General features: G+C 31.0%; 773 protein-coding genes, 92 tRNA genes, 53 rRNA genes, 2 other RNA genes, 3 pseudogenes, 8 riboswitches and 7 other annotated features (2 of these 938 only partly in view). Of the genes and pseudogenes, 513 read left to right on the top strand and 410 right to left on the bottom strand.

Annotation, left to right across the window (positions count from 1 at the left end):
* The 12 genes from NWE74_RS13545 to NWE74_RS13490 form a co-directional block, all read right to left on the bottom strand.
* Positions 1-542, bottom strand: partial view of a CdaR family transcriptional regulator gene (locus tag NWE74_RS13545; RefSeq protein ID WP_258243526.1) — the 5' end (the start) only. The gene continues 553 nt to the left of window position 1, outside the view; 542 of the gene's 1,095 nt are visible here — the first part of the coding sequence; its start codon is at positions 540-542; the stop codon falls past the left edge of the window.
* A gap of 97 nt (positions 543-639) precedes the next feature.
* Complete coding sequence (gene eno, locus NWE74_RS13540) at positions 640-1,932, bottom strand: phosphopyruvate hydratase (RefSeq protein WP_092727106.1); 1,293 nt, start codon at positions 1,930-1,932, stop codon at positions 640-642.
* A gap of 221 nt (positions 1,933-2,153) precedes the next feature.
* Positions 2,154-3,683 carry a 2,3-bisphosphoglycerate-independent phosphoglycerate mutase gene (gene gpmI / locus NWE74_RS13535; protein WP_258243525.1) on the bottom strand — a complete coding sequence of 510 codons (1,530 nt, stop codon included), beginning with the start codon at positions 3,681-3,683 and terminating at the stop codon, positions 2,154-2,156.
* An 11-nt stretch (positions 3,684-3,694) separates the two neighbouring features.
* Positions 3,695-4,438 (bottom strand): triose-phosphate isomerase, encoded by a 744-nt coding sequence (gene tpiA, locus NWE74_RS13530; RefSeq protein ID WP_258243524.1) that lies wholly within the window; start codon positions 4,436-4,438, stop codon positions 3,695-3,697.
* A gap of 178 nt (positions 4,439-4,616) precedes the next feature.
* Entirely contained in the window at positions 4,617-5,816 is a 1,200-nt protein-coding gene (locus NWE74_RS13525) for a phosphoglycerate kinase (RefSeq protein ID WP_258243523.1), read from the bottom strand.
* Positions 5,817-5,996: 180 nt separating this feature from the next.
* Positions 5,997-7,004, bottom strand: coding sequence for a type I glyceraldehyde-3-phosphate dehydrogenase (gap, locus tag NWE74_RS13520; protein ID WP_092727102.1), 1,008 nt, complete (start codon positions 7,002-7,004; stop codon positions 5,997-5,999).
* A gap of 62 nt (positions 7,005-7,066) precedes the next feature.
* Positions 7,067-8,089 carry a sugar-binding transcriptional regulator gene (locus NWE74_RS13515; protein WP_258243522.1) on the bottom strand — a complete coding sequence of 341 codons (1,023 nt, stop codon included), beginning with the start codon at positions 8,087-8,089 and terminating at the stop codon, positions 7,067-7,069.
* Positions 8,090-8,231: 142 nt separating this feature from the next.
* Complete coding sequence (gene rpoN / locus NWE74_RS13510; RefSeq protein ID WP_258243521.1) at positions 8,232-9,578, bottom strand: RNA polymerase factor sigma-54; 1,347 nt, start codon at positions 9,576-9,578, stop codon at positions 8,232-8,234.
* A 166-nt stretch (positions 9,579-9,744) separates the two neighbouring features.
* Positions 9,745-10,620 carry an Hsp33 family molecular chaperone HslO gene (hslO, locus tag NWE74_RS13505; RefSeq protein ID WP_258243520.1) on the bottom strand — a complete coding sequence of 292 codons (876 nt, stop codon included), beginning with the start codon at positions 10,618-10,620 and terminating at the stop codon, positions 9,745-9,747.
* 23 nt (positions 10,621-10,643) lie between these two features.
* On the bottom strand, positions 10,644-11,390 hold the full coding sequence (locus tag NWE74_RS13500) for a class I SAM-dependent DNA methyltransferase (protein ID WP_258243519.1): 747 nt from the start codon (positions 11,388-11,390) through the stop codon (positions 10,644-10,646).
* Positions 11,377-11,631, bottom strand: coding sequence for an alpha/beta-type small acid-soluble spore protein (locus tag NWE74_RS13495; protein WP_258243518.1), 255 nt, complete (start codon positions 11,629-11,631; stop codon positions 11,377-11,379). The genes NWE74_RS13500 and NWE74_RS13495 overlap by 14 nt, the downstream gene beginning before the upstream one ends.
* A gap of 97 nt (positions 11,632-11,728) precedes the next feature.
* Positions 11,729-12,847, bottom strand: a complete 1,119-nt coding sequence (locus tag NWE74_RS13490; protein WP_258243517.1) for an amidohydrolase — start codon at positions 12,845-12,847, stop codon at positions 11,729-11,731.
* Between the two features lie 461 nt (positions 12,848-13,308).
* Here NWE74_RS13490 and NWE74_RS13485 point away from each other — a divergent pair, with 461 nt between their 5' ends.
* The 4 genes from NWE74_RS13485 (at position 13,309) to dapD (ending at position 16,835) form a co-directional block, all read left to right on the top strand.
* Entirely contained in the window at positions 13,309-14,307 is a 999-nt protein-coding gene (locus NWE74_RS13485) for an aspartate-semialdehyde dehydrogenase (protein ID WP_258243516.1), read from the top strand.
* Between the two features lie 149 nt (positions 14,308-14,456).
* Entirely contained in the window at positions 14,457-15,350 is an 894-nt protein-coding gene (dapA, locus tag NWE74_RS13480; protein ID WP_092727094.1) for a 4-hydroxy-tetrahydrodipicolinate synthase, read from the top strand.
* Positions 15,344-16,090 carry a 4-hydroxy-tetrahydrodipicolinate reductase gene (gene dapB, locus NWE74_RS13475; RefSeq protein ID WP_258243515.1) on the top strand — a complete coding sequence of 249 codons (747 nt, stop codon included), beginning with the start codon at positions 15,344-15,346 and terminating at the stop codon, positions 16,088-16,090. Before dapA ends, dapB begins: the two co-directional genes overlap by 7 nt.
* 31 nt (positions 16,091-16,121) lie before the next feature.
* Entirely contained in the window at positions 16,122-16,835 is a 714-nt protein-coding gene (gene dapD, locus NWE74_RS13470; RefSeq protein WP_330666435.1) for a 2,3,4,5-tetrahydropyridine-2,6-dicarboxylate N-acetyltransferase, read from the top strand.
* A 62-nt stretch (positions 16,836-16,897) separates the two neighbouring features.
* On the opposite strand, the gene NWE74_RS13465 is transcribed toward dapD, so the two are convergent.
* The 9 genes from NWE74_RS13465 to NWE74_RS13425 form a co-directional block, all read right to left on the bottom strand.
* Positions 16,898-17,500 (bottom strand): DUF4397 domain-containing protein, encoded by a 603-nt coding sequence (locus tag NWE74_RS13465; protein WP_258243513.1) that lies wholly within the window; start codon positions 17,498-17,500, stop codon positions 16,898-16,900.
* Between the two features lie 92 nt (positions 17,501-17,592).
* The gene (locus NWE74_RS13460) at positions 17,593-17,997 is read right to left on the bottom strand and encodes a VOC family protein (protein ID WP_258243512.1); all 405 of its coding nucleotides are present in this window, start codon (positions 17,995-17,997) and stop codon (positions 17,593-17,595) included.
* Positions 17,998-18,200: 203 nt separating this feature from the next.
* Positions 18,201-18,740, bottom strand: coding sequence for a hypoxanthine phosphoribosyltransferase (gene hpt / locus NWE74_RS13455; RefSeq protein ID WP_092727089.1), 540 nt, complete (start codon positions 18,738-18,740; stop codon positions 18,201-18,203).
* Positions 18,741-18,809: 69 nt separating this feature from the next.
* Positions 18,810-20,117 carry a serine dehydratase subunit alpha family protein gene (locus NWE74_RS13450; RefSeq protein WP_258243511.1) on the bottom strand — a complete coding sequence of 436 codons (1,308 nt, stop codon included), beginning with the start codon at positions 20,115-20,117 and terminating at the stop codon, positions 18,810-18,812.
* Between the two features lie 272 nt (positions 20,118-20,389).
* Positions 20,390-22,159 carry a sigma 54-interacting transcriptional regulator gene (locus NWE74_RS13445; RefSeq protein ID WP_330666378.1) on the bottom strand — a complete coding sequence of 590 codons (1,770 nt, stop codon included), beginning with the start codon at positions 22,157-22,159 and terminating at the stop codon, positions 20,390-20,392.
* A gap of 5 nt (positions 22,160-22,164) precedes the next feature.
* Positions 22,165-22,302, bottom strand: a complete 138-nt coding sequence (locus NWE74_RS13440) for a hypothetical protein (protein ID WP_258243509.1) — start codon at positions 22,300-22,302, stop codon at positions 22,165-22,167.
* Positions 22,303-22,437: 135 nt separating this feature from the next.
* Positions 22,438-23,007 (bottom strand): class I SAM-dependent methyltransferase, encoded by a 570-nt coding sequence (locus NWE74_RS13435; protein ID WP_258243508.1) that lies wholly within the window; start codon positions 23,005-23,007, stop codon positions 22,438-22,440.
* Between the two features lie 110 nt (positions 23,008-23,117).
* Positions 23,118-23,753 carry a single-stranded DNA-binding protein gene (locus NWE74_RS13430; protein WP_258243507.1) on the bottom strand — a complete coding sequence of 212 codons (636 nt, stop codon included), beginning with the start codon at positions 23,751-23,753 and terminating at the stop codon, positions 23,118-23,120.
* Between the two features lie 187 nt (positions 23,754-23,940).
* Positions 23,941-24,702 (bottom strand): polysaccharide deacetylase family protein, encoded by a 762-nt coding sequence (locus NWE74_RS13425; protein ID WP_258243506.1) that lies wholly within the window; start codon positions 24,700-24,702, stop codon positions 23,941-23,943.
* Positions 24,703-24,789: 87 nt separating this feature from the next.
* Here NWE74_RS13425 and NWE74_RS13420 point away from each other — a divergent pair, with 87 nt between their 5' ends.
* The 3 genes from NWE74_RS13420 (at position 24,790) to NWE74_RS13410 (ending at position 26,024) form a co-directional block, all read left to right on the top strand.
* Entirely contained in the window at positions 24,790-24,999 is a 210-nt protein-coding gene (locus tag NWE74_RS13420; RefSeq protein ID WP_258243505.1) for a hypothetical protein, read from the top strand.
* A 136-nt stretch (positions 25,000-25,135) separates the two neighbouring features.
* Entirely contained in the window at positions 25,136-25,333 is a 198-nt protein-coding gene (locus NWE74_RS13415) for an alpha/beta-type small acid-soluble spore protein (RefSeq protein ID WP_092726898.1), read from the top strand.
* 154 nt (positions 25,334-25,487) lie between these two features.
* Positions 25,488-26,024, top strand: coding sequence for a DUF4364 family protein (locus NWE74_RS13410; protein WP_092726896.1), 537 nt, complete (start codon positions 25,488-25,490; stop codon positions 26,022-26,024).
* A 2-nt stretch (positions 26,025-26,026) separates the two neighbouring features.
* Here NWE74_RS13410 and NWE74_RS13405 read toward each other — a convergent pair whose 3' ends face one another.
* Positions 26,027-26,893: a YncE family protein gene (locus NWE74_RS13405; RefSeq protein WP_258243504.1), complete on the bottom strand. Its 867-nt coding sequence runs from the start codon at positions 26,891-26,893 to the stop codon at positions 26,027-26,029.
* A gap of 145 nt (positions 26,894-27,038) precedes the next feature.
* Between NWE74_RS13405 and NWE74_RS13400 the strand changes: the two genes are divergently transcribed.
* Positions 27,039-27,284, top strand: a complete 246-nt coding sequence (locus NWE74_RS13400; protein ID WP_258243503.1) for a TIGR03905 family TSCPD domain-containing protein — start codon at positions 27,039-27,041, stop codon at positions 27,282-27,284.
* A 132-nt stretch (positions 27,285-27,416) separates the two neighbouring features.
* Here the strand turns inward: NWE74_RS13400 and NWE74_RS13395 are convergent, their stop codons facing one another.
* From NWE74_RS13395 to NWE74_RS13385, 3 genes are all read right to left on the bottom strand, one after another.
* Positions 27,417-28,712 carry a bifunctional folylpolyglutamate synthase/dihydrofolate synthase gene (locus NWE74_RS13395; RefSeq protein WP_258243502.1) on the bottom strand — a complete coding sequence of 432 codons (1,296 nt, stop codon included), beginning with the start codon at positions 28,710-28,712 and terminating at the stop codon, positions 27,417-27,419.
* 270 nt (positions 28,713-28,982) lie between these two features.
* Positions 28,983-29,735, bottom strand: a complete 753-nt coding sequence (locus tag NWE74_RS13390; RefSeq protein WP_258243501.1) for a GNAT family N-acetyltransferase — start codon at positions 29,733-29,735, stop codon at positions 28,983-28,985.
* 121 nt (positions 29,736-29,856) lie between these two features.
* A complete protein-coding gene (locus tag NWE74_RS13385; RefSeq protein WP_092726889.1) occupies positions 29,857-30,480 on the bottom strand; it encodes a PH domain-containing protein in 624 nt (207 codons plus the stop codon).
* 244 nt (positions 30,481-30,724) lie between these two features.
* On the opposite strand from NWE74_RS13385, the gene NWE74_RS13380 reads away from it, so the two are divergent.
* A complete protein-coding gene (locus NWE74_RS13380) occupies positions 30,725-31,264 on the top strand; it encodes a hypothetical protein (RefSeq protein ID WP_258243500.1) in 540 nt (179 codons plus the stop codon).
* A gap of 110 nt (positions 31,265-31,374) precedes the next feature.
* Here the strand turns inward: NWE74_RS13380 and NWE74_RS13375 are convergent, their stop codons facing one another.
* From NWE74_RS13375 to NWE74_RS13300, 16 genes are all read right to left on the bottom strand, one after another.
* Complete coding sequence (locus NWE74_RS13375) at positions 31,375-34,038, bottom strand: valine--tRNA ligase (protein ID WP_258243499.1); 2,664 nt, start codon at positions 34,036-34,038, stop codon at positions 31,375-31,377.
* A gap of 104 nt (positions 34,039-34,142) precedes the next feature.
* Positions 34,143-34,458, bottom strand: a binding site (T-box leader).
* 91 nt (positions 34,459-34,549) lie between these two features.
* On the bottom strand, positions 34,550-35,362 hold the full coding sequence (locus NWE74_RS13370) for a polysaccharide deacetylase family protein (RefSeq protein ID WP_258243498.1): 813 nt from the start codon (positions 35,360-35,362) through the stop codon (positions 34,550-34,552).
* Between the two features lie 29 nt (positions 35,363-35,391).
* Entirely contained in the window at positions 35,392-36,780 is a 1,389-nt protein-coding gene (locus NWE74_RS13365) for a [Fe-Fe] hydrogenase large subunit C-terminal domain-containing protein (RefSeq protein ID WP_258243497.1), read from the bottom strand.
* Positions 36,781-36,857: 77 nt separating this feature from the next.
* Complete coding sequence (locus NWE74_RS13360; protein WP_258243496.1) at positions 36,858-37,730, bottom strand: FUSC family protein; 873 nt, start codon at positions 37,728-37,730, stop codon at positions 36,858-36,860.
* Positions 37,731-37,928: 198 nt separating this feature from the next.
* Positions 37,929-39,281 carry an NADP-specific glutamate dehydrogenase gene (gene gdhA / locus NWE74_RS13355; RefSeq protein ID WP_258243495.1) on the bottom strand — a complete coding sequence of 451 codons (1,353 nt, stop codon included), beginning with the start codon at positions 39,279-39,281 and terminating at the stop codon, positions 37,929-37,931.
* Positions 39,282-39,590: 309 nt separating this feature from the next.
* Positions 39,591-39,830: a hypothetical protein gene (locus NWE74_RS13350; RefSeq protein ID WP_258243494.1), complete on the bottom strand. Its 240-nt coding sequence runs from the start codon at positions 39,828-39,830 to the stop codon at positions 39,591-39,593.
* A 114-nt stretch (positions 39,831-39,944) separates the two neighbouring features.
* A complete protein-coding gene (gene phoU, locus NWE74_RS13345) occupies positions 39,945-40,598 on the bottom strand; it encodes a phosphate signaling complex protein PhoU (RefSeq protein ID WP_258243493.1) in 654 nt (217 codons plus the stop codon).
* A gap of 88 nt (positions 40,599-40,686) precedes the next feature.
* Entirely contained in the window at positions 40,687-41,445 is a 759-nt protein-coding gene (gene pstB / locus NWE74_RS13340; protein ID WP_258243492.1) for a phosphate ABC transporter ATP-binding protein PstB, read from the bottom strand.
* Between the two features lie 20 nt (positions 41,446-41,465).
* The gene (gene pstA, locus NWE74_RS13335) at positions 41,466-42,290 is read right to left on the bottom strand and encodes a phosphate ABC transporter permease PstA (RefSeq protein WP_258243491.1); all 825 of its coding nucleotides are present in this window, start codon (positions 42,288-42,290) and stop codon (positions 41,466-41,468) included.
* A gap of 1 nt (position 42,291) precedes the next feature.
* A complete protein-coding gene (gene pstC, locus NWE74_RS13330) occupies positions 42,292-43,212 on the bottom strand; it encodes a phosphate ABC transporter permease subunit PstC (protein ID WP_258243490.1) in 921 nt (306 codons plus the stop codon).
* A gap of 295 nt (positions 43,213-43,507) precedes the next feature.
* On the bottom strand, positions 43,508-44,335 hold the full coding sequence (locus NWE74_RS13325) for a phosphate ABC transporter substrate-binding protein (RefSeq protein WP_258243489.1): 828 nt from the start codon (positions 44,333-44,335) through the stop codon (positions 43,508-43,510).
* A gap of 298 nt (positions 44,336-44,633) precedes the next feature.
* On the bottom strand, positions 44,634-46,424 hold the full coding sequence (pepF, locus tag NWE74_RS13320) for an oligoendopeptidase F (protein WP_258243488.1): 1,791 nt from the start codon (positions 46,422-46,424) through the stop codon (positions 44,634-44,636).
* Positions 46,425-46,521: 97 nt separating this feature from the next.
* Positions 46,522-47,367 carry a DegV family protein gene (locus tag NWE74_RS13315; protein WP_258243487.1) on the bottom strand — a complete coding sequence of 282 codons (846 nt, stop codon included), beginning with the start codon at positions 47,365-47,367 and terminating at the stop codon, positions 46,522-46,524.
* Between the two features lie 47 nt (positions 47,368-47,414).
* Positions 47,415-48,038: an MgtC/SapB family protein gene (locus tag NWE74_RS13310; protein WP_258244461.1), complete on the bottom strand. Its 624-nt coding sequence runs from the start codon at positions 48,036-48,038 to the stop codon at positions 47,415-47,417.
* A gap of 155 nt (positions 48,039-48,193) precedes the next feature.
* The gene (locus tag NWE74_RS13305) at positions 48,194-49,036 is read right to left on the bottom strand and encodes a mechanosensitive ion channel family protein (RefSeq protein WP_258243486.1); all 843 of its coding nucleotides are present in this window, start codon (positions 49,034-49,036) and stop codon (positions 48,194-48,196) included.
* Positions 49,037-49,164: 128 nt separating this feature from the next.
* Positions 49,165-49,329: an aspartyl-phosphate phosphatase Spo0E family protein gene (locus NWE74_RS13300; RefSeq protein WP_258243485.1), complete on the bottom strand. Its 165-nt coding sequence runs from the start codon at positions 49,327-49,329 to the stop codon at positions 49,165-49,167.
* A gap of 214 nt (positions 49,330-49,543) precedes the next feature.
* On the opposite strand from NWE74_RS13300, the gene NWE74_RS13295 reads away from it, so the two are divergent.
* Together NWE74_RS13295 and feoB are read left to right on the top strand one after the other, a co-directional pair.
* Positions 49,544-49,762, top strand: a complete 219-nt coding sequence (locus tag NWE74_RS13295) for a FeoA family protein (protein WP_092726861.1) — start codon at positions 49,544-49,546, stop codon at positions 49,760-49,762.
* 13 nt (positions 49,763-49,775) lie between these two features.
* Positions 49,776-51,707 (top strand): ferrous iron transport protein B, encoded by a 1,932-nt coding sequence (feoB, locus tag NWE74_RS13290; RefSeq protein ID WP_258243484.1) that lies wholly within the window; start codon positions 49,776-49,778, stop codon positions 51,705-51,707.
* A 124-nt stretch (positions 51,708-51,831) separates the two neighbouring features.
* Here feoB and htrA read toward each other — a convergent pair whose 3' ends face one another.
* The 13 genes from htrA to lon form a co-directional block, all read right to left on the bottom strand.
* Positions 51,832-52,905, bottom strand: a complete 1,074-nt coding sequence (gene htrA, locus NWE74_RS13285) for a serine protease HtrA (protein ID WP_330666377.1) — start codon at positions 52,903-52,905, stop codon at positions 51,832-51,834.
* A gap of 266 nt (positions 52,906-53,171) precedes the next feature.
* On the bottom strand, positions 53,172-54,518 hold the full coding sequence (locus tag NWE74_RS13280) for a glucose-6-phosphate isomerase (protein ID WP_258243483.1): 1,347 nt from the start codon (positions 54,516-54,518) through the stop codon (positions 53,172-53,174).
* Positions 54,519-54,760: 242 nt separating this feature from the next.
* Positions 54,761-56,389: a Na/Pi cotransporter family protein gene (locus NWE74_RS13275; RefSeq protein ID WP_258243482.1), complete on the bottom strand. Its 1,629-nt coding sequence runs from the start codon at positions 56,387-56,389 to the stop codon at positions 54,761-54,763.
* Positions 56,390-56,539: 150 nt separating this feature from the next.
* Positions 56,540-58,135: an NAD(P)/FAD-dependent oxidoreductase gene (locus tag NWE74_RS13270; protein WP_258243481.1), complete on the bottom strand. Its 1,596-nt coding sequence runs from the start codon at positions 58,133-58,135 to the stop codon at positions 56,540-56,542.
* Positions 58,136-58,302: 167 nt separating this feature from the next.
* On the bottom strand, positions 58,303-58,680 hold the full coding sequence (locus NWE74_RS13265) for a hypothetical protein (protein ID WP_258243480.1): 378 nt from the start codon (positions 58,678-58,680) through the stop codon (positions 58,303-58,305).
* A gap of 230 nt (positions 58,681-58,910) precedes the next feature.
* Entirely contained in the window at positions 58,911-59,963 is a 1,053-nt protein-coding gene (locus NWE74_RS13260) for a YecA family protein (protein WP_258243479.1), read from the bottom strand.
* Between the two features lie 363 nt (positions 59,964-60,326).
* Complete coding sequence (locus NWE74_RS13255) at positions 60,327-60,737, bottom strand: type II secretion system protein (protein ID WP_258243478.1); 411 nt, start codon at positions 60,735-60,737, stop codon at positions 60,327-60,329.
* Positions 60,738-60,751: 14 nt separating this feature from the next.
* Complete coding sequence (locus NWE74_RS13250; RefSeq protein ID WP_258243477.1) at positions 60,752-61,858, bottom strand: type II secretion system F family protein; 1,107 nt, start codon at positions 61,856-61,858, stop codon at positions 60,752-60,754.
* A gap of 3 nt (positions 61,859-61,861) precedes the next feature.
* Positions 61,862-63,178: a GspE/PulE family protein gene (locus NWE74_RS13245; RefSeq protein ID WP_258243476.1), complete on the bottom strand. Its 1,317-nt coding sequence runs from the start codon at positions 63,176-63,178 to the stop codon at positions 61,862-61,864.
* Positions 63,171-63,851, bottom strand: a complete 681-nt coding sequence (locus tag NWE74_RS13240; protein WP_258243475.1) for a DUF881 domain-containing protein — start codon at positions 63,849-63,851, stop codon at positions 63,171-63,173. The genes NWE74_RS13245 and NWE74_RS13240 overlap by 8 nt, the downstream gene beginning before the upstream one ends.
* 196 nt (positions 63,852-64,047) lie before the next feature.
* On the bottom strand, positions 64,048-65,121 hold the full coding sequence (locus NWE74_RS13235; RefSeq protein ID WP_258243474.1) for a PRK06851 family protein: 1,074 nt from the start codon (positions 65,119-65,121) through the stop codon (positions 64,048-64,050).
* A gap of 279 nt (positions 65,122-65,400) precedes the next feature.
* Complete coding sequence (gene yihA, locus NWE74_RS13230) at positions 65,401-66,012, bottom strand: ribosome biogenesis GTP-binding protein YihA/YsxC (RefSeq protein WP_258243473.1); 612 nt, start codon at positions 66,010-66,012, stop codon at positions 65,401-65,403.
* Positions 66,012-68,363: an endopeptidase La gene (lon, locus tag NWE74_RS13225; protein WP_258243472.1), complete on the bottom strand. Its 2,352-nt coding sequence runs from the start codon at positions 68,361-68,363 to the stop codon at positions 66,012-66,014. The genes yihA and lon overlap by 1 nt, the downstream gene beginning before the upstream one ends.
* Before the next feature lie 282 nt (positions 68,364-68,645).
* On the opposite strand from lon, the gene NWE74_RS13220 reads away from it, so the two are divergent.
* Both NWE74_RS13220 and NWE74_RS13215 read left to right on the top strand, forming a co-directional pair.
* Positions 68,646-69,158 carry a chromate transporter gene (locus NWE74_RS13220; RefSeq protein ID WP_258243471.1) on the top strand — a complete coding sequence of 171 codons (513 nt, stop codon included), beginning with the start codon at positions 68,646-68,648 and terminating at the stop codon, positions 69,156-69,158.
* Positions 69,146-69,670, top strand: a complete 525-nt coding sequence (locus NWE74_RS13215) for a chromate transporter (protein ID WP_258243470.1) — start codon at positions 69,146-69,148, stop codon at positions 69,668-69,670. Before NWE74_RS13220 ends, NWE74_RS13215 begins: the two co-directional genes overlap by 13 nt.
* A 110-nt stretch (positions 69,671-69,780) precedes the next feature.
* On the opposite strand, the gene clpX is transcribed toward NWE74_RS13215, so the two are convergent.
* The 26 genes from clpX to NWE74_RS13085 form a co-directional block, all read right to left on the bottom strand.
* The gene (gene clpX / locus NWE74_RS13210) at positions 69,781-71,028 is read right to left on the bottom strand and encodes an ATP-dependent Clp protease ATP-binding subunit ClpX (RefSeq protein ID WP_309137284.1); all 1,248 of its coding nucleotides are present in this window, start codon (positions 71,026-71,028) and stop codon (positions 69,781-69,783) included.
* 18 nt (positions 71,029-71,046) lie between these two features.
* Positions 71,047-71,631 carry an ATP-dependent Clp endopeptidase proteolytic subunit ClpP gene (gene clpP / locus NWE74_RS13205; protein WP_258243469.1) on the bottom strand — a complete coding sequence of 195 codons (585 nt, stop codon included), beginning with the start codon at positions 71,629-71,631 and terminating at the stop codon, positions 71,047-71,049.
* A 76-nt stretch (positions 71,632-71,707) separates the two neighbouring features.
* Positions 71,708-72,994: a trigger factor gene (tig, locus tag NWE74_RS13200; RefSeq protein WP_258243468.1), complete on the bottom strand. Its 1,287-nt coding sequence runs from the start codon at positions 72,992-72,994 to the stop codon at positions 71,708-71,710.
* 158 nt (positions 72,995-73,152) lie between these two features.
* Positions 73,153-73,623 (bottom strand): metallophosphoesterase family protein, encoded by a 471-nt coding sequence (locus NWE74_RS13195; RefSeq protein ID WP_258243467.1) that lies wholly within the window; start codon positions 73,621-73,623, stop codon positions 73,153-73,155.
* On the bottom strand, positions 73,623-74,972 hold the full coding sequence (gene rph, locus NWE74_RS13190; protein WP_258243466.1) for a ribonuclease PH: 1,350 nt from the start codon (positions 74,970-74,972) through the stop codon (positions 73,623-73,625). Before rph ends, NWE74_RS13195 begins: the two co-directional genes overlap by 1 nt.
* Before the next feature lie 193 nt (positions 74,973-75,165).
* The gene (ligA, locus tag NWE74_RS13185) at positions 75,166-77,184 is read right to left on the bottom strand and encodes an NAD-dependent DNA ligase LigA (protein ID WP_258243465.1); all 2,019 of its coding nucleotides are present in this window, start codon (positions 77,182-77,184) and stop codon (positions 75,166-75,168) included.
* A 233-nt stretch (positions 77,185-77,417) separates the two neighbouring features.
* Positions 77,418-78,353: a phosphoglycerate dehydrogenase gene (locus NWE74_RS13180; RefSeq protein ID WP_258243464.1), complete on the bottom strand. Its 936-nt coding sequence runs from the start codon at positions 78,351-78,353 to the stop codon at positions 77,418-77,420.
* A 199-nt stretch (positions 78,354-78,552) separates the two neighbouring features.
* Positions 78,553-79,227: a Crp/Fnr family transcriptional regulator gene (locus NWE74_RS13175; protein ID WP_258243463.1), complete on the bottom strand. Its 675-nt coding sequence runs from the start codon at positions 79,225-79,227 to the stop codon at positions 78,553-78,555.
* Between the two features lie 134 nt (positions 79,228-79,361).
* Complete coding sequence (hpdA, locus tag NWE74_RS13170) at positions 79,362-80,300, bottom strand: 4-hydroxyphenylacetate decarboxylase activase (protein WP_258243462.1); 939 nt, start codon at positions 80,298-80,300, stop codon at positions 79,362-79,364.
* A 12-nt stretch (positions 80,301-80,312) separates the two neighbouring features.
* Entirely contained in the window at positions 80,313-80,570 is a 258-nt protein-coding gene (gene hpdC / locus NWE74_RS13165; RefSeq protein ID WP_258243461.1) for a 4-hydroxyphenylacetate decarboxylase small subunit, read from the bottom strand.
* 4 nt (positions 80,571-80,574) lie between these two features.
* On the bottom strand, positions 80,575-83,286 hold the full coding sequence (gene hpdB / locus NWE74_RS13160) for a 4-hydroxyphenylacetate decarboxylase large subunit (RefSeq protein ID WP_258243460.1): 2,712 nt from the start codon (positions 83,284-83,286) through the stop codon (positions 80,575-80,577).
* A gap of 160 nt (positions 83,287-83,446) precedes the next feature.
* Positions 83,447-84,805, bottom strand: a complete 1,359-nt coding sequence (rlmD, locus tag NWE74_RS13155; RefSeq protein ID WP_258243459.1) for a 23S rRNA (uracil(1939)-C(5))-methyltransferase RlmD — start codon at positions 84,803-84,805, stop codon at positions 83,447-83,449.
* A gap of 77 nt (positions 84,806-84,882) precedes the next feature.
* The gene (locus NWE74_RS13150) at positions 84,883-85,575 is read right to left on the bottom strand and encodes a hypothetical protein (RefSeq protein ID WP_258243458.1); all 693 of its coding nucleotides are present in this window, start codon (positions 85,573-85,575) and stop codon (positions 84,883-84,885) included.
* Positions 85,576-85,834: 259 nt separating this feature from the next.
* Positions 85,835-87,400 carry a sodium-dependent transporter gene (locus NWE74_RS13145; RefSeq protein WP_258243457.1) on the bottom strand — a complete coding sequence of 522 codons (1,566 nt, stop codon included), beginning with the start codon at positions 87,398-87,400 and terminating at the stop codon, positions 85,835-85,837.
* A 269-nt stretch (positions 87,401-87,669) separates the two neighbouring features.
* A complete protein-coding gene (gene pyk, locus NWE74_RS13140) occupies positions 87,670-89,430 on the bottom strand; it encodes a pyruvate kinase (RefSeq protein WP_258243456.1) in 1,761 nt (586 codons plus the stop codon).
* A gap of 20 nt (positions 89,431-89,450) precedes the next feature.
* Positions 89,451-90,410, bottom strand: coding sequence for a 6-phosphofructokinase (pfkA, locus tag NWE74_RS13135; protein ID WP_258243455.1), 960 nt, complete (start codon positions 90,408-90,410; stop codon positions 89,451-89,453).
* 206 nt (positions 90,411-90,616) lie between these two features.
* A complete protein-coding gene (locus tag NWE74_RS13130) occupies positions 90,617-94,153 on the bottom strand; it encodes a DNA polymerase III subunit alpha (protein WP_258243454.1) in 3,537 nt (1,178 codons plus the stop codon).
* A gap of 133 nt (positions 94,154-94,286) precedes the next feature.
* Entirely contained in the window at positions 94,287-96,311 is a 2,025-nt protein-coding gene (locus NWE74_RS13125) for an ABC transporter permease (RefSeq protein WP_258243453.1), read from the bottom strand.
* The gene (locus NWE74_RS13120) at positions 96,301-97,068 is read right to left on the bottom strand and encodes an ABC transporter ATP-binding protein (protein WP_258243452.1); all 768 of its coding nucleotides are present in this window, start codon (positions 97,066-97,068) and stop codon (positions 96,301-96,303) included. Before NWE74_RS13120 ends, NWE74_RS13125 begins: the two co-directional genes overlap by 11 nt.
* 242 nt (positions 97,069-97,310) lie before the next feature.
* Complete coding sequence (whiA, locus tag NWE74_RS13115) at positions 97,311-98,252, bottom strand: DNA-binding protein WhiA (protein WP_258243451.1); 942 nt, start codon at positions 98,250-98,252, stop codon at positions 97,311-97,313.
* Between the two features lie 16 nt (positions 98,253-98,268).
* Positions 98,269-98,694: an NUDIX hydrolase gene (locus tag NWE74_RS13110; protein ID WP_092726808.1), complete on the bottom strand. Its 426-nt coding sequence runs from the start codon at positions 98,692-98,694 to the stop codon at positions 98,269-98,271.
* Positions 98,695-98,759: 65 nt separating this feature from the next.
* Positions 98,760-99,872, bottom strand: a complete 1,113-nt coding sequence (locus NWE74_RS13105) for a gluconeogenesis factor YvcK family protein (RefSeq protein WP_258243450.1) — start codon at positions 99,870-99,872, stop codon at positions 98,760-98,762.
* Between the two features lie 13 nt (positions 99,873-99,885).
* Complete coding sequence (gene rapZ, locus NWE74_RS13100; RefSeq protein ID WP_258243449.1) at positions 99,886-100,743, bottom strand: RNase adapter RapZ; 858 nt, start codon at positions 100,741-100,743, stop codon at positions 99,886-99,888.
* Between the two features lie 17 nt (positions 100,744-100,760).
* The gene (locus tag NWE74_RS13095; protein ID WP_258243448.1) at positions 100,761-101,474 is read right to left on the bottom strand and encodes a PHP domain-containing protein; all 714 of its coding nucleotides are present in this window, start codon (positions 101,472-101,474) and stop codon (positions 100,761-100,763) included.
* A gap of 2 nt (positions 101,475-101,476) precedes the next feature.
* Positions 101,477-102,391 carry a UDP-N-acetylmuramate dehydrogenase gene (gene murB, locus NWE74_RS13090; RefSeq protein WP_258243447.1) on the bottom strand — a complete coding sequence of 305 codons (915 nt, stop codon included), beginning with the start codon at positions 102,389-102,391 and terminating at the stop codon, positions 101,477-101,479.
* A 172-nt stretch (positions 102,392-102,563) separates the two neighbouring features.
* Positions 102,564-103,352, bottom strand: a complete 789-nt coding sequence (locus NWE74_RS13085; RefSeq protein WP_258243446.1) for a formate/nitrite transporter family protein — start codon at positions 103,350-103,352, stop codon at positions 102,564-102,566.
* A gap of 311 nt (positions 103,353-103,663) precedes the next feature.
* Between NWE74_RS13085 and NWE74_RS13080 the strand changes: the two genes are divergently transcribed.
* The gene (locus NWE74_RS13080; protein ID WP_258243445.1) at positions 103,664-104,536 is read left to right on the top strand and encodes a formate/nitrite transporter family protein; all 873 of its coding nucleotides are present in this window, start codon (positions 103,664-103,666) and stop codon (positions 104,534-104,536) included.
* Between the two features lie 178 nt (positions 104,537-104,714).
* Positions 104,715-106,208 carry a cardiolipin synthase gene (gene cls, locus NWE74_RS13075; RefSeq protein WP_258243444.1) on the top strand — a complete coding sequence of 498 codons (1,494 nt, stop codon included), beginning with the start codon at positions 104,715-104,717 and terminating at the stop codon, positions 106,206-106,208.
* A gap of 56 nt (positions 106,209-106,264) precedes the next feature.
* Here cls (NWE74_RS13075) and NWE74_RS13070 read toward each other — a convergent pair whose 3' ends face one another.
* From NWE74_RS13070 to mobA, 6 genes are all read right to left on the bottom strand, one after another.
* The gene (locus tag NWE74_RS13070) at positions 106,265-106,789 is read right to left on the bottom strand and encodes a 4Fe-4S dicluster domain-containing protein (protein WP_258243443.1); all 525 of its coding nucleotides are present in this window, start codon (positions 106,787-106,789) and stop codon (positions 106,265-106,267) included.
* Between the two features lie 2 nt (positions 106,790-106,791).
* Complete coding sequence (locus NWE74_RS13065) at positions 106,792-108,168, bottom strand: [FeFe] hydrogenase, group A (RefSeq protein WP_258243442.1); 1,377 nt, start codon at positions 108,166-108,168, stop codon at positions 106,792-106,794.
* A 22-nt stretch (positions 108,169-108,190) separates the two neighbouring features.
* Entirely contained in the window at positions 108,191-108,742 is a 552-nt protein-coding gene (locus NWE74_RS13060; protein ID WP_258243441.1) for a 4Fe-4S dicluster domain-containing protein, read from the bottom strand.
* Positions 108,743-108,783: 41 nt separating this feature from the next.
* A complete protein-coding gene (gene fdhD, locus NWE74_RS13055; RefSeq protein ID WP_258243440.1) occupies positions 108,784-110,112 on the bottom strand; it encodes a formate dehydrogenase accessory sulfurtransferase FdhD in 1,329 nt (442 codons plus the stop codon).
* A gap of 44 nt (positions 110,113-110,156) precedes the next feature.
* The gene (fdhF, locus tag NWE74_RS13050) at positions 110,157-112,301 is read right to left on the bottom strand and encodes a formate dehydrogenase subunit alpha (RefSeq protein WP_258243439.1); all 2,145 of its coding nucleotides are present in this window, start codon (positions 112,299-112,301) and stop codon (positions 110,157-110,159) included.
* Positions 112,302-112,536: 235 nt separating this feature from the next.
* The gene (mobA, locus tag NWE74_RS13045) at positions 112,537-113,166 is read right to left on the bottom strand and encodes a molybdenum cofactor guanylyltransferase (protein ID WP_258243438.1); all 630 of its coding nucleotides are present in this window, start codon (positions 113,164-113,166) and stop codon (positions 112,537-112,539) included.
* Between the two features lie 402 nt (positions 113,167-113,568).
* On the opposite strand from mobA, the gene NWE74_RS13040 reads away from it, so the two are divergent.
* Genes NWE74_RS13040 through NWE74_RS13030 form a run of 3 tightly spaced genes read left to right on the top strand, consistent with a single transcriptional unit; the run spans position 113,569 to position 117,773 of the window.
* Entirely contained in the window at positions 113,569-114,066 is a 498-nt protein-coding gene (locus NWE74_RS13040; RefSeq protein ID WP_258243437.1) for an NAD(P)H-dependent oxidoreductase subunit E, read from the top strand.
* A gap of 12 nt (positions 114,067-114,078) precedes the next feature.
* The gene (locus NWE74_RS13035; RefSeq protein ID WP_258243436.1) at positions 114,079-115,959 is read left to right on the top strand and encodes an NADH-quinone oxidoreductase subunit NuoF; all 1,881 of its coding nucleotides are present in this window, start codon (positions 114,079-114,081) and stop codon (positions 115,957-115,959) included.
* 20 nt (positions 115,960-115,979) lie between these two features.
* Positions 115,980-117,773, top strand: coding sequence for an NADH-dependent [FeFe] hydrogenase, group A6 (locus NWE74_RS13030; protein WP_258243435.1), 1,794 nt, complete (start codon positions 115,980-115,982; stop codon positions 117,771-117,773).
* Between the two features lie 69 nt (positions 117,774-117,842).
* On the opposite strand, the gene hprK is transcribed toward NWE74_RS13030, so the two are convergent.
* The 4 genes from hprK to NWE74_RS13010 form a co-directional block, all read right to left on the bottom strand.
* Positions 117,843-118,778 carry an HPr(Ser) kinase/phosphatase gene (gene hprK / locus NWE74_RS13025; protein ID WP_092727124.1) on the bottom strand — a complete coding sequence of 312 codons (936 nt, stop codon included), beginning with the start codon at positions 118,776-118,778 and terminating at the stop codon, positions 117,843-117,845.
* Between the two features lie 7 nt (positions 118,779-118,785).
* Positions 118,786-120,597 (bottom strand): excinuclease ABC subunit UvrC, encoded by a 1,812-nt coding sequence (uvrC, locus tag NWE74_RS13020; protein WP_258243434.1) that lies wholly within the window; start codon positions 120,595-120,597, stop codon positions 118,786-118,788.
* Positions 120,598-120,705: 108 nt separating this feature from the next.
* Positions 120,706-122,343: an ABC transporter substrate-binding protein gene (locus NWE74_RS13015; protein ID WP_258243433.1), complete on the bottom strand. Its 1,638-nt coding sequence runs from the start codon at positions 122,341-122,343 to the stop codon at positions 120,706-120,708.
* Positions 122,344-122,515: 172 nt separating this feature from the next.
* Complete coding sequence (locus tag NWE74_RS13010; protein ID WP_258243432.1) at positions 122,516-124,168, bottom strand: ABC transporter substrate-binding protein; 1,653 nt, start codon at positions 124,166-124,168, stop codon at positions 122,516-122,518.
* Positions 124,169-124,383: 215 nt separating this feature from the next.
* On the opposite strand from NWE74_RS13010, the gene NWE74_RS13005 reads away from it, so the two are divergent.
* From NWE74_RS13005 to NWE74_RS12985, 5 genes are read left to right on the top strand one after another with little or no spacing between them, the layout of a single operon-like run.
* Positions 124,384-124,746, top strand: coding sequence for a DUF3899 domain-containing protein (locus NWE74_RS13005; protein WP_258243431.1), 363 nt, complete (start codon positions 124,384-124,386; stop codon positions 124,744-124,746).
* A gap of 40 nt (positions 124,747-124,786) precedes the next feature.
* A complete protein-coding gene (locus tag NWE74_RS13000; RefSeq protein WP_258243430.1) occupies positions 124,787-125,728 on the top strand; it encodes an ABC transporter permease in 942 nt (313 codons plus the stop codon).
* Between the two features lies 1 nt (position 125,729).
* Positions 125,730-126,761, top strand: a complete 1,032-nt coding sequence (gene opp3C / locus NWE74_RS12995; protein WP_258243429.1) for an oligopeptide ABC transporter permease — start codon at positions 125,730-125,732, stop codon at positions 126,759-126,761.
* Between the two features lie 21 nt (positions 126,762-126,782).
* Entirely contained in the window at positions 126,783-127,808 is a 1,026-nt protein-coding gene (locus tag NWE74_RS12990) for an ABC transporter ATP-binding protein (protein ID WP_258243428.1), read from the top strand.
* Positions 127,801-128,754, top strand: a complete 954-nt coding sequence (locus NWE74_RS12985; RefSeq protein ID WP_258243427.1) for an ABC transporter ATP-binding protein — start codon at positions 127,801-127,803, stop codon at positions 128,752-128,754. Before NWE74_RS12990 ends, NWE74_RS12985 begins: the two co-directional genes overlap by 8 nt.
* Before the next feature lie 93 nt (positions 128,755-128,847).
* On the opposite strand, the gene NWE74_RS12980 is transcribed toward NWE74_RS12985, so the two are convergent.
* The 13 genes from NWE74_RS12980 to NWE74_RS12920 form a co-directional block, all read right to left on the bottom strand.
* Positions 128,848-130,377 (bottom strand): YfcC family protein, encoded by a 1,530-nt coding sequence (locus tag NWE74_RS12980; RefSeq protein WP_258243426.1) that lies wholly within the window; start codon positions 130,375-130,377, stop codon positions 128,848-128,850.
* Positions 130,378-130,476: 99 nt separating this feature from the next.
* Positions 130,477-133,302 carry an excinuclease ABC subunit UvrA gene (uvrA, locus tag NWE74_RS12975; RefSeq protein WP_258243425.1) on the bottom strand — a complete coding sequence of 942 codons (2,826 nt, stop codon included), beginning with the start codon at positions 133,300-133,302 and terminating at the stop codon, positions 130,477-130,479.
* Positions 133,303-135,273 (bottom strand): excinuclease ABC subunit UvrB, encoded by a 1,971-nt coding sequence (gene uvrB / locus NWE74_RS12970; protein WP_258243424.1) that lies wholly within the window; start codon positions 135,271-135,273, stop codon positions 133,303-133,305.
* Positions 135,274-135,668: 395 nt separating this feature from the next.
* Positions 135,669-135,785, bottom strand: a 5S ribosomal RNA gene (rrf, locus tag NWE74_RS12965).
* A 129-nt stretch (positions 135,786-135,914) separates the two neighbouring features.
* A 23S ribosomal RNA gene (locus tag NWE74_RS12960) occupies positions 135,915-138,816 on the bottom strand.
* A gap of 239 nt (positions 138,817-139,055) precedes the next feature.
* A 16S ribosomal RNA gene (locus tag NWE74_RS12955) occupies positions 139,056-140,558 on the bottom strand.
* A 589-nt stretch (positions 140,559-141,147) separates the two neighbouring features.
* Positions 141,148-141,264: ribosomal RNA gene (rrf, locus tag NWE74_RS12950) — 5S ribosomal RNA — on the bottom strand.
* A 129-nt stretch (positions 141,265-141,393) separates the two neighbouring features.
* A 23S ribosomal RNA gene (locus tag NWE74_RS12945) occupies positions 141,394-144,295 on the bottom strand.
* A 239-nt stretch (positions 144,296-144,534) separates the two neighbouring features.
* Positions 144,535-146,037 (bottom strand): 16S ribosomal RNA (locus NWE74_RS12940).
* A gap of 533 nt (positions 146,038-146,570) precedes the next feature.
* Positions 146,571-146,852, bottom strand: a complete 282-nt coding sequence (locus NWE74_RS12935) for a hypothetical protein (protein WP_258243423.1) — start codon at positions 146,850-146,852, stop codon at positions 146,571-146,573.
* A 218-nt stretch (positions 146,853-147,070) separates the two neighbouring features.
* A 5S ribosomal RNA gene (rrf, locus tag NWE74_RS12930) occupies positions 147,071-147,187 on the bottom strand.
* 127 nt (positions 147,188-147,314) lie between these two features.
* Positions 147,315-150,216 (bottom strand): 23S ribosomal RNA (locus NWE74_RS12925).
* A gap of 239 nt (positions 150,217-150,455) precedes the next feature.
* Positions 150,456-151,958, bottom strand: a 16S ribosomal RNA gene (locus NWE74_RS12920).
* 415 nt (positions 151,959-152,373) lie between these two features.
* On the opposite strand from NWE74_RS12920, the gene NWE74_RS12915 reads away from it, so the two are divergent.
* Positions 152,374-152,565: a hypothetical protein gene (locus NWE74_RS12915; RefSeq protein WP_258243422.1), complete on the top strand. Its 192-nt coding sequence runs from the start codon at positions 152,374-152,376 to the stop codon at positions 152,563-152,565.
* A 95-nt stretch (positions 152,566-152,660) separates the two neighbouring features.
* Here NWE74_RS12915 and NWE74_RS12910 read toward each other — a convergent pair whose 3' ends face one another.
* The gene (locus NWE74_RS12910) at positions 152,661-152,786 is read right to left on the bottom strand and encodes a hypothetical protein (RefSeq protein ID WP_258243421.1); all 126 of its coding nucleotides are present in this window, start codon (positions 152,784-152,786) and stop codon (positions 152,661-152,663) included.
* 222 nt (positions 152,787-153,008) lie between these two features.
* On the opposite strand from NWE74_RS12910, the gene NWE74_RS12905 reads away from it, so the two are divergent.
* Positions 153,009-153,878, top strand: a complete 870-nt coding sequence (locus NWE74_RS12905; RefSeq protein ID WP_258243420.1) for an aldose 1-epimerase family protein — start codon at positions 153,009-153,011, stop codon at positions 153,876-153,878.
* A 53-nt stretch (positions 153,879-153,931) separates the two neighbouring features.
* On the opposite strand, the gene NWE74_RS12900 is transcribed toward NWE74_RS12905, so the two are convergent.
* The gene (locus tag NWE74_RS12900) at positions 153,932-155,083 is read right to left on the bottom strand and encodes a S41 family peptidase (RefSeq protein WP_258243419.1); all 1,152 of its coding nucleotides are present in this window, start codon (positions 155,081-155,083) and stop codon (positions 153,932-153,934) included.
* Positions 155,084-155,241: 158 nt separating this feature from the next.
* Between NWE74_RS12900 and NWE74_RS12895 the strand changes: the two genes are divergently transcribed.
* Positions 155,242-155,814, top strand: a complete 573-nt coding sequence (locus NWE74_RS12895; protein ID WP_258243418.1) for a 5-formyltetrahydrofolate cyclo-ligase — start codon at positions 155,242-155,244, stop codon at positions 155,812-155,814.
* A gap of 108 nt (positions 155,815-155,922) precedes the next feature.
* Here NWE74_RS12895 and NWE74_RS12890 read toward each other — a convergent pair whose 3' ends face one another.
* The 54 genes and pseudogenes from NWE74_RS12890 to NWE74_RS12630 form a co-directional block, all read right to left on the bottom strand.
* A complete protein-coding gene (locus NWE74_RS12890) occupies positions 155,923-158,328 on the bottom strand; it encodes a Lon protease family protein (protein WP_258243417.1) in 2,406 nt (801 codons plus the stop codon).
* Positions 158,329-158,558: 230 nt separating this feature from the next.
* Entirely contained in the window at positions 158,559-158,987 is a 429-nt protein-coding gene (locus NWE74_RS12885; RefSeq protein ID WP_258243416.1) for a hypothetical protein, read from the bottom strand.
* A gap of 135 nt (positions 158,988-159,122) precedes the next feature.
* The gene (locus NWE74_RS12880; RefSeq protein WP_258243415.1) at positions 159,123-160,058 is read right to left on the bottom strand and encodes a transketolase family protein; all 936 of its coding nucleotides are present in this window, start codon (positions 160,056-160,058) and stop codon (positions 159,123-159,125) included.
* Positions 160,051-160,878, bottom strand: coding sequence for a transketolase (locus NWE74_RS12875; protein WP_258243414.1), 828 nt, complete (start codon positions 160,876-160,878; stop codon positions 160,051-160,053). The genes NWE74_RS12880 and NWE74_RS12875 overlap by 8 nt, the downstream gene beginning before the upstream one ends.
* Before the next feature lie 514 nt (positions 160,879-161,392).
* Positions 161,393-161,755 (bottom strand): type II toxin-antitoxin system PemK/MazF family toxin, encoded by a 363-nt coding sequence (locus NWE74_RS12870; RefSeq protein WP_258243413.1) that lies wholly within the window; start codon positions 161,753-161,755, stop codon positions 161,393-161,395.
* A complete protein-coding gene (locus NWE74_RS12865; protein WP_092727681.1) occupies positions 161,745-162,029 on the bottom strand; it encodes a ribbon-helix-helix protein, CopG family in 285 nt (94 codons plus the stop codon). The genes NWE74_RS12870 and NWE74_RS12865 overlap by 11 nt, the downstream gene beginning before the upstream one ends.
* A 31-nt stretch (positions 162,030-162,060) precedes the next feature.
* On the bottom strand, positions 162,061-163,221 hold the full coding sequence (gene alr, locus NWE74_RS12860; protein ID WP_258243412.1) for an alanine racemase: 1,161 nt from the start codon (positions 163,219-163,221) through the stop codon (positions 162,061-162,063).
* A 14-nt stretch (positions 163,222-163,235) separates the two neighbouring features.
* The gene (gene gerS / locus NWE74_RS12855; RefSeq protein ID WP_258243411.1) at positions 163,236-163,826 is read right to left on the bottom strand and encodes a germination lipoprotein GerS; all 591 of its coding nucleotides are present in this window, start codon (positions 163,824-163,826) and stop codon (positions 163,236-163,238) included.
* Between the two features lie 20 nt (positions 163,827-163,846).
* Positions 163,847-164,308, bottom strand: a complete 462-nt coding sequence (locus NWE74_RS12850) for a CBS domain-containing protein (protein ID WP_258243410.1) — start codon at positions 164,306-164,308, stop codon at positions 163,847-163,849.
* A 4-nt stretch (positions 164,309-164,312) separates the two neighbouring features.
* Positions 164,313-164,693 (bottom strand): holo-ACP synthase, encoded by a 381-nt coding sequence (acpS, locus tag NWE74_RS12845; RefSeq protein ID WP_258243409.1) that lies wholly within the window; start codon positions 164,691-164,693, stop codon positions 164,313-164,315.
* 254 nt (positions 164,694-164,947) lie between these two features.
* Positions 164,948-165,208 (bottom strand): ATP synthase F1 subunit epsilon, encoded by a 261-nt coding sequence (atpC, locus tag NWE74_RS12840; protein ID WP_092727676.1) that lies wholly within the window; start codon positions 165,206-165,208, stop codon positions 164,948-164,950.
* A 2-nt stretch (positions 165,209-165,210) separates the two neighbouring features.
* Positions 165,211-166,605, bottom strand: coding sequence for a F0F1 ATP synthase subunit beta (atpD, locus tag NWE74_RS12835; RefSeq protein ID WP_092727675.1), 1,395 nt, complete (start codon positions 166,603-166,605; stop codon positions 165,211-165,213).
* Positions 166,606-166,620: 15 nt separating this feature from the next.
* On the bottom strand, positions 166,621-167,484 hold the full coding sequence (atpG, locus tag NWE74_RS12830) for an ATP synthase F1 subunit gamma (protein ID WP_258243408.1): 864 nt from the start codon (positions 167,482-167,484) through the stop codon (positions 166,621-166,623).
* A 27-nt stretch (positions 167,485-167,511) separates the two neighbouring features.
* Positions 167,512-169,014: a F0F1 ATP synthase subunit alpha gene (atpA, locus tag NWE74_RS12825; RefSeq protein WP_258243407.1), complete on the bottom strand. Its 1,503-nt coding sequence runs from the start codon at positions 169,012-169,014 to the stop codon at positions 167,512-167,514.
* Between the two features lie 15 nt (positions 169,015-169,029).
* Positions 169,030-169,572 carry a F0F1 ATP synthase subunit delta gene (locus NWE74_RS12820; RefSeq protein ID WP_258243406.1) on the bottom strand — a complete coding sequence of 181 codons (543 nt, stop codon included), beginning with the start codon at positions 169,570-169,572 and terminating at the stop codon, positions 169,030-169,032.
* Positions 169,569-170,069, bottom strand: a complete 501-nt coding sequence (gene atpF, locus NWE74_RS12815; protein WP_258243405.1) for a F0F1 ATP synthase subunit B — start codon at positions 170,067-170,069, stop codon at positions 169,569-169,571. The genes NWE74_RS12820 and atpF overlap by 4 nt, the downstream gene beginning before the upstream one ends.
* An 84-nt stretch (positions 170,070-170,153) precedes the next feature.
* Positions 170,154-170,408, bottom strand: coding sequence for an ATP synthase F0 subunit C (atpE, locus tag NWE74_RS12810; RefSeq protein WP_258243404.1), 255 nt, complete (start codon positions 170,406-170,408; stop codon positions 170,154-170,156).
* 54 nt (positions 170,409-170,462) lie between these two features.
* On the bottom strand, positions 170,463-171,164 hold the full coding sequence (gene atpB / locus NWE74_RS12805) for a F0F1 ATP synthase subunit A (protein ID WP_258243403.1): 702 nt from the start codon (positions 171,162-171,164) through the stop codon (positions 170,463-170,465).
* Positions 171,165-171,166: 2 nt separating this feature from the next.
* The gene (locus NWE74_RS12800; RefSeq protein WP_258243402.1) at positions 171,167-171,556 is read right to left on the bottom strand and encodes an ATP synthase subunit I; all 390 of its coding nucleotides are present in this window, start codon (positions 171,554-171,556) and stop codon (positions 171,167-171,169) included.
* Positions 171,557-171,560: 4 nt separating this feature from the next.
* On the bottom strand, positions 171,561-171,788 hold the full coding sequence (locus NWE74_RS12795) for an AtpZ/AtpI family protein (protein ID WP_258243401.1): 228 nt from the start codon (positions 171,786-171,788) through the stop codon (positions 171,561-171,563).
* Between the two features lie 449 nt (positions 171,789-172,237).
* On the bottom strand, positions 172,238-172,867 hold the full coding sequence (upp, locus tag NWE74_RS12790) for a uracil phosphoribosyltransferase (protein WP_258243400.1): 630 nt from the start codon (positions 172,865-172,867) through the stop codon (positions 172,238-172,240).
* A 13-nt stretch (positions 172,868-172,880) separates the two neighbouring features.
* Positions 172,881-173,333, bottom strand: a complete 453-nt coding sequence (gene rpiB, locus NWE74_RS12785; protein ID WP_258243399.1) for a ribose 5-phosphate isomerase B — start codon at positions 173,331-173,333, stop codon at positions 172,881-172,883.
* Positions 173,334-173,390: 57 nt separating this feature from the next.
* Positions 173,391-174,431: an L-threonylcarbamoyladenylate synthase gene (locus NWE74_RS12780; RefSeq protein WP_258243398.1), complete on the bottom strand. Its 1,041-nt coding sequence runs from the start codon at positions 174,429-174,431 to the stop codon at positions 173,391-173,393.
* A 27-nt stretch (positions 174,432-174,458) separates the two neighbouring features.
* Positions 174,459-175,139 (bottom strand): ZIP family metal transporter, encoded by a 681-nt coding sequence (locus NWE74_RS12775; protein WP_258243397.1) that lies wholly within the window; start codon positions 175,137-175,139, stop codon positions 174,459-174,461.
* Between the two features lie 214 nt (positions 175,140-175,353).
* Positions 175,354-176,418, bottom strand: a complete 1,065-nt coding sequence (prfA, locus tag NWE74_RS12770) for a peptide chain release factor 1 (protein WP_258243396.1) — start codon at positions 176,416-176,418, stop codon at positions 175,354-175,356.
* Between the two features lie 43 nt (positions 176,419-176,461).
* Positions 176,462-177,313 (bottom strand): peptide chain release factor N(5)-glutamine methyltransferase, encoded by an 852-nt coding sequence (prmC, locus tag NWE74_RS12765; protein WP_258243395.1) that lies wholly within the window; start codon positions 177,311-177,313, stop codon positions 176,462-176,464.
* 10 nt (positions 177,314-177,323) lie between these two features.
* Positions 177,324-178,223: a DUF1385 domain-containing protein gene (locus NWE74_RS12760; protein ID WP_258243394.1), complete on the bottom strand. Its 900-nt coding sequence runs from the start codon at positions 178,221-178,223 to the stop codon at positions 177,324-177,326.
* Positions 178,224-178,322: 99 nt separating this feature from the next.
* Positions 178,323-178,907 (bottom strand): thymidine kinase, encoded by a 585-nt coding sequence (locus NWE74_RS12755; protein WP_258243393.1) that lies wholly within the window; start codon positions 178,905-178,907, stop codon positions 178,323-178,325.
* 166 nt (positions 178,908-179,073) lie between these two features.
* Positions 179,074-179,274, bottom strand: coding sequence for a 50S ribosomal protein L31 (gene rpmE, locus NWE74_RS12750; RefSeq protein ID WP_092727659.1), 201 nt, complete (start codon positions 179,272-179,274; stop codon positions 179,074-179,076).
* Between the two features lie 117 nt (positions 179,275-179,391).
* The gene (gene rho, locus NWE74_RS12745; RefSeq protein WP_330666373.1) at positions 179,392-181,008 is read right to left on the bottom strand and encodes a transcription termination factor Rho; all 1,617 of its coding nucleotides are present in this window, start codon (positions 181,006-181,008) and stop codon (positions 179,392-179,394) included.
* Positions 181,009-181,418: 410 nt separating this feature from the next.
* Positions 181,419-182,420 (bottom strand): class II fructose-bisphosphatase, encoded by a 1,002-nt coding sequence (gene glpX / locus NWE74_RS12740; protein ID WP_258243391.1) that lies wholly within the window; start codon positions 182,418-182,420, stop codon positions 181,419-181,421.
* A gap of 403 nt (positions 182,421-182,823) precedes the next feature.
* Entirely contained in the window at positions 182,824-183,720 is an 897-nt protein-coding gene (gene galU / locus NWE74_RS12735; protein ID WP_258243390.1) for a UTP--glucose-1-phosphate uridylyltransferase GalU, read from the bottom strand.
* Positions 183,721-183,833: 113 nt separating this feature from the next.
* On the bottom strand, positions 183,834-185,744 hold the full coding sequence (gene pepF / locus NWE74_RS12730; RefSeq protein WP_258243389.1) for an oligoendopeptidase F: 1,911 nt from the start codon (positions 185,742-185,744) through the stop codon (positions 183,834-183,836).
* A gap of 477 nt (positions 185,745-186,221) precedes the next feature.
* Positions 186,222-188,591 (bottom strand): stage II sporulation protein E, encoded by a 2,370-nt coding sequence (spoIIE, locus tag NWE74_RS12725; protein ID WP_258243388.1) that lies wholly within the window; start codon positions 188,589-188,591, stop codon positions 186,222-186,224.
* Between the two features lie 87 nt (positions 188,592-188,678).
* Positions 188,679-189,599 (bottom strand): Ppx/GppA family phosphatase, encoded by a 921-nt coding sequence (locus NWE74_RS12720; protein ID WP_258243387.1) that lies wholly within the window; start codon positions 189,597-189,599, stop codon positions 188,679-188,681.
* A gap of 78 nt (positions 189,600-189,677) precedes the next feature.
* Positions 189,678-189,959, bottom strand: a complete 282-nt coding sequence (locus NWE74_RS12715; protein WP_258243386.1) for an FtsB family cell division protein — start codon at positions 189,957-189,959, stop codon at positions 189,678-189,680.
* 6 nt (positions 189,960-189,965) lie between these two features.
* Complete coding sequence (yabQ, locus tag NWE74_RS12710) at positions 189,966-190,460, bottom strand: spore cortex biosynthesis protein YabQ (RefSeq protein WP_258243385.1); 495 nt, start codon at positions 190,458-190,460, stop codon at positions 189,966-189,968.
* Complete coding sequence (locus NWE74_RS12705) at positions 190,461-190,715, bottom strand: YabP/YqfC family sporulation protein (protein WP_258243384.1); 255 nt, start codon at positions 190,713-190,715, stop codon at positions 190,461-190,463.
* A 60-nt stretch (positions 190,716-190,775) separates the two neighbouring features.
* Positions 190,776-191,018, bottom strand: a complete 243-nt coding sequence (locus NWE74_RS12700; protein WP_092727650.1) for an RNA-binding S4 domain-containing protein — start codon at positions 191,016-191,018, stop codon at positions 190,776-190,778.
* Between the two features lie 77 nt (positions 191,019-191,095).
* A complete protein-coding gene (locus NWE74_RS12695; RefSeq protein WP_092727649.1) occupies positions 191,096-191,374 on the bottom strand; it encodes an HU family DNA-binding protein in 279 nt (92 codons plus the stop codon).
* Positions 191,375-191,439: 65 nt separating this feature from the next.
* Complete coding sequence (gene mazG / locus NWE74_RS12690; protein ID WP_258243383.1) at positions 191,440-192,897, bottom strand: nucleoside triphosphate pyrophosphohydrolase; 1,458 nt, start codon at positions 192,895-192,897, stop codon at positions 191,440-191,442.
* A gap of 116 nt (positions 192,898-193,013) precedes the next feature.
* Positions 193,014-194,624, bottom strand: coding sequence for a putative polysaccharide biosynthesis protein (locus NWE74_RS12685; RefSeq protein ID WP_258243382.1), 1,611 nt, complete (start codon positions 194,622-194,624; stop codon positions 193,014-193,016).
* A 121-nt stretch (positions 194,625-194,745) separates the two neighbouring features.
* Entirely contained in the window at positions 194,746-195,285 is a 540-nt protein-coding gene (locus tag NWE74_RS12680) for a stage V sporulation T C-terminal domain-containing protein (RefSeq protein ID WP_258243381.1), read from the bottom strand.
* Positions 195,286-195,475: 190 nt separating this feature from the next.
* Positions 195,476-196,483 carry a peptidylprolyl isomerase gene (locus NWE74_RS12675; RefSeq protein WP_258243380.1) on the bottom strand — a complete coding sequence of 336 codons (1,008 nt, stop codon included), beginning with the start codon at positions 196,481-196,483 and terminating at the stop codon, positions 195,476-195,478.
* A gap of 24 nt (positions 196,484-196,507) precedes the next feature.
* Complete coding sequence (mfd, locus tag NWE74_RS12670) at positions 196,508-199,894, bottom strand: transcription-repair coupling factor (RefSeq protein WP_258243379.1); 3,387 nt, start codon at positions 199,892-199,894, stop codon at positions 196,508-196,510.
* 17 nt (positions 199,895-199,911) lie between these two features.
* Positions 199,912-200,472: an aminoacyl-tRNA hydrolase gene (pth, locus tag NWE74_RS12665; RefSeq protein WP_092727643.1), complete on the bottom strand. Its 561-nt coding sequence runs from the start codon at positions 200,470-200,472 to the stop codon at positions 199,912-199,914.
* Between the two features lie 13 nt (positions 200,473-200,485).
* Positions 200,486-201,115 (bottom strand): prepilin peptidase, encoded by a 630-nt coding sequence (locus tag NWE74_RS12660; protein ID WP_258243378.1) that lies wholly within the window; start codon positions 201,113-201,115, stop codon positions 200,486-200,488.
* Between the two features lie 104 nt (positions 201,116-201,219).
* Positions 201,220-201,996, bottom strand: a complete 777-nt coding sequence (locus tag NWE74_RS12655) for a prepilin peptidase (protein WP_258243377.1) — start codon at positions 201,994-201,996, stop codon at positions 201,220-201,222.
* A gap of 37 nt (positions 201,997-202,033) precedes the next feature.
* Positions 202,034-202,981: a hypothetical protein gene (locus NWE74_RS12650; protein WP_258243376.1), complete on the bottom strand. Its 948-nt coding sequence runs from the start codon at positions 202,979-202,981 to the stop codon at positions 202,034-202,036.
* A 75-nt stretch (positions 202,982-203,056) separates the two neighbouring features.
* A pseudogene (locus NWE74_RS19315) lies at positions 203,057-203,137 on the bottom strand (type II secretion system protein); the annotation flags it as partial.
* Between the two features lie 14 nt (positions 203,138-203,151).
* A complete protein-coding gene (locus tag NWE74_RS12645) occupies positions 203,152-204,216 on the bottom strand; it encodes a type IV pilus twitching motility protein PilT (RefSeq protein WP_258243375.1) in 1,065 nt (354 codons plus the stop codon).
* 22 nt (positions 204,217-204,238) lie between these two features.
* Positions 204,239-204,598: a hypothetical protein gene (locus tag NWE74_RS12640; protein WP_258243374.1), complete on the bottom strand. Its 360-nt coding sequence runs from the start codon at positions 204,596-204,598 to the stop codon at positions 204,239-204,241.
* Between the two features lie 5 nt (positions 204,599-204,603).
* Complete coding sequence (locus NWE74_RS12635; RefSeq protein ID WP_258243373.1) at positions 204,604-205,530, bottom strand: type II secretion system protein; 927 nt, start codon at positions 205,528-205,530, stop codon at positions 204,604-204,606.
* 16 nt (positions 205,531-205,546) lie between these two features.
* On the bottom strand, positions 205,547-205,801 hold the full coding sequence (locus NWE74_RS12630; RefSeq protein WP_258243372.1) for a hypothetical protein: 255 nt from the start codon (positions 205,799-205,801) through the stop codon (positions 205,547-205,549).
* Between the two features lie 174 nt (positions 205,802-205,975).
* Here NWE74_RS12630 and NWE74_RS12625 point away from each other — a divergent pair, with 174 nt between their 5' ends.
* The 5 genes from NWE74_RS12625 (at position 205,976) to NWE74_RS12610 (ending at position 208,035) form a co-directional block, all read left to right on the top strand.
* On the top strand, positions 205,976-206,284 hold the full coding sequence (locus tag NWE74_RS12625; protein WP_258243371.1) for a transposase: 309 nt from the start codon (positions 205,976-205,978) through the stop codon (positions 206,282-206,284).
* A 32-nt stretch (positions 206,285-206,316) separates the two neighbouring features.
* Positions 206,317-206,598 carry an IS3 family transposase gene (locus tag NWE74_RS19310; protein WP_420330187.1) on the top strand — a complete coding sequence of 94 codons (282 nt, stop codon included), beginning with the start codon at positions 206,317-206,319 and terminating at the stop codon, positions 206,596-206,598.
* A gap of 106 nt (positions 206,599-206,704) precedes the next feature.
* Positions 206,705-207,013: an IS630 transposase-related protein gene (locus NWE74_RS12620; protein ID WP_309137310.1), complete on the top strand. Its 309-nt coding sequence runs from the start codon at positions 206,705-206,707 to the stop codon at positions 207,011-207,013.
* Between the two features lie 15 nt (positions 207,014-207,028).
* Complete coding sequence (locus NWE74_RS12615; RefSeq protein ID WP_309137309.1) at positions 207,029-207,556, top strand: transposase; 528 nt, start codon at positions 207,029-207,031, stop codon at positions 207,554-207,556.
* Positions 207,550-208,035, top strand: coding sequence for an IS3 family transposase (locus NWE74_RS12610; protein ID WP_309137308.1), 486 nt, complete (start codon positions 207,550-207,552; stop codon positions 208,033-208,035). The genes NWE74_RS12615 and NWE74_RS12610 overlap by 7 nt, the downstream gene beginning before the upstream one ends.
* An 817-nt stretch (positions 208,036-208,852) precedes the next feature.
* Here the strand turns inward: NWE74_RS12610 and NWE74_RS12605 are convergent.
* The 5 genes from NWE74_RS12605 to purR all read right to left on the bottom strand — a co-directional run bounded on the left by NWE74_RS12605 (position 208,853) and on the right by purR (position 213,524).
* Positions 208,853-209,116 (bottom strand): hypothetical protein, encoded by a 264-nt coding sequence (locus NWE74_RS12605; RefSeq protein WP_258243370.1) that lies wholly within the window; start codon positions 209,114-209,116, stop codon positions 208,853-208,855.
* 490 nt (positions 209,117-209,606) lie between these two features.
* Complete coding sequence (locus tag NWE74_RS12600) at positions 209,607-210,557, bottom strand: ribose-phosphate diphosphokinase (protein ID WP_258243369.1); 951 nt, start codon at positions 210,555-210,557, stop codon at positions 209,607-209,609.
* Between the two features lie 87 nt (positions 210,558-210,644).
* Positions 210,645-212,018, bottom strand: a complete 1,374-nt coding sequence (gene glmU, locus NWE74_RS12595) for a bifunctional UDP-N-acetylglucosamine diphosphorylase/glucosamine-1-phosphate N-acetyltransferase GlmU (protein ID WP_258243368.1) — start codon at positions 212,016-212,018, stop codon at positions 210,645-210,647.
* A gap of 220 nt (positions 212,019-212,238) precedes the next feature.
* Complete coding sequence (gene spoVG, locus NWE74_RS12590) at positions 212,239-212,517, bottom strand: septation regulator SpoVG (RefSeq protein WP_092727630.1); 279 nt, start codon at positions 212,515-212,517, stop codon at positions 212,239-212,241.
* 113 nt (positions 212,518-212,630) lie between these two features.
* Positions 212,631-213,524: a pur operon repressor gene (purR, locus tag NWE74_RS12585; protein ID WP_258243366.1), complete on the bottom strand. Its 894-nt coding sequence runs from the start codon at positions 213,522-213,524 to the stop codon at positions 212,631-212,633.
* Between the two features lie 222 nt (positions 213,525-213,746).
* On the opposite strand from purR, the gene murC reads away from it, so the two are divergent.
* Positions 213,747-215,102, top strand: a complete 1,356-nt coding sequence (murC, locus tag NWE74_RS12580; protein WP_258243365.1) for a UDP-N-acetylmuramate--L-alanine ligase — start codon at positions 213,747-213,749, stop codon at positions 215,100-215,102.
* Between the two features lie 59 nt (positions 215,103-215,161).
* Here murC and NWE74_RS12575 read toward each other — a convergent pair whose 3' ends face one another.
* The 12 genes from NWE74_RS12575 to NWE74_RS12520 all read right to left on the bottom strand — a co-directional run bounded on the left by NWE74_RS12575 (position 215,162) and on the right by NWE74_RS12520 (position 227,551).
* The gene (locus NWE74_RS12575; RefSeq protein ID WP_258243364.1) at positions 215,162-215,971 is read right to left on the bottom strand and encodes a hypothetical protein; all 810 of its coding nucleotides are present in this window, start codon (positions 215,969-215,971) and stop codon (positions 215,162-215,164) included.
* Positions 215,972-216,043: 72 nt separating this feature from the next.
* On the bottom strand, positions 216,044-216,940 hold the full coding sequence (locus tag NWE74_RS12570) for a cation diffusion facilitator family transporter (protein WP_258243363.1): 897 nt from the start codon (positions 216,938-216,940) through the stop codon (positions 216,044-216,046).
* Positions 216,941-217,175: 235 nt separating this feature from the next.
* The gene (locus tag NWE74_RS12565) at positions 217,176-218,291 is read right to left on the bottom strand and encodes a M20/M25/M40 family metallo-hydrolase (RefSeq protein WP_258243362.1); all 1,116 of its coding nucleotides are present in this window, start codon (positions 218,289-218,291) and stop codon (positions 217,176-217,178) included.
* A 96-nt stretch (positions 218,292-218,387) separates the two neighbouring features.
* Positions 218,388-219,605, bottom strand: a complete 1,218-nt coding sequence (locus NWE74_RS12560; protein ID WP_258243361.1) for a hypothetical protein — start codon at positions 219,603-219,605, stop codon at positions 218,388-218,390.
* A 66-nt stretch (positions 219,606-219,671) separates the two neighbouring features.
* On the bottom strand, positions 219,672-220,541 hold the full coding sequence (gene rsmA / locus NWE74_RS12555) for a 16S rRNA (adenine(1518)-N(6)/adenine(1519)-N(6))-dimethyltransferase RsmA (RefSeq protein WP_258243360.1): 870 nt from the start codon (positions 220,539-220,541) through the stop codon (positions 219,672-219,674).
* Positions 220,542-220,619: 78 nt separating this feature from the next.
* Positions 220,620-221,150: a ribonuclease M5 gene (gene rnmV / locus NWE74_RS12550; RefSeq protein WP_258243359.1), complete on the bottom strand. Its 531-nt coding sequence runs from the start codon at positions 221,148-221,150 to the stop codon at positions 220,620-220,622.
* A gap of 158 nt (positions 221,151-221,308) precedes the next feature.
* On the bottom strand, positions 221,309-221,983 hold the full coding sequence (locus NWE74_RS12545; protein WP_258243358.1) for a G5 domain-containing protein: 675 nt from the start codon (positions 221,981-221,983) through the stop codon (positions 221,309-221,311).
* Positions 221,984-222,070: 87 nt separating this feature from the next.
* A complete protein-coding gene (locus NWE74_RS12540) occupies positions 222,071-222,859 on the bottom strand; it encodes an EAL domain-containing protein (RefSeq protein ID WP_258243357.1) in 789 nt (262 codons plus the stop codon).
* Positions 222,860-222,988: 129 nt separating this feature from the next.
* A riboswitch (cyclic di-GMP riboswitch) is annotated at positions 222,989-223,072 on the bottom strand.
* Positions 223,073-223,241: 169 nt separating this feature from the next.
* Positions 223,242-224,012 (bottom strand): TatD family hydrolase, encoded by a 771-nt coding sequence (locus NWE74_RS12535; protein ID WP_258243356.1) that lies wholly within the window; start codon positions 224,010-224,012, stop codon positions 223,242-223,244.
* A 19-nt stretch (positions 224,013-224,031) separates the two neighbouring features.
* Positions 224,032-225,999 carry a methionine--tRNA ligase gene (metG, locus tag NWE74_RS12530; RefSeq protein WP_258244456.1) on the bottom strand — a complete coding sequence of 656 codons (1,968 nt, stop codon included), beginning with the start codon at positions 225,997-225,999 and terminating at the stop codon, positions 224,032-224,034.
* 35 nt (positions 226,000-226,034) lie between these two features.
* Positions 226,035-226,315, bottom strand: a binding site (T-box leader).
* A 133-nt stretch (positions 226,316-226,448) separates the two neighbouring features.
* The gene (locus NWE74_RS12525) at positions 226,449-226,970 is read right to left on the bottom strand and encodes a spore maturation protein (protein WP_258243355.1); all 522 of its coding nucleotides are present in this window, start codon (positions 226,968-226,970) and stop codon (positions 226,449-226,451) included.
* Positions 226,970-227,551, bottom strand: a complete 582-nt coding sequence (locus tag NWE74_RS12520) for a nucleoside recognition domain-containing protein (protein WP_258243354.1) — start codon at positions 227,549-227,551, stop codon at positions 226,970-226,972. Before NWE74_RS12520 ends, NWE74_RS12525 begins: the two co-directional genes overlap by 1 nt.
* A gap of 169 nt (positions 227,552-227,720) precedes the next feature.
* Between NWE74_RS12520 and NWE74_RS12515 the strand changes: the two genes are divergently transcribed.
* Both NWE74_RS12515 and NWE74_RS12510 read left to right on the top strand, forming a co-directional pair.
* A complete protein-coding gene (locus NWE74_RS12515; protein ID WP_258243353.1) occupies positions 227,721-229,154 on the top strand; it encodes a nicotinate phosphoribosyltransferase in 1,434 nt (477 codons plus the stop codon).
* 29 nt (positions 229,155-229,183) lie between these two features.
* Entirely contained in the window at positions 229,184-229,612 is a 429-nt protein-coding gene (locus NWE74_RS12510) for an Lrp/AsnC family transcriptional regulator (RefSeq protein ID WP_092727615.1), read from the top strand.
* A 122-nt stretch (positions 229,613-229,734) separates the two neighbouring features.
* Here the strand turns inward: NWE74_RS12510 and NWE74_RS12505 are convergent, their stop codons facing one another.
* The 19 genes from NWE74_RS12505 to NWE74_RS12415 all read right to left on the bottom strand — a co-directional run bounded on the left by NWE74_RS12505 (position 229,735) and on the right by NWE74_RS12415 (position 250,503).
* Entirely contained in the window at positions 229,735-230,433 is a 699-nt protein-coding gene (locus NWE74_RS12505; RefSeq protein ID WP_258243352.1) for an HD domain-containing protein, read from the bottom strand.
* A gap of 28 nt (positions 230,434-230,461) precedes the next feature.
* Complete coding sequence (gene rsmI / locus NWE74_RS12500) at positions 230,462-231,295, bottom strand: 16S rRNA (cytidine(1402)-2'-O)-methyltransferase (protein WP_258243351.1); 834 nt, start codon at positions 231,293-231,295, stop codon at positions 230,462-230,464.
* Positions 231,296-231,297: 2 nt separating this feature from the next.
* Complete coding sequence (locus NWE74_RS12495) at positions 231,298-232,047, bottom strand: tRNA1(Val) (adenine(37)-N6)-methyltransferase (RefSeq protein ID WP_258243350.1); 750 nt, start codon at positions 232,045-232,047, stop codon at positions 231,298-231,300.
* Positions 232,048-232,255: 208 nt separating this feature from the next.
* Entirely contained in the window at positions 232,256-233,143 is an 888-nt protein-coding gene (locus NWE74_RS12490; protein ID WP_258243349.1) for a PSP1 domain-containing protein, read from the bottom strand.
* On the bottom strand, positions 233,140-234,075 hold the full coding sequence (locus tag NWE74_RS12485) for an ATP-binding protein (protein ID WP_258243348.1): 936 nt from the start codon (positions 234,073-234,075) through the stop codon (positions 233,140-233,142). The genes NWE74_RS12490 and NWE74_RS12485 overlap by 4 nt, the downstream gene beginning before the upstream one ends.
* A 2-nt stretch (positions 234,076-234,077) precedes the next feature.
* The gene (locus tag NWE74_RS12480; RefSeq protein ID WP_258243347.1) at positions 234,078-234,767 is read right to left on the bottom strand and encodes a dTMP kinase; all 690 of its coding nucleotides are present in this window, start codon (positions 234,765-234,767) and stop codon (positions 234,078-234,080) included.
* 72 nt (positions 234,768-234,839) lie between these two features.
* The gene (locus NWE74_RS12475; RefSeq protein WP_258243346.1) at positions 234,840-236,252 is read right to left on the bottom strand and encodes an aminotransferase class I/II-fold pyridoxal phosphate-dependent enzyme; all 1,413 of its coding nucleotides are present in this window, start codon (positions 236,250-236,252) and stop codon (positions 234,840-234,842) included.
* Between the two features lie 129 nt (positions 236,253-236,381).
* Positions 236,382-236,579, bottom strand: a complete 198-nt coding sequence (locus tag NWE74_RS12470) for a DUF378 domain-containing protein (protein ID WP_258243345.1) — start codon at positions 236,577-236,579, stop codon at positions 236,382-236,384.
* Between the two features lie 300 nt (positions 236,580-236,879).
* A 5S ribosomal RNA gene (gene rrf / locus NWE74_RS12465) occupies positions 236,880-236,996 on the bottom strand.
* A 63-nt stretch (positions 236,997-237,059) separates the two neighbouring features.
* A 23S ribosomal RNA gene (locus tag NWE74_RS12460) occupies positions 237,060-239,961 on the bottom strand.
* 173 nt (positions 239,962-240,134) lie between these two features.
* Positions 240,135-240,210, bottom strand: a tRNA-Ala gene (locus NWE74_RS12455).
* 56 nt (positions 240,211-240,266) lie between these two features.
* A 16S ribosomal RNA gene (locus NWE74_RS12450) occupies positions 240,267-241,769 on the bottom strand.
* 132 nt (positions 241,770-241,901) lie between these two features.
* A tRNA-Ile gene (locus NWE74_RS12445) sits at positions 241,902-241,978 on the bottom strand.
* A 10-nt stretch (positions 241,979-241,988) separates the two neighbouring features.
* Positions 241,989-242,077, bottom strand: a tRNA-Leu gene (locus NWE74_RS12440).
* 5 nt (positions 242,078-242,082) lie between these two features.
* Positions 242,083-242,199: ribosomal RNA gene (rrf, locus tag NWE74_RS12435) — 5S ribosomal RNA — on the bottom strand.
* 128 nt (positions 242,200-242,327) lie between these two features.
* Positions 242,328-245,229, bottom strand: a 23S ribosomal RNA gene (locus NWE74_RS12430).
* 239 nt (positions 245,230-245,468) lie between these two features.
* A 16S ribosomal RNA gene (locus tag NWE74_RS12425) occupies positions 245,469-246,971 on the bottom strand.
* A gap of 618 nt (positions 246,972-247,589) precedes the next feature.
* Positions 247,590-248,129, bottom strand: coding sequence for an anaerobic ribonucleoside-triphosphate reductase activating protein (gene nrdG, locus NWE74_RS12420; RefSeq protein WP_258243344.1), 540 nt, complete (start codon positions 248,127-248,129; stop codon positions 247,590-247,592).
* A 22-nt stretch (positions 248,130-248,151) separates the two neighbouring features.
* Positions 248,152-250,503 (bottom strand): anaerobic ribonucleoside triphosphate reductase, encoded by a 2,352-nt coding sequence (locus NWE74_RS12415; RefSeq protein WP_258243343.1) that lies wholly within the window; start codon positions 250,501-250,503, stop codon positions 248,152-248,154.
* 560 nt (positions 250,504-251,063) lie between these two features.
* Here NWE74_RS12415 and NWE74_RS12410 point away from each other — a divergent pair.
* Positions 251,064-252,245 carry a pyridoxal phosphate-dependent aminotransferase gene (locus tag NWE74_RS12410; protein WP_258243342.1) on the top strand — a complete coding sequence of 394 codons (1,182 nt, stop codon included), beginning with the start codon at positions 251,064-251,066 and terminating at the stop codon, positions 252,243-252,245.
* A gap of 75 nt (positions 252,246-252,320) precedes the next feature.
* On the opposite strand, the gene rrf (NWE74_RS12405) is transcribed toward NWE74_RS12410, so the two are convergent.
* From rrf (NWE74_RS12405) to NWE74_RS11765, 129 genes are all read right to left on the bottom strand, one after another.
* Positions 252,321-252,437 (bottom strand): 5S ribosomal RNA (gene rrf, locus NWE74_RS12405).
* A 127-nt stretch (positions 252,438-252,564) separates the two neighbouring features.
* A 23S ribosomal RNA gene (locus NWE74_RS12400) occupies positions 252,565-255,466 on the bottom strand.
* A gap of 235 nt (positions 255,467-255,701) precedes the next feature.
* A tRNA-Ala gene (locus tag NWE74_RS12395) sits at positions 255,702-255,777 on the bottom strand.
* A 111-nt stretch (positions 255,778-255,888) separates the two neighbouring features.
* Positions 255,889-257,391: ribosomal RNA gene (locus NWE74_RS12390) — 16S ribosomal RNA — on the bottom strand.
* Positions 257,392-257,660: 269 nt separating this feature from the next.
* Positions 257,661-258,392: an N-acetylmuramoyl-L-alanine amidase CwlD gene (cwlD, locus tag NWE74_RS12385; RefSeq protein WP_258243341.1), complete on the bottom strand. Its 732-nt coding sequence runs from the start codon at positions 258,390-258,392 to the stop codon at positions 257,661-257,663.
* Between the two features lie 71 nt (positions 258,393-258,463).
* Positions 258,464-258,856, bottom strand: coding sequence for a 30S ribosomal protein S9 (rpsI, locus tag NWE74_RS12380; RefSeq protein WP_258243340.1), 393 nt, complete (start codon positions 258,854-258,856; stop codon positions 258,464-258,466).
* 27 nt (positions 258,857-258,883) lie between these two features.
* Positions 258,884-259,315 carry a 50S ribosomal protein L13 gene (gene rplM / locus NWE74_RS12375; protein ID WP_092727832.1) on the bottom strand — a complete coding sequence of 144 codons (432 nt, stop codon included), beginning with the start codon at positions 259,313-259,315 and terminating at the stop codon, positions 258,884-258,886.
* A 119-nt stretch (positions 259,316-259,434) separates the two neighbouring features.
* A complete protein-coding gene (gene truA / locus NWE74_RS12370) occupies positions 259,435-260,166 on the bottom strand; it encodes a tRNA pseudouridine(38-40) synthase TruA (protein ID WP_258243339.1) in 732 nt (243 codons plus the stop codon).
* Between the two features lie 11 nt (positions 260,167-260,177).
* On the bottom strand, positions 260,178-260,975 hold the full coding sequence (locus tag NWE74_RS12365) for an energy-coupling factor transporter transmembrane component T family protein (RefSeq protein ID WP_258243338.1): 798 nt from the start codon (positions 260,973-260,975) through the stop codon (positions 260,178-260,180).
* Positions 260,969-261,835: an energy-coupling factor transporter ATPase gene (locus NWE74_RS12360; RefSeq protein WP_258243337.1), complete on the bottom strand. Its 867-nt coding sequence runs from the start codon at positions 261,833-261,835 to the stop codon at positions 260,969-260,971. The genes NWE74_RS12365 and NWE74_RS12360 overlap by 7 nt, the downstream gene beginning before the upstream one ends.
* Positions 261,823-262,656 (bottom strand): energy-coupling factor transporter ATPase, encoded by an 834-nt coding sequence (locus NWE74_RS12355; protein WP_258243336.1) that lies wholly within the window; start codon positions 262,654-262,656, stop codon positions 261,823-261,825. The genes NWE74_RS12360 and NWE74_RS12355 overlap by 13 nt, the downstream gene beginning before the upstream one ends.
* Positions 262,657-262,947: 291 nt before the next feature.
* Positions 262,948-263,289, bottom strand: a complete 342-nt coding sequence (gene rplQ / locus NWE74_RS12350; RefSeq protein WP_092727837.1) for a 50S ribosomal protein L17 — start codon at positions 263,287-263,289, stop codon at positions 262,948-262,950.
* 20 nt (positions 263,290-263,309) lie between these two features.
* Positions 263,310-264,257, bottom strand: a complete 948-nt coding sequence (locus tag NWE74_RS12345; protein ID WP_092727838.1) for a DNA-directed RNA polymerase subunit alpha — start codon at positions 264,255-264,257, stop codon at positions 263,310-263,312.
* Positions 264,258-264,333: 76 nt separating this feature from the next.
* Positions 264,334-264,957: a 30S ribosomal protein S4 gene (gene rpsD / locus NWE74_RS12340; RefSeq protein ID WP_092727839.1), complete on the bottom strand. Its 624-nt coding sequence runs from the start codon at positions 264,955-264,957 to the stop codon at positions 264,334-264,336.
* 33 nt (positions 264,958-264,990) lie between these two features.
* Positions 264,991-265,389: a 30S ribosomal protein S11 gene (rpsK, locus tag NWE74_RS12335; RefSeq protein WP_092727840.1), complete on the bottom strand. Its 399-nt coding sequence runs from the start codon at positions 265,387-265,389 to the stop codon at positions 264,991-264,993.
* A gap of 29 nt (positions 265,390-265,418) precedes the next feature.
* On the bottom strand, positions 265,419-265,790 hold the full coding sequence (gene rpsM / locus NWE74_RS12330; RefSeq protein WP_092727841.1) for a 30S ribosomal protein S13: 372 nt from the start codon (positions 265,788-265,790) through the stop codon (positions 265,419-265,421).
* 151 nt (positions 265,791-265,941) lie between these two features.
* Complete coding sequence (rpmJ, locus tag NWE74_RS12325; protein ID WP_002509257.1) at positions 265,942-266,055, bottom strand: 50S ribosomal protein L36; 114 nt, start codon at positions 266,053-266,055, stop codon at positions 265,942-265,944.
* Positions 266,056-266,089: 34 nt separating this feature from the next.
* Positions 266,090-266,308 (bottom strand): translation initiation factor IF-1, encoded by a 219-nt coding sequence (gene infA / locus NWE74_RS12320; protein WP_092727842.1) that lies wholly within the window; start codon positions 266,306-266,308, stop codon positions 266,090-266,092.
* A 229-nt stretch (positions 266,309-266,537) separates the two neighbouring features.
* A complete protein-coding gene (gene map, locus NWE74_RS12315) occupies positions 266,538-267,284 on the bottom strand; it encodes a type I methionyl aminopeptidase (RefSeq protein WP_092727843.1) in 747 nt (248 codons plus the stop codon).
* Positions 267,284-267,934 (bottom strand): adenylate kinase, encoded by a 651-nt coding sequence (locus NWE74_RS12310; protein ID WP_092727844.1) that lies wholly within the window; start codon positions 267,932-267,934, stop codon positions 267,284-267,286. The genes map and NWE74_RS12310 overlap by 1 nt, the downstream gene beginning before the upstream one ends.
* 15 nt (positions 267,935-267,949) lie before the next feature.
* Positions 267,950-269,218 carry a preprotein translocase subunit SecY gene (gene secY, locus NWE74_RS12305; protein WP_258243334.1) on the bottom strand — a complete coding sequence of 423 codons (1,269 nt, stop codon included), beginning with the start codon at positions 269,216-269,218 and terminating at the stop codon, positions 267,950-267,952.
* 44 nt (positions 269,219-269,262) lie between these two features.
* Positions 269,263-269,706, bottom strand: a complete 444-nt coding sequence (gene rplO / locus NWE74_RS12300) for a 50S ribosomal protein L15 (RefSeq protein ID WP_258243333.1) — start codon at positions 269,704-269,706, stop codon at positions 269,263-269,265.
* Between the two features lie 35 nt (positions 269,707-269,741).
* Positions 269,742-269,927 (bottom strand): 50S ribosomal protein L30, encoded by a 186-nt coding sequence (rpmD, locus tag NWE74_RS12295; protein ID WP_092727847.1) that lies wholly within the window; start codon positions 269,925-269,927, stop codon positions 269,742-269,744.
* A 14-nt stretch (positions 269,928-269,941) separates the two neighbouring features.
* A complete protein-coding gene (rpsE, locus tag NWE74_RS12290; protein WP_258243332.1) occupies positions 269,942-270,451 on the bottom strand; it encodes a 30S ribosomal protein S5 in 510 nt (169 codons plus the stop codon).
* Between the two features lie 26 nt (positions 270,452-270,477).
* Positions 270,478-270,846, bottom strand: a complete 369-nt coding sequence (gene rplR / locus NWE74_RS12285) for a 50S ribosomal protein L18 (protein WP_258243331.1) — start codon at positions 270,844-270,846, stop codon at positions 270,478-270,480.
* A 38-nt stretch (positions 270,847-270,884) separates the two neighbouring features.
* Positions 270,885-271,427 (bottom strand): 50S ribosomal protein L6, encoded by a 543-nt coding sequence (gene rplF / locus NWE74_RS12280; RefSeq protein ID WP_258243330.1) that lies wholly within the window; start codon positions 271,425-271,427, stop codon positions 270,885-270,887.
* A gap of 32 nt (positions 271,428-271,459) precedes the next feature.
* Positions 271,460-271,858, bottom strand: coding sequence for a 30S ribosomal protein S8 (gene rpsH, locus NWE74_RS12275; protein ID WP_258243329.1), 399 nt, complete (start codon positions 271,856-271,858; stop codon positions 271,460-271,462).
* Positions 271,859-271,890: 32 nt separating this feature from the next.
* Positions 271,891-272,076: a type Z 30S ribosomal protein S14 gene (locus NWE74_RS12270; RefSeq protein ID WP_021127555.1), complete on the bottom strand. Its 186-nt coding sequence runs from the start codon at positions 272,074-272,076 to the stop codon at positions 271,891-271,893.
* A 47-nt stretch (positions 272,077-272,123) separates the two neighbouring features.
* Positions 272,124-272,666: a 50S ribosomal protein L5 gene (rplE, locus tag NWE74_RS12265; protein ID WP_092727852.1), complete on the bottom strand. Its 543-nt coding sequence runs from the start codon at positions 272,664-272,666 to the stop codon at positions 272,124-272,126.
* 25 nt (positions 272,667-272,691) lie between these two features.
* Complete coding sequence (rplX, locus tag NWE74_RS12260; protein ID WP_092727862.1) at positions 272,692-272,997, bottom strand: 50S ribosomal protein L24; 306 nt, start codon at positions 272,995-272,997, stop codon at positions 272,692-272,694.
* A 23-nt stretch (positions 272,998-273,020) separates the two neighbouring features.
* Positions 273,021-273,389 carry a 50S ribosomal protein L14 gene (gene rplN / locus NWE74_RS12255; RefSeq protein WP_092727853.1) on the bottom strand — a complete coding sequence of 123 codons (369 nt, stop codon included), beginning with the start codon at positions 273,387-273,389 and terminating at the stop codon, positions 273,021-273,023.
* 26 nt (positions 273,390-273,415) lie between these two features.
* Positions 273,416-273,670, bottom strand: a complete 255-nt coding sequence (rpsQ, locus tag NWE74_RS12250; protein ID WP_042278258.1) for a 30S ribosomal protein S17 — start codon at positions 273,668-273,670, stop codon at positions 273,416-273,418.
* A gap of 24 nt (positions 273,671-273,694) precedes the next feature.
* Entirely contained in the window at positions 273,695-273,898 is a 204-nt protein-coding gene (rpmC, locus tag NWE74_RS12245; RefSeq protein ID WP_042278256.1) for a 50S ribosomal protein L29, read from the bottom strand.
* Position 273,899: 1 nt separating this feature from the next.
* Positions 273,900-274,331, bottom strand: a complete 432-nt coding sequence (gene rplP / locus NWE74_RS12240) for a 50S ribosomal protein L16 (protein WP_258243328.1) — start codon at positions 274,329-274,331, stop codon at positions 273,900-273,902.
* A 33-nt stretch (positions 274,332-274,364) separates the two neighbouring features.
* Positions 274,365-275,201 carry a 30S ribosomal protein S3 gene (gene rpsC, locus NWE74_RS12235; protein ID WP_258243327.1) on the bottom strand — a complete coding sequence of 279 codons (837 nt, stop codon included), beginning with the start codon at positions 275,199-275,201 and terminating at the stop codon, positions 274,365-274,367.
* 22 nt (positions 275,202-275,223) lie between these two features.
* Entirely contained in the window at positions 275,224-275,559 is a 336-nt protein-coding gene (gene rplV, locus NWE74_RS12230; RefSeq protein ID WP_092727856.1) for a 50S ribosomal protein L22, read from the bottom strand.
* A gap of 31 nt (positions 275,560-275,590) precedes the next feature.
* Complete coding sequence (gene rpsS / locus NWE74_RS12225; protein ID WP_092727857.1) at positions 275,591-275,872, bottom strand: 30S ribosomal protein S19; 282 nt, start codon at positions 275,870-275,872, stop codon at positions 275,591-275,593.
* A gap of 35 nt (positions 275,873-275,907) precedes the next feature.
* Positions 275,908-276,738: a 50S ribosomal protein L2 gene (rplB, locus tag NWE74_RS12220; RefSeq protein ID WP_092727858.1), complete on the bottom strand. Its 831-nt coding sequence runs from the start codon at positions 276,736-276,738 to the stop codon at positions 275,908-275,910.
* A gap of 30 nt (positions 276,739-276,768) precedes the next feature.
* On the bottom strand, positions 276,769-277,059 hold the full coding sequence (rplW, locus tag NWE74_RS12215) for a 50S ribosomal protein L23 (RefSeq protein ID WP_092727863.1): 291 nt from the start codon (positions 277,057-277,059) through the stop codon (positions 276,769-276,771).
* Positions 277,060-277,061: 2 nt separating this feature from the next.
* Entirely contained in the window at positions 277,062-277,685 is a 624-nt protein-coding gene (rplD, locus tag NWE74_RS12210) for a 50S ribosomal protein L4 (RefSeq protein WP_092727859.1), read from the bottom strand.
* Positions 277,686-277,713: 28 nt separating this feature from the next.
* Complete coding sequence (gene rplC / locus NWE74_RS12205) at positions 277,714-278,343, bottom strand: 50S ribosomal protein L3 (RefSeq protein WP_258243326.1); 630 nt, start codon at positions 278,341-278,343, stop codon at positions 277,714-277,716.
* A 93-nt stretch (positions 278,344-278,436) separates the two neighbouring features.
* Complete coding sequence (gene rpsJ / locus NWE74_RS12200) at positions 278,437-278,748, bottom strand: 30S ribosomal protein S10 (RefSeq protein WP_092727861.1); 312 nt, start codon at positions 278,746-278,748, stop codon at positions 278,437-278,439.
* A 410-nt stretch (positions 278,749-279,158) separates the two neighbouring features.
* Entirely contained in the window at positions 279,159-280,352 is a 1,194-nt protein-coding gene (gene tuf, locus NWE74_RS12195) for an elongation factor Tu (protein WP_258243318.1), read from the bottom strand.
* Positions 280,353-280,435: 83 nt separating this feature from the next.
* Positions 280,436-282,502 (bottom strand): elongation factor G, encoded by a 2,067-nt coding sequence (gene fusA / locus NWE74_RS12190; protein WP_258243325.1) that lies wholly within the window; start codon positions 282,500-282,502, stop codon positions 280,436-280,438.
* Between the two features lie 56 nt (positions 282,503-282,558).
* Positions 282,559-283,029, bottom strand: coding sequence for a 30S ribosomal protein S7 (gene rpsG, locus NWE74_RS12185; RefSeq protein ID WP_092727865.1), 471 nt, complete (start codon positions 283,027-283,029; stop codon positions 282,559-282,561).
* A gap of 126 nt (positions 283,030-283,155) precedes the next feature.
* Complete coding sequence (gene rpsL, locus NWE74_RS12180) at positions 283,156-283,578, bottom strand: 30S ribosomal protein S12 (protein WP_092727866.1); 423 nt, start codon at positions 283,576-283,578, stop codon at positions 283,156-283,158.
* Positions 283,579-283,889: 311 nt separating this feature from the next.
* A complete protein-coding gene (rpoC, locus tag NWE74_RS12175; RefSeq protein ID WP_258243324.1) occupies positions 283,890-287,378 on the bottom strand; it encodes a DNA-directed RNA polymerase subunit beta' in 3,489 nt (1,162 codons plus the stop codon).
* A 43-nt stretch (positions 287,379-287,421) separates the two neighbouring features.
* Complete coding sequence (gene rpoB, locus NWE74_RS12170; protein WP_258243323.1) at positions 287,422-291,144, bottom strand: DNA-directed RNA polymerase subunit beta; 3,723 nt, start codon at positions 291,142-291,144, stop codon at positions 287,422-287,424.
* A gap of 387 nt (positions 291,145-291,531) precedes the next feature.
* Positions 291,532-291,894, bottom strand: a complete 363-nt coding sequence (rplL, locus tag NWE74_RS12165) for a 50S ribosomal protein L7/L12 (RefSeq protein ID WP_092727869.1) — start codon at positions 291,892-291,894, stop codon at positions 291,532-291,534.
* 80 nt (positions 291,895-291,974) lie between these two features.
* Positions 291,975-292,478, bottom strand: coding sequence for a 50S ribosomal protein L10 (rplJ, locus tag NWE74_RS12160; RefSeq protein WP_258243322.1), 504 nt, complete (start codon positions 292,476-292,478; stop codon positions 291,975-291,977).
* A 45-nt stretch (positions 292,479-292,523) separates the two neighbouring features.
* Positions 292,524-292,653: a sequence feature (ribosomal protein L10 leader region), on the bottom strand.
* 52 nt (positions 292,654-292,705) lie between these two features.
* Positions 292,706-293,404 (bottom strand): 50S ribosomal protein L1, encoded by a 699-nt coding sequence (rplA, locus tag NWE74_RS12155; protein ID WP_258243321.1) that lies wholly within the window; start codon positions 293,402-293,404, stop codon positions 292,706-292,708.
* 79 nt (positions 293,405-293,483) lie between these two features.
* Positions 293,484-293,909: a 50S ribosomal protein L11 gene (gene rplK, locus NWE74_RS12150; RefSeq protein WP_026899723.1), complete on the bottom strand. Its 426-nt coding sequence runs from the start codon at positions 293,907-293,909 to the stop codon at positions 293,484-293,486.
* Between the two features lie 45 nt (positions 293,910-293,954).
* Complete coding sequence (nusG, locus tag NWE74_RS12145) at positions 293,955-294,497, bottom strand: transcription termination/antitermination protein NusG (RefSeq protein ID WP_258243320.1); 543 nt, start codon at positions 294,495-294,497, stop codon at positions 293,955-293,957.
* Between the two features lie 19 nt (positions 294,498-294,516).
* On the bottom strand, positions 294,517-294,738 hold the full coding sequence (gene secE, locus NWE74_RS12140) for a preprotein translocase subunit SecE (RefSeq protein WP_092727873.1): 222 nt from the start codon (positions 294,736-294,738) through the stop codon (positions 294,517-294,519).
* Positions 294,739-294,765: 27 nt separating this feature from the next.
* Positions 294,766-294,915: a 50S ribosomal protein L33 gene (rpmG, locus tag NWE74_RS12135; RefSeq protein WP_003421192.1), complete on the bottom strand. Its 150-nt coding sequence runs from the start codon at positions 294,913-294,915 to the stop codon at positions 294,766-294,768.
* Between the two features lie 210 nt (positions 294,916-295,125).
* A complete protein-coding gene (gene tuf, locus NWE74_RS12130; protein ID WP_258243318.1) occupies positions 295,126-296,319 on the bottom strand; it encodes an elongation factor Tu in 1,194 nt (397 codons plus the stop codon).
* A 70-nt stretch (positions 296,320-296,389) separates the two neighbouring features.
* The gene (gene sigH, locus NWE74_RS12125) at positions 296,390-297,037 is read right to left on the bottom strand and encodes an RNA polymerase sporulation sigma factor SigH (RefSeq protein ID WP_258243317.1); all 648 of its coding nucleotides are present in this window, start codon (positions 297,035-297,037) and stop codon (positions 296,390-296,392) included.
* A 59-nt stretch (positions 297,038-297,096) separates the two neighbouring features.
* A complete protein-coding gene (locus NWE74_RS12120; RefSeq protein WP_258243316.1) occupies positions 297,097-297,624 on the bottom strand; it encodes an NYN domain-containing protein in 528 nt (175 codons plus the stop codon).
* Positions 297,625-297,628: 4 nt separating this feature from the next.
* The gene (gene rlmB, locus NWE74_RS12115; RefSeq protein ID WP_258243315.1) at positions 297,629-298,363 is read right to left on the bottom strand and encodes a 23S rRNA (guanosine(2251)-2'-O)-methyltransferase RlmB; all 735 of its coding nucleotides are present in this window, start codon (positions 298,361-298,363) and stop codon (positions 297,629-297,631) included.
* Positions 298,364-298,375: 12 nt separating this feature from the next.
* Entirely contained in the window at positions 298,376-299,134 is a 759-nt protein-coding gene (thyX, locus tag NWE74_RS12110) for an FAD-dependent thymidylate synthase (protein ID WP_258243314.1), read from the bottom strand.
* Positions 299,135-299,377: 243 nt separating this feature from the next.
* Positions 299,378-299,773, bottom strand: a complete 396-nt coding sequence (locus NWE74_RS12105; protein WP_258243313.1) for a Mini-ribonuclease 3 — start codon at positions 299,771-299,773, stop codon at positions 299,378-299,380.
* A gap of 2 nt (positions 299,774-299,775) precedes the next feature.
* Positions 299,776-301,173 carry a cysteine--tRNA ligase gene (cysS, locus tag NWE74_RS12100; RefSeq protein WP_258243312.1) on the bottom strand — a complete coding sequence of 466 codons (1,398 nt, stop codon included), beginning with the start codon at positions 301,171-301,173 and terminating at the stop codon, positions 299,776-299,778.
* Positions 301,174-301,312: 139 nt separating this feature from the next.
* Positions 301,313-301,465, bottom strand: coding sequence for a hypothetical protein (locus NWE74_RS12095; RefSeq protein WP_258243311.1), 153 nt, complete (start codon positions 301,463-301,465; stop codon positions 301,313-301,315).
* Positions 301,466-301,776: 311 nt separating this feature from the next.
* Positions 301,777-303,258, bottom strand: a complete 1,482-nt coding sequence (gene gltX / locus NWE74_RS12090) for a glutamate--tRNA ligase (RefSeq protein WP_258243310.1) — start codon at positions 303,256-303,258, stop codon at positions 301,777-301,779.
* 228 nt (positions 303,259-303,486) lie between these two features.
* Entirely contained in the window at positions 303,487-305,202 is a 1,716-nt protein-coding gene (locus NWE74_RS12085) for a proline--tRNA ligase (RefSeq protein WP_258243309.1), read from the bottom strand.
* An 87-nt stretch (positions 305,203-305,289) separates the two neighbouring features.
* Positions 305,290-305,495 (bottom strand) — a binding site (T-box leader).
* 91 nt (positions 305,496-305,586) lie between these two features.
* Complete coding sequence (gene ispF, locus NWE74_RS12080) at positions 305,587-306,066, bottom strand: 2-C-methyl-D-erythritol 2,4-cyclodiphosphate synthase (RefSeq protein WP_258243308.1); 480 nt, start codon at positions 306,064-306,066, stop codon at positions 305,587-305,589.
* Between the two features lie 10 nt (positions 306,067-306,076).
* Entirely contained in the window at positions 306,077-306,763 is a 687-nt protein-coding gene (ispD, locus tag NWE74_RS12075; protein WP_258243307.1) for a 2-C-methyl-D-erythritol 4-phosphate cytidylyltransferase, read from the bottom strand.
* Between the two features lie 188 nt (positions 306,764-306,951).
* Complete coding sequence (locus NWE74_RS12070) at positions 306,952-308,031, bottom strand: PIN/TRAM domain-containing protein (RefSeq protein WP_258243306.1); 1,080 nt, start codon at positions 308,029-308,031, stop codon at positions 306,952-306,954.
* An 86-nt stretch (positions 308,032-308,117) separates the two neighbouring features.
* On the bottom strand, positions 308,118-309,188 hold the full coding sequence (disA, locus tag NWE74_RS12065) for a DNA integrity scanning diadenylate cyclase DisA (protein ID WP_258243305.1): 1,071 nt from the start codon (positions 309,186-309,188) through the stop codon (positions 308,118-308,120).
* Positions 309,189-309,190: 2 nt separating this feature from the next.
* Positions 309,191-310,564: a DNA repair protein RadA gene (gene radA / locus NWE74_RS12060; protein ID WP_258243304.1), complete on the bottom strand. Its 1,374-nt coding sequence runs from the start codon at positions 310,562-310,564 to the stop codon at positions 309,191-309,193.
* 171 nt (positions 310,565-310,735) lie between these two features.
* Complete coding sequence (locus NWE74_RS12055) at positions 310,736-313,195, bottom strand: ATP-dependent Clp protease ATP-binding subunit (protein ID WP_258243303.1); 2,460 nt, start codon at positions 313,193-313,195, stop codon at positions 310,736-310,738.
* Positions 313,196-313,402: 207 nt separating this feature from the next.
* Positions 313,403-315,334, bottom strand: a complete 1,932-nt coding sequence (locus tag NWE74_RS12050) for an elongation factor G (protein ID WP_258243302.1) — start codon at positions 315,332-315,334, stop codon at positions 313,403-313,405.
* A 657-nt stretch (positions 315,335-315,991) separates the two neighbouring features.
* On the bottom strand, positions 315,992-319,426 hold the full coding sequence (locus NWE74_RS12045; RefSeq protein ID WP_258243301.1) for a pyruvate carboxylase: 3,435 nt from the start codon (positions 319,424-319,426) through the stop codon (positions 315,992-315,994).
* 381 nt (positions 319,427-319,807) lie between these two features.
* Positions 319,808-319,924, bottom strand: a 5S ribosomal RNA gene (gene rrf / locus NWE74_RS12040).
* Between the two features lie 129 nt (positions 319,925-320,053).
* Positions 320,054-322,955: ribosomal RNA gene (locus NWE74_RS12035) — 23S ribosomal RNA — on the bottom strand.
* 239 nt (positions 322,956-323,194) lie between these two features.
* A 16S ribosomal RNA gene (locus NWE74_RS12030) occupies positions 323,195-324,697 on the bottom strand.
* 589 nt (positions 324,698-325,286) lie between these two features.
* Positions 325,287-325,403 (bottom strand): 5S ribosomal RNA (rrf, locus tag NWE74_RS12025).
* 129 nt (positions 325,404-325,532) lie between these two features.
* Positions 325,533-328,434: ribosomal RNA gene (locus NWE74_RS12020) — 23S ribosomal RNA — on the bottom strand.
* A gap of 239 nt (positions 328,435-328,673) precedes the next feature.
* Positions 328,674-330,176: ribosomal RNA gene (locus NWE74_RS12015) — 16S ribosomal RNA — on the bottom strand.
* A gap of 420 nt (positions 330,177-330,596) precedes the next feature.
* Entirely contained in the window at positions 330,597-331,010 is a 414-nt protein-coding gene (locus NWE74_RS12010; protein ID WP_092727902.1) for a hypothetical protein, read from the bottom strand.
* A gap of 17 nt (positions 331,011-331,027) precedes the next feature.
* A complete protein-coding gene (locus NWE74_RS12005; protein ID WP_258243300.1) occupies positions 331,028-331,282 on the bottom strand; it encodes a YaaL family protein in 255 nt (84 codons plus the stop codon).
* A gap of 174 nt (positions 331,283-331,456) precedes the next feature.
* Positions 331,457-331,532, bottom strand: a tRNA-Val gene (locus NWE74_RS12000).
* Between the two features lie 20 nt (positions 331,533-331,552).
* A tRNA-Arg gene (locus NWE74_RS11995) sits at positions 331,553-331,629 on the bottom strand.
* A gap of 8 nt (positions 331,630-331,637) precedes the next feature.
* A tRNA-Cys gene (locus NWE74_RS11990) sits at positions 331,638-331,711 on the bottom strand.
* Between the two features lie 21 nt (positions 331,712-331,732).
* A tRNA-Lys gene (locus NWE74_RS11985) sits at positions 331,733-331,808 on the bottom strand.
* 6 nt (positions 331,809-331,814) lie between these two features.
* Positions 331,815-331,891 (bottom strand) — tRNA-His (locus tag NWE74_RS11980).
* A 12-nt stretch (positions 331,892-331,903) separates the two neighbouring features.
* Positions 331,904-331,980: transfer RNA gene (locus tag NWE74_RS11975), tRNA-Pro, on the bottom strand.
* A 16-nt stretch (positions 331,981-331,996) separates the two neighbouring features.
* Positions 331,997-332,073: transfer RNA gene (locus NWE74_RS11970), tRNA-Ile, on the bottom strand.
* A gap of 9 nt (positions 332,074-332,082) precedes the next feature.
* Positions 332,083-332,159, bottom strand: a tRNA-Met gene (locus NWE74_RS11965).
* A gap of 9 nt (positions 332,160-332,168) precedes the next feature.
* Positions 332,169-332,244 (bottom strand) — tRNA-Phe (locus NWE74_RS11960).
* A 3-nt stretch (positions 332,245-332,247) separates the two neighbouring features.
* Positions 332,248-332,336, bottom strand: a tRNA-Ser gene (locus NWE74_RS11955).
* A gap of 5 nt (positions 332,337-332,341) precedes the next feature.
* Positions 332,342-332,417 (bottom strand) — tRNA-Lys (locus tag NWE74_RS11950).
* Between the two features lie 5 nt (positions 332,418-332,422).
* Positions 332,423-332,498: transfer RNA gene (locus NWE74_RS11945), tRNA-Gln, on the bottom strand.
* Between the two features lie 9 nt (positions 332,499-332,507).
* Positions 332,508-332,584 (bottom strand) — tRNA-Arg (locus NWE74_RS11940).
* 16 nt (positions 332,585-332,600) lie between these two features.
* Positions 332,601-332,685, bottom strand: a tRNA-Leu gene (locus tag NWE74_RS11935).
* 12 nt (positions 332,686-332,697) lie between these two features.
* Positions 332,698-332,782 (bottom strand) — tRNA-Tyr (locus NWE74_RS11930).
* Positions 332,783-332,787: 5 nt separating this feature from the next.
* Positions 332,788-332,862, bottom strand: a tRNA-Thr gene (locus NWE74_RS11925).
* Between the two features lie 4 nt (positions 332,863-332,866).
* A tRNA-Asn gene (locus NWE74_RS11920) sits at positions 332,867-332,942 on the bottom strand.
* A 16-nt stretch (positions 332,943-332,958) separates the two neighbouring features.
* Positions 332,959-333,035, bottom strand: a tRNA-Asp gene (locus tag NWE74_RS11915).
* A gap of 7 nt (positions 333,036-333,042) precedes the next feature.
* Positions 333,043-333,118: transfer RNA gene (locus NWE74_RS11910), tRNA-Val, on the bottom strand.
* Between the two features lie 12 nt (positions 333,119-333,130).
* Positions 333,131-333,204, bottom strand: a tRNA-Gly gene (locus NWE74_RS11905).
* Between the two features lie 9 nt (positions 333,205-333,213).
* Positions 333,214-333,288, bottom strand: a tRNA-Glu gene (locus tag NWE74_RS11900).
* Positions 333,289-333,294: 6 nt separating this feature from the next.
* Positions 333,295-333,370 (bottom strand) — tRNA-Met (locus NWE74_RS11895).
* Positions 333,371-333,380: 10 nt separating this feature from the next.
* Positions 333,381-333,469 (bottom strand) — tRNA-Leu (locus NWE74_RS11890).
* Positions 333,470-333,481: 12 nt separating this feature from the next.
* A tRNA-Cys gene (locus NWE74_RS11885) sits at positions 333,482-333,555 on the bottom strand.
* Between the two features lie 9 nt (positions 333,556-333,564).
* Positions 333,565-333,641 (bottom strand) — tRNA-His (locus NWE74_RS11880).
* Between the two features lie 12 nt (positions 333,642-333,653).
* Positions 333,654-333,730, bottom strand: a tRNA-Pro gene (locus tag NWE74_RS11875).
* A gap of 16 nt (positions 333,731-333,746) precedes the next feature.
* Positions 333,747-333,823, bottom strand: a tRNA-Ile gene (locus tag NWE74_RS11870).
* Between the two features lie 9 nt (positions 333,824-333,832).
* Positions 333,833-333,909, bottom strand: a tRNA-Met gene (locus tag NWE74_RS11865).
* A 9-nt stretch (positions 333,910-333,918) separates the two neighbouring features.
* Positions 333,919-333,994: transfer RNA gene (locus tag NWE74_RS11860), tRNA-Phe, on the bottom strand.
* Positions 333,995-333,997: 3 nt separating this feature from the next.
* A tRNA-Ser gene (locus NWE74_RS11855) sits at positions 333,998-334,086 on the bottom strand.
* 5 nt (positions 334,087-334,091) lie between these two features.
* Positions 334,092-334,167 (bottom strand) — tRNA-Lys (locus NWE74_RS11850).
* Between the two features lie 5 nt (positions 334,168-334,172).
* Positions 334,173-334,248, bottom strand: a tRNA-Gln gene (locus tag NWE74_RS11845).
* Positions 334,249-334,257: 9 nt separating this feature from the next.
* A tRNA-Arg gene (locus NWE74_RS11840) sits at positions 334,258-334,334 on the bottom strand.
* Between the two features lie 14 nt (positions 334,335-334,348).
* A tRNA-Gly gene (locus NWE74_RS11835) sits at positions 334,349-334,423 on the bottom strand.
* A gap of 15 nt (positions 334,424-334,438) precedes the next feature.
* Positions 334,439-334,523, bottom strand: a tRNA-Leu gene (locus NWE74_RS11830).
* Between the two features lie 12 nt (positions 334,524-334,535).
* Positions 334,536-334,620 (bottom strand) — tRNA-Tyr (locus tag NWE74_RS11825).
* A gap of 5 nt (positions 334,621-334,625) precedes the next feature.
* A tRNA-Thr gene (locus tag NWE74_RS11820) sits at positions 334,626-334,700 on the bottom strand.
* Between the two features lie 4 nt (positions 334,701-334,704).
* Positions 334,705-334,780, bottom strand: a tRNA-Asn gene (locus tag NWE74_RS11815).
* Positions 334,781-334,796: 16 nt separating this feature from the next.
* A tRNA-Asp gene (locus NWE74_RS11810) sits at positions 334,797-334,873 on the bottom strand.
* A gap of 7 nt (positions 334,874-334,880) precedes the next feature.
* A tRNA-Val gene (locus NWE74_RS11805) sits at positions 334,881-334,956 on the bottom strand.
* 12 nt (positions 334,957-334,968) lie between these two features.
* Positions 334,969-335,042: transfer RNA gene (locus NWE74_RS11800), tRNA-Gly, on the bottom strand.
* Between the two features lie 9 nt (positions 335,043-335,051).
* Positions 335,052-335,126 (bottom strand) — tRNA-Glu (locus NWE74_RS11795).
* Between the two features lie 6 nt (positions 335,127-335,132).
* Positions 335,133-335,208: transfer RNA gene (locus tag NWE74_RS11790), tRNA-Met, on the bottom strand.
* A gap of 10 nt (positions 335,209-335,218) precedes the next feature.
* Positions 335,219-335,307: transfer RNA gene (locus NWE74_RS11785), tRNA-Leu, on the bottom strand.
* 5 nt (positions 335,308-335,312) lie between these two features.
* A 5S ribosomal RNA gene (gene rrf / locus NWE74_RS11780) occupies positions 335,313-335,429 on the bottom strand.
* A 133-nt stretch (positions 335,430-335,562) separates the two neighbouring features.
* Positions 335,563-338,464, bottom strand: a 23S ribosomal RNA gene (locus tag NWE74_RS11775).
* Positions 338,465-338,703: 239 nt separating this feature from the next.
* Positions 338,704-340,206, bottom strand: a 16S ribosomal RNA gene (locus tag NWE74_RS11770).
* A 424-nt stretch (positions 340,207-340,630) separates the two neighbouring features.
* On the bottom strand, positions 340,631-340,861 hold the full coding sequence (locus NWE74_RS11765) for a glutaredoxin family protein (RefSeq protein ID WP_258243299.1): 231 nt from the start codon (positions 340,859-340,861) through the stop codon (positions 340,631-340,633).
* 185 nt (positions 340,862-341,046) lie between these two features.
* Here NWE74_RS11765 and NWE74_RS11760 point away from each other — a divergent pair, with 185 nt between their 5' ends.
* Positions 341,047-342,258, top strand: a complete 1,212-nt coding sequence (locus NWE74_RS11760; RefSeq protein ID WP_258243298.1) for an MGDG synthase family glycosyltransferase — start codon at positions 341,047-341,049, stop codon at positions 342,256-342,258.
* 100 nt (positions 342,259-342,358) lie between these two features.
* Here NWE74_RS11760 and NWE74_RS11755 read toward each other — a convergent pair whose 3' ends face one another.
* The 28 genes from NWE74_RS11755 to dnaA form a co-directional block, all read right to left on the bottom strand.
* Entirely contained in the window at positions 342,359-342,583 is a 225-nt protein-coding gene (locus tag NWE74_RS11755) for a hypothetical protein (RefSeq protein ID WP_092727879.1), read from the bottom strand.
* 142 nt (positions 342,584-342,725) lie between these two features.
* Complete coding sequence (gene recR, locus NWE74_RS11750) at positions 342,726-343,325, bottom strand: recombination mediator RecR (RefSeq protein WP_258243297.1); 600 nt, start codon at positions 343,323-343,325, stop codon at positions 342,726-342,728.
* Positions 343,326-343,336: 11 nt separating this feature from the next.
* Positions 343,337-343,681: a YbaB/EbfC family nucleoid-associated protein gene (locus NWE74_RS11745; RefSeq protein ID WP_258243296.1), complete on the bottom strand. Its 345-nt coding sequence runs from the start codon at positions 343,679-343,681 to the stop codon at positions 343,337-343,339.
* A gap of 62 nt (positions 343,682-343,743) precedes the next feature.
* A complete protein-coding gene (dnaX, locus tag NWE74_RS11740; RefSeq protein WP_258243295.1) occupies positions 343,744-345,390 on the bottom strand; it encodes a DNA polymerase III subunit gamma/tau in 1,647 nt (548 codons plus the stop codon).
* Between the two features lie 157 nt (positions 345,391-345,547).
* An RNA gene (gene ffs / locus NWE74_RS11735) (signal recognition particle sRNA large type) lies at positions 345,548-345,812 on the bottom strand.
* A 34-nt stretch (positions 345,813-345,846) separates the two neighbouring features.
* Positions 345,847-345,938 (bottom strand) — tRNA-Ser (locus NWE74_RS11730).
* Between the two features lie 3 nt (positions 345,939-345,941).
* Positions 345,942-346,394 carry a nucleoside deaminase gene (locus NWE74_RS11725; protein ID WP_258243294.1) on the bottom strand — a complete coding sequence of 151 codons (453 nt, stop codon included), beginning with the start codon at positions 346,392-346,394 and terminating at the stop codon, positions 345,942-345,944.
* 279 nt (positions 346,395-346,673) lie between these two features.
* A complete protein-coding gene (serS, locus tag NWE74_RS11720; protein WP_258243293.1) occupies positions 346,674-347,957 on the bottom strand; it encodes a serine--tRNA ligase in 1,284 nt (427 codons plus the stop codon).
* Between the two features lie 221 nt (positions 347,958-348,178).
* Positions 348,179-348,386: a binding site (T-box leader), on the bottom strand.
* A 384-nt stretch (positions 348,387-348,770) separates the two neighbouring features.
* A 5S ribosomal RNA gene (rrf, locus tag NWE74_RS11715) occupies positions 348,771-348,887 on the bottom strand.
* Positions 348,888-348,948: 61 nt separating this feature from the next.
* Positions 348,949-351,850 (bottom strand): 23S ribosomal RNA (locus NWE74_RS11710).
* A 235-nt stretch (positions 351,851-352,085) separates the two neighbouring features.
* Positions 352,086-352,161: transfer RNA gene (locus tag NWE74_RS11705), tRNA-Ala, on the bottom strand.
* Positions 352,162-352,272: 111 nt separating this feature from the next.
* Positions 352,273-353,775 (bottom strand): 16S ribosomal RNA (locus NWE74_RS11700).
* Positions 353,776-353,907: 132 nt separating this feature from the next.
* Positions 353,908-353,984: transfer RNA gene (locus NWE74_RS11695), tRNA-Ile, on the bottom strand.
* A gap of 10 nt (positions 353,985-353,994) precedes the next feature.
* A tRNA-Leu gene (locus NWE74_RS11690) sits at positions 353,995-354,083 on the bottom strand.
* Positions 354,084-354,088: 5 nt separating this feature from the next.
* Positions 354,089-354,205 (bottom strand): 5S ribosomal RNA (gene rrf, locus NWE74_RS11685).
* A 133-nt stretch (positions 354,206-354,338) separates the two neighbouring features.
* Positions 354,339-357,240: ribosomal RNA gene (locus tag NWE74_RS11680) — 23S ribosomal RNA — on the bottom strand.
* A 239-nt stretch (positions 357,241-357,479) separates the two neighbouring features.
* Positions 357,480-358,982: ribosomal RNA gene (locus NWE74_RS11675) — 16S ribosomal RNA — on the bottom strand.
* Positions 358,983-359,250: 268 nt separating this feature from the next.
* Positions 359,251-360,027 carry a SigB/SigF/SigG family RNA polymerase sigma factor gene (locus tag NWE74_RS11670; protein WP_258243292.1) on the bottom strand — a complete coding sequence of 259 codons (777 nt, stop codon included), beginning with the start codon at positions 360,025-360,027 and terminating at the stop codon, positions 359,251-359,253.
* A complete protein-coding gene (locus NWE74_RS11665) occupies positions 360,027-360,434 on the bottom strand; it encodes an ATP-binding protein (protein WP_258243291.1) in 408 nt (135 codons plus the stop codon). Before NWE74_RS11665 ends, NWE74_RS11670 begins: the two co-directional genes overlap by 1 nt.
* 3 nt (positions 360,435-360,437) lie before the next feature.
* Positions 360,438-360,755, bottom strand: coding sequence for an STAS domain-containing protein (locus NWE74_RS11660; RefSeq protein ID WP_258243290.1), 318 nt, complete (start codon positions 360,753-360,755; stop codon positions 360,438-360,440).
* 25 nt (positions 360,756-360,780) lie between these two features.
* Positions 360,781-361,038 carry a DUF948 domain-containing protein gene (locus tag NWE74_RS11655; protein ID WP_258243289.1) on the bottom strand — a complete coding sequence of 86 codons (258 nt, stop codon included), beginning with the start codon at positions 361,036-361,038 and terminating at the stop codon, positions 360,781-360,783.
* Positions 361,038-361,322, bottom strand: a complete 285-nt coding sequence (locus tag NWE74_RS11650; protein ID WP_258243288.1) for a YtxH domain-containing protein — start codon at positions 361,320-361,322, stop codon at positions 361,038-361,040. The genes NWE74_RS11655 and NWE74_RS11650 overlap by 1 nt, the downstream gene beginning before the upstream one ends.
* A gap of 60 nt (positions 361,323-361,382) precedes the next feature.
* On the bottom strand, positions 361,383-363,809 hold the full coding sequence (gene gyrA / locus NWE74_RS11645; protein ID WP_258243287.1) for a DNA gyrase subunit A: 2,427 nt from the start codon (positions 363,807-363,809) through the stop codon (positions 361,383-361,385).
* Between the two features lie 18 nt (positions 363,810-363,827).
* A complete protein-coding gene (gyrB, locus tag NWE74_RS11640; protein ID WP_258243286.1) occupies positions 363,828-365,729 on the bottom strand; it encodes a DNA topoisomerase (ATP-hydrolyzing) subunit B in 1,902 nt (633 codons plus the stop codon).
* Positions 365,730-366,845 carry a DNA replication/repair protein RecF gene (recF, locus tag NWE74_RS11635; protein ID WP_258243285.1) on the bottom strand — a complete coding sequence of 372 codons (1,116 nt, stop codon included), beginning with the start codon at positions 366,843-366,845 and terminating at the stop codon, positions 365,730-365,732. It abuts the gene before it with no gap.
* Positions 366,846-366,860: 15 nt separating this feature from the next.
* Positions 366,861-367,067: a S4 domain-containing protein YaaA gene (gene yaaA / locus NWE74_RS11630; protein ID WP_092727761.1), complete on the bottom strand. Its 207-nt coding sequence runs from the start codon at positions 367,065-367,067 to the stop codon at positions 366,861-366,863.
* 158 nt (positions 367,068-367,225) lie between these two features.
* Positions 367,226-368,332: a DNA polymerase III subunit beta gene (dnaN, locus tag NWE74_RS11625; RefSeq protein WP_258243284.1), complete on the bottom strand. Its 1,107-nt coding sequence runs from the start codon at positions 368,330-368,332 to the stop codon at positions 367,226-367,228.
* A 241-nt stretch (positions 368,333-368,573) separates the two neighbouring features.
* Positions 368,574-369,893: a chromosomal replication initiator protein DnaA gene (gene dnaA / locus NWE74_RS11620; protein ID WP_309137283.1), complete on the bottom strand. Its 1,320-nt coding sequence runs from the start codon at positions 369,891-369,893 to the stop codon at positions 368,574-368,576.
* A gap of 670 nt (positions 369,894-370,563) precedes the next feature.
* On the opposite strand from dnaA, the gene rpmH reads away from it, so the two are divergent.
* The 33 genes from rpmH (at position 370,564) to NWE74_RS11455 (ending at position 394,761) form a co-directional block, all read left to right on the top strand.
* A complete protein-coding gene (gene rpmH, locus NWE74_RS11615) occupies positions 370,564-370,698 on the top strand; it encodes a 50S ribosomal protein L34 (RefSeq protein ID WP_042277507.1) in 135 nt (44 codons plus the stop codon).
* 79 nt (positions 370,699-370,777) lie between these two features.
* Positions 370,778-371,131: a ribonuclease P protein component gene (gene rnpA / locus NWE74_RS11610; RefSeq protein ID WP_258243283.1), complete on the top strand. Its 354-nt coding sequence runs from the start codon at positions 370,778-370,780 to the stop codon at positions 371,129-371,131.
* Between the two features lie 55 nt (positions 371,132-371,186).
* Positions 371,187-371,408, top strand: coding sequence for a membrane protein insertion efficiency factor YidD (yidD, locus tag NWE74_RS11605; RefSeq protein WP_207645443.1), 222 nt, complete (start codon positions 371,187-371,189; stop codon positions 371,406-371,408).
* A 29-nt stretch (positions 371,409-371,437) separates the two neighbouring features.
* On the top strand, positions 371,438-372,139 hold the full coding sequence (locus NWE74_RS11600) for a YidC/Oxa1 family membrane protein insertase (RefSeq protein ID WP_092727766.1): 702 nt from the start codon (positions 371,438-371,440) through the stop codon (positions 372,137-372,139).
* Positions 372,111-372,746, top strand: coding sequence for an RNA-binding cell elongation regulator Jag/EloR (jag, locus tag NWE74_RS11595; protein ID WP_258243282.1), 636 nt, complete (start codon positions 372,111-372,113; stop codon positions 372,744-372,746). Before NWE74_RS11600 ends, jag begins: the two co-directional genes overlap by 29 nt.
* A 125-nt stretch (positions 372,747-372,871) precedes the next feature.
* On the top strand, positions 372,872-374,251 hold the full coding sequence (mnmE, locus tag NWE74_RS11590; protein ID WP_258243281.1) for a tRNA uridine-5-carboxymethylaminomethyl(34) synthesis GTPase MnmE: 1,380 nt from the start codon (positions 372,872-372,874) through the stop codon (positions 374,249-374,251).
* Between the two features lie 54 nt (positions 374,252-374,305).
* Complete coding sequence (gene mnmG / locus NWE74_RS11585) at positions 374,306-376,201, top strand: tRNA uridine-5-carboxymethylaminomethyl(34) synthesis enzyme MnmG (protein ID WP_309137282.1); 1,896 nt, start codon at positions 374,306-374,308, stop codon at positions 376,199-376,201.
* Entirely contained in the window at positions 376,194-376,913 is a 720-nt protein-coding gene (rsmG, locus tag NWE74_RS11580; protein WP_258243280.1) for a 16S rRNA (guanine(527)-N(7))-methyltransferase RsmG, read from the top strand. Before mnmG ends, rsmG begins: the two co-directional genes overlap by 8 nt.
* Before the next feature lie 189 nt (positions 376,914-377,102).
* On the top strand, positions 377,103-377,888 hold the full coding sequence (gene noc / locus NWE74_RS11575; RefSeq protein ID WP_258243279.1) for a nucleoid occlusion protein: 786 nt from the start codon (positions 377,103-377,105) through the stop codon (positions 377,886-377,888).
* Positions 377,889-377,942: 54 nt separating this feature from the next.
* On the top strand, positions 377,943-378,716 hold the full coding sequence (locus tag NWE74_RS11570; protein WP_258243278.1) for a ParA family protein: 774 nt from the start codon (positions 377,943-377,945) through the stop codon (positions 378,714-378,716).
* Position 378,717: 1 nt separating this feature from the next.
* Entirely contained in the window at positions 378,718-379,605 is an 888-nt protein-coding gene (locus NWE74_RS11565; protein ID WP_258243277.1) for a ParB/RepB/Spo0J family partition protein, read from the top strand.
* A 14-nt stretch (positions 379,606-379,619) separates the two neighbouring features.
* Entirely contained in the window at positions 379,620-380,762 is a 1,143-nt protein-coding gene (locus tag NWE74_RS11560) for an aminotransferase class V-fold PLP-dependent enzyme (protein ID WP_258243276.1), read from the top strand.
* Positions 380,763-381,007: 245 nt separating this feature from the next.
* The gene (locus tag NWE74_RS11555; protein ID WP_258243275.1) at positions 381,008-382,303 is read left to right on the top strand and encodes a helix-turn-helix domain-containing protein; all 1,296 of its coding nucleotides are present in this window, start codon (positions 381,008-381,010) and stop codon (positions 382,301-382,303) included.
* A 160-nt stretch (positions 382,304-382,463) separates the two neighbouring features.
* Positions 382,464-383,054, top strand: coding sequence for a sulfurtransferase-like selenium metabolism protein YedF (gene yedF, locus NWE74_RS11550; protein ID WP_258243274.1), 591 nt, complete (start codon positions 382,464-382,466; stop codon positions 383,052-383,054).
* A 99-nt stretch (positions 383,055-383,153) separates the two neighbouring features.
* The gene (locus NWE74_RS11545) at positions 383,154-383,417 is read left to right on the top strand and encodes a DUF3343 domain-containing protein (protein ID WP_258243273.1); all 264 of its coding nucleotides are present in this window, start codon (positions 383,154-383,156) and stop codon (positions 383,415-383,417) included.
* Between the two features lie 13 nt (positions 383,418-383,430).
* On the top strand, positions 383,431-383,619 hold the full coding sequence (locus NWE74_RS11540) for a DUF951 domain-containing protein (protein ID WP_258243272.1): 189 nt from the start codon (positions 383,431-383,433) through the stop codon (positions 383,617-383,619).
* 98 nt (positions 383,620-383,717) lie between these two features.
* Positions 383,718-384,923, top strand: a complete 1,206-nt coding sequence (locus NWE74_RS11535) for a PLP-dependent aminotransferase family protein (protein WP_092727778.1) — start codon at positions 383,718-383,720, stop codon at positions 384,921-384,923.
* Positions 384,924-385,233: 310 nt separating this feature from the next.
* Positions 385,234-385,512 (top strand): 30S ribosomal protein S6, encoded by a 279-nt coding sequence (gene rpsF, locus NWE74_RS11530; protein ID WP_092727779.1) that lies wholly within the window; start codon positions 385,234-385,236, stop codon positions 385,510-385,512.
* 33 nt (positions 385,513-385,545) lie between these two features.
* On the top strand, positions 385,546-385,992 hold the full coding sequence (locus NWE74_RS11525) for a single-stranded DNA-binding protein (protein WP_258243271.1): 447 nt from the start codon (positions 385,546-385,548) through the stop codon (positions 385,990-385,992).
* A gap of 18 nt (positions 385,993-386,010) precedes the next feature.
* Positions 386,011-386,238, top strand: coding sequence for a 30S ribosomal protein S18 (gene rpsR / locus NWE74_RS11520; protein ID WP_071118875.1), 228 nt, complete (start codon positions 386,011-386,013; stop codon positions 386,236-386,238).
* Between the two features lie 96 nt (positions 386,239-386,334).
* Positions 386,335-386,655, top strand: coding sequence for a MazG-like family protein (locus tag NWE74_RS11515; protein WP_258243270.1), 321 nt, complete (start codon positions 386,335-386,337; stop codon positions 386,653-386,655).
* A gap of 7 nt (positions 386,656-386,662) precedes the next feature.
* Positions 386,663-387,619: a YybS family protein gene (locus NWE74_RS11510; protein WP_258243269.1), complete on the top strand. Its 957-nt coding sequence runs from the start codon at positions 386,663-386,665 to the stop codon at positions 387,617-387,619.
* Between the two features lie 11 nt (positions 387,620-387,630).
* Positions 387,631-389,625, top strand: a complete 1,995-nt coding sequence (locus NWE74_RS11505) for a DHH family phosphoesterase (protein WP_258243268.1) — start codon at positions 387,631-387,633, stop codon at positions 389,623-389,625.
* 1 nt (position 389,626) lies between these two features.
* Complete coding sequence (rplI, locus tag NWE74_RS11500; protein WP_258243267.1) at positions 389,627-390,076, top strand: 50S ribosomal protein L9; 450 nt, start codon at positions 389,627-389,629, stop codon at positions 390,074-390,076.
* Between the two features lie 23 nt (positions 390,077-390,099).
* On the top strand, positions 390,100-391,428 hold the full coding sequence (dnaB, locus tag NWE74_RS11495; protein WP_258243266.1) for a replicative DNA helicase: 1,329 nt from the start codon (positions 390,100-390,102) through the stop codon (positions 391,426-391,428).
* Positions 391,429-391,641: 213 nt separating this feature from the next.
* On the top strand, positions 391,642-391,947 hold the full coding sequence (locus NWE74_RS11490) for a hypothetical protein (protein ID WP_258243265.1): 306 nt from the start codon (positions 391,642-391,644) through the stop codon (positions 391,945-391,947).
* A 78-nt stretch (positions 391,948-392,025) separates the two neighbouring features.
* On the top strand, positions 392,026-393,315 hold the full coding sequence (locus NWE74_RS11485; RefSeq protein ID WP_258243264.1) for an adenylosuccinate synthase: 1,290 nt from the start codon (positions 392,026-392,028) through the stop codon (positions 393,313-393,315).
* Between the two features lie 284 nt (positions 393,316-393,599).
* Positions 393,600-393,675: transfer RNA gene (locus tag NWE74_RS11480), tRNA-Lys, on the top strand.
* A 5-nt stretch (positions 393,676-393,680) separates the two neighbouring features.
* A tRNA-Glu gene (locus NWE74_RS11475) sits at positions 393,681-393,755 on the top strand.
* A gap of 7 nt (positions 393,756-393,762) precedes the next feature.
* Positions 393,763-393,838, top strand: a tRNA-Val gene (locus tag NWE74_RS11470).
* Between the two features lie 13 nt (positions 393,839-393,851).
* A tRNA-Asp gene (locus tag NWE74_RS11465) sits at positions 393,852-393,928 on the top strand.
* A gap of 18 nt (positions 393,929-393,946) precedes the next feature.
* Positions 393,947-394,021: transfer RNA gene (locus tag NWE74_RS11460), tRNA-Thr, on the top strand.
* Between the two features lie 95 nt (positions 394,022-394,116).
* Positions 394,117-394,761, top strand: a complete 645-nt coding sequence (locus NWE74_RS11455; protein WP_258243263.1) for a pentapeptide repeat-containing protein — start codon at positions 394,117-394,119, stop codon at positions 394,759-394,761.
* A 149-nt stretch (positions 394,762-394,910) separates the two neighbouring features.
* Here the strand turns inward: NWE74_RS11455 and NWE74_RS11450 are convergent, their stop codons facing one another.
* Both NWE74_RS11450 and NWE74_RS11445 read right to left on the bottom strand, forming a co-directional pair.
* Positions 394,911-395,903: an ATP-binding protein gene (locus tag NWE74_RS11450; protein WP_258243262.1), complete on the bottom strand. Its 993-nt coding sequence runs from the start codon at positions 395,901-395,903 to the stop codon at positions 394,911-394,913.
* 9 nt (positions 395,904-395,912) lie between these two features.
* On the bottom strand, positions 395,913-396,971 hold the full coding sequence (locus NWE74_RS11445; RefSeq protein ID WP_258243261.1) for a DnaD domain protein: 1,059 nt from the start codon (positions 396,969-396,971) through the stop codon (positions 395,913-395,915).
* Positions 396,972-397,120: 149 nt separating this feature from the next.
* Between NWE74_RS11445 and NWE74_RS11440 the strand changes: the two genes are divergently transcribed.
* The 4 genes from NWE74_RS11440 to NWE74_RS11425 all read left to right on the top strand — a co-directional run bounded on the left by NWE74_RS11440 (position 397,121) and on the right by NWE74_RS11425 (position 401,371).
* A complete protein-coding gene (locus NWE74_RS11440; protein WP_258243260.1) occupies positions 397,121-398,590 on the top strand; it encodes a M1 family metallopeptidase in 1,470 nt (489 codons plus the stop codon).
* Between the two features lie 88 nt (positions 398,591-398,678).
* Positions 398,679-399,473, top strand: coding sequence for an MBL fold metallo-hydrolase (locus tag NWE74_RS11435; RefSeq protein WP_258243259.1), 795 nt, complete (start codon positions 398,679-398,681; stop codon positions 399,471-399,473).
* A 34-nt stretch (positions 399,474-399,507) separates the two neighbouring features.
* On the top strand, positions 399,508-399,987 hold the full coding sequence (gene rlmH, locus NWE74_RS11430; RefSeq protein ID WP_092727488.1) for a 23S rRNA (pseudouridine(1915)-N(3))-methyltransferase RlmH: 480 nt from the start codon (positions 399,508-399,510) through the stop codon (positions 399,985-399,987).
* Positions 399,988-400,111: 124 nt separating this feature from the next.
* Positions 400,112-401,371, top strand: coding sequence for a DNA cytosine methyltransferase (locus NWE74_RS11425; protein WP_258243258.1), 1,260 nt, complete (start codon positions 400,112-400,114; stop codon positions 401,369-401,371).
* A 24-nt stretch (positions 401,372-401,395) separates the two neighbouring features.
* On the opposite strand, the gene NWE74_RS11420 is transcribed toward NWE74_RS11425, so the two are convergent.
* Positions 401,396-402,043 carry an HNH endonuclease gene (locus tag NWE74_RS11420; RefSeq protein WP_258243257.1) on the bottom strand — a complete coding sequence of 216 codons (648 nt, stop codon included), beginning with the start codon at positions 402,041-402,043 and terminating at the stop codon, positions 401,396-401,398.
* Positions 402,044-402,598: 555 nt separating this feature from the next.
* Between NWE74_RS11420 and NWE74_RS11415 the strand changes: the two genes are divergently transcribed.
* The 9 genes from NWE74_RS11415 to NWE74_RS11375 all read left to right on the top strand — a co-directional run bounded on the left by NWE74_RS11415 (position 402,599) and on the right by NWE74_RS11375 (position 411,008).
* Positions 402,599-402,799, top strand: a complete 201-nt coding sequence (locus NWE74_RS11415) for a hypothetical protein (RefSeq protein WP_258243256.1) — start codon at positions 402,599-402,601, stop codon at positions 402,797-402,799.
* A 54-nt stretch (positions 402,800-402,853) separates the two neighbouring features.
* Positions 402,854-403,096 (top strand): hypothetical protein, encoded by a 243-nt coding sequence (locus tag NWE74_RS11410; protein ID WP_258243255.1) that lies wholly within the window; start codon positions 402,854-402,856, stop codon positions 403,094-403,096.
* A gap of 28 nt (positions 403,097-403,124) precedes the next feature.
* A complete protein-coding gene (locus NWE74_RS11405; RefSeq protein ID WP_258243254.1) occupies positions 403,125-403,607 on the top strand; it encodes a hypothetical protein in 483 nt (160 codons plus the stop codon).
* A 276-nt stretch (positions 403,608-403,883) separates the two neighbouring features.
* On the top strand, positions 403,884-405,029 hold the full coding sequence (locus tag NWE74_RS11400; protein ID WP_258243253.1) for a 5-bromo-4-chloroindolyl phosphate hydrolysis family protein: 1,146 nt from the start codon (positions 403,884-403,886) through the stop codon (positions 405,027-405,029).
* Positions 405,030-405,055: 26 nt separating this feature from the next.
* Complete coding sequence (locus NWE74_RS11395; RefSeq protein WP_258243252.1) at positions 405,056-406,204, top strand: toxic anion resistance protein; 1,149 nt, start codon at positions 405,056-405,058, stop codon at positions 406,202-406,204.
* A 568-nt stretch (positions 406,205-406,772) separates the two neighbouring features.
* Positions 406,773-408,311, top strand: a complete 1,539-nt coding sequence (locus NWE74_RS11390; RefSeq protein WP_258243251.1) for a M4 family metallopeptidase — start codon at positions 406,773-406,775, stop codon at positions 408,309-408,311.
* A gap of 267 nt (positions 408,312-408,578) precedes the next feature.
* Positions 408,579-409,202 (top strand): hypothetical protein, encoded by a 624-nt coding sequence (locus NWE74_RS11385; RefSeq protein WP_258243250.1) that lies wholly within the window; start codon positions 408,579-408,581, stop codon positions 409,200-409,202.
* A 70-nt stretch (positions 409,203-409,272) separates the two neighbouring features.
* Positions 409,273-409,824, top strand: coding sequence for a tetratricopeptide repeat protein (locus NWE74_RS11380; RefSeq protein WP_258243249.1), 552 nt, complete (start codon positions 409,273-409,275; stop codon positions 409,822-409,824).
* A 128-nt stretch (positions 409,825-409,952) separates the two neighbouring features.
* Positions 409,953-411,008: an ABC transporter substrate-binding protein gene (locus NWE74_RS11375; RefSeq protein ID WP_258243248.1), complete on the top strand. Its 1,056-nt coding sequence runs from the start codon at positions 409,953-409,955 to the stop codon at positions 411,006-411,008.
* Between the two features lie 47 nt (positions 411,009-411,055).
* On the opposite strand, the gene NWE74_RS11370 is transcribed toward NWE74_RS11375, so the two are convergent.
* Positions 411,056-411,685, bottom strand: a complete 630-nt coding sequence (locus NWE74_RS11370; RefSeq protein ID WP_258243247.1) for a GNAT family N-acetyltransferase — start codon at positions 411,683-411,685, stop codon at positions 411,056-411,058.
* A gap of 130 nt (positions 411,686-411,815) precedes the next feature.
* Between NWE74_RS11370 and NWE74_RS11365 the strand changes: the two genes are divergently transcribed.
* Entirely contained in the window at positions 411,816-412,634 is an 819-nt protein-coding gene (locus NWE74_RS11365; protein ID WP_258243246.1) for a MerR family transcriptional regulator, read from the top strand.
* A 26-nt stretch (positions 412,635-412,660) separates the two neighbouring features.
* The gene (locus tag NWE74_RS11360) at positions 412,661-413,428 is read left to right on the top strand and encodes a hypothetical protein (RefSeq protein ID WP_258243245.1); all 768 of its coding nucleotides are present in this window, start codon (positions 412,661-412,663) and stop codon (positions 413,426-413,428) included.
* Positions 413,429-413,566: 138 nt separating this feature from the next.
* Here the strand turns inward: NWE74_RS11360 and NWE74_RS11355 are convergent, their stop codons facing one another.
* Positions 413,567-414,178, bottom strand: coding sequence for an acetate uptake transporter (locus NWE74_RS11355; protein ID WP_092727469.1), 612 nt, complete (start codon positions 414,176-414,178; stop codon positions 413,567-413,569).
* A gap of 945 nt (positions 414,179-415,123) precedes the next feature.
* Between NWE74_RS11355 and megL the strand changes: the two genes are divergently transcribed.
* From megL to NWE74_RS11335, 4 genes are all read left to right on the top strand, one after another.
* Entirely contained in the window at positions 415,124-416,317 is a 1,194-nt protein-coding gene (megL, locus tag NWE74_RS11350) for a methionine gamma-lyase (protein WP_258243244.1), read from the top strand.
* A gap of 104 nt (positions 416,318-416,421) precedes the next feature.
* Positions 416,422-417,759 carry a Na+/H+ antiporter NhaC family protein gene (locus NWE74_RS11345; protein WP_258243243.1) on the top strand — a complete coding sequence of 446 codons (1,338 nt, stop codon included), beginning with the start codon at positions 416,422-416,424 and terminating at the stop codon, positions 417,757-417,759.
* A gap of 243 nt (positions 417,760-418,002) precedes the next feature.
* On the top strand, positions 418,003-418,788 hold the full coding sequence (locus tag NWE74_RS11340; RefSeq protein WP_258243242.1) for a C40 family peptidase: 786 nt from the start codon (positions 418,003-418,005) through the stop codon (positions 418,786-418,788).
* 201 nt (positions 418,789-418,989) lie between these two features.
* Complete coding sequence (locus NWE74_RS11335; protein ID WP_258243241.1) at positions 418,990-419,334, top strand: zinc ribbon domain-containing protein YjdM; 345 nt, start codon at positions 418,990-418,992, stop codon at positions 419,332-419,334.
* A gap of 64 nt (positions 419,335-419,398) precedes the next feature.
* Here NWE74_RS11335 and NWE74_RS11330 read toward each other — a convergent pair whose 3' ends face one another.
* Both NWE74_RS11330 and NWE74_RS11325 read right to left on the bottom strand, forming a co-directional pair.
* Positions 419,399-420,373, bottom strand: a complete 975-nt coding sequence (locus NWE74_RS11330; protein WP_258243240.1) for an L-threonine 3-dehydrogenase — start codon at positions 420,371-420,373, stop codon at positions 419,399-419,401.
* A 30-nt stretch (positions 420,374-420,403) separates the two neighbouring features.
* Positions 420,404-421,612 carry a glycine C-acetyltransferase gene (locus NWE74_RS11325; RefSeq protein WP_258243239.1) on the bottom strand — a complete coding sequence of 403 codons (1,209 nt, stop codon included), beginning with the start codon at positions 421,610-421,612 and terminating at the stop codon, positions 420,404-420,406.
* Between the two features lie 184 nt (positions 421,613-421,796).
* Between NWE74_RS11325 and NWE74_RS11320 the strand changes: the two genes are divergently transcribed.
* The 11 genes from NWE74_RS11320 (at position 421,797) to NWE74_RS11270 (ending at position 434,561) form a co-directional block, all read left to right on the top strand.
* Complete coding sequence (locus tag NWE74_RS11320; protein ID WP_258243238.1) at positions 421,797-422,447, top strand: YitT family protein; 651 nt, start codon at positions 421,797-421,799, stop codon at positions 422,445-422,447.
* 426 nt (positions 422,448-422,873) lie between these two features.
* On the top strand, positions 422,874-424,061 hold the full coding sequence (locus NWE74_RS11315) for a MerR family transcriptional regulator (RefSeq protein WP_258243237.1): 1,188 nt from the start codon (positions 422,874-422,876) through the stop codon (positions 424,059-424,061).
* A gap of 337 nt (positions 424,062-424,398) precedes the next feature.
* Positions 424,399-425,658 (top strand): arginine deiminase, encoded by a 1,260-nt coding sequence (gene arcA / locus NWE74_RS11310; protein WP_330666364.1) that lies wholly within the window; start codon positions 424,399-424,401, stop codon positions 425,656-425,658.
* A 183-nt stretch (positions 425,659-425,841) separates the two neighbouring features.
* Positions 425,842-426,837: an ornithine carbamoyltransferase gene (gene argF / locus NWE74_RS11305; protein ID WP_258243236.1), complete on the top strand. Its 996-nt coding sequence runs from the start codon at positions 425,842-425,844 to the stop codon at positions 426,835-426,837.
* A 213-nt stretch (positions 426,838-427,050) separates the two neighbouring features.
* Entirely contained in the window at positions 427,051-428,007 is a 957-nt protein-coding gene (gene arcC, locus NWE74_RS11300) for a carbamate kinase (RefSeq protein WP_330666363.1), read from the top strand.
* Between the two features lie 191 nt (positions 428,008-428,198).
* A complete protein-coding gene (locus NWE74_RS11295; RefSeq protein WP_258243235.1) occupies positions 428,199-429,734 on the top strand; it encodes a YfcC family protein in 1,536 nt (511 codons plus the stop codon).
* A 129-nt stretch (positions 429,735-429,863) separates the two neighbouring features.
* A complete protein-coding gene (locus NWE74_RS11290; protein ID WP_258243234.1) occupies positions 429,864-430,271 on the top strand; it encodes a hypothetical protein in 408 nt (135 codons plus the stop codon).
* 146 nt (positions 430,272-430,417) lie between these two features.
* Positions 430,418-431,902, top strand: coding sequence for a phytoene desaturase family protein (locus tag NWE74_RS11285; RefSeq protein ID WP_258243233.1), 1,485 nt, complete (start codon positions 430,418-430,420; stop codon positions 431,900-431,902).
* 111 nt (positions 431,903-432,013) lie between these two features.
* Positions 432,014-432,952, top strand: coding sequence for an NAD-dependent epimerase/dehydratase family protein (locus NWE74_RS11280; RefSeq protein WP_258243232.1), 939 nt, complete (start codon positions 432,014-432,016; stop codon positions 432,950-432,952).
* 246 nt (positions 432,953-433,198) lie between these two features.
* The gene (locus NWE74_RS11275; protein ID WP_258243231.1) at positions 433,199-433,723 is read left to right on the top strand and encodes an RNA polymerase sigma factor; all 525 of its coding nucleotides are present in this window, start codon (positions 433,199-433,201) and stop codon (positions 433,721-433,723) included.
* A complete protein-coding gene (locus tag NWE74_RS11270; protein WP_258243230.1) occupies positions 433,713-434,561 on the top strand; it encodes an anti-sigma-V factor rsiV in 849 nt (282 codons plus the stop codon). The genes NWE74_RS11275 and NWE74_RS11270 overlap by 11 nt, the downstream gene beginning before the upstream one ends.
* A gap of 80 nt (positions 434,562-434,641) precedes the next feature.
* On the opposite strand, the gene NWE74_RS11265 is transcribed toward NWE74_RS11270, so the two are convergent.
* Positions 434,642-435,367: a tRNA 2-thiocytidine biosynthesis TtcA family protein gene (locus tag NWE74_RS11265; RefSeq protein ID WP_330666361.1), complete on the bottom strand. Its 726-nt coding sequence runs from the start codon at positions 435,365-435,367 to the stop codon at positions 434,642-434,644.
* A 279-nt stretch (positions 435,368-435,646) separates the two neighbouring features.
* Here NWE74_RS11265 and NWE74_RS11260 point away from each other — a divergent pair, with 279 nt between their 5' ends.
* From NWE74_RS11260 to NWE74_RS11245, 4 genes are all read left to right on the top strand, one after another.
* Complete coding sequence (locus NWE74_RS11260) at positions 435,647-436,099, top strand: S-ribosylhomocysteine lyase (RefSeq protein WP_258243229.1); 453 nt, start codon at positions 435,647-435,649, stop codon at positions 436,097-436,099.
* On the top strand, positions 436,092-436,823 hold the full coding sequence (locus NWE74_RS11255) for a vitamin B12 dependent-methionine synthase activation domain-containing protein (protein ID WP_258243228.1): 732 nt from the start codon (positions 436,092-436,094) through the stop codon (positions 436,821-436,823). The genes NWE74_RS11260 and NWE74_RS11255 overlap by 8 nt, the downstream gene beginning before the upstream one ends.
* The gene (locus tag NWE74_RS11250) at positions 436,795-439,185 is read left to right on the top strand and encodes a homocysteine S-methyltransferase family protein (protein WP_258243227.1); all 2,391 of its coding nucleotides are present in this window, start codon (positions 436,795-436,797) and stop codon (positions 439,183-439,185) included. The genes NWE74_RS11255 and NWE74_RS11250 overlap by 29 nt, the downstream gene beginning before the upstream one ends.
* A gap of 202 nt (positions 439,186-439,387) precedes the next feature.
* Positions 439,388-440,347 (top strand): carbohydrate kinase family protein, encoded by a 960-nt coding sequence (locus tag NWE74_RS11245; protein WP_258243226.1) that lies wholly within the window; start codon positions 439,388-439,390, stop codon positions 440,345-440,347.
* 484 nt (positions 440,348-440,831) lie between these two features.
* On the opposite strand, the gene NWE74_RS11240 is transcribed toward NWE74_RS11245, so the two are convergent.
* Positions 440,832-442,061 (bottom strand): aminopeptidase, encoded by a 1,230-nt coding sequence (locus NWE74_RS11240; protein WP_258243225.1) that lies wholly within the window; start codon positions 442,059-442,061, stop codon positions 440,832-440,834.
* Positions 442,062-442,481: 420 nt separating this feature from the next.
* On the opposite strand from NWE74_RS11240, the gene NWE74_RS11235 reads away from it, so the two are divergent.
* The 4 genes from NWE74_RS11235 to carB all read left to right on the top strand — a co-directional run bounded on the left by NWE74_RS11235 (position 442,482) and on the right by carB (position 448,807).
* Positions 442,482-443,330 carry a nitroreductase family protein gene (locus tag NWE74_RS11235; protein WP_258243224.1) on the top strand — a complete coding sequence of 283 codons (849 nt, stop codon included), beginning with the start codon at positions 442,482-442,484 and terminating at the stop codon, positions 443,328-443,330.
* Positions 443,331-443,790: 460 nt separating this feature from the next.
* Complete coding sequence (gene pyrF, locus NWE74_RS11230) at positions 443,791-444,507, top strand: orotidine-5'-phosphate decarboxylase (protein ID WP_258243223.1); 717 nt, start codon at positions 443,791-443,793, stop codon at positions 444,505-444,507.
* A 12-nt stretch (positions 444,508-444,519) separates the two neighbouring features.
* Positions 444,520-445,566 carry a glutamine-hydrolyzing carbamoyl-phosphate synthase small subunit gene (gene carA / locus NWE74_RS11225; protein WP_258243222.1) on the top strand — a complete coding sequence of 349 codons (1,047 nt, stop codon included), beginning with the start codon at positions 444,520-444,522 and terminating at the stop codon, positions 445,564-445,566.
* Positions 445,567-445,600: 34 nt separating this feature from the next.
* A complete protein-coding gene (gene carB / locus NWE74_RS11220; protein ID WP_258243221.1) occupies positions 445,601-448,807 on the top strand; it encodes a carbamoyl-phosphate synthase large subunit in 3,207 nt (1,068 codons plus the stop codon).
* 69 nt (positions 448,808-448,876) lie between these two features.
* Here the strand turns inward: carB and NWE74_RS11215 are convergent, their stop codons facing one another.
* Entirely contained in the window at positions 448,877-449,617 is a 741-nt protein-coding gene (locus tag NWE74_RS11215; RefSeq protein WP_258243220.1) for an RsiV family protein, read from the bottom strand.
* Between the two features lie 203 nt (positions 449,618-449,820).
* Between NWE74_RS11215 and NWE74_RS11210 the strand changes: the two genes are divergently transcribed.
* The 5 genes from NWE74_RS11210 (at position 449,821) to NWE74_RS11190 (ending at position 452,977) form a co-directional block, all read left to right on the top strand.
* Entirely contained in the window at positions 449,821-450,693 is an 873-nt protein-coding gene (locus NWE74_RS11210) for a class I SAM-dependent methyltransferase (protein ID WP_258243219.1), read from the top strand.
* Positions 450,693-451,358, top strand: coding sequence for an RluA family pseudouridine synthase (locus tag NWE74_RS11205; protein WP_258243218.1), 666 nt, complete (start codon positions 450,693-450,695; stop codon positions 451,356-451,358). Before NWE74_RS11210 ends, NWE74_RS11205 begins: the two co-directional genes overlap by 1 nt.
* Before the next feature lie 140 nt (positions 451,359-451,498).
* Positions 451,499-452,206 carry a UPF0489 family protein gene (locus tag NWE74_RS11200; protein WP_258243217.1) on the top strand — a complete coding sequence of 236 codons (708 nt, stop codon included), beginning with the start codon at positions 451,499-451,501 and terminating at the stop codon, positions 452,204-452,206.
* A 102-nt stretch (positions 452,207-452,308) separates the two neighbouring features.
* Positions 452,309-452,806, top strand: coding sequence for an SEC-C metal-binding domain-containing protein (locus NWE74_RS11195; protein WP_258243216.1), 498 nt, complete (start codon positions 452,309-452,311; stop codon positions 452,804-452,806).
* Between the two features lie 9 nt (positions 452,807-452,815).
* On the top strand, positions 452,816-452,977 hold the full coding sequence (locus NWE74_RS11190) for a hypothetical protein (protein ID WP_092727437.1): 162 nt from the start codon (positions 452,816-452,818) through the stop codon (positions 452,975-452,977).
* A 652-nt stretch (positions 452,978-453,629) separates the two neighbouring features.
* On the opposite strand, the gene NWE74_RS11185 is transcribed toward NWE74_RS11190, so the two are convergent.
* Together NWE74_RS11185 and NWE74_RS11180 are read right to left on the bottom strand one after the other, a co-directional pair.
* Positions 453,630-454,550, bottom strand: a complete 921-nt coding sequence (locus NWE74_RS11185) for a pseudouridine-5'-phosphate glycosidase (protein WP_258243215.1) — start codon at positions 454,548-454,550, stop codon at positions 453,630-453,632.
* Positions 454,544-455,638, bottom strand: a complete 1,095-nt coding sequence (locus tag NWE74_RS11180) for a PfkB family carbohydrate kinase (RefSeq protein WP_258243214.1) — start codon at positions 455,636-455,638, stop codon at positions 454,544-454,546. Before NWE74_RS11180 ends, NWE74_RS11185 begins: the two co-directional genes overlap by 7 nt.
* 169 nt (positions 455,639-455,807) lie before the next feature.
* Between NWE74_RS11180 and yabG the strand changes: the two genes are divergently transcribed.
* From yabG to fabZ, 79 genes are all read left to right on the top strand, one after another.
* On the top strand, positions 455,808-456,668 hold the full coding sequence (gene yabG / locus NWE74_RS11175; protein WP_258243213.1) for a sporulation peptidase YabG: 861 nt from the start codon (positions 455,808-455,810) through the stop codon (positions 456,666-456,668).
* A gap of 148 nt (positions 456,669-456,816) precedes the next feature.
* Complete coding sequence (locus tag NWE74_RS11170; protein ID WP_092727433.1) at positions 456,817-457,083, top strand: Veg family protein; 267 nt, start codon at positions 456,817-456,819, stop codon at positions 457,081-457,083.
* A gap of 95 nt (positions 457,084-457,178) precedes the next feature.
* On the top strand, positions 457,179-458,729 hold the full coding sequence (locus NWE74_RS11165; protein WP_258243212.1) for a DUF3794 and LysM peptidoglycan-binding domain-containing protein: 1,551 nt from the start codon (positions 457,179-457,181) through the stop codon (positions 458,727-458,729).
* A gap of 113 nt (positions 458,730-458,842) precedes the next feature.
* Positions 458,843-459,724 carry a 4-(cytidine 5'-diphospho)-2-C-methyl-D-erythritol kinase gene (gene ispE, locus NWE74_RS11160; RefSeq protein WP_258243211.1) on the top strand — a complete coding sequence of 294 codons (882 nt, stop codon included), beginning with the start codon at positions 458,843-458,845 and terminating at the stop codon, positions 459,722-459,724.
* Entirely contained in the window at positions 459,717-460,397 is a 681-nt protein-coding gene (locus tag NWE74_RS11155) for a GntR family transcriptional regulator (RefSeq protein ID WP_258243210.1), read from the top strand. The genes ispE and NWE74_RS11155 overlap by 8 nt, the downstream gene beginning before the upstream one ends.
* Before the next feature lie 166 nt (positions 460,398-460,563).
* Positions 460,564-461,214, top strand: a complete 651-nt coding sequence (spoIIR, locus tag NWE74_RS11150; RefSeq protein WP_258243209.1) for a stage II sporulation protein R — start codon at positions 460,564-460,566, stop codon at positions 461,212-461,214.
* A 22-nt stretch (positions 461,215-461,236) separates the two neighbouring features.
* On the top strand, positions 461,237-461,758 hold the full coding sequence (locus tag NWE74_RS11145) for a cell wall hydrolase (protein WP_258243208.1): 522 nt from the start codon (positions 461,237-461,239) through the stop codon (positions 461,756-461,758).
* Positions 461,759-461,904: 146 nt separating this feature from the next.
* Positions 461,905-462,972, top strand: coding sequence for a D-alanine--D-alanine ligase (locus NWE74_RS11140; RefSeq protein WP_258243207.1), 1,068 nt, complete (start codon positions 461,905-461,907; stop codon positions 462,970-462,972).
* Positions 462,973-462,986: 14 nt separating this feature from the next.
* Positions 462,987-463,796 carry a glutamate racemase gene (gene murI / locus NWE74_RS11135; protein WP_258243206.1) on the top strand — a complete coding sequence of 270 codons (810 nt, stop codon included), beginning with the start codon at positions 462,987-462,989 and terminating at the stop codon, positions 463,794-463,796.
* 129 nt (positions 463,797-463,925) lie between these two features.
* Positions 463,926-464,342 (top strand): DUF1934 domain-containing protein, encoded by a 417-nt coding sequence (locus NWE74_RS11130; protein WP_258243205.1) that lies wholly within the window; start codon positions 463,926-463,928, stop codon positions 464,340-464,342.
* Positions 464,343-464,548: 206 nt separating this feature from the next.
* On the top strand, positions 464,549-465,934 hold the full coding sequence (gene tilS / locus NWE74_RS11125; protein ID WP_258243204.1) for a tRNA lysidine(34) synthetase TilS: 1,386 nt from the start codon (positions 464,549-464,551) through the stop codon (positions 465,932-465,934).
* Between the two features lie 31 nt (positions 465,935-465,965).
* On the top strand, positions 465,966-467,942 hold the full coding sequence (gene ftsH / locus NWE74_RS11120; protein WP_258243203.1) for an ATP-dependent zinc metalloprotease FtsH: 1,977 nt from the start codon (positions 465,966-465,968) through the stop codon (positions 467,940-467,942).
* 158 nt (positions 467,943-468,100) lie between these two features.
* Positions 468,101-469,771 (top strand): acyl-CoA mutase large subunit family protein, encoded by a 1,671-nt coding sequence (locus NWE74_RS11115; RefSeq protein WP_258243202.1) that lies wholly within the window; start codon positions 468,101-468,103, stop codon positions 469,769-469,771.
* Between the two features lie 14 nt (positions 469,772-469,785).
* Positions 469,786-470,187 (top strand): cobalamin B12-binding domain-containing protein, encoded by a 402-nt coding sequence (locus NWE74_RS11110; protein WP_258243201.1) that lies wholly within the window; start codon positions 469,786-469,788, stop codon positions 470,185-470,187.
* A 9-nt stretch (positions 470,188-470,196) separates the two neighbouring features.
* Entirely contained in the window at positions 470,197-471,132 is a 936-nt protein-coding gene (meaB, locus tag NWE74_RS11105; RefSeq protein WP_258243200.1) for a methylmalonyl Co-A mutase-associated GTPase MeaB, read from the top strand.
* 19 nt (positions 471,133-471,151) lie between these two features.
* Positions 471,152-471,559 carry a methylmalonyl-CoA epimerase gene (gene mce, locus NWE74_RS11100; RefSeq protein WP_258243199.1) on the top strand — a complete coding sequence of 136 codons (408 nt, stop codon included), beginning with the start codon at positions 471,152-471,154 and terminating at the stop codon, positions 471,557-471,559.
* Between the two features lie 154 nt (positions 471,560-471,713).
* Positions 471,714-472,691 (top strand): biotin--[acetyl-CoA-carboxylase] ligase, encoded by a 978-nt coding sequence (locus NWE74_RS11095; protein WP_258243198.1) that lies wholly within the window; start codon positions 471,714-471,716, stop codon positions 472,689-472,691.
* On the top strand, positions 472,684-473,643 hold the full coding sequence (locus NWE74_RS11090) for a P1 family peptidase (RefSeq protein WP_258243197.1): 960 nt from the start codon (positions 472,684-472,686) through the stop codon (positions 473,641-473,643). Before NWE74_RS11095 ends, NWE74_RS11090 begins: the two co-directional genes overlap by 8 nt.
* A 164-nt stretch (positions 473,644-473,807) precedes the next feature.
* Entirely contained in the window at positions 473,808-474,446 is a 639-nt protein-coding gene (locus tag NWE74_RS11085; RefSeq protein ID WP_330666358.1) for an ECF transporter S component, read from the top strand.
* Positions 474,447-474,463: 17 nt separating this feature from the next.
* On the top strand, positions 474,464-475,234 hold the full coding sequence (locus NWE74_RS11080) for a type III pantothenate kinase (RefSeq protein WP_092727416.1): 771 nt from the start codon (positions 474,464-474,466) through the stop codon (positions 475,232-475,234).
* A gap of 102 nt (positions 475,235-475,336) precedes the next feature.
* Positions 475,337-476,311, top strand: coding sequence for a tRNA dihydrouridine synthase DusB (dusB, locus tag NWE74_RS11075; protein WP_258244450.1), 975 nt, complete (start codon positions 475,337-475,339; stop codon positions 476,309-476,311).
* A 102-nt stretch (positions 476,312-476,413) separates the two neighbouring features.
* Entirely contained in the window at positions 476,414-476,893 is a 480-nt protein-coding gene (gene greA, locus NWE74_RS11070; protein WP_258243196.1) for a transcription elongation factor GreA, read from the top strand.
* 24 nt (positions 476,894-476,917) lie between these two features.
* On the top strand, positions 476,918-478,438 hold the full coding sequence (gene lysS / locus NWE74_RS11065; RefSeq protein WP_092727414.1) for a lysine--tRNA ligase: 1,521 nt from the start codon (positions 476,918-476,920) through the stop codon (positions 478,436-478,438).
* Positions 478,439-478,743: 305 nt separating this feature from the next.
* A complete protein-coding gene (locus NWE74_RS11060) occupies positions 478,744-478,929 on the top strand; it encodes a hypothetical protein (RefSeq protein WP_258243195.1) in 186 nt (61 codons plus the stop codon).
* Positions 478,930-479,173: 244 nt separating this feature from the next.
* Positions 479,174-480,676, top strand: a 16S ribosomal RNA gene (locus tag NWE74_RS11055).
* A 111-nt stretch (positions 480,677-480,787) separates the two neighbouring features.
* Positions 480,788-480,863 (top strand) — tRNA-Ala (locus NWE74_RS11050).
* 181 nt (positions 480,864-481,044) lie between these two features.
* Positions 481,045-483,946 (top strand): 23S ribosomal RNA (locus tag NWE74_RS11045).
* Between the two features lie 125 nt (positions 483,947-484,071).
* Positions 484,072-484,188: ribosomal RNA gene (gene rrf / locus NWE74_RS11040) — 5S ribosomal RNA — on the top strand.
* Between the two features lie 3 nt (positions 484,189-484,191).
* A tRNA-Glu gene (locus tag NWE74_RS11035) sits at positions 484,192-484,266 on the top strand.
* A 7-nt stretch (positions 484,267-484,273) separates the two neighbouring features.
* Positions 484,274-484,349, top strand: a tRNA-Val gene (locus NWE74_RS11030).
* A gap of 6 nt (positions 484,350-484,355) precedes the next feature.
* Positions 484,356-484,432: transfer RNA gene (locus NWE74_RS11025), tRNA-Asp, on the top strand.
* A gap of 15 nt (positions 484,433-484,447) precedes the next feature.
* Positions 484,448-484,523: transfer RNA gene (locus NWE74_RS11020), tRNA-Asn, on the top strand.
* 4 nt (positions 484,524-484,527) lie between these two features.
* Positions 484,528-484,602 (top strand) — tRNA-Thr (locus NWE74_RS11015).
* 5 nt (positions 484,603-484,607) lie between these two features.
* Positions 484,608-484,692, top strand: a tRNA-Tyr gene (locus NWE74_RS11010).
* Positions 484,693-484,704: 12 nt separating this feature from the next.
* A tRNA-Leu gene (locus tag NWE74_RS11005) sits at positions 484,705-484,789 on the top strand.
* 16 nt (positions 484,790-484,805) lie between these two features.
* Positions 484,806-484,882 (top strand) — tRNA-Arg (locus NWE74_RS11000).
* A 9-nt stretch (positions 484,883-484,891) separates the two neighbouring features.
* Positions 484,892-484,967: transfer RNA gene (locus tag NWE74_RS10995), tRNA-Gln, on the top strand.
* Positions 484,968-484,972: 5 nt separating this feature from the next.
* Positions 484,973-485,048, top strand: a tRNA-Lys gene (locus NWE74_RS10990).
* Positions 485,049-485,053: 5 nt separating this feature from the next.
* Positions 485,054-485,142, top strand: a tRNA-Ser gene (locus NWE74_RS10985).
* A 14-nt stretch (positions 485,143-485,156) separates the two neighbouring features.
* Positions 485,157-485,248 (top strand) — tRNA-Ser (locus NWE74_RS10980).
* Positions 485,249-485,258: 10 nt separating this feature from the next.
* A tRNA-Pro gene (locus NWE74_RS10975) sits at positions 485,259-485,335 on the top strand.
* A 6-nt stretch (positions 485,336-485,341) separates the two neighbouring features.
* Positions 485,342-485,418: transfer RNA gene (locus NWE74_RS10970), tRNA-Ile, on the top strand.
* Positions 485,419-485,428: 10 nt separating this feature from the next.
* Positions 485,429-485,504 (top strand) — tRNA-Trp (locus tag NWE74_RS10965).
* Positions 485,505-485,542: 38 nt separating this feature from the next.
* Positions 485,543-485,619 (top strand) — tRNA-Pro (locus tag NWE74_RS10960).
* Between the two features lie 8 nt (positions 485,620-485,627).
* Positions 485,628-485,704, top strand: a tRNA-Ile gene (locus NWE74_RS10955).
* Positions 485,705-485,713: 9 nt separating this feature from the next.
* Positions 485,714-485,789 (top strand) — tRNA-Phe (locus NWE74_RS10950).
* 7 nt (positions 485,790-485,796) lie between these two features.
* Positions 485,797-485,873: transfer RNA gene (locus tag NWE74_RS10945), tRNA-Met, on the top strand.
* Positions 485,874-485,997: 124 nt separating this feature from the next.
* Positions 485,998-487,500: ribosomal RNA gene (locus NWE74_RS10940) — 16S ribosomal RNA — on the top strand.
* A 111-nt stretch (positions 487,501-487,611) separates the two neighbouring features.
* A tRNA-Ala gene (locus NWE74_RS10935) sits at positions 487,612-487,687 on the top strand.
* 181 nt (positions 487,688-487,868) lie between these two features.
* Positions 487,869-490,770 (top strand): 23S ribosomal RNA (locus tag NWE74_RS10930).
* Between the two features lie 128 nt (positions 490,771-490,898).
* A 5S ribosomal RNA gene (gene rrf, locus NWE74_RS10925) occupies positions 490,899-491,015 on the top strand.
* Between the two features lie 5 nt (positions 491,016-491,020).
* Positions 491,021-491,109, top strand: a tRNA-Leu gene (locus NWE74_RS10920).
* Positions 491,110-491,119: 10 nt separating this feature from the next.
* Positions 491,120-491,195: transfer RNA gene (locus NWE74_RS10915), tRNA-Met, on the top strand.
* A 5-nt stretch (positions 491,196-491,200) separates the two neighbouring features.
* Positions 491,201-491,275: transfer RNA gene (locus tag NWE74_RS10910), tRNA-Glu, on the top strand.
* Between the two features lie 9 nt (positions 491,276-491,284).
* Positions 491,285-491,358 (top strand) — tRNA-Gly (locus tag NWE74_RS10905).
* Positions 491,359-491,370: 12 nt separating this feature from the next.
* Positions 491,371-491,446, top strand: a tRNA-Val gene (locus NWE74_RS10900).
* A 7-nt stretch (positions 491,447-491,453) separates the two neighbouring features.
* Positions 491,454-491,530: transfer RNA gene (locus NWE74_RS10895), tRNA-Asp, on the top strand.
* A gap of 16 nt (positions 491,531-491,546) precedes the next feature.
* Positions 491,547-491,622 (top strand) — tRNA-Asn (locus NWE74_RS10890).
* Between the two features lie 8 nt (positions 491,623-491,630).
* Positions 491,631-491,705, top strand: a tRNA-Gly gene (locus tag NWE74_RS10885).
* 11 nt (positions 491,706-491,716) lie between these two features.
* A tRNA-Arg gene (locus NWE74_RS10880) sits at positions 491,717-491,793 on the top strand.
* Between the two features lie 181 nt (positions 491,794-491,974).
* Complete coding sequence (gene cdaA / locus NWE74_RS10875; RefSeq protein ID WP_258243194.1) at positions 491,975-492,817, top strand: diadenylate cyclase CdaA; 843 nt, start codon at positions 491,975-491,977, stop codon at positions 492,815-492,817.
* Positions 492,814-493,998, top strand: coding sequence for a YbbR-like domain-containing protein (locus tag NWE74_RS10870; RefSeq protein WP_258243193.1), 1,185 nt, complete (start codon positions 492,814-492,816; stop codon positions 493,996-493,998). Before cdaA ends, NWE74_RS10870 begins: the two co-directional genes overlap by 4 nt.
* 441 nt (positions 493,999-494,439) lie before the next feature.
* Positions 494,440-495,342, top strand: a complete 903-nt coding sequence (gene ptb / locus NWE74_RS10865; RefSeq protein ID WP_258243192.1) for a phosphate butyryltransferase — start codon at positions 494,440-494,442, stop codon at positions 495,340-495,342.
* A 21-nt stretch (positions 495,343-495,363) separates the two neighbouring features.
* Positions 495,364-496,458, top strand: coding sequence for a butyrate kinase (gene buk, locus NWE74_RS10860; RefSeq protein ID WP_258243191.1), 1,095 nt, complete (start codon positions 495,364-495,366; stop codon positions 496,456-496,458).
* Between the two features lie 65 nt (positions 496,459-496,523).
* Positions 496,524-497,201 (top strand): ATP-binding protein, encoded by a 678-nt coding sequence (locus tag NWE74_RS10855; protein ID WP_258243190.1) that lies wholly within the window; start codon positions 496,524-496,526, stop codon positions 497,199-497,201.
* Positions 497,202-497,245: 44 nt separating this feature from the next.
* The gene (locus NWE74_RS10850; RefSeq protein WP_258243189.1) at positions 497,246-497,461 is read left to right on the top strand and encodes a 4Fe-4S binding protein; all 216 of its coding nucleotides are present in this window, start codon (positions 497,246-497,248) and stop codon (positions 497,459-497,461) included.
* A 23-nt stretch (positions 497,462-497,484) separates the two neighbouring features.
* The gene (locus NWE74_RS10845) at positions 497,485-498,561 is read left to right on the top strand and encodes a 3-methyl-2-oxobutanoate dehydrogenase subunit VorB (RefSeq protein ID WP_258243188.1); all 1,077 of its coding nucleotides are present in this window, start codon (positions 497,485-497,487) and stop codon (positions 498,559-498,561) included.
* A complete protein-coding gene (locus NWE74_RS10840) occupies positions 498,561-499,316 on the top strand; it encodes a thiamine pyrophosphate-dependent enzyme (protein WP_092727234.1) in 756 nt (251 codons plus the stop codon). The genes NWE74_RS10845 and NWE74_RS10840 overlap by 1 nt, the downstream gene beginning before the upstream one ends.
* Before the next feature lies 1 nt (position 499,317).
* A complete protein-coding gene (locus tag NWE74_RS10835; protein ID WP_258243187.1) occupies positions 499,318-499,860 on the top strand; it encodes a 2-oxoacid:acceptor oxidoreductase family protein in 543 nt (180 codons plus the stop codon).
* Between the two features lie 205 nt (positions 499,861-500,065).
* The gene (gene glmM / locus NWE74_RS10830) at positions 500,066-501,412 is read left to right on the top strand and encodes a phosphoglucosamine mutase (protein WP_258243186.1); all 1,347 of its coding nucleotides are present in this window, start codon (positions 500,066-500,068) and stop codon (positions 501,410-501,412) included.
* A 263-nt stretch (positions 501,413-501,675) separates the two neighbouring features.
* Positions 501,676-503,505: a glutamine--fructose-6-phosphate transaminase (isomerizing) gene (gene glmS, locus NWE74_RS10825; protein WP_258243185.1), complete on the top strand. Its 1,830-nt coding sequence runs from the start codon at positions 501,676-501,678 to the stop codon at positions 503,503-503,505.
* Positions 503,506-503,709: 204 nt separating this feature from the next.
* Complete coding sequence (locus tag NWE74_RS10820) at positions 503,710-504,582, top strand: 4Fe-4S binding protein (protein ID WP_258243184.1); 873 nt, start codon at positions 503,710-503,712, stop codon at positions 504,580-504,582.
* Positions 504,583-504,673: 91 nt separating this feature from the next.
* Positions 504,674-505,411, top strand: coding sequence for a YwmB family TATA-box binding protein (locus tag NWE74_RS10815; RefSeq protein WP_258243183.1), 738 nt, complete (start codon positions 504,674-504,676; stop codon positions 505,409-505,411).
* A gap of 22 nt (positions 505,412-505,433) precedes the next feature.
* Entirely contained in the window at positions 505,434-506,690 is a 1,257-nt protein-coding gene (gene murA / locus NWE74_RS10810; protein WP_258243182.1) for a UDP-N-acetylglucosamine 1-carboxyvinyltransferase, read from the top strand.
* Between the two features lie 79 nt (positions 506,691-506,769).
* Positions 506,770-507,807, top strand: a complete 1,038-nt coding sequence (gene spoIID / locus NWE74_RS10805; RefSeq protein ID WP_258243181.1) for a stage II sporulation protein D — start codon at positions 506,770-506,772, stop codon at positions 507,805-507,807.
* A 294-nt stretch (positions 507,808-508,101) separates the two neighbouring features.
* Positions 508,102-508,785: a peptidoglycan DD-metalloendopeptidase family protein gene (locus NWE74_RS10800; RefSeq protein ID WP_258243180.1), complete on the top strand. Its 684-nt coding sequence runs from the start codon at positions 508,102-508,104 to the stop codon at positions 508,783-508,785.
* 96 nt (positions 508,786-508,881) lie between these two features.
* Positions 508,882-509,148: a sporulation transcriptional regulator SpoIIID gene (gene spoIIID, locus NWE74_RS10795; RefSeq protein ID WP_026899919.1), complete on the top strand. Its 267-nt coding sequence runs from the start codon at positions 508,882-508,884 to the stop codon at positions 509,146-509,148.
* Positions 509,149-509,275: 127 nt separating this feature from the next.
* Positions 509,276-510,295, top strand: a complete 1,020-nt coding sequence (gene mreB / locus NWE74_RS10790; RefSeq protein ID WP_258243179.1) for a rod shape-determining protein MreB — start codon at positions 509,276-509,278, stop codon at positions 510,293-510,295.
* Between the two features lie 15 nt (positions 510,296-510,310).
* Positions 510,311-510,739, top strand: a complete 429-nt coding sequence (fabZ, locus tag NWE74_RS10785) for a 3-hydroxyacyl-ACP dehydratase FabZ (RefSeq protein ID WP_258243178.1) — start codon at positions 510,311-510,313, stop codon at positions 510,737-510,739.
* A 158-nt stretch (positions 510,740-510,897) separates the two neighbouring features.
* Here the strand turns inward: fabZ and yyaC are convergent, their stop codons facing one another.
* The gene (gene yyaC, locus NWE74_RS10780; RefSeq protein ID WP_258243177.1) at positions 510,898-511,407 is read right to left on the bottom strand and encodes a spore protease YyaC; all 510 of its coding nucleotides are present in this window, start codon (positions 511,405-511,407) and stop codon (positions 510,898-510,900) included.
* A 294-nt stretch (positions 511,408-511,701) separates the two neighbouring features.
* A riboswitch (SAM riboswitch) is annotated at positions 511,702-511,809 on the top strand.
* A 214-nt stretch (positions 511,810-512,023) separates the two neighbouring features.
* On the opposite strand from yyaC, the gene metK reads away from it, so the two are divergent.
* The 10 genes from metK to NWE74_RS10730 all read left to right on the top strand — a co-directional run bounded on the left by metK (position 512,024) and on the right by NWE74_RS10730 (position 527,561).
* Positions 512,024-513,217, top strand: a complete 1,194-nt coding sequence (gene metK / locus NWE74_RS10775) for a methionine adenosyltransferase (RefSeq protein WP_258243176.1) — start codon at positions 512,024-512,026, stop codon at positions 513,215-513,217.
* A 151-nt stretch (positions 513,218-513,368) separates the two neighbouring features.
* Positions 513,369-515,591, top strand: coding sequence for an ATP-dependent RecD-like DNA helicase (locus tag NWE74_RS10770; RefSeq protein WP_258243174.1), 2,223 nt, complete (start codon positions 513,369-513,371; stop codon positions 515,589-515,591).
* A 2-nt stretch (positions 515,592-515,593) separates the two neighbouring features.
* Positions 515,594-516,370 carry a ComF family protein gene (locus NWE74_RS10765; RefSeq protein WP_258243173.1) on the top strand — a complete coding sequence of 259 codons (777 nt, stop codon included), beginning with the start codon at positions 515,594-515,596 and terminating at the stop codon, positions 516,368-516,370.
* Between the two features lie 350 nt (positions 516,371-516,720).
* Positions 516,721-516,816, top strand: a riboswitch (TPP riboswitch).
* 110 nt (positions 516,817-516,926) lie between these two features.
* Positions 516,927-518,225 carry a phosphomethylpyrimidine synthase ThiC gene (gene thiC / locus NWE74_RS10760; protein ID WP_258243172.1) on the top strand — a complete coding sequence of 433 codons (1,299 nt, stop codon included), beginning with the start codon at positions 516,927-516,929 and terminating at the stop codon, positions 518,223-518,225.
* A gap of 381 nt (positions 518,226-518,606) precedes the next feature.
* On the top strand, positions 518,607-519,158 hold the full coding sequence (gene hpf, locus NWE74_RS10755; RefSeq protein WP_258243171.1) for a ribosome hibernation-promoting factor, HPF/YfiA family: 552 nt from the start codon (positions 518,607-518,609) through the stop codon (positions 519,156-519,158).
* Positions 519,159-519,347: 189 nt separating this feature from the next.
* On the top strand, positions 519,348-522,020 hold the full coding sequence (gene secA, locus NWE74_RS10750; protein ID WP_258243170.1) for a preprotein translocase subunit SecA: 2,673 nt from the start codon (positions 519,348-519,350) through the stop codon (positions 522,018-522,020).
* Between the two features lie 15 nt (positions 522,021-522,035).
* Positions 522,036-523,149, top strand: a protein-coding gene (gene prfB, locus NWE74_RS10745) for a peptide chain release factor 2 (RefSeq protein ID WP_258243169.1) whose coding sequence is annotated in 2 segments (ribosomal slippage) — positions 522,036-522,098 and positions 522,100-523,149 — 1,113 coding nt in all. Because the reading frame shifts where the segments join, the coding sequence is not laid out codon by codon here.
* A 100-nt stretch (positions 523,150-523,249) separates the two neighbouring features.
* Positions 523,250-525,391, top strand: a complete 2,142-nt coding sequence (locus tag NWE74_RS10740; protein WP_258243168.1) for a Tex family protein — start codon at positions 523,250-523,252, stop codon at positions 525,389-525,391.
* 22 nt (positions 525,392-525,413) lie between these two features.
* Positions 525,414-526,571, top strand: coding sequence for an amidohydrolase (locus tag NWE74_RS10735; protein WP_258243167.1), 1,158 nt, complete (start codon positions 525,414-525,416; stop codon positions 526,569-526,571).
* A 128-nt stretch (positions 526,572-526,699) separates the two neighbouring features.
* Positions 526,700-526,818, top strand: a riboswitch (FMN riboswitch).
* A gap of 128 nt (positions 526,819-526,946) precedes the next feature.
* A complete protein-coding gene (locus NWE74_RS10730; RefSeq protein WP_258243166.1) occupies positions 526,947-527,561 on the top strand; it encodes an ECF transporter S component in 615 nt (204 codons plus the stop codon).
* A gap of 568 nt (positions 527,562-528,129) precedes the next feature.
* On the opposite strand, the gene NWE74_RS10725 is transcribed toward NWE74_RS10730, so the two are convergent.
* Positions 528,130-528,903, bottom strand: coding sequence for a CAP domain-containing protein (locus tag NWE74_RS10725; RefSeq protein WP_258243165.1), 774 nt, complete (start codon positions 528,901-528,903; stop codon positions 528,130-528,132).
* A gap of 699 nt (positions 528,904-529,602) precedes the next feature.
* On the opposite strand from NWE74_RS10725, the gene tsaE reads away from it, so the two are divergent.
* Genes tsaE through tsaD form a run of 4 tightly spaced genes read left to right on the top strand, consistent with a single transcriptional unit; the run spans position 529,603 to position 532,235 of the window.
* Entirely contained in the window at positions 529,603-530,055 is a 453-nt protein-coding gene (gene tsaE, locus NWE74_RS10720; RefSeq protein WP_258243164.1) for a tRNA (adenosine(37)-N6)-threonylcarbamoyltransferase complex ATPase subunit type 1 TsaE, read from the top strand.
* Entirely contained in the window at positions 530,055-530,771 is a 717-nt protein-coding gene (gene tsaB, locus NWE74_RS10715) for a tRNA (adenosine(37)-N6)-threonylcarbamoyltransferase complex dimerization subunit type 1 TsaB (protein WP_258243163.1), read from the top strand. The genes tsaE and tsaB overlap by 1 nt, the downstream gene beginning before the upstream one ends.
* The gene (gene rimI, locus NWE74_RS10710) at positions 530,761-531,219 is read left to right on the top strand and encodes a ribosomal protein S18-alanine N-acetyltransferase (RefSeq protein ID WP_258243162.1); all 459 of its coding nucleotides are present in this window, start codon (positions 530,761-530,763) and stop codon (positions 531,217-531,219) included. Before tsaB ends, rimI begins: the two co-directional genes overlap by 11 nt.
* Positions 531,219-532,235: a tRNA (adenosine(37)-N6)-threonylcarbamoyltransferase complex transferase subunit TsaD gene (gene tsaD / locus NWE74_RS10705; protein WP_258243161.1), complete on the top strand. Its 1,017-nt coding sequence runs from the start codon at positions 531,219-531,221 to the stop codon at positions 532,233-532,235. The genes rimI and tsaD overlap by 1 nt, the downstream gene beginning before the upstream one ends.
* 76 nt (positions 532,236-532,311) lie before the next feature.
* Here the strand turns inward: tsaD and NWE74_RS10700 are convergent, their stop codons facing one another.
* Positions 532,312-533,688, bottom strand: coding sequence for an MATE family efflux transporter (locus NWE74_RS10700; RefSeq protein ID WP_258243160.1), 1,377 nt, complete (start codon positions 533,686-533,688; stop codon positions 532,312-532,314).
* A gap of 392 nt (positions 533,689-534,080) precedes the next feature.
* Here NWE74_RS10700 and NWE74_RS10695 point away from each other — a divergent pair, with 392 nt between their 5' ends.
* From NWE74_RS10695 to NWE74_RS10685, 3 genes are read left to right on the top strand one after another with little or no spacing between them, the layout of a single operon-like run.
* On the top strand, positions 534,081-535,052 hold the full coding sequence (locus NWE74_RS10695; RefSeq protein WP_258243159.1) for a S8 family serine peptidase: 972 nt from the start codon (positions 534,081-534,083) through the stop codon (positions 535,050-535,052).
* Positions 535,053-535,054: 2 nt separating this feature from the next.
* Positions 535,055-535,903 (top strand): hypothetical protein, encoded by an 849-nt coding sequence (locus NWE74_RS10690; protein ID WP_258243158.1) that lies wholly within the window; start codon positions 535,055-535,057, stop codon positions 535,901-535,903.
* A 16-nt stretch (positions 535,904-535,919) separates the two neighbouring features.
* A complete protein-coding gene (locus NWE74_RS10685; protein ID WP_258243157.1) occupies positions 535,920-536,570 on the top strand; it encodes a hypothetical protein in 651 nt (216 codons plus the stop codon).
* 130 nt (positions 536,571-536,700) lie between these two features.
* On the opposite strand, the gene NWE74_RS10680 is transcribed toward NWE74_RS10685, so the two are convergent.
* Positions 536,701-538,614 (bottom strand): ABC-F family ATP-binding cassette domain-containing protein, encoded by a 1,914-nt coding sequence (locus NWE74_RS10680; RefSeq protein WP_258243156.1) that lies wholly within the window; start codon positions 538,612-538,614, stop codon positions 536,701-536,703.
* Positions 538,615-538,743: 129 nt separating this feature from the next.
* On the opposite strand from NWE74_RS10680, the gene NWE74_RS10675 reads away from it, so the two are divergent.
* Positions 538,744-539,379, top strand: a complete 636-nt coding sequence (locus tag NWE74_RS10675; protein ID WP_170139201.1) for a redox-sensing transcriptional repressor Rex — start codon at positions 538,744-538,746, stop codon at positions 539,377-539,379.
* A 162-nt stretch (positions 539,380-539,541) separates the two neighbouring features.
* Here NWE74_RS10675 and NWE74_RS10670 read toward each other — a convergent pair whose 3' ends face one another.
* Positions 539,542-539,712, bottom strand: a complete 171-nt coding sequence (locus NWE74_RS10670; RefSeq protein ID WP_258243155.1) for a DUF362 domain-containing protein — start codon at positions 539,710-539,712, stop codon at positions 539,542-539,544.
* A gap of 447 nt (positions 539,713-540,159) precedes the next feature.
* Between NWE74_RS10670 and cooS (NWE74_RS10665) the strand changes: the two genes are divergently transcribed.
* From cooS (NWE74_RS10665) to pyrE, 10 genes are all read left to right on the top strand, one after another.
* Positions 540,160-542,061: an anaerobic carbon-monoxide dehydrogenase catalytic subunit gene (gene cooS, locus NWE74_RS10665; RefSeq protein ID WP_258243154.1), complete on the top strand. Its 1,902-nt coding sequence runs from the start codon at positions 540,160-540,162 to the stop codon at positions 542,059-542,061.
* Positions 542,054-542,509, top strand: coding sequence for a 4Fe-4S dicluster domain-containing protein (locus tag NWE74_RS10660; RefSeq protein WP_258243153.1), 456 nt, complete (start codon positions 542,054-542,056; stop codon positions 542,507-542,509). Before cooS (NWE74_RS10665) ends, NWE74_RS10660 begins: the two co-directional genes overlap by 8 nt.
* A complete protein-coding gene (locus tag NWE74_RS10655; RefSeq protein WP_258243152.1) occupies positions 542,499-543,767 on the top strand; it encodes an NAD(P)/FAD-dependent oxidoreductase in 1,269 nt (422 codons plus the stop codon). The genes NWE74_RS10660 and NWE74_RS10655 overlap by 11 nt, the downstream gene beginning before the upstream one ends.
* 72 nt (positions 543,768-543,839) lie before the next feature.
* Positions 543,840-544,658, top strand: coding sequence for an ATP-binding protein (locus tag NWE74_RS10650; RefSeq protein WP_258243151.1), 819 nt, complete (start codon positions 543,840-543,842; stop codon positions 544,656-544,658).
* 129 nt (positions 544,659-544,787) lie between these two features.
* Entirely contained in the window at positions 544,788-545,609 is an 822-nt protein-coding gene (locus tag NWE74_RS10645; RefSeq protein ID WP_258243150.1) for an Mrp/NBP35 family ATP-binding protein, read from the top strand.
* 243 nt (positions 545,610-545,852) lie between these two features.
* On the top strand, positions 545,853-546,299 hold the full coding sequence (locus NWE74_RS10640; RefSeq protein ID WP_258243149.1) for a DUF134 domain-containing protein: 447 nt from the start codon (positions 545,853-545,855) through the stop codon (positions 546,297-546,299).
* Between the two features lie 226 nt (positions 546,300-546,525).
* On the top strand, positions 546,526-547,491 hold the full coding sequence (gene pyrB, locus NWE74_RS10635; protein WP_258243148.1) for an aspartate carbamoyltransferase: 966 nt from the start codon (positions 546,526-546,528) through the stop codon (positions 547,489-547,491).
* Positions 547,492-547,533: 42 nt separating this feature from the next.
* Positions 547,534-548,226, top strand: a complete 693-nt coding sequence (locus NWE74_RS10630) for a dihydroorotate dehydrogenase electron transfer subunit (RefSeq protein ID WP_258243147.1) — start codon at positions 547,534-547,536, stop codon at positions 548,224-548,226.
* Positions 548,219-549,121 carry a dihydroorotate dehydrogenase gene (locus NWE74_RS10625; protein WP_258243146.1) on the top strand — a complete coding sequence of 301 codons (903 nt, stop codon included), beginning with the start codon at positions 548,219-548,221 and terminating at the stop codon, positions 549,119-549,121. The genes NWE74_RS10630 and NWE74_RS10625 overlap by 8 nt, the downstream gene beginning before the upstream one ends.
* Before the next feature lie 74 nt (positions 549,122-549,195).
* The gene (gene pyrE / locus NWE74_RS10620) at positions 549,196-549,780 is read left to right on the top strand and encodes an orotate phosphoribosyltransferase (RefSeq protein WP_258243145.1); all 585 of its coding nucleotides are present in this window, start codon (positions 549,196-549,198) and stop codon (positions 549,778-549,780) included.
* 109 nt (positions 549,781-549,889) lie between these two features.
* Here pyrE and codA read toward each other — a convergent pair whose 3' ends face one another.
* Positions 549,890-551,152: a cytosine deaminase gene (gene codA / locus NWE74_RS10615; protein ID WP_258243144.1), complete on the bottom strand. Its 1,263-nt coding sequence runs from the start codon at positions 551,150-551,152 to the stop codon at positions 549,890-549,892.
* Positions 551,153-551,430: 278 nt separating this feature from the next.
* Between codA and NWE74_RS10610 the strand changes: the two genes are divergently transcribed.
* Positions 551,431-552,186: a creatininase gene (locus NWE74_RS10610; RefSeq protein ID WP_258243143.1), complete on the top strand. Its 756-nt coding sequence runs from the start codon at positions 551,431-551,433 to the stop codon at positions 552,184-552,186.
* Between the two features lie 28 nt (positions 552,187-552,214).
* Positions 552,215-553,132: a DMT family transporter gene (locus NWE74_RS10605; protein WP_258243142.1), complete on the top strand. Its 918-nt coding sequence runs from the start codon at positions 552,215-552,217 to the stop codon at positions 553,130-553,132.
* Positions 553,133-553,151: 19 nt separating this feature from the next.
* Here NWE74_RS10605 and NWE74_RS10600 read toward each other — a convergent pair whose 3' ends face one another.
* Both NWE74_RS10600 and NWE74_RS10595 read right to left on the bottom strand, forming a co-directional pair.
* Positions 553,152-554,363, bottom strand: coding sequence for a PucR family transcriptional regulator (locus NWE74_RS10600; protein ID WP_258243141.1), 1,212 nt, complete (start codon positions 554,361-554,363; stop codon positions 553,152-553,154).
* 184 nt (positions 554,364-554,547) lie between these two features.
* Entirely contained in the window at positions 554,548-555,444 is an 897-nt protein-coding gene (locus NWE74_RS10595; RefSeq protein WP_258243140.1) for a LysR substrate-binding domain-containing protein, read from the bottom strand.
* Between the two features lie 161 nt (positions 555,445-555,605).
* Here NWE74_RS10595 and NWE74_RS10590 point away from each other — a divergent pair, with 161 nt between their 5' ends.
* Positions 555,606-556,649, top strand: a complete 1,044-nt coding sequence (locus NWE74_RS10590; RefSeq protein WP_258243139.1) for a YeiH family protein — start codon at positions 555,606-555,608, stop codon at positions 556,647-556,649.
* 39 nt (positions 556,650-556,688) lie between these two features.
* On the opposite strand, the gene NWE74_RS10585 is transcribed toward NWE74_RS10590, so the two are convergent.
* The 4 genes from NWE74_RS10585 to NWE74_RS10570 all read right to left on the bottom strand — a co-directional run bounded on the left by NWE74_RS10585 (position 556,689) and on the right by NWE74_RS10570 (position 560,357).
* Entirely contained in the window at positions 556,689-558,008 is a 1,320-nt protein-coding gene (locus NWE74_RS10585; protein WP_258243138.1) for a sensor histidine kinase, read from the bottom strand.
* On the bottom strand, positions 558,002-558,715 hold the full coding sequence (locus NWE74_RS10580; RefSeq protein ID WP_258243137.1) for a LytR/AlgR family response regulator transcription factor: 714 nt from the start codon (positions 558,713-558,715) through the stop codon (positions 558,002-558,004). The genes NWE74_RS10585 and NWE74_RS10580 overlap by 7 nt, the downstream gene beginning before the upstream one ends.
* Before the next feature lie 333 nt (positions 558,716-559,048).
* Positions 559,049-559,702: a deoxynucleoside kinase gene (locus tag NWE74_RS10575; protein WP_258243136.1), complete on the bottom strand. Its 654-nt coding sequence runs from the start codon at positions 559,700-559,702 to the stop codon at positions 559,049-559,051.
* 1 nt (position 559,703) lies between these two features.
* Positions 559,704-560,357 (bottom strand): deoxynucleoside kinase, encoded by a 654-nt coding sequence (locus tag NWE74_RS10570; protein WP_258243135.1) that lies wholly within the window; start codon positions 560,355-560,357, stop codon positions 559,704-559,706.
* Between the two features lie 182 nt (positions 560,358-560,539).
* On the opposite strand from NWE74_RS10570, the gene NWE74_RS10565 reads away from it, so the two are divergent.
* The 23 genes and pseudogenes from NWE74_RS10565 (at position 560,540) to NWE74_RS10455 (ending at position 588,426) form a co-directional block, all read left to right on the top strand.
* Positions 560,540-561,415, top strand: coding sequence for a DNA-3-methyladenine glycosylase family protein (locus NWE74_RS10565; protein WP_258243134.1), 876 nt, complete (start codon positions 560,540-560,542; stop codon positions 561,413-561,415).
* A gap of 26 nt (positions 561,416-561,441) precedes the next feature.
* Positions 561,442-562,932: a cardiolipin synthase gene (cls, locus tag NWE74_RS10560; protein ID WP_258243133.1), complete on the top strand. Its 1,491-nt coding sequence runs from the start codon at positions 561,442-561,444 to the stop codon at positions 562,930-562,932.
* A 140-nt stretch (positions 562,933-563,072) separates the two neighbouring features.
* Positions 563,073-563,357 (top strand): co-chaperone GroES, encoded by a 285-nt coding sequence (locus NWE74_RS10555; protein ID WP_092727282.1) that lies wholly within the window; start codon positions 563,073-563,075, stop codon positions 563,355-563,357.
* 20 nt (positions 563,358-563,377) lie between these two features.
* On the top strand, positions 563,378-565,003 hold the full coding sequence (gene groL / locus NWE74_RS10550; protein ID WP_258243132.1) for a chaperonin GroEL: 1,626 nt from the start codon (positions 563,378-563,380) through the stop codon (positions 565,001-565,003).
* Positions 565,004-565,221: 218 nt separating this feature from the next.
* Positions 565,222-565,965 (top strand): nickel pincer cofactor biosynthesis protein LarB, encoded by a 744-nt coding sequence (larB, locus tag NWE74_RS10545; RefSeq protein ID WP_258243131.1) that lies wholly within the window; start codon positions 565,222-565,224, stop codon positions 565,963-565,965.
* 151 nt (positions 565,966-566,116) lie between these two features.
* Positions 566,117-567,300: pseudogene (larC, locus tag NWE74_RS19305) on the top strand (nickel pincer cofactor biosynthesis protein LarC).
* 46 nt (positions 567,301-567,346) lie between these two features.
* A riboswitch (purine riboswitch) is annotated at positions 567,347-567,448 on the top strand.
* Positions 567,449-567,676: 228 nt separating this feature from the next.
* Positions 567,677-569,140: an IMP dehydrogenase gene (gene guaB, locus NWE74_RS10535; protein ID WP_258243130.1), complete on the top strand. Its 1,464-nt coding sequence runs from the start codon at positions 567,677-567,679 to the stop codon at positions 569,138-569,140.
* Between the two features lie 2 nt (positions 569,141-569,142).
* Complete coding sequence (gene guaA, locus NWE74_RS10530; RefSeq protein ID WP_258243129.1) at positions 569,143-570,675, top strand: glutamine-hydrolyzing GMP synthase; 1,533 nt, start codon at positions 569,143-569,145, stop codon at positions 570,673-570,675.
* Positions 570,676-570,792: 117 nt separating this feature from the next.
* Entirely contained in the window at positions 570,793-572,127 is a 1,335-nt protein-coding gene (locus NWE74_RS10525; protein ID WP_258243128.1) for an NCS2 family permease, read from the top strand.
* A gap of 97 nt (positions 572,128-572,224) precedes the next feature.
* Positions 572,225-573,256 carry a BMP family lipoprotein gene (locus NWE74_RS10520; RefSeq protein WP_258243127.1) on the top strand — a complete coding sequence of 344 codons (1,032 nt, stop codon included), beginning with the start codon at positions 572,225-572,227 and terminating at the stop codon, positions 573,254-573,256.
* A gap of 369 nt (positions 573,257-573,625) precedes the next feature.
* The gene (locus NWE74_RS10515) at positions 573,626-574,957 is read left to right on the top strand and encodes an NCS2 family permease (protein WP_258243126.1); all 1,332 of its coding nucleotides are present in this window, start codon (positions 573,626-573,628) and stop codon (positions 574,955-574,957) included.
* Positions 574,958-575,155: 198 nt separating this feature from the next.
* On the top strand, positions 575,156-575,878 hold the full coding sequence (locus NWE74_RS10510) for a LytR/AlgR family response regulator transcription factor (RefSeq protein ID WP_258243125.1): 723 nt from the start codon (positions 575,156-575,158) through the stop codon (positions 575,876-575,878).
* 138 nt (positions 575,879-576,016) lie between these two features.
* Positions 576,017-576,331 carry a thioredoxin gene (gene trxA / locus NWE74_RS10505; protein WP_258243124.1) on the top strand — a complete coding sequence of 105 codons (315 nt, stop codon included), beginning with the start codon at positions 576,017-576,019 and terminating at the stop codon, positions 576,329-576,331.
* A gap of 297 nt (positions 576,332-576,628) precedes the next feature.
* Positions 576,629-577,102: a 5-(carboxyamino)imidazole ribonucleotide mutase gene (gene purE, locus NWE74_RS10500; RefSeq protein WP_258243123.1), complete on the top strand. Its 474-nt coding sequence runs from the start codon at positions 576,629-576,631 to the stop codon at positions 577,100-577,102.
* 33 nt (positions 577,103-577,135) lie between these two features.
* Positions 577,136-577,831, top strand: a complete 696-nt coding sequence (gene purC, locus NWE74_RS10495) for a phosphoribosylaminoimidazolesuccinocarboxamide synthase (protein ID WP_258243122.1) — start codon at positions 577,136-577,138, stop codon at positions 577,829-577,831.
* 11 nt (positions 577,832-577,842) lie between these two features.
* On the top strand, positions 577,843-579,210 hold the full coding sequence (purF, locus tag NWE74_RS10490; protein WP_258243121.1) for an amidophosphoribosyltransferase: 1,368 nt from the start codon (positions 577,843-577,845) through the stop codon (positions 579,208-579,210).
* Positions 579,204-580,274, top strand: a complete 1,071-nt coding sequence (gene purM, locus NWE74_RS10485; protein ID WP_258243120.1) for a phosphoribosylformylglycinamidine cyclo-ligase — start codon at positions 579,204-579,206, stop codon at positions 580,272-580,274. Before purF ends, purM begins: the two co-directional genes overlap by 7 nt.
* Positions 580,268-580,861, top strand: a complete 594-nt coding sequence (gene purN, locus NWE74_RS10480) for a phosphoribosylglycinamide formyltransferase (RefSeq protein WP_258243119.1) — start codon at positions 580,268-580,270, stop codon at positions 580,859-580,861. Before purM ends, purN begins: the two co-directional genes overlap by 7 nt.
* Complete coding sequence (gene purH / locus NWE74_RS10475; RefSeq protein WP_258243118.1) at positions 580,854-582,386, top strand: bifunctional phosphoribosylaminoimidazolecarboxamide formyltransferase/IMP cyclohydrolase; 1,533 nt, start codon at positions 580,854-580,856, stop codon at positions 582,384-582,386. The genes purN and purH overlap by 8 nt, the downstream gene beginning before the upstream one ends.
* Before the next feature lie 10 nt (positions 582,387-582,396).
* Positions 582,397-583,653, top strand: a complete 1,257-nt coding sequence (gene purD, locus NWE74_RS10470; RefSeq protein WP_258243117.1) for a phosphoribosylamine--glycine ligase — start codon at positions 582,397-582,399, stop codon at positions 583,651-583,653.
* Between the two features lie 175 nt (positions 583,654-583,828).
* Positions 583,829-587,644, top strand: coding sequence for a phosphoribosylformylglycinamidine synthase (locus NWE74_RS10465; RefSeq protein ID WP_258243116.1), 3,816 nt, complete (start codon positions 583,829-583,831; stop codon positions 587,642-587,644).
* A gap of 160 nt (positions 587,645-587,804) precedes the next feature.
* On the top strand, positions 587,805-588,005 hold the full coding sequence (locus NWE74_RS10460; RefSeq protein ID WP_092727301.1) for a helix-turn-helix transcriptional regulator: 201 nt from the start codon (positions 587,805-587,807) through the stop codon (positions 588,003-588,005).
* Between the two features lies 1 nt (position 588,006).
* Complete coding sequence (locus NWE74_RS10455; RefSeq protein WP_258243115.1) at positions 588,007-588,426, top strand: hypothetical protein; 420 nt, start codon at positions 588,007-588,009, stop codon at positions 588,424-588,426.
* Between the two features lie 59 nt (positions 588,427-588,485).
* Here the strand turns inward: NWE74_RS10455 and NWE74_RS10450 are convergent, their stop codons facing one another.
* Both NWE74_RS10450 and NWE74_RS10445 read right to left on the bottom strand, forming a co-directional pair.
* Positions 588,486-588,683 carry a hypothetical protein gene (locus tag NWE74_RS10450; protein ID WP_258243114.1) on the bottom strand — a complete coding sequence of 66 codons (198 nt, stop codon included), beginning with the start codon at positions 588,681-588,683 and terminating at the stop codon, positions 588,486-588,488.
* A gap of 148 nt (positions 588,684-588,831) precedes the next feature.
* Positions 588,832-589,152, bottom strand: a complete 321-nt coding sequence (locus NWE74_RS10445; protein ID WP_258243113.1) for a hypothetical protein — start codon at positions 589,150-589,152, stop codon at positions 588,832-588,834.
* 490 nt (positions 589,153-589,642) lie between these two features.
* Here NWE74_RS10445 and NWE74_RS10440 point away from each other — a divergent pair, with 490 nt between their 5' ends.
* On the top strand, positions 589,643-590,353 hold the full coding sequence (locus tag NWE74_RS10440; RefSeq protein WP_258243112.1) for a LytR/AlgR family response regulator transcription factor: 711 nt from the start codon (positions 589,643-589,645) through the stop codon (positions 590,351-590,353).
* 299 nt (positions 590,354-590,652) lie between these two features.
* Here NWE74_RS10440 and NWE74_RS10435 read toward each other — a convergent pair whose 3' ends face one another.
* Positions 590,653-590,826, bottom strand: coding sequence for a hypothetical protein (locus NWE74_RS10435; protein ID WP_258243111.1), 174 nt, complete (start codon positions 590,824-590,826; stop codon positions 590,653-590,655).
* Complete coding sequence (locus tag NWE74_RS19300; RefSeq protein ID WP_420330184.1) at positions 590,823-590,912, bottom strand: bacteriocin; 90 nt, start codon at positions 590,910-590,912, stop codon at positions 590,823-590,825. The genes NWE74_RS10435 and NWE74_RS19300 overlap by 4 nt, the downstream gene beginning before the upstream one ends.
* Before the next feature lie 300 nt (positions 590,913-591,212).
* On the opposite strand from NWE74_RS19300, the gene NWE74_RS10430 reads away from it, so the two are divergent.
* The 9 genes from NWE74_RS10430 to NWE74_RS10390 all read left to right on the top strand — a co-directional run bounded on the left by NWE74_RS10430 (position 591,213) and on the right by NWE74_RS10390 (position 601,431).
* Positions 591,213-591,476: a hypothetical protein gene (locus NWE74_RS10430; protein WP_258243110.1), complete on the top strand. Its 264-nt coding sequence runs from the start codon at positions 591,213-591,215 to the stop codon at positions 591,474-591,476.
* A gap of 11 nt (positions 591,477-591,487) precedes the next feature.
* Positions 591,488-592,264 carry a CPBP family intramembrane glutamic endopeptidase gene (locus tag NWE74_RS10425; protein WP_258243109.1) on the top strand — a complete coding sequence of 259 codons (777 nt, stop codon included), beginning with the start codon at positions 591,488-591,490 and terminating at the stop codon, positions 592,262-592,264.
* A gap of 187 nt (positions 592,265-592,451) precedes the next feature.
* A complete protein-coding gene (gene htpG / locus NWE74_RS10420) occupies positions 592,452-594,356 on the top strand; it encodes a molecular chaperone HtpG (protein WP_258243108.1) in 1,905 nt (634 codons plus the stop codon).
* 201 nt (positions 594,357-594,557) lie between these two features.
* Positions 594,558-595,316 (top strand): MerR family transcriptional regulator, encoded by a 759-nt coding sequence (locus tag NWE74_RS10415; protein ID WP_258243107.1) that lies wholly within the window; start codon positions 594,558-594,560, stop codon positions 595,314-595,316.
* A 171-nt stretch (positions 595,317-595,487) separates the two neighbouring features.
* Positions 595,488-596,213 (top strand): conjugal transfer protein TraX, encoded by a 726-nt coding sequence (locus NWE74_RS10410; protein ID WP_258243106.1) that lies wholly within the window; start codon positions 595,488-595,490, stop codon positions 596,211-596,213.
* Between the two features lie 150 nt (positions 596,214-596,363).
* Complete coding sequence (locus tag NWE74_RS10405; RefSeq protein ID WP_258243105.1) at positions 596,364-597,056, top strand: response regulator transcription factor; 693 nt, start codon at positions 596,364-596,366, stop codon at positions 597,054-597,056.
* A complete protein-coding gene (locus NWE74_RS10400; RefSeq protein ID WP_258243104.1) occupies positions 597,053-598,294 on the top strand; it encodes a sensor histidine kinase in 1,242 nt (413 codons plus the stop codon). The genes NWE74_RS10405 and NWE74_RS10400 overlap by 4 nt, the downstream gene beginning before the upstream one ends.
* Before the next feature lie 76 nt (positions 598,295-598,370).
* Entirely contained in the window at positions 598,371-599,054 is a 684-nt protein-coding gene (locus NWE74_RS10395; protein ID WP_258243103.1) for an ABC transporter ATP-binding protein, read from the top strand.
* Entirely contained in the window at positions 599,047-601,431 is a 2,385-nt protein-coding gene (locus tag NWE74_RS10390) for an ABC transporter permease (RefSeq protein WP_258243102.1), read from the top strand. Before NWE74_RS10395 ends, NWE74_RS10390 begins: the two co-directional genes overlap by 8 nt.
* A 93-nt stretch (positions 601,432-601,524) precedes the next feature.
* On the opposite strand, the gene NWE74_RS10385 is transcribed toward NWE74_RS10390, so the two are convergent.
* Positions 601,525-601,800 (bottom strand): hypothetical protein, encoded by a 276-nt coding sequence (locus NWE74_RS10385; protein ID WP_258243101.1) that lies wholly within the window; start codon positions 601,798-601,800, stop codon positions 601,525-601,527.
* A gap of 216 nt (positions 601,801-602,016) precedes the next feature.
* Between NWE74_RS10385 and splB the strand changes: the two genes are divergently transcribed.
* The 10 genes from splB (at position 602,017) to NWE74_RS10335 (ending at position 610,276) form a co-directional block, all read left to right on the top strand.
* A complete protein-coding gene (gene splB, locus NWE74_RS10380; RefSeq protein WP_258243100.1) occupies positions 602,017-603,042 on the top strand; it encodes a spore photoproduct lyase in 1,026 nt (341 codons plus the stop codon).
* Between the two features lie 150 nt (positions 603,043-603,192).
* Positions 603,193-604,266, top strand: a complete 1,074-nt coding sequence (locus NWE74_RS10375) for a DUF362 domain-containing protein (protein ID WP_258243098.1) — start codon at positions 603,193-603,195, stop codon at positions 604,264-604,266.
* 64 nt (positions 604,267-604,330) lie between these two features.
* Positions 604,331-604,594 carry a hypothetical protein gene (locus tag NWE74_RS10370; RefSeq protein WP_092727316.1) on the top strand — a complete coding sequence of 88 codons (264 nt, stop codon included), beginning with the start codon at positions 604,331-604,333 and terminating at the stop codon, positions 604,592-604,594.
* 156 nt (positions 604,595-604,750) lie between these two features.
* Positions 604,751-605,704 carry a biotin synthase BioB gene (bioB, locus tag NWE74_RS10365; protein WP_330666351.1) on the top strand — a complete coding sequence of 318 codons (954 nt, stop codon included), beginning with the start codon at positions 604,751-604,753 and terminating at the stop codon, positions 605,702-605,704.
* A gap of 18 nt (positions 605,705-605,722) precedes the next feature.
* A complete protein-coding gene (gene bioD / locus NWE74_RS10360) occupies positions 605,723-606,427 on the top strand; it encodes a dethiobiotin synthase (protein WP_258243097.1) in 705 nt (234 codons plus the stop codon).
* Between the two features lie 12 nt (positions 606,428-606,439).
* Entirely contained in the window at positions 606,440-607,804 is a 1,365-nt protein-coding gene (gene bioA, locus NWE74_RS10355; protein ID WP_330666350.1) for an adenosylmethionine--8-amino-7-oxononanoate transaminase, read from the top strand.
* 176 nt (positions 607,805-607,980) lie between these two features.
* Positions 607,981-608,463: a metallophosphoesterase family protein gene (locus NWE74_RS10350; RefSeq protein WP_258243096.1), complete on the top strand. Its 483-nt coding sequence runs from the start codon at positions 607,981-607,983 to the stop codon at positions 608,461-608,463.
* Positions 608,464-608,502: 39 nt separating this feature from the next.
* Positions 608,503-609,342, top strand: a complete 840-nt coding sequence (locus NWE74_RS10345; RefSeq protein WP_258243095.1) for a DUF5685 family protein — start codon at positions 608,503-608,505, stop codon at positions 609,340-609,342.
* Positions 609,332-609,775, top strand: coding sequence for a hypothetical protein (locus NWE74_RS10340; RefSeq protein WP_258243094.1), 444 nt, complete (start codon positions 609,332-609,334; stop codon positions 609,773-609,775). Before NWE74_RS10345 ends, NWE74_RS10340 begins: the two co-directional genes overlap by 11 nt.
* A gap of 9 nt (positions 609,776-609,784) precedes the next feature.
* Complete coding sequence (locus NWE74_RS10335) at positions 609,785-610,276, top strand: hypothetical protein (RefSeq protein WP_258243093.1); 492 nt, start codon at positions 609,785-609,787, stop codon at positions 610,274-610,276.
* Between the two features lie 53 nt (positions 610,277-610,329).
* Here NWE74_RS10335 and NWE74_RS10330 read toward each other — a convergent pair whose 3' ends face one another.
* A complete protein-coding gene (locus NWE74_RS10330) occupies positions 610,330-611,118 on the bottom strand; it encodes a hypothetical protein (protein WP_258243092.1) in 789 nt (262 codons plus the stop codon).
* Between the two features lie 74 nt (positions 611,119-611,192).
* Positions 611,193-611,921: an HAD family hydrolase gene (locus NWE74_RS10325; RefSeq protein WP_258243091.1), complete on the bottom strand. Its 729-nt coding sequence runs from the start codon at positions 611,919-611,921 to the stop codon at positions 611,193-611,195.
* 254 nt (positions 611,922-612,175) lie between these two features.
* On the opposite strand from NWE74_RS10325, the gene NWE74_RS10320 reads away from it, so the two are divergent.
* A complete protein-coding gene (locus tag NWE74_RS10320; protein ID WP_258243090.1) occupies positions 612,176-613,267 on the top strand; it encodes a hypothetical protein in 1,092 nt (363 codons plus the stop codon).
* A 129-nt stretch (positions 613,268-613,396) separates the two neighbouring features.
* Here the strand turns inward: NWE74_RS10320 and NWE74_RS10315 are convergent, their stop codons facing one another.
* On the bottom strand, positions 613,397-613,891 hold the full coding sequence (locus NWE74_RS10315) for a hypothetical protein (protein ID WP_258243089.1): 495 nt from the start codon (positions 613,889-613,891) through the stop codon (positions 613,397-613,399).
* A 232-nt stretch (positions 613,892-614,123) separates the two neighbouring features.
* On the opposite strand from NWE74_RS10315, the gene NWE74_RS10310 reads away from it, so the two are divergent.
* Positions 614,124-614,492: an ArsR/SmtB family transcription factor gene (locus NWE74_RS10310; RefSeq protein WP_258243088.1), complete on the top strand. Its 369-nt coding sequence runs from the start codon at positions 614,124-614,126 to the stop codon at positions 614,490-614,492.
* 13 nt (positions 614,493-614,505) lie between these two features.
* A complete protein-coding gene (locus NWE74_RS10305) occupies positions 614,506-616,875 on the top strand; it encodes a heavy metal translocating P-type ATPase (protein WP_258243087.1) in 2,370 nt (789 codons plus the stop codon).
* Positions 616,876-616,937: 62 nt separating this feature from the next.
* Here NWE74_RS10305 and trhA read toward each other — a convergent pair whose 3' ends face one another.
* Positions 616,938-617,588 carry a PAQR family membrane homeostasis protein TrhA gene (trhA, locus tag NWE74_RS10300; protein ID WP_258243086.1) on the bottom strand — a complete coding sequence of 217 codons (651 nt, stop codon included), beginning with the start codon at positions 617,586-617,588 and terminating at the stop codon, positions 616,938-616,940.
* Between the two features lie 571 nt (positions 617,589-618,159).
* Here trhA and NWE74_RS10295 point away from each other — a divergent pair.
* From NWE74_RS10295 to NWE74_RS10010, 58 genes are all read left to right on the top strand, one after another.
* Positions 618,160-619,662 (top strand): 16S ribosomal RNA (locus NWE74_RS10295).
* A gap of 239 nt (positions 619,663-619,901) precedes the next feature.
* A 23S ribosomal RNA gene (locus NWE74_RS10290) occupies positions 619,902-622,803 on the top strand.
* A 122-nt stretch (positions 622,804-622,925) separates the two neighbouring features.
* Positions 622,926-622,999: transfer RNA gene (locus NWE74_RS10285), tRNA-Gly, on the top strand.
* Between the two features lie 11 nt (positions 623,000-623,010).
* A 5S ribosomal RNA gene (rrf, locus tag NWE74_RS10280) occupies positions 623,011-623,127 on the top strand.
* Positions 623,128-623,364: 237 nt separating this feature from the next.
* The gene (gene hemA, locus NWE74_RS10275; RefSeq protein ID WP_258243085.1) at positions 623,365-624,600 is read left to right on the top strand and encodes a glutamyl-tRNA reductase; all 1,236 of its coding nucleotides are present in this window, start codon (positions 623,365-623,367) and stop codon (positions 624,598-624,600) included.
* Positions 624,601-624,621: 21 nt separating this feature from the next.
* Positions 624,622-625,917, top strand: a complete 1,296-nt coding sequence (hemL, locus tag NWE74_RS10270; RefSeq protein ID WP_258243084.1) for a glutamate-1-semialdehyde 2,1-aminomutase — start codon at positions 624,622-624,624, stop codon at positions 625,915-625,917.
* 219 nt (positions 625,918-626,136) lie between these two features.
* On the top strand, positions 626,137-627,180 hold the full coding sequence (gene cobT, locus NWE74_RS10265) for a nicotinate-nucleotide--dimethylbenzimidazole phosphoribosyltransferase (protein WP_258243083.1): 1,044 nt from the start codon (positions 626,137-626,139) through the stop codon (positions 627,178-627,180).
* A 26-nt stretch (positions 627,181-627,206) separates the two neighbouring features.
* On the top strand, positions 627,207-627,767 hold the full coding sequence (cobU, locus tag NWE74_RS10260) for a bifunctional adenosylcobinamide kinase/adenosylcobinamide-phosphate guanylyltransferase (RefSeq protein ID WP_258243082.1): 561 nt from the start codon (positions 627,207-627,209) through the stop codon (positions 627,765-627,767).
* A 3-nt stretch (positions 627,768-627,770) separates the two neighbouring features.
* A complete protein-coding gene (gene cobS / locus NWE74_RS10255; protein ID WP_258243081.1) occupies positions 627,771-628,535 on the top strand; it encodes an adenosylcobinamide-GDP ribazoletransferase in 765 nt (254 codons plus the stop codon).
* Positions 628,536-628,553: 18 nt separating this feature from the next.
* Complete coding sequence (locus tag NWE74_RS10250) at positions 628,554-629,162, top strand: histidine phosphatase family protein (protein ID WP_258243080.1); 609 nt, start codon at positions 628,554-628,556, stop codon at positions 629,160-629,162.
* A 4-nt stretch (positions 629,163-629,166) separates the two neighbouring features.
* Positions 629,167-629,351: riboswitch (cobalamin riboswitch) on the top strand.
* A 116-nt stretch (positions 629,352-629,467) separates the two neighbouring features.
* On the top strand, positions 629,468-631,009 hold the full coding sequence (locus NWE74_RS10245) for a cobyric acid synthase (RefSeq protein ID WP_258243079.1): 1,542 nt from the start codon (positions 629,468-629,470) through the stop codon (positions 631,007-631,009).
* A 22-nt stretch (positions 631,010-631,031) separates the two neighbouring features.
* Complete coding sequence (locus tag NWE74_RS10240) at positions 631,032-632,420, top strand: cobyrinate a,c-diamide synthase (protein ID WP_258243078.1); 1,389 nt, start codon at positions 631,032-631,034, stop codon at positions 632,418-632,420.
* 1 nt (position 632,421) lies between these two features.
* Entirely contained in the window at positions 632,422-633,366 is a 945-nt protein-coding gene (cbiB, locus tag NWE74_RS10235) for an adenosylcobinamide-phosphate synthase CbiB (protein ID WP_258243077.1), read from the top strand.
* Between the two features lie 130 nt (positions 633,367-633,496).
* On the top strand, positions 633,497-634,567 hold the full coding sequence (locus NWE74_RS10230; protein ID WP_258243076.1) for a pyridoxal phosphate-dependent aminotransferase: 1,071 nt from the start codon (positions 633,497-633,499) through the stop codon (positions 634,565-634,567).
* A 1-nt stretch (position 634,568) separates the two neighbouring features.
* Positions 634,569-635,468, top strand: a complete 900-nt coding sequence (locus NWE74_RS10225; RefSeq protein WP_258243075.1) for a cobalamin biosynthesis protein — start codon at positions 634,569-634,571, stop codon at positions 635,466-635,468.
* Entirely contained in the window at positions 635,444-636,076 is a 633-nt protein-coding gene (locus tag NWE74_RS10220) for a cobalt-precorrin-8 methylmutase (protein ID WP_258243074.1), read from the top strand. The genes NWE74_RS10225 and NWE74_RS10220 overlap by 25 nt, the downstream gene beginning before the upstream one ends.
* Positions 636,077-636,084: 8 nt before the next feature.
* Positions 636,085-637,233: a cobalt-precorrin-5B (C(1))-methyltransferase CbiD gene (gene cbiD, locus NWE74_RS10215; protein WP_258243073.1), complete on the top strand. Its 1,149-nt coding sequence runs from the start codon at positions 636,085-636,087 to the stop codon at positions 637,231-637,233.
* Complete coding sequence (locus NWE74_RS10210; RefSeq protein WP_258243072.1) at positions 637,230-637,838, top strand: cobalt-precorrin-7 (C(5))-methyltransferase; 609 nt, start codon at positions 637,230-637,232, stop codon at positions 637,836-637,838. The genes cbiD and NWE74_RS10210 overlap by 4 nt, the downstream gene beginning before the upstream one ends.
* A 26-nt stretch (positions 637,839-637,864) precedes the next feature.
* Positions 637,865-638,425 carry a decarboxylating cobalt-precorrin-6B (C(15))-methyltransferase gene (locus NWE74_RS10205; protein ID WP_258243071.1) on the top strand — a complete coding sequence of 187 codons (561 nt, stop codon included), beginning with the start codon at positions 637,865-637,867 and terminating at the stop codon, positions 638,423-638,425.
* A 1-nt stretch (position 638,426) separates the two neighbouring features.
* A complete protein-coding gene (locus NWE74_RS10200) occupies positions 638,427-639,182 on the top strand; it encodes a cobalt-precorrin-4 methyltransferase (RefSeq protein ID WP_258243070.1) in 756 nt (251 codons plus the stop codon).
* A complete protein-coding gene (gene cbiG, locus NWE74_RS10195; RefSeq protein ID WP_258243069.1) occupies positions 639,166-640,263 on the top strand; it encodes a cobalt-precorrin 5A hydrolase in 1,098 nt (365 codons plus the stop codon). The genes NWE74_RS10200 and cbiG overlap by 17 nt, the downstream gene beginning before the upstream one ends.
* Positions 640,260-640,985: a precorrin-3B C(17)-methyltransferase gene (gene cobJ / locus NWE74_RS10190; RefSeq protein WP_258243068.1), complete on the top strand. Its 726-nt coding sequence runs from the start codon at positions 640,260-640,262 to the stop codon at positions 640,983-640,985. Before cbiG ends, cobJ begins: the two co-directional genes overlap by 4 nt.
* Positions 640,982-641,731, top strand: a complete 750-nt coding sequence (locus tag NWE74_RS10185; RefSeq protein ID WP_258243067.1) for a cobalt-precorrin-6A reductase — start codon at positions 640,982-640,984, stop codon at positions 641,729-641,731. The genes cobJ and NWE74_RS10185 overlap by 4 nt, the downstream gene beginning before the upstream one ends.
* Positions 641,732-641,755: 24 nt before the next feature.
* Positions 641,756-642,556 (top strand): sirohydrochlorin cobaltochelatase, encoded by an 801-nt coding sequence (locus tag NWE74_RS10180; protein WP_258243066.1) that lies wholly within the window; start codon positions 641,756-641,758, stop codon positions 642,554-642,556.
* Positions 642,557-642,577: 21 nt separating this feature from the next.
* Positions 642,578-643,297, top strand: coding sequence for a cobalt-factor II C(20)-methyltransferase (locus tag NWE74_RS10175; RefSeq protein WP_258243065.1), 720 nt, complete (start codon positions 642,578-642,580; stop codon positions 643,295-643,297).
* A 30-nt stretch (positions 643,298-643,327) separates the two neighbouring features.
* Positions 643,328-644,233, top strand: coding sequence for a hydroxymethylbilane synthase (gene hemC, locus NWE74_RS10170; protein ID WP_258243064.1), 906 nt, complete (start codon positions 643,328-643,330; stop codon positions 644,231-644,233).
* Entirely contained in the window at positions 644,223-645,728 is a 1,506-nt protein-coding gene (gene cobA, locus NWE74_RS10165) for a uroporphyrinogen-III C-methyltransferase (protein ID WP_258243063.1), read from the top strand. Before hemC ends, cobA begins: the two co-directional genes overlap by 11 nt.
* Before the next feature lie 124 nt (positions 645,729-645,852).
* Complete coding sequence (gene hemB, locus NWE74_RS10160; protein WP_258243062.1) at positions 645,853-646,827, top strand: porphobilinogen synthase; 975 nt, start codon at positions 645,853-645,855, stop codon at positions 646,825-646,827.
* 136 nt (positions 646,828-646,963) lie between these two features.
* Positions 646,964-647,560 carry a precorrin-2 dehydrogenase/sirohydrochlorin ferrochelatase family protein gene (locus NWE74_RS10155; protein ID WP_258243061.1) on the top strand — a complete coding sequence of 199 codons (597 nt, stop codon included), beginning with the start codon at positions 646,964-646,966 and terminating at the stop codon, positions 647,558-647,560.
* A 273-nt stretch (positions 647,561-647,833) separates the two neighbouring features.
* A 16S ribosomal RNA gene (locus NWE74_RS10150) occupies positions 647,834-649,336 on the top strand.
* 239 nt (positions 649,337-649,575) lie between these two features.
* Positions 649,576-652,477 (top strand): 23S ribosomal RNA (locus NWE74_RS10145).
* A gap of 55 nt (positions 652,478-652,532) precedes the next feature.
* Positions 652,533-652,606, top strand: a tRNA-Gly gene (locus NWE74_RS10140).
* A gap of 11 nt (positions 652,607-652,617) precedes the next feature.
* Positions 652,618-652,734: ribosomal RNA gene (rrf, locus tag NWE74_RS10135) — 5S ribosomal RNA — on the top strand.
* Positions 652,735-652,857: 123 nt separating this feature from the next.
* Positions 652,858-653,538, top strand: coding sequence for a response regulator transcription factor (locus NWE74_RS10130; RefSeq protein ID WP_258243060.1), 681 nt, complete (start codon positions 652,858-652,860; stop codon positions 653,536-653,538).
* 87 nt (positions 653,539-653,625) lie between these two features.
* Positions 653,626-654,549 carry an ATP-binding cassette domain-containing protein gene (locus NWE74_RS10125; protein ID WP_258243059.1) on the top strand — a complete coding sequence of 308 codons (924 nt, stop codon included), beginning with the start codon at positions 653,626-653,628 and terminating at the stop codon, positions 654,547-654,549.
* Positions 654,542-655,345, top strand: coding sequence for an ABC transporter permease (locus NWE74_RS10120; protein WP_258243058.1), 804 nt, complete (start codon positions 654,542-654,544; stop codon positions 655,343-655,345). The genes NWE74_RS10125 and NWE74_RS10120 overlap by 8 nt, the downstream gene beginning before the upstream one ends.
* A 9-nt stretch (positions 655,346-655,354) precedes the next feature.
* A complete protein-coding gene (locus tag NWE74_RS10115; RefSeq protein WP_258243057.1) occupies positions 655,355-656,272 on the top strand; it encodes a sensor histidine kinase in 918 nt (305 codons plus the stop codon).
* 514 nt (positions 656,273-656,786) lie between these two features.
* Positions 656,787-658,289, top strand: a 16S ribosomal RNA gene (locus NWE74_RS10110).
* 239 nt (positions 658,290-658,528) lie between these two features.
* Positions 658,529-661,430: ribosomal RNA gene (locus NWE74_RS10105) — 23S ribosomal RNA — on the top strand.
* A gap of 56 nt (positions 661,431-661,486) precedes the next feature.
* Positions 661,487-661,560, top strand: a tRNA-Gly gene (locus NWE74_RS10100).
* Positions 661,561-661,571: 11 nt separating this feature from the next.
* A 5S ribosomal RNA gene (gene rrf, locus NWE74_RS10095) occupies positions 661,572-661,688 on the top strand.
* A 114-nt stretch (positions 661,689-661,802) separates the two neighbouring features.
* On the top strand, positions 661,803-662,930 hold the full coding sequence (locus NWE74_RS10090) for an aminopeptidase (RefSeq protein WP_258243056.1): 1,128 nt from the start codon (positions 661,803-661,805) through the stop codon (positions 662,928-662,930).
* 470 nt (positions 662,931-663,400) lie between these two features.
* A 16S ribosomal RNA gene (locus tag NWE74_RS10085) occupies positions 663,401-664,903 on the top strand.
* A gap of 239 nt (positions 664,904-665,142) precedes the next feature.
* A 23S ribosomal RNA gene (locus NWE74_RS10080) occupies positions 665,143-668,044 on the top strand.
* A 62-nt stretch (positions 668,045-668,106) separates the two neighbouring features.
* A 5S ribosomal RNA gene (gene rrf, locus NWE74_RS10075) occupies positions 668,107-668,223 on the top strand.
* Between the two features lie 125 nt (positions 668,224-668,348).
* Positions 668,349-669,302: an AAA family ATPase gene (locus NWE74_RS10070; protein WP_258243055.1), complete on the top strand. Its 954-nt coding sequence runs from the start codon at positions 668,349-668,351 to the stop codon at positions 669,300-669,302.
* Between the two features lie 71 nt (positions 669,303-669,373).
* The gene (locus tag NWE74_RS10065; protein ID WP_258243054.1) at positions 669,374-671,149 is read left to right on the top strand and encodes a cobaltochelatase CobT-related protein; all 1,776 of its coding nucleotides are present in this window, start codon (positions 669,374-669,376) and stop codon (positions 671,147-671,149) included.
* A 134-nt stretch (positions 671,150-671,283) separates the two neighbouring features.
* Positions 671,284-671,468: riboswitch (cobalamin riboswitch) on the top strand.
* 109 nt (positions 671,469-671,577) lie between these two features.
* Positions 671,578-672,276, top strand: coding sequence for a cobalt ECF transporter T component CbiQ (gene cbiQ / locus NWE74_RS10060; protein ID WP_258243053.1), 699 nt, complete (start codon positions 671,578-671,580; stop codon positions 672,274-672,276).
* Positions 672,269-673,087 carry an energy-coupling factor ABC transporter ATP-binding protein gene (locus NWE74_RS10055; protein WP_258243052.1) on the top strand — a complete coding sequence of 273 codons (819 nt, stop codon included), beginning with the start codon at positions 672,269-672,271 and terminating at the stop codon, positions 673,085-673,087. Before cbiQ ends, NWE74_RS10055 begins: the two co-directional genes overlap by 8 nt.
* A gap of 315 nt (positions 673,088-673,402) precedes the next feature.
* Positions 673,403-675,637: a DUF3553 domain-containing protein gene (locus NWE74_RS10050; protein WP_258243051.1), complete on the top strand. Its 2,235-nt coding sequence runs from the start codon at positions 673,403-673,405 to the stop codon at positions 675,635-675,637.
* Positions 675,638-675,747: 110 nt separating this feature from the next.
* The gene (locus tag NWE74_RS10045) at positions 675,748-677,046 is read left to right on the top strand and encodes a M18 family aminopeptidase (RefSeq protein WP_258243050.1); all 1,299 of its coding nucleotides are present in this window, start codon (positions 675,748-675,750) and stop codon (positions 677,044-677,046) included.
* 18 nt (positions 677,047-677,064) lie between these two features.
* Positions 677,065-677,823 (top strand): patatin-like phospholipase family protein, encoded by a 759-nt coding sequence (locus NWE74_RS10040; RefSeq protein WP_258243049.1) that lies wholly within the window; start codon positions 677,065-677,067, stop codon positions 677,821-677,823.
* Positions 677,824-677,972: 149 nt separating this feature from the next.
* A complete protein-coding gene (locus NWE74_RS10035; RefSeq protein ID WP_092726475.1) occupies positions 677,973-678,563 on the top strand; it encodes an AAA family ATPase in 591 nt (196 codons plus the stop codon).
* Between the two features lie 218 nt (positions 678,564-678,781).
* On the top strand, positions 678,782-679,495 hold the full coding sequence (locus NWE74_RS10030) for a LytR/AlgR family response regulator transcription factor (RefSeq protein ID WP_258243048.1): 714 nt from the start codon (positions 678,782-678,784) through the stop codon (positions 679,493-679,495).
* Positions 679,489-680,847: a sensor histidine kinase gene (locus tag NWE74_RS10025; RefSeq protein WP_258243047.1), complete on the top strand. Its 1,359-nt coding sequence runs from the start codon at positions 679,489-679,491 to the stop codon at positions 680,845-680,847. Before NWE74_RS10030 ends, NWE74_RS10025 begins: the two co-directional genes overlap by 7 nt.
* Positions 680,848-681,076: 229 nt before the next feature.
* Entirely contained in the window at positions 681,077-683,605 is a 2,529-nt protein-coding gene (locus NWE74_RS10020; protein ID WP_258243046.1) for an ABC transporter permease, read from the top strand.
* A gap of 72 nt (positions 683,606-683,677) precedes the next feature.
* On the top strand, positions 683,678-684,358 hold the full coding sequence (locus NWE74_RS10015) for an ABC transporter ATP-binding protein (protein WP_258243045.1): 681 nt from the start codon (positions 683,678-683,680) through the stop codon (positions 684,356-684,358).
* Positions 684,359-684,531: 173 nt separating this feature from the next.
* Positions 684,532-685,056 carry a peptidylprolyl isomerase gene (locus NWE74_RS10010; protein ID WP_258243044.1) on the top strand — a complete coding sequence of 175 codons (525 nt, stop codon included), beginning with the start codon at positions 684,532-684,534 and terminating at the stop codon, positions 685,054-685,056.
* 273 nt (positions 685,057-685,329) lie between these two features.
* Here the strand turns inward: NWE74_RS10010 and NWE74_RS10005 are convergent, their stop codons facing one another.
* Positions 685,330-686,925, bottom strand: a complete 1,596-nt coding sequence (locus tag NWE74_RS10005; protein WP_258243043.1) for a putative manganese-dependent inorganic diphosphatase — start codon at positions 686,923-686,925, stop codon at positions 685,330-685,332.
* A gap of 172 nt (positions 686,926-687,097) precedes the next feature.
* On the opposite strand from NWE74_RS10005, the gene NWE74_RS10000 reads away from it, so the two are divergent.
* Together NWE74_RS10000 and adhE are read left to right on the top strand one after the other, a co-directional pair.
* The gene (locus NWE74_RS10000) at positions 687,098-687,694 is read left to right on the top strand and encodes a DUF4230 domain-containing protein (RefSeq protein WP_258243042.1); all 597 of its coding nucleotides are present in this window, start codon (positions 687,098-687,100) and stop codon (positions 687,692-687,694) included.
* 438 nt (positions 687,695-688,132) lie between these two features.
* Entirely contained in the window at positions 688,133-690,778 is a 2,646-nt protein-coding gene (gene adhE / locus NWE74_RS09995; protein WP_258243041.1) for a bifunctional acetaldehyde-CoA/alcohol dehydrogenase, read from the top strand.
* A 150-nt stretch (positions 690,779-690,928) separates the two neighbouring features.
* Here adhE and NWE74_RS09990 read toward each other — a convergent pair whose 3' ends face one another.
* Both NWE74_RS09990 and NWE74_RS09985 read right to left on the bottom strand, forming a co-directional pair.
* A complete protein-coding gene (locus tag NWE74_RS09990) occupies positions 690,929-691,264 on the bottom strand; it encodes a hypothetical protein (RefSeq protein ID WP_258243040.1) in 336 nt (111 codons plus the stop codon).
* A 361-nt stretch (positions 691,265-691,625) separates the two neighbouring features.
* Positions 691,626-691,877 carry a hypothetical protein gene (locus tag NWE74_RS09985; RefSeq protein ID WP_258243039.1) on the bottom strand — a complete coding sequence of 84 codons (252 nt, stop codon included), beginning with the start codon at positions 691,875-691,877 and terminating at the stop codon, positions 691,626-691,628.
* An 86-nt stretch (positions 691,878-691,963) separates the two neighbouring features.
* On the opposite strand from NWE74_RS09985, the gene NWE74_RS09980 reads away from it, so the two are divergent.
* The 7 genes from NWE74_RS09980 (at position 691,964) to NWE74_RS09950 (ending at position 697,436) form a co-directional block, all read left to right on the top strand.
* Positions 691,964-692,692: a YkgJ family cysteine cluster protein gene (locus tag NWE74_RS09980; RefSeq protein WP_258243038.1), complete on the top strand. Its 729-nt coding sequence runs from the start codon at positions 691,964-691,966 to the stop codon at positions 692,690-692,692.
* Positions 692,693-692,705: 13 nt separating this feature from the next.
* The gene (locus tag NWE74_RS09975) at positions 692,706-693,620 is read left to right on the top strand and encodes an MBL fold metallo-hydrolase (protein ID WP_258243037.1); all 915 of its coding nucleotides are present in this window, start codon (positions 692,706-692,708) and stop codon (positions 693,618-693,620) included.
* A 50-nt stretch (positions 693,621-693,670) separates the two neighbouring features.
* Complete coding sequence (locus tag NWE74_RS09970; RefSeq protein ID WP_258243036.1) at positions 693,671-694,471, top strand: GTP pyrophosphokinase; 801 nt, start codon at positions 693,671-693,673, stop codon at positions 694,469-694,471.
* A 96-nt stretch (positions 694,472-694,567) separates the two neighbouring features.
* On the top strand, positions 694,568-695,260 hold the full coding sequence (locus tag NWE74_RS09965) for a metallophosphoesterase (RefSeq protein ID WP_258243035.1): 693 nt from the start codon (positions 694,568-694,570) through the stop codon (positions 695,258-695,260).
* A gap of 96 nt (positions 695,261-695,356) precedes the next feature.
* Positions 695,357-696,205: a hypothetical protein gene (locus NWE74_RS09960; RefSeq protein WP_258243034.1), complete on the top strand. Its 849-nt coding sequence runs from the start codon at positions 695,357-695,359 to the stop codon at positions 696,203-696,205.
* Between the two features lie 155 nt (positions 696,206-696,360).
* Positions 696,361-696,921 carry a 5' nucleotidase, NT5C type gene (locus NWE74_RS09955; protein WP_258243033.1) on the top strand — a complete coding sequence of 187 codons (561 nt, stop codon included), beginning with the start codon at positions 696,361-696,363 and terminating at the stop codon, positions 696,919-696,921.
* A 29-nt stretch (positions 696,922-696,950) separates the two neighbouring features.
* Positions 696,951-697,436, top strand: a complete 486-nt coding sequence (locus NWE74_RS09950; protein ID WP_258243032.1) for a hypothetical protein — start codon at positions 696,951-696,953, stop codon at positions 697,434-697,436.
* 114 nt (positions 697,437-697,550) lie between these two features.
* Here NWE74_RS09950 and fba read toward each other — a convergent pair whose 3' ends face one another.
* Complete coding sequence (gene fba, locus NWE74_RS09945; RefSeq protein WP_092726494.1) at positions 697,551-698,414, bottom strand: class II fructose-1,6-bisphosphate aldolase; 864 nt, start codon at positions 698,412-698,414, stop codon at positions 697,551-697,553.
* 296 nt (positions 698,415-698,710) lie between these two features.
* On the opposite strand from fba, the gene NWE74_RS09940 reads away from it, so the two are divergent.
* The 4 genes from NWE74_RS09940 to NWE74_RS09925 all read left to right on the top strand — a co-directional run bounded on the left by NWE74_RS09940 (position 698,711) and on the right by NWE74_RS09925 (position 702,834).
* The gene (locus tag NWE74_RS09940) at positions 698,711-699,040 is read left to right on the top strand and encodes a DUF1904 domain-containing protein (RefSeq protein WP_258243031.1); all 330 of its coding nucleotides are present in this window, start codon (positions 698,711-698,713) and stop codon (positions 699,038-699,040) included.
* Complete coding sequence (locus NWE74_RS09935; RefSeq protein ID WP_258243030.1) at positions 699,040-699,762, top strand: pseudouridine synthase; 723 nt, start codon at positions 699,040-699,042, stop codon at positions 699,760-699,762. Before NWE74_RS09940 ends, NWE74_RS09935 begins: the two co-directional genes overlap by 1 nt.
* A gap of 27 nt (positions 699,763-699,789) precedes the next feature.
* Positions 699,790-701,148 carry a 23S rRNA (uracil(1939)-C(5))-methyltransferase RlmD gene (gene rlmD / locus NWE74_RS09930; protein ID WP_258243029.1) on the top strand — a complete coding sequence of 453 codons (1,359 nt, stop codon included), beginning with the start codon at positions 699,790-699,792 and terminating at the stop codon, positions 701,146-701,148.
* Positions 701,149-701,463: 315 nt separating this feature from the next.
* The gene (locus NWE74_RS09925; RefSeq protein WP_258243028.1) at positions 701,464-702,834 is read left to right on the top strand and encodes a PdaC/SigV domain-containing protein; all 1,371 of its coding nucleotides are present in this window, start codon (positions 701,464-701,466) and stop codon (positions 702,832-702,834) included.
* A gap of 35 nt (positions 702,835-702,869) precedes the next feature.
* Here NWE74_RS09925 and sleC read toward each other — a convergent pair whose 3' ends face one another.
* Entirely contained in the window at positions 702,870-704,141 is a 1,272-nt protein-coding gene (gene sleC, locus NWE74_RS09920; RefSeq protein ID WP_258243027.1) for a spore cortex-lytic germination protein SleC, read from the bottom strand.
* 123 nt (positions 704,142-704,264) lie between these two features.
* Here sleC and NWE74_RS09915 point away from each other — a divergent pair, with 123 nt between their 5' ends.
* The 10 genes from NWE74_RS09915 to NWE74_RS09870 all read left to right on the top strand — a co-directional run bounded on the left by NWE74_RS09915 (position 704,265) and on the right by NWE74_RS09870 (position 713,955).
* Positions 704,265-704,990, top strand: coding sequence for a PrsW family intramembrane metalloprotease (locus NWE74_RS09915; protein ID WP_258243026.1), 726 nt, complete (start codon positions 704,265-704,267; stop codon positions 704,988-704,990).
* Positions 704,987-706,285, top strand: a complete 1,299-nt coding sequence (locus NWE74_RS09910) for an RsmF rRNA methyltransferase first C-terminal domain-containing protein (RefSeq protein WP_258243025.1) — start codon at positions 704,987-704,989, stop codon at positions 706,283-706,285. Before NWE74_RS09915 ends, NWE74_RS09910 begins: the two co-directional genes overlap by 4 nt.
* Before the next feature lie 195 nt (positions 706,286-706,480).
* Positions 706,481-707,281: a hypothetical protein gene (locus NWE74_RS09905; protein ID WP_258243024.1), complete on the top strand. Its 801-nt coding sequence runs from the start codon at positions 706,481-706,483 to the stop codon at positions 707,279-707,281.
* A 35-nt stretch (positions 707,282-707,316) separates the two neighbouring features.
* Positions 707,317-707,850 (top strand): signal peptidase I, encoded by a 534-nt coding sequence (lepB, locus tag NWE74_RS09900; RefSeq protein WP_258243023.1) that lies wholly within the window; start codon positions 707,317-707,319, stop codon positions 707,848-707,850.
* 9 nt (positions 707,851-707,859) lie between these two features.
* Complete coding sequence (locus NWE74_RS09895; protein ID WP_258243022.1) at positions 707,860-708,621, top strand: sugar phosphate isomerase/epimerase family protein; 762 nt, start codon at positions 707,860-707,862, stop codon at positions 708,619-708,621.
* A gap of 40 nt (positions 708,622-708,661) precedes the next feature.
* Positions 708,662-710,329 (top strand): nucleoside kinase, encoded by a 1,668-nt coding sequence (locus tag NWE74_RS09890; protein WP_258243021.1) that lies wholly within the window; start codon positions 708,662-708,664, stop codon positions 710,327-710,329.
* A 96-nt stretch (positions 710,330-710,425) separates the two neighbouring features.
* Complete coding sequence (gene glsA, locus NWE74_RS09885; protein WP_258243020.1) at positions 710,426-711,343, top strand: glutaminase A; 918 nt, start codon at positions 710,426-710,428, stop codon at positions 711,341-711,343.
* Between the two features lie 83 nt (positions 711,344-711,426).
* Complete coding sequence (locus NWE74_RS09880) at positions 711,427-711,993, top strand: ArsR/SmtB family transcription factor (RefSeq protein WP_258243019.1); 567 nt, start codon at positions 711,427-711,429, stop codon at positions 711,991-711,993.
* Positions 711,994-712,089: 96 nt separating this feature from the next.
* A complete protein-coding gene (locus NWE74_RS09875) occupies positions 712,090-712,926 on the top strand; it encodes a deoxyribonuclease IV (RefSeq protein ID WP_258243018.1) in 837 nt (278 codons plus the stop codon).
* A 33-nt stretch (positions 712,927-712,959) separates the two neighbouring features.
* A complete protein-coding gene (locus NWE74_RS09870) occupies positions 712,960-713,955 on the top strand; it encodes an aldo/keto reductase (RefSeq protein ID WP_258243017.1) in 996 nt (331 codons plus the stop codon).
* Between the two features lie 141 nt (positions 713,956-714,096).
* On the opposite strand, the gene NWE74_RS09865 is transcribed toward NWE74_RS09870, so the two are convergent.
* Positions 714,097-714,501: a RusA family crossover junction endodeoxyribonuclease gene (locus NWE74_RS09865; RefSeq protein ID WP_258243016.1), complete on the bottom strand. Its 405-nt coding sequence runs from the start codon at positions 714,499-714,501 to the stop codon at positions 714,097-714,099.
* A 64-nt stretch (positions 714,502-714,565) separates the two neighbouring features.
* Here NWE74_RS09865 and queG point away from each other — a divergent pair, with 64 nt between their 5' ends.
* The 13 genes from queG to thrS all read left to right on the top strand — a co-directional run bounded on the left by queG (position 714,566) and on the right by thrS (position 731,159).
* Positions 714,566-715,471, top strand: coding sequence for a tRNA epoxyqueuosine(34) reductase QueG (gene queG, locus NWE74_RS09860; RefSeq protein ID WP_258243015.1), 906 nt, complete (start codon positions 714,566-714,568; stop codon positions 715,469-715,471).
* A 126-nt stretch (positions 715,472-715,597) separates the two neighbouring features.
* Entirely contained in the window at positions 715,598-717,868 is a 2,271-nt protein-coding gene (locus NWE74_RS09855) for a Lon protease family protein (RefSeq protein ID WP_258243014.1), read from the top strand.
* A gap of 228 nt (positions 717,869-718,096) precedes the next feature.
* Complete coding sequence (gene nth / locus NWE74_RS09850; protein WP_258243013.1) at positions 718,097-718,726, top strand: endonuclease III; 630 nt, start codon at positions 718,097-718,099, stop codon at positions 718,724-718,726.
* A 1-nt stretch (position 718,727) separates the two neighbouring features.
* A complete protein-coding gene (locus NWE74_RS09845; protein ID WP_258243012.1) occupies positions 718,728-720,086 on the top strand; it encodes a VanW family protein in 1,359 nt (452 codons plus the stop codon).
* Positions 720,087-720,293: 207 nt separating this feature from the next.
* Positions 720,294-720,764, top strand: a complete 471-nt coding sequence (gene trmL, locus NWE74_RS09840) for a tRNA (uridine(34)/cytosine(34)/5-carboxymethylaminomethyluridine(34)-2'-O)-methyltransferase TrmL (protein ID WP_258243011.1) — start codon at positions 720,294-720,296, stop codon at positions 720,762-720,764.
* A gap of 40 nt (positions 720,765-720,804) precedes the next feature.
* Positions 720,805-721,653, top strand: a complete 849-nt coding sequence (locus NWE74_RS09835) for a DegV family protein (RefSeq protein WP_258243010.1) — start codon at positions 720,805-720,807, stop codon at positions 721,651-721,653.
* Between the two features lie 321 nt (positions 721,654-721,974).
* The gene (locus tag NWE74_RS09830) at positions 721,975-723,027 is read left to right on the top strand and encodes a BMP family lipoprotein (protein ID WP_258243009.1); all 1,053 of its coding nucleotides are present in this window, start codon (positions 721,975-721,977) and stop codon (positions 723,025-723,027) included.
* Positions 723,028-723,413: 386 nt separating this feature from the next.
* Positions 723,414-724,973, top strand: a complete 1,560-nt coding sequence (locus NWE74_RS09825; protein WP_258243008.1) for an ABC transporter ATP-binding protein — start codon at positions 723,414-723,416, stop codon at positions 724,971-724,973.
* 1 nt (position 724,974) lies between these two features.
* A complete protein-coding gene (locus tag NWE74_RS09820) occupies positions 724,975-726,069 on the top strand; it encodes an ABC transporter permease (protein WP_258243007.1) in 1,095 nt (364 codons plus the stop codon).
* The gene (locus NWE74_RS09815; RefSeq protein ID WP_258243006.1) at positions 726,069-727,004 is read left to right on the top strand and encodes an ABC transporter permease; all 936 of its coding nucleotides are present in this window, start codon (positions 726,069-726,071) and stop codon (positions 727,002-727,004) included. Before NWE74_RS09820 ends, NWE74_RS09815 begins: the two co-directional genes overlap by 1 nt.
* A 310-nt stretch (positions 727,005-727,314) precedes the next feature.
* The gene (locus tag NWE74_RS09810) at positions 727,315-728,115 is read left to right on the top strand and encodes a putative sporulation protein YtxC (RefSeq protein WP_258243005.1); all 801 of its coding nucleotides are present in this window, start codon (positions 727,315-727,317) and stop codon (positions 728,113-728,115) included.
* A gap of 94 nt (positions 728,116-728,209) precedes the next feature.
* Complete coding sequence (locus tag NWE74_RS09805) at positions 728,210-728,812, top strand: DUF445 domain-containing protein (RefSeq protein ID WP_258243004.1); 603 nt, start codon at positions 728,210-728,212, stop codon at positions 728,810-728,812.
* Between the two features lie 66 nt (positions 728,813-728,878).
* Positions 728,879-729,103, top strand: a binding site (T-box leader).
* 136 nt (positions 729,104-729,239) lie between these two features.
* Complete coding sequence (gene thrS, locus NWE74_RS09800; RefSeq protein WP_258243003.1) at positions 729,240-731,159, top strand: threonine--tRNA ligase; 1,920 nt, start codon at positions 729,240-729,242, stop codon at positions 731,157-731,159.
* Between the two features lie 134 nt (positions 731,160-731,293).
* Here the strand turns inward: thrS and NWE74_RS09795 are convergent, their stop codons facing one another.
* Entirely contained in the window at positions 731,294-732,697 is a 1,404-nt protein-coding gene (locus NWE74_RS09795; RefSeq protein ID WP_258243002.1) for an ATP-dependent metallopeptidase FtsH/Yme1/Tma family protein, read from the bottom strand.
* Positions 732,698-733,135: 438 nt separating this feature from the next.
* Between NWE74_RS09795 and infC the strand changes: the two genes are divergently transcribed.
* The 19 genes from infC to NWE74_RS09700 all read left to right on the top strand — a co-directional run bounded on the left by infC (position 733,136) and on the right by NWE74_RS09700 (position 752,742).
* Positions 733,136-733,645, top strand: coding sequence for a translation initiation factor IF-3 (infC, locus tag NWE74_RS09790; RefSeq protein ID WP_258244447.1), 510 nt, complete (start codon positions 733,136-733,138; stop codon positions 733,643-733,645).
* 27 nt (positions 733,646-733,672) lie between these two features.
* On the top strand, positions 733,673-733,867 hold the full coding sequence (gene rpmI / locus NWE74_RS09785; RefSeq protein WP_092726551.1) for a 50S ribosomal protein L35: 195 nt from the start codon (positions 733,673-733,675) through the stop codon (positions 733,865-733,867).
* A 53-nt stretch (positions 733,868-733,920) separates the two neighbouring features.
* On the top strand, positions 733,921-734,277 hold the full coding sequence (gene rplT, locus NWE74_RS09780; protein ID WP_258243001.1) for a 50S ribosomal protein L20: 357 nt from the start codon (positions 733,921-733,923) through the stop codon (positions 734,275-734,277).
* A gap of 355 nt (positions 734,278-734,632) precedes the next feature.
* Complete coding sequence (locus NWE74_RS09775; RefSeq protein WP_258243000.1) at positions 734,633-736,009, top strand: TrkH family potassium uptake protein; 1,377 nt, start codon at positions 734,633-734,635, stop codon at positions 736,007-736,009.
* A gap of 61 nt (positions 736,010-736,070) precedes the next feature.
* Positions 736,071-736,742, top strand: a complete 672-nt coding sequence (locus NWE74_RS09770) for a potassium channel family protein (protein ID WP_258242999.1) — start codon at positions 736,071-736,073, stop codon at positions 736,740-736,742.
* 2 nt (positions 736,743-736,744) lie between these two features.
* Positions 736,745-737,542, top strand: coding sequence for a TrmH family RNA methyltransferase (locus NWE74_RS09765; RefSeq protein WP_258242998.1), 798 nt, complete (start codon positions 736,745-736,747; stop codon positions 737,540-737,542).
* A gap of 52 nt (positions 737,543-737,594) precedes the next feature.
* Positions 737,595-737,826 (top strand) — a binding site (T-box leader).
* 49 nt (positions 737,827-737,875) lie between these two features.
* Complete coding sequence (pheS, locus tag NWE74_RS09760) at positions 737,876-738,895, top strand: phenylalanine--tRNA ligase subunit alpha (protein ID WP_258242997.1); 1,020 nt, start codon at positions 737,876-737,878, stop codon at positions 738,893-738,895.
* Between the two features lie 16 nt (positions 738,896-738,911).
* Positions 738,912-741,296: a phenylalanine--tRNA ligase subunit beta gene (pheT, locus tag NWE74_RS09755; RefSeq protein WP_258242996.1), complete on the top strand. Its 2,385-nt coding sequence runs from the start codon at positions 738,912-738,914 to the stop codon at positions 741,294-741,296.
* A gap of 30 nt (positions 741,297-741,326) precedes the next feature.
* Entirely contained in the window at positions 741,327-741,926 is a 600-nt protein-coding gene (zapA, locus tag NWE74_RS09750) for a cell division protein ZapA (protein ID WP_258242995.1), read from the top strand.
* Between the two features lie 94 nt (positions 741,927-742,020).
* Entirely contained in the window at positions 742,021-744,432 is a 2,412-nt protein-coding gene (locus NWE74_RS09745) for a DUF3656 domain-containing U32 family peptidase (RefSeq protein ID WP_258242994.1), read from the top strand.
* Positions 744,433-744,465: 33 nt separating this feature from the next.
* On the top strand, positions 744,466-745,038 hold the full coding sequence (locus NWE74_RS09740; RefSeq protein ID WP_258242993.1) for an HD domain-containing protein: 573 nt from the start codon (positions 744,466-744,468) through the stop codon (positions 745,036-745,038).
* Between the two features lie 225 nt (positions 745,039-745,263).
* Positions 745,264-746,397, top strand: coding sequence for an XRE family transcriptional regulator (locus tag NWE74_RS09735; protein WP_258242992.1), 1,134 nt, complete (start codon positions 745,264-745,266; stop codon positions 746,395-746,397).
* Between the two features lie 184 nt (positions 746,398-746,581).
* Complete coding sequence (locus NWE74_RS09730) at positions 746,582-747,298, top strand: LytR/AlgR family response regulator transcription factor (protein WP_258242991.1); 717 nt, start codon at positions 746,582-746,584, stop codon at positions 747,296-747,298.
* On the top strand, positions 747,299-748,609 hold the full coding sequence (locus NWE74_RS09725) for a sensor histidine kinase (protein WP_258242990.1): 1,311 nt from the start codon (positions 747,299-747,301) through the stop codon (positions 748,607-748,609).
* Positions 748,610-748,623: 14 nt separating this feature from the next.
* Entirely contained in the window at positions 748,624-749,412 is a 789-nt protein-coding gene (locus NWE74_RS09720; RefSeq protein ID WP_258242989.1) for a YhfC family intramembrane metalloprotease, read from the top strand.
* Positions 749,413-749,453: 41 nt separating this feature from the next.
* Complete coding sequence (locus tag NWE74_RS09715; RefSeq protein WP_258242988.1) at positions 749,454-749,861, top strand: DUF3887 domain-containing protein; 408 nt, start codon at positions 749,454-749,456, stop codon at positions 749,859-749,861.
* Between the two features lie 91 nt (positions 749,862-749,952).
* Entirely contained in the window at positions 749,953-750,825 is an 873-nt protein-coding gene (locus NWE74_RS09710) for a GNAT family N-acetyltransferase (RefSeq protein ID WP_258242987.1), read from the top strand.
* A 154-nt stretch (positions 750,826-750,979) separates the two neighbouring features.
* A complete protein-coding gene (locus tag NWE74_RS09705; protein WP_258242986.1) occupies positions 750,980-751,501 on the top strand; it encodes a sigma-70 family RNA polymerase sigma factor in 522 nt (173 codons plus the stop codon).
* Between the two features lie 14 nt (positions 751,502-751,515).
* Entirely contained in the window at positions 751,516-752,742 is a 1,227-nt protein-coding gene (locus NWE74_RS09700) for a DUF4179 domain-containing protein (protein ID WP_258242985.1), read from the top strand.
* Between the two features lie 78 nt (positions 752,743-752,820).
* Here NWE74_RS09700 and NWE74_RS09695 read toward each other — a convergent pair whose 3' ends face one another.
* On the bottom strand, positions 752,821-754,272 hold the full coding sequence (locus NWE74_RS09695) for an aminoacyl-histidine dipeptidase (protein ID WP_258242984.1): 1,452 nt from the start codon (positions 754,270-754,272) through the stop codon (positions 752,821-752,823).
* A 281-nt stretch (positions 754,273-754,553) separates the two neighbouring features.
* Between NWE74_RS09695 and NWE74_RS09690 the strand changes: the two genes are divergently transcribed.
* From NWE74_RS09690 to NWE74_RS09675, 4 genes are all read left to right on the top strand, one after another.
* Positions 754,554-756,932 carry an endonuclease MutS2 gene (locus NWE74_RS09690; protein ID WP_258242983.1) on the top strand — a complete coding sequence of 793 codons (2,379 nt, stop codon included), beginning with the start codon at positions 754,554-754,556 and terminating at the stop codon, positions 756,930-756,932.
* Between the two features lie 130 nt (positions 756,933-757,062).
* Entirely contained in the window at positions 757,063-757,506 is a 444-nt protein-coding gene (locus NWE74_RS09685; RefSeq protein WP_258242982.1) for a DUF523 domain-containing protein, read from the top strand.
* Between the two features lie 93 nt (positions 757,507-757,599).
* Positions 757,600-759,300 carry an arginine--tRNA ligase gene (argS, locus tag NWE74_RS09680; protein ID WP_258242981.1) on the top strand — a complete coding sequence of 567 codons (1,701 nt, stop codon included), beginning with the start codon at positions 757,600-757,602 and terminating at the stop codon, positions 759,298-759,300.
* Positions 759,301-759,531: 231 nt separating this feature from the next.
* A complete protein-coding gene (locus NWE74_RS09675; RefSeq protein ID WP_258242980.1) occupies positions 759,532-760,458 on the top strand; it encodes a hypothetical protein in 927 nt (308 codons plus the stop codon).
* A 4-nt stretch (positions 760,459-760,462) separates the two neighbouring features.
* On the opposite strand, the gene NWE74_RS09670 is transcribed toward NWE74_RS09675, so the two are convergent.
* Positions 760,463-760,663: a hypothetical protein gene (locus tag NWE74_RS09670; protein WP_092726586.1), complete on the bottom strand. Its 201-nt coding sequence runs from the start codon at positions 760,661-760,663 to the stop codon at positions 760,463-760,465.
* A 167-nt stretch (positions 760,664-760,830) separates the two neighbouring features.
* Here NWE74_RS09670 and NWE74_RS09665 point away from each other — a divergent pair, with 167 nt between their 5' ends.
* The 34 genes from NWE74_RS09665 (at position 760,831) to NWE74_RS09500 (ending at position 797,810) form a co-directional block, all read left to right on the top strand.
* A complete protein-coding gene (locus NWE74_RS09665) occupies positions 760,831-762,585 on the top strand; it encodes a B12-binding domain-containing radical SAM protein (protein ID WP_258242979.1) in 1,755 nt (584 codons plus the stop codon).
* Positions 762,586-762,598: 13 nt separating this feature from the next.
* The gene (locus tag NWE74_RS09660; protein ID WP_258242978.1) at positions 762,599-763,741 is read left to right on the top strand and encodes a tetratricopeptide repeat protein; all 1,143 of its coding nucleotides are present in this window, start codon (positions 762,599-762,601) and stop codon (positions 763,739-763,741) included.
* A 106-nt stretch (positions 763,742-763,847) separates the two neighbouring features.
* A complete protein-coding gene (locus NWE74_RS09655; protein WP_258242977.1) occupies positions 763,848-764,759 on the top strand; it encodes a bifunctional enoyl-CoA hydratase/phosphate acetyltransferase in 912 nt (303 codons plus the stop codon).
* A 380-nt stretch (positions 764,760-765,139) separates the two neighbouring features.
* Positions 765,140-767,059 carry an anaerobic carbon-monoxide dehydrogenase catalytic subunit gene (gene cooS, locus NWE74_RS09650; protein ID WP_258242976.1) on the top strand — a complete coding sequence of 640 codons (1,920 nt, stop codon included), beginning with the start codon at positions 765,140-765,142 and terminating at the stop codon, positions 767,057-767,059.
* 226 nt (positions 767,060-767,285) lie between these two features.
* A complete protein-coding gene (locus NWE74_RS09645; protein WP_258242975.1) occupies positions 767,286-768,065 on the top strand; it encodes a carbon monoxide dehydrogenase accessory protein CooC in 780 nt (259 codons plus the stop codon).
* A gap of 148 nt (positions 768,066-768,213) precedes the next feature.
* On the top strand, positions 768,214-769,890 hold the full coding sequence (locus NWE74_RS09640; RefSeq protein ID WP_258242974.1) for a formate--tetrahydrofolate ligase: 1,677 nt from the start codon (positions 768,214-768,216) through the stop codon (positions 769,888-769,890).
* Positions 769,891-769,982: 92 nt separating this feature from the next.
* Entirely contained in the window at positions 769,983-770,615 is a 633-nt protein-coding gene (locus NWE74_RS09635) for a cyclodeaminase/cyclohydrolase family protein (protein ID WP_258242973.1), read from the top strand.
* Positions 770,616-770,716: 101 nt separating this feature from the next.
* Entirely contained in the window at positions 770,717-771,589 is an 873-nt protein-coding gene (locus NWE74_RS09630) for a bifunctional 5,10-methylenetetrahydrofolate dehydrogenase/5,10-methenyltetrahydrofolate cyclohydrolase (RefSeq protein ID WP_258242972.1), read from the top strand.
* 27 nt (positions 771,590-771,616) lie between these two features.
* The gene (locus tag NWE74_RS09625; RefSeq protein WP_092726602.1) at positions 771,617-772,294 is read left to right on the top strand and encodes a methylenetetrahydrofolate reductase C-terminal domain-containing protein; all 678 of its coding nucleotides are present in this window, start codon (positions 771,617-771,619) and stop codon (positions 772,292-772,294) included.
* Positions 772,295-772,325: 31 nt separating this feature from the next.
* Complete coding sequence (locus tag NWE74_RS09620) at positions 772,326-773,207, top strand: methylenetetrahydrofolate reductase (RefSeq protein WP_092726604.1); 882 nt, start codon at positions 772,326-772,328, stop codon at positions 773,205-773,207.
* A 115-nt stretch (positions 773,208-773,322) separates the two neighbouring features.
* Positions 773,323-774,720, top strand: a complete 1,398-nt coding sequence (lpdA, locus tag NWE74_RS09615; RefSeq protein WP_258242971.1) for a dihydrolipoyl dehydrogenase — start codon at positions 773,323-773,325, stop codon at positions 774,718-774,720.
* A 62-nt stretch (positions 774,721-774,782) separates the two neighbouring features.
* Positions 774,783-775,553: a carbon monoxide dehydrogenase accessory protein CooC gene (locus NWE74_RS09610; protein WP_258242970.1), complete on the top strand. Its 771-nt coding sequence runs from the start codon at positions 774,783-774,785 to the stop codon at positions 775,551-775,553.
* A 19-nt stretch (positions 775,554-775,572) separates the two neighbouring features.
* Complete coding sequence (gene acsD / locus NWE74_RS09605) at positions 775,573-776,517, top strand: acetyl-CoA decarbonylase/synthase complex subunit delta (RefSeq protein WP_258242969.1); 945 nt, start codon at positions 775,573-775,575, stop codon at positions 776,515-776,517.
* A gap of 30 nt (positions 776,518-776,547) precedes the next feature.
* Positions 776,548-777,924: an acetyl-CoA decarbonylase/synthase complex subunit gamma gene (gene acsC, locus NWE74_RS09600; protein ID WP_258242968.1), complete on the top strand. Its 1,377-nt coding sequence runs from the start codon at positions 776,548-776,550 to the stop codon at positions 777,922-777,924.
* Between the two features lie 50 nt (positions 777,925-777,974).
* Positions 777,975-778,787 carry a carbon monoxide dehydrogenase/acetyl-CoA synthase methytransferase subunit gene (gene acsE, locus NWE74_RS09595; RefSeq protein ID WP_092726614.1) on the top strand — a complete coding sequence of 271 codons (813 nt, stop codon included), beginning with the start codon at positions 777,975-777,977 and terminating at the stop codon, positions 778,785-778,787.
* A gap of 97 nt (positions 778,788-778,884) precedes the next feature.
* On the top strand, positions 778,885-781,011 hold the full coding sequence (acsB, locus tag NWE74_RS09590; RefSeq protein ID WP_258242967.1) for an acetyl-CoA decarbonylase/synthase complex subunit alpha/beta: 2,127 nt from the start codon (positions 778,885-778,887) through the stop codon (positions 781,009-781,011).
* Positions 781,012-781,041: 30 nt separating this feature from the next.
* Positions 781,042-781,416, top strand: a complete 375-nt coding sequence (gene gcvH, locus NWE74_RS09585) for a glycine cleavage system protein GcvH (protein WP_258242966.1) — start codon at positions 781,042-781,044, stop codon at positions 781,414-781,416.
* 221 nt (positions 781,417-781,637) lie between these two features.
* Entirely contained in the window at positions 781,638-783,566 is a 1,929-nt protein-coding gene (acsV, locus tag NWE74_RS09580; RefSeq protein WP_258242965.1) for a corrinoid activation/regeneration protein AcsV, read from the top strand.
* A 3-nt stretch (positions 783,567-783,569) separates the two neighbouring features.
* The gene (locus NWE74_RS09575; RefSeq protein ID WP_258242964.1) at positions 783,570-784,436 is read left to right on the top strand and encodes a radical SAM protein; all 867 of its coding nucleotides are present in this window, start codon (positions 783,570-783,572) and stop codon (positions 784,434-784,436) included.
* On the top strand, positions 784,433-785,377 hold the full coding sequence (locus tag NWE74_RS09570; protein WP_258242963.1) for a radical SAM protein: 945 nt from the start codon (positions 784,433-784,435) through the stop codon (positions 785,375-785,377). The genes NWE74_RS09575 and NWE74_RS09570 overlap by 4 nt, the downstream gene beginning before the upstream one ends.
* Before the next feature lie 281 nt (positions 785,378-785,658).
* Complete coding sequence (locus tag NWE74_RS09565; protein WP_092726623.1) at positions 785,659-785,844, top strand: CooT family nickel-binding protein; 186 nt, start codon at positions 785,659-785,661, stop codon at positions 785,842-785,844.
* Positions 785,845-785,912: 68 nt separating this feature from the next.
* Positions 785,913-786,329: a DUF3842 family protein gene (locus NWE74_RS09560; RefSeq protein WP_258242962.1), complete on the top strand. Its 417-nt coding sequence runs from the start codon at positions 785,913-785,915 to the stop codon at positions 786,327-786,329.
* A 15-nt stretch (positions 786,330-786,344) separates the two neighbouring features.
* Positions 786,345-786,653, top strand: a complete 309-nt coding sequence (locus NWE74_RS09555) for a zinc transporter (protein WP_258242961.1) — start codon at positions 786,345-786,347, stop codon at positions 786,651-786,653.
* A 679-nt stretch (positions 786,654-787,332) separates the two neighbouring features.
* Positions 787,333-787,602 carry a hypothetical protein gene (locus tag NWE74_RS09550; RefSeq protein ID WP_258242960.1) on the top strand — a complete coding sequence of 90 codons (270 nt, stop codon included), beginning with the start codon at positions 787,333-787,335 and terminating at the stop codon, positions 787,600-787,602.
* A gap of 167 nt (positions 787,603-787,769) precedes the next feature.
* Entirely contained in the window at positions 787,770-788,798 is a 1,029-nt protein-coding gene (locus tag NWE74_RS09545; RefSeq protein ID WP_258242959.1) for an ABC transporter substrate-binding protein, read from the top strand.
* Positions 788,798-789,874, top strand: a complete 1,077-nt coding sequence (locus NWE74_RS09540; protein ID WP_258242958.1) for a FecCD family ABC transporter permease — start codon at positions 788,798-788,800, stop codon at positions 789,872-789,874. Before NWE74_RS09545 ends, NWE74_RS09540 begins: the two co-directional genes overlap by 1 nt.
* Positions 789,874-790,737, top strand: coding sequence for an ABC transporter ATP-binding protein (locus tag NWE74_RS09535; protein WP_258242957.1), 864 nt, complete (start codon positions 789,874-789,876; stop codon positions 790,735-790,737). The genes NWE74_RS09540 and NWE74_RS09535 overlap by 1 nt, the downstream gene beginning before the upstream one ends.
* Before the next feature lie 201 nt (positions 790,738-790,938).
* A complete protein-coding gene (locus NWE74_RS09530; RefSeq protein WP_258242956.1) occupies positions 790,939-791,682 on the top strand; it encodes an energy-coupling factor ABC transporter permease in 744 nt (247 codons plus the stop codon).
* On the top strand, positions 791,654-791,965 hold the full coding sequence (locus NWE74_RS09525) for an energy-coupling factor ABC transporter substrate-binding protein (RefSeq protein ID WP_258242955.1): 312 nt from the start codon (positions 791,654-791,656) through the stop codon (positions 791,963-791,965). Before NWE74_RS09530 ends, NWE74_RS09525 begins: the two co-directional genes overlap by 29 nt.
* A gap of 37 nt (positions 791,966-792,002) precedes the next feature.
* Positions 792,003-792,185: riboswitch (cobalamin riboswitch) on the top strand.
* 230 nt (positions 792,186-792,415) lie between these two features.
* Positions 792,416-793,105: a response regulator transcription factor gene (locus NWE74_RS09520; protein WP_258242954.1), complete on the top strand. Its 690-nt coding sequence runs from the start codon at positions 792,416-792,418 to the stop codon at positions 793,103-793,105.
* The gene (locus NWE74_RS09515) at positions 793,105-794,529 is read left to right on the top strand and encodes a sensor histidine kinase (RefSeq protein ID WP_258242953.1); all 1,425 of its coding nucleotides are present in this window, start codon (positions 793,105-793,107) and stop codon (positions 794,527-794,529) included. Before NWE74_RS09520 ends, NWE74_RS09515 begins: the two co-directional genes overlap by 1 nt.
* 391 nt (positions 794,530-794,920) lie before the next feature.
* Positions 794,921-795,931, top strand: coding sequence for an ABC transporter substrate-binding protein (locus NWE74_RS09510; RefSeq protein WP_258242952.1), 1,011 nt, complete (start codon positions 794,921-794,923; stop codon positions 795,929-795,931).
* A 156-nt stretch (positions 795,932-796,087) separates the two neighbouring features.
* A tRNA-Ser gene (locus NWE74_RS09505) sits at positions 796,088-796,180 on the top strand.
* Between the two features lie 61 nt (positions 796,181-796,241).
* Positions 796,242-797,810, top strand: a complete 1,569-nt coding sequence (locus tag NWE74_RS09500; protein WP_420330183.1) for a chloride channel protein — start codon at positions 796,242-796,244, stop codon at positions 797,808-797,810.
* Positions 797,811-797,883: 73 nt separating this feature from the next.
* Here the strand turns inward: NWE74_RS09500 and NWE74_RS09495 are convergent, their stop codons facing one another.
* Positions 797,884-798,561, bottom strand: coding sequence for a DUF975 family protein (locus NWE74_RS09495; protein WP_258242950.1), 678 nt, complete (start codon positions 798,559-798,561; stop codon positions 797,884-797,886).
* Between the two features lie 457 nt (positions 798,562-799,018).
* On the opposite strand from NWE74_RS09495, the gene NWE74_RS09490 reads away from it, so the two are divergent.
* Positions 799,019-801,061, top strand: a complete 2,043-nt coding sequence (locus NWE74_RS09490; RefSeq protein ID WP_258242949.1) for an ATP-dependent helicase — start codon at positions 799,019-799,021, stop codon at positions 801,059-801,061.
* A 108-nt stretch (positions 801,062-801,169) separates the two neighbouring features.
* On the opposite strand, the gene NWE74_RS09485 is transcribed toward NWE74_RS09490, so the two are convergent.
* On the bottom strand, positions 801,170-802,165 hold the full coding sequence (locus NWE74_RS09485) for an asparaginase (RefSeq protein WP_258242948.1): 996 nt from the start codon (positions 802,163-802,165) through the stop codon (positions 801,170-801,172).
* Between the two features lie 978 nt (positions 802,166-803,143).
* Here NWE74_RS09485 and NWE74_RS09480 point away from each other — a divergent pair.
* Complete coding sequence (locus tag NWE74_RS09480) at positions 803,144-804,295, top strand: cysteine desulfurase family protein (protein ID WP_258242947.1); 1,152 nt, start codon at positions 803,144-803,146, stop codon at positions 804,293-804,295.
* Positions 804,296-804,342: 47 nt separating this feature from the next.
* Positions 804,343-805,515: a tRNA uracil 4-sulfurtransferase ThiI gene (gene thiI / locus NWE74_RS09475; RefSeq protein WP_258242946.1), complete on the top strand. Its 1,173-nt coding sequence runs from the start codon at positions 804,343-804,345 to the stop codon at positions 805,513-805,515.
* Between the two features lie 93 nt (positions 805,516-805,608).
* Here thiI and pflA read toward each other — a convergent pair whose 3' ends face one another.
* Both pflA and pflB read right to left on the bottom strand, forming a co-directional pair.
* A complete protein-coding gene (gene pflA, locus NWE74_RS09470) occupies positions 805,609-806,343 on the bottom strand; it encodes a pyruvate formate-lyase-activating protein (RefSeq protein WP_258242945.1) in 735 nt (244 codons plus the stop codon).
* 365 nt (positions 806,344-806,708) lie between these two features.
* A complete protein-coding gene (gene pflB / locus NWE74_RS09465; RefSeq protein ID WP_258242944.1) occupies positions 806,709-808,940 on the bottom strand; it encodes a formate C-acetyltransferase in 2,232 nt (743 codons plus the stop codon).
* A gap of 319 nt (positions 808,941-809,259) precedes the next feature.
* On the opposite strand from pflB, the gene NWE74_RS09460 reads away from it, so the two are divergent.
* The 11 genes and pseudogenes from NWE74_RS09460 (at position 809,260) to spoVAE (ending at position 818,791) form a co-directional block, all read left to right on the top strand.
* Positions 809,260-810,219 carry a calcium/sodium antiporter gene (locus NWE74_RS09460; protein ID WP_258242943.1) on the top strand — a complete coding sequence of 320 codons (960 nt, stop codon included), beginning with the start codon at positions 809,260-809,262 and terminating at the stop codon, positions 810,217-810,219.
* Between the two features lie 130 nt (positions 810,220-810,349).
* Positions 810,350-811,981 carry a DEAD/DEAH box helicase gene (locus NWE74_RS09455; RefSeq protein ID WP_258242942.1) on the top strand — a complete coding sequence of 544 codons (1,632 nt, stop codon included), beginning with the start codon at positions 810,350-810,352 and terminating at the stop codon, positions 811,979-811,981.
* Positions 811,982-812,188: 207 nt separating this feature from the next.
* Positions 812,189-814,162, top strand: a pseudogene (locus NWE74_RS09450) (molybdopterin-dependent oxidoreductase).
* A 97-nt stretch (positions 814,163-814,259) separates the two neighbouring features.
* Positions 814,260-814,595, top strand: a complete 336-nt coding sequence (gene spoIIAA / locus NWE74_RS09445; RefSeq protein ID WP_092726658.1) for an anti-sigma F factor antagonist — start codon at positions 814,260-814,262, stop codon at positions 814,593-814,595.
* Between the two features lie 13 nt (positions 814,596-814,608).
* On the top strand, positions 814,609-815,043 hold the full coding sequence (spoIIAB, locus tag NWE74_RS09440) for an anti-sigma F factor (RefSeq protein ID WP_092726660.1): 435 nt from the start codon (positions 814,609-814,611) through the stop codon (positions 815,041-815,043).
* A gap of 26 nt (positions 815,044-815,069) precedes the next feature.
* The gene (gene sigF / locus NWE74_RS09435; RefSeq protein WP_092726662.1) at positions 815,070-815,834 is read left to right on the top strand and encodes an RNA polymerase sporulation sigma factor SigF; all 765 of its coding nucleotides are present in this window, start codon (positions 815,070-815,072) and stop codon (positions 815,832-815,834) included.
* Between the two features lie 100 nt (positions 815,835-815,934).
* Positions 815,935-816,519 carry a stage V sporulation protein AA gene (locus tag NWE74_RS09430; protein ID WP_258242941.1) on the top strand — a complete coding sequence of 195 codons (585 nt, stop codon included), beginning with the start codon at positions 815,935-815,937 and terminating at the stop codon, positions 816,517-816,519.
* A gap of 11 nt (positions 816,520-816,530) precedes the next feature.
* A complete protein-coding gene (locus tag NWE74_RS09425) occupies positions 816,531-816,947 on the top strand; it encodes a stage V sporulation protein AB (protein ID WP_258242940.1) in 417 nt (138 codons plus the stop codon).
* 2 nt (positions 816,948-816,949) lie between these two features.
* Positions 816,950-817,393, top strand: coding sequence for a stage V sporulation protein AC (gene spoVAC / locus NWE74_RS09420; RefSeq protein ID WP_258242939.1), 444 nt, complete (start codon positions 816,950-816,952; stop codon positions 817,391-817,393).
* Between the two features lie 12 nt (positions 817,394-817,405).
* The gene (gene spoVAD, locus NWE74_RS09415; protein ID WP_258242938.1) at positions 817,406-818,422 is read left to right on the top strand and encodes a stage V sporulation protein AD; all 1,017 of its coding nucleotides are present in this window, start codon (positions 817,406-817,408) and stop codon (positions 818,420-818,422) included.
* A gap of 6 nt (positions 818,423-818,428) precedes the next feature.
* Positions 818,429-818,791, top strand: a complete 363-nt coding sequence (gene spoVAE / locus NWE74_RS09410; RefSeq protein ID WP_258242937.1) for a stage V sporulation protein AE — start codon at positions 818,429-818,431, stop codon at positions 818,789-818,791.
* 79 nt (positions 818,792-818,870) lie between these two features.
* Here spoVAE and NWE74_RS09405 read toward each other — a convergent pair whose 3' ends face one another.
* A complete protein-coding gene (locus NWE74_RS09405; RefSeq protein ID WP_258242936.1) occupies positions 818,871-821,609 on the bottom strand; it encodes a transglycosylase domain-containing protein in 2,739 nt (912 codons plus the stop codon).
* A gap of 315 nt (positions 821,610-821,924) precedes the next feature.
* Here NWE74_RS09405 and yunB point away from each other — a divergent pair, with 315 nt between their 5' ends.
* A complete protein-coding gene (gene yunB / locus NWE74_RS09400) occupies positions 821,925-822,629 on the top strand; it encodes a sporulation protein YunB (RefSeq protein ID WP_258242935.1) in 705 nt (234 codons plus the stop codon).
* An 87-nt stretch (positions 822,630-822,716) separates the two neighbouring features.
* Here the strand turns inward: yunB and NWE74_RS09395 are convergent, their stop codons facing one another.
* Complete coding sequence (locus tag NWE74_RS09395) at positions 822,717-823,706, bottom strand: SpoIVB peptidase S55 domain-containing protein (protein WP_258242934.1); 990 nt, start codon at positions 823,704-823,706, stop codon at positions 822,717-822,719.
* 306 nt (positions 823,707-824,012) lie between these two features.
* A complete protein-coding gene (locus NWE74_RS09390; RefSeq protein WP_258242933.1) occupies positions 824,013-824,384 on the bottom strand; it encodes a hypothetical protein in 372 nt (123 codons plus the stop codon).
* Positions 824,385-824,651: 267 nt separating this feature from the next.
* On the opposite strand from NWE74_RS09390, the gene NWE74_RS09385 reads away from it, so the two are divergent.
* From NWE74_RS09385 to NWE74_RS09370, 4 genes are all read left to right on the top strand, one after another.
* Positions 824,652-825,443, top strand: coding sequence for an N-acetylmuramoyl-L-alanine amidase (locus tag NWE74_RS09385; protein WP_258242932.1), 792 nt, complete (start codon positions 824,652-824,654; stop codon positions 825,441-825,443).
* Between the two features lie 9 nt (positions 825,444-825,452).
* Positions 825,453-826,160: a zinc dependent phospholipase C family protein gene (locus tag NWE74_RS09380; protein WP_258242931.1), complete on the top strand. Its 708-nt coding sequence runs from the start codon at positions 825,453-825,455 to the stop codon at positions 826,158-826,160.
* A gap of 269 nt (positions 826,161-826,429) precedes the next feature.
* Positions 826,430-827,980 (top strand): ABC-F family ATP-binding cassette domain-containing protein, encoded by a 1,551-nt coding sequence (locus NWE74_RS09375; protein WP_258242930.1) that lies wholly within the window; start codon positions 826,430-826,432, stop codon positions 827,978-827,980.
* A 186-nt stretch (positions 827,981-828,166) separates the two neighbouring features.
* On the top strand, positions 828,167-828,802 hold the full coding sequence (locus NWE74_RS09370) for a TIGR01906 family membrane protein (protein ID WP_258242929.1): 636 nt from the start codon (positions 828,167-828,169) through the stop codon (positions 828,800-828,802).
* 64 nt (positions 828,803-828,866) lie between these two features.
* Here NWE74_RS09370 and NWE74_RS09365 read toward each other — a convergent pair whose 3' ends face one another.
* Positions 828,867-829,130 carry a cysteine-rich small domain-containing protein gene (locus NWE74_RS09365; protein WP_258242928.1) on the bottom strand — a complete coding sequence of 88 codons (264 nt, stop codon included), beginning with the start codon at positions 829,128-829,130 and terminating at the stop codon, positions 828,867-828,869.
* 135 nt (positions 829,131-829,265) lie between these two features.
* On the opposite strand from NWE74_RS09365, the gene hflX reads away from it, so the two are divergent.
* From hflX to NWE74_RS09345, 4 genes are all read left to right on the top strand, one after another.
* Positions 829,266-830,549 (top strand): GTPase HflX, encoded by a 1,284-nt coding sequence (gene hflX, locus NWE74_RS09360; protein ID WP_258242927.1) that lies wholly within the window; start codon positions 829,266-829,268, stop codon positions 830,547-830,549.
* An 8-nt stretch (positions 830,550-830,557) separates the two neighbouring features.
* On the top strand, positions 830,558-831,223 hold the full coding sequence (locus NWE74_RS09355; protein ID WP_258242926.1) for a HEAT repeat domain-containing protein: 666 nt from the start codon (positions 830,558-830,560) through the stop codon (positions 831,221-831,223).
* 117 nt (positions 831,224-831,340) lie between these two features.
* Positions 831,341-831,778 carry an NUDIX hydrolase gene (locus NWE74_RS09350; RefSeq protein WP_258242925.1) on the top strand — a complete coding sequence of 146 codons (438 nt, stop codon included), beginning with the start codon at positions 831,341-831,343 and terminating at the stop codon, positions 831,776-831,778.
* A 185-nt stretch (positions 831,779-831,963) separates the two neighbouring features.
* A complete protein-coding gene (locus NWE74_RS09345; protein ID WP_258242924.1) occupies positions 831,964-832,608 on the top strand; it encodes a YigZ family protein in 645 nt (214 codons plus the stop codon).
* 179 nt (positions 832,609-832,787) lie between these two features.
* Here the strand turns inward: NWE74_RS09345 and NWE74_RS09340 are convergent, their stop codons facing one another.
* Positions 832,788-833,165: a sulfite exporter TauE/SafE family protein gene (locus NWE74_RS09340; protein ID WP_258242923.1), complete on the bottom strand. Its 378-nt coding sequence runs from the start codon at positions 833,163-833,165 to the stop codon at positions 832,788-832,790.
* On the bottom strand, positions 833,165-833,533 hold the full coding sequence (locus tag NWE74_RS09335; protein WP_258242922.1) for a sulfite exporter TauE/SafE family protein: 369 nt from the start codon (positions 833,531-833,533) through the stop codon (positions 833,165-833,167). Before NWE74_RS09335 ends, NWE74_RS09340 begins: the two co-directional genes overlap by 1 nt.
* Before the next feature lie 227 nt (positions 833,534-833,760).
* Between NWE74_RS09335 and nadE the strand changes: the two genes are divergently transcribed.
* The 3 genes from nadE to NWE74_RS09320 all read left to right on the top strand — a co-directional run bounded on the left by nadE (position 833,761) and on the right by NWE74_RS09320 (position 836,651).
* The gene (nadE, locus tag NWE74_RS09330; RefSeq protein WP_258242921.1) at positions 833,761-834,516 is read left to right on the top strand and encodes an NAD(+) synthase; all 756 of its coding nucleotides are present in this window, start codon (positions 833,761-833,763) and stop codon (positions 834,514-834,516) included.
* Positions 834,517-834,656: 140 nt separating this feature from the next.
* Positions 834,657-835,379 (top strand): YebC/PmpR family DNA-binding transcriptional regulator, encoded by a 723-nt coding sequence (locus NWE74_RS09325; RefSeq protein WP_092726701.1) that lies wholly within the window; start codon positions 834,657-834,659, stop codon positions 835,377-835,379.
* Between the two features lie 81 nt (positions 835,380-835,460).
* Positions 835,461-836,651 carry a ComEC/Rec2 family competence protein gene (locus NWE74_RS09320; protein WP_258242920.1) on the top strand — a complete coding sequence of 397 codons (1,191 nt, stop codon included), beginning with the start codon at positions 835,461-835,463 and terminating at the stop codon, positions 836,649-836,651.
* An 85-nt stretch (positions 836,652-836,736) separates the two neighbouring features.
* On the opposite strand, the gene NWE74_RS09315 is transcribed toward NWE74_RS09320, so the two are convergent.
* Both NWE74_RS09315 and NWE74_RS09310 read right to left on the bottom strand, forming a co-directional pair.
* A complete protein-coding gene (locus NWE74_RS09315) occupies positions 836,737-837,060 on the bottom strand; it encodes a DUF1540 domain-containing protein (RefSeq protein WP_258242919.1) in 324 nt (107 codons plus the stop codon).
* Between the two features lie 182 nt (positions 837,061-837,242).
* Positions 837,243-837,563: a hypothetical protein gene (locus NWE74_RS09310; protein WP_258242918.1), complete on the bottom strand. Its 321-nt coding sequence runs from the start codon at positions 837,561-837,563 to the stop codon at positions 837,243-837,245.
* A gap of 157 nt (positions 837,564-837,720) precedes the next feature.
* Between NWE74_RS09310 and NWE74_RS09305 the strand changes: the two genes are divergently transcribed.
* The 23 genes from NWE74_RS09305 (at position 837,721) to NWE74_RS09195 (ending at position 862,266) form a co-directional block, all read left to right on the top strand.
* On the top strand, positions 837,721-838,344 hold the full coding sequence (locus NWE74_RS09305) for a hypothetical protein (RefSeq protein ID WP_258242917.1): 624 nt from the start codon (positions 837,721-837,723) through the stop codon (positions 838,342-838,344).
* A gap of 120 nt (positions 838,345-838,464) precedes the next feature.
* Positions 838,465-838,974 (top strand): crossover junction endodeoxyribonuclease RuvC, encoded by a 510-nt coding sequence (ruvC, locus tag NWE74_RS09300; protein WP_092726707.1) that lies wholly within the window; start codon positions 838,465-838,467, stop codon positions 838,972-838,974.
* The gene (gene ruvA, locus NWE74_RS09295) at positions 838,967-839,569 is read left to right on the top strand and encodes a Holliday junction branch migration protein RuvA (RefSeq protein ID WP_258242916.1); all 603 of its coding nucleotides are present in this window, start codon (positions 838,967-838,969) and stop codon (positions 839,567-839,569) included. Before ruvC ends, ruvA begins: the two co-directional genes overlap by 8 nt.
* Before the next feature lie 35 nt (positions 839,570-839,604).
* Positions 839,605-840,621 carry a Holliday junction branch migration DNA helicase RuvB gene (gene ruvB, locus NWE74_RS09290; RefSeq protein ID WP_258242915.1) on the top strand — a complete coding sequence of 339 codons (1,017 nt, stop codon included), beginning with the start codon at positions 839,605-839,607 and terminating at the stop codon, positions 840,619-840,621.
* A gap of 150 nt (positions 840,622-840,771) precedes the next feature.
* Positions 840,772-841,797 carry a tRNA preQ1(34) S-adenosylmethionine ribosyltransferase-isomerase QueA gene (queA, locus tag NWE74_RS09285; protein ID WP_258242914.1) on the top strand — a complete coding sequence of 342 codons (1,026 nt, stop codon included), beginning with the start codon at positions 840,772-840,774 and terminating at the stop codon, positions 841,795-841,797.
* Between the two features lie 9 nt (positions 841,798-841,806).
* Positions 841,807-842,313 carry a phosphate-starvation-inducible PsiE family protein gene (locus NWE74_RS09280; protein ID WP_258242913.1) on the top strand — a complete coding sequence of 169 codons (507 nt, stop codon included), beginning with the start codon at positions 841,807-841,809 and terminating at the stop codon, positions 842,311-842,313.
* A gap of 17 nt (positions 842,314-842,330) precedes the next feature.
* Complete coding sequence (gene tgt / locus NWE74_RS09275; RefSeq protein WP_092726713.1) at positions 842,331-843,452, top strand: tRNA guanosine(34) transglycosylase Tgt; 1,122 nt, start codon at positions 842,331-842,333, stop codon at positions 843,450-843,452.
* A 219-nt stretch (positions 843,453-843,671) separates the two neighbouring features.
* Complete coding sequence (yajC, locus tag NWE74_RS09270; protein ID WP_258242912.1) at positions 843,672-843,959, top strand: preprotein translocase subunit YajC; 288 nt, start codon at positions 843,672-843,674, stop codon at positions 843,957-843,959.
* Between the two features lie 58 nt (positions 843,960-844,017).
* Positions 844,018-844,380 carry a TIGR04086 family membrane protein gene (locus NWE74_RS09265; RefSeq protein ID WP_092726716.1) on the top strand — a complete coding sequence of 121 codons (363 nt, stop codon included), beginning with the start codon at positions 844,018-844,020 and terminating at the stop codon, positions 844,378-844,380.
* Between the two features lie 65 nt (positions 844,381-844,445).
* A complete protein-coding gene (scfA, locus tag NWE74_RS09260; protein WP_092726719.1) occupies positions 844,446-844,589 on the top strand; it encodes a six-cysteine ranthipeptide SCIFF in 144 nt (47 codons plus the stop codon).
* 236 nt (positions 844,590-844,825) lie between these two features.
* Positions 844,826-845,197, top strand: coding sequence for a hypothetical protein (locus tag NWE74_RS09255; protein WP_258242911.1), 372 nt, complete (start codon positions 844,826-844,828; stop codon positions 845,195-845,197).
* Between the two features lie 149 nt (positions 845,198-845,346).
* Positions 845,347-846,720 carry a thioether cross-link-forming SCIFF peptide maturase gene (scfB, locus tag NWE74_RS09250; RefSeq protein ID WP_258242910.1) on the top strand — a complete coding sequence of 458 codons (1,374 nt, stop codon included), beginning with the start codon at positions 845,347-845,349 and terminating at the stop codon, positions 846,718-846,720.
* Position 846,721: 1 nt separating this feature from the next.
* Positions 846,722-847,222 carry a gamma carbonic anhydrase family protein gene (locus NWE74_RS09245; protein WP_092726725.1) on the top strand — a complete coding sequence of 167 codons (501 nt, stop codon included), beginning with the start codon at positions 846,722-846,724 and terminating at the stop codon, positions 847,220-847,222.
* 96 nt (positions 847,223-847,318) lie between these two features.
* Complete coding sequence (locus NWE74_RS09240) at positions 847,319-848,983, top strand: ABC1 kinase family protein (RefSeq protein WP_258242909.1); 1,665 nt, start codon at positions 847,319-847,321, stop codon at positions 848,981-848,983.
* Positions 848,984-848,985: 2 nt separating this feature from the next.
* Complete coding sequence (gene recJ / locus NWE74_RS09235; protein ID WP_330666345.1) at positions 848,986-851,505, top strand: single-stranded-DNA-specific exonuclease RecJ; 2,520 nt, start codon at positions 848,986-848,988, stop codon at positions 851,503-851,505.
* A 14-nt stretch (positions 851,506-851,519) separates the two neighbouring features.
* Positions 851,520-852,032: an adenine phosphoribosyltransferase gene (locus NWE74_RS09230; RefSeq protein ID WP_258242908.1), complete on the top strand. Its 513-nt coding sequence runs from the start codon at positions 851,520-851,522 to the stop codon at positions 852,030-852,032.
* 111 nt (positions 852,033-852,143) lie between these two features.
* A complete protein-coding gene (locus tag NWE74_RS09225; RefSeq protein WP_258242907.1) occupies positions 852,144-854,357 on the top strand; it encodes a RelA/SpoT family protein in 2,214 nt (737 codons plus the stop codon).
* Positions 854,358-854,367: 10 nt separating this feature from the next.
* Positions 854,368-854,817, top strand: a complete 450-nt coding sequence (dtd, locus tag NWE74_RS09220) for a D-aminoacyl-tRNA deacylase (RefSeq protein WP_258242906.1) — start codon at positions 854,368-854,370, stop codon at positions 854,815-854,817.
* A gap of 12 nt (positions 854,818-854,829) precedes the next feature.
* Complete coding sequence (locus tag NWE74_RS09215; RefSeq protein WP_258242905.1) at positions 854,830-855,459, top strand: MBL fold metallo-hydrolase; 630 nt, start codon at positions 854,830-854,832, stop codon at positions 855,457-855,459.
* A gap of 61 nt (positions 855,460-855,520) precedes the next feature.
* Entirely contained in the window at positions 855,521-856,993 is a 1,473-nt protein-coding gene (gene hemZ, locus NWE74_RS09210) for a coproporphyrinogen dehydrogenase HemZ (protein WP_258242904.1), read from the top strand.
* Positions 856,983-858,245, top strand: a complete 1,263-nt coding sequence (gene hisS / locus NWE74_RS09205; protein ID WP_258242903.1) for a histidine--tRNA ligase — start codon at positions 856,983-856,985, stop codon at positions 858,243-858,245. Before hemZ ends, hisS begins: the two co-directional genes overlap by 11 nt.
* Positions 858,246-858,459: 214 nt before the next feature.
* Positions 858,460-860,250: an aspartate--tRNA ligase gene (gene aspS, locus NWE74_RS09200; protein ID WP_258242902.1), complete on the top strand. Its 1,791-nt coding sequence runs from the start codon at positions 858,460-858,462 to the stop codon at positions 860,248-860,250.
* A 222-nt stretch (positions 860,251-860,472) separates the two neighbouring features.
* Positions 860,473-862,266 carry an HIRAN domain-containing protein gene (locus NWE74_RS09195; RefSeq protein ID WP_258242901.1) on the top strand — a complete coding sequence of 598 codons (1,794 nt, stop codon included), beginning with the start codon at positions 860,473-860,475 and terminating at the stop codon, positions 862,264-862,266.
* Positions 862,267-862,361: 95 nt separating this feature from the next.
* On the opposite strand, the gene NWE74_RS09190 is transcribed toward NWE74_RS09195, so the two are convergent.
* Positions 862,362-862,607, bottom strand: coding sequence for an alpha/beta-type small acid-soluble spore protein (locus NWE74_RS09190; RefSeq protein WP_258242900.1), 246 nt, complete (start codon positions 862,605-862,607; stop codon positions 862,362-862,364).
* Positions 862,608-862,814: 207 nt separating this feature from the next.
* Here NWE74_RS09190 and NWE74_RS09185 point away from each other — a divergent pair, with 207 nt between their 5' ends.
* Both NWE74_RS09185 and NWE74_RS09180 read left to right on the top strand, forming a co-directional pair.
* Positions 862,815-863,108 carry a metal-sensitive transcriptional regulator gene (locus NWE74_RS09185; RefSeq protein ID WP_258242899.1) on the top strand — a complete coding sequence of 98 codons (294 nt, stop codon included), beginning with the start codon at positions 862,815-862,817 and terminating at the stop codon, positions 863,106-863,108.
* Between the two features lie 137 nt (positions 863,109-863,245).
* Positions 863,246-863,698: a SoxR reducing system RseC family protein gene (locus tag NWE74_RS09180; RefSeq protein ID WP_258242898.1), complete on the top strand. Its 453-nt coding sequence runs from the start codon at positions 863,246-863,248 to the stop codon at positions 863,696-863,698.
* Positions 863,699-863,862: 164 nt separating this feature from the next.
* Here NWE74_RS09180 and NWE74_RS09175 read toward each other — a convergent pair whose 3' ends face one another.
* Positions 863,863-864,324: a threonine/serine exporter family protein gene (locus NWE74_RS09175; RefSeq protein WP_258242897.1), complete on the bottom strand. Its 462-nt coding sequence runs from the start codon at positions 864,322-864,324 to the stop codon at positions 863,863-863,865.
* Positions 864,324-865,112 (bottom strand): threonine/serine exporter family protein, encoded by a 789-nt coding sequence (locus NWE74_RS09170; RefSeq protein ID WP_258242896.1) that lies wholly within the window; start codon positions 865,110-865,112, stop codon positions 864,324-864,326. Before NWE74_RS09170 ends, NWE74_RS09175 begins: the two co-directional genes overlap by 1 nt.
* A 437-nt stretch (positions 865,113-865,549) precedes the next feature.
* On the opposite strand from NWE74_RS09170, the gene glyA reads away from it, so the two are divergent.
* The 24 genes from glyA to NWE74_RS09050 all read left to right on the top strand — a co-directional run bounded on the left by glyA (position 865,550) and on the right by NWE74_RS09050 (position 897,894).
* Positions 865,550-866,794: a serine hydroxymethyltransferase gene (gene glyA, locus NWE74_RS09165; RefSeq protein WP_258242895.1), complete on the top strand. Its 1,245-nt coding sequence runs from the start codon at positions 865,550-865,552 to the stop codon at positions 866,792-866,794.
* 238 nt (positions 866,795-867,032) lie between these two features.
* Positions 867,033-868,403 (top strand): hypothetical protein, encoded by a 1,371-nt coding sequence (locus NWE74_RS09160; protein WP_258242894.1) that lies wholly within the window; start codon positions 867,033-867,035, stop codon positions 868,401-868,403.
* 324 nt (positions 868,404-868,727) lie between these two features.
* Positions 868,728-870,230: ribosomal RNA gene (locus NWE74_RS09155) — 16S ribosomal RNA — on the top strand.
* A 56-nt stretch (positions 870,231-870,286) separates the two neighbouring features.
* Positions 870,287-870,362: transfer RNA gene (locus NWE74_RS09150), tRNA-Ala, on the top strand.
* Positions 870,363-870,481: 119 nt separating this feature from the next.
* Positions 870,482-873,383 (top strand): 23S ribosomal RNA (locus NWE74_RS09145).
* A gap of 366 nt (positions 873,384-873,749) precedes the next feature.
* Entirely contained in the window at positions 873,750-874,952 is a 1,203-nt protein-coding gene (locus NWE74_RS09140) for a zinc dependent phospholipase C family protein (protein ID WP_258242893.1), read from the top strand.
* Positions 874,953-875,221: 269 nt separating this feature from the next.
* On the top strand, positions 875,222-876,730 hold the full coding sequence (locus NWE74_RS09135; RefSeq protein ID WP_258242892.1) for a glucosaminidase domain-containing protein: 1,509 nt from the start codon (positions 875,222-875,224) through the stop codon (positions 876,728-876,730).
* 98 nt (positions 876,731-876,828) lie between these two features.
* Positions 876,829-877,170: RNase P RNA component class A (rnpB, locus tag NWE74_RS09130), an RNA gene on the top strand.
* Positions 877,171-877,324: 154 nt separating this feature from the next.
* Positions 877,325-879,073, top strand: coding sequence for an N-acetylmuramoyl-L-alanine amidase (locus tag NWE74_RS09125; RefSeq protein ID WP_258242891.1), 1,749 nt, complete (start codon positions 877,325-877,327; stop codon positions 879,071-879,073).
* Between the two features lie 142 nt (positions 879,074-879,215).
* Entirely contained in the window at positions 879,216-881,708 is a 2,493-nt protein-coding gene (locus NWE74_RS09120; protein ID WP_258242890.1) for a bifunctional 2',3'-cyclic-nucleotide 2'-phosphodiesterase/3'-nucleotidase, read from the top strand.
* 160 nt (positions 881,709-881,868) lie between these two features.
* Complete coding sequence (locus NWE74_RS09115; RefSeq protein WP_258242889.1) at positions 881,869-882,336, top strand: hypothetical protein; 468 nt, start codon at positions 881,869-881,871, stop codon at positions 882,334-882,336.
* Positions 882,337-882,348: 12 nt separating this feature from the next.
* Positions 882,349-883,923 (top strand): O-antigen ligase family protein, encoded by a 1,575-nt coding sequence (locus NWE74_RS09110; protein WP_258242888.1) that lies wholly within the window; start codon positions 882,349-882,351, stop codon positions 883,921-883,923.
* Between the two features lie 183 nt (positions 883,924-884,106).
* Complete coding sequence (locus tag NWE74_RS09105) at positions 884,107-885,051, top strand: glycosyltransferase family 2 protein (RefSeq protein WP_258242887.1); 945 nt, start codon at positions 884,107-884,109, stop codon at positions 885,049-885,051.
* Between the two features lie 32 nt (positions 885,052-885,083).
* Positions 885,084-885,953 (top strand): glucose-1-phosphate thymidylyltransferase RfbA, encoded by an 870-nt coding sequence (gene rfbA, locus NWE74_RS09100; protein ID WP_258242886.1) that lies wholly within the window; start codon positions 885,084-885,086, stop codon positions 885,951-885,953.
* Positions 885,954-886,004: 51 nt separating this feature from the next.
* The gene (gene rfbC, locus NWE74_RS09095) at positions 886,005-886,571 is read left to right on the top strand and encodes a dTDP-4-dehydrorhamnose 3,5-epimerase (RefSeq protein ID WP_258242885.1); all 567 of its coding nucleotides are present in this window, start codon (positions 886,005-886,007) and stop codon (positions 886,569-886,571) included.
* A gap of 86 nt (positions 886,572-886,657) precedes the next feature.
* The gene (rfbB, locus tag NWE74_RS09090; protein ID WP_258242884.1) at positions 886,658-887,680 is read left to right on the top strand and encodes a dTDP-glucose 4,6-dehydratase; all 1,023 of its coding nucleotides are present in this window, start codon (positions 886,658-886,660) and stop codon (positions 887,678-887,680) included.
* Between the two features lie 77 nt (positions 887,681-887,757).
* Positions 887,758-888,546, top strand: coding sequence for an ABC transporter permease (locus NWE74_RS09085; RefSeq protein WP_258242883.1), 789 nt, complete (start codon positions 887,758-887,760; stop codon positions 888,544-888,546).
* Between the two features lie 12 nt (positions 888,547-888,558).
* Positions 888,559-889,821: an ABC transporter ATP-binding protein gene (locus tag NWE74_RS09080; RefSeq protein ID WP_258242882.1), complete on the top strand. Its 1,263-nt coding sequence runs from the start codon at positions 888,559-888,561 to the stop codon at positions 889,819-889,821.
* Positions 889,822-889,834: 13 nt separating this feature from the next.
* Positions 889,835-890,761 carry a class I SAM-dependent methyltransferase gene (locus NWE74_RS09075; protein WP_258242881.1) on the top strand — a complete coding sequence of 309 codons (927 nt, stop codon included), beginning with the start codon at positions 889,835-889,837 and terminating at the stop codon, positions 890,759-890,761.
* The gene (locus NWE74_RS09070; protein WP_258242880.1) at positions 890,761-892,131 is read left to right on the top strand and encodes a hypothetical protein; all 1,371 of its coding nucleotides are present in this window, start codon (positions 890,761-890,763) and stop codon (positions 892,129-892,131) included. The genes NWE74_RS09075 and NWE74_RS09070 overlap by 1 nt, the downstream gene beginning before the upstream one ends.
* Before the next feature lie 32 nt (positions 892,132-892,163).
* Positions 892,164-894,650, top strand: coding sequence for a glycoside hydrolase family 99-like domain-containing protein (locus NWE74_RS09065; protein WP_258242879.1), 2,487 nt, complete (start codon positions 892,164-892,166; stop codon positions 894,648-894,650).
* Positions 894,651-894,787: 137 nt separating this feature from the next.
* Positions 894,788-895,015, top strand: a complete 228-nt coding sequence (locus NWE74_RS09060) for a UDP-N-acetylglucosamine 2-epimerase (protein WP_258242878.1) — start codon at positions 894,788-894,790, stop codon at positions 895,013-895,015.
* A gap of 412 nt (positions 895,016-895,427) precedes the next feature.
* A complete protein-coding gene (locus tag NWE74_RS09055) occupies positions 895,428-896,918 on the top strand; it encodes a glycosyltransferase family 39 protein (RefSeq protein WP_258242877.1) in 1,491 nt (496 codons plus the stop codon).
* Positions 896,919-896,943: 25 nt separating this feature from the next.
* Positions 896,944-897,894, top strand: coding sequence for a glycosyltransferase family 2 protein (locus NWE74_RS09050; protein ID WP_258242876.1), 951 nt, complete (start codon positions 896,944-896,946; stop codon positions 897,892-897,894).
* 197 nt (positions 897,895-898,091) lie between these two features.
* On the opposite strand, the gene NWE74_RS09045 is transcribed toward NWE74_RS09050, so the two are convergent.
* Entirely contained in the window at positions 898,092-898,505 is a 414-nt protein-coding gene (locus tag NWE74_RS09045; RefSeq protein WP_258242875.1) for a GtrA family protein, read from the bottom strand.
* Positions 898,506-898,803: 298 nt separating this feature from the next.
* On the opposite strand from NWE74_RS09045, the gene NWE74_RS09040 reads away from it, so the two are divergent.
* From NWE74_RS09040 to NWE74_RS08945, 19 genes are all read left to right on the top strand, one after another.
* Positions 898,804-899,727: a DUF368 domain-containing protein gene (locus NWE74_RS09040; protein WP_258242874.1), complete on the top strand. Its 924-nt coding sequence runs from the start codon at positions 898,804-898,806 to the stop codon at positions 899,725-899,727.
* 25 nt (positions 899,728-899,752) lie between these two features.
* On the top strand, positions 899,753-900,718 hold the full coding sequence (locus NWE74_RS09035; RefSeq protein WP_258242873.1) for a glycosyltransferase family 2 protein: 966 nt from the start codon (positions 899,753-899,755) through the stop codon (positions 900,716-900,718).
* 135 nt (positions 900,719-900,853) lie between these two features.
* Positions 900,854-901,693, top strand: a complete 840-nt coding sequence (rfbD, locus tag NWE74_RS09030; protein WP_258242872.1) for a dTDP-4-dehydrorhamnose reductase — start codon at positions 900,854-900,856, stop codon at positions 901,691-901,693.
* Between the two features lie 104 nt (positions 901,694-901,797).
* Complete coding sequence (locus NWE74_RS09025) at positions 901,798-903,192, top strand: undecaprenyl-phosphate glucose phosphotransferase (RefSeq protein ID WP_258242871.1); 1,395 nt, start codon at positions 901,798-901,800, stop codon at positions 903,190-903,192.
* Positions 903,193-903,347: 155 nt separating this feature from the next.
* Positions 903,348-903,920 carry a nucleotide exchange factor GrpE gene (gene grpE / locus NWE74_RS09020; protein ID WP_258242870.1) on the top strand — a complete coding sequence of 191 codons (573 nt, stop codon included), beginning with the start codon at positions 903,348-903,350 and terminating at the stop codon, positions 903,918-903,920.
* Between the two features lie 21 nt (positions 903,921-903,941).
* The gene (locus NWE74_RS09015) at positions 903,942-904,595 is read left to right on the top strand and encodes a tetratricopeptide repeat protein (RefSeq protein WP_258242869.1); all 654 of its coding nucleotides are present in this window, start codon (positions 903,942-903,944) and stop codon (positions 904,593-904,595) included.
* 137 nt (positions 904,596-904,732) lie between these two features.
* Positions 904,733-905,644: a UTP--glucose-1-phosphate uridylyltransferase GalU gene (gene galU / locus NWE74_RS09010; protein ID WP_258242868.1), complete on the top strand. Its 912-nt coding sequence runs from the start codon at positions 904,733-904,735 to the stop codon at positions 905,642-905,644.
* A gap of 118 nt (positions 905,645-905,762) precedes the next feature.
* A complete protein-coding gene (locus tag NWE74_RS09005; protein WP_258242867.1) occupies positions 905,763-907,472 on the top strand; it encodes an N-acetylmuramoyl-L-alanine amidase in 1,710 nt (569 codons plus the stop codon).
* A 122-nt stretch (positions 907,473-907,594) separates the two neighbouring features.
* Positions 907,595-909,262, top strand: coding sequence for a family 10 glycosylhydrolase (locus tag NWE74_RS09000; protein ID WP_258242866.1), 1,668 nt, complete (start codon positions 907,595-907,597; stop codon positions 909,260-909,262).
* A gap of 124 nt (positions 909,263-909,386) precedes the next feature.
* Positions 909,387-909,986 (top strand): hypothetical protein, encoded by a 600-nt coding sequence (locus NWE74_RS08995; protein ID WP_258242865.1) that lies wholly within the window; start codon positions 909,387-909,389, stop codon positions 909,984-909,986.
* Positions 909,987-909,996: 10 nt separating this feature from the next.
* On the top strand, positions 909,997-911,097 hold the full coding sequence (locus NWE74_RS08990; protein ID WP_258242864.1) for an S-layer homology domain-containing protein: 1,101 nt from the start codon (positions 909,997-909,999) through the stop codon (positions 911,095-911,097).
* A gap of 107 nt (positions 911,098-911,204) precedes the next feature.
* Positions 911,205-912,101 carry an S-layer homology domain-containing protein gene (locus NWE74_RS19120; protein ID WP_309137281.1) on the top strand — a complete coding sequence of 299 codons (897 nt, stop codon included), beginning with the start codon at positions 911,205-911,207 and terminating at the stop codon, positions 912,099-912,101.
* A 90-nt stretch (positions 912,102-912,191) separates the two neighbouring features.
* Entirely contained in the window at positions 912,192-913,043 is an 852-nt protein-coding gene (locus NWE74_RS08975) for an N-acetylmuramoyl-L-alanine amidase (protein ID WP_258242863.1), read from the top strand.
* 181 nt (positions 913,044-913,224) lie between these two features.
* Positions 913,225-914,412: an S-layer homology domain-containing protein gene (locus NWE74_RS08970; RefSeq protein ID WP_258242862.1), complete on the top strand. Its 1,188-nt coding sequence runs from the start codon at positions 913,225-913,227 to the stop codon at positions 914,410-914,412.
* A 144-nt stretch (positions 914,413-914,556) separates the two neighbouring features.
* Positions 914,557-916,899, top strand: a complete 2,343-nt coding sequence (secA, locus tag NWE74_RS08965) for a preprotein translocase subunit SecA (protein WP_258242861.1) — start codon at positions 914,557-914,559, stop codon at positions 916,897-916,899.
* A gap of 421 nt (positions 916,900-917,320) precedes the next feature.
* Positions 917,321-918,817: an S-layer homology domain-containing protein gene (locus NWE74_RS08960; RefSeq protein WP_258242860.1), complete on the top strand. Its 1,497-nt coding sequence runs from the start codon at positions 917,321-917,323 to the stop codon at positions 918,815-918,817.
* 504 nt (positions 918,818-919,321) lie between these two features.
* Positions 919,322-919,972 carry a sugar transferase gene (locus NWE74_RS08955; RefSeq protein WP_309137280.1) on the top strand — a complete coding sequence of 217 codons (651 nt, stop codon included), beginning with the start codon at positions 919,322-919,324 and terminating at the stop codon, positions 919,970-919,972.
* A gap of 80 nt (positions 919,973-920,052) precedes the next feature.
* Entirely contained in the window at positions 920,053-920,784 is a 732-nt protein-coding gene (locus NWE74_RS08950) for a WecB/TagA/CpsF family glycosyltransferase (RefSeq protein WP_258242859.1), read from the top strand.
* Positions 920,784-922,746, top strand: partial view of a DUF5693 family protein gene (locus NWE74_RS08945; RefSeq protein WP_258242858.1) — the 5' portion only. Its footprint extends 29 nt past the window's final position; 1,963 of the gene's 1,992 nt are visible here — the first part of the coding sequence; it begins with the start codon at positions 920,784-920,786; its stop codon lies off the right edge, out of view. The genes NWE74_RS08950 and NWE74_RS08945 overlap by 1 nt, the downstream gene beginning before the upstream one ends.

Here is a 922,746-nt window from a genome sequence, read left to right as displayed (position 1 = left end):
ATTTCTAAATCTGACGTACTATGAGTTTTATTAATTTTCATTATTACAATTGCGAATTTTTGATTCATAGATATTTTAAATTCTTGTAATATATTTTCTATCTCTTCTTTATCTTCTACATTATCATATATAAGAGACTTTACAACATAGTTTATTCTTTGTTTATCAGCCTCATGTTTGTAGTTTAATTGTTGTTCTTTTATAAAAATTTCAGTAATTTTGGTAACTAAAAAACCAAACTTGCTTATTTCACTTGGTTCTCCAGTTATTCCTATTGCACCTACTGCACTTTCATTTATTCTTATAGGATAATTTATTCCTTTTTTGCTGCCCTTATACTCGTCATTGTCTTCAACAGTTATATTTTTTAAATTTTTTATAGCTTTGTATCCTGCTTGATGAAAAGTATTTAATCGTTTTTTGTCTGTACTTCCTATTATTATTCCATTTATGTCTATAAAGTTTATGTCTTTGTCCACTACTTCTTTTACAGCATTTACTATCTCTTGAGCTAAATTTAAACTAATTTTATTAACTGCCATAAAGTTATCCCTCTTAGATATTATTTTTTATAAACATAAAGGGTCTTAGATTTCTCCAAGACCCTTTCATTTATATTAATTTAAGTTAAAACTTAAATTATTTTTTTAAGTTGTAGAAAGAATTTAATCCACAGTATCTAGAAGATTCTCCAACTATTTCTTCTATTCTTAATAATTGGTTGTATTTAGCAACTCTATCAGTTCTTGATGGAGCACCAGTTTTTATTTGTCCAGCATTTACAGCTACAGCTAAGTCAGCTATAGTAGTATCTTCTGTTTCTCCTGATCTATGAGATATAACTGCAGTGTATCCAGCTCTCTTAGCCATTTCTATAGCATCTAAAGTTTCAGTTATAGTTCCTATTTGGTTAACTTTAACTAATATAGAGTTTGCTACACCAGCATCTATTCCTCTTTCTAATCTTTCAGTGTTAGTTACGAATAAGTCATCTCCAACTAATTGTAATTTGTTTCCTAATCTTTCAGTTAATAACTTCCATCCATCCCAATCTTCTTCGTCTAATCCATCTTCTATTGTTATTATAGGGAAGTTGTTAGCCCAATCTTCGTATAAATCAACCATTTCAGCAGCAGTTAATTCTTTTCCTTCTCCAGCTAAAACGTATTTTTTAGTTTCTTTGTTGTACATTTCTGTAGCAGCAACGTCAAGACCTAATCTTACGTCATCTCCTGGCTTATATCCAGCTTTTTCTATAGCTTCAACTATTAATTCTAAAGCAGCTCTGTTTGATGATAAGTTTGGAGCGAATCCACCTTCGTCACCTACACCACAAGCTAATCCGTTAGCAGCTAATACGTTCTTTAAAGAGTGGAATACTTCTGCACCCATTCTTAAAGCTTCTTTGAATGACTTAGCTCCTACTGGTAATATCATGAATTCTTGAACGTCAACGTTGTTATCAGCATGCTCTCCACCGTTTATTATGTTCATCATTGGAACTGGTAATTGCTTAGCATTAACTCCACCTATGTATTGGAATAATGGTAAACCAACTTCTTCAGAAGCAGCTCTAGCTACAGCCATAGAAACCCCTAATATAGCGTTAGCTCCTAATTTACCTTTGTTTGGTGTTCCGTCTAATTCTATCATAACTGCATCTATTCCTGGTTGGTCAGTAGCGTCCATACCTTCTAATTCAGCAGCTATTATTTCATTTACGTTAGCAACAGCTTTTTCAACACCTTTTCCTAGGTATCTTGATTTATCACCATCTCTTAATTCAACAGCTTCGAAAGCTCCTGTAGAAGCTCCTGATGGAACTATAGCTCTTCCAGTTACTCCACTTTCTAATACTACCTCAACCTCAACAGTTGGATTACCTCTTGAATCTAATACTTCTCTAGCATATACTAATTCGATTACTGACATATCTTTATCTCCTCTCGACTTTTAGTAGGTGATTTTATCAACCTAAATTTTTTTAATAATTTTAATACTGTTTAAAATTTCGTCTTATTATATAAAATATAAAAAGCTTTGATGGGTAAATTATAATTTTATATAACTTTTTAAATTTTTTAGTATTTTATAATTTAAGGAACTTTTTAAAATTCCATGTGTTATGCGTTAAATTGAATTTTATAATTAATTTATTTTATTATTAAAGATTCTCCAGTCATTTCTTCTGGTTTCTCTAAGTTCATCATATCTAATACTGTTGGTGCTATATCGCTTAATCTTCCGCCTTCTCTTAGCTTCATAGATTTAGCTTCTTCACCTACCACTATAAATGGTACTGGGTTTGTTGAGTGTGCTGTTATAGTTGTTTTCGTTTCTGGATCTTGCATAAGTTCTGCATTCCCATGGTCAGCTGTTATTAATGCACATCCTCCTTTAGAAACTATTTTATCAACTATTTTTCCTACACATGTATCAACAGTTTCAACAGCTGTTATTGCTGCTTCTACAACTCCTGTATGTCCTACCATATCAGGGTTAGCATAGTTTAAAACTATGAAATCATATTTATCTTCATCTATTTTAGCAAGTACTTTTTCAGTTAATTCATCAGCACTCATCTCTGGTTGTAAATCATAAGTTGCAACTTTTGGAGATGGAACTAATAATCTATCTTCACCTTCATTTGGTTCTTCTACTCCACCGTTGAAGAAGAATGTAACGTGAGCATATTTTTCAGTTTCTGCTGTTCTAAGTTGAGTCTTATTATTTTTTGCTAGGTATTCTCCTAGTGTGTTTTCAAGGCTTTGAGGTTTGAACGCTACATTAACATTCTTTATTGTTATATCATATGTAGTTAAACATACGAAGAATGTTTTTACGTTAGGTCTTTCAAATCCAGCAAAATCAGTGTCAACTATTGCTCTAGTTATTTCTCTGGCTCTATCTGGTCTAAAGTTACCAAATACGATAGAATCTCCTTCTTTTATTGTTCCTACTGGTTGATTATTTTCAACTATAACTGTTGGAACAACAAATTCGTCATTCTTATCATCTGCATAAGATTTTTCTATAGATTCTTTTGCTGAAGTTGCTGTATTTCCTTCACCTTTAACCATTGCATTATATGCAAGTTCAACTCTTTCCCATCTCTTATCTCTATCCATAGCATAGTATCTACCTGAAACTGAAGCAAATTTACCTACTCCAAGTTCTTTCATGTAATCTTCTACATTTGCTATAAATTCTAAAGCACTTCTTGGAGCAACGTCTCTTCCATCTGTGAAAGCATGAACGAATACATTTTTAACTCCATTTTCTTTAGCCATTTTTAAGATACCTTTTAAGTGGTCTATATGAGAGTGAACTCCTCCATCAGATAATAATCCCATTAAATGAAGAGAATGATCTTTAGCGTTATTCATAGCTTGTAATAATACTTCATTCTTGAAGAAATCACCATCATTTATTGATTTACTAACTCTAGTTAAATCTTGATATACTATTCTTCCTGCCCCGATGTTTGTGTGTCCTACTTCTGAGTTACCCATTTGTCCATCTGGAAGACCTACATCTAAACCACTAGCGTTTATTAAAGTATGAGGGTTGTTTTCAACTATTTTATCTAAATTAGGAGTTTTGGCATTTAAAACAGCATTTCCTTCAACTATTTTACTTTCTCCAAAACCATCCATGATTATTAATGCGATTGGTTTTTTCATATTTGATCTCCTTAGTAATTAACAAGTTGTGTATAATCACTAGCAGCTAAACTAGCTCCACCAACTAAAGCTCCATCTATGTCGCTTTGTCCCATTATTTCTGCTACGTTTGCAGGCTTAACACTTCCACCGTATTGAATTCTAACTTCGTTAGCTAATTCACCGTAAAGTCCAGCTACAACTTCTCTTATGTATTTTATTACATCGTTAGCATCTTCACTTGTTGCAGTTTTTCCAGTTCCTATAGCCCATATTGGCTCATAAGCTATTACAACTTTAGCTAAATCTTCTTTAGCTACGTTTTCTAAAGCTTTTTCTACTTGAACTTTACATACTGCTTTAGTTTCTCCTGCTTCTCTTTGCTCTAAAGTTTCTCCACAACATAATATTGGATCTATTCCAACTTCTAGTGCTTTTAAAACTTTTTTATTGCAAGTTTCATCTGTTTCATTGAAGTATTGTCTTCTTTCAGAATGTCCTATTACTACATAGTCCATATCTATTTCTTTAAGCATTAATGGAGATACTTCACCAGTGAATGCTCCGTTTTCTTCGTAGTGCATGTTTTGAGCACCTATCTTTATGTTAGTCCCCTTAGTTGCTTCTTTTAAATCTTTTAATAATGTGAAAGGTGCACATATTACAGCTTCTACATTATCATTATTTACTTTATCTTTAACTTCATTCACAAATTCTAAAGCTTCTGCTATAGTTTTGTGCATTTTCCAGTTTCCTGCTATTATAGGTTTTCTCATTTTAATTATTCCTCCCACTTGGTATTAAATCTTTGAGAAATCTGAGTTTTTCAGATTTCTCAGGATTTAATTTTAAATTTATAAGGATGTTTTATTTTCATAAAACTAAAACTGTGGACAATTTTATATATATAAATGTTTGACATGTTTAATTAATGTCTCACGATAATATTCAAATTTATTTGTTATCTAAAGCTACTATTCCTGGTAATTCTTTACCTTCTAAGAATTCTAATGATGCTCCACCACCAGTTGATACGTGAGTCATTTTATCTCCGAATCCTAATTGGTTAACAGCTGCAGCTGAGTCTCCACCACCTATTACAGTAGTAGCATCAGTTAATGCTGCCATAGCTTTAGCAACAGCTAATGTACCTTGGTTGAAGTTTTCAAATTCGAATACTCCCATTGGTCCATTCCATACTATTGTTTTTGATTCATTTACTGTTTTTACGTATAATTCGATAGTCTTAGGTCCTATATCTAGTCCCATATGTCCTGCTGGTATGTTAGCATCTTCAGTTATAACTGCAGCTACATCAGCAAATTTATCAGCAACAGCGTTATCTATTGGTAATAATAAGTTAACACCTTTAGCTTTTGCTTTATCCATCATTTCTTTAGCGTATTCTACTTTATCTTCTTCAACTAATGAAGTTCCTATTTCATATCCTTGTGCTTTTAGGAATGTATAAGCCATTCCTCCACCTATTATTAGGTTGTCTACTTTTTCTAATAACTGCTCTATAACAGCTATTTTATCCGATACTTTTGCTCCCCCTAATATTGCAGTAAAAGGTCTTACTGGAGTTGCTACTGCTTCTCCTAAGAACTTTAATTCTTTTTGTATTAAGTATCCACAAACTCTTTCTTCTAAGAATTCACCAGCACCTACTGTAGAACAATGTGCTCTATGTGCAGTACCGAAAGCATCATTTACAAATATTTCAGCTAATGAAGCTAATTCTTTAGAGAAGTTTTCCTCATTTTTAGTTTCTTCTTTTCTGTATCTAGTGTTTTGTAGTAATACTACATCACCATTTTCCATTTTTTCTACTGCTACTCTTGCATTTTCCCCTACAACGTTATCATCAGCAGCAAACACTACCTCTTTGTCTAACATTTGTGATAATCTAGCAGCAACTGGTGCTAAAGATAGCTCTGGCTTAGCTTCTCCTTTTGGCTTTCCTAAGTGAGAACATAATATAACTTTTGCGCCTTTTTCTATTAAGTATTTTATAGTTGGTAAAGCTCCGTTTAATCTGTTTTCATCTGTTATAACACCATCTTTTAGTGGAACATTGAAATCACATCTTACTAAAACTTTTTTTCCGCATACGTTTATATCTTCTATTGTTTTTTTGTTAAGCATTGACATATTTATTATCTCTCCTTTTAAAAATAAAGCTAACCCATTGTTAATTCTATCAACTCTTCATAACACCGAATTTAGCATATCACGTTTCTTTTTTAGTTTATAATTTATGTTTACCCTTTAGTTGTTTTAAAAAAGTCCTAAGCCTATAGTTTTAACTACAAGCTTGGACTTTATATGAAATTACTTAGCTAATCCAGCAAAGTATCCTAATGTTCTTATTAATTGAGCAGTGTAAGACATTTCGTTATCGTACCAAGAAACAACTTTAACTAATTGCTCTCCGTTTACTTCCATAACTTTTGTTTGAGTTGCATCAAATAATGATCCGAAATCTATTCCTATTATATCAGTAGATACTAATTGCTCTTCAGTGTATCCAAATGATTCATTAGATGCAGCTTTCATAGCAGCATTTATTTCTTCTACAGTAGTTTTCTTTGCTAATGTACAAACTAATTCAGTTAATGAACCAGTTATAACTGGAACTCTTTGAGCTCCTCCGTCTAATTTACCTTTTAATTCAGGTATAACTAAACCTATAGCTTTTGCAGCTCCTGTAGTGTTAGGAACTATACTTGCAGCAGCAGCTCTACCTCTTCTTAAGTCACCTTTTGCATGAGGTCCATCTAATGTATTTTGATCATTAGTGTAAGCATGTATAGTAGTCATGAATCCTTTTTGTAATTCAAATTTATCATTTAATACTTTAGCCATTGGTGCTAAACAGTTAGTTGTACAAGAAGCTCCTGATATAACTGTTTCAGAACCATCTAATATATCATGGTTTACGTTGAATACTACTGTTTTTAAATCTCCTGTAGCAGGTGCTGATATAACAACTTTCTTAGCTCCAGCTTCTAAGTGAAGTCCAGCCTTCTCTTGAGAAGTGAAGAATCCTGTACATTCTAATACTATGTCTACCCCTAATTCAGCCCATGGTAAGTCAGCTGGGTTTCTTTCAGCAGTAACTTTTATTTCTTGTCCGTTAACAACGAAAGCTCCGTCTTTAACTTCTATTTCACCATTGAATCTACCTTGAGCAGAGTCATACTTGAATAAGTGAGCTAATGTTTTAGCATCTGTTAAGTCGTTTATTGCAACTACTTCAAACTTATCAGTTTGCTCCATTAATTTTCTTAAAGCTAATCTACCTATTCTTCCAAATCCATTTATCGCAACTTTAACCATCTTGCTACCTCCCTAAATGTAATTAAATATATTCTGACTAGCACTGCTAGTTATAAACTTTATTATACTAATTCTAATATTCTATTAGCGCTTTCCTCATCGGTTATAAGCACTATGTTTTTATTAATCTTTGTCATCGCTATTAAAGCATCTGCTTTTTTTGTTCCTGCAAATATGGCAATGTTTTCTTTTACATTTTTAAATGTGTCTAAGTGAATACCTACTGTATTTAACTTACAAACTATTTCACCATTTTCATTGAAGTAATGTCCAAAGGCTTCACCTATTGCGCCTTTTTTAACTATCTCTTCAACTTTTTCTTCAGGAAGTCTTCTTCTAGTAGCCATCTCAGCTGCTATCCCTATCCCAAAAACTAACACATCAGTTTTTTCAATCATGTCTAATGTACTTTTTATTTGAGGTTCTTGAGTAAGTGTTTTCATTGCTGCTGTACCTAACTCATCAGGTATATGTAACAACTTATAATTTGAGCTAAGCTTTTTGCTTGTTGTTGCTACTACATTATTTGACTGAATTTCCACATCTTTACCCATACTTCCTCTAGCAGGAACTATTGTAGCGTTTTCATATTTCTTTTCAGTCTTTATAGCATTTGAAAATTCTAACATTGTACTTCCACCAGTTATAGAAACTATATCTCCATCCTTTAGGATGCTTAAGAAGTACTCTGATCCAAGTCTAGCTACATCTTTTATTAAGCTTGGATTATTATCATAGCTACCTGGTACTAGTAAAACTTTTTTGATTCCTAGCTTTTCTTTTACCTTTTCTTGTAGTGTCGATAATCCCATGATGTCATTCATCATATCTTTAAGTTCGTCTAAAAGCTCTAATCCTTCTTGAGTCATGGTCATTCCCGATACTGCTACGTCTATAAGACTTTGTTCTTTTAGGAATTCAGTTTCTGACCTTACTACTCTTTCGCTAATTCCTAGAACATTTGATAATGTTCTTCTACCTATCGGCTCGCTTAAAGATATTTGTCTTAGAATAGAGTATCTTCTTTCCATAACCTCTATAACTTGTGGAATTAACTTTTGCTGTATTTTTAATAAGTTTTTCATATTGTAACTCCTTATTAGTCATTCACCTAAGGGACTTTTTTCGTCCCTTGAGTTTATTTTAGTCCCACAAGATAATTTTATTTTAAATGAAATGGAAAGATATTTCAATACTTTTTATAATATTTTTATGTTTTTTTATTTTCTAGTACTCTTTTCTCTTATTCGACGATAAAATTCCTAATTCTTCTCTATATTTTGCAACCGTTCTCCTTGCGACATTAATTCCTTCTTGTTTCAGCAATTTAGATATTTTTTCATCACTTAATGGTTTATTTTTATTTTCGTTCTTTATTTTATCCTGTATTAATTTTTTTATGCTAGTACTAGAAATCCCGTCATAATCTTCACTTTCTAATGAACTACTAAAGAAATATTTAAATTCAAACATACCAAAAGGAGTTAGCATATATTTTCCATTTACACCTCTACTAATTGTCGATTCATGGAAGTCCAATTTTTGAGCTATATCTTTCATTCTCATTGGCTTTAAATATCTTATTCCATATTTAAAGAATTCCTCTTGTAATTTAACAATTTCTTGAGCTATTTTTAATATAGTGTTAGCTCTACTATCCATATTTTTTATTAATTCTGTTGCTGAATTTAATTTTTGTTTTATAAATTCCTTTGCACTCTCATCTGATTGTGCACTTTTTAATATTTCCTTATAAAAATTATTTATTTTTATTTTACAACTGTCACTTTTATTATTATATACTATAAATTCATCATCTATCTTCTCTACAATTACATCAGGCTGTACATAAACACTTTTTTCAGCATTACAGCTTAATCCAGGTTTTGGATCCAATGTTTTTATTATGCTAATTAAGTTAACACATTCTTGCAATTGAATTTTATATTTCTTACTTATTTCTTTATATTTATTATTAGCTATAAGTTGTAAATCATTTGCAATAATTTCTTCTAATATCTCATTTTGAATGCCTAAATTATTCATTTGAATTTTTAAACATTCTGATAAATTTCTCGCACCTACTCCGCTAGGTTCAAGTTGTTGTATATTTAATAAGCATGTTTCAAATAAAGTTTCATCTATATTCAACTTTTTTAGAATCTCTTTTTCTTCGCATCTAAAATAACCATCTTCATCTAAACTATCTATTATATATTTACAAATTTCCATTTCCTTATTATCTAATTTATATAAACTTATTTGAAAGTGTAAATTTTCATATATATTTGATGAATACTTAATCATATTTTCTAAATTTATATCATTATCTGAGTTATAATTTATTTCATTTTTATCAAATCTATTAGACTTTTCAATATGTTTTATATATTCTTCCCAGTTTATATCACTTGTTTTTTCTACTTCTATTAATGGATTTTCTTCTGCTTGTTTTTTTATTTCTTCTTCTATTTCTAATTTATTCATATTAAGTATCGATAGCGATTGTTTTAATGCAGTTGTCATTACTAGTTTTTGAGATTGTGTCAGCTCTAAACTGTTATTAAAATTCATAATACTCACCTCATTATTTAAATATAAGCTTTTTAATTTCCCCATATATTCAATAAAATTAAAATAACTTAAATAACAACTTGCTAAATATAGTTACTTTAACTTAAGAAAACCCTTTTGTACAAATATATTCTATCATATATTTTGCACAAAAGGGTTTTATAGGTTACATCTCGTTTAAGATTTCTCTAAGTTCTTCTTCTGTATACTTATATTTAGAGCTGCAGAACTGACATCCGATTTCAGCTTCTTGTTGTTCATCTATTATAGCTTGTAATTCATACTTACCTATAGCTATTAAAACTTTCTTTACTCTTTCTTTTGAACATTCACATTCAAATCCTACTTCTATCTTGTCTAATATTCTAGGATTTAGCCCATCTAGAACTATACTTAATATCTCTTCTGGTGTTTTTCCTTCACTCATCATAGTAGTTATAGATGGTAATTTAGATATATTTTGTTCTAATTGAGATATAGTTTCTTCTGTTGCATCTGGCATTAATTGTACTATAAGACCACCAGCATGTTCTACATGTAACCCTGTAGTAAGTACACCTAATGCAACTATTGATGGAGTTTGCTCTGATAGTGCAAAATAGTGAGTTAAATCTTCTGCTATTTCTCCACTTACTATAGGATACGCTCCATTGTAAGGTTCTCTAAGACCTAAATCTTTAGTTACCTTTACAACACCATTTGTACCTACAGCTGCTGCAACGTTTAATTTACCATTTTCATAGTCAGGAACTTCTACGTATGGATTTTCAACATATCCTTTAACTATTCCTTTTGAATTTGAAGTAGCAAGTATAGAACCTATCGGTCCTCCACCTTTTATGATAACAGTGATCTTATCACCTTCATTTTTCATCATTAAACCCATCATAGATGTAGCTGTTATAGTTCTACCTAGAGCTGCTGTTGCAACCTTTGTAGTATCATGTAATCTTCTAGCTTCTTCTACCATATTAGTCGTAGTTGCGACGAAGGCTCTAACTTGTCCATCGCCAGCAGTTGCTCTTATTACGTAATCTTTCATACATATTCCTCCGCCTTATATATTTATTTTTTACATACAAAGAATATTCTTTCACTATCTTTTTTAGGTTTTTCAAATTTAAAGTCGCCATAGACTTTTATATCTGTAAATCCTGAGATTTGTAAGCTTTCTATTATTTCATCTTCAGTATATGCTCTTTGTTGATGAACTTCTTCAAACTTATCAAATTTTCCATTTGCATCTTTAACAAAGAATGCTAATTCCATTTCTATTAAGTTTTGCTCATCATCAAAATAATTTTGCCATAAATAAGATATATCTTCTCTATTTTCACCATGCATGTTGTTTCCAAGTATAGTAGCTAATTTATAATGTGAACTTATATCAAATATAAATAATCCACCATCTTTTAATAACTCATGAGACTTTGCAAACACATTTTCTAAATCGTCATCATAAGTTATATAGTTAAACCCATCACATGCACATAATATACAGTCTAAATTTGTAACATCAAAATCTAACTCAGCTATATCTTGTTGAAGTAATACTAACTCAACACCTTCTTTTTCAGCTTTTTCTCTAGCCACATTAAGCATTTGATCTGATATATCAATACCTGCTATATCATAATTTTTCTTAGTTAAAGGTATTGTTAAGTTACCTGTTCCACAAGCTAGTTCTAATATATTTTGTACTTTAACATTTTCTTTTTCAATTATTTCTTCTATATATTTAATCCATCCATTATAATCAACATCATTCATAAGTTCATCATAAATGAATGCAAAATCGCTATACTGCTCCATCGTCCTTTTTTGTTTCCTCCATCATCTTTTTCTGTTGTTTTTTTCGTGATGTAAGTATCCCACCAATCCTTCCAGCTTCTTTAGCTGTAAGTCCAGCCCATCCTTGTTCTGTTACCTTGTCTAACAGCCCAAGTTCTGATGCTATCTCATATTTCATTATATCATTATCTGTCAATATTTTCTTTTTTGTACTTTTTGCTTTACTTTTTTTACCTGGTTTATTTAAAAGATCATTATTCATAAAAAACACCCCTTTACATATTTGTATTTTTGTCATATGTATAAAATTTATACAAATATTTAGTGAATATAGTATTAGGAGTATAACTATATGGATTCTAGTCTATTGAGCCTTTATATTTTAATAAGTTAATATATGTCTCTATCCCATTTATAAGAACTTTCTCATCAAAATTAAAGTTTATATTATGGAGACTATCAACATATCCTTGTTTTTCATCTCTACAACCTAGCATAAAAAATAGTCCAGGCACTTTTTGCTGATAATATGAAAAATCCTCAGATATCATCAATGGATTTAGTTCAATAATATTTTCTTTTCCAATTGCTTCTATGAATTCATTAGTTAAATCTTTATCATTATTAACTGCTGGATAATCATCCCTTATCTCAACATTTACCTTGCAATTATAAGAAATCTCTATTCCCGCACATATTTCTCTTACTCTTTTTTTCATATACTCATAAGTGTGTGGATTAAATGTTCTTATAGTACCTTGAAGATTTACATTTTCAGCTATTATATTTCTTCTAACTCCCCCATCTATTTTTCCAATACTAAGTACAGCATTATCAATAGGACTTACATTCCTGGACACAATTGTTTGTAAATTATTTACTAAATTAGCAGCTATAATAATCCCGTCTATTCCATTTTGAGGCATTGCACCATGTCCACTTTTAGCTATTATATCTATATCAAAATCACCTATTTGAGCCATAAAATACCCTGATTTTAATCCTATGTATCCACTTTTAATCTCTGGGTACATATGTAATCCATAAACTTCATCTACTTTATACTCATCAAATACACCTAATTTTAATAATTCTTCTGCTCCCCCTGGTCCTTCTTCTGCTGGTTGAAATATAAACACGATATTATCATTTAAACTTTCCTTATGTCTATGTAAAAACTCCATAAGTCCTAACAAAATACTAGTATGTCCATCATGTCCACACAAATGCTTAACTCCTTGATCAGTTGGAAGACCGTCTATGTCTGCTCTAAATGCTATAGTCCTTTTACCTATTTTTCCTTTTAATATTCCAACTGTTCCCGTTCCTAAACATTTTTTATATGATATATCTAAACTATCTAAATAATTTCTTATATATTCTGATGTCTTAAATTCTTCTCTTCCCTTTTCTGCTATACAATTTAAAGTTTTTCTATGGTTATATACCGTTGACTTTAGTTCACTTTCTATCCCCATTAGCCCACACTCCCCTAAATTTTATATTTGATATAAAATTCTATGCGTAAGATTCTATAAATTGCGTCTTTTTTATATTATATATTTTCTCGTTATTATTATCTGTCGATTATTGAAAAACGAATTATTATATAAGATTATAAAATCTAAAGGTTTATTATTTATAAATCAAGAATAAAACAATATAAGAAGCTCTAATAAAACATGTCATTTCTAGTAAATTAGCTTTCATATTGTTAATAATGTCACATATATCATTTTCACATTTTCTGCATGTTTCTAATATACATGAATATATATTATTGATATCGTGTATTTCACTTCATATTTATTATAGTCTAATCTTTTTAATATGAAATCATTACCTTTATCAATGTGTAATTTCATTTTTATATTTTAAATATAAGACTTGCTTTATTTAGCATTTGGCTTATAAATATTACATTTTTGGGGGGATTTTTATGAAAAAAATAAACGTAGCTTTAATTGGTGCTACTGGCATGGTAGGAAGAACATTTTTAAAAATACTAGAAGAAAGACAATTCCCTATAGCTAACTTTTTCCCATTTGCTTCACCTGAAGACGCAGGTACTGTTATTACATTTAATGGTAAAAACTACTACGTTGAAGCTTTAAGTGAAAATGTTTTTAACAGAGATATACAAATAGCTTTATTCTGTGCAGGTGGAGATGTAAGTGCTAAATATGCTCCTATAGCTGCATCTAAAGGTGTTGTAGTTGTTGACAATTCTAGTCATTTCAGAATGGATCCCGATGTTCCATTAGTAGTTCCTGAGGTTAATCCTGAAGCTGTAAAAAATCATAAAGGTATAATAGCTAATCCTAATTGCTCAACTATACAGGCTATGGTTCCATTAAAACCTCTTCATGATAAATATAAATTAAAAAGAGTAATTTACTCAACTTATCAAGCTGTTTCTGGATCTGGAGTTAAGGGTGTGAAAGATTTAGAAGAGGGTGTGCATGGTAAACAAAATAACTTCTACCCTCATCCAATCGCTTACAACTGCTTACCTCATATAGATGATTTTACTGAGAATGGATATACAAAAGAAGAACTAAAAATGATTAACGAAACTATGAAAATATTTAACGATTATAATATAAAAGTTACTGCTACTACAGTAAGGGTACCTGTTAGAAATTGCCATAGTGAATCTATAAATGTTGAATTTGAAAAACCTTTTGAATTACAAGAATTAGTGACTGAATTAAAAAATACTAAAGGTGTAGTTGTAGTTGATAATCCTAACAATAATGAATATCCTACTGCTATAGATTGTGATGGAAAAGATGAAACATTTGTTGGAAGAATAAGAAGAGACTTTAGTATAGAAAATGGAATTAATATGTGGGTTGTAGCTGATAACATAAGAAAAGGTGCTGCTACTAACGCTGTTCAAATAGCTGAATTATTATTAACTTATAATTTAGTGTAAATGTTTTCATTGGCTATTTAATAGTATTCTGCTTCGTGATATCATAAGTATATTACTTACTATTATATGGTTTTAAATATTATTATTTATTACAATATAAAACTTTAAATGCCTTTATAGGCAAATATATATAAAAAGGGGATTTTAATATGATATTTAAAGGTTCTGCAGTTGCTTTAGTTACACCATTTACTGAAACTGGAGTTGATTTTGAAACATTAGGGAAATTAGTAGAATTTCATATAGAAAATAAAACTGATGCTTTACTTGTTTGTGGTACTACAGGAGAATCCACAACAATGAGTGATGATGAGCAATTGACTGTTATAAAATATGTTGTCGATAAAGTTAATAAAAGAATACCTGTTATAGCTGGTACTGGTTCAAACAATACTATGCACTCTGTTCATTTAAGTCAAAAAGCTGAAAAATTAGGTGCAGATGGTTTATTAGTTATAACACCTTATTACAATAAGGCTAATCAAAATGGCCTTAAAAAACACTTTGAAACAATAGCTAAAAGTGTTAATTTACCAATAATTCTTTATAACGTTCCAGGAAGAACTTCTATGAATATCAAGCCAAGTATGGTGGCTGAATTAGCTAAAATAGATAATATAGTTGCTGTTAAAGAAGCTAGTGGAGATATAGCTCAAGTTGCTGAAATAGCTAGATTAGTACCTAAAGATTTTGCTATCTATTCAGGAAATGATGATTCTATATTACCATTATTATCTGTAGGTGGTCATGGTGTTATATCAGTTCTTGCTAATATATGTCCTAAAGAAACTCATGATTTAGTTCAAAAATTCTTTGATGGAGATATAGAAGGTTCTAGAGAACTACAACTTGGTATGAAGCCATTAATAGATGCTTTATTTATTGAGGTAAATCCAATTCCAGTAAAAACTGCTATGAATTTATTAGGATTTGAAGTTGGAAATCTTAGACTTCCACTTGCTGAAATGGATCCTAAAAATTTAGAAGTATTAAAACAAGAATTAGTTAATAGAGGTTTAAATTTAGCGGAGGGATTATGTTAAAAGTTATTATAAATGGATGCCTTGGTAAAATGGGGAAAGTATTAACTAAGTGCGTTCAAGATGATGATAAATTAGATTTAGTTTGCGGAGTTTCTCAACATCCTAATGAAAATTCTTTATTTAAAATTTATCCTAAAATGAATGATGTAGTTGAAAAAGCTGATGTTATAATAGATTTTTCTCATCATTCTACTTTAGATGATGTATTATCATTTGCTACTAAGACTAAAACTCCATTAGTAATTGCAACTACTGGATATAATGAAGGTGAGCTAAACAAAATAAAGGAAGCTTCTAATATCATTCCTATATTCCACTCTTCTAACATGTCTTTAGGAGTTAATGTTTTATTAAGACTAGTTAAAGAAGCTACTAAGATGTTGGCTGATTTCGATATTGAAGTTATAGAAAAACATCATAACAAAAAAGTTGATGCCCCAAGTGGTACAGCAGTTATGATTGCAAATGCAGTTAAGGAAGTATTACCAAAAGTTGAATATAATTACGGTAGATATGGACGCGAAGCTAAGAGAACTGAAAATGAAGTAGGTATACATGCAATAAGAGGCGGAACTATTGTAGGTGAACACAATGTAATCTATGCTGGTCATGATGAAGTTGTAGAACTAAAGCATATAGCTCAGTCTAAAGATATATTTGCTAAAGGTTCTATTTCAGCTGCTAAATACTTAGTTAACCAAAGTGCGGGTTATTACAACATGGATAATATGTTAGGTTAATTTTAAGTCTATAGAAGGAGGATATCAAATGATAAATTTGAATGATGCTTATGAAATTGCTAAATATATAAAAGAATCTAAGAAGGTTACACCGGTAAAAGTTTATATAAACGGACACTTCTTAAACTTTAAAAAAAATAAGGGTTTTAAAGTTTTTGGTTCTAACGGGTCTTATATTTTAATAGGCGATTATGAAACAATAATGAAATTTTTAGAAGACAAAAAAAACCATATTGATGAAATTCATATTGAATATGATAGAAGAAACTCGGCAATTCCTCTTTATGATTATTTAAACGAACATGCTCGTATTGAACCAGGCGCTATAATAAGGGATATGGTTAGTATCGGAAATAATGCGGTTGTGATGATGGGTGCGGTTGTAAATATAGGTGCGGTCATTGGGGAAAATTCAATGATAGATATGAATGCAGTCATTGGTGCTAGAGGTATAATCGGAAATAATGTACATCTTGGTGCTGGTGCTGTTGTAGCAGGTGTATTAGAGCCACCATCTGCTACTCCAGTAACAATAGAAGATGATGTTATGGTAGGAGCTAATGCAGTGATTTTAGAGGGTGTTCGTATCGGTAAAGGTGCGGTTGTTGCTGCAGGTGCAATTGTTACTCGTGATGTAGATCCAGGATGTGTAGTTGCTGGATCTCCTGCTAAGGTTATAAAATTAAAAGATGAGAAAACTTGTGATAAAACTAAACTTATGGATGGCTTAAGAGACTTAGATTAATAAAAGCTCTAAGATAAGGTATTAAATACCTTATCCTAGAGCTTTTTATTATTTATTTTAAGTTATATTAAAAATGTTGCCCCATCTAATGTTTGTATAATATCTACATTAGGTACTTTACCTATTGCATAAAATGTGTAAATTTTATTTGGATTAAGATTTACTTTGTTAGTTAAAGCTATAGTATTATTTTTGGCTACCTCTATATCCATCTTATACTCTTTTGGATCTAATTCTTCATATTCAGTATAATCCATATAGTTTATATCCAAAAATATTTTTTCATTATCCATTAATATATTTACACTAGGTGCATCTGGCACTAAATGAACAAATTTAAATTTAGAAGTATTTCCAGTAGGCACTCCCATTTCTTCTTTAATTGGTAGCAAATCTGCACTTCCATTATTAGTTATAATAGGCATTGTTATCAATTCATTATTTTTAACGTCTACTGTTTTTTCAGCTATCGGTTTATCCTTTGTATCTTTAAGATAAACACTAAATATATGGCTTCCTTCTGGAACGTATATATATGGAGTGAATTGAGCAAATCTTATATTATTATAAAAAGGAAATCCATTTATATATACATCTACTTCATCCCCATCTGGTATAGCATGTAAAATTCTAACCAAAGAATATTTTTCTTCGAAATTTCTCATTTTATATCCCCCCAAGCATAGTAATCTATACTTTTATAGTATTAATTAACCTATACTTTTGTCACTTATTTCAATTAATTATGGGATTTTATCTATATATCCGTATCTCTAATTTCTATTTCCGTTCCCTCTGGTGCTTTTATCTTAAACAAACTCTCACCTTCTACTTTATATACTATTTCACCATTTTTCACTTTAAACTCATTATATCCTAAATCTATTATTCGTTGATATTCCTCCTCAACATTGTCTACTAAAAATCCCATATGCACAGGTCCTGCATTTAAAGAGCTCCACTTATTAAAGTTATCCCCAACTTTTGGTGTTTGTAACTCTATCATAAAATTATCTAACTTCAACCAAGTATTATACTCTCTAGTATGAAAGTCTGGTATCTCGCTAACTATTTCAAATCCTAATATTCTTGTGTAAAAATCTAATGATTCTTGATATTTTTCAGTCTGTATACATATGTGATGCATCATTTTTATCCCCATCTCTTATCCTCCTGTAACTGTTTTTATTTAGAAGTTATCCACTTTTCAACGTTTTATTCCGTTAATATGTGCATAACACAAAAATAGCTATCTCAAAATATATTACTACAATAATATAGCTTGATTCAGTATATAAGTTCAACTTATTCCTAAATCAAGCCACAGTTTGTTTATAACTTTTTATTTTGATATAGCTTTATTTATTATCTATCTTCGTTTGTAACATTAAATACGTAAGGTATATTTCTATAATAATCTCCGAAGTTTAATCCGTATCCTACAACAAATTTGTCTTCTATTTCAAATCCACAGTAATCTGGAACTAATTCAACTTTTCTTCTACTTGGCTTATCTAGTAATACACAACATTTTATACTAGATGGATTTTTAGATTTTAAATGACTCATAACATGGCTCATTGTAAGTGCTGTATCTGTTATATCATCAACTATTAAAACATCGTATCCTTCTAAGCTTGAATTTATATCTGATACTACTTTAACATTACCAGTACTTTGTTCTCCGTGTCCATAGCTTGAAGTAGTCATAAATTCAATTTTAACTGGAACAGTTATATTTCTTACTAAATCTGCACAGAATATAAAACTTCCTTTTAATAAAGATACTACTAAAAGATTTTTCCCTGCATAATCTTTAGATATTTCTGATCCAAGTTCCTTTAATCTAGTTGCTATTTGTTCTTCTGAACATAAAACTTCCCATTTTTTAGTTTCTATATCCATAGTTAATCCTCCACTATATATAATGATACTTTCCATTTTATCGAAGATTATCTCCTTTTGCAAGGAGAATTAATTAACCTTATTCATATCATCCATTACATTTATTATAACCTCATCTGTAACAGACATTCCTTTATCACTTACTCTACCTAAATTTTGTATACTTTGCTCAACTCTAGCTCCAACTATACCGTTCATTGGTGGTACAAAACACTCATGCTTAGCTATTATTGCACTTTGTACTGCTGCTGATGCTGCTGATGCTAATTTTAGTGCACAACCAGCTTTAGCTCCATCACATATCATACCACTTAAGTTTGCTACCATGTTTTCTATAGCACCTTCTATTTGTTTTATATCTCCACTCATTAACCAAGATATACCAGCTGTTGCTCCTGTTGATGCTGCAACTCCACATCCACATACTGCTGATAATCTTCCTGTAAAGTTTTTAACGTAAGCTGTTACTAAGTGAGATATAGCTAAAGATTTAGCTAATTTTTCATCTGATTGAGGGAACTTTTTGTTATATGCAACTATTGGAAGTATTGCTGTTATACCGTGATTTCCACTACCATTTGAACTCATAACTGGCATTTTAACTCCTGCCATTCTAGCATCTGATGCAGCTGCTGTTATCATCATAGCTTGGTTCATTAAGTCATCACCAAGTAATCCTTCTTCCATAGATTGTTTTATTCCATACCCAACACCTATACCTATTTTTCCACTTAATCCGTAGTTAGCTATTTCTTCATTCATAGTTATTCCTTCTAATAAGAATTCTATGTCTTTTAATTCTAATGCTTCTACATTTTCAACTAATTCTTTTATAGTTACTGTATCCATTATATTTTCTTCTTTTGCTACTGTAGCTGCTACTTCTTCATGTTGTGGCTCTTCATTTAATAAAACTTTTCCGTTTTCTTCTAAATAAACAAAGTTATCGTGTTTGGCTCTTATTGCTACTTTAGATGTTCTTGTAGCTCCTTCTAATTTTACTTCTATATAAACTTTTTCTTTTGTATCTGCTGGTGATATAGATATTGGATTATTATCCATATATTCTTCTGCTTTTTTAACTTCTTCCTCTGTTAATGTTTCTAATACTCTAAGACCATTTTCAGAATGACCACCTATAAATCCTAGTGCTACTGAAATTTTTAACCCTAATCTATCAGTTCCCGGTATTCCAACACACATACCATTTTTATATACATTAGGACTAACTAATACACTGTGCTTTACTATTTCTTCACCTAATAATTCTTTAGCCTTAGCACACGCTAGTGCAACTGCTACTGGTTCTGTACATCCTAATGCTGGTTTAACCTCAGCTTTTAATATATCAACTAATTTTGCTCTTATATCCATCATAATAAATTCCTCCAATTAAATTAAGTATTATGCTTTATTATATAAGCAATTTTTGTGCCAAAAATTTTATTCTAAAAAATTTTTTAAAATAAATTAATATTTATATAAATTTTATTAGGAACTTACATGTTTTTAAATAAATTTTATACTTATTATTTTATATTTATATAAAATAATACATAATTTATTTTTATAAATAGTTTCTTTTTATGATTACGTTTTCATATTCATTCTCAAAATAAAACAAAAAAATCTCAAAATGAGATTTAGTCTCATTTTGAGATTATATTATACTTTTCTAATTTCCTATATAAAGTTGCCCTTGATATTCCAAGTGATTTTGCTACTAATTCCTTATCTTTTTTATAGTTTTTATATTTATTTAGTGCTTTTAATATTTCTCGTTTTTCTAATTCTTCTAAAGTTCTTATATTATCATCATTTACTACAACATCTTCTGATTCAATATTATTGACTCTATTAGGTATTACATTTCTAGTTATTTTTGGAGTAGATGACATGTTTACACTATACTCTATTACATTTTGTAGTTCCCTTATGTTGCCTGGCCATGCATAGCGTTCCATAAGTTCTATTACATCTGAATCTATACCTACAACATCCTTATTTAACTTTCTAGCGTACTCTACTATCATAAACTCTATTAGTAATGGTATATCACCTATACGCTCTTTTAAACTTGGTAATTTTATCGGTATAACATTTAATCTATAATATAGGTCTTCTCTGAATGTTCCTTTTTTAACCATATCTTCTAAATCTTTGTTTGTTGCCGCAATTACTCTTACATCTATAAGCTTATTTGAATTTGCTCCTATTTTATTTAACTCTTTTTCTTGCAATACTCTTAATAGCTTTGCCTGTAAATGAAGACTCATATCACCTATTTCATCTAAAAATATAGTCCCCTTATGAGCTAACTCAAACTTTCCTAGTTTTCCACCCTTTTTAGCACCTGTAAATGCGCCTTCTTCATATCCAAATAACTCACTTTCTAGTAAATTATCTGGTATAGCTGCACAGTTTACTGCTACAAATGGATGATCACATCTAGGACTATGATTATGTATAGCTCTTGCAAATAGTTCTTTTCCTGTTCCACTTTCTCCTGTTATAAGTACTGTGGATGTAGATTTAGATGCCATTAAAGCTTCTTTTTTAGTATTATTTATTACTTCACTGTTTCCTATTATATTGTCTAAAGTTATTTTGTAGTCTTTGTTTATTTTATTATAATTTTTTATTGCATCTTTTTTATCTATAAAATCTATTACATATCCTTTTAACTCATTGTTTAATATTATTTTACTTATATTATAGATTCCCTTTAATTCATATCTATCTATTTTGTAATGAAAACTACATGATTTATTGTTTTTAAAATTATCTATCGTAGGCGTATTTATAAATTTAAGTATCTTAAATATATTTTTATACTTTATATTATTACCTAAGTTAAATATTTCTTTAAATTTAGAATTATACTTATCTATTTTTCCATTTACATCTATCGATACAATAGCTTTATCAATACTATCTAAAAGTGTTTCTAATTTTTTCTTTTCTAGTTCAACTTCATATGATTTTATTTGAGCTTTTATCTTGCTTGATATTAAGTCAGCCATTTTTCTTAAAAAATTCATTAAACTATCTTTATTATCTTTTATTAAACTTGCTTGCTTATCTGTAAAAGCTATTAATCCTATAACACCGTATGCTTCATTGTCTGATATTATAGGGCAGCATACTTCAGCAAACTCCTTGCAGCTACCTTTATTGTAACATTCCTTGCATATTTCATCACAACTAGGATCATCTATTATTATTTCTATTCTTTCTGTTAAAGACTTATTGAATGCTGAGTATCCATTTACCTTTTTACCGATTTTATCTAGGTATGTTCCAGTACCTGCAACTCTTATTAGTTCTTGATTAACTATAGTTACATCTACGCCTAAAACAGCTTCTATAGCCTCTGCTATATTTTGAATATCTTCTTTTATATCTTGTAAATTACTCATTCCTATCATTCCTTAATCTTTTTTAAATTAAGTATTTCTTTTATTTCTTTTAATGTCACATATATTTTGTTTAATGTAAACTGAATAGACATTAATATTACAAATAACATTACTATTATAATTAATCCATAATTTAAATCCATATGTATATCCACTCCTCTTTTTATAAGTATTCTTTAGTTAGTATAATTAATTATATTTTTCGCCCTATTATTAATAATGGATAATATAAAAGACTAGGATAATCCTAGTCTTTATTATATATTATATTACATTATTTATTTTCTTTTTCCTATATAAATGTATCTCTCATTCTCAACTTCTTTTAAATTTCCTTCAAAGTTTAATTTAGAAAATAGACTTACTATTTCTTGAGGATATCGATAATTTATATTTTCTCCACAAAGCCTATGCTTTAAGTTTTTTAATTTTACCTTTATATTCTTTAGGTTTAAATCTTCTAGTACTAATTCACCATTACATTTTAAAACTCTGTTAATTTCTTTTGAAGCTCGTTTGTAGTCATTAGTGTTATTAAAATGATCTAGTATTATTACCTTATCAAAGTATTTATCTTCAAAAGGTAAAAATTCTAATGATCCTTTAACAACATTACAGTTACAATTGTGTATTAAAGAATAACATACATCTTCATAACAGTTATCTTCTAATATCGTAACGTAAACACCTAACATCCTCAATCTTTTTCCTAAGTTGCCTATATTTCCAACAAGTAATATATTGTTTCCTATATCATACTTGATACTATCTAAAAAACATGTTACATCATCAGAAGTATCTGTCAAATCAGCATTAGGTTCATAATCATGATATAATACGCTTTTCACAGTGTTCCCCCTCTTTGTTTTATACATTTATAAATAACATCATAGAATAGATTATAATCAATAAGGGGCAACTATTCAATATATAAATTTCGTGGTTTTTCTAGGAAATCTTATTCATTGTTGTTTTCACTAGTTTTTTTTATTTTTGAAATTGAAACTTCATATGCAACCTTCTTTAATACGTCTCCGTCTTCTGTCTTTTTTTCGTACTCTCTACTCTGAACTCTACCCCACATTTGTATTCTATCTCCAACTTTAAGAGACTTAGCAAATTTAGCATTTCTTCCCCAAACTATAGATGGAATATAATCAGACTTATTATAAGGTCTATTTATAGCTACTAATAAATCGGTTATTTCCCTTCCTAACGGTGTTTTTCTGTATATAGGTTCTTTACATATAAAGCCATCAAGGAAAATGTTATTTGGATCCTTATTATCTTCTTCTGATAATTTTATTTCTCTAACAAATACAGTAAGTACTAATCTATTTTTATTATTAATATTCTTATTATAAGATCTTAATTGACCAACTATTCTAACAGATTTATTGTTTTCAAAATCAATTTCTTCTAGTAACCTTTCTGATATAGTTATTGGTAGTACATCATTAGAGTTACTTAATCTATTTATTCTTATCTTTGTGTTATAGAATTTTTCCCCAAATATCTCATGGCTAAATTCTAATTCTCCATCTAATTCTCCTCTTAGGTTTACTACATTAGTATCATCCTTAACAGTAATCATTTCTTTATCCCCCCACAATTGTTAATTCTTATGTTTTATCTTTCTTATATAATAAATATATTTATATCGGACAATTTTTATTACAATTTCTTCACTTGTATTGAATTTTATTTAATATTTTTTATAGTTTAAGTTAAATTTTTAAACAAAGTTAACATTTTTTAAAGTAATTTTTTTATATGTACTTTTATTTAGATTTTTGAACTCCATTACTATCTATTGTAAAATTTTCTTTATAAAGAATTTCTGAAACAGGGACTATTTCATAACCTTCTTTTTTTAGATTAGTTATTATAGAGTCTAAATATGTAGCACTATTATTTATGTTTGCATGAAATAAAACTATAGAACCTGGTTGTGAATTTTTTACAACTCTTTCTATAACATGATTAGGACCTAATTGTTTCCAATCCATAGAATCTACATCCCATTTAACTACTTGATAACCTAAAGATTTGCATACATCCAATGTTTTTGTATCTATATCCCCAAATGGAGGTCTAAATAAAGTAGTTTTTTCACCTGTTATATTTGAAATTTTCTCTGATGTTAATTCTATTTCTTGTACCACTGCATCTTCTGATAATTGTTTAGTATTAGCATGAGTATTAGAATGATTTCCTATTTCATGTCCTTCTTTATGTATTTTTTCAACTAAATTTTTATTATCATCTACCCAACTTCCAACTAAAAAGAATGTTGACCTTACTCCATGTTTTTCTAATACTTTAAGAATGTCATCTATATTATCAGTTCCCCAGGCTACGTCAAAACTCAATGATATTTTTTTTTCATCTGTATCCACTTTATATATTGGCATGTTTACATTTCCTTGTTTATAGCATATATATCTTATCCCATAAACTAATCCAAATATTAATGATAATGTTAATATCAAAAAAAATGCGCTAGATAATAAAGATCTTGTTTTCTTAAATCTAGTATTCATATTGCACCTCCTTTTCATATATATGTCCTATATTTAAAACTTATTTTTTTTTATTTCAAAAAATTACTATTAAAATAAATTTATTAATTGGGCAAATTAGAATTAATACTAATAAAAGGTGGTGGATATATGTTAAATCAAAAAAATTCATCTAATAACCATATAAATGGTAGTCAGGTTTTTACAACTAGATTGCCATTAAAACCAGAACACGAACACTATCTTAGAGAGTCTCACAAGCTTGAAAATGGTATAAGAAAAGACAAAAAAACTAAGATGAACAGAAAATTCACTTAGAATAAAAATTTTTTTCAAATTACGTATATAACATTTAGTTTTGGGACATATTAGTATTAACAACACATACACAAAACAGTTTAAACAAAATTAAACAAGTGTTGTTAGACATCAAAATATCAGGAGGTAATTTACTATGTCAAGCAAAAAAGCAGTTCCAGCAGCTAAAGCTGCACTAAACCAAATGAAATTAGAAATAGCTAATGAAGTAGGTATAGCTAACTACGATAGCGTAGATAAAGGAAACTTAACAGCTAGACAAAACGGTTATGTTGGTGGTTATATGACTAAGAAATTAGTTGAAATGGCTGAACAACAAATGGCTGGTAAGTAAATAGTAAATTCTGACATCTAGGAAAAAGGCTACCAAATTGGTAGCCTTTTTTTCTTGAATTTTATCCAAATATAATATTAAATAAATTGTGCTTTTATTTTTATATATTTTGGTTTAATATATTATATAGAAATAGTTTACGGAGGATGATATTATGTTTGAAAACTCATCTGAAGAATTAGCTTCTCATAAGCTTTTAATTTTATATGTATTAAATAAAATTAATATGGATTTAACTAATTCTCAAATAACTCAAGTTGTATTAGAAACAGAAATAATGAATTATTTTTCACTTCAACAGTTTTTATCACAACTTATGGAATCTAAGTTTTTAGCTACATATAAAGAATCTGATAGAGAATACTACTCTCTTACTCAAAAGGGTCTTGAAATTTTAGAATATTTTCTAACAAGAATTCCAGAAAATGTAACTAAAAAAATAGATGAGTATATACTTAATAATAAAGAAAGTTTATTATCAGATACTCAAGTAAAATCAAGTTTTGTTAAACAGAGTGATCATGAATTTATTGTTAATTTAAGAGTTATAGAAAATCAATCTAATTTAATAGATTTAAACTTAAATGTTTCTTCGGAGAAACAGGCTAAGCTAATTTGTAATAATTGGAAAAAAAATGCTTCATACATGTATGCTGAAGTAATAGATTTACTTATACGCGATAGCCATTAGGCCTACACACATAAAATTGTTGTAGGCTCTTTTCCTACTTTAATCTCTTTTACTAGCTCATCATTACTTGTATCATAGATTTTTATTGCATTTTTTTGAGTGTCTGATACTATTAATAGTTTTTCGTCTTTTGTTATTTCCAATCCCTGAGGATTTCCATCTATATTTATAGAACCTAAAAGTTCACCCGTATCATAATCTAATATGCTAATGTTTTTGTAACCCAAATCTGCAACATACACTTTATTATCTTTGTAATTAAAACATATTTGAACTGGCAATAAAAATCCTTCTAGCACCTTTATTATTTTCATTTTAGATTCATCTAATATTACGATTTTTCCGTCCAATGTAGATGTATATATTTCACTTTTCTTACAATCAATTTTTATATGCCAAGCCTTAAAGTCTATTTCTTTTTTTCTATCAATACATTTGCTTAAAGTATCTATACATATAATTGAATTTACACATGGTACATATAACTTATTTTCTATATTATTAAAATCAAATCCATGAGGCATTTCATCTACACCAATTATTCCAACTGGATTTAGAGTCTCTTGGTCTAATATATAAATACTGTTTGAATCCTCATTAGATATAAATAATTCCCCATTACACAATGATATTTGACTTAGATTGCCACCTATTGATATATTTTCTACTATTTCATTCGAATTTAGATCTAATATATATAAAATGCCATTACTAGAACTTGGTATATACATTAAATTTTTCTCTTCATCAACGCAGATATGATGTGGATAGATATCCTCCTCTAAATAAATTTCTTTTTCAATTTCAAATTTAGGATAACTTAATATGCTTATGCTCTTTGATAGGTAATTAGAAATATATACTTTCAAATAATAACCTCCCCTCTTTATATACATACTACAATAATATATTATTAATGGCTCTTCATTATGACTATGTTTTCATACTTGAAATATTATGTAGATATTGGTATTATTAGGGTAATAAAACTATTTTAATTAGGAGTTCATAATTATGAAAATTACTTTTAAACCAAGTGGGGTTTGTTGTAAAGAGATGATGTTTGAAATCGACGATAATAACGTTATCACTGATGTTGAATTCGTTGGTGGATGTCCAGGAAATTTAATAGGACTTAGACAGTTAGTTATAGGACAAAACGCACTTGAAGTTGCTGACAAATTAGCTAACATACCTTGTGGAGGTAAGACTACTTCTTGCCCAGATCAATTATCTAAAGCTATACGTCAATCTTTATAACAGCTATCATATTTTAAAATGTTTAATAGCTTTTGTTAATATCACACATATAAATAGTAATTCTGAACAGAATTATTATTTATAAAAAAAGGTGGCATATTGCCACCTTTTTTGTATACAATAAACTTTACATTAATTTAATACTAACATTTTATTTACTAAAGTTCTCACCGTCCCTATCATATATAAAGAACCTGCACTTATTACTATTTCATCCTCAGATGAATTTTTTAATGTATATTCTACAGCTTCTTCTATACTAGGTTTTGAAACTATATTGTCTACATATTTTGAAATTTTATCTTTTAATTTTTCACTATCTATTGCTCTTGGATTATCTGGTGTAGTAGTTATAACTTTATTAAAATATGGCATAAGTATTTCTAATACTCCATTTATATCTTTATCTTCTAACATACCGATTAGAAGAGTTGCTTTCTTTCCATTAAAGTTTTTGTCTATAGCTTTAGCAAGCGATCTAGCTCCATCTTCATTATGAGCTCCATCTATTATAAATATAGGTTTCTCCATTATCTTTTCTATTCTACCTGGCCATTTTGTATTTATAAGACCTTTTCTAATATTTTCTTCTGTTATATTTAATCCTTTTTTTTCTTTTAAGAATTCTATAGCACTTAATGCTAAAATAGAATTATTTATTTGATGGTCTCCTATAAGTTTTATTTCTAAATCATCATATTTTTTACCCATTATGCTACAATCATATACTTGTGAGTATATATCTGATTGCTTTATACTTATATCGTCGAATTTAACTTCTATATACTTTGCATTTTTCTCTTTGCATATATCTTTTATAACATCTTTTGCTTCATCACTTTGATCATAAACTATTGCTGTTCCATTTTCTTTTATTATTCCACCTTTTTCATAGGCTATTTTTGCTACTGTATCTCCAAGTATACCGACATGGTCTAAGCTTATTGATGTTATTACGCTAATATCTGATGTTTTTATAATATTAGTTGCATCATATCTTCCACCTAAACCAACTTCAAGTGCTACAAAATCAACACCTTGCTCGCAATAATAATAAAATGCCATAGCTGTAACTATCTCAAATTCCGTCGGGTATATATCTCCTTGCTCTATTTTCTCTTTTATTAATGTAACTATCCTTGCTACATCTTCTTCAAGTATATTGTCTCCATTTATTCTTATTCTTTCTGTAAAAGTTTCTAAAAATGGAGATGTATATAATCCTACTTTATATCCTGATTCTTTTAATATGCTAGTTATAAATGAACAAGTTGAGCCTTTACCATTAGTTCCTGCCACATGTATTACATTTAACTTATCTTGTGGATTTCCCAAAAGCTCTAGTAAATTTCTCATATTATCTAAGCCTAATCTAATTCCAAATTTGTGTGATTCATTAATATAATTTAATGATTCTTGGTAGTTCATCCCACTTCCCCCTTAGTCAGTTTCTCTTTTATGTGTTTATATGTAAAAGTTGTCCTATTTCCAACATTTTAGGACAACTTTATCTACTTTTTATTATAGTATATTTTGACTTTAATAAAAACTAAATTAAACTCTTATTTAGTATAAATATTAAAAATCCATATAGTAAATATATTTACTATATGGATTTTTTTAAACTAATTTAATTATTGGGTTTTATATTTTTATTGATTTTATTCTCCTATCAACATAGTCCAAATTCCAATTTCTTTAAATCCCTATTTTATTATATATTTTACCAGCTTTGGGATTATCATAAAATAAGCATAAACTTTTACCTTCACTTAATAAATCATTACAAAGTTTTGAAAGACATTTGCTCATATAACCTTTCTCCCTATAACCAAATCTAGTTGCAACACCTACTACCATAGCTGATTTACTATTTTCAGCAGTCGTCTGAGCAATACAAATTATTTCATTCTTATCTTTTTCTATATAATAAGCTCTACCACTTTTATCTTCTATCCTATCTCTTATAATATTTTCATTATGCTCAGATGTATCAAATTCTTCTATTGTATTTAATATATCGCATATCCTTTTTGCGTCTTTTCCTATAGCTAACTTTACACTCTCATCATATTTTATTAAATTTTCTTTATCTCTAAGTTCACAAAAATATGTATCTCTTGATTTTTGATTTTTTAAAATACCATCAAATTTATATAGCAAATCTTTTTTTCCAGATATTAATTTTTTGCCATTGTACGATTTTATAATTTCTTTGAATTCGTCTAAATTTTCATTATCATCTTCATAATATGGTATAAAATTATTTAAATATCTAAGCAAAACACCTTTCAGATTTCCTTTATCATCAAAATTACCCCAGACATCTTGAAAATCTTTATCAAATCCAAATTGTTCTATATCTCCTATAAGAAATAAATTTATACTTGGCTGTTTACCTACATAAGATAACACTAATTCTCTATCTTTTTCACTCAGTTTTTGTATCATAAAATTCTCCCTTTTAAATTATTTAAGGTATATATATTCACTTAAATTAAATATTATCCTTTAAAAAATTTATTAAAATATATAAAAGCTAACTCATAAATTATGAGTTAGCTTTTATATACTAATTATTTATATATTTTTCAAATACCTCAGTGAAATCTTTATTACTATATTTTTTTCTTAATGCTTCCATCCAATCTAAATTAAAGTTAGTTAAATCATGTACTATATTTGTTACATTTCCTTCAATTACACATCTTGATAAAGCTTCATTTGCCATTTTTAAGCCATTAGTTCCATCTTCTATTGATATATAATTTTTTCCTTGAAGTTTTCCTATTTCAACTAAAGCTTTATATAAATCCTTTAATTGCTCTAATTGATTTTTATCTACATCAATACTAAATGCTTGATTTCCGAAATTAAATTTTATTTCTATATCTAAGTCTACAGTTCCAGCTGTCTCTAAAGTTACTGAATGAACTTTTTCATAATAAAATTCATGTCTTTCTACTGTTCTTTTTTTACTAACTGCACTTGCTCCATCTACATGTAAAAGCCCTCTATTAGTAAACACATACTCGTCAGATTTAGACTTTATTACAAAAAATATTTTTTCTCCATCTTCATGCATTATATAATCATCACCATCAACTTTATCAAAGTCTTTAGGTTCAATTATCTTTCCAATATCTGATAATCCTAATGTGTCTGCTGCTATTTTTCCAAATAAATTCCCTGCCATTTTACCCTCCAAATTTTCATTTATTTTTATTCATATTATACCACTAATGACTATAAATATATTTAATTATTATGCTATTTATACTGTTAAATAATTTAATTAAAATAAAGTGTTAAGATTACTAATTTATTATTATTTTAATAATTTTTAATATAAAAACATTATAATCTTGTATACAATTTTTGAAAAAAAGATTATAATGTAGTTAGAATTCTAAACATAATAATTACAGGGGGAATTGAATATGAAAAAAGCTTGCATTATGATTCCAATAATATCAATATTGACATTAAGCGGTTGTTCAAAACTTGATGATTCACATATGACAGAAGTTAAAAGCGCCGAAGATTCTGCTAAATCAGAAGAAGCAACTGATAGTTCTACGTCTGATTTAGATATAGGTAAAGAAGTTAGAAATAAACTTGACCAATTAAACTTAGAACTAGAATCAGATAATCTAGAAAATAATTCAGCAGGTTCAAGTAAGTCCAATATAAATATTCCAGACTTAAGTGATACATCTTATAAGTTAAATAAAGTAAATGATAAATTAAATTCTGTTGAAAATAACAAAAACCAGTTAACATCCAAAATAAATGATGTTAACCATCAAATATCTAATGCTCAGTCTAGTATAGATGATGTTAAGAGCAAAGCTGATAAATCTAGCAAAGAATTAAATAATACTTTAAATAAAAGTAATCAAAAGCTAAATGATTTATTAGATAAAAGCAATAAGATAAAAGATATTATTTCAAATAAGTTAAATTCTATCTCTAATTAGAATATAAACTTTATTAAATTTGATATTTAATACTTTTTTGTTTTTTAATTTTAGATATTTATTAAAGAAAATAAAGAAAGAGTGTCTTAAAAATAAGACACTCTTTTTTGTTATTTCATTTTAGCTTCTATGTTAGCTATTCTTTCTACAACAGAGTTCATCATTTCTTCAAACTTTTCTTTCTTAGCTTTTTCTTCATTTACTAAGCTTTCTGGAGCTTTAGCTAAGAATCCTTGGTTTGAAAGTTTTCCGTTAACTCTCTTTATTTCGCCTTCTAATTTAGCTTTTTCTTTGTTTAATCTATCTAATTCTTTAGTGAAGTCAACTAATTCATCAAGTGGTATGAATATCTTAACACCTTCTATAACAACACTTACTGCATCTTCAGGTATATTAGTTTCATCTTCAACTATTTCAACTACTGATGCAGATGCTAATGTTACAAAATAATCTTTACCTGATTCCATAGCTTCTTTCTTTTCAGCTGTTGGAACTATTATAACCTTAGCTTTCTTTGATGGTGGTACATTCATTTCTGCTCTTACATTTCTTATGTTTCTTATACCATCCATTGTTAAGTTCATCATTTCTTCTTCTTTAGCCATATTATCAGATTCATTGTAGTGAGGGAACTCAGCTACTACTATACTTCCTTCTACTGTTGGAAGGTGAGTATATATTTCTTCTGTTATAAACGGCATATATGGATGAAGAAGTTTTAATATCTTTTCTAATACATATGTTAATGTATATAGAGCTGTTTGTTTAGCTTCTTTATCTTCAGAATATAATCTTGGCTTAACTATTTCTATATACCAGTCACAGTACTCTGACCATGCAAAGTCATATATCTTTTGAGCTGCTATACCTAAATCAAACTTATTCATGTTCTCAGTAACTTCTTTAATAACGTTGTTTGCTCTTGATATTATCCATTTATCAGCTAATGTCATATTAGCTTCTAGAGATTCTCTAGTTACACCTTCCATTATTTCTTCATCTATATTCATGAATACAAATCTTGATGCATTCCATAATTTATTAGCGAAGTTTCTTGATGCTTCTACTCTTTCCATGTAGAATCTCATGTCATTTCCTGGGGAATTTCCAGTTGCTAACATGAATCTTAGAGCATCTGCTCCATATTGGTCTATTACTTCTAATGGATCTATTCCGTTTCCTAGAGATTTACTCATTTTTCTACCTTCAGAGTCTCTAACTAGTCCATGTATTAATACATGTTCAAATGGAGTTTCACCCATACAGAACATTCCTGCAAATGCCATTCTAACTACCCAGAAGAATATTATATCGTATCCAGTTACAAGTACACTTGTTGGATAGTAGTAGTTTAATTCCTCTGTATTGTTTGGCCATCCTAAAGTTGAGAAAGGCCATAATGCAGAAGAGAACCATGTATCTAGAACATCTTCATCTTGCTTGAAGTTAGTGCATCCACATTTACATTGCTTTGGCATTTCTTTAGCAACAACTACTTCACCACATTCTTGGCAGTAGTAAGCTGGTATTTGGTGACCCCACCATAATTGTCTTGATATACACCAGTCTCTTATATTTTCTAACCATTGAGTATATGTTTTATCAAATTTATCAGGAACGAATTCTAAATCTTTCTTCTTTAATATATCTAAAGCAGGCTTAGCAAGCTCGTCCATTTTAACGAACCATTGATCAGAAAGTCTTGGCTCAACTACAGTTTTACATCTATAACAAGAACCTACATTATGATTGTGGTCTTTTATTGCTATCATGTATCCTGCTTCATCTAAATCAGCTATAAGTTGCTTTCTGCACTCATATCTGTCCATACCTTCGTATTTACCAGCTAACTTATTCATAGTTCCATCTTCGTTCATTACATTTATCTTTTCAAGATTATGTCTTTGACCTACTTCAAAATCATTAGGGTCATGAGCTGGAGTCATTTTAACTGCACCAGTACCAAACTCTAAATCAACATAATCGTCAGCAACTATTATTAAATCTCTTCCTATCATAGGAAGTATAGCATGCTTACCTACTAAATGCTTGTATCTTTCATCTTCTGGATTTACAGCTATACCTGTATCTCCTAACATTGTTTCTGGTCTAGTTGTAGCTATTTCTAAGAATTCATCACTACCTTTTATTGGATATTTTATGTGATAGAATTTACCATCATGCTCTTCGTGTTCAACTTCAGCATCTGATAAAGTAGTCTTACAATCAGGACACCAGTTTATTATTCTGTTTCCTCTGTATATCTGACCTTTTTCATATAGTTTCACAAAGAACTCAGTAACAGCTTCGTTACATCCTTCATCCATTGTGAATCTTTCTCTATCCCAGTCACAAGAATCTCCTAACTGTTTCATTTGGTCTACTATCTTTCTACCAAATTCATTTCTCCAGTCCATAGCTCTGTTTAGGAATTCTTCTCTTCCTATTTCATACTTAGTTTTTCCTTCTTGTTCTTTTATTCTTTCAACAACTTTAACTTCTGTTGCTATAGATGCATGGTCAGTTCCTGGTTGCCATAAAGCTTCATAACCGTCCATTCTCTTCCATCTTATAAGTATATCTTGTAATGTATGGTCAAGTGCATGTCCCATATGTAATTGCCCTGTTATATTTGGCGGTGGAAGCATTATTGTAAATGGCTTCTTATTTGGGTTTGGCTTAGACTTGAATAATCCATCTTCAACCCACTTTGAGTATAATCTAGATTCAAAATCTTTAGGATTATACGTTTTTGGTAAATTAGTATTTTCCATTGTGTTTCCTCCTTATTTATAATTAATATAATTATTTGCTTATTTATCCATATCTATTGATGCAATATAATTTACTTAAGCATAAAAAAAGCTCTTCATCCTATAATAAGGACGAAAAGCTCGCGTTACCACCTTAATTCCACAAACTATGCTATGCTTAATTTTAACAATAATATAACACTCGTATTTACGCTGTCACATCCATCGTTCAAGTTCACATATTTAAAAATAATTAAACTTAGTTTCATAGTTATGGCTCTCAATAGATTTTAACGATTCACACCGTCTAAGCTTACTGTTAGTTCAGCTTAGAAACTCCGAAGCTACCTTCTACAAATCTATTCCAAGAAGACCTTTCAGCCTATGAGTCTTCATCTCTTTTAGTAGTATTTATATACTCCTCTTCATCACAGTTTTTATTTTCATTTATTATTTAATTATATCCAATTACTAATATTATTGTCAATTACTTATAATAATATATACCTGATTTTAAGTTTTATATATATTTTTATAAGTTTTTATCCCAATAATTATGAGGTTGTGTGTCTTCTGTTATTGGCATTATTTCATAGCCTCTGTCTTTTAACACTTTTATCATACTATCTAAAGCTTTTACAGTTTGTTCCTTTTCATGCATTAGTACTACTAAGTTTGGATTATCTCGTCCATAATATAGTACATTACTTACTATGATATCAGTAGTAGCTCTCCAGTCTTGAGTATCTAAATTCCAATCCCACATTTTATATCCATTTTCTTTCAATAATTCATGAGATGCATCTGGCATATAAGGTTTACTTCCATAAGGAAGTCTTATTAATTTTGATATTTCCCCTGTTATACTATAAAAAGTATTTTCACATGTTTCAAATTCTTTTAATGTATTTTGAGGAGTTTTATATAATTGTTTTATATCATGTGACACACTATGAAATCCTGCACTATGTCCATCTTCCTGTATTCTTTCTACTTCATCTTTATGAAGTTTCATATTACCATCAATCATAAAGAAAGTTGCTTTAACATCATTTTTTTCTAGTATATCTAAGATTTCATTTGTATACTTTGATGGTCCATCATCTATAGTTATATATGCTATTTTTCCCGTTCTTGGTATTGGACCTTTTTGCTCTGGTGTTATTGATTTTTTAATAATCTCTGTAAGTGTATTATCTCTTATTAAACTTGCCACTTCATTGTTCTCTGTATAATTACTAGTTTCTTTGACATTTCCCTTAAAATAATTAAAACCTATTACTGAACCAATTATTGCTATACATATAATAGACACAATAATAGATATATTAGATTTGTACTTCATCCCCCTAATCTCCCTCTCATATAATAACTTTAATTATTATCTGTGATATTTCTACTAAATATTTTTAGTACTTGTTCTTCTTCTTTTTCTCCTAACGATTCAATTCTTTTTATCCCCATCATAGTTAAAAACTGAATTACATTTAAATTTTCAAACGGTGTTTCCATTTGAGTTTCTTTACAATAATACTCTACATGCTTTGTCCCTTTTTCAACTGTTAAGATTCTTTTTGGGCCACCAACGCATCCTCCTACACATCCCATACCTTCTATAAAAGTAGCATTTATTTCATTATTGCTTAATTTCTCTAGTCCCTCTTTGCATTCTTTTGTACCTTGGAATGAGTGACTTATAAATTTTATAGCTTCATTGATCCTCTTAGATGACATTTTTATAGCTTCACTAACACCTCCACTTTTAGCGTACACACGTCCTGCAAAGGAAGCTTCTACTCTACTTTCATCTTCTTGGTCTGCTAAATTAACATTTAATGAATTAAATATTTCTTCTACTTCTTTAAAAGTTAAAACAAAGTCTATCGCTCCCTTTAGTTCATCTATAACTGCTTCTTTTTTCTTTGCCATACAAGGTCCTATAAATACTACTTTTGCAATTGGATTTAATAATTTTATAGCTCTTCCACAGGCTATCATAGGAGATACCGATGGTGAAACATTTGGTAATACATTTTTAAAATTATTTTCAATCATACCTACCCATACAGGGCAACAACAGCTAGTTATAAAGTACCCTTCGGGATTATCTTTCATATGTTCACAATATTCATAAGCTTCTTTAGCAGTTAATATATCCGCCGCCAAAGCAACTTCTATCATATCTTCAAATCCTAATAATTTTAAAGCTGTTCTTAATTTTCCAGGAGTTACTTCATCTCCAAACTGGCCTACAAAAGCAGGAGCGACTATCGCATATACCGGACATTTTTCATCTTTTAATAGGTTTATCATTGGTATAAATTGTATCTTGTCCGATATCGCACCTATGTTGCACTTTGACACACAATCACCACATGAACTACAAGTGTTGTTCACATTACAATTAATATGCTTTTCTTTTACAAAACATTCCTCTTCTTTATTAGTTCTATCGCAATATTTACATGCTTCAGAAATTATAGATATTATTGGTTGAGTAACCTCATTCAAATTCATAGCTTCATACGCTAAATCTTTTAATGTTATATCGTATTCTTCTGATACATCTAGTCCCATTGTTATTCTCATTAAGTTTGTAATAGTCTCTTTATCAAATTTTTCGTATATATATTCTCCGATAACCTTTTGAGGAATATTCTCTATCTCTTCTAAATTATCTTCCCATACTAACCTTATCAATTCATTAAATAACCTCATCTTATAATCATATAAAATCTTTGTATTTAAGTTAATTGATTCCATAAAAAAATGCCTCCTTATATTACTTATATAGGTAATATTTACAGAGACATTGTTTTTTATTTATATTTTATTGATTATTAATTAGATTTATTTATTTTATGAAGTAATTTTATTTCATCTATAATTTTGCTTAGATGATAATTAAAAACAGGACTTTTGCTTTCATGTAAATCCCATTTTATATCTTCTAATTTATGTAATTCTTTTATTTTCTCATAGTTTTCTTGACTTAAGTATAGCTTTTTCTCTAATAACTCTATAGATTGCATATGAAAATATATTTCTCTACTAATACATAGAGCCTCTCCTAGTTTTTCTATATCTACATCGTTTCTACTATAATTTAATTCATCAACTAGTTTAGAGTATATACTTTCTACTTTTTTAATTTCTTTTTCTAATTTTTTGATTTCAAAGGTTGCTTTATTTACTATTTTAGATTCAATAAATTCAACTGTTAACTTTTCAATTTGCTTAAATTCATTTATAGTGCTATCTAAATAGTCTGGCCTAGCTATAATATAATTTATTAACACACCTACTACTACACCTATAGATGTATCTAGCACTCTGTGAAAAGAGTACTGAGCTGGATTTGAGTCTATTATTCCTAAATGTATAGATAAAAATGTTACACATGCTACTACTATTGATTTATTCAACTTAAATAAATTACATACATAAATAGTTGCCATAACTCCTATCCCACATAATATAGGATTTCCTGGATCGATTAAAACGATTAAATATCCTATTATTCCGCCTAAAATTGTCCCCTTTACTCTATTTACACCTGCTTTCATAGATCCTTTTACGGTATCTTGCATAGATATTATACATGCCGTCGCTGAATAAAAAGGACTTTCAACTAAAAGCCCACCCAGAATTACACATAACATAACTGCTAAACCTGTTTTTGTGGTCCTCATTCCCATCTTTTGCAATTTCAAAATCTTACCTCCTGGTCGTAGAAATATTTAATTTTTTATGACCTTTTTAGATATTTTATACTACTTTAATATTATCTATATAAATGTATTATTTGTCGATAGTATTTAATCATATTTATATATAAATTACTACAACGCAAAAAGGAGACTATCTTTTCAGATAGTCCCCGACTATATATAAACTTTTTAGTGAGTTTATTATATTATTCCTTGGCTAAGCATTGCGTCTGCAACTTTTAAGAATCCTGCTATATTAGCACCTACTACGTAGTTTCCTGCATGACCATATTCTTCAGCAGCATTTTTAGATGCTTCGAATATATTTTTCATTATAACTTTTAATTTATCTTCAACTTCTTCAAATGTCCAAGATAATCTCATACTATTTTGAGACATTTCTAGAGCTGAAGTTGCAACTCCACCTGCATTTGCAGCTTTAGCTGGAGCTACTAATAATCCTTTTTCTAAGAAGTATTCTACAGCTTCATTAGTACAAGGCATGTTAGCACCTTCACCTATAACTTTAGTTCCATTTTCAACTAATATCTTAGCTGAATCTATATTTATATCATTTTGAGTAGCACATGGCATAGCTATATCACATTTAACAGTCCATATTCCTTTTTGACCTTCAACGTATTGAGCTCCTTCTTTTCTGTTAACATACTCTTTGATTCTTTTTCTTTCAACTTCTTTTATTTGTTTAACTATCTCTAAATCAATACCATTTTCATCTACTATGTATCCAGCAGAGTCACACATAGCTATAACTTTAGCACCATGCTCCATAGCTTTTTGAGCCGCATATATTGCAACATTTCCTGATCCAGATATAACTACTCTCTTACCTTCAAATGAATCTTTATGGTAATTTAACATTTCATTTACAAAGTATACAACTCCAAATCCTGTAGCTTCTTTTCTAGCTAAAGAACCACCGTAAGTTAATCCTTTACCAGTTAAAACTCCAGCATCATAAGAGTCTCTTATTCTCTTATATTGACCAAATAAGAATCCTATTTCTCTAGCACCAACACCTATATCTCCTGCAGGTACGTCTATGTTAGGCCCTATATGTCTATATAATTCTGTCATGAAACTTTGGCAGAATTTCATTATTTCATTATCTGATTTTCCTTTAGGATCGAAGTCAGATCCACCTTTACCTCCACCTATTGGTAAACCAGTTAAAGAGTTTTTGAATATTTGTTCAAATCCTAAGAATTTTATTATTCCTAAGTTAACAGATGGATGGAATCTAAGTCCTCCTTTGTATGGTCCTATAGCACTATTGAATTGTACTCTGAAACCTCTGTTAACATGTACATTTCCATTATCATCTACCCATGGTACTCTAAACATTATTTGTCTTTCAGGTTCAACTATTCTTTCTAATATACTTGCATTTATATATTCTGGGTGCTTTACTAAAACACCTTCTAAAGAATGTAAAACTTCTTCGATTGTTTGATGGAATTCAGCTTCACCTTTATTTCTTACTTTAACATCTTCTATAACCTTTTCAATTACTTGCTTTACATTATTTTCCATATTAATAGCCCCCCTTTTAACTTTAGAAAAACCTTTTCTCTTACATAGTAGTATTTTGTTGTCCTATTTTCAATATCTTTTTTGTAAAAATTTTCTTACTTATTTTAATTAATAAAATTACACTTTAGTATTAATATAATTATATTTTTTTATTATATTGCATTATTTTTTAAGGTTTAATTAATATAGAATTTTCTGACTTTTAAAGCTGTTTGACAATATTTTTCTATATTTTTTTACTTATATATAAATATATTTTTTAAAAAGAAAAAGACTATTAAATTAATATTTTTAATAGTCTTTTTCTTTTTAAAATATTTTAACTTCTCTTAGCATGTTTATATAATTGTTAGCTATCCAGTACTTATCTATATCAATATCTATTGCATCATATATATCACATACTCTGCAGTATAATTTTTCTATATATTTTGAATCAGAAGCTTTCTCTGGAAATATCTCACATATGTAATCTTGTAAATCTCTATTTTCTTTTTCGCCTTCCATTAATACCTCTAATAAATTTCTATAATTCTTTTGTTTACTCATTATCCTTCCCCCTCATTACTTTTTTATATTTAGATTATGGAAAGATAATAAGTTTTTTAAACATATTTTTTTAATTTATTTTCTAATTACAAAAAAGAAAGGTAAAATATAATTTTACCCAATCTCTACCATATCGCCTTTTATAGCGTATATTAACTTTTCACATACATTAGTTATATGATCCCCTATTCTTTCTAGGTATCTACCTACAAATAATAATCTAACACCTTGATTTACTGTAGCTGGATTTTGATTCATAATTTCTAAGCAATCTACATGAATTTGAACATATAGATCATCAATTCTATCATCTTGAGCTGCTATTTTATAGCATAGCTCTTCGTCTTCATTTTCTAACGCTAATTTAACTTGAGACAGCATATCCTTGCATTCTTTTGCCATTTTAGGAATGTCTATTAGTGCTTTTATATATGGTTCTTCTCCTATTTTAAGAGTCTCTAAAGCTATGTTTACAGCATAATCTCCTATACGTTCTAGTTCTATAGCTATATTACCTAGCGCATATACATATCTTAAATCTTTTGCCATAGGCTGTTTTAAAGCAATTAATTCAATACTTCTATCCCTTATATATTCTCTTAAAGTATCAATTTCATCATCTTCTTCTATAACTTTTTTAGACCCTTCTAAATCTTTTCTTACCATGCAGTCTACAGCTTTATCAACAGCATTTTCACATCTTTCAATCATAGTAAGAGTGTATTGCTTAAGTGTGTTTATACTTAATTCTAAACTTGTATTAACCATAAAAAAAATCCCTTCTTTTAATATTATCTAATATTTAATTCACTATAACGTGATTCTTTAAGCAACGGATGTTACCGAAGCGACTTTTTTATCCAAATCTTCCTGTTATATAATCTTCTGTACGCTTATCTTCTGGGTTAGTGAACATTGTTTTCGTATCTCTAAACTCTATTACTTCACCATTTAAGAAGAATGCAGTATCATCAGATACACGTGCTGCTTGTTGCATATTGTGTGTAACTATAACTATTGTATAATCATCTTTTAGCTCTTCTATCAATTCTTCTACTTTTAAAGTTGATATTGGGTCTAGAGCTGAAGTAGGCTCATCCATAAGTATTACTTCTGGCTTCATAGCTATTGCTCTAGCTATACAGATACGTTGTTGTTGACCTCCTGATAGTCCTAAAGCTGATGACTTTAATCTATCTTTAACTTCATCCCATATAGCTGCTCCTTTTAAACTTTCCTCAACTATTTTGTCTAAAGTTTTTTTGTCTCTTATGCCATGAGTACGAGGTCCATAAGCTACATTATCATATATGCTCATTGGGAATGGATTTGGCTTTTGGAATACCATCCCTACTTTAGTTCTCAGCTTTATTACATCACTGCTATTGTATATATCTTCTTCGTCTACTTCTATTTTTCCTTTTATAGTTACATTTTCTATTAAGTCGTTCATTCTATTTAATGATCTTAAAAATGTTGATTTACCACATCCTGAAGGACCTATTAGAGCTGTTACTTTTTTTTCTTTTATATTCATATTTATGTTTTTTAAAGCTTGTTTCGTTCCATAAAATAAATCTAAATTCTCTATATTTAACTTAGTGTTGTTTTCCATATCTACACCTCTTGATATTATTAGTAATTTGCTTTGTTTAATTTCTTAGCTACTACTTTAGCTATTGTATTTAAAATTAACACTAATATTATTAGTACAACTCCGATACTTGCTGCTCCTTGTATATCACCTTTTTCTTTAGTTAAAAGGTATGCATGTACTGTAAGTGTTCTAGCACTATCAAATATAGTCCCAGGCATTTGAGCTACCGTTCCTGCTGTTAATAATATTGCTGCTGATTCTCCTATAACACGACCAACTGATAATATAATTCCTGATAATATACCTGGTATTGCACTTGGTAATATTACTTTATAAAGTGTTTGGAATTTAGTTGATCCTAAAGCTAAAGATGCTTCTCTATAACTTTGTGGTACTGTTTTTAGAGCTTCTTCTGTAGTTCTGATTATTACTGGTAATATTATTATTGCTACTGTAAGAGATCCAGATAGTATTGAATACTTCATCCCTAAAGTAACTACAAAGAAGATCCCTCCGAATAAACCATATATTATTGAAGGTATACCTGCTAAACTTTCTGTAGCAAATCTAATTGCTGTTACTAATTTTCCTTTTTTAGCATATTCTTGTAAGTATATTGCTGATAAAATTCCTATTGGAGTAGCCACTGCTATTGAAAGTAATACTGTATATACTGTAGTTACTATCATTGGCAATATTCCTCCATCTCCTGATGCTGAATAATTGCTAAATAAGAAGGTTGGATTTATTCCACTGATTCCTTGCATAAATATATATCCTACTATTACAACAAGTGTAATAACTGTAAATCCTGCCGATAAATAAACTGCTGACTTTAAAATATTTTCTTTTAACTTTCTCATTTTAATCTACCGCCTTATTTGAAAGTTTGTTTAATACTATATTTAATATTAATATAAATGTGAATAATACAACTCCTGTTGCAAATAACATTTCTTGATGAGTTCCGAATGCATATCCCATCTCTAAAGCTATATTAGTAGTAAGTGGTCTTACACTATCCATTAAAGATGACGGCATTACTGGAGAGTTACCTGCTACAAGTATTACTGCCATTGTTTCTCCTAAAGCTCTTCCTACTCCTAAAACAACCGCAGCTAATATACCAGATTTAGCAGCTGGTAGAACAACTTTAAATATAGTTTCTATATGTGATGCTCCTAATGCTAATGAACCTTCTTTATAAGCTTGAGGTACTGCTCTTATTGCTGTTTCTGATACTGATATTACTGTTGGTAACATCATTACTGCTAAAACTATTATTACCGCAAATAAACTTTGACCTTTTGGTAAATTAAATATATTTTGTATACCAGGAACTATTATTGCTAATCCAAATACCCCATATAATACTGATGGTATTCCTGCTAATAGTTCTACTGCTGGTGATATAATCTTTGCTAATCTTTTAGGTGCTACTTCTGCAATAAATACTGCTGTTAGTATTCCTACTGGAACACCAATTACTAAGGCCCCTATTGTAGCTAATATTGATGCTGCTACCATAGATGAGATTCCAAACTTATCTGCACTTGGTACCCAATCAGCTCCTGTTAAAAATTCAGTAAATGAATATCCTTTAAATAAAAATGGTGTTAGGCCTTTGTAGAATACAAATCCTATTATTAAAAGTAAACTTACAACAGCGATTAATGCACTTATTAAAAACACATTTTTTGCTACCTTTTCTGCTAAGTACTTTCCTTCGTTGCCATTCTTATTGTCTCTTTTACTTACATTTACCACGCGAGACTTTGCTAACATAAAACATCCTCCTCAAAATATCCTTCACTTATTATAATTAAAATAATTTTTCTCTGCTTTATTAGGCATTGACTCCTACAAGTTTATAATAAAGGTCCAAAGTTAAATCCATATTAGATTTAAGTTAAACTAGCGTAAAATTCAGACAATTTTTTTAACACAAATTTTACTTTATTTTTATTATTTTTTTATTTTTTTAACATTTTAACTTTTAATTAATATAAGGAAAACTTTATTAATTTTCCTTTACAAAACAAAAGACACACCTTTTGGTGTATCTTTTTCATGAGGATATCTATTTTATGCTTATAAAGCCTTTACCTTCCATTATTTTCTGACCTTCGTCACTTAATATGAAATCTACTAATTTTTTTCCTTGTTCTGTCATTGAATCTTCTTTATTAACTAATATAAATGGTCTTGCTATTGCATATGCATTTGATTTTACATTTTCTGGAGTCAATTCTACGCCCCCAACTTTTAACATATTTACAGTATCATCAACGTATCCATATGATATATAACCTATTGCATTTTCATTACCTTCTACTGTAGTTTTTATATTTCCTGATCCATCACTTATTTGAGCTTCTTTAGTTAATGCTTCTGACTCAAATCCTACTTTTTCTTGGAAACCATCTCTAGTTCCTGATCCATCTTCTCTTGATAAAACTACTATTGGAGCATCTTTTCCTCCAACATCTTTCCAGTTAGTAATTTTACCTGTATATATATTTTTTATTTGGTCTATTGTTAAGTCTTTTACAGTATTATTTTTATGTGTTACTAAAGCTATACCATCTAAAGCTATTTCTGTTTCTTTTAAACCAGCATTTTTTTCTTCATCCTTTAAATCTCTAGATGCCATACCTATTTGAGATGTTCCTTCAATAGTATTTTTTATACCTGCTGATGAACCAACTTGTTGTATTTCAACTGTAATACCTTGATTATCTGCTTGATATTTTTCTGCTATAGATTCCATTACAGGTCCTACTGATGTTGATCCTGACACAGTTACTTTTGATCCATCATCACTTGATGAGCTTGATCCACACCCTACTGCTAAACTTCCTACTAATACTGTACTTGCTAATAATACCGCTATTTTTTTCTTAAACATTGGTTTACCCCCACTCACATATTTTATATTCAAATTATTTTAATGTGTTTTCCTCTTTACAACTTAATGATACTGTTATTATGTTAAGTGAATATTATAAGTACGTTAAGTAGATGTAAATTGTGTTAAGAATGTGTAAAAATATAGATTATTCAAAATTATTTCTCAATTATACCTAATTTAATTTAGCCTTTAGCTATTTTCAATTTATTTTTTATAGATAGAAAAATTTTTATATATAAAAAGAGCTATCTTAGCTTTTAATGCATATTCGCTACGATAACTCTTTTTTACTTAATTATTTATTATATTCTTCTTCTAATTGATCAACTAATTCACCAAATATCTTTAATGCATCATCTATAGATTCTTTCTTTTGCATATCTACTCCGGCTTTCTTTAATTGAACCAATGGATATTCTGATCCACCACTTTTTAAGAATGATATATATCTATCAACTGCATTTTCTCCTTCTTCTAATATCTGTTGGCTTAATGCACTTGCAGCAGAAAATCCTGTTGCATATTTATAAACATAGAAATTTGAATAGAAATGAGGTATTCTTGCCCATTCTAATTCAATTTGTTGGTCTATAATAGACGATTTTCCATAATACTTTTCATTTAACTTATAATATATTTCATTAAATTCTTGAGCTGTTAATGGTTCTCCAGCTTCTACTCTTTCATGAGTTAGTTTTTCAAACTCACCAAACATAGTCTGTCTGTATACAGTAGTTCTAAATTGTTCTATATAATAATTTAATAAATAAATTCTTTCTTCTTTAGAATTTGATTTTTCTAATAAATAATTTATTAAAAGAAGTTCATTTAATGTAGAAGCAACTTCTGCAACAAATATTTTATAACTTGAGTATAGGTATTCTTGATTATGCTTTGAGTAATAGCTATGCATAGAATGCCCTAATTCATGTATCAATGTAAATAAAGAATTTAGGTCATCATTATAATTCATTAGTATATATGGTTCAGAATCATAACTTCCCCAAGAATAAGCTCCACCTTGTTTTCCTTCATTCTCATAAACATCTATCCATCTTTCATCAAATGCTCTTTTTATTAAACCTAAATATTCTTCACCTAAAGGTTTTAAAGCTTCTAATATAATTTCTTTAGCTTCCTCATACGTAATCTTCATATCAAACTTATCAGTTAATGGAACGTATAAATCATACATATGTATTTTTTCTAATCCTAAAAGCTTTTTCTTTAATTCAATATATTTATTTAATGCATCTAAGTTTTCGTCTACAGCTGATATTAAATTATTATAAACATCTACACTTATATCATCTTGGAATAATGATGCTTGTAATGCAGACTCATAATTTCTTGTCTTAGCATAAAATATTTCTGATTTTATTCCACCGTATAAAGTTGATGCAAATGTATTTTTATACTGACCATAAACTGAATACATAGCATCAAAAGCATCTTTTCTAACTTTTTGATTTTTACTTTTTAAAAATACAGAATAGTTAGAGTGAGTTAACTTAACTTTATTACCTTCTTCATCTTCTATTTCAGGGAATTCTAAATCTGCAAATGATAACATATCATATACATTTTCAGGTACTCCAGATAAATCAGAAACTGCAGCTAAAATTTCTTCTTCTCTTTCTGTTAATGTATGTGGTTTTTCTCTTAATATTTCATTTATGTGTTTCTCATAGAACGCTAATTTATCATGAGTTAAATACTCTTTTAACTTAGTATCATCTATAGCTATAAGCTCAGGAACTATGTATGATGTTGCCATAGATAGCTCTGTTGATAACATATCAGTTTTAGTAGCTATAGATTGATTTTCATTTATTCTTGTATCTTCATGTTGTTTCATATGAGTGTATACATATAGATTTTGAAGTATTCTTGATGCATCTTCTGATACTTTTAAAGCTTCGTATAGGTTTTCCCACTTCTCACTAAGTTTACCTTTATACTCCTTAGCTTTTTCTATAAGATCTTTTACTTTTTTAATATCTTTTTCTATAGCATCTTTACTAGCATACATTTTTTCTATTTGCCATTTAAACTTATCTTCTATTTTACTTCTGTCTACTCCCATAATTTACTCTCCTTTAATAAAATTTTAAAGTTATTATATTTTCATTTATTCAACTATATATTATATCCAATATAACCTAATAAAATGTAATTCTATATTATAAAACTGAAACTAGTATTGCTCCTTCTGATGTGAACGTTCCCATTATAGGGCCTATACTAGCTATTAATATTTCTTTAAAGTTAGAGCCTTCACTTATTATTTGTTTTATTTTTTCTGCTTTTTCAGGGCAATTTGCATGACCTATTACTACAGTTCTAGTTTCAACATGAGTTAAATGATTTTTAACATACTCAAGCGCTTTCTTTAAACTATTACTTCCACCTCTAGCTTTATCTATCGGCTTAACTAGACCATCTTCTATTCTTATTATTACTTTGAAATTTAATGCATTTATTAACTTACCTGCAACTGCATTAACTCTTCCACCTTTTATAGCATTTTCCAATGTATCTAATGCTCCAAAGAATATCATTTCTTGTTTGAACTTTTCTATTTCTTCTAGTATTTCATCCATAGTTTTTCCGTTCTCTATTAGCTCATTACATTTTAATATCATCAAAGCAACACCTATTGACCCACTTTGGCTGTCTATAACTTCGATTCTTTTATGTGGATTTTCTTCTAAATACATATTTTTAGCTAATACAGCGTTACTATATGTACTAGATAACTTAGATGTTAGTGTGAATACTAAAACTTCCTCTTCCTCGCAGTTATAAAGTTCTAAAAATCTATCTGGAGAAGGACTTGACGTTTTAGGTAATTCCTTACGCCCTCTCATTTTATTGTAGAAAGTTTCATCATCTATTTCTAAACCTCCGATAAATGACTCATCTCCGAATGCAACATTTATCCCTACTATACCTGGATTTACTCTATCTATTACTTCCTGTGGAAAATCACACGAACCGTCTGTTATTATTTTTATCCTTTTTTTCAATTCATACACCTCAGCTTTAATTTAGTTATACTCTATTTTATATTATTTTAATGTAAATAATCTACACTTATTACGTTTTTTGACATATTTAATTCTTTAACTAACTCTTCCATTATTATTCTTCTATCATAAACTATAAAAAAGCTTAGTTTCCAACAGTTATCACCGTCATTTTCTATATCTATATTTTTCACATCTATCTGAGACTTTTCAAATTTTCCATAAAGTACAGATATCATATTTATATTGTTTACTGTTACACTAAATATAGTCTGCTTTTTTCTAAATAAAATCTTATCTATATTTTTTAATATATATAAAGTTATCATTACAAATAACCATGCAGATATACTTAGGACATAATATCCATATCCAACTGTTATTCCTATACACGCTGTTGCCCATATACCTGCCGCAGTAGTTAATCCTCTTATTCCATTAGACGTTTTTAATATTGCTCCTGCACCTAAAAATCCTATGCCAGATAAAACTTGCGCTGTTAATCTTCCTGGATCTATATTGGCATACGAGCTATAATCATGAAATAGCGCTAATGATGTTAAAGCAGTAATACAAGATCCTACAGAAACTAATATATGTGTTCTAAAACCAGCAAATTGATGAGATTTTTCTCTTTCTAATCCTGTTAATCCACCTACTACTAATGCTATTAATAATCTTATTATTATTTCTTTATTACTTACAGCTATAATTTTAATCGCCCCCTATATTCTCTTTTCATTTACCCCCAAAAGAAAATTTCATTATAAACTTTATTTATTTAAATATAAAACATATACTTCATTGTATTATAAAAGAGCTAAATTTATAGCTCTTCAATGTTTTTTTCATGATGTAATATATTTATATGTGTAGGATAAGCAATATGTACATCGTTCTTTTTAAACACTAATAAAATTTGTAATTTAGTTTCTCTCAATGCAGAGAAATACTTATATGACTGTACAACGCCTGTCATAGTGTACTTTGCTCCTACAGGATTATCTTCAATATCTGTAACTCCATAGACTTTAAAAGACTTCTTTTTATCTCCTGATGAAGGACTTATTGTATAATCCTTATACTTTTCATTCATTATATCACACACTTCTTCTAATGAATTCATAACTTTCATAGGATCTTCTTCATAACATACTCTAACGTGTACTACTACTCTCATTTTATTTTTACTATAATTTCTTATACTTGTTATGCTTCCATTTGATACTGTAATTCTTCTTAAGTCCCAATCTCTTAGTCCAAGACTTCTTAAGCCTATTTCCTCGACTGTTCCTCTGAACTCTTCATTTATTACAACAAAGTCTCCTACTTGTAATTGTTTTTCAAATAATATAAAAAATCCATTAAATATATCTTTTAATATACTCTGTGCTGCAACACCTGCTATAAGCCCTACTATACTAGCACCGGTTACTAAAGTTCCAAATTTAGTAGCATCTATTATTTCAAATTCTCTAAGTACTAATATAAGACTTAGTACAAAAATAATATAATATGTTATAGAAGATAATACACTGCATAATGTATTTTCATATCTTTCATCAAACTTAGTTATCTTAAATAATTTCTTTAAAAGATAATGAATTGTTTTTAGCGCTATATATGAACATACAAAAATTAAAATAGATTTTATAATTTTAGCTATCATAATAAATATCATCCTCAACTTCAAATTTACAATAAACTCTTCTAGTTATTTAATATTCTCAGTTTTTTGGTAATATATTCATTATAAAATTTTATAAATTTATATACAAAAAAACCCACTTTTGTGGGCTATTTACTACTTAAACTCATATATTTATTTATTAACAAGTCTATCTTATTACTTGAATCAACAAGTTCTTCTTTAAATATTTCCGGATACTCTATGTAGGTGTTGATTTCGTCTCTTAATACTTCTATCTCTTTTTTTAATGCTTCTATTTCACTATTCGCCACACTGATCACCACTATATACAAATTTGTCTATTTCTAGCTATATAATATCAAATTTAAGCTGTTTTTGTCAACACAAGTACATTACAAAATGTGTCAATAAATGATTAAATTGTTTTTATCTGGATATCTATATAAATAGTAGCTATTAGTTGACAATTATAATCATTATTGATATAATTTTATTGATAATGAATTTCATTAGGAGGTATTAATGATGACTGTTTACGATTTAAGAGTTGGTCAAAAGGGTACTATTAATAATATAAACGGAAATGAAAAATTAGCAAAAAGATTACTTGCTTTAGGATGTATAGATAATACTGAAATAGAAGTTAGAAAAGTTGCTCCATTTGGTGATCCAATTGTTGTAAGATTTAGAGGTTTCGACCTTGCTATTAGAAAATCTGACGCTAAGAACATTTCTTTAAAGTAAAGGAGTGGAAAATATGATTAATGTAGCATTATTAGGTAACCCAAATGTTGGTAAAACTACTGTTTTTAACCTTCTTACAGGTTCTAATCAATATGTAGGAAACTGGCCTGGTGTTACTATAGATAAAAAAGAAGGATTTTTAGGTGAAGATATAAAGATTATAGATTTACCTGGTATATACGCAATGGATACTTTCTCAAACGAAGAAAAAGTATCAAAAAACTTTTTAGAAAATGGAGATGTAGATGTAATAGTTAATGTTGTGGATGCATCTAATCTATCTAGAAATCTTTATTTAACAACACAACTAATGCAATTTAATAAGCCAATAGTATTACTACTTAATATGCTTGATGTTGCAGATGCTAAAGGTATAAAAATTGACTATGATAAATTAGCACAGGAACTTAATGTAACAGTAATTCCAATAATAGCTAAAAAGAAAAGTGGTACTGATCAAATTTCAAACTCTATAAAATCAGCTTCAAATAGTAATTTTTCTTATACTACTAACTGGGGCTCAGAGGTTGAAACTTATCAAAAAATCGAGTCTATATTAAGTAAATGTAGTGTTTCTTCTTCAAAGAAGAAAACCTCTATAAGTGATAAGCTTGACAATATAATATTAAATCCTATATTAGCTTACCCTATATTTATAGCAGCTCTTATGTTATTATTTAAATTTACATTCGATTGGGTAGGTGGACCTTTACAAGAAGGCCTAGCTGGATTAATTAATGTATATGTTGCTAAACCATTGGGTGATATACTAGTAAATTCTAGCCCTTGGTTTAAATCACTTATACTAGACGGTATAGTTGGTGGTGTTGGTGGTACTTTACCATTCTTCCCTCTAATATTTACTTTATTCTTAGGATTATCATTCTTAGAAGATAGTGGTTATATGTCTAGAACAGCATTCTTAATGGATAACATAATGAGAAAAGTTGGTTTATCTGGTAAAGCTTTCATACCTATGGTAATGGGTCTTGGATGTTCTTCTCCAGCTATAATGGCAACTAGAACTCTTGAAAGTGAAAAAGATAGAAGAATAACTGCACTTATTGCACCTCTTATGACATGTAGTGCTAGGTTACCAATATATGCATTATTCGCAGGTATATTTTTCCCTGATACTGCAGCAATAGTTACTACTTCTCTTTATTTAGTTAGTATAGTAGTAGCAATACTAGTTGCATTAGTGTTAAACAAAACAACTTTTAAAACTGAAGTTGAACCATTTATACTAGAACTTCCAGAGTATAAGTTGCCTACTATAAGCGCAATCTTAAAAAATACTTGGAATAAATCAAAAGGATTCTTATCAAGAGTTGTAACTGTAATGTTCGCAATGTCTGTTGTGATATGGGTTCTTTCATCATTTAACTTCAACGGATTTACAAAAGATTTAAATAATAGCTTTTTAGCATACGCTGGAAAACTTGTAGCTCCGATATTTGCACCACTAGGATTTGGTGATTGGAGAGCTTCAGTTTCTATATTAACTGGACTTGGTGCTAAAGAAATAGTGGTTAATACTATGTATGTTCTTTACGGAAACTTAAATGAGGTTCTTCCTACAGTATTTACAGGAGTTACTGCTTATGGATTCTTAGTATTCTCTGCATTATATACTCCATGTATAGCTGCTCTTGCTACTATGAAAAAAGAGTATGGAAATAAGATGATGTTTATATCTCTTGGATATCAATTTGCTCTTGCATGGGTAGCAGCATTTATAGTTAAAATTATAGGAGGTGCTATATTTATGCAAGGATCATCAAGCTCTATAGTAGAACTGCTTATCGGTGGTTCAATTATACTAGTATCTATAATCGTTGTATTAAGAAAATTAAATTCAAAACAATCTTCACCTGGATGTAGTGGTTGTTCAGGATGTGCTAGCCAAGGAAATTGTTCTGTAGAGGTTAAGCAAGAAGTATAATAGAACTTTTTAGGAGTAATTCTTTATAGAATTGCTCCTTTTTTAATGTAAAGTTTAATTTTTTATATTTCATAAAATAAAAGACAGTAGTATTAATACTACTGTCTTTTATTTATTATATTTTTTAGAATTTAACATCCATTTTAATTTCTTTTCCACCTCTATTTACTACTATAGGAGCTTTATCTCCTGTTGAGAGTTTATATAGTGATTTATTTAAATCTGACATTGTTGATATTTTTGTATCTGCTAATTTAACAATAACATCTCCTGTTTGTATTCCAGCTTTTTGAGCAGGTGAATTAGATATAACTTCAGCTACATAAACACCTTCTTCTGCTTCTATATTCATACCTGTTGAAGCTTCAAACTTATAAACTTCAGTTCCACTTATTCCTAATGTAGGTTTTTCAAATTTACCTGTTTTTATAATTTGTTCCACTATTGGTTTAGCCGTATTTATAGGTATTGCAAATCCTAAACCTTCTGCTTGAGATGCTTTTGCTGTATTTACACCTATCACTTGACCTTTTTCATTTAATAAAGGCCCTCCACTATTACCAGGATTTATACTAGCATCTGTTTGCATTAAACCTGTCATGTTAGACTTCTCTGTTTGTATAGTTCTGTCTAATCCACTTATTATACCTTGAGTTACACTTTTTTGGAATTCAAGACCTAATGGATTTCCTATTGCGATTGCAATATCACCTGTTCTTACATTATCACTATCCCCTAATTCAGCTGGAGTTAATCCTTTTTTGTCAACTTTTACCATTGCTAAATCAAGTTGAGGATCATTCCATAAAACTTTACCTGTTGTATTTGATCCATCATTAAATAATACATTAACATCTACTGCTTTTCCATCAGATACAACATGTGAATTTGTAAGTATATATCCATTTGCATCTACTATAACACCTGTACCTACACCTTGAGATTGCGTTGGTATAGCAAATATATTGTTAGTATCTATGGTTGTTGTAGTTATACCAACTACTGATGGCATAGCCTTATCAGTTACTGCATGATATATATTTTTACTTTTTCCATCATCATTTATAACTATCTCTTTAGAATTTGATTCTGATTTTCCCATACTATTTTTCATTAAAACAACAGTTAATAAACTACTTAACATACCTGTTATTATACAGACTATAACGATTAGTCCTATTCCTCTTTTACTTGACACAAATATCCCTCCTAATTAATTTCTAAAAATAAATAATCATCCTTATTATGTATTTTTAGCAAAATTAATATTTTAATAACATTTATTTTAATTTTATCTAAAAAATTTATATGATAATTAAATATTTTTTTATATTTACTTTATACTTTTTATAAAAGTATTGTTATTTAAAAATAAAAGAAACCACCACTAAGATAATTTTATCTTAATGATGATTTCATTATATTACTGTATTCTTAATTTAACCTTAACTAACTTAATTAAGATTAAAGTCTTTTTTCTAATTCTTCTTTTTCTTTTTCAAATCCTGGTTTACCTAAAAGTGCAAACATGTTTTTCTTATAAGCTTCAACACCTGGTTGGTCAAATGGGTTAACGCCTAATAAATATCCACTTACTGCACAAGCTTTTTCAAAGAAGTAAACAAGGTATCCAAAGTTATATTCATCTAATTGAGGTATGTTTACTATTAAATTTGGAACTTGTCCATCTGTATGAGCAAGTAAAGTTCCTTGGAAAGCTTTATTATTTACAAAGTCTACAGTTTTTCCTGCTAAGTAGTTTAATCCATCTAAATCTACTTCAGCTTCATCTATAGCTACATTTTTCTTAGAGTTTTCTACATTAAGAACAGTTTCAAATAATATTCTCTTTCCTTCTTGTATATATTGACCCATTGAATGTAAATCTGTTGAGAAGTCTACTGCTGCTGGGAATATACCTTTGTTGTCTTTCCCTTCACTCTCTCCATATAATTGCTTCCACCATTCAGATACATAGTGTAATTGCGGTTCATAGTTTACTAACAATTCAACATCTTTACCTTTTCTGTGTAAAACATTTCTTACTACAGCATATTGGTAACTGTGGTTAGTTTTTAAATCAGATGTTTTAAATTCTTCACAAGCATCTGAAGCACCTTTCATCATAGCATCTATATCAAGGTTAGCACATGCTATTGGTAATAATCCAACTGGCGTTAATACAGAGAAACGTCCACCTACATCATCAGGTATTACAAATGTTTCATAACCTTCTTCATCAGCTAATTTCTTTAAAGCCCCTTTAGCTGAATCTGTTGTCGCATATATTCTCTTGCTTGCTTCTTCTTTTCCATATTTTTTTTCTAAGAAGTCCTTGAATATTCTAAAAGCTATTGCAGGTTCTGTTGTAGTTCCTGACTTCGATATAACATTTATAGATACATCTTTATTTTTGATTACATCTAGTAAGTCCATCATGTATGTTGAACTTATATTGTTACCAACATAATATATTTCTGGAGCTTTTCTTTCGTCTTTAGATAAATTATTTCTAAAAGAATGACTTACCATTTCTATAGCAGCTCTTGCTCCTAAATACGATCCACCTATTCCTATTACTAATAAAACATCTGAATCCGATTTGATTTTTTCTGCAGCTTTCTTTATTCTTGCGAACTCCTCTTTATCATAGTTGTTAGGAAGATCAACCCACCCTAAAAAGTCATTTCCTAAACCAGTCTTTTCATGAACCATATTGTGAGCAGCGTCAACAAACGATTGCATACAGTCTATCTCATTTTGACTGAAGAATCCTAAAGCTTTACTATAATCAAATTTTATATTTCCCATAAACTTACCTCTTTCCTTTATGTAATATAATGAAATTATATCATAAAAAATATTATAGATTAACAAAAAAATAACAATTTTTTTAATTTATATAATTATTTATAAAATAATAATATTGCTATATTTTAAATTTATATTTTATTAAATTTTTTTATTATCTAATAAATAATTTATATATTCTTATTTTAATATTATTTACAAAATTTAAAATAAAAAAGTTGCCTTTTTAAGGCAACTTTTTATTAGTTATTTGTTACTCTATCTGCAATAACTTGTTGTGCTATATTTACTGCATGATCTGATATTCTTTCTAAGTTAGATAATATATCTAAGTAAATAACTCCATTATCTATACTACATAAACTATTGTTTAGTCTATGCATATGATTAGCTCTACATGACTTTTCCATTATATCTACTTGTTCTTCCATTTTTATAACCTTGCATGCTAAATCAACATTAGATGTTCTCATAGCTTCTAAAGCATATGTATATGCAGATATAACTTTATTGTACATATCTTTTAATTCAACCATTCCTAATTCAGAGAATGATACATCTGAATCTATAGCAAGTTGAGCTAACTCTGCTATGTTTTCTGAATGATCTCCTATTCTTTCAATATCATTTACTGTATTAAATAATACATCAACAGTTTCTCTTGAATTTTCATCTAAAGATGCTTTAGATAATTTCAATAAATAATTTAATATTAGTTTTTGTAAATTATTTAACATTAACTCTCTCTTAAATGATCTTTCAATTTTCTCAGGTGATTTTTCGATTAAACCTTCCATAGCTGAGTTTAAGCTTTCTTTTGCTTTTTCACCCATTCTTAAAGTTTCTTTTATTATATTAACTAATGCTATTGAAGGAGTTTCTATCATTCTATCATCTATATATTTAACTGTTCTTACTTCATCTTCATCTTCATCTGTTTCTTTATCTGGAACTAACTTTATAGCAATCTTTATTATTAATTTAGTAAATGGTAATAAAGCTACTACTGATACTATGTTGAATAATGTATGTGTATTTGCTAATTGTCTAGCTACATTTCCTGGATCCATAGCTACAACTATATGTTGAACTGGCTTGCTAAGGAATATTAAGAATATAATTGTTCCTAATACATTAAATACTAAATGCATCATTGCTGCCCTTCTAGCATTTTTATTAGCTCCGACACTTGATATTAATGATGTTACACATGTACCTATATTTTGACCGTATAGTATTGGTAATGCAGCTTCTAAAGGTATTAATCCTTTTGCTGCTAAAGCTACTAACATCCCCATTGAGGCACTTGAACTTTGTACTATTGCTGTTATACCAAAACCTAGTAAAAGCCCTAATAAAGGATACTTACCAAATGTAAGTAATAAGTCTGTAAATCCTTTGTATCCTGCTAAAGGTTCTACTGCTGCTTTCATAAAGTCCATACCTGTAAATAATATACCAAAACCTATAAGTATTTCAGCTAAATTCTTTTGCTTTGGTTTATTAGAGAATAAATATAGTATTATACCTATTCCTAGAGCTACTGGAGCCATTCCTGTTAAGTCTAAAGATACTAATTGTGCCGTTATAGTAGTACCTATATTTGCACCCATTATAACTCCTACAGCTTGAGGCAGTGACATGATTCCCGCATTTACAAACCCAACTACCATAACAGTTGTTGCACTAGAACTTTGAATTACAGCTGTAACTAATGCACCTACTAAAACTCCCATTATAATGTTACTAGTAAGTAATTCAATTATTTTCTTTAATTTGGCCCCGGCTGACTTTTGAAGTCCGTCTCCCATAAGATTCATTCCATATAAGAAAAGTCCTAGGCCTCCCATAAGATTTACTATAATTTCCAAAACCATTTCCTCCTAAAGATAATCCTCATTTCGGTATAAATAAATACACCCCTTGTATTTTATCAAATCCTAAGGGGTGTTATGTTAAAATTATGTTAAATATTATAGAATTATTAATAATTTGTTAAAATCATGTAAAATTTTGTAGTTTTATATGTTAGAATATTTCATTATTATTTTTTCTGCACACTTGATTCCATCAACAGCTGCAGTAACTATTCCACCTGCATATCCAGCACCTTCTCCACATGGATAAAGATTTTTCGTATTAGATGATTCTAATGTTTCTTCGTCTCTAACTATTCTTATAGGTGCTGAAGATCTAGTTTCTACACCTGTTAATACTGCATCATGCATTGCAAACCCTTGTAGTTTATTATCCAAAGATACTAAGGCTTCTTTCATAGTAGTAGTTACAAATTCAGGAAGACATTCTCTCAAGTCGATAAATTCTATTCCAGGTTTATATGATGATTCTACACTACCTAAACTTGTTGTTACCTTACCATTTAAGAAATCACCTACAAGTTGAGCTGGAGCATTATAATTCTTTCCGCCTAATTCATATGCTAACTTTTCATACTTTTCTTGGAAGTATACTCCTGCTAGTGGATCTTCACTTCCAAAATCTTCAGGCAATACATTAACTAAAAACGCACTATTAGCGTTTGCTTTATCTCTTGCATGCTCACTCATACCATTAGTTACTACTTCAAATTCATTCGATGCTGAAGCTATTACACTACCTCCTGGACACATGCAGAATGTGTATGCAGTTCTAGCATTAGAAGTATGTTCTATTAATCTGTAGTCAGCTGAGCCTAACCTAGGGTGATTATAAAATTCTTTGTACTGAGATTTGTTTATTAATTCTTGAGGATGCTCTATTCTTGCCCCTATAGCAAAAGGTTTTTGAATTATTCTTACTCCTCTTTTATGTAGCATTTTATAAGTATCCCTTGCACTATGACCTATAGCTAAAATAACCACTTCTGATTCTATGGTTTCTGTTTCATTTATAACTACACCTTTTATTTCTTGATTTTCAACTATAACATCTGTAACTTTAGAGTCGAATCTAACTTCTCCTCCAAGTCTTATTATTTCATTTCTAATATTTTTAACTACACCTTTTAAGATATCCGTACCAACATGTGGCTTGTGAGAGTAAAGTATTTCATCTGGTGAACCAAAATTAACTAATTCCTCTAATACTTTTCTACATCTTATATCTTTTATTCTTGTAGTAAGTTTTCCATCTGAGAATGTACCAGCTCCCCCCTCTCCAAATTGTACATTTGAGTTATTTTTAAACTTTCTATTATTCCAAAATTCATTTATATCCTTTGTTCTATTATCAACATCAAGACCTCTTTCTAATAAAAGTGGATTATATCCTTTCTGAGCTAATAATAATGCTGCAAATAAACCTGCTGGTCCGCTACCAATTATAACTGGTCTAGTATTCAGCTTTTTAGCTCCTACTTCTACACCTATATATGTAGCCTGCTTAACTTTTACAACATCTTTTACTTTAGATTTTAAAATTTTATCTTCATTATTAACTTGGGCATCTACCGTATACACAAAGTCTATTTTCCCTCTCCTTCTAGCGTCTATAGACTCTTTATATATATTGTATTTTATAAGATCTTTTTCTTTAATTTTTAATTTTTTTATTACAAGACCTTTAAGTGAAGAAATATCTTCATCTATTCCTAATTTTAAGTTAGATATTCTTATCATAAATTTTTGCTCCTCTTTTGTTTTTTACAATGTACATATAAATTATATATCTATATATATTTTTTTATGTATTATAGTTTGCTTGTATGTAAAAAAGCTAGGGTATCAAGCCTAGCTTTATATAAACATCATATCTATATTTTCTATTCCTACTAAATCGAGCTTTATTAGTCCTTCTTTGTTATAAGACCTCTTATAACTTTCATATTGTTAAATACTTTTTCTAAGAAGTTTTCAGCTTCTTCATTATCTAAAAGAGCTATTTCTAATTGTTCATCATCGTTAATACCTTTAGATTTACAGTATTGTTTAGCAACTTTTATTAACTCATTCTTTGCATCTATAGATAAATCAAATTCTTTATAATCTATTATTATGTATTGTTTAGTTTTTTGAGTTTGTCCTTCATTGTATCCTATTTCTATATGATAAATAACAGCATAAAGGTTATTTGAATTTTCTTCTCCTTTGTATACAGGTACTGCAGGATTAGATTTTATAATGTTTGTTGATACTGCTATTGCATTTCCTAAACTAAGACTCATAACTATACCTCTTTCTATACATTTTATATATTTACTATTTTATACATTATTCGCATATATTAAAACCTTTTTTTATAAATTATATAAAATTTAAATTTTATATAGTTAATTTTTAAATTTACACAAAATTTTAGGAACTATATATTAATATAATTCCTAAAATAATTAAACATATTTATAATATTTCTATTTCCATAAAATGAAAATTCATAAAAATATTTTAATAAATCCTATGATACTTTAAGATCTTTGTATCTCTTACCTAAAGTACTTGGACTTATTTCATATTTTTTAGATATTTGAGCTTGTGTTATGTTCTCTCCAGCAACTTTTTTGATGTGGTATTCAACTGCAGCTGCCCATCCGTTTTCAGAACCTTTAACTTCTCCGTTAGCTTCCTTGTATTCATTCCAGAATGCTATACAAGCATCTATGTGTTCTTTTTCAACATTTTGTCTAAGAACTCCACACACTTTACATTCATCTTCTATAACTTCATCTTGCGTCACAGCTACTTCTTGAGCTGCTTGATTCGTTTTAGATTCTTTTTGTTGTTTTAAATATTCTGCTATACTTGGATCTAATAGTTGTTGCATATACTTATATAGTATATGAGTATGATGTATTAAGAAAGTTTTCATGTCTTTATATAAGTCTTCATATTGTCCGAATAAATGTTTTATATCATTGCATATAACATCTTTAACTGCATCAGATATGCTTATAGTTACGTCTATTAGTATACTTACATCATCAACTGTAACTATTCTAGCTATCATACTGCTTCCTACTTTAAAGTCTTTTAATAAGTTTACGTCTTCTGTGCAAACTTCTTTGTCCGTTAAGCAATCTTTTAATAATACTTTATCGTCTTTAACTTCAGTTACTTCGTATATTCCTACGTATGATTCGAATAAGTTTCTTAATATTTCTACATCTCTTGTAGTTAAGTTATCTCTGTTATTTTCATAGAACTCAACAGTCATAACTTTCTTATTCTCCATTATATGATCTTGTATAAAATACGTATTGAAGAATCTTTCAAACTTTTCGTTAGTTGCTTCATCTTCTACTATATAAAACATTTCTTTAGCTTTTTCATACTCGTCTTGGTATTTATCTTGCTTAGCAAATTGCTGTATTTTAGTATATAATTCCGAATATTGCTTTTGAGAAAGACTTACCTTTCTACTAGCTCTTTCAGATACAACATCTTTATTTAAACAACATTTTTTATATTTTTTGCCACTTCCACAAGGGCATAACTCGTTTCTCCCTAACAATGTGACTGTCACTCCTTCGTTTTTAAATTAAAGTACAATTTGTTATTATACCATTTTTTCCTCAAGTATTCTATAATTATGCTATTATTTTATATTTTTTTGTATACTGTAAACTTTTGGTATAACAATTAATTGCATTATTTATAAATTTTCTATAAGTTTAACCTATATTCCTTTAAGTTTTACTAATTAAGTTTATACTAAATATCTTAATATTTATCATTAAAATCTATTAATTTATTCGTTATTTCATGCTTTTTTATTATGTGACCATATACGCCACTATAAAGCTTCTAATATCGACTTTAATTTATGTTTTATTTTTCGGTTGTTAGAGTTATTTTTTTAAATTATTTAACTTATTTATTCATTTGTATTTTCTTTATAATCCTTCGGATAAAATACTTTAGTCCCTGCTTTAACAACAACTGTATCATCTTCTATATTTATTACGAATTGGCCTTTTTCACTTTGTGGACTTGGTTCTTTCGTTAAATACTTTTTTTCTACCAAATCTTTAAGCGATATCTGTGAAAGTTCTTGGTTTATTCCATCTACTTCTACACCATCCTGGATAGCTAAATTTGCTGCAGTAGCTATGCTTGAAGCTGCTACATAATCAGCTTTTTCTTTTGCATTTCTTTGAACTTGTCCAAATTTCATAAATCCTAAACTCGTTAATATACCTAATATTGTTATTACAAGAACCATTTCAACTAATGTATATCCTGGTTTCTTTTTCTTCTTTAAATTTTCTTTAATACTTTTATTCATTAAAATTATCTCCTTTATTGTATTGCAGTTATTGAATCAAACATAGGTAAAACCATAGCAACCATAAATATACATACAAAAATTCCTAGTATAATCATTATTAATGGTTCTATCCATTTCATCATCTTATCTAACATAGTATCTAATTCATTATCATAAAATTTTTCACTGGTACTTAGGCAATCATCTAATCTACCACTTTCCTCTCCTATATTTATCATTGATATAAACATATCCGGAAATATGTTTGAAGCATTTAAAGAATATGCGACTTGATTACCATTTTGTATATACTCTATAGATGTACTCATCTTTTCATAAATATAATTACTATTTATGACTCTAGAAGATATATCTATTGCCTCTACAATTTGTACTCCACTTTTTATCAAAAGTCCTAAGGATTTACAAAATCTTGTTGTAATAATTATTTTAGTTATTTTATTAATTACTGGAAGTTTAAATTTGAGATTGTCCAATTTTACTTTAGAACTTATTTTTGATATATAATATAAGGTGGGTATCATTGCTAAAGTAAAAAAAATTATATAAATATATTTTGTTCTTATAAATTTAGATGTATTCACTAGTACTTTCGTTATCAATGGAGGTTCTATTCCATTACCTTCAAATAGCATTTCATAATTTGGTATTACAAATACCATTATAATTATGAACGATAAAAAAGCTAATGTAGATACTATTATTGGATATATGGATGCATTTCTTATTTTAGCTTTCATTTTATATTCTTTATCATAATATTGAGCTAAATTTCTCATAGCTACATCTAATTTACCACTTGCTTCACCTGCTTTTAGCATACTTATAAAGAAATTTGAAAATGAGTTGGTGTTTGTGAATGAATCTGTTATTGAGCTGCCTTGTTTTATATATTTGGACACTTCTTCTAGTTTCAAGGAAATTTTCTTATTTGATTGTTTTTTTAATATATCTAAAATTTTTAATATTTCACATCCAGACTCTAATAATATAGACATTTGTCTGCATAAAATACTTAACTCTTTATCCTTTATTTTATTATCTTTTTTTAGTATAAATTTCTTAGAATTTTTTAAATTATTTTTCATTTCTATTATATTCTCAGAGTAACTTTGCATATATTAATCTCCTACTAATATCAAATTCTCTGCTATAGAACACTCTTCTATAGTTGTTATTTTATCTTTTATTAATCTCTTAGCACTTTCCTCAAATGTAATCATATTATTAGTTTGAGCTAATCTTTTTATTTCTTTATATCCATTCATTTGTTTGATTGATTCTCTTATACTATCATCTATTTCTAGTATTTCATAAATAGCTGTTCTACCTATATACCCATCATTGCAATTTTCACACCCTACTGCAACTTTACTTATTATTCCATTATCTTTTACAATCTCTTCACTACATTTTGAACACACTTTTTTAACTAATCTTTGTGAAATTACTCCTATAAGAGATTCACTTATTAAATACGGTGGAATTTGCATATCTATAAGTCTTGATATCGATGAGATAGCGTCATTTGTATGTAGTGTACTTATTACTAAATGACCTGTAGATGCTGCCCTAATTGCCATCTTTGCAGTTTCTAAGTCCCTAATTTCTCCTAACATTATAATATCTGGATCTTGCCTTAGAATAGACCTTAACCCAGACTCAAAGCTAATACCATTTTTTCTACTTACAGGAGTTTGATTTATACCTTCCATTTTATACTCAACAGGTTCTTCTATCGTCATTATATTTTTATTTTTATATCTCAATTCATTTAATAACGAGTATACCGTTGTAGTTTTGCCACTTCCTGTAGCACCTGTTATTAATACTATTCCTATATTTTTATTCATCATATTATTAATTTTTTCTACTGCATCTGTAGAAAATCCTAACTCCTCTTTTTTCTTTAGAAATGAATTTCTATTTAATATTCTAAGTACAATTTTTTCTCCATACACAGTAGGCATACTAGATGCTCTGATATCAATTTCATTATTGTTTAAAACCACATCCACTCTACCATCTTGCGGAATTCTCTTTTCTGTTATATCCATAGACATCTCTAATTTTATAATAGATGATAAATATGGATATATATTTATAGGAAATTCTTTTATTTTTTTTAGCTCTCCATCTATTCTAAATCTTATAATAATCATCTTTTCAAATGGTTCTATATGAATATCACTAGCCTTTTGTAAAACTGCTTTTTCTAGAATATCTTTAAATATATTTCTTGCATAGCCTTCATCTAGTGTTTGATCTTCTGAATAAGTTTTTATTTGTATATTTTCATCAGATTCTTTTTCTTTATTTAATATTTCTACACTATTGTTTGTAACTTCATCTTTATTTCTATGTAATTTATATTTGACTCCCAACTTAATAGGAATTGCACTTTTTAAAATATTTTCTTTACTAATAATTTCAATCACCCTTTATATACTCTAATTTATTCGGAACATTCATCTTTTTCATCAATATATTTTCATCTACTTTAAAGTCTACTTTTATAGGATAACTACTTTTTATGCTTTTTATATAATCACTATCTTTTTCTATATATTTATTTAATTTTTCTAAGTTTCCAATAACCTTTATTTCATAAGGCTGTACAATAGGTACAGAATTTATATTTATATGACTACCAGCTAAAACTATTTCCGAGTATTGATTTAATCTTTGATCATTTATAGAAATAAATTCACCTCCATTTATTTTAATCTCATTTACTAGATTTATTAATATTTTATTGTAATCAATTAAATTTGCTATATTACCTACATCTGCACTTATTGCATCTATTTTTATTGCTATACCTTTGTCTTTAATATCTGTATAAGTTAAATATTTTTTGAGATTACCTATTTCTTTTACAGACTTTTCATCAGCAAATTTATTTTTTAATTCATTTAATTCGTCTTCTACATTGTCTTTTTCTTTTTCTAAATTTTTTATGTCTTTATTCATTACTTTAGTTTCTTTTCTTAGTAGCTTAATTTTACTTATGTATTCGTTATTATTAACTTCATTATCCTTTAGAACTATACCAATGAATGCTCCTGACACGATGCTCATTAGTATTATCAACATATATTTATTTTTCATACTTCTATACTCCTATAAAACGATTTGTAATAATAAATATCATAGTTATTTTAGTCTTGTTTTTGTTAAATATCTATAAATTATTTTTATATAGTATATATTTATAGATATTTTTGTTTTTAAATTAAAAGGAGTATACTTTATATCTTAAGCATACTCCTTCTTAATTTAATAATTTTTATATAAATATTATTAGTTATTTTTCATATTTTAATATTCTATTAACTATATCTTTTCTTAGTGCTTCTATTTCATCAAATCTCATATTAGGAACGTAATGAGCCTCTATAACATCATGTTTAGCTTTTGCTTTTTTAAGATTAGAAATTCCATAGTTTATTAATTCATCAAATACCTTTTTATCAAAATTTATTTCTTCTTCATATTTAGCTAATTTATATTGATCTAGATACTTATCTAAATCGATAGTATTTGTTCCCTCAAATAATTTACTTGTAGTTATTCCTATATTTAAGTCTTTTATAATTATAGTTTCTAATTTATCTTTTATTAGAGGATAATGATATACTTCTACTTCCATTCCTTTTTTTATAGCTTTATCGCATACTCTTTTTAAGAATGTTGTTTTTCCAGTTCCGATATTTCCACTTAGATGGTATACCTTAGATACTTCACTTAAAATACTATCTGCGTAATCTACATGCCCAATTGGAGTTATTGCTGTTCCGAATAAGTTTCTCTCTTTTTGATATATACCTGTGCTACTTGCATTTTTAAACAATTCATATATAAAGTGCTCTGTTAATAAATTTACCTGACCAAAATCCATGCAATCTTTATACTTTTCTTCTATATCATAATAAATCGGCTCTGCTGATTTTAAATATTTATATGCTCTTCTAAACGAGCTGCTTATATCTTTTCCACACTCTACTATTTCTACTTTATTTTTTTCTAGATTTTCTAGGTTCCAATATTCACCTAGATTAACTATCTCATCTATAGCTCCCGGATCTTTAGGATCTACAATATGTGGCGCTGTTCCATCTAATAACACAACACCTAATTCTTTTATTAATACTGCATCTAATGAACTTGGATCTGATGGACAATAATGTAATTCTATATCATATCCTTTTTCTAAAAATTCATTAGCTATTTTTTTCATTAAAGATGATTTCCCTACTCCCGGGCCTCCTTTTAAGCAAAATATTCTATTTACATTTTTTGTTATGATGTTATCAAAAAAGTTAAATGATCCATTTGCTGTATTTGCTCCTGGAAATAATTTTCTAGATTTTCCTTCCATGAATAAAGCCCCCTTTAATATTTATCTTCTATCTTATTAAAATATTAATAAAGTCTTTATTTTGTTACTCATCATGTAGATAATTTATTTATCTTTGTATTTTATTTTAACTATCCTTAAAATCACCTTAGAACGTTTTATTATTTTTATATGATATTTAATACTAAAAACACTCTGATTTATTTTTATAGAGGTTTTAAATCCATATTTTTAATATATAAGCCTTATTTATAATCATTTATTACAATAAAAATAGAGTAACTTACGTTACTCTATTTTTTAGTCAACTGTTATTTCATATCCATGTTCGTTGTATTGTTGGATTATTTCATCCCAAATTTCTTCAACTCCAGTTTTCTTTAGAGAAGATATTGGTAATATTTTTTCATCTTTTTCTAGTTGTAATTTTTTCCTTATTATGCTCATATGCTTTTGATATTGACCTCTAGATATTTTATCTGCTTTAGTAGCTATTACTACACAATTATATCCAAAGTGTTTTATCCATTGATACATCATTACATCATCATTAGTAGGTTCATGTCTTATATCTACAAGTAATAATATAGCACATAGCTCATTTCTATCTTGTAGATACCTTTCCATTATAGTTCCCCATTTTTCTTTTTCAGACTTTGCAACTTTTGCATAACCATATCCTGGTAAATCAACAAAGAAAAACTCTTGATTTATAAGATAGAAGTTTATTGTTCTAGTCTTTCCTGGTGTCTGACTTGTTCTTGCAAAGTTTCTTCTGTTTAATAATGTATTTACTGTTGATGATTTCCCAACATTTGATCTACCAACTAAAGCTATTTCTGGTATACCTTCATCAGGATATTGCGATTTATTTATCGCACTCATCGTTATTTCTGCATTTCTTATTTTCATTATTTTTCACCATTCCTTAATAATGCGTGCTCTAATACTTGATCCATATGCTCTACAAGTACAAATTCCATTTTTTCTTTTACATTTTCCGGTATTTCTTCTAAATCAGCTTCACATTCTTTTGGAAGTAATACTTTGGTTATACCAGCTCTATGAGCAGCTAGTAATTTTTCTTTGACTCCACCTACAGCTAATACTCTACCTCTTAAAGTTATTTCACCTGTCATTGCTACATTATTTAATACTGGTATATTAGTTAATGCTGAAATAACAGCTAAAGCCATAGTTATACCAGCTGATGGACCATCTTTTGGAACTGCACCTTCAGGTATGTGAATGTGTATATCATTAGTTTTATAAAATTCCGGATCTATATTAAATCTATCAGCTATTGATCTTATGTATGATATACCTGCTTGTGCAGATTCTTTCATAACATCTCCTAGCTTACCTGTTAACACTATCTGACCTTTTCCTTTAAGGGCATTAACCTCTACCGTTAATGTCTCTCCTCCTACTGAAGTCCACGCTAGTCCAGTTACAACACCTACTTCTGGCTTAGCTCCTGCCAATTGATGTCTATATCTATTTTTTCCTAAATAATCATCTAGGTCTTTTTTAGTCACTATAATTTCTTCTAATGATTGATCTTCAACATACTTTTTAGCAACTTTTCTACATATTTTTCCTATTGTTCTTTCTAGGCTTCTTACTCCTGCTTCTCTAGTATAAGAGTTTATTATATCTCTTATAGTTTCATCATCCATTTTTATAAAGTCAGGTTTTAAAGCATGTTCCTTTATTTGCTTTGGAAGTAAGTATTTTTTAGCTATATTTAATTTTTCTTCTTCTATATAACCAGATACTTCTATTACTTCCATTCTATCTAATAAAGGTCTTGGTATAGTACTTAAACTGTTAGCAGTTGTTACAAAAAGTATTTTAGATAAATCAAATGGCATTTCTATATAGTGATCCACGAAATCCTTGTTTTGTTCTGGATCTAGTACCTCTAGCATAGCTGAAGAAGGATCACCTTTATAATCTGCAGACATTTTGTCTATCTCATCTAGTAAGAATACTGGATTTTTAGTTTTTGCTTCTTTTAATCCATTTACTATTCTTCCTGGAATAGCTCCTACATATGTTCTTCTATGTCCTCTTATTTCAGCTTCATCTCTAACTCCACCTAAAGATATTCTTACAAACTTTCTACCTAAAGAGTTTGCTATTGATTTAGCTATTGATGTTTTACCAACACCTGGAGGTCCTACTAAACATATTATTGGTCCTTTTAATGATTTTGATAACTGTCTTATTGCTAAATATTCTAAAATTCTTTCTTTAACTTTCTCAAGACCGTAATGCTCATCATCTAATATTTGTTTAGCTTTTTCTAAATCTAATTTATCTCTTGTTTCATTATTCCAAGGTAAAGAGAATACATTATCTAAGTATGTTCTACTTACTGATAAATCAGGTGACATTGGAGAAACTTTTGAGAATTTATCTATTTCTTTAGCGATTTTTTCTTTAGTTTCTTTTGGAGCTTTGATCTTTTTAAGCTTTAATCTATACTCTTCAACTTCTGAATTTATATCTTCGTCTTCTCCTAATTCCTTTTGAATAGCTTTTAATTGTTCTCTAAGATAGTATTCTTTTTGAACTTTATTCATTTGTTTCTTAACTCTTAAAGTTATTTTCTTTTCTATCTTTAATATGTCTATTTCTTCTAAAAGAATTGTATAAACTAACTCTAATCTCTTTTTAACATCAAATTCTTCTAGAACTTGTTGTTTTTGTTCAGGCTTTAGATATATGTTAGCTGCTATAGTATCTATAAAACGGTCTACATCATCTATCTCTCCTAATGATATAAGTATCTCTGGAGAAACCCTATTTCCAATATTTATGTACTCTTCAAATGCATCAAATACATTTCTAACAAAAGCTTCAACTTCTATATCTTCATCTGCATTTTCTTCATCAAATACTATTTCTTCGATTTTTGCACTGAAATATCCATCTTCTAGCTTTATTTCTGTCGCCTTACCTCTAGAAATACCTTCCACTAATACACGTACAGTATCCCCTGGTAATTTTATCATCTGTTTAACTTTACAGATTGTCCCAACATGATAAAAATCATCTTCTGTAGGTTCATCTACCTCTGCAGCTTTTTGAGATGTTAAAAACACTAAGTCTTCTTCCGAGGCCATTGCTTCTTCTAATGCTCTTAATGATACTTCTCTGCCTACATCAAAATTTAATATCATATATGGGAATATCGCTAATCCTCTAAGTGGAATTAACGGTAATTCATGTTCTACTCTAGTATAATTCTGTTCCACTAATATCACTCCTTAAAGTGCTAGATTTTATTGCTTTATATATTATATATTTACGAAAGTTAATTTTCAACATTAATACCAACTTATTAATATAATTTAGTATTATTTTACAACACATATTAAATTAAATTATATTCTAATTTTCAATTATTGATATAATTCCCATCTATTTAGTTTAAAACTCATACTTTTTCAGTTTTTATTGAAAATATTATTGTTATGTTATAATGATTACATATAACATAATAACATATAAATATTAAACTCTGGAGGTCTTATTAAATGTTAAAATTATTTTTAACCTTTGTAAAGATTGGTACCTTTACGTTCGGAGGCGGATATGCGATGGTCCCTCTTATTGAGGATGAACTTGTACATAAACAAAATCTCCTTACGCAAGAAGAATTTATAGATTATTTATCTATAGCCCAAAGCTTCCCTGGCGTTTTAGCTGTAAATATTTCAGTGTTACTAGGATATAAACTTTATAAAATTCCAGGTATTATAGTATGTACACTAGGTTCTATACTTTCAGCCTTTGTAATAGTTCTAGCTTTTTCTTATTTTTATTTTAGCAATGGTTCTTCAAAATTTCTCGATGGTTTCTTTAAAGGGGTTAGCCCAGTTGTAATAGCACTTTTATTTTACTCATTCACTAACCTACTTAGTAAGCTTAATAAAACTAAAAAGAATATCCTATTACTTATTATATCATTTATAGCAATAGGCATATTTAACATAAGTCCAATTTACTTAATAATAGGAGGAGGTATCTATAGCTTATGTTTAAAATAATGTTACTTTTCCTCATATTCCTAAAAATTGGTGCATTTAGCTTTGGTGGCGGATATGCTATGTTACCATTTATTCAACAAGAATTTATACATAAGTACAACTTTATTTCTAGTCAAGAATTCTTAGATTTACTAGCTTTATCTCAATCAACACCAGGGCCTATTGCTATCAACTGTGCTACTTTTATCGGATATAAAGTTGGTAATATAGTAGGATCTATATCTGCAACTTTAGGGGTTATAATTTTTTCAGTTGTTTGTTTAGCTATAATCTCTAGATTATTTGATAAATTTAAAGATAACTATAAAATAGAAAATTTACTAGTTGTATTAAGGCCAATTACATTAGGATTCATTTTGGCAGCTGCTTTTTCATCTACTTTAGATGTTTCTTGGGACTTATATTCAATAATATCATTTATATCTTCTTTTTATCTTTTATACACAAAAAAAATTGGTTCAATCTCCGCAGTTTTTATATACGGAATTATTGGGATGATACTATTTAGGTAAATTAATTTTTTCTCAATAATTAAATTTAAAAAAGAAGCCTACAAGACTTCATAATTATAAAAATTCTAATTTTGAGGAATTTAAAAAGGAGCTTATAAGCTCCTTTTTATTTATGCACTTTCTTCTTGATCTTTAAGTACTATAACTGGTTGAGCTCCTCCGTCTACCGCTTCTTTTGTCACTATAACTTTTTTAACGTCATCTCTAGAAGGAACTTCAAACATACTTTCCATCATAACATTTTCAACTATACTTCTTAGACCTCTTGCCCCTGTATTTCTCTCTATAGCCTTTTTAGCTATAGCACGAAGAGCATCATCTTCAAATTCTAGTTCTACTTCGTCTAACTCTAGTAATTTTTTATATTGTTTTACTAAAGCATTTTTAGGTTCTTGTAATATTCTCATTAAAGCATCTTCATCTAATAATTCTAAAGTTGCTACAACAGGAATTCTACCTATAAATTCTGGTATTATACCAAATTTAAGTAAATCTTCTGGAAGTACTTGAGCATATACTTTACCTAAGTCCATTTCTTTTTTACTTTCTATTTTAGCTCCAAATCCTAGTGTTTTTTCTCCACCACGTTTTTGGATTATCTTTTCTATTCCATCGAAAGCTCCTCCTAATATAAATAATATATTAGTAGTATCTATCTTTAAGAATTCTTGATGTGGGTGTTTTCTTCCACCTTGTGGCGGAACATTAGCAGTAGTTCCTTCTAATATTTTTAGAAGTGCTTGCTGTACACCTTCACCACTAACATCTCTAGTTATAGATGGATTTTCAGATTTTCTAGCTATCTTATCTATCTCATCTATATAAATTATTCCTCTTTCAGCTTTTTCTATATCAAAATCAGCTGCTTGTATAAGCTTTAAAAGAATGTTTTCAACATCTTCTCCAACATAACCAGCTTCTGTTAATGATGTAGCATCTGCCATTGCAAAAGGAACATTTAAAGTTTTTGCTAAAGTTTGAGCTAGTAATGTTTTACCCGAACCTGTAGGCCCTAATAAAAGTATATTACTCTTTTGAATCTCAATTTCTTTAGTGTTAACTTTTTTGCTGTAGATTCTCTTATAATGATTGTAAACAGCTACAGATAAAGCTTTTTTAGCCTTTTCTTGACCTATTACATAATCATTTAATATCTCCATCATTTCCTTTGGTTTTGGTAATGATGTAGTATCCTCTTCTATAGTTTCATCTACTTCTTCTTGTATAATTTCATCGCAAAGTTCAACACACTCATCGCATATATACACATTTGGTCCTGCAATTAATCGTCTTACCTGCTCTTGATTTTTACCGCAGAATGAACATTTTAACTGTCTTTTTTCTTCGTATTTTGACATATTAACACCTCTTCCTATCTACGGTCTTGTTGTGATTACTTCGTCTATTAAGCCATATTCTTTAGCTTCATTTGCACTCATGAAGTTATCACGTTCAGTGTCCATTTGAATTTTTTCTAATGGCTGACCAGTTCTCTCTGATAGTATTTGATTTAATGTTTCTTTCATTTTTATTATTCTTTTTGCATGTATTTCTATGTCTGTCGCTTGCCCTCTAGTTCCACCTAATGGTTGATGTATCATTATTTCACTATTTGGTAAAGCAAATCTCTTTCCTTTTGCTCCTGCTGATAATAAAAATGCACCCATAGATGCTGCCATACCTATACATATAGTAGATACGTCTGGTTTTATGTACTGCATAGTGTCATATATGGCCATACCAGCCGTTATACTTCCACCTGGTGAATTTATATATAAATGTATATCCTTATCTGGATCATCGGCCTCTAAGAATAATAACTGTGCTACTATAAGACCAGCAGTAGCGTCATTTACTTCATCTCCTAGAAATATTATTCTATCCTTTAATAATCTAGAATATATATCGTACGATCTTTCTCCTCTTCCTGTTTGTTCAACAACTACAGGTACTAATGCCATGGATCATACCCCCTCTTATAACTTCTATTTTATATATATATAATTTACAGTAGCCTAGTTAGGCTACTGTAAAAAATTAAGCTATTGTTGCGTTTTCAAGTAATAAGTCTATAGTTTTTCTTATTTTAACTTGACCTTTTATATCTTCAACATCTGTTTCTCTTAAAGAAGCTTTTAATTTTTCAACTTCCATGTTGTACATAGCTGACATTTTTTCTAATTCAGCTTCTACATCTGCATCTGTAGCTTCTACTTTTTCTGCATCAGCTATAGCTTCTAATACTAAAGATGACTTAACTAATTTAGCTGCATCTTCTTTTCTTTCATTTCTTAATTCTTCTATGCTTCTTCCAGTCATTTGTAGTAACTGTTGTAAGTTTAATCCTTGGTATTGTAATTGGTAGTTAAGTTCCATTAACATATTATCTATTTGATGTTGTATCATAGCTTCTGGAACTTCTACTTCTGTATTTGCAGCAACTTTTTCAACTAAAGTGTTTCTCATTGTAGCTTCTGAAGCATTCTTAGCTTCTTCTTCTAATTTAGCTCTTACGTCTGCTCTTAATTCAGCTAATGTATCAAATTCACTAGCATCTTTAGCGAATTCATCATCTAATGCTGGTAATTCTTTAACTTTTACATCATTTACTTTAACTTTGAATACAACTGGCTTTCCAGCTAAGTTTTCAGCATGATATTCTTCTGGGAAAGTAACATTAACTTCTACTTCTTCTCCAGCTTTTTTACCAACTAATTGCTCTTCAAATCCTGGTATGAAAGTGTTTGATCCTATAGCTAAGCTGTAGTTATCACCTTTTCCACCTTCGAAAGCTACACCGTTTTCGAATCCTTCGAAATCTATAACAGCTGTATCTCCGTTTTCTATAGCTTTATCTTCTACGCTTACTAATCTAGCGTTCTTATTTACCATTTCTTCTAAGCTGAATTTAACTTCTTCTTCTGTTACAGTATTATCAACTTTAGCTATTTCTATACCTTTGTAAGCCCCTAACTCGAATTCTGGTTTAACTTCTACGTTAACAACCATTACTAATCCGTTGTCTTTGCTTATTTCTTCAACATCTAAATCTGGTCTATCTATTGGATCTATATTTAATTCCTTTATAGCTTCTGGATATACTTCTGGGAATAATATTTCTATAGCATCATTGTAGAATACACCTTTTCCGTATTGAGTTTCTATAACAACCTTTGGTGCTTTACCTTTTCTAAATCCTTGTATATTGTACTTACCCTTAGTTTTGTTGTATGCTTTTGTTACTGCTGCTTCAAATTTATTGTTATCTACAGTTATTTTTAAAGTCACTTTGCTGCCTTCTTTTTTTATTAATTCTGCTTTCATTGACTTAATCCTCCTATATAGTTATGTAATAATTTTGTATATGGAATTATAATCCATTATACTTATAGTTAACTCTTTAATTATAGCACATAAGTTTTTTTATTTACAAGTGTTCCCTTCATTATGCAACTTAGTGGAATCACACTTATTCACCTATATTATAATCTTATTTCTTTTACATTGATTTGACTCTGTTTTATGTCCATTATTATGAAGCTTTTATATGTTACTCTTCTTGGTAAAGATAAACTCCCAGGATTTAAGTATAATATACTATCCTTTTCTATATTTAGAGGAATATGCGTATGACCAAAAATTACTATATCTGCATTTACTGTTTTAGCTTTTTGTTCAATTTCATCTATGCCATACTTTACTCCATATTTATCTCCATGACATAAAAATATTGTTTTATCTTCTACTTCAAATATTAATTCATCCTCTACATTGTCAAAATCACAATTTCCTCTTACAGCCATTATACCTACATTAGTTTCACTATGTATGTACTTTGAATCTGAGAAATTATCTCCAGCATGAATTATTAAATCACACTCTTTTAGATATGGTATAGATTTGTCGATGAATTTCTTCATCATGTGAGTATCACTAACTACTCCTATTTTCATTATCTCACTACCCTTTTGCTAAACTCACTTTTCATTAATTTTAAAGCATTTGCTCTATGACTTATACTATTTTTTATTGTTGCAGGCATTTCAGCAAATGTTTTATTATATCCATTTACTATAAATAATGAATCATATCCAAATCCATTTTTACCTTTTTCTTCAAATCCTATAGAACCTTCACAAGTACCTCTAACTACAAATTCTTTTCCATCTGGTAAAACTACAGCTATTGCAGATACAAATCTTGCTGTTCTTTGACTTGCTGGAATATTAACTAATGCTTTAACTAACTTTTGTCTATTTTCTTCATCTGTAGCATTTTCTCCTGCATATCTAGCTGAATAAACTCCTGGTTTTTTTCCTATAGCATCAACTTCTAGACCTGAATCATCTGATATAGCTATTTTATTAGTTAATTTTGCTATAGTTCTAGCTTTTATTAATGCATTGTGCTCGAATGTTTTTCCATCTTCAACAATTTCAATTCCACCTAAATCTACATCTTTTAATGAATATATAGTATAATCAAAATCTTCTAATATAGAACCTATTTCTTCTAATTTATGAGCATTATTAGTAGCTATAACTACTTCATCCCCATATTCCATACCTAATATATCATCTGCTATTTTTCCTAATGCAGCCCTTTGAGCTTTTATTAATTCTTTATTCCCCTTTTCACCAAGTTCTAACAGTGCATTTAAATCAGATCTTGAGAACGGACGCTCTTCACCTGTTCCTTGAACTTCAACAAACTCGCCTTTATCTGTCATTATTATGTTCATATCAACTTGTGCATTCGAATCTTCTTCATAGCATAAATCAAGAACATGCTCTTGATTTACTATACCAACACTTATAGCTGATACAAAGTTTCTAACTGGCATTTCTTTTATAGCTTTAGACTTATGTAACTTATCTAGCGCATCTACTACAGCAACAAATGCACCTGTTATTGAAGCAGTTCTAGTTCCTCCATCGGCTTGAATTACATCACAGTCTACCCAAATAGTTCTTTCCCCTATTTTATTTAAATCTATAACAGATCTAATAGCTCTTCCTATTAATCTTTGTATCTCTTGAGTTCTTCCATCTACTTTACCTCTTGATGATTCTCTTACTTTTCTTTGATGAGTAGATCTAGGAAGCATAGAATACTCTGCATTTATCCATCCAGTTCCTGTATGTCTTAAAAAAGGTGGTACTTTTTCTTCTATAGATGCAGTACATATAACTTTAGTTTCTCCCATTTCTATCAATACAGAACCTTCTGCGTATCTAGTATAATTTCTTGTTATTTTTATATTTCTTATCTGATCGTTACTTCTATTATCAATTCTAGCCATTACTAATACCTCGCTTAAGTATGTTATGTTGATTTTTCATTCGTTCAACTTTATTCATATATTACTAATATTAACATATATTACAAGTTATTTTCCACTATTAACAATATCTATATACTCGTCAATAACTTTAAAATAACATTAATTTTTATCTATTATCTTAAATATCCTTTTTTAATATCAGCATATTACTTTATAAATTACTCTTTACCTCTTCTATTGTTTCTAGTTTAACCAATTCAATAAATTGACTTTCATCAATAACTTTAATTCCTAGTTCATTAGCTTTAGTTAACTTCGATCCTGCCTCTTCACCTGCTAATACAAATGTAGTTGATTTACTTACACTGCTAGTTGCTTTTCCACCCCTAGATTCTATAATTTCTTTAGCATCATTTCTTTTTAATGTTGGTAGTGTGCCGGTCAATACAATCTTCATTCCTTCAAATATTTGAGGAGTGTCATTATTTGTATCATCTTCTGCACTCATATTTACGCCTGCTTTTTTTAACTTATCTATTACATTAAGATTTTTTTCTTCTTTAAAGAATTCTATAACACTTCTTGCCATAATTTCTCCAAATTCTTCTAAGTTTACTAAATCTTCAATAGATGCCTTTAGAATTGAATCCACGCTATCAAAGTTTTTAGCTAAAATTTTAGCTCCCTTAACTCCTACAAATTTTATACCTAATCCATTTATTAATCTCCATAAATCACTTTCTTTAGATTTTTTAATTGATTTAACTAGGTTATTTGCAGATTTATCTCCCATTCTTTCTAGATTAACTACATCTTCTTTTTTTATACTATATAAATCTGCAACATCTTCTATTATTTTTTCATTTAATAGTAATGTTATTATTGATTCACCTAATCCATCTATATTCATTGCATCTCTTGACACAAAGTGTATTATCCCTCTTCTTATTTGAGCTGGACAAGACATATTTATACATTTCACAGCAGACTCACCTTCAAGTCTTACTGTAGGTTCAGAGCATACAGGGCATTTTTTAGGCATTTCAAATGCTAATTCGTCACCAGTTCTCTCTTCTTTTATTACTTCAACAACTTGAGGAATTATATCTCCTGCTTTTTGAACTAATACAATATCATTTATCTTTATATCTTTTTCTCTTATGTAATCCTCATTATGTAATGTTGCTCTACTTACACTAGTCCCTGCCAATCTAACCGGTTCTAGTACAGCTGTAGGAGTTATCGTACCAGTTCTACCTACTTCAACTATTATATCTATTATTTTTGTTTTCTTTTGTTCTGCTGGAAACTTATATGCAATAGCCCATCTTGGACTCTTTGCAGTATATCCCATAGCTTCCCTTTGTTTTAAATTATTTACTTTTATAACCATTCCATCTATTTCAAAATCTAAATTACCTCTATTTTGTGTCCAATATTCTATATAATCGATTACTTCTTCAATTTTATTACATACTTTATAGTTAGGACTTACCTTAAATCCTTGAGACTTTAAAAATTCTAACGATTCACTATGGCTTTTAAACTCTAAATTTTCACCATGTTCAAGATTGAATATAAATATATCTAAAGGTCTTTTTGCTGTTAACTTAGAATCTAATTGTCTTAGTGATCCTGCTGCTAAATTTCTTGGGTTCGCAAATAATTGAAGACCTGCTTCTTCCTGCTGATCATTTATTTTATTGAAGTTTTCTTTACATATGTAAACTTCTCCTCTTACTACTATCTCCTTATCTTCTTCTATTCTTAGAGGAATTGTCTTAACTGTCATTAAATTTTTCGATATATCTTCTCCTACAACCCCATCTCCTCTAGTAGCTCCTTTTTCAAAAACTCCATCATTATATGTAAGTCCTACCGAAAGTCCATCTATCTTAAATTCAACCACATATTCAACATCATCATTTACCATATCTCTAACTCTCTTATCAAAATCTCTCAGATCTTGACCCGAGTATGCATTTGATAAGCTTAGCATAGGTATTTTATGTACTATTTGTTCAAATTTATCTAAAGGTTTCCCTCCAACTCTGTTTGTAGGAGAGTCAATCCTCTTTAATTCTGGATTTTCCTCTTCTATTTTTATTAATTCTTTAATTAAATTATCGTATTCAAAATCTGATATTTCAGGTTCATCCTGATTATAGTATTTTTCATTATGATAGTTTATTAAATCTATAAGTTCATTCATTCTATTTTCTATACTCATGCTATTATCACCTCATATGCTTATTTACACTTTTAGTATTGCCATTTTCTAACTTTTAATATATTTTAGTATATCATTTTAGTATTATCCTTGTGAAATTTTTTATTAAGCTTCTATTAATAAGGCCAACCTTGTTAAAACTATTTCACTTGCGCTATTTTATGGTATCTATCATAATTTTCTTAAGCATAAAAAAGTTACTCTATTAATAGAGCAACTTTTATTATTTTAGTCTAATATCCTTTATAAATATCCATAATATTATTTAAAGGTTTATTATTTATGTAATTTTTAAGATTGTTATATATCATATTAAAGTTTCTATCATTATTTTTATCTGATACCCATGAATTATGAGGTGTTATAGTTATACTTTCAAACTTCCATAGTTCATTATCTTCACTTAATGGTTCCTCTTGAAATACATCTAGCGCTACCCCTCTAAATTTATCCATATACTTTATTAAGTCATTCTCATTTACGATGTTTCCTCTTCCTACATTTATAAATACAGATTTATCTTTCATAACGCTAAACTTATCTTTATTTATTATTCCAATAGTATCTTTTGTGGCTGGAATTGTACATATAACTGCATCACAATTTGTAAATACTTCATTCATATCATTTGTTGCAAAACACCTATCAAAATATTTTTTATCAGTTCCTTTTGTATTCACGCCCCATAATTCAACACCAAAAGCTTTTAACCTCTTAGCAGCTTCTGTAGCTATTGTGCCTGTACCTATAAAACCAATTCGTCTACCATATATTTCTGTCATATCAAAGTTCATTTTCCACTTTTTATCCTGTTGTTGCTTGTAGAAAATTTTACTATTTTTATATATTTGCAAAATGTACATTACTATCCATTCGCTTATAGGAATACTATATCCACCTTTATTATTTGCTATTATTATATTTCTGCCATTTATCTTTTCTTTAGGTATCTGATCTACGCCAACACTAGATGTTTGGATATACTTTAGATTATGCAGTTTTGATATATCTAAAGTGCTAAATGGATTATATGTTACTAATACATCAATAGCATTAATATCTTTATCATTTATTACATTTTTTTCATTAGCGTATATTAAATCGTATCCTAAGTCTCTAATTTTTTGAAATTTTTCTTCCCCATAATTTATAGTAAATAAAACCTTCACTATAATCCCTCCCATGTATTATTTTGTTATATTATAAGTATTTTATGTAAAAATAAAAAGTCCTTCAATTTTGAAGGACTTAATCTATTTAAAAATAAATGTATAAAAAGACTATGAGGTTAAAACTATGAGGTGTAATATACATTTATTTATAATTATTTTGACCAAATTAAATTAATATATTCTCATATATTTTACTTTACAGTTCAAACTTTAATTTTTTTTCATCTTTTCTAGTGTACTCTTTAACATATTTAGAAATACTCATTAAAGCATCTTTGTCTTTAATAATAAAAGTATTTTCTTTTTTTTCTATGTATTTTTTATCTACAAATTTATTTATTGTATTGTATAAATTTTTTCTGCTTGTTGATAGTAAATGGCACAATCTATATATGCTTTTAAACTTAAATATATCATCCTTTGAATTTTCTAATATATAATGAGCAAACAACTCTTCAAATCTAAATAAATCTTTCATTATTAATTTTTTATACATGTTATACATTCTTTTGCTAGTTTTAAAAAAGAATATATTTAAAAATTCAGGATTATTTTGAAGTATCTTAAATGTTGAATCATTTATTTTAGCTAAAGTTACAGAGTTTTCTGCAATAATATCACAAAATAAACTCTGATCATAAAGATCACTAATTTTTCCTACAAACTCATCTTCCGGAACTATATCAACTAAGAAACTTTTTCCATACTTAGTCATACATTCAACTTTAACAATCCCTTCTAATATAAAAAACACTCCGTCTACACTTTCTATCCCACTAGATATATATTGACCTTTTTTATATTTATAAATTTCAATTTCATCCATATGTTTTTTTATACTGTTATATATGACTGTATCCTCTAATCTCATGTTAATATACCCTTTCCCCTCTATAGTTATAACTAAAAAACTCTACTCCTTAATTTTATAAAATAAAAACTAGCAATTCAATAATTAGAATTGCTAGTTTTTATTTTATATTTTTTATTTGTATAATTATTTAACTAAAACATAGTTTCATGACCTATATAACATGCTATTTCATTATCTAAAAATTTATCTTGTATATCTTCTAATTTACTTAAATCTACATCACCTTTACCATTATAATCATAAGCTTCGCCTAATTGATTCCATTTACTTTCTCCAAGTCTATGAAAAGGTAATAAGTTTATCTCATATAAATCATTTACTTTCATAAATTCAATAATTTTACTTACATTGTCATCATCATCATTGAATCCACCAATAACAGGAATTCTAATAACTAATCGACCATTCCAATTACATTTTCTCAATAATTTAATATTTTGGTGAATTAAATCATTGTATACACCTGTTTGACTTTTATGTTTTTCTCTATCCATATGTTTTAGATCTATAAAAGCAAAATCTATACAATCCATAATATTTAAGAAAATATCATTTGATACATATGCACTAGTTTCAATAGCGGTGTGTATATTTAATTTTTTGCATTCTTTAAGTATATTAATTAAATATTCATGATGAAGCAATGGTTCTCCACCACTAAATGTAACGCCACCTTTACTTCTCCAGTTATTAGAGTCCCTTTTTATTATTTGCATTAATTCTTCTACAGAATATTCCTTTGAACATATTTTTAATGCATTGTTATAACATGATTTAGCACATTCAAATGTTGTACAAATTTTACAAATATCCCAATTTAAAATTGGCTTATTTGAATCATCAAAAGTTAAACCGCTCTGCTTACATTTATCCTTACAGGCAGTGCATCCTTTATCATATTTACAAGATAATTCACTAAACATTATATGAGATTTTATTTTCCAACTTTCTGGATTAGCACACCATCTACATTGTAAGGGGCATCCATTAAAAAATACTGTTGTTCTACAGCCTGGTCCATCATGAACAGAAAAGCTTTGTATATCAAATATATTACCTTTTAAATTCATCTAGATTCTCCTTTATTTAAATCTATGTCCTTTACATGTTACTGCATTTAAACTTTCAAAAGTCCAATCTTCTTTTTCAAGACCTGTGCAAATTCCTATGCCTTTTTCATCTGGATTTTCAAAGTTTATACAATTTTTACATTTTGGCATTAATGCTAAATCTGAGCATGTTTCTGAGTCTATATTTATAAGTTGTTTTGTTATTCTGCATATTCCCTTTGTAGCATCTATTGTAGAAAAGTTTAAGCAATCATTATGTTTTAATTTCATTATTTTACACCCCTTCATATTCAGTTCTAGCTATAACTTCATCTTGTATTGGTTTGCCTAACTCACACCAATATTGAGTAAATCCAGCTACCCTAACCATAAGATCTCTATAATCATCTGGTGTTTTTTGAGCTGTTTTTAATACTTTTGAATCTACTACATTATATTGAATATGGAATCCACCTTTTCTTAAATACGAACGTGTAAGATCTAATAATTTCTTACTTCCTTGATCTCCTTTAACTGATGCAGGATGTAATTTCAAGTTCATTTGAGAATTTTGAACTTGTGCTTGATCCCAGCAAGTTGCTGATTCAAATAAAGCATATGTTCCATTTTTATCCGTTCCTGGATATGCTGATAATGATCCATCTGAGTAAGTAGTTCCACTCAATCTACCATCTGCAGTAGCTAGAGTAGCTGCACCTTGAGGTCCATGAGTAGATACCGATATTTGACAAGGATACATTTTTTTACCATATAAAGACTCTGCTTTTTCACATGCTTTTAATAACCATTCTTGGTAACCTTTCAAAATTTTATCTGCATAATAGTCGTTATTTCCATACTTCGGAGAATCTAAACAAGCTTTATAAATCTCATCATATTTTCCTCCATTTTCTAGCTTAACTTGATCCGCTAAAGAATAATTTCCTATTTCTAGAGCATTTTTAAATCCAAAATTATTTAAAATAGCTTCTTTTAATTCATCTAAACTATATAATTTTTTATCATATACTAAGTTTTTTATAGACGCTAAAGAATTAATCATAGTTACAGTTCCACAAGTTTCTACATTTAGCGTTGCATTATATCTATATCCCATATTTCCTATGTGCTGTCCTTTATCCAAACAATCAGGTTTTAAGAAAGAGTTTATAACTGACATATTTTGTTTTCTCCAAACATCTAATTCTATGTTGTTTGCCTTTTCTAAAACATTTATTATATGTTCATAATAGCTTGTAAATACTTCCCATAGCTCTTCATATGTTTCTAAATTTTTATTATGAGGCTTTAAAATTTGAGCTCCTGTTCTATAATCTTTTCCATTCATTAAAACAAGTTCTAGCACCTTAGGGTTTGCTATAAAATGAATTCCAGAACCTGCTGACTGGCCAGCTCCTCCAGCTATCCAATATTTTTTTTCATTCAATGTAAGTTCTTTCCAGCATCCTGGTGATGTTTCTAGGCATCCTCCTAATGCAACTGCTCTAGCTTCTTCTATTGTCATACCTTCATCTACAAATTGCTTCATCATAAAGTTTATTGAATTTACATTGTTTACCCATGCAGGATATCCTGTACCTGTCTTTGTACATTCAGCTGCCTTTAATAAGAAATCTTCTGGTAATTTTTCATCATATAATACAGTCAGAGTTGGCTGAGGCGTTTTACAACTCATCCCAGACTCTAATAATAGCATTTCTAGTTCATTAGCCCCTGATTGACCATCTTTTGTTAATCCACCTATACTTAAAGTATTGAATGTATTTCCTGATAAAACCCCACCATTTACACCTGCAGATGCGAAACAGTCTATACATGTTATCTTAATTCTATATAGCTCTAATAACTCTAAAGCTTCTTCCCTTGAAAGAATCCCTTTTTCTTTATCTTGTTCATACCAAGGGTATAAAATTTGCCCGAATCTACCTATAGACATGCCTGATATAGCATCCTCATTTACAGATGCTATATGAACAGTATATGAAAGTTGAAGTGCTTCTCTAAATGTACGAGGTTGATAATGAGCTATCCATTCTAATATATCTACAATTTCTAAGTATTCATTTTTTACATTTTCATTAGGCTCTACTTCTGCTAGATATTTCGCATGCTTAGCATAGTTTAATATCCATGTCTGTATACCCTCTATAACATGAATTACAGCTTCATAGAAATATAATCTATCCATTCCTATTAATCCATCACCATTTGCATTACCTGCAACTGTTGATCTACATTCTTTCGCCATATTTATAAGTTCATCAAATCCATATTGTAATGGATAGTAATAATTTATTATTTCTCTTCCTTGAGGAAGTGTATATCCCGAATCAAACATAGAAACTAAACTACTCATTATCTTTTCTTTAGTTTCAAATTCTAGCATCATTTTTTCATATCTAAACCCTACATCTTCTACAGATTTGCCTACCCATTCATTTGCTACTTTTAAAAGTGCTGGTATCTCTTCTTGTCTCATACCAAATTTACCAGCTATAGAAACTACATTTCCAAAACTTTTTGTTACATTTCCGCCTCCGCTTCCAAATTGAGTTAATTCATCAGCTGTACTACTAGCTATTTTCTCTGCTTCTTTAGATATTTCATCCCCTTGAGATATAAAGAAACTTTCACTTAGCCATGGCATAGGGAATGCTCCTCTATAATTCATAGTTTTTTGCATAACTAATTTTTCTCCAGGAACTATATTAGGTGTTAAGTGGGAAAATGCCTCTTTTAGTGCTTTTGCCCTCCTTACTACAGTTATTTCTCCATCAAATTCCTTCCATGCTCTATTGTACCAGTATGGAAATTCTATATCTGCTGTTGATAATGTATTATAAAATATATCTCTTAATGCTTTTGCTCTTGGCATTGGTTCTTTTTCTAGTTCTTCATGACTTGATTTCTGATTAGAGTATTGATCTGTGTTTATTCCTCTTTTGGATAAAATATCTTTTATTTTATCTTCTTTTAATTTGTCCATTAACGTCCCCCCTATATGTAAATATATAAATACTGTATTATACATTTAGACTAATAAGGTAGTGTAAAGTATACACATTTTTAAATAATGTTGATTATAAGCACAAAAAAAGTACCTTTAATAAATTAATATTAAAGATACTTTTTATATAAGCCTACATTTACTTTTTTATTAACTTTGCAACACTTTCAACGTGCATTGTATGAGGGAACATATCTACTGGCTGTATTTCTACGCACTTGTATCCTCTTTCATCCAAATATGCTAAATCTCTAGCTAATGTTGATGGATTACAAGAAACATAAACGACCTTATCAGGAGACATAGATACTATAGTATCTAAAACCTTCTCGTCACATCCTTTTCTAGGAGGGTCTACTACTACTACATTAGCAGTTTTTCCTTCACCGTACATTTTAGGAACAACCTCTTCAGCCTTACCTACATAGAATTCAACATTATCTAAATTATTTATTTGTGCATTTATTTTAGCATCTTTTATAGCATCGGCTACAATCTCTATACCATATACTTTTTTAGCTTTTTGAGCTAGGAATAAAGATATAGTACCTATACCACAATATATATCAAATACAGTATCATTCTCTTGTAAATCTGCATACTCTAAAGCTTTATTATATAAAACTTCTGTTTGTATAGGATTAACTTGGAAGAATGAAAGTGGTGATATTTCAAATACTAAATCACCTATATAATCATTTATTTTTCCTTCACCATATACTACTCTATTTTCTTTACCTAATATTACATTAGTTTTCTCTCTGTTTTCATTTACAACTAATGTTTTAAATCCTGGAACATTATCTTTTAAAACAGATGCTAGCTCACTTAAGTATGGTAATTTTTTACCATTAGCTACTAATACAACCATAACTTCTTTAGTTGTAAATCCTATTTTTGTTACTAAATGTCTTAAAACTCCTGTATGAGTCTTTTCATCATAAACACTCACATTATATGCATTTATATAAGTCTTTATAATTTTAACTATTTTATCATTTATATCGTGTTGTATAACACACTTATCCATAGGTATTATATCGTGACTTTTTTTCTTGTAAAATCCTATAATAGGTGTATTTCCTGATTTTTGTATAGGGAATTGAGCTTTGTTTCTATATCTTAGAGGTTTATCCATTCCTAGTGTTTCATGTATAATAACATCCTCTAATTTTCCGATTCTACTGATAACTTGTTTAACTTCATTAGTTTTTATATCAAGTTGTTTTTGATATTCTAGTTCTTGTATTTGACATCCTCCACAATCTTTAAGATTGTCGCTACAAACTCTATTTATTCTGAAAGGTGATTTTTCTATTATTTCTACAATATCCCCAACAGCATAATTTTTTTTAGACTTATTTATCTTAACTTTTACTTTGTCCTCTATTAATCCGCCCTCTACGAAGACTGTAAAGCCATTGTGTTTTCCTATTCCTACTCCACCTTGACCTATATCAACTATATCTACAATATACTCTTCATTTTTTGATAACATTAAGGTATCCTCCGTCCATGTATTTTAAGAAACTCCAAGATTTAATTTTACCAAAAAAATAGAGGCTTATAAAGCCCCTATATGAATAAATCTCTACTTTTATATCCTCTATACAGTTGTAAGCAAGCAAATATTAATAACATTATCCCAAATATTGGTCCTATATACACTAATTTCTCTGCCAAACTTTGAGCTACGCCACTATCTACTATAGCTTTTACAGCCCCTAAATAATCTGATTTTGCATTAAGACCATATCTTATCCATGTAAAAGATGTCATAAGTGCAACAGGCACTACACTCATAGTCATATAAAATCCCGTTATTGATCTTTTTTTTACTCCTTTTAATCCTATATATATTGGTAAGAAGAATAATACCGGTAATATAAATCCATAAAATTGTGGTGATAATGCTAAAAATAACATTGAACTAAATAAAAAACTAGTTATATACTTTCTTAAATAAGTAGTTTTTCCTTCAAAATCATATAATGATGCTTTTAAGTATCTTATATAAACTTCTATACTCGTTTCTAATTTGTTCTTGTCTTTAGATGCTTTTACTTCTTTTACTAGCTCTACACCTTTCCCATTTAATTGGTTATATTGAGTTTTAAATTTATCAGAAATTTCAATTTCAGTATATTTATTTAGTAGTTTGTCTAATTGTAATCTATATTTTTGTTTTTTATTTTCTTTTAAACTTTTATTCTTTTCTATTTCAGTATTTAATTGTTTTATTGTAGTTATTACTAAGTTTGTATTCATTTTATCCCTCCCTTTAATTATATAATACTATATCTCCCTTTACTTGTCAGAAAATTCATTCATTTTTTTGTATTATATTTAGTCAAAAACCCTACTTTAAAAGTAGGGTTTTATATTTTTTATTTCTCATCTTTTACAATTTTTTTCATGGATATACCTATACATACAAATATTGTTGCCCAAATTACACCCATAAATCCCCATGCTGCACTAGTCATAAACTTTACCCTCCTATTCTTTATGGAGTTTCTTTGTTTTATTATGCTTTACTTACTTCATTATTTTCTATCTCATCTTTATACTTAGTTTTAATTGATTTATATGATTGAATAAATCCTATTATCAATACTCCAAACACAACTATTCTACCTAAATTAACCCAAACTGCAAATTCTGGTATTTCAGCTACATAACTAGGTACAATTTTAAAGTTACCAGCTATCCAATAATCTCTTGTAAAGAATACTAAGAATGTTATTATTGTAATTGGTGTTAAGAATTGATGGAATAATCTAAAGAACCACTTAGGAACTTTCCATAATCCTCCTCTGTTCATTTCTTCTAAAGCACTATCTTTTACACACCATCCTATTACTACAATTTCTATTAACCCTAGAACTATTAATAAATAGTTACCTATCCAGTTATCAACTTCTGTAAAGTATATCAAGTTAGCACTTTGAGTTAAAATTGACTCTAACGCTATAGGTAAACCAACTATTAAGTATCCTACGAATACTATCCAAGCACCTTTCTTTCTATCTATTCCTGCATCTTCTTCTAGCAATGCAACTAGATAATTATACATAGCTATGGCAGATGTTACTCCTGCAAAGAATAATAACAAGAACCATAAAGCTCCAAATATTCCACCACCTGTCATAGTGCTAAATACATTAGGCAATGCCATAAATGCTAATCCTATACTTCCTTTTATACCTTCTGGCCCTAAGAATGCATAGGCAATAGGTATAACTGCTGTTCCACCTAATATAACTTCAGCAAACTCATTTAATGACACTGTTGCTACTGAAGCTGTTACTATATCTTCATCTGGTTGTAAGTAAGAAGCATAGTTTTGTATTATCCCCATCCCTAAAGATAATGTAAAGAATATTTGTCCAGCTGCAGCTATTGCAGATTGCCATGATAATTGACTAAAATCTGGATTCCATATATAGTTAAGCCCTGCTAGTGAGCTCCAATCAGGATTCACAGGAGAACCTAATGTTAATGATCTTATTCCTAATATGATACCAAATACGTATAACACAGGCATCATTACTTTAGCCCATGATTCTATACCTTTTTGTATCCCTTTCATTACTGCAAATGCTAAACAAAGTAATGCTATAACCCAGAATATTAGATTTTTAGGATCCTGAATATAACTTGCGAAGAATCCGCCCGGATCTCCTTTATATCCACCTGTTAGAGAATTAAATGCAAATCCTAAAGACCATCCAATGATATGATTATAATAAGAGTTAACTAATATAGTAACTCCAAATGCTATCATCCCACATAAAGAACCAACTATAATTGCTTTTTTAGGTTTCATTGCTTGTTTTGCTTGTAAATACATCATAGGCCCTAATGTACCATGGCCATGTTTACCGCCATAACGCCCTATACTCCATTCAACTAACATTACAGGTAAACCTATAACTATTAGTGCGAAGAAGTATGGTATCATAAATGCTCCTCCACCATTTGAAGCTGCTACATACGGGAACCTCCAGAAATTCCCTAGTCCAACGGCATTTCCTGCCATCGCTAATATTAGACCAATCTTTGAGCCCCAGTTTTCTCTACTTTCAGCCATTAGTCTATATCCCCCCTTTTTAAGTATAAAAATTTGATTCGCTTAATTAACTGTATTAGCAAATCAATTTAAAAGATAATTTCCTGATTATCCGATTTAACTGAATTTTCTGAATAATCAAGTTATAAAATAACCACTAAGATTTCATCATCATAAGATTTCATCCTTAGTGGTTATTTTACTAGCTTAAAAATATAGTAACACTTTACTTAATAATTTTCAAGCGATTATCATTAAATTTTCAGAAAATTTTAATTTTTCATTTTTTATTATAAAACTCTACTTGATCCTCTATATATTACACCTCTTGATGCATCTACGGTTACAACTTCTCCATCTTTAACTGTTTCAAGTATTTTACTAGCTGATACTACAACTGGCTTATCTAAATTTAAACCAACTATAGCAGCATGAGAAGTCATTCCACCATCTTCAGTTACTATCGCTCCAGCTTTTTCTATATAAGGGTTCATATCTATATCAGTCATAGTTGTAACTAATATATCTCCTTCATTGAAATCAGCACAGCTTTCACCACTCTTGATTATACGAACTTTACCTTCTGCAGTTTTAGTTCCAACACCTATACCTTGAGCTATTTCTTCACTTATAACATGAACTTTTATTAAGTTAGTAGTTCCGCTTACTCCAACTGGTACTCCTGCTGTTATAACTACTAATTCACCATTATTTATGAAGTTAGCACTTTTAGCAGCTTCTATAGAATTTTCTATAACTTCATCTGTATTTTTAGAACTCGATGACTTAACTGTGTAAACTCCCCAAGTAAGTCCTAATTGTCTCATAGCTTTTTCATTAGTAGTAGTAGCTATTATTGGACATTGTGGTCTAAACTTAGATACCATTCTTGCAGTATGTCCTGAAGAAGTTGAAGTTATTATAGCTGATGCATTTAAATCTATAGCTGTTGTACAAGTAGCATGACTTATAGCATCTGTAACTGTTGTGTTATTACTAGCGTTTTTCTTTAATAAGTTGTCATAATCTAAAGTTTCTTCAGTTCTTTTAGCTATAGATGCCATAGTTTTTACAGCTTCTACTGGATATTTACCTGCAGCAGTTTCTCCAGATAACATTATAGCATCTGTTCCATCATATATAGCATTCGCAACATCTGTTACTTCCGCTCTTGTTGGTCTTGGGTTTCTTATCATAGAATCAAGCATTTGAGTAGCAGTTATTACTGGTTTAGCTAATTCATTACATTTTCTTATCATCATTTTTTGAACTACTGGTATATCTTCTGTTGGTATTTCAACCCCTAAGTCCCCTCTAGCAACCATTATACCATCAGAAACTTTTAATATTTCATCTAAGTTGTCTACACCTTCTTGGTTTTCTATCTTAGATATTATTTGTATATCTGTAGCATTATTTCTCTCTAATATTTCTCTTATAGCTAATACATCTGATGCTTTTCTTACAAATGAAGCTGCTATAAAGTCAACATCTTGACTTATACCAAACTCTATATCACTTATATCTTTATCAGTTATAGCTGGTAGGTTTATACTAACATTCGGTACGTTTACTCCCTTATGATTTTTAACTATACCAGAGTTTTCAACTATACAAACTATATCGTCTCCATTTACTTCTTTAACTCTTAATCCAACTAATCCATCATCTATTAATATTACATTCCCTGGGTTAACGTCTTCTGCAAGACCTTTGTAACTTACTGTACATATTTCTTTAGTTCCTACAACATCTTTCATTGTTATAGTAAATGTTTGCCCTTCTTCTAATAATACTTCTGGATCAGCAAAGTTCCCTGTTCTTATTTCTGGTCCTTTAGTATCTAATAAAAGAGCTACTGGCTTTCCTAATTTTTCTCTAACCTTTTTAGCCATATCTAATCTTCCCTTATGCTCTTCATGTGATCCATGAGAGAAGTTAAATCTACACACGTTTAATCCATTTTCCACTAACTGTGTTAAAACTTCTTCTTTCTCTGATGCTGGTCCTAATGTACAAACTATTTTTGTTCTTTTCATATCCTTTAACATATATATATATTCCTCCTATATTATATAGATAGTATTTTTACCATTTCATAAGTATCTTTATCAAAGTCTCTTGTCATTGATAAAGCTTCATTTATATCCATATCAATTATCTTATTGTCTTTAATACCTACTACTCTTGCAGCTTTTCCATCTAATAAAAGTTCAACTGCTCTAACACCCATTCTACTTGCTAATATTCTGTCGAATGCTGTTGGGCTTCCACCTCTTTGAACGTGTCCTAATATAGTCACTCTTAGGTCAGCGCCTGTCTCTTTAACGATTTCCTTACCTAAGTCTTGAGCATTTCCTACTCCCTCTGCTAAGACTATAATGCTATGTCTTTTACCTCTTTTTTGAGTTGTTTTTAATTTAGTACATACATCTTCGACTTTAAACTCAATCTCTGGAACTATTATAGTTTCAGCTCCTCCTGCAAGACCTGCATATAAAGCTAAGTCTCCACAGTGTCTTCCCATAACCTCGATTATGTTAACCCTTTCATGAGAAGAAGAAGTATCTCTTATTTTACCTATTGCATCGATTATTGTATTCATTGTTGTATCAAAACCTATAGTATAATCAGTGTACGCTAAGTCATTATCTATAGTACCTGGAATACCTATAGCTGGAAAACCTAATTGACTAAGTTTTAATGCTCCATTGAAAGATCCATCTCCACCTATTACGACTAAGCAGTCAATACCAAATCTCTTTAGTACCTCTACTCCTATCGCTCTACCTTCTTCTGTTTTGAATTCTTCACATCTAGAAGACTTTAGTACAGTTCCGCCTCTATGTATAATATCACCAACAGACGATAAGTTCATTTCTTGTATATCTTCTTCTATTAAACCTTTGTATCCTCTGTTAATTCCGTATACTTTACATCCATAGTATATTGCAGATCTTACAACAGCTCTTATCGCTGCGTTCATTCCTGGAGCATCTCCCCCACTTGTCAATATCCCTATAGTTTTCATAGTGCTACCTCCTAGTTATACATTTAAATATATCAGGACATTTTATGTCCCTATATTGTTTTTTCATCCCATCAAAGTTAAAAAAATTAGAACTATTAAAATATTCATTTTCTGATATTATACCACAAGATGAACCATTTTTTTCATAATATTATTATATTATAAATTTTTTATTTTAATATCCTAATTTTTTTAATTTTATTATGCTATTTTTTTAATTTTATGCTTTCTTTTGGTAATACATGTTCTAATTCTAATAGTAAGTCATTTGAAATGCTTATATTAACACCATTCCACTTATATAACTGCTTCGTTTCTTGAGCATATAAAAATATATTTTCACTTCCAGGATATTTATTGCATATTTTACCAATATCATTCATTATCTCTTTATTACTGAAACTATCTATTTTTAAATATAAGCCTAGCTTAGACTCTACTTTAGCTGGTGAACTTTCCCTTTTATTATGGTTATATCTATTTTCTTCAAATCTTGATTTATCACTTATATCTTTTATTTCTCTAGCTATAAGTTTTGCATTTTCATCTTCTTTTATACTTAAAGTTCCTTTTATATATACTATATCATCTTCATTCAATATTTGATTATATTTTTGCAATAACTGTGGGAATATTATAACTTCTATAGCTCCATATAAATCTTCTAATTCTATGAATGCCATTAAATCATTTCTTTTAGTTGTTTTTATAGTTTTATTTGTTATCATACCACCCATTATAACTTCTCTTTCATCAAGAGCTAAATAACTTTGTGTATCCTCTTTTAAAGCATTTAATTTCCCATTATCTATTGATGTGTTTCTTTGAATCTCTTCTTCAAATTCAGCTAAAGGATGTCCGCTAACATACATACCTAATACTTCTTTTTCTAGGTTTAACCTTTCTCTTTCTTCATATTCATTTATTTTTGGAATTATACTTATATCATGAAGTTTATTATTTTCTTCTTGAGTAGAGAACGCTTCAAATAAAGATATTTGGCCTTGTATATTTTTCTTTCTATCCATAGCAATGCTATCTAATAGATTTTCATATCCTGCCATTAAGCTTGCACGATTTTCACTTATTTCATCAAATGCTCCACATTTAATTAAACTTTCTATTACTCTCTTATTCGTATCTTTAGAATCTAGCCTTTTTGCTAAATCACCAAAGTCTTTGAAGTTTCCATTTAATTCTCTTTCGTTAATTATATTGTTTATAATATTCACACCAACATTTTTAACTGCGGCTAATCCAAATCTTATATTATTGCCTTCAACTGAGAATTTAGAGAAACTTTTATTTATATCTGGCTTTAAAACTTGAATTCCTAAAGAATTACATTCTCTTGTATATTCAACAACTTTATCTGTATTTCCCATTACACTTGTTATTAAAGCTGCCATAAATTCTACTGGATAATATGCCTTTAAATATGCCGTCTGATAAGATAAAACACCATATGCCGCTGCATGAGACTTATTAAATGCATACTTTGCAAAGTCTATCATATCATCAAATATTTTATCTGCTATATCTTCTGGTACGCCATTTCTTATGCAACCTGAAATTTCAACATTTCCATTTTCATCCTCTTTACCATAAATAAAGTATCGTCTTTCTTCTTCCATTACATCCATTTTTTTCTTACCCATGGCTCTTCTAACTAAGTCACTACGTCCATAAGTATATCCTCCAAGCTCTCTAACAACTTGCATTACCTGTTCTTGGTATACTAAACATCCATAAGTAACTTCCATTATAGGTTTTAATTTTTCATGTAAATACTTTACATGATGAGGATTATTCTTATTTTCTATATACGTTGGTATAGAATCCATAGGACCTGGTCTGTATAGAGAAATTCCAGCCACTATATCTTCAAAATTATCCGGTCTTAATTGTTTCATGAAAGTTCTCATACCAGCACTTTCTAACTGGAATACTCCAAGTGTATTTCCTGATGATAATAGTTCATAAACTTTATGATCATCGTAATCCATTCTTGAAAAATCTATTTTTCTTCCATAATTTCTTTCTATTAACTCAAGAGCATCCCTTATTACTGTAAGCGTCCTTAAACCAAGGAAGTCCATCTTTAAAAGCCCTAGCTCTTCTAAGGTTGTCATCGTAAATTGAGTAGTTATTGCATCTTGATGTTTATACAATGGTACATATTCATCTACAGGATTTTTAGATATAACAACACCAGCAGCATGAGTTGATGCATGTCTTAGCATACCCTCTATTTGCTTAGATATATCTATAATTTCTTTTGTTTCCCTATCCTGTTCATATAAAGCTCTTAAATTTGGATTTGTTTCTAAAGCTTTATCTATTGTCATCCCTAATGCAAAAGGTATCTCTTTTGCTATTTTATCGACTTTATTATATGGAGTATCTAAAACTCTACCAACATCTCTTATTGCAGCTTTAGCACCCATTGTTCCAAATGTAATTATTTGTGCAACATGATCTTCTCCATATTTTCTTTTTACATAATCTATAACTTCTTCTCTTCTTTCATAACAAAAGTCTATATCTATATCGGGCATAGATACACGCTCTGGATTTAAAAATCTTTCAAATAGTAGTGAGTATTTAATTGGATCTATATCTGTTATCTTAAGTGTATATGCAACTATAGAACCCGCAGCACTACCTCTACCAGGGCCTACCATTATATTATTTTCTTTAGAGAAGTTTATAAAATCCCATGTAATAAGAAAATATTCAACGTAACCCATTCTTTCTATTACATCAAGTTCATAATTAAGCCTATCTATAACCTCTTTATTTGGAGTCCCATATCTTTCTTCTAGCCCTTTAAAGCATAGCTCCCTTAAATAGGTATCAGGTGTGTATCCACCTGGTACATCATATTGAGGAAGATGTATTGTATTAAAATCAAACTCAACATTACATTGCTCAGCTATTTTTACAGTGTTTTCTATAGCTTCAGGTGCATATGGAAATAACTCTTCCATTTCTTCTCTTGATTTAAGATAAAATTCATCACTTCCAAATCTCATACGGTTTGGGTCATTAACAGTTTTTCCCATTTGTATGCACATAAGTACATCATGTATTTTAGAATCTTCTCTATTTACATAATGAATATCATTGGTTGCTACTAATGGTATTCCTATCTCCTTTGATAACTTAACTAATCCAGAATTTACTTCCCTTTGTTCTGGTATATTGTGATCTTGTATTTCTAAATAAAAGTTATCTTTACCAAATATTTTTTGATATTGTAATGCTAACTTTTTAGCTTTTTCATAGTTTCTATCCATAAGAGCTCGTGATACGTCTCCTGCTAAACATGCTGATAATGCTATAATCCCTTCGCTATGTTGTTCAAGCTCTTGCATATCTACTCTAGGTTTATAATAAAATCCTTCAATATATGATGTAGATACCATTTTTATTAGATTTTTATATCCGTTCATATTTTTAGCTAATAAAACTAGATGTCCTTGGTTTTTATCATAGTTAGGATCTTTATCTTTTAATGTTCTTGGTGCTGTATAAACTTCACACCCTATAATCGGCTTTATTCCTTCTTTTTTTGCTGTTTTATAAAAATCTATTACTCCAAACATGCATCCATGATCTGTTATAGCAATAGATGACATATTTAATTCTTTTGCTCTAGCCACAAGTTTCTTAACCCTTGAAAATCCGTCAAGTAAACTGTATTCGGTGTGAACATGAAGATGTGCGAAATCTTTGCTCACTAAACCACCTCCCGTCTTATCTTTTAATATTACCACAAAAACATATCATAAAACAAAATTCATACTTCTTATTTTAATCAAAATTAAAAATACTCAAAATCAGTTATATACTCTTGAGTATTTATATATATCTTTAATCTGAGTTTTTTACTATATTTTTATATCCTGTATAAGTGGAATAAAAATAACCTAAATAAACTAATATAAATATTAAGGCTGTAGCTATTGAGGATATTCCTATATTTGGTTTTCCAAACATTTTTATAAACTCAGTTATAACATATATTGCAACTACAGAATGTATAAAGGCTAAGCCTAATGGTAATGTAAAATATATAAGAGTTTGAATAAATATAGTTCTATTTATCATACTATCGGTTGCCCCTATACGTTTTAATGACTTATATCTATCTATACTGTCACTAGCCTCTGATAACTGTTGTAATGATAGTACTGCCATACTAGATATTAAAAATACTATTCCTAAGTAAATTCCTACAAATAATATAACAGTTGTCATTCCTTTATTTTCTAAATAAGCTTGCTTTTTTGTAGTTCCTAATATAAATCCATATTTAGAGTTTCCTTTTCCGTCTAAAAATGATTTAAATAATTTTGAATATTTTTCTTCTAACTTTTCTCTTGATGCCTCACTGTAATTAATATTTATGCTAGAAAAAGTATAATCTTCAAGTTCTATGCTTTTTAATAAACTATCATTTATTATTAGTGTAATCTTATTTGTATTCATTCCCGATGTGTCTAAAGCATCCGTTATTACTTTACTATTTTTTACTGTACAATTTATATTATTAATGCTTAATTTTTTATTGTATTCTAATATATTATTTAATATATCAATTACTTCATTATTGTTTGAAATTATTAATGCTTCGTTTTTATTTAGATCTATACTATCTTTCCCATCTAACTTCCTAATTTTATTATAATCAGATATTGTTATTATACTTAATCCATGAGTATCTATTGAATTTAATCGTATAGTATGCTTTTCTTTTAGATTTCCTTTAAATAGATCTCTCATTTCAACCTTGGAGTTATAAACTGTATATTCGATATATTCTTCATTTTCATCAAAATCACACCCTAGTTTTTTCATAGTTTGAGAAATACTTTTTATTTCATCACTTTCAAAAACATTCATCTTAGCGCTAGCATCAAAAGGCGTATTATTTTCTAATCCTTTTTCTAAAGCATTTTTAAAACTAATACCAGTTGATAACATGCCTATAGTTAAAAAAAGCATTAAGCATATAACTGACATAGATATAAAGTTTGTATTAATCTTATTGCTTAGTTGTTTTAATATAAATATATTTAAATTTTTGAAATATATAGATTTATTTCTTTTGATTATATTTAATCCAAATCCAGCTAATCCAAAAAATATTAAAAATGTACCTAGTACTCCTAATATTATCGATTTTATAAACAGTAAATTACCTGCATCTAGTCCAGATTTTATAACAAATATATATGCCATGATTATAAATATTGTAGCTATTATAAATGCTATTATATATACTAGATGATTTTTTAGTTTAATACTTTCATTCTTTCGTGATGCAGTTAACATATCTATAATTTTATATCTTGAAATTATAAAAGTATTAAATATTATTACAAGTACAAATATTATACTAAAATATAATACTGTCTTTAATATGGCGCTAAATGAAATTGTAAATATATATTCATTCATTGATATATCAAATAATTGAGAAGTTAAAAGCGATAATCCTTGAGAAAAAATTATTCCTAATACAATACCACTCAAAAGAGAAATCAATCCTACAAAAAATGTTTCTAATACTAATATTTTAGATATTTTTTTAGTTCCCATTCCTAAAGACATATATATGCCAAATTCTTTTTTACGTTTTTTTATTAAAAAATTATTAGCATATAATATAAGAGACCCTAGTACAAAACTTACAAACAAAGATATTATGCCAATTATTGTTATAACGGTATCCATTAACCCTAAATCACTTTTTCCGATTTCTATTATAGCTTTTTGTGACTCTATGGAATTGAAACTATAAAATATACAAACAGATAGAGTCAATGTTAAAAAATATATTGTATAGTCTTTAAAACTTTTTTTAACATTGTTTAAAGCTATTTTAGAATACATTGTTATCGTCACCTCCTAATAATGTAACCACATCCATTATTCTATTAAAAAATTCTTTTCTACTATCATTACCTTTTATTAGCTCATTGAAAATATTCCCATCTTTTATAAACAAAATTCTACTTGCATAACTTGCCGTAAAAGCATCATGTGTAACCATAAGTATCGTTGCTTTTAAATCTATATTTAATTTTTCAAATCGATCTAACAACATTCTAGAAGATCTAGAATCTAACGCTCCTGTAGGTTCATCCGCCAATATTAAAGATGGATTTTTAATTATAGCTCTTGATGCTGCTACTCTTTGTTTTTGTCCTCCTGATATTTGATATGGATATTTATTAAGTACTTCATAAATTCCTAATATATTAACTACTTCCTTGATTTTTTCATCCATATCATATACATCATCTCCCTTTATAGTTAAAGCTAGTGCTATATTTTCATAACAAGTCAATGTCTCTAATAAGTTAAAATCTTGAAATATAAACCCTAATTCATTTTGCCTAAATTCATCTAATTCTCTAGATTTCAATTTAGTTATGTCTAAATCATTTATTATTATTTTTCCTGACGATACATTGTCTATTGTGGATATACAATTAAGGAGAGTAGTTTTTCCACTTCCGGAAGGCCCCATTATACCCACAAATTCCCCTTCGTCCACTCTAAAACTTATATCATCAATAGCTTTAGTTATATTTTCTTTATTCCCATAGTATTTTTCTATGTTTTCTACTTTTAGTATATTTCTCATACTTACCCTCCTTATGTTAACTTTTTTATCATTTAATTTCATAAGTATATTTTATATTTCTTATTTATAATAAACATTACACAAACTCTTATTTAAGATTACACTTTTGTAAGATAACTAGTGTCCATTAAAACTATATAATAAGTTTTTCTCACTATTTAGATAAATATAAACTTATTACATACAAAAAAGAGTTATACTTTAATATAACTCCTTCTGTTAAAAAACATATATATTTTCTATTAATTTCTTAATTTATTAGCAATTTCTTCTATTTTTCTTAGCCTATGATTTACTCCAGATTTTCCAATAGGTGGTTCTAACATTTCACCTAACTCTTTTAGCGACAGATCCTCATATTCTACTCTAAGGCTAGCTATTTCCTGTAAGTTTTCAGGTAAGCTATGTATACCTATTATTTCCTGTATAAATTTTATATTTTCCACCTGTCTAACAGCTGCATTTACAGTTTTTGACAGGTTTGCTGTTTCACAATTTACGATACGGTTAACATTATTTCTCATAGCTTTTACTATCTTAGTACTTTGTAAACTTAACAAAGCATTATGAGCACCTATTATGCTTAATAAATCTGATATTTGTTCACTTTCTTTTAAATATACAACGTAATTATTTTTTCTAGCTACTATTTTACAATTAAATCCAATAGAATTAATTAATTCTTTCAAAGACTCAGCGAAATCTTCATTATTTGTCACAAATTCCATGTGATAGTTTTTGCCTGGATCACTTATTGATCCTCCACCTAAAAATGCACCTCTTATAAATGCCCTTTTACATTCATCATGCACTATAAGATTTGTTGGAACTTTATTTAAAGTGTAAAACCCGTCTCCTGGTGCTAATATTCCTAGTTCTTTTATAAGCTTTTCTGCTCCCATTTCACTTGTTACCATTAAAACATAACTATTATTTCTTTTTAACATTTGGTTTTTATTAACTGAAATAGTTGTATTTATACCAAAATTTTGTTTTAATAGCTTAAATATCTTACGAGCTATTGAATTTAATTCTGTCGTGATCTTTAAATTTAATTTTTTATAACCTACAATTTGTATACTTCCTGCTAATCTTACTAAAGCTGCTAATTCTGTTATATTGCAGCAAGGGTTATCTGATGTAATCCTCGCTAGTTCATTTTTTGTTTCAGCCGAAAAAGACATGTGCATCACCTATAAACTAGTTCTTTTTTAATCTTTTTTTTATTTCTTGTAGAGCTACCTTTATTATTTCTTTCTCGTCATCATACCTGGCTAAGTCTACAACTCTGTCTAAATGTATAAACTTTGCATCAATAAATCCTTCCTCTTTTTGAGGCACCGTATCCATACTTCTAGCCTGCATAAGATACCAGAAAACAGTCTTATGAACTGCTCTATTTTCATCCCAGTTTTCTTTAAAGGTATAATGAATTTCACCCAAATATTTTAATATATCCGCTTTTACTCCTGTTTCTTCTAGCACTTCTCTTAGTGCTGCTTCTTGCCTATTTTCTCCTTCTTCTACCTTTCCTTTTGGTAAAACCCAATCTCCATTGAATTTTCTAAGCAAAAGTATAGCATTGCCAAACAGTACTACACCACCGGCACTAACCTCTTCTCTCATAGATGTTCACTCCTTAAAACTAACATAATAATAAGGATTTCTACATAAACCTTTAAAATCCTTTTTTACTTGCCTGTGTCATTTTTATGACGTAGTGCCAAATCAACAACTACACTCGATATATGATTTGCATCATGCCTAATATAGTTATTTTTTATTTCTATCAAATTCTCTTCTATAGCTTTTACCCCCATACTTTTTAAACATTCCTTTTGATCTTTATCTAATAATACTTGTGTAGCACCATCATTTTGATATATTTCAAATATATCTTTAGGTAATACTTCATTATTAGCAATCACATAATCAAGTATGTTTTCTTTAGTATGCTTTACTATAGAGTTTACATGATCTAATACATTATAATTATCTGTTTCTCCTGGCTGAGTCATTATGTTAGATATATATACTTTAGGAGCCTTAGATTTCTTTATTGCGTCTACTACTCCTTCTACCAATAAATTTGGTATTATACTTGTATATAAACTTCCTGGCCCTATAATAATTATATCAGCATTTGCAATAGAATTGATTACTTCATCCAAAGGTTTTACGTCTACTGGATCTAAGTATACCCTTTCTATAGTACTTTGTTGACTTTTTACTTCTTTAGGTATAATAGATTCTCCCTTAACCTTATTTCCATTTTTAAGTTGAGCAATTAGCTTTATATCTTCTAATGTTACAGGTAAAACTCTACCTGTTATAGCAAATATTTCACTCATTTTATATACAGCAACTTCAAAATTGCCATATAAACCATTCATGGCTGCTAAAAATAGATTTCCAAAACTTTGACCTTTTAAAGCACCTTCTGTAAATCTATATTTCATTACCTCATCCATAGTAGGTTCTATATTTGCAAGAGCTAATAGACAGTTTCTTATATCTCCTGGTGGTAACATTCCTAAGTCTTCTCTTAAAACACCAGATCCTCCTCCATCATCTGCAACTGTAACTATCGCTGTAATGTTTTGTGTATAGTGCTTTAATCCTCTTAGGAAAACTGATTGACCTGTTCCTCCTCCAATCACAACCACATTAGGCCCTAAGTCATCTTCATGCCTCATCCCATTAAATAAGCGTGATTTTTGTTTTATTACTTTTCTATATAAGAATAGAGATATTATCAGCGCAATCCATCCTGTTACCCCTATTACTATAAATACACTTGTCATTTTGTCCTCCATATTATCTCAACATAGAGTCTCTATGCTTTTTAATCACTCTATATCCTTTATTAATTAACTCATCATATATAAGATTTGATATAGTCACGGATCTATGTCTTCCTCCTGTACACCCTATACCTATTACTAAATGTTGCTTTCCTTCTTCGATATACTGAGGAACTAAGAACTGTATCATATCATTTAGCTTACTGAAAAATTCTTCACTTATGTTTGAATTCATTACATAATCCCTAACCTCTTGATCATCACCTGTTTTAGGTCTTAATTCTTCTAGATAATATGGATTTGGTAAAAATCTAACATCAAATACTAAATCACAGTCTGCTGGTATTCCATGCTTAAACCCGAATGATACTACTGATATAGTTAATTTATTATTTTCTTCACCTACACAATATATTTTTCTTATTTCATCCTTTAAATCTTTAGGCTTCATATTAGTTGTATCAATTATACAATCTGATATTTCTTTTAATGGCTCCATTATCGTTCTTTCCATTTTTATACCTTCAGGTATTTGCACATTTCTTGATAACGGATGATTTCTTCTTGTCATCTTATATCTTTTTAATAAAACATCATCTGAACAATCTAAGTATAACATTTCATACTTATAATTTTCTTTTTTTAAGTAATTTAAACTTTCATGAAGAGCTTCAAAGAATTTTCTTCCTCTTATATCTATCCCAAGCGCTACTTTATCAATGCTTGAGTTTGGTTGATAGCAAAGTTCTGCAAACTTAGTTATTAGTGCAGGGGGCAAATTGTCTACACAATAAAAGCCCATATCCTCTAAAGCTCTCATTGTTTCACTTTTTCCTGATCCTGAAAGACCTGTAACTATTACAAATTTCATATATACTCCCCCTTAATTTATAATTTAATATTTTCTACTAATGATAAATCTAGGTTAGCTTCTCTTATGTTTTTCATTGCTAACTCAAAGTTTCCTACATTTTCTGGTCTATGTGCATCTGAGCCTATAATAAATTTATTTCCTATATGTTTAATTTGCTTTAGCTGGCTTGCATTTAAGTAACTATGGCTACTATTTATTTCTAATCTAGTATCTGTATCCTTGGCTACTTTTGCAATTTCTTCAATATATACCTCACCTTTATCTCCTGGATGAGTGATTATAAATATATCATTATTTTTCATAGCATTTATTATAGCTTTAGTATTATACTCTTTTGATTTTTCATTCTTTAACACATAATTATTACAATGGTTAAGCATACTTTTTAAAGATGTTGGCGTTGATCCAAAATGATAACCAGCCATTACATAATCTAGTAGCCTAGAAACTTCATCATTTATATCTATATTACCACTTTCATCTAATATATTGCACTCCATACCTAAAAGTATATCTATATTAGAATATTTGAGATTTAATTTATCGACTTCTTCTCTCATCTTATATATATCTTTAATTTTAACTCCATAAGTTAGATGTTTATAACTATGATCAGATATACCTATTGTCTTTATTCCTTTAGATATGGCTTCTTTTACGTTATCTTCTATTGTTCCTTTGCCATGACTATACACTGTATGTGTATGATAATCCGCTAGTATTTGCATTGTTAATCCTCTCCAAGTATTTTAACTTCTTCCTCAAGCATTATTCCAAATTTTGCATTTACTGTGCTTTTTACTACATACATTAACTCTAGTAAATCTTTAGCTTTTGCATTTCCTAAGTTAACAACAAATCCACAATGCTTTTCAGATACTTGAGCACCTCTTAATGTTAATCCTCTTAGTCCACTATCTTCTATTAGCTTTCCTGCGAAATGACCCTCTGGTCTTTTGAATGTACTTCCTGCACTCGGTAAACTTAATGGTTGTTTAGTAACCCTTCTTTGTGTAAAGTCCATCATTGTAGCTTTTATTTCTTCATAATTTCCTTTTTCTAACTCTACCTCTGCTGATAGTACTATATAATCTGTTTTTGAAAGTATACTTCTTCTATACCCAAACTGCATCTCTTCATTTGTAAACTCAAATATATTTCCATCAGTGTCCATTAATTTTACTGATCTAACTATATCCTTCATTTCTCCACCATAAGCACCGGCATTCATCGCTAAAGCTCCACCAAGTGTTCCAGGTATACCAGCTGCAAACTCGAATCCTTTTAATTCTTCTCTAAGAACAGCTTTACCAACTACTGAAAGTAATGCACCTGCTTGAATTTTAACTTTATTCCCTTCTATTTCAAAATGATTGAAATTGTTAGATATTTCTATTACTACACCTCTTATTCCACCATCTTTTATTAGTAAATTTGACCCATTTCCTATAATTAAATATGGAACGTTTTCTTTTTTTATTAACTTAATTATATCACTTAATTGTTTTTCAGTTGTTGGTTTAACTAATATATCTGCAGGACCACCTACTCTAAACGATACATGTTTTTTCATAGGTTCATCTATCTTTATGTTTTCCTCATCTACTATATTTAATAAACATTTATATATATATTCCTTATTCATATATTTCCTCCTAGTTTATACTATTTATTCATTATTTATCTATATTAACTATATTATTAATTTCATCTATTTATATATAATAATGTATTAAAAAAAAAATAACAATATAAAAAGCCTTTAATATAAATTAAAAAAGCGTTGATATAACTATATCAACGCTTGAATTTTCTCTTTAATTTGTACTAGTTGCTTTTTGCTTTTTTAAATAACAATTATGATACATATAAGGAACAATTATCCCCCCGCCTACAATATTTCCCAATGTAACAACCGCTAAATTAGTTATTAACTGGGCCATTGTTACTTTAGCACCTAACATCATTCCCATTGGAATAAAAAACATATTTGCAACGCTATGCTCAAATCCACATAAAACAAATAGCATTATTGGGAACCAGCAAGCAAATATTTTTGAAATTATATCTTGTGCACCTGTAGCCATCCAAACAGATAAAACAACTATCATATTACATAGTATTGCTCTTAAAAACATTTGTGTAATTGTAAGATTTACTTTAGCTTCTGCTACACCTATAGCTTTAGTAGCAGCATCACCTGTTAACGTTGCTGAATAAAATATTACTAGAACTAATAATAATGAACCTATAAAATTTGCTATGTACACGAGTCCCCAGTTTCTAAATACTTTACCCATTGTTATTTTCTTTTCCATAACAGCTAAAGTCATTAAGTTATTTCCAGTAAATAGTTCTGCTCCACAGATTACTACTAGCATAAGTCCAACTGGGAAAATCATTGCACCTGCAAATCTTGCAAGTCCTGCATCAATTCCTCCAAGTGTTTGAGTTACTAATATGTTTCCTAATCCTCCTAAGCCTATAAAAATACCTGCAAGAATTCCTAATAAGATACAATTTTTAGCTGAGAAATCAGCTCTTTTTGTATTTACATTTACTATGGCACTTGCAATTTCCCCGGGTGTTAACATTCTTTTGTCCATAATTCCACCCCCAAATTTATTTATAGATAAGCTTGCAAAAATATTATAACACCGTTTTCCTATATTTTGGTTAAAAATCCAGTTGTATACATTAAACCTTTTTAAGATTTTATGCTATATTTAGTTTATTAATTTTAAAAAATTTGTATTTTTTTATAAAAACTATTTAACATAAGTTTAGCTGTTTATTGTATACAAACTTAGTTTTTTATTGTATAATTATCTCTGTTGTAGTTTTCGACAAAAATATTCATATAATGAATTTATATGAATTATGATATTATATTTTATATTTTAAGGAGGACTTTTATATGTCAGATAAAAAGATGCTTATGCCTGCTGAAGTTGCTGAATACACTGTTAAAGCTGGTATAAAAAAAGCTAATACACCTACAAAGCAAGTTTTAGCTTCTGCTTTCTTAGCTGGTGCTTATATAGCATTCGGTGCTTTAGGATCAATAGCTGCTGCTTATAATTTATTAGCTAATCCTGCTACTTACGGGTTAGGAAAAATGGTTGCTGGACTTATGTTCCCTGCTGGACTTATGTTTGTTTTAGTAGCTGGTGCGGACTTATTTACAGGTAATATACTTGTTACTTTAGCTGCTTTAAAGAAAAAGGTTACTTGGGGTCAAACTTTTAAAAACTGGGCTCTAGTTTGGATTGGTAACTTAGTTGGTGCAGTACTTGTTGCTTACCTTGTAAGTTTATCAGGTGTATTTGATTGGAGTAATGGATTATACGGTGGTGTTGTAGTTAAAACTGCTGTTGGTAAACTTGGATATACATGGGTTGCTGCTATAGCATCTGGTATATTATGTAACTGGATAGTTTGTGCTACTGTTTGGATGACATACGCTGCTAAAGATGTAGCTGGAAAATTATTAGCTGGATTCTTTGGTATATTCTTATTCGTATGTGCTGGATTTGAGCATAGTGTTGCAAATATGGGATACTTATTCGCTGGATTCTTCAGTAAATCTAACCCAGCATTTTTAGATGCTGCTCATAAGACTGCTGCTGATGCTGCTGTTATAAACTTACCAAATATATTTGTAAATAACTTAATACCTGTTACTATAGGTAATATATTAGGTGGAGCGGTATTTGTTGCTGGTGTTTACTACTTCATATTCCTTAACAATAAGGAAGAAAGTTCAGCTCAAGAAAAAAAAGCTGCTTAATTTATAAATAAAACTTAAATAGTTATTTCAAAAGGATGAATTATGACAATATTTCATCCTTTTTTATTTTATATTTTTGTGTAAAATAATATTTATTTAATTTGTTTCTTGACTATTTATCGCGTTTAAATTAATATTAATGTATTTATTGTATATTAATAAACAAGGAGGTCATACATTGATAGACTTATCTTTTTTTAAAGGTTCTGGCTATGAAATACTTGGTACAGCTGTGTACCTAATTAACTTTTTAGTTATTTTGAATCTTATTTTTAGAGAGAAACGTAGTATTGAAACAACGGTTGCTTGGATACTTATTTTAAGTACTATCCCAGCTGTAGGATTTATTTTATACTTTAGTTTTGGAAGAGGAATTTCTAAGGACAATATGTTTAAAATAAAAGAGGCTGAAGATAAAATAATAAAAAATAACATTTTAGATACTCATGTTAAGCTAGAATCTGCTAATGAATTTGAACCAAATGTAGCTAATCATAGAGATATGATTTATGCATTAGCTAATTCAAATAACGCTCATTTTACTGATAATAATACAATTGATATTTATCCTGAATCTAGTGAGTTTTTTGATTCCTTATTAGATGAGCTAAAAAAAGCTAAAAAATATATAAACATACAATTTTATATCTTTAAAGATGATGAAATAGGAAATAAAATTCTAGATATTCTTTTGGATAAAGTTAAAGAAGGTGTCGAAGTAAGACTTTTATATGATGCAGTAGGCAGTAGACTATTTTCTGATAAGGCTATTCTTAAATTAAAAAAGAATGGTGTAAAAGTGGGAGCATTTTTCCCTTCATTTATGAAAATTGTTAACTTTAACTTAAACTATAGAAATCATCGTAAAATAGTAGTTATAGATGGAAATGTAGGTTTTGTAGGTGGTAACAATGTTGGGGACGAATATTTAGGTAAAGATTCTAAATTCGGTAATTGGAGAGATACACATCTTAGACTCACAGGTGACTGTGTAAGAGATTTAAATATACGATTTATATTAGATTGGAGATATACTACTAAAGAGAATTTAGAGTTAGATAAGTATTTTAATGATGATTGTTGTATAACTATGCAAGCTTCATCTTCTACTTCTAATAATGTTGGTGTTCAAATAGTTTCTAGTGGTCCTGATATTACTGAATTAGATGAAATAAAATATGGATATATTAAAATGATTCAAGGTGCTAAAAAATATGTATATATACAAAGCCCTTACTTCATTCTAGATAGAACTCTTACAGATACTTTAAAAATAGCTTGTTTATCTGGTGTTGATGTAAGAATAATGATACCTTCTAAACCAGATCATCCTTTTGTTTATTGGGCATCTTGCTCATACGCTGGAGAACTGCTTAAGTTTGGAGCTAAAGTGTATACTTATGATCAAGGATCTTTCTTACATGCTAAAACAGTAGTCATGGATGATGCTATATGCTCTATAGGTACAGCTAATATGGATATAAGAAGTTTTGAGCTTAACTTCGAAGTTAATGCTTTTATGTATTCTTCTGAGGTTGCTAAAAAACAAAGATTAATATTCGAAAATGATATATTAAATTCTAAAGAAATGACTTTAGATTTATATAACTCAAGACCTACTAATATAAGGATGAAAGAATCTATTTCTAGACTTTTATCCCCTGTATTATAATAAGATATCCTTTCACTTATATATATTTAAAGTATATAGTGAAAGGATATTTTTTGTTATAAATTACTTAAATTCGTTATTGAAGCTTTTCTTTTATTTTTTATATTTTCTTCTAAATTTTCTACTATTTTAAAAGCTTGAGTTGGACATACCCTTTGGCACGCAGGACCATCTGGTGATGAAATACATAAATCACACTTATTAGCTACCATTTTTTCTACACAATACAGTTTTTCTTTATCAAAATTTTCTATTACTGCAAAATCTATAGCACCTATAGGGCATGCTAACATACATGTTTTACATCCTACACACTTCTCTTCATCTATTTTAATCACATTATTTGATTTGCTTATAGCATTATTAGGGCATACATTTAAACATGGAGCATCTTCACAATGTCTACACTGTATAGGGGCACTTACTTTATTAGTCTTTATTACTTCAAGCTTAGGGTTAAAATTTATATCATCTGGATTTTGATGAAATATATTTTCTTTAGAATGTTCTACAACACATGCTACTGTACAAGTTCTACATCCTATACATTTGTTAGGATCTGCTATTACAAAATAGTTCATATTTATTTAATCAACTCCTTCTTTATACAATATTTAGTATGTAAAAGGTCATGTGATTTTTCGCCTAATGGCTCTCCTAAATATTCATTATACATCTTTTGAATTTCTAAATTCTCATGTGATTTTCTTGTTGGTAAGCTTTCATCGTGACTATAAGTTGACTTAATTCTATTTTCATATGCTGCTAATCTATACTCTTCTAGCAATACTTTAGGCTGACCCCCGCCACTTACACATCCTACTGGACAAGTCATTACCTCTATGAAATCTAAATTTAGATTTCCAGCTTTTAATTTCTCAAGTACTGGGATTACATTTTTAAGCCCTGTTACAACTCCTACTTTTAAATTAAGATCTCCTACTTTTATTTGTTTTTCTCTAAAGCCCTCAGTTCCTCTAACTTCTACTACATCTACACTTGGTATACTTTTTTTAGTGATAAGCTCATATCCTGTTCTTATGGCAGCCTCCATAACACCACCTGTTACACCAAATATAGTACCAGCTCCACTATATTCACCTAAAGGTGATTCAAATTTCGCTTCTTTTAGATTTTTAAAGTCTACATCCATATCCTTTATTAGATAAGCTAACTCTCTAGTTGTTAAAACTATATCTACATCTTTGTACCCACTAGAATTCATTTCTTCTCTATCACATTCAAATTTTTTACAAGTGCAAGGCATAATAGATATACTACATATATTTGATGGATCTATATTATTAATTTTTGCTCCATAAGTTTTAAATACTACCCCTGCCATTTGTTGTGGAGATTTACATGAAGATAAATGATTTGTTAATTCTGGATAGTTATCTTCCATAAATTTAACCCACGCAGGACAGCATGATGTAAACATTGGTAAGTTCTCTTTGTCTGTTACCCTTTTTATTAACTCTGTACCTTCTTCCATTATAGTTAAATCTGCTGCAAAGTTTGTATCATAAACTCTATCAAATTTTAATGCTTTTAATGCAGATGCCATTTTTTCTGGTGTTAATTCTCCCAAATCATATCCAAAATCTTCACTAAGTGCCACTCTTACAGCTGGAGCACATTGGACTATAGTAAAAATATTTGGATCTTGTAGTGCTTTTTTAACCTTATCTACATCACATTTATTGTATGCTGCAAACATAGGCTCTTTTATAATTGCTGGAATTTTTCTTTCACTTCTTTTATTATCCACAAATTCAATACTTTCATCTATTATAGATGCATACGACTTGCATACTTGTACACACTGTCCACATATTATACACTTATCAACATTTATTTGTTGTGGTTTTCCCTGAGCTCCTTCAATTGCATCCACAGGACAGACTTTAATACATTCTCTACATCCTGTGCACAAATCTTTATCTATATCAACTATCATAAACGCTCCCCCTTAACTTATTTTATTTATTCGCCATTAGTAAACTTGCTGCTGCTTTTCTATTTTTAGCTTTTTTATCATCCATAGGTGTAACTAGTTTTAGGGCTTGTTGTGGACATGCGTTTACACAAGCTATTTTTTCTTTGTCCTTACATAAATCACACTTATATGCTACTTTATTGCTTTCTTTTAATGCTGTTTGCTCAACCTCTTCTCCGTCTTTATATTGAGGCAGTAAATCTATCGCTCCAAAAGGACATGCAACTAAACATGTCTTACATCCGATGCACTTTTCTTCATTAACCATCATGACATTATTATCTTTTTTAATTGCATTTACAGGACATGTATTTAAGCAAGGAGCATGCTCACATTGTCTACATTGTATTGGCATATAAAACTTTTCATCTTTAACTAAATACAGCCTAGGTATTACCGGTGTTTCTACTGTTCCAACTGTATACCCAATGTTATTCTCTTCGTTGTGAGTTGCAAAACATGCAAGTTCACAAGATCTACATCCTGTGCACTTATTTGGGTCTGCTATTACAAATGAACCTATTTGATTTTTCATATTCCCCTATTTCCCTTCTTAAAAGTATTTAATACTTCTCTTTAAACTTTAATTAATACTCTCTGAGGATTTGTATAAATATTCATTCTTTCTCCTCTTACAAAGCCTATAAGAGTTATATTTAATTTATTTGCTAGTTCTATTGATAAGTTCGTAGGTGCTGATTTTGATATGATTACAGGTATTTGCATTTGAGCTGCCTTAAGCATCATTTCTAATGAAATTCTGCCACTTACTAAAATAATTTTATCTTTCAAGTTAATACCTTCTAATATACAATGTCCTATAGCTTTATCCATTGCATTATGTCGTGCTACATCTTCACAAGTTATTACAGCCTTGTTTTGATTAAATATAGAAACACTATGTACTCCTCCGGTATCTTTAAATAATTTAGATGAATTTAAATTTTTATCCATTATTTCATATATAGTCTCTATCTCTATATTAACATTGCCATTTGATACCTTTTCACATTCTATATAGTTTAATGAATTTAAAAATATCATTTCTTTATTTAAATTTTCATGTTCTTCATTAGATATTTCTACATTTACTATTGATTCTAACTCATTGATTTCTATCTTTTTAATATTATTTTTATTTTTTATATAACCTTTAGTTGCTAAAAAGCCGACTATTAGCGGTTTTATATCTCTTGGTGTACATAAAAACGTGCTATGATAGTTTTTATTTAATATAAGGCTAAGTGGGTATTCTCCTATTATATCTTCTTCTATATGCTTTAAATTTTCTTTTTCTATTTTAATAATTGACTTCTTATATAAATCCTCATATTTATAATGAGTTAAAATATTTTTCTGATTTTCTTTTTGTAATTGTTGATTTTTAAATATAAAAGATTCTATAAATGATACTATTTTTTCTATATTATTTAAATCTAAATTTAATATACCTTCAACATTTTCATCTGTTGCTAGAGCAAGAAAAGTTCCTTTTTTAAACTTTTCATCATTGAATAAAAATTTATTATCTACTGATTTTCTATGTACTTCAATCTTAGGAAAATTATTGTTTTTGAAACCTTCTGTAAAAATAATATCAACATCATTAAATAATTTAACAATATTATCTATTCTTTCTTCTTTATTTAACAATTTCATTAATGCTATTTTTTCCTTTGATGCTAGTACAACTTCTTGTGCTCCAGCTTGTGTAAATTTATAGCTATCCTTTCCCTTTTTATCTACTTCAAATTTATGAGCATCATGCTTTAATGCACCTACTCTATAGCCTTTTTCTTTAAATTTTTTTATTAATGATTCTACCAGAGTTGTTTTTCCCATTCCTGATTTAGTAGATACTATTGATATAATGATCTTATCTGATGTTGGATATATATTTTTCATTTGTCTTATACCTTTCTAGTAGTTTCTATGTCATTTTCAATAATTTAAGCATTTTCAATAAGCATTTGTTTTCTTATTTTTATATACTCATCTTTAATAAATTGTTCTGCTTTATCTTGATCTTCTATCTTTTCAACTTTTATTGCACAATACTTATATTCCGGTGTTTTAGATATTGGATCTAAATTAGCTATTGTTAGTTCATTACATGCACCTATCCACCACTGATATGTCATATATGTAGCACCTTTATTAACTCTATCTGTCACTAATGCTCTAGTTACTACACTTCCTCTTCTTGAACTTACCCTTATAAGTTCTCCATCTTCAATACCTAAATTAGTTGCATCTTCTTCATTTATTTGAAGATACCCTGGTTCATCCTCTAGCTTAGCAAGAGCTCTACAGTTACCTGTCATAGTTCTTACAGAATAATGCCCTACTTCTCTTACCGTACATAAACTAAACGGATATTCATCATCCTCAACTTCCATAGGTGGTCTCCATTCTGTTGCAAATAAATTCGCTTTTCCACTTGGAGTTGAGAACACTTCACCTTCATATAAATACTTGGTTCCTTTATCATGTTCACCTTCATCCCTACAAGGCCATTGAACACTTCCTTGAGCTTCCATTTTTTCATATGTAGCTCCTTTAAAACTTGGGCATAAATTTCTCATTTCATCCCAAATTTCTTTAGTATTTTTATACTTCATCGAATATCCCATTGCTGTTGATATGTCACAGATTATCTGCCAATCTGTTTTAACATCACCTTTTGGTTCTACAGCTTTTCTCATTAACTGGAATCCTCTATCTGCACAAGTATAAACCCCATCATGTTCTCCCCATGAAGTAGCTGGTAAAACTACATCTGCATGAAGTGCTGTTTTATTCATAAATATATCTTGTACAATTACAAATTCTAACTCATCTAGAGTTTCCCTTACCTCTGCTGCATCTGGGTCACTTTGGACTGGATCTTCTCCAAAAATATAGTATGCTTTAAGTTTATGTTCCTTAAGTACTAGATGTGGAACCTGAGTTAAACTATAACCATTATTCGGAGATAATTTCACTCCCCAAGCATTTTCGAATTTTTCTCTTACCTTATCGTCTACTACATTTTGATAACCTGGATATACATTAGGAAGAACTCCCATATCACAAGCTCCCTGTACATTGTTTTGTCCACGAACTGGACCTATACCAACACTTTCTCTACCAAAATTACCCGTAAGAAGTGCAAGTGATGCTAATCCCTTAACAACATCTACAGCTTGGCCAAATTGAGTTACACCCATTCCATAAAGAATCATAGCATTTTTAGCCTTTGCATATTCTCTCATAGCTTTTCTAATTAAATTTGCTGGAACTTTTGTTATTTTTTCAGCATATTCAGGTGTATATTTTTTTACAATTTCTTTATATTCTTCAAATCCTACTGTATTTTGTTCAACAAATCTTTTATCATACAACTCTTCTTCTATTAATACATGTCCAAATGCATTAACTAAAATCATATTAGTTCCACCTTTTATAGGTAAATGTAAATCTGATATTCTTGCTGACTCTGTAATTCTAGGATCTGTTACTATAATTTTTGCTCCTTTTTCTTTTGCTCTTACTATTCTTCTTGCAACTATTGGATGTGAGTCTGCTCCATTATATCCAAATACAAAAAGCAAATCACTATTTTCTATTTCTGGTATAGAGTTTGACATTGCTCCATTACCTAACGAGTAAGCCAGACCGGCTACTGATGGTGCATGTCAAACACGTGCGCAATGGTCAACGTTATTTGTACCAATTGCAGCTCTCATAAATTTTTGCATTATATAGTTTGCTTCATTTCCTGGACCTCTTGCTGAACCTGTTCCCATTATGGCATCTGGTCCATATTTTTCTTTTATTTCACTCAATCTAGATGCTGTATAGCTTATTGCTTCATCCCACTCTACTTCTTCTAATTGTCCTTTTTTTCTTATCATAGGCTTTTTTAATCTAGAAGTTAAAATTTTAGGATCATTTAAAAAGTCCCATCCATAGTGTCCCTTTAGACACAAATTACCTTCATTAGTTCTTCCATTTGCGGGTTCTGCTCTTACTATTTTATTATTTTCTACTACTAAATATAGTTGACAACCAGCACCACAGTAAGGACAAACTGTTAACACTTTATTCTCCATTGACAATCCTCCCCCTCAAGTTTTTTGAGTAAATTTATTTTAAATACTTCTTGTCTATAGATGAAAAATAAATTTGTCGTTAATATAGAAGTAATCTAAAATCGCACTAAGTATTTGATTATTTTTTACAATGCTTGTCTTAAATCGACCTTATAAAAAGCCATATAAATTAATTTATATTCAATAAAAGTACTTTAAATCCCTTTAATGTTTCAGAATCTAACTATCTTTTTATTTAATATAATGTATGATTTTTCTCTATATATTTTTTTAGGTCTTCTTGAGTATTTAAGTTTATATAGATATCTTCATTAAATCCATTTTGCTTAAATTCTTCATCGTATATAACATTAGCTTTTATGTCTTGTAAATTTAAGAAGCTTTTAATTGATTTAGATTTTTCATTATAAATATATGTATATAAGTTATCTTTTAATGAATTCTTATAAAATCCATGAAAGAATTGAGTCTTACCTTTTATATTTGATATATATACACTATATTCTCTTTCTGTATTTAAGTCTTCTACTATTTTATTTTTCAGATAATTTATATAATAATCATCTATATTTGGCATGTCACAAGCTACTATATAAGAGTACTGACTTTTACTTGTGCTTAATCCCGCCAATATCCCCCCTAAAGGTCCTACATTTTTTATATCATCACAAATAATTGTATATTTACCATTTTCGTACATATCGGGTTTATTTGTTACTATTATTATCTCTTTAAAGTGTTTTTCTAGATTTTTTATAACTTTATACATTAAGCGTTCGTTATCTATAACTAGAAATTGTTTATCAAATTTCATCCTTAAACTTCTTCCTCCAGCTAGAATTATAGCTGTATTAAAAATATCCATATATATCATCCTAACTTTTTAATTTTAAGATTGCTTTTTATATTGTAAATAAAGTAATATTAAATTAGCTATCTTACGTAAATTATAATATATATTTATTGTGTTGAAATATGTTATATTTGTATAATATAATTTTATAAATAAATTTTAATATATGACTGTAATTGTGTATGACCTTAGCAAAACTTATCAAATATAACCCATTAAATATTTTGAATATTTAAATATTTTATACCATTCATAATATTTTATATATTATAATATATTTAAATACATCCTAATAATTTGATTAAATTCAGGTATTATATATCTCTATTATTTATTCATACCATTACCTATCTTTAATAATTCGTTACATTTTTTTAATCCAATTAATAAATTTAAAACCAAAGGGGGATTTTTATGTGTGATTTCATTTCATGCAATAAGAAATTATTTGAGCAATTAGATAGCTTCATTGATGCTCTTCCATCTAAAAAAGGTACTTTGATTCAAGTACTACATCATGCACAAGGTATCTTTGGATATCTACCTAAAGAAGTACAACTTTATATAGCTAAGGCTTTAGACATATCTCCTTCTAAAGTTTATGGTGTTGTAAGTTTTTATTCTTATTTTACAACGGAGCCAAGAGGAGATTATAAAATTAGTGTTTGCTTAGGTACTGTATGTTTCGTTAAAGGGGCAGATAAAATACTAGCTGAATTTGAAAAACAACTTGGTATTAAAGCAGGAGAAACTACTAGTGATCTTAAATTCTCTCTTGAGGGATTAAGATGTGTTGGTGCATGCGGACTTGCTCCAGTAGTTGTAGTAAATGGAAAGGTTTATGGACAGGTTAAGCCAGAGCAAGTTACAGAAATACTAGACCACTATAAAGATTTAGAATTAAATTGCTAAGGGGGATGTAGAATGAGTAAGATAAAATCATTTGATGAGTTAAAAAATTTAGTGTCTGAGTTAAAACCTGCTCTTGATATGAGAGAAAATCATACTAAAGAAAATCTTACTAAGAGAGAGATACTTGTTTGTGGAGGTACAGGATGTACTTCTGCAGACAGTATAAAAATAATAGAAAATCTTAGATCTGAAATTAAAAATGTAGGATTAGAAAATAGTGCCGAAGTTCATCTAACTGGTTGCTTTGGTTTCTGTGCTAAAGGTCCAATAGTTAAGGTATTCCCTGATAATGTTTTTTATGTTCAAGTAACGCCTAATGATGCTAAAGAGATTGTTAATGAGCACTTAGTTAATCATAAAGTTGTTGAGAGATTGTTATTTGAAGAACCATCTCTTGATCATAAAAAAGTTGAAAAGCATGATGATATGTCTTTTTATAAAAAACAATCTCGTGTTGCTTTAAGAAATTGCGGACATATAAACCCCGAAAATGTTAATGAATACATAGGATGCGATGGATATATAGCTTTAGGTAAATGTATTAATGAATTAACTCCAGATGAAGTTATAGCTGAGGTTAAAGCTTCAGGGCTTAGAGGTAGAGGTGGAGCTGGTTTCCCTACAGGTATAAAATGGGAGTCTACTGCTCAAACATCTCCTGGTAAAAAATATGTTGTCTGTAATGCTGATGAAGGTGACCCAGGTGCTTTCATGGATAGATCTATACTTGAAGGTGATCCTCATAGTGTATTAGAGGCTATGGCTATATGTGGTTATTCTATAGGAGCTGATACAGGATATATTTATATAAGAGCTGAATATCCCTTAGCTATTGAAAGATTAAAAACTGCTATAGCTCAAGCTGAAGAAGCTGGGGTTTTAGGTGAAAATATATTAGGAAGTAATTTTAATTTTAATATAGAACTAAAATACGGTGCAGGAGCTTTTGTTTGCGGTGAAGGTACTGCTTTAATAAACTCTATTGAAGGTAAACGTGGAGAGCCAAGAATGAAGACTTACAGTTCTTCTAAACGTGGTCTTTGGGATAAACCTACCTGCTTAAATAATGTTGAAACATTCGCTAATATACCTGCGATAATCAATAAAGGAGCTTCTTGGTTTACTGAATATGGCACTCAAGATTCTTCTGGAACTAAAGTATTTGCTCTTGGAGGAAAAATAAACAATGTTGGTCTTGTTGAAGTACCGATGGGTACTACTTTAAGAGAAATAGTTTATGAAATAGGTGGCGGTATACCTGACGGAAGAAGTTTCAAAGCTGTTCAAACTGGAGGTCCCTCTGGTGGATGTATAGCTTCAAACAATCTAGATACTCCTATTGATTTTAAATCTTTAAGTTCTATAGGTTCTATGATGGGTTCTGGAGGTATGCTTGTTCTAGATGATTCTGATTGTATGGTTGATATCTGTAAGTTTTTCTTAGAATTTACGGTTGAAGAATCTTGCGGTAAATGTACACCTTGCCGTATAGGTAATAAAAGGTTACTAGAAATGTTAGAAAAAATAACTGAAGGAAAAGGAACTGAACAAGATTTAGTTGATTTAAAAGAACTAGCAACTACAATAAAAAATACTTCTCTATGCGGACTTGGAAAATGTGCTCCTAACCCTGTTTTAAGTACTTTAAATAATTTCTATGATGAGTATTTAGCTCATGTTGTAGATAAAAAATGTCCTGCTGGTAAATGTCAATCTTTATTAGACTACGTAATAACAGATACCTGTAAGGGATGTACTAAGTGTACTAAAGTTTGTCCTGCTGGTTGCATAACTGGTAAAGTTAAAGAAAAACATGAAATAGATACTACTAAGTGCTTAAAATGTGGTGCTTGTATGGATAGCTGTAAATTCAATGCTATCATCAAACAATAATTTATTTTGGGGGGATATTAATGAGTTTAGTTAACTTAACTATAAATAGTAAACCTGTATCAGTACCAAAAGGTACTACTATACTAGAAGCCGCTAAACAAGTAAATGTTAAAATACCTAATCTTTGTCATTTAAATATGAATGAAATAAACATGGTTAACCAATGTGCATCTTGTCGTGTATGTATGGTTAGTGCCGGTAGAGGATTAGTGCCTGCTTGTGGAACTCTTGTTAAAGAAGGTATGAACGTTCAAACAAATACTAAAGAAGCTTTAAGGGCTCGTAAAAATGTTGTTCAATTATTATTATCAGATCATCCTCAAGATTGTTTATCTTGCGATAAAAATGGAAATTGTGAATTACAAGCTATAGCTGCCGATTTAGGTATTAGGGAAATAAAATTCAAAGGAGAAAAATCATGCGCTCCTAAAGATACATCATCTAAGTCTATAGTTAAAGATCACGATAAATGTATATTATGTAGAAGATGTGAAACTATGTGTAATGAAGTTCAAACTGTTGGAGTTTTATCTGGTATAAACCGTGGATTTAATACTGAAGTTGGTACATTCTTTAATGCTAGTTTGTGTGATACAGAATGTACTTACTGTGGCCAATGTGTAGCAGTTTGTCCTACAGGTGCTTTAACTGAAGTAAATAATATTCCTGTAGTTTGGAATGCTTTAGACCAAAATGAAAAAACAGTTGTAGTTCAAGTCGCTCCAGCTGTAAGAGTTGCTATTGGTGAAGAATTTGGTTTAGAACCAGGAGCTATATCTACAGGTAAAATGGTAGCTGCATTAAGAGCTTTAGGATTTAAATATGTATTTGATACAAACTTTGCAGCTGACTTGACTATATTAGAAGAAGCTTCTGAATTTTTACACAGACTTAAAGATGGAGAAAACCTTCCAATACTAACTAGCTGCTGTCCAGCTTGGATAAATTTTGTAGAAGGTAACTATCCTCAGTTATTAAATTTACCATCTAGCTGTAAATCTCCACAGGAAATGTTTGGTGCCGTGGCTAAGAACTATTTTGGATCTAAAGTTATAAATGTTGAATCTAAAGATATGTATGTTGTATCAGTAATGCCTTGTGTTGCTAAAAAATATGAATGCTCTAGAACTGAATTAGGTCAAGAAAATGTACTTGATGTAGATATATCTATAACTACTAGAGAACTTGCTAAAATGATAAAAGAAGCAGGTATAGATTTATTAAATCTTGAAGATGAATCTTTTGATAGTCCTTTAGGAGAATCAACAGGTGCTGCTGATATATTTGGTGCAACAGGCGGAGTTTTAGAAGCTGCTCTTCGTACTGCATATGAATGGGTAACTGATAAAGAATTATATGATGTTAACTTTACTCAAGTAAGAGGCCTAGAGGGCATAAAAGAAGCTAGCATAGATATAGATGGAACTATAGTTAATATATGCATAGCTAGTAGCTTAGGTAACGCTAGAAAAGTTATGGATGAAGTTGCTAATGGAAACTCTAAGTATCATATAATTGAAATAATGGCCTGTCCTGGTGGATGTGTTGCTGGTGGTGGTCAACCATATCATCACGGTGATTATGATATAGTTAAGAAAAGAGCTGCAGGACTATACGATATAGATGGAAGTAAAGAACTTCGTAAATCTCATAAAAATCCTGCAATAGTTGCTTTATATAATGAATTCTTAGGTGAACCTTATAGTGAAGCTGCTCATAAATATCTACACACTCATTACTTTGACAAGAGTATTGTTTATGAAGATGCATGTAATGAATGTACATGTTCAAAAGAAGCAGATGCTACTATATAATTAACTTATTTTGATAAATTTAAAGGATTAACTTAAATATATATTTAGGTTAATCCTTTATTATTTTTATTATTTATTTTTTGTATCTATTAAATTAGATAACTTTTTTGTAAATTCTTGAGCTGCATCATAACCCATTCCTTTTTGTCTGAAGTTCATAGCTGCAACTTCTATTACCATAGCTGTGTTTCTTCCAGGCTTAACTGGTACTACTAGTTTTTCGATATTGATATCTAATATTTCTTCATACTCTTTATCTAAACCTAATCTATCGTAATATTTATCTTCATCCCAAGATTCTAAATGTACTACTAAGTCTATTGTTTTTGTATTTTTAACTGCCCCTACTCCATATAAACTTCTAACATCTATTATACCTATACCTCTTATTTCTAAGAAATGTCTAAGTAATTCTGGAGACTGTCCTAAAAGCATACTTTCATCTAATTTTCTTATTTCAACAGCATCATCAGCTACTAATCTATGTCCTCTTTGAACTAATTCTAAAGCTGTCTCAGATTTTCCTATACTACTTTCTCCTTTTATAAGAACACCTATACCATATACATCCACTAAAACCCCATGTAGCGTTGTGTGAGGAGCCAATCTATCATCTAAATAATTAGATAATCTGTTTATAAATCTAGTCGTATTTCTTTTTGTAGTCAAAATAGGTCTTTCATACTTTTTAGCATACTTAATAACATCGGGTCTTACTTCTAAGTCCCTAGTTACTATCATTGCTGGAATTTCATGAGCAAAGAATTTATCTAAAACGTCACTTCTAGTTTCTTCATCTATATAACTAAAATAATTATATTCTGCTTTTCCTACTATCTGTATTCTATCATAAGGAAAATGTTCAAAATAACCAGCATATTGAAGACCTGGTCTGTTTATATCTTGAGAATATACATAAAAATCTTTACCTTCAGGCATATATAATGGGTATAGATCTAAATCTTTTATCATATCTCTGATTGAAACTTTATCAATTGAATTCATGTTATATTTATCCCTTTCTGAAAAAATCATACACACTTTCACAAGAAGCTTTATTCATCCCCTCTACTTCTAGTAGTTCTTCAAAAGTAGCTTTTTTTATAGCTTCAATATCTTTAAAGTGATGTAATAGCGCTTTTTTTCTTTTTTCTCCTATTCCTTGTATATCATCTAATACTGATTTTGTCAAAGATTTATTTCTTAAACTTCTGTGGTATGTTATTGCATAATTATGAACTTCTCCTTGAATGCTTGCGACAAATCTATACAAATTAGATGTTTTATCTAACTCTATCTCCTTTTCCTGGGAAATAAGTCCTTTTGTTCTATGTTTATCGTCCTTATACATTCCCCACAGAGGAATTTCTACACCATTTGCTTGTAATACTTTTTTTACAGCACTAACTTGTCCTTTTCCACCATCTAAAAGAATTAAATCTGGAAAATTGCCGTATTTTAATCTTCTCTCTACGATTTCCGCCATAGAATCATAATCATTGGGCCCTATAACAGTTTTAATTTTATATCTTCTATATTCTTTTTTATCTTTTTTTCCATCCGTAAATACAACCATCGATCCAATAGAATCCACTCCCTGTATATTTGATATATCAAATGATTCTATTCTTTTTGGTGCCCCTTCTAAGTTTAAAATTTCTTTTAATTCATCTAATGCTCCAATACTTTTTTCATACTTTCTTTTATTCAAATCTGAAAATTTTTCTAGGTATTCTATTGCATTTTTTCTTACCATTTCAACTAGGCTTTTTTTCTCTCCCTTTTGCGGTACTCTAATAGTTACCTTTTGACCTTTTTTAGCTGATAGCCATTCCTCTAAAACAAAGCTATCTTCTATTTCATCTTCTATTATTAGTTCTTTAGGTATATATTCTTGCTCCATATAAAACTGCTTTACAAATGAACCTAATATAGATGCTCTTGAACTTTCCATTACTCCTTCTAATATGAAATGTTCTCGTCCTACTATCTTTCCATTTCTTATAAAGAAAACTTGTACACATGCCTCGTCATGAGCCCTAGCCATAGCTATAATATCTTGATTTAAATCTGATGTAGTAGCATCAATCTTTTGTTTTTGCATCATTTCTTCTAGGCTTCTAATTTTATCTCTATACATAGCAGCATCTTCAAAATTAAAGTCTCTAGCACATTTATTCATTTTTTCTTTTAGAAGTTCTATGAGCTTCTCCTCTTTGCCCGATAAAAATAATATAATCTCTTCTACCATTTTATTATATTCATCTTTATTAACATTTCCAGTACAAGGTCCCACACATTTTTTTATATGCATATTTAAGCACGGCCTCATATTGTTTTTAATAGCTCTATCTATATCTATATTACAAGTCCTAATAGGATAAGTATTTCTTATAATTTCCAGGGTATCATTTACTGCTGATGTATTTGTATAAGGTCCAAAGTATTTTGCCTTATCTTTTGACACTCTCCTCACTTTTAACACACGTGGAAAGTCCTCATTTATTGTTACTTTTATATAAGGATATGTTTTATCATCTCTTAATAAAACATTATATTTAGGTCTATATTGTTTTATTAAATTACACTCTAATATTAAAGCTTCTAGCTCTGAATCTGTTATTATATATTCAAAACTTTTTATATGTTTTACCATAGAAACAACTTTAGATGAATGATTTTTAGATGACTGGAAATACTGTCTTACTCTATTTTTTAATGATATTGCTTTTCCCACGTATATAACTTGTCCATTTTTATCCTTCATTAAATAAACTCCAGGCTGAGCTGGCAGTTGCTTTAAATGTTCTTGTATATCAAACAAATTTTCACCTCCGAATTAATGATTATAATTTAATTATACCCCAAAACCAAAAAAACGAATAACCAACATAGTTTATATGTGCCGGCTATTCGCTTTATATTTTAATACTTACTTATGGTTTAATCCATTTATTTGTAGCATAAAAGTAGTTGCTGTTTCTCTTGTTTTAAGTTCTTTACTATCTTTATATTTGTCTACAAAATCTGAGCTTAATACTGCTCTATCTATTTGACCATCTTCATATAAGTTAACTTCTGCACCTGTATCCTTAACTACTTTTGTATTTATTTTTTCTAATTTAACATTAGATGCATTCCAGTAAGTAGGATTTTTTGACATTATATATTGATCTTCCATTTTCCAGCTTGTTAATGTAAATGGTCCATTATAAAGTTGATATTCTGCTCCTGTTCCATATTTTTCTCCACACTTCTCAACAAAGTCTTGTTTTTGTGGGAAGAATACTTGGAATGATGTTAATTGTGGGAAATATGGTACCGGTCTAACTAGTTTAACTTCTAGTGTATAGTCATCTAATGCTTTTACTCCTATACCTTCTAATCCTTTATCTGCAACTTCTGTTGCTCCTTTTATATCATTCATTATATAAGCATACTCAGATGCTGTTTCAGGTGTTAAAGTTCTCTTCCAAGAATATTCAAAGTCATTAGCAGTTACTGGAGTTTTATCTGACCATATCGAATTTTTTCTTAAATGGAAAGTCCAAGTTAATCCATCTTCTGAAACTTCCCATTTTTCGGCTACCCCAGGTTGAGCTTTCCCATCAGCATCTACTCTTATTAATCCTTCCATTGTAGTATTCATAACTTGGAATGACTGTTGATCTGTTGATTTACTAATATCCATAGAAGGTATATCTGCTGTAGTTGATAAGTTTAAAACTTTTTTTGGTTTATTTACATCTGCATATGTGTATGTGTAGTCTGCTCCCCAAGTATTATTAACTATCCCTGATACATAATCTTTTTCTAAGTAAGCTGAAGATTTTTGATATATTGGAGCTAAGTATGCATCTTCTAACATCATTTTTTCAGCTTCTGCATATTTCTTATATCCCTCTGCTATTGGAAGTTTTTTAGCTTCTTCTATTAATTTATTATATTCTTTATTATCATATCCTACTTGCTTTGAAAATTGATTTCCAGTTTCCATTGTAGATAAGAAAGTTAAAGGATCTGGATAATCAGCCCCCCATCCTGAAAATGATATATCAAATTTACCTTTAGTCTCTCTATCTAGCTTTTGTTTAAATGGTAAATTAGTAACCTTTACTGTTAACCCTTCTAAATCTGATAGCTCTGATTGAATAAATTCTCCAGTTCTTTTACCTAAATCATGATCGTATGTTATAATTTCCATTTCTGTTGTATCAAATCCAACTTCTTTCTTAGCTTTATCCCAAGCATCTTTAGCCCTTTCTTCATTATATGAATACCCCATTCCCTCTGTAAGATCTGCGTAATCTTTTCCATTATCTAATGCTAGTTTTAAAGGAGTAAACCTATCCATTGGATTTGATCCATTATTTAATATTACATCACAATAAGATTGTTTATCTATTGACATAGCTATTGCTGCTCTAGCATTTTCATTTTCTAGCACTTGTGCTGAAGTAGCTGTTTTAGATCCTGAACTTGTATTTCCAGATCCACTACATCCCACAAGCAAACTCGAGCCAATTAGTACTATAGTCGTCATTACTGTTAATTTTCTTTTTAAAAACATATTTATTATCCCCCTATAAATGTATTGTTTATTATACATATGACTTTTTAGTACATTTATGCATGTACTCATCTATATTTATTAATTTATATATAAAAAGCACATAGCCTGTATAGAATTGTCTATTAGTGGCTATGCGCATATTAAGTTATCTAACTATTATTTTATTATTTTATTTTTTAGTTCCTTTTCCACCATTTATTTGTAACATAAATGTAGAAGCAGATTCTCTTGTTTTAAAGTCTTTACTGTCTTTATATTTATCAACATAATCAGAAGTTAAAGCGGCTCTATCTATTTGACCATCATTATATAGATTAACCTCTGCTCCTGTTTCTTTGACTACTTTTGTATTTATTTTATTTAATTTAACATTTGCTGCATCCCAATAATTAGGGTTTTTATCCATACTAAATTGGTCTTCCATCTTCCAACTTGTTAATGTAAATGGTCCATTATATAGTTGATATTCTGCTTTTGTTCCATATTTTTCTCCACATTTTTCAACAAATGCTTGGCTTTGTGGATAGAATACTTGGAATGACATTAATTGTGGGAAATATGGTACTGGTCTGTTTAATTTAACTTCTAAAGTATAGTCATCTAATGCTTTTACCCCTACTCCATCTACACCTTTATCAGCAGCGTCTGTTGCCCCTACTATATCGTCCATTATATATGCATATTCAGATGCTGTTTCTGGATTTAAAGTTCTCTTCCAAGAATATTCAAAATCTTTAGCAGTTACTGGAGTTCCATCTGACCATGTTGAATTTTTTCTTAAATTAAAAGTCCAAGTTAACCCATCTTCTGATGCTTGCCATTTTTCTGCTACACCTGGTTTAACATTACCTTTTTCATCTATTCTTGTTAAACCTTCCATTGTACTATTTACAGTTTGGAATGATTGTTGATCAGTTGCTTTACTTATATCTAATGTAGGTATATCTGCTGATACAGCTAAGTTTAAAACTTTCTCAGGTTTATTTACATCAGCATATGTGTAAGTAAAATCTGCTCCCCAAGTATTATTTACTATTCCAGATACATAATCCTTTTCTAAATAAGAAGCTCCTTTTTGGAATAATGGAGCTAAATATGCATCATCTAACATTATTTTTTCTGCTTCAGCGTATTTCTTATAACCCTCTGCTGTTGGAAGTTTTTTAGCTTCAGCCATTAATTTATTAAACTCCTCATTAGCATATCCTACTTGATTAGCATATTGACCACCTTTTTGCATTGTTGATAAGAATGTTAATGGGTCTGGATAATCTGCTCCCCATCCTGTGAAAGAAAAATCAAAATCTCCTTTAGTTTCTCTTGCTAATTTTTGTTTAAATGGTAAATTAGTAACTTTTACTGTTAAGCCTTCTAAATCTGATAATTCACCCTGAACAAATTCACCTGTTCTTTTACCTGAGTCATGGTCAAATGTTAAAAATTCTAACTCAACTGTATCAAATCCAACTTCTTCTTTAGCTTTAGCCCATGCTTCTTTTGCAGCTTCTTCGTTATAATCATATCCTGCATCTTTAAGAAGATCTGTATAATCTTTACCTTCATTCATAGCTAGCTTTTTAGGTGTGTATGTATTTGAAGGTATAGACCCATTATTTAATATAACATCACATAAAGCTTGCTTATCTATAGCCATTGCTAGAGCAGTTCTTGCATTTTTATTTGCTAACACTTCTTCGGCAGTAGCAGCTCCGCCTCCGCCACTTGATCCTGTGCCACCACCTGAACTACTACATCCAGCTAGTAAACTTGAACTTAATAATGCTACTGTTGCCATTACTGTTATTTTTCTTTTTAAAAACATAATACTCACCCTCCCATTTTTTCTTTCTAAACAAATAAACTCATATATTTAAAATTTATTGTATAGCATTTTTGATTAAAAGTCATTTATTTTTTTTAATTTTTTGATTTTTATCTAAATAAAAAAAATTTTATAAATTTTTTTATTTTAACTTGAAATTACTTTAATATGACATTACAATTAGACTAATAAATATTTTCGAAGGCGGTGACATTATGAAACATTTTTTAACCTTACTTGCATTTGATGGGATAATTAGTACAATTTACGCCATTTTTAGCGATTTTAGTAAATATTCTTTTTTAAATTGCGCTTTTATTATAGGCATGATTTACTTTTTATTTGGTTTAATGTGTTTTGTATGGGAAAAAGGATTTTTCAACATCACCATATTCGCATTCAATAAGCTGGGACAGCAGCTACAAAAGAAAAGGGGAGTATTGTGTGATGATGCCGATATTACAATAGATGATTTTATAAATAGAGAAAATAATTTTTTCCTTACATATAATTTACTTTTCTCTGGTTTATTAATTTCGGCTATATCTATTGGCATAAGTTTTATTTCTATATCATAGATATAAAAAACTATTTTATTATTAAAAGGGGGGATTAGCGGTGTTTCGCTATGTAATGAAACGTATTATGTACATGTTTATAACACTTTTTGTTGTTATATCTGTTACTTTTTTCTTGGTAAGACTTCTTCCAGGAACTCCATTCAATGATCAAAAATTAAATGCACAACAAATTGAACAATTAGAAGCGCAATATGGACTAGATAAGCCCGTACCTGTTCAATATATAAAATACTTAACTGGTGTTTTCCAAGGTAAATTAGGTACATCTTTTAAAAATGCTAATCAAAAAGTTGAAGATATTATAAAAATACGTATAGGTCCATCTGCTATGCTTGGTGCTCAATCTTTAGTATTCGGTACTATTGTAGGTTTAGCCCTAGGAATAGTTGCTGCACTTAATCGTAATACCATCTGGGACTATCTATGTACGATTTTATCAGTTGTCGGAGTATCTGTTCCATCCTTCGTATTTGCAGCCACACTACAGCTATATATAGCAAGTAAAATGAGTCTCTTACCTATAACGTGGGGTGTTCCTTTAGGATCTGATTTTAGGTATGTGTGGACAGTATTACCGTCTTTAGCTTTATCATTCTTTACTATATCAAATGTTGCCCGTTTTACTAGAACTGAGCTAGTAGAAGTTTTAAACTCAGACTACATAGTAACTGCAAAAGCAAAAGGTTTAAGCAAGGCCACTGTTATATTAAAACATGCTCTTAGAAATGCCTTAATACCTGTTATAACTGTTTTAGGACCTCTGGCAGCTGGATTACTTACAGGTTCATTAGTTGTTGAAAAAGTCTTCGCAGTCCCTGGTATTGGTGATTTGCTAGTTAACGCTATAAATACTAATGATTTATTTGTAATATCTGGTGTAGCTATACTTTATAGTGCATTCTATATAGTAGTTATATTAATAGTAGATATTCTTTATGGCGTAATAGACCCTAGAATACGTTTAGCAGGAGGTAATTAAGATGGTTGATAAAGTGATGATTGATGGTCAAGAAGTTCAATTAACTCCTGATTTATTTAAACCTGCACTTGCAGAAACTGGAGATAATGAAGCTATTTCTAGACCTAGTTTAACTTTCTGGCAAGATGCTAGAAAAAGATTATTTAAAAATCCAGGCGCTGTTGCTGGCTTAATAATTTTAACTTGTATAGTTCTAATGGCAATATTTGCTCCTATGTTCTCTAAATTTGATTATAAAACTCAAAACATAAGACACACTAAAGTTCCACCAAATATGCCTATCGTATCTTCTCTAGGTATCATGGATGGTAAAAACTCTAATGGTGTTGATGTTTACAAAGAAAAAAATATCCAAGAAAAGTACTTGTTCGGTACAGATTCTTTAGGACGTGATATCTGGACTCGTACATGGACTGGTGCAAGAGTTTCTTTATTTATAGCTGTATTAGCAGCTGTGTTTGATTTACTAATTGGTGTTACTTACGGTGGTATCTCTGGATACTATGGTGGAAAAGTTGACCTTATCATGCAGCGTATAATAGAAATCATAACTGGTATTCCTCAGCTTGTTATAGTTACTCTATTTATAATGGTATTTGATCCAGGTATACTTTCTATATCTCTGGCGATGGCTGTATCTGGATGGACTGGTATGGCGAGGGTTGTTCGTTCTCATGTATTAAGACTTAAAAATCAAGAGTTTGTTTTAGCTTCTAAAACTTTAGGTTCTTCTGATTTTAGACTTATACTTAAACATCTTTTCCCTAACGTTATTGGTCAAATAGTTGTAATGATTATGTTCTCATTACCAAGTGCTATATTCTACGAAGCTTTCTTAAGTTTCATAGGTTTAGGTCTACAACCACCTCAAGCATCACTAGGGGTATTAATAAATGAAGGTTATCAAGCATTACAAAACTATCCATACATGATGCTTATACCATCTACTGTTGTTTGTTTATTAATATTCAGCCTTAACTTATTAGCAGATGGTTTAAGAGATGCTGTTGACCCAAAAATGCGTAATCAATAATTAGTAAGGGAGATGAATTAATTGGAAAAATTACTAGAAGTAAAAAATCTATGTGTTAACTTCGGTACTTACGGCGGGGAGGTTCAAGCTGTTAGGGGAGTTACATTTGATCTACATAAAGGAGAAACTCTAGCTATAGTTGGTGAATCAGGTTCTGGTAAATCTGTTGCCTGTAAAACTATAATGAGGATATTATCTGCTAATGGATTTATAAAAGATGGGGAAATTTTATTTGAAAATAGAGATTTAACAAAACTTAGTGAAAGGGAAATGGAGAAAGTTAGAGGTAAAGATATAGCTATGATATTCCAGGATCCAATGACTTCTCTAAACCCTACAATGACTATTGGTAAACAAATTATGGAACCAATTATAAAACATCAAGGACTTAGTAAAGAAGAAGCAAAGATAAAGGCTATAGAACTTATAAATTTAGTCGGTATATCTGAACCAGAAAAAAGATTTAAGCAGTATCCTCACCAATTTTCTGGAGGTATGAGACAACGTATCGTAATAGCAATATCATTAGCCTGTAATCCAAAGATATTGATTGCAGACGAACCTACTACTGCTCTTGATGTTACTATACAAGCTCAAATACTAGAGCTTATAAAAGACTTACAAGCTCGTACTGGTGTAGCCGTTATATTTATAACTCATGACCTTGGAGTTGTTGCTAATATGGCTGATAGGGTTGCTGTTATGTATGCTGGTAAAATTATAGAATACGGAACTTCAGATGATATATTCTATAATCCTCAACATCCATATACTTGGGGTCTTTTAGGTTCTATGCCTACTTTAGATATAGGAGATAATGATTTATACAACATACCAGGTACTCCTCCGGATTTAATGAATCCACCTAAAGGGGATGCATTCGCTCTTCGTAGTGAATTTGCTATCAAGTTAGACCATTTAGCAGAGCCTCCAATGTTTAAAGTAAGTGATACTCACTATGCTGCCACTTGGCTATTACACCCATTGGCCAATAAAGTTGAAAGACCTTTAAACATCGAAAGAAAGAAGGTGAATGCAGATGAGTAAAAAAATATTACTTGAAGTAAAAAATTTAAAACAACATTTTAAAGTTAATAGAAATACAACTGTAAAGGCTGTTGATGATGTATCTTTTCATATATATGAAGGTGAAACTTTTGGATTAGTTGGTGAATCTGGATCTGGTAAGTCTACCACTGGAAGAGCTATTATTCGTCTTTATGATCCTACTGCTGGAGAAGTTATATTTGACGGAAAAAATATATCTGCTAAAAAATTAAGTAGATCAGATAGACATCATGTTAATAAAAACATGCAAATGATATTCCAAGATCCAATGGCTTGTCTAAATCCTCGTATGACTGTAGCAGATATAATAGCAGAAGGTCTAGATATACATGGGTTATGTAAAAATAAAGAAGAAAGAACTAAAAAGGTTTATGAACTATTAAAAACTGTTGGTCTTAATGAACAACATGCAAGTAGATATCCTCATGAATTCTCTGGAGGGCAAAGACAACGTATAGGAATAGCTCGTGCATTAGCTATAGAGCCAAAGTTTATAATTGCTGATGAGCCTATATCTGCACTTGATGTATCTATTCAAGCTCAAGTTGTTAATCTCCTTAGAAAATTACAAAAGGAAAATGGTCTTACTTATTTATTTATAGCCCACGACCTTTCAATGGTAAAATATATAAGTGATAGAATAGGTGTTATGCATAGAGGTAAATTAGTTGAATTAACTACTGCTGATGAACTTTATGAAAATCCTCTACATCCTTATACAAAATCATTATTATCAGCTATACCACTTCCTGATCCAGACTATGAAAAAGGAAGAACGCGTATAAAATATGATCCTAACATGCATGACTACACTACTGAAAGTCCTGAATGGGTAGAAATAAGACCTGGCCATTTCATATATGCATCTAAAACTGAGCTAGTTCAATATGAAAAAGAACTTTCAGCAAAAGAATCTAATGCATAAATCAATTTATACAAAATAAATATTCTTTTCCTTTGAATATATATTATATGAAAATAAAAAATAGGTAGATTAGCATCTACCTATTTTTTGTATTTATATAATTACTCCTACTCCTAAAACTACTATAGAAATTATAGAAATTATTACTATCAAAGGGGTAACAAATTTCAGCCATTTATCATAAGTTACATTTACCATCGCCAAAGATGCAAGTATTAATCCTGTAGGTGTTATAAATCCTATAAGCCCTTGTCCAAATTGATAAGCACTTACTATAATATCTCTATTTACTCCAACAACATCTGCAAGAGGTGCCATTATAGGCATTGATAGCACTGCTAATCCAGAAGATGAAGAAATAAAGAATCCCAGAACTATATAAACTAAGAACATTACTGTAGAGAAAATAACTCCACTCATACTTGATACTAAGTTGCTTAAACTATTTAAAATAGTATCACTTATCATACCACCATCCATTATTATTGTAACACCACGAGCTATACCTATTATTAATGCAACACCTAATAACTCACCAGCCCCTGATACAAATTCTGAAACAAATTCTTCTTCCTTAAGTCCTGATATGAATGCTAATATAAATGTTACAAATAGGAATAGAGCTGTCATTTCTTTAAACCACCATCCCAATTCTTTAACACCATATACCATAACTACAAATGAAACCGCAAATATTATTAACATAAGTTTTCTTCCCCATGTAAATTCCGGTATTTCACCTTCATTATGAGCTTTTAAAAATTGATTTTCTAAATCTTGCTTTTGTGAGTAAATTAAAGATTGAGTTGGGTCTTTTTTAACCTTTTCAGCATATCTAACAGTATATACAACACAAACAATAAGACCTGCAACCAACATAAATAGTCTTATAGCCATACCACTTGTAAAGTCTATACCTGCTGTATTTGATGCTATAACTGTTGAAAACGGATTTACTGTTGATGCCATTGTACCCATACATGATCCTAGATATATAGCGGCTATAGCAACTAATGCATCATACCCAGCTGCTAAGAATATCGGAACAACAATTGGATAAAATGCTATAGTCTCTTCTGCCAATCCAAAAGTTGTACCTCCTATCCCTATAAGAACTGTTATTATAACTATTAACCAAGCTTCTCTACCTTTTAAGCTTCTTGATAGCGCACTTATTCCTGCTGTAAATGATCCTGTTTTGTTTATTACACCAACTATTCCACCTATTACCAATACAAATGCTATAATATCTATAGAATCATATAGGCCTTGAACTGGTGCATTTAAAAATGTAATTACTGCTTTGAATACATTAGTTTTTTCTTTTTCTAATTGTTGATAAGTACCTGGAATTGCAACAGGCTTACTTATAGATCCATCTGTGAACTTACTTAAATTAATTTTTACCCCAAGTTCATCAAGTGTTTGCTGTGTTGCTTCTTTTTCAGTAATTTCACCTGTCGCTGACTCCACCGAAAATACATTGGTCTCAGCATTATAGAGTAATTTAGCATACTTTCCTGAAGGTATAATATAGGTAAGACCTAAAACCAATAGCATAACTATAAGTGTTACAGTATACGCTGTTGGAAATGAAAACTTAAATTTCTTTTTTGATGACATTCAATCATCCCCTTTTATAAAATTTTTTTAGATACCTTACCTATTCTTCAATACTTGAGATAATCCTTCATATAAATTTATTTTTCTTTGTTTTTTGACTTAATTAAAGTATTTTTTTAAAAACATTCCAGTATAAGATCCTTCTACTTTTGAAACTTCTTCAGGTGTACCTGTAGCAACAATTTTACCACCTTTATCTCCACCTTCTGGTCCTAAATCAATTATATAGTCACAAGTTTTTATAACATCTAAATTATGCTCTATAACTACTATACTATTACCTGTATCCGCTAATCTTTGTAATACTTGAATTAATTTATCTACATCTGCTATATGAAGACCAGTTGTAGGCTCATCAAGTATATATAAAGTTTTTCCTGTAGGTCTTTTGCTTAATTCAGTAGCTAATTTTATTCTTTGTGCCTCTCCTCCTGATAATTGAGTAGATGGTTGCCCTAATTTTATATAAGAAAGTCCTACATCCATTAATGTTTCAAGCTTTCTTCTTATATTCGGTATATTTTCAAAGAAGTTAAGAGCTTCTTCTACATTCATATCCAGAACATCAGCTATAGTTTTATCCTTATATTTAACCTGTAATGTTTCTCTGTTATATCTCTCACCTTTACATACTTCACATGGTACGTATACATCTGGTAAGAAATGCATTTCTATTTTAATAATACCATCCCCCTTACAAGCCTCACATCTACCACCTTTTACGTTAAAACTAAATCTTCCTTTTTGATACCCTCTAGCTTTAGCTTCATTAGTAGATGCAAATAAATCTCTTATCATATCAAACACACCTGTATAAGTAGCTGGGTTTGATCGAGGAGTTCTTCCTATAGGGCTTTGATCTATATTTATTACTTTATCTATATTTTCTACCCCTTTAATTTCCTTATGTTTACCTGGTCTTTCTCTTAATCTATTTACCTTACTTGCTATACCTTTGTATAATATATCATTTATTAATGTACTTTTCCCTGAACCAGATACTCCTGTTATACAAGTAAATTTACCTAATGGGAATTTAACATTTATATTTTTTAAGTTATTTTCATTAGCTTTAACTATTTCAATATATTGTCCATTACCTTCTCTAGTTTCCTTTGGTATTTGAATTTGTTTTTTACCACTTAAATACTGACCTGTTATAGAGTTTGGATTTTCTAGTATTTCTTCAAGCGTACCCTGAGCTACAATTTCTCCACCGTGAACACCTGCACCTGGTCCAATATCAATAATATAATCTGCTTCTTTCATAGTATCTTCATCATGTTCTACTACTATCAAGGTGTTACCTATATTTGTTAAATGTCTTAAAGTACCGATTAATCTATCGTTATCTCTTTGATGAAGACCTATACTTGGTTCGTCAAGGACATATAAAACTCCAACTAAAGCTGATCCTATTTGAGTTGCAAGTCTTATACGCTGAGCTTCTCCTCCTGACAAAGTACCTGCTTTCCTAGATAAATTAAGATAATCTAACCCTACATCTCTTAAGAAAGATGCTCTGCCTTTTATTTCTTTTAAGATTTCATGCGCTATAAACTTTTGTTTTTCACTTAAGTTTATATTTTCTATATAACTTATTAGTTCATTAACTGAAAAGTCAGTTACATCCATTATATTTTTGTTATCAACTAGTACAGATAGTACTTCTTTTCTTAGCCTTGCTCCCTTACATTTAGGGCAAGGTTTATCTGCCATAAATTCTTCTATTTTGTCTCTAGAATACTCCGAGTTAGTTTCTCTATATCTTCTCTCTAAATTTACTATTACACCTTCAAATGGAGCTTTGTATAATCTATTCCCGCCATATTTAGATTCATATACAAATTCAACCATTACATTATCATGTCCATATAATAGCTCATTTACAAATTCCTCAGGTAAATCTTTAAATGGTGTAGATAAATCTACATTAAACTTTTCAGCTAAACTTTTTACCATTTTGCTATAATATGTATCATCATTAGTTCCAACAGATCCCCACGCTACTATAGCACCTTGTTTTATAGATAATTCACTATTTGGAACAACTAAATCTGGGTCAACTTCTTTGCTTTCACCTAATCCATTACAACTATCACAAGCTCCAAATGGACTATTAAATGAAAACATTCTTGGAGATAGTTCCTCTATACCAATACCATGTTCTGGACATGCAAATTTAGTTGAGTATAATATCTCATCTCCATCTATTATTTGTGCTATAACTAAACCGTCAGATAATTTAACAGCTGTTTCTATAGAATCAGCTAATCTTGCTTCTATTCCATCTTTAATTATAATTCTATCTACCACAACCTCAATATTATGTTTTTGGTTTTTATTTAAATCTATATCATCTGTTACCTCATAATTTTCTCCATCTACTCTAATTCTTACAAATCCTTCTTTTTTAATGTTTTCTATAACTTTTTTATGTGTACCCTTTTGGCCTCTAACAACAGGAGATAAAATTTGTAACTTTGTTCGTTCTTCAAACGCCATCATTTTATCTACAATCTCCTGTATAGTCATTTGACTTATTAATTTACTGCATGTAGGACAATGAACTTCTCCTACTCTTGCAAATAATAACCTTAAATAATCATAAATTTCAGTAACTGTACCAACTGTAGAACGTGGATTTTTAGATGTTGTTTTTTGGTCTATTGAAATAGCAGGTGATAAACCTTCTATATATTCTACGTTTGGTTTTTCCATTTGGCCTAAGAATTGTCTTGCATATGCAGATAAACTTTCTACATATCGTCTTTGGCCTTCAGCATAAATAGTATCAAATGCTAAAGAAGATTTACCCGATCCAGATAAGCCTGTAAATACAATAAACTTATCTCTAGGTATTTCTAGATCCACATTTTTTAAATTATGCTCTTTAGCTCCTTTTATTATAATTTTATTTTCCATTTATATATTAATCCTTTCCTCAAGTTGCTTAATTTTATCTCTAAGCTCTGATGCCCTTTCAAATTGTAGATTTTGTGCAGCTTCCATCATTTCAGCTTGTAGAATCTCAATATTTTCTTTTATTTCATCTATATTATCAGTTTCTTTTATTCCATATGTAGCCTCTTCATCTGCTACTTTAGTAGCTTCTATAGCATTTCTTATACCCTTTTTAATGGTAGTAGGTATAATTGAATGTTCTTCATTATAAATCATCTGAATTTCTCTTCTTCTTTTAGTCTCTTCTATCGCACTTTCCATAGATCTAGTCACTTTATCTGCATACATTATAACCCTACCTTCTGAGTTTCTAGCTGCACGACCTATAGTTTGTATTAATGAAGTTTCGGAACGAAGGAAACCTTCTTTATCTGCGTCTAATATAGCTACTAAAGAAACCTCTGGTATATCTAATCCTTCTCTAAGTAAGTTTATACCTACTAATACATCAAATTTACCAAGCCTTAAATCTCTTATTATTTCTACTCTCTCTAATGTATCTATATCTGAGTGTAAGTACTTAACCTTTATTCCAATCTCTTTTAGGTAATTAGTCAAATCCTCACTCATCTTTTTAGTCAATGTTGTTATTAATACTCTTTCATTTTTTTCTATAATCTTATTAATCTCTACAACTAAATTATCAATTTGATTGTTTATAGGTCTAACTTCAATTATAGGATCTAGTAATCCAGTTGGTCTTATAATTTGTTCTGCTACGGTTGTTGAATGTTGAATTTCATAAGGACCTGGAGTTGCTGTAACAAATAATATTTGATTTATATTAGATTCAAACTCTTCAAAGTTTAAAGGTCTATTATCATAAGCTGACGGAAGTCTAAATCCATTATCTATAAGAGATGATTTTCTTGACCTATCTCCAGCATACATACCTCTTACTTGTGGTACTGTAACATGCGATTCATCAACTATTATTAGATAATCATCTGGGAAGAAATCCATTAATGTATATGGCTTTTCTCCAGGCTTTCTACCCGTTATATGTCTTGAATAGTTTTCTATTCCTTGGCAAAATCCTATTTCTCTTAACATCTCAATATCATATCTAGTTCTTTGATCTATTCTTTGCGCTTCTATTAACTTATCATTTTCTTTAAAATAATTTATTCTTTCTTCTACTTCTTTTTCTATTTCAATAATCGCTTTTTCTACTCTTTCTGGAGTTGTGACATAGTGAGATGCAGGAAATATAACTATATGATTTCTTACCCCTACAATTTTTCCTGTAACATAATCAATTTCTGTTATTCTATCTATTTCATCTCCAAAAAATTCTATACGGATTGCTTTTTCATCATTGCTAGCAGGGAATATTTCTAAAATATCTCCTCTAACTCTAAAAGTACCTCTTGTAAAATTAATATCATTTCTTTCATATTGGATTTCTATTAATTTCTTTATAACTTCATCCCTATCTTTTTCCATTCCAGGCCTTAGAGATACCATAAGTTTTTTATAGTCTTCAGGATCTCCTAAACCGTAGATACATGAAACAGAGGATATTATAATAACATCATCTCTTTCTAATATAGATGCTGTTGCCGAGTGTCTTAATTTATCAATTTCATCATTTATGCTAGCATCTTTTTCTATGTATGTGTCACTATGTGCTACATATGCTTCAGGTTGATAGTAATCATAGTAACTAACAAAATATTCTACTGCATTATCTGGAAAAAATTCTTTAAACTCACTATATAGTTGAGCTGCTAAAGTTTTATTATGAGCAAGTATTAATGTAGGTTTTTTAGTCTCCTGTATAATATTTGCCATTGTAAAAGTTTTACCTGATCCTGTAACCCCTAAAAGTGTAGAATACTTTTCATCATTATTTATAGCTGTAACAATGGATTTTATAGCTTCAGGTTGATCACCTGTAGGCTTAAAATCTGATTTTAAATTAAAATCCATCAATCTCACTCCTTTTTTACGAACATAGGTTCTTAATAAATATAATTATATCACATAAATTATAAATTTATTTCTAATTTGTTTATTTTTGATATTTTACCCAATATAGGTCAATTTCAACCTATATAAAATTAATGTTTTAAACAATAAAATAAAGACCTCTATGGGGGATAGAGGCCTTTTAAAATGGGGGAGATTGAGTAATTTATTTATTAAGTTTTACATTATAATTATGTCCATATATTAACTTTATATACATTTGTTTTTATTTTTTATAAAATTTTTTATAAATAAAAATCCTAGGAAAATTTCCTAGGATTAAATAGTACATAATATTTATATAAATGAAAAAATCATTTATAATCTATAATTTATTTTATAAATAAAAAAAGATTACGTGGCTACGTCTTACTCTCCCAGGAGGTCGCCCTCCAAGTACCATCAGCGCTAAAGAGCTTAACTTCTGTGTTCGGAATGGGAACAGGTGTATCCTCTTTGCTATAATAACCACATAATCTTTATTTTTTAGAGTTAATACTCTGAAAACTGTATATCATTTAGAGATGAAAATTCATTTCATTCATGTCGCCAACGATATTCCTTCGCTCTCGCTTCAGTCATATCCGTTGCTCAAACATTTATTGGTCAAGTCCTCGACCTATTAGTATCGATAAGCTAAATACATTACTGCACTTACACCTTCGACCTATCAACCAGGTAGTCTTCCTGGGGTCTTACCCTTACGGTGGGAAATCTTATCTTGAAGTTGGCTTCGCGCTTAGATGCTTTCAGCGCTTATCCATTCCGTACATAGCTACCCAGCCATGCCCTTGGCAGAACAACTGGTACACCAGAGGTACGTCCATCCCGGTCCTCTCGTACTAAGGACAGGTCTCCTCAAATTTCCTACGCCTGCGACGGATAGGGACCGAACTGTCTCACGACGTTCTGAACCCAGCTCGCGTACCACTTTAATGGGCGAACAGCCCAACCCTTGGGACCTACTACAGCCCCAGGATGTGATGAGCCGACATCGAGGTGCCAAACCTCCCCGTCGATGTGGACTCTTGGGGGAGATAAGCCTGTTATCCCCAGGGTAGCTTTTATCCGTTGAGCGATGGCCCTTCCATGCGGTACCACCGGATCACTAAGTCCGACTTTCGTCCTTGCTCGACCTGTATGTCTTGCAATCAAGCTTCCTTTTGCCTTTGCACTCTTCGCACGATTTCCGACCGTGCTGAGGAAACCTTTGAGCGCCTCCGTTACTTTTTAGGAGGCGACCGCCCCAGTCAAACTGCCCACCTGACGGTGTCCCAAGACCTGATTCAAGGCCTATGGTTAGGATCCCAGTACTACAAGGGTGGTATCCCAAGGATGACTCCACACAAACTGGCGTTCATGCTTCATAGTCTCCCACCTATCCTGTACATGTAGTACCAAGACCCAACGTCAAGCTACAGTAAAGCTCCATGGGGTCTTTCCGTCCTGTCGCAGGTACCCGGCATCTTCACCGGGATTACAATTTCACCGAGTCTATTGTTGAGACAGTGCCCAAATCGTTACGCCTTTCGTGCGGGTCGGAACTTACCCGACAAGGAATTTCGCTACCTTAGGACCGTTATAGTTACGGCCGCCGTTTACTGGGGCTTAAGTTCACTGCTTCGGATTGCTCCTGACAGATCCCCTTAACCTTCCAGCACCGGGCAGGCGTCAGCTCCTATACATCGTCTTGCGACTTAGCAGAAACCTGTGTTTTTGGTAAACAGTCGCTTGGGCCTATTCTCTGCGGCCATCCAAAGGATGGCACCCCTTCTCCCTAAGTTACGGGGTCATTTTGCCGAGTTCCTTAACAATAGTTCTCTCGCTGGCCTTAGGATACTCTCCTCACCCACCTGTGTCGGTTTACGGTACGGGCGCCTTTAAACTCGATAGAGACTTTTCTCGACAGTGTGAAATCAGCTACTTCGCTACTAAATTTCGCTCCCCATCGTACCCCAGCATTATCTAGACGGATTTGCCTATCTAGACTGCCTCAGTACTTAGCCACACATAACCAACAGTGTGGTTAGCTTATCCTACTGTGTCATCCCATTTCTCAAACGCTTATTGGCGGTACAGGAATATCAACCTGTTGTCCATCACCTACGCCTTTCGGCCTCGGCTTAGGTCCCGACTAACCCAGGGCGGACGAACCTTCCCCTGGAAACCTTGGGTTTACGGCCCGTGGGATTCTCACCCACGTCTCGCTACTCATGCCAACATTCTCACTCGTATACTGTCCACATGTCCTTACGGTCATGCTTCAGCCTGCATACGAAGCTCCCCTACCCATCATAATGATGCCGTAGCTTCGGTAGTACGTTTTAGCCCCGGAAATTTTCGGCGCAGGATCACTCGACCAGTGAGCTATTACGCACTCTTTAAATGAGTGGCTGCTTCTAAGCCAACATCCTGGTTGTCTGTGCAATCCCACATCCTTTACCACTTAACGTACATTTAGGGACCTTAGCTGACGATCTGGGCTGTTGCCCTCTTGACTATGAATCTTATCACCCACAGTCTGACTCCCAAGTAAAAGAAAACGGCATTCGGAGTTTGATAGTCTTCGGTAAGTGCAATACCCCCTAGGACATTCAGTGCTCTACCTCCGTTTCTCTACGCTTGAGGCTAGCCCTAAAGCTATTTCGGGGAGAACCAGCTATCTCCGGGCTCGATTGGAATTTCACCGCTATCCACAAGTCATCCCCGAGCTTTTCAACGCTCGTGGGTTCGGTCCTCCACGAAATTTTACTTTCGCTTCAACCTGCTCATGGATAGGTCGCCCGGTTTCGGGTCTACGTCAAGTAACTTAGGTCGCCCATTTAAGACTCGCTTTCGCTACGGCTCCACACCTGAAGTGCTTAACCTTGCTACTTAACGTAACTCGTTGGCCCGTTCTACAAAAAGTACGCGGTCACACAAGAAATGTGCTCCCACAGCTTGTAAGTGCAGGGTTTCAGGTTCTATTTCACTCCCCTCCCGGGGTTCTTTTCACCTTTCCCTCACGGTACTATGCGCTATCGGTCACTAGGTAGTATTTAGGCTTGGAGGATGGTCCCTCCTGCTTCCCACAGGGTTTCACGTGTCCCGTGGTACTCTGGATCATGCTAGTAGCTTTCTCGTTTCAATTACAGGGCTATTACCTTCTATGGCGGAGCTTTCCAACTCTCTTCATTTACGATAGTGCATCCATGTTGCATGTCCGCAACCCCAATGAAGAAAACTTCATTGGTTTGGCCTTATCCGCGTTCGCTCGCCGCTACTTACGGAATCGAATTTCTTTCTTTTCCTCCAGGTACTTAGATGTTTCAGTTCCCCGGGTTCCCCTCATTAAGCTATGTATTCACTTAACAATACTTAGACATTACTCTAAGTGAGTTTCCTCATTCGGAAATCTTCGGATCAAAGTTTACGTGCAACTCCCCGAAGCTTATCGCAGCTTATCGCGTCCTTCATCGGCTCCTAGTGCCAAGGCATCCGCCCTGCACCCTTAATAACTTGACCAGTTATTAAAAGTTATCGCTACTGAACAAACTTCGTATTCACTCAGTTTATTCCAGTGCTTAAAGTTTGTAATTTTAAAGACTTTTCTTGTCGATGATATTTTTAGAAGTTATCTTCTTCATATATAAAATGATGTCATATCACTAAATGTTATACAGTTTTCAAAGTACTAAAGTACAATTAAGTACTAATTTTGAGGAATGAACCCTCAAAATTAAACAGTAGGTAATTCTCCTTAGAAAGGAGGTGATCCAGCCGCACCTTCCGATACGGCTACCTTGTTACGACTTCACCCCAGTTATTGGCTTCACCTTCGACGGACGCTTCCAAAAGGTTAGCTATCCGGCTTCGGGCGCCTCCAACTCCCGTGGTGTGACGGGCGGTGTGTACAAGACCCGGGAACGCATTCACCGCAGCATTCTGATCTGCGATTACTAGTAACTCCAGCTTCATGTAGGCGAGTTTCAGCCTACAATCCGAACTGAGAATGGCTTTAAGGGATTAGCTCCGCCTCACGACTTGGCCGCCCTCTGTACCACCCATTGTAGCACGTGTGTAGCCCTAAGCATAAGGGGCATGATGATTTGACGTCATCCCCACCTTCCTCCAGGTTATCCCTGGCAGTCCCTCTAGAGTGCCCAACTTAATGCTGGCAACTAAAGGCAAGGGTTGCGCTCGTTGCGGGACTTAACCCAACATCTCACGACACGAGCTGACGACAACCATGCACCACCTGTCACTTCTGTCCCCGAAGGGAAATCTCCGATTAGGGAGAGGTCAAAAGGATGTCAAGCTTAGGTAAGGTTCTTCGCGTTGCTTCGAATTAAACCACATGCTCCGCTACTTGTGCGGGTCCCCGTCAATTCCTTTGAGTTTCACTCTTGCGAGCGTACTTCCCAGGCGGAGTACTTAATGCGTTAGCTGCGCCACCGAGGGGGGTAACCCCCGACAGCTAGTACTCATCGTTTACGGCGTGGACTACCAGGGTATCTAATCCTGTTTGCTCCCCACGCTTTCGTGCCTCAGTGTCAGTTACAGTCCAGAGAGCCGCCTTCGCAACTGGTATTCCTCCTAATATCTACGCATTTCACCGCTACACTAGGAATTCTACTCTCCTCTCCTGCACTCAAGTCTCTTAGTTTCAAAAGCTTACTACGGTTGAGCCGTAGCCTTTCACTTCTGACTTAAGAAACCACCTACGCACCCTTTACGCCCAGTAATTCCGGATAACGCTAGCCCCCTACGTATTACCGCGGCTGCTGGCACGTAGTTAGCCGGGGCTTCCTCCTCAAGTACCGTCATTATCTTCCTTGAGGACAGAGCTTTACGACCCGAAGGCCTTCATCGCTCACGCGGCGTTGCTGCATCAGGCTTTCGCCCATTGTGCAATATTCCCCACTGCTGCCTCCCGTAGGAGTTTGGACCGTGTCTCAGTTCCAATGTGGCCGATCACCCTCTCAGGTCGGCTACTGATCGTCGCCTTGGTAAGCCGTTACCTTACCAACTAGCTAATCAGACGCGGGTCCATCCTGTACCGCCGGAGCTTTGATACTTCTACCATGCGATAAAAGTATGTTATCCCGTATTAGCATACCTTTCGGTATGTTATCCGTGTGTACAGGGCAGGTTACCCACGCGTTACTCACCCGTCCGCCGCTCTCTTCCGAAGAAGATCGCTCGACTTGCATGTGTTAGGCACGCCGCCAGCGTTCATCCTGAGCCAGGATCAAACTCTCAAATAAAAGTTGTCCATCGCTCAGCTAATCATTATCTGAATATCTGGCTTGGTTGTTTGTGTTTAATTCTATAAAGAATTATTTTGTTTCTATAAATTAACCTACTGTTTAATTTTCAAAGTTCATTTTTTCAACTTCCTTAGTTTAACAAATATTTCATTATTTGTCAACTACTTTTTCAAGTTGTTTTTTCTTGTTTACCCTTTTCTTAAGGACAAGTATAACTATACCATCTTAAAATAATATCGTCAATACTTTTTCTTATTTTTTTTTAGTATTTTAATAAATAAATTTATTTTTTTAAAGTATATAAACAGCTTTTTTATAGTTATTAACATTATATACAAGCTGTATGTACGCTATATACTCATTTCATTTTTTCTATACATATTTTATTATATTTATTTAATTTAATATTTTATTTATTAAAAATTAGATTTTTTGTTAGTTTAATAGAATTTTTTACATATCACATCTGCTCTATTTGATTAATTTTTATCTTCATTATTATTAATTACCTTATATAAAAAATTTAAACACATAAAAAAAGCCAGGATAAATTATCCAAGCTTAAATTTAGACATAAAAAAAGATTACGTGGCTACGTCTTACTCTCCCAGGAGGTCGCCCTCCAAGTACCATCAGCGCTAAAGAGCTTAACTTCTGTGTTCGGAATGGGAACAGGTGTATCCTCTTTGCTATAATAACCACATAATCTTTATTTTTTAGAGTTAATACTCTGAAAACTGTATATCATTTAGAGATGAAAATTCATTTCATTCATGTCGCCAACGATATTCCTTCGCTCTCGCTTCAGTCATATCCGTTGCTCAAACATTTATTGGTCAAGTCCTCGACCTATTAGTATCGATAAGCTAAATACATTACTGCACTTACACCTTCGACCTATCAACCAGGTAGTCTTCCTGGGGTCTTACCCTTACGGTGGGAAATCTTATCTTGAAGTTGGCTTCGCGCTTAGATGCTTTCAGCGCTTATCCATTCCGTACATAGCTACCCAGCCATGCCCTTGGCAGAACAACTGGTACACCAGAGGTACGTCCATCCCGGTCCTCTCGTACTAAGGACAGGTCTCCTCAAATTTCCTACGCCTGCGACGGATAGGGACCGAACTGTCTCACGACGTTCTGAACCCAGCTCGCGTACCACTTTAATGGGCGAACAGCCCAACCCTTGGGACCTACTACAGCCCCAGGATGTGATGAGCCGACATCGAGGTGCCAAACCTCCCCGTCGATGTGGACTCTTGGGGGAGATAAGCCTGTTATCCCCAGGGTAGCTTTTATCCGTTGAGCGATGGCCCTTCCATGCGGTACCACCGGATCACTAAGTCCGACTTTCGTCCTTGCTCGACCTGTATGTCTTGCAATCAAGCTTCCTTTTGCCTTTGCACTCTTCGCACGATTTCCGACCGTGCTGAGGAAACCTTTGAGCGCCTCCGTTACTTTTTAGGAGGCGACCGCCCCAGTCAAACTGCCCACCTGACGGTGTCCCAAGACCTGATTCAAGGCCTATGGTTAGGATCCCAGTACTACAAGGGTGGTATCCCAAGGATGACTCCACACAAACTGGCGTTCATGCTTCATAGTCTCCCACCTATCCTGTACATGTAGTACCAAGACCCAACGTCAAGCTACAGTAAAGCTCCATGGGGTCTTTCCGTCCTGTCGCAGGTACCCGGCATCTTCACCGGGATTACAATTTCACCGAGTCTATTGTTGAGACAGTGCCCAAATCGTTACGCCTTTCGTGCGGGTCGGAACTTACCCGACAAGGAATTTCGCTACCTTAGGACCGTTATAGTTACGGCCGCCGTTTACTGGGGCTTAAGTTCACTGCTTCGGATTGCTCCTGACAGATCCCCTTAACCTTCCAGCACCGGGCAGGCGTCAGCTCCTATACATCGTCTTGCGACTTAGCAGAAACCTGTGTTTTTGGTAAACAGTCGCTTGGGCCTATTCTCTGCGGCCATCCAAAGGATGGCACCCCTTCTCCCTAAGTTACGGGGTCATTTTGCCGAGTTCCTTAACAATAGTTCTCTCGCTGGCCTTAGGATACTCTCCTCACCCACCTGTGTCGGTTTACGGTACGGGCGCCTTTAAACTCGATAGAGACTTTTCTCGACAGTGTGAAATCAGCTACTTCGCTACTAAATTTCGCTCCCCATCGTACCCCAGCATTATCTAGACGGATTTGCCTATCTAGACTGCCTCAGTACTTAGCCACACATAACCAACAGTGTGGTTAGCTTATCCTACTGTGTCATCCCATTTCTCAAACGCTTATTGGCGGTACAGGAATATCAACCTGTTGTCCATCACCTACGCCTTTCGGCCTCGGCTTAGGTCCCGACTAACCCAGGGCGGACGAACCTTCCCCTGGAAACCTTGGGTTTACGGCCCGTGGGATTCTCACCCACGTCTCGCTACTCATGCCAACATTCTCACTCGTATACTGTCCACATGTCCTTACGGTCATGCTTCAGCCTGCATACGAAGCTCCCCTACCCATCATAATGATGCCGTAGCTTCGGTAGTACGTTTTAGCCCCGGAAATTTTCGGCGCAGGATCACTCGACCAGTGAGCTATTACGCACTCTTTAAATGAGTGGCTGCTTCTAAGCCAACATCCTGGTTGTCTGTGCAATCCCACATCCTTTACCACTTAACGTACATTTAGGGACCTTAGCTGACGATCTGGGCTGTTGCCCTCTTGACTATGAATCTTATCACCCACAGTCTGACTCCCAAGTAAAAGAAAACGGCATTCGGAGTTTGATAGTCTTCGGTAAGTGCAATACCCCCTAGGACATTCAGTGCTCTACCTCCGTTTCTCTACGCTTGAGGCTAGCCCTAAAGCTATTTCGGGGAGAACCAGCTATCTCCGGGCTCGATTGGAATTTCACCGCTATCCACAAGTCATCCCCGAGCTTTTCAACGCTCGTGGGTTCGGTCCTCCACGAAATTTTACTTTCGCTTCAACCTGCTCATGGATAGGTCGCCCGGTTTCGGGTCTACGTCAAGTAACTTAGGTCGCCCATTTAAGACTCGCTTTCGCTACGGCTCCACACCTGAAGTGCTTAACCTTGCTACTTAACGTAACTCGTTGGCCCGTTCTACAAAAAGTACGCGGTCACACAAGAAATGTGCTCCCACAGCTTGTAAGTGCAGGGTTTCAGGTTCTATTTCACTCCCCTCCCGGGGTTCTTTTCACCTTTCCCTCACGGTACTATGCGCTATCGGTCACTAGGTAGTATTTAGGCTTGGAGGATGGTCCCTCCTGCTTCCCACAGGGTTTCACGTGTCCCGTGGTACTCTGGATCATGCTAGTAGCTTTCTCGTTTCAATTACAGGGCTATTACCTTCTATGGCGGAGCTTTCCAACTCTCTTCATTTACGATAGTGCATCCATGTTGCATGTCCGCAACCCCAATGAAGAAAACTTCATTGGTTTGGCCTTATCCGCGTTCGCTCGCCGCTACTTACGGAATCGAATTTCTTTCTTTTCCTCCAGGTACTTAGATGTTTCAGTTCCCCGGGTTCCCCTCATTAAGCTATGTATTCACTTAACAATACTTAGACATTACTCTAAGTGAGTTTCCTCATTCGGAAATCTTCGGATCAAAGTTTACGTGCAACTCCCCGAAGCTTATCGCAGCTTATCGCGTCCTTCATCGGCTCCTAGTGCCAAGGCATCCGCCCTGCACCCTTAATAACTTGACCAGTTATTAAAAGTTATCGCTACTGAACAAACTTCGTATTCACTCAGTTTATTCCAGTGCTTAAAGTTTGTAATTTTAAAGACTTTTCTTGTCGATGATATTTTTAGAAGTTATCTTCTTCATATATAAAATGATGTCATATCACTAAATGTTATACAGTTTTCAAAGTACTAAAGTACAATTAAGTACTAATTTTGAGGAATGAACCCTCAAAATTAAACAGTAGGTAATTCTCCTTAGAAAGGAGGTGATCCAGCCGCACCTTCCGATACGGCTACCTTGTTACGACTTCACCCCAGTTATTGGCTTCACCTTCGACGGACGCTTCCAAAAGGTTAGCTATCCGGCTTCGGGCGCCTCCAACTCCCGTGGTGTGACGGGCGGTGTGTACAAGACCCGGGAACGCATTCACCGCAGCATTCTGATCTGCGATTACTAGTAACTCCAGCTTCATGTAGGCGAGTTTCAGCCTACAATCCGAACTGAGAATGGCTTTAAGGGATTAGCTCCGCCTCACGACTTGGCCGCCCTCTGTACCACCCATTGTAGCACGTGTGTAGCCCTAAGCATAAGGGGCATGATGATTTGACGTCATCCCCACCTTCCTCCAGGTTATCCCTGGCAGTCCCTCTAGAGTGCCCAACTTAATGCTGGCAACTAAAGGCAAGGGTTGCGCTCGTTGCGGGACTTAACCCAACATCTCACGACACGAGCTGACGACAACCATGCACCACCTGTCACTTCTGTCCCCGAAGGGAAATCTCCGATTAGGGAGAGGTCAAAAGGATGTCAAGCTTAGGTAAGGTTCTTCGCGTTGCTTCGAATTAAACCACATGCTCCGCTACTTGTGCGGGTCCCCGTCAATTCCTTTGAGTTTCACTCTTGCGAGCGTACTTCCCAGGCGGAGTACTTAATGCGTTAGCTGCGCCACCGAGGGGGGTAACCCCCGACAGCTAGTACTCATCGTTTACGGCGTGGACTACCAGGGTATCTAATCCTGTTTGCTCCCCACGCTTTCGTGCCTCAGTGTCAGTTACAGTCCAGAGAGCCGCCTTCGCAACTGGTATTCCTCCTAATATCTACGCATTTCACCGCTACACTAGGAATTCTACTCTCCTCTCCTGCACTCAAGTCTCTTAGTTTCAAAAGCTTACTACGGTTGAGCCGTAGCCTTTCACTTCTGACTTAAGAAACCACCTACGCACCCTTTACGCCCAGTAATTCCGGATAACGCTAGCCCCCTACGTATTACCGCGGCTGCTGGCACGTAGTTAGCCGGGGCTTCCTCCTCAAGTACCGTCATTATCTTCCTTGAGGACAGAGCTTTACGACCCGAAGGCCTTCATCGCTCACGCGGCGTTGCTGCATCAGGCTTTCGCCCATTGTGCAATATTCCCCACTGCTGCCTCCCGTAGGAGTTTGGACCGTGTCTCAGTTCCAATGTGGCCGATCACCCTCTCAGGTCGGCTACTGATCGTCGCCTTGGTAAGCCGTTACCTTACCAACTAGCTAATCAGACGCGGGTCCATCCTGTACCGCCGGAGCTTTGATACTTCTACCATGCGATAAAAGTATGTTATCCCGTATTAGCATACCTTTCGGTATGTTATCCGTGTGTACAGGGCAGGTTACCCACGCGTTACTCACCCGTCCGCCGCTCTCTTCCGAAGAAGATCGCTCGACTTGCATGTGTTAGGCACGCCGCCAGCGTTCATCCTGAGCCAGGATCAAACTCTCAAATAAAAGTTGTCCATCGCTCAGCTAATCATTATCTGAATATCTGGCTTGGTTGTTTGTGTTTAATTCTATAAAGAATTATATTTGTTTCTATAAATTAACCTACTGTTTAATTTTCAAAGTTCATTTTTTCAACTTCCTTAGTTTAACAAATATTTCATTATTTGTCAACTACTTTTTCAAGTTATTTTTTCTTGTTTGCCCTTTTCTTAAGGACAAGTATAACTATACTATCTTAAAATAATATCGTCAATACTTTTTCTTATTTTTTTTAGTATTTTAATAAATAAATTTATTTTTTTAAAGTATATAAACAGCTTTTTTATAGTTATTAACATTATATACAAGCTGTATGTATGCTATATACTCATTTCGCTTTTTCTATCCACATTTTATTATATTTCTTTAATTTCATATATTATTATAAAAAATTAAAGAAGTTATCTTAAATTCTAAGATAACTTCTTTCAAATTATTATAATAATTTAATATTTTGTTTATTAAAAATAAAAAAATAAATTACTATTTAACTAAAACATTTACATTAGTCTTCCTCTATTCGAGTAACCTTTATGTTCATTGTTATTATAATCTAAGTTAGCTATAACTCTTATAGAATTTCTACCTTTATTATACTTTATTTGTATATTATCAAAACATCCATCATCTGCATTGCTTCTTAAATAGTTTCTAACTAAATCCTCTCCTGATTTTATATCTACATCATTATAGATGTCAAAATAAGCAGGAGCAGCTACTTCTAAAGTTAATTTATACTTACCATCTTCTATTTTGTTTCTCATTTCATTCATATTATCCATTATTTGGCCTCCTAAATAACTATTACTTATCATTTAGGTTTTCCATATTGTATTTTTTTATAATAATTTTATTAATTCATATCTAATACATTAAATTTATAATAAATATCTATTTCAATTTGATGATTCTCTAATTGATTACCTTATATAAAAAATTTAAACACATAAAAAAGCCAGGATAAATTATCCTAGCTTAAATTTAAACATAAAAAAAGATTACGTGGCTACGTCTTACTCTCCCAGGAGGTCGCCCCCCAAGTACCATCAGCGCTAAAGAGCTTAACTTCTGTGTTCGGAATGGGAACAGGTGTATCCTCTTTGCTATAATAACCACATAATCTTCATTTTAGAGTTAATACTCTGAAAACTGTATATCATTTAGAGATGAAAATTCATTTCATTCATGTCGCCAACGATATTCCTTCGCTCTCGCTTCAGTCATATCCGTTGCTCAAACATTTATTGGTCAAGTCCTCGACCTATTAGTATCGATAAGCTAAATACATTACTGCACTTACACCTTCGACCTATCAACCAGGTAGTCTTCCTGGGGTCTTACCCTTACGGTGGGAAATCTTATCTTGAAGTTGGCTTCGCGCTTAGATGCTTTCAGCGCTTATCCATTCCGTACATAGCTACCCAGCCATGCCCTTGGCAGAACAACTGGTACACCAGAGGTACGTCCATCCCGGTCCTCTCGTACTAAGGACAGGTCTCCTCAAATTTCCTACGCCTGCGACGGATAGGGACCGAACTGTCTCACGACGTTCTGAACCCAGCTCGCGTACCACTTTAATGGGCGAACAGCCCAACCCTTGGGACCTACTACAGCCCCAGGATGTGATGAGCCGACATCGAGGTGCCAAACCTCCCCGTCGATGTGGACTCTTGGGGGAGATAAGCCTGTTATCCCCAGGGTAGCTTTTATCCGTTGAGCGATGGCCCTTCCATGCGGTACCACCGGATCACTAAGTCCGACTTTCGTCCTTGCTCGACCTGTATGTCTTGCAATCAAGCTTCCTTTTGCCTTTGCACTCTTCGCACGATTTCCGACCGTGCTGAGGAAACCTTTGAGCGCCTCCGTTACTTTTTAGGAGGCGACCGCCCCAGTCAAACTGCCCACCTGACGGTGTCCCAAGACCTGATTCAAGGCCTATGGTTAGGATCCCAGTACTACAAGGGTGGTATCCCAAGGATGACTCCACACAAACTGGCGTTCATGCTTCATAGTCTCCCACCTATCCTGTACATGTAGTACCAAGACCCAACGTCAAGCTACAGTAAAGCTCCATGGGGTCTTTCCGTCCTGTCGCAGGTACCCGGCATCTTCACCGGGATTACAATTTCACCGAGTCTATTGTTGAGACAGTGCCCAAATCGTTACGCCTTTCGTGCGGGTCGGAACTTACCCGACAAGGAATTTCGCTACCTTAGGACCGTTATAGTTACGGCCGCCGTTTACTGGGGCTTAAGTTCACTGCTTCGGATTGCTCCTGACAGATCCCCTTAACCTTCCAGCACCGGGCAGGCGTCAGCTCCTATACATCGTCTTGCGACTTAGCAGAAACCTGTGTTTTTGGTAAACAGTCGCTTGGGCCTATTCTCTGCGGCCATCCAAAGGATGGCACCCCTTCTCCCTAAGTTACGGGGTCATTTTGCCGAGTTCCTTAACAATAGTTCTCTCGCTGGCCTTAGGATACTCTCCTCACCCACCTGTGTCGGTTTACGGTACGGGCGCCTTTAAACTCGATAGAGACTTTTCTCGACAGTGTGAAATCAGCTACTTCGCTACTAAATTTCGCTCCCCATCGTACCCCAGCATTATCTAGACGGATTTGCCTATCTAGACTGCCTCAGTACTTAGCCACACATAACCAACAGTGTGGTTAGCTTATCCTACTGTGTCATCCCATTTCTCAAACGCTTATTGGCGGTACAGGAATATCAACCTGTTGTCCATCACCTACGCCTTTCGGCCTCGGCTTAGGTCCCGACTAACCCAGGGCGGACGAACCTTCCCCTGGAAACCTTGGGTTTACGGCCCGTGGGATTCTCACCCACGTCTCGCTACTCATGCCAACATTCTCACTCGTATACTGTCCACATGTCCTTACGGTCATGCTTCAGCCTGCATACGAAGCTCCCCTACCCATCATAATGATGCCGTAGCTTCGGTAGTACGTTTTAGCCCCGGAAATTTTCGGCGCAGGATCACTCGACCAGTGAGCTATTACGCACTCTTTAAATGAGTGGCTGCTTCTAAGCCAACATCCTGGTTGTCTGTGCAATCCCACATCCTTTACCACTTAACGTACATTTAGGGACCTTAGCTGACGATCTGGGCTGTTGCCCTCTTGACTATGAATCTTATCACCCACAGTCTGACTCCCAAGTAAAAGAAAACGGCATTCGGAGTTTGATAGTCTTCGGTAAGTGCAATACCCCCTAGGACATTCAGTGCTCTACCTCCGTTTCTCTACGCTTGAGGCTAGCCCTAAAGCTATTTCGGGGAGAACCAGCTATCTCCGGGCTCGATTGGAATTTCACCGCTATCCACAAGTCATCCCCGAGCTTTTCAACGCTCGTGGGTTCGGTCCTCCACGAAATTTTACTTTCGCTTCAACCTGCTCATGGATAGGTCGCCCGGTTTCGGGTCTACGTCAAGTAACTTAGGTCGCCCATTTAAGACTCGCTTTCGCTACGGCTCCACACCTGAAGTGCTTAACCTTGCTACTTAACGTAACTCGTTGGCCCGTTCTACAAAAAGTACGCGGTCACACAAGAAATGTGCTCCCACAGCTTGTAAGTGCAGGGTTTCAGGTTCTATTTCACTCCCCTCCCGGGGTTCTTTTCACCTTTCCCTCACGGTACTATGCGCTATCGGTCACTAGGTAGTATTTAGGCTTGGAGGATGGTCCCTCCTGCTTCCCACAGGGTTTCACGTGTCCCGTGGTACTCTGGATCATGCTAGTAGCTTTCTCGTTTCAATTACAGGGCTATTACCTTCTATGGCGGAGCTTTCCAACTCTCTTCATTTACGATAGTGCATCCATGTTGCATGTCCGCAACCCCAATGAAGAAAACTTCATTGGTTTGGCCTTATCCGCGTTCGCTCGCCGCTACTTACGGAATCGAATTTCTTTCTTTTCCTCCAGGTACTTAGATGTTTCAGTTCCCCGGGTTCCCCTCATTAAGCTATGTATTCACTTAACAATACTTAGACATTACTCTAAGTGAGTTTCCTCATTCGGAAATCTTCGGATCAAAGTTTACGTGCAACTCCCCGAAGCTTATCGCAGCTTATCGCGTCCTTCATCGGCTCCTAGTGCCAAGGCATCCGCCCTGCACCCTTAATAACTTGACCAGTTATTAAAAGTTATCGCTACTGAACAAACTTCGTATTCACTCAGTTTATTCCAGTGCTTAAAGTTTGTAATTTTAAAGACTTTTCTTGTCGATGATATTTTTAGAAGTTATCTTCTTCATATATAAAATGATGTCATATCACTAAATGTTATACAGTTTTCAAAGTACTAAAGTACAATTAAGTACTAATTTTGAGGAATGAACCCTCAAAATTAAACAGTAGGTAATTCTCCTTAGAAAGGAGGTGATCCAGCCGCACCTTCCGATACGGCTACCTTGTTACGACTTCACCCCAGTTATTGGCTTCACCTTCGACGGACGCTTCCAAAAGGTTAGCTATCCGGCTTCGGGCGCCTCCAACTCCCGTGGTGTGACGGGCGGTGTGTACAAGACCCGGGAACGCATTCACCGCAGCATTCTGATCTGCGATTACTAGTAACTCCAGCTTCATGTAGGCGAGTTTCAGCCTACAATCCGAACTGAGAATGGCTTTAAGGGATTAGCTCCGCCTCACGACTTGGCCGCCCTCTGTACCACCCATTGTAGCACGTGTGTAGCCCTAAGCATAAGGGGCATGATGATTTGACGTCATCCCCACCTTCCTCCAGGTTATCCCTGGCAGTCCCTCTAGAGTGCCCAACTTAATGCTGGCAACTAAAGGCAAGGGTTGCGCTCGTTGCGGGACTTAACCCAACATCTCACGACACGAGCTGACGACAACCATGCACCACCTGTCACTTCTGTCCCCGAAGGGAAATCTCCGATTAGGGAGAGGTCAAAAGGATGTCAAGCTTAGGTAAGGTTCTTCGCGTTGCTTCGAATTAAACCACATGCTCCGCTACTTGTGCGGGTCCCCGTCAATTCCTTTGAGTTTCACTCTTGCGAGCGTACTTCCCAGGCGGAGTACTTAATGCGTTAGCTGCGCCACCGAGGGGGGTAACCCCCGACAGCTAGTACTCATCGTTTACGGCGTGGACTACCAGGGTATCTAATCCTGTTTGCTCCCCACGCTTTCGTGCCTCAGTGTCAGTTACAGTCCAGAGAGCCGCCTTCGCAACTGGTATTCCTCCTAATATCTACGCATTTCACCGCTACACTAGGAATTCTACTCTCCTCTCCTGCACTCAAGTCTCTTAGTTTCAAAAGCTTACTACGGTTGAGCCGTAGCCTTTCACTTCTGACTTAAGAAACCACCTACGCACCCTTTACGCCCAGTAATTCCGGATAACGCTAGCCCCCTACGTATTACCGCGGCTGCTGGCACGTAGTTAGCCGGGGCTTCCTCCTCAAGTACCGTCATTATCTTCCTTGAGGACAGAGCTTTACGACCCGAAGGCCTTCATCGCTCACGCGGCGTTGCTGCATCAGGCTTTCGCCCATTGTGCAATATTCCCCACTGCTGCCTCCCGTAGGAGTTTGGACCGTGTCTCAGTTCCAATGTGGCCGATCACCCTCTCAGGTCGGCTACTGATCGTCGCCTTGGTAAGCCGTTACCTTACCAACTAGCTAATCAGACGCGGGTCCATCCTGTACCGCCGGAGCTTTGATACTTCTACCATGCGATAAAAGTATGTTATCCCGTATTAGCATACCTTTCGGTATGTTATCCGTGTGTACAGGGCAGGTTACCCACGCGTTACTCACCCGTCCGCCGCTCTCTTCCGAAGAAGATCGCTCGACTTGCATGTGTTAGGCACGCCGCCAGCGTTCATCCTGAGCCAGGATCAAACTCTCAAATAAAAGTTGTCCATTGCTCAGCTAATCATTATCTGAATATCTGGCTTGGTTTGTGTTTAATTCTATAAAGAATTATATTTATTTCTATAAATTAACCTACTGTTTAATTTTCAAAGTTCATTTTTTCAACTTCTCGAGTTTAACAAATCATTTTTAACTTGTCAACACTTTTTTATAAAGTTGTTTGCATTTGTGTTTGTCCGTTTCTTAAGGACAAGTAATACTATATCATCTCAATATATTATCGTCAATACTTTTTTTAAATTTATTTTATTTTTTATTTAAATATCATTTTATGTAGAATATTAATTATAAAATTCCACAATATAATATAAAGGTTTATTGCCTTATTAGTACTATTTGCAAATTAAAATTTTATGAAAGGAGACGCTATATATAATGTATAGCAGACAATATCATGAGTAACTTCAATAAGCTTAAAGATTTATATGAAGATGGGTATAGATGTATCTATCATGATTGTGTTGATAGCAACTATACTATATACTTAAAAAACTTTGATTCTGAAAACTCAGAAGTAGTCGAATTAAGTGACTCAGAAGAGTTTAATCAGTTTCAAAATTATATGAATGATTTAAAAATGTCTTAGCTCCTTAATATCAACTTAAGTATTTAGAAGTAATTTAATTTGTATTTGAGTACATTTCCTCTTCAAACCACAAAATAGAGAGTTATAAAAACTCTCTATTTTGTGGTTACAGCCTTTTTTATTAAACTTAAAAGCTCTTCTCTATTAACTTCTAATTGTAATTGTCTTTTATTTTCCTTATATTCTTGAAAGTTAACAACTTTACTTCTAGGTTTTTTCATTTTAATCACTTCCTATTTAACATTATTAACTTATGTATAATAATTCTATACACTTTCTCTATATCCTTCTATTTATAATACAAAATTTCTTAAATAAATCCATTTTTTAAGATAAATTCCTTTTTTTTATTCCACAATTCAACATTTAAATTTAGCATTAAATTTTATTACATGTATTATTTTATTGTATAATATATTTAAAATAAATATAGGGGTGATTATATGAATATATTAGAAAATGAAAATTTAATAGTAGAATCTAAAAATTTTGGTGCCGAAATTACTAGAATTTTTTCTAAAAAAGCTAATAAAGAGATATTATGGAATGGTGATTCTAAGTTTTGGGGTAGACATTCACCGATACTATTTCCTCTTGTAGGAAGACTTAAAGATAATGAAACTCTTATAGAAAATGATTTATATCACATGTCTCAACATGGTTTTGCTAGAGATATGTTTTTTGATATATTAAATTCAACTCAGGATTCTATTACTTATAAGTTGAGTTCCAATAAAGATTCTAAAAAACTTTATCCTTATAGCTTTGAGCTTTTAATAAAATACACTCTAAAGAATGCTTCTTTAGAAGTCGAATGGACAGTAATTAATGCTGATGATAAAAGTATCTTCTTCTCTATAGGCGCTCATCCTGCGTTTAACCTTAATTTCAATGAATGTAACAGTATTTCTGACTATGTTATTGAATTTAAACATAGGGACAACGTCAGTAAAATTTCATTAGATGGACCGTATTCTAGCAAAGTTAACGATATAGGTAATATTAATAATTTGTCTTTAAATAATGAGTTATTTATAAACGATGCATTAATTTACACTAATATAGATGAAATATCGTTAAAATCTAGCAAAAGTAATGAATGTGTCACTGTTAAATTTAAAGACTTTCCTCTTGTAGGTATTTGGACACCTTATTATAAAGATACAAAAACAACTGCTCCATTTATTTGTATTGAACCTTGGTACGGGCTTGCAGATAATATAAATTCTAATAAAGAATTCAAAAACAAAGAATTCATTAATATATTAAATCCTAAAGAAAAGTTTTGTACAATATATTCTATAGAGATATAACTTATATAAAAAACAGGCTACGTAATATATACTAAGCCTGTTTTTTATATCCTTTATTTCATTTGCTCTTTAACCCATTTTGTAGCTGCATCTAATTGCTTTTCTGGATTTTTTTCTTCAATATTAGGTTTAATTCCTTTTTCATTTATATAGTCACCACTTGGAGTAAAGTATTGAGCTGTTGTTAATTTATATCCTGTTCCATCTTTTAATTCTCTTACAGTTTGAACTAATCCTTTTCCAAATGTAGTTGTTCCAACTGATACCCCAGCTTTATTGTCAACTATAGCTCCTGTAAGTATTTCTGATGCAGATGCACTATTTTCATTAGTTAATATAGCTATAGGAAGGCCTAATTTTTCTTTATCTGATTTTAAATACTCAGTATTTCCTTTGTTATCTTTTGTATAAACTATAGTTCCTTCTCCTATTAATTCATCTGCTATTTTCTGACATATGTCTAATAGTCCCCCACCATTGTCTCTTACATCTAAAATTAAACCTTTCATATTTTCAGATTTTAATTTATCTAATGCTGTTTTAAATTCTTTATATGTATTTTCACTAAAAGAAGTTATTTGTATATAACCTATACTATCATCTAACATCTTACCACTTATACTTTTTGATACAATTTCTTCTCTTTTAACTTTTACATTAAACTCTTTTCCATCTCTAATTAAAGTTAATTCTACAGATGTTCCCTCTTTACCTTTAATCATAGTAATAGCTTCATCTGAGTGTTTAGCTGATACAGTTTTTCCATCAACCTTTAAAATTTTATCTCCTGCTTTTATACCACTTTTCTCTGCTGGTGATCCTTCTATAGGAGATATTACTGTTAGATATCCGTCATCAGAAGATGGGCTTATAAATACCCCTATTCCTACAAATGATCCACTTGTTTGTTCCTTAAGCCTGTTAAATTCTTCTTCCGTATAGAATTGAGAGTATGGATCATCTAGACCCGAGAACATACCTTTTATTGCTCCTGTGACTAATTTATCATCAGCTGGTTTTTTATAAAAGTCTTCTTTTACAGCTCCTTCTAAACCAATCATCTTATTATACTTTTTATACCCTTCATACATCTCTTTAGATATTACAACTCTATCCCCAAGTGCTATTTGAAGTGTAGATGTAAATAAAGCTGTTACTATCACAAGAACTATCCCATATATTATAGCTTTTTTCTTTGAAATCATTACGTTGCATCTCCTTTATCTAATCTATTATATATTATATGACTAGCTATCCTTTTTATTACCATTTACCATTTATGTTGATTTCTCTCAATCTTATATACTAAAATTTATAGTGGATATCATATCCATATTATACCATAGTAAAAGGGGTAGATTTTATGAAAAAAGAATTTAGAAAAAAAGTTATAGCTGATAGAAGGAATAAAGATATAGAATTTATAAATAAAAATTCATCTATAATTACAGAAAAGCTATTATCATTAGAATGTATAAATAAAGCTAATAATATTATGCTCTATTTAGATTTTAACAATGAGGTAAAAACAGATGATTTAATTATAAAATTGATATCACTTAGAAAAATTGTTTCTTCTCCTATTACATTAAAAGATGAAAGAAAATTAATTCCAACTCAAATTACGGACTTACATAATGGAATAAAAATCGGTGCTTATGGTATTAGAGAACCCAAAAATGATCCTAGCCTTGAAGTAGATGTCAGTGATATAGATATTGTAATAGTCCCAGCAGTTGCCTACGATAAAAAATGTTACAGATTAGGTTATGGAGGTGGGTATTATGACAGATTTTTAAGTAGACTAAAAAAAGATGCTATAACTATTGGTATAGCTTTTGATTTACAAGTATTTGATTCAGTACCTAAAGAAGATCATGATGCTCAACTAGACTATATAATTACAGAAACTCAAATATTAACACCTAATAAGTAAATATCATATATATTAATTTAAAATAACTATCTGTATTTAGTTATAATTTACTAAGTACAGATAGTTAAGCTTTGGTTTAAAGTACTTAATTTCAAATATAGGAGATTTTTATTGTTTCTTTTTATCGTCTTTTTCTTCCTCTTCCTTATCTATTTTTCTATATTTTTCTAAAGTCTCATTAACTGTATTATCTATTTCTTCTATAGTTTTTCCAGTTAAAATTTCTAGTCCTTCTTCTATATTGCTAATTGCATATATATTAAATTTACCTTCTTTTACAGCTTCAACTATTTCATCCTTTAAAAGAAGATTTTTAACATTTTGTATAGGCATCATAATTCCTTGCTTTCCAGTGAATCCCTTTATCTTACACACATCAAAGAATCCCTCTATTTTTTGATTTATTCCACCTATAGGTTGAATTTCACCCTTCTGACTTACAGATCCAGTTACTGCTATATACTGTTTTATCGGTATATCAGATATACTCGAAATTATTGAATAAAGTTCAGTACTTGAAGCACTATCTCCATCAACACCATTATAATTTTGCTCAAATGTTATTGATGTGGTTATAGATAAAGGTTTCTCTTTTCCATATCTTGCTCCTAAATATCCACTAAGAATCAATACTCCTTTATCATGTATACTCCCACTTTGCTTTATTTCTCTCTCTATATTTATAACGCCACTTCTACCTTTATATGTTGATGCAGTTATTTTAGATGGTTTCCCAAAAGAATATTCCCCGGTTCCCATAACTGCTAGACCGTTTATCTGACCAACTTTTTCTCCGTCTATGTCTATCAGTAATGTGCCATCCTCAAACATTTCATTTAGTTTTTCTTCATACTTATTACTTCTATAAATTTTTAAGTCAATAGCTTTTTGAACATCTTCTTTCGTTATATATTCATTTTCATCAGAACTTACAGCTTGAGCTTCATATATTATATCTACTATTTTGTTAAACTTAGCTGTAAGTTTATCTTTATTATCACTTAATCTAGTACTATATTCTATTAATCTTTCAACAGCTGATTTATCAAAGTGCTTTAACTTTTCTTCATTACATTTATTTGCTACTAATTGCAATGTTTTATATATAGTTTCTTTATTTTTGTCTATTTCTATGTCAAAATCAGACATTATTTTAAATAAGTTTCTAAAATCTTCTTCATATGCATACAAAAGACTATAATAATATCCATCTCCAACTAATATAACCTTAACATCTAATTCTATAGGTTCTGGCTTAAGAGTTGATGTAACTAAATACCCTAACTGCTTATTTAAAGACTCTATAGCAATTCTATTTGTCTTTAAGCTCCTTTTTAAACAATCCCATGAAAATGGATTTGACAATAAATCCTTAGTATTTATAATTAAATAACCTCCATTTGCCTTGTGCAAGGCTCCTGGTTTTATTTCCATAAAACTTGTAGTTAAAGCTCCTATTTCATTTTTATAATCTATTGATCCTGTTAAGTTATAGTATGTAGGATTATTCTCTATAATTATTTTACAATCATTACATTCACTATTATCTATGAATAAATTAACTTTGTACTTATTAAATAATTTTTCATCATTTTTATGCGGCATTATACCAAGCAATGCCATAGGATTTTGTTGATTTTCATCTCCTGTAGACTTAAATTTAGAGATATTATCTACTATATCATTGCAAATTTCATTTATATAACTTTCAGCTTTTTTATCCTTCCCATATTTATTTAATAAGTATTGACCATAAAAACCTACTAAGCTTCTCCCTACATTTTTATCTAACTCTGATGTTTTATTTTTATATACATCTTCACATGATTTAATCTTATCTATATAATCTTTACTTTCTTGATTTAACTTAATGCCATCTTCTCTTAACTTATTTACATCAATTGCTGTTAACTTGCCTAATTCATCTTCTTGCATTAAGGTCCCGTCTTCTTTGATAGGTATACTCATTAGTCCTCTTTCAGTAACTTGAAATTTAAAACCTTTAGGTTTAGCAAATTCATTTAATTCTTCAATTATTTTTTGCACATTAGATTCTAATTCACTCATTAGTAATCTGCTATGGTATTCATACTCTTTTGAATTAAATATTTTTGGTATCTCATCTTTTAACTTTTCTATTATATCTTCAATATCTCTTTTAAATATTTTACCTTGACCAGCATCAAAACATAATGCCGTTGGTTCATTCGAATTTTTAAAATTATTTACATACACCCAATCTTTAATGTTTTTATTCGGATTTTCTTTGGCATGATTTTTTATTAAAGCATGTGTATAACTTGTTCTTCCAACACCACTTGTACCTGCTACATATATGTTATATCCTTTTTGCTTCATTTTTAACCCAAATTTAATTGCTTGAACAGCTCTATCCTGTCCAATTATATCTTTTGTAGGAGATATATCCTTTGTTGTATTGAACTCAATATCATCTAAAACATTTTTAGGTTTTAAATCCTCTATTTTTACTTTATATTTATCTATGTTCAACAATTATTCACCTCTTCAACATCATTTTAGGTTTTATTTTTCCCTACTTTCTGGTAAATAATTAGTAAATATAAAATAAATTATTTTTTTATTTTTATATAATAGCTTTTTACAAGTTTTGACGTACCATCATTTTATTAATCATAAAAAAGCTATCTCATTATATATATCAATTTGATTCGTATTCAAACAATATATAATGTGAGATAGCTTTGTTTTCTATGTATTTATAATTAATTTTCTTCTTTTACTGCATTTAATTCAATTCTATCTGGTAAGTCAGTAAGATTAGTTTCTACAACTATGTATGGATAAGATTCTTCTTTATCTTTGTATGTAACCTTAACTCTCATTACATTTTTATCATCATCTTTTATCATTTCTATTTTGTCCATTTTTATACCGTGTTCATTATCATTACCCCTAGTTACGATTACATATATCTTTTTATCTAGCTTTACAGCCAAAGCTCTTTCTTGGTCAGTATATTTATCCATCATATCTAGTATTTTTTCAGGTATAGCTTCTCTTTGAACCATTGTGTAGTCTACAGGCTTAGATTTGTCCATAAATATATTAGGTATAGCTATAAACCCTCCAATTATAAGAGCAAGCACTAGTATACCATATACTACACCTTTAATATTAAACTTTACATTCATAGTTTCACCCCCATATATTTTAAATATATGAAAGTTATACAAACCTTAGAAGGAATTTTTATTTATGATTTTTATAAAAATTATAAATTATACAAAAAAGCACCTTAAGTTATAACTTAAGATGCTTAAAATTAACTATTTTTTTGATATTGTTTCTTTAACAGCAACAACTATATCCTGAGCTGTTAATCCATGTTTTTTTAATAATTCAGCAGGTGTTCCAGATTCTCCAAATACATCTTTAACTCCTACTTTTTTAACTATAACCGGGCATTCTTCAGATACAACTTCACTTACTGCAGATCCTAATCCACCGATTATACTATGTTCTTCAGCAGTTATAATTGCACCTGTTTCTTTTGATGCAGTTACTATTAATTCTCTATCTATAGGCTTTATAGTAGACATATTTATAACTCTAACATTTATACCTTCTGATTTTAATGCTTCATAAGCTTCTACAGCTTCATTTACCATTATACCACAAGCTATTATTGTAGCATCATTACCTTCTCTAACTACTACACCTTTTCCTATTTCAAATTTATAATTTTCATCAAATAATGTAGGCACTGCACTTCTTCCTAAACGAACATACATAGGCCCATAAGTTTTAGCAGCTGCAAATATCATTTGCTCAGCTTCTACACCATCTGCTGGTACTAAAACTGTCATATTTGGTATAGATCTCATTATAGCCATATCTTCTATACTTTCATGAGATGCACCATCTTCTCCTACTGTAAGGCCCGCATGAGTAGCACATACCTTAACATTTAACTTAGGATAACAAACAGAGTTTCTTATTATTTCGAAAGCTCTACCTGTAGCAAACATAGCAAAACTACTTGCAAAAGGAATTTTACCTGCAGTTGCAAGACCACAAGCTGCTCCTATTAAGTTTTGCTCAGCTATACCCATATTAAAAAATCTTTCTGGGAAGGCTTTATAAAAATCATTTGTTTTTGTAGATTTTGATAAATCTGCATCTAGTACGACAACTTGATCATTGACTTGTCCTAATTTAACTAATGCTTTTCCATATGCCTCTCTAGTTGCTATTTTACTCATTGTCTGCACCCCCTAATTCAGCTAAAGCTTTTTCTAAATCACTATCACTTGGAGCTGTTCCATGCCATCCAGCTTCATTTTCCATGAATGATACACCTTTACCTTTTATAGTTTTTGCAACTATCATTGTTGGTTTTCCTACAGTTTCTTTCGCCATATCTAAAGCTGCAAATATTTGATCAAAGTCGTGACCATCTATTTCTATTACGTTCCATCCGAAAGCTTTAAATTTGTCTACTATAGGACCTATGTTCATTACTTTTTCTACATCTCCATCTATTTGAAGACCATTGTAGTCTAAAAATGCAACCATATTGTCAAGCTTGTAATGAGCAGCACTCATAGCAGCTTCCCAAACTATACCTTCTTGAACTTCACCATCTCCAAGTAAAGTATATACTCTCCATGGTGCGTTATCTAGTTTAGACGCCATAGCCATACCACAAGCTACAGAAAAACCTTGTCCTAAAGATCCAGTTGACATTTCAACCCCAGGAGTTCCCTTCATATCTGGGTGTCCTTGTAACATTCTATTTATTTTTCTAAGACCCTTTAACTCATCTTTAGCAAAGTATCCTTTTTGAGCTAAAGTTGCGTATAACACTGGTGCTGCATGACCTTTTGATAAAACAAATCTATCTCTATCTTCCATTTTGCAGTTATTAGGATCTATATTCATTTCATCAAAGTAAAGCGCTGTTAATATCTCAACAGCTGATAATGACCCTCCTGGATGTCCAGACTTTGATCCATGTATCATAGAGACTATATCTTTTCTGATAATACGTGTGATCTCATTTAATCCTTTATGGTCTCTCATGTAATTACCTCCCTGTGTTTGTAAAGTAAAAATTACTTTTATGTAATGTATTTTTCCAATCTCATATTATTATATCACTTTTATAGGTTTTTTTTACTTTATTTTTAAAATAAAGTAATTTATGTATACTTTTTTCTATTTTTAGCTTAATTATATATATTATTTATATTTTATTACACACTATATATTTAAAATGTTTATCCTTAACTTATTAATTTTACATTTATTTTTTACTTGTATATCATTTTTATTATACTCTTCTATTTATCAATTTAAGTATGTTTATTCTAATTATTTAACAGATTAAATAGTATCTGCTAGCTTTAATTTATTTTAAATAAAAAATTCGCTTCACTCTTAGCGCCAACAACTTCGTTCGTTGCTCAACAATATATTTTTACGCTATTCACAATATCTGATATTGCTAAGTTACAGTAATTATCTAAAGCTTTTGAAGTATCATAATTTAATTAAACGTAAAAAAATTATTGATATTAATTAATATCAATAATTTTTACAATACAAATAGCCCTAAACTAATTTGAAGACTACTATCAACTTTTACCATCATATTCTTATCTAGACAACCTATTTTTTCTCTTAGCCTTTTTTTGTCTATAGTTCTTATTTGTTCTAAGAGAATAACAGAATCTTTATTAAGCCCATATTCATTAGCGCTAATCTCTATATGAGTTGGCAATTTTGCTTTATTAATTTGAGATGTTATAGCGGCTATTATTACAGTTGGACTGTATTTATTACCTATATCATTTTGAATTATCAAGACAGGTCTTACCCCTCCTTGCTCTGATCCTACTACAGGGCTTAAATCCGCATAATATAAGTCTCCTCGCCTTATATCTAAATTAATACTCACCTTGAGCTATCTTCCCTTCGACGTTATCATCGGAAGATACTTCATTTGTCATGCCTAATTCAGCTAATGATAGGTTAATTTGACCCATTTCTTTATAACCTTTAATCATAGACTCTTTTATGTCTATTTTTTTCTTTTGGGTTATATAGAATTGAAAAGCAGCTTTTGCAAAATCTTCTCTATTGCTATTCTCCATCTGAACAATATGATCTACTTCAGACGCAAGAGAATCCGGTAAAGTAAATATGATTTTCTCCTTACTTTTATTGTGCACAAAATCGCCTCCCGGGGGTATACTATCAATTTTATTTTATCAAATAACTATCTACTTGTAAAATTGCATTTCTTTCCATATAAACTCGGTCAACTCTTCTTGATATCATACATAACACTTCATAATTTATAGTTCCTAAATCATTGGCTATATCTTCAGCATTTCTACTGTCTTCTCCAAATACTATTACCTGGTCTCCTATATTTATTTCTATGTCTTTATCAATTTTAACCATGCACTGATCCATACATATTCTACCTACTACATCAAAATAATGCCCATTTATAGATACCTTAGGATCTTGTTGCATCCTTGTAAACCCATCAGCGTATCCAATAGGTATAGTTACTATTCTTTCTTTATTGCTACTTTTATACTTTAATCCATAACTTATACCAACATTTGGACTAACTTCTTTGATATGGGCAACAGTTGTCTTCAATGTCATAACTGGTTTTAATTGAAGTCTCTTTTTTAGCACATCATTAGAAGGGTAGTGCCCATATAAAACAATACCACATCTAACCATATCATATTTCAACTCAGGTAAATCCATCGTTGCTGCACTATTTGATACATGCTTTATCGGTATATTAACTCCATATTGCTCAAGTTTATCAACTACAAAATTAAATCTTTGCACTTGAATATTGGTAAAATTCTTATCTAATTCATCAGCTGTAGCAAAATGAGTATATATACCTTCTAGATTTATGCATTCTAAATCATTAATTACTTTTATATCCTTTATTGAGTCTTCCGTCGGTTGGAATCCTATTCTTGTCATTCCAGTATCTATCTTAATATGAACAAAAACGTTCTCTTTTATTCGTTTAGCTATATTATTTAATTTTTCAGCCATTTCTAATGAATATATAGTTATAATTACATTATTCCTTATAGCTAACTCTAAACTCTGTTCTGGAATATATCCTAAACATAAAATAGGAAGTGTTATATTGTTCTCTCTCAGCTCTATAGCTTCTTCAAGCCTAGCAACTGCAAAGTGACTTATATTTTCATTTTCTAGCAATTTTGCAATTTCTACGGCTCCATGACCATATGCATTAGCTTTTAATACAGCACAAACCTTAGTATCTTCATTTAATAACCTTTTTACATTTTTAATATTATACTTTATGTTATCTAGATTTATCTCCGCCCATGTAGGAGCTGTTATTTTATGTTGCATGTCTTTTGTCCCCCTTATTTTTTGTACTCAAAATTTTTATAATTAACAATAAATCTTGATTTTCCTTGTTTGTCTAGTATCTCCATCTTTTCAGGGTTTTTATTTTCAGTATTTACATATAATACTTGCTTATTAAAGTATTCATCTTCTCCTGGTATGTAAGTTTCTAATATTAAATGTTCTTTAGATAATTTTATATCAATCTCTTCATTTTGTAATGAGTTTTTTATAAAATCTCCAATAAACATATATTGATTATTCTTACCTACATTAGGTAATTGAATTAAATCATTTATATCTGGATTTTTTACTAATATTTTATCTTGTTTATATTCTATTGTTTTTCCCTTAAGATGCTTAGGTGATACTACTTCTAATTTATAATTATCCGGCTTATTATATGTATGAATAAATGTATAATTTTGTGCACTTTTATTTCCGATTACTTCTACGTCTGCACTACATTTATATGACTTCATAGCCGAAATTCTCTTTTGAAATTCGGTGTATACTTCTTCTTTTGTGGACTCTCTTTTTTGACAACCTATAAAAACACTAAGGATGCCTACTATTACTATTGTAAGTATCGCCCACTTTTTTTTCACAAAAATCCCCCTAATTAATTTTATTCATTATACATAGATCTTATTATATCGTATCTGCATATAATTCCCTTTAATTTATTATTATTATCTACTACAGGTACTCTATTTACAGATTTTTTTATCATAACATTAGCAACATCATCAAAAGTATCATTTTCATGAACTGTTATTATCTCTGTAGACATTAAATCTTCTACTTTATATGCTGCTATCCTCTTCATGTCTTCTTCCATTTGCTTAAAGTCATTTAAAAAAATTAATCCTTGAAGTAAATTTAAAACTTGTGGTGCCTCTACATACTTTTCTTTTTTCATGATATCTGTCTCTGATATTATACCTACTACTTCTCTATCTTCGCTTATTACAGGCATACCTCCTATCTTTTCTTTTATTAGCAATTGTGCTACATCTGCTATACTATCAGATTTATTTGCGACTATAACATCCATTGTCATTATGTCCTTAGCTGTTTTATTTTTCATTTTATCACTCCTTAATTATAGTTATAGCATTTGCTACAGCATAGTCTTTGCAATGAGATATAGAAACTTTTATTTCTAAAACATTATAATCTATGCAAACTTGTTTTAAATTATTATAAGTTTTAACTATTGGTTTTCCTATATCATTTCTTAGCACTTCAATATCACTAAAATTAAATTCTCTTATACCCGTTCCTATTGACTTACTAATCGCCTCTTTTGCTGCAAAGTTACCTGCTATACTTTCTATTTTCATTCCTCTTGATTCAAAATATTTCATTTCTTCTCTCGTAAATATCTTTTCTAAAAACCTAGGATTTCTTTCAATTGCATTTTTTATCCTGTCTATTTCTATTATGTCTATGCCTATATCAAGTATGTTCATAATGCATCTCCAAAATTACTTATATTATATTTTATTACTATTAGATTTTTATATTCAATTAGTTATACTTTTTTAATATTAAATTTGTCTTTTTTTATTAATTTCCTCTTTTTTAGTATACGTTTTATATTAATTTCTTTAAAGTACCACTGTATTATAAGTTTCAACAACAAGTGGTTGTTATTTTTTGTATTTTTTAATTTATTATATAAAAAAAAGGCTAGATTGACATCTAGCCTTTTTTAAAAATTTATTTATATCCAGTCAGCAGATTCAGTTACTATAACTGTCTTTTCTTTATCTACATTCATGAATCCTCCAGAGATTTTAGCATCTTTGAATTTTCCATCTTGCTTTATACGTAAAGTTCCAGTTGCTAGTCCTGTTACTAAAGGTCTGTGGTTTTTAAGTATACCTCTATCACCTTCAGTAGTTCTAACTATTATCATCTCAGCGTTTCCGTTGTAGAAAGTTTTATCAGGAGTGACAATTTCAAGTGCAAATTCGCTTGCCATTATTATCTACTCTCCTTTGCTTTCTCTATTACATGGTCTATATTTCCTGCAAATAAGAATGCTGATTCAGGTAAGTTATCATGCTTTCCTTCTAATATTTCTTTGAAACTTCTTATAGTTTCTTTTAATGGTACATATTTACCAGGGAATCCTGTAAATTGCTCACCAACGAAGAAAGGTTGAGATAAGAATCTTTGTATCTTTCTAGCACGAGCAACTATTAATTTATCTTCATCAGATAATTCATCCATACCAAGTATAGCTATTATATCTTGAAGTTCGTTATATCTTTGTAATATAGTTTGAACTCCTCTAGCTACTTCGTAATGTTCTTTACCAACTATATTAGGGTCTAGAACTCTTGAACTAGATTCTAATGGATCAACCGCTGGGAATATCCCCAGAGAAGCTATTTGTCTAGATAAAACTGTCTTAGCATCTAAGTGATTGAATGTTGTAGCTGGTGCTGGGTCAGTTAAGTCATCGGCAGGAACGTATACAGCCTGAACAGATGTTATAGACCCACTCTTAGTAGATGTTATTCTTTCTTGTAATTTACCCATCTCTGTAGCTAATGTTGGTTGGTATCCAACTGCTGATGGAGTACGTCCAAGAAGCGCTGAAACCTCAGATCCAGCTTGAGTGAATCTGAATATGTTATCAACGAATAATAACACGTCTTGGTTTTCTTTATCTCTGAAATACTCAGCCATTGTAAGTCCTGTTAACGCAACTCTCATTCTCGCTCCAGGTGGCTCATTCATTTGTCCGAATACTAGTGCAGTCTTTTTAATAACTCCAGACTCACTCATTTCTTCGTAAAGGTCATTACCTTCTCTAGTTCTTTCTCCAACACCTGCGAATACTGATATACCACCATGTTGAGAAGCTATATTGTTTATAAGCTCTTGTATAAGAACTGTCTTTCCAACTCCAGCTCCACCGAATAGACCTATCTTACCACCTTTTAAGTATGGTGCAAGTAAGTCAACTACTTTTATACCAGTTTCTAGTATTTCAGCAGTTGGTTGTAACTCTTCGAAACTTGGTGCTGGTCTATGTATTGGTAATTGAGGAGCATCTGCTGGTGCAGTCTTTCCATCAACTGGTTGACCTAATACATTGAATATTCTTCCTAATGTTGCATCTCCAACAGGAACACTTATTGGAGCTCCTGTATCAACAACATCCATACCTCTAACAAGTCCATCCGTTGAACTCATTGATATACATCTAACAGTGTCATCACCAACGTGTTGTGAAACTTCCACTACTATATCTTTATCTCCATGCTTTATCACTAATGCATTTAATAGATTAGGTAAGCTTTTTTCACTATTAAACTTAACGTCTAATACTGGTCCTATGACCTGAACTATTTTACCTATGTTTGCCATGTCCTAACCTCCTTATTATTGAGCTGAAGAAGCCCCCGCAACTATCTCAGATATCTCTTGAGTAACTGCTGCTTGTCTAGCTCTATTGTAAACTAATTCTAATTTAGATATCATTTCATTAGCATTATCTGTAGCCGATTCCATCGCCGTTCTTCTTGCAGCTTGCTCAGATGCGTACGATTCTGCTATTGCTCCATATACACTTCCTGAAACATACTTAGGTAATACATATCCAAGTACTGCATCAGCTGAAGGTAAATATTGAACTGCAGATTTGCCTTTTTTAACTTCTTTATTATTATCATTGTTTTCTATAGTAAGCGGTAATAATTTAACTACTTTCGCTTCTTGAGTTAAAGCCGATACGAATTGCGTATAAACAAGATTTACCTCATCAACTTCTCCATTTCTATAAGCTTCCATTGCTACTTGAGCAACTCTATTAGCATCTTCATAAGTAGCTTCTTCTACAGTAGGTATAAAATCAACTAATTCATATCCTCTTTTTGATAATGAATCTTTAGCTCTTTTACCTACAGAAATTACTTTTGCGTCCTTAGAGTTTTCATGTGCAACAACTGCCTTTAAAATATTAGAGTTGTAACCTCCAGCTAGACCTCTATCACCAGCTATTACTATATAACATGCTTTATTTACTTTTCTTTCTTTAAGAAAAACATTCTTACTATTACCCGTATTTTTAGCTATATCTTGAACAGTGTTGTATAAAGTATTAAAGTATGGCTTTGAACTTTCAGCTCTTTCTTTAGCTTTTCTAAATTTAGAAGATGAAACTAATTCCATAGCTTTAGTTATTTGCTTAGTACTTTCAACACTCTTAATACGAGTTTTAATTTCCTTCATTCCAGCTCCTGCCAATTGGGTTACCTCCTTTTTTAAAAAGGATTACGCTTCTATAACAAATTTTTTCTTAAATTCATTTATAGCGTTAGTTAATTCTTGAGTGAAATCTCCATTTTCAAGAATTTTCTTTCCTATTTCTGGATAATTTGTATTAACAAATTCATATAATTCTTTTTCGAATCTAGCTATATTATTAACAGGTATTTCTGCTAATAAATCATTTGTAACTGCGTGTATCATCATAACTTGATTTTCAACAGCTAATGGTTGATGTTCACCTTGCTTTAATACTTCAACTATTCTTTCCCCTTGTGCAAGTCTCTTCTTAGTATCTTCGTCTAAGTCAGATCCAAACTGAGCGAATGCAGCAAGTTCTTTATATTGAGAGTAAAGAAGCTTTAATGGTCCAGCAACTTTTTTCATTGATTTTATTTGAGCAGATCCTCCAACCCTTGATACTGATATACCAGGATCAACTGCTGGTCTTATACCTGCATAGAATAATTCAGGTGTTAAGTATATTTGCCCATCTGTTATAGATATAACGTTAGTTGGTATATACGCAGAAACGTCTCCACCTTGAGTTTCTATTATAGGTAATGCAGTTATAGAACCTCCACCTAAATCGTCAGATAGCTTAGCAGCTCTTTCTAATAATCTAGAGTGTAAGTAGAATACGTCTCCAGGATAAGCTTCACGTCCTGGTGGTCTCTTAAGTAATAATGACATTTCTCTGTATGCAACTGCATGCTTAGTTAAATCATCATATACTATTAATACGTGCTTTCCATCGAACATGAACTCTTCACCCATCGCAACCCCAGCATATGGCGCTAAGAATTGAAGTGGTGCAGATTCAGAAGCTGTAGCAGATACTACTATAGTATAATCCATAGCTCCATGCTTTTCGAAAGTATTAACTAATTGAGCTACTGTAGAACGTTTTTGTCCTATAGCAACATATATACATATAACATCTTTACCTTTTTGGTTAAGTATAGTATCTATACATATAGATGTTTTACCAGTTTGTCTATCACCTATTACAAGCTCTCTTTGCCCTTTACCTATTGGTATCATGGCATCTATAGCTTTTATACCTGTTTCAAGTGGTTGATGAACAGATTTTCTAGCTATTATTCCTGTAGCTTCAGATTCAACTGGTCTTCTCTTATCTGCATTTATAGGTCCTTTTCCATCTATAGGTTGACCTAATGCATTTACAACTCTTCCTATTAAAGCGTCACCAACAGGAACAGAAACTACGTTTCCAGTTCTCTTAACTATGTCACCTTCTTTTATTCCTTGGTCATTACCAAGCATAACTGCCCCAACCATGTCTTCTTCAAGGTTAAGAGCCATTCCATAAACTTCACCAGGGAATTCTAAAAGTTCTCCAGCCATAGCATTTTCTAGTCCGTAAACACTTGCTATCCCATCTCCAACTTTTAAAACACTACCTGTATCAGTTAACTCAACTTTATTTTCATAATTCTTTATTTGCTCTTTTATTATAGCACTTATTTCTTCAGGTCTTAAATTCATGGGTTCACCGCCATTCTAAGATATTACTTGAGATAATTGGTTTTTCATATTCGATAAACGAGTCTTAACTGTACCATCAATCTCTTCATTTCCAAGTCTAACTAGAACTCCTCCTAATATAGACTCATCAACTTTATTTTCTAAAGTAACATTTTTATTGTATTTACTTGAAAGTTTCTCTTCAAGTTTCTTTAATTCATCTTGACTCATAGCAACCGCAGTTATTGCGATACCTTCTATGATGTTATTCTTTTCATTTAATAATTCTTTATAAGATTTTTTAACAGCATTTATAGCTGACATTCTATCTTTATCTATCATTATCTTTAAGAAATTGTTTAGGTTAGCACTTACATTCGCTCCAAAAACTTTTTCTAGTATTTGCTTTTTTTCTGCCTTTCCAACAAGTGGAGATTTAAAAGCACCATCTAACTCTTTGCTAGATTGTAATGCTTCTACTACTGCATTTAATTCGTCATATAATTTAGTAGTTGAATTTGATTCTTCTCCTACTTGAAATAGGGCTTCAGCATATCTTCCTGCGATTACATTTATCATTTAGCCTCGCCTACCTCTTTTATAAAGTTATTTATTAACTCTTCATGCTTAGACTTATCTATATCTTTCTCAATAACCTTAGATGCAGCTAGTAACGCTATGTCTGATATATCATTTTTGATTTCATTCATAACCTTTTGTCTTTCTTGTTCTACATCTTTGCTAGCTTTTTCTTTTAAGCTTTGAGCTTCTTGTTTTGCAGTAGATATTATTTCTGATTCTTTTTGCTCTGCTCTTAAAGTAGCTTGTTTTATTATTTCTTGCCCTTCATTCTTAGCAGAGTTAACTTTTTCTTCGTATTCTTTCTTTAGAGATAAACCTTCGCTCTTAGCCTTTTCGCCTTCTGCTAAATTTTCTCTGATATCTTTTTCTCTAGATTCTATTACACCTAATACAGGTTTAAATAAAAGTTTCTTTAATAGTAAAAATACTAAGAAAGTATTTATAAGTTGGAAAGCTAGTTCCCATGATATACCTATTAGTGGCTTAAATTCCATGTGTTATCCTCCTTTCTACCAATCACAATCCATAATTAGGAGATGGTAAAACCATCTCCTAATTATAACATTTTCCTACTATTCTTATAAAAACTTCATTAATGGATTAGCAAATAAAAGGATTATTGCTATAACAAGACCATATATCGCAGAAGATTCTGCAACTGCAGCCCCAAGTAACATAGTTTTTATTATATCTCCTTGTGCTTCTGGTTGATTACCAACTGCTTCTGCACCTTTACCTGCTGCGAATCCTTGTCCGATTCCTGCACCTATACCTGTCGCAACTGCAAGACCTGCTCCTATAGCTGAACCTGCTAATACTAAAGCTGTTTCCATAATTAATTCCTCCTTAAATTTTTAAAATATTTTTTAGTTTTTTTAATTGTAATTTTACTCTGTAGCATTACCTACAAATACCATCGTTAACATTATGAATATGAACGATTGTAATAATCCGGCGAATATATCAAAGTATAAATGTAATGGCACCGGTATTATTAATTGAGCAAAAGGTATTGAGATTCCTGGCATTAATGTTGATAAATAAGCTAGGAAATCATACAATAATTTCATTATAACCGCTCCACCTAATATGTTACCGAATGGACGGAAACTTAGTGAAACTGGCTTAGCCAATTCTCCAATTAAGTTAAGTGGTAGTAATAATGGGTTTGGTTCTAATAAACCTTTGAAGTATCCAAATCCATTAAATTTAACACCTGCATAGTAAATCATAAAGAATGTTATTAGTGCCCATGCTAGTGTCGTATCTAAATCCGTAGTTGGAGATCTAAATCCTAATAATCCTATTAGGTTAGAACATGCAAAGAATAAAAATAAACTTCCTATGTATGGAATCATATTTGGCATTCTTTTAACTGCTTTTTCTCCCATAGTATCTGTTACTAAATTTGATATCATACCTACAACAAATTCTAGCATTATTTGAACTTTGCTAGTAGGAACTTTCTTTAAATTTCTAGTTAGTAAGAAAGATACTAAGGCTAAAGCCGCTATTATTATCCAACTAGTTACTACTGTTTCACTTATCTTGAAGTTGTTAAAAAATATAACCCATTTTGCTTGGCTCATACTTACGCCTCCTTTCTTTTTAGTTTGTCTATTAATAGTGCTTTTGCTAATATCACAAACTTAGGACTTAATAACCCTATTGCCACCCCTATCACATGTAAATAAGGGGCTTTTACAGAGACAAATATAACCACTCCCGTTATAAGCATTCTCAACATATATTGTGATGTTGAATATATCTGAGCCTTAGAAGCAGGCATAGTTACCGATTTGTTTATCGTTATAGCCAGCAATCTAAAATTAAGTATTGCTATCATAGTCCCAAATAATAAACCTAAAAGCATAGATTTACTAAAAGTTGATGTTATCAATAATAATACCATCACTATCAAGTCATAGACTATAACTCCTTTTGTTACGTAGTTTACTTCTTCTCGTAGTTTTGTATGCATGGTATCACTTCCTTTTTGTATACACTACTAAAGTTTTATAAACGGCCATAAACGCACCACCAATACCTAATACTAAAAATATAAGCATAAAGATTGGATCAGTGTTAAACTTCGAGTCTAAAAATTTTCCTATAAAGGTACAACCTAATATAGATATTAATATCATTAGCCCTATTTGACTAATTAATGATAGCATATTGGCTATTTCCATATACATTTTTCTTTTACTCATTAATAGTATACCTCGCATAAAATAATATATATTATTTTATTATAATGTTATTCCTACTACTTATGTATTTTAATCAATTCTCAATAAAATATATATTACCACTTTTTATAAATTTTTTAAAGAAATTTCAAATATTTTTTTAATAAATTTGAATTTTATTGATTAAATTTGAATTTCAAGTTGAATTAAATCGTTTTTCTTCAAAAATTTGTCTTAAATTGTATTAAGTTTTCAAAATTTATCGTTTTTTCGCTACTATTCTGTTAATTTAATAGCCTTCTAGATTATAAGTTTACATCTATTTTTTTCTTTGTTCGCTTATTTATGCATCTATTTTACAATTTAGACTTACATGAATCAATACTAAATTCTGTTATTTTTTTAACATTTTTGCAAATAATTTAAAAAGGAATCTGCACAAAGTACAGACCCCTTATATATTAAATTAGTTATTTTGTTCCGTATAATCTATCTCCAGCATCTCCTAACCCTGGAACTATATATCCATGATCATTTAACTTCTCATCGACTGCTGCAACATAGATATCTACGTCTGGATGGCATTTTTGAACTTCTGCTATCCCTTCTGGAGCTGCTACTAAGTTTACTAACTTTATAGAAGTTGCTCCTCTCTTCTTAAGAACGTCTATTGCAGCAACTGCAGACCCTCCTGTAGCTAACATTGGATCTACTACTATCATTTCTCTTTCTTCTATATCTTGTGGAAGCTTACAGTAGTATTCTACCGGTTGTAAAGTTTCCGGATCTCTGTATAAACCAACATGTCCAACTTTAGCTGCTGGAGTTAAGCTTACTAGTCCATCTACCATTCCAAGTCCAGCTCTTAATATAGGTACTATTCCTAATTTTTTACCTGCTATAACTTTAGAATTTGTTTTAACTACTGGTGTTTCTATTTCTACCTCTTCTAATTGTAAGTTTCTAGTAATTTCATATCCCATTAACATACTTATTTCTGTTAAAAGTTCTCTGAAATCCTTTGAACCAGTGTTTTTGTCTCTCATTAATGTTAACTTATGTTGTATTAATGGATGATCTGTTATTATTACTTTACTCATTTTTATTTTCCTCCTACTTGCTGTGCTTCTTTTCTATTTCTTTTATCATATCAACTCTTCTAGAGTGTCTATCGCCTTCAAATTCTGTATTTATCCAAGCCTCAACTATTTCTAATGCTAATCCTCTTCCTAGAACTCTTTCGCCTAAAGAAAGCATATTAGCATCATTATGTGCCTTAGACATTTTAGCTGAGAATACATCTGATACTACTGCGCATCTTATTCCTGGAACTTTATTAGCTGCTAGTGATATTCCTATTCCTGTCCCACAGCAAAGTATACCGTAGTCTACTTCTTTTCTTACTACTGCATTTGCAACTACTTCTCCATATACAGGATAATCAACTGATTCTAAAGAATTATCAGGTCCAAAATCAACACACTCAATTCCTTTCCCTTCTAAATATCTTACTATTTCTTTCTTTAGATTATATCCTCCATGGTCACTTCCTAATCCTATTTTCATATGTGTAGCCTCCATATTCTATTATAATATATTTTTCCCTAGATTTACTAGTGGATATTAAGCTTTTATAATTTTATATCCTGCTGATTTTAGTAGTCTATTCATAATAGCTTGACCTATACCAGCAATTTCAAATTCTTCTGAGTATATTATATCAACATTTAACTTGTCCATTTCTCTTAACACGTTAAATAAGTTACTTGCTACTTCATCTAATGTACTTCCTAAAGATATAACTTCACCATTATATTTATATTTATTTTTTTCTAAACACATAACACCTGTCTTTAACCCATTTTCATTGTTAATTAATATTAGTTCATTTACTTTATTGAATACATCCTCTTCACTTCCAGATACTATAAATACATCTGCATCTGGAGAATAATGTGTATATTTCATGCCAGGCGCTTTTGCCTTTTTGTTATCTTCTTTTTTTGCTAAAGATGGATCTAATTCAACCTTTCCAAGTACAGATTCTAAATCTTCCTTAGTAATGCTCCCCGGTCTTAATATCATAGGTGTCTCTGATGTTAAATCTAATACAGTAGACTCTAATCCAAAATTGCTATCTCCACCTAAAACTATTCCACTTACTCTGCCTTCCATTTCATCTTTTACATGCTGAGCCTTTGTAGGAGAAGGTCTTCCTGATATATTAGCTGATGGTGCTGCTATAGGAACGCCTGATTGTTTGATTATTTCTTTTGCTATTTTATGAGAAGGCATTCTTATAGCCACTGTATCAAGTCCACCGCTTGTTGTTTTAGGTACTATATCTTTTTTATTTAATATGATAGTTATTGGTCCTGGCCAAAATCTATCCATTACTATTTTAGCATTATCATTAACATCTTTAGCTAATTCGTGTACTTGTTCTTTTTCATGTATATGTACTATTAATGGATTATCACTAGGTCTTCCTTTAGCTTCATATATTTTTTTTACTGCATCTTCATCTAATGCATTTGCACCTAATCCATACACTGTTTCAGTTGGAAATATAACAGTTTTTCCTTCACTTAACAATTTAGCATGTTTTTTAAGTTCTTCTAAATCTATATTATCTTTATCAATACTACTTATCATAGTTTTCATCTTATGTATACCTACTTTCATTTTAGTTTAGATACAATTTACAATAACTGTTCCTACTAAAAAACCAATAATACAATATAAACTTCTTGATTTAGGGAATATTTCTTCTAAAACAACATACATCATCGTACCTGCCGCTGTTGCTAGAAATATTCCTATTAAAGAATTAAACGCCGCACCAAAATATGCTCCTAAAAAACTTCCTATTCCCATAGGTATACCTGCAATCACTGTAAACAAAATAACTTTAGATATTTTCATTTTAGAACCTACTAAGCTTAGTGCCATAGCTAATCCTTCTGGAATATTATGTATTCCTATAACTATAGCTAACGTTAACCCTAAAGCCTCTGTAGACATAAATGAAGACCCTATAGCAAGCCCTTCTGGCAAATTATGAAGTAAAATACTTATAAATATAAGATATCCCGATTTCATTTCTTTTGATACATCCATTTTAGTTTTTATGTACATAGTTAAAAGTACTCCTACAAATGTAAATATTACAGTGTACGATACTCCCATCATGTCCATAGATTCTTTCATTAAGTCAAATACTACCACAGCAAGCATTATGCCTCCTGAAAGCCCCATAAAAAAGTCTAAATATCTATCTACATTTTTTTTAAATAAAGCTGATATAATACCTCCAGCTCCTGTTCCTATAACACCTGCCAATAATCCTATTAGTGTTATTTTTATTATCATAACTCCCCCTCCTTACAACTACATATATAACAATTATATACATAGGTCGTCCGTAAAATGCCCTCTGAAGTAATTATGAATTTATATAATTTTTTACTTACTGTAATTTTGTTGATATATCAAAACTTGATATACTTATCGACAGTCATGATTTAATCATATTTTTCCTTGTACGTAAAAAATCATATGGAAAAATCCCTATATTAATAGGGATTTATATTGCTGACATTTTCTCAGTTTGATCAACAGTGATTAACGCATCTAGCATTTCATCTATATCTCCATCTAAGAATGAATCTAACTTATAAAGTGTTAAGTTTATTCTATGATCACTTACTCTACCTTGTGGGAAGTTATAAGTTCTTATTCTCTCAGATCTATCTCCTGTACCAACCTGACTTTTCCTCTCTGCTGCTATATCTTTATTTTGCTCAGCTATAGCCTTATCATTAAGTCTAGCTACTAATATTTTAAGTGCCTGTTCTTTATTTTTTAATTGTGATTTACCATCTTGGCAAGACACTACTTCTCCTGTTGGTATGTGAGTTACCCTTACCGCAGAGTCAGTAGTATTAACACTTTGTCCACCGTTTCCTGAAGAACGGAATACATCTATTCTTAAATCATTTGGATTTATGTTTACTTCTACAACATCTATTTCAGGTAATACTGCAACTGTTGCTGTAGATGTATGTATTCTTCCTCCTGATTCAGTTGAAGGTATTCTTTGAACTCTATGAACTCCTGATTCATATTTTAATCTAGAGTAAGCACCTTTACCTTTTATTAAGAAAGATACTTCTTTATATCCACCAACACCAGTATCACTAGCACTTAGTAATTCCATTTTCCATCTTCTTCTTTCAGCGTATCTAGAATACATTCTGAATAAATCACCTGCGAATAAAGCTGCTTCATCACCACCAGCTCCACCTCTAATTTCAACTATAACGTTCTTTTCATCATTAGGGTCCTTAGGTAATAATAATATTTTTAATTCTGCCTCTAACGGTTCTACCATATCTTCCATTTCCGATAATTCCATCTTAGCTAATTCTCTTAATTCTTCATCAGATTCTTCTTGTAAAATTTCTTTTGAATCTTTTATACTATTTAATACATTTGTGTACTCTCTGTACTTCATTACGATTGGCTCTAAATCAGCATGTTCTTTCATGTACTTTTGCCAAGTCTTTTGATCATTTATTATTTCTGGATCACTTATCTTTTCAGTTAAATCTCTATATTTATCCTCTAATACTTCTAATTTTTTTAGCATACTTTTCACCTCGTTTATTGTAGCATATCAATTTTTCATTATATCATAGTTTGAATCCTATAACAACTCTATCAATTCCTTGTATATCCTTCTTTGTATATATTTTAGTATATCCATTATTACTCATTATCTTAGATACATCTTCAGCTTGATCATGACCAACTTCATAAGCTAATATACCGTTAGATTTTAAATATAGTTTTGATTGTTCAGTTATATCTCTATAGAAATCTAGTCCATCCTCTCCACCTTCTAATGCATTATATGGCTCATAATCTTTTACTTGTGTGTGTAGTGTTTCTATATCTTTTTTAGGTATATAAGGAGGATTTGAAACTATTACATCAAATTTTATATCTTTATCTTTAATTGCACTAAATAGATCTGACTTCATAAATATTGTATTATCTTCTACTCCATTATTTATGGCATTTTTCTTTCCAACTTCTAACGGAATATCTGATATATCAAACGATGTAACTTTTGAATTTTTTATATACTTAGCTAAACTTACCGTTATTGCACCTGACCCAGTTCCTATATCTAATATTTCAATATTATCTTTACCATTACAAAGATCAATAACTTCTTCTACTAATGGTTCTGTATCTGGTCTAGGTATAAGTACGCCTTCCTTTACAAAAAAGTCCAATCCCATAAACTCTCTGTTCTCTACTATATAAGCTACTGGTCTACCATTTATTCTATAATTTATCATTTCTAAAAATAAATCATATTGGTCTTTAGTTAATTCTTTACTTAAATTTATATGTATGTAAATTCTATCTACATTTCCAAGAGCTTTTTGAAGTAAAATCTCAACGTCTAGTCTTGGAGTATCACTTATTTCTATAAGTTGCTCTGAATATTTGATAATTATATCTCTGATTGTCATATTTTCTCCTTTATTTTTCATCTATTACAGCTTTAAGGGCAGCTATTGCTACTTCTATTTGTTTATCATCCGGCTCTTTTGTAGTAAATTTTTGTAACATCATACCAGGATATGCGACAATTTTAGTAAGCTTATTATTATATTTCCCAAGAAATCTTATTATTTCGTAAGAAATTCCTGCAACTACTGGTATACATATTATTCTCATAACCACTCTTAATATTGGATTAGGCCATCCAAAGAAAGAAAAAAGTATTATTGATGTAAACATTACTATAAATAAAAAGTTAGTCCCACATCTTGGATGAAATCTTGTAAATTTTCTAGTGTTTTCTACAGTAAGTTCTTCTCCACTTTCATAGCAATGTATACTCTTATGCTCTGCACCATGATATTGAAATACTCTTTCAATATCTTTACTTTTAGATATTAAAACTATGTATGCAAATAATATAGCTATTCTTACTATTCCTTCTACAATGTTTAATAAGAAGTCATTCGCTATTAACTTTGAAAATACCCCTCCTACTGCCGTAGGAAGTAATATAAATAAACCTACTGATAATAAAAATGCGAATATCATAGATATAGCTATCATTATATCATTTGCTTTATCCTTAAATATTTTACTTATAAATCTATCAAAAGCATCTTCTTCTGTTTCATCTAAGAAAAATTCAGATGAAAAATTCAAACTTTTTATTCCTTCTATCATTGTTTCTATTAAAACAAAAGATCCTCTTATAAAAGGAATTTTATCTATATTCTTCTCATTTATCCAACTTTTTATTTTATTTTTTCTAACTACTATTTCACCATTACTTTTCCTAACTGCAACAGCTCTTTTATTTTTAGACTGCATCATAACACCTTCTATTACAGCCTGACCCCCGACAGCTTGTTTTTTCATTAATTCACCTCTTATTATTAGACTTTTATTCTTCATATTTTATTATATACAAAAATACCCTTTAAAGTAAAACTTTAAAGGGCTATTATTAAATTCTAATTATTTTTTATCTCTATAAACAACATGGCATTTTCTGCATCTAGCTTCATAACTTTCCACAGCACCTACTTGTATTATAGGATCATCATATCTTGCAGGCTCTCCATTTATTAATCTTTGAGATCTCGTAGCAGGTTGACCGCATACAGAACATATAGCTTGTATTTTATCTACGAATTCTGCAACAGCTAATAATTTTGGCGTCGGTCCAAAAGGTTCACCTTTAAAATCCATATCTAATCCAGCAGCAATAACTCTAATACCTTTATCTGCTAAATTTACAGCTATATTTATAATTTCCTCATCAAAGAATTGTACTTCATCTATACCTACAACTTGTGTTTTTTCATCTATATAATTATATATTTCATTAGCATTATTTATAGGTATTGCTCCTACACTATCACCACTATGAGAAACAACATCTTCTTTGCTATATCTATCATCTATTTTAGGTTTAAATACAACAATATTTTGTTTAGCTATTTCAGCTCTTTTTATTCTTCTTATAAGTTCCTCACTTTTACCACTATACATAGGACCGATTACAACTTCTATATATCCATGATTTACTGGTCTATACATAATTAGTACCCCCTACTACTTTAATTTCTTAATTTATGTCAATTTAATTAATATCACATCTATTTAATTTATTTGAAAAGTATATCTTTCATAACTTTCTATGTTAAATATTCAGTATTTAACAAATAAAATAGGAGTTGGCTCCCCAACTCCATATTTATAAAAATTAGTCCATTTTGAATCTCTTCTTGAACTTGTCTATTCTTCCACCAGCTTCTATATTCTTTTGCTTTCCAGTATAGAAAGGATGGCACTCAGAACATATTTCTATTTTTATCTCGTCCTTAACAGAACCAGCTTTGAATGTGTTCCCACAAGCACAACGTACTTCTACAGCTTCGTATTTTGGTTGTATATCTTTTTGCATTCTAGTCACCTCTTCTCTTGATTTTATAAATTAAATATATTAATTTTTCGTTTTGCATTATCAACTACACCATTATAACATAAGTTTTTTATGGGTTCAAGCAGTTTTTGTATTAGTTTAAAGTCCTTTTATGGATTTTATAAACTCGTCATTATTTTTTGTTCTCTTCAATAATTCGATAACTTTATCAGTCACTTCCATAACAGAATTATTACTCATTTCTCTTCTTAATTTCCAAAGAGCAGTTTTCTCTTGATCAGTAAGTAATAAGTCTTCTCTTCTAGTACCTGATTTATATATATCAACAGCAGGGAATATTCTTTTTTCTGCTAGTTTTCTATCTAAGTTAAGTTCCATATTTCCAGTACCTTTAAACTCTTCGAAAATTACATCATCCATTCTTGATCCAGTTTCAACTAGAGCTGTAGCTAAGATAGTTAAAGAACCACCTTGTCTTATATTTCTAGCTGCACCAAAGAATTTCTTAGGTCCATGTAAAGCTCCTGGGTCTAAACCACCAGACAGAGTTCTTCCTGTTGGTGAAATAGTTAAATTATATGCTCTAGCAAGTCTCGTTATACTATCTAATAGTATGACTACATCCTTACCATGTTCAACTAATCTTTGCGCTCTATTTAAAACCATCTCTGCTACTTTTACATGATGACTTGATACTTGATCAAATGTAGAGTATATTACATCTCCATCAATTGATTCTCTCATATCTGTAACTTCCTCTGGTCTTTCATCTATCAGAAGCACTATCAACTCAACATCAGGATGATTTTTTGATATACTATTTGCAACATTCTTTAGTAAACTTGTCTTACCTGCCTTTGGAGGCGCTACTATCAATCCTCTTTGACCTTTACCAATAGGAGATATTAAGTCTATTAACCTTGTAGCTATGTCATTTTGACTTCTTTCAAGTGTTAATCTTTCCTCTGGATATATTGGTGTTAACAATTCGAATGATCTTCTTTGAATTGCAGTTTCTGGATTTTCATCATTTATTTTTTGTACATATAAAAGAGCTCTAAACTTCTCTCCAGTCTTTGGATGTCTAGTTATACCTTTAACCTTATCACCAGTTTTCATATTAAACCTTCTTATTTGGGAAGGGGATACATAAACATCATCTTCTGTTGATAAGTAATTTGACCCTCTTAAAAATCCAAATCCATCTGGTAATATTTCAAGAACTCCCATAACTTCATCATCTTTTGAAGTATTAAATTCATCTACTATTTTAGACTCGTCCACTACCTTAGGACTATAACTATTTTTATAGTTATTGTTTCTTGTATTTCCATTTTCTATACTACTAGCTCTATTTTCGTTTTTTTGGTATCTATTTTCATTATTACGTGAATATTTATTATCCGAAGTATAAGAATTATGTTCATTATTGTTATTTAGTTCTTTTTTTTCATAAGGCTTAACATAAGTTCTATTTTCTTGTCTATTATCAAAGTTTCTTTGTTCTCTGTTTCTATTGTTATATGAATTGTTTATCTTTTCTTCTTTAACATCTTCTTTTTTCTCTTCTTGTTCTTTTTTATTTATCTCTTGTTTTGGCGTACTTTTTTTATTTAAATTTTCAGTAATCACTTCTATTAATTCATTTTTTTTGTACTTACTTATAGACTTTATTCCTAATTCTTTAGCTATATCTTTTAATTGAGTTAGCGTTTTACCACTCAATTCATCCAATGTTATATCATCTAAACTCAAAAGAATCCTCCTCATCTCTATCTCATTATATAATTTCCATTTATTTTTTAAGGGAATTAAAGGTGTGAAAAAGAAAAGTTTTACTTTACAATTAACTCTAATAATATCATCTTAGTATATTAAGGTCAATAAATAAAAATCAAAACCAATTATACGTTAATTTTATTTCGGGTATTATATATATTGTACAATTTTTAAATTTCTTAAACACTTAGTTATATATTTTTATTTTTTTCGATTTTTATTTTTTATAAGTGTTGATATGACTTAATTTTTAAAGCATTACCACTACAATAACTATTCAAAATAAAAAAGATTTATGCCCAAATATTTTTACATATTTAGGGCTAAACCTTTATGTCCTTAACAAGAATTTAACTTTTAAAACACACTTATCGCTCTCTATTTTATTATTCCATATTGTATTTTTTCATTAATTCAACTAGTATATCATTTTTATCTAGATTATGTATTGCATCAACAAATCTTATAGTCCCTGTTTTTGCTCTCATTACTACAGACTGTGTTTTAGCCTTATCACTACCTATTTGTATTACTCCCTTTAATAAATCTCCTTCTGTGATTCCTGTGGCAGCAAAGAATAACTCGTCTCCTTTTGCTAAATCCTCTATTTCTAATGTTTTTTCAATATCTTTATCTGAGAATCCCATCTCATGACATCTTATTCTTTCTTGTTCACTCAGAGGATAAATTTGTGCTTGCATATCTCCGCCCATGCATTTTATTGCAGCAGCAGTTATTACGCCCTCTGGTCCTCCACCAATTCCCATAAGCATATCTATACCTGTCTCTTCGAAACATGTTGCAATAGCTGCAGCAACATCTCCATCTCCGAACATTTTTATTCTAGCCCCTAATTTTCTAGCCGCTTGAACTATATCATCGTGTCTTTCTCTATCTTGAACAATTATAGTCATTTGAGTTGTCTTTTTACCTAAAGCTTGAGCTACATTTTTTATATTTTCTTCATGAGTTTTATTTAAATCTATACTACCTTTAGCTTTAGGTCCAACAATTATTTTCTTCATATAGGTATCAGGTGCATTTAACAAACTACCTTTAGCACCCATAGCTATTACAGATATTGCATTAGGAAGACCTTTTGCTATTAAAGTTGTTCCATCTAATGGATCTACAGCTATATCTACCTCCATACTATTTGGTGTTTTCATTCCTACCTTTTCACCTATATATAGCATTGGAGCTTCATCTAACTCACCTTCACCTATAACTACTTCACCACTTATTTTTACCGATTCAAAAGCCTTTCTCATAGCCTCAACAGCTGCTCCATCTGCTCCGTTTTTATCACCTTTTCCCATAAACTTAGATGAAACTAATGCTGCTGCTTCTGTTACTCTAACAAGTTCTAATGCTAAATTTCTATCCATAAATATTCCCTCTCCTCAACGAATTATATTCTTAGTTTATAAAAATCGATCTATTATAATTAAAAATCTATTATAAACATCATATATGTTCATTATTAATCACTTTTAATTATATTTACTGTTTAAAATTATACATTATATTTGTTAATTAGTAAACATGTATATACTTTAAGTTATTTAGTGTATCATATTTATTTTTTCAAATAAAAAAAGTATGAATATTTTATAAAATTTCATACTTCCTTAATCAATCTTTATTTAAATTTTTTATTGCATCATCGCTGCAAATAATCCAAATAATGTCGTCATACTTGTCGCCACAAGAACTACTACTATAGACACAGCTATAATTTTATTTTTTTTCTTTTGTTTTTCTTTTTTAGACATTAAGTTCACCCCTATATTATTTATTTTCATCTATACTTTCATATCTATCACAAACTTGCTTTAGATAATTCAGAAAATCACCTTTAATATCAGCTCTCTTAAGTGCATAATCTACTGTAGCTTCTAAAAAACCTAGTTTATCACCTACATCATATCTTCTGCCTTCAAAATTATATGCATACATAGCTTCTTTTTTGGATAATAGCTTTAAGGCATCTGTTAATTGAACTTCTCCACCTTTACCTTGGGGTAAATTTTCTAATATATCAAATATTTCAGGTGTTATTATATATCTACCTAATATAGCTATATTAGATGGAGCATTAATCGATTCTGGTTTTTCTACTAAATCTTTAACTTTATAAACTCTATCCTCTATATACTTAGCTGATATTATACCATATTTATTGGTATCTTTTATATCTACTTTTTGAACTCCTAATATCGTAGTCCTATATTCATCATAAGCATCCATAAGTTGCTTTAAACAAGGAATATTATTATCAACTATATCATCTCCAAGCATTACTGCAAAGGGTTCATCCCCTATAAAATGTCTCGCACAATATATAGCATCTCCGAGACCTTTAGGCTCTTTTTGCCTTATATAATGTATATTTATCATATTTGATATTTTTTGAACGATTTTCAGTAATTCCTTTTTTCCTTTTTGCTGTAATTCTAATTCTAACTCTACTGATTTATCAAAATGGTCCTCTATTGATTTTTTATTTCTACCAGTTATTATTAATATTTCTTCTATTCCAGATTCTACAGCTTCTTCTATTATATACTGCAATGTAGGTTTGTCTACTATAGGTAACATTTCCTTTGGCTGAGCTTTTGTGGCTGGTAAAAATCTCGTACCTAAGCCAGCTGCTGGTATTACAGCTTTTTTCACTTTACTTTGCATAATAAACCCTCCATATTTATGCTAAAATTTAAATTTACAATTTTAATATGTAAAAAAGTCCTATTAAAAATAGGACTTTTAATATAACTTTAAATTAAATCTTTAAATGTTATTTATTTTGATAAAGTTTTTTCTAATTCTTTTACCAAAGAATCGAATTTTTTTATAGTATCTTCTATAGGTTTAGTAGTAGTTAAATCTACACCGGCTTCTTTCAGTAACTTAGTTGGATAATCTGAACTTCCTTGTTTAAGGAAATTTATATATGCATCAGAGCCATTTGATAATATATACTGTGCAAAGCTAACACCCGCACTACATCCAGTTGCATATTTATAAACATAAAAACTATTATAAAAATGTGGTATTCTTGACCAACCAACTTTTGCTAACTGGTCAAGTTCATAATCTTTTCCATAATATTTTTTCAAAAGTTGACCCCATACATCATCTAATACTAACGAGTTTACACTCTCTCCTTTTTCAACCATTTCATGTATGTTTTTTTCAAACTCAGCATACATAGTTTGTAAATATAATGTATTTTTAATTAAATCTAAGTACTGAGTTATATAGTATGCTTTTTCTTTAGGATTAGAAGCATTTTTTATAAGTACTTCATATAATAAAGCTTCATTTGTCGTTGAGGCCACTTCATGTGTGAATATAGAAGGATTCGAATTAAAATAATTCTGATTTTTTGAACTCATATATTCATATGCAGCATGCCCCAATTCATGAGCTAATGTAGATACTGAGTTTAAGGTATTATTATAGTTTGTCAGTACATACGGATGATTATCATAAACTGATAAGCAATATGCTCCGCTTACTTTATTATCATTAGAATACACATCTACCCATCTTTCATTAAAAGCTTTATAAAGTATATCTCCATATTCTTTTCCAAGCGGAGACAATGCTGAGTATATTATTCCTTGGGCTTTTTCATAAGTAATATCATTATCTACAGGTGGTACAAGTGGGACAAACATGTCATAATAATATAACTTATCCAAATTTAAAACTTGCTTTCTTAAGCTAATATATTTATGAAGGCTAGATGTATTTTTACTAACGGTTTCTATTAATTTATCATAAACTTTCTCATTTATATCATCTGATTGAAGATACATTTCCAAAGATGATTTATAACCTCTTTCCTTTGAATAAAAAGCATTTTTCTTAACCTGACCTACTAACAATCCTCCCAATGTATTTATATTATCATTATAAGCTATAAACTCTCCTTGATATGCAGATTTTCTTTCTGATCTATCTGTTGATTCTAAAGCACTCGCATATTCTGCTGGATTTAAATTTGTTTTTTTATCCATATTTCTAAATAACTCATATACTTGACCTGGTAAAGATGCTATTGGAGACACATTAGCTAATAAATCTTCTGATTTATCATCTAAATAATATTTTTTAGATCTTCTAATATTATCTAAATACATGCCATATTTTCTATTAATTTTATTGTTTGATATAATTTTTTTGTACTCTTTATCTGATAATTTTAAAACTTCAAGCTCTAAATCTGAACAAATAGATACATATTCTCTATAAGTTTTATCCAATGTATCATTCATATTTAAATACTTATATGAGTTTTTATTTGTATCTTGTCTTAATTTAACATATGCACAAAGTTTATTCATTCTTATGTCTAGATTCTCTTTAATATCTAATGCAAATGCTAAGTGAGTTTTTGATTTAGTGACTTTACCAATATAGTTTTTTAACTCTTTATTGTCTTTACGAAAATCTTTTAGTTCTTTGTTCCATTCCTCATCACTTTTATATAGCGCATTTACATTCCATGATGTTTGTACATATTTTTTTTTAGGTTTTTCTTTAGTTTCTTCTGAAGGTTGAATTTTTTCTTCATTATTTTCTTTTTCTATAATTACTTTATCTGTTTCTAAAATATTTTGACTATATATCTTATCATTATCAGCCATGCTAAAAATAATAGATATACTCAAACAAATAACTATTTTACCTAAATTTTTCCCCATAAAAAGCCATCCTTTCAATAAAGTCTACTTATAATTAGGATGGCTTTTTTACACCATATTATTCAACTATTACCATAGTATTTTATTTTGAAATATCAATTTATCCACATAGTTATCAACATATTCACAGTTAAATTTCCGACAAATATTTAGTTTTTTCAGTATTTATACGGGTTTTTATTTTTTTTATTTTTTGATATTTTAACATCTTATTAACATAAATTAATCACTTATCAACAATTTTTATAACTTTATCAACTATTTTCATAGAAAATCCTACTTTAATAATGTTTATATAAACATTAAATATTTTTTAAGTATATTGTTTTATTTTGTCGAACTTTGGAATTTCAATATTTTTAGCATGTATGTCTTCATTATAAAAGTTATCCACATATTATTGACATTTTATGTTGATATTGTTGATATCTTGATTTTATTCTATTTTATGCTATCAATATGATATTGTGAAATAATCTAAGCTGAACATACTTTGCTTACTAATACGGTCATATCATCTTCAACAGATCCATTTTGTATTTCTAATGCTCTATCTAATATTAAGTTTGCTATTTCTTTAGGATTCGTAGTATCAATTGATTTTAGGAAGTATATCAACCAATTATCTCCCATATTATTATTTTTGCCCGCATCTAATATTCCATCAGATACCATAATTATATAATCACCTTTGTTGACCTTAACAGCTTTTCTATCTAATTTTATGTCAGATAATATTCCCACTGGTAAAGATGAAGAAGATACTAAGTCCACATCATCATCATCTCTTTTTATATATGTTGAACATGCTCCCATTTTTATGGTTTCTAGCATACCTTTTTTTAGATCAATAATTCCCAAATCCAAAGTTGAAAACATTTCATCTGATGACTTTAATAGCAACATATTATTGATAGTATTTATAATTATTTCATCATCTATTTTTGCATCCATCATTTTCTCTAATATATCTATAGTTATTGAAGATTCTTCATAGGCCTTTGTACCTTTACCCATGCCATCACTAATTGCAACCATATACTTACTATCATTAATATCCATATGCGTATAATTATCACCACAAAGTATGTGACCATCTTTTGACATAGAAGCTACATCTGTTATTATTTTAAAATTTTGACTTTTACTAAGTGTTGCTTTACATTTCCCACCTAATGATCTGCATCCTGTCTTTTGAACAGATATATCCTCTCCCATAAAATCAGACAATACTTTTAGAATCTTATCTTCACACATACATCCACTGTTGCAAGTTTTCTTCTCTATCTTAATTTCAAAATCATCATTATCTTTAGTTATATAATTTACTTTATCTACCGTTATATTATTTCTTTCTAAGTAGTCTTGGATTTCATTTTCCTTTTCTAGGTCTAAAATGACATTAGTTTCTAAATCTTGTGATAGGTCTTCTATTGCTTTTGACATGCTTCTTATTTGATTTGCAATCAATCTTCTGCTCTCTGAAAATTTAAGATTCCAATTATAATCTAATGCAAATAACTTATAGTAATAATTAGATACCTTTACAACTGATTCTGGCTTTATACATTCTTTTATAAATTCTTCTGATATATGATTGCACGTTATTTCTCCATTTTCTTCTAACTTCTCTAGTATCTCATTCATTAATGTATATGTATGATTGAATTTTAAATCCCAACATCTTCGCCTCATACTGCATTCTTTACATTGATCGTTGTGTATCATATCTATAATACTCGCTATATCTCTCTGATCTACTACTTTCTCTCGTTCTCTTATTTGATCAAATGTATCTGCTAAACTATTATAAGCTTTATTCATATTCATAAGTCTACTATTTGCCATATTCTTACTTCTATTTATATAATCATATACAACTTCATTCGTTGTAATATTAGTTTTTATTATCTTTTCTATTCTATTGAAAAATTTCTCTGGTAAAACTATAACTATTAAAGAAGCTATTAGTATATCCCTTAATTGACTTAAACTTGATCCGACTCCAGAATTATATGTATACAACATCATCCAGCTTAATATATATCCTAATATACAAAAATATTTATTAATTTTATTAAATGCTCCACTTATTAAACCAGCAAATGAAAAAATTCCCATGTATATTCCTGATGTTATATTATTTATAATAAATGCAATCCCTACTATTACTCCAGATGTTGCTCCCATAGATGCACCACCTAAAATTGAAGCTATTAATATAAGCATTGTAGATAATACAATCCTTATAGATACTCCCATTATGGCTAATTCACCTATACCCATAATACTGAATGTAACTAATAGACTTATAGATATAGCCTCTTCAACATTTACAGCAATTCTATTGTTTGTGTTAACTATCATACCTATACCATATGAAAAAATATACACACCTATAAACATAATAGAACTTTCCATAATTGCAACAACTATATCATATAAGTATTTATTAGATAATAAAGCTTGTCCAATAGAAATAGGTAATAATACAAATGCACCTATAAGTGCAATCTTCCATACTGAATTTATTTGTTTTATGGTTTTATTTATAACCATAAATATAATTAGGCAGAGTGAATACTTTAGTATATAAGACATACTATTTGCTGATAACAATATACCTAATAGCGTAGATATAAAAACAGGTATTTTATATCGATCTATTTTAGATACATATAAAAAGAATGCTATACCTAATGGAGCTATAGACCCGATTAACATAGACCTACTTAATAAAAATCCCATTGCCATAAACATTGCCGTATTAAAATCAATATATTTACTTATTTTTATATGGTTTAAATTAAAACTTCTACTTTTTATACTAACTGCACTTTTCTCCATAAAAATCCCCCTCTTTTGTTTATAAAGAAATTGTAACAAAGAGGAGGTATTTTTTTTGTCATATTCAGTTTCTAGATTGGCAAAATATTAAGACATTTTTTTTGATTTTTGACACGTTAAGCCTTCCAAATTATCGTATTCACTTACTATTATTTCATTTAATTCTAGTTTTTCCATTATTATATTCAAAATTGCTACACCAGCCGTTATAATATCCGCTCGTTTCGGCTGTAGCCCTTTTAATGTTTTTTTATCACTTAATGTCATCTTTTTTAAATTTTGTAGAATTTTTTCTATTTCTTTTTTGCATATTTTACTATTGTGTATTTTTTCCATTGAATAAATTTCTAAATCTTGATTCATTGCAGATAAAGAAGTTATTGTTCCCCCAATACCCACTAAGTTTTTTATTCCCTTTTCTTTAATATATTCAAGAGTTTTATCTATCTCATTCTCTATAAACATATACATATCATTAAATTCTAAATCATCTACAGGATCAATTTTTAAAAATTTTTCAGTCATTCTTAAAGCTCCAACATTTTCACTCTTAGCAAATTTTATTCCTTCTCTATCTCCTATAATAAACTCTGTAGAACCTCCTCCTATATCAATAACTAAGATATCATTATTTCCTTCTAATCCCTCTAGAACACCTTTAAATCCAAGATTCGATTCTTCTTCTCCACTTATTATATCTATACTAATACCTGTCTCATTTTTAGCTAACTGAACAAATTCATCTCCATTTTTACTATCTCTAAGAGCTGATGTTCCCATACTGTAAACATATTCACAGTTTTCATCATTACATAACTTAGCAAACTCTTTTAAAGCATCTATATTACGGTTTATAGCCTCCTGACTTATATATCCTTCTTTATCTACACCTTGTCCTATTCTAGTTGTATTGACAAATTTTTTTCTATTTTCTATCTTTCCATTTTTATATTCTCCAATAAGTAATCTCATTGAATTGGTTCCTATGTCAATTGTTCCTATTTTCATAAACTCACTCCTATTTTTATATTCTGTGTTAATTATATATTATAATTACATATATACAAAAAAAGGTAACTTTTTAGGTTACCTTTTTTTTATATCTACATATATTATTTCCCCTGGCTTAACCATGTTTAAACGATTTCGTGCTGATATTTCTAAGTCATGAGAACTTTCTTCTTTTTCTAATTTTGCTATCTCTGCCTTAGTATGCTCTATTTGCTTATTTATACTTGCTATCTCTTTTTTATATTCCTTAACCTTTGTTACTTGAAATAAAACTCCTGTACCTAAACTACACACTACAAATACTAAAAACATTCCTAAAACAGCAGCTTGACTAAAAAATTTTTTTCTTATGTTCATCCCCATCTACACCCTTTTTTTTATTTTTAATTTACCGTTAGATTTCCTCTTCATAAATCTACCAGTTGCTAATATCATATTCGGTATATAAAATATGATATCAAATAAAAAGTGTATTGAGTAGGCTATAATGTAATACAAATTTTCTGAAATACTGACTATGTACTGTATTGTTTTTTTGATTAAATTTGTTATTAAATAAATAATTTTATTGATTATTGCTAAAACAAATTTACTTATGGTGTTGTAATATAAGATAAAACCAATAAATAAAGCCACAAAATGATAATATCTTAGCTCAAAAGATTCAACAGCGTTTACTGTTATAAAAACTACAAGAGTGGTAGTAATCCAAAATATAGCATCTAAAACAATTGAGCAGTACCTCATTATTTTAAAGTTGTTCTTAGATGCTCTATAAAAGTCAAACAGTACTCCTATAATTATTCCACCATATATAGTTGTAAAAAAGTACGCAAAGTCTTCTGTAAATGGCATCATTTACTTAAATACCTTCTTAAAGAAACTTTCTTGTGGCTTTCTTTCTTTAGAGTAAACGATAGAATTAATAGTACCATCTATACTTATGATATTTTCATCTAGGCTCAATTTACTCATATCTAAGCCTTCACCTTCTATTGCCATTTCTCCTACGCAAGTTCTTACTTCTACTTTCTTATCACTAAAAGAATAGATATGTTCTACTCCAGAAACAACTAGACTAGATCTATCTTTCAAAGTTACGTTATGTTCCATAGTATCCCCCCAGTAAATTTTCATTTATACTACTATAAATATACTGAGGAACTTTCAATTTTATTCTATTATCTCATACATTTCTTTAGCATCATTTTTTAGTACATGCTCTTTTATTTCAACTACTTTACATTTTAGCACTTTTTCACCAAATGTTATTTCTAATATATCTCCAATATTAACTTCTGAAGAAGACTTAGCCATCTTCCCATTTATAGTTACTATCCCCTTATCACAAGCCTCTTTAGCTACTGTTCTTCTCTTTATGATTCTTGATACTTTTAAAAATTTGTCTAATCTCATTTGATATTCCTCCTGAAAATTAATCTTTATATAGAAAAAGTGTGGTATATAATCCCACACTTTTGTCATTTGTATAATTATCCGTTTATTATATCTTTAAGACCTTTTCCAGCCTTGAATACTGGAGCTTTAGAAGCTGGTATTTCTATAACTTCTTCTGGGTTTCTTGGGTTTCTACCTTGTCTAGCAGCTCTTTCTCTAGTTTCAAAAGTTCCAAATCCAACTAATTGAACTTTTTCTCCTTCAACTAATGCTTCCTCTACTGACTTCATGAAAGCGTTTAAAGCAGCTTCTGCTTCCTTCTTTGTTAATTCACTTTTTTCTGCCATTCTTGATACTAATTCAGCTTTGTTCACGATACTTACCTCCTAAAAATGTTTATAAAATAGAATTTTATTTCTTTTAAATTCTAGTTTTTTACTTAATTGATTTTATTGGATTTTGCTTCATTCCATAACTTGTCCTGTTCTTCAAGTGTCATATCCTCAAGTTTTTTATTTGAGTTCATAGCACTTTGCTCCATAAATTCAAATCTATTTATGAATTTTTGACTAGTACAGTTTAAAGCTTCTTCTGGATCAATTTTTAAGAATCTAGCTAAATTCACTATAGAAAACAGTAAATCTCCTAGTTCTTCCTTTATGTATTTTATATTTCCTACTTCACATTCGTCAAGTAATTCTTTATATTCTTCTTCAATTTTTTTTATTACATCATCTATTTTATCCCAGTCAAATCCAATAAGTGAAGCCTTATGTTGAATTTTTTCTGCCTTTATTAAGGCAGGTAAATGAGCCGGTATTCTCTTAAGACCTTCTGTTATGTTCGTTTCACCTTTTTCTTCTTGTTTTAACTCTTCCCATGTTTTTTCAAAATTTTTAATATCTATATCTTCATCGTTAAAAACATGAGGATGTCTATGTATAAGTTTTGTACATATTCCATTAACAACTTCTTTTAAGTCAAAGAAACCTTCTTCTTGACCTATTTGACAGTGGAATATTACCTGTAAAAGGATATCTCCAAGCTCTTCTATCATTTCATCTATATCATCATTATCTATAGCCTGGCAAAGCTCGTATGACTCCTCTATTAGATATTTTTTAAGTGATTCATGTGTTTGTTTCTTATCCCAATCACATCCAGATGGACTTCTTAATGTACTCATTATTTTTTCTAGCTCATGTACAGTATTATACATTCTTTTAGAACTTTTTGGTATATATAAACTACTTAAATAATCAAATTTATTTTCTAACCTATCAAGTTCATGTAATAAAACATATTTCTTACTCTCTAAATTTTTAACACCTGCACCATTTACTATACATACTTCTTGATCATAATCATAATATTCCATTAACTTTAACTTTATATTAGATGCAATGAAAGAATCATAAATCTGTGTTATTATCATACTAGTATTAATATCTATATATGCATTTTCTATTTCAAAAGCATCTACTAATTTAAATCCATCTGAAGGATCAATAGCCAAATAATTAAACATAGCATCTACAAAGCTCATAGAGGCTATTGTTTCAACTTCTATGCCCTTTTCTTTTGCTATTGACTCTATTATACTTACAGTCCTTTCTGCAACCCTTGGATGCCCTGGAACTGCATATACTAAATCACCCTCTTTAGATAAGTCTATAATGAATTCAGAAATTTTTCCATATACATCTTCAAAATTTTCTTCTTTATCATAAAAATAATCTAAGGAAGTGTATTTTATAGTTTCTTTAAGCTTGTCCACAGTAGGATGTTTTTCTGTTCTTAAAAATATTCTTGAACTTGATTGTAGTGCTTCTAATGCACCTTGACTAATAAGAGAATAGTCTCCAGGCCCAAGTCCTACAATTTTTATCTTGCCCATAATGTCACTCCTCTTAGTTTTTTTCAAATTTAGTAAATTTTATACATATTTTAATACAAATAAAGGAAATTTAATTATTTATAAGTATTTCCTTTATTTGTATATATATTCTTATATTACCTCATCAGGTTGAATTTTTTAAGTATTTTATAAATTTTATCACCTTTTGGTATCGTTAAAAGTTCTTCTTTACTTATTCCACCTATTAATATAATTACTATACCATATATAGCTGCTCCTATGCCAATCGAAACTACTGTAGATATTTTACTTCCTATTATTTCCAATAGAAATCCGTAGCTTAGTTTAACAACTACAAACATAGTCAAAACAGTTATCAGAGGTCTTAATACAAATTCTTTTATTGAGAATTTAACCTTCATAGATTTTTTTATGTAACGTAATTCTATTAATACCGCAATAAAATATGCTGAAACAGTTCCTAGTGCGGAACCAAATACATTTATTTCAAGCACAGCTGTTAATGTATAACTTATTATCACTTTAAATAACATGCCTACAACTAGAGCTATTACAGGAATCATTGGTTTTCCCATACCCTGTAATATACCATTCATAGTTTGCATTAGACCTAAAAATACAACACATGGAGTAAGAACTAGTAGTAGATTTCCAACCATTTCAGGTTGTTTTGGATATAAAAGTTGCATTATAGGTATTGCAAGAGCTGCTATACCAAATGCAGCCGGTAAAACCATCAATAGTGTTACCTTTATAGCGCTTTCTGTATCTTTTCTAGCTTTCACTTTATTTCCTATAGCATAAGATTCCGATATTGATGGTACTAGGCTCATACTCATAGCTATTGTTATAACCGATGGTAAATTTATTATAGCCATAGCAAATCCAGTTAATTGTCCAAACATAGCATTAGCTTCTTTCAAGCTATAGCCTGCTACTATAAGCCTTTTTATAACGATTACATTATCTACCATATTTACTAATGGCATCACAGATGCTCCTATTGTTATAGGTATCGCTACCACAAGTATTTTCTTTAAAATTTTACCTACTGATTCATCCTTAAAATGATGACTTGATTTTATCTCTAATTTTCGTTTTTTACCATCTCTTATGTACGCTAATATCAAATATGTAATAGATGCTATCGCACCTACAGTTGCTCCTGTTATAGCCCCTGCTGCCCCTAATTTAGGCCCTCTAGCAGCCATTAAATAATATGCCAACCATAGACCTAATGCAACTCTAAAGAACTGTTCTGCAATTTGAGAAATAGCTATCTTAGTCATTTCTTTTCTACCTTGGAAATAGCCTCTGTAAGAAGACATTATTGGTACAAATAAAAGAGCTGGCGAAATTGCAATCATTGCATAATATGCTCCTGGGTTTCCCATTATATTATTCACTATATAATTCGCCCCAAAGAAAAATATGCAAAATGCAATAAGCCCCGTCATAAAAAGCACTGTGTATGAAACTTTAAATATTTTTTGAGCACCTTTATAATCTCCTATTGCTGATCTCTCGGAAACTAATTTAGCTAATGCAGTTGGAAAACCTGCTGTTGCTAATGTTAAAAATAGCGTATAAACAGGGTATGCTGCTTGATAATACCCCATACCATCTTCCCCTATCATATTACCTAGAGGAATTCTAAAAAAGCCCCCTATTATTTTAACAATTATCCCCGCTAGTCCAAGTATAAAAGCGCCTCTTAAAAAAGAGTCTTTATTCTTGTTCCCCATAACATAACCTCCATTTTTTATATAACAAGCTTTAATATATCATATATTCAACAATGTATTCAATATATTACTACAACTTTAAAAGACCCTAAAAACATAGGGTCTTTTAAAAATTAATTTGTTATTGAACTTGTTTTCCTAAGAAATTAGCTGCAATTTTTAGAATTTTTTCTTCTGCCTCAGATATTCCCTCTGACTCCTTAGATACTAATACTATAGATCCTATACAATCTCCTGAAGAACTAACTATAGGCATTATTATTTGCTTTGCATATTCCATAGAGTCATCTTTATGTAAAGGTAGTATTTTATTATCTTTAGCATATTTAACTTCCCTATTTTCTATTAATTGCTCAAGTTCATCACTTATACTTTTTTCTTTGTAATCTTTCTTAGGTAATTTAGAAACAGCTATTATAGAGTCTAGATCCGTTACAACTATTCCATATCCTAAAGTTTCACCTAAAGTTTCTGTATATTCTTGTGAGAATTCATTTAATTCACCAATTGGCGAATATTTTTTAAGAATTACTTCACCATCTTTAGCAGTGAATATTTCTAAAGGATCTCCTTCTCTAATTCTTAAAGTTTTTCTTATTTCTTTTGGAATAACAACTCTTCCTAAATCATCTATTCTTCTAACGATTCCTGTCGCTCTCATATATAATTTATCCCTCCATTAGTAACTTTAGGCTTATTTTTACCAATGTTAAGAAAAATATACAAAAAAAGCTATGTATTATTACATAGCTTTTCAAATATTGTAAATTAAACTATTTCAGACTTCAATAATCTTACAATTTACCCATATGTAAGTTATTTTTCTCTATTTTATACTATTAATTTTTTAATTAAAATTTAATTTTTTTAATTACATCTTCATTTTTTTCTACTTTAGCTTCTTTTGCAAGAGTTTCTATTTTTTTATTAAATTTTTCTGTTAATAAAGTTGTTTTTATTGTATCTTTTACATCTTCAAATGGAGTTTGTTCATTTACTTTATCTGTTAATTTTATTATATGATATCCAAACTGAGATTCCACTATATCAGATATTTCCCCTACTTTTAAAGAAAATGCAGCTTTTTCAAATTCTGGAACCATTTTTCCTTTTCCAAAATATCCTAAATCTCCACCTTGACTTCCTGAACCTGGGTCATCAGAATTTTCTTTAGCTAAAGCTGCAAATTCTTCTCCTGATTTAGCCTTTTTAAGTAAATCTTCTGCTTTTTTCTTAGCTTCTTTTTTCTTTTCTTCTGATAAAGGCTTCCCATCTTTATCTGTAGTTGATATTAATATATGTGATGCCTTCACTTCATCTTTATAGTATTCTTTTTTATGATCATTATAATATTTTTTTAACTCTTCATCTGATATTTTAGTTGTCTTATCAAAGTTTTCTTTGTATTTTTTTATAGTTAGATCTTGTTCTTGTTGTTGTTTTAAGTATTCATCGTTTATACCCAATTTTTCTAAGTTCTTTTTATATTCTTCATCTTTATCTATACTCTTCTTTAACTCTTTGAAAGCTTTATTAACTTCTTCTTTTGAAGGTGCTATTTTTTGTTTTTTAGCATCTTCACATACTACTTCTACATTTACCATTTGCTTAAGTATATCATTTTTAAATGTATCTTTATATTTTACTCCTTTTTCTATTTCCGTTTCCCATATTGATGCTCCATACATACCTTCTGCTGATTGTTTATATAAAGCTAATGTTTTCTCATAATTTCCTACTGTTATTTCTTTTCCATTTACTGTAGCTACTATATCATTAGTTTTAGCACCACTTGAACAAGCAGTCATTGTTACGCATAATACTAAAGATACTGCTACTGACATTAGTTTTTTTAACATCTAAACACCCTCTCTTATTTTAAATTATTTTACACTACACATTTTTTGTAAAAGTTCTTCTAATTCTACTACTATATTATAACCTATTTTTTCCTTTGTTTTATATCTTGTTGTAGGAACTAATAATATTTCATCTTTTATCTGTCTTACCTTTTCAATTTTAAGCTTCTTACATAAAGTCTTAATATAAGCTATTCTAAGTAAACACTGAACTGCTTTTGGTATATCTGAAAATCTATCTTCTAATTCTTCTTGTATTTCATGCATATCTTCCTTTGATTCTATAGATGCAATTTTTTTATACATTTCTATTTTAATTAGCTCATCACTTATATAACTATCTGGTATGTATGCATTTACACCTAAGTCTATCTCTACATCTACTTCCTCATGAACAACTTCACCCTTAACTTTTTTAATAGCCTCATTTAACATCTTTACATATAGATCATAACCTATTATAGCCATATGACCATGTTGCTGAGATCCAAGTATATTACCTGCTCCTCTTATTTCCAAGTCTCTCATGGCTATTTTAAATCCTGATCCAAACTCAGTAAATTCTCTTATTGCTTTTAATCTTTTTTCAGCTATTTCACTAAGAACTTTGTCTTTTTCATACATTAAGTATGCATAGCCTTGTCTAGAACTTCTCCCCACCCTACCTCTTAACTGGTAAAGCTGTGCAAGTCCCATCTTATCTGCATCATATATAATCATAGTGTTTGCATTAGAAATATCCATACCTGTTTCTACTATTGTTGTACAAACTAAAACATCAAATTCCTTATTTAAAAATCCTAGTATTATATTTTCAAGAGCTTTAGATGTCATTCTACCGTGCGCTACCGCAACTCTTGCATCTGGCACCAGCCTTTGTATCATGCTTGCCATTTCTTCAATATGTTCAACTCTATTATAAATAAAGAATACCTGTCCACCTCTACCAAGCTCTCTTTCTATTTCATCCTGTATTACACTTTCCTTAGCCTCTGTAACATAAGTTATTACAGGATGTCTTTCTTGTGGTGGTTCTTCTATAACACTCATATCTCTTATTCCACTCAAAGACATGTGTAGTGTTCTAGGAATAGGTGTTGCTGATAAAGTCAGAACATCTACTGTTGACTTAATTTTCTTTAATGCTTCTTTATGTCTAACTCCAAATCTTTGCTCTTCATCTATAACTACTAATCCTAAATTAGGTAGGTTTATATCTTTAGATACTATTCTATGGGTACCAATTAATACATCTACTAATCCTTTTTTAGCATCTTCTATAATTTGTTTTTGTTGTTTAGGAGTTTTAAATCTACTTAGTACCTCAACTCTTATAGGATAATTTTCAAATCTTTCTTTAAATGTATTGTAATGCTGCTGAGCTAGTATTGTTGTTGGAACTAGTACTGCAACTTGTTTTTGATCCATACAAGCCTTGAAAACAGCTCTTATAGCTACTTCTGTTTTTCCATATCCAACATCTCCACATACAAGCCTATCCATTACTTTATTAGACTGCATGTCTTTCTTTGTGTCCTCTATAGCTTTTAATTGGTCATCTGTTTCTTGGTGTGGGAATAATGACTCAAATTCTGATTGCCAAGTTGTATCTTTACTAAACTTATAACCCTTAACTTTTTCACGCTTAGCATAAAGTTCTATTAAATCTTTTGTCATATCTTCTATTTCTTTTTTAACTTTAGCTTTAGCTTTTGTCCATTCATTTGTTCCAAGTTTGTTTAATTTTACTTTATCTTCTTCAACACCTATATACTTTTGTACTTTATCCATTTGATCAATAGGTACATATAGGTTATCTCCGCCTTGATAAACTATTTTCATATAGTCTTTCTTTATAGCATTTACTGTAATTTGCTCAATTCCTGTGTATCTACCTACACCACTATTTTCATGAACAACATAATCACCTACATTTAAATCTAAAAATGACTCTATTTTTTTGCCTTTTTTAGATTTTTTAGTCTTAGAGCTAGACCCTCTTTTATGAACTCCTATCATTTCATTATCTGTTATAACAGCAAATTTAATTGATTTATACTCAAATCCACTGCTTATACTTGCTGGTATAACTATTATTTGAGATGATTTTATTTCCACATTTCTGCTCTTAGATATAGTTGTTTCTAGTCCTAAATCTAATAATTCAGAATTTAATTTCTTAGCTCTTTCTAATGTATTTGTAGCTAAAATAATTTTATATCCATTGTATTTTAATCTATTTAACTCTTCTACTAAAACATCTATTTTTGCATTAAATGTAGGAATTTCTCTAGCCTCAAAGTTTACAACTGAGTTTACGTTAAAGTCATTTATCGGCTTTGGAATTAATGTATTTAAAATTAATTTTTTATTATTTATAATAAATTCTAAATCACTATAATGATATAACAAGTTACCTTGACTCTTTAATGCTAAACCTCTTTCGAGATTTAACTTATAATTATCTTTAAATTCATTTATATAATTTTCACATCTTTCTTTTACTCTGCTTATGTCATTTACAAATACAATAGCGTTGTCTTTAAGATATGTGAATAAACTTTTATTTTCATATGTATAAACATAATCAATATAATTTTCAATCCCTTCAAAATATGTTTTGCTTGATATATTATCAATGTTTCTAAAAACATCTTCATTAGTATATTTAGTTGTATCTTTTTTTATTCTTTCTACGGCTTTATCAATTTTATCAGGATATATAAATTCTCTCGACGGAGTTATTGAAAATTTCTTCATTTTCTCTATAGATTTTTGCGTGAAAACATCAAAAGTTCGTATAGAATCTATTTCATCATCAAATAATTCCATACGAATCGGATCTGTGTATTCTAGTGAAAATATATCTATAATTCCCCCTCTAATACTAAACTGACCAAAACCTTCTATTTTGGAAACCCTTTCATAGCCAAGTGAAACTAATTTTTCACTTAAATCATCAAGGTTAACTATATCCCCTATCTTATACGTAAATATATTTTCTAATAATATATCTTTAGGGATATATTTTTTTAATATAGCTTCTACAGAAGTTATTAAAACCATATCTTCACCTTTAGCTAACTTTAATAAAACTTTTAATTTTTTAGCTTCTTCATTTCTATCCTTTGCATCTAAGCTATAAAAGTAGATATCTTGGTGACCTAAATACTCTACTTTATCTTTCATATAAAAACTTAAATCATCATATACCTTTTTTGCTTCTAAATCACTACTTGCTACTATGACAGTTTGTCTAGATAAGTCTTTGAATATAGAATAGGCTATATGTGGTTTTTGCACTGGTAAAAGGCCATTAACTAGTAATGAGCCTCTATTATTTTTTATGCAATTTATAACATCTTTATATTCTTTTGAATTCTGCAAAGGGTAAACAAAAACATCATTCATATAAAATTCCCCTCTCACTATCCGTTGTATTTGTTCATAGATATATCGATATTTTCTCTTATAATGCAATCAACTGCACGATATGCTTTTTCTAAACCATTTTCTAAGTCTATGGATTCTTCTTTTCTAAATCTAGAAAGTACAAAATCAGCTAAGTCTTGTCCTGGCATTGGTTTAGATACACCTACCCTTACTCTTGGAAATTCTGTAGACCCTAAGCACTTAACTATAGATCTCATTCCATTGTGAGTTCCACCACTACCTTTTTTTCTTATTCTGATTTTTCCAACATCTAAGTCAATATCGTCGTATATTACTATTATATTGCTCAAATCAACTTTATAGTATTTATATATATCTATTAAAGTTTCTCCACTTAAATTCATATATGTTTGTGGTTTAACTAGTAAAACTTTTTCTGACCCTATTCTTCCTTCACCTATTAAGGCCTTATGTTTTATCTTCGTCACTGATATACCATATTCCTTTGCAAGAATATCTATTACATCAAAACCTACATTATGTCTAGTTTTATCATATTGTTTACCTGGATTACCTAACCCTACTACTACATACATTTTCCGTCCTCCTTTAATTGCCTATTATATCAAAATATATTTTTAATATATCATTATTGGTCATCATTATAATTATTGTTGATAATGATATAAATGGTGCAAATGGTATTTTTCTTATTTTATCACTTTTCATAAAAAGTATATATACACAATATATACTAGCTATAATATATGATAGTGATATTAAATACAGAGCATAATTATGTCCTAATGTAAAAGAACATAGGCCGTATAAGCCTATATCTCCTTGACCTAATCCATTAGTTATTTTTGATATTATATATGCTAAAACAAGCCCTATTATCATTGCAGATATATGGCTTGCTGAATTTAAATCTTTATTTAATGTTGAGATAAAAATTATACCTTGAATTATTATACCACTAAGTACTGTTATATCATATATATATGTTGTATGATAGTCTATTATTGAAATTATTACTATAAATGGTATTAATGTTAGATATTTTATAGATTCTATAGTAAATCCATATTTAAGATAGATTGAAATCATTGTTAATATAATTGTTATATAAATTATTAAAGTATTCTTTTTATTATTTTTTATTTCATCACATATTAAATAAATTTGATTATTTGAAATATATGATGCTATTATCGAAATAAGTAATATATAAATCATAATTAATTAGTAATAGCAGGGCTATTACAATTATTAACTTATAGCTTTTTTTAATACTATTTCATATACTAAAATAAAACCTTTCAATATTTAAAAAGGCTGATTTAAAACAGCCCCACATACCAATTTATTATATTAGTTCCACATAGAACAACAATTAATGCTCCGATAGAAATAAAGGGCCCATATGGAATCATCGAATTATATTCTTGTTTTTTTAATTTGCTATTTAATATAACAACTATTCCGTAGAGTGCTCCAATATATATGCTAAGCAATATCGTTAATACTCCGCCACTAATACCTAAAAACAAACCCGCCATAGCAAAAAGTTTTATATCTCCGCCTCCCATGACTTCTTTTTTTACTATAAACTCAATTAAGTTTATTAAAATTAGCATGCTTCCACCACAGATAACTGCTCCTATCAAACTATTTTTTATTCCTATTCCTTGTCCTAAAATATTAAATAAAGTAGCTACTATACTCCCAAATATAATTAACTCATCCGGAATTATATAATGGTCTATATCTATAAATGTTATTATAATTAACAATGATATAAATATTAAATAATATATAGTTTGAATATTATATTCATAGATATTGTAAACTAATAAAAATAATATTCCTGTTAAAAGTTCTATTAAAGCATATCTATATGAAATTTTTTCACCACAATATCTACATTTCCCTTTTAATATAATCCAGCTAAGTATCGGCATTAAGTCTAAAGGTCTCAGTCTTGTATCACATTTATAGCAGTGTGATGGAGGAGTTATTATTGATAATTTTTCTGGTATTCTAAATATACATACATTATAAAAACTCCCCAATATAGCTCCCATAATAAAAGATACTATCATAAAATATATTTCCATTCTAACCTCTCCACTTTCACTTATATTATATAAGTCTTTATTTATATATAAAATCAACAACTATTGTATTTTCTTTATCGATATTAGAAGGTTTGCTTATATATACATTTCCACTTATATTATATTGATTTTTATAAATATCTCTATATTCGTAAATTTTGTCACTATTTAAATTTTGACTTAAGCAGTTTGGAATTGAAAAACTCTGTATCTCTATCCCTTCACTTAGCGATATTCTTATTCCTATTATGTTCTTAATAATTTCATCATTGACTGATATAGTTAAATCTCCACCAGTGTGTAAACTTATATATCCACTATCAGTGTTTATGAAAATATTGAAATTTTCTTTATAGTCTCCATGATTTCTTCTATTAGATTTTGACTCCATTTTTTCATCTAATATGTTACATTCTATTTGCTTGCTCCATTCAAATTCACCTGAATTTTGAGTCTCATGTTTCTTAGTATATTTAAAAATCAAATCACCTCTTAGCGGTATTTCTTCAGGTTCTTCTGGATGTATAATTATTTCTTCAGATTTAATATATCTAGATGTAACATTAAATATATGATTAACATTTTCATCATATTTACCATTATATTGCATGCTAACTTCATAAGAATTTTCCCCCTTTATTATAAGAGGTGGTAAATTTGTGCTTTTTAATATTCTATTGTCTATAAAATCAATTTTTACACCTTTAGAATCCATTCTATTTATGCTATATTTATATTTTTCATCTTTAAAATCTATATTAGTAATATATTTAGATATTACTGTATCTTCCTTTTTATCAGACCTTATTGTATATATATATTCCATTGATTTATTTGTCTGAGATAAACTCATAAATTTAATATATTCACCATCTAATTTATCTAAATTTGATTTGTTATTATTATTTTTAACTGTTATTAAATCTAATTCAATAGATGTTGATTGTTCAATATCTCTAGTTAAATAGTTATTCATATCATTCATTGTTAATTGGCCTTGATTTATATTACCTTGATTCTTTATAGATATAATAGACTTATCGATTATTTTATATCCTACAAAAACTACTATAGTTAATATTGATAATGAAACTAGAAGTTCTAGTAGTGTAAAGCCATTATTTTTCTTATATTCACATATACTCCTCCATAAACTTAATAATTCATACCATCAACTAATCTAGATGTATATTCATAATCAGAGCATCTGCTTAAAACACTGTCTCTAGAAATTCTTCCTTGTCTATATAAATTAACAAGCTCTTGATCCATAGATTGCATTCCTAACTTAGAGCTAGTCTGAATTATATTTTGTATTTGGTAAGTTTTATTTTCTCTTATTAAATTTCTTATAGCTGGTGTTGCTATCATAACTTCTAAAGCTGCTACTCTATTTATGCCATCTATTGTTTGTATTAGTTGTTGAGAAATAACTCCTTCACAAACAGTAGATAACTGAGTTCTAATTTGTTGTTGCTGTTCTGCTGAAAATATATCAACAATTCTATCTATTGTTTTTGCTGATCCTACTGTATGTAGTGTCGAAAAAACTAAATGTCCTGTTTCCGCAGCTGTAAGTGCTATTGATACAGTCTCTGGATCACGCATTTCTCCAACTAAGATAACATCTGGATCTTGTCTAAGTGTTGCCCTTAATGCTGCATGAAAGCTTTCTGTATCACTCCCGACTTCTCTTTGATTAACAATACCCTTTTTATGATTATGTACATATTCTATAGGATCTTCTAATGTTATTATATGCCTTTCTTGCGTTGAGTTTATTATATCTATTAAGCTAGCTAAAGTAGTACTCTTACCACTACCCGTTGGTCCTGTTACTAGAATTAATCCTTTATGTTTTTCTGCAAATGTAGCAATAATATCTGGCAATCCCAATGCTTTAAACGAAGGAATTTGCGACGTTATTGTTCTTATTGCAATAGCATATTTACCTCTTTGCTTATATGCATTCACTCTAAATCGGTCTCCACTTGGTAATGATACTGATAAATCTACCTCACCTTTATTTTCTAATATTTTTAATTTTTTCTGACCAGTTATTTCCCTGGCCATAATTTCTGTATCTTGCTCTGTTAAACTGGTTTCTCTTAGCTTTACAAAGCTCCCTTTTATCCTCGCTATAGGAGGGCTATCAACTGTTATATGTAAATCAGATGCTCCTAATTCTACTGCTATTTCTAATAAATTAAATATATTCATGTTTTACTCCTTCTTTATAATCCTATTTGATAAAATTCAAATTACTGTCTTTATCATAATAATTTGAGTTATATATAGATGCCTTCAATTCTAATAAGTTTAATGTTAACTCCTCTAAATCCTCTAAATCATCTAAAATGATTTTTTTATCTTCATTTATGTTCTTTTTATAATCTGTATTTAGTATTTTAGGTGTTACTTCTTCCCTTATATGTTTTTCTATATCGTATACATGGTGATTTATTATTTTATCTATATAGGCATTTATTATATTGTTTATATACTTCCTTTTTTCGATACTATCACGTTGACCCTGTAAAATTAAAATCTCTCCATTTATTTCAACTAGATATTTTATTAAACAAAACTTTATTTGTATCAAATAATTTAATGATTATATTCACTAGGTAAACCATATATCCATAAATCATTATGAAGTTTTTGTATATTTAAAGTATAATTCTGTATAAATATATTATGAGTATTCAACCAGTTTAATCTATGAGATTCATTTAATTCTTCATCCATTTTTTTATTTAATGTTTCTAATGTGTATTTACTAGCTTTAATATAATACTTTCCTTCGTATAATAAATCAAAATATTTATTTTCATTTGTTTGAATTATGTTTTTTTCAGTTTCTCTTATTATTTTTTCAACTTGAAACATCATACTAAGTATATCTATTTTCTCTTCCTTAGACATATCTATAAGAGTTTTATTTCCTATAATTTTATCAATTGATATTAAGTTACTTAATGTCTTATCAGGTAATTGAGAAAATACATTAAACGCTTTGCTTAAACAATAATTCAAGTAATTTTCGCCTTGTACATCATTGCCTTCATCTTCTTCACGAATAGAACCTTTATTACTTAAAATCTTTGTTTTAATAACTGTATGTCTCTTACTAAAATAATTATCCTTAAGGCTTACTCCTATTTCAATTTCAAATAAATACAAGTCTTTACCTGCATTAGTTTTTTTTAGATTTACATCAACTTTATAAGTCTGATTTTCAATATTTTTTTCATAGTTAACCCTTTTAAAATATATTTTACCAATATCTTTTATGTAAATATCTTTATCTTGTATCTTTAACTTATCGCTTTCACCTAATGATTTTATCTGGATACGTAAATCTTCTATTTGGCTCTGTGCTATATTAATGACTTTTATATCTCTATCATTTTTTATATCTATCCTTTTAGTACTATTTATAACTCTAAAAAATGCAAAAATTAAAAAACTTATAATAGCTAAAGATACTAATAGCTCTAGCAACGTAACCCCTTTATTATCTTTTTTAACCAATTGCTCACCTTCAATACTAATTAAATTTATTCCATTTATTTATATCGTATGTAATATTATAGTTTTTAGATTGATTTAATCCTCGTATTTGTACTGTAATTTCTGATTCTATCTTATATTTATCATCATACTTAAACTCTTTTCCATTACTATCTATATTTTCACTTTCCTTGACTATAGCTAAGTCAAAGTTCAAATTAGAATTTTCTTTTACAATTACATAATTATCACATTGATCTATTTTGTCACTTTCTTTAACTACTGTGTTCACATATACTAAGTCGTCTTTATTATATTTAATTTTGTATCCTATTTTTTCAGTTTTATTATTGAACTGCTCCCTGTCAAGTAGACAGTGGAAATAATAAAAAATTGGACTTACACCCTTCTAGTAGACGTGTAGATTAGTCGAGTTAGTTAATACTAATACTAGGAGGGATTTTTTATGCCAAGAAAAAAATATACTAAAGAATTTAAAATACAAGTTGTTAAACAAGTTATTGAGGAAGGTAAAAAAATAACAGAAATAGCTAAAGAATTAGAACTACCTAGAGATATGGTCTATAGATGGATAACTGAATATGAAGCCAATGGTGATGAAGCCTTTTCTGGTCATGGAAATGCTCGTATAAATAGTGAATTTGAGATTAAAAAATTAAAAAATCAAATTGAATCTATACAAAAGGAATGTGAAATTCTAAAAAAGTATTCTACCTTTCTCAAGGAACAAAACAGCAAAAGTTTCAATTTATAAAAGAAAACTCCTCAAACTATAATATTATAACTATGTGTAAAGTATTAAAGGTATCACGCGCTGGGTATTATAAATATCTTGCACATACTCCGAGTAAACGAGAAATTGAAAATAAGGCATTAAAAGAATGTATACAAGATATACACAGTCAATTCAGACAATGTTATGGATATCGTAGAGTAAAATGCGAACTAGATGCAAGAGGTATCATCGTTAACCATAAAAGGGTTTATAGGTTAATGAAGGAATGTAATCTATCTGGAAAACACCATAGAAAAAACATGGAAACTATAAGAAAGTTAAAGAAGAGTTAATCAAAGCTAATCTTCTTATGCAAAACTTTTCTGCTGATGAACTTGGGTTAGTGATATATAGTAGCCGTACTTTAAATAAAATGTATATAAGAAGTTCAAAAAGTTAATCATTAACAATATAAGATACGATATAAATTATAAAATGAGAGCCGTAGAATACCAAATTGAAGGACATACATATAAAGAAACTTGCAAAGTTTTTAAAATATCAGAAACAACACTAACAAGATGGATAAAAAAAGCAAAGGAGAATAATTTAGAGAATAAAATACCTGAAAGAAAACCAAAAAAAATTTATCCAGAAAAGCTAGTTAAATATATAAATGAAAATCCAGATGCATATTTAGTAGAAATTGCAGAAGAATTTAATTGCACAGAAGGTGCAGTAAGAAAAGCATTAAAGAAATTTAAATAACTCGAAAAAAAGACAATTTCATATAAAGAGCAACGCAAAGAAAAGGTAGAACAGTATTTAAATGAAATAAAAGATATACCAAAAGATGATATAGTATATATTGATGAGACAGATATACAAGGATATATTTACAGAGAATACGCAAGAGCACCAAGAGGTGTAAAGGTATATGATAAAATACTAGGTAAGAAGTACAAAAGAACAAATATAGTAGCATATAAATGTGGAGATAAAATTGTATCTCCTCTAGTTTATGATGTAACAATGGATAGCCACTTTTTTGAAGCGTGGTTTAAAGATATGTTTTTAAAAGCTATTGAAGAAAATAAAGTTATTGTTATGGATAATGCATCTTTTCATAGTAAAAAAGTATTATATGAATTATGTAGTAATGCTAATAAAAATTTAAAACTACTTTTCTTGCCACCATATTCTCCTGAATTAAATCCGATAGAAAAATATTGGGCTGTTCTAAAAAGAAAAATCAAAAAAATTAATAAAAATGATGAAGGCTTTATAGAGAGAATTTACAAACTATTCTAAGTACGATTACTATAACATATATTCCAACAAGTGAAGGCTTTTTATATTTAATGGCTTATATGGATGTATATAGTCGTAAAATTGTTGTCTGGTCTATGGATAAAAATATGAGAGAACAATTAGTAATAGATGCATTAGAATCAGCTATATGGAGAGAAAATCCTAAAGCAGATCTTATAGTTCATACTGCTAGAGGATCTCAATTTATTAGAAAAAGGTATCAAAGTCAAATTGATAAATATGGTATTGTTGCAAGTATGAGTAAACCTGGTAACCCTTATGATAATGCAATTATGGAATCCTTTAATAAGTCCTTAAAAACAGAAATGTTTGATAATAAAAATACATATCGTACTAGAGAAGATGCTAAAAAAGCTATATTTGAATACATTGAGTTATTTTATAATAGAAAAAGAAGACATTCTGCACTTGGATATGTATCTCCTATAGAATTTGAAAATTTAAACCCGACTAAGTAGACTATTTATAGTGTCTACCAAATCGGGTTAAGTCCAACAGTTTTATTATTTTAACTGTCTACTATAAAGGGAGCATATCACCCTTTGAACTTAACTCTTTATTAAAAAAATCCAAATTAAAAATATCCTTAATGTCCATATATAATATACTTTGTTTTTCTTTTTGATCTTTATTCTTATTCATTTGTAATTACACCATCCTTTACATTTGCAGTAATACTAAAATCATAAGAAATTTTCTTACCATTTTGTACATCACTTTTTTATTCTGATACTCCTGATAATTTTATATTTTCAAAGTAAGGTAGTTCTTTAAGTTTATATACAAATTGACCTACATGAGAAGGTGCATCTGCTTTTTCTGTTCTTTTTTAAAATTAGGTGGTTTTTCATATAAAGGCTGATTTTTGGCTTCCTTTTCATTTCATTTAATTTTTTCTATATTTTCTTTTATTTTTCACTATCATCCATATGCATATAGACGTTACATAACGTCACATATGAATATAGTTGCATTAGATATTTTTTCTCATTATCTATATGTTCTGATGTTTTCAAAGCTTCATATACTAAATTTTCTGATATTTAATAAGCCCTCATATCTATAAATGATACACTTAAGTCTATTAATGCTTTTGTTATTGAATACATATCTTGTTTTTATTCATACAAATATATAGTATCTAAAAAACATTTAATACCTTTATCTTTTTCTCCTGCTAAATAGTATATTGATTCTATTTTTCTTGTTAATTCAAATCTATTTTCAGTATTACTTCTATCTAAGAGCTCCTCTGTGTTTTTAATTATTAATTTATTACCATCTTTTTCCCGTATACTTGCATAAACTCAACCACGCTAGTGTATGACCTCTATCATCATTTTTTAAATCAATATTCACTAATTCTTTCTCTAAATATGTTTTTGACTTTTCATAATCATCATCTATAAATTTTTTAGATAATCTATTATATAAGTAATATTTTATAAATTCATTTCTACTTGCACCTATTTGCTCTGTTGCTAAATCAAAGTATATTTCTGCTTTATTATTCCCTTTTTCATTTTCATAAAATCCCAATATAAAATACTCTTCTGACTGTTTGTTGATTTTTTTATTAAAGCTTCTAGGCTAATTACTTTTAGATTGAATTTTCCTTTATCATATTTATATAATGAATAGTAATTCTTTATATTGTAAATTTCTTGCTTAATATTATAGTCGTAACCAAATTTCCATGACATTATCCCTATTAACAACACAATAACCACATACTTTATATTTTTTTCATACTATCTATAACCCATTTTTAATTTCTACACCTTCTCTTTATTCTATTTTTTGAGCATAAAAAAAGTTTAATTCTAATTATCAGAATTAAACCCTTGTTTACTTATATTTAAACATTATTTCATAGTTTTACACTCAATTTACATATTAAACTATATCTTTATTTATACCAAGAAGTATTTATTTTAATTTTTAATAATTAATGTTACATATGAAACAATTTTATAACTTATGAATTAAAAAATGCACATTATATAAAATAATGTGCATTTTACTTTAATTAGAATAATTTACTAACTGATTCGTTAGCAAAAATTTTCTTTATCGCATCTCCAAATAAAGGAGCAACTGTTTTTACTTGAATCTTATCTATTTTCTTTTCTTCTGGAAGTTGTATAGTATCAAGTACTATTAACTCATCTATAGCAGAACCTTCTATTCTTTCTATAGCAGGACCTGATAATACACCATGAGTACAACAAGCATACACATCTTTAGCACCAAATTCTTTAAGTGCATTAGCTGCATTAACTATAGTACCAGCTGTATCTATCATATCGTCTAATAATATAACATTCTTACCTTTGACATCACCTATTATGTTCATTACTTCACATACGTTAGCCTTAGGTCTTCTTTTGTCTATTATAGCTATTGGAACATCTCCGTCTAATCCATTAGCAAATTTTCTAGATCTTGTAACACTTCCTAAATCAGGAGATACTACTACTAAGTCTTCTATCTTCTTAGTGTTGAAGTAATCTGCTAATATATTTCCACCTTGTAAGTGATCTAGTGGTATATCGAAGTATCCTTGAATCTGAGCAGCATGTAAATCCATTGTTAACACTCTATCTGCTCCAGCAGCTGTAATTAAGTTTGCAACTAATTTAGCTGTGATTGGATCTCTTGCCTTAGCTTTTCTATCTTGTCTTGCATATCCGTAGTAAGGAATAACTGCTGTTACCCTTCCTGCTGATGCTCTTCTTAATGCATCTATCATTATTAATAATTCCATTAAATTATCATTTACTGGACTATTAGTTGATTGAACAACGAAAACATCACAACCTCTTACTGTTTCAGTTATGTTTACGCTTATTTCCCCGTCACTAAAAGTTCCAACTTCACAATCTGCCACTGGTACTCCTATGTGATCAGCTATCTTTTGAGCTAATTCTTTTGATGAATTTCCTGCAAGTATTTTGATTTCGCTTCCGCTAGTGTTCATTTTTATCCTCCCGAAAATTTTAAAACATTGGTTATATTTATTAAAAATTCAAAGCTATATGCTTGAAAATAATAAGCTTATTCGTTGCTACTTTTTATTTTTTTGATCTTTTTTCTCTACCCAACCTTCTTTGATGACCTGTCTTTGTCTAGCTATTGCTAATGCTGATTTTGGAACATCATCTGTTATAGTTGAACCTGTAGCTACATATCCTTTTTCCTCTACCGTTACCGGCGCAACTAAATTAGAATTTGAGCCTATGAATGCTCCATCCTTAACTACAGATTTAAATTTATTTTTACCATCGTAGTTTACAAATACTACTCCACATCCTATATTAACATTTTTACCAACATGTGCATCTCCAATATATGAAAGATGTGATGCTTTTGAGTTATCCTCTATTGTAGCATTTTTAACTTCTACGAAGTCTCCTATCTTAACATTGTTTCCTATGTCACTTTTTGGTCTTAAATACGCATATGGACCAACTGTTGTATTTTCGCCTACTTTACTATCTATTATAGTTGAGTTTACCACTTCTGTATAATCACCAATTTGTGAATTTGTTATACATGAGTTCATTCCTATTGTACAACTTGATCCTATGTTTGTTCTTCCTTTAAGCATTGCCCCTGGATATACTATAGTATCATTTCCTATTTCAACATCAGATTCTATATATGTTGAATTTACATCTATTATAGTAACTCCATTTACCATATGAGATTCATTTATTCTTCTTCTCATGATTTCTTCTGCTCGTGAAAGTTCTACTCTTGAGTTTACTCCCATTAGTTCTTCTATTGTTGAACCATTGTAAGCACCTACTTTTTGAGCTTTATCTCTCATTATTTTTATAGTGTCTGTTAAGTAGTATTCTCCTTGAGCATTATTATTATCTAATAAATCTAAAGATTCTCTTAAACTCTTCCCATTGAAACAGTAAATTCCTGAGTTTATTTCTTTAGCTTTCTTTTCTTCTTCATTAGCATCTTTTTGCTCTACTATTTTAAGTAAATCTTTATTCTCATCTCTTATTATTCTTCCGTATCCTGTTGGGTTATCAACTTCTGTTGTAAGTACAGTTGCTTGGTATCCATGATTTATATGATAGTCAAATAATCTTTTTAAAGTTTCTTCTTTAACTAAAGGTGTGTCTCCGCATAATACTACGATTGTATCTTCATCATTTATATATTCTTTAGCCATTATAACAGCATGACCTGTTCCTAATTGTTCAGTTTGCATTGCTATCATAGTGCCTTCAGGCAATCTTTCTTTTACTGCATCACTTTCATGACCTAATATTGTTACTATGTCGCTAACTCCTGATTTTTTACATACATCTATTACATGGTTAACCATTTCTTTTCCACATACTTGATGTATTACTTTTGGAAATTTAGACTTCATTCTTGTTCCCTTACCTGCAGCAAGGATTACAGCTTTAAAGTTCATGTCCCCACTCCTATCTTCGTGTTTCTGTGTTATTTTTCTGTTATTATTTCCTCTATATCTATATTATGTAAATTTTCTTATTTGTATACAATGTCTTTGCCATCACTAATTAATATAGCACTTTTTTACAAAAAAGTATACATTATTACAAAAATTTTAACCACAAAAAAGAGCCGAATAGTTCGACTCTTGCAATTTGTCATCTTAATTTATATAATAATTATTCAGCTGCAACTTCTAATTGAGCTACTGCTTCATGATATGCTTTTAAAACTGCATCTTCTAATACTTGTCTCATTTCCGCGTTTATCGGATGAGCTATATCTCTAAAATTACCTTCCCCAACTTTTCTGCTTGGCATAGCTATGAATAGTCCATTGTGACCTTCTATAACCTTTATATCATGTACAACAAATAGGTTGTCGAATGTTAATGAAACTATACATTTCATCTTTCCTTCATCAGTTATTTTTCTTACTCTTACGTCAGTTATCTTCATACCTTTTATATCCCCCTTTTAAGTTTTGACAAATTAATATATTTAATATTAGACTGTTTTTTTATATAATTCTATGAATGTTTTGAATATCCTTTTTTATTTTCAAAAATTTATTATTTTTTGTAGGATTCCTCTTCTTCTTCTTCATCTAATATGTTGTCAATTTCAGATACCCCTTCTAAATCCTCATTTTTATATTCATCTTTAAATGTTTTTAAGTTAGGTTCAACTGTTACAGTATTTCCATTTACATCTAATTGAATTAAAGATATATAATCTTTTACCATCTTTTCTTCTGGCTCCATAGTTGATATGAATACTCCTGTTCCTATAACTTCTGCCCCAAATTCAGTCATAAGATCCATCATACCTCTTATAGTCCCTCCACCTCTCATAAAGTCATCTATTAGTATAACTTTACTATTAGGTTTTAATGCTTTTCTTGGTAGACTCATACTTTCTACCTTTGAATTTCCATTCACATATGTCATGCTAAGAGTCGGACCTTCTGATACTTTAATATCTTTTCTTATTATAACCAATGGTAGATTCATGGCTTTTGCTGTCATTAATGCCATTGGAATTCCCTTAGTTTCCATAGTAACTACATAGTCTGCTTCTGCATAATCTATATTTGATGCAAATATTTTACCTATTTTAGCTGCTATACTTGGATCGTATATTAAATCTATTAAATATAAAAAACCACCTGATAATATTCTTGATGTATCACTGATTTTTTCACATAATTCCATTAAAAATTCTTCATTTTCTGCCTTAGATGTTTTAGGTATATATTTAACTCCACCTGCAGCTCCTGATATTGTTATTACTTTTCCCAATTCTAATTTTTCAAAAACGTTTTTAACAACTATTAAATCTTCACTTATTGTAGACTTTGCTGCATTAAATTGGTTTGTAAAGTAACTTAGTGTAAATATTTTATTTGGATTATCAGATAGTATTTTTACTATAGCTCCAATTCTCTCCGTTCTTTTGAATTTCATTGAATTTCCCTCCTACAAGTGTAGTATTTATCCGCTAAACTAAATAATGCATAACTATCTGTATTATGATATAATATTGGTTATGTTTTAATTAGTTTTTTAATATATTATATATATAGTTTAGTATATGTATATTTAACATAAAATATTGAACATTGTACTATTATACCACAAACATAGTTCATATTGTAGGACTTAATTAAAAAGAAAGGTGGTTTTCTTATGAATATACATTTCATTGGAATTGGCGGTATAAGCATGAGTGCTTTAGCTGAAATATGCCTTAATAAAGGTTATAAAGTATCTGGTTCAGATGCGAATGAATCGTATTTACTAGATAAACTTAGATCTCAAGGAGCTAATATATTCTTAGGTCATAAAAAAGAGCATATATCTGACAATGTAGATATGGTTGTATATACTGCAGCTGTACATGATGATAATGAAGAGCTTGTTGCTGCTAAAGAAAAAAATAAACTTACGATGAATAGAGCGGCTTTTTTAGGCCAAATAATGAGAGAGTATAAAAACTCTATTGCAGTATCTGGAACTCACGGAAAAACATCGACAACATCTATGTTATCTACTATATTCCAGTATGCAGATTTAGACCCAACTATCTTAGTTGGAGGAAACTTAAGTACTATAGGCGGTAATGTTAAAATAGGTAATTCTGATCACTTCATAACAGAAGCTTGTGAATACGTTGATAGCTTCTTAAACTTTAATCCTAAAATTTCTATAGTATTAAATATAGAAGAAGATCATTTAGATTACTTCTCAGGATTAGATGAAATAAAAGCGTCTTTCAATAAATTTGGAAAATTACTTCCAAAGGATGGACATTTTATAATTAATGGTGATGATGAAAACACTGATGATATTTTACATGATGTAAAAGCTAGTATCGTAAAATATGGAAGAAATACTAATAATGATGCAGTAATTAAAAATATAGATTTTAATGAAAATGGTTATGGTATATTTGAATTAGAATTTAAAGGTGAAAACTTAGGAGTATTTGAGCTTTCAGTTCCTGGACTTCACAATATATATAATGCAACTGCAGCTATACTTACTGCATATGTATCTTCAATTGACTTAGAACTAATAAGAGATAATATAAAATCTTATAGTGGAGTTGGTAGAAGATTCGAGGTAAAAGGAAATTACAACGATGCTTTAGTTGTTGATGATTATGCTCATCATCCAACTGAACTAAAGGCTACTTTATCTGCGGCTAAAAAGATGAAGAAAGCTAATTTATGGTGTATATTCCAACCTCATACTTATACTAGAACTAAATCTCTTTTAAATGAGTTTTCTGAAGCATTCTATTCTGCTGATAAAGTTATAATAACTGATATATATGCAGCTAGAGAAAATGATCCTGGGGATATTCATTCAAAAGACTTAGTTGAAAAATTATATCAAAATCATGTAGATGTATGTTATATAAGCAAGTTTGAAGATATCGTAGATTATCTTCGTGATAACATAAAACCTAATGATTTAGTTATAACAGCTGGTGCTGGTCCAATATATAAAGTTGCCGAAGATTTAGTAAGTAAAAAATAAATTTTAAAATAAAATAAAAAAGAGTGTAAGTAATTAATTTAAACTACTTACACTCTTTTTTATTTTTTACTAGATTCAAGTTCAAAAATATCTTTTAATAAATATTCATATAAACCTGTGTGAACCTCATAATAAGCTTGTGCTTTTTCTTTACCTGATCCAGCAGTAATTTTTACATAATCCTTACCCATAGTTTCTATAGTAGTATCATAGTACTCTCCATGGATTGATATTTTAAAATTATACTTACTTCTTTCTTTACTTTTTTCTGGTTGAACTTTACCTACAATTCTTTTCGATCCCATCTTATAAGAAAGGTCATCAAACTTCCACTTGTGAACTTTTTTAACTTCATTGTTATAACTTATTTCTACAGTTTTCCAACTTTTATATTGTTTTACAAAGTCAAATGATAAATATATACTTTCACCTAATAATTTTTCAAATTCACTTTTAGTTTCAACAGGAACTTTGTAATATTCTTCTTTACTTACTGTATAAACTCTAAAATAATTTAAATCTGTAGAAAATCTTACACCATCATCAGAATGACCACTATATATAGGGTTGTACGATTCAGGTTTTCTAATTTTAGAAAACTCACTAAATAATACCTTAACTTTCTCCCAGTATTCAGATTCTACTCTTACACTCTCTCTATCTTGATGTGATAGATATATTTTTTCTTTTGTACTTATTTGGTTTATTAATGGTCTAGTATCCTCTTCTTGATTTTCTGATTCAACTGGATCTGCTTTTGTAACTTCCATATTACTTGCAAAATTAAATGCTACAAAATATATTATAAAAAACAATACTAATCCAATTATGAAAAGCATACTTTTTTTAATTTTCCTTTTCTTAGCCATTAAATTTCCCCCCTTTAGCTATATAATTATAGAATAATTATATTACTTTTCTCAGGATTTTGTAAGATGTAATTATTTAATACACATATTTCCTGGGCAATGGTTACATGGTTCAACATGTACAGTTATACCTTTTACAAATTCCATATCATTAATTATATGCTTTTCTAACATATGAGCAATATCATGACCATCCCTAACTGTCAAATTACCATCTACACAAATAGTTAAGTCTACGTATGCCATTGCGCCATGTTTCCTTGTTTTCATTTCACCTAAATTTAAAACTCCTTTAGTTTCATTCGCTATTTGCTTAATTTGTTGAGTTTGTTCATCATCTACTGATAAGTCCATAAGCTCATTTACTGAATTTTTAAGTATATCTACTCCCACTTTAGCTACAAATAATGCTACTGCTACAGATGCAAGTGGATCCAATGCCTTAAATCCTAGCATCGATCCACCTATTCCTATAAATGCTGCTATTGACGATAATGAATCCGATCTGTGATGCCAAGCATCTGCCTTTAATGCTGGTGAATTTATTTTTTTAGCTACCTTAATTGTTATTCTATACTGATACTCTTTTATCAATACAGAAATTACAGAAACTATTAATGGTAAAATTGTAGGGACTTGAAGTTTGTCTAAATTAAATAAAGATTTAACTGCTTCAAATCCTATTGTTAATGATACAAATATAAGTAGTAATGATAGTACAAATGATACCAAAGTTTCAGCTTTTTCATGTCCATAGTTATGCTCTTTATCATGAGGTGTAGATGATATATAATTTCCTATTAATACTCCGACTGAACTTATTATATCTGATGCAGAATGTAATCCATCTGCAATCATCGCACTAGATTTACCTAATACTCCTGCAACTATCTTAATAAATGTTAAAATAATATTCCATATTATTGATTGTATTGTTACTTTGTTAGCTTCATCATATCTTGTCTCCAATTTAATATCCTCCATTATTGTAAATTAAATTTTAATTTTTATATTAGATTTATGTTTTTCTAATATTTTATTCACTTTTAAACTTATATCCATTGTTTGATAATTTAACCAAAAAACTAATTTCATCTGGTAATGGATACATTTTACTCTTAATACCGATTATCAATCCTTATGAACGTGAAAAATCACCTAGCAACCGCTAGGTGATTTTTTATTATACAATATTTATATAATATTATGCTTCTTTTATTAATTCTGAAACCATTATTGCAGAGTTAACTAAATCTTCTATAGCTATATATTCTTCTAATGTATGAGCATTTTTCATACCTATACCTAAGTTAACTGCTTTGATTCCATTTTTATTTAATATGTTTGTGTCACTTCCTCCTCCTGTAGAAGCTGTATATCCTTCTATTTTCATGTTAGAGAAAGCTTTTTTAGCAAGTGCAACTATTTCATCACTTTCTTCTACAGTGAAAGGTGCATATGCTCTGTTAGTTTCTATTTCTATTTTAGCTCCAAATTCTTCAGCAGCTTTTTTGAATGTTTCTACCATATGATTAGTTTGAGCATCTAGTTTTTCTTCGCTTAAACTTCTTGCTTCTGCTACTACTTCTAATTCTGGCATAACTATATTAGTTGCTATACCACCTTTAACTATACCTACGTTAGCAGTAGTTTCTTCATCTATTCTTAATAACTTCATATTTTCTATTGCTCTAGAAGCTACCATTATTGAACTTATTCCATTTTCAGGTTCAAGTCCTGCATGAGCTGGTTTTCCTGTTATTTTAACATTTATAACATCTTGAGCAGGTGCTTGAATTATTATTTCTCCTGGAGACCCACCACTATCTAATACGAATGCATATTCAGCATTTAGTTTAGAATAATCTAAGTACTTAGCTCCGAATAATCCGCCTTCTTCCCATATTGAGAATACAACTTGTATGTCAGGATGCTTAACATCATTTTCTTTAAGAGTTCTTAATGCTTCTAGTATAGCTGCTATACCAGCTTTATCATCAGAACCTAATACTGTAGTTCCATCACTCTTTATTATACCTTTAGCTTCATCTATTATAGGCTTTATTCCTACACCTGGGCTAACTGTATCCATGTGTGAACTGAATAATAATTTTTTACCTTCTCTATTTCCTTTTAATGTTGCTATAACATTACCAGTTTCTCCGCCAGCTTTTACACCTGCTTCATCTATAACTACTTCACAACCGATTTCCTCAAGCTTTTTAACTAAAACTTTTGCTACTTCCCCCTCATGTGAAGATGGACTATCTATTTGTACTAATTCTAAAAATTCATCTATAAGTCTTTGCTTATTTATCATGACATTGCCTCCCTAAATAACATAATAATATCTATATACTTATATATTTTAGAGCATTGTCATTACATTAGCAATACCAAAGGTAATTTATTCTAGTTATTTTGTTATTCTTCTAGTTCTAGAGTCTATAAAACATAGCCAATATCCTAAACTGTCATTTCTTGTATCACATGGTTGATAAGTAGTAAATCCAGTATGACCTTTATCTGGTTGTTCATTTTTATGTCCTGGAACTGCATATATATAATGTTTTCTCTTATTATATTCATCATATTGAACTCCAAATAAATAATGTCTATATTTATAAGATTGCATTACAGCATCACTATACATAGTGTAATTTAATGAATTTACATAACCAAGATAAGGCATTGTGTATCCACATAATGTAGTTGGGCTTATTTCTATTTTCCACCATCTTGTATCATCTACATCTCTTGTAACAAAAGGTTTAACTTCATTAAAATATTTTAGGCCTTTTTTTATTTGTCTTGGCATTAATAATACTCCAGCTGTTTTTAAATTTGTCTTACTTTCTTGTGATGTATTTGTATATTTATTTTGTGGATCATAATTAAGTTTCTTCTGTTTATTTAAAGCTGTATTTTTTCTAGGTGGTTGTTTTTGTTTTGGTTGTTGAGCATTAGTATGATTTTGTTGAGATATATTACGCTCTATAGTTTCTTCTACATTATCATACTCTTCATATTCTTCTTCGCATTCTTCATCACATTCATACTCTACTTCATCATCACTGATTTCAATGTATTCATCATCTTCTTCATATTCATCTTCTATTTCTTCATATTCACTATCATCATCTATCTCTATATATTCTATTTCTTCATACTCTTGTATGTCATCAGCATCGTCTATTTCTATATATTCTATTTCTTCATATTCTTCATACTCATCTTCTTCGTATTCATCCTCACCTGTAAATAGTATTTCTTCATAGTTTTCTATTTTACTGCCTTTAAATCCTATTAGTGGAACAGATTTTTCATATAACAATGCTATACCTTTTATTTCTACATCATCTCTGTCTAAATTTAAAACGAATTCCCCTTTTCCTTGTTCACTTAAAACAACTTTACCTAGGTCTAAAGTTTCGTAATCACTTTGTATTGCAACAACTCTATAACCATCTTTTACACATTTAAGATTTTCTACATATAGTGATACTATTGACTTTTCATCATTTATTTCTACCTTAGCAAATGCCTTAGGTAAAATGCGTTCTTTATATCTAAAATTAGTGTCTTTAGCTTCAAGGATTATATAATCCCTCTTGAATTTTCTCTTAGAAGCCATCTCTCTTCCCCCCTTAACATAATCTCTCTAGATAGTATATGTTTATATATATAAAAAAAGTACCTTCTATTTTGAAGGTACCTTTGCATTTACTCTATTTGAAAGGGTAGCAAACTCTTCTATAGTAAGAGTTTCTCCTCTTCTCTTTTCATCTATATTAGCATCTGCTAATACTTCTTTTATTTGATCTTTAGTTAAAAATCCTAAACCACTTAGTGCATTAAGTAATGTTTTTCTTCTTTGTCCAAATGCTGCTTTAACTGTTTTAAAGAATATTTCTTCACTGTCAACAGGATACTTTCTTTCAGTCCTTACATGAAGTCCTATAACTGTTGAGTCTACATTTGGTTGTGGTATAAACATATGTCTTGGAGCTTTTGCAACTATTTCAGTGTCACAATAATACTGAACGGCTACGGATAATGCTCCATAATCCTTTGTTCCTGGGCCAGCATTCATTCTATCTGCTACTTCTTTTTGTACCATAACTACTATATCAGTTACTGGTATATCTTCTTCTAAAAATTTCATAACTATTGGTGTTGTTATATAATATGGAAGGTTAGCTACTAATTTTACTGGCCCTCCACTTAACTTTTCTTTAATTAACTCTTGTACATCTACTTTTAATATATCTTGATTTACTACTTCTATATTATCAAATTCATCTAAAGTTTCTTTTAATATAGGTATTAGAGTTCTATCTATTTCTATAGCAACAACTTTATCAGCTACTTTACCCATTTCACGAGTTAAAGTACCAATTCCAGGCCCAACCTCTATTATGTTGTCTCCTTCTGAAAGTCTTGCTCCATCTAATATTCTATCAATTACATTATCATCAATTAAAAAGTTTTGTCCTAAAGACTTTGAAAATTTAAATCCGTGCTTTTCAACAACACCTTTGGTTGCTCTATGTGATGAAAGTCTATCCATATATGTTCTCCTATTCTTATTTTGTAATTAATTAAAGTAATAAAATTAAACTTACTACTATATTAAATAATCAATGGCTTAAATTGTATCTAAAGCTTGTTCAAATTCTTCTCTAGTTACACCATAATTATTTAATCTATTTAAAAATTGTTTTGCATTTCCATATCCTATGCCAAGTATTTTACCTAATTCATCCCTTCTTATAGATGCATCTTCATTACCTATAAGCCCATTTCTAATTAAATCTACTTGCTTAAATTCTTCTCTTTTTTCCGCACTTTCAGTTCTTACTTTTTCAAGAGCTGCTATTATACTCTTTGGAGTAGCATTTTCGATTCCTATATCTCCATCTTTTTTAGCTTCTTCTCTTGGTAAAAATGCATGCTTACATCCTGGTACTTCTGCCGCTATTTTTTTTCTTATTTTTTCACCTGCAAAATCAGGATCTGTAAATATTATTACGCCTCTTCTTTTTTGTGCTGATTTTATACGTTCCATAACACCTTTTGGAAATCCAAATCCACCGGTAGTTATAAGTTCTGCATCAAGAGCCCTTTTTACAGCAGTAACATCATCTTTTCCTTCTACAACTATTATTTCTTTTATCATTATTGCGTCACCTTTTTATATATTATTAATCTCGTATCTTAACTTACATCTTTATATTTTACGTTTTTTACGTAATTTTATCAAGAAAAATAAAAGCTATAGTACAATTATGCACTATAGCTTTTATTTTAATAATAAATATTTTTTATTTTATATTTTTAAACAGTGCTTGTTTTTAAAGATCCCTTCTTAACTATCTCATTTTGAGGTTTTTCTAATACTTTTTCTGCTACTTTAGTTTTTGAGACTATATTTCCATTCTTAGATAATATTTTATAAGATATCTCTATCTTTCCTTTTTTACCATATATTTTCGTTTTTGTCTTTCCTTCTAGTAATGCATTATCTTCTACTATCTTTATTTTAAATGGAATTTCTTTGACTTCTTTCTTTATGCTTTCGCTAACCCTTATTATTTCTATAGTATCTTCTGAATTTATTTTTTGATTTAAATCTTTATTTAATATATCTTTATCTTTAACCCCTATATTACATTCTTCTAATACTTCTGCTACAGTTGTTTTATTAGTTTCATGTTCTAATACTCTTTTTCCATCTTTTATTTTTATAGGAAACTGAGTTACTATTTCTATATCCATGTTATTAGTTAGTTTTGTATTTAAATTAGGTTCTATCCTACTACCTTCTGGTACCTTTATCTTTTTATTAACTAAAAATGATTCTACAGTATTTGAAACAGTATCATATTTTACAGTTTGTCCATCTAAAGTTAATGATATCTCTTTGTTTATTCCAGAGTATGTTCCTAATACTATCGTACCTGCTGTTAACATAAGTAGTATAGGACCTTTGAATGTATTTTTAACACCCATAAGTAAACCTCTCCCCCTCTTTAGTAAATAAAAGTTTATAAGCTTTTCTATAAACTATATTCATAATATCAAGGAGTTATTACAACATTATTCATTTGCCATCAAATTTAAATATTCTTCAAATGAAATAGGATGAGAATATAAAAAACCTTGCGCATAATCAATCTCAAGCATTTTAGCTAATTTATGATTTTCAATCGTTTCAATACCTTCTATAACTACCTTACACTCTAAGCTTTTTGCCATATCTACAATACTCTTTAATACTTTTATCTTTCTTTCTTTATCTGTTGTGTCTGTCGGTAAAAATTCTTTAGGAATCTTTATTTCATTAAATTTCATATTACACAATCTATAGTAAGATGAATATCCTGTACCAAAGTCATCTATGGATATGCTAAAACCTATATTATTAAGATTATTTATCGTATCAGTTATAAGATCATATGATTCTATGTCACTAGTTTCTACTACCTCAAAAGTTATATTTTTAGGATTTATATTATATCTTTTAGTTATATCGATAATTTCTTTATCTATATTTTTTATTTTTAATGTATTTGTTGATATATTTATAGAATATGTATTGCTATCACCATTTATAGTACTAATATCTTCATATACCTCTTCTAATACATAAATATCAAATTGATACTCCATTTCTAGTTCTTTTATAATTTTTATAAATTCAATAGGTGATATAAATCCATATTTTTTATGTTCCCATCTGCTTAAAACTTCCCATGAAATTACGTGCTTATTTTCTAGATTTATCTTTGGTTGATACACTAGTGTAAATCCAGCTTCTTTAATATTTTTACTTTTGAGTATATTTTTCTTTAATTCAAGGTGCTTATTATACTGATTTTCGTTCATACATCCTCCAAGTACAATTAAAGTAGGTTTTTAAGTTCAATAATAATTTAATTGATTCCTTAAATGCCTTTTTTAAATTCAATTAAAGTTAAACCTTATTTGTATCTAAAAAAGGCTAAAAACATCTTAAATATTTTTAGCCGGTTGTACCAATTGCTCAATATAATCTAGGTACCCATATACAGATTATATCTCTATGCTTCTATTTATATATTAACCAGTATACACCATGATTGTCTATTTATTTTATATATATTTTTTACATTTAATTATAGATTTTTTTACACTTTAATTATTAGTTCTACTAAATTAGATTTTTTGTGCATAATAATTTACTTAAATGTAAAAAAGCACTAGTTTTTAACTAGTGCTTTTTTATTAATTATTTTATATTAAATAATCTTTTTGCATTTTCTTTTGTAGCTTCACATATTTTCTCATAAGAAATTCCTTTTTCTTGAGCTATTCTATCTGCTACAAATTGAACTAATGATGGATCATTTCTCTTTCCTCTATGTGGTTCTGGTGCCATATATGGAGAATCCGTTTCTATTAATAAGTACTCTAACGGTATTTCTTTAGCTACTTCTCTTGTTTTTTTATTATTCTTAAAAGTAACTGTCCCTGGAATAGAAATATAACATCCCATCTTTACATACTCTTTAGCTAATTCTACATTTCCACTATAGCAATGAAGTACACATCCTATTTCAGGAGATTTAGTATTTTTTATTATCTCAAAAGTATCTCCATGTGCATCTCTATCATGTATTATTATAGGTAATTTTAGTTCATTAGCTAATTCTATTTGCTTTTTAAACCATTCTCTTTGAATTCCCCTAGGAGAGTTATCATAGTAATAATCTAATCCAATTTCACCTATTGCTACTACTTTTTCATTTTCAGTAGCAAGCTTTCTAAGAATATCTATAGCTGTATTATCTAGCTCTCCTACATCATGTGGATGTACTCCAACTGCTGCGTATATAAAGTCATATTTATTTGCTAATTCTACACTAGTTATAGAGCTTTCTATATCTGCACCTGGATTCAGAACTAAATCTACTTGCTTATCTTTTAAAGAATTTATTAATTCTTCTCTATCTTCATCAAATCTTGCATCATTTAAATGTGCGTGTGAGTCAAATAACATTTTTTACACTCCTAACTGATTAACGAACTTCGCATCCATCCTTAGCACCTGTTGCTACAGGAACAACTAAATCGTCTCCATCATTTCCAGCTGCTAGTATCATACCTTGAGATTCTACACCTCTTAATTTAACTGGCTTTAAATTGCATACTACTACTACATCTTTTCCAACCATATCTTCTGGCTTGTACCACTTAGCTATTCCTGATACTATTTGTCTAGTTTCTGGTCCGATTTTTATTTGAGATACTAATAATCTATCTGCTTTTGGATGTTTTTCACAACTTATAACTTTACCAACTCTTAATTCAACTTTATCTAATTCATCTATAGTTATATTTTCTTTATGCTCTATAGGTTCTTCTTTTGCTTCTTCCTTCTTTTCTGAGAATAGCTCGTTTAGCTCTTCTACTTCTTTCTCTATATCTAATCTTGGGAATAAAGATTCTCCTTTATGAACTTTTGTGTCTTCTCCTATAAGCCCAAATGTTTTAACACTTTCCCAAGTCATCATATTTTCATCTGTTACTCCTAATTGAGTATATATCTTCTTAGCAGTAGCATTCATTATTGGGTTTATAAGTGTAGCTACTATTCTTATAGATTCACATAAGTTATATAATACTGTATCTAAAGTATCTTTTTGAGATTCATCTTTAGCTAAAGCCCAAGGCATAGTTTCATCTATATATTTATTAGTTCTTCTTATTAATTTCCAAGCACTCTCTAATGCTTCATTAAATTGAAGTTTATTCATTTCATTTTCAAAGTTTTCTACTGAAAGCTTAGCAACTAATTTTAAATCTGCATCAAATTCAGTAGTTGCTTTAGGCATTGGTATTATCCCACCATTATATTTTTCTACCATTGCTACCGTTCTGCTTACTAAGTTTCCTAAATCATTAGCAAGATCTGAGTTAAGTCTTGTTACAAAGTTTCTATGAGTATAGTTTCCATCTTGACCAAATGCAAATTCTCTTAATAAGAAGTATTTTAGAGCATCCACGCCATATCTTTCTATCATTTGTTCTGGATATACTATATTACCTTTTGATTTACTCATCTTATCATTATCAAATAATATCCATCCATGTCCGTATACTTGTGTAGGTACTTCTTCACCTAATGCCATAAGTATCGCTGGCCATATTATAGTATGGAATCTCATTATTTCTTTACCTACTATATGAACATTTGCTGGCCAGAATTTTTTATATTCGCTATCATTTTCACTCATGTATCCAAGAGCTGTTATATAGTTACATAAAGCATCTACCCAAACATATATTACATGTTTTTCGTCGAATGGAACTTTTATACCCCAATCAAAAGTAGTTCTAGTTACACATAAATCTTCTAATCCTTTATCTAAGAAGTTAGCAACCATTTCATTTTTTCTAGATACTGGGAAACAGAAGTTAGGGTCTGCAAATAATTCTCTTAATCTATTTTCATACTTAGATAATTTAAAGAAGTACGCTTCTTCCTTAGCATCATATGTTTCTCTTCCGCAGTCTGGGCATTTATTTCCTTCTAATAATTGAGATTCCGTCCAGAAACTTTCACATGGAGTACAGTATTTTCCTTCATATGCACCTTTGTAGATATCACCTTGCTCATATAATTTAGTAAATATTTTTTGTATTATAACCTTATGTCTGTCTTGTGTTGTTCTTATGAAATCATCATATGATATATCCATAGTATTCCATAATTTTTGTATATCTGCTATCATTCCATCTAAGTACTCTATCTCTGTCATACCTTTCTCTCTAGCAGTTTTTTGTATTTTTTCTCCGTGTTCATCTGTTCCTGTTAAGAACTTTACATCATATCCACAGAAACGTTTAAATCTTGCTATTGCATCTGCTGCAACTGTTGTATAAGTATGACCTATGTGAAGATTACCACTTGGGTAATATATAGGTGTTGTTACATAAAAACTTGGCTTTGTCATATTATTTTGCCTCCTACTATATCGATTTATTTTTATTTAAACTAAAAAACTCGCCTCCTATAAAACATAGGGGCGAGATTAATCACGGTACCACCCTAATTTATCTAGACAAATATATATTATAATTTTAAAATGTTCTACAATAAACATTTTAAAATGGATATATGCTAGATATCTTAGTAGACTATAACGAGTCTAATCGTTTTATCTTAAAAATAGTAATAATACTATTATTCGGATAAAAAGCTCTGAGGCCATCTTCAATAGTTCATTTTACGCTAGTTTTCACCTAACCCAGCTCTCTGTAGAAAAAATCATTATTTACTCTTCTCTTCTTCGCTTCTATATGTTTCTATATTTTACTAAATTAATATATTTTATACATATTATTATAACTCATTTTTTGTTACTATTTAATACTAATTATATAAAAATTTATAAAATAGTATATATTCTCTTATTTTATTACTATTTAATTACTATACAAACATTATGTAACATATAAATACTGATGCTATTACGCCTGCTATATGGCAAATCATAGCACAATGCAAAGTATGTCGTGTATTTTTTATTTTTAAACTTCCATAATATATTGCCATTGTATAAAATATTGTTTCTGAAGCACCAACTATCGTAGAACCCATTTTTTCTACTAGACTATCAACTCCTACCCTTTGAGCTAACTCTGTATACATACCAAGAGCCCCGCTTCCAGACAAAGGCTTGACTATAATCAATCCAATAAGTTCCTTTGGTATGCTCATTAAATTAGCTATAGGTTTGAATAAAAACTCTAACATCTCTATTCCTTTTCCTGTTTTAAAAATTCCTATAGCTAAAAATATTCCTATTATATATGGTGCTATAGACCAAGCCGATTTTAATCCGTCTATTGCTCCTTTTATAAAACTATCATATATATCTATTTTTTTATGTCTACCATAAACTATTATATACAAAATTATTAAAGGTACTAATATATTAGAAAACAATTCCATTATCTATACCTCCTTCTACTTTCAAGCATCTTACATGTAATTATAGCTACTATTGTTGATACTACTGTTGCAAATAATGTAGTCAATATAATTTCTGATGGATTTTGTGATCCTAAGTCCATTCTTACTTTTAGCATTGTAAATGGTATTAATTGTATAGAGGATATATTTATCACAAGAAACATTATCATATCATTTGACGCTGTATCTTTTTTGTGATTTAGTGTTTGAAGCTCATCCATCGCTTTTAATCCAAATGCTGTAGCACCATTACCTGCCCCTACCATATTTAAAGCTATATTCATAACCATATAAGACATTGCCTTGTGACCTGGAGGAATAGACGGAAATAATTTTCTCATTAGTGGATTAAGTTTTTGTCCAATTTTTTCAATCAACCCTGAATCTTTAGCTATATTCATTATCCCCATCCATAGAGCCATTACGCCGGCTAAGCTTATTGCAAACTCTACACCTCTTGATGCTTCTGTTAAAATAACTTTATTTAATTCTCCTAAATTATTAGAAAATATACTTCCTAATATTCCTATTGCAAGCATATAAAACCATATTTTTCCCATTCAATCTACACCTCCTAAATAATTTTATGCTTGCACTGTGATACTTTATACTTGAAAGTTGTACTATATTATGTTTTAGTATATATGTGGGGTTTTTTATACATATGGATTTACTATAAATTTATATAGTAAAAGTAAATTTTATAATTTTATATTAAGGAGAAATATAATGAGAAATTTAACGCTTCTTACTGATTTATATCAACTTACTATGTTAAATGGATATTTCGAAAAAAATATACATGAAGATATTGTTGTATTTGATATGTTTTTTAGAAAAAATGCATGCAACAGTGGATACACTATAGTTTGTGGAATTGAACAGTTTGTTGAATATATAAATAACATTCATTTTTCAGAGGAAGATTTAAAATATCTTAAAAGTTTGAACTTATTTTCTGATAATTTTTTAACGTTTTTGAAAGATTTTAAGTTTACCGGAGATATATATGCGGTGGAAGAAGGAACTATCATGTTCCCTAATGAACCTATACTTACTGTAAAGGCACCATTATACCAAGCTCAGCTTATTGAAACCGCTTTACTTACTATTGTTAATTTCCAATCACTGATAGCTACTAAAGCTTCTAGAGTTTGTTTTGCAGCCCAAGAGGATCCAGTATTTGAATTTGGATTAAGACGTGCTCAAGGTCCTGATGCAGGAACTTATGGGGCTAGAGCTGCTATGATAGGAGGATGTAGTGCAACTGCTAACGTACTAGCAGGAAAATTATTTGATATACCTGTGGTTGGTACACAAGCTCATAGTTGGATACAAAAATTTGATACTGAATTAGATGCATTTAAGGCCTATGCTGATATATATCCAGATAAGTGTTTACTATTAGTTGATACTTACAATGTATTAAATAGCGGTCTACCTAATGCTATTAAAGTTTTTAAAGATCTGAGAGAAAAAGGTCATAAACCTATGGGTATAAGACTAGACTCTGGAGACTTGCAATATTTATCTAAGAAATGTTCAAAAGAATTAAATAAAGAAGGATTTACAGATATTAGCATAACAGCTTCAAACGACCTTGATGAGTATGCCATAACTGCTCTAAAAGCTGAAGGGGCAACTATAAATTCATGGGGCGTTGGAACAAAGCTTATAACATCTTCTGATTCGCCATCTTTAGGCGGTGTCTATAAATTAGCCGCATCATTTAATAGTAATGATGAAATTGAACCTAAAATAAAACTATCAGAAGATCCTGAAAAAATAAATAATCCAGGCTATAAAAAAGTTGTTAGAATATATAATGAATATGGAAAATCTGAGGCAGATTTAATAATGTTGCATGATGAAGTTATTGATGATTCTAAGCCATTGACAATATTCCATCCATTATATACTTGGAAATCAAAAACATTTGAAAAATATACAATTAAACAGCTTCATAAACCTCTATTTATAAATGGAGTATGTAAACATAATAGTAAGCCTGTTATGCAAATAAGAGAATATGTGAAAAATGAATTAGATACTTTATGGGATGAATATAGAAGACTTTCAAATCCACAGACTTATAAAGTAGACTTATCTCATGAACTTTGGAGTTTGAAAACTACAATGATAGATTCTAAAAAATTCTTATAAATATTATCTTAATTAAGGGGGATTTAAAAATGGATATTACAGATCACAAAATTATAGAAATACTTCAAACTGATGGTAGAATTTCTATGAAAGATTTAGGAAAAATAGTTGGATTAACTTCTCCTGCTGTTTCTGAAAGAGTTAAAAGATTAGAAGAATCAGGTATTATAGAAGGTTATAAAGCTATAGTTAATCCTGATGCTTTAGGTAGAGTTATAAAAGCATTTATTCATATATCTTTACCTAGTAATAAATATGTTGATTTTATCGACGAGGCTCGTAGAGATCCTAGAATAGTTGAGTGCCATCATATAACTGGTGATGACTGTTCTGTGTTAAAAGTTATAGTTAAGGATATGTACGAACTTGAAAACGTTATAGATTCTATAAAGAAAATAGGATCAACTAAGACTTCTGTTATATTATCAACACCTATACAGGCAAAATCTATATTATAACTTTTAGATATTAAATGTATAGTTTCAATATAAATAAAATAGGTGTCACCAATAATAAAAATTATTGTAGACACCTATTTTATTTATTTAGATTTTTATATAAAATTATAACTACTAATTATTTATAGCATTTTATATCTATATAAATAATTAGTTAATATATATTCCATATATGATTTTATAACTCCCGAATCCTCATTAGGATTTAAAAGTTTTCTTGTCGATACTATATCACAATACCCTAATAATAATACTCCAATAACGTCATCTCCTAAAGTTTTAAAGATGTCAAATAAATTATCCTTACTCATATCATTTTTTTTGTAAAGTACTAATAATATCATATGATACCTAACATACTTAGCAAGTAAATTAATTGTCTGGTCATCAAACCCCAATGATTTACCCAAGTTAATAACAATCTCTTCTCCCACGATTTCATGTCCTTTAAAATGAGCTCTACCTGTATCATCAACTGTTTTGCTTTCAGGCTTACCTATATCATGTAAAAATACACCTAATTTTAATAATTGAAATTTTGTAATGCCTTCTTTTAATATTGTATTTAAATAAGCTTCGATTTCTCCAAATAAGTGACTAGAAAAAAAGTTATCTCTATTAATAGTTTGTTCTAGCTCTTTTAAGGCATTTAGGGAGTGTTCGTATGCATTAACTACATGATATTTACACTCTCCAACGTTCTTCATATCTCCAATTTGAGGTATAATTTCTTTTAATATTGAGTCTTTATCTAGCTCTATTAATTTATCATAGGTACTTTCACTGCATAAACTGTTTTTTAATATATTTTGTAGTTTCATATTTATAAGTCACCCCAGATTTTCTATTTTATAAATCTAATACTTGTTTATATACTACATCTTTTTTTATTTTTCTATCTTTACATACTGCTTTTATAGCATCTTTTTTGGTCATTCCTTCTTCTATTAAAGTTATTACATATTCTCGTTCATTAAGATCTTCATAACTATTTTTAATAGTTTTTTCGCCTTTAAATCCCTCGACAATTAATACAAATTCACCTTTAACTTCTTTTTCATTAAATATATTTATAGCAGTTTCTATATCTTCTCTTATTACTTCTTGGTATTTTTTTGTAAGTTCTCGATTTAAAGCTATTTTTCTATTTCCTAATATATTTAACATATCTTTTAATGTTTCTTTTAATCTATGAGGTGATTCATAAAAGATTATGGTTCTTGTTTCTTCTTTTACTTCTTCCAGCTGTTTTCTTCTAACCTTTTTATCTCTGTCTAAAAATCCTTCAAAGGCAAATTTACTTGTTTCTATACCTGAACCAACTAATGCTGTTATAGATGCTGTCGCTCCTGGTAATACTTCTATTTCTATATTGTTTTCTATAGCTTGTTTTATTATATCTTCTCCTGGGTCAGATATTCCTGGCATACCAGCATCACTTATTAGTGCTATGCTTTCACCATCTAATAATTTATCTATTAAGTACCCACCCTTAAAATCTTTATTGTGTTCATGATAACTTGTAAGAGGTTTTGAAATTTCAAAGTGATTTAAAAGCTTGATACTATGTCTTGTATCTTCTGCTGCAATTACATCTACTTCATTTAATATTCTCACCGTTCTATAAGTCATATCCTCTAAATTTCCTATAGGTGTAGGACATATATATAATTTTCCACTCATTATTATTCTCCTATATTTTCATTTGCATATATTTCTTTTATTTCATCTGTATAATTTCCATCTTCACCATAAACATATAATGGATCTAGTATCTTTAACTCTGGTCTTCCATCTTTAACAAATTCAACTAAAATTAAGTTTGGTGCTTTACCTGCTCTTGGATGTACAAATTGTATTTGCTTAGGCTCTAAGTTGTATTTTCTTCCTAACGTAGATATATCTACTAATCTGATAGGTCTATGTATCATGTAAAATTTACCTTTTGGCATTGTAAGTCTTGATGCAGCTCTTATAACATCTTCTAATGTACATTTAACCTCATGTCTTGAAATCATTTTTTTATCATTAGGATTTTTTATACCCCCTTCATGCATATATGGAGGATTTGAAGTTACCACATGATATCCATGTACTTCTAACTTTTTATCTATAGTTTTTATGTCTGCATTTATTATTTGAACTCTATCTTCTAAATTATTTAATTTTACAGAACGAGTAGCCATTTCATGTACTTCTTCTTGTATTTCTACTCCTACTACTTTCTTAGCTTCACTTTTTCCAGCTATTAATATTGGTATTATACCTGTTCCTGTCCCTAAATCAGCTACGTTAGCACCTCTCTTTACCTTAGCAAAATTAGCTAACAATACAGCATCTATACCAAAACAAAATCCAGTAGTATCCTGTATAAGCTTTAGCCCTTTTAACTGTAAATCATCTATTCTTTCTGTCTCTTTTAATTGTATATCCATTTAAATCTCCTTTACGAATATATTTTTATTGTCGTTATGTTTTTTATTTAAAATTTTTATTTTAATTTTTATTTCTCATATAATATTTTTATTATTATAATTCATTTTTTAATTAAAAGTAATAATAATTATTATAATTTACTTTTGTCTAATTTACACGTAAAAAGGTAGGAAAATTCCTACCCCCTTAATTTTTATTTACAACTTTTTAGTCTTCTAATTTTTTTAATTCTCTTAGAGTAGCTTCATCAAGCCCCTCTGCTCTTAAATTCATACATCCTCCACATTTTTTAGGTTCATGTAATATCTTTACCTCTTCCCTGTGGTATATTTTTATAGTTTTATCATTAAATTCAACTCTAACTTGTTCTAGTAATGGATTTATTTCTATTACTTTTCCTTTTCCTTCTTCAACTTTTACTATAGCTCCTACTACAGGCATTACATCTATTGCTTCTGCATATACGTCATGCTCATACTTTAAGCAGCAGAATAATCTTCCACATATCCCTGAGATTTTAGTAGGGTTAAGAGATAAACTTTGATCTTTAGCCATTTTTATTGATACTGGTTGGAAATCTCCTAGCCAAGATGAACAACATAAACTTCTTCCACATGGGCCTAATCCACCTATTGATTTAGCTTCATCCCTTACTCCAATTTGTCTTAATTCTATTCTAGTTTTAAATATAGCAGCTAAATCTTTTACTAATTCCCTAAAATCTATTCTTCCTTCCGCAGTAAAATAGAATATTAATTTATTTCTATCAAATGTATATTCACAATCTATTAAAAACATAGTTAAATCATGCTCTTTAATTTTCTTTTGGCATAATTCAAATGTTTCTTTTGCTTTTTCTTTATTTTCAAGATATGTCTTTGTATCTTCAGGTGCTGCTATTCTTATGATTGGTTTTAATGGTGACACTAATTCATTTTCATCTATTTCCTTTGGCCCAACAACTACTGTTCCATATTCTAATCCCCTAGCAGTTTCTACTACCACGTCTTGATTCTTTTCAACTTCTAAATTTACAGGATCAAAATAGTATATTTTACCTGCACTTTTAAATCTAACACCTACTATCTTTATCATTTAATCACCTCATATATATTCAAAGCCATCACTTGTATACTGATATTAAAGTTACAATTGCTTCGTATCTTTTTCTTTGTTTCTTCTATTATATCAATAATCTTAGATACTTGAGAATAACTAATTTTTTTACCCATATTTTGAACAAATGTTATTTTATCAGAATTAATTATCATACTTTTATCTACCTTTTCCTTTAAAATCATAATATCCCTAAAATAATTTATTATCATATCTAGTATACTTATTATTTCAGCCTTATATTTATCCATTTGGTTAGGTATTTCTAGTATTTCAACTATATTTCTATCAAGTATAGTTTGTATGTATGACTGTATATCATCCCTCATAACAGCAAACTCAGCTGATTCGGATAATTCTAAAGCCTTTTTTATACTTCCTCTTGAAAATGTTGCTAATAATTGTGATCTCTGTTCCTCTACCCCTGTTTTTATTAAGTATTTTTTTAAGTCTAATAACGATATTGGTAAAAACTTTATTATCTCACATCTAGATTTTATAGTATCTAATAAAGCATCTTTATTACTTGTAATCAAAATCATTATCGCATATTTTGGTGGTTCTTCTAATGTTTTTAATAATGCATTTTGAGCTTCTATAGTCATTTTTTCTGCATCATTAAAAACGTATATCTTATAATCTTTGTGTGGTTTTATAATTATATCAGTTTGTAGCTTTCTTATTTGAGCTATTTTTATACTATTTCCATCAGGATATATATTTATATAATCTTGGCTATTTTCTATATTCTCACTATTTAATAATATTTTAGATAACTCATCAGCTAACTTCTTTTTCCCTATTCCATCTATACCCTCAAACATATAGGCATGACTTAACTTATTCTGTTTTATAGAATTTGTTAAATATTTTTTAGCAAATTCTTGCCCTATTATATTTCTAAAATACATATTTACCTCTCCACAGATTTTATACTTTCTGTAACTATTTTATAAATATCTTCATGTATACTATCTATGCTTCTTAGCGAATTTTTTTCTACACATTCTATTTTGTTCCATTTATATTTATCTGCAATACCTAAAGAATTATTGTAAGATTTTTCTAAATAGTTTATATCACTTTCATGAATATCTTTTTTTGAATCTCCAGTAATTTTATTTTTTCTATTTTCCATAAGTTTTTTACTAAACTCTATTGGTACATCTAAAAATACAACACAATCTGGTTTTGGTATTTTATACATATTAAACTCATAGTCAGACAACCAGTCTAAATATTTATCTCTATCTTCTTTGTCCATCTTAGACGCTTGGTGCACCATATTAGACGTTGTATACCTATCAGCCAGTATTATTCCGCCTTGATTGTAGAATTCCTCCCATTCCGTTTTAAATGATGCATATCTATCTGCCGCAAAAAATGTAGATGCTACATATGGATCAACATCTGATGGATTTTTTCCAAAGTCACCTCTAAGATACATTTTTACTAGCGCAGATGATTCTGACTTATAATTTGGATATTCTACTTTTCTTACATTATACCCATCTTTTTTAAGTCTATCATATAATTTTTTAGTTTGAGTGGCTTTTCCACTTGCATCTGATCCACTTTCTATGATTATTAACTTTCCGCTCATATTTATATTCTAATTAAATGGAATAATTTATTTAAACTTCCATCTAATTATTTTCACCTCCGTATATTTCATCTAGTCTTTTACAATCTGTATAAATTCTAAGTTGGAATCTTTTATTCCACTAATATTCATTCCTTTTTTATTACACAATAAGATGTAATCGATTATTTCCTTTGATATTTTTTCTCCTGGAGAAAGTAAGCTTATCCCTGGAGGATATGGAATTATATACTCTCCACATACTTCTCCTATGCTATCATATATTTTAACATTTTTTTTATCCTTATAAAATGCTTCTCTAGGATTTAATACTTTTTCCGGTATAATCATTGGATATTCTATATGATTTATCATTTTATTTAAAGAATATCTTTCGCTAATATCATTTAATGCATCTATCATATTTTTAAAGTCTGATCTATCATTTCCAATGGTACATATTAATAATACTCCATAATAATTTGCTAGTTCCACCTGTATATTATATTTATCTCTTAAAATTGTATCTAAATTATAACCTGTAATACCTAGTTTTTTAGAAGATATAAATATCTTTGTTTTATCATATTCATTATATATATCTATTAATTTATTATCTTTTATTTTTTCTTCAAAATCTTTTATATTTATTAATAGATCGTTCATTAATTCTTCGCCTTTTGTTTCGTATATATCAACTGCTAAATCTAATGATGCCATAAGTAAATATGATGGACTAGAAGATTCTATAATTCTTAATATAGAGCATATTTTATTGCAATCTACCTTATCACCTTTAATATGTAACATAGATGATTGAGTAAATGAAGGTAAAGTCTTATGGGCACTTTGTATAACAATATCTGCACCTTGCTGTAATGCTGTTCTAGGTAGTTTAGTGCTTAAACCTAAATGCGAACCATGAGCTTCATCAACTATAACTACCATGCCTCTATTATGGGCATAATCACAAATAGTTTCTAAATCATATGTAATACCGTAATAAGTTGGATATGTAAGTAATATAGCTTTAGCATCTAAATTCTTATCAATAGTCTCTAAAACTTCTTTAATATCTACACCCTCTAAAATATTTGTTTCTTTATTAATTTTAGGTAATATATATGTAGGTTCTATATCTCCTAAAATACATGCATTTATAACTGATTGATGACAATCTCTATTTACTATAATTTTATCATTAGGTGAGCACACTCCCATTATAGCAGATTGTATTCCACAAGTACTTCCATTAACTAAATAATAAGTTTTATCGCTCTTAAAAACTTGTGCTGCCCTATCTTGAGATTCTTTTATTATCCCTTCTGGAGAATGAAGATTATCAGTCCCTGATATTTCAGTTGTATCCATCTTGTATATATTTTTTACTATATCTAAATATCCTAATTTTTCATAAACTTTTCCTAATTTATGACCTGGAACATGAAATGATATTAAATCTATATCTACTATCTCTTTTAATTGATTTATAATTTTAGTTTTCATTAACTATCTCCTTATTTTTATCATTATTTATATTTAATCACTTAATTATGATGATATCAATTTAATTAACAGTTTATTTAAATGTTACAGTTAAAAACCGTTGATATTTATCAACGGTCTTTAGCTCTTTTAAGAATTATTATTTATTAATTGTCCAAATGTAAGAGATAAATATAATCCTGCTATACCTACTGCAAAGTATATCATTCGGCTCCATACTTCATAGGTTCCACCAAAAATATTCCCTAGTAAATCAACTCCAAAAACACCTATTGCTCCCCAGTTAAGTGCTCCTATAATGACTAAAATCAACGCAATTTTTTTCACTATTCTCACTCCTCGGCAATTAGCTCCTTTTGTTTATTTAACTTACTAATATTTAGAAGAAAATACAATTTTTAAATTTTAAATACTATTTTATTAAAAATACTATTTAAATATAAGATTATATTTAATCTCTTATCATCATAAAAAATAATAAATTCTTATTTTTTAGTTTCTCCAATTATTATATTTTGATTATTTACTTTTTTATTTATCTATTAGTCTGTATAGTTTTTATTTTCAATAAAAAAAGTCACTAAGAATATTTTTTCTTAGCAACTTTTTCAAATATAAAAAAAGATTACGTGGCTACGTCTTACTCTCCCAGGGGGTCGCCCCCCAAGTACCATCAGCGCTAAAGAGCTTAACTTCTGTGTTCGGAATGGGAACAGGTGTATCCTCTTTGCTATAATAACCACATAATCTTTATTTTTTAGAGTTAATACTCTGAAAACTGTATATCATTTAGAATGAATCATTTTGTTGGTCAAGTCCTCGACCTATTAGTATCGATAAGCTAAATACATTACTGCACTTACACCTTCGACCTATCAACCAGGTAGTCTTCCTGGGGTCTTACCCTTACGGTGGGAAATCTTATCTTGAAGTTGGCTTCGCGCTTAGATGCTTTCAGCGCTTATCCATTCCGTACATAGCTACCCAGCCATGCCCTTGGCAGAACAACTGGTACACCAGAGGTACGTCCATCCCGGTCCTCTCGTACTAAGGACAGGTCTCCTCAAATTTCCTACGCCTGCGACGGATAGGGACCGAACTGTCTCACGACGTTCTGAACCCAGCTCGCGTACCACTTTAATGGGCGAACAGCCCAACCCTTGGGACCTACTACAGCCCCAGGATGTGATGAGCCGACATCGAGGTGCCAAACCTCCCCGTCGATGTGGACTCTTGGGGGAGATAAGCCTGTTATCCCCAGGGTAGCTTTTATCCGTTGAGCGATGGCCCTTCCATGCGGTACCACCGGATCACTAAGTCCGACTTTCGTCCTTGCTCGACCTGTATGTCTTGCAATCAAGCTTCCTTTTGCCTTTGCACTCTTCGCACGATTTCCGACCGTGCTGAGGAAACCTTTGAGCGCCTCCGTTACTTTTTAGGAGGCGACCGCCCCAGTCAAACTGCCCACCTGACGGTGTCCCAAGACCTGATTCAAGGCCTATGGTTAGGATCCCAGTACTACAAGGGTGGTATCCCAAGGATGACTCCACACAAACTGGCGTTCATGCTTCATAGTCTCCCACCTATCCTGTACATGTAGTACCAAGACCCAACGTCAAGCTACAGTAAAGCTCCATGGGGTCTTTCCGTCCTGTCGCAGGTACCCGGCATCTTCACCGGGATTACAATTTCACCGAGTCTATTGTTGAGACAGTGCCCAAATCGTTACGCCTTTCGTGCGGGTCGGAACTTACCCGACAAGGAATTTCGCTACCTTAGGACCGTTATAGTTACGGCCGCCGTTTACTGGGGCTTAAGTTCACTGCTTCGGATTGCTCCTGACAGATCCCCTTAACCTTCCAGCACCGGGCAGGCGTCAGCTCCTATACATCGTCTTGCGACTTAGCAGAAACCTGTGTTTTTGGTAAACAGTCGCTTGGGCCTATTCTCTGCGGCCATCCAAAGGATGGCACCCCTTCTCCCTAAGTTACGGGGTCATTTTGCCGAGTTCCTTAACAATAGTTCTCTCGCTGGCCTTAGGATACTCTCCTCACCCACCTGTGTCGGTTTACGGTACGGGCGCCTTTAAACTCGATAGAGACTTTTCTCGACAGTGTGAAATCAGCTACTTCGCTACTAAATTTCGCTCCCCATCGTACCCCAGCATTATCTAGACGGATTTGCCTATCTAGACTGCCTCAGTACTTAGCCACACATAACCAACAGTGTGGTTAGCTTATCCTACTGTGTCATCCCATTTCTCAAACGCTTATTGGCGGTACAGGAATATCAACCTGTTGTCCATCACCTACGCCTTTCGGCCTCGGCTTAGGTCCCGACTAACCCAGGGCGGACGAACCTTCCCCTGGAAACCTTGGGTTTACGGCCCGTGGGATTCTCACCCACGTCTCGCTACTCATGCCAACATTCTCACTCGTATACTGTCCACATGTCCTTACGGTCATGCTTCAGCCTGCATACGAAGCTCCCCTACCCATCATAATGATGCCGTAGCTTCGGTAGTACGTTTTAGCCCCGGAAATTTTCGGCGCAGGATCACTCGACCAGTGAGCTATTACGCACTCTTTAAATGAGTGGCTGCTTCTAAGCCAACATCCTGGTTGTCTGTGCAATCCCACATCCTTTACCACTTAACGTACATTTAGGGACCTTAGCTGACGATCTGGGCTGTTGCCCTCTTGACTATGAATCTTATCACCCACAGTCTGACTCCCAAGTAAAAGAAAACGGCATTCGGAGTTTGATAGTCTTCGGTAAGTGCAATACCCCCTAGGACATTCAGTGCTCTACCTCCGTTTCTCTACGCTTGAGGCTAGCCCTAAAGCTATTTCGGGGAGAACCAGCTATCTCCGGGCTCGATTGGAATTTCACCGCTATCCACAAGTCATCCCCGAGCTTTTCAACGCTCGTGGGTTCGGTCCTCCACGAAATTTTACTTTCGCTTCAACCTGCTCATGGATAGGTCGCCCGGTTTCGGGTCTACGTCAAGTAACTTAGGTCGCCCATTTAAGACTCGCTTTCGCTACGGCTCCACACCTGAAGTGCTTAACCTTGCTACTTAACGTAACTCGTTGGCCCGTTCTACAAAAAGTACGCGGTCACACAAGAAATGTGCTCCCACAGCTTGTAAGTGCAGGGTTTCAGGTTCTATTTCACTCCCCTCCCGGGGTTCTTTTCACCTTTCCCTCACGGTACTATGCGCTATCGGTCACTAGGTAGTATTTAGGCTTGGAGGATGGTCCCTCCTGCTTCCCACAGGGTTTCACGTGTCCCGTGGTACTCTGGATCATGCTAGTAGCTTTCTCGTTTCAATTACAGGGCTATTACCTTCTATGGCGGAGCTTTCCAACTCTCTTCATTTACGATAGTGCATCCATGTTGCATGTCCGCAACCCCAACGAAGAAAACTTCATTGGTTTGGCCTTATCCGCGTTCGCTCGCCGCTACTTACGGAATCGAATTTCTTTCTTTTCCTCCAGGTACTTAGATGTTTCAGTTCCCCGGGTTCCCCTCATTAAGCTATGTATTCACTTAACAATACTTAGACATTACTCTAAGTGAGTTTCCTCATTCGGAAATCTTCGGATCAAAGTTTACGTGCAACTCCCCGAAGCTTATCGCAGCTTATCGCGTCCTTCATCGGCTCCTAGTGCCAAGGCATCCGCCCTGCACCCTTAATAACTTGACCAGTTATTAAAAGTTATCGCTACTGAACAAACTTCGTATTCACTCAGTTTATTCCAGTGCTTAAAGTTTGTAATTTTAAAGACTTTTCTTGTCGATGATATTTTTAGAAGTTATCTTCTTCATATATAAAATGATGTCATATCACTAAATGTTATACAGTTTTCAAAGTACTAATGGTGGAGATGAGGAGGATCGAACTCCTGACCCCTTGCGTGCAAGGCAAGTGCTCTCCCAGCTGAGCTACACCCCCACATTATAGAGTTTTATAAAAACTCTCAAAATTAAACAGTAGGTAATTCTCCTTAGAAAGGAGGTGATCCAGCCGCACCTTCCGATACGGCTACCTTGTTACGACTTCACCCCAGTTATTGGCTTCACCTTCGACGGACGCTTCCAAAAGGTTAGCTATCCGGCTTCGGGCGCCTCCAACTCCCGTGGTGTGACGGGCGGTGTGTACAAGACCCGGGAACGCATTCACCGCAGCATTCTGATCTGCGATTACTAGTAACTCCAGCTTCATGTAGGCGAGTTTCAGCCTACAATCCGAACTGAGAATGGCTTTAAGGGATTAGCTCCGCCTCACGACTTGGCCGCCCTCTGTACCACCCATTGTAGCACGTGTGTAGCCCTAAGCATAAGGGGCATGATGATTTGACGTCATCCCCACCTTCCTCCAGGTTATCCCTGGCAGTCCCTCTAGAGTGCCCAACTTAATGCTGGCAACTAAAGGCAAGGGTTGCGCTCGTTGCGGGACTTAACCCAACATCTCACGACACGAGCTGACGACAACCATGCACCACCTGTCACTTCTGTCCCCGAAGGGAAATCTCCGATTAGGGAGAGGTCAAAAGGATGTCAAGCTTAGGTAAGGTTCTTCGCGTTGCTTCGAATTAAACCACATGCTCCGCTACTTGTGCGGGTCCCCGTCAATTCCTTTGAGTTTCACTCTTGCGAGCGTACTTCCCAGGCGGAGTACTTAATGCGTTAGCTGCGCCACCGAGGGGGGTAACCCCCGACAGCTAGTACTCATCGTTTACGGCGTGGACTACCAGGGTATCTAATCCTGTTTGCTCCCCACGCTTTCGTGCCTCAGTGTCAGTTACAGTCCAGAGAGCCGCCTTCGCAACTGGTATTCCTCCTAATATCTACGCATTTCACCGCTACACTAGGAATTCTACTCTCCTCTCCTGCACTCAAGTCTCTTAGTTTCAAAAGCTTACTACGGTTGAGCCGTAGCCTTTCACTTCTGACTTAAGAAACCACCTACGCACCCTTTACGCCCAGTAATTCCGGATAACGCTAGCCCCCTACGTATTACCGCGGCTGCTGGCACGTAGTTAGCCGGGGCTTCCTCCTCAAGTACCGTCATTATCTTCCTTGAGGACAGAGCTTTACGACCCGAAGGCCTTCATCGCTCACGCGGCGTTGCTGCATCAGGCTTTCGCCCATTGTGCAATATTCCCCACTGCTGCCTCCCGTAGGAGTTTGGACCGTGTCTCAGTTCCAATGTGGCCGATCACCCTCTCAGGTCGGCTACTGATCGTCGCCTTGGTAAGCCGTTACCTTACCAACTAGCTAATCAGACGCGGGTCCATCCTGTACCGCCGGAGCTTTGATACTTCTACCATGCGATAAAAGTATGTTATCCCGTATTAGCATACCTTTCGGTATGTTATCCGTGTGTACAGGGCAGGTTACCCACGCGTTACTCACCCGTCCGCCGCTCTCTTCCGAAGAAGATCGCTCGACTTGCATGTGTTAGGCACGCCGCCAGCGTTCATCCTGAGCCAGGATCAAACTCTCAAATAAAAGTTGTCCATTGCTCAGCTAATCATTATCTGAATATCTGGCTTGGTTGTTTGTGTTTAATTCTATAAAGAATTATGTTTGTTTCTATAAATTAACCTACTGTTTAATTTTCAAAGTTCTTAAGTATATATTTGGTGGACCATCAGGGACTCGAACCCCAGACCTACCGGTTATGAGCCGGGCGCTCTAACCAACTGAGCTAATGGTCCAAATATATAATGGTGCCGAAGACCGGAATCGAACCGGTACGAGAGGTAAGTCCCGCAGGATTTTAAGTCCTGTGCGTCTGCCAGTTCCGCCACTTCGGCACATCACGTGGCTACGTCTTACTCTCCCAGGGGGTCGCCCCCCAAGTACCATCAGCGCTAAAGAGCTTAACTTCTGTGTTCGGAATGGGAACAGGTGTATCCTCTTTGCTATAATAACCACATAATTTTAAGTTGTTGTCCCTTAGGACAAGTATTATATTAACATTTTCAATTTAAAATGTCAATGCTTTTTTCAAAGTTTTTTATTAATACTTTGAAAACTGTATATCATTTAGAATGAATCATTTTGTTGGTCAAGTCCTCGACCTATTAGTATCGATAAGCTAAATACATTACTGCACTTACACCTTCGACCTATCAACCAGGTAGTCTTCCTGGGGTCTTACCCTTACGGTGGGAAATCTTATCTTGAAGTTGGCTTCGCGCTTAGATGCTTTCAGCGCTTATCCATTCCGTACATAGCTACCCAGCCATGCCCTTGGCAGAACAACTGGTACACCAGAGGTACGTCCATCCCGGTCCTCTCGTACTAAGGACAGGTCTCCTCAAATTTCCTACGCCTGCGACGGATAGGGACCGAACTGTCTCACGACGTTCTGAACCCAGCTCGCGTACCACTTTAATGGGCGAACAGCCCAACCCTTGGGACCTACTACAGCCCCAGGATGTGATGAGCCGACATCGAGGTGCCAAACCTCCCCGTCGATGTGGACTCTTGGGGGAGATAAGCCTGTTATCCCCAGGGTAGCTTTTATCCGTTGAGCGATGGCCCTTCCATGCGGTACCACCGGATCACTAAGTCCGACTTTCGTCCTTGCTCGACCTGTATGTCTTGCAATCAAGCTTCCTTTTGCCTTTGCACTCTTCGCACGATTTCCGACCGTGCTGAGGAAACCTTTGAGCGCCTCCGTTACTTTTTAGGAGGCGACCGCCCCAGTCAAACTGCCCACCTGACGGTGTCCCAAGACCTGATTCAAGGCCTATGGTTAGGATCCCAGTACTACAAGGGTGGTATCCCAAGGATGACTCCACACAAACTGGCGTTCATGCTTCATAGTCTCCCACCTATCCTGTACATGTAGTACCAAGACCCAACGTCAAGCTACAGTAAAGCTCCATGGGGTCTTTCCGTCCTGTCGCAGGTACCCGGCATCTTCACCGGGATTACAATTTCACCGAGTCTATTGTTGAGACAGTGCCCAAATCGTTACGCCTTTCGTGCGGGTCGGAACTTACCCGACAAGGAATTTCGCTACCTTAGGACCGTTATAGTTACGGCCGCCGTTTACTGGGGCTTAAGTTCACTGCTTCGGATTGCTCCTGACAGATCCCCTTAACCTTCCAGCACCGGGCAGGCGTCAGCTCCTATACATCGTCTTGCGACTTAGCAGAAACCTGTGTTTTTGGTAAACAGTCGCTTGGGCCTATTCTCTGCGGCCATCCAAAGGATGGCACCCCTTCTCCCTAAGTTACGGGGTCATTTTGCCGAGTTCCTTAACAATAGTTCTCTCGCTGGCCTTAGGATACTCTCCTCACCCACCTGTGTCGGTTTACGGTACGGGCGCCTTTAAACTCGATAGAGACTTTTCTCGACAGTGTGAAATCAGCTACTTCGCTACTAAATTTCGCTCCCCATCGTACCCCAGCATTATCTAGACGGATTTGCCTATCTAGACTGCCTCAGTACTTAGCCACACATAACCAACAGTGTGGTTAGCTTATCCTACTGTGTCATCCCATTTCTCAAACGCTTATTGGCGGTACAGGAATATCAACCTGTTGTCCATCACCTACGCCTTTCGGCCTCGGCTTAGGTCCCGACTAACCCAGGGCGGACGAACCTTCCCCTGGAAACCTTGGGTTTACGGCCCGTGGGATTCTCACCCACGTCTCGCTACTCATGCCAACATTCTCACTCGTATACTGTCCACATGTCCTTACGGTCATGCTTCAGCCTGCATACGAAGCTCCCCTACCCATCATAATGATGCCGTAGCTTCGGTAGTACGTTTTAGCCCCGGAAATTTTCGGCGCAGGATCACTCGACCAGTGAGCTATTACGCACTCTTTAAATGAGTGGCTGCTTCTAAGCCAACATCCTGGTTGTCTGTGCAATCCCACATCCTTTACCACTTAACGTACATTTAGGGACCTTAGCTGACGATCTGGGCTGTTGCCCTCTTGACTATGAATCTTATCACCCACAGTCTGACTCCCAAGTAAAAGAAAACGGCATTCGGAGTTTGATAGTCTTCGGTAAGTGCAATACCCCCTAGGACATTCAGTGCTCTACCTCCGTTTCTCTACGCTTGAGGCTAGCCCTAAAGCTATTTCGGGGAGAACCAGCTATCTCCGGGCTCGATTGGAATTTCACCGCTATCCACAAGTCATCCCCGAGCTTTTCAACGCTCGTGGGTTCGGTCCTCCACGAAATTTTACTTTCGCTTCAACCTGCTCATGGATAGGTCGCCCGGTTTCGGGTCTACGTCAAGTAACTTAGGTCGCCCATTTAAGACTCGCTTTCGCTACGGCTCCACACCTGAAGTGCTTAACCTTGCTACTTAACGTAACTCGTTGGCCCGTTCTACAAAAAGTACGCGGTCACACAAGAAATGTGCTCCCACAGCTTGTAAGTGCAGGGTTTCAGGTTCTATTTCACTCCCCTCCCGGGGTTCTTTTCACCTTTCCCTCACGGTACTATGCGCTATCGGTCACTAGGTAGTATTTAGGCTTGGAGGATGGTCCCTCCTGCTTCCCACAGGGTTTCACGTGTCCCGTGGTACTCTGGATCATGCTAGTAGCTTTCTCGTTTCAATTACAGGGCTATTACCTTCTATGGCGGAGCTTTCCAACTCTCTTCATTTACGATAGTGCATCCATGTTGCATGTCCGCAACCCCAATGAAGAAAACTTCATTGGTTTGGCCTTATCCGCGTTCGCTCGCCGCTACTTACGGAATCGAATTTCTTTCTTTTCCTCCAGGTACTTAGATGTTTCAGTTCCCCGGGTTCCCCTCATTAAGCTATGTATTCACTTAACAATACTTAGACATTACTCTAAGTGAGTTTCCTCATTCGGAAATCTTCGGATCAAAGTTTACGTGCAACTCCCCGAAGCTTATCGCAGCTTATCGCGTCCTTCATCGGCTCCTAGTGCCAAGGCATCCGCCCTGCACCCTTAATAACTTGACCAGTTATTAAAAGTTATCGCTACTGAACAAACTTCGTATTCACTCAGTTTATTCCAGTGCTTAAAGTTTGTAATTTTAAAGACTTTTCTTGTCGATGATATTTTTAGAAGTTATCTTCTTCATATATAAAATGATGTCATATCACTAAATGTTATACAGTTTTCAAAGTACTAAAGTACAATTAAGTACTAATTTTGAGGAATGAACCCTCAAAATTAAACAGTAGGTAATTCTCCTTAGAAAGGAGGTGATCCAGCCGCACCTTCCGATACGGCTACCTTGTTACGACTTCACCCCAGTTATTGGCTTCACCTTCGACGGACGCTTCCAAAAGGTTAGCTATCCGGCTTCGGGCGCCTCCAACTCCCGTGGTGTGACGGGCGGTGTGTACAAGACCCGGGAACGCATTCACCGCAGCATTCTGATCTGCGATTACTAGTAACTCCAGCTTCATGTAGGCGAGTTTCAGCCTACAATCCGAACTGAGAATGGCTTTAAGGGATTAGCTCCGCCTCACGACTTGGCCGCCCTCTGTACCACCCATTGTAGCACGTGTGTAGCCCTAAGCATAAGGGGCATGATGATTTGACGTCATCCCCACCTTCCTCCAGGTTATCCCTGGCAGTCCCTCTAGAGTGCCCAACTTAATGCTGGCAACTAAAGGCAAGGGTTGCGCTCGTTGCGGGACTTAACCCAACATCTCACGACACGAGCTGACGACAACCATGCACCACCTGTCACTTCTGTCCCCGAAGGGAAATCTCCGATTAGGGAGAGGTCAAAAGGATGTCAAGCTTAGGTAAGGTTCTTCGCGTTGCTTCGAATTAAACCACATGCTCCGCTACTTGTGCGGGTCCCCGTCAATTCCTTTGAGTTTCACTCTTGCGAGCGTACTTCCCAGGCGGAGTACTTAATGCGTTAGCTGCGCCACCGAGGGGGGTAACCCCCGACAGCTAGTACTCATCGTTTACGGCGTGGACTACCAGGGTATCTAATCCTGTTTGCTCCCCACGCTTTCGTGCCTCAGTGTCAGTTACAGTCCAGAGAGCCGCCTTCGCAACTGGTATTCCTCCTAATATCTACGCATTTCACCGCTACACTAGGAATTCTACTCTCCTCTCCTGCACTCAAGTCTCTTAGTTTCAAAAGCTTACTACGGTTGAGCCGTAGCCTTTCACTTCTGACTTAAGAAACCACCTACGCACCCTTTACGCCCAGTAATTCCGGATAACGCTAGCCCCCTACGTATTACCGCGGCTGCTGGCACGTAGTTAGCCGGGGCTTCCTCCTCAAGTACCGTCATTATCTTCCTTGAGGACAGAGCTTTACGACCCGAAGGCCTTCATCGCTCACGCGGCGTTGCTGCATCAGGCTTTCGCCCATTGTGCAATATTCCCCACTGCTGCCTCCCGTAGGAGTTTGGACCGTGTCTCAGTTCCAATGTGGCCGATCACCCTCTCAGGTCGGCTACTGATCGTCGCCTTGGTAAGCCGTTACCTTACCAACTAGCTAATCAGACGCGGGTCCATCCTGTACCGCCGGAGCTTTGATACTTCTACCATGCGATAAAAGTATGTTATCCCGTATTAGCATACCTTTCGGTATGTTATCCGTGTGTACAGGGCAGGTTACCCACGCGTTACTCACCCGTCCGCCGCTCTCTTCCGAAGAAGATCGCTCGACTTGCATGTGTTAGGCACGCCGCCAGCGTTCATCCTGAGCCAGGATCAAACTCTCAAATAAAAGTTGTCCATTGCTCAGCTAATCATTATCTGAATATCTGGCTTGGTTGTTTGTGTTTAATTCTATAAAGAATTATGTTTGTTTCTATAAATTAACCTACTGTTTAATTTTCAAAGTTCATTTTTTCAACTTCTTAAGTCTAACAAAGTATTTTTACTTTGTCAACATTTTTCTACAAGTTGTTTTCCTTTTTCTTAAGGACAAGTAATACTATACCAACTTATTCTACTTTGGTCAATACTTTTTTTAAATTTTTTTGAGACAAATTTTAATTTATATTTTATTATTTTATCGTTATCCACATTATCAACAATTCTATATAATTGATTTAACTTATTTTTTATTTTTTTATCCACATTATTAACACTCTTATCAACATGTTTTGTTTATATTTCTACTTGTTATTTCTCTTTATTTTTCCTAAATTTATGATAATTTTTTATATCTTTATCTGATTAAAATATACATTTAGTCATAAATATACCCAAAACCAAAGATATTTAATCCTAAATATACTTAATTTTTACATAAAATATGAATTATAGCTTTAAATAACATTAATTATAATTCATTTCAAATAAAAAGCACTTTTGATTTAAACCAAAAGTGCTTTTTATTTTATTTAGCTTCACACAATTCATCTTGCATATATTCTTCAACTAACACTACTTTTTTCAGCTTCAGTGTTTTCTGAACATCTATAATTCTTTGATTAGAAGATCCTCTAAATTTAAGTATAAAATCTTTTTTACTTATCTCAAATTTACCGTCTACTAATATATCTATTTGTTTTAATAAATTTAAATTTTTAAATCTTTCAGGATTATTTTTATCTAATAATTGTTCTATTGTAAATCCAGTATAAGACCATACATCTAAGTTATTTTGTTTAGCTGCTCTAGCTATCTCTTCTAATGCTTCTGGTTGTAAAAATGGTTCTCCTCCAGATAGCGTAATACCTCTTTGTAATTTCAAGGTTTTTAGTTTATTTATTATATCCTGAGTATCTACCTCATATCCACCGCATAAATCATGCGTTTGAGGGTTGTGGCATTCTTTGCAATTATGAATACACCCTTGTGTCCAAACTACCATTCTTAGTCCTGGCCCATCTACAATACTATCAAATGTTGTAGAAGATGATATTCTTATTTTCATAACCATTTCCCCCCTATTTCATTTATCTATGTTTTACTCTATCACGAACTTCAGCTTGCTTAGCATTATTAAATCTGTCTACTGTTCCTACTAAGTATCCAGTTATTCTTCTTATTCTTTCAAATTTTATATCACTCTCATCTTCATTTCTTCCACATATAGGACATACATTGCCTTCTATAACTCCTGAGAATCCACATATAGGATCTCTATCTACTGGATGATTTACACTTCCGTATCCTATACCTTGCTCTTTCATAGCTTTTATTATAGTTTCAAAAGCCTCTAAGTTATCTGATGGATTACCATCTAACTCTATATATGTTATATGACCTGCATTAGTAAGCTCATGATATGGTGCCTCTATTCTTATCTTATCAAAAGCACTTATCTTATGGTATACAGGTATATGGAATGAGTTAGTGTAATATTCTTTGTCTGTTATTCCTTCTATCTCACCATATGCTTTTTTATCCATTCTTGTAAATCTGCCTGATAAACCTTCAGCTGGTGTCGCTATTACTGAGAAGTTTAAATTATATTGACCACTTGCTTGTTCCATTCTCTCTCTCATATGCGATATTATCTTTAATCCTAATTCTTGAGCTTCTTGACTTTCACCATGATGTTTGCCTATAAGCCCTATAAGACATTCAGCTAATCCTATAAATCCTACAGTTAATGTACCTTCCTTTATGACATCTTTTAAAGTATCTTCTGGACCTAGAGTTTCAGATCCTTTCCATACTCCTTGACCCATTAAGAATGGGAAGTTTTTCATCTTTTTATTACCTTGAACTTCCATTCTCTCTAATAATTGATCTATCACTAAGTCTATTTTTTCATCTAACTCTTCAAAGAATCCATCTAAATCAACAGCTTTGTTCTTTAAGAGACCATGTTTAATTCCTAATCTAGGTAAGTTTATAGTCGTAAAAGATAAGTTCCCTCTTCCGCTTACTATTTCTTCTCCACATACATTTCCAAGAACTCTCGTTCTGCATCCCATATATGTAGCTTCTGTTTCCGGCTTACCATCTACATAGTATTTAGCATTAAATGGAGCATCTAGGAAACTGAAATTTGGGAATAATCTTTTTGCAGAAACTCTACATGCTAGTTTGAATAGATCATAGTTTGGATCTTCTTGATTTAAACTTATTCCTTCTTTAACTTTAAATATTAATATTGGGAATATTGGAGTCTCTCCATTACCTAATCCCTTTTCTAAGGATAAAAGAAGATTTTTAGTCACCATTCTACCTTCTTCAGTTGTATCTGTTCCAAAATTCACACTAGAAAAAGGAACTTGAGCCCCTGCTCTTGAGTGCATTGTGTTTAGATTATGTATAAATGCCTCCATAGCCTGGTAAGTTCTTCTATCAGTTTCTTTATATGATTCTTCATATGCAAAGTTTTGTATATTCGTTATAAATTCATTATCTAGTTCAAATTTTTCAGCTAATACTTTAGCCTCTCTAGATAAATATTCTTTATTTTTTATTAGTCCTAATTTAATTTCCATATATTCTTCTAGTGAGTCTACTATAGACTTTATTTCTGCTTTAACATCTTTAGCTTTAAGTAATTTTATAGCCTTAGCTATATTGCTTATATAAAACTTCTTAAAAGTTTTATATACACCTTCAGCTAATCCATAATCAAAGAAAGGAATACTTTGTCCACCATGCTGATCATTTTGATTGCTTTGTATTGCTATAGCTGCTAAAGCTGCATAACTTATAATATCATTTGGTTCTCTTAAGAATCCATGACCTGTCGAGAATCCACCTTTAAATAGCTTAGCTATATCAATTTGGCAACAAGTCAATGTTCCCATATTTAAAAAATCCATATCATGTATATGTATATCTCCATTATCATGTGCAAATGAATGCTCTGGTTTTAATAAATGTGTTTTACAGAACTCTTTAGATACAGTACTTCCATATTGAAGCATTGTGCCCATTGCTGTATTTCCATTTATATTGGCATTTTCTCTTTTTATATCTGCATCATTTGCATCTTCAAAAGTTATTTCCTCTATAGCTTTCATCAATCTAGTCTTAGAGTTTCTTATTCTACTTCTTTCAGTTCTATAAATTATATATTCTTCACTAGTTTTTGCATGTCCAGTCTCTATAAGAATTTTAACAACTGAGTTTTGTACATCTTCTACACTTGGAATTGAATCATTAAACTTAGAATTTAATAACTTTATAACTTCTTGAGTTAATTCCTCTGAAAGCTTATAATCAGGTACCTTATGCTCTTTTTCTGCCACATTACTAGCAGCTAAGAATATTGCTCTTGTTACCCTATCCTCATTAAAAGGTATTATTCTTCCATCTCTTTTCTTAACAAAATTAATCATTTAAAAAACGCCCCCTATTACTATATATTGTATTTCATTTATATTCCAACCACTACATGTAGTGTATTAAGTTTAAAAAAATCCCCTTTAACTTTGTTAAAGGGACTGTCTAAATGTCACCTAACTAGATTACCAAATTTGTACATAATAGTCAAACAGACTCAAAACATTGCAAATACTATGTGGATAATTTGAACATAAGTATTTGTAATAGTTTTAAAACAAAAAATATTTTTGATATTTTTTATTAATTTTTATATTTTACGGTGTAAATATTGAGAATGACGACTATCATCTAAGAATTTGATGTGTGTAAAATTTATGGTCTCATTTATTAAATTATCCAATTTTTGATTAGTAATGTATATTATTTTATATCATATATATTCAATAATTATAGTAATTCGACTTAAATATTTAATATCCTTTATATACATTAAGCTAATATTTTTATTTCAAAATTTCATATATAATTTAGTAAATTATATACATTTTAAATGCTACAACTAATACAATTATATTATGTTTATTTATTTTTATGAAAAAAGGGAGGATTTTTTATGTTATCAAATAGATTGTCTGATATAACACCATCATATACAATATCAATAAGTTCCAAAATTAATGAACTAAAATCTTTAGGTATTAATATAATAGATTTAAGTATTGGGGAACCAGATTTCAATGTACCTAAAAAAGCTAAATTAAGCGGTATAAATTCATTAAATGAAAATTTAACTAAATATGATTTAGTTCCTGGCATGAAGATTTTAAGAGAAGAAATATGTAAAAAACTAATATTCGAAAATAATTTAGATTATTCCATAGATGAAATAGTAGTATCAAGTGGCGCTAAGCATAGTATTACTAATACCATTTTAGCTTTAACTAATCCTGGTGATGAAATTTTAATACCAACACCTTATTGGGTTAGCTATCCTCAAATTACAAAACTATTAAATTGCAAACCTATTTTTATTGAATCTAAAAAAGACAACAGATTTAAAATAAATTCTAATGATATCCTAAAAAATATGACAAATAAAACAAAATTACTTATCATAAATAATCCATCTAATCCTACCGGAAGTGTATATACTAAGAAAGAACTAAGTGAAATTGTAGAAATTTGTTATAAACATAACATATACATATTAGCCGATGAAATCTACGAAAAAATTTATTATAATAACGATTTTGTATCTATGGCTTCATTAAGCGAAAAGGCAAAATCTATTGTAATTACTATAAATGGGCTGTCTAAATCATGTGCAATGACGGGATTGCGTATAGGCTATACTGCATCAAATAAAACTATCGCTAAGGCAATAACCACAATTCAAGGTCACTTAGTCTCTCATCCTAGTTTAACATCACAATACATAGCTTATGAAGCTTTAAATAGTTGTTCTCATGATATAGATAATATGGTAAGTATTTATAAAAATAGACGTGATTTAATTTGTAAAGAATTAAATTCTATTAATAATATTGACTATATTTATCCAGATGGAGCATTTTATACTTTTATTTATATAGGTAGTTTAAAAAAACATATAAAATATGATACAAGTCTTTCTATAGCATTTTGTAATAAGCTTCTAGATGATCATCATGTAGCTGTTGTACCTGGTATAGCATTTGGAATAGATGATTACATACGAATCTCATTTGCTTGCAATGAAAATATTTTTTTAGAAGGTTTATCTAAAATAAAAAATTTTATAAATCAATTAGTCTAACTTAATACAACATAAAAAGACTTAATGTATTATCTACATTAAGTTTTTTTATGTTTTTTAAATATAAAAAAGATTACGCGGCTACGTCTTACTCTCCCAGGAGGTCGCCCCCCAAGTACCATCAGCGCTAAAGAGCTTAACTTCTGTGTTCGGAATGGGAACAGGTGTATCCTCTTTGCTATAATAACCACATAATCTTTATTTTAGAGTTAATACTCTGAAAACTGTATATCATTTAGAGATGAAAATTCATTTCATTCATGTCGCCAACGATATTCCTTCGCTCTCGCTTCAGTCATATCCGTTGCTCAAACATTTATTGGTCAAGTCCTCGACCTATTAGTATCGATAAGCTAAATACATTACTGCACTTACACCTTCGACCTATCAACCAGGTAGTCTTCCTGGGGTCTTACCCTTACGGTGGGAAATCTTATCTTGAAGTTGGCTTCGCGCTTAGATGCTTTCAGCGCTTATCCATTCCGTACATAGCTACCCAGCCATGCCCTTGGCAGAACAACTGGTACACCAGAGGTACGTCCATCCCGGTCCTCTCGTACTAAGGACAGGTCTCCTCAAATTTCCTACGCCTGCGACGGATAGGGACCGAACTGTCTCACGACGTTCTGAACCCAGCTCGCGTACCACTTTAATGGGCGAACAGCCCAACCCTTGGGACCTACTACAGCCCCAGGATGTGATGAGCCGACATCGAGGTGCCAAACCTCCCCGTCGATGTGGACTCTTGGGGGAGATAAGCCTGTTATCCCCAGGGTAGCTTTTATCCGTTGAGCGATGGCCCTTCCATGCGGTACCACCGGATCACTAAGTCCGACTTTCGTCCTTGCTCGACCTGTATGTCTTGCAATCAAGCTTCCTTTTGCCTTTGCACTCTTCGCACGATTTCCGACCGTGCTGAGGAAACCTTTGAGCGCCTCCGTTACTTTTTAGGAGGCGACCGCCCCAGTCAAACTGCCCACCTGACGGTGTCCCAAGACCTGATTCAAGGCCTATGGTTAGGATCCCAGTACTACAAGGGTGGTATCCCAAGGATGACTCCACACAAACTGGCGTTCATGCTTCATAGTCTCCCACCTATCCTGTACATGTAGTACCAAGACCCAACGTCAAGCTACAGTAAAGCTCCATGGGGTCTTTCCGTCCTGTCGCAGGTACCCGGCATCTTCACCGGGATTACAATTTCACCGAGTCTATTGTTGAGACAGTGCCCAAATCGTTACGCCTTTCGTGCGGGTCGGAACTTACCCGACAAGGAATTTCGCTACCTTAGGACCGTTATAGTTACGGCCGCCGTTTACTGGGGCTTAAGTTCACTGCTTCGGATTGCTCCTGACAGATCCCCTTAACCTTCCAGCACCGGGCAGGCGTCAGCTCCTATACATCGTCTTGCGACTTAGCAGAAACCTGTGTTTTTGGTAAACAGTCGCTTGGGCCTATTCTCTGCGGCCATCCAAAGGATGGCACCCCTTCTCCCTAAGTTACGGGGTCATTTTGCCGAGTTCCTTAACAATAGTTCTCTCGCTGGCCTTAGGATACTCTCCTCACCCACCTGTGTCGGTTTACGGTACGGGCGCCTTTAAACTCGATAGAGACTTTTCTCGACAGTGTGAAATCAGCTACTTCGCTACTAAATTTCGCTCCCCATCGTACCCCAGCATTATCTAGACGGATTTGCCTATCTAGACTGCCTCAGTACTTAGCCACACATAACCAACAGTGTGGTTAGCTTATCCTACTGTGTCATCCCATTTCTCAAACGCTTATTGGCGGTACAGGAATATCAACCTGTTGTCCATCACCTACGCCTTTCGGCCTCGGCTTAGGTCCCGACTAACCCAGGGCGGACGAACCTTCCCCTGGAAACCTTGGGTTTACGGCCCGTGGGATTCTCACCCACGTCTCGCTACTCATGCCAACATTCTCACTCGTATACTGTCCACATGTCCTTACGGTCATGCTTCAGCCTGCATACGAAGCTCCCCTACCCATCATAATGATGCCGTAGCTTCGGTAGTACGTTTTAGCCCCGGAAATTTTCGGCGCAGGATCACTCGACCAGTGAGCTATTACGCACTCTTTAAATGAGTGGCTGCTTCTAAGCCAACATCCTGGTTGTCTGTGCAATCCCACATCCTTTACCACTTAACGTACATTTAGGGACCTTAGCTGACGATCTGGGCTGTTGCCCTCTTGACTATGAATCTTATCACCCACAGTCTGACTCCCAAGTAAAAGAAAACGGCATTCGGAGTTTGATAGTCTTCGGTAAGTGCAATACCCCCTAGGACATTCAGTGCTCTACCTCCGTTTCTCTACGCTTGAGGCTAGCCCTAAAGCTATTTCGGGGAGAACCAGCTATCTCCGGGCTCGATTGGAATTTCACCGCTATCCACAAGTCATCCCCGAGCTTTTCAACGCTCGTGGGTTCGGTCCTCCACGAAATTTTACTTTCGCTTCAACCTGCTCATGGATAGGTCGCCCGGTTTCGGGTCTACGTCAAGTAACTTAGGTCGCCCATTTAAGACTCGCTTTCGCTACGGCTCCACACCTGAAGTGCTTAACCTTGCTACTTAACGTAACTCGTTGGCCCGTTCTACAAAAAGTACGCGGTCACACAAGAAATGTGCTCCCACAGCTTGTAAGTGCAGGGTTTCAGGTTCTATTTCACTCCCCTCCCGGGGTTCTTTTCACCTTTCCCTCACGGTACTATGCGCTATCGGTCACTAGGTAGTATTTAGGCTTGGAGGATGGTCCCTCCTGCTTCCCACAGGGTTTCACGTGTCCCGTGGTACTCTGGATCATGCTAGTAGCTTTCTCGTTTCAATTACAGGGCTATTACCTTCTATGGCGGAGCTTTCCAACTCTCTTCATTTACGATAGTGCATCCATGTTGCATGTCCGCAACCCCAACGAAGAAAACTTCATTGGTTTGGCCTTATCCGCGTTCGCTCGCCGCTACTTACGGAATCGAATTTCTTTCTTTTCCTCCAGGTACTTAGATGTTTCAGTTCCCCGGGTTCCCCTCATTAAGCTATGTATTCACTTAACAATACTTAGACATTACTCTAAGTGAGTTTCCTCATTCGGAAATCTTCGGATCAAAGTTTACGTGCAACTCCCCGAAGCTTATCGCAGCTTATCGCGTCCTTCATCGGCTCCTAGTGCCAAGGCATCCGCCCTGCACCCTTAATAACTTGACCAGTTATTAAAAGTTATCGCTACTGAACAAACTTCGTATTCACTCAGTTTATTCCAGTGCTTAAAGTTTGTAATTTTAAAGACTTTTCTTGTCGATGATATTTTTAAAAGTTATCTTCTTCATATATAAAATGATGTCATATCACTAAATGTTATACAGTTTTCAAAGTACTAAAGTACATCGCCAACGAATAATTTTCGCATACGCTCAACTTATTCCGTTGCTTAAAGTACTAATGGTGGAGATGAGGAGGATCGAACTCCTGACCCCTTGCGTGCAAGGCAAGTGCTCTCCCAGCTGAGCTACACCCCCATACTATTTTTCGACAGTAGATATTTTACTATCTAAGTCATTTTTTGTCAATAAGAATTTTTATTTTTTTATAAAAACTCTCAAAATTAAACAGTAGGCAATTCTCCTTAGAAAGGAGGTGATCCAGCCGCACCTTCCGATACGGCTACCTTGTTACGACTTCACCCCAGTTATTGGCTTCACCTTCGACGGACGCTTCCAAAAGGTTAGCTATCCGGCTTCGGGCGCCTCCAACTCCCGTGGTGTGACGGGCGGTGTGTACAAGACCCGGGAACGCATTCACCGCAGCATTCTGATCTGCGATTACTAGTAACTCCAGCTTCATGTAGGCGAGTTTCAGCCTACAATCCGAACTGAGAATGGCTTTAAGGGATTAGCTCCGCCTCACGACTTGGCCGCCCTCTGTACCACCCATTGTAGCACGTGTGTAGCCCTAAGCATAAGGGGCATGATGATTTGACGTCATCCCCACCTTCCTCCAGGTTATCCCTGGCAGTCCCTCTAGAGTGCCCAACTTAATGCTGGCAACTAAAGGCAAGGGTTGCGCTCGTTGCGGGACTTAACCCAACATCTCACGACACGAGCTGACGACAACCATGCACCACCTGTCACTTCTGTCCCCGAAGGGAAATCTCCGATTAGGGAGAGGTCAAAAGGATGTCAAGCTTAGGTAAGGTTCTTCGCGTTGCTTCGAATTAAACCACATGCTCCGCTACTTGTGCGGGTCCCCGTCAATTCCTTTGAGTTTCACTCTTGCGAGCGTACTTCCCAGGCGGAGTACTTAATGCGTTAGCTGCGCCACCGAGGGGGGTAACCCCCGACAGCTAGTACTCATCGTTTACGGCGTGGACTACCAGGGTATCTAATCCTGTTTGCTCCCCACGCTTTCGTGCCTCAGTGTCAGTTACAGTCCAGAGAGCCGCCTTCGCAACTGGTATTCCTCCTAATATCTACGCATTTCACCGCTACACTAGGAATTCTACTCTCCTCTCCTGCACTCAAGTCTCTTAGTTTCAAAAGCTTACTACGGTTGAGCCGTAGCCTTTCACTTCTGACTTAAGAAACCACCTACGCACCCTTTACGCCCAGTAATTCCGGATAACGCTAGCCCCCTACGTATTACCGCGGCTGCTGGCACGTAGTTAGCCGGGGCTTCCTCCTCAAGTACCGTCATTATCTTCCTTGAGGACAGAGCTTTACGACCCGAAGGCCTTCATCGCTCACGCGGCGTTGCTGCATCAGGCTTTCGCCCATTGTGCAATATTCCCCACTGCTGCCTCCCGTAGGAGTTTGGACCGTGTCTCAGTTCCAATGTGGCCGATCACCCTCTCAGGTCGGCTACTGATCGTCGCCTTGGTAAGCCGTTACCTTACCAACTAGCTAATCAGACGCGGGTCCATCCTGTACCGCCGGAGCTTTGATACTTCTACCATGCGATAAAAGTATGTTATCCCGTATTAGCATACCTTTCGGTATGTTATCCGTGTGTACAGGGCAGGTTACCCACGCGTTACTCACCCGTCCGCCGCTCTCTTCCGAAGAAGATCGCTCGACTTGCATGTGTTAGGCACGCCGCCAGCGTTCATCCTGAGCCAGGATCAAACTCTCAAATAAAAGTTGTCCATTGCTCAGCTAATCATTATCTGAATATCTGGCTTGGTTGTTTGTGTTTAATTCTATAAAGAATTATGTTTGTTTCTATAAATTAACCTACTGTTTAATTTTCAAAGTTCTTATGCTCTCTTTTGAGAACTATTTAATAATAACACCTATTTTTTACTAAGTCAACATTTTTTTCTATTTTTATTTTTACTAATAAATTAAAAATAGGTTTTATCAGGAATATATTAAATATCCTGACATAACCTATTTTTCTCTTTTTTTTAATTATTATTCATATTTTCGCTAAAATATTTTTGTACTCCTACATATACAGACCACGCTATCTTCTCTTGATACTTCTCATCAGTTAATAGTTTAGCTTCTTTTTCATTAGATAAAAAACCACATTCTATTAATACTGAAGGTATTTTATTTTCTTTCAATAAGTATATATCATCTCTTGGCTTTATTTCTCTATTATTTGTTTTATCAACAACTCTCTTTAATTCTTGCTGTATGTATTTAGATAATTGAACCGAATCTTCTTTTCCTTTAGGATAAAAAGTTTGAGCACCATAATATTTAGAAGCACCATTTCCACTCAAGGCATTCATATGTATCGATACAAACATATCTGCGTTAGACTCATCTATTATTTTTTTTCTATTTTTAAGATTTTCATTATATTTTTGTCTTGTTGTCTTATTTCCATCTTCTTGATACAAACTACTATCATCTTCCCTTGTTAGTATTACGAGCGCTCCACTAGACTCTAACAGTTCCCTTAACTTTTGTGCGATAGCTAAATTTATATCTTTTTCTTTTATAGTCTTATCTTCATTTAAAGTTCCAGGGTCTATTCCACCATGACCGGCATCTATTATTATAGTTTTGTTAGTTACCGGCATGTACTCCATAACATCTTCCGATACATTTTTTATTTCAAATATTGATACCGCTACTAATATTAATGCTATAGACCCAAAAATTATATGTTTTATGTACTTTCTCACAATATCACCCTGTACATTTATATTAAAAAAGACTTTGGAATATTCCAAAGTCTTTGTACAAACATATAAAATTATCTCTTTGAGAATTGTGGAGCTCTTCTTGCTGCCTTTAATCCGTATTTCTTTCTTTCCTTCATTCTAGCATCTCTAGTTAAGAATCCTTCTTTCTTTAAGTCTCCTCTTAACTCAGCATCAGCCTTTAATAAAGCTCTAGATATACCATGTCTTATAGCTCCAGCTTGTCCAGTGAATCCTCCACCTTCAACCTTTACTATAACATCGTACTTAGTTTCGTTGTTAGTTAACACTAATGGTTGCTTAACATCTCTTATTAATGTTTCGTAGTTGAAGTATTCTTCAACATTTCTTCCATTTACTACTATATTTCCTTCACCTGCAACTAATCTTACTCTAGCAACAGAGTGCTTTCTTCTTCCAGTTCCGTAATATTGAACGTTAGCCATGATAACTCCTCCTTTCACCCGTAATTATTATTTAAAGTTTAAAACTTCTGGATTTTGAGCTGCATGATCATGGTTTGCTCCTGCGAATACTCTTAATCTAGTCATCATTCTGCTTCTTAATTTGTTCTTACATAACATACCGCTTACTGCATGAGAAACTACTTCCTCAGGCTTCTTAGCCATCATTTCTCTGTAAGTTATTTCTTTTAATCCACCTACATATCCTGTGTGGTATCTGTACATTTTTTGATCTAATTTCTTTCCTGTTAAAACTACCTTCTCTGCATTCACAACAACAACGAAATCTCCTCCGTCAACGTGTGGAGTGAAAGTAACCTTGTGCTTTCCTCTTAATACTGTCGCTATTTCAGTTGCTAAACGACCTAATGTTTTTCCTTCAGCATCAACGATGTACCATTTTCTTTGTACATCAGCTGGCTTAGCTATATAACTTTTCATAGTTGTCCCTCCTTAACTTATTTTCATATAAAAATTTTACCGTTTATGTCAAGTCCGGGGCAAGTGGACTTATTAACACACTCTAATTCATTTTAATACATGGCCCCTGGTGTGTCAAGCTAATAATCAACTTTTTTGAGAAATAATCCATGAGCTGGTGCAGTATGACCGCACATACCTCTTTCCTTCGAGTCAATTATATTTTTTAAGCTTTCTTTTATCCTTCCTCTGCCTATATCAACTAACGTCCCTACTATTATTCTTACCATATTATATAAAAATCCATTACCTTCTACTTCTAAAATTATTAAGTTATCTTGTTTTTGTAGTGTAATGTCATAAATAGTTCTAATAGTATCATTGACAGAAGAACCAGAGCTCATAAATCCTTTAAAATCATGTTCTCCAATTAAGCTTTTAGCTTCTTCACACATTTTTTCAAAATCTAAATCATATTTTACATGATATGATATATCTTTGTATATAGGATTTCTATAAGAATTATTATAAATTAAATACCTATATCTTTTTCGTTTAGCACTATACCTAGAATGAAATTCTTCATCTACTTCGATACAATCTATTATTGATATATCTTTAGGTAGTTTAGCATTTAATGCATTTGGAAGCTTTTGTGCTGGTATTGTTGATTCTAACTTAAAATTAGCAACCTGTCCTAATGCATGTACACCTGCATCAGTTCTACCAGAACCTGTTATTTTTATCTTCTCTTTAGTTATTTCATAAATAGCATTCTCAATTGTACCTTGTATACCTAAAGAATCGGGTTGTTTTTGCCATCCACAATAGTTCTTGCCATTGTATTGTATAGTAACTTTTAAATTTCTCATCATTTACCTCTTTATATAAATCTCGTAGCTATAATTATAACCAAATATATAGCCAGTATACTACTTGCTACATAGTCTATCTTACTAATTACAGCTTCTTTCATTTTAGTTCTATTGTACCCACCTCTATAGCATCTAGCTTCCATCGCCATAGCAAGCTCATCAGCTCTCCTAAATGCACTTACAAACAAAGGTACTAATAGTGGAACTAAATTCTTAGCTCTACTTATAAGATTTTTACTTTCAAAATCTGCACCTCTTGACATTTGAGCTTTCATTATTTTATCTGTTTCATCTAATAGAGTAGGTATAAATCTTAAAGCTATTGTCATCATCATAGCTAATTCGTGTACAGGTAGTCCTACTCTTCTCAAAGGGTTTAAAAGCCTCTCTATACCATCAGTAAGCTCTATTGGTGATGTAGTTAAAGTTAGTATAGATGTACCAACTACTAAAAATACTAATCTAACTGCCATAAATATAGCCTGTTCTATTCCCTGTCTAGTTATAGATAAAAAACCAAACGACCAAATAGGATCTCCTGGTAAAAAGAATATATTTATAACAAAAGTAAATAATATTATCCATCTAAGCGGCTTTATCCCCTTTATAATATACTTCATAGGTATATTAGATAACTTTACTACAGAAATTAGTGCTAATAAAACTACTGCATATGGCCAAAACTTATTTATTATGAATAATGAAATCATAAAAACAAAAGTGGCTATAAGTTTCACTCTAGCATCTAATTTATGAATAGCAGAGTTAGACGGATAATACTGTCCTATAGTAATATCTTTTAACATTTTTTTCTTCCTCTCATAATTCTTAATATTTCTTCTTTGGCTTCATCTATAGTTAATACATCTTCTTTTATATCAAATCCTCTATCTCTTAATTTCATAGTTAATTCTAGTACTTGAGGTATATCTAAGCCTATTTCTTTAAGTCTAGATGTATTAGAATTAAAAACGTCTCTAGGAGTGCCCATAAATTCTATTTTACCATGATTCATTACTATTAATGTTTTAGCCATCTTAGCCATATCATCCATACTATGAGAGGATAAAATTATAGTCATATTTTTTTCTTTATGAAGTTTTTTTATAAGATCAAATATTTCATCTCTTCCACCAGGATCTAAACCAGCAGTAGGTTCATCTAATATTAATACTTCTGGATTCATAGCTATAACTCCCGCTATGGCAACTCTTCTTTTTTGACCTCCTGATAATTCAAACGGAGATTTATCTTTAAATGCCTCATAATCTAATCCCACTGCTGCCATAGATGATTTAACCCTTAAGTTTATCTCTTCGGCCTCTAAGCCTAAATTAGAAGGTCCAAAGGCTATATCCTTTTCTATTGTTTCTTCAAACAACTGATATTCTGGATATTGAAATACAACTCCTACCCTTTTTCTTATATCTGTCAGGTTTAAAGTTGGATCAGTTATATCAAAATCATTTATATATATTTTTCCAACATGAGGTTTTAATATTCCATTAAGATGTTGTATTAAAGTAGACTTCCCAGATCCTGTATGACCTATTAGTCCTACGAAATCTCGATCCTTAATCTCAAATGAAATATCATCTAATGCTTTACTTGCAAAAGGCATACCTTCATTGTAAATATGAGTTAAATTCTTTACTATAATTGACATAATTTCATCACCATCTCATCTACAGTTAATATATCACTGCTTATATTTAGCCCTTCCTCTTTTAATAAACTTGACAGTTCTGTCATACAAGGAACATCTAATCCTATTTGCCTTAATAAATCTATCTTACTAAATACTTCTCTAGGTGTACCCTCAAGCAATTTTCTTCCTTTATCCATAACTATAACTCTATCAGCTTCCACTGCCTCTTCCATAAAGTGAGTTATATGAAGTGTCGTAATATTTTCTTCTTTGTTAAGTCTTTTTATAGTCTTCATTACTTCTTTTCTACCTGATGGATCTAGCATAGCTGTAGCTTCATCAAATATTATACATTTAGGCTTCATTGCAATAATACCCGCAATCGCAACCCTTTGCTTCTGTCCTCCAGATAATAAATGAGGTTGTCTATCTCTTAACTCATACATTCCTACACTTTTAAGAGATTCTTCTACCCTTTTTCTAATATCCTCAGGAGATATTCCTAGATTTTCTGGTCCAAAGGCTACATCTTCTTCAACAATAGTTGCAACTATTTGATTATCAGGATTTTGGAAAACCATTCCCGCTGTTTGCCTTATATCCCAAAGTTTGTCTTCCTCTCGAGTGTCTAATCCATCAATAAGAATATTACCTTCACTCGGAAGCAATATAGCATTTAAATTTTTAGATAACGTAGATTTACCTGAACCATTATGCCCTATTATAGCTACGAATTCGCCCTCTTTTACGTCTAGCGTTAAATTATCTATCGCTTTAAGCGAACTCTCTTCTGTGAGATACTCAAAAGAAACTCCATTAACCTTTATTATATCTTTCATTAATTTACTCCTTTAGTAAATAGTATAAAAACTATTTATACTTATTTTAGTTAATAACTAAGCTTCATATAATAGCTGTAAAAAATCATTTTAAATAGTATTATACCATAGTTTTTCATAAATTTCATAATTCGTTAGGATACAAATTACTATATAATTTTTACACATTTAAACATATATAAGTGTAAATTAATTTTAATTTTACATATAAGTAAAAGAACGCTTAATCATTTATATTTTATATTTAAACATAAAAAAAGGACTAAGCTATAAAGCTTAATCCTTATCATACTATACTAGTTCTATAAAAGCCATTTCAGCAGCGTCGCCTTTTCTTGGTCCTTTTTTGATTATTCTAGTATATCCACCGTTTCTCTCAGCATACTTTGGAGCTATTTCAGTGAATAAATTGTTTACTACAGTTTCATCCATAACATAAGCTAAAACTTGTCTTCTAGCATGAAGATCTCCTCTTTTACCAAGAGTTATCATCTTTTCTGCCATTCTCTTAGTTTCCTTCGCTCTAGTTACTGTAGTTTCTATTCTTCCGTTTCTTAGTAAATCAGTTACTAAGTTTCTTAACATAAGGTTTCTGTGAGCTGTTTCACGTCCTAATTTACGGTAAGTAGCCATACTATCCCTCCTTTTTGCTATTATTCTTCGCTTGGTTTAAGACCTAGTCCAAGTTCTTCTAACTTTTGGATAACCTCTTCTAGAGATTTCTTTCCTAAGTTTCTAACTTTCATCATATCGTCCTCAGATTTATTAGCTAATTCTTCAACTGTATTGATTCCCGCTCTCTTTAAACAGTTGTATGATCTAACTGATAAATCTAATTCTTCTATAGTCATTTCAAGAACTTTTTCTTTTTGATCTTCTTCTTTTTCTACCATTATCTCAACATTGCTTACATGCTCTGTTAAGTCTATGAATAGATTTAAATGTTCAACTAAAACTTTGGCTGCAAGAGATATTCCTTCTTGAGGATTTATACTTCCATTAGTCCAAACGTCTAGTACTAATTTGTCATAATCTGTTTTTTGACCTACTCTTGTATTTTCTACATGGTAGCTCACTTTTTCAACAGGAGTATATATTGAGTCTACAGGTAAAACACCTATAGGCATATGCTCTGTTTTGTTTTCTTCAGCAGAAACATAACCTCTACCTTTATCTACAAATATTTCCATATTAAACTTAGCATTTTCATCTAGCGTAGCTATCTTTAAATCCTTGCTTAATATTTCAACATCAGGAGGACATATTATGTCTGATCCCGTGATAGTGCATGGACCTTGAGCTTCTATTTTAAGTGTTCTACTTCCTTCACCATCTATAGTAGCTGAAAGTTCTTTTAATGCTAATATTATTTCTGTAACGTCTTCTTTTACACCTGGTACTGTAGAGAATTCATGAAGAACTCCATCTATTTTTATAGAGTTAACTGCAACACCTGGTAAAGAAGATAATAATATTCTTCTTAAAGCATTACCTATAGTTATGCCATAGCCTCTTTCTAGAGGCTCTATGACAAACTTTCCATATCTATAGTCTTCGCTAAGTTCGATTATATCTACTTTTGGTTTTTCTATTTCTATCATGGACAAAACCCTCCTTCAAATTTATTAATCCACTGAGGGTAAACAAAATCTTAAAATAAATTTTAAAATATGCTTATTACTTAGAGTAAAGCTCTATGATTAAGTGTTCTGCTATTTCAAGATCTATATCTTCTCTTGATGGATTAGCAACAACCTTAACTGTCATTTCTTCTACGTTAGCTTCTAACCATTTAGGAGCTATTCTTGTATTGTTTTCTACTAAAGCTTTGAATTTAGCAGATGATTTTGATCTTTCTTTTACTGTTATAACATCACCAGGCTTAACTGTTATAGAAGCTATATCAGCTTTGTGTCCGTTTAATAAGAAGTGACCGTGTCCTACTAATTGTCTAGCTTCTTTTCTAGATGAAGCTAATCCCATTCTGTAAACAACGTTGTCTAATCTTCTTTCTAATAGACTTAATAAGTTTTCCCCTGTTATACCAGCCATCTTTTCAGCACGCTCGTATAAGTTTCTGAATTGAGTTTCTAAAACTCCGTATATTCTCTTAACTTTTTGCTTTTCTCTTAATTGTAATCCATAGTTAGAAACTTTCTTTCTTCCTTGTCCATGTTGTCCTGGAGCATAGTTTCTCTTAACTATAGCACATTTATCAGTGTAACATCTGTCACCTTTAAGGAATAATTTCATTCCTTCTCTACGACATTGTCTGCATGATGCACCTGTGTATCTTGCCATGTCTTTGCACCTCCTAATTTACTAATTATATAATTATACTCTTCTTCTTTTTGGTGGTCTACATCCATTGTGAGGAATTGGAGTAACGTCTTTTATCATAGTTACTTCTAATCCTGTAGCTTGTAATGCTCTTATCGCAGCTTCTCTTCCTGAACCTGGTCCTTTTACGAATACTTCTACAGTTTTTAAACCGTGTTCCATTGCAGCCTTAGCAGCTGTTTCAGCAGCCATTTGAGATGCGAATGGAGTCGCTTTTCTTGATCCTTTGAATCCTAATTGTCCTGAAGATGCAGCAGATATAGCATTTCCATGAACATCAGTTAAAGTTATTATTGTATTGTTGAAAGTTGATTGTATATGTGCTTGTCCACGTTCTATGTTTTTACGTTCTTTTCTTCTAACACGTGTAACTTTCTTTTTTGGTTTAGCCATTGTTTTCCCTCCTATCTAATTATGATTTATTACTTCTTCTTCTTACGAGATACAGTTTTTCTAGGACCTTTTCTAGTTCTAGCGTTAGTCTTAGTTCTTTGTCCTCTTAGTGGAAGACCTTTAGCATGTCTCATACCTCTGTAACATTTTATATCTCTTAATCTCTTTATATTTAAAGCTATCTCTCTTCTTAAGTCACCTTCAACTAAGAAATCACTATCTATTATCTTTCTTAGGTCGTTAACTTGTTCTTCAGATAAGTCTTTTATTCTTACATCAGGATTTATCTCAGCTTTAGCTAATATTTCGTTAGCAGTTGCTTTACCTATACCATATATATAAGTTAAAGCTATTTCCGCTCTTTTTTCTCTAGGTAAATCTACCCCAGCTATTCTTGCCATTAATTCGCACCTCCTACACTTAGTTTTTAGTGTTAAAATCTTAATTAATATTCAATCCGAAATCAGATTTGTTTACGTATTTAATACGTTTCGTTAACATCACAATTTAATATTATACTATATATGTTAACAAATTGCTAGTAATAATTTATTATCCTTGCTTTTGCTTATGCTTTGGATTTTCACAGATAACCATTACTTTACCTTTTCTTTTTATTACTTTACATTTTTCACATATTGGTTTTACTGATGGTCTTACTTTCATTGTTAATCCCTCCTTAGACTAATATTAAAATAGTCTACTTCTTACGCCAAGTGATTCTTCCTCTTGTAAGATCATACGGAGAAAGTTCTACATTCACCTTATCACCTTCAAGAATTCTTATGAAGTTCATTCTTAGCTTTCCAGATAAGTGACATAATACTTCATGTCCATTTTCTAACTTTACTTTAAACATAGCATTAGGTAAGTTTTCAGTAACTGTACCTTCTAGTTCTATAACATCTTTTTTGGCCATTAATTAACCAAACCTCCATTTCAATAAGTTAAATCATTTGATCTAACTTAGTAAGTTGAGCTCTTAAAATATCTGTACATTTGTCAGATTCTATACTGTCCTTAATTTCATTATTAACAACATTATATCTTCATAAGTGCTTAACTTTTCTTAGTTTAGGTTTTTCAAGTGGTTTTTCAACTTGACCTTATACGTAATTATTTAATAGCACTTTTCACTTTTTCAAAGATTATAACGCTGATAATATCAGTGGTTCATCTTCAGTGATCGCTATTGTGTGCTCATAATGAGCTGATTTTTTGCCATCTATAGTGACAATGGTCCATCCATCAGCTAATGTTTTAACGTGATATTTACCAGCGTTAACCATAGGCTCTATAGCTAAAACCATTCCTTCTTGAAGTCTTGGTCCTTTGCCGGCTGGTCCATAGTTAGGTATTTGTGGATCTTCATGAAGTTCAGTTCCAACTCCATGACCTACTAAATCTCTAACTACTGAGAAACCATGTTTCTCAACGTGTGCTTGTATTGCATGTGAGATATCAGATAATCTATATCCTAGTTTAGCAAATTTTATGCCTTCATAGAAGCTTTCTCTAGTTACTTCTATTAATTTCCTATCTTCTTCAGATATTATTCCTACTCCATGAGTTCTCGCAGAGTCTGAATGATATCCTTTATAATAGGCTCCTACATCTAAACTTATAATGTCGCCTTCTTTTAAAATCTTCTTCCCAGGTATTCCATGAACTACTTCTTCATTAATAGAAGCGCATATCGAACCTGTGAATCCGCCATAACCTTTAAAAGATGGTATCGCATTATATTTTCTTATATTCTCTTCAGCTATTTTATCTAACTCTAAAGTAGATATTCCCGGAGTAACAGCTGCTTTTAGAATTTCATGAGTTTCTGCAACTATTTTACCTGCTTCTCTCATTAGTTCTAATTCTTTTTTTGATTTCAATGTAATCATTATTTTTCACTTCCTAGAGCATTTACTATATCTTCAAATACCTTATCTATTGATTGTTGACCATTTATGTTAGCTATTATACCTTGAGTACTATAATAATCAACTAATGGTTTTGTTTCATCAAGATAAACTTGTATTCTCTTAGATACAGTCTCTTCTGTATCGTCTGCTCTTTGGTATAACTCTCCTTGGCATACGTTACATACTCCTTCTACTTTAGGAGGATTAAACTCAACATGGTACGTTGCACCGCAAGATTTACATATTCTTCTTCCTACAGCTCTTCCAACTAATATACTCTTATCAACTTCGATATTAACTACCTTGTCTAAAGATATATTAACTTGGTTTAGAAACGCATCCAAGTGTTCAGCTTGAGCAACATTTCTTGGGAATCCGTCTAACATAAATCCATTCTTACAGTCATCTTGAGATACTCTGTCTGTAACTAAACCTACAGTTAACTCGTCTGGAACTAATAATCCTTGATCTATGTATTCCTTAGCTTTCTTTCCAAGCTCTGTTCCTTCTTTTATATTCTTTCTGAATATATCTCCTGTTGATATATGAGGTATGTTGTATTTTTCTACTATACCTGCAGCCTGTGTACCTTTACCAGCACCAGGAGGTCCAAGTAATATTATTCTCATATTATCATCTCCAAATTATTTTAAGAAACCTTGATAGCTTCTCATAACTAAATTTGATTCTAACTGTCTCTTAAGCTCTAAAGCTACTCCAACAACTATTAGTAATGAAGATCCAACTAATGTAATGTTAAGTTTCATAAAGAACATAACTATTGCTGAAACCATAACTATACCTGCTAAGAATAAAGCACCAGCTAGAGTCAATCTTGATAATATTCTATTTAAATAATCTATAGTAGGTTTTCCTGGTCTTATACCTGGTATAAATCCACCATTATTTTTCATATTATTTGCTATATCTTCTGTATTAAATGATACAGTCGTATAGAAATAAGAGAAGAATACTATCAACAGAACTTCAAGCGATCTATATATCCAAACTCCCGGAGATCCCATTGGATTTAAGTAAGTTTGAACAAACGTTTGAGCATCTGCACCCATGAACATTGCTATTGTTTGAGGGAATGCTAAAAGTGAACTAGCGAAAATTATAGGTATAACTCCCGATTGATTAACTTTCATTGGTATATGAGAACTTTGTCCTCCATACATTTTTCTTCCTACAACTCTTTTAGCGTATTGAACTGGGATTTTTCTAGTAGCTTCTTGTATATATGTAACTGCTGTTATTGTTAAAAGTATTACCACTACTAACAGTAAGGCTGCCCATATCGCTACTTTTCCTTCTTTTATTAAGTTAGCAGTCGATATAATATCTACTGGTATTCTTGAGATAATACCTATAAATATTATTATAGAACTTCCGTTACCAAGACCTTTCTCAGTAATTTTGTCCCCTATCCACATTAATAACATACTTGCTGATACTAATGTTAAAATAACTGTAACTATAAAAAATACACTATTCGATTTTAAAGCACCTCTTACAACCCCTAGCGTAATCGCTATGGCTTGAACAAATGCTAATGCTAGTGCTACGTACTTAGTGTACTTGTTGATTTTTTTCTTACCTTCTTCACCAGATTTTTGAAGTTCTTCCAAACTTTCAAAACCGACAGTCAGAAGTTGCATTATGATAGATGCTGTTATATACGGTCCTACTCCTAAAGCAAATAACGTGAAGTTACTAAAAGCTCCTCCAGTAAACATATTATATAGGGAAAGTAGACTATTGTCGCCTACCATCGCCCTTATATAATCTGTATTGACTCCAGGAACAGGTATCGTTGCACCTATCCTAAATACTACAATCATCATCAAAGTATATAATATTTTTCTTCTTACATCTTTAAGCTTCCAAGCTTGTTTTAATTTTGACAGCACGTTAAACCACCCCGCCTATAATGGCTAAGAGTTAGCAGATTAGATTAAACTAATTCTGCCTTTCCTCCAGCTTTTTCTATTTTTTCTTGAGCTGAAGCAGTAAACTTAGCAGCCTTAACTGTTACAGCTTTTTCTAAGTTTCCTTCGCCTAAGATCTTAACGCCGTCTTTTTCTATCTTGCTTATAACTCTAGCAGCTTTTAAAACTTCAGCAGTTATTTCTGTTCCGTTTTCAAATCTGTTTAAAGTCTCTACATTAACTTCTGTGTAAACCTTCTTGAATATGTTGTTGAATCCTCTCTTTGGAAGTCTTCTTGCAAGTGGCATTTGTCCACCTTCGAATCCAACTCTAACTCCACCACCTGAACGAGACCATTGTCCTTTTTGTCCACGTCCTGCAGTTTTACCTTGTCCAGTTGCAGTACCTCTACCTAATCTTCTCTTAGCTCTTACTGCACCTTTAGCAGGTTTTAACTCATGTAACTTCATGGATTGCACCTCCTCTTATTGCTCGTTTTTAAATATTACTCAGCTATTTCAGTAACTTCTACTAAATGCTTAACTTTATTTATCATCCCTCTTGTTTGGGCATTATCTTCTTTAACAACTACTTGTTCTCTTTTTCTTAATCCTAACGCTTCAACGTTCTTTTTTTGGTTAGGAGTAGTTCCTATTGTACTTCTAACTAATTTTATTTGTAATTTAGCCATTTTTCACTACCTCCTTACCCTAGTAAATCTTCAACTTTTTTACCTCTTAATTTAGCTATATCTTCAGCTGTCTTAAGAGAGTTAAGTCCTTCTATTGTAGCATTTACCATGTTTCTTGGGTTGTTAGTTCCTAATGATTTAGCTCTAACATCTGTTAATCCAGCTAACTCAAGTACGGCTCTAGCAGGTCCCCCAGCTATAACTCCTGTACCTTGCTTAGCAGGCATTATTAATATTTTTCCAGCTCCGAAGTGTCCGTGTACTTCGTGAGGAATTGTTGTACCAACCATTGGTACGTTTATAAGATTCTTTTTAGCATCTTCTACTGCTTTCTTTATAGCGTCTGGTACTTCCATTGCTTTACCAGTACCTATACCAACGTGTCCGTTTTCATCTCCAACAACTACTAACGCTGCAAATCTGAAGTTTCTACCACCTTTTACAACTTTAGTAACACGTCTTACTTCAACAACTTTTTCTTTTAAGTCAAGTTGTCTTGCGTCTATAAGTTTACGACGTAACATGTGCATTTCCCTCCTTTGTTTCTTAATTAGAATTTAAGTCCAGCTTCTCTAGCACCTTCAGCTAATTCTTGAACTCTACCGTGATATAAGTATCCACCTCTGTCGAATACAACTTCAGTGATTCCTTTTTCTACAGCTTTCTTAGCGATCATTTCTCCAACTTTTTTAGCTGCTTCTTTATTTCCTGTGTTGCTAACAGCACCTTTTATCTCTGCATCTAAAGAAGAAGCAGAAACAACAGTAACTCTGTTAGTGTCATCTATTATTTGAGCGTATATATTATTAGCACTTCTAAATACACATAATCTTGGTCTTTGAGTAGTTCCAGTTATCTTTCTTCTAACTCTCTTATGTCTTTGAAGTCTATTAGCATTTTTATCAGCTTTCTTTATCACAAGGCTCACTCCTTTCTAGCATTTAAGTTTGGTATTTATTACTTCTTACCAGTTTTACCTTCTTTACGTCTTACAACTTCACCAGCGTATCTTATACCTTTACCTTTGTATGGCTCTGGCTTTCTCCAGTCTCTTATCTTAGCAGCGTAGTTCCCTACTAATTGCTTATCGATACCTTTAACTACTAACTCAGTTTGGTTAGGAGATTCTACTGTTATACCTTCTGGATCTTCCATTTCTACTGGATGAGAGTATCCTAAGTTCATAACTAATTTCTTTCCTTGCTTTTGAGCTCTGTATCCAACACCAACTAATTCTAATTTCTTTTCGAATCCGTTAGTAACACCCACTACCATATTATCTATTAAAGTTCTAGTTAATCCGTGTAATGCTCTGTGTTGCTTGTTGTTTGTTGGTCTTTCAACAGTTATAGTATTTTCTTCTTGATTTATCTTCATTGCACCATCAAATTGCTTAGTTAAAGTTCCTTTAGGTCCTTTTACAGTAACTAAGTTTCCTTCAGCTATAGTAACTTCTACACCTGCTGGTACAGTTATTGGCTTAACACCTATTCTTGACATAGTCTCGCACCTCCTTACATTGTTCGTTTATATTACCAAACGTAGCAGATTACTTCTCCACCAACATTTTCTTTTCTTGCTTGCTTATCAGTTAATATTCCTTTTGAAGTAGATATTACTGATATACCTAATCCGTTTAATACCTTAGGTATTTCTTGCTTAGCAGCATAAACTCTCATACCAGGCTTAGATATTCTCTTTAATCCTGTTATAACTCTTTCTCCTGCTTGTCCGTACTTTAATTGTATTCTTATTATTCCTTGCTTTCCATCTTCTATAACATCGTAACCTCTAACGAAACCTTCTTCTAATAAGATTCTAGCTAATTCTTTCTTCATATTAGAGGCAGGAACGTCAACAGTTTCATGCTTAACTACATTAGCATTTCTTATACGAGTTAGCATATCTGCTATTGGATCTGTCATTGTCATATTGAAACCCTCCTTCCATTTTAAACAAGTTTTTACCAGCTTGCTTTTCTAACACCAGGTATTTGACCTTTATAAGCTAATTCTCTAAAGCATATACGGCATATACCAAATTTTCTTAAAACTGAATGTGGTCTACCACATATAGTACATCTAGTGTATTCTCTAGTAGCGTACTTTTGCTTCTTTTGTTGTTTTACAACCATTGCTTTTCTAGCCACTCGGAATCCCTCCTTTGTCTTAGCTTAGAAAATGACCTTTTCTAAGCTTACTTAGAAAACGGCATTCCTAATAATTTTAATAATTCACGTGCTTCTTCGTCAGTCTTTGCAGTCGTAACGAATATTATATCCATTCCTCTTACTTTGTCTACCTTATCGTATTCTATTTCAGGGAATATTAATTGTTCTTTAACACCTAAAGCGTAGTTTCCTCTACCATCGAAAGCGTTAGGATTAACTCCTCTGAAGTCTCTAACTCTTGGTAAAGATACAGATACTAACTTGTCCATGAAGTAGAACATTTTGTCAGCTCTTAATGTAGTTTTAGCACCTATTGGCATACCTTCTCTTAATTTGAAGTTCGCAACAGATTTTCTTGCTTTAGTTGTAACAGGCTTTTGTCCAGATATTATTTCCATCTCTTCAACAGCCTTTTCTAATCCTTTTGGATTTTCTCTAGCGTCACCTATACCCATGTTTATAACTATCTTTTCTAACTTAGGTATTTCCATAACGTTTTTGTATCCAAATTTCTCCATTAAAGCAGGAGCAACTTCTTTCATGTATTTTTCTTGTAATCTAGAAGCCATTTAAGGTCCCTCCTTTCAAGCTATATTATATTTCTTTTCCGCTCTTTACTGATACTCTAACTTTTTTACCATCTTTCATTTCAACTCTAACTCTTGTTCCTTTTCCTGTTTCAGGATCAAGTGGCATTACGTTAGATATGTGAATTGAAGCTTCTTTGTTTACTATTCCACCTTGTGGGTTCATAGCGTTTGGCTTTTGGTGTTTAGTTATTACGTTTACACCTTCAACTAATACTCTATTAGCCTTAGGGAAAACTTTTAAAACTGCACCTTTTTTACCTTTATCTTTACCTGCTATAACAACAACAGTATCACCTTTTTTAACACGCATCATGTCCTATTGCACCTCCTTAATTATAGTACTTCTGGAGCAAGAGAAACTATTTTCATGAAATCATTATCTCTTAACTCTCTAGCAACAGGCCCGAATATACGAGTTCCTACTGGAGTCTTGTCGTCTTTTATTATAACTGCAGCATTATCGTCGAACGCTATATAACTTCCGTCTTTACGTCTTACGCCTTGCTTAGTTCTTACTATAACAGCTTTAACAACTTTACCTTTTTTTACAACTCCACCAGGTGTTGCACTTTTAACAGTAGCAACTATTACGTCGCCTATGTTACCATATCTTCTTTTACTTCCGCCTAGTACACGTATACATAGTATTTCCTTAGCACCAGAGTTATCAGCAACTCTTAAACGTGTCTCTTGTTGTACCATATCGTAATCCCTCCTTTTCCAAAAAACTACTTAACTTTCTCAACAACTTCAACTAGTCTGAATCTCTTATCCTTTGATAAAGGTCTAGTTTCCATTATTTTAACTTTATCTCCGATGTTACATACGTTTTGTTCATCATGAGCCTTGAACTTCTTAGTTCTCTTTACTGGCTTATTGTATAATGGGTGACGTACGAAATCTTCAACTGCAACAACTATTGTTTTATCCATCTTGTCGCTTACAACACGGCCTATTCTAACTTTTCTTCTTCCTCTTTCCATGGTTAAAAAGCCTCCTTTCCCAAATTAAGCTCTAGTTTCGTTTAACTTTCTTTCAGCAAGGATAGTCTTAACTCTAGCTATATCCTTTTTAACGAATTTTATTCTAGCTGTATTTTCTAATTGACCAGTAGCTAATTGGAATCTTAAGCTAAATAATTCACTTTTGAAGTCATTTAACTTGTTCATTAGCTCTTCGCCTGTTAAATCTCTTAATTCTTTAGCTTGCATCCTATTCACCACCCTTTACTTCTAAATCTTCACGCTTCACAAATTTACATTTAACTGGTAATTTGTGCATCGCAAGTCTCATTGCTTCTCTAGCTTTATCTTCAGAAACACCTGCTAATTCGAACATAACTCTCCCTGGCTTAACTACCGCTACCCAGTATTCTGGAGATCCTTTACCAGCACCCATACGAGTTTCAGCTGGCTTTCTTGTTACCGGCTTATGAGGGAATATTTTTATCCAAACTTTTCCCCCTCTTTTTATAGATCTAGTCATAGCTATTCTGGCAGCTTCTATTTGATTAGAAGTTATCCAAGAGGCTTCTAAAGCAACTAAACCGAACTCACCATAAGTAACTGTGTTACCTTTTTGAGCTTTACCAGCCATGCTTCCTCTATGAACTCTACGACGCTTTACTCTCTTTGGCATTAACATGAGAATTTCCTCCTTCCTCGAACCTTATTAATATTAATTTCCTTTGTTTTCAGTTCTTTGAGGTCTTGATCCTTGAGGTCTTTGTCCTTGAGGTCTTGCTCCTCTGTTGTTAGTTCCTCTATTATCATTTCCTCTTCTATCGTTTCTTCTGTTATCTCTTCTATCGTTTCTCTTGTTATCTCTTCTATCGTTTCTTCTGTTGTCTCTTCTATCTTCTCTTGGGTTTACACCGTTTCTAGTTGGTAATACTTCACCGTTACATATCCAAACTTTTATACCAGTTTTCCCGTAAGTAGTGTTAGCTTCTGCGAAACCATAGTTTATATCAGATCTTAATGTTTGTAAAGGTACATTTCCTTCGCTGTATCCTTCAGTTCTAGCCATTTCTGCTCCACCTAATCTTCCTGATGCAGAAACTTTTATCCCTTTAACACCTGACTTCATAGCTCTTTGTATAGCTTGCTTCATAGCTCTTCTGAAAGCAACCCTTCTTTCTATAGCTAAAGCTATATTTTCTGCTACTAATTGAGCATCTTTATCTGGGTTTCTTACTTCAACTATGTTAACTATTACAGTCTTCTTAGTCATTTTTTCTAATTCAGCTTTTAAAGCATCTATTCCAGCACCAGCTCTCCCTATAACTACACCTGGCTTAGCAACGTGTAAATCTAGTTTCATCTTGTTTGCTGATCTTTCTATTTCTATTTTCGCAACTCCTGAAGAGTAAAGTCTATTCTTTAAGAATTTACGAACATTGTGGTCTTCTAATAATAAGTTTCCGAACTCTTTCTTATCACTTACGAACCATCTAGAGTCCCAATCTTTTATAACACCGACTCTCAGCCCGTGTGCATTAACTTTTTGACCCATTATTTTCCCTCCTATCTATAAATTATTTTCTTTCTTTTAGAACAACCTCTATATGAGAAGTTCTTTTTCTTATCATAGTTGCACGTCCCATAGCTCTAGGCATGAATCTCTTCATTGTTGGCCCTTGATTTGCAACAACTGATTCTATATATAAATTTTCAACATCCATTTCGTGGTTGTTTTCAGCGTTTGCTTTAGCAGATTTAACAACTTTAGCTATTATTGAAGCCGCTCCTCTTGGAGTGAACTTTAATATTGCTAATGCTTCATCAACATTCTTTCCTCTAACAAGGCTACAGATTTGTCCTGCTTTTCTTGGTGATACACGTACATATTTAGCAGTAGCTTTTGCTTCCATTTGCTATTCCTCCTTCCTTAGTCAGAAATTATTATTTTCTCTTATTAGATTTTTCATCGTCCTTGTGACCTTTGAAAGTTCTTGTAGGAACGAATTCACCTAACTTATGTCCAACCATGTCTTCTGTTATGAAAACAGGCACATGTCTTCTTCCATCATGAACAGCTATAGTATGTTCTACCATTTGAGGGAATATAGTTGAAGTTCTTGACCAAGTCTTTATAACTTCTTTATTTCCAGCAGCGTTCATTGCATCTATCTTCTTTAAAAGTCTCGCATGGACGAAAGGTCCTTTTTTAGTTGATCTTGACATTTAAATTCCTCCTTTCCGAGTGAAAAGTAAATCTATTACTTAGTTCTTCTTGATACTATTAACTTATCAGAAGCTTTGTTTTTCTTTCTAGTTTTGTATCCAAGAGCTGGTTTACCCCATGGAGTAACTGGTGAAGGTCTACCTATTGAAGTTCTACCTTCCCCACCACCGTGTGGATGGTCACAAGGGTTCATTACAGAACCTCTAACAGTAGGTCTTATACCCATATGTCTTTTTCTACCTGCTTTACCTATAACAACGTTACCGTGTTCTATGTTACCAACTTGTCCTATAGTAGCTTTACAGTCTATAGAAACGAATCTCATTTCTCCTGATGGTAATCTTAATAAAGCTTTCTTTCCTTCTTTAGCCATTAATTGAGCAGAAACTCCAGCAGATCTAACTAATTGAGCTCCTTTTCCTGGCTTTAATTCTATATTGTGTATTACTGTACCTACTGGCATATCCTTTAATGCTAATGCATTTCCTGGCTTTATGTCAGCTGTTGGTCCAGATAATATTGTATCTCCAACGTTCATTCCAACAGGAGCTAATATATATCTCTTTTCACCATCTGCATAGTGTAATAAAGCTATGTTAGCAGTTCTGTTTGGATCGTATTCAACAGTAGCAACCTTAGCAGGTACTCCGTCTTTATTTCTTTTGAAATCTATTATTCTATATTTTCTTCTGTTTCCTCCACCTCTGTGACGAACAGTTATTTTTCCGTGTGCATTTCTACCAGAGTTCTTCTTTAAAGAAACTAAAAGAGATCTTTCTGGTTGATTGCAAGTTATTTCATCAGAAACTAAAACTGTCATTTGTCTTAAGGCAGGAGAAGTTGGTTTAAACTTTTTTATAGCCATCTGTTTTCCCTCCTTCGTTTAGTAGGATAATTACATTCCTTGGAAGAATTCTATTTCTTTACTATCAGCAGTTAATTTAACCACTGCTTTCTTAAAGCTTGCAGTTCTTCCTTCATGTCTACCCATTCTCTTAACTTTTCCATCGTAGTTTAATGTGTTAACTTTTTCTACATTAACTCCGAATATAGCTTCTACAGCTTTTTTTATTTCAGTTTTGTTAGCATCTTTAGCCACAACGAAAGTATATTTCTTGCTAGCCATTTCTAACATACTTTGCTCAGTTACAACTGGCTTCTTTATTATATCATGTGGATTAGTCATCATTATGCGTACACCTCCTCCACTTTTTTAACAGCGTCTGTAGTTATTACGAATGAATCGTATTTTAATATATCATAAACGTTTATAGTGTTAACTGTAGCAGTTGCAACACCTTCTATGTTAGCAGCTGATTTTATTACGTTAGTATTGTTTTCAGCAGTTACTACTAAAGCTTTCTTTCCAGCGTTTATGTTCTTTAATATTTGAGCGAATTCTTTAGTCTTAGGAGCTTCCATTGTTAAAGCATCTAATACTATTATTTCTCCATTTTGTACTTTTGAAGATAAAGCACTCTTCATAGCTAATCTTCTTACCTTTTTAGGTAATGTGTAGCTGTAGTTTCTTGGCTTAGGTGCAAAAGCAACTCCTCCACCAACCCATTGTACAGCTCTTATAGAACCTTGTCTAGCTCTACCTGTTCCTTTTTGTTTCCAAGGTTTTCTTCCGCCACCTCTAACTTCTGCTCTAGTTTTAGCAGATTGAGTACCTTGTCTCTTGTTTGCTAATTGGTTTTTAACAACCTCATATAAAACATGTTCATTAACTTCTACGTTGAATATAGAATCTACTAATTCTATTTCTCCAACATTTTGTCCATTAATATTTAATACATTTAATTTTGGCATCGTGCTTCCTCCTTTCTTAGGTTAGTCATTATTTAGAAGACTTAACTGCTTCCTTTATAGTTACTACTGAACCTTTAGGTCCTGGTATAGCACCCTTAACTAATATAAGGTTCTTATCAGCGTCTACTTTAACAACTTCTAAGTTTTGAACTGTAACTTTAACGCTACCCATGTGTCCAGCTAATTTTTTGTTTTTGAAAACTCTACCAGGGAAAGAACAAGCTCCCATTGATCCTGGTCTTCTGTGGTATCTAGAACCGTGAGATTCAGGACCTCTAGATTGTCCATGTCTTTTTATTGGACCTTGGAATCCCTTACCTTTACTTGTTCCAGTTACATCTATTTTTTCACCTGCAGCGAATAAGTCAGCTTTTATTTCTTGTCCAACTGTGAATTCTTCTACAGAATCTACTCTAAATTCTTTTAAGTGTTTCTTTAATACGTTAGCAGCAGCTAAGTGACCTTTTTGAGGCTTGTTTAAAGATTTCTCTTTAGCATCTCCGAAACCTACTTGTACTGCAGTGTATCCGTCTTTCTCAACTGTTTTTATTTGAGTTACAACGTTTGGTCCTGCCTCAACAACTGTTACAGGTATTACTATACCTTCTTCAGTGAATATTTGAGTCATACCTAATTTTTTTCCTAATATTCCTTTCATATTAGCACCTCCTATAATTCTTACAGCGGATTATACATATTTATATAATCATTCTAAGATAGTTACCTTATAGGATCATATCTTAGGTTGCTATTATAACTTTATTTCTATATCAACACCAGCTGGTAAGTCTAATCTCATTAAAGAGTCAACTGTTTTAGGTGTTGGGTTAGCTATGTCTATTAATCTCTTGTGAGTTCTTATTTCAAATTGCTCTCTAGAGTCTTTATACTTATGCACAGCTCTTAATATAGTTACAACTTGCTTTTCTGTTGGTAATGGCACAGGTCCTGAAACTTGTGATCCAGCCTTTTTAGCAGTTTCAACTATTTTCCCAGCTGAAAAATCTAATAATTTGTGGTCATATGACTTTAATCTTATTCTTATTTTTTCATTGTTAGCCATTGTAATTTCCCTCCTTTATCGCACGTTTATCTTATATGTTACGCGCGACTTATGCCGATACACTGCTCCGGGTGTGTTGTAAATTTACATTCGACATTAGGTCGCTCCTAACTAAGATTTAGTTTTTTTACTTCGTATCTCTCAAGCACACTATTATATTTTATATCATTATTTACATTTTTTCAAGTTTTTTTTATAATTTTACAAAATTTATTTTTTTATGTAAAACTTAGTTCCAAACTCGACTTGTTTCTCTATCAAAGCACTAACTTAGTATATAAAATTTGAACGCAATTGTCAACGAAATATAGCTAGTATATTATTACTATTTAGTATTTTTTTTCATAATACAAAAAAAGAGGGGTTATCCCCCTCTTTTTATCTATTGATTAATCGTATATAATCGAAGATTATTCAACTATAGAAGCAACAACACCTGATGCTACTGTTCTTCCACCTTCTCTTATTGCGAATCTTAATCCTTCTTCAACGCATATTGAGTTTATTAACTCAACTTGCATAGTTACGTTATCTCCTGGCATTACCATTTCTATTCCATCTGGTAATTTACAAGCTCCTGTAACGTCAGTTGTTCTAAAGTAGAACTGTGGTCTGTATCCATCAAAGAATGGAGTATGTCTTCCACCCTCTTCTTTTTTAAGAACGTATACTTCTGCCATGAATTTTGTATGTGCTTTAACTGTTCCTGGCTTAGCTAATACTTGTCCTCTTTCGATTTCGTTTCTTTGTACCCCTCTTATTAATGCTCCTATATTATCTCCAGCTTGTGCTTGATCTAATAATTTTCTGAACATTTCTACTCCTGTTACTACCATTTTTCTTGGCTCTTCAGATAAACCTACTAATTCAACTTCATCTTGAACCTTTAATACTCCTCTTTCTACTCTACCTGTAGCAACTGTTCCTCTTCCTGTTATAGAGAATACGTCTTCTACTGGCATTAAGAAGTCTTTATCTACATCTCTTTCTGGAGCTGGTATATATTCATCTATTTGATTGAATAAATCTACTATCTTATCTCCCCACTCTGAAGCTGAATCTTGTAATGCCATTAAAGCAGATCCTCTTACTATTGGAGTATCATCTCCTGGGAATTCGTACTCATTTAATAAGTCTCTAACTTCCATTTCAACTAACTCTAATAATTCTTCATCGTCTACCATATCACATTTGTTTAAGAATACTACTATGTATGGTACACCAACTTGTCTTGATAATAATATATGCTCTCTAGTTTGAGGCATTGGTCCATCTGTTGCTGAACAAACTAATATAGCACCGTCCATTTGAGCAGCTCCTGTTATCATGTTCTTAACGTAGTCAGCATGTCCTGGGCAGTCAACGTGAGCATAATGTCTGTTTGGAGTTTCATATTCAACGTGAGCAGTAGAGATTGTGATCCCTCTTTCTCTTTCTTCTGGAGCTTTATCTATGTTAGCAAAGTCTACAGCTTCTCCTAATTGATATCTATCGAATAATGTTTTTGTTATTGCTGCTGTTAATGTAGTTTTACCGTGGTCAACGTGACCTATTGTTCCTATATTAACGTGTGGTTTATTTCTTTCAAATTTAGCTTTAGCCATTTTGAAATACCTCCCTATATATATTTATGTAAGACAGAGTATTTACTCCGTCTTACTTATTATACTATTTTATTTAAAAATTATTATTTTCCTTCAGCTATTTTCTTAGCAACTGAAGCTGGAACTTGCTCGTAGTGGTCGAATATCATTGTGTAAGTTGCACGACCTTGAGTAGATGATCTTAACTCAGTAGAGTATCCGAACATTTCTGAAAGTGGAACGAATGCATTTATAACTTGTGCACCAGATCTAGCTTCCATACCTTGTATTAAACCTCTCTTAGAGTTTAATCCACCCATAACGTCTCCCATGTAATCTTCAGGAGTAACAACTTCTACTTTGAAGTAAGGCTCTAACAGTACAGCATTTCCTTTTCTTAAAGCTTCTTTCATAGCCATTGAACCAGCCATTTTGAATGCCATTTCTGATGAATCGACTTCATGGTAAGAACCATCGTATAATTCAACAGCAACGTCAACAACTGGGAATCCAGCAACTACACCAGATGCCATAGCACCTTGTATACCTGCATCAGTTGGTCCAACATATTCTTTAGGTACAGATCCACCAACAGTTTTGTTTTCGAACTTGTAACCAGCACCTGGTTCTTGAGGGTTAACTCTGATCTTAACGTGACCGTATTGTCCTCTACCACCTGATTGCTTAGAATACTTGTATTCTATATCAACTGGTTGAGTTATAGTTTCTCTATAAGCAACTTGAGGAGCTCCAACGTTAGCTTCAACTTTGAATTCTCTTAATAATCTATCAACTATTATCTCTAAGTGTAATTCACCCATACCTGATATTATAGTTTGTCCTGTTTCTTCATCAGTTCTAACTCTGAAAGTTGGATCTTCTTCAACTAATTTTTGAAGAGCAACACCCATTTTTTCTTGAGCAGCTTTTGACTTAGGCTCTATAGCAACAGATATAACTGGCTCAGGGAATTCCATAGTTTCAAGTACGATTGGATGACCTGGATCACATAAAGTATCTCCAGTAGTAGTATCTTTTAATCCAACAGCTGCAGCTATGTCTCCTGCATATACTTCAGTTATTTCTTCTCTAGTATTAGCATGCATTTGTAGTATACGTCCTAATCTCTCTCTCTTATTCTTAGTAGCGTTTAGAACGTAAGATCCACTTGATATTACTCCAGAGTAAACTCTGAAGAATGCTAACTTCCCAACGAATGGGTCAGTCATTATTTTGAATGCTAAAGCTGAGAATGGTTCTTCATCAGATGAATGTCTTTCTGCTTCTTCACCATCTTCTAATATACCTTTTATAGAAGCTATATCAGTTGGAGCTGGTAAGTAATCAACAACACCATCTAATAATAACTGAACACCTTTGTTCTTGTAAGCAGAACCACAGAATACTGGGTTAAGTTCACATGCTATAGTAGCTTTTCTTAGAGCAGCCTTTATTTCTTCAACAGTGAATTCTTCACCTTCAAGATATTTCATCATTAACTCTTCATCAGTTTCAGCAACAGCTTCTACAAGCTTTTCTCTCCACTCTTGAGCTAATTCTTTCATATCTTCTGGTATATCTGTTTTTATTATTTCTACTCCTAAGTCGTCTTTGTATATGTGAGCACACATTTCTACAAGGTCAACTTCACCTTCTAACCAGTCTTCTTTACCTATTGGTAATTGAACTGGAACTGCATTAGCAGCTAATCTATCTTTCATCATAGCTACAACATTGTAGAAGTCTGCACCCATGATGTCCATTTTATTTACGAATGCCACTCTAGGTACTCCGTAGTTATCAGCTTGTCTCCATACGTTCTCAGATTGAGGTTCAACCCCACCTTTAGCACAGAATACTGCAACTGAACCGTCAAGAACTCTTAGAGATCTTTCAACCTCAACTGTGAAATCGACGTGTCCTGGTGTATCTATTATGTTTATTCTATGGTCTTTCCAAGCAGCAGTAGTAGCAGCAGAAGTTATTGTTATACCTCTCTCCTTCTCTTGCTCCATCCAGTCCATTTGAGAAGCTCCTTCGTGAGTTTCTCCTATTTTATGAGTTTGCCCTGTATAGAATAGGATTCTTTCTGTAGTAGTAGTTTTTCCTGCATCTATATGAGCCATGATTCCTATATTCCTAGTTCTTTCTAAAGGAAACTTTCTAGCCATGGTTCTCCTCCTTATGATATCCCTTTTTTATTAAAGGTATCTTTATATCCTACTAATTAGAATCTGTAATGAGCAAATGCTTTATTAGCTTCTGCCATTTTATGTGTATCTTCTTTCTTCTTAACTGAAGCTCCTGTATTGTTAGCAGCGTCCATTATCTCTTTAGATAACTTCTCAACCATACCTTTTTCTCCACGAGCTCTAGTGTAATTTACTAGCCATCTTAAACCTAAAGTTTGTCTTCTTTCAGGTCTAACTTCAACTGGTACTTGGTAGTTAGCTCCACCAACTCTTCTAGCTTTAACTTCTAATACAGGCATTATGTTTTCCATAGCTTTGTTGAATACTTCTAGAGCATCTTCACCTGTTTTTTCAGCTATTACAGCGAAAGCATCATAAACTATCGCTTGAGACTTTCCTTTTTTTCCATCTATCATTAAATTATTTATTAACTTAGTAACCACTTTACTTCCGTATAATGGATCTGCTAATACTTCTCTCTTTGGAACATTACCTTTTCTTGGCATTTTGCTTCCCTCCTTAATTATTAAATCTTAAATCATAGGTACTCGACATAATTTAAATGCCGTGATGCCATAAATATCTATATATATATTTAAAGCACCGCACATATAATCAATTGTTAGTTTTTACTATTTCTTTGCAGCTTTAGGTCTCTTAGCACCGTACTTAGATCTAGCTTGCATTCTCTTATCAACACCTGCTGTATCTAATGTACCTCTAAGTATGTGGTATCTAACCCCTGGAAGGTCTTTTACTCTTCCTCCTCTTATAAGAACAACACTATGCTCTTGTAAGTTATGGCCTTCACCTGGTATATAAGCAGAAACTTCTATTCCGTTTGTTAATCTAACTCTCGCAACTTTTCTTAAAGCTGAGTTAGGTTTCTTAGGAGTAACTGTTTTTACTGAAGTACAAACTCCTCTTTTTTGTGGAGCACTTGCATCAGTTATTTTCTTGTGTAAAGAATCATATCCTTTTTGTAATGCTGGAGCAGTAGATTTTTTTTCTATTGCTTGTCTTTTTTTACGAACTAATTGGTTAATCGTTGGCATGACATGCACCTCCTTTTTAAAAATTTCGATCTTGATGACCGCCAACTACATCAATATGATTATCATATTGAGTATACATAGTAACTTTCGTTACTTTACAATTAAATGTCTATTAACACACAATCAATGTGGTTTTAGCTCTTTGCAGTTTGGTGCCTGCTAGTTCTTAACTATTTATTAAAAGTCAATTTAAAAGCCACTAAGAACTATTAAGCTCTTAGTCGACTTTCAATTGCACACTTTTACATTTTATCACCAGAGATAATCTCTGTCAAGATTTCTTTATGTTATAAATAACTGTATTTATATAATTAATCTTCAACTGTTTCAACAGCTATGTTTTTATATCTCTTCATACCTGTTCCAGCTGGTATTAATTTACCTATTATAACATTTTCTTTTAGACCTATTAAGTGATCTTCCTTACCTTTTATAGCTGCTTCAGTTAAAACTCTTGTAGTTTCTTGGAATGATGCAGCAGATAAGAACGATTCTGTAGCAAGAGATGCCTTAGTTATACCAAGTAATGTTCTCTTAGCAACAGCTGGTCTTAGTCCTTGAGCTATAGCTTCTTCGTTGCACTTGTTGAATGTTAATACATCTTCATATCCACCTGGTAATAAATCTGTATCTCCTGGATCTTCAACCTTAACTTTAGATAGCATTTGTCTTACTATAACTTCTATATGCTTATCGTTAACGTCAACCCCTTGCATTCTATACACTCTTTGGACTTCTTTAACTATATATTCTTGAACTCCACCTATACCTTGTACTCTTACTATATCATGTGGATTTATAGAACCTTGAGTTAAAGGATCTCCGGCTACAACCATTTGACCTTGTTTTACTCTTATTCTAGATCCGTAAGGTATTGCATAAGTTTCACTTTCACCTGTTTCTGGTATTACTACAACTTCTTTTCTCTTACCAGTTTCGTCTATTTCAACTCTACCTGATATTTCAGTTATAACAGCTAAACCTTTTGGCTTTCTGGCTTCAAATAATTCCTCAACCCTAGGAAGACCTTGAGTTATATCTCCACCGGCTACCCCACCTGTATGGAAAGTACGCATTGTAAGCTGTGTACCCGGCTCACCGATTGACTGAGCAGCTATTATACCTACAGCTTCACCTATGTTAACTTCCTTACCTGTTGCAAGGTTTCTACCATAACACTTAGAACAAACTCCATGGTTTGTTTTACAGTTAAGAACTGTTCTTATTTCAACTTGTTCTATTCCTGCTTTTACTATTTGATCAGCTTCATCTTCTTGTATCATAGAATCAGCTTCAACTATAACTTCACCAGTTTGTGGATGCACTATAGCATCTATAGTATATCTACCAACTATTCTGTCATATATTTCTTCTATTACTTCATTTCCATCTTTTATAGCAGCTACTTCAGTTATATCTAAAGTTCCACAATCCACTTCTCTTACTATAACATCTTGACTGACATCAACAAGTCTTCTTGTTAAGTAACCTGAATCGGCAGTACGTAGTGCTGTATCAGCAAGACCCTTTCTAGCACCATGTGATGATGTGAAGTATTCCATTACTGATAAACCTTCACGGAAGTTAGATTTAACTGGAACTTCAACTGTTTTACCTGATGCATTGGCCATCAGACCACGCATACCAGCTAACTGTCTTATCTGGTTCTTAGAACCTCTGGCTCCAGAGTGAGCCATTATGAATATATTATTTAATCTATCAAGGTTTTCCATAAGAGCATCTGTAACTTTTTCAGTAGTTTCTGTCCAAGTTTCTATAACTCTTTCATATCTTTCTTCATTAGATATTAAACCTCTTCTATATGCTTTTTCATATTTATCAACTTTTTCTTCAGCAGCAGATATATAAGCTTTCTTAGCTTCTGGTATCTTCATATCAGCAACAGCAACTGTTATACCACCTCTTGTAGAATATTTAAATCCTAAAGATTTTATATGGTCTAGCATTACTGCAGTATCTGAATTACCATGTCTTCTGAAACACTTATCTATGATTTTACCTAAAGCTTTTTTGTCAACTAAGAAATCTATTTCTAATCCAAATTCATCTACATTTCTGTCAACAAATCCTAAGTTTTGTGGTATATTTTCATTAAATATAAATCTACCTACTGTACTTTCAACTAATGAACTTCTTCCATCTTCAAGCACTATTTTCATTTTTACTAATGAATGTAATTCAACAGCTTGATTTTGATAAGCAAGTAATAATTCATTATAATCTTTGAAGATTGTTCCAGTTCCTCTTTCTCCACCTTGAGCTTCTATTGTTAAGTAGTAACATCCTAAAACCATATCCTGAGAAGGAGTAGTTATTGGAGTACCATCTTTAGGAGCAAGTATATTGTTAACAGATAACATTAAGAATCTTGCTTCCGCTTGTGCTTCAACTGATAAAGGAACGTGTACTGCCATCTGGTCACCATCGAAGTCGGCATTGTACGCTGTACATACAAGTGGATGAAGCTTTATAGCTTTACCTTCAACTAAGATTGGTTCAAATGCTTGGATACCTAGTCTATGAAGAGTAGGCGCACGGTTAAGTAGTACTGGATGACTCTTTATAACGTCTTCTAATACATCCCAAACCTCTGGCTTAACTTTCTCTACTATAGATTTAGCACTCTTTATGTTGTGTGCATATCCTTCTTTAACTAATTTATCCATAACAAATGGCTTGAATAATTCAAGAGCCATTTTCTTTGGAAGACCACATTGATAGAATTTAAGTTCTGGTCCAACAACTATAACCGAACGTCCCGAGTAATCAACACGTTTACCAAGTAAGTTTTGACGGAAACGTCCTTGCTTACCTTTTAACATATCTGATAATGACTTAAGTGGTCTATTACCAGGTCCAGTTACAGGTCTACCTCTTCTACCATTGTCTATTAAAGCATCTACTGCTTCTTGAAGCATTCTTTTTTCATTTCTTACTATTATGTCAGGAGCTCCAAGTTCTAATAATCTCTTTAATCTGTTATTTCTGTTTATAACTCTTCTATATAAATCATTTAAATCAGAAGTTGCAAATCTTCCCCCATCTAATTGAACCATTGGTCTTAAATCTGGTGGTATTACTGGTATAGCCTCTAGTATCATCCATTCTGGCTTATTACCAGATTTTTTGAAAGCTTCTACCACTTCTAATCTTCTTATTGTTCTAACTCTTTTTTGTCCTGTGCTATCTTTTAAGTCAGCTCTTAAGTCTTTACTTTCTTGCTCTAAATCAATATTTTGTAATAATTGTTTTACAGCTTCAGCACCCATACCTACAGTGAAAGTATTGTATCCATACTTTTCAACAGCAGTTCTGTATTCTTTTTCTGTTAATAATTGCTTTGCATTTAATCCTGTTTCTCCTGGATTAATTACAACATATGAAGCAAAGTATAATATCTTCTCTAAAGATCTAGGAGACATATCAAGTAAAAGACCCATTCTACTTGGTATCCCTTTGAAGTACCAGATATGAGACATAGGAGCTGCTAGCTCTATATGTCCCATTCTTTCTCTTCTTACCTTAGCTTTCGTAACTTCTACTCCACATCTATCACAAACTACACCTTTATATCTTACTCTTCTATATTTACCACAGTGACACTCCCAATCTTTTTGAGGTCCAAATATTCTTTCACAGAATAGACCATCTTTTTCTGGCTTAAGTGTACGGTAGTTTATAGTTTCTGGCTTCTTTACTTCTCCTCTAGACCATTGTCTTATTTTTTCTGGAGAAGCCAATGCTATCTTTATCGACTCGAAATTGTTTAATTCAAACAAGGAGTTCTCTCCCTTCTATTTGATATTTGCTTTAATAAAAAATTTATACATCAAAGTCTTCCGTATCATCATAGTCTATTTCATCATAAACTACGTCTTCTTCGAAATCTACGTTTTCTATATCTTCTTCATCTTCATCTTCATCTTTTTCTTCTAAATCTTCATCAATTTCTTCTATTATATGGTTATCTTCTAACTCTTTAATGTTATCTATAACATCAAGTTCAAATTCACCTGTTGTATCATCTGCATCTAAAGATTCTCTAACATCTATCTCTTTATCTTCTTCAGTTAATACTTTTACATCTAAGCATAAACTTTGAAGTTCTTTTATAAGAACCTTGAATGATTCTGGTATTCCTGGTTCAGGTATATTTTCACCTTTAACTATTGCTTCGTACGCTCTAACACGTCCTACAACATCATCTGACTTAACAGTAAGTATTTCTTGAAGTATGTGAGCAGCTCCGTATGCTTCTAGAGCCCAAACCTCCATCTCTCCGAATCTTTGTCCACCAAATTGTGCTTTACCACCTAATGGTTGTTGAGTTACTAGAGAGTATGGTCCTGTACTTCTTGCATGTAACTTATCATCAACCAAGTGATGTAGTTTAAGCATGTACATGTATCCTACTGTTATTCTATTATCAAAAGTATCACCTGTTCTACCATCGTATAATGTTAATTTCCCATCTTCTGGGTATCCAGCCTTAGTTAACGCACTTCTTATATCTGCTTCTTTAGCTCCATCGAATACTGAAGTAGCAACATGCCATCCTAAAGTTTTAGCTGCAAGTCCTAAATGGACTTCTAGCACCTGTCCGATGTTCATACGAGATGGTATACCTTGCGGGTTAAGAACTATATCAAGAGGAGTTCCATCTTCCATAAACGGCATGTCTTCTTCAGGTAATATTCTAGATATAACCCCTTTGTTACCATGACGTCCGGCCATTTTATCTCCAACTGTTATTTTTCTCTTCTTAGCTATATAACATCTAACTAATTCATTAACTCCTGGAGATAAGTCATCTCCATTTTCTCTAGTGAATACTTTTACGTCAACTATTATACCAGATTCTCCATGAGGAACTTTTAATGAAGTATCTCTAACTTCTCTAGCTTTTTCTCCGAATATAGCACGAAGTAATCTTTCTTCAGCAGTAAGCTCAGTTTCTCCCTTTGGAGTTACCTTACCAACTAATATATCTCCTGAATCTACTTCAGCCCCTACTCTTATTATACCTCTGTCATCTAAGTTCTTTATAGCACTTTCTCCAACATTCGGTATATCTCTAGTTATTTCCTCTGGTCCTAACTTAGTATCTCTAGCTTCACATTCATATTCTTCTATATGGATTGTTGATAATCTATCTTCTTTAACTAATCTTTCGTTTATTAAGATAGCATCCTCATAGTTGTAACCTTCCCAAGTCATGAACGCTATGAAACAGTTTCTTCCTAAAGCTACTTCTCCAAGTTCAGTAGAAGGTCCATCTGCTATAACGTCACCTTGTTTTATTTGGTCACCTTTATTTATTATAGGAGTTTGATTTATACAAGTACCTTGGTTTGAACGTTTAAACTTAAGTAATTTGTATCTATCTCTATTTCCATCTTCTCTTTTTATGATTATTTCATCAGCTGTTACTCTATCAGCTATACCATCATTCTTAGCAACTACAACTGCTCCTGAATCTTTAGCAGCTCTGTACTCAACTCCAGTACCTATGATTGGTGCTTCTCTTCTAACTAGAGGCACGGCCTGACGTTGCATGTTTGATCCCATAAGTGCACGGTTGGCATCATCATTTTCTAAGAATGGTATCATAGCAGTCGCTATAGAAACAACTTGCTTTGGAGATATATCCATGAAGTCAACTTTATTAGTTGCTACCAATTCAACTAAACCATTTTTAGTTCTACATACAACTCTGTTATTAACAAAAGTTCCATCTTCTTCTAATGGTTCATTCGCTTGGGCTCTTATGAATAAATCTTCTTCATCAGCTGTTAAGTATTGAATTTCATTAGTAACTCTACCAGCTTCCTTGTCAACCTTTCTATAAGGAGACTCTATAAATCCAAACTCATTTATTTTAGCGTAAGTACTTAATGAGTTTATAAGACCGATGTTTGGTCCTTCTGGAGTTTCTATCGGACACATTCTACCATAGTGTGAATGATGAACATCACGCACTTCGAATCCAGCTCTTTCTCTTGAAAGTCCACCTGGTCCTAATGCTGATAATCTTCTCTTGTGTGTTAATTCAGATAATGGGTTAGTTTGATCCATGAACTGAGATAACTGAGAACTTCCGAAGAATTCCTTTATAGCTGCAGATACAGGTCTTATATTAACTAACGCTTGTGGCGTTATAGCTTCCATATCTTGAACAGTCATTCTTTCTTTTATAACTCTTTCCATTCTAGAAAGACCTATTCTCACTTGGTTTTGTAATAACTCACCAACTGATCTTATTCTTCTGTTACCTAAGTGATCTATGTCGTCTATATTTCCAATATTATGGAATATGTTGAATTCATAGTTTATAGATGCTATTATATCATCTAATAATATATGCTTTGGTATAAGCTCTTTTATTCTAGATTTTATAGCTTCTTTGATTTCTTCTTCATCACTATACTCTTCCATTATTTCTTTTAATGTTGGATAGTGAACTTTTTCTTTTATATTTAATTCGTCTATATCAAAGCTTATATGAGATTTAATATCTACGAAATTATTCCCTATAACTTTAACATTCTTTTCATCATCAACTAATAAATTAACTACGTTAATACCTGCATTTTGTATTTCTACAGCAGTTTCATAGCTTATTTTTTCACCAGCTTTAACAAATACTTCACCTGTTTCTTGGTTAACTATATCTTCAGCCGATACTTTATTCATTATTCTATAACATAAAGCAAGTTTCTTATTAAACTTATATCTACCTACTTTAGCTAAATCATATCTCTTTGGATCAAAGAATAATGCATTTAATAATGATGATGCACTCTCTACTGTTGGTGGTTCACCTGGTCTTAACTTTTTGTATATTTCTATAAGACCCTCTTCAACAGAAGTAGTATTGTCTTTTTCTAATGTTGCAGCTAATCTTTCGTCTTCTCCTAAAAGATCGATGATTTCTGCATCCGTTCCTATTCCTAATGCTCTTAATAAGACTGTAACTGGTTGTTTTCTAGTTCTATCAACTCTGACAGATATAACATCATTAGAATCTGTTTCATATTCTAACCAAGCACCTCTGTTAGGTATAACAGTAGATGATATTAATTTCTTACCTGTCTTATCTCTTTCTAGGGCATAGTAAACCCCAGGAGATCTAACTAATTGACTTACTATAACTCTCTCAGCACCATTAATAATGAAAGTTCCCTTTTCTGTCATTAATGGGAAGTCTCCCATGAAAACTTCTTGCTCTTTGATTTCTCCAGTTTCTTTGTTTATAAGTCTTACTTTAACTTTTAGAGGTGCACAATATGTAGCATCTCTATCTTTACATTCTTCTATATCATATTTAGGCTTATCCTCTAAAGAATAGTCAACAAACTCTAATATAAGATTCCCTGTGTAATCCTCTATTGGAGATATATCTTCAAATACTTCCTTTAGACCTTCTTCGATAAACCACTTATAAGAATCTACTTGTAATTCTATAAGATTTGGTACATCAGCTATTTCTTTTATCTTAGAAAAGCTCATTCTAGTTCTTTTACCTATCGTGACAGGATGTGGCATTCACTTTTCACCTCTCAATAATTAAAAATAAAACCATAGTTTATTCTAACGCATCTAATAATTTTATCATAATGTCAAGCATTTTTCAATATGTAACTTATATCATTTATTTTTATTTCATTTTAAGTACTTTACGCTGTAAAATATGCATTATTTATTATGCACAAAATACCAATCTTAAATTCTCTTTTTTTTACATATTTTTTTATTTTATTAAAATAAATGTTTTTTTCACATTAAAATTAATTTTTTCTGTGTGTTGTCTTTTCTGTATCAAGTATATATTTGTTTTTTAGCAAATATAAATTGTATTAATTATCGTTTTATATTATATAATTTTGCAAAATAAAAAAGATGCCCCATCGGGACATCTCTTAAAAAGAAAAACTACTTAACTTCTACTGAAGCTCCAGCAGCTTCTAACTTTTCTTTTATTTGCTCAGCTTCTTCTTTAGAAGCTCCTTCTTTAACTGTCTTAGGAGCGTTATCAACTACTTCTTTAGCTTCTTTTAATCCTAATCCTGTTATTTCTCTAACAGCTTTTATAACTCCAACTTTTGAAGATCCAGCGCTAGCTAATACTACGTCGAATTCTGTTTTTTCTTCAGCAGCTCCACCAGCAACTGCACCAGCCATCATAACTGGAGCTGAAGCAGATACACCGAATTTTTCTTCAGCAGCTTTAACTAATTCATTTAATTCTAAAACTTTCATGTTTTCTATAGCTTCTAATATTTGTTCTATTGTCATTTTAAGCACCTCCGCATTTTTTTCTTGTTTTTTAATAATATTAATGTAAAATTATTTTATAATTTTAACTAAATTGACAATTAAGCTTGTTGTTCTTCAGCTTTTTTAGCTATTGCATCTATTAAGTATGCAAAGTTTGATACTGGAGCTTTTAAGCTTCCAAGTAATTTAGCAAGAAGAACTTCTCTTGATGGTATGCTAGCTAACTCAGCTATTTGAGTTTCGTTGTAGAATTCACCTTCAACTACACCCATCTTTAATTGCATTTTTGGATGAGAATCCATAAATTCTTTTAATATTCTAGCTGGAGCAACAGGATCTTCGTATCCGAAAGCTATCGCATTAGTACCAACTAATAACTCGTCATTGAATTGTTCTATACCAACCTCTTTAGCAGCTAATCTAACTAAAGTGTTTTTGTATACCTTGTATTCAACACCAGCTTCTCTCATTTTCTTTCTTAATTCAGTTACCTCTTCAACTGTTAATCCTTTGTAGTCAACTACAACAGCAGCAGATGATTTTTGTAACTTTTCAACTATTTCAGCAACAACATGTGATTTAACTTCTATAGCTTTTCTCATTTCGATGTGCACCTCCTTCACCTAATAGGTTTAGTATTCGCCGCAATCTCATTTAAAAAAGCTTTTGAGTCAAAAGTAGACACCAAAAGCTTTAGTAATTTCAATTTATCTAAAACCTCGGCAGGATATTAAGCTTTTCAGCACCTACTGTCTACGGCAAATCTATTCTCTTTTATATCAACATATGTTATATTAACATTTTTGAATATCTATGTCAACAATTTTTATTATTCTGCTACTCTTGCTGGATTTATTTTGATTCCAGGTCCCATAGTAGAAGTAACTGCTACACTTCTTAAGTATTGTCCTTTAGCTGCAGCTGGCTTAGCCTTAACTATAGCATCCATTAATGCAGCAAAGTTTTCAGCTAACTTTTCTCCACCGAAAGATACTTTTCCAACTGGAACGTGTATTATGTTAGTTTTATCTAATCTGTATTCAACCTTACCAGCTTTTATTTCGTCTATAGCTTTAGCTACATCGAAAGTAACTGTTCCTGATTTAGGGTTTGGCATTAATCCTTTAGGTCCTAATACTCTACCTAATCTACCTACTACACCCATCATATCTGGAGTAGCAACTATAACGTCAAATTCAAACCAGTTTTCACCTTGTATTTTTTGAACTAATTCTTCAGCTCCTACAAAGTCAGCTCCAGCTTGCTCAGCTTCTGTAGCTTTTGCACCCTTAGCGAAAACTAAAACTCTCTTAGTTTTACCAGTTCCGTGAGGTAATACAACTGCTCCTCTAACTTGTTGATCAGCATGTCTTGAGTCAACACCTAATTTTATGTGAGCTTCTACTGTTTCATCAAATTTAGCAGTAGCAACTTCTGTTACTAATGATAATGCTTCTGTAGCATCATATAATTTAGTTCTATCAACTTTATTTAAAGCTTCTACGTATTTTTTTCCTTTTTTAGCCATTTTAAATGTCCTCCTTGTGGTATTATTCGGTTTTTTCAACCTCCCACTTCTATACAGAAGTGTCTAATTTAATTTTAAATTAGTCTTCTACAACTATTCCCATACTTCTTGCAGTACCAGCTATCATACTCATTGCAGTTTCAACTGATGCAGCGTTTAAGTCAGGCATTTTTAATTCTGCTATTTCTCTTATCTTAGCTGAAGATAAAGTAGCAACCTTCTTCTTGTTTGGTTCTCCTGATGCAGAATCTAAACCAGCAGCTTTCTTTAATAATACTGCAGCTGGTGGAGTTTTTGTTATGAATGAGAATGATCTATCTTGGTATACAGTTATAACAACTGGTATTATCATTCCAGCTTGATCTGCAGTCTTAGCATTGAATTCTTTTGTGAATCCCATTATGTTAACACCGTGTTGTCCTAATGCTGGTCCAACTGGTGGAGCTGGTGTAGCTTTCCCTGCAGGTATTTGTAATTTTATTTGACCTATAACTTTTTTAGCCATTTGCGGACCTCCTTGTATTCGTTTGTATATTAAATAATATAACGATTATATTTTTTCTATGCCATCTGCCTCTACGACAAATAGAGTTTTCTTACCAAATGCGTCTATACACACTTTTACTTCTTTAGTTTCCAGGTTTATTTCCTCAACTGTTCCTACTTGTCCACCAAATGGACCATTTGCAACTTCTACTGTATCTCCTATTTCTAGGTCGATATCACCAGCTGCTATTTTCGGTTCAGTTAATTCTATGCCCATAGCTATTACTTCATCTTCACTTAATGGAACTGGTTTTGACCCAGGACCTACGAATCCAGTAACACCTTTAGTATTTCTTACGACATACCAAGACTCATCAGTAATAACCATTTTAACTAAAACATAACCTGGGAATATCTTACGTTGTCTAGTTTTTTCTTTTCCAGTCTTAGTAGTTTCAACTACATCCTCAGTTGGCACAACCACTTGAGTAATGCAATCTTCCATACTTCTAGTCTTTACAGCTTTTTCTATAGTAGCTTTAACTTTATTTTCATGTCCTGAATAGGTATGAACAACATACCATCTTGCTTGTTGTAATTCTGACATATTATTTTCTCCTTTTTATCTATTTTAGTATCAGTCCTAGTGCACCAGATAATACACTATCTAAAACCCACACTAATATAGTAGATGAAATAACTACAGTTAAAACTACACCTGTGTTTTTCAGTAATTCTTGTCTTGTCGGCCACGAAACTCTTTTTAATTCTTGCTTTGTTTCTTTTACAAAAGAACCTAAACCGAATCTTTTTTTAGTTTTCACGCCTTGATTAACTTGGGCAGACATTCTATATTCACATCCTCTTATAAAAAACTATTTTGTTTCTTTATGAGTAGTATGCTTTTTGCAGAATCTACAATATTTTTGTAATTCTATTCTGTCTGGGTTGTTCTTTTTGTTCTTAGTAGTGTTGTAGTTTCTTTGCTTACACTCTGTACATGCTAAAGTTACTTTAACTCTCATCTGCTACACCTCCAACTTTATTTATACAATAATATATATTGTTAAATAACGCCTCAACTTTCGTTAAAGTGTTATTACCTTCCTGAATCATTACCTTGTATAAGTTATCACAAAATAATAGGCATGTCAATGTTTTTGTAGGTTTCAAGTTAAAAAAAGAGGAGTAAAACCCCTCTTTTTATCTATTGATTAATCGTATATAATTGAAGACTATTCAACTATAGAAGCAACAACTCCTGATGCTACTGTTCTTCCACCTTCTCTTATTGCGAATCTTAATCCTTCTTCAACGCATATTGAGTTTATTAACTCAACTTGCATAGTTACGTTATCTCCTGGCATTACCATTTCTATTCCATCTGGTAATTTACAAGCTCCTGTAACGTCAGTTGTTCTGAAGTAGAACTGTGGTCTGTATCCATCGAAGAATGGAGTATGTCTTCCACCCTCTTCTTTTTTAAGAACGTATACTTCTGCCATGAATTTTGTATGTGCTTTAACTGTTCCTGGCTTAGCTAATACTTGTCCTCTTTCGATTTCGTTTCTTTGTACCCCTCTTATTAATGCTCCTATATTATCTCCAGCTTGTGCTTGATCTAATAATTTTCTGAACATTTCTACTCCTGTTACTACCATTTTTCTTGGCTCTTCAGATAAACCTACTAATTCAACTTCATCTTGAACCTTTAATACTCCTCTTTCTACTCTACCTGTAGCAACTGTTCCTCTTCCTGTTATAGAGAATACGTCTTCTACTGGCATTAAGAAGTCTTTATCTACATCTCTTTCTGGAGCTGGTATATATTCATCTATTTGATTGAATAAATCTACTATCTTATCTCCCCACTCTGAAGCTGAATCTTGTAATGCCATTAAAGCAGATCCTCTTACTATTGGAGTATCATCTCCTGGGAATTCGTACTCATTTAATAAGTCTCTAACTTCCATTTCAACTAACTCTAATAATTCTTCATCGTCTACCATATCACATTTGTTTAAGAATACTACTATGTATGGTACACCAACTTGTCTTGATAATAATATATGCTCTCTAGTTTGAGGCATTGGTCCATCTGTTGCTGAACAAACTAATATAGCACCGTCCATTTGAGCAGCTCCTGTTATCATGTTCTTAACGTAGTCAGCATGTCCTGGGCAGTCAACGTGAGCGTAGTGTCTGTTTGGAGTTTCATATTCAACGTGAGCAGTAGAGATTGTGATCCCTCTTTCTCTTTCTTCTGGAGCTTTATCTATGTTAGCAAAGTCTACAGCTTCTCCTAATTGGTATCTATCGAATAATGTTTTTGTTATTGCTGCTGTTAATGTAGTTTTACCGTGGTCAACGTGACCTATTGTTCCTATATTAACGTGTGGTTTATTTCTTTCAAATTTAGCTTTAGCCATTTTGAAATACCTCCTGTTTTATGATATAAATTAATATGCTTATAATAAGCTTATGGTAAGTATTTTACTATTAATCATTCCTATTTTCAAGATGTTTTTCTAATTTTCTCTTAACCCTCTGAAGAGCATTATCTATTGATTTTACATCTCTTTCAAGCCTGTCCGCTATGTACTGATATGACTTGCCACTTAAGTATAGTCCTAACACCTCTTGTTCTAAGTCACTTAATAGTTCATTTATCTTAGATTCAATATGTTTAAGCTCTTCCTTGCTAATTATAAGCTCTTCTGGATCTGTCACCATACTTGTTGCTATTATGTCTAAGAGCGTTCTATCAGATTCTTCATCGTATATAGGTTTATTTAAAGACACATAAGAATTTAAAGGTATATGTTTTTGTCTAGTTGCAGTTTTAATTGCGGTTATTATTTGTCTAGTTATACATATCTCAGCAAAACATTTAAATGAGTTAGTCTTACTCCCATCAAAATCTCTTATTGCCTTATAAAGACCTATCATTCCTTCTTGAATTATATCTTCCTTATCAGCTCCTATTAAAAAATATGACTTTGCCTTAGCTTTAACAAAGTTTTTGTATTTTTTAATAATATATTCTAAAGCTATTTTATCCCCATTACTTGCTTTTAATACTATATTGTACTCATCTTGTTGACAATTATCTATCAACCCATATTCTTTTTCTTTAGCTACTAACATGTTATCCCCCCATAGAAACATTTTCATAGCTATATTATAGACTAATGAATCTAGCAGTTTCAATGCATTCTACGAATGTTCTCAAGTTTCGACAATGTTTCTTTGTCTAATCTATCTTCTAACCAGTTACGTTGTATCTTTTTTTGGTTACTGCTATTTTTTTCTTTCATACTTTTTTTTGCATGTTCTAAATCTAACTTAAGTTCTCTAGATGATATTCTAGCTGCCCCTTTACCTAATACTATTTGCTGTTCTGCATAGTCATTTGTAGCAACTTTAACATCATCATATTTTGATAATGAAGTTATAAATTTTTCTATATAACTATCTGCTGTTTGATGTTCCTTTGTATAAACAACTTGTATATATTTTCTATTTTCAACAGTCTCTTTGCTATTTTTAATATTATACGCATCAAATACTATTATTGCTTTTCTTCCTGTAAACTCCGCGTATTCTATAATCAAATCTATTAATTTCTCTCTAGCACCCTCTAAATCATTTTTTGCTATATGTTTCAAATCATCCCAGGCATTTATAATATTATAGCCATCAACGATTAAATAGCTTTTTATATTTCTTCTCATTAATTTATTTTACACCTGATCTTTGCTTAAATATTTCATAAAGAAGAATTCCACCTGCTACTGATGCATTTAATGAAGTTACATTACCTATCATAGGCATCTTAACAGTGAAGTCACAGTTTTGTTTTACTAATCTAGATATACCAAATCCTTCACTTCCTATTACTAATCCTAATGCTCCAGTAAGATTTTGTTCATAGAATACTTCTCCATCCATATCAGCTGCAGCTATCCATAAACCTTCTTCTTTTAACCTTTTGATAGTATTAACTATATTTGTAACTTTGCAAACTGGCACATATTCTATTGCTCCTGCTGATGCTTTTACTACAACCGGTGTTATATGAACAGATCTTCTCTTTGGTATAATTACACCATGAGCACCTACTGCATCTGCTGTTCTAACTATAGTCCCAAGATTATGAGGGTCTGTTATTTCATCTAGGATTATAAAGAATGGGTCTTCACCTTTTTCCTTTACACTTTGAATTAAATCTTCCAGTTCCCAGTATTTATGCTCACTTACTTGAGCTATTACACCTTGATGCGCATGACTTGTACTTATTTCATCTAATTTGTTTTTATCTACATATTGGATTATTAAGTTTTTTTCCTTAGCCATTCCGATTACTTTTTTTATAGATCCTTCTTTAGCAGAATTTGCTATCATTATCTTATCTATTTCTCTATTATTTTTTATTGCTTCTATTACAGGATTTCTACCTTCTATTATTGCCAATTCTTCCACCGCCTACAAATTCTTAAATTTCTCTCTTACCTTGATAATATTACCGCAAGCCATATTACCTTCTGGGCAAGGTCCTTGAATACAGTTAGGCCCAATATTTTCAAATAAAATTGGAGCTATCTGTCTTAATTGTCTTAACATTTCTATTGATAAGTCTCTTATTTCCCATTGAGCTCTTTCACAGCATCTATGATTTAAGAAATTATATAGAGTTCTTATATTCATAGTAAATACCATTTTAGTTTCACATGCATTTGGGAATACATATCTAGCATCTTCTATTGCTTTTTTTTCAGCTTGTCTTTTAGCTTCTTTCTCATTTTTTCCATTTTTTATTAAATTATTATAATGTTTTTCAAATAATATATCTACTAATTTGTCATATACTTCTTGATCTTTTTTCATAGAATCTATGAATAGTTCTCTTGCTTCTTCTATTTCATTTATTTCATGAGGAATTATATATTCAAATTGATCTAACTTAACATATCTTTGACTTTGTTGTGAATAGCTTGCTATACGATGTCTAACTATTTGGTGTGAACATGCTCTAGAAATTCCTTCTACTGCAAATGTAAATGATACATGTTCTAATGGAGATTCATGCCCTATGCTTACTAGCATATTTAAAAACTTATTTACACTTTCTTCTGTTAAATTTTTTTCTATTTCATCAACTCCAACAGCTGAATAACATAGTTTCGCAGCCATAGATATAACTTTCTCTGGCTCTGGTGTATGAGATAATATTTTTACTTTCATCCACTAACGGCCTCCCTTTTAATAATTTATAGATTATATTATACCTTATCTCGAATGTAAATTATATAAATTTTTCCTATATAAAATAGGTTTGTATAATTGTAAAATTTTAGATATTGATAATTAAAACATACTTTGTAATACTATTTAAATTACTATTAACTTTAATTTACATTCAATAATCATTAAATAAAAAAGAAGTGTCTAATATCATATTTTTATTGTATTAGACGCTTCTTTTTATTACATATTTTTTTCTATTATTTTAATACCTTCTTCAATTATATACTCTAATCGTTCTTTTTCTTTACCTAAATGTAAATAACCAATTAAAGCTTCAAATCCAGTTGCATGTTTATAATCTATTATATCTGCATTTTTAGGAGATGTATGAGACTTTTGATTTCTACCTCTCTTAAAAATTCTTAATTCTTCTTCTGTTAATTGTTCTTCTATTTCATGCATTATTGTTGCTTGAGCTTTTGCTTTTACATATTTGACTGCAGATTTATGAAGATCATTTACTTTTTTATTTATATTTTTTGTTATTAAATATTCTCTTACATAAGTTTCATATACAGTGTCTCCTATATATGCTAAAACTAAAGGAGATATCGTAATTAATTCTGTTCTTTTCATAATTATGCTCTTTTCCACTTAGTACCTTGTCTTGTATCTTCTAAGATTATACCTTTATCTAATAGTTGTTGTCTTATATCATCTGCTAGTTGGAAGTCTTTATTTTTCTTAGCATCAACTCTTTGTTGAATTAAATTTTCTATTTCTTCATCTACCATATCATCATTTGTTTTATTAACTACGTTTAATACACTAGTTAATTCATTAAATTCATTTAAGCACTTTTTAGCAAACTCTAATGATGATTTTTCATTAACATTTGAGTTTATAAACTTAGATAATTCAAATATTACACTTACTGCATCAGCAGTATTTAAATCATCTTCCATAGCATTTATAAATTTAGCTCTGTATGCATCTAACTCTGCCACTAATGATTGCTCTTGTGATGTCATTGCTGATTCTGATAAATTACTTAATGTAAATTCTAATTTTTCCTTAGCATTATATAGTCTTTCAAGTCCTGCTTTAGCTTGAGATAACATTTCATCACTAAAGTTAACTGGGTTTCTATAATGAGCTGATAACATAAAGAATCTAACTATTTCTAAATCATATTTTTCAGATATATCTCTTACTGTAAAGAAATTACCTTTTGATTTACTCATCTTTTCATTATTTATATTGATATACCCATTGTGTACCCAATAATTAGAGAATACTTTACCACTTCTTGCTTCACTTTGTGCTATTTCATTTTCATGATGTGGGAATGCTAAGTCTTGACCACCTGCATGTATATCTATAGTTTCACCTAAGTATCTATTAGACATTACTGAACATTCTATATGCCATCCTGGTCTTCCTTCTCCCCAAGGACTATCCCAACCTGGTTCTCCTTCTTTTTTAGACTTCCAAAGAACAAAATCCATAGGATGTCTCTTTTGGCTATTAACTTCTATTCTTGCTCCAGCTTCTAAATCATCTTGATTTTGTTTAGAAAGTTTTCCGTATCCTTCAAACTTTTTAGTATCAAAATATACATCTCCGTTTACTTCATATGCATATCCCTTATCCTCTAATTCCTTAACAAATGCTATGATTTGTTCTATATTATCTGTTACCCTAGGGTGAACATTCGCTCTTTTTATCCCTAGCCCATCTGCATCTACAAAATACTCATTTATATATTTGTTAGCAACTTCTTCTGGAGATATTTGTTCCTCATGACCTCTTTTAATTATCTTGTCATCTACATCTGTAAAGTTTTGTACGTATGTTACATCAAAACCTCTATATTCTAAATATCTTCTTAAAGTATCAAATATTATAAATGGTCTAGCGTTTCCTATATGTATATAGTTATATACCGTAGGACCACACACATACATTTTTACCTTTCCTTCTTCTATTGGAACAAACTCTTCTTTCGTTCTTGTTAATGTATTGTATAGTTTCACACTCATCACCTCACTGATTGTTATATCTTCCCATAAATGTTATATAGTATTATTATAATTTAAAATCCTGACAATTAATAGTATTACTATTATGTCCTATAGAATTTTAAATAATTTATATTTTGAAAATATTATTGGATTATTCTTCTAAAAATGAAACTTTACTAGAACTACAAATGTCGTAAGTCTCTTCAGTTATTATTTCATCATCTTTTAACTGTTCTAGTATATGTATATATTCATTGCAAAGTTCTTTTAATTCTTCTTTAATTTTATCCATACTACTATACATAATTACCCCCCTATAAAAAAATAAAACGCTATATATATTTAACAAAAAATTTTATAAACAATATTTTATGACGTTTTAATATATTACATTTATTAACTCAAATTCCTCCACCTAGCTATTCAAATGTTTTCATCAAAAAACTACATAAAAATTTTATTCATTAATTAATGCTAAAATTTAACATTTTTCACACTTCTATTTTTATATTCAATAAAATAATATTTTAGTTAAGTAAAGTAGTTCGATTCATTATGTTATTTTTTTACTTAATATTTTATAATTAAAAATCCACCTAATTGGTGGATTTTTAATTATAAAATATTATTTTTTACATATGAGATTCTAGCTAAACAATTTTCTTTTCCTAAAACTTCCATAGTTTTTGGTAAATCTGGTCCATGCATTTGGCCTGTTAATATTATTCTAGAACCCATAAATAAATTTTTACCTTTTATTCCATGTTCTTTTTGTATTTCTTTAAACATAGCTTTAACAAATGCTTCATCTACAACTTCAGCATTTTCAGTTTTAGTTTGTAATGCATCTATTAATGTAGGTATATGTTCTAAGTTTAAGAATTCTCTACATTCTTCAGTTTCTAACTTAACTTCATTTCCAAAGAATATATTAGCATGTTCAGTTATTTCTTTTACATATTGTAATTTTTCTTTAAGAACAGACACCATTCCCTTTAAGAAATCATACTTAGTTGTAGCTTCTTCTTCTGTTACAAATCCAGCCTCTACTAAGAAAGGTATTGCTAAATCTGTTAAGTACGCATCATCAGCATCCTTTATATAATGTTGGTTAACCCAATTTAATTTTTCAGTGTCAAATACTCCACCACTCTTAGATACTCTTTCTACAGAGAATGCTTTTTCTAATTCTTCCATAGAGAATATCTCTTGGTTATCTTCTGGAGACCATCCAACTAACGCAACGTAGTTTATTAATCCTTCTGGTAAGTATCCTTTTTTCTTGAAGTCTTCTACTGCAACATCCCCATGTCTTTTACTTAATTTTTTCTTTTCACTGTTAAGTATATTAGGTAAATGCACAAATGTTGGAGCTTCCCATCCAAATGCTTCATATAAGTAAACGTGTTTTGGAGTTGAAGAGACCCATTCTTCTCCTCTTATAACATGTGTTATTTTCATTAAGTGATCGTCAACTACAACTGCAAAGTGATAAGTTGGGAAACCATCAGTTTTTATTAATACTTGATCATCTAAATCATCAGTATTAAATTCAGTTTCTCCTCTAACTAAATCAGTAAACTTTATAACATGATTTTCTGGTAATCTTAATCTTATAACGTGAGGCTCACCAGCTGCTATTTTAGCTTCAACTTCTTCTTGAGTTAAGTCTCTACAGTGACCATCATATTTTGGAGTTTCTCCTGCTTCTTTTTGTTTTTCTCTTACTTCATCTAATCTTTCTTTAGTACAGAAACAGTAGTATGCTTGTCCATTATCTAATAACTGTTGTATATACTCTTTATATATTCCTAGTCTTTCAGATTGTATATATGGACCATATTCTCCTTTTTGAGTTATATTTCCATTTTCATCTAGTACAACACCTTCAGTGTGGTTAACTCCACCCCAAGCCATACCTGTAAGCATGTTTTCTATTGCACCTTCTACTAATCTTGTTTGATCTGTATCTTCAACTCTTAATATGTACTCTCCACCCATTTTTTTTGCAAATAAGTAGTTATATAAAGCTGTTCTTAAACTACCTATATGTACAAATCCAGTTGGACTTGGAGCAAATCTTACTCTTACGCTCATATTGCTACCTCCTATATTAATCATACGTATTTATAATATCAAATAAAATATATATTGTAATGTTATTTTATCCAATTGATATAAAAACACATCGATTTGCTTATATATTTATTAATTTTTTATGTGGATAAATTTAATTTTCAAATAATTAAAATAGTATACATATCCACATTTAAACTTAAAATGTTAATAAGTTAGTGGATTATATATACTATTTTAAATTTTATATTATCCTAACTTTACGTTATTTTTTTCAAATTCAGCTTTAATTCTAGATTCTATTTCATCTAAAGATATTAATTCTTTATCTGATTGGTCTCTTAATTTAAATTCAACTTTACCTTCAGTTATATCTTTACCTACAGTTATTCTCATTGGTATACCGATTAACTCACTATCTTTGAATTTAACCCCTGCTCTTTCATCTCTATCATCTAATAATACTTCTACACCCATAGATTGTAACTGTGCGTATAATTTTTCAGCAGCTTCCATTTGTTCTGCTTTCTTTATATTTACAGGTACAACTACTAAATGATATGGAGCTATTGATAATGGCCATATTATACCATTTTCATCATGATGTTGTTCTATAACAGCTGCTGCTGTTCTTTCTACACCTATTCCATAGCATCCCATTACTATTGGCTTAGACTTACCATCTTTATCTACGAAATTTGCACCCATAGATTCTGAGTACTTAGTTCCTAATTTAAATATATGACCAACTTCTACTCCTCTAGCTATTTCGAAGTGACTTCCACACTTAGTACACTTATCAGACTCAGTAACATTTCTGAAATCTCCAACTGCACCTTCGAAATCTCTTCCATAGTTAGCATTTTCTATGTGATATTCACTCTTATTAGCTCCAACAACTAAGTTTCTAGCATTAGCAACTTCATTGTCTATTAATACATAGTCTGCCTTTATATCAATAGGTCCTGCAAATCCAACTGTTGCACTTGTTACAGCCTCTACAGTTGCTTCATTTGCAAGTTCAAATTCTACTACTCCACCTATAGCATTTCCTACTTTAACTTCATTAACTTCTCTATCTCCTCTTACTACAACAGCTACAGTTTTTCCATCAGCAACATATACTAAAGTCTTTGCAAACTTATCTGCCGATAACTTAAAGAAGTTTTCTAATTCTTCTATAGTGTGCACTCCTGGAGTGTGTACTTCTTTTAATTCTTTCATTTCTTCTGTTGATGCCTCTGATGATTGAGCTACTGCTTTTTCCATATTAGCTGCATAATCACAATTACTACAGAATACTATTTCATCTTCTCCAACTTCCGATTTAACCATAAACTCAGCAGACACTGAACCACCTATTGCGCCTGTATCTGCTTGAACTGGACTATTATCTAAATCACATCTTGCAAATATATTTGTATATGCTTCAAACATATCTTGGTATGATTTATCTAATCCTTCTTGGTCTACGTCAAAACTATATGCATCTTTCATAGTGAAAGTTTTAGTTCTCATAACTCCAAATCTTGGTCTTCTTTCATCTCTATACTTAACTTGTATTTGATATAAGTTTAATGGAAGTTGCTTATAAGAAGTTATTTCTTGTCTTATTATATCTGTAAATACTTCTTCATGAGTTGGCCCAAGACAGAAATCTCTTTCATTTCTATCCTTTAATCTCATCATTTCTGCACCCATTACATCCCATCTACCAGACTCTTTCCATAATTCTGCTGGTATTAATCCAGAACATAATATTTCTTGGCAACCTTTTTTCTCTAATTCTTCTCTTATTATATTTTCTATTTTTTTGAAAACTCTTATTCCCATTGGCAGTTGGTTATATACTCCTGATGCCATTTTTCTTATCATACCTGCTCTTAGCATTAACTGATGACTTGTTATTTCTGCATCAGCTGGAACTTCTCTTAATGTTGGCATTAACATTTTTGACATTTTCATAATGATTTTCCTCCTAGATTTTATTTATAATTGCTTTAAATTCATTACTTTCTAAATAAAAAAAACCTTTCGTCTCTATACAAATTGTATAGAGACGAAAGGTTGAATTTCCGCGGTACCACTCTAATTAGCCTAAGGCTCTCTTTATAGGATATAACGGTCCTCACCGTAAAAGCTTTTTAACGCTTTTATGCTAGAAGACTGGTTCAAAGACTTTTTCTTAGAAACTTCCACCTATCGTTCCCTCTCTGTAAAGATATAATCTTTTACTATTTCTCCATTATAGCTTTAAGTTTTATTTATTTTAATATATACATTTTAACAAATAAGTTTACTGATTTTCGCTATTCATATTCTTATTCCATAATAATATATTATTTAATATTAATTGTCAACTTTAACTAATAAACAAATACTTTGTGATGCTATACCTTGCTTAGTACCTGTAAAACCTAGTCCTTCTTCTGTAGTAGCTTTTACATTTATATTTTCAATATCAGTATTTAAAGCTCTCGCAATATTAGTTCTCATATTTACTATATGTGGTGCCATTTTAGGGCTTTGTGCTATTATTGTACAATCTATATTTCCTATTACATATCCTTTTTCTCTTATTAAATTATAAACAAATTCTAATAATTTTATACTATCTGCACCTTTATATCTTTCATCTGTATCTGGGAAGTGCTTACCAATATCTCCTAATGCTAAAGCTCCTAGTATAGAGTCCATAACTGCATGTACTAAAACATCTGCATCCGAATGTCCTAATAATCCCGTTTCATGTGGAACATCTACACCCCCTATTATTAGTTTTCTACCTTCTACTAATTTATGTACGTCATATCCTAATCCTACTCTCATATTTATTCTCCTACCTATTTTGTATTTTTAAAATTTGCGTTCCTATATTTAAATCTTCTTGTGTTGTTATCTTAATATTATTATATGACCCTTCTATCATTTTTACTTTATAGCCTATGCGTTCAACTAACATAGCATCATCAGTTCCATAGAACTCTTCTTTAAATGCATCCTCATATGACTTTAATAATATACTATAATCAAATGTTTGTGGCGTTTGAACAGCCCATAATGTATTTCTATCCGGTGTTTGAGATATATTATTTTCATTATCAACTATTTTTATAGTGTCTTTTACTGGAACACCTACAACTACAGCTTTATACTCTTTAGCTTCGTCTATAGATTTGTCTATTATCTCATTAGATACAAATGGTCTTGCTCCATCATGTATTAGTACTACACTACATTTTTCATCTAGTAATTTTAATCCATTGTAAACAGAGTCTTGTCTTTCTCTTCCTCCAAATGCAATTTTAATTTTATCAAATTTATATTTCTGTATTATTTCTATATCAAAAAATTCTTTTTCTTCTTCTTTAATTACAACTACTATATCATCTATATTTTTATTGTTTCTAAATTGTTCTATTGTATAAGCTATTATTTCTTTCTCTTCAAGCTTTATAAATTGCTTATTTATTCCCATTTTCATTCTACTGCCTGTACCAGCAGCTACTATTATAACTCCATTCATATACTCACCTCTTATATATTAAATGTATACTATTCCATATTCAAATTAAATCATATTAATAAATTATTGTATATATATTTAATTGATTTTTGTGTTTATTATATTAATAATACTTATATGCTTTATATTCACCTACATTAAATTTATAATACTAAAAAAGCCTTCACAAATGTGAAGGCTTTTATCTATTAATTTTTTGGTTTACCAAATATCATTCTACCTGCTGGAGTTTGTAATACAGATGTAACTAATACTCTAATAGTTTCACCCATATGTTTTCTTCCTCCATCTACTACTATCATAGTACCGTCATCTAAATATGCGATACCTTGACTATGCTCTTTACCTTCTTTAACTACTTGCACTACCATTTCCTCCCCTGGTATTGCAACAGGTTTAACAGCATTAGCTAGTTCATTGATATTTAAAACTTCAACACCTTGAACTTGAGCTACTTTATTAAGGTTGTAATCATTAGTAACTACCTTACCATTTAATACTTTAGCTAATTTTAAAAGCTTCATATCAACTTCAGCTATATCATTAAAATCAGCCTTAGTTATTTCAACTTCTATTTGTAATTCTTCTTTTATTATGTTTAATATATCTAGCCCTCTTCTTCCTCTAACTCTTTTTAAATCATCTGAAGAATCTGCTATATGTCTTAATTCATCTAATACAAACTCAGGTATAACAAGTTTTCCCTCTATAAAACCTGTTTTGCATATATCTGCTATTCTACCATCTATAATTACACTAGTATCTAGTACTTTAGGTGGTATACTTTTAATTTCTTTTTTAGTTCCTTTGTCTTTTAGAGTTGCTAACTTTCCTAATTTATTTAAATTGAATAAATCATCTTTACTCTTAAGAGCTACTCTAATACCTAAATAACCCATAAACCCATATGTTAGGAATGATAAGAAACCGCCTATTATTGGCACTGAACTTATTAGCCCACTTACTAAGTATGCTATAACAAAACCAACTATAAGACCTATAGATCCTAATAATATATCTGTTTGAGGATATTTAGATATCTCTTTATCCATAATTTTCGCCAAATCTTTACATTTATTTATAACCCATGGCTCTATTGCATAGAATATAAGCCCTATTACTATCCCTACTGATACAGATGCTATTAATCCATATGCATCTGCTCCAAACTTAAGCATCGTAAATTCTTTCATTAATGTAGAATATGTAGTTACACCCAGTGTAAACCCCAGTATTCCAATTACAAATCTTGTTATTTTTTGAATCAATTCTTCACCCCCTGGCTATATACTTAATATTTTTTTATTATAATCCATAATACCCAAAATATTCAAGAACAAAGTAGTAAAACATGTTATATGTGTCTATCTAATAATACCAATTGTTTCATTTTTATAAGTCCATTTCTAATATATGTTGCTCTAATTTCACCTATACCTTCAACATCATCTAAATCTTCAATTGATGCATCTAATATTTCTTGGAAGCTATCAAAATAATTAACTAAATTTTCTATAATAGTTGATGGCAACCTATGTATTTTATTAAGAATCCTATACCCTCTAGGTCTTATAGCCATATCCATATTTTCCGAAAATCCGCTGTATCCTAATAATTTAGCCATATTAACTAAATCTATTAACTCTTCTGATGATAAGCTCTTTATCTTTCTTTTGAAGTCTTGAATATCCATATCCTGTCTACTATAATCTTTAAAAATTAACCTCTGGTCCACTTTCGTAGTTCCCATCAATTCTTCTAACTGCATTCTTACTAACGTACCTTCTTTTCCTAACTCTATTATATACTTTTCAATTATATTTGTAATTCTCATTACTAGTTCCATTTTTTGAAGTACAATTGCAACATCATAAATAGTTACTAAATCATTAAATTCTAAAGCATTTAAGTTTATTACTGCTTGGTCTAAGACCGATTTATATTTTTCTAACGTTTGTAGAGCTTGATTAGCTTTTGTAAATATTTTAGATATTTCTTCTAAAACATACTTCTGATCCCCTCTATATACAGTTATTATATTTCTCCTTTGAGAAATAGCTATTACAATAGCTCCTGTTTGCTTTGCTACTCTTTCAGCAGTCCTATGTCTTGTCCCTGTCTCTGTAGTAGGTATAGAATAATCAGGTATAAGTTGTGCATTTGCAAATAGGATTCTTTTAACATCTCCACTTATTACTATTGCTCCATCCATTTTTGCCAATTCATATAGAAATGCTGGTGAATACTCTGCATCTATACTGAATCCTCCATCAACTACCTTCATTATTTCTTCACTATTTGCAATAACTATTAGTCCACCAGTTTTAGCCTTTAGTACATTTTCTAAACCTTGCCTTAATGGACTTCCAGGAGATATCATCTTTAATGCATGTAAAACATTTTTGTTATTTAAGATATCTTCCATTATTATTTATTACCCCCTAGTACTATATTTATAGCTTGTCTTAAGTTATCAACTGGCCATATTTCTATTCCTTTTACATCTTTTACTACTTCATAATTGCTTCTCGGTATTATCATTTTCGTGAAGCCTAATTTTTTGCACTCTGCTATTCTTTTTTCTATATAACTTACAGCTCTAACTTCACCAGTTAAACCAACTTCGCCTGTAACTACTATCTTTTCATCTACGTTTATATTTCTAAAACTTGAAGCCACGGCTATGATTATACCTAAATCTATAGAAGGTTCATTAATTTTTATTCCACCTACTATATTTAAATATACATCTTGGTTTTGTATCTGAAGACCAACTCGTTTTTCAAGTACCGCTAATAGCATGGATACTCTATTATAATCTACACCTGTTGCAGTTCTCTTTGGAATACCAAAACTTGTAGGAGATACTAAAGCTTGTAATTCTAGAAGCATTGGTCTAGTTCCTTCTACTGTCGATATAATTACTGATCCTGCTACATCTTTTGGCTTTTCTGATATTAGTATTTTTGATGGATTCTCAAGCTCCACTAATCCTAAATCCCTCATTTCAAATACGCCTAATTCATTAGTTGACCCAAATCTATTTTTTACAGCTCTAACTAATCTATAGGTATTATATCTCTCTCCTTCAAAATATAACACTGTATCAACCATATGCTCTAGAAGCTTAGGTCCAGCTAAAGAACCCTCTTTTGTTACATGTCCAACTACAAAGGTTGATATACCCATTTTTTTCGAAATTTTCATAAATTTCGAAGTTCCTTCTTTAATTTGACTTACAGTACCTGGTGCTGATGATATTTCAGGACTATATACAGTTTGAATAGAATCTAATATTATTAATTGTGGATCTATGCTTTCTAATTGGGATTCTATAATACTTAAATTATTTTCTGCAAATATATATAAATTATCGGAATTAATTCCTAATCTTTGAGCCCTCATTTTTATTTGTGATTCAGATTCTTCTCCCGATATATAAAGTACCCTTTTTCCTGAATTTGCAACATTACTAGATACCTGTATTAATAATGTTGATTTTCCTATCCCAGGATCCCCTCCTACAAGAACTAAGGATCCCTTTACTACGCCTCCTCCAAGCACTCTATCTAGCTCATTTATACATGTTGAAAAGCGTTCTTCTTCTCTAGTTTGTATAGAATTTATACTTACAGGTTTTGAAGAAGATTTATCTATAATAAATATATCTTTTTTTAAGCCTTTTTGCTCTATTTCTTCTACAAAAGTATTCCATTTCGTACATTCAGGGCATTTACCAAGCCACTTTGATGTTTCATAACCACATTCTTGACATACGTATTTTGTTTTTATTTTCGCCATATTTAAATCACCTTTAATTTGTTTAGTCCTCTTTAATTCTAACACACCTAATATATATTATGTAAATTGATAAAATTTAATTTAAAATATTTTTTATAATATATTTTAAATTTAAAAATAATTTTTTACACTAAAATGAGGGGAGAATATCCCCCCTCTTATATATTACTACTATTTACATTTAAATACTATCTTATTATCCTCAGTTTCTGCTATAACTGTACTTCCCTTTTTAACCTCGCCTTTTAATATAGCTTCTGATAATTGATCTTCTAATTCCTTTTGAATTGCTCTTTTTAGGGGTCTAGCTCCATATTCTAAATCAAATCCAGATTCAGATATTAATTTTATTGCTTCTTCGCTCATTTGAAAATCTATTTCCATTGTTTTTAATCTCTGGATTAGATCCTTAGTCATTAATTTTACTATCTGAGCTATATGAGATTCAACTAAAGAGTGGAATACTATTATATCGTCTATTCTATTTAAAAATTCTGGCCTAAATCTCTTTTTAAGTTCTGCCATTATATTTTCTTTCATTTTTTCATAACTATCTTTCATCTTTGATCCATGATCTTTATTTGTAGAAAATCCTAAAACTTTTTCTTTATTTATCTTAGTTGCTCCAACATTAGATGTCATTATTACTATTGTATTCTTAAAATCTACTGTTCTGCCCTTAGAATCAGTTAATCTTCCATCATCTAGTATTTGTAATAATATATTAAATACATCTGAGTGTGCTTTTTCTATCTCATCAAATAATACAACAGAATAAGGACTTCTTCTAACTTTTTCTGTTAATTGTCCTCCTTCTTCATGACCGACATATCCAGGAGGTGATCCTATAAGTCTTGATACTGCATGTTTTTCCATATACTCAGACATATCAATTCTAATTATTTGATTTTCATCGCCAAATTGTACTTCAGCTAAAGCTTTTGATAATTCTGTTTTTCCAACTCCTGTTGGTCCTAGGAACAAGAATGAACCTATAGGTCTATTAGGATCTTTAAGACCTGCCCTTGACCTTCTGATAGCGCTAGAGATGGCTTTTACAGCTTGATCTTGACCTATTACTCTATGATGTAATATTTCTTCTAGGTTTAAAAGCCTTTCAGACTCTTCTTCTACTATTTTGTTAACAGGAATTCCAGTCCATAATTCAACTACTTCTGCTATAACATCAGCATTTACTTCATCAGTGTATTTAGACATTTCATTCCATTGTTGTTTTACTTCCTCTAACTGTTTCTTTAAATGATCTTGCTCATCTCTTATTTTCGCTGCTTTTTCAAAATCTTGAAATTTTACAGCTTCCTCTTTTTTCTTTGTTATACTTTTTATCTCTTCCTCTAATCCTTTTATCTCTATTTGGGGAGCTGACTTTCTTAATCTTACTCTTGATGCAGCTTCATCTATTAAATCTATCGCTTTATCAGGTAAAAATCTATCTGTTATATATCTAACTGATAAATTTACAGCTGCTTCTATTGCTTCATCTGCTATTCTAACTCTATGATGTTCTTCATATTTTTTTCTTAATCCGTGTAAAATTTTCACTGTATCTTCTTTAGTAGGCTCATTTATCATAACAGGCTGAAATCTTCTTTCTAAAGCTGGGTCTTTTTCTACATGTTTTCTATATTCATCTATAGTCGTAGCTCCTACAACTTGAATTTCACCTCTTGCTAATACAGGTTTTAATATATTCGAGGCATCGATTGTAGATTCGCCTGTAGCTCCTGCACCTATAATAGTGTGTAGTTCATCTATAAATAAAATTATATTTCCATGTTTTATTACTTCTTCTACTACTTGTTTTATTCTCTCTTCAAATTCACCCCTATATTTTGCTCCAGCTAGCATTGCACCCATGTCTAAAGTATATAATATTTTATTTCTTAAGTTTTCTGGTACATTTCCTTTTGAAATGTCAATAGCTAATCCCTCTGCTACAGATGTTTTTCCTACACCTGGATCTCCTATTAAAACTGGGTTATTTTTAGTTCTTCTACTTAGTATTTGTATTATTCTTTCTATTTCTTTTTCTCTACCTATAACCGGATCTATTTTATCTCGAGAGGCTTGCTGTGTAAGGTTTCTTCCATACTTATCTAATAATTTTGTAGAACCTTCTTTTTGCTTAGTTGAATTTGAACTTTTAATCTCACTCTCTTTGCTAGCTGTATATTCATCTAATCCCATCATATCAATTATCAGTTGAACTATTGTTCTTTCATCTATACCCTCAGCATTTAATATTTTAATACCTATTCCTTCACCTTCTTGAACTATAGCTAGCAAAATATGCTCAGTACCTATATAATTACTTTTTAATTTATTAGCGAACATTCCTGAAAGTTCTAATATTTGTTTACTTCTAGGACTTAAGGTGATATCTTCCTCTTTGGAATCAACCTTCCCTTCTATCGCTATTATTCTTTTCTCTATTAGTTCTTCAGTCATACCTAATTTTAATAAAACCTTAGCAGCTATTCCTTCTTTTTCTTTTATAAGTCCTAATAATATGTGTTCGCTTCCTACAACTTTATGACCTAAATTTTGTGCTGATTCTAAACTTAAATCTATTGCTCTTTTAGCTCTTTGAGTGAATCTATTAAAATACATTCATTCTCCTCCCTTCTTTCTTCCAAACTGTTTATAATAATTTTAAGTTATTCTATATTTTAAAATGTTTAGTTAATATATAATGTATATGCATTTTTTTATCTAAAGTTACACTTTCATTTATAACTTTCGTTCAACAAAAACTTTATAATAAATAAGGCTCTAGATTTAAAATATCCAGAGCCTTTATATTTAAATTAATTTATACTATCTATTATTTACACCTTCTATTATTTTTTGAGCTATTTGATTTGGAACTTCTTCGTATGATTCTAATTCCATTTCAAAATATCCTCTTCCTTGTGTCATTGCTCTTAAATCTATAGCATATTTGAATGTTTCTGCTTGTGGGGCGTGAGCGTATATAACTTGTTTTCCATTTTCATCAGGCTCCATTCCAAGTATTTTACCTCTTCTTTTGTTTATATCCCCCATAACATCTCCCATATAATTTTCAGGAACTGTTATTTTCAATTTCATAATAGGCTCTAATAAAACTGGTTGTGCTTCTTCCATTCCTTTTTTAAATGCTATATTGGCAGCTAACTTAAATGCCATTTCTGAAGAATCTACATCATGGTATGATCCATCATATAAAGTCGCTTTTATATTTATAACTGGAAAACCAGCTAATATACCTTTTGTCATAGAATCTTTCAAACCTTTTTCTACCGCTGGTACATATTGTCTAGGTACAGATCCTCCAAATAATTCTTCTGCAAATTCAAATTCATTTTTACTTTTTTCAAACTTTATTTTAACGTGACCATATTGTCCTCGACCACCTGATTGTTTTTTATGTTTACCTTGAACATCTGCACAACCTTTTATAGTCTCTCTATATGCAACCTTTAAGTCTTTTAATTCTACATCTACACCAAACTTTTCTTTCATTTTATTCTTAGCAGTATTTATGTGTAGTTCTCCTTGACCACCTACAAGAGCTTGCTTTGTTTCTGAATTCCTATACCAAACTATCGTAGGATCCTCTTCTACTACCTTATTTAAAGCAGATGCCACCTTATCTTCATCTCCTTTATTTTTAGGTACTACAGCATAGTATATTTGCGGCTTAGGTAGCCCTAAATCTTCTATCGCATCTCCATCTCTATCTAAAGATATAGTATCTCCTGTTTGAAGAGAACTTGTTTTAGTTAAAACAACTATATCACCACATTCAGCACAATCTACTTCTAAGAGCTCATTATTTTTCATTGTATATAAATTATATATTTTATCTTTTACAGACTTATTTAAATTAAATATTTCTATATCTTTCCTAATTTTACCTTGTGTAACTTTCAAATATGACATTTTACCTATAAATGGGTCAACCATAGTTTTGAATATTTGACCTTTAAAAATATTTTTTGAATCATTGTACCTAGGTTGTAAATACTTAGATACAGTTTCTAATATTTCACCAGTTCCTATATTATTTATTGTTGATCCACATATTACAGGTATTATATCTCCACGTTGCATACCTATAGTTATACCTTTTTGAATTTCTTCTGATGTTAATTCTTCACCACTGAAATACTTATCTAATATTTCATCATCTGTTTCTGCTATAAGTTCCATTAAAGCTTCTTTTACACTAATAGCTTCATCTTTAAATTCACCTTCTAAATCATCCATATTTTCAAATACATTATGTAGTTTGATAAATTGTTTATTTTTATATATTGGTATAATCATAGGAACTACTTTATTTCCATAGCTTTCCCTTAACATTGCTAATGTGTCTTTATATCTCGCTTTTTCGTTGTCTATCTTATTGATAAACATTATTTTAGGGATACTATTAGTCAATTCCAAAGATTTTTCTGTACCAACTTGAATATCAGTTGTAGCATCTATTACTATTATAGCTGCATCACTTGCCTTAAGAGATGATATAACATCTCCACTAAAATCAAAGTATCCTGGAGTATCTAATAAATTAAATTTATATCCGTTGTACTCTACTGGAGTTAACCCCATACTATATGTCATATTAACTTTGTCATTTATTTTAGGTATCTTATTTGTCAGATTTGATGTATAAGCTATTGCATCAATTAGATTTGTTTTTCCACACCCACTGTGACCTAGTATTGCTATGTTTCTTAACATATTACTCTCATAGACCTTCATATAAGCACCTACCTTTTAAAATTTATACAAAATTTAATGTTACATTGACTTACTTAAGTTAATCCTGTGATCAATACTTCTAATAAGACTGTAAACTTTTCTTTTGTAGTTGCAGGTGGTGATGTGATTTTACTGATATGCAATTCCCGCGATTAGCTTTTCATAAGTTTTTAAGGTTATATAATATTTAAAACCTAATATCTAAGCTTCTCGTGAATGTACTAATAATTATTTCTTGGGAAATAACTAATTAATTTAAGTCTTTAAATAATATTTGGTACAATTAATTATTCTCCATTTAATGGATTATTCCTCTCTTTATTATTCATTAAATATGGACTTTTTAATATAGAAGTTGTTTAATAAATATTTTATATTTATAAATATATATTCAATTTTTGTTATATGATTCCATTTATTATTTCTATATTATTTTATTTTTATATTTAATTAAATTATTACATATTTATTTGTATGATGTTTCTCGAGGAACATAAAATAAAAATATAATAACTAAAGTAGTAATTATATTTTAAATTTTTAAGTTGTAATTGAAATATTTCCATTTTGTTAATATATTATTCATAAAAAACTTCTATTTAAAATTTTTAGAAATATAAAACCCATAAATCTTTAGATTTATGGGTTTTATATTTTTTATTTTTTCATTCTAATTAATAACTGCTTATCTCCAACTAATTCATCTTGGCTAACTTTTATAGACTTAATTATGCCATCCGTTTTAGCAACAATTATAGTTTCCATTTTCATGGCTTCTATTATTATTAATGGTTGATTTTGTTTAACTTCATCATCTTCATTAACTAATATTTTAACTACTTTCCCAGGTATACTTGCTCCTATTTGTAGCGTGTCATTCATATCTGCTTTTACAATATCTTTTATATTTCCTGAATAATTATTATCCTTTATTTCTATTTCTCTTATCATCCCATTTAATTCAAACACTATAGTTCTATTCCCATTCTCTTTTACATCACCTATATCAATTAATTTTATAGTTAATACTTTTCCTTCTTCTATCTCTACTTCACACTCTTCACCTTTGTTTAGTCCATAGAAGTATACATGACTTTCTAGTTTAGAAATATCATTATATGCTTGAAGATGTTTTAAATAGTCTTCATACACTTTTGGATATAATGTATAACTTAATATATTTCTTATATTAGTATCCATATTAAATTTATCATCTAAATATTTTTTAACAGCATCAAAGTCTTCTTGTGGAATAAGAGTTCCCGGTCTCACATTTATAGGCGTTTCCCCTTTTAATACAACTCTTTGAATCTCTTTTGGTATTCCACCTTCTGGTTGACCTATCATTCCTTTACAATAATCTAATACTGAATCAGGGAAAGATAGTTTTTCGCCTTCTTCTATTATATTTTCTTTAGTAAGTTTATTTTTAGTCATAAATATAGCTAAATCTCCTACAACCTTAGAAGATGGTGTAACTTTTATAATATCACCAAGTATATCATTTGCTTCTTTATACATTTCCTTTACTTGATCAAATTTATTTCCTAAACCTAAGCTTTCAGCTTGTGGTTTTAAGTTTGTATATTGTCCTCCTGGTATCTCATATTTATAGATTTCAGCAGAAGGGTTACAAAGCCCACTTTCAAATTTAGAATACACTTTTCTCAAGTCTCTATAATAACTTCCAACTTCTTCATATCCGTGTAAATCTATATTTGTATCTCTATCTGTATTTCTAAGCGCTTCTATAATAGCATTTAAAGAAGGTTGGCTTGTAAGCCCTGCCATTGTTTCTAATGCACCATCTACTATATCTACACCTGCCTCTGATGCCATTAAGCACGTAGCTATACCATTTCCACTCGTGTCATGTGTATGAAGGTGTATCGGAGCTTTAACATTTTTCTTAAGCTCTTTGATTAGTGTATATGCTGCATATGGTTTTAACAATCCAGCCATATCTTTTATACATATTATATCTGAACCTAGACTTTCTAATTCTTGTGCCATTTTGACATAATACTCTAAGTTATACTTAGATTTACTTGGATCTAGGATATCACCTGTATAACACATAGTAGATTCTACTATTTTCCCAGTTTCTAGTGCAGCTGATATAGATGGTTTCATATTTTCAACCCAGTTTAATGAATCAAATATTCTAAATACGTCTATTCCTTTTTGAGCAGATTCTTTTATAAATTGCTCTATAACATTGTCTGGGTAGTTTTTATATCCGACACCATTAGATGCTCTAAATAACATTTGGAACATAATATTTGGTATAGACTCTCTTAGTTTTTGAAGTCTCAGCCAAGGAGATTCATTTAAAAATCTATAAGCAACATCATAAGTTGCGCCTCCCCACATTTCAAGTGAAAATAAATCTTTCATATACTGATTAGTAGGTTCTGCCACTTTTAATAAATCATAAGTTCTTAATCTAGTAGCAAGTAATGATTGATGCGCATCTCTCATAGTTGTATCTGTTAAAAGTAATTTTTTTTCATTTTTTATACTTTCTATATATTTCTCTTTTCCTAGTTTATTGAATAAGTCTCTACTTCCTTCTATATTTGTTCTAACTTTGTCTAACTTAGGTTTATACAAAGGATCAAACGTTGGTTTTTCTTCACATTTATTTTCATTTACTACTACATTACCTATAAATTGAAGTAACTTTGTTCCTCTATCTTTGCTTTCTCTTATTTCAAATAAGTTTGGGTTTTCATCAATAAATTTAGTACTACATTTTCCATCAACAAATATAGGATTATTTAAAACATTTACTAAAAATCCTATGTTTGTTTTAACACCTCTTACTCTAAATTCTTTAATAGATCTTATAGTCTTATTTATTGCTCCCTTAAATGTTCTATCCCAAGATATAGTTTTAACTAATAAACTATCATAATAAGGACTTATATTAGCCCCTGTAAAACCATTACCTCCATCTAGTCTTATACCAAATCCAGATCCTGTTCTATATACTTGGATTTTACCTGTATCAGGCATAAATTTATTTTTTGGATCTTCTGTTGTTATTCTACACTGTATTGAGTAACCTCTTATTTCTATATCATCTTGAGATTTAATGTTTATCTCTTCACTATCTAATCTATATCCTTGAGCTATTAATATTTGACTTTGAACTATATCCACACCTGTTACCATTTCTGTTACAGTATGCTCAACTTGAATTCTAGGATTCATTTCTATAAAATAGTATTCTCCATTTTCATCTACAAGAAATTCTAGCGTTCCAGCATTCACATATCCAACATGCTTTGCTAATCTTATTGCATCATTACATATACTTTCTCTTAACTTCTCATCCAAAGAAAAAGCTGGTGCATACTCAATTATTTTTTGATGTCTTCTTTGAACAGAGCAATCTCTTTCATGTAAATGTACGATATTTCCTTCTTTATCTCCTAAAATTTGTACTTCTATATGCTTAGGATTTGATATATATTTTTCTATAAATATAATATCTTCACCAAATGCCTTCTTAGATTCACTACGTGCAGTTTCAAATTCAATTTTTAAATCTGATTCGTTATATACGATTCGCATCCCTCTTCCGCCACCACCGTTAGAGGCTTTAATCATTATAGGATACCCTATTTCGCTAGCTATTTGTTTAGCTTCCTCAGCTGTTTTTATAGATTTATCTATACCAGGTATAGTTGATACTCCAACTTCTTTTGCGATTTGTTTAGAATTTATTTTATCTCCCATCATATTCATTATATCGGCTGACGGACCTATAAATACTATGCCATTTTCCTCACATTTACGAACAAATTCTGGATTTTCAGATAAAAATCCATACCCTGGATGTATGGCATCTACATTTTTTTGTTTAGCTAAATCGATTATACTATCTATATCTAAGTAAGCATCTATTGGACCTTTGTCTTCTCCTATCAGATAAGATTCATCTGCTTTTGTTCTAAATAATCCATATTTATCTTCTTTACTATATATACCAACACTCTTTATACCTAACTCAGAACATGCTCTAAATATCCTTATAGCAATTTCTCCTCTATTTGCAACTAGTACTTTGTTAAATTTTTTAAGCATAATCTCAATCTTCCCCCTTAATTCTTTTAATATTAAAGATTATAGACTAATTTACTTTAATTTCAAATACATTTAGTTAAGTTTCTTAATAAATAAGATAAATTTGTAAAAACAAATTAAAAAGAATATATATATTCAAAAATCACCTCACTTAAATTAAGGCGTTTTTCAGCTAATTAATTATTTTTTTATATAAAAATTATTTTTTATAATACATCTTAATGTTTTTAATATTATTTTCTATAAATTTTTCCACTTAATATCCTATGAATTATATAATAATATGATGACTATTTTTTTAAAATAAAAAGAGCTAATATCTTTTAGATACAGCTCTTTTCTGCTTACAAATTTTCTATTTTTTATAAAATAAAAAAGATTACGTGGCTACGTCTTACTCTCCCAGGAGGTCGCCCTCCAAGTACCATCAGCGCTAAAGAGCTTAACTTCTGTGTTCGGAATGGGAACAGGTGTATCCTCTTTGCTATAATAACCACATAATCTTTATTTTTTAGAGTTAATACTCTGAAAACTGTATATCATTTAGAGATGAAAATTCATTTCATTCATGTCGCCAACGATATTCCTTCGCTCTCGCTTCAGTCATATCCGTTGCTCAAACATTTATTGGTCAAGTCCTCGACCTATTAGTATCGATAAGCTAAATACATTACTGCACTTACACCTTCGACCTATCAACCAGGTAGTCTTCCTGGGGTCTTACCCTTACGGTGGGAAATCTTATCTTGAAGTTGGCTTCGCGCTTAGATGCTTTCAGCGCTTATCCATTCCGTACATAGCTACCCAGCCATGCCCTTGGCAGAACAACTGGTACACCAGAGGTACGTCCATCCCGGTCCTCTCGTACTAAGGACAGGTCTCCTCAAATTTCCTACGCCTGCGACGGATAGGGACCGAACTGTCTCACGACGTTCTGAACCCAGCTCGCGTACCACTTTAATGGGCGAACAGCCCAACCCTTGGGACCTACTACAGCCCCAGGATGTGATGAGCCGACATCGAGGTGCCAAACCTCCCCGTCGATGTGGACTCTTGGGGGAGATAAGCCTGTTATCCCCAGGGTAGCTTTTATCCGTTGAGCGATGGCCCTTCCATGCGGTACCACCGGATCACTAAGTCCGACTTTCGTCCTTGCTCGACCTGTATGTCTTGCAATCAAGCTTCCTTTTGCCTTTGCACTCTTCGCACGATTTCCGACCGTGCTGAGGAAACCTTTGAGCGCCTCCGTTACTTTTTAGGAGGCGACCGCCCCAGTCAAACTGCCCACCTGACGGTGTCCCAAGACCTGATTCAAGGCCTATGGTTAGGATCCCAGTACTACAAGGGTGGTATCCCAAGGATGACTCCACACAAACTGGCGTTCATGCTTCATAGTCTCCCACCTATCCTGTACATGTAGTACCAAGACCCAACGTCAAGCTACAGTAAAGCTCCATGGGGTCTTTCCGTCCTGTCGCAGGTACCCGGCATCTTCACCGGGATTACAATTTCACCGAGTCTATTGTTGAGACAGTGCCCAAATCGTTACGCCTTTCGTGCGGGTCGGAACTTACCCGACAAGGAATTTCGCTACCTTAGGACCGTTATAGTTACGGCCGCCGTTTACTGGGGCTTAAGTTCACTGCTTCGGATTGCTCCTGACAGATCCCCTTAACCTTCCAGCACCGGGCAGGCGTCAGCTCCTATACATCGTCTTGCGACTTAGCAGAAACCTGTGTTTTTGGTAAACAGTCGCTTGGGCCTATTCTCTGCGGCCATCCAAAGGATGGCACCCCTTCTCCCTAAGTTACGGGGTCATTTTGCCGAGTTCCTTAACAATAGTTCTCTCGCTGGCCTTAGGATACTCTCCTCACCCACCTGTGTCGGTTTACGGTACGGGCGCCTTTAAACTCGATAGAGACTTTTCTCGACAGTGTGAAATCAGCTACTTCGCTACTAAATTTCGCTCCCCATCGTACCCCAGCATTATCTAGACGGATTTGCCTATCTAGACTGCCTCAGTACTTAGCCACACATAACCAACAGTGTGGTTAGCTTATCCTACTGTGTCATCCCATTTCTCAAACGCTTATTGGCGGTACAGGAATATCAACCTGTTGTCCATCACCTACGCCTTTCGGCCTCGGCTTAGGTCCCGACTAACCCAGGGCGGACGAACCTTCCCCTGGAAACCTTGGGTTTACGGCCCGTGGGATTCTCACCCACGTCTCGCTACTCATGCCAACATTCTCACTCGTATACTGTCCACATGTCCTTACGGTCATGCTTCAGCCTGCATACGAAGCTCCCCTACCCATCATAATGATGCCGTAGCTTCGGTAGTACGTTTTAGCCCCGGAAATTTTCGGCGCAGGATCACTCGACCAGTGAGCTATTACGCACTCTTTAAATGAGTGGCTGCTTCTAAGCCAACATCCTGGTTGTCTGTGCAATCCCACATCCTTTACCACTTAACGTACATTTAGGGACCTTAGCTGACGATCTGGGCTGTTGCCCTCTTGACTATGAATCTTATCACCCACAGTCTGACTCCCAAGTAAAAGAAAACGGCATTCGGAGTTTGATAGTCTTCGGTAAGTGCAATACCCCCTAGGACATTCAGTGCTCTACCTCCGTTTCTCTACGCTTGAGGCTAGCCCTAAAGCTATTTCGGGGAGAACCAGCTATCTCCGGGCTCGATTGGAATTTCACCGCTATCCACAAGTCATCCCCGAGCTTTTCAACGCTCGTGGGTTCGGTCCTCCACGAAATTTTACTTTCGCTTCAACCTGCTCATGGATAGGTCGCCCGGTTTCGGGTCTACGTCAAGTAACTTAGGTCGCCCATTTAAGACTCGCTTTCGCTACGGCTCCACACCTGAAGTGCTTAACCTTGCTACTTAACGTAACTCGTTGGCCCGTTCTACAAAAAGTACGCGGTCACACAAGAAATGTGCTCCCACAGCTTGTAAGTGCAGGGTTTCAGGTTCTATTTCACTCCCCTCCCGGGGTTCTTTTCACCTTTCCCTCACGGTACTATGCGCTATCGGTCACTAGGTAGTATTTAGGCTTGGAGGATGGTCCCTCCTGCTTCCCACAGGGTTTCACGTGTCCCGTGGTACTCTGGATCATGCTAGTAGCTTTCTCGTTTCAATTACAGGGCTATTACCTTCTATGGCGGAGCTTTCCAACTCTCTTCATTTACGATAGTGCATCCATGTTGCATGTCCGCAACCCCAATGAAGAAAACTTCATTGGTTTGGCCTTATCCGCGTTCGCTCGCCGCTACTTACGGAATCGAATTTCTTTCTTTTCCTCCAGGTACTTAGATGTTTCAGTTCCCCGGGTTCCCCTCATTAAGCTATGTATTCACTTAACAATACTTAGACATTACTCTAAGTGAGTTTCCTCATTCGGAAATCTTCGGATCAAAGTTTACGTGCAACTCCCCGAAGCTTATCGCAGCTTATCGCGTCCTTCATCGGCTCCTAGTGCCAAGGCATCCGCCCTGCACCCTTAATAACTTGACCAGTTATTAAAAGTTATCGCTACTGAACAAACTTCGTATTCACTCAGTTTATTCCAGTGCTTAAAGTTTGTAATTTTAAAGACTTTTCTTGTCGATGATATTTTTAGAAGTTATCTTCTTCATATATAAAATGATGTCATATCACTAAATGTTATACAGTTTTCAAAGTACTAAAGTACAATTAAGTACTAATTTTGAGGAATGAACCCTCAAAATTAAACAGTAGGTAATTCTCCTTAGAAAGGAGGTGATCCAGCCGCACCTTCCGATACGGCTACCTTGTTACGACTTCACCCCAGTTATTGGCTTCACCTTCGACGGACGCTTCCAAAAGGTTAGCTATCCGGCTTCGGGCGCCTCCAACTCCCGTGGTGTGACGGGCGGTGTGTACAAGACCCGGGAACGCATTCACCGCAGCATTCTGATCTGCGATTACTAGTAACTCCAGCTTCATGTAGGCGAGTTTCAGCCTACAATCCGAACTGAGAATGGCTTTAAGGGATTAGCTCCGCCTCACGACTTGGCCGCCCTCTGTACCACCCATTGTAGCACGTGTGTAGCCCTAAGCATAAGGGGCATGATGATTTGACGTCATCCCCACCTTCCTCCAGGTTATCCCTGGCAGTCCCTCTAGAGTGCCCAACTTAATGCTGGCAACTAAAGGCAAGGGTTGCGCTCGTTGCGGGACTTAACCCAACATCTCACGACACGAGCTGACGACAACCATGCACCACCTGTCACTTCTGTCCCCGAAGGGAAATCTCCGATTAGGGAGAGGTCAAAAGGATGTCAAGCTTAGGTAAGGTTCTTCGCGTTGCTTCGAATTAAACCACATGCTCCGCTACTTGTGCGGGTCCCCGTCAATTCCTTTGAGTTTCACTCTTGCGAGCGTACTTCCCAGGCGGAGTACTTAATGCGTTAGCTGCGCCACCGAGGGGGGTAACCCCCGACAGCTAGTACTCATCGTTTACGGCGTGGACTACCAGGGTATCTAATCCTGTTTGCTCCCCACGCTTTCGTGCCTCAGTGTCAGTTACAGTCCAGAGAGCCGCCTTCGCAACTGGTATTCCTCCTAATATCTACGCATTTCACCGCTACACTAGGAATTCTACTCTCCTCTCCTGCACTCAAGTCTCTTAGTTTCAAAAGCTTACTACGGTTGAGCCGTAGCCTTTCACTTCTGACTTAAGAAACCACCTACGCACCCTTTACGCCCAGTAATTCCGGATAACGCTAGCCCCCTACGTATTACCGCGGCTGCTGGCACGTAGTTAGCCGGGGCTTCCTCCTCAAGTACCGTCATTATCTTCCTTGAGGACAGAGCTTTACGACCCGAAGGCCTTCATCGCTCACGCGGCGTTGCTGCATCAGGCTTTCGCCCATTGTGCAATATTCCCCACTGCTGCCTCCCGTAGGAGTTTGGACCGTGTCTCAGTTCCAATGTGGCCGATCACCCTCTCAGGTCGGCTACTGATCGTCGCCTTGGTAAGCCGTTACCTTACCAACTAGCTAATCAGACGCGGGTCCATCCTGTACCGCCGGAGCTTTGATACTTCTACCATGCGATAAAAGTATGTTATCCCGTATTAGCATACCTTTCGGTATGTTATCCGTGTGTACAGGGCAGGTTACCCACGCGTTACTCACCCGTCCGCCGCTCTCTTCCGAAGAAGATCGCTCGACTTGCATGTGTTAGGCACGCCGCCAGCGTTCATCCTGAGCCAGGATCAAACTCTCAAATAAAAGTTGTCCATCGCTCAGCTAATCATTATCTGAATATCTGGCTTGGTTGTTTGTGTTTAATTCTATAAAGAATTATTTTGTTTCTATAAATTAACCTACTGTTTAATTTTCAAAGTTCATTTTTTCAACTTCCTTAGTTTAACAAATATTTCATTATTTGTCAACTACTTTTTCAAGTTGTTTTTTCTTGTTTACCCTTTTCTTAAGGACAAGTATAACTATACCATCTTAAAATAATATCGTCAATACTTTTTCTTATTTTTTTTTAGTATTTTAATAAATAAATTTATTTTTTTAAAGTATATAAACAGCTTTTTTATAGTTATTAACATTATATACAAGCTGTATGTATGCTATATACTCATTTCATTTTTTCTATACATATTTTATTATATTTATTTAATTTAATATTTTATTTATTAAAAATTAGATTTTTTGTTAGTTTAATAGAATTTTTTACATATCACATCTGCTCTATTTGATTAATTTTTATCTTCATTATTATTAATTACCTTATATAAAAAATTTAAACACATAAAAAAAGCCAGGATAAATTATCCAAGCTTAAATTTAGACATAAAAAAAGATTACGTGGCTACGTCTTACTCTCCCAGGAGGTCGCCCTCCAAGTACCATCAGCGCTAAAGAGCTTAACTTCTGTGTTCGGAATGGGAACAGGTGTATCCTCTTTGCTATAATAACCACATAATCTTTATTTTTTAGAGTTAATACTCTGAAAACTGTATATCATTTAGAGATGAAAATTCATTTCATTCATGTCGCCAACGATATTCCTTCGCTCTCGCTTCAGTCATATCCGTTGCTCAAACATTTATTGGTCAAGTCCTCGACCTATTAGTATCGATAAGCTAAATACATTACTGCACTTACACCTTCGACCTATCAACCAGGTAGTCTTCCTGGGGTCTTACCCTTACGGTGGGAAATCTTATCTTGAAGTTGGCTTCGCGCTTAGATGCTTTCAGCGCTTATCCATTCCGTACATAGCTACCCAGCCATGCCCTTGGCAGAACAACTGGTACACCAGAGGTACGTCCATCCCGGTCCTCTCGTACTAAGGACAGGTCTCCTCAAATTTCCTACGCCTGCGACGGATAGGGACCGAACTGTCTCACGACGTTCTGAACCCAGCTCGCGTACCACTTTAATGGGCGAACAGCCCAACCCTTGGGACCTACTACAGCCCCAGGATGTGATGAGCCGACATCGAGGTGCCAAACCTCCCCGTCGATGTGGACTCTTGGGGGAGATAAGCCTGTTATCCCCAGGGTAGCTTTTATCCGTTGAGCGATGGCCCTTCCATGCGGTACCACCGGATCACTAAGTCCGACTTTCGTCCTTGCTCGACCTGTATGTCTTGCAATCAAGCTTCCTTTTGCCTTTGCACTCTTCGCACGATTTCCGACCGTGCTGAGGAAACCTTTGAGCGCCTCCGTTACTTTTTAGGAGGCGACCGCCCCAGTCAAACTGCCCACCTGACGGTGTCCCAAGACCTGATTCAAGGCCTATGGTTAGGATCCCAGTACTACAAGGGTGGTATCCCAAGGATGACTCCACACAAACTGGCGTTCATGCTTCATAGTCTCCCACCTATCCTGTACATGTAGTACCAAGACCCAACGTCAAGCTACAGTAAAGCTCCATGGGGTCTTTCCGTCCTGTCGCAGGTACCCGGCATCTTCACCGGGATTACAATTTCACCGAGTCTATTGTTGAGACAGTGCCCAAATCGTTACGCCTTTCGTGCGGGTCGGAACTTACCCGACAAGGAATTTCGCTACCTTAGGACCGTTATAGTTACGGCCGCCGTTTACTGGGGCTTAAGTTCACTGCTTCGGATTGCTCCTGACAGATCCCCTTAACCTTCCAGCACCGGGCAGGCGTCAGCTCCTATACATCGTCTTGCGACTTAGCAGAAACCTGTGTTTTTGGTAAACAGTCGCTTGGGCCTATTCTCTGCGGCCATCCAAAGGATGGCACCCCTTCTCCCTAAGTTACGGGGTCATTTTGCCGAGTTCCTTAACAATAGTTCTCTCGCTGGCCTTAGGATACTCTCCTCACCCACCTGTGTCGGTTTACGGTACGGGCGCCTTTAAACTCGATAGAGACTTTTCTCGACAGTGTGAAATCAGCTACTTCGCTACTAAATTTCGCTCCCCATCGTACCCCAGCATTATCTAGACGGATTTGCCTATCTAGACTGCCTCAGTACTTAGCCACACATAACCAACAGTGTGGTTAGCTTATCCTACTGTGTCATCCCATTTCTCAAACGCTTATTGGCGGTACAGGAATATCAACCTGTTGTCCATCACCTACGCCTTTCGGCCTCGGCTTAGGTCCCGACTAACCCAGGGCGGACGAACCTTCCCCTGGAAACCTTGGGTTTACGGCCCGTGGGATTCTCACCCACGTCTCGCTACTCATGCCAACATTCTCACTCGTATACTGTCCACATGTCCTTACGGTCATGCTTCAGCCTGCATACGAAGCTCCCCTACCCATCATAATGATGCCGTAGCTTCGGTAGTACGTTTTAGCCCCGGAAATTTTCGGCGCAGGATCACTCGACCAGTGAGCTATTACGCACTCTTTAAATGAGTGGCTGCTTCTAAGCCAACATCCTGGTTGTCTGTGCAATCCCACATCCTTTACCACTTAACGTACATTTAGGGACCTTAGCTGACGATCTGGGCTGTTGCCCTCTTGACTATGAATCTTATCACCCACAGTCTGACTCCCAAGTAAAAGAAAACGGCATTCGGAGTTTGATAGTCTTCGGTAAGTGCAATACCCCCTAGGACATTCAGTGCTCTACCTCCGTTTCTCTACGCTTGAGGCTAGCCCTAAAGCTATTTCGGGGAGAACCAGCTATCTCCGGGCTCGATTGGAATTTCACCGCTATCCACAAGTCATCCCCGAGCTTTTCAACGCTCGTGGGTTCGGTCCTCCACGAAATTTTACTTTCGCTTCAACCTGCTCATGGATAGGTCGCCCGGTTTCGGGTCTACGTCAAGTAACTTAGGTCGCCCATTTAAGACTCGCTTTCGCTACGGCTCCACACCTGAAGTGCTTAACCTTGCTACTTAACGTAACTCGTTGGCCCGTTCTACAAAAAGTACGCGGTCACACAAGAAATGTGCTCCCACAGCTTGTAAGTGCAGGGTTTCAGGTTCTATTTCACTCCCCTCCCGGGGTTCTTTTCACCTTTCCCTCACGGTACTATGCGCTATCGGTCACTAGGTAGTATTTAGGCTTGGAGGATGGTCCCTCCTGCTTCCCACAGGGTTTCACGTGTCCCGTGGTACTCTGGATCATGCTAGTAGCTTTCTCGTTTCAATTACAGGGCTATTACCTTCTATGGCGGAGCTTTCCAACTCTCTTCATTTACGATAGTGCATCCATGTTGCATGTCCGCAACCCCAACGAAGAAAACTTCATTGGTTTGGCCTTATCCGCGTTCGCTCGCCGCTACTTACGGAATCGAATTTCTTTCTTTTCCTCCAGGTACTTAGATGTTTCAGTTCCCCGGGTTCCCCTCATTAAGCTATGTATTCACTTAACAATACTTAGACATTACTCTAAGTGAGTTTCCTCATTCGGAAATCTTCGGATCAAAGTTTACGTGCAACTCCCCGAAGCTTATCGCAGCTTATCGCGTCCTTCATCGGCTCCTAGTGCCAAGGCATCCGCCCTGCACCCTTAATAACTTGACCAGTTATTAAAAGTTATCGCTACTGAACAAACTTCGTATTCACTCAGTTTATTCCAGTGCTTAAAGTTTGTAATTTTAAAGACTTTTCTTGTCGATGATATTTTTAGAAGTTATCTTCTTCATATATAAAATGATGTCATATCACTAAATGTTATACAGTTTTCAAAGTACTAAAGTACAATTAAGTACTAATTTTGAGGAATGAACCCTCAAAATTAAACAGTAGGTAATTCTCCTTAGAAAGGAGGTGATCCAGCCGCACCTTCCGATACGGCTACCTTGTTACGACTTCACCCCAGTTATTGGCTTCACCTTCGACGGACGCTTCCAAAAGGTTAGCTATCCGGCTTCGGGCGCCTCCAACTCCCGTGGTGTGACGGGCGGTGTGTACAAGACCCGGGAACGCATTCACCGCAGCATTCTGATCTGCGATTACTAGTAACTCCAGCTTCATGTAGGCGAGTTTCAGCCTACAATCCGAACTGAGAATGGCTTTAAGGGATTAGCTCCGCCTCACGACTTGGCCGCCCTCTGTACCACCCATTGTAGCACGTGTGTAGCCCTAAGCATAAGGGGCATGATGATTTGACGTCATCCCCACCTTCCTCCAGGTTATCCCTGGCAGTCCCTCTAGAGTGCCCAACTTAATGCTGGCAACTAAAGGCAAGGGTTGCGCTCGTTGCGGGACTTAACCCAACATCTCACGACACGAGCTGACGACAACCATGCACCACCTGTCACTTCTGTCCCCGAAGGGAAATCTCCGATTAGGGAGAGGTCAAAAGGATGTCAAGCTTAGGTAAGGTTCTTCGCGTTGCTTCGAATTAAACCACATGCTCCGCTACTTGTGCGGGTCCCCGTCAATTCCTTTGAGTTTCACTCTTGCGAGCGTACTTCCCAGGCGGAGTACTTAATGCGTTAGCTGCGCCACCGAGGGGGGTAACCCCCGACAGCTAGTACTCATCGTTTACGGCGTGGACTACCAGGGTATCTAATCCTGTTTGCTCCCCACGCTTTCGTGCCTCAGTGTCAGTTACAGTCCAGAGAGCCGCCTTCGCAACTGGTATTCCTCCTAATATCTACGCATTTCACCGCTACACTAGGAATTCTACTCTCCTCTCCTGCACTCAAGTCTCTTAGTTTCAAAAGCTTACTACGGTTGAGCCGTAGCCTTTCACTTCTGACTTAAGAAACCACCTACGCACCCTTTACGCCCAGTAATTCCGGATAACGCTAGCCCCCTACGTATTACCGCGGCTGCTGGCACGTAGTTAGCCGGGGCTTCCTCCTCAAGTACCGTCATTATCTTCCTTGAGGACAGAGCTTTACGACCCGAAGGCCTTCATCGCTCACGCGGCGTTGCTGCATCAGGCTTTCGCCCATTGTGCAATATTCCCCACTGCTGCCTCCCGTAGGAGTTTGGACCGTGTCTCAGTTCCAATGTGGCCGATCACCCTCTCAGGTCGGCTACTGATCGTCGCCTTGGTAAGCCGTTACCTTACCAACTAGCTAATCAGACGCGGGTCCATCCTGTACCGCCGGAGCTTTGATACTTCTACCATGCGATAAAAGTATGTTATCCCGTATTAGCATACCTTTCGGTATGTTATCCGTGTGTACAGGGCAGGTTACCCACGCGTTACTCACCCGTCCGCCGCTCTCTTCCGAAGAAGATCGCTCGACTTGCATGTGTTAGGCACGCCGCCAGCGTTCATCCTGAGCCAGGATCAAACTCTCAAATAAAAGTTGTCCATTGCTCAGCTAATCATTATCTGAATATCTGGCTTGGTTGTTTGTGTTTAATTCTATAAAGAATTATATTTGTTTCTATAAATTAACCTACTGTTTAATTTTCAAAGTTCATTTTCTAACAACTTCCTTAGTTTATCAAAGTTTTTTTACTTTGTTAACTTTTTCTTAAGTTATTTTTTCTTGTTTGCCCTTTTCTTAAGGACAAGTAATACTATATCATCTTTATAATATATCGTCAATACTTTTTTGTATATTTTTTTTATTTATTTAAAGAAATTATTGCATCTAGCTAAAATACTCACTTTAATCAACAATATTATATTATGTAAAATTGATTATTTTATTCATTTTTTCATTAATATAATCAATTTTACATAATTTTTAAATATAATCAATTTATATTATTTATTCCTAGTCTACTTGCGAAAGTAATCTCTTAGTTAAATCTGATACCTTAAGCTCACCTAGTTCACTATGAGCCATTGCTATAATAACCCTTATTCTATCTTCTGAGTTATCCCATTTATATGCTCTAGCATTCATTATTACCTCTTCTGGCATCAATTCTTCTAATTCCATTGCTAATTCATCAGATAAAGTCATATATTCATCAAATAAATCTTCACTTTCTAATTCTTCTATTTCATACTCTTCTTTTATTATTTGATTTAATTCATCTATACTTATACTTATTTGATATGCTAGTGCATCTTCTCTCTTTGTTCCTTTAGTCATATCTTTATCTACTTTAAAATTACTATTAGACTCTATCATATCTTTTATTTCACTACTATCTATTATTTCATTTCCGAAAACTATATACATACTATTCTCTCCTTAATCTATTTAGCCAATGCCTCTATTAATGACTCTTGTAAAGTTTTCTTTATCCCTTTATCTTTAGCCACCTTTATTAAATATCTATATCTGGATTTTTTCGCTTCTAGTTCATAGATAGCTACATCTACCAACTCTGGGTCACTTACAATTTGAAAAAAGTGTTCTGCAGTTTCTACATCTAGTTTAGCTCTATTTATTTCCTTTATAAGTTTTTGTTTATCTTTCTCTTTATTTATTATTTTATTTATTTTAGACATAATCATCCTCCCTAATAATTTTCATATTTATTAAGAATTTTGACATTTTCTAAAATCAATATACCATTTTATGTAAATTTAATAAATACTTTATTAAATAAATTTCATTATAAAAATATAAACTTATCAAATATTACATATAAAAAACCTCTAGTGAATATCACTAGAGGTTACTGGTGGGATTAACAGGGCTCGAACCTGTGACCCCCTGCTTGTAAGGCAGGTGCTCTCCCAGCTGAGCTATAATCCCGCATTTAGCATTTATTTGTATGGTGCGCCCAAAGGGACTCGAACCCCTAACCTTCTGATTCGTAGTCAGACACTCTATCCAGTTGAGCTATGGGCGCACATTTTATGGAGGCGACACCCAGATTCGAACTGGGGATCAAGGAGTTGCAGTCCACTGCCTTACCACTTGGCTATGTCGCCTTATTTTAAATTATAATAAAATGGTGATCCATCCGCGACTCGAACGCGGGACACCCTGATTAAAAGTCAGGTGCTCTACCGACTGAGCTAATGGATCACTTTATGGGGTGGATAATGAGAGTCGAACTCACGACCTCCAGAGCCACAATCTGGCGCTCTAACCAACTGAGCTATACCCACCATATTTTATATTGGTCGAGGTGAAGGGACTCGAACCCCCGGCCCCCTGGTCCCAAACCAGGTGCGCTACCAAACTGCGCTACACCTCGAACTTTTAAATTAACGTGGTGGACCATCAGGGACTCGAACCCCAGACCTACCGGTTATGAGCCGGGCGCTCTAACCAACTGAGCTAATGGTCCACATTAATTTGGTAGCGGTAACAGGAGTCGAACCTGTGACCTTTCGGGTATGAACCGAACGCTCTAGCCAACTAAGCTATACCGCCACATTTTATTGGTGCCCAGAAATGGAATCGAACCATCGACACAGGGATTTTCAGTCCCTTGCTCTACCGACTGAGCTATCTGGGCATTTGGCGGAGAGGGTGGGATTCGAACCCACGGTGCCGTTAAGCATCACTGGTTTTCAAGACCAGCTCCTTAAACCACTCGGACACCTCTCCGTAATTGGTGATCCATCCGCGACTCGAACGCGGGACACCCTGATTAAAAGTCAGGTGCTCTACCGACTGAGCTAATGGATCATATTTGGCAGGGAATGCAGGACTCGAACCTACGCATGTAGCAGTCAAAGTGCTATGCCTTACCGACTTGGCGAATTCCCTATGTAAATGTGGTGAGCGCACAGGGATTCGAACCCCGGACACACGCCTTAGAAGGGCGTTGCTCTATCCAGCTGAGCTATGCACCCACATTGTTTTATAAAGTGGTGCGGATGAAGGGAGTCGAACCCCCACGCCGTAAAGCGCCAGATCCTAAGTCTGGTGCGTCTGCCAATTCCGCCACATCCGCATTCTTTATTTTTGGTGGAGGATGGTGGATTCGAACCACCGAAAGCACTGCTAACAGATTTACAGTCTGCCCCCTTTGGCCGCTCGGGAAATCCTCCGTGTATGGAGCTAGTGATAGGAATCGAACCTACAACCTGCTGATTACAAGTCAGCTGCTCTACCGTTGAGCCACACTAGCATATTGGCGGGAATAACAGGACTCGAACCTGTGACCCATTGATTAACAGTCAATTGCTCTACCAACTGAGCCATATTCCCGCGTATTTAATTAAGTTGGCGACCTGGAAGGGACTCGAACCCTCGACCTCCAGCGTGACAGGCTGGCATTCTAACCAGCTGAACTACCAGGCCGCATATATGGTGGGACTAACAGGGCTCGAACCTGTGACCCCCTGCTTGTAAGGCAGGTGCTCTCCCAGCTGAGCTATAGTCCCATAAATTTAATCTGGAGCGGGTGAAGGGGATCGAACCCTCACAGCCGGCTTGGAAGGCCGGAACTCTACCATTGAGCTACACCCGCATATTTAATTGGTGACCCATAGGGGAATCGAACCCCTGTTACCGCCGTGAAAGGGCGGTGTCTTGACCGCTTGACCAATGGGCCATATAATGGTTGCGGAGGCAGGACTCGAACCTGCGACCTTTGGGTTATGAGCCCAACGAGCTGCCAACTGCTCCACCCCGCGATGGTGTTAATGGTGCCGAAGACCGGAATCGAACCGGTACGAGAGGTAAGTCCCGCAGGATTTTAAGTCCTGTGCGTCTGCCAGTTCCGCCACTTCGGCATTTAATTTTAGTGGAGGCGACACCCAGATTCGAACTGGGGATCAAGGAGTTGCAGTCCACTGCCTTACCACTTGGCTATGTCGCCTTATTTTAATGGGGTGGATAATGAGAGTCGAACTCACGACCTCCAGAGCCACAATCTGGCGCTCTAACCAACTGAGCTATACCCACCATATTTTATATTGGTCGAGGTGAAGGGACTCGAACCCCCGGCCCCCTGGTCCCAAACCAGGTGCGCTACCAAACTGCGCTACACCTCGAACTTTTAAATTAACGTGGTGGACCATCAGGGACTCGAACCCCAGACCTACCGGTTATGAGCCGGGCGCTCTAACCAACTGAGCTAATGGTCCACATTAATTTGGTAGCGGTAACAGGAGTCGAACCTGTGACCTTTCGGGTATGAACCGAACGCTCTAGCCAACTAAGCTATACCGCCACATTTTATTGGTGCCCAGAAATGGAATCGAACCATCGACACAGGGATTTTCAGTCCCTTGCTCTACCGACTGAGCTATCTGGGCATTTGGCGGAGAGGGTGGGATTCGAACCCACGGTGCCGTTAAGCATCACTGGTTTTCAAGACCAGCTCCTTAAACCACTCGGACACCTCTCCGTAATTGGTGATCCATCCGCGACTCGAACGCGGGACACCCTGATTAAAAGTCAGGTGCTCTACCGACTGAGCTAATGGATCATATTTGGCAGGGAATGCAGGACTCGAACCTACGCATGTAGCAGTCAAAGTGCTATGCCTTACCGACTTGGCGAATTCCCTATGTAAATGTGGTGAGCGCACAGGGATTCGAACCCCGGACACACGCCTTAGAAGGGCGTTGCTCTATCCAGCTGAGCTATGCACCCACATTGTTTTGTTTTGGAGCGGGAAACGAGATTCGAACTCGCGACTTCAACCTTGGCAAGGTTGCGCTCTACCACTGAACTATTCCCGCATCAGTGATATAAAGTGGTGCGGATGAAGGGAGTCGAACCCCCACGCCGTAAAGCGCCAGATCCTAAGTCTGGTGCGTCTGCCAATTCCGCCACATCCGCATTCTTTATTTTTGGTGGAGGATGGTGGATTCGAACCACCGAAAGCACTGCTAACAGATTTACAGTCTGCCCCCTTTGGCCGCTCGGGAAATCCTCCGTGTATGGAGCTAGTGATAGGAATCGAACCTACAACCTGCTGATTACAAGTCAGCTGCTCTACCGTTGAGCCACACTAGCATATTGGCGGGAATAACAGGACTCGAACCTGTGACCCATTGATTAACAGTCAATTGCTCTACCAACTGAGCCATATTCCCGCGTATTTAATTAAGTTGGCGACCTGGAAGGGACTCGAACCCTCGACCTCCAGCGTGACAGGCTGGCATTCTAACCAGCTGAACTACCAGGCCGCATATATGGTGGGACTAACAGGGCTCGAACCTGTGACCCCCTGCTTGTAAGGCAGGTGCTCTCCCAGCTGAGCTATAGTCCCATAAATTTAATCTGGAGCGGGTGAAGGGGATCGAACCCTCACAGCCGGCTTGGAAGGCCGGAACTCTACCATTGAGCTACACCCGCATATTTAATTGGTGACCCATAGGGGAATCGAACCCCTGTTACCGCCGTGAAAGGGCGGTGTCTTGACCGCTTGACCAATGGGCCATATAATGGTTGCGGAGGCAGGACTCGAACCTGCGACCTTTGGGTTATGAGCCCAACGAGCTGCCAACTGCTCCACCCCGCGATGGTGTTAATGGTGCCGAAGACCGGAATCGAACCGGTACGAGAGGTAAGTCCCGCAGGATTTTAAGTCCTGTGCGTCTGCCAGTTCCGCCACTTCGGCACATCACGTGGCTACGTCTTACTCTCCCAGGGGGTCGCCCCCCAAGTACCATCAGCGCTAAAGAGCTTAACTTCTGTGTTCGGAATGGGAACAGGTGTATCCTCTTTGCTATAATAACCACATAATTTTGTTTTATTTTGTCATCCCTTAGGACAAGTATTATATTAACATTTTATAATTAAAATGTCAACTACTTTTTTTAAAGTTTTTTATTAATACTTTGAAAACTGTATATCATTTAGAGTGAATCATTTATTGGTCAAGTCCTCGACCTATTAGTATCGATAAGCTAAATACATTACTGCACTTACACCTTCGACCTATCAACCAGGTAGTCTTCCTGGGGTCTTACCCTTACGGTGGGAAATCTTATCTTGAAGTTGGCTTCGCGCTTAGATGCTTTCAGCGCTTATCCATTCCGTACATAGCTACCCAGCCATGCCCTTGGCAGAACAACTGGTACACCAGAGGTACGTCCATCCCGGTCCTCTCGTACTAAGGACAGGTCTCCTCAAATTTCCTACGCCTGCGACGGATAGGGACCGAACTGTCTCACGACGTTCTGAACCCAGCTCGCGTACCACTTTAATGGGCGAACAGCCCAACCCTTGGGACCTACTACAGCCCCAGGATGTGATGAGCCGACATCGAGGTGCCAAACCTCCCCGTCGATGTGGACTCTTGGGGGAGATAAGCCTGTTATCCCCAGGGTAGCTTTTATCCGTTGAGCGATGGCCCTTCCATGCGGTACCACCGGATCACTAAGTCCGACTTTCGTCCTTGCTCGACCTGTATGTCTTGCAATCAAGCTTCCTTTTGCCTTTGCACTCTTCGCACGATTTCCGACCGTGCTGAGGAAACCTTTGAGCGCCTCCGTTACTTTTTAGGAGGCGACCGCCCCAGTCAAACTGCCCACCTGACGGTGTCCCAAGACCTGATTCAAGGCCTATGGTTAGGATCCCAGTACTACAAGGGTGGTATCCCAAGGATGACTCCACACAAACTGGCGTTCATGCTTCATAGTCTCCCACCTATCCTGTACATGTAGTACCAAGACCCAACGTCAAGCTACAGTAAAGCTCCATGGGGTCTTTCCGTCCTGTCGCAGGTACCCGGCATCTTCACCGGGATTACAATTTCACCGAGTCTATTGTTGAGACAGTGCCCAAATCGTTACGCCTTTCGTGCGGGTCGGAACTTACCCGACAAGGAATTTCGCTACCTTAGGACCGTTATAGTTACGGCCGCCGTTTACTGGGGCTTAAGTTCACTGCTTCGGATTGCTCCTGACAGATCCCCTTAACCTTCCAGCACCGGGCAGGCGTCAGCTCCTATACATCGTCTTGCGACTTAGCAGAAACCTGTGTTTTTGGTAAACAGTCGCTTGGGCCTATTCTCTGCGGCCATCCAAAGGATGGCACCCCTTCTCCCTAAGTTACGGGGTCATTTTGCCGAGTTCCTTAACAATAGTTCTCTCGCTGGCCTTAGGATACTCTCCTCACCCACCTGTGTCGGTTTACGGTACGGGCGCCTTTAAACTCGATAGAGACTTTTCTCGACAGTGTGAAATCAGCTACTTCGCTACTAAATTTCGCTCCCCATCGTACCCCAGCATTATCTAGACGGATTTGCCTATCTAGACTGCCTCAGTACTTAGCCACACATAACCAACAGTGTGGTTAGCTTATCCTACTGTGTCATCCCATTTCTCAAACGCTTATTGGCGGTACAGGAATATCAACCTGTTGTCCATCACCTACGCCTTTCGGCCTCGGCTTAGGTCCCGACTAACCCAGGGCGGACGAACCTTCCCCTGGAAACCTTGGGTTTACGGCCCGTGGGATTCTCACCCACGTCTCGCTACTCATGCCAACATTCTCACTCGTATACTGTCCACATGTCCTTACGGTCATGCTTCAGCCTGCATACGAAGCTCCCCTACCCATCATAATGATGCCGTAGCTTCGGTAGTACGTTTTAGCCCCGGAAATTTTCGGCGCAGGATCACTCGACCAGTGAGCTATTACGCACTCTTTAAATGAGTGGCTGCTTCTAAGCCAACATCCTGGTTGTCTGTGCAATCCCACATCCTTTACCACTTAACGTACATTTAGGGACCTTAGCTGACGATCTGGGCTGTTGCCCTCTTGACTATGAATCTTATCACCCACAGTCTGACTCCCAAGTAAAAGAAAACGGCATTCGGAGTTTGATAGTCTTCGGTAAGTGCAATACCCCCTAGGACATTCAGTGCTCTACCTCCGTTTCTCTACGCTTGAGGCTAGCCCTAAAGCTATTTCGGGGAGAACCAGCTATCTCCGGGCTCGATTGGAATTTCACCGCTATCCACAAGTCATCCCCGAGCTTTTCAACGCTCGTGGGTTCGGTCCTCCACGAAATTTTACTTTCGCTTCAACCTGCTCATGGATAGGTCGCCCGGTTTCGGGTCTACGTCAAGTAACTTAGGTCGCCCATTTAAGACTCGCTTTCGCTACGGCTCCACACCTGAAGTGCTTAACCTTGCTACTTAACGTAACTCGTTGGCCCGTTCTACAAAAAGTACGCGGTCACACAAGAAATGTGCTCCCACAGCTTGTAAGTGCAGGGTTTCAGGTTCTATTTCACTCCCCTCCCGGGGTTCTTTTCACCTTTCCCTCACGGTACTATGCGCTATCGGTCACTAGGTAGTATTTAGGCTTGGAGGATGGTCCCTCCTGCTTCCCACAGGGTTTCACGTGTCCCGTGGTACTCTGGATCATGCTAGTAGCTTTCTCGTTTCAATTACAGGGCTATTACCTTCTATGGCGGAGCTTTCCAACTCTCTTCATTTACGATAGTGCATCCATGTTGCATGTCCGCAACCCCAATGAAGAAAACTTCATTGGTTTGGCCTTATCCGCGTTCGCTCGCCGCTACTTACGGAATCGAATTTCTTTCTTTTCCTCCAGGTACTTAGATGTTTCAGTTCCCCGGGTTCCCCTCATTAAGCTATGTATTCACTTAACAATACTTAGACATTACTCTAAGTGAGTTTCCTCATTCGGAAATCTTCGGATCAAAGTTTACGTGCAACTCCCCGAAGCTTATCGCAGCTTATCGCGTCCTTCATCGGCTCCTAGTGCCAAGGCATCCGCCCTGCACCCTTAATAACTTGACCAGTTATTAAAAGTTATCGCTACTGAACAAACTTCGTATTCACTCAGTTTATTCCAGTGCTTAAAGTTTGTAATTTTAAAGACTTTTCTTGTCGATGATATTTTTAGAAGTTATCTTCTTCATATATAAAATGATGTCATATCACTAAATGTTATACAGTTTTCAAAGTACTAAAGTACAATTAAGTACTAATTTTGAGGAATGAACCCTCAAAATTAAACAGTAGGTAATTCTCCTTAGAAAGGAGGTGATCCAGCCGCACCTTCCGATACGGCTACCTTGTTACGACTTCACCCCAGTTATTGGCTTCACCTTCGACGGACGCTTCCAAAAGGTTAGCTATCCGGCTTCGGGCGCCTCCAACTCCCGTGGTGTGACGGGCGGTGTGTACAAGACCCGGGAACGCATTCACCGCAGCATTCTGATCTGCGATTACTAGTAACTCCAGCTTCATGTAGGCGAGTTTCAGCCTACAATCCGAACTGAGAATGGCTTTAAGGGATTAGCTCCGCCTCACGACTTGGCCGCCCTCTGTACCACCCATTGTAGCACGTGTGTAGCCCTAAGCATAAGGGGCATGATGATTTGACGTCATCCCCACCTTCCTCCAGGTTATCCCTGGCAGTCCCTCTAGAGTGCCCAACTTAATGCTGGCAACTAAAGGCAAGGGTTGCGCTCGTTGCGGGACTTAACCCAACATCTCACGACACGAGCTGACGACAACCATGCACCACCTGTCACTTCTGTCCCCGAAGGGAAATCTCCGATTAGGGAGAGGTCAAAAGGATGTCAAGCTTAGGTAAGGTTCTTCGCGTTGCTTCGAATTAAACCACATGCTCCGCTACTTGTGCGGGTCCCCGTCAATTCCTTTGAGTTTCACTCTTGCGAGCGTACTTCCCAGGCGGAGTACTTAATGCGTTAGCTGCGCCACCGAGGGGGGTAACCCCCGACAGCTAGTACTCATCGTTTACGGCGTGGACTACCAGGGTATCTAATCCTGTTTGCTCCCCACGCTTTCGTGCCTCAGTGTCAGTTACAGTCCAGAGAGCCGCCTTCGCAACTGGTATTCCTCCTAATATCTACGCATTTCACCGCTACACTAGGAATTCTACTCTCCTCTCCTGCACTCAAGTCTCTTAGTTTCAAAAGCTTACTACGGTTGAGCCGTAGCCTTTCACTTCTGACTTAAGAAACCACCTACGCACCCTTTACGCCCAGTAATTCCGGATAACGCTAGCCCCCTACGTATTACCGCGGCTGCTGGCACGTAGTTAGCCGGGGCTTCCTCCTCAAGTACCGTCATTATCTTCCTTGAGGACAGAGCTTTACGACCCGAAGGCCTTCATCGCTCACGCGGCGTTGCTGCATCAGGCTTTCGCCCATTGTGCAATATTCCCCACTGCTGCCTCCCGTAGGAGTTTGGACCGTGTCTCAGTTCCAATGTGGCCGATCACCCTCTCAGGTCGGCTACTGATCGTCGCCTTGGTAAGCCGTTACCTTACCAACTAGCTAATCAGACGCGGGTCCATCCTGTACCGCCGGAGCTTTGATACTTCTACCATGCGATAAAAGTATGTTATCCCGTATTAGCATACCTTTCGGTATGTTATCCGTGTGTACAGGGCAGGTTACCCACGCGTTACTCACCCGTCCGCCGCTCTCTTCCGAAGAAGATCGCTCGACTTGCATGTGTTAGGCACGCCGCCAGCGTTCATCCTGAGCCAGGATCAAACTCTCAAATAAAAGTTGTCCATTGCTCAGCTAATCATTATCTGAATATCTGGCTTGGTTGTTTGTGTTTAATTCTATAAAGAATTATGTTTGTTTCTATAAATTAACCTACTGTTTAATTTTCAAAGTTCATTTTCTAACAACTCCCTTAGTTTATCAAAGTTTCATAACTTTGTCAACTTTTTTTCTTAAGTTGTTTTCGTTTGTGTTTGTCCGTTTCTTAAGGACAAGTAATACTATATCACCTTAATAATATATCGTCAATACTTTTTTATAAGTTTTTTTATATATTTTTTCCAGATAAACATTATTTAAGTAATATGCTAGGTTCTAGCTTAGTCTATGTAATCTACTTATTTTTATTCATGTAAATTTTTTATAAAATTCAGATTAAAAATAATGAGAAATTTTCATATTCCTCATTATTTTTATATTATTATAAATTTAAAAGTGATTTTATCCTGTTTAAGTCAAACCCTAGTACATGTTGCCCGTCTATTATAGTTACGGGAATAGACATATACCCCATACCGATTAGCTCTTTCCTAGCTTCTGAATTTTTAGATATGTTATGTTCTATATACTCTATATTATTTAATTTTAAAAATTCTTTTGCTTTTATACACTGAATACAACTGTCACTTGTATATATTTCTATTTTAGACATTTCAATTTCTCCTTTATGATTATTACAATGCTTGTATTTTTTTTTATATTGTATTAGATTATTATTAACTCATTATTAGTATATAATTTATACTATATAACTTTTTAAGTTTATTGATTCTAATTAATAATACAAAAAAAAATATTATTATTCAATATAACTCTATATTTTAGGAGGATTTTATTATGAGTAAGAAGGTATTAATTATGTCGGCATCTACAGGTGGCGGTCATAATAGAGCAGCCAGAGCTATAAAAGAAGAATTAGAGCGAAAAACAATTGATGGAATGCCTGTTAAATGTGAAATAGTAGATAGTCTAAAACTAGTTAATACTACTATGGATAAAATAATTTCTCGCGGATATGAAAAATCAGCAATTTATACACCTAAGGCTTATGGTCGTGTTTATAGATTTTCTGAAACAAGTTTAGTTTCTAAAAATGAATTTAAAGGCAATCTACTTACATCTGTTATGGCTCAAAAATTCAAAAAACTTCTTAAAGATTCTCAACCAGATTTAATTATAGGTACGCACCCATTCCCTATGATAGCATTGAGTACTTTAAAAAAATCTAGCCATACATATAAAAATTCTACTAATTTAGGAGATACATTTATTAAACATAATTCTAGTGTTAATGTACCTCCGATGATTTCTGTATTAACAGACTATACAACACACTCTACATGGATTCAAAACGAAATAAACTATTATATAGTTGGACATGAGTATGTAAAAGAATTATTAGTATTTGAAGGTGTAGATAGTAACAAAGTAAAAACATTCGGTATTCCAGTTGAAAAATCTTTTTTATCTCATAGAGATAAAGAAACTGTTTTAAACGAGCTAGGTTTATCGTCTAATAAACTTACAGTGTTATTAATGGGCGGTAGTTTTGGTGCTGGTAATATTAAAGAAACTTTAGATGAATTATTAGACATTGATAGAGACTTCCAAATATTAGTTATAACTGGTAGAAACGAGAGTTTACGTGAAAAAATAGAGAAAAAGCTAGCATCTCATTCTCATGATAAAAATATCTGTGTATTAGGATACACAAACAAAATGAATGATATCTTAGCTTCTATTGATGTTCTTATAACAAAGCCAGGGGGTCTTACTACTACAGAAGCATTATTAAAAGATGTTCCTATGATAGTACCTTATTATATACCCGGCCAAGAGGAAGAAAATTTAGATTTTCTATCTAACTGCGGAGCTGCACTTAGAACTACAAAAAAATACACATTACCTGTTTTATTAAAAGTGCTAATTGATGACTCTACACGTTTAGACATGCTTAAGAAAAATATAAAATCTATCAGAAAGTTCAATTCATCTCAGAACATAGCAAATTTAGTAGTTGATATTCTTTCTCCTCAAAATAACTATTAACATTTATATTATTTAAATTTTAAAATGATTTAATCATAAAAGGAGCTTAACTCAATTGAGTATAGCTCCTATTTTATTAAATATAATTAAGTTAATTTTTTTAATACCTTGGCTCATAAAAATCTTCTTCATAATCATACTGATAATTTTTATAATTATTTCTAAATTCTGAGTTTCTAGACTTTGATGATTTTTTAGGCTTTTTTTTAATAAGTAAGCTCATATCGTCACTTTCACTAAACTTACTTTTATCTTTTGAACTTAAACTTTTTTGTCTTTTTTCCTTCATAGCCTTATGTTCTTCTAGATTCATAGTTGATTTCATATTGCACCCCTATTAAAATTTTTAAATGAATATACAACAAATTATACCCTAGGAAAAATTTTAGTTCAATAATTTTAATCCATTTTTTAACACAAAATTCTTCTATTAAACGACAAAAAAATCGAGGAAAATACCTCGATTTTTATATTTCTCTTCTTCCTTCTAGAGCTTTAGAAATAGTTACTTCATCTGCATACTCTAAGTCTCCACCTACTGGTAAACCATGAGCTATTCTAGTTACTTTTATTCCCATAGGATTTAAAAGTCTTGCTATGTACATAGCAGTGGCTTCCCCTTCTATAGTCGGGTTAGTAGCCATTATAATTTCTCTTACATCTTGAGTTCCTAATCTTTGAATTAATTCCTTTATTTTTATCATATCTGGACCAATACCATCCATAGGAGATATAACTCCATGTAAAACATGATATTGACCTTTAAACTCTCTAGTTCTTTCCATAGCAGCTACATCTCTAGGATCTTCTACTACACAAATAACTCCTGGATCTCTATTTTTATTTGAACACATGCTACAAGGATCTGTATCAGTTATATTGCAACATACTGAACAATATTTAATTTCCCTTTTAGCCTCTATGATTGCTTTAGATAAAGCTTCAACATCATTATCATTCATATTAATAACATGAAAAGCTAATCTTTGAGCAGTCTTTCTTCCTACTCCAGGAAGTTTTGAAAATTCTTCTATAAGTCTTGTTATTGGACCTGTATAAACTTGCATATTATCACCTACTAGAATAATCCTGGTATATTCATTCCTCCAGTTAATTTGCTCATTTGAGATGATTGCATATCATCAACACTTCTTAAAGCTTCGTTAACAGCACTTAATACTAAATCTTGTAACATTTCTATATCATCTGGGTCAACTACTTCCGGCTTTATGCTTATATCTACTACTTCTTTCTTACCATTTACCTTAACAGTAACTGCTCCTCCACCAACTGAAGCTTCTACTTCTTTAGTTTCTAATTCCTCTTGCATTTTTTGCATGTTTTCTTGCATCTTTTGAGCCTGCTTTAATATATTGTTCATATTTCCAGGCATCATTCCGCCTCCAAAACCTTTCTTAGCCATAATAAAAATCCTCCTTAAAACTTTATTAATTCTATTTTAATATTATATCATAATAGTATTTACTATTTATCTCCATTTTCTTCAATACTATCTTTTATTTCTAGTATTCCTTCTCCTACCAATTCTTTAAGAATCTCTTCACCTTTATCTACTTTATTATTTTTTATTTCTAAATCTATGCCTCTTACTTCTGACTCTAATATTACCTTTATATTAAAACTTCTATTTATAGTTTCTCTAATTACCTTTTCTATATAAGAGATAGTTTTTTCTTCACATAATTTTTTCTTCGCAAAACCATATACATCTTTATATATTAAATACAATACATTATTATGCACGTTAAAATTATGAACATCTCCCAATAATACAGATAATGGTACTTGTTTATCAGCTTTTATAGATTGTCTTATCTTGGCCCAAGATGCTTCTATTAATTTAACATCTTCACTTTTTACATCTTCATAGACTATTTCTTCTTCATAATCACTTTGATGATTTTCAGCTTCTCCACTATTATTGATAGTATTCTCTATTACCTTAGTATTAACCTTTATATTTCCACTTTCAATAGTTTTTTCTAAGTTTTCAATTCTTTTTATAAGTGCTTCTTTACTCTCATCAAACATAGGTTGAGCAATTTTCATCATAGTTATCTCTGCTAAAACTCTAGGATTAGATGAAGTTCTTATATCATCTTGGGTAGTTGATAATATGTTAAGTATTCTTATTAGGTCATTTACATCTACATTGTCTGATTGTAATTTTAATTGTTTTATTGTTTCCTCTGGCAAAGAAATAATTTCATCTAAATCTGTTGATACCTTACATACCATCAAATTTCTAAAATGATCTATTAAGTCATTTATTAAATTCCTTATATCTTTACCCCATATTACAAATTCATTTAATGATTGTAGTGATTGCTTTGTATCTTGGTCTATAATATACTGTGCCATTTCAAATAGCTGCTCTATATTTACAGTACCTAATAACTCTACAACATCTTTATATTCTATTTTATTATCTCCAAAAGATATACATTGATCTAAAATACTTAACGCATCTCTAAGCGCTCCTTGAGAGTTTCTAGATATTAAATTCAAAGCTTTTTCTTCTACTTCTATATCTTCTTCTCCACATATATTTTTCATTCTTTCAGTCATATCTGAAACAGTTACTCTTTTGAAATCAAATCTTTGGCATCTTGATAGTATTGTTGCTGGAATTTTATGTGGCTCTGTAGTTGCCAATATAAATATAACATATGATGGTGGCTCTTCTAACGTCTTTAATAAGGCATTAAATGCACCTTGTGATAACATATGTACCTCATCTATTATATACACTTTATACTTAGCTTTAGTTGGTGAGTATTTTACGCTTTCTCTAAGTTCTCTTATATCATCTACACTATTATTAGAAGCAGCATCTATTTCTACTACATCCATAATATTATCATTTAAAATAGCTCTACAAACTTCACACTCATTACAAGGCTCTTGATTTTCACTATTCGGACAGTTTACTGCTCTTGCAAAAATTTTAGCTGTAGATGTCTTACCTGTACCCCTCGTACCACAGAATAAGTATGCATGACCTATATTATCATTTTCAATTTGATTTTTTAAAGTTCTCGTTATATGATCTTGACCTACAACATCTTCAAAGTTTTGTGGTCTATATGCTCTATATAATGCTTTATGCATTCTTTATCTCTCCTTAATAAAAATCTCTTCTATGTATTCTTTTCCAAAATATTATAATATTATAATTATCAAAGCTTTATTTAACTATTATTAATCTTTATTTTAATATAAAAAAAATCTCTTAAATTAAGAGATTCATCTTTTATATATTTAAATGCTGTACACCATCTATTGACTTAATCTCATAGGCGTTACCTAAACAGTTAGCTCAACTTAGGCACCCCCGCGGCACACAGAAGTGATCACTTACCGCTGCTTCCTTCCGGATCTGACGGGGTTTATGAGCTTCCATTGCGCAGGACCTAAGCATCAACACCACTTATTTAGGGCAGCCCTACAAAAAATAAGCCTCTAGATGGAATTCAATCCTGCTAAAGCGGATTGCAGGTTACAGGGCACCGCTATCTCCCCATCTAGTACAGCAAAATTACAACCATATTTAATTTAAACATCCTCTGGCGGAGAGAGTGGGATTCGAACCCACGATACGCTTATGACGTATACTCACTTTCCAGGCGAGCGCCTTCGACCGACTCGACCACCTCTCCTTATTATCTTTTCCTTAAAGTCTTAAAAAATTCTTGTAATATATTAGAACATTCATCTTGTAAGACTCCGAAAGAAACTCTAACGTTATTGTTTTCGTAATAATCTACTTTAAATTCATGTTGCATTTCTGTATATGAATTTTTTATATGCTTAGTTCCTATTATAAGATTCTTTATTCTAGAATTAACAACAGCACCACTACACATTATGCATGGTTCCATAGTAACATATAAATCACAATCAATCAATCTCCATCCACCTAGATTTTGTGCTGCTTGTCTAATAGCTAAAATCTCAGCGTGTGCAGTACAGTCATTTAAAGTTTCAGTAAGATTATGACCTCGTCCTACTATTTCACCATCTTTAACTACAACCGCTCCAATTGGAGTTTCTTTTTTTTCATATGCTTTATATGCTTCTTTTAATGCTTCCTTCATATAGAATGATGTTTCCATACTGCCTCCTAGAACTTATAACACTTTTATATTATCATAATTTTTTTTATAATTCAACTTAAATTTTATATTACCTTATATATAATATCTACATTTTTGTTAATACTCAGTACTTATTATACTAAATAGTTAGTTAATTTTTTATATTACTTATTTTAATTTCAATAAATTTCCATATTAAATACATTAAAATAAAATATTTTATCAAAAATAAAAAAGTAGTTTATCTAGTTAAACTAGATAAACTACTTATCTAAATATAATTTATATTAGAATTTTTTATAATTCATTTTTCTTTATAACATCTACACCCATATATGGTCTTAATACCTCTGGAACTATTACTGATCCATCAGCTTGTTGGTAATTTTCTAATACTGCTGCTAAACTTCTTCCTACTGCTAATCCTGATCCATTTAATGTATGAACATATTCTGCTTTAGATTTTTTATCTCTCTTGAATCTTATACCAGCTCTTCTAGCTTGGAAGTCTTCGAAGTTTGAACAAGAAGATATTTCAACATATCTGTTGTAACTTGGCATCCATACTTCTAAGTCATATTTAAATGCTGCAGTGAATCCTAAATCTCCTGTACATATTCTTACTACTCTGTATGGTAATCCTAACATTTGTAACATTTTTTCAGCATCATTAGTTAATTTTTCTAATTCGTTGTAAGATTCTTCTGGTGCAACAAATTTAACTAATTCAACTTTATTGAATTGATGTTGTCTTACTAATCCTCTAGTATCTCTACCAGCAGATCCTGCTTCTGATCTGAAACATGGAGTATATGCACAGTATTTTACAGGTAATTGTTCTAAAGATAATATTTCATCTCTGTGTATGTTAGTTACAGGTACTTCTGCAGTTGGTACTAAGAAGTAATCTACACCTTCTATTTTAAACATATCTTCTTCGAATTTAGGTAATTGTCCTGTTCCTACAAAGCTTGTTCTATTAGCCATGAAAGGTGGTAATACTTCAGTATATCCATGTTGATCAACATGAGTATTTAAGAAGAAGTTTATTAAAGCTCTTTCAAGTCTAGCTCCTAATCCTTTGTATAAAGTAAATCTTGATCCAGTTATTTTACCAGCTGTTTCAAAATCTAGTATTCCTAATCCTGTTCCTAAATCCCAGTGAGCTTTCTCTTCGAATTCAAACTTTGGTATTTCTCCCCAAGTTCTTACCTCAACGTTGTCTTCATCTGTAGTTCCTTGTGGAACATCTGGATGAGGAACATTAGGTATTCTCATTAAGTTATATTCCATTTCACCTTCAACAGTTCTAACTTTTTCATCGATAGCCTTTATCTTATCAGATAATTCTTTTAACTCAGCTTTTGCAGCTTCTACATCTTTACCTTCTTTTATTAATTGAGGTATCTTTTTAGACTCAACATTTAGCTCATTTTTCATTACTTCAACTTCTTTAAGTAACTCTCTTCTCTTATCATCTAATTCTATAACGGCTTCTAGATTAAATTCTTTTTCTCCCCTTCTATCCATAGCTTTTTTTATATCTTCTAAGTTTTCTCTTATTCTTCTAACATCTAACATTATTTTTTCCTCCTGATTTTTTGTTTTTTTACTCTAATTTACCACTTTTGAGTTGTATAAAATTTATTAATTATTTATAAAAGTTGCGCCTACTGTTATAAATATTTTTATTAGTTTAAGTTACTTCAATAACGTTTTTTTCAATACATGTATTATAAAACTAAAATTATTTAATTGACTACAATAGTTGAAGGTAATAAAAAAAGACCCTCGTTCCCTATAAAAGGGACGAAAGTCTTGATCCGCGTTGCCACCCTAATTGATTATATATAAATATAATCCTCTCAGTCCTGTAACGTAGGTTTACGGTTAATCATTATCCGATTAACAGCTCCAGAATAGATTCAACAACCATTGTAATGAGTTCACACCAACCACTCACTCTCTGAATACAAAATGCTATTTACTAATTTCCTTCTCAGCTTTTCAACTAATTGTTTTATTTGATACTCATTATATTATATATGTTAACAACTTTCAATACTATTATTCAAATTTTTTTATTTATTTTTTATTTTATTGTTTGTGGATATATTATAATCCATCTATTTTTATAATATATTTATTTATAAAAAATACTATAATTATTTTTTTATTCATCAAAATACTATGAATTTTACTATTTTTTTTACTTATATTTTATATTTATCTACTTTTATAGACCATATTTTCATTTAAATTTATTCATATACTCCTAAATTTAATTATTTTAAATTTATTCTAAAATTACGTAGTGCTCTATCACAATCTATTTTGCCAATAAAAAAACATCCTAAATTTTTTAGGATGCTAAAACTACAATAAAAAAAGATTACGTGGCTACGTCTTACTCTCCCAGGGGGTCGCCCCCCAAGTACCATCAGCGCTAAAGAGCTTAACTTCTGTGTTCGGAATGGGAACAGGTGTATCCTCTTTGCTATAATAACCACATAATCTTTATTTTTAGAGTTAATACTCTGAAAACTGTATATCATTTAGAGTGAATCATTTATTGGTCAAGTCCTCGACCTATTAGTATCGATAAGCTAAATACATTACTGCACTTACACCTTCGACCTATCAACCAGGTAGTCTTCCTGGGGTCTTACCCTTACGGTGGGAAATCTTATCTTGAAGTTGGCTTCGCGCTTAGATGCTTTCAGCGCTTATCCATTCCGTACATAGCTACCCAGCCATGCCCTTGGCAGAACAACTGGTACACCAGAGGTACGTCCATCCCGGTCCTCTCGTACTAAGGACAGGTCTCCTCAAATTTCCTACGCCTGCGACGGATAGGGACCGAACTGTCTCACGACGTTCTGAACCCAGCTCGCGTACCACTTTAATGGGCGAACAGCCCAACCCTTGGGACCTACTACAGCCCCAGGATGTGATGAGCCGACATCGAGGTGCCAAACCTCCCCGTCGATGTGGACTCTTGGGGGAGATAAGCCTGTTATCCCCAGGGTAGCTTTTATCCGTTGAGCGATGGCCCTTCCATGCGGTACCACCGGATCACTAAGTCCGACTTTCGTCCTTGCTCGACCTGTATGTCTTGCAATCAAGCTTCCTTTTGCCTTTGCACTCTTCGCACGATTTCCGACCGTGCTGAGGAAACCTTTGAGCGCCTCCGTTACTTTTTAGGAGGCGACCGCCCCAGTCAAACTGCCCACCTGACGGTGTCCCAAGACCTGATTCAAGGCCTATGGTTAGGATCCCAGTACTACAAGGGTGGTATCCCAAGGATGACTCCACACAAACTGGCGTTCATGCTTCATAGTCTCCCACCTATCCTGTACATGTAGTACCAAGACCCAACGTCAAGCTACAGTAAAGCTCCATGGGGTCTTTCCGTCCTGTCGCAGGTACCCGGCATCTTCACCGGGATTACAATTTCACCGAGTCTATTGTTGAGACAGTGCCCAAATCGTTACGCCTTTCGTGCGGGTCGGAACTTACCCGACAAGGAATTTCGCTACCTTAGGACCGTTATAGTTACGGCCGCCGTTTACTGGGGCTTAAGTTCACTGCTTCGGATTGCTCCTGACAGATCCCCTTAACCTTCCAGCACCGGGCAGGCGTCAGCTCCTATACATCGTCTTGCGACTTAGCAGAAACCTGTGTTTTTGGTAAACAGTCGCTTGGGCCTATTCTCTGCGGCCATCCAAAGGATGGCACCCCTTCTCCCTAAGTTACGGGGTCATTTTGCCGAGTTCCTTAACAATAGTTCTCTCGCTGGCCTTAGGATACTCTCCTCACCCACCTGTGTCGGTTTACGGTACGGGCGCCTTTAAACTCGATAGAGACTTTTCTCGACAGTGTGAAATCAGCTACTTCGCTACTAAATTTCGCTCCCCATCGTACCCCAGCATTATCTAGACGGATTTGCCTATCTAGACTGCCTCAGTACTTAGCCACACATAACCAACAGTGTGGTTAGCTTATCCTACTGTGTCATCCCATTTCTCAAACGCTTATTGGCGGTACAGGAATATCAACCTGTTGTCCATCACCTACGCCTTTCGGCCTCGGCTTAGGTCCCGACTAACCCAGGGCGGACGAACCTTCCCCTGGAAACCTTGGGTTTACGGCCCGTGGGATTCTCACCCACGTCTCGCTACTCATGCCAACATTCTCACTCGTATACTGTCCACATGTCCTTACGGTCATGCTTCAGCCTGCATACGAAGCTCCCCTACCCATCATAATGATGCCGTAGCTTCGGTAGTACGTTTTAGCCCCGGAAATTTTCGGCGCAGGATCACTCGACCAGTGAGCTATTACGCACTCTTTAAATGAGTGGCTGCTTCTAAGCCAACATCCTGGTTGTCTGTGCAATCCCACATCCTTTACCACTTAACGTACATTTAGGGACCTTAGCTGACGATCTGGGCTGTTGCCCTCTTGACTATGAATCTTATCACCCACAGTCTGACTCCCAAGTAAAAGAAAACGGCATTCGGAGTTTGATAGTCTTCGGTAAGTGCAATACCCCCTAGGACATTCAGTGCTCTACCTCCGTTTCTCTACGCTTGAGGCTAGCCCTAAAGCTATTTCGGGGAGAACCAGCTATCTCCGGGCTCGATTGGAATTTCACCGCTATCCACAAGTCATCCCCGAGCTTTTCAACGCTCGTGGGTTCGGTCCTCCACGAAATTTTACTTTCGCTTCAACCTGCTCATGGATAGGTCGCCCGGTTTCGGGTCTACGTCAAGTAACTTAGGTCGCCCATTTAAGACTCGCTTTCGCTACGGCTCCACACCTGAAGTGCTTAACCTTGCTACTTAACGTAACTCGTTGGCCCGTTCTACAAAAAGTACGCGGTCACACAAGAAATGTGCTCCCACAGCTTGTAAGTGCAGGGTTTCAGGTTCTATTTCACTCCCCTCCCGGGGTTCTTTTCACCTTTCCCTCACGGTACTATGCGCTATCGGTCACTAGGTAGTATTTAGGCTTGGAGGATGGTCCCTCCTGCTTCCCACAGGGTTTCACGTGTCCCGTGGTACTCTGGATCATGCTAGTAGCTTTCTCGTTTCAATTACAGGGCTATTACCTTCTATGGCGGAGCTTTCCAACTCTCTTCATTTACGATAGTGCATCCATGTTGCATGTCCGCAACCCCAATGAAGAAAACTTCATTGGTTTGGCCTTATCCGCGTTCGCTCGCCGCTACTTACGGAATCGAATTTCTTTCTTTTCCTCCAGGTACTTAGATGTTTCAGTTCCCCGGGTTCCCCTCATTAAGCTATGTATTCACTTAACAATACTTAGACATTACTCTAAGTGAGTTTCCTCATTCGGAAATCTTCGGATCAAAGTTTACGTGCAACTCCCCGAAGCTTATCGCAGCTTATCGCGTCCTTCATCGGCTCCTAGTGCCAAGGCATCCGCCCTGCACCCTTAATAACTTGACCAGTTATTAAAAGTTATCGCTACTGAACAAACTTCGTATTCACTCAGTTTATTCCAGTGCTTAAAGTTTGTAATTTTAAAGACTTTTCTTGTCGATGATATTTTTAGAAGTTATCTTCTTCATATATAAAATGATGTCATATCACTAAATGTTATACAGTTTTCAAAGTACTAAAGTACATCGCCAACGAATAATTTTCGCATACGCTCAACTTATTCCGTTGCTTAAAGTACTAATGGTGGAGATGAGGAGGATCGAACTCCTGACCCCTTGCGTGCAAGGCAAGTGCTCTCCCAGCTGAGCTACACCCCCATACTATTTTTCGACAGTAGATATTTTACTATCTAAGTCATTTTTTGTCAATAAGAATTTTTATTTTTTTATAAAAACTCTCAAAATTAAACAGTAGGCAATTCTCCTTAGAAAGGAGGTGATCCAGCCGCACCTTCCGATACGGCTACCTTGTTACGACTTCACCCCAGTTATTGGCTTCACCTTCGACGGACGCTTCCAAAAGGTTAGCTATCCGGCTTCGGGCGCCTCCAACTCCCGTGGTGTGACGGGCGGTGTGTACAAGACCCGGGAACGCATTCACCGCAGCATTCTGATCTGCGATTACTAGTAACTCCAGCTTCATGTAGGCGAGTTTCAGCCTACAATCCGAACTGAGAATGGCTTTAAGGGATTAGCTCCGCCTCACGACTTGGCCGCCCTCTGTACCACCCATTGTAGCACGTGTGTAGCCCTAAGCATAAGGGGCATGATGATTTGACGTCATCCCCACCTTCCTCCAGGTTATCCCTGGCAGTCCCTCTAGAGTGCCCAACTTAATGCTGGCAACTAAAGGCAAGGGTTGCGCTCGTTGCGGGACTTAACCCAACATCTCACGACACGAGCTGACGACAACCATGCACCACCTGTCACTTCTGTCCCCGAAGGGAAATCTCCGATTAGGGAGAGGTCAAAAGGATGTCAAGCTTAGGTAAGGTTCTTCGCGTTGCTTCGAATTAAACCACATGCTCCGCTACTTGTGCGGGTCCCCGTCAATTCCTTTGAGTTTCACTCTTGCGAGCGTACTTCCCAGGCGGAGTACTTAATGCGTTAGCTGCGCCACCGAGGGGGGTAACCCCCGACAGCTAGTACTCATCGTTTACGGCGTGGACTACCAGGGTATCTAATCCTGTTTGCTCCCCACGCTTTCGTGCCTCAGTGTCAGTTACAGTCCAGAGAGCCGCCTTCGCAACTGGTATTCCTCCTAATATCTACGCATTTCACCGCTACACTAGGAATTCTACTCTCCTCTCCTGCACTCAAGTCTCTTAGTTTCAAAAGCTTACTACGGTTGAGCCGTAGCCTTTCACTTCTGACTTAAGAAACCACCTACGCACCCTTTACGCCCAGTAATTCCGGATAACGCTAGCCCCCTACGTATTACCGCGGCTGCTGGCACGTAGTTAGCCGGGGCTTCCTCCTCAAGTACCGTCATTATCTTCCTTGAGGACAGAGCTTTACGACCCGAAGGCCTTCATCGCTCACGCGGCGTTGCTGCATCAGGCTTTCGCCCATTGTGCAATATTCCCCACTGCTGCCTCCCGTAGGAGTTTGGACCGTGTCTCAGTTCCAATGTGGCCGATCACCCTCTCAGGTCGGCTACTGATCGTCGCCTTGGTAAGCCGTTACCTTACCAACTAGCTAATCAGACGCGGGTCCATCCTGTACCGCCGGAGCTTTGATACTTCTACCATGCGATAAAAGTATGTTATCCCGTATTAGCATACCTTTCGGTATGTTATCCGTGTGTACAGGGCAGGTTACCCACGCGTTACTCACCCGTCCGCCGCTCTCTTCCGAAGAAGATCGCTCGACTTGCATGTGTTAGGCACGCCGCCAGCGTTCATCCTGAGCCAGGATCAAACTCTCAAATAAAAGTTGTCCATTGCTCAGCTAATCATTATCTGAATATCTGGCTTGGTTGTTTGTGTTTAATTCTATAAAGAATTATGTTTGTTTCTATAAATTAACCTACTGTTTAATTTTCAAAGTTCTTAAGTATATATTTGGTGGACCATCAGGGACTCGAACCCCAGACCTACCGGTTATGAGCCGGGCGCTCTAACCAACTGAGCTAATGGTCCAAATATATAATGGTGCCGAAGACCGGAATCGAACCGGTACGAGAGGTAAGTCCCGCAGGATTTTAAGTCCTGTGCGTCTGCCAGTTCCGCCACTTCGGCACATCACGTGGCTACGTCTTACTCTCCCAGGGGGTCGCCCCCCAAGTACCATCAGCGCTAAAGAGCTTAACTTCTGTGTTCGGAATGGGAACAGGTGTATCCTCTTTGCTATAATAACCACATAATTTTGTTTTATTTTGTCATCCCTTAGGACAAGTATTATATTAACATTTTATAATTAAAATGTCAACTACTTTTTTTAAAGTTTTTTATTAATACTTTGAAAACTGTATATCATTTAGAGTGAATCATTTATTGGTCAAGTCCTCGACCTATTAGTATCGATAAGCTAAATACATTACTGCACTTACACCTTCGACCTATCAACCAGGTAGTCTTCCTGGGGTCTTACCCTTACGGTGGGAAATCTTATCTTGAAGTTGGCTTCGCGCTTAGATGCTTTCAGCGCTTATCCATTCCGTACATAGCTACCCAGCCATGCCCTTGGCAGAACAACTGGTACACCAGAGGTACGTCCATCCCGGTCCTCTCGTACTAAGGACAGGTCTCCTCAAATTTCCTACGCCTGCGACGGATAGGGACCGAACTGTCTCACGACGTTCTGAACCCAGCTCGCGTACCACTTTAATGGGCGAACAGCCCAACCCTTGGGACCTACTACAGCCCCAGGATGTGATGAGCCGACATCGAGGTGCCAAACCTCCCCGTCGATGTGGACTCTTGGGGGAGATAAGCCTGTTATCCCCAGGGTAGCTTTTATCCGTTGAGCGATGGCCCTTCCATGCGGTACCACCGGATCACTAAGTCCGACTTTCGTCCTTGCTCGACCTGTATGTCTTGCAATCAAGCTTCCTTTTGCCTTTGCACTCTTCGCACGATTTCCGACCGTGCTGAGGAAACCTTTGAGCGCCTCCGTTACTTTTTAGGAGGCGACCGCCCCAGTCAAACTGCCCACCTGACGGTGTCCCAAGACCTGATTCAAGGCCTATGGTTAGGATCCCAGTACTACAAGGGTGGTATCCCAAGGATGACTCCACACAAACTGGCGTTCATGCTTCATAGTCTCCCACCTATCCTGTACATGTAGTACCAAGACCCAACGTCAAGCTACAGTAAAGCTCCATGGGGTCTTTCCGTCCTGTCGCAGGTACCCGGCATCTTCACCGGGATTACAATTTCACCGAGTCTATTGTTGAGACAGTGCCCAAATCGTTACGCCTTTCGTGCGGGTCGGAACTTACCCGACAAGGAATTTCGCTACCTTAGGACCGTTATAGTTACGGCCGCCGTTTACTGGGGCTTAAGTTCACTGCTTCGGATTGCTCCTGACAGATCCCCTTAACCTTCCAGCACCGGGCAGGCGTCAGCTCCTATACATCGTCTTGCGACTTAGCAGAAACCTGTGTTTTTGGTAAACAGTCGCTTGGGCCTATTCTCTGCGGCCATCCAAAGGATGGCACCCCTTCTCCCTAAGTTACGGGGTCATTTTGCCGAGTTCCTTAACAATAGTTCTCTCGCTGGCCTTAGGATACTCTCCTCACCCACCTGTGTCGGTTTACGGTACGGGCGCCTTTAAACTCGATAGAGACTTTTCTCGACAGTGTGAAATCAGCTACTTCGCTACTAAATTTCGCTCCCCATCGTACCCCAGCATTATCTAGACGGATTTGCCTATCTAGACTGCCTCAGTACTTAGCCACACATAACCAACAGTGTGGTTAGCTTATCCTACTGTGTCATCCCATTTCTCAAACGCTTATTGGCGGTACAGGAATATCAACCTGTTGTCCATCACCTACGCCTTTCGGCCTCGGCTTAGGTCCCGACTAACCCAGGGCGGACGAACCTTCCCCTGGAAACCTTGGGTTTACGGCCCGTGGGATTCTCACCCACGTCTCGCTACTCATGCCAACATTCTCACTCGTATACTGTCCACATGTCCTTACGGTCATGCTTCAGCCTGCATACGAAGCTCCCCTACCCATCATAATGATGCCGTAGCTTCGGTAGTACGTTTTAGCCCCGGAAATTTTCGGCGCAGGATCACTCGACCAGTGAGCTATTACGCACTCTTTAAATGAGTGGCTGCTTCTAAGCCAACATCCTGGTTGTCTGTGCAATCCCACATCCTTTACCACTTAACGTACATTTAGGGACCTTAGCTGACGATCTGGGCTGTTGCCCTCTTGACTATGAATCTTATCACCCACAGTCTGACTCCCAAGTAAAAGAAAACGGCATTCGGAGTTTGATAGTCTTCGGTAAGTGCAATACCCCCTAGGACATTCAGTGCTCTACCTCCGTTTCTCTACGCTTGAGGCTAGCCCTAAAGCTATTTCGGGGAGAACCAGCTATCTCCGGGCTCGATTGGAATTTCACCGCTATCCACAAGTCATCCCCGAGCTTTTCAACGCTCGTGGGTTCGGTCCTCCACGAAATTTTACTTTCGCTTCAACCTGCTCATGGATAGGTCGCCCGGTTTCGGGTCTACGTCAAGTAACTTAGGTCGCCCATTTAAGACTCGCTTTCGCTACGGCTCCACACCTGAAGTGCTTAACCTTGCTACTTAACGTAACTCGTTGGCCCGTTCTACAAAAAGTACGCGGTCACACAAGAAATGTGCTCCCACAGCTTGTAAGTGCAGGGTTTCAGGTTCTATTTCACTCCCCTCCCGGGGTTCTTTTCACCTTTCCCTCACGGTACTATGCGCTATCGGTCACTAGGTAGTATTTAGGCTTGGAGGATGGTCCCTCCTGCTTCCCACAGGGTTTCACGTGTCCCGTGGTACTCTGGATCATGCTAGTAGCTTTCTCGTTTCAATTACAGGGCTATTACCTTCTATGGCGGAGCTTTCCAACTCTCTTCATTTACGATAGTGCATCCATGTTGCATGTCCGCAACCCCAATGAAGAAAACTTCATTGGTTTGGCCTTATCCGCGTTCGCTCGCCGCTACTTACGGAATCGAATTTCTTTCTTTTCCTCCAGGTACTTAGATGTTTCAGTTCCCCGGGTTCCCCTCATTAAGCTATGTATTCACTTAACAATACTTAGACATTACTCTAAGTGAGTTTCCTCATTCGGAAATCTTCGGATCAAAGTTTACGTGCAACTCCCCGAAGCTTATCGCAGCTTATCGCGTCCTTCATCGGCTCCTAGTGCCAAGGCATCCGCCCTGCACCCTTAATAACTTGACCAGTTATTAAAAGTTATCGCTACTGAACAAACTTCGTATTCACTCAGTTTATTCCAGTGCTTAAAGTTTGTAATTTTAAAGACTTTTCTTGTCGATGATATTTTTAGAAGTTATCTTCTTCATATATAAAATGATGTCATATCACTAAATGTTATACAGTTTTCAAAGTACTAAAGTACAATTAAGTACTAATTTTGAGGAATGAACCCTCAAAATTAAACAGTAGGTAATTCTCCTTAGAAAGGAGGTGATCCAGCCGCACCTTCCGATACGGCTACCTTGTTACGACTTCACCCCAGTTATTGGCTTCACCTTCGACGGACGCTTCCAAAAGGTTAGCTATCCGGCTTCGGGCGCCTCCAACTCCCGTGGTGTGACGGGCGGTGTGTACAAGACCCGGGAACGCATTCACCGCAGCATTCTGATCTGCGATTACTAGTAACTCCAGCTTCATGTAGGCGAGTTTCAGCCTACAATCCGAACTGAGAATGGCTTTAAGGGATTAGCTCCGCCTCACGACTTGGCCGCCCTCTGTACCACCCATTGTAGCACGTGTGTAGCCCTAAGCATAAGGGGCATGATGATTTGACGTCATCCCCACCTTCCTCCAGGTTATCCCTGGCAGTCCCTCTAGAGTGCCCAACTTAATGCTGGCAACTAAAGGCAAGGGTTGCGCTCGTTGCGGGACTTAACCCAACATCTCACGACACGAGCTGACGACAACCATGCACCACCTGTCACTTCTGTCCCCGAAGGGAAATCTCCGATTAGGGAGAGGTCAAAAGGATGTCAAGCTTAGGTAAGGTTCTTCGCGTTGCTTCGAATTAAACCACATGCTCCGCTACTTGTGCGGGTCCCCGTCAATTCCTTTGAGTTTCACTCTTGCGAGCGTACTTCCCAGGCGGAGTACTTAATGCGTTAGCTGCGCCACCGAGGGGGGTAACCCCCGACAGCTAGTACTCATCGTTTACGGCGTGGACTACCAGGGTATCTAATCCTGTTTGCTCCCCACGCTTTCGTGCCTCAGTGTCAGTTACAGTCCAGAGAGCCGCCTTCGCAACTGGTATTCCTCCTAATATCTACGCATTTCACCGCTACACTAGGAATTCTACTCTCCTCTCCTGCACTCAAGTCTCTTAGTTTCAAAAGCTTACTACGGTTGAGCCGTAGCCTTTCACTTCTGACTTAAGAAACCACCTACGCACCCTTTACGCCCAGTAATTCCGGATAACGCTAGCCCCCTACGTATTACCGCGGCTGCTGGCACGTAGTTAGCCGGGGCTTCCTCCTCAAGTACCGTCATTATCTTCCTTGAGGACAGAGCTTTACGACCCGAAGGCCTTCATCGCTCACGCGGCGTTGCTGCATCAGGCTTTCGCCCATTGTGCAATATTCCCCACTGCTGCCTCCCGTAGGAGTTTGGACCGTGTCTCAGTTCCAATGTGGCCGATCACCCTCTCAGGTCGGCTACTGATCGTCGCCTTGGTAAGCCGTTACCTTACCAACTAGCTAATCAGACGCGGGTCCATCCTGTACCGCCGGAGCTTTGATACTTCTACCATGCGATAAAAGTATGTTATCCCGTATTAGCATACCTTTCGGTATGTTATCCGTGTGTACAGGGCAGGTTACCCACGCGTTACTCACCCGTCCGCCGCTCTCTTCCGAAGAAGATCGCTCGACTTGCATGTGTTAGGCACGCCGCCAGCGTTCATCCTGAGCCAGGATCAAACTCTCAAATAAAAGTTGTCCATTGCTCAGCTAATCATTATCTGAATATCTGGCTTGGTTGTTTGTGTTTAATTCTATAAAGAATTATTTTGTTTCTATAAATTAACCTACTGTTTAATTTTCAAAGTTCATTTTCTAACAACTTCTTTAGTTTAACAAATCATTCAAATTTTGTCAACATTTTTCTACAAGTTATTTTTTATTTCTTTATCCCTTTTCTTAAGGACAAGTAATAATATACTATACAATTAACAGTAGGTCAATAGTTTTTATTAAATTTTTATAAGTTTTTTTCGTATTCTTTTCTTAGCTTCTCCACAATCTTTCTTTCTAGCCTTGAAACAGTCATTTGAGATATGTCCAATTCCTTTGCTATAGCCGATTGTGTTTTATCTAAGAAGAATCTATCTTTAAATATTTTAACTTCTAGTTCATTTAAATTTTCAATAAACTTATTTACAAAATCCATTTGCTCTATATTACCAAAGCTGCTTTCCTCTTTACCAATTTTGTCTATAAGTGTTATATCTTTATCTTCTGAATCATCATTATTAGATGAATCTAAAGAAATAGGTTGATAACCGTATGATGCTTCCATAGCCTCTAATACGTCTTCTTCTGTACATCCTATATAATTTGCAATGTCTTTTACTTTTGGGTGTTTTTTATTTTTTTGTTCTAATATAACTTTCGCTTCACTTATCTTTTTACTTAACTCTTGGATACGTCTTGGTACCCTAAGTGTCCATACCTTGTCTCTAAAGTATTTTTTTATTTCACCTATTATAGTAGGAGTTGCAAAACTAGAAAATTCATATCCTTTTTCTATATCGTATCTATCTATGGCATATATTAATGCTAACGAAGCTACCTGATATATATCATCAAACTCTACACCTTTATTTATATACTTCTTTGCTAGCAAGTTTACTAAATACAGATGCCTTTCTATAAGAATATCTCTGATATCTTTATTGTTCTTATCACTACTGTATAGTCTGAACAATTCCTTTGTATCTATATCTAGGTAATTAGTAGCATTAGCTACATTCTTCATTAATTATCAACTCCTAAATATTTAGTCATTTTTATTGTTGTCCCTTGATTTTCTATAGACTCAATAGAAACATCATCCATTAACGTTTGAATTATAAATAATCCTAGTCCATTTTCTTTTGGGTTATCTAAATCTGGTTGTGGAATATTTTCAGTATCATATCCCTCACCTCTATCAGATATATCTATAGTCAATCCATTTTCTAACATTGTATATGTTATAAAAAATATATCATCATTACTATGCTTTATAGCATTTGTACATGCTTCTGATACTGCTACCTTTATATCTTCTATATCATCTATTGAAAAACCTATTTTATTTGCTATACCTGAAGTTGTTAATCTTATAATTCCAACATATTCAGGATTTGAATTTATTTCCATTTTAATTGTTTCACAAGTCAAAGCCTATCCCTCCACTTTAAATATTTTATCTAGACCTGTTATAGTAAAAATCTTCCTAACATTACTCTTAGGGTTTAATATGTATATCTCTTTTTCTTCTATTTTTAATTTCTTAAGAACACCTATCATCACACCTAATCCTGTAGAATCTATGTAATCTAAGTTAGTAAGATTAATTTTCATATCTACTATTTCTTCCTCTGCTAACTTATGTAAGTGTTCTTTTAATTTATCTGCTGTAGAAACATCTAACTCTCCTTCTAAAGCAATATCCCAAAAATTATTTTGATTGTCTAACTTAGAATTTATATTTATTGACATTTATAAGCCTCCTCGTAGTATCCTTTTATCTTTTAAAAAACTTAAATACTTTAGTTATACTTGTAATTTTAGTTACAACATCTGTAATTTCTTCTGTATTTCTTGTAATAGATGCCATGTTTTCTATGGTTTCATGAATATGTCTTTCATTGTAATCTATTATTTTATAAGCTTTTTCTACTACTTTAGTAGTGCTATTTAATAATCTACCTATGTATATAGCTACAATTAATGCTGATGCACCTATTAAAACAGCCCCTATTTGCCATCCCACTGCATTCATTAATTGATATCTCCTTCATCTTCAAAAGTTCTGCTTATAACTATTTCATCTTCACATATATTTATATTGTCATCTATAAAATTGTCATCTATCATAGTATTTATTTTTTCTTTAACTCCATCAAATGTTTCTTGTAAAACTTCTTTTGGATTATCCTTTACTTCTTCTATCTTTTCCTTAGCATCTCTTCTTAATTCAGAACCTTTTTTTGGTGCAAAGAATAGACCTGCTATAAATCCTAAGAATGCTCCTAATAATAAGTATTTCCCTTTTCTGCTACTCATAATCTAAACTCCTTTCGTACTTTAGGTACTAAATTATGGAAAAAAGAATAGGATAAAATCCTATTCTTCTTCTATATTTATTTTAGCAATAGAAACAACATTAACTTCGTCGTTAGTTTTCATTAGCTTAACTCCGCTTGTTACTCTTCCAAATAATGATATTTCATTAACTCTTAGTCTTATAAGAACTCCATCTGAGTTTATTATCATCATTTCATCATCTTCATTTACCATTTCAGCTCCTACAAGCTCTCCTGTTTTTTCAGAGATGTTATAAGTTTTTATACCTTTACCGGCTCTAATTTGGATTCTATACTCGTCTATATCTGTTCTCTTACCAAATCCATTTTCACTTACTACTAATAAGTCTGTACCTTCATCGCATAAACTTACAGAAACTACTTTATCATCTTTAGCTAATGTTATACCTTTTACTCCCATTGCAGTTCTACCCATATGTCTTATATCATTTTCGTCAAACTTAATAGACATACCGCCTTTAGTTACTAGAAGTACTTCTTTCTCTCCATTTGTTAACTTAACGCCTATAAGTTCATCGTCTTCTCTTAGTCCTATAGCTATAAGCCCTGATTTATTTATATTTCTAAACTCTTCACGCTTAGTTTTCTTAACTATACCGTTTTTAGTTGCTAATAATAAATATTCATTCTCACGAGCTTCATCTATTGCTATTAGAGTTGCTATTTTTTCATTAGGCCCTAATTGAAGTAAGTTTACTATAGCTGTTCCCTTAGCTTGTCTCTTTCCTTCAGGTATTTCATAAGCATTTAATCTAAATACTCTACCTTTATTTGTAAAGAACAATAATCTACTATGAGTCGTTGTTGTTACAAGGTGTTTTACGAAATCTTCTTCTCTTGTTGTAAGAGCTGATATACCTCTTCCACCCCTATTTTGACTCTTATAAGTATCAGCTGGTACTCTCTTTATGTATCCAAAATGAGTAAGAGTTATAGCTATTTCTTCCTCTTCGATAAGATCTTTCACATCTATCTCGCCTTCAGCATGTCTTATTTCTGTTCTTCTTTCATCAGCATGATTTTCTTTTATTATTAACATTTCTTGTTTTATTACATTAAGAAGTAATCTTTCATTTGCTAATATTTCTTTTAATCTATTTATTTTCTTTATAAGCTCTTCATATTCAGCTTCTATCTTGTCTCTCTCTAATCCAGTAAGTCTTTGAAGTCTCATATCTAAGATTGCTTGAGCTTGAACTTCACTCAATCCAAACTTTTCTATAAGTCCTGCCTTAGCTTCTTGAGTAGTCTTAGATGCTCTTATTAAACTTATTACTGCATCTATATTATCTAAAGCTATTCTTAATCCTTCTAATATATGAGCTCTTGCTTCTGCTTTATTTAATTCAAACTTAGTTCTTCTAGTTACAACATCTTTTTGATGTTTTACATAGTAATATAACATTTGTTTAAGATTTAATACTCTTGGTTGTCCATCAACTAAACAAAGCATTATTATACTAAACGTATCTTCCATCTGAGAATGTTTATAAAGATTATTTAATACTATATTAGCATTAACATCTCTCTTAAGTTCTATAACAATTCTCATACCGTTTCTGTTACTCTCATCTCTTAGATCTGAGATTCCTTCAATTTTCTTATCTTTAACTAAATCAGCTATTTTTTCAACTAATCTAGCTTTGTTTACTTGATATGGTATCTCTGTAACAATTATTTGTTGTTTTCCTTTAGGAAGCTCTTCTATATATGCTCTTGCTCTAACTTTAACTTTACCTCTACCAGTTCTATATGCATTTGCTATATTTTCTTTCCCCATTATTATTGCAGATGTTGGGAAATCTGGTCCTGTTATATATTGCATTAAATCTTCTACTGTACAATCTTCATTATCAATTAAATGTATTGCCGCGTCTATAACTTCAGCTAAGTTATGAGGTGGTATACTAGTTGCCATCCCAACAGCTATACCATTAGATCCATTTACTAAAAGGTTTGGATATCTTGATGGTAGTACAGATGGCTCTTTTAATGATTCATCGAAGTTTGGTATAAAGTCTACTGTCTCTTTCTCTATATCTCTTAATAATTCAAGAGATAATTTACTCATTTTTGCTTCTGTATAACGCATTGCGGCTGGTGAGTCACCATCTACAGAACCAAAGTTACCGTGCCCATCAACTAAAAGTCCTCTAGTTGAGAAGTCTTGAGCCATTCTTACCATTGCAAAATAAACAGCTGTGTCTCCATGTGGGTGGTATTTCCCCAGAACGTCCCCAACTATACGGGCAGACTTTCTATAAGGTTTATCAGGAGTTAAATTTAATTCACTCATTGAATATAATATTCTTCTATGAACTGGTTTAAGACCGTCTCTAACATCAGGAAGAGCACGACCAGCTATAACGCTCATCGCATAATCCATATACGATTTTTTCATTTCATCCGCTATCTCTAAAGGGAGTATTCTATTATTTTCTTCCATTTATACTCATCCCCTTTCCTATATATCTAAGTTTTTAACGTATTTTGCATTTGTTTCAATAAATTCTTTTCTTGGGCCAACTTTATCTCCCATAAGCATCGAGAATACTTCATCTGCCATTGCAGCATCATCTATAGATACTTGTAATAATGTTCTTGTTTCTGGGTTCATTGTTGTATCCCATAACTGCTCAGCATTCATCTCTCCTAGCCCTTTGTATCTTTGAAGCTCTACACCTTGTCTTCCAATCTCTTCTAATAGATTTTCTAATTGCTTATCAGAGTAAACATAATGTTCTTTCTTTTGCTTCTTAACCTTGTATAAAGGTGGTTGTGCAACATACACATATCCATTTTCTATAAGAGGTCTCATATATCTGAAGAAGAATGTTAAAAGTAAAGTTCTTATATGTGCTCCATCGACATCGGCATCGGTCATTATTACTATTTTATGATATCTTGCTTTTTCTATATCAAAGTCATTACCTACTCCACATCCGTATGCAGTTATCATATTCTTTATTTCATCAGATGATAGTATTTTATCTAATCTAGATTTTTCAACATTAAGTATTTTACCTCTTAATGGTAATATTGCTTGTGAATGTCTATCTCTACCTTGTTTAGCTGAACCACCGGCAGAATCCCCTTCGACTAAGAATATTTCACTCTTAGCAGGATCTTTTTCAGCACAGTCAGCTAATTTCCCTGGTAATGATGTACTTTCTAATACACTCTTTCTTCTAGTTAATTCTCTTGCTCTCTTTGCTGCTTCTCTTGCTCTTTGAGCTCTAAGACCTTTATCAACTATGATTCTAGCTGTAGTTGGATTTTCTTCTAAGAATGATCCTAGCTCTTCTACTGTTACGCTATCAACCATCCCTCTCATTTCAGTGTTTCCTAGCTTGGTCTTTGTTTGACCTTCAAATTGAGGTTCAGGAAGCTTAACTGATACTACAGCCGTAAGTCCTTCTCTTATATCTTCCCCTATTAAGTTAGGGTCGCTTTCTTTTAATAACTTATTTCTTTTTGCGTATTCATTTATCGTTTTAGTTATCGCAGTTCTAAATCCAGCTAAGTGAGATCCACCTTCATGAGTATTTATGTTATTTGCGAAAGAATATATGTTCTCTGTATATCCATCAGTATATTGCATAGCTAGCTCAACTACACAATCTTTCACTTTTTTATCTATATAAACTATATCATCATGTATTCCAGTTCTAGATTTATTTAAATACTTAACATATTCAACTAATCCACCTGTGTAATGGAACTCTTTTATTTTTGGACTTTCATCTCTCTTGTCCTCAAATACAATTTTAATTCCTTTGTTTAAGAAAGCTAACTCTCTAAGCCTATGCTCTAAAGTTTCATATTTAAATTCAGTTTCTTCAAAAATTGTCTCATCAGGCATAAATTTTGTTACTGTTCCTGTATGAGTAGATTCTCCTACAATTTCAAGTTCAGTTACAGGTATTCCTTTTTCGTAAGTTTGTCTGTATATTTTACCATTTCTAGAAACCTCTGCTACCAACCACTTAGATAAAGCATTAACAACAGAAACCCCAACTCCGTGAAGACCTCCAGATACTTTGTATCCTCCTCCACCGAATTTTCCTCCTGCGTGAAGAACTGTTAAAACTGTTTCTAAAGTAGATTTTCCAGTTTGAGGATGGACTTCTACAGGTATACCTCTACCATTATCTTTTACTAAGATACTTCCATCTTCATTTATAGATATATATATTTCTGAACAGTATCCTTGTAGTGCCTCATCTATACTGTTGTCTACTACCTCATAAACTAAATGATGTAAACCTCTAGGTCCAGTTGAACCTATGTACATACCAGGTCTTTTTCTAACTGCTTCTAATCCTTCTAGGACTTGTATCTGACTTGCACCGTATTCTTGTTTCATCTAGTTCCCTCCATTCTCTATGTTTATAACACGTCCACTTTCTATATTGAAAATAGTCGTGTTACTTTTATCAAATATATTTTTATGTGCAATTTCAGCTGTTGTAATAAACATCTGAACTACATTTAAATTGTCTACCAAAAGCTTTTGTCTAGTTTCATCTAACTCACTAAAAACATCATCTAATATCAGTATTGGATATTCTCCAACCTCATTATTTATCAACTCTATTTCGGATAGTTTTAATGAAATTGAAGCTGTTCTCTGTTGACCTTGAGATCCATACAATCTCACATCTAATTCATTTATATAGATATTTAGGTCATCTTTATGCAATCCATATCTTGTAGTTCTAGTTTCGATATCATGTTCTCTATTAGACATTAGCTTCTCTATAAATTTGTTGTAAACTGTTGAAGTAGTATCTTCATCACATATATTTAATTGATTTTTATATGTAATTGATAATTCTTCAATTCCTCCAGTTAACTTTTCATGTAAATTTTTAGATATATTTGCGATTTTTTTTATAAAATCTCTTCTCAGTATATATATATAACTTCCATATTTAGCTAAGCTTTCATCATATACATCAAGCAATGCACTATCTACATTTTTACTCTTAAGAAGCTGATTTCTTTGAAATAAAATTTTATTATAATTAGTTAGATAATTATAGTATTTAGGCATAATTTGACTGATTTCTTTATCTATAAATGATCTTCGCTCTTTAGGACCTTCTTTGACTAGCCTTAAGTCTTCTGGCGAAAATATTACAACGTTTATATTTCCAAGCAATTCATAAATTTTTTGTATATGAATTTTATTTACTTTTATACCCTTTTTATTCTTTCCAATAGCTACTTCAATTAGACCATTTGTATGCTCTTTTGAAAAACTCCCTCCAACATAAAGATTCTCAGTTTCAAATTTTACAATCTCCTTATCTTTGTTAGTTCTAAATGATTTTCCAAAAGACAGCATATATATAGATTCTACTATATTCGTCTTTCCTTGGCCATTTTTTCCTACAAGAAGATTAACTTTTTTGTTGAATTCTAGATATAAATTGTCATAGTTCCTAAAATTAACTAATTGCAAACTATTTAGTCGCATAAAAGGCTCTCCTTTTTACACTACTTTTATTTTATTTCCTTCAACTTCTACGATATCTTGAGGTCTTAATTTTTTTCCTCTTCTAGTTTCAACTTCTCCATTAACCTTTACTAAACCTTCTAAAATTAAAAACTTAGCATGTCCTCCTGTAGAAGCTAAATCTGCTAACTTTAAAAATTGATCTAATTTTATGTATTCTGAATCTATAGTTATTTCAATCATTTTTATCCTCCTAATTTGATGGTTCTAGCTATATTTTAACTAATCACTAAAAATATATTATATCATAAACGCCTTATAATTACATGTATTAAAAGAAAAGAGAGTGCTTTAAGATGATTTAACAATCATTTTTTTGACACTCCCTTTGTCTATAATAATTATATATTTGATGATATTCTTACTGGAAGTAATAAGTATGTATACTTAACTCCATCCACTGGTTTTATTATGCAAGGATTTACGTTTGTCGTAAATTCTATAAATATTTCTTCACTATCGATATTCTTTAACCCCTCTAAGAAATATCTAGAGTTAAATGCGATGTCTAAGTAATCTCCTTCTAATTCTAAAGAAACTTCTTCATAAACATTTCCTTTGTCTGTATTAGAAGTTATAGCCATAGCATTATCTCTAATTGATAATTTAATTAAATTATTTTTTTCTGATTGAGAGAGTAAAGATGCTCTCTCTATACTGTTTAATAATTCTTTTGTATTTAACTTAACTCTTGAATTATGTTCTCTAGGTAATAATTTTTTATAATCTATGAATTCACCTTCTAAAAGTCTAGTTATTATTTTTGTATCATTAATTATAAATATTGCATTTTTTTCATCAAATCCAACTTTTACATCTTCTTCTGATGATAATAAACTATTTACGTCAGTTAATGCCTTTCCTGGTATTATAACTTTTGCATTATTTATCATATTTTCAACCTGGCAGCTTCTTACTGCAAGTCTATATCCATCTATTGCAACTAAACTTATATCTCCATCTACTATTTCTAAAAGTTCACCCATTAATACAGGTTTAGTTTGATCTTGAGATATAGCAAATACAGTTTGCTTTATCATATTTTTTAATAAATCTTGAGGAATATTATATAAGTCCTCTTTATTTACTTCTGGTAATTTAGGAAATTCTTTTGCTGAATCTCCTTTTATTTTAAATCTAGAATTTACACAATTTATATAAACATTATTTTCATCATCTGTTTCTATTTCTACAAATGAATCAGGTAATTTTCTAATAATATCCCCAAAAAGTCGAGCATTTACTACTATTTCTCCTTCTTGAATTACTTCTGCTTGTGTATAAGTTTCTATTCCTATTTCTAAATCATATCCAGTTAATGTTAATTTATCACCTTTTGCTGATAGTAAAATACCTTTTAAAAGCTCTAAAGTAGTTTTTCCATTAATAGCTTTTTGAGAAATACCTATCTTAGTAGCTAAAAGTTTTTGATTACAAATTATTTTCAATGTGGATAACCTCCTCGCGACATATATATAAAAAAATAATAAAAAATATTAGTAGTAATAGTAGTAGGTGTTGTTGATAATGTGAATAACTATCTCAAACGTAATAGAGTCAAAGATATCAACATGTTTATAAGTTGTTGATATCTTTGTTAGTTTAAAAAGAATAATTTGTTAATATTTTTTAGACAAAAAAATACACACATATCTATTAACACCATATCCACAGACAATTGTTTATAAATTATCCCTTTAAATCTGATATTATTTTGTCTATTTTCATTTTTATTTCTTCATTTGCTTGTATATCTTTAATTATCTTATCGTGGGCATGAATAACCGTTGTATGATCACGTCCTCCGAACTCTTCTCCTATTTTTGGTAAAGACAGGTCTGTAAGTTCACGAGATAAATACATAGCTATTTGTCTTGGATAAGCTATTGATCTAGTTCTTTTTTTAGAATTGAAATCTTCCATTTTTAAATCAAATACAGTTGCAACCTTTTCTTTTATACGATTTACAGTAATTTCCTCTGTTTTCGTAGTAGTTATTATATCTTTTAATGCCTCAGCAGCTAGTTCAAAAGATATGTTTCTATTAGTAAGAGAAGAATAAGCTATTACTCTAGTTAAAGCTCCTTCTAATTCTCTTATATTTGACTTGATATTTTTAGCTATATAAGTAGTAACCTCATTAGAAACTTCGATGTTTTCCATTTGAGCTTTTTTTCTAAGTATAGCTATTCTAGTTTCAAAGTCAGGTGCTTGTATATCAGTTATAAGTCCCATTTCAAATCTAGATCTTAATCTATCTTCTAGTGTTGGTATTTCCTTTGGTGGTCTATCACTAGAAATTATTATTTGCTTATTTGCTTCATGTAATGAATTAAAAGTATGGAAAAACTCTTCTTGAGTTCTTTCTTTTCCTGCTATAAATTGAATATCATCTATAAGTAAAATGTCTACGTTTCTATATTTATTTCTAAATTCTTCATTTCTATCGTCTTTTATCGAGTTTATAAGCTCGTTAGTAAATTTTTCTGAAGAAACATAAACAACCTTTGGATCTTTTTTTTGAGTCATTATATGATGACCGATGGCATGCATTAAGTGAGTTTTTCCTAATCCAACACCTCCATATAAGAAAAGAGGATTGTATGCTTTAGCTGGAGATTCGGCAACTGCAACACATGCAGCATGAGCAAATCTATTACTATTACCGATAACAAAAGTATCAAAAGTATATTTAGGATTTAAATTAGGATAACTGCTTTTGGACTTTGTTGGCTTATTTTCCTCATCCAAGCCTTCTACATCTTTTTCACTCAACACAAATTTTACTTTGTATTTTTTTAATGATAGCTGATTTACTGAGCTTTCAATTAGATTCAAGTATCTATCTTCTAAAATACTCTTAGTGAAATCATTAGGTACTAAAAGTATTAAATCACTCATGTATATTTTTAAAGGTACTATTTGCTTAAAAAAAGCATTAAAACTAGGCGGAGATAACTCGCCTTTGATTAATTGTAGTGTTTTGTCCCATAAAGAAACTATATCCATAATATAAACCTCCGAACAGAATAATTAACATTTTCCACAAAGTTATTAACAAAAAAGCAAAAAAAATATAAGTTTTTTTAATAATAACTATATTTATGGATAATCGTGTGGATAAAATACTAATAACACAAATTATTCTTAAAAAGTAAAAAGATATAAACAATATGTATATAAAGTTATAAATAGTATCAATATATAATAAATGTAGTTTATAACTAAAGTATTAGCTAAATACATATAAGTTATACACATTTATATCCACAGCTTGTGAATAACCTTAATAAGTTAATATTTCTTATTAACATTATCAACAAGTATATTAATAATATCAGAATAAATGGCAAACTTCAAGATTTTATACTTAATTTATCCACAATATTACATGGCTGTTGATAAATTAATACACAATAGTAAAATCAAGCATTTATATATAATCAAAAAATGACATGAAATGAGCTATGTTGATAACTAATAGGAAATAATATTTCTATTTAAATATATTTTGGTTAAATACATATAATATAAGGTAAGTAATTTTGTTATTTACCATGTCCAAAAACTCGTTGACAACAAATATAAAAGCATTTATAATTGTATGTGTTATGTTTACTTTGAGGGTAAAGTTATTATTTTTATAAACGGAAAAAAAATCTGAAAGGCGGTGTAATAAATGAAAAGAACTTATCAGCCAAAGAAAAGACAAAGAAAGAAAGAACATGGTTTCAGAAAGAGAATGAAGACGTCTAACGGAAGAAACGTGTTAAGAAGAAGAAGAGCTAAAGGAAGAAATAGATTAACTCATTAATAATTAAAAAGGCCGCTGTGAAAGTGGCCTTTTTGTGTAGAAACTATAATTTATAAGCTGTGTTTACGGAGGGTTTAAGATGGACTTTAATAAAACAAAAGGCTTGAAAAAAGACTCTGATTTTAGAAAAGTATACAAACACGGCAAATCTTTTGCAAATAAGCATTTAGTAATGTATATACTGGAAAATAAATCAGATATTAGTAGAGTAGGATTTTCTGTTTCTAAAAAAGTTGGAAAAGCTATTGTTAGGAACAAAGTAAGAAGAAGAATAAGAGAAGCTTACAGATTAAATATAGATGAAAACGTTAAAAATGGATATGATATAGTACTTATAGCTAGGGTATCTACCAAAAATGTAGAATATAAAGATATTGAAAAGTCTTTAAACCATTTAGCTAGAAAAGCCAATATTAAATTGCAAGAACAATAATAGTTTTAGCATGGAGGCCTTGATTTTGGAAAAAATAAATTTTATATTAAAGGAAATGAATAGATACTTGGCGAAATTATGTATTTGTTTAGTTAGATTCTATCAAAAATTTATATCTCCGTTAAAAGGACCTACCTGTAGATTTTATCCGACTTGTTCTCAATATTCAATAGAGGCCTTTAGGAAATATGGATTAATAAAAGGTATGTATTTAACGATAAGACGAGTATCCAAATGTCATCCCTTTCATCCGGGAGGCTATGATCCTCTAAAATAAAAGACAATATACTCTAGGAGGTATAAAAATTGAGCATTATAAGTAATTTATTAGGACAGGTGCTAAAAATAATAGTTGAATTTGTTCAGAACTATGGACTATCAATTATATTATTTACAATTTTTGTAAAGGTATTATTGTTACCTCTTACAATAAAACAAACGAAATCAACTAAGGCTATGCAAGATATACAGCCTAAGATGCAAGAAATACAACAAAAATATAAAGATAAACCAGAAAAGCAACAACAAGAAATAATGAATTTATATAAAGAGGCAAAAATAAATCCATTAGCAGGATGTTTACCACTATTAATACAGTTTCCTATATTAATAGGACTTTATAATGTATTAAGAGATCCTGTAGCGTGGGGAGTTTTCGCAGATAAAGCTGCTTTTGCTAATGCCGATATGGTATTTTTATGGGTACAGAATTTAACAAAGCCAGATTACATATTAGCTATAATATCAGGGGCAACGACATTTATAATGCAAATGTTAATGATGCCAAAAGACCAACAACAAGGATCTATGAAAATTATGACTTATGTAATGTCTGCAATGATGTTATATTGGGGGTTCATGTTCCCAGCAGGTCTTACATTATATTGGACTGTAGGTAACTTATTCTCTATAGCTCAACATTATTTAGTAATGAATCCTCTAAGAGCTAAGCTGGCTAATTCTAAGGAGGAAGTAATAAATGATAGCAAGCCTAGAAATAAGAAGTAAAACTCAAGATGAAGCTGTAAGTAAGGCTATAACAGAGTTAAAGGTAAGTTTAGAAGACTTAAATGTTGAAGTTTTAGAGCAACCTAAATCTGGATTTTTAGGATTTATAGGTGCAAAAGAAGGACTGTATAAATTTACAGTAATAGAAAAAGAGTTAAGTGAACTTGAAATAGCTCAGCAATTTGTTAAAGGTATACTAAAAAACTCTAAAATAGAAGCTGTAGTAAATGTTACTCAAGATAACAATTTAATTAAAGTAGACATAGAAGGTAAGGATGCAGCGTGTTTAATAGGTAGAAGAGGAGAAACATTAGACTCTATACAATTTTTAACTGGACTAGCACTTAATAAAATAAACAAAGATTCTCACATGAGAGTTCTTGTAGATATAGAAAATTACAGGTCTAAAAGAGAAGAATCTTTGATAAGATATGCAAATAAAGTAGCTAGAGAAGTTGCTAAGACGAAGAAAACAAAGAAATTAGACTATATGAATCCTTATGAAAGAAGAATAGTTCATTCTGCTCTTCAAAATGATAAATATGTAACTACATACAGCGAAGGAACTGATCCATACAGAAGATTAGTTATAGAATATAAAAGATAAAACATAACCTCCTATAGTAATAGGGGGTTTTATTTTTGTCAATTATTTTATATAATGATAAGATTAAGGAAACAATTAAAGTAACGAGAAAAAATTACGAAATTATATAATAAGAGGTGATAGATTTGTTTATAGATGATACTATAGCAGCAATAGCAACTGCACCAGGTGAAGGTGGTATAGGTATTATAAGAATTAGTGGTGAAAGATCACTATCAGTTGCAGAAGAAATATTTAGATCTATGTCGGGAAAATTAATAAAAGATTATAAAACAAGAACTTTAATATATGGAAATATTTTAGATGGGGATAAAGTAATAGATGAAGCTTTAGTTGCTTATATGAAAGGGCCAAACTCATATACAGCTGAAGATGTTATAGAAATAAATTGCCACGGTGGATTTATCTCTGTAAAAAAAATATTAGAACTTATATTGTCTAAGGATGTAAGGCTTGCAGAGCAAGGAGAGTTTACAAAAAGAGCATTCTTAAACGGAAGAATAGACCTATCTCAAGCTGAAGCCATAATAGATGTTATAAAAGCAAAAACAGATATGGCTCATGAAGTTGCTCAAAATCAATTAGAAGGATCTTTATCTAATAAAATAAAAGATTTAAGAATGAAGGTAACAGAAGTATTAGCTCATCTAGAAGTTGCAATAGACTTCTCGGAAGAAGATGTTGAAGAAATAACATATCAAACTTTAGAAGAAAAAGCTCATGAACTTAAAAATGAAATAAAGAAATTATATGATACAGCAGAGAGTGGTAAGATACTTAGAGACGGATTAAAAACAGTTATAGTAGGAAAGCCAAATGTTGGTAAGTCTTCGTTATTAAACTCTATATTAGGAGAAAATAGAGCTATAGTTACAGATATACCAGGAACAACAAGAGACGTTATAGAAGAGTTTGTGAATATAAAAGGAATACCTCTAAAAATAGTAGATACAGCAGGAATAAGAGAAACAGAAGATGTTGTTGAAAAAATAGGGGTAGAAAAATCTAAAGAATCATTTAACTCAGCAGATTTAGTAATTATGGTACTTGATTCATCAAGACAACTTTCTGATGAAGACTTAGAAATATTAGCAAACTTAGAAAACAAAAAGACTATAGTTTTATTAAATAAAACGGATTTAGAACAAAAAATAGAAGAAGATAAAATAAGACAATATGTCGATAATGATAGTATAATAAGAATATCAGCTTTAAAACATGAAGGAATTGAGCAAATTCATGATAAAATAGAATCAATGGTTTATAGAGGAAGTATAAAAAATACTTCAAGTTTAGTTATAACAAATTCTAGACATAAAGATGCATTACTAAAAGCATATGAATCTATAAATGATGCAATCAGTGCTATCGAGCAAAATCTACCATATGACTTCATAGAAGTTGATTTTAAAAACATATGGAACTATTTAGGATATATAAATGGAGATACTGTAAAAGAAGATTTACTAGATACTATATTTAGCAACTTCTGTATAGGTAAATAATAGAAAAATTATGTTTTTCGTGAAACATTAATGTTTAACAGAAAGGATATTAACATGATAAATTTCGAAGCAGGAAAATACGATGTAATAGTAGTTGGTGCTGGTCATGCGGGTTGTGAAGCTGCATTAGCAACAGCTAGAGTGGGACATAAAACATTAGTAGTTACTATGTCTCTAGATACTATTGCCTTAATGCCATGTAATCCATCAATAGGTGGTACTGGAAAAGGACAATTAGTTAAAGAAATAGATGCACTAGGTGGAGAGATGGGGGTAAATGCAGATAAGACACTTATACAAAGTAGAATGTTAAATACTGCAAAAGGACCAGCTGTCCATTCTTTAAGAGGTCAAGCAGACAAGTTCAGATATCATACGGAAATGAAAAGAACTTTAGAAAATGAACCTAACTTAGATATAGTTATGGATGAAGTAGTAGATGTACTACATGAAGGACAAGTTGTTACAGGAGTAGTAACTAAGTTAGGATGCAAATATGAAGCTAAAGCGGTAATACTAGCTACGGGAGTATACTTAAACTCAAGAGTATTTATAGGAGAAGCTACTTTAGATGAAGGTCCTAATGCATTAGGATATTCTAAACATTTAACAGATAAGTTAGTAGACCTAGGTTTAAATATGAGAAGATTCAAAACGGGTACTCCAGCAAGAATTCATAGAGACAGTATAGATTTCTCTGAAATGTCTATCCAAGAAGGGGATGAAAGAATAACTCCATTTTCATTCTTAACTGATAAGGTAGATATAGATCAAGAGCCTTGTTATTTAACAAGAACTAATTTAAAAACGCATGAAATAATAACTAGCAATTTAAGTAGAACTGCAATGTACAGTGGAGTAGCACAAAGTACAGGAGCAAGATATTGTCCATCAATAGAAGATAAGGTAGTTAGATTCAGTGATAAAGAATCACATCAAATTTTCATTGAACCAGAAGGATTAGATACTAAGGAAATGTATATTCAGGGTATATCAACAAGTTTACCATATGAAGTACAGTTACAAATGTATAAGAGTATAAAGGGACTTGAAAATGCTAAAATAATGAGACCGGCTTATGCAATAGAGTATGATTGTATAGACCCAACTCAGTTAAAAATAAACCTTGAAATAAAGGGTGTAGAAAACCTATTTAGTGCTGGGCAATTTAATGGAACTTCAGGATATGAAGAAGCAGCAGCTCAAGGTCTTATAGCAGGTATAAATGCAGCATGTAAAATAGAAGGTAAAGAGCCATTTGTACTTGATAGATCAGAAGCATATATAGGTGTTTTAATAGATGATTTAGTAACTAAAGGTACTAATGAGCCTTATAGAATGATGACTTCAAGATCAGAATATAGATTATATCTAAGACAAGATAATGCAGATATGAGACTTACTGAGAGAGGTTACGAAATAGGGTTAGTAAAAGAAGATAGATATCAAAGATATTTAAATAAGAAATCAGAAGTAGAAAAAGAATTAGAAAGATTAAAGACAGAAAGAGTTACGCCAAAAGAAGTAAATCATCTTTTAGAAGAGATAGGCGCATCTGAAATAAAAGTTGGATTATCTTTATATGAATTCTTAAAACGTCCAGAAGTTACATATAGCTTAATAGAAGCTATAGGAAAAGGTGCTGGAGAAGATGTATCAGAAGAAGTCAAAGAACAATGCGTTATAATGACAAAATATGAAGGATATATAGATAAGCAATTAAAGCAAATAGATCAATTTAAGAAACTTGAAAATAAGAAACTTCCAGATGAAATAGATTACTTATCTATAGAGGGATTAAGAATAGAAGCTAGACAAAAACTAGATGCTATAAGACCTGTATCTATAGGACAAGCATCTCGTATATCAGGGGTTTCTCCTGCAGATACATCAGTACTTCTTATCTACTTAGAACAAATGAGAAGAAGTAGAGGAGGACAAAATGACTAATAGAGATTTATTAAAAAAAGGTCTTGAAGATTTAGGAATAAAAGCTAACGACAGAATTTTGGACAATTTTAATATTTACAGGGAAATATTAGTCGATTGGAATCAAAAAATGAATCTTACTGGAATAGAAGATGAAAAAGAAGTGTTTATAAAACACTTTTTAGATTCTGTTTCATCGGTTGAAAATGGGTATATAAAAGATGGGATATCATTAATAGATGTTGGAACAGGAGCTGGTTTTCCTGGTTTACCATTAAAAATATGCTTAGAAAATATAAACTTAACTTTATTAGATTCATTAAATAAGAGGATAAATTTCTTACAAGAAGTAAGTAATAACTTAGGATTAGAAAATGTAGAATTTATACATGGTAGAGCTGAAGATTTTGGAAAATCAGAAGAGTATAGAGAACAATATGATGTAGCAACTGCCAGGGCAGTTGCTGGATTACCCATATTAATGGAATTTTGTGTACCATTTGTAAAAGTTGGCGGATATTTTGTATGTCTAAAAGGTCCTAATGCAAATTTAGAATTAGAAGAATCTAAAGCTGCTATGGAAGTTTTAGGATTAGAATTTGTAGAAAAAATAAATATAGAACTTCCTGAAACTGATTTAAAGCACAATATATTAGTATTTAAAAAAGTAAAAAATACGCCAGAAAAATATCCGAGAAAAGCAGGAAAACCTGCAAAAAGTCCTATAAAATAAAACTAATTAGTATAAGAAAGCTAAGATATATACTATAAAATAGCTAAAAATATACTAAAAATGAAATAAAATAGAAGGATTATGTGAGTATATGAAGAAATATTATACTCATGTGTATCTAATGTAGTATTAATTTGTAGGTAGTTAATGAAATTCAAATATATTTATATCTAATAAGAGAGGGATGTTATGGAAGATAAAAGAGTTATGGAGATACCTATAGAAAATATAGTTCCAAATCCATATCAACCAAGAAAAGTATTTTCACAATCAGCGCTAGAAGAATTAAGCAACTCTATAAAAGTTTATGGAATACTTCAACCTATAACTGTTAGAGTTAAAGATGATAAATATGAACTTATCGCAGGTGAAAGAAGATTTAGAGCTGCTAAATTAGCTCAACTTAAATCAGTTCCTGCGATTATAAATAATATGTCAGATGAATCTTCAGCAGTATTAGCATTGTTGGAAAATTTACAAAGAGAAGATTTAAACTTCATAGAAGAAGCTATGGGTTATGAAAATCTAATTAAAGAACATGAATTTACGCAGCAACAATTAGCTGAGAAATTAGGAAAAAATCAATCTACTATAGCTAATAAGCTTAGAATATTAAGATTACCAAATGAAATAAAAATAAAATTAGTAGAAAATGATTTAACTGAAAGACATGCTAGAGCACTTCTTAAGTTACCTAACGAAGAGCTAATGAAAGACGTTGTAGACAAAGTAATAAAAAATGAACTAACTGTAAAGAAAACTGAAAAGTTGATAAAAGACATTTTAGAAGAATTACAAGCCGCTCAAGAACCAGAGAAAAAACAAAATATAAAAGGTACCATGGGTATAAGAATTTATTTAAATACCATGAAGCAAGCCTTTGATGCAATAATAGGAACAGGAATTGAGGCAAAGTATAACGAGGTAGATAAAGGCGATTATATGGAAGTTGTTGTAAAGATTCCTAAAAAATAAAAGGTTACTGCTTCGCAGTAACCTTTTTTAAAAGAGACAAAAGGGGGAAGTCTTATGAGCAAAGTTATAGCTGTGTTCAATCAAAAAGGTGGAGTAGGGAAAACTACGACAAATGTAAATTTAAGTGCAAGCATAGGGAAAATAGGGAAGAAAGTATTAGTATTAGACTTAGATCCACAAGGAAATTCAACAAGTGGATATGGGATAGACAAAAATGAAGTAGAAAGTACTATTTATGAAGTAATGTTAGATGGGGTTGAAATAAAAGAAGCAATTTTAAAAACTGAATTTGAAAATATAGATGTAGTGGCATCAGCTACTGAATTATCTGGAGCAGAGATAGAGCTCACATCTATGGAAAATAGAGAGTTTATATTAAAGAATGCAATTGAAAGTGTAAGGCAAGAATATGACTATATATTTATAGATTGTCCTCCTTCACTAGGAATGCTTACTATAAACTGTCTTACAGCAGTAGACAGTGTATTGATACCAATACAATGTGAGTATTATGCATTAGAAGGTGTTAGTCAGCTTATGGAAACTATAAAGTTAGTTAAATCTAGACTTAATCCAAATATAGACATACAAGGAGTTGTATTAAGTATGTTTGATGGAAGAGCTAATTTATCAATACAGGTAGTAGAAGAAGTTAAGAAATATTTTAAAGGAAGTGTATATACAACCTTAATACCAAGAAATGTTAGATTAGCAGAAGCACCAAGTCATGGTAAACCAGCGCTTTATTATGATGCTAGATGTAAAGGTGCAGAGGCATATATGGAACTAGCTGAAGAGTTCATAGATTTAGAGGAGGATATAATATAATATGGAAAAAAAGTCACCTAAAAGAACAAATAGGTTAGGTAGAGGTCTTAGTGCATTGATACCTGACACTAAAGATGATATAGATAGTAAAGAAATCGTAAGACTAGATTTAAGTAAAGTATATCCAAATGATACTCAGCCAAGAAAAGTATTTGATGAAGAGAAGATACATGTACTGTGTGAATCTATAAAACACTACGGAGTATTACAACCTATAGTAGTTAAACCAGATGAAGATGGTAGATACATGATAATAGCTGGAGAAAGAAGATACAGAGCATCTAAGATGGCTAAGCAAAAAGATATACCAGCTGTTATAAAAGATATACCGATGAAAGATATAATGGAAATAGCGCTTATAGAGAACTTACAAAGAGAAGACTTAAATGCTATAGAAGAAGCATTAGCATATAGAAGCTTAATAGAACATTATGATGTAACTCAAGAAGAAATTTCTGAGGCAGTTGGAAAGAGTAGACCTCATATAACTAATACTTTAAGGTTATTAAATTTAGGTGAAAATGTAATAGTAATGGTAGAAAACGGTCAATTAACGGCAGGACATGGTAAAGCATTACTTAGAGTATCAGACTTAGAGAAACAATTAGAGTTAGCAAATAAAGTTAAAGAAGAAGAGTTATCAGTTAGAGAAACAGAAAGACTAGCTAAAAAAATAGTAGAAGAAAATAGTGATTTAACTAATAAAAAATCATCTTCAAAAGAGAAAGATATATTTATAGTAGATGTAGAAGAGAAGTTAACAAATGTATTTGGAACAAAAGTAAATATATCTAAAGGAAAGAAAAAAGGAAAAATTGAAATAGAATATTATAATGAAGATGATTTAAACAATATAGTATCGATGCTTTTAGAAGAAAATGAAGCATAGAGAGGACGCTTTATATGATTTACTTAGATAATGCTGCAACTACATATCCTAAACCTGAAAAAGTATATGACGCTGTACTAGATTGTATGAAAAACTATTGTGCAAACCCAGGAAGAGCTGGTCATAAATTAGCAATGAGAGCAGCTAGAGAAATATATGACGCAAGAGAAAATATAGCAAAGTTATTTAATATAGATAATCCTATGACTATAGTATTTACAAATAATGCTACAGATTCATTAAATTTAGCTATCAAAGGTGTAGTTAAAAAGGGTGACCATATTATAACTACAAGTATGGAACATAATTCAGTAATAAGACCTATAAAGTCTTTAGAAAAAGATGGCATAGAGAATACTATAGTTGAGTGTGATAAAGATGGATTTTTAAATCCAGAAGATATAAAGAATGCAATAAAGGAAAATACAAAGTTAATAGTTACTACACATGCATCAAATGTGGCAGGAACAATAGTGGATATAAAAGAAGTTGGAAAAATAGCTAAAGAAAAAAATGTATTATATTTAGTAGATGCATCTCAAACTGCAGGAGTTTATGATATAAACGTTAAGGATATTAATGTAGATATGATAGCTGCTCCAGGACATAAATGTTTATTAGGACCTCAGGGAACAGGAATACTTTATATAAGAGAAGATTTAAAGATAGATATATTAAAAGAAGGTGGTACAGGAAGTAGATCAGAAGATTTATTCCAACCAGATTTAACGCCGGATAAGTATGAATCAGGAACTCATAATACGCCTGGAATAGTAGGATTAAATGAAGGTGTAAAATTTATACTAGAAACAGGGGTAGACAGCATAAGGGCTCATGAAGAAGAACTATGTCAATACATGCTAGATAGACTTAATGAAGTACCAAACATAGTTATTTACGGTCCAAAAGATAGTAAAAAAAGAGCGGCAGTTATATCTATAAATATTCCTAAGATAGATTCTGGTGAAATAACATTTTTATTAGATAGCGAATATGATATAGCTACTAGGTCAGGAATACATTGTGCGCCTTTAGCTCACAAAACACTTGGAACTTTAGAACAAGGTGCCGTAAGATTTAGTTTAGGATACTTTAATACTAAAAATGACATAGATGAAGCTGTTAGAGCGTTAAAAGAAATCGAAAAAAACAACTAATTTTAATAAAACAAGATTTAAATTAACTGAAAATTTGAATCTTGTTTTATTTTTTTTATAAAATCATTTTAATTTTTAAAAAATATAAAAAAATATCTTTGAATGTATAAAAAAACATTCAAAAAATGTTAAAAAATAATCAAAGTTACAAGAATAGTTAAAATACTACAAAATATATAGTGTTTTTAATATAAATATAAGTTATAATCATATTATAAGAAAATGGTTTCAAGGGGGAAAGTGGCATGGATATTCTAAGTTTAGGAGAGAAAATCAAGAAGTTAAGGAAAGAAAAAAATATGACTTTAAAAGAATTAGCTGGTGATAGAATTACTGCTGCTCAAATAAGTCATATAGAAAGAGATAAATCTCATACAAGTTATGAGTTGTTAGATTATTTATCAGAAAAGTTGGATGTGAGTATAGATTATTTACTAGAAACCAAAGAAATGCAATCTAAAAAGATAACGGATAATTTAATATTGCAGAGTGAAATATATATTAAATCAAATGAATTAGATAGAGCAGAACAGTTAATAAATCAAGTTATACAAATATGTAAAGAGTATAAATTAATAGATAACTACGGTAAATGTAATTTTTTATTAGGAACTATAAATTTAAAGAGAGAAAACTATAATCTTGTAGTTAATAACTTTGAAAAAGCTTTATACTACTTTATAAAAAATAATGACAAAGAAAATATATTTAAGTGTTATCTGAACATAGGGAAGATTTACGTTAAAGAAGAATTTTACAAAGGTGCAATAAGCCATTTTGATTTTGCGGAAGAAGTTTTATCAGAAAGTCAAATCGAAGATTTAGACGTACACAAAGATTTATATAGTAATATGGCTTACTGTCATGTCAAACTAGGAGAGTCTGAAAAGTCTTTAGAATATATATCTAAAATAGAAGAAATCGATGGCACAAATAATATCCAAGAAGAAGTAGAAGTATTAGTTTTAAAAGCTAAAAATCTTTTAAATATAGGTAAGTATGATGATGCTAAAGAAAACTTTAAAAAGGCATTAGAGTTACTTGAAATAGAAGAAAATAAATCTGGCATTGCTAATGTATATATGACTATAAGTGAAATATACAAAGAGCTAGGAGATATAGATGGAGTGTTAGAATACTCTCATAAAGCTTACGATATAAAGAAAAATGATGATGATTCAACTGCTGCTAATAGCTTATATAAAATAATTGAAGCATATATAGAAAATGAGGATTATGACTCAGCTAAAAAATATTGCAAAATAGCTTTAGCAAGTTCTATAAAATCTAAAAATAGATTTAATGAATACCAAGCATTAAAGTTATATTCAAATATGCATAAAATTCAAAATGAAAATACATTAGCAATAGAATACCTAACAAAGTGTACAAAAATAATATCAGAGTTAGGCAATTCTGACATACTTGCTGGATTATACTTAGACTTAGGTCAATTATATTCAGATATATCTAAGGAAAAAGAGTTAGAATACTACCAAAAAGGTGTAGCTTTATATAAGCACTTAGAAATTATAAAATAAAACAATAAAGAGTTGTCTAAGATTAAAAAATTATATAATTGTAGGCAACTTTTTTATTACAATTAATCATATCTATATATATATAGAAACAATCTATAGCTGGTTAAAATGTAGATATGATAGAATTGAGTTGAATAAAGATAAAGAGAGGATGGGTAAATTGTTAATAGAAATAGATGCGAGAGGTTTAGCATGCCCTAAGCCAGTTATAAATACAAAAAAAGAACTAGATAAAATGGAAGATGGAACAGTAGTAGTAACAGTAGATAATTCAATAGCTAAAGAAAACATATTAAAACTAGCTAAATCATCAAATTGTGAAACTAAAATAATAAAAGAAGAAGAAAATTTAATAATAATAGAAGTTAAGAAGGGTGAAGGTACAGTAGTACAAGTAAAAGATGAAAGTGAATTAGAAAATAAATGTATATATATATCATCAGATAAAATGGGATCAGGAAATGATGAATTAGGAGAAGTCCTTATAAAAGGGTTTATATATACACTAACAGAATCAAAACCATACCCTAAGTACATAGTGTTTGTAAATTCTGGAGTTAAACTTACTGCACAAAATAAAGCAACTATAGAAAACTTAAAGATATTAGAAGAAGGTGGAGTAGAAATTTTATCTTGTGGTACTTGTTTAGACTACTATGGATTAAAAGATACATTAGAAGTGGGAACGGTTACTAATATGTATAATATAGTGGATATAATGAAAAATACATCACAAACTATAACTATATAGATAATAAAGTAAGGCTACATATTGACTATGTAGCCTTACTTTGATAAAAATTATATAAGTGAAAAATTAAAAATAAATAATTAGAAAGAGGAAATCGAAATGAATGAAATGTATATAGTATCATTTAACTCAACTCATCATGCAATAAGATCGGATAAATTGTTTGGAGAAAAGAATATAACATGTACTACATTACCAACACCTAGAGAGATAACAGCAAGTTGTGGTATATCGGTTAGGTTTTTAGAAAAGGATATAGAAAATGTAAAAGACATACTAAGTTCAAATAACATTGAATTTAAAGGTATATATAATATAAAAAAATTAGTAGATGGAAAAAAAGAAGTAAATCAAATAGGATAAGGAGTGATGTTATATGCCTATGAATCTTAATATAGGAGATATAGTTGAAATGAAAAAGCAACATGCATGTGGTTGCAAAGAATTTGAAATAACTAGAATAGGAATGGATATAAAAATAAGATGTACACAATGCTCTAGAATGATAATGTTAGACAGAGAAACATTAGAAAAAAGAGTAAAAAAAATAGTAACTTCTAAATAAAAAAAGAAAATTCAGAAAATTTAAAAGTTAGTATCGAAATCCCGAAAGGGGTTGCTATAATTAAAGTAGGGAAAACAATTTCAGGGGGTGCTTTAATTATGGCTATTAAATTTGCAAAGAGAATGGATAAGTTAAAGGGATCAGAAATACGTGAGCTTTTAAAACTTACAGAGAAACCAGAAGTTATATCTTTTGCGGGAGGCTTACCAGCTCCAGAGCTATTTCCAGTAGAAGAAATGAAAAAAATATCAACTTTAGTTTTAGAAGAAGCAGGAACAGCAGCTTTACAATACTCTACAACAGAAGGATTCCAACCTTTAAGAGAGCATATAGCTGATAGAATGAATAGTAAAAATAAAACGAATGTAAATAAAGATGATATATTAATAACTAATGGATCTCAACAAGGTTTAGACTTTGCAGGTAAAGTTTTCTTAGATGAAGGGGACGTAGTTTTATGTGAAAGCCCATCTTATTTAGGGGCATTAAATGCTTTCAAAGCATATTCTCCAAAATTCATAGAAATACCAACAGATAAGAATGGTATGATAATGGAAGAATTAGAGAAAGTATTAGCAACTACAGATAGAGTCAAAATGATATATGTAATACCTGATTTCCAAAACCCAACAGGAAGAACATGGCCACTTGAAAGACGTAAAAAATTCATGGAAATCATAGAAAAATATGAAATACCAGTTGTAGAAGATAATCCTTATGGAGAATTAAGATTTGAAGGTGAAAATTTACCATCTTTAAAATCAATGGATAAAAAAGGATTAATAATTTTCTTAGGAAGTTTTTCAAAAATATTCTGTCCAGGATATAGAATAGGCTGGACATGCGCATCTCATGAAATATTACAGAAATTTATATTCGTTAAGCAAGGAGCAGACCTACAAGCATCTACTATATCACAAAGAGAAGTAAGCAAATTTATGGATATATATGATTTAGACGCACACGTTGAAAAATTAAAAGAAGTATATAGTAGACGTAGAGATTTAATGTTAAAAACTATGAAAGAAGAATTACCAGAAGGATTAGAATATACTCATCCAGAAGGCGGATTATTTACTTGGGTAGAGTTACCAGGTGATTTAAATTCTAAAGTTATAATGGAAGATTGTGTTAAGAATAATGTTGCATATGTTCCAGGAGGATCTTTCTTCCCTAATGGAGGAAAAGAAAACTGCTTTAGATTAAACTACTCAACTGCAACAGACGATCAGATAGTTGAAGGTATAAAGAGATTAGGGGTAGTTTTAAGAAAGCATATGGAAGTAGAAACAACAGAAGCTTAATATTTATATAAATTATAATAAAAATTATATAGAAATAAATAAAAAGGGTGGTCGTAAGACCACCCTTTTTAGGGGAGATTGGGATGAAATATATTTAAGTTATGGGGGCTATATAACTATATTATTATCCATAAATAATGAATATATACGTATTAAGTTCAAAAAAATTTGTTATAATATAAAATGAGTCAAAAAATCAAATTGACATTTATAATTAGTAGTGATAAAATGTGATAAGTATGAGATTTGAATCTCATTTCTCTGCTCTACTTATGTAGAGCCGCTAAGTCCAAAGGGAGGTGAAATAATAATGAGAAATTATGAATTAGTTTTCGTAGTAAAGCCAAACGCTGATGAAGAAGCAAGAGAAGCTGTACTTAACAAAGTTAAGGAAGTTGTTGCTACTGAAGGTGAAGTTGTAAAGGTTGACGTATGGGGTACTAAGAAATTAGCTTATCCAATAGCTAAGTTCAATGAAGGTCACTACGTATTAGTTAACTTCAACGCTGGTGTTGACGTTCCTAAAGAAATAGACAGAAACTTAAAGATAAACGAAAACGTAATAAGACACATGATAGTTGTTGCTTAATAACTAGTTTTATTGCGAAAAGGCGGTGTTATTATGAACCATGTTGTTTTAGTGGGTAGATTAACGAGGGATCCTGAGTTAAGATACATCGCAGGAAGTGGAACTCCTGTTGCAAACTTTGCAATAGCTGTTGATAGAGAATTCAGTGGCAAGGATGGTAAAAGAGAAACTGACTTTATAGATATACAAGTTTGGGGTAAATCTGCAGAGAATTGCGCTAACTATATAGGTAAAGGAAGTTTAGTTGCTATACAAGGTTCTATAAGAATCGATAGCTACCAAACTCAAAACGGAGAAACTAGAAGAGCTACTAGAGTTAATGCTAACAGAGTACAATTCTTAGATACTAGAAATAAATCTGAAAGTTCATATAAAGGAAATCATCAAGGATTTGAACCGGATTTCAGTCCAAGTTTTGAGCCTCAAGGATTAGATCCTCAAGGATTCCAAGCTATAGATGATGACGATATACCATTCTAAAAAGGAGGGAAATTTACTATGATAAACAAGAAGAGACGTAAGAAAAAGAGAGTTTGTCAATTCTGTGCTTCTAAAGACGCTAGAATAGATTACAAAAACACTCAAAGATTACAAAAATACGTAACTGAAAGAGGTAAAATATTACCAAGAAGAATCTCTGGAACTTGTGCTAAGCACCAAAGAGAATTAACAGTTGCAATAAAAAGAGCTAGAAACATAGCACTTTTACCATATACATTAGACTAAGAAAAGGACGAGCCTTATGGCTCGTTTTTTTGTATATCTGGTTAAATATGTTATGATTTATGTTATAATGTTTATATATTAAGGAGGGGGGCAACTGTGAGATTAGATAAGAGTTCCGATGTAACAAGAAACGTTAAAATAATGGAATGGATGAAGACAGAGTTGTTAATTAGTGTAGGGGATTTGTTCAATCTTATTTTTAAGGGAGTAAAGCCTTTAGATGAGACACTACAAGACACTTTAGCAAATATAATAATGATAACATACCTGTTAGCAAAAAGATTGGGAATAAGTTTTACAGAAATAGATTATAAGGTGAAAGAAAAGTTAAAACTAGGAATAAATGAAGATCATAGCGTAGAAAGATGGTATGGTGAATTATCTGAATTAAAAAAACACATGGATAATAAGGAGTGAATCTAAGTTGAATAATAAAGTAAAACTATCTCAAGCATCTATGATAGTTACACTGGGGATATTACTAGCGCTGATGACAGCATATATACCTTTTTTAGGGATATTAGTATTAGTAATACCTGTTCCTTATGCAATCATAGGAACTTTAACGGATAATAAGTATTCAGTATTGGCTTTAATAGCAACATTTTTTATTCTTATGTTTACTACAAGTCCTGTATATGCGGTAAGTATAAGTATAGTAAATGCATTCCCTGGAATAGTTATAGGTAGAACTGCAAGGGTATATATAAATGGTGAAAGTAATAATAAATTTGAACCAATATATATGGGAATTATTGCAGTAGTGGTATCTATAATTATTTTCTATTTAGTTTCAAATTTTGTTTTTGGGACCAATATACTAGATAATTTTATAAAAATGATGAAAGAAGCTGTAAATTTTCAACCATCAATTTTAGAGAATGCAGGGCTTGGATTATCTGAAGGTATAAAAGTTGAAGATTTCCTAGATTTAGTTACTAATATGATTCCTGCAATGTTATTTTTACAAGGAATTGTATTAGCATTTGTTATTTATTATATGGAAGTTTTTATATTAAGAAGAACAAGACAATTAAAATTGCAAGCTCCTAAATTTGCAGATTTTTATTTACCAGGAAATGCTATTGTTACATCATTAATGTTGTATTTATTAGTTTTACTTATAGACATGATGGGAATAAAACTTCATACAGACTTAATAATGATGAACTTACAGCTGGTATTTAACTTCTTATTTATAATACAAGGAATAGCAGTAGCTGTATATTACGTAAAGAAATGGTTTAAACAAAATCAAATAAAAAATGTATTTATATCAGGATTGATATTATCTATATTTGGATTTATAGGAGTAACTTTTGTGGGTATGTTAGATAGTATAATTGACTTTAGAAAGGTAAGAAGTGATAAATCCATATAAGGAGGGTAGCAATGAGGAATAAACCGACCTTTAAAATGAATATGCCGGAAATAAATGTGTACATTCTTATTATAGGTTTAGCTAGTACAGCTTTACTTTTTTATAATATTTATGTAGGATGTGTATTCTTCTTTATTTTCCTATATATAGTATCTCATAACTGGAGGGTAACTAATATAAGGAGAAAAGAATGGACTAAATACATTCAAAATTTATCTCTAGACATAGATGAAACAACAAAAAAGGCTATAATGAATCTTCCTATACCTCTATGTATCCTTGAATTTGATGGCAGTATTTCTTGGTATAATAATAAATTTCATGAAATGACTGATTCATCAGAATTATTGGGTGTAAATATAGATGATATAGTGAAAAATTTAAATTTAAGAAAAGTTTTAAATGAAAATAAAGAAATGTACACAGAAATAACATATAAGGATAAAGAGTATACAATAGTCTATAATGTTATAAAAAATGATAAAGAAAAAAATGCTAAATACTTAATGATGCTATACTGGCTAGATAAAACAGAATATCTAAATCTAGAAAGAAGCTATAATGAAGAGAAAAATGCATTGATGTTAATACAAGTTGATGGATATGATGATGTACTAAAAAGTGCCACAGAGGAAAAGAGACCTTTAATAAATGTTGAAATAGAAAAGATTTTAACAGCTTTAGAACTTAACTCTAAAGGTGCTTTGAAAAGAACATCAAAGGATAAGTTCTTCCTTGTATTAAATAGAAAAGAACTTAAAAAATTAGAAAGTGAAAAATTCTCTATCTTAGATAAGGTAAGAGAAATTGATCATGGAAATACACTTCCTGTAACTATAAGTATGGGAATAGGTGTAGATGGAGATACAATAAATGAGAATATAAAGCTTGCATCAGGAGCACTAGACTTAGCTTTAGGTAGAGGTGGAGATCAAGCTGTTATAAAAACTAAAGATAAATTTGTTTTCTATGGTGGAAAATCTAAAGCGGTAGAAAAAACTACAAAGGTAAAATCAAGACTTATAGGCCATGCTCTAAGAGAAGTTATACTAGAAAGTGAACAAGTATACATAATGGGACATAAGTATCCAGATATGGATGCTATGGGATCTGCAGTAGGTATATATGATATATGTAAATCATGTAATAGACCGGCCAATATAGTATTAGACAGTTCAAATGATTCAATTGACGAATTTGTAAAAAGATTAAAAGCATCAGAATACTACAAGAACTTATTTATAGATCATGAAGATGCTATAAAAAACTGTACAAGAAATACCCTAGTTATCGTTGTGGATACACATAGGCCGAATTATACGGAGTGCCAAGAATTATTAGGTATATCTGATAAAATAGTAGTTATAGATCATCACAGAAGAGGTGTAGAGTTTATAAATGATACAGTTCTTTTATTCCATGAGATATATGTATCGTCTACATGTGAGATGGTAACTGAATTGGTTCAATACATGGAAAACAATGTTAAGATAAATAAACTAACAGCAGAAGGTCTTTTAGCAGGTATAAGTTTAGACACTAAGAATTTTGCATTTAAGACTGGAGTAAGAACTTTTGAAGCAGCATCATACCTAAAAAAGGTTGGAGCTGATACGATAGAGGTTAAGAAGCTGTTTAACTCAGATATTAAAGACTTTATAACTAAAGCTGAAATAATACAAAGCACTAAAATTATAAATGATAATATATGTTTAGCATACACAGAAACTGAAGCAGATAATATCAACATAGTAATAGCACAAGCTGCAGATGAGTTGTTAAATATAAAAGAAGTAGAGGCATCATTCGTTCTAGGTAGAAAAGATAATAAAGTATTTATAAGTGCAAGATCATTAGGAAAAATAAATGTACATGTACTTATGGAGAAGCTAGGCGGAGGAGGGCATATAGATATAGCAGGAGCCCAACTTAAAGATGTTTCAATAGAAACTGCATACTCAATGGTAAAAGATATTATATATGAATGTTTGAAGGAGGAAGAATAAGATGAAAGTTATATTATTAAAAGACGTTAAAGGAACTGGGAAAAAAGGCGAAGTTAAAGAAGTTAGTGATGGATACGCAAGAAACTTCCTATTAGCTAAAAAATTAGCAGTAGTAGCTGATAATACATCAATGAAAGAGTTAAACGAAAAAAATAAATCTCAAGAAATAAAAGCTCAAAAAGAATATGAAGCAGCAGTAGAGTTAGGTAAGCAAATGGAAGAATTAAATGTAGTTATATACTCTAAAGCTGGTGATGGTGGAAGATTATTTGGATCAATAACTTCAAAAGAAATAGCAGAGCAAATAAAAAAACAACACAGTATAGAAGTAGATAAAAGAAAGATATCTTTAGACGAACCAATAAGAGTATTAGGTTCAAGAATGGTAGATATAAAAATACATCAAAAAGTAACTACTAAAATGAGAGTAGATGTAAAAGAAAAACAATAAAGAGACACTAGAGGTGATAAATTATGGAGGATATGACAAGAATTCCTCCGCATAGTGTGGAATCAGAGCAGTCAATATTAGGATCGATATTACTTGATAAAGATGCGATGATAACTGTAAGTGAAACTATAAAACCAGATGATTTTTATAAAGAAGCTCACAAAATCATATATGAATGCATGATAGTATTAAGTAATAAGGGTGAACCTATAGACCTAATAACTTTAACTGAAGAGTTAAGAAAGCAAGGACATTTAGATGATGTTGGAGGAATAAGTTATATTACAAGCCTTTCAACTATCGTACCAACTACATCAAACGTAAAGTTTTATGCTGATATAGTAAAAGAGAAATCTGTCCTTAGAAAGCTTATAAAGGCTTCTAATGACATAATAAACTTAGGGTATGATGGAGCAACAAAAATCGAAGATGTATTAGATAAAGCAGAAAAGAAAATATTTGATATATCACAAGAAAAAGCAAGTGATGATTTTAAATCGATAAATTTAGTACTTATGGATACTTATGATATGATAGAGCATCTGTATAGCAGTAAAGCTGAAATAACAGGTATTACAACTGGATTTAAAGATTTAAATAAAAAGATAAATGGACTACAAAGAACAGACCTGATATTATTGGCAGCACGTCCTGCAATGGGAAAAACTGCATTTTCACTAAATCTTGTACAAAATGCTGCCTTAAAAGGTGATGCATCTGTAGCTGTATTTAGTCTAGAGATGTCTAAAGAGCAGTTAGTTCAGCGTATGTTATCATCACAAGCTAATGTTGAACTTAAAAAGTTAAAAACAGGTAAATTAGGAGAAAATGACTGGCCTAGAATAATTGATGCTATGGCCGTTTTATCAAATGCAAAGATATATATAGATGATACTCCTGGTATAAAGATATCAGAGCTAAGGTCTAAGTGTAGAAAGCTAAAGATCGAACAAGGTCTAGATTTGATACTTATAGATTACCTTCAACTTATGGAAGGTGAAGGTAATAATGAAAGTAGACAACAAGAAATTTCTAAAATATCGAGATCATTAAAAATAATAGCGAAAGAATTGAATTGTCCAGTTGTTGCACTTTCTCAGTTATCTCGTGCTCCTGAGCAAAGATCTGATCATAGACCAATGTTATCAGACTTAAGAGAATCTGGAGCCATAGAACAGGATGCAGATATAGTTATGTTTTTATATAGAGATGAGTATTATCATCCTGATTCTGAACGAAAAAATATTGGAGAAGTTATAATAGCAAAGAATAGACATGGAGAAACCGGAGCTGTAGAATTAGTATGGCTTGGAGAAGTTCAAAAATTTGCAGATAAATCAAGAGATATGTAGAAAAATATCCACATATATCCACAGAACGTACTTTTGGCTAAATCGAAATGTGTGGATACATGTATTAAAATATTTATAAGCATTGAAAAATGCATAAAAAATTATCCACACTATCCACAGATAGCCTGTTGATAAATGTGAATAAACGAAAAAAGCAAGCTATTAGCTTGCTTTTACTGTTTATAAATACAAATTTTTTTATGGGGGAAAAATGTGTTGAATATAAATGTATTATATATATATCCAAAAATAATGGAAATAAACAGAGAAATAAATTTATTTCGAATTGTTGATAATAATATAAAAGAGACTTTAGTTATTTATGGTGAAAAAGTTAAAAAAGATTTTAAGTTGCTGATGATAAATACTATGTCAGGAGAAATTAAAAATTTAGGTTTAGTTAACGAATTAGAAATAGAAAAATATATAACTAAAGTAAAGGCGAAAGAAAACGAATTTACTGCATTAAAAGATTTGAATGAAATAGAAAAATACATATTAAACCTATCGATAAATTAAAAAAGTTTGAAAATATATCGAATGTTTGATAAAATGTATTGGTAAAGTGTTCGAATATATACAATAGAGGTGAATTATATGAAAACAGTAGCAATTGTAGGATCTCAATGGGGAGACGAAGGAAAAGGTAAAGTTATAGATTACCTTGCTACACAAGCGGATGTAGTAGTAAGAGGACAAGGTGGAAACAATGCAGGACATACATTAGTTGTAGACGGAAAGAAGTTTGCACTACGTCTTATACCATCAGGAGTATTAAATCCTAAAACTATAAATGTAATAGGTAACGGTATAGTATTTGATCCAAAAGGATTTTTAGAAGAAATAGAGACTTTAAATAAAGAAAATATAGATACAACAAACATAAAAGTAAGTGATAGAGCGCACGTTGTGTTCCCATATCATAAAGAGTTAGATGCACTAGCAGAAGAAGCTAGAGGAGATAACAAAATAGGAACTACTAAAAAAGGTATAGGTCCTTGTTACATGGATAAAACTGAAAGATCAGGAATAAGAATATGTGACTTAATGGATAAAGAAATATTTGCTAAGAAATTAAAATTACAAATAGATGCTAAAAATAAATTAGTTCAAGGTGTATATGGAAAAGAAGCTATGTTTGATTTCGAAACTATATACAATGAATATTTAGGATATGCTGATCAAATAAGAAAGAATGTTGCCGATACTTCAGTTGTAGTATACGATGCGATAAAAGCAGGTAAAAAAGTACTATTTGAAGGTGCTCAAGGAACATTACTAGACTTAGACTTAGGAACTTACCCATACGTTACATCTTCTCATCCAACATCAGGAGGATTCTCTATAGGAGCAGGTGTTGGACCAAATATGATAAAAGATGTTGTTGGTATAGTTAAAGCTTATACTACAAGAGTTGGAGAAGGACCATTTGTTACTGAATTAGATAACGAAGTTGGAGAAAAGATAAGAGTTCAAGGTCGTGAGTTCGGAACAGTAACTGGAAGAGCTAGAAGATGTGGATGGTTTGATGCTGTAATAGTAAAATATGCAGCTAGAGTTAACGGAATAACAAGTATATCATTCATGTTATTAGACGTTTTAAGTGGATTTGATAAGGTAAGTATATGTACAGGATATAAGTTAGGAGATGAAGTAATAACTGATTTCCCAGCATCATTAGAAGATTTAGCTAAATGTGAACCTGTATATGAAGAGTTAGATGGATGGAATGAAGATTTAACTACTGTAGAAAAATACGAAGACCTTCCAGAAAATGCTAAGAAATATATAGCTAGAATAGAAGAGTTAGTTGGAGTTAACATAGATATGGTTTCAGTTGGACCAAATAGAGCTCAAACTATAATAAGAAGAAATATATTCGCTTAATATATAAATTTTTATAAAAAATGTAGTGGTATTTTATCACTACATTTTTTATTTTTTTATTTAAATTAATATAAAAAATTTAAAAAAATTTAAAAAAATAGTATAAAATATATTCAATAAAGTAAATTATTAAATATAAATATAAGTTATTTACAGGATTCTAGGCTATATTCATTAAACTGATAAAAAAAAATAAAAAAAATGTAGAAAAAGTGTTGACGAAATTATAAACCCATAATATAATAGTCTTTGTGAGTGAGAGAAACACCCACGAAAAAGAAGATGATCCATTAGCTCAGTCGGTAGAGCACCTGACTTTTAATCAGGGTGTCCCGCGTTCGAGTCGCGGATGGATCACCATTTTTGGCTCATTGGTCAAGCGGTCAAGACACCGCCCTTTCACGGCGGTAACAGGGGTTCGATTCCCCTATGAGTCACCAATATCCCGGGACTATAGCTCAGCTGGGAGAGCACCTGCCTTACAAGCAGGGGGTCACAGGTTCGAGCCCTGTTAGTCCCACCATTTATATAAATGCGGCCTGGTAGTTCAGCTGGTTAGAATGCCAGCCTGTCACGCTGGAGGTCGAGGGTTCGAGTCCCTTCCAGGTCGCCAATTTAATATATTTTTTATGCTAGTGTGGCTCAACGGTAGAGCAGCTGACTTGTAATCAGCAGGTTGTAGGTTCGATTCCTATCACTAGCTCCAATCAAAACTCTTAGTTTATCTAAGAGTTTTTTTTATTTTCAAATTATGTTATATTTAAAAAGTAAAAAAATTAATTAAGAACGGATGATGTAAACATGGCTAAAAAAATAAAAATTCAAAGCCCAAAAATTCCAAAAGAATTAGAAGTAACAAATGATATAATAGATAAAATTTGGGAAGAAGAGAAAATAGAAGATAAAATTATAGAAAATACGACAATACAATCAATTTCAGAAGTAAGAGTTAGGTTTAACACATGTGTATTTAAAAATGTAAATTTTGATGATTGTGATTTTAGAAAAATAGATATGATTGATGTAATATTTGATAATTGTAATTTATCTAATATTAATTTTGGAGATAGCGGAATATATAGAGTTGAATTTAGAAATTGTAAATTAACTGGTGCGAGATTTGATGATTCTATTTTAAAAAGTGTAGTTTTTAAAGAAACTAAAGGACTTTATTCTAATTTTTCATTTTCAAAGATAAAAGGTGTTAGTTTTATAGAATCTGATTTTCAAGGATCTGTATTTCAGGATGTAGAAAATGAAACTTTAACAATAGAGTCGACAAATTTTAATAGTGTTGTGTTTAGTGGAATTTCTTTAGATGGAGTTGATTTTTCAACATGTAGTATAGAAGGCGTAGAAGTTGGGTTAAAAGATCTTCATGGAGGGAAATTTACAGTAGCTCAGGCTTTAGAATTGAGTAAATTAATGGGGATAACTATCGTATAGATAAAAATTATATTATCCACAAGTAAATTTGTAAATTTTATAAAATTGAGCTGTGGATAAATAATTATATTGGTTACGTAGTTAACTATATGATATTTATTAACACTTTGGGTAAAAAATAAGTAGAAGAAAATAAAGGATTATTTCTTCTACTTATATCTTTCCCATCTTAAATCATTACCAACAAATTTAGTTATTCTAAATTTATCCAAAATCCTAGATAAAGTTCTTTGAGTATAAACTTTTCCAAGTTGGGCAGGTGTTAGGTTTGTTGAGATTATTATTTTTTTTCCAGCAACTAATCTAGTATTAACGATATTAAATATTTCACCACTTGTAAATGAATTATTAAGTTCAGTTCCTAAGTCATCTATAATAAGTAAATCACAGTCAAATAGATTTTTATAATTTTGATCAGCTAATTTATTATTAGGATCTTTTCTAAATTTATAATCCTCTATAATCTCTAGTATTCTAAATGAAGTCTGATAAATAACAACATAACCTCTATCTAGTAAATCCTTAGCTATGCAGTTACACATATAAGTTTTTCCTAAACCTGTAGAACCATAGAATAATAAATTCTCTTCATTATCTTTATCAAAATCAAGTACAAATTTCTCGCAAATAGAGAATATATCTAACATATTTTCTCTGGGTGACATTTTAGCACCTTCTGGTCTAACAGGTGAAAATATATCAAAATTAAAATTAGCAAAATTTTCGTTATTTAAAACCCTATCTAAGTTAGACATCCTGTACGCCTCATTGATAATTTCTTGTTTGAAGCATTTACATTTGTGACCATTTGTTAAAAAACCAGTATCTTTACAGTTATCACAAGAATATTTAATTTCTAGATAATCTGAAGGAACGCCATATTTAATAAGTAATTCATCTTTTTTAGATTTAAGTTCAGTTATCTTTTCTTTAGATTCATTAACTATTTTTTCTCTAGAATTAGGATCTAATAATACTGCTTTAGCAAGTTTTAATCCAATTTTAGATATTTCATCCTCAATATTTTGTATTTCAGGTATTCTTGCATATACTTCTTTTTTTCTATTTTCTAACTCAAGTTCATCGAGATCTCTTCTTTGTTCATATTTCATAAGTATATCTCTAATCTTGCCATCGTTCATTTAACTCACCTACCTAAACTTCTCTTTCTGACTTTTTTCTATTATTTCATCTAATTCCTCAGATGTATATTGTGTAAATGTCTCATTAAAATTATGGAACTTAGTTTTTTTATAAGTATCTCCATTTGTACTAGAATTAGATACATGTTTAGTAGATGTTTCTTTAGGTTTTTGAGATTCCTCAGAAATTTTTAAATCATCTAAATTCCTTATGTTCTTAGTGTTCCAGCTTTTTATAATACCATTTATATAAGAAACTGATGGATTTGAAACATTTTTAGACTTAGAGCAAGCCTCTAGTATAAGCTCAATATCCATATTAAATTTATCAAACCATTCATCTATTAATTGTTTTTCAGCTCTAGAAGGTTGTCTAGAGAAACCTAATTCATTAAATATAGTTTTATATAACATATAACGTTCACTTCTAACAGCAAAACTATCTTTAACTTCTTCTGGAGTATATAAATTAGCATCATACCAATTCCTAATGATACCTTCTATATATTTTACAGGCTTAGAAGAACCAGTTTTAGCTTTAACATGTTCATAAGCGCACATTATCATGTCACTACTCATATTGTATTTATTCATCATTTCTAAAATACTAAGCTTTTCTCCCTGGTCAAGATATCTTCCTACAGTTTGATTTATAGAATTAAACATTTTTCTAATATTTTCATTTTCTCCAACTTGAACAATACTGTCAGAGTTTGACTTAATAGATTTTGTATTAACTGAAATATTTTCTGTGTAGATTCTTTTTAAGTCTAAAAACTCTATAGAAAAATCAAAATCATCATAGCCTTCATTTTTATGCATTTTAACTATTTTTTTACCTTCCCAGAATTTCCAAGCAGATATTACATCAGAAAGAGGTACATTTAAATTTTTTGCAATAGAATTATTATCAAACTTAGGATTAAAACTGGAATCACAAGCACTTTTATATCCAAGAAGATAAACTTTTACGTATAACCCGTCCGCCATTGGCATAAATATATCTATAAAGATATTCGCAATAGAAGTTTCACCTAAGTCAATTTCATTAACTTCCTTATAAAACATTTAATCACCTCATTTTAAATTATATCATAATATCAAAAATTTAATTACATGCTACAATAGCCAAAGAAAATTATATCACAAAAACTTGGTACAAATTTATCTTGTAGAAAAAAATTCAAATTATTCATATTAAATAGGAGGGGGATAATTTGGTAATAAACTTCAACAAAAAAGTAAGAAAAATTCTATCGATAGTAGTGGCGTTGACCATATTGATAGGAGGGGGTATATACACCCAAAGAAGCAAAAAAGGTGTACAAACATTTAGTCCTAGTCAAGAAAAAGGCATAAATAGATACAGCATGGATGTAGTATTTGATGATGAAAGTAAACGATTAATGTGCAACCAAAATGTAGAGTATATAAACAATACTGAAAACACATTAGATAAAGTTTATTTCCACATATATCCGAATGCATTCTCCAAGAAAGAATATGCTCCTTTTGAAAAAGAAGAAATGAAACAAGCATATCCTAATGGGTTTAATGAAGGATATATAGATTTAAAAAATGTTTTAAATAATGATAAGAAATTAGAATATAAAATTGAAGGTGACAAGAATGATTTACTAGAGATAAAATTGGCCAAGCAACTAAAACCAGGGGAAAAAGTGTCTATAGACATGAAATACAATGTAAAAATTCCAAATTCAGAAGGTAGATTTGGATATGGAAAAAATACAGTAAATGTAACAAATTGGTTCCCTATAGCATGTGTAAATGATGATAGAGGATGGAATTTAAAAAGCTATGAAACAGTAGGGGATCCATTTTATAGTGATACAGGAGATTTTTATGTGAAAATATTAATACCTACAAAGTATAAGATGGGTTGCACAGGAAACGTAGTTAATGAGAAAAGAGATAGAGAAAAAGTTCTTTATGAGGTAGAGGCTAAAAAGGTTAGAGACTTCGCTTTTGTATTAAGTACTAAATTTGATATAAACAGAGATTCATACAAAGGAATATCTATAAATACATATAATTTAAATGGCAAAATGTCAGAGGATGCAACAAGTATAGCAAAAGATTCAATTAGAATATTTAGTGATTTATTTGGAAAATATCCATATGATACATATTCAGTAGTAGCTAGTGATTTCTTTATAGGTGGAATGGAATATCCAATGCTAGTTATGATAGATCAAAGCTTATATACACAAAAAGACAAATTTTTATTAGAATATGTAATAGCTCATGAAACAGCACATCAATGGTGGTATTCAGTTATAGGTAATGATGAAATAAGTGAGCCGTGGCTAGATGAGGCTCTAACTGAATATTCTACAGTTTTATATTTTGAAGAGAAGTATGGCAAAGACATATATGAAAAACTAATAAAAACAATGGAAATACAAACTAAGCACCATTTAAGTGAAAATATATTTAAGCCTACAACAAAATATAAAAACTCAATTGATTATAGCTTGAATGTGTATACTAAAGGGGCATTAGCTTTTGATGCAGTTAGAAAAGAAGTTGGAGATGATGTATTTTTCTCTACACTAAAAGAATATTTTAATAAATATCAATATCAAAATGTAAATGCAGCTAAGTTTGTAGAGTTATGGAATAGTAAGGGGATAGACATAGATAAAATAATAAGGGAATACAAGTAAATTTTAACTAGAGCATTAAATTTTTATTTAATGCTCTTATTTTTTGGTATAATATAATTTATGACTATGATAAAAACGAGGTGACCGAATGCTAAAATACTGTTCAATAGGAAGCGGAAGTAGTGGGAACTGTCATTATGTTGGATATAAAGATACATCGATATTAGTAGACGCAGGTCTTAGTGGTAAAAGAATAACAACAGGACTTAATGATATAGAAGCAGATATAGATAAAATAAAAGGGATATTTATAACGCATGAGCATTCAGACCATATAAAAGGTGCTGGAATAATATCTAGAAAATTTAATATACCTATATTTGCAAATGTAAAAACTTGGTGTGCAATGAAAGATAAATTAGGTGATATTAAAGACCATAACATGAAAGTTTTTGAAAATGATAAGACTTATTCTCTAGGAGATATAATAGTAAGACCATTTTCAATACCTCATGATGCGGCTGATGCAGTTGGATATAATTTTTATGCAGATAATGAAAAAATGTCTATAGCAACAGATATAGGTACAATAACAGAAAATTTAAAAAGACACTTGTATAAGTCAAAATTAGTTATACTAGAGTCAAATTATGATCCTAATATGCTTTTAATGGGATCTTATCCATATAGCTTAAAGAAAAGGGTAATGTCGGAAGAAGGGCATTTATCAAATGAGGATGCAGCTAACTTCTGTGTTGAGCTTATAAAAGAAGGAACGGAAAGAATATTATTAGCTCACTTAAGTAAAGAAAATAATTTTCCAGAGTTAGCATATGAAACATCAAAGGGAATACTAACTCAAAATGACATAATAGTTGGACAAGATGTTAAGCTAGATGTTTTATCTAGAGATGAAGTATCACATGTCTATAATATAAAATAGATAGATTTAACTGAACGGATTAAGGAGAAATAATATGAATATTACAGTAATAAGTGTAGGTAAATTAAAAGAAAAATATTTGAAATTAGGAATAGAAGAGTTTTCAAAGAGATTATCTAAGTATTGTAAATTAGATTTAATAGAATTAGATGATGAAAAATGTCCGGAAAATTTAAGCCCTAAGGATATGTTAATTGTTAAGGATAAAGAAGGTAAAAAAATTCTTGGGAAAATAAAAAATAATAGTTATGTAATAGCTCTTGCTATTGATGGTAAGAATCTATCTTCTGAAGAGTTAGCAGATACTATAAGCAAGTTAGCTGTTAGAGGTAACAGTCATATAACTTTCATAATCGGTGGGTCTTTAGGGCTTTCTGATGAGGTTTTAAGCAGAGCTGATTATAAGTTATCTTTCTCTAAAATGACTTTTCCTCATCAGTTGATGAGATTGATTCTTTTGGAACAAGTTTATAGAGCGTTTAGAATAAACAATAATGAACCGTATCATAAATAACAGAGCACGAATTTGTAATAATCATAATTTAAAACAGTAATTTAATGATGATATGACTTATTTTTGATAGATATTCCAGAAAAGGATATAATAGTGTGTATAGAGACTATCAAAGGAGAAAATAATGAACAACAGAAAAATATCCATACCAAGATATATTCAGATAAAAAAAAAGCAGAAGAAAAAAAACAAAAACACATCTATTTTAAATAGATTAAGAAGAAGTGCGAAAAATTTAAAATTAAAAAAGACTAATAAAAAATATATATATAAAACCATAGATTTATGTGCAGGTATAGGCGGAATAAGAAGAGGATTTGAATTAACAGGAAGGTGTGAAAATATTGCTTCTTGTGAAATAGATAAGTATGCATGTATAACATATGAGCATATATTTGGAGAAAATCCATTTGGAGATGTAACATCAGAAGAATTTAAGGCAAAACTTGAAAGTACAAATTATGATATCTTAGCGGCAGGATTTCCTTGTCAAGCATTTAGTAGAGCTGGCCAACAACAAGGTTTTTTAGATGAAGTTAGGGGAACTATATTCTTTGATATTGCAGATATATTGAAAAGAACAAGACCAAAAGCATTTCTATTAGAAAATGTAGATAACTTACTATCTCATAAAGGAGGCCAGACTTTTAAAACGATCTTAAAGGTACTGATAGATGATTTAGAATACGATGTAGTAGGTGCAACTAAAGATTTAGCTGGAAATATTTTATTTGATAGAAGTAGCTTTATTAGAAATTCAAGAAACTTTGGTATTCCTCAAAATAGGCCAAGAGTATACATTGTAGGATTTGATAAAAGAAGATACAATAAAAATATAGATAATATACCAGATAAGTCATTGCCAGAGAAAAGAGAAGTAAGTATATACCAAGACTTAAATGACCTGATAGAGTATAAGGCAGAAAAAAAATATTATTTAGCTCAGGGATACTTAGATACATTAAAGCAACATAAAGAAAATCATAGCAAAAAAGGGAATGGATTTGGGTATGAAGTAGTAAACAAGAAAGATAAAAAATATCTTTACTCAAATGCAATACTAGCTACAGGTGGGTCAGGCAAAGAAAGAAACCTAATATATGACTATCAAGATGATATAGGTGGTCAAATGTATGGTGCTAAAAAAACACCACTAAATCATGAAGGAATAAGGATGATGACACCACGTGAGTGGGGGAAACTTCAAGGTTTTATAAATTATGCATTTGTTGAAGATGGTATAGATAAGTTCTCATTTCCTAATGGAATAAGTGAAACTCAACAATATAAGCAATTTGGAAACTCAGTTACAATATCTACGATAGAAGAAATGGCTAAATATATAGTTAGAACACTAGATTACTTAGAAAAGAGAATAAGATAATATAATATCTTATTCTCTTTTGATTTATATAGAGTAGATATATCCACCCATAGGGAATTCAGAAGAAGGTTTAACCCATTGTATATTCATATTATTATCCTGACGAATTTTTCTAAGAGTTCTTTCCCAGTCTCTTAACCCACTTATCATTTGCAACTTTGTAGGTTCAATAACAATGTTAGGTCTCAGTTCAAAATATCTTTTCAATTTTTTAGAGCCACTTGACAATGTAGATATTTCTTTCATAATTTCAGATTCATCATCTGAAAAGAAATTCTTCTTACCTAGATTACACGTATTACATAGTGTCCATAGGTTATCTATTACTGTTTTTCCACCCATATCAACGGGAATTTTGTGGTCAATATGAAGTTTAATTCCATCTGCAATAGTATTACCGCATCTTTGACAAGTAGAGTTGTCTCTATGAAGAACTGCATATCTAAGCTTTTGATTTATAGGGTCACGTTTACGTCCACTATCTATAGGTATTTTGGATGTAAGTATATATCCTTTTGATGTAGTCTCTATTTGCCAACCATCATCAGAACGTAAAGACCTAATAGATCTCTGCCAGTCATGTACATTAGCAATAGCGCTTAACGAATCTCTATCTAATTCAATACCAACGTTTTCTAAAAAATAAGTTAGTAATCTTTTCTTTGCACTCATACTAACACCTCCTATATGAAATATTATAACATGATTGCAATAAGTGATATTAACAAAATAGACAAGATAATAAGGATAATTAATATGAAAAGAAAATACAAACAAATAATAATAGAGCAAAAACTTTAGAAAAAATAAACAAATGTATAAATTGATATCAGATAGGATATTAGGGAAAGAACTACTATTTACATAGATGATACAGAAGATAAAAATAGATACATAGTAGAAATACATTTTGAAGATTGTAACTACTATGAAATAGAGTTAACAGATGAAGATACAGTATATGAAATAGTTGAAAATCTTCTAAATAACCTAGTATTAGAAAGGTTTATGAATAAGCAAAATCCTGAAGTAAACTGGAATAATGTAAGATACTTTGGAAAAGAAGAAAGAGAAAATCGAAGTAAATAAAGCTATAAATAGATATTATAAAAATGAAGAATATTTATGCTAGATAGATGATTTCTATAGAAGCATAAAAATATTTGAAGAGATGTCGCAATAAAAGTAACATCTCTTTTTTAATACAAAAATAAAGGAGAGAGTAAAATGATTCTAAATCTATGGAATGAAAAAAGAGATATGTATTTGGTACAAGATTTACCAGAAGAAGTAAAAGAAGCGATAGTAACGAATCTACAAATACTAGAAGAAAACTATGGGTCAGAAAGATCAAATGAAAATTTAGGAGGATATGCAATAAATGATGACATAGAGAAATTAAAGTATATACCACAAGAGCTAAAATAGGATCTTTAACTAGCAGAAGGAGAGCCAATACCATTTGAAATAGTAAACGAAGTAATGCGAAGATTTCAAGAAGTATTCTTAGGAATGAGTACAAGTCAACAAAGGAAACAACTAATACATTTACTAGTTTCAAAGATAACAATAAATAAGGAAAGAGAAATAGATAGCATAGAAATACAAATAAATGATGATGTGATAACATACTTAATGAAGGATGGGTTGCTTAAAGAACAAGGTAACCCATCCTTTTTGCATTTGCTAGGAATGAATTGTGTAAATTTGAAAATAATTATATAATAAAGTAAATTATAAGGGGGGATAGATAATGAATAATTACATAGATGAATTACAGATAAAGGAGAAGTTAGGTATAGAAAATTGGAGGCAATTATCAAAGGAAAAGGTAGTTGAACTTATTCAAATGAGTCCTAATATAGATAAAGAAATATACTTAGGTATATTGGAAAATATACCTAATATAGTGGAGAATAATAAGGTAATAGTTGAAAGTATATCTGATATAATTTCGAGCAATAAGGAGATATCTAATAATAGCAATAATTTATATATGCACATGCTGGATACTTTAAAAGAAATTAGTAAAGATGCAGATGAAACAGAAATAAAAAAAGAAATAATAAATTTAATGAATGATATAAGACAAGATATAAAAGAAATCAATGATAAATCAATACAAGATGCTATAGAATTACAAAAAGATGCTATGAATAAATTGGGACTAGCACTAGTTGGAATGTTTGCAGTTTGTGGAGTTGGGTTTGTTATAAAAAAAGGATTAAGACTTTAAAAACTGTGCTCCGAAGAGTATGGTACGGAGAACAGTATCACAGGTAAGTAAGATTTAAGCCTTAGGCATTGACATAAATTGCCTAAGGCTGTTTTTATAATTAAAACTAATGTATCATAAGTGATAATGTATTCATAAAATATAGGTATTATATTCCTTATAAGTTAGCGGTTACAATTAGCTAAATTATAAGATATAATAAACTTAAAATATTAACATAATAGTATATATCTAGGTTTATGTTAATTATAATAAAAATAATCTGGAGGCAAGATAATGAATAAAAAGGATTTTTCTGATTTAGAAGATCAAATTATGTCTACAGTTAGCAATGCACTTAAAGCAATAGATTTTGCTAATTTGAAAAGGGATATTACCGATAAAACTGAGGATACCTTAAATCAATTTAAATCAAAGTTTAATGGATATAGTGAAAAATATATGATTTTAAATAGAAAATCTAAAAATGATGTATCAGCATATATCAGTAAAAGACCAGCTGGAAGTATATCAGGGATACTTTATATATTATTCGGAGTGATTGGAAGTTTAGTTTTTGGGTTTTCAGTGCTAACAACTCTAGTATTTAAGATGTTATTTAGTAGTGTTGTTATAATAAGCAGCAATATTATTTTGGCAATTGTATTTTTATTCTTTGCAGTAAGTTTAGGTTTATTGTTAAGGGGAATTACTTTAAGAAAAAGAGTAAAGCGTTTTAAAAAGTATGTAAGATTTATTGACAATAATAGTTATTTTTTAATTAGTGATTTAGCGAAATTTTCTAAAGAAAAAGAGAGTTTTGTTATTAAAGATTTAAATAAAATGATTAACTTAGGTATGTTTTTAGAAGGACATATAGATGAAGAAAAAACTTATTTTATGTTAAATAATGAAGTCTATAGTGACTATTTAAATTTAAAAAAACAACAAATAGCTAAAGAAATTAATAATGAAAAATCAAATGAAGAAATATATAATTCAGAAAAAGAAGAAAAAGAATCTATTATCAGAGTAGGAAGAAGTTATATTGAACAAATAAAACAAATAAGAAATGATCTTTATAAAGAAGAGATAGCTATAAAGTTAGATAAATTAGGAAATATTGCAAATCAAATACTTAGTCAGGTTGAAAAGAATCCTAAAAAGATACAAGAAGTTAATAAATTTATAAATCATTATCTTCCTATTACTATAAAATTAATTAATTCATACAAAGATATAAATAATCAATTAATTCAAGGCGAGAATATAGAAAATGCTAAAATAGAAATTGAAAAGAGTATTGATCTCATTAATACCGCTTTTGAAAATTTATTAGATGATTTATTTGAAGATGTTGTTTTAGATGTTTCTACAGATATTTCTGTTCTTAAAACATTATTTAAACAAGAGGGATTAGTAGAAGATGATTTTAAAAAGTAAGTTTTAAATAAAAGGGAGGTATTAAAATGAATGATGAATTCAAAGGAGAATCTATTGATATAAAACCAGAATTAACTTTTAAACCATTCCAAGAGGAAGTAGTTGATATAAAAGTAAAAGAAGAAAAAACAGAAGAAAAAATAATTAATGAAATTCAACTTACAGAAGAAGAACAAAAAATGGTTGATCAATTTGTAGATAAAATACAGATAAATAATTCAAATTCTATTTTACAATATGGAGCAGGTGCTCAAAAGAAAATTTCTGATTTTTCACAATCGGCATTGAATAATGTAAAAACTAAAGATTTAGGTGAAATTGGAGAAATACTATCTAGCGTAGTTCATGAATTAAAGAACTTTGAAGAATCTGAAGAGAAAAAAGGAATTTTAGGTATTTTTAAAAAAGGTAAAGATAAGATTTCGCAAATGAAAATAAAATATGAGGATGTAGATAATAATATAGGGAAAATGTGTAACATTCTTGAAGCACATCAAATACAGCTTTTAAAAGATATTGCTATGCTAGATAAGATGTATGAAATAAATAAGGCATATTTTAAAGAGCTTTATATGTATATATTAGCGGGGAAAAAGAAACTTCAAAAACTAGAAAAAGAAGAACTTCCTAAATTACAGGAAAAAGCAAAAAATAGTGGTAACCCTCAGGATGCTCAGGAATTAAATGATTTTGTTGCTCTTTGTAATCGATTTGAAAAGAAAATTCATGATTTAGAATTAACTAAAATGATTTCTTTACAAATGGCTCCTCAAATTCGTTTAATTCAAAATAATGATTCATTGATGTCTGAAAAAATACAATCTACGATTATAAATACTATTCCACTTTGGAAAAATCAAATGGTTTTATCACTTGGAGTTGCCCATGCGGCTAATGCTGCAAGAGTTCAAAGAGAAGTAACAGATATGACAAATGAACTTTTACGCAAAAATGCAGAAATATTAAAAACTTCAACTATAGAAACTGCAAAAGAGTCTGAAAGAGGAATTGTTGATATTGAAACACTTAGAGCTACGAATGAATCATTAATTTCAACTCTTGATGAAATACTTAATATACAAACAGAAGGACGTCAAAAACGTAGAGAAGCTGAAGCAGAATTAATAAATATTGAAAATCAATTAAAAAATAAACTTTTAGATTTTAAATATTAGTATGTATTTAAATTATATAAATAAACCAACAAAATAAGCATTTGATATAAACCGTATCACAAGTAAGTGATACGGTTTTTTATGTGATTTTTCATGATTAATTTATATAGACTAAATCTATTAAAAATACAGTATATATAGAAAAAAGTTAGTTTTCTAAAAATTTCCAAAAATATAGTTGACAATCTAACTATATACAGATACTATCATAGTTAAAGAATTAACATAATTATATTTAAAAGTAACAAAACCAATTTATATACATAATCAATTTTAATCTATGACAAATCTTTAAACCTCAATAATTTTTATCAAAATAAATATACGATTTTCAAATTATAATTTATTATTTGTAAAGCTGATATAATCAGTGTTTACGTTAAATATAAATGATTTTATTATGAAAGTATTTATCTGAAATTGCTAAGACACATAAAGAAGTTCAAAACAATCTTATGCTTGACTAATATTAGCGCCCTCTTAAACTTAATGTTATTTAAGTATAAGGTTGATATTTTTTACATAATTAATTAGTTAAAAAAATAACAAGAAAAGGGGATGGGTTTTAATGTTCAAAAGAAATTTAGCTATTTTAACAATAGCAGGGTTATCATGTGGGATTTTAGCACCAACAGCAAGTTATGCAGATAGTCAAACAAAAGAGGAGTTACCACAAGTATATAATGTTAAGGCAGACAAAGATTTAAATGATGTGCTTAAAAATATGCCTGATGATTATAAGGTAAAAGAGAATGCAGATCAATATGAATTAGTTAAAAAAGAAAAAGATGATTTAGGATTTACGCATTATACTTTAAAACCTAAAGCAGAGGGATATTTTGCAGAAGCCGCTGAAGTTAAAATACATACAGATAAGACAGGAAATGTTGTTTTTGTAAATGGAGATTTAGACCAGGGGAAATTGGAAGTTAAAAATGAAACTAAAATAGATCAAGATAAAGCTATTGAATTAGCTTTTAAATCAATAGAAAAATCACGTGATGAAGTTAAAAACCTATCAGGTAAAGATGCTGTACAGGATGCTAAAGTTGTTGTTGATGAAAAAATAAATAGAGCAGTTTATGCTTTAGACCTAGCGTACACTTTACCAGAGGCAGCGCACTGGATTATTAAAGTAGATGCAGAAAATGGTAATATAATTGAAAAGCAAAATGTATTAGAAGAAGCTTCACAAGTAACAGGTAGTGGTATAGGTTCAGATGGACAAGTTAAAAGTCCTCTAAAAATGACTGAAGATAACGGTAAGTATGTATTATTAGATACTACTCATAAAGGAAAGATAGGAACTATGGGATTTGAATCTTTCCAAGGTGATAACATAATTGGAAGCCTTATCTCAAATATAAAAAGCTTTTTTGATCAAGATAAATTTAAGGCAGCTGTAGATGCTCACTACTTTACAGATCAAGTTTATCAATACTATAAAGATGTTCATAATAGAGAAAGTTATGATGGAAAAGGATCAGATATAAATTCTTATGTACATGTTCCTGATCCAGAGACAGGAGGAAATTGGAGTAATGCAGCTTGGACTGGTGCAGAGATGATTTATGGAGATGGAGATCAGGTAACAGAAAATGCTTTTACAGCAGCTGATGATATTATTGCACATGAGATAACACATGGAGTTACATCATCATCAGCGGATTTAGTTTATAAGTACCAACCAGGAGCATTAAATGAATCTTTCTCAGATGTATTTGGATATTTTGTAGATAGTGATGATTGGACAATGGGAGAAGATTTATATAAAGTACCTAATAGTGCTATAAGAGATTTAAAAGATCCTAAAAAATATGATCAACCAGATCATATGAAAGACTATAAAAATTATAGTATAAAATATGATAATGGTGGAGTTCATATAAACAGTGGTATACCTAACAAAGCAGCATATAATACTATCACTAAATTAGGTAAAGAAAAATCAGAGCAAATTTATTATAGAGCTCTTACTAAATACTTAACAAGACAATCAAACTTTTCAGATGCTAGTCATGCTTTAATTCAATCAGCAAAAGATCTTTATGGCCAAAAAGACGCTGATGCTGTTAAAGCTGCGTGGAATGAAGTTGGTGTAAAATAATTTAATATACAAGTAATGTTATATAAAAAATATTTAAATCAAATTAATATAAATAGTACATGCATAAATGTGTAATCTATGAAAAGCCGTATCACAAATAAGTGATACGGCTTGTTGTTGTTTAATAGATTTATAAGTATGTGTTTTAACTATTGAGTCTTCAATAATGACTATTCAGGTAAATTTTATTGAACTTAATTCTTAAAAATGTAATACTATCTAAACGAGTTACAATGACTTATAAGATAAAATGGGGGAATATAAATTATGAGTAATTATAAAATTTTATCAGAAAAAATAAAACAAGCATTTGAAGGATTTTGTTTTTATGAAGAAATTGATTACTGTATTGATATAGATATAGAGTTAACTGACCAAAATAAATTAAAAAATAGGCATTTTGGAATAGATAGCTTTCCATCTAAAATGAAATTAAATTCACCATATAAAATATTAGATGTATTTTGGGATTTAGAAAAAAATAAAAAAAATTACTTAATGCAAGAAGATAAGTTCTTGAGAGCATTATTGCTTACGATGAATTGTAGTAATGATATAGTAATATCTTGCGGGTCTAGTTATGAGGATCATAAAAAATATTTTAAACAAGTATTAAAAAGAGATGAATTAAAGATGCTTGATAAAATAAAACATAATGTATTTGACTTGAATAGTATTGATATTGACTATAAAGTTATAGGGGCATTAGTCAAATTAGCATTAAGAGAACGAAATAATTTAGCTGTATACATGTTAGATTTAGAAATAGCATTTTATATAGATGGTTTATATAGTGATGTATATTTAGGTGAAAATGGTAATTTAGACATAGTAGAATATATTTGTAACGTAGAAGGTTTATACATTAGAGATAGATATATAGAAGAATAAGAAATATATTAATTAATATATAGAGGAGGCGAGTATTATTAATAGAAGTCAAAAATTAAAAATAAAATATATGTTAACTATAGTAGTTTGGATTTTTATTTGTACGTTGGTAATTATAACTTTATGTGAATATAATATTCCAATATTAATTCCTTTTATATTTATATTTTTATTAATTCCAGGAAGAGTTCAAGGATATTATTATAAAAATCAATTTAGAGGAAGAAAATTATTAGATAGAAAAAATTATAAAGAGAGTATTAAATATAATAAAATATTTTTAGAGGATATAAGGCAAAATACTTGGAAGAAGAAGTTAATACATCTTTCTGGAGCAGTTTACAGTAAGGATATAGAAGCAATGACTTTAAATAATTTAGGGTCAGCATATCTAGAGCTAGGAAATCTAAAGTCAGCAGAAACTTGCTTTCAGCAAGCAATAAAATTAGATTTATTATATCCAATACCATATTTTAACCTTAGTTTAGTAGAATGTATAAAAGGAAATATAGAACTAGCAGAAATATTTTATCAAAAATCAGTAGAATTAGGATTTAAGCAAACAACATTTGATAAATTAATTCAAAAAGGTCAGCAAATTTATGCAGAAATAGAAGGTTAAATTTTGATGATTACTAATTATATCAAGAATTGGGTTATTATAAAATATACGATGGCATAAATAAAATAGATTTCTAATGACTAATTTTGGGTATTAGAATAATCGAAAAAGCAGAAAGGAATTATAATATGAATAAAATATTAAAATTATTAAGTTTATCGATTTGTATATTAATGATAAGTGTATTTTTTGTAGGATGTGGTAAACAGTCTTCTGAAAAAATAAACTTTCTTAACTATGGAGAAAACATAGACGAGGAAACTTTAAAAGAATTTGAAAAGCAATACGGTATAAAAGTTAATGTTGAAACTTTTGATGATATGGAAACAATGTATCAAAAAATCAGTAAGGGCGGAGTAAAATATGATGTTATTTTAGTATCAGATGCTCTGATGCCTAGAATGATTGAAAAGAAGCTTGTTAGAACTTTGAATAAAGATAATATTCCTAATATATCTCAAATGGATGAAGAGTACTTAAACTTAGAAATAGATCCAGGGAATAAATACTCAGTTCCTTATATGTTTGGAACAGTAGGGCTTATTTATAATAAAGATGTAGTAAAAGAAAAAGTAGATAGCTGGGATATACTATGGGATGAAAAATATAAAGATAAGATATTTATGTTTGACACTTATAGAGATACGATGGGAGCGGCTTTAAAGAAATTAGGATATTCTTTAAATACAACTGATCCAAAGGAAATTGAAGAAGCCAAAAAATTATTGTTAAATCAAAGAAAATTAGTAAATCCAATTTATGGAGTTGATAATGGTACAACTATGATTCCAGCAGGTGAATCTGATATAAATATGATTTGGTCTGGGGAAGGATTAAATCTTCAAGATGAATATCCTAATTTAACTTATGTAGTACCAAAAGAAGGTGCAAACTTCTGGATTGATAGTTTATGCATACCTAATAATGCGGAAAATATTGAAGGTGCTGAGAAGTTTATAAATTTTGTAAGTGATAAAGAAAGTGCGTTAAGAATAGCTGATGAAATAGGATATACTACTCCAAATAAAGAAGCTAGAGAAGAACAACCAGAAAATGTAAAAAATAATCCAAATGCATATATGCCTAAAGAAATAATGGATAGATGCGAAATCTATACGGATTTCCCTATGGATGTTAAAAAAATATATGATGAGGCATGGACAGTTATAAAATCAAGCAACTAAGTAAAAGAGGAAAGGGGGAATAATACCTTCCCTCTTTATTTTTATAATTAAAATTTATATCCATATAAAAATACACTAAGGTTAGTCTTAAATGATTCAAAATAGATGTTTTTCTCATTAATACGTTTAAAGTTTTGGCTATCATAAAAACCATAATTACATCTAGTGTCAGTATATAGATATAAAGAATTTACATTTGTATTTTTCATATAGTTAAATAATTGAGATACTAAAGTTTTACCGACTCCAAGACCTCTAGATTCTTGTGAAACAATAAATAGTTGAATACAACCTTGAAAATCTTTTTCTTTTCCTGCGATTATTTCTTTATAAGTATCTTTAATCTTAGAAAATTCTTTTAAAGAGTGTTTATTTTTTCTACTAGATAGCATAAGTTTAGCTCCTGTAGTTAAGAAATTTAAGCTATTATGAAATTTTCTAATTTTATTTTTATCTTGATCTGACTTTCCTAGGATTATTCCTATAACTTTATCGTTTTTTACCGCTACTCTGCTATAAGTACTATCTAAAATACATCCTTCTAAATATATAGTTAAAACCAAGTCTAATAACTTTTCATCTTTAAGAAAATCACTGAAACCAAATGCATCACAAATAAGTTTTTTTATTTGCTCATAATCACTTTTAGCTAACTCTCTATACATTACTTTTTCCATATCTTAAATCACCTTTCTATATATATAAATTTTTAAATCATATTTTGTTTAAATATCTTATAATTATAGTAAGGTCTCCCCTAAAAGGAGAGTCAATAATAATTTATAAAATACTAAGGAAGTGGGTAGTATGAAAAGTTTATTTTCTATTGGTGAGGTTTCAAAAATAAAAGAAATTACTATAAAAGCTTTAAGATATTATCATAAAATGGGAATACTTATACCTAAATATATAGATGGAACAACAGGATATAGATACTATTCAATTGAACAATTTATTTATATAGATGTAATTAAGGGGTGCAGGGCTTTAGGAACTAGCATATCAGAACTGCAAGAAATCTTTAAAGAATGTGATACAGAAAAATTATTGGAATTTTTAGATATAAAGAAGAAAGAGGCTAAGGAAAATATAAAAAAAATGGAAGAGGTAATACAAAATATAGATAAATTAAATGATAGTGTTAAAAATTCTAGAGAGATTTTAAGTAATGGTGAAATAGAAATTAAATATTTTAAAGAACGGCATATAGTTGTAGCACCCTGTAAAGAGTCAGGATGCTTAAAAGAATTACTTTACTACTCTGATTTAGATAAGATAATTAAAGAAAAGGATATACAAATTAGAATAGAGAAGGGAATTATATATAATGTAAGTTCTTTAGAAGAAGTAAAGCCTGTATATGTTTTTAGTGAAATCAAAGAAGGTATAAATATAAATAATGAGGAGAATATAAAAATTTTACCTGGAGGTAACTACCTAACATTATCTTATAGTAAAGATAATGAAGATGAGAGAGTTTGGAAAATTATTGAATATGCAAAACGAAATAATCTAAAAGTAAACAGTTTTATAGAAATGGAGTTGTTTAATGACTTCTTCAATATTGATTCTTATAGTTGTCAAATTCAAATGCTTATTGAAAATAACCGCTATTTTAAAGAGTAAATTATAATATCATTAGAGAGGTATATATGAAAAAATTATTAGAAAATTATAAAGATGTTATTCAAAAATTACCCTTTAAAGATAAATATGAAAAAAATGACTTATTGACTGAAGACTTCCTAATTGATAAAAGTGATAATATAGAAATATATTATGCACCTCATAACGAGTACTTAAATTCAAAAGCAAAAATATTTATTATAGGTATTACACCAGGATTTCAACAAATGAGTACTGCCATATCTACTGCAAAAAAAGAATTAGACAAAGGTGAAGATATAGAAACTATTAAATACAAGTGTAAGGTTGCTGGTAGGTTTAGTGGAAGTCTAAGAAAAAACATAATTAGTATGTTGGATGAAATAAAGTTAAATGAAGCTATGAATGTAAAAAGCTGTATTGAGTTGTTTGAGGAAAAAGATTATCTATTACATACAGTATCGCTTATACCATATCCTGTTTTCGTAAAAAAACAAAACTATTCAGGACATACACCTAAGTTATTAAAAAGTGATTTTTTAATGAAATATATATATGAAGATTTTATACAAGAATTAAAAAGTATAGAAGATTTTAAGCATATATTATTAATACCATTAGGAAAAGCAGTTGAAGAAGTTCTAGATAAGCTAAGTGAAGAAAATATTATTAGCGAGAATCAAATACTTAAGGGATTTCCACATCCATCAGGAGCTAATGTAAATAGATTAGTTCAATTAGAACAAAATAAAGAAAGTTTAATTAATCAAATAAGAGACAAAATAAAGAAAGAAATTATATTTCAAGATAAATAGAATTTATTTTATAAAAAGAGCCGTATCAATTACAACTGATACGGCTCTTTTATGGTTTTTATATGAATTTTAAGTAAGTGTAAAAAATTTATAATCTATATTTATTAATATAATTTTAAATTTTTATATAATTAACAATTATTTTTTGAATATACCGAATGGCTTTCCAACTGGTAAAAATTCTCTACCAAAGTGAGTATTTAATACAGCAGCAGCAGAACCATAGAATGATGCTATTGCTATTAATAACTCAGAATATGCTGCAAGTTGATGAGTAGCATGTTCCATTACTCCAAATGTAGTTAATGTTAATCCTAAGAATAAAAAGTCTATAAGTACGAAAATTATAAATAATACCTTGTGAGTTTCCATTGCTCCTATAGTCATAAATAATGTAAATATTAAATATCCTAAGTAAGCGAAACCTAATTGTTTAGGATCAACAGCAGCTGCTAATTCAGGTCCAAATACTCCATTTTGTATTAACCATGTAAATCCAACTGCATACCAGAAGAATGCATATCCACCGAAAGCAGTAGCTCCGAATGTATTGTTATGTTTGAAATCATTTATAGATGCAAATAATTGAGCTGTAGCACCTAAAAATATAGCCCATGGTAAAACTAATGATACTCCTGAAGTTATTCCTAACTTTTGAGTTGAAGCAACTAATGTAATCATTGCTAAGCCGAAAAGTCCTAATGCTGAAGGATCAGCTGTTACAACTTTTACCTTTGTTTCATTTGTCATTGGTAATCCTCCTAAAAGTCTAAATCTTTTGATTGTGTAGTATCTTGTATACAAAATACTTATCTATGATATCATAATATTAATAACAAGTACATAAAAAAATATTAAATTTATAATTGAAATATCAAAATATTAAATTTTTAGTAAAAATTAAAATTTTAGACTAAAAATTTTAATATAAAATTATATAAATAATTGAAAATTAAAAAATAAGTTTCCTATTTTAATATAAATTTTTATACTAATTATTAAAAGTATAGGTAAAAATTTATAATTATATTCATTAAATGCAGTATTTACTATTCAGTATACAAAAAAAGATATAAGTCGAAATAATGTGAATTTACAAAAATTAACCAAATTAAAAATATTATTTTCATAGTTCTATAAAAATAAAGAATAAAAGATTTTTTACAAGAAAAAATTAAGTTAGAAATAGAACTTTTAATATATGTAAAGATTAAAAATCTAATTTTTGTAATTAGAATACAATTTTTATGTAAATACAAAAAAATGCAAGATGAAATGCTTGAAATTACAAAAGATTGTTATATTTTTAATTATCGTAAGTATTGTTTCTATAAGAAAAAAGTATATATATAATCTAGAAGAGTTGAATATAATGTATATACAAATGGGAAAAGGTTTTTTGAATTGTTTGACCATTCAGTATTGTCTCTCATTTACAATTATATTGATGTAATATTGCATCAGAAAAATATCAATTTTTTGAAAATTTACTTAGAAAAAAAACTTTCTTGGAAGAAGTTTACAAAATTAAAAAGCAATGATATAGTTATGGCATAGGCAGGAAAATGTTTTATAAATTGCAAAAACTAATTATTTCTTGTCGAAAATTAGAATGGAAAACGTTTTAAATAAAAACTTCTATTTCTAACTAATAATAATAAACAATAATAATATATTTTATAGGGGGACAAAACAATGGAAAACATTAAAGAAAAAAGATTTGCTACAAGAGCTATACATGGAGGTCATCATAGAGATCCATTATCAGGAGCTTTAACAACACCTATATATAAAACATCAACATTCGTATTTGATAGTGCTGAACAAGGGGGAAGAAGATTCGCACTTGAAGAAGGTGGATATATATACTCTAGATTAGGAAACCCAACTAATGCTCAATTAGAAGAAAAAGTAGCTATATTAGAAGGAGCAGAAGCTTGTGTATCTACAGCTTCAGGAATAGGTGCAATAACTTCAGCTTTATGGACTGCTTTAAAAGCAGGAGATCATGTAGTTGCAAGTAAAACATTATATGGATGCACATATGCAATGTTCAATCATGGTATGAGCAGATATGGAGTAGAAGTAACTTTCGTTGATGCTTCTAATTTAGATGAAGTTAAGGGTGCTATGAAAGCAAACACTAAAGTTGTTTACTTAGAAACTCCAGCTAACCCAGATTTAAAATTAATAGATATAAAAGCTGTATCTGAAATAGCTCATACAGTAGAAGGTTGTATAGTAATGGTAGATAATACTTTCTGTACTCCATATATACAAAGACCAATAGAACATGGTGCAGACGTAGTAGTTCATTCAGCTACTAAGTACTTAAACGGACATGGAGACGTTTTAGCTGGATTCGTTGCAGGTAAATTAGACTTCATAAACCAAGTTAGATTATTTGGTATAAAAGATATGACAGGTTCTGTATTAAGTTCATTTGATGCTTACTTAGTAATAAGAGGTATGAAAACTTTACAAGTAAGAATGGATAGACACTGCAAAAATGCTATGGAAGTTGCTAAATTCTTAGAAGGACATGCAAATGTAGAAAAAGTTAACTACCCAGGATTAGAAAGCTTCCCTCAATATGATTTAGCTAAGAGACAAATGGATCAACCAGGTGGTATGATAGCATTCGAAGTTAAAGGTGGATTAGAAGCTGGTAAGAAGTTACTTAACTCTTTAGAATTATGTACTCTTGCAGTAAGCTTAGGTGACTGTGAAACATTAATACAACATCCTGCTTCAATGACTCACTCTCCATACACTCCAGAAGAGAGAGCTGAAGCTGGAATATCTGAAGGATTAATAAGAATATCTGTTGGTTTAGAAGATGCAGAAGATATAATAGCTGACTTAAAGCAAGGATTAGATAGATTATAAGAAACATAAAATTTAATTAATACAATTAGTGCTGACAGAGAAGATATATCATACCTTCTCTGTTAGTTATACCTTAAATTAAGCATAAAAAGGGGATTAAACATATGCAAAATACAACTCAAAATGAAGTGAAAAAAGGTAGTGCAGTAGCGTTACTTCCTATAGGTGTCTTTTTAGTTTTATTCTTAGGAAGCGGACTTATAACAGGTGATTTTTATAAAATGCCAGCATTAACAGCATTCGTAATAGCTGCAGCAGTAGCATTTATGATAAATCCAAAGGAATCTCTTGATAAAAAGATGGAGATATTCTGTAAAGGTGCTGGAGATAGTAATATAGTAATAATGCTTGTAATATTCTTATTAGCAGGTGCATTTGGTAGTGTTGCTAAAGCGATGGGTGCAGTTGACTCAACAGTAAATTTAAGCTTAGCAGTTTTACCACCAAGTTTACTTATCCCAGGTTTATTCCTAGTGGTTTGTTTTATATCAACGTCTATGGGGACTTCAGTTGGAACAATTTCAGCTTTAACTCCAATAGCAATAGGTGTTTCTCAAAAAACAGGTATAGAATTAGAATTATTAGTTGCTTTAGTAGTTGGAGGTGCTATGGTTGGAGATAACTTATCTATGATATCTGATACAACAATAGCAGCGGCAAGTACTCAAGGATGTCAAATGAAAGATAAAGTAAAAATGAATTTCTTTGTTGTATTACCAGCAGCATTAATAAGTTTTATAATAATATCTGTAATGACAGCAGGAACAGCAGCTTCAGCTGATGCAGGTTCATATGAAATAATAAAAGTAGTACCTTATGTAGCAGTATTAGTCGGTGCCCTTGCAGGGGCAAACGTTTTTGTTCTTCTTGCAGGTGGTATTATATTTGCAGGAGCAATAGGTATATTTACAAGTTCTATGGATGTATGGCAATTTATAGGTGCTGTATCTGAAGGTATGGCAGGTATGCAAGAGTTATGTATATTAGTTCTAGTAGTTGGAGGAGTTATAGGATTAATAAAGCACAATGGTGGTATAGACTTTATATTAAACTTTATAACAAGCAAAATAAAGAGTCAAACAGGTGCAAAATTTGGTATAGCTTTATTAGCTAGTATAATAGATTTATGTACAGCTAATAATACAATAACTATAATAACGGCAGGACCATTAGCTAAAGACATTGGAGAAAAATATAACTTAGATCCTAGAAAAATAGCTAGTATGTTAGATATGTTCGCTTCATGCTGGCAAGGAATGATTCCTTATGGAGCACAAATATTAACAGCTGTAGGTATAGCAGGAGTTTCTTCTGTAGGAATAATAAAATACTTACACTATCCAATATTCTTACTTATATTTGCAATAATCTCAATTACTTTTGATTTTTCAGCATTAAAGAAGAAAAAAGGTAATGTGAAAGAAGAAAGTAAAATAAGCTAAATTTAATATATAAAAAATTGATTAGATTTTATAAAAATAGGTTACCTAGATGGTAACCTATTTTGTTTTTATTGGGTATATGTTACCATATACTTTGGTATAACAAATAAGGAATAGGTTATTGAGTCAATAATATTAAAGAATGAATCTAGATATCCGATTATAATTAATAGAGAAATTTTTATACTGGTTAAAATATAGAGTATATATAGTAATGAAAATAATAAAAGGGGAGTTAACAAAATGAGTGATGTTGGTCAAATTGTAGCAAATAGTCTTTTAAGTAATATAAATCGTACTAATTTAAGAAATGCAAATAACTCAAACTATGGTGATTCAAATGCAGCTTCTTTTGATAGAATGTTACAAAGTAGTTTAAATAATTTAATGGGTGGAAGTACTAATAGTGGTTGTTCATGCGGCGGAGGCAATAATGATTTAAGCCAATTATTAATGCTAACTACAATGGTAAGTGTTTTAAATAGTGTTAAAGCAGGTGTATCTCAAGGTAATGATAATAATAATGTAGGAAATACTGCTGACAGTACAAATAGCAGTAATACGAATGATACAAATAACACAAATACAGTGAATAATGGTAATACTATTAACAATACAAATACAGTAACTAATGTAAATAACTCATCAGCTACGTCTAGTGAGATGGATAAGGCGATGAAATTACTAGAAGACCAAATAGGTAAGCCGTATGTATGGGGAGCTAATGGACCAAATTCATTTGATTGTTCAGGTCTAGTTAGATATGTATATAAAAATGCATTAGGAAAAGATATACCAAGAGTTTCATATGATCAGAGTAAATTTGGCCAGGCAGTTGATAAAAAAGACCTTAAACCTGGAGACTTAGTATTCTTTGATACTATGAACAAGGATAGAGTAAGTCATGTTGGCATGTATATAGGAAATGATGAGTTTATACATGCATCAAACCCTAAAGATGGTGTAAAAAAATCTAAATTATCTTCATCATATTACCAAAATGCTTATATGGGTGCGAGAAGACCTTAATTTAATATATAAATTTTTATGTATAATATAATCCATTATTTTTTGGTTATAATAAATTATAATTAAGATTTAAAAAATAATATTTTTGCTATCAATTTATACAAAAAGGTCTAAATTTGTAAATAAGTAGATAATATGGTATTATATAATACTGAAAATATTTTAAATACCAATAATATTAAAAATAAAGGAAGTGAAAAAATGGAAAATTTACCAAATTGTCCAAAATGTAACTCGGAATATACTTATGAAGATGGAACACTTTTAGTTTGCCCAGAATGTGCACATGAGTGGACTTTAGAAGGCGGAAATGAAGAGGAAGCAACTGTTATAAAAGATGTAAACGGAAATGTATTAAATGATGGAGATGCTGTAACAGTAGTAAAAGACCTTAAAGTAAAAGGTAGTTCATCATCTATAAAAATAGGAACAAAAGTTAAGAGTATACGTTTAGTTCCTGATGCTGCTGATGGACATGATATAGAATGTAAAATAGACGGATTCGGAGCAATGAAATTAAAATCTAGCGTTGTAAAAAAAGCATAGTAAAATAATCATTGTATGATATTAAAAAGCAGTATATTTATATACTGCTTTTTTTATTTATAAATTATTTTAAATTTAATTTAGTATCTCCTATTCCTCTAGAACTAAGTTTATTTAACATATCTATAGTCATTTTACTTAAATCATATTTAAAGTTAAATCCCCACTCTTCAATAGCACAAGTAGGATCTATTGAATTAGGCCAAGATTCAGCAATAGACTGACGAATTGGATCTACATTATAGCTAAATTCAAAATTAGGTATATGTTTTTTTATTTCAGAGGATATTTCTTCAGGGGCAAAGTTCATAGCTGTTATATTAAATGCATTTCTATGAATTAATTTTGATCCATCAGCTTCAATTAAGTCTACTATAGCTTGCAGAGCATCAGGCATATACATCATATCCATTTGTGTTCCCTCAGCAATAAATGAACTGTATTTTTTATTTTTTAATGCTTCATAATATATATCAACAGCATAATCAGTAGTTCCGCCTCCAGGAGGTGTTACATATGAAATTAATCCAGGAAACCTTACACCTCTAGTATCAACACCAAATTTTTTATAATAATAATCGCATAAAAGTTCTCCTGAAACTTTAGTTATACCATACATAGTTCCAGGTCTTTGCATAGTATCTTGAGGAGTTAAATTTTTAGGTGAATTATCACCAAATGCTGCTATAGAGCTAGGAGTAAATAACTTTAAATTTTGTTCTCTACAAATTTCTAATACATTAGTTAATCCACTCATGTTAAGTTTCCATGTGTATTGAGGCTGTTGTTCGCCTACAGCAGAGAGTAATGAAGCTAAGTGGACTATTGTATCAACATTATGTTTTTTAGCTAATTTTGATAGTGTTTCAGCATCCATAACATTTAACTGTTCAAATATACCATTAGATACTATGTCGCTATTTTCTATCATACGTATATCTGTAGCTATAACATTATCTTTTCCGTATTCATTTCTAAGTTTAGAAGTTAATTCTGAACCTATTTGACCTAATGCACCTGTAATAAGAACTTTTTTCATAAAACTAGCCCCTCCTAAATTTAAATGAATTTATATTATATTCAATTCTTTTCCAACTTTTTCGTAGATATATAATGCTTGATCTAGCATTTCTTTGGTGTGAGCTGAGGTAGGCATATTTCTGACTCTTCCAGTTCCTTTTGGAACAGTTGGAAATACAATTGATTTGGCATAAACTCCTTCTTCAAGAAGTCTTTTACTGAATAGTTGAGTTTTAGATTCATCGCCTATTATACAAGGTGTTATAGGTGTTTCGCTTTTACCTATATCAAAGCCTAAAGATTTTAAACCTTTTTTTAAATAGTTGCCATTTTCCCATACTTTATTAACTAGATAGCTGCTTTCCATTAATATATTTATAGATTCTACACAAGCAGCAGCAGATCCTGGAGTTAAAGATGTTGAAAATAAGAACGGTCTTCCTCTAACTTTCAACCAATCTATTAAATCTTTAGAGCCGGCTACATATCCACCAACTACTCCGATAGCTTTTGATAAAGTTCCTATTTGAAAATCTATTTTTTCAGATAATCCAAAATGCTTGCAGGTTCCAGCTCCATTTCCCATTACACCAGATCCATGGGCATCATCAACATATGTTATTAAATCAAATTCATTAGCAATTTTTACAATTTCGGGAAGTTTAGCAACGTCGCCATCCATAGAAAATACGCCATCTGTAATGACCATTATTTTTTTATACTTGCCACTACCTACAGCTACTTTAGCTTGATTTTTTAAATCATCCATATCAGAATGTTTGTATCTTATTATTTTTGCACCAGATAGCCTACAGCCATCAATAATAGAGGCATGATTTAGTTCATCGGATAATATAGCATCATTTTTGTCCATTACAGCAGAAATTGCTCCCATATTACAATTAAACCCTGATTGAAATGCAATAGCTGATTCAGTGCCTTTAAACTTAGCAATAGTAGACTCTAATAAGTCATGAATATCTAAAGTTCCATTTATAGTTCTTACAGCACCAGCACCTACACCATATTTTTTTACCGCATTTATTTCAGCTAATTTTAAATTTTCGTTTGTAGCTAAGCCGAGGTAGTTATTAGAAGATAGATTTATAAGATTTTTATTATTGATGGTTATTATTGGACCATTGGGACTTTGAAGTGAATTAATTTGATTATAAAGGCCTTTTGATTTTAGCTCATTTAAATTATCTGCCAAGAACCTATTTAAAGAGCTATCTTTCTTTGGAATACTAGATTTCATAAAGATTCCTCCCTGTATAAAGAATGTTTAATTCATATAAATTTAATTTTATAAAATGTAAGAAATGGCAACTATTTTATTGATTAAATATATTTAAAATAGTATTATTATGATATATATGTATGTTTTAGGCTAATAAATAATTCTAAAATTAATAAATAAAAACAAGAAAAGGAATGAAAAAATGACAGAAAACAATTTAATAAAGTTAATCAAAGAGTACCTTATAATAACTATAGGTGTTATCATAGTTTCTTTTGGTGTGCAGTATTTCTATGCTCCAAATCAAATTGCTGGTGGAGGATTAAGTGGAATGGCGCTAGTAATAAGTCATTACGTACCTAGTTTATCAGTAGGGACTATAATATTTATAGGGAATATAATTTTATTTACTATATCATTTATATTAGTAGGTGGAGACTTTGGATTTAAGACTATATATGCAAGTTTTATGATGTCCGCAGTTATGGATTTTATGGAAAAAGTATTACATACTTATGCTATAACAGAGAATATGATATTAGCAGTAGTACTTGGAACTCTTATATGCGGAACAGGTTTAGCGATTACATTTGCTATAAATGCTTCAACAGGAGGAACTGATATATTAGCTAAAATAATAAATAAGTATTCTACAGTTAACATAGGTAAATGTTTATTATTAGTTGATTTGTTTGTTGTTGTATGCGGAGGATTAACTTTTGGACTAGATAAAGGGCTTTATTCATTAATGGCAGTTGTAATTAATGGATTATTAATAGATTCAATAATAGCTAAAATAGAAAAAAGAAGAGATAGTAAACAGGAAGAATTAAAACTTCAAAATGCTCAATAAATTTAGTTATAAAAAGATACTACTAATTTTTAATTAGTAGTATCTTTTTTTGTAACTATTTTTAATGGTATAATTAGAATATATATTTTAATACAAATTTTTTAAGTGAAATATGTAAAATTTTTTTAGTTTATATAGAAAAAGTAAATTTTGTATATATAAAAAAGGGGAGAAAAAGTATAAAATTTGCACAAAAAGATGAAAAAAAGAGAATGAATATAAATTATTGGAAATTTTGCATTGTTAAAAAAACATAAAAAAATAATTTAATAATAAAAAATTCTTAAAAAAATAAAGGTAAAAATATGACGTATTTGAACGAAACATAAATTTTTAAAAAATTTAAAAATAAAAAAATTTATATATTGCCTATTACGTAACGTAACCTTATAGAATTAAATTAGGCAATAACTTGGGGGAGATAAAATGAAAGAGCAACGCTTATATACAACAGGTGAATTTGCCAAAATGGCAGGTGTGACGATAAGAACTATTAGATACTATGATACTAAAGGAATCTTAAAGCCATCTCATCATAATGATTCAGGACATAGGCTATACTCAGATAAAGATTTCTTAAAGTTAAAAAAAATATTAGCTTTAAAATATCTGGGGCTATCATTAGACGAAGTTATGAGCACAGAGTTAAATTTTGAAAAAGATGATATGATGAATTCACTTAGATTACAGAAAAATATCATTAAAAATAAAATTAACCATATGAAAATAGTGCTAAGTGCCATAGAAACAGCAGAAATAAGTATGCAAAATGATAACGATTTAAACTGGGATAAAACAATAGATATAATAGAGATATTAGAAAGTGAAAAAGGGCTATTACAACAATATATAGATTCCTCTAACTTAAATGCCAGTGTTAAATTACAAGATAGATTTAGTTCTAATAAACATGGTTGGTATAACTGGGTTTTCAAGAATATAAATCTTAAAAAAAGAAGTAAAGTTTTAGAGATAGGGTGTGGGAATGGTGCTTTATGGGCCAAAAATATAGAGAATTTAAATGAAAAAACAAATGTAACCTTAACTGATGTTTGTGAAGAAATGATTAGTGATGCAAAAGCTAATCTAAAAGGATATCACAACAGGTTCAATTTTCAAATAGCAGACCCAAATGACATTCCATTTAAAGATGAGAGCTTTGATATAGTCATAGCTAATCATATATTGTTTTATATGAAAGACTTAGATGTAGTTCTTAATGAAATTCATAGAGTACTTAAACCAGGAGGACATTTTTACTGTTCTACAATAGATGGTAATCATATGAAGGAACTTGAAGAATTAATGCTAGGATTTAATAGTAATATAAAGATTTCAGAAGAAAGACTTTCTACAAAATTTGGTTTAAGCAATGGAGAAAGTATCTTAAATAAATATTTTAGTGACGTACACCAGTATCTATATGAAGATAAGTTAATAGTTAATGATACTAAAGGGATCCTAGAATATATATATTCAATACCAGGTAATATTTTAGAAGTAATTGAAAATAAGAAAAAAGAGTTTGAAGTATATATTGATAAAAATATACAACAAAACGGTGAATTTCATATAACAAATAGCCAAGGTTTATTTGAAAGTATAAAAAAGTAGCTAAATGATGTTATAAGAAATGTTTAATGAAGCTTTTAATAAATTTATAATTTGTGTTTGAAAATTAAAAATCATAGGTTAGAAAATTCTTATGATAACGTTTACAATGTTAAAAAATAAACAAAGAAGTGCGGTTTTTTATGAAAAAACCATGAAAAAAACATAATAATGCACTTTTTTAAAAAACATAGTCTTTTTTATTTAATTTATAGAAAAACGTTTTTTTCAAATAATAAAAAATAAATTTTTAAAAAAATATATTGATTTTTAGAAAAAAATGGTATAAGATTAAGTTGTCAACAAGTTAACACAGTAAAAAGACAGTTAACGAGTTAAAATGACAAAAAATTCAACAGATGGAGAGGGAATAACTATGGGAATAAAAGTTACAAGTGAAATAAAGCCACTTAAAAAAGTTCTACTTCATAGACCAGGTGCTGAAATAGAAAACTTAACACCTGAGTATCTTGAAAGATTATTATTTGATGATATTCCATTTTTAGAAGTAGCTCAACAAGAGCATGATGCATTTGCTGAGGTTCTAAGAGAAAATGGGGTTGAAGTTGTTTACTTACACGAATTAGCAGCTGAAGTTATAGCTGATGAAGAAATAAAGGAACAATTCTTAAACCAATTTATAGAAGAAGCTGGAATAACAAGTCCAGAACTTCATAAAAATGTTTATGAATTCTTAAAAAGAATAGATAACAACGATGAGTTAATAAGAAAAACTATGGCTGGTATAAACAAAAATGAATTACCTGCTTTAGCTAAGAAAAGTTTATCTGACTTAGCACAAGATGATTATCCATTCGTTGCTGATCCAATGCCAAACTTATACTTCACAAGAGATCCATTCGCAAGTATAGGTGAAGGGGTAAGTTTAAATAAAATGTACTCTGTAACAAGAAACAGAGAAACTATATATGCTGACTATATATTCAAGTATCATAAAGATTTCAAAGGAGAAGTTGAAAGATTCTACGATAGAAACTTTGAATATCATATAGAAGGTGGAGATATATTAAACCTTACTGAAAAAGCTTTAGCAATAGGTATATCTCAAAGAACAGAAGCTCCTGCTATAGAACATATAGCTAAGCAAATATTCTACAAGAGCAACAACAAAGAAATAGAAACTATATTAGCATTCAACATACCAAACAATAGAGCAATGATGCACTTAGATACAGTGTTCACTCAAATAGATGTTGATAAATTCACTATACATCCAGGAATACAAGGACCTTTACAAGTATTCGAAATAACTAAAGGTGATGTAGAAGGAGAATTAAACATAGTAGAAGTTAATGCTGAATTAGAAACTGTATTAGCTAAACACCTTGGAGTTGAAAAAGTTACATTAATCCAATGTGGTGGAGGAGATAAAGTTATAGCAGATAGAGAACAATGGAATGACGGTTCAAATACATTATGTATAAAACCAGGTGAAGTTGTTGTTTACTCTAGAAACTACATCACTAATAGATTATTAGAAGAAAATGGTATAAAAATACATGTAATACCATCAAGTGAATTATCAAGAGGACGTGGGGGCCCAAGATGTATGTCAATGCCTCTAGTTAGAGAAGTATAAGAAACAGATTAAATTTAATTAATAAATAGTTAATGTTTAATAACGCCTTATAAAACATATATATATAGATAAAAAAAACTTCTTTAAAGGTTCGAAACTAGAGCCTTTAAAGAAGCCAAAAATAGTAAACTTTTAAAATTTTAAAATATATTTTCATTATAACTTATTAGGAGGGTTTTTACAATGGCAGTTAATTTAAGAGGACGTTCATTTTTAAAATTATTAGATTTTTCAAGCGCAGAAATAAGATATTTATTAGATTTATCTAAAAACTTAAAAGACCTAAAAAGAGCTGGTGTAGTAAACAGAACTTTAGAAGGTAAAAACGTTGTTATATTATTCGAAAAAGATTCAACTAGAACTAGATGCTCATTCGAAGTTGGAGCTATGGACTTAGGAATGGGTGTTACATACCTAGGACCAACTGGTTCTCAAATGGGTAAAAAAGAATCTATAGCAGATACTGCTAGAGTTTTAGGAAGAATGTATGATGGTATAGAATACAGAGGATTCTCTCAAGAAATAGTTGAAGAATTAGCTGCAAATGCTGGAGTACCAGTATGGAACGGATTAACAGATGAATTCCATCCAACTCAAATGATAGCTGACTTATTAACTATAGAAGAAAAATTAGGAAGATTAAAAGGTGTAAACTTTGTTTACATGGGAGATGCTAGAAACAACATGGGTAACTCTTTAATGGTTGCTTGTGCTAAGATGGGATTAAACTTCACAGCTTGTGCTCCAAAAGAATTATTCCCAGCTGATGAATTAGTTGCTACTTGCAAAGAAATAGCTGCTGAAAACGGATGTACTATAACATTAACTGAAGATGTTATGGCTGGAACTAAGAATGCTGACGTTATATACACTGACGTTTGGGTATCTATGGGAGAACCTGCTGAAGTTTGGGAAGCTAGAATCAAGCAATTAATGCCATTCCAAGTTAATAAAGCTGTTATGGATAACGCTAATCCAGAAGCTATATTCATGCACTGCTTACCTGCATTCCATGACCTAAAAACTAAGGTAGGAGCAGAAATGGGTGAAAAATTCGGTATAACTGAAATGGAAGTTACTGATGAAGTATTTGAATCTAAGCAATCAGTTGTATTCGATGAAGCAGAAAACAGAATGCATACTATAAAAGCTATAATGGCTTCTACTATAGGACAATAATATTTAGTAGAAATTAAGTTAAGGAAACTACCACTATCAAGTGTGTAGACGCTCATTAAATTGATTAGTTAAACATTGAGATGGTGGTTTAATATAGGAAAAGTTGTATAAGAAAGTAAGTAACCCCCATTTTGTTATCGGAAAATATAGATGGGGGTTATACTTGTTTGATTTAAATCAATAAAAATAAACTTTAATTAAGGGAGAGAAATCATGAAGAGATTAGTTATAGCACTAGGGGGAAATGCACTAGGGAACAATCCGGAAGAACAATTAGAATTAGTTAAACATACAGCAAAAACAATAGTAGATTTATCAGAAGAAGGTTACAACGTAATAGTTGGACATGGAAATGGACCTCAAGTTGGTATGATAAACTTAGCAATGGATTTTGCAGCTAATAACGGAGCAAACACTCCAAGTATGCCATTTGCTGAATGTGGATCAATGAGTCAAGGATATATAGGATATCACTTACAACAATCTATAAAAAATGAATTAAATGCTAGAAAATTAAATAAAAATGTTGCATCTATAGTAACTCAAGTTGTAGTTGATGAAAATGATGATGCTTTCAAAAACTTAACGAAGCCAGTAGGGATGTTCTATACTAAAGAAGAAGCTGATAAAATAGCTGCTGAAAAAGGATTTACATTTGTAGAAGATGCTGGAAGAGGATATAGAAGAGTTGTTGCTTCTCCACAACCTCAAAAAATAGTTGAATTAGAAACAGTTAAGCAATTAGTTGATAATGGAAGTATAGTAATCACTGTTGGTGGTGGTGGTATACCAGTAATAGAAAAAGAAGATGGATCATTACACGGTGTAGCTGCTGTTATAGACAAAGACAAATCAAGTGCTAAATTAGCTAAAGACCTTGATGCTGAAATGTTAGTAATATTAACTGCAGTAGATAGAGTTTGCATAAACTTCAACAAACCAAACCAAGAAGCTTTAGCATCTATAAACTTAGATCAAGCAGCTAAATATATAGAAGAAGGACATTTTGCTCCAGGTTCTATGTTACCTAAAGTAGAAGCTTGTGTAGATTTCGTAGAATCTTCATCTAAAGGAAAAGCGTTAATAACTTCATTAGAAAAAGCTAAAGAAGCTTTACACGGAACTACAGGAACTATAATATGTAAAGAAGATGAAATATGCAACGCATAATAAAATAATAAATATGAAAGGAAATGTTATCTGATAGGATAATATTTCCTTTATTTGGATAAGATGGTATTATAAATTAAAATAGAAATTATAGAAAAATTTAATAAGTTTTGCATAGTAACGGGGATTTTTAATAGAGTGAGACTCTTTAAAAATAATAGACAAATTATAACCAAAGGGGGAGACAGGTAATGTCAAACGACAAAAAGAAAAAGTTTAAATTCCCATCTGCGTATACAGTATTGTTAGCAATAATGATAGCTATCGCACTAATAACTCAAGTTGTACCTGGTGTTAAGAAAGCTCAACTTTCAGATCTAGTTATGGCTCCAGTAACAGGTATGGTTGGGGTAAAAGATTTAGCTTTAGATGCAGAAATTCAAAAGTCTATGGAGGAAAATGGAGTAGAAGGTGCACTTAAAACAATTAATGATGCAGACGGTTCATACATGAGTGTATGGAACGAAGGGCAAGTTAAAGGTGCAATAGACGTTGCTTTATTCGTACTTATAATAGGTGGATTCCTAGGAGTTGTAACAAAAACAGGAGCTTTAGATGCAGGTGTTGGAGCACTTGTTAAGAAACTAAAAGGAAAAGAATTAATGCTTATACCAGTATTAATGTTTTTATTCTCTTTAGGTGGAACATCTTATGGTATGGCTGAAGAGTCTTTAGCATTTTACGCATTAATAACTGCAACTATGATGGCAGCAGGGTTTGATCCATTAGTAGGGGCTGCTACATTATTACTTGGTTGTGGTATCGGATGTTTAGGATCGACAGTAAACCCATTTGCAATAGGAGCTGCAGTATCAGCTGCTGGAGCTGCAGGGGTAACAATAAATCAAGGTACTACTATAGCAATAGGAGCTGCATTATGGTTAATACCTTTAATAATTTCAATAATATATGTTATGAAGTATGCTAAAAAAGTTTATGCAGATAAAAATGCTACAATATTATCTAAGGGTGAATTAGATGCAGCTCATGATGCATTTAGCAATGATTCAGAAGAGATATTAGAGCTAGATGGAAAGAGAAAATTTGTTTTAGTATTATTTGCACTATCTTTTGCAGTTATGATAATGAGTGTTATACCATGGAGTAACTTTGGAATAACTATATTTGAAAACACTACAGCATGGTTTAATGGTTCTCCATTAGGAGGATGGTGGTTCCCTGAATTAACAATATGGTTCTTCTTAATGTCTGTTTTAATAGGAATAGTTTACAGAATGTCAGAAGAAGATATAGTTGGTTCATTTATAAATGGATGTGCTGATATGGTTGGTGTTGCTTTAGTTGTTGGTATATCAAGAGGGGTATCTTTCATGATGGCAAACTCTGGTCTTGACTTATACATACTAGATAAAGCATCTGGAGTATTAAGTGGAGTATCTGGTATGTTATTTGCTAACATGGCTTATATAATATACATAGCATTATCATTCTTAATACCATCTACTTCAGGATTAGCATCAGTTTCTATGCCAATATTTGCACCATTAGCTCAAAAGTTAAATATTGCACCAGAAATAATAGTTTCTGCATTCTGTGCAGGTAGTGGTATAGTAAATTTAGTAACTCCAACATCAGGAGTTGTTATGGGTGGTCTTGCAATTGCAAAAATAGACTATGCTACATGGGTTAAGTTTGTAACTAAATTATTAGCTTTAATATTCGTAGCAACTATAGTTATATTAGCTGCAGGATCTATGCTGTTATAATTTTAAAATAAATATACCTTGTAAAATATTTATACTACAAAACCATAAGGCTTGCAAATAGCTTTGTGGTTTTGTTTTTATAAAAATAAATTCAATGATAAAGATTTATAGTAAGGATAGGTGAGTCATATGGGATTAGTCAGTTTCTTAAGTTGTTTTTATTTTGCGTTTACAGTATTACTTTTATTTAAAAAAAAATCTATGGGTAAGACCTATATTATCTTTGGAGTATTAACATATATTTTTGTTGTTGGATACTCGTCAATACCAAAGATACCACAGCAGATACAGGGAATTAGTATTTTTATAGTATTCTCTCTAATGGTATGCATATTTGGTTTAATGTTTGGAATTATGATGAAAGTATTTAATAAAAGTAATAAAACATCTGTTATAGCATCAATTGTTTCATCAAGTATATTAATATTAATACTATTTAATGTAAAAGGATGTTTAACTTACATGTATATACCAGTACTTTTATATATGCTGCAAAATAAGATAAATATAAATATAGATAAAACAGTATCTATATAAAAAATATATATGGATTTATAAAGGCCTCAAAGAATCTCATTAAGTGACATTTGTAGGTCTATTATTTTGAAAAAATAGTTCAAATAATAATAGATTTACTAGGAATACTAACATTAATAACGTTAGTTCTAAGGGAGTGTTATACTATGAGAAAAGTAATTGTAGTAGGCGGCGGAATTGGAGGTCTTTGTACTGCTGTTAGATTATTAAAACAAGGATATGAAGTTACAGTACTGGAAAAAGAGCCTAGAATAGGCGGGAAAGTAAATGCTAAATTTAAAAATGGAGCAAGATTTGATTTAACTGCATCTATATTGATGGCACCTCAAATTTATACAGAAATTTTTGAATATGCTGGTAAAGATTATAGAGATTATTTTGAACTACTAAAAATAGATCCTATATATGGTGTTAATTATGCTAGTGGAGAAAAATATAACTTTTATAGTGATTTAGGTAAAATGGTAGAAACTTTAGAAAGCATAGAATATAAATTACCTATAAGATATTTAAATTTTTTAACTAAATCTTTAGAAAAATATTTAGTTAGTAAAAAATATTTTTTAAATGAGCCTATGATTGATGCAACAGAAGTATCTAATAAAAAGATTATTAAAGAATTTATGAGTATATCTCCATTTAAAAGTAATAGTAAATATTTAAATAGCGTAATTAGAAATGAGCAAATAATAAATTATATGATATTTCAGTCTATGTATATAGGAGTAAATCCTTATAAAAATTCAAATATATACTCATTAATACCTGCAATATCTCATGTTTATGGTTTGTGGTATATAAAAGGAGGATTTTATAAATATATAGAATCTCTTGAAAAATTAATTTATGATTTAGGCGGTAGTATACAAACTAATACTACTGTTGAGAAAATAATGATAATTAATAATAAAGTTAAAGGAGTAATAAGTGAAAAAGGTGATTTTAAATGCGATATAGTTGTCTGTAATGCAGATTATCCATATGCTATTGATCAACTTTTAAAAAATCAAAAAAAATGCCTTAAGTTAAAGAAAGAAGATTATTCATGTTCTGTATTTATAATGTATTTAGGATTAAATAAAAAATATCATAATCTACAAGTACATAATATCTATATAGGTGAAGAATTTAAAGAAAATATACAGATGCCTTTTAAAGGAGAATTGCCACAACATCCATCATTATATTTATATTATCCAAGTAAGATAGATGACTCTGTATTAGGAAAATTTGAAAGTATATTAAATATTATGGTTAGGGTTCCGAATTTACAATATAAAAAAGTAAAATGGGATAAGAAGAACATAAATAAATTTAGAAATATAATATTAAAAGAAATTGAAAAAATAGATGGCTTAGAAGATTTAAAAGAAAATATATTATATGAATCATATTTAACACCAATGCAATTAAAGCATAAATTTAACTCTTATAATGGGACTGCATTTGGGATTAGCCATAAATTAAATTATACAACTTATTTTAGACCTCATTTAAAAGATGAGGATAATAAGGGATTATATTTTATAGGTTCGTCTACACATCCAGGAAATGGTATATCAGTAATAATAGAGGGAACAAAAATCTTAACAAAGCTTATACAAGATGATGTATATAAATATAAAATATGAAAAAATTGTATTAATTTATGGTAGATTTTTACGTTTAAATAAGTAATGTATATAGTTTGAAAATGTGCTAATATTGTATCGGAGGCTATTTTAGAAAGGGGAAATTTATATATGAAATCAATTTTAGTTATGGGTGGAAATGACTTCATAGGTTCTGCGTTAGCCGAATATTTAATAAAATGTGGATATAAAGTAGATATACTTACAAAAGGAAAAAAAGGTGTTAAATTAAAAACTTTAGGAAAACATTTTCTTTGTGATAGAGATGAAATATCTCAATTAAAAAAAATATTAAATAAAAAATCTTATGAATATATATATGATATGACTGCATATTCGAAGGATGATATAAAAAATTTAATAGAGTGTATCGACTTAAAATCCTTAAAAAAGTATGTTGTTTTATCATCAGGTGCTGTATATAAAGATAGTAGTAAACAGGCAAGAGAAGATAATGAAAAGGGAGAAAATAAAAACTGGGGAAAATATGGCCTTGATAAAAAAGAAGCAGAAGACTATATAATCAACAGTGATATACCATATATAATTATTAGGCCTACATATATTTATGGACCTAATAATAATCTTTATAGAGAAATTTATTTTTTTGAAAGAATATTACAAGAAAAGAAAATACCAGTTCCACATGGAAAGAATGTCATTACTCAATTTATATATATTGATGACTTAGTAAAAGTTTTAGAAAGTTTAACTCATAATGATAGAGTAAGAGAAGCCTACAATGTAACAAACCCCCAACTTATATCATGGAATGATTTAATACAAACATGTGGAGAAGTAGTAAAAAAATCTCCAGTAGTAAAATTAGTAGATATAAATAAGATTAATTTAGAGGAAAGACAATACTTCCCGTTTAGAAATATAGATTATAATTTAGATATAGATAAATTAATAGAACATGGGCTATATATACCAAATGTATTGTTAAAAGAAGGACTTAAAAAAACTTATAAATGGTATTTATCAACGAAACCAAAATTACAAGATAAAAAAATGAGTAAGGTAGATGATATTATAAAAATTAGTTAAAATAAATAGCGTAAATAAAAATGCTCATATATGTTGATATGGGTACAATAGTTATGAATAAAAGTATGGAAAATAATCCATACTTTTTTTACGTACAAAGAAATTATTATTACTTTATAACTTAAGTAAATTTATAAGTTTATTTATATAAATAAACTTATAAATAAAAAATAAAAAACTTTTGAAACTTTTAAAGGAATATAGTCCGTCTATATATATGTGATGAAAAGGAGGCCTTCGAAAAAGATGAATTTACTAAGCTTAGACAAAAAAAGAAAAGAAAACACTTTTAAAAATTACATCATAGAAAATCAAAGTATATTTTATAAAATAGCATACACTTATGTTAAAAATAATGAAGATGCCTTAGATATAGTACAAGAATCTATATGTAAAGGACTATCAAAGATAAAGACTCTTAAAGATGTAGAGTTAATAAAACCATGGTTTTATAAAATTTTAATAAATACAGCTATAGACTACATAAGAAAAAATAAAAAATACACTCAAGAAAAAGGAGACGTAGTTTCTGATAATTTCGTTGAGCATAATATAGATATAGAAATAGATATTCAGAAGGCCTTAGACAGTTTGTGCGAGGAAGACAAAACCTTAGTAATTCTTAGGTATTTTGAAGATATGAAAATATCAGATATAGCAACAATACTAGACAAAAATGAAAATACTGTAAAGACGAGACTTTATAGAGCTTTAAAGCTATTAAAAATTCAGATAAATAATGGATTAGAAGGAGACAATTATGAAAAATAAAAAACTAGAGCAATTAAAAAGTAACTATAATAATATAGAAATTCCTGAGAATTTAAATAATGTTGTTAATGAATCATTAAACAAGAAAAAGTCTTTGAATAAAAAGTGGTTAACAAGTGCAGCATCAATAGCTGTATTAGTAGGTGGAATTAATTTAAGTCCAGCATTTGCAAATACGTTAGAGCAAATACCTATAGTAGGAAACATAGTTAAAGTTGTAAGATTATCAAATTATAACTTAAACGAAAATGGGTTTGATGTATCGATAGATGTGTCTAAGGTAGAGGGATTAAAAAATAAAGAATTACAAGAAAATATAAATAAAGAAATGGAAGCTAATGCAAAACAATTATATCAAGATTATGTAAAAGAAATAGAACAATTAAAGAAAGATAATATACCAGGAAGAGAAATGGTTAAGTCATGGTCTGAAACTATGACAAATAATGATAAGATATTATCTCTAGTAGTATATGAGTTTCATGCACAAGGTTCATCTAATACAACAAGAAAATTCTATAATATCAATAAGCAAAATGAAACTGCTCTTACTCTTGAAAACATGTTTGCAGGAAAAGATTATATAAATATAATAAGTAAAAATATAAAAGAGCAAATGAAACAACAAATGAAAGAAGATTCTAATAAAGTCTACTGGTTAAATGATAAGGAAATTGGAGATGAAAACTTTAATAAGATAAGAAAAGATCAAGGTTTTTATATAAATGATAAAAATGAGTTAGTTATATGTTTTGATAAATATGAAGTAGCTCCAGGGGCTATGGGATTAGTAGAATTTACTATTCCAAACGATGTTTTAGCTCCTAACTTAGGATAAAGTAAAAATATAAATTTATCATAACAACAAAACTTTATAAATCCTTAAAATTATAAAAATAAGTGTCTAAATTTAGACACTTATTTAATTTTATTTTTATCCCAAATAAATAATTTTTCAGAATTATTTAAAGCTCCGAAAAGATTCTTCTTAACTCCAGGCATATCTTTATTCAGTTTAGCTAAAAGTTCTTTTACATCTTGTCTTTTTGTATGACCATTAGCTGGACAAGGATTTTCTATTACAGGATAGTTATATTCTTTTGTAGCTTTTTTAGTCATATATTCTTCAATATATACCATAGGTCTAATTATAGTTAAATCCTGCTTATCCATATGTGTTTTAGGTGAGAAGCAGTTAACTCTTCCTTCATAAAACATAGACATTAAAAATGTTTCTATAGCATCATCTTTATGATGGCCTAATGCTACTTTATTGCATCCTAATTTTTTAGCATTATCATTTAAAGCACCACGTCTTAAATTAGCGCATAAAGAACATGGATTTTTTTCTTTTCTAATATCAAAAACGATCTCTTTTATATTAGTTTGAATTTCATAAAATGGAACATCTAAATCTTCACATAACTCATAAAGTGGAGCATTATCAACGCCACCAGGATTTAAAGTTATAGCTATTAACTCGAATTTTTGAGGTGAGAACTTTCTATAATTGCTAAGAATATGAAGTAAAGTTAAACTATCTTTACCACCAGAAAGTCCTATAGCTATCTTATCATTTTCTTGTATCATATCAAAATCTTGTATAGCTTGACGAGCTTTGCTAAGAAGTTTTTGCATAGGCATAATTTTTTCCTCCAGAATGTTTAATTAAAAGCTTATTATATTATTTATATCCTAAGTATCGATATATAAATTATAAAAGAATTAAAATATTATAACAAATAAAATTTATACGGTTTTTCGTGAAACATATATTGTTTCATAAAACGCAGAATATAGACATGTTTTTCTGATTTTATAGTTTAAAATATATTAAGTAAATCAATATTAACGAATGCTTATGAATTAATTTTGAAGTATAATTATATCATATGAAAAAATAATTATCATGGAGGGAATAGAATGCAAAAAGTAGAAAGTTTTAAATTAGATCATACTAAAGTTAAAGCACCATATGTTAGAAAATGTTGTGTGTTAGATGGATTAAAAGGGGACAAGGTAAGCAAATTTGATTTAAGATTTTTACAACCAAATTCAGAAACTTTTGGAACAGCAGCTATGCATGGTTTAGAGCACTTATTAGCAACATATTTAAGAGATACTTTAGATGATATAATAGATTTATCTCCAATGGGATGTAGAACAGGGTTTTATTTAATACTGTGGGGAGATGTAGAGTCTTTAATAGTAAAAAAAGGATTAGAAGAAGCATTAAAAATGGTATTGAAATCTACAGAAATGCCAGCTGCAACAGCTGTAGAATGTGGCAATTATAAAGATTTATCATTATTTGGAGCAAAAGAGTATGCAAGAGAAGCTTTAGAAAAAGGATTTGCTCTTAATATATATGGTTAATAATATCATAAATAGCTATATAAATAGCTTAATTAATATAAATAAAGAAGAAGTTTTAAGATATTTAGAATATAAAGGTCAGTATATAGATAGAAATCTAAATGATTTAATAGATGAGTGTATCAAAATGACCAAGGAAAAGATAAACCCTCGATATTATTTGAGGGTTTATCCTATATTAAGAAATAATGATAATAAATCGATATTTTTTGAAGATTGTAGATTAAACTTTAAAAGTAATGACTTATATACATTATTACATGGATGTGAAGCATGTATTATTTTAGGAACAACTTTAGGAATAAATATAGAAAAAGAAATAAGAAAATATTCATATATAGACTTAACAAAAAGTATAGTTCTAGATGCATGTGCTACTACATCAATAGAAGAGCTATGTGATATTGTAGAAAAAGAGTTATCTGAAGAACTTAATAAAGAAGGAAAATATTTAACTATGAGGTATAGTCCTGGATACGGAGATTTATCTATAGAAAGTAATAAAGATATAATAGATACCTTAAATTTTAACAAAAACTTAGGTCTAACAATCACATCAAACAATATTATGATACCTAGAAAATCAGTAATTGCTATAATCGGAATAACTTCAGAAGATAAAACAAACAAAAAACATAAATGTATAATGTGTTCGAATTATACAAATTGTAAATATAGAAAAGGGGATGAAGAGAATGAATGTAAGGGAGTATATAAAGAATAATATATTAATATTTGATGGTGCTATGGGAACAATGCTGCAGCAAAAAGGGCTACAGATAGGAGAAAATCCTGAAATATTTGGTTTGAAAAATCCTGAAAAATTAATAGATATACATAAAGCATACTTGGAGGCTGGTTCTAATGTAGTTACAACAAATACTTTTGGAGCTAATGAGTTAAAGTTAGAAAAACTTGGATACACTGTAGAAGAAGTCGTAAATAATGCTGTAAAAGTAGCAAAGCTAGCAATAGAAAAAGTAGATAGATTAAAGCCTAGATATGTAGCGCTAGATATAGGACCTATTGGAGAAATGTTAGAACCTATGGGTACATTAAGTTTTGATGACGCATATGAAATATTTAAAAGACAAGCTATGCAGGGAGAAAAATCGGGAGCGGATCTTATAATAATAGAGACGATGATGGATTTATATGAGGCAAAAGCAGCTGTATTAGCAGCAAAAGAGAATACAAGTCTTCCTATATTTTGTACGATGACATTTGATGAAAATGGAAGAAGCTTTACAGGATGTTTGCCAGAAAGTATGATAGCTACAATAGAAGGATTAGGTGTAGATGCAATAGGTGTTAATTGTTCACTAGGACCGAAACAACTTTTACCAATAGTAAAAAAAATAGGCAGTTTAGCTACTATACCGGTGATAGTTCAAGCGAATGCAGGGCTTCCAAGTATAATAGATGGTCAAGCTATATATGATATAGATGAATCAGAATTTTTTGAAGGTGTAAAAAAATTTATTGAATATGGGGCTTCTATAATAGGGGGGTGTTGTGGGACTAATCCTAAATTTATAAATAAAATATCTCAAAATTTAAGCCAATTAAAAATAAATAAAAAAGTTAATGAAATTAAAAGTTTTGTATGCTCTCCATCTAAATGTATAGAAATAAAAGTACCTACTGTAATAGGAGAGCGATTAAATCCAACGGGTAGAGTACTTTTAAAAAAAGCACTTAAAGATGGATCATATGACTATATAATCAATTTAGCTATGGAACAAATAAATTCAGGAGCTGAAATATTAAATGTTAATGTAGGTTTGCCAGATATAGATGAAGCTACTATAATGCCTAAAATTTTAAAAGAAATTCAAGCTGTAATAGATACACCATTACAAGTTGATTCATCGGATATAAAAGCATTAGAAAATGGGCTTAGATATTATAATGGAAAAACTATAGTAAATTCAGTAAATGGAAAAGAAGAATCTTTACAAAAAATACTTCCTATAGCTAAAAAGTACGGTTCATGTATAGTAGGTTTAACTTTAGATGAGAATGGAATACCTAATACTGCTCAAGAAAGATTTGAAATAGCTAAAAAAATAGTAAATAGAGCAGTTGACCAAGGAATTAGAAAAGAAGATATCTTTATAGATTGCTTATCATTAACAGTTTCAGCACAGCAATTAGAAGCTATGGAAACGCTAAAATGTATAAGAATGGTTAAAGAAAGACTAGGTGTTAAAACTATATTAGGGGTATCTAATATATCATTTGGAGTTCCAAATAGGAAAGCTATAAATAATACATATTTAACACTTGCATTAGAATATGGTCTTGATTTACCTATAATAAACCCAAATGAAGATGGTACTATGGAAGTTATAAATTCATTTAAAGTATTAAAAAATATAGATAAACATTGCAAAAATTATATAGCTAAGTATAATGATATAAATATTATAGAAAATAAAATTAAAAATAATAATGAAAAAAGAGAATTGAGTTTAGAAGAAATAGTTGAAAGAGGATTAAAAGATGAAGCTAAAGAATCAACTTTAAAATTACTACAAACACATGATCAAGATTATATATTAAATGAAATTTTAATATCTACATTAGATAAAATAGGTAAAAAATATGAAGATGGAATTTTGTTTTTACCTCAATTAATACAGTCAGCTGAGACAGTTAAAACGTCATTAAATACAATAAAAGAAATTCTATCGAAGCAAAATAATAATGTGACATCAAAAGGAAAAATAATAGTAGCTACAGTAAAAGGAGATATCCATGATATAGGAAAAAATATAGTTAAAATAATGCTTGAGAATTATGGATATGAAGTTGTAGATTTAGGTAAAGATGTTCCGATTGAAGTTGTAGTACAAGAAGCAATTAAAAGAAATATAAAATTAATTGGTTTAAGTGCGTTGATGACAACTACAGTTACAAGTATGAAAGAAACTATAGAAGCTCTTAGAAAAGAAAATATAGATGTAAAAGTATTTGTAGGAGGAGCTGTTTTAACAGAAGAATATGCTAAAAATATAGGAGCAGATTACTATTCAAAAGATGCAAAATCTGCAGTAGATATAGCTAAAATAAATTTAAGTTAAAAACAATATTATTTTTTTGTAATATGTTAAAACTAATAAGAGTTATGATAAAAATAGGATTAAAACTAATGAAATATTTTACAAATTTAAACAAAATATCTGTAAAAATATGTATAAAAAACATTAAAATACAAAATATATAGAAAAAACTCATAAGAATGTGATAAAATAGGAAGGTGATTCTTAGGGAGGGTAAACGACGATGATTGAAAAAAGAGAGCCTTATTCATTAGTTTTCGGAGTATCAGTTTTTGATATATGTGGATTTACAGATAGAAATTACAGATGTAATGACTCAAATCCAGGTAAAGTAAAAACTTCTTTTGGAGGCGTTTGTAGAAATATAGCAGAGTGCATGGCTAGAGTAGGTGTAAATACTAAATTTATATCTATTTTAGGAGATGATGAAGCAGGAAATAGAATGGTTGAACATTCTAAAGTAATGAATTATGATATGAGTGAATCTTTAATCATAAGAGGTGGTCACACACCTACATATATGGCTATCTTAGATGAGCAGGGAGAGATGGTATCTGCTGTAGTTGACATGAAAATAATAGACATGTTTACAACAGAGTTTATAGACTCAAAAGCAGATATAATTAAAAACTCAGAATATATGATACTAGATTCAGATAGACCTGATATTGTAGAATATATAATAAAGACATTTAGTGAAGATACTAAATTTATATTAGACCCTGTATCGGCAGCTAAAGCCAAAACAGTAAAACATTTAATAAAATATTTCCATACTGTAAAGCCGAATAGATATGAAGCTGAAATAATGTGTGGATTCAAAATACACAATGATGAAGACTTAAGAAAAGCTGGAAAGTATTTTATAGACTTAGGTATAGAAAATGTGTTTATTACACTAGATGAAGATGGTATATACTATAATAATGGATCAGATGAAGGTAAGATAAAAGCTAATGATGTTAAAGTTGTTAATGTTACTGGAGCTGGAGATTCATTTGTGGCAGGAATAGCAAATGGATATATGAAATCTACGAATATAGTAGATACTGTAAAATATGCAATAGCAATGTCAACAATAACTATATCGACAGAGGAAACTATACATCCAGATATGTCACAAGATCTAGTTCAAAAATATGTTAATGAAATAGACTGGACAGAAGAAAAATATAGTAAATAAAAATTTACTATATTTAAAAAATTATATATAATTAAGTTATAGGTTAATCTACAAATTTTGAGATTAATTGATATAAAATTTATCGTCAACACTAAAAAGACTAATAGAAGCTTATTCTATTAGTTTTTTTATGTTTAAGGGCATTATAATACAAAAAAACTGTGAATAAGTTATGAGGTATAGTAATATCAACACCTTTGTGGAAGTAAAAATGATATTTTTGAGCGACGGACGAAGTCGTTGGCGGCATGAGCTAAGTGAATTTTTTATTAAAAAAATATAATAAATATTATATTTTAAGGTATATAAAATTTTAGATATGTGCATAATTAAAATATAGGAGATATTTACTCCCCCTAAAATAAATATCTCACAATCTCCCCCAAGGAGCATCTATAACGGAAATAGATGCTTCTTTTTTTATGTTCAAAAAAAAGAAATATATAAGATATATTCTTATATATTTCCCTTTTGTTATATTTAATTAAAATGCCCAGTTTCCATCTTTGAATATTTGGATTTTTTCTCCATCGTAAGTTTCTCCAATTATGTTCATATCATTAGAACCAATCATAAAGTCAACGTGAGTTAAACTTTCGTTTACTCCATGCTTATCAGATTCTCCTTCTTTGATTTGGTCTCCATCTTTAATACAAGTTTTATAAGCAGAACCTAAAGCAAAATGGCAAGATGCATTTTCATCATATAAAGTATTGAAGAATACTATATTAGTATCAGATATAGGTGACTTAAATGGAACCAATGCAACCTCTCCTAAATAGTGAGAACCTTCATCTGTATCTATAAGTTTACCTAACGTCTCAGCACCTTTTTCAGCGGTAAAATCAACTATTTTACCATCTTTGAAAGTTAAAGAGAAGTTGTCTATAACATTACCTCCATATACAAGGGGTTTTGTACTATAAACAACACCATTAACTTCATATTTATGAGGCATAGTAAAAACTTCTTCAGTTGGTATATTAGGATTAAAGTTTATACCATTAGGGTCTTCAGATGCACCGCTTAACCAAATATGACCTTCTGGTAATTCCATAGTTATATCTGTTTTAGCAGATTTAAATTTTAATGTTTTAAAATTCTTTTCATTTAAGAAATTCATTCTTAATTTTAAGTCTTCATTATGTTTTTTCCAAGCTTTAATAGGGTCTTGACCTTCAACTCTTGAACATTTGAATATAGCTTCCCATAATTTATCAATAGCTTCTGAAGTAGATACATTAGGGAATATCTTTTTAGCCCATGATTCTGTTGGTATAGATACTATACTCCATTTACATTTATCTGATAATGTATAAGATCTCCATTCCTTTAAAGCCATAGCTGAAGCTTTTTGGAAATTAGCAACTCTTTGAGGATCAACATCTTTTAATAAATCTGGATCCTGAGCATATATAGTTAAGAATGCTCCGCCTTCTTTAGCTATATCAACATATTGATCAGATGTCCATTTAGGGAATTCATTAAATGACTCCTCTGGAGCATTTAAATACTTTAATAAAGTACATTGTTCATCAGACCATTCTATATGTACGTGTTTTGCACCAACATTATAAGCATGAACTAAAACCTTTCTTACGAAAGGAGCACACTCTATAGGAGATCTTACAAGTAAAGTTTGTCCTGGTTGTATGTTTACACCTACTTTTACTGCAAGTTCAGCATATTTATCTAAATTTCTTTCAAAATCCATAAGGTTACCTCCAAAATTTTAAGGATATTTATTCTAATTATATTTTAGTACATAATGACACTAAACATACTAATAAAAATAAAAATATAGATAAATTTTCCATAAATTATAATCTTATTTTATTAGTAAATGAAACAAAATAGCAATGGAAAATTAGAAATTTAATAAAGAATTAAAAATTTAATATTATAAACGGCAGAAATAAAACTAATATTGGAAACAATAAAAATGATTAAACCTAAGATTATGTAATTTTAATATTAGATTGATTAGATATCTAAAAAAATATATAGTTTTTTTATATTAAAATAGTACAAAAAAACTCAAAAAAACTTATAATATAATATATAGTTTTTTTAGTGACAATAAAATATATTATAGTTTTTATATAGATAGATATAAAAATTTAGGAGGAAGTAGATGGAGTTATATGATGCTATTTTTTATAGAAGAACTATAAAAAATTATTCAAATAAAAATATAAGCGCACCTTTGATGGAAGAAGTTAAAAATATATGTAATGATATAACTTATCTAAACGAAGAGTTAAAAATAAAGGCTAATGTAATAGAAAGAGGTCATTTAATTCATTTCTTGATGGGAAAAAAGTGTAATATAAAAGCACCACATTATATAGTAGTAACATCTAATAAAGGTGAAGATTACTTGCAAAATATAGGTTTTGCAATGGAAAAAGTAGTCCTACATTTAACCACTTTAGGTTTGGGAACTAGTTGGTTAGAATGCGATATAAAAAAGGAAGATATAATAGATATTGAACGTGTTGAAAATTATGAGCTAGATTACGGAAGTTCTATTGATAAAAAAAATGAAGAACTAGAAGAAGAACAGCAAGAAAATATAAATCATAATGATGATGAACAGCCATGTATATTAATAGCGTTTGGATATCCTGAAAAACAAGAAGTCTTATTTAAATCTATAGATGGAAGAAAAGATCGTAAGCCTTTAAAGAAAATTTCTAAAAAAATGGATAGAAAATGGATTAAAGTATTAAATGCAGTTAGGGTATCTCCATCCGTTAAAAATATGCAACCATGGATGTTTTATAGTACCAAAACAGCTATAAATTTATACGAAGAAAAGCCTAAAAAAAACTTGGAAGATATGAGTAAAGTAAGTATGGGGATTGCACTAAGGCATTTTGATATGGCATGTGAAAAATATAATATACCAGTGGAATATATAAAATCAAATGCAAAGAAAAAACTTGGAAAGCAGTATTATATAAGTATAATAGAAAAATAAAAAAATATAAAAAAACTAGAAATAAATAAAAATATATAAATAATAATGAAAAGAATAGTTGACACATAAAAGAATAAGTGTAATAATTGTAAACAAGATGAAGCTTTAAATTATCCCAGAGAGGATATAAAGTGGATTTAAATTGAAAATAGAATTCCTTCAAACTAGTCCAGAGAGGCTAAAAAGGTTAAGTATTAATATGATTATTTAGACTTGAATTCATAACCTCTAGCTGGCAAAGTTAGAGGTTTTTTAATTGTTAAGTAAAAATTAAAAAAGTAAGTAAACTTTTAAAATATAAATAAAAATAAAATAATAAAGTCTTTTAAACTAGTCCAGAGAGGCTGGGAAAGATATCTCGTAGCTAATTAAACTAATATAGTTATGTATAGATAAAATCCTTATACTCTTTTTGGGTATAAGGATTTTTTTTAGGCTTTATTAAAAAGGAGAGTTCAATATGATAAATGGTAAAGAAAAATTAATAGTTGCAATTGATACTGCTGAATTTGATAAAGCAAAAAAATTAATAGACACATTAGAAGATAGTGTAGATATATTTAAAGTTGGTCTAGAGCAATATGTAGCTACTAGAGGAAAAACAGTAGATTATTTAAAAGAAAAGGGAAAAAAAATATTCTTAGATCTTAAATTCCATGACATCCCAAATACTATGGAAAGTGCTGTAAGGGCAGCTGTAAGAGATAATGTATGGTTAATGACTATACATGTATCTGATATGGAAGGTATGAGAAGATGTGCAATAGCTGCAAAGGAAGAAGCAGAAAAATTAAACATAGAAAAACCAATAATAGTAGGAGTAACAGTTTTAACTTCATTAAGTGATAAAGATTTACAAGATATAGGATGTAACATGAACACTGAAGAATTAGCTATAAAAAGAGCAAAGTTAGCTAAAGAAGCAGGAATAGATGGAATAGTTTGTTCAGCACAAGAAGTTCATAAAATAGTTGAAGCATGTGGAACAGACTTTGTAACAGTATGCCCAGGAATAAGACCAGCCTCATCTGAAGCAGGAGACCAAAAAAGAGTAGTAACTCCAAAGGATGCAATAAATAGAGGAGCGCACTATTTAGTAGTTGGAAGACCTATAACTAAAGCTGAAAATCCAAGTAAATCAGCAAAAAGCATAACAGAAGAAATAGAAAATGCTTAGGAGGTAAGGTTCATGAGAGGGAGATTAATATTACAAGACGGAACTATATTTGAAGGAAAGGCCTTTGGATATTTAAAAGACAACGTAGGGGAGGTAGTATTCAATACCTCTATGACTGGGTATGGAGAAGTATTAACAGATCCTTCATATTATGGTCAAATAGTTACAATGACTTACCCACTTATAGGAAACTATGGAATAAACCTAGAAGATGTAGAGTCAAAAGGTGTTCATGTAAAAGGATTTATAGTTAGAGAAAAAAGTGATACGCCAAACAACTTTAGATGTGAAATGGATTTAGACACATATTTAAAGCAAAATAAGATTATAGGATTAGAAGGCATAGATACAAGAGCATTAACCAAGATACTAAGAAATAATGGAACTATGAAAGGCATAATAACTTTAGAAGGAGCTTCAATAGAAGATGTTCAATCTAAGCTAGATGCATTTTCAAACACTTTAGCAGTAAAAACAGTAACTAGAAAAGAAGTTGAATATATAGCTGGAGAAGGAACTAAAGTAGCTGTTATGGATTTTGGAGTTAAGCAAAATATACTAAGATCATTTGCAGCTCGCGGATGTGATATAACAGTATTTCCAGCAACAACTAAGCCAGAAGAAATATTAGAGATAAATCCAGATTTAATATTCTTATCTAACGGACCTGGAGATCCAGAAGATTTAGAAGATGTTATAGAAAACATAAAAGAATTAGTTGGAAAAAAACCAATAGCAGGAATATGCTTAGGTCACCAACTTTTAGCATTAACGCTAGGTGGAAAAACAGCTAAACTAAAGTTTGGTCATAGGGGTGGAAATCATCCAGTAAAGGACTTAGAACAAAATAAAGTGTTTATAACATCTCAAAATCATGGGTACTACGTTTCTGAAATACCAGAGAATATGGTAGTAACTCATGTAAATTTAAATGATAACACTGTAGAGGGTATGAAACATACAGAGCTGCCAATATACAGTGTGCAATATCATCCAGAGGCTTGTCCAGGGCCAAAAGACAACGATTATATATTTGATAGATTCTTAGAATTAGTATAGATTGTGAATTTTGATTAGATAAGGAGATAAAATTATGCCTAAAATAGATAGTATAAAAAAGACATTAGTATTAGGATCAGGACCTATAATCATAGGGCAAGCAGCAGAATTTGATTATTCAGGAACACAAGCTTGCCAAGCTTTAAAAGAAGAAGGAATAGAAGTTGTATTAATAAATAGTAACCCAGCTACTATAATGACTGATAAAGAAGTAGCGGATAAAATATATATAGAACCATTAACCATTGAATTTATAGAAAAAATCATAGAAAAAGAAAGACCGGATAGTTTATTAGCAGGAATGGGTGGACAAACAGCTCTTAATTTAGCTGTTGAATTACATGATGCTAAAATATTAGAAAAGTATGGTGTAAAAATAATAGGTACATCTGTTGAATCTATAAAAAAAGGTGAAGATAGAGATACTTTCAGAGACGTTATGAAGCAAATAAACCAACCAGTAGTAGTAAGTGATATAGTAAATGACTTGGAAAGTGGACTTGATTTTGCAGAGAAAATTGGATATCCAGTTGTAGTTAGACCTGCTTATACACTAGGAGGAACTGGTGGTGGTATAGCTGAAACAGTTGAAGAACTTACAGAGATACTTACACAAGGATTACAATTAAGTCCAGTTAATCAAGTGTTGCTTGAAAAGAGTATAAAAGGTTGGAAGGAAATTGAATACGAAGTAATAAGAGATGGTAATGGAAACTGCATAACTGTATGTAATATGGAAAATATAGATCCTGTTGGAGTTCATACAGGAGATAGTATAGTTGTAGCACCTAGCCAAACTCTAAGTGATAAAGAATACCAAATGCTTAGAAAAGCATCAATAGATATAATAAATGCGATAGAAGTTGAGGGTGGGTGTAATGTACAGATAGCATTAAATCCTAATAGTTTAGAATATGCAATAATAGAGATAAACCCAAGGGTTTCTAGATCATCAGCTTTAGCATCAAAAGCTACTGGTTATCCAATAGCTAAAGTTGCAGCTAAAATAGCTTTAGGATATACATTAGATGAAATTGAAAATGCAGTAACAAAGAAAACTTATGCATGTTTTGAACCTACACTAGATTATGTAGTAGTAAAAATACCAAAGTGGCCATTTGATAAATTTAAGCAAGCTAACAGAAAGCTAGGTACTAAGATGATGGCAACTGGTGAAATAATGAGTATAGGAAGCAACTTTGAATCAGCTATGTTAAAGGGGATTAGATCTCTAGAAATAGGTAAATATTCATTAGTTCATGCTCAATCTGAAGAAAAAAGCTTAGAAGAATTAAAGGCAAGTGTAGTTGTACCAGATGATGAAAGATTATTCGATCTAGCTGAAATGATAAGAAGAGGTTATAAAGTAGGAATGATAGAACAGATCACTGGAGTAGACAAGTGGTTTATAAATAAATTTAAATGGATAGTAGAGCAAGAAGAGAAATTAAGAGGAATGAAAATAGAAGATTTAAATAAAGATTATCTTCTAGAATTAAAGAAAAAAGGATTCTCTGATAAAGGTATAGCAGATTTAATGAAAATAAGTCCTGAAAGATTATGTGAATTAAGAAAGCTATACAACATACAACCAGCATATAAAATGGTTGATACTTGTGGGGGAGAATTTGATGCATTATCTCCATACTACTATTCAACATATGAGCAGTATGACGAAGTTGAAGTAAGTGATAGAAAAAAAGTAATAGTTTTAGGTTCTGGTCCAATAAGAATAGGTCAAGGTATTGAATTTGATTACTGCTCAGTACACTGTGTAAAATCGTTAAGAAACATGGGAATCGAGACTATAATAGTTAATAATAATCCAGAAACAGTAAGTACAGATTTTGATACATCAGATAAATTATACTTTGAACCACTAACAGAAGAAGAAGTATTAAATATAATAGAAAAAGAAAATCCAGACGGAGTGATATTACAGTTTGGAGGTCAAACAGCTATAAAGTTAGCTAAGTTCTTAGATGAAAAGAAAATAAAAATATTAGGAACTGACTTTACAGATATAGATGCAGCAGAAGACAGAGAAAAATTTGAAGAATTATTAGAAAAACTAGATATAAATAGACCAAAAGGAAAGGCTATATGGTCAGTTGAGGAAGGAATTAAAGAAGCTGATAAGTTAGGATATCCAGTACTTGTTAGACCATCTTACGTACTTGGTGGTCAAGGTATGGAAATAAATTATGATGAAAATAAATTGGCTAGATATTTAGAAAGTGCATTCCAAAGGGATAAAAAAAATCCTGTACTTATAGATAAGTACTTAACGGGTAGAGAAATAGAAGTAGATGCTATATGTGACGGTAAAGATATATTAATACCAGGTATAATGGAACACTTAGAAAGAGCAGGAGTTCATTCTGGAGATAGTATAACAATGTATCCGAGTCAAAATATATCTGATGAAATAAAAGATAAGATATTAGATTATACTAAAAAAATAGCATTAGAGCTAAATGTTCTTGGAATGGTGAATATACAGTTTATAGAATTTAAAAATGAATTATATGTAATAGAAGTTAATCCAAGAGCAAGTAGAACAGTACCATATATAAGTAAGGTAAGTAATGTACCTATAATAGACTTAGCTACTAAATGTATGCTAGGCGATAAGTTAGAAGATTTAGGCTATGGAACAGGTGTATATAAAGAGCCTAAGTTAATATCAGTAAAGGTCCCAGTTTTCTCTATGTCAAAGCTTGCCAAAGTTGATGTAAGCTTAGGACCTGAAATGAAATCAACAGGAGAAGTTTTAGGGGTTGGAGAAACATTAGAAGAAGCACTATACAAAGGATTTTTAGCGGCAGGGAAGACTATGTCAGATAAAAAAGGTGTAGTACTTGCAACTATAAACAATTATGACAAAGAAGAATTTATAGAAATAGCTAAAGATATGAATGAAATAGGGTACACTTTCGTAGCAACTGAAGGAACGGCTAAAACATTAAGAGATAATGGAATAGAAGCAGATATAGTTAATAGGGTAGAAGAAGCAAGACCTAATATATTGGATGTTATAAGGAATAAACAAGTTGATATAGTAATAAATACTCCGACAAAAGGAAATGACTCTACCAGAGATGGATTTAAAATAAGAAGAACTGCCACAGAGTTCTCAACAGAAGTAATGACATCTCTAGATACATTAAAAGCTTTAGTTGAGGTAAAGAAAAAGAAAATATCAAATGATGGTTTAGAAGTGTATAATATAGCAAAATAATAAAAAAGGTGGATGAAATATTAAAATTTCATCCACCTTTTATTAGATGTATAATTTGATTTAAAAATATTATCTTCTAGTATGTCTGTTTTTTCTTCTTGTAGATACTACATTATCAGGGGAACAATAATATCGTGGATTTATATATTGTGAAAACTTTTCAAAGGAAATTTTAAACTTAGGAATTCCAAATTCTTCAGGTGCTATTTCATCTAATTCAAAGTAAATAACGATTCCATCATCTGTTAAGTAGAATGCTTGATCATCAGGTATTTCGATAGGTTCATCTTCATAATATAGAGATTTATCTTGATTAACTTTATAGTTTACGTAGTCACTTACAAGTTTTATATAGTCAACACCAGGTTTAAATATATCTTCTAAGTAAATTCTATTTCCTGTTAATAAATCAAAGTTATAGTTATTTATTTGATTATATATAGGTCCAAATTCTCCAGGAAATCCCATTAAATTTAATATATTACTTAAGATATGATTTTTATTGAATGTAACTGCATAGCTACTAACAACCCTATAATGTTTCTTTGGCAATGCGTTTTGTGATGCTGAACTATTAGCTTGTTTTTCTTCTTCAGCTAATCCGTTTTTAAAAGTGTACACATCTTCCTTTAGAGTAGAATTTAGGCCATTAAGTAAATTAGGATCTACGTTAAAGTAAGTATTTTTAAAATTATATAAAGTTGGATATTGTAAGTTATAAGAGAAAAACTCGTCTCTTCCCATATCCTCATTAAATCTTACATATAACAAATTATATAGACAACCATTATTTTTTTCAGAATTTCTCATTGAATGTACCCCCTAAAAAAATCATTACAATATAATATGCTAAACACATGAGGAATGTTAATGAAAATGGATTTAGAAAAAAGTAGCAAAACACTAGCTAAAATAATTGATAATAAGAATATAAAGTGAATAAAATACCGAAAATATAAAGTAATATTATGGTATAATACATAAATTGAGATTAAAAATTTAGGAGGACATGAATGTTAATATTAGCAGATAAATGGAAAGATTATGAACTTATAGATATGGGTAACGGAGAAAAATTAGAACGTTGGGGAGATATAGTTTTAAGAAGACCAGATCCTCAAGTTATGTGGCCGATACCAAATGAAAGTGGCTTATGGAAAAATCCTCATGGACACTACCACAGAAGTAATAGAGGTGGAGGACAATGGGAGCAAAAAAAGAAATATCCAGAAAAATGGACTATAAGCTATAAAGAATTAAAGTTTAATATAAGTCCTACAGGATTTAAGCATACAGGATTATTCCCAGAGCAAGCTGCTAACTGGGATTGGTCAATGGACATGATAAGAAAAGCAGGTAGACCTATAAAAGTACTTAATTTATTTGCATATACTGGTGGAGCTACAGTAGCGTGTGCAGCAGCAGGTGCAGAAGTATGTCACGTAGATGCATCTAAAGGAATGGTTACTTGGGCTAAAGAAAACTTAAATACATCAGGCCTTGGAGATAGAAAAGTAAGATTTATAGTAGATGATGTTGTTAAGTTTGTTGAAAGAGAAATAAGAAGAGGAAATAAATATGATGCTATAATAATGGATCCACCTTCTTATGGAAGAGGTCCAAAAGGTGAAGTATGGCAAATAGAAGAAAAATTATATGGATTAGTCGACTTATGTACAAAAGTATTATCAGATGACCCATTATTCTTCTTAATAAACTCGTATACAACTGGATTATCTCCAATAATACTTGAACATATATTAGATGCTACAGTAGCTAAAAAGGCTAGAGGCGGAAATATATATGCAGGGGAAATAGGAATACCTACATCTAGAGATGGAAAAGTTCTTCCTTGTGGTATATTTGGTAGATGGGAGTCTAAGTAATGATTAAGGTTTTGTATGAAGATAATCATTTGTTAGTAGTAGAAAAACCAGTAAATATATTATCACAAGGTGATGATACTAATGATAAGGATATGGTTAATCTTCTAAAACAATATGTAAAAGAAAAATATAATAAACCAGGAAATGTATATATAGGATTAGTTCATAGGCTAGATAGACCGGTAGGAGGTGCTATGGTATTTGCAAAAACATCAAAAGCAGCCTCTAGACTATCTGAACAAGTAAGAAATAAAACTTTCAAAAAAACATACAGAGCGGTTATACATGGAACAATGCCTAAAGAAAAAGATGTTTTAAAAGACTATCTTTATAAAAATAAAAAAAATAATATGGTTAGTGTAGTTAGAAAAGATCATAAAGAAGCTAAAAATGCTGAGTTAAGTTATGAAACTTTAGGTAAAAAAGAAGGTTTTAGTTTAGTAGAAATTGATTTGAAAACTGGAAGGTCTCATCAAATTAGAGTACAGTTTGCAAGCAGGAAGCACCCTTTATTTGGAGATCAAAGATATGGTCAGAATGTAAATAAAGTAGGCCAACAAATATCATTATGGTCTCATAAGATAGAAATAGAGCATCCTACTACTAAAGAAAAAATGGAGTTTATATGTGAACCACCACAAGAATATCCATGGAATTTATTTTAAGTAAAAACAAAAAAGAGATAAAGATTAATTAATCTTTATCTCTTTTTTTACGAAAACTAATTAAAAAATAAAAAATGACTAAACTATATAGTATAATAACCTAGATAAAAGAATCTAATTTTATTTGAAGAGGAGACAGTATGGAAAAGTATACAGGGTTTTACATTGAAAAACCTACTGGAAATAATATTTTTTCTTATGAAGAAAGAGAAAACAAAAAAATTTATGTCCCTAAGTTAATAGAAGCCGATTTGAGTGCTGTTGTAGTAGGAGATGAAATAGTATTCAATGAAATCGATGAAGATGTTGAGATAAAGGCTAAAGGGCTTAAAAATATAGTTAAATATAATATTAATAATAAAGATGTTTACATATTTGATAATCACAATCACGCATTTTACTTTTGGCTTAAAAGTTTAAGTAAAAAGAGTTTTAATAAAGGTTGTAAGTTAGTACACGTAGATCAACATAAGGATATGAGAGAACCTGAAAATTATGATGTAGATATTTTAAATATTGATGATGTATTTAGATATACTAATGAAGTTCTAAATGTAGGTAACTTTATAAAACCTGCTCTTAAGCATAATGTTTTTTCTGAAGTTATTATAATTGATAGTTCTTATGGATTTGATTTGGATATAGATGGGGAATATGTACTAGATATAGATTTAGATATATTCTCAAAAGATATGGACTATATAGCATATGAAACTAAGATTTCAAAAATAAAAGATCTTATAAAAAATACTAAGGTAATAACTATAGCAAGTAGCCCATTTTTTATAGACCAAGAGTATGCTATAAAAGTGTTAAAAGAATTATTTAATTATGATATAATAGAGTAGTTATATTAGAAATTATGGTATAATATAAAGTTGAAAACTATAAAACTAAAAAAATTTATACTATAAAGATTATAAAAAACAAAATTTTAGGAGGACAAAGGTATGAGTTTATACACTGAATGGAGAAACTTAAGTGATAACCACGAAAGCCAAGAATCAGAAATAAAGTTCTGGGAAGATTATTTAAAAGTTGAAGCTGGTATATACAACGAACTTTTAAACAAAAAGCAAGAAATTATAGAAGGAAAAGTTAGCGATTTAGCAGCTAGCTATAACGCATCTGTTGAATACTTCATGGGATTCATAGATGGAATAAGTGAAAGTTTAAAAGAGGAGATAACTTTAGAAACTATAGAAGCTGACAGTACTATAAAGTTAGACATAGATTGGGAAAAATTATACTACAACATGGTAGCTGTAGAAGCTCACTGGTTATACAACTTACAAGGATGGGCTGAAATATTACCAGAAGCTAAGAGAAAAGAATTACAAAAATCTTACAAAACTTCTAAGACAGTAGTTAAAGAAGATAGAGTTGGAAGAAATGATGCTTGCCCATGTGGAAGTGGAAAAAAATATAAGAAGTGTTGTGGAAAGTAAGGTAAATTTATGTTTATTCTAAGATTCATGAACGAAGAAGATGATTTATCAGTTAAGGAATTTACTAACTTAAGTGAGGTAAAAAGCTATATAGCTGAAAACAATCTAGAAAGAACATGGCATCAAATAGAAGAAGTTAAAAAAGTTATACCGAACTTAAAAGAAGACTAATATGAAGGATATTATGATAGAAATTATTTATCATAGTATCTTTTTTTTATAATAAAAAATCTTAATCACTTTTTATTATATAAATTATTAATTTAAATAATATCAATTCATTAATATATTAACACTTAAAATCTGAAATTAAATAAAAAATAAAATTAAAATAATGTAATTATTTTAGAATATTATAGTTAAAAATAATTTTGTTGTAAAAAAGTTTTTTTATATAAAGTTTATTTTATAATATAGACAATAATATAAAATTATAGTACATTGTATACATAGACAACAAGAAATGACACAAAGTGATAAAAACACTAGGATCAGACATAATAACAAAGCAATTAAAAGAAATAGACATAAAAGGAGGAGTTTATTTAATGCTCCTCCAAAGAATAACCTTAATATAAAAATACTAACCCCCTGAATTAGTATTTAGAAAATCCAAACCCCTTTAAAGACTGTATCGGAAGCAGTCTTTTTTTGTATTATAAATAATTAGCATAAATAAAAATTCCCGATAGGCTTAATCTACGATGTTGTCGCTACACTTCGTGTAGCTAAAGGCCATGTTTGTTTATTAAAAAATAGCTATTATATTTAATTAAATATAATAGCTATTTTGCTGAATTTTAAATTAAGAATAAACTTAATATTATTTATTTATATCAGCTAAGTCTTTAGCTATTTGAGCAGCTATCTTAGCATTGTTATATACTAATTCTATGTTAGACTCTAAACTTTTACCAGCAGTTATAGTCTTAACTTTATCTAATAAGAAAGGAGTAACTTTTTTACCTGCTATATTATTTTCTTCAGCTTCTTTTAAAGCAGTTTCTATAGCATTAGTTATAGTATTGTAGTCCATTTCAAATTCATTTGGGATTGGGTTACCTATAACCATCCCACCTTTTAAATTCAAGTCCCATTTAGCTTTTAAAGCAGTAGCTACTTCCATAGAAGAATCAACTCTGTAGTCAACACCGAATCCACTTCTTCTAGTATAGAATGCAGGGAATTCATCTGTACCAAATCCTATTACTGGTACTCCGTTAGTTTCTAAGTATTCTAATGTTAAACCTATATCTAATATAGATTTAGCACCAGCACATATAACAGCAACATCTGTATTAGCTAATTCTTGTAAATCAGCAGATATATCAAATGTTTCTTGTGCGCCTCTGTGAACACCACCTATACCACCTGTAGCAAACACTTTAACACCAGCTAAGTCAGCTAATATCATTGTAGTAGCAACAGTAGTAGCTCCATTTAATTTTTTAGATATTATGAAAGGTAAATCTCTTCTACTAGCTTTAACAACATCTTTACTCGTTCCTAAGAACTCTATTTCTTCTTCAGTAAGACCAACTTTTAAAACTCCATCTATTATAGCAATTGTAGCTGGAATTGCACCATTTTCTCTTATTATTTTACTAACATTTTTAGCCATCTCTACATTTTTTGGATAAGGCATTCCATGAGATATTATAGTTGACTCTAATGCAACTACAGGTTCTCCTGCTTCTATAGCTTTTTTAACTTCTGGATGTACTTGTAAATATTTTTCTAACATAAAATCATCTCCTTAAGAATTTTTTCAATATTTTCAACTGACATATTAGGATTAATTGTATTTTCATGAGACAATGCTATAAGTGAAGCTGCAACAGCAAAATTAGTTGCATATTTAATATCAAAATTATTTAAATGACCATAAACAAGAGCTGCTGTAAATGCATCCCCTGCACCTGTAGCATTAATAATATCAATTTTTACTCCATCAATTTTAAAACTAGTTTCTTGCGTAGCGCAGAATACTCCATCTTTCCCAAGAGTTATAAATAATTTTTCAACACCTTGGCTTAATAATTTTTCAGCGCATAAATTTAAGTCATCAATACTATCAATTTTTATTCCAGATAGTGATTCAGCCTCATACTTATTTAATTTTATAGTATTAAATTTACCAATGATGTCTTTTAATTTCATACATTTAGCTGTCGATACTGCATCAACAAATATTGGTATATGTGAATATGTAGAAGTTATATATTCTATAACCTCTTTAGATAAGTTAGTATCTAGCACAATTGCTAAAGAATCATTTATAAATTGATGCTTAGAACTAATATATTCAACATCTATTTTTTCTAATAAATCCATATGAGATATTGCTAACTGCATATCATTAGAATTATTAAGTATAGAAACATATATTGATGTAGGTATTTCATTAGATACATAACAATCATCAGTATCCATTCCATAGCTTTTACACTCTGATAACAATTGATTTCCATATAAATCATTTCCAACAGCAGATATAAGCTTTGTACCTATTCCTAATCGGCACATATTATCAGCTATGTTTCTCCCAACACCACCTAAAGATATATCAACCTTACCAGGATTTGAGTCAAACATTACAAGAGCATTATTAGGTATACCTTGTATATCTATATTAGATCCGCCTATAACTGTTACATAATTACTCTTATTTAAAATGTATCCTTTGCCCTTTATATATCCTTTTTTCATAAGATTAGTTATATGTACTGCAATGGAAGAACGAGCTATGCATAATCTATCGGCTAATTCTTGTTGAGAAATCATAGGATTTTCTTTTAAAATATCTAAAATTTCTTTTTCTCTCTCAGTCATATTTACCACCTGAAATAAATATTTGTTTATATAAATAAACATTTGTTTACAAATATATTAACATTAACTTAGTAATTTTTCAACAAAAAAATGTTTTATATTCTTAAGGAACAAAAAAAACTATAAAACATACTATAAATTAAGATAAAACTTATTAGGGAGGACAGCCATGAAGATAGGAGACGTAGTAGCAAGAAAATCGTATAATAAGGACATTGTTTTTAGAATAGTTGGATTTAGTATAGATGAAAATAATGAAAAAATAGCAATATTAAAAGGGATCGCATTTAGAATAATTGCAGACGCATACTTAGATGATTTAGAAGTGGTAAAACTTCCGGATATTAGAGAGGTATTATTAGACAAAGGTGTAGAGAATTTATTAAGCCAATCTATGAGGAAGGCAAAAGAAAGACAAAAAAAGATGAATAGAGGAGTTCCTAAATTACAAGCAAATACTAATATTTACGGGATGCCAGGAAAAGTATTACAAATAGATGGCGATAAAGAATATTTAAAAATATGTTTAGATGTATATACAGAGTTAGGTATTCCGGCGGTGGGAGTAGCTATTCCAGAGGCAAATCAATATAAAGAAGTACGAGCATTATTAGAAAAACACAACCCGGATATACTTGTTATAACAGGTCATGATGCAATGACTTCAAGAAAGGGAAGTATAACAGACTTAAATAATTATAAAAATTCAATGAATTTTATAAAAACTGTAAAGCAAGCACGTAAATGGCAACCAAATTTGGATAATTTAGTTATATTTGCAGGTGCATGCCAATCCAATTATGAGCAAATAATAAAGGCAGGAGCAAATTATGCGAGTTCACCAGGTAGAATAATGATTCATGCCTTAGATCCAGTTTTTGTAGTTGAAAAAATTGCTTGCTCAAGAATAGACACAATAGTTCCTATAGAGGAAGTTATAGAACAGACAGTTACTGGAATTAAAGGGGTAGGAGGATCTGAAACTAGAGGGAAATTTAGATGGGCAATGCCTAAATCAATGTTGTATTAATTAAGGATGGCTATATTATACAGTATATCTTAAAAAATACTATTGACTTTTGGATGAAAAATATATAAAATAATTAGTTTAAACGTTTGACAAAAGTGTTAAAATATGATATTATGTAAACATACAAACGTTTAAAGAAGGTGATATTATGGCCACTGTTCAAACTTTAGATAATATAAGGGTAAGTTTGGAAAGGTACTTAGGTAAGAAGATATTACTTAAGGCTAACAAGGGAAGAAAGCAGATAGTTACCAAAAAAGGAATTCTAGAGAAAGTTTATCCAAGCGTGTTTGTTGTAAAGTTAGATGATGAAGGTAATGGATACACAAGAGTATCTTATAGTTATTCTGATTTGTTAACATCTAATGTAAAGTTGCAAGTATTTAAAGATCAAAATAAATTACACGTCAGTTAAAATTATGCCTATTAAAAATAGGTGTAATTTTTTTTTTGTTTCCTAAATATAAATATAGTGTGATAGTTTTATTTAATACAGGGGGGACAAATAATATGGAATTAATTAAAGATGTAATTAAGGTCGATAATAGAATAGACTTTGGAAAGTTTCAAACATTTATAGAGACTGAGGCTGTTGTGCCAGACAAAAAGTCAGATGTATATGATATAGTAAAAACTGAAGGGTACATATCTATTAAGAAAATAGAAGTTGCAGATGGAAAATTAGTATGTAGGGGAAGTTTCAACTATAATGTTATATACATAACTGATGATAAAAACACTGTTTCAAGTGTAGATGGGAAAATAGATATAAATGAAGTTATAGAGAAAGATAATATAGTTCAAGATATGGAGTATATGTTATATCCAGAAGTTGAACATGTTGATTGCACTATAATGAATGAAAGAAAGATAAGAGTAGGAGCTCTTATGAATATAAGAGGTAGTTTATTTGATAAACAAAAATTAGATATAGTTAAAGATGTTTCTCAAGTTGAAGGAATTCAAAAACATAGAAAAGAAATTAGTTATCAAGACATAATAGGAATAGAGAAATCTGAAAGTGTTATAAGAGATACAATAACTATAAATACTGAAGAAATTCAATCAATAATAAGTTTAAATCCATATGCAAGAATAAAAGAAAGTAGAGTAGCTGACAATAAAGTTATAATAGGTGGAGTATTAGAGGTTAATCCTCTAGCTTGCACATATGATGGAGAATTAGTTGAACTAGATAGAATAGGTATAGATTTTACTCAATTCATAGAAGTTCCAGGGGCTTGTGATGGAATGTCTGAAGAATCATTATTATCTATGGGTGATTTTAATTATATATTTAAACAAAATGGAGAGAGCAATACTGGATTATTAGAAATTGATTGTACAGTAGGGTGCAAAGTTAAAGTTAGTGATGAGGTAACAAGAGAAGTGCTTCAAGATGCATATTCTCCACAAAAAATAATAAAATTTGATCATAGATCAATAGAGGTTAATAAAACATTAAGTAATGAATCAGAAACATTTGTAGTGAGAGATAGTATAAAAAATGCTAATGATGATATACAAATAAAAGATGTAGTTAGTGTTTGCCAAACAATATCTATAGAAAACTCTTATGTAGAAGGTGATAAGAGTGTTATACAAGGTATAATAAAGGTAGACATATTATATGTTCCAGTAGAAGGCTTAAGAATAGTTTATAAATTAAGTGAAGAAATACCATTTGAGCATGAAACAACAATAGATAATTTAACAGATACTTGCAAAGTATTTAGTACAGCTGCAATAGAAAAGGTAGATGTAGATTTAAATAGAGATGAGATAGACTTAAGTGTAAAAGTTAAGAGATACACAGAAGCTGTAGATAAAAAACCAGAAAGTTTTATAATAAAAGGTGATGATTTAGGGGTTTATGATTTATCTAAAGCTCCAAGTATAATAGTTTATATATGTAAAGAAGGAGATAACCTTTGGAATATAGCTAAAAAATACAACACTACAGAAAATGAGATAGCAGAGATAAATGAGCTAAGATTAGATGAACCATTAAAACAAGGAAAATGCTTAATATTAGAAAAGAAAGTTGTTTTAGTAGATTAATAATTTAAAAATAAAATAAAATAATAGGGGATTATAATCCCCTATTATTTTATTTTTTGTAGTATAATGTTAATTAGTTAGAAATGCATTATACTATATACAAGGAGGCTACAATGAATTCTATAGAGTTAAAAAGTAGAGCAAAAATAAATTTATCAATAGATGTGTTAGGAAAAAGAGAAGATGGATATCATTTAGTCGAAATGATAATGCAGACAATAGATTTGTATGACATCATAAAAATGATTGAACTAGAAACTGAAGATATAGTTATAAAAAGCAATAGTTCAGATATACCTTTAGATGACAATAATATAGTTTATAAGGCTGTTAATTTATTAAAAAATAAATTTAATATAAAAAAGGGTGTTGAAATATTTATAGAAAAAAATATACCTGTGGCAGCAGGAATGGCTGGTGGAAGCTCTAATGCAGCAGCTGTTTTGGTTGGTCTTAATAAGATATGGGGATTAAATTTATCAGAAATAGAGTTACAAGAGATAGGATTAAAATTAGGAGCAGATGTTCCATACTGCATAGCTGGTAAAACAGCTTTAGCAGAGGGTATAGGAGAAAAGTTAACATATATAAAAGGACTTTCTGAAGATGCTAATATACTAATATGTAAACCTAATTTATTTGTATCTACTAAACAAGTCTATGAGGGGTTAGATTTAAAAAATATTCAAGAAAGACCGGATAATAAATTTCTAATAAAATCTCTGGAAGAGGGAGATATAAAATCTGTAGCAGAAAATATGGTTAATGTTCTTGAAACTGTAACAAGCAAATATCATCAAGAAATAAAAGAAATTGAGGCAGTAATGTTAGAGTGCAATGCTTTAGGATCTATGATGAGTGGAAGTGGTCCTACTGTATTTGGGTTATATGAAAATAAAGAAGATGCCTTAAAGGGAAAAGAAAAGCTATTACAAAAATACTCTCAAGTATATGTAGTAAATAGCAGTGAAAAAGGAGTTGAGATTAGTGGATAATTTAACTAAATTAAATTTAGATGATTATAAGCCATTAAGGGATGTAGTATTTGAAAATTTAAGAGAAGCAATTTTAGAAGGCAAATTAAAACCAGGTCAAAGACTGATGGAGGTTCAATTAGCAGAGCAATTAGGTGTTAGTAGAACGCCGGTTAGAGAAGCTATAAGAAAATTAGAACTTGAAGGTTTAGTTATAATGCTTCCAAGAAAAGGTGCATATGTTGCTAATATGTCATTAAAGGATATATTAGATGTATTAGAAATAAGAGCTAGTCTAGAAGGCTTAGCAGCGTCTTTAGCAGCAGAGAGAATAAGTGAAGATGATCTTAAAAGATTAGAACTTATAGCTAAAGATTTTGAAAAAAGTGCAGATTCTGCTGATGTAGAAGAACTATTAAGAAAAGACGTTGAATTCCATGAATGTATATTCAAAGCAACAAATAACAAAAAATTACATCAATTAATAAACTCATTATGGGAGCAGGTATATAGATTTAGAGTAACTTATATATCAGATTATGATTCGTCAGTGAGTATAATTTGCGAGCATAAATCTATATTAGACGCGATTAAAAAAGGTGACACTGAGATGGCTAAAAAGTATGCAACAGAGCATATAGAAAAGGCTGAGCAGTTTATGATAGAAAAAGCTATGAATAATAAAGATATTTAAGAAGAAGGGGAACCTTCTTTTTTATTTTGTTCATAAATATAGATGAATCCATATAGTAGTTTATTGAAATTTTTAATAATAAATTGCTTAATATATATTTTAGATTTGTATAAATAATTTGAAAGTGGACATACTCAAAATAGAAATAGTTTGAGGGGGAAAAATTATGAATAAGATAAAAATAAGATTAATTATATTAATATCAACTTTAATAGGGATAATATCATTAATGACAGTAACAATAAGTGGGGAAGCAAAAAAAATTGATTTAGCAGTAGGAGATTATAGAGATAAATTAATTAGGTTTCATGTTATAGCTAATAGTGACTTAGATGAAGATCAAGCATTAAAGCTTAAAGTTAGGGATGCAGTTATAGAGTATTTAGAGCCTAAATTAGCTAAATCAAAAAGTATACAACAAAGTGAAAAAATAATAAAAAATGAATATAAAGAGTTAGAGAAAATAAGTAAAAATATTATTGAAGAAAATGGATATACTTATGAAGTAAAGGTTGGAATTGAATATAGTAAATTTCCAACAAAGCAATACTCTAGTGTAATACTTCCAGCAGGTGAATATAAAGCGCTAAAAATAGTTATAGGTAAAGGACAGGGTAAAAATTGGTGGTGTGTTATGTTTCCTCCTTTATGTTTTGTAGATAAACAAAATGGTGTGATTGATAAGGAGACAGATGCTAAATTAAAATCAGTTTTAACAAAAGAGGAATATGAATTAATTACACAAAAAACTGATAAGGAAATGAATAAAGTAAAAGTTAAATTTAAAGTAGTAGAAATTCTACAGTCAATATTATAAATCAAAAGGAGTGAATTTAACTATGGAGAGGTGCTATAAATTTATAGTATCACTATTAGTTTTAACTTATCTATTAGTACCAATTAATCAAGTCTTGGCTATGGATATACAACAAAATACAGATGATCAAGGCGTGCCAGCAGTGCAAGCTAATTCAACAAAACAACAAAAAAGAGAAGTTATAAGTATAACTAGTGATGAACTATTACTACTATCAAAGCTTGTAGCTGGCGAAGCTAGAGGCGAAAGCTATGAAGGTCAGGTCGCTGTAGCTGCTGTAGTGATAAATAGAGTAAAAGATTCAAGATTTCCGGATAGTATAAGAGATGTTATATATCAGCAAAATGCATTTTCAGTAGTAAATGATGGATCTATAAATATGCAACCTACGGATAGCGCATATAAGGCAGCTCAAGAAGCTTTATATGGTAATGATCCAACTAATAATGCAATTTATTTTTGGAACCCAGATATAGCTACATGCCAATGGATAAGAACTTTAAATCCATATATGAGAATAGGTAACCATGTATTTGCGAAATAAAAAATTAGTATGTTTAAAATTTAGTAAAGGAGCTTTTTGCTCCTTTATTTTTTTTTGAAAATAAACTATAATAATCACTTAGATAACAAAATGCATATAATAGTGGATAATTAATAAATATAAAATGCAGGAAGGTGAGCAAAATTATGAAAAAACTTAATGTAGCCTTAATATTTGGTGGAAAATCAGGAGAGCACGAAGTTTCGTTATCATCAACAGCTTCGATATATAAACATATAGATAAAAATAAATATAACGTATTTACAATAGGTATAACAAAAGATGGAAGATGGATGTACTATGAAGGTAGTGAAGAAAACATAAAAGATGGAGAATGGGTAAATTTAGCTAATAAAAATGTTGAAATTAACTTAGTTCCTGTAGGAAATAGAGAAGTAGGACTTGTGTTTGAAGATGGAAGAGTCGAAAAAATAGATGTTTTATTCCCAGTATTACATGGTCCATATGGGGAAGATGGAACAATACAAGGTTTATTTGAAATAAGTCAGATACCGTATGTAGGTTGTGGGGTTTTAGCTTCTAGTGTAGGTATGGATAAGCTTGTTTGTAAAAAAGTATTTTCTCAAATCGGACTACCACAAGTTGATTACACTTATACAACAAAGTGGTCATTTAACAAAGATAAAGATAAAGAATTAAATAATATAGAATCAAAATTAAAATATCCTGTATTTGTAAAACCCGCTAACCTAGGTTCAAGTGTAGGTATATCGAAGGCATGTAATAGAGAAGAGTTATTAAAAGGTATAAATGAAGCATTACAATTTGACTCGAGAGTAGTATTAGAGCAAGGTGTAAATGCAAGAGAAATAGAAGTTGCAGTACTTGGTAATGACGAGGTTAAGGCATCTATAGCAGGTGAAATAAAGCCGGCTAAAGATTTTTATGATTATGAAGATAAATATATAAATGGAGCTTCTACTTATGACATACCTGCAAGCATAAGTGATGAAGACATGGAAAGTATAAGAAAAATGGCTATAGAAGCATTTAAGGGAATTGACGGGAAGGGACTTTCAAGAGTAGATTTCTTTAAAGATAAAGATACTGGAGAAATATTTATAAATGAAATAAATACTTTACCAGGATTCACTAATATAAGTATGTATCCTAAGATGTGGGAAGCTACAGGATTAGAATACTCTAATCTTATAGACAGACTTATAGATTTAGCGATAGACGCTAAGAAGTAAAGAAGGTGTTTAAAATGAGTGACAGACCGATTGGTGTTTTTGACTCTGGTCTAGGTGGACTGACAGTACTAAAAGAAATAACAAAAATATTACCTAATGAAAATGTGGTCTATTTTGGAGATACAGCTAGAGTGCCTTATGGACCAAGATCAAAAGAAACTGTAATGAAATATACTTTTCAAGCTATAAACTTTTTAATGTCTAAGAATGTAAAGGCTATAGTAATAGCTTGTAACACAGCTACAGCTAGATGTTTGAAAGAAGCAAATGAAAAATATGATATACCTATAATAGGTGTTATAGAAGCAGGAGCTAGAACTGCTGCTTATTCTACTAAAAATAAGATAGTAGGTGTTATCGGAACAGAAGGTACAGTTCGTTCAAAGGCGTATAACACAGAAATAGGTAAATTAGATAAAGACATAAAAATAATTGATAGAGCATGTAATTTATTTGTCCCAATAGTAGAAGAAGGTTGGTCAAATAGTGAAATAGCAACTTTAACAGCTAAAAAATATTTACAAGATTTAATAGATCAAGGCATTGATTCTTTAGTATTAGGTTGTACTCATTATCCTTTATTAAAGAGAACTATTGGTGAAGTTGTCGGTGAAGAAATAAAATTAGTAAATCCAGCAAAAGAAACAGCGAAGGATTTAAAAAAGATATTAGAGGATGGGAATTTAGTACGTTTGGCAGAAAATGATAAGCCATCTTATGAGTATTATGTATCAGATATACCTGAAAGATTTGCAAATATAGCAGAAGAATTCTTAAAAAGAGAAATTCAAGGTGTTAAGAATGTAGAGATACAAAAATATTAAGATTAAAATAAATATGGAGGAGTATCTCAATGTGATTTTTAATCACTAGAGGGGTACTCCTTTTTGCCAAATCACAAGAAGTTTTAAAAATCTTGTAAAATAGAGTATACTTATTAGGAGGCAAATAATATGAATGCTAATTTAGCAATAACTACTAGACAGTATGATGAAAATGGAAGAATTGATACTATAAAGTTAAATACAAAAGCAGAGGCATACAATAAAAATAAAGATATATATGTAGTTTATAAAGAAGAGGAAGATGGAAATAAAGTAACAACAACAATAAAAATATCTGATAGCGAAGTTAGTATAAAGAAATTTGGTACAACTAATTCTAATATGGTATTTAAAAAAAATGAAAAAACAGAAACTAGATATAGAACACCACAGGGATTATTTATAATAGAAATAGATACAAAAGAATTAAAAATAGATAAAAAAGAAGAAAATTGCATAAAATTAAATATAGATTACGATATTAAAATTATGGATTTATTTAAAGGCAGAAATAAAATAGAAGTTTTAGTGGAAATAAAAGAATAATGTTGTAATACAAAAAACAATGTAGAAATAGCTAATTATATAAATTTTATAAAGGTAGTTAAAGTACTACCTTTTATTTAATTTATTTGGTATTATAATAATTATACTAAACTTTGTATCTTTTAAAAAAAGTTACAAGGGTTTATGGTTTTTTTATAGAAACTATACATAAAAGTTAATAAAAACTAGATGTAAGAGGTATATATATGATTTTTGAAAAAGTACTAGGTACTATAAATAAATATAATTTGATAGAAGATGGAGACAAAATAGTATTAGGACTTTCTGGAGGGCCAGATTCAGTTTGTTTATTACATATACTGTATAGACTTAAAGAAAAAATGAACATCGAAGTATATGCAGCACATCTAAACCATCAAATAAGAGGATTAGAAGCACAAAAAGATGCATTATACATATCACAAATCTGCGAAGATTTAGGGATTACATCTTTTGTTAAAGCTATAAATGTTCCTGAGTATTGTAAAGAACAAGGTGTATCTTTAGAGGAGGGTGCAAGAACTCTTAGATACGAAATGTTTGAAGAAATAAAACAAAAGACTAAATCAAATAAGATTGCTATAGGTCATAATCGTAATGACCAAGCGGAAACTGTTTTGATGAGGATTATGAGAGGAACTGGTCTTCAAGGCTTAAGAGGAATAGAGTATATAAGAGATAATGAGATAATAAGACCTATTTTGGATATAGAGAGAAGCGAGATAGAAGCATATTGCGAAAAGTATGAGCTAAATCCTAGAATAGATAAAACTAATTTAGAGAGTATATACACTAGAAATAAAATAAGGTTAGAATTAATACCTTATATGAAGGATAATTTTAATCCAAATGTAATAGAATCTATAGTAAGAATGACTAACAGTTTAAAAAATGATAGTGATTATATAGATTTACAAGCAAAGAAGAATTTTAAAGAAGTATCTACTCTTAAAGAAGATTCAGTAGAAATAAGTTTACCTAAATATGTTAATCTACATAATGCTATAAAAGTTAGAGTATTAAGAAGTGCAATAAAACATATACTTGGAGACACTAATTTCGTAGATCAAAAACATATAGAAGATATTATTGAGCTAGAGTGTGAAAGCAAATTAAATAAGATGTTAAATCTTCCAAGAGGAATTTTTGCATATAGAAGAAAAAATATCATAATATTAACTACAAAAGAAATAGTTAGTGAAGAGATAGATTTTTGCTATAATATACCTAGCAATGGATTTATCAAAATAAAAGAGTTAAACTTAGTTTTAGAAACCCAAAAAATGAGTATAGATAGATATAAAAGTATAAAACTAGATAAAACATCTAAAGGGTTTGATTTTGATAAAGTAAAAGGGGGTATCGTTGTAAGAAGTAGAAAGCAAGGTGATAAGATAAAACTTGCTGGAGGAAGTAAAAAAGTTAAAGACTTATTTATAGATTTGAAAATCCCGAGAGAAGACAGATGCAAAGTTCCTGTAATAACAGATGATGAAGGCATACTGTGTGTAGGTGATTATAAAACTAGTGAAAATTATAAAATTGATTCAGAAACAAAAGAAGTCTTAAAGATTAGCTTTAAGAAACTTTAGAATAAAACAATGTATGAAAGGAGGGCTTCTTTTGAATAAATTTTTCAAGGGAATCGGTTTCTACCTACTAATTTTTATAATCATAGTAGGAATAGTGCAGTTCTCAGGTAAGCCAACAGAGAAAATACAACAATTTGAGTTTTCAAAAATGTATAGAGAGTTATCAGAAGGAAATATATCTAAGTTATATTTCATAAATGACACTGCAGTAGAGGGAACTATAAAAGACACAAATACTAAATTTAGATCATATGTACCAAAAGAAGTAATGGGAGATAAATTTGCTAATGAGGTACTACAACAAGTAAAAGAAGGAAAAGTAACATCATTAGGTGGAGAGCCTAAACCTTCTGCACCATGGTTTGTAGAAATGTTACCGACATTACTATTAATATTCTTTATGGTAATTCTTTGGTTCGTATTTATGAATCAGTCTCAAGGTGGAGGCGGAAAAGTAATGAACTTTGGTAAATCAAAAGCTAAAGTACATAAAGATGATGAAAAAACTAGAGTTACATTTAAAGATGTAGCTGGATTAAATGAAGAAAAAGAAGATTTACAGGAAGTCGTCGACTTCTTAAAAAATCCTAAAAAATATATTGATTTAGGTGCGAGAATACCTAAAGGTATACTTATGGTAGGTCCTCCAGGTACAGGTAAAACATATTTATCAAGAGCTGTTGCAGGTGAAGCCGGAGTACCATTTTTCAGTATAAGTGGTTCTGATTTCGTTGAAATGTTTGTTGGGGTAGGGGCATCTAGAGTTAGAGATTTATTTGAACAAGCCAAAAAGAATGCACCTGCTATAATATTTATAGACGAGATAGATGCAGTTGGTAGAAAAAGAGGAGCTGGTCTTGGTGGAGGACACGATGAAAGAGAGCAAACTCTTAATCAATTATTAGTTGAAATGGATGGATTTGGAGTAAACCAAGGTATAATAATAATGGCTGCTACAAATAGACCTGATATACTTGACCCAGCGTTACTTAGACCAGGTAGATTTGACAGACAGGTTGTTGTTGGGGCACCAGATGTTAAAGGTAGAGAAGCAATATTCAAAGTTCATTCTAAGAACAAGCCATTAGCAGATGATGTTAATGTTGAAGTCTTAGCAAGAAGAACTCCTGGATTTACTCCTGCTGATATAGAAAACTTAATGAATGAAGCTGCTATATTAACAGCAAGAAAAAGAGAAAAGAAAATACAAATGGAAACTATAGAAGAGGCTATTACAAAGGTTATAGCTGGTGTTGCTAAGAAGTCTAGAGTTATAAGTGAACCAGAAAGAAGACTTACTGCTTACCATGAAGCAGGTCATGCGGTTTGTGCTCATGTACTTGAACATGTTAGTCCTGTTCATCAGGTTACTATAGTACCAAGAGGTAGAGCTGGTGGATTCACTATGCAATTACCTGTAGAAGATAAATTCTATGCTACTAAAAATGAAATGAAAGAAAATATAATAGTATTACTTGGTGGTAGAGTTGCTGAGGAATTAGTTTTAGATGACATATCTACAGGAGCATCTAACGACTTAGAGAGAGTATCTTCTACTGCTAGAGCTATGGTTACTAAGTATGGTATGAGTTCTAAGCTTGGTCCAATGACATTTGGAGATAGCAATGATGAAGTATTCTTAGGAAATAGCTTTGGAAGTAAACAAAACTATTCTGAAGAAGTTGCTTCTGAAATAGATAGGGAAATAAGTGCACTTGTAGATGCTTCGTATAAGAAGACTAAAAAATTATTACAAGATAATATGGATAGATTAGAGTATGTAGCTCAAGCGTTACTAGTTCATGAAACTTTAGACGCTAGTCAATTCTTACAAGCATTTAATAAAGAATTATCTTTAAAAGTAGAAGAAGATAACAAAGAAACATCTGCATTAACAGCAGAAGAGAATTCTTCTGAAGAGGTTAAAGTTGATTTAGATTTAGCTAAGAAAGAAGTTATAGTAAATCAAGTAGATGAAACTAAACAAGATAATGATGAAAATAAATAGATAAAAAAGTAGAACCTAAAATTAGGTTCTATTTTTTTTACGCTAAATACAAAAAAATAGTAATATTTATAAAGAAAATCGCTATGTATTAAATATAACGAGTAATTAAATTTATATTAGCTCTAAATTTATTATTAGGTAAATGGAGAGGAGAAAAAATGAATACACAACAAGAAATTATTAAAAATTCTTTAGAGAAGTGGGAAGAAACAAAAGTCAAAAAAACATTAAACAGATTTCCAGAAAGAAAGGAACAGTTTATATTAGACACAGATGAAGAGGTCAAAAGATTGTACACGCCGTTAGATGCAAATGTAGATTATGATCAAGAACTTGGATATCCAGGTCAATACCCTTTTACTAGAGGTGTACAACCTACTATGTATAGAGGTAAATTGTGGACAATGAGAATGTATGCAGGATTTGCAACAGCAGAGGAATCAAATGAAAGATATAAATATTTAATAGAACAAGGATCTAAAGGTTTATCTGTTGCATTTGATTTACCTACACAGTTAGGCTATGACTCTGATGAAAATATATGTAAAGGAGAAGTAGGTAAAGTAGGCGTTGCTATAGATTCTTTAGGTGATATGGAAGTGTTATTTAAGGATATACCTTTAGATAAAGTATCTACATCAATGACTATAAATGCTCCTTCTTCTGTACTTTTAGCAATGTATATAGCTGTAGCTAAAAAGCAGGGAGTTTCAGTAGACAAGTTAAGAGGTACAATTCAAAATGATATATTAAAAGAATATGTTGCTAGAGGAACTTATATATTCCCAGTGCAACCATCAATGAGGTTAACTACAGATATATTTGAGTATTGCTCAAAAGAATTACCTAATTGGAACACTATAAGTATATCTGGATATCATATAAGGGAAGCAGGGGCTAATGCAATCCAAGAAGTTGCATTTACATTAGCGAATGGTATTGCATACGTAAATGCTGCAATTAATGCAGGGCTAGATGTAGATGATTTTGCACCTAGATTGTCATTCTTCTTTGCTTCACACAATAATTTGTTAGAGGAAGTAAGTAAATTTAGAGCTGCAAGAAGATTATGGGCAAAAATAATGAAAGAAAGATTTAATGCTACTAATCCTAAATCATGTATGCTGAAATTCCATACTCAAACAGCAGGTTCAACATTAACTGCTCAGCAGCCAGATAATAATATCATGAGAGTTACTATGCAGGCTTTAGCGGCTGTTTTAGGTGGGACACAATCATTACATACTAATTCTAGAGATGAAGCTCTATCATTACCTACAGAAGACTCTGTAACGATAGCTCTAAGAACTCAACAAATAATAGGTGAAGAAAGTGGCGTGTGTGAAACAATAGATCCTCTAGCAGGCTCTTATTATGTTGAAAGTTTAACTGATCAAATAGAAAAAGAAGCTATGAAGATTATTGAAAATATAGATTCTATGGGTGGATCACCAAAAGCTATAGAAAATGGATATATACAAGAAGTAATTATGAAGAGTGCTTATAAATATCAACAAAAAATAGAAAATAAAGAAAAAATAATTGTAGGTGTTAACAAATATACATCACAAGAACAAGAAATAAAAGGGCTTCTTAAAGTAGATGAAGTAGCAGAAAAAACACAAATATCAAAATTAAGTAAATTTAAACAATCTAGAGACAATGAAAAAACAACTGCTGCTTTAGAAAGATTAAGAAATGCATGTAATACAACTGATAACATGATGCCATATATAATTGAGGCAGTAGAGTCATATGCTACATTAGGAGAAATATGCAAAGTTATGAGAGAAGAGTTTGGAGAATATGTTCAAGGTGATGTATTTTAGGGGGGAATAAAATAATGAGACCTATAAGAGTATTAGTAGCAAAACCAGGTTTAGATGGACATGACAGAGGGGCTAAAGTAATTGCAAGGGCATTAAGGGATGCTGGAATGGAAGTAATATATTCAGGATTAAGACAGACACCTGAAAATATAGTTCAAATTGCTATACAAGAAGATGTTGATGTAGTTGCTATGAGTATATTATCTGGAGCACATAATCACTTATTACCTGCTGTAGTAGATTTAATGAAAAAAGAAGAGGTATATGATGATATATTAGTATTGGCAGGTGGAATAATACCTGAAGAAGATATACCTAACTTAATAGAAAAAGGTATATCAGTAGTATTCACTCCTGGTACAACAACAGAAGAGACAATACAATTTATAAGAAATAATTTGAAAAGAAGTCTATAATTTTAATTCATGGATAAATTAATAAAAAATTTACTTCAGGGTAGTAAAAAAGATTGTGCCAGGGCAATAAGTATAGTAGAAAATAGAAGTAATGGATATGAAAAATTGTTAAAAGAAATTTTACCGTATACAGGTAATTCATATATAGTTGGTATAACGGGACCTCCTGGTGTAGGAAAATCTACATTTACAAAAGAAATTGTTAAAGAAATGCTTAAAGATGGGTATAGCATTGGTATCATAGCTATTGACCCAACAAGCCATTTTACTAAAGGCGCTATACTAGGAGATAGAATAAGAATGACAGAATTAACTTCTAATAATAAAGTATTTATTAGATCTATGGGGTCTAGAGGTAGTTTAGGTGGAACTACGAACTCTATATTATCTGTAATAAAGGTATTAGAAGCTTATGGATGTGATTATATATTTATAGAAACAGTAGGTGTAGGTCAATCAGAAATAGATATAGTTAATATATCTGACACAGTAGCCATAGTTTTAATGCCAGGTATGGGAGATGATATACAGGCTATTAAAGCAGGTATAATGGAAATTGCAGATATATTTGTAATAAATAAAGCAGACAAAGACGGTGTATCTAAAACTAAAACAGAAATAGAGAATATGTTAAGCTTTAAAAATGATTGGGAATTTAGGCCTAAAGTTAGTTTAGCTGTATCAAATAAGGGTGAAGGAATAAATGAAGCTATAGACAATATAAAATCTCATAAATTATTTTTAGAAAATACAAATAAGCTTATAAATAAAAAAGCGATGAGAGATTATAAAGAAATGGATGATTTTGTTCATATAAAATTAGAAGAAATGTTAAATAAAGTATATAAACAAATTAACATACAAGAAAAAATACAACAAACAGAAGATTCAACGTTAGATATATATACTATGGCTGAAGATATTATACAATCATTAAAAAAGTAAAAATAATGGGAGAATTATTATGAATATAAAAAGAGTTGATCATATAGGTATAGCTGTACCTAATTTAGAGGATGCTATAAAATTTTATGAAGATATATTAGGTATTAAATGTGAAGGAAAGGAAACTGTAGTTGAACAAAAAGTTAATGTAGCATTTTTACCGGTAGGGGATACAGAAATAGAATTGCTAGAGGGAACAGATGAAAATAGTGCAATTTATAAATATATTCAAAAAAACTCTGGAAGAGGAGGCATACAACATATAGCATTAAATGTGGGAAGCATAGAAAGTGCTATCCAAGAATTTAAAGATAAAGGCTATATAATGCTAGATAACACATTTAGATACGGGGCAGGAGGAGCTAAAATAGCATTCTGTCACCCTAAGGGAACATATGGAACATTAATTGAATTAACTGAGAGATAAAATTAAACCTCACTATATTTTAAATAGATTAAATATAGTGAGGTTTTTTATTTAGTAAATCTAAGGAAATATTTTGAAATTTAGCTATAAAATAATTATTGTTAAGGTATAATTACTTATTAGATGTACAAATTACATTAGATAGAGGTGTAATATGAGAGATAAAATAATTGAAACTATATTAAATAATCAAGATGAATTTATTTCAGGAGAGGAATTATCCAAGCAATTAGGTATATCTAGAGCTGCAGTATGGAAACACATAAAAGTTTTAAAAGAACAAGGTTATAATATTGAATCTGTTAATAAAAAAGGATATAGACTAGTAAAAAAACCTGATGACCTATTAACATATAATAATATTTGTCATGAGCTAGATACTAATTTTATGGGAAGAAAAATAGAACATTTTGATACTATCGGTTCTACAAATGATTATGCTAAAAGTATAGCTAGTGAATCTTTGGATGGAACTATTATAATAAGTGAAGAGCAAACTAAAGGAAAAGGAAGATTAGGTAGACAGTGGCATTCAAAATCATCAGAAGGTATATGGATGAGTGCTATACTAAAACCTAACATATCACCGTACAAAGCACCATTTATAACATTAATAGCTGGTGCAAGTATAGTTAGTGCATTAAACAAGTTAGGCGTAAGTAGTCAAATAAAATGGCCTAATGATATAATTATAAACAATAAAAAAGTAGCAGGAATATTAACTGAATTATCAGCTGAAATTGAAAGAATAAATTATATTGTGTTGGGGATTGGTATAAATGTAAAAACTATGGAGTTTTCCCAGGAAATATCGGAAATTGCCACATCTTTATATAAAGAAAATTATCGAATATCTAGAGTTGATATAGTTAGAAGTATAATAATGGAATTTGAAAGACTATACTTAGATTATATAAATAAAGGTTTGAAAGAAAGTACCTTAGAAATTTGCAGAAAATATTCAGCTATAATAGGTAAGGAAATATATATACTCCAAGGTGATTCAAAAGAATTAGTTAGATGTATTGATATAAACGATCAAGGAAATTTAGTTATAAAAGATAACTTGGATAAAACAAGAGAAATAATGTCAGGAGAAGTTTCTATAAGGGGTGTTAAAGGTTATGTATAATAACATATTAGACGTAAAAGGCCTAAAAGTAGGGCAAGTAGAAGATTTAGATGGTCTTACAGGTTGTACAGTTGTAATTTGTGAAGAAGGTGCTGTATGTGGAGTAGATGTAAGGGGTGCTGCACCAGGTACTAGAGAAACTGACTTGTTAGATCCTATAAATATGATTCAAAAAGTGCATGCAGTTGTATTATCTGGAGGATCTGCATTTGGCTTAGAATCTACTTGTGGTGTCAGCAAGTACTTAGAGGAAAAAAATATAGGATTTGATGTAGGGGTAACAAAGGTACCTATAGTAGTAGGAGCAGTTTTATTTGATTTAGTAGTTGGAGATCCAAAATGTAGACCTAATATAGAGATGGGTTATAAAGCATGTGAATTAGCGAATAATACAGAACTAAAACAAGGTAATTATGGAGCAGGTTGCGGTGCTACGGTAGGTAAAATAAGAGGGCCTCAATATGCTATGAAGGGTGGTATAGGGAGCTACTCAGTTAAATTACCTAATGGACTCGTGGTTTCTGCTCTTATAGCAGTTAATGCTTTAGGAGATGTATATGAAAATGGAAAAATAATAGCTGGTGTATTAGATGATTCTAAAACTAAAGTATTAAATACATATGAAATTATGAAAAATGGTGTTACTAAAGGTGGCTTTAATATAGACAATACTACTATAGGGATAGTAGCTACTAATGCTAAACTTACTAAAGCTGAGTGTAAAAAAGTTTCTCAAGTAGCTCATAATGGATATGCAAAAACTATATTTCCTATACATACACCACACGATGGTGACACTATATTTACTATGGCAACAGGTGAAATTGAGACAGATATGACTTTATTAAGCTCTATAGCTACAGAAGTTGTAGAGAAGAGTGTAATAAATGCTATAAAAAATGCTAATTCTGTAAAAAATATACCTGCATATAAAGATATAATCTGTGAATAAGAATTGTTGACAATGTCATTTGCTATTGATAAAATTGTTTTTGTTATAGCAGGCAACTACTGTAAATTTAGTGGCTGACTTTAACAAGAAAAATCAAAGTAATTCAAAATTCTAAATTAAAAGTCCGGCATCTTTTATGAGCTGGAACGGAGGTGTATCTTTTTATGATGAATTCAAAATCATCAAAAGTTGAGGCATCAAATATGACGATGGTTCAACCACAAGCTAGAAAAAAACTAAATGTAAGAAGGATGACAGTAATAGCAGTATTATCTTCTATTTCTATTATGTTATCTATGGTACCTGGGATAGGGTATATTCCTATAGGACCTACTAATGCAACTATAATGCATATTCCTGTAATAATAGGGGCTATAGTTGAGGGGCCTGTAGTTGGAATGGCAGTTGGTTTTATATTTGGGTTAACGAGTATGCTTAGAGCATTAACAATGCCTACTATAACTTCGTTTGCATTTATAAACCCATTAGTGTCTATAATTCCGAGAGTATTAATAGGTATTGTGGCCTATTATGTTTATCAATTAGTTGTAAAATTAACTAAGAGTGTATGTTTATCTGGATGGTTATCTGGATTAATAGGTTCCTTAGTTAATACAATAGGTGTCTTAGGAATGATATACATATTGTATGGAGAAAGATATGCAAAAGCTCTAGGAGAGAGTGCTTCTGCAGCTAAGACCCTTATATTAACAATAGCAACTACAAATGGAATTCCAGAAGCGGTTGTTGGAGGATTTCTTGTATCTGCTGTTGCAGTTGTACTCAAGAAAAGGAAAAAATAGAAGGAAGGTTAAAATATATGCTTTTAGTATTTGACGTTGGAAATACCAATATGGTGTTAGGTATATATAAAAATAATGAGTTAATAAAATATTGGAGAATAAACACTGATAAGGATAAGACATCAGACGAGTATGGTATACTTATAAATAATTTATTCCAATACGAGAATATAGATATGAAAGCTATAGATGATGTTATAATATCTTCTGTAGTTCCGAATGTAATGCATTCACTAGAAAACTTCTGTATAAAATATTGTAATAAGCAACCTAAAGTTGTTGGACCTGGAATTAAAACAGGACTTAATATAAAATATGATAATCCAAAACAAGTTGGAGCAGACAGGATAGTAAATGCTGTTGCGGGAATAGAAAAGTATGGTTATCCATTAATTATAGTTGATTTTGGAACAGCTACTACATTCTGTGCAATATCAGATAAAGGAGAATATCTAGGAGGAACTATAGCTCCGGGTATAAAAATATCTAGTGAAGCTTTATTCCAAAGAGCATCTAAACTTCCTAGGGTTGAACTGGCAAAGCCAGGTTCAACGGTGTGTAAAAGTACAGTGTCAGCTATGCAAGCTGGTATAATATATGGATATGTTGGTTTAGTTGATAAAATAATAGATATGATGAAAAAAGAACTAAACTATGATGATATAAAAGTAATTGCTACTGGTGGGTTATCTACGTTGATAGCATCAGAAACAGACAGCATAGATAGTGTAGATAGATTCTTAACGTTAGAGGGATTGAAATTAATACACGATAAAAATAGAGAATAGCAGTAAGGGAATTGGGTTATATACCCAGTTCCTTTTTTGTGATAATAGGTAAACTTATGGATATATATAATAAAAATCAACATTATTAGGAGGACACAAATGATAAAAATAGGTAATCTTGAATTAGAAAATAAAGTTTTTTTATCACCTATGGCGGGTGTTACAGACCTTCCTTTTAGGCTTATATGTAAAGAACAAAACTGTGGTATGCTTTACACTGAAATGATAAATGCTAAAGCATTATGCTATGATGATGAAAATACTAAAAAAATGCTAAAAATAGAAGAAGCAGAACATCCTGTCGCAGTTCAAATATTTGGTTCTGATCCGGAATTTATGGGAAGAGCTGCTGAAATAATGAATGAATATCCAAATGAAATATTAGATATAAATATGGGATGTCCAGCTCCTAAGGTTATAAAAAATGGAGATGGATCAGCTTTAATGAAAAATCCTAAACTAGCAGAGGAAGTTTTAAAAGTGGTTGTTAAAAATTCTAAAAAACCTGTAACTTTAAAGATAAGAAAAGGATGGGATGACAATAGTATAAATGCTGTTGAAATTGCAAAAATAGCAGAAGCTAGTGGTATAAGTGCACTAGCTATACACGGTAGAACTAGAGAACAATATTACTCAGGAAAAGCAGACTGGAATATAATTGCAGAAATAAAGAATAATATAGGTATACCAGTTATAGGAAATGGAGATGTTTTTAGTGTAGAGGATGCTAGAAATATGTTAGACAAAACTAATTGTGATGCTATAATGATAGGTAGAGGTGCGCAAGGAAATCCTTGGATATTTAAGAGAATTAATCATTATATGCAAACAGGAGAAATATTATCGGAGCCTGCATTAGAAGAGAAAATAAATACAGCTATAAAACATTTAAATCTTGCAGTTAAAGAACATGGAGAATATATAGCTGTAAGAGAAATGAGAAAACATATAGCATGGTATTTAAAAGGTCTTAGAAATTCAGCAAGAATAAGAGATGAAATTAATAAGATAGAAAGTCATCAAGAAGTTGTAAATAGGCTTAATGAGTACATGCAAGACTGCTTGACATTAGAATAATAGTAACTTATAATATAGCGCATAAATTAAAACAAGGTATATAAAAATTTAAAATAAAATTGGGAGAAATCCCAAATACATAGTGAAGGAGTTGTAGGGGTTATGGAAGATAAGAAAGAAATACTGTTAACTCAAGAAGGATACGATAAATTAGAGGAAGAGGTAGAACTTCTAAAAACTGTAAGAAGAAGAGAAGTAGCTGACAGAATAAAAGTAGCTATATCTTTCGGAGATATATCTGAAAACTCTGAGTATGATGAAGCTAAGAATGAGCAAGCTCAAGTAGAAGAGAGAATAATGAAGCTAGAAAATATGATAAGAAGAGCTGTTATCATAGATGAAAGCAAAATAGACAGTAATGTAGTTACAATAGGATCTATCGTTAAAGTAAATGATGTCGAATTCGATGAAGAAGTTGAATATACAATAGTAGGTTCAGCAGAAGCAGATCCATATGAAGGAAGAATATCAAATGAATCTCCAGTAGGAAAAGCTCTTTTAGGAAGAACTATAGGAGATGTTGTAGAAGTACAAGTACCAGATGGAGTAGCACAATTTAAGATATTAGAAATAAGAAGATAATTATTATAATTGGGAGGAAAGAAAATGAATAATGATCAACAAAATGTTAGCAATGATCAATTACAAGAAGACCTTAGTGAAGTTCTTCAAGTAAGAAGAGACAAATTAGCTAAATTACAAGAAATGGGAAGAGATCCTTTTAAAGTTAGTAGATATGATAGAACTAGTAATTCTATGGAAATAAAAGACGATTTCGAAAACTTCGAAGGAAAAATAGTTAAAATAGCAGGACGTATAATGAGCAAAAGAATCCAAGGAAAAGCTGGATTCATCGATATACAAGATCAAGAAGGTAGAATACAATGCTACGTTAGATTAGATAGAATAGGTGAAGAAGAATACGCTGTATTCTCTACATATGATATAGGGGATATAATAGGTGTTGAAGGTGAAGTATTCAAAACTAAAAAAGAAGAGATATCTGTAAAAGCTAATGAAGTTGTATTATTATCCAAATCTCTTCAAATATTACCAGAAAAATATCATGGATTAAAAGATCAAGATTTAAGATATAGACAAAGATATGTTGACTTAATAGTTAACCCAGAAGTAAAAGATGCATTTATGACTAGAACAAAAGCATTAAAAGCTTTAAGATCTTACTTAGATGAAAGAGGATTCTTAGAAGTTGAAACACCAATATTAAACACTATAGCTGGTGGAGCTAATGCTAGACCATTCATGACTCACCACAATACATTAGATATACCTATGTATATGAGAATAGCTAATGAATTATACTTAAAGAGACTTATAGTAGGTGGATTTGATAAAGTATATGAAATGGGAAGAATGTTCAGAAATGAAGGTATGTCTATAAAGCATAACCCTGAATACACTGCTATAGAATTATACCAAGCTTATGCAGATTATACAGATATGATGGAAATAACAGAAAATGTTGTTGCTCATATGGCTGAAGCTGCAACAGGAAGCATGAAAATAAATTACCAAGGAACTGAAATAGACTTTACTCCTCCATGGAGAAGAATGACAATGGAAGACTGTGTAAAAGAATACACAGGTGTAGATTTCTCTACTATAAATACAGATGAAGAAGCTTTAGCTGTTGCTAAGGAAAAAGGAATAGAGTTAACTCCTGGAATGAGAAGAGGAGAGGTTATAAATGCATTCTTCGAAGAATTCGGAGAAGATAAATTAATTCAACCTACTTTTATAACACATCATCCAGTTGAAGTATCACCGCTTGCTAAAAGAAATGTAGAGGATCCAAGAAGAACTGATAGATTCGAAGCTTTTGCAAATAAATGGGAGCTAGCTAATGCGTTCTCTGAACTTAATGACCCAATAGATCAAAAAGGAAGATTCATGGATCAATTAAGAAAGAAAGAGCTAGGAGACGATGAAGCTTGTGATATGGACGAAGATTTCATAAATGCTTTAGAAGTAGGTCTACCTCCTACAGGTGGTTTAGGAATAGGTATAGATAGAGTTATGATGTTATTAACTAATGCTCCATCTATAAGAGACGTTATATTATTCCCAACAATGAAACCATTAGGAAAAAATTCAGACGAAGAATAATAAATGAAAAGATATCTCTGCTAAAGAGATATCTTTTTTTTATGTATAAAATAATAAAAAACGAAGAAAATAAGTAGGGAAAATTTTATTATAGCTAGTATACGATAAAAACAGTTACCAAATAAAACAAAGATTTTAACAGTAAACTTTAAAAATTACTAAAGAAAACTAGAAGTGTAATAGGATTACTGATAAAAAACATAATAAAAAAAAGTAAATTGCAGATATATAGAATAATTTTTATAAAGGAAACTATCATTAAAATAAAGAAAGGTATATAAAAATATAAATTGGGGGTATGTAATATGTCGCAAGTTATTAATTGGATTTGTTTGATCAGTATTACTTTTCTTATAATGGACATAATGGTATTTTTTTGTAAAGATGTTATGTGTATAATGAAGTCTTCTACCAAGAAAAAACGTACAAATGTTGCTAAAACTAATGTTAAGGTTAATGAGTATGTTTATGAAACTAAGATAGCAAAATAAAATTTATAAAAAAATAAAAAAAGTTTAAAAAAACTATTGACGATTTAAAAATGAGATGGTATAGTTATACTTGTCCTTAAGAAAAGGGCAAAAATAAAGAAAAAACTCGCAAGAGTTAATGATAAGAACTTTGAAAATTAAACAGTAGGTTAATTTATAGAAACAAACATAATTCTTTATAGAATTAAACACAAACAACCAAGCCAGATATTCAGATGATGATTAGCTGAGCAATGGACAACTTTTATTTGAGAGTTTGATCCTGGCTCAGGATGAACGCTGGCGGCGTGCCTAACACATGCAAGTCGAGCGATCTTCTTCGGAAGAGAGCGGCGGACGGGTGAGTAACGCGTGGGTAACCTGCCCTGTACACACGGATAACATACCGAAAGGTATGCTAATACGGGATAACATACTTTTATCGCATGGTAGAAGTATCAAAGCTCCGGCGGTACAGGATGGACCCGCGTCTGATTAGCTAGTTGGTAAGGTAACGGCTTACCAAGGCGACGATCAGTAGCCGACCTGAGAGGGTGATCGGCCACATTGGAACTGAGACACGGTCCAAACTCCTACGGGAGGCAGCAGTGGGGAATATTGCACAATGGGCGAAAGCCTGATGCAGCAACGCCGCGTGAGCGATGAAGGCCTTCGGGTCGTAAAGCTCTGTCCTCAAGGAAGATAATGACGGTACTTGAGGAGGAAGCCCCGGCTAACTACGTGCCAGCAGCCGCGGTAATACGTAGGGGGCTAGCGTTATCCGGAATTACTGGGCGTAAAGGGTGCGTAGGTGGTTTCTTAAGTCAGAAGTGAAAGGCTACGGCTCAACCGTAGTAAGCTTTTGAAACTAAGAGACTTGAGTGCAGGAGAGGAGAGTAGAATTCCTAGTGTAGCGGTGAAATGCGTAGATATTAGGAGGAATACCAGTTGCGAAGGCGGCTCTCTGGACTGTAACTGACACTGAGGCACGAAAGCGTGGGGAGCAAACAGGATTAGATACCCTGGTAGTCCACGCCGTAAACGATGAGTACTAGCTGTCGGGGGTTACCCCCCTCGGTGGCGCAGCTAACGCATTAAGTACTCCGCCTGGGAAGTACGCTCGCAAGAGTGAAACTCAAAGGAATTGACGGGGACCCGCACAAGTAGCGGAGCATGTGGTTTAATTCGAAGCAACGCGAAGAACCTTACCTAAGCTTGACATCCTTTTGACCTCTCCCTAATCGGAGATTTCCCTTCGGGGACAGAAGTGACAGGTGGTGCATGGTTGTCGTCAGCTCGTGTCGTGAGATGTTGGGTTAAGTCCCGCAACGAGCGCAACCCTTGCCTTTAGTTGCCAGCATTAAGTTGGGCACTCTAGAGGGACTGCCAGGGATAACCTGGAGGAAGGTGGGGATGACGTCAAATCATCATGCCCCTTATGCTTAGGGCTACACACGTGCTACAATGGGTGGTACAGAGGGCGGCCAAGTCGTGAGGCGGAGCTAATCCCTTAAAGCCATTCTCAGTTCGGATTGTAGGCTGAAACTCGCCTACATGAAGCTGGAGTTACTAGTAATCGCAGATCAGAATGCTGCGGTGAATGCGTTCCCGGGTCTTGTACACACCGCCCGTCACACCACGGGAGTTGGAGGCGCCCGAAGCCGGATAGCTAACCTTTTGGAAGCGTCCGTCGAAGGTGAAGCCAATAACTGGGGTGAAGTCGTAACAAGGTAGCCGTATCGGAAGGTGCGGCTGGATCACCTCCTTTCTAAGGAGAATTGCCTACTGTTTAATTTTGAGAGTTTTTATAAAAAAATAAAAATTCTTATTGACAAAAAATGACTTAGATAGTAAAATATCTACTGTCGAAAAATAGTATGGGGGTGTAGCTCAGCTGGGAGAGCACTTGCCTTGCACGCAAGGGGTCAGGAGTTCGATCCTCCTCATCTCCACCATTAGTACTTTAAGCAACGGAATAAGTTGAGCGTATGCGAAAATTATTCGTTGGCGATGTACTTTAGTACTTTGAAAACTGTATAACATTTAGTGATATGACATCATTTTATATATGAAGAAGATAACTTTTAAAAATATCATCGACAAGAAAAGTCTTTAAAATTACAAATTTTAATAACTGGTCAAGTTATTAAGGGTGCAGGGCGGATGCCTTGGCACTAGGAGCCGATGAAGGACGCGATAAGCTGCGATAAGCTTCGGGGAGTTGCACGTAAACTTTGATCCGAAGATTTCCGAATGAGGAAACTCACTTAGAGTAATGTCTAAGTATTGTTAAGTGAATACATAGCTTAATGAGGGGAACCCGGGGAACTGAAACATCTAAGTACCTGGAGGAAAAGAAAGAAATTCGATTCCGTAAGTAGCGGCGAGCGAACGCGGATAAGGCCAAACCAATGAAGTTTTCTTCGTTGGGGTTGCGGACATGCAACATGGATGCACTATCGTAAATGAAGAGAGTTGGAAAGCTCCGCCATAGAAGGTAATAGCCCTGTAATTGAAACGAGAAAGCTACTAGCATGATCCAGAGTACCACGGGACACGTGAAACCCTGTGGGAAGCAGGAGGGACCATCCTCCAAGCCTAAATACTACCTAGTGACCGATAGCGCATAGTACCGTGAGGGAAAGGTGAAAAGAACCCCGGGAGGGGAGTGAAATAGAACCTGAAACCCTGCACTTACAAGCTGTGGGAGCACATTTCTTGTGTGACCGCGTACTTTTTGTAGAACGGGCCAACGAGTTACGTTAAGTAGCAAGGTTAAGCACTTCAGGTGTGGAGCCGTAGCGAAAGCGAGTCTTAAATGGGCGACCTAAGTTACTTGACGTAGACCCGAAACCGGGCGACCTATCCATGAGCAGGTTGAAGCGAAAGTAAAATTTCGTGGAGGACCGAACCCACGAGCGTTGAAAAGCTCGGGGATGACTTGTGGATAGCGGTGAAATTCCAATCGAGCCCGGAGATAGCTGGTTCTCCCCGAAATAGCTTTAGGGCTAGCCTCAAGCGTAGAGAAACGGAGGTAGAGCACTGAATGTCCTAGGGGGTATTGCACTTACCGAAGACTATCAAACTCCGAATGCCGTTTTCTTTTACTTGGGAGTCAGACTGTGGGTGATAAGATTCATAGTCAAGAGGGCAACAGCCCAGATCGTCAGCTAAGGTCCCTAAATGTACGTTAAGTGGTAAAGGATGTGGGATTGCACAGACAACCAGGATGTTGGCTTAGAAGCAGCCACTCATTTAAAGAGTGCGTAATAGCTCACTGGTCGAGTGATCCTGCGCCGAAAATTTCCGGGGCTAAAACGTACTACCGAAGCTACGGCATCATTATGATGGGTAGGGGAGCTTCGTATGCAGGCTGAAGCATGACCGTAAGGACATGTGGACAGTATACGAGTGAGAATGTTGGCATGAGTAGCGAGACGTGGGTGAGAATCCCACGGGCCGTAAACCCAAGGTTTCCAGGGGAAGGTTCGTCCGCCCTGGGTTAGTCGGGACCTAAGCCGAGGCCGAAAGGCGTAGGTGATGGACAACAGGTTGATATTCCTGTACCGCCAATAAGCGTTTGAGAAATGGGATGACACAGTAGGATAAGCTAACCACACTGTTGGTTATGTGTGGCTAAGTACTGAGGCAGTCTAGATAGGCAAATCCGTCTAGATAATGCTGGGGTACGATGGGGAGCGAAATTTAGTAGCGAAGTAGCTGATTTCACACTGTCGAGAAAAGTCTCTATCGAGTTTAAAGGCGCCCGTACCGTAAACCGACACAGGTGGGTGAGGAGAGTATCCTAAGGCCAGCGAGAGAACTATTGTTAAGGAACTCGGCAAAATGACCCCGTAACTTAGGGAGAAGGGGTGCCATCCTTTGGATGGCCGCAGAGAATAGGCCCAAGCGACTGTTTACCAAAAACACAGGTTTCTGCTAAGTCGCAAGACGATGTATAGGAGCTGACGCCTGCCCGGTGCTGGAAGGTTAAGGGGATCTGTCAGGAGCAATCCGAAGCAGTGAACTTAAGCCCCAGTAAACGGCGGCCGTAACTATAACGGTCCTAAGGTAGCGAAATTCCTTGTCGGGTAAGTTCCGACCCGCACGAAAGGCGTAACGATTTGGGCACTGTCTCAACAATAGACTCGGTGAAATTGTAATCCCGGTGAAGATGCCGGGTACCTGCGACAGGACGGAAAGACCCCATGGAGCTTTACTGTAGCTTGACGTTGGGTCTTGGTACTACATGTACAGGATAGGTGGGAGACTATGAAGCATGAACGCCAGTTTGTGTGGAGTCATCCTTGGGATACCACCCTTGTAGTACTGGGATCCTAACCATAGGCCTTGAATCAGGTCTTGGGACACCGTCAGGTGGGCAGTTTGACTGGGGCGGTCGCCTCCTAAAAAGTAACGGAGGCGCTCAAAGGTTTCCTCAGCACGGTCGGAAATCGTGCGAAGAGTGCAAAGGCAAAAGGAAGCTTGATTGCAAGACATACAGGTCGAGCAAGGACGAAAGTCGGACTTAGTGATCCGGTGGTACCGCATGGAAGGGCCATCGCTCAACGGATAAAAGCTACCCTGGGGATAACAGGCTTATCTCCCCCAAGAGTCCACATCGACGGGGAGGTTTGGCACCTCGATGTCGGCTCATCACATCCTGGGGCTGTAGTAGGTCCCAAGGGTTGGGCTGTTCGCCCATTAAAGTGGTACGCGAGCTGGGTTCAGAACGTCGTGAGACAGTTCGGTCCCTATCCGTCGCAGGCGTAGGAAATTTGAGGAGACCTGTCCTTAGTACGAGAGGACCGGGATGGACGTACCTCTGGTGTACCAGTTGTTCTGCCAAGGGCATGGCTGGGTAGCTATGTACGGAATGGATAAGCGCTGAAAGCATCTAAGCGCGAAGCCAACTTCAAGATAAGATTTCCCACCGTAAGGGTAAGACCCCAGGAAGACTACCTGGTTGATAGGTCGAAGGTGTAAGTGCAGTAATGTATTTAGCTTATCGATACTAATAGGTCGAGGACTTGACCAATAAATGATTCAATCTAAATGATATACAGTTTTCAGAGTATTAACTCTAAAAAATAAAAAAATATATTGACAGAAAAAGAAAAAAATGTTAATATAATACTTGTCCGAAAGAGGACAAAAACACAATGTGGTTATTATAGCAAAGAGGATACACCTGTTCCCATTCCGAACACAGAAGTTAAGCTCTTTAGCGCTGATAGTACTTGGGGGGCGACCCCTTGGGAGAGTAAGACGTAGCCGCGTTGAGGCCCATTGGTCAAGCGGTCAAGACACCGCCCTTTCACGGCGGTAACAGGGGTTCGATTCCCCTATGGGTCACCAATATCCCGGGACTATAGCTCAGCTGGGAGAGCACCTGCCTTACAAGCAGGGGGTCACAGGTTCGAGCCCTGTTAGTCCCACCAATACGCGGCCTGGTAGTTCAGCTGGTTAGAATGCCAGCCTGTCACGCTGGAGGTCGAGGGTTCGAGTCCCTTCCAGGTCGCCAATTAAATTAATACGCGGGAATATGGCTCAGTTGGTAGAGCAATTGACTGTTAATCAATGGGTCACAGGTTCGAGTCCTGTTATTCCCGCCAATATGCTAGTGTGGCTCAACGGTAGAGCAGCTGACTTGTAATCAGCAGGTTGTAGGTTCGATTCCTATCACTAGCTCCAAATGTGGAGGATTTCCCGAGCGGCCAAAGGGGGCAGACTGTAAATCTGTTAGCATTGCTTTCGGTGGTTCGAATCCACCATCCTCCACCAAAAATAAAGAATGCGGATGTGGCGGAATTGGCAGACGCACCAGACTTAGGATCTGGCGCTTTACGGCGTGGGGGTTCGACTCCCTTCATCCGCACCACTTTATAAAACAATGTGGGTGCATAGCTCAGCTGGATAGAGCAACGCCCTTCTAAGGCGTGTGTCCGGGGTTCGAATCCCTGTGCGCTCACCACATTTACATAGGGAATTCGCCAAGTCGGTAAGGCATAGCACTTTGACTGCTACATGCGTAGGTTCGAGTCCTGCATTCCCTGCCAAATATGATCCATTAGCTCAGTCGGTAGAGCACCTGACTTTTAATCAGGGTGTCCCGCGTTCGAGTCGCGGATGGATCACCAATTACGGAGAGGTGTCCGAGTGGTTTAAGGAGCTGGTCTTGAAAACCAGTGATGCTTAACGGCACCGTGGGTTCGAATCCCACCCTCTCCGCCATTACTTAAATATTCGGAGAAGTACTCAAGTGGCTCAAGAGGATCCCCTGCTAAGGGATTAGGCTGGGTAAACCGGTGCGAGGGTTCGAATCCCTCCTTCTCCGCCAGTTAAAGTGTCGAGGTGTAGCGCAGTTTGGTAGCGCACCTGGTTTGGGACCAGGGGGCCGGGGGTTCGAGTCCCTTCACCTCGACCAAGAGATGGACCATTAGCTCAGTTGGTTAGAGCGCCCGGCTCATAACCGGTAGGTCTGGGGTTCGAGTCCCTGATGGTCCACCAAAAATTTTATAGGGGTGTAGCTCAGTTGGTAGAGCGTCGGTCTCCAAAACCGTGCGCCGGGGGTTCGAGTCCCTCCACCCCTGCCACTTTTTTATAAAATTCAAATTAGAAGAAATAATTATTTCGAGGTGTAGCGCAGTTTGGTAGCGCACCTGGTTTGGGACCAGGGGGCCGGGGGTTCGAGTCCCTTCACCTCGACCAAGTAATTAGGGCCTATAGCTCAGGTGGTTAGAGCGCACGCCTGATAAGCGTGAGGTCGCTGGTTCGAGTCCAGCTAGGCCCACCAAAAGTATTTGCCCAGATAGCTCAGTCGGTAGAGCAAGGGACTGAAAATCCCTGTGTCGATGGTTCGATTCCATTTCTGGGCACCATTTATGTGGCGGTATAGCTTAGTTGGCTAGAGCGTTCGGTTCATACCCGAAAGGTCACAGGTTCGACTCCTGTTACCGCTACCATATAAGAACTTTGAAAATTAAACAGTAGGTTAATTTATAGAAACAAACATAATTCTTTATAGAATTAAACACAAACAACCAAGCCAGATATTCAGATAATGATTAGCTGAGCAATGGACAACTTTTATTTGAGAGTTTGATCCTGGCTCAGGATGAACGCTGGCGGCGTGCCTAACACATGCAAGTCGAGCGATCTTCTTCGGAAGAGAGCGGCGGACGGGTGAGTAACGCGTGGGTAACCTGCCCTGTACACACGGATAACATACCGAAAGGTATGCTAATACGGGATAACATACTTTTATCGCATGGTAGAAGTATCAAAGCTCCGGCGGTACAGGATGGACCCGCGTCTGATTAGCTAGTTGGTAAGGTAACGGCTTACCAAGGCGACGATCAGTAGCCGACCTGAGAGGGTGATCGGCCACATTGGAACTGAGACACGGTCCAAACTCCTACGGGAGGCAGCAGTGGGGAATATTGCACAATGGGCGAAAGCCTGATGCAGCAACGCCGCGTGAGCGATGAAGGCCTTCGGGTCGTAAAGCTCTGTCCTCAAGGAAGATAATGACGGTACTTGAGGAGGAAGCCCCGGCTAACTACGTGCCAGCAGCCGCGGTAATACGTAGGGGGCTAGCGTTATCCGGAATTACTGGGCGTAAAGGGTGCGTAGGTGGTTTCTTAAGTCAGAAGTGAAAGGCTACGGCTCAACCGTAGTAAGCTTTTGAAACTAAGAGACTTGAGTGCAGGAGAGGAGAGTAGAATTCCTAGTGTAGCGGTGAAATGCGTAGATATTAGGAGGAATACCAGTTGCGAAGGCGGCTCTCTGGACTGTAACTGACACTGAGGCACGAAAGCGTGGGGAGCAAACAGGATTAGATACCCTGGTAGTCCACGCCGTAAACGATGAGTACTAGCTGTCGGGGGTTACCCCCCTCGGTGGCGCAGCTAACGCATTAAGTACTCCGCCTGGGAAGTACGCTCGCAAGAGTGAAACTCAAAGGAATTGACGGGGACCCGCACAAGTAGCGGAGCATGTGGTTTAATTCGAAGCAACGCGAAGAACCTTACCTAAGCTTGACATCCTTTTGACCTCTCCCTAATCGGAGATTTCCCTTCGGGGACAGAAGTGACAGGTGGTGCATGGTTGTCGTCAGCTCGTGTCGTGAGATGTTGGGTTAAGTCCCGCAACGAGCGCAACCCTTGCCTTTAGTTGCCAGCATTAAGTTGGGCACTCTAGAGGGACTGCCAGGGATAACCTGGAGGAAGGTGGGGATGACGTCAAATCATCATGCCCCTTATGCTTAGGGCTACACACGTGCTACAATGGGTGGTACAGAGGGCGGCCAAGTCGTGAGGCGGAGCTAATCCCTTAAAGCCATTCTCAGTTCGGATTGTAGGCTGAAACTCGCCTACATGAAGCTGGAGTTACTAGTAATCGCAGATCAGAATGCTGCGGTGAATGCGTTCCCGGGTCTTGTACACACCGCCCGTCACACCACGGGAGTTGGAGGCGCCCGAAGCCGGATAGCTAACCTTTTGGAAGCGTCCGTCGAAGGTGAAGCCAATAACTGGGGTGAAGTCGTAACAAGGTAGCCGTATCGGAAGGTGCGGCTGGATCACCTCCTTTCTAAGGAGAATTGCCTACTGTTTAATTTTGAGAGTTTTTATAAAAAAATAAAAATTCTTATTGACAAAAAATGACTTAGATAGTAAAATATCTACTGTCGAAAAATAGTATGGGGGTGTAGCTCAGCTGGGAGAGCACTTGCCTTGCACGCAAGGGGTCAGGAGTTCGATCCTCCTCATCTCCACCATTAGTACTTTAAGCAACGGAATAAGTTGAGCGTATGCGAAAATTATTCGTTGGCGATGTACTTTAGTACTTTGAAAACTGTATAACATTTAGTGATATGACATCATTTTATATATGAAGAAGATAACTTTTAAAAATATCATCGACAAGAAAAGTCTTTAAAATTACAAATTTTAATAACTGGTCAAGTTATTAAGGGTGCAGGGCGGATGCCTTGGCACTAGGAGCCGATGAAGGACGCGATAAGCTGCGATAAGCTTCGGGGAGTTGCACGTAAACTTTGATCCGAAGATTTCCGAATGAGGAAACTCACTTAGAGTAATGTCTAAGTATTGTTAAGTGAATACATAGCTTAATGAGGGGAACCCGGGGAACTGAAACATCTAAGTACCTGGAGGAAAAGAAAGAAATTCGATTCCGTAAGTAGCGGCGAGCGAACGCGGATAAGGCCAAACCAATGAAGTTTTCTTCGTTGGGGTTGCGGACATGCAACATGGATGCACTATCGTAAATGAAGAGAGTTGGAAAGCTCCGCCATAGAAGGTAATAGCCCTGTAATTGAAACGAGAAAGCTACTAGCATGATCCAGAGTACCACGGGACACGTGAAACCCTGTGGGAAGCAGGAGGGACCATCCTCCAAGCCTAAATACTACCTAGTGACCGATAGCGCATAGTACCGTGAGGGAAAGGTGAAAAGAACCCCGGGAGGGGAGTGAAATAGAACCTGAAACCCTGCACTTACAAGCTGTGGGAGCACATTTCTTGTGTGACCGCGTACTTTTTGTAGAACGGGCCAACGAGTTACGTTAAGTAGCAAGGTTAAGCACTTCAGGTGTGGAGCCGTAGCGAAAGCGAGTCTTAAATGGGCGACCTAAGTTACTTGACGTAGACCCGAAACCGGGCGACCTATCCATGAGCAGGTTGAAGCGAAAGTAAAATTTCGTGGAGGACCGAACCCACGAGCGTTGAAAAGCTCGGGGATGACTTGTGGATAGCGGTGAAATTCCAATCGAGCCCGGAGATAGCTGGTTCTCCCCGAAATAGCTTTAGGGCTAGCCTCAAGCGTAGAGAAACGGAGGTAGAGCACTGAATGTCCTAGGGGGTATTGCACTTACCGAAGACTATCAAACTCCGAATGCCGTTTTCTTTTACTTGGGAGTCAGACTGTGGGTGATAAGATTCATAGTCAAGAGGGCAACAGCCCAGATCGTCAGCTAAGGTCCCTAAATGTACGTTAAGTGGTAAAGGATGTGGGATTGCACAGACAACCAGGATGTTGGCTTAGAAGCAGCCACTCATTTAAAGAGTGCGTAATAGCTCACTGGTCGAGTGATCCTGCGCCGAAAATTTCCGGGGCTAAAACGTACTACCGAAGCTACGGCATCATTATGATGGGTAGGGGAGCTTCGTATGCAGGCTGAAGCATGACCGTAAGGACATGTGGACAGTATACGAGTGAGAATGTTGGCATGAGTAGCGAGACGTGGGTGAGAATCCCACGGGCCGTAAACCCAAGGTTTCCAGGGGAAGGTTCGTCCGCCCTGGGTTAGTCGGGACCTAAGCCGAGGCCGAAAGGCGTAGGTGATGGACAACAGGTTGATATTCCTGTACCGCCAATAAGCGTTTGAGAAATGGGATGACACAGTAGGATAAGCTAACCACACTGTTGGTTATGTGTGGCTAAGTACTGAGGCAGTCTAGATAGGCAAATCCGTCTAGATAATGCTGGGGTACGATGGGGAGCGAAATTTAGTAGCGAAGTAGCTGATTTCACACTGTCGAGAAAAGTCTCTATCGAGTTTAAAGGCGCCCGTACCGTAAACCGACACAGGTGGGTGAGGAGAGTATCCTAAGGCCAGCGAGAGAACTATTGTTAAGGAACTCGGCAAAATGACCCCGTAACTTAGGGAGAAGGGGTGCCATCCTTTGGATGGCCGCAGAGAATAGGCCCAAGCGACTGTTTACCAAAAACACAGGTTTCTGCTAAGTCGCAAGACGATGTATAGGAGCTGACGCCTGCCCGGTGCTGGAAGGTTAAGGGGATCTGTCAGGAGCAATCCGAAGCAGTGAACTTAAGCCCCAGTAAACGGCGGCCGTAACTATAACGGTCCTAAGGTAGCGAAATTCCTTGTCGGGTAAGTTCCGACCCGCACGAAAGGCGTAACGATTTGGGCACTGTCTCAACAATAGACTCGGTGAAATTGTAATCCCGGTGAAGATGCCGGGTACCTGCGACAGGACGGAAAGACCCCATGGAGCTTTACTGTAGCTTGACGTTGGGTCTTGGTACTACATGTACAGGATAGGTGGGAGACTATGAAGCATGAACGCCAGTTTGTGTGGAGTCATCCTTGGGATACCACCCTTGTAGTACTGGGATCCTAACCATAGGCCTTGAATCAGGTCTTGGGACACCGTCAGGTGGGCAGTTTGACTGGGGCGGTCGCCTCCTAAAAAGTAACGGAGGCGCTCAAAGGTTTCCTCAGCACGGTCGGAAATCGTGCGAAGAGTGCAAAGGCAAAAGGAAGCTTGATTGCAAGACATACAGGTCGAGCAAGGACGAAAGTCGGACTTAGTGATCCGGTGGTACCGCATGGAAGGGCCATCGCTCAACGGATAAAAGCTACCCTGGGGATAACAGGCTTATCTCCCCCAAGAGTCCACATCGACGGGGAGGTTTGGCACCTCGATGTCGGCTCATCACATCCTGGGGCTGTAGTAGGTCCCAAGGGTTGGGCTGTTCGCCCATTAAAGTGGTACGCGAGCTGGGTTCAGAACGTCGTGAGACAGTTCGGTCCCTATCCGTCGCAGGCGTAGGAAATTTGAGGAGACCTGTCCTTAGTACGAGAGGACCGGGATGGACGTACCTCTGGTGTACCAGTTGTTCTGCCAAGGGCATGGCTGGGTAGCTATGTACGGAATGGATAAGCGCTGAAAGCATCTAAGCGCGAAGCCAACTTCAAGATAAGATTTCCCACCGTAAGGGTAAGACCCCAGGAAGACTACCTGGTTGATAGGTCGAAGGTGTAAGTGCAGTAATGTATTTAGCTTATCGATACTAATAGGTCGAGGACTTGACCAACAAAATGATTCATTCTAAATGATATACAGTTTTCAAAGTATTAATAAAAAACTTTGAAAAAAGCATTGACATTTTAAATTGAAAATGTTAATATAATACTTGTCCTAAGGGACAACAACTTAAAATTATGTGGTTATTATAGCAAAGAGGATACACCTGTTCCCATTCCGAACACAGAAGTTAAGCTCTTTAGCGCTGATGGTACTTGGGGGGCGACCCCCTGGGAGAGTAAGACGTAGCCACGTAATGTGCCGAAGTGGCGGAACTGGCAGACGCACAGGACTTAAAATCCTGCGGGACTTACCTCTCGTACCGGTTCGATTCCGGTCTTCGGCACCATTAACACCATCGCGGGGTGGAGCAGTTGGCAGCTCGTTGGGCTCATAACCCAAAGGTCGCAGGTTCGAGTCCTGCCTCCGCAACCATTTATGGCCCATTGGTCAAGCGGTCAAGACACCGCCCTTTCACGGCGGTAACAGGGGTTCGATTCCCCTATGGGTCACCAATTAAATATGCGGGTGTAGCTCAATGGTAGAGTTCCGGCCTTCCAAGCCGGCTGTGAGGGTTCGATCCCCTTCACCCGCTCCAGATTAAATTTATGGGACTATAGCTCAGCTGGGAGAGCACCTGCCTTACAAGCAGGGGGTCACAGGTTCGAGCCCTGTTAGTCCCACCATATATGCGGCCTGGTAGTTCAGCTGGTTAGAATGCCAGCCTGTCACGCTGGAGGTCGAGGGTTCGAGTCCCTTCCAGGTCGCCAACTTAATTAAATATGCGGGAATATGGCTCAGTTGGTAGAGCAATTGACTGTTAATCAATGGGTCACAGGTTCGAGTCCTGTTATTCCCGCCATTGTATCTGCGGGAATAGTTCAGTGGTAGAGCGCAACCTTGCCAAGGTTGAAGTCGCGAGTTCGAATCTCGTTTCCCGCTCCATAATAAAATATGGGTGCATAGCTCAGCTGGATAGAGCAACGCCCTTCTAAGGCGTGTGTCCGGGGTTCGAATCCCTGTGCGCTCACCAATAAAGAAAGTTTCACTTTAGTGAAACTTTTTTTTTATAGATATAAATAACATTAACTCTATAGACTAAACTATTAACTAATTGTAAATAATTTGTATATAGTTAGATTTATATAGTATAATACATAGTGTAAAAGATTAAAATGTTTATTTAGGAAGTTTTCAAACAGGAGGATAAAACTGTGTTGGATATAAATTCTTTTTTCAGTGGTTTTGTGGATATAATTTCAAGAATAACTATAAATGATGTAGTTGATATATCCATAGTAGCATATATTTTTTATAAAATATTTATGTTTATAAAAGATACGAGAGCAGAACAAGTTTTAAAGGGGATATTATTCTTGTTAGTAGCAACTCAATTAAGCGAAACATTTAAATTACATACTCTTTATTGGATATTAGTTAAGAGTTTAGAAATTGGTGTTTTAGCAGCTGTAATAATATTTCAACCAGAACTTAGAGCAGGTCTAGAGCATATAGGGAGAGCCAAATTTAATTTTTTTGGGAAAAATGGACCGAGTGTTTCAGAAGATTCACTTAATAATACAATAGAAGAGATAGTAGAAGCATTATATTCTTTATCAAGACAGAAGATTGGTGCACTTATTATAATGGAAAGACAAACTAAAATAGGTGAAATAATAAATACTGGTACAAGCATAGATGGACAAGTATCTAGACAATTATTAATTAATATATTTATTCCAAATACTCCGTTGCATGATGGTGCAGTAGTAGTTAGAGATTCTCAAGTAAAAGCAGCAGCATGCTTTTTACCATTGACAGAAAGTAAGGATTTAAGTAAAGATTTAGGTACAAGGCATAGGGCAGCAATAGGTGTTAGTGAGGTTTCGGATTGTATATCGCTTATAGTTTCAGAAGAAACTGGAGATGTATCTATAGCTAAAGCAGGGAAGCTATACAGAAATATTTCTAAAGATAGAATGACAAATATACTAAGAAGCAATTTGAAATCAAAATCAGAAGAGAAAAGCTTTTTTAAAGGTGGTATATTCAGATGATAGAGAAATTTAAAACTAATACAAAAATAAAATTAATATCCCTGTTGAGTGCATTAGTGTTATGGTTATATGTTATGGCAGTAGTTGACCCAGAAGAGACAAAACTATTTGAAGGGATGCCAGTAACTATAAGTAACATGGATGAACTAAGAGATAAAGATCTTGTAATTTATCCTAAAATGGATCTTACTACAGATATATCTGTATCTGGTAAACTATCTAAACTACAAAAGGTTAATAAAGATAACATACATATTTATGGTCAAATAAATAATCCTATGGAGGGAAGTAATGATATTTATCTAAGAGCTAATACTCCAGGACAAGTAACTCATGAGATTAGAAATAATATTCTTATAGTTAATCTAGAAAAAATAGTAAGTGAGCAAAAACCGATTGATATACAAGCAGAAGGTAAACATAAGTTAAATGTAGCTAGAGCAACTGTTGATAAAGGTATAGATAGTATAGGAGTTTCAGGTCCTAGAAGCCAAGTTAAATTGGTAGATAAAATTGTTGGAGTAGTTGATGTAGGGTCAAACACAAATGACTTTACTGCTCAAATAAGACTATTTCCAGTAGACAAGGATGGAAATGAAGTAAAAGATGTTGAACTAGAAAAATCATCAGTAACAGTAAATGTAGAATTGTTAAAAGAAAAAACTGTACCTATACAAATTAAATTCACACAAGATAGTAATCCAGATATAAAACTAAAAGATTATACATTGAGTCAAGAAAATATAGTTATAAAAGGTAAAAAAGATGATGTAGATAAAATTGAGTATATAGAAACAGAGCCATTGAATATAAATGATATTGCTAATAGCACATCAAAGGATTTTGGATTAAATATACCTGATGGAATAAGTACAGATACAAAATATATAACTATTAAACTCAAAACAGTAAAAACAATTAAAGAATCCTTTGTTTATACAAAGCCTGAAATTCAAATAAGAAATAAAACAGAAAATACTAATATATCTAATATAGAGATACCAGATAATATAAATGTAAATATAGAGTACTTAGAAAATATCGGTACTATAATAAAAGAAGATATAGTCTTATATATAGATATGTCACAAGATATTAGTGAAAATCAAAAATATGATATAAAGTATGAAACAAAGTCTGATATAAAAAATGTGGTTATAGCTCCAGATAAAACACTATAATTTTATAAAATAAACTAAAATAAGGTGCAATGAAAATTATCATTTAAGGTAAAAAAAATGATGTTTTTGTTGCATCTTATTTATTTTAGTAATACTATAAAAGTGAAGAGACATTATAAGGCAATAATCTGAAAAATTAAAAAACTTAAAATAGACTAGGAAAACGTTGCTAAAAAATGTATAATTTAAATATAAAAAACAACTTAAATTAAAAAAGTTAATAAATATTAAAATTTTTTATGCATACAGTATTCAAAATAATCATCATTTAGTCATACATCACAGGTTATATAATATATTTTAAATAGTAAATTTTTTTGCTAAATATAAAATATAGAGTTGATATTTATAGCAAAGTATAAATAGCTTAAAAGGGGTCAAGCTATTTAACTAGATAAGTAAAGTGAGATTTTCACTAGATATAAAAAGAGGTGGGAGTAGATGAGAAACTTTGAAGAAGTAGTAAAGTTTGCAAGAGAAAGAGGTCCTAAAACTATATCCGTAGCATGTTGTCATGATAAAGAAGTTTTAATGGCTGTAGAAATGGCAAGAAAAGAGAAGATAGCTAATGCTATTTTGATAGGCGATATAGAAAAGACAAGAGAGATAGCAAGTAGCATAAATATAGATTTAGATAACTATGAATTAATAGACATAAAAGACTTATCAGAAGCATCTCTAAAAGCAGTTGAATTGGTATCACAAGGTAAATCAGATATGGTTATGAAAGGGTTAGTAGATACATCAATAATCCTAAAAGCTGTATTAAATAAAGAAGTAGGTTTAAGAACTGGAAATGTTTTAAGCCATGTTGCAGTATTTGATGTTGAAGGATATGATAGATTATTCTTTATAACAGATGCAGCTATGAACTTATCTCCAGATGTGAATATTAAAAAACAAATTATAGAAAATGCATGCACAGTAGCACATTCATTAGATATAGACACTCCAAAAGTAGCTGCATTATGTGCTAAAGAAAAAGTAAATCCTAAAATGCAAGATACAATAGATGCAAAAGAATTAGAAGAAATGTGTGAAAGAGGCGAAATCAAAGGATGCATAGTTGGTGGACCATTCGCACTAGACAATGCTGTATCATTAGAAGCTGCAAATCATAAAGGCATAAATCATCCAGTAGCAGGCAAAGCAGATATATTATTAGCTCCAGACATAGAAGCTGGAAATATATTATATAAATCTTTAGTATTTTTCTCAAAATCAAAAAATGCAGGTGTTATAGTAGGGGCTAAAGCACCAATTATATTAACTTCAAGGGCTGACAACGAAGAAACTAAGTTAAATTCAATAGCTTTAGGCGTATTAATGGCAGCTAAAGCTTAATATATTAGGGGGTATAGCCACATGAATAATGTATTTAAAATACTGACAATAAATCCAGGATCAACGTCAACTAAGATAGCTGTATTTGACAATGAAGATTTAGTATTTGAAAAAACTTTAAGACATTCTTCAGAAGAAATAGGCCAATATGAAAAAATATCAGATCAATTTGAATTTAGAAAAACAGTAATAGAAGAAGCTTTAGCGGAAGGTGGAGTGAAAACTTCAGACTTAGATGCTGTAGTAGGTAGAGGTGGACTTTTAAAGCCTATAAAAGGTGGAACTTATTCAGTAAATGAAGCTATGATAGAGGATTTAAAGGTTGGGGTGCTAGGTGAACATGCATCAAATTTAGGTGGAATTATAGCTAAACAAATAGGTGATGAAGTTAATATACCATCATACATAGTAGATCCAGTTGTTGTAGATGAAATGAACGATGTAGCAAGGGTATCAGGTATACCAGAAATAGATAGAAAGAGTATATTCCATGCTCTTAATCAGAAAGCTACAGCAAGAAGAGCAGCAAAAGAATTAGAAAAAGAATATAGTGAATGTAACTTTATAGTAGCTCATATGGGTGGAGGAATATCTGTAGGGGCTCATGAAAAAGGTAGAGTTATAGATGTAGCTAATGCACTTGATGGTGAAGGACCATTTTCTCCAGAGAGAAGTGGTGGTTTACCAGTAGGTGATTTAGTAAAAATGTGCTTTAGTGGAAAATATACTTTAGATCAAATTAAAAAGAGAATTAAAGGTAATGGTGGTCTAGTAGGATATTTAAACACTAATGATGGTAGAGAAGTTGAAGAAAGAATATCTAAAGGCGATGAAAAAGCTAAACTAGTTTATGAAGCTATGGCCTATCAAGTAAGTAAGGAAATAGGGGCATGTGCATCAGTTCTTAAAGGCAATGTAGATTTAGTGCTTTTAACTGGTGGAATTGCTTACTCTAAATTATTTACAAACATGATAGAAGATAGAGTTAAGTATATATCTGAAGTTAAAATTTATCCTGGTGAAGATGAAATGATAGCATTAGCACAAGGAGGGCTAAGAGTTTTAACTAAAGAAGAGGAACCACAAGTTTATGGATTGGCTATAGAGTGTATGTAATATTAAAAATACTATACTAACAAATAACATATATAAATGATTATATGACTTAATGGGTGAGATGAATGATAATTAATGATAAAAGAATAAGAATCATAATAGGACATTATGGAAGTGGAAAAAGTGAATTTGCAATTAACTATGTAACTAAGTTAAGAAAAGAAGTAAAAGGAAAAGTTGCTTTAGCAGACTTAGATGTAGTGAATGTTTATTTTAGAACTAGAGAGAAAAAAGACTTATTAAAATCTTTAGATATACTTCCAATAGATAGTTCAATAGATGCACCAACTTTAGATTTACCCGCAGTATCAGCTCAAGTAGCAACTCCAATGAATGATGAATCTTATGACTATGTTATAGATGTTGGAGGAGATAATGTAGGTGCTAGAGTGGTAGGAAGATTTAATCATTTAATAAAAGAAAATGATTATGATATGTTTTGTGTAGTAAATGCAAATAGAGAGCAAACTCAGACTGCTGACAAGGTCATTGATCATATAAGAGCAATAGAAAAGTCTTCAGGTTTAAAAGTAACAGGACTTATAAACAATACCCATCTTATCAGATCTACTACTGTAGAAGATGTATTAAGAGGGCAAAAACTAGTACAGGAAGTATCAAAATTATGTAATATACCAGTTAAGTATGTTGCATGTTTAGAAAATCTTGTACCTGAATTACCTAAAGACTTAGAAGGGGAGATATTCCCAATACAGCTTTATATGAGAGAAGCTTGGATGTAATTTGAGCTCAAATATATAGAAAGATTTTAAGGGGGCATAGGAAAATGGCTAAAGGAACAGTATCTTTTAATCAAGACCTTTGTAAAGGTTGTGGATTATGTGTAGAAGCATGTCCAGTGAAAATTGTAGCAATGGACAATACTCATATCAATAAGAAGGGCTACAATCCAGCAACAGTTGTTGATATGGATAAGTGTATAGGATGTACAAACTGTGCTACTATGTGTCCAGACTCTGTTATAACAGTAGAGAGAGACTAATTAAAAATTAAGGGGGAATTTTAATGGCTAAGATACTTATGAAAGGTAACGAAGCATTTGGAAAGGCAGCTATAGAAGCTGGATGTAAATATTTCTTCGGTTACCCAATAACACCACAAAATGAATTACCAGAATATATGTCTAGAGAATTACCTAACGTTGGAGGAGTATTTGTTCAAGCAGAATCAGAAGTTTCTGCTATAAACATGATATATGGAGGAGCAGGTGCAGGAGCTAGAGTTATGACTTCTTCATCTTCTCCAGGAATAGCATTAAAGCAAGAAGGGATAACATATGCTGCAGGTGCAGAACTTCCTTGTGTTGTAGTAAACGTAATGAGAGGTGGTCCAGGATTAGGTGGAATACAACCTTCTCAAGCTGACTACTTTATGTCTACAAGAGGAGGAGGAAACGGAGATTATAGAACTCCAGTTTATGCTCCAGCTACTGTTCAAGAAGCAGTTGATATGATAATGGAAGCTTTCAATGTAGCAGATTACTATAGAACACCAGTTATGGTAGTTGCTGATGGTATGATAGGACAAATGATGGAACCAGTAGAATTTAAGGCTCCTAAGAAAAGAGACTTAGCACCTAAAGACTGGGCTACAGTAGGAACTAAAGGACAAAGAAAACCTAATGTAATCAACTCATTATACTTACAACCAGATGAGTTAGAAAAACATTGTATAAAATTAGAAGCTAAGTATAAAGAAATAGAAAAGAACGAAGTAGACTATGAAATGTATAAAACTGAAGATGCAGAACTAGTATTCGTAGCTTACGGAACTACTGCAAGAATAGTAAAAAATGCTATAGATATATTAAGAGGAGAAGGTATAAAAGCTGGTCTTATAAGACCTAAAACTTTATGGCCATTCCCATTCGAAGCATTTAACCAAATACCAGAAGCTAAAAACTTATTAACAGTTGAAATGAGTATGGGGCAAATGGTAGAAGACGTAAGATTAGCTGTTGAAGGTAGAGTGCCAGTACACTTCTATGGAAGAGCTGGAGGAATGATACCTGATCCAGAAGGTATAGCTAACAAAGCTAGAGAAGTAGTAGAAAGTCAATTAGCTGTAGGAGGTGCTAGATAATGTCAGTTGTATTTAAGAAAACTAACGGTTTAACAGAAGCTCAAACACATTACTGTCCAGGATGTACTCATGGTATAATTCATAGATTAGTAGGAGAAGTATTAGAAGAATTAGATGTGTTAGGAGATACTATAGGTGTTGCTCCAGTTGGATGTTCAGTTTTAGCTTATAACTATTTTAACTGTGATATGCAAGAAGCATCTCATGGTAGAGCACCAGCAGCTGCTACAGGAATAAAGAGAGTTCATCCTGATAAGACTGTATTTACATACCAAGGGGATGGAGACTTAGCTTCAATAGGTACAGCTGAAATAGTTCATGCTGCAGCTAGAGGAGAAAAATTCACTACTATATTCGTAAATAATGCTATCTACGGAATGACTGGAGGGCAAATGGCTCCAACTACATTAGTTGGGCAAAAAGCTACTACAGCTCCTAGAGGTAGAGAAATAGATAAACAAGGTTTCCCAATAAGAATGAGCGAAATGTTATCTACATTACCAGGTGCAGTATTCGTAGAGAGAGTTTCTGTAGATACTCCTGCTAATGTTAGAAAAGCTAAAAAAGCAATAAAGAAAGCTTTCCAAGTTCAACAAGCTGGATTAGGATTTGGTATAGTTGAAGTATTATCTACTTGTCCAACTAACTGGGGATTAGCTCCAAATGATGCTTTACAATGGTTAAGAGATAATATGATGCCATATTATCCTATAGGAAATGTAAAAGATGTTGATCTTAATGGGGAGGTGAAGTAATATGTCTACAGCTAGAGTAATATGTGCCGGATTCGGTGGTCAAGGTGTTATGTCTATGGGACAATTACTTACTTATGCAGGAATGCTAGAATGTAAGGAAGTTTCTTGGTTACCATCATATGGACCAGAAATGCGTGGAGGTACAGCTAACTGTGCAGTAACTGTATCTGATAAGCCAGTAGGTTCACCACTTATAACAGGAGATGCTACTTGTGCTATAGTTATGAACTTACCATCTTTAGATAAGTTTGAAAGAGAAGTTAAGCCAGGTGGAAAAATATTAGTAAACAGCTCTCTTATACACAAAAAGGTTGAAAGAGATGATGTTGAAGTTCATTATATACCTGCGAATGATTTAGCTTTAGAATTAGGAAATCCTAGAGTTGCAAATATGATAATGTTAGGTGCTTATTTACAAACAGAATCAACAGTAGAAATGGATTCAGTTTTAGAAGCTTTCAAAAAAGTTTTTGGACCAAGTAAAGAAAAGTTTGTTCCATTAAATAAAGAAGCTTTACAAAAAGGAGCACAAGCTATAAAATAATATTAAATTTTTATAAAAATTTACAAAAAAAGGACAATAGAATTATTTCTATTGTCCTTTTTAGTTATATATATTAAAATGTCTTTATGGATATGTTAATATTTAAAAGAGTTTTATGAAATAAAGTAGAGAATTAAGGACACTTATATGTATATAATAACATATTATAATTTGATAAGCTTTTCTTCATGAAAGGAGATTTTTAATGAGAAAATATTTTGGAACTGATGGAGTAAGAGGCATAGCTAATACAGAGCTTACTTGCGATTTAGCATATAAATTAGGTAGAGCAGGCGGATTTGTTTTAGCTCAAGGGAAAGAAAAAGTCAAAGTAGTAGTAGGTAAAGATACGAGAATATCTGGAGATATGCTAGAAGCTGCGTTAACGGCAGGGCTTATGTCTGTTGGATGTGATGTTATAACTGTTGGAGTAGTTCCAACACCTGCAGTAGCATATCTAACAAAAAAATATGAAGCAGACTGTGGAGTTGTTATATCAGCATCTCATAATCCAGTAGAATATAATGGTATAAAATTCTTCAATAGCGAAGGTTATAAATTACCTGATGAAGTTGAGTTAAATATAGAAGACTATATCGATAATATAGAAAAGGTAGATTATCATCCAGTAGGAGAAAAAGTTGGAAGAAAAATACACATGCATGATGCACAAAGAGAATATATAGATTACTTAAAGTCTATAATAAATGTAGATTTTAAAGGATTAAAAGTAGTCTTAGATTGTGCAAATGGAGCATCATATAAAGTTGCGCCAATAGTATTTGATGAATTAGGTGCAAGTGTAATTACTATAAATAGTGAGCCAGATGGTAATAATATAAATGATAAGTGTGGGTCTACACATCCGCAAAAACTACAAGAAGCTGTTCTGGCGCACAAAGCTGATTTAGGTCTTGCATATGATGGTGATGCAGATAGATTAATTGCTGTCGATGAAAATGGAAACATTGTTGACGGAGACCATATAATGATATTAAGTGCTATACATTTAAATAAGAAAAAAGAGTTAGCACAAGATACATTAGTAGTTACAGTAATGAGTAATATAGGACTTACTATAGCAGCAAAAGAGCACGGTATAAAGCTAGCTACAACTGCTGTAGGAGATAGATATGTATTAGAAGAAATGAAAGATAAAGGATACAACTTAGGTGGAGAACAATCAGGCCACATGATATTCTTAGATTACAATACAACAGGTGATGGTGTTTTAAGTTCACTAGTACTTTCAAGAATAGTATTAGAAGAAAATAAAAAATTATCAAATCTTGCTGCAGTAATGACTCAATACCCACAAGTATTAGTTAATGCTAGAATAAAAAATGAAAATAAGAATAGATACATGGAGTATCCAGAAATAAAGAATGAAATTGAAAGAATAGAAAGCTTATTAGATGGATGTGGAAGGGTATTAATAAGACCATCAGGCACAGAACCATTAGTAAGAGTTATGCTAGAGGGTAAAGAGGAAGGTCAAATAAAAGAATTAGCAACTAATTTAGCTAATCTTATACAAGAAAAACTATCGTAATTTAAAAGTGGATACTAAAAATAATATTAGTATTCACTTATAAGCGCCAGAACTTAGTAATTATGTAAGATAATTAAAGAAAGAGTACTGAGTTGACGAGGTCAGAGTTTATCGAATTATCGGCGGATGCTCTGCGGTGTATTTACCATCGTTAGAACTTGCTTAAAACATAGAAGTAATTCTGTGGACAAAGGGAAGTTTATGTAAATATGACCTAACTCTAAAAATATATAAAATAATAATATTTTTAGGAGGAATTAAATATGTGTGGAATAGTTGGATATTTAGGACATAGACAAGCAACAGAAGTTTTAGTAGAAGGACTTTCAAAATTAGAATACAGAGGATATGACTCTGCTGGTGTTGCAGTTAACATTGGAAATGAATTAGAAATAAGAAAGTTTAAAGGAAGATTAGCAATATTAGCTGAAGATTTAGAAAAAAATCCTATAAATGGTGGATTAGGTATAGGGCATACTAGATGGGCAACTCATGGAGAACCATCTGATGTTAATTCACATCCTCATTTTAACATGGATAGAACAATAGCTGTTGTTCACAATGGTATAATAGAAAACTACATGGAATTAAAAGAAGAACTACAAGCTGAAGGTGTTGTATTTTTATCTCAAACAGATACAGAAGTAGTTGCTCATTTAGTAGATAAATACTATGAAGGAAACTTATTAGATGCTGTATATAAAGCTACTGAAAGATTAAGAGGAGCATATGCATTAGGTGTTGTATGCAAGGATAACAATAATGAGTTAGTTGCTGTAAGAAAAGATAGTCCATTAGTTGTTGGTTTAGGTGAGGGTGAAAACTTTATAGCATCAGATATACCGGCAATATTAAAATATACTAGAAATGTATACTTCTTAGAAAACGGAGAATTTGTTCACATGGTAGGAGACAAATTAACTGTATTAAATGAAAATAGAGAAGTTGTTTCAAAAGAAGTAACAGAAATAACTTGGGATGTTGAAGCTGCATCTAAAGGTGGATATGAGCATTTCATGTTAAAGGAAATATATGAGCAACCAAATGGTGTTAAGGAAACATTAATAAGAAGATTAAATGACAATGGAGAAATCCAATTAGATGATATAAAAATGACTAAGGAAGACTTAGAAAAAATAAATAAAGTATATATAGTAGCATGTGGTACTGCATATCATGCAGGCCTTGTAGGCAAATTTGCTATAGAAAAATTTGCTAAGATACCAGTAATAACTGATATAGCGTCAGAATTCAGATACAGAGATCCATTTGTAGATGAAAATACTTTATTAATACTAGTAAGCCAATCAGGAGAAACAGCAGATACTTTAGCATCTTTAAGATATGCTAAAGAAAGAGGAGCTAGAATATTATCTGTAACTAACGTTGTAGGTTCTTCAATAGCTAGAGAGTCTGATGATGTATTCTATACATGGGCAGGACCAGAAATATCAGTTGCATCAACTAAGGCTTATACAACTCAATTAGTATCATTCTACATGATAGCTTTAGACTTTGCTATAAAGAAAGGTACTATAACTAGAGAATTCTACAACGACATGATAGAAAAATTAAAAGAAATGCCTGAAAAAGTAGAAAAAGCTCTAGAACAAGAAACTTATATAAAAGAAGATGTTGCTAAGACTTTAAAAGAAGCAAGTAGCTCATTCTATTTAGGTAGAGGATTAGACTATAACTTAGCTATGGAAGGTGCTTTAAAGATAAAAGAAATCTCTTATATACATGCAGAAGCATTTGCTGCTGGAGAATTAAAGCATGGAACAATAGCATTAATAGAAAAAGGAACTCCAGTAATAGCAATAGCTACTCAAGAAGAGCTATTTGAAAAAATGGTATCTAACATGGAAGAAGTTAAAGCTAGAGGAGCATATGTTATAGCTGTTGCTCAAGAGAAGAATAAAGAGGTAGAAAAAGCTGCTGATAAGGTAATATATATACCAAATGTAGATGATATATTATCAAGTATATTAACAGTTTTACCACTTCAATTATTATCTTACTATGTTGCAGTTGAAAGAGGTTGTGATGTAGATAAGCCAAGAAACTTAGCTAAATCAGTAACAGTTGAATAATAAATATAGAAATTATAGCCATGTATTTTTAATGCATGGCTTATTTGAATTATAAATATTAAGAATAAATTGCTATTTAATCATTAAAAAAAGTAATGATATTCATAAAAATATACAATATATAGAATTCGCAAATTTGATAGATGCTTATTATTAATTATGATAACCTATAAATATATACATATATTGGAAAAGGGTGAGGATATGATGATAAGCAAACAAGAAATAGCAAATTTAAAATCAGAAGGGATATTAGCTCAAAAGCAAAAAGGATACTTTTCAATTAGAATTTTAAGCAGAGCAGGGAATTTTACAGCAGAACAACTAACAGAACTAGCTAGATTGTCACAAAAATATGGCAAAGGATACTTAGGTGTTACAACTAGATTGGCAGTAGAAATACCTTGGATAAAGTATGAGGATATTGATAATATAAAAATGGATTTAAAAGATGCTAATTTAGCTCATGGGGGAACTGGAAAAAAAGTTAGACCACTAGTTGCATGCAAAGGAACTGTATGTCAGCATGGAATTTATGATACTCAAGATTTATGTGGGAAGTTACATGATAAATATTTTGCATATGATTTACCAGCAAAAACTAAAATAACATTAGTTGGCTGTCCAAACAATTGTGCGAAAGCGAACACAAATGATATAGGAATAGTTGGTCAAGTTTATGTAGAGTTCGATGAAGACAAATGTAAAAATTGTGGTCTATGTACTAAGTCATGTAGACAAAAATCTGTAAAGCTTGTTGATAAAAAGCTAGTTTGGAATAAAGATGAATGTGTAAACTGTGGAAAATGTGCACAAGTTTGTCCGTTCGGTGCAATGGAAGTGAAAGAAAAGGGTATGGCCATATATCTTGGAGGAAGAATGGGTAGAGGATATAGATTTGGTGACAGATTAACCAATTTATATCAAGAATCTGAAATCGTAGAAATAGTTCAAGATATATTAGAAACTTATAAAGATTTAGCCAATCCTGAAGAAAGAATCTGCAAGGTTATAGATAGATTAGGTATAGAAAAATTTGAAAAAGAACTATTAAGTAAAAAAAATCATAATATATAAAATTTAATACTACTGTAATATAGAGTATATCCTTCTTAAATTTGTCAATAATTCAGTTATGAATACGATATAATTTAAGGGGGACTTTTTTATGAAAACATTCAAGATAATAATAAGTTTTATAGTACTTATGTTAATGGGAATGCTAATATCTTATGCAGATATAAAATCTAATAATGAATATTACAAATTAATAGAAACTTTCAATAATACACATGCTGATTTTAAGTTTTATAATATAAAAGCAAATGCAGTCATAGATTATAATATATCTAAAACTCAAATGAGGGATATTTGTATAGAAATCGTCAACAATTTAGGCTTAGAAGAAAGTAATATTAAGTGGGAAGAAAGTAAAAACAAACAGGAAAATCAAATCTATGCACAGATAAAATCTGACGAAAGAAATGTTTCCATAATTTGCATTAAGAAAAATGAAAAAGAGTCTTATGTAATAGTTGACATATTGGAGAATAAAGTATATAAAAGTATAGTGGACATTTATACGATTCTTGAGGAGACTTTAAAGAAGCATACACCTCAGGTTGATATAAATACATGTATATCAGGAGAGTACACAAAAAAGTTACAAATAAATAAATATGATGATATTTTAGAAAAAATATTATATAATATGAATGCTGAAGAAATAGATAGAATTGAGGAAGAGAATTTTGTCTCAATAACAGCGTATAGCAAGATTTTAAGCGAAAATTATTTAGAATATTTAGGAAATAAGATTAATTTGAATATAGGAATGAGGTATAGCGAAGATGAAGATAAAACTCTTATATATATCGCTACGCCAATCATAAAATTAGATTATTAATTAACGAGGAGAGATTAGTAAGATGCCAAAGATATTAGTAAAAAAGAGTAATCCACTTAAAGGTAGTGTTAAAATAGATGGAGCAAAAAATGCAGTATTACCAATAATAGCAGCAACTTTATTAGCAAATGGAAAATCAACATTAAGAGGAGTTCCTAACTTAAGAGATGTACACGTTATATCAGATTTATTAAGACATGTAGGAGCAGAAGTAGAGTATAAAGATAATACGTTAACAGTAGATGCCAGTAATATAACTACTTGCGAAGCACCATATGAATTAGTTAGAAAGATGAGAGCATCTTTCTTAGTAATGGGTCCATTACTTGCAAGATTTAAACATACTAAGATATCTATGCCAGGAGGATGTGCTATAGGAACAAGACCTATAGATTTACATTTAAAAGGATTTAAATACTTAGGTGCTACAGTAGAAATGGATCATGGATTTGTAGAAGCTACAACTAAGAAATTAACAGGAGCTAAATTATATTTAGATTTCCCATCAGTTGGAGCAACTGAAAATATAATGATGGCAGCTGCACTTGCAGAAGGAACGACTATAATAGAGAATGCAGCAGAAGAGCCAGAGATAGTAGATTTAGCTAATTTCTTAAATGAAATGGGAGCTAATATAAAAGGTGCAGGAACGAACACTATAAAAATACAAGGTGTTAAGGAATTAAGAGGTGCAGAGCATAATGTAATACCTGATAGAATAGAAGCAGCTACTTATATGGTTGCAGCAGCTATGACAAAAGGTGATATAGTTATAGAAAATGTAATAATGGATCATTTAAAGCCAGTAGTAGCTAAGTTAAAAGAAGCTGGTTGTGAAATAATAGAAATGGAAAATGATTCAGTAAGAGTCATAGGACCAGAAGTATTAAAGCCAATTGATATAAAAACTTTACCACATCCAGGATTCCCTACGGATGTTCAAGCTCAGTTTATGGCTATGCTTACAGTATCGAATGGATCGGGAGTAGTTACAGAAACTGTATTTGAAAATAGATTTATGCATGTTGCTGAGTTCAATAGAATGGGAGCTAACATAAAAATAGAAGGCAAGAGTGCTGTAGTTAATGGTGTAAACAAGCTACATGGAGCTAAGGTAAATGCAACAGATTTAAGAGCAGGGGCTGCACTTATATTATGTGGTCTTATAGCTGAAGGAGAAACTCAAATAGGAGAAATATACCACATACAAAGAGGTTATGTTGATATAGATAAGAAGATAACTGCATTAGGTGGAAATATAAAGATAGTAGAAGATTAATAACAAAAATACTAGTCTAAAACAACAGGGTTGTTCATATACTTTAAGGACAAAGATTTAAACTAAGGAGGAAAAGTATATGAAGAACCCTTTAGCTGTTTTAGTAACAATAGTTGCATGCTCTATAAGTATACCAATATTAATAAGTGTAGTATCTTATGATGATATAGAAGCAACACCTAAGGTAAATTCAAAACCTATTGTGGAAACAATAAAGAGAAAGACAAAACAAATAGTAAATTACGAAACGGTAGATAAAAAATCACCAGTAATAAATGTTTATAATCATAATATAGGTAAAGTTCAACAAATGGATATAGAGGAATATTTATGTGGTGTATTAGCAGGAGAAATGTCAGCAGATTTTAATCTAGAGGCATTAAAAGCTCAAGCTGTAGCGGCTAGAACTTTTGTTATGTACAAAGAAAAACAAGGAAAACAAAGTAAACATCCAAATGCAGTAGTATGTACAGACTTCAAACATTGCCAAGAATATAAAAGTTATGAATATTTAAAGAAAAAAAATGGTGAGAAATGGATGAAAAATTCTTACTCTAAAATACAACAAGCAGTTAAAGAAACAAAAGGCCATATTATAACTTATAATGATGAGCCTATACTTACATTATACTTTTCAACTTCATCAGGAAAAACTGAAAATAGTGAAGAAGTATTCGCACAATCCTATCCATATTTAAAATCAGTTGACAGCCCATATGATAAAAATTATTCACCAAAGTATACATCAGCATTAAAAATGAGCAATAAAGACTTTGTACATGCATTTAAAGTAGGATATAGTGATATGAAGATTAACGAAGATAACTTGAGTAATCAGGTGAAAATAATAGACAAAAGTGATGGTGGATCTGTAGAAAGTATTAAAGTAGGTAATAAGCAAATAAAAGGTACAGATGTAAGAAAGATTTTGAATCTTAATTCAGCTAATTTTGATTTAGCATTTAAAGATAACTATGTAGATATATTTGTTAAAGGTTATGGCCATGGAGTTGGAATGAGCCAATGGGGTGCAGAGGGAATGGCTCAAGAGGGTTACAAATACCATGAAATCCTATCTCATTATTATACAGGAACAACAATAAAAGATTTATATTAAAAAATATTACTCTATAATCTATTTATTAATTAAGGTTATAGAGTTTTTTATAATACATAGGAAATTATACTCATGTTAAAATTAAGGATAAGTATAATTTGTGTATATGTATTTCAAAAAAGTCAACCTTATAAGATCTTCAAGGAAGACTTTTTTATTTTGCAAACCAGCATAAAAAATATATTAAATAATAGTTATTTATACAAATATTTATTTATAAAATATATACAAAATTGTATAAAAATAGAAATTAGGACAACAATATAAATACATAAATATATTTGGAGGTGCTGTATGAAGAAAAAGCTATTAGAAAAAGATGGTTTTTATTTAGCATTGTTTGCATGTGTTTGCTTAGTAGCTGTTGGCGGAGTTTGGTTTACAAAAAATAATGTAGATGAATTAGCTTCTAACAACGGATTTGTAAATAAGACTGATGAAAGTAAAAATGATGACGAAGTAAACTTAATACAAAAAGATAATGATGCTGCTGTTCCTACAACAACAGAATCAAAGGATAATCTAGAAAAGGCTAAGGCTAAAGAAAAAGAGCAACAAGCAAATAAAAAAGACGAATCGAAACTTAATTTTTTAGGAGAAAAAGTAGTTAGAGAATATTCTGATAAAGAGCCTACTTACTCAAAAACATTAAATTTATGGGAAGTACATAAAGGATTAGATGTTAGTACATTAAAAGGCCAAGAAATTAAATCTTTATTAGCTGGGAAAATTATAGATGTATTTAAAGATGATGAACAAGGTATGTCAGTAAAAGTTAAAAGTGATAATGATATTACTGTAGTTTACTCTAATTTAAGTGAAAAAATAAATGTAAAAAAAGATCAACAGGTTGAAGTAGGTCAAGTTCTAGGTACAGTTGGAAATACTTCTATGGTAGAGGGAAAAGATGGTCAACATGTACATGTAGAAGCGTATAAGGGAAATAGCTCTATGAATCCTATGAGCTTAATTAAATAAAAATAATTAGACTTAATCAAATTTGATTAAGTCTGTTATATTTTTTGAAATTCTCACATATATATGATTAAGGCGAGTATGTGAGGAGGGGAAGTTTTGAGATCTCATATAGAGGAACGAGCAATCGTTGTAGCAAAATATATACTAGAAAAAAATACCACTGTGCGCCAAACAGCGAAAACATTTGGAGTGAGTAAAAGTACTATTCACAAAGATGTAACAGAACGATTAGAAGAAATAAATCCATCTTTAGCTAAGGAAGTTAAAATGGTTTTAGAAAAGAATAAATCTGAAAGACACATAAGAGGAGGAATGGCTACTAAGCTTAAATATGAGAAAGATATAAAAAAAGATGTAGGTTAAAACCTACATTTTTTTATATTGTTCTTGACTAAAACTCTGTTTTTGTATATTTTGTATTATAGGAGTGTTTTGCAAAAAAATAATGAATCGTTTAAATATAAAATATGAAACAAAAGGAGTTGTAAAAATGGCGAGAGCTGATATAGGTATAGACTTGGGAACAGCAAATGTACTTGTATACGTAGATGGAAAAGGAATAGTATTAGAAGAGCCTTCTGTTGTAGCAATAGAAAAAAGAACTAATTCTGTCTTAGCTGTAGGAGAAGAAGCTAGAAAGATGATAGGTAGGACGCCTGGGAATATTGTTGCTATAAGGCCATTAAGAGATGGTGTTATATCTGACTATAATGTAACTGAGAAAATGCTTAACTATTTCGTAAATAAAGTGGTGGATAAAAAAGGATTTGGGAGATTCTTTATGCCAAGAATAATGGTATGTGTTCCTACTGGTGTTACAGAAGTAGAAAAAAGAGCGGTAGAAGAAGCTACACGCCAAGCTGGTGCAAGAGAGGTATATATAATTGAAGAACCAATAGCAGCAGCTATAGGAGCTGGAGTAGATATATCTAAACCTAATGGTAGCATGGTTATAGATATCGGTGGAGGTACAGCTGATATAGCTGTAATATCATTAGGTGGATCTGTAGTTAGTGAATCTATAAAAGTTGGAGGAGATAGATTTGATGAAGCTATAGTAAGATATATGAGAAAGCAACATAATCTTCTTATCGGAGAAAGAAGTGCGGAAAAGATAAAGGTAGAAATAGGAACTGCATATAAAAGAAAAGAAGAAAAAAGTATGAAAATAAGCGGTAGAAACTTAGTTACAGGGTTACCAGAATCTATAATAATAAATTCTTCTGAAATGCTAGAAGCACTTGATGAATGTGCAGAACAAATAGTGCTTACTACACTTGCAGTATTAGAAAAAACGCCACCTGAATTAGCTGCTGATATAAGTGATGCAGGAATAATAATGACAGGTGGAGGTTCATTGTTATATGGATTAAATACAAGAATCGAAGAAAGAACAGGAATAAAGGTTATTGTTGCAAATGAACCAATGTCTTGTGTAGCTAAAGGTACAGGTAGTGCACTAGGTTCTTTAGATATGCTTGAAACAGGAGGTACCTTCAAAAGAAGATAATAAGGAGGTATTTTTATGTTAAATATAGATCAAATAAAGGAATTAATACCACATAGATATCCATTTTTATTAGTGGATAAAGTAATAGAATTAGATGCTGGGAAAAGAGCCGTAGGTATAAAAAATGTAACAGTAAATGAACCATTTTTCCAAGGTCATTTTCCAGAATACCCTATAATGCCAGGTGTATTAATAATAGAAGCAATGGCTCAAGTAGGATGTGTAGCTATGATGTCTATAGAAGAAAATAGAGGCAAATTAGGTGTATTTGCAGGTATTGACAAAGTAAGATTCAAAAAAGAAGTAAGACCAGGGGATATATTAACTATGGAAGTAGAGATGACATCTGTAAGACGAAACATTGGAAAAGCTACAGCTAAAGCTTTTGTTGGAGAAGAGTTAGCTTGTAGCGGAGAATTAATGTTTGCCCTTGTGGAAAAGTAATAAAAAAAGTCCTAGAAATAGGACTTTTTTTATTTGATAAAATAAAATTAACATACATAAGTAGCCAAAGATTAAAATTGATAGATAGAAAAAGCTCGCACAACTAGTAGCGTTTTATGTAAGGATGAAGTGCGAGATAATTCTTTTAAAATAGGAAATCAGGTAGAAAGTAATAGAGATAATGAAATTATTTCAGCAAGCTCTATAATAAAGCTAAGCCTTACATTGTTAAAAGAAAATCTATTATTTTCATCTATTTTATCTACAATCCCTACTATAGAATGATTTCCTATTTGAGGGAGCTTTTTTCCTACTCCTTTTCCAGGAAGAATAGGACCTTTTCTAATTTGTACATTGCCTATACTACTTTTGGATCCCAAGCATGCATCTATAGCCAAGAAATTTCCTTTAGGATGAGTATTTTTTATATGTTCAATAGATTCATAAATATTCAAAGCATGAATAGGATTATCTAGTGTGCCGTAAACAGGAAACTTAAAGTCACTATTCTTTAACATGGTACCAACTAAAGGGCCAAGAGCATCACCTATAGCCCGATCTGTTCCTATACAAACCACAACTGTATTTTCATCAACTAAATCTTTAAGGACTGAACTTAATATTTGTACGACATTCTCTTTTTTATAATTTACCTTGGCTAAATACATAGGAACACCCCCTTCAAAAGAAATATATGAAATTTTGGCCTGAAAAAGACCTATATTAAAGTAGATAAGTTATAATATGAAATTAAGTTAAGATAGGATACTGTTTATATAAAATTAACAAATAAAAAAATAAGAAAATACATGTTTTGAACTTGTTATTCTGAAGTACAAAATCTTATATATAAAAATATTAAACTAAAAAAATAATAATTTTGTTGACAACGTTTTAAAAACATAGTAAGATGTAAATTGTAAAGAACATATAATAAAAAGAACTTAATAACTTTCTTGATTACCTTATCAAGAGCGGCGGAGGGATAGGCCCTGTGAAGCCCAGCAACCACCCATATTTGGGAAAAGGTGCTAAATCCTACAAAACCATATGGTTTTGAGAGATGAGGTTAGTTAATTAGCGTATTGATATATATAATTAACCTCTTCTTATAAAAAGGAGAGGTTTTTTTAATTCAACAATAAATAACTAAACCGTGACCTCTTAAAATATACTAAGTTCTTAAATAGGTTATTAAAAAATTACCAGTAAAAAGTATAAAAAAATGATTTTTCGTAATTATAATAAGCGAGGGAATCTACCAAATTTAAGGAGGAAGCAAAGATGGCAAGACATTTATTTACATCAGAATCAGTAACAGAAGGGCATCCAGATAAAATCTGTGACCAAATATCAGATGCTATACTAGATGCATTATTAGAAAAGGATCCTTTATCAAGAGTAGCGTGTGAAACAACAGTTACTACAGGATTAGTTTTAGTTGCAGGAGAGATAAGCACAAAAACTTATGTTGATATACCTAAATTAGTTAGAGAAACAGTTAGAGGTATAGGATATGATAGAGCTAAATATGGATTTGACTGTGATACTTGCGCAGTTATAACATCTATAGATGAACAATCAGGCGATATAGCAATGGGTGTTGATGAAGCTTTAGAAAATAGAGCTGGAGAAATAAGTGAAGATGAAATAGAAAAAGTAGGAGCTGGAGACCAAGGTATAATGTTCGGTTTTGCATGTAATGAAACAGAAGAATTAATGCCTTTACCAATATCATTAGCTCATAAATTAGCAAGAAAATTAACTGAAGTTAGAAAGTCAGGATTATTAGATTATCTAAGACCAGATGGAAAAACTCAAGTTACAGTTGAATACGATGGAAATAAGGTAGTTAGAGTTCACACTATACTTATATCAACTCAACATGGAGAAGATGTTGACAATGAAACAATAAGAAAAGATCTAATAGATCATGTTATAAAAGCTGTTATACCTGCAGACTTATTAGATGAAGAAACTATAATATACATCAACCCAACAGGAAGATTCGTTATAGGAGGGCCTCAAGGAGATACAGGGCTTACAGGAAGAAAGATAATAATAGATACTTACGGTGGATACTCAAGACATGGTGGAGGAGCTTTCTCAGGAAAAGATGCTACAAAAGTTGATAGATCTGCTGCATATGCTGCAAGATACGTAGCTAAAAACATAGTAGCTGCAGGACTTGCTGACAAATGTGAAATAGAATTAGCTTATGCTATAGGTGTTGCTAGACCATTATCTGTATTTATAGATACTTTTGGAACTGGAAAAGTTTCAGAAGAATTATTAGTTGAATTAGTTAATAAGCATTTTGATTTAAGACCAGGTGCGATAATAAGAGACTTAGATTTAAGAAAACCTATATTCAAGCAAACAGCTGCTTACGGACACTTTGGAAGAACTGACATAGATTTACCATGGGAAAGAACGGATAAAGCAGAAGTATTAAGAAAAGAAGCATTAGGACAATAATTTAATTTATAAATAAATACTAAACCCCTTAAAGTATATATAGGAAAGGCCTATATAATCTACTTTAAGGGGTGATTTTATTTGTCATAAAAGGTATAATAATTACAACTTAAGTGAACGATAGAAATATTATGGTTGTAGGAGAAGCAGTATGGAACGAATAGAAGGAATGATAAGTGATATAGTTTTTAAAAATGAAGAAAATGGATACACCATAGCTCACCTAGCAAATTCAGATAATGAGGTAGTAATAGTTGGGTGTATGCCTACATTATCAGTAGGAGAAAGCATAGAGGTAGAAGGTAAGTGGGTAAATCATAAAACTTATGGAACTCAATTTGAAGTTAATAAGTTTATGCCTGTTACTCCAAACTCACTAGAAGGTATATATGTATATTTATCATCAGGTATGATACATGGTATAGGCGAGAAAATGGCTAAAAGGATAATAGACAAATTTGGAGTTAATACTTTAGATGTTATTCAAAATATGCCAGAGCGTCTAAAAGAAGTAGAGGGAATAGGAAGTAAAAAGATAGATCAGATAGTTAAAAGTTATGAAGAAAATCGAGAACTTAGAAATATAATTATTGAGTTATCTCCATATGGAATTACACCAAACTACTGTATGAAAATATATAAAAAATATAAAAATAAAGCTCTAGAAAATATAAATAAAAATCCTTATCAATTAGCTGAAGATATAAGAGGAATAGGATTTAAAATAGCAGATAATATAGCTAGTAAAATAGGTATAGAGAAAGACTCTAAGGACAGAGTATCACAAGGTATATTATATACTTTAAACCAATCTTTAAGTAGTGGACATACTTACCTACCAGAAGATATTCTAATACAAGAAGCAAAAAAGCTTCTAGAAGTAAAACCTCCTATAATAGAAGAGTGTATAATGGAATTAGCATATGATCAAAAGGTACATATAGAAAAAATGAACGGAATGAAGTTGGTATATTTGATACCATACTATGTATCAGAAAATGGAGTTTGTAAGCAAATAATAAAATTATCTCAAGCTGAATTTAAAGATTTATATATAGATATAGATAAAGAAATTAGAGTAGTAGAAAAACAGGAAAATATTAAGCTAGCAACAAATCAAGTGCTTGCAGTAAAAGAAGCTATAGAAAGTGGTGTAGTTATAATAACTGGAGGACCAGGAACAGGAAAGACAACCACTATAAATACAATAATTAAAATATTTGAAAATAATAGCCAAGAAGTAGTATTAGCAGCACCTACAGGAAGAGCTGCTAAAAGGATGAGTGAAACATCTAGCAAAGAAGCTAAAACTATTCATAGGCTTCTTGAAATGGGATTTGCAACAGATAGTGACCAATTAGAATTTATGAAAAATGAAGAGGAACCTATAAAGGCAGATGTAATAATTATAGATGAGGTTTCCATGGTAGATATATTACTTATGTATAGCTTGCTAAGAGCAATAAAGCCAGGAACTCGAGTTATATTAGTTGGAGATAGTGACCAGCTACCGTCGGTAGGAGCAGGAAATGTACTTAGTGATATGATAGAATCATGCGTAATAAATGTTGTTAGATTAAATGAAATATTTAGACAAGCTCAAGAAAGTATGATAGTAGTGAATGCGCATAAAATAAATAATGGAGAGCCATTATCTTTAAACGCAAAAGATAAAGATTTTTTCTTCATAAAAAGAAATACAAATGAAGAAATTTTAAAAGAAATTATAAGTGTAGTTAGTGAAAGGCTACCTAACTTTTATAAATTAGATAAGTTAAAGGATATACAAGTATTAGCATCGATGAGGAAAGGGGATTTAGGTGTTACTAACCTTAATATAGAACTTCAAAAACACCTTAATAAACCTGAAAAATATAAGGTTGAAGAGAATTTCCAGAAAAGACTTTTTAGGGTAGGGGATAAAGTAATGCAAATTAAAAATAACTACACTAAAAAATGGGAAAATGAAGATAGAAGTGAAACTGGGGAAGGTATATATAATGGAGATATTGGATATGTGTACCATATAGATAAAGAAAAAAGAATTGTATATGTAATATTTGATCAAGTAAAAATAGTAGAGTACAAATATGATGAACTAGATGAACTGGATCATAGCTTCTGTACAACAATTCATAAAAGTCAAGGTAGTGAATTTCCAGTAGTAGTAATACCTATGACATGGGCTCCTCCTATGCTATTAAGTAGAAATTTATTATATACTGCTGTTACAAGAGCAAAAAAACTTGTAGTAATAGTGGGAGATGTTAAATACTTGGAGTATATGATAAAAAACAATAGAACTAATGATAGATATTCGAATTTATCATATAAACTCAATAAATTTAAAGAAGAAGGGGTGTTAGTTAAGTAAGAATGAATAGTCATTTGAAAAAATTAAATGACATAAATGAATGTATGACTGATATATTTCTCGACCTTATATACCCAAATAATATAAGTTGCATAATTTGCAACAAACCAATAAATAAGAATAACACATACTCCATGTGTAAGGATTGCTTTGATGAACTTCATTTTATACTAGATGGATGTATTAAGTGTGGAAAGCCAATAATTAATTGCTCTTTAGAAGAACATGATATAGATGAATGTAGCTACTGTAGTGGTAAAGAATTTCATTTTGATAAAGCTATATCATGTATAGAATATAATGATTTTAGCAAAAAAATGATTTTTGGATTTAAATATAGCAATAAAACCTATATGAGTAGATACATAGCATCAATAATGAAGGAAAAAATAATATTAGAGGAAATAAACTTTGACTATATACTATTTGTGCCTTTACATAAATCAAGATTGAAAAAAAGGGGATTTAATCAAGCGTATAAGATAGCCAAGTATTTAAGTAAAGAATTTAATATACCAGTACTTGATTGTATAGTAAGGAAAGGGAACACTAAAAGACTTTATAAATTAAGAAAAAAAGAAAGAAAAGATGAGTTAAGAGATGCATTTATATTAAAGAAGAACAAGATTTATCTAGAAGAACAAAATATAATACTTGTAGATGATATATTTACAACAGGTGCAACTGTAAATGAGATCTCAAGGATACTAAAATTAGAAGGTGTAAATTTAATAACAGTATCAACTTTTTTAACAGGAGTTAACACGTTTAGTTGTTAGGAATAAATTCCTATTGACATATATCTCATAAAATATTAAAATAGAAAAAGTGATATTTAGGTCTGTGGTTGCAAGTCCAAGCCAGTCGCAGGCAAAGGGATCCACGTAAGTTAACACTAAAAATTGGGTTAATGATCATGGTGCGGCTTAGAAGTAAGACCTACCGGTATAAAATCGAGAGAGTTAGTAGTGCGGCGAACCCAAGCGAACCCTCCAGTAGGCGAGTGTGGGGTCAAAAACCAGGTCAGCTAAATATCCTAAAGTACCTTTATAGGTGCTTTTTTTTATGTTTAAAATATTATTTTATTGCGATATAGAGCAAACAAGTATAGAATGTAATTGTAAAATAAAATATTAGCTAGGGGTGCCAAAAGGCTGAGAGATGAAAGTCAACCCTTGTACCTGATCTGGATAATACCAGCGTAGGAAAGCCTGTTTATATACTGTTTATTTTTTATAAGAAAAACTAAGCTATGTTCCTATTTGGGGATATAGCTTTTTTAGTATATGAAAGCCTTTAATCAAGGGTATAGCTAAAGAATTAGGGGGATTAAAGATGAATTATACAACACAAATGGATGCTGCTAAAAAAGGAATAGTAACTAATGAAATGATAGTTGTAGCTAAGAAGGAGAATAAATCAATTGAAGAATTAATTGATCTAGTTAAAAGTGGAAAAGTAGTAATTCCGGCTAATAAAAATCATAAAACATTGAGTGCAGAAGGTGTAGGACAGGGTCTTAAAACTAAAATAAATGTAAATTTAGGCATATCTAAGGATTGTTATAGTTGCGAAAAAGAATTAGAAAAAGTTAGGGTTGCTATAGATATGAAAGCTGAATCAATAATGGACTTATCTAACTATGGAAAAACAGAAGGTTTAAGAAAAAATATAATTAATATGTCAACAGCAATGATAGGAACAGTACCAATGTATGATGCTATAGGATTTTATGATAAAGAACTAAAAGATATAACAGTTGATGAATTCTTTAAAGTAGTTGAAAAACATGGAGAAGATGGCGTAGATTTTATAACTGTTCATGCAGGCCTTAATAAAGAGGCGATAGAAACCTTAAAAAGAAATAATAGATTAACTCATATTGTTTCAAGAGGTGGATCACTTTTATATGCTTGGATGGAGTTTAATAATGCTGAAAATCCTTTCTATGAATATTATGATAGACTTTTAGATATATGTGAAAAATATGATATAACTATATCTTTAGGAGATGCTTTAAGACCGGGATCTATAAATGATTCTACAGATGCAAGTCAAATAAAAGAACTTATAACCTTAGGAGAGCTTACGAAAAGAGCATGGGATAGAAACGTGCAAGTTATAATAGAAGGGCCAGGACATATGGCAATAAATGAAATTGAATCTAATATTGTACTTCAAAAGAAACTTTGTCATCAAGCTCCATTTTATGTATTAGGTCCAATAGTAACAGATGTAGCTCCAGGATATGACCATATAACATCAGCTATAGGGGGTGCAATAGCAGCATCGCATGGAGCAGATTTTTTATGTTATGTAACTCCAGCAGAGCACTTGAGATTACCTGATTTAGATGATATGAAAGAAGGAATAGTTGCAGCCAAAATAGCAGCGCATGCAGCTGATATAGCTAAAGGAATATCAAAAGCTAGAGAATGGGATTACAAGATGAGCAAAGCTAGAGCAGATATAAATTTTGAAGACATGATAAATTTATCATTAGAACCAGAAAAACCAAAATTATATAGAGAAAGTTCTGTTCCAACTGAAAAAGAAAGCTGTACTATGTGTGGAAAGATGTGCTCAATGAGAACTATGAAAAAAATAATGAATGGAGAAAATCCTCAATTATAATATAGAATTTTTTAAAAAAATGTATAAATTTATAAAAAAAAAATTTTATGTTTAAAATTGTATAAATCATTAAAAAACGACACTAATTCACAAATAAATAACAACTATTGTAGACATTTGTGGATAGTCGATATTATAAAAATAGCTTGAAATGCACAATAAGTAGAGTTATTAACAAAATTATCCACATTATCCACAGTTATAGTGTTAATATTAATCCACATATATAATTTGTAGATTATCCCAAAATTAATCTTATTTTATTTGAATATATTAATTTAGAAAAGTTAACAATAAAAATAAAGGATTATATAAGTCAGAGTAGAATACTTTATTAAAGTATAACTAATTATACTGCTATAACTGAAGGGAGATGTTCTTATGAATATAATAATATCTGGAAAACAAATGGAACTAACAGATGGAATTAAAGGTGCGATAGAAGAGAAAATCGGAAGATTAGACTACTACCTTCATCCAGAAACAGAAGTGAAAGTGACAGTTAGTGCTAAAAAATCAAGACAAAAAGTAGAAGTAACAATAATCCCTATAAGTGGACCAATAGTTAGAGCTGAAGATATAGAAGAAAACTTATATGCAGCTATAGACATAGTTTATGATAAATTAAATAAGCAATTAAGAAGATATAAAAATAGATTGCAAGATAGACATCAAGATAGTGAGAGTATAAGATTCCAAGGTGTAGAATTAAATGAGGACATTGACTTTGAAGACGATGATGAAGATAATTTAGATATAGTAATAGAAAGACATAAAAAGTTTGATATGAAACCTATGAGTGCCGAAGAAGCGGTGTTACAGATGGAATTAATAGAGCATGATTTCTATATGTTTAGAAATATAGATACAGATGAAGTATCTATAGTATATAAACGTAGAAATGGTGGATATGGGATAATAGAACATGAATAAGATAATTTAAATTAATTAAAAAGCTATCGATAAATTTAATTATCGATAGCTTTTTTAATTAGTTTACCTTACATAGAGTAGTTACATTTTAAGCGTTAGAATATAAAGGCAAATATTCAATATTAAATATAGAATTTTTATGGTAAAATGAATATTAGTATAATAATTGAGCGAGGAGAGATGCTGAATATGAGTTTTTTAGATAATTTATTTAACATGGCGGATAAAAAAGAACTTAAAAAGTTTAATAAGATAGTTGATCAAATAGATTCTTTAGAGACAAAGTTTGATTCTATGTCAGATAAAGAATTTCAAAATATGACAAATATATTTAAAGAAAGATTAAGTGCAGGAGAAACGATAGATGATATATTACCAGAAGCTTTTGCTGTTGTAAGAGAAGCATCTAAAAGAATATTAGGAATGAGACACTATAGAGTACAGCTTATAGGTGGTATTGTTCTTCATCAAGGTAGAATAGCTGAAATGAAAACTGGTGAAGGTAAAACATTAGTTGCAACTGCTCCAGTATATTTAAATGCTCTTACAGGGAAAGGTGTACATGTAGTAACAGTAAATGATTATCTAGCAAAACGTGATAAGGAACAAATGGCAAAAGTATATGAATTCCTTGGAATGACAGTTGGGGTAATAGTTCATGGGCAAAATCCTCAAGTTAGAAGAGAACAATATCAATGTGATATAACATATGGAACTAACAATGAATATGGATTTGATTACTTAAAAGATAACATGGTAATACATAAGGAACAAATGGTTCAAAGAGAGTTAAACTATGCTATAGTGGATGAGGTTGACTCAATTCTTGTAGATGAGGCAAGAACACCACTTATAATATCTGGACCTGGGGATAAATCTACACATTTATATGCAGATGCTAATACATTTGTACTAACATTAAAGCCAGATAATTATGAGGTTGATGAAAAACAAAAATCAGTTTCTTTAACTGAATCGGGGATACAAAAAGCAGAAGTTTACTTTAATGTAGATAACTTAACAGATGTAGCTAATACAGAACTTTATCATCATATAAGTCAAGCATTAAAAGCTCATGTAATAATGAAACGTGATGTTGATTATGTATCTAAAGATGGAGAAATAATTATAGTTGATGAATTTACAGGAAGACTTATGTTTGGTAGAAGATACTCTGAAGGATTACACCAAGCTATAGAAGCTAAGGAAGGTCTAAGAATTCAAAGGGAGTCTAAAACATTAGCTACAGTAACATTCCAAAATTACTTTAGAATGTATAACAAGTTATCAGGAATGACAGGTACAGCTAAAACAGAAGAAGATGAATTTAAGGCTATATATAAAATGGACGTAGTTCAAATACCTACTAATAAAGAGATTTTAAGAAATGATTTAGCCGATGTTGTTTACAAGAATACAAGAGGTAAGTTTAATGCAGTTGTAGACGATATAATTGAAAGACATGCAGTTAAGCAACCAGTGCTTGTTGGTACGGTTTCAATAGAAAATTCAGAATTATTATCTATGCTATTAAAGAAAAAAGGAGTTAAGCATGAAGTATTAAATGCTAAGCACCATGATAAAGAAGCTGAAATAATAGCACAAGCTGGTAGAATAGGTGCTGTAACTATAGCAACTAATATGGCAGGTCGTGGTACCGATATAGTATTAGGTGGTAACCCTACTTTCCTAACAAAGAGAGAAATGAAAAGATTAGGATACGATGAATCTGTAATAAATAAAGTAGATACATCGTTAGAAGGAATAGATAGAGAAGGCAATGAAGAATTATTTGCAGCTAGAGATGAATATGAAAACTTATACAAAAAGTTTAAAGAGCAAACTCATCAAGAGCAAGAAGAAGTTATAAAAGCTGGTGGTTTAGCTATCATAGGTACTGAAAGACATGAATCTAGAAGAATTGATAATCAGTTAAGAGGTCGTGCTGGTCGTCAAGGTGACCCAGGTAGTTCTACATTCTACATTTCACTAGAAGATGATCTTATGAGATTATTCGGAAGTGATAGAATAAGTTCTGTAGTAGAAAAAATAGGTCTAGAAGAAGATATGCCGATAGAACATAAAATGTTAACTAAGTCTATAGAAGGTGCTCAAAAGAAAGTTGAAGGTAGAAACTTTGGTATAAGAAAACATGTACTTCAATATGATGATGTTATGAATAAACAAAGAGAGACTATATATGCTGAAAGAAGAAGAGTTCTAGAAGGTGAAAATTTAGAAGAACAAATAAAGCATATGGTACGCTCTTTAATAGAAGATGCAGCTAGTACTTATACTCAAGAAAATAGTATAAACATAGATGGATTTAAAGATTATCTATATCATTTATTCATGCCAAAAGGAAGTATAGATATAACAGATATGGAAAAACTTAATGCTGCACAATTAATAGAAGCAGTATATGAAATCGCAGTTAAGATATATAGTGATAAGGAAGAAAAAATAGGATCGGAAAGAATGAGAGAAGTGGAAAGAGTTATACTTCTTCAAGCTGTTGATAATCATTGGATAGACCATATAGATGCAATGGATCAATTACGTCAAGGTATAGGACTTCGTGCTATAGGTCAACAAGATCCAGTTATAGCTTACACTAATGAAGGATTTGAAATGTTCAATGAAATGAACACACATATACAAGAAGATACTATAAGATATCTTTTCAACATAACTATAGAAGAACCAGTTGAAAGAAAGCAAGTTATAGATGTTGATCATTTATCTTCTAACATAACAGATGAACCAGGAAATAAAACTGTTAAGAAAGAAGAATCAATAGGAAGAAATGATGATTGCCCTTGTGGAAGTGGTAAAAAATATAAGAAATGTTGTGGTAGATAATAGCGGAGGACAGAAATGTTAAATTTACAAGACTATAGAAATAGTGTAGAGAGAATGTCTTCAAATATAGAAGAAATGAGGGTTTCTCTTTGACATTGCTTCATTGAATACAATAATTAGAGAAAATGAAGACAAGATGAATGAGCAGGATTTTTGGAATGATAATGATGTTGCTCAGAAGATACTTCAAGAAAATAAAGCACGTAAGGAAACTGTAGAAGAGTATAATACACTTGTATCATCATTAGAAGAAATTGAAGTTTTAATAGAAATAGGACTTGAAGAAAATGATGAATCTATTGAAAAAGAAATAGAGGAATATATATCTAAATTAGAAAATGAAATAGATACAGTAAGGATAAAAACTCTTCTAAGTGGAGAATATGATAAAAATAATGCTATTTTATCTATAAATGCTGGTACGGGAGGGCTTGATGCTCAAGATTGGGCGCAAATGTTACTTAGAATGTACGTAAGATGGGGAGAAGGTAAAAACTATAAAGTTAAAATCTTAGATATAATCTCAGACCCTGAAGCTGGGATAAAAAGTGCAACACTTCTTATAGAGGGAATAAATGCATACGGATATTTAAGAAGTGAAAAAGGTGTTCATCGTATAGTAAGAATATCTCCTTTTGATCCATCAGGAAAAAGACATACATCATTTGCATCTATAGATATTATACCAGAATTAGATGATAGTATAGAAATAGATATAAATACAGTAGATTTGAAAATAGATACATATAGGGCTTCTGGTGCAGGCGGTCAACATGTAAATACTACAGATTCAGCAGTAAGGATAACACATATACCTACTGGTGTTGTAGTTCAGTGTCAAAATGAAAGATCTCAACATAAAAATAAAGATACGGCTATGAAGATGCTTATGGCTAAGCTTATAGAGCTTAAAGAACTTGAACAAAAAGAAAAAATAGAAGATATTCAAGGCAAGTATTCTCAAATAACATGGGGAAGTCAAATAAGATCATATGTATTCCAACCGTATAAATTAGTAAAAGACCATAGGACTAATGCAGAAATGGGTAATGTAGATAGTGTTATGGATGGGAATTTAGATTTATTTATAAATGAATATTTAAGAATTAATAAATCTAAAAATCATTAAAGAAAGGGCTTGAGAATTTAATTCTCGAGCCTTATTTTAAAGTTATATAAAATACTTAAAAATTAAATATACCTAAATAAGCGAAAGAAGAGGGATTCATATGAATATAAATGAAATATTAAAAAAAGAACTTAATCTAAGAGATGACCAAGTAAACAATACTATAAAACTTATAGATGAAGGTAACACAATCCCATTTATAGCTAGATACAGAAAAGAAATGACTGGAGAAATGAGCGATGTAACTCTAAGAGAATTTCATGATAAATTGATGTATTTAAGAAATTTACAAAGTAGAAAAGATGATGTAGTAAGAATAATTGAAGAACAGGGAAAATTAACAGAAGAAATAAAAGTAAATATAGAAAAAGCACATACTCTTCAAGAAGTGGAAGACATATATGCTCCATATAAACAAAAGAAAAGAACTAGAGCTACTATAGCAAAAGAAAAGGGATTAGAGGGCTTAGCATTAGCTATTTTAAATACAAATATAGAAAATTTAGATATTGAAGCTGAAAAATATATAAATGAAGAAAAGGAAGTAAGCTCAATAGAAGAAGCTTTAAAAGGAGCTAAAGATATAATAGCTGAAATCGTATCAGATGATGCAAAAATAAGAAAACATATAAGAGAGCTTGCATTAAAAGAGGGTATTATAGTAACGAAAAATTCTCAGGAAGAAAAATCTGTATATGATATGTACTATGATTATAGTGAATCAGTAAAAACTATAGCTCCTCATAGAGTATTAGCTATAAATAGAGGAGAAAAAGAAAGTTTTTTAAAGGTTAAATTAGAAATAAATAATGAAAAAGTAATAAATCATATAATAAATGAATATGTAAAAAATGATAACTTTAAAAATAAACAAGAAATAGTTTCATCTATAGAGGATGCATACAAAAGATTAATATTTCCTTCTATAGAAAGAGAAATAAGAAACCATTTAACTGAATTAGCTCAAGAAAGAGCGATAAGTGTATTTGGTAAAAATATAAAAAGCCTTTTATTACAATCACCAGTTAAAGATAAAGTTGTAATGGGATTTGACCCAGCATTTAGAACAGGATGCAAGATTGCGGTTGTAGATAAAAATGGAAAGCTACTAGACTTTACAACGGTATATCCAACAGAACCACAAAATAATGTAGAAGGTGCAAAGAAAACTCTTAAAGAATTAATAAATACTCATGGAATAGATATCATAGCTATTGGAAATGGAACTGCATCGAGAGAATCTGAAAAATTTGTATCAGATATGATAAAGGAAATAGAGAGACCTATCCAATATATAATAGTTAATGAAGCTGGAGCATCAGTTTATTCTGCATCAGAATTGGCTAATGAAGAGCATCCAGATATAAATGTATCTATAAGAGGAGCTATATCTATAGGAAGAAGATTACAGGATCCATTGGCAGAACTAGTAAAAATAGATCCTAAAAGTATAGGGGTAGGTCAATATCAGCATGATTTAAATCAAAAAAGATTAGCTGAAGTATTAGGTGGAGTTGTAGAAGACTCAGTTAATAGCGTAGGTGTAGATTTAAATACAGCATCATATTCTTTATTAGAGCATATTGCAGGTATAAGTAAAACTATAGCTAAAAATATAGTAGCATATAGAGAAGAAAATGGAGACTTTACGTCTAGGGCACAGTTGAAAAAAGTAAAGAGATTAGGTCCTCAAGCATTTACACAATGTGCAGGATTTATGAGAATACTGGATGCTAAAAATCCTTTAGATAATACAGGCGTTCATCCAGAGAGCTATGATACTTGTAAAAAAATGTTAGAAATTTTAGGATACTCATTAAAGGATATAGAAAATAAAAATATAGAAGAAATTGATTCTAAGATTAATGAAGTAGGTATAAAACAATTAAGTGATAATTTAGAAATCGGCCAATTAACCCTAAAAGATATAATAGCTGAAATTAAAAAACCAGGAAGAGATCCTAGAGAAGAAGGTATAAAACCTATACTTAGAACGGATGTATTAAAAATAGAAGATATCCAAGAAGAAATGGTTCTAAAAGGTACAGTTAGAAATGTAGTAGACTTTGGAGCTTTCGTAGATATTGGAATAAAAAATGATGGTTTAGTTCATAAATCTCAAATGAGTAAATCATTTGTAAAAGATCCTATGTCTATAGTCACAGTAGGAGATATTGTAGACGTAAAAGTTATAGGAGTTGACATGAATAAGCAAAGAGTGGCTTTATCAATGAAGATATAAGCTTATATTAGGAGGAGAATATATGATATTCATAAAAAATGGAACAATAAATACTATAACTAACGGGATAGTTGAAGAAAATATAATTATAGAAAATGGAAAGATAGTGGCTATTGGAAAAAATTTAGATGTACCATCAGATGCACAAGTTATAGATGCAGATGGTAAGTTTGTATTCCCTGGATTTATAGATGCCCATACTCATTTAGGATTATGGGAAGATGGAATGGGATTTGAAGGTGCAGATGGAAATGAGGAAACTGATCCAATAACTCCACACCTAAATCCAATAGATGGTATAAATCCAATGGATAATACTTTTAAAGAAGCAGTTCAAGGAGGTATAACAGCGGTATGTACAACTCCAGGAAGTGCAAATGTAATGGGTGGCCAATGTATAGCTATAAAAACATTTGGTAGAAGAATAGATAAAATGGTTATAAAAAATCCTGTTGCATCTAAGATAGCTTTTGGTGAAAATCCCAAAAGTTGTTATGGAAGAGATGAGAAAATGCCTCAGACTAGAATGGCTATAGCTTCATTACTAAGAGAAAATTTAAAAAAGGCAGAAGAGTATTTAGATGAAATGGATTTATACATGGAGCATGAAGATCATGATAAGCCAGAGTATGATATAAGAATGGAGAGCTTATTGCCAGTGCTTAAAGGAGAAGTGCCATTTAAAGTTCATGCACATAGAGCGGATGATATATTTACAGCTATAAGAATAGCTAAAGAATTTGATCTAAAACTTACACTAGATCACTGTACAGAAGGTCACTTAATAGTTGAAGAATTAGTAGAAGAAGGATATCCAGTAATTGTGGGTCCTTCATTAACAGAAAAATCTAAAATAGAATTAAGAAATTTAACTTTTGATACAGCGGGAATATTATCTAATGCAGGACTAGATATATGTTTAATGACAGACCATCCTGTAATTCCTGTTCAGTATTTACCGTTATGTGCAGGTATAGCTGTTAAGCATGGTATGAAAAAAGAAAAAGCCTTTGAAGCTATAACTATAAATCCAGCTAAAACTTTAGGTATAGATAATAAAGTAGGATCTATAGAAGTAGGAAAAGATGCAGATATAGTTATATGGGATGGGTGTCCATTAGAAATACAAAGTAATGTATTATACACTGTCATAGATGGAAAATTAGTTTACAATAAATAATTATGGGTATAAAAATATAGTCGTCGTAATTAATTAACAGGTAATATAAGGTATATAAAAAAATTAGTTGACTTTGAGAGTTTAAATTAATACTATATAAATATAAGAATGGAAAAATCAATAGTAAGATAGATCTTCGGGGCAGGGTGAAATTCCCTACCGGCGGTACAGCCCGCGAGCTACATTTGTAGCATGATTTGGTGAAATTCCAAAGCCGACAGTAAAGTCTGGATGAGAGAAGAAGCAAATTTTTTACATTGTCTATTTATATACAATAAATTATGTATATTATATAACTTGCGCTCAAAAAATAAGCTCGAAGATAGATCTCTTCGAGCTTTTGTTTTTCCTAATAAAATTAGGAGGTTATATTTTATGCAAGGAACTTTAGAAAATAAAAGTGTTTTTAAAACATCTACATTAGTAAAGGTAGGAATTCTATCTGCAATTGGATATATATTAATGTTTATATCTGTTCCAATTCCAATGTTATTTCCAGAATTTCTAAAAATAGATGTATCTGATTTACCAGCATTATTAGGCGGAATTGCGCTAGGACCTATGGCAGGTGTTGCTATAGCATTTCTTAAAAATTTATTACAGTTTATAACAGGTATGTCTACAACAGGTGGTGTTGGAGAATTTGCAAATTTCGTAATAGGTGGATCATTTGTTTGGACAGTTTCTTATGTTTATACAAAGAAAAGAGAAAAATCAGGAATTATAATAGGACTTATACTTGGAGTATTTGTTATGACTATAGTTGGATGTTTATCAAATTACTATATAATGCTACCATTTTATAGCACTATAATGCCGATAGAAGCAGTAATAGAAATGGGAGCAGCAATTAATCCTTATATAGTAGATAAACTGACATTTGTAATATGGATAATAGCTCCGTTTAATTTATTAAAAGCAACTATAATGTCATTGTTGACATTACCTTTATACAAAAGAACAGAGAAGATATTAAATAGAGTTAAATAAAATAAAACTCCCTAACTTAAATTAGGGAGTTTTTTACGTACAAATTCATTGATATCATGAAGTTTAGATCCAATACGTTAGGTTAAACTAAACGAATTTTTGCTAAAAAAAGTGATCAAAGTAAACTATAAAACTAATAATTCCAGTTACTATAGTATATATTAGAGATACTATAAAAGGGAGATTTATATTGAATTGAATATCACCGTTATTTTTTCTTGTATCACTTTCAAGTAAAAATTTATATCGTAAATCACATGCAGAAGTAGTTGCTCCACCATCACTAGAGAAAAATGCTATAAAAATAGTAACTAATATTCCTGTTAAAAAAGAAAATTCAAAAAAACTAGTTTTGAAAAGATTACACAGTATAAAATTACAAATGATAAGAATTAAAAAGGTCGAGATTATAGAAATAAGTTTTTTCAAATATAAGCCCTCCAATATTTTATTTGTAATTATATTATATTTATATAAGAGTATTTTGTGAGAGGTAATATTATGCTATAAATTATGATAAAAGAGAAAAGACACTTATTTTTAATAAGTGTCTTTTAATATAAATTTATTATTTTCCTATAAACATTTGTGTCCAGTATAATTGTCCGTTTGAAGCTTTAGCTATACCAACACCTAGCTCAGTAAAGTTAGGGTTTAATATATTTTTTCTATGACCTTCAGAGTTCATCCAAGAATTCATAACTTCAGCAGGAGTTCTTTGTCCCATTGCTATATTTTCTCCAGCTGTTTTGTAAGATATTCCGAATTGTTTCATCATATCAAATGGTGAACCATAAGTAGGAGAAGTATGGTCAAAATAGTTTTTGTTTATCATATCTTGCGATTTTGTAGTTGCAACATTAGATAATTCTTTATTTAATGTTAAAGGCTTAGCTCCAACTTTAGCTCTTTCTTGGTTAACTAAGTTTAATACTTCTTGTTGTTGAGCTGAGAATGAAGTATTAGACTCTGGTTTGTTTTCAGGTTTTACAGTATTGTTATTATTGTTGTTACTATTATTGCTGTTGCTTGAATCACCAGGAACTGAAGGTTTGTTCTCTGGAGTAGTATTAGGTTTTTCAGGCTTTACAGTATCATTGTTTGAACATCCAGAATTAGTTGGTTTGTTAACGTTACAATCTGAGTTAGTTGGTTTGTTAACGTTACAATTTTTCTTATATTTAAAACAATTTTTATTTAAATTTACACATACTATTTGTAATTTTTGATTAGAGTTCTTGCATGTAGTAGTTCTTGAATCTGCATGAGATGTAACTATGCTACCTGCCGATACTATTGATATTAATCCTGCTGCTACTAGCGTTTTTATTTGTTTTTTCATTTTAATCCACCTCTAGTTTATCTTTAATTCAGATTTCATCAAAAGGTTACAAAAAAGTTACAATTGATGATGTGAATATAGTATCACAATTAAAATAAAAATCTACATGTAAAATTATTCCTAGTATAAACATTGGATTAGGAGCTTATTTAATAATATTAGCTTAAATTAAGCCATAGCAAAGGGGTAAGGGGTTCGATTAAAGTTTATATAATGTAAAAAATTTCAATAATATATATAATTTACAATATAAAAATTAGTATATTTTTAGAAAATTAAAAAGCACTTACTTAAAAAAGTAAGTGCTAGGGGGAATAAGGAATATTTAATATTTGGGGGAGTAAATATCCTTTGTATTTAAATTATGGTCAATAGTTCAGAACCGTATACACATTTTTACAAAAAAAATAAAAAAATATAAATTATAAGAAAATTGAAAATAAAATTTAAATATAAATAAAATGAAAGTTAAAAAATCAACAATAATATAGTTTATACTTATAAATACTTTATAATAATACATTGTTATAATATAATAATATCTAGTTGACTATTATTAATAGTTTGTTTATTTATAAAACAAATAGTATTGTTATAATATAAATGAATATAGTTGATAATTATAATTAAGATATTTTTATAAATGAATATATATTTGAAATATATAGTTATTACATAAATTTTTATGGAGATGAAATTATGGTTAATATATACTTAGAAAATGAACAAAAAACAAAAGAAATCGGATATAAATTAGGAACTTTACTGCAACCAGGTAGTGTAATTTGCTTAATAGGTGATTTAGGAGCAGGTAAAACGACAATGACACAAAGCTTAGCAGAAGCTTTAGAAGTTGATGATTATATAACTAGTCCTACATTTACTATAGTAAATGAATACGAAGGAAAGATGCCTTTATATCATTTTGATGTTTATAGAATCGGTAGTAGTGATGAAATGTATGAAATTGGTTACGATGAGTACATAAATGGAGAAGGTGTTTGTATCATAGAGTGGGCAAATCTTATAGAAGATATACTTCCAGAAGAATATTTACATATAGAGCTGAAATATAAAGATATGTCTAGAGAAATGATATTAAATCCAGTGGGAAAAAAATATGAAGAAATAGTTGAGGAGTTGACAAAATAATGAAGGTTTTAGGAATAGATACATCTTCATTAGCTGCAAGTGTTGCAGTTATTGAAGATAATAAATTAATTTGTGAGTACACTATAAATACTAAGAAAACTCATTCTCAAAAGCTTATGCCTATGATTGAAAATATGCTTAAAATAAGTGATATTAATATCAATGAAATAGATGTATTAGCTGTTTGTGAAGGTCCAGGATCATTTACAGGATTAAGAATAGGAATGTCTACTGCAAAAGCTATATCACATGTGAATAATTTACCTATAGTAGGAGTTAATTCAGTTGAATTATTGGCTGCAAATATGAATTTATGTGATAAAAAGATATGTTCTATATTAGATGCACAAAGAACTCAAGTATATATGGGTCAATATAAATTTGAGAATAATGAACTAGTAGAATTAAAGTCAGTTGATGTAGTAGAAATAGATGATTTATTAGAAGAATTATCGCAAACTAATGAAGAGTGGATAATAGTTGGAGAAGCAGTATACAAGTACGAGGACAAGATAAAATTAAAATCTAATATACATATACCTGCACCTTCTCATAATGTAAATAAAGCAAGTAGCTTATGCTCTGTTGCTATAAATAAATATAATAAAAATATAAATGTATATGATTGTTTCGGAATAAATCCATTATATATAAGAAAATCTCAAGCAGAAGTTCAATATGATGAAAAAATGAAGAGGATACAAAATGGAAAATAATTTAGTAATAGAGCAAATGACATCGAAAGATATAGATGGTGTTTTTCAAGTAGAAAAAGACTGCTTTGAACATCATTGGTCTAAGGATGCTTTTAAAAAAGAACTTAATAATGATGTTGCAAGATATTTAGTTGCAAAAATAGATAATAAAGTAGTAGGCTATGTTGGAATATGGTTTGTTATGGATGAAGGACAGATTACCAATGTAGCTGTACACAGTGAATATAGAGGATTAAAAATAGGAGATAAGCTAGTGAACGCATTAGTAGAATTATGTAGAGCTAATAGTATAGTTGCAATGACATTAGAAGTAAGAGTATCTAATATTGTTGCTCAAAATCTTTATAAAAAATATGGATTTAAACTAGCTGGAATTAGAAAAGAATATTATAGCGACAATAAAGAGGATGCTATGATAATGTGGAATGATATAAAGGCGGTGAAGTAATGAAAGATATAATAACACTATCTATAGAAAGTAGCTGCGATGAAACTTCTATAGCAGTTTTAAGAAATGGTAGAGAAGTATTATCAAACGTAGTAAACACTCAAATAGAATTACATAAAAAATTTGGTGGAGTAGTACCAGAAGTAGCATCAAGAAAGCATATAGAAAATATAGATGAAGTTTTAGATGAAGCATTAAAACAAGCGAATATTACGTTAAATGATGCTGATCATATAGCTGTAACATATGGCCCAGGTTTAGCAGGAGCTTTACTTGTTGGTTTATCTTATGCAAAAGCACTTGCATATACAACAGACAAACCATTAGTAGGAGTAAACCACATAGAAGGACACGTTAGTGCTAATTATATAGAACATAAAGATTTGAAACCACCATTTATAACTCTTATTGTTTCAGGAGGACATACTCATCTAGTAGAAGTTAAAAATTATGGTGAATATGAAATTTTAGGTAGAACTAGAGATGATGCATCAGGTGAAGCATTTGATAAAATAGCAAGAGCTATGGAATTAGGTTATCCAGGTGGTCCGATAATTGATAGATTAGCAAAGCAAGGCAACAAAAATGCTATAGATTTCCCAAGGGCATACCTAGATGATGGATATGATTTTAGTTTTAGTGGATTAAAATCAGCTGTATTAAATTATTTAAATGCTAAGAAGATGAAAAAAGAAGATATAATAGTGGAAGATGTATGTGCATCATTCCAAGAAGCTGTTGTTGAAGTGTTATCTAATAAAGCTATAAAAGCTGCAATAGAAAAAGGATATAATACAATAGCACTTGCTGGTGGGGTAGCATGTAACTCAGCTCTTAGAGAGAAAATAACAGAGTTAGGTAAGACAAAAAATATAGATATAAAATATCCACCAATAGATTTATGTACTGATAATGCTGCGATGATAGGATGTGCAGGATATTATAACTTTATCAATGGAAGAAGAGATGATATGAGTCTTAATGCAGTTCCAAATCTAAGAATAGGTCAAAAATAATTTATTATAAATATAAAATGTATAAAAAGGAGTTCAGATGTGATTATTTTCACTTTCTGAACTCCTTTTATTAATTTTAATTTATTTCTTTAACTATGTTAGCTGCCCATTTTTTAGAAAGAGCTCGTGGAACACCAAATATAAACTTAAATATTTCTTCAGCATACGTAAGTAAAACTAAGATATATATTGGAGCACCGTAAAATGCTGCTAAGAATGTTAGTGGTATTGAAGCAAACCACATACATCCTAATTCTAAAAACAGTGCATATTTTGTATCTCCACCACTTCTTAAAATACCGATAACTATCAAAGTATTAAATGATTTAAGAGCCATCATAATACCCATGATTACAAATATTTTAGTAATATCAGGAGCTAAACTATCAGATACACTAAATATTTTTAGTAAGAATGGTATGTTTAATATTAACAATCCACCAAATATTAAACCAGCTAAAAAAGTAAGTGCAGAGAATTTTTTTGCATATACAATTGCTCTATCTATATTGTCAGCACCTAATTCATTTCCAAGCATTATAGATGCACCAATAGCTATACATACAGCTGTCATTATAAAGAAGTTACCTGTACTAGTAGCTATTTGACTAGCTGCTATAGCTGAAGTACCTGCTCTTGAATAAGCAACAGAGTATAAAACTGTACCTACCGCCCATGCACTGTCATTTAAGAATATTGGCATACTTTTTGATAAAAATGAAATAGTAAAATCTTTTGTTATAAGTTTTAAGTCGGATAATCCAAATCTTAAAACATAGTCTTTTTTCATAAAGTATACATATCCCAGTATTAAAACTAACTCAACCATTCTAGCAGTGACTGTTGCTATAGCAGCACCTTTTACACCTAACATTGGAAGTCCTAAGTTTCCAAATATAAGACCATAATTAAGTATTATATTAACTACTAGTGCAGCTGAACTACAAAACATACCTAATTTAGGATTTCTTACTCCTCTTGATCCCATACTAAATACAGTACTAATAGCAATAAGTGGATAACAAAAAACTACAATGCTAAAATATTCTGTACATAACTTGATAACTTCAGGATCATAAGAAAATATATGAATTATATTAGTAGGTATAACTAAAGCTGGTATAAAGAAAAATAAACTAAGTATTATTGCTAATAAAGTACTAAATCCAGTTACTTTACGTATATTAGTTACATCACCTTTTCCAAAAAATTGAGAAATAAATACTCCTGCTCCTCCAGTGATACCAGATAATGACATGTTAAATAAGAAGAAAAACTGATTAGCAACTCCTATTGAAGCAACTGAACTCTCTCCTAAACTACTTATCATCATGGTATCTATTACATTTACAGAAGTAGATATAAGTTGTTGAATAATTATAGGTATACATAATGAAACAAGTATTTTATAAAACCTTTTATTATCCGAATCTAAAGTAAATAATCCCTGCAAATAATCACCTCTTGATATAAAATTTTATGATATAAATAATAGCATAATAAATAAATAATGTAACTAAGAAAATTAAAAAAATACTATATAAAAAATAAAATATAACTTTATATTTAGTTTGATTTTACGATTAAATAAATATTCACGTCGAAAAAAAGACCATTCACGCAAAAAATGTTGATTTCTACCTTTTTTTTTATATACTTAACGTAGGTTAATGTATAAAATGCTTATTTTAGAACTAATTATATTTGATCTGATATAAAAATAAATATTACTAAAATTCTAGACAAAATACCTAATCTTTTACAACTCAATTAATTACCATTATACCATTGACAGAAGGAGGTTATATCAATCAAAAAATATATTAATTACGAGTTATTATATCAATGAAACATAGTGTTTATATGGAAAAAAAAATTAGAATAATTAAAATGTTTTTTATTTTATTAATGTCGATATTGATAATTAAATGTGTTGTTTCAAGTATCAATGAAAATAAGATTAAAGACTATAAAGAGGATGAAAATAGAGATATTACACTTTTGGAAAGTATACCTAAAGATTATAAAACTTGGGGGATACGAGCGATTAACTATACTAATGAAAACTTATCTTCTAATAGTTACAAAAAAATTAAAATTGCTATTTTAGATAGTGGAATAAATCAAGCTCATCAGGAACTAAGAGAAAAAGTAAAAGAAATGAGTAATTTTACGAAATCAAATTCAAAAGATAACTTAAATCATGGTACACCTATTGCGGGAATTTTAGCATCTAATAATAAGTTAAAGGGAATTTTAGGAAACTTAGAGATATATAGTGCAAAAATTATAAATGATGATGGTACTATTCATGAAGACAGTGTAATAGATGCTATTAATTGGGCTATAGAAAAAGATGTAGATATTATTAATATGAGTTTTGGATTTAGACATAATTCAGCAAAGCTAGAAAAAGCAATTAACCTTGCCATTCAAAATAACATACTAATAGTTGCATCTGCTGGAAATAAGTATGGTTTAAATACTGATTATCCTGCAAGATACAGGGATGTAATATCGGTTGGGAGTATTAATTCTAACTTAGAGTTAAGTAAGTTTAACCCTGTTGACAAAATAGACTTTGTAGCACCTGGAGAAAAAATTTTAAGCGCTTCTAATTTAGGCGGATATAAACTATATGTAGGTTCATCTTTCTCAACACCATTTGTTACAGGGGTTATTGGAAGATGTATTATAGATAAAAACATAAAAAAGGATGAAAATAGATTGTCAAAAGTATATAATTATCTTTTGGAAAATTCAATATCGATAAAAGATAATTTTAATATAATACAACTAATAAGAGGAGATATATAATTATGCAAAAAAAACAATTAAAAATAATTGCTATAATCTTATCTTTAGTTATAATAACAGGAGCAATACAACCAAGTAATGTTTATGCGTTATTAAATGATAAAGGTATAGAAAAAAGTATGGAAAAGGAATTGCAAAATAATTTACAAAATGATAATATTCATGTAGAAAATTTAGATTTTGTTGATAATAATTTTACTGTAGATATTTCAATAGATACCATTGATAAAGATACTATTGATACTAAGCTAGAAATTGAACCAGGATCAGATGAAATAACTATAATATCTGAAGAAGTCAGTGAAAGTGGTCAAATAGTTACTAATAAATACACAACAACAGTAGAAGAAATCAATAAAAATGAAGGAGATATCACTTTTATAAATGAGGATGAAACAAAAGAATATATATATAATAAATATTCTGGATATGCATCCAATCCACTAGCTATTCCTTTGGGTCTTGAGATAGGAGCAGCTGCATGGGCTCTTCTTGTAAAGTATGGTCATGTGATAGTTGCTTTAGGGATAGCATTTGTATTAGACTCAAAAGCTCCGAAAAGTAAAAAATATAACCATTATATGGCGAAATTAAGTAACGGAAACTTATATATAGGGAAGGGATTAACACGTGCCGAAGCTACAGCTCAAATGATGATAGAACGTGATGTATGGTCTCATACATCAGATTTAGCAAAAAAGGTAGCGGTAGCGGTAAGTAAAAGTGGTCAAGGGATAAATGAGGTAGATAAAGATAAAAAAGGGAAACCTAAGAAAGGATATTACTATCACTGGCATCCAAAAGAAAGAAAACCTAAAGCACATTCATTCTATGGAAAACCAGTAGCTTAGTATATAAAATTAAAAAATGAAATTTGAAAAATTATATAAAGACTATCTAGATAAAAAGGATTCATTAGTTTTCACAAAGGATGAAATTGTAACTTTAATTAAAGATAAGTTTAATGCAACTGAATTTGATTTTACAGATATAGATGACTTGGTAAACTATGAATTTTTTAATTATGATAAGATATCTTTAGCATTATCTATACAAAATAAAGAAATTTTAGAAAAAATTTATTCAATTGAAGAAATTCAAAGTCATGAACACGAATCTAAGTATCATAAAAAAATGAGAGTTAAATACTTTTTTATTAATTTTAAGTTAAATGACAAAGAAAAAAAAGCTGGTAAAATTCTAATAAATCAGCAAACTGGACATCGAGTAGATATAGTAATTGAAAGTTTAGATAATGAATTCATATCAGCATATGAAGTTAGGTATTGTGAGACTATGGATAAATATTTAAACGCTTTGGTTACAGGTAGATATATACAAATAAAAAATAAATATGGAAATAAATTATATAATTTAAATGAAATGGAATTAAATAAATTAGGTTTATATTCAGATGATAGACAATACATATGTAAAGATTTACATGAAAGCATAGATAATGAATCATTTAGATACTATTTAGAAAATTTATATAAGTTTGGCTTTATTGGAAATTAAGTGGATTAATTTTATTTTAATTATTAAGTAAAAAATAGTCAATTAATTTAAGCTTAGGATGTAGATAAATTTGTATGAAAATAAATTTATCTACATCCTCATTAAAAATAATTAGTGAAGAATATTAAATCTACATAAGTTCTTCCCATTGTTCGTAAAGAGAAGATAATTTGTCTTCGAAAGAAATTTTTTCTTGGCTAACATCTTTTGCTTTGTCAGGATTAGAATAAATTTCTTCTTGGCATAATAACATATCTAATTCTTCTATTTTAATTTCTGTTTCTTGAATTTCTTTTTCTATTTGTTGGAGCTTATGCCTGTTTTTCTTTTGAGCTTCACGCTGTTCTCTTTCTTTACGCTTTTCATCTTTTATTTGAGTTTTAGTTTTTTCTTCTTTTTCTTCCATTAAACTCATTTCATAGACTTGTTTCTTTTTCTCTATATAATAATCATAATTTCCTAAGTATTCGCAAATACCATTTTCATCAAGTACTAAAACTTTATCAACTACAGTGTTTAAGAAATATCTATCATGAGAAATAGTAAATATCGTTCCTGTATAACCTGATAAAGCTTCTTCTAATACCTCTTTAGAATCTATATCTAAATGGTTAGTAGGTTCATCAAGTAATAAGAAGTTTGCATTTGATAATATTAATTTTAATATAGCTACTCTGGCTCTTTCACCACCACTTAAGGTAGATATTTTTTTGAAAACTTCTTCTCCTTCAAATAGAAAAGCTCCAAGCATACTTCTTAAAGTAGTTTGAGTAAGATGAGTATTGTTTTCCCAAATTTCATCTATTATTGTATTATCAAGATTTAAAGTTTTCTGTTCCTGATGGAAATAAGATACATTCACATTAGTTCCAAATTTTATATTTCCGCATAGTGGTTGAAGTTCATTCATTATTATTTTAAATAATGTTGATTTACCGATTCCGTTAGCTCCAATAAGAGCAACTTTTTCACCTCTATAGATATCAAGGTTTAAATCTTTAAATAAAATTCTTTCTCCGTACCTCATAGAAACATCTCTTACTTGTAAAACATCATTACCGCTCGTTACAGAAGGATTAAATTCAATTCTAGCTCTTTTTCTATCACCGTCAGGTTTATCTAAAACATCAACTTTAGAAAGGGCTTTTTCTTTACTTCTAGCTCTTTTTAGATGCTTTTCTCTACCATAAGCTTTTAATCTCTCAATAGATTCTTCTTGCTTCTTTATATCTTTTTGTTGGTCTTCAAATTTTTTCTTTTCTATTTCTTTTTCTACAGCTGATAATTTAACAAAATCAGAGTAATTTCCATTGTAAGTTTTTAGTTTTTTATTATGAATTTCAAAAACTCTATTAACTACTTGATCTAAGAAATATCTATCATGAGAAATTAGTATAACAGTTCCTCTATATTGTTTTAAAAATACTTCTAACCATTCTATAGCATCAGAATCTAAGTGGTTAGTAGGTTCATCTAATAATAGAAGCGTAGGTTTTTTAAGAAGTAATTTACCTAAAAGGACTCTAGTTTTTTCTCCACCAGAAAGTATACTTATAGGCTTATCCATATCTTCATCAGAAAAACCTAGACCCTTTAAAACCCCTTTAGCTTCTGATTTATATCCATATCCATTTAACTCAGAAAATTCTTCTAACTTATGAGAATACTCATTCATAATTTTTTCTAGTTGAGAAGAATTAGGATTAGCACTTTCTTCTGCTATTTTTATTTCTAAATTTCTTAGGTACGATTCCATATCTATTAAGTCTTTGAAAACTTCTAACACCTCTTCGAATATAGTGTTATTTGAATGGAAATTAGTATTTTGCTCTAAATATCCTATTTCACAATCTTTTGAAGTGTATATATCTCCGCTATCATAACCGTATATACCAGAAATTACTTTGAATAAAGTGGTTTTTCCAGTTCCATTTACACCTATTATACCGACTTTATCACCTTCATTTACTGTAAAACTTACGTTTTCTAATATCGAATCTATTCCAAAACTTTTATTCAAGTTATTACATGACAAAACAATCATAAATTTATCCCTCCTTAAACTACCTAAAATTATAATGTTTTGGTATAATATAATCAAGGATATTGCATTAGGTTTTGAAAAATGCAATAAAATATTAAGGACTTAAAAAATATCATAGGAGGTGAAATTATGGGATCTAAAAACATATCTATGGCAGTAATAAGAAGACTACCAAAGTATCATAGATACCTTGGCGATTTATTAGATAAAGACATACAAAGAATTTCTTCAAAAGAATTAAGTGATATAATCGGTTTTACAGCGTCTCAAATAAGACAAGACTTAAATAACTTCGGTGGATTTGGACAACAAGGTTACGGATATAATGTTGGCGCTCTTCACAATGAAATTGGAAAGATATTAGGATTAGATAAACAATACAATGCTATACTTATAGGGGCTGGTAACTTAGGTCAAGCTATTGCTAACTATTCAGGGTTTAGAAAAGCTGGCTTTGAAGTAAAAGCCTTATTTGATGCTAATCCAAGAATGATAGGGCTGAAAATAAGAGAATTTGAAGTTTTAGATTCAGAGGAAATAGAAGATTACGTAAGAGATAATGATATAGATATAGCTATATTATGTATACCTAAAAATGGTGCTCAGAGTATAGTAAATAAGTTAGTTAATGTGGGTATAAAAGGAATTTGGAACTTTGCTCCAATAGATTTAGAAGTACCAAAAGATGTAATAGTAGAAAATGTAAACTTAACTGAAAGTTTATTTACATTATCATACTTAATGAAAGAAAATGAAGAAATGTAAATAATTTATTAATTAATTTAACAACAAGATGCACTAAAAAGTTGTTTACTTTTAGTGCATAAAATTATAACTTATCTAATGCTGGGTAAGTTATAATTTTTTATATACAAAAAAAGCTATCAGTTAGCATAAAACTACTTGATAGCCTTTTTATTGTAAATATTATTCTGGTTGAGGAGCATCAACAGGACAAACTCCAGCACAAGCACCACATTCGATACAAGCACCAGCATCTATAACGTATTTGCTATCTCCTTCAGATATACATTCAACTGGACATTCACCAGCACAAGCACCACAGCTTATGCAAGCATCATTTATTATGTAAGCCATCTCAAAATCCTCCCTTAATTATTATTTTATTCAGTAATATTATACCAAAATTTGGAGCAATGCACAAACCAATTAATTCTACAAGAATGTTAATATTATGACAGCTGATTTTAGCAAAAATAAAGTTATATTTAAACGTTTTCATAAAAATTAAAATTTAAATATATATCTATTAAAAATTTAATTAAATTTAAAATTTAAAACTAGTTTTTTATGGATCTAGGTATTTATCAATGTTTTAAAATATAAATATATATAAATTAATTTTTATTGAAATTTATTTAAAAAAAATGTTTAAAGGTAATATTTGGGTGGTAAATAATAAATGTAAAATAACATAGTTAAAAATTAGTCAAAAATATATCATTAAAGTCATATCATTATAATCTAATTTATATCTCAAAAAGACTAAAAATTAAATATAAAAAATTCAAGGGGGAATTTAAAATGTCTTGTAATACTTGTAGAATGTGTGAAAGTGCAGATAAAAAATTGGAAAGCTTTATAGCATCTAAGGACGTGGAAACAGCATTCCATAGAACAGAGGATCAAAAAATTAAGTGTGGGTTTGGACTTCAAGGCGTATGCTGTAGATTGTGCGCAAATGGACCCTGTAGAGTAACGCCTAAGTCGCCAAGAGGAATATGTGGAGCTGATGCGGATACAATAGTAGCTAGAAACTTTTTAAGAGCAGTGGCATCAGGTTCAGCTTGTTATTTACATGTAGTAGAAAATACTGCTAGAAACTTAAAACATCTAGGAGAGACTAAGGGTGAAATAAAAGGTTTAAATGCTTTAAATGATTTAGCTGAAAAATTTGGAATAGAAGAAAGCGATAATCACCAAAAGTGCATAAAAGTAGCTGATAAGGTTATAAATGACTTATATAAACCAAGATTTGAAAAAATGGAACTTGTTGAAAAAATTGCATATGGACCAAGAGTAAAGAGATGGAAAGAATTAGGTATAATGCCTGGAGGAGCTAAGTCAGAAGTGTTTGATGCTATAGTTAAATCATCAACAAACTTAAATAGTGATCCAGTGGATATGTTAGTTAATTGTCTAAACTTAGGTATATCAACAGGGTTATACGGGCTTACATTAACAAATCTTTTAAATGATGTTATGTTAGGAGAACCAGTTATAAGAATGGCGCCAGTAGGATTTAACGTTATAGATAAAGATTATATAAACATAATGATAACAGGACATCAACACTCAACATTCTCTCATTTCCAAGATAGATTAAAAGATGCTGATGTAGTTGCTATGGCTAAAGAGGCTGGAGCAAAAGGATTTAGACTAGTAGGATGTACATGTGTAGGTCAAGATTTACAATTAAGAGGAGAGCATTATCAAGAAGTATTTGCGGGTCATGCAGGAAACAATTTTACAAGTGAAGCAGTGCTTTCAACGGGGGCAATAGATATAGTGTTATCTGAATTTAACTGTACAATACCAGGTCTTGAGCCAATAGCTGATAAATATAAAGTAAAAATGGTTTGTTTAGATGATGTAGCTAAAAAAGCCAATGCAGAATATGTACAATTTGATAGAGAAAACTTAGAGGCTATAAGTACAGAATTAATAAATAAATCATTAGAGTCATACAAAGAAAGAAGAAGTGTAGTAGAAATAGATATACCAAGTGATCATGGATATGAACAATCTTTAACTGGTGTAAGTGAAAAGAATTTAAAAGAGTTTTTAGGAAACTCATGGAAACCACTTATAAATTTAATAGCAGAAGGAAAAATCAAAGGTATAGCTGCTGTAGTTGGATGTTCAAATATGACTGCTGGTGGACATGATATAAATACTGTTGAATTGACAAAAGAATTAATAAAGAGAGACATAATAGTACTTTCAGCTGGATGTTCAACAGGAGGACTTGAAAATGTAGGTCTTATGTCTCCAGGAGCTGAGGAATTAGCAGGAGATAACCTAAAAGAAGTATGTAAATCATTAGGAATACCACCAGTATTAAACTTTGGTCCATGTTTAGCAATAGGAAGACTAGAAATAGTTGCAACAGAAATTGCAGCAGAACTAGGAATAGATTTACCACAATTACCACTTGTATTATCAGCACCACAATGGTTGGAAGAACAAGCATTAGCTGATGGAGCATTTGGATTAGCATTAGGATTACCACTTCATTTAGCATTACCACCATTCATAACAGGTGGAAAATTAGTAACAGAAGTACTTACTGAAAAATTAAAAGACTTAACAGGAGGTCACGTTATAGTGAATCCAGACCCTAAATCTTCAGCAGATCAATTAGAAGAAATAATAATAGATAGAAGACAAAACCTAGGGTTAAAGGAAGTGGAATGTTATGCATAGAATATTAATAAATAAAGAATTATGTACTGGATGTAAAAACTGTGTTTTAGCTTGTATGCTAAAACACAGTGAAAACGACAATATATATACTCTTGATTTAGAAAATATAGATAATGATGGTAGAGGTCACATAGAACTTGATAAAGATAATAAACCTGTGCCTATAATATGTAGACATTGTGATGAGCCAGAATGTGTATTAACTTGCATGAGCGGAGCTATGAGTAAGAATAATGAAACAGGGATTGTATCATATAATGAGACTAAATGCGGTTCGTGCTATATGTGCGTAATGTCTTGTCCTTATGGCGTATTAAAAGTGGATGATAGAACGAAACAAGTTGTATTAAAATGTGATCTATGTAAAGATGAAGAATATCCTAGATGTGTAGCTAATTGTCCAAGTGGGGCATTAGAGCTACAAAAGGAGGATGCTTATGCTAGATAAGATATTTAATATGTTTAAAAGTAAAAAATCAACTGATTATGTGATTTTAGGAGCTAGTGCAGCCGGTATAAATGCTGCTAAAACTTTAAGAGAATTAGATTCAGAAGCAAATATAATAATAATATCAAAGGATGAAAAAATTTATTCTCGTTGTATGTTACACCATGTTATATCTAATCATAAGACAGTAGAAGATATTAATTTTGCAGGTGACAAATTTATAGAAGAAAATAATATAAACTGGATAAAAGGAAGAAGTGTAAAAAGCATTGATTCAGAAGAAAAATTAGTAGAGCTAGAGGATCAAATAATACAATATGATAAACTTTTAATAGCAACTGGAGCGTCAGCATTTGTACCTCCAATAAAGCATTTAAGAGATGGAAATTTTATATATACTTTAAGAAATATAGATGAAATAGATAAGATAAAAGAGAAAGCATCTCAATCTAAAAAAGTTGCTATAATAGGTGCTGGATTAGTTGGTATAGACGCATTGGCAGGACTATTGGAATATAAAAATTTAGAGGTAGCACTAGTTTATAATGGAAAACGTATATTAGATAAACAGCTAGATAAATATAGCGCATCAACATATGAAGGGAAGTTTATTGAAAAAGGAGCTAAGTTGTATCCTAACTCAGCTATAAAAGAAATAGTACTTGAAGCAAATAAAGATGTAAAAGGTATAAAATTTGAAGATGGAAGTATCCTAGAGTCTGATATGATTATAGTAGCTACAGGTGTAGTCCCAAATGCAGAGTTTATAGACAGTACAAAAATAGAGTATAATAGAGGAATAGTAATTAATGATAAATGTGAAACTACAGAAAAGGATATATATGCTGCAGGTGATGTTGTAGGAAAAAATGCAATATGGCCATTAGCAGTTAAGCAAGGTATTGTAGCTGCATATAATATGATAGGTAAAGATAAGCAAATAGATGATAGTTTTGCATTTAAAAATAGTATGAACTTTATGGGTATATCTACTGTATCATTAGGTTTGACTTCACCACCTGATGAAGAATATAAAGTTATATCTAGATGTGAAGAAAAAGGATACAAAAAATTTGTATACAAGGATAACGTTATTTATGGATTGGTAGCTCAAGGAGATATATCATATACTGGGACTATAGCCTACTTAATAAAAAATAAAATTGAAATACCTAATTTAGAAGATAGAATATTTGATGTAGGATATGCAGACTTTTTGGCACTTAAGGAGAATGGAGAATTCTGCTATAATATATAATAAAAAATAAGGCTATAGATTAATCTATAGCCTTATTTACATATATAACAAAAGTAGAAAGGTGAATACTAAATGAAAGTATATGCATTTGTAGGTCCTAGTGGAACAGGTAAAAGTTATAAGGCTTTAGAAGTTGCTTATGAAAATGACATAGAATATATAATTGATGATGGATTATTGATACATAAAAATAAGATAATTGCAGGTATTTCAGCTAAGCAGGCTAGCACAACAATGGAGGCTGTAAAAAGGGCAATATTTAATGATAATATTCACAGAGGTAATGTGAAGGCTAAAATAAGCGAACAAAAAATAGAAAAAATATTAGTTCTTGGAACTTCAAATAAAATGATAAATCAGATTGTAGAGAAGTTAGAACTTGGTAAAATTTATAGAATTATAAATATAAGTGAAGTAAGCACACAAGAAGAAATAAATATAGCTAGGGACTCTAGAAAAAGAGGAAATCATATAATACCAGTTCCAACAATGGAAATAAAGCCTATAGCTAGTGGTCTAAGCATAAACGCAATAAGAAGATTTTTTAGAAGAAAAAATAATACATATAAAGTTTTAGAAAAAACAATTATAAGACCTACATTTAGTTATATAGGAAAGTTCTATATAAATCCCAACGTAATAGAGCAAATTATAAGGTTTGAGGTTAATAAGATAAGTAAAGTTGATAAAATAAATAAAGTACAAATAAATAATATAGATGGAAATCTATATATAAAAATTAATATTAATATAAATGATATAGCTCAGATAAAAGAATGTTACCAATTGCAAAAAATAGTAAAAGAAAGCATAGAAAAAGTAACTTCTATAAATGTGAAAATTGTTAATGTGAATATAGAAAAATTAAGATTTAATGCTACCAAAGATTAGTTTAAAAAAACATTAACGCATTATATTGTTTATGAAAAATTTATAAAAAAAGTTATTGGCATTTGACAATAACCTTTTTTAGTGCTACCATTTAATTGGCAAATGCTAATAAAAAGGGGAGTAGATATTATGTCAAGTTGTGATTCATGTCCATCAAAAGGTGGATGTAGTAAAGATAAACAAAAATGTATGATAGAAAACAATTCAATGAATAACATTAAAAATGTTATAGGTGTAATGAGTGGTAAAGGTGGTGTAGGTAAATCAACTATATCAGTAATGATTGCTAAGCAATTAAGAAAATTGGGGTATAAAGTAGGTATTTTAGATGCAGATATAACTGGACCGAGTGTTCCTAGATTACTTGGACTTAAAGATAAGAAAGCAATATCAAATGAACAATTTTTATTTCCAGTAGAGTCAGAAGATAATATAAAAGTGATGTCATTAAATTTCTTAATTGAAGATGAGAATGAACCCGTAATATGGAGGGGTGCAATGATATCTAATGCAGTTAAGCAATTTTGGACTGATGTACTTTGGGGAGAGTTAGATTATCTAATTATTGATATGCCACCAGGAACTGGAGATGTAGCATTAACAGTAATGCAAAATATTCCTATAACTGGGATTGTTATGGTGTCTATACCTCAAGATTTAGTATCAATGATTGTATCTAAAGCTATAAATATGACGAAAAAAATGGATATTAAAGTATTAGGAATTATTGAGAATATGAGTTACATACTTTGTCCGGATTGTAATAAAGAAATAAAACTATTTAATGGAGAAAATGTAGAAAAATTCTTAGAATCAAGTAATTTAAGACTTCTTGGTGAATTACCAATGACAAGTTCAATTTGTAATTTATCAAATAATAAAAATGAAAATTTAGATGAGTTATTTAGCCCGATAGTTGACAATATGTTAAGCGTATTAGAGGAGAATTAAATGTAGTTAAAGAGGTAAATATAGATGGAATAAATTTTTATGAAATGAAGATATTTAGCGGCAGACCCCTGCATATACACTTTAAATGTAGTGAATGTAATAGTATAATGGATATATATAATAAGTCTTTAATCTTAGATTACTTAAGATTGAATAATAATGCAGAAAAAGAAAATAATTTTACTGTATTTGATGCAGATATAATGCTAATTGGATTATGTAGCAAATGTAGGGAGAAAAAATATGTCAAGACCAACAAAATTTAGAAGAGTAGAATTTTTTCCAGAGAATAATTATTTCGTACCAATAGGAAAATCTAAGTGTGAACTTGAAGAAATTGTTTTAAAGGTAGAAGAACTTGAAGCAATGAGGCTTAAAGATATAGAGGAATTAAATCAAGAAGAGTGCGCAAAAAAGATGAAAATATCGAGACAAACATTCCAAAATATAATTGATGGAGCTAGAAAAAAAGTTGCTATGGCTTTGACAGAAGGAAAATCAATTAATATTAGTGGTGGACATTACACTACAAATCATTGTAAGTTTAAATGTATGGATTGTGGTTCAATATATAATATTAATTATGAACAAGACAAATCGTCTTGTCCAAGCTGTGGATCTCAAAGCGTAATATGCAGTAAAAAAGCTGAATTTTGTAAAAAGTGGTGTCATGGACAACGTGATAAATAGTTATAATTTAAAGGCATGTTATAGAGTATATAGTTGAAATAAATATATACTCTATAACATGCTTTTTGTGCATTTGAGAAAGATAAATTAAGTATAAATTACATAATGAATTGTGCAATAATTTTTATAAATTGTTGACACTAAGATTAAAAGGTGTTAGAATTCAATCAGAATAAAAAATACTTTTAAATTCAGTCCAGAGAGGCTGAAAAAGGAGGATATATATATGTTATTAAAAGGAAGAAATTTAATCCAACCAGAAGACTTTTCAGTTAAAGAAATAGATCAAATATTAGAATTATCTCAAAATATAATTGACAATCCGTCAAAATATTCTCGCGTATGTGAAGGTAAATTATTGGCTACTTTATTTTATGAGCCATCAACAAGAACAAGATTAAGCTTTGAATCAGCAATGTGCAGATTAGGTGGAAGAGTAGTAGGTTTTTCAGAACCTAATTCATCATCTGTAACTAAAGGTGAATCATTAGGTGATACTATAAGAACAGTAGCATGTTATGCAGATACTATAGCAATGAGACATCCAATAGCAGGCTCTGCAGCTGAAGCAGCATCTTACTCAGAAGTACCTTTTATAAACGCTGGAGACGGAGGGAACCAACATCCAACTCAAACACTTACAGATCTACTTACTATCAAATCCCTTAAAGGAAGTTTAGAAAATCACACAATAGGATTATGTGGAGACTTAAAGAATGGAAGAACAGTACACTCTTTAGTTAAAGCAATGGCTAGATATAAAGGAACTAAGTTTGTATTTATATCTCCAGATGAATTAAAAATGCCTGAATATATCAAAGAAGCTATACAAGAGCAAGGTCATGCATACTATGAAACTAACAACTTAGATGAGGTTATAGGAAGCTTAGACATCTTATACATGACTAGAGTTCAAAGAGAAAGATTTGAAAATCAGTCTGAATATGAAAGACTAAAAGATTGCTATATATTAAATAATGCTAAATTACAAAGAGCTCAGAAAGATATGCTAGTAATGCATCCATTACCACGAGTAAATGAGATAGATGTAGACGTAGATGCTGATGAAAGAGCTGTATATTTCAAACAAGCTAAGTATGGAATGTTTGTAAGAATGGCACTAATAATGAAGCTTTTAGGTGTTAAAGAATCTCAAATTTCATTAGAACAAAAAATGTTAGAGTGTGTATAAAAGTTTAGACTAACTAGCAAAAGACAATAGGGGGAAATATATATGTATAAAATCTGTGAGAATAGATACGTAGGAGAAGATATGTATCTAATGAAAGTAGAAGGTAAGTTTGAAGGTAAAATGGGTCAATTTTATATGTTAAGAGCATGGGATATGTTTCCGCTTCTTTCAAGACCAATAAGTATACATGATATAGATGAAAATAGTATAACTTTCCTATATAAAGTAGTAGGTGAAGGGACAGAAATACTAAGTAAGTTAAAAGAAAATGACACAATAAAATTAGAAGGTCCATATGGAAATGGATATGAAAAAGTAGAAGGAAAAGTAGCTTTAGTAGGTGGTGGAATTGGAGTAGCACCGCTATACTTAGTTGCTAAAAATATAGATAATTGTGATGCATATTTAGGATTTAGAAATGAAGCTATATTAGAAGAAAAATATAGTGAAGTTTGTAATGAAGTAAATATAGCAATAGGAGATAAATTTGTAACAGACATAATAGATGTAGAAAAATATGATTATATATTAACTTGTGGACCAACGCCAATGATGGAAAAGTTAGTAAAGATGGTAGAGGGAACTAAGACTAGAATAATGGTATCTTTAGAAAATCATATGGCATGTGGAGTAGGTGCATGCTTAGTATGTACTTGCAAAACACAGTTTGGAAATAAAAAAACTTGTAAGGATGGACCTGTATTCTGGGGAGAGGATGTGATATTTAATGACTAATCTAAATGTTAAATTCGGAAATATAGACTTCAAAAATCCTCTTGTAATGGCATCAGGAACATTCGGATTTGGAAAAGAATATAATGAAATTTATGATATACAAAAGCTAGGAGGGATAAGTAGCAAGGGGCTTACACTAAACAAAAGGGACGGAAATTCTGGAATGAGAGTTTGTGAGACTCCATCGGGAATGATGAATAGTGTTGGTCTTGAAAACCCTGGAATTCAAGGATTTATAGATAATGAATTACAATTTTTTAAAGATTTAGATTTAGTAAGAATTGCAAACGTTGGTGGCGGAACTTTAGAGGACTATATAAAAGGAGTTCAATTATTAAATGATCAACCAATAGATATGATAGAACTAAATATATCTTGTCCAAATGTTAAGGCAGGGGGAATGGCGTTCGGAATAAAAAATGAAGTAGCAAGAGAAGTAGTTAGAGAAGTAAGAAACATAACTAACTTACCTCTTGTAATAAAGCTTTCACCAAATGCAGAGGACATAATAGGAATGGCCCAAGTATGTGAAGAAGAAGGCGCAAATGGAGTATCTCTAGTAAATACATTTAAGGCGATGGCAATAGATATTCATAAAAGAAAGCCAGTATTTGAGAATGTATATGCTGGGCTATCAGGACCAGCAATAAAACCTATAGCTCTTAGAATGGTACATGAAGTTTGTAAAAACGTTAGTATACCTGTGATGGGAATGGGTGGAATAACAACAGCTCAAGATGCTATAGAATTCATAATGGCGGGGTCAACATGTATACAAGTTGGGACTGCAAATTTCATAAATCCTAAAATAGGGCTTGAAATAATAGATGGAATAGAAGAATTTATGTTAAAAGAGGGCATAAAAAGCATAGATGAAATAAGAGGAATATTATAATATTTAATTTTAAAAACAAAAGAAGAAATACATAAATCAATTGATATAAAACATAAAATTTGGAGGAAGTATATATGAGTAAAGTAGATGTAGTAGATATATTAAAGAAGAGTGATGCATTATTAGAAGGACATTTTTTATTATCATCAGGAAAGCATAGTAATAGATATGTACAATGTGCTAAAGTATTAAGATTCCCACAATATGCAGAGGCAGTATTAAGTACAGTAGTGGAGCAAATAAAAGATTTAGATATAGATTTAGTTGTAGGACCTGCAATGGGAGGAGTTATAGTTTCTTATGAATTAGGAAGACAATTAAATAAAGAAACTGTATTTACTGAAAGAAAAGATGGAGTAATGGAATTAAGAAGAGGTTTTGAAGTAAAACCAGGGGCAAAGATAATAATAGCTGAAGATGTTGTTACAACTGGTAAATCAACTATAGAAACTAAAGAAGCTTTAGAAAAATTAGGTGGAGAAGTTGTAGGAGTAGCTTGTATAGCAAATAGAACTAGCAAGGATATTGGAATGCCAATATATAGTGCTATAAAATTAGAAATAGAAGTGCACGAGGCAGATAACTGTCCTTTATGTAAAGCAGGAGAATTAGAACTAGTAAAGCCAGGAAGTAGAGAGTTTAAAGAGTTAGGAATGTAATGAAAAATGTATTCTATACATGCATTATTTACTGAAAATGTAATATAAAAAAATAATAAGTCAAAAAAGGATTAAGTCAATGATGATTTAATCCTTTTTAATATGATAATTATTTTAATAATGAGATTTTTGTATTAATTACTTCTGGATCTCTTTTAAATAAGAATTCACCTTTTCTAACAGAACAATTAACACTAACTCGTTCTAATATTGCATCAAATTCATTTTTTGCATTTAGTACTATAAAGTTAGCATCTTTACCTTCTAATATGCCATATTTATCTTCTATATGAAGAGTTTTAGCACCATTTACGGTAATTAAGTCTAGTGCATTCTTAATTTCTTCAAATGACATCATATGGCAAATATGAATTCCTGCATCAAGAATATTCATTAAGTTTCCATTTCCTAATGGATACCATGGATCTGAAATTGAGTCTTGCGCAAAACAAACATTGATACCGGCATCATTTAATTCTTTAACCCTTGTAAGACCTCTTCTTTTTGGATATGTATCATATCTTCCTTGTAAATGAATATTTTCAGTTGGGCATGATATAAAGTTAAGCTTTGATAATGATAAAAGTTTAAAAAGTTTAAAAGTATATGCATTATTGTAAGAACCCATAGCGCAAGTGTGGCTTGCTGTTGTAAGCTCTCCTATTCCATTCATATAGGCCTCAGCAGCTAACAGTTCGAGAAATCTTGACTGTTCATCATCCGTTTCGTCACAGTGAATATCAATTAATTTGTTGTATTTCATAGCAAGCTCTACAGTTTTCTTAACAGATTTTTCTCCCATTTCTCTTGTGAACTCAAAGTGAGGTATAGCTCCTACTACATCAGCACCCATTTTTAATGCCTCTTCTACTAATTTATCACCGTCTTTATATGAATACATTCCTTCTTGAGGAAATGCTATAATTTGTATATCAACTACATCTTTTACTTCTTCTTTTAATTCCATAATTGCTTTTAAACAAGTAAGCTTTGGATCTGTTACATCTACATGTGTTCTAAGATATTGAGTCCCATATAAAATTTCTTTTTTTAGTGCAATTCTAGCTCTGTACTTTATTTCATCTACTGTCATATTTGATTTTGTTTCAGACCATCTTTGAATTCCTTCAAAAAGAGTTCCTGTTCCATTATTTGCTCCAGCCATACGAGCTGTATATACATAATCTAAATGAATATGTGGATCAACATAAGGCGGAACAACTAAGTTTCCTTCTAAATCATAAGTCTCTACATCTTTGTATTTTTGTGAAAGATTTGCTCCTATCTCTTTGTATATTCCATTTTCAACAAGTAAATCAACTAATGTTTCATTTCCTTTTAATCTAGCATTTTTAAACAGTATTACTTTCATTTTAATAATCCCCCTTATATTATTTTTAGCTATTTCATTAGCGACACCCAAAGTTTAACATGAAAATATACAAATAGTCATTGTGCTAACCATACAATAATGTTTTAATATGACTGTGCACATAAAGAACATATTTTAGGATATTTATTTGTATTTTTTGTACATTGTAATATAATATTTCCAAAGTATATACTAATAGTGCGATGAAACTTCTTTAGAAGAAAGAGATCGTTATAAAAAATAACAAAAATTTTTGAAAATTAAAGGGGGATATTATTATGTACGAAAAATTTAAAATGAAAAACATGACATGGCAAGAATTTGCTAAGAAAAAAGATGATGTAATTATACTACCAATAGGAGCTACAGAGCAACATGGCCCTCATCTACCTACTTGTGTAGATGCTGTATTAGCAGAAGAATTTGCTTATCGTATAGCTGAAAAAATTAATGGTGTAGTTGCACCAACTCTTTCATATGGATATAAATCAAAACCATTAAGCGGTGGTGGTCCACTATTCCCAGGAACTATTGATCTAAATGGAGCCACATTACAAGCTTTAGTAATGGATATAATTGATGAATTTGTTCGCGATGGATTTACAAAAATATTTATTTTAAGTGCTCACTTTGAAAATGAAGCATTTATTGTAGAAGCTATGGACTTATGTTCTTCAAAATATGGAGACAAAGTAAAAATTCTTCTTACGAACTGGTGGGATCCGATGTCACCTGATGTAATTGATAAAGTTTTTGATGAAGTACCATTCCCAGGATGGGCTCTAGAGCATGCCGCTGTTACAGAAACATCATTAATGATGTACTTTGCACCAGAACTTGTTAGAGAAGATAAAATATTAGATACAGAAAATGCTAGTCCAGCAACTTACTTTAGATATCCTATAGAAAAAGATATTGTTCCTGAAACAGGAATACTTGCATCAGCTAAATCATCTTCAGCTGCTAGAGGAAAAATAATTGTAGATGATGTTATTCCAAATATATTAAAAATAGTTGAAGAAGCATTCAAATAAATTTTTATAGAAAGAAGTAGGGAAATTTATGAAATTAAAAGGAATAGTTCTAACAATGCTATCCTCTATTACCTTTGGTTTTGCATTTACATTAGGTCCTATGACCTATGGTGCTGGAGGAAGTAATCCTGTAACATTAACTTTTTTAAGAAACTTTTTAAGTTTACCCTTTTTATTACTAATAGTTTTATTTTTAAAAATTGATTTGAGAATAACGAAAAATCAATTTAAAAACTTAGTAATATTAGGCTTTGTAGGAAATGCAATAACAACATTAATGCTAAATATAGCTTTTGCTCATATAGATGTAGGAATAGTAACCCCAATACATTTCACTTACCCTATATTTGTAACATTTGGATGTGTATTATTCTTCAATGAAAAGCTAAGTAGTCAAAAGATTATAGCATTAGTTATAGCTATGTGTGGTATCGGATGTTTCTTTGTTGAATCATTAAATTCTGCTTCTTTTGACTCATCTACATTACTTGGATTAATTTTAGCAGTATCCTCAGGAGCATTTTATGCATTCTATATTATATTTATGGACAAAAGTGGCTTAAAAGGTGAATCTCCATTTAAAATAACATTCTATGTAGCAATTGCTTCAAGTATAGGTATGTTTTTCTATGGTATTTTTACTAATGAACTTGTTTTATATTCACTAACAACTAAATCATGGATTATATCTGCAGTATTTGCATTTTTATGTACAGTTGTTGCTCTATCATTGTTACAAGTTGGGATAAAATATATTGGAGCAAGTGAAGCAGCTGTTATAAGTACTTTTGAACCGATAACAAGCGTAATATTTGGAGTTATATTATTGGGTGAAAAGGTAACACCTATAAAGATTGTTGCCTGTATATTAATTTTTGCAGGAGTCTTAATACTATCTTTTGCAAAAGATAAGACATCACAAACTAAACAGGAATTAGAAGTGTAAAATTAACCCCTATGTATTATCATAGGGGTTTTTTATTTTGAAGATTAATGAATTCATAAATTAATATGCTATTAAAAAGTTCTAAATCTATCATTGCATCATCTAAATCTATTTTTAAAAGGTCCTTGATTGTTGATAATCTATAAATCAATGTATTTCTATGAATAAAAAGCTCTTGGGAAGTTTTTAATAAATGTCTGTTATTTTGAAAATAACATTTTAAGGTTCCCATTAAATCCATTCCATGATTTTTATCATGTTCTAAAATAGGACCTAAGTTTTCATAACAATATTGCTGAATTTCCTTAATATTAGAAAGTTCGACTAACCACCTGATAATTCCTAGTTCCTTATATTTAATAATTTTTGAATCTCTATGGCATATATCAATCATAGATAAGGCTTTAAAAGCTTCTTTATAACTTATTTTTATATCAGAAGTGGTTTCTCTTATACGGCTAAAACTTAAGCTGATTTCAACTTCTGAATATTTAGAGCTTAAAAGATTAAACACAGCTTCTACAGCTTCTAATGATTTCTTACCTTCATTATAATCATTGGTAAACATTAAAAACATCAAGCTATTTGCGTATTCCATAGGAATTAAAGTTTGATTTTCTATATTTAATGCTTCTTCTAATGAATGAATTATATGCTTACTAATTTGTTCTAAATCATAGGAAATATTAGATGTATTTTTCATTTTAAATATGCATACATAGTGGAAAGGTCTTAATTTTATATTATAAAATTCTGCTAGAGCATATATGTCTTCTTGGAAATTATCTTGCGAAAAGATAATTGATTCTAAAAATCGTTTTGCATTCTTTTTTTCTTCCTGATTTTGTTCTGATTTAAATAAAATTTCTTGTGTAATATCTATTAATTTAACATCCCAAGGCATTATGAAAACAGGGAAATTCGCTTCATTTGCTCTATCTATTACATTTTCAGGTATGCTATTTATATGCTTATCATCAATTAAAATTACAATTCCGGAAAGCTTTTTATAAATACATTCTTCTATCAATAATAAGAAACTATTATCATCTTTTTCTATATCTGTATAAATAACAAATATCAATTCTTGACCATAAAGCCACTGAGAAATAGATTCTGTCATTCTTACATAAGGCCAAGAAATTTCACGGTTTAATCCCTTTTCTCCAGCAAGTAACTTTGCTTTTGAAAAATTTTTAAGTTGAAATAAATCCCTGCAACAAAGAGCCATAAAACCATTCCTTCTTTCTTTAAAAATAAAATAACTACATTTTAATTATATTATAAATTTAAAATTGGCACAATTATACATATGTATCTTAAAAATGAATTAAATATTGAATAAATCAAATTGTAGTTTGAATACAAAAAAACTGACAACCATTAGGCGTCAGTTAAGGGAACTTATTTATAAGCTATTTTTTATTTAAATTATATGCATAATGTTTTAATTCGTCTAGAAAAACTTGAGATGCTTTAGATATAGTTATGTTTTTAGGTAAAATATAAGAGAAATGTCTAGTGTATGAACTACCTAAATCAATTGTAGATAGTTCCTTATTTAAAACAGCTGGATTAGTAACGAATTCAGATATTATAGTAATTCCTAGTTTATTTTTAACAGCTTCTTTTACTGCATAATTACTACCTAAAATCATAATTCCTTTAGGTATAATTTCATTAGTAGCTAAGAACATATTTAAAAACTCTCTTGTACCAGAACCTTCCTCACGAACAATCCATTTTTGATCTTCTAAAATATCAAATGAAAAATTCTTAGTATCTAAATTTGACGTATATGGAAAAGCTAGCATCATTTTATCTTGTAAAAAATATTCTTGTGTAAAGTTAGAATATGGAGAATTTCCTTCAATTAAACCAATGTCTAATGTAAGCTCTTTCAGACTAGAGCATATTGAATGAGTATTATTTATAAATATTTCCACATCTACATCTGGGTATTTTTCAGAAAAAGTAGCTAAAAACATAGGCAATATATATTCACCAATAGTCATACTAGCCCCAACCTTTAAGCTTCCTTTTATAGAATCTGAAGTATTACGAACCTCCATATATGTAGTATCTAATAAATTTAGAATTTCTTTTGCTTTTTTATATAATGTATATCCACTATCTGTTATAAAGATTGTTTTTTGTTTAACTGACCTATTGATTAGTACAACTCCAAAATGGTTTTCTAAATTTTTTATATGAGTACTTACACTTGGCTGAGATAAATTTAAATGTTCACCAGCCTTAGTAAAATTTTTATGCTCCACAACAGCAATAAAAGTTTTTAATTCCTCTAGCAAATAAAACACCTCCAATAATAATCTATAAGTATATTATAACTCTAATCATTAAAAATATTAATAGTAATTATATTTTATATTTATTTTACTTATAATCATTATGGATGTATACTAAAAACATAAACAAGAGATTAAAAAATAAAAAAGAAAGGATGATATAAATGAACGGAATAAATAGAATAACAAATAGCAATAATATTTTTTATAAAATAAAAGAAATTTTACCAGGATTAGCAGTATCAGTACTTATAGGTCTAGCTAGTATGCTTTTATCTCAAGTAGTTCCAAAGTTAGGAGCAGCAACAATATCTATATTTTTAGGTATGTTTGTAGGTAATGTATTTTTAGGGCAAGAAGTTTTTCAAAAGGGATATAAGTTTTCAGAAACTGACTTATTATCATACTCTATAGTATTATTAGGATCAACTTTAAGCGTATCAACATTAATGGAGTTAGGTTTTAACGGAATACTATTTGTAGTATTACAAATGTCAGTTACTATAGCAGGTGCTTTATATATAGGAAAAAAATTAGGGTTTGGACAAGATTTCAGATTCCTTATGGCAGCAGGTAATGCAGTATGCGGTTCATCTGCAATAGCAGCTACAGCTCCTGTTATAAATGCAAAAGATAAAGACAAAGGTATAGCAATAACAATAGTAAATGTTACTGGAATATTTTTAATGTTTTTATTACCTGTTTTAACTCAAAAATTATATAGTCATGAAGCTGTACAAACATCAGCCATGATAGGTGGAACATTACAATCTGTAGGTCAAGTTGTAGCCAGTGGAGCTATGGTAAGCGAGCCAGTCAAAGACTTATCAACTATATTTAAAATAGTAAGAGTAATATTATTAGTAGCAGTAGTATTTTTATTTGGACATTTAAAGAACAAAACAAATCATGATATCATAGAGGAAGAAATAGAAGATACTAAAAAAGGAAAAATAAAAGTTCCTTGGTATGTATTGGGATTTTTTATAACTTGTGCATTATTCTCTACAAATATAATATCTCCAGAAGTTTCAGAAATGTGTAAAGTGCTAAGTAACAAATTTGAGATAATAGCATTAGCAGCTATTGGTTTAAGAGTTAATATAAAAGATTTAATAAAACAAGGTAAAACTGTATCATTATATGGATTATTTGTAGGAATGTTACAAGTGGTGTCAGCAGTAATTTTAATTAATATATTATTATAATAAAAAAACCCTTCTTATTTTGATAAGTAGGGTTTTTATTTATGTATTAGGTATAACGATTTTAACTTTGAATATATTATCATCATGAGTTATGACGACATTTCCTGAGTATTTTTCAACTGTACTTATAGCATTTTTTAAGCCTATTCCATGCATAGATGAATCTATTTTACTAGTTAAAAATGTACCATTTTTTTTCTTTATTTTATTAATTTTAGTATTTTCAATTACAATAACACAGAAATTATCAATATATTTACTTTTCAATACTATATTTTTAGATAGATTAGAATCTGCAATTTTATCACATGCTTCTATAGCATTGTCTATTAAATTAGAAAAAATAGTGCAAACATCTATCATGTCTATAAAGTCATTTTTTGAAAAATCCATATCTATATTAAAGTTTATTTCTTTATTTTTACATATTGATTTCTTGTTAATTAAAATAGAATCTAATATCATATTGCCTGTATTTAGGATATCTTTATACTTTGAATAATTACAAGTTTTAGATTCTATATCATCAATGTATGTAATTATTTTTTCTAGTTCATTGCTTTCACATAAATGCCTAATACAAATAATATGATTCTTCATATCGTGATGAATATTTCTAATTTTCTCTTTTTCTTTACTCATATTTAAGTAATAATTATATTCTTTTAAAATATTAGCTTTTAAAATTTCATTTTCATATTCAAATTTATAACTTCTAATGTACCTTTTAACTATAAGAAAAAAATATATATTAGAAATTAATACTAAAATAGGTATTAAAATTAATATTAGATCATTTATATGTGTAATACTATTATCCACAGCAATTAATCTAAAAGATAGTATTAAAGTTGATATATTTATTAAAATAGGAATAAGTATAAATATATGAGAGATTTTTTTTAGCTTAAAAAATTTTTTTATATATATAAATATGTATAAAGCGAGTAGCATAAAAATAGCTTGGATTATAATACTTTCTAAAACAACACTATCTATATTTATATAATAATCATTAGCTAAGTCATTATAATTTATAAGAAATGCCAAATATACACTTATATACTCCATAGTAATATACATAAAAAGCCAATATATAAAACTCATGACAATACATTTTAAAAATTTAACTTTATAATTAAGCTTGTAGAATAATATACAAGCAAATGCGAAAATAATAGGAGCATCAAAATCATAATAATATGTGAATATAGAAAGTAATAGTAATGTTATATAAATAAAAATATTATTATATTTTTTTTCGCTTAAATGATCTAAACCTATTTTGAAGAAAAATAAATATATAAGTCCGCTAAAAAAATCTATAAAATTTATAAAAGTATCATGAAGTTCTAACATAATAAATCCCCGAGTACATTTGTAAGAGCTATTTTTAATTCTTTAATTTTATATTTACTAACAAATATTTCATGGTCTTTAATTAATGCTGAATTTTTAGTAATACAATTAACTTTATTTAAATTGATTAAATATGATCTATGGCATCTAAAAAAATTATTTCCTTTCAAAGAATCTTCTATTTTATTAAGATTAATTCTAGACTTGTAAACATAAGAATCTGTATGAATTAACACAAATCTAGAAATAGTTTCTACAAATAAAATAGAAGAAATGGGAATTTTTATTATTTGACCGGAAGTACTTTCTTTAACAGTTATAAAATTTTTATATTCTTCACTTATACTGTTGATGCATTCTAATATGTGTTTAGAAAAATCATTATACTGTATAGGCTTTAATAAATATCTAAATGCTCTAACCTCATACCCCTTTTGCATAAAATCTTCAAAAGCAGTTGTAAATATTATGTGTACACTTGTATCAAACGTTCTTATTTCTTTAGCTAGATCGAACCCATCTATACTTTTCATCTGAATATCTAACAAAAGTAAATCAATATTATTAGGATAATTATCTAATAAATTTTCCCCACTATCAAACTCTATTAAACTATAAGATTCGCTATTTAAAGTTTGTACTAAGTATTTTTTTAAAATATCTCGATGAATTTTTTCATCATCACATATAGCTATATTTAAAATCAATATATCTCCTCCTATTAAAATTATATTTATTGGTCTTACCATATAATACCAAAATATGGATAATATAATCCAGTTAATATTATCGGAAATTTTGTAACAAATTAAAGAAAAACTTCCATTGAGGTTAAAAATACATCTATTCATGCAATATATATATAGTATTTTTTATAAAAATATCTATAATAAAAAATTAGCTTCGGTTATGATATCAACGATTTCGTCCGTTGTTTAAACATTTATTTTTTACTTAATACAAGTTAATTGATATAGTAATATTTGAGCCAATTATTTATGATCATAGTTTCACTGTATGCAAAAAAAGAATGTAGATATCTACATTCCTAATATTTTCTTTATTTCATCACACAGCATATCAAGATGCTCTGGATTATTTATTAAATCAACTTTATTTATATCAACATATAAAACTGGTGATTGATCATATTCACCTATCCATTTTTCATATCTATTATGAAGGTTAGTCCAATAACCTAGATCAACGGCTTTTTCCATCTCACGACCTCTAAGCTCTATTCTATGAATTATAGTATCTATGGAACCATCTAAGTATATCATTAAATCCGGTCTTCTTAGATAAGGTACCATATCATTAAATAAATCTCTATAAGTTATATAATCTCTTTTAGTCATTTTTTTATTATCATATAAGTTTCTAGCAAATATTTCGACATCTTCATATATGCTTCTATCTTGTATATTATTTAATCCATTGTTATCTATTTCTTTTTGTTGTTTAAATCTTTGAGCTAGGAAGTATAATTGTAAATGGAATCCCCATTTTTCTTGATTGCCATAAAAATCTCCTAGGTATGGATTGCCATCAACTTTTTCAAAGTGAGTTTCAAATCCAAATTTTTCTCCAACTAATTTTGTCAAAGTAGATTTTCCAGCACCTACATTTCCCGCTACCGTGATGAATAAATCTCTATTTAATGGCTTATTACATTTATTTATTAAATTAAACATTTTAATTTCCTCCTAGGGTTTTTATAGCGTCCTCGACTTTGTTTATTATAAATTGTCTATCATCTTCATTGTTTAAGAAATCTAGTTTTGAGTTGTCTACTTCTATAACTAAAGGTTCTTTACCCATAAAATTATGTTTTATAGATAATGGATTGAAGTAATATTTATACTCTGTACTTAGTTCATGAATATAGTTTCTGTCCATCTGTCTTTCGAAACTTCTATCTCTTGTAGCGATTCTTTTCATTAAGACGTCTGTTTCAGAATTTAAGTATATTATTATATCTGGTTGAGGTAAATCATTAACAAATATATTATACATTTGCTTATATTTGTGGAATTGCATTTTATCAAGTGTTATTCCTGCGAATATAAGATTTTTAATAATATGATAGTCACTTACTACGCCATGTGATTTGTTTAATTCATTTTTTTCAATATCTTCTAATTGTTTTACTCTATTAAATAGAAAAAATGCTTCTGTTTGTAAAGCATATTCTTTAATATCAGTATAAAATTTTGATAAAAAAGGATTTTCTTCAACTATTTCTCTTAATAGAGTATAACCAAAATGTTCATTAAGAATAGTTGCAAGTGTAGTTTTTCCTACACCGATAGCTCCTTCTATAGCAATAAATACGCCGCCGTTATTCATATAAAATCACCTTCTAAAAATAATGTCTTCTGTATTTTATCAAAAAAAAAATCTTAATTCTACCCTATACTTTTAAAATTAAATTTGCATATAACAAAAACCTAATTTAATTTATGCAAAATATGGGTAAATTAAAAATATTAAATATAATATAAATATATACCCAAAAGGAGAAGTAAATAATGAAGGTTTATGAAAAAAATAATTCAGTTATATTAGAAGGAGTAGCAGATTTTGATCCAAAACATATATTTGAATGTGGGCAATGTTTTAGATGGCACAGACAAGATGATGGATCATATACAGGAGTAACTAAAGGAAAAGTTATAAATGTTAGTAAGGACAATGATAAAATTTACTTAAATAATACAAATTTAGAGGATTTTAATACTATTTGGTATAATTATTTTGATTTAGGAACAAATTACACAGAAATAAAAAATACTCTAAAAAATATGGATGAGTATTTAGATAAAGCTTGTGATTTTGGATGGGGAATAAGGATACTACAACAGGATGGATGGGAGATGCTTATATCTTTTATAATATCTTCAAATAATAGGATTCCTATGATACAAAAAGCAATAGAAAATTTATCTAGAAAGTATGGTAAATTTATAGGAGAGTATGAAGGAAAAGAATATTATGCATTTCCAACTCCAGAGGAGTTAAACAAAGCATCACAAGAAGAAATAAGAGCTTGTCAAACAGGGTTTAGAGATAAGTATATAAAAAGTACAACAGAAAGTGTAATTGAAAATAAAGAAAACATATCTGCATATACTAATTTAAGTACAGAAGAATGCATAAAAGAATTAACTAAATTTAATGGAGTCGGACCTAAAGTAGGAGATTGTATAGCTTTATTTGGGATGCAAAAGTATGATACATTCCCTGTAGATGTTTGGGTAAAGAGAGTAATGCAAGAGTTTTACGTAGAAGAAGATATGAGTTTACCTAAGATAAGAAAATATGCAATTGATAAATTTGGAGATTTGGCTGGATTTGCACAACAATATTTATTCTATTATGCAAGGGAATTAGGTATAGGCAGATAAAATCAAAATAAGAAGAGGGATTAGCCATGAGTATTGGAGGATTTTTGTTTTTAAGTTACCTAGTAATATCCTATGTGGCTGGAGCGATAATATCCATGTCTATTATACTTGAGAATAGAGACCCTGCTAGAACAGTCACGTGGTTGCTAATATTTATATTACTTCCTGGTATTGGGTTGGTAATGTATGCTGTATTTGGAAGAAACATAAGAAAAAGGAAATTGTTTAAAACTCAGAAATTAGCAAATAGTATAAAAGAAGAAAAATTATTTGAAAACCTAAAAGAAATAGAAGAATTGGTAGAAATAGAACAAGACTGTATAAAGCAAAGCAAATTATTACATGAAGATAAAGATGAAAACACTAAAAAAAGGGTAATAAGTCTTTTATTAAATACAGGAATGTTCCCGTTTACAACGAATAATAAAATAGATGTATATATTGATGGAATTCAAAAGTTTGAAAATCTTATAAAAGATATAAAGGAAGCAAAAGAACATATACATTTAGAATATTTTATTATTAAGGATAGTGATATTGGTAGGAAGATTAAAGATTTGCTAATTGAAAAAGCTAAGGAAGGCGTAAAAATAAGAATTCTATATGATGATGTAGGTTGTTGGAGATTTTGGTTTCATAGAAAGTATTTTAATGAAATGAAAAAGAATGGAATAGAAATTCAACCGTTTTTACCTGCGAAGTTTCCTGTAATAGGAGGCAAACTGAATTATAGAAACCATAGAAAAATAGTTGTAATAGATGGAAAAATAGGATATACAGGCGGAATTAATATAGGAGACGAGTATGTAGGTAAAAATAAAAAATTTGGATATTGGAGAGATACGCATATTCGTATAGAGGGAACATCAGTCTATATGCTACAGATGGTTTTCTTAATAGATTGGTACTATACAACAAGAGATGTAATTATGGTAAAAAAATACTTCCCTAAAATGGAATATTGTGGGGATAGTATGGTTCAAGTTGTAGCGAGCGGCCCGGATAGTGATTGGGAAGCTATTCATTATGCCTATTTTTCTGCCATATGTCAGGCAAAAAAGAATATATATATTGAAACACCTTATTTTATACCAGATGAAAGTATTTTAAGAGCATTAAAAAGTGCGGCTTTAAGTGGAGTAGATGTAAGAATTATATTCCCTAAAATAGCTGATCATAAAATAGTAAACAGTGCATCTTATTCATATTTTGATGATATATTAAGATCAGGAGGTAAGGTATATTTATATACTAAAGGGTTTATACATTCTAAGATTGTTATAATTGATGATAAGATAGCATCTACTGGTTCAGCTAATATGGATTTAAGAAGTTTTATGCTAAACTTTGAGATAAATGCATTTATATATGATAAAAAAGTAGTAGAAATAATGACCAAAGATTTCTTTGATGATTTGGACAATAGTGAGGAGATAAAAGACGCTGATTTTAGCAAGAGAAATTTCGCTATAAAGGTGAAGGAATCAATAGCTAGATTATTTTCTCCTATATTATAAATATTTAATAAAAACTATTGAAAAATTTATATATTTAGTATACTATAATAATTGTTAGCACTCTAGTTAAGAGAGTGATAAAATTATTATGGTATATATTTTTTTACATACAAAATACAATTCATTAGGAGGGAAAAATTATGAAAATAAGACCATTAGCTGATAGAGTAGTTATAAAAAAATTAGAAGCTGAAGAAAAAACTGCAAGTGGAATAGTATTACCAGGGGCAGCTAAGGAACAACCTCAAATGGCAGAAGTTGTAGAAGTAGGACCAGGTGGAGTTGTAGATGGAAAAGAGATAGCTATGGAGCTTAAAGTTGGAGATAAAGTGATATTCCAGAAATATGCAGGAACAGAAGTTAAAATAGAAGGTAAAGAGTATACAATATTAAGACAAAATGAAATATTAGCTGTAATAGAATAAATATTTAGGAGGGGATAAAAATGGCTAAAGAAATAAAATTTGGGCAAGATTCAAGAAGATCTTTAGAAAATGGCGTAAATAAATTAGCTGATACAGTAAAAGTTACATTAGGACCTAAGGGAAGAAATGTTATATTAGATAAAAAATTTGGTGCACCTCTTATAACAAATGATGGTGTTACAATAGCTAAAGAAATAGAGTTAGAAGATAGATTTGAAAATATGGGAGCTCAATTAGTTAAAGAAGTTGCTACTAAAACTAATGATGTTGCTGGTGATGGTACTACTACTGCTACAGTTTTAGCTCAAGCTATAATAAGAGAAGGGTTAAAGAATGTAACAGCAGGAGCAAACCCTGTTTTACTTAGAAGAGGTATACAAAAAGCTGTTGAAGTTGCAGTTGAAGAATTAAAAAGTCAATCAAGAGTAATAGAAGATAAAGAATCTATATCTAATGTTGCTTCAATATCAGCAGGTGATGATGAAGTAGGTAAATTAATAGCAGAAGCTATGGAAATAGTAGGTAAAGATGGAGTTATAACAGTTGAAGAATCTAAAACAATGCATACTGAATTAGATGCAGTAGAAGGTATGCAATTTGATAGAGGATTTGTGTCTGCTTACATGGTAACAGATGTTGATAAAATGGAAGCTGTTTTAAATGATCCATATATATTAATAACTGATAGAAAAATATCAAATATACAAGATATATTACCAGTGCTTGAACAAATAGTTCAACAAGGTAAGAAATTATTAATAATAGCTGAAGATGTAGATGGAGAAGCATTATCTACATTAGTTGTTAATAAGTTAAGAGGAACATTTGAAGTTGTTGCTGTTAAAGCTCCAGGATTTGGAGATAGAAGAAAAGCAATGCTTGAAGATATAGCAACACTTACAGGTGGAACTGTAGTATCAGAAGAATTAGGATATGATTTAAAAGAAACTGATGTAACTATGTTAGGTAGAGCTAGCTCTGTTAAGGTAACTAAAGAAAATACTACAATAGTAGATGGATTTGGAGATAAGGCTGCAATAGAAAACAGAGTTAACCAAATAAAACATCAAGTAGAAGAAACTACTTCTGAATTTGATAAAGAAAAGTTAATGGAAAGATTAGCTAAACTTGCTGGTGGAGTAGCTGTAATAAAAGTTGGAGCTGCTACAGAAGTTGAAATGAAAGAAAGAAAATTAAGAATAGAAGATGCACTTAATGCTACAAGAGCAGCTGTTGAAGAAGGTATAGTTGCTGGTGGAGGTACTGCATTAGTAAGTGTAATACCAGCACTAGATAAGTTAGTAGAAGAGCTTGAAGGTGAAGTTAAGATAGGTGCTAAAATAATAAGAAAATCATTAGAAGAGCCTCTAAGACAAATAGCTATAAATACAGGTCTTGAGGGAGCTGTTATAATACAAAAAGTTATGTCTGAAGATCCTGAGATTGGATTTGATGCATTTAATGAAAAATACGTAAATATGATAGAAGCTGGTATAGTTGACCCAACTAAGGTTACTAGAACAGCATTACAAAATGCAGCATCTATAGCTGGAGTATTCTTAACAACAGAAGCTGCAGTTGCAGATCTTCCAAGTAAAGAAGATGCAATGCCAGGAATGGGTGCAGGAATGCCAGGGATGATGTAATCTATACTATTAAAAAAAGAGTAACGACAGTTACTCTTTTTTTACGCATATAAATACTAACTATTATTTAAGTATAGTTTAAAGAAATTATGAATGCTTGACGTATGTATATTTTAAATCTTACAAGTATTTAAATATGAATATATATATTTATAGTTTAAAATAGATATTAGATGATAAAACTTTTATAAATTATATAAGTAAAAGAGAGGGATACAATGGATATTAGGCGTTTATTAGAGCGAGTAAAGGATAATGATTTAGATATTAATCAAGCCATGGATCAGCTAAAAAATTTTATGTATGAAGATTTAGGATATGCTAATATAGATCATCATAGAGAAATAAGAAATGGATATCCTGAGGTTATATACTGTGAAGGAAAAAGTGATGAGCATATATTGGGAATAATAGAAAAGATGAATAAAAAAGGGTCTAATATATTAGGGACAAGATGTAAAAAAGAAACATACGATAAAGTTAAACAGATTTATAATCATGCAGAATACGAAGAATTATCAAAAATTATAAAAATACAAAATAAAGAGATTATAAATCGCGGGAAAGGTAAAGTTTTAGTTATAACAGGGGGCACTTCGGATATACCAGTTGCAGATGAGGCATACTATACAGCTAAATTTTTAGGAAATGAAGTAGTAAAATTATATGATGTAGGAGTGGCAGGTATACATAGACTATTAAATCGTTTACCTATAATTCAGGAAGCTAGAGTTATTATAGCGGTAGCAGGTATGGAGGGTGCTTTACCTAGCGTAGTAGGGGGATTAGTAGATGTTCCTGTGATAGCAGTACCTACTTCAGTTGGCTATGGAGCTAATTTTGGAGGACTATCGGCTCTTCTAACAATGTTAAATAGTTGTGCATCAGGGATATCTGTTGTTAATATAGATAATGGGTTTGGTGCTGGATATTTAGCGTCTATGATAAATAAATTAAAGTAAATAAATTTTATTTATAAAATAAAATTTGTACAGTAAATAAATTGAAATTATATAAATATATATATACAAAGGTGAATTTGTGGGAATACACTTAATTTACCATGTTCAAATTAAACAAAATATATAAAGACAAATATCTAAGGAGATAAATATGGAACAAAGGATACTTTATTTTGATGTAGTCAATGGGATTTCTGGAGATATGACTTTAGCTACATTATTAGATTTAGGAGTTCCAAAGGAACTTTTTTTAGAAGAAATAAAAAAGCTAAGCATTAAAGACGAGTTTGAAATTTTAATAACACAAAAAAATGAAAGTGGGATATTAGGAACTAATGTAGAGGTAGTTGCTAAAGAGTCTAATGCTCATAGACATCTGATAGATGTGTTTGATATTATTGATAAAAGTGGCTTGAATGAAAACGTTAAGATCATGTCCAAAAACATATTTATGACTATAGGAGAAGCAGAATCAAAAGTTCATGGAACTACTATAGATAAAATACATTTTCATGAAGTAGGGGCTATTGACTCCATAATTGATATAGTAGGAGCATGCATATTAATAGACTTATTATGTATAGATAAAATATACGCTAATACTATTCCGGTTGGATCTGGATTTGTTAAATGTGATCATGGAATAATGCCAGTTCCTGCACCTGCTACTGCTGAAATTTTAAAAGGTGTTCCTATAAAATTAAATACAGTAAAGGGCGAGTGTACAACACCTACAGGGGCAGCTATACTAAAAACACTATGTGATGAATTTGTAGATACTTTAGAGTTTGAAGTAAAACAAATTGGATACGGAATAGGACGAAAACAATTTGAAATACCAAATATGCTAAGAACTATCTTAGGCATAAAAAAAAAGAAGAATTTATATATGAAATAAGTGCAAATATTGATGATATGTCTTCAGAGGTATATTCATACCTGTATGAACAAATACTCGAAGAAGGTGCATTAGATATATATACAGAAAGTATATATATGAAAAAAAATAGACCTGCGATAAAGCTATCAATTTTATGTGAAGAAAGGAATTTGCAAAAATTTGTAGAATTATTACTAAAAGAAACAACTACTTTTGGAGTGAGATATCATAAGTACAATAGAGTGGTTTTAAAAAGGCAATTTTCAAAGATAAATACTCCATACGGTGATGTAAAAGTTAAATTAGGGTATTATGACGGAAAACTTATAAAAGTGACTCCAGAATACGAAGAATGCAAAAAAATTGCAAAATTCAACAAAATCTCATTGAATCAGCTACTATATAAAATAAATCATGTGATAAATGAAGAATTTAATATAAACTTATTGACATAATAAATATTTTTTGATAAATTAAGATTTAACTTAAAGAAATCATTTATTAATTATACAATATATCACTCGTATATACTCGGAAATAAGGTCTGAGAGTTTCTACCGAGATACCGTAAATATCTTGACTATGAGTGAAATTATTATTAGCAGAATATCGGATAAAGTAAACGCCTAGGCTGATAAGAAATCCCTAGAAGTTGGCTAGAAAGTAGAAGATATTTTGGAAGCCTGTATAGTAATTTCACTTTTATGAGAATAATATGGAAGTTACTATACAGGTTTTTTTGTACCATAATTAAAGACGAACAAATATAAAAAAAATAAAATTAACATTCGTATAATTTGATAAAAACTAACAAGGGAAGGGAGATCTACAATGGCAACTATTTTAAAAGAAGGCTTAACTTTTGATGATGTTTTATTAATTCCTCAAAAATCGGAGGTATTACCAAAGGATGTTAGTACAGAAACGTACTTAACAAAAACTATAAAACTAAATATTCCTCTAATGAGTGCAGGAATGGATACAGTTACAGAATCTAAAATGGCTATATCAATGGCTAGACAAGGTGGTATAGGTATAATACACAAAAATATGTCTATAGAAGAACAAGCTCTAGAGGTTGATAAAGTAAAAAGAAGTGAGAGTGGAGTTATAGTAGATCCTTTCTACTTATCAAAAAACCACACTATACAAGATGCAGATGATATAATGGCAAGATATAAAATATCAGGTGTGCCAATCGTAGATGATAATAAAAAATTAATAGGAATTATAACTAATAGAGATATAAAATTTGAAGATGATATGACAAAGAGTATTGAAGATGCAATGACTAAGGAAAACTTAGTAACAGCTAAAGAAGGAATAAATTTAGCTGAAGCTCAACAAATACTTAAAAAGCATAAAATAGAAAAATTACCACTAGTAGATGATGAAGGTCATTTAAAAGGTTTAATAACTATAAAAGATATAGAAAAGAAAATACAATATCCTAATTCTGCAAAAGATAATCGTGGAAGATTATTATGCGGGGCTGCAGTAGGAATAAGTGCAGACCTTATGGATAGAGTAGATGCATTAGTAAAAGCAAATGTAGATGCAATAGTTTTAGATAGTGCACATGGTCACTCTAAAGGTGTCATGGAAGCCGTAACAAAAGTTAAGACAGCTTACCCAAATCTTCAAGTTATAGCTGGAAATGTAGCAACACCAGGAGCTACAGAAGATTTAATAAAAGCAGGAGCTGACTGTGTTAAGGTTGGAATAGGACCAGGGTCTATATGTACAACTAGAGTAGTTGCAGGTATCGGGGTTCCTCAAGTAACAGCTGTTATGGATTGTGCTGAAGTAGGTCATAAATATGGAGTACCAGTAATAGCAGATGGTGGAATTAAATACTCTGGGGATGTAGTAAAAGCATTAGCTGCTGGAGCTTCTGTATGTATGATGGGATCATTATTTGCAGGAACAGAAGAGAGTCCAGGAGAAACAGTTCTTTACAGAGGTAGATCATATAAAACATATAGAGGAATGGGATCTATAGGAGCTATGGAAAAAGGTTCAAAAGATAGATACTTCCAAACAGATGCAAAGAAATTAGTTCCAGAAGGTGTTGAAGGAATGGTTGCATATAAAGGGAAAGCGGAAGAAATAGTTTATCAAATGATAGGTGGATTAAGAGCAGGTATGGGATATTGTGGAGCACCAACAATACAAGATTTAATGGATAATGCCACATTTATAAAAATAACAGCAGCATCTTTAAAAGAAAGTCATCCACATGATATAACAATAACTAAAGAGGCACCTAACTATAGCACACAAGGAGAAATATAGATATGAAGCATGAATTAGTATTAGTAGTAGATTTTGGTGGACAATACAACCAATTAATAGCAAGAAGAGTAAGAGAAAATAACGTGTACTGTGAAATAATACCGTACACTACAGATATAGAAAAAATAAAGGAAATGAATCCAAAAGGGATAATATTCACTGGAGGACCTAATAGCGCATACTTAGAAAATTCGCCTAAGATAGCAAAAGAAATATTTGAAATAGGAGTTCCTATATTAGGTATATGCTACGGAATACAAGTAATGGCCAATATATTAGGCGGTAATGTAAGAAAAGGAAACACTAGTGAAAAAGAATATGGAAAAACAACTATAACTTATGAAAACTCACCAATATTTGAAGGTATAACTACAAATACTGTTTGGATGAGTCATACAGATTTAATAGATGTATTACCAGAAGGATTTGTATCAGTTGCACACACTAATGATTGTCCAGTTGCAGCTATGCAAAATAAAGAAAAGAATTTATATGGAGTACAGTTCCATCCAGAAGTTGAACATTGCTTAGAAGGAGATAAAGTTCTTAAAAACTTCTTATACAATGTATGTAATGTAAGTGGAGATTGGACAACTGATTCATTTATAAGTGATAAGATAAAGGAATTAAAAGAAATAATAGGTAATAAAAAAGTATTATGTGCTTTAAGTGGTGGAGTTGATTCATCAGTAGCAGCAGTACTTGTACACAGAGCTATAGGAGATAACTTAACTTGTGTATTCGTTGACCATGGATTACTTAGAAAAAATGAAGGTAATGATGTAGAAAGAATATTTAGAGATAAGTTTGATATGAACTTAATAAGAGTTAACTGTGAAGATAGATTCTTAGGTAAACTAAAAGATGTAACAGAACCAGAAGCTAAGAGAAAAATAATAGGTGAAGAATTCATCAGAGTATTTGAAGAAGAATCAAACAAATTAGGAAAAATGGACTTCTTAGTACAAGGAACTATATACCCAGACGTAGTAGAAAGTGGACATGGAGAAGCTGCTACTATAAAATCTCACCATAATGTTGGTGGAATACCTGAAGATATAGAATTCCAAATAGTAGAGCCATTAAGAGAATTATTCAAAGATGAAGTTAGAAAAATAGGATTAGAGCTTGGCATAGATGAAGATTTAATATTTAGACACCCATTCCCAGGTCCAGGTCTTGGAATAAGAGTTATAGGTGAAGTAACTAAAGAAAAATGTGATATCTTAAGAGAAGCTGATGCTATATATATGGATATATTAAAAGAGCACGGATTATACAAAGAAATATGGCAAGCATTCGCTACATTACCTGATGTAAAAACTGTTGGAGTTATGGGAGATGAAAGAACTTATGCATATTTAGTAGGGATAAGAGCAGTTACATCTTCAGATGGAATGACTTCAGATTGGTACAAAATGCCATATGAAGTTTTAGAAAAAATATCTAATAGAATAGTTAATGAAGTAGACGGAGCTAATAGAGTAGTTTACGATATAACAAGTAAGCCACCAGGAACAATAGAGTGGGAATAATATAATTCTATTAAGTATATATAACACTTTACACAAGATAAAAATAAAAGGCTAAAAAGCCTTTTATTTTTATCACTTTAAAAACAATTTTGAAATTTAAATAAGGAGGTATACAAGATGCAAAATACAGTTCAAAATAGTACATCTGTAAGTACATTAGAAAAAATATTTAAGTTAAAAGAAAACAATACTAATGTAAAAACAGAAGTATTAGCTGGTGTCACTACTTTTATGACGATTGCTTACATATTGGTTGTAAATCCTACTATATTAGGACAAGCAGGCATGGATAAAGGCGCTGTTTTCACAGCAACAGTAATTGCATCAGCTATAGGATGTTTAGTTATGGGATTATTAGCTAATTATCCAATAATATTAGCCCCAAGTATGGGAATAAATGCATTTTTTACTTATACGGTAGTTTTAGGAATGGGATATACATGGCAATTTGCGCTATGTGCAATGTTTATAGAAGGTATCATATTTATATTATTAACAGTAACTAATGTTAGAGAGAAAATTATAGAGTGCATGCCAGATGTATTAAAACATGCTATAACAGCTGGAATAGGATTATTTATAACATTTATAGGGTTTGTAAATGCAGGAATAATAAAGCAAGGTGGTGCGATTATATCTTTAGGAGATATAAAATCATCAACAGTTTTACTTGCAGTAGTAGGATTAATAATTGCCTCAGCTTTACTAATAAGAAAAGTAAATGGAGCATTTTTAATAGCTATTATAGTAACATCAGCAATAGGTATGGCGCTTTCGATAGTACCGATGCCACAAGGTGTTGTAGATTTACCGCCATCTATTAATCCAGTATTTATGAAAGTTTTTGAAGTTCAAAAGGCTGAAATATTTAGTTTAGACATGTTAGTTGTAGTATTAACTCTTTTATTTGTTAATATGTTTGATTCTATAGGTTTTTTATTAGGAATAGCAGATAGAGCAAATTTAATAGATGAAGATGGAAATATGCCAGGGGTTAAGAAAGCATTATTAGCGGAATCTCTTTCAACAACAGTGTCTTCAGTTTTAGGAACATCAACATTAGCTACAACTGTAGAAAGTGGTTCAGGTATAGCGGTAGGAGGAAGAACAGGATTAACGGCAGTTACAACCGCTGTATTATTCTTTGTAGCATTATTCTTTGCTCCTTTATTCACATCAATACCAGCTCAAGCTACATCACCAGTACTTATATTAGTTGGATTTATGATGGCAAGTTCAATACTTAAAATAAACTTTGAAGATTTGACTGATGCGATACCAGCATTTTTAACATTTATAATGATGCCTTTAGCATATAGTGTTGCAGATGGTATTATGTTTGGTATCATTTCATATACAATATTAAAATTAGTATCAAACAAAAAAGAAGATGTAGGAATATCATTAATAATATTATCAATCGTATTTATATTAAAATTTGCTTTATTATAAAAAAGATAAAAAATAACCAAACATTAGGAATATAAAATGCAAATATTATGCAATATATAGACATATATGAAATATTAAACACTGCAGGAGGAATAAAATGAAATTCAAAAAACTAACAGCAATAAGTGCGGCTATAGTAATAGCGTCTTTAAGTTTAACAGGGTGCGGGTCAAAAACTAAGGAAGAAGCAAATACAGTAAGTAAAGAATTAAAAATAGGAATGGTAGCAGATGTAGGTGGAATAAATGATGAATCATTCAACCAATCTGCATACGAAGGTCTTCAACAAGCTGAAAAAGATTTCGGTGTAAAAGTAAAAGTAATAGAATCAAAACAAGCATCTGAATATTTAGCTAATATGGAGAGCCTTATAGATGAAGGTATGGATTTAGTTATAGGTGTTGGAAATACTCTAAAAGATGATATAAAAACACAAGCAGAAAATTATCCAGACCAAAAGTTTGCCATAGTAGATGAAACATATGATGAAATACCATCAAATGTAACACCGATACTATTTAAAGAAAATGAGGCTTCATACTTAACGGGACTTATATCAGGTAAAATGACTAAGACAAATAATGTAGGATTTATAGGTGGAATGCAAAATCCAGTTATATCAAGATTCCAATATGGGTATATGGCAGGGGTTAATGAAGCAAATAAAGATGCTAAAATAAATGTACAATATGCAGGAACATTTGGAGATGCAGCTAAAGGTAAATCAATAGCTAATCAAATGTATGGAAATAATGTAGATGTAATACTTTCAGCAGCTGGTAGTACTGGATTAGGTGCAATAGAAGCTGCTAAAGAAAAAGGAAAGTATGCAATCGGTGTGGATAGAGATCAAAGCAACTTAGCTCCAGATAATGTAATAACTTCAGCATTAAAGAAAGTTAATGTAGGTGTATATGATACAGTTAAAGAATTAGTAGATGGAAAGTTAAAAGGTGGAGAAGAAAAGGTATATGGGCTTAAAGAAGATGGTGTAGGTATACCAGAATCAACGAGTAAATTAGTTGATAAAGAAGTTTTAGATTATGTAAATGGAATAGTGGAAAAGATAAAGAGTGGGGAAATAAAAGTTCCTGCTACTAAAGAAGAATATGATGCAATGCAAAAATAAATAATAAAAAAAGACTAGAGATTAATCTCTAGTCTTTTTTATTACATAGATTATATTATCCTGATTTATGTAAAGTAGCTTTAATAGAGATTTTTAATTTTATAAAATGAATAAAATACTAATAATAGGTAAAAAATCCGTATAACGCATAAAAAAATAAAATAATTTTATAAAAATTAGCTAAAAATATGTTTAAATATATATAAATAAATATAAATACGAACTTTATTTAAAAAAAATAATAAAAAGTTCAAAAAAACTATTGTAATAATATGTATCATATAATATAATAATTAATGTAAAGTTAACTTATGAACGAATTATTAATAAAATAAATATAAAATAGTTTGGAAATCTAAGGAGGATAAAATGCAAGTAACTCAACCTATAAATAAAGGTATTTTAGAAAAAGTATTTAAACTATCAGAACATAATACAAATGTTAAAACAGAAATAATAGCAGGAATAACAACATTCATGACAATGGCATATATATTAGTGGTAAATGCTAATATACTTTCAGATGCAGGTATGGATAAAAGTGCAGTATTTGCGGCAACAGCAATAGCTGGATTTATAGGAAGTTGTGCAATGGGGTTCTTAGCTAATTATCCAATAGCACTTGCACCTGGTATGGGTCTTAATGCATTCTTTGCTTATACAGTAGTTTTAGGAATGGGATATAGTTGGCAATTTGCATTATGCGCAGTTTTAATAGAGGGACTTATATTTATATTACTTACTATAACTAATGTTAGGGAAAAGATAATAGATTGTATACCAAATGTATTAAAACATGCAGTTACTGCAGGTATTGGATTATTTATAGCATTTATAGGATTATCAAATGCAGGTATAGTAGTTAACGGAGCTACAATATTATCATTAGGAAATTTAAAAGATCCATTAGTCTTATTAACGATATTTGGATTATTATTAGCAGCAATATTAATAGCTAAAAATATTAAAGGAGCTTTCCTTTTAGCGATGGTTACAGTATCTGCAATAGGTATGGTTGGTGGATTAGTAGAAGCGCCTGAAGCTATAGTGTCTGCAGTTCCATCATTAAAACCAGTATTTATGAAGGCATTCTCAGTTCCAATGGAACAAATATTTAGTTTAGATATGTTAGTTGTTGTTTTTACATTCTTATTTGTTGATTTATTTGATACAGTAGGTTGTTTAGTAGGTGTGGCTTCTAAAGGTAATATGTTAGATGAAAATGGGAAATTACCAAAAGCAAAAGAAGCATTATTTGCAGATGCAATAGCAACTACAACAGGAGCGCTTTTAGGTACTTCAACAGTTACAGCGTATGTTGAAAGTGCAGCAGGTATAGGTGAAGGCGGAAGAACTGGTTTAACAGCAGTTACAACAGGAGTATTATTCTTACTATCACTATTCTTTGCTCCAATATTTACAGCAATACCAACACAAGCAACAGCTCCAGTATTAATATTAGTTGGTGTTATGATGGCTAGTTCATTAACTAAAATAGATTTTTCAGATTTTACTAATGCTATACCAGCATTCTTAACATTTGCAATGATGCCATTAGCATATAGCATAGCAGATGGAATAATATTTGGTATAATATCATTCACAGTGCTAAAAATAGCTACAAATAAAAAGAAAGAGATAAACTTATCTTTAATAATACTTTCGATATTATTCATCTGTAAGTTTGTATTCTTAGGTTAATTGTTTTAATTATAGAAAATCACCTTCTACGGACGAAGGTGATTTTTTTAATATTAAATTTAGAAACCATTCATACCGTAAAAAAGACTATTCGAGCTGATTTTATTGAAAATTTCAAATTTTAATGATATATTCCAAATATAAAAATATATAACTTTTCATGTTAAAATATCAATAATGTATAAGGGGAGAATGGACATGAATATATTTATATGTGAGGAGAATGAAGAACAAATAAAAAAGACTATAAATATAATAAATAAAGTGTTAAATCAAAAAAAAATAGAAGGTAATATAAAATTAGCAACTAGTTCACCTGATAAGCTTTTAGACTATATAAATACAAATAAAACTAGTGGAGTATATTTTATTGATATAGAATTAGGTAAAAGTACAAGTGGAATATTTTTAGCAAAAAAAATAAATGAAATAGATAAAAATGCTTTAATAACAATAGTAACAGCGTCTCCAGATAAAATGGAACTTGTCTTTAAAAATCATATAAGTGCCGTAGATTATATAGTTAAGGATCACATAGAAGGAATTCATAAAAGAATAGAAAAATGTTTAGAATTTATAGATAATAAATTAAGACAAATAGAGGAAAGTAAATGTTTAATTGTAGAAAATAATGAGAGTATAGAGAAAGTAAAATACGAGGATATAATTTATTGTGAAACTGTAAAGAAAAGAACGATAGCTTTACATACACATAAAAAAACTATAGAATTTAAAGGAACTTTAAGAGATATTGAAAATAAGCTAGATGAGCGATTTATTAGATGTCATAAATCATATATAGCAAATAAGGAAAAAATTTTGAGCATAAATAAAAAGGATAGAATTTTATTTATGGAAAATGGAAGTAAATGTTTTGTATCAACACTTTTAATAAACAAAATAATTAGTAAGATATCTTAAAATTTAGGCTAATTGTAAGTATTTAATAAAATATTCAATATGATGCGATAAAATCACAGAATTATATTCCATATAATGTTAATATAGTATTAAAGATAAATTAAAACATAATATATTAACTGTTGGGAGGAAATTAAAATGATAAGAATATTGAATAATGATAATTTTAAAACAGAAATAGAAAGTTCTGATAAGGTTGTGATAGTAGACTTTTTTGCAACATGGTGTGGTCCTTGTAAAATGTTAACACCTATATTTGAAGAGTTAAGTAATAGTATGACAGATGTGGATTTTGTTAAGGTAGATATAGATCAAAGTTTAAGTATAGCACAAAAGTATGATATAACTTCAGTACCTACTATGATGATATTTAAAAATGGAGAACCTGTAGATACTATAATAGGATTTGTGCCTAAACAAAATATAGAAAACAAGCTTAGAATGCATTTATAAATATGTAATGATAACAAATAATAAAACAAATATTAAAAAAAATAAAATGGAAAATATTCGTTTTATAATTTAAAAACAAAATATTAACAATGAAAAAATTAAAAAAAACACGTTAAAATAAACAAAACCAGCTATTTTTATTTAAAACATAGCTGGTTTTATTTATTTTACGAACTTTTTTAAAAAATTGCTTGATAAAATACGTATATTGATATAGAATTTAAGTATAAAGTTCGTAACTAAAAATACAAAATCATATGTGAATATTAAAATATATGAAATAAAGGGGAGAAGAGTATGAAAGTTGCCGTAATTATGGGTTCAAAATCAGATTATCCTAAGCTAGAAGATGGAATTAATTTATTAGAGGCATTTGGAATAGAGGTTGTAGCTAGAGCGTTATCAGCCCACAGAACACCTAATCAACTTATGAATTTTATAAAAGAAATAGAGAATGATACAGATGTTATAATAGCAGCAGCAGGTAAAGCCGCTCATCTACCAGGTGTTATTGCATCTCATACACTGATACCTGTAATAGGTCTACCAATAAAATCATCTACATTAGATGGATTAGATTCACTTCTTTCAATAGTACAAATGCCTCCAGGTATACCTGTAGCAACTGTAACTATAGATTCAGGAGTAAATGCAGCGTTAATGGCAAGTCAAATAATGAGTATAAAATATCCAAAAATAAAAGAAAAGTTAATAGAATATAGAACTGAAATGGAAGAAAAAGTGCTAGAAGCTGATAAAAACTTAAAATAATTCGCCAACATGTGGCTTAAGGGGGTAATAACAATGTTATTATATGAAGGAAAAGCTAAGCAAGTATATTCTACAGATAAAGAAAATGAGTATATCGTATATTTTAAAGATGATGCTACTGCATTTAATGGAGAGAAAAAAGCAGAAATATTATCAAAGGGCATATTAAATAATAAAATATCTACTAAAATGTTTGAAATGTTGCATGATAAACAAATCGCAACACACTTCATAAAAGGTGTATCAGAAAGAGAAATGTTAGTTAAAAAAGTTGAAATTTTATCGCTAGAAGTAATTGTAAGAAACATAACAGCAGGTTCATTTTGCAAGAGAGTAGGAATAGAAGAAGGCATAGTATTAGATGAACCAATATTTGAAATATGTTACAAGAATGATGAGTACGGTGATCCAATGTTAAATGATGATCATGCAGTAGCTATGAAATTAGCAACAAGAGAAGAATTAAAATTCTTAAGAGAAGAAACTTTAAAGATAAATGAAGTGATGAAAGAATTTTTCTTAAAAATGAATTTAAAGCTAGTAGATTTCAAATTAGAATTTGGAAAAGACAGTGAAGGTAATATAATTTTAGCTGATGAAATATCTCCTGATACTTGTAGGCTTTGGGATGTAAACACAAATGAAAAATTAGATAAAGATAGATTTAGAAGAGATTTAGGCGACCTTGTACAGGGCTATGAAGAAGTCCTTTCAAGAATGAGTAATTAGGGGGATAAATTATGTGCGGAGTGGTAGGTATATATTCAAATAAAAATATATCTAAAGAGCTATATTATTCTTTATATTCTATGCAACATAGAGGACAAGAGAGTTGTGGAATAGCTGTAGTGAATGAAGAGCGTATAAACTATAAAAAAGATATGGGATTAGTTGGAGATGTATTCAAAGAAGAAGAATTAAAAAGATTAAATGGTCATATGGGAATAGGACATGTTAGATACTCTACAGCCGGAGGAAGCCATTTAGCAAACTGCCAACCTTTAGTAGGAAGTTGTAGAAAAAGAGAAATAGCGTTAGCTCACAATGGAAATCTTGTAAATGCGAATTACTTAAGAGATTTATTAGAAGAAGATGGGTATATGTTTCAGGCTAACTCAGATACAGAAGTTATCTTATATATATTAGCTAGGTATTATAAGGGAGATATAATAGAAACTTTAAAAATAACCATGGATTATATAAAAGGAGCATATTCACTAGTAATAATGAGTGAAGATGAACTTGTTGCAGTAAGAGATCCTCATGGTTTTAGACCACTTAAGTTAGGCAAAAAGGGTGATGAATTTATATTCGCTTCTGAAGATTGTGCAATAGATATATTAGGAGGAGAAGTCATAAGGGATGTTGAACCAGGTGAAATAATAGTTGTAAAAAATGGTGAAATGAAATCTTATTTCTATTCTGAAAATTATAAAGAAGTTAAAAAAAGTTGTATATTTGAACATATTTATTTCGCTAGAAATGATGCAAATATAGATAATGTAAGTGTTTATGATTTTAGAATAAAGTGTGGCGAGATATTAGCTAAAAATGATGATATAAAAGCGGATATAGTTGTTCCTGTTCCTGATTCAGGTTGGGCAGGTGCTATAGGTTATTCTAATGAAAGTAATGTGCCAATTAGTGAAGGCTTAGTTAAAAATAGATATGTAGGTAGAACTTTTATAAAGCCAACTCAAGAAGAAAGAGAGTTGGGTGTAAAAATAAAATTAAATCCTTTAACTAGTGTTGTAAAAGGAAAATCAGTAGTGTTAGTAGATGATTCGATAGTAAGAGGAACTACTTCAAGATTAATCATACAGTCATTAAGAGAAGCAGGAGCAAGTGAGATTCACTTAAGAATAACATCGCCTCCAGTAAAATATTCATGTTATTACGGAATAGATACGCCAAATCGTTCTAAGCTTATAGCGTCTCATAATAGTGTTGAAGAAATTAGAGAATATATAGGTTGTGATACATTAGAATTTTTAGATATAGAAGGAATGTTAGAAGCAACTGAAAATAAATCAACATTTTGTAAAGCTTGCTTTGATGGAAATTATCCAGTAAAAAAAATAGATAAGGAGGAGCTACTTTCATGTTAACTTACAAACAGTCAGGAGTAGATATAGATGAAGGGAATAGAGCTGTAGATCTTATAAAAGGGAAAATAAAATCTACTTATGATAGAAATGTAATAGGAGATCTAGGTAACTTTAGTGGTTTATATAGTTTAAAAGACTTTACAAGTATGAAAGAACCGGTATTACTTTCATCTACAGATGGAGTTGGTACAAAGTTGAAGTTAGCTCAAATGATGGATAAACATGATACGGTTGGCATAGATTTAGTTGCAATGTGTGTAAATGACTTAATATGCCAAGGAGCTAAGCCACTATTTTTCTTAGACTATATAGCAACAGGAAAGTTAGTTGCAGAACAAGTGGAACAAATTGTTGGATCAATAGCAGATGGATGCAAAATGGCAGGTTGTGCTCTTATAGGTGGAGAGACAGCAGAAATGCCAGGAATGTACTCTGAAGATGAATATGATTTAGCAGGATTTTCTGTTGGTATAGCAGACAAAGAGCAAATAGTATCTGGTAAGAATGTTAAATGTGGAGATGTTTTAATAGGAATATCATCAAGTGGAATTCATAGCAATGGATATTCATTTATAAGAAAAATTTTCTTAGATACATATAACTATAAGCTAGATCAACGTATTGAAGAACTAGGAATGACACTAGGAGAAGCACTTTTAACTCCTACTAAAATATACGTTAAATTAGTATTAGAACTAATGAAACATCATGAAATAAAAGCAATAGCTCATATAACTGGTGGTGGAGTAATAGAAAATATACCAAGAGTTATACCTAAAGATCTGGGGATAGATATAAATAAAAATTCTTGGGATAAACCAGCTATATTTAAGATGATAGAAGAATTCAATTCAATAGAAGAAAGAGAACTTCACAAAAGTTTCAATATGGGAGTTGGATTAGTTTTAGTAGTTAATAAAGAAGATGCTGCAAATGTGGCAAACTTTATAAATAACAGAGAAAATGATATAAATATAGATTCTAAATATGATGAATTATTAAAAGATAAGGCTTATATAATTGGAGAAGTAGTAGATACTCATGAAGGAGTAAATTTATGTTAAACATTGGAGTTTTAGTATCTGGTGGAGGAACAAATTTACAGGCTATTATAGATGGGACTAAGTTTGGTGGTATTAAAGGTGATGTAAAAGTAGTTATATCAAATAAAGAAGACGCTTATGCACTAGAAAGAGCCAAACATAATAATATTGAAGCTGTATATGAAACAGATGAAGATAGGGTTGTACAAATATTAAAAAGTCATAAAGTTGATTTAGTAGTTTTAGCAGGGTATTTAAAAATAATAAGCCCTAAGTTTGTAGAGGCTTTTAGAAATAAAATAATAAATATACACCCTTCATTAATACCTTCATTTTGTGGAGAGGGATATTATGGGAAAAAAGTACATCAAGCAGTGATAGATTATGGAGTAAAGATAACGGGAGCAACAGTTCACTTCGTAGATGAAAAAGCAGATAATGGACCAATAATAATGCAACAAACAGTAGGTGTAAGTCATAATGATGATGCAGAATCGGTAGCTAAAAAAGTATTAGATGTTGAACATAAAATATTAAATGAAAGTATAAAACTATTTTGTGAAAATAAATTAAGTATTCAAGGTAGGAGAGTGTTTATAAATGAGTAAAAGAGCATTAATAAGTGTGACAGACAAAAGTGGAGTAGTAGAATTTGCTAGAGAGTTGAATAATCTAGGGTATGAAGTTATATCTACAGGAAATACATTCAAAACACTAAAAGAAAATGGCATAAATGCAATCACTATAGATGAAGTTACTAAGTTTCCAGAAATGCTAGATGGAAGAGTTAAAACATTAAATCCATATATACATGGAGGAATACTTTTTAAAAGAGATAATTCATCTCATGTAGAGACAGTTAATGAGTACAATATAGAGTCTATAGATTTAGTAGTAGTAAATTTATATGACTTTGAAGGAACATTAAAAAGCGGAAAATGTCACGATATCGTGATAGAAAATATAGATATAGGCGGACCATCTATGATACGTTCTGCAGCTAAAAACTATAAGGATGTAACTGTTATAGTTGATGTAGCTGACTATGAAATGGTAATAGATAAATTAAAAAATAATGATTTAACTTTAGAAGATAGAAAAAATTTAGCTTACAAAGCATTCTCAACTACAGCAAGATATGATGCACTTATATCAACTTACTTTGCAGGCGAAGTAGGCGATAGCTATCCAGAGATACTTAATTTAACATTCCAAAAAGAGCAAACCTTAAGATATGGAGAAAATCCTCATCAAAATGGAGTTTTATATGCTCAGCCAAATGCAAAAAATCCAATATTAGACTATGAACAATTAAATGGAAAAGAACTTTCTTTCAACAACTTAAATGATTTACATGGATGCTTAGAAGTTATGAGAGAATTTAAAGATAGCAAAGAAGTCGTTTCAGTAGCTATAAAACATACAAATCCTTGTGGAGTAGGATTAGGTAAAAGTACTTTTGAAGCTTACTCAAAATGTTATGAGGCAGACAAGGTATCAATATTTGGAGGTATAGTAGGTATAACTTCAACTGTTGATAAAGAAACAGCTCAAAAGATGAATGAAATATTCTTAGAAATAGTAGTCGCTTATGACTATACAGAAGAAGCTTTAGAGGTATTAAGACAAAAGAAAAATCTAAGAGTTTTAAAACTTGCTAGAATAGAGAAAAGTTTACAACCTTATGATATGAAATATTTAGATGGCAAATTATTAATCCAAGATAAAAATAATGTTTTAAGTGATAAGTGCGATATAGTTACAGTACTAAGACCTAAAGAAGATCAACTTAAAGATATGGAATTTGGTATGAAGGTAGTTAAAAATATGAAATCTAATGCTATAGCGATAGTAAAGGACGGTCAAACTTTAGCGTTAGGATGTGGTCAAACTTCAAGAATCTGGGCATTAAAAAATGCATTAGAAAATAATAAAGATAAAGATTTCAAAGGTGCGGTATTAGCATCAGATGCATTTTTCCCATTTAGTGATTGTGTAGAACTTGCTAATGAATATGGAATAGATGCAGTTGTGCAACCTGGTGGTTCTATGAATGATAAGGACTCAATAGAAGCTTGTGATAAAAATAGTATGACTATGGTGTTTACAGGAATCAGACATTTTAAGCACTAGGGGGTAAATTATGAAGATACTAATTATAGGTGGCGGCGGTAGGGAACACGCTATAGCTTGGAAATTAAGCAATGAAAATAATGTAAAAACAATATACTGTGCTCCTGGAAATGCAGGAATTTCAGAAGTAGCACAATGTATAGATATAAATGATAGCAATATAGAGGAACTTTTAAATTTCGCAAAAGATAATCAAATTGATTTAACAATAGTAGGTCCAGAAGTACCGCTTGTTAAAGGTATAGTAGATGAATTTGAAAAAGAAGGATTAAAAATATTTGGTCCTAATAAAGAATGTTCACAACTTGAAGGTAGTAAGGCGTTTTCTAAAGATTTTATGATTAGACATAATATACCTACTGCAAAGTATAAAGAGTATACAAATATAGATGAAGCAATAGCAGAAATTGATAATTTTGGATATCCATTAGTTATAAAAGCAGATGGATTAGCAGCAGGTAAAGGGGTAGTTATACCTCAAAATAGAGAAGAGGCAATAGCTACTTTAAATGAAATGATGAGAGATAAGAAGTTTGGAAATGCTGGTGAAAAAATAGTAATAGAAGAGTTTCTTAAAGGGATAGAAACTTCAATATTAGCATTTGTAGACAATAACACAATAATTCCAATGGTAAGTGCAAAGGATCATAAGAAAGTTTATAACCATGAACAAGGTCCAAATACAGGGGGGATGGGAACTTTCTCTCCAAGTGAGATATACACTGATAAATTAGCAAAAGAGATAGAAGCAAATGTACTAAAAGCTACATTAGAAGGATTTAAGAAAGATGAATTAGATTATAAAGGAATACTGTTTATTGGGCTTATGATAACTGAAGATGGAGCTAAAGTATTGGAGTACAATGTAAGATTTGGAGATCCTGAGACACAATCGGTTTTATTTAGATTAAAAACTGATTTGCATAAAATAATGGAGTCTATTTTAGATAATAAGTTAAATGAAATTAAAATAGAATACAAAAAAGAAGAAGCTGTTTGTGTAATGCTTACATCAGGGGGTTATCCAGATGTTTATGAAAAAGGGAAACTAATAAAAGGTCTTAGCGAGTTAGATAAAGACATAGTGATATTCCACAGTGGGACTAAGATATTAGATGGAAAATTAGTAACTAATGGTGGAAGAGTATTAGGAATAACTACTAGTGCTAACACTGTTGAAGAAGCAGCCACAAAAGTATACAACAATATAAAAAAAATAAGTTTTGAAGGTATGCATTATAGAACTGATATTGGAACAGGTATATAAGCTATTTCCAAATTAATTCCTATATAGATTTTATGGCTTAGTAGCCTATAGTCTAAGCCATAAAATCAAATAAAAGTGATTTGTTAGCAGATTATTCAAGTCATAAATTTGAGTGATGTGTTAACAAACTACTTAAAAAGTAGTACAAATTTAATCTATAAAAGGGAGATAAAATATGTTAAATAATCTATGTTTAGAGTCAAGCGTTAGAAGAATATTAGTAGAAAAAAGACAGGGATTTGATCTAGAAGCTAAAGCTTTAAAAAAGGATTTAATAGAAAGTTTACACATAGATAAAATAGAAAATATAAGAATTTTGAATAGATATGATATAGAGGGAATAGATGGAGATGTATATGAAAGTGCAGCTAGAACAATATTTTCTGAGCCTAATTTAGACATTGTTTATCATGAAACATTAGATGTTTCTAAATGCAAAGAAACAAATGAAAGGGTATTTGCAATAGAGTTCTTACCAGGTCAATATGAGCAGAGGGGTGACTGGGCTAGTCAGTGTGTTCAAATTTTAAATCAAGGGGAAAGACCAACAATTAACACAGCAAAGGTATATATATTAAGTGGAAAAATAAGTGACCAAGAATTTGACCAAATAAAAAATTACTGTATAAATCCAGTAGATAGCAGAGAAGCATCTTTAGAAAAACCAGAAACTTTAAAGATGGATACAGAAATACCAACAGAAGTAGAAATATTAGATAAATTTATAGGTTTAAGTATAGAAGGATTAAAAGAATTTTTAAATAAACAAGGACTTGCTATGACATTACAAGATTTAGAGCATGTGCAAAATTATTTTAAAAATACAGAGAAGAGGAATCCGACTATTACAGAGATAAAAGTACTTGATACTTATTGGTCAGATCATTGCAGACATACTACTTTTATGACACAAATAGAAGATATAAAGATAGAGAGTGGAAAATATACAGATATAGTAAAAGATGCATATGATATGTATTTAGAATCAAGAAAAAATGTATATTTAGATAAACCTAAAGATATATGCTTAATGGATATAGCAACAATAGCTATGAAGGAATTAAGAAAAGAAGGAAAACTAGCAGATTTAGATGTAAGTGAAGAAATTAATGCTTGCAGTATAAATGTAGATGTAGAGATAGATGGAAAAGTAGAGCCATACTTAGTAATGTTTAAAAATGAAACACATAATCATCCGACTGAAATAGAGCCATTCGGTGGAGCTGCTACTTGTTTAGGTGGAGCTATAAGAGATCCATTATCAGGAAGAAGCTATGTATATCAAGCAATGCGTGTTACAGGAAGTGCAGATCCTAGAACTACATTAGAAAATACATTACCAGGTAAGCTTATGCAAAGAAAAATAACAACAGAAGCAGCTCATGGATACAGTTCATATGGAAATCAAATTGGATTAACAACAGGTCAAGTTGCAGAAGTTTATGATGAAGATTTCGTAGCTAAGAGAATGGAAATTGGAGCAGTAATAGCAGCAACACCAAAAGAAAATGTAGTTAGAGAGACACCGGTTGAAGGTGACATAGTAATACTTCTTGGAGGAAAAACAGGAAGAGATGGATGTGGAGGAGCTACAGGTTCATCAAAAGAGCACAGTGAAAAATCTTTAATTACTTGCAGTGCAGAAGTACAAAAAGGAGATGCTCCTAACGAAAGAAAAATACAAAGATTCTTTAGAAATAAAGAAGTAGCACAAATGATAAAAAGATGTAATGACTTTGGAGCAGGTGGAGTTTGTGTTGCTATAGGAGAAGTAGCAGATAGCTTGGATATAAACTTAAACTTAGTTCCTAAAAAATACGATGGATTAGATGGAACAGAAATAGCTATATCAGAATCACAAGAACGTATGGCAGTAGTTATAAAATCAGAGAATAAAGAGAAATTTATAGATTTAGCAAGAGAAGAAAATCTAGAGGCAACTCATGTAGCAACAGTAACTGATACTGGTTATATGAGAATGTTTTGGAATGATAAAGCTATAGTTAATATAAAAAGAGATTTCATAGAAACAAGTGGAGTTAAACAAACTACTAAAGTTCATGTGGATAAAGTAGATGAAGAAAATACATTCTTCGTAAATAATTCTAAAGAAGCTGTATGTGAATTGGTTATAGAAGAAGATATAAATATAAAAGATAGATTTATAAATGTTTTATCAGATTTAAATGCATGTTCACAAAAAGGATTAGTAGAAAGATTTGATAATACGATAGGCAGTGGTACTGTACTTATGCCATTTGGAGGGAAGTATCAATCAACACCAGCTCAAGGTATGGTAGCTAAAATACCTGTACTTGGTGGTGAAACTAATACTTCAACAATAATGACTTATGGATATAATCCTAAAATAGGAAAATGGAGTCCATTCCATGGAGCTTTATATGCTGTAGTAGAATCTGTGTGTAAAGTTGTGGCTATTGGGGGTAACTATAGTAGCATAAGACTTACATTACAAGAGTATTTTGAAAAACTTGGGGATAACCCAACTAAGTGGGGTAAACCATTTGCAGCACTTTTAGGTGCATACTATGCTCAAGATAGATTAGAGATACCTGCAATAGGTGGAAAAGATAGTATGTCAGGAACATTTAAAGATATAGATGTACCACCAACATTAGTATCATTTGCTGTGGATACTGTGGATGCAAAATATGTTATCTCACCTGAATTTAAGAAAAGTAATTCACAAGTTATAATGTTATGCACAGATAGACTAGAAAATGACGTATTAGACTTTGAATTATTAAAGAAAAACTTAAATAAAGTAACTGAACTTATACACAATAAGCAAGTGTTATCAACATATGCATTAGGATTTGGTGGTATATGTGAAGCTATAAGTAAGATGGCATTTGGTAATAAGATAGGATTTGAATTTACTGAAGGCGTAGAAAATTTATTTGAAGCTAACTATGGAAATATAGTACTAGAATTAGCTGATAGTAGCCTAGATATATTAGATGGATATAATTATGTAGTGCTTGGAAAAACAATAGAAAAACCAAGTATAATGGTAGATGAAGAGGAAATTTTATTAGATGAATTATACAAAGCTCACTGCAAAACATTAGAGCCAATATTCCCAACTAAAGTAAGTACTCTAAAAGATAAAATAGAAACTATAAGTTTTATAAATCAAGGTGAAGCTAAAAAATCATCTATAACAATAGCTAAACCAAGAGTATTTGTTCCAGCATTCCCAGGAACAAACTGTGAATATGATTCAGCAAGAGCTTTTGAAAAAGCAGGAGCGCATGCAAATATAAAAGTATTTAAGAATTTAACAGATAGAGATGTAGAAGAATCTATAAATGAAATAGTAAATGAAATTAAGAAGTCTCAAATAATAATGTTGCCGGGTGGATTTAGTGCAGGTGATGAACCAGATGGTTCTGCTAAATTTATAGCAACAGTATTTAGAAATCCAAAAGTTGCAGAAGCTGTAAAAGAATTTTTAACTAAGCAAGATGGATTAATGCTAGGTATTTGTAATGGATTCCAAGCACTTATAAAACTTGGATTAGTGCCATATGGTGAAATAAGAGAAACAGCAGAAGACGCACCAACACTTACTTATAATAATATAGGTAGACATCAATCTAAAATTGTTAGAACAAGAGTAGCATCTAATAAGTCACCTTGGCTAGTAAATACAGAAGTAGGGGATACCCATAGCATAGCAATATCTCATGGTGAAGGTAGATTTGTTGCTAATGAAGAAGTAATGAAACGATTAATAGCAAATGGTCAAATAGCTACTCAATATGTAGACTTTGATAACAATCCTACTTATGATATAGAGTTCAATCCAAATGGTTCATGTTATGCAGTAGAAGGTATAACTAGCTTAGATGGCAGAATACTTGGTAAGATGGGTCACTCAGAAAGAGTTGGAGAGCATGTTATAAAGAACATATTAGGTGAAAAAGATCAGAAGATATTTGAAAGTGGAGTAAAATATTTTGGATAATATTTAAAGCTAAGGATAGTTTATTGATAAATAAATCAGTAAACTATCCTTTTTAAATACAAAAAATTTATTAAAATGTAAAGCTAAGTTGACATAAAATGTAAAGTTGACTATACTTAAAATGTAAAGTTAATTTTACTGTTAATATAAAGGAGTAAACATGAAAAATAATATTCAGAAACTAAGAAAAGAAAGAAAAATAACACAAGAGGAACTAGCTAAAACGTGTGGGGTATCTAGGCAAACAATTATATCTTTAGAAAATGGAAAATATAATCCATCAATAATGTTAGCTTATAAAATTGCAACAGTTTTTGAGTGCATAATAGAAGAAGTTTTTATATTTGAGGAGGGAAATTAAGATGAATCAAGTTAAGAAAGACCTTATGTTTTCAGTTGGAGGTATAATAGCAGGAATTATAATGATAGCTATATTTTTATTAGGGGTAATAGCAGAAAAAATGTCAGCTAGTATGGTGATGGGTATGGGAATAGGGCTTACATCTGTAGGAGTATGGCAGATTTTTCTGAATTTAAAAGCTATAAAAAATCCTGAAAAAGTAGAAGAAATTGAAATAAACAGCAATGATGAAAGAAATATTTTAGTAAGAGAAAAAACTAGTGCAAAATCATACTCAATATTTATTTATGTTGAGATTGGATTAGTATTTATAACAGCTTTGCTGAGTTACAAAGAAGTAAGTTTATTACTTTTAGCTTTAATATGTGCTAAATTAGTAGTATGGTTTTTACTTTGCATTAAGAATTTAAATAAATATTAGAGCGATATTTTTCATTATTTGATAAATATAATTAATGAGGAGTAGTATCTATTATAGTTTTAGATACTACTCTTTTTAGTTTTTTCACTATGCCAAAATATCCAGAATAATACAAGGATAAAAATAAACAATCCAATTTTTCTTACTAATGGCCAAAATGGCCAGTTTTCAACTAGAGTAGGAAAAAAACATAATATAATAGCGCTAGGAACACCTATTTTTCTGTATAAGGTACTTAATTTGTTCTTTTGATTCATATCTATGTCCCCTTTATGTATTCTAAAATTATATTATTATAGACAGTACTTTAAGTATATTTATAAAACCTAGAGTTAATTATTGGCAAGAACAGCTTTTATTTATACTAAAGTTTGAAACCTAAATTTTTAGTTTTTAATTCAAAATCTACTTTATAAGTTTAAGTAAAACACATTGGCATATACCGAAATATAAAGCTGATGTAAACCTCATCTGTAATGTAAAATAATTACCTTCTAAATATATTATGGGATTCTTGCCATCAAATTGATCCGTATTGAAACACTCAAAATTTATACTATTAAAAAATTTAATTACATCATCTGTAAGTGAGTGTAGTGAAAAGGCAAAAGTGTCTAATGCAATTGATAGACTTTTATCTTTAGGATAAACTTCAATATCAATATTGCTATGATTATTTTCTTTATAATTTTTAAGTTTTGTTTTCAAAGTATCTGAAATATCCATAAGTATAATCCCCTTTAAATTATTAAATAAATTTTTTTATATTTAAACTTATGTAGCTTGATTTATTTGAAATAATATTATCACAAATAAATTAATAAATCTTATGAATGGGATGAATAGTATATTTTAAGGCATGAATGGATAAATTTTATTTTTATGCGGCTATTCAAGCCTAAAAAATGACTATTCATCCCTAAAATATTTACAAATATTTTAAATTTATTATTATTTTAATATAGAGTATAAAAGCTAGAATTTATAAACTTTTAATGTTACTAGCTTTAAACTCAGCACTCTAGATAAGCACATACTTTAAAATATTATTGTTATGGGGAGTAGTATATAATATTTTTATATCATAAAAATAAGATAATAATACTTTTTTAAGTTGATTTATCACAATATTTAGATAGAAACAATTTTAAATATAAATATTTAGCAAAAACCATGAAAGAGTCTCTAGGGTGTTTATAATAAGGGGGGATTTTTTGTGAGTTTTAATATAGTTATTTGTGATGATGAAGACATACATAGAAATATAATAATAGATTATTTAAGTAAGGTTTTTTCAAGTGAGCCTTATGAATTGGTTGAATTTAATAGTGGTGAAGAATTATTAAAAAACTACCCTGAAAAAATAGATATATTATTATTAGATGTTCACATGAAATGTATGAATGGCATTGAAACAGCTAAGAAAATAAGAAAATTTGATACAAATGTAAAAATAATTTTTATTACAGCTATTGCAGAGTTTATGCAACAAGGGTACGAAGTAAACGCATTTAGATATTTGTTAAAGCCAATAAATTATAATGACTTTTCAAAACATATGATGCAATGTAGAAAAGATATTATTAGCAATATAGAAAAATATATAACAATATATGAAATAGATGAAGGTAAAACGGTAATTATTAGTATAAGTTCTATATTGTATATAGAATCACAATGCAGAGTTGTATTGATACATACATATAGTAAAGTATATAAAACAAGAGAGAGTATTACAAACCTTGAAAGTGATTTAAAAGAATATTTATTTTATAGATGCCATAGAGCTTATTTAGTAAATATAAATAAAGTAAATGCTATTAATAAAAATTCAATTTTCATAGAAGATAATGAAATAATGGTAAGTCGATATAAAATGAAAAATTTAAAAGTAAGAATAATAGAGAGATTAGCGAGTTTAATATGATTAATACTCATAATTAAACTTTTATATACTAAGTCATAGTTAATTGGTTGCATTAGTTAAGAAAATTAAAATTATTTTTTTGTTTTCTTGATTTGATTAAATGTTGAACTACTAATACTATATTTTAATCATAAATAATCCTATTCTAGCTATATAAATGTTTTGACTTAATGCACATATTATAGAACTGAATTAATAGGAACAAGTAAAATCTCTATAAAAATTAGAAATTATATAGAGATTTTACAGAAAGTACAACTTTATATGAGAACTTAAAATTATAAGGATTCAAGACATCCTTATTTTAAAATCATTAAAAGCCCTCCAAAAATTACAATCATTATCAAAGGAGTTATTAATGATGTTGATGGAATTGATACTATTCCAAATAATTTCATCAATATAATGGATATACAACTTAATATACCCAGAATAGAACATATTTTAAAAACTGTTTTGCCTGTTATAATCATAATATGCCTCCGTTAATAGAATTTAATTCAGAATTTGTTAGTTCTTTAATATCATCATTTATTTTTATTAATTTAATTATTTTCATTTCCCTCTTAATATATTAACGCTTAGATGCAATATCTATACTAGTACCAGCAAGGAGTAAGCCGATTCCTATTTTAGCACTTTTTTTAAAATTATTTTTTAATACAAAATAAATAGTAGCATAAAAAACATAAAAAATAATAAAAAATGAGTGGATGGTAGTTTTTATAGACTGAATAGTTTAAATATACCGTTCATACAATAAAAAATACTATTCATCCAAAATATATTGACATTTGATGTAAAAAAATATATTTTCACAATGTATATTAATGATATATAAAAAGGGAGGAAAATTAATATGGAAGATAAAGTGATTATGGAAAATCAAATTAAAAAATCTAAAAAACCGATGGTACTAGGAATCTTAAGTTTAGTAGCATGGATTTTTCCAATAATAGGATTGATAGTAAGTACTTTTGGGATAGTAATATCATCAAAAAGATTAAAGGAAGTTAAATGTAAAGCTTATAAAATAGGACTAGTATTAAATATATTGGGAATGACTTTAACAGTTTTAAACATTGTTCTTGCATTTTATTTATATATGAATAACATGGCTTAAGGGGTGAACTTATGAAAAAAATTTTAAAATCATTAGGAATATGTTTAGGGGTAATTTTAATAAATCAACTTCTTATATCTGTTGGATTTTTCATAATGGGAGTAGCGAATGGTGCTTATAAAAGCTTCAATGATCCGAATCAATATATTTTAATTGTAGCTCTTATAGGAGATTTAATTACAATAATTTTAACACATTTAATGTTTTCTGTTTATGATAAAAAGTTATTAAGTAAGAATTTATTAAAAAAAGTGAATTTAAATGAAGCAATATATATTAGTTTATTGGGGATTGGACTTAGTGTTATTTTATTAAGTATAACTGGGATATTAACTAAATTAATTCCAAGTTATATGGAGGTACAAAATCAATTACAATCTGCAAGTAATTCATTTTTACAAATTATAATAGTAATAATTTTAATTCCTATATGTGAAGAAATAATATATAGATACATTATATTTGGACATTTGAAAAAAAATTATAATATAGTATGTGCAGTTATTGTCCAAGCATTAATTTTTGGAGTAGCACATGGAAATATTGTTCAAGGAATATATACATTTATATTAGGTATAGCTTTAGCTTTAATATATATGTACTCAGAGTCATTAACAGGAAGTATTATTTTACATATAGTGTTTAATTTAATGGGGGTAGTAATAATACCTAAGTTAGTAGTGATTAGCCCTATTTTAAGTTATGTTACAGTGATAGTAGGAATAGTATGTTTAATATATTCACTTTTTAAAATAATGAAGAAATATGAAGCTGTATTATATAAATAGTTAATAGAATTAAAGGCCACTCTTATTTAAGGGTGGTTTTTGTATTAATATAAAAATATAATATTTATTAAAAAGTTAGCACTCTCTACTTGACAGTGCTAACAAACATGCTACAATATTATTTATAAAGGGAGTAGGTTCTACCCCTAAAATTATTTTAATTAATAAAATTAGGAGGAAATAATTTATGAGTCAAAAAGGTAGTATATCAATACATACAGAAAATATTTTTCCAATAATAAAAAAGTGGTTATACTCTGACAAAGATATATTTATCAGAGAGCTTATAAGTAACGGGTGTGATGCTGTAAATAAACACAAGAAGCTAATATCATTAGGAGAAATAGCAGGGGATAAAGAAGAAGATTACAAAATAAATGTATACATAGATAAAGAAAATTCAGCACTTATATTTGAAGACAATGGTATCGGTATGACAGAAGAAGAAGTTCAAAAATATATAAATCAAGTTGCTTTTTCTGGTGCGGAAGATTTCTTCAATAAATATAAAGATAAAATGAATGAAGAAAATGATATAATAGGTCACTTTGGTTTAGGATTCTATTCATCATTTATGGTATCTAAAAAAGTTCAAATAGAGACATTATCATACAAAGAAGATGCAAAGCCAGTTAGATGGGTAAGTGAAGGTGGAACAGAGTACGAAATAAGTGATTCAGATACTAGAAACACTAGAGGTACTACAATAACATTATTCTTAGATGACGATAGCAAAGAATTTGTAGAAGAATATACAGTAAGAAATATAATAGATAAATATTGTTCATTCTTACCAGTTAATATTTATTTAGATACTATCAAAGAAGAAAATAGTGAAGAAGCTAAAAATGAAAATGAAGAAACAAAAACAGAAGAAAATGAAGTTAAGGAAATAACACCTATAAATGATACACATCCATTATGGTTAAAATCACCAAAGGATTGTACAGATGAAGAATACAAAGAGTTCTATAGAAAAGTATTTAAAACATTTGATGAGCCATTGTTCTGGATACATCTTAATGTAGATTATCCATTTAATTTAAAAGGAATATTATACTTCCCTAAATTAAATAATGAATTTGAGCTTATAGAAGGTAAAGTAAAATTATACAACAACCAAGTATTCGTTGCAGATAATATAAAAGAAGTTATACCAGAGTTCTTATTATTATTAAAAGGAGTAATAGATTGCCCAGACTTACCTCTAAATGTATCTAGAAGTTTCTTACAAAATGATAGAGATGTAAGTAAAATTTCTAAACATATAGTTAAGAAGGTAGCTGATAAGTTAAAATCTCTAGCTAAAAATGAAAGAGAAAGCTATGAAAAATTCTGGGATGATATACAAGTATTTATCAAATTTGGATGCTTAAAAGATGAAGGATTCTATGATAAGGTGAAAGATAGTATATTATTTAAGACTATAAATTCAGAGTATATAACTCTTAATGATTACTTAGAAAAATGCAAAGAAAAGCATGAAAATAAGATATTCTATGTAAGTGATGAGGATCAACAATCTCAATATATAAAATTATTTAAAGACTATGATTTAGATGCTGTAATATTAGATTCAACAATAGACAATCATTTTATATCATTTGTTGAATTTAAAAATCAACCAGTTAGATTTAATAGAATAGATGCAGACTTATCAGATGTATTAAAAGATAATAAAGATGAGTCTAACAAAGAAGGAAAAGAAGAAATAGAAAACTTATTCAAAGAAGCAGTAGGTGAAAGAGTAAAAACTTATTCAGTAGAAAGTTTAAAGAGTGAAGACACTTCAGCTATAATACTAGTATCAGAAGAGTCAAGAAGAATGGCTGAAATGAAATCACAATTTGCTGGAATGGACTTTGGAATGAACTTTGAAGAAGAGAAAACACTAGTTATAAATGATAATAGTCCAATAGTTAAAAAACTTTTATCTCTAAAAGATAAAGATGATAAAAAAGATGAGATAAGCTTAATTTGTAATCAAATAGTAGATATAGCGCTTCTTGCTAATAAAGAGTTAGAGCCTAGTGAACTAGATGATTTTATAAAGAGAAACAATAAATTAATGAATATGGTAATTTCATTATAATTAAATAAACTAATTAAAAAGAGTTAATAGTATATGTACATACTGTTAACTCTTTTTTTACGCAACGGACGAAGTCGTTGGCGACATGAAGTGTAGCGCCCACGCAGTGGCTTAAGCGAAGTGAATTTTTTATTATTATAATTTTATTGTTGACTCTAACATTGTGTTATACCTTAATATTAAATCAGGAGGTGGATGAACATGTACATGATTAATGAAATCTCAAAATTAACAGGTGTAAGCATTAGAATGCTGCATCATTATGATAAAATAGGGCTTTTAGTACCAAGTAAAAGAACTGATTCAAATTATAGAATGTATAGTGATGAGGATGTTGCTAAATTATATCAAATTTTACTTTTTAAAGAATTAGAGTTTTCACTTCAAGAAATAAAAACAATATTACAGGATGAAAACTTTGATAGGGAAAAAGCCTTAAAAGAACAAAGGAATCTAATAATAAAAAAGAAAAATAGATTAGAAAAAATAATAGAATCAATAGATGATACTATAAATAATTTTGGAGGTAATGTTATGAATAAGAAGAATTTCAAGGCATTTGATTATGAAGATATAAAAAAACATGAAGAAAAATATAAAGAAGAAACAGAAAGAAAGTATGGTAAAACAGATGCATACAAGGAAAGTAAAGAAAAGACATCAAAATACTCAAAAAATGATTGGGAAAATATAATGGGAGAAACTGAGAGTATATATGTAGAATTATCTAAACTAATGAATAAAGAACCTTCTGATGAGCAAGTTCAATTACTAGTTGAAAAGTGGAGAAACCACATAACTGAAAATTTCTATAATTGTACAATAGAAATTTTTAGAGGCTTAGCCCTTATGTATGTAGCAGATGAAAGATTTACTAAGAATATAGATAAATATGGAGAAGGCTTAGCACAATTTTTAAGTGACGCTATGAATATTTATTGTGACAATTACTCTATATAAAAGAATGTATATTAACACTAATAATTTCAAATATTAATATCACGATATCATGAACATTGCGTTTAAATTATTTATCTTACAAAAACGTAATTTAAATGTAATCTAGATAAATGGTTCAATTCTTAAGATGAATATATAATATGTATATAATCAACAAGAGGAGGACAACAAATGAAAAAATTAAATGCGTTTCAAATAAAAGTTTTCGCACTAATAGTTATGCTAATGGATCATTTATGGTTTGCTTTTCCACATGTGTTTCCAATATGGTTCCATCCATTATCAAGGTTAGTATCACCAGTATTTGCATTTTTATTAGTGGAAGGATTTTTCCATACAAGAAGTAGATTAAAATATAACATCAGATTATGGGGTTGGGCAACTTTCATGCAAGTCGGTGATATGGTTATGAATGTAGCTTTAAAATCTAAGGGGGTTACTGTTCATAATAATATATTTGCAACTTTAGCTTTAGGACTTACTATAATAAGTCTAATTGAGTATAGTAAATCAAAAAATGGTGCTAGTAAATTAATACTAATGACATTGGCAATATTATTGTTACCATTAGGAATATTTACAGAGGGTGGAATAGCTGTATTACCATTTATACTAATCACATATTCATTTAGAGGCAATAATAAGAAACAAATAATAGGATATATAATATTATCGATATTATTATTTGCAACTAGCTATAATAAATACCCTACAGTAAAAGAAACTATAGATATGTTAATGTTTAACTCAGATTTCTTATTTATATTAGTGATACCATTTATGCTAATGTACAATGGTGAAAGAGGTATGAACAATAAGTTTAGTAAATACTTATTCTATGTATTTTATCCATTGCACTTATGGATATTAGCAATAATAGAGTTTATGTTAAAATAAAATTTAAGGCAACTAAAATAATAAATATTATTTTAGTTGCTTTTTTTGCGTGTTTAAGTAAATTATGATTATATAATTTTATAGTTTTAAAATAAATGTATTTTAATTTATAATCAAAATAGATAGATACAAAACAGAGGGAGTGATGAAGTGGGAAATATATTACTTTTAGAAGATGATAAATCATTAAATAGAGGAATAAGCTTTAAGTTAAAAAAAGAGGGATATACTGTTTATTCAGCTTCAAGTATAAAGGAAGCTATGGATATATTTAAAGAAAATGATATAAATTTGATAATATCTGATATAGGTTTGCCAGATGGAAGTGGATTTGATTTTTGTGAAGAAATAAGAAAAATAAGTAATGTACATATAATAATGCTAACGGCATTGGATCAAGAAGTTGATATAGTAACTGGATATGAAATTGGTGTTGATGATTATATAACAAAGCCATTTAGCTTAATAGTACTAATATCAAAAATAAATGCTTTTATGAGAAGAATAGGTAGTGTAAATAGTGAACACTTAACTTCTTGTGATAAGTTAAGTTTTAATTATTTAGAAAATAAATTAACTAAAGAAAATGAAGAATTAACATTAAGTAAAACAGAAGGAAAGTTATTAAAATACTTAATGGACAACTCTTGCCAAACAATAACAAAAGATCAACTAATAGAAACTTTGTGGGATATAGATGGAAATTTTGTTGATGAAAATACTGTAGCAGTAAATATAAGAAGGCTTAGACAGAAGGTAGAAGAAAATCCATCAACTCCAGAATATATAAAAAATATAAGAGGTGTAGGGTATACTTTCGCAAAGAGGTGTTCAAAAAAATGATTAGTATTATAAAAAAGGAACCATTATTAAAGAAACAGGTAGTTTTTATACTTATAAGTATAGCTATCATATTTAGTATATTTTCTATATTTCAGTACAAAAACTTAAAAAATATATACTTAGAACAAAATAATATAAATAAAAGATTAGTAGGTACATTAGTTAGTAAATATCCAGAGATGGAGGTTGATATAGTAAACTCCATATATAATCCTGAAAAGAAGTATATAGAAGAAGGAAACAAAATCTTAGACAAATTTGGATATGATGAAAGTTATACAATGAATAAAAATGTAAATTTCCAAAAACATTTGAAATATTTCCTGGTAAATAATTTGATAACTTTTGTAATATTGCTTTTTTTAGTGTTAACTATTGTGGTTACTTATATAAAATACATATTTAATAAATTATTAAAGGTTAATATGGATATAGAAAATATAATAAACAATGATTATAAGATTAAAGATGATTTTAAAGAGGAAGGTATTTTTAATAGAATTTATTCAGATCTAAATAAACTATCAAGAAGTTTAAATTTAAAAGTACGTAATTTAGATAAAGAAAAAGAAAGTATTAAAGAGTTAGTAACAGATATATCTCATCAATTAAAGACACCTCTAGCTTCTTTGAAGTTATACAATACTCTTTTAATTGAAGAAGAATTAGAAGAAGAAGAGAAAATGGAATTTTTACAAACAAATAAACTATCAATAAATAAATTACATAATTTAATTGATTCGTTAGTTAATATATCTAGATTAGAAGCTAATATGATAAGCACAAAAAAAGAAAATAAAGGAATAAAAGCTACTTTAACAAAAGCAATAGATAGCGTGAGAGTTAAAGCTAATCAAAAACAAATAAGCATAGAATTAGAAGACTTTGATGATATACAAATTCTACATGATTCAAAATGGACTGAAGAAAGTATATTTAATGTAATTGATAATGGGGTTAAATATACAGATAAAAATGGAAAAATAAATATATCTGTTTCACAAACTATAAACTTTGTAAGAATTGATATTAAGGATAATGGAATAGGAATTGATAAATTAGAATTTAATAATATATTTAAGCGATTTTATAGAAATAGTGAAGTAGAAGATATTGAAGGATCAGGGGTAGGTCTTTATTTAAGCAGGAAAATTTTAGAGCAACAAGGTGGAAACATTATAGTATCATCTAAAAAAGGGGAGGGAAGTAAATTTTCTTTATTCCTTACAAAAGTGTAAGTATAACTGTAAGTGATTTGAAAGACTTGCTATGTATTATAAAAGTATAAATAATACAAAGATAAGGAGAAAAAGAATGAGCATATTAAAAACTAAAAGTTTAAAGAAATACTATGGAGTTGAAGAAAATTTAGTTAAAGCAATAGACGACACTAATATAGATATACAAGAAGGAGAATTTGTAGCGATAGTAGGAAAATCAGGATCAGGGAAAAGTACTTTATTACATATGATAGGTGGGCTTGATAGACCAACTGATGGAAAAGTTTTTATAGATGGAAATGATATATTTTCTTTAAAAGATGAGAAGTTAGCTATTTTTAGAAGAAGAAAAATAGGATTTATATTTCAATACTATAATTTAATACCATCTTTAAATGTATGGGAAAATATAGTTCTTCCTATAGGTTTAGATGGAAAGGATGTAGATAAGAATTTTGTTAATGATATTATAAAATCTTTAGGCCTAGATGAAAAAAAGGAGGTGTTACCAAATACTTTGTCAGGTGGTCAACAGCAAAGGGTTGCAATTGCTCGAGCACTAGTTACCAGACCGTCTATTATACTAGCTGATGAGCCTACAGGAAACTTAGATTCAAAAACATCTGATGAAGTAATGAGTTTATTAAAATCTATGATAAAAAAATATAATCAAACGTTAGTAATGATAACACATGATGAAACAATAGCTCAAATGGCAGATAGAGTTATATATATTGAGGATGGTAAAGTTATTAAAGGTGGTGTTATAAATGATTAACACTACTAAAATAGCTAGGAGTAATTTAAAGCAAAACAAATCAAAAAGTATCTTAATTATAATAACAATAGTACTTTCTACAATATTACTTGCATCTGTGTTTATGACATGTGTTGATTGGAATGAAGCTAACAAAGAAAGGACTAGATCATACTGTGGCTCTCAACATGGACTTCTGGGTGGCATAACACAAGCAAAATATAATGAAGTAAAAGCTCATGCTGATATAGAAAGTATTGGTGTTGTAAATGGAGTTGGTCTTAAGGAATACGAAGATGAAAGCAAAATAGCACTTTCATATATGGACAAAAATGCTGTAGATTTTAATAGTATAAACTTATTAGAGGGAAAGCTTCCTTCTAATAAAAATGAAATAGTATTAGATGATTTAGCACTAGATAAATTAGGATATGGAAAGAAAATAGGACAAAAAATAAAAATACAGTATGAGGACTACTCTAAAAAGGGTATAACTGATGCAGAGTTTATATTAACAGGGAGAACAACATCTAGTGAAAGTTCAAAAACAAGAAGAATGTACAATGCAATAGTATCTGAAGAATATATGAAGTCGACTAGAGATATGAATAAGGAAAATTTTAATGTATATATAAAATTAAAAAACACTGAAAATTTACAAGGTCAAGAAATAATAGATAAGGTAAATAAGGTAGCATGTGACTTAGATATACCTAATTACAGAGTTTTAGCTAATGAAGATTATATAAAATCATTAAAACCAGACCAAGAAGTTATAACTTGGGGAGTTTTAATAGGTATAGTAATTATATTATCAAGTATTTTAGTTATTTATAACATATTCTATTTATCAATAGTAACTAAGGTTCAAGAGTTTGGTAAGTTAAGAGCTATAGGTGCTACTAAAAAGCAAATAAAATCAATAGTATTAAAAGAAGGAATATTCTTATCGTTAATTGCAATTCCATTAGGGACAGTTATAGGATATATAATAAATAAACTTGTAATAAATAAAATATTCTTTGAAGGTACTAATATATCTAAATTACCAATAGCAATATTTGTAATGTTAATAAGTTTTGCTACAGTATTTGTATCATTATTAAAGCCTATGAAAGTAGCATCAAAGGTATCTATAATAGACGCAGTTAGATATAATGGGGAAGAAAAATCAAATAAAAAATCAAGAAAAGGATATGAAAGTATAAATATAAAAAGACTTTCACATGCAAATTTAAGTAGGAATAAAAAGCGTACGTATATAACTTTAATATCTTTATCTTTAAGTGGAATTTTGTTTATAGTTGTATCAAGTGTACTTAGCAGCATGGATGCCGAAAAATTAGCTAGAGATCACTTCCCATATGACCTAAGAATAAGTTTAGACAGTTATACTTTTGGAGATGAAGACAGCCCTGAAACAGAACTAAATATTTTACAAACAAAAAATCCTCTAGGACTAGAATTTAGAGATGAAATTTCTAAAATGAATGGTGTTAAAAATATAGAAATTTTTAAGGAAACTAAAGCTGAATTGCCAGATTACAATACAGAATATAAGTATCATGACTTTAGCAGCATTGATGAATCAGATTTAGAAGGTTTAGAGTTTTATTTACAATCTGGAAAAATTGATTTAGAAAAATTAAAATCAGGCAAAGAAATTATATTATTATCTCCGGAATTAGCTAAAGAAATAAATATAAAAGTAGGGGATAAAATAACGATTACTTTATATGATGGAAATGAAAAATTAGACAAAGAGTTTAAGGTACAAGCTATAACATCAGCCCCAGGAACTTTTGCAGTTCATAATGATGCATTTAATAAATTATTGAAAAATGATACAACAACATCTATAGGTATATATACTGAAAAAGATAAATATATAGATGTGAAAAATTATATTGAAAGCTTAGATAAGAAAGATGAATATTTACAATCAGCATCTATAGATAAAGAGTTAGAGGTTGCAAACTTATCTATAAATTCAACTAAAATAATGGCATATAGTTTAGTTGTTATTATAGGAATAATAGGATTTATGAATCTTATAAACTCAATGATAACAAGTATAATAACAAGAAAAAAAGAGTTAGGTATGTTACAGGCAATAGGATTAACTAATAAGCAGCTAATTAAGATGTTAAATATAGAAGCTATGTTTTATACATTAACAATGTTAGCTAGTTCATTAACTTTAGGAACGGGTCTTGGATATATAGCAGTATATGCATTTAAAAAAACAGGTGCATCATATGCATCATATGAGATACCTTTAATTCAAATAATAATTATGATAGTATTTTCGATAGTATCACAGCTTTTATTAACTTATTTAATAAGTAAAAACTTTAATAAAGAATCACTAATAGATAGAGTTAGATATAATGAATAAAATATAAATAACTAAACTAAAGAAGCTATCTCAATATACTTATATTTTGAGACAGCTTCTTTTGATATTCACTATAACGTGAAAATATAAAATTTAATCCACTAACATAAAATCTATATGTATAAAACCATCTTTAACCCCGTCTATCTGTACTTCCTTAAGTAAACATTTTTTTATATCTCCATTTAAATTTAATTCTAAAACATCAGTATTTTCACCAGCATCAATTAATCTAGTAAAATCTGTTTTATAAACTGCTATAGGAATACTTTTATCTAATTTGTTTGAGTAAATAACAGCTGGAATATAATCTCTTTCTCTTATTATTCTAGTTTTTTCATTTAAATCTCTATTAACTACGTTTAACATAATAGTTAGCCCCCTCGTATAAGTAAATGATATTAGGCTTGTTTACCTTTAATAAATAATATTAAGCAAGGATCAGAATTATTCATAAAATTTAAAAATAAATAGTAATCTTAATTTTTATAATAATCAAATAGTAACTTTAAATTGAGAATATCTAAGTGGATATAAGGAAAAATAGTATTAAAATAAATAATACTACTACAAGAGGGTGGACATATGTTTAAGCCAAAGAGAGTAATATTTGAAAAAGGAAGTCTTGAAACTGAAATAGGAAAAAATATATATGATAGATTTAAAAATGAACAAGATATTGAAATTATAAAAATTTCATCAAATCAAGTAAAAGGAAAAATACCTGGAGAAACTTTGTTTGAACAATACAGACATGGTAAAGAAACCTTAGTAGTGGGTATTAAAAAAAGTTTAAAGTTCCAAACTTGTAAACCATCTGCTAACTATCAGCTACCTTTAGTTAGTGGTTGTATGGGAAGGTGTGAATATTGTTATCTAAATACTCAGCTAGGAGATAAGCCATTTGTTAGAGTATTTGCAAATGTAGATGATGTTTTAAATCAAGCCCAAAAATATATAGATGATAGATTACCGGCTATAACTATATTTGAAGGTGCCGCAACCTCAGATCCAATACCAGTAGAACCATATACAGATGTATTGAAAAAGACTATTGAGTTTTTTGGAAAAGAAGAAAAAGGCAGATTTAGATTTGTAACAAAATATAATGATGTAGATAGTCTTCTAGATATAGACCATAACAATCATACAGAAATAAGATTTAGTATAAATACACCTAGAGTAATAGATACATATGAGCATTACACTGCATCATCAGATAAGAGGGTTGAAGCTGCAGCAAAAGTAGCTAAAGCTGGATATCAAATTGGATTTATAATAGCTCCTGTATTTTTATATGAAAATTGGGAATATGAATACAGAGAATTAATTAAAAGTATTAAAGATAGATTACCAAAAGATTTTGATGATACAAAAATAATATTTGAGGTTATATCTCATAGATACACTACTAAAGCTAAAAATAGAATTCTAGAAATTTTTCCTGAAACCTCACTTCCAATGAATGATGACTATAGAAGCTTTAAGTATGGTCAATTTGGATATGGGAAATATGTTTATACAAAGGAAGAGTTATCTTATATGAAAGAATTTTTCCAATCGGAAATCAAAAACATATTTCCAAATAGTATAGTAAAATATATTATTTAATAAAAATATAAATTGAGAGAGCTATATAATATCTAGTTATTATAAAGCTCTTTTTTGTTTATAAGAATAAGAAATAATAAATTTAATAGTTATAAAAATACCTTAAAATGGTAAAATTAGAAGAGAATATAAACAAAAAGGGGAAAAACAATGGAAAAATCAAAAGTTTATTTTTGTGATTTATACTCAAATTCACAAAATAGTAATGTACTTAACAATGTAAGAAGATTATTTGACAAAGCAGGGTTTAAAGATTTCATAGGTGACAATGATCAAGTAGCTATAAAGTTGCACTTTGGGGAAAGAGGTAACACTACATATATGAATCCTGTTACAGTAAGACAGGTTGTAGATAAGGTTAAAGAATGTGGAGGGAAGCCATTTTTAACAGACACCAACACTCTTTACACAGGTAGTAGAACAAATTCGGTAGATCATTTAACAACTGCAATAGAAAATGGATTTGCATATGCAGTAGTGAACGCACCTATTATAATCGCAGATGGACTATACAGTAGAAATGCTGTAGATGTAGAGATTAACAAAAAACATTTTAAAAACGTTAAAATTGGAGGAGAAATATACAATTCATCTTCAATGATAGTGATGAGCCATTTTAAAGGGCATGAATTAGGTGGATTTGGAGGAACACTTAAAAATTTAGCTATGGGATGTGCAACAGCAGCAGGCAAGCAAATGCAACATTCTGATGTACAGCCAACTGTAAATGAAGATAAATGCATAGGTTGTACAAAATGTGCTAAATCTTGTCCTACAAATGCAATATCAATGGTAGGCAAAAAAGCATCAATTGATCATGATATTTGTTATGGATGTGGAGAATGTCCAACAGTTTGTCCTGTTAGAGCTATAAACGTTCAATGGGATACGGATGAGGATATATTTATAGAAAAAATGGCTGAATTTGCATATGGAGCAGTAGAGAATAAGCAAAATAAAGTAGGATATATAACTTTTGTTATGAATGTAACTCCACTTTGTGATTGCGTTCCATGGTCGGGAAGACCAATTGCAAATGATATAGGGATATTAGCATCTAAAGATCCTGTCGCATTAGAACAAGCTTGTTATGATTTAGTATGTAAAGAAATGGGACATGATGTATTTAAACATGCACATCCAAAAATAAATGCAACAAGAGTAATTGATTATGCATATGAAATGGGAATGGGAAACAAAGATTATGAATTAATAAAACTATAAGTAATACGTAGACTGAATTTTATATATACTTTTATTAAATGATAAAACCGTGGAGGTATATATAATGAGAATGTATTCTAGAAGAAGTGGGTACAGAAGAGGAACAGAAAACAACATTCCAAACGTACTTGCATTTACTATGATTAGAAATTTTTTATCGGATTCAAGTTATAGTGAGATGAGAAAAGAATATTTCATAAATAATTTAAACTCAAATCAAGTGAATCAAGTAATGAAAGATATTAAAGGGCTGTTTAAAGAGTATAAAGGATTAGATGTTGTAACTATAGAAACTCAAGATGGAGATATAAATAAAATAATATTATAAAATTATAAAATATACTGTGGTGAAATAAATTTATCACAGTATATTTTTATTTTAAATGTAAACCTAAAAAATATTAAAGGTTGACTAAAATAGATCGAAAGGAATACAATTGTAATATAATTTATGAAATATATAAATAATCGTGGGAGAATAGATATGATTAAAATTTTAGTAGAAAAAATAAAGAGTGGATATTCAATAAGCAAAGAAGAAGCATTACAACTTATAAACTATGACTTAAATATATTATCTGTATATGCAAATGAGATAAGAGAATACTTTATGGACAATCAATTTGACTTATGTTGTATTGTAAATGGTAAAAGTGGTAAGTGCAGTGAAGACTGTAAATTTTGTGCACAGTCATCTTATCACAAAACTAATATAGATATATATCCATTGTTAACAACACAAGAATTCTTAAAAGATTCAATATACAACTATGAAAAAGGTGTACAAAGGTACTCTATAGTAACGTCAGGAAAAATGTTAACTAAATCAGAAGTAGATAAGGTTTGTGAATCGTATAATGAAATACATAATAAAGTAGGAATAAAAACTTGCGCTTCACATGGATTGTTAGATGAAGAAGATTTAAAAAAGTTAAAACTAGCAGGGGTTCAGAGATATCATAATAACCTAGAAACATCTAGAAGATACTTTAAAAATATATGTAGTACTCATACTTATGAAGATAAAATTAATACTATAAAATCAGCACAAAGAGTAGGTCTTGAAGTATGTAGTGGAGGTATTATTGGATTAGGTGAGAGTCAAGAAGATAGAGTAGATATGGCATTAGAACTAAGAAATCTTAATATAAGATCTATACCTTTAAATTTACTTAATTATATAGAAGGAACAAATATTGATAACTCTGCGAAGGTAACAGAAGAAGAATTTTTAAAGACAGTAGCCATATTTAGGTTTATAAACCCTAAAAGTCAAATAAGATTAGCAGGGGGAAGGAATCTTTTAACTAAGTATGGCAAATTAGCTTTTAAAAGTGGTGCAAATGCAACTATAACAGGAGATATGCTAACTACGTGTGGCATTGGGATAGATGAAGATATAAAAATGATAAAAGAGATGGGATTTAAGATAGTTTAGCAAAAGGAGGAAAGCTATATGGGAAAAGGAATATTTATTATAGGTACAGATACAGATGTAGGAAAAACATTTATTACGGCAGGTATAACTTATAAATTAATAAAGGGTGGATACAATGCAATTTCATTTAAGCCTATTCAAAGTGGGGGGATAATAGAAGAGTCAACAAACTTACTTATCCCACCAGATATAAAATATATAAAGGACATATGTAATATAGATTGTGATTATAAAAAAATGAATACGTATTGTTTAAAAGAAGAGGTTTCTCCTCATTTAGCTGCTAAGATTGAAAATGTAGAAATAATAAAGGAAAAAATAATAAATCAGTACAATGAATTAATAAATGAATATGAATTTGTAATTGTTGAGGGAGCAGGAGGAATCGTGGTTCCGTTAATTGATAATACCTATTTTGTGTATGATTTAATTAAGGATTTAAATATAGATGTTGTTATAGTTTCAAGAGCAGATGTAGGCACTATAAATCATACGGTTTTGACAAATGAATTTTTAAAGAAGTTTAATATAAATGCTAAGGGAATTTTTATAAATAAATATCATGGTGAGTTTTATGAAGATGATAACATACGAGTAATAAAGGATTTAACTAAAATTGAAATGGTACATACTGTAGGAGAGATAAAAGAGTTTACAATTGAAGATATAAAAAAAGAGTATGAAAAACTTGATTTAGAAAAATTGTTGAATTTATTTAGTTAAAGGAGAAGTTATATGAGTATGAAAGAATTACAATCAAAAGATTTAAAATATATATGGCATCCATGTTCACAAATGAAAGATTATGAGAAATTTCCACCCATAGTAATTAAAAATGGAAAAGGTGTATTTTTAGAAGATATAAATGGAAGAAAATATTTAGATGCAGTATCTTCTTGGTGGGTGAATTTATTTGGACATTCAAATCAACGAATTAATGATGCATTATACAAACAAGCAAATTCATTAGAACATGTTATTTTTGCTAATTTTAGTCATCAACCTGCGATAGAATTATGTGAAAGAATAATAAGTATAACACCAGATAGATTAAATAAAGTATTTTTCGGAGATAATGGTTCATCAGCTATAGAAATTGCGTTAAAACTGAGTTTCCAATATCATCAGCAAATAGGTAATGTTAAAAAAACTAGATTTGTAAATATATCTGATGCGTATCATGGAGAAACAATAGGAGCATTATCCATGGGGGATATGGATTTGTATAGCAAAGTATACAAACCACTATTACTAGATTCTATAAAAGTAGAAGGTCCAGATTGCTTTAGATGTAAATTTAATAAAGAAAGAAGCTCATGTAATGCAGAATGCTTTGTAAATATGGAAAATAAAATAGAGTTAATTCATGAAGAAGTAAGTGCTATAATAATTGAGCCATTAGTACAATGTGCAGCAGGAATGAAAATATATTCTCCTAAATATTTAATTAAGTTAAGAGAACTTTGTGATAGATATAATATAAATTTAATAGCAGATGAGATAGCAGTTGGATTTGGAAGAACTGGAAAGATGTTTGCTTGTGAACATGCAAATATTTCTCCGGATATAATGTGTTTATCTAAAGGTCTTACAGCTGGATATATGCCATTATCCTTAGTACTAATGGGAGATAAAATGTATAATGCATTTTATGATGAGTATAATACTATGAAGGCATTTTTACATAGCCATAGTTATTCAGGAAATCCACTTGGATGTAGTGTAGCACTGGAAACTTTAAATATATTTGAAGATGAAAATATAATTGAAGTAAATAAGAAAAAAAGTATGTACTTAAGAAGGAAAGTAGAGAGTATTTTAAAAGATATACCCCATTTAGGGGAATATAGGCAAATAGGAATGATTGGAGCAATTGAATTAGTAAAAGATTTGAAAACGAAAGAACCTTTTGAAAGTGAAAAAAGGATAGGGTATGCTATATATCAAAATGCCTTAAAAAGAGGCGTTATATTAAGAACATTAGGAAATGTAATTTATTTTATGCCACCGTATGTTATAAGTGAAGATGAGATTGATTTTATGGTAGATGTAGCTAAAGATAGTATAATAGAGTACTTTAGTAATAGTGATCAAAAATAGTTATCCATATGGATAGCTATTTTTTACGCTTAAGGAAATTATTTTATATCAAAAATTATAGTGTATATGAAGTGGATCAAGTAAATCAAACTTCAATTTAGATTATATAACAAACAAATTAATATTATAATTATGGATATAATTATAATATTAATTTGTTTAAAAGGAGTAAGGATATGATAATAGGTTTGATATCTGACACGCATGGATTATTGAGGGAGGAAGTTATACAAAATTTAGAAGGATGTGATTTAATAATTCATGCAGGAGATATAGGTAAATATGAAGTAATAGATAGATTAAGAGAAATAGCACCATTAGAAGCAGTATTAGGTAATTGTGATAGAAACATAGATGATGAATCTATAGCGACTGAAAAAACTGTACAGATAGGCAATCAAAAATTATATATAATACATGACATATTTAAATTAAATATAGATCTACAGCAAGAAAAAATAAATTTTGTTATATATGGACATTCACATAAGAGGAATATATATACAGAAAATGGTATAATATATATAAATCCAGGATCTATAGGTCCTAAAAGGTTTAAACTGACAACAACTATGGCAAAATTATATATAGATGAAAAATTAACAGATGAAAAATTTTTAAAGTTCGATAATTGTTATATTGAGTTTATAAATATTTAGACCAATATACTGACATGATAATGAAAGAAAGGATAAAATATGTTCGGTTATGTAAAAATAAATAAAATGGATTTAACGTTTAGAGAGTATGAACATTATAGAGGTTATTACTGTGGCTTATGTAAGTATTTAAAAGATAATCATGGTGAAATTTCTAGATTGTCTTTGAATTATGATATAACATTTTTAATACTTGTGTTAACATCAGTATATAGACCAAAAGCTGATGTTTTAGAGGAAGGTTGCATAGTTAATCCATTTAAAAAGAAAAAGAAAATAATTAATGAAATAACAGAATATGCAGCAAGTATGAATGTGCTTCTTACATATTATAAATTAGAAGACAATTTAAAAGATGATAAGGGCATAAAAGATATATTAGCATATAATATTTATAAGGGTAAATTAAAGTTAGCATATGAAAAATATCCTAAAAAAGCAGAAGTAATAAAAGAGCAATTAGATATATTATATAGTTTAGAACAAGAAAAAAATATTAATATTGATTTAGTATCAAATACTTTTGGGAAACTTATGTCTGAGATATTTGCTTATAAAGAAGATGAATATGAAAAAGATTTAAGGAAAATTGGATTTAACGTAGGTAAGTATATATATATACTAGATGCTTATGAAGATTTAGACAAAGACTATAAAAAAGGTAGCTATAATCCTTTTATAGAATACATAGACAAAAGAGAAGAATTAAAAGAAAAAGTGGATAAACTTATAAGTATGTCTTTAGGTATGCTGGGAAGAAGTATAGATAATTTAAATTTAAAAATGAATACAGCAATAATAGAGAATATTGTTTATTCAGGAGTTTATCTTAGATATCAAAATATTTTAGAAAAAGGGTGTGAAACTAATGTACAGTAACGCATATAATAATGAAAATTTTATAAAAGCAAGGTTATTAATAGATAATAGTGATTTTGAAAAAGCATATCAGTTTTTAAAAAATATAAAAGATAAATGTGCTTTATGGTATTACTTAAATGGAATATCAGCCATGAACATAGGATGCTATGAAGAGGGCGAAGAAAGCATAAAAAAAGCAAATACTATGGAACCAGAAAATAAAGCGTATAAAGATGCTTTAGATAGTTTTAATTTTTATAGAGATGATTATAGAGATAGATCATATAGATACAATAGGAGAAGACATAATGACTTAGGTGGATGCTGTTGTTGTTGCTGTGATGATTGCTGTTGTTGTCTAGGTGATGACTGTTGTGAAGGCTGTATGAAGTTATGGTGTTTAGATTCATGCTGTGAATGCTTTGGTGGAGATATAGTTGGCTGTTGCTAGGAGGGTATAATGAGTAAAAAGATAGCGTATGGTGGAATATTATTAGCTTTAAACACAATATTATTACTGCTTATTAATGTTATACCAATTAATACTCTATTTATTATGGGAGTAGCATCACTTATTATATCTATAGTAATAATGGAATGGGGACCTAAAAGTGGAGTAATATTTTATATAGGTACTGTAATTTTATCCTTTATAGTTATGACTAATAAAGTACAGTGGGTTGCTTATATATTAACATTTGGAATATATGGGTTAGTTAAGTATTTTATAGAACAAGATAGACATATATATACTGAATATATATTGAAATTAATATTTGCAAATATAATGATTTGTATATTGTATTTAATATTAAAGTCATTCATTCAAATTCCAATAAATATTATTTTAGTATTAGCATTTGAAGTAGTATTTTTGATATATGATCGTGTATATACATCATTTATAATATATTATAATGAAAAGTTAAAAAAGTTAATTAAAAATATATAACAGAAAAGCATCTTTATTATTAACTCAATAATAAAGATGCTTTTTATGTTAATTTAAAGTCCAAAAAAATTCTTCTGATTTTCATTTATTATATTATCGCAATTACTACAGTGATATGTAGTTGATTGAGGAATGAATTTTTTAGTTTTTTCATCAAATATCATTTTAACTTTATCTGTTATTCCTCCAATAGTTAAATTAGTATAACACTTACTACAATTTTGGATAGAACATAAACTTTCTAATATTTCTAAAGTAACATTTTCTAGAGGCGTATTACAATTGGAACAACTTATTTTATTCATATGAGATCTAGAGGCTTCTTTAACTAAGTTTTCTTTAGGCGAATAAGTATATATGACTTTTTCGCATTCACTAAAACCTGTATCGAATATGTTAGTTTTACATTTTTTGCAAATAAATTTAGGATAATATGATATGTTAGTATCTTTGTTATTATCTATATTATCATTTTTAGTTTTATCATCAGTTTTTTTATAATTTAAACTATTTTCATTATCTGTTAAACTTTTTAAATAATCGTATATTTCAGCACTATTATTTTGTTGTGCTACAGACATAAGGTGCTGAGATATAGTAGGGTAGCTTTTATTCTTTGAAGGCAAGCTTACATCAATTAATTCATTAGTTATTGCATGTTTTATTATAGATAAGAAATTATATTTACTCGCAAAGAAAAGTATCATTTCGTCAAAGTTATTATCATTAATTTTATCTGTAAAATCAATCCATAAATCTGGAGATTCAAGATAAAGATTTTTGCTAAGTTTATCAATATCATCTTCTAAAATTTTAGAGTCATATTTGTTATCAGATTTCATTCTAACCTCCTATTTAAAAAACTTAAAAGTCCAAGAAAATAAAATCAAGGACTTTTAATAAGATTATATTTAATTTATATATCTAGTATATCTACAGTTGAAGAAAGTGAATAAACTATATCTTTTCTTTCAACTATAATTTTAGCTATTTTAGAAACAGAGTCATCACTAGCGATATGATTTACAAGTTCCTTCGTAGGATTTATAGCAATAGGATTTCCAACTCTTCTTAGCATATTTATGTCACCATTAGTATCGCCATATGCATAAGATTTAGATAAATCTATATTATACTTTTCCACAAAATCATTTATAGCAGTATTTTTACTTGCAGAGTCCCACATAGGAACTACAGTCCCGTTAAATGTATCATTTTCAAATACATAATCACTACCTATAAAATCAGTTACATTATATTTTTTAGCCATTTTTTCAACTAAGAAATTAGGACTACCAGATATGAAAATAACAATGTGATTGTTATCTAAATGCCACTTTATTCTAGAACGAGTATATTTGTAAACTCTATCAGATTTTAATTTTATTACTTGGTCACTTGTAAAATTAATGCAAGTTTTATCTAGACCAATTAAAGATTTAACATATAACTCACATACATCATCTAAATAATCGTCATAGTTACCTTGTCTTTTATCCCAATCCATGAAAGTGTCTCTTGCGTGTTCATACCAACCTTTTTGATCGATTATATCATACTTTATTAGTTTCTTGAAATGTTCAACCATAAGAGAATCTCTATAAAGTGTACCGTCTATATCAAAGAAAGCTGCAATTTTTTTCATAAATATCACCTCGATTAAGCATTTATTTTATTATATTATAAAAAGTATATAAGTTGTAACTTTATATTAAATAAATTAATATTCTTTTGTACAGATAAATAAAACAAGATATATTTAGTAGAGAAAAAGTATATATAGTTAATTTATAGTATATTCTAAAAGATATTCATTAATTACAAATTGTATTATTATAGTAATATAAGATAAAATTTAGGACTAGATAAATAATCATATAAAAAAGAGGATGTGATTTTATGAAATTCAGTTTTGCGAAAGTAACAAATTCTAGATTAATGGGAAGCATGGGATTAATTGTAAAATGGGAAGATGATGTAAAGAATATAAATATATATCAATGCTATTTATTAGATTCAGAAGGATTAGGATTAGCCGATTATGTAAGTCTTACAAATCCTACTAAAGAAGAAGCCTATAGAGAAGAAGAAAGGTTAATGGGTGGATTAGGATCAGAAAGAATAGTTATATCAGAGGAAGAAGCTTTATTCTTAATTCATTTTTATGGGAATAAGAATGAATATTATGAAAAACCACTACCTGGAAACACACAAGAATATATGGATATAATAAAAAATTATACTCCAACTATGAAACCTGAAGAAATATATCCTAAGATATGTAAAAATATAACTGATGAAATAGAGTTTATAAATTATATGACAATGAGATTTATTGCATGGGATAGAGAAAGTTTAAAATATTTTTCAAGAAGTGAAGATATATCAAATATGCATATAACAAATATAAATGGATCACTTTTGAAAAATACTGTTACAAAAAAAGGAAAAGGAAAGTATATTAGTGAGGCTATTTATGAAGACAATGATGGATATTATATTTCTAAAATAGCATTTAATATATCAAAAGAAAATGATAATTTTAAAATAAACTCGATACTAGCAACAGATAAAGAAGCTATATTTGATTTTGAAGTATTTGATGAAATTTCAAAACCTGAATATGTAGCTATATATGAAATTAAAGAGAATGATGAGTTTTTAGAAAAATTTTATATAGATAATCCATTTTTATTAAGAAGCGATATGGAAGATGCTATGTTTTTCACTAGATTTAATTTCAATAATAATCATGTGAAAGAAGATGTATATGTAATTAATAATGACATAAGAGCTATATATTATCAAATAGGAGATAAATTCTTTGTTGGAACATATAGTGACAATAATAGAAAATATATAAATAAAATGCTACAGTGCAATTACAGTGAATATTTAAAATTAGAGGAAGAGTTATACTTTGAAGAAAATGTATTATATGATTTTGTAGAATCAAGTTCTGATGATTTTGAAGATTTTTTAGATTGCTAAAAAAAATAAAGCCACGACATCCTAGTCAGTGGCTTTATTTTGTATTTATAATATTGGGGGAATATTATGAGGAATACATTATTATTTTAGACAGATATCAAATTTTTATAACATCTATTTAAAAAAAATTTACATTTCTTCCTCATCAAATTCCTCTAGATGTATTTGAGGCATACCTGGCATCATCATATAAGGCATCATACCCGGCATCATCATACCTGGAGGCATCATAGGCATCATACCCGGCATCATCATACCTGGAGGCATCATAGGCATCATACCTGGCATCATCATACCCGGAGGCATCATAGGCATCATACCTGGCATCTGATTTTGCATAAACATATTTTCATCCATATCTTCGAAATTACAATCATCATTGTTTATCTGATTTTGTTGTTGCTGTTGTTGCTGACCACTCATTACTGGATTATTCATATAAGGATTCATGTAAGTCATATATCCGCCCATTGCCATGTTAGGGTCCATTTGATATCCAGGATAAGCAGATCCATTCATACCATATGGATTTGCATACATTGTAGGGTCTACATATGGCATAGGGTATATATAATTCGGATCCATATCGTCATTTTGTTTGCCTGAGAACATATCAAAACTCATATTAATCATCCCTCCTAAAAATTCTATAACTAGCTATTAAAATTCACTCTAATAATATATATATTATAAAAATTGGTATTATGTGCATTTTATAAAAATTTACATAAAATAGGTTGCATAAATTAACAGACGAGCATATAATAAAATATATGAACAATTATTCATATATTTGTATGATTATAAAATAATAAATTATTTTAATTATAAAAATTTAAAAATAGGAGGATTTGCAATGAGAGAAGATATAAATGCATGTAATTGTATTGAAATACATGAAGATATAGTTAATGAAGTAAAAGGGGTGATGCCAGAAGATGAGATGTTGTATGATCTTGCTGAGCTATTTAAGGTATTTGGGGATACGACAAGAATAAAAATTTTATATGCTTTATTTTCTAAAGAGATGTGTGTATGTGATATAGCGAGTTTATTAGGTATGACTCACTCAGCTATATCTCACCAACTTAGAGTTTTAAAGCAAGCAAGATTAGTTAAATTTAGAAAAGAAGGAAAGGTTGTTTATTATTCATTGGATGATAGTCATATAAGTCAAATATTTGATTGCGGGTTAAACCATATCCAAGAAACATATAAACGTTAAAGGGGGTAAGGTTATGGATGCTTGTAGTTTAATAAAAAAAGAAATAATCTTAGGTGGATTAAATTGTGCACATTGTGCAGAAGTAATAAATGAAAAGGTTGGGAAACTAGAAGAGATAGAATCATCGAATTTAAACTTTATAAATAAAAAACTTACTATAAATATAATTGAAGGATCGAATGAAAAAGATGTCTTAGATAAAGTTATAGATATAATAAACTCCACAGAGCCGGGATTAGATATTCAAGTATTAACAAAACAAAAAAATGTAAAAAGAGAAATAATCTTAGGTGGGTTAAATTGTGCACATTGTGCAGAAGTAATAAATGAAAAGGTTGGAAAGTTAGAAGAGATAGAATCATCAAACTTAAATTTTATAAATAAAAAATTAAGTTTAGAAATAAATAAGTCAGTGAATGAAAAAGAGTTATTAGATAAAGTAGTAGGTATAATTAATGATACTGAACCTGGATTAGATATACAGATAAATTATGAGAAAGAAAGAAATACAAATTCAGTTAAGGAAGAACCAAAATCAGATGTAAATAAAGCAGATTTGATAAAGCTAATCATAGGTGCAGTTGTTTATATATTTGGAATATATCAAACTGCTACTGGATTTGAAAGTCAATTTAGTAATTTAATATTTTTAATAGCATACATCATAGTAGGTGGAGAAGTTTTATTAAAAGCAGTAAAGAATGCATTTAAAGGACACATGTTTGATGAAAACTTCTTGATGGCTATAGCTACAGTAGGAGCATTAGCAATAGGAGAGTTACCAGAAGCAGTAGGTGTTATGCTATTTTACCAAGTAGGTGAATTTTTACAAGGAATGGCTGTTGGAAAATCGAGAAAATCAATAACAGCTCTTATGCAGATTAGACCGGATTCAGCTAATTTAAAGGTAGGGTCTGATATGAAAGTGGTATCACCTGAAGACGTTAGCATTGGCGATATCATAATTGTAAAACCAGGAGAAAAAGTTCCTCTAGATGGGATAGTTATAGAAGGAATATCTATGGTAGATACTTCTGCTCTTACAGGAGAATCAGTTTTAAGAGAGATTACAGTAGGGGAAGACATACTATCAGGGTTTATAAATAAAAATGCTTTACTAACTATTAAAGTAACTAAAGAATTTGGAGAATCAACAGTTGCTAAAATATTAGATCTAGTAGAAAATGCCAGTAGCAAAAAATCTAAAACAGAGAATTTTATAACTAAGTTTTCTAAATATTATACTCCAGCAGTAGTAATATCAGCTTTATTAATAGCAGTAGTTCCACCTATTGTTATAAATGATGCAGTTTTTAGTGATTGGCTATACAGAGGGTTAATATTCTTAGTAGTTTCTTGTCCTTGTGCACTTGTATTATCTATACCACTTAGTTTCTTTAGTGGAATTGGATTTGCATCTAAAAATGGAATACTTATAAAAGGTAGTAACTATTTAGAAGCGTTAAGAAGTGTAGACACAGTAGTGTTTGATAAAACGGGAACTCTTACTAAAGGAGTATTTAATGTAACTAAAATAAATTCTGTAGGAATATCAGAAGAAAATTTATTAGAGTATGCAGCAGTTGCAGAAGCAAACTCGAATCACCCAATAGCAAAATCTATATTAAATTACTATAATAACAGTGTAGATTTAGAAAAGATAGAAAGTTATGAAGAGATAGCGGCATATGGAATAAAAGTTGGATACAGTGGAGAGCACATTTTAGCAGGTAACGAGAAGTTAATGAGAAAAGAAAACATCTTCTATTCTCCAGCTAAAGAAGTTGGAACAGTTGTTTATATAGCAGTAAATAAGGTATATAGAGGTTATATAGTAATATCAGATGAAATCAAAGAAGACAGTATAGATGCTATAAAACATCTAAAGTATATGGGAATAAAAGAAGTAGTAATGTTAACTGGGGATAATGAAAAGGTAGCAAATAACATTGCTAGTCAGCTAGGATTAGATAAAGTGTACTCAAATCTATTACCTAATGAGAAAGTTGATAAATTAGAAGAAATATATAAAGGAAGAACTGAAAAAGAAAAAGTAATCTTTGTTGGAGATGGTATAAATGATGCACCTGTTTTGGCAAGAGCTGATGTAGGAATTGCTATGGGTGGACTAGGATCAGATGCTGCAATAGAAGCTGCAGATGTTGTTTTAATGACAGATGAACCAAGTAAGATTTCAAAAGCAATAGAGATTGCTACTAAAACTAATAAAATAGTTTGGCAAAATATAACATTTGCTTTAGGCATAAAAATAATAGTTCTTATATTAGGTGCAGGAGGAATAGCAACTATGTGGGAAGCTATATTTGCTGATGTTGGTGTAGCATTAATAGCAGTATTAAATGCAATGAGAGCAATGAGATAAAAATAAATAAAAAAGAAAAGAGTAGTATAGATTTTGAGCCTATACTACTCTTTTTTATCTAATTATATAACAAATTTAAATACACAGAAAAAGTGTGTAAGAGTTCCAAACATAATAAATATATGGAAAATTTCATGGAAACCAAGATATTTTGATTTTAAAAATTTAGGTTTAGTAGCATATATTAAAGCTCCTATTGTATAGAAAACACCACCTAGTATTAGCAGTGTTATACCTTGTAAAGAAAGAGCTTTATATAGAGGCACTATTAAAAATATAGAAATCCATCCCATAGCCACATATATAAGTGTTGAAATCCATCGAGGACACTTAAACCAAATTAGTTTAAAACAAATACCGGCTACAGCAGCTGCTATTATTATTCCGAACAGTACCCACCCAGTAACTCCTTGTAATGCAATTAAACAAAATGGAGTATAAGAACCTGCAATCAGTACAAAGATCATAGCATGATCTAATCTTCTTAAAAAGCTAATAACATTATCAGAAGAAACAACTAAATGATATGTTGCAGAAGCTGCGTAAAGAAGTATCATACTAAGTCCAAATATTATAACAGCAGTAAGAGCTATAGCTGTAGGACTAGTTAATGATGTCTTTATTACTAATGCAAGTAACCCGATAAATGATAATATAGCACCTACTAAGTGAGTAAAACCATTAATCGGTTCTCTAAGATAATTATTACCCATAAAACACCTCCCGAAATATGAAACTTATTTTAAATTACGTATAAAGATATACAATAATATATTTACCATAAATGTGAAACTTTAAAAAAATATTTATAGTATATTAATATTATACTCTAAATATCTAAACTATATATTAAATTTTAAATAAAAATGATTAAAAAGTTATATGAAAAAATGTGGATATATGCACATGTACAGATAGTATAAAACTAGTAAAATAATAAATTTATAAAAAAAAATAAAAAAAGTATTGACTCTAATGAATTAAGGTGATAAAGTATTACTTGTCCTTAAGAAACGGACAAACATGAAAGACAAAACAACTTAAATAAAAAGGTTGACAAAGGAAATATACTTTGTTAGATTTAAGAAGTTGAAAAAATGAACTTTGAAAATTAAACAGTAGGTTAATTTATAGAAACAAACATAATTCTTTATAGAATTAAACACAAACAACCAAGCCAGATATTCAGATAATGATTAGCTGAGCAATGGACAACTTTTATTGGAGCAACGGATGTGGATGAGCGAATGCGAATACATATCGTTGGCGAGATAAATTCAAATTTATTTTGAGAGTTTGATCCTGGCTCAGGATGAACGCTGGCGGCGTGCCTAACACATGCAAGTCGAGCGATCTTCTTCGGAAGAGAGCGGCGGACGGGTGAGTAACGCGTGGGTAACCTGCCCTGTACACACGGATAACATACCGAAAGGTATGCTAATACGGGATAACATACTTTTATCGCATGGTAGAAGTATCAAAGCTCCGGCGGTACAGGATGGACCCGCGTCTGATTAGCTAGTTGGTAAGGTAACGGCTTACCAAGGCGACGATCAGTAGCCGACCTGAGAGGGTGATCGGCCACATTGGAACTGAGACACGGTCCAAACTCCTACGGGAGGCAGCAGTGGGGAATATTGCACAATGGGCGAAAGCCTGATGCAGCAACGCCGCGTGAGCGATGAAGGCCTTCGGGTCGTAAAGCTCTGTCCTCAAGGAAGATAATGACGGTACTTGAGGAGGAAGCCCCGGCTAACTACGTGCCAGCAGCCGCGGTAATACGTAGGGGGCTAGCGTTATCCGGAATTACTGGGCGTAAAGGGTGCGTAGGTGGTTTCTTAAGTCAGAAGTGAAAGGCTACGGCTCAACCGTAGTAAGCTTTTGAAACTAAGAGACTTGAGTGCAGGAGAGGAGAGTAGAATTCCTAGTGTAGCGGTGAAATGCGTAGATATTAGGAGGAATACCAGTTGCGAAGGCGGCTCTCTGGACTGTAACTGACACTGAGGCACGAAAGCGTGGGGAGCAAACAGGATTAGATACCCTGGTAGTCCACGCCGTAAACGATGAGTACTAGCTGTCGGGGGTTACCCCCCTCGGTGGCGCAGCTAACGCATTAAGTACTCCGCCTGGGAAGTACGCTCGCAAGAGTGAAACTCAAAGGAATTGACGGGGACCCGCACAAGTAGCGGAGCATGTGGTTTAATTCGAAGCAACGCGAAGAACCTTACCTAAGCTTGACATCCTTTTGACCTCTCCCTAATCGGAGATTTCCCTTCGGGGACAGAAGTGACAGGTGGTGCATGGTTGTCGTCAGCTCGTGTCGTGAGATGTTGGGTTAAGTCCCGCAACGAGCGCAACCCTTGCCTTTAGTTGCCAGCATTAAGTTGGGCACTCTAGAGGGACTGCCAGGGATAACCTGGAGGAAGGTGGGGATGACGTCAAATCATCATGCCCCTTATGCTTAGGGCTACACACGTGCTACAATGGGTGGTACAGAGGGCGGCCAAGTCGTGAGGCGGAGCTAATCCCTTAAAGCCATTCTCAGTTCGGATTGTAGGCTGAAACTCGCCTACATGAAGCTGGAGTTACTAGTAATCGCAGATCAGAATGCTGCGGTGAATGCGTTCCCGGGTCTTGTACACACCGCCCGTCACACCACGGGAGTTGGAGGCGCCCGAAGCCGGATAGCTAACCTTTTGGAAGCGTCCGTCGAAGGTGAAGCCAATAACTGGGGTGAAGTCGTAACAAGGTAGCCGTATCGGAAGGTGCGGCTGGATCACCTCCTTTCTAAGGAGAATTACCTACTGTTTAATTTTGAGGGTTCATTCCTCAAAATTAGTACTTAATTGTACTTTAGTACTTTGAAAACTGTATAACATTTAGTGATATGACATCATTTTATATATGAAGAAGATAACTTCTAAAAATATCATCGACAAGAAAAGTCTTTAAAATTACAAACTTTAAGCACTGGAATAAACTGAGTGAATACGAAGTTTGTTCAGTAGCGATAACTTTTAATAACTGGTCAAGTTATTAAGGGTGCAGGGCGGATGCCTTGGCACTAGGAGCCGATGAAGGACGCGATAAGCTGCGATAAGCTTCGGGGAGTTGCACGTAAACTTTGATCCGAAGATTTCCGAATGAGGAAACTCACTTAGAGTAATGTCTAAGTATTGTTAAGTGAATACATAGCTTAATGAGGGGAACCCGGGGAACTGAAACATCTAAGTACCTGGAGGAAAAGAAAGAAATTCGATTCCGTAAGTAGCGGCGAGCGAACGCGGATAAGGCCAAACCAATGAAGTTTTCTTCGTTGGGGTTGCGGACATGCAACATGGATGCACTATCGTAAATGAAGAGAGTTGGAAAGCTCCGCCATAGAAGGTAATAGCCCTGTAATTGAAACGAGAAAGCTACTAGCATGATCCAGAGTACCACGGGACACGTGAAACCCTGTGGGAAGCAGGAGGGACCATCCTCCAAGCCTAAATACTACCTAGTGACCGATAGCGCATAGTACCGTGAGGGAAAGGTGAAAAGAACCCCGGGAGGGGAGTGAAATAGAACCTGAAACCCTGCACTTACAAGCTGTGGGAGCACATTTCTTGTGTGACCGCGTACTTTTTGTAGAACGGGCCAACGAGTTACGTTAAGTAGCAAGGTTAAGCACTTCAGGTGTGGAGCCGTAGCGAAAGCGAGTCTTAAATGGGCGACCTAAGTTACTTGACGTAGACCCGAAACCGGGCGACCTATCCATGAGCAGGTTGAAGCGAAAGTAAAATTTCGTGGAGGACCGAACCCACGAGCGTTGAAAAGCTCGGGGATGACTTGTGGATAGCGGTGAAATTCCAATCGAGCCCGGAGATAGCTGGTTCTCCCCGAAATAGCTTTAGGGCTAGCCTCAAGCGTAGAGAAACGGAGGTAGAGCACTGAATGTCCTAGGGGGTATTGCACTTACCGAAGACTATCAAACTCCGAATGCCGTTTTCTTTTACTTGGGAGTCAGACTGTGGGTGATAAGATTCATAGTCAAGAGGGCAACAGCCCAGATCGTCAGCTAAGGTCCCTAAATGTACGTTAAGTGGTAAAGGATGTGGGATTGCACAGACAACCAGGATGTTGGCTTAGAAGCAGCCACTCATTTAAAGAGTGCGTAATAGCTCACTGGTCGAGTGATCCTGCGCCGAAAATTTCCGGGGCTAAAACGTACTACCGAAGCTACGGCATCATTATGATGGGTAGGGGAGCTTCGTATGCAGGCTGAAGCATGACCGTAAGGACATGTGGACAGTATACGAGTGAGAATGTTGGCATGAGTAGCGAGACGTGGGTGAGAATCCCACGGGCCGTAAACCCAAGGTTTCCAGGGGAAGGTTCGTCCGCCCTGGGTTAGTCGGGACCTAAGCCGAGGCCGAAAGGCGTAGGTGATGGACAACAGGTTGATATTCCTGTACCGCCAATAAGCGTTTGAGAAATGGGATGACACAGTAGGATAAGCTAACCACACTGTTGGTTATGTGTGGCTAAGTACTGAGGCAGTCTAGATAGGCAAATCCGTCTAGATAATGCTGGGGTACGATGGGGAGCGAAATTTAGTAGCGAAGTAGCTGATTTCACACTGTCGAGAAAAGTCTCTATCGAGTTTAAAGGCGCCCGTACCGTAAACCGACACAGGTGGGTGAGGAGAGTATCCTAAGGCCAGCGAGAGAACTATTGTTAAGGAACTCGGCAAAATGACCCCGTAACTTAGGGAGAAGGGGTGCCATCCTTTGGATGGCCGCAGAGAATAGGCCCAAGCGACTGTTTACCAAAAACACAGGTTTCTGCTAAGTCGCAAGACGATGTATAGGAGCTGACGCCTGCCCGGTGCTGGAAGGTTAAGGGGATCTGTCAGGAGCAATCCGAAGCAGTGAACTTAAGCCCCAGTAAACGGCGGCCGTAACTATAACGGTCCTAAGGTAGCGAAATTCCTTGTCGGGTAAGTTCCGACCCGCACGAAAGGCGTAACGATTTGGGCACTGTCTCAACAATAGACTCGGTGAAATTGTAATCCCGGTGAAGATGCCGGGTACCTGCGACAGGACGGAAAGACCCCATGGAGCTTTACTGTAGCTTGACGTTGGGTCTTGGTACTACATGTACAGGATAGGTGGGAGACTATGAAGCATGAACGCCAGTTTGTGTGGAGTCATCCTTGGGATACCACCCTTGTAGTACTGGGATCCTAACCATAGGCCTTGAATCAGGTCTTGGGACACCGTCAGGTGGGCAGTTTGACTGGGGCGGTCGCCTCCTAAAAAGTAACGGAGGCGCTCAAAGGTTTCCTCAGCACGGTCGGAAATCGTGCGAAGAGTGCAAAGGCAAAAGGAAGCTTGATTGCAAGACATACAGGTCGAGCAAGGACGAAAGTCGGACTTAGTGATCCGGTGGTACCGCATGGAAGGGCCATCGCTCAACGGATAAAAGCTACCCTGGGGATAACAGGCTTATCTCCCCCAAGAGTCCACATCGACGGGGAGGTTTGGCACCTCGATGTCGGCTCATCACATCCTGGGGCTGTAGTAGGTCCCAAGGGTTGGGCTGTTCGCCCATTAAAGTGGTACGCGAGCTGGGTTCAGAACGTCGTGAGACAGTTCGGTCCCTATCCGTCGCAGGCGTAGGAAATTTGAGGAGACCTGTCCTTAGTACGAGAGGACCGGGATGGACGTACCTCTGGTGTACCAGTTGTTCTGCCAAGGGCATGGCTGGGTAGCTATGTACGGAATGGATAAGCGCTGAAAGCATCTAAGCGCGAAGCCAACTTCAAGATAAGATTTCCCACCGTAAGGGTAAGACCCCAGGAAGACTACCTGGTTGATAGGTCGAAGGTGTAAGTGCAGTAATGTATTTAGCTTATCGATACTAATAGGTCGAGGACTTGACCAATAAATGTTTGAGCAACGGATATGACTGAAGCGAGAGCGAAGGAATATCGTTGGCGACATGAATGAAATGAATTTTCATCTCTAAATGATATACAGTTTTCAGAGTATTAACTCTAAAAACATGCGGGTGTAGCTCAATGGTAGAGTTCCGGCCTTCCAAGCCGGCTGTGAGGGTTCGATCCCCTTCACCCGCTCCAAATAAAGATTATGTGGTTATTACAGCAAAGAGGATACACCTGTTCCCATTCCGAACACAGAAGTTAAGCTCTTTAGCGCTGATGGTACTTGGGGGGCGACCCCCTGGGAGAGTAAGACGTAGCCACGTAATCTTTTTTTATTTTAATTAAAGTCTAGAATTTTATATTCTAGGCTTTTTTTGTATTGAAATAAATTAAATAGTTTAACTACAGACAAATTTTATTTTAGATTTATAATAGATAGATAGAAATAGAATATTAATAAGGAAAAATATATTTAGAGTTCTAAATTTACAAAAATTACATCCAGATGTATACTATAAATAGTGAGTTTAAAAAACTTATAAATGGTTTGGAGGTTAGCTATGAATATAGGGGTTGTAGGAGTTAATCATAATTTAGCTCCAATTAGTATAAGAGAAGGTGTTTCCTTTACTGATTTACAGAAAATAGAAGCTATAAACTATCTACTAGATAAAGAGATAGAGGAAGTTATTATATTATCTACTTGTAATAGAAGTGAAATATATATTCAATCTAAAAACGTTGATGAAAAAGTAAAAGTTGTAGAAGATTTTTACGCAACATTTTTTGATAAGCCAGATGTAAAAGAATATTTATTTGTAAAAACACATAGAGAAGCAATAGATCATATATACAAAGTAACTGCTGGACTAGACTCTATAGTTTTAGGCGAAGATCAGATTCTAGGTCAAGTAAAAGATGCACATGAATTCTCTATGCAACTAGGTGCAAGCAAAAAGAAATTTAATAAATTATTTAGAGAGGCAATAACAACAGCTAAAGAAATAAAAAGTACAACTAAAATATCACAACAACCATTATCGATAAGTTATATAGGTGTAAAGTTTTTAGAAGAAAAACTAGGTAGTTTAGAGGGGAAAAATGCACTAGTTATAGGTGTAGGTAAAATGAGTAAGCTTACAATGAAGCACCTAGAAGAGGAAAAAATTAATACTATCTATGTATCAAATCGTAGTCATGGTAAGGTTAAAGAAATCGAAAATGATTTTAAAAACGTTGTTCTGATAGAATATGCTGATAGATACAAAATTCTTAATGATGTTGATATGGTTATAAGTGCTACAGCATCACCACATATTGTAGTTAGATATGATGAGATGCCAAAGCTTGAAAGAAAGATTTATATGATGGATATAGCTCTTCCAAGAGACATTGATCCTAAAATAAATGAATTAGAAAATATAGAAGTTTATGATATAGATAATTTAAAAGAAATACATGACAAAAATGACCAAAAGCGTAAAGAATTAGCTAATATAGGTTATGATATGATAAATAAAAGCATTGATGAATTTGTAGAATGGATGGATTCAACTCATATAGACCCAACTATAGAATCATTAAATGATAAATGCTTAGAAATAAGAGAAGATACATTAGATTATATATTTAGAAAATTAGACCTTGATACTAGAGAGAAAAAAATCATAGATAAGATGATGACATCAGCTCTTAAGAGACTAATAAGAGAACCAATAATAAATTTAAAGCAAACAAAAGATAAGGGAAAAAGAGAAGAATATATAAAATTAGTTGAAGAGCTATTTGAACTTTAAACTTTAGGAGGAACTAGAAAGATGAAAAATGAAAAGTCACTAAAAATATATGAAGAAGCAATAGAGTACATACCAGGCGGTGTAAATAGTCCAGTTAGAGCATTTAGATCAGTTGGATTAGATCCTGTTTTTATAGACAGAGCTCATGGAAGTAGAATATGGGATGTAGATGGTAATGAATATATAGATTATATATGTTCTTGGGGACCTCTTATGTTAGGTCATAGTCCTAAAGAAATAGTTGAAGGAATAGAAGAAATAGTAGCAAAAGGAACAAGCTATGGAGTTCCAACAGCGATAGAAGTTGAAATGGCAAAAATTATAGTTGAAGCTTACCCTGCAATAGATCAAGTTCGTATGGTTAACTCAGGTACAGAAGCTACAATGAGTGCTCTAAGAGTAGCAAGAGCTTACACAAAAAGAAATAAGATTTTAAAATTTGAAGGATGTTACCATGGACACTCTGATGCATTACTAGTTAAATCAGGTTCTGGAACGATAACATATGGAGTTCCAACAAGTCCTGGAGTACCAGAAGATGTTGTTAAGGATACATTAGTCTGTAAGTACAATGATTTAGATGAAGTTAGAACAATATTCAATGAGCAAGGTAATGAAATTGCAGCAGTTATAGTTGAAACAGTTTCAGGAAATATGGGAGTTGTTCCAGGAACTCAAGAGTTCTTACAATTATTAAGAGATATAACTAAAGAATATGGAACAGTTTTAATATTTGACGAAGTAATAACTGGATTTAGATTAAATTATAGTAGTTCAGTAGGGTATTTTGGTATAAAACCAGATATGGCTTGTTTCGGTAAAATAATAGGAGCTGGATTGCCAGTAGGTGCCTATGGAGGAACTAAAGAAATAATGAGTATGGTATCTCCAGTAGGTCCTGTTTATCAAGCGGGGACTTTATCGGGTAATCCATTAGCTATGTATATGGGTAAAAAGAACTTAGAAATATTAAGAGATAATCCTCAAATATATAAAAATTTAGAAGAAAAAGCTATAAGATTAGAAAAAGGATTAAAATCTAATGTTGAAAAGCTAGGATTAAATTACACTGTAAATAGAGCTGGATCATTAGTTTGTTTATTCTTTACAGAAGGGCCAATAAATAACTATGATGATGTAACTAAATGCGATGTAACTAAATTTAATAAGTATTTTGCAGAATTATTAAAGAGAGGGATACTTTTAGCACCAACTCAATTTGAGGCAATGTTCTTATCTAATGCTCATACAAATGAAGATATAGATTACACAATAAATGCTTGTTATGAAGCATTAAAAGCAGCTCATAATCTTTAAAAAATAAATAAAACAAAATTTCTTGTCTATTTTTAAACTAATAATAAAGGATATACAAATAATGTGTAGAATATTCTTTTATGTTGAACCTTTATTTGTTTGGATAAGTTTATATTAAAATTAGACAATACAATAAAATTGAGAAAGGGGATGTATTTAAAATAAATATACTTTAGTACATTCCCTTTTTTAAATAAAGCAATGAGAGGAGAAATAAAAATGTATTTATTAGAGAATATCTCAAAAAATATATATTCTTTAGATAAAAATTCTATTCAAAAAGCTAAAAATAGGCTTGATACACTTATAAAACCTAAAGGCAGCCTTGGAAAAATAGAAGATATTTGTATGCAATTAGCAGGAATATATGGAACAGCAAAATTTGATACTTCTAAGAAAGCAATAATAGCTTTTGCAGGAGATCATGGAGTCTATGAAGAAGGTGTAGCTCCAGATCCTCAAGATATAACTCAATTGCAATTTCCAAACTTTACAAAAGGTTTATGTGGAGTAGGTGCTTTAAGTAAATTTGTAGGAGCTGATGTTATAGCGGTAGATGTTGGCGTTAATTGTGACCATAAATTAGATGGAGTTAGGGACTACAAGATAAGAAAGGGAACATCAAATATGGCTAAAGGTCCTGCAATGACTAGAGAGGAAGCTATAAAATGTCTAGAAATTGGGATTGAAATGGCCGAAGAATGTATAGAAAAAGGATATAAAGTTATAGGAATTGGAGAGATGGGTATTTGTAACACTACTCCTAGTAGTGCAATAATATCTGTAATAGATGGATGTGATCCAGCTATAGTAACTGGAATAGGTGCAGGATTAAAAAAAGAAAGATTAAAACATAAAGCAGATACAATTAGAAATGCAATAGAATTAAACAAACCAAATCCAAATGATGGAATAGATATATTATCTAAAGTAGGTGGATTTGAAATAGGATCTATGGCTGGGGTAATATTAGGATGTAGTGCAAATAAAACACCAGTAGTATTAGATGGATTTATATCTTATGCAGCAGCACTACTAGCATACAAAATAAATCCTAAATCTAGAGAGTATATGATAGCATCTCATTTATCAGCTGAAGCTGGAACTCAAAAAGCATTAGAAATGCTAGATTTAAGTCCCGTACTTAATATGGATATGAGGCTAGGAGAAGGTAGTGGTGCAGCACTTGCATTTAATATAATAGAAGCATCAAACTATGCTTATCAAAACATGGCAACATTTGATGAAGTAGAATGGGTGTAAGTAGTTATTTAGATAGGAGAAGTACCATGAGCAAAATTATATTAGTAACAGGTGGAGCTAGGTCTGGTAAAAGTAATTTTGCAGAAAAATTATGCATAGACCAAAATAATAGCACAGCGTATATAGCAACTTCTATACCATTTGATGATGAGATGAAAGATAGAGTAAAGAAACATAAAGAAAGTAGACCACAAAATTGGAGTACTTATGAAATATATAAAGATATATACTCTATTATTAAAGAAATATCAAATAATCATGAGACAGTAATACTAGATTGTGTGACTTTATTAGTAAATAATTTAATGTTTACTTATGATATGGATATAGATAAAGCTAATCAAGAAGAAATAAATGAGTTAGAAAAGTATATAAAAGATCAAGTAAAAAAATTAATAGAAGAAATTAAAAAAACTAATCTATACTTTGTAGTTGTAACAAATGAGCTTGGAATGGCAGTAGTTCCAGCTAATAAATTAAGCAGAGTATACACAGATATTGTAGGTAGAATCAATCAACAAATAGCATCAGAAAGCGATGAAGTTTATTTTGTAGTAAGTGGTATACCTATGAAAATAAAGGGGTAGATTATGAAACGATTTATTGCATTACTTCAGTTTATGACCAGAATACCTATAAATATAGATGTAGGATTTGATGAGGAATTTCATAAGTCTATAACATATTTTCCTTTAGTTGGATTTGTACTAGGAGTACTTTTATTTTTAATAGGAACAATATGTGGTTATATATTTGATCCATTTGTAACAGCGATAATTATAACCTTAAGCTCTGTAGTTTTAACAGGTGGTCTTCATATAGATGGATTAGGTGACACTTTTGATGCTTTATACAGCTATAGAGATAAAGAAAAAATGTTAGAAATAATGAAAGATTCAAGGTTAGGTACAAATTCACTTTTAGCAGTAATGTTTGTTATTTTGCTTAAAGTAGGATTTATATACAGCATTATAAATAATGGATACATGTGGCTAGTAATGTTTATGCCTGTGATAGGAAGACTAGGTGTAATTAGGCTTACATATAAAACTGTTTCTCCAAGAGCTAAAGGCATGGGTAATATGTTTATAGGTAAATTAACAACAGGAATGTTTTTAACTGCTATAGTATATACAATAGTATTAATAACATTAATTGCAAGATTTATGTTCTTAACTCCGTTTGAAATTATAATTAAAGTGTTATTATCAATAATACTTGTGCTTTTATTCAATCAAATATTTAAAGGTCACGTATATAAAAAGATTGACGGAGTAACAGGTGATATATTAGGATGTAGTATAGAATTAGGAGAAGTAATATATTTACTTTACATATATCTAATAATAGGTTAAGCTAAAAGAGGAAAATAAATGACAAAATTAATTTTAGTAAGACATGCTTTGACAACTGACAATCAAAACAATAGATTATCAGGTCATATAGATAGCCAAGTAAGTGAAATTGGAAAGAAACAAATTAAACAACTTACTAGATATTTAGAAGATATAAAAATAGATAGTATCTATACAACAACATCTTCTAGGACTAAAGATACAGTTAAAGAGATATCTAAAATAAAGGATATACAAATAAAAGAAAAAGAAAACTTGAAAGAAATTAGTTTTGGTGATTTTGAAGGTATAACATTTGAAGATATAAAGAAAAGTTACCCTAATGAATTTCAAGATATGATAAATAAGGGATATGAATATAAGTATCCTAATGGAGAAAGTTTGATAGACTCATATAATAGAGTAGCTGATGAAATAAGTAATATACTTTCTGAAGAGAAAAATAAAACAGTACTTGTATGTTCCCATGGTGGAACTATAAGAAACATAATTACTTATTTAATATCAAATAGCTATAAATATCATTGGAACTTTAAAATTGATAATGCATCAGTTACAATTTTAGAAATAGATAATGGATTTACAGTAATACATACTATGAATAATACAAATTTTATGAGCCTTTAAAATTGAATATTAGATTAAAAGAGGTTTTTCTTTAAAGGAAAATTAAAAGGGAAAAAGGTGAAATGCCTTTGCAGCCCCCGCTACTGTAAAACGGACGAAACTAAAAATTGCCACTGTCTTAAAAGATGGGAAGGTATAGGAGTAGGATGAAGTTGAGCCAGGATACCTGCCTAATTTAATTTATTAATGAGATCTTCGGGGTGAAGGTTTTTATTTGATATATCATAGAATAAAAGTCCTAACTCTAACTAGAGCTAGGACTTTTTTTGTTATGAAATTTATAATGAGATAAAGGAAGTGAAACAGTGGGCAAAAAAATAATGTTACAAGGGACAGCATCAAATGTTGGGAAAAGTATTTTAACTGCTGGTCTATGTAGAGTGTTTAAACAAGATGGATATAGTGTTGCACCATTTAAATCACAAAATATGGCATTAAATTCTTTTATAACAAAAGAAGGATTAGAAATGGGGAGAGCACAAGTTTTTCAAGCTGAAGCAGCAGGAATAGAACCTATTGCAGATATGAATCCAATATTATTAAAACCATCAGGAAATCATAGATGCCAGGTGATTGTAAGGGGAAAAGTAAGAGAGGACATGTCTTCTTCGGACTATCATACATATAAGCCAATACTAGCAAAAGAACTAAAGGATATTTTTAAAAGTTTTAGTGATAAGTATGATGTTGTAGTAATGGAAGGTGCAGGTAGTACAGCTGAGATAAATTTAAAGGAACATGATATTGCGAATATGGGTATGGCAGAAATTGCAGATGCTCCAGTAATAATTGTTGGAGATATAGATAGAGGTGGAGTATTTGCATCACTAGCAGGTACAATGCTTTTATTAAGTGAAGAAGAAAGAAAAAGAGTTAAGGGTGTAATTATAAATAAATTTAGGGGAAGAAAAGAACTTTTAGGTGAAGGAATAAAAATGTTAGAAGAAATAATAAAAGTTCCTGTTCTTGGGGTTATTCCTTATAGTGATATAAAAATAGAAGATGAGGATAGCGTAACTACTAAATTTAAAACAAAGATGGATAAAAATGATATTCATATAGAAATAATTAGAACACCTCATATGTCTAATTTTACAGATTTTAATATATTTGAAACACAAGAAGATGTAAGTATTAGATATGTAGGATATGGAGAAAGTTTAGGAAATCCAGATATAGTAATTTTACCAGGAAGCAAAAGTACAATTGATGACTTAAAGTATATAAGAGAAAGTGGATTAGAGGAGCAAATAAAAGAGCTTCATAAAAAGGGTAAACTAATATTTGGAATATGTGGTGGATATCAGATGTTAGGTAAAAAACTTAGAGATCCATATCATGTTGAAGGTGATACTGAGGAGTTTGATGGAATAGGTTTATTAGATACTATAACGACTTTTGAAAAAGAAAAAACTACGACACAAGTAAACGCTATTATAAGTCAAAAACTTAATGGATATATGAGTAATTTAGGTGGAAAAAAAGTAAAAGGTTACGAAATACATATGGGAATAACTGATATAGGAAGTAGTGTAAATAGTCTAAATACAATAACTAAAAAATTGGATGAACAGGTAAATTATCAAGAGGGAAGTGTAAATCAAGAGGGGAATGTAGTTGGAACATATCTTCATGGAATATTTGATGATGTAGATTTTACAAGATCACTTTTAAATAATATAAGAGAAGCTAAAGGATTAGAAAAAGTAAAAAGTAGTGTTGCTTCTTTTGAAGAATTTAAGCAAAAAGAATATGATCGACTTGCTGAATTGCTAAGAGAACATTTAGATATAAAAAAAATATATGAAATTATGGATGAACATGAAAAATCAGTAATAAAAAAATAAATTATATAATTGGGTGGAATATATGAAAAAAATTTTAATAGCAGGAACTAATAGTGGTGTAGGTAAAACAACTATATCGCTAGGAATAATGCAGGCTCTAACTAAAAGAAATATGAGAGTACAGCCATATAAAGTAGGTCCAGATTATATAGACCCATCTTACCATACTTTTATAACAGGAAGACATTCAAGAAATTTAGATTCATACATGCTAAATGATGAGCAAATCAAATACGTTTTTAATAAAGCATCAGATGATGCTGATATATCAGTAGTAGAAGGTGTAATGGGATTATATGATGGAATAGGAATAAACTTAGATAATTGTACAAGTTCGCATACATCAAAAATACTTAAAGCTCCTGTGATACTAGTTATAAATGGTAAAGCTATGGCAGCATCAAGTGCAGCTATGGTATTAGGATATAAAGAACTAGATAAAGATGTAAATATAAAAGGTGTAATAGTAAATAATGTAAGGACTAAGACACATTATGAAATTATAAAAGAAGCCATCGAAACATATTGCGGTGTTGAAGTTTTAGGGTACTTCCCACCTAACAATGAATTTTCATTAGAATCTAGGCATTTAGGACTTGTGCCAAGTGTAGAGATAGATGGTTTAAAAAACAAGTTTAATAGCTTAGCTGAGGAAATAGAAAAGTATATAAATATAGATAGGATTATAGAAATTTCAGAGACTGAAGAAATAGAAAGCACATTTAAATTAGATAATTTTATAGAAGAAAATAAAGTTAAAGGAAAATCAATAGCTATAGCTTATGATAAAGCTTTTAATTTTTACTATAGAGAAAATATAGAATTACTAGAAGAGTTAGGTTTAGATATAAAATACTTTAGTCCATTAAAAGATAATAAGGTACCAAAATCAGATTATATTTATATAGGTGGAGGATTCCCAGAAATATTTAGTAAAGAAATAGAAGCAAATGTATTAATGAGAGAATCTATAAAAGAAGCTCATGAAAACAATATACCTATCTATGCAGAATGTGGTGGACTTATGTACTTAGGTCAAACCCTGTTAGATAAAGAAAATATATCTTATGATATGGTAGGTATATTTGAAGGGAATAGTAAAATGACAACATCCCTAAAAAGATTTGGATATTGTTATGGTACTGCAAAAGGTGATACCGTTTTATCTAAGGCTGATGAAATGATAAAAGGTCATGAGTTCCATCACTCTGTATTTGAAACAGAAGAGGAATGTGCATACGTTATGAGAAAAGAAAGAGATGGAAAAGTAGTTAACGAGTGGGAAGGTGGATATAGTAAAAATAATACTTTAGCTACATATTTACATACTCATTTTTATAATAATTTAGATTGTATAAAAAACTTATTAAACAATAGAGTAGATAAGTATTTAGAGGAAGGAAACAACTAATATGAATATAGTATCTATTTATATAGGATATATAATTGATTTAATTATAGGTGATCCATATTCCTTCCCTCATCCAGTTAGATATATTGGAAAATTAATAAAAGTGACTGAAAATAAAATAAGAAATATAGCTAAAACAGATAAAGGTTTAAAAATAGGTGGATTTGTTTTATGGACTATAACAGTAGGACTAACTTACCTAGTAACTTATATGATAGTTAAGTTATTTAGTTTTATTCCAGGTGGCTACATAATTGCTAATTCAGTTTTAATATATACAACATTAGCAACTAAGTGTTTAAAAGATGAAGCTATAAAAATATATAATGTTCTAAAAACAGGAGATATAGAAAAGTCTAGAACACAGCTATCTTACATAGTAGGAAGGGATACTACTGATTTAGATGAAGGTGAAATAATAAGGGCAACAGTAGAAACTGTAGCTGAAAATACAGTAGATGGAATAATTGCACCAATGTTTTATGCATTTATTGGTGGAGCGCCACTTGCTATGGCTTATAAAGCAATAAATACTTTAGATTCTACAGTAGGATATAAAAATGAAAAGTATAAAGATTTAGGATTTGCATCAGCTAAAATAGATGATGTTGCAAATTATATACCTGCAAGAATAGCAGTACTACTAATGTCTATAGGGAGTTTGCTATTAGGATATGACTATAAAAAAGCATCTCAAATAGCAGTAAGAGATAGAAAAAATCATAAAAGTCCTAACTGTGCTTATCCAGAAGGGGCAGTTGCCGGTGCTTTAGGAGTACAGCTAGGAGGAACTAATATATACTTTGGCCAAGCTGTTTATAAGCCTACTATAGGAGATAAAATAAGAGAAATTGAAATAGAAGATATAGTGAAAACAAATAAAATAATGTATGCAACTTCGTTAACTTCAATGGTTATATTTACTGCATTATTTATTCTTATATAATTTAAACAATACTTGAGTGAATGTATAGAGGATTATACTTCACTCAGGTAAAATTATTTCAGTTTATACTTAAGCAAATTGAGATGCCTGAATTTATTTAGGTATAAATTGAAAATTAGGGGGTGGACATATGAAAGACTTAGGTCATGGAGCTAATGTAAATGAAATAGCGCAAATGTATAATATAGACCCAAAAAAGATAATTGATTTTAGCTCAAACATAAATCCTAAAGTAGTACCTGATTTAGATAAATATATTCTTGAAGGATTAGAGAACTGTAAGGGCTATCCAGATATAACTTATACAAGTTTAAAAAATAATATATCAGAATATATAGGTTTAAATTCAGATTTTATAATACCTGGAAATGGTGCAACAGAAATAATTTATTTATTAATGAAGAGTATAGGCAAAAGACTAGCTATATTAAATCCTACTTTCTCAGAGTATGGAAGAAGTGCAAGTTTAAGTGGATTAGATGTTTTAAATTTAGACTTAGATAGTAAAAATGAATTTTCTATAGATTTAAATCAAATAAAAGAAAATATTGATAAATTTGATAGTTTGTTTGTGTGTAATCCAAATAATCCAAATGGTAAAGTAAAAGATTTAACAGAATTACTTAATCTAATGAAACAACATAATAAGCTGCTTATAGTAGATGAAACTTTTATGGAATTTGTAGGATTAGAAGAAAATTTTAGTTTAGTAAAATATGTAGAAGAATATAAAAATCTATTTATACTTAAAGCTGTTACTAAATTTTTTGGATTACCAGGTTTGAGATTAGGATATGGGCTAACTAGCAACATAGAAATAATTGAAAATATTTATAAATATAAAGAGCCATGGACAATAAATTCATTTGCAGATACATTATCAAATTATATATTTAAGGATAGACAATATATAAAAGAAAGCAAAGAATATTATATAAAAGAACGTAACTATATGCTAAAAGAACTAAGAAGTATAAGTGAGATAAATGTATATGATACAGATACTAATTTTATACTAATTAAGCTCAATAATAGAAGGTCTAATGAAATAAAAGTCGAATTATTAAATAAAGGGAATATTCTTGTAAGAGATGCATCGAATTTTATCGGATTAGATGATAGTTACATAAGAGTAGCTATAAAATCTCATGAAGAAAATGAAATCCTTATAAAACATATGAAAAATTTATTAGGTGATTAGAATGAAATATTATGGTATTTGTCCAGCATCGTGTGGCGAATTTGTTCAAGGCATTAGGGACAAAGAAGAGTATTTGAGCTCATATGCAATAGATATGTATTCAATAGTAACTCTAGAAGAAAAATTAAACAATATAAGTTTAGGACCATCAAAATCTAGAAAAGCAATAGAAGAAGTATTTAAAAAATTTAGATTGCCAGTTAAAGATAGTAAAAATATATCTTTAAATATTGATAGCCAAATTCCTGTTGGAAAGGGAATGGCAAGCTCTACGGCAGATATAGGAGCTACAATATTTGCTACATTAGATTTAATAAATAAAAATTTAACTGGTGAAGAAATATCTAAGTTAGCATCAACAATAGAACCAACAGACTCTACATACATAGAGGAGAATTGCATATTCAATCCACTAAATGGAGAAGTGATAAAGTATATAGGAAATATAAAAAATTCTAAAGTAATAATATTAGAACCTAATAAAACTTTAGACACTATGAAGATTAGAAATACTCCTAATTATAAGGATATAAAACTTCAAAATAAAGAGATTATAAAAGAATCATTTTATTTACTAGAAGAAGGAATAAGAAAAAATGACCTATCTATAATAGGTAAAGCTTGCACAATGAGCGGTCTGGCTAATGAAAATATAGATGAAAAAGAAGGTCTTAAAGAAATTATAGAAATATCTCAAAACTATGGAGCTTATGGTGTTAATATTGCTCATAGTGGAACTGTAGTTGGTATATTAATTGATGAACACATGGATGATAAAAAACTTATAGAAAAGCTAAAAAGTTATAAATTAGATAAAGTTTATAACAAAATATATACGCATAATATTATAGATGGTGGAATTAGGAGGAAATTAGAATGGAATACATCAAAAATCCTATGAAAATAGAAGAAAAAAGTTTTGAAATGATACAAGACATAATAGATGAAATAAGACCAGGCTATGAATTTAAAAATAACGTTGAAGAGAAGATAATAAAACGTTCAATACATACAACAGCGGATTTTGAATATCTAGATATTCTTAAAATATCAGATAAAGCAGTAGAAAGCATAATAGATGCGCTTAAAAATAATGCAACTGTATATACAGATACAAATATGGCATTAAGTGGGATAAATAAAAAAAGATTAGAATCTTTAGGATGTAAGTACAAATGCCTAGTAGCAGATGAAGAAACTGCAAAATTAGCTAAAGAAAAATCTATTACTCGCTCAATGGCAGCTGTAGAAATAGCAGCAAAAGAGCCAGGAAGAAAATTATTTGTATTTGGTAACGCTCCAACAGCATTATATAAAGCTATGGAAATGAAAAATTCTAATGAATTAGAATTAGATGCTATTGTAGGCGTGCCAGTAGGATTTGTAGGGGCAGCAGAATCTAAAGATGAATTAGAAAAAACAGATATACCATATATAATTTCAAAAGGAAGAAAAGGTGGTAGCAATTTAGCAGCAGCTATAATTAATGCTATTTTATACACTATGTAGGTAATAGTATGGAAGAATATGTGTATATAGATGGTAAAAAGTATAAAAGAGGATATACAACAGGTTCTTGTGCTACTGGAGCAGCAAAAGCTGCAACTTATATGCTATTAACTAAAAAGAGAACAGAAACTATAAATATAGATACACCTAAAGGAATTTTTCTAACACTTAAAGTAGATAACATAGTTATTATGGATAATTATGTGGAGTGTTCTATAGAAAAAGATGGCGGAGATGATATTGATGCAACGCATACTATGCATATTCATGCTAGAGCCGAAATTATTAAAAAACAAGGTGATGAAGATATAGTTGTATGTGGCGGAAATGGTATAGGAGTTGTAACTAAAAAAGGTCTTAGTGTAGAAGTAGGAAAGGCAGCTATAAATCCTGTTCCTATGAAAATGATAAATAGTGAAATAAGAAAAATAATTGGTGATGATAGTAGCCAGTATTTAGATGATGATAAAGCTTTAAAAATAACTATATTTGCACCTAAGGGAGAAGAAATTGCTAAAAAAACATTTAACCCAAGATTAGGAATAATAGGTGGAATATCGATTATAGGAACAACAGGAATTGTTGAACCTATGAGTGATGAAGGTTGGAAAAAATCGTTATCAATAGAACTTCAAATGAAGAAAGAACAAGGCTTAAATAAAATAATCTTAGTTCCTGGTAATCATGGAGAACAGTTTATAAAAGAAAATTTGAACTTAGATATGAAATATGTAGTTAGAACAAGTAACTTTATAGGTTATATGCTAAAGGAAGCTCAAAGAATGGGATATAAGGAAATTCTTATGGCTGGTCATATTGGTAAATTTATAAAATTATCAGCAGGAATATTTAACACTCATAGTAAAGTTGCAGATGCTAGAAGTGAAATATTAGTTTCAAATTTAGCTATGATGGGAGCACCATACGAGTTTTTAAAAAAAATTAATGAATGTTTAACTGCAGAAGAAGCTGTTGAAATTATAGATAATAGTGAGTATAAAGACTTTTACAATTTGATATGTAACAAGTGTAAGTTTAAAGTAAATCAATATTTAGGTGATGATGAAATAAAAGTAGAGGTCATGATATTCTCTATGGACAAGACCTTACTAGGAAAATCTAATAATACAGACAGTTTAGTGGAGGTATTTAGATGATAAATGTTATAGGCTTAGGTCCAGGAAACACAGATTACATAACGAAGCTAGGAGAAAAGCTACTAAATAGCTCTGATGTAATAATTGGAGGGAAAAGAAATTTAGAATCTATTACAGATTTCAAAGGAAAAAAAATAGAGCTAGCCTCAAACTTAAAAGAAATAATAGAGTACATAAATAATAATAAAGATAAACAGATATCTGTACTAGCATCAGGAGATCCATTTATTTATGGAATAGGGAGATATTTATCTAAAAATATAGAACCAAAAGATTTAAATGTAGTATCTGGAATAAGTTCATTACAGTATATTTTTTCAAAGGTACATATAGATATGAATGATTTATATATAACTAGTAGTCATGGAAAGACACCAGATTTTGATTATGTATTAGATCATAAAAAAGTATGTATGGTAACTGATAAAATAATAGGTCCAAAAGAGATCTGTAAAGAAATTTTAAAAAGAGATTTAGATAGAACAGTAATTGTTGGAGAAAATTTATCTTATGACAATGAAAAAATAACTATAGGAAGCCCAGAGGAAATATTGAATATAGATGAATTTGATATGTGTGTAGTAGTAATACTTGAAGATTATTAAAGTCATAAAATAGGTGGAGATTGCACATGAAAAATAGTGAGTTTATAACAGGAAAAGTTCCTATTACAAAAGAAGAAGTAAGGGCCATATCTATAATGAAATTAGATTTAGTAAATGCTAAGAGATTTATAGATGTAGGAGCAGGGACAGGAAGTGTAACTGTAGAAGCAGCGTACAATTATCCAAATCTAGATGTTATATCAATAGAAAGAAATGATAGTGCATTAGAGTTAATAAATAAAAATGTAGATAAATTTAATTTGAAAAATGTTGAAATTATCAAAGGATATGCCCCCGTAGAAATAGATAAAAAAGTAGATGCTATATTCTTAGGAGGTACAGGCAATAACCTAAATGAAATTTTATCATGGTCTAAGAATTTATTAATTGATGGCGGAAGGTTAGTTGCTAATTTTATTATAGTAGAAACATTTAATGAGACACTTAGATTATTAAGAGAATATGGATTTGAAAATATAGATGTTTCAGTTTTAAATGTATCAAAATTAGAAAAGCTGGGAAGAGGAGAATATTTTAAACCTCTAAACCCAATTTATATAATATCTTGTGAAAAAGGGAGAGATTAATATGTTAAATAAAGTACATTTTGTAGGAGCAGGACCAGGGGATAAGGAATTAATAACTCTTAAAGGATATAAGCTTTTAAGTAATGCTGATGTAGTTATATATGCAGGATCTTTAGTAAACCCAGAACTTTTAGAATATTGTAAAGAGGGATGTGAAATACACAATAGTGCACATATGGATTTACAAGAAATAATAGATGTAATGGAAAAAGGTGTTAAAGCTGGAAAATCAGTTGTAAGACTACAGACAGGTGATTTCTCTATATATGGATCAATAAGAGAGCAAGTTGAAGATTTAAATAAATTAGAAATTGACTTTGATTGTACTCCAGGAGTAAGTTCATTTTTAGGGGCAGCTTCTGCGTTAGGTGTTGAGTACACAGTTCCAGAAATATCTCAAAGTGTAATAATTACAAGAATGGAAGGAAGAACTCCAGTTCCAGCTAAAGAATCAATAGAATCTTATGCAGCTCATCAAACATCTATGGCAATATTTTTATCAGTACAGGATATAGAAAAAGTCGTAGAAAGGTTACATGAAGGGGGATATCCAATGGATACTCCAATAGCTGTTGTATATAAAGCTACATGGGCAGATGAAAAAATAGTTAGAGGTACTTTAGAAGATATAGCTGATAAAGTAAGAGAAAATGGAATAAAAAAGACTGCTTTAATATTAGTTGGTAAATTCTTAGGAACAGATTACAATAATTCGAAGTTGTATGATAAGGACTTCAAACATGAATACAGAAAATAAAAATATAGCAATAGTTTGTATAACAGAAAATGGAAAAAATCTAGCATTGCAAATAAACTCTTTAATAAAAGAAAGTCATGTTTACATAGTAAAAAATAAAAAAAATAACTTGAAATTAGATACTAAAAAAGAAAATGTATTTTTAATTGAAGAGAAGTTAAGTGAATTAGTTCAAAAGTTATTTATTAAATATGACTATATATTATTTATAATGGCAACGGGTATAGTTGTTAGGATTATAGCGCCACATGTACAAAGTAAGTTTAGTGATCCAGCCATACTAGTAACTGATGAAAAAGGTATGAATATCATAAGTTTACTAAGTGGTCATATGGGTGGAGCTAATGAAATGACTAATTACATAAGTAGACTAATAAATGCTAACCCGGTGATAACAACAGCAACGGATGTTAATAAAAAATCATCATTAGATATGATTGCAAAGAAGCTAGATGCTCATATAGATAATTTTAGAGACAATGTAAAAGATGTAAATGCAATGATTGTTAATAATCAAGAAGTTGGTATTTATATAGATGGAAAATACGAAGTAGATACTAGAGGGTTTAAAGTCTTACAAAGTATAGAAGAAATAAAAAACTTTGATAAGGTAGTTGTTATAAGCCATAAAAATAAAGTTTTTGATTATATAAAATATAGATTAGATAAAGCATATGTACAAGAAAAAATAATTAAAGTTATTCCAAAAGATATAGTTATAGGAATTGGATGTAGAAGAAATACAGAAAGCCAATTGTTACAAGAGTCACTAAACGATTTGTTACAACAACACAATATAGACTCTAAAGCTATAAAGAATATTGGAAGCATAGATATTAAATATAATGAAAAAGCGATTATAGATTTAGCAAATTATTATGATGTAGAATTTAAAACTTTTTCAGCAGAAGAAATATCAAAAGTAGATTATTTGTATGATAAATCAGAGTTTGTAAAAAAGAATGTTGGCGTATATTGTGTAGCAGAGCCTGTAGCACATATATTAAGCAGTGGAAATTTAATAATAAAAAAACATAAATTTAGAGGAATAACAATTTCGGTAGGGAGAGTGACTAAATGATATACGTTATAGGTATAGGGCCAGGAAGTAAAGAATTAATGACTATGCAATGTATAGAAGCTATAAAAGATTCTGAGGTTATAGTAGGATACAAAACATATATAAACTTAATAACAGATTTAATAGAAGATAAAGAAGTAGTACAAAATGGAATGAGACAAGAAATTGATAGATGTAAAGAAGCTGTTGAAATAGCTAAAACTGGTAAAAAAGTAGCTGTCATAAGTAGTGGAGATGCAGGAATATATGGTATGGCAGGATTAATATTAGAATTAACTTCAAAAGAAGAAAAAAATATAGATGTAAAAGTAATACCAGGAGTTACAGCTAGTATAGGAGCAGCAGCAATATTAGGAGCACCTATAATGCATGATTTTTGTCATATAAGTTTAAGTGATTTATTAACTCCTTGGGATGTAATTGAAAAAAGATTAAGATTAGCAGCTGAAGCTGATTTTGTTATTTGTTTATATAATCCAAGAAGTAAAGGTAGAAGTGAACATTTAGCTAAAGCATTTGAAATAATGGGTGAGTTCAAAGCTGGAAGCACTCCTGTTGGAATAGTAAAAGATGTAGGAAGAGAAAAAGAAGAAAAGTTTGTATGTACGTTTGATACTATGGACTTTGAGAGAGTAGATATGACTACTATGGTTGTAATAGGTAATAAATCAACATTTATACATGATGACTTAATGATAACTCCTAGAGGTTATACTGTATGATTTTAGTTTTGGGAGGAACATCTGACAGCTTAGAGATATGCAGCATATTAAACAAAAAGAAAGACTTGTCATACAAACTTTCCGTAACAACTAGTTACGGAGAAGACCTTGCAAAAAAACATGCAAAAGATGTCGTAACAGGTAAATTATCTAAAGAAGATATGATAACTTTTATAAAACAAAATAATGTAAATAAAATAATAGATGCAACGCATCCGTATGCTGTTGAAGTTTCTAAAAATGCAATTGAATGTTCAAATGAATTAAATATAGAATACTTAAGATATGAGCGAAATTCATTGATTGATGAAATAAATTATAACAATAAGTATATAGTTAGCTCTATTGAAGAAGCTTGTGAGATTGCTAGAGAAAAAGGAAAAAATATATTTATAGGAACTGGAAGCAAAAATCTACCTCAGATAGTTGATTATATACCTGACAGAAATTTAATTGTAAGAGTACTACCAACAGCTGAAGTAATAACAAGTTGCGAAAGTTTAGGGTTAAATGCAGATAATATAATAGCTATGAAAGGCCCTTTTAGTCAAGGTATAAATGAAGAGTTTTATAAACACTATGATGTAGATGTAGTTGTTACGAAAGAAAGTGGTATAAATGGTGGATTTTTAGAAAAGGTAAATGCCTGCGAGACATTAAATATACCAGTGGTTATAATAACTAGACAGAAAATGGATTATCCTAACGTAGTTAATGATATTAAAGAATTAGAACATTTATTATAAATTTTTATATAAGGTGGATTGAGCATGAAAAAAGCAATTTTAGTAGTTAGTTTTGGGACAAGTTATAAAGAAACAAGAGAAAAAACAATAGAAGCTTGTGAGAGAAAAATAAAAGAAGGTCTAGATGGATATGATTTTCATAGAGCATATACTTCTAACATGATAATAAAGAAGTTAAAAAATAGAGATGGTATAAACATAGAAAACCCAATACAAGCTTTAGATAGATTGTATGATGAAGGGTATGAAGAAGTTATAGTTCAAACTCTTCATATAATATGTGGAGAAGAATTTAATAAACTAAAAGAACAAGTTGAAAGCTACCAAGGTAAATTTAAAAAAATTATATTAGGTAGACCATTATTAACATATATTGATGATTATAAAGAAGCCGTTGAAGCTATTAATCATCAAATACCACAAATGGAAGAAGATGAAGCTGTAGTATTTATGGGACATGGGACATTCCATGAATCTCATTCATCATATCCGGCATTAGAGTATATGTTAAGAGATGCTGGAATAAATGCATATGTAGGAACTGTTGAAGGTTATCCAGAATTAGATCAAGTTATTGACAGGTTAAAGGTGAATAATATTAAAAAAGTAAATCTTATGCCTTTCATGTTAGTTGCAGGAGACCATGCTATAAATGATATGGCAGGAGACGAAGAAGATTCTTGGAAAACTATATTAGAAGAACATGGATTTGAGATAAAAGTGCATTTAAAAGGATTAGGAGAAAATCCTTATATACAAGATAAGTTTATGAACCATGCACATGATTGTATAGAAAAATTAAACCAATTAGAAGAAATATGTTAATTAACTAGGAGGAGATTGAAAATGGCAAAATTTTATGGAATAGGAACAGGACCTGGAGATAGCTCATTATTAACAGTTAAAGCAGTAGAAACATTAAAAAATTTAGATATATTATATACACCAGAAGCTAGAAAAGGTGGAGAAAGTTTAGCATTATCTATAGTAAGTGAATACTTACCAGAATCATTAGAAATAAAATCTAGACATTTTCCAATGAACTTTAATGATGGAGAAAAGATATTAGCGTGGAATCAAGTTGCCGATGAAATAGTAGAAGATGTAAAAGAAGGTAAAAATGTTGGATTTGTAACTTTAGGGGATCCAATGATATATAGTACATATGTATATATAATGGAAAGACTTATAGGAAGTATAGATGTAGAAACTATACCAGGAATATCTTCATTCTCTAACATAGCATCTAATCAAAATTTCCCATTAGTTATGGATAGAGAACCATTAATAATAATTCCTTGCACAATAGAGGAAGAAAAGATAGATTATGCACTAGAAAATTATAGCTCTATAGTTTTAATGAAGGTTTATAAAAACTTTAAAGAGATAGTTTCTAAATTAGAAAGAAATGGACTTATAGAGTATTCTATATTAGTAAGCAATTCGTCACAAGATGGGGAAGTGGTATATAATGATTTAAGAGAAGTAAATCTTGAAGAAAAAATATCGTATTTCTCAACTATCCTAGTTAATAAGGAAGTAAAAAAAGCAGTTAAAGTAGGATAATCAAAGGAAAGTCCAAAGGAGATTTGAGTCATGAAAATAGTAGTTGGAACTAGGGGGAGTAAGCTGGCAGTTACTCAAACTAACTGGGTTATAGATAGATTAAAAGAAAAAAATCCTAGTGTAGAATTTGAAGTTAAAATAATAAAAACTAAAGGCGATATAATACAACACGTAAGCCTTGATAAAATAGGAGATAAGGGATTATTTGTAAAAGAGATAGAACAACAGCTCTTAGATGGTGGAATTGATATGGCTGTTCATAGTATGAAAGACATGCCATCATCATTACCAGAAGGGTTGAAATTTGCAAGTATTCCAAAGAGAGAAGATCCAAGAGATGTATTAATACTTAAAGAGGGATATAGTTCTCTAGAAGATTTGCCAAAAGGTGCAACAATAGGTACAGGGAGTAAAAGAAGAAAATATCAATTATTAAATCATAGACCAGATTTAAATATAGTGTCTATAAGAGGTAATGTAGACACAAGAATAAGAAAAATAGTAGATGAAAACTTAGATGGAGTAGTATTAGCTGCATCTGGAATCTTAAGAGTAGGTTTAGAAGAAAAAATTAGTTATTATTTACCTACAGATATAGTTGTACCAGCACCAGCGCAAGGTGCATTAGCTATAGAAATAAGAAAAAATGAACCTAAAATAGATGAAGTAATAAACTCTTTAAAAGATGAAATAACGGAAATTCAGGTTGCTGCTGAAAGAGGATTTCTGGATGGAGTAAATGGAAGTTGTCATATTCCTATGGGTGCTTACTGTAAAGTTGATGGAGAAACAATAAATCTTACTGGATTGTATGGAGATGAAGAAGGTAAGGTATTAGTTATAAAATCAATGGAAGGTAGTGTACATGCACCAAGAGAATTGGGAATAGAATTGGCTAAATTAATTTTAAAGGAGTATGATGGTCATGAAAGGTAAGGTTTATTTAGTAGGAGCAGGGCCTGGAGATTATAAGTTATTAACACTAAAAGGGCTAGAGTGTATAAAAAAAGCAGATGTTATAGTTTATGATAGATTAGCAAATATAAACTATCTAAAAGAAGCTAAGCCTAATTGTGAGTTTATATATGTAGGTAAAGCATCTAGCAATCATGCACTTCCTCAGGATGATATAAATAGAGTAATCGCTGATAAAGCTAAAGAAGGAAAAATAGTAACAAGGCTTAAAGGTGGAGATCCATATGTATTTGGAAGAGGTGGAGAAGAAGGCGAAGTTTTATTCTCAGAAGGTATAGATTTTGAAGTTATACCAGGAATAACTTCTGCGATAGGTGGATTATGCTATGCAGGTATACCTATAACTCATAGAGACCATGCATCCTCTTTCCATGTTATAACAGGACACCTTAGAGATGATGATAAAGAAAATCCAGAAATAAACTGGAATGCTTTAGCTAATACAAATGGAACTCTAGTATTTTTAATGGGAGTTGCAAATTTAGAAAAAATCAGTGCAAATCTAATAAAAGAAGGTAAATCTAAAGATACTCCAGTTGTACTTGTAAGTTGGGCGACTAGATATAATCAAAGAGTTATAACATCTACATTAGAAAATGTATATGAAACGGCAGTAAGAGAAAATGTAAAACCTCCTACTTTAATAGCGGTTGGAGAAGTAGTAGGATTAAGAGATAAGTTAAACTTCTTTGAGAATAAGCCTTTATTTGGAAAAAGTATAATGGTTACTAGATCAAGAACTCAAAGCAGTAGTTTAGTAGAAAAAATAATGGACTTAGGAGGGAATCCTATAGAGATTCCTACTATAAAAATAGATAAATTTGAAGATAACACTGAGTTAGAAAATGAAATTAAAAATATTAAAGAATATACTTACTTAGTACTTACAAGTAAAAATGGAGTTGACATATTCTTTGATAAGTTAGATGAAATGGGACTAGATAGTAGAGCATTAGCTAATTTAAAAATTTGTGCTATAGGTTCAGCTACAGCAAAAGAAATTAAAAACAGAGGTATTAATGCAGATATAGTTCCAGGAAAGTTTATAGCAGAATACTTATTTGATGAATTAAAGCCAATTCTAAAGTCTACAGATAAAGTGTTAATGCCTAGAGCTAAAAATGCTAGAGATTTTTTAGTTGATAAAATAGGTGAAATATGTGAAGTAAAAGAAGTTCATACATATGAGACGGTAGTAGATCCTACAAGAAGAGAAGAAGTATTAGAAGTGTTAACTAAAGATGATATTAATTATATAACTTTTGCTAGTTCATCAACTGTTAAAAACTTTGTTGAGATTATAGGTAAAGAAAATATAGATAAATTATCAAATATTAAGATAATATCTATAGGGCCTATAACAACACAAACAGCTAAAGAATTTAACTTAAATGTCTATAAGGAAGCTGAAGTAGCTACTATAGATGGTATGGTTAAAACAATAATTGAAGATTAGTAAAAACTTAAAATTTATAAAATATAATACTTAGTTAGTTAATAAGTTGTACTATCAAAGTTAAAATACTTCATAGGACAACTTATTAATTGTATTAAGTATTATTATATATGGAGGTATTAAAGTGTTAAGACGACCAAGAAGATTAAGAGCAAATAAAGCAATTAGAAATTTAGTGAGAGAAACTAAGTTAAATGTAGAAGATTTTATATATCCATTATTTATAGTAGAAGGAGAAAATATAAAAAGAGAGATTTCATCTTTACCAGATGTATATCACTTCTCAATAGATATGTTAGAAGATGAAATAAAAGAAATTAAAGAGTTAGGCATAGAGCATGTAATATTATTTGGAATTCCTCATGATGATGAAAAAGATGCATGTGGAAGTGAAGGATATAATGATAATGGTATAGTTCAAAGAGCTATAAGAAAAATAAAAGAAATAGATGCAGATATGAACGTAATAACAGATGTATGCATGTGTGAATATACAAGTCATGGTCATTGTGGAATTTTAACAGATAGTGGATATGTAGATAATGATAAAACATTAGAGTACTTAGCTAAAATAGCAGTAAGTCATGCTAAAGCTGGAGCTGATATGGTTGCTCCATCTGATATGATGGACGGAAGAATAAAGGCATTAAGAGAAGCTTTAGATAAAGAGGGATATGAGCATATAGCAATAATGTCATATAGTGTTAAATATGCATCTACATTCTATGGTCCATTTAGAGAAGCTGCAAATTCAGCACCATCATTTGGAGATAGAAAAACGTATCAAATGGATCCTGCAAATAGTGATGAGGCTTTAATTGAGTCTGAATTAGATGTTTTAGAAGGTGCAGATATACTTATGGTAAAACCAGCATTATCGTATTTAGATGTAATAAGAAGAGTAAAAGATAATTATGATTTACCTCTAGCTGCATATAATGTAAGCGGTGAGTATGCAATGCTTAAGTCAGCAGTTAAAAATGGGATATTAAGTGAAGGGGCTATATATGAATCTGTTATGTCTATAAAAAGAGCTGGAGCTGATATAATAATAACTTATTTTGCTAAAGATTTAGCAAAAATGATAAAAAACATGTAAGTGAAATAAAAAAGAGTGACTTATAAGTTGCTCTTTTTTATTTACTTAAAAATATTTAGAGGTTTATTTAAATAAATTAAAAATATATACTTATATTTAGTACTGAATTTGATAATATTTTAAGGAGGAGATGCTAATGTTTTATCCAATAAATTTAAAATTAAAAGATATGGAAGTGACAGTTATAGGTGGAGGAGAAGTTGCATACAGAAAATGTAAAAACTTTTTAAGCTTTGGAAAGACTGTAAGGGTTGTATCAGAAAGTTTTATAGAAAAGTTTTCTACTTTAGATTCTAGAGTAGATATGATAAAGGATTCATATAAGGAAGAATATATAAAATCAAGCTTTATTGTGGTAGCTGCTACAAATAGTAAAGAAGTAAATAAAAAAATAGGAATATACTGTAGGAATAATGGAAAACTAGTTAATGTAGTTGATGATATAGAATTATCAAATTACACAGTACCGTCATGTGTAAAAAGGGGAGATTTACTCATAAGTATATCTACAGGAGGAAATAGTCCATCTTTATCAGCAAAGATAAAAAAAGAACTGGAAAGTAAATATGATAATACATATGATGAGTATGTTAGTCTTTTAGGAGAAATAAGGAAAGAAATAATAGAAAAAATTGAAGATATTTCAGAAAGAAAAAACAAGCTGAATGCATTGGTAAATCTTGATATAGAGGAATTAAAAGTTATAAAGGCTGAATATGAAAATATAAAATAATAAAAAAACTTACAAAAAAGCATTGACGTAATAGTATTAAGGTGATAAAGTATTACTTGTCCTTAAGAAACGGACAAACACAAACGAAAACAACTTCTCAAAAAAGTGTTGACAAATTAAAAGTGATTTGTTAGACTTAAGAAGTTGAAAAAATGAACTTTGAAAATTAAACAGTAGGTTAATTTATAGAAACAAACATAATTCTTTATAGAATTAAACACAAACAACCAAGCCAGATATTCAGATAATGATTAGCTGAGCAATGGACAACTTTTATTTGAGAGTTTGATCCTGGCTCAGGATGAACGCTGGCGGCGTGCCTAACACATGCAAGTCGAGCGATCTTCTTCGGAAGAGAGCGGCGGACGGGTGAGTAACGCGTGGGTAACCTGCCCTGTACACACGGATAACATACCGAAAGGTATGCTAATACGGGATAACATACTTTTATCGCATGGTAGAAGTATCAAAGCTCCGGCGGTACAGGATGGACCCGCGTCTGATTAGCTAGTTGGTAAGGTAACGGCTTACCAAGGCGACGATCAGTAGCCGACCTGAGAGGGTGATCGGCCACATTGGAACTGAGACACGGTCCAAACTCCTACGGGAGGCAGCAGTGGGGAATATTGCACAATGGGCGAAAGCCTGATGCAGCAACGCCGCGTGAGCGATGAAGGCCTTCGGGTCGTAAAGCTCTGTCCTCAAGGAAGATAATGACGGTACTTGAGGAGGAAGCCCCGGCTAACTACGTGCCAGCAGCCGCGGTAATACGTAGGGGGCTAGCGTTATCCGGAATTACTGGGCGTAAAGGGTGCGTAGGTGGTTTCTTAAGTCAGAAGTGAAAGGCTACGGCTCAACCGTAGTAAGCTTTTGAAACTAAGAGACTTGAGTGCAGGAGAGGAGAGTAGAATTCCTAGTGTAGCGGTGAAATGCGTAGATATTAGGAGGAATACCAGTTGCGAAGGCGGCTCTCTGGACTGTAACTGACACTGAGGCACGAAAGCGTGGGGAGCAAACAGGATTAGATACCCTGGTAGTCCACGCCGTAAACGATGAGTACTAGCTGTCGGGGGTTACCCCCCTCGGTGGCGCAGCTAACGCATTAAGTACTCCGCCTGGGAAGTACGCTCGCAAGAGTGAAACTCAAAGGAATTGACGGGGACCCGCACAAGTAGCGGAGCATGTGGTTTAATTCGAAGCAACGCGAAGAACCTTACCTAAGCTTGACATCCTTTTGACCTCTCCCTAATCGGAGATTTCCCTTCGGGGACAGAAGTGACAGGTGGTGCATGGTTGTCGTCAGCTCGTGTCGTGAGATGTTGGGTTAAGTCCCGCAACGAGCGCAACCCTTGCCTTTAGTTGCCAGCATTAAGTTGGGCACTCTAGAGGGACTGCCAGGGATAACCTGGAGGAAGGTGGGGATGACGTCAAATCATCATGCCCCTTATGCTTAGGGCTACACACGTGCTACAATGGGTGGTACAGAGGGCGGCCAAGTCGTGAGGCGGAGCTAATCCCTTAAAGCCATTCTCAGTTCGGATTGTAGGCTGAAACTCGCCTACATGAAGCTGGAGTTACTAGTAATCGCAGATCAGAATGCTGCGGTGAATGCGTTCCCGGGTCTTGTACACACCGCCCGTCACACCACGGGAGTTGGAGGCGCCCGAAGCCGGATAGCTAACCTTTTGGAAGCGTCCGTCGAAGGTGAAGCCAATAACTGGGGTGAAGTCGTAACAAGGTAGCCGTATCGGAAGGTGCGGCTGGATCACCTCCTTTCTAAGGAGAATTACCTACTGTTTAATTTTGAGGGTTCATTCCTCAAAATTAGTACTTAATTGTACTTTAGTACTTTGAAAACTGTATAACATTTAGTGATATGACATCATTTTATATATGAAGAAGATAACTTCTAAAAATATCATCGACAAGAAAAGTCTTTAAAATTACAAACTTTAAGCACTGGAATAAACTGAGTGAATACGAAGTTTGTTCAGTAGCGATAACTTTTAATAACTGGTCAAGTTATTAAGGGTGCAGGGCGGATGCCTTGGCACTAGGAGCCGATGAAGGACGCGATAAGCTGCGATAAGCTTCGGGGAGTTGCACGTAAACTTTGATCCGAAGATTTCCGAATGAGGAAACTCACTTAGAGTAATGTCTAAGTATTGTTAAGTGAATACATAGCTTAATGAGGGGAACCCGGGGAACTGAAACATCTAAGTACCTGGAGGAAAAGAAAGAAATTCGATTCCGTAAGTAGCGGCGAGCGAACGCGGATAAGGCCAAACCAATGAAGTTTTCTTCATTGGGGTTGCGGACATGCAACATGGATGCACTATCGTAAATGAAGAGAGTTGGAAAGCTCCGCCATAGAAGGTAATAGCCCTGTAATTGAAACGAGAAAGCTACTAGCATGATCCAGAGTACCACGGGACACGTGAAACCCTGTGGGAAGCAGGAGGGACCATCCTCCAAGCCTAAATACTACCTAGTGACCGATAGCGCATAGTACCGTGAGGGAAAGGTGAAAAGAACCCCGGGAGGGGAGTGAAATAGAACCTGAAACCCTGCACTTACAAGCTGTGGGAGCACATTTCTTGTGTGACCGCGTACTTTTTGTAGAACGGGCCAACGAGTTACGTTAAGTAGCAAGGTTAAGCACTTCAGGTGTGGAGCCGTAGCGAAAGCGAGTCTTAAATGGGCGACCTAAGTTACTTGACGTAGACCCGAAACCGGGCGACCTATCCATGAGCAGGTTGAAGCGAAAGTAAAATTTCGTGGAGGACCGAACCCACGAGCGTTGAAAAGCTCGGGGATGACTTGTGGATAGCGGTGAAATTCCAATCGAGCCCGGAGATAGCTGGTTCTCCCCGAAATAGCTTTAGGGCTAGCCTCAAGCGTAGAGAAACGGAGGTAGAGCACTGAATGTCCTAGGGGGTATTGCACTTACCGAAGACTATCAAACTCCGAATGCCGTTTTCTTTTACTTGGGAGTCAGACTGTGGGTGATAAGATTCATAGTCAAGAGGGCAACAGCCCAGATCGTCAGCTAAGGTCCCTAAATGTACGTTAAGTGGTAAAGGATGTGGGATTGCACAGACAACCAGGATGTTGGCTTAGAAGCAGCCACTCATTTAAAGAGTGCGTAATAGCTCACTGGTCGAGTGATCCTGCGCCGAAAATTTCCGGGGCTAAAACGTACTACCGAAGCTACGGCATCATTATGATGGGTAGGGGAGCTTCGTATGCAGGCTGAAGCATGACCGTAAGGACATGTGGACAGTATACGAGTGAGAATGTTGGCATGAGTAGCGAGACGTGGGTGAGAATCCCACGGGCCGTAAACCCAAGGTTTCCAGGGGAAGGTTCGTCCGCCCTGGGTTAGTCGGGACCTAAGCCGAGGCCGAAAGGCGTAGGTGATGGACAACAGGTTGATATTCCTGTACCGCCAATAAGCGTTTGAGAAATGGGATGACACAGTAGGATAAGCTAACCACACTGTTGGTTATGTGTGGCTAAGTACTGAGGCAGTCTAGATAGGCAAATCCGTCTAGATAATGCTGGGGTACGATGGGGAGCGAAATTTAGTAGCGAAGTAGCTGATTTCACACTGTCGAGAAAAGTCTCTATCGAGTTTAAAGGCGCCCGTACCGTAAACCGACACAGGTGGGTGAGGAGAGTATCCTAAGGCCAGCGAGAGAACTATTGTTAAGGAACTCGGCAAAATGACCCCGTAACTTAGGGAGAAGGGGTGCCATCCTTTGGATGGCCGCAGAGAATAGGCCCAAGCGACTGTTTACCAAAAACACAGGTTTCTGCTAAGTCGCAAGACGATGTATAGGAGCTGACGCCTGCCCGGTGCTGGAAGGTTAAGGGGATCTGTCAGGAGCAATCCGAAGCAGTGAACTTAAGCCCCAGTAAACGGCGGCCGTAACTATAACGGTCCTAAGGTAGCGAAATTCCTTGTCGGGTAAGTTCCGACCCGCACGAAAGGCGTAACGATTTGGGCACTGTCTCAACAATAGACTCGGTGAAATTGTAATCCCGGTGAAGATGCCGGGTACCTGCGACAGGACGGAAAGACCCCATGGAGCTTTACTGTAGCTTGACGTTGGGTCTTGGTACTACATGTACAGGATAGGTGGGAGACTATGAAGCATGAACGCCAGTTTGTGTGGAGTCATCCTTGGGATACCACCCTTGTAGTACTGGGATCCTAACCATAGGCCTTGAATCAGGTCTTGGGACACCGTCAGGTGGGCAGTTTGACTGGGGCGGTCGCCTCCTAAAAAGTAACGGAGGCGCTCAAAGGTTTCCTCAGCACGGTCGGAAATCGTGCGAAGAGTGCAAAGGCAAAAGGAAGCTTGATTGCAAGACATACAGGTCGAGCAAGGACGAAAGTCGGACTTAGTGATCCGGTGGTACCGCATGGAAGGGCCATCGCTCAACGGATAAAAGCTACCCTGGGGATAACAGGCTTATCTCCCCCAAGAGTCCACATCGACGGGGAGGTTTGGCACCTCGATGTCGGCTCATCACATCCTGGGGCTGTAGTAGGTCCCAAGGGTTGGGCTGTTCGCCCATTAAAGTGGTACGCGAGCTGGGTTCAGAACGTCGTGAGACAGTTCGGTCCCTATCCGTCGCAGGCGTAGGAAATTTGAGGAGACCTGTCCTTAGTACGAGAGGACCGGGATGGACGTACCTCTGGTGTACCAGTTGTTCTGCCAAGGGCATGGCTGGGTAGCTATGTACGGAATGGATAAGCGCTGAAAGCATCTAAGCGCGAAGCCAACTTCAAGATAAGATTTCCCACCGTAAGGGTAAGACCCCAGGAAGACTACCTGGTTGATAGGTCGAAGGTGTAAGTGCAGTAATGTATTTAGCTTATCGATACTAATAGGTCGAGGACTTGACCAACAAATGATTCATTCTAAATGATATACAGTTTTCAGAGTATTAACTTTAAAAACATGCGGGTGTAGCTCAATGGTAGAGTTCCGGCCTTCCAAGCCGGCTGTGAGGGTTCGATCCCCTTCACCCGCTCCAAATAAAGATTATGTGGTTATTATAGCAAAGAGGATACACCTGTTCCCATTCCGAACACAGAAGTTAAGCTCTTTAGCGCTGATGGTACTTGGGGGGCGACCCCCTGGGAGAGTAAGACGTAGCCACGTAATCTTTTTTTATTTTAATTAAAGTCTAGAATTTTATATTCTAGACTTTTTTGTTGTATATGGAAAATATGGCGAGATAAGTATAAAATATAATAAAGAATAAAATTAATAGGGGATATAGAGATGAACATATTAATAGTTGAGGATGATAACGATATAAATAAATTACTTAATGAGATAATGAATAGTAATGGATATATAACTAAATCTGCATATTCAGGTACAGAAGCTCTTATTTATTTAGAAATGCAAAATTTCGATGCAGTATTATTAGACCTAATGATTCCTGGTTTAAGCGGAGAAGAATTGCTTTTAAAGATAAGACAAAATAAAAATATGCCAGTTATAATAATATCTGCAAAAGATGATAAGCATACAAAAATTGATATGCTCAAGAATGGTGCAGATGATTTTATATCTAAACCTTTTGATGTAGATGAAGTACTTGCAAGAGTAGAAAGTAACCTTAGAAGGTATAATAGTGAAAAAAATATATACTGTAAAACTAATGAAATAATTTTTAGAGAGATAAATTTAAATATAGATACAAGAGAAATTAAGATAAACGGAAAAGATATATGTCTTACATCTAGAGAGTTTGATATATTACATTTATTTATATATAACCCCAAAAAGGTATTTACAAAGTCTAATATATTTGAGAGTGTATGGCAGGAAAATTATATGGGTGATGATAATACTATAAATGTACATATAAGCAATTTGAGAAATAAAATATCTAAGTATGCTGAAAATGAGTATATACAAACTATATGGGGAATTGGATATAAACTAGAAGTGTAAAACTTAAGACTTTCTTAATGATTTCTTTAATGTTTATTATTAATTACTATATATAATAAAAGTAAATCAATAAGAAGGGGGATAATTATGGAAGAGTACATATTAAGGACCGTAAATTTAAGCAAGAAATATAAGGATAAGCTAATTGTAGATAATGTTAACATGAATATAAGAAGGGGTGATATTTACGGATTTATAGGTGAGAATGGAGCGGGTAAGACGAGTGTGATTAGACTTATAACTGGATTGGTAAAAATTACTTCAGGAAATATAATTTTATTCAATAGTGATAGAGATGAAAATATCAAAACTCAAAGAAAAAGAATAGGATCATTGATAGAAAGCCCTGCATTGTATCATGAAATGACAGCATATCAAAATCTAGAAGCTATAAGATTACAAAGGGGTATTTCAGGAAAAGAGGAGATAGATAGAGTTCTTGATTTAGTAAATTTAAAAAACACTAAAAATAAAAAAGTCAAAAACTTTTCTTTAGGAATGAAACAAAAATTAGCTATAGCAATAGCCCTTTTAGGAGATCCTGAATTTTTAATTCTTGATGAGCCTATAAATGGGTTAGATCCAGTATCTATAGTAGAGATAAGAGAACTATTAAAAAAAATTAATAAAGAAAAAGATACTACAATATTAATATCAAGCCACATATTAAAAGAGTTAAATCAATTAGCTACTACGTATGGAGTGATAAGTAATGGTAAATTAATAGATGAATTTAGTTCTCAAGATTTAGAAGAAAGATGTAAGTTAAGTTTAGATATAAAGGTAGATGATATAAACCGAGCTGCAATTATTATAGAAGATCAGTTAAATACAAACAACTTTAAGGTTGTAAATGATAACACTATAAAGTTATTTGATTATATAAATCAACCAGGAAAAGTTTCATCTGTCCTTTCAAAAAATAACATAGAAATTCAACAAATTATGACTAGTGGAGAAGATTTAGAGGATTACTATGTAAATTTAATAGGAGGGTGTAAAAATGTATAATTTAGTTAAATCAGAACTATATAAGTTAAGATATGGAAAAACTTACAAAGGTTTAATAATATTTTCTTTATGGTGCGTACTTATGACGATAATAGTATCTATTAATTCAGATACGGTTCACTTAGAACTTATGTCTGGAACTTTTAATAATAGATCATATGGATTTATAATAAATACATTTACGAATCCTCGTAGTTTAAAAGGCATAGAGTTTTTTATGTCTGGATTAGGATGGACCCCTATATTAGTTGTGGGAGTAATGTATTTAATAAGTTTTATTACATGTGATGAATATAGTATAGGAACATATAAAAACTTATTAACGTATGGTCATGAAAGAAGTAATGTATATATTGCAAAATTATTTAGTGTATTTATAGGCATATCTATACTAATATGTGCAGTACCCATAATTACATTATTCATAGGTACTATAATGCATGGATTTGGAATATCTTTGACAATTAATGTTGTTGTACATATGGTTAAAACTCTAAGTTTAATTATAGTTATATTTATGAGTATAGCAAGCTTATTTATGCTACTAGCCACTATAATAAAAAATAAAGCACTTATAGTAACTATAGGAATAGCTTTTTTAATATCTCCAATGTTTTTGACTAATATGATCCCATTTGAAATATTAGAATATCATCCAATATTTATGTTGATGGATATATGTTCACAATCGCCAGAATTAGATACTATTAATAGGATAATAATAAGCTCCATAGTAACAACAGTAGTATTTAATATACTAGGTATTTATGTATTTAAGAATCAAGATATAAAATAAAAGAAAGAGGTGAGTAAAATAGGTGTAATAATAATTTTAAGTATAGCAATCATTATTTTACTTACCTATTTATATTTTATAAAAAAAGAAATAAAAAATATAGCTAAGCAATTAAATGAATATAATAGAGGATGCACAAGAAAGAAAGTAGATATAAGTTTATTTGATAGAGATATAGAAAATTTATCGAGAGTTATAAATGATCATATAAATATAAGCATAAATGCTGTTATTAAACAAAAAAATACGGAGAATGAGCTAAAGAGGGCTATTGCTAATATATCTCATGATATAAGGACGCCGTTAACGTCTATATTAGGATATATACAAATGTCAAAAAGAGAGGGCACATCATATGAAAAACAATTAGAGTGTATAAATACAGCTGAAAGGAAAGCTAATAACTTAAAAAAAATATTAGAAAAATTTTTTATATTTTCTATTGTAGAATCACCAGAATATACTATTGAAATGGAATATATAAATCTGAATAATATCTTATATGAATTAATAGCTTCATTTTATGATGAATTTAAGAGTAAGGGAATCGATTTAAATATAGATATAAAAGAGGAAAATTTAATTGTACTGGGTAACAAAACAGATATTGTTAGAATAATTGAAAATCTAATGACAAATTTAATTAAGTACTCTAAAGGAAATGAACATATTGAATTGAAAAAAGTAGACGATAAAGTTATGTTGATTATATCCAATAAAGTTGAAAATTTAAATGAAGAAGATGTAAAATTGTTATTCAATAGATTTTATAAACAAGATATTTCTAGAAATAGCAGCAAAAGTAGTGGGCTTGGTTTATCAATAACAAAGACGCTGATAGAAAAAATGCAAGGTGATATTGATGCTTATATAATAAAGAATCAAATATATATAACATGTAGTTGGAAAATTGCATACACAAAATAAAAAAATTACTTTGTTTATGGGTTTAGTCACTTAGTTTGTTTTTAAAATACTCAAATATATTTTGAGTATTTTTTAGTAGAAAGCAATAAGCATATATAATTTATATTAGTTGATTAATGAAAAATAAAAACAAAAATATTAAAATGTGTATAACTATTGTAAAACATTAAAATATGCTATACCTAGCTTGTGGATTACATAAATGATAAGAAAAAAATATTATATATTATTAAAAAAAGTTAAAAAAAGTTAAAAAAAGGTATTGACGATATAAACTTATGATGGTATAGTTATACTTGTCCTTAAGAAAAGGGCAAACATGAAAGACAAAACAACTTAAATAAAAAGGTTGACAAAGAAAAAACACTTTGTTAAACTTAAGAAGTTGAAAAAATGAACTTTGAAAATTAAACAGTAGGTTAATTTATAGAAACAAACATAATTCTTTATAGAATTAAACACAAACAACCAAGCCAGATATTCAGATAATGATTAGCTGAGCAATGGACAACTTTTATTTGAGAGTTTGATCCTGGCTCAGGATGAACGCTGGCGGCGTGCCTAACACATGCAAGTCGAGCGATCTTCTTCGGAAGAGAGCGGCGGACGGGTGAGTAACGCGTGGGTAACCTGCCCTGTACACACGGATAACATACCGAAAGGTATGCTAATACGGGATAACATACTTTTATCGCATGGTAGAAGTATCAAAGCTCCGGCGGTACAGGATGGACCCGCGTCTGATTAGCTAGTTGGTAAGGTAACGGCTTACCAAGGCGACGATCAGTAGCCGACCTGAGAGGGTGATCGGCCACATTGGAACTGAGACACGGTCCAAACTCCTACGGGAGGCAGCAGTGGGGAATATTGCACAATGGGCGAAAGCCTGATGCAGCAACGCCGCGTGAGCGATGAAGGCCTTCGGGTCGTAAAGCTCTGTCCTCAAGGAAGATAATGACGGTACTTGAGGAGGAAGCCCCGGCTAACTACGTGCCAGCAGCCGCGGTAATACGTAGGGGGCTAGCGTTATCCGGAATTACTGGGCGTAAAGGGTGCGTAGGTGGTTTCTTAAGTCAGAAGTGAAAGGCTACGGCTCAACCGTAGTAAGCTTTTGAAACTAAGAGACTTGAGTGCAGGAGAGGAGAGTAGAATTCCTAGTGTAGCGGTGAAATGCGTAGATATTAGGAGGAATACCAGTTGCGAAGGCGGCTCTCTGGACTGTAACTGACACTGAGGCACGAAAGCGTGGGGAGCAAACAGGATTAGATACCCTGGTAGTCCACGCCGTAAACGATGAGTACTAGCTGTCGGGGGTTACCCCCCTCGGTGGCGCAGCTAACGCATTAAGTACTCCGCCTGGGAAGTACGCTCGCAAGAGTGAAACTCAAAGGAATTGACGGGGACCCGCACAAGTAGCGGAGCATGTGGTTTAATTCGAAGCAACGCGAAGAACCTTACCTAAGCTTGACATCCTTTTGACCTCTCCCTAATCGGAGATTTCCCTTCGGGGACAGAAGTGACAGGTGGTGCATGGTTGTCGTCAGCTCGTGTCGTGAGATGTTGGGTTAAGTCCCGCAACGAGCGCAACCCTTGCCTTTAGTTGCCAGCATTAAGTTGGGCACTCTAGAGGGACTGCCAGGGATAACCTGGAGGAAGGTGGGGATGACGTCAAATCATCATGCCCCTTATGCTTAGGGCTACACACGTGCTACAATGGGTGGTACAGAGGGCGGCCAAGTCGTGAGGCGGAGCTAATCCCTTAAAGCCATTCTCAGTTCGGATTGTAGGCTGAAACTCGCCTACATGAAGCTGGAGTTACTAGTAATCGCAGATCAGAATGCTGCGGTGAATGCGTTCCCGGGTCTTGTACACACCGCCCGTCACACCACGGGAGTTGGAGGCGCCCGAAGCCGGATAGCTAACCTTTTGGAAGCGTCCGTCGAAGGTGAAGCCAATAACTGGGGTGAAGTCGTAACAAGGTAGCCGTATCGGAAGGTGCGGCTGGATCACCTCCTTTCTAAGGAGAATTACCTACTGTTTAATTTTGAGGGTTCATTCCTCAAAATTAGTACTTAATTGTACTTTAGTACTTTGAAAACTGTATAACATTTAGTGATATGACATCATTTTATATATGAAGAAGATAACTTCTAAAAATATCATCGACAAGAAAAGTCTTTAAAATTACAAACTTTAAGCACTGGAATAAACTGAGTGAATACGAAGTTTGTTCAGTAGCGATAACTTTTAATAACTGGTCAAGTTATTAAGGGTGCAGGGCGGATGCCTTGGCACTAGGAGCCGATGAAGGACGCGATAAGCTGCGATAAGCTTCGGGGAGTTGCACGTAAACTTTGATCCGAAGATTTCCGAATGAGGAAACTCACTTAGAGTAATGTCTAAGTATTGTTAAGTGAATACATAGCTTAATGAGGGGAACCCGGGGAACTGAAACATCTAAGTACCTGGAGGAAAAGAAAGAAATTCGATTCCGTAAGTAGCGGCGAGCGAACGCGGATAAGGCCAAACCAATGAAGTTTTCTTCATTGGGGTTGCGGACATGCAACATGGATGCACTATCGTAAATGAAGAGAGTTGGAAAGCTCCGCCATAGAAGGTAATAGCCCTGTAATTGAAACGAGAAAGCTACTAGCATGATCCAGAGTACCACGGGACACGTGAAACCCTGTGGGAAGCAGGAGGGACCATCCTCCAAGCCTAAATACTACCTAGTGACCGATAGCGCATAGTACCGTGAGGGAAAGGTGAAAAGAACCCCGGGAGGGGAGTGAAATAGAACCTGAAACCCTGCACTTACAAGCTGTGGGAGCACATTTCTTGTGTGACCGCGTACTTTTTGTAGAACGGGCCAACGAGTTACGTTAAGTAGCAAGGTTAAGCACTTCAGGTGTGGAGCCGTAGCGAAAGCGAGTCTTAAATGGGCGACCTAAGTTACTTGACGTAGACCCGAAACCGGGCGACCTATCCATGAGCAGGTTGAAGCGAAAGTAAAATTTCGTGGAGGACCGAACCCACGAGCGTTGAAAAGCTCGGGGATGACTTGTGGATAGCGGTGAAATTCCAATCGAGCCCGGAGATAGCTGGTTCTCCCCGAAATAGCTTTAGGGCTAGCCTCAAGCGTAGAGAAACGGAGGTAGAGCACTGAATGTCCTAGGGGGTATTGCACTTACCGAAGACTATCAAACTCCGAATGCCGTTTTCTTTTACTTGGGAGTCAGACTGTGGGTGATAAGATTCATAGTCAAGAGGGCAACAGCCCAGATCGTCAGCTAAGGTCCCTAAATGTACGTTAAGTGGTAAAGGATGTGGGATTGCACAGACAACCAGGATGTTGGCTTAGAAGCAGCCACTCATTTAAAGAGTGCGTAATAGCTCACTGGTCGAGTGATCCTGCGCCGAAAATTTCCGGGGCTAAAACGTACTACCGAAGCTACGGCATCATTATGATGGGTAGGGGAGCTTCGTATGCAGGCTGAAGCATGACCGTAAGGACATGTGGACAGTATACGAGTGAGAATGTTGGCATGAGTAGCGAGACGTGGGTGAGAATCCCACGGGCCGTAAACCCAAGGTTTCCAGGGGAAGGTTCGTCCGCCCTGGGTTAGTCGGGACCTAAGCCGAGGCCGAAAGGCGTAGGTGATGGACAACAGGTTGATATTCCTGTACCGCCAATAAGCGTTTGAGAAATGGGATGACACAGTAGGATAAGCTAACCACACTGTTGGTTATGTGTGGCTAAGTACTGAGGCAGTCTAGATAGGCAAATCCGTCTAGATAATGCTGGGGTACGATGGGGAGCGAAATTTAGTAGCGAAGTAGCTGATTTCACACTGTCGAGAAAAGTCTCTATCGAGTTTAAAGGCGCCCGTACCGTAAACCGACACAGGTGGGTGAGGAGAGTATCCTAAGGCCAGCGAGAGAACTATTGTTAAGGAACTCGGCAAAATGACCCCGTAACTTAGGGAGAAGGGGTGCCATCCTTTGGATGGCCGCAGAGAATAGGCCCAAGCGACTGTTTACCAAAAACACAGGTTTCTGCTAAGTCGCAAGACGATGTATAGGAGCTGACGCCTGCCCGGTGCTGGAAGGTTAAGGGGATCTGTCAGGAGCAATCCGAAGCAGTGAACTTAAGCCCCAGTAAACGGCGGCCGTAACTATAACGGTCCTAAGGTAGCGAAATTCCTTGTCGGGTAAGTTCCGACCCGCACGAAAGGCGTAACGATTTGGGCACTGTCTCAACAATAGACTCGGTGAAATTGTAATCCCGGTGAAGATGCCGGGTACCTGCGACAGGACGGAAAGACCCCATGGAGCTTTACTGTAGCTTGACGTTGGGTCTTGGTACTACATGTACAGGATAGGTGGGAGACTATGAAGCATGAACGCCAGTTTGTGTGGAGTCATCCTTGGGATACCACCCTTGTAGTACTGGGATCCTAACCATAGGCCTTGAATCAGGTCTTGGGACACCGTCAGGTGGGCAGTTTGACTGGGGCGGTCGCCTCCTAAAAAGTAACGGAGGCGCTCAAAGGTTTCCTCAGCACGGTCGGAAATCGTGCGAAGAGTGCAAAGGCAAAAGGAAGCTTGATTGCAAGACATACAGGTCGAGCAAGGACGAAAGTCGGACTTAGTGATCCGGTGGTACCGCATGGAAGGGCCATCGCTCAACGGATAAAAGCTACCCTGGGGATAACAGGCTTATCTCCCCCAAGAGTCCACATCGACGGGGAGGTTTGGCACCTCGATGTCGGCTCATCACATCCTGGGGCTGTAGTAGGTCCCAAGGGTTGGGCTGTTCGCCCATTAAAGTGGTACGCGAGCTGGGTTCAGAACGTCGTGAGACAGTTCGGTCCCTATCCGTCGCAGGCGTAGGAAATTTGAGGAGACCTGTCCTTAGTACGAGAGGACCGGGATGGACGTACCTCTGGTGTACCAGTTGTTCTGCCAAGGGCATGGCTGGGTAGCTATGTACGGAATGGATAAGCGCTGAAAGCATCTAAGCGCGAAGCCAACTTCAAGATAAGATTTCCCACCGTAAGGGTAAGACCCCAGGAAGACTACCTGGTTGATAGGTCGAAGGTGTAAGTGCAGTAATGTATTTAGCTTATCGATACTAATAGGTCGAGGACTTGACCAACAAAATGATTCATTCTAAATGATATACAGTTTTCAGAGTATTAACTCTAAAAACATGCGGGTGTAGCTCAATGGTAGAGTTCCGGCCTTCCAAGCCGGCTGTGAGGGTTCGATCCCCTTCACCCGCTCCAAATAAAGATTATGTGGTTATTATAGCAAAGAGGATACACCTGTTCCCATTCCGAACACAGAAGTTAAGCTCTTTAGCGCTGATGGTACTTGGGGGGCGACCCCCTGGGAGAGTAAGACGTAGCCACGTAATGTTTTTTATTTTAATTAAAGTCTAGAATTTTATATTCTAGACTTTTTTGCATTTTATAACTACAATTTATAGCAACTTATAAAACTATAAATTAATTCAGGGAGGACTCTAATGGCAGATGAAAGATTAAGTAAACTAGCTAAGTTACTAGTGAATTATTCAACAGGAATAAAAAAAGATGATATTGTATTTATATGTGCAGATGAAGTTGCTACACCGTGGGTAATTGAAGTTGCTAAAGAGGCTATAAAGTCAGGAGCGCATGTAGAGTATAGATTGGAATCAGAAGAAGTATCAGAAGTTAAATTAAAATATGCAAGTGAAGAACAGTTAAAACAAGGAAATTTAATATATGAGACTTTATTAGAAAATGCCGATGTATGGCTTACAGCATGGGGAGGTAGAAATACAAGATCATTATCAAAAGTAGATCCTAAAAAAATAAAGCTATCACAGCAAGGGTCATCAAAATGGAGATCTATATATTCACAACGTTGTGGAGATGGTAGTTTAAGATGGTGTGGAACTCAATACCCTACATATTCTGATGCACAAGAAGCATGTATGAGCATAAGCGAGTATGAAGATTTCGTATACGAGGCAGGATTGTTAGATAAAGAGGATCCAATTAAGGAATGGCAAAAAATAAGTAAAGAACAAGAGAGATGGGTTAAATATTTAAATACTAAAAGCGATCTTCATATAATATCTGAGGATACGGATATAAGGGTTGGAATAAAAGGTAGAAAATGGATAAATTGTGATGGTAAAGAGAATTTTCCTGATGGAGAGATATTTACGTCTCCTATAGAGAATGATATTAATGGATATATAAAATTTTCGTTTCCTGGAATATTTATGGGAAAACAAATAGAAGGTATTAAATTAGAAGTTAAAGATGGAAAAATAATAAAGGCATCAGCTGAAAAAGGTGAAGAACTATTAAAAGAGCTTCTAGAAACAGATAAAGGTTCGAAATTTTTTGGTGAAGTTGCTATTGGAACTAATTATGGCATAAAAGATTTTACATCAAATATGTTATTTGATGAAAAAATAGGTGGAACAATACATATGGCTATAGGAGATTCTATGCCAGAAGCAGGAGGGAAAAATAAATCATCTTTACATTGGGATATGCTTTGTGATATGAGATCTAATGGAAAGATATATGCAGATGGTGAACTTTTCTATGAAAATGGAAAATTTTTAGATGAAATATTAGAAAAATACAACTTATAGAATGTAAAAAAACCATAAGAACTTTATATACCTTATGGTTTTTTTATTAAATAGTATATAAAAGAGTTTTTATGTGAAAATGTGGATAAAAAATAAGGAATAGGCATATAGCATAGGTATAGGTTGTATATAATGTTAATAAAATAAAAAGGATATGTGGATAAACTTAATAAAATAAATTAAAATAAAAAATAACTAAAAAAAGTTAAGAAAAAGTATTGACGATATAAATTTATGGTGGTATAGTTATACTTGTCCTTAAGAAAAGGGCAAACATGAAAGACAAAACAACTTAAATAAAAAGGTTGACAAAGAAAAAACACTTTGTTAAACTTAAGAAGTTGAAAAAATGAACTTTGAAAATTAAACAGTAGGTTAATTTATAGAAACAAACATAATTCTTTATAGAATTAAACACAAACAACCAAGCCAGATATTCAGATAATGATTAGCTGAGCAATGGACAACTTTTATTTGAGAGTTTGATCCTGGCTCAGGATGAACGCTGGCGGCGTGCCTAACACATGCAAGTCGAGCGATCTTCTTCGGAAGAGAGCGGCGGACGGGTGAGTAACGCGTGGGTAACCTGCCCTGTACACACGGATAACATACCGAAAGGTATGCTAATACGGGATAACATACTTTTATCGCATGGTAGAAGTATCAAAGCTCCGGCGGTACAGGATGGACCCGCGTCTGATTAGCTAGTTGGTAAGGTAACGGCTTACCAAGGCGACGATCAGTAGCCGACCTGAGAGGGTGATCGGCCACATTGGAACTGAGACACGGTCCAAACTCCTACGGGAGGCAGCAGTGGGGAATATTGCACAATGGGCGAAAGCCTGATGCAGCAACGCCGCGTGAGCGATGAAGGCCTTCGGGTCGTAAAGCTCTGTCCTCAAGGAAGATAATGACGGTACTTGAGGAGGAAGCCCCGGCTAACTACGTGCCAGCAGCCGCGGTAATACGTAGGGGGCTAGCGTTATCCGGAATTACTGGGCGTAAAGGGTGCGTAGGTGGTTTCTTAAGTCAGAAGTGAAAGGCTACGGCTCAACCGTAGTAAGCTTTTGAAACTAAGAGACTTGAGTGCAGGAGAGGAGAGTAGAATTCCTAGTGTAGCGGTGAAATGCGTAGATATTAGGAGGAATACCAGTTGCGAAGGCGGCTCTCTGGACTGTAACTGACACTGAGGCACGAAAGCGTGGGGAGCAAACAGGATTAGATACCCTGGTAGTCCACGCCGTAAACGATGAGTACTAGCTGTCGGGGGTTACCCCCCTCGGTGGCGCAGCTAACGCATTAAGTACTCCGCCTGGGAAGTACGCTCGCAAGAGTGAAACTCAAAGGAATTGACGGGGACCCGCACAAGTAGCGGAGCATGTGGTTTAATTCGAAGCAACGCGAAGAACCTTACCTAAGCTTGACATCCTTTTGACCTCTCCCTAATCGGAGATTTCCCTTCGGGGACAGAAGTGACAGGTGGTGCATGGTTGTCGTCAGCTCGTGTCGTGAGATGTTGGGTTAAGTCCCGCAACGAGCGCAACCCTTGCCTTTAGTTGCCAGCATTAAGTTGGGCACTCTAGAGGGACTGCCAGGGATAACCTGGAGGAAGGTGGGGATGACGTCAAATCATCATGCCCCTTATGCTTAGGGCTACACACGTGCTACAATGGGTGGTACAGAGGGCGGCCAAGTCGTGAGGCGGAGCTAATCCCTTAAAGCCATTCTCAGTTCGGATTGTAGGCTGAAACTCGCCTACATGAAGCTGGAGTTACTAGTAATCGCAGATCAGAATGCTGCGGTGAATGCGTTCCCGGGTCTTGTACACACCGCCCGTCACACCACGGGAGTTGGAGGCGCCCGAAGCCGGATAGCTAACCTTTTGGAAGCGTCCGTCGAAGGTGAAGCCAATAACTGGGGTGAAGTCGTAACAAGGTAGCCGTATCGGAAGGTGCGGCTGGATCACCTCCTTTCTAAGGAGAATTACCTACTGTTTAATTTTGAGGGTTCATTCCTCAAAATTAGTACTTAATTGTACTTTAGTACTTTGAAAACTGTATAACATTTAGTGATATGACATCATTTTATATATGAAGAAGATAACTTCTAAAAATATCATCGACAAGAAAAGTCTTTAAAATTACAAACTTTAAGCACTGGAATAAACTGAGTGAATACGAAGTTTGTTCAGTAGCGATAACTTTTAATAACTGGTCAAGTTATTAAGGGTGCAGGGCGGATGCCTTGGCACTAGGAGCCGATGAAGGACGCGATAAGCTGCGATAAGCTTCGGGGAGTTGCACGTAAACTTTGATCCGAAGATTTCCGAATGAGGAAACTCACTTAGAGTAATGTCTAAGTATTGTTAAGTGAATACATAGCTTAATGAGGGGAACCCGGGGAACTGAAACATCTAAGTACCTGGAGGAAAAGAAAGAAATTCGATTCCGTAAGTAGCGGCGAGCGAACGCGGATAAGGCCAAACCAATGAAGTTTTCTTCATTGGGGTTGCGGACATGCAACATGGATGCACTATCGTAAATGAAGAGAGTTGGAAAGCTCCGCCATAGAAGGTAATAGCCCTGTAATTGAAACGAGAAAGCTACTAGCATGATCCAGAGTACCACGGGACACGTGAAACCCTGTGGGAAGCAGGAGGGACCATCCTCCAAGCCTAAATACTACCTAGTGACCGATAGCGCATAGTACCGTGAGGGAAAGGTGAAAAGAACCCCGGGAGGGGAGTGAAATAGAACCTGAAACCCTGCACTTACAAGCTGTGGGAGCACATTTCTTGTGTGACCGCGTACTTTTTGTAGAACGGGCCAACGAGTTACGTTAAGTAGCAAGGTTAAGCACTTCAGGTGTGGAGCCGTAGCGAAAGCGAGTCTTAAATGGGCGACCTAAGTTACTTGACGTAGACCCGAAACCGGGCGACCTATCCATGAGCAGGTTGAAGCGAAAGTAAAATTTCGTGGAGGACCGAACCCACGAGCGTTGAAAAGCTCGGGGATGACTTGTGGATAGCGGTGAAATTCCAATCGAGCCCGGAGATAGCTGGTTCTCCCCGAAATAGCTTTAGGGCTAGCCTCAAGCGTAGAGAAACGGAGGTAGAGCACTGAATGTCCTAGGGGGTATTGCACTTACCGAAGACTATCAAACTCCGAATGCCGTTTTCTTTTACTTGGGAGTCAGACTGTGGGTGATAAGATTCATAGTCAAGAGGGCAACAGCCCAGATCGTCAGCTAAGGTCCCTAAATGTACGTTAAGTGGTAAAGGATGTGGGATTGCACAGACAACCAGGATGTTGGCTTAGAAGCAGCCACTCATTTAAAGAGTGCGTAATAGCTCACTGGTCGAGTGATCCTGCGCCGAAAATTTCCGGGGCTAAAACGTACTACCGAAGCTACGGCATCATTATGATGGGTAGGGGAGCTTCGTATGCAGGCTGAAGCATGACCGTAAGGACATGTGGACAGTATACGAGTGAGAATGTTGGCATGAGTAGCGAGACGTGGGTGAGAATCCCACGGGCCGTAAACCCAAGGTTTCCAGGGGAAGGTTCGTCCGCCCTGGGTTAGTCGGGACCTAAGCCGAGGCCGAAAGGCGTAGGTGATGGACAACAGGTTGATATTCCTGTACCGCCAATAAGCGTTTGAGAAATGGGATGACACAGTAGGATAAGCTAACCACACTGTTGGTTATGTGTGGCTAAGTACTGAGGCAGTCTAGATAGGCAAATCCGTCTAGATAATGCTGGGGTACGATGGGGAGCGAAATTTAGTAGCGAAGTAGCTGATTTCACACTGTCGAGAAAAGTCTCTATCGAGTTTAAAGGCGCCCGTACCGTAAACCGACACAGGTGGGTGAGGAGAGTATCCTAAGGCCAGCGAGAGAACTATTGTTAAGGAACTCGGCAAAATGACCCCGTAACTTAGGGAGAAGGGGTGCCATCCTTTGGATGGCCGCAGAGAATAGGCCCAAGCGACTGTTTACCAAAAACACAGGTTTCTGCTAAGTCGCAAGACGATGTATAGGAGCTGACGCCTGCCCGGTGCTGGAAGGTTAAGGGGATCTGTCAGGAGCAATCCGAAGCAGTGAACTTAAGCCCCAGTAAACGGCGGCCGTAACTATAACGGTCCTAAGGTAGCGAAATTCCTTGTCGGGTAAGTTCCGACCCGCACGAAAGGCGTAACGATTTGGGCACTGTCTCAACAATAGACTCGGTGAAATTGTAATCCCGGTGAAGATGCCGGGTACCTGCGACAGGACGGAAAGACCCCATGGAGCTTTACTGTAGCTTGACGTTGGGTCTTGGTACTACATGTACAGGATAGGTGGGAGACTATGAAGCATGAACGCCAGTTTGTGTGGAGTCATCCTTGGGATACCACCCTTGTAGTACTGGGATCCTAACCATAGGCCTTGAATCAGGTCTTGGGACACCGTCAGGTGGGCAGTTTGACTGGGGCGGTCGCCTCCTAAAAAGTAACGGAGGCGCTCAAAGGTTTCCTCAGCACGGTCGGAAATCGTGCGAAGAGTGCAAAGGCAAAAGGAAGCTTGATTGCAAGACATACAGGTCGAGCAAGGACGAAAGTCGGACTTAGTGATCCGGTGGTACCGCATGGAAGGGCCATCGCTCAACGGATAAAAGCTACCCTGGGGATAACAGGCTTATCTCCCCCAAGAGTCCACATCGACGGGGAGGTTTGGCACCTCGATGTCGGCTCATCACATCCTGGGGCTGTAGTAGGTCCCAAGGGTTGGGCTGTTCGCCCATTAAAGTGGTACGCGAGCTGGGTTCAGAACGTCGTGAGACAGTTCGGTCCCTATCCGTCGCAGGCGTAGGAAATTTGAGGAGACCTGTCCTTAGTACGAGAGGACCGGGATGGACGTACCTCTGGTGTACCAGTTGTTCTGCCAAGGGCATGGCTGGGTAGCTATGTACGGAATGGATAAGCGCTGAAAGCATCTAAGCGCGAAGCCAACTTCAAGATAAGATTTCCCACCGTAAGGGTAAGACCCCAGGAAGACTACCTGGTTGATAGGTCGAAGGTGTAAGTGCAGTAATGTATTTAGCTTATCGATACTAATAGGTCGAGGACTTGACCAACAAAATGATTCACTCAAAATGATATACAGTTTTCAGAGTATTAACTCTAAAAATAAAGATTATGTGGTTATTATAGCAAAGAGGATACACCTGTTCCCATTCCGAACACAGAAGTTAAGCTCTTTAGCGCTGATGGTACTTGGGGGGCGACCCCCTGGGAGAGTAAGACGTAGCCACGTAATCTTTTTTATTTTAATAAAAGCCTAGAAGCACATATTGTTGCTTCTAGGCTTTTTCTGTTTTTATTTAAATATATATGCTAAAATTATAACTAAATAAACTTTCTAATAAAGGGGATCATAAAATGGGGATAATAGATAACTTAAAACAACAAAATGTAAATGAAAAATTAATAGAAGATGCTTTGTACTTTAAAAAATATTATAAATTAGAGGATTCTCTTCAACATAGAATATCACAATCAAATAGCTATTTTTATGGGAAAGAAATATGGGATATGTGTATATCTGCTATACTTGAAGGTGAAAATATACTTTTATCAGGGCCTAAGGCAACAGGTAAAAACCTACTTGCAGATAACTTATCTGAGCTATTTGGAAGACCTCAGTGGAATACTTCTTTTCATATAAATACAGATAGTACAACATTAATAGGAACAGATACTTTTATAGATAATGAGGTAAAGTTAAGACGTGGATCTGTATATGAATGTGCAATTCATGGTGGATTTGGTATATTCGATGAAATAAATATGGCTAAAAATGATGCTATTGCAGTACTGCATTCTGCATTAGATCATAGGAGAATAATCGATGTGCCTGGTTATGAACGAATAAATTTACATCCGGCAACTAGATTTATAGGAACGATGAACTATGAATATGCAGGTACAAAGGAATTAAATGAGGCACTAGTATCTAGGTTTATGGTTATTGATATACCGTCAATAGAAGAAGATAAACTTATGCTTATATTGAATAATGAATTTCCTGATGCAGATAGAGAAAAGTTACTTCAGTTTGCAGGAATATTCCTTGATTTGCAATTGAAATCACAAAATGGAGAAATTTCAAGTAAATCAATAGATTTAAGAGGGCTTATAGGTTCATTAAAAACAATAAAAAGAGGTCTTAGTCCTAAATTAGCAATAAATATGGGTATAACAGGTAAGACTTTTGATGAATATGAAAAGGAAATAGTAGGGGATATTATAAAAACAAGAATTTCAAGTATTTGGGAATCTAAGGATGTATTTCCACATAATAATCTAAATGGTCAATTAGAATCAAGTTTTTAGGCTATTAATGTTTTACAAAATTAACTATAGATTTTATTTGTATACAAACACTATATAATTAGGGGAAAATTATGAAATGGATATATAATAATTATGAATTTGAAAATAGAATAAATAATTTATCTTGGACTATTTCAGGTAAATATAATGAAGATATAAGTGCATCAGAACAAGACTATACATCAAAGGATGTAGCGTTATATTTTGCTATTATGACAGGTGCAAGACATAAATATATAGAATGGAATATAGTTAAAAAATATTTATACAATAGGATAAAACAAGGATATGATTCTAATATACTATTAGGTTTAGTTCAAGTAGTTCTAAATATAATAGTAGAAGATAGAGTAATACAAGAAAGACCAGGAATAAAAGATATAAGAAAAAAAGCATATAAAGATATGCTAGATGGATTTACAAAAATATATAAAGATGATGTAATACAAAAAATTAAATATGTAATAGTATTAGAAAATATGGGTAAACATCCTTCAGTAGATGGTCTAAGTAGAAGAATTTTAAATTGTATTAGGAAGATTGATATAAATTTACCGATAATAGAAATTTTAAAAGAAATTGATAATATTTACATTAAATTTTTTGAAGGAAAAGTTATAAAATCTCAAGATATAAAAGAAAATTCTATAGAATATAAAAATGATACAGATATAGACTTTGATACATTTTCAGATTTTATGTATGAAGAGCTTTATGAAGATGAACAGAATGAGATGATTGAAAGTGAAATAAGTAATATATCCTCATCTATGTTAATTGAAAGTGTTGGAGAAATTGATATAGATATCTCTAAAAATACTAAAGAAAGAGTTTTATATGTAGATGAAAAGACATTAGATAAAATCTATAATAAAATGGAACATTATTATGGAAAATCATATCTAAATAAAAATGAATTGAAAAAAATTGAAACTAAAAATTGCAGAAATGTACACGAAGGTTGTAGAATACATTTTACAGATGGAGTATTGAGAAGTGAATGTAGTAATGTAGCTCAAATTAAATATGTTACAAGACAAAAAGAAAATAATATAGGTAAGTTTAGAGATAAAGCTAAGATACATAAAAGGAATATAATAAAATTAAAGGATAGCTTATCAAGAATTCTTATAGAGGAAAGTGAAACTAGTAGAGTTTATTCAGATTGTGGGACTATACATGCAAATAGAGCATGGAGAGCTACAAAAAGTAGTAATAACAAAATATTTTATAAAGATATTGAAAATGAGAAGGGGAAATATGTAATTGACATATTACTAGATGGAAGTGGGTCTCAGAGCAGGAATCAAGCAAATGTTGCTACACAAGCATATATAATAGCTAATGCTCTAACCATGGTAGGTATTCCTAACAGAGTTATGGGATTTTCTAGCTTTATGGATTACACTATATTAAAAAGATTTAAAGATTATGAAGATAAAATAGAAGAAATTGAAAATATATTTGAATATTTTTGTGCAGGAAATAATAGAGATGGACTAGCAATTAAATCAACTTGTGATGGTTTATTAAATCGAAATGAAGAAAATAAAATATTGATAGTTTTAAGTGATGGAAAACCCAATGATATAAAAATTGGAAAAGATAGAGAGCGTAGTATAAGAGGCGAAATGTCATATAGAGGTATGATAGGAATAAAAGACACTGCCAATGAAGTAAGAAGAGCTAGGCAACAAAATATTTTAGTATTAGGAGTATTTACAGGAAAAGAAAATGATTTAGAAGCACAAAGGTTGATATATGGTAGGGACTTCGTATATACTAAAGATATAGAAAGATTTTCAGATATAGTGTCTATGTATTTGAAAAAAATAATTAGAAATTAAATTTTAAAAATTTTTTTCAAAATAAAAAAGGAATATTAGTATTTATGTAGAATACAATATAAGTAAGGCAATTTATCAAAATTTTTTTACATCTAGAGTATAATTTATCATGTTACAAAAGTTAGTAAAATAAATATTAAATATATATTTTAGGTTCTTGATAAAAGATTAATAGGGAAAGAGGTGTAATTCCTCTGCAGCCCCCGCTACTGTAAAGCTGACGAAATTTATTTTAACCACTATGATTTATTATTCATGGGAAGGTAAAAGAGTAGGATGAAGCTAAGCCAGGAGACCTGCCTAGTAATATTAAAGTAATTTCTTCGGGGTGGGAGAAAGTTTCTTAAAATACTTGTGTATAAAATTAGTATTGAAAAAGAAAGTCTAACCCTTTGGTTAGGCTTTTTATATTGTAAGGAGAATTAAGTATGCTTTTAATAGATAAATACGCATATACAAACAGTTTAACAGAAATAAATCCAAAGATAAAAGGAAGCATAGGCTTAATATTTTTAATAATTTCTATGGCATTTAAAAATATTTTTTGCTTGATTAGTATTATAACTTTTATGAGTTCTCTTATAGTTTTTTTAGCTAAAATAGACTTAAAAAGTTATTTAAAGCTTGTAAAAATACCAATGTATTTTTTAATAATGGGAGTTCTAATAAACCTTATAAATATATCATTTGATTCAAAAGGACTAATTTATAGTTTTAATATAATGTCTTTAAATATAGGTATATCAAATAAGTCAATAATTACATCTATACATATATTGTTTAGAGCTATTGCTTGTTTAACATGTATATACTTTTTTATATTAACAACACCATTTAATCAGATAATATTTTTATTAAAAAAGCTACATATATCAGATACGGTAATAGAGCTATCTATGTTAGTTTATAGATTTATATTTATATTTTTAGAAGAAGTATCAGATATAAGAAAATCACAACAATTAAGATTTGGATATATTAATTTAAAAACATCTTATAATTCAGTTGGAATTCTAGGAAATATGTTATTTAAGAGAATGATGAAAAGGTATGATGAAATGTGTATATCTTTAGACATAAAATTATATGATAGCAAATTTCACATAGTAGGGGATGAAAATGTTTAAAATAAATGACTTAAATTATAAATACGAAAAAAACTCACATGCACTAAAAAAAGTTAATATGGACTTTTCAAAAGGTGATGTGATAGGGATAATAGGATCAAATGGATCTGGTAAATCTACATTTTTTATGAATTTAATGGGCATACTTAAGCCCACATCAGGAAAAATTTTATTCAAGGATCAGGAAATAAACTATACAAAAAAAGGCCTATATAATTTAAGAAAACAAGTAGGTATAGTATTTCAGGATCCAGAAAAACAAATATTCTATTCAAGGGTATATGATGATATAGCATTTTCTTTAAGAAATATTGGAATAGATGAAGAAATAATAAATATGAGAGTTAGAGATGCACTAGTTGCTGTTAATGGAATAGATTTTATAAACAAACCAGTACATTTTTTAAGCTATGGCCAAAAAAAGAGGGTAGCAATAGCTTCTGTTATAGCAATGGAAAATGAAATAGTTTTATTAGATGAGCCGACAGCTGGCTTAGACCCAGTAAGTACTAGATTAATAGTAGATATTATAAAAAACCTTAAACAAAAAGGTGTTAAGATAGTGATATCAAGTCATGATATGAATTTAATATATGAAATATGCGATTATGCATATGTTTTAAGTAAAGGCGAAGTGATAGAAGATGGAAGTATTGAGGAAGTATTTGTAAAAGAGAATAAAGTTATTGAAGCTGGATTAGAACTTCCTTGGCTTGTAAAACTACATAAAAATATGAATATACCTTTATTTAAATGTGAAGAAGATTTGTATAAGTATTGGAATGATTCTGTGCTTATATCAAATCATTAATTTGCCCTAAACCTATTTTAATATAAATAGATTTTAATAATATGCTTTTCTATAAAGTAAACCCTAGATTTAAGCCGTCTAGGGTTTTTTTCTTTATTTTATAACTATAAAAAAGTACGATAGCTTATAAATTCATGAACCTATGCTTTTTTTAATGAAGAATTAGTTATATACTTAAAGGAGTCATAAATTTATAGATATAGATTTAAAGTTTAATATATTGGAGAGAATCAAGGTGTTGATATTCTTTAAATTTGAACAAAAATAAGTTTTAGATTAAAATAGAGTTATATAACTGTTAACAGGAGGAAGCATATGAATTTAGATACATTAAATCCTGCACAGAGAGAAGCTGTAGAAAAGACAGAAGGCCCTGTCCTTATACTAGCTGGAGCAGGTTCGGGTAAGACTAGAGTTTTAACAACTAGAATTGCTCACCTTATAGAGAACAAAGGTGTACAAGCCCCAAATATATTAGCTATAACATTTACAAACAAAGCAGCCAATGAAATGAGGGAGAGAGTAGAAGAAACATTAGGTTCAGATACTAAGGAAATGTGGATAAGTACTTTCCATTCTTGTTGTGTACGTATACTTAGAAAAGATATAAATAGAATTGGATACAATAGAAGTTTTATAATATACGATAGTGCTGACCAGGTAACATTAGTTAAAGACTGTTTAAAAGAGTTAAATTTAAGTGATAAGGCATTTGAACCTAAAGTAGTTATAAGTACTATATCAGGGGCTAAAGACAAGCTACATAGCCCTAAAGAGTTTAAACAGATGCATATGTCAGATGCTAGAATGAGCAAAATTGCAGATATTTATGCACTTTATCAAGATCGTTTAAAAAGAAATAGTGCACTAGACTTTGATGATTTAATTTACAAAACAGTAGAGTTATTAAGAACTGATAGTGAAGTGCTAGAATTTTACAGAAGTAGATTCAAATATATAATGGTAGATGAGTATCAAGATACAAGTAAAGCTCAATATGAATTAATAAAAATGTTAGCAAAAGAACATCAAAATATATGTGTTGTTGGGGACGATGATCAAAGTATATATGGATGGAGAGGCGCTGATATAAGGAATATATTAGAGTTTGAAAAGGACTATGATGATGTTCATGTAGTTAAATTAGAGCAAAATTATAGATCAACTCAAATAATACTAGATGCAGCAAATACAGTAATTTCTAATAATATAGAAAGAAAAAGAAAGAAACTTTGGAGTGAAAAAAAAGAAGGCGAATTAATAAAAATTCAAGTAGCAGAAAATGAAGTTGAAGAATCTGATTTTGTATCTGATATGATAGCTAAAATAGCAAGGGAACAAAATAGATCTTACAAAGATTTTGCTGTTTTATATAGAGCTAATGCTCAAGCACGTCCAGTTGAAGATGCTTTAAATAGAAGTCAAATACCATATAACATATATGGAGGAACTAAATTCTATGAAAGAAAAGAAATCAAAGATTTAATTGCATATTTAAGAGTTATACAAAATCCTCAAGATGATATATCAATCAAAAGGATTATAAATGTACCTAGAAGAGGTATAGGGCTTAGAACGATAGAGAAAATAGAAGATAGAGCTAGCTTAAAGCAAGAAAGTATGTATTCAGTTCTTATAGATATAGAGTCAAATTCAGACATATCTACTAAAGCAAGAAATAGTATAAGCGCATTTGTAGATACAATAGGTACACTAAGAACTATAAAGGAAGTTTATCCTGTAAGTAAATTAATAGAAAAAGTATTAGAGACAACAGACTACTATGAATATATAGATGACTTATATAAAGGAGATACAGAAGAAGCTAAAGATAGAAAAGATAACTTAAAAGAATTTATATCTATAGCAATAGAATTTGAGCAAAGTAGTGAAGATCAGAGTCTAGAAGAATTCTTAACAGGTGTTGCACTTACATCTGAAAGCAATGAAGAGGAAGAAATTGATAAAGTATCTCTTATGACTATTCATACATCAAAAGGATTAGAATTCCCTGTTGTATTCTTAATAGGAATGGAAGAAGGTCTATTCCCTATATCAAGAGCTGTAAGGTCTATGGCAGAGTCTGATATAGAAGAAGAAAGAAGACTTTGTTATGTTGGTATAACAAGAGCAAAAGAAACCCTATATATGACATTAACTCAAAAAAGAACTTTATATGGAAAAACAAACCCATCAATTGCATCTAGATTTATGGAAGAATTACCTAAAGAGTGTATAGAAAAGTTAAACAAAGAAGAAAATCAAATTACTTCTTACTCAAAGGCAAATTACAATGTATTAGATAAGTACAAACAAAAATATATGACAAATGTTAATAAGTCAGCTGTTGCAACAAAAGTTAATGCTACAATTAAAGATACAACTAAAGAATCGAACTTAGATGATATAAAGCCTGGTGCAAAAGTACACCATCCTAAATTTGGAGTAGGTACTGTTGTGGGTATGATGGGGTCTGATGTAACTATAGCATTTGAAAAACAAGGAATTAAGAAGATAAATAAGGAATATACAACACTAGATGTATTATAAAAAATAAATTAAATAACTTGTTAAAAATAAACTGTGCATAAATTATGTTAATAAACCATAATTATGCACAGTTATTTAAATAAATTTTGTTAATCAGGGAGGCTATACCAATGGAACAAAAAAAATTTGCGCAAGATTTAGTAGACTTTATATATGAAAGTCCAACGGCTTTTCAAGCTGTAGAAACATCTAAAAAGTTGTTACAAAAAAATGGATTTAGAGAGCTAATATTAAATGAAAAGTGGAATGTTGAAGTAAATGGAAGATACTATGTAACTAAAAACTCTTCTGCACTAGTGGCTTTTACAGTTAATTCACAAGATGTAGAAAAAGAAGGGTTTAGAATAGTAGGTTCTCATTCAGATTCTCCAACATTTAGAATTAAACCTAAAGCAGAAATGTTAGTAGAAGGTACATATTTAAAATTAAATACAGAATGCTATGGTGGACCAATACTAAATACTTGGTTAGATAGACCATTAGCTATAGCAGGAAGAGTTGTTTTAAAAGGTGAAAATGCATTAAGACCTGTTGAAAAGATGGTTAATATTAAAAAGCCAGTATGTATAATACCAAATGTAGCTATACATATGAATAGAACAGTAAATGAAGGATATGCATTAAATAAACAAAAAGACATGTTACCACTAGTAGGTTTAATAAATGAAAATTTAGAAAAAGATAATTTCTTATTGAAGCAATTAGCTAAAGAATTAGATGTAGAGTTAGAAGAAATCATTGATTTTGACTTATTTTTATATGAATTTGAAAAAGGTAGTTTAATAGGCCCTAATGAAGAGTTTATATCAACAGGAAGATTAGACAACCTATCTATGGCACACTCAAGTTTACATGCACTTATAGATGCAAATGGTAGTAAAGGTGTAAATGTAGTTGCTATATTTGATAATGAAGAAGTAGGAAGTTCTACTAAGCAAGGTGCCGATTCAAATATGTTAATAAATATATTGGAAAGAATATGCCTATCTTTACAAAAATCAAGAGAAGAATTCTTTAGTACAATATATTCATCATTTATAATATCAGCAGATTTAGCACATGCAGTTCATCCTAATATGGTAGACAAGCATGATCCAACAAGTAGACCAGTTATGGGCAAAGGGCCTGTTATAAAAATAAATGCTAATCAAGCATACACAAGTGATGCTCAATCTATATCTGTATATAAATCTATATGCAAAGAAGCTGGGGTTAATTATCAGGAATTTGTAAATAGATCAGATGAAAGAGGTGGAAGTACTATAGGGCCTATATCATCTACGCATTTAGATATACCATCAGTGGATGTTGGTAGTCCAATACTTGCAATGCACTCTATAAGAGAGTTAGGAAATGTAGAAGATCACTACAATATATATAAGACAATTAATAAATTCTATGAGATATAAGTAAGGAGATGAAATACCATGAGAATAGGACTATGTCTCTCTGGTGGAGGAGCTAAGGGATCATATCAAGCAGGTGTAATAAAAGCACTTTATGATAGAGGAATAAATAAATTTGATGCTATATCAGGAACATCTATAGGTGCAATAAATGGATATTACATATTCACAGGAAATGTTGAAAACTTAGAAAAAATGTGGACAAGTATAGAAACAAATCCTGAAAACGATATTAAAATAGTGGATAACACTGTGGATAATTCGTATGTTATCGATACCCTTAAGGCCCTTAATACCGAAAATAAACAGGAAATGGATTTCTATGTGAACTATATAGAGATTTATAATAAAAATGTTAGGGAAAAGGTAGAAAATATAAAAATACTAGGACATAAAGAAGCCTTAAGCGCAGTAAAATACAGCTCTTTATTACCTTGTAATCCAAAAGCAAATTTACCTTTAAAACAACAATTTGTAAAAGATGTAAGTGAAGGATTATATGATGGGTTTAAGCTTGATGGAGGATTATTAAATAATACTTTAATAGAACCATTAGTGGAAAAAACTGTGGATAAAATTATAGTTATATCCACAGCACATGATTATGTTTTACCCGATGAAATAAAAAATGAGTACAATGCAGATAATATAATTATAATAAGACCTGAAACTGCTTTTGAAAAAGGGGATACATTAAAATTTGAAAAAAATTTCTGTACACAAATGTATAATAAGGGATATGAAATAGGAAAAAACTTAAAATTAAATATAGAAGTCTAACATATTATTGTCTTATATAAGTGTAAAAATATGAACGCTTTTATGTAAATAAATAGAATTGTAGCGAATTTTATTGAATAAACTGCTAAATGTTAGTATAATATAAAGGTTCTTTAAATTAGAAAAAAATATATGGAGTTGATATAAATATGGCAACTAAGAGAATAGCAGTTTTAGGTGGTCCTAGATGTGGTAAAACTACATTAATACAACATTTATATGTTGAGATGAAAATAGCAGGATTAGATGTAGGTTATGCTTTAGAGTATTCAACAGAATATTTAAAAGATAAAGGTATGATAGAGACTATAGCAGAGCAGTATGGAATCTACTTAGGTCAAAAGAAAATAGAAGATGAATTATCTACATTTGATTATGCCCTTACAGATTATGCTACTTTTGTACCTTACATATACGGAAGATTTATGTTAGGTAACAGAGATAGATCTAAAAAAGAAATACAAATACTTAAAGACTTATATTGCTTAGCAATAGAAGATATGCAAAATTACGATATGGTAGTATATGTTCCAAGAGAATTTGGATATGTACAAGATGGAGTTAGATGGCAAGATGAAGATATAGCAATTCAGATAGATGATGCTATACTAAGTTTCTTAAAAGCGGAAAATGTTAACTTTGTAGAAGTTAAAGGTTCTACTAAAGAGAGAGCTAAGCAAATATTAGAATTATTAAATATTGATTATCAAGAAACACCACAATTAAATGAAGAAAAATAAGCTACTATTAATTTAGTAGCTTTTTTTTATAGTAAAATATTATGAACTTACGATATGAAAGAGTAGTAAATCAATAATGCTAAAAATATATTATAGGTTAAATGATTAATTTTGAATGAAAAAGATAAAGTTTAGATTATAGTTTAAGTATAAAAAGTTTGATATAATGAAACCGAAGTAATTATGAGGTTAGTATTAAGCAAGAGGGGGAGGAAAAAATGATTTTATCTGTTGGTATTTGTGAAGATGAAGAAGTTCACAGAAAAATTTTAAGAACTTATTTAAGCAAGATTTTAGATAAAGATAAATATAGATTGATTGAATTTTCAAGTGGGGAAGAGATATTAAAAGATTATCCAGAGCATATAGATATTTTATTGCTAGATGTACAAATGAAAAATATAAATGGTCTCGAAACAGCTAGAAAAATAAGAAAATTTGATACAAATGTAAATATAATCTTTACAACTGCAATTATAGATTTTATGCAGCAAGGATATGAAGTAAAAGCTTTTAGGTATTTATTAAAACCAATAAAATATGACGAGTTTTCAAAACATATTTTAGAATGTATAGAAGAAGTCAAAGAAAAAAATATTAATTACTTAGCTTTTAAAGATATTGATTTAAGTGAAATTATTAGAATATCAACGAGTTCTATATTATATATGGAAACAGATTCTAGAGTAGTATTAATTCATACAGATAATAAAATATATAAAGTTAATAGTACTCTTAATAAATTAGAAAAAGACTTAAATAATAGTGATTTTTATAGATGTCATAGGTCATATCTAATCAACATCAATAAAGTAAAAAATATAAAACAAAATAGTTTAATAATAAGAGAAAATGAAATATTAGTTAGTAGATATAAAATGAAAAAATTAAAATTAAAATTAACAAGCAAATTAGGGGAATGTTTATGTTAGAAAGAATTGTACATCAAGATAATTCTACATTTTGGTATATATTTAATTTTACAAATATGTTTGTGTATTTTGTATTGTTTAAATTTTTAGTAGATTACTCTGAGAAAAAAAGAACCTCTAATAAAATGAATTACATATCATTATTTTTATTATCATTAATTGCTTTTTTTGTATTTTTTAGAAATGGTTTTATGTATATGATTTTTTGTATTATATTTTATAAAATCAGTTATGAAGTAGGTATTTTTAAGTCAATTATTCATAATATACTTTATTGGGGAATAATATATAATTTTTTAGAAAACTTTATGGAAAATATAATTGAGATAATTAATTATGAAGGAATATATAAAGAAATAAAAACTGTAGACATAGTTATAAGTTATACTGAACATCTAGTAATTAAAATAATAATAAGTATAATAATTTATTTAATATATATATACATAAAAAAGTGTATTAAATTAAAAAAATTATTTACATTATCTGTGTTCATTCCTATAATAACAAATATTTTAACTTTATTAACTTTATTTAGGTACAAAGCATTTACTGATAATTTAAATAGTGAATTAGTACTTATTACTTTTATGATAATTATATCTAATATAGCTTTTTATATTATATTAAAAACTATTATAGAGAGTCAAAATATAAAACATGAAAATAAAATATTAACAGATAATATTTTAAAAGAGTATAATTACTATTTAAAGATGAATAAAGAGCAAGAAAAGGTAAAAGAGATATATCATGATATTAAAAACCATATGATATGTATGAAAGATATGTGTAAAAATAATGAAATTGAAAATGCTAAAAACTATATAGGTAATATAGAAGTAGGATTGAAAAACTATACAAATTATAATCAAAATTTTAATACAGGAAATATGATAGTTGACTCTATATTAAACAATAAAAAGATATTGTGTGAAGAAAAATCAATAGGTTTTGATGTAGATGTAGATTTTTCTAAAAATGATTATATGCAGATGACAGATATATGTATTATATTTTCAAATATAATAGACAATGCGATAGAAGCTTGTATAAAGATACAAACAGATGATTTAAATAAAAAAATAAGAATAGAAAGTAAGTATATAGAAAATTTTTGTGTTATAGTAATTGAAAACACTAAAACAAATCAAGTAAAACATAAAAATAATAATTTAATTACTACTAAAAAAGATAAATTCATACATGGAATTGGATTGAAAAATGTAAAAAATGTAGTAAAGAAATATTTAGGAGAAGTAGTTATAGAGCATAGTGAAGAAAAATTTATTTTAAAAATAATGATACCTTTAAATGAAGATTTTAAAAATAAAGAAGAAATGATTTGTTGATGATTAAGTTCATTAATAAATCATTTCTTTTTTTATTAAAAGTATAAAATTTGAAATATCACTATACAGTGAATAATAAATAATTAAAATATTGAATTATTATATTTAAATAAATTTTACCATTTAAACGTAAAAAACAACCATTAAAACATGATTTGTTGAAAGGAAAAATATTAAATGTTAATTTAAACCTGTAATATAAAAATATTTTTATTGAAGGGAGTAGAGTATGAAAAATAATTTTAAAATAATAACATCATACATAAAAAAATATAAGAGCAGAACTTTTGCAATATGTTTAAGTATGATTCTTAGTATAGCTTTAATAATTGGAGTAGGAACACTATCCAAAAGTGCAAAAGAAGCTAATGTAGCAAAAATGAAGTATGAATGTGGGAATTATCATGTAAAATATAAGGACTTAAATAGTGAGCAATTAAAAATTATAAAGGAAAACAAAGATATACAGCAAGTAGGTTTAACATCATACTATGACTCCAATAGTAATAATGATGAGATTTTAATAAATCTAAAAAAAGCAAATGAAGAATATATAAAATTGGGAAATTCTAAAATAATAGATGGTAAATTACCAACAAAAGAAAAAGAAATTGCATTAGAAGAATGGGTTTTAAAAAACTTAGGAGTAAAACCTAAAGTTGGAGAAAATGTAACCATAGATTTATTTTTTAAAAAACAAAAAGAAACATTTAAATTAGTAGGTATATTAAAAGACAGAACAAAAGAAAAATCAATAGGTGTTATGGAAGGATTTTTAGCATTGAATAATAATACACCTAAAATAGATGCTTATGTATCATTTGATGAAAAGTCAGATATAAATAAAAATATAAATAAAATATCTAAACAAGCAAATATAAATAAAGACAATGTAGATAGAAATGGTATGTTACTTGAGTCGTTAGGAGAAAGTGGTGAAATTAATTATAATGTTATAGCTATAGGGATTATAGTAGCTATAGTGTCAGGTATTGTTATACATGGAGTATTTAATATATCAATACTTCAAAGAACTTCAGAATATGGTGTAATAAGAGCAATAGGTTCAGATTCGTTACAGATTTTCAAGTTAGTTTTATGTGAATTATTAATATTATTAGGCATAAGTATTCCTATAGGTATAGGAGTAGGGATAATAGGTGCTAAATGTTTTAGTTCAATAGCTGGAGGATTATTTACAGAGGGAACTGTAGAAATTACAAAACTTGTTATTCCATTAGACATATTAGCATTTTCAATTATAGTTTTATTAATTATAGTATTAATAATCTCATTTTTAACATTTAAAAATGTAAGAAAAATTTCACCAATGGATGCTATAAGAAAAGATATATCTTCTAAAAAAATAGGAAGAAGACAATTTTTATCAATTTCATTTTTAATTAAATTTATATCATTTCAAAAAGCTATTTCATTTAAGAATATATTTAGAAATAAAAAAAGTTTTATAATGATAGTTTTATCAATGAGTTTAGGAAGTGCTATTTTTGTAGTTTCAAGTTTTTATGCACATTTAGCAAATATTCAAGGCAAAAAAGAAGCAGAAACTTCAAATGTAAATACTGATTATAAAATAAGTATGATACCTTTAAATTATATGAACAAGGGATTATCTAATGATGATATAAGAGAAATAAAAAATTTAAAGGGAGTACAATCTGTCAATGGAGTTAAAGTTTTATACTCAATAATGCCTTTAGAAAAATCTCAAATAGCAGAGCCTTTATATTTTGAACAAGCAAATTCTTTTCCATATGTGGAAAAAGTATTAAATGGATTGTTAACTGAAGATAAAGAATCTAAAAAAGCTATGCTTAAAAATTCTGTTTATGGATATGATGATAATTTATTAAAAGGTTTAGGGAAGTATTTATTAGATGGTGAAATAAATATAGATAAAATGAAAAAAGAAAATACAGTATTAATAACAATACCACATCCACTTGGACCGAATGTTGTTGATTTAAAAGTTGGAGATAAAATTAAAGTTACATATAAAGAAAATTTTTATTTAGGTGAAGATGGTTTAAAAATGAACTTAAAAGATGGAAAATATGTGACAAAGGAGTTTGTAGTTGGAGGAATAGTTGATGAACTTATAGACACGTCGGATTATTATACTGGGCATGATAGTGTTGATGTGATTATGCCATCGAGTCAATTTAACTCAACTATAGGATTTGATAATTATCAAATAGTAAATGTTGATAAAAAACAAGGTGCAGATTCTAAAAAACTAAGTGATGAAATATTTAAAATATCTAATAAAGTACAAGGAAGTACTGTAAGAGATTTAGGTCAAGAAAGAGGAGAAATAGACTTATTACAAAAAAATAAATTAATATTCATTTACTCAATTATGGTGGTTTTATTTGTTATAAGTTTATTTAATATAATGAACAATGTAAGTTATAGCTTAATATCAAGAACAAATGAATTTGGTATGATAAGAGCTATTGGAATAACTAACAAAGAATTTAAAAAGATGATAAAATTTGAGGGAGTTACATATGGCGTGATTGCGAGTATTTTGTCTATTATATTTGGATTATTAGGACAAGTAATATTATTTAAATACATAAATCCATTACTTATAAGTCCTAAATTTACAATTCAATGGCAAAGTTATGTATTAGTGATATTTATAAATATATTAATAGGATTTATAGCAACTTATTTACCGTCAAAGAAAATAAAAGATTTATCAATAGTTGAAACTATTAGTGCGTTGGATTAGGAAAGACCTAAAATACTAATAATGGTTTAAATAAAATATTAAAAAGAATTTATATAAAGGGGAAATATTTAAATGAAAATACTAGAAACTATAAATCTTACAAAAATTTATGGAAAAGATGAAACTCAAGTAAATGCACTTGATAATGCTAATATATATATTGAAAAAGGGGAGTTTGTTGCAATAATAGGGCCAAGTGGAAGTGGAAAATCTACAATGCTTCATTTACTAGGAGGACTTGAAAGACCAACAAAAGGAACTGTAAAAATAGAAAATCAAGATATATATAAACTATCAGAAAATAAACTAGCACAATATAGAAGAAAAAAGATAGGATTTATATTTCAACAGTATAATTTAATACCAGTACTTACTGTTAGAGAAAATATAGAAATGCCTTTAATGTTAGATAAAGCTAACATAGATAGAGCATACATAGATGATTTGATGGAGTTTTTAGGCTTGACTGAAAGGCAAAAACATTTACCAAATCAATTATCAGGAGGTCAACAACAAAGAGTGGCTATAGCTAGAGCATTAGCAGCGAAACCTGCTATAATACTTGCTGATGAACCTACTGGAAATTTAGACACTAAAACAACAACAGAAGTTATGAATTTACTTAAGAAGTCTATAAAAAAGTATAACCAAACCTTGATAATGATAACTCATAATGATAGTGTAGCTCAAAATGCAGATAGGATAATATCAATAGTGGATGGTAAAACAAAATTGCTAGAGAACAATAAATAATAATAGATGATCTAAATCAATAATTATATTTTCACGATAACGTGAAATTTTAAATTTAATAATTTTATATAAAAAATTTAAATTAAAAATTTTGTGAGATTTTTCTAGAAGTTAGTATATAATAATAGAGTAAGATTACATATAAAAGTTTTAATAATGAAAGGAAGATGAATATGGAAAATAAAAACCCAATAGTAACTATAGAAATGGAAAATGGAAATAAAATAGTAGCAGAGTTATACCCACATATAGCTCCTAACACAGTAAAGAACTTTGTAACATTAATTAATCAAGGATTCTACAATGGAGTAGGATTCCACAGAGTAATAGAAGGATTTATGATACAAGGTGGATGCCCAGATGGAAATGGTATGGGTGGACCAGGACATGCTATAAAAGGAGAATTTAGAGGTAATGGATTTACTAATAACTTAAAGCATGAGCCAGGAGTATTATCAATGGCTAGAACTATGGCACCAAACTCAGCTGGTTCTCAATTCTTTATAATGCACAAAAACTCTCCACATTTAGATGGGCAATATGCTGGATTTGGTAGAGTAATAGAAGGCATGGATGTTGTAAATGAAATAGCTACAACAGCTACAGATAGAGCTGATAGACCTAAAACTCCACAAGTTATGAAGTCTGTAACAGTTGAAACATTTGGTGAAGATTACTCTGACGTAGAAAAAATGTAATAATTTCCAATTATATTTTAAAACAAACTATTTACAATCTAACTACTTTGTTTTAAAATATTATAGAAATAAATCCTAAAAACACAAAAACTTAGACCGAAATACTTAACCTACACTACTGTTGATTAGTAAGGTTAGACTTAATTTAAAGTAAGGAAGGATATATCCTTCCTTTATGTATTTCTAAAACACCCTCAATTTGGAGGGTGTTTTTATTTTAATAAAAATAAAAAGGTACTGACATTGTCAGTACCTTAATTAAAATGTATATAATTACATATTATTTACAGCGCTAGTTAAGTTAGGAACTAATTGTTTCTTTCTAGAAACAACACCTTCAGCAAATACTCCTTGATTGGCATCTACATTAAAGGCTTCAGATATTACGCTATCATTAGCTTTGTATATTAAGTAAGAACCTTCTTTTATTATATCAGTTATAGCTAAAACTAACATATCATAATCAGTAGAGTTTATATAAGATAAGAATTCATCTTTTTTAGCAAATATAGAGTCTATATCTAAAGTGAATACTTGACCTATACCAACTCTTTTTCCGCTCATACTAAACTCTTTGAAGTCCATGTTTACTATTTCTTCTATGCTATATTCATCTAATGAAGTCCCTGCTTTGAACATTTCCATAGCATAGCTTTCCATATCTACATCAGCTATTTTACTTAATTCTTCGCAAGCTTTTTTATCCATATCTGTAGTAGTTGGAGATTTAAATAATAAGGTATCTGATAATATAGCTGATAATAAAAGACCAGCTATATGCTTAGGTACTTCAACATTATTTTCTTTGTACATTTGATAAACAATAGTACAAGTACATCCAACAGGCATAACTCTGAATGACATAGGAACATCAGTAGCTATTCCTCCTATTTTATGATGGTCAACTATTTCAACTATATTAGCTTGCTCTATACCATCTGCACTTTGAGCATATTCATTATGGTCAACTAATACAACATTTTTCTTAGTTGGATTTAGAAGATGTTTTCTAGATACTAGCCCTAAGAATTTCTTATCATTGTTAATAACAGGATAAGCTCTAAAGTTTGTATTTAACATTGTATTTTTTATATCATCTGCATAATCATTTTCATTGAAAATAACTAAGTTTTCAGTTAAAACAATATCGCTTAAGAAGTTACATTGATTTATTACATTAGATGTTTTGTATGTATCAGATTTTACAGATACAACAGAAACTCCGTTTTGCTTAGCTAAGCTTAATAAATCATCAGAGATAGTAGTTGAGCCAGCTAAAACTAAAAGTTTAACTTTAGCATCTATAGCATATTCTATTATATCGTATCTATCTCCTACTAGAGCTATATCTCCTTCTTTTAATATGTCCATAACACTGTCCATACCAAAAGATAAAGTAACTACTCTACCTTTTATGTCTTCATTACAATTTACAAGTACTGAACCATCAAGATTCTTGCATATATTAGATAAAGATGTATGTATAGTATTGAAATGTTGGTGAAGTAAACTCTTAGCTATTTCTTGCATAGTAACTAATCCTATGAACTCACCGTCATTAGATACTATAGGTAAAGTTTTAACTTGAGTACTTTCCATAAGATTATAAGCTTCTAGTATAGATGATGATAATGATAAAGCTTCTACTTTATCATAGCTTAAATCTTTAACTTCTATTTTTACATTTTTTAAAATTTGAGGAGCTTCTACTTTAAAGTAATCTAAAGCATATAAAGCTTCTTTTCTTACCTCTCCTAGAGTGTAAGGTATAGCTTTTTCACCTAATTCATTTTTTAAGTGAGCTAATGAAATTGAAGAACATATAGAATCTGTATCTGGATTCTTATGTCCGAAAACTGATAATGTCATATTAAATACTCCTTTCATAACGTAACATATATACGATTTGATAATATGCTAAAAATGTATAATTTAAATTAACAAAATATTAATCAATAAAATTTTAATATGTAATATTTTTGTAGCCTTTATAAATATATTTGTTAATAACAAAAATATTATATCAAAAGGAGGAAACGATGTGTTACGAAAATCGAAAAAAATTGAGAAAGTACTTATATTATTACCCATTTTAATACTGGTAATAACAGGTTCATATTTTATACATAAATTTAAAAGCAATCAAAATATATATAAAGATACTGATAGAGTTATGAATACCATAAGCCAAGTGTTAGATTTAAGTACAGTAAAGTATAATTATACTAATGTAATAACTGTTAAAAAGGATAAAAGTATAAATGAGATGAAAATACCATTTACAGAAAAATCATTTATAATAAAATACAATGGAATAATTAATGGAGGGGTAAAACCAGAAGATATAAAGATAGTAAAAAATAATGGAGAGTCTATACAAATACAAATAGATAAATGTGAAATATTAGATCATTATATAGATAGTGATAATATATATGTATATGATGTTAAAAGTTCTTTGTTTAATAAGTTGGAAATTCAAGAAGTATTAGATGATATAAATAAGTATAAAAAAGAATATGAAGAAAAAGCATTAAAGGAAGGTTTAATGGAAGAAATTAAAAGAAGCACAAAAACTAGTATACAAAATATGCTTAAAAATATAGGATATAAAAATGTTGTAGTTGAGTTTAAATAAAATATTAAATATAAATGAGTATAAAAATGATAAAATCTAAATTTTAAATTTTATCATTTTTTTATTGGTAAAATATTAAAAAATATATAAATAGTATAAGAAAAAAATAAGAATAATTTTTTAACACTATATAAATAATAAAAAAGATATAAAAATTTTATGAAGAAAAGATATCATAAAATATTGATTAAAATTTAACTAATACTTAACAAAAATAAAATATTTATAAAAACAGTATTTAAAAGTATATTAAAAGGTTAGAAAAAGAAGTAATTTACTAGTGAATTAAAATAAAAACGTTTTCAATTATTTGAAAAGATAAAAAAATAACAAAAAATATTGACACATTTAGGGTGTTAATGTATTATCTAAATATAGCAAGTTTGTTAAATAACTAACGCAGTTTAATATAAATTATCATTTGGGAGGACCAACAGGATGAGTAAAGAAGTTAAAAAAGCTAAAGAAGTAAAGCAAGAATTCAGTGTAGAAAACATGATAAACGATTTAGTAGAAAAAGCTAACGTAGCAAAAGAAGCTATGTTAAAGTTAGACCAAGAAGCGGTTGATAAAATAGTAGCAGCTATGGCTAAGGCAGGTCTAGATAAGCATATAGAACTTGCTCAAATGGCAGTTGAAGAAACTCAAAGAGGTATATTTGAAGATAAAGTAACTAAAAACATATTCGCAACAGAATACGTTTATAATAGTATAAAGTATAAGAAAACGGTTGGGGTAATAGAAGAAAACGATGAAGAAGGATACATGATGGTTGCAGAGCCAATAGGTGTAGTAGCTGGAGTTACTCCTGTTACAAATCCAACTTCAACTACAATGTTCAAAACATTAATAGCTATGAAGGGAAGAAATCCAATAATATTCAGTTTCCATCCATCAGCTCAAAAATGTTCAGCAGAAGCAGCTAGAATATTAAGAGATGCAGCTATAGAAGCTGGAGCACCTGAAAATTGTGTACAATGGATAGAAGTTCCATCATTAGAGGCATCAAGTGCATTAATGAAGCATAATGGAGTATCTTTAATACTAGCAACTGGAGGACCTGGAATGGTTAAGTCAGCTTACTCTTCAGGAAAGCCAGCACTAGGAGTTGGAGCAGGAAACGTACCTTGTTTCATAGAAAAGAGTGCAGATGTTAAACAAGCAGTAAATGATTTAATATTATCTAAAACATTCGATAACGGTATGATATGTGCATCTGAGCAAGCTGTTATAGTAGAAGAATGTATATATGATGAAGTAGTAGGATTAATGAAATCTTATAACTGCTACTTTGTAAATGCAAAAGAAAAAGAATTATTAGAAAAAACTGTTATAAATCCAGAAACAAAATCATTAAACCCTAATATAGTTGGACAAAGTCCATACACAATAGCTAAAATGGCAGGATTTGAAGTACCTAAAGATGCTAAAATGTTAGTAGCTGAAATAGGTGGAGTAGGAATGGATCATCCATTATCAAAAGAAAAATTAAGTCCAGTATTGGCTTGTATAAAAGCTAAAGATGCTAAAGAAGGAATCCAAAGATGTGTAGATATGACTGAATTTGGAGGATTAGGACATTCAGCAGTTATACATTCAAATAATGATGATGTAATATTAGAGTTTGGAAATAGAGTAAGAACAGGAAGATTATTAGTAAATGCACCATCTACTCATGGAGCTATAGGAGATATATACAATGTAAATACTCCATCATTAACTTTAGGATGTGGATCAATGGGTAATAACTCTACAACAGACAACGTATCTGCTGTAAACTTAATAAACGTTAAGAAAGTTACTAAGAGGAGAGTAAATATGCAATGGTTCAAGGTTCCTGAAAGAATATATCATGAAGTTGGTTCAATACAATACTTAGAAAAATTACCAAATGTTGAAAGAGTAATGATAGTTACTGATAGAATGATGGTTCAATTAGGATATGTTGATAAATTAGAATACAACTTAAGAAAAAGAAGAAATCCAGTTATGATAGAAGTATTTGCTGATGTAGAACCAGATCCATCTGTAGATACAGTATTAAATGGTGCTGAAGCAATGAGAAAGTTCAAGCCAGATACAATAATAGCTTTAGGTGGAGGATCTGCAATGGATGCTGCTAAAGGTATGTGGTTATTCTACGAAAACCCAGAAGCAGATTTTGAAGATTTAAGACTTAAGTTCATGGATATAAGAAAGAGAATATACAAGTTCCCTAAATTAGGAAGACAAGCTAAAATGGTAGCTATACCAACTACTTCAGGAACAGGTTCAGAAGTAACTTCTTTCGCAGTTATAACTGATAAAGTAAACAACGTTAAGTATCCTTTAGCTGATTATGAATTAACTCCAGATGTAGCTATAATAGACCCTGCTTTCGTAATGTCAGTACCAGCAGCTGTTACTGCAGATACAGGTTTAGACGTATTAACTCATGCTATAGAAGCTTATGTATCTATAATGGCAACTGATTATACAGATGCTTTAGCTATGAAAGCTATACAAATGGTATTTGATTACTTACCAAAATCATACAAAGGAGCTAACACTGCAGAAGGTAAAGAAGCTAGAGAAAAAATGCACAATGCATCTTGTATGGCAGGTATGGCGTTTGCGAATGCTTTCTTAGGAGTAAACCACTCGTTAGCTCATAAGTTAGGATCAGAATTCCATATACCACATGGTAGAGCAAATGCTATATTATTACCACACGTAATAGAATACAATGCAGCTATGCCAACTAAGTTTGCTGCATTCCCAAGATATAAGTCATTTGTAGCAGATAAAAAATATGCAGAAATAGCTAAGATGTTAGGATTAAAAGCTAACACTACAGAAGAAGGTGTTAAGAGCTTAGTAGAAGCTGTTAGAAACTTAATGAAAGAAGTAAATATGCCAATGTCTATCCAAGAATGTGGAATAGAAGAAAAAGCATATCTTGATGCAATAGAAAAATTAGCTTTAGACGCATTTGATGATCAATGTACTCCAGCTAACCCAAGATTACCATTAGTTACTGAGTTAGTTGATATATATAAAACAATATATCCATCATGCAAAACTAAGTTAAATGAAAAAAAATAATCAGATACAGAAAGAAATAAATTAATTTTATAAAAATTCAGAAAAATTACATTGACTATGCAATTAAAACGTAATACAATGTAACTAAATAAACATAACACAATAAGAGGGGCCTATTAAGGCCCCCTTTTTGTGGTTATAATAAAATATCTATATATCAGATTTAAACATAGATACTTTTTCAAAATTATTTTTTATGTTAATAACAGAACCTTCATAATTTACTTCAAAATTAGCAAAAGCAGAGAATAGATCTATATCCCTCATAAGATGAACAGTCATATCATGAGTATTTTTATTTAGTCTAAGTATTATAGACCTTACAAAGGGAAATTGAATTCTAGAACCGAATAAATCGGAACCATTATTATCTATATCTAGGCTACGGTAATTCAAATCTACAAATAAATCTATATCATTATCTTCTTCTCTTATAACTCTATATTCAAAGTCTGTATCTAAGTTTAAGTTTGCGACAGTTATCATGTTTATACCTCATTTCTAAATTCATATTAGAAACATTATATCTTATAAATTAATTATTAACTAGTTTTAATAAATAAAAGAGCTTTCGTTGGGGGAACGAAAGCTCAAAATTGGGGGAGATTGAGTTAAATATTTAATTTTATATTACTAGTATGGACATATATATTTAGTTTATACATAAAAATCAAAAATAAAAAATTCGCTTCACTCATGTCGCCAACGACTTCGTCCGTTGCTCAAAATGTTTTTTTATGCCTAAAACCAATTTGTTGATATAACTTACTTTCATGAGTTATCAACATGAAATCAAGTATCATAATACCCTTAAGCATAAAAAATGGATGCATATGCATCCATTTTATTATCTTTTTTTAGGTATAAATTTAGGTCCTAGGTATTTTCTTATTTCATCTTCAGGAGAGAAATCATCTATAAGTATTTCTCTTCCAGTCTCCTCGAATACTACTAAAACTTCACAATCACCTTGTAAGAAAAATTTTCTAACTGTCTCTTCTCTTACTTCTCTTACCTTTGTTATGTTTTTCTTAGTTTTTTCGTAATCCTTAGTGAAGTAACTATCCATCATATTTATTATCTTAGTATATCTATTCATAAAATTGCCTCCTATAATAAGTCTTAAAAAATGTGTTATAATAATTGTTTGTATTAACTTAATAATTATAACAAGGAGTAATAATAATGACTAGTATAAAAAAGAATGATATTTTAAATTGTATAGATTATTGTAAAAAAAACAAAATGTTTGATAGACTAAATAACATTTATGCTACTTTACCAAGTGGAAACTGTACAGGATGTGGTAATTGTTGCATGGAGTCTGTAGGTATAAATTTGATAGAGTTTATAAATATATTTGAGCATTTAAAAAGTAATGATAAACTAAGAAAGAAATGTTTAAGCAAAGTTTTAGATTATTATTTTTTAGAATTTGTTCAAAAAAGTTCATGCCCTTTTAAAGATAAAGATAATAGATGCCTTATATATGAAGTAAGACCATTAAATTGTAGGTTATTTGGTCATTGGAAGAAAGACGATTATAATAAAAACTTAGCAAATGTAACTCAAAGGAATATAGATTACAATAAAGTAATAAAATCTAAATACGGTTTTGATATAAATGATGAAGTTGTGAATTATAAAATAAAATATTGTGATGAATTTGTTCCACAAAATGAATATATGGATAAGTCAACAAGATTAAGTTTTGCGGATGAATTGATGATACTTGACTCTAATATTTATTCTAAGGGAATAATAGATATAGAGTTTAAGGATAGAGGGGTTGTAGAGTATTTTATAGATTCAATGTTAAATGAAGATACTGCTTACAATATAAAGATAAGAGTTTCAAAAGATGAAAGTGTAAGACAAATAGCTATAAATAGATTAAAAAAGATATTATTATAAAATGGGTGATTAGATGGAGTTAACTAAAGTAAATGGAAGTACCTTTTATATAAAGGGAGGTACGAATACAGGTGTATATATTTTTAAAGATAATAGTGCTTTAATTATAGATCCAGGTTTAGGTGGTTTAAGGCCTAAAAAAATAATAAATATATTAGATTCACAAAATACTGATTTAAGGGCGATAATTAACACTCATGAACATAATGATCATTATGCTTCTTGTAACCAGTTTAAAAGTCATTATAAAGCTTTAGAAATAATATCATCAGAGTATGCAAAGGCATTTATAGAAAATCAAGAATTGTTTTCGAGTTATATACTTGGTGGAAAAAATAATTTATTTATGGATAGTAGATTAAAACGTAAAGGATCTTCAGAAAAAATTGAAATTAATAAAGTTGTTAAAGAAGGAATACTATCTATAAATGGAGTAAATTTTAATATAATAGATTTTAGTGGACATACACCTGGATGTATAGGTATACTGACACCTGATAAAGTACTTTTTGTAGGTGATTTATTAATAGGTTCAGATATGTTTTCTAAATTTGATTTCTTATTTATGTCTGATACGCAAGCTTATTTAGATTCTTTAAATAAATTAAAATATATAGAATATGATTATTTAGTTTTAGGACATAGTAAAACAGTAATATCAAAAGATAATAGTGAAGAATTGATAAATGAACATATAAATGCAATAAATAAGTATATAAATCAAATAACAGAAGAGTTAAAAGTACCTATGGGTATAGATAACTTGTTAAAAAATATAATATTAAAGAATGATTTAAAAAATAATTATAAAGAATATCATTTCTTTAGATCTTCGTTAATTTCTGTAATTAGTTATTTGGCAGAGTTAGAAAAAATAGACTATACATTAGATAATGGAGAATTGTATTATTATACCAAAAGAAAATAAATTATGATAAAATAGATATAGCTGCAAAAATAGAACAAGGGGTGAGTGAGATGGAATACGAAAGATGGGATGAAGTATTAGCTCCTTATGACCATGCTGTTGAAGAGTTAAAAGTAAAGTTTAAAAATATAAGAAAAGAATTCTTAACAAAGGGAGAATATTCCCCAATAGAGTTTGTTACAGGTAGAACTAAAAAAATTGGATCTATAATCTCAAAGGCTAATAGACTTAACCTTGAAGATATAGAAAGTGAAATGGAAGATATAGCTGGTATAAGAATAATGTGCCAGTTTGTTGAAGATATATATACTATAGTAGATCTAATTCAAAGTAGAAGTGATATGACTGTAGTTTACACTAAAGACTATATAGAAAATTTTAAAGATAGTGGATATAGAAGTTACCATGTAATAATAAAGTATCCTATAAACTCTATAGCAGGTTCAAAAGAGATATTGTGTGAAATACAAATAAGAACTTTAGCTATGAATTTCTGGGCAACAATAGAACACTCTTTAAAGTATAAATATGAACACTATATACCAGAAAATCTAGCAATCAGATTAAGACGTGCTGCAGATGCTGCATTCTTATTAGACCAAGAAATGAGTGAAATAAGAGAAGATATAATGAAGGCCCAAGTAATGTGCCAAGTTAAATCTATTACAGTGAGAGATGTCTTAAATAAGATTCAAGAGTTATATAACTTAGGTGATACCCATAAAGCTCTTGTATATCAAAGAAGATTAGATAAAATAGATACTGAAAGAGATATAGCAGAAATATTACATCTTAAAAAAGAAATAGATTATCTATTAGAAAAATATAATAGTAACAATAAAAGTGATTAAGTAGTTATCCATATTATTGGATAACTTTCTTTTTTAAATTATAAATAATTAGGAAATAATATAGAAATAAAGATATAATCAGAAAGGAAAATAGATATGAGTTTATATGCAATAGGAGATTTGCACTTTTCAACATCAGTAGATAAACCGATGGATGTATTTGGTAAAAATTGGGCTGGACATGAGCAGAAAATAATAGATAGTTGGGAAAATAGTGTAAAGGAAGACGACTTAGTATTAGTCCTAGGAGATACTTCTTGGGGTATAAACTTAAATGAAGCAAAATCCGATTTAGATATAATAAATAGCTTACCAGGAAACAAAGTGTTTATTAAAGGAAATCATGATTATTGGTGGACTACTGTTACAGGTCTAAATAAGTTATATGAAAATATGAATTTCTTACAAACTAATTTCTATGAATATGGAGATTATGCTATATGTGGTGGTAGAGGATGGATGTGTCCAAATGATGTTAAGTTTGATGAAAATGACTTAAAAATATATAAACGAGAAGAAAATAGACTTAGACTATCTCTTGAAGCTGCTTGTAAAAAAGGATATAAAAAATTAATAGTGATTACTCATTATCCTCCTACTAATGATAAATTGGAAGATTCTATATTTACCAAGCTTTTTGAGGAGTATAATGTAGAAAAAGTAATATATGGTCATCTACATGGTAAAGAATCATTTAAAATGGGACTTAAAGGTGATAAAAATGGAGTAGAGTACATACTAGCATCTTGTGATTATACTGATTTTAATTTAATTAAAATTTTAGATTAATAAAACACAAAATTGTAAATACTATAAACTAAATGGTTAAAATAGGTATATTGGGGGATTTTTGTTTCAATATACAAAAGAAGGAGATGTTTATAAATGAGATGGGTATTAGTGTTCTTATTTTTATACCTTATTCCCTTAGTAATGTTATTTAGGAATTATAGCAATTTCAAAAGATCTTGCATATATAGTAGTATTTACGTAGTATTAGTAACAAGCATAGTCACAACAAATATTTACATGAGCGGATTGAATAAAATAAAAGAGGCTATGTACTATCAAAATTATTTAAATGATGGAAAGTATGATGATAGATACGCTTCTAATTTTGATAAAAATGTAAATGAAGAATACTCAAATAACAATAAAGATAAAGATGTAGCTAGCATAAAAGAAGATCAATCAAAGGAAAATAGTAAAGACATTAAAAAGGAACAATCACAATTAAACGAAGATAATAAAGAAAAGCAAAGCCAAGAAATGAAGCCTATAGAAGAAATACAGTCAAAAGAAAAGACAGATAAAGATATTATATTTAATTTTAAAAAACAAATCTATGATATAGAAACAATTGCTCTTATACCAATGAGAGATTGTATGCCATATACTAAAAATATTGCGGAAAATATAAAAAATTTATCTAATATAAAGGAAGATTTAGAGTATGCTCAAAAACAATGTAGTGAGGTAATTAAAACTTATGAAAAACTTGAAGTACCAATACTATCTAAAGAAGAGTATACAACAGTTTTAGAAAATGCTAAAAATGATGTTCAAAAAGCATATGAATTAAGAGAAAAAGCTATGGAGTATTCTGTAAAACTTGTAGATACTAAAAATCCAAAATATGTAGGAAAAATAACAGAATACTTAAAGCTATCAGATAATCAAATAGCTAGCTTTAAAGATAGAATATCAGACTTAAATAAAAAAATAGAAGAATAAAAATTCAAGTTTATGTAAATTACTATAAAGCTTACCTAAAAAGGTAAGCTTTTTGGTATTATATACATATAATTAAAGTACGAGCTTTGATTTATAATTTAACATATGATATAATTTTCGATTAGAAAGTTCAATAGGTAATTAGGGAGGACAATATGAATAAACTAAATATATGTATTGATATAGACGGAACAATAACAAACCCATACCACTTTATTCCTTATTTAAATGAACTATATAATAAGGAAATAACAGAGGATGGATGCTATACTTATGATTGGCAAGAACTATATGGAGTTGATATGGATACAATATTACATGACTTCCATACTACTTATATACACTCTTATGGTGAAGCTGAAGTTGTAGAAGGAGCTAAGGAGATAATATCTAATTTATTTAATAAGCATAATCTTTATTTTGTAACGGCTCGAAATAAATCTTTAACAGACGTTACAACAAACTGGCTAAATGATAAAGGATTTTCATCAATAGATGTGTACTTATTAGGAAGTGATAATAAAATAAGTAAAGCTAAAGAATTAGAATGTAATATCTTCATAGAAGATAATCCTGCTAATGCATTACAATTAGCGAATGAGGGTATGACAGTATTATTAATAGATACTAATTACAATAAATCTGTTGAACATGAAAACATAACGAGAGTTGAAAATTGGAATGATATAAATGAGATTATAGAGTCATATAGTTAAGTATCATTTAATTTGGGGGAGGTGATCTTGTGGTAGAGTTAAGTATACAAAATAAAAAAGGTAATATCCAAGTTAATAGTCAAGAAGTAAAGGATATTATAGAATTACGTCCAGATTTTGAGTATATACAAGATATTTCTAATAGCATTAATCAAGAAAATATAATGGCTTTTGATTGTCAGTTATCTGGAGATATATTTGAAATGGCTGAATTAGAAGAAGTCCTTGAAGAGCTAGGAGAAGAAATAGATGAATCTTATTTCAATGTACTATTTGAGGATATAAGAGCATATATAAAAGATGCTACAGACGAGATTGAAGAGGAAATACAAGATAAGTACTCATTTGATAATGTAAGATGCTTCTTTGATGTATATAATATAGATGAAACATTTACAGACTTTAAATTTGTATTTTTAGTAAGTTTTAAAGAAATTAAAATTGCATCTCTTACTAATTTAGCTAAACTAGTAGGTAAGAGACAACTAGTAGGCGCTTCGAAATTTTATAGTTAATATAAATTAAAATAAAGAGAGTATCTTTAATAAATTAAAGATACTCTCTTTTTATCATTTTAAATATAAATTTTAAATTTATATAGAATTACATTCTTATGATCGATTTACAAATTAAGCTTTATTTACAGAACCGAATAATTCCATTTTTTCTTTAACTGTAGCTTTTATAGCTTCAAATCCTGGAGCTAAAAGTTTACGAGGGTCAAATCCTTTACCTTGTAAGTCTTTACCAGCTTCTACGTATCCACGAGTTGCAGCGGCGAAAGCTAATTGGCACTCAGTATTAACGTTTATTTTAGAAACACCTAAAGATATAGCTTTTTGTATCATATCAGCAGGTATACCAGTTCCTCCGTGTAATACTAATGGCATAGTTCCTGTAGTGTTGTTTATAGCTTCTAAAGCATCGAAGCTTAATCCTGCCCAGTTTTCTGGATATTGACCATGTATGTTACCTATACCAGCAGCTAACATATCAACACCTAAATCTGCTATTAACTTACATTCAGCTGGATCTGCAACTTCACCAGTTCCAACAACACCATCTTCTTCTCCACCTATAGAACCAACTTCTGCTTCTACAGATATTCCCTTAGCATGAGCTATTTCAACTATTTCTTTAGTTTTAGCTATATTTTCTTCTATAGCGTAGTGAGATCCATCAAACATAACAGAAGAGAATCCTGCTTCTATTACTTTTAAAGCTCCATCATAACTACCGTGATCTAAGTGTAGAGCTACTGGAACAGTTATGTTTAATTCTTCTAAAAGTCCGTTAACCATACCAACTATAGTTTTGTAACCACCCATGTACTTACCAGCACCTTCAGATACACCTAAGATAACTGGCGAATTGTTTTCCTGAGCAGTTAATAAAACCGCCTTTGTCCATTCTAAGTTATTGATGTTGAATTGACCTACTGCATATTTTCCTTCTCTCGCTTTATTTAACATTTCTTTAGCTGAAACTAACATAATGCAACCTCCATATAATTAATTTGTTAAAAAATCATCAAATTTAAAATTTACCCATCACTTAATATTATAACGTTTCTTTAAAAAAAGTACATAGTAAATTGTAATAACATTAAATTAAAAGTATAATAATATCTATAAATAAGTATAAATTTGAAAAAAATTGAGGAAAATCAGATGATATCTAATAAAATATTAAATTTTAATGCAAAAATATAGTTGAAATTTATTATAAAATAAATCTATAAAATTAATACTTATAATTAAAATTTAAGTAAATAGAAAGGAAGGTTATTATGCCACAGATAAAAGTAAGAGGAATAAATGAAAATGACATATGTAAAATAAGCGAGAAAATGGTAGATGAGCTAGTAGAAGCAGTAAAATGCCCTAGAGACTACTTTGAAATTGAATGTATAAAATCAGTTGCTATAAGAGATGGTAAAATAGCGGATGTTTATCCATTTGTAGAAGTAGCATGGTTTGATAGAGGACAAGAAGTACAAGATATAGTAGCAAAAATAATAACTGAGAATATAAGAAAAAATCTAAATATAGAAAGTATGGATTTAGCATTTACGGTATTTGAAAAAGAAAAATACTATGAGAATGGAGAACATTTTTAATGGCTAAAAAATTACGTATAGATAAGATACTTTCAAATATAGGATGTGGTAGTAGAGCTGAAATAAAAAAATACTGTAAATATGGAATAATAAGTGTAAATGGAAAAATTGTAAATAATCCAGGACTTCAAGTAGATCCACAAAATGATGAAATAATATTTGATGGAGAGAAGGTTAATTATAGAGAATTTGTGTACATAATGTTAAATAAGCCAGATGGATATATATCAGCTACTTTTGATAGACATGATCCAATAGTGCTAGACTTAATAGATCCTTCATATTTAGTATTTGGACCATTTCCAGTAGGAAGACTAGACAAAGATACAGAAGGATTATTAGTTTTAACTAATGATGGACAACTTTCTCATAGAGTTTTATCTCCTAAAAAGCATGTACCTAAAACTTATTATGCAAAAATAGAAGGAATTGTAACAGATGAAGATATAATTGCATTTGAAAAAGGAGTAACTCTTGATGATGGATATGAAACTATGCCATCACAGTTAAAAATATTAAAAAGTGATGAAATATCAGAGATAGAGCTTACTATACATGAAGGTAAATTTCACCAAGTAAAAAGAATGTTTGAGAGCGTAGATAAAAAAGTAGTATACTTAAAAAGACTTTCTATGGGTAAATTAAAGCTAGATGAAAACCTAGCCTTAGGAGAATATAGAGAGTTAACGGAAGAAGAAATCAAATTAATTGAAGAAAGATAGATATAAATGCTAACGGAGGTAAATTTAGTGAAGAAAAAAGACATTATAGAATTTGAAGTAGATAAAATGGAGTTTGGTGGAACATCAGTAAGTATGTTAGGAAATAGAGAGATACATATGAAAGGTGGAATAACTGGACAAAAAATAAAGGCAGCAGTAAAAAAAACTAGAAGTGGAAAAGCTGATGTTAAAATGGTAGAGCTACTAGAAAAATCACCAATGGAAACAGAAGAGACTTGTCCTCATTTTAACCAATGTGGAGGATGCAGCATATTATCTATTCCTTATGAAACTCAGCTTGAAATAAAAGAAAAACAAGTTATGGATTTATTCTTAAAGCAAGATTTATTTGGATTTGAATTTATGGGAATAGAAGGAAGTCCTGAAACTAAATTATACAGAAATAAAATGGAATATACTTTTGGAGATGAAATGAAAGATGGACCATTAACATTAGGTATGCACAAAAAAGGAAGGCATATAGATATAGTAACAGTTGACGGATGCGTATTAGTAGATCAAGACTTTATAAAAGTATTAACTTCAACAGTAGAATATTTCAATGAAAAACAACTTCCTTATTATAGAGGAATAAATCACAAGGGATATTTAAGAAACCTTGTAGTTAGAAAAGGCGTTAATACTAAAGAACTTATGGTAAATATAGTTACATCTTCTCAAGTTGATTTTGATATGACAGAATACAAAAATATGTTATTAAATCTTGAGACAGAATCAGAAATAGTTAGTATATTACATACTATAAATGATGGACTTGCGGATGCTGTTAATTGTGATGAATTAAGAGTGTTACATGGAAGAGATTATATACAAGAAGAAATATTAGGACTTAAATTTAAAATATCTCCATTCTCGTTCTTCCAAACAAATACTAAAGGTGCAGAAAAGTTATATACTATAGCTAGAGAGTTTGTTGGAGACCATGAAGATAAGGTAGTATTTGACTTATATAGTGGAACTGGTACTATAGGTCAAGTTATGGCAGGAGCTGCTAAAAAGGTTTATGGTATAGAAATAATAGAAGAAGCTGTAGTAGCTGCAAATCAAAATGCTAAATTAAATGGATTAACTAATTGCGAATTTATAGCTGGAGATGTTGCTAAAACTGTTAAGAACTTAAAGCATAAACCAGATCTAATAATAGTGGATCCACCAAGACCAGGTATACACAAGGATGCAGTAAGAGATATATCTAAGTTTAGATCTAAGGAAATAATTTATATATCTTGTAATCCTAAGACATTAGTTCTTGATTTAGTCGAATTTAGAAACTACGGATATGAAGTTGATAAAGTTAAGTGTATGGATATGTTCCCTAATACACCTCATACTGAAACCGTAGTTAAATTAACTAAAGTTAGATAATAAAATTGAAATAATCATATTATAAAGCTGTAGGGTTTTTCCTATAGCTTTTTTTATACTTAAGGTTATTATAAGCGAAACGAATTTTTACGTTTTAAAATCTGTCGATAATTACTGTAACTTAGAAATGTAAGAGATTGTGGCTAGCATGAAAATATATTTTTGCAACTAATGAAGTCGTTGTCGACATAAAGTCCAGCGGCCACGTAGTAGCTTAAGCAAAGATAATTTTTATAATTAAAAATATTTTATTGAGAATAAAAAAGCTACTTTTCCTAAGAATAATAATTGAATTATATTTTGGAGGAATTGACTATGAAAAGCACAAAAAATATAGGATATATAATACTTACAATAGCTTTAGCATTTTTAATAATATCAATAAGTTCAAGTAGTAATTTAAAAATTAAAGATATAATTCAAGCTAATATATCTCAAGGGTTGAGGACAGTAAAAATAACAGAAGAGAAGATAAAGATAGATGATAGAAAATTATCTATAAGTATAAAAATGCCAGAGATTCACTGTCAGGATGAAGAAGTTCAAAGATATATAAATTCTTATATAAGAAAGAATATAAATGAGTTTATTAATACACAAAGACAAAATATGGAATTAAAAGATTCTAAGGAAAATATAGATGTATCAATAAACTATGGTGTGGCATTTGAAGATGGCAACTTATTAAATGTTATTATTTATAAAAATACTAATGTTGGAAAAAAAGATTTTAGATTAGAAAAGGAAAGTTATATATTTGATTTAAAAACAGGACAAAGAATATATTTAGACCATTTCTTAAAAGATAATAAAGACTATCAAGAGGTTTTGAGCAAATATATTTATGATTATATTAAAAAGCATAATCTAAAGGTAGATAAGAGTAAAATAAAGATAAATAAAAATACAAATTATATAATATCTGATGGAGGTATAATAATATATTTTAATCCTTATCGATCTAGTAAAACCAATGAAATATATGAATTTAAAGTACCTATTGAAATATTTAAAAATAAGATAAGGACAGTGGGGACAAATAGAATCGTTGCTAATGTAGACACACAAACACTTACGAAAAATACAGACTATATAAATAGTATAATAAATATACCTATAATCATAACTTCTAATAAGGATATAGAAAAGTATATAAATGATAAAATAAGAAATGATATAATGAATTTTTATAATCAAGCTCAACAAGAAGCAAAAGAATATTTAGGTAAAATACCAAGTAAAGATGAAAAATTTGTAGCAAATGTAAATTATGAAGTAAAGAAAAATAGTGATAATGTACTTAGTATAATCGTTAGATATTATAAGTATAGCGGTGGAGCTCATGGTTATTATGAAGATGTTTCATATAATCTAGACATGATAAACGGAAAGTTATTGCAATTAAATGACTTATTTAAACAAAACTCTGGATACAAAAAAGTAATTGATTCAGAAATTAGGAAGCAAATAGAAAGTATTATAAAAAATGATAAAGAATATAAAGATGTATATCAATTTGAAGGTATAAAGCCAAATAATAAATTTTATATACAAGATGATAATATAGTTATTTATTTTGATTTATATGAAATAGCACCTTACGCAGCAGGTCAGCCTGAATTTTTTATAAATTCAAATGTTATAAATCATATATTAAAAGATCAGTATGTTAATATATTTAAATAAAAATACACCCTATAAGTACTTATAGGGTGTATTTGCTATATAGTTGGATTTAAAGATGCTATTTTGGTAACTGCAACATATACTCTAGATATTTCGTACCAAGTTTTAAAATCAACAACCCCAGATTGAGGTAATCCAAAAATTTGTTGGAATGTTTTTACCGATTCAGCAGTAGATTCTCCATAAATACCGTCTTCTTTAACTTTAGGTATGGCTGGGTAAGATTTGGATATTGCATTTAGCTGGTTTTGTATAGTTTTAACATATTTTCCACTATAACCAACTTGAAGAGTTTCACCAGGGAATGATACAGGAACACCACTAACAACAGGTGCTTTTTCAAAGACTATTTCATCACCATAAAAATATCTAAGTATAGCTTCATAGTCTTTTCCTTGATCTCCCAAATCTTTGCTACCCCATTGTGTCATTTGGTTAGGGCATTGAGATTTTTTACCATCACAATATTGAGCAAGTAATGGCTGTCTAGATGTAGGAGGTCGTTTGATAAAAGTATTGAATATATCATCAACAACAACATTTATAGTATCAAATAGATTTCTATTATATATAAATTTATGATCATAAGCTGTAGTAGATGTTATCGTGAAACTATATCCTTTATTCCTATACCATTCAGTAAATACTCTATTTAAAGTAAATGAAACAATTGCTATTACGTTAGAATAAATAGTTTGCTCAGGCCAAGTTGAATATATCTCAGACGATGCAACATTCTTAATGTATTCTTTGAATGGAATCCAATAGTTTTGAGCTGAATTATTTTCAGGAAGACCATCATGAACTACTATAAATTCTGGTACAACTGGATTATCTAAAACTACAAATCCTGTTGGCGGTGGCAATGGTTTTAAATCACTTTCTGGTATTTTAGGAGGATAAGTTCCGTATAGTGTATTATCTCCTATATTATAAACTTCTTCATTTTGTCTAGAATAAGAACTTCTACATCTTTCTTTAGATAGAAGAGGAACATTCTGTCTAGATTCTACAGTTGCAAAAACTTGAGTTCCGTCAACAAGTACTGTCTCATATCCATCTATTTGTACTTCAACTGTATATTGACTATATGGTCTTACATCAGAAGGTTGTTGAGAATAAATAATGTCCGGAGCATCTAATTTCAGACCAGTGACTTGACCAGATGAATTTGTTGTTAAATTTTGATATACAATGGATGAACGCTCCCCTGATTCTGGAGTTGAGTAGATATTTACAGTAGCACCTTCAATAGGTCTATTAGTAAGATTATCTAAAACACTTACCGTTAGAAAACCATCTTGCATATAATCACCCTTTCTTTAGAGACATTGATAATATCCTGTATATTATAGTATGAAGATAGTTCTTATTTTGTTAAGGGAATTGGAAATAATATATATGAAAATATAAATAAGGGATGTGTTTAAATGAAATTTGAACTATTAGCATTAGCTATTGCTCCGACAATAGGAGTTATACTATGGATATATTTAAAAGATAAATATGATAAAGAGCCAATAATGGTGCTAGGACGATTTTTTGTATTAGGAGTTTTTATAAGTATTATAGCTATAATGTTAGAATTTATATTACTAAAATTTAATGTGTTTACAGGGTATTTAAACTTAATATACATATCCTTTATAGTTGCTGGTGTTGTTGAAGAAGGTGTAAAATGGATAGCCTTAACACCAAATTTATTAAAAGAGAAACATTTTAACGAAAAATTAGATGGAATAATATATTCAATATTTTTATCTTTAGGATTTGCTACTATTGAGAATATTGTTTATTTAATGTATGAAGATTCAAGCACAGCAATTCAATTAGGAATGGTTAGAGCTGTAATATCAATACCTGCACATATGATGTTTGCAATAACTATGGGATATTACATATCTAAATACAAATATAGTGGAAGTAAAAGTAAAAAAAGAAAATACTTATTATTGTCGTTGATAGTTCCCATATTATTACATGGAGTTTTTGATTTTATATTGATGATAGAATATAGATGGTCTATTATATTGTTTATAGCTTATATCGTATTTTTATGGAAAATAAATTTAGATAAATTAGATAATTATACAAGAAACTCTAAAAAAAGATTTTTTAGAAAGAAAAAGCATAAAGAAAGGAACGAGAAGAATTGAACACATTACCTCAAAAATTTTTAGATGACATGAAGGAAATACTTAAAGATGAGTATGAGGATTTTATAAATAGTTATAAAAAACCTAAGACTACAGGTTTAAGGGTTAATACTTTAAAGATGAGTAAAGAAGAAATATTAAATTTAGATTTATTTAAACTAAAACAAATTACTTGGGCAAATGAAGGATTTTATTATGATGAAACGGTAGATAGGCCAGGAAAGAATGCATTGCATGAAGCTGGTGCATATTATTTACAAGAGCCATCTGCAATGAGTGTTGTGCCTAAGTTAGAAATAAATGAAAATGATAAAGTATTAGATATGTGTGCAGCACCAGGTGGAAAATCTACATATATACTTTCGAAACTAAACGATACAGGATTATTAGTTTCAAATGAAATAAATCCTACTAGAATTAGAGCGTTAGGTGAGAATTTAGAGCGATTTGGGGCTAAAAACTGTATAATAACTAATACTGATTCTAAAAATCTAAGAAAAATATTTACAGGATATTTTGATAAAATAGTAATAGATGCGCCTTGTTCTGGACAAGGGATGTTTAGAAAAGATGAAATAGCAATTAAAGACTGGAGTTACGCAAAGGTTCTGGAATGTCAATCTATACAAAGAGAAATAATTAGAGATGGATATGACATGTTAACAAATGGAGGAATATTAGTTTATTCAACATGTACATTTGCTACAGAAGAAAATGAAACAGTAATAAATGAATTTATTGAAGAGCATCCTAATGCTAAATTAATAAAAACAGAAAGACTATGGCCACATAAAGTAGAAGGCGAAGGTCACTTTGTAGCTAAAATTCAAAAGTTAGAAGATGAAGATTGTAGTGCTAAACAAATTAAAATAAAAAAATTAGAAAAAGAAATTAAAGATTATAAATACTTTGAAAAGAAATTTTTAAATGTATCTATGGATAATAAATTTGATATAAGAGGAGAAAACTTATATTTAATACCGCAAGAATCTCCTGATACAAAAAAGCTTAAGGTTTTAAGATATGGATTGCACTTAGGTACATTGAAGAAAAATAGATTTGAACCATCTCATGCACTTTCCCATTATTTAAATATAGATGATGTAAAACATGTTGAGAATTTAAAAATAGATAATAATCAAGTTTTAGCATATTTAAGAGGGAATACTCTAAACACAGGAAAAAGTAGAGGTTGGGTTTTAGTATCTGTAGAAGGTGTTCCTTTAGGTTGGGGAAAAGAATCTAATGGAGTTTTAAAAAATCATTATCCAAAGGGATTGAGAATAACATATTAAAAAAAGAGCTATCTTAAAAGATAGCTCTTTTTTTATGAAGTTTATTTAATAATACTATTAAAATTTTTTATATAAATAAATTTAGAATTGAAATATATAAAGTTGGGGAAAATGTATATTTAGATATAATCTAGTTTAATAATAAAGAAAGGAAGTTTTAAGGATTTATTATAGTTAAAATAGAGGAGGTATATAATGGGCTCATTAGATAAAAGTCAGGAGTATGTCATATCTAAGTTTTTGCAAAGATATGATTACGATGCAGTACTAGATATATTAGATGAAGCAGGAATCATAGAAGGAGATTTATATTTATTAATGGAGTCATCTAAATATGCCGTAAATTTTGATTTCAAAAAAGCATTATCAAGTATAAAAAATATGAGTGAAGAGATGCAAAGCAGAAGAGAAGTTCAAAAATTAATGAGTAATTTAGACAACTTAATAAAGGGAGAACCTGAGGACATGCTATCTGAATTAATAGAAAATATAAAGATTCAAATTGTGAATGAAGAATATATAGATTTTTTAGGACGATTATACAGATTGAAAGAAGCTTTATTTAAGTATATCTTCGTAAGCACGAAAGAATCTAAAGGGTATAAAGTGTCGATGCATGGGTATATGTTGTCTAAGAAAAATATACTATATACTTTGAAAAAGAAGTATAATATATATAATGGAAATTTAATCCATGGGGTAACTCAATATACAAATAGACACGTGAAAAAAACTAAAAGAATGGATAAAGTATTAGAGATACTAAATGGAGAAAGGCTTGAAAATTTAATTAAGCTTAGAAATGAAAGTCCGGTTGGTCATGGATTTAAAGGTGTTAGTAGTGAAGATATCGAACGAATCTATGGAAATCCAATGGAAGTTGTACAAGATTTAGTAAAAGCATGTGAACTTTTGGATTTGGGCATAAAAATGAATAAGTATGATAATATCAATGAAATGGCTATACACATGATAGGGAGCTATAGTAACCATTAGATAGAGTAAGCTTAGTTTTAGAGGAGATGGTGTGGATGAATGAAAAAATAAAGAAAGAAGCGATAGAGTGGATGAAGATAATTATTACAGCTCTTGTGTTTGCCTTTATAATAACTCAATTTGTGAGACCCACATTAGTAAGAGGGGAATCAATGTATCCTACATTAGAGGAAAATGACTATTTAATAATTAATAGGATGGCATACAAAATAGGTGAGCCAAAGCAAGGAGATATAATAGTATTTAGTACAGAGTTATTACAAGAAGATGGAAATCCTAAAGACTTAGTTAAAAGAGTTATTGCTGTTGAAGGGGATCATATTAAAATAGAAGATTCAAAGGTTTATGTTAATGATAAACTAGTGGATGAACCATATATTCATAATAACTATACAGATGGAAATATAGACATGGTTATACCTAAAGATAAATTATTTGCTATGGGAGATAACAGAGAAAAAAGCTTAGATAGTAGATATGAAGATGTAGGATTAGTTAATGAGAAAGATATAATGGGAAAAGTTATGATAAGATTATTCCCATTTGACCATATAGGAACTGTTGATTAGAGGTATTATATGAAAATAGGAATTTCAGCATTATTATTTAATTTAGATGAAGCATTAAACATATGTGAAAGAATAAAAGATATAAAACATATAGAAGTGGGAATTGATAATATAGAAGAATGTAAAGATTTAATGAAATACAAGTCAAAATTTAAGGATTTAAATTTATCAGTAGGTATTCATTTACCTATGGAATTAAATACTTGTGAAAATATTAAATTTATAAGAGAATCTTGGAAGTCATTTATATTAGAAATAAAACAAGAACTAAATTTATTAGAAATAAGTTACTTTAATCTTCATCTTGGATATGCTATGTCTAATAGATTGAAAAAAAACAGAGAAAAATACTTAGAAATTAGTAGTAAATTTTTGAGTGAAATAACTGGAATTATAAAAGAAAATATATTTATAGAGAATGTATATTCAAAACAAGGTGATTTTTCTAATATAGGTAACATGGATTATGATTTTGAATATATATTTAATAAGATAAAAAATGAAAGATTAGGTTTTTGTTATGATACAGGTCATAACTTAATAAATTCAGGTGAGTATTTAAGGAAGCTTAAGGATAAAATAAGATTAGTTCATTTAAGCGACAATGATGGTATAGACGATATACATATTGGCATAGGAAAAGGAATACTATCAATAGAAGATATAAGAAAAGTTGTAAAAGATAAACCTGAATTTTTAGTATTAGAAATTGGATATGAGTACATTGAAGAAAGTATAAAAATATTAGAAACTATTGTAAAAGAGGCATAAAAACCTCTTTTTCCTATATATAGGAGAAAGGAGAAATAATATGAGGAATGTTAATATTAAAATAAATGGGGAAGAAAGGCAATATCAAATACCAAAAGGATGTTCAGGGATAGTTTTAGAAGATATAGCCAAAAACATAGAAGATGATTATAAGGGATATATAGCTTTAGCGGATATAAATAATAAATTAAGAGAGCTAAGTTATAGTGTAGATAATGATTGTGAAGTTAAATTTTTAGACACATCTAGTGCAGATGGTTTAAGAGTATACTCAAGAACCGTTTCATTTGTTTTTATAATGGCATGTAATGAACTTTACAAAGATAGTAGAGTAGTGATAGAACATTCTTTATCTAATGGATTATATTGTGAAGTTCATTTAGACAGAGAATTAGAAGAAAAAGATGTTGAAGCTATAAAAGAGAAAATGATGTCAATAATAAATAATGACTATAAAATAGAAAAAATATCAACTAATAGAGAAGAAGGTATACAAATTTTTGAAAGTTACGGAATGTATGAAAAAGCACAATTATTAAAATATAAGGAATATGATGATGTAAAAATATATAAGTGCAATAATTATATAGATCATTTTTATGGATACATGCTACCTTCTACTGGATATATAAAAACTTTTGATTTAAAACTTTATCAAAAAGGAATCATAGTGTTAGGTCCAAGTGAAAATGATAAAACAAAACCGGTAGAATTTAAGCCACAACCAAAGTTGGCAAGTGTTTATCAAGAAGCTGAATTATGGTCAAAATTAATAGGTGTGGATAAAGTAACAACACTAAATAAAATAATAGAGAGCAATGACTATTCAGAAGTAATAAGAACTGTTGAAGCGTTACATGAAAAAAAACTTTCTCAAATTGCTGATATGATAAAAGATCAAGAAAAAAGAGTTATTTTAATAGCTGCTCCATCTTCATCAGGTAAAACTAGTTTTGCACATAGATTATCAATACATCTTAGAGTTAACAGTTTAAAGCCGGTATCTATATCTTTAGATGATTATTTTGTTAATAGAGAGGATACTCCTTTAGATGAATTTGGAAATTTTGACTTTGAATCTATATATGCTATAGACTTAGAAAGATTTAATAAAGATCTAAAAGATTTATTAGATGGAAAAGAAATAAGTCTTCCAAAGTTTAACTTTAAGTTAGGAATAAGAGAAGAAACAGGTAAAAAATTAAAGATAGATGAAAATCAGCCTATAATATTAGAAGGTATACATGGATTAAATCCAATGTTAACATCAGCAATACCAGATGAAGATAAATTTAAAATTTATATAAGTGCTTTAACTCAAATAAATTTAGATGATCATAATAGAATACCAACAACGGATTTAAGATTAATAAGAAGAATGGTAAGAGATTATAATTTTAGAGGATATAGCGCAGAAAAAACTATAATGCAATGGGATTCTGTTAGAAGAGGAGAAAAGAAAAATATATTTCCTTATCAAGAAGAAGCAGATGTAATCTTTAATTCAGCTTGTGTATATGAGCTTGCTATCTTAAAAAAATACGCAAAACCATTACTAGAAGAAATAGATAGGTCAAATCCATCATATATAGAAGCTAATAGACTATTGAAATTCCTTCAATATTTTATAGAATTGAAAGATACATCAGATATACCTTCAACATCAATACTTAGAGAATTTATAGGTGGTAGTAAAATAGTAGATTGATTTTATAGAAAAGTCCTGATATTGACAGAATGTCAGGACTTTCTGTATTATATATATAAATAATATTTCGAAATAAAACTAAATAAGGAGGTAAATATGGAAAAAATTATTCAAGAAGTACTAGATTCAAATAGAAAATATACAAATTATGGTCAGGTTGCAAGCTATATACCAGAATTAAAAAAAGCTAAGCGTGATGACTTAGGTATATGCATAATAGATAAGGATAATAATGTGTATAAGGCAGGTAGTTGTGATACAAAGTTTACGATACAGAGTGTATCTAAAACAATAGTACTTGCAATGGCACTTATGGATAATGAATGGCAATATGTTTTTTCAAAGGTAGGTATGGAACCGAGTGGTGACCCATTTAACTCTATAATGAAACTAGAAACAAATGATACGAAAAAACCATGTAATCCTATGATTAATGCGGGAGCTATAGTAACAACATCTTTAATAAAGGGATCAACGTTAGAGGAAAAAGAAAAAAGAATGTTAAAATTCTTTAGAAGAATGGCAAGAAATGAAAACATAGGTATAAACTATGAAGTATATAAATCTGAAAAAATGACCGGAGATAGAAATAGAGCTATGGCGTATCTTCTTAAGAACGATGGATTTATAGATGGAGATGTAGAGGAAGTACTGGAGTTGTATTTCAAACAATGTTCAATTGAAATTGATGCAGTAGATTTGGCGAGAATAGGAGTAAATCTTGCATCTTATGGTGTTGATATAGCAAATGGTGAAAGAATAATCAGTGAAAGCGTATCAAGAATGGTAAAGACTTTTATGATTACTTGTGGTATGTATGATGCATCAGGAGAGTTTGCTATAAAGGTTGGAATTCCTGCAAAATCAGGTGTTGGAGGGGGAATAATGGCATCTGTTCCAAATAAAATGGGGATAGGTGTTTATGGACCGGCACTAGATAAAAAAGGAAATAGTATAGCAGGGGTAAAAGTTTTACAAGACTTATCGCAAAAGATGAATTTAAATATTTTTTAAATTATAGAATTTTTTGACAACTGTTAACACTTACTATATAATTAAATTAAAAATAAAATAATTTTTTTATAGGGGTGGGGGGAATGAAAGAAGTACTTGTTTTAAGGGACCTGGAATGTATAAAAGCTATTGCACATCCTCGTAGAATCGATATTTTAAAAACGTTTGATAAAGCGCCTTTATCAGCTAAACAATTATCGCAATTACTGGATGAGCCTCATGCTAAAATAAACTATCATATAAAAACGTTATATAAAGTAGGAATTTTAGAATTGGTAGAAGAAAAAATAAAATCAGGTATAGTAGAAAAATATTATTACCCGAAAGCTAAAAATATAGTTGTAGGGAAAAAAGTACTTAATTTTTCTTTGCATACAGAAGAAGAGCAAAAAGAGCTTAGTATATCGAAGTTTGAGAATATGAGCGAGCTATTCTATAATGCAGCAGAGGAAGAACGACTTTTAGATAAAAGTGTAATTGAATATAATAATGTAGGTTTAACTCAAAGTGAAATAAATGAGTTAAATAATGCAATAAAATTGAAGTTAGATGAAATTCTAAAGTCGAGAGATAATACTGAAATGGATGAAATGTTTGATATAGCATTGCTAACAATACCTATATCAGAAAGCGAATCATTTAATATATAATAAGTATCAACATTTGTTGATACTTATTTTTTTGGGTATACTTAAAATATAAAATATTATAATAGCAATTAGTGAATGACAATAAGGAGGATTTATATGTTAGTAATAGGACCACATATATCTATAGCAAAAGGTTATGGTAAGGCAGCGGAAATCGCAGTAGAAATAGGTGCAAATACATTTCAATTTTTTAGTAGAAATCCGAGGGGAGGAAATGCTAAGGTATTTGATGAAAAGGATATAGCTAAGTTTCAAAAAATAAGAAAAGATCAGAATTTTGGCCCACTATTAGCTCATGCACCATATACTATGAACTTGGCTGCTGCTAAAGAAGATGTATATGAATTTGGGAGAAAAGTAATAAAAGAAGATATTGAGAGGATGGATTACTTAGGTATAGAATATATGTGTTTTCATCCAGGAAGTCATGTAGGTTCAGGGGAGGAATCTGGTATAGAAAAAATATCAAATGCTTTAAATGAAGCTATAACAGGTGATGAAAAAATAACAATACTTTTAGAAACTATGTCTGGTAAAGGAACAGAAATTGGGTTTAGGTTTGAACAGATAAAGCAAATTATGGATAAAGTTACTCATAGTGAAAAATTAGGTGTTTGCTTAGATACATGTCATGTTTTTTCGGCTGGATATGATATTGTAAATGAATTAGATAAAGTACTAGATGAGTTTGATAATATTATAGGACTAGAAAAATTAAAAGCAGTACATTTAAATGATAGCATGATGCCATTTGGGGACAAAAAGGATAGACATGAAGTAATAGGAGAAGGTAAAATAGGCTTAGATGCTATAATGGATTTTATGACTAATCCAAGATTAAGTCACTTGCCATTTTTTTTAGAAACTCCATTAGAGGATGAAGGTCACAAAAAAGAAATAAAAATGATAAAAGATATACTAGAGGGTAAGTAATATAATATTTTACATAGTTAGGTGGGTAAGAGCATGAGGTTGTTAGGAACTACAAGTATGAAAATAAAAAGGGTAGGATTTGGAGGAATACCTATACAGAGAATATCTCAAAAAGATACTAATGATGTAATTGATGAATTAGAAAAACAGGGAATAAATTTTATAGATACAGCAAGAGGATATACTATAAGTGAGGAATATATAGGTAATTCATTAGAGGGTAGAAGAGAAAAGTTTTTTATTGCTACAAAAAGTATGTCTAGAGACTATGAATCTATGAAAAATGACATTGAGATAAGTTTAAAAAACCTTAAGACTAATTATATTGACTTGTATCAAATACATAATCTTAAAAGTGAAGAATATGAAGATATATTTAATGAAGATAAGGCATATAGAGCTTTGTTAGAAGCTAAATCACAAGGGAAGATAAAGCATATTGGAATTACAAGTCATAGCTTAGAAACTATGGAGACGGTAGTTGAAGATGGTAAATTTGAAACAATACAATTTCCATATAATATAGTAGAAGACCAAGCTGATGATGTATTTAAAAAGGCTAATGAAAAAGGAATTGGAATAATTGTAATGAAACCTTTAGCTGGAGGTGCACTTGATGATGCAACACTAGCTATAAAATATATATTATCTAAAAACTATATAGATGTAGCTATACCTGGAATGGACAGTGTTGAACAAGTTAGACAAAATACAAATGTGCTTAAAAATCTGGAATTAACACAAGACGATAATGAAAAAATCGAAGAAATAAGAAAAAGTCTAGGAAGTAGATTCTGTAGAAGGTGTGAATATTGTCTTCCATGTCCAGTAGGAGTAAATATTCCAGCCAATTTTTTACTAGAAGGATATTATACTAGATATAATTTAAAGGATTGGGCAATACAAAGATATGAAGCTACAAATGGTAAAGCAAGTGAATGTGTAAACTGTGGACTTTGTGAAACAAAATGTCCATACGACTTACCTATAAGAGATATGCTAAAGGATGTTGTTAATAAACTAGGATAATATACGTTTATAAATTTTAAAATAGAGAATAATAAAGAGAACTTAAATTTACTAAAGTGCTTATTTTGTGAATTTAAGTTCTCTTTCATTATTATAAACTATATAAAATGTAGTAGACTAATTAATTAAGTAATAAAATATCTATTTTTCTATAATTTTATAAGAAATATCAAACTTAGATGCAGGATAAAGTTCTATTTCAACACGTGGGTTTTCTTTATCTATAAAGTCAAATAAAAGCACTGGCTTAAGTTGTTTATCATTTTTTATGATACCACTTTTTTCGATTCCATCACAAATACTTTTAGGGTAGTTGTGTAAATCACCCATACGCTTATTTGGAAAATATAGTTTTAATACGGTAATTAATTCTTCCTCTATAGTTTCACCTTGATACTGTTGATTTATGAAACCTGCAATCATGTTTTCATATGCAAGGTACTTAGAATGTTTACCTTTTGATGGCATCCATGCTTGACCATGAACATTGTGAAGTTTAAAATTAGATTTACTTATAGGTCTACCTGGGATTGTTAATTTTATCAAATTATCACCATCCTTATACTTTAGTTATTATAAGACTAATAATAAATTAATGAAAGGATATTCTATGAATAAAAAAGAATTAAAAGAATTTTGTGCATCACTAGGATTAAAATGTGTAGGAATAGCAGGAGTAGGTCCTTATGATACTTTAGAAAAAATAATAAAACATAGATTGTCTAATGGACATACTACAGGGATGGAAGAGCCTATCTTAGAAAAAAGAATAAATCCTAAGTTAACTATGGAAAATGCAAAATCAATAATAGTATGCGCTTTTCCATATTACGTAGGAGACGATATCGATTCTAATTTATCGAAATATTGCAGGGGTAAAGATTACCATATAATAGCAAAAGAATTTCTTCAAAAAATTTGTAATTGTTTAGAAGAAAAGATAAAAGGTTTTGAATATAAAATTTTTGTAGACAATGGCCCGTTAGTTGATAGACATTTAGCTCAAATTTCAGGAGTTGGATACTTTGGAATAAATAATAACATAATAACCGATGAATATGGTTCTTATGTGTTTATAGGATATATTATAAATAATTATGAGTTTTATCCAGATGAACCACTACCAAAAACATGTATAAATTGTGGTGCTTGTGTAAAATATTGTCCGGGAAATGCTCTTTTAGGAAATTATGAGATGAATCCTAAAAGATGTATATCTTATTTAACTCAAAAGAAAGAGTATTTATCAGATGAGGAAAAGGAAACAATAAAAAATAACGGTAAAGTTTTTGGATGTGATATATGTCAAGATGTATGCCCTCATAACAAAAATATTTCTAAAAGTGATATTGAAGGTTTCATGAAAGACTTAATATATAACTTAGAGTATGAAAATATAAATTCAATGTCTAATAAAGAGTTTAAGCGAACATATGGTGATAGGGCTTTTAGTTGGAGAGGTAAAAATTTAATTAAAAGAAATTTAGAAATAGTAAATGACTTAGAGCAATCTTAATAAAAGATGCTCTTTTTTTATGCAATAAAAATATAATTTTTAGACTTCTAATAAATATTAAAATTAACTCAACATTTACAAGCTATAATACATAGAATGTATAAAAGAAAAGAAGGGGGAGGGTTTATGCTAACATATAATAATACATCCGAAATAGAACCTCTAGAAAGTATATTAGGTCAAAAAAGAGCAATTGATGCTATGGAGATAGGGTTAAAAATAAATAACCCTGCTTACAATATATATATAGCTGGTGAATCTGGAACGGGGAAAACAACATATGCTATGAAAGCATTGGATAAATATGCATCACAAAAAGATAATCATAAAGATTGGTGTTATGTATATAACTTTGAGCACCCTAGAGAACCTGTTGCTATAGGACTTGAAAAAGGACTTGGGAAAGTATTCAAAAAAGATATAGAAAAGCTTATAGAAACGTTATTAGATGAATTAGTAGATGCATTTGAAAGTGAAGATTTTGAAATAGGTAAAAACCAATTAATAGAAGAGTATGAGATAGAGAAAGATACACTTCTTAAAAAAATTAAAAAATATGGAGAAGAAAAAGGTTTTAAATTAAAAAATAGTAAAGTTGGTATGGTATTTATACCTATAAAAGATGAAAAAGAAGAAGAAGAAAAAGAAAAAGAAAAAAGTGATGAAGAAGAAAAAAAAGCAGATGAAGAATTTTATAAAGTTAAAAGAGAATTAGAAAATATGGCAATTCAAGTTGTATATAAAATAAGGGACTTAGAGGATGCTGCAAAAGAAGCATTACTAGACTTAGAAGAAGAGGTAGCTAAATTTGTAATAGACCCGCATATAGAACTTTTAACTGAAAAATATAAAGGGTATGATAAGGTAAAAAAATACTTAGTTAATATGAGAAAAGATATTTTAGAGTATGTGTACTTATTTTATATGGATGAAGAAGAATTAAAAGATAAATATGATAAAGAACACTTTACAAAATATAAAGTAAATTTATTTGTTGATAATGGAAGTGATAAAAAAAGCTCTTCTGCTCCTGTGATAGTAGAAATGAATCCTAGTCCATCGAATTTATTTGGTAAGGCAGAGTATGACTATTATAATGGTGGAGTAAAAACAGATTTTACGAAATTGATTCCAGGTGCTGTCCATAAAGCTAACGGAGGATATCTAGTATTATATACAGATCAATTATTGAGATATGGACTATCTTGGGATATGTTAAAAAGAACTATACAGTCAAGAAAAATAGGAGTAGATACTCAAACTTCTATAAAACCCGAAAGCATACCTATAGATATGAAAGTTGTATTAATAGGAAATAATTATATGTATAATTTACTTTATAACTATGATGCAGATTTTAGTAAGTATTTCAAAATATTCGTTGATTTTGACAATGAGATGGATAAAAATGATACTAATAAAGATGGTATAACTAGATTTATAGCATTGCAATGTAATAAAAATAAACTAAAACATTTTACTTACGATGCAGTGCAAGAAGTTATAAAATTTAGTACTAGGGTGTCTGGTGATAATAGTAAACTTTCAACAGAGTTTAATAAGATACTAGAAATTATCATAGAAGGAGATGCATATGCAACAATTCGAGGTGTTGAATATGTTGATAAAGAGGACGTTAAGATAGCTATAAATGAAAGAAGAAAAAGACTCAGCAGAATAGAAAGTAAAATGGATGAATCATTAGAAAATGGATTTACGCTTATGGAAACAGAAGGTAAAAAAATAGGTGTTATAAATGGATTATCAGTTCTTAATATGGGAGAATACTCATTTGGAAGACCTTCTAGGATAACTGTAACAACTAGCCCTGGAAACAAGGGAATAGTAAACATTGAAAGAGAAGTAAATATGAGCGGACCAATACACAATAAAGGAGTACTTATATTAGGTGGATATTTAGCTGAGAACTTTGCTCAAGAATTTCCGTTATCTATAAATGCATATATTTGTTTTGAGCAAAACTATGGTGGTATTGATGGCGATAGTGCAACAGGAGCTGAATTATATGCACTAATTTCATCATTAAGTAAAATACCATTGAAGCAAAATATTGCGGTAACTGGATCTATGAATCAAAAAGGAGATATACAAGTAGTTGGAGGTATCGCTGAAAAGGTGGAAGGATTCTATTCTACATGTAAGAGAAAAGGTTTGATTGGAAATCAAGGGGTTATAATACCTAAAAATAATAGCAGAAATTTAGTATTATCAGATGAATTAAATGAGGCTATAGAAAAAGGAATATTTAAAATATATCAAGTAGAAAGGGTAGAACAAGCACTGGAAATATTAACAGATATGAGTTTCGATTATATTAAGAAACTAACAGTTGATAAGCTCAGAGAGTTTAGCAAAATAAAAAATGAATCAAAATAATGTTCTTATAAAAAATTAAATGGGAATAAATGAAAAGAAAGCATTACTTAGAAAGTTTTGCTTTCTTTTTAAATTTTAAAAATAAATAGTATAATTTTTAGTATAAGGTAAATGTAAGTGCTTATGTGAAAAACTTACATATATAATAGTAGACTAATTTGTTATATATTGCTGAAGATGATAAATAATATATTAATAAGTAATTAAATAAAAAGGGGAGATTTTTAAATGAAGGATGTTAATAAAATATTGGATGTATTAGAAGAAACTTATCCAGATGCTAAGTGCGAGTTGAATTATACAACTCCTTTTGAATTATTAATAGCAACAATACTATCTGCTCAATGTACAGATGTCAGAGTTAATAAAGTAACAGAAGTATTATTTAAAAAACATAATACAGCTAAAGAATTTTCAAAACTAAGTATTGAGGAGATAAGTGAAGAAATAAAAAGTTGTGGTTTATATAAAAGTAAATCACAAAAGATAAAAGCTACATCTGAAATGATATGTGAGCTATATGATGGACAAGTTCCAAATACTCTAGAAGAATTAGTTGAACTGCCAGGAGTAGGAAGAAAAACAGCAAATGTTGTTTTAAGTAATGCTTTTAGCCAAGCGGCTATGGCAGTTGATACACATGTGTTTAGAGTAGCAAATAGGATTGGATTGGTTCAAACTCAGACTCCAGAGAAAACAGAGTTTGAACTTATGGAAGTTATACCTAAAAAAAGATGGTCCCATTCTCATCATCTTTTAATCTTTCACGGAAGGAGGATTTGTAAAGCAAGAAAACCAGAATGTGAAATTTGTCCTATAAAAAATGATTGTAGTTATTATAAAGAAGGGAATGACTGATGTGAAACGACTTAAAATAATAACAGTATTAACAGCAGTAGTAATCTTTTTTTTAGGAAGTATAAACGTAGCACAGGCTAAAAATAATGAAGAAAAAATTTACAAAAATATATATATAGAAAATATAGATGTTTCTGAATTAACTAGACAAGAAGCTCAAAATAAGATAGAAAATTTTATTAAAGAACATAATCAAATTGTATTTTCTAATGGAGATAATAAATTTGTTTTAAATATAAGTGATATAGAAGTTAATTATAATGTAAGAGATTGTGTTCAAGAAGCCTATAATATAGGCAGAGATAAAAATGTAATATCTAATATAAAAACTAAAGTTAATTTAGAGTTGGGTGAGGCTGTAAATATAAATTTGAATAAATCATATAATAATGAAAAAATGCAATCTTTTATAGAAAAAATTGAAAAAGGTATAAGAATTTCGCCTATTAATGCAAGTATAAGATTAGAAGATGAAAATTTAGTTTATGAAAAAGAAACTTATGGGATAGGATTAGATACAGGTAAATTTAAAAGGATAATAATTAGTAAAATAAACAAGATGGATTATGAAAAAGAAGAAATTCCTACAGTTACCATAAAACCTAAATATTTATATGATGATATATGTAAAATAAATTCAGTACTTGGGACTTATGAAACATATTTTAATCCTAATATATACAATAGAGTTAATAATATAAGAGTAGGAGCTAAAGCCACAAGCAATATTATACTAAATCCAACTGAAGAATTTTCATTTAATTCTTATATACAGTCTCCAGATATAAAAGGGCAATTTAAAAAAGCGCCTGTAATTATAAATGGAAAATTAAAAGAAGGTTCTGGTGGTGGTTTATGTCAAGTATCTTCTACTTTATATAATGCAGCGCTTTATGCAGGACTTGAGATAACAAATGTTAAAAATCATAGTATACCAAGTTCATATATATCAAAAGGAAGAGATGCAACTATATCAACAGGTGATATTGATTTAAAATTTAAAAATAATTTTGAAACTCCTATATTTATTATTCACAAAGTATATGACAATAAAATTGTATCAACTATTTATGGAAATGAAACAAATAAAAAAGATATAGAAATAATTACTGAGATTGTAAAATCTTTACCATATAAAATAAAATGTCAACAAAGTGATAAATTATATGAAGGTCAACAAAGTATTTATCAAAAAGGTCGAAAAGGATATACGGTAAATACCTTTAGAATATATAAAGGAAATGGAGATGTAGTTAAAGAACTTATAAAGGAAAACTATTACCCTCCTATGGACAAGATAGTTATATATGGAACTAAGAAAAAAATACAAAATAATAACCTTAATGGTGAAGTTATCTAAATATTAAAATCTCCCATTTAAATTTTAAATGGGAGATTTTAATATTTAATATTCATAAAAATAACTTAATAAAGCAATCATTGAGATAAAGAAATTTTCTGTTATAATTATATTTGAGAAATATCAAGTTTAAAAAAATATATATAGTAATTTAAATTTATAAATACATAATGTAAATTTAATAATCGTAAAAAAGGAGGATTTTATATGTCATTAAACGTAGTATTAGTAGAACCTGAGATACCTCAAAATACTGGAAATATAATAAGAACATGTGCTGCAACAGGTACAACATTGCATTTAGTTAGACCATTAGGTTTTTCTTTAGAAGATAAATATTTAAAAAGAAGCGGATTAGATTACTGGGATTTAGCAAATATACAGTACTATGATAGCTTTGAAGAAGTTGTTGAAAAAAATCCAGAAGGAAAGTTTTTCTTCTCAACAACAAAAGTTAATCAATCACATTCTGATATGGAATTTGTTGAAAATTCATTTGTAGTATTTGGTAAAGAAACAAAAGGATTGCCAGAAGATTTGATTAAATCAAATTTAGAGACTTGTATGAGAATACCAATGATAAATGTAGAAAAGGCAAGATCACTAAACTTATCAAACTCAGTTGCGATAGTAGTGTACGAGGCATTAAGACAATTAGGTTATCCTAATATGAGATAATCCTAATCAATCTAAGAGAGTTTAGGAGGGGGTAATTAAAATGAAAAATATAAAAGTAATTTGCGATAGTTTATCGGATATACCCAAAGAGTTAATAGAAAAATATGATATAGAAGTTGTACCGTTAACTGTAATATTAGACGGAAAAGAATACAAAGATGGTGTAGATATATCGAATGATGAATTTTATAAAACACTTAGAGAACAAAATGCATATCCAAAAACATCGCAAGCAACATATGCTCAATTTAAAGAAACATTTGAAAGATACGTTAATGAGGGTAGAAAAATACTTTACATAGCAGGATCATCGGTAGCAACAGGAACATATCAAAGTGCTGTCATGGCTAAAAATGATATAGATGGAGAGATTTATACATATGACTCATTAGCATTTTCTTATGTTATAGGTATATTAGTTGTTGAAGCAGCTAAACTTGCTCAAGAAGGTAAAGATATAGATGAAATATTAGAAGCAGTTAAAATACTAAGAGAAAAGACATATGTTTTATTCTCGGTAGATACATTAGAGTATTTACAAAAAGGTGGAAGAATATCTTCTACTAAGGCTGCAATAGGTAGTATATTAAATATAAAGCCGATATTAGATATGAGAGATGGGTTAGTTGCTCCTGTATGTCAAGTTAGAGGCAAGAAGAATGTAATATCTAAAATGATTGAATTAATAAAAGAAAATTGTGGAACAGATTTAACAAATCAAGTTATTTGCATAGGATATAGTGATGATTTTAAAGAAAGAGAAAGATTGACGGAAGTAGTTAGAGAACAATTTAACCCAAAAGATATATTATATTTCCAAATCGGAACTTGTGTAGGATCTCATGCAGGACCTGGTTTAACTGGAATTATATGTCTAAAAAATAAATAGTATGTCATAATTAGTAAAGTCCTCGTAAGAGGGCTTTTTATTTTATCAATAATATAAAAAAGTAAATTAAAAATAAAATAAATATAAAAAAAATACTTTAAAAACGTTAAAATATCAATAAAAAGTAAGGATGCAAACTTAATTTTTGGAAAATTGTGTAAAAATAATAATTACATACTAATTTAAAAAAATAAGTTACATTATAATACAAAAAATATACATTAAATAGCTATAAAATTTTTTTTTTATATAGAAAAAGTTTTCAAAATGGTGTACTATATAATTAATAGTACATAATATTTATATTTTAGGGAGGAATCTATGAAACTTAAAAAGTTATTATCATTAGGTCTAGCAGTTGTTATGAGTGCTAGTATGCTAGTAGGATGTAGCTCAGGAAATAAATCGGAAGGCGAATCTGCTGGTAAAGAGGAAGATAAAGTTTTTAAAATAGGGATGGTTACAGATGTAGGTGGAGTAAATGATGAATCATTTAACCAATCTGCTTGGAAAGGTCTAGAAAAAATAGAAAAAGAATATGGAAAAGATAAAGTAGTTGTTAAGTATCTAGAATCTAAGCAAGATGCAGACTATGTTCCAAACTTAGAAACATTTATTGATGAGGATATGGACTTAATAATAGGAGTTGGATTTAAGTTATCAGATGCTATACAAGAGGCATCAGAACATTATCCAGAGAATCAATTTGCTCTTATAGATGCAGCTTATGAAAAACAACCAAAGAATGTAACTTCATTATTATTTGAAGATAATGTATCAGCATATTTAACAGGATTAGTAGCAGGAAAAATGACTGAAACTAATAAAGTTGGATTTATAGGTGGTATAGAAGGTGAAGTTATAGATAGATTTGATTATGGATTTAGAGCAGGTGTTGAAGCTGCTAATCCAGATGCAGATGTACTTGTACAATATGCAAATAGCTTCTCAGATGCAGCTTTAGGAAAATCTATAGCTAACCAAATGCATCAAAAAAATGCTGATATAATATTCTCAGCAGCTGGTGCTGTTGGTATAGGTGCTATAGAAGCAGCTAAAGAAAATAACAAAAAAGCTATAGGTGTTGACCAAGATCAAAATAAGTTAGCTCCAGACAACGTAATAACTTCAGCAATGAAGAATATAGATGTAGCTGTCTATAACATGGTTAAGTCTTTAATAGAAGGTAAATATGAAGCTGGAAAAGTTGTAGTTAATACATTAGAAATGGGTGGAGTTGGTATAGCTCCAACTAGTGATAAACATGTTAAAGAAGAAATGTTAAAATACGTTGAGCAAGAAGCTGAAAAGATAAAATCAGGAGAAATAAAAGTTCCTCAAAATAAAGCTGAATACGATCAATTAAAGAAATAGTATTCAAAAAAACTACCCTTATTAAGGGGTAGTTTTTTAAATTATATATGATAGTGGCCCAAAATTCAAAAAATACTCCTAATGATAAACAATAGTTTAAATATATATCCTATGTTAGAAAATAAGAGTGATTAATGAAATCAAATTGAGAATAAACTTTTTAATACCATAGAATAAAATATTTTAGATTCTTTTGGTAAGAATAATATTTATCAGAGAAAATATAAAATAGACTAGGTAATAATATCTAAGTTTCGAAAAACACCAGACAAAAAACGACAAAAATCAACTTTTTCGAAAAAATTAGTAAAATTGTTTGTTATGTACAATGTATTTTAGTATAATAAAAATGCTGAATATTAAATTAAGGAGGGTAATAAAGAGCGATGAAGAATAGTAATGTCGACTACAGTCAAAAAGTTGTAGAAATGAAACAGATAACTAAAAAGTTCGGGAATTTCGTTGCAAACGAAAACATAGATTTGACTGTGCATAAAGGAGAAGTACATGCTCTTTTAGGTGAGAATGGAGCAGGAAAATCTACTCTGATGAACATATTATATGGTTTATATCAACCTACATCAGGAGATATTCTTATAAATGGAAAATCAGTAAATATGGATAATCCAAATGTTGCCATTGCCAATGGAATAGGGATGGTTCACCAACATTTCATGTTAGTTCAACCGTTTACAGTAGCTCAAAACATAATACTTGGGACTGAACCAACAAAAGGTCTTGGGGCTGTAGACCTAAAAAAAGCAATAGAAGATGTAAAAGAAATATCTGAAAAATATGGATTATATGTTGATCCAAATGCTAAAATTGAGGATATAACAGTTGGTATGCAACAAAGGGTAGAAATATTAAAAGCCTTATATAGAGGAGCTGAGATATTAATACTAGATGAGCCAACAGCTGTTCTTACACCTCAAGAAATACAAGAGCTTATACAAATTATAAGAAACTTAACAAAAGAGGGTAAATCAGTAATAATAATAACTCATAAATTAAAAGAAATTAAAGCTGCAGCAGATCACTGTACTATAATCAGAAGGGGGAAATATATTGACACAGTAAAAGTTTCTGAAGTAACAGAAGATGATTTAGCAGCTATGATGGTTGGTAGAGAAGTAAACTTTAAAGTTGATAAAGCAGAAGCTAAGCCAGAACAAATAGTATTAGAAGTAAAGGATTTAACAGTAAAAGATAATAGAAAGATATCTGTAGTAGATGGTTTATCTTTAGAAGTTAAGGCAGGAGAAATATTAGGTATAGCTGGTATAGATGGAAATGGACAATCTGAATTAGTAGAGGCTTTAACTGGACTTAGAAAAGCTGAATCAGGAAGTATAAAAGTAAATGGTAAAGAACTTTTAAATAAAAATCCTAAAGATATGTTTACTAGTGGTATAAAGAATATACCTGAAGATAGACATAAGAGAGGGTTAATATTAGACTTCTCTGTAGCTGAAAATACAGTTTTGCAAAACTATAAAGATCCAAGATTCTCTAAAAATGGTGTCTTAAATAAAGAAGCTATTGATAAATATGCTGAAGAAATAGTAAATAGATTTGATGTAAGACCAACAGACCATACAACAAAAGCAAGAGCTTTATCTGGAGGTAACCAACAAAAGGTTATAATAGGTAGAGAAGTTGATAATATAGAGGTGGCTAGAGAGGCAACAGGAGAAGCACAATTATTAATAGCTACTCAACCAACAAGAGGTCTAGATGTTGGTGCTATAGAGTTCGTTCATCAAGCTTTAGTTAAGCAAAGGGATGAAGGAAATGCGGTACTTTTAGTATCTCTAGAATTAGATGAGGTTATGAATGTTTCAGATAGAATAGCTGTAATCTATGAAGGAAAAATAGTGGGAATTGTTGATGCAAAAGATGCAGATGAGAATACACTAGGATTTATGATGGCTGGAGGTAAATAGAATGGTTGATAATATTAAAAAGAAAAAGAATTTTTCCCTAGCTGACAATGCGATATTATTCTCTTTAATATCTATAGTATTAGGACTTATTGTAGGAGCGATAGCGTTAGTTTTAGCTGGAGAAGATCCAATAGTAGCATATTCAGCTATGATAGAAGGTGTATTTGGAAAACCTAAATTCATAGCGTGGACAATAATAAGATCAACACCTCTTATATTAACAGGTCTTTCTATAGCGTTTGCATTTAAGACTGGTTTATTTAATATAGGAGCTGAAGGACAATTTATAGTAGGTGCATTAGTTGCAACTATGGTAGGAGCTGGAATAGAACTTCCTGCAATTATACATATACCACTTACATTATTAGTAGCAGCATTAGCTGGAGCTATATGGGGTGGATTTGCAGGATGGTTAAAATCTAAGTTTGGAATAAATGAGGTTATAGCAACCATAATGCTTAACTGGATAGCGTTCTATTTAAGTAACTTTATGATAAAGAGTACTTGGTTAGCAAGACCAAATAGTGAAGCATCAATAAGCATACATGATTCAGCTTCAATAGGAATAGATTGGTTAACAGGACTAGTAGGACCTGCGACTAAAGTTAACTGGGGGATAGTAATATCTATAATATTAGTACTTATAATAGCATTTGTATTATTTAAAACTACTTTAGGATTTGAATTAAGAGGCGTTGGATATAACAAATTTGGTGCTGAATATGGTGGAATAAATGTTAGTTCATCAATATTTAAATCTATGGCAATAGCAGGTTTATTAGCAGGTATAGCAGGAGCTATACAAGTTATGGGTGTATCTAACAATATAACAATACTTGCTGCTCAAGAAGGCTATGGTTTTGATGGTATAGCTGTTGCATTAATAGCAAATAGTAATCCGATTGGAGTTATATTCTCAGGATTATTATTCGGTGCATTTAAATATGGAGGAACTAAGATGCAAGCTGTCGGAGCTCCTTCAGAGGTAGTTAATATAGTTATAGGATCAATAGTTTACTTTATAGCTTTAAGTAGTGTTTTAAGAATGTTATACGTAAAAATGAGAGATAAAAAGAAAAAAGGGGGTAATGCATAATGGAAGATATAGCTTTAATTATTAGTACTACTCTGATGTACTCTACACCCCTTATATTTGCAGCATTAGGTGGAGTATTCTCAGAGAATTCAGGTATAGTTAATATAGGTATAGAGGGAATGATGACTATAGGAGCATTCGCAGGAGCGGCTGCTGGATATATGGTAGGAAATCCTTGGATAGCATTTTTAATGGGTGGATTAGCAGGTGGTTTATTTGCTTTAATTCATGCAATAGCAACTGTAAGTTTCAATGCAGACCATACAATATCAGGGGTTGCAATAAACTTATTAGCTCCAGGTGTAGCATTATTTACATCTAAAATAATGTTTGATGGTGCAACTATGACACCAACAATACCAATGGAAAACAAAATACCAAGACCATTAAATGGTGTTTTCCCATCTGGAAGTATATTAGATACAATATTTAATGCATATGCAACAGTCTTTTTAGCATTTATATTAGTTGCAGTTGTATATTATGTATTATATAAAACTAAGTTCGGACTTAGAGTAAGAGCAGTAGGAGAGCATCCTGGTGCAGCAGATACACTAGGTATAAATGTTGCTAAAACTAGATATAAAGCAGTTATATTATCAGGTATATTAGCAGGACTTGGAGGGGCATCAATGAGTTTAGCTGTTGTTTCTTCATTTAGACCGACATTAATATCTGGTCAAGGGTATATAGCTATAGCAGCAGTTATATTTGGTAAATGGAGACCTCAATGGTCAATGGTAGCATGTTTATTATTTGGATTCTCAACAGCATTATCAGTTTACTTTGGAAATCCAGAATTACCATTTAGTATAAATGAAAACTTATTATCAATGATACCATATATAGTAACTCTAGTAGTACTAGTTCTATTCGTTAAAAGTTCTAAGGCTCCAGCAGCTCTTGGTAACCCATACAAAAAAGGTGAAAGATAAAAAAATGATAGCTTTAAGCTATCATTTTTTTTATTTGAAAATATCATAAAAATAATAATAGAAATAAAAATATAATAACTGTATTAAGATATCTAAAAAAGCTTAGAAAAATAATAAATAAAATATTATATAAAAGGTAATTATAGTTAAGTAAAATGAATTAAATACATTAAATATAGTTATAATAAAAGTTATAGGACATAAGAATAATATTAAATTTTAAGTTAAATAAAAAGCTATTCTAAATAAAATTTAATATAATATGATAACTAATACAGTTCCTCTTATCATTAAGAAAGGAGCGATTGATTTGACAACAAAACATATTCATCTAAGTTTATCACAGCAAGATAAAATGTATGCTTTGAGATTTTTCAATAATAGTAATTTAAATAAAGAATTGAGACATAATAATGGTCTTATTGAAATTGAGATAAGCGAAACCAATAAAGCGAATATAGATGTTGAATCTATGACAGAAGAAATAACAACATTGATATTAAATATAATGAAATATAAATTATTGAAAGAATACATTTGGAAGCAGTACCATGAAACCTATTCGAATGAAGAAGAAAAAATTTATACATACTCATTAGAAATATTTAAATCAAAAGAGCCTTTTATAAAAGATTCTATAAGGAATAAGGTAAACAATTATATACTTACTAATGATTATATAAATATAGAGGGATTTGTAAACTTTAGAATGAAGGAGTTTATGAGATATATATCTACGATAGGTGACATTGCAGTTGAAGAGTACATAATAAAAAAAGATCAAGATGAGTTTATAAATGTATTAAAGTATTTTATTGAAATACAAGAAGAAAAAATAGACATACTTAAAGTACATATACTAAAAGATAATTCTTTTGTTTTGTATGATAAGAATGGAAATAAAATAGATAATATAGACAATGAAGAAATAATCAATATGGTAATACAAGAAAATTTGAATTATGAAGATTACCTAATAAGTACATTGTTGACCTTATGTCCTGGTAAAATAGAGATACTAGATACATTAAAAAATAACTCCTCTAAAGAAATCGTTGAAACTATAAAGTCTATATTTGGAAATAAAGTAAATCTTATTTACCAAAATTAATAAAAAACTCATATCAATATAGTATAAAAATATTATATAATAATTAGAAAGCAAATTATATATACAATTATATTGAGATGAGGAGAGTTATTTTATGGATAATGCACTAAAGATATTAATATTAGCTTGTATAGGCGGTGTAATAGGTTATATAACAAATGTAGTTGCTATAAAGTTGATCTTTAGACCGATAGAACCTATTAAAATACCTATAATAAATAAAGAAATAATAGGGCTAATACCAAAAAGAAAAGCTGAGATAGCTGCGAATATAGGCGAAGTAATTCAAGATGAATTTCTTTCACTTGACGAAATATTAGAAAATTTAATTACAAAAGAAGATAAAGAAAATGTAATAGAATATATAAAAACAAAAATAAAACTTATAGTTAATGAAAAAATGGCTTTTGCTCCTGGCCCTTTAAAAAGTATAATACAAGGTTATGTATCTGATGCAATAGAAGCAGAAATTAGACAAAGTATAGATGATTTAGCGGAAGAAATAATAATTAAAGCAAATAAACGTATAAATATACAACAAATGGTAGAAACTAAAATAAATGAATTAGATTTATATGAATTAGAGGAAATAATACTTAGAATAGCCAAGCAAGAATTAAAACATATAGAAATCCTAGGATTTGCACTAGGTTTTATTATAGGAATTGTTCAAGGATTAATAATTATATTTATGTAAAAATTATGGTTGATAGCATTGGAACTATCTGTTATAATTATACTAAATTTATTACAAAAACAGTATTAACAAGCTAAGAAGAGGAAGAGTAAAATAGAAACAATTTTCAGAGATGATAAGTCGTGGGCTGAAAGCTTATCTAAATATGACTATTTGAAAACTACCTTGGAGCGGAATTTAGTAGCATTACTAGTGTGTGAAAAGATTCGGTTGACTACCTTATAGTCATCAAGAGGGCAGTATATATACGCCAACTTGGGTGGAACCGCGAATTAATAACTCGTCCCAAATATTTTATTTGGGCCGAGTTTTTTTATATTATTAGGAATTAATTTATAAATTCCAACCACTAATTTTAATATAGTTGTAAAACGTTATTTAAGTTACGTAGGTTTATTATACATAAAATATAAGGAGGTAAACAAAGATGATAAAAGTTACTTTAAAAGATGGTTCAGTAAGAGAATTTGAAAATGAAGTTTCAGTAATGGATATAGCTAAATCTATAAGTGAAGGTTTAGCAAGAGCTATAGTTGCAGCATCTGTAGATGGGGAAGTAGTAGGATTAGATTTCAAGGTAGAAAAAGACTGTGAATTAAATTTATTTAAATTTGAAGATGTAGAAGGTAAAGATGTATTTAGACATACATCAGCTCATATGTTAGCTCAAGCTATAAAGAGATTATACCCACAAGCTAAGTTTGCTATAGGGCCAAGTATAGAAAATGGATTCTACTATGATATAGATTTAGATCATAGATTAACTATAGAAGATTTAGAAAAGATAGAAAAAGAAATGAAAAAAATAGCTAAAGAAGATTTAGCAGTTGAAAGATATGAATTACCAAAAGAAGAGGCTTTAGCTTGGGCTAAAGAAAATGAAGAAATATACAAAGTTGAATTAATAGAAGAATTACCAGAAGGAGAAATAATATCTTTCTATAAACAAGGTGATTTCACTGATTTATGTAGAGGACCACACTTACCTTCAACTAAAAAAGTTAAGGCTATCAAGTTATTAAGTGTAGCTGGTGCTTACTGGAGAGGTGATGAAAAGAACAAGATGCTTCAAAGAATATATGGTATTACTTTTGAAAAGAACAAAGAATTAGAAGAATACCTACACATGTTAGAAGAAGCTAAAAAGAGAGACCATAGAAAATTAGGAAAAGAATTAGACTTATTCTTTATACCAGAAGAAGGTCCAGGGTTCCCATTATTCTTACCAAAAGGTATGGAGCTTAAAAATGAATTATTAAAATTCTGGAGAGAAATACACAGAGCAGATGAATATGTTGAAATAGAAACTCCAATAATATTAAACCAAAAATTATGGGAAACTTCAGGACACTGGTATCACTACAAAGAAAATATGTACACTGTACAAATAGATGAACAAGATTTTGCTATAAAGCCAATGAACTGTCCAGGTGGTATGTTATTCTACAAAGCTAAGCCACATTCATACAGAGACTTCCCTATGAGAGTTGCTGAATTAGGTAGAGTTCATAGACATGAATTATCAGGAGCATTACATGGATTGATGAGAGTTAGAGCTTTCACTCAAGATGATGCACATATATTCATGTTACCAGAGCAAATAAAAGATGAGATAAAAGGTGTTGTAAAATTAATAGATAGTGTTTACAAGACTTTTGGATTTGAATATCACTTAGAATTATCTACTAGACCAGATGATTCTATGGGAACAGATGAAGAATGGGAAACTGCAGAAAATGGATTAAGAGAAGCTTTAGAAGACTTAAACTTACCATATATATTAAATGAAGGTGATGGAGCATTCTATGGACCTAAGATAGACTTCCATTTAAGAGATTGCTTAGGAAGAACTTGGCAATGTGGAACTATACAATTAGATATGCAGTTACCTCAAAGATTTGATATAAACTATATAGGTCAAGATGGTGAAAAACATAGACCAGTTATGATACACAGAGTTGCATTCGGAAGTATAGAAAGATTTATAGGAATATTAATAGAGCATTATGCTGGTAAATTCCCAGTGTGGTTAGCTCCAACACAAGTAAGAATACTTCCAATATCAGATAAATACAATGATTATGCTAAAGAAGTTAAGAAAGCTTTATTTGCAAAAGGTATAAGAGTTGAAATAGATGATAGAGCAGAGAAAACAGGATTTAAAATAAGAGAAGCACAACTTCAAAAAATACCATACATGTTAGTAGTAGGTGAAAAAGAAGCTGCTGAAAATAAGATATCTGTAAGATCTAGAGACAATGGAGAAATAGGAAGCTTAGACTTAAATGAGTTTATAGCAACTGTTTTAAAAGAAGTTGAAGAAAGAACTAATGTAATACAAGCATAATATAAATTAAAATTAGAGCGTATTAAGTAATTTACTTAATACGCTTTTTATATATTAATAAACTTAATCTATATAAAAAGAGCTAATCTAAAATAGATTAGCTCTTTTTATATTTTGTACTATTGATATATAAATTAATTTACGCATTCTTTTGTAATTAAGCTTTTTAGTTCTTCATGAGTCATAGTTTCCTTATCAAATAAGTACTTAGACACTACATGTAAATCATTTATATTATTTTTTAATAGTTCAAGTGTTTCATTGTAACAACTTTGTACTATATCATTAGCTTCTTTTTGAATCTTTTCAGACATGAAACTTTTTACATTCCCGTCTATGGTCATAAATCCTAAATTACTCATACCATATTCACAAACCATTTGATTTGCAATATCTGTAACTTTTTTCAAGTCATCTTTAGCACCAGTAGATTTATGATTAAAGATTATTTCTTCAGATGCTTTACCAGCTAATAAAATTTTCATTTTGCCCACTAATTCATCTTTAGTATAAATATATCTATCTTCATCAGGTAATTGAAGTACATATCCTAAAGCCTGACCTCTTGGAACTATAGAGATTTTTTGTATAGGGCATAATCCTACTAAGTTACTAACAAGTGCATGACCTGCTTCATGATAAGAAACTATTTTCTTTTCTTTTTCTATAAGAACTGAATTTTTAGATTCTAGTCCAGCTATAACTCTTTCAAGTGCCCTATCAAAATGAACAGATGTAATCACTTCACTATTATCTCTAACTGCAAAAATTGCTGCCTCATTTGCTATGTTAGAAAGATGTGCTCCATTAAATCCATGTGTTTTTTTAGCTAAAACTTCTAAGTCTACAGATGAATCAATCGGTTTATTGTTAGTATGAACTTTTAAAATTTCATATCTAGTATGATAGTTAGGAGAACCTATATGAATATGTCTATCAAATCTCCCTGGTCTTAATAAGGCTTCATCAAGTAAGTCTAGTCTATTAGTAGCTCCTACTATTATTACATTTGAATCTTTTGTAAATCCATCCATTTCAACTAAAAGTTGATTTAATGTTTGATCTTTTTCATTATTACTTTCTAAATGTCTTTTAGCGCCTATAGCATCAATCTCATCTATAAAGATTATGCTAGGAGCTTCTTTTCTTGCCTTTTCAAACAAAGTTCTAACACGTTTGGCACCTACACCAACGTATTTCTCAACAAACTCAGAACCAGTAACGTTGAAGAAAGAAGAGTTAGTTTCTCCAGCAACAGCAGATGCAAGTAATGTTTTACCTGTACCAGGAGGACCATAAAATAGTACACCTTTAGGTATTTTAGCGCCCATTTTTTTGTACTTATCAGGACACTTCATAAAATCTACTATTTCAAATAACTCCTCTTTTATTTCCTCTAATCCTGCAACATCTTCAAATGTAGTTTTAGGTTTAGTTGATGCAGCATCGTCTGTTGGATTTTCCTTTTCCATCTTAGTTTGAGCAAATACAGGCACTGGTTTGTTAAGTTTCTTTAAAAAATTGTCTAACATTTTCATAGCCATACACCTCAATAATAAAAATTGTTTATTTATTTTATAATTTCCATAGTTGCTAATATTTATTATTTAAATTTTTCCATAAACAAACCATAGAATATGTAACATCTTTAAGTATAACCAGAATTAGCTAAATAATTACTGATATTAAAATTTTGATAAAATAAAGGTGCAATAATATAAGTAAATAAAAAAATTAAAAATAAAATGAAAAAATAGTTGCATATATAATTAAATAATGATATAGTATATAGAGTAACTGATGAGAAAACAAGAAGAAGTCCGCTTCTCACCTTACGATCTAGGTTGTCGGGTAAATATAAGTTAAAGCTTTGATATGATTTTTATATTAAGCTTGTTGAATTTGTTAACTTATATGGCGGATGATTTATATCATTCGCTTTTTGTATATATAAAAAAATTTGGAGGTGTCCTACTATTAGCAAAGAATTAGCAATCAATGATCAAATAAGAGATAAAGAAATAAGAGTTATCTCAGATAGCGGTGAACAGCTAGGAATAATGGCCGCTAAAGAAGCTCAAATAATGGCTAACAATAAAAATTTAGATTTAGTAATGATATCACCTAATGCTGCTCCACCAGTATGTAAAATAATGGATTATGGAAAGCATAAGTATGAACAATCTAGAAAAGAAAAAGAAGCTAGAAAGAATCAAAAAACTGTAACTATTAAAGAAGTTAGACTTAGACCAGGTATAGAATCTAATGACTTAAATACTAAGGCTAACAATGCTATAAAATTCCTTAAAAAAGGAGATAAAGTTAAAGTTGAGCTTAGATTCAGAGGTAGAGAATTAGGACATAAAGACATTGGTAAAGAAGTAATGCTTAAGTTTATAGATATAGTAAAAGAGTTTGGTGAACCAACAAAAGCCCCTGCATTTGAGGGTAATAGCATGGTTGTAATGATAGATCCAAAAAAATAGATGATTAACTGAGAGGAGGAACTTAACATGCCTAAAATGAAAACTCATAGAGGTGCTGCTAAAAGATTCAAGAAGACAGGAACTGGAAAGTTAAAGAGATCAAAAGCTTTCAGAAGACACATATTAACTAAGAAGGATGCTAAAACTAAGATGCAATTAAGAAAATCTGGAATAGTTACTGCAGGAGATGCTAGAAGAATAGCACAATTATTACCATACTAAAAATCGGATTAAAATAAATAACATTAAAGAGGAAAACAAAGGAGGTCATAACGATGGCAAGAGTTAAAAAAGCTATGAACGCTCGTAAGAAACATAAAAAAGTGTTAAAACTTGCAAAAGGATACAGAGGATCAAGAAGCAAATTATATAGACCAGCTAATACATTCGTAATGAAGGCGTTAAAGAACGCATATATAGGTAGAAAGTTAAAGAAGAGAGACTTCAGAAAACTTTGGATACAAAGAATAAACGCTGGAACTAGAACTCATGGATTATCATACTCAAGATTCATGAACGGATTAAAATTAGCAGGTGTTGAAGTTAACAGAAAAATGTTATCTGAAATGGCTATAAACGATCCACAAGGTTTCGCTAAATTAGTAGAAGTTGCTAAGTCAAAATTAGCTTAATTATAAACTGATATATTAAAGTCTTTGAATGAAAATTCAAAGGCTTTTTTTGTTATCAATTTTAAAGAGTAATTTAATTCAAAAATAATTTTTATATTATAAATTGCATTAACTATAAAGTAGAATACTATAAAATAACTAAATTAAACACAGCAGAATTTAAATTTGCATTTGGGTAAATAATATTTTGTATAAGATTAAGACTGATTTCTAACACAAATTTAACTAAATAACTTACTCACCTTATTGTTTTTAAATAGCTTTTGGAATATAATATAATAATGTTATAAAGACTCATTAAATAACAAAACAAACAATTAAAATTTCATAAATTATGAAGGAGGCCTAAGGTTAGATGGGGACTATATTTAAAAATTTTGGTAGTTTCATACATAAAAGGCAACCTACACAAATAATGGTCATGGGATTTGCCATGGTTATATTTATAGGTGCTGTTTTATTAAGCTTACCAATATCAACTCAAAGTGGAGAAAGTATAGGATTCTTAGATGCATTATTCACATCTACATCAGCGGTCTGTGTTACTGGATTAGTCATGGTAGATACCGCCACGTACTGGAATGGATTTGGGCAGTTAGTTATAATTACATTAATACAAATTGGTGGACTTGGATTTATGACTATAACTACCTTATTTGCCTTAATAACTAAAAAAAGAATAAATTTAAGGGAAAGACTTTTAATACAGGAGTCATTAAATCAAATAGATTTATCTGGATTAGTAAGGCTAACTAGATACGTTTTATTAATGACTTTTACAATAGAAGGTATAGGTGCAGTTCTTTTATCTACAGTATTTATACCACAATTTGGATTAGCAAGAGGCCTTTGGTACAGTATATTTCATGCAATATCAGCATTTTGTAATGCTGGATTTGATTTAATGGGAAATGTTTCAGGGCCATTTACATCACTTACGAGCTATGTAAATAATTATACTATTACTCTTACTATATCAGGTTTAATAATATTTGGTGGACTAGGTTTCCCTGTTATATTAGATGTTATTAAAAATAAAAAACTTTCTAAATTGAACCTACATTCAAGAGTAGTAATATTTACAACTGCTTTATTAGTATTTGGAGGAATGTTATTTATATTAGCTTTAGAATATAATAATCCCAAAACATTAGGACCATTAGGAATGGGTGGAAAATTATTAGCATCGCTATTCCAATCAGTAACAACGAGAACTGCTGGATTTAATACAGTGGACTTAGCACTTCTGCATCAAAGTAGTATATTTGTTTTTATAATACTGATGTTTATAGGAGCATCTCCAGCATCAACTGGAGGAGGAATCAAGACAACTACTTTAGCAACACTGCTTATTACTGTTAAATCTTTTATACTTGGAAAAGAAGATATAGAAGTACATGAAAGAAGATTAGGTACATCAACAGTAAGAAAATCATTAGGTATATTCTTTATAGGTATAGTAGTTGTTGTATTTGGAACATTGATTATAACTGTTACATCTCCAAACTTTACACTAGTTGAAGCTGGGTTTGAAGTTGTTTCAGCATTTGCTACAGTCGGATCAAGTATAGGTGGAAGCCCAACATTAAGTATACCAGGAAAGATGTTCATAATACTGTTTATGTTTATGGGAAGAGTTGGATCATTAACTATATTTATGGCACTATCATCTAGAGGAATAAAGAAAAATCCACCAATAAGATATCCAGAAGGAAAGATAATAGTTGGATAATCAGAAAAATATATAATTTGTAATATTGGAGATAAATTTTTAGATGGAGAGGAAGAAAGAAATGAAACAATATATAGTCATAGGATGCGGTAGATTTGGAGCATCAGTAGCAACAACTATGCATCTTTTAGGACATCAAGTTATGGCAATAGATAAAGGTGAAGAGATAATTCAAAATATAGCTGATAAAGTTACTCATGCAGCGATAGTTGACGTTACAGACGAACAGTCACTAAGATCACTGGGATTAGGAAATTTTGATGTTGCAATAGTTGCGATAGGTTCAGATATTAGAGCATCGATAATGGCTACTTTAATAGCTAAAGAGATGGGCGTATCTCAAATTGTATGTAAAGCCAAAGATGAGCTACAAGCTAAAGTTCTTTATAAAATAGGCGCAGATAGAGTCGTATTTCCTGAAAGAGATATGGGAGTTAGGGTTGCTCACAACTTAGTTTCAGATAATATATTAGATCATATAGAACTAGACCCAGAATATTCAATAGTAGAAATCGTAACACCTACAAGTTGGGTAGGAAAAACGCTAGTAGAATTAGAATTAAGAGCTAGATATGAAATAACAGTTTTAGCAATAAAGACAGGAAAAAGCATAAATGTTACTCCAGCTCCAGATGAGGAATTAAAATCTGGTAGTATTTTAGTTGTAATTGGGCAAAATGGGAAGATAAGCAGTATTGCCTCAGAAAATAAAGATTTAATTAGGAGAAAGTAGCAATGTCTATAATGATAACAGCTAAAGATAATGAAAGAGTAAAATATACAAAATCATTATTGAAAACAAAAAATAGAAATAAAGAATCAAAGTTTATAATAGAGGGATATAGAATTCTGACTCTTGCTATAGAATGTAATGCAAATTTAGAATATGTTTTTATAAATGAAGATTTTGAAAAAAAAGAAGAACATGTGAGTTTTTTAGACATATTAAAATCGAAAAATATAAAAACATATAAAACTACAAATAAGATATTTGATGACTTAATAGATACGGAAAATACGCAAGGTATTTTAGGTGTAGTTAAATTCAAGCCTAAAACTCTAGAAGAAAACTTAACTGATGAAAATAGATTTGTTCTTATATTAGATAGAATACAAGATCCTGGTAATATGGGAACCATAATAAGAACTGCAGATGCAGCGGGAGTAGATGCAATAGTGGCTTTAAAAGGGTGTGTTGATGTATACAATCCTAAAGTTATAAGATCAACTATGGGTTCAATATTTGATATGAATATAATACATACAACTCAAGATGAAGCACTAAGAGTTCTTAAATTAAAGAATTTCGATATAGTATCAAGTTATTTAGATACAAATAACTATTATAATACTGTAGAGTACAATTATAAAACAGCATTAGTTATAGGAAATGAAGCAAATGGTATAAATGAGGAACTAGTATCAAAATCAGATGTACTGGTTAAAATACCTATATACGGAAAAGCAGAATCTTTAAATGCGGCAATAAGTTCTGCAATTCTTATGTATGAAATAAAGAAATACCTAGTTTAGTATATTGTAAAAATTGTATTATGTATGGTATAATTATATGAAAAACATATTTTTACATACTATGAAAGAGAAAAGTATTTTGATTTAACTTAGCTCAGAGATAAGTACCTAGGCTGAAAGTACTTTCTAAGAATTCAAAAGAAGTTCCCTCTGGAGTATTAAAGCTGAAACTTTCAGTAGGCTTTAACGTCAAAACGCGTTAAGTTTATTCGAGGTGGTTTAATAATTTTTTATTATTAAGCTACTAGGGTGGTACCGCGAAACTATAGTCTTTCGTCCCTAGATAGGGATGAAGGGCTTTTTTTAATATAAAAAATGAAAGGGTGAAAAATAGTGCAAGAAAAATTACTTAATTTACAAGAAGCTGCTTTAAATGAAATTAAAGAAACTTCAAGTATAGAAGTTGTAGAAAGCCTAAGAGTTAAATATTTAGGTAAAAAAGGTGAAATAACAGCAATACTTAAAGAAATGGGTAAACTATCAGCTGAAGAAAGACCAGTTATAGGTCAAGTTGCTAATAAGGTGAGAGAATCTATAGAAGGAAGCATATCTTCTAAAAAAGAAGAATTAAAATCTATAGAAAAGCAAAAGAAATTAGCTGAAGAAATTATAGATGTTACTATGCCAGCTAAAGCTGTTAAAGTAGGTAAAAAACATCCAATATCTCAAATAACAGATGAAGTAAATGAAATATTTATGGGAATGGGATTCAGTATAGCAGAAGGACCAGAAGTTGAAACGGTTGAGAATAACTTTGATTCATTAAATGCTCCTAAAGACCATCCATCAAGAGATATGAGTGATACATTCTACATCAATAGTGAGTTATTACTTAGAACTCAAACTTCTCCAGTTCAAGTTAGAACTATGAAGAGTCAAGAATTACCAATAAAAATAATATCTCCAGGTAGATGTTTCAGATTTGATGCACCAGATGCTACACATTCACCAATGTTCCATCAAATAGAAGGATTAGTTGTAGGAAAAGATGTAACAATGGCTCAATTAAAAGGAACATTAAATATGTTCGTTAAAAAGTTATTCGGAGAACATACAAAAACTAAATTTAGACCCCACAACTTCCCATTCACAGAACCAAGTGCAGAAGTAGATGTTACTTGTTTCAAATGTGAAGGTGCAGGATGTTCTATGTGTAAAGGTGAAGGATGGATAGAAATATTAGGTGCAGGTATGGTACATCCAAATGTACTTAGAAATTGTGGTATAGACCCAGAAGTTTATAGCGGATTTGCATTCGGTATGGGATTAGACAGAATAACAATGCTTAAATATGAAATAGATGATATAAGATTATTATTCGAAAATGATATGAGATTTTTAGATCAATTTTAATTAGGAGGAGTTTAATATGTTAGTACCTGTAAAATGGCTTAGAGACTATGTAAATATAGATAAAGAAACACAAGAATTTGCTGATATGATGACTATGACAGGATCAAAAGTTGAAGCAGTAGAATTCTACGGAAAAGAAACAAATGGAGTTGAAGTATGTAAAATACTAGAAATAGAACAACATCCAGATGCAGATAGATTAAAAGTTACAAAGGTAGAAGTAGCAAATGGTGAAGTGCTTCAAATAGTAACGAATGCAACTAATATAAAAGTTGGAGATTATGTTCCTGTTGCTAGAATAGGCGCAGTACTTCCAGGAGACTTCAAAATAAAGAAAGGTAAGTTAAGAGGAGTATTATCAGAAGGAATGTTCTGTGGTGCAGAAGAATTAACTATACCAGATCAATATGTTGAAGATCATAAAAAAGATGGTATATATATATTAGATCATCAAGATTCATTTGAATTAGGGATGGATGTTAGAGATGTATTAGGTATCAACGATGCATTAATAGAATTTGAAATAACTTCAAACAGACCAGATTGTAGATCAATAATAGGTATAGCTAGAGAAGCTGCTGTTACTTTAGGAACAGATTTAAAATTCCCAGAGATAAAAGTTGATGGATCAAATGAAGAAATGCAATTTGAGATAGATATTCAAACTGACTTATGTAAGAGATACTGCGGTAAAGTTGTAAAAGATGTTAAAGTTGGACCATCTCCATACTGGATGCAAAGAAGACTTATAGAAGCAGGTATGAGACCTATAAATAATATAGTGGATATAACAAATTATGTTATGTTAGAACTTGGTCAACCTCTTCATGCATTTGATTTAGATGATATAAAATACAATAAAATGATAGTTAAATTAGCTCAAGAAGGTGAAAAGTTTACTACATTAGATGGTGTTGAAAGAACATTAACATCAGATATGCTAGTAATAGGAAACCAAGATAAGACATTAGACTTAGCTGGTATAATGGGTGGAGAAAACTCAGAAATAAAAGATGAAACAATATCGATATTCTTAGAAGGAGCAAGCTTTGCTAAGGAAAATATAAGAGCTACATCTAAGAAGTTAGGATTAAGAACTGAAGCATCTTCTAGATTTGAAAAAGGAATAGATGTTAATTTAACAGAAATGGCTGTAAATAGAGCTTGTCAGTTAATTGAAGAATTAGGATGTGGTACAGTATTAAATGGAATGCTAGATTACTATCCAACTAAAGAAGAAGTTCAAAAGGTAACAGTTAACCCACAAAGAATAAATAAATTATTAGGTGTTAATGTACCTATGGATCAATTTATAAACATATTAGAAAGATTAGAGTTTAAATGTAATTTAATAAGCTCTGATAAACTAGAATTAGAAGTACCGAGCTTTAGATTAGATATAACTGAAGATGCAGATATATTAGAAGAAATAGCTAGAATATATGGATATGAAAATATACCAGCAGCAGACTTAGAAGGAAATGCTACAGCTGGTGTAAAAACTGAAAATCAAAAATTCATGGATAAAGTAAAAGAAAACTCTATAGCATGTGGATTAAATGAAATATTAACATATTCATTTGTAAGTCCTAGAGGTGTAGATAAAATAAACTTACCAGAAAATGATGAGAAAAGAAGTTTTGTAAAAATAATGAATCCACTAGGAGAAGAAACTTCTGTAATGAGAACTACATTAATTCCTAATATGTTAAATGTATTATCTACAAATGTATCTCATAAAGTAGAGGAAGCTTATGCTTTTGAATGTGGAAATACGTTCACTCCTCAAAATGGATTACCAGTAGAGACTAAAAAATATTGCGTAGGAATGTATGGAAAAGAAGTTGATTTCTTCTCATTAAAAGGTATTGTTGAAACTATATTAAACAATGTAGGCTTAAAAGGATATGAAATTGAATCAGAAACTACAAACTCGACATTCCATCCTGGAAGATGTGCAAAAGTAGTGTATAATAATATATGTGTAGGTACTTTTGGTGAATTACATCCAGACGTTATAGAAAATTATAACTTAGGTCAAAGGGTTTATGTTGCAGAAATAAATGCAGATCTAGTATTTGAAAACATAACTTTAGTTAAGAGATATAGCGCATTACCAAAATACCCATCTACATCTAGAGATATAGCATTAATAGTTAAAGATGAAGTATTTGTTAAGCAAATAGAAGATATAATAAAGGCTAATGCATCTGATATATTAGAAAGTTACAAGTTATTTGACGTTTATAAAGGTTCTCAAATAGAAGAAGGACACAAGTCTATAGCTTACTCTATAACATATAGAAGTGCTGAAAAAACTTTAACAGATGAAGATGTAGCAAAAGTACACGATAAGATATTAAGTGAGTTAAGTGAAAAACTAAACGCAAACTTAAGATAAAACTAGCTAACGTAAGGGGTGTGTGTTAGTATGAATAAGGTTATGGTAAAAATCAACGGTAATGAATATCCGATGGTGGGCGAAAAATCAGAAAAACATATGTTAAGTGTTGCATCATATGTTGATAAAGAAATGACTAGGGTTAAGGAAGCAAATCCTAAGCTAAGTGCATCAATGGCAGCTATATTATCAGCAATAAATATAGCTGATATATTCTTTGAATGCTCTACAGAAAATGAAGATATAATAAAAGAAAATGAAGAGTTAAAAAGAAAAGTTGGAAATTCAGATGAAGAGCTTAAGATAGAAATGAGAAATTTACAAGCTGCTCTTCAAAGTAAAGACAAAGAAGAACAAGATTACCAAGCACAAATAGAGGACTTAAATAAGGTGATAGAAGAACAGAAGAAGCAAATAGAAGAATTAGGAAACAAAGTTGGTTCTTCTAATGGTGAAGTTGAAAACTATAAGACTCAAATAGAAGAGCTTAAAGAACAACTTACAGCATCTGAAGAAAAAGCAGAAGTTGCTCAAAAACTATCATCTAAGTTCCAAAATGATGCATATAAGATTCAGTTAGAAAAAATTGAGCTTGAAAATGAGGTTAAATACCTTAGAGCAATGAAATAATAAAAAATTAAGCCTTCAGGGGAACCTGAAGGTTTTAATTTTAATATTTAAGGATATTATAAATATAGGATAAATATTCCTTAAGGAGGATAAAATGAGAGACGTAGAATTATTGGCACCCGTTGGGTCGTTTGAGGCATTAAAAGCTGCTGTACAAAATGGAGCAAATGCTGTTTATTTAGGTGGTAAGGATTTTAGTGCTAGAGCATCAGCAAACAATTTTGATAGAGATGAATTAAGAGAAGCTGTAAAGTATGCACATATAAGAGATGTACAGGTATTTGTAACTGCAAATACTTTAATAAAACAAAATGAAATATATGATTTTATTGAGTACGCTAAGTTTTTATATGACATAGATATAGATGCAATAATACTTCAAGATATAGGAATGGCTAAGCTTATAAAATCAGAATTACCTGATTTTGAGATACATGCCAGTACTCAGATGGTAGCTCATTCTTTAGAAGATGTTAAGTACTTAGAATCAGTAGGATTTGATAGAGTAGTTTTAGCAAGAGAAGTTAAGATAGATGAAATTAAATATATATGTGATAATTGTAAAGCAGACATAGAAGTATTTGTACATGGTGCACTATGTGTGTGTTACTCAGGACAATGTTTAATGAGTTCTATGATAGGAAATAGGTCAGGAAATAGAGGTAGATGTGCTCAACCTTGTAGACAAAAATATGAGTTAATAGATGTTTATAATGGAGAAGTAATAAATAGCAATGGAGATTATTTATTAAGTCCAAGAGATTTGAATACAATTCAAGAAATAGATAAGGTAATAGATGCTGGGGTACATTCTTTAAAAATAGAAGGAAGAATGAAAAGACCAGAATATGTAGCAACTGTAATAGGAAGTTACAGAAACTCTATTGATGAGTATTTAGAGACGAATAAATTAAATGTTTCAGATGAAACAATGAGTGATTTATATACTATATTCAATCGAAAGTTTACTAAAGGGCTATTGCTTGGAGAAGTAGGAAAAGATGTAATGAATTCTGAAATACCAAATAACCAAGGTTTATACATAGGAAAAGTATTAGATCATAATAAAAGAACTAAAAGATTAAAAATAATGCTTGAAAATACTCTTAAAAAAGGTGATGGAATAAATCTAGGTGGAGGAACAATAGGAAGAATACTAAAAAATGGAGAACCTCACAATATAGGATACAAAGGGGAACTAATAGAATTAGACTTTGTTGGAGAAGCAAAAAGAGGACAAATAGTATTTAAAACATCTGATAGCGAGCTAATGGACAGAGTTCAATCAACATTTAAGCAAGATAAAGAACTTGTTAAAAGTATAATTGATGCTCAAGTAACTATAAAATTAGGTCAAAATCCAATTCTTACATTAAGTGATGAGAAAGGTAATTCTGCAACTATTGAAGGAGATAAAATAGTAGAAGAAGCTATGAAAGTTGCTTTAAACAAAGAAAAAATAGAGCAACAAATTCAAAAACTTGGAAATACACCATATGTGCTTAGAAATACTGATATTATATTAGATGATAATGTTAGTTTACCAATAAGTATACTAAATCAAATGAGAAGAGACTGTATAGAATTATTAAGTATAAAAAGAGTAAAAATAAAAAATAGAAACCACAAAAATAAAAAATTAAAATATAGTCCAATTAAAGTCAAAAGGGAACAATCTGAAAAAATATCAGCTAAAGTTAAAAATCTAGAGCAATTAGAAGGTGCCCTAGAATGTGGAATAGATACTATTTATTATGAAGATGTAATAACATTAGAAGAAGCATTAAAGTTAGGTATGAAGTTTAATGCTAATGTTATTTACTCAGCTCCTAGAATAATTAGACACAAAGAATATAAACAATTAGAAAAAGCAAATGATCTTGGATTAGGAGCTGTTCAAGTTGGAATATGGGGAGCTTTAGATTATTTTAAAAATAAAGAATTAAATATAGACTATTATTTAAACGCATTTAATAGTGAAACTATAAATTATTTTAAAGAGATTGGTGCTAAAAACTTATGTATATCTCAAGAGCTAAATATATATGAGATAAAAGAAACATTAAAATATACAGATATGAATATAGAAGCTGTAGTTTATGGATATGCTCCACTTATGATAACAGAATACTGTCCAATGGGTGTTATAGTTCGTGATTGTAAAAAGGATAAAAGAGCTGCTATATGTAAGCAAAGCACATATGCTTTAAAAGACTTTAAAGAAGAACAATATAGAATTTCACAAGATATATTCTGTAGAAGTACTATATATAACTCAAAGGTAACATGTATGTTAGATAATTTACAGGAACTAAATGAGATAGGAATAAACATATTCAGATTAGACTTTACATTAGAAGAAAAAGATCAAGTTAAGTCAGTGATAGAAGCATATCAAGAAGTATTAAAAAATGAATATAGATTAGGTGTTAAAGCTACTAAACTTTATAATGAGTTAGACAAAATAGGTGTAACAGCAGGACATTATTATAAAGGTGTAGAATAAAAATATAAGTATATTCAGGAGGTATTGGGAACAATGAGAGATCAAGCTGTTAAACTAGTAGATAAATACTTGCAAAGTGAGCATCTAATTAAACATTCTTATGCAGTAGAAGCTGTAATGAAAGCATTAGGAGAAAAATTAGAACCGCAAAAAACTGATGAATGGGCTATAGCTGGATTATTACATGATTTAGATTCAGATTTATTAGACTATAAAAATAATGCAGAAGAATCAAAATTACATGGAATAAAAACAGTAGAAATTTTAAAAAATGAAAATTTCGGAAATGAATACATATATCAAGCAATAAAAGCTCATAATGAAGATGAAAATGGAATTAAAAGAGAAAGTGTAATGGATAAAGCAATTTATGCAGCAGATCCTATAACTGGGTTTATAACTGCAATAGCTCTTGTATATCCAGATAAAAAATTAGCAAGTGTTAAAGTTAAGTCTGTTACAAAACGAATGAAAGAACTAAAATTTGCTGCTGGAGCTAATAGAGATGCAATGAGAAGTATCGAAGATTTAGGAATTCCTTTTTCTGAGTTTGCTCAATTATCTTTAGAGGCAATGCAAGGAATTAGTGACATACTAGGTCTATAATTGACTAGATTAATTAAATATGATATTATTATTCGCATAAATAAAAGCTAAATAATGCTCTGGGTACAATATATCCAGAGCATTTTAATTTTGAGCAACGGATATAACCGAATCGATAGCAAGGATTCTATCGTTGGCGATGTGAAGTATAGCGCCTACGTAGTGGCTTGAACAAAGTGAATTTTAAGCAACGGACACTATAAATTTGAAAGCGAGATTGATAATATGAGTAGAAAAAAAATATTCAACGGAAAAAGATTAAAAGCAGCTAGAATGTTTAGAGGGAAAACAATAGATCAATTAGCTGGTGAAACTAAAATAAATAAAAAAGATATAATTGCATTTGAGGAAGAAAAATATAAACCAGTGCCAGAGAATGAAATGAAATTATCAAATGCATTAAAATTCCCAAGAGATTATTTCTTCCAAAATGATAGTATAAAAGTAGTAGTTGAAAATACACATATAAGACCGGAGTCACCAATACCAAGAGTTGAAGAAATATCATACAAAGAAAAGATTGTTATGACTCATAAAATAATATCTTTTATAGAAAGTTATATACAGTTCCCAGCAATGAACTTACCAGATAATTTAGGTAAAAATGATGACATGGATACTTTAGCAACTAAAATGAGAAGACATTGGGGATTAAGTGATGGACCTATAGGAAATATGGTAACTTTATTAGAGGTTAATGGTATATCTATATCATCTATGAATGTAGAAAAAAGAGGAGCAGTATCATTTACTCAAAAACAAAGTATAGACAGAAACTCTAGATATTTAGTTTGTTTAGGGAATGATAGAAAGTCTGCTACAATAAGAAACTTTGACCTAGCATATGAATTAGCTTATATAGTTTCTGTTGAAGCGGGTATATCAGCTAAAAGATTTTCTAAAGAAGAATTTGCATGTGCATTCTTATTACCTAAAGAAACTTTCTTTGAGGACTTAGGTAAAGCACATGAATTAGAAGACTATGTTGAGCTTAAAAAGAAATGGATAGTTCCTATATCAGCAATGATATTAAGAGCATATCAATTAGAAGTGATAAACTATAAGAAGTACATGTATTTAATGAGAGAAATGGAAAAGCAAGGATGGTTAAAGAAAGAACCTTTAGATGAGAATATAAAAGCTACAAATCCTGCATTACTTAAAAAATCTGTGGAAATGTTAATAGATAATAACATAATGAGTGGAACTGAAGTAGTGGATAACTTAGCTAATTGTGGATTAAATCTATATCCAGATGATATAGAAAATTTACTTGGGCTAAAAGATAAAATGTTATCTCCAAAAAATAGTTCAAAAAGGGATAATGTAACAAAAGTAAACTTTAAAAAGAAAAAATAATATAAAAAACCACTTTATTTTAAATGAAGTGGTTTTTTTATATTTTTATGCTTAAGTCAAAATTAAATATTATATAAACTGTAAGTTATGTCTAGTTTGCTGTACTTTACACATGTTTATTGATACTCCAACTTATTAAATATATAATAAAATTAAGTAAATTTACTAAAAAAGGAAAATATAAATGTTAAAAATAGCTATATGTGACGATGAAATAAATGTATTAAATAAAGCAAAAGAGATAATAGAAAATTACAAGAATAAAGAAATTACTATAGAAACATATTGTAGTGGAGAGGCATTGATAGAAAACTATTCTAAATTAGACATATTATTTTTAGATATTGATATGAAAGGAATTAATGGAATAGAAACAGCTAAAATAATACGAGCAAAAGATAAACTTGTAAAAATAATATATGTGACTAATTATACTGACTATACATCTTCAGCATTTGGAGTACATGCATTTGGATATATATTAAAGCCGTTTGAGGAAAAAGATATACACCATCAGATAAATGAAGCAATATCATATATGTATGAGGAAATAGATGAAGTTTTAGAATTCAATACTACAGAAGGTATAGTTAGAGTTAATTTAAAAGATATATATTATTTTGAATATAAGCTAAGAAAAGTACTAATGAAGACAAAAGATTATACATATACAATAAAACAAAAAATATCAGATATTGCAAATAGGATGGAAGAGTATGATTTTACAATACCTCATAAAAGTTTTGTTATAAGTCTTTATAATGTGAAATCAGTAAAAGGATATGATGTGCATATGATGGATGGTAGTATGATTCCGCTATCACAGAAAAAATCTACTCAATTTAGACAAAATTTAAATAGTTATCTCAGCAATAAGATAGAAAAAAGCAAAAGGGGGTAGATGAATATAGAGAATTATATAAATACAATTGCATTTGTTTTGTTACCTATGTTAGGTAATATATTTTTTACATATATATGTTTTTATTTTATGGGAAAAGTAGAAAAAAATATTTATAAAAAGAAAAGCGCTTATATTTTAGTATATTTAATTTTTACAATAATAGTTTCAGCTGTATCCTTATTAGGGAATGGATTGTTAAATTTATTAACAATAACAATAGGTACTATTTTAGTAGGTAGCTATTACTATAATAACTCCAGAAAATATAAAATATATTATATTGCATTTTCTGTGTGTTTGTTTATATGCGATATACTTGCGACAGGAATAATCACAATAGTAATATCTTTATTAAATATACACATTCAAAATATAGCATATTATCAAATTGTGTTAGTAATTTCAATAAGATTAATTGAATTTATATATTGTAAACTAGCTGTATTATTTATAAATAGAAGAAATGCAAGTAAATTAACGATAATGCAAACATTAGGATTTATAATCATACAATTATTTAGTCTCATATATATGTTTAGTTTATTTAGCTACATACAAATATTTTCTAGAATAGAAGATACGATTATACTGAATATTAATGTACTATTGATACTTATTATCAATGTGTATATTACTTATATGTTTGATAGCATTTCTAAAAAAAATATACTAGAGAATGAAGTTAATTTATATAAACAACAATCAGAACTTCAGTATAAATATTATGATAACTTAGAGAAAAAATATCAAGGATCAAGAAAACTTGCTCATGATATAAGAAACCATTTATATACAATAGAAGAATTGTATAAAATAAATGATACAAACTCAGCAAAAGAATATACAAATGATATACACAAAATGTTAAATGAGTTAAATCAAAGATATTATACAAGTAATAAAGTTTTAAATATTATTTTAAATGATAAATTTGATTATATAAAAGAAAAAGATATAGATATAATTTGTAGAATAGGTGATGTAGACTTAAGTTTTATAAGAGATATAGATATAACTACAATATTTGCAAATTTATTAGATAATGCCATTGAGGCTACATTAGAAATAGATAAAAATGCTTATATTAAGCTAGATATAAATAAATTCAATGAACTTTTAGTAATAAATATATCTAATTCTATAATTAATAAACCTATATATAAAAACAAAAAATTTAAATCGACTAAAGAAAATCATAACGGATTAGGTATTGAGAATATAAAAAAATCATTAGAAAAATATGATGGAACAATGATGATAGACTATAAAGAGGATGAGTTTAAAGTAAATATTGTAATACCAATATAAATTGGAGGTAGGTTATGATATCACAAGATATAATAATAAGTTTATCAATTAGTATAGCGATATGTTTTTTAGTTCCAATAGGAAGCTTTATATATTTTACAATAAAAGATAAGAAAGTACCAAAGTCATTTATTGTAGGATCTTTAGTATTTTTTATATCACAAATTTTAATTAGAATTCCAATATTAACATATATACTTCCTAATATGATTTGGTTTATAAAGCTATCAAATAATCCATATTTATATGGCATTTTTTTAGGATTAACAGCAGGCATATTTGAAGAAGTTGGGAGATTTATAGCGTTTAAATATATTTTAAAGAAAAATAATCGATGGATAGATGGTATTTCTTATGGATTTGGTCATGGAGGAATAGAAGCATTATTAATAACAGGGATATCATGTTTAAATCTTTTAGTAGCTTGTATTATGATAAATAATGGAAGCTTTGATGCTTTAATAAGTTCATCTAGTACAGTAACAGGTCAAACTTTATATAATCAATGTATTAATTTAACATCGACATCAGCATTACTAGGAGGTATAGAAAGAATATTTGCAATGATAATACACATTGGACTTTCTTTAATTGTTTTATATGGAGTTAGAAATAGAAAAATTATATATTTGTTGGTTGCCATATTAATACACACATTAGTCAATGCACCTATAGTAATATTACCTCAATTATTTAACGTAGGGACAATAGGATTAGAAATATATATTTTTATTTGTGCACTAGTGCTAGGAGTGTTTATATTATACTCTAAAAAATTATATAAAAAGGAAATTAATTTTTAATTTGATAATAAAAAAGGGAGATAAATAAAGGGGGAGCAAATATGAAAAAATTAAAAGTATTTTTATTAGCATTTTTAGTAGGGGTCATATTAGTAGGTTGCAGTAGTTCTAAGATAAGTGAGGATTTTGATGAAGCAGCATTAAAGACTGATGCTCAAAGTATAGTTCAGATGTTTTGTAATAATGAGTATGAAAGTGTAGTAGATAAGATGAGTGATAAACTGAAAGCTAAAATTACGGCAGGTCAGTTAAAAGAAGTATGGGAACCAATACAAAATACAATAGGAAAGTTTGATTCTGTTAATAAAGAGGGTGTTGTAGGAAACAATGATGATAATCAAGAAATGGCTACTGTAGTAGAGATTATAAAATGTGAAAAAGGTAAAGCTCAGTTTAAAATAACTTATAACAAAGATATGAAATTAGAAGGATTATATATAATAAATTAAGATAAAAGTAAATAAATACTATAATAAATTCCCTTATGCTATAATTTAATGAATATAGTATAGGGGATTTTTTATAAAGGGGAGAATAGAAGTGATAAAATCATACAGCAATTTAAATGAGCAAGAAATAAAAAAGGTATATGAATTTATGAAACTAGAAACAAACTTAATAAATTCAATTGATCAAATGAATGGAATGTTTAATGAGAATATATATGATTATGGAAAAGGAGTATTATTTTATTTTATAGAAACTGAAGTAGTAGCAAGTTTGTTCATAGTACTTGAAGTTGCTAAAAAATTAAAGACAGCATATATACACAAGGTAAGTATAAATAAAGAAATTCGAAACATAGAGACTATATTAGAACAATTGATAAAATATGCATCATCGGTAGCAAAAAATTATGAAGCTGAGGATATTAGAATTGGGATAAGTGATGGAGAAACTATCAAGATGGCAGAAAGGCTAAATTTAAAAATGGAATATAGATCTTTAGAAATGAAATTAAATGAAGTTGATAAAATACATGAAATATTAGATATAAAGTCATTAGATAAAGATAATAAAAATAGATACATTGAGATATATAATAAATCTTTTTCTGATATGCCTCATGGGACTATTGCTAATATAGAGGTTATTAATAACTTTTTAAGTGGCTGTAAAGAAGGTAATAAATTAGAATATAAATTTATTGTATGTGACGATGATTTAGAAATAGGATTTATGGAAGCCACAATTGAAAATGAAAGAGGCATATTTGATATAGGGTTATGTAAGGAATATAGAAAAAAAGGATATGGTAAAAGATTATTGGAAACTGCAATTCAGTTTTTAGTAGATAATAAAGCTCAAGAAATTTCATTAATTGTAATAGAACAAAATCAAGTAGCATACAAGATGTATCAAAAAAGAGGTTTTGAAATAAGCCATGTTATGGGTCACTGGGGTAAATTATAAAATTGTAAATACAAAAACAGAGTTTTATATACTGAGACTCTGTTTTTTTGAGCATAAATATAACTATAAAAAATTATAAAATTATTGATAGGATTTATATAAAAGGTACGTATTAGTTAATGTAAAAGCTTTTACAAGATAAGGAGGAACGGTTTTGGAGGATGAATTAATAATCAAATATATAAAAAAGAAAAAAGAAGTTGGAATGGAAATGCTTATAGATAAGTATAGGGGGCTTATAACGGCAGTAGTTAGGAAACATTTAGGAGTATTAAAAAATTATGAGGAAGAGTGTATAAGTGATGTATTTTTATCCGTATGGAACAATATAAAAACTTTTGATAAAAATAAAAATTCATTTAAGAATTGGGTTTGTGCAATTTCAAAATATAAATCAATAGATTATAAAAGAAAATATTTATCTAAGCTAGAAACTGTAGATATAAGTGAAGATATATGTTACATAGATAAAGAGTTAATTAAATCAGAGATAGATGAAGAAATAAAAGAAATACTAAGTCATTTAAATGCAAGAGATAAAGAATTGTTTATAAAACATTACTTAGAAGGAGAAGACCTAGAAGAGATAGCTATTAAAAATAATACAAAAGTATCTAATTTGTATAATAGACTATCTAGAGGTCGAAAGAAAATTAGAGAGAGTATATCTAAATAAGGATGGTGATATATATGAAAAATAAATTTGATATTTTCAATGATATAAAAATAGATACAGATGAATATGATGAAATAAAGTTTGATAACAATGATGAATTTAAAAATAAAATGAGAAATAAAATAAGAGAAAATAAACTATCTAGCAATAAAAAGAAAATGGCAGTAGCTAGTATTGGGGTATTAGTAGGCTCTATGATTATTGTAAGTGAACCAAGTTTAGCATATATAAGAAATATAGGAAAGCAGATAGAATATTTCTTTAATAGAGAAGAGAACACATTTAACGGATATAAAGTAGGATTGAATCAAGTAGTTGAGGACAAAGGTATAGAAATAGAATTAAAAGAAATAATGCTTGGAGATGGAGAGCTATTGTTAAGCTTAAAAGTTGACGATAGTAAACTAGACAAGGTATATCTAGGTATAGATAATTCTGAAGATGCATGGCCTCATTTATATCAGCCGAAAGTTCAAATAGGAGATTTAGTATTTACGAATACTGGTGGAGCTATGAGTGGAGAAGCTAATGATGATAATTCTAAAAACATGTTATTAACTTGTAAATTAGATAATCTAGATAAAAATAATTATGGAGAAACAGATATAGAGAATTTTGATTTAATAAGTAATCTAGATATAAATAAAAACTATGATATAAAAATCAATATAGATAAGATTGAATATGCATTAAATAAAGATGCTAAGTTGGAAAATATTCCAGAATATGTAGAGAAAAGTAATGTTCACGGTGGAGGTGTAAATACAGATACAGGTGAGTATTTTGAAACTAAAAATATAAATATAATAGGGAATTGGAGTTTTGAAACTACTATAAATACTAAAAAATTAGTTGATGATATTGAAATTTATAATGTTAATAAAAAGCTAAAAATAAAAGATAGATATACTGATATAGATGTATTTATAGAAGAAGTGAGGGTATCTCCTACTAAAATAAAAATTAAACATAGTTTCAAGGTTAATAAAAATATAAATAAAGATGGAGGACACGACCCTAAGTTTTTAGAGTTCATAGTAAAAGGGGAAAATGGTGAAAATATAGAAATTAAAAGTTGTGTGGATTTAAATTCTAATCGTGAATCTATATATGCTGAAGGTGAGTTAAGTAGCAATATAAAAGACATAAAGATAATACCAGTAATAGAGGACTGGGGTAAAAAATTTAATCATACTAAAAAATTTAATGATCAATCTATAAGTATAAAACATAAAAATTAAATTAATTTAAAATAAAAAATAGTAAGGAATATTCCTTACTATTTTTTGTTCAAAATGTTTCACAACAAACATTAAATATTAATGTTGATTCATAGATTTTAATATAGCAACTAAGTAGTTCCAAGTATTTTCAGTAGAAGAAATACTTAAGTGCTCATTAGGTGTATGAACTTCATACATGTTAGGTCCAAGAGATATAGCTTGAGCATGAGGCATCTTGTCTAATAATAATCCACATTCAAGTCCTGCATGTAAAGCTTTTATAACAGGTTTTTTACCAGTTAATTTTTCGTAAGTATCAACACATATATCTTCTAGCTTAGAACCTTTGCAGTATTCCCAAGCTGGATAATCACTTTCTAATTCGAATTTACCACCTAAAGTAGTTGCTAATAAGTTCATTTTATTAGTTATATCTTCTTTTAAAGTACCAACAGAACTTCTAACAGCACATTCAAAAGTGATTTCGTTGTCAGTAGTTCTAACAACACCTACGTTAGTAGAACTTTCAACAAGATCTTCTATATCCATACTCATAGTTTGAATTCCATTTGGTATTAAATTTATTGCTTTTATATAATTATCTTTAGATTCTTTAGTAAGTACTTTATCAGCAGTAGTTTCTAAACATTCTACAACTAATCCTGGATCAGAAGTACTAAATTCATGTTTGAACTCAGCTGATATTTTTTCTACACATTCTTTAACTCTGCTTACATCATTTTTATCAACTAATATAACAGCTTCAGATTCACGAGGGATTGCATTGTTTTTAGATCCACCTTCAACTTTAGCTAAGTCAAAGTCAACACATAATAAATTTAAAAGTCTACCTATTAATCTATTAGAGTTAGCTCTTTGTTTTATTATATCCATACCTGAATGTCCACCAAGTAAACCTTTTACCTCAATTAATAAAGCTTGCTTATTAGCATCTGCATTAGTAAATTCAGCATTTAATTTAGTCCAGCCAGTAACTCCACCAGCACAACTTACAAGTAAAAATCCTTCTTCTTCTGAATCAAGATTTATTATGTATTTTCCTTTAAGTATAGAACCATCAAGAGCCATAGCTCCAGTCATACCAGCTTCTTCATCAGTAGTAACTAAAAGTTCTAAAGCAGGATGTTCTACATCAGTAGATGCAAATACTGCCATACCCATAGCAACTGCTATACCATTGTCAGCACCAAGAGTTGTTCCTGTTGCATATATCATATCGCCATCTACTCTTAATTTTATAGGATCTTTAGTGAAATCATGTTGAGTGTCTTTATTTTTTTCACATACCATATCCATATGTCCTTGAAGTATTACTCCAGGGCAATTTTCATAACCTTTAGTAGCAGGTTTTCTTATTACTATATTTAGGGCATCATCTTGGATTGTTTCTAAACCTAACTTTTCTCCAAATGATTTTAAATAATCGCTTATAGCTTTTTCATTTCCAGAACCACGAGGTATTTGAGATATTTCCTCAAAGTAATTTAATACAAGTTCTGGTTTTAAGCCTTTTAATACGTTTTCCATAAATACAACTCCTTTTATTAATGATTAAAGTAGATTAAGACAACTATTTTAAGTGCATAATATACAAAAAATACATATTACTAATTTATGATGTATTTTATTATTAGTATACTATTTTTATAATAATATACAAGAACAAGTTTGTTAAAATTTAGAGAAGTTTTTATAGTACAAACAAACTATGATTATGTATAATATATAAATAGCTACATAAATAGTATAATACAAATATACTCAAAAAACACATCATAATAACAAATAGATATTTAAAAGGAGGAATCATGAATCCGAAAGCATTAAGAGTTTTAGAATTCAACAAAATAATAGATCTATTGAAGAGCAAAGCCTCATCTTCATTAGGTATGAGATATATAGAAAAGCTAACACCAAGTTCAGACTATAATGAAGTTAAATCTTCATTAGAAGAAACTAGTGAAGCTCAGGCTATCCTTATAAAAAGAGGTGGAATTGGTTTACAAGGCATATATGATATAGAAGATAAAGCTAAAAGAGCTAATGTAGGGTCTTCATTAGATCCAGGTAGTTTAATAATGATTGCAGATACTTTAAGAGTTGCTAGAATATTAAAAAATAACTTATCTTCTTCTGAAGAAGAGGATTTTAATTTTCCAATAATTCAGTCATTATCAAATTCTTTATATACTTATAGAGATATTGAAGATGCCATATTCAATGCAATTATAAGTGAAGTAGAAATATCAGACAATGCATCTAGCACACTTAGAGATGTTAGAAGAAGAATAGTTCAAAAAAATCAATCAATAAGATCGAAATTAAATTCAATAATATCATCTACTACATATCAGAAATATTTACAAGATGCAATAATTTCAGTTAGAGGAGATAGATTTGTTGTACCTGTAAAAGCTGAATATAGATCACAAGTTTCAGGTATAGTTCATGATCAATCTTCTTCAGGAGCTACATTATTTATAGAGCCAATGAGTATAGTTGATATGAATAATGAATTAAGACAATTAAGATTACAAGAACAAGAAGAAATAGAAAGAATTTTAGCAGAATTATCTGCTATGGTTGGTGAAATTTGTGAGGAATTACTTTCAAATCAAGAGATATTAGGTAGGTTAGATTTCGCTTTTGCTAAAGGGAAACTATCTATTCAAATGAAGGCTGTAGAGCCTACATTAAATGAAGATAAATATATAAATATAAAAAATGGAAGACATCCATTGCTTGAAAAAGATAAGGTTGTCCCTAATACTGTATATCTTGGTAGGGAATTCCATACATTAGTAATAACAGGTCCAAATACAGGTGGTAAAACTGTAACAATTAAAACTGTTGGATTATTTGCACTTATGACTCAAAGTGGATTACATATACCAGCTGATTTTGGAAGTAGTATGTGTGTTTATGATAATATATTTGCAGATATCGGTGATGAACAAAGTATAGAGCAAAGTTTATCAACATTCTCATCTCATATGACAAATATAGTTTCTATATTAAAAGATGTTACTGAAGATTCATTAGTTATATTTGATGAATTGGGAGCAGGAACTGATCCTATAGAAGGTGCAGCATTAGCTATAGCTATACTTGAAGATGTTCATATGGCAGGCGGTAAATGTATAGCAACTACACATTATAGTGAGATTAAAAACTATGCTCTTACAAAAGATGGAGTAGAAAATGCTGCTGTTGAATTTGATTTAGATACTTTAAGCCCAACATATAGATTACTTATAGGTGTACCTGGTAAGTCTAATGCATTTGAAATATCTCAAAAACTAGGATTAAGTGATTATGTAATAACAAGAGCTAAAGAGTTTATAAATACTGATAACATAGCACTAGAAGACGTCCTTCAAAATGTTGAGAAAAATAGAATTAAAGCAATAGAAGAAAGAGAAGAAGCTGAAAAGCTAAAATTAGAAATTGAGAGACTTAAAAATGAATATGATGAAAAAATTTCTAAAATAACAACTCAAAAAGAAAAAATAATGGAACAAGCAAGACAAGAGGCATTTAGAGTAACTAGACAAGCTAAAGAAGAAGTTGATAACATAATAAAAGAACTTAGAGCATTAGAAGAAGAGAAAGCATCTAAAGAAAAGAATCAAAAAATAGAAGCTCTTAGAAAAGAACTATCAAGTTCTATGGGAAGTTTACAACCAACTGTAAAAAGTATGATAGTGCCTAAGGTTGCTAATAAAGAAATAAAAGATTTAAAAGCAGGAGAAGAAGTAAAAGTTATAACATTAAATCAACAAGGTACTGTAGTGTCTGTGGATAAAAACAAAAAAGAAGCTGTAGTACAAATTGGTATAATGAAAATGAACTTACCATTTAAATCTTTAAAGAGAATTAAGAAAGATGTTAAAACTACAGTTACAAAATCAACAAGGAATATAATTAAATCTAAATCAGGAAGAGTTAAGAGTGAAGTAGATTTAAGAGGTATGAATCTAGAAGAAGCAATTATGGAAGTAGAAAAGTATTTAGATGATGCATATGTAGCAGGATTAGAATCAGTTACAGTAATACATGGAATTGGTACTGGAGTGTTAAAGTCAGGTTTACAAGATATTTTAAAGCGTAACAGACATGTAAAATCTCAAAGAGGTGGTCAATATGGTGAAGGTGGAGCTGGAGTAACCATAGTTACATTAAAATAAGCTATTTATAAATACTAAGTTATAGTGGTAAAATTAAAAAAGAATTTTACTGCTATAACTTAAATAATGTTAAATACTATTAAGTTACTACATAAGGATATTATAATAAATTAAATAAGGTGGAAAAAAGATGATACTAGTATCAGCATGCTTACTTGGAATAAATTGCAAGTATAATGGCGACAATAATAAAGATTTGAAGGTATTAGAATATTTAAAGGATAAAGAATTTATAATTGTATGTCCAGAGCAGTTAGGCGGTATGAGTACCCCTAGAGATCCATCTGAAATAATAAGATTAGATGGTGATGCAGTTATTAATGGAGAAACAAGTGTAATAACTAATAAAAGATTAGATGTAACCAGAAAATTTAAGTTAGGTGCTAACGAAACTTTAAAGATAGCTAAACTGTATAATTGTACAGAAGCAATATTGAAAGAAGGAAGTCCATCATGTGGTTCTAACTATATATATGATGGATCATTTACAGGTAAAAAAAGAGATGGAATCGGTGTTACTACATCCTTATTAAAACATAATGGAATAAAAGTAATAAGTGAAAAGGAAATATAAGAAAATATAGTCATGAAATGTAGTAAATAACTTGAAAAAACTCAGAAATTGATTTACCATAAAGTAATAAGAGGAAGAGAGAGGAGAAAATGCATGCAAGATTTTAAATTATCAATAGCAGAATGCTTAAAAGAAAAGATAGAGGACTTATCTTTTGAAGAAATAGTTGGATTAATAGAAGTACCACCAAATAAAGACATGGGAGATTTTGCATTCCCTTGTTTCAAATTAGCAAAAGTATTTAGAAAAGCTCCTAACATGATAGCAGCTGAATTATCTGAATCAATAGAAGCTAAAGGTAGTATAGCTAAGGTAATGCCAATGGGTGGATATGTTAACTTCTTTGTTAACAAATCTCAATTAGCAGAAAATGTTATAAAAGATGTATTAACACAAAAAGAAAACTATGGACGTAGCGATATAGGAAAAGGACAAAATGTTATAGTAGAATTCTCATCTCCAAACATTGCTAAGCCTTTCCACATAGGACATATAAGAACTACTGTTATAGGTAATGCTTTATACAAAATGTATGAGTCTCAAGGATATAATACAACAAGAATAAACCACTTAGGAGACTATGGAACACAGTTCGGTAAATTAATAGTTGCCTTCAAAAAGTGGGGAGATAAAGAAGCTGTAGAGACAAATCCAATACCAGAATTATTAAAATTATACATACAATTCCATGATGAAGCTGAAGCACATCCAGAAATGGAAGATGAAGCAAGAGCATGGTTTACTAAGTTAGAAAATGGTGACGAAGAAGCAACTGCTTTATGGCAATGGTTCAGAGATGAAAGTTTAAAAGAATTCAACAGAGTTTATGACTTATTAGACATAGAATTTGATTCTTTAGCAGGTGAAAGTTTCTACTCAGATAAAATGCCAAGAGTAATAGATATGTTAAATGAAAAAGGCCTTTTAAAAGAATCTAAAGGTGCTAGAATAGTAGACTTAGAAGATTACAAAATGCCACCAGCACTTATAACTAAGAATGATGGTTCAACACTTTACATGACAAGAGACTTAGCTGCTGCTATATATAGACATGAAACTTATAACTTTGATAAGTGTGTTTATGTAGTTGGTTCTCAACAAAACTTACACTTTGAACAATGGTTTAAAGTTATAGAACTTATGGGATTTGAATGGGCTAAAAATTTAGTTCATGTAGGATTCGGTATGGTTGCATTAGAAAATGGAACTATGTCAACAAGAAAAGGTAGAGTTGTATTCTTAGAGGATGTTTTAAATCAAGCAATAGAAAAAACTAAAGAAACAATGCTTGCTAAAAACCCTAATGCTTTAAATGTAGATGAAATAGCTAAGCAAGTAGGTGTTGGAGCAGTAGTATTCCAAGAATTATCTAACAGTAGAATCAAAGATTATACATTTTCATGGGATAGAACATTAAGCTTTGATGGTGAAACAGGACCATATGTACAATATACTCATGCAAGATGTTGTGCAGTTTTAAGAAAAGCTAATGAAGAGGTTACTACAGATATAAATTATGAATTATTAAATGATGTTGATAGTGCGGAAGTATTAAAAGTTATAGCGTCATTCAATAAGTGTATAGTAGCCGGTTTAAGAAAGAATGAACCACATGTAATAACTAGATTTGTTTTAGATTTAGCTCAAGCATTTAATAAGTTCTATCATGACAATTCTATATTAGTTGAAGATGCTGAATTAAGAAAAGCAAGACTTGCTTTAGTTGCAGCTACTAGACAATCTATAGAAAATGGTCTTAAGTTATTAGGAATGCATGCACCAGAAAGAATGTAATAATATAAAATAATACAGGGATGTCGAAAAGTGATGCTTTACATCTAAAAATGGAGTATCGTATAATTAAAGTAGATAGTAGAAAACATAATCTTTTTGTGAACTACTATCCCCCTGTATAAACGGCAGCTTGTAAGCTGTCTCTTTTTTTTTAGAAAGTCTTAAAAAAGTATATTAAGTACAATAGAAGATAAAAATAATTATTATAGAGTATTACATAAGGAAGGTAATATGATGAAAGATGATATAATCAAAAAAGCATATATAAGTGCATTTGATATCAATGATAATGGACTCAAAGACTTACTTATAATAAATACAAAATGTTTAGTTGATGATGCCACACAAAGATATGTTTATATAGATAATAATAGATTAAAAGATGAATTGATTTATTATAATTATTATGGAGAAAAACCTATATACAACAATATACTAAATATATTATTGCCAATCATACTATCTAATACTAATATATTAAAAAGTGAAGAAGTAATTATAGATATGGTAAATAAGTATGTTAAATACCTAAAGAAAGAAGATTATTTATTTGAATATATATTAAGTGCAGTGGTATATAATAATGTTATTCATAAAATAATAGAAGATAAAAACATAAAATACGAAGAGTTACTTCAAGATTCAAAGCAAAGAATAATTGGATTTTCTATTGAATTAGATAAAATAAATACTATAAAGTTTCAAATGGCAAGAATAAAAGCAATACAAGATATAGATAAGTATATAGATTTAAAAATAGAGAATTATGATGAAGAAAAAATATTATGTAGTATTTTAAACATACTATATGATATTTATATAGAAAATAGAGACATAGAAAATGATGGAGTTATAAGCATAAAAAAATCTATACTATCTATATTAGGAGAAGAAGAAAACCTTAATATAGACAATATAGATTTTGTGTTGTCGATGTCTGAATACATTATCAAACTGAGAAAATATAAAATCAATAAAAAAATATATGATAAAAAAGCAGACCCACGAAGTTTAATAAAGATTGAAACTGGAGAATCTGCACTAGACCCTATATTTAATCAAATAACAATAGTATCAAAGAATTTTAATAATAATATACTTAATATGACTATAAAAGCTAAGTCTGGTATATATGAATTGAAATTTAGAAAATCATAATAATCTAATTATTAGTTTCTAGATACTCAACAAATTGATCTTCAGTAGTATTAGTTAAGAAACATAATTCTTTTATTATACTATTTCTAAGATCGATAAAATCGTTAAGGCCAGTGTTTTCATTTGTATACTCTAGGGCCTTTACTATAAGTAATAAATCTCTTTTTGATAAAGCGTTGATAGATACGTGATCAATTAATTCCATAATAACTTCCTTTCTAAACTCAGATAAACTTATAATGCTATTATATTCTACAAAATATATGTAAATACCTTCTATTAAAGAAAATTTTGATAGGATATTACATATACTATTTTAACCTAAGATTAGGCAAAAAATATATACTAATATTTAAAAAAGAGGTGAAAAAATTGAAGATACTATTAACAACTCTAAATTCAAAGTTTATTCATACAAATTTAGCCATCAGATATTTAAAAGAGTTTGTTAAGGACTTAGTTGATGTAGATTTAAAAGAATATACTATTAATAATGATTTAGATTATATACTAAAAGATATACATAAAAATGATTATGATATGATATTATTTTCTACATACATATGGAACATTAACGATATAGTTAAGTTATGCGATAATATAAAAAAAATAAAACCAAATACAAAAATAGCTTTAGGTGGACCAGAAGTAACATATGATAGTAAAGCCGCTATGCAAAAATATAAATTTGTAGATTATATATTATGTGGTGAAGGTGAATTAGTTTTTAAAGACTTAGTAATGTATTTACAAGGAACTAAAAAAATTAATGATGTAGAAGGTATTGTTTATAGAGACGGAAATGAAATAATTACAAACAGACCTAAAGAACTATTACAAAATTTAGATGAAATTCCTAGTCCATACGAAAATTTAGATCCTAAAGAGTATGAAAACAGAATAGTTTATTATGAAACATCTAGAGGATGTCCTTTTAATTGCCAGTACTGTTTATCATCTACGCTAAAGGGACTAAGATATTTCAGTATAGATAGAGTAAAAAAAGATTTAAAAGCTTTAATTGATGCAAGGGTTTCTCAAATAAAGTTTATAGATAGAACATTTAATGCAAATAAACAATTTGCTAAAGAAATTATGAACTTCTTAATGGAGAATGACAATGATTACACAACATATCATTTTGAAGTAACCGCTCATTTATTAGACGATGATATGTTAGATTTTTTATCTGATTGTAAAGAAGGTTTATTCCAATTTGAAATAGGTGTGCAAACTACTAATCAAAAAGTACTAGATGCTGTAGGTAGAAGAGATGATTTTAAAAAATTATCTTATGTAGTTCAAAAGGTAGCAACATATAGAAATATACATCAACATTTGGATCTTATAGCAGGATTACCATATGAGGATTATGCAAGCTTTGAAAAATCATTTAACGATGTATTTAATCTAGGAATAGAACATCTGCAATTAGGATTTTTAAAGATGATAAAAGGCACAGGTATAAGGAATACAGCTAATCAGCATGGATACAGATATAAGGATTATCCACCATATGAAGTTTTATATAATGATTATATAAGTTACGCTGAGATACTAAAGTTAAAAGATATCGAAGAAATATTAGAAAAATACTATAATTCGAAAAACTTTGTACTATCGATGAGATATATAATTTTTAATTATTATAAAGAAAGTCCGTTTAAATTCTTTGAAGATTTTGCAACTTACTTTGATAAAAATGGATACTTTGACATGGCACAAGGAAAAAACCAACTATATAAAATACTATTAGATTTTTATAATGATGTTATAAATAAGGATATAGAGTTATTTAATGATATATTAAAATATGATTATATATCACTTGGAAAAACATCAAATATGCCTAACTTCTTTAACAAGCTAGAGATGGAAGATTTTAAAAATAGATGCCATGTATTTTTACAAAGTGAAGAAAATACGATTAAGTATTTACCACAATTTGAAAATACACCTGCTAAGCAGATAATAAAACATGTACACTTTGAGCCGTTTAATTTTGATATATTAAAATTAAAGGCAGACATAAATTGTAAAGTTGAAAAAGTTGATAATGTAATATTATTTGTGTATGATAATAAAAAAGTATTTGAAAAATCGAAAGCTTATACAGTTGAAATATAAAAGGAGATTTAGTATGAAATTCAAAATAGAAAAATATATATTAAAAAAAGCTGAAGAATTAGCTTTTATAAAAATAAAGCATGACGGAGAATTTAAAGTTGATGGATATGATATTCCAAAAGGTGGACTAGATGTACCTATAAAAAATGAAGTGTTAGTAAAAGGTATAAAAGAAAAAACAGCTCAAGATAATATAAATGCAATGTCGATAGCTGATGCAATGGTATTTATAATTGGTATAGATAGTCAATTTAAAAATAATGATGAATACAAAAAGTTTTTAGATGCATTTTGTAAAAAAATAGATTTAGATTTAAAATCATATATGGGATATATGTCTAAAAAATATTTTGATATAGGTGAGTATACAGATTCATTAATATACTTAAAAGCCCTAATAACTATGTATCCAGATGATATAGATGGATTATATCATTATGCTATAGTATGTCAGGAAGTAGCTAAGCAATATCAAAAAGACATGGATAATAATGCAATGAATAAATTCTTATTAGATGCTTTAGAAAAATTAGAAAAAGTTGTTCAATTAGAAGATGGATTTGCACCTGCTTATTATCATTTAGGATACCATTATTACAATCAAGGTCAATATCTTAAATCTAAAGTAATATGGGAAGAAGCTTTAAAGTTAGGTCTAGATGCCGATTTATGTGCTGAAGTTCAAGACAATATAGGAAAAATGGATTTTAAAGTTCAGTATGAAGAAGGATATAATTTAATATTCCAAGGAAAACCTGAACAAGGATTAGAAAAATTACTACCTTTAGAAGAAGATCATCCTGATTGGTGGAACTTACTATTCATGATAGGACTAGCATATAAAGAAATGAATGAAGTAGAAGAGGCTAAAAAATATTTTGAAAAAATATTAATAATAAAGCCACATCAAGTTGATGCAATAGTAGAATTAGGTCTATGTGAAGCTGCTACATTTAATATGGAAAAAGCTATAGAACATTTTGAAACAGCTGCAAAAATAAAAGAAGATTCAGAGATACTTTGTAATTTAGGAATGGCATATTTAAATAATGGCAATTTAGATGATGCTATTTATTATATAGAAAGAGCTTATGAATTAAATCCTGAGGATGAAATAACCGTAGCTTGTTTAAAAGAATTAGACAACTATAGATAATTTAAATAATAGAAATATACATTATTAAAAAGACTTCTAAATTTAGAAGTCTTTTTTTGTTATAAATATGCTATTATTTAAATAGATATAAAAGGGGGGCATTAATATGATAAAGAATTTACAAGACATGTTAACTAAGCTTAAGGGAAATGACAAAGTAATATTATCAGTGGCTGCAGCAGAAGATAAAGAAGTTTTAATTGCAATAAAAGATGCAGTAGAAAAAGAAATAATAAAACCTATATTAGTTGGACAAGCTGATAAAATAAAAGCTATATCTAAAGAAATAGGATTTATTTTAGACGAAATAGAAATAATTAATGCTGAGTCGATAGAGGAAAGTGCTAAAATAGCTGTTGAGTTAGTATCAAGCAAAAAAGCTGACTTTGTTATGAAAGGATTATTAGATACATCAGTACTTTTAAAGTCAGTGCTAAATAAAGACTATGGTCTTAGAACTGATAGTCTATTAAGTCATGTTATGATATATGAGCTTGAAAGCTATCACAAGTTATTATTATTGACGGATGGAGGAATGAACATATCTCCAGACTATGATCAAAAAGAAAAAATAGTTAAAAACTCTATTCAAGCTGCAAAATCTTTAGGGATGGAAACAGTAAAGGTTGCATGTTTAGCAGCAAAAGAAAAAGTAAATCCAAAGATGCAAGCTACAGTTGATGCAGATTTATTACAAAAAGCTTGTAAAGATGGTAAATTTGGTGAAAATGTATTAGTAGAAGGACCTTTAGCATTTGACTTAGCGATATCTAAAGAAGCAAGTGAAATAAAAGGGTTTAAAAGTGAAGTAAGTGGAGAGGCTGATATATTAGTAGTTCCAACTATTGAAGTTGGCAATGGTATAGGTAAATCATTTACATATATGGCTAAAGCAAAATCTGCTGGAATAATAATGGGAGCAAAGGCACCAATTGTTTTAGTATCAAGAGCAGATAGCCATGAATCAAAATTATATTCAATTGCATATGGCGCATTGGTAGCAAAAAGTATGAAATAATGGGTTAGTTTAAAAATCATATATACAAATTGAAAAATTAATACTATAATTAAAATTGAATAGGGTAAACGTTTTGACGATGTTTTAAACGAACTTACAAAGTTAAAATAATTACGATATTTAATGACAAATATAAATGATAAAAAAATAACAAAGAAGTGTTATTATTTAGGTATTTAATTAAAATTTAAATATATTTTATATTACAAATAAATTATATTTTATGAACTAATTTTGTTAAAAAAATACTGAAATCAATACCAATTTAACAAAATTTAGTATATAATCAAATTAGGCAATTCATAAAAAGAGGTTTTACAATGGACATAATTTTTTATCACCTGAGGACTTAAAAATCAAGAAAAAAAGGGGATAGGAATATGGATAAAAAAATGTTAACTATCGATTTAAATAGCCGTGTCTTGTTAGATAAGGCTGAAAAAGATGGCGTAGAGACAATGTATGATAGAAAATTGGGATTCAAGTCTCAGTGTGGATTTGGTCTTCAAGGTAACTGCTGTAGAATATGTGGAATGGGGCCATGTAGAATAAGTCCAAAAACTCCTAGAGGGTTATGTGGAGCAGACGAGCATGTTATAGTAGGTAGAAACTTTGCGAGAATGGTTGCTGGAGGAACAGCAGCTCACTCTGACCATGCAAGGGATATAGCTCATACATTAGCACTATCAAGTAGAGATGGTAACTATAAAATAAGAGACGAAGCAAAATTAATAGCATTAGCAAAGGATTGGGATGTAGAAACAGAAGATAGAGATATCTATGATATAGCTCATGAAGTTGCTGATATAGCATTAATGGAGTTTGGTAAACCACATGGCGTATCAAGATTTTTAAAATATGCTCCTAAAAAGAGACAAGAAGTTTGGAAACAATACGCAATAGAACCTAGAGCTATAGATAGAGAAATAGCTACAATAATGCATTCAACTCATATAGGGTGTACGGCTGACATAGACAGTTTAATTCACTTATCATTAAGAACATCATTAGCTGATGGATGGTGTGGATCTATGATGGGAACACGTTTAAGTGATATCCTATTTGGAACTCCAACACCAAGAAGAACAGAAGCTAACCTAGCTGTATTAGAGGAAAGTAAAGTAAATATATTACTACATGGACATGAGCCTTCATTATCAGAAATGATAGTTTTAGCAGCAGAAGATTCAGAGTTATTAGAGTTAGCTAAAGAGGTAGGAGCTGACGGTATAAACTTAGCTGGTATGTGCTGTACAGGTAACGAGGTTACTATGAGACATGGTGTTAAAATCGCAGGAGATTTCCACCAACAAGAACTTGCTTTAGTAACTGGCGCTGTTGAAGCTATGATAGTTGATGTTCAATGTATATTCCCAGCATTAGCAAAAGTTGCTGATTGCTACCATACAAAATTCGTAACAACTTCTCCAAAAGCAAAAATAACAGGATCAACATATATAGAATTTACAGAAGAAAATGCATATGAAGATGCTAAGAAAATAGTAAAAGAAGCAGTATTAAACTTTAAAAATAGAAATAAAGAAAAAGTTCTTATACCAGAACTAAAATCAGCAGCTACAGTTGGATTTAGTGTTGAAGCAGTAATCAATAAACTAGATAATGTTGTAAACTCTCAAATAGATCCTGCAGGAACAGTTAAGCCATTAGTAGACTGTTTAAAATCAGGAGTATTAAGAGGAGCAGCAGCAGTTGTTGGATGTAACAATGCTAAAGGTGTTTCAAATGAAGCTCATGTAACTATAATGAAAGAATTAATTAAAAATGATATCATAGTTGTTTCTACAGGATGTGGAGCTCAAGCAGCAGCTAAATTTGGATTAATGGATGAAGATGCAGCTCAAAAATATGCTGGTAAAGGCTTAGCAACAGTTTGTCAATTAGTTGGTATTCCACCAGTTTTACACATGGGATCTTGTGTTGATATAAGCCGTATATTAGAAACTGTTGCAGCAGTAGCTAATTATTTAGATATGGATATGTGTGATATACCAGCAGTTGGTATAGCTCCAGAGTGGATGTCTGAAAAGGCAGTAGCTATAGGTTGTTATGTTGTTGCATCTGGTATAGATACATACTTAGGTATAATGCCTCCAGTAACAGGGTCATCAAGAGCAGTTGAAATACTATGTGGAGAGCTAGAAGAAAAAGTTGGAGCTAAATTTACAGTTAATGAAAACTGTCATGAATTAGCAGCTACTATAATAAGCGACATAGAGAAAAAACGTGTTCACTTTGAAAAATTAGTAGAAGAAAAAATGATGGCTGATGCAGAAGCTTAGAAATTAAATAGAAATTAAGTAAACTATGCATACTACTTTGAAAAGTTAGTATTGAACAAAATGAGTTCCAGAAGAACTAACTATAGTTTTATTTGCGTATAAAAAAACAAAAATTTAACAGTTTAAAGTAGAATGCTTAAATATAAACAAAAAAGATAAAAAAATAAGGCAAAACATAAAAATAATCAACTTTAATACGGTTGAAGATGACAAAAGGTGGTATAATATGAAAATAGCAATAACTGGTAAAGGCGGAGTAGGTAAAACGACTTTTTCTTCAATGTTATCTAGAATGTTTGCTGAAGACGGGTATAGAGTTGTTGCTGTAGACGCCGATCCTGATGCAAATTTAGCTTTAGCACTAGGTTTCCCTAGAGAGGTATATGATTCAATAGTTCCAATATCAGAAATGAAAAAATTAGTATCTGATAGAACTGCTGCATCAGTGGGATCATTTGGGAAAATGTTCAAAATGAATCCAAAAGTAGATGATATTCCAGAAAATTATTGTAAAGAATATAATGGTGTCAGACTACTTACTTTAGGAACAGTAGATTCAGGTGGATCTGGGTGTGTTTGCCCAGAACACGTATTATTAAAAAGATTATGCTCTCACCTAATACTACAAAATAAAGATGTAGTTGTTATGGATATGGAAGCAGGAATTGAACACTTAGGTAGAGGAACTGCTTCAGGTGTAGATGCATTTATAGTAGTTGTTGAGCCAGGTGAAAGAAGTCTACAAACTTATAGAAAAGTTAAAAAGCTAGGGAATGATATAGGTGTCAAAAAAGTATTTGTTGTAGGTAATAAAATTAGAAATAAAGAGGATGAAGAATTTATAATCTCTAATCTAGAAGATGGAGAATCATTAGGTTTTATTTATTACAACCAGGATGTTATAAATTCAGACAGAGCGAACAAATCTCCATATGACACAAGTGAAGAAACAAGAGGGCAAGTTAAGTCAATTCAGCAAAAATTAATGCAATTGCAAAACTTGTAATTAAAAGTTAATAAGCTGACCATCAACTAACCTTGATGGTTGGCTTAATAAACACTATTACATATCAAGTATTTCCAAAAATATAATAGATATACATAGTGTCATATAAATTTATTTAAATATTTAATTTTTAGGAGGAGATTCAAGTATGGGATTCAAATCTGATATAGAAATAGCACAAGAGGCTCAACCTCAAGATATAAGAGAGATAGCTAAAAAGCTAGGTTTAGGTGAAGATGACATAGAGTTATATGGAAAATATAAAGCTAAAGTTGATTACAACCTATTAAAAAGAGATAATGGTGGTAAAAAAGCTAAGTTAATATTAACTACAGCAATAAACCCAACTCCAGCAGGAGAAGGAAAAACTACTACTACTATAGGTGTAGCTGATGGATTATCTAAGTTAGGAGAAAATGTATTAGTTGCACTAAGAGAACCTTCTTTAGGACCTGTATTTGGTGTTAAAGGTGGAGCAGCTGGTGGAGGGTATGCACAAGTTGTTCCTATGGAAGATATAAACTTACACTTTACAGGAGACTTCCATGCTATAGGAGCTGCTAATAACTTATTAGCTGCTATGCTTGATAACCATATACACCAAGGAAATACATTAGGAATAGATTCTAGAACTATAACTTGGAGAAGATGCGTTGATATGAACGATAGACAACTAAGAAATGTTGTTGATGGCTTAGGCGCAAGAGCAGATGGTGTAGTTAGAGAAGATGGATTTGATATAACAGTTGCATCAGAAGTAATGGCTGCTTTCTGTTTAGCAAGTGATATAACTGATTTAAAAGCTAGATTAGGAAGAATAATAGTTGGATACAACTTCCAAGGAGAGCCTGTAACTGCAGAGCAATTAAAAGCTAATGGAGCTATGGCAGCATTATTAAAAGATGCTTTAAAACCAAATTTAGTTCAAACATTAGAAGGAACACCAGCATTTGTTCATGGTGGACCATTTGCAAATATAGCTCATGGTTGCAACTCAGTTATAGCTACAAGAATGGCAATGCATTTTGCTGACTATGTAGTAACAGAAGGTGGATTTGGTGCAGATCTTGGTGCAGAAAAATTCCTAGATATAAAATGTAGAATGGCAGACTTAAAGCCAGATGCTGTTATAATAGTTGCTACTGTAAGAGCATTAAAATACAATGGTGGAGTACCAAAAGATCAATTAAATAATGAAAACTTAGAAGCTTTAGAAGCTGGACTTCCAAACTTATTAAAGCATGTTGAAAATATAACTCAAGTATATAAATTACCAGCAGTAGTTGCTATAAATGAATTCCCAACTGATACTGAAGCAGAAGTTAACTTAGTAAGACAAAAATGTCAAGAACTAGGGGTTAATGTTGCATTATCTCAAGTTTGGGCAAAAGGTGGAGAAGGTGGAATTGAAGTAGCTAAGGAAATCGTGAGATTAACTAGCCAACCAAATGAATTCCAATTCTGCTACGAAGATGATTTAACTATAGCAGAAAAAATAAATGCTATAGCTACTAAGATATACGGAGCTGATGGTGTAGACTTTACTCCACAAGCTAAAAAAGAATTAGATAGATTAGAAGGTTTAGGATTTGGAAATATGCCAATATGTATGGCTAAGACTCAATATTCTTTAACTGATGATCAAACTAAATTAGGAAGACCAACAGGATTTAGAATAACAGTAAGACAATTAACTGTTTCAGCTGGTGCTGGATTTATAGTTGCTCTTACTGGAGAAATAATGAAGATGCCAGGACTTCCAAAAGTTCCAGCAGCTGAAAAAATAGATGTAGATGAAAATGGAGTAATTTCAGGATTATTCTAATAAATAAATTAAAAAACAGTAGAGTGTAGATATATCTATACCCTACTGTATACATAATATAATACCTTCAGATTATCCAAGGGGGAAAAATAATGAAGATATCTCAAAAAACTTGTGTTGAGTTTGTAGAAGTATTAGCTTCAAAAGCAGCAGTACCTGGTGGCGGTGGAGCAGCAGCTCTAGTTGGATCTATAGGTATGGCTTTAGGCAGTATGGTATGCAACTTAACTATAGGAAAGAAAAAATACGCTGAATATGAAGAAAGCGTAAAAGAAATACTTGCTAAGGCAGGAAAGATAGAAGAAAAATTATTAAATATGATAGACGAAGATGCAGAAAATTTCCTACCTCTTTCAAAAGCTTATGGTCTTCCAACATCAACAGAGGAAGAAAAGAAGACAAAAGAGGAAACTATGGAAAATGCATTAAAGGTAGCTTGTGAAGTACCTATAAACATAGTAAGAGTTTGCTATGATGCAATAAAGCTACATGAGGACTTAGTAGATAAAGGTTCGAAGTTAGCTATAAGTGATGTAGGTGTTGGAGTTCAATGTTTAAGGGCAGCTATACTTAGTGGACAATTAAATGTTGTTATCAATATAAATTCTATAAAAGATCAAGAGTATGTTAATAAAGTAAAAACAGAAATAGACAGTCTAGTAGAAGAAGGTGTTAAAATCTGTGATGAAGTTTATGCTAAAGTTGAAAAAGCTTTAGGTAAGTAATATTTTAGTAAGTTATATTAACGAAGAAAACAAATACCTTTTAGGTATATATTATATAAATTTTTTATAAATAAAAATAATTTTTAGGGGGCGTTGAAACAATGGAAGTAACTGCAACTAAAGGACAAATAATAAAAGGAAAACCAGTAGCAGATCAAATAAGCGAAACTTTAATAAAAGAAGTTAATGAATTAGTTAAAGAGGGAATAAATCCTAAATTAGCTATATTAAGAGTTGGAGCTAATGGAAGTGACTTAGCTTATGAAAGAGGAGCATTAAAGAGATGCGAAAGTACAGGAATACAAACACAAGTTGTAGAATTACCAGAAGATGTAACTCAAGAAGAGTACGTTAAAACATTAAAAGGATTAAATGAAGATACTAATGTTAATGGTATATTATGCTTTAGACCTCTTCCAAAGCAATTAGATGAAGAAGCTATAAAATATATAATAGCACCAGAAAAAGACGTAGATAGTTTCAGCCCAATAAACTCTGCTAAAGTTATGGAAGGTGATAAAACAGGATTCCCTCCATGTACACCAACTGCAGTAGTTGAAATATTAAAACACTATAATGTAGCATTAAGTGGATCTAAAGTAGCTGTACTTGGAAGAAGTATGGTAGTTGGAAAACCAGCAGCGATGCTTTTATTAAATGAAAATGCTACAGTAACTATATGTCACTCTAGAACTAAAGATTTAGCTAAGGTAACATCTGAAGCTGATGTTTTAGTAGCGGCAGTAGGTAGAGCTAAAATGGTTAAAGAAGACTTCGTAAAAGAAGGAGCAGTTGTTATAGATGTTGGTATAAATGTAGATGAAGAAGGGAAATTATGTGGAGACGTTGATACTGATGCAGTACTTGATAAAGTATCTATGATAACTCCAGTTCCTGCAGGCGTAGGTTCTGTAACTACATCTATACTTGCTAAACATGTAGTTAAAGCTTGTAAGTTACAAAACAACAAATAAGAGATAAAGTTTTAGGGGGGAATAGGGATGATAATTTCTGAAAATAAACCAATGCAAGAAATCTTAGGATTTTTAAAAGATGCTGAGAAAGTTGTTTTAGTTGGTTGTAATCAATGTGCTGCTACTTGTAAGAGTGGTGGAGAAGAAGAAGTTCTTAAAATGAAAGAAGCTTTAGAAGCAGAAGGTAAAACTGTTTTAGGATATACATTATTAGACCCAGCATGTAACCTTTTAAAGTCTAAAAAAGACTTAAAAGTTTTAAAAGAAGAATTAAAAGAAGCAGATGCTCTTTTATCTTTAGCTTGTGGAGATGGAACACAAACAATAGTTAAAAATGTGAAAAAATTACCAGTTTATCCAGCTAACAACACTATGTTTATCGGGGAAACAAAGAGAGTTGGAGAATTCGAAGAGTCTTGTAAGGCTTGTGGAGAATGTGAACTTGGATGGACAGGAGGAATATGTCCAGTAACTATGTGTGCTAAAGGATTAATAAATGGTGCATGTGGTGGAGCTAAAAATGGTAAGTGTGAAATAAGCCCAGAAAATGACTGTGCATGGATAATGATATATGAAAGATTAAAAGACATAGATCAATTAGAAAACATGATAGAAATAAGACCTATGAAGGATTATTCTAAACAAAATAATCCAAGACATTTAAATACAAAGAAAAAAGAAGAAGAAGCTACAGCACAAGCTTAAGCTTATAAAAGGTTAAAAGGGGGATTTTTTAATGAGCTTATTAAGAGAAACACTAGAAAGCGGAAAATTTGCAGTAACTACTGAAATGGCACCTCCAAAAGGAACTGACTTATCTCACTTAATAGAGTGTGCAAAACCATTAGTAGGGAGAGTTCATGCAGCAAACGTAACAGACTTCCAATCTGCAGTAATGAGAACAACTTCACTTGCTACTTGCAAGTTATTAAAAGATGTAGGATTAGAACCGGTTATACAAATGACTGGAAGAGATAGAAATAGAATAGCAATACAAGGTGAAATGTTATCTGCTGGTGTATTTGGAATAAATAATATGCTAGCTTTAACAGGTGACCATACAGTAGTTGGAGACCATCCACAAGCTAAAGGAGTATTTGACTTAGATGTTGTTGGTATACTTCAAACTGCTGAAACATTAATGAAAGGGACTGACTTAGTTGGAAATCAATTAAAAGGTTCTCCAGAGTTTTACTTAGGAGCATCAGTAACTCCAGAGTATGCTCCAATAGAAGTACAATTATTAAAAATGAGAAAGAAAATAGCAGCTGGTGCTAAATTCTTCCAAACTCAAGCTGTTTATGATATAGAGCACATGAGAGAATTTAGAAAATTAACTAAAGATATGGACTGTAAGATACTAGCTGGTATAGTACCTTTAAAATCTCCAGGAATGGCTAAATTCATGACTGCAAATGTTCCAGGTATATTTGTTCCAGATGATCAAATAGAAAGACTTAGAGCTGCAGGAAAAGAAAACTGGGTATCAGAAGGTATAAAAATGGCTGGAGAATTTATTAGACAATTAATAGATGAAGACTTATGTGATGGAGTTCACATAATGGCAATAGGGGCTGAAGAAAACGTTCCTGCTATATTAGATGCAGCAGGATTATAAAATATAAATATAAATTAAAATACAATTTAGACTTTAATATCCTATTACTTAAATTTATTAATTTAAGTAATAGGATAGATATAGATTTTATTACATACAAATGGGGGAAAAACATATGAAAATAGCAGTTATCGGGGGCGGACCAGGTGGATACGTTGCAGCTATAAAAGCTGCCATGCTTGGTGCAGAAGTGACAGTTGTAGAAAAAAGAAGAGTAGGAGGAACTTGCTTAAATGTAGGTTGTATACCAACTAAAGCATTATTAGCATCTTCTTCAATGTTAATGAATATAAACGAAGCTAAAGACTTTGGAATAGATATAGAAGGCGAAGTTAAACCTAATTTTAAGGCTATAATGGATAGAAAAGATAAGATAGTTAGTCAGTTAATAGGTGGAATAGAATTTTTATTTGAAAAAAGAGGCGTAAAATTAGTTAATGGATTCGGAAAATTAGTAGATAAAAATACTATAGAAGTAACTAAAGAAGATGGGACAAAAGAAATCATAAATGCTGATAAAATAATATTAGCTAATGGATCTGTTCCTGTAGTGCTTCCTATGTTCCCATATGATAAAAAAAGAGTAATAACTAGTGATGAAGTACTAGGATTAGAAGAATTACCTAAGTCTATGCTTATAATTGGTGGCGGAGTTATAGGGTGTGAAATTGGTCAATTTTTAAGAGCTTTAGGAACTGAAGTGACTATAGTTAATAGAGGCGATCAAATATTAGCTTTTGAAGACAAAGATGTTGCAAAACAGTTGCATAGACAGTTCAAAAAGGATAAAATTAAAGTGTTAACAGATAGTGGAATAGAGAAATGTGAAGTAGTAGGAGACGAAGTAGTAACTACACTTTCAAATGGAAAAGAGATAAAAACACAATATGTATTACTGGCAATAGGTAGAAAGCCAAATCTTGTAGGTTCTGGGGTAGAAGAAATAGGTATAGAACTTAATAGAGGTAAGGTTGTAGTAGATAAAAACTTACAAACTAATGTAGAAGGTATATATGCAATAGGAGATTTAATAGATACTCCATTCTTAGCACATGTTGCTTCTAAAGAAGGTGTAGTAGCGGTAGAAAACGCTTTTGGAAAAAATAAAGTTGTTGATTATACTGCAGTACCAAGATGTGTATATACAGAACCAGAAGTAGCAGCAGTTGGAAAAACTGAAAAGCAATTAGAAGCAGAAGGTGTAGAATACAACGTAGGTAAGTTTGAATTTAGAGGATTAGGTAAAGCTCAAGCTATAGGTCACTTCCAAGGATTTATAAAAGTGCTTGCTGATAGTGAAGATAAGATAGTAGGGGCATCTATTGTAGGCCCTCATGCTACAGATCTATTAACAGAATTATCCCTTGCAATACATTTAGGATTAACAGTAGAGCAAGTAGGAGATGTAATACACGCTCATCCAACATTATCTGAAGGTTTAATGGAAGCTTTACATGATGTACATGGGGAATGTATACATGCCGCTCCAAAAGTAGTAAAAGCTAAAGCATAAGAAAAAAGATCAGAGTAAGCTTAAAAGCTCTGTCTTGACAAACAAAGGGGGAAATCTTAGATATGGGATATAATATAGCAGTAGCAGGAAAAGGTGGAACTGGTAAGACTAGTCTTACAGGGCTTTTAATTAATTATCTAGCAGTAAATAAAAAAGGACCAGTACTAGTTGTAGATGCAGATGCTAATGCAAACATAAATGAAGTATTAGGAATCGATGTTGAAACAACTATAGGTGCTATTAGAGAAGAAGTTAACCAAAGGGAAAAACAAGGGAATGCTTTTCCAGGAGGTATGACAAAAGCTCAATATTTACAATACAGATTAAACACTTGTTTAGCTGAAGGTGATGGATACGACTTAATGGTAATGGGTAGATCTGAAGGTGAAGGATGTTACTGTTATGTAAATGGAATATTAAGAGAACAAACTGATAAACTTTCAGATGCTTATGACTATCTAGTTATAGATAATGAAGCTGGAATGGAGCATTTAAGCAGAAAAACTACTAAGCATATAGATAAATTACTATTAGTTAGTGACTGTGCAAGACGTAGTGTTCAAGCTGTTGCAAGAATAAGAGACTTAGCAAGAGAACTTAAGTTAAGTGTAGGAGACATATACTTAATAATAAATAAAGTACCTAATGGTGTTTTAAACGAAGGTATAAAAGAAGAAATAGAAAAGCATAATCTAAATCTTATAGGGGTAGTTCCTATGGATGAAATGATATATGAGTACGATTCTTCAGGGATACCACTGGTTAAATTACCTGAAGATTCACATGCTAAAATGGCTATAAATGATATAATGTCCAAATTAGAATTAAAATAGGCTTAAGGGGGAAAAAACTATGGCATTTAAGATGTCTGTTCAAAAGTATTCTGGTAAAGTATCAGAAGTGGAAATAGGGACAGGAGAAAAAGCAATAAAAATAGGTGGAGAAAATATATTACCGTTTTATAACTTTGATGGAGAAGCAGTAAACACTCAAAAAGTAGGAATAGAAATAACTGACGTTTATCCAGAAGGATGGACTGATTCATTTAAAGAAATGTATAAAGAAGTTTGTGACTGTCCAGTTAAATGGGCTAAGCATGTAGAAGAAAATACAGAAGCAGATTTTATATGCTTAAAGCTTGAAAGTGCTGATCCAAATGGATTAGATAAAACTCCAGAAGAATGTGCTGAAATAGTTAAGCAAGTTGTAGATGCAATAAGCTTACCTTTAGTTATATCTGGATGTGGAAACCATGAAAAAGATGGAAAAGTATTTGAAAAGGTTGCTCAAGCAGTAGATGGAAACAATTGCTTATTCTTATCTGCTACAGAAGATAACTATAAAGCTGTAGGAGCAGCGACTACTATGGCTTACAATCATAAAGTATCAGCTGAATCATCAGTTGATATAAACCTAGCTAAGCAATTAAACGTTTTATTAACTCAATTAGGAGTAAAATCTGAAAATATAGTTATGAACGTAGGCGCTTCAGCTGTTGGTTATGGATACGAGTATGTTGCATCAACTATGGATAGAATTAGACTTGCTGCATTTGGTCAAAATGATAAATCATTACAAATGCCTATAATAACTCCAGTTTCTTTCGAAACATGGCATGTTAAAGAATCTATAGCAAGTGAAGAAGATGAACCAGCTTGGGGATGTGTAGAAAAAAGAGGAATAGCTATGGAAATATCAACAGCTGTAAGTTCATTAGTTGGTGGTTCGAACGCAGTTATACTTCGTCATCCAGAATCAATAGAAACTGTAAAAGAATTAGTTAGCGCATTAGCTTAATTAAATTGTAAGGTTAGGGGGAAAAAAATCATGGCACTAAAAGCTTTAGATATATTTAAATTAACACCAAAGAAAAACTGTAAGGATTGTGGATTTCCAACTTGTATGGCTTTCTGTATGAAAGTTGCATCAGGAGCTGTAGAAATAGGTAAATGTCCACATATGTCAGATGAATCATTAGCAAAATTATCAGAGGCAACTGCACCATTAATGAGAACTGTAAAGGTTGGATCAGGAAAATCTGAATATGAATTAGGTGGAGAAACTGTATTATTCAGACATGAAAAAACATTAGTTAATAGAAATAGATATGCAGTAGCATTTTGTGAGTGCATGACTGACGAAGAAGTTGATGCAAAACTTGCAAATATGAAAGCTGTTGACTATATAAGAATAGGTGAAGAAATGAGAGCAGAAATGGCTCTTATAGAATACTTTGAAAATAAAGATGGCTTCTTAAGAGTAGTAAATAAAGTTAAAGATAGCGGATTAGATTTATCTTACATATTAGTTTGTGAAGATCCAGCTATAGCTAAAGAAGCAGTTGAAATATTAAAAGATAAAAAACCAGTAGTTTATGGAGCTACTAAAGACAACTATCAAGCTATGATAGATGTAGTAAAAGAAGATAAATTAGCTCTAGGAGTTAAAGCATCTAGTTTAGAAGAATTATATACTACAGTTGAAGCAATACAAGCTGCAGGATATAGAGAATTAATATTAGATGTAACTGGAGAGAATATAAAAGATACATTTACAAATGCAGTTCAAGTTAGAAGAATAGCTTTAAAAGAACAAGATAGAACATTTGGATACCCATCAATAGTATTTGCAAATAAATTATCAGAAGATAAACCAATGATGGAAGTTGCATTATCTTCAATGTTTACAGTTAAATATGGATCTATAATAGTTATAGATGACATAGATTACGCAAAAGCATTATCATTATTTGCATTAAGACAAAATATATACACTGACCCACAAAAACCAATGAGAGTTGAGCCAAAAGTTTACCCAATAAATAACCCAGATGAAAATTCACCAGTAATAGTTACTGTTGACTTTGCATTAACTTACTTCATAGTATCAGGAGACGTAGAAAGATCTAAAGTTCCTGTATGGTTAGCAATACCAGATGCTGGAGGATACTCAGTATTAACAGCTTGGTCTGCAGGTAAGTTTAGCGGAAGTTCAATAGCTAACTTTATAAAAGAATCTAAAGTAGAAGAAATGACTAAGAATAGAGATTTAATAATACCAGGTAAAGTTGCAGTACTTAAAGGTGATATAGAAGATAGTTTACCAGGATGGAACGTAATAATAGGTACAGAAGAATCTATGGAAATACCTAAATTCTTAAAAGAATATAAAGTTAAAAAAGATGAAGCTTTAGCAAACGCTTAGGAATAATGAACTTATAGACTATTAAAAATCCATAAAGGGGGATAATAATAATGGAAAAATTTATGATTATAGGTGAAAGAATACACTGCATATCACCAGTAATAAGAAAGGCATTAGCTGAAAGAAATCCTGAAGCAATATTAAAAAGAGCAAAAGAGCAATTAGAAGCTGGAGCTCATTATATAGATTTTAATATAGGTCCTGCAGAAAAAGATGGAGAAGAGTTAATGACTTGGGGAGTTCAATTACTTCAAAATGAATTTAACAATGTACCATTAGCATTAGATACAGCAAATAGAAAAGCTATAGAAGCAGGTCTTAAGGTATATAATCCTATAAATGGAAAAGCAATAATAAATTCTGCAGATGCAGGTGGAAGAATAGATTTAATAGATTTAGCAGGAGAATATCAAGCTAGAGTTATAGCTTTATGTGCTAAAGAAGGTATACCTAAAGATAATGATGAGCGTATGGCTTATTGTCAAGAAATGTTAGAAAGAGGATTAATGGCAGGCTTAGAAGCGGAAGATATGTTATTTGACCCATTATGCTTAGTTATAAAAGGAATGCAAGATCAACAAATGGATGTTTTAGAGTCTATAAGAATGATGTCTGAAATGGGATTATTAACAACTGGAGGATTATCAAATGTATCTAATGGTTGTCCTAAACATGTAAGACCAATACTTGATAGTGCTTGGTTAGCAATGGCTATGGCAAATGGATTTAGTTCAGCTATAGTAAATCCTTGTGATGAAGAATTAATGAGAACAGTTAAGTCTTGTGACATAATAAGAAATGCTTCTTTATACGCAGATTCTTACTTAGAATTAAATGAAGGTGGATTTGCATTTAACGCATAATTCATAGAGTCTTTGACAACACATAGGAAATTATGCATGAAGTATAATTTCCTATGTGTTATAAAAATATATAAGAAGCTTAAAAGGGGGAAGTAGAGTGAATTTATATAATACAATATTTAATGGTTCAGAACAAGCTTTAGCAGCGGCTAAAGGATTACTAAATGAATCAATAGAAAAACACGGAAGAGATCATAAGGTTGCATTCCCTGACACTGCATATTCATTACCTTGTATATATGCAGCAACAGGACAAAAAATGGGATCTTTAGCTGACTTAGAAGGGGCTTTAGGAGTAGTTGAAAGTTTAATAAATAGAACTCATTTATTAGAGCATGCTTTAAATTCAGGTTTAGCTACAGCTCTTGCAGCGGAAGTAATAGAAGCTATAAAATATTCAACTATGGATGCTCCATATAGTGAGCCTTGTGCAGGTCATATAACTGACCCTATAATAAGATCACTAGGTGTACCTCTAGTTACTGGAGATATACCAGGGGTTGCAGTTGTACTTGGAGAGTGTCCAGATGCTCAAACTGCTGCTAATATAATAAAAGACTACCAATCTAAAGGTTTATTAACATTCTTAGTTGGAAAAGTAATAGATCAAGCTATAGAAGCTGAAGTTAAGATGGGTCTTGAACTAAGAGTTATACCATTAGGATATGACGTAACATCTGTTATACACGTAGTATCAGTTGCTATAAGAGCAGCTTTAATATTCGGAGGTTTAACTCCTGGAGATTTACCTGGATTATTAGAATATACTGCGAAGAGAGTTCCTGCATTCGTTAATGCATTTGGACCATTAAGTGAATTAGTTGTATCTTGTGGAGCTGGAGCAATAGCTTTAGGATTCCCAGTTATAACTGATCAAACTGTGTTAGAAGTTCCAATGAACTTATTAACTCAAAAGGACTATGATAAGTTCGTAGCTACTTCATTAGAAGCTAGAGGAATAAAAATAAAAATAACAGAAATTCCAATACCAGTATCATTTGCAGCAGCATTTGAAGGTGAAAGAATAAGAAAGAACGACATGTTTGCTGAGTTCGGTGGAAATAAAACTGAAGCTTGGGAATTAGTTGTTAACAAAGAATTAAGTGATGTTGAAGATCATAAGATAGAAGTTGTAGGTCCTAATATAGATGAAATAGAAGCTGATGGAGTTGTAAGATTACCTCTTGCTATAATGGTTAAAATAGCTGGTAAGGCTATGCAAGATGACTTTGAACCAGTTCTAGAAAGACGTTTACACTACTTCTTAAACTATATAGAAGGTGTAATGCACGTTGGTCAAAGAGATATGTCTTGGGTAAGAATATCTAAAGATGCATATGATAAAGGATTCAGATTAGAGCATATAGGAGAAGTTTTATATGCTAAGATGAGAGATGAATTCGAATCAGTTGTTGATAAGTGTGAAGTTACTATAATAACAGATGCTGAGAAAGTATCACAATTAAAAGAAGAAGCTATAATAAGATATGCTGCTAGAGATGAAAGATCAGCTTCATTAGTTGATGAAAGTGTTGAAGAATTCTATTCTTGTAACCTTTGTCAATCATTCGCACCTGCACATGTTTGTGTTGTTACTCCTGAAAGACTTGGACTTTGTGGAGCAGTTAGCTGGTTAGATGCTAAGGCAACTAAAGAATTAGATCCAACAGGTCCATGTCAACCAATAGTTAAAGGTGAATGTTTAGATGAAAGAACAGGGGTATGGGAATCTGTAAATAATACAGTAAGTGAAATATCTCAAGGTGCTGTCGAAAGTGTTACATTATACTCTATACTTGAAGATCCAATGACTTCTTGTGGATGCTTCGAATGTATATGTGGTATAATGCCAGAAGCTAACGGATTTGTTATAGTAAACAGAGAGTTCCCAGGAATAACTCCAGTTGGTATGACATTTGGTGAGCTTGCTTCTATGACAGGTGGAGGGGTTCAGACTCCAGGATTCATGGGACACGGAAGATTCTTCATATCTTCTAAAAAGTTCGCTTATGCAGAAGGTGGACCAGAAAGAATAGTTTGGATGCCAAAAGAATTAAAAGAATATGTATCTGAAAAATTAAATGCTACTGTTAAAGAAATGACTGGTATAGAAAACTTTACAGATATGATATGTGATGAAACTATAGCTACTGAGTCTGAAGGAGTATTAGCATTCTTAGAAGAAAAAGGTCATCCAGCATTAGGAATGGAATGTGTAATGTAATTTAATTTAGCATATTAGGGGGATAAATTAATGAAAGTTATACCAAGCTTAAAATACACAGATAAACACACTTGGGTAAAAGTTGAAGGTGAATTTGCTTATATAGGAATAACTGATTTTGCTCAAGATCAATTGGGGGAAGTTTTATTTGTTGAAATGCCAGAAGTTGAAGATGAATTAACTGCAGGAGACGAATTTGGTGTAGTTGAATCTTCAAAAGTTGCATCTGATTTAATAGCTCCGATATCTGGAGAAGTAGTTGAAATAAACGAAAAATTAGATGATGAGCCAGAATATATAAATGAAGATGCATACGATGCATGGATAGTAAAAGTTAAGTTATCTGATACAGATGAGTTAGAAAACTTATTAAACTCAGATGCTTATGAAGCTGGATTAGAGTAAGATTATTAAAAGGTATAGTAGATAAACAATATAAATCTGCTATACCTTTTTTTATGCTTAAGTAAACTATGAAACTTAAAAAATTTTAGTAACTGATCGAATTAAAGTTATATTGAATCGAATATCATCTTAAATTTCATATATAATGGCATGAATGACACGATTTATAAGGCAATTTATGTTAAAATTATAGTAGAAATAGATATTGGGGGGAAGAGATTATGATAAAGATTAATTTTACATCACACAATAAAGAAGTCTATTGCAACAAAGGGGATAATTTATTAGAAGTTGCAAGAAATTCAAATATTTTTATAGATGCTCCATGTAATGGAAATGTATCTTGCGGTAAGTGTAAAGTTAAGTTATTAAAAGGTAATGTCGATACTGAGAAAACGTTACACATAAAAGATGAGGAATGGAAACAAGGATATATATTAGCTTGTAATACGAAGGTAATAGAAGATATAGAAATAGAAGTACCTTCAAAACTATCATCATCAATGCATGGCATGAAAATAGAAGGTAGTGATAAAAAGAGGGACAAGGAAATTTTTGATAGAGCCAAGAATATAATAGAAACTCATAATCTAGATTTTAAAACAAATATAGTTAAAACTTATATAGAATTAGATGAACCAACTTTAGATGATAATATAAGCGATGCTGATAGATTAGAAAGACATGTAAGAAATAATCTTGGATATGATGAGATAGATTTTAAATTAGATATACTTAAAAAGATGCCTGTTGTATTTAGGCAAAATAATTTTAAAGCAACTATAACATATGTTAAAAAGAAAAATAAAATAACAATATTAAATATAGAATCAGGTAACACAGAAGATAGACTTTACGGTGTTGCTATAGATATCGGAACAACTTCAGTAGTAGTTTGTTTAGTTGATTTATATACTAAAGAAGTAATAGACAAAGCATCATCAGGAAATGCACAAATAAAATACGGTGCAGATGTAATACATAGAATAATATATTCATCAAAGAAAAATGGATTGGATCATTTAAATAAGGCTGTAATAGAAGAAACTATAAATCCATTACTAGAATCAATATATATAAAAAATAAAATAGATAAAGATAATGTAGTAAGTCTAGTTGTAGCAGGTAATACAACTATGTCTAGTTTATTCTTAGGTGTATATGTTGATTACCTAAGACAAGAACCTTTTATACCACCATTTTTAAAATCACCAAAGTTAATGGCTGATGATATAGGATTAAATGTTAATAAAAGTGCATATTTATATTTAGCACCATCTGTTGCTAGTTATGTGGGTGGAGATATAACAGCAGGTGTTTTATCAGCTGGAATATGGGCTAGTGATGAAAATATATTATTTATAGATTTAGGAACAAATGGAGAGATAGTTTTTGGAAATAAAGATTTTATGATGAGTTGTGCATGTTCAGCAGGACCTGCTTTTGAAGGTGGAGGAATAAGCTGTGGTATGAGGGCTTCTAATGGAGCTGTCGAAAAGGTTAGTATAGATAAAGAAACTTTAAAACAACATCTTACAACTATAGGAGATTGTGACCCTATAGGAATATGTGGATCTGGAATAATAGATTTAATATGTCAGTTGTTAATTACAGGAATAGTAGATAGGAGAGGTAAATTACAGAGAGATCTAGATAATGAAAGAATAAGATTTAATGAACATGAAATAGGAGAATACGTATTAGCATTTAAAGAAGAATATAACTTAGAAAATGATATAACAGTGACTGAAGTAGATATTGATAACTTCATAAAAGCTAAGGGTGCAATATACTCAGGAGCAAGTGTGCTTGTTGAAAGCTTAGGTATGGACTTCAGTATTATAGATAAAGTTTATATAGCCGGTGGAATAGGAAATAACTTAAATATAGAAAATTCAATTTTAATAGGACTTCTTCCTGACATAGAAAGAGAAAAATTTGAGTATATAGGAAACAGTTCTTTAGTAGGTTCTTACTTAGCACTTATAAGTAAAGATGCAAAGAAAAAACTTCAACAAATAGGCAATGAGATGACTTATGTTGAGTTAAGTGTTTATCCTACTTATATGGATGAATTTATATCAGCATGTTTTTTACCACACACAAATATAGAACAATTTCCAACAGTAAAATCATTATTGGGGGAATAAAATATGAATACATATTCTAAAATGAAATCAGCGATAGAAATAAAAAATAGAAATTTTGGGAATAAAATAGAGTTTTCTTACCCTAATGAGACATTAGCAATAAGCACTACAAATGATAGTTGCAATTTAAACTGTGCTCATTGTAATGGACATTACTTAAAAAATATGACTCCAATAGATAGCTATAATGAAAAAGTAAAAACTAGAAATATAAGTAGTATGCTTCTAAGTGGTGGATGTAGTTTTGAGGGTGATGTTCCTATTAACAGTCATGTAGAAACATTAAAGAAGCTAAAAAAAGAAGGTTATAAATTAAATGCTCATTTAGGTCTTATGGATGAGAAAAGTATAGAAAATGTATGTAAATATATAGATGTAGTATCATTTGACTTGGTATTTGACAAAGAAACGATAAAGGAAGTTTATAAAATAGATAAAAATAAAGAAGATTATATAGAAACTTATGAGAATATAAAAAAATATACAAATGTAGCTCCGCATATTTGTATAGGATTAAAAGGTGGCGAAATAAAAGGCGAATATGAAATTATAGATTATTTGGCTCAAAATCCTCCTGAAAAAGTTACATTTATAGTATTGATACCAACTAAAAATACAGAATATGAAAATGTAAGTCCTCCAGATTTAAATAAATTATCTGATGTACTATGCGAAGCTAGAATAAAATTGCCTAACACTCAAATAAACTTAGGATGTATGAGACCAAGAGGTGCATATAGAAAAGAACTAGATAATATAGCTTTGGAATGTGGAGTGAATAAAATAGTATTACCATCTAAAAGTGCAAAAGAAAAAGCATTAGAAATGAATATGACAATATGTGAGACTAAGGAGTGTTGTGTATTATGATTAGACTATCACTAGGAACTGCAATTGAACTAGGAATTTTAAATAAAAAAAGTGATATTCCTCCTACAACGGCTTATATTATGATAGGAGATAAATGTAATAATAATTGTGCATTTTGTTCTCAATCAACAGATAGTAATACAAGGAGAGACAAACTTTCGAGGGTCATATGGCCTGAGCACTCTAATGAAGAAATTTTAAACGCATTTAAAAACTATAAAGGATTAAATATTAAAAGAATATGTATTCAATCTATGGCAAGTAATGATGCACATGAAACTGTGAAAGAGTTTATAGAGTATATTAAAGATGATATTGATTTACCAATATCTTTATCTGCTAAGCTTGAAAGTAAAGATGATATTGAAAAGTTCTTTTCCTACGGTGTTGATAAAATAGGTATAGCGATAGATGCAGCAAATAAAGATTTATATGAATCAATAAAAGGAAATGATTATAATGAAAAAATTGAATTTGTAACAGACATGGCTATGAAATATCCTGGTAAAATAAGTACTCATATAATTGTAGGCTTAGGTGAATCTCATGAGGATATCTATAAATTGTATAATTATCTGATAGAAAATAAAGTAACAGTAAGCTTATTTGCATTTACTCCTGTAAAAGGGACTAAAATGGAAAAAATAGATCAGCCTTCTATTGAAAGTTATCGAAGAGTTCAATTAATGGTATATATGATAGATAGAGGATATTCACAAGATAATTTTAAATTTGAAAAAGGATATCTGAAAGATATAAAAATAAGTGAAAATATAAAGCAGGATATAAATAAAGGATATCCATTTGAGATAAGAGGATGTAAAGATTGCAATAGACCTTATTATAATGAAAGACCAGGAAGTACTATTTACAATTATTCAAGATCATTAAATCAAGAGGAAATTAATAAATCTATAAAAGAATTAAATTTATATATTTAATTTTAAAGATATAGCTGTCTAATCAAATTCAATATAATTCAATTGACTTTGTACAAAAAATGGTGCTATACTTAAAATATAAATAAATGTTAAAAAATGGAATCATGAAGGTTTCTTAATGTATTATGAAATACGTTTAGAAACCTTTTTTTGCTTGTATTAAAACGTTTACTAAACATGCATAAACTGATAAAATTTAATTAGAGGAAATATAAAAAAAGCAAAGAAATATAATAAGATGAAGCTTAAACTAATAAATTTAAAGTTATGGAGGGGTTATTATGTGTGAATCAGCAGCATATGTATTAAAAAATGATAAATTAGAGAGAGTTATGGATAATGTAGTAAGCGTAGATCCTTTTGAAGGAAAAGTTTATTTAACTGATTTATTAGGTGAACAAAAAATAATAGATGGTAAAATAAAAGAAATAAAATTAATGGACCATAAAATAATAATATCAGAATAATTCAAGCAAAATATGTAAAATGCGAGGTACATAAATTTCAAAAATTAGACACTAGGGGAAGAAGTAATATGATAATAGCAGTAATAGACGGAATGGGTGGAGGAATCGGAGCCCAAATAGTATCAAATTTAAGAGAGGAATTACCCACATACATAGACATATATGCATTAGGAACAAATTCAATTGCTACTAGCTCTATGATGAAATCTCACGCGAACAAAGGAGCAACAGGGGAAAATGCAATAATAACATCTGTTAAAAAGGCTAATATTGTAGTAGCTCCGGTATCTGTGGTTATGCCGAATTCCATGATGGGAGAGGTTACATGTGGTATAAGTACAGCAGTATCAGAATGTGAAGCTCTAAAGGTACTTTTACCTATAATGCCTGAGGATGTTGAAATCGTAGGATTAGAAAATAAACCATTAGCATTATTAATAAAAGATTGTATAAAAGTAATAAAAAAAGAATTTAATATAAAGTAAATGGGGGAATAAATTATGATATTCAATAATGAAAAAGTAAGATTCCATCACGCAGATGATCATGACCATGAACATGGACATGCACACGACCACGTTCATCCACACGTACATGGAGAAAGCACAGAAAATAAAGATGAAAAAACTTTAAAAATATTATTACTTCATTGGGTAAATCATAATGAAACTCATGAAGAAGGATTTAGAGAATGGGTAGACAAAGCAAGATCTATCGGAAAAAATGATACAGCCGATAATATAGAAAAGGCGATAGAGTACATGCAAAAAGCAAATGAAATGTTAATAGAAGCTAAAAAACACATGTAATTATAAAATAAAGCATAGGTTGAGTACTTATGCTTTATTTATATACTAAGGTATTATAAATTATCTGGTTTGTGGATAAGTTATAATACTAACTGCTACATTTGAGCAACGTACGAAGTCGTTGGCGATAGGAGCCAAGCGACTTTTTTATTTATACAATAAATATATGTATAATTAAGTTAAATGCTAATTACAAAAAAAGAAGGATGAGATTAAAACTCATCCTTTAAGTATGTACAATTCTTACTTTTGGGGAAAGTAGAATATAAACAAAAACGTTAACTTTGGTAATAGAAATAAAAAAAGCCAGAAGACATAGTCTTCTGACTCTTATAAGTATTTTCAAATACTAAATTTCTATTAGTTATGTACTTACAACTAAAGTATAAAATAAAGTTCAACGACAATCAAGTAAAAGTATAAAACAAAAATATATAGAATTTTACATAAAATGACTATAAAGGTCGAATTGAATATAATAAATAAAAAACATTTTAAAAACAATTTAAAATTTAAAAATAAGAAAGAAAACTATAAAAAAAGATAGAAATATAGATAAAATTAAATTTTCTGTAAAATATAGGAGGTATTTACTCATATAATATCGTAATGTATACTAAGCTAGTAATGGGGTACTGAAGTACTTTTATAAAAACTATCATACGTCGGAGGGGCTACTATGTTAAGAAATAATTTTAGATTTCATCATAATCCACATATAAATGGATGTTGTGGACACGGGGGAGAAAATTGCTGTGGAAGTCATGAACATGAAGATCATGTACATGCACATACACATGAACACGGGCATGATCACGACCATGTAAATGGACAAGGACATGACCACAATCATGAAGATGGATTCACAGGAACTCATAGTCATGGTCACGAACATACACATGAACATGGGCATGCTCACACAAATGATCATGAACATACACATGCATAAAATAATTAAATAAAATTTAATTACGATATTGAATTTAAAACCATGAAGGTTTATATTATAGGGTTTATTTAACATGCCCTAATATAGCTTCGTGGTTTTTTTATTAATATAAATCAAAAAAAATTGAAAAATTAAAATAAATACATATATTAAGGGGAGAATTTAAAATGGTAAAAAGCAAAAGTTTAAAAAGATTTTTAGTTGTACTAGCTATAGCAGGATTAACACTGAGTGCAGTAGGATGCTCATCAAATCAAAAAACTAAAGAAGAAAGTTCTAATACAAAAGTTGAGTCAAGTAATTTTAAACCAGTAGAGTATGTGTACTCAGATGGTGCTAAAGATTATAATGTAAAAGTGGATGCACCAAAACAAAAAGCAGTTACATTATCTCAATTTATGACAGAGATGTTATTAGCATTAGATTTAGGGGATAGAATGGTAGGAACAGCTCTTTTAGATAATCCAATACTACCTGAATATAAAGAAGCATATGAAAAGATACCTGAAATAAAAGTTGGAGAAGGTCACTCTATATCTAAAGAAGGATTCTTAGCTACAGGTGCAGACTTTGTTAGTGGATGGGATTCATCTATAAGTGAACAAACAACAGGATCTCCAGACGAACTTATAAAAAATGGTATAGCACCTTTTATGGCTAAGTCGTATTCTCCGGATGCAACAATTGATACTGTATATGAAGACTTCGATTTATTAGGAAAAATATTTGGAGTAGAAGATAAAGCTAAAGAAGTTGTAGATAAAATGAAAAGTGATATAAAAGCTGTAACAGATAAAGTTGGAGATATAAAACCTGAAGAGAGAGTAAAAATGATGGTTTATGATTCAGGAGAAAATGATGCAATGGTAGTTGGTAAGGGGCTTGCTAATGATTTAATAAAACATGCAGGTGGAGACAATGTATTTGCTAAAAATGCAGACAAACCATATATAAATGTTTCATGGGAAAGTATAGTTGCTGAAAATCCAGAAGTTATATTAGTAACTGATTTTATGGCAGGTGAACCAGTACAAAAGAAAATAGACTTCTTAAAATCTCATCCAGCACTTAAAGATGTGCCTGCTATAAAGAATAATAGAATATACGTTGTGGGATTAGCTGATTTATCTCCAGGGGTTAGAAATCCTAAACTTATAGAAAAAATGTACGGATATTTCTTTGGAGAAAATAAATAATGCAAGTAGCAGTACAAGAAAAAAGGAGCCTTTCTAAAAAGAAAGGTTTCTTATTTTGGGTAATAGCATTAGTAATACTACTAGCAGCAACATCAGTTGTTGCAATAGCAATAGGTAGTACGTATATAGAACCTGGAGAAGTATATAAAGTATTACTTAGTAAGTTAACAAATGGTGCAGTTTTTAGTGATGTATCAACAGTTATGAATCAAAACATAATATGGGAAATAAGATTCCCAAGAGTCTTATTAGGTGCAATATGTGGTGCAGGGCTTGCAATATGTGGGGTTCTTATGCAATGTGTAACTAAAAATCCAATTGCAGATCCATATATATTAGGGATATCATCAGGAGCATCTTGTGGGGCAGTTGCAGTTTTAGTATTAGGTGGAATATTTGGAATACACAGTTTAACAACAGGAGCATTTTTAGGATCGATATTATCAGGAGTGTTAGTGTTTGCAATAGGAACTCAGATGGGAAAAACTACATCTACAACAAGATTAGTTCTTTCTGGTATGGCAATATCAACTATATTTGCAGCTCTTACAAATTTACTAATATATTCAGCTAAAAATTCAAATCAAGCTAAAACAGCTCTTTTCTGGACAATAGGTAGCTTAGGTGGCGCTAAGTGGGATGTACTATTATTACCATTCATTATATTGTTAGTAGTTGTTGTAATAGCTATAATAATGTCTAAATCATTAGATATTTTACTTTTAGGCGATGATAGCGCAATAATACTTGGAATAAATATTAAGCTTATAAAAACTGTAATTTTAATATTAGCAACATTATTAACATCTGCATTAGTTGCAATAACGGGTGCAATTGGATTTATAGGATTAGTTGTACCTCATATATGTAGAACAATAGCAGGAAGTGATCATAAAAAGTTAACTGTACTTTCAGCATTAATAGGATCTATATTCTTAATAGCATCAGATGTTGCTGCAAGAGGTCTTTTCCCACCAATAGAAATACCAATAGGAATAATAACTTCATTAGTTGGAGGTCCATTCTTCTTATACTTAATTTCTAAGAAAAATTATTCATTTGGAGGAAAAGAGTAATGTTTAAGATACAAGTTAAAGATTTAAAATTTAATATAGATAAAAAAGAAATTTTAAAAGATATTTCATTTGATGTTCCCAAAGGTTCATTTGTTGGGGTTATAGGACCTAATGGTTCAGGAAAATCAACATTGCTTAAAAATATATATAGACTTTATAAGCCAACCAATGGAAGTATATTTTTAGATAATAAAGACTTATCAACAATGAAGGATAAAGATTGCGCAAAAGAAATAGCTGTACTAGCTCAAGAAAGTAATACACATTTTGATTTTACAGTAGAGCAAATCGTTAAAATGGGAAGATATCCATATAAATCAGTTTTTGAAGATTACTCAAAAGAAGATTTAAATATGGTAAAAGATATGCTAAAAAAAGTAGGTTTAGATAACTATACAGATAGAAGTTTCTCTCAACTATCAGGAGGAGAAAAACAAAGAACTTTAATAGCAAGAGCATTAGTCCAAAATACTGATTTTTTAGTACTTGATGAACCTACAAATCATTTAGATATAGGATATCAAATTCAGTTAATGGATTTAGTTAAAAGTCTTAATATAACAACACTATCAGCAATACATGATATGAATTTAGCATCTATGTATTGTGATTATTTAATAGTTATGAAATCAGGAAAAATAATAAATGCAGGTAAAGTAGAGGATGTTATAACTTCTAAGATGCTAAAAGAAGTATTTGGGGTAAATGCATACGTAGGTGTAAATCCTATAAACAACAAGTTACAGGTATCATTTATGCATACTCACGAACATATCAATGGAGTCGGTCATGATCATGTACATGAAGATGGTTTTACAGGTGAACATGAACATTACCATGAGCATACACAAGCAGCACTATAATAAAATATATTAACCATTTAGCAGTAACTATAATTAAAAAATTAGTTACTGCTTTTTATAATAAAAAATTTGTTTAATTTAAATTAGTTATATAAAAAAATATAAGAAATTTGTACTAATTTTGACAATTATATGACACAAAAAAGACACAATTTAGTTGTATAATTAACTTAGAAAAACTTAATAAGGGGAGATGGACTAATGAAAAATTTTAGATTAGGGATTATGGCAGCATTCATGTTTATACTACTTAATCCTGTTCAATCACACGCCATGCATATAATGGAAGGATTTTTACCTCCAAAGTGGTCTATTGCATGGAGTTTAATATTTATACCGTGTTTTTTAATAGGATTAAAAAATATCACAAAAATACTTAAAGAAAATCCTAAAAAGAAAGTATTATTAGCGCTATGTGGTGCATTTGTATTCGTATTATCAGCGCTAAAAATACCATCATTAACAGGAAGTTGCTCACATCCAACAGGGATAGGACTAGGAGCTATATTATTTGGACCAAGTGTAATGGTTGTTTTAGGAACAATAGTACTTTTATTCCAAGCTATACTTTTAGCACATGGTGGGTTAACAACTTTAGGAGCTAATGGATTCTCAATGGCAGTTGTAGGAGCCTTAGTTACATATGGACTATATAAATTACTTAAAAAGTTTAATGTAAATACTAGATTTAATGTATTTATATCTTCTGCATTAGGATGCTTAGCTACATATACAGTAACAGCAACTCAACTAGCATTAGCGTTTCCAGATGCATCTGGTGGAGTTATGGCATCTTTAGTTAAATTCTTAGGAATATTCTTCTTAACTCAAATACCTATAGCAATAGGTGAAGGTATATTAACAAGTATAATATATAACATGATCACACAAAGAGAAGAGGAAGGAGTAGACTACGATGAGTACAAATGCGAAACAGGCAAATAAAAATAAAGATAATAAAAAAGCTAATAAAAACAACTTTATAATGCTTTTAATAGCAGTTGCTCTTATAGTGACTCCTTTAGTATTAAAACCAGGAGCAGAATATGGTGGAGCTGATGGTCAAGCAGAGGATGCAATAACAGAAATATCTCCAGACTATAAGCCTTGGTTTAGTAGTTTATATGAGCCACCTAGTGGAGAAATAGAAAGTTTACTATTTGCTACTCAGGCAGCTTTAGGAGCTGGAATCATAGGATATTATTTAGGTAGTAGAAAAGCCAAGTAAATGCATGTATAATATATATTATAAAGCATTTTATTATAAAATTAAATCTATTATAGGCTCTCTAAAAAGAGATTAATAGGGAAAAAGGTTAAAATCCTTTGCAGCACCCGCTACTGTAATGTGGACGAACGTTTGTTAAACCACTGTGATAATTTCACGGGAAGGTAAACTAGTAGGATGAAGCTAAGCCAGGATATCTACCTATAATATATAAAGGATTTCTTCGGGGATGAGGAAGGTTCTTACTGACTATATGAATATTTATTATATAGGTATACTAAGCTCATCCCCGTTTGATTGAGCTTTTAATTTTGCCCTTAACCTATTTTTAATAAAATAAATGATTTAATCATAAAAAATGCTTTAGCTGTATTGCTAAAGCATTTTTTATGTTAGTATCTTTATAGCAAGAGGTTAAATGGCTACAAGGGGATAAAGGAGTGAGTAATTTTGAAAAAGACTTTAATTTTAATATGTGATGATCAAGAATCAATACATGAAACAGTTGGGGAGTATTTAAAATTAGAAGGTATGGATTATGTATCAGCATACGATGGAATCGATGGGTTAAAAAAATTTGAAGAATATAATCCTGATTTTATATTATTAGATTTAATGATGCCAAAGATGTTTGGAACTGAAGTATGTAAAGAAATTAGAAAAGTAAGTAATGTTCCAATTATTATGTTGACAGCAAAAGGTGAGACTATAGACCGAATAACTGGACTTGAAATGGGGGCAGATGATTATATAACTAAACCATTTTCGCCAAGAGAGGTAGTAATAAGAATAAAAACCGTTTTAAGACGAGTAACTAGCGCAAATTCGTATAAAAAAAGTGATTTAATAAAACATAAAAACCTTGAAATAAATTTAGAAAGTCACGAAGTATATATAAATAAGCATCCAGTTAGTATTACACCTAAAGAAATTAAGATATTTTATATGCTAGCATCAAATCCAGGAAAGACATTGACAAGAGACTTTATATTGTCAGAAGTTTGGGGATATGATTATTTTGGGGATACTAGAGTAGTAGATACTCAAATTAAAAGATTAAGAAAAAAAATAAGTTCATATGACTCTGATTGGGAAATTAAATCTATATATGGTGTGGGATATAGATTTGAGGTGTCTTAATGAATCATTCACTATTTAAAAAAATATTTAGAACGATAGGCATTGCTAGTATAGTTGCTGTTTCAGTTATGATATTATTTTGTAGTATAACTTTGAAACAATACTTTTTAAAAATTAAATTAGAAGAAATCCAGCAGAAAGTAGAAGATACAATATATCAATATGATATTGTGGCTAGTAAATTGTCTGATAGACTTCAAAATATATTAGGAAATGATGTTATTATAAAAGGATATGATAATTCTAAACAATCAATATGTAAAATATATCCTAAAAGAGAAGATGGAATTATAATTGATGATATAAAAATAAAACAAGGATTAGAACCATACATAAATACAGTTTTGGGAGGAAATTCAATAAAAGGTGTAACTAAAGTTTATGGATTAAAGGGAGACTCCATAATTGTAGGAGAGCCTATAAAGCAAGACGGCAAAATTGTTGGTGCCATATTTGTTATAAAGCTTACAAAAGATTTTGCAGATTTATTTGTAGGATTTTATATTGTATTAATGATAAGTGTAGTTTTAGTTTTAACATCTACTATTATACCTATATACTTATCAAGTAAAAAATGGTTTAAACCCTTAGATGATATGACTAAGGCTACAATGTCTATGGCAAAAGGGGATTATTCTGTAAGGATAAAAGAAAGTCAAGATGATGAGATAGGTGATTTAGCTAGAGCTTTTAATGAACTAACATTAAGGTTAGAACAAAATGATAAGGAAGCTAGATTATTAGATCAAATGAGAAAAGATTATGTAGCTAACATTTCACATGAATTAAAGACTCCAGTAACATCTATAAGAGCAGTAGCAGAAATGTTAAATGATGATGCATTTTCAGATAAATTAGATAGGAAAAAATATTATAGTATGATATTAAGAGAATCGATGAGATTAGAAGTATTAATAAAGGACATGCTAGAGTTATCTAATCTTCAAGCAGGTAATGTATCAGTAAAGAAAGATAAAGTAGATTTAAATGATATTTTAGAAGAAATATATGAAAAGTTTGAAGTGATTGCAAATGACTTAGATATAAATTTAAATGTCAAAAAAATTGAAGGTGATAAATCTGTTGTATTTACTAATTATAATAGAATAATACAAGTTTTGGTGATACTACTAGATAATGCATTTAAATTTACAGGAGAAGAAGGAACTGTGAGTTTAGAAACTATTATAGAAAAAGAGTTTCTAAATGTTGTTGTATCTGATACCGGAATTGGAATAGATGAAGAGGATAGACCTTTTGTATTTGATAGATTTTATAAAGTTGATAAATCTAGGCAATCTATGGGTACGGGAATTGGATTATCTATAGCTGCAGAAATAATAAGGCACTTAGATGAAGAAATCTATGTTGAATCAAATGTAGGAGTAGGATCTAGATTTATATTTACTATACATTATGAATAGTTTAAAATAATAAAAAATAAGTTATATTTACGTAAAATGTAAATTGAACTAAGTTTGACATGATTTTGACACAAAAAGTACACAATTGTACGATATAATATGCAAGGAAACATTAATAAGAATTGGGGGATAAATATATGTGTGCAACTTGTAAAGAGCATCAATGTACTTGTAATAATCAAGGAACATGTGACGTTTGTAAGTCTAATGCTTGTACTTGTAATGGGGCAGGTACTTGTGAAGCTTGCAATAAATAATTATATAGGAGAGTAGATCTAAAAATTTAGATATACTCTCTTTAAGATTCTATTTAAAATATTTAAATTTAATTAGCTAAAGCATAGAAATTTATTTTTATATATGATAAAAAATAAAGCATGGGGAGGAAATTATGAAATTAAAAAAGAGCATAGCATTAATGTTAGGAACTGTGTTAGTTTTAGGTCTTGTTGGTTGCGCTTCAAGGAAAGTAGATAATTCAAGTGATAAGACTTCTTCAGGAGAAAGTAAATCATCTCATTATCCCGTAACTATTCAAACGTATAATTATAAGAAAGAACCTATAGAGGTAACATTTGATAAAGCACCAGAAAATGTTGTAGCAGTATATCAAAACTCTATAGAAACAATGTTAGCATTAGGTCTAGAGGATAAAATAAAGTTAGCAGCAGGTTTAGATCATGAAGTTAAAGACGAATATAAAGAAGCTTTTAGTAAAGTGAACTATTCAGATAAGTTTACACCTGATAAAGAAACTGTAATAATGGAAAAACCTGATCTTATATTCTCTTGGTGGTCTATATTTGATGAGAAAAGATTAGGTGAAGTAAATTACTGGCAAGACAAAGGAATAAATACATATATGTCAGTAAACAGTGGTGCTACAGAAGAAAAAACAGTAGATAATGAGATAACAGATATATTAAATGTAGGGAAAATATTTGATGTTGAAGATAAAGCTAAAGCTATAACAGATGAAATAAAAAATGGTATAGATGATGTTGTAAAAAAAGTAAAAGGTCAAGAAAAACAAACAACACTAATTGTTGAATACATGGATGGAAAGATCTATACTTATGGAGCTAAAACTTTAGGTGGAGATATGGTATCTAAATTAGGTGCAGAATTATTAAATCCAGAAGGTGGAGATATAGGTGAAGAGGATTTAATAAAATTAAATCCAGATTCTATATTTGTAGTATATATGGATAGAAATGATAAAAATGTAGCTCAAGGTGAAGTTGATAAAATTTTAAATAACAAAGCACTAGCAAATCTAAAAGCTGTAAAAGATAAAAGAATAAATCCTATAGCGTTAGGAGATATGTATTGTAGTGGTGTAAGAACTATTGATGGTATAAATACATTTGCTCAAGGGCTATATCCAGAATTAAAAAAATAATATTTAATGATAAAGCAATAAGAGATGCTATCTAGTATTTTTTATTGCTTTATATAATTTAAATAAAAAAAGTAGTAAAACATAAAAAATATATATAAATTATATTGACTAATTTTAAATAATATAATATAATTAATTTGTAAGTGAACAGAGCTTGGAGAAGTACTCAAGTGGCTCAAGAGGATCCCCTGCTAAGGGATTAGGCTGGATTAAACCGGTGCGAGGGTTCGAATCCCTCCTTCTCCGCCAGTGAAAGACTATCGATTTATCGGTAGTTTTTTTTTATGGATTTTCCATAATTTGAAAGGAGATGTTCTACGTGAGAAGCAGTAGAGAAAGAGCTTACAATATATTAGAAAGAGCTCAAAATTCTAAATACAGACTAGTAAGAGATTCTCTTTTAGTTGGAATTCTAGTAGGTTTAACTATAGTACTACATAGATTTATTGCATCCAAATTAAGTCATGTATTTATCGACGTATATTCTAGAGGAAAAGAAAATCTAGTATATATACCAATAATATTTATCGTATTAATTATATTAGGCTATATAGTAGCAAAACAAATCAAGAGAGAACCAATGATAAGTGGAAGTGGTATACCTCAAGTGGAAGGTATATTAACTAGAAGATTAGAAATAAATTGGTTTAGAGTCTTAATTCATAAATTCATAGGAGGTCTTATTTGTTTAGGTGCTGGACTATCAGTTGGTAGGGAAGGACCATCGGTACAAATGGGTGCCTGTATAGGAGAAGGCGTATCAAAAAATCTAAAAAAACTAGAAAATGAAGAAAAATATTTAATAACGAGTGGAGCAAGTGCAGGTTTATCTGCCGCTTTTAATGCGCCATTATCAGGTGTAATGTTTGCTTTAGAAGAAGCTCATAAGAACTTCTCTCCATTAGTATTATTATCAGCAATGATAGCATCTTTAACTGCTGATTTTGTATCAAAACAATTCTTCGGTTTAATACCATCATTACACTTTGGAGCATTGACACCAATACCATTAAAATACTATTGGGTACTTATAATATTAGGTATAACAATAGGTATTAGTGGATTTATATTCAATAATGGAATTTTAAAAACTCAAAGTATTTTCAAAAACAGTAAGTTAAGTACAGAAATGAAAACAATAATACCTTTTATAATGACAGGTATAGTAGGTTTAACATCACCAATATTATTAGGTGGTGGTCATGAGCTTATAATGAGTTTAAAAAGTGGTGGAGTTGCTATAAATATTTTATTTGTGTTTATAGTAGTTAAATTCTTATTTACATTTATATGCTTTGGATCAGGAGTTCCTGGAGGAATATTTTTCCCTTTACTTACATTAGGAGCATTAGTTGGAAATGTGGTTGGAATTATAGCTATATCTTATTTAGGTGTACCAGATAGTTATATTATAAACTTTATAGTATTAGCAATGGCGGGGCATTTCGCTGCAACCGTAAAAGCACCTATAACTGCAATTATATTAATTTCTGAAATGACAGGTTCTTTAGAGCACTTATTATCACTTTCTATAGTAGTTGTTATTGCACAAATTACATCGGATATATTAAAGGTTCATCCTATATATGAAAGTTTATTAGAAAGACTTTTATCTAAGGGAGAAAATAAATATGAAGGAAATGGTAAGAAAACTTTATTAGAAGCGGCAGTTCATATGAATAGTGAGCTTGATGGTAAATGTATTAAGGATATTTTATGGCCTACGAATTGCTTAGTAGTTGCTATAACAAGAGGTAATACTGAGATATTACCGAAAGGCTCTACTCAGATTATAGCAGGTGATTATTTGACGGTTATGACTGACCAAAATAGTTCATCAGAAGTATTAGAAAAAGTAACTAAATTAGGAGAATGCTAGAGGGTAATTTGAAAAAATTTATGCCTAAATTAAAAAGGTTAAAATCTATAGTCAATAGATTTTAACCTTTTTATTATTCATTCTTAGTATTAAATTCATTCTTTAATTCTAAATAGTAATTTATATAAACTAGTTGTAAATAAGGTCCTGCATATAATAATCCTAAACCTAATGTTATTACTGTTAATAACATCCATGGTATGAATGTTATACATAACCATATTGTTTTTAATAAATTACCTTTCATATATAAAAAACTATATTTGATTGATTTAAATATCTTATTATCATCTAAGATTAGATAATTTACGAATGATAAATATAGACCAGCTATAAAGCAAAATGCATATATTGAAATTATAATAATTAATATAGGCATGAAACTATCTGTGATACCAACTAATCCAAATGTTGCTCCTAGAACTATTAAAAATATTAGTACAAACATTGGTATAAAGACTACAATGCTTGCTCCTATAATTCTTAAAAATTTCTTTAATGGTATCTTTATACTTTTGACTTCATTATACTTTGCTATATTTAATAGAATATTGGTAAGGAAAATGCTTAATATACCAACTAATATACTAATGGTTAAAGTAACTGCTATACCGAAATTTGATATATCGTCATCGAAATATATAGAAATACCATATAAAACTAATGTTAAAAAAGTAAATAAAACAGGTAATTTCCAATTATCTAGTAATTGTTCTTTAGATGTACTTTTTATTTCTGAAAAATTTCTCATAAATCCTCCTGATGTTGATTTAAATTTAAAAAGCTACTTAGATACTTATATCAAGCCATATAAATATCTAAGTTAGGATGATGCTTAAACCACTAAATAAATTTAATAATATCTAGTAAATAGAGGTTAAAAATAATAAATTCATTTTTTAATTAACATAATCTATAAATGTTAAATGCTTAGTAGTGATTTGCATTGTAAGGATATCATTTATAATTTTAATAAACAATAGATTTTACATGAAAGGGTAATTTTTATACCTGAATGGATTCATATTTATAAAATAGAACTGATAAAGTATGGTTTTAATTATAGTAAAAATTTGAATTATTTTAATTATAGATTATAATAGTTTTAGCTAGAAGTATATTTAGTATATATAGTTAGTATAAAGTTTATAATGAAAAATAGAAAAGTATTAAGTAACGAATGGAAATAATATTTCAAGGTGGTAATTATGATAAGTATAGATAAATTAAATGAAAATCAAAAGCGGGCAGTAGAGCATTTAAATGGACCCTGTATGGTATTAGCAGGGCCTGGGTCAGGTAAAACAAGAGTTATAACATATAGAATTGCTAATATGATAGTAAATAAAGAAATAAAGCCTACAAGTATATTAGCAATAAGTTTTACAAAAGCATCTTCACTAGAAATGAAAAATAGAGCATTAAGTTTAAGTAAAGATTATAGAATGAATAAAGTTACATATGGAACATTCCATTCTATATTTTTTAGGATTTTAAGATTTTTTGTTAAATATGATTTAGATAGCATATTAGACGAAAAATCTAAAAGATTAGCGCTAAAAGGTATTATGAAAAATTTAAATATAGAAAATGCAGATGATGATGAGACTGTGGGACAAGTAATAAATGAAATATCATTTGTGAAAAATGAGTTAATGGATAAATATGATTTTGATTCAGAAATACTTAGTAGTGATGAATTTATAAAAACCTATAATCTGTACGAAGAGTATAAAAATCAAACAAATAAAATAGATTTTGATGATATGTTAATAAAAACATATGAGTTGTTATTGAATAATAATCAAGCATTACAAAGAGTACGTAGTGCATATAAGTATATTCTTGTAGACGAATTTCAAGATATAAATAAGGTGCAATTTGAAGTACTTAAATTAATAGCAAACCCTATTAATAATATATTTGTAGTAGGAGATGAAGATCAAAGTATTTATGGATTTAGAGGTTCAAGGCCTGATTTCTTATTAGAGTTTGAAGAATACTTTGAAGGTACAAATAAAGTCGTTTTAGACATCAATTATAGATCAAAGGAAGAAATTATAGATGTTGCTAATAGACTTATAGAAAAAAATGAAAATAGATATGAAAAAATTATAAAGTACGGTCAAGGTAATGGAGCTCAAATCAATTATGTATCACCAGAGGACTCAGAAGAAGAAGCCGTATTTGTAGCTAAAGATATATTAGAAGAAATAAAAAAAGATTATGTAGAGTATTCGGATTTTGCTGTGATATACCGTACTAATATACAGTCTAGAGCACTTGTAGATGTATTTATGGATATGAGAATACCATTTGTAGTAAAAGACTCTATAATAACTATATATGACCACTGGGCAGCTCAAGATATATTAGCATATCTAAGAATAGGATTAAATCCTCAAAATAACAAAGACTGGGTAAGAATAATCAATAAACCATTTAGATATATATCTAAGGATAATGTAAATATGGTAAAGGATGAAGCCGACTTTATAAATGCACTAATAAATAAATGTAATTTACATCCTAAGCAAGTAAAAACTATAAATGATTTAGATATCGATTTAAGTTATTTAAAAACCTTAAATCCTAAAAATGCTATATCTTACATTAGGACAAGTCTAGATTATGATAGATATATATTAGATTATTGCACAAACCGAAAAATAAAAACAAATGGATTAATAGAGATTTTAAATGAATTAGAAAGTTCTGCCACTAATTTTAAAACTATAAAAGATTACCTAGAACATATAGATAGAGTTAAATCAGAATTAGTAGATAATAAGAACAATAAAAATACAGATGGTGTTATTTTTACAACAATGCATAGTGCTAAAGGACTAGAATTTAAAAATGTTTATATAATAGGCGCTAATGAGGGAACTATACCACATGAAAAATCTTATGATATAGAAGATGATGAAAAAAAGATAGGACAAATAGAGGAAGAGAGAAGACTTATGTATGTAGCAATAACTAGGGCAGAAGAAAACCTATATATAAGTTACCCTATAAATAAGTATGGAAAAAAAGTATCTAAATCAAGGTTTATTGATGACATAAAAGCACCTACTAAAAAAGAGATAGAACAAATTACAGTTGGAGACAAAATATATCATAAAAAATTTAAAGAAGGTATTATAATACAAAAGGACGGGAGTTCTATTAAAATAAGATTTGGTGATGGAGATAGGGTACTTGATTATAAAGTATGTATGGTAAAAAATATGATTTGGAAAGTATAAAGTTAAACTTAAATTCTGAATTTAAGTTGGATAGTTTTTTAATTAAATAGAATAATATTAAAAAGAAGGATGACTAAATAAGAAGTATTATTTAGCCATCCTTTTATTTTAATAATAAATTCCTTTTTCAAAGAAATCTTTTATCTCATCTAAGTTATTTGTTTTGCCTAGAGCTAACATTAATTTTATTCTAGCTTTTTGTCCTGGTAAGTCACCGCCGAATATACATCCTAGGTTTCTTAAATCTCTACCAGATCCTAAGTAGCCATAGCTATCAAATACTCTACCAGAGTGACATCTAGATACTATAACAACGGGTATATTGTTTTCTCTAGCATACTTAATTCCTTCGTACATTTGAGGAGGTATATTACCCCTACCCATAGCTTCTATAACGATTCCTTTATAACCGCTATCTGTAGCAAATCTTATAAATTCATCATCCATTCCAACACCTGATTTTAATAAAGCTACTTTTGACTCCACTGAATAAGTATCAATTATAGTTCTTGATCCAGTATTTTTAGATAATACTAATTCATTGCAATCTATTATACCCAGAGGGCCTGATCCTAATGCTTGGAATGTATTTAATGATAAAGTATTTGTTTTTGTAGCTTCTGATGCTAAAATTACTTCGTTATTTAAAACAACTAAAACACCTTTACCCATAGCATCATCAGAAATTGCAGTACAAACTGCAGCAGAAAGGTTACTTGGACCATCATATCCAAGTTCTGAGCTACTTCTCATAGCTCCAGTAACTATTACGGGTTTTATACTAGTTATAGTTAAATCTAAGAAGTAAGCTGTTTCTTCTAAACTATCTGTACCATGAGTTATTACAACTCCAGAAATATCTTCTCTTACAAGTAAATTATTTACATAGTCTTTTAACTCCATCATTCTTGCTGGAGTTATGTGAGGTCCAGGGATTTCATCGAAGTTAAGAACTTCTACTTCAGCAACTTTATCGATATTAGTAACCATTGACATTATTTGTTCACCTGATAATGTCGGTATAGCTGCACCAACTTTTTCATCTACAGTCATAGATATAGTTCCACCTGTGAAAACTATAGCTACTTTTTTCTTTTTAGCCATATGTACTGCCTCCTTTAAAACGTTTTAATATATTATAATTAGATTATATCAAAAAAAATATATATAGGTCTATTATGTGAATGTTAAAATAAAAAAATAGTGATTTATTTTAAGAAAAATTTTTGAAAATATGCATAAAAAAAAGAGCTCGGGGAAGCTCTTTTTTTTGTTAAGTTGACTTCCGTTGACAACTTAACCAATGGATATAAAGTCTATCCGTTCAAAAGGGGTATTGGGAATAGAGATTTTAATTAAGGTTATCAGGGGGATAACCATGTATTAATGATAACAAAATTCGACAGAAAAATCAATAGTTTTCAAAAAAATATCTTAAAATATTTTTTTTAGCGTATAGAATCAATATTAGTCGAATTATATATATTATTAACTTATAAATTTATACAAAAAAATAAAACCTACTTCGATATCCGATCGTGAAGTAGGTTATAAATGAATAAAAATATTCATTTAAAGGGGTATTGGGAATAGAGATTTTACTAAGGTTATCAGGGGGATAACCATAAGTAAATAATATCAAAATTCGACAGTAAAATCAATAGATTATTACAAAAAATATTGTAAAAATTTACAATTCTACAAAAAAGGATAAAATAAACGTTTTCATAAATTTTATTATTATATTCTAAGCAATGTACGAAGTCTTTGGCGACAGGAGTGAAGCGACTTTTTGTTACAAAAAAATATATATTTCCTAATATTAGGGATTAAATATTAAAAAAAAATAGAAATAGTGATATAATAAAAGGATGTGAGTTTAAAATCTAAAGTATTGAAAAATAAACGTTATGAGAAGTATTCATCTTACATTTACACTCATTTGTAACAAATATTTTATTATCATTGATAAATAAGATATAAATTTGGAAACAATAAATAAAAGTGATTTTATTAAAAAAGAATAAAATTTGATAATTAATTTATATAAATTTATATATTAAATAGAAAGCGGTGAAGTATATGGATATATATTTAGATAATAGTGCAACTACAAAGCCATATGAAGAAGTAATAGATAAAATGGTTTACGCATTAAGTACAGATTATGCTAATCCATCTTCATTACATAGAAAAGGTATTGAAGTAGAGAAGAATATAAAAGTTATAAGACAAAATATAGCTAAAACTTTAGGTGCAAAGGATAAAGAAATATACTTTACATCTGGAGGAACGGAAGCAAATAATACTATAATAAGAGGCGTTGCAAATTTACATAAAAAAAGAAAAAATCATATAATATCAACAGTTATAGAACATCCATCTGTTTTAAATACATTAAAAGACCTAGAAGAAGATGGATTTGAAGTAACATATTTACCTGTAGATACTACTGGAAAAATAGATATAGATGAGTTTAAGAAGGCTATAAAACCTTCTACATGCTTAGTAAGTATAATGCATGTAAATAATGAAGTAGGCTCAATACAACCAATTCAGGAAATAGGTAAGTATTTAAAATCTTTAAATGATAAAGTTTATCTACATGTAGATGCAGTTCAGTCGTATTCTAAGATAAATTTCAAACCATCAAGATACAATATAGATTTTATGAGTGTAAGTGGGCACAAGTTCCATGGCCCAAAAGGAATTGGATTTATGTATATAAAAGAAAATAATAGATTAAAGCCTATACTAACAGGTGGTGGTCAAGAGATAGGAGTAAGATCAGGCACAGAAAATACACCTGGGATATATGGACTAGGTGAAGCTGTAAGTATTATAAATGAAGATTTAGATGCTACTATAGAGAAGATAAATTCATTAAAAAACTTATTAAAAGATGAGATAGAAAGAAATATAGATGATATAAAAATAAATTCTCCAGAAGATGGAGTTTGTCACATATTAAATGTATCTTTTAGAGGAGTAAAAGGAGAGGTTTTACTTCATTATTTAGAACAAAAAGGTATATATGTGTCAACGGGGTCTGCATGTTCATCAAAGAAAAAAGGAAGTCATGTACTAAATGAAATGAAGTTAAATCCAGTGGAAATAGAAGGAGCTATAAGATTTAGTTTATCAGATTTAAATACTGAAGAAGATGTTAAATCTGTTATTCCAGTTTTAGTTGAATCAGTAAATGATTTAAGGATGATAATAAGAAGACGTTAAATTGATTAAAAATAATTTAAATAAAATAAAAACAAGAGGTGAGACAATTGTACAATACATTAATCGTTAAGTATGGAGAAATTGGAGTTAAAGGAAAAAATAGATATATATTTGAAAATAAATTAATAAAAAATATTAAAAATATATTAAAGCCTTTAGGTGATTTTAAGGTATACAAAGAATTCGGAAGAATATATGTAGATCTAGAAGATTATGATTATGAAGAGGTAATAGAAGAAGTTAAAAAAGTGTTTGGTATAGTTGGCGTTTGTCCAGCTGTTAGAGCTGAAAAAGACTATAATAAATTAAAAGAATTAGCACTTGAAATGTTAGAAGAAAAAATAGAGCAAGGTGCTAAATCATTTAAGGTTGAAAGTAGAAGAGGAGATAAAAGTCTTGAACTAACTTCTCAAGAGATGAGTTTAGATATAGGTGGATACTTAGTATCTCAGGTAAAAGATAGAATAGCTGTTGATGTTAGAAATCCAGAGGTTAAGATAAAATGTGAATATAGACAAACACATGTAATGGCATATAGTGATACTGTAGCTGGATATGGAGGATTACCTTTAGGAACTAATGGTAGAGCAATGTCTCTTTTATCAGGAGGAATTGATAGTCCAGTAGCATCTTGGATGGTAGCTAAAAGAGGTATGGATTTAGAGTGTATACATTTCCACAGTTATCCGTTTACAAGTGAAAAGTCACAAGAAAAAGTAAAGGATTTAGGTAAAATATTAGCTAAATATTGTGGTAAAGTAAGACTACACAAGGTTAATATATTAGAGATACAAAAAGCTATAGGTTTAAGCTGTAAAGAAGAAGAGATGACAATAATATCAAGAAGATTTATGATGCAAATAGCTGAAAGAGTTGCTCAAAAAAGACATTGTGATGCTTTAGTAACTGGAGAGAGTATAGGACAAGTTGCTTCTCAAACAATACAAGGATTAACTTGTACAAATGCTTCAGTAAGCATACCAGTATTTAGACCACTTATAGCTATGGATAAAACTGAAATAGTAGATATAGCTCAAAAGATAGGAACTTTTGAAACATCTATATTACCAGAAGAAGATTGTTGTACAGTATTCTCTCCAAAGAAACCTGTTACAAAGCCTAAGTTAGATAGAATAGAAATGTCTGAACGTAAATTAGATGTTGAAAAACTAATACAAGATGCTATAGATAATATAGAAGTAGAAGACTTGGAATTTTAATTAAATATATATATAAAATAAAAAAGCCCCTTAGGGCTTTTTTATTTTATATATTAAAAACTCAAAATGAATTTAAAAAGGGCGTAATTAAATTTATTTGTTAAATACTTTAACACCAAATTTTTCTATTATTTGTTTAGCTTTTTCAATATCTTCACTAGTAGCATCTGGAGTATCTTTTAATTGATAATCAATACCCATGTTTTCCCACTTATGAACACCTAGTGTATGGTAAGGTAATAACTCTAGTCTGTCTACATTGTTAAGTGTTGAAACGAATTGACCTATTTTTTCTAAGTTTTCAACATCATCTGTAACTCCAGGTACAAGAACGTGTCTTATCCAAACTGGTATATTTCTTTCGTCTAAATGTTTAGCAAGTTTTAATGTTTTCTCAATTCCAACACCAACTAAATCTTTTGATTTTTCCTCAACCATATGTTTTAAGTCAAGTAAAACAAGATCTGTATTATCTAGTATAGGATCTACAGTTTCTATATCAACAAATCCTGATGTATCTAAACAAGTGTGTATATTATTTTTCTTAGCCTTAGCAAATAATTCTGTTAAGAATTCTGGTTGTAGTGTAGCTTCTCCGCCTGATGCAGTTATACCACCGCCAGAGAATTTCATATATGAAGAATACTTAAGTGCTTGATTTATTATTTCATCTGTAGTGTATTCTTTTCCGCCTTTAGCATCCCATGTATCTCTGTTATGACAATACTTACATCTTAATGGACATCCTTGCATAAATAATATAAATCTTATTCCTGGTCCATCTACTGTACCAAATGTTTCTATTGAATGAATTCTTCCTTTAACCATTATAGTCACCTCATAAGTTGATTTTAAATTTAAGTTTATTTTTATGTGTAATATACTGTATACAAAAATCCTTTATAAATATATTATAGAATATTATATATTTAAAGTCTATAACAAACGTTTATGTAATCTTTACTATATTTATATTATACCCAGAAAATATATGTTAAAACATAATATGATTATAATCAATATATCGGAGTGTATATAGTTTAAATGCATTAATTAATTTTATTTAAAGAGAAAAGGGGAGAGCTAATTATAAAAAAAGAGTGTAAGTTGATGAGACTTACACTCTGAAAAATTATATACTTTGATTTGTGACAATTGTATAAACTGTCGATGTAAGAAATTAGATGTTATAATTAAGCCATTTTTCCGTGGAATGTTCTGTTTATAACGTCCATTTGTTGTTCTCTAGTTAACTTGATGAAGTTTACAGCGTATCCTGAAACTCTTATAGTTAATTGAGGGTATTTTTCTGGATGTTCCATAGCATCTTCTAAAGTAGATCTATCAAATACGTTAACGTTTAAGTGATGAGCTCCATCTCCGAAGTATCCATCCATCATTGCTGATAAGTTTTGAACTCTTTCAGTCATATCTTTTCCTAAAGCACCTGGTACTATAGAGAATGTGTTAGATATACCATCTTGAGAATGTTCGTATGGTAACTTAGCAACTGAAGATAATGAAGCTAAAGCTCCGCTGTTATCTCTTCCGTGCATTGGGTTAGCACCTGGAGCAAATGGTTGTCCAGCTCTTCTACCATCAGGAGTATTACCAGTCTTCTTACCGTAAACTACGTTAGAAGTTATTGTTAATATTGATTGAGTATGAACAGAATCTCTGTAAGTTTTGTTCTTTCTTATTTTGTTCATGAAGTTTTCAACTAAGTCGCAAGCTATTTGGTCAACTCTATCATCGTTGTTTCCGTACATTGGGTAATCCCCTTCGATTTCGAAGTCAACAGCTACTCCTTGTTCATTTCTTATAGCTTTAACTTTAGCATGTTTTATAGCAGATAATGAGTCAGCACATACTGATAATCCAGCTATACCACAAGCCATAGTTCTGTATACGTCTCTATCATGTAATGCCATTTCTAATGCTTCATAAGAGTACTTATCATGCATGTAGTGGATTACGTTTAATGTATTTACATATAAGTTAGCTAACCAATCAGTGAATGGTTCAAACTTAGCCATTACTTCATCATAGTCTAAGTATTCTGAAGTTATTGGCTCGAATCTAGGTCCAACTTGAGCTAATGATTTTTCATCAACACCACCGTTTATAGCGTATAATAAAGTCTTAGCCATGTTTACTCTAGCTCCGAAGAATTGCATTTGCTTACCTATTCTCATTGCAGATACACAACAAGCTATACCGTAGTCATCTCCCCAGTATGGTCTCATTAAGTCGTCGTTCTCATATTGAACTGAACTTGTATCTATAGATACTTTTGAACAGAAGTTTTTGAATCCTTCTGGTAATTGAGTAGACCATAATACAGTTAAGTTTGGCTCTGGAGATGGTCCAAGAGTATAAAGAGTATTTAAAACTCTGAATGAGTTCTTAGTTACTAATGTTCTACCATCTATTCCCATACCACCGATTGACTCAGTTACCCAAGTTGGGTCACCAGAGAATAAATCATTGTATTCTGGAGTTCTTAAGAATTTAACCATTCTTAACTTCATAACGAAGTGGTCCATTATTTCTTGAACTTCTTCTTCAGTTATAGTACCAGCAGCTAAATCTCTTTCGAAGTATATATCTAAGAAAGTAGAAGTTCTACCTAATGACATTGCAGCTCCGTTTTGATCTTTTATAGCTCCTAAGTATCCGAAGTATAACCATTGAACAGCTTCTTTAGAGTTAGTAGCTGGCTTAGATATATCGAATCCGTAAGTAGCAGCCATTTTCTTTAATTCATTTAAAGCTTTTATTTGATCAGCTATTTCTTCTCTTAATCTTATAACGCCTTCATCCATAGTAGAAACGTCTAAAGTATCTTTTTGGTTGTTTTTATCTTCTATTAATTTATCAACACCGTATAAAGCAACTCTTCTGTAGTCTCCTATTATTCTACCTCTTCCGTAAGCATCAGGTAATCCAGTTACTATACCAGATTTTCTAACAGCTCTCATTTCAGCAGTATAAGCATCGAATACACCTTGGTTATGAGTTTTTCTGTACTTAGTGAATATTTCGCTTATTTCAGGATCACATTCGTATCCGTAAGCTTTACAAGAGTTTTCAACCATTTTTATACCACCGAATGGCATTACAGCTCTTTTTAATGGAGCATCAGTTTGGAAACCAACTATTGTTTCTAATTCTTTGTCTAAGTATCCTGGTCCATATGCATTTATTAAAGATACAGTTTTTGTATCAACATCTAGAGTTCCACCATTGTCTCTTTCTTTTTTGAAAAGAGCCATAGCTTCGTCCCATAATTTTTTAGTGTTTTCTGTAGCTCCAGCTAAGAAAGAATCATTTCCTTCGTATGGAGTGTAGTTTGCTTGGATGAACCCTCTAACATCTATTTCTTTAGTCCATCTACCTTCTTTAAATCCTTGCCATGCATTCATGTGAATAGCCTCCTTAGTTAAGTCAGGTTTAGTTTTTGTAAAAAGTTAATTTGTTTTAATTTATATATAAAATCTAGCTAGATATTTTTTAAACAATATAAGCATAACATAAAAATAGTATTTTGTATACAAAATTTGTTATGAAATTGTCGATTTTTAGACAACTGACTTTTATTTTAATATCTTATAGTACATAAATACCCAATTATAGCTAATATCAAACATAATAAAATAAAAAAAATTAAATATTAAAAATAAAACTCTTAGCATAGTATGTACATATTCTGAATATCTATTTATATAAGGAAGGGGTGAATTTATGTTAATAGTAGTATTTCTATTTTTACTTGGTTTTATACTAATAACTAAAGGTGCGGATATATTTATAAACTATACTGTTATAATAGGTAAAAAAACAAATATATCTGAATTAATATTAGGCGCTACAATAGTAAGTTTTGCAACAACATTGCCTGAATTAACAGTATCTTTATTTGCGTCCTTAGAAGGGCATACAACAATGAGTTTAGGAAATGCAGTAGGATCAATTATTTGTAATACAGGATTGGTTCTAGGATTGGTAGGACTTATAAGTCCGTTTAAAGTAGATAAGAATATGTTTTTTTCAAAATCAGTTTTATTATTAATATCTGTAATTTTATTAATTGTATTTGGCTTAGATGGAAAGATAACTAAAAATGATGGTTTAATGCTTTTAATAATGTTAGCTATATATATGTATACAAATTATAAAAGTGTAGCAGATGAAAATAAAAAGATATCTAAATCTTCTAGAAAAAAAGAAAATACAAATATATTTGAGCTTATATATATAGGTATATTTTTTGTTTTAGGACTAGTAATGATGGTAGTTGGTTCAAGGTTATTAGTAGATAATGGTGTTAAAATAGCACAAGTAATAGGTATACCTCAAGGAGTTATAAGCTTAACTGTAATAGCTTTAGGAACATCTTTGCCAGAGCTAGTATCATCTATTACTGCAATAAAAAAGAAGCATCATGCTATATCAGTAGGAAATGTATTAGGAGCTAACATATTAAATATTGTATCGGTAATAGGCATATCTGCTATTCCAAACAACATACCTATATTATCACAAACAATGAAAATAGATTTTCCGTTTATGATAGTTTTATTACTTACATTAATATTACCTACTATTAAAAAAGATAGAATCTATAGATGGCAAGGGCTATTAATGTTACTTATTTATTTTACATATATAACTACAATGTACTTAATGTATATTGTTACATAAAAAATTATTTAAGTTTATATCGTCGTGAATATTCTCTATATATAAGGGACAAAATACTAATTGCATATTATCTGAAATAAATATATAATAGAAAAGTTAAGATAAACTGATAACGGAAAGGAAATAATATATGAATATAATGAAATTTGAAGATTTACAAATAAACGACGATATAAAAAAAGCTATAGCGGATATGGGGTTTGAAGAGCCATCTCCAATACAATCACAATCAATACCTGTAATATTATCTGGAAAAGATGTTATAGGACAAGCACAAACAGGAACGGGAAAAACAGCAGCATTCAGTATACCAGTATTAGAAACAGTAGATCCAGAAGACAAGAGCCTACAAGCGGTAGTTCTTTGTCCTACAAGAGAACTTGCAATACAAGTTTCTAAAGAAATAAGAAAAATAGGAAAGTATATGCACGGAATAAAAACTTTACCTATATATGGTGGTCAACCAATAGATAGACAAATAAAATCATTAAAAGGTGGAGTTCAAATAGTAATAGGTACACCTGGACGTGTTATAGACCATATAAACCGTAAAACATTAAAAATGGATAATGTGAAAATGGTTATATTAGATGAAGCGGATGAAATGTTAGACATGGGGTTCAGAGAAGATATAGAAACTATAATAGATAAAACTCCAGAAGAAAGACAAACAATATTCTTCTCAGCTACAATGCCAAAGGGAATATTAGATTTAACTAGAGCATATCAAAATAACCCAGAGCATATAAAGGTTGTTAGAAAAGAACTTACAGTTCCAAACATAAAGCAATATTATATAGAAACAAGATCGGCTAACAAATTAGAAGTATTATGTAGATTAGTAGACGTTTACAATCCTAAATTATCTGTTGTATTCTGCAACACTAAGAGAGGATCTGATGAATTAGTTAGTGAGTTACAAGCTAGAGGATACTTTGCAGATGCTTTACACGGGGATTTAAAGCAGACTCAAAGAGATATAGTAATGGATAAATTTAGAAGTGGAACAATAGATATACTAGTAGCTACAGACGTTGCAGCTAGAGGTATAGATGTTGATGATGTTGAAGCAGTATTTAACTATGATTTACCACAAGATGAAGAATACTATGTTCATAGAATAGGAAGAACTGGTAGAGCAGGTAGAAATGGTATATCTTTCAGTTTCGTATTTGGAAAAGAAATGAGAAAGATGAGAGATATAGAAAAGTATACTAAAACTAAATTAGTTAAGCATGATATACCATCAATAGCAGACGTTGAAGAAAAGAAAGTAAGTGCATTCTTCAAAGAAGTTAAGACTGTTATAGATGAAGGGCATTTAGCTAAGCAATTACAATGGATAGAAAGTTTCTGCCAAGAAGCAGAAGAAGATTACAGCTCAATGGACGTAGCAGCTGCACTTCTAAAATTAGCTTTAGGTGAAGAAAAACAAGAAATAATCGAAGAAAAGCCAAGAGAGCGTACTAGAGAAAGAAGAGAAGGTCGTTCAAAAGGAACTACTGGAGCTCAAGAAGGAATGGTAAGATTATTCATAAATGTTGGTAGAAACCAAAGAGTTCAAGCTAAAGATATAGTTGGAGCTATAGCTGGTGAAGCTGGAATACCAGGAAAATTAGTTGGAACTATAGATATATATGATAAATATACTTTTGTTGAAGTACCTAAGCAAAATGCTAAGAAAGTACTAGAAAAAATGAAAGATATAAAAATAAAAGGTAACAAAATAAACATAGAACAAGCTAATAGAAAAAAGAAATAATGTAAAATTAAAAGCTATCTCGTATACGAGATAGCTTTTTTTTGAGCAACGAACGAAGTCTTTGGCGCCATGAAGTGTAGCGCCCACGCAGTGGCTTGAGCGAAGCGGATTTTTTATGTTTAAGACATTATATTGTAATAAAAGTATACATATGACCAAATTAAATTTGATATAATACATATAATTACATAATGGAGGTATCAGCATATGAGAATACTAAGTCATGGATGTACTTTGGACTGTTTTGATTGTTGCAAATTTAACGTATATGTAGAAGATGACAAAATCATCAAAATAGAAGGGGACAAAAATCATCCATATACAAGGGGGATGATATGTAAAAAAGGAAAAGCACACGTAACTAGGTTAAATCACAAAGATAGAATATACAAGCCACTGCTTAAAGTTAATGGAGAATAGAAAGAGATAAGTTTTGAAGAAGCAATTAATATAATGGCAGAAAAGTTAAATTACTATAAACGAAGCTATTCTTCACAGTCTGTAATGTATTATGAACAATATGGAAATGGATCAGTACTAAAAAGTATAGGTGAAATATTTTTTAACTTTTATGGCGGTGGTAGTAGAGGTAAAGGTGGACCATGCTGGAGTGCAGGAATAAAAGCTCAAAAATATGATTTTGGGTATGTTAAAGGTCATGCAATAGAAGATATGCTAAATAGCAAAAGTATTTTTGTTTGGGGCAAAAACCCAGCATATACTACAATACATACGATGCAAATGATAAATAAAGCTAAGAAAAATGGATCCATTATAGTTGTTATAGATCCAATTAAAACATCTACAGCAGATAAGGCTGATTTGTACGTTCAAATAAAACCAGGAACAGATGGTGCATTAGCTATGGCTATGGCGAAAATTGTAATAGAAAAGAATTTATTTGATAAAAAATTTATAAAAAACTATGTTAATGGGTTTGAGGAGTATAAAAAATATTTAAATACACTAGATATAAATTACTTATTAGATGAGTGTGGCGTAACATTAGATATAGTAGAAAGATTAGTTGATTTATACACTAATAAATATAGTTGTATTCACATAGGTACAGGAATGCAAAAATATACAAATGGAGGAAATACAATAAGGTCAATAAATGCATTAGGTGCTATAACAGGTCAAATTGGATTTAGCGGAGGTGGAATAAACTATGCTAATATGGTATATCCAAAAGTACTAAATTTAGATCCTTATAATAGTTCTAAGCATTGTGATAATAGAGAGTTTTACGTTAGTGAAATAAGTGAATTTATAAATGATAGTATTGATAATGAACAAAAAATACCTCTAAAAATGGCTATTATTACAAAAAGTAATTTGTTAAATCAATTACCAAATCTAAATCAATTAGAAAAGGCTATTTCAAGAATTGAATTTAAGGTATGTTTTGATATGTTTATGACAGACACAGCTAAGGCTTGTGATTTGTTCATACCTTGTACAAATACTTTAGAAAGTGAAGATATTGTATTTAGCTCAATGACAAATCCATATATAACCTATAATGAAAAAGTAGCTGAACCTAAACACATATTAATGGATGAATACTATTTCTTTAGAGAACTAGCAAAAAAAATGAATATTAAAGAATATCCTTATATTAGCAAAAGAGAATATTTAAACCAAATAATAAAACCTTTAAGCCAATTTTATAAAAATATAAGCTTAGAAAAAATAAAAGAAGATTTTATAACTATACATAATCCTATAGCATGGGAAGATAAAAAATTTGAAACAGATTCTAAAAAATTTGAATTATATTCTAATGAAGCTAAAAATGATGGACTAAGTCCTATACCTAAATATTATAGTATAAAGCAGGAAAATAGATTTAGAATTTTAACTAATCATTCTTCGGAAACATTATTCAGCCAACACTTTATGGATAAAAAATGTATATCTAAGGCATATATTAACTATAAAATGGCAAATATGTTAAATATAGAAGATAATGAGGTTGTAAGTCTGAGATCCAAATATGCCAAAATAGACGTTGAAATAAACATAGATAATAGTATAGGTGATTATATTATAAAAATGTATGCAGGATGGTGGAAAAAACACGGTAATCCAAACTTCTTAATAGAAGGTGGAACATCTGATATGGGGGGACAAGTAGTGTATAACGAAACCTTTGTAGACATAATAAAACAAAAGTAGTTAAATTTCACTGAAGGATAAGTATGTTGCTTACTAGAATTCATTTAGAAGTATAAGAGAGTTAAGATAACTTTTAATAAAGTAAGGGGGCATACTAATGATAAAATATTCTTTAGATAACAAAAATCTAGTAATAGAATTTATGTCTACAGAACTAGATCATCATATAACTAATGAAGTTAGAGATGAAATAGATGATATATTGATGTCAAAGTCAGTAAAAAATATAATATTTGATTTTAAAAATATCAAATTTATGGATTCATCAGGTATAGGTGTAATTATAGGAAGATATAAAAAGGTTTCCAACGAAGGTGGAAAAGTATCAGTAGTAAACGTAAATGCAAGAGTCAAAAAAATATTTAATTTATCAGGTATGAACAAGATAATAGGCATTTATGATACATATGAAGAAGTAGTAAGTTCTTTGTAAGGGGGAATATATTATGAGTAATATAATGGAAGTGAAGTTTTCTGCCAAGTCTGAAAATGAAAGTTTAGCAAGAGTTATAGTTGCATCTTTTGCAGCAAAGTTAGACCCAACAATAGATGAATTAGCAGATATAAAAACAGCAGTATCAGAAGCTGTAACAAATGCCATCATACATGGATATGATGAAGATGAGTCAAAGTTTGTATACTTAAGATGTGAAATAAATGAAAATGAAGATGAAGTAAAAATTGTAGTAGAAGATAGAGGAAATGGTATAGAAGATGTTCAAATGGCTATGCAACCACTTTATACATCAAAGCCAGAGCTTGAAAGATCAGGTATGGGATTCACTGTTATGGAAAGCTTTATGGATGGTGTAACGGTAAGTTCAATAAAAAATGATGGAACAAAGATAGTAATGACAAAAAAAATAAACTTACCTAAATAAAGTCCAAAAAGAATAGAGGTTTTATTATGGGGATAACTGCAAAAAAAGAAGAAAAAAGAGCATTGCTTAGCCATGAAGAGACACTTAAATTAATAGATAAGGTACAGCATGGGGATGAAGAGGCTAAAGAAATTTTAATAGCTAATAATTTAGGATTAGTTAGAAGTGTTGTTACAAAATTTTTAAATATAGGTTATGATAGAGATGATTTATTCCAATTAGGTTCTATAGGTTTAATGAAAGCCATATATAAGTTTGATCCAAAGTTTAATGTCAAGTTTTCAACATATGCGGTACCTATGATTTTAGGAGAAATTAAAAGATATCTAAGAGATGATGGTATGGTTAAAGTATCAAGATCTTTAAAGCAAATAGCCATAAAAGCTAAAACAACTAGTGAAATACTAACCAAAAGGTTAGGAAGAGAGCCTAGTATTGAAGAGTTAGCCAAAGAGCTTGATGTAGAAAAAGAAGATTTAGTAATGGCTATGGAATCAAATTTTTCAGTAGAATACTTACATGGAGTAATACATGAAGAAGAAGGAAATCCGATATGCTTAATAGATAAAATAAGTATGAAGGGCGAAAGTGAAGAAGAAAAGGTAATTGATAATTTACTTTTAAAAGAAGTATTGGGAAAATTAGAAAAAAGAGAAAGACAGATAATAATGTTGAGATATTTTGAAGATAAAACTCAAAGTGAAATAGGAGAATTACTAAATATATCTCAAGTACAAGTTTCAAGGATAGAGAAAAAAGTATTATCAAAACTAAAATCATATATTAGTTAAATTAAAATAAGCCATGAATTTACTTAGTAAAAATCTAAATAAATTTTATGGTTTATTTTTTTGTATTAAACAAATAATAACAAAGAAGGAGGGATTATGAATGGAAGATATTTACTTAATACCTAAAAAAATAACCCCTTTTAATATTACTAAAAGTAGTATTTATTTAGAGGATATATACTCTGTATATCCAAAAGAGTATGAAAATAAAATGAAAAAAATATCCCTAAGAAATTATAAAAATAATACTTCTAAGTATGATGTAATACATTTAGGTGAAATAATAGAAGCTGTTAATAATAAGCACTCAGATTTACGTCTTAATTTTTTAAAACCAGATGATGTAATAATATTTTTTGATGACTTAAAAATAGATAAGACAAAATATTTAAGAGTGTTTATAGTTTCAATAGTAGTATTAATGGGTTCTATAATGGGGATAATGAATTTTCATGCAGATGTAAATATGGCACAGTCTCAATTTATGATGGTAAATGCAATTACTAAAGATGCTAAATTGTACTTACCTTATTTTCAGTTACCATATTCAATCGGAATAGGTATTGGAGTGGCTATATTTTTTAACAAATTTATACCTACGTATTCTAAGGGAGAGCCTAGCCCTCTAGACTTAAAAATGATTTCTTTGAATAAAGAAATAGAAAATCAACTAAGAAAGAAATAATGAGGTATGATGTGAAAGTATTTTTAATTTTATTTGGAGTGTCATCAGGAATAATGGTAGGAGCAGGTGTAGTTGCCTTATTAATATTAATTGGTATTATACCTAGGATGGCTCAAGTTAGTAAAACAAAAGAATATATAAACATATATGAATGTTTATTAGTAGTAGGTACATTACTGGGTGGATTTATATCTATACAAAGGATACATTTCAATTTGGGGAAAAATGGAGTAGTTGTCTTTGGATTAGCCTATGGAGTTTTTGTTGGTTTTTTAAGTTCAGGTCTTACAGAAGTATTAGATTATATACCGGTAGTATCTAGAAGACTTAAAATCCCTACAATGTGTTTAAAATATATAATAATATCTATGCTTATTGGAAAAGTAGTAGGATCGTTCATAGGATGGCAAATAATACAAGGAGGATAATTATGGATAAAAAAAATTATAAGCAATATGTAGATGAAATAAGTCCAAAGCCTAAGTACTTGAAAAACTATACTCTTGCATTTTTAGTAGGAGGAACTATATGCGTTATAGGACAAGGAATAAACGATGCATATATGAACCTAGCAGGACTTGATAAAATGGCAGCTGCAACATCAACATCTATAACATTGATATTTATAGGAGCATTTCTTACAGGTCTAGGTGTTTATGATCTTATAGGAAAAAGAGCAGGAGCTGGATCGATTATCCCTATTACTGGATTTGCAAACTCTATAGTATCTCCAGCAATGGAATATAAAAGAGAAGGCTATGTTTTAGGTGTAGGTGCAAATTTATTTAAAGTAGCAGGGCCTGTATTAGTTTATGGTATAGGATCATCAATCTTATGTGGATTTTTTTATTATATTTTTACTCTTGTAAAGTAGGATGGTGAATATATGTCAACTAAAAGAATAGGAAATAGAACTGTTAAATTAGAAAATGGACCAACTATAATATCTGCGGCATCTGTGGTAGGGCCAAAAGAAGGTAAAGGTCCTAAGTCAGAATATTTTGATTTAATATTAGATGATGATTTATATGGTGAGAAATCATGGGAGTTATCGGAAAGTAAAATGGTCCAAACTGCTATGAAAAAAGCAGCAGAGAAAGCAGGAAAAAAATTAGAAGATATAAACTATTTGATAGGTGGAGATTTAATAAATCAATTATTTCCAGCTTCTTTTGCAGCCAGAGAACTTCAAATTCCGTTTTTTGGAATATATGGTGCATGCTCTACTATGGCAGAAGGAATGTGCTTGAGCTCAATGCTAATAGATGGAGGATTCGCAGATTTTATATTATCTGGTACATCAAGTCATTATTGTACAGCTGAAAGACAATTTAGATTTCCTTTAGAACTTGGAAATCAAAAACCGATGACTGCACAGTGGACAGTTACAGGTGCAGGAAGTGTACTTATAAGTTCAAAAGGAAATGGTCCTAAAGTTAAGTTTTTAACTGTAGGAAAAGTCATAGATAAAGGTATTGATGATGGGAATAATATGGGCGCAGCTATGGCCCCAGCAGCCATTGATACTATATACTCTTACTTTAATGATACTAAAGATAACCCAAATAGCTTTGACTTAATAGCAACAGGAGATCTTGGTAAGTTAGGTAAGCAAATTACAGAAGACTTGTTAAAAGAAAAAGGTATAGATATCTCAAATGTTTATACTGATTGTGGAATCGAAGTGTTTGATTTAGAAGAACAAGATGTTCATTGTGGTGGTAGTGGATGTGGGTGTTCAGCATCTATATTCGCAGGTTATATTTATAATAAATTAAAAAATAAAGAATTTAATAAAGTAATGTTGGTATCAACAGGTGCTTTATTATCGCCAACAAGTACACTACAAAAACAAACTATACCTTGCGTTGCCCATGCTGTGGTTATAGTTAACGAGGAGTGATAAAATATGATATTAGATTATATAAAAGTATTTTTTGTAGGTGGCATCATTTGCTTAATTGCACAAGTACTTATGGATTACTTTAAAATGCAAACACCATATGTAATGGTAACTTATGTTACAGCTGGAGTTATTTTAACATTTTTAGGATTATATGAACCTATAGTAAAATTTGGTGGTTCAGGTGCAACAGTACCTATTATGGGATTTGGGTACTCTCTAGCAAAAGGTGTTATGAAGTCTATTGAGACAGATGGATTTTTAGGTATATTCTTAGGCGGAACTACAGCTACAGCTGGAGGTATAGCAGCTGCTATAGTTTTTGGGTATATAATGGCAGTGGTATTTACTCCAAAAGCTAAACCATAATATTAAAAAATAATGATTTACAAAAATATTTATAAATAAAAAATGGACTATCATTTTTAAGATAGTCCATTTTTATCGTTTACTCTGTCGGTTCTTGAGGAGTAGTTGGAGTAGTTCCACCACCAGCAGGAGGAGTTGGAGTAGTTCCACCACCGTTATCAGGAGGAGTTGGAGTAGTTCCGCCGCCACCGGCAGGAGGGGTTGGAGTAGTTCCACCACCGTTATCAGGAGGAGTTGGAGTAGTTCCACCACCATTATCAGGGTTTGTAGAGTTATCATTTCCGTTTTCAGGAGTAGTAATTGTTTCTTCTTCAGGCTTCTTTTCCACTTTAGGAGCGGGATTTCTATAAGAAGAATATCTGCTAGGAGATGTACCTTCTATAAATGCAGCATTAGAACCACCAGAAGATCTACCACCATCTATTAAGTTTATCTTAGTAAAGTACACATTTTCTGGTACTTTAAATTTAACAGTATCTAAGTTTTCATGAATCTGTCTCATAACTTTAGCCCATAATTTAGCAGCAGTACCACTACCACCAGATACACCTTGTCTAGGTAATATTTTACCTGTATTAGGATCGGTTATACCTCCATCATCTCCGATATAAGTTGCACCGACATAATAAGGTGTATAACCAACAAACCAAACATCTAAAGATTTATTAGTTGTACCTGTCTTACCTGCAACTGGCATATCTTTAGGAAGAGATGCAGATTTACCGATACCTTCAGTTATAACAGCTTGTAGCATATCTGTTATAACATATGCTACATCAGGCTCTACTACCTTGTGTTCTTCAGGAGTATTTTTTACTATTAGCTGACCATCATAACTAGTTATGGTAGTAAATATAATAGGTTCTACATAAACCCCACCATTAGCTAAAGTACCATAAGCTGCTGCCATTTCAAGTGGAGATATACCTTTTGTCATACCACCTAATGTTAAAGCTGGATAAGTTCTATCATTATGGGTAGGGTCAGAAGTTTTACTATCAACTAATGTACTTATTCCGAAGTTTCTTAGATAATCTATCATTACATCAATAGTATCTTCATAATTATCACCTAACATTTCTGCAGTTTTTATAGCTATAGTATTAGATGAGTACGCAAGAGCTTTACGTAAACTCATAGTACCACTTCCGGCAGTAGTAGTGTTAGGATTCCATTTGTTATTTTGTTTAAATTTATATCCACCTTTAGCATCGCTAAATGCAGTAGATTGAGTTAATTTTAATGTATCAATAGCAGGAGTATACACTGATAGTGGTTTAATAGTTGATCCAGGTTGTTTTGGATACGTAGCTCTATTTATACCTTTTCTTCCTGTTATATGTCTACCACCAACTAAAGCCTTTATATGACCATTTCTATAGTCTAAAATTACCATTGAAGACTGTGGCTGAGGTATACCATTAGTATTTCTCGTACCAGGGAAGTTTATTTTTTTATCATACTCACCTTCTAATACATTTTGCATACTTGGATCAATAGTTGTATTTATTATTAATCCTCCATTGTAGAATAGGTTATAAGCTTCATCTTTAGTATTACCTTGTTCAACTAAAGCATCTATAACTTCGTATTCAATAAGGTCCTCAACTGAAGATACTACAGTATCTTTTGGTTTAGGAAGTTTTATTTTTATTTCTTCAGCAACAGCTTTATCATGTTCCTCTTGAGTTATAGAACCCGTTTGTAGCATTTTAGCTAAAACAGTTTCTTGTCTTATTTTAGCATCTTGGTTATTTACAGCTTTTCTAACAACCATAGTACCAGATTTTAATTGTTTATAAGTTTCTTTTGTAGAAATAAGTCCCCATGAATCTAACTTATCTACCATTTCTAATTCCATTACAGAAGGATCATCAAGGAGATCATCAGGAGTATTTATAAAGAACAATAACTTGTTTTCTACATCCTCTTTACCTTCAGTACCCTCTAATTTGGCAGTTCTATAAGCAGAGTATTTAGTAGGGTTTTTAGTAGATCCAGCAAGTAATGCTGACTCTGCTAAAGTAAGCTGACTAGCATGTTTATCAAAATATCCTCTAGCACCAGCTTCAGCCCCAGAAAGACCTTTACCAACGAAGAAGTTATTTAGATAAACTTCTAAAATTTCATCTTTAGTTAAAGTTTTACTCATTTCATATGCATAGTAAATATCTTTAATCTTACGAGGTATACTTTGCTCTTTAGATGTTAATAACATTTTAGATACCTGCATTGGTATTGTACTACCACCTTGCTTAGTCCCAGTTAAGGTCTTAACAACAGAACGAAGTAAACCTTTGACATCAACACCGCCATGCTCATAGAATCTTTCATCCTCTATAGCAATAACAGCTTTCTTTATATAATCGCTCATATCATCTAAGCGTACAGGTTCTTTTTTATTAACACTAGGTGCATTAGATAAAATTTCTCCTGTAGAATATTTAATAGTAGTTGTTTGATAAGTCTTCTTATCTAGAAGTGCTTTAGTAACTGGTTCGACATTTCTTAGTGAAGCAAACACTAAACCTGTCCCAGCTGCAGTTCCAACAACTAACATAACTAAAAATACTATACCAGCAACTCTTAAGAATTTAAACTTGTCATTCTTATTACTTGGTAGAGTACTTTTTTTCTTATTAGAAGAAGAGTTACTAGGCCTTGAAGAAGAGCTACTAGGTTTTGAAGAAGAGCTACTATTTGGCCTTGTAGGTCTACTAACACTTTTGCGAGAAGCACTTGAACTACTTGGTGTAGATGATGAAGTAACTTTCTTTCTTCTAATTTTATTTTTATTCTCATTGTTATCATTACTCATTAAGCTTAACCTCCTTACTTAATGTAATATTATACCACATCTATGCATAATTTTCTAATTACATAATAAAAATGAATAGAATGTAACACTTTATGTATACGCCAATATAAAAAAAATAGTATACATTTTTTTATGAATAAAAATAATGAAAAAAATTAAAAAATAAATGGTATTAAAAAGAATATTAATACCATTTATTTTTAGCTAAGATAGGCAAAAATATGTAATACTTCGATTTTATAAAAAAATATAATTATATCAATAAAAAAGCAAGTAATAAAGAATAAGAACATAATATATGTAAGGGGGAATAATATGAAGAGAAAACTTATGGAACCAAAAAGTAACGATTTTAAGAAAATAATAGTTATTTTTTCAACTATATTTGTATTATCAGTATTTATAGGAAGTTTTATATACGTAGATACAAGTTTAAGACCTACAATAACTGTACTTGCAGAAACTAAGGCCTTAGAATTAGCAAATAGATCAATAAATAAGGCTGTTGGAGAAATAGTAAAAGATAAAATAAGCTACTCTGATTTAATGAATACTAAGCTAGACTCAGATGGCAAAATAACAATGATTCAAGCTAATACAATAATGATGAATAAGATAGCGTCAGATGTAGCATTACAAATTCAGGAGGAACTAAAACAAGTAAAAACTACAACTTCTTACATACCAATAGGAACAGCTTTGGGAAGTCCTATACTTGCAAAATATGGACCACAACTAAAAGTATCTATAGAGCCAATAGGAACAGTGTCAGTAGATTTTAAGACTAACTTTGAATCATCAGGAATTAATCAATCAAGGCATTCAATTTATCTACAAGCTAAAACGCAAGTAAAAGTAGTAATACCATTAACGACTACAACTAAAGAAGTAAAAGCACAAATACCAATATGCGAAACTATAATAGTAGGAGATGTTCCTAATAGCTATGTAAATATACCCGATAATGGAGTAATAAATACTATTCCTAAGGTGGATGTAAATAATGTTAAAAGCAAATAAAATAATAAAAAATGAATATAAATTATAAAAAAATACAAAATATAGATAAATAGGGAGTAGATTAAACTCTACTCCCTAATATTAAAATTAATTGTCAATCATCCATTGAATAAAAACTGCATATCCAAAACTTGGATCATTCTCAACTGCATGAGATATAGCACCAATTATTTTATCACCTTGAACTATAGGAGTACCACTCATTCCTTGGACAACTCCTCCAGTTTGAGCTAATAAATCTTTATCAACTATTTTAAACTTTAATGTCTTTGCTTGTGGTGATCTTTGTTTTTGTATATCTATTATCTGTATATCAAATTTCTGACAACCATTAGAAGTTGTTTGCAAGATAACTTGAGCTTTACCTAATTGAACTTCATCTAAAAAAGCAACTTTATATGATTTTGAATTAGATGTATCAAATCCTACAATATCACCTTTAATACCAAAGTCAGCATTGGAAGTAAATTGACCAATAGTATCTTTCCTTTTAGCACTTATTGACCCAACACTACCTTTAACTGATTTTTGGATAAGTAAGTCTGAAGTTGTAGATATATTACCTAATCTTATATCAACTTTTCGAGAAGTACCTACACTAATTGGATGAGCAATAGCTCCAAAAGTATTATCCTCAGGGTTAATATAAGTTAAAGTAGCAAATCCTGAAAGTAAACCATTAATATTTACTTTTTCTAATTCAGATTTAGTAGTTTCTAAGGTGAAATTATGAGTTCCTCTTCCTACTAAAACAGAAACTTTATCTGAAGGAGATATGCTAGATAGTAATTTTGAAAAATCACTATAATCATTAATAGGAGTTTTGTTAATTGCTATAATAGCATCACCTAGTGTAAAAGGAGATCCTTCAACATAATTTCTAACTATTACATTTTTTAACTCAGCATCAATCTGTATGATGTTACCAATTGGAACTAAATAATCTGAATCTGTCTTCAAATTAGACTGTGCATAGATTAAACTATTTGAGAAAAAATATAATAAAAAAGATGCAATAAAGATAATTTTTAACTTTATTAAATTTTGTTTTTTTGAGGTAGAAATTTTTGTACCCATAAAACACCTTCTTTCTGTCAAATACTTGATAAGTTTTGGTGCTTAATATTATGTTGCACAAGAATACTGTTTTGATTCTTGGAAAACAGAAACAATAAAACCTTAGATTTCAAAAATAAACAATTAATCAATTAATTATGAATAAAATGATAGAATATTATAAACAATACAATATAAAATTTTGATAAAGTTCATATATATATAAATGATATAGAGAGTCATTAAATATTTATAGAGAAGCAAAAATTAAAATGGAAACTATGTAAATTTAAATAATAAAAGTAAAACACTTAATTATAGTGATAATTAAGTGTTAATTTTTTTTTTGATTTTTTTTCTTTTAATTTTTTTTATGACAGTTCTTTTTTTAGGGTTATTATTTTTTAAATTTGCTCTATATTTAGATGAAGTTACAGCGACATCTGGAACTGGAGGAACGAAAACTTCTTCAGTTGTATCACCATCTTCAGAAGAAGGACATTGTTTTACAGAAGATATTAATGCTAATTCATCAGACAATACAGCAAAAAAAGTAGCCAATATATTTAAATCAGTATTATCAAAATCCTCTGCTAGAGCTATAGCTATAGTTGAAGCAAGAACTATATAATCGACATAACCAAATTTACATAAAACTGGCTGTTTTTTAGAATTTGTATTATTACTATCGCAACCCATATATATAATACCTCCTATATAAATATATATGTATTACTTGTCAAATAAAAACTAAAGAATAAAATTAAATAAAAATATAAATTTTGGAAATAATATTATGAGTATTTATTTTTTATAAATTAAAAATTTATATTATACAAACTCATGTAAACAAGCTATGAATAGAGATAATAGCTGAAGTTAGAAAATTGTAAAAAATAATATTTTGATCTACGTATTAATTAGTTGGTATGAACTGAAATTTTTATTATGAAAGGGGTATACACTATGAAAAAATACAGATTATTGGTAACAACTATAATTGCTATAGGCATTATCATTATAGGAACATCCAATCCGATTAGTAATCTTTATAAAAGTACAAATTTAATTAGCAAAGGTATACAGCAAAAAGATGATAAAAATCAGAATAATAAAACAAATGAAAAAAAATTTCTAATATGTATAGACCCGGGTCATCAAGAAAAGGGAGACCCTAATCCAGAGCCTATAGCTCCCGGATCGTCTCAAACTAAAGCGAGAGTATCATCTGGAGCAACAGGTGTAGCAACAAAAACCCCAGAATATGTGTTAAATTTAGAAGCATCTACAGTATTAAAACATATACTAGAAGGTAAGGGTTATGATGTTATGATGACTAGGGAAACTCATAACGTTAATATAAGTAATGCAGAAAGAGCAAGGCTGGCTAATGATAAAAAGGCTGATATGGTTATAAGAATTCATGCAGATAGTTTAGATAATTCAGGCAAAACGGGAGCATCGATATTAATACCAGCTAAGGAAAGTAAATATACATCTAATATATATGGCTCTAGTAGTCAATGCGCTAAATTAGTAAAAAATCAAATGACTAATGCAGGTATATCGGTAAATGGGATATTTGAACGTAATGACTTAACAGGATTTAACTGGTCACAAGTACCTGTAGTTTTAGTTGAAATGGGATTTTTAAGTAATTATAATGAGGATCAGATGATGTCTAATCCAGATTATCAAAGAAAACTAATGCAAAGTGTTGCAGATGGAGTTGAAGAATATCTAAGACAAAAAAATTAGGTGATGACAATGAAGAAAAAAATAGAAAGTGCATATGCATCAGCCTTAAGAGGAACTTTTAAGGTGGTAAATCCAATTAAAAAAAGCATAATAAATACGACATGTGAAGTTCATTTATTTATACAAAACAATGCTTTAGATATGTTAAAAAATTCTGGTTATAAAGATGAATATAGATTTTTTAAAGAATATTTAACACAAATGAATCAAGGACTAGTTTGGGCAGATCAAGATTTTAAATCATATCATCATTTTTATAATCCAATAGAAGGTAAAGGAAAATATGGTTATGAGGAAAATGCCATGACAGTAGCTGTTAATTATTATAATAAAGCCTTGAAGTATTTTAAAGAAGATAACTTTTCAAAAAGCATGTTTTTCTTTGGAGCTGCATGCCATATAATACAGGATTTAACTATACCTCAACATGCTAAAGGTAGATTATTAGATAATCATAGGCAGTTTGAGGTGTATGTAAAAGAAAATTATAAGAAAATAAAACGATTTAAATCAAGCGATATTCCATTAATCTTGGATAGCATAGAGGCATATGCAGATCATAATTCAATGCATGCTCTAAATGTAGATTATATGTATAAGAATATAAATGATATAAATACGAGGTTTTATTTAATTGCTGTTAAATCATTGACCTTATCTCAAAAATCTACAGCAGGGTGTATGATTATGTTTTTTAAAGATTTAATATATATGTAAAGTTAAGATATATACAATTTGGATTTATGAACATATTAATAGAATTAGACAGAGAGAGTATTAAAATATACATAGATTTGTTTAATTCTATTTTTATGTAATCAAATTTAAAAAGTATAAAATCTCAATGATCAATAAATTTGATTAACTAATATGAAAATCTTCTAGTATTAAGCTTGTGTTTATTAGGTAGAATACTTGATTTAAGTCAAAAAAGAATATATTATAGTATAGAATATGTAGACAAAAAATAATAAAGAGGTGGAAAAATGCTAGTAGTTGAAAATGTAAGTCATGGTTTCGGAGCAAGAACTATACTAGAAAATGTTTCATTTAGACTAAGAAAAGGTGAACATATATCACTAGTTGGAGCTAACGGAGAAGGTAAATCGACTTTTTTAAATATAATAACTAAAAAACTTATGCCAGATGCAGGTGATATAAAATGGTCATCTAGGGCGACTGTAGGTTACTTAGATCAGCATACAGTATTAACAAAAGGTAAAACGATAAGAGATATATTAAGAGATGCATTCAAAAATATGTTTGATTTAGAACAAGAAATGATCGGTATGTATGATAAAATGGGAGAAGCTAGTGATGAAGAAATGACAAAGCTTCTAGAAGAAACGGCAGAAATACAAACTATTTTAGAAAATAGTGGTTTCTATATGATAGATGCTAAAATACAAGAAGTTGCCAATGGATTAGGTTTAGGTGAAATAGGATTAGATAAAGATGTTACTGACCTAAGTGGAGGTCAAAGAACGAAAGTGCTTTTAACAAAGTTACTACTTGAAAATCCTACTATATTAATATTAGATGAGCCGACAAACTATTTAGATGAAGAACATATAGTTTGGTTAACAAGATATCTTCAAGAATATGAAAACAGCTTTATATTAGTATCTCATGATATACCTTTCATAAATGATACATGTAATGTAATATATCATATGGAAAATGGAGAATTAAATAGATACAAAGGTAACTATGATGAGTTTGTTAGACTTAATGAAATAAAGAAACGTCAAGAAGAAAATGCATATGAAAAGCAAGTTGAAGAAAGAAAAAAATTAGAAGATTTCGTTGCTAGAAATAAAGCAAGAGTTGCTACTCGTGGTATGGCAAACAGTAGACAAAAGATTTTAGATAAAATGGAAATCTTAGAAAGACCAAAGGAAAAAATAAAGCCTACATTTGAATTTAAGGAATCTAGAGCATCGAGTAGATTCGTATTTGAAACTGAAAATTTAGTTTTAGGATATGATGAAGCATTAACTAAGCCACTTAACTTTACACTAGAAAGAAATCAAAAGATAGCATTAAAAGGGATGAATGGAATAGGAAAATCAACATTACTTAAGACTTTATTAGGAATAGCAAAGCCTTTTGAAGGAAATGTTAAATTAGGGGACTATTTAGATGTTGGTTACTTTGAACAAGAAAGCTCAAGAGATAATTACAACACTCCTATGGATGAAGTATGGGCAGAATTCCCTGGTCTTAGTAATTTTGAAGTAAGACAAAACCTTGCTAAGTGTGGCTTGACAAATGAACATATAACAAGCCAAATGAGAGTTTTAAGTGGTGGAGAAGCTGCTAAAGTTAGAATTTGTAAAATAATGCTAAAAAATATAAACTTACTAGTTCTAGATGAGCCGACAAACCATTTAGATGTAGAAGCAAAGGATGAATTAAAAAAGGCTATAAAAGAGTTCAAAGGAACTGTTTTATTAGTATGCCATGAACCTGAATTCTATATGGATATAGTTAATGATGTGTGGAATATAGAAGATTTCACTACTAAAATAGTATAAATCATAAATTTTAATCTCCCTGTAAATCTGATATTTTCAGGGAGATTAACTATATTTACGCTGTTAAAATATTAATCAATATCATTATTAAATAAAAAAACATACTGTGCATAATATAAAAAAATAGATAAATAGTACATATTAAGGTGGTTAAATTCAAAATTCAAATTTAGGGGTATTTAACATATGAAAAAAATTTTAAATATAATATTTTCGGTATGCTTTAGCATATTAATAATAACTGGGGTAATAAAATTTACTGTGGGGTTTAAAGAAGTTTATTACTATGATATATCTAAATTAGATATACCAAAACTAAGTGGTTTAACTGAAGATGAAATTAGATTGAATTATGATTATTTAATCGACTATAATTTAAGTAAAGATAAGAAAGAATTCAAAATGCCTACAATACCATCATCACAACAAGGGAAAATACATTTTGAAGAAGTAAGAGATATATTTCAAAATATAAATAAAATTTTTAATGTAACATTGGTTATTTCATTGATTGGAATAATTATAAATATAAAAAATAAAAAAATTTCGTTTCTAAAGACAACATCTATTTCATTAATTAGTATACCGGTGATACTATCATTACCGATTATAATAAATTTTCAATATAGCTTTACAATGTTTCATAAATTAATGTTTGACAATGATTATTGGATTTTTGATCCTAAAATGGATCCAGTTATAACTATACTTCCAGAAATATTTTTCTTTCATGCTGGACTAATGATATTAACTCTAATACTATTATCTAGCATGCTAATTTATATAATATATAGATTATTAAGAAAAAAAGGAGTGCAGTAACAAGCTCTCCTTTTGATTTTAACTTCAATATTTAAAATAACAATTCATAAAAAAATATTATCCCTTAATCTTCCTTAGAAGTTATTTTAATAATATCTTGGAATTTACTCATAATATAGTCATAGTTGTTTTTATTATGAGGTAATAAACAATTAGAACAATCTTTAATACCTTTTTCACTATATTTAAAATTTCCACCGCAGTTTTTACCTAAAGCATATAATGGACAATAGCAAAATAAACAGTTAAATTCTTCTGGTTTATTAGTTTTATGACAAGGGAAGTACTCACAATTTTTATGGTTGAAAAACTTATAATTTTCACTCATATTAAAACCTCCTAATTTTATAGAACTAATATAATTATACTAAATATTTACATTAATGGTATAATAAAAAAAATAGTAATAAAGGTATAAAAAGTACACAAAAATTTTACATAAGTATTAAAATGAGGTGTTAAGATGGAAGAAAAAAAAGAAAAAGCGTTGCTTGTAGGACTTAATATAACTTCTACAGCAAGAAAAATTGATGATATAGACATAAATGAATCAATGGAAGAACTTAAAGAGTTGGCAAAAGCAGCAGGTGCTGAAGTTGTAGGAAGTTTAATTCAAAATAAACAAAGCAGAGATGCTGCATTTTACGTAGGAAAAGGGAAAGTTGAAGAAATAAAAGCATATTGTGATTCATTAGAAGCTACAATGGTAGTTTTTAATGATGAATTATCAGGAGCACATATAAGAAATATAGAACAAGTAGTGGGTATTAAAGTTATAGATAGAACAACATTAATACTAGATATATTTGCTCAAAGAGCCCTTAGCAAAGAAGGAAAGCTTCAAGTTGAGCTAGCTCAATTAAAATATAGATTACCTAGACTTACAGGAATGGGTGGAGAGCTTAGTAAAACTGGTGCTGGTATAGGTGCTAGAGGACCAGGAGAACAAAAGCTTGAATTAGATAAGAGAAATATACTTAATAAAGCGGCAGATATTAGACGTGAACTTAGAGAGGTTAAAAAGACTAGAGAAACTCAAAGGGCTCAGCGTCTAAAATCAAATATACCAATAGTTGCATTAGTTGGATACACAAATGCAGGTAAATCTACCTTATTAAATGAACTAATAAAAACGCACAAAGATTATGAACAAGATAAAGAAGTATTAGCAAAAGATATGCTTTTTGCAACATTAGATGTAACTCTAAGAAAAGCTCTTTTACCAAGTAAAAAAGAATTCTTAGTAGTAGATACTGTTGGATTTGTAAGTAAACTTCCCCATGATTTAGTAGAAGCATTTAAAGCTACACTAGAAGAAGTGCAATATGCAGATTTAATATTACATGTAATTGATGCTACGAATTCTAGTTATGAATTACAAAAAAAGACTACTGAAAGTGTATTAAAAGAGTTAGGTGCTGATGCTAAACCAACAATACTTGTTTACAACAAAATAGATAGACTAGAATTAGACATATACCCTAAAAATCATGATGATGTAATTTATATATCAGCTAAAAAGGGCATAAATATGGATAAATTACTAGGTATTATAGAAGATGCATTAATGGAAAATACATATAATGTAACTTTATTATTACCTTATGATAAAGGTGATATATTCAGTAAGATGAAAGAAAAGTATAATGTTGAAAACTTTGAATATGGGGAAAATGGAATAACTCTTGATGTGAATTTAATGGAAGAAGATTATAATATATATAAAGACTATATATTAGAAAAGTAGGTAATAATATGAATATAAGTTGGGATAATATAGACAACTTAGAAGATTATTACATAACTTATCTTCTATATAAAGAATCAAAAACAGTATCTCAAATTAGTAAAATTAGAAATTTGTCAACTTCTGAAATCAATGATCAACTAATAAGAGCAAAACTTGAAATAAAAGCTATGCTTAAAGACAAGGTTGAACTTGCTAAAGATACTATTGATAAATTCCTAGGTCTTAATAAATCAGAAAGACTGGATTTTATGAATAGTTTAAATGCAGAAAGGATGGTAGATTTTAAGAGAAAACTTTATAAAAGAATGCTTACCGAAAGAAATGCTGAAGACTTAATGATTTTAATCTGGGCAACTGGTGAACTTAAGGATGATAGATTTTTACAACTACTACATCCATTAACAGGACATAGACATTCAGATGTAAGAAGAATAACTTATTCAGCACTAAGAAAAATTGAATCGCCTAAAAGTAGAGAATATCTACAACGAGGACTTTATGACACCAACGCACAGACTAGACAATATTGTGCTAAGGCTCTTGCAAAAATAGGTAATACTAATAGTTTAAAGATGTTAAGACAGTTAAAAAGTAAGAAACAATTTGAAAAAGATTATGTATTAAGAGCTTATGAAGAAGCTATTGATATTTTAGAAAAATCAAAGAATTAAAATCTAACATAAAGGTTTTATAGATAACATATAATTAACAAAATAAACTTTTACCTATGGTTTATCTCCAGAAGTTAACATAAAAAAAAGAATTTAGTTACTAGGAGGGAATTTAATATGATAGTAAGACGTTGTGCAGGTGGAGTAGTGTTTTATGCAAATAAGGTACTTATAGTAAAAAATGACAGAGGGGAATGGACACTTCCTAAAGGTAAGATTATTGAAGATGAACTTCAGCATGAAAGTGCAGTTCTAAGAGTTAAGGAAGAAACAGGAGTAGATGCTACTGTTATAGAAACAGCTGGTGATACTATGTATGAATTTTTCTCAAGAAGTAGACAACAAGAAATATGTAATGCTGTAATGTGGTATATTATGGAAACAGAAACTACAGAATATATACTAAATAATGACCTCACTGAAGGTGGATTTTATAAAGTGAAAGAGGCATTAGATATGTTAACTCATAGCAAAGAAAAGTCATTAGTGGATATATCATATAAAAAGTATAAAGACTTAAAAAAGCAAATAGTTGAAGGTAATGCTACAGTATAAGAAATTAATAGAAGATAAATAGGAAAGGGCTTAGCCCTTTCTTTTTGATTTATATAGTTATATTGGATATAATAAAGTATATAATTAATAACATAAATATATTTAATAAAATAACAAAATTAAATTAAAATTAAATTAAAAATAAATTGTAGAAATAAGCTAAAGAGAAATACTAGGAGGAAAAAATGAGTACATATAAGACACTACATGATTTTGGTTCGGATGAAATTATAATAGAAAAATCAACATTTATAGGTTATGCAAAACCTATAAAAACAGAAGAAGAAGCAGTCGAATTTATAAATGAAATAAAGAAAAAACATAAAGATGCAACACATAATGTATGGGCTTATACAGTTGGAAAAAATATGAATATACAAAGGTATAGTGATGATGGTGAACCACAAGGAACAGCTGGTATACCTACATTAGAAGTTATAAAAAAAGAAGATTTAAGAGATGTAGTAGTTGTAGTAACTAGATACTTTGGTGGTATAAAATTAGGTGCAGGGGGATTAGTTAGAACATATACTAAAGGAGCAAAAGTAGGATTAGAGGCAGCTAAAATAATTGAAAAAGTAATGTACCAAGAAGTTAAAATAAAGATAGATTATAATCAGCTTGGAAAAATACAAAATGAAATAATGAATATGGGGTATTTTGTGAAAGATACTATTTATGAAGAAAATGTAGAAATAATAGTATATTCAAGAATTAATGAAGTAGATGATTTAACATCAAAAATGATAGATGTGACAAGTGCTACAGCTGAAATTGTTTTAGGTGAAGAATTTTATTTATCAGAGCAGGATGGAAAAATAATTATTTAATAGATATGATATATTAATAAAGATTCGTTTAGATTAAGTAAATTTTTGGACGTTATCCTTAATGACATCAGCTACTTCGTCTGCTTTTAAAATGGCTAGCTAAAAATTTATCTAACCATTTTTAGCAACTGACGAAGTCGTTGATGACAGGAGCGAAGCGACTTTTTATAATAGTAAATTTATTTAGGGCAATTTTTATTTTTAGGCGAACTAAATCCCTTTTTTACTTCTATAAGGCCAACGACTAGTAAAAATAGCCCAAATACTCTTTTTAAAATTTGAGGAGGTAAGTAGTTAGCAACGAATGATCCGCAAAGAGCACTTAAAACTCCAAATAATGCTATTGGAATTACTAATTTTAAAACTACATTTTTATTTTTTATATGTATAATAAGTGCTATTATAGTCATCGGAATAGACGATATTAAGTTAATACTTTGAGCTATCTTAGGGTCGATTCCTGCAAATAGAATTAGAGCAGGAATTAAAATAGTACCCCCACCCATTCCCATACCTCCAATTATCCCAGCAAAAAAACCAATTATAGCAAATAACATTAAAACACCATCCTTAACGCAGCAATAATCATAATTAAACCAAAAGAAATTCTTAAAAACTTACCAGTAACTTTACATAAAATTTTAGCGCCGATAATACCACCGATGATACTTCCGACCGCTACTTTAAATGTAATTCCTATATCATAAGTACCTTTAGATATATACACTACGGAACTTGCACTAGTCAAAAATATTATTATAGCGAGAGCAGTAGCATGAGATTTATGTTCTTCTACTTTTACAATATTATTTAAAATTGGAACTAGAAGAGTTCCACCTCCAGAACCAAATACACCATTAATAAAACCTGTAAATAAGCCAATAAAGGTGTTTTTTAAGCTAAATCCAAATTTATTATTTTCCACATTAATCACCTACTGATTATATTTTTTACCTAAATAGCAAATTATATTTATAAAACCAAATATTATTATTTTTACCTTAACTTAAATAAAATTTATATGAAAATAAGTTATATAAAATAAAGGTTAGATACTTAAAATAAAGGTAAAATAAACCTAGATTATAGAAGTATAAAATATATGATATAATACATTTATACAAAAAATGTAAAATCAGAGAGGAGTAAAATATGATAGATATAAATGTGAAAATAGATAAGACAGTTGATTGGCTAAGAGAAAAAGTTAAAGAAGCAAATTGTAAGGGGTTAGTAGTAGGTGTATCTGGAGGGATAGATTCAGCAGTAGTTGCGTATCTTATAAAAAAAGCATTTCCTCAAGATTCTATGGGAGTAATAATGAGTATAAAAAGTAATCCAAATGACAGAGAGGATGCTTTAAAAGTTATAAATGGATGTGATATAGAATACTTAGATTTAGATCTAACAGAAGCTCAAAATTTAGTACTAAATACAGTAACTGATAAATTAAAAGAAAAGAACTTATATAAAGAAGAATATTTAAGAATGACAGATGCAAATTTAAGAGCTAGAGTTAGAATGAGTACTGTGTATACTGTAGCTAATAATTTAGGATACTTAGTAGTAGGAACTGATAATGCAGCTGAAATACATACAGGATATTTTACTAAATATGGAGATGGAGGCGTTGATTTAGTACCTCTAGCTAATCTTACAAAGAGAGATGTATATGAATGGGCAAAGGCATTAGGGGTACACGCAGATGTTATAAATAAATCTCCATCAGCAGGACTTTGGGAAGGCCAAACTGATGAAATTGAAATGGGTACAACTTATGATATGATAGATGCAGTAGTTGAAGGAAGATTAGACGAAGTGCCTCAAAAAGATAAGGAAATTATAGAAAGATTACATAGAATAAGTGAACATAAAAGACATATAGCGCCAAAACCGCCTAAGTTCTAATTTACTAATTTAATTATTTGTGCTAAAATTTACGAGTGATAATAAAATTACTAAATATATACTAAACAAATGGGTACATACTTTAAATGTTTACCCTCAAGTAATATATATACTAATTATACGTATTAAGGAGTGGAATTATGGGACGTATAGGAAATATAATCAATAAAAAAGGTAAACAAGACGCAAAAAGAGCAAAAATATTTACTAAACATGCTAGAGCAATAGCAGTTGCAGCTAAAGAGGGTGGAGGAAACCCAGATTACAATGCAAACTTAAAGACAGCAATAGAAAAAGCTAAAGCTGATAATATGCCAAATGACAACATAGACAGAGCTATAGCAAAAGGAGCTGGAGCTGGAGCTAACGAAAATTACGAAACTATAGTTTATGAAGGATATGGACCAGGAGGAGTTGCAGTTATAGTTGAAACTTTAACTGATAATAAAAATAGAACTGCTGGAAATGTAAGATACTACTTCGATAAAAATGGTGGTAACCTAGGTACTAGTGGATGTGTATCATTCATGTTCGATAATAAAGGACAAATATTAATAGAGGCTAATGATGAAGTTTCAGAAGAAGAATTAATGGACGTAGCTTTAGAAGCAGGAGCGGAAGATTTCATAACTGAAGAAGATGGATATGAAGTAGTAACTACACCAGAAGATTTTAGTGCAGTTAGAGATGCATTACAAGCTAAAGGATATGAGTTTATATCTGCGGATGTAAAATTAATCCCTCAAACAACTGCCGAATTAACTGATGAAGCTCAATTAAAGAATATGAATAAACTAGTAGATATGCTTGAAGATGATGATGATGTTCAAAATATCTTCCATAACTGGGAAATAAACGAATAATTTACTTAGATGCTGCCTTTAAATATAAGTCTTAAGATTTATATTTTAGGCAGTATTTTTTACGCTTAAGATATTAAATTAATGAGAAAGGACATTAAAGAGGAAAAGACCCTTTATAAAAAAACTATGAACAATAAATTAAAAAATATATTATGTATAATGCTAATAATAGCACTTGGTTATTTGCAAACTGGATGCCAGTCTGTAGATAGTAATTCAAGTAACTCATCAAATCGTAATGTATCAATAAATAAAAGTGATGATGCACAAATACATTTTATAGATACGGGAAATTCAGATGCTATTTTAATTATAAAAAATGATAAAGCAGCTTTGATAGATGGTGGCGATAACGATGATGAAAAAAGAGTAGTAAATTATCTTAAAAATCAGAGTATAAAAGAATTAGAATATGTATTTGCAACGCATCCACATGCAGACCATATAGGTGGATTAGACGCAGTAGTAGATTCTATAAAAGTTAATCATTTATATGTAAGTAATGGAGATGTAGAAACTAAAAGTTATAGAGATTTCATAGAAGCTGCTGCTAATAAAGGATTATCACCGAGTGTTCCATTATTAAATAGTGAATTTAAATTAGGAAATTCACTATTTAAGGTTTTATCGGTAGCGAATACAGATGACCCTAATAATAATTCTATAGTCCTATCATATACAAATGATAATGATAAAATTTTATTAATGGGTGATGCAGAAGCAGATATTGAAAAAAATTTAAGCCCAGGAGATGTTGATTTAATAAAAATAGGCCATCATGGTTCTCATAGCAGTTCGACTAGAGAGTTTATAGAAAAAACAAATCCAGAATATGCAGTTATACTGGTTGGTGAAGATAATAAGTATGGACACCCACATAAAGAAACAATGGATTTATTAAAAGAAAAATCTATAGAAGTTCATAGAAGTGATGAATGTAAGGATATAATATTTACTTCAACAGGAAATGGACTAAAAGTAGATTGCAAAAAAGGTAGTTATAATTCAGGGAAGAATTATAAATATAATAAAAATACTACTTATAACAAAGAAAAAGTTGTAACTCAAGAAACAAATGTATCTCCGAGTATTAGTAAGGAAAATACAGAAAGTGAAAAGCAGAAAGTAAAAGATATAGCTAATGTTGATAAAGTGTATTGGAGTGCTAAAGGTAAAAAATATCATAGCGATCCAACCTGTTCAAGTATGAAAAATCCTATCTCAGGTACGATTGAAGAAAGTAAAAGATCTGCTTGTAGTGTTTGTTATTAAATTTTAAACATTCTAAAGAGCATCAAGTAAAACACTTGGTGCTCTTTATTACATTATTAAATATTAAAAATATGTAAATGATATACTATTTGCACTTAAAGCTAGAACAATATGTCTCTGAATAAAGATTGGCTTTTGGGGCACTAGAAGTTACAGCTATATTGTTAAGCGCACATACAGTACCAGCATTATGAGTACAAGTTTTAACGTTACATCCAACAAATGAACATGGTCCATTTCCTTCTGTATTATTAGTTAGATTGCTGTAATTAGCAGCATCTAAAAATGACCCACAACAAGTATGAGTACTAGTACGAGATTTTTTACCATTTATAGAAATTTTATTTGCGTAACAAGTCCCACTATCATTGTGAGAACAGTTCATTACATTACAGTTTATACTTGACATAAAAAATACCTCCTAACAAATATCTTGTTCTTTAAGGAGTATCTCCTAAAAAATAAAATTTATATCAATATTTACTATAAAAAATTAATTATTAATTTAAACTTTGTAAAAATAAGCTATGTACATAAGAACTGAGAGAATAAATTCTCTCAGTGGATTAAAGTATAAATGCATACGATTAATCAATTAAAATATTTAAATAAAGTATTAAAGTTTTCTTCATTCATTAATGCTTTAGCAACTAGAGTTGAAGCTGAAGGATATATTTTTATAGGTGGCCAGATTATAAAAAGTTCCTTCTCATAATCTGATATGGTTATCTTGTTTCCTAATAAAATTTTTTCTTCTATTTCAGCAGAGAAGTCTCTAATTTTTAAAAAATCTTCCAATTTTAACTCATGAAAAACAGAGGCTTTATGTTGAGGTTGTTTTAAAAGAAGTATATTTTGTTTAAACTCTAAGAAGTCAAGTCTATCGGATATTAATCTAACATATGCACTCATTACATCACCTCCAAATAAAAAAATTAAATGATAACATATAATATGTATAAAATTTGTAAAATGGGATAAAAATCCAAATATAAAAATTACTAAAAAATTCCTAAATTTTATAAAAAATTTATCAAGGATAAAAGTCTATGTAGAAGGAGGTATTTTTATGTTTGAAAGAAAAGACCCATTTGATTGGAAAGCACCAGCATTAATATTGCTAGGAGTAGTTGTTTTAAGTGGCGGAATTTACTTAGGAGTAAAAACTAGAGATACAGGAGATAAGATAGCTAATGCTGACAAAAAAATTGAAAAAACTGTAGAAAAGGAAAGTAAAGAAGTATTTCAATTAAGTAAGGATTGTGAAGTTTGGGTGCATAAAAAAAATGGAGATGGGAGTGATTCAGATACAGCACCTATTATGATAGGAACTATAGATAAAGCGTTACTAAATAAAAGTGAAACAGAAATAAGAGATTACTTAAAAGAAAAATACCCAGAGAGACATGTGGAAAGTTTAAGTAAATATGAAATTATATTGTCTGAATCATCGTCATCAAATGATGCAGACACCAAATTAGATCCAGCTAAGTTTAATAAATACACTTTAGAGACAGAAGATGAATTTATAGTATTATATAAATATGATAAAGAAGGTAAAAAAGAGCTTGTAGAGAAAACAGATATAAGTATAGGTGCATTACCTAAGAAAGTTCAAGATGAGATTAAAAAAGGAATAATACTAAACTCAGAAGATGAAGCGTATACAAGATTAGAAGAGTTTGGAAGTTAATAACATTAAAACAACCCCTTAGGTGAGGTTGTTTTTTGTTGTATATAGAATCTTATGATATAATATATTAGAACATAAGTTTTATATGGACGGTAAAGTTTTAACAGGAGGAATATAAAATTGATAATATTAGGCATAGACCCAGGAATAGCAATAGTTGGGTTTGGGATAATAGAGTATAAGAATTCTAAGTTTAGGGTAATAGACTATGGTGCAGTTACGACACCTGCAGGTATGGATATTTTAAAACGCTTAGAACTTGTTTATAAAGGAATTGATCTTATAATAAAAAAATACAATGTGGACGAAGTCGGAATAGAAGAGCTGTTCTTTAATAAAAATGTAAAAACAGCAATAACAGTAGCTCAAGCTAGAGGAGTTACAATGCTTGCATGTGCACATAACGATAAACCTGTTTATGAGTATACTCCACTTCAAGTAAAGCAGGGTGTTGTAGGTTATGGTAGAGCTCAAAAAGCTCAAGTACAACAAATGGTAACATCATTTTTAAATTTAAAGCAAGTACCAAAACCAGATGACGTAGCAGATGCACTAGCTGTAGCTATATGTCATGCTCATGCTAATAAATTAGAGAAAACTCTTAAAAATATAGGGGGTAAATATGTATAGTTATATAAAAGGAACTATTGAAGAAATATATTTAGATAGTATAGTAATAGAAAATAATAATATAGGATATAAAATAAATGCGTCATCAAATACAATTAAAGATTTACAAATGGGAAAGATGGCAAAAATATATACTAAGTTAATTGTTAGAGAAGATGATATGAGCCTTTGTGGATTTTCTACAAAAGAAGAAATGCAAATGTTTGAACTACTAACTTCTGTTTCAAAAATAGGTCCTAAGGTAGGCTTAGGAATTTTATCTTTTGGTACTCCAGGTCAGTTAGGTGCTTACATATTAAGTGAAGATATTGTTAAGTTATCTAAAGCACCTGGTGTAGGTAAAAAAACAGCGGAAAGAATAGTGTTAGAATTAAAAGATAAAATAGATAAAAATAATATTGAATTTGAACCTACACTGCTTACACAGGCTCCTATAGCTGTATCGAAAGATGAAGCAGTAGATGCTTTATTAGCACTTGGTTATTCTTCACAAGAAGCTAAAGAGGCAGTAGATAAGTGTAAAAAAGATGGATTAAACACAGAAGATATAATAAAGAAGTCTTTAACATATATAATGAGTAAATCTTTAAGGTAAATTAATAATGCAAACTTATAGAAGGGGGAACATAGATGTTCGATTTTGAAGATGAAAATAGAATAATTACATCTACAATGAAAAACGAAGATGTTGATATAGAAAATAGTCTAAGACCTAAATCACTAGATGATTACTTAGGACAAGAAAAAGCTAAAGAACAATTAAAAATATTTATCGAAGCGGCGAAATCAAGGAATGAACAATTAGATCATGTCCTTTTATACGGTCCTCCAGGACTTGGTAAAACAACATTATCAAATATAATAGCTAATGAAATGGGTGTTAATTTAAGAATTACTTCAGGGCCTGCTATTGAAAGAGCAGGAGACCTGGCGGCAATACTTACTAATTTAAATGAAAATGACGTTTTATTTATAGATGAAATACATCGTATAAATAGAACTGTAGAAGAAGTTTTATATCCAGCTATGGAAGATTTTTGTTTGGATATAATAATAGGTAAAGGACCTTCAGCAAGAAGTATAAGATTAGATTTACCTAAGTTTACATTAATAGGTGCAACTACTAGAGCTGGTATGCTTACAAATCCATTAAGAGATAGATTTGGAGTGATTTGCAAGCTAGATTATTATACAGTTGATGAACTAGCTCAAATAGTAATCAGGTCTGCAGAGATACTAGGAGCAAACATAGAAGTAGGTGGAGCTACAGAGATTGCTAGAAGGTCTAGAGGAACACCAAGGATAGCTAATAGATTGTTAAAAAGAGTCAGAGATTATGCACAAGTAAGAGCTGATGGAGATATAACAGATGATGTGGCACAAAAGGCTTTAGAACTTCTAGGTGTAGACAACTTAGGATTAGACTATGTAGATGAAAAATTATTAATGACTATCATAGAAAAGTTTAGAGGTGGTCCTGTTGGATTAGATACTCTAGCGGCTTCAATAGGTGAAGATAGAAATACTATAGAAGATGTTTATGAACCATATTTATTACAATTAGGATTTATAAACAGAGGACCTAGAGGTAGAATTGCTATGCCATTAGCATATGAACATTTAAATATACCGTATCCAAGCAAGTAATAAAATAAAATAGATAAGTCCAGTTTTTATATAATATTCAAATAAGAAGAGTTTCTAACTATGTATGTAAATAAGCATATTTGTATAGAAAAAACACTTATTTTTTGTTATCATGGTAACTGTATAAAATTTTGGAAAGGAAGTTGAAAATTGAAGACGAGTGACTTTTACTTTGACCTACCAGAAGAATTAATTGCTCAAGTTCCTATAAAAGATAGATCTAGTTCTAAATTAATGGTACTAGACAAGGAAACAGGAGAAATAGAGCATAAAATTTTCAAAGATGTAATAAATTATTTAAATCCAGGAGACTGTTTAGTTCTTAATAATACTAGAGTAATACCAGCTAGATTGATCGGAGAGAAACTAGATACTGGAGGAAAGATAGAATTTTTACTGTTAAAAAGAACAGAAGAAGATACTTGGCAAGCATTAGTTAAGCCAGGTAAAAGAGCTAAAATAGGAACTAAGTTTTCATTTGGTAATGGAAAGCTTATAGGAGAAGTAGTTGGATTAGCAGAAGAAGGGTCTAGAATAATCAAGTTCCATTATGAAGGAATATTTGAAGAAGTTTTAGATGAATTAGGAAATATGCCTCTACCTCCATATATAACAGAGAGATTAGAAGAAAGAGAAAGATATCAAACTGTATATTCTAAACATAATGGTTCAGCAGCAGCACCGACTGCAGGGTTACACTTTACAGAAGAGTTATTAAATCAAATAAAAGCAAAAGGTGTTGATATTGCCTTTGTAACTTTACATGTTGGTTTAGGTACTTTTAGACCAGTTAAAGTTGACGATGTTTTAAACCATGAAATGCATTCAGAATATTATGTGGTTGATAAAGAAGCAAGTGAAAAAATAAATAAAGCGAAAGCTAATGGAAATAAAGTTATATGCGTAGGTACTACTAGTTGTAGAACAGTAGAATCAGCAAGCAATGAAGATGGATCTATAAATGAATGTAGTGGTTGGACAAATATATTTATTTATCCAGGATATAAGTTTAAAGTAGTAGATAAACTTATAACTAACTTCCATCTGCCTGAATCTACATTAATAATGCTAGTAAGTGCCCTTTGTTCAAAAGAAAGTACACTTAATGCATATGATGTTGCAGTACAAGAAAGATACAGATTTTTCAGTTTTGGAGATGCTATGATTATAAAATAGGGGGAAATAATGAAAAATTTAGATAAAAATAATTTATCATTAAGAATAGCGTATATATTTGAATCTATTTTAGCAATGGTAGTTTTAATTGCTGTATTTTTAGGGACTATAGATGTCCTAAGGATGATATGGAAAGCTTATATAGTCGAGTTTCAAACTCCAGTACAATATAGTCAGCTTAATGACCTATTAGGTCAAATACTACTGCTAGTAATAGGTGTAGAGTTGGTTGTTATGCTATCTCTTCATCTTCCTGGTGCATTAATAGAAGTTTTATTATATGCCATAGCAAGAAAAATGTTATTGCTTCCAAAAAGCGAAGGTATGGCGGATGTTTTAATAGGAGTAATAGCAATAGCTGGAATATTTGCAATACGAAAATATTTAGTAAGTAACGATAATAGCAATATTAATGTCACGAGCATTCATTATGAAGAATGCGAAGAAGGACAAAGTTGTGAAGAATGTGAAGCTTGTAGAGAGAAAAAACTACAAGCAGAAAAATTAAAACATTAAAAACAAGGAGACAAAACATGAGTGCAATAAGATATGAACTTATAAAAACATGTAAACAAAGTGGAGCTAGACTAGGTAGATTACACACTCCACATGGAGTTATAGAAACTCCTATATTTATGCCTGTTGGGACTCAAGCAACAGTAAAGTCAATGACTCCAGAAGAACTTAAGGAAATAGGTTCTCAAATAATATTAAGTAATACGTATCACTTATATATGAGACCGGGGCATGATTTAGTTAAAGAAGCTGGCGGACTTCATAAATTTATGAATTGGGATAAACCAATACTTACAGATAGTGGAGGTTTCCAAGTATTCAGTCTAGGGCCACTTAGAAAAATAACTGAAGAAGGTGTACATTTTAGATCTCATATAGATGGATCTAAACATTTTATAAGTCCAGAAAAAGCTATGGAAATACAAAATGCTTTAGGATCAGATATAATGATGGCATTTGATGAATGTGCTCCATATCCTGCAGATAGAGAATATGTTAAAAACTCTTTAGAAAGAACTACTAGATGGTTAAAAAGATGCAAAGAAGCACATACAAACACTGAAAAACAAGCATTATTTGGTATAATACAAGGTGGTATGTACAAAGACTTAAGAGAGCAATCAGCTAAAGAAATCTTAGAATTAGATTTACCTGGATATGCAGTAGGTGGACTTAGTGTTGGTGAGCCTAAGGAGTTAATGTATGAAGTATTAGATTATACAGTGCCTTTAATGCCAGAAAATAAGCCAAGATATTTAATGGGAGTAGGAAGTCCTGACGATTTACTTGAAGGTGTTATAAGAGGAATAGATATGTTTGACTGTGTACTTCCGACTCGTATAGCTAGAAATGGTACAGCTATGACAAGTGTTGGTAAAATTGTAGTCAGAAATGCTTCATATGCTAGAGATTTTGGTCCATTAGATCCAAATTGTGATTGCTACTGTTGTAGAAATTACTCTAGAGCATATATCAGACACTTAGTAAAAGCTAATGAAATATTAGCATCAAGACTTATAACTACACATAACTTACACTTCTTATTAAACTTAATGAAGCAAGTAAGAGAAGCTATAATGGAAGATAGGTTATTAGATTTTAAAGAAGAGTTCTTTAAAGCTTATGGGTACACAAAGTAATATTTAATATAAAAGGGACTGATAAAAATAAAATTTATTAGAGAAATAAATTAATTTAAGGTCCCTTTTCAAAATATATAGAATAAATCAATCAATAACTTTATAATATTTATTAGAGCAATAATTTAGACAACTTACACTATTAATTATAATCGTTTTAATATATAATGATTATAGCGTAGTGTAATACATAAACTATAATTTGAAGGAGTGAAAACCATGGGATCAACTCAACAGATGATAATGGGAATATTAATGTGGGTAGCAGTATTTGCTGTATTCTACTTCTTATTAATAAGACCTCAAAAGAAAAAAGAAAAGCAATTAAAAGAAATGAGAGAGACTTTATCAGTTGGAGATAAAGTTAGCACTATAGGTGGAATAATAGCTACAGTTGCAAAAGTTGAAGAAGATCATGTTGTATTAGAATTAGGTCCAAACAGAAATAAAGTTCCATTTGAAAAATGGGCTATAGGAACTGTTGAACCAAAGAAAAAATCAGAATAAGAATTTGGAATTTAGATACCTCCCCTTGAATATATATTGTATAAGGGGAGGTGTTTTTATGGAAAAATCTAATCATATTCTAAAAGGGCTAGGATATGCATACATATTAACTTTAGTAACACTATTAATTTATAATTTAATATTGACATTTACTAGTGTATCAGGAAGCAGTATTGCGATGGCTTCATCATTTATAACAACAATATCATCAGCTTTTGGAGGATTTTATGCCTCTAAACATATAAAAGAAAAAGGTCTTATATACGGACTTTTAGTTGGTTTAATGTACATAGTATGCCTTATATTAATAGTATTTTTAGCTAAAGATCAATTTGCTTTCGAAATTGACATGCTATATAAAGTGTTACTAGTATCTCTGTCAGGAGGTATAGGTGGAGTTTTAGGTGTAAACTTTAAATAGAAGTTTTCCATATTGATTTTTTGTGATATAATCAATATGGAAAATTTAAGTAGGAGGTAGTTGAAATGGAAAAAAAGCATATTAAAACTTTATCTAAAGCTACTTTAAAGAATAGTGCTGCAAAAGGTGGATGTGGAGAATGTCAAACATCTTGCCAATCAGCTTGTAAAACTTCTTGTACAGTTGCAAACCAAGAGTGTGAAAGATAATAAAATTTTAATACACTATAGGGTAAGACTCCATAATTATGGAGTCTTATTTTATTTTTAGTAAAAAGGTTGATTTGTTGATGACATCAAAAAATTCTATATTGATAAAATTGTAATAATATTAGTATATATACGAACTAATTAGAAAATACAGATATTAAATATATTCAACGTCATGTATATTATCTTAAAATATGATATAATCTAGATAATATTAAGACTTTGGAGGAGATATTATGAAAATTAAGTTAGGAACTATACTTGGCTCAGTTATATTAATATCAGCTGGGCTTATAGTTATAGAAAAATTTAAAATAGATAAAATGCTACATGCTAATTCATTTATAGAAGAACAAGTTCAAAATGTTAGCAACTTAGTTGATAATAATAAAGACATATTAAGTTCAGTTAAATTGGACAAAGTAGGGGAAGCTGTATCTTCAGTAGGAAATAATGTAACGGAAATGTTTGAGCAAGTTGATTTTAATAAAGTTGGAAATTTAATTATTGAAAAAAAAGATGCATTATTAGAATTTACAGGTGAAAAAATAAATGGTTTAGAAAAATTAATAGAAATACCAATGAAGGAAATACAAAAAAACATATAAAATTAAATAAGGTTGCCTTAATTGGCAACCTTATTTAATTTTATTTGCCTATACTTTATTAAAGTTATATAATGAAGAATAGAGTTAAAATACAATTTGGGAAAATTGTCAATATAGATGGAGCAATTTGATATTAGGAGGACATATATATGAGTATGATACATAAGTTTTCAATGAACGGATACAATATAGTACTAGATGTAAATGGAGGGGCAGTTCATGTAGTTGATGAAGTAGCTTATAATTTAGTAGATTACTATAAAGAAAATACAAAAGAGGAAATATTAAATATACTAGGAGCACAATACTCAAAAGAACAAATAACAGAAGCATATGAGGAAATAGAGACTTTAGAAAACGAAGGTCTTTTATATACAGAAGATAATTATCAGTTTCATCCAAGCTTTGTAGATAGAAAAAAAGTTGTAAAAGCTTTATGTCTACATGTAGCTCATGACTGTAATTTAAAATGTAAATACTGCTTTGCTGCTCAAGGAGATTTTGGTGGAGCTAAAGAATTAATGAGCTTCGAAGTTGGTAAAAAAGCTATCGACTATTTAATAGCTAACTCAGGAAACAGAAGAAACTTAGAAATAGATTTCTTTGGTGGAGAGCCTTTAATGAACTTTGATGTTGTTAAACAATTAGTTGAGTACGGAAGAAGTGTAGAAAAGGAAAATAACAAGAATATAAGATTTACAATAACAACTAATGGAATATTATTAGATGATGAGAAGATAGAGTACATAAATGAAAATATGCACAATGTTGTATTAAGTTTAGATGGAAGAAAAGAAGTAAATGATAACATGAGACCAACATTAAATGATAAAGGTAGTCATGATATAATATTACCTAAGTTCAAAAAACTAGTAGAAAATAGACCTAAGGACAAATATTATTACATAAGAGGTACTTTTACAAGAGATAACCTAGATTTCTCTAAAGATGTTATGCATTTTGCAAACGAAGGATTTAAACTTACGTCAGTAGAGCCAGTTGTAGGTGAAGAATCTAATCCATATGCACTTAGAGAAGAAGATATGCCTAGAGTATTTGAAGAATATGAAAAGCTAGCTGTTGAGTATGCTGACATGAAAGTAAAAGGGGATGACTTTAAGTTCTTCCACTTTATGATAGATTTAAACCAAGGTCCATGTGTAATAAAAAGAATAACAGGATGTGGTGCAGGTAATGAATACTTATCAATAACTCCAGAAGGAGATATATATCCATGTCATCAATTTGTTGGAAATGAAGAATATAAAATGGCTAATATATTAGATGAAGAGATAGTATTCCCAGAAGACTTAACAGAAAGCTTCAGAAATGCACATGTGTATAGTAAAGAAGACTGTAAAAAATGTTGGAATAAATTCTACTGTTCTGGTGGATGTCATGCAAATGCAACTAATTTTAATGGAGATGTAATGAAACCATATGAACTTGGTTGTGAAATGCAAAAGAAACGTACAGAATGTTCAATAATGATACAAGCAAAATTATTATTAGAAGGTGAATAAAATGATAAAAGGGTATCAAGGTACAGAACCGAAAATTGATGAGTCTGTGTTTATAGCAGAAAGTGCAGATGTTGTAGGTAAGGTTACAATAGAAAAAAATGCAAATATATGGTATAACGTAGTTATAAGAGCAGATGAAAATACTGTTACAATAGGGGAAAATACAAATATACAAGATGGAAGTGTAATTCATATATGTAAAGACCATCCTACTGTAGTTGGAAAAAATGTAACTGTTGGACATAAAGCATTAATACATGGATGTACAATAGGAGATAATACTTTAATAGGTATGGGATCAATAGTATTAGATGGAGCTGAAATAGGAGAGTACACTTTACTAGGTGCGGGAAGTTTAGTTCCTCCAGGCAAAAAAATACCATCAGGTGTATTAGCTTTTGGATCTCCAGCTCAAGTAGTAAGAGAGTTAAATGAAAAAGAAAAAGAAAATCTTGTGAATTCTGCTTTAAAATATGTAGAAACTGCAAATAATCATAAATAGTAGTAAAATTAAAAGGGCAATCTTAATATTGCCCTTTTTTTAAATAATATAAAATTGTAAATTTTATTTATATAACATAAAGCGGAGTTGATAAAAATGAGAGTAAGTTACAAGGACTTAAGAAGATATAAAGAGATAGTTCATATATTAATAAAATACGGATTTTCATTTATAGTAGAAAAATTAAACATAGAGGGCGTAGCTTATAGAATACCAATAACAAATCCATCTGATGAAATAAAGAATATGTCAACAGGTGAGAAGATAAGAAGAGCAATAGAAGAACTAGGACCTACTTATATAAAATTAGGTCAAATTCTTAGCACAAGAAAAGATTTATTAGATCAAGATATTATAGATGAATTAAGTAAACTTAGAGATAATGTAGAGCCGTATGATACAAATATAGCAAAAGAAATATTTAAGCATGAAGTAGGATTAGATATAGAAAAAGTATTTGTAGATTTTAATGATAAGCCTTTAGCCGCAGCATCAATTGGACAAGCATATGAAGCTAAGTTACAAACTGGTGAGTCAGTTATTGTAAAAATTCAAAGGCCTAATATTGAAGAAACAATAAAATCAGATTTAGAAATACTAAAGACCATGGCAGTAGCATTAAAAGATTTTAATAAGGATATAGAAGTTGACCTAATACAGATAGTTGAAGAATTTCAAACACAATTACTTAGAGAGCTTGACTATAATTTTGAAGCCATAAATGCTATAAAATTCAGAAAAATATTTAGAGATAGCAGTGAAGTATACATTCCAGAAATATACAGTAAATATAGTACTAAACGTGTATTAGTAATGGAAAAGATTAATGGAGTTAAATTAAGTGATATAAAGAAAATTAGAAGTAATGGATGGAATACCAAAAACATTAGTGATATAGGTGTAAGATCTTTATTTAAACAAATTTTCGAACATGGATTTTTTCATGCAGATCCTCACCCAGGTAATATATTTGTATTAGGAGAAAATAAAATCTCATATATTGATTTTGGGATGATAGGTATAGTAGATAAAAAAACCTTAAACTTATTAAATGAAGTAGCTATAGCAGTTATCGAAAAAAATGTAGATCGAGTAATTTATATTTTAATGGAAATGGATGCATTAAACACAGAAATTGATATAAGTGGACTTAGACAAGATCTATTATATCTAATGCATTATTATTATGATGTTCCGATAGAAAAAATTAGTATTGGAGACATAATGAATGAAGTATTTAGATTTTTTAGAAAGTATAAAGTATCAATTCCTTCTCAATTGGCAACGTTAGCTAAAACTGTAATAACTCTAGAAGGAACAGGCAGAGAATTAAATCCGGCTTTTTCAGTTTCATCAATAGGAAAAGAATTTATGAAATATTATTATGTGAATAAATTTAATCCGCAAAGAGTGTTCATGAATACAAAGCATGCTACAGAAGAAATGATTTTAGATATTAAAACTTTACCAAAGCAAATGAGGGGTATACTTAGAAATATAGAAAAAAATAATATCAAAATTCAAATAGACGATGTTAAATTTGAGTCATTAGAAAGAAGAATAACTGATTTAACTACTCAAATATCTTTAAGTTTGGTATTAGCATCTATAGTTGTAGGTTCATCGTTAATAATAGCATCGCCAAATATAAATGGAAACAGTTGGATAAGATTTACAGCTTTATCTGGGTTCTTTATATCTTTTATAATAGGACTACTGTTAGTAATTAAGATATTTAGATCGCAGTATAGGAAGAAATAGAGGTGAAAAAGTTGAAATTTAATAAAAAATGGACATTAAAACACATGGGGAATGTAAAAACAGACGAACTAAGTAATAAGCTAAAAATTTCCCCGGAAATTAGTCAAATATTGAAAAATAGAAAAATAGAAAATGAAAAAGATGCCGAAATATTTATGAATCCATCGTTAGATTATCTTAGAGATCCTTTCTTAATGAAAGATATGAAAAAATCTGTAGAGAGAATAAATACAGCAATTGAAAATAAAGAAAGAATATGGATATATGGAGACTATGACGTAGATGGAGTTTCTTCAACATCTATATTATGTATATACTTTGATTCTATAAACTATCCAATTAATTATTACATACCAAATAGATTAGAAGAAGGATATGGAATAAATGAAGAGGCTATAAAAAACATATACTCACAAGGGTGCGATCTTATGATAAGCGTGGACTGCGGTATTACATCTGTTAAAGAAGTTGACTTAGCAAATCAATTAGGGATTGATGTTATAATAACAGATCACCATGAATGCCAAAGTGAAATACCTAATGCATATGCTGTAATAAATCAAAAACAAGATGATTGTGATTATCCGTTTGATATGTTATGTGGGTGTGGTGTAGCTTTCAAACTTATTCAAGCACTTACTCCAAAAGAAGAATTTAAAACTAGCTTATATAACTACCTAGAGATAGTAACGCTAGCTACAATTTGTGATATAGTTCCATTAGTAGATGAAAATAGAATTATTGTAAAAAATGGTTTAAAACTTATGTCAGAAGGTAAAAATATAGGATTAAAAGAGCTTATAAAAGTTTGTGGAGTAGAAAGTGACAAAATAGGATCTTCGCATATAGGGTTTGCTATAGGGCCAAGAATAAATGCATCAGGTAGATTAGGTTATTCAAAGTTAGGGGTTGAATTGTTTACCACAAAATCACCTGAAAAAGCTAAAGAAATAGCTAATATACTAGAAGAAAAAAATAATGAAAGACAATTAATAGAAGCTAAGATGTATCAAGAAGCAGAAGCTATCATAGAATCTAATGAAAGATATAAAAATGATAAAGTCTTAGTTATAGCTAAAGAAGGGTGGCAACATGGAATAATAGGCATCGTTGCATCTAAATTAACAGAAAAGTATTATAAGCCAACAATATTATTAACTATAGAAGGTGGAGAAGCTACTGGTTCAGCAAGATCTATAAAAGGATTTAGTATATTTGATGCGCTAGTTAGGTGTAAAGACTTATTAAATAAATTTGGAGGTCATGAGCAAGCTGCAGGCCTAGGATTGGACTCTGATAAGGTAGAACAACTTTCAATACAAGTAAATAAGTTTGCTCAATACGAATTAAGTGAAGAGGATTTAATTGAAAATATAAAAGTTGAGTTTGAGTTAGAAGAACATGCAATAAATTTAGAGTTAGTAGAAGAACTTCATAAATTAGAACCATTTGGATTAAGTAATCCTAATCCTAGATTTATAGTTCGAGATGCAATACTTAAAAATATAATGGCTATAGGTAAAAACAAACAGCATCTGAAGTTTACTATAGAAAAAGAAAAATCATATGATTGTATAGGATTTAATATGGCATATTTAAAAGGTGGATTTAATCCAGGTGATAAAGTAGATGTTCTATTTCAACTAGATGAAAATAATTTTATGGGCAATCGTAGTGTCCAATTTTTACTAAAAGATATGAGGTTATCACATCCTAAAAACACAAGTTTAAATGAGGATTCAATAGAATTATTTGAAAAAATTATCCCTGATATAGAGAACTTATACAAATTTAGTGATGTGAATGAAGAAGTTATTTGTAACAAAATGAATGCATCAAATATAGAGGAAGCCTTAAATGGAAATAAAAATATAAATATATTCGAACATATAACTAAGAATACTTTAATTATAGCAAATACAGTTAATGGATTTTATAATGCATTATCAGATATATCATTAGTTGATGAGGCAATTTGTGGAGAATTTGAAGTCAGTTATAATAATTTTACTAGTAATAATGATAAACTACAACTTATATTTTCTCCAAATATTGATAAAATAGACATAAAAAGATATAATAATATTATTCTTTATGATTATTTGTATAATAAAGGCGATTATTCGTATTTATGCACGAACACGAATAATGAAACTTCAATTATCAAATATTATAGCCAAACGGATTTAATTTATTTAAATAATATTGTAAATAACTTAGTTTCAGATCGAGAAGAGTTCATTTCAGTATATAAGATAGTTTTAAGTCAAAAAAATATAGAAATCAATTTAAAGGACATAAAAAAGGTATTTAATATGATACCTCTAAAGCTATTTGCAATAATAAAAGTATTTAAAGAATTGTCATTACTAGATTTTGGATTTAAACATGATGAAATATTAAATACAAAATCTATTTATATAAATATACTACCAAAACCAAATAAAAAGCTAAACTTAGATGAAAGTAAGATACTTAAAAACTTGAAAGAGTTGAGCAAAGAATACAAAGAAAGCTATTAGGAGGAGTCCAAAAAATGGATTTAAGAAAAGTAATAAGAGAAGTAGAAAATTTCCCAAAAGAAGGTATAAACTTCAAAGACATAACAACATTAATGCAAGATGGAGAAGCTTTTAAATTTACAATAGATGAATTTATAAATGATTTAAAAGATAAAAATGTAGATGTAATAGTAGGGCCAGAGGCAAGAGGATTCTTAATGGGTACACCTGTTGCTTATGGAATGGGAATAGGATTTGTTCCTGTTAGAAAGCCTGGAAAATTACCTCATGAAGTAGAAAGCTATAGCTACGGATTAGAATATGGAACTGATACACTAGAAATACACAAAGATGCTATAAAGCCAGGTCAAAGAGTTGCGATAGTAGATGATTTATTAGCAACTGGTGGAACTATGGAAGCTGCTGCTAAGCTTATAGAAAATTTAGGTGGAGAAGTTGTTTCTATGCAATTCTTAATAGAGCTAGAGTTTTTAAATGGAAGAGATAAATTAACTCAATATAATGTTAATTCTCTAATCAAATACTAATAATATATAAATAGTTGGTATCATACCAACTATTTTAGTATAACGAAAAGAGAAGTTTAGATATATAATTAACGCAGAAATGCGAATTTCATACTTAAAATAGGTGGTATTATGCATGATAAACAATTACAAGAACTAATTGATAAAATAAAAAGTTATGCACCTAATGCAGATGTTAGTTTAGTGGAAAAAGCTTATTACTTTGGAAAAAGTGCTCATGAAGGACAGTTTAGAAAATCAGGGGAACCTTATTTTATACATCCAATAGCTGTTGCTAATATACTTAGTGACATGGAACTTGATATAGAAACTATAGTAGCGGGACTTTTACACGATGTTGTTGAAGATACGGATTATACATATGAAGATATAGAAAGAGAGTTCTCACAAGAAGTAGCTAACTTAGTAGATGGGGTAACAAAACTTGGACAAATTAAGTATCAATCAAAAGAGGAAACACAAGCTGAAAATCTAAGAAAAATGTTTCTAGCAATGGCTAAGGATATAAGAGTTATACTTATAAAATTAGCAGATAGATTACATAATATGAGGACTTTAAAATTTATGCCTCCTGAAAAGGCTAAGGCTAAAGCTAAAGAAACTCTGGAAATTTATGGTGGAATAGCGAATAGATTAGGTATATCTATGATAAAGTGGGAGTTAGAAGACTTAGCTTTAAGATATATAGATCCAGAAGGATACTATGATTTAGTTGAAAAAGTAGCTAAAAAAAGAAGTCAGAGAGAAGCATACATTGAAAATGTACTTAAAATGCTTGATGAAAAGCTAAAAAGTGTTAATATTTCATACAATGTATATGGTAGACCGAAACATTTTTACAGTATATATAGCAAGATGAATAATAAGCATAAAAGCTTTGAAGAAATCTATGACTTAACTGCAGTTAGAATAATAGTAGATACTGTAAAAGATTGTTATGCCGTACTTGGAATGGTACATACATTATGGAAGCCTATCCCTGGTCGTTTTAAAGACTATATAGCAATGCCTAAACCAAATATGTATCAAAGTTTACATACAACGGTTATAGGTCCAGATGGAGATCCTGTAGAAATTCAAATAAGAACTAAAGAAATGCATAGAATAGCTGAATACGGAATAGCAGCTCACTGGAAATACAAAGAAGGTAAATCAGCTGAAGGCAGTAAACAAAATATAGAAGAAAAGCTTAAATGGCTAAGACAAATGATGGAATGGGAAAAAGACTTAAAAGACCCACAAGAGTTTTTAGATGCACTTAAAGAAGATGTATTTAGTAGCCAAGTTTATGTATTTACTCCAAGGGGAGATGTTATAGAACTTCCTGCAGGTGCAACACCTATAGATTTTGCTTATAGAGTTCACACTAATGTAGGTAACAAGTGTGTTGGAGCTAAAATTGATGGAAGAATAGTAACTATTGATTATAAACTTCAAAATGGGAATATAGTTGAAATATTGACTTCAGCTAATTCAAATGGACCAAGTAGAGACTGGTTAAGTATAGTTAAAACTCCAAATGCCAAAAGTAGAATAAGACAATGGTTTAAAAAAGAGAGAAGAGAAGAAAATATAGAACGTGGAAGCTTAATATTAGAAAGAGAATTTAAGAAATATAGCTTACCAACCAAAGATCCGTCTATAGATAAATATATGCAACATATTGCTAAAACCTTTAATCAACCAAGCGTAGAAGATTTAGTTGCTACAATTGGATATGGTGGTATAATGGCATCGCAAGTAGTTTCTAAGGTTAGAGAACTTTATGAAAAAGAAGCTAAAAAAATACAAAAAGATCAATTAGCAAATCAGCCAGAAGACTTTAAAAATCATAATTTAAGTGATCAAGAGTATAAGAAAAAAAGAAAAAATAATTCTCAAGGAATAGTTGTAAAAGGATTAGACAATATATTAGTTAGATTTGCTAAATGTTGTAATCCTCTTCCAGGAGATCATATTGTTGGATATGTTACTAAAGGTAGAGGTGTTGCTATACATAGAGCGGATTGTCCAAATGCAAACAGCAATGGTGATTTCTTCCAAAATAGATTGCTTGAAGTTTCATGGAGTGATGCCAATAAGTCTAAATTTGAAGCAGAAATTCAAATAAGAGCAGTTGACAGAAAAGGTATAATAAATGATATAACTCATATGGTGGCAATAGACAAGGTGAGTTTAAATGGTATAAATGCTAGAAAAGGAAAAGATAGCATAGTAAGTGTTAATTTATTAGTTGAAGTTAACAACATAGATGAACTAACACTATTAATGAAAAAAATAAAATCTATACCAGGTGTAGAAGATATATATAGAGTAATAAATTAGGAGGTAAGATATGAGAGCAGTAGTTCAAAGAGTATCTTCTTCTAAAGTTACAGTAGATGAAAATGTAACTGGAGAAATAAGTAAAGGATTACTTGTTTTGTTAGGAGTAACTCATGAAGATACATCTAAAGATGTAGATTATATGATAGATAAAATTTTAAATCTAAGAATTTTTGAAGATGATAATGAGAAGATGAATTTATCTTTAAAAGATGTAGGTGGAGAACTATTAGTAGTATCTCAATTTACTTTATATGGTGATTGTAGAAAAGGAAAAAGACCAAGTTTCTCAAATGCTGCAAGACCAGATGTAGCTATACCTTTATATGAAGAATTTATAAAAAAGGCTAAAGAGCAAGATGTAGTAGTGGGTACAGGAGAGTTTGGTGCTCATATGATGGTAGATTTAACTAATGATGGCCCAGTTACGATACTGTTAGAATCAAATAAAAGTTTCTAAGGGGGATTTAAAATGAATATAGAGAAGTTTGTTGAACCGAATTTTGGTGAGAATATATATGTTTTAAGTGACGATGAAAGTAAAAAATGTGCTGTAATAGATCCTGGTTTAGGTGCAAATGTAGAGTCAAAAGTTTTAAGTTATATAAAAAACAATAACTTGATTTTAGAATATATAATACTTACTCACGGTCATGGTGATCACATAGGTGCGGTTAAATATATAAAAGAAAAAACTAATGCAAAAGTGATTGCTCATCATGATGAAAAAGAATTACTTTTAGATAAAAAGAAAAATTTAAGTAATATGATGCATTGCGGACCTCAAGAGCTTGATGCAGATATATACGTTAAAGATAAGGATAAATTAGAATTAGGAAAATTAAAATTAACATTTCTACATACTCCAGGTCATACTAAAGGATGTATGTGTATAAGAGTAGGAAATGAAATGTTTACAGGAGATACTTTATTTGCTGGAAGTATAGGAAGAACGGATTTATATGGCGGTGATTATAAGCAAATAGAAAAATCACTTAAAAAATTATCAAAATATGAAGATAATGTAGTAATATATCCTGGTCATGGTCCTCACTCTACACTAGGTGTAGAAAAAATGACTAATCCATATATGAGCAGATAATATAAGATATTACTTACTGCTCCTAGTTAACATGTTACTACTATAAAAAAGGAGCAAAATTATGATAGGTGTAATTTTAAAAGGACATGATTATAAATATGAAGTAGCTGAGTTGATAAAATTATTTACTACTACCTTCGAATTTATAGAAGAAAAAAGTTTTGGTAGGATGTTAGAAAATGTACTTTATATTTACAATGATAATATAATTGCTAAAACTAAGTACTATGAAAACTATGAATTAAAATTTGAATTTGCTGACCATGTTAAAATAGATGGTTTAAGTGAACAAGAAATAAAAAAAGTTACGAAAGAGTGCATCAAAAGAAGTATGTTTAAGGTATTACAAAATAGACTACATACTTATGTTCCTTGGGGTATACTTACTGGAATTAGACCAGTTAAAATTGTTCACACTTTATTAGATGAACAAAAATGTGATGAAGAAATAAGAGAAATTCTTAAAGAAAAGTATTTTATAATGGATGAAAAAATAGATTTAGCATTAGAAATAGCTAAAAGAGAAAGAATATTTATTTATCCTATAGATAAAAATAAAATTTCTTTATATGTAGGAATTCCATTTTGTCCAACTAGATGTTATTATTGCTCATTCCCTGCGAATCCTTTAAAGCAATTTGGGCATTTAAGAAAAGAATACGTAGAGAAGTTAATAATAGAAATAAAAGGTATGGCAAAAATACTTAAAGACACTAATAAAGAAATAGAAACTTTATATATTGGAGGCGGAACTCCTACAGCTCTAGAGCATGAAGAGTTAGATACTTTAATCAACGCCTTATATAAAGAATTAGACTTAAGTACTATTAAAGAGTTTACAGTAGAGGCTGGTAGACCAGATTCTATAACTAGGGAAAAATTAGAAGTTCTTAAAAAGCATAATGTAAGCAGAATAAGTATAAATCCTCAGACTATGAACGATGAGACACTACAAAAAATAGGTAGAGATCATAGTGTAGCAGATATTGTTGATTGTTTTAATATGGCAAGAGAAATTGGATTTGATAATATAAATATGGATCTTATATTAGGCTTGGTTGATGAAGATTTAGAGATGGTTAGAAATACATTAGAAGAAATTAAAAAGCTTTCTCCAGAGAGTTTAACAGTTCATACATTAGCTGTTAAGAGAGCATCTTCATTAAAAGAAAATTTAGATAAATATGAACTTACAAGATATGAAGAAATGATAAAAATGATAGATTTATCAATGGAATATGCTAAAAATATGGGGTTAAATCCATATTATATGTATCGTCAAAAGCATATGTTAGGCAATTTAGAAAACATAGGCTATGCTAAAGAAGGATATGAGTGTATTTATAACATACAAATAATGGAAGAAAAACAAAGCAACTATGCATTAGGTGCAGGGTCTATCTCAAAATTTGTATATGTTGATGAAGATAGAATTGAAAGAGTAGAAAACGTAAAGAACGTTGAACAATATATAGATAGAGTAGATGAAATGATTGAAAGAAAGAGAAAGGAGATTTACCAAAATGTTAACTAAAGCTCCAAGAGGAACTAAGGATATAACTCCAAAAGATGCATACAAATGGAATTATGTTGAAAATAAATTTAGAGAAGTTTGTGCACTATTTGGATATGAAGAAATGAGAACTCCAGTATTTGAACATACTGAGTTATTTAAAAGAAGTGTTGGAGACACTACAGATATAGTACAAAAAGAAATGTACTCATTTACTGACAAAGGTGAAAGAGATATAACTTTAAAGCCAGAAGGAACTGCTGGTGTAGTTAGAGCATTTATAGAAAATAAATTACATGCTGATACTCAACCAACTAAGTTGTTTTATATAACACCTTGCTTTAGATATGAAAGACCACAAGCTGGGAGACAAAGACAATTCCATCAATTTGGGATAGAAGCTTTAGGTAGTGATAAGCCATCATTAGATGCTGAAGTAATAGCTTTAGCGGTACAATTTTTCAATGAAGTTGGTCTTAAAGATTTAGCAGTAAGTGTAAACTCTGTTGGATGCCCAACTTGTAGAGCTGAATATAATGCTAAGCTAAAAGAGTACCTTGATGCTAAGAGTGAAGTACTATGTGAAACTTGTTTAGAAAGAAAAGATAAAAATCCAATGAGAGTTATAGATTGTAAAAATCCTAACTGCCAAGAGAATTTAAAAGATGTACCATTTATGATAGATCACATATGTGATGATTGTAAGGATCACTTTGAAAAGTTACAAGAGTACTTAAAAGAAATGGAGATAAACTTTGTAGTTGATAAAACTATAGTTAGAGGATTAGATTACTACAAAAAAACTGCATTTGAAATAATATCTAATGATATAGGATCACAAAGTACTGTTTGTGGTGGAGGAAGATATGATGGTCTTGTTGAACAATTAGGAGGACCTAAAGGTGTTAGTGGTATAGGTTTTGCTATAGGCGCTGAAAGATTATTATTAACAATGGAAAATAATAATATAGAAATACCCAACCCTAAATCAACAGATATATTCATAGCTACTATAGGTGAAATGGCTAAAGTAAAGAGCTTTAAAATATTAAAAGAGTTAAGAACTAATCATATAAGTGCAGATGCAGATCACTTAGATAGAAGTATGAAAGCTCAATTTAAGTATTCTGATAAAATAAATGCTAAATTTACTATAGTTATTGGTGATGATGAGTTAGCTAATGATAGTGTAACTCTTAAAGATATGGCAGCATCACAACAAACTACTATAAAATTAAGTGAGATAGTAGAAGAGCTAAAAAATAGATTATAGTTATAAATTCAATTTAGATTTTATAGTTTAAGAATCTAAATAATAAATATATATAATTAAAAAATTTAAAGTTATTTTTACTTAATATAGGTAAAAATAACTTTAAATTGTGTTTAGATAGATTATAAATTATTTCTCGTTTATTGACATATTTTTGATATTAAGAAATAATAGGTGTATAATCGAATTAAAATAAAGACCTGGAGGGTAGATAATGGAAACTCTAAACGGATTAAAAAGAACTCACTATTGTGGGGACTTAAGAGAATCAAACATTGATGAAGAAGTTGTACTTATGGGATGGGTACAAAAGAAAAGAAACTTAGGTGGATTAGTATTCGTTGACTTAAGAGATAGAAGTGGATTATGTCAAATAATATTCGATACTGATGTTAATGCAGAAGCTTTTGCTAAAGCTGAAAAATTAGGATCAGAATACGTTATAGCTGTTAAAGGTAAAGTTGCAGAAAGAAGTTCTAAAAATCCTAACATGCCAACTGGTGATATAGAAATATTCGCAACTGAACTTAGATTATTAAATAAATCGGAAACACCACCAATATACATAAAAGATGATGATAATGTATCAGAAGAATTAAGATTAAAGTATAGATACTTAGATTTAAGAAAACCATCTATGCAAAAGACTTTAATGTTAAGAAGTAGAGTTGCTAACATAGTTAGAAATTACTTATCTTCAAACAATTTCTTTGAAATAGAAACACCTTTCTTAATAAAGCCAACTCCAGAAGGGGCTAGAGATTACTTAGTACCAAGTAGAGTTAACGAAGGTAAATTCTACGCATTACCACAATCACCACAATTATTTAAACAATTATTAATGGTAAGTGGTATGGATAGATACTTCCAAATAGTTAAGTGTTTTAGAGATGAAGACTTAAGAGCTGATAGACAACCAGAGTTTACTCAAATAGACTGTGAAATGTCTTTCGTTGAACAAGAAGATGTTATGACTATAATGGAAAAAATGGTTCAAACTATATTTAAAGAAACTATAAATGTAGACGTTCAATTACCACTTCCAGTTATGACATATGCTGAAGCTATGGAGAGATACGGTTCAGATAAGCCTGATACTAGATTTGGATATGAATTAACTAATATATCTGATATAGTAGCAAACTGTGGATTTGGAGTATTTGCTAATGCTACTAAAGATGGTATGAGTGTTAGAGGTATAAATGTTAAAGGACAAAGTGAGGCAATAAGCAAGAAACAATTAAGTAAAATAGAAGATCATGCTAAGACTTATAAAGCTAAAGGTCTTGCTTGGATGAGAATAGGTGAAAATAGAGAAGTTACTTCTCCTATAGCTAAATTCTTCAATGAAGAAGAGATGACAGTGATACTTGATAGAATGAATGCTGACGCTGGTGATTTATTACTATTTGTTGCTGACAAAAACTCAGTAGTATTTGATGCTTTAGGACAAGTTAGACTTGAAGTTGCAAGAAGACTTAACTTATTAGATAGCAATGTTTATAACATGTTATGGGTAACTGAATTCCCTGTATTTGAAGAAGATGAAGAAACAGGAAGAATGATAGCTAAGCATCACCCATTCACATCTCCACTAGATGAAGATATAGAAAGATTAAATGGTGATGATAAAGCATCTTTAAGAGCTAAGGCTTATGATATAGTTATAAATGGATATGAAGTAGGTGGAGGAAGTGTTAGAATATTTAACGCTGACGTTCAACAAAAAATGTTCAAAGCTTTAGGATTCTCTGAAGAAGAAGCTCAAGAGAAGTTTGGATTCTTACTTGATGCATTCAAGTACGGAACTCCTCCTCATGCTGGTATAGCATTTGGTCTTGATAGACTTGTAATGATACTTGCTGGAACTACTAACATAAAAGATGTTATAGCATTCCCTAAAAACCAAAGTGCTGTTTGCCCTATGACAAATGCTCCAGCTGTTGCTGAAGATACTCAATTAGAAGAATTAAGTATAAAAGTTGAAATAGCAGACAAAGAATAATTTTAGATTAATATAATTTGATAAAATATTTATCAAACAAAGAGTACCTACTACTATAGTAGGTATTTTTTTACTTATAAGAAAAGTGAGGGAAAATATTTTAATATTACATCTAAGAGACTAATAATATTACAAATAACAAATCTTAGAAAATATGTAAAATATGGGATGAATATAGGATATACTAGGACATATAGATAATGATAGAAGGGAAGATGTTTGATGGGTATGATAAAAAAACTCTTAGGAAGACGAAATTCTCATGATAAGAACAATAATTCTAAGTTAAATAATGCCTACAACAATGTAAATAAAAAAGCAAATATATCTAACTTAGAAAATATAGACTCGCTTATAACGTATATTGAATTAGACGAATCAAATAAAGTTTCTGAAATTATAAATCAAATGAAAAATAACGAGATACTATTATTAGTAAGTAGAATTGAAAATCAAAGTAAAGAGATTATAGAGGTTTACAATGAAAATAATGAATACATAGGAAAATGTAATAAGAATGTAACAGATATACTAGCTCCTAGGATTGATGCAGGAATAAATTACTATGGAGAAATTTTAGAAATAACCAAAACATCAAATTCACAAAACGACTTGCAAGCTAGAATAATTAAAGGAATACCGAAGCCATCACAAAAGAAAAAAATTAAACTAGATTCATTATTTGCATCTTTATCAGATGAATTTATAACTGAGGTCATTGATGTTACATTTGACGATAGGCAAAAACTAATTTCTAATATGAAAAAAGGTGATGTAATTACATTGATAAAAGAACCTCATGATAAACATACATATGATACTATTGGAGTTTATGATAAAGATAATAATAAATTAGGATACATTGAAGACGAATTATCAAAAAAATTAATTATAGAAATAGATAAGGGTAATGTTTATACTAGTCAAGTGACAGAGATGCTAGGTGGAGGAATTGTAAGTTTTGGTCTAAAAATAAATATAAATAAGGTTGATATAAAGTTAAGTAATCAAGTATACACAAAAGAAGTTGAAATAGAAATTTTAAATTATATTGAAAAAACATCTGATGCTAAAATAGCTAAAGATTTAATTTATATGGTAGGTAGAAGACCTATAATGTTAACCTCAGATAATGAGTGGAGTATGATTATGACTTTAGTAGCTATTAGTGAAGTATTTAAAGAAAACTTTAAGAATTACATCCATTATCCGAATGGAAACTTATTAGTGGATATAAATGTATTTGATTCATATGCTAAAAACAAGAAAAGGGAAATTTTTAGCTTTTATGAAATATATAATAACCTAATACAAAATATTTATAGATTTGAATATGGTGAAGAAGATATTATAGATAGTACTAGAGAAGTAAATATGTTTAAACTTAAATCAGATTTAAGGCCATTATCTCCTATATCTTATTCAGACTTAGAAAAAATAACTTTAGAAATGATTGAAAATATATTTACTACAGATGGTAGTTATAAAGAATTTATAAACAATATAAATAAACGAATTATAAACATAAAAGAAATAATATTAAATATCAGTGAAGAAGAAATAAAAAGAGTAAATCAGAGATGGATTGAGGAATTAAAACAGAGAAGATTATTCTTAAAAGATATAGAATGGATAGGAACAATTAGAGGTATTGAATGTTGCAGAGAAGTACGTTTAGATTATGATAGCTTTCCGAGTCTTTTATATAATGAATCCTTGTATAATAAATCTCATTATGTATGTCCCAGATGTGAAAAAATGGTTTTATATCAACTTAAAGTATCTGCTGTCTATACCGTTTATAAAAATGTTGAAAAATTATTAGTTCACAATATATTTACTTGTCCAGATTGCCGAACTTTCTATGCTTCAGCAAAAACTAAGAATGAATCTGATGAGCATTGGACAGAAACAAATCTTTCTGAATTTGCATTAAAGAGTGATACATACTCTAAAGAAGAATATAATGATTTAATTTCTTATAGTGAAAAAATATACTTTGAAGAAGAGAAGTAATAGCATGATTATATAATAAAAACGCGTAGATAAAAACTACACGTTTTTATTGTTCTATAATTATAATACAAAATACTTATTACATTTTAATAAAGTTAATTTTTATTATTATATTCGTTTAGTAATATTTCTTCTCCCATTTCAACTAGTTTTCTAGTAGTTGTACCGCCTACTTCTTCACCAGCAAGTACATTTTTAGCTGCACCTTCTAATGTTCCTTGAGGTGCATTACTTTCTATTTTATTAGTTTCTGAATTATAGTTATATCCTAATTCATAAGCTATTTCCATTTTCATATTATTTAAAGCTTGTTTTGCATTAATTTTAGATTGATTATCCATATAAATATCTCCTTTTAATATAATAAATTTTTAAAATACTTATTAAATAAATACTAATGTAACTGAATTAATATTTTAAAGCTTATATTTTTAGAATGAACAAAATTTAATATATTTATAACAAGATTAAATAAAATTATAACTATTATGTAAGGTTTTTTAAAAATAAGTTATAATATTAATATCAGATAAATATGAGGTGAAACTATGGAAGAAAAGCATTTATCAGAAAAAAATGATAAAGAAGCTCTTATGAAAAGGCTTAAGAGAATAGAAGGTCAAGTTAAAGGAATTCAAAAAATGGTGGATGAAGAGAGATACTGTGTAGATATATTGATCCAAATATCTGCAATAAGATCTGCTATTAATAAAGTTGGAACTATTATTTTAGAAAATCATATAAAAGGATGTGTTTCTGAAAGTTTAAAAAATGGAGATGTAGAAGGTACAGAAAATATGATAGATGAGCTTATGAGCACTATAAATAAATTTACTAAGTAAAGTATAAAAATTTTAAAAATTAAATTGCATTATATATTAATTAAAATAATTAATATTATAATTAATATATAAATAAACTTAGTCTATTTACAAAAAATATATGAAGATACAAGTAAATAAAAAATGGGGGGATTTTTTTGGAACAACAAGGATATATTGTAGATATTGTGGACAAGAAAACAGCTAAATTAAAAATGCAAAGACATTCCGCTTGCGCGTCTTGCGGTAAATGTGCTACAACTTCAGAAAAAAAAGATATTATAGTTGAAGTAGATAATACTATAGGAGCACAAGTTGGGGATAGGGTTAAAGTTAATATGGAAACTGTTAATGTATTAAAAGCAGCTGCTATTGTATATATATTGCCACTAATATTTTTATTAGCTGGAACTATAGCCACATATTTTCTATTAGACTCAATTTCATTTAATGGTAATGTAGAATTGCTTAGTGGAATAATTGGGTTAAGTTTAATGTTATTAGCTTTTGTAATTTTAAAGAAAAATGATAAAAAATTTAGAGATAGTAGAGAATATATACCTATTGTAACAGAAGTAGTACTAAAATGTGGATCAGAGATTAAGTTATAATATAATGATTGAAAAATATTAATTGCTAATTTGCAATAAAAAATAGCCTACTCTAATATAATTGTATAGAGATGGCTATTTTTTATGAAATAATATTTTTTACAGTAATTTTAATTAGAATTTGTTTGCATAATAAATTCTAATTTTTCAACTATTGTAATCATTCACTGTGCATTTAATTTTTTCTTTATTTTAAAAATACTAATAGTTCTAGCTAATGAAGTTATGACTAAAACTCCTAATGCTATCGCACCTCCAACAAATAATACATCCGCACCAGTAGATATTGCCATATCATAATTTTTTTGGACTAGATATAACATTGTATTGTACATACCAAGACCTGGAACTAATGGTATAATACCTGGAATTACAAATAGTATTGCTGGATGTTTCAATTTTCTCGCTAAGATCTCACTAAATAAAGAAACAACCAATGCAGCAATGAAGTTTGAAAGTATTGAGTTTGATGTAGTTGTCATTAGATAGAAATAGATTGCCCATCCAACACCACCAGTAACTCCTGCTGGAATTAGTGATGCTACTGGGGCATTAAAAAATACTGAAAATCCAACTGTAGATAAAGCAGCATAAATAAAATGCATATAAACTGGCATATCTGTCATTAGAATACACCTCCAACTCTAAGCCAAATATCTAATATAAGTCCGACACCACAAGCAATTGATATTGCTGTCATACCAGCATCAAAAGCTCGAGCGACACCAGACATTAAATCCCCTGATATTAAATCACGAATACCTTTTATAAATGATACTCCGGGTAACAATGGCATAATAGATCCTACTATTAACATTCGAGGAGTATCTAATATGCCTAGTTGAGTAAGAATTACACCTGCTGATGCTATTAATAATGATGCTACTAAACTTGAAAATGCAGGTATCGAACTTATTTTCATTATTTTCTTATAAGTAATAACTGCAAGTATGGATGTTATAGATGTAAATATAAAATTAACTATGTTATTACCACCTAATAAGCAGGCAAAGAATGCTGATGCTAGCCCAGTACATAAATATACTAGATTAGGAGGATAAGAACTAACATCTCCCAAGTCTTTTAATTGCTTTATAGCATCATTGATTGAAATATCAGTATTAGTTACAAACTCTCTTGAAAAATTGTTTAATAATGATATTTTATTTAAGTTTATCGATCTACTTTTTATGGTTTTCATAAAAGAAAGCCCATCAAATCTCTCATCAGAAATAATTATTACAGTCGGAGAAGTAAAAACATTTATATGTTTAAAACCTCTTGACCTACAAACTCTCAAAACGCTATCCTCAACACGATAAGTTTCTGCACCATTAGAAAGCATAAGCTCTCCCAGGAATAATGCTAATCGAAGTACATCTTTTTTGTATTCTTGATTATACTCGTTACTCATCCAAAATACCTCCAAATAAAAATTAATATAACGATTATATCAAATTTTGCATTATATGTTATCAATAAATTAAATTATTTTTGATTATTAATAAAGATTAACATAAGGCTGTATTTTACAGAGTTTAAAATTACAAAAAATATTAATTTTACTTTATTCAAAACAATTAAAAATATATGCATTAAACTATACAAAATTTGAATATATATATGTTGATATATTTATAAATTAAATACAATTCTAAAATTAGCCACCTCATAAAGATATTCTAAATTAATAAATATATTCCCCTTTAATACTTTGAAAAATTATAAAATTTAATTTATATAAAAAAATAAGTTTTAAAGGGATTTTTTTAGGAATAAATTATATAAAGAATTATTATTTTATAATTTATTTTTCCTAAATTATAAACTTTTATTATAGGAGGATTTAGTATGTTTGAAAATTTAAAAAAAGTAGATCCAGAAATTTATGAGAGTATGAAAAAAGAATTAGTAAGACAGCAAAGAAATATAGAGCTTATAGCTTCAGAAAATATAGTATCAGTACCTGTTATGGAAACAATGGGAAGTCATTTGACTAACAAATACGCTGAAGGTTATCCTCAAAAAAGGTATTATGGTGGATGCCTACATATAGATGAAATTGAATCTATCGCTATAGAAAGATTGAAAAAAATATTTAATGCAGAGCATGCCAATGTCCAACCACATTCAGGAGCTAATGCAAATATAGGGGTATACTTTGCAATTCTTAAACCAGGAGATACTGTACTTGGTATGAATTTGTCACAGGGAGGTCATTTAACTCATGGTTCACCTGCAAATATATCAGGAAAGTATTTTAATTTTAACGAATATGGCATATGCCAAGAAAATGGACTTATAGACTATGAAGAAGTAAGAAAAGTGGCACATGAATTTAAACCAAAGTTAATAGTAGCAGGAGCAAGTGCTTATCCTAGAGAAATAGATTTTAAAAAGTTTAGAAAAATAGCTGATGAGGTAGGGGCTATGCTTATGGTAGATATGGCACATATAGCAGGTTTAGTAGCTGCAGGTCTTCATCAAAATCCATGTGAAGTGGCAGATTTTGTTACAAGTACAACTCATAAAACGTTAAGAGGTCCTCGTGGAGGTATTATACTTTGTAAAGAAAAATATGCTTCGGCTATAGACAAGGCAATATTCCCAGGAATACAAGGTGGGCCGCTTGAACATATAATTGCTTCTAAAGCTGTTTGTTTTAAGGAAGCATTAAGCGATGAATTTAAAGAATATCAAAAGCAAGTAATTAAAAATTGTAAGGTTTTAGCTGAAGAACTTACAAAGAGAGGCTTTAAATTATTGAGTGGAGGTAGTGATAATCATTTAATATTATTAGATTTAACAAATAAAAATGTAACAGGAAAAGAAGCTGAATATAGATTAGATGAAGTGTATATAACAGTAAATAAAAACTCTATACCGAATGATCCAAATGGGTATATGGTAACAAGTGGCGTTAGAATAGGGACACCAGCAGTTACAACTAGAGGAATGAAGGAAGAAGATATGATTATTATAGCTGAAGCTATAGATTTATGTTTAACTTATGATAATGAAGAAAAAGCAAAAGAATTAGTAATAGGTCTAACTAATAAATATCCATTGTATGAAGAATATAATTTAATGGAATAAAAGATAAATTAAAAAATTAATCCTAAAATCAAATAAATTTACACAAAAAAGGTGGATATAATTATATATTCATCTTTTTTCAACTTTAAAAATGTTTACTAAAGCATAGACAATGAATAAATTAAGTTTGTTTACGAACAAATTTAAAAAGTTAAGTAGATGACATAGACACGGTAACTGGAACAAGTTTCTTTAAAGCGCATATAATGATTGTATCAGAACTTAAGGGGGGATAAAGTTGGCATTAACAGGAGCTCACTACATCTATATTTTATTCATGATCATTATATTGGTAACTATGATAATGAGAAAAGAAAGTGTAATACCGTGTATAATAGGAACATTTTTATTAGGTTTGTTTTACAAAAAAAGTATGGTAGGTGCATTAACAGGAGTATTTACATCCTTTGTAGTAGCATTAGAAGAGTTAGGTCCAGTTCTTTTAATAATAGGTATTATGGTTGCACTATCAAAATCATTGGAAGAAAATAATGCGATTGATTTTATGGTAAAACCATTCTCTAAGTCTATAAAAAGCTCTACAACCGCATTTTTTGTTGCTGGACTTGTAATGTTTTTCATGTCTTGGTTCTTTTGGCCATCTCCAGCATCTGCATTAGTAGGAGCTGTATTTTTACCAATAGCTTTGAGATCGGGGCTACCTGCAATGGGATTAGCTGTGGCTATGAACTTGTTTGGACATGGATTAGCTTTATCTACAGATTTTATTATTCAAGGTGCGCCTAGTATAACTGCTGGAGCTGCGGGTGTGCCTGTAGAAGCAGTTATAAAAGAAGGTATGATTTTATATTGGATAATGGCGATTGTAACAATATCAGTTGCTTTTTATATGTTGAGAAGAGATTTAAAAAATGGTGTATTTGATCAAGAATTGGCAACAACTAAGGATTTTGAAGTTAAAGAAATAGGCCCTAAAGCAAAAATATCAGTAGTTTTAGTTGCAATAGGATTTATATTAGATATAGTAGCAATGTATAAATTTAATTTAAAAGGTGGCGATGCATCTGCATTGTTAGGAGGGACTGCAGGTGTACTATTAATTATAATAAATACCATGAATAATCCTAAAACAACATTGGATAAAGTTGCAGAACATATAATTGAAGGTTTTACATTTGCAATAAAAGTATTTGCAGTAATTATTCCAATAGCGGCATTTTTTTATTTAGGGGATGCTCCTATAGTAAAGGTATTTGGAGATGTATTACCGCAAGGATCACAAGGTCTATTATCAGACATAGGAGTTGCTTTATCTCAAGCAGTACCATTTAATAAAGTTGCAGCGGCTGGAATTGAAACTATTGTTGGAGGAATAACTGGATTAGATGGATCTGGATTTTCTGGAATGTCTCTAGCTGGGTCGTTAGCAGCAGTATTTGGGAATGCTATAAATATTAATGTAGGTGCACTTACAGCATTAGGTCAGATATCTGCTATATGGGTAGGCGGAGGATGTATAGTACCATGGTCACTTATTGCAGTAGCAGCTATCTGTGGAGTTAGCCCGGTAGAGTTAGGTAAAAGAAACTTTATACCTGTAATGATAGGTCTTGTAGTAACAACTATAGTTGCTATATTTATTCTATGATTTAATTAACAATCATATTATAACTTAATTAAATTAAGACTAGATATAAAAATACAGGAAATTAAAATATTCCTGTATTTTTTTTTGAAAATGGGGAAATATATGATTAAGAAAATAAAATATAAAAAACTTTGTTAAAAAGTATTGACCATGTTAATTATAGGTGATATAGTATTACTTGTCCTTAAGAAAAGAGGATGGCAAAAAAGAACTTTGAAAATTAAACAGTAGGTTAATTTATAGAAATAAACATAATTCTTTATAGAATTAAACACAAACCAAGCCAGATATTCAGATAATGATTAGCTGAGCAATGGACAACTTTTATTTGAGAGTTTGATCCTGGCTCAGGATGAACGCTGGCGGCGTGCCTAACACATGCAAGTCGAGCGATCTTCTTCGGAAGAGAGCGGCGGACGGGTGAGTAACGCGTGGGTAACCTGCCCTGTACACACGGATAACATACCGAAAGGTATGCTAATACGGGATAACATACTTTTATCGCATGGTAGAAGTATCAAAGCTCCGGCGGTACAGGATGGACCCGCGTCTGATTAGCTAGTTGGTAAGGTAACGGCTTACCAAGGCGACGATCAGTAGCCGACCTGAGAGGGTGATCGGCCACATTGGAACTGAGACACGGTCCAAACTCCTACGGGAGGCAGCAGTGGGGAATATTGCACAATGGGCGAAAGCCTGATGCAGCAACGCCGCGTGAGCGATGAAGGCCTTCGGGTCGTAAAGCTCTGTCCTCAAGGAAGATAATGACGGTACTTGAGGAGGAAGCCCCGGCTAACTACGTGCCAGCAGCCGCGGTAATACGTAGGGGGCTAGCGTTATCCGGAATTACTGGGCGTAAAGGGTGCGTAGGTGGTTTCTTAAGTCAGAAGTGAAAGGCTACGGCTCAACCGTAGTAAGCTTTTGAAACTAAGAGACTTGAGTGCAGGAGAGGAGAGTAGAATTCCTAGTGTAGCGGTGAAATGCGTAGATATTAGGAGGAATACCAGTTGCGAAGGCGGCTCTCTGGACTGTAACTGACACTGAGGCACGAAAGCGTGGGGAGCAAACAGGATTAGATACCCTGGTAGTCCACGCCGTAAACGATGAGTACTAGCTGTCGGGGGTTACCCCCCTCGGTGGCGCAGCTAACGCATTAAGTACTCCGCCTGGGAAGTACGCTCGCAAGAGTGAAACTCAAAGGAATTGACGGGGACCCGCACAAGTAGCGGAGCATGTGGTTTAATTCGAAGCAACGCGAAGAACCTTACCTAAGCTTGACATCCTTTTGACCTCTCCCTAATCGGAGATTTCCCTTCGGGGACAGAAGTGACAGGTGGTGCATGGTTGTCGTCAGCTCGTGTCGTGAGATGTTGGGTTAAGTCCCGCAACGAGCGCAACCCTTGCCTTTAGTTGCCAGCATTAAGTTGGGCACTCTAGAGGGACTGCCAGGGATAACCTGGAGGAAGGTGGGGATGACGTCAAATCATCATGCCCCTTATGCTTAGGGCTACACACGTGCTACAATGGGTGGTACAGAGGGCGGCCAAGTCGTGAGGCGGAGCTAATCCCTTAAAGCCATTCTCAGTTCGGATTGTAGGCTGAAACTCGCCTACATGAAGCTGGAGTTACTAGTAATCGCAGATCAGAATGCTGCGGTGAATGCGTTCCCGGGTCTTGTACACACCGCCCGTCACACCACGGGAGTTGGAGGCGCCCGAAGCCGGATAGCTAACCTTTTGGAAGCGTCCGTCGAAGGTGAAGCCAATAACTGGGGTGAAGTCGTAACAAGGTAGCCGTATCGGAAGGTGCGGCTGGATCACCTCCTTTCTAAGGAGAATTACCTACTGTTTAATTTTGAGAGTTTTTATAAAACTCTATAATATGGGGGTGTAGCTCAGCTGGGAGAGCACTTGCCTTGCACGCAAGGGGTCAGGAGTTCGATCCTCCTCATCTCCACCACTAGTACTTTGAAAACTGTATAACATTTAGTGATATGACATCATTTTATATATGAAGAAGATAACTTCTAAAAATATCATCGACAAGAAAAGTCTTTAAAATTACAAACTTTAATAACTGGTCAAGTTATTAAGGGTGCAGGGCGGATGCCTTGGCACTAGGAGCCGATGAAGGACGCGATAAGCTGCGATAAGCTTCGGGGAGTTGCACGTAAACTTTGATCCGAAGATTTCCGAATGAGGAAACTCACTTAGAGTAATGTCTAAGTATTGTTAAGTGAATACATAGCTTAATGAGGGGAACCCGGGGAACTGAAACATCTAAGTACCTGGAGGAAAAGAAAGAAATTCGATTCCGTAAGTAGCGGCGAGCGAACGCGGATAAGGCCAAACCAATGAAGTTTTCTTCATTGGGGTTGCGGACATGCAACATGGATGCACTATCGTAAATGAAGAGAGTTGGAAAGCTCCGCCATAGAAGGTAATAGCCCTGTAATTGAAACGAGAAAGCTACTAGCATGATCCAGAGTACCACGGGACACGTGAAACCCTGTGGGAAGCAGGAGGGACCATCCTCCAAGCCTAAATACTACCTAGTGACCGATAGCGCATAGTACCGTGAGGGAAAGGTGAAAAGAACCCCGGGAGGGGAGTGAAATAGAACCTGAAACCCTGCACTTACAAGCTGTGGGAGCACATTTCTTGTGTGACCGCGTACTTTTTGTAGAACGGGCCAACGAGTTACGTTAAGTAGCAAGGTTAAGCACTTCAGGTGTGGAGCCGTAGCGAAAGCGAGTCTTAAATGGGCGACCTAAGTTACTTGACGTAGACCCGAAACCGGGCGACCTATCCATGAGCAGGTTGAAGCGAAAGTAAAATTTCGTGGAGGACCGAACCCACGAGCGTTGAAAAGCTCGGGGATGACTTGTGGATAGCGGTGAAATTCCAATCGAGCCCGGAGATAGCTGGTTCTCCCCGAAATAGCTTTAGGGCTAGCCTCAAGCGTAGAGAAACGGAGGTAGAGCACTGAATGTCCTAGGGGGTATTGCACTTACCGAAGACTATCAAACTCCGAATGCCGTTTTCTTTTACTTGGGAGTCAGACTGTGGGTGATAAGATTCATAGTCAAGAGGGCAACAGCCCAGATCGTCAGCTAAGGTCCCTAAATGTACGTTAAGTGGTAAAGGATGTGGGATTGCACAGACAACCAGGATGTTGGCTTAGAAGCAGCCACTCATTTAAAGAGTGCGTAATAGCTCACTGGTCGAGTGATCCTGCGCCGAAAATTTCCGGGGCTAAAACGTACTACCGAAGCTACGGCATCATTATGATGGGTAGGGGAGCTTCGTATGCAGGCTGAAGCATGACCGTAAGGACATGTGGACAGTATACGAGTGAGAATGTTGGCATGAGTAGCGAGACGTGGGTGAGAATCCCACGGGCCGTAAACCCAAGGTTTCCAGGGGAAGGTTCGTCCGCCCTGGGTTAGTCGGGACCTAAGCCGAGGCCGAAAGGCGTAGGTGATGGACAACAGGTTGATATTCCTGTACCGCCAATAAGCGTTTGAGAAATGGGATGACACAGTAGGATAAGCTAACCACACTGTTGGTTATGTGTGGCTAAGTACTGAGGCAGTCTAGATAGGCAAATCCGTCTAGATAATGCTGGGGTACGATGGGGAGCGAAATTTAGTAGCGAAGTAGCTGATTTCACACTGTCGAGAAAAGTCTCTATCGAGTTTAAAGGCGCCCGTACCGTAAACCGACACAGGTGGGTGAGGAGAGTATCCTAAGGCCAGCGAGAGAACTATTGTTAAGGAACTCGGCAAAATGACCCCGTAACTTAGGGAGAAGGGGTGCCATCCTTTGGATGGCCGCAGAGAATAGGCCCAAGCGACTGTTTACCAAAAACACAGGTTTCTGCTAAGTCGCAAGACGATGTATAGGAGCTGACGCCTGCCCGGTGCTGGAAGGTTAAGGGGATCTGTCAGGAGCAATCCGAAGCAGTGAACTTAAGCCCCAGTAAACGGCGGCCGTAACTATAACGGTCCTAAGGTAGCGAAATTCCTTGTCGGGTAAGTTCCGACCCGCACGAAAGGCGTAACGATTTGGGCACTGTCTCAACAATAGACTCGGTGAAATTGTAATCCCGGTGAAGATGCCGGGTACCTGCGACAGGACGGAAAGACCCCATGGAGCTTTACTGTAGCTTGACGTTGGGTCTTGGTACTACATGTACAGGATAGGTGGGAGACTATGAAGCATGAACGCCAGTTTGTGTGGAGTCATCCTTGGGATACCACCCTTGTAGTACTGGGATCCTAACCATAGGCCTTGAATCAGGTCTTGGGACACCGTCAGGTGGGCAGTTTGACTGGGGCGGTCGCCTCCTAAAAAGTAACGGAGGCGCTCAAAGGTTTCCTCAGCACGGTCGGAAATCGTGCGAAGAGTGCAAAGGCAAAAGGAAGCTTGATTGCAAGACATACAGGTCGAGCAAGGACGAAAGTCGGACTTAGTGATCCGGTGGTACCGCATGGAAGGGCCATCGCTCAACGGATAAAAGCTACCCTGGGGATAACAGGCTTATCTCCCCCAAGAGTCCACATCGACGGGGAGGTTTGGCACCTCGATGTCGGCTCATCACATCCTGGGGCTGTAGTAGGTCCCAAGGGTTGGGCTGTTCGCCCATTAAAGTGGTACGCGAGCTGGGTTCAGAACGTCGTGAGACAGTTCGGTCCCTATCCGTCGCAGGCGTAGGAAATTTGAGGAGACCTGTCCTTAGTACGAGAGGACCGGGATGGACGTACCTCTGGTGTACCAGTTGTTCTGCCAAGGGCATGGCTGGGTAGCTATGTACGGAATGGATAAGCGCTGAAAGCATCTAAGCGCGAAGCCAACTTCAAGATAAGATTTCCCACCGTAAGGGTAAGACCCCAGGAAGACTACCTGGTTGATAGGTCGAAGGTGTAAGTGCAGTAATGTATTTAGCTTATCGATACTAATAGGTCGAGGACTTGACCAATAAATGTTTGAGCAACGGATATGACTGAAGCGAGAGCGAAGGAATATCGTTGGCGACATGAATAAAATGAATTTTCATCTCTAAATGATATACAGTTTTGAGGGTATTAAATCGAAAATATTGTAAGCATACTATTTTATATAGTATGCTTATTTTTATGTGTAAACTTATATAGACCTTATATCTTAATCAATAAATGAAGTTGTTGAAGGAAGGAATAGTAGCCCCAATTTTCATATAATTATATTTTAGTGCACTAATAAAGCCTTTTAGTCCATAAATATTGATTTTATATGTAGAATAAGGTAAAAACAAGTAGTACTACTAAAGTATAATATTACTAAATATTTAAATGGGGGAATACATATGAATAAAAAAGCCATACAAAAATTAGCGAGCATGGCAACTTGTGCAATTATTTTTATTTCTTTAGGAAACACATCTTACGCATGGGATGGAAAAGCTGATGGAACAGGAACTCATGCTTTAATTGCTGAACAAGCATTAAAAATGATAAATAATGATTTAAACAAATCAGAACAAGATAAAATTGGAACTAATTTAAACATCATGAATAATTTAGTAAAAGATTTAAAACTTGGATCAACGTATCCAGATTATAATCCTAATGCATATGATTTATATCAAGATCATTTCTGGGATTCAGATACAAACAATAACTTTACAATAGATAATTCTTGGTATGCTAGTTATGCTATATACGATACTGCTGAAACTCAAGTTAGAAAATTTGTAGCTTTAGCTAAGCATCAATGGGAGAAAGGGAACCATCAACAAGCCATATTCTTATTAGGTCAAGGGTTACATTATTTAGGTGATTTAAATAATCCATACCATGCATCTAATCAAACAGCAGTTGATACTCCAGGGCATGTTAAATATGAAACTTATGTTGAACAGAGAAAAGAAAACTATGCTATAAATTCAATGAATTATACTACAGATAAAGGTATATATGAAGATGCATTAAAAAATACAGATATTAATGATTGGATGACAAAAAACTCTACAGAATATGCGAAGGTTGCGAAAGATTTATATTATAGCCATTCAACTATGAAGCATAGTTATGATGATTGGGAATATTCTGCAATAGAAGCAATGAAGAATTCTCAAGAATGCACAGCTAAACTTCTATATAGATTTTTAAATGAAGTATCAGGAACAGTTCAAAATACTTCAGATATGAATAATTTAGATGAATTTAATGTTGTTATAAAGACTGCAAATGAAAAATATGCAGGAACAGACGATTATATTTATTTTGGAATAGAAACAAAAGATGGTAAGACATATGAATGGGTGTTAGACAATCCAGGAAATGACTTTGAACAAGGTCAAGAAGATAATTATATAATAAAAGTAAAAGACGGATCAAAAATTAGTGCAGATAGCATAAATAAATGTTGGATAAGAAAAGCTAAGCTTGAAGTTGGTGATGATTTCAAACCAGAAAATATAAATGTTATAGCTAAGAGTAGTGTAATATTAGAAAAAGAAATTAATAAAAATTTAGTAGGAAATGAAACTTATTATTTAAATAAATAATATAAATTAAGCTATTTTAAAATATAACTATATTATTTAATAACTTTATTAAAGCATATAAACCATGTTTTTAATATGTTATTAAGTAATATATATTTTAAAATAGCTTTTTAATTGTAAAGATATATTATTTCAATCTACAATAAACTACCTCATTACTAAAAGAATAAGTGAATAAGTGAATTAAACAAAAGAATTGGAAATTAGTTAATAAACTCCTAAACTTATGATACTATATATTAGTAAATTAAAATTGATGGGGGAAAAATATGAATAATAAAAATACAAGTATTTTTTTAGCTAGTATTTTAGTTGTATCGAGTTTTATATCATCAACAAATTTAGTCAGTGCAAGTTCGATAGACTACACAAATTATACTGGTTATGAAAATGAAATGCCAATAAATGAAGAAAAATATGAAACGTATACTATGCCAGCAACTAGTATAAAGCTGTTTAAATTAAAAACTACTGATGACTATGAAGTGGCATTATCTAAAGATAATGGAGAGTATACATATTTAGATAGTAGTAATATGTTGGAAGAAGCTATTGAAATTGCAGATAATTTAAAATATGCTTATAAAAATGCTATTCCAGTTGTGATAAATAATAAGGGGATGATAGTATATGCTACAGAAGCTTTAGCTAAAATCGTTAAAACAAAAGATGGACAATTAGTAAGTCAAAACACAACTATTAATTTATACAAAGATACAGAAGGAAATCATAAATATACATATATATCACCAGGAGCTATAGAAGATGCTCCCATAATTGATATATCAGGAAATATGGTGAAAATAGAAGTTGCAGGATTTACTGGATGGATGCCTATATCTGATACAAAAGGTGATAACTTGGTTGTTGTGCCAATTAATAATATAAAAAATTTAAGTTACTATCAAATTAACGAAAAGAATGAGCTAATTCATAACATTAGCAAAATGATAGAAAAAGAAGGAAATTTTGAATCAATAATAATAGGAAAAGCACCTAGTTTTATGAAGCCTACAAAAAAATACTATAGTTACGATGGAAAATATTTTTATGATGATATAAAGAAATTAATATCAGATTTAAAAGAAGCTAGCCATAGTAATGCAATTAACAATTATTCGCCATATTATAATTACTATAATATTTTGCCGGGCAAAGGTAAAACATCATATACAGCAGCAGAATTAAATTCATATATAGACAAATATGCACCGTCTAATAGTGTTTTAAAAGGTAGTGGTGAATCTTTCATAAAATATCAAAGTAAATATGGAGTTAATGCTTTGATGGCATTAAGCATATCTATAAACGAAAGCGCATTTGGAACAAGATTAGTTAAACCTAATAATATATTTGGTATAAAAGCAAATGATGGAGCAGAATCAGGAGCAAGTAAATTTGCTAGTATAGATGAATGTATTAAAGTATTTATGGAAAATTATATGTCAAAAACTTACTATAATCAAAAATCTAAATTATATAATGGTAGTAATTTAGGAAATAAAAATTCAGGTGTAAATATAAACTATGCCTCAGACCCATATTGGGGGGAAAAAGCAGCCTCACATATGTATAAAATAGATAAATATTTAAGTGATGGAAAACTTAAAGAATATAATAAAGAAGAAATATATGTTTATAAAAGACAAAGTGATAATAAGCTCATTTTAAAAGGAATAATAACTAAAGAGGGGATAAAATTAGATGATAAATCTAAAAATTATACTATGTCAGGTGAGGAAACGTATGATACTTTGCATACATCAGCTAAAAAATAATTAAATGAAAGTTAGTATAAATTTATACAATTAATTCAAAAATTAACTTTTGACATAAATTAAAATTCATGTTAATATTATAAAAGTCAATTAAATATTAAGTAAGCCAGACAATCGCGGGTAGTATTTTACTACGTGAGGAAAGTCGGAGCTCCATAGAGCAGGGTGCTAGGTAACGCCTAGTGAGAGTGATCTTAAGGAAAGTGCAACAGAAAATAACCGCCACTTTTGTGGTAAGGATGAAAAGGTGAGGTAAGAGCTCACCGTCGATTAGGTGACTAGTCGAGCCGTGTAAACCCCACCTGGAGCAAGACCAAGATAGGATAAAAAGGATGTTGCTCGCATCCTCCGGTTGGTAGGTCGCTTGAGCATATTGGTGACAATAGGCCTAGAAAGATGATTGTCTAATACAAAACTCCGCTTATAGACTTGCTTATTATTTTGATATTAGCACTAGCTTTTAGCTAGTGTTTTTTTATGCGATTATTTATATATTCAACTATTATGATTAAAAAACTTAAATTATAGTATATTCTATGATAATATAAATATAAATAGCAAAATATAACAAAAAAATATTGAGGGGATGAATGAATGAATATACGGAAAAAATTATTAGGATCTATATTAACAATAAGCATGATAACAGCAATGTCTATTTTATCTAATATAGCTTTATCTTATGCTGATAATAAAACAGAAGTAGAATTTAATTCTGTAATAGGAAAATATAATAAAAAAGACTTAATAGTAGAAAATGCCATAGCTATAAAATTAGATGAAACCTTAAATCTATCACAAAATCCAAACTGGGAGTTGTCAAATAATGAAATAGCTAAAATAGATAAAAATGGTATAGTGAAACCTTTAAAAGAAGGTACTGTATTTTTAAGTCAGAAAATAGGGTCGAAAGCACATATAATAGAGTTATACGTATTTAATGAAAAAACTAATTATATAACAAAGAATGCAAAAGCTGAAAGCTCTAAAGGCAAACATAAAGTATTTATTGATCCAGGTCATGGGGGATCAGATCCTGGAACTGTAGGATCTGTAAAAAGTGAAAAACAATTAAATTTAGATGTTGCTGAAAGGGTAAAGTCAAAGTTAGAAAATCAAGGTATCGAAGTCAAAATGAGCAGAACGTCAGATGTATACTTAACGCTATCAGAGAGAACCGATATTGCTAACGAATATGGAGCAGATATATTTGTATCAATACATCATAATGCAGCAGAATCAGAATCAGCAAATGGAATAGAAACATTCTATCATCCTAATAAAGAAGCACATAAGTCCCTAAGCTCAGAGTTACAGACGAGTTTAATAAAAGAGACAGATGCAAGAGACAGAGGTGTAAAAAGTGCTAACTATGCAGTATTAAGAACGTCAAATATGACTTCAGCTTTAGTTGAAGGTGGATTTATGACTAATACAGTAGAATATTCAAAATTGATAGACTCACAGTATCAAGAAAAATTAGCTGCAGGAGTTGCTAATGGGATAGTTAAATATCTAAATGGAAATATGAATTCAGGAGACGAAGACAAAAACCCAGAAGTACCACCGGTAGTAACACCGCCAACTGTTATAGATACAGGTATAACAACTGCAAATACATTAAATGTAAGAGCAGGAGCAGGAACTAGCTATAATATAATAGGAAGTTTATTAAAAGGAACTAAAGTAGAAATAGTAGAGAAAAATATAGGTGATTGGTATAAAATAAAGTACAATGATGGAATAGGATTTGTATCTAATTCATATGTAAAGTTAGATTCTGATACAACAGATGAGCCATCAATACCTGAAATAGAAAATAAATTTATAGACATTAATTATCATTGGGCTAAAGATGCAATACTTAAGTTTGCAGCAAAAGGATATATTGGCGGGTATAGTGATGACACATTTAGACCTGAAAATTATATAACTAGAGCTGAATTTGTAAAGATTGTTAATGGAGTATTTGGATTAAAACAATTTAATGAATCAAAAAAACTAAAATTTAATGACATAAAAACTTCTGCGTGGTATTACAATGATGTATGCATAGGAGTAGAAGCAGGATATATAAATGGATATGAAGATAATACATTTAGACCTAATGGAAAAATAACAAGACAAGAAGCTGCAAGTATAGTAGCAAAAATTACAAAGCTAGTAGGTGATGGAAAACTAGATTTTGTAGATAATAATAAAATATCACCATGGGCTAGAGCATCTGTTGATGCATTAAGTGATAATAAAATAATGGGTGGGTATGAAGATAATACTTTTAGACCTCAAAATAGTATCACAAGAGCTGAGGCAGTATCTACTTTAGAGAGAATAATTAGATAAAAGTATAATAAAAAAACTATTAAAGCAAACCATTTAGGTATGATTTTAATAGTTTTTTTTTATTTAACTTATATTAAGGTTTACAATGAGGAAAAGGTTATATAGAATATAAGTGGAAAGAAAAAATAATAGGGGGATTAATATGGCATATAAAAAACATATGAAAAGGATTAGTGTATTTGTATTAATATTAGGACTAACAGCATCAGGAATACAGCCATTAAAAGTATTGGCTAATGAATCAACAACTAAATCAGGTGAACCAACTATAGATTTGAGGGTAGTTGGAACGAGTGATTTACATGGTAGTATTATGGATTATGATTATTACACATTGCAAGATAGTCAAAAATATGGTTTAGTAAAACTATCAACTATAATGAAGAATGTAAAAAGTGAAGTAGATAAAACAGGAGACAAAGACAATATAGATAATACTGTAATATTTGACAATGGAGATACTATACAAGGAAATCCATTTGCAGACTATTATAATAATTTTAAGACTGTCACAGGGGAACATCCAATATATAAAGCTATGAATGAAGTTGGATATGATTCAGCAACATTAGGTAATCATGAATTTAATTATAAGCTAGATTTCTTGCAAAAAATAGTAAATGAAAATGAAAAAAATAAGAAAAATTTAGATATATTAAGCTCAAATGTATATGATGTAAAAGGAGAAAAAAACTTATTTAAACCGTATGAAATAATAACTGAAACTGTAGTAGATTCAACTGGAAAACAACAAACAGTAAAAATAGGTGTAATAGGTTTTACTCCAGAAGATATATTAGTTTGGGATAAGCAAAATTTAGAAGGTAAAGTAAGTGTAAAATCATTTAAAGAAAGTGCAGAAAAATTTGTGCCAAAAATGAAAGCAGAAGGGGCTGATATAATAGTAGGTCTTGCCCACTTCGGAAATGATACAAAAGACGTAAATAATTTGGCTAAAGTTGAGGGGATAGATGCATTAGTAACAGGTCACAGTCATGCAAGTGATAGCGGAAAAATAGAAGGAACAGAAGTACCTTTTATTCAACCTATTAATAATGCATCTGAACTAGGCGTTATAGATTTGAAATTAAAACAAGAAAATGGGAAATGGGTAATAGATAAAGGAAATACAAAAACTAATATAAGAAAAGTGTATGATAAAAATAATAATATAGATATAAAAAGAGATGAAAATTTATCAAAATTCGTAGAATCATATCATAAACCAGTTGTGGATTATGTAAAATCACCAGTAGGAAAAACAACAAAAGATTTACAAAGTTACTTTACATTAGTTCAAGATGATGCATCAGTAGAATTAGTTGCAGATGCTCAAACACAATACCTAAAGAAACTATTAAAAGAAGATGAATCTATGAAAAAATACAATGGTCTACCTATATTATCAGCGGCAGCGCCATTTAAAACAGGAGGAAGAAGTGATTCACCAGACCCAACTGATTTTGTAAATATCAAATCAGGAAATATATCTATAAGTGATGTTTCAAGCCTTTACAAATATCCTAATACATATACAGTATTAAAGATAAAAGGTAGCGAAGTAAAAGAATGGTTAGAGAGAAGTGCTGCAGTATTTAATACAATAGACCCTAATAAAAAAGAAGAACAACAATTAGTTAATCTAAATTTTAGAGGATATATGTTTGATACAATAGAAGGTTTAAAATATGAAGTAGATGTAACTAAGCATCCAAAATATGATACAAGCGGAAAAATGATAAATAAAGACAGTGAAAGAATAGTAAACCTTACATATAACGGTAAACCTTTAGATAAAAATCAAGAGTTTTTAGTTATAACAAATAACTATAGAGCGGGAGCAGAACAGTTTGCAGGTAAAACTGTATACGCTGGTCAAGAAGAAAGTAGACAAGTAGTATCTAATTATATAAAGGAAAAAGGAACTATAACACCTAATGCAGATAATAATTGGACTATAAAACCCGTACAGACTAAAGGAAATGTAGTATTTAGAACACATGAAAATGGAGCTAATTACTTAGGTACAAATTCTGCCATAAGCAAAGTAGGACCAGCAAAAGAAGAAAAATTTGCAAATTATAAATATGATTTAAGTAAATCACAAAATACATCAACTAATGGATTTAAAGATATAGAGAAACATTGGGCTAAGAAAAATATAGAAGAATTTTTGACAAAAGGGTATATTGGTGGATATGAAGATAAAACATTTAGACCAGATAACTCTATAACAAGAGCTGAATTCGTAAAATTGGTTAATAAAGTATTTGAACTAAAAACAGTTGGAACAGAAGATTTCAAAGATGTTAAACCATCAGATTGGTTCTACAATGAAATATGTATAGCTACTAAAGCAGGATACATAAATGGATATGAAGATAAAACATTTAGACCAAATCAAAAAATAACAAGAGAAGAAGCTGCATCAATAGTAGCATCTTTAATCAATTTAAATAATGATGGAAAATTAACATTCAAAGATAGTAATAAAATATCTACATGGGCTAAAGCATCAGTAGATAAGCTAAGTGATAACAAAATAATGGGTGGATACGAGGATAATACATTTAGACCTCAAGGAAAAATAACAAGAGCAGAGTCAGTTTCTATGTTAAGTAGAATAAATAAATAAAGTGCAGATATAAGATAAACTAGGGTTATAAATACCCTAGTTTATTTATGTTTAAATGTTATTTGTATTTGATGTTTTTTATGGTAATTGTGTCTTAATCTATAATATTATGTATATCTATGATATAATAAAAAAGTTAAAAATAATAAGGAGGTTTATAATGTATAAAAATAGTAAGATATTTATTACTTTTTTATCCGTAGCCTTATTTCTTATGATGTATTCATATGACAAAGGTCAAAAGCAAATATCGGAAAGAAAAGATGATTATACAGCATATGCTAAAGCTGAACTTAGCATAAATCAAGGAAAAAAAATAGAATCATCATTAAAAACTATTGAAAAATTAGAAAAAAAATATATAAAAACAGATCAATTTGAATTGAGTAAAGTTCAAGCATATGCTTTAATGGGGCAGTTTGATAAAGCAGAAAAATCAGTAAAAGAAGCAATAAGGTTAAATAAAAAACTAGAAAATGATGTAAATCTTTTACTAATATATGCTGATGTATGTATAAATAATAAAGACAATGATAAAGCAAATCAAATTTTAGAGAAAATAAAAAATCTAGAAAAAAATGAAGAACAACAAAAGAAATTTGATAAATTGAATGAAGAAATGAAGTAAGGAGGCTAGAGTGTGGAATCAATCTATGAATATAACTATAGACAACAAAAGATAGCTAGAATTGATAAGATTATAGCCATTATTGCTATGTTTATGATAAGTATAATACCATTAATAATGTATAGATATGATAGTATGGTGTATAGCCCTATACTTTCAGGAAACGTGTATTCTACAGGCAATAAAGTAGATATATTTAACTACTATAAAAGTGTAATACTTAACATAAGTAGTTTCCTTATATTAGGATTACTTATATATAAGACAATAGCGCTTAAAGATTTAATAAAAAGCAATAAATTAAATATGATAATATTAATATTTGCAGCAATTATATTAATAACACCGTTAGTATCTGATTATATAGATATATCATTACTTGGTAACTCAGACAGACATGAGGGAGCTATAGCATGGTTTTCGTATCTAGTAGTATTTTATGCTTTATGCAATATAAAAATAGAAAAAGAACAATACAAGTATTTTTATTGGGTACTAATACCATTTATAATAGTAAATTTAATAACATCGTTAACAAATTTATATGGATATAACTTAATAGACAATAGAGTAGTAAATAATATTTTAGGTAAAGGTCTTAGTGGATATTTAGTAACTACACTATATCATCAAAACTACGGAAGTGCCATATCAGCAGTTATATTTAGTGTAAGTTTTACGTATTTATTATTAGAAAAAAATACAAAAATTAAAATAGCACTAGTAATAACAACAGTAGCATCATTTACAATGTTATTAGCAATGATATCATCTGGGGGATTTGTTACAGCATTGATAGTATTACCTATAATATTAGTAATAGGCATTAGATTTAGAGGAATAAAAGAAACTGTACTATGGACTATACCTACAGTTATACTAAATGCTATATCATATATGATACTAAGCAAATCAAATGAAAAAGTATATGAAGAATCATTTAAAATAATAGAAAAAATAAATGATATATCAGGTGCTATAATTCCTGTAGCAATAATAGGCTTTATATTAGTAGTATTTATAATGAAGTTTATAAATAGAAAAGTTGTTTTTAATATAGCTATAGGAGTTGTTATTGTATCTATGTTAATAGGTGGAGTAGCTCTATCAAATACAATAGAAAATAACAAACAAGTAATAACAGAAAATACTATATACCAAAAATTAAATGAGATGAGTACCGATCGTATAAATATATGGATAAAAACTATAGATTTAATAAATGAAAAACCAATACTAGGGCAAGGTCTTGATACTTATCCATATGTAATTTCAGATAAAGATGAAGATAGAGGAATAAGTACTTATGGAGAATTTATAGATAAGCCCCATAACTGGTACTTATCAGTTGCATACGGAAGTGGAATATTAGGACTTAGTGCATTTTTAGCTGTACTTGTTTATGTATTAAAAGGATTATTTGACAAATTGTCAGATAAAATTGATGATAAATATATATATATATTTGGAGTAGGGTTTATTGCATATGCAGTACAAGGATTATCTAATGATAGTTGGGTAGGAACATCTATAATATTCTGGGTATTAGCTGGAGTATGTGCAAATAAGTTGTTTAGAGAAAACTAAAATAGTTAAAAAAGATATGGATAATATTAACTTAGGAACCATATCTTTTTTTAGTGTAATGAAATCTAAAGTGCAGTATAATAAAACATAAAAACGACAATATTCTATTAAAACTTTAAAAAAAGTTAAAAATAAGATAAAATATAAAAGTATGATAAAAATATGTATATGGGGGTGAAGGTATTGAATATAAGTGTAATAATTCCAACTAGAAATGCAGAAAAATATATAGGGAAACTTATAAAAAAACTTCAAAGTCAAACAATTAGTCCCATGGAAATAATAATAATAGATACAAACTCTAAAGATAAAACAAAAGAAATATGTAAAGAATTTAAAGGTATAAACTTTATTCATATAAATGATGGAGAATTTGGTCACGGAAAAACAAGAAACCAAGCAGCAAAAGTAGCAAAAGGAGATATACTTGTATTTATGACACAAGATGCATATCCAAATAACGATATGTTCTTAGATGAATTAATCAAACCATTAGGAAAAGATAATGTAGTTTGCTCATACGGTAGACAGCTACCTAGAGAAAATTCTAGTTGTATAGAGGTATTTTCAAGAAAGTTTAACTATGGTAATGCAGATATTATAAAGTCAAGACAAGACATAGATAAATTAGGAGTTAAAACATTTTTCTTTAGCAATGTTTGTTCAGCATTTGTAAAAGAAGATTTTTTTCAAACTGGAGGATTTCCGTCAGATACAATAATGAATGAGGATATGATAATAGCATCAAAATTTATATTTAATGATAAAAAGACTTGTTATACATCAAGAGCAGAAGTTATACATTCACATAATTACACATATAGAGAACAGTTTAAAAGAAACTTTGACGTAGGTGTAGTATTTGCAGATAGCAAACTATATTTTGGAGGAGTTAAGTCAGAATCCGAAGGTATAAAATTTGTAAAAAATGCTATCAAGTACTTAATTCAAAATAAAAAGATTTATTTAATACCACATTTAATAGTAGAAAGTGGATTTAAATTTATAGGATATAAGCTAGGATATAATTATAAAAAAATACCTATGAAATATGTAAAAAAAATGAGTATGCATTCATTTTATTTTGAGCAAAAGAAAGAGCAAGAAGCTTTAGTAAAAGCTATATAGCTTATATAAAATAGAAATAAGGAGAAAGAGTTATGAAAGGAATTATACTTGCGGGAGGATCAGGGACGAGATTATACCCAATAACAAAATCAGTATCAAAGCAGGCTTTACCAATATATGATAAGCCGATGATATATTATCCAATGTCTGTACTTATGCTAGCAGGCATAAGGGAGATACTAATAATATCTACACCAAGAGACATAAGTTTGTTTGAAGAATTATTTGGAAATGGTAGTGAACTAGGATTAAATATACAATATAAAATCCAAGAACAACCAAATGGACTAGCAGAAGCATTTATAATAGGAGAAGAATTTATAGGTGATGATAAAGTAGCATTAGTTCTTGGAGATAACATATTCTACGGATATGGATTTAGTGAAAGATTAGAAAATGCAGTTAAAAGAGATGAAGCAACTATATTTGGATATCATGTAAGTGATCCTACCGCATTTGGAGTTGTAGAATTTGACAAATACTTTAATGTTGTATCAATAGAAGAAAAACCTACAGAGCCTAAGTCAAACTATGCAGTACCAGGATTATACTTCTATGATAACGATGTAGTAGAGATAGCTAAGAGTGTAAAGCCTTCTGAAAGAGGAGAGTTAGAAATAACAGCTGTAAATAATGAATATTTAAAAAGAGGCAAGTTAAAGGTAGAGTTGTTTGGGAGAGGAATGGCATGGCTAGATACAGGAACACATAGAGGATTATTAGAAGCATCTAACTTTGTAGAAGCTATACAAACAAGACAAGGACTATATGTAGCTTGTTTAGAAGAAATAGCTTATAGAAAAGGATATATAAACAAAGAACAATTATTACAATTAGCTAAGCCACTTATGAAAACAGAGTACGGACAATACTTAGTAAAAGTAAGTGAAGAAGAAAAATAAATGATAAAAATATATAAATAAACTATTAATAAATGAAAGAAGTTGAATAACATGGGGAACTTTAAATTTATAGAGACAAAAATAAAAGATCTATATATAGTAGAACCTAAGGTATTTGGAGATGATAGAGGATACTTTATGGAAAGCTACAACAGAGTTGACTTTGTAGAAGCTGGACTTGATATGGTATTTGTTCAAGACAATGAATCAAAGTCTAAAAAAGGTGTACTTAGAGGAATGCATTTTCAGACTAAGCATACACAAGGAAAGTTAGTAAGAGTTACACAAGGAGAAGTATATGATGTAGCAGTTGATTTAAGGAAGAATTCTCCTACATTTGGTCAATGGGATGGTGTAGTTTTATCAGCAGAAAACAAAAGACAATTCTACGTACCAGAAGGATTTGCTCATGGATTTTTAGTTTTATCTGATGAAGCAGTATTTAACTACAAATGTACTGACTACTATGCACCAGAGTATGATAGCGGGCTTTTATACAATGATAAAGAGGTAAATATAAAATGGCCATTAGAAAATATAGAAGAAATAATATTATCAGAAAAAGATAAAAAACAAAAAACTTTAAAGGAATTAAAAGAATTAGATATATTATTTTAATTCACGGCTTAGTGAATAATATACAATTCACAGTAGAGTGAATAATATTTAAACAAAAATTAAAAAGTATAAATAGGAGAAATAATATGAAAAAAATATTAGTAACAGGTGGAGCTGGATTTATAGGTGGAAACTTTGTTCATTATATGGTAAATAAATATCCTGAGTATATGATTGTTAACTTAGATTTATTAACATATGCAGGAAATTTAGAAACATTAAAGAAAATTGAAAATAAGCCGAATTATAAATTTATAAAAGGCGATATAGCAGATAGAGAATTTATATTCAAATTATTTGAAGAAGAAAAATTTGATATAGTAGTAAATTTTGCAGCTGAATCTCATGTAGATAGATCAGTAACAGATCCAGGAATATTTGTTCAAACAAATGTTATTGGTACACAAGTACTACTAGATGCATCAAAAGAATTTAAGGTTAGTAGATACCATCAAGTTTCAACAGATGAAGTATATGGTGATTTACCACTAGATAGACCGGATTTATTCTTTACAGAAAATACACCACTTAATCCAAGTTCACCATATTCAGCATCAAAAGCTAGTTCAGATTTTTTAGTACAAGCTTACCATAGAACATTTGGATTACCGATAACTATATCTAGATGTTCAAATAACTATGGTCCATATCATTTTCCAGAAAAACTAATACCACTTATGATAAGTAGAGCTTTAAATGATGAAAGCCTACCTGTGTATGGTAATGGTGAAAATGTTCGTGATTGGCTACATGTAGAAGATCATTGCTCTGCGATTGATTTGATAATACATAATGGTAGAGTAGGCGAAGTGTACAATGTGGGTGGTCATAATGAGAGAACTAACTTAGAAGTTGTTAAAACTATACTTAAAGCATTAGATAAGTCTGAAGAACTTCTAACTTATGTTACTGATAGACCAGGACATGACTTGAGATATGCTATAGATCCTGAAAAATTAGAAAAAGAATTAGAATGGAAGCCTAAGTATAACTTTGATACAGGTATAGATATGACTATAAAGTGGTACTTAGATAATAAAGAATGGTGGATGAATATATTATCTGGAGAATATCAAGAATATTACAAGAAACAATATGATAATAGATAATTTATAATAAATTAAAATGATTTATGTATATATTTTAACATAATTCATTTTATCTATTAATAGAATGGAGTAGTAAGATGTCACTAATAAAAGAATTATATAGAAGTAAAAAACTAATACTAAATCTTGCAAAAAATGATTTTAAAACAAAATATGCAGGATCATACCTAGGTGTATTTTGGGCATTTGTACAACCAGTTATAACAGTACTTATATACTGGTTTGTATTCCAAGTTGGGTTTAAATCCGCTCCTGTAGACGATTTTCCATTTGTTTTATGGCTGGTATCAGGTATTGTACCATGGTTTTTCTTTTCGGATGCACTGGCTAATGCTACGAATAGTTTGATTGAGTATAGTTATTTAGTTAAAAAGGTAGTATTTAAGATTAGTATATTACCTTTAGTAAAAAATATATCTGCATTATTTGTACACATTTTCTTTGTTGGATTTATGATATCTTTATATATTATATATGAAAAATATCCAACGGTGCATGTTATCCAACTGGCATATTATTCTTTTTGTACATTTTGTTTGTCATTGTCACTATCATATGCAACAAGTGCAATAATACCATTTTTTAAAGATTTTGGGCAAATTATAAATATATTTTTACAAATTGGAATGTGGATGACTCCTATAATGTGGAGTTATGATATGATAGCACCACAATACCAATGGATACTTAAATTAAATCCTATGTACTATATATGCCAAGGATATAGAGATACATTAATAGAGCATGTTTGGTTTTGGAATAGATACAACCAAACTATTTATTTTTGGGTAGTTGTAGTAGTTTTATTTGGCATAGGATTTGTTTTATTTAAAAAGTTGAAACCACATTTTTCGGATGTATTATAGTGAGGTGATAATATGAGTGATATAGCAATAAAAGTGGAAAATATAAGTAAGGTTTATAAACTTTATGACAAACCTATGGATAGATTGAAAGAAACGTTAAGTCCTTCTAAAAAGAAATATCATAAAGATCATTATGCACTAGATAATATTTCATTTGAAGTGAAAAAGGGTGAAACTGTTGGTATTATAGGTACAAATGGATCGGGAAAATCTACTTTACTAAAAATGATAACAGGAGTACTAACAGCAACTAGTGGAAATATAACCGTTAATGGTAAGGTATCAGCACTACTTGAGCTAGGTGCTGGATTTAACCCAGAGTATACAGGTATGGAAAATATTTATCTAAACGGTACTATGATGGGATATAGTAGAGAAGAAATGTATAATAAAGTTGAAACTATTATAGAATTTGCTGATATTGGTAGTTTTATTAATCAGCCAGTAAAGACTTACTCTAGTGGTATGTTTGCTAGATTGGCTTTTGCTGTAGCTATAAATGTTGAACCGGATATATTAATAGTTGATGAGGCTCTTAGTGTAGGGGATGTATTTTTCCAAGCTAAGTGTTATAAGAAATTTAATGATTTAAAAAAGGAAGGAAAAACAATATTATTCGTGACTCATGATATGAGTAGTATAATAAAGTACTGTGATAGAACTATATTAATAAATAAAGGTGAATTAATATCAGAAGGTGAATCACCTGATATGGTAGATATATATAAACAAATATTAGTTAATCAATATTCTAAAATAGAAGAAAGTGAATCAATTTTAGAAGAAGTAAGAGGTATGGATTTTATCAATAAATGGTCTGAAAATCTTGTGATTAATCCTAATAAATTAGAGTATGGAAATAGAAATGCAGAAATTATAGATTTTGCAATTATAGATAGTAAAAATAAAATTAATAATACTATAAATAAAGGTGATATTTTTTCTATAAAAATGAAGGTTAAAATGAACAAACAAATAGAAAATCCTATTTATGCTTTTACTATAAAAGATTTAAAAGGAACAGATATAACTGGAACGAATACAATGGTGGAGAATATAGATACAAATGGAAATAGTAGAGAAATCACGATTACATTTAAGCAGAGGTTGGATTTACAGGGAGGTGTATATTTATTATCATTAGGATGTACTGGATATGAAAATGATAATTTTGTAGTTTACAATAGATTATACGATGTTTGTAATATAAACGTATTAGCGGTAAAAAATACTGTGGGCTACTATGATATGAATTCTAAAATTGAGTTAAGCTAAGAAAGGAATGGGTATGGAAGAATATATAGAAAATGTAAAGTTAAACTTAACTTATTATGAAGGTAAGGACTTATACTCAGATGGAGATATAGAAGATGAAATTTTAGAAATTGTTAAAAAGTCTAATTTAGATAATGTTCATAAAATAATAGAAGATAATAATAAATGGCCAATATTGTATCATTTATCTCCCAAAAGAGCGAATATTATAGAATGGATTCCTATACAAAAGAATGAAAGTGTTCTTGAAATTGGAGCTGGATGTGGAGCTATAACTGGAAAATTAGCAGAATTGGCAAATGATGTAACATGTATCGAATTATCTAAAAAAAGAAGTTTAATAAATGCACATAGAAATAAAGATAAAGACAATATAGAAATAATAGTAGGAAATTTTCAAGACATAGAGATCAAAATAGAAAAAAAATATAATTATATAACTCTCATAGGCGTTTATGAGTATGCTGAAGCATATATAACATCTCAAAACCCTTATTTGGATTTTTTAAAAAATATAAAAAGCCATTTGATTGAAGGTGGTAAAATAATAATTGCAATAGAAAATAGGCTAGGGTTAAAGTATTGGGCAGGATGCAAAGAAGATCATACAGGTAAATATTTTGAGGGAATTGAAGGTTACCCAGATTCTAAAGGTGTTAAAACTTTTTCAAAAAATGAAATAGAAGATTTATTAAAAAAAGCAGGATTAAAAAAATATCATTTTTATTATCCATATCCTGATTATAAACTACCAGATATAGTTTACTCTGATGATTACTTACCGAAAAAAGGAGATTTAAACAACAATTTGAAAAATTTTGATATGGACAGAATGATAACATTTAATGAAGAGAGAGTATATAACTCACTTATAGAAAATAACTTATTTACTTTATTTTCTAATTCATATTTAATTATTATAGAAAAGGAAGATTTATAATGAAAAACATTATTTATTCTAAATATACAAATGAAAGAAATTTAAATTTTCAAATAAGAACTAGCATAATAAAAAATAAAGATGGAACCAAAACAGTTGAAAAAGTTGCACTCAATAAAATATCTATACTCCACTTAGAAAATATATATAAAAATTATAAAATATTGAATAAAAAATACTGTTTTAATGAACAAATAAAAGTTAATAAATGTAAGATTAATAAAAATAAATTAGAATTCGAATATATTGAAGGCATAAGCTTGAATGAGATTTTAGATAAGTTACTTCTAGATGGAAGATATGATTTAGCAGTTCTTAAAATAAAAGAGTTTATAGAAGTAATATATAAAACTAGTGGAAAATCAAAAAAATTTGAAAAGACAGAGAAATTTATAGAATTTTTTGGAGATTTAAATTTTCCTAATAACATAGAATCTCTAGAAGTAAATAATATTGATTGTATATTTAGCAATATTATAATAAATGATAAATGGAATGTTATAGATTATGAATGGGTCTTTGAATTTCCAATACCAATAAAATACTGTATATATAGAGCTTTGAATAATTATATAAATACTGAAATTGGAAGTAAATTAAAATCAATAGATATTTATTCAATATTTGGTTTTAATAAAGATGAATTAGAAATTTATAATAAAATGGAGTGTAATTTCCACAATAAAGTAATGATAAATTCTCAATTTTCTCAAGGAGAAAAATATTATTTTGAAAATATGATTGAACCATTTCAAAATATAATAAGAAACAGATATACACAAGTATTTTATAATACAGGCAATGGATTTAATGAAAAAGAATCATACTATATAAAAGAAGAAAATTTTATAGGGAAAAATTCTTATTTTAAAATAAAAATAAATGATAATATGAAAGGTATAAGAATAGACCCAGTATCTACTAATTGTGAAATTGATATTAACAAAATCAATATAATTGATAATTTTAAAAATAAAATAAATATAAAAGATAAAGTACTAATAAATTCTAATATAAAGAAAAAAGACAAACATATATTCTTACACAACGATCCTCAAATTTATATAAATTTAGAAGATTATAATATATTTAATGTTCAATATATTGATATAGATTTAATCATAAATGATATAGATTTTAATATATACAATTATTATGTAGATCAACAAGATTATATACGTGAATTAAATGTTGATATAGAAAATAAACAAAAACATATAAATTATGAATTAGAAGAAAAAAACAAATATAACAAATATATAGAAGAGCTTGAAAATGAATTGGAAACAAAGAATAAGCATATAAAAGAGATTGAAACTAGTAGAGGTTATATATACTTAACAAAGATAAAAAAATTAATAGGAAAATAGAATATAAATAATTAAGATAGGAATGGCAAATTATGAGTAAACAGTTAATAAATAAAAGTGTAATATATTACAAAAAATTTGGATTATCAGAAACTATAAAAAGAGTATTCATATATAGCAATCTAAAAATAAAAAATAAATACTATTCATATTTAATTTCTAAAAATAAAACAGGAGATTATTGGAATGAACTTGAAAAAGTAATTGAATTAAATAGCAATGAAATAGAATTTATTGATATATTCCATGTGCCTATGGGATGGGATACACCATTATTTCAACGTTTTCAGCATATATCATTAAATGTAGGAAAGGTAAATGGTATTTCATTTTATGGGGCACATCCAACTGTAGATAAAGATGTAAAATTCATAAAAAAGATAAATGATAAATTATATCTTGTCAATTTTGAAAATTATGAGGCTAAAATTAAGTTTTTTGAGATAATAGATAAATATTCTGGAACTAAAGTTATAAGATTACAATCAATAGACCTAGCAACAAAGATTGAAGACTTAGAGGAATTTATTAAGAGAGGATATACAATTTTATATGAATATATAGATGAGTTAACTCCTGCTATAACAGGAGATATACCTAGATTTGTTTGGGATAGGCATGAATTTGTCTTAAAAAATGAATCAATAAGTGTAGTAGCAACATCAGATAAACTACTTGAAGATGTTTTTAAATATAGAAATAAAAATTGTATGTTAAGTTGTAATGGTGTTGATTATGAACACTGGAATATAAATAAAAATTCTACTGAAATACCTAATGATATAGAAAATTTAAAAGATGAAGAGAAAATAGTAGTTGGATATCATGGAGCATTAGCGAAGTGGATTGATTATAAATTACTTGAGATGATTGCTAATGATGGACGATATAAATTATTGATAATAGGGTATGAACATGACTTAACTTTTTCAAACAGTGGACTTAAAAAACACAAAAATGTTCAATATATTGGTCATAAATCATATTGGGAACTAAATAAATATTGTAAACAGTATGATATTGCAATAATACCATTTGAAATAAATGATATAACTGAATCTGTATCACCAGTAAAGTTATTTGAGTATATGGCAGCAGAAAAACCAATTGTAACATATAACCTTAAGGAGTGTAGAAAATATGAATCGTGCATAATAGCAAGTGATAAAAATGATTTTGTTGATAAATTATCGATAGCTGCCAACATGAAAACTAATAAAGATTATTTGGAGATATTGAAGAGAGAGGCACTAGAAAATACTTGGTTAGCTAAAACAATTGAGATGAAAGAATTAGTATTTAACAATTTAGATACAAACAAATATCTATTGAATGGATCAACATCTAAGGAGTACAAATCGAAATACATAGAACAAATACTTTCGATACCTGAAAAAAGTAATTCAGATTTTGTACCATTAACTAATATGGGATACGAAAGAGATGAAAAAGATCCTAAAATAATAGCGTACTATCTTCCTCAATTTTATCCATTTAAGGAAAATGATGAATGGTGGGGAAAGGGTACAACAGAATGGAACAACGTATGTAAGTCAGTTCCGCAATACCTAGATCATTATCAGCCGAGGATACCAGGAGAACTAGGGTTCTATGATTTAAGATTGAAGGAAAATATAGCTAGGCAAATAGAATTAGCCAAGATGTATGGTGTATATGGATTTTGCTATTACTATTATTCATTTGATGGAAAAAGATTACTAGATAAACCTTTAGATATGATGCTTGAAGATGAAAGTTTAGATATACCATTTTGTTTATGTTGGGCAAATGAAAATTGGACTAGAAGGTTTGATGGTACGAATTCAGATGTAATAATGAAACAATCAGATACTGTAGAGAGTTACAGAGAGGTAATAAAAGATATTGCTGAATATATGAAAGATAAAAGATATATAGAGGTTGATGGAAAAAAATTACTTATAATATATAGACCATCGTTCATACCAGATTTCGATGAAGTTTTAGATTATTGGAAAGCATATTGTAAAAGTATTGGCCTTGGAGAAATTTATATAATTGCGATAAAAGAGCATACAGCAGATTTAAACCTATTAGACTTAGGTTTTGATGGAGTAGGAGAATTTCACCCGGGAACAATATATAAATATTGTAATGATATAACTAATCAAATAGAGTATATTAGAGATGATTTTAGTGGACAAGTTTTAGACTATAAAGATATAGTAGAAAATAAAAAATACTTCAAATATAACACAGAAAAATTATATAGATCAGTTATGCCTATGTGGGATAATACTGCAAGGAGAAATAATAAGGGTATGATATTTGAGAAATCTACGCCAAAATTATATGAAAAGTGGTTAACGGATGTATTAATAGAAAGTAATAATAAGGACTTAGATGATAATATAGTATTTATAAATGCATGGAATGAATGGGGTGAAGGGACTTACTTAGAGCCAGATAAAAAATTTGGATATGCATACTTACAAGCTACAAAAGATGCACTTGAAAGCAGCAAAAAATATAAGGAATAATTAATTATGAGTTAAAAAAAACAATGATTGTTTTTTGAACAAGAACTCAAACAATAAAAATATGTCCCTTAATTAGAAAGATTAGAGGTAGAAAAAATACAGATACTAATGTATGCGTAACTGGACAATACCGTCAAATGTTAGAACAGGTACTAGCGTTTTTGGATGTAGTACCTGATTATGATTTGGGTACTATAAAAGATAAACAAACACTATTTGATGTACCCAAAAGCATATTAGAAAAAATGAAAATAATATTAGAACAAGAAAAACCGGATGCAGTTTTAGTTTATGGAGATACATCTACTACATTTTCAACAGCGGTTTCAGTATCTTTATTAGCAAATACCAGTAGGTCATGTTGAAGCTAACCTTATGACTTATACTCTCCATTTTCAGAAGAGTTCAATAGACAGTCTAAAGGCATAATGTCTAAGTATAACTTTGCTCGAACTGAAAATCAAAGCAAAACTTGTTAAGCGAAGGTAAATTAGAAAAAATATATATGAAAGTTAAAAAAAATTACTTGATAATAAAGAAGTTTATGAGAGTATGAGTGAGTCAGCAAATCCATATGGTGATAGATTTACATCAAAAAGAATTACTGAAATATTAGAAACTAGCATTTAATTTAATAATAAGAAGAATTTTGATTATTAAAACAATTATAAATAAATATATATTTTAATATAGTTAAGTTTTACATATTTATTTTTAGATAAATCGTAAATAAACAATATAAAAATATATTTATAACTAGAAAAGGAGTATTTTCACATGCAAAATAGTGGAAGAAATATAGACAAATTATATAATATAGCATTTTTATTATGTGCAATGTTTTTTTTCTGGTTCTCAGAAATGTCTATAATAAATAATATAAAAAATGTAAATAGCTACACTTTTCCTATGATAATATGTATAATATGTGTGATTTTTATTACAAAGAATTTGGCTAAATTAGATAATTCTTTAATAAATTCTTTGATAATATTTTTTACTATATTTATAATAAGAAGTATTATAGTTTTTAAGTTTAATCATGTTCCATTTAATGACTTTGAAGTATATTTAGAATCTGCAAAGTTGTTAGCAAATGGTAATATAGCAGATGTAGCAAATGTAGCATATTATAAAAATTTTCCTGAATTGTATGGTTTTATAATATGGGAATCTATTTTAATAAAAATTTTTGGGTATAATTTAATTGCATTAAAAATAGTTAATTGCATTATAGCCGGTGGCATAGGTATAATTATATATTTTATTAGTAAAAATATAAACAAAGAAATAGGAATAATGGCTGGTTTTTTATATGCTATATATCCTTCTCAGATTGTTATGACGTCAGTATTGACAAATCAACATTTAGCTACATTTTTATATCTATTAGCGATACTAATTATTCAATATAAGATAATAGATGAGCTTAATATAGGTAAAAATTTACTTTGGGGTTCTATAGTTGGTGTAATTATTTGCATTGGAAATATTATAAGACCAATTGCACCACCTATTATCATAGCAATTATAACATTTTTTGTAATAAATAGATTTAAGCTAATAAAAATAAACTATATTGCAATAGCTATTATATTTATTATACCAATATCATTTTTTATGACTGGAAAATTGTATGATTTAACTTTATATAAAATAGGTTTAACTGAAAGTATAAGCCAAAAATCTGATTTAAGATATAAATTTATTGTAGGACTGAATAAGGAAAGTAATGGACAATATTCAGATAAAATTATGAATGAATTTTGGGGATTAGATGAAGAACATAGAAATGACATGTTTAAAGACGTAATAAATTCTAACATTAAAGAACCAATAATTCTATTTGATTTAATAAAAGAAAAAATGAATGTCTTATTTGGTATTCCAGATAACTCATATTATTGGCTAACTAATAAAAATAAAGAAATTTTGATGTTTGAAAGTCAAAATACGCTAGATAATGCAAATACTATAAATAATATAAATAGATATGAAAATATATATAATTCTGTTGAATCATCTTTCAATTCTATATTATATTTTATGGCAGCGCTTGGAGCTTTAATATTCAGTAAAAATAATAAAAAAGAATGGGTTAAGTTATTAATGTTAATTTTAATGTCATATATATTTGTATACTGTATAATAGAAGTTCAAGCTAGATACAGATATTTTTTAATGCCATTTGTTATAATTTTTGCTTCTTATTCAATGATATATATAAGCAACTATGTAAAAAATAAATGTATTAAAAGTAAACTATAGAAGTTAGAATTAAGGAGATTAACAAATGAAAAAAATTATATATCTAGTGATTCCTTGTTATAATGAGGAGGCAGTTTTATATGAAACTTCAAAACAGTTAGAAATAAAAATGTCTAAATTAATGGAAAATAATAAAATTTCTAATAAAAGTAAAATTGTATTTATAAACGATGGATCAAAGGATTCAACATGGAATATAATAACGGATTTACATAATAAAAGTAAAATATTTTCAGGTATAAATTTATCAAAGAATAGAGGTCATCAAAATGCATTAGTAGCAGGGTTAATGACGGTTAGAAAATATTGTGATGCAGCTATTTCTTTAGATGCGGATTTACAAGATGACATAAGCGTAATAGATGAATTTATAGATAAATTTATAGAGGGATATGATATAGTATATGGTGTTAGAAATTCAAGAAAAAAGGATACGTATTTTAAACGTTTAACTGCACAAGGATTTTATAAATTTATGAACAAAATGGGAGCAAATATAGTTTATAATCATGCCGATTATAGATTAATGAGTAAAAGAGCTTTAGATGGATTGAAAGAATTTAAAGAAGTAAATCTATTTTTAAGAGGAATTATACCTATGATAGGTTATAAAACTGACATAGTCGAGTACGAACGCCATGAGCGTTTTGCAGGTGAATCAAAATATCCGTTTAAGAAAATGATGTCATTTGCTATTGATGGCATTACATCATTAAGTATAAAGCCAATTAGATTTATTACAGGACTAGGTTTTACGATATTTGCAATTAGTATAATAATGTTATTATATTTTTTAAATACATATTTTAGAGGTAAAGCTATTGAAGGATGGACAACTATAGTTATATCCATGTGGTCGATTGGAGGGTTGCAACTTCTTGCAATCGGTATAATTGGAGAATATATAGGGAAGATTTATATGGAAGTTAAAAGTAGACCAAGATTTATAATAGAAGAATTTTTAAATGAAAAATAGATACATAATATATAAAATATCATTGTTGTTGGATGGGGATTCTGACAAGTGTGACATTTTATATGATAGAGCCTAATCATAATATTAAGGAAAAAGTGTATATATTGAAATATTAAATAAGCATTAATTGAAAATTTTCTAAACTGAAAATACTGGAATAAAATTTTATTCCAGTATAAAGTGCTATTATTAATATACTATATATTTGTATTTAATGGTTTTAGCTTAAGCGCAAACTTAACTACTAAAAAGTTTATTGGGACAGATATCATAAATATGAATATAGGTGCAATAATTCTATTGATTCCTATATTTATATAAACATTTAATAATATTAACTGAAGAGAATAGTTAAATGCATGGGCTATAAAAAATCTAAAACCTCTATTTAGACTAGGCTTAGTATTAAATGTAAAATAGTTGGAAGCAAAAAAATTAAATATAAAACTTAAAATATATCCAATTGTATAGGCTAGATTATATTGTAATTTAATTACTTGAAGTATAAAATATATAGCATAATGTATAGCAGTAGCTAATCCCCCAACTATAACAAATTTTATAAACTCAAAGGCTTTAGTATTAGATTTTAATTTAGATAAATAGTTCATAAGTTTTAGCTCCTATAATAAATTTTGACTATAAAATTATAATATTAAAATTAAAATTAATCAATAAATAAAAAATTTAGATTTTAGTTTTTTATCTAAAGATAGATATATTTTAAAATAGACAATCAATAACGTATTAAATATTATATGAAGTCAATGTATGGTTATTGAAGCCGTTCAAATAAAGACCAAATATGATAAAATATTTAAGTATAGGGGATATGACAATGATAGTCATATCCTTTTATTTATTAAATTTAATAAGATAGAAGATAATATGATTTAAAGAGAGGGATTTATGTATATATTAAATTTTATAAGAGGCCTTTGCATGGCAATAGCTGATAGTGTACCTGGAGTATCGGGAGGTACAGTTGCATTTATACTAGGATTTTATGACAATTTTGTAAATTCACTAAATAACTTAATATTAGGGAGTAAAATAGAGAGAAAAAACTCATTAAGGTTTTTATCAAAAATAGCAATAGGATGGGTTGTAGGTTTTATACTATCAGTATTATTTATAACAACCATTTTTGAAAAAAACATATATAAAATAAGCTCTTTATTTCTAGGGTTTATAATAGCATCTATTCCATTAATAATTAATTCAGAGAAAAAAATATTAAAAGATAATCAGAAAAATATAGTTTTTTTAATAATAGGTATTATTGTGGTAGGATCTATAACTTATTTTAACCCAATAACAAAAGGTGGATATAATTTTTCTGTTAGGTCGGATAATTTAAGCATATTATTTGCAATATATATATTTGTATCTGGTATGATTGCTATATCAGCAATGGTGCTACCTGGAATATCAGGTTCAACGATACTTTTAATATTTGGACTATATGCTCCAATACTAAGTGCATTAAAACAAGTTTTTAAATTAAACTTTGAATACCTACCAGCTATAATTATATTTATAAGTGGTATAATAGTAGGGATTTTAATAACATTAAGAGTGGTAAGGAGATTGCTTAGAAACTTTAGACCACAAACTATATATTGTATTGTAGGTCTGATGATAGGGTCTATATATGCAGTTATTATGGGGCCTACTTCTCTAGAAATACCTAGACCACCAATGAATATATCAACATTTAATATATTATTCTTTGCTATTGGTGCTATATTAGTTCCGTCACTAGAGAAGCTTAGAAGTGTATCAAAATCTAAAAAAATACAGTGTGAAGATTTAGAAAGTAGTTGCCAATAGTATCAAATAAAATATGGAGAAAATTATGATAGATATAGTAATACCAAATTATAATGGAAATAAATATTTAAAAGAATGTATAGATTCATTATATATTCAAACATACTCTAATTTTAGAGTTATAATAATAGACAATGCATCAACAGATAGTAATTATAAATGGTTAGATAAATACGAAAATATAGTATTTAAAAGATTAGACCGAAACTATGGATTTGATAAAGCAGTTAATGAGGGGATCAAATTATCAAATACTGAATATGTAGTTTTACTAAATAATGATACGGTAGCTAGAAAATATTGGTTAGAAAATTTAATAAAATGCATAAAAAGTGATGATAAGATATTTTCAGTATGTTCTAAAATGATAAGGTATGATGATAAAAATATTATAGATGATGCAGGGGATGAATACAATGCATTAGGTTGGGGATATAAAATAGGTGATGGACAGCCTATAACTTCACACATTGATACTAAAGAAGTATTTAGTTCATGTGCAGGTGCTGCTATATACAGACGAAGTGTTCTTGATGAAATAGGATACTTTGATGAACAGTTCTTTGCATATATGGAGGATATAGATATATCATATAGAGCCAAGATATATGGATATAAAAATATATACTGTGCTGATGCTCATATATATCATATAGGTAGTGCAACGTCAGGTAGCAAATACAATGCATTTAAGGTAAAGTTAGCTGCTAGAAATAATGTATATGTACCATATAAAAATATGCCAATTATACAACTAATTATAAACCTACCATTTTTAATATTAGGGTTTTTAGTTAAGTATTTATTCTTTATTAAAAAAGGATTTGGGACAGAATATATTAACGGATTTATAGAAGGGCTACAAACTTTAAATAAGGTAAGTAAGGTTAAGTTTAAATTTAAAAATATAGTTAATTATATAAATATAGAATATGAGTTATTAGTAAATACTATAAAGTATGTATTGATTAAATTAAAACTAATAAGGTAACATACAAGCTATGGATTTAAAATCTATAGCTTTATTTTTATAGATAATAAATACATTGACACATAGGTAAATCGAATTTTATAGATATAAATATGATATAATTGATATACAGAAGCTTGAAAAAGGAGTTAAACTATGAAAAAAGTATTAGTAACAGGAGTAAATGGACAATTAGGTCACGATGTAGTAAAAGAATTAAATAAAAGAGGTTATGAAGCTATTGGTGTAGATAGAGAAGTGATGGATTTAACTGATGGAGAAGCCATAAAAAGAAATATATATAACAATAACTTAGATGGAATTATACACTGCGCCGCATATACAGCAGTTGATGCAGCAGAGGATAATACAGATATGTGTGAAACTGTAAATTCACGAGCAGTCAAAGAAATAGCTTTAGGTGCAAAAGAGTTAGATATTCCAATAATATATATAAGCACTGACTATGTATTTGATGGAAGTAAAGAGGGGGAGTATGTTGAAACTGATAATATATGCCCTATAAATGTATATGGTCGTACTAAATATGAAGGAGAAGCATTTGTAAGAGATATCATTGATAAACATTATATAGTTAGAATATCATGGGTATTTGGTCAAAATGGAAACAACTTTATAGATACAATGATTAGGCTATCTAAAGACAGAGATGAGTTAAATGTTATAAATGATCAGGTAGGTTCTCCTACATATACTAAAGATTTAGCACCACTTTTAGTTGATATGCTTGAAAGTGATAAATATGGAACATATCATGCAACAAATGAAGGATTCTGTTCTTGGTATGAATTTGCTAAAAAGATATTTGAACTAGCTAATATTGATATGAAAGTCAATCCAATAACAACAGATATGTATCCTACAAAAGCTACTAGACCTTTAAATAGTAAAATGAGTAAAGAGAAGCTAAAACAAAATGGATTTAAAACATTAAGAAATTGGGAATATGCTTTAAAAGATTATTTAAGTGAATAGGATAAACAGAATTAGTAAAATTTAATAGCTAATTAAAAATATGAAAATACTACAAAATATGATAAAATACTTTAGTATATATAATTACTAAAGTAGGTGTTAACATGATTAGGGAAAATCAAAAATATTTAAATAAACTACAAGTAATTATGGATATGGTAATAATAGTTATATCCTTTTTACTTGCATATTATCTTAGGTTTTATATTTTAGACGGTAGCATATCAATGATGTTTAATCATTCATTTACACCAATATTGATATCACTACCGATGTATTTCATATTATATAATCTATTCGATTTATACAGTCCTCAAAGAACAAAAAATATATACAAGGAAATCTCATCAATAATAAAAGTAAATTTTATAGGGTTATTACTATTAATATTAGGTTTGTATGTATTTAAAATATTGAACTTTTCAAGAATAGTGTTAGCATTATTTATAATATTAAACACTATTATAACAAGCCTAAGCAGAATTGCATTAAGGTATACATTAAGAAAATATAGAGCAAATGGATTGAATCAAAAGCATTGTTTAATAATTGGGGCAACGGATATATCTAAACAATTGATAGCTAAAATACACAAAAATAAACATTGGGGATACAATATAGCTGGTGTTATAGATAATAACAAAGAAATAAATGATTTATATTGTTATCAAAAAGTAGTTGGAAAATTTGATGATTTAGAATCTTACTTAAATAAGACTCATATAGACATAGTATTTATAGCTATAGATGCTAAAGATTTTGTGGAAATTGGATATTTGATAAAAAAATGTGAGAAATATGGAGTTAAAACTAATATAATTCCATACTATCAAAAATATGTACCTGCTAGACCTCATATGGATGATTTAGATGGATTAAGTATAGTTGACACTAGATATGTGCCATTAGATAATCATTTTTTAGCATTTACAAAAAGGATCTTTGATATATTATTTTCACTATTCGCAATAATACTAACATCACCAATAATGATTTTATCAGTTATAATGATAAAATTAACATCACCAGGACCTCTTATATACAAACAAGAAAGAGTCGGTCTAAATAGAAAAAATTTTCATATGTATAAATTTAGATCAATGAAAGTTCAAAAAGAAGAAGAAGAAAAAACACAGTGGAGTACTAAAAATGACCCAAGAAAAACTAAATGGGGATCATTTATGAGAAAAACTAGTATTGATGAACTTCCTCAATTTTTTAATGTATTAAAAGGTGATATGAGTATAATAGGTCCAAGGCCAGAAAGACCTTATTTTGTTGAAAAGTTTAAAGAAGAGATTCCTAGGTATATGATAAAACATCAAGTAAGACCAGGAATTACAGGATGGGCTCAGGTATGTGGATATAGAGGAGACACGTCTATAGAAGGGCGTATAGAGCATGATTTATATTATATTGAAAATTGGACATTCTTCTTTGATATAAAGATAGTATTTTTAACTGTATTTAAAGGATTTGTTAATAAAAATGCTTATTAATATAAATATATTGTAAAAAAATATGAAGACACATGGACTAGAGTAAAAGCTCTAGTTTTTTTGTATACAAAAATAATACACAAAAGCTGTAAAAACACATCAACTTAAGTCGTATAATATATATATAATACAAAAATTGGTAGGAAGTGATATGTTTGACGGAATTAATAATCGGAGGAATAAGAACTAGATTTGAAAAGAAAAAGCAATTCAAGGATTTTGATCAGTCTTTTACCGAAGGAGAGATACAAGAGCTAGAAGAAACAGTAGAAGCGTGTCTAAATACTAAAGATAATGGGGACGAGCAGAATAAAATTAAATCTTTTTCTAATTTATCAGAGGAAGAAATAAACAAGCTTCAACAAGAGTGTATATCATTAAAAAACAATCTAGATGAAAAGCAAGAATTTAACTCTAAAATATTAAATAAGATAATAGCCATACTAGATCAAGTAGAGGAAATACACAGGTATGCATTAGAAGTAGAAGATATTACCCTTAGACAATACTTAGTAGGCATCAAAGAACAAATTGATAAAGAAATAAATGAAATAGAGATACAAGAAATAAAGTGTATAGGAAAAATTGTGGATGAAAAACTTCATAAGTGTGTTCAAATAGTGGAGTCTGAAGGGAAATTACAAAATGAAATAGTACATGTAACCCAAAAAGGATATTTATTAAAAGGAGAAGTGCTTAGAGAAGCTTCTGTAATGGCAGCTAAATAGATACAATATAGGAGTAAATAAATGGATACAATTATTAAGAAAGCTTATAGATGCTATAATAAAGCATTAAATTTAATAGAAAATAGAAAAGTATCTTTAGCTAAAGTTGAATTAAAAAAAGCGGTCGATGCATATCCAAGAGATATAGATATATTAAACTTAATGGGGGTATGTGAATACTACTTATGTGATTTTGAAGAAGCATATAAGTACTGGACTAAAAGCTTAAAAATAATGGAGCAAGACAATCATGCTAAGGAGTATATAGATTTTTTAGCTAGTGAAGAATTTGATAAGTTAGCTATAAATTATAACAAGGCGGTAGAATATGTTTCACAAGAAAAATATAAAATTGCTATTATTATATTAAAAAGGATAATAAAAGATTATGACGAGTTAATAGAGCCTTACGAAATTTTGACTATGTGTTATTTAAAATTAAAAAAAACCGAGGAGGCAGAAAGATGCTTAGACCAATTATTACAAAAAGACTATGAAAATTTATATTATATGAAAAGTAAATATAAGTTGAAGTCTATTGTAGGTCAAAAGCCTGAAGAAAGTAAATTATACAAAAATATAAAAAGATTTAGAAATATAGGGGTTGTACTACTTATAATAATACTAATACTAGTGCTCGTAATGATAATACGATACATACCTCAACATATTTAAATCTAACAAATTGACATAAAAAGTAATTGCTTATATAATTAATATAGTAGTAAAAAAAGCTCTTCATTTGCAGGAAGAGCTTTTTTTACGTCATCAAAAGACGATTAAATAAGAATATAATGTAGGGAGAGTTGTTCATGAGAAAAACAATTAAGAAAGCTATAATACCAGCAGCTGGATTAGGGACTAGATTTTTACCAGCTACAAAATCACAACCCAAAGAAATGTTACCAATAGTTGATAAACCAACACTTCAATATATAATAGAGGAAGCTATAGAATCAGGAATAGAAGAGATATTAATAGTTACTGGTCGTAGCAAAAAATCAATAGAAGATCATTTTGACCGCAGTATAGAGCTAGAGCTAGAGCTAGAGCAAAAAGGAAAAACAGAAATGTTAAAAATGGTTCAAGATATATCAAACATGGTAAATATACACTATATTAGACAAAAAGAGCCTAAAGGCCTAGGTCATGCAATTCATTGTGCAAAAAGTTTTATAGGTGATGATGCTTTTGCGGTACTATTAGGAGATGATATAGTGGATAGTCATACTCCGTGCTTAAAACAGCTTATAAAAGCATACGATGAATACCATACATCAATATTAGGTGTACAAGAAGTAGCTAAAGAAGATGTGAATAAATACGGAATTTTAGATGTTAAGCATATAGAAAATAGGGTATATAAGGTAAAAGATATGGTCGAGAAGCCAGATTTAGATAAATCTCCGTCGAATATAGCTATATTAGGTAGATATATAATAACACCAGCTATATTTGATGTATTAGAAAATCAACAACCAGGAAAAGGTGGAGAAATACAATTAACAGATGCTTTAAAAACATTAGCAGAGCATGAAGCTATATATGCATATAATTTTGAAGGAAAAAGATATGATGTAGGGGATAAGCTAGGATTTTTAGAAGCAACAGTTGACTTTGCTCTTAAAAGACCAGAATTAAAAGATGAGTTCATGGAGTTTTTAATAAAAAAAGTAAATGCTCAAGAAGTTGAAATAAGTGAAGTTGCAATAGATAAGGAATAATTTTTGGAATATTTTTAGTTATAAAAAACTTTATTTTATCAAATTACTTGTGATAATATAAATATATGACATAAAAATACACATTAATACAAAATACTAAAGAAAGGGAGTTGAATGAATGAGTATAAGGAAAAGGATAGTAGGAGCTATATTATCACTAAGTTTATTAACGATGATACCTGTTTTATCAAATGCTTCAATAGCATATGCAGATAATAAAACAGAAGTTGAATTTAAATCTGTTATCGAAAAGTATAATCCTGAGGATTTAGTCATAGAAAATGGGATATCGTTAAAGCTAAATGAAAATCTAGATTTATCGGATCATCCCAATTGGGAAATATCAAATAAGGATGTAGCATCTATAAATAATAATGGTATGCTAACACCAATTAAAGAAGGAACTACATTTTTAAGTCAAAAAATAGGTTCAAAAGTACATATAGTAGAAGTTTATGTGTACAAAGAAGAACCAAAATATTTACAATCAGAATCAAATGCAAGAGCTAGCAGAAACTATTATAAAGTTTTTATTGACCCAGGACATGGAGGTTCAGATTCAGGAGCAACTGGATTTGGGCGAACTGAAAAACAATTAAATATGGAAATTGCAAATAGAGTAAAATCAAAATTAGAAGCTAAAGGTGTTCAAATAAATATGAGTAGAACAACTGATGTTTACCTAACATTAGCTGAAAGAGCTCAACTTGCTAATTCGTATGGTGCTGATGTATTTGCATCTATACATCAAAACTCAGCTGGTTCTAGTGATGCTAATGGTATAGAAACATTTCATCATATAGATAAAGATTCTCATAGACCATTGAGTGCAGATATACAAACAAATTTAATTGCAGAAACTAATGCTAAGGATAGAGGCGTAAAATCAGCTAACTTTGGGGTTTTGAGAATGTCAAATATGCCATCTACATTAGTGGAATGTGGATTCATATCTAATCAAATAGAATCATCAAGATTAGGGGATCCAGCGTACCAAGAAAAAGTAGCTACAGCAATATCTAATGGTATATACAAGTATCTAAAGGATAATATAAAATTAGATGAAGATACAACAAATCCACCTTTAACAGTTATTGATAATGGAACTGTAACATCAACAGATCCGTTAAATATAAGAAGTGGATATGGAGTAGGATATTCAATAATAGGTACTTTATCTACAGGATCTAGAGTAGAAATAGTAGATAAAAAAGATGGATGGTACAAAATAAAGTATAACGGAGGATATGGATGTGTATCTGGTAATTATATAAAACTAGATAGCCAAACAAATCCAGATCCAAACTCTAAGTTCACAGATTTAAATAATCATTGGGCAAAGGAAGTAATACTTGATTTTGCAGATAAAGGTTATATAAATGGATACGTTGATAATACATTCAAGCCAGACAATGATATAACAAGAGCAGAATTTGTAAAAGTTGTAAATCGTGTATTTGGATTAACTAATTCAGATGAAATCACAGAGTTAAATTTTACAGATGTTAGTTCTTCTGAATGGTACTACAAAGATTTATGTATAGCTAAACAAGCAGGTTATATAAATGGATATGATGATAATACATTCAGACCAAATGGAAAAATAACAAGACAAGAAGCAGCTAGTATAGTTGCAAGTATAGCAAATTTATATGGAGATGGAAATCTTAACTTTGCTGATAACAATCAAATAGATGAATGGGCTAAAGGCTCAGTTGATGCTGTAAGCGATAATGATGTTATGGGTGGATATGATGATAATACATTTAAGCCTAAAAATAGCATAACAAGAGCAGAAGCAGTGTCAACATTATCCAGAGTAAAATAAAAGAAAAAGGATATAATCGAAAGAATATATCCTTTTTCTTTTATTTTTATACAAAAAATGATAAAATTTACTATGTATAAAATCTATAATAACATCTATAAAGCTAAAAGGAGATTGAGAAAATGAAAAAAATATTAGCGTTTTTGATGGTGTTTTGTATGATTGCTGTAGGGGGAATAAGCTCGAATATATATGCTAATAGTACAGATATGCAAGCAGCATGGATTACTACTGTATTTAATGCAGATTGGCCTAAGGCAAAAAACAGTCCACAATCACAGAAACAAGAAATGATAAAAATATTAGACACTTTAAAGTCTACAGGAATAGACACTGTAATGTTTCAAGCAAGAACTGAAGGGGATGCTTTATACAAATCTAGCATAAATCCATGGTCAAAAGTATTAACAGGAACACAAGGTAAAGATCCCGGATATGATCCTCTTGAATTTGTATTACAAGAAGCACACAAAAGAGGTATGAAAGTTCATGTATGGTTAAATCCATATAGAGCATCAACGACTTCAACAGGTACAGATGTAAATAAGCTAAGTCCTAATCACCAAGCAAGAAAAAATCCTTCTTGGGTAATTAATTATAACAACATGCTATATTTTAATCCAGAATTACCACAGGTAAAACAACATATTGTAGATACAGTAGCAGAAATAGTATCTAATTATGATGTTGATGGAGTGCACTTTGATGATTATTTCTATCCATCTAAATATCCATTACCAGCAGGTGAAGGTAGGGATGGTAAAGTAGCCAATGAAAGAAGAAGTCATATCAATGATATGATATCTCAAGTAAAATCTAAAGTAAAATCAATAAAGCCATCTGTTTTATTTGGGGTGAGTCCAAGTGGAATATGGAAAAATAAATCAAGTGATTCAAATGGTTCAGATACAAGAGGAAATGAAAGTTATTACTCTGATTATGCAGATACTAGAATGTGGGTAAAAAATAATATGGTAGACTACATAGTACCACAAATCTATTGGCAAACTGGACATTCAGCAGCTGACTATGAAACACTTGTAAAATGGTGGTCTAATGTAGCTAAAGGTACAAATGTAAAACTTTACATAGGTCATGGTATATATAAGGATGAAGTAGCTACTCAAATTGATAAGCAACTACAAATAAATACTAAATATAATGAGGTCAGTGGAAGTGTGTATTATACAACAATAGATATACTTAACAATAGAGAAGGATGTAGAGATAAGATAAAAACATTTTTATCAAATAATCCTCCATCAGACAATACTTCAATAATAGATATCAAAAATCATTGGGCATATGAGGCAATAGCTTCGTTTATTGAAAAGGGATATGTAGGTGGATATGAAGACAATACATTTAGACCAGACAATTCAATAACAAGAGCTGAATTTGTTAAAATATTAAATGGTGTATTTAATATTACAAATTCAAGTGAAAAAGTATTTATAGATACAGCAGATCATTGGGCAAAACATGATATAGATATAGCAGTAACAAATGGAGTATGTAGCGGGAAAACAGAAACAGAATTTAAACCAGATGATTTAATAACAAGAGAAGAAGCTGCTACTATGATAGCTAACTATAAAAAGATAGCTGATGCTAACTTAGATAAACTAAGTAAGTATAATGATGCAGGTGAGGTATCTGATTGGGCTAAACCTTCAGTAGAAGGAAGTATAGAAAAAGGATACGTAGGTGGATATAGTGATAATACTATAAAGCCTAAGAATAATATAACAAGAGCAGAAGCTGTAGTTATATTAAGCAGAGTCAATTAAATGAATACAAAACACCTTAATATATATATTTACAAATTAAGGTGTTTTTTGCTTTAAAAAAAATAACACAAATGGTATTATTTTGTAGTAGACAAAAAGTTTTATAAAATGGGGGAACAGACAGATGAAAAAAATCATAACCATGGTAACTATATTATCTATAGGATTAGGTGCTTTTGTAGTGTTTAAGAGAGATAATAAAGTTTCATATAACAAAGATCAAGCATTTAGCGCAAGTTATGCAATACCACAAGATCTTGAGCAATTAAAGGAAAAAAGTCCTATAATTGTACAAGGAAGATTTACAGGAAAAAGAGAGGCAGATAAGGATAAAAATATTATAGGTCCTTCAACTATTTCACAGTTCAAAGTAGACGAAGTATATAAAGGAAATATAGGTAAAAAAACTGTATCTGTAATAGAGCCATTTGAGATAGAGAAAAAGGACTTTGCTAATATTGAGGGATATATCCCTATGATAGAAAATCAAGACTATGTACTTTTTTTAAGAGAAAATGATACAGAATTTGGCAAACAATATACAATTATATCAATAAGTTTTGGTAAATATAATTTATCAAATGAAAATGAAGTAAAAGAGCAAACAAAAGAAATAAAGTATTTTGATGAAGTTAAAAAACAAGATTTTATACCTCAATCTCCGCAGGAATGCAAGATTTATAATAATATAAAAGAAGATATAGTTGACAACTATAAAAATTAGGGGGTTGAGTATGAAAAAGACAATAAGTACATTTATCGCAGGGATAATAATATTAATGAATTCAAATACAATATCATATGCAGATGTAATCAGAGGAGATGGAGCATTTTATAATTTTAGAATAGAATCATATGAAAATGTAACTTATAAAATGAATACTAATACAACATCTAGATACGTACATCATACAGATGCGTGGCAAAATGCTATAAATAAATTTTCTCAGATACCGAATAGTGGAATTGGTTTTAATAAAGTTGATTCGAGTGAAGAAGCACTAATACAATTAAGCTCTTGTAGTAGTCCAAAAGAAGAATGGTTAGGTATAGCAAAAATGTCATACCAAAATGGAAATAATAAGCCAGGGAAACTACTGTTTTCAGATAACTATTTAAATGCATATTCTATATCACAATATAGATATACAAAAGAACATATAGATGAAATAGCTCTGCATGAATTAGGTCATAGTTTTGGATTAGACCATCAGCCACAAGGATATGAAAACAAAACTCTTATGGGCCCATATATACTTGAATACAAACCAGCTAATGGTCAGTTAAAAGAAGTTGATACATATAACTTAGCATATGCATATAAACAAAAAAATGATTGGCAAAATCATTGGGCAAACGAACAAATAAAATTTGCTATGGATAAAGGTTGGGTAACGACAACAAACTTTTTTAGACCGGAGGACAATATTACTAGAGCTGAATTTGTAAGGATATTTAATAATGTATTTGGATTAACTAAAGAAAGTGGCGTAGTATTTAATGATACAAAAAATCATTGGGCTAAATATGAAATAGATAAAGCTGTAACAAATGGGGTATGTAAGGGCGTGTCAAAAGAAGAATTTAAACCGAATGATTTTATTACTAGAGAAGAAGCTGCATCTATGCTATCTAATTACACTAAAATAGCAGATGCTAATATGGATAAATTAATAGCATATCAAGATATAAATAATGTATCAAATTGGGCTAAAAACTCTGTAGAAGGAGTTTTAGAAAAGGGGTATATGCGTGGATACTCTGATAATACATTTAGACCCCAAAATAAAATAACAAGAGCAGAATCACTAGTAACTTTAAGTAGGATAAAATAAAAATACTGAATAAATAAAAGCTATATCATCAAAATGATATAGCTTTTATTTTAATTGTTTTAATATTTGCTATAATTAAAATATCTAAATATAGGGGAGGGAATAGAATGAAGAAGAAAAAAATAAAAAAAGTTTTAAATGTGGCATTAGCTACAACTATTTTGGTAATGCCCATGCAAGTTAATATTGTTAATGCACTAAGTTTTGAAGATGTAAAAAATGATCATTGGGCAGCAAAAACTATACAAGATTTCGTAAATAAAGGGTATATAGGAGGATATAGTGATAATACATTTAAGCCAGAAAATTCTATAACAAGAGCTGAATTTATAAAAATAGTTAACCAAACATTTGGATACAAAGAGATTACAAGTGCAGACTTCACAGATGTTAAGTCTAATCAATGGTTTTATAATGATGTATGTATAGCTATAAAGGCAGGGTACATAAAAGGATATGAAGACAAAACATTTAGACCAAATAAACAAATAACTAGAGAAGAAGTAGCTGTTATAATAACTAATATAAAGAAAAATAAAGACACAAACTATGATAAAATAAACAAATACAAAGACTTAAAAAATATATCTAACTGGGCGAAATCATCAGTAGAGGGAGCTTTAGAAGCTAAATATATAGGGGGATACTCAGATAATACAATAAAACCAAAGGCAAATATAACAAGAGCAGAATCAGTATCAATCTTATCTAGAATACCAGTGAATCAACCAACTACACCAGAAAATCCACTACCATCAAAAATAATGTACACGACGGGTGATCCGATAGTAAATGTTAGAAAAGGACCTGGAACTAATTATGAAAAATTAGGAACATTACCAAAAGGAAGCAAAGTAGAAGTGGTTGATGAAAACAATGGATGGGCAAAAATAAAATATAACAATACATATGCATACGTTAGTATAAGTTACCTAACATCAGGACAATCTCAGAAGCCGTTGCCACAAGTTCCATATACACCAATAAATATAGATACACCTTAACATCCAGATATAACATCACAAGTACAAAATGTAAATCAAAATAAAATACAATTTACAATAAATAATAATTTAAATAACACTGTAACATCTATGAGTTTAAAAAGTGTAAATGGAGATTTTAAAGTAAATTATACTTTATATTGTGATGGAAATGAAATAAATGGATCAGACGGGACTATAGCACAGGCAACAGGTCAAAAACCAATAGAAGCAGTAAAAATGTCTATAGAAAATGCTCAAAGTAATTATCATATATTTTATAGAACTAAGCTAAAAGGGCAAGGTTGGCAATCGTGGGTAAAAGACGGAATAATATCAGGTCAAATAGGAAATGATTCTGTAGTAGAGGATATACAAGTTAAATTAATAATATCAAACAATGCTAACAATATGGTCAAGCCTAAAATAGCAGTAGATATAGGACACAATGTACATAGACCTATGGCTAGAGGAAGTATAAATGGAGCATATAGTGAGGATTATCTGACTAAAGCTGTAGGAGAAAAAGTAATATATAAACTAAGAACAAAAGGATATGACGTAGTTAATACACTACCAAAGGGAAGATATACTCAAAGTGATGAACTAAAATACAGATCAGATATAGCGAATAAAAATAAAGCAGGTAAATTTGTATCTATATATTTTAATAGTTTTAATGATGGGGTAGGAAATGGAAGTGAAGTATATTATTCCACAAAAGAAGGGTCTAGTAAAATAGCTCAAAAAGTAGTAAATAATTTATCAAATAGCTTTGGGTTTAAAAATAGAGGAGCGCAGCCTCAAGGAGATTTATATGTTTTAAATAATACTAATATGCCAGGCATTTTAGTAGAAGCTTGTTTTATAACAAATCAAAATGATATGGATAAGTTTATAGCAAAAGGTGAACAAGCGTATGACATAATAGCAGATGCCATTGTAAATGGTATTTTAGATTAATTAAAAAAATAAAGATTTTAAAAGAACTATTATGATTAAAAAATAATAGTTCTTTTTTATGGAAAAGTTTACATAATTCAGAATAAATTTACAAAAATCTTTATTTTAGACATAAAAGTATGTTAATATACATAATAAGAGCAAAAATGCTAAATCGTAAAAATAAGAAAAGGAGAAAGAGATGAGATTAAAAATAAAAAAATCAATGGTGTTAGTTTTAGCATTGTTAATAACAATATGTACTAGCAATGTTATACGTGTTGAAGCTGCAAGCCAAGATTATAATTTTACAAATAAGCTAGAAGATAGCCAAAAAGTAAACTTGCAACGAGGAGCTTTATTACTAGATGTAAGCCTAAGAGGTGAAATAGAAGTATACAACCCAAACAATGAACATGTATATACTCTGACAAGTAATAGTGTACAAGATAATAAATCAAAAATTATACTAAATATAAATCAACAAGGTCAATGGTACTTTAAAATAAAGGAAAATTATCCTCAAGGACATACATACTATGAACCATGGGAAATATACTATACTCAAAATATAACACCAATAGAAGATGAAATGTTTGAAGCAAGTGGTAACAATGATGATGTAATAGTGTTTAATTCGAAAAAAAATCAAACACTAAATATAAATATTATATTTAAAGATAATAAGGGGAGCGAAGAAGAATCTGCAGTAATAAACTTAATAAACAAGGACGGAGAATTAAGCAAAGAGTTACTGTATCTAGAGGGAGATAAAACTACACAAAGAGTAAAAGTTGATGTCAAGGAAGGTATGAATATAATAGAGGTTTATATGACAAATAGGAATGTTGAGTGGAGCATGCAAGTACAGCCATCATATCCAGATGTAGACAATCACTGGGCAGAAACTCAAATAAGAGATTTTGTAAATAAAGGATACACAAATGGATACGAAGATGGGACATTTAAACCAGATGGTTCTATTACAAGAGCTGAGTTTGTATCTATATTCAATAGAGTGTTTGCTATAACAGGAGGAAGTGGAAAAGTATTTAACGACACACAAAATCACTGGGCAAAAGAAAATATAGATATAGCAGTAACAAATGGAATCTGTAAAGGTAAATCAGATGAAGAGTTTAATCCAGATGATAAAATAACAAGAGAAGAGGCAGCTGTTATGGTTGCTAATTACAAAAAAATAAGTGATAGTGATTATGATAAGATAAAACAATACACAGATTATGACCAAGTATCTGAGTGGGCACAAACTTCATTAGAAGCAGTTGTAGAAAATGGGTATATAAGTGGAAAAACACCTACGACATTAGAACCAAAATCATCAATGACGAGAGCAGAAGCAGTAGTCATACTAAGTAGAATAAAGTAAAATAGAATATAAAATTAGTTGAAGGTGAAAATATAACTAATTTTATTCCATATAATAAATGATATGGGATAAAATTAGTTTATTTTTTTATAAAAAATTGATGTATAATATAGAAGTTAGCAAAAATATGAACGGAGGATTAAAATGGTTAAATTAGATGATGTATTTAATGTTGCGGATAAAAAAGAACTTAAAGAATTAAATAATATAGTAGATAAAATAGATGATTTAGAAGCAAATATTTCACAACTTAGTGACAAAGAGTTAAAATTAAAAACTAATGAATTCAAAAAAAGGTTAGAAAGTGGAGAAACTCTAGAGGATATATTAGTAGAAGCATTTGCTGTTATAAGAGAAGCATCGAAAAGAGTGCTAGGTATGAGACAATATAGAGTTCAGTTAATAGGAGGTCTAGTACTTCATAGAGGTAATATTGCAGAGATGAAAACAGGTGAAGGTAAAACACTAGTAGGAGTAGCACCAGTATATCTAAATGCTCTTACTGGTAACGGTGTACATGTTGTAACTGTAAATGATTACTTAGCAAAACGTGATAAAGAGATAATGGAGCCTATATATAATTTCATGGGACTTACAGTAGGTGTAATATTACACGGTCAAGATCCATTAGAAAGAAAATTACAATATCAATGTGATATAACATATGGAACTAATAATGAGTACGGATTTGATTATTTAAAAGATAACATGGTAATGGATAAACAAGAGACGGTTCAAAGGGAACTAAATTTTGCAATAGTAGATGAAATAGACTCTATATTAATAGATGAAGCTAGAACTCCACTTATAATATCGGGGCAAGTAGATCAAGATGAATTGCCATTTAGATTAGCAAATATATTTATAAAAATGTTATTACCAGAGGACTATATATATGATGAAAAAGATAAAACTATATCATTAACAGAATTAGGAATAAAAAAAGCAGAACAATTTTATAAAATGGATAATCTTATGGATTTAGAAAATATGGAAACATATCACCACGTAAACCAAGCATTAAGAGCAGATATACTAATGACAAGAGATGTAGATTATGTTGTTAGAGAAGGTAAAGTGGAAATAGTAGATGAATTTACAGGAAGAGTAATGGAAGGTAGAAGATTCTCAGAAGGCTTACACCAAGCAATAGAAGCTAAAGAAGATGTAGAAATTCAAGCAGAATCAAAAACATTAGCAAGTATAACGTATCAAAATTATTTTAGAATGTACAATAAGTTATCTGGAATGACAGGTACAGCTAAAACAGAAGAACAAGAGTTTGAATCAACTTATAAAATGAGTGTTATACAGATACCTACTAATAAACCTATACAAAGAATAGATCTAGAAGATGTTATATACAAAGGGGAAGTTGCTAAATTTAAAGCAATAGTAAAACAAATAGAAAAAATACATCAAACAGGTCAACCAATACTAGCAGGAACTGCATCAGTAGAAAAGTCAGAAATACTTTCATATTTACTTGATTTGAGAGGATTACCACATGAAGTATTAAATGCTAAAAATGATGAAAAAGAAGCACAAATTATAGCAAAAGCAGGTAAGTTAAACGCTATAACAATAGCAACTAACATGGCGGGGAGAGGAACAGATATATCTTTAGGTGCAGGAGATAAGGATGAAGAAGAAAAAATAAAATCTCTCGGGGGATTATATGTAATAGGAACTGAAAAACATGAAAATAGAAGAATTGATAATCAGCTAAAAGGTAGAGCTGGTCGTCAAGGAGACCCTGGTGTTTCACAGTTTTATGTTAGTTTAGAAGATGAACTTATGAGACTATATGCAGGATCTAAAGTTCAAAAAATAGGTGAAAAATTAGAAGATAATACAGTTATAGATAATAAATATATAAAAAAATCAGTAGAAACAGCGCAAAAAAATCTAGAATCTAAAAACTTTGGGATAAGAAAAGAAGTATTAAAATATGATGATGTTATAAACAAACAAAGAAACCTTATATATAAAGATAGAAAAAAAGTACTTTTAGGTGAAGATATAAGAAGCGTTATAAAAGGGATAGAAAAATCAGTAATAAAAGAAGCGTTTGAAAAATACGTAAAGGTAAAAGAAACTGAAGAAGGCATAGAATATATAACAGATGATTATAAAAAATATATAAAAGAAGTATTTAGGTTAAATGAATTAGAGATAGATAATGTAGATATAGATACATTAAAAGATATAACTTATGATATAGTACAATCAAAGTATCAAGAAATAGAAGATAGAAAAGGTAATAGCTATATGAGAGACTATGAAAGATTAGTACTTCTAAAAGTAGTAGATTCATATTGGGTAGATCATATAGATACATTAGATCAATTGCAAAAAACTATAACTTTACAAGCAATAGGTCAAAAAGATCCAGTTAAAGAATATACAGTAGAAGCTTTTGATATGTTTGAAAATATAAATAGAAATATAAATGTAGAAATACTTATGTACTTATATGAACAATAGAAAAAATAAAAAAAGCCATGGTCAATGACCATGGCTTTTAATTGAGGAATACGTTAGAGAGATAAAAATATTTATTTCTAACGTATTATTATTATAACCCAACATTCTAAAAAAATAAAGGCATATGGATAAAAAAAATAAAATGTAAAAAAATGTAAAATAAAATTATAATTTAAAATTTATTTTAAAAAAGAAAAAAAGATAAAATTCGACATGAAAAGTCGAAAAAACACGAACGAAAAATGAATAAAATTCTTTGAAGTTATTGAAAATGTTAAGTACATACAGTAGTATATATAACGAGGAATGCATTAGAAATGAGAAAAATGATATTTACATAAATAATTTAGCTTATTTAGATAAATAGGATAGGAAATTATTTATTAGAGAGATAAAAATAATATAATTTGGAGGGAATATTATGAAGAAGAAAAACTTAGCAACAGTTATGGCAGCTGCTATGACTTTAGGCGCAATGCCAACTGCAGCTTTTGCAGCTGATAAAGCGGCAGAAGTAGTGAATTTAGACGTGAGAAAAGCTAATGGAGAAGTATTAGCTACTACAGATGGAACAGTAAAAGGAAGCAACGTTTTTACTAGAAAGCAAGCTTTCAATACTAACTTTACATCAGAATTAAATGATGATACTTTAAAAGTTTCAGGAAGAGTTATAAAAGAATTTAAAGGTGCAAATGAAAAAACTAAAGAAGATTACTACTATGTAATAGCTCAAAAAGCTAAAGCTACAGAAGTAGAAGTTGCAAAGGCTCAAATAGCTGCAGCTAAAGCTGAAATAGAAGATTATGCTTCAAAAGTAGATTCAAAAGGAAAGAAAATATATAAAATAGAAACATCAGATGTTACAGATATGACTAGAAATGGTGATGTATTAACTGATACTAACCAAGTTGTTAAAGTTATGAAAGGTGATGTAACTGTTAAAACTTATAACTTCAATGGAACTGAATACAAAGCTTCAGAAGACTTAAATAAATTATTCAAATTTGATAATTACGAAATGACTTTTGTTAAAGATGAAAAGAAATCTGCTGATAGAGATGCTAAATACTACAAATTAAATGAATTCAAATATGTAGTAGAACAAAATGCTGCTAAATTTGATATAGTTAAGAAAGAAGCAGACAATGGTAGTGATTTAATAGTAGAAGTTTATGCTAAAGGTCACGTTAAAGGTGATGCAGCAGTTAGAACAATGACATTAAAAGATGTTAAAAATGTAGATAAAGACTTAGTAATAAATATGCCAGCTAAGACTGATATAGATGGACATTGGGCTGAAAAAGAAATAAAAGAAGCTATGTTAAAAGGAAATATAGATGCATCTGCTAAATTCAGAGCTAAAGATGGAATAACTAGAGCTGAATTCTCTAAAATAGTATGTACAGTATTCGGAATAGAAGCTAAAGATACTGATGAAGAAATATTCACAGATGTTAAAAAAGGTGACTGGCATTACGATTACGTAAGAGCATTATATAATGCTGGAACTACTACAGGAACAGTAATAAATGGATATGCAGATGAAACTTTCAAACCATCTGCTCAAATAACTAGACAAGAAGCTGCTAAAATGATAGCTTCAGCTTATGAAATAACTAAAAAAGAAGCTTTATCTGTAGCTATAACAGATCAAGATGAGAAAAATGGATTCAAAGAAGTTAATACTAAAGTTGACGGTATAGTTGAAGTTACTAAAAAAATAAACGGAGAAACTATACACAGAGATATAAAAACTAAGTTCAAGGATGATAAAGAAATAGCTTCTTGGGCTGATGAATCAGTAGAAGCTTTAAAAGTTAAGGATATAGTAAAAGGTAACCCAGATGGTACTTTTGGTGCTAAATCTAACATAACAAGAGCTGAAGCTTTAGTAATGTTAATGAGAGCTGGAAAATAATTAATATTTATTAATATTAACATATAAAAAAAGACTATAGACATAAGTGATTTTAATCACTATGTTTATGGTCTTTTTTACGTACAAAAAATTATATATCACGATATAGTGAATATATATAAACTAAATCTAAGAATAGAAGTAATTTAAAACACAAAATTAATAAAAAAATAAATACTAAAAATGGAAAATAATAAATAGTATTGAACTAACATTAATATTCTTTTTTTGGTGAAAATAAAGATAACACAAAAACATCTAAACTTATTAATGAACTGTCGGAAAAATACTTATTACAACAATGTAATAATTTAAATTATAACAAATTTGTCCAAAAATATGTACAAATTAAATGTAAAATGATAAAATTATGAGGATATCATAAAAAAACGAATTAATCATAAAATTAAATAAAACTCTATTTTAGATATGAAAAACTTAGAATATGTTAGGTGATACAAATTTTCACAGTAAACTATAGAGGTAGGTGTTAGGAGGGTGTTTGTGGAGAACAAAGAAATGATAGGTAAGTTGGGTGATGAAGACATTATGTTTATCGATCATTTAAATGGAAAAAAGCTTAGTATATATAATGTAATAAAAAGAATAATTGATATAATAGGATCATTATGTGGAATAACAGTCTTCTCTCCAATCTTTATTATTACAGCTATACTAATTAAAATAGAATCAAAAGGAAGTATAATATTCAAACAATTACGTATAGGAAAAAATAGTAAACCATTTTACATCTATAAGTTTAGAAGTATGAAAACAGATGCTCCGAATATAGCTACCAATGATTTAGTAGATCCAGATTTTTATATAACTAAAGTAGGAAAGTTTATAAGGAAAACTAGCATAGACGAACTTCCTCAGTTATTTAATATTTTAAAAGGAGATATGAGTATAGTTGGACCAAGACCTGTTATAGACAAGGAACATGAATTACTTGAGCTTAGAAGAGATAATTATGTAGATAAAATAATACCAGGTATAACTGGATGGGCTCAAATAAATGGTAGAGACAACTTAGGTGCAGAAGAAAAAGTTAAGTATGATACAGATTATTTGCACAAAAGAAGTCTTATATTTGACTTATATATAATAGTCATGACTGTGCTAAAGGTTTTAAAGCGATCAGATATAAAATAATAATTTTGACTATAAATAACCTATTGTTTTAAAAACAATAGGTTATCATATTTATATAACAAAATTTAGGAGTGTTAGGTATGAAAAATAAATATGTAAAGATATTGGATCTATCTTTTATAGCAGAAGATAAAAAGACTATATTAGATTTAATCAATAAAAGAGTAGATAATAATGAAAAAACTTTTGTAATTACAGCTAATGCAGAAATAGCTATGTATGCAAGGGAAAATAAGGATTACTTAGAATTGGCTAAAACAGCTCATTACATAGTTGCAGATGGAATAGGTGTGGTTAAAGGTGCTAAAATATTAGATGAATATATACCTGAGCGTGTTCCAGGTATAGAATTAATGACTGACATGTTAGAATATGCTAATAATAATGATAAGAAAGTATATTTTTATGGAGCAAAACCAGAAGTTATTGACAAAATGGTTGAGGTATTAAAGGTAAAGTATTCTAATTTAAATATAGTTGGGTATCATCACGGATATCACGATGATTCTGATAATAGTATAATGAATTATATATTAAATTTAGAGCCAGATTATGTATTTGTAGCTAAAGGATGTCCATTACAAGACAAATGGATACAGAAAGTTATGAAAAAAGCTAACAAAGGTGTTTTTATGGGAGTAGGAGGTAGTTTTGATGTTATCTCAGGTCATGTAAAAAGAGCCCCAGAATTTTGGCGAAAATTGAACTTAGAATGGTTATATAGAGTATTAAGTAATCCTCAAAGAGTAGGAAGATATATAGCTCTACCTAAGTTTGTTTTAGAGGTAATGAAAGATAGGAGGAAGTCTTAATGAAAAAAAGCCTTAAATTAATATTTAGTGTATTATTAATAATAAGTGTAATGGGTGCAAGACCTATTATATTTGAAAGAAATAAAGTGGAACAAAGTAATGATGTATACCAATTTGCTATAGAAGCTAAGGGTATAAAGTTTATCACAGATGATAATGCTAGGAATGATTTTTATAAAGAATTAAAAGACAATGATATATTATCTGTAAGTTTCAATAACTTAAGTCTCAAAGAAATTTCGGGTTATAGAGATATAAAATATATGAGTGTTGGAGCATATTTAGAAGACAAAGAAAAATTTGATTTAAAAGTTAAAGGTTTTATACCTAAGTATGCTTCAAAAGATGAATTTATAGTTATGCTGTCAAAACAAGATTTTTTAGATAAAGAAATAGAAGTTATAAAACATTTCTTAAAAGGTCACAAAATGATGGAAGATGGAAATGATCTTTTATTTTACATAGATGAACCTATTGAATTATCATATAAAGATAATAAATCACCAAATGCACTAATTACTAGTAAGTTCTTCATAGATAGAAAAGGTATAAAAGAAGTTACTGAAGCAGGGCTTGTTCCAATGTTGTCTATATGTAACTCAAATGATGATAATATGCAATCAATACTAATGGCACAAATACTAGACTTAAATAAAGAGTTTGGTGTAGATAAAATACAAATAGATATGGATGAAGTTTTTGGATATCCACAAAATATAGCTAAGTTTTTAGAAGAATTTAAAAAGAGAAATATATCAATAGTTACAACAGAGTTCCAAAAAAATATTGGATTAAATGCTTATCTAAATAATGGACAGCAAAACATTATAAGAGGGCATGAAATACCACTAAATACTTTAAAACTTTCTAAAGATGAGTTTGGAGCAAGAGTGGCTAGAGCTGTCAAAGAACGAAATATGAGAGTAATCATGATTACTGACTTTATGGATTATAGAAATAGCAACACGATAAATAAAAGTCAACGTACTATAATTTCTAATATAAAAGATGCTAAAAGTCAGTTATCTAAGGGATATAAATGTGGAATAGCTACAAGTTATGACATTATGGAAAGGCTACCTAAGGCAGAGATGTTTGTTGCTCTAGGGAGTGCAAGTATAGTAGGATTATTAGTTTTAAGTTTACTTAATAAAAATAATCTATCTATTGTTACTTCTTTAGTTTTTGCTATAGTTACATTTGTAGGTGCTATGCTAGTCAATAAGTTACAAATAGGTATTGGTATAAAGGCATATGCATTTGGAATAAGTATATTAGGTGCTTGTGCAGCGATTGTAGTACCATACAAAACTAAGATTAATTCTGTAATAGCTAAATTTGCAGCTTCAGCAATATTAGCAACTTTAAGCGGATTGTTAGTTGCATCAATAATGTATGGAACAGAATATATATTAAAGTTAAAAGCATTTTCAGGCATAAAATTATTATATATATTACCGCCTGTACTAATAACATTATGGGTTATAATAGATTCACAAGTATTAAAAGGAATAAATATATCAAAAGAAAATTTAACACAATTTAAATTTAATAAGCAAAGCATAATAAATATGTTAAAGAAAATAAAGTGGTATCACATAGTAATAGTTATACTTGTTGCTGTTGGTGCAGTTGTATATATAAGAAGAAGTGGAAATTCAGGGAATGCAACTCAGCTAGAGCTTGAGTTACGCAGGTTGTTAGAAGAGTTCTTATATGTTAGACCAAGAACGAAAGAATTTATGTTAGGGTATCCTACTATATTGATGGCATATTACCTATGTAAGGAAAAAATTAAATATAGTCAATATGTGCTTATACCAGGTGCAATAGCTACTATGTCTACGGTAAATACATTTACACACCTTCATACTCCTATAGTATATTCTCTATTAAGAACAGTGTATGGAATTATACTTGGATTAATAGTAGGGCTAGTATATATATTAATCTTTAAAAAGA

Origin of the sequence: Romboutsia lituseburensis, assembly GCF_024723825.1 — a bacterium.
GTDB classification, from domain to species: Bacteria; Bacillota; Clostridia; order Peptostreptococcales; family Peptostreptococcaceae; genus Romboutsia_F; species Romboutsia_F lituseburensis_A.
The sequence above is the reverse complement of the archived record's forward strand: the minus strand, read 5'-3'. Positions and strand labels throughout refer to the sequence as shown.

Bases quoted from the DNA above. Each gene is read 5' to 3' on its own strand.
- tuf (WP_258243318.1), bottom strand. From the start codon at position 280,352: ATGGCTAAAGCTAAATTTGAAAGAAATAAACCACACGTTAATATAGGA.
- rpsQ (WP_042278258.1), bottom strand. From the start codon at position 273,670: ATGGAAAGAGGAAGAAGAAAAGTTAGAATAGGCCGTGTTGTAAGCGAC.
- NWE74_RS09490 (WP_258242949.1), top strand. From the start codon at position 799,019: ATGATAAGTATAGATAAATTAAATGAAAATCAAAAGCGGGCAGTAGAG.
- NWE74_RS12055 (WP_258243303.1), bottom strand. From the start codon at position 313,195: ATGTATTTTAATAGATTCACTCAAAGAGCTAAAAGAGCAATAGATTTA.
- NWE74_RS11215 (WP_258243220.1), bottom strand. From the start codon at position 449,617: ATGAGAAATTCTGAAAAAAATAATGGTTGTCTATATAATTTGTTATAT.
- rplV (WP_092727856.1), bottom strand. From the start codon at position 275,559: ATGGAAGCAAAAGCTACTGCTAAATATGTACGTGTATCACCAAGAAAA.
- NWE74_RS11560 (WP_258243276.1), top strand. From the start codon at position 379,620: ATGATTTACTTAGATAATGCTGCAACTACATATCCTAAACCTGAAAAA.
- nth (WP_258243013.1), top strand. From the start codon at position 718,097: ATGAAGGATGTTAATAAAATATTGGATGTATTAGAAGAAACTTATCCA.
- NWE74_RS09045 (WP_258242875.1), bottom strand. From the start codon at position 898,505: ATGAACTATTTATCTAAATTAAAATCTAATACTAAAGCCTTTGAGTTT.
- sleC (WP_258243027.1), bottom strand. From the start codon at position 704,141: ATGCAAGATGGTTTTCTAACGGTAAGTGTTTTAGATAATCTTACTAAT.
- argF (WP_258243236.1), top strand. From the start codon at position 425,842: ATGGCAGTTAATTTAAGAGGACGTTCATTTTTAAAATTATTAGATTTT.
- rpmI (WP_092726551.1), top strand. From the start codon at position 733,673: ATGCCTAAAATGAAAACTCATAGAGGTGCTGCTAAAAGATTCAAGAAG.
- carA (WP_258243222.1), top strand. From the start codon at position 444,520: ATGAGAGGGAGATTAATATTACAAGACGGAACTATATTTGAAGGAAAG.
- atpE (WP_258243404.1), bottom strand. From the start codon at position 170,408: ATGGAAACAGCTTTAGTATTAGCAGGTTCAGCTATAGGAGCAGGTCTT.
- rpmC (WP_042278256.1), bottom strand. From the start codon at position 273,898: ATGCAAGCTAAAGAATTAAGAGATTTAACAGGCGAAGAGCTAATGAAC.
- NWE74_RS10685 (WP_258243157.1), top strand. From the start codon at position 535,920: ATGAAATTTGAAAAATTATATAAAGACTATCTAGATAAAAAGGATTCA.
- dnaB (WP_258243266.1), top strand. From the start codon at position 390,100: ATGGAGGATATGACAAGAATTCCTCCGCATAGTGTGGAATCAGAGCAG.
- NWE74_RS09890 (WP_258243021.1), top strand. From the start codon at position 708,662: ATGAGGAATGTTAATATTAAAATAAATGGGGAAGAAAGGCAATATCAA.
- NWE74_RS10155 (WP_258243061.1), top strand. From the start codon at position 646,964: ATGTTTTATCCAATAAATTTAAAATTAAAAGATATGGAAGTGACAGTT.
- NWE74_RS13495 (WP_258243518.1), bottom strand. From the start codon at position 11,631: ATGAATAATGATCTTTTAAATAAACCAGGTAAAAAAAGTAAAGCAAAA.
- NWE74_RS09035 (WP_258242873.1), top strand. From the start codon at position 899,753: ATGATAGATATAGTAATACCAAATTATAATGGAAATAAATATTTAAAA.
- NWE74_RS09185 (WP_258242899.1), top strand. From the start codon at position 862,815: ATGGAAGAAAAGCATTTATCAGAAAAAAATGATAAAGAAGCTCTTATG.
- murC (WP_258243365.1), top strand. From the start codon at position 213,747: ATGAATATACATTTCATTGGAATTGGCGGTATAAGCATGAGTGCTTTA.
- NWE74_RS09345 (WP_258242924.1), top strand. From the start codon at position 831,964: ATGAGTACATATAAGACACTACATGATTTTGGTTCGGATGAAATTATA.
- NWE74_RS11320 (WP_258243238.1), top strand. From the start codon at position 421,797: ATGACAGAAAACAATTTAATAAAGTTAATCAAAGAGTACCTTATAATA.
- NWE74_RS12505 (WP_258243352.1), bottom strand. From the start codon at position 230,433: ATGAAACTACAAAATATATTAAAAAACAGTTTATGCAGTGAAAGTACC.
- NWE74_RS12475 (WP_258243346.1), bottom strand. From the start codon at position 236,252: ATGAAAACTAAAATTATAAATCAATTAAAAGAGATAGTAGATATAGAT.
- NWE74_RS09305 (WP_258242917.1), top strand. From the start codon at position 837,721: ATGTTTGAAAGAAAAGACCCATTTGATTGGAAAGCACCAGCATTAATA.
- NWE74_RS10565 (WP_258243134.1), top strand. From the start codon at position 560,540: ATGAAGGTTTATGAAAAAAATAATTCAGTTATATTAGAAGGAGTAGCA.
- ispD (WP_258243307.1), bottom strand. From the start codon at position 306,763: ATGAATGGAGTTATAATAGTAGCTGCTGGTACAGGCAGTAGAATGAAA.
- NWE74_RS11185 (WP_258243215.1), bottom strand. From the start codon at position 454,550: ATGTTAGAAAAATATTTACAAGTACATCCAGAAGTTAAAAAAGCTATA.
- NWE74_RS13415 (WP_092726898.1), top strand. From the start codon at position 25,136: ATGTCAAGCAAAAAAGCAGTTCCAGCAGCTAAAGCTGCACTAAACCAA.
- NWE74_RS09280 (WP_258242913.1), top strand. From the start codon at position 841,807: ATGAAAAATTTAGATAAAAATAATTTATCATTAAGAATAGCGTATATA.
- NWE74_RS12675 (WP_258243380.1), bottom strand. From the start codon at position 196,483: ATGTTAAAAAAACTAATGTCAGTAGCAGTATCTTTAGTATTATGCGTA.
- NWE74_RS12700 (WP_092727650.1), bottom strand. From the start codon at position 191,018: ATGAGATTAGACAAATTTTTAAAAGTATCAAGAATCATAAAGAGAAGA.
- NWE74_RS12515 (WP_258243353.1), top strand. From the start codon at position 227,721: ATGAGAAATTTAACGCTTCTTACTGATTTATATCAACTTACTATGTTA.
- phoU (WP_258243493.1), bottom strand. From the start codon at position 40,598: ATGGTTAATACAAGTTTAGAATTAAGTATAAACACACTTAAGCAATAC.
- NWE74_RS12525 (WP_258243355.1), bottom strand. From the start codon at position 226,970: ATGGAATTGTTTTCTAATATATTAGTACCTTTAATAATTTTGTATATA.
- NWE74_RS13395 (WP_258243502.1), bottom strand. From the start codon at position 28,712: ATGAACTACCAAGAATCATTAAATTATATTAATGAATCACACAAATTT.
- NWE74_RS11655 (WP_258243289.1), bottom strand. From the start codon at position 361,038: ATGAATGCAGTGGGATGGCAAATAGGGGCTGTTTTAATAGGTGCATCA.
- NWE74_RS11760 (WP_258243298.1), top strand. From the start codon at position 341,047: ATGAGTAAGAAGGTATTAATTATGTCGGCATCTACAGGTGGCGGTCAT.
- NWE74_RS10315 (WP_258243089.1), bottom strand. From the start codon at position 613,891: ATGAGTTTTGATATGTTCTCAGGCAAACAAAATGACGATATGGATCCG.
- NWE74_RS11250 (WP_258243227.1), top strand. From the start codon at position 436,795: ATGAATGTAAGGGAGTATATAAAGAATAATATATTAATATTTGATGGT.
- NWE74_RS09880 (WP_258243019.1), top strand. From the start codon at position 711,427: ATGAAAGAAGTACTTGTTTTAAGGGACCTGGAATGTATAAAAGCTATT.
- NWE74_RS11145 (WP_258243208.1), top strand. From the start codon at position 461,237: ATGGAGAGGTGCTATAAATTTATAGTATCACTATTAGTTTTAACTTAT.
- ispF (WP_258243308.1), bottom strand. From the start codon at position 306,066: ATGAGAGTAGGATTAGGATATGACGTACATAAATTAGTAGAAGGTAGA.
- NWE74_RS11295 (WP_258243235.1), top strand. From the start codon at position 428,199: ATGTCAAACGACAAAAAGAAAAAGTTTAAATTCCCATCTGCGTATACA.
- gyrB (WP_258243286.1), bottom strand. From the start codon at position 365,729: ATGAAACAAGAATACGGTGCAAGTCAGATACAAGTCCTAGAAGGATTA.
- NWE74_RS10130 (WP_258243060.1), top strand. From the start codon at position 652,858: ATGAACATATTAATAGTTGAGGATGATAACGATATAAATAAATTACTT.
- ligA (WP_258243465.1), bottom strand. From the start codon at position 77,184: ATGAGTATAGAAAATAGAATGAATGAACTTATAGATTTAATAAACTAT.
- gcvH (WP_258242966.1), top strand. From the start codon at position 781,042: ATGAAAGTTATACCAAGCTTAAAATACACAGATAAACACACTTGGGTA.
- trmL (WP_258243011.1), top strand. From the start codon at position 720,294: ATGTCATTAAACGTAGTATTAGTAGAACCTGAGATACCTCAAAATACT.
- argS (WP_258242981.1), top strand. From the start codon at position 757,600: ATGCAAGATTTTAAATTATCAATAGCAGAATGCTTAAAAGAAAAGATA.
- NWE74_RS10225 (WP_258243075.1), top strand. From the start codon at position 634,569: ATGAAATATTATGGTATTTGTCCAGCATCGTGTGGCGAATTTGTTCAA.
- NWE74_RS11390 (WP_258243251.1), top strand. From the start codon at position 406,773: ATGTTCAAAAGAAATTTAGCTATTTTAACAATAGCAGGGTTATCATGT.
- NWE74_RS10375 (WP_258243098.1), top strand. From the start codon at position 603,193: ATGGAAAAATCAAAAGTTTATTTTTGTGATTTATACTCAAATTCACAA.
- cbiG (WP_258243069.1), top strand. From the start codon at position 639,166: ATGAATACAGAAAATAAAAATATAGCAATAGTTTGTATAACAGAAAAT.
- rplB (WP_092727858.1), bottom strand. From the start codon at position 276,738: ATGGCTATAAAAAAGTTTAAACCAACTTCTCCTGCCTTAAGACAAATG.
- NWE74_RS11110 (WP_258243201.1), top strand. From the start codon at position 469,786: ATGAGACCTATAAGAGTATTAGTAGCAAAACCAGGTTTAGATGGACAT.
- NWE74_RS11115 (WP_258243202.1), top strand. From the start codon at position 468,101: ATGAATACACAACAAGAAATTATTAAAAATTCTTTAGAGAAGTGGGAA.
- rpmD (WP_092727847.1), bottom strand. From the start codon at position 269,927: ATGGCTAAATTACAAATAAAATTAGTTAGAAGTACAATAGGAACTACT.
- acsV (WP_258242965.1), top strand. From the start codon at position 781,638: ATGATAAAGATTAATTTTACATCACACAATAAAGAAGTCTATTGCAAC.
- NWE74_RS10740 (WP_258243168.1), top strand. From the start codon at position 523,250: ATGAATATAAATGAAATATTAAAAAAAGAACTTAATCTAAGAGATGAC.
- NWE74_RS09625 (WP_092726602.1), top strand. From the start codon at position 771,617: ATGATAATTTCTGAAAATAAACCAATGCAAGAAATCTTAGGATTTTTA.
- NWE74_RS12625 (WP_258243371.1), top strand. From the start codon at position 205,976: ATGCCAAGAAAAAAATATACTAAAGAATTTAAAATACAAGTTGTTAAA.
- purF (WP_258243121.1), top strand. From the start codon at position 577,843: ATGTGCGGAGTGGTAGGTATATATTCAAATAAAAATATATCTAAAGAG.
- NWE74_RS11660 (WP_258243290.1), bottom strand. From the start codon at position 360,755: ATGTCAATAAATATAAATTCTAAGTTAGACAATCAAAATAATTTTTGG.
- NWE74_RS10220 (WP_258243074.1), top strand. From the start codon at position 635,444: ATGGAATACATCAAAAATCCTATGAAAATAGAAGAAAAAAGTTTTGAA.
- NWE74_RS08970 (WP_258242862.1), top strand. From the start codon at position 913,225: ATGAGATTAAAAATAAAAAAATCAATGGTGTTAGTTTTAGCATTGTTA.
- NWE74_RS09700 (WP_258242985.1), top strand. From the start codon at position 751,516: ATGAAAAATAAATTTGATATTTTCAATGATATAAAAATAGATACAGAT.
- lepB (WP_258243023.1), top strand. From the start codon at position 707,317: ATGAATGAAAAAATAAAGAAAGAAGCGATAGAGTGGATGAAGATAATT.
- spoVAC (WP_258242939.1), top strand. From the start codon at position 816,950: ATGGATAAAAAAAATTATAAGCAATATGTAGATGAAATAAGTCCAAAG.
- NWE74_RS13425 (WP_258243506.1), bottom strand. From the start codon at position 24,702: ATGAATACTAGATTTAAGAAAACAAGATCTTTATTATCTAGCGCATTT.
- NWE74_RS11345 (WP_258243243.1), top strand. From the start codon at position 416,422: ATGCAAAATACAACTCAAAATGAAGTGAAAAAAGGTAGTGCAGTAGCG.
- NWE74_RS11355 (WP_092727469.1), bottom strand. From the start codon at position 414,178: ATGACAAATGAAACAAAGGTAAAAGTTGTAACAGCTGATCCTTCAGCA.
- NWE74_RS10010 (WP_258243044.1), top strand. From the start codon at position 684,532: ATGGAAAATAAAAACCCAATAGTAACTATAGAAATGGAAAATGGAAAT.
- purM (WP_258243120.1), top strand. From the start codon at position 579,204: ATGTTAACTTACAAACAGTCAGGAGTAGATATAGATGAAGGGAATAGA.
- NWE74_RS12715 (WP_258243386.1), bottom strand. From the start codon at position 189,959: ATGAACATAAGAAAAAAATTTTTTAGTCAAGCTGCTGTTTTAGGAATG.
- cbiD (WP_258243073.1), top strand. From the start codon at position 636,085: ATGGAAGAATATGTGTATATAGATGGTAAAAAGTATAAAAGAGGATAT.
- secA (WP_258243170.1), top strand. From the start codon at position 519,348: ATGAGTTTTTTAGATAATTTATTTAACATGGCGGATAAAAAAGAACTT.
- NWE74_RS09805 (WP_258243004.1), top strand. From the start codon at position 728,210: ATGGATAATGCACTAAAGATATTAATATTAGCTTGTATAGGCGGTGTA.
- NWE74_RS12875 (WP_258243414.1), bottom strand. From the start codon at position 160,878: ATGAGAGACCATAAAGGATTAAATGAGATCACACGTATTATCAGAAAA.
- NWE74_RS13195 (WP_258243467.1), bottom strand. From the start codon at position 73,623: ATGAAAATAGGAGTAGTTAGTGATACTCACATGATGAAGAAATTCATC.
- NWE74_RS09170 (WP_258242896.1), bottom strand. From the start codon at position 865,112: ATGAGTAACGAGTATAATCAAGAATACAAAAAAGATGTACTTCGATTA.
- NWE74_RS12905 (WP_258243420.1), top strand. From the start codon at position 153,009: ATGAATATATTAGAAAATGAAAATTTAATAGTAGAATCTAAAAATTTT.
- NWE74_RS10660 (WP_258243153.1), top strand. From the start codon at position 542,054: ATGCATAGAATATTAATAAATAAAGAATTATGTACTGGATGTAAAAAC.
- glsA (WP_258243020.1), top strand. From the start codon at position 710,426: ATGGAAAAAATTATTCAAGAAGTACTAGATTCAAATAGAAAATATACA.
- NWE74_RS09875 (WP_258243018.1), top strand. From the start codon at position 712,090: ATGTTAGTAATAGGACCACATATATCTATAGCAAAAGGTTATGGTAAG.
- nrdG (WP_258243344.1), bottom strand. From the start codon at position 248,129: ATGAAAATAAGAATATCATCTTCTACAACATTTGATAGTATTGTAGAT.
- NWE74_RS10765 (WP_258243173.1), top strand. From the start codon at position 515,594: ATGAATAGTCATTTGAAAAAATTAAATGACATAAATGAATGTATGACT.
- NWE74_RS09965 (WP_258243035.1), top strand. From the start codon at position 694,568: ATGAGTTTATATGCAATAGGAGATTTGCACTTTTCAACATCAGTAGAT.
- noc (WP_258243279.1), top strand. From the start codon at position 377,103: ATGGAAGATAAAAGAGTTATGGAGATACCTATAGAAAATATAGTTCCA.
- tsaE (WP_258243164.1), top strand. From the start codon at position 529,603: ATGGTTAATATATACTTAGAAAATGAACAAAAAACAAAAGAAATCGGA.
- NWE74_RS09215 (WP_258242905.1), top strand. From the start codon at position 854,830: ATGAATATAGAGAAGTTTGTTGAACCGAATTTTGGTGAGAATATATAT.
- feoB (WP_258243484.1), top strand. From the start codon at position 49,776: ATGATTAATGTAGCATTATTAGGTAACCCAAATGTTGGTAAAACTACT.
- NWE74_RS09025 (WP_258242871.1), top strand. From the start codon at position 901,798: ATGATTAGGGAAAATCAAAAATATTTAAATAAACTACAAGTAATTATG.
- NWE74_RS10340 (WP_258243094.1), top strand. From the start codon at position 609,332: ATGTACAGTAACGCATATAATAATGAAAATTTTATAAAAGCAAGGTTA.
- NWE74_RS12480 (WP_258243347.1), bottom strand. From the start codon at position 234,767: ATGAGCGGAAAGTTAATAATCATAGAAAGTGGATCAGATGCAAGTGGA.
- purR (WP_258243366.1), bottom strand. From the start codon at position 213,524: ATGAAATTCAAAAGAACGGAGAGAATTGGAGCTATAGTAAAAATACTA.
- trxA (WP_258243124.1), top strand. From the start codon at position 576,017: ATGATAAGAATATTGAATAATGATAATTTTAAAACAGAAATAGAAAGT.
- NWE74_RS09830 (WP_258243009.1), top strand. From the start codon at position 721,975: ATGAAACTTAAAAAGTTATTATCATTAGGTCTAGCAGTTGTTATGAGT.
- NWE74_RS09715 (WP_258242988.1), top strand. From the start codon at position 749,454: ATGAAAAAATTAAAAGTATTTTTATTAGCATTTTTAGTAGGGGTCATA.
- NWE74_RS11420 (WP_258243257.1), bottom strand. From the start codon at position 402,043: ATGAGTGCAAAGAAAAGATTACTAACTTATTTTTTAGAAAACGTTGGT.
- NWE74_RS09485 (WP_258242948.1), bottom strand. From the start codon at position 802,165: ATGGCTAAAAAGAAAAAAGTAGCTATAGTTTTCACAGGTGGAACTATA.
- NWE74_RS10460 (WP_092727301.1), top strand. From the start codon at position 587,805: ATGAAAAATAATATTCAGAAACTAAGAAAAGAAAGAAAAATAACACAA.
- rplQ (WP_092727837.1), bottom strand. From the start codon at position 263,289: ATGGCTACTTACCGTAAATTAGGACGTGAAACAGCTCACAGAAACCTT.
- NWE74_RS09540 (WP_258242958.1), top strand. From the start codon at position 788,798: ATGCAAGTAGCAGTACAAGAAAAAAGGAGCCTTTCTAAAAAGAAAGGT.
- NWE74_RS10690 (WP_258243158.1), top strand. From the start codon at position 535,055: ATGCAAAAAAAACAATTAAAAATAATTGCTATAATCTTATCTTTAGTT.
- NWE74_RS11090 (WP_258243197.1), top strand. From the start codon at position 472,684: ATGTATAATAACATATTAGACGTAAAAGGCCTAAAAGTAGGGCAAGTA.
- rplL (WP_092727869.1), bottom strand. From the start codon at position 291,894: ATGACAATAGAACAAATATTAGAAGCTATAGAAAACATGAAAGTTTTA.
- NWE74_RS12545 (WP_258243358.1), bottom strand. From the start codon at position 221,983: ATGGGTGTTAAAAATACATTCAAAGGTCCTATACTACTTATGTTAACA.
- greA (WP_258243196.1), top strand. From the start codon at position 476,414: ATGGAAGATAAGAAAGAAATACTGTTAACTCAAGAAGGATACGATAAA.
- NWE74_RS13400 (WP_258243503.1), top strand. From the start codon at position 27,039: ATGAAAATTACTTTTAAACCAAGTGGGGTTTGTTGTAAAGAGATGATG.
- NWE74_RS13120 (WP_258243452.1), bottom strand. From the start codon at position 97,068: ATGAGAAATATACTAAAAGTAGAAAACATAGAAAAATACTATGGGAAT.
- NWE74_RS10520 (WP_258243127.1), top strand. From the start codon at position 572,225: ATGAAATTCAAAAAACTAACAGCAATAAGTGCGGCTATAGTAATAGCG.
- NWE74_RS09085 (WP_258242883.1), top strand. From the start codon at position 887,758: ATGTCACTAATAAAAGAATTATATAGAAGTAAAAAACTAATACTAAAT.
- NWE74_RS10725 (WP_258243165.1), bottom strand. From the start codon at position 528,903: ATGAAAAAACAAATAAAAACGCTAGTAGCAGCAGGATTAATATCAATA.
- NWE74_RS09570 (WP_258242963.1), top strand. From the start codon at position 784,433: ATGATTAGACTATCACTAGGAACTGCAATTGAACTAGGAATTTTAAAT.
- NWE74_RS12560 (WP_258243361.1), bottom strand. From the start codon at position 219,605: ATGGCTTCTAAGAGAAAATTCAAGAGGGATTATATAATCCTTGAAGCT.
- NWE74_RS10310 (WP_258243088.1), top strand. From the start codon at position 614,124: ATGAGAGAAGATATAAATGCATGTAATTGTATTGAAATACATGAAGAT.
- metK (WP_258243176.1), top strand. From the start codon at position 512,024: ATGGCAAGACATTTATTTACATCAGAATCAGTAACAGAAGGGCATCCA.
- NWE74_RS10335 (WP_258243093.1), top strand. From the start codon at position 609,785: ATGAGTAAAAAGATAGCGTATGGTGGAATATTATTAGCTTTAAACACA.
- scfB (WP_258242910.1), top strand. From the start codon at position 845,347: ATGAGTATGATACATAAGTTTTCAATGAACGGATACAATATAGTACTA.
- NWE74_RS12490 (WP_258243349.1), bottom strand. From the start codon at position 233,143: ATGATAAAGATAGTAGGTGTTAGATTTAAAAGTGCAGGTAAAATATAC.
- NWE74_RS12045 (WP_258243301.1), bottom strand. From the start codon at position 319,426: ATGCTTAAAAAATTTAACAAAGTACTAGTTGCAAATAGAGGAGAAATT.
- NWE74_RS11340 (WP_258243242.1), top strand. From the start codon at position 418,003: ATGAGTGATGTTGGTCAAATTGTAGCAAATAGTCTTTTAAGTAATATA.
- NWE74_RS09355 (WP_258242926.1), top strand. From the start codon at position 830,558: ATGAATATAAGTTGGGATAATATAGACAACTTAGAAGATTATTACATA.
- hemC (WP_258243064.1), top strand. From the start codon at position 643,328: ATGAAAATAGTAGTTGGAACTAGGGGGAGTAAGCTGGCAGTTACTCAA.
- rplN (WP_092727853.1), bottom strand. From the start codon at position 273,389: ATGGTACAACAAGAGACACGTTTAAGAGTTGCTGATAACTCTGGTGCT.
- truA (WP_258243339.1), bottom strand. From the start codon at position 260,166: ATGAGAAATTTAAAAGTTACTATACAATACAATGGCAAGAACTATTGT.
- NWE74_RS13460 (WP_258243512.1), bottom strand. From the start codon at position 17,997: ATGGGGATAAAAATGATGCATCACATATGTATACAGACTGAAAAATAT.
- NWE74_RS11245 (WP_258243226.1), top strand. From the start codon at position 439,388: ATGATTGAAAAAAGAGAGCCTTATTCATTAGTTTTCGGAGTATCAGTT.
- NWE74_RS10675 (WP_170139201.1), top strand. From the start codon at position 538,744: ATGGGATCTAAAAACATATCTATGGCAGTAATAAGAAGACTACCAAAG.
- NWE74_RS11380 (WP_258243249.1), top strand. From the start codon at position 409,273: ATGTTAACTATAGTAGTTTGGATTTTTATTTGTACGTTGGTAATTATA.
- NWE74_RS09115 (WP_258242889.1), top strand. From the start codon at position 881,869: ATGTATAAAAATAGTAAGATATTTATTACTTTTTTATCCGTAGCCTTA.
- rpoB (WP_258243323.1), bottom strand. From the start codon at position 291,144: ATGCCACATCCTGTCACGATAGGTAAAAGAACTAGAATGAGCTTTTCT.
- rplD (WP_092727859.1), bottom strand. From the start codon at position 277,685: ATGCCAAAATTAAATGTATTAAATATTAATGGACAAAATGTTGGAGAA.
- rpsS (WP_092727857.1), bottom strand. From the start codon at position 275,872: ATGTCAAGATCAACTAAAAAAGGACCTTTCGTCCATGCGAGACTTTTA.
- NWE74_RS09265 (WP_092726716.1), top strand. From the start codon at position 844,018: ATGGAAAAATCTAATCATATTCTAAAAGGGCTAGGATATGCATACATA.
- NWE74_RS13515 (WP_258243522.1), bottom strand. From the start codon at position 8,089: ATGAAAAACTTATTAAAAATACAGCAAAAGTTAATTCCACAAGTTATA.
- bioD (WP_258243097.1), top strand. From the start codon at position 605,723: ATGGGAAAAGGAATATTTATTATAGGTACAGATACAGATGTAGGAAAA.
- pstA (WP_258243491.1), bottom strand. From the start codon at position 42,290: ATGAGAAAGTTAAAAGAAAATATTTTAAAGTCAGCAGTTTATTTATCG.
- NWE74_RS13105 (WP_258243450.1), bottom strand. From the start codon at position 99,872: ATGACAAGTGTATTTATAGTAATAGGGGTAACAGGATGGATTGCGCTG.
- NWE74_RS10180 (WP_258243066.1), top strand. From the start codon at position 641,756: ATGAAAAAAGCAATTTTAGTAGTTAGTTTTGGGACAAGTTATAAAGAA.
- NWE74_RS12085 (WP_258243309.1), bottom strand. From the start codon at position 305,202: ATGAAAATGTCAAAAATGTTAATGCCAACATTAAGAGAAGTTCCAGCT.
- NWE74_RS13110 (WP_092726808.1), bottom strand. From the start codon at position 98,694: ATGAGAGAAGAGGTTAGTGCCGGTGGTGTAGTACTGTTTGGCAATGCT.
- NWE74_RS11290 (WP_258243234.1), top strand. From the start codon at position 429,864: ATGGGATTAGTCAGTTTCTTAAGTTGTTTTTATTTTGCGTTTACAGTA.
- NWE74_RS11405 (WP_258243254.1), top strand. From the start codon at position 403,125: ATGAATAATTACATAGATGAATTACAGATAAAGGAGAAGTTAGGTATA.
- purH (WP_258243118.1), top strand. From the start codon at position 580,854: ATGAGTAAAAGAGCATTAATAAGTGTGACAGACAAAAGTGGAGTAGTA.
- NWE74_RS09000 (WP_258242866.1), top strand. From the start codon at position 907,595: ATGAAAAAAATATTAGCGTTTTTGATGGTGTTTTGTATGATTGCTGTA.
- NWE74_RS13150 (WP_258243458.1), bottom strand. From the start codon at position 85,575: ATGAATACAAACTTAGTAATAACTACAATAAAACAATTAAATACTGAA.
- mreB (WP_258243179.1), top strand. From the start codon at position 509,276: ATGGCGAGAGCTGATATAGGTATAGACTTGGGAACAGCAAATGTACTT.
- yyaC (WP_258243177.1), bottom strand. From the start codon at position 511,407: ATGTATTTAGCCAAGGTAAATTATAAAAAAGAGAATGTCGTACAAATA.
- NWE74_RS13005 (WP_258243431.1), top strand. From the start codon at position 124,384: ATGAAACATTTTTTAACCTTACTTGCATTTGATGGGATAATTAGTACA.
- rpsR (WP_071118875.1), top strand. From the start codon at position 386,011: ATGATAAACAAGAAGAGACGTAAGAAAAAGAGAGTTTGTCAATTCTGT.
- rplF (WP_258243330.1), bottom strand. From the start codon at position 271,427: ATGTCAAGAATAGGTGTTAAGCCAATAACTGTACCAGCAGGTGTAGAA.
- NWE74_RS13085 (WP_258243446.1), bottom strand. From the start codon at position 103,352: ATGGACAAAAGAATGTTAACACCCGGGGAAATTGCAAGTGCCATAGTA.
- NWE74_RS10070 (WP_258243055.1), top strand. From the start codon at position 668,349: ATGGGGATAATAGATAACTTAAAACAACAAAATGTAAATGAAAAATTA.
- NWE74_RS09245 (WP_092726725.1), top strand. From the start codon at position 846,722: ATGATAAAAGGGTATCAAGGTACAGAACCGAAAATTGATGAGTCTGTG.
- NWE74_RS13490 (WP_258243517.1), bottom strand. From the start codon at position 12,847: ATGGGGATAGAAAGTGAACTAAAGTCAACGGTATATAACCATAGAAAA.
- NWE74_RS13325 (WP_258243489.1), bottom strand. From the start codon at position 44,335: ATGTTTAAGAAAAAAATAGCGGTATTATTAGCAAGTACAGTATTAGTA.
- pflA (WP_258242945.1), bottom strand. From the start codon at position 806,343: ATGGTTAAAGGAAGAATTCATTCAATAGAAACATTTGGTACAGTAGAT.
- NWE74_RS09770 (WP_258242999.1), top strand. From the start codon at position 736,071: ATGAAACAATATATAGTCATAGGATGCGGTAGATTTGGAGCATCAGTA.
- NWE74_RS09525 (WP_258242955.1), top strand. From the start codon at position 791,654: ATGAGTACAAATGCGAAACAGGCAAATAAAAATAAAGATAATAAAAAA.
- NWE74_RS09610 (WP_258242970.1), top strand. From the start codon at position 774,783: ATGGGATATAATATAGCAGTAGCAGGAAAAGGTGGAACTGGTAAGACT.
- NWE74_RS09940 (WP_258243031.1), top strand. From the start codon at position 698,711: ATGCCACAGATAAAAGTAAGAGGAATAAATGAAAATGACATATGTAAA.
- NWE74_RS10850 (WP_258243189.1), top strand. From the start codon at position 497,246: ATGGCTAAAGGAACAGTATCTTTTAATCAAGACCTTTGTAAAGGTTGT.
- pyrF (WP_258243223.1), top strand. From the start codon at position 443,791: ATGATAAATGGTAAAGAAAAATTAATAGTTGCAATTGATACTGCTGAA.
- tsaB (WP_258243163.1), top strand. From the start codon at position 530,055: ATGAAGGTTTTAGGAATAGATACATCTTCATTAGCTGCAAGTGTTGCA.
- NWE74_RS10410 (WP_258243106.1), top strand. From the start codon at position 595,488: ATGAAAAAATTAAATGCGTTTCAAATAAAAGTTTTCGCACTAATAGTT.
- thrS (WP_258243003.1), top strand. From the start codon at position 729,240: ATGATAAAAGTTACTTTAAAAGATGGTTCAGTAAGAGAATTTGAAAAT.
- NWE74_RS10845 (WP_258243188.1), top strand. From the start codon at position 497,485: ATGGCTAAGATACTTATGAAAGGTAACGAAGCATTTGGAAAGGCAGCT.
- NWE74_RS11395 (WP_258243252.1), top strand. From the start codon at position 405,056: ATGAATGATGAATTCAAAGGAGAATCTATTGATATAAAACCAGAATTA.
- secA (WP_258242861.1), top strand. From the start codon at position 914,557: ATGGTTAAATTAGATGATGTATTTAATGTTGCGGATAAAAAAGAACTT.
- carB (WP_258243221.1), top strand. From the start codon at position 445,601: ATGCCTAAAATAGATAGTATAAAAAAGACATTAGTATTAGGATCAGGA.
- cobU (WP_258243082.1), top strand. From the start codon at position 627,207: ATGAGCAAAATTATATTAGTAACAGGTGGAGCTAGGTCTGGTAAAAGT.
- NWE74_RS09510 (WP_258242952.1), top strand. From the start codon at position 794,921: ATGAAATTAAAAAAGAGCATAGCATTAATGTTAGGAACTGTGTTAGTT.
- glpX (WP_258243391.1), bottom strand. From the start codon at position 182,420: ATGGATAGAAATTTAGCATTAGAACTTGTTAGAGTAACAGAAGCAGCA.
- NWE74_RS12885 (WP_258243416.1), bottom strand. From the start codon at position 158,987: ATGAATGTAAAGTTTAATATTAAAGGTGTAGTATATGGTATACTAGTG.
- pfkA (WP_258243455.1), bottom strand. From the start codon at position 90,410: ATGAAAACTATAGGGATATTGACAAGTGGGGGAGATGCTCCAGGAATG.
- scfA (WP_092726719.1), top strand. From the start codon at position 844,446: ATGGAAAAAAAGCATATTAAAACTTTATCTAAAGCTACTTTAAAGAAT.
- spoVAE (WP_258242937.1), top strand. From the start codon at position 818,429: ATGATATTAGATTATATAAAAGTATTTTTTGTAGGTGGCATCATTTGC.
- NWE74_RS10025 (WP_258243047.1), top strand. From the start codon at position 679,489: ATGTTAGAAAGAATTGTACATCAAGATAATTCTACATTTTGGTATATA.
- NWE74_RS13390 (WP_258243501.1), bottom strand. From the start codon at position 29,735: ATGATACAAAAACTGAGTGAAAAAGATAGAGAATTAGTGTTATCTTAT.
- NWE74_RS12095 (WP_258243311.1), bottom strand. From the start codon at position 301,465: ATGTATAGTAGTATGGATAAAATTAAAGAAGAATTAAAAGAACTTTGC.
- NWE74_RS11505 (WP_258243268.1), top strand. From the start codon at position 387,631: ATGAGGAATAAACCGACCTTTAAAATGAATATGCCGGAAATAAATGTG.
- purE (WP_258243123.1), top strand. From the start codon at position 576,629: ATGAAAGTTGCCGTAATTATGGGTTCAAAATCAGATTATCCTAAGCTA.
- fdhD (WP_258243440.1), bottom strand. From the start codon at position 110,112: ATGAAAAATATATATCCAACATCAGATAAGATCATTATATCAATAGTA.
- rpsL (WP_092727866.1), bottom strand. From the start codon at position 283,578: ATGCCAACGATTAACCAATTAGTTCGTAAAAAAAGACAAGCAATAGAA.
- NWE74_RS10465 (WP_258243116.1), top strand. From the start codon at position 583,829: ATGTTAAATAATCTATGTTTAGAGTCAAGCGTTAGAAGAATATTAGTA.
- NWE74_RS12915 (WP_258243422.1), top strand. From the start codon at position 152,374: ATGAGTAACTTCAATAAGCTTAAAGATTTATATGAAGATGGGTATAGA.
- acpS (WP_258243409.1), bottom strand. From the start codon at position 164,693: ATGAACATACTTGATATAGGCATAGACATAATAGAAATAGACAGGATA.
- meaB (WP_258243200.1), top strand. From the start codon at position 470,197: ATGGATAAATTAATAAAAAATTTACTTCAGGGTAGTAAAAAAGATTGT.
- NWE74_RS09050 (WP_258242876.1), top strand. From the start codon at position 896,944: ATGAAAAAAATTATATATCTAGTGATTCCTTGTTATAATGAGGAGGCA.
- NWE74_RS11650 (WP_258243288.1), bottom strand. From the start codon at position 361,322: ATGAGTAGCAGAAAAGGGAAATACTTATTATTAGGAGCATTCTTAGGA.
- arcC (WP_330666363.1), top strand. From the start codon at position 427,051: ATGAAGAGATTAGTTATAGCACTAGGGGGAAATGCACTAGGGAACAAT.
- NWE74_RS09935 (WP_258243030.1), top strand. From the start codon at position 699,040: ATGGCTAAAAAATTACGTATAGATAAGATACTTTCAAATATAGGATGT.
- dnaA (WP_309137283.1), bottom strand. From the start codon at position 369,893: ATGGATATAGTTTCTTTATGGGACAAAACACTACAATTAATCAAAGGC.
- NWE74_RS12645 (WP_258243375.1), bottom strand. From the start codon at position 204,216: ATGAATATATTTAATTTATTAGAAATAGCAGTAGAATTAGGAGCATCT.
- NWE74_RS11205 (WP_258243218.1), top strand. From the start codon at position 450,693: ATGATTAAGGTTTTGTATGAAGATAATCATTTGTTAGTAGTAGAAAAA.
- NWE74_RS09835 (WP_258243010.1), top strand. From the start codon at position 720,805: ATGAAAAATATAAAAGTAATTTGCGATAGTTTATCGGATATACCCAAA.
- NWE74_RS09460 (WP_258242943.1), top strand. From the start codon at position 809,260: ATGTTAATAGTAGTATTTCTATTTTTACTTGGTTTTATACTAATAACT.
- lpdA (WP_258242971.1), top strand. From the start codon at position 773,323: ATGAAAATAGCAGTTATCGGGGGCGGACCAGGTGGATACGTTGCAGCT.
- NWE74_RS13250 (WP_258243477.1), bottom strand. From the start codon at position 61,858: ATGCAAAGTTACTCTGAGAATATAATAGAAATGAAAAATAATTTAAAA.
- cobT (WP_258243083.1), top strand. From the start codon at position 626,137: ATGTATTTATTAGAGAATATCTCAAAAAATATATATTCTTTAGATAAA.
- galU (WP_258243390.1), bottom strand. From the start codon at position 183,720: ATGCAAAGTAAAGTGAAAAAAGCTGTAATACCAGCAGCTGGCTTAGGT.
- atpA (WP_258243407.1), bottom strand. From the start codon at position 169,014: ATGAATTTAAGACCTGAAGAAATAAGTGCTATAATAAAAGAGCAAATA.
- NWE74_RS09820 (WP_258243007.1), top strand. From the start codon at position 724,975: ATGGTTGATAATATTAAAAAGAAAAAGAATTTTTCCCTAGCTGACAAT.
- NWE74_RS11060 (WP_258243195.1), top strand. From the start codon at position 478,744: ATGTCGCAAGTTATTAATTGGATTTGTTTGATCAGTATTACTTTTCTT.
- spoIIR (WP_258243209.1), top strand. From the start codon at position 460,564: ATGAATAAGATAAAAATAAGATTAATTATATTAATATCAACTTTAATA.
- rsmA (WP_258243360.1), bottom strand. From the start codon at position 220,541: ATGGATAGACTTTCATCACATAGAGCAACCAAAGGTGTTGTTGAAAAG.
- NWE74_RS09870 (WP_258243017.1), top strand. From the start codon at position 712,960: ATGAGGTTGTTAGGAACTACAAGTATGAAAATAAAAAGGGTAGGATTT.
- NWE74_RS10250 (WP_258243080.1), top strand. From the start codon at position 628,554: ATGACAAAATTAATTTTAGTAAGACATGCTTTGACAACTGACAATCAA.
- rpsM (WP_092727841.1), bottom strand. From the start codon at position 265,790: ATGGCAAGAATAGCTGGGGTAGATTTACCTAGAGAAAAAAGAGCGGAA.
- rplX (WP_092727862.1), bottom strand. From the start codon at position 272,997: ATGCGTGTTAAAAAAGGTGATACTGTTGTTGTTATAGCAGGTAAAGAT.
- rlmH (WP_092727488.1), top strand. From the start codon at position 399,508: ATGAATATTACAGTAATAAGTGTAGGTAAATTAAAAGAAAAATATTTG.
- NWE74_RS11165 (WP_258243212.1), top strand. From the start codon at position 457,179: ATGGAATTAATTAAAGATGTAATTAAGGTCGATAATAGAATAGACTTT.
- dnaX (WP_258243295.1), bottom strand. From the start codon at position 345,390: ATGCATAAAGCATTATATAGAGCATATAGACCACAAAACTTTGAAGAT.
- NWE74_RS09535 (WP_258242957.1), top strand. From the start codon at position 789,874: ATGTTTAAGATACAAGTTAAAGATTTAAAATTTAATATAGATAAAAAA.
- mce (WP_258243199.1), top strand. From the start codon at position 471,152: ATGAATATAAAAAGAGTTGATCATATAGGTATAGCTGTACCTAATTTA.
- NWE74_RS12120 (WP_258243316.1), bottom strand. From the start codon at position 297,624: ATGAGAAGAAATATAAAAAGCTATTTAATCGTTGATGGCTATAATATT.
- NWE74_RS19300 (WP_420330184.1), bottom strand. From the start codon at position 590,912: ATGAAAATAATTAAATTAATAAAAATAAATGATGATATTAAAGAACTA.
- NWE74_RS09980 (WP_258243038.1), top strand. From the start codon at position 691,964: ATGACTAGTATAAAAAAGAATGATATTTTAAATTGTATAGATTATTGT.
- NWE74_RS08950 (WP_258242859.1), top strand. From the start codon at position 920,053: ATGAAAAATAAATATGTAAAGATATTGGATCTATCTTTTATAGCAGAA.
- NWE74_RS09620 (WP_092726604.1), top strand. From the start codon at position 772,326: ATGAGCTTATTAAGAGAAACACTAGAAAGCGGAAAATTTGCAGTAACT.
- NWE74_RS12775 (WP_258243397.1), bottom strand. From the start codon at position 175,139: ATGATAATAAAAATAACACTAATAGGATTATTGGCAGGTGTTATAGGA.
- tuf (WP_258243318.1), bottom strand. From the start codon at position 296,319: ATGGCTAAAGCTAAATTTGAAAGAAATAAACCACACGTTAATATAGGA.
- NWE74_RS11190 (WP_092727437.1), top strand. From the start codon at position 452,816: ATGTTTATTCTAAGATTCATGAACGAAGAAGATGATTTATCAGTTAAG.
- NWE74_RS10450 (WP_258243114.1), bottom strand. From the start codon at position 588,683: ATGAATCAAAAGAACAAATTAAGTACCTTATACAGAAAAATAGGTGTT.
- NWE74_RS09970 (WP_258243036.1), top strand. From the start codon at position 693,671: ATGGAATACGAAAGATGGGATGAAGTATTAGCTCCTTATGACCATGCT.
- NWE74_RS12485 (WP_258243348.1), bottom strand. From the start codon at position 234,075: ATGTATTTTAGAAATATAATAGGGCAAGAATTTGCTAAAAAATATTTA.
- NWE74_RS13305 (WP_258243486.1), bottom strand. From the start codon at position 49,036: ATGATAGCTAAAATTATAAAATCTATTTTAATTTTTGTATGTTCATAT.
- NWE74_RS12660 (WP_258243378.1), bottom strand. From the start codon at position 201,115: ATGATTTATATATTACTTATTTCGATAATAGCATCATATATTTCAAAT.
- NWE74_RS12910 (WP_258243421.1), bottom strand. From the start codon at position 152,786: ATGAAAAAACCTAGAAGTAAAGTTGTTAACTTTCAAGAATATAAGGAA.
- NWE74_RS13080 (WP_258243445.1), top strand. From the start codon at position 103,664: ATGTCAGATAAAAAGATGCTTATGCCTGCTGAAGTTGCTGAATACACT.
- rph (WP_258243466.1), bottom strand. From the start codon at position 74,972: ATGGCTAGAATTGATAATAGAAGTAACGATCAGATAAGAAATATAAAA.
- NWE74_RS13265 (WP_258243480.1), bottom strand. From the start codon at position 58,680: ATGAGTCTTAGTTTAGGAAATGCAATAGCAGTATCAACAAACATTATA.
- NWE74_RS11195 (WP_258243216.1), top strand. From the start codon at position 452,309: ATGAGTTTATACACTGAATGGAGAAACTTAAGTGATAACCACGAAAGC.
- rnmV (WP_258243359.1), bottom strand. From the start codon at position 221,150: ATGATAAAAGAAATAATAGTTGTAGAAGGAAAAGATGATGTTACTGCT.
- NWE74_RS09720 (WP_258242989.1), top strand. From the start codon at position 748,624: ATGATATCACAAGATATAATAATAAGTTTATCAATTAGTATAGCGATA.
- NWE74_RS11080 (WP_092727416.1), top strand. From the start codon at position 474,464: ATGCTTTTAGTATTTGACGTTGGAAATACCAATATGGTGTTAGGTATA.
- groL (WP_258243132.1), top strand. From the start codon at position 563,378: ATGGCTAAAGAAATAAAATTTGGGCAAGATTCAAGAAGATCTTTAGAA.
- atpB (WP_258243403.1), bottom strand. From the start codon at position 171,164: ATGAGCCAAGCAAAATGGGTTATATTTTTTAACAACTTCAAGATAAGT.
- NWE74_RS10090 (WP_258243056.1), top strand. From the start codon at position 661,803: ATGGCAGATGAAAGATTAAGTAAACTAGCTAAGTTACTAGTGAATTAT.
- NWE74_RS13095 (WP_258243448.1), bottom strand. From the start codon at position 101,474: ATGCAAATACTAGCGGATTATCATACACATACAGTGTATAGTCATGGC.
- NWE74_RS13385 (WP_092726889.1), bottom strand. From the start codon at position 30,480: ATGGCAGGGAATTTATTTGGAAAAATAGCAGCAGACACATTAGGATTA.
- NWE74_RS09500 (WP_420330183.1), top strand. From the start codon at position 796,242: ATGTTCTACGTGAGAAGCAGTAGAGAAAGAGCTTACAATATATTAGAA.
- NWE74_RS09735 (WP_258242992.1), top strand. From the start codon at position 745,264: ATGAGTAGAAAAAAAATATTCAACGGAAAAAGATTAAAAGCAGCTAGA.
- NWE74_RS10065 (WP_258243054.1), top strand. From the start codon at position 669,374: ATGAAATGGATATATAATAATTATGAATTTGAAAATAGAATAAATAAT.
- NWE74_RS09560 (WP_258242962.1), top strand. From the start codon at position 785,913: ATGATAATAGCAGTAATAGACGGAATGGGTGGAGGAATCGGAGCCCAA.
- NWE74_RS10045 (WP_258243050.1), top strand. From the start codon at position 675,748: ATGGAACAAAAAAAATTTGCGCAAGATTTAGTAGACTTTATATATGAA.
- radA (WP_258243304.1), bottom strand. From the start codon at position 310,564: ATGGCGAAAATAAAAACAAAATACGTATGTCAAGAATGTGGTTATGAA.
- NWE74_RS10655 (WP_258243152.1), top strand. From the start codon at position 542,499: ATGCTAGATAAGATATTTAATATGTTTAAAAGTAAAAAATCAACTGAT.
- NWE74_RS10650 (WP_258243151.1), top strand. From the start codon at position 543,840: ATGAAAGTATATGCATTTGTAGGTCCTAGTGGAACAGGTAAAAGTTAT.
- spoIIAB (WP_092726660.1), top strand. From the start codon at position 814,609: ATGAGTAATATAATGGAAGTGAAGTTTTCTGCCAAGTCTGAAAATGAA.
- NWE74_RS11315 (WP_258243237.1), top strand. From the start codon at position 422,874: ATGAAAGAGCAACGCTTATATACAACAGGTGAATTTGCCAAAATGGCA.
- NWE74_RS11535 (WP_092727778.1), top strand. From the start codon at position 383,718: ATGGCTATTAAATTTGCAAAGAGAATGGATAAGTTAAAGGGATCAGAA.
- rplM (WP_092727832.1), bottom strand. From the start codon at position 259,315: ATGAAAAGTTATATAGCTAAGCCAGCTGATGTACAAAGAAAATGGTAC.
- NWE74_RS12685 (WP_258243382.1), bottom strand. From the start codon at position 194,624: ATGGGGAACAAGAATAAAGACTCTTTTTTAAGAGGCGCTTTTATACTT.
- dapB (WP_258243515.1), top strand. From the start codon at position 15,344: ATGTTAAAAGTTATTATAAATGGATGCCTTGGTAAAATGGGGAAAGTA.
- NWE74_RS09815 (WP_258243006.1), top strand. From the start codon at position 726,069: ATGGAAGATATAGCTTTAATTATTAGTACTACTCTGATGTACTCTACA.
- guaA (WP_258243129.1), top strand. From the start codon at position 569,143: ATGAAGCATGAATTAGTATTAGTAGTAGATTTTGGTGGACAATACAAC.
- glmS (WP_258243185.1), top strand. From the start codon at position 501,676: ATGTGTGGAATAGTTGGATATTTAGGACATAGACAAGCAACAGAAGTT.
- NWE74_RS10325 (WP_258243091.1), bottom strand. From the start codon at position 611,921: ATGAAAAAAATTGCAGCTTTCTTTGATATAGACGGTACACTTTATAGA.
- NWE74_RS09340 (WP_258242923.1), bottom strand. From the start codon at position 833,165: ATGTTATTTGCTATAATTGGTTTTTTTGCTGGGATAATTGGAGGTATG.
- NWE74_RS13430 (WP_258243507.1), bottom strand. From the start codon at position 23,753: ATGATTACTGTTAAGGATGATACTAATGTAGTAAACCTAAGAGGAGAA.
- acsD (WP_258242969.1), top strand. From the start codon at position 775,573: ATGGCATTTAAGATGTCTGTTCAAAAGTATTCTGGTAAAGTATCAGAA.
- mobA (WP_258243438.1), bottom strand. From the start codon at position 113,166: ATGGATATTTTTAATACAGCTATAATTCTAGCTGGAGGAAGAAGTTTA.
- NWE74_RS13060 (WP_258243441.1), bottom strand. From the start codon at position 108,742: ATGAAAAATCAAATAGGTTCATTTGTAATAGCAGACCCAAATAAGTGC.
- NWE74_RS09555 (WP_258242961.1), top strand. From the start codon at position 786,345: ATGATATTCAATAATGAAAAAGTAAGATTCCATCACGCAGATGATCAT.
- mazG (WP_258243383.1), bottom strand. From the start codon at position 192,897: ATGGGCAAGATAAAAATTGTAGGACTTGGGCCTGGAGACTATTCTCTT.
- NWE74_RS12415 (WP_258243343.1), bottom strand. From the start codon at position 250,503: ATGATTAATTTTGTTAAGAAAAGAGATGGAAGAATAATACCTTTTAAT.
- NWE74_RS11140 (WP_258243207.1), top strand. From the start codon at position 461,905: ATGAAAAAACTTAATGTAGCCTTAATATTTGGTGGAAAATCAGGAGAG.
- yajC (WP_258242912.1), top strand. From the start codon at position 843,672: ATGGGATCAACTCAACAGATGATAATGGGAATATTAATGTGGGTAGCA.
- NWE74_RS09960 (WP_258243034.1), top strand. From the start codon at position 695,357: ATGAGATGGGTATTAGTGTTCTTATTTTTATACCTTATTCCCTTAGTA.
- NWE74_RS12880 (WP_258243415.1), bottom strand. From the start codon at position 160,058: ATGAGTAAAATAGCAACTAGAGAGGCATATGGAAAAGCATTAGTTAAA.
- NWE74_RS10230 (WP_258243076.1), top strand. From the start codon at position 633,497: ATGAAAGACTTAGGTCATGGAGCTAATGTAAATGAAATAGCGCAAATG.
- NWE74_RS10575 (WP_258243136.1), bottom strand. From the start codon at position 559,702: ATGTTTAATTTAATAAATAAATGTAATAAGCCATTAAATAGAGATTTA.
- NWE74_RS12900 (WP_258243419.1), bottom strand. From the start codon at position 155,083: ATGATTTCAAAGAAAAAAGCTATAATATATGGGATAGTTCTTGTGATA.
- NWE74_RS10840 (WP_092727234.1), top strand. From the start codon at position 498,561: ATGTCAGTTGTATTTAAGAAAACTAACGGTTTAACAGAAGCTCAAACA.
- NWE74_RS09350 (WP_258242925.1), top strand. From the start codon at position 831,341: ATGATAGTAAGACGTTGTGCAGGTGGAGTAGTGTTTTATGCAAATAAG.
- rpsF (WP_092727779.1), top strand. From the start codon at position 385,234: ATGAGAAATTATGAATTAGTTTTCGTAGTAAAGCCAAACGCTGATGAA.
- NWE74_RS09740 (WP_258242993.1), top strand. From the start codon at position 744,466: ATGAGAGATCAAGCTGTTAAACTAGTAGATAAATACTTGCAAAGTGAG.
- NWE74_RS13295 (WP_092726861.1), top strand. From the start codon at position 49,544: ATGACTGTTTACGATTTAAGAGTTGGTCAAAAGGGTACTATTAATAAT.
- uvrA (WP_258243425.1), bottom strand. From the start codon at position 133,302: ATGGAAAATAAAATTATAATAAAAGGAGCTAAAGAGCATAATTTAAAA.
- NWE74_RS12345 (WP_092727838.1), bottom strand. From the start codon at position 264,257: ATGATAGAAATAGAAAAACCAAAAGTAGATATAATCGAACTTAGCGAA.
- hprK (WP_092727124.1), bottom strand. From the start codon at position 118,778: ATGAATTCAATTGATAAAGTTTCAATCAGAGATATGATAAAAGATTTA.
- thiC (WP_258243172.1), top strand. From the start codon at position 516,927: ATGAATTATACAACACAAATGGATGCTGCTAAAAAAGGAATAGTAACT.
- NWE74_RS10800 (WP_258243180.1), top strand. From the start codon at position 508,102: ATGAAGAAAAAGCTATTAGAAAAAGATGGTTTTTATTTAGCATTGTTT.
- NWE74_RS09855 (WP_258243014.1), top strand. From the start codon at position 715,598: ATGCTAACATATAATAATACATCCGAAATAGAACCTCTAGAAAGTATA.
- NWE74_RS11765 (WP_258243299.1), bottom strand. From the start codon at position 340,861: ATGTCTAAAATAGAAATATATACAAGTGACAGTTGTATTCAGTGTATA.
- rplW (WP_092727863.1), bottom strand. From the start codon at position 277,059: ATGACTAATCCACATGATATAATAAAGAAGCCAGTTGTAACTGAGCAA.
- NWE74_RS10610 (WP_258243143.1), top strand. From the start codon at position 551,431: ATGTACGAAAAATTTAAAATGAAAAACATGACATGGCAAGAATTTGCT.
- dtd (WP_258242906.1), top strand. From the start codon at position 854,368: ATGAGAGCAGTAGTTCAAAGAGTATCTTCTTCTAAAGTTACAGTAGAT.
- rpmG (WP_003421192.1), bottom strand. From the start codon at position 294,915: ATGAGAGTTAAAGTAACTTTAGCATGTACAGAGTGTAAGCAAAGAAAC.
- NWE74_RS09195 (WP_258242901.1), top strand. From the start codon at position 860,473: ATGGGTATGATAAAAAAACTCTTAGGAAGACGAAATTCTCATGATAAG.
- NWE74_RS09190 (WP_258242900.1), bottom strand. From the start codon at position 862,607: ATGGATAATCAATCTAAAATTAATGCAAAACAAGCTTTAAATAATATG.
- NWE74_RS09515 (WP_258242953.1), top strand. From the start codon at position 793,105: ATGAATCATTCACTATTTAAAAAAATATTTAGAACGATAGGCATTGCT.
- NWE74_RS11455 (WP_258243263.1), top strand. From the start codon at position 394,117: ATGGCTAAAAAAATAAAAATTCAAAGCCCAAAAATTCCAAAAGAATTA.
- NWE74_RS10555 (WP_092727282.1), top strand. From the start codon at position 563,073: ATGAAAATAAGACCATTAGCTGATAGAGTAGTTATAAAAAAATTAGAA.
- NWE74_RS10240 (WP_258243078.1), top strand. From the start codon at position 631,032: ATGAAAAAAATTTTAATAGCAGGAACTAATAGTGGTGTAGGTAAAACA.
- NWE74_RS09225 (WP_258242907.1), top strand. From the start codon at position 852,144: ATGCATGATAAACAATTACAAGAACTAATTGATAAAATAAAAAGTTAT.
- NWE74_RS13485 (WP_258243516.1), top strand. From the start codon at position 13,309: ATGAAAAAAATAAACGTAGCTTTAATTGGTGCTACTGGCATGGTAGGA.
- tpiA (WP_258243524.1), bottom strand. From the start codon at position 4,438: ATGAGAAAACCTATAATAGCAGGAAACTGGAAAATGCACAAAACTATA.
- NWE74_RS13010 (WP_258243432.1), bottom strand. From the start codon at position 124,168: ATGTTTTTAAAAAGAAAAATAACAGTAATGGCAACAGTAGCATTATTA.
- NWE74_RS10400 (WP_258243104.1), top strand. From the start codon at position 597,053: ATGATTAGTATTATAAAAAAGGAACCATTATTAAAGAAACAGGTAGTT.
- gap (WP_092727102.1), bottom strand. From the start codon at position 7,004: ATGGTTAAAGTTGCGATAAATGGATTTGGAAGAATAGGTAGATTAGCT.
- NWE74_RS11275 (WP_258243231.1), top strand. From the start codon at position 433,199: ATGAATTTACTAAGCTTAGACAAAAAAAGAAAAGAAAACACTTTTAAA.
- NWE74_RS09060 (WP_258242878.1), top strand. From the start codon at position 894,788: ATGTTAGAACAGGTACTAGCGTTTTTGGATGTAGTACCTGATTATGAT.
- rpsC (WP_258243327.1), bottom strand. From the start codon at position 275,201: ATGGGTCAAAAAGTTAATGCACACGGGCTGAGAGTCGGTGTTATAAAA.
- NWE74_RS09825 (WP_258243008.1), top strand. From the start codon at position 723,414: ATGAAGAATAGTAATGTCGACTACAGTCAAAAAGTTGTAGAAATGAAA.
- NWE74_RS10015 (WP_258243045.1), top strand. From the start codon at position 683,678: ATGAAAATACTAGAAACTATAAATCTTACAAAAATTTATGGAAAAGAT.
- NWE74_RS10430 (WP_258243110.1), top strand. From the start codon at position 591,213: ATGGAAGATAAAGTGATTATGGAAAATCAAATTAAAAAATCTAAAAAA.
- NWE74_RS09690 (WP_258242983.1), top strand. From the start codon at position 754,554: ATGAATCCGAAAGCATTAAGAGTTTTAGAATTCAACAAAATAATAGAT.
- NWE74_RS09545 (WP_258242959.1), top strand. From the start codon at position 787,770: ATGGTAAAAAGCAAAAGTTTAAAAAGATTTTTAGTTGTACTAGCTATA.
- rfbB (WP_258242884.1), top strand. From the start codon at position 886,658: ATGAAAAAAATATTAGTAACAGGTGGAGCTGGATTTATAGGTGGAAAC.
- NWE74_RS10445 (WP_258243113.1), bottom strand. From the start codon at position 589,152: ATGGATATTTCAGATACTTTGAAAACAAAACTTAAAAATTATAAAGAA.
- NWE74_RS12495 (WP_258243350.1), bottom strand. From the start codon at position 232,047: ATGGATATACAATTAAAAGAGACAGAAAGAATAGATGATTTACAGTTA.
- dapA (WP_092727094.1), top strand. From the start codon at position 14,457: ATGATATTTAAAGGTTCTGCAGTTGCTTTAGTTACACCATTTACTGAA.
- ruvA (WP_258242916.1), top strand. From the start codon at position 838,967: ATGTATAGTTATATAAAAGGAACTATTGAAGAAATATATTTAGATAGT.
- NWE74_RS11745 (WP_258243296.1), bottom strand. From the start codon at position 343,681: ATGGCTAAGAAAGGTTTTGGAGGCGGAATGATGCCTGGAAATATGAAC.
- hemZ (WP_258242904.1), top strand. From the start codon at position 855,521: ATGATAGGTGTAATTTTAAAAGGACATGATTATAAATATGAAGTAGCT.
- disA (WP_258243305.1), bottom strand. From the start codon at position 309,188: ATGGAAGATATCTTAAATAACAAAAATGTTTTACATGCATTAAAGATG.
- prfA (WP_258243396.1), bottom strand. From the start codon at position 176,418: ATGCTAAAAAAATTAGAAGTATTAGAGGATAAATATAGAGATTTAACT.
- cooS (WP_258243154.1), top strand. From the start codon at position 540,160: ATGTCTTGTAATACTTGTAGAATGTGTGAAAGTGCAGATAAAAAATTG.
- bioA (WP_330666350.1), top strand. From the start codon at position 606,440: ATGAGTATGAAAGAATTACAATCAAAAGATTTAAAATATATATGGCAT.
- tilS (WP_258243204.1), top strand. From the start codon at position 464,549: ATGATTTTTGAAAAAGTACTAGGTACTATAAATAAATATAATTTGATA.
- pflB (WP_258242944.1), bottom strand. From the start codon at position 808,940: ATGAATGCATGGCAAGGATTTAAAGAAGGTAGATGGACTAAAGAAATA.
- NWE74_RS13450 (WP_258243511.1), bottom strand. From the start codon at position 20,117: ATGATGGATATAAGAGCAAAATTAGTTGATATATTAAAAGCTGAGGTT.
- cbiB (WP_258243077.1), top strand. From the start codon at position 632,422: ATGAATATAGTATCTATTTATATAGGATATATAATTGATTTAATTATA.
- cooS (WP_258242976.1), top strand. From the start codon at position 765,140: ATGGATAAAAAAATGTTAACTATCGATTTAAATAGCCGTGTCTTGTTA.
- rfbC (WP_258242885.1), top strand. From the start codon at position 886,005: ATGGGGAACTTTAAATTTATAGAGACAAAAATAAAAGATCTATATATA.
- NWE74_RS10855 (WP_258243190.1), top strand. From the start codon at position 496,524: ATGATAATTAATGATAAAAGAATAAGAATCATAATAGGACATTATGGA.
- NWE74_RS10330 (WP_258243092.1), bottom strand. From the start codon at position 611,118: ATGAAATCTGATAACAAATATGACTCTAAAATTTTAGAAGATGATATT.
- glmU (WP_258243368.1), bottom strand. From the start codon at position 212,018: ATGAACTTTAAAGCTGTAATCCTTGCTGCAGGTAAGGGAACAAGAATG.
- NWE74_RS09385 (WP_258242932.1), top strand. From the start codon at position 824,652: ATGAAAAAATACAGATTATTGGTAACAACTATAATTGCTATAGGCATT.
- NWE74_RS13500 (WP_258243519.1), bottom strand. From the start codon at position 11,390: ATGGAGCAGTATAGCGATTTTGCATTCATTTATGATGAACTTATGAAT.
- NWE74_RS12720 (WP_258243387.1), bottom strand. From the start codon at position 189,599: ATGAAAATAGGAACAATTGACATAGGAACCAATTCAATGAGATTACTT.
- NWE74_RS10030 (WP_258243048.1), top strand. From the start codon at position 678,782: ATGATTTTATCTGTTGGTATTTGTGAAGATGAAGAAGTTCACAGAAAA.
- ruvB (WP_258242915.1), top strand. From the start codon at position 839,605: ATGTTCGATTTTGAAGATGAAAATAGAATAATTACATCTACAATGAAA.
- NWE74_RS11540 (WP_258243272.1), top strand. From the start codon at position 383,431: ATGCCTATGAATCTTAATATAGGAGATATAGTTGAAATGAAAAAGCAA.
- NWE74_RS09405 (WP_258242936.1), bottom strand. From the start codon at position 821,609: ATGAGTAATGATAACAATGAGAATAAAAATAAAATTAGAAGAAAGAAA.
- NWE74_RS12565 (WP_258243362.1), bottom strand. From the start codon at position 218,291: ATGATAAATAAGCAAAGACTTATAGATGAATTTTTAGAATTAGTACAA.
- NWE74_RS10645 (WP_258243150.1), top strand. From the start codon at position 544,788: ATGTCAAGTTGTGATTCATGTCCATCAAAAGGTGGATGTAGTAAAGAT.
- NWE74_RS10815 (WP_258243183.1), top strand. From the start codon at position 504,674: ATGAAAACATTCAAGATAATAATAAGTTTTATAGTACTTATGTTAATG.
- cobA (WP_258243063.1), top strand. From the start codon at position 644,223: ATGAAAGGTAAGGTTTATTTAGTAGGAGCAGGGCCTGGAGATTATAAG.
- spoVG (WP_092727630.1), bottom strand. From the start codon at position 212,517: ATGAAGATAACTGACGTAAGAGTAAGAAAAATAACTGATGAAGGAAAG.
- NWE74_RS10605 (WP_258243142.1), top strand. From the start codon at position 552,215: ATGAAATTAAAAGGAATAGTTCTAACAATGCTATCCTCTATTACCTTT.
- NWE74_RS19120 (WP_309137281.1), top strand. From the start codon at position 911,205: ATGAAGAAGAAAAAAATAAAAAAAGTTTTAAATGTGGCATTAGCTACA.
- yidD (WP_207645443.1), top strand. From the start codon at position 371,187: ATGAATAGATACTTGGCGAAATTATGTATTTGTTTAGTTAGATTCTAT.
- NWE74_RS12105 (WP_258243313.1), bottom strand. From the start codon at position 299,773: ATGAAAAGAACAGAATTAATTACGATATCTCCTTTAGTTTTAGCATAT.
- yabG (WP_258243213.1), top strand. From the start codon at position 455,808: ATGAAGATAGGAGACGTAGTAGCAAGAAAATCGTATAATAAGGACATT.
- NWE74_RS11525 (WP_258243271.1), top strand. From the start codon at position 385,546: ATGAACCATGTTGTTTTAGTGGGTAGATTAACGAGGGATCCTGAGTTA.
- NWE74_RS09925 (WP_258243028.1), top strand. From the start codon at position 701,464: ATGAAAAGCACAAAAAATATAGGATATATAATACTTACAATAGCTTTA.
- NWE74_RS09670 (WP_092726586.1), bottom strand. From the start codon at position 760,663: ATGGAATTAATTGATCACGTATCTATCAACGCTTTATCAAAAAGAGAT.
- yunB (WP_258242935.1), top strand. From the start codon at position 821,925: ATGAAGAGAAAACTTATGGAACCAAAAAGTAACGATTTTAAGAAAATA.
- NWE74_RS11415 (WP_258243256.1), top strand. From the start codon at position 402,599: ATGATTCTAAATCTATGGAATGAAAAAAGAGATATGTATTTGGTACAA.
- rpsK (WP_092727840.1), bottom strand. From the start codon at position 265,389: ATGGCTAAACCAAAAAAGAAAGTTACACGTGTTAGAAGAAAAGAACGT.
- uvrB (WP_258243424.1), bottom strand. From the start codon at position 135,273: ATGGATTTTAATTTAAAATCAGATTTTAAGCCTACAGGTGATCAACCT.
- NWE74_RS10370 (WP_092727316.1), top strand. From the start codon at position 604,331: ATGAGAATGTATTCTAGAAGAAGTGGGTACAGAAGAGGAACAGAAAAC.
- eno (WP_092727106.1), bottom strand. From the start codon at position 1,932: ATGTCAGTAATCGAATTAGTATATGCTAGAGAAGTATTAGATTCAAGA.
- NWE74_RS09990 (WP_258243040.1), bottom strand. From the start codon at position 691,264: ATGATAACTGTCGCAAACTTAAACTTAGATACAGACTTTGAATATAGA.
- spoIIAA (WP_092726658.1), top strand. From the start codon at position 814,260: ATGATAAAATATTCTTTAGATAACAAAAATCTAGTAATAGAATTTATG.
- guaB (WP_258243130.1), top strand. From the start codon at position 567,677: ATGGCAACTATTTTAAAAGAAGGCTTAACTTTTGATGATGTTTTATTA.
- pepF (WP_258243389.1), bottom strand. From the start codon at position 185,744: ATGGGGAAAAATTTAGGTAAAATAGTTATTTGTTTGAGTATATCTATT.
- NWE74_RS11200 (WP_258243217.1), top strand. From the start codon at position 451,499: ATGGAAAAGTATACAGGGTTTTACATTGAAAAACCTACTGGAAATAAT.
- hpdA (WP_258243462.1), bottom strand. From the start codon at position 80,300: ATGAATTTAAAAGGTAATATATTTGATATACAAAGCTTTTCTGTTCAT.
- NWE74_RS09040 (WP_258242874.1), top strand. From the start codon at position 898,804: ATGTATATATTAAATTTTATAAGAGGCCTTTGCATGGCAATAGCTGAT.
- cls (WP_258243133.1), top strand. From the start codon at position 561,442: ATGAGTATTGGAGGATTTTTGTTTTTAAGTTACCTAGTAATATCCTAT.
- pyrE (WP_258243145.1), top strand. From the start codon at position 549,196: ATGAGTAAAGTAGATGTAGTAGATATATTAAAGAAGAGTGATGCATTA.
- NWE74_RS13030 (WP_258243435.1), top strand. From the start codon at position 115,980: ATGAGTTTAGTTAACTTAACTATAAATAGTAAACCTGTATCAGTACCA.
- fabZ (WP_258243178.1), top strand. From the start codon at position 510,311: ATGTTAAATATAGATCAAATAAAGGAATTAATACCACATAGATATCCA.
- purD (WP_258243117.1), top strand. From the start codon at position 582,397: ATGAAGATACTAATTATAGGTGGCGGCGGTAGGGAACACGCTATAGCT.
- cbiQ (WP_258243053.1), top strand. From the start codon at position 671,578: ATGCTTTTAATAGATAAATACGCATATACAAACAGTTTAACAGAAATA.
- NWE74_RS12005 (WP_258243300.1), bottom strand. From the start codon at position 331,282: ATGTCTAAAATAAATAAAATAATAAATAAAGAGAAAGATAAACAAAAA.
- NWE74_RS09370 (WP_258242929.1), top strand. From the start codon at position 828,167: ATGAAAAAAATTTTAAATATAATATTTTCGGTATGCTTTAGCATATTA.
- hpdC (WP_258243461.1), bottom strand. From the start codon at position 80,570: ATGAAATTAAAACATAATGATTGCTTAAACTTTTCTACAATAGATGCT.
- NWE74_RS13255 (WP_258243478.1), bottom strand. From the start codon at position 60,737: ATGAATAAAAGTATTAAAGAAAATTTAAAGAAGAAAAAGAAACCAGGA.
- rpmH (WP_042277507.1), top strand. From the start codon at position 370,564: ATGAAAAGAACTTATCAGCCAAAGAAAAGACAAAGAAAGAAAGAACAT.
- NWE74_RS09240 (WP_258242909.1), top strand. From the start codon at position 847,319: ATGAGAGTAAGTTACAAGGACTTAAGAAGATATAAAGAGATAGTTCAT.
- NWE74_RS10200 (WP_258243070.1), top strand. From the start codon at position 638,427: ATGTTAAATAAAGTACATTTTGTAGGAGCAGGACCAGGGGATAAGGAA.
- rpsI (WP_258243340.1), bottom strand. From the start codon at position 258,856: ATGGCTAACGTTCAATATTACGGAACTGGAAGAAGAAAGCACTCTGTT.
- glyA (WP_258242895.1), top strand. From the start codon at position 865,550: ATGTTTGAAAATTTAAAAAAAGTAGATCCAGAAATTTATGAGAGTATG.
- NWE74_RS09765 (WP_258242998.1), top strand. From the start codon at position 736,745: ATGTCTATAATGATAACAGCTAAAGATAATGAAAGAGTAAAATATACA.
- pyrB (WP_258243148.1), top strand. From the start codon at position 546,526: ATGTTATTAAAAGGAAGAAATTTAATCCAACCAGAAGACTTTTCAGTT.
- NWE74_RS10385 (WP_258243101.1), bottom strand. From the start codon at position 601,800: ATGTTAAACGTAGTTAATAGAGATTTAAATGAAAAAACTAGAATAATA.
- queG (WP_258243015.1), top strand. From the start codon at position 714,566: ATGAATAAAAAAGAATTAAAAGAATTTTGTGCATCACTAGGATTAAAA.
- NWE74_RS13220 (WP_258243471.1), top strand. From the start codon at position 68,646: ATGTTAAAATTATTTTTAACCTTTGTAAAGATTGGTACCTTTACGTTC.
- NWE74_RS09125 (WP_258242891.1), top strand. From the start codon at position 877,325: ATGAATATACGGAAAAAATTATTAGGATCTATATTAACAATAAGCATG.
- NWE74_RS10055 (WP_258243052.1), top strand. From the start codon at position 672,269: ATGTTTAAAATAAATGACTTAAATTATAAATACGAAAAAAACTCACAT.
- NWE74_RS10570 (WP_258243135.1), bottom strand. From the start codon at position 560,357: ATGAATAACGGCGGCGTATTTATTGCTATAGAAGGAGCTATCGGTGTA.
- rplT (WP_258243001.1), top strand. From the start codon at position 733,921: ATGGCAAGAGTTAAAAAAGCTATGAACGCTCGTAAGAAACATAAAAAA.
- NWE74_RS09005 (WP_258242867.1), top strand. From the start codon at position 905,763: ATGAGTATAAGGAAAAGGATAGTAGGAGCTATATTATCACTAAGTTTA.
- ispE (WP_258243211.1), top strand. From the start codon at position 458,843: ATGAATTCTATAGAGTTAAAAAGTAGAGCAAAAATAAATTTATCAATA.
- NWE74_RS12575 (WP_258243364.1), bottom strand. From the start codon at position 215,971: ATGGCTAAGAAAAGGAAAATTAAAAAAAGTATGCTTTTCATAATTGGA.
- NWE74_RS13350 (WP_258243494.1), bottom strand. From the start codon at position 39,830: ATGAGTAAACAAAAGAATTATAGAAATTTATTAGAGGTATTAATGGAA.
- larB (WP_258243131.1), top strand. From the start codon at position 565,222: ATGGATATTAGGCGTTTATTAGAGCGAGTAAAGGATAATGATTTAGAT.
- NWE74_RS11180 (WP_258243214.1), bottom strand. From the start codon at position 455,638: ATGACTGAGAGAGAAAAAGAAATTTTAGATATTTTAAAAGAAAATCCT.
- nadE (WP_258242921.1), top strand. From the start codon at position 833,761: ATGATAGATATAAATGTGAAAATAGATAAGACAGTTGATTGGCTAAGA.
- atpF (WP_258243405.1), bottom strand. From the start codon at position 170,069: ATGGAATTTAAGCCACTAATAGGTATATCATGGGAACTAGCTTTCCAA.
- NWE74_RS10630 (WP_258243147.1), top strand. From the start codon at position 547,534: ATGTATAAAATCTGTGAGAATAGATACGTAGGAGAAGATATGTATCTA.
- NWE74_RS11755 (WP_092727879.1), bottom strand. From the start codon at position 342,583: ATGAAATCAACTATGAATCTAGAAGAACATAAGGCTATGAAGGAAAAA.
- rplI (WP_258243267.1), top strand. From the start codon at position 389,627: ATGAAAGTTATATTATTAAAAGACGTTAAAGGAACTGGGAAAAAAGGC.
- NWE74_RS09730 (WP_258242991.1), top strand. From the start codon at position 746,582: ATGTTAAAAATAGCTATATGTGACGATGAAATAAATGTATTAAATAAA.
- NWE74_RS12540 (WP_258243357.1), bottom strand. From the start codon at position 222,859: ATGAACGAAAATCAGTATAATAAGCACCTTGAATTAAAGAAAAATATA.
- megL (WP_258243244.1), top strand. From the start codon at position 415,124: ATGGAAAACATTAAAGAAAAAAGATTTGCTACAAGAGCTATACATGGA.
- rpsG (WP_092727865.1), bottom strand. From the start codon at position 283,029: ATGCCAAGAAAAGGTAATGTTCCAAAGAGAGAAGTATTAGCAGATCCA.
- NWE74_RS11570 (WP_258243278.1), top strand. From the start codon at position 377,943: ATGAGCAAAGTTATAGCTGTGTTCAATCAAAAAGGTGGAGTAGGGAAA.
- pyk (WP_258243456.1), bottom strand. From the start codon at position 89,430: ATGTTAAAGGATATGAAAAGAACAAAAATAGTTTGTACATTAGGACCA.
- hisS (WP_258242903.1), top strand. From the start codon at position 856,983: ATGTTAACTAAAGCTCCAAGAGGAACTAAGGATATAACTCCAAAAGAT.
- NWE74_RS12535 (WP_258243356.1), bottom strand. From the start codon at position 224,012: ATGTTATTTGACTCACACGCACATTTAAATGATGCAAGATTTGATGAA.
- NWE74_RS12780 (WP_258243398.1), bottom strand. From the start codon at position 174,431: ATGAAAACTATGATAAGTAGTATTGATAAAGATAATATAGATTTAGAA.
- rsmG (WP_258243280.1), top strand. From the start codon at position 376,194: ATGACTAATAGAGATTTATTAAAAAAAGGTCTTGAAGATTTAGGAATA.
- NWE74_RS10870 (WP_258243193.1), top strand. From the start codon at position 492,814: ATGATAGAGAAATTTAAAACTAATACAAAAATAAAATTAATATCCCTG.
- lysS (WP_092727414.1), top strand. From the start codon at position 476,918: ATGAATAATGATCAACAAAATGTTAGCAATGATCAATTACAAGAAGAC.
- NWE74_RS12820 (WP_258243406.1), bottom strand. From the start codon at position 169,572: ATGATAAATGTAATCGCAGGAAGATATGCTGAAGCCCTATTTCAAGTA.
- NWE74_RS10770 (WP_258243174.1), top strand. From the start codon at position 513,369: ATGGAACGAATAGAAGGAATGATAAGTGATATAGTTTTTAAAAATGAA.
- NWE74_RS09635 (WP_258242973.1), top strand. From the start codon at position 769,983: ATGAAGATATCTCAAAAAACTTGTGTTGAGTTTGTAGAAGTATTAGCT.
- tsaD (WP_258243161.1), top strand. From the start codon at position 531,219: ATGAAAGATATAATAACACTATCTATAGAAAGTAGCTGCGATGAAACT.
- NWE74_RS13270 (WP_258243481.1), bottom strand. From the start codon at position 58,135: ATGATAAGAATATCTAACTTAAAATTAGGAATAGATGAAGATATTTCT.
- NWE74_RS11370 (WP_258243247.1), bottom strand. From the start codon at position 411,685: ATGGAAAAAGTAATGTATAGAGAGTTAGCTAAAAGTGATTATGAGCAA.
- thyX (WP_258243314.1), bottom strand. From the start codon at position 299,134: ATGAAAGTAAAAATATTATCTCATACACCAGAGCCAGAGAAAGTTATA.
- NWE74_RS10120 (WP_258243058.1), top strand. From the start codon at position 654,542: ATGTATAATTTAGTTAAATCAGAACTATATAAGTTAAGATATGGAAAA.
- NWE74_RS09985 (WP_258243039.1), bottom strand. From the start codon at position 691,877: ATGAATAGATATACTAAGATAATAAATATGATGGATAGTTACTTCACT.
- NWE74_RS09575 (WP_258242964.1), top strand. From the start codon at position 783,570: ATGAATACATATTCTAAAATGAAATCAGCGATAGAAATAAAAAATAGA.
- rplE (WP_092727852.1), bottom strand. From the start codon at position 272,666: ATGGCTTCTAGATTACAAGAAAAATACATGAAAGAAGTTGCTCCTGCT.
- NWE74_RS13465 (WP_258243513.1), bottom strand. From the start codon at position 17,500: ATGAGAAATTTCGAAGAAAAATATTCTTTGGTTAGAATTTTACATGCT.
- yaaA (WP_092727761.1), bottom strand. From the start codon at position 367,067: ATGATTGAAATAACTATAGATTCAGAATACATAAAATTAGATCAATTT.
- NWE74_RS11170 (WP_092727433.1), top strand. From the start codon at position 456,817: ATGGCCACTGTTCAAACTTTAGATAATATAAGGGTAAGTTTGGAAAGG.
- rplK (WP_026899723.1), bottom strand. From the start codon at position 293,909: ATGGCTAAAAAAGTTATAGGTCAAATAAAATTACAAATACCTGCAGGG.
- NWE74_RS13125 (WP_258243453.1), bottom strand. From the start codon at position 96,311: ATGTATTCTAAAATAGCTTTAAACAATGTTAAAAAAAGTTTTAAAGAC.
- rpiB (WP_258243399.1), bottom strand. From the start codon at position 173,333: ATGAAAATAGGATTAGGAAGTGACCATGGAGGATATAATCTAAAGAAA.
- atpD (WP_092727675.1), bottom strand. From the start codon at position 166,605: ATGGCAAACATAGGTAAAATAGTTCAGGTCATAGGACCAGTATTAGAC.
- NWE74_RS09955 (WP_258243033.1), top strand. From the start codon at position 696,361: ATGAATAAACTAAATATATGTATTGATATAGACGGAACAATAACAAAC.
- NWE74_RS10835 (WP_258243187.1), top strand. From the start codon at position 499,318: ATGTCTACAGCTAGAGTAATATGTGCCGGATTCGGTGGTCAAGGTGTT.
- NWE74_RS13365 (WP_258243497.1), bottom strand. From the start codon at position 36,780: ATGGAATCAATTAACTTAAATACAAAGATTTTATATGATTATAAGATG.
- NWE74_RS08995 (WP_258242865.1), top strand. From the start codon at position 909,387: ATGAAAAAAATCATAACCATGGTAACTATATTATCTATAGGATTAGGT.
- NWE74_RS12650 (WP_258243376.1), bottom strand. From the start codon at position 202,981: ATGAATGATATGAATAACTATTTAACTAGAGATATTGAACAATCAACA.
- galU (WP_258242868.1), top strand. From the start codon at position 904,733: ATGAGAAAAACAATTAAGAAAGCTATAATACCAGCAGCTGGATTAGGG.
- NWE74_RS12365 (WP_258243338.1), bottom strand. From the start codon at position 260,975: ATGTTAAAAGATATTACTATAGGACAGTATTATCCGTCTAACTCTGCT.
- NWE74_RS09120 (WP_258242890.1), top strand. From the start codon at position 879,216: ATGGCATATAAAAAACATATGAAAAGGATTAGTGTATTTGTATTAATA.
- yabQ (WP_258243385.1), bottom strand. From the start codon at position 190,460: ATGATGCCATTTACAGAAGACTTTGCGTACTTTTTTACAACTATATAT.
- NWE74_RS09455 (WP_258242942.1), top strand. From the start codon at position 810,350: ATGAATATAATGAAATTTGAAGATTTACAAATAAACGACGATATAAAA.
- NWE74_RS10585 (WP_258243138.1), bottom strand. From the start codon at position 558,008: ATGTTAGAACTTCATGATACTTTTATAAATTTTATAGATTTTTTTAGC.
- rlmD (WP_258243459.1), bottom strand. From the start codon at position 84,805: ATGTTATCAAAAAATGAAGAGTATATTGTAGATATAGTTGATATAGGT.
- map (WP_092727843.1), bottom strand. From the start codon at position 267,284: ATGATTACATTGAAATCAAAAAAAGAATTAGAACTAATGAGAGAAGCA.
- rfbA (WP_258242886.1), top strand. From the start codon at position 885,084: ATGAAAGGAATTATACTTGCGGGAGGATCAGGGACGAGATTATACCCA.
- yihA (WP_258243473.1), bottom strand. From the start codon at position 66,012: ATGAAAATAAGAAATGCAGAAATAACGATGAGTGCGATAAATAAATCG.
- NWE74_RS10820 (WP_258243184.1), top strand. From the start codon at position 503,710: ATGATGATAAGCAAACAAGAAATAGCAAATTTAAAATCAGAAGGGATA.
- NWE74_RS10735 (WP_258243167.1), top strand. From the start codon at position 525,414: ATGATATTCATAAAAAATGGAACAATAAATACTATAACTAACGGGATA.
- tgt (WP_092726713.1), top strand. From the start codon at position 842,331: ATGAGTGCAATAAGATATGAACTTATAAAAACATGTAAACAAAGTGGA.
- glmM (WP_258243186.1), top strand. From the start codon at position 500,066: ATGAGAAAATATTTTGGAACTGATGGAGTAAGAGGCATAGCTAATACA.
- hemL (WP_258243084.1), top strand. From the start codon at position 624,622: ATGAAAAATGAAAAGTCACTAAAAATATATGAAGAAGCAATAGAGTAC.
- atpC (WP_092727676.1), bottom strand. From the start codon at position 165,208: ATGGCAAGCGAATTTGCACTTGAAATTGTCACTCCTGATAAAACTTTC.
- hemA (WP_258243085.1), top strand. From the start codon at position 623,365: ATGAATATAGGGGTTGTAGGAGTTAATCATAATTTAGCTCCAATTAGT.
- clpP (WP_258243469.1), bottom strand. From the start codon at position 71,631: ATGGCATTAGTACCTGTAGTTGTTGAACAAACAGGAAGAGGAGAAAGA.
- NWE74_RS11270 (WP_258243230.1), top strand. From the start codon at position 433,713: ATGAAAAATAAAAAACTAGAGCAATTAAAAAGTAACTATAATAATATA.
- NWE74_RS10125 (WP_258243059.1), top strand. From the start codon at position 653,626: ATGGAAGAGTACATATTAAGGACCGTAAATTTAAGCAAGAAATATAAG.
- mnmG (WP_309137282.1), top strand. From the start codon at position 374,306: ATGATAAATTTCGAAGCAGGAAAATACGATGTAATAGTAGTTGGTGCT.
- NWE74_RS11425 (WP_258243258.1), top strand. From the start codon at position 400,112: ATGAACAACAGAAAAATATCCATACCAAGATATATTCAGATAAAAAAA.
- NWE74_RS11335 (WP_258243241.1), top strand. From the start codon at position 418,990: ATGGAAAATTTACCAAATTGTCCAAAATGTAACTCGGAATATACTTAT.
- trhA (WP_258243086.1), bottom strand. From the start codon at position 617,588: ATGGGTAATAATTATCTTAGAGAACCGATTAATGGTTTTACTCACTTA.
- NWE74_RS11375 (WP_258243248.1), top strand. From the start codon at position 409,953: ATGAATAAAATATTAAAATTATTAAGTTTATCGATTTGTATATTAATG.
- NWE74_RS10020 (WP_258243046.1), top strand. From the start codon at position 681,077: ATGAAAAATAATTTTAAAATAATAACATCATACATAAAAAAATATAAG.
- purC (WP_258243122.1), top strand. From the start codon at position 577,136: ATGTTATTATATGAAGGAAAAGCTAAGCAAGTATATTCTACAGATAAA.
- hflX (WP_258242927.1), top strand. From the start codon at position 829,266: ATGGAAGAAAAAAAAGAAAAAGCGTTGCTTGTAGGACTTAATATAACT.
- NWE74_RS12600 (WP_258243369.1), bottom strand. From the start codon at position 210,557: ATGAACACTAGCGGAAGCGAAATCAAAATACTTGCAGGAAATTCATCA.
- NWE74_RS11235 (WP_258243224.1), top strand. From the start codon at position 442,482: ATGGAGTTATATGATGCTATTTTTTATAGAAGAACTATAAAAAATTAT.
- cobJ (WP_258243068.1), top strand. From the start codon at position 640,260: ATGATATACGTTATAGGTATAGGGCCAGGAAGTAAAGAATTAATGACT.
- NWE74_RS09530 (WP_258242956.1), top strand. From the start codon at position 790,939: ATGAAAAATTTTAGATTAGGGATTATGGCAGCATTCATGTTTATACTA.
- NWE74_RS11255 (WP_258243228.1), top strand. From the start codon at position 436,092: ATGGTTAATAATATCATAAATAGCTATATAAATAGCTTAATTAATATA.
- rpsJ (WP_092727861.1), bottom strand. From the start codon at position 278,748: ATGGCTAACAATGAAAAAATAAGAATAAGATTAAAGTCATATGACCAC.
- NWE74_RS09070 (WP_258242880.1), top strand. From the start codon at position 890,761: ATGAAAAACATTATTTATTCTAAATATACAAATGAAAGAAATTTAAAT.
- murI (WP_258243206.1), top strand. From the start codon at position 462,987: ATGAGTGACAGACCGATTGGTGTTTTTGACTCTGGTCTAGGTGGACTG.
- NWE74_RS11485 (WP_258243264.1), top strand. From the start codon at position 392,026: ATGAAAACAGTAGCAATTGTAGGATCTCAATGGGGAGACGAAGGAAAA.
- NWE74_RS10320 (WP_258243090.1), top strand. From the start codon at position 612,176: ATGAAATTCAGTTTTGCGAAAGTAACAAATTCTAGATTAATGGGAAGC.
- NWE74_RS09775 (WP_258243000.1), top strand. From the start codon at position 734,633: ATGGGGACTATATTTAAAAATTTTGGTAGTTTCATACATAAAAGGCAA.
- zapA (WP_258242995.1), top strand. From the start codon at position 741,327: ATGAATAAGGTTATGGTAAAAATCAACGGTAATGAATATCCGATGGTG.
- rpoN (WP_258243521.1), bottom strand. From the start codon at position 9,578: ATGAATTTTAATAACAGTTTAGAGCTGACACAATCTCAAAAACTAGTA.
- NWE74_RS10625 (WP_258243146.1), top strand. From the start codon at position 548,219: ATGACTAATCTAAATGTTAAATTCGGAAATATAGACTTCAAAAATCCT.
- NWE74_RS10390 (WP_258243102.1), top strand. From the start codon at position 599,047: ATGATTAACACTACTAAAATAGCTAGGAGTAATTTAAAGCAAAACAAA.
- NWE74_RS11410 (WP_258243255.1), top strand. From the start codon at position 402,854: ATGCGAAGATTTCAAGAAGTATTCTTAGGAATGAGTACAAGTCAACAA.
- NWE74_RS12050 (WP_258243302.1), bottom strand. From the start codon at position 315,334: ATGAAGGTCTATGAGAGTAATATGTTAAGAAACATAGCAATACTAGGT.
- spoIID (WP_258243181.1), top strand. From the start codon at position 506,770: ATGAAGAACCCTTTAGCTGTTTTAGTAACAATAGTTGCATGCTCTATA.
- NWE74_RS12755 (WP_258243393.1), bottom strand. From the start codon at position 178,907: ATGTATAGACCAGTAAATCATGGATATATAGAAGTTGTAATCGGTCCT.
- NWE74_RS12310 (WP_092727844.1), bottom strand. From the start codon at position 267,934: ATGAGAATAATATTACTTGGACCTCCTGGTGCTGGTAAAGGTACACAG.
- NWE74_RS10640 (WP_258243149.1), top strand. From the start codon at position 545,853: ATGTCAAGACCAACAAAATTTAGAAGAGTAGAATTTTTTCCAGAGAAT.
- alr (WP_258243412.1), bottom strand. From the start codon at position 163,221: ATGCAACATAAAATAACAGCTCCTACATGGGCGGAGATAAATCTAGAT.
- NWE74_RS11450 (WP_258243262.1), bottom strand. From the start codon at position 395,903: ATGAACGATGGCAAGATTAGAGATATACTTATGAAATATGAACAAAGA.
- NWE74_RS09065 (WP_258242879.1), top strand. From the start codon at position 892,164: ATGAGTAAACAGTTAATAAATAAAAGTGTAATATATTACAAAAAATTT.
- acsE (WP_092726614.1), top strand. From the start codon at position 777,975: ATGGAAAAATTTATGATTATAGGTGAAAGAATACACTGCATATCACCA.
- NWE74_RS13525 (WP_258243523.1), bottom strand. From the start codon at position 5,816: ATGTCAATGCTTAACAAAAAAACAATAGAAGATATAAACGTATGCGGA.
- rnpA (WP_258243283.1), top strand. From the start codon at position 370,778: ATGGACTTTAATAAAACAAAAGGCTTGAAAAAAGACTCTGATTTTAGA.
- NWE74_RS11445 (WP_258243261.1), bottom strand. From the start codon at position 396,971: ATGTTTTATAAGGAAGTTAATGAAATTGACTTAGGTGAAACTTCTATT.
- NWE74_RS10590 (WP_258243139.1), top strand. From the start codon at position 555,606: ATGAACGGAATAAATAGAATAACAAATAGCAATAATATTTTTTATAAA.
- NWE74_RS11725 (WP_258243294.1), bottom strand. From the start codon at position 346,394: ATGGAAACATCATTCTATATGAAGGAAGCATTAAAAGAAGCATATAAA.
- NWE74_RS10515 (WP_258243126.1), top strand. From the start codon at position 573,626: ATGCAAGTAACTCAACCTATAAATAAAGGTATTTTAGAAAAAGTATTT.
- pstB (WP_258243492.1), bottom strand. From the start codon at position 41,445: ATGGAAAACAACACTAAGTTAAATATAGAGAATTTAGATTTATTTTAT.
- NWE74_RS12680 (WP_258243381.1), bottom strand. From the start codon at position 195,285: ATGAGAGCGACAGGAATCGTTAGAAGAATAGATGATTTAGGAAGAGTT.
- NWE74_RS09430 (WP_258242941.1), top strand. From the start codon at position 815,935: ATGGAAGATATTTACTTAATACCTAAAAAAATAACCCCTTTTAATATT.
- adhE (WP_258243041.1), top strand. From the start codon at position 688,133: ATGAGTAAAGAAGTTAAAAAAGCTAAAGAAGTAAAGCAAGAATTCAGT.
- NWE74_RS09075 (WP_258242881.1), top strand. From the start codon at position 889,835: ATGGAAGAATATATAGAAAATGTAAAGTTAAACTTAACTTATTATGAA.
- NWE74_RS12760 (WP_258243394.1), bottom strand. From the start codon at position 178,223: ATGAAAAAACAAGCTGTCGGGGGTCAGGCTGTAATAGAAGGTGTTATG.
- NWE74_RS12980 (WP_258243426.1), bottom strand. From the start codon at position 130,377: ATGTCATCAAAAAAGAAATTTAAGTTTTCATTTCCAACAGCGTATACT.
- mfd (WP_258243379.1), bottom strand. From the start codon at position 199,894: ATGAATGATGTTTTTGTTTACCCTTTGCAGAATTCAAAAGAATATAAA.
- NWE74_RS10435 (WP_258243111.1), bottom strand. From the start codon at position 590,826: ATGATTATAACAGGCAAAACAGTTTTTAAAATATGTTCTATTCTGGGT.
- NWE74_RS10305 (WP_258243087.1), top strand. From the start codon at position 614,506: ATGGATGCTTGTAGTTTAATAAAAAAAGAAATAATCTTAGGTGGATTA.
- rplA (WP_258243321.1), bottom strand. From the start codon at position 293,404: ATGGCTAAAAAAGGAAAAAAATACGTAGAAGCTTTAAATAAAGTTGAT.
- NWE74_RS09325 (WP_092726701.1), top strand. From the start codon at position 834,657: ATGGGACGTATAGGAAATATAATCAATAAAAAAGGTAAACAAGACGCA.
- NWE74_RS08960 (WP_258242860.1), top strand. From the start codon at position 917,321: ATGAAGAAGAAAAACTTAGCAACAGTTATGGCAGCTGCTATGACTTTA.
- jag (WP_258243282.1), top strand. From the start codon at position 372,111: ATGATAGCAAGCCTAGAAATAAGAAGTAAAACTCAAGATGAAGCTGTA.
- NWE74_RS09495 (WP_258242950.1), bottom strand. From the start codon at position 798,561: ATGAGAAATTTTTCAGAAATAAAAAGTACATCTAAAGAACAATTACTA.
- gdhA (WP_258243495.1), bottom strand. From the start codon at position 39,281: ATGGAAAATAATGTAAAGCAAGTAATTGAAAAGGTTATAGAAGATGTT.
- NWE74_RS12510 (WP_092727615.1), top strand. From the start codon at position 229,184: ATGGATATTACAGATCACAAAATTATAGAAATACTTCAAACTGATGGT.
- upp (WP_258243400.1), bottom strand. From the start codon at position 172,867: ATGAGTAAAGTAATAATAACAGATCATCCATTAATACAACATAAGTTA.
- NWE74_RS10680 (WP_258243156.1), bottom strand. From the start codon at position 538,614: ATGATTGTTTTGTCATGTAATAACTTGAATAAAAGTTTTGGAATAGAT.
- NWE74_RS09645 (WP_258242975.1), top strand. From the start codon at position 767,286: ATGAAAATAGCAATAACTGGTAAAGGCGGAGTAGGTAAAACGACTTTT.
- NWE74_RS13040 (WP_258243437.1), top strand. From the start codon at position 113,569: ATGTGTGATTTCATTTCATGCAATAAGAAATTATTTGAGCAATTAGAT.
- NWE74_RS12355 (WP_258243336.1), bottom strand. From the start codon at position 262,656: ATGAAAGATATAATAAAGGTTAATGGAGTTTCTTTTGAGTATCTCACA.
- NWE74_RS12985 (WP_258243427.1), top strand. From the start codon at position 127,801: ATGAGTAAAAAAATATTACTTGAAGTAAAAAATTTAAAACAACATTTT.
- NWE74_RS12850 (WP_258243410.1), bottom strand. From the start codon at position 164,308: ATGAAAAATAAAACAGCTAAGGACATAATGACAATGGATGTTATAGTC.
- NWE74_RS11400 (WP_258243253.1), top strand. From the start codon at position 403,884: ATGAATAAAAAGGATTTTTCTGATTTAGAAGATCAAATTATGTCTACA.
- NWE74_RS12800 (WP_258243402.1), bottom strand. From the start codon at position 171,556: ATGCATACAAAACTACGAGAAGAAGTAAACTACGTAACAAAAGGAGTT.
- NWE74_RS13235 (WP_258243474.1), bottom strand. From the start codon at position 65,121: ATGGAAGGAAAATCTAGAAAATTATTTCCAGGAGCAAATACAGCAAAT.
- NWE74_RS10345 (WP_258243095.1), top strand. From the start codon at position 608,503: ATGTTCGGTTATGTAAAAATAAATAAAATGGATTTAACGTTTAGAGAG.
- NWE74_RS10050 (WP_258243051.1), top strand. From the start codon at position 673,403: ATGAATTTAGATACATTAAATCCTGCACAGAGAGAAGCTGTAGAAAAG.
- NWE74_RS13145 (WP_258243457.1), bottom strand. From the start codon at position 87,400: ATGGCTGAAAGTAGAGAAAACTGGGGCTCAAAGATTGGTCTAATATTA.
- NWE74_RS13015 (WP_258243433.1), bottom strand. From the start codon at position 122,343: ATGTTTTTAAAAAGAAAATTAACAGTAATGACGACTATAGTACTAATT.
- NWE74_RS13380 (WP_258243500.1), top strand. From the start codon at position 30,725: ATGAAAAAAGCTTGCATTATGATTCCAATAATATCAATATTGACATTA.
- NWE74_RS10350 (WP_258243096.1), top strand. From the start codon at position 607,981: ATGATAATAGGTTTGATATCTGACACGCATGGATTATTGAGGGAGGAA.
- NWE74_RS12520 (WP_258243354.1), bottom strand. From the start codon at position 227,551: ATGGGAAAAATATGGTTTTATATGCTTGCAATAGGAATATTAGGAAGT.
- aspS (WP_258242902.1), top strand. From the start codon at position 858,460: ATGGAAACTCTAAACGGATTAAAAAGAACTCACTATTGTGGGGACTTA.
- NWE74_RS10510 (WP_258243125.1), top strand. From the start codon at position 575,156: ATGAATATATTTATATGTGAGGAGAATGAAGAACAAATAAAAAAGACT.
- hpt (WP_092727089.1), bottom strand. From the start codon at position 18,740: ATGGATATAGAAACTAAAAAATGGGAAGTTTTATGTTCAGAAGAACAA.
- NWE74_RS10035 (WP_092726475.1), top strand. From the start codon at position 677,973: ATGGCAACTAAGAGAATAGCAGTTTTAGGTGGTCCTAGATGTGGTAAA.
- rplP (WP_258243328.1), bottom strand. From the start codon at position 274,331: ATGTTAATGCCAAAGAGAGTAAAGCGTCGTAGAGTTCATAGAGGAAGC.
- NWE74_RS11545 (WP_258243273.1), top strand. From the start codon at position 383,154: ATGAATGAAATGTATATAGTATCATTTAACTCAACTCATCATGCAATA.
- murA (WP_258243182.1), top strand. From the start codon at position 505,434: ATGCCAAAGATATTAGTAAAAAAGAGTAATCCACTTAAAGGTAGTGTT.
- NWE74_RS10005 (WP_258243043.1), bottom strand. From the start codon at position 686,925: ATGACATTATCAGTTTTCGGACATAAGAATCCAGATACAGATTCTATA.
- NWE74_RS09015 (WP_258242869.1), top strand. From the start codon at position 903,942: ATGGATACAATTATTAAGAAAGCTTATAGATGCTATAATAAAGCATTA.
- NWE74_RS10730 (WP_258243166.1), top strand. From the start codon at position 526,947: ATGCAAGGAACTTTAGAAAATAAAAGTGTTTTTAAAACATCTACATTA.
- NWE74_RS09230 (WP_258242908.1), top strand. From the start codon at position 851,520: ATGGATTTAAGAAAAGTAATAAGAGAAGTAGAAAATTTCCCAAAAGAA.
- NWE74_RS12410 (WP_258243342.1), top strand. From the start codon at position 251,064: ATGTTATCAAATAGATTGTCTGATATAACACCATCATATACAATATCA.
- NWE74_RS09660 (WP_258242978.1), top strand. From the start codon at position 762,599: ATGAAATTCAAAATAGAAAAATATATATTAAAAAAAGCTGAAGAATTA.
- NWE74_RS09175 (WP_258242897.1), bottom strand. From the start codon at position 864,324: ATGACAGATATGCCAGTTTATATGCATTTTATTTATGCTGCTTTATCT.
- NWE74_RS10695 (WP_258243159.1), top strand. From the start codon at position 534,081: ATGAAACATAGTGTTTATATGGAAAAAAAAATTAGAATAATTAAAATG.
- htpG (WP_258243108.1), top strand. From the start codon at position 592,452: ATGAGTCAAAAAGGTAGTATATCAATACATACAGAAAATATTTTTCCA.
- NWE74_RS09745 (WP_258242994.1), top strand. From the start codon at position 742,021: ATGAGAGACGTAGAATTATTGGCACCCGTTGGGTCGTTTGAGGCATTA.
- NWE74_RS12705 (WP_258243384.1), bottom strand. From the start codon at position 190,715: ATGGAACATAACGTAACTTTGAAAGATAGATCTAGTCTAGTTGTTTCT.
- clpX (WP_309137284.1), bottom strand. From the start codon at position 71,028: ATGTCAAAATACGAAGAAAAAAGACAGTTAAAATGTTCATTCTGCGGT.
- pth (WP_092727643.1), bottom strand. From the start codon at position 200,472: ATGTATGTAGTAGTAGGGTTAGGTAATCCAGGTAAACAATATGATAAA.
- NWE74_RS11240 (WP_258243225.1), bottom strand. From the start codon at position 442,061: ATGGATTTTGAAAGAAATTTAGATAAATATGCTGAACTTGCAGTAAAA.
- serS (WP_258243293.1), bottom strand. From the start codon at position 347,957: ATGTTAGATGTTAGAAGAATAAGAGAAAACTTAGAAGATATAAAAAAA.
- NWE74_RS08975 (WP_258242863.1), top strand. From the start codon at position 912,192: ATGAGTTTAAAAAGTGTAAATGGAGATTTTAAAGTAAATTATACTTTA.
- NWE74_RS09310 (WP_258242918.1), bottom strand. From the start codon at position 837,563: ATGAGTGCATATGTTAGATTAATATCCGATAGACTTGACTTCTTAGAG.
- NWE74_RS09080 (WP_258242882.1), top strand. From the start codon at position 888,559: ATGAGTGATATAGCAATAAAAGTGGAAAATATAAGTAAGGTTTATAAA.
- NWE74_RS09630 (WP_258242972.1), top strand. From the start codon at position 770,717: ATGGAAGTAACTGCAACTAAAGGACAAATAATAAAAGGAAAACCAGTA.
- NWE74_RS11210 (WP_258243219.1), top strand. From the start codon at position 449,821: ATGTTAATATTAGCAGATAAATGGAAAGATTATGAACTTATAGATATG.
- NWE74_RS19310 (WP_420330187.1), top strand. From the start codon at position 206,317: ATGTGTAAAGTATTAAAGGTATCACGCGCTGGGTATTATAAATATCTT.
- NWE74_RS09795 (WP_258243002.1), bottom strand. From the start codon at position 732,697: ATGAAAATGTTAGACAATTTTTTAAAGAAACTTAACAAACCAGTGCCT.
- gpmI (WP_258243525.1), bottom strand. From the start codon at position 3,683: ATGAAAAAACCAATCGCATTAATAATCATGGATGGTTTTGGAGAAAGT.
- opp3C (WP_258243429.1), top strand. From the start codon at position 125,730: ATGGTTGATAAAGTGATGATTGATGGTCAAGAAGTTCAATTAACTCCT.
- NWE74_RS11365 (WP_258243246.1), top strand. From the start codon at position 411,816: ATGAAAAGTTTATTTTCTATTGGTGAGGTTTCAAAAATAAAAGAAATT.
- hslO (WP_258243520.1), bottom strand. From the start codon at position 10,620: ATGAAAGATTACGTAATAAGAGCAACTGCTGGCGATGGACAAGTTAGA.
- pstC (WP_258243490.1), bottom strand. From the start codon at position 43,212: ATGTTAGCAAAGTCTCGCGTGGTAAATGTAAGTAAAAGAGACAATAAG.
- NWE74_RS09390 (WP_258242933.1), bottom strand. From the start codon at position 824,384: ATGGGTTGCGATAGTAATAATACAAATTCTAAAAAACAGCCAGTTTTA.
- hpf (WP_258243171.1), top strand. From the start codon at position 518,607: ATGAATATAATAATATCTGGAAAACAAATGGAACTAACAGATGGAATT.
- NWE74_RS10525 (WP_258243128.1), top strand. From the start codon at position 570,793: ATGCAAAATACAGTTCAAAATAGTACATCTGTAAGTACATTAGAAAAA.
- NWE74_RS13440 (WP_258243509.1), bottom strand. From the start codon at position 22,302: ATGGATTTAAATTATGGATTAATTATAATAGTAATGTTATTTGTAATA.
- NWE74_RS09675 (WP_258242980.1), top strand. From the start codon at position 759,532: ATGATGAAAGATGATATAATCAAAAAAGCATATATAAGTGCATTTGAT.
- spoIIE (WP_258243388.1), bottom strand. From the start codon at position 188,591: ATGGAGAAAAGTGCAGTTAGTATAAAAAGTAGAAGTTTTAATTTAAAC.
- secE (WP_092727873.1), bottom strand. From the start codon at position 294,738: ATGTCTGCCCAAGTTAATCAAGGCGTGAAAACTAAAAAAAGATTCGGT.
- recR (WP_258243297.1), bottom strand. From the start codon at position 343,325: ATGCAAGTTTATACAGGTCCAATAACAAGACTTATAGAAGAATTTTCA.
- NWE74_RS10600 (WP_258243141.1), bottom strand. From the start codon at position 554,363: ATGGCTCTTTGTTGCAGGGATTTATTTCAACTTAAAAATTTTTCAAAA.
- rplJ (WP_258243322.1), bottom strand. From the start codon at position 292,478: ATGAGAAAAGCTATAGAAGTTAAATCACATGTTGTTGCTGAAATAGTT.
- NWE74_RS12010 (WP_092727902.1), bottom strand. From the start codon at position 331,010: ATGTATATAGTTTTCGGAAATGAAATAATAGATAGTAGTGAAATAAAA.
- NWE74_RS13240 (WP_258243475.1), bottom strand. From the start codon at position 63,851: ATGAAAAATAAATATATGTTGATAATACTAATGAGCATCGTGTCAGGA.
- NWE74_RS09255 (WP_258242911.1), top strand. From the start codon at position 844,826: ATGAAAATTAAGTTAGGAACTATACTTGGCTCAGTTATATTAATATCA.
- purN (WP_258243119.1), top strand. From the start codon at position 580,268: ATGTTAAACATTGGAGTTTTAGTATCTGGTGGAGGAACAAATTTACAG.
- NWE74_RS13070 (WP_258243443.1), bottom strand. From the start codon at position 106,789: ATGAACTATTTTGTAATAGCAGATCCTAACAAATGTATAGGATGTAGA.
- ptb (WP_258243192.1), top strand. From the start codon at position 494,440: ATGAGAAACTTTGAAGAAGTAGTAAAGTTTGCAAGAGAAAGAGGTCCT.
- rpsE (WP_258243332.1), bottom strand. From the start codon at position 270,451: ATGTTACGTCGTAAACTTATAGACGCAAGACAACTTGACTTAAAAGAA.
- NWE74_RS13065 (WP_258243442.1), bottom strand. From the start codon at position 108,168: ATGATAGTTGATATAGATAAAGATTTGTGCACAGGATGTAGAGAATGT.
- bioB (WP_330666351.1), top strand. From the start codon at position 604,751: ATGATTAAAATTTTAGTAGAAAAAATAAAGAGTGGATATTCAATAAGC.
- NWE74_RS09895 (WP_258243022.1), top strand. From the start codon at position 707,860: ATGAAAATAGGAATTTCAGCATTATTATTTAATTTAGATGAAGCATTA.
- NWE74_RS08990 (WP_258242864.1), top strand. From the start codon at position 909,997: ATGAAAAAGACAATAAGTACATTTATCGCAGGGATAATAATATTAATG.
- NWE74_RS09685 (WP_258242982.1), top strand. From the start codon at position 757,063: ATGATACTAGTATCAGCATGCTTACTTGGAATAAATTGCAAGTATAAT.
- NWE74_RS09375 (WP_258242930.1), top strand. From the start codon at position 826,430: ATGCTAGTAGTTGAAAATGTAAGTCATGGTTTCGGAGCAAGAACTATA.
- whiA (WP_258243451.1), bottom strand. From the start codon at position 98,252: ATGTCTTTTTCGGCTGAAACAAAAAATGAACTAGCGAGGATTACATCA.
- spoVAD (WP_258242938.1), top strand. From the start codon at position 817,406: ATGTCAACTAAAAGAATAGGAAATAGAACTGTTAAATTAGAAAATGGA.
- NWE74_RS11085 (WP_330666358.1), top strand. From the start codon at position 473,808: ATGATGAATTCAAAATCATCAAAAGTTGAGGCATCAAATATGACGATG.
- NWE74_RS13445 (WP_330666378.1), bottom strand. From the start codon at position 22,159: ATGAGTAATTTACAAGATATAAAAGAAGATATTCAAAATATAGCAGAG.
- NWE74_RS11670 (WP_258243292.1), bottom strand. From the start codon at position 360,027: ATGAAGAATGTAGCTAATGCTACTAATTACCTAGATATAGATACAAAG.
- NWE74_RS10205 (WP_258243071.1), top strand. From the start codon at position 637,865: ATGAAAAATAGTGAGTTTATAACAGGAAAAGTTCCTATTACAAAAGAA.
- rpmJ (WP_002509257.1), bottom strand. From the start codon at position 266,055: ATGAAAGTAAGACCATCAGTAAAACCAATATGTGAAAAATGTAAAGTA.
- NWE74_RS13410 (WP_092726896.1), top strand. From the start codon at position 25,488: ATGTTTGAAAACTCATCTGAAGAATTAGCTTCTCATAAGCTTTTAATT.
- gyrA (WP_258243287.1), bottom strand. From the start codon at position 363,809: ATGGAAGAAAATAATAGAATACTCCCTTTAGAGATAGCGGATGAAATG.
- recF (WP_258243285.1), bottom strand. From the start codon at position 366,845: ATGCGACTAAATAGTTTGCAATTAGTTAATTTTAGGAACTATGACAAT.
- NWE74_RS11260 (WP_258243229.1), top strand. From the start codon at position 435,647: ATGCAAAAAGTAGAAAGTTTTAAATTAGATCATACTAAAGTTAAAGCA.
- NWE74_RS10395 (WP_258243103.1), top strand. From the start codon at position 598,371: ATGAGCATATTAAAAACTAAAAGTTTAAAGAAATACTATGGAGTTGAA.
- rapZ (WP_258243449.1), bottom strand. From the start codon at position 100,743: ATGAAATTTGTAATAGTTACAGGTCTTTCAGGATCAGGAAAAAGTGAA.
- NWE74_RS11280 (WP_258243232.1), top strand. From the start codon at position 432,014: ATGAAATCAATTTTAGTTATGGGTGGAAATGACTTCATAGGTTCTGCG.
- NWE74_RS13175 (WP_258243463.1), bottom strand. From the start codon at position 79,227: ATGAGATTAGAGGATACAGTCATATATAACAGTATAAAAAAACATATG.
- NWE74_RS11095 (WP_258243198.1), top strand. From the start codon at position 471,714: ATGAGAGATAAAATAATTGAAACTATATTAAATAATCAAGATGAATTT.
- sigF (WP_092726662.1), top strand. From the start codon at position 815,070: ATGGGGATAACTGCAAAAAAAGAAGAAAAAAGAGCATTGCTTAGCCAT.
- nusG (WP_258243320.1), bottom strand. From the start codon at position 294,497: ATGTCAGAATTACAACAAGCAAGATGGTATGTTGTTCATACCTATTCA.
- murB (WP_258243447.1), bottom strand. From the start codon at position 102,391: ATGAATAAGGAATATATATATAAATGTTTATTAAATATAGTAGATGAG.
- codA (WP_258243144.1), bottom strand. From the start codon at position 551,152: ATGAAAGTAATACTGTTTAAAAATGCTAGATTAAAAGGAAATGAAACA.
- NWE74_RS09320 (WP_258242920.1), top strand. From the start codon at position 835,461: ATGAGAAAGGACATTAAAGAGGAAAAGACCCTTTATAAAAAAACTATG.
- NWE74_RS11565 (WP_258243277.1), top strand. From the start codon at position 378,718: ATGGAAAAAAAGTCACCTAAAAGAACAAATAGGTTAGGTAGAGGTCTT.
- NWE74_RS11130 (WP_258243205.1), top strand. From the start codon at position 463,926: ATGAATGCTAATTTAGCAATAACTACTAGACAGTATGATGAAAATGGA.
- NWE74_RS09975 (WP_258243037.1), top strand. From the start codon at position 692,706: ATGGAGTTAACTAAAGTAAATGGAAGTACCTTTTATATAAAGGGAGGT.
- NWE74_RS11330 (WP_258243240.1), bottom strand. From the start codon at position 420,373: ATGAAAAAAGTTCTTATTACAGGTGCATTAGGTCAAATAGGTTCAGAA.
- NWE74_RS09725 (WP_258242990.1), top strand. From the start codon at position 747,299: ATGAATATAGAGAATTATATAAATACAATTGCATTTGTTTTGTTACCT.
- NWE74_RS12895 (WP_258243418.1), top strand. From the start codon at position 155,242: ATGAAAAAAGAATTTAGAAAAAAAGTTATAGCTGATAGAAGGAATAAA.
- acsC (WP_258242968.1), top strand. From the start codon at position 776,548: ATGGCACTAAAAGCTTTAGATATATTTAAATTAACACCAAAGAAAAAC.
- NWE74_RS10175 (WP_258243065.1), top strand. From the start codon at position 642,578: ATGGCAAAATTTTATGGAATAGGAACAGGACCTGGAGATAGCTCATTA.
- NWE74_RS09135 (WP_258242892.1), top strand. From the start codon at position 875,222: ATGAATAATAAAAATACAAGTATTTTTTTAGCTAGTATTTTAGTTGTA.
- NWE74_RS09565 (WP_092726623.1), top strand. From the start codon at position 785,659: ATGTGTGAATCAGCAGCATATGTATTAAAAAATGATAAATTAGAGAGA.
- hpdB (WP_258243460.1), bottom strand. From the start codon at position 83,286: ATGGACAAATTAAAAGAAGATAAAATAAAAGATATTTTATCCAAAAGA.
- NWE74_RS09055 (WP_258242877.1), top strand. From the start codon at position 895,428: ATGCAAAATAGTGGAAGAAATATAGACAAATTATATAATATAGCATTT.
- pheT (WP_258242996.1), top strand. From the start codon at position 738,912: ATGTTAGTACCTGTAAAATGGCTTAGAGACTATGTAAATATAGATAAA.
- NWE74_RS12795 (WP_258243401.1), bottom strand. From the start codon at position 171,788: ATGAGTAAAAGAAAAATGTATATGGAAATAGCCAATATGCTATCATTA.
- NWE74_RS12655 (WP_258243377.1), bottom strand. From the start codon at position 201,996: ATGGAAATATATTTTATGATAGTATCTTTTATTATGGGAGCTATATTG.
- NWE74_RS10425 (WP_258243109.1), top strand. From the start codon at position 591,488: ATGAAAAAAATTTTAAAATCATTAGGAATATGTTTAGGGGTAATTTTA.
- NWE74_RS10210 (WP_258243072.1), top strand. From the start codon at position 637,230: ATGATAAATGTTATAGGCTTAGGTCCAGGAAACACAGATTACATAACG.
- NWE74_RS13035 (WP_258243436.1), top strand. From the start codon at position 114,079: ATGAGTAAGATAAAATCATTTGATGAGTTAAAAAATTTAGTGTCTGAG.
- NWE74_RS09395 (WP_258242934.1), bottom strand. From the start codon at position 823,706: ATGGGTACAAAAATTTCTACCTCAAAAAAACAAAATTTAATAAAGTTA.
- NWE74_RS11435 (WP_258243259.1), top strand. From the start codon at position 398,679: ATGCTAAAATACTGTTCAATAGGAAGCGGAAGTAGTGGGAACTGTCAT.
- NWE74_RS10040 (WP_258243049.1), top strand. From the start codon at position 677,065: ATGAGAATAGGACTATGTCTCTCTGGTGGAGGAGCTAAGGGATCATAT.
- rpmE (WP_092727659.1), bottom strand. From the start codon at position 179,274: ATGCAAAAAGATATACAACCAAAATACGAAGCTGTAGAAGTACGTTGT.
- NWE74_RS09480 (WP_258242947.1), top strand. From the start codon at position 803,144: ATGGATATATATTTAGATAATAGTGCAACTACAAAGCCATATGAAGAA.
- NWE74_RS11285 (WP_258243233.1), top strand. From the start codon at position 430,418: ATGAGAAAAGTAATTGTAGTAGGCGGCGGAATTGGAGGTCTTTGTACT.
- rimI (WP_258243162.1), top strand. From the start codon at position 530,761: ATGGAAAATAATTTAGTAATAGAGCAAATGACATCGAAAGATATAGAT.
- splB (WP_258243100.1), top strand. From the start codon at position 602,017: ATGTTTAAGCCAAAGAGAGTAATATTTGAAAAAGGAAGTCTTGAAACT.
- NWE74_RS11555 (WP_258243275.1), top strand. From the start codon at position 381,008: ATGGATATTCTAAGTTTAGGAGAGAAAATCAAGAAGTTAAGGAAAGAA.
- NWE74_RS11385 (WP_258243250.1), top strand. From the start codon at position 408,579: ATGAGTAATTATAAAATTTTATCAGAAAAAATAAAACAAGCATTTGAA.
- NWE74_RS13375 (WP_258243499.1), bottom strand. From the start codon at position 34,038: ATGGAAAATACTAATTTACCAAAAACGTATAATCCTAAAGATTTTGAA.
- buk (WP_258243191.1), top strand. From the start codon at position 495,364: ATGAATAATGTATTTAAAATACTGACAATAAATCCAGGATCAACGTCA.
- NWE74_RS09655 (WP_258242977.1), top strand. From the start codon at position 763,848: ATGATAAAGAATTTACAAGACATGTTAACTAAGCTTAAGGGAAATGAC.
- arcA (WP_330666364.1), top strand. From the start codon at position 424,399: ATGACAAAAAATTCAACAGATGGAGAGGGAATAACTATGGGAATAAAA.
- NWE74_RS09380 (WP_258242931.1), top strand. From the start codon at position 825,453: ATGAAGAAAAAAATAGAAAGTGCATATGCATCAGCCTTAAGAGGAACT.
- fba (WP_092726494.1), bottom strand. From the start codon at position 698,414: ATGTTAGTTTCAGCTAAAGAAATGTTAAATAAAGCGAGAGAAGGAAAA.
- NWE74_RS10455 (WP_258243115.1), top strand. From the start codon at position 588,007: ATGAATCAAGTTAAGAAAGACCTTATGTTTTCAGTTGGAGGTATAATA.
- gltX (WP_258243310.1), bottom strand. From the start codon at position 303,258: ATGAGCGTAAGAGTAAGATTTGCTCCAAGTCCAACTGGATTTGTACAT.
- rpsD (WP_092727839.1), bottom strand. From the start codon at position 264,957: ATGGCAAGATACACAGGTGCATCATGCAGACAATGTCGTAGAGAAGGA.
- rplO (WP_258243333.1), bottom strand. From the start codon at position 269,706: ATGAAGTTACATGAGTTAAAACCTGCTAAAGGTGCAGTAAGAGCTAAG.
- cobS (WP_258243081.1), top strand. From the start codon at position 627,771: ATGAAACGATTTATTGCATTACTTCAGTTTATGACCAGAATACCTATA.
- NWE74_RS12935 (WP_258243423.1), bottom strand. From the start codon at position 146,852: ATGGATAATATGAATGAAATGAGAAACAAAATAGAAGATGGTAAGTAT.
- rfbD (WP_258242872.1), top strand. From the start codon at position 900,854: ATGAAAAAAGTATTAGTAACAGGAGTAAATGGACAATTAGGTCACGAT.
- NWE74_RS09695 (WP_258242984.1), bottom strand. From the start codon at position 754,272: ATGGAAAACGTATTAAAAGGCTTAAAACCAGAACTTGTATTAAATTAC.
- NWE74_RS13215 (WP_258243470.1), top strand. From the start codon at position 69,146: ATGTTTAAAATAATGTTACTTTTCCTCATATTCCTAAAAATTGGTGCA.
- rsmI (WP_258243351.1), bottom strand. From the start codon at position 231,295: ATGAGTGGAAAATTATATATATGTCCTACACCTATAGGAAATTTAGAG.
- tig (WP_258243468.1), bottom strand. From the start codon at position 72,994: ATGAAAGCAGAATTAATAAAAAAAGAAGGCAGCAAAGTGACTTTAAAA.
- rpsH (WP_258243329.1), bottom strand. From the start codon at position 271,858: ATGACAATGACAGATCCAATAGCAGATATGCTAACTCGTATAAGAAAT.
- rplC (WP_258243326.1), bottom strand. From the start codon at position 278,343: ATGAAAGGAATATTAGGAAAAAAATTAGGTATGACTCAAATATTCACT.
- NWE74_RS13370 (WP_258243498.1), bottom strand. From the start codon at position 35,362: ATGAAGTACAAATCTAATATATCTATTATTGTGTCTATTATATGTATA.
- infA (WP_092727842.1), bottom strand. From the start codon at position 266,308: ATGGCCAAAAAAGATGTTATAGAACTAGAAGGTACAGTTACTGAAAAC.
- NWE74_RS12360 (WP_258243337.1), bottom strand. From the start codon at position 261,835: ATGTCAATTATAGTAAAGAATTTAACTCATATTTACAATGAAGGTATG.
- NWE74_RS11360 (WP_258243245.1), top strand. From the start codon at position 412,661: ATGAAAAAATTATTAGAAAATTATAAAGATGTTATTCAAAAATTACCC.
- NWE74_RS09365 (WP_258242928.1), bottom strand. From the start codon at position 829,130: ATGAGTGAAAATTATAAGTTTTTCAACCATAAAAATTGTGAGTACTTC.
- NWE74_RS09315 (WP_258242919.1), bottom strand. From the start codon at position 837,060: ATGTCAAGTATAAACTGTAATGTAATGAACTGTTCTCACAATGATAGT.
- NWE74_RS10670 (WP_258243155.1), bottom strand. From the start codon at position 539,712: ATGGCTTACATAATAAATGATGCTTGCATAAGCTGTGGTGCTTGTGCT.
- NWE74_RS09550 (WP_258242960.1), top strand. From the start codon at position 787,333: ATGTTAAGAAATAATTTTAGATTTCATCATAATCCACATATAAATGGA.
- pepF (WP_258243488.1), bottom strand. From the start codon at position 46,424: ATGGGAGTAGACAGAAGTAAAATAGAAGATAAGTTTAAATGGCAAATA.
- NWE74_RS09640 (WP_258242974.1), top strand. From the start codon at position 768,214: ATGGGATTCAAATCTGATATAGAAATAGCACAAGAGGCTCAACCTCAA.
- sigH (WP_258243317.1), bottom strand. From the start codon at position 297,037: ATGTTAGTAGCTAAAGAAAAAGAATATGGGTTGATAGATAATTGTCAA.
- NWE74_RS10185 (WP_258243067.1), top strand. From the start codon at position 640,982: ATGATTTTAGTTTTGGGAGGAACATCTGACAGCTTAGAGATATGCAGC.
- NWE74_RS09140 (WP_258242893.1), top strand. From the start codon at position 873,750: ATGAATAAAAAAGCCATACAAAAATTAGCGAGCATGGCAACTTGTGCA.
- NWE74_RS11325 (WP_258243239.1), bottom strand. From the start codon at position 421,612: ATGAAATCTAGTATTCCAAAGAAAGATAGCTCTTTAAATAGGTTCTTG.
- NWE74_RS10415 (WP_258243107.1), top strand. From the start codon at position 594,558: ATGTACATGATTAATGAAATCTCAAAATTAACAGGTGTAAGCATTAGA.
- NWE74_RS09905 (WP_258243024.1), top strand. From the start codon at position 706,481: ATGGGCTCATTAGATAAAAGTCAGGAGTATGTCATATCTAAGTTTTTG.
- NWE74_RS09915 (WP_258243026.1), top strand. From the start codon at position 704,265: ATGAAATTTGAACTATTAGCATTAGCTATTGCTCCGACAATAGGAGTT.
- NWE74_RS11265 (WP_330666361.1), bottom strand. From the start codon at position 435,367: ATGCCTATGCAAAAACTTCTTAGCAAAGCTCGTCAAGCTATACAAGAT.
- fusA (WP_258243325.1), bottom strand. From the start codon at position 282,502: ATGGCTAGAAAGTTTCCTTTAGAAAGAACTAGGAATATAGGAATCATG.
- prmC (WP_258243395.1), bottom strand. From the start codon at position 177,313: ATGACAATCAGAGATATAATTATCAAATATTCAGAGCAACTTATAGAA.
- NWE74_RS13280 (WP_258243483.1), bottom strand. From the start codon at position 54,518: ATGGGAAATATAAAATTTGATTATAGTAAAGCTTTAGGATTCTTCAGT.